Origin of the sequence: Rossellomorea marisflavi (assembly GCF_009806575.1) — a bacterium.
In the GTDB taxonomy this organism is placed as follows: domain Bacteria; phylum Bacillota; class Bacilli; order Bacillales; family Bacillaceae_B; genus Rossellomorea; species Rossellomorea marisflavi_A.
The window spans coordinates 2351043-3273788 of the sequence record NZ_CP047095.1; the positions used below are offsets into that span (position 1 = coordinate 2351043).

Annotated in this window: 936 protein-coding genes, 3 tRNA genes, 3 other RNA genes, 35 pseudogenes, 9 riboswitches and 12 other annotated features (2 of these 998 running past the window's edge); of the genes and pseudogenes, 196 read left to right on the top strand and 781 right to left on the bottom strand. The window is 49.1% G+C overall.

What is annotated here, in order from left to right; translation table 11 throughout:
• Positions 1–713, bottom strand: partial view of an HAD family hydrolase gene (locus D5E69_RS12180; RefSeq protein ID WP_063191577.1) — the 5' portion only. It extends 73 nt beyond the left edge of the window; only the first 713 of its 786 coding nucleotides appear in the window; its start codon is at positions 711–713; its stop codon lies beyond the left edge, outside the window.
• A 147-nt stretch (positions 714–860) separates the two neighbouring features.
• Here D5E69_RS12180 and D5E69_RS12185 point away from each other — a divergent pair, with 147 nt between their 5' ends.
• Positions 861–1157, top strand: coding sequence for a DUF948 domain-containing protein (locus tag D5E69_RS12185; protein ID WP_048012828.1), 297 nt, complete (start codon positions 861–863; stop codon positions 1155–1157).
• Positions 1158–1319: 162 nt separating this feature from the next.
• Here the strand turns inward: D5E69_RS12185 and D5E69_RS12190 are convergent, their stop codons facing one another.
• The 3 genes from D5E69_RS12190 to D5E69_RS12200 form a co-directional block, all read right to left on the bottom strand.
• Complete coding sequence (locus D5E69_RS12190; RefSeq protein ID WP_148795205.1) at positions 1320–2393, bottom strand: metallophosphoesterase family protein; 1074 nt, start codon at positions 2391–2393, stop codon at positions 1320–1322.
• Between the two features lie 165 nt (positions 2394–2558).
• A non-coding RNA gene (gene ssrS / locus D5E69_RS12195) (6S RNA) lies at positions 2559–2746 on the bottom strand.
• Between the two features lie 48 nt (positions 2747–2794).
• Positions 2795–3232, bottom strand: a complete 438-nt coding sequence (locus tag D5E69_RS12200) for a peptidylprolyl isomerase (RefSeq protein WP_048003744.1) — start codon at positions 3230–3232, stop codon at positions 2795–2797.
• A gap of 172 nt (positions 3233–3404) precedes the next feature.
• On the opposite strand from D5E69_RS12200, the gene D5E69_RS12205 reads away from it, so the two are divergent.
• Positions 3405–3698 (top strand): phage holin family protein, encoded by a 294-nt coding sequence (locus D5E69_RS12205; RefSeq protein ID WP_231578769.1) that lies wholly within the window; start codon positions 3405–3407, stop codon positions 3696–3698.
• 20 nt (positions 3699–3718) lie between these two features.
• Here the strand turns inward: D5E69_RS12205 and D5E69_RS12210 are convergent, their stop codons facing one another.
• A complete protein-coding gene (locus D5E69_RS12210; protein WP_048003745.1) occupies positions 3719–4243 on the bottom strand; it encodes a type 1 glutamine amidotransferase domain-containing protein in 525 nt (174 codons plus the stop codon).
• A gap of 63 nt (positions 4244–4306) precedes the next feature.
• Positions 4307–5233, bottom strand: a complete 927-nt coding sequence (locus tag D5E69_RS12215; protein ID WP_082140713.1) for an NAD(P)-dependent oxidoreductase — start codon at positions 5231–5233, stop codon at positions 4307–4309.
• Between the two features lie 81 nt (positions 5234–5314).
• Here D5E69_RS12215 and D5E69_RS12220 point away from each other — a divergent pair, with 81 nt between their 5' ends.
• The 3 genes from D5E69_RS12220 (at position 5315) to D5E69_RS12230 (ending at position 7776) form a co-directional block, all read left to right on the top strand.
• Positions 5315–5572 (top strand): YbyB family protein, encoded by a 258-nt coding sequence (locus tag D5E69_RS12220; protein WP_053071899.1) that lies wholly within the window; start codon positions 5315–5317, stop codon positions 5570–5572.
• A gap of 117 nt (positions 5573–5689) precedes the next feature.
• On the top strand, positions 5690–6376 hold the full coding sequence (locus D5E69_RS12225) for a response regulator transcription factor (protein WP_048003747.1): 687 nt from the start codon (positions 5690–5692) through the stop codon (positions 6374–6376).
• Positions 6373–7776: a sensor histidine kinase gene (locus D5E69_RS12230; RefSeq protein ID WP_048003748.1), complete on the top strand. Its 1404-nt coding sequence runs from the start codon at positions 6373–6375 to the stop codon at positions 7774–7776. The genes D5E69_RS12225 and D5E69_RS12230 overlap by 4 nt, the downstream gene beginning before the upstream one ends.
• Positions 7777–8843: 1067 nt before the next feature.
• Here the strand turns inward: D5E69_RS12230 and D5E69_RS12235 are convergent.
• Both D5E69_RS12235 and D5E69_RS12240 read right to left on the bottom strand, forming a co-directional pair.
• Positions 8844–9773, bottom strand: coding sequence for a DUF1002 domain-containing protein (locus D5E69_RS12235; protein WP_048003749.1), 930 nt, complete (start codon positions 9771–9773; stop codon positions 8844–8846).
• Between the two features lie 147 nt (positions 9774–9920).
• Positions 9921–11111 (bottom strand): M24 family metallopeptidase, encoded by a 1191-nt coding sequence (locus D5E69_RS12240; RefSeq protein WP_159129727.1) that lies wholly within the window; start codon positions 11109–11111, stop codon positions 9921–9923.
• A gap of 304 nt (positions 11112–11415) precedes the next feature.
• Here D5E69_RS12240 and D5E69_RS12245 point away from each other — a divergent pair, with 304 nt between their 5' ends.
• Together D5E69_RS12245 and D5E69_RS12250 are read left to right on the top strand one after the other, a co-directional pair.
• A complete protein-coding gene (locus D5E69_RS12245; protein ID WP_048012833.1) occupies positions 11416–12672 on the top strand; it encodes a helix-turn-helix transcriptional regulator in 1257 nt (418 codons plus the stop codon).
• A gap of 238 nt (positions 12673–12910) precedes the next feature.
• Positions 12911–14146 (top strand): aminopeptidase, encoded by a 1236-nt coding sequence (locus tag D5E69_RS12250; protein ID WP_053073008.1) that lies wholly within the window; start codon positions 12911–12913, stop codon positions 14144–14146.
• Between the two features lie 98 nt (positions 14147–14244).
• Here D5E69_RS12250 and D5E69_RS12255 read toward each other — a convergent pair whose 3' ends face one another.
• Complete coding sequence (locus D5E69_RS12255) at positions 14245–14925, bottom strand: DUF5694 domain-containing protein (protein ID WP_159129728.1); 681 nt, start codon at positions 14923–14925, stop codon at positions 14245–14247.
• 216 nt (positions 14926–15141) lie between these two features.
• On the opposite strand from D5E69_RS12255, the gene D5E69_RS12260 reads away from it, so the two are divergent.
• The 3 genes from D5E69_RS12260 to D5E69_RS12270 all read left to right on the top strand — a co-directional run bounded on the left by D5E69_RS12260 (position 15142) and on the right by D5E69_RS12270 (position 18049).
• Positions 15142–15978, top strand: a complete 837-nt coding sequence (locus D5E69_RS12260; RefSeq protein WP_048003752.1) for an alpha/beta hydrolase — start codon at positions 15142–15144, stop codon at positions 15976–15978.
• Between the two features lie 117 nt (positions 15979–16095).
• Complete coding sequence (locus D5E69_RS12265; RefSeq protein WP_048003753.1) at positions 16096–17292, top strand: class I SAM-dependent rRNA methyltransferase; 1197 nt, start codon at positions 16096–16098, stop codon at positions 17290–17292.
• A gap of 205 nt (positions 17293–17497) precedes the next feature.
• Entirely contained in the window at positions 17498–18049 is a 552-nt protein-coding gene (locus tag D5E69_RS12270) for a D-glycero-alpha-D-manno-heptose-1,7-bisphosphate 7-phosphatase (protein ID WP_048014444.1), read from the top strand.
• Between the two features lie 63 nt (positions 18050–18112).
• Here the strand turns inward: D5E69_RS12270 and D5E69_RS12275 are convergent.
• The 3 genes and pseudogenes from D5E69_RS12275 to proC (D5E69_RS12285) all read right to left on the bottom strand — a co-directional run bounded on the left by D5E69_RS12275 (position 18113) and on the right by proC (D5E69_RS12285) (position 21418).
• Positions 18113–19374 (bottom strand): annotated as a pseudogene (locus tag D5E69_RS12275) (glutamate-5-semialdehyde dehydrogenase).
• Positions 19375–19437: 63 nt separating this feature from the next.
• Positions 19438–20547, bottom strand: coding sequence for a glutamate 5-kinase (proB, locus tag D5E69_RS12280; protein WP_048003756.1), 1110 nt, complete (start codon positions 20545–20547; stop codon positions 19438–19440).
• Between the two features lie 25 nt (positions 20548–20572).
• Positions 20573–21418, bottom strand: coding sequence for a pyrroline-5-carboxylate reductase (gene proC, locus D5E69_RS12285; protein ID WP_159129729.1), 846 nt, complete (start codon positions 21416–21418; stop codon positions 20573–20575).
• A 372-nt stretch (positions 21419–21790) separates the two neighbouring features.
• Here proC (D5E69_RS12285) and D5E69_RS23835 point away from each other — a divergent pair, with 372 nt between their 5' ends.
• Positions 21791–21919, top strand: coding sequence for a hypothetical protein (locus D5E69_RS23835; RefSeq protein WP_269430404.1), 129 nt, complete (start codon positions 21791–21793; stop codon positions 21917–21919).
• A 43-nt stretch (positions 21920–21962) separates the two neighbouring features.
• Here D5E69_RS23835 and D5E69_RS12290 read toward each other — a convergent pair whose 3' ends face one another.
• The 8 genes from D5E69_RS12290 to D5E69_RS12325 all read right to left on the bottom strand — a co-directional run bounded on the left by D5E69_RS12290 (position 21963) and on the right by D5E69_RS12325 (position 30905).
• Positions 21963–23114: a Ger(x)C family spore germination protein gene (locus D5E69_RS12290; protein WP_159129730.1), complete on the bottom strand. Its 1152-nt coding sequence runs from the start codon at positions 23112–23114 to the stop codon at positions 21963–21965.
• The gene (locus tag D5E69_RS12295; RefSeq protein ID WP_048003759.1) at positions 23111–24550 is read right to left on the bottom strand and encodes a spore germination protein; all 1440 of its coding nucleotides are present in this window, start codon (positions 24548–24550) and stop codon (positions 23111–23113) included. The genes D5E69_RS12290 and D5E69_RS12295 overlap by 4 nt, the downstream gene beginning before the upstream one ends.
• Positions 24547–25650, bottom strand: coding sequence for an endospore germination permease (locus D5E69_RS12300; RefSeq protein ID WP_159129731.1), 1104 nt, complete (start codon positions 25648–25650; stop codon positions 24547–24549). Before D5E69_RS12300 ends, D5E69_RS12295 begins: the two co-directional genes overlap by 4 nt.
• A gap of 169 nt (positions 25651–25819) precedes the next feature.
• Positions 25820–26773, bottom strand: coding sequence for an LCP family protein (locus D5E69_RS12305; protein ID WP_048003761.1), 954 nt, complete (start codon positions 26771–26773; stop codon positions 25820–25822).
• 242 nt (positions 26774–27015) lie between these two features.
• Positions 27016–27453 (bottom strand): hypothetical protein, encoded by a 438-nt coding sequence (locus D5E69_RS12310; RefSeq protein WP_159129732.1) that lies wholly within the window; start codon positions 27451–27453, stop codon positions 27016–27018.
• Positions 27450–28937, bottom strand: a complete 1488-nt coding sequence (locus tag D5E69_RS12315) for an adenosylcobinamide amidohydrolase (protein ID WP_159129733.1) — start codon at positions 28935–28937, stop codon at positions 27450–27452. Before D5E69_RS12315 ends, D5E69_RS12310 begins: the two co-directional genes overlap by 4 nt.
• Positions 28934–29992 (bottom strand): FecCD family ABC transporter permease, encoded by a 1059-nt coding sequence (locus tag D5E69_RS12320; protein ID WP_048014437.1) that lies wholly within the window; start codon positions 29990–29992, stop codon positions 28934–28936. The genes D5E69_RS12315 and D5E69_RS12320 overlap by 4 nt, the downstream gene beginning before the upstream one ends.
• Positions 29955–30905, bottom strand: coding sequence for an ABC transporter substrate-binding protein (locus D5E69_RS12325; protein WP_048003765.1), 951 nt, complete (start codon positions 30903–30905; stop codon positions 29955–29957). Before D5E69_RS12325 ends, D5E69_RS12320 begins: the two co-directional genes overlap by 38 nt.
• 106 nt (positions 30906–31011) lie before the next feature.
• Positions 31012–31193, bottom strand: a riboswitch (cobalamin riboswitch).
• Positions 31194–31359: 166 nt separating this feature from the next.
• Here D5E69_RS12325 and D5E69_RS12330 point away from each other — a divergent pair.
• Together D5E69_RS12330 and msrA (D5E69_RS12335) are read left to right on the top strand one after the other, a co-directional pair.
• The gene (locus D5E69_RS12330) at positions 31360–31914 is read left to right on the top strand and encodes a PadR family transcriptional regulator (protein WP_048003766.1); all 555 of its coding nucleotides are present in this window, start codon (positions 31360–31362) and stop codon (positions 31912–31914) included.
• A gap of 28 nt (positions 31915–31942) precedes the next feature.
• On the top strand, positions 31943–32473 hold the full coding sequence (gene msrA / locus D5E69_RS12335; RefSeq protein WP_048003767.1) for a peptide-methionine (S)-S-oxide reductase MsrA: 531 nt from the start codon (positions 31943–31945) through the stop codon (positions 32471–32473).
• Positions 32474–32518: 45 nt separating this feature from the next.
• Here the strand turns inward: msrA (D5E69_RS12335) and D5E69_RS12340 are convergent, their stop codons facing one another.
• On the bottom strand, positions 32519–34024 hold the full coding sequence (locus D5E69_RS12340; RefSeq protein WP_048003768.1) for a phytoene desaturase family protein: 1506 nt from the start codon (positions 34022–34024) through the stop codon (positions 32519–32521).
• A 128-nt stretch (positions 34025–34152) separates the two neighbouring features.
• Between D5E69_RS12340 and D5E69_RS12345 the strand changes: the two genes are divergently transcribed.
• Both D5E69_RS12345 and D5E69_RS12350 read left to right on the top strand, forming a co-directional pair.
• Positions 34153–35259 carry a glycosyltransferase family 2 protein gene (locus tag D5E69_RS12345; RefSeq protein ID WP_231578780.1) on the top strand — a complete coding sequence of 369 codons (1107 nt, stop codon included), beginning with the start codon at positions 34153–34155 and terminating at the stop codon, positions 35257–35259.
• Between the two features lie 17 nt (positions 35260–35276).
• On the top strand, positions 35277–35771 hold the full coding sequence (locus D5E69_RS12350; protein WP_156489344.1) for a glycosyl-4,4'-diaponeurosporenoate acyltransferase CrtO family protein: 495 nt from the start codon (positions 35277–35279) through the stop codon (positions 35769–35771).
• 7 nt (positions 35772–35778) lie between these two features.
• Here the strand turns inward: D5E69_RS12350 and D5E69_RS12355 are convergent, their stop codons facing one another.
• Together D5E69_RS12355 and D5E69_RS12360 are read right to left on the bottom strand one after the other, a co-directional pair.
• Positions 35779–36861, bottom strand: a complete 1083-nt coding sequence (locus tag D5E69_RS12355) for a C45 family autoproteolytic acyltransferase/hydrolase (RefSeq protein ID WP_082824360.1) — start codon at positions 36859–36861, stop codon at positions 35779–35781.
• Between the two features lie 123 nt (positions 36862–36984).
• The gene (locus D5E69_RS12360) at positions 36985–37845 is read right to left on the bottom strand and encodes a CvfB family protein (RefSeq protein ID WP_048003770.1); all 861 of its coding nucleotides are present in this window, start codon (positions 37843–37845) and stop codon (positions 36985–36987) included.
• A 192-nt stretch (positions 37846–38037) separates the two neighbouring features.
• Positions 38038–38138, top strand: a riboswitch (purine riboswitch).
• Positions 38139–38215: 77 nt separating this feature from the next.
• On the opposite strand from D5E69_RS12360, the gene D5E69_RS12365 reads away from it, so the two are divergent.
• The gene (locus D5E69_RS12365; RefSeq protein WP_048012844.1) at positions 38216–39508 is read left to right on the top strand and encodes an NCS2 family permease; all 1293 of its coding nucleotides are present in this window, start codon (positions 38216–38218) and stop codon (positions 39506–39508) included.
• Between the two features lie 41 nt (positions 39509–39549).
• On the opposite strand, the gene D5E69_RS12370 is transcribed toward D5E69_RS12365, so the two are convergent.
• Both D5E69_RS12370 and D5E69_RS12375 read right to left on the bottom strand, forming a co-directional pair.
• Entirely contained in the window at positions 39550–40062 is a 513-nt protein-coding gene (locus D5E69_RS12370; RefSeq protein ID WP_159129734.1) for a YhcN/YlaJ family sporulation lipoprotein, read from the bottom strand.
• Between the two features lie 104 nt (positions 40063–40166).
• Positions 40167–40586, bottom strand: a complete 420-nt coding sequence (locus D5E69_RS12375; RefSeq protein WP_048012886.1) for a DUF4395 domain-containing protein — start codon at positions 40584–40586, stop codon at positions 40167–40169.
• Positions 40587–40801: 215 nt separating this feature from the next.
• On the opposite strand from D5E69_RS12375, the gene D5E69_RS12380 reads away from it, so the two are divergent.
• Positions 40802–42403 carry an ABC-F family ATP-binding cassette domain-containing protein gene (locus tag D5E69_RS12380; RefSeq protein ID WP_048003773.1) on the top strand — a complete coding sequence of 534 codons (1602 nt, stop codon included), beginning with the start codon at positions 40802–40804 and terminating at the stop codon, positions 42401–42403.
• Positions 42404–42453: 50 nt separating this feature from the next.
• Here the strand turns inward: D5E69_RS12380 and recQ are convergent, their stop codons facing one another.
• The 3 genes from recQ to D5E69_RS12390 all read right to left on the bottom strand — a co-directional run bounded on the left by recQ (position 42454) and on the right by D5E69_RS12390 (position 45133).
• Complete coding sequence (gene recQ / locus D5E69_RS12385) at positions 42454–44547, bottom strand: DNA helicase RecQ (protein WP_063191595.1); 2094 nt, start codon at positions 44545–44547, stop codon at positions 42454–42456.
• Between the two features lie 124 nt (positions 44548–44671).
• Positions 44672–44803, bottom strand: coding sequence for a hypothetical protein (locus D5E69_RS23840; RefSeq protein WP_283957821.1), 132 nt, complete (start codon positions 44801–44803; stop codon positions 44672–44674).
• Between the two features lie 114 nt (positions 44804–44917).
• A complete protein-coding gene (locus D5E69_RS12390; protein ID WP_048003775.1) occupies positions 44918–45133 on the bottom strand; it encodes a cold-inducible protein YdjO-related protein in 216 nt (71 codons plus the stop codon).
• A 281-nt stretch (positions 45134–45414) separates the two neighbouring features.
• Here D5E69_RS12390 and D5E69_RS12395 point away from each other — a divergent pair.
• The 3 genes and pseudogenes from D5E69_RS12395 to D5E69_RS12405 all read left to right on the top strand — a co-directional run bounded on the left by D5E69_RS12395 (position 45415) and on the right by D5E69_RS12405 (position 49170).
• Positions 45415–46895, top strand: a pseudogene (locus D5E69_RS12395) (spore germination protein).
• A gap of 35 nt (positions 46896–46930) precedes the next feature.
• Positions 46931–48040, top strand: a complete 1110-nt coding sequence (locus D5E69_RS12400; RefSeq protein WP_063191596.1) for a GerAB/ArcD/ProY family transporter — start codon at positions 46931–46933, stop codon at positions 48038–48040.
• Positions 48041–48042: 2 nt separating this feature from the next.
• Positions 48043–49170 carry a Ger(x)C family spore germination protein gene (locus tag D5E69_RS12405; protein WP_063191597.1) on the top strand — a complete coding sequence of 376 codons (1128 nt, stop codon included), beginning with the start codon at positions 48043–48045 and terminating at the stop codon, positions 49168–49170.
• A 22-nt stretch (positions 49171–49192) separates the two neighbouring features.
• Here the strand turns inward: D5E69_RS12405 and D5E69_RS12410 are convergent, their stop codons facing one another.
• Positions 49193–49546, bottom strand: a complete 354-nt coding sequence (locus D5E69_RS12410) for a DUF1033 family protein (RefSeq protein ID WP_063191598.1) — start codon at positions 49544–49546, stop codon at positions 49193–49195.
• Between the two features lie 136 nt (positions 49547–49682).
• Between D5E69_RS12410 and D5E69_RS12415 the strand changes: the two genes are divergently transcribed.
• The 4 genes and pseudogenes from D5E69_RS12415 (at position 49683) to D5E69_RS12430 (ending at position 53013) form a co-directional block, all read left to right on the top strand.
• Complete coding sequence (locus D5E69_RS12415; protein ID WP_048003779.1) at positions 49683–50132, top strand: cupredoxin domain-containing protein; 450 nt, start codon at positions 49683–49685, stop codon at positions 50130–50132.
• 184 nt (positions 50133–50316) lie between these two features.
• Complete coding sequence (locus tag D5E69_RS12420) at positions 50317–50601, top strand: hypothetical protein (RefSeq protein WP_148795236.1); 285 nt, start codon at positions 50317–50319, stop codon at positions 50599–50601.
• Positions 50586–51401, top strand: a complete 816-nt coding sequence (gene yidC / locus D5E69_RS12425; protein WP_347566682.1) for a membrane protein insertase YidC — start codon at positions 50586–50588, stop codon at positions 51399–51401. Before D5E69_RS12420 ends, yidC begins: the two co-directional genes overlap by 16 nt.
• Before the next feature lie 239 nt (positions 51402–51640).
• Positions 51641–53013 (top strand): annotated as a pseudogene (locus tag D5E69_RS12430) (IS3 family transposase).
• A gap of 163 nt (positions 53014–53176) precedes the next feature.
• Here D5E69_RS12430 and D5E69_RS12435 read toward each other — a convergent pair.
• Complete coding sequence (locus D5E69_RS12435; RefSeq protein WP_159129735.1) at positions 53177–54358, bottom strand: D-alanyl-D-alanine carboxypeptidase family protein; 1182 nt, start codon at positions 54356–54358, stop codon at positions 53177–53179.
• A gap of 250 nt (positions 54359–54608) precedes the next feature.
• Between D5E69_RS12435 and D5E69_RS12440 the strand changes: the two genes are divergently transcribed.
• Both D5E69_RS12440 and D5E69_RS12445 read left to right on the top strand, forming a co-directional pair.
• Positions 54609–55238 carry a 5-bromo-4-chloroindolyl phosphate hydrolysis family protein gene (locus D5E69_RS12440; RefSeq protein ID WP_048003782.1) on the top strand — a complete coding sequence of 210 codons (630 nt, stop codon included), beginning with the start codon at positions 54609–54611 and terminating at the stop codon, positions 55236–55238.
• A gap of 22 nt (positions 55239–55260) precedes the next feature.
• Positions 55261–56394 (top strand): toxic anion resistance protein, encoded by a 1134-nt coding sequence (locus tag D5E69_RS12445; protein WP_159129736.1) that lies wholly within the window; start codon positions 55261–55263, stop codon positions 56392–56394.
• A gap of 120 nt (positions 56395–56514) precedes the next feature.
• Here D5E69_RS12445 and D5E69_RS12450 read toward each other — a convergent pair whose 3' ends face one another.
• The 6 genes from D5E69_RS12450 to D5E69_RS12475 form a co-directional block, all read right to left on the bottom strand.
• Positions 56515–58428: a vWA domain-containing protein gene (locus tag D5E69_RS12450; protein ID WP_159129737.1), complete on the bottom strand. Its 1914-nt coding sequence runs from the start codon at positions 58426–58428 to the stop codon at positions 56515–56517.
• A gap of 10 nt (positions 58429–58438) precedes the next feature.
• Complete coding sequence (locus tag D5E69_RS12455) at positions 58439–59326, bottom strand: ATP-binding protein (protein ID WP_063191600.1); 888 nt, start codon at positions 59324–59326, stop codon at positions 58439–58441.
• Between the two features lie 63 nt (positions 59327–59389).
• Positions 59390–60283: a GNAT family N-acetyltransferase gene (locus D5E69_RS12460; RefSeq protein ID WP_053073010.1), complete on the bottom strand. Its 894-nt coding sequence runs from the start codon at positions 60281–60283 to the stop codon at positions 59390–59392.
• Positions 60284–60345: 62 nt separating this feature from the next.
• On the bottom strand, positions 60346–60549 hold the full coding sequence (locus tag D5E69_RS12465) for a DUF6501 family protein (protein WP_048003787.1): 204 nt from the start codon (positions 60547–60549) through the stop codon (positions 60346–60348).
• Positions 60550–60779: 230 nt separating this feature from the next.
• Positions 60780–61670, bottom strand: coding sequence for a gamma-glutamylcyclotransferase family protein (locus D5E69_RS12470; protein ID WP_159129738.1), 891 nt, complete (start codon positions 61668–61670; stop codon positions 60780–60782).
• A gap of 114 nt (positions 61671–61784) precedes the next feature.
• On the bottom strand, positions 61785–63437 hold the full coding sequence (locus tag D5E69_RS12475; RefSeq protein WP_159129739.1) for an AMP-binding protein: 1653 nt from the start codon (positions 63435–63437) through the stop codon (positions 61785–61787).
• Positions 63438–63740: 303 nt separating this feature from the next.
• Here D5E69_RS12475 and sda (D5E69_RS12480) point away from each other — a divergent pair, with 303 nt between their 5' ends.
• Positions 63741–63875 (top strand): sporulation histidine kinase inhibitor Sda, encoded by a 135-nt coding sequence (gene sda, locus D5E69_RS12480; RefSeq protein ID WP_048003790.1) that lies wholly within the window; start codon positions 63741–63743, stop codon positions 63873–63875.
• Between the two features lie 294 nt (positions 63876–64169).
• Here sda (D5E69_RS12480) and odhB read toward each other — a convergent pair whose 3' ends face one another.
• Positions 64170–65408 (bottom strand): 2-oxoglutarate dehydrogenase complex dihydrolipoyllysine-residue succinyltransferase, encoded by a 1239-nt coding sequence (gene odhB, locus D5E69_RS12485; protein ID WP_048003791.1) that lies wholly within the window; start codon positions 65406–65408, stop codon positions 64170–64172.
• Between the two features lie 19 nt (positions 65409–65427).
• A pseudogene (locus D5E69_RS12490) lies at positions 65428–68276 on the bottom strand (2-oxoglutarate dehydrogenase E1 component).
• 509 nt (positions 68277–68785) lie between these two features.
• Between D5E69_RS12490 and D5E69_RS12495 the strand changes: the two are divergent.
• The gene (locus tag D5E69_RS12495; protein WP_249931485.1) at positions 68786–69229 is read left to right on the top strand and encodes an Hsp20/alpha crystallin family protein; all 444 of its coding nucleotides are present in this window, start codon (positions 68786–68788) and stop codon (positions 69227–69229) included.
• 11 nt (positions 69230–69240) lie between these two features.
• On the opposite strand, the gene D5E69_RS12500 is transcribed toward D5E69_RS12495, so the two are convergent.
• The 3 genes from D5E69_RS12500 to D5E69_RS23845 are packed head-to-tail and all read right to left on the bottom strand — an operon-like array spanning position 69241 to position 71481.
• Positions 69241–70647, bottom strand: coding sequence for a HAMP domain-containing sensor histidine kinase (locus D5E69_RS12500; protein ID WP_159129741.1), 1407 nt, complete (start codon positions 70645–70647; stop codon positions 69241–69243).
• Complete coding sequence (locus D5E69_RS12505; RefSeq protein WP_148795258.1) at positions 70644–71324, bottom strand: response regulator transcription factor; 681 nt, start codon at positions 71322–71324, stop codon at positions 70644–70646. The genes D5E69_RS12500 and D5E69_RS12505 overlap by 4 nt, the downstream gene beginning before the upstream one ends.
• Before the next feature lie 31 nt (positions 71325–71355).
• Positions 71356–71481 carry a hypothetical protein gene (locus D5E69_RS23845; RefSeq protein WP_258523402.1) on the bottom strand — a complete coding sequence of 42 codons (126 nt, stop codon included), beginning with the start codon at positions 71479–71481 and terminating at the stop codon, positions 71356–71358.
• Positions 71482–72113: 632 nt separating this feature from the next.
• Here D5E69_RS23845 and D5E69_RS12510 point away from each other — a divergent pair.
• Positions 72114–72890, top strand: a complete 777-nt coding sequence (locus tag D5E69_RS12510; RefSeq protein WP_159129742.1) for a 5-oxoprolinase subunit PxpA — start codon at positions 72114–72116, stop codon at positions 72888–72890.
• Positions 72871–73266 carry a secondary thiamine-phosphate synthase enzyme YjbQ gene (locus D5E69_RS12515; protein WP_159129743.1) on the top strand — a complete coding sequence of 132 codons (396 nt, stop codon included), beginning with the start codon at positions 72871–72873 and terminating at the stop codon, positions 73264–73266. The genes D5E69_RS12510 and D5E69_RS12515 overlap by 20 nt, the downstream gene beginning before the upstream one ends.
• Before the next feature lie 98 nt (positions 73267–73364).
• Here the strand turns inward: D5E69_RS12515 and D5E69_RS12520 are convergent, their stop codons facing one another.
• Together D5E69_RS12520 and D5E69_RS12525 are read right to left on the bottom strand one after the other, a co-directional pair.
• Positions 73365–73784 carry a thiol-disulfide oxidoreductase DCC family protein gene (locus D5E69_RS12520; protein WP_347566684.1) on the bottom strand — a complete coding sequence of 140 codons (420 nt, stop codon included), beginning with the start codon at positions 73782–73784 and terminating at the stop codon, positions 73365–73367.
• Positions 73777–74352, bottom strand: coding sequence for a histidine phosphatase family protein (locus D5E69_RS12525; protein ID WP_159129744.1), 576 nt, complete (start codon positions 74350–74352; stop codon positions 73777–73779). Before D5E69_RS12525 ends, D5E69_RS12520 begins: the two co-directional genes overlap by 8 nt.
• Before the next feature lie 120 nt (positions 74353–74472).
• Here D5E69_RS12525 and D5E69_RS12530 point away from each other — a divergent pair, with 120 nt between their 5' ends.
• Together D5E69_RS12530 and D5E69_RS12535 are read left to right on the top strand one after the other, a co-directional pair.
• Positions 74473–74670 (top strand): hypothetical protein, encoded by a 198-nt coding sequence (locus D5E69_RS12530; protein WP_048003801.1) that lies wholly within the window; start codon positions 74473–74475, stop codon positions 74668–74670.
• 329 nt (positions 74671–74999) lie between these two features.
• Complete coding sequence (locus D5E69_RS12535; RefSeq protein WP_048003802.1) at positions 75000–75191, top strand: hypothetical protein; 192 nt, start codon at positions 75000–75002, stop codon at positions 75189–75191.
• 28 nt (positions 75192–75219) lie between these two features.
• Here D5E69_RS12535 and D5E69_RS12540 read toward each other — a convergent pair whose 3' ends face one another.
• Both D5E69_RS12540 and D5E69_RS12545 read right to left on the bottom strand, forming a co-directional pair.
• On the bottom strand, positions 75220–75693 hold the full coding sequence (locus D5E69_RS12540; protein ID WP_048003803.1) for an NUDIX hydrolase: 474 nt from the start codon (positions 75691–75693) through the stop codon (positions 75220–75222).
• A gap of 97 nt (positions 75694–75790) precedes the next feature.
• Entirely contained in the window at positions 75791–76063 is a 273-nt protein-coding gene (locus tag D5E69_RS12545) for a hypothetical protein (RefSeq protein ID WP_159129745.1), read from the bottom strand.
• 146 nt (positions 76064–76209) lie between these two features.
• Between D5E69_RS12545 and D5E69_RS12550 the strand changes: the two genes are divergently transcribed.
• From D5E69_RS12550 to D5E69_RS12560, 3 genes are read left to right on the top strand one after another with little or no spacing between them, the layout of a single operon-like run.
• A complete protein-coding gene (locus D5E69_RS12550; RefSeq protein WP_231579042.1) occupies positions 76210–76800 on the top strand; it encodes a TetR/AcrR family transcriptional regulator in 591 nt (196 codons plus the stop codon).
• A 6-nt stretch (positions 76801–76806) separates the two neighbouring features.
• The gene (locus tag D5E69_RS12555; protein WP_048003806.1) at positions 76807–77151 is read left to right on the top strand and encodes a DMT family transporter; all 345 of its coding nucleotides are present in this window, start codon (positions 76807–76809) and stop codon (positions 77149–77151) included.
• The gene (locus tag D5E69_RS12560) at positions 77151–77465 is read left to right on the top strand and encodes a DMT family transporter (RefSeq protein ID WP_148795270.1); all 315 of its coding nucleotides are present in this window, start codon (positions 77151–77153) and stop codon (positions 77463–77465) included. The genes D5E69_RS12555 and D5E69_RS12560 overlap by 1 nt, the downstream gene beginning before the upstream one ends.
• A 63-nt stretch (positions 77466–77528) precedes the next feature.
• On the opposite strand, the gene D5E69_RS12565 is transcribed toward D5E69_RS12560, so the two are convergent.
• From D5E69_RS12565 to D5E69_RS12575, 3 genes are read right to left on the bottom strand one after another with little or no spacing between them, the layout of a single operon-like run.
• Positions 77529–78698 carry a Ger(x)C family spore germination protein gene (locus tag D5E69_RS12565; protein ID WP_347566685.1) on the bottom strand — a complete coding sequence of 390 codons (1170 nt, stop codon included), beginning with the start codon at positions 78696–78698 and terminating at the stop codon, positions 77529–77531.
• Entirely contained in the window at positions 78629–79735 is a 1107-nt protein-coding gene (locus D5E69_RS12570; RefSeq protein WP_159129747.1) for a GerAB/ArcD/ProY family transporter, read from the bottom strand. The genes D5E69_RS12565 and D5E69_RS12570 overlap by 70 nt, the downstream gene beginning before the upstream one ends.
• Positions 79719–81239 carry a spore germination protein gene (locus D5E69_RS12575; RefSeq protein WP_159129748.1) on the bottom strand — a complete coding sequence of 507 codons (1521 nt, stop codon included), beginning with the start codon at positions 81237–81239 and terminating at the stop codon, positions 79719–79721. The genes D5E69_RS12570 and D5E69_RS12575 overlap by 17 nt, the downstream gene beginning before the upstream one ends.
• Before the next feature lie 197 nt (positions 81240–81436).
• Between D5E69_RS12575 and D5E69_RS12580 the strand changes: the two genes are divergently transcribed.
• Entirely contained in the window at positions 81437–82528 is a 1092-nt protein-coding gene (locus tag D5E69_RS12580) for an AI-2E family transporter (protein ID WP_148795275.1), read from the top strand.
• 38 nt (positions 82529–82566) lie between these two features.
• On the opposite strand, the gene D5E69_RS12585 is transcribed toward D5E69_RS12580, so the two are convergent.
• The 4 genes from D5E69_RS12585 to cspD (D5E69_RS12600) form a co-directional block, all read right to left on the bottom strand.
• Complete coding sequence (locus D5E69_RS12585; RefSeq protein WP_048003811.1) at positions 82567–83001, bottom strand: GNAT family N-acetyltransferase; 435 nt, start codon at positions 82999–83001, stop codon at positions 82567–82569.
• The gene (locus D5E69_RS12590; protein ID WP_159129749.1) at positions 82998–83720 is read right to left on the bottom strand and encodes a Type 1 glutamine amidotransferase-like domain-containing protein; all 723 of its coding nucleotides are present in this window, start codon (positions 83718–83720) and stop codon (positions 82998–83000) included. The genes D5E69_RS12585 and D5E69_RS12590 overlap by 4 nt, the downstream gene beginning before the upstream one ends.
• Positions 83721–83846: 126 nt before the next feature.
• Positions 83847–85352: an MDR family MFS transporter gene (locus tag D5E69_RS12595; protein ID WP_048003813.1), complete on the bottom strand. Its 1506-nt coding sequence runs from the start codon at positions 85350–85352 to the stop codon at positions 83847–83849.
• A 145-nt stretch (positions 85353–85497) separates the two neighbouring features.
• Positions 85498–85695 (bottom strand): cold-shock protein CspD, encoded by a 198-nt coding sequence (gene cspD / locus D5E69_RS12600; RefSeq protein WP_048003814.1) that lies wholly within the window; start codon positions 85693–85695, stop codon positions 85498–85500.
• 239 nt (positions 85696–85934) lie between these two features.
• Between cspD (D5E69_RS12600) and D5E69_RS12605 the strand changes: the two genes are divergently transcribed.
• Positions 85935–86531 (top strand): hypothetical protein, encoded by a 597-nt coding sequence (locus D5E69_RS12605; RefSeq protein WP_159129750.1) that lies wholly within the window; start codon positions 85935–85937, stop codon positions 86529–86531.
• A gap of 331 nt (positions 86532–86862) precedes the next feature.
• On the opposite strand, the gene D5E69_RS12610 is transcribed toward D5E69_RS12605, so the two are convergent.
• A complete protein-coding gene (locus D5E69_RS12610; protein ID WP_048003816.1) occupies positions 86863–87306 on the bottom strand; it encodes a hypothetical protein in 444 nt (147 codons plus the stop codon).
• Positions 87307–87483: 177 nt separating this feature from the next.
• On the opposite strand from D5E69_RS12610, the gene D5E69_RS12615 reads away from it, so the two are divergent.
• Positions 87484–87744, top strand: coding sequence for an excalibur calcium-binding domain-containing protein (locus tag D5E69_RS12615; protein WP_048003817.1), 261 nt, complete (start codon positions 87484–87486; stop codon positions 87742–87744).
• A gap of 371 nt (positions 87745–88115) precedes the next feature.
• On the opposite strand, the gene D5E69_RS12620 is transcribed toward D5E69_RS12615, so the two are convergent.
• Entirely contained in the window at positions 88116–88742 is a 627-nt protein-coding gene (locus D5E69_RS12620) for an NUDIX hydrolase (protein WP_159130354.1), read from the bottom strand.
• Positions 88743–88891: 149 nt separating this feature from the next.
• On the opposite strand from D5E69_RS12620, the gene D5E69_RS12625 reads away from it, so the two are divergent.
• Together D5E69_RS12625 and D5E69_RS12630 are read left to right on the top strand one after the other, a co-directional pair.
• Positions 88892–89506: a PH domain-containing protein gene (locus D5E69_RS12625; RefSeq protein ID WP_048003819.1), complete on the top strand. Its 615-nt coding sequence runs from the start codon at positions 88892–88894 to the stop codon at positions 89504–89506.
• 111 nt (positions 89507–89617) lie between these two features.
• Entirely contained in the window at positions 89618–90682 is a 1065-nt protein-coding gene (locus D5E69_RS12630) for a DUF3900 domain-containing protein (protein ID WP_048003820.1), read from the top strand.
• A 73-nt stretch (positions 90683–90755) separates the two neighbouring features.
• Here D5E69_RS12630 and D5E69_RS12635 read toward each other — a convergent pair whose 3' ends face one another.
• Positions 90756–91451, bottom strand: coding sequence for a hypothetical protein (locus D5E69_RS12635; protein WP_053072384.1), 696 nt, complete (start codon positions 91449–91451; stop codon positions 90756–90758).
• A 221-nt stretch (positions 91452–91672) separates the two neighbouring features.
• Positions 91673–92035 carry a VOC family protein gene (locus tag D5E69_RS12640; protein ID WP_048003821.1) on the bottom strand — a complete coding sequence of 121 codons (363 nt, stop codon included), beginning with the start codon at positions 92033–92035 and terminating at the stop codon, positions 91673–91675.
• A 174-nt stretch (positions 92036–92209) separates the two neighbouring features.
• On the opposite strand from D5E69_RS12640, the gene D5E69_RS12645 reads away from it, so the two are divergent.
• On the top strand, positions 92210–93013 hold the full coding sequence (locus D5E69_RS12645; RefSeq protein WP_048014396.1) for a GNAT family N-acetyltransferase: 804 nt from the start codon (positions 92210–92212) through the stop codon (positions 93011–93013).
• Positions 93014–93061: 48 nt separating this feature from the next.
• Here D5E69_RS12645 and D5E69_RS12650 read toward each other — a convergent pair whose 3' ends face one another.
• Both D5E69_RS12650 and metG read right to left on the bottom strand, forming a co-directional pair.
• The gene (locus tag D5E69_RS12650; protein WP_231579026.1) at positions 93062–93550 is read right to left on the bottom strand and encodes a metallophosphoesterase family protein; all 489 of its coding nucleotides are present in this window, start codon (positions 93548–93550) and stop codon (positions 93062–93064) included.
• The gene (gene metG, locus D5E69_RS12655; protein WP_048003823.1) at positions 93547–95181 is read right to left on the bottom strand and encodes a methionine--tRNA ligase; all 1635 of its coding nucleotides are present in this window, start codon (positions 95179–95181) and stop codon (positions 93547–93549) included. Before metG ends, D5E69_RS12650 begins: the two co-directional genes overlap by 4 nt.
• A 57-nt stretch (positions 95182–95238) precedes the next feature.
• Positions 95239–95503, bottom strand: a binding site (T-box leader).
• 93 nt (positions 95504–95596) lie between these two features.
• Here metG and D5E69_RS12660 point away from each other — a divergent pair.
• Positions 95597–96190 carry an SAM-dependent methyltransferase gene (locus D5E69_RS12660; protein WP_048003895.1) on the top strand — a complete coding sequence of 198 codons (594 nt, stop codon included), beginning with the start codon at positions 95597–95599 and terminating at the stop codon, positions 96188–96190.
• 163 nt (positions 96191–96353) lie between these two features.
• Here D5E69_RS12660 and trpA read toward each other — a convergent pair whose 3' ends face one another.
• From trpA to ku, 12 genes are all read right to left on the bottom strand, one after another.
• Entirely contained in the window at positions 96354–97139 is a 786-nt protein-coding gene (gene trpA / locus D5E69_RS12665) for a tryptophan synthase subunit alpha (protein ID WP_048003824.1), read from the bottom strand.
• A complete protein-coding gene (trpB, locus tag D5E69_RS12670) occupies positions 97132–98331 on the bottom strand; it encodes a tryptophan synthase subunit beta (protein WP_048003825.1) in 1200 nt (399 codons plus the stop codon). Before trpB ends, trpA begins: the two co-directional genes overlap by 8 nt.
• Positions 98328–98948 carry a phosphoribosylanthranilate isomerase gene (locus D5E69_RS12675; RefSeq protein WP_048003826.1) on the bottom strand — a complete coding sequence of 207 codons (621 nt, stop codon included), beginning with the start codon at positions 98946–98948 and terminating at the stop codon, positions 98328–98330. Before D5E69_RS12675 ends, trpB begins: the two co-directional genes overlap by 4 nt.
• Positions 98945–99724 (bottom strand): indole-3-glycerol phosphate synthase TrpC, encoded by a 780-nt coding sequence (gene trpC / locus D5E69_RS12680; RefSeq protein WP_048003827.1) that lies wholly within the window; start codon positions 99722–99724, stop codon positions 98945–98947. The genes D5E69_RS12675 and trpC overlap by 4 nt, the downstream gene beginning before the upstream one ends.
• A complete protein-coding gene (gene trpD, locus D5E69_RS12685; protein WP_048014394.1) occupies positions 99721–100752 on the bottom strand; it encodes an anthranilate phosphoribosyltransferase in 1032 nt (343 codons plus the stop codon). The genes trpC and trpD overlap by 4 nt, the downstream gene beginning before the upstream one ends.
• Complete coding sequence (locus D5E69_RS12690) at positions 100724–101335, bottom strand: anthranilate synthase component II (RefSeq protein WP_048003829.1); 612 nt, start codon at positions 101333–101335, stop codon at positions 100724–100726. Before D5E69_RS12690 ends, trpD begins: the two co-directional genes overlap by 29 nt.
• A complete protein-coding gene (gene trpE, locus D5E69_RS12695) occupies positions 101332–102696 on the bottom strand; it encodes an anthranilate synthase component I (RefSeq protein ID WP_048003830.1) in 1365 nt (454 codons plus the stop codon). The genes D5E69_RS12690 and trpE overlap by 4 nt, the downstream gene beginning before the upstream one ends.
• Before the next feature lie 52 nt (positions 102697–102748).
• Positions 102749–102993 (bottom strand) — a binding site (T-box leader).
• A 52-nt stretch (positions 102994–103045) separates the two neighbouring features.
• Positions 103046–103293: a binding site (T-box leader), on the bottom strand.
• Positions 103294–103371: 78 nt separating this feature from the next.
• Complete coding sequence (locus tag D5E69_RS12700; protein WP_231579025.1) at positions 103372–104859, bottom strand: FAD-dependent oxidoreductase; 1488 nt, start codon at positions 104857–104859, stop codon at positions 103372–103374.
• 72 nt (positions 104860–104931) lie between these two features.
• Complete coding sequence (gene panF / locus D5E69_RS12705; protein WP_048003833.1) at positions 104932–106371, bottom strand: sodium/pantothenate symporter; 1440 nt, start codon at positions 106369–106371, stop codon at positions 104932–104934.
• Positions 106364–106636, bottom strand: coding sequence for a YhdT family protein (locus tag D5E69_RS12710; protein WP_048003834.1), 273 nt, complete (start codon positions 106634–106636; stop codon positions 106364–106366). The genes panF and D5E69_RS12710 overlap by 8 nt, the downstream gene beginning before the upstream one ends.
• Before the next feature lie 218 nt (positions 106637–106854).
• On the bottom strand, positions 106855–107532 hold the full coding sequence (locus D5E69_RS12715) for a phosphatase PAP2 family protein (RefSeq protein WP_048003835.1): 678 nt from the start codon (positions 107530–107532) through the stop codon (positions 106855–106857).
• Between the two features lie 14 nt (positions 107533–107546).
• On the bottom strand, positions 107547–108374 hold the full coding sequence (gene ku, locus D5E69_RS12720; RefSeq protein ID WP_159129751.1) for a non-homologous end joining protein Ku: 828 nt from the start codon (positions 108372–108374) through the stop codon (positions 107547–107549).
• 148 nt (positions 108375–108522) lie between these two features.
• Between ku and D5E69_RS23850 the strand changes: the two genes are divergently transcribed.
• Together D5E69_RS23850 and ligD are read left to right on the top strand one after the other, a co-directional pair.
• Positions 108523–109008, top strand: coding sequence for an ATP-dependent DNA ligase (locus D5E69_RS23850; protein WP_283957823.1), 486 nt, complete (start codon positions 108523–108525; stop codon positions 109006–109008).
• A 5-nt stretch (positions 109009–109013) separates the two neighbouring features.
• Positions 109014–110351, top strand: a complete 1338-nt coding sequence (gene ligD, locus D5E69_RS12725; RefSeq protein ID WP_283957824.1) for a DNA ligase D — start codon at positions 109014–109016, stop codon at positions 110349–110351.
• 54 nt (positions 110352–110405) lie between these two features.
• On the opposite strand, the gene dapF is transcribed toward ligD, so the two are convergent.
• The gene (gene dapF, locus D5E69_RS12730; protein ID WP_048003837.1) at positions 110406–111395 is read right to left on the bottom strand and encodes a diaminopimelate epimerase; all 990 of its coding nucleotides are present in this window, start codon (positions 111393–111395) and stop codon (positions 110406–110408) included.
• A 110-nt stretch (positions 111396–111505) separates the two neighbouring features.
• Here dapF and D5E69_RS12735 point away from each other — a divergent pair, with 110 nt between their 5' ends.
• A complete protein-coding gene (locus D5E69_RS12735; RefSeq protein WP_048003838.1) occupies positions 111506–111802 on the top strand; it encodes a hypothetical protein in 297 nt (98 codons plus the stop codon).
• A 113-nt stretch (positions 111803–111915) separates the two neighbouring features.
• Here the strand turns inward: D5E69_RS12735 and D5E69_RS12740 are convergent, their stop codons facing one another.
• The 7 genes from D5E69_RS12740 to D5E69_RS12770 form a co-directional block, all read right to left on the bottom strand.
• Entirely contained in the window at positions 111916–113205 is a 1290-nt protein-coding gene (locus tag D5E69_RS12740; protein WP_048003839.1) for an NCS2 family permease, read from the bottom strand.
• 103 nt (positions 113206–113308) lie between these two features.
• Positions 113309–113782, bottom strand: coding sequence for a 6,7-dimethyl-8-ribityllumazine synthase (gene ribH / locus D5E69_RS12745; protein WP_048003840.1), 474 nt, complete (start codon positions 113780–113782; stop codon positions 113309–113311).
• Between the two features lie 23 nt (positions 113783–113805).
• Entirely contained in the window at positions 113806–114999 is a 1194-nt protein-coding gene (locus D5E69_RS12750; RefSeq protein ID WP_048003841.1) for a bifunctional 3,4-dihydroxy-2-butanone-4-phosphate synthase/GTP cyclohydrolase II, read from the bottom strand.
• A 16-nt stretch (positions 115000–115015) separates the two neighbouring features.
• Complete coding sequence (gene ribE, locus D5E69_RS12755; protein ID WP_048003842.1) at positions 115016–115669, bottom strand: riboflavin synthase; 654 nt, start codon at positions 115667–115669, stop codon at positions 115016–115018.
• Positions 115651–116778, bottom strand: coding sequence for a bifunctional diaminohydroxyphosphoribosylaminopyrimidine deaminase/5-amino-6-(5-phosphoribosylamino)uracil reductase RibD (gene ribD / locus D5E69_RS12760; RefSeq protein WP_048003843.1), 1128 nt, complete (start codon positions 116776–116778; stop codon positions 115651–115653). The genes ribE and ribD overlap by 19 nt, the downstream gene beginning before the upstream one ends.
• Before the next feature lie 114 nt (positions 116779–116892).
• Positions 116893–117036: riboswitch (FMN riboswitch) on the bottom strand.
• A gap of 117 nt (positions 117037–117153) precedes the next feature.
• Complete coding sequence (locus tag D5E69_RS12765) at positions 117154–117363, bottom strand: WYL domain-containing protein (RefSeq protein ID WP_213085547.1); 210 nt, start codon at positions 117361–117363, stop codon at positions 117154–117156.
• An 82-nt stretch (positions 117364–117445) separates the two neighbouring features.
• Complete coding sequence (locus D5E69_RS12770; protein WP_048003845.1) at positions 117446–118138, bottom strand: hypothetical protein; 693 nt, start codon at positions 118136–118138, stop codon at positions 117446–117448.
• Between the two features lie 140 nt (positions 118139–118278).
• Here D5E69_RS12770 and D5E69_RS23855 point away from each other — a divergent pair, with 140 nt between their 5' ends.
• Positions 118279–118401 carry a hypothetical protein gene (locus D5E69_RS23855; RefSeq protein WP_262370504.1) on the top strand — a complete coding sequence of 41 codons (123 nt, stop codon included), beginning with the start codon at positions 118279–118281 and terminating at the stop codon, positions 118399–118401.
• Positions 118402–118493: 92 nt separating this feature from the next.
• On the opposite strand, the gene D5E69_RS12775 is transcribed toward D5E69_RS23855, so the two are convergent.
• The 4 genes from D5E69_RS12775 to D5E69_RS12790 all read right to left on the bottom strand — a co-directional run bounded on the left by D5E69_RS12775 (position 118494) and on the right by D5E69_RS12790 (position 121196).
• A complete protein-coding gene (locus tag D5E69_RS12775) occupies positions 118494–119342 on the bottom strand; it encodes a patatin-like phospholipase family protein (protein WP_159129752.1) in 849 nt (282 codons plus the stop codon).
• A gap of 12 nt (positions 119343–119354) precedes the next feature.
• Entirely contained in the window at positions 119355–119756 is a 402-nt protein-coding gene (locus tag D5E69_RS12780; protein WP_159129753.1) for an NUDIX hydrolase, read from the bottom strand.
• Complete coding sequence (locus D5E69_RS12785; RefSeq protein WP_048003848.1) at positions 119740–120738, bottom strand: helix-turn-helix transcriptional regulator; 999 nt, start codon at positions 120736–120738, stop codon at positions 119740–119742. The genes D5E69_RS12780 and D5E69_RS12785 overlap by 17 nt, the downstream gene beginning before the upstream one ends.
• Before the next feature lie 134 nt (positions 120739–120872).
• Entirely contained in the window at positions 120873–121196 is a 324-nt protein-coding gene (locus D5E69_RS12790; protein ID WP_187427066.1) for a DUF4870 domain-containing protein, read from the bottom strand.
• Between the two features lie 176 nt (positions 121197–121372).
• On the opposite strand from D5E69_RS12790, the pseudogene D5E69_RS12795 reads away from it, so the two are divergent.
• The 6 genes and pseudogenes from D5E69_RS12795 to D5E69_RS12820 all read left to right on the top strand — a co-directional run bounded on the left by D5E69_RS12795 (position 121373) and on the right by D5E69_RS12820 (position 125506).
• Positions 121373–122151: pseudogene (locus tag D5E69_RS12795) on the top strand (undecaprenyl-diphosphate phosphatase).
• 13 nt (positions 122152–122164) lie between these two features.
• Positions 122165–122764, top strand: a complete 600-nt coding sequence (gene uptA / locus D5E69_RS12800) for an undecaprenyl phosphate transporter UptA (RefSeq protein ID WP_159129754.1) — start codon at positions 122165–122167, stop codon at positions 122762–122764.
• Positions 122765–122827: 63 nt separating this feature from the next.
• Positions 122828–123954, top strand: a pseudogene (locus D5E69_RS12805) (amidohydrolase).
• A 375-nt stretch (positions 123955–124329) separates the two neighbouring features.
• Complete coding sequence (locus D5E69_RS12810; protein WP_048003852.1) at positions 124330–124881, top strand: GNAT family N-acetyltransferase; 552 nt, start codon at positions 124330–124332, stop codon at positions 124879–124881.
• A 107-nt stretch (positions 124882–124988) separates the two neighbouring features.
• Positions 124989–125264 (top strand): hypothetical protein, encoded by a 276-nt coding sequence (locus tag D5E69_RS12815; RefSeq protein ID WP_159129755.1) that lies wholly within the window; start codon positions 124989–124991, stop codon positions 125262–125264.
• 32 nt (positions 125265–125296) lie between these two features.
• Positions 125297–125506 carry a hypothetical protein gene (locus D5E69_RS12820; RefSeq protein ID WP_213085548.1) on the top strand — a complete coding sequence of 70 codons (210 nt, stop codon included), beginning with the start codon at positions 125297–125299 and terminating at the stop codon, positions 125504–125506.
• Positions 125507–125804: 298 nt separating this feature from the next.
• Here D5E69_RS12820 and D5E69_RS12825 read toward each other — a convergent pair whose 3' ends face one another.
• The 6 genes from D5E69_RS12825 to D5E69_RS12850 all read right to left on the bottom strand — a co-directional run bounded on the left by D5E69_RS12825 (position 125805) and on the right by D5E69_RS12850 (position 131223).
• Positions 125805–125951: a YflJ family protein gene (locus D5E69_RS12825; RefSeq protein ID WP_082139306.1), complete on the bottom strand. Its 147-nt coding sequence runs from the start codon at positions 125949–125951 to the stop codon at positions 125805–125807.
• Between the two features lie 59 nt (positions 125952–126010).
• The gene (murG, locus tag D5E69_RS12830) at positions 126011–127081 is read right to left on the bottom strand and encodes an undecaprenyldiphospho-muramoylpentapeptide beta-N-acetylglucosaminyltransferase (RefSeq protein WP_048005785.1); all 1071 of its coding nucleotides are present in this window, start codon (positions 127079–127081) and stop codon (positions 126011–126013) included.
• Between the two features lie 117 nt (positions 127082–127198).
• Positions 127199–128665, bottom strand: a complete 1467-nt coding sequence (locus D5E69_RS12835) for a phytoene desaturase family protein (RefSeq protein WP_316247139.1) — start codon at positions 128663–128665, stop codon at positions 127199–127201.
• The gene (locus D5E69_RS12840) at positions 128662–129750 is read right to left on the bottom strand and encodes a glycosyltransferase family 2 protein (RefSeq protein ID WP_347566740.1); all 1089 of its coding nucleotides are present in this window, start codon (positions 129748–129750) and stop codon (positions 128662–128664) included. Before D5E69_RS12840 ends, D5E69_RS12835 begins: the two co-directional genes overlap by 4 nt.
• A 2-nt stretch (positions 129751–129752) precedes the next feature.
• The gene (locus D5E69_RS12845; protein WP_048005787.1) at positions 129753–130460 is read right to left on the bottom strand and encodes a lysophospholipid acyltransferase family protein; all 708 of its coding nucleotides are present in this window, start codon (positions 130458–130460) and stop codon (positions 129753–129755) included.
• Complete coding sequence (locus D5E69_RS12850; RefSeq protein ID WP_048014118.1) at positions 130447–131223, bottom strand: carotenoid biosynthesis protein; 777 nt, start codon at positions 131221–131223, stop codon at positions 130447–130449. Before D5E69_RS12850 ends, D5E69_RS12845 begins: the two co-directional genes overlap by 14 nt.
• Before the next feature lie 99 nt (positions 131224–131322).
• Between D5E69_RS12850 and D5E69_RS12855 the strand changes: the two are divergent.
• Positions 131323–132683: pseudogene (locus tag D5E69_RS12855) on the top strand (MATE family efflux transporter).
• A gap of 55 nt (positions 132684–132738) precedes the next feature.
• Here D5E69_RS12855 and D5E69_RS12860 read toward each other — a convergent pair.
• The 3 genes from D5E69_RS12860 to D5E69_RS12870 form a co-directional block, all read right to left on the bottom strand.
• A complete protein-coding gene (locus D5E69_RS12860) occupies positions 132739–133521 on the bottom strand; it encodes an SDR family oxidoreductase (protein WP_048006356.1) in 783 nt (260 codons plus the stop codon).
• Between the two features lie 134 nt (positions 133522–133655).
• Positions 133656–134453: a CAP domain-containing protein gene (locus D5E69_RS12865; protein ID WP_048005790.1), complete on the bottom strand. Its 798-nt coding sequence runs from the start codon at positions 134451–134453 to the stop codon at positions 133656–133658.
• 323 nt (positions 134454–134776) lie between these two features.
• On the bottom strand, positions 134777–135043 hold the full coding sequence (locus D5E69_RS12870; protein WP_148795313.1) for a hypothetical protein: 267 nt from the start codon (positions 135041–135043) through the stop codon (positions 134777–134779).
• Positions 135044–135115: 72 nt separating this feature from the next.
• Between D5E69_RS12870 and D5E69_RS12875 the strand changes: the two genes are divergently transcribed.
• A complete protein-coding gene (locus D5E69_RS12875) occupies positions 135116–135358 on the top strand; it encodes a hypothetical protein (RefSeq protein WP_048005792.1) in 243 nt (80 codons plus the stop codon).
• 52 nt (positions 135359–135410) lie between these two features.
• Here D5E69_RS12875 and D5E69_RS12880 read toward each other — a convergent pair whose 3' ends face one another.
• The 3 genes from D5E69_RS12880 to D5E69_RS12890 form a co-directional block, all read right to left on the bottom strand.
• Positions 135411–137012, bottom strand: coding sequence for an MDR family MFS transporter (locus D5E69_RS12880; RefSeq protein WP_159129757.1), 1602 nt, complete (start codon positions 137010–137012; stop codon positions 135411–135413).
• A gap of 99 nt (positions 137013–137111) precedes the next feature.
• Positions 137112–137540: a MarR family transcriptional regulator gene (locus tag D5E69_RS12885; RefSeq protein ID WP_231578998.1), complete on the bottom strand. Its 429-nt coding sequence runs from the start codon at positions 137538–137540 to the stop codon at positions 137112–137114.
• Between the two features lie 82 nt (positions 137541–137622).
• Positions 137623–138552: a CobW family GTP-binding protein gene (locus D5E69_RS12890; protein WP_249931487.1), complete on the bottom strand. Its 930-nt coding sequence runs from the start codon at positions 138550–138552 to the stop codon at positions 137623–137625.
• A gap of 188 nt (positions 138553–138740) precedes the next feature.
• Between D5E69_RS12890 and D5E69_RS12895 the strand changes: the two genes are divergently transcribed.
• Entirely contained in the window at positions 138741–139454 is a 714-nt protein-coding gene (locus tag D5E69_RS12895) for an AlbA family DNA-binding domain-containing protein (RefSeq protein WP_048005795.1), read from the top strand.
• A gap of 40 nt (positions 139455–139494) precedes the next feature.
• Here D5E69_RS12895 and D5E69_RS12900 read toward each other — a convergent pair whose 3' ends face one another.
• The 6 genes from D5E69_RS12900 to D5E69_RS12925 all read right to left on the bottom strand — a co-directional run bounded on the left by D5E69_RS12900 (position 139495) and on the right by D5E69_RS12925 (position 144956).
• On the bottom strand, positions 139495–140898 hold the full coding sequence (locus D5E69_RS12900; protein WP_331457948.1) for a lmo1851 family serine protease: 1404 nt from the start codon (positions 140896–140898) through the stop codon (positions 139495–139497).
• 161 nt (positions 140899–141059) lie between these two features.
• Positions 141060–141644: a YitT family protein gene (locus tag D5E69_RS12905; RefSeq protein WP_048005797.1), complete on the bottom strand. Its 585-nt coding sequence runs from the start codon at positions 141642–141644 to the stop codon at positions 141060–141062.
• A 354-nt stretch (positions 141645–141998) separates the two neighbouring features.
• Complete coding sequence (locus D5E69_RS12910) at positions 141999–142838, bottom strand: M15 family metallopeptidase (protein ID WP_048005798.1); 840 nt, start codon at positions 142836–142838, stop codon at positions 141999–142001.
• Positions 142839–142974: 136 nt separating this feature from the next.
• Complete coding sequence (deoD, locus tag D5E69_RS12915) at positions 142975–143679, bottom strand: purine-nucleoside phosphorylase (protein ID WP_048006358.1); 705 nt, start codon at positions 143677–143679, stop codon at positions 142975–142977.
• Between the two features lie 94 nt (positions 143680–143773).
• Positions 143774–144094: a YodL domain-containing protein gene (locus D5E69_RS12920; protein ID WP_148795315.1), complete on the bottom strand. Its 321-nt coding sequence runs from the start codon at positions 144092–144094 to the stop codon at positions 143774–143776.
• A gap of 88 nt (positions 144095–144182) precedes the next feature.
• Positions 144183–144956 carry a sporulation protein gene (locus D5E69_RS12925; RefSeq protein ID WP_048005799.1) on the bottom strand — a complete coding sequence of 258 codons (774 nt, stop codon included), beginning with the start codon at positions 144954–144956 and terminating at the stop codon, positions 144183–144185.
• 173 nt (positions 144957–145129) lie between these two features.
• Between D5E69_RS12925 and D5E69_RS12930 the strand changes: the two genes are divergently transcribed.
• Positions 145130–146203 carry a DUF2515 family protein gene (locus tag D5E69_RS12930; RefSeq protein ID WP_159129759.1) on the top strand — a complete coding sequence of 358 codons (1074 nt, stop codon included), beginning with the start codon at positions 145130–145132 and terminating at the stop codon, positions 146201–146203.
• 71 nt (positions 146204–146274) lie between these two features.
• Here D5E69_RS12930 and D5E69_RS12935 read toward each other — a convergent pair whose 3' ends face one another.
• Positions 146275–146454, bottom strand: a complete 180-nt coding sequence (locus D5E69_RS12935) for a YozD family protein (RefSeq protein ID WP_048005800.1) — start codon at positions 146452–146454, stop codon at positions 146275–146277.
• A 166-nt stretch (positions 146455–146620) separates the two neighbouring features.
• On the opposite strand from D5E69_RS12935, the gene D5E69_RS12940 reads away from it, so the two are divergent.
• Complete coding sequence (locus D5E69_RS12940) at positions 146621–146758, top strand: hypothetical protein (RefSeq protein WP_156489349.1); 138 nt, start codon at positions 146621–146623, stop codon at positions 146756–146758.
• Here D5E69_RS12940 and D5E69_RS12945 read toward each other — a convergent pair.
• The 9 genes and pseudogenes from D5E69_RS12945 to D5E69_RS12985 all read right to left on the bottom strand — a co-directional run bounded on the left by D5E69_RS12945 (position 146753) and on the right by D5E69_RS12985 (position 154557).
• Positions 146753–147394: a hypothetical protein gene (locus tag D5E69_RS12945; RefSeq protein WP_048005801.1), complete on the bottom strand. Its 642-nt coding sequence runs from the start codon at positions 147392–147394 to the stop codon at positions 146753–146755. The genes D5E69_RS12940 and D5E69_RS12945 overlap by 6 nt on opposite strands.
• Before the next feature lie 181 nt (positions 147395–147575).
• Complete coding sequence (locus tag D5E69_RS12950) at positions 147576–147800, bottom strand: YozE family protein (RefSeq protein WP_079516241.1); 225 nt, start codon at positions 147798–147800, stop codon at positions 147576–147578.
• Between the two features lie 85 nt (positions 147801–147885).
• On the bottom strand, positions 147886–148170 hold the full coding sequence (locus tag D5E69_RS12955) for a YokU family protein (RefSeq protein ID WP_048005802.1): 285 nt from the start codon (positions 148168–148170) through the stop codon (positions 147886–147888).
• On the bottom strand, positions 148167–149582 hold the full coding sequence (kamA, locus tag D5E69_RS12960; RefSeq protein WP_048014115.1) for a lysine 2,3-aminomutase: 1416 nt from the start codon (positions 149580–149582) through the stop codon (positions 148167–148169). The genes D5E69_RS12955 and kamA overlap by 4 nt, the downstream gene beginning before the upstream one ends.
• 46 nt (positions 149583–149628) lie before the next feature.
• Positions 149629–150459, bottom strand: a complete 831-nt coding sequence (ablB, locus tag D5E69_RS12965) for a putative beta-lysine N-acetyltransferase (protein ID WP_048014114.1) — start codon at positions 150457–150459, stop codon at positions 149629–149631.
• A gap of 168 nt (positions 150460–150627) precedes the next feature.
• A pseudogene (locus D5E69_RS23975) lies at positions 150628–151894 on the bottom strand (peptidase).
• 7 nt (positions 151895–151901) lie between these two features.
• Positions 151902–152567 carry a 3-oxoacid CoA-transferase subunit B gene (locus tag D5E69_RS12975; RefSeq protein WP_048005806.1) on the bottom strand — a complete coding sequence of 222 codons (666 nt, stop codon included), beginning with the start codon at positions 152565–152567 and terminating at the stop codon, positions 151902–151904.
• Complete coding sequence (locus D5E69_RS12980) at positions 152546–153244, bottom strand: CoA transferase subunit A (protein WP_159129760.1); 699 nt, start codon at positions 153242–153244, stop codon at positions 152546–152548. The genes D5E69_RS12975 and D5E69_RS12980 overlap by 22 nt, the downstream gene beginning before the upstream one ends.
• 5 nt (positions 153245–153249) lie before the next feature.
• On the bottom strand, positions 153250–154557 hold the full coding sequence (locus D5E69_RS12985; RefSeq protein ID WP_159129761.1) for an aspartate aminotransferase family protein: 1308 nt from the start codon (positions 154555–154557) through the stop codon (positions 153250–153252).
• A gap of 354 nt (positions 154558–154911) precedes the next feature.
• On the opposite strand from D5E69_RS12985, the gene D5E69_RS12990 reads away from it, so the two are divergent.
• Positions 154912–156678, top strand: a complete 1767-nt coding sequence (locus D5E69_RS12990; protein WP_159129762.1) for a methyl-accepting chemotaxis protein — start codon at positions 154912–154914, stop codon at positions 156676–156678.
• 167 nt (positions 156679–156845) lie between these two features.
• Here the strand turns inward: D5E69_RS12990 and D5E69_RS23665 are convergent.
• From D5E69_RS23665 to rsgA, 5 genes and pseudogenes are all read right to left on the bottom strand, one after another.
• Positions 156846–156935: pseudogene (locus D5E69_RS23665) on the bottom strand (YjcZ family sporulation protein); the annotation flags it as partial.
• A 188-nt stretch (positions 156936–157123) separates the two neighbouring features.
• Positions 157124–157624, bottom strand: a complete 501-nt coding sequence (locus D5E69_RS13000; RefSeq protein ID WP_159129763.1) for a PTS sugar transporter subunit IIA — start codon at positions 157622–157624, stop codon at positions 157124–157126.
• Positions 157625–157694: 70 nt separating this feature from the next.
• Entirely contained in the window at positions 157695–158120 is a 426-nt protein-coding gene (gene msrB / locus D5E69_RS13005) for a peptide-methionine (R)-S-oxide reductase MsrB (protein ID WP_048005810.1), read from the bottom strand.
• Positions 158117–158659, bottom strand: coding sequence for a peptide-methionine (S)-S-oxide reductase MsrA (msrA, locus tag D5E69_RS13010; RefSeq protein WP_048006363.1), 543 nt, complete (start codon positions 158657–158659; stop codon positions 158117–158119). Before msrA (D5E69_RS13010) ends, msrB begins: the two co-directional genes overlap by 4 nt.
• A 278-nt stretch (positions 158660–158937) precedes the next feature.
• Positions 158938–159978, bottom strand: coding sequence for a ribosome small subunit-dependent GTPase A (gene rsgA / locus D5E69_RS13015; protein ID WP_231579099.1), 1041 nt, complete (start codon positions 159976–159978; stop codon positions 158938–158940).
• A 295-nt stretch (positions 159979–160273) separates the two neighbouring features.
• Here rsgA and D5E69_RS13020 point away from each other — a divergent pair, with 295 nt between their 5' ends.
• Complete coding sequence (locus D5E69_RS13020) at positions 160274–161014, top strand: DUF4397 domain-containing protein (RefSeq protein ID WP_048005812.1); 741 nt, start codon at positions 160274–160276, stop codon at positions 161012–161014.
• A 34-nt stretch (positions 161015–161048) separates the two neighbouring features.
• Here the strand turns inward: D5E69_RS13020 and D5E69_RS13025 are convergent, their stop codons facing one another.
• Both D5E69_RS13025 and D5E69_RS13030 read right to left on the bottom strand, forming a co-directional pair.
• Complete coding sequence (locus tag D5E69_RS13025) at positions 161049–161642, bottom strand: YpmS family protein (protein ID WP_048005813.1); 594 nt, start codon at positions 161640–161642, stop codon at positions 161049–161051.
• Positions 161643–161656: 14 nt separating this feature from the next.
• Positions 161657–162469, bottom strand: coding sequence for an SGNH/GDSL hydrolase family protein (locus D5E69_RS13030; protein WP_249931490.1), 813 nt, complete (start codon positions 162467–162469; stop codon positions 161657–161659).
• A gap of 297 nt (positions 162470–162766) precedes the next feature.
• Between D5E69_RS13030 and D5E69_RS13035 the strand changes: the two genes are divergently transcribed.
• Entirely contained in the window at positions 162767–163225 is a 459-nt protein-coding gene (locus D5E69_RS13035) for a PCYCGC motif-containing (lipo)protein (RefSeq protein ID WP_148795746.1), read from the top strand.
• Between the two features lie 42 nt (positions 163226–163267).
• Here D5E69_RS13035 and D5E69_RS13040 read toward each other — a convergent pair whose 3' ends face one another.
• Positions 163268–164110 (bottom strand): DegV family protein, encoded by an 843-nt coding sequence (locus D5E69_RS13040; protein WP_063191615.1) that lies wholly within the window; start codon positions 164108–164110, stop codon positions 163268–163270.
• A 188-nt stretch (positions 164111–164298) separates the two neighbouring features.
• Complete coding sequence (locus tag D5E69_RS13045) at positions 164299–164544, bottom strand: DUF2535 family protein (protein ID WP_048005817.1); 246 nt, start codon at positions 164542–164544, stop codon at positions 164299–164301.
• 184 nt (positions 164545–164728) lie between these two features.
• Between D5E69_RS13045 and trhA the strand changes: the two genes are divergently transcribed.
• A complete protein-coding gene (gene trhA / locus D5E69_RS13050) occupies positions 164729–165367 on the top strand; it encodes a PAQR family membrane homeostasis protein TrhA (RefSeq protein ID WP_048005818.1) in 639 nt (212 codons plus the stop codon).
• A 50-nt stretch (positions 165368–165417) separates the two neighbouring features.
• Here trhA and D5E69_RS13055 read toward each other — a convergent pair whose 3' ends face one another.
• The 13 genes from D5E69_RS13055 to D5E69_RS13115 all read right to left on the bottom strand — a co-directional run bounded on the left by D5E69_RS13055 (position 165418) and on the right by D5E69_RS13115 (position 177606).
• Entirely contained in the window at positions 165418–165903 is a 486-nt protein-coding gene (locus D5E69_RS13055; RefSeq protein ID WP_048014950.1) for a dihydrofolate reductase, read from the bottom strand.
• On the bottom strand, positions 165900–166694 hold the full coding sequence (locus D5E69_RS13060) for a thymidylate synthase (RefSeq protein WP_159129764.1): 795 nt from the start codon (positions 166692–166694) through the stop codon (positions 165900–165902). Before D5E69_RS13060 ends, D5E69_RS13055 begins: the two co-directional genes overlap by 4 nt.
• A 381-nt stretch (positions 166695–167075) precedes the next feature.
• Complete coding sequence (locus D5E69_RS13065) at positions 167076–167633, bottom strand: NUDIX hydrolase (RefSeq protein ID WP_430757484.1); 558 nt, start codon at positions 167631–167633, stop codon at positions 167076–167078.
• A 156-nt stretch (positions 167634–167789) separates the two neighbouring features.
• Positions 167790–168380 carry a YpjP family protein gene (locus D5E69_RS13070; protein WP_048014102.1) on the bottom strand — a complete coding sequence of 197 codons (591 nt, stop codon included), beginning with the start codon at positions 168378–168380 and terminating at the stop codon, positions 167790–167792.
• A 353-nt stretch (positions 168381–168733) separates the two neighbouring features.
• Positions 168734–169507 carry a class I SAM-dependent methyltransferase gene (locus D5E69_RS13075; RefSeq protein ID WP_159130357.1) on the bottom strand — a complete coding sequence of 258 codons (774 nt, stop codon included), beginning with the start codon at positions 169505–169507 and terminating at the stop codon, positions 168734–168736.
• A gap of 81 nt (positions 169508–169588) precedes the next feature.
• A complete protein-coding gene (locus D5E69_RS13080; RefSeq protein ID WP_048005823.1) occupies positions 169589–170020 on the bottom strand; it encodes a BrxA/BrxB family bacilliredoxin in 432 nt (143 codons plus the stop codon).
• A 16-nt stretch (positions 170021–170036) separates the two neighbouring features.
• Positions 170037–171155, bottom strand: coding sequence for a conserved virulence factor C family protein (locus tag D5E69_RS13085; protein ID WP_159129765.1), 1119 nt, complete (start codon positions 171153–171155; stop codon positions 170037–170039).
• Positions 171156–171226: 71 nt separating this feature from the next.
• Positions 171227–173104, bottom strand: a complete 1878-nt coding sequence (locus tag D5E69_RS13090) for an ABC-F family ATP-binding cassette domain-containing protein (RefSeq protein ID WP_048005825.1) — start codon at positions 173102–173104, stop codon at positions 171227–171229.
• On the bottom strand, positions 173101–173721 hold the full coding sequence (locus D5E69_RS13095) for an HD domain-containing protein (RefSeq protein WP_063191742.1): 621 nt from the start codon (positions 173719–173721) through the stop codon (positions 173101–173103). The genes D5E69_RS13090 and D5E69_RS13095 overlap by 4 nt, the downstream gene beginning before the upstream one ends.
• A gap of 85 nt (positions 173722–173806) precedes the next feature.
• Positions 173807–174652, bottom strand: coding sequence for a DegV family protein (locus tag D5E69_RS13100; RefSeq protein WP_063191618.1), 846 nt, complete (start codon positions 174650–174652; stop codon positions 173807–173809).
• A 40-nt stretch (positions 174653–174692) separates the two neighbouring features.
• On the bottom strand, positions 174693–175172 hold the full coding sequence (locus tag D5E69_RS13105; RefSeq protein WP_063191619.1) for a hypothetical protein: 480 nt from the start codon (positions 175170–175172) through the stop codon (positions 174693–174695).
• Positions 175173–175189: 17 nt separating this feature from the next.
• Positions 175190–176878: a formate--tetrahydrofolate ligase gene (locus tag D5E69_RS13110; RefSeq protein WP_048014099.1), complete on the bottom strand. Its 1689-nt coding sequence runs from the start codon at positions 176876–176878 to the stop codon at positions 175190–175192.
• A gap of 53 nt (positions 176879–176931) precedes the next feature.
• Complete coding sequence (locus D5E69_RS13115) at positions 176932–177606, bottom strand: class I SAM-dependent methyltransferase (protein WP_048005829.1); 675 nt, start codon at positions 177604–177606, stop codon at positions 176932–176934.
• 140 nt (positions 177607–177746) lie between these two features.
• Here D5E69_RS13115 and D5E69_RS13120 point away from each other — a divergent pair, with 140 nt between their 5' ends.
• A complete protein-coding gene (locus D5E69_RS13120) occupies positions 177747–177932 on the top strand; it encodes a DUF3892 domain-containing protein (protein WP_048014098.1) in 186 nt (61 codons plus the stop codon).
• Positions 177933–177987: 55 nt separating this feature from the next.
• Here D5E69_RS13120 and mntR read toward each other — a convergent pair whose 3' ends face one another.
• The 5 genes from mntR to D5E69_RS13145 form a co-directional block, all read right to left on the bottom strand.
• A complete protein-coding gene (gene mntR, locus D5E69_RS13125) occupies positions 177988–178404 on the bottom strand; it encodes a transcriptional regulator MntR (RefSeq protein WP_048005831.1) in 417 nt (138 codons plus the stop codon).
• 71 nt (positions 178405–178475) lie between these two features.
• A complete protein-coding gene (locus D5E69_RS13130; protein ID WP_048005832.1) occupies positions 178476–179351 on the bottom strand; it encodes a metal ABC transporter permease in 876 nt (291 codons plus the stop codon).
• Positions 179348–180607: a metal ABC transporter permease gene (locus D5E69_RS13135; protein ID WP_082139310.1), complete on the bottom strand. Its 1260-nt coding sequence runs from the start codon at positions 180605–180607 to the stop codon at positions 179348–179350. Before D5E69_RS13135 ends, D5E69_RS13130 begins: the two co-directional genes overlap by 4 nt.
• A gap of 15 nt (positions 180608–180622) precedes the next feature.
• Positions 180623–181360 carry a metal ABC transporter ATP-binding protein gene (locus tag D5E69_RS13140; protein ID WP_063191620.1) on the bottom strand — a complete coding sequence of 246 codons (738 nt, stop codon included), beginning with the start codon at positions 181358–181360 and terminating at the stop codon, positions 180623–180625.
• 12 nt (positions 181361–181372) lie between these two features.
• Positions 181373–182296: a metal ABC transporter solute-binding protein, Zn/Mn family gene (locus D5E69_RS13145; protein WP_063191621.1), complete on the bottom strand. Its 924-nt coding sequence runs from the start codon at positions 182294–182296 to the stop codon at positions 181373–181375.
• Positions 182297–182639: 343 nt separating this feature from the next.
• Between D5E69_RS13145 and cspD (D5E69_RS13150) the strand changes: the two genes are divergently transcribed.
• Positions 182640–182840, top strand: coding sequence for a cold-shock protein CspD (cspD, locus tag D5E69_RS13150; protein ID WP_048005834.1), 201 nt, complete (start codon positions 182640–182642; stop codon positions 182838–182840).
• A gap of 56 nt (positions 182841–182896) precedes the next feature.
• Here the strand turns inward: cspD (D5E69_RS13150) and D5E69_RS13155 are convergent, their stop codons facing one another.
• The gene (locus tag D5E69_RS13155; protein ID WP_082139311.1) at positions 182897–183073 is read right to left on the bottom strand and encodes a zinc-finger domain-containing protein; all 177 of its coding nucleotides are present in this window, start codon (positions 183071–183073) and stop codon (positions 182897–182899) included.
• 65 nt (positions 183074–183138) lie between these two features.
• Positions 183139–183789, bottom strand: coding sequence for a reverse transcriptase-like protein (locus tag D5E69_RS13160; RefSeq protein WP_231888759.1), 651 nt, complete (start codon positions 183787–183789; stop codon positions 183139–183141).
• Positions 183790–183868: 79 nt separating this feature from the next.
• On the opposite strand from D5E69_RS13160, the gene D5E69_RS13165 reads away from it, so the two are divergent.
• Positions 183869–184255 carry a reverse transcriptase-like protein gene (locus D5E69_RS13165; protein WP_048005837.1) on the top strand — a complete coding sequence of 129 codons (387 nt, stop codon included), beginning with the start codon at positions 183869–183871 and terminating at the stop codon, positions 184253–184255.
• Positions 184256–184288: 33 nt separating this feature from the next.
• Here the strand turns inward: D5E69_RS13165 and D5E69_RS13170 are convergent, their stop codons facing one another.
• The 10 genes from D5E69_RS13170 to D5E69_RS23860 form a co-directional block, all read right to left on the bottom strand.
• Positions 184289–184555 carry a DUF6123 family protein gene (locus tag D5E69_RS13170; protein ID WP_048005838.1) on the bottom strand — a complete coding sequence of 89 codons (267 nt, stop codon included), beginning with the start codon at positions 184553–184555 and terminating at the stop codon, positions 184289–184291.
• Between the two features lie 24 nt (positions 184556–184579).
• A complete protein-coding gene (locus tag D5E69_RS13175; protein WP_048014095.1) occupies positions 184580–185050 on the bottom strand; it encodes a divergent PAP2 family protein in 471 nt (156 codons plus the stop codon).
• A gap of 47 nt (positions 185051–185097) precedes the next feature.
• Positions 185098–186000 (bottom strand): 5'-3' exonuclease, encoded by a 903-nt coding sequence (locus tag D5E69_RS13180; RefSeq protein ID WP_159129766.1) that lies wholly within the window; start codon positions 185998–186000, stop codon positions 185098–185100.
• 56 nt (positions 186001–186056) lie between these two features.
• Positions 186057–186899 (bottom strand): sulfurtransferase, encoded by an 843-nt coding sequence (locus D5E69_RS13185; protein ID WP_159129767.1) that lies wholly within the window; start codon positions 186897–186899, stop codon positions 186057–186059.
• Positions 186896–187087 (bottom strand): hypothetical protein, encoded by a 192-nt coding sequence (locus D5E69_RS13190; protein ID WP_048014956.1) that lies wholly within the window; start codon positions 187085–187087, stop codon positions 186896–186898. Before D5E69_RS13190 ends, D5E69_RS13185 begins: the two co-directional genes overlap by 4 nt.
• Positions 187071–190655, bottom strand: coding sequence for a dynamin family protein (locus D5E69_RS13195; protein WP_159129768.1), 3585 nt, complete (start codon positions 190653–190655; stop codon positions 187071–187073). Before D5E69_RS13195 ends, D5E69_RS13190 begins: the two co-directional genes overlap by 17 nt.
• 172 nt (positions 190656–190827) lie before the next feature.
• Positions 190828–190992, bottom strand: a complete 165-nt coding sequence (locus D5E69_RS13200; RefSeq protein WP_213085549.1) for a hypothetical protein — start codon at positions 190990–190992, stop codon at positions 190828–190830.
• 62 nt (positions 190993–191054) lie between these two features.
• Entirely contained in the window at positions 191055–191621 is a 567-nt protein-coding gene (locus D5E69_RS13205; protein ID WP_048014958.1) for an isoprenylcysteine carboxyl methyltransferase family protein, read from the bottom strand.
• Between the two features lie 2 nt (positions 191622–191623).
• A complete protein-coding gene (locus D5E69_RS13210; protein ID WP_063191625.1) occupies positions 191624–192688 on the bottom strand; it encodes a type III polyketide synthase in 1065 nt (354 codons plus the stop codon).
• A gap of 69 nt (positions 192689–192757) precedes the next feature.
• Positions 192758–192883 carry a hypothetical protein gene (locus tag D5E69_RS23860; protein ID WP_262370506.1) on the bottom strand — a complete coding sequence of 42 codons (126 nt, stop codon included), beginning with the start codon at positions 192881–192883 and terminating at the stop codon, positions 192758–192760.
• Positions 192884–193198: 315 nt separating this feature from the next.
• Here D5E69_RS23860 and D5E69_RS13215 point away from each other — a divergent pair, with 315 nt between their 5' ends.
• Entirely contained in the window at positions 193199–193675 is a 477-nt protein-coding gene (locus tag D5E69_RS13215) for a cytochrome c oxidase subunit II (protein ID WP_063191626.1), read from the top strand.
• 10 nt (positions 193676–193685) lie between these two features.
• Entirely contained in the window at positions 193686–195311 is a 1626-nt protein-coding gene (locus D5E69_RS13220) for a b(o/a)3-type cytochrome-c oxidase subunit 1 (RefSeq protein WP_063191743.1), read from the top strand.
• Between the two features lie 142 nt (positions 195312–195453).
• Here the strand turns inward: D5E69_RS13220 and D5E69_RS13225 are convergent, their stop codons facing one another.
• From D5E69_RS13225 to D5E69_RS13270, 10 genes are all read right to left on the bottom strand, one after another.
• Positions 195454–196965: a carboxypeptidase M32 gene (locus tag D5E69_RS13225; protein ID WP_063191627.1), complete on the bottom strand. Its 1512-nt coding sequence runs from the start codon at positions 196963–196965 to the stop codon at positions 195454–195456.
• 163 nt (positions 196966–197128) lie between these two features.
• A complete protein-coding gene (locus D5E69_RS13230; RefSeq protein ID WP_048005845.1) occupies positions 197129–199045 on the bottom strand; it encodes an ATP-dependent DNA helicase in 1917 nt (638 codons plus the stop codon).
• A 122-nt stretch (positions 199046–199167) separates the two neighbouring features.
• Positions 199168–199338: a hypothetical protein gene (locus D5E69_RS13235; protein ID WP_156489350.1), complete on the bottom strand. Its 171-nt coding sequence runs from the start codon at positions 199336–199338 to the stop codon at positions 199168–199170.
• 78 nt (positions 199339–199416) lie between these two features.
• Complete coding sequence (locus D5E69_RS13240; protein ID WP_048005846.1) at positions 199417–200565, bottom strand: THUMP domain-containing class I SAM-dependent RNA methyltransferase; 1149 nt, start codon at positions 200563–200565, stop codon at positions 199417–199419.
• A 147-nt stretch (positions 200566–200712) separates the two neighbouring features.
• An RNA gene (gene rnpB / locus D5E69_RS13245) (RNase P RNA component class B) lies at positions 200713–201097 on the bottom strand.
• 61 nt (positions 201098–201158) lie between these two features.
• Positions 201159–201470, bottom strand: a complete 312-nt coding sequence (gene gpsB, locus D5E69_RS13250; protein WP_063191744.1) for a cell division regulator GpsB — start codon at positions 201468–201470, stop codon at positions 201159–201161.
• Between the two features lie 70 nt (positions 201471–201540).
• The gene (locus tag D5E69_RS13255; RefSeq protein WP_048005847.1) at positions 201541–202092 is read right to left on the bottom strand and encodes an SLOG family protein; all 552 of its coding nucleotides are present in this window, start codon (positions 202090–202092) and stop codon (positions 201541–201543) included.
• Between the two features lie 159 nt (positions 202093–202251).
• A complete protein-coding gene (locus tag D5E69_RS13260) occupies positions 202252–202539 on the bottom strand; it encodes a CotD family spore coat protein (RefSeq protein ID WP_082139313.1) in 288 nt (95 codons plus the stop codon).
• A gap of 317 nt (positions 202540–202856) precedes the next feature.
• Positions 202857–204095, bottom strand: a complete 1239-nt coding sequence (locus D5E69_RS13265; RefSeq protein ID WP_063191628.1) for a ribonuclease H-like domain-containing protein — start codon at positions 204093–204095, stop codon at positions 202857–202859.
• 13 nt (positions 204096–204108) lie between these two features.
• The gene (locus D5E69_RS13270; RefSeq protein WP_063191629.1) at positions 204109–206373 is read right to left on the bottom strand and encodes a DEAD/DEAH box helicase; all 2265 of its coding nucleotides are present in this window, start codon (positions 206371–206373) and stop codon (positions 204109–204111) included.
• 164 nt (positions 206374–206537) lie between these two features.
• On the opposite strand from D5E69_RS13270, the gene D5E69_RS13275 reads away from it, so the two are divergent.
• Complete coding sequence (locus tag D5E69_RS13275) at positions 206538–206990, top strand: Hsp20/alpha crystallin family protein (protein ID WP_048014961.1); 453 nt, start codon at positions 206538–206540, stop codon at positions 206988–206990.
• A 227-nt stretch (positions 206991–207217) separates the two neighbouring features.
• Here D5E69_RS13275 and D5E69_RS13280 read toward each other — a convergent pair whose 3' ends face one another.
• Positions 207218–207664: a YppG family protein gene (locus D5E69_RS13280; protein ID WP_053072034.1), complete on the bottom strand. Its 447-nt coding sequence runs from the start codon at positions 207662–207664 to the stop codon at positions 207218–207220.
• A gap of 226 nt (positions 207665–207890) precedes the next feature.
• On the opposite strand from D5E69_RS13280, the gene yppF reads away from it, so the two are divergent.
• Positions 207891–208061: a YppF family protein gene (yppF, locus tag D5E69_RS13285; RefSeq protein ID WP_082139316.1), complete on the top strand. Its 171-nt coding sequence runs from the start codon at positions 207891–207893 to the stop codon at positions 208059–208061.
• Between the two features lie 81 nt (positions 208062–208142).
• Here yppF and D5E69_RS13290 read toward each other — a convergent pair whose 3' ends face one another.
• The 3 genes from D5E69_RS13290 to D5E69_RS13300 all read right to left on the bottom strand — a co-directional run bounded on the left by D5E69_RS13290 (position 208143) and on the right by D5E69_RS13300 (position 210141).
• Positions 208143–208499: a YppE family protein gene (locus D5E69_RS13290; protein WP_048005851.1), complete on the bottom strand. Its 357-nt coding sequence runs from the start codon at positions 208497–208499 to the stop codon at positions 208143–208145.
• Between the two features lie 94 nt (positions 208500–208593).
• Positions 208594–208803, bottom strand: coding sequence for a hypothetical protein (locus D5E69_RS13295; protein ID WP_048005852.1), 210 nt, complete (start codon positions 208801–208803; stop codon positions 208594–208596).
• 336 nt (positions 208804–209139) lie between these two features.
• Complete coding sequence (locus D5E69_RS13300) at positions 209140–210141, bottom strand: DUF2515 family protein (RefSeq protein ID WP_082139318.1); 1002 nt, start codon at positions 210139–210141, stop codon at positions 209140–209142.
• A gap of 114 nt (positions 210142–210255) precedes the next feature.
• Between D5E69_RS13300 and recU the strand changes: the two genes are divergently transcribed.
• The gene (gene recU / locus D5E69_RS13305) at positions 210256–210864 is read left to right on the top strand and encodes a Holliday junction resolvase RecU (RefSeq protein ID WP_048005853.1); all 609 of its coding nucleotides are present in this window, start codon (positions 210256–210258) and stop codon (positions 210862–210864) included.
• A 104-nt stretch (positions 210865–210968) separates the two neighbouring features.
• Complete coding sequence (locus tag D5E69_RS13310) at positions 210969–213689, top strand: penicillin-binding protein 1A (protein ID WP_159129770.1); 2721 nt, start codon at positions 210969–210971, stop codon at positions 213687–213689.
• 19 nt (positions 213690–213708) lie between these two features.
• Here D5E69_RS13310 and D5E69_RS13315 read toward each other — a convergent pair whose 3' ends face one another.
• The 18 genes from D5E69_RS13315 to D5E69_RS13400 form a co-directional block, all read right to left on the bottom strand.
• Positions 213709–214143, bottom strand: coding sequence for a YpoC family protein (locus D5E69_RS13315; RefSeq protein ID WP_053072036.1), 435 nt, complete (start codon positions 214141–214143; stop codon positions 213709–213711).
• On the bottom strand, positions 214140–214796 hold the full coding sequence (nth, locus tag D5E69_RS13320; protein ID WP_048006376.1) for an endonuclease III: 657 nt from the start codon (positions 214794–214796) through the stop codon (positions 214140–214142). Before nth ends, D5E69_RS13315 begins: the two co-directional genes overlap by 4 nt.
• A gap of 107 nt (positions 214797–214903) precedes the next feature.
• On the bottom strand, positions 214904–215614 hold the full coding sequence (locus D5E69_RS13325) for a DnaD domain-containing protein (protein ID WP_048005855.1): 711 nt from the start codon (positions 215612–215614) through the stop codon (positions 214904–214906).
• A gap of 131 nt (positions 215615–215745) precedes the next feature.
• Positions 215746–217038: an asparagine--tRNA ligase gene (gene asnS, locus D5E69_RS13330; protein ID WP_048014963.1), complete on the bottom strand. Its 1293-nt coding sequence runs from the start codon at positions 217036–217038 to the stop codon at positions 215746–215748.
• A 112-nt stretch (positions 217039–217150) separates the two neighbouring features.
• On the bottom strand, positions 217151–218335 hold the full coding sequence (locus D5E69_RS13335) for a pyridoxal phosphate-dependent aminotransferase (protein ID WP_148795750.1): 1185 nt from the start codon (positions 218333–218335) through the stop codon (positions 217151–217153).
• A gap of 23 nt (positions 218336–218358) precedes the next feature.
• Positions 218359–218811 (bottom strand): cell wall elongation regulator TseB-like domain-containing protein, encoded by a 453-nt coding sequence (locus D5E69_RS13340; RefSeq protein ID WP_159129771.1) that lies wholly within the window; start codon positions 218809–218811, stop codon positions 218359–218361.
• Between the two features lie 37 nt (positions 218812–218848).
• A complete protein-coding gene (locus D5E69_RS13345; protein ID WP_079516288.1) occupies positions 218849–219019 on the bottom strand; it encodes a YpmA family protein in 171 nt (56 codons plus the stop codon).
• 177 nt (positions 219020–219196) lie between these two features.
• Positions 219197–221980: an ATP-dependent DNA helicase DinG gene (gene dinG, locus D5E69_RS13350; RefSeq protein WP_063191745.1), complete on the bottom strand. Its 2784-nt coding sequence runs from the start codon at positions 221978–221980 to the stop codon at positions 219197–219199.
• 130 nt (positions 221981–222110) lie between these two features.
• Positions 222111–222494 (bottom strand): aspartate 1-decarboxylase, encoded by a 384-nt coding sequence (gene panD / locus D5E69_RS13355; protein ID WP_159129772.1) that lies wholly within the window; start codon positions 222492–222494, stop codon positions 222111–222113.
• A complete protein-coding gene (panC, locus tag D5E69_RS13360; protein WP_159129773.1) occupies positions 222487–223350 on the bottom strand; it encodes a pantoate--beta-alanine ligase in 864 nt (287 codons plus the stop codon). Before panC ends, panD begins: the two co-directional genes overlap by 8 nt.
• On the bottom strand, positions 223347–224186 hold the full coding sequence (gene panB, locus D5E69_RS13365) for a 3-methyl-2-oxobutanoate hydroxymethyltransferase (protein ID WP_048005860.1): 840 nt from the start codon (positions 224184–224186) through the stop codon (positions 223347–223349). The genes panC and panB overlap by 4 nt, the downstream gene beginning before the upstream one ends.
• A gap of 275 nt (positions 224187–224461) precedes the next feature.
• The gene (locus D5E69_RS13370; RefSeq protein WP_048005861.1) at positions 224462–225445 is read right to left on the bottom strand and encodes a biotin--[acetyl-CoA-carboxylase] ligase; all 984 of its coding nucleotides are present in this window, start codon (positions 225443–225445) and stop codon (positions 224462–224464) included.
• Entirely contained in the window at positions 225430–226614 is a 1185-nt protein-coding gene (locus D5E69_RS13375; protein WP_159129774.1) for a CCA tRNA nucleotidyltransferase, read from the bottom strand. Before D5E69_RS13375 ends, D5E69_RS13370 begins: the two co-directional genes overlap by 16 nt.
• 12 nt (positions 226615–226626) lie before the next feature.
• On the bottom strand, positions 226627–227748 hold the full coding sequence (gene bshA, locus D5E69_RS13380; RefSeq protein ID WP_048005863.1) for an N-acetyl-alpha-D-glucosaminyl L-malate synthase BshA: 1122 nt from the start codon (positions 227746–227748) through the stop codon (positions 226627–226629).
• 5 nt (positions 227749–227753) lie between these two features.
• Positions 227754–228461 carry a bacillithiol biosynthesis deacetylase BshB1 gene (gene bshB1 / locus D5E69_RS13385; protein ID WP_048005864.1) on the bottom strand — a complete coding sequence of 236 codons (708 nt, stop codon included), beginning with the start codon at positions 228459–228461 and terminating at the stop codon, positions 227754–227756.
• The gene (gene mgsA / locus D5E69_RS13390; protein ID WP_048005865.1) at positions 228448–228852 is read right to left on the bottom strand and encodes a methylglyoxal synthase; all 405 of its coding nucleotides are present in this window, start codon (positions 228850–228852) and stop codon (positions 228448–228450) included. The genes bshB1 and mgsA overlap by 14 nt, the downstream gene beginning before the upstream one ends.
• A gap of 12 nt (positions 228853–228864) precedes the next feature.
• On the bottom strand, positions 228865–229635 hold the full coding sequence (dapB, locus tag D5E69_RS13395) for a 4-hydroxy-tetrahydrodipicolinate reductase (protein WP_048005866.1): 771 nt from the start codon (positions 229633–229635) through the stop codon (positions 228865–228867).
• Complete coding sequence (locus tag D5E69_RS13400) at positions 229622–229972, bottom strand: nucleotide pyrophosphohydrolase (protein ID WP_048005867.1); 351 nt, start codon at positions 229970–229972, stop codon at positions 229622–229624. Before D5E69_RS13400 ends, dapB begins: the two co-directional genes overlap by 14 nt.
• A 168-nt stretch (positions 229973–230140) precedes the next feature.
• Here D5E69_RS13400 and D5E69_RS13405 point away from each other — a divergent pair.
• Positions 230141–231009, top strand: a pseudogene (locus tag D5E69_RS13405) (YitT family protein).
• Positions 231010–231076: 67 nt separating this feature from the next.
• On the opposite strand, the gene D5E69_RS13410 reads toward D5E69_RS13405, so the two are convergent.
• The 34 genes and pseudogenes from D5E69_RS13410 to D5E69_RS13570 all read right to left on the bottom strand — a co-directional run bounded on the left by D5E69_RS13410 (position 231077) and on the right by D5E69_RS13570 (position 258839).
• A complete protein-coding gene (locus D5E69_RS13410; RefSeq protein WP_048005869.1) occupies positions 231077–231757 on the bottom strand; it encodes a zinc metallopeptidase in 681 nt (226 codons plus the stop codon).
• A gap of 59 nt (positions 231758–231816) precedes the next feature.
• Positions 231817–232605 (bottom strand): sporulation protein YpjB, encoded by a 789-nt coding sequence (ypjB, locus tag D5E69_RS13415; protein ID WP_053072473.1) that lies wholly within the window; start codon positions 232603–232605, stop codon positions 231817–231819.
• A gap of 60 nt (positions 232606–232665) precedes the next feature.
• Positions 232666–233256: a lipoprotein heptaprenylglyceryl N-acetyltransferase LhaT gene (lhaT, locus tag D5E69_RS13420; RefSeq protein ID WP_159129775.1), complete on the bottom strand. Its 591-nt coding sequence runs from the start codon at positions 233254–233256 to the stop codon at positions 232666–232668.
• A 61-nt stretch (positions 233257–233317) separates the two neighbouring features.
• Entirely contained in the window at positions 233318–234091 is a 774-nt protein-coding gene (locus D5E69_RS13425) for a menaquinol-cytochrome c reductase cytochrome b/c subunit (protein WP_048014077.1), read from the bottom strand.
• Positions 234092–234125: 34 nt separating this feature from the next.
• Positions 234126–234800, bottom strand: coding sequence for a menaquinol-cytochrome c reductase cytochrome b subunit (gene qcrB / locus D5E69_RS13430; RefSeq protein ID WP_048005872.1), 675 nt, complete (start codon positions 234798–234800; stop codon positions 234126–234128).
• 14 nt (positions 234801–234814) lie between these two features.
• Complete coding sequence (locus D5E69_RS13435; RefSeq protein WP_048005873.1) at positions 234815–235327, bottom strand: QcrA and Rieske domain-containing protein; 513 nt, start codon at positions 235325–235327, stop codon at positions 234815–234817.
• A 141-nt stretch (positions 235328–235468) separates the two neighbouring features.
• Positions 235469–235933: a YpiF family protein gene (locus tag D5E69_RS13440; protein ID WP_159129776.1), complete on the bottom strand. Its 465-nt coding sequence runs from the start codon at positions 235931–235933 to the stop codon at positions 235469–235471.
• 124 nt (positions 235934–236057) lie between these two features.
• Positions 236058–236600 (bottom strand): ReoY family proteolytic degradation factor, encoded by a 543-nt coding sequence (locus D5E69_RS13445; RefSeq protein ID WP_048005875.1) that lies wholly within the window; start codon positions 236598–236600, stop codon positions 236058–236060.
• 69 nt (positions 236601–236669) lie between these two features.
• Entirely contained in the window at positions 236670–237071 is a 402-nt protein-coding gene (locus D5E69_RS23980) for a tetratricopeptide repeat protein (protein ID WP_347566692.1), read from the bottom strand.
• Positions 237072–237079: 8 nt separating this feature from the next.
• A complete protein-coding gene (locus tag D5E69_RS13450; protein WP_347566693.1) occupies positions 237080–237928 on the bottom strand; it encodes a tetratricopeptide repeat protein in 849 nt (282 codons plus the stop codon).
• An 11-nt stretch (positions 237929–237939) separates the two neighbouring features.
• A complete protein-coding gene (locus D5E69_RS13455) occupies positions 237940–238434 on the bottom strand; it encodes a hypothetical protein (RefSeq protein ID WP_159129777.1) in 495 nt (164 codons plus the stop codon).
• Positions 238435–238541: 107 nt separating this feature from the next.
• Entirely contained in the window at positions 238542–238859 is a 318-nt protein-coding gene (locus D5E69_RS13460; RefSeq protein ID WP_159129778.1) for a hypothetical protein, read from the bottom strand.
• A 54-nt stretch (positions 238860–238913) separates the two neighbouring features.
• A pseudogene (aroA, locus tag D5E69_RS13465) lies at positions 238914–240211 on the bottom strand (3-phosphoshikimate 1-carboxyvinyltransferase).
• A gap of 11 nt (positions 240212–240222) precedes the next feature.
• Positions 240223–241326, bottom strand: coding sequence for a prephenate dehydrogenase (locus tag D5E69_RS13470; protein ID WP_048005879.1), 1104 nt, complete (start codon positions 241324–241326; stop codon positions 240223–240225).
• Positions 241327–241390: 64 nt separating this feature from the next.
• Entirely contained in the window at positions 241391–242491 is a 1101-nt protein-coding gene (gene hisC, locus D5E69_RS13475; protein WP_048005880.1) for a histidinol-phosphate transaminase, read from the bottom strand.
• Positions 242492–242493: 2 nt separating this feature from the next.
• The gene (aroH, locus tag D5E69_RS13480; RefSeq protein ID WP_048005881.1) at positions 242494–242865 is read right to left on the bottom strand and encodes a chorismate mutase; all 372 of its coding nucleotides are present in this window, start codon (positions 242863–242865) and stop codon (positions 242494–242496) included.
• Positions 242866–242883: 18 nt separating this feature from the next.
• Entirely contained in the window at positions 242884–243972 is a 1089-nt protein-coding gene (gene aroB, locus D5E69_RS13485) for a 3-dehydroquinate synthase (RefSeq protein ID WP_048014967.1), read from the bottom strand.
• A 2-nt stretch (positions 243973–243974) separates the two neighbouring features.
• Positions 243975–245141, bottom strand: coding sequence for a chorismate synthase (gene aroC, locus D5E69_RS13490; RefSeq protein ID WP_048005883.1), 1167 nt, complete (start codon positions 245139–245141; stop codon positions 243975–243977).
• A gap of 235 nt (positions 245142–245376) precedes the next feature.
• Positions 245377–246144: a CheR family methyltransferase gene (locus tag D5E69_RS13495; protein ID WP_048006380.1), complete on the bottom strand. Its 768-nt coding sequence runs from the start codon at positions 246142–246144 to the stop codon at positions 245377–245379.
• A 208-nt stretch (positions 246145–246352) separates the two neighbouring features.
• Positions 246353–246799 carry a nucleoside-diphosphate kinase gene (ndk, locus tag D5E69_RS13500; protein ID WP_048005884.1) on the bottom strand — a complete coding sequence of 149 codons (447 nt, stop codon included), beginning with the start codon at positions 246797–246799 and terminating at the stop codon, positions 246353–246355.
• Between the two features lie 111 nt (positions 246800–246910).
• The gene (gene hepT, locus D5E69_RS13505; protein ID WP_159129779.1) at positions 246911–247873 is read right to left on the bottom strand and encodes a heptaprenyl diphosphate synthase component II; all 963 of its coding nucleotides are present in this window, start codon (positions 247871–247873) and stop codon (positions 246911–246913) included.
• A 35-nt stretch (positions 247874–247908) separates the two neighbouring features.
• Positions 247909–248610 carry a demethylmenaquinone methyltransferase gene (locus tag D5E69_RS13510; RefSeq protein WP_048005886.1) on the bottom strand — a complete coding sequence of 234 codons (702 nt, stop codon included), beginning with the start codon at positions 248608–248610 and terminating at the stop codon, positions 247909–247911.
• A gap of 4 nt (positions 248611–248614) precedes the next feature.
• On the bottom strand, positions 248615–249451 hold the full coding sequence (locus D5E69_RS13515) for a heptaprenyl diphosphate synthase component 1 (protein WP_053072042.1): 837 nt from the start codon (positions 249449–249451) through the stop codon (positions 248615–248617).
• Between the two features lie 177 nt (positions 249452–249628).
• Positions 249629–249850 (bottom strand): trp RNA-binding attenuation protein MtrB, encoded by a 222-nt coding sequence (gene mtrB / locus D5E69_RS13520; protein ID WP_048005887.1) that lies wholly within the window; start codon positions 249848–249850, stop codon positions 249629–249631.
• 19 nt (positions 249851–249869) lie between these two features.
• Positions 249870–250436 carry a GTP cyclohydrolase I FolE gene (gene folE / locus D5E69_RS13525; protein WP_048005888.1) on the bottom strand — a complete coding sequence of 189 codons (567 nt, stop codon included), beginning with the start codon at positions 250434–250436 and terminating at the stop codon, positions 249870–249872.
• Between the two features lie 162 nt (positions 250437–250598).
• The gene (locus D5E69_RS13530; protein WP_032087878.1) at positions 250599–250871 is read right to left on the bottom strand and encodes an HU family DNA-binding protein; all 273 of its coding nucleotides are present in this window, start codon (positions 250869–250871) and stop codon (positions 250599–250601) included.
• Positions 250872–251657: 786 nt separating this feature from the next.
• Positions 251658–253136 (bottom strand): stage IV sporulation protein A, encoded by a 1479-nt coding sequence (spoIVA, locus tag D5E69_RS13535; RefSeq protein WP_048005889.1) that lies wholly within the window; start codon positions 253134–253136, stop codon positions 251658–251660.
• Between the two features lie 244 nt (positions 253137–253380).
• Positions 253381–254088, bottom strand: coding sequence for a YphF family lipoprotein (locus D5E69_RS13540; protein WP_048014068.1), 708 nt, complete (start codon positions 254086–254088; stop codon positions 253381–253383).
• A 78-nt stretch (positions 254089–254166) separates the two neighbouring features.
• Positions 254167–254364: a DUF2768 domain-containing protein gene (locus D5E69_RS13545; protein ID WP_048005890.1), complete on the bottom strand. Its 198-nt coding sequence runs from the start codon at positions 254362–254364 to the stop codon at positions 254167–254169.
• Positions 254365–254648: 284 nt separating this feature from the next.
• A complete protein-coding gene (locus D5E69_RS13550) occupies positions 254649–255638 on the bottom strand; it encodes an NAD(P)H-dependent glycerol-3-phosphate dehydrogenase (RefSeq protein WP_231579003.1) in 990 nt (329 codons plus the stop codon).
• A 77-nt stretch (positions 255639–255715) separates the two neighbouring features.
• Positions 255716–257026, bottom strand: coding sequence for a ribosome biogenesis GTPase Der (der, locus tag D5E69_RS13555; protein ID WP_048014067.1), 1311 nt, complete (start codon positions 257024–257026; stop codon positions 255716–255718).
• A 126-nt stretch (positions 257027–257152) separates the two neighbouring features.
• Positions 257153–257344 carry a capping complex subunit for YIEGIA gene (locus D5E69_RS13560; protein ID WP_048005893.1) on the bottom strand — a complete coding sequence of 64 codons (192 nt, stop codon included), beginning with the start codon at positions 257342–257344 and terminating at the stop codon, positions 257153–257155.
• Positions 257341–258231, bottom strand: a complete 891-nt coding sequence (locus tag D5E69_RS13565; protein ID WP_048005894.1) for a YIEGIA family protein — start codon at positions 258229–258231, stop codon at positions 257341–257343. The genes D5E69_RS13560 and D5E69_RS13565 overlap by 4 nt, the downstream gene beginning before the upstream one ends.
• A complete protein-coding gene (locus tag D5E69_RS13570) occupies positions 258228–258839 on the bottom strand; it encodes a YphA family membrane protein (RefSeq protein WP_048005895.1) in 612 nt (203 codons plus the stop codon). The genes D5E69_RS13565 and D5E69_RS13570 overlap by 4 nt, the downstream gene beginning before the upstream one ends.
• 107 nt (positions 258840–258946) lie before the next feature.
• Here D5E69_RS13570 and D5E69_RS13575 point away from each other — a divergent pair, with 107 nt between their 5' ends.
• Positions 258947–259075, top strand: a complete 129-nt coding sequence (locus D5E69_RS13575; protein ID WP_082139320.1) for a YpzI family protein — start codon at positions 258947–258949, stop codon at positions 259073–259075.
• Positions 259076–259166: 91 nt separating this feature from the next.
• Here the strand turns inward: D5E69_RS13575 and fni are convergent.
• The 9 genes and pseudogenes from fni to prsW all read right to left on the bottom strand — a co-directional run bounded on the left by fni (position 259167) and on the right by prsW (position 266912).
• Positions 259167–260218: pseudogene (fni, locus tag D5E69_RS13580) on the bottom strand (type 2 isopentenyl-diphosphate Delta-isomerase).
• Between the two features lie 77 nt (positions 260219–260295).
• On the bottom strand, positions 260296–261429 hold the full coding sequence (rpsA, locus tag D5E69_RS13585; RefSeq protein ID WP_048014129.1) for a 30S ribosomal protein S1: 1134 nt from the start codon (positions 261427–261429) through the stop codon (positions 260296–260298).
• A 114-nt stretch (positions 261430–261543) separates the two neighbouring features.
• Complete coding sequence (locus D5E69_RS13590) at positions 261544–262125, bottom strand: lysophospholipid acyltransferase family protein (RefSeq protein WP_048005896.1); 582 nt, start codon at positions 262123–262125, stop codon at positions 261544–261546.
• Position 262126: 1 nt separating this feature from the next.
• A complete protein-coding gene (gene cmk / locus D5E69_RS13595; protein WP_048005897.1) occupies positions 262127–262798 on the bottom strand; it encodes a (d)CMP kinase in 672 nt (223 codons plus the stop codon).
• Between the two features lie 145 nt (positions 262799–262943).
• Positions 262944–263126, bottom strand: a complete 183-nt coding sequence (locus tag D5E69_RS13600) for a YpfB family protein (RefSeq protein WP_156183317.1) — start codon at positions 263124–263126, stop codon at positions 262944–262946.
• 55 nt (positions 263127–263181) lie between these two features.
• Complete coding sequence (locus D5E69_RS13605) at positions 263182–263817, bottom strand: flagellar brake protein (RefSeq protein WP_159129781.1); 636 nt, start codon at positions 263815–263817, stop codon at positions 263182–263184.
• 113 nt (positions 263818–263930) lie between these two features.
• Positions 263931–265264: pseudogene (gene ypeB / locus D5E69_RS13610) on the bottom strand (germination protein YpeB).
• Between the two features lie 13 nt (positions 265265–265277).
• Positions 265278–266036 (bottom strand): spore cortex-lytic enzyme, encoded by a 759-nt coding sequence (gene sleB, locus D5E69_RS13615; protein ID WP_249931616.1) that lies wholly within the window; start codon positions 266034–266036, stop codon positions 265278–265280.
• A 180-nt stretch (positions 266037–266216) separates the two neighbouring features.
• The gene (gene prsW / locus D5E69_RS13620) at positions 266217–266912 is read right to left on the bottom strand and encodes a glutamic-type intramembrane protease PrsW (RefSeq protein WP_048005902.1); all 696 of its coding nucleotides are present in this window, start codon (positions 266910–266912) and stop codon (positions 266217–266219) included.
• 88 nt (positions 266913–267000) lie between these two features.
• On the opposite strand from prsW, the gene D5E69_RS13625 reads away from it, so the two are divergent.
• Positions 267001–267975: an asparaginase gene (locus tag D5E69_RS13625; protein WP_048005903.1), complete on the top strand. Its 975-nt coding sequence runs from the start codon at positions 267001–267003 to the stop codon at positions 267973–267975.
• A 280-nt stretch (positions 267976–268255) separates the two neighbouring features.
• On the opposite strand, the gene D5E69_RS13630 is transcribed toward D5E69_RS13625, so the two are convergent.
• The 7 genes from D5E69_RS13630 to D5E69_RS13660 form a co-directional block, all read right to left on the bottom strand.
• Positions 268256–269221, bottom strand: coding sequence for a YpdA family putative bacillithiol disulfide reductase (locus tag D5E69_RS13630; protein ID WP_063191644.1), 966 nt, complete (start codon positions 269219–269221; stop codon positions 268256–268258).
• Positions 269222–269389: 168 nt separating this feature from the next.
• A complete protein-coding gene (locus tag D5E69_RS13635; RefSeq protein ID WP_048005905.1) occupies positions 269390–270655 on the bottom strand; it encodes a Glu/Leu/Phe/Val family dehydrogenase in 1266 nt (421 codons plus the stop codon).
• 288 nt (positions 270656–270943) lie between these two features.
• Positions 270944–271525 (bottom strand): adaptor protein MecA, encoded by a 582-nt coding sequence (locus D5E69_RS13640; protein ID WP_048005906.1) that lies wholly within the window; start codon positions 271523–271525, stop codon positions 270944–270946.
• Between the two features lie 72 nt (positions 271526–271597).
• Positions 271598–272509: a MerR family transcriptional regulator gene (locus D5E69_RS13645; protein WP_048005907.1), complete on the bottom strand. Its 912-nt coding sequence runs from the start codon at positions 272507–272509 to the stop codon at positions 271598–271600.
• 102 nt (positions 272510–272611) lie between these two features.
• Positions 272612–273373, bottom strand: a complete 762-nt coding sequence (locus tag D5E69_RS13650) for a metallophosphoesterase (RefSeq protein ID WP_048005908.1) — start codon at positions 273371–273373, stop codon at positions 272612–272614.
• Positions 273360–273731, bottom strand: coding sequence for a hypothetical protein (locus D5E69_RS13655; protein WP_159129783.1), 372 nt, complete (start codon positions 273729–273731; stop codon positions 273360–273362). Before D5E69_RS13655 ends, D5E69_RS13650 begins: the two co-directional genes overlap by 14 nt.
• Positions 273732–273783: 52 nt before the next feature.
• Positions 273784–274419 (bottom strand): CBS domain-containing protein, encoded by a 636-nt coding sequence (locus tag D5E69_RS13660; RefSeq protein ID WP_048005910.1) that lies wholly within the window; start codon positions 274417–274419, stop codon positions 273784–273786.
• 149 nt (positions 274420–274568) lie between these two features.
• Here D5E69_RS13660 and D5E69_RS13665 point away from each other — a divergent pair, with 149 nt between their 5' ends.
• The 3 genes from D5E69_RS13665 to D5E69_RS13675 are packed head-to-tail and all read left to right on the top strand — an operon-like array spanning position 274569 to position 275651.
• Complete coding sequence (locus tag D5E69_RS13665) at positions 274569–274790, top strand: spore coat associated protein CotJA (protein ID WP_048005911.1); 222 nt, start codon at positions 274569–274571, stop codon at positions 274788–274790.
• A gap of 6 nt (positions 274791–274796) precedes the next feature.
• Complete coding sequence (locus D5E69_RS13670; protein WP_048005912.1) at positions 274797–275057, top strand: spore coat protein CotJB; 261 nt, start codon at positions 274797–274799, stop codon at positions 275055–275057.
• Positions 275058–275081: 24 nt separating this feature from the next.
• Positions 275082–275651 carry a manganese catalase family protein gene (locus tag D5E69_RS13675; RefSeq protein WP_048005913.1) on the top strand — a complete coding sequence of 190 codons (570 nt, stop codon included), beginning with the start codon at positions 275082–275084 and terminating at the stop codon, positions 275649–275651.
• A 1-nt stretch (position 275652) separates the two neighbouring features.
• Here D5E69_RS13675 and D5E69_RS13680 read toward each other — a convergent pair whose 3' ends face one another.
• The 5 genes from D5E69_RS13680 to D5E69_RS13700 form a co-directional block, all read right to left on the bottom strand.
• A complete protein-coding gene (locus tag D5E69_RS13680; protein ID WP_159129784.1) occupies positions 275653–276096 on the bottom strand; it encodes a DUF2663 family protein in 444 nt (147 codons plus the stop codon).
• An 82-nt stretch (positions 276097–276178) separates the two neighbouring features.
• On the bottom strand, positions 276179–276904 hold the full coding sequence (locus tag D5E69_RS13685; RefSeq protein WP_053071986.1) for a LysM peptidoglycan-binding domain-containing protein: 726 nt from the start codon (positions 276902–276904) through the stop codon (positions 276179–276181).
• Between the two features lie 13 nt (positions 276905–276917).
• Positions 276918–277496 (bottom strand): CPBP family intramembrane glutamic endopeptidase, encoded by a 579-nt coding sequence (locus D5E69_RS13690; RefSeq protein ID WP_159129785.1) that lies wholly within the window; start codon positions 277494–277496, stop codon positions 276918–276920.
• Positions 277496–278959, bottom strand: a complete 1464-nt coding sequence (locus D5E69_RS13695) for a RecQ family ATP-dependent DNA helicase (protein ID WP_159129786.1) — start codon at positions 278957–278959, stop codon at positions 277496–277498. The genes D5E69_RS13690 and D5E69_RS13695 overlap by 1 nt, the downstream gene beginning before the upstream one ends.
• Positions 278956–280008 (bottom strand): YpbB family protein, encoded by a 1053-nt coding sequence (locus D5E69_RS13700; protein WP_159129787.1) that lies wholly within the window; start codon positions 280006–280008, stop codon positions 278956–278958. The genes D5E69_RS13695 and D5E69_RS13700 overlap by 4 nt, the downstream gene beginning before the upstream one ends.
• A 225-nt stretch (positions 280009–280233) precedes the next feature.
• Here D5E69_RS13700 and D5E69_RS13705 point away from each other — a divergent pair, with 225 nt between their 5' ends.
• The gene (locus tag D5E69_RS13705; RefSeq protein ID WP_048005917.1) at positions 280234–280482 is read left to right on the top strand and encodes a ferredoxin; all 249 of its coding nucleotides are present in this window, start codon (positions 280234–280236) and stop codon (positions 280480–280482) included.
• Positions 280483–280565: 83 nt separating this feature from the next.
• On the opposite strand, the gene D5E69_RS13710 is transcribed toward D5E69_RS13705, so the two are convergent.
• The 15 genes and pseudogenes from D5E69_RS13710 to D5E69_RS13780 all read right to left on the bottom strand — a co-directional run bounded on the left by D5E69_RS13710 (position 280566) and on the right by D5E69_RS13780 (position 295950).
• Entirely contained in the window at positions 280566–281135 is a 570-nt protein-coding gene (locus D5E69_RS13710) for an ECF transporter S component (RefSeq protein ID WP_048005918.1), read from the bottom strand.
• A 151-nt stretch (positions 281136–281286) separates the two neighbouring features.
• Positions 281287–281423, bottom strand: a riboswitch (FMN riboswitch).
• A 75-nt stretch (positions 281424–281498) separates the two neighbouring features.
• Positions 281499–282341, bottom strand: coding sequence for a M23 family metallopeptidase (locus D5E69_RS13715; protein ID WP_159129788.1), 843 nt, complete (start codon positions 282339–282341; stop codon positions 281499–281501).
• A gap of 833 nt (positions 282342–283174) precedes the next feature.
• Positions 283175–284296, bottom strand: a complete 1122-nt coding sequence (locus D5E69_RS13720) for a hypothetical protein (protein WP_159129789.1) — start codon at positions 284294–284296, stop codon at positions 283175–283177.
• The gene (sigX, locus tag D5E69_RS13725) at positions 284283–284822 is read right to left on the bottom strand and encodes an RNA polymerase sigma factor SigX (RefSeq protein ID WP_048005920.1); all 540 of its coding nucleotides are present in this window, start codon (positions 284820–284822) and stop codon (positions 284283–284285) included. The genes D5E69_RS13720 and sigX overlap by 14 nt, the downstream gene beginning before the upstream one ends.
• A gap of 239 nt (positions 284823–285061) precedes the next feature.
• Positions 285062–286828 carry an ATP-binding protein gene (locus tag D5E69_RS13730; RefSeq protein WP_048005921.1) on the bottom strand — a complete coding sequence of 589 codons (1767 nt, stop codon included), beginning with the start codon at positions 286826–286828 and terminating at the stop codon, positions 285062–285064.
• Positions 286825–287541 (bottom strand): response regulator, encoded by a 717-nt coding sequence (locus D5E69_RS13735; protein WP_048005922.1) that lies wholly within the window; start codon positions 287539–287541, stop codon positions 286825–286827. Before D5E69_RS13735 ends, D5E69_RS13730 begins: the two co-directional genes overlap by 4 nt.
• Before the next feature lie 191 nt (positions 287542–287732).
• A complete protein-coding gene (gene ccsB / locus D5E69_RS13740; RefSeq protein ID WP_048006388.1) occupies positions 287733–288908 on the bottom strand; it encodes a c-type cytochrome biogenesis protein CcsB in 1176 nt (391 codons plus the stop codon).
• Positions 288889–290559: a cytochrome c biogenesis protein ResB gene (resB, locus tag D5E69_RS13745; protein ID WP_048005923.1), complete on the bottom strand. Its 1671-nt coding sequence runs from the start codon at positions 290557–290559 to the stop codon at positions 288889–288891. The genes ccsB and resB overlap by 20 nt, the downstream gene beginning before the upstream one ends.
• A gap of 27 nt (positions 290560–290586) precedes the next feature.
• Positions 290587–291117 (bottom strand): thiol-disulfide oxidoreductase ResA, encoded by a 531-nt coding sequence (gene resA, locus D5E69_RS13750; protein WP_048005924.1) that lies wholly within the window; start codon positions 291115–291117, stop codon positions 290587–290589.
• A 258-nt stretch (positions 291118–291375) separates the two neighbouring features.
• Positions 291376–292107 carry a pseudouridine synthase gene (locus D5E69_RS13755; RefSeq protein WP_048005925.1) on the bottom strand — a complete coding sequence of 244 codons (732 nt, stop codon included), beginning with the start codon at positions 292105–292107 and terminating at the stop codon, positions 291376–291378.
• A 123-nt stretch (positions 292108–292230) separates the two neighbouring features.
• The gene (locus D5E69_RS13760) at positions 292231–292758 is read right to left on the bottom strand and encodes a spore maturation protein (protein ID WP_048005926.1); all 528 of its coding nucleotides are present in this window, start codon (positions 292756–292758) and stop codon (positions 292231–292233) included.
• Positions 292758–293350, bottom strand: a pseudogene (locus D5E69_RS13765) (nucleoside recognition domain-containing protein). Before D5E69_RS13765 ends, D5E69_RS13760 begins: the two are co-directional and overlap by 1 nt.
• Positions 293343–294500, bottom strand: coding sequence for a D-alanyl-D-alanine carboxypeptidase family protein (locus tag D5E69_RS13770; RefSeq protein ID WP_269430708.1), 1158 nt, complete (start codon positions 294498–294500; stop codon positions 293343–293345). The pseudogene D5E69_RS13765 and the gene D5E69_RS13770 overlap by 8 nt, the downstream one beginning before the upstream one ends.
• Positions 294501–294614: 114 nt before the next feature.
• Complete coding sequence (gene scpB, locus D5E69_RS13775) at positions 294615–295199, bottom strand: SMC-Scp complex subunit ScpB (protein ID WP_048005929.1); 585 nt, start codon at positions 295197–295199, stop codon at positions 294615–294617.
• Positions 295186–295950, bottom strand: coding sequence for a segregation/condensation protein A (locus tag D5E69_RS13780; protein ID WP_159130358.1), 765 nt, complete (start codon positions 295948–295950; stop codon positions 295186–295188). Before D5E69_RS13780 ends, scpB begins: the two co-directional genes overlap by 14 nt.
• Positions 295951–296106: 156 nt before the next feature.
• Here D5E69_RS13780 and D5E69_RS13785 point away from each other — a divergent pair, with 156 nt between their 5' ends.
• Positions 296107–296631: a DUF309 domain-containing protein gene (locus tag D5E69_RS13785; protein WP_048014055.1), complete on the top strand. Its 525-nt coding sequence runs from the start codon at positions 296107–296109 to the stop codon at positions 296629–296631.
• 22 nt (positions 296632–296653) lie between these two features.
• Here the strand turns inward: D5E69_RS13785 and D5E69_RS13790 are convergent, their stop codons facing one another.
• From D5E69_RS13790 to D5E69_RS13875, 18 genes are all read right to left on the bottom strand, one after another.
• Positions 296654–297007, bottom strand: coding sequence for a GNAT family N-acetyltransferase (locus D5E69_RS13790; protein WP_048014054.1), 354 nt, complete (start codon positions 297005–297007; stop codon positions 296654–296656).
• 331 nt (positions 297008–297338) lie between these two features.
• Positions 297339–298643, bottom strand: coding sequence for a diaminopimelate decarboxylase (gene lysA / locus D5E69_RS13795; protein WP_063191650.1), 1305 nt, complete (start codon positions 298641–298643; stop codon positions 297339–297341).
• Between the two features lie 83 nt (positions 298644–298726).
• Positions 298727–300196 (bottom strand): spore germination protein, encoded by a 1470-nt coding sequence (locus D5E69_RS13800; RefSeq protein WP_048005934.1) that lies wholly within the window; start codon positions 300194–300196, stop codon positions 298727–298729.
• Entirely contained in the window at positions 300189–300761 is a 573-nt protein-coding gene (gene spoVAEA / locus D5E69_RS13805; protein ID WP_048005935.1) for a stage V sporulation protein SpoVABEA, read from the bottom strand. Before spoVAEA ends, D5E69_RS13800 begins: the two co-directional genes overlap by 8 nt.
• Positions 300762–300785: 24 nt before the next feature.
• Positions 300786–301208, bottom strand: coding sequence for a stage V sporulation protein AB (locus D5E69_RS13810; RefSeq protein WP_048005936.1), 423 nt, complete (start codon positions 301206–301208; stop codon positions 300786–300788).
• Positions 301198–301818, bottom strand: a complete 621-nt coding sequence (locus D5E69_RS13815; protein WP_048006389.1) for a stage V sporulation protein AA — start codon at positions 301816–301818, stop codon at positions 301198–301200. The genes D5E69_RS13810 and D5E69_RS13815 overlap by 11 nt, the downstream gene beginning before the upstream one ends.
• Before the next feature lie 139 nt (positions 301819–301957).
• Positions 301958–302725: an RNA polymerase sporulation sigma factor SigF gene (gene sigF / locus D5E69_RS13820; protein WP_048005937.1), complete on the bottom strand. Its 768-nt coding sequence runs from the start codon at positions 302723–302725 to the stop codon at positions 301958–301960.
• Between the two features lie 12 nt (positions 302726–302737).
• Complete coding sequence (gene spoIIAB / locus D5E69_RS13825; RefSeq protein WP_048005938.1) at positions 302738–303181, bottom strand: anti-sigma F factor; 444 nt, start codon at positions 303179–303181, stop codon at positions 302738–302740.
• Positions 303182–303532: an anti-sigma F factor antagonist gene (gene spoIIAA, locus D5E69_RS13830; RefSeq protein WP_048005939.1), complete on the bottom strand. Its 351-nt coding sequence runs from the start codon at positions 303530–303532 to the stop codon at positions 303182–303184. It lies immediately after the preceding gene.
• A gap of 106 nt (positions 303533–303638) precedes the next feature.
• Positions 303639–304805 carry a D-alanyl-D-alanine carboxypeptidase family protein gene (locus D5E69_RS13835; protein ID WP_048005940.1) on the bottom strand — a complete coding sequence of 389 codons (1167 nt, stop codon included), beginning with the start codon at positions 304803–304805 and terminating at the stop codon, positions 303639–303641.
• A 169-nt stretch (positions 304806–304974) separates the two neighbouring features.
• Positions 304975–306282, bottom strand: coding sequence for a pyrimidine-nucleoside phosphorylase (locus tag D5E69_RS13840; protein ID WP_048014733.1), 1308 nt, complete (start codon positions 306280–306282; stop codon positions 304975–304977).
• A 27-nt stretch (positions 306283–306309) separates the two neighbouring features.
• Complete coding sequence (locus D5E69_RS13845) at positions 306310–307125, bottom strand: purine-nucleoside phosphorylase (protein ID WP_159129790.1); 816 nt, start codon at positions 307123–307125, stop codon at positions 306310–306312.
• Between the two features lie 74 nt (positions 307126–307199).
• Positions 307200–308387 (bottom strand): phosphopentomutase, encoded by a 1188-nt coding sequence (gene deoB / locus D5E69_RS13850; RefSeq protein WP_048014731.1) that lies wholly within the window; start codon positions 308385–308387, stop codon positions 307200–307202.
• Between the two features lie 187 nt (positions 308388–308574).
• Positions 308575–309468, bottom strand: coding sequence for a site-specific tyrosine recombinase XerD (gene xerD, locus D5E69_RS13855; protein ID WP_063191747.1), 894 nt, complete (start codon positions 309466–309468; stop codon positions 308575–308577).
• A gap of 6 nt (positions 309469–309474) precedes the next feature.
• A complete protein-coding gene (locus D5E69_RS13860) occupies positions 309475–309702 on the bottom strand; it encodes a YqzK family protein (protein ID WP_048005944.1) in 228 nt (75 codons plus the stop codon).
• A gap of 150 nt (positions 309703–309852) precedes the next feature.
• Positions 309853–310299: a ferric iron uptake transcriptional regulator gene (gene fur / locus D5E69_RS13865; protein ID WP_048005945.1), complete on the bottom strand. Its 447-nt coding sequence runs from the start codon at positions 310297–310299 to the stop codon at positions 309853–309855.
• Positions 310300–310410: 111 nt separating this feature from the next.
• Positions 310411–311064 (bottom strand): stage II sporulation protein M, encoded by a 654-nt coding sequence (spoIIM, locus tag D5E69_RS13870; RefSeq protein WP_048005946.1) that lies wholly within the window; start codon positions 311062–311064, stop codon positions 310411–310413.
• Between the two features lie 104 nt (positions 311065–311168).
• Positions 311169–311717, bottom strand: coding sequence for an NUDIX domain-containing protein (locus D5E69_RS13875; protein WP_048005947.1), 549 nt, complete (start codon positions 311715–311717; stop codon positions 311169–311171).
• Between the two features lie 80 nt (positions 311718–311797).
• Here D5E69_RS13875 and mciZ point away from each other — a divergent pair, with 80 nt between their 5' ends.
• Both mciZ and D5E69_RS13885 read left to right on the top strand, forming a co-directional pair.
• Positions 311798–311929: a Z-ring formation inhibitor MciZ gene (gene mciZ / locus D5E69_RS13880; RefSeq protein WP_392398064.1), complete on the top strand. Its 132-nt coding sequence runs from the start codon at positions 311798–311800 to the stop codon at positions 311927–311929.
• 66 nt (positions 311930–311995) lie between these two features.
• Positions 311996–312916, top strand: coding sequence for an aldo/keto reductase (locus D5E69_RS13885; RefSeq protein WP_159129791.1), 921 nt, complete (start codon positions 311996–311998; stop codon positions 312914–312916).
• Positions 312917–312958: 42 nt separating this feature from the next.
• Here the strand turns inward: D5E69_RS13885 and D5E69_RS13890 are convergent, their stop codons facing one another.
• The 4 genes from D5E69_RS13890 to D5E69_RS13905 all read right to left on the bottom strand — a co-directional run bounded on the left by D5E69_RS13890 (position 312959) and on the right by D5E69_RS13905 (position 315936).
• The gene (locus D5E69_RS13890; RefSeq protein WP_048005950.1) at positions 312959–313195 is read right to left on the bottom strand and encodes a YqkE family protein; all 237 of its coding nucleotides are present in this window, start codon (positions 313193–313195) and stop codon (positions 312959–312961) included.
• Positions 313196–313359: 164 nt separating this feature from the next.
• Positions 313360–314022 carry a CoA transferase subunit B gene (locus D5E69_RS13895; RefSeq protein WP_048005951.1) on the bottom strand — a complete coding sequence of 221 codons (663 nt, stop codon included), beginning with the start codon at positions 314020–314022 and terminating at the stop codon, positions 313360–313362.
• A gap of 17 nt (positions 314023–314039) precedes the next feature.
• Positions 314040–314729, bottom strand: a complete 690-nt coding sequence (locus D5E69_RS13900; protein ID WP_048005952.1) for a CoA transferase subunit A — start codon at positions 314727–314729, stop codon at positions 314040–314042.
• A 16-nt stretch (positions 314730–314745) separates the two neighbouring features.
• Positions 314746–315936 (bottom strand): acetyl-CoA C-acetyltransferase, encoded by a 1191-nt coding sequence (locus D5E69_RS13905; protein WP_048005953.1) that lies wholly within the window; start codon positions 315934–315936, stop codon positions 314746–314748.
• A gap of 169 nt (positions 315937–316105) precedes the next feature.
• On the opposite strand from D5E69_RS13905, the gene D5E69_RS13910 reads away from it, so the two are divergent.
• From D5E69_RS13910 to D5E69_RS13925, 4 genes and pseudogenes are all read left to right on the top strand, one after another.
• Positions 316106–316996 carry a hydroxymethylglutaryl-CoA lyase gene (locus tag D5E69_RS13910; protein WP_048005954.1) on the top strand — a complete coding sequence of 297 codons (891 nt, stop codon included), beginning with the start codon at positions 316106–316108 and terminating at the stop codon, positions 316994–316996.
• A gap of 121 nt (positions 316997–317117) precedes the next feature.
• On the top strand, positions 317118–318035 hold the full coding sequence (locus tag D5E69_RS13915) for an alpha/beta hydrolase (protein WP_048005955.1): 918 nt from the start codon (positions 317118–317120) through the stop codon (positions 318033–318035).
• On the top strand, positions 318032–318934 hold the full coding sequence (locus tag D5E69_RS13920) for an aminoglycoside phosphotransferase family protein (RefSeq protein ID WP_159129792.1): 903 nt from the start codon (positions 318032–318034) through the stop codon (positions 318932–318934). Before D5E69_RS13915 ends, D5E69_RS13920 begins: the two co-directional genes overlap by 4 nt.
• A 19-nt stretch (positions 318935–318953) precedes the next feature.
• Positions 318954–319636, top strand: a pseudogene (locus D5E69_RS13925) (YjjG family noncanonical pyrimidine nucleotidase).
• A 43-nt stretch (positions 319637–319679) separates the two neighbouring features.
• On the opposite strand, the gene D5E69_RS13930 reads toward D5E69_RS13925, so the two are convergent.
• Positions 319680–320009 (bottom strand): iron-sulfur cluster biosynthesis family protein, encoded by a 330-nt coding sequence (locus tag D5E69_RS13930; RefSeq protein WP_048005958.1) that lies wholly within the window; start codon positions 320007–320009, stop codon positions 319680–319682.
• 115 nt (positions 320010–320124) lie between these two features.
• On the opposite strand from D5E69_RS13930, the gene D5E69_RS13935 reads away from it, so the two are divergent.
• Positions 320125–320340, top strand: coding sequence for a CDGSH iron-sulfur domain-containing protein (locus D5E69_RS13935; RefSeq protein ID WP_048005959.1), 216 nt, complete (start codon positions 320125–320127; stop codon positions 320338–320340).
• Here the strand turns inward: D5E69_RS13935 and D5E69_RS13940 are convergent, their stop codons facing one another.
• The 3 genes from D5E69_RS13940 to D5E69_RS13950 all read right to left on the bottom strand — a co-directional run bounded on the left by D5E69_RS13940 (position 320341) and on the right by D5E69_RS13950 (position 323370).
• Positions 320341–320673: a YolD-like family protein gene (locus tag D5E69_RS13940; protein ID WP_048005960.1), complete on the bottom strand. Its 333-nt coding sequence runs from the start codon at positions 320671–320673 to the stop codon at positions 320341–320343.
• A gap of 20 nt (positions 320674–320693) precedes the next feature.
• Positions 320694–321980, bottom strand: a complete 1287-nt coding sequence (locus D5E69_RS13945; RefSeq protein WP_231579001.1) for a Y-family DNA polymerase — start codon at positions 321978–321980, stop codon at positions 320694–320696.
• An 844-nt stretch (positions 321981–322824) separates the two neighbouring features.
• On the bottom strand, positions 322825–323370 hold the full coding sequence (locus D5E69_RS13950; RefSeq protein WP_048014046.1) for a ribonuclease FAU-1 family protein: 546 nt from the start codon (positions 323368–323370) through the stop codon (positions 322825–322827).
• Positions 323371–323477: 107 nt separating this feature from the next.
• Between D5E69_RS13950 and D5E69_RS13955 the strand changes: the two genes are divergently transcribed.
• Both D5E69_RS13955 and D5E69_RS13960 read left to right on the top strand, forming a co-directional pair.
• Positions 323478–323942 carry an alpha/beta fold hydrolase gene (locus D5E69_RS13955; protein WP_159129793.1) on the top strand — a complete coding sequence of 155 codons (465 nt, stop codon included), beginning with the start codon at positions 323478–323480 and terminating at the stop codon, positions 323940–323942.
• Entirely contained in the window at positions 323869–324420 is a 552-nt protein-coding gene (locus D5E69_RS13960) for an alpha/beta hydrolase (RefSeq protein ID WP_159129794.1), read from the top strand. Before D5E69_RS13955 ends, D5E69_RS13960 begins: the two co-directional genes overlap by 74 nt.
• Before the next feature lie 6 nt (positions 324421–324426).
• Here the strand turns inward: D5E69_RS13960 and D5E69_RS13965 are convergent, their stop codons facing one another.
• From D5E69_RS13965 to D5E69_RS13975, 3 genes are all read right to left on the bottom strand, one after another.
• A complete protein-coding gene (locus tag D5E69_RS13965) occupies positions 324427–324951 on the bottom strand; it encodes a hypothetical protein (RefSeq protein WP_048005965.1) in 525 nt (174 codons plus the stop codon).
• Between the two features lie 141 nt (positions 324952–325092).
• Positions 325093–325887, bottom strand: a complete 795-nt coding sequence (locus tag D5E69_RS13970) for an SDR family NAD(P)-dependent oxidoreductase (RefSeq protein ID WP_048005966.1) — start codon at positions 325885–325887, stop codon at positions 325093–325095.
• Positions 325888–325901: 14 nt separating this feature from the next.
• The gene (locus D5E69_RS13975) at positions 325902–326795 is read right to left on the bottom strand and encodes an MBL fold metallo-hydrolase (protein WP_347566694.1); all 894 of its coding nucleotides are present in this window, start codon (positions 326793–326795) and stop codon (positions 325902–325904) included.
• 243 nt (positions 326796–327038) lie between these two features.
• Positions 327039–327248 (top strand) — a binding site (T-box leader).
• Between the two features lie 52 nt (positions 327249–327300).
• On the opposite strand from D5E69_RS13975, the gene proC (D5E69_RS13980) reads away from it, so the two are divergent.
• Both proC (D5E69_RS13980) and namA read left to right on the top strand, forming a co-directional pair.
• A complete protein-coding gene (gene proC / locus D5E69_RS13980) occupies positions 327301–328116 on the top strand; it encodes a pyrroline-5-carboxylate reductase (protein WP_063191655.1) in 816 nt (271 codons plus the stop codon).
• Positions 328117–328219: 103 nt separating this feature from the next.
• Positions 328220–329235: pseudogene (namA, locus tag D5E69_RS13985) on the top strand (NADPH dehydrogenase NamA).
• Between the two features lie 110 nt (positions 329236–329345).
• Here namA and D5E69_RS13990 read toward each other — a convergent pair.
• Together D5E69_RS13990 and rnz are read right to left on the bottom strand one after the other, a co-directional pair.
• Complete coding sequence (locus D5E69_RS13990; protein ID WP_159129795.1) at positions 329346–330098, bottom strand: GNAT family N-acetyltransferase; 753 nt, start codon at positions 330096–330098, stop codon at positions 329346–329348.
• Complete coding sequence (gene rnz / locus D5E69_RS13995; RefSeq protein ID WP_048006391.1) at positions 330095–331036, bottom strand: ribonuclease Z; 942 nt, start codon at positions 331034–331036, stop codon at positions 330095–330097. The genes D5E69_RS13990 and rnz overlap by 4 nt, the downstream gene beginning before the upstream one ends.
• A 248-nt stretch (positions 331037–331284) precedes the next feature.
• Between rnz and zwf the strand changes: the two genes are divergently transcribed.
• Together zwf and D5E69_RS14005 are read left to right on the top strand one after the other, a co-directional pair.
• Positions 331285–332781 carry a glucose-6-phosphate dehydrogenase gene (gene zwf, locus D5E69_RS14000; protein WP_249931491.1) on the top strand — a complete coding sequence of 499 codons (1497 nt, stop codon included), beginning with the start codon at positions 331285–331287 and terminating at the stop codon, positions 332779–332781.
• Positions 332782–332808: 27 nt separating this feature from the next.
• Positions 332809–333429: a cyclase family protein gene (locus D5E69_RS14005; protein WP_159129797.1), complete on the top strand. Its 621-nt coding sequence runs from the start codon at positions 332809–332811 to the stop codon at positions 333427–333429.
• Positions 333430–334048: 619 nt separating this feature from the next.
• Here D5E69_RS14005 and D5E69_RS14010 read toward each other — a convergent pair.
• The 5 genes and pseudogenes from D5E69_RS14010 to mce form a co-directional block, all read right to left on the bottom strand.
• Entirely contained in the window at positions 334049–335299 is a 1251-nt protein-coding gene (locus D5E69_RS14010; RefSeq protein ID WP_048005975.1) for a DNA polymerase IV, read from the bottom strand.
• Between the two features lie 15 nt (positions 335300–335314).
• Entirely contained in the window at positions 335315–335782 is a 468-nt protein-coding gene (locus D5E69_RS14015; RefSeq protein WP_048005976.1) for a chemotaxis protein CheW, read from the bottom strand.
• Positions 335783–335919: 137 nt separating this feature from the next.
• A complete protein-coding gene (locus tag D5E69_RS14020; RefSeq protein WP_048005977.1) occupies positions 335920–337047 on the bottom strand; it encodes a tripeptidase T in 1128 nt (375 codons plus the stop codon).
• 418 nt (positions 337048–337465) lie between these two features.
• The gene (locus D5E69_RS14025; protein WP_159129798.1) at positions 337466–339013 is read right to left on the bottom strand and encodes an acyl-CoA carboxylase subunit beta; all 1548 of its coding nucleotides are present in this window, start codon (positions 339011–339013) and stop codon (positions 337466–337468) included.
• Positions 339013–339431: pseudogene (gene mce, locus D5E69_RS14030) on the bottom strand (methylmalonyl-CoA epimerase). Before mce ends, D5E69_RS14025 begins: the two are co-directional and overlap by 1 nt.
• Positions 339432–339607: 176 nt before the next feature.
• On the opposite strand from mce, the gene prli42 reads away from it, so the two are divergent.
• Positions 339608–339703, top strand: a complete 96-nt coding sequence (gene prli42, locus D5E69_RS14035) for a stressosome-associated protein Prli42 (protein ID WP_148795406.1) — start codon at positions 339608–339610, stop codon at positions 339701–339703.
• 17 nt (positions 339704–339720) lie between these two features.
• On the opposite strand, the gene D5E69_RS14040 is transcribed toward prli42, so the two are convergent.
• The 18 genes and pseudogenes from D5E69_RS14040 to D5E69_RS14120 form a co-directional block, all read right to left on the bottom strand.
• Entirely contained in the window at positions 339721–340710 is a 990-nt protein-coding gene (locus tag D5E69_RS14040) for an aromatic acid exporter family protein (protein ID WP_048006392.1), read from the bottom strand.
• Between the two features lie 173 nt (positions 340711–340883).
• Positions 340884–341600: an amino acid ABC transporter ATP-binding protein gene (locus D5E69_RS14045; protein ID WP_048014035.1), complete on the bottom strand. Its 717-nt coding sequence runs from the start codon at positions 341598–341600 to the stop codon at positions 340884–340886.
• Positions 341593–342252 carry an amino acid ABC transporter permease gene (locus D5E69_RS14050; protein ID WP_048005981.1) on the bottom strand — a complete coding sequence of 220 codons (660 nt, stop codon included), beginning with the start codon at positions 342250–342252 and terminating at the stop codon, positions 341593–341595. The genes D5E69_RS14045 and D5E69_RS14050 overlap by 8 nt, the downstream gene beginning before the upstream one ends.
• A 48-nt stretch (positions 342253–342300) precedes the next feature.
• Entirely contained in the window at positions 342301–343077 is a 777-nt protein-coding gene (locus D5E69_RS14055; protein ID WP_048005982.1) for a transporter substrate-binding domain-containing protein, read from the bottom strand.
• 175 nt (positions 343078–343252) lie between these two features.
• A complete protein-coding gene (locus tag D5E69_RS14060; protein ID WP_048005983.1) occupies positions 343253–343690 on the bottom strand; it encodes a BrxA/BrxB family bacilliredoxin in 438 nt (145 codons plus the stop codon).
• Between the two features lie 71 nt (positions 343691–343761).
• Positions 343762–344787 carry a methylmalonyl Co-A mutase-associated GTPase MeaB gene (meaB, locus tag D5E69_RS14065; protein ID WP_048005984.1) on the bottom strand — a complete coding sequence of 342 codons (1026 nt, stop codon included), beginning with the start codon at positions 344785–344787 and terminating at the stop codon, positions 343762–343764.
• Positions 344787–346943 carry a methylmalonyl-CoA mutase gene (gene scpA / locus D5E69_RS14070; protein WP_159130359.1) on the bottom strand — a complete coding sequence of 719 codons (2157 nt, stop codon included), beginning with the start codon at positions 346941–346943 and terminating at the stop codon, positions 344787–344789. The genes meaB and scpA overlap by 1 nt, the downstream gene beginning before the upstream one ends.
• Positions 346927–348666 carry a methylmalonyl-CoA mutase family protein gene (locus tag D5E69_RS14075; protein ID WP_159129799.1) on the bottom strand — a complete coding sequence of 580 codons (1740 nt, stop codon included), beginning with the start codon at positions 348664–348666 and terminating at the stop codon, positions 346927–346929. The genes scpA and D5E69_RS14075 overlap by 17 nt, the downstream gene beginning before the upstream one ends.
• Positions 348667–348818: 152 nt before the next feature.
• A complete protein-coding gene (locus D5E69_RS14080) occupies positions 348819–353144 on the bottom strand; it encodes a S8 family peptidase (protein ID WP_159130360.1) in 4326 nt (1441 codons plus the stop codon).
• A gap of 508 nt (positions 353145–353652) precedes the next feature.
• Positions 353653–354936, bottom strand: a complete 1284-nt coding sequence (locus D5E69_RS14085) for a dihydrolipoamide acetyltransferase family protein (RefSeq protein WP_159129800.1) — start codon at positions 354934–354936, stop codon at positions 353653–353655.
• 24 nt (positions 354937–354960) lie between these two features.
• Positions 354961–355944 carry an alpha-ketoacid dehydrogenase subunit beta gene (locus D5E69_RS14090; RefSeq protein WP_048005987.1) on the bottom strand — a complete coding sequence of 328 codons (984 nt, stop codon included), beginning with the start codon at positions 355942–355944 and terminating at the stop codon, positions 354961–354963.
• 14 nt (positions 355945–355958) lie between these two features.
• Positions 355959–356957, bottom strand: coding sequence for a thiamine pyrophosphate-dependent dehydrogenase E1 component subunit alpha (locus D5E69_RS14095; protein WP_048005988.1), 999 nt, complete (start codon positions 356955–356957; stop codon positions 355959–355961).
• Positions 356958–357334: 377 nt separating this feature from the next.
• Complete coding sequence (locus tag D5E69_RS24065; RefSeq protein ID WP_430757498.1) at positions 357335–357799, bottom strand: NAD(P)/FAD-dependent oxidoreductase; 465 nt, start codon at positions 357797–357799, stop codon at positions 357335–357337.
• A gap of 15 nt (positions 357800–357814) precedes the next feature.
• Positions 357815–358758: pseudogene (locus tag D5E69_RS14100) on the bottom strand (FAD-dependent oxidoreductase); the annotation flags it as partial.
• Between the two features lie 14 nt (positions 358759–358772).
• A complete protein-coding gene (buk, locus tag D5E69_RS14105) occupies positions 358773–359882 on the bottom strand; it encodes a butyrate kinase (RefSeq protein ID WP_048014030.1) in 1110 nt (369 codons plus the stop codon).
• Between the two features lie 129 nt (positions 359883–360011).
• Entirely contained in the window at positions 360012–361106 is a 1095-nt protein-coding gene (gene bcd / locus D5E69_RS14110; protein WP_048005991.1) for a branched-chain amino acid dehydrogenase, read from the bottom strand.
• A 36-nt stretch (positions 361107–361142) separates the two neighbouring features.
• Entirely contained in the window at positions 361143–362051 is a 909-nt protein-coding gene (yqiS, locus tag D5E69_RS14115; RefSeq protein WP_048014029.1) for a phosphate butyryltransferase, read from the bottom strand.
• Positions 362052–362185: 134 nt separating this feature from the next.
• A complete protein-coding gene (locus tag D5E69_RS14120) occupies positions 362186–364246 on the bottom strand; it encodes a sigma 54-interacting transcriptional regulator (RefSeq protein ID WP_048014121.1) in 2061 nt (686 codons plus the stop codon).
• A 131-nt stretch (positions 364247–364377) separates the two neighbouring features.
• Between D5E69_RS14120 and D5E69_RS14125 the strand changes: the two genes are divergently transcribed.
• The gene (locus tag D5E69_RS14125; RefSeq protein ID WP_048005993.1) at positions 364378–364617 is read left to right on the top strand and encodes a DUF2627 domain-containing protein; all 240 of its coding nucleotides are present in this window, start codon (positions 364378–364380) and stop codon (positions 364615–364617) included.
• A gap of 8 nt (positions 364618–364625) precedes the next feature.
• On the opposite strand, the gene D5E69_RS14130 is transcribed toward D5E69_RS14125, so the two are convergent.
• Together D5E69_RS14130 and D5E69_RS23675 are read right to left on the bottom strand one after the other, a co-directional pair.
• On the bottom strand, positions 364626–365354 hold the full coding sequence (locus D5E69_RS14130) for a glycerophosphodiester phosphodiesterase (RefSeq protein ID WP_048005994.1): 729 nt from the start codon (positions 365352–365354) through the stop codon (positions 364626–364628).
• 98 nt (positions 365355–365452) lie between these two features.
• Positions 365453–365548, bottom strand: a pseudogene (locus D5E69_RS23675) (hypothetical protein); the annotation flags it as partial.
• Positions 365549–365767: 219 nt separating this feature from the next.
• Between D5E69_RS23675 and D5E69_RS14135 the strand changes: the two are divergent.
• Entirely contained in the window at positions 365768–366292 is a 525-nt protein-coding gene (locus D5E69_RS14135) for a hypothetical protein (protein ID WP_159129801.1), read from the top strand.
• Between the two features lie 17 nt (positions 366293–366309).
• Here D5E69_RS14135 and D5E69_RS14140 read toward each other — a convergent pair whose 3' ends face one another.
• From D5E69_RS14140 to D5E69_RS14335, 39 genes are all read right to left on the bottom strand, one after another.
• Entirely contained in the window at positions 366310–367116 is an 807-nt protein-coding gene (locus tag D5E69_RS14140; protein WP_159129802.1) for a peptidoglycan DD-metalloendopeptidase family protein, read from the bottom strand.
• A complete protein-coding gene (locus tag D5E69_RS14145) occupies positions 367116–367382 on the bottom strand; it encodes a phage holin family protein (protein ID WP_159129803.1) in 267 nt (88 codons plus the stop codon). Before D5E69_RS14145 ends, D5E69_RS14140 begins: the two co-directional genes overlap by 1 nt.
• A gap of 61 nt (positions 367383–367443) precedes the next feature.
• The gene (locus D5E69_RS14150; protein ID WP_159129804.1) at positions 367444–367722 is read right to left on the bottom strand and encodes a hemolysin XhlA family protein; all 279 of its coding nucleotides are present in this window, start codon (positions 367720–367722) and stop codon (positions 367444–367446) included.
• 83 nt (positions 367723–367805) lie between these two features.
• Positions 367806–368315 carry a hypothetical protein gene (locus D5E69_RS14155; protein WP_159129805.1) on the bottom strand — a complete coding sequence of 170 codons (510 nt, stop codon included), beginning with the start codon at positions 368313–368315 and terminating at the stop codon, positions 367806–367808.
• A 210-nt stretch (positions 368316–368525) separates the two neighbouring features.
• Positions 368526–369341: an LPO_1073/Vpar_1526 family protein gene (locus D5E69_RS14160; RefSeq protein ID WP_159129806.1), complete on the bottom strand. Its 816-nt coding sequence runs from the start codon at positions 369339–369341 to the stop codon at positions 368526–368528.
• Complete coding sequence (locus D5E69_RS14165; RefSeq protein WP_249931492.1) at positions 369331–369558, bottom strand: hypothetical protein; 228 nt, start codon at positions 369556–369558, stop codon at positions 369331–369333. Before D5E69_RS14165 ends, D5E69_RS14160 begins: the two co-directional genes overlap by 11 nt.
• Before the next feature lie 454 nt (positions 369559–370012).
• Complete coding sequence (locus D5E69_RS14170) at positions 370013–370156, bottom strand: hypothetical protein (protein ID WP_159129807.1); 144 nt, start codon at positions 370154–370156, stop codon at positions 370013–370015.
• Entirely contained in the window at positions 370156–372612 is a 2457-nt protein-coding gene (locus D5E69_RS14175) for a phage tail spike protein (RefSeq protein WP_159129808.1), read from the bottom strand. Before D5E69_RS14175 ends, D5E69_RS14170 begins: the two co-directional genes overlap by 1 nt.
• Positions 372613–372671: 59 nt before the next feature.
• On the bottom strand, positions 372672–374846 hold the full coding sequence (locus D5E69_RS14180) for a tail fiber domain-containing protein (protein ID WP_159129809.1): 2175 nt from the start codon (positions 374844–374846) through the stop codon (positions 372672–372674).
• Between the two features lie 240 nt (positions 374847–375086).
• Positions 375087–375698, bottom strand: a complete 612-nt coding sequence (locus tag D5E69_RS14190) for a phage tail domain-containing protein (RefSeq protein ID WP_159129810.1) — start codon at positions 375696–375698, stop codon at positions 375087–375089.
• Positions 375695–378451: a phage tail tape measure protein gene (locus D5E69_RS14195; protein WP_159129811.1), complete on the bottom strand. Its 2757-nt coding sequence runs from the start codon at positions 378449–378451 to the stop codon at positions 375695–375697. The genes D5E69_RS14190 and D5E69_RS14195 overlap by 4 nt, the downstream gene beginning before the upstream one ends.
• Positions 378452–378467: 16 nt before the next feature.
• The gene (locus D5E69_RS14200) at positions 378468–378629 is read right to left on the bottom strand and encodes a hypothetical protein (RefSeq protein WP_159129812.1); all 162 of its coding nucleotides are present in this window, start codon (positions 378627–378629) and stop codon (positions 378468–378470) included.
• 155 nt (positions 378630–378784) lie between these two features.
• Positions 378785–379168: a hypothetical protein gene (locus tag D5E69_RS14205; protein ID WP_249931493.1), complete on the bottom strand. Its 384-nt coding sequence runs from the start codon at positions 379166–379168 to the stop codon at positions 378785–378787.
• A gap of 59 nt (positions 379169–379227) precedes the next feature.
• On the bottom strand, positions 379228–379752 hold the full coding sequence (locus D5E69_RS14210; RefSeq protein WP_159129813.1) for a hypothetical protein: 525 nt from the start codon (positions 379750–379752) through the stop codon (positions 379228–379230).
• 45 nt (positions 379753–379797) lie between these two features.
• Positions 379798–380166, bottom strand: coding sequence for a minor capsid protein (locus D5E69_RS14215; protein ID WP_159129814.1), 369 nt, complete (start codon positions 380164–380166; stop codon positions 379798–379800).
• A gap of 5 nt (positions 380167–380171) precedes the next feature.
• The gene (locus D5E69_RS14220; protein ID WP_159129815.1) at positions 380172–380594 is read right to left on the bottom strand and encodes a hypothetical protein; all 423 of its coding nucleotides are present in this window, start codon (positions 380592–380594) and stop codon (positions 380172–380174) included.
• Complete coding sequence (locus D5E69_RS14225; RefSeq protein WP_249931494.1) at positions 380591–380911, bottom strand: hypothetical protein; 321 nt, start codon at positions 380909–380911, stop codon at positions 380591–380593. Before D5E69_RS14225 ends, D5E69_RS14220 begins: the two co-directional genes overlap by 4 nt.
• A gap of 14 nt (positions 380912–380925) precedes the next feature.
• The gene (locus tag D5E69_RS14230) at positions 380926–381315 is read right to left on the bottom strand and encodes a hypothetical protein (protein ID WP_159129817.1); all 390 of its coding nucleotides are present in this window, start codon (positions 381313–381315) and stop codon (positions 380926–380928) included.
• 17 nt (positions 381316–381332) lie between these two features.
• Positions 381333–381467, bottom strand: coding sequence for a hypothetical protein (locus D5E69_RS23865; RefSeq protein WP_283957825.1), 135 nt, complete (start codon positions 381465–381467; stop codon positions 381333–381335).
• A 1-nt stretch (position 381468) separates the two neighbouring features.
• Complete coding sequence (locus tag D5E69_RS14235; RefSeq protein ID WP_159129818.1) at positions 381469–382284, bottom strand: N4-gp56 family major capsid protein; 816 nt, start codon at positions 382282–382284, stop codon at positions 381469–381471.
• Between the two features lie 45 nt (positions 382285–382329).
• Complete coding sequence (locus D5E69_RS14240; RefSeq protein ID WP_159129819.1) at positions 382330–382929, bottom strand: hypothetical protein; 600 nt, start codon at positions 382927–382929, stop codon at positions 382330–382332.
• Positions 382930–382989: 60 nt separating this feature from the next.
• Positions 382990–383751: a phage minor capsid protein gene (locus D5E69_RS14245; RefSeq protein ID WP_347566695.1), complete on the bottom strand. Its 762-nt coding sequence runs from the start codon at positions 383749–383751 to the stop codon at positions 382990–382992.
• 68 nt (positions 383752–383819) lie between these two features.
• On the bottom strand, positions 383820–385295 hold the full coding sequence (locus D5E69_RS14250) for a phage portal protein (RefSeq protein ID WP_159129821.1): 1476 nt from the start codon (positions 385293–385295) through the stop codon (positions 383820–383822).
• 15 nt (positions 385296–385310) lie between these two features.
• Positions 385311–387005 carry a phage terminase large subunit gene (gene terL, locus D5E69_RS14255; protein ID WP_159129822.1) on the bottom strand — a complete coding sequence of 565 codons (1695 nt, stop codon included), beginning with the start codon at positions 387003–387005 and terminating at the stop codon, positions 385311–385313.
• Between the two features lie 444 nt (positions 387006–387449).
• Positions 387450–387764: a hypothetical protein gene (locus D5E69_RS14260; protein ID WP_159129823.1), complete on the bottom strand. Its 315-nt coding sequence runs from the start codon at positions 387762–387764 to the stop codon at positions 387450–387452.
• A gap of 165 nt (positions 387765–387929) precedes the next feature.
• Positions 387930–388505, bottom strand: coding sequence for a recombinase family protein (locus D5E69_RS14265; RefSeq protein ID WP_159129824.1), 576 nt, complete (start codon positions 388503–388505; stop codon positions 387930–387932).
• Between the two features lie 277 nt (positions 388506–388782).
• Positions 388783–389178: a helix-turn-helix domain-containing protein gene (locus D5E69_RS14270; protein WP_159129825.1), complete on the bottom strand. Its 396-nt coding sequence runs from the start codon at positions 389176–389178 to the stop codon at positions 388783–388785.
• A gap of 42 nt (positions 389179–389220) precedes the next feature.
• A complete protein-coding gene (locus tag D5E69_RS14275; RefSeq protein WP_159129826.1) occupies positions 389221–389829 on the bottom strand; it encodes a hypothetical protein in 609 nt (202 codons plus the stop codon).
• 217 nt (positions 389830–390046) lie between these two features.
• On the bottom strand, positions 390047–390520 hold the full coding sequence (locus D5E69_RS14280; protein WP_159129827.1) for a hypothetical protein: 474 nt from the start codon (positions 390518–390520) through the stop codon (positions 390047–390049).
• A gap of 345 nt (positions 390521–390865) precedes the next feature.
• Positions 390866–391777 carry a hypothetical protein gene (locus tag D5E69_RS14290; RefSeq protein ID WP_159129829.1) on the bottom strand — a complete coding sequence of 304 codons (912 nt, stop codon included), beginning with the start codon at positions 391775–391777 and terminating at the stop codon, positions 390866–390868.
• A 206-nt stretch (positions 391778–391983) separates the two neighbouring features.
• On the bottom strand, positions 391984–393213 hold the full coding sequence (locus tag D5E69_RS14295; RefSeq protein WP_159129830.1) for a hypothetical protein: 1230 nt from the start codon (positions 393211–393213) through the stop codon (positions 391984–391986).
• 117 nt (positions 393214–393330) lie between these two features.
• Positions 393331–393537 (bottom strand): helix-turn-helix domain-containing protein, encoded by a 207-nt coding sequence (locus tag D5E69_RS14300; RefSeq protein WP_159129831.1) that lies wholly within the window; start codon positions 393535–393537, stop codon positions 393331–393333.
• Positions 393538–393684: 147 nt separating this feature from the next.
• On the bottom strand, positions 393685–393903 hold the full coding sequence (locus D5E69_RS14305) for a helix-turn-helix domain-containing protein (RefSeq protein WP_159129832.1): 219 nt from the start codon (positions 393901–393903) through the stop codon (positions 393685–393687).
• A 15-nt stretch (positions 393904–393918) separates the two neighbouring features.
• Positions 393919–394467: a hypothetical protein gene (locus D5E69_RS14310; RefSeq protein ID WP_159129833.1), complete on the bottom strand. Its 549-nt coding sequence runs from the start codon at positions 394465–394467 to the stop codon at positions 393919–393921.
• 310 nt (positions 394468–394777) lie between these two features.
• Positions 394778–395698, bottom strand: a complete 921-nt coding sequence (locus tag D5E69_RS14315) for a tyrosine-type recombinase/integrase (protein WP_159129834.1) — start codon at positions 395696–395698, stop codon at positions 394778–394780.
• 40 nt (positions 395699–395738) lie between these two features.
• Positions 395739–396020, bottom strand: coding sequence for a hypothetical protein (locus D5E69_RS14320; RefSeq protein ID WP_159129835.1), 282 nt, complete (start codon positions 396018–396020; stop codon positions 395739–395741).
• Complete coding sequence (locus D5E69_RS14325) at positions 396011–396289, bottom strand: hypothetical protein (RefSeq protein ID WP_159129836.1); 279 nt, start codon at positions 396287–396289, stop codon at positions 396011–396013. The genes D5E69_RS14320 and D5E69_RS14325 overlap by 10 nt, the downstream gene beginning before the upstream one ends.
• Positions 396290–396540: 251 nt before the next feature.
• Complete coding sequence (locus D5E69_RS14330; protein ID WP_159129837.1) at positions 396541–396819, bottom strand: hypothetical protein; 279 nt, start codon at positions 396817–396819, stop codon at positions 396541–396543.
• Positions 396816–397115 carry a hypothetical protein gene (locus D5E69_RS14335; protein ID WP_159129838.1) on the bottom strand — a complete coding sequence of 100 codons (300 nt, stop codon included), beginning with the start codon at positions 397113–397115 and terminating at the stop codon, positions 396816–396818. The genes D5E69_RS14330 and D5E69_RS14335 overlap by 4 nt, the downstream gene beginning before the upstream one ends.
• A 395-nt stretch (positions 397116–397510) precedes the next feature.
• Here D5E69_RS14335 and D5E69_RS14340 point away from each other — a divergent pair, with 395 nt between their 5' ends.
• Positions 397511–397738 (top strand): helix-turn-helix domain-containing protein, encoded by a 228-nt coding sequence (locus D5E69_RS14340; RefSeq protein ID WP_159129839.1) that lies wholly within the window; start codon positions 397511–397513, stop codon positions 397736–397738.
• Positions 397739–397945: 207 nt separating this feature from the next.
• Here the strand turns inward: D5E69_RS14340 and D5E69_RS14345 are convergent, their stop codons facing one another.
• Together D5E69_RS14345 and D5E69_RS14350 are read right to left on the bottom strand one after the other, a co-directional pair.
• Positions 397946–398356: a hypothetical protein gene (locus D5E69_RS14345; RefSeq protein WP_159129840.1), complete on the bottom strand. Its 411-nt coding sequence runs from the start codon at positions 398354–398356 to the stop codon at positions 397946–397948.
• Positions 398357–398666: 310 nt separating this feature from the next.
• Positions 398667–399008 carry a YolD-like family protein gene (locus D5E69_RS14350; RefSeq protein WP_159129841.1) on the bottom strand — a complete coding sequence of 114 codons (342 nt, stop codon included), beginning with the start codon at positions 399006–399008 and terminating at the stop codon, positions 398667–398669.
• Positions 399009–399157: 149 nt separating this feature from the next.
• On the opposite strand from D5E69_RS14350, the gene D5E69_RS14355 reads away from it, so the two are divergent.
• The 3 genes from D5E69_RS14355 to D5E69_RS14365 all read left to right on the top strand — a co-directional run bounded on the left by D5E69_RS14355 (position 399158) and on the right by D5E69_RS14365 (position 401091).
• On the top strand, positions 399158–400174 hold the full coding sequence (locus tag D5E69_RS14355; protein ID WP_159129842.1) for a tyrosine-type recombinase/integrase: 1017 nt from the start codon (positions 399158–399160) through the stop codon (positions 400172–400174).
• Between the two features lie 69 nt (positions 400175–400243).
• Positions 400244–400690, top strand: coding sequence for a hypothetical protein (locus D5E69_RS14360; RefSeq protein ID WP_159129843.1), 447 nt, complete (start codon positions 400244–400246; stop codon positions 400688–400690).
• Entirely contained in the window at positions 400690–401091 is a 402-nt protein-coding gene (locus tag D5E69_RS14365; RefSeq protein WP_159129844.1) for a hypothetical protein, read from the top strand. Before D5E69_RS14360 ends, D5E69_RS14365 begins: the two co-directional genes overlap by 1 nt.
• Before the next feature lie 176 nt (positions 401092–401267).
• On the opposite strand, the gene D5E69_RS14370 is transcribed toward D5E69_RS14365, so the two are convergent.
• Positions 401268–401714, bottom strand: a complete 447-nt coding sequence (locus tag D5E69_RS14370; RefSeq protein ID WP_159129845.1) for a hypothetical protein — start codon at positions 401712–401714, stop codon at positions 401268–401270.
• A gap of 497 nt (positions 401715–402211) precedes the next feature.
• Between D5E69_RS14370 and D5E69_RS14375 the strand changes: the two genes are divergently transcribed.
• Positions 402212–402376 (top strand): hypothetical protein, encoded by a 165-nt coding sequence (locus tag D5E69_RS14375; protein WP_159129846.1) that lies wholly within the window; start codon positions 402212–402214, stop codon positions 402374–402376.
• Here the strand turns inward: D5E69_RS14375 and D5E69_RS14380 are convergent.
• The 6 genes and pseudogenes from D5E69_RS14380 to ahrC all read right to left on the bottom strand — a co-directional run bounded on the left by D5E69_RS14380 (position 402347) and on the right by ahrC (position 409073).
• Positions 402347–403099 (bottom strand): helix-turn-helix domain-containing protein, encoded by a 753-nt coding sequence (locus D5E69_RS14380; RefSeq protein ID WP_159129847.1) that lies wholly within the window; start codon positions 403097–403099, stop codon positions 402347–402349. The two genes, D5E69_RS14375 and D5E69_RS14380, sit on opposite strands and share 30 nt — an antisense overlap.
• A gap of 134 nt (positions 403100–403233) precedes the next feature.
• Positions 403234–404172, bottom strand: a complete 939-nt coding sequence (locus tag D5E69_RS14385; RefSeq protein ID WP_159130364.1) for a tyrosine-type recombinase/integrase — start codon at positions 404170–404172, stop codon at positions 403234–403236.
• 184 nt (positions 404173–404356) lie between these two features.
• Positions 404357–405133 carry a sporulation transcription factor Spo0A gene (spo0A, locus tag D5E69_RS14390; RefSeq protein ID WP_159129848.1) on the bottom strand — a complete coding sequence of 259 codons (777 nt, stop codon included), beginning with the start codon at positions 405131–405133 and terminating at the stop codon, positions 404357–404359.
• 264 nt (positions 405134–405397) lie between these two features.
• Positions 405398–406675 (bottom strand): SpoIVB peptidase, encoded by a 1278-nt coding sequence (gene spoIVB / locus D5E69_RS14395; protein ID WP_048014026.1) that lies wholly within the window; start codon positions 406673–406675, stop codon positions 405398–405400.
• A gap of 126 nt (positions 406676–406801) precedes the next feature.
• Positions 406802–408501, bottom strand: a pseudogene (gene recN, locus D5E69_RS14400) (DNA repair protein RecN).
• 119 nt (positions 408502–408620) lie between these two features.
• Entirely contained in the window at positions 408621–409073 is a 453-nt protein-coding gene (ahrC, locus tag D5E69_RS14405) for a transcriptional regulator AhrC/ArgR (RefSeq protein ID WP_222115393.1), read from the bottom strand.
• Between the two features lie 497 nt (positions 409074–409570).
• Here ahrC and D5E69_RS14410 point away from each other — a divergent pair, with 497 nt between their 5' ends.
• On the top strand, positions 409571–411166 hold the full coding sequence (locus D5E69_RS14410; RefSeq protein ID WP_048006026.1) for an APC family permease: 1596 nt from the start codon (positions 409571–409573) through the stop codon (positions 411164–411166).
• 72 nt (positions 411167–411238) lie between these two features.
• Here the strand turns inward: D5E69_RS14410 and D5E69_RS14415 are convergent, their stop codons facing one another.
• From D5E69_RS14415 to D5E69_RS14525, 23 genes and pseudogenes are all read right to left on the bottom strand, one after another.
• Positions 411239–412078: a TlyA family RNA methyltransferase gene (locus tag D5E69_RS14415; protein WP_159129849.1), complete on the bottom strand. Its 840-nt coding sequence runs from the start codon at positions 412076–412078 to the stop codon at positions 411239–411241.
• A gap of 2 nt (positions 412079–412080) precedes the next feature.
• Positions 412081–413973, bottom strand: a complete 1893-nt coding sequence (gene dxs, locus D5E69_RS14420; protein ID WP_048006028.1) for a 1-deoxy-D-xylulose-5-phosphate synthase — start codon at positions 413971–413973, stop codon at positions 412081–412083.
• 355 nt (positions 413974–414328) lie between these two features.
• The gene (locus tag D5E69_RS14425) at positions 414329–415213 is read right to left on the bottom strand and encodes a polyprenyl synthetase family protein (protein ID WP_048006029.1); all 885 of its coding nucleotides are present in this window, start codon (positions 415211–415213) and stop codon (positions 414329–414331) included.
• Complete coding sequence (locus tag D5E69_RS14430) at positions 415210–415446, bottom strand: exodeoxyribonuclease VII small subunit (protein ID WP_048006030.1); 237 nt, start codon at positions 415444–415446, stop codon at positions 415210–415212. Before D5E69_RS14430 ends, D5E69_RS14425 begins: the two co-directional genes overlap by 4 nt.
• Positions 415424–416794, bottom strand: a complete 1371-nt coding sequence (xseA, locus tag D5E69_RS14435) for an exodeoxyribonuclease VII large subunit (RefSeq protein WP_159130365.1) — start codon at positions 416792–416794, stop codon at positions 415424–415426. Before xseA ends, D5E69_RS14430 begins: the two co-directional genes overlap by 23 nt.
• A 135-nt stretch (positions 416795–416929) precedes the next feature.
• Positions 416930–417775 (bottom strand): bifunctional 5,10-methylenetetrahydrofolate dehydrogenase/5,10-methenyltetrahydrofolate cyclohydrolase, encoded by an 846-nt coding sequence (locus tag D5E69_RS14440; RefSeq protein ID WP_048006031.1) that lies wholly within the window; start codon positions 417773–417775, stop codon positions 416930–416932.
• A gap of 21 nt (positions 417776–417796) precedes the next feature.
• Entirely contained in the window at positions 417797–418180 is a 384-nt protein-coding gene (gene nusB, locus D5E69_RS14445) for a transcription antitermination factor NusB (protein ID WP_048006032.1), read from the bottom strand.
• Between the two features lie 201 nt (positions 418181–418381).
• A pseudogene (locus D5E69_RS23985) lies at positions 418382–418905 on the bottom strand (GrpB family protein).
• A gap of 297 nt (positions 418906–419202) precedes the next feature.
• Positions 419203–419613 (bottom strand): Asp23/Gls24 family envelope stress response protein, encoded by a 411-nt coding sequence (locus D5E69_RS14455; RefSeq protein ID WP_048006033.1) that lies wholly within the window; start codon positions 419611–419613, stop codon positions 419203–419205.
• 23 nt (positions 419614–419636) lie between these two features.
• Positions 419637–420989: an acetyl-CoA carboxylase biotin carboxylase subunit gene (accC, locus tag D5E69_RS14460; RefSeq protein ID WP_048014023.1), complete on the bottom strand. Its 1353-nt coding sequence runs from the start codon at positions 420987–420989 to the stop codon at positions 419637–419639.
• Positions 420990–421004: 15 nt separating this feature from the next.
• Entirely contained in the window at positions 421005–421487 is a 483-nt protein-coding gene (gene accB / locus D5E69_RS14465; RefSeq protein WP_048014022.1) for an acetyl-CoA carboxylase biotin carboxyl carrier protein, read from the bottom strand.
• Between the two features lie 224 nt (positions 421488–421711).
• The gene (locus D5E69_RS14470; RefSeq protein WP_048006036.1) at positions 421712–422248 is read right to left on the bottom strand and encodes a SpoIIIAH-like family protein; all 537 of its coding nucleotides are present in this window, start codon (positions 422246–422248) and stop codon (positions 421712–421714) included.
• 14 nt (positions 422249–422262) lie between these two features.
• Positions 422263–422901, bottom strand: a complete 639-nt coding sequence (spoIIIAG, locus tag D5E69_RS14475; protein WP_048006037.1) for a stage III sporulation protein AG — start codon at positions 422899–422901, stop codon at positions 422263–422265.
• A complete protein-coding gene (gene spoIIIAF / locus D5E69_RS14480) occupies positions 422888–423505 on the bottom strand; it encodes a stage III sporulation protein AF (RefSeq protein WP_048006038.1) in 618 nt (205 codons plus the stop codon). The genes spoIIIAG and spoIIIAF overlap by 14 nt, the downstream gene beginning before the upstream one ends.
• A gap of 24 nt (positions 423506–423529) precedes the next feature.
• Positions 423530–424719, bottom strand: a pseudogene (spoIIIAE, locus tag D5E69_RS14485) (stage III sporulation protein AE).
• Between the two features lie 22 nt (positions 424720–424741).
• Positions 424742–425125, bottom strand: a complete 384-nt coding sequence (spoIIIAD, locus tag D5E69_RS14490) for a stage III sporulation protein AD (protein ID WP_142128645.1) — start codon at positions 425123–425125, stop codon at positions 424742–424744.
• A gap of 26 nt (positions 425126–425151) precedes the next feature.
• A complete protein-coding gene (spoIIIAC, locus tag D5E69_RS14495; protein ID WP_048006041.1) occupies positions 425152–425358 on the bottom strand; it encodes a stage III sporulation protein AC in 207 nt (68 codons plus the stop codon).
• A gap of 19 nt (positions 425359–425377) precedes the next feature.
• Positions 425378–425893 carry a stage III sporulation protein SpoIIIAB gene (gene spoIIIAB / locus D5E69_RS14500; RefSeq protein ID WP_048006042.1) on the bottom strand — a complete coding sequence of 172 codons (516 nt, stop codon included), beginning with the start codon at positions 425891–425893 and terminating at the stop codon, positions 425378–425380.
• A gap of 58 nt (positions 425894–425951) precedes the next feature.
• A complete protein-coding gene (gene spoIIIAA / locus D5E69_RS14505; RefSeq protein WP_159129850.1) occupies positions 425952–426815 on the bottom strand; it encodes a stage III sporulation protein AA in 864 nt (287 codons plus the stop codon).
• A gap of 201 nt (positions 426816–427016) precedes the next feature.
• Positions 427017–427574 (bottom strand): elongation factor P, encoded by a 558-nt coding sequence (efp, locus tag D5E69_RS14510; RefSeq protein ID WP_048006044.1) that lies wholly within the window; start codon positions 427572–427574, stop codon positions 427017–427019.
• Positions 427575–427611: 37 nt separating this feature from the next.
• Positions 427612–428679 carry a M24 family metallopeptidase gene (locus D5E69_RS14515; RefSeq protein WP_048006045.1) on the bottom strand — a complete coding sequence of 356 codons (1068 nt, stop codon included), beginning with the start codon at positions 428677–428679 and terminating at the stop codon, positions 427612–427614.
• A 2-nt stretch (positions 428680–428681) separates the two neighbouring features.
• On the bottom strand, positions 428682–429134 hold the full coding sequence (gene aroQ, locus D5E69_RS14520) for a type II 3-dehydroquinate dehydratase (protein ID WP_048006046.1): 453 nt from the start codon (positions 429132–429134) through the stop codon (positions 428682–428684).
• Positions 429135–429225: 91 nt separating this feature from the next.
• Entirely contained in the window at positions 429226–429648 is a 423-nt protein-coding gene (locus D5E69_RS14525) for a YqhR family membrane protein (RefSeq protein WP_347566741.1), read from the bottom strand.
• A gap of 365 nt (positions 429649–430013) precedes the next feature.
• On the opposite strand from D5E69_RS14525, the gene D5E69_RS14530 reads away from it, so the two are divergent.
• Positions 430014–430376: an SA1362 family protein gene (locus D5E69_RS14530; RefSeq protein WP_053073081.1), complete on the top strand. Its 363-nt coding sequence runs from the start codon at positions 430014–430016 to the stop codon at positions 430374–430376.
• A 22-nt stretch (positions 430377–430398) separates the two neighbouring features.
• Here D5E69_RS14530 and D5E69_RS14535 read toward each other — a convergent pair whose 3' ends face one another.
• The 3 genes from D5E69_RS14535 to D5E69_RS14545 all read right to left on the bottom strand — a co-directional run bounded on the left by D5E69_RS14535 (position 430399) and on the right by D5E69_RS14545 (position 433234).
• Entirely contained in the window at positions 430399–431274 is an 876-nt protein-coding gene (locus tag D5E69_RS14535) for a patatin-like phospholipase family protein (protein ID WP_159129851.1), read from the bottom strand.
• 170 nt (positions 431275–431444) lie between these two features.
• A complete protein-coding gene (locus tag D5E69_RS14540) occupies positions 431445–432473 on the bottom strand; it encodes a ketopantoate reductase family protein (RefSeq protein ID WP_159129852.1) in 1029 nt (342 codons plus the stop codon).
• Between the two features lie 14 nt (positions 432474–432487).
• On the bottom strand, positions 432488–433234 hold the full coding sequence (locus D5E69_RS14545; protein ID WP_159129853.1) for an acetoacetate decarboxylase: 747 nt from the start codon (positions 433232–433234) through the stop codon (positions 432488–432490).
• A 144-nt stretch (positions 433235–433378) separates the two neighbouring features.
• Here D5E69_RS14545 and D5E69_RS14550 point away from each other — a divergent pair, with 144 nt between their 5' ends.
• A complete protein-coding gene (locus D5E69_RS14550; protein ID WP_048014707.1) occupies positions 433379–434263 on the top strand; it encodes a LysR family transcriptional regulator in 885 nt (294 codons plus the stop codon).
• A gap of 87 nt (positions 434264–434350) precedes the next feature.
• On the opposite strand, the gene D5E69_RS14555 is transcribed toward D5E69_RS14550, so the two are convergent.
• Positions 434351–436912, bottom strand: coding sequence for a vitamin B12-dependent ribonucleotide reductase (locus D5E69_RS14555; RefSeq protein ID WP_048006051.1), 2562 nt, complete (start codon positions 436910–436912; stop codon positions 434351–434353).
• Positions 436913–437246: 334 nt separating this feature from the next.
• Positions 437247–438083 (bottom strand): lipoate--protein ligase family protein, encoded by an 837-nt coding sequence (locus tag D5E69_RS14560; RefSeq protein ID WP_048014706.1) that lies wholly within the window; start codon positions 438081–438083, stop codon positions 437247–437249.
• 212 nt (positions 438084–438295) lie between these two features.
• Here D5E69_RS14560 and D5E69_RS14565 point away from each other — a divergent pair, with 212 nt between their 5' ends.
• Positions 438296–438679: a rhodanese-like domain-containing protein gene (locus D5E69_RS14565; protein WP_048006053.1), complete on the top strand. Its 384-nt coding sequence runs from the start codon at positions 438296–438298 to the stop codon at positions 438677–438679.
• A 368-nt stretch (positions 438680–439047) separates the two neighbouring features.
• On the opposite strand, the gene gcvPB is transcribed toward D5E69_RS14565, so the two are convergent.
• From gcvPB to gcvT, 3 genes are read right to left on the bottom strand one after another with little or no spacing between them, the layout of a single operon-like run.
• Complete coding sequence (gene gcvPB / locus D5E69_RS14570; protein WP_048006054.1) at positions 439048–440511, bottom strand: aminomethyl-transferring glycine dehydrogenase subunit GcvPB; 1464 nt, start codon at positions 440509–440511, stop codon at positions 439048–439050.
• Positions 440504–441850, bottom strand: a complete 1347-nt coding sequence (gene gcvPA / locus D5E69_RS14575; RefSeq protein ID WP_159129854.1) for an aminomethyl-transferring glycine dehydrogenase subunit GcvPA — start codon at positions 441848–441850, stop codon at positions 440504–440506. The genes gcvPB and gcvPA overlap by 8 nt, the downstream gene beginning before the upstream one ends.
• 15 nt (positions 441851–441865) lie before the next feature.
• The gene (gene gcvT, locus D5E69_RS14580; RefSeq protein ID WP_048006056.1) at positions 441866–442969 is read right to left on the bottom strand and encodes a glycine cleavage system aminomethyltransferase GcvT; all 1104 of its coding nucleotides are present in this window, start codon (positions 442967–442969) and stop codon (positions 441866–441868) included.
• Between the two features lie 81 nt (positions 442970–443050).
• Positions 443051–443129: riboswitch (glycine riboswitch) on the bottom strand.
• A gap of 3 nt (positions 443130–443132) precedes the next feature.
• A riboswitch (glycine riboswitch) is annotated at positions 443133–443223 on the bottom strand.
• 172 nt (positions 443224–443395) lie between these two features.
• Here gcvT and D5E69_RS14585 point away from each other — a divergent pair.
• The 3 genes from D5E69_RS14585 to D5E69_RS14595 all read left to right on the top strand — a co-directional run bounded on the left by D5E69_RS14585 (position 443396) and on the right by D5E69_RS14595 (position 447407).
• Positions 443396–445096 carry a DEAD/DEAH box helicase gene (locus D5E69_RS14585; protein WP_048006057.1) on the top strand — a complete coding sequence of 567 codons (1701 nt, stop codon included), beginning with the start codon at positions 443396–443398 and terminating at the stop codon, positions 445094–445096.
• Positions 445065–445850 (top strand): YqhG family protein, encoded by a 786-nt coding sequence (locus D5E69_RS14590; RefSeq protein WP_048006058.1) that lies wholly within the window; start codon positions 445065–445067, stop codon positions 445848–445850. Before D5E69_RS14585 ends, D5E69_RS14590 begins: the two co-directional genes overlap by 32 nt.
• A gap of 276 nt (positions 445851–446126) precedes the next feature.
• A complete protein-coding gene (locus D5E69_RS14595; protein WP_159129661.1) occupies positions 446127–447407 on the top strand; it encodes an IS110 family RNA-guided transposase in 1281 nt (426 codons plus the stop codon).
• Between the two features lie 533 nt (positions 447408–447940).
• On the opposite strand, the gene D5E69_RS14600 is transcribed toward D5E69_RS14595, so the two are convergent.
• The 13 genes and pseudogenes from D5E69_RS14600 to D5E69_RS14655 all read right to left on the bottom strand — a co-directional run bounded on the left by D5E69_RS14600 (position 447941) and on the right by D5E69_RS14655 (position 456317).
• The gene (locus D5E69_RS14600) at positions 447941–448147 is read right to left on the bottom strand and encodes a YqzE family protein (RefSeq protein WP_347566696.1); all 207 of its coding nucleotides are present in this window, start codon (positions 448145–448147) and stop codon (positions 447941–447943) included.
• A gap of 24 nt (positions 448148–448171) precedes the next feature.
• On the bottom strand, positions 448172–448672 hold the full coding sequence (locus D5E69_RS14605; protein ID WP_048006060.1) for a shikimate kinase: 501 nt from the start codon (positions 448670–448672) through the stop codon (positions 448172–448174).
• A gap of 3 nt (positions 448673–448675) precedes the next feature.
• Positions 448676–449032 (bottom strand): hypothetical protein, encoded by a 357-nt coding sequence (locus tag D5E69_RS14610; RefSeq protein WP_148795474.1) that lies wholly within the window; start codon positions 449030–449032, stop codon positions 448676–448678.
• Positions 449022–449465, bottom strand: a complete 444-nt coding sequence (comGF, locus tag D5E69_RS14615) for a competence type IV pilus minor pilin ComGF (RefSeq protein WP_159129855.1) — start codon at positions 449463–449465, stop codon at positions 449022–449024. The genes D5E69_RS14610 and comGF overlap by 11 nt, the downstream gene beginning before the upstream one ends.
• Entirely contained in the window at positions 449431–449748 is a 318-nt protein-coding gene (locus D5E69_RS14620; RefSeq protein WP_159129856.1) for a hypothetical protein, read from the bottom strand. The genes comGF and D5E69_RS14620 overlap by 35 nt, the downstream gene beginning before the upstream one ends.
• Positions 449732–450163: a competence type IV pilus minor pilin ComGD gene (gene comGD, locus D5E69_RS14625; RefSeq protein ID WP_159129857.1), complete on the bottom strand. Its 432-nt coding sequence runs from the start codon at positions 450161–450163 to the stop codon at positions 449732–449734. The genes D5E69_RS14620 and comGD overlap by 17 nt, the downstream gene beginning before the upstream one ends.
• A gap of 1 nt (position 450164) precedes the next feature.
• Positions 450165–450485 carry a competence type IV pilus major pilin ComGC gene (gene comGC, locus D5E69_RS14630; protein ID WP_082139329.1) on the bottom strand — a complete coding sequence of 107 codons (321 nt, stop codon included), beginning with the start codon at positions 450483–450485 and terminating at the stop codon, positions 450165–450167.
• A 22-nt stretch (positions 450486–450507) separates the two neighbouring features.
• Complete coding sequence (comGB, locus tag D5E69_RS14635) at positions 450508–451563, bottom strand: competence type IV pilus assembly protein ComGB (protein WP_148795478.1); 1056 nt, start codon at positions 451561–451563, stop codon at positions 450508–450510.
• Positions 451514–452149: pseudogene (locus tag D5E69_RS14640) on the bottom strand (ATPase, T2SS/T4P/T4SS family); the annotation flags it as partial. The pseudogene D5E69_RS14640 and the gene comGB, both read right to left, overlap by 50 nt.
• Positions 452150–452194: 45 nt before the next feature.
• On the bottom strand, positions 452195–452317 hold the full coding sequence (locus D5E69_RS23880) for a hypothetical protein (protein WP_283957828.1): 123 nt from the start codon (positions 452315–452317) through the stop codon (positions 452195–452197).
• Positions 452318–452931: 614 nt separating this feature from the next.
• Entirely contained in the window at positions 452932–453297 is a 366-nt protein-coding gene (locus D5E69_RS14645) for a hypothetical protein (protein WP_159129858.1), read from the bottom strand.
• A 25-nt stretch (positions 453298–453322) separates the two neighbouring features.
• Positions 453323–454402 (bottom strand): MrcB family domain-containing protein, encoded by a 1080-nt coding sequence (locus tag D5E69_RS14650; protein WP_159129859.1) that lies wholly within the window; start codon positions 454400–454402, stop codon positions 453323–453325.
• Positions 454403–454454: 52 nt separating this feature from the next.
• Positions 454455–456317 (bottom strand): ATP-binding protein, encoded by a 1863-nt coding sequence (locus tag D5E69_RS14655; RefSeq protein ID WP_159129860.1) that lies wholly within the window; start codon positions 456315–456317, stop codon positions 454455–454457.
• A 1050-nt stretch (positions 456318–457367) separates the two neighbouring features.
• Between D5E69_RS14655 and D5E69_RS14660 the strand changes: the two genes are divergently transcribed.
• The gene (locus tag D5E69_RS14660; protein ID WP_159129861.1) at positions 457368–457928 is read left to right on the top strand and encodes a recombinase family protein; all 561 of its coding nucleotides are present in this window, start codon (positions 457368–457370) and stop codon (positions 457926–457928) included.
• Between the two features lie 459 nt (positions 457929–458387).
• On the opposite strand, the gene D5E69_RS14665 is transcribed toward D5E69_RS14660, so the two are convergent.
• The 16 genes from D5E69_RS14665 to D5E69_RS23885 all read right to left on the bottom strand — a co-directional run bounded on the left by D5E69_RS14665 (position 458388) and on the right by D5E69_RS23885 (position 473813).
• The gene (locus D5E69_RS14665; protein WP_159129862.1) at positions 458388–458591 is read right to left on the bottom strand and encodes a hypothetical protein; all 204 of its coding nucleotides are present in this window, start codon (positions 458589–458591) and stop codon (positions 458388–458390) included.
• A gap of 186 nt (positions 458592–458777) precedes the next feature.
• Positions 458778–458975 (bottom strand): hypothetical protein, encoded by a 198-nt coding sequence (locus tag D5E69_RS14670; RefSeq protein WP_159129863.1) that lies wholly within the window; start codon positions 458973–458975, stop codon positions 458778–458780.
• 335 nt (positions 458976–459310) lie between these two features.
• Positions 459311–460591, bottom strand: a complete 1281-nt coding sequence (locus D5E69_RS14675; protein ID WP_249931495.1) for a DEAD/DEAH box helicase family protein — start codon at positions 460589–460591, stop codon at positions 459311–459313.
• A 178-nt stretch (positions 460592–460769) separates the two neighbouring features.
• On the bottom strand, positions 460770–462263 hold the full coding sequence (locus D5E69_RS14680) for a recombinase family protein (RefSeq protein ID WP_249931496.1): 1494 nt from the start codon (positions 462261–462263) through the stop codon (positions 460770–460772).
• Between the two features lie 37 nt (positions 462264–462300).
• Positions 462301–462750: an ATPase, T2SS/T4P/T4SS family gene (locus D5E69_RS14685; protein WP_488473446.1), complete on the bottom strand. Its 450-nt coding sequence runs from the start codon at positions 462748–462750 to the stop codon at positions 462301–462303.
• A 134-nt stretch (positions 462751–462884) separates the two neighbouring features.
• Entirely contained in the window at positions 462885–463880 is a 996-nt protein-coding gene (locus tag D5E69_RS14690; protein ID WP_048006067.1) for a branched-chain amino acid ABC transporter permease, read from the bottom strand.
• Positions 463877–464749: a branched-chain amino acid ABC transporter permease gene (locus D5E69_RS14695; RefSeq protein ID WP_148795480.1), complete on the bottom strand. Its 873-nt coding sequence runs from the start codon at positions 464747–464749 to the stop codon at positions 463877–463879. The genes D5E69_RS14690 and D5E69_RS14695 overlap by 4 nt, the downstream gene beginning before the upstream one ends.
• Before the next feature lie 22 nt (positions 464750–464771).
• On the bottom strand, positions 464772–465476 hold the full coding sequence (locus D5E69_RS14700; protein WP_048006069.1) for an ABC transporter ATP-binding protein: 705 nt from the start codon (positions 465474–465476) through the stop codon (positions 464772–464774).
• Positions 465454–466227 (bottom strand): ABC transporter ATP-binding protein, encoded by a 774-nt coding sequence (locus tag D5E69_RS14705; protein WP_048006070.1) that lies wholly within the window; start codon positions 466225–466227, stop codon positions 465454–465456. The genes D5E69_RS14700 and D5E69_RS14705 overlap by 23 nt, the downstream gene beginning before the upstream one ends.
• A gap of 61 nt (positions 466228–466288) precedes the next feature.
• Positions 466289–467491, bottom strand: a complete 1203-nt coding sequence (locus D5E69_RS14710; protein WP_048006071.1) for a substrate-binding domain-containing protein — start codon at positions 467489–467491, stop codon at positions 466289–466291.
• A gap of 15 nt (positions 467492–467506) precedes the next feature.
• Positions 467507–469351, bottom strand: coding sequence for a 6-bladed beta-propeller (locus D5E69_RS14715; RefSeq protein WP_082139330.1), 1845 nt, complete (start codon positions 469349–469351; stop codon positions 467507–467509).
• Positions 469344–470357 (bottom strand): 3-oxoacyl-ACP synthase, encoded by a 1014-nt coding sequence (locus D5E69_RS14720; protein WP_048006072.1) that lies wholly within the window; start codon positions 470355–470357, stop codon positions 469344–469346. Before D5E69_RS14720 ends, D5E69_RS14715 begins: the two co-directional genes overlap by 8 nt.
• On the bottom strand, positions 470357–470773 hold the full coding sequence (locus D5E69_RS14725; RefSeq protein WP_048012604.1) for a MaoC family dehydratase: 417 nt from the start codon (positions 470771–470773) through the stop codon (positions 470357–470359). Before D5E69_RS14725 ends, D5E69_RS14720 begins: the two co-directional genes overlap by 1 nt.
• Complete coding sequence (locus D5E69_RS14730; RefSeq protein WP_048006074.1) at positions 470774–472252, bottom strand: o-succinylbenzoate--CoA ligase; 1479 nt, start codon at positions 472250–472252, stop codon at positions 470774–470776.
• Positions 472253–472265: 13 nt separating this feature from the next.
• Positions 472266–472868: a TetR/AcrR family transcriptional regulator gene (locus tag D5E69_RS14735; RefSeq protein ID WP_048006075.1), complete on the bottom strand. Its 603-nt coding sequence runs from the start codon at positions 472866–472868 to the stop codon at positions 472266–472268.
• 123 nt (positions 472869–472991) lie between these two features.
• Positions 472992–473813: a methyl-accepting chemotaxis protein gene (locus D5E69_RS23885; protein ID WP_048006404.1), complete on the bottom strand. Its 822-nt coding sequence runs from the start codon at positions 473811–473813 to the stop codon at positions 472992–472994.
• 123 nt (positions 473814–473936) lie between these two features.
• Here D5E69_RS23885 and D5E69_RS14745 point away from each other — a divergent pair, with 123 nt between their 5' ends.
• From D5E69_RS14745 to D5E69_RS14755, 3 genes are all read left to right on the top strand, one after another.
• Complete coding sequence (locus D5E69_RS14745; protein WP_048006076.1) at positions 473937–474695, top strand: SDR family NAD(P)-dependent oxidoreductase; 759 nt, start codon at positions 473937–473939, stop codon at positions 474693–474695.
• Positions 474696–474900: 205 nt separating this feature from the next.
• On the top strand, positions 474901–475197 hold the full coding sequence (locus tag D5E69_RS14750) for a LysM peptidoglycan-binding domain-containing protein (RefSeq protein WP_048006077.1): 297 nt from the start codon (positions 474901–474903) through the stop codon (positions 475195–475197).
• Between the two features lie 89 nt (positions 475198–475286).
• A tRNA-Gln gene (locus tag D5E69_RS14755) sits at positions 475287–475358 on the top strand.
• A gap of 522 nt (positions 475359–475880) precedes the next feature.
• Here D5E69_RS14755 and D5E69_RS14760 read toward each other — a convergent pair.
• The gene (locus tag D5E69_RS14760; protein WP_048006079.1) at positions 475881–476261 is read right to left on the bottom strand and encodes a Spx/MgsR family RNA polymerase-binding regulatory protein; all 381 of its coding nucleotides are present in this window, start codon (positions 476259–476261) and stop codon (positions 475881–475883) included.
• A 335-nt stretch (positions 476262–476596) separates the two neighbouring features.
• Between D5E69_RS14760 and D5E69_RS14765 the strand changes: the two genes are divergently transcribed.
• Positions 476597–476842: a DUF2626 domain-containing protein gene (locus D5E69_RS14765; protein WP_048006080.1), complete on the top strand. Its 246-nt coding sequence runs from the start codon at positions 476597–476599 to the stop codon at positions 476840–476842.
• Between the two features lie 36 nt (positions 476843–476878).
• On the opposite strand, the gene D5E69_RS14770 is transcribed toward D5E69_RS14765, so the two are convergent.
• Positions 476879–477514, bottom strand: coding sequence for an MBL fold metallo-hydrolase (locus D5E69_RS14770; protein WP_159129866.1), 636 nt, complete (start codon positions 477512–477514; stop codon positions 476879–476881).
• A 200-nt stretch (positions 477515–477714) separates the two neighbouring features.
• On the opposite strand from D5E69_RS14770, the gene D5E69_RS14775 reads away from it, so the two are divergent.
• Complete coding sequence (locus tag D5E69_RS14775) at positions 477715–477888, top strand: DUF2759 domain-containing protein (protein ID WP_048006082.1); 174 nt, start codon at positions 477715–477717, stop codon at positions 477886–477888.
• A gap of 43 nt (positions 477889–477931) precedes the next feature.
• On the opposite strand, the gene D5E69_RS14780 is transcribed toward D5E69_RS14775, so the two are convergent.
• From D5E69_RS14780 to D5E69_RS14815, 8 genes are all read right to left on the bottom strand, one after another.
• Positions 477932–478246 (bottom strand): MTH1187 family thiamine-binding protein, encoded by a 315-nt coding sequence (locus D5E69_RS14780; protein ID WP_048006083.1) that lies wholly within the window; start codon positions 478244–478246, stop codon positions 477932–477934.
• Positions 478246–479340, bottom strand: a complete 1095-nt coding sequence (locus D5E69_RS14785) for a YqgU-like beta propeller domain-containing protein (protein WP_159129867.1) — start codon at positions 479338–479340, stop codon at positions 478246–478248. Before D5E69_RS14785 ends, D5E69_RS14780 begins: the two co-directional genes overlap by 1 nt.
• Positions 479341–479498: 158 nt before the next feature.
• Positions 479499–480692 carry a M14 family metallopeptidase gene (locus D5E69_RS14790; protein ID WP_048006085.1) on the bottom strand — a complete coding sequence of 398 codons (1194 nt, stop codon included), beginning with the start codon at positions 480690–480692 and terminating at the stop codon, positions 479499–479501.
• Between the two features lie 53 nt (positions 480693–480745).
• Positions 480746–481780, bottom strand: coding sequence for a C45 family autoproteolytic acyltransferase/hydrolase (locus D5E69_RS14795; protein WP_048006086.1), 1035 nt, complete (start codon positions 481778–481780; stop codon positions 480746–480748).
• A complete protein-coding gene (locus tag D5E69_RS14800) occupies positions 481770–482537 on the bottom strand; it encodes a MerR family transcriptional regulator (protein WP_048006087.1) in 768 nt (255 codons plus the stop codon). The genes D5E69_RS14795 and D5E69_RS14800 overlap by 11 nt, the downstream gene beginning before the upstream one ends.
• A gap of 156 nt (positions 482538–482693) precedes the next feature.
• Positions 482694–483653 (bottom strand): ROK family glucokinase, encoded by a 960-nt coding sequence (locus D5E69_RS14805; RefSeq protein WP_048012608.1) that lies wholly within the window; start codon positions 483651–483653, stop codon positions 482694–482696.
• A 6-nt stretch (positions 483654–483659) separates the two neighbouring features.
• Positions 483660–483866 (bottom strand): YqgQ family protein, encoded by a 207-nt coding sequence (locus tag D5E69_RS14810; protein WP_048006405.1) that lies wholly within the window; start codon positions 483864–483866, stop codon positions 483660–483662.
• A gap of 326 nt (positions 483867–484192) precedes the next feature.
• Positions 484193–485647, bottom strand: a complete 1455-nt coding sequence (locus D5E69_RS14815; protein WP_370295454.1) for a spore germination protein — start codon at positions 485645–485647, stop codon at positions 484193–484195.
• 136 nt (positions 485648–485783) lie between these two features.
• Here D5E69_RS14815 and D5E69_RS14820 point away from each other — a divergent pair, with 136 nt between their 5' ends.
• Positions 485784–486653, top strand: coding sequence for a hypothetical protein (locus D5E69_RS14820; RefSeq protein ID WP_159129868.1), 870 nt, complete (start codon positions 485784–485786; stop codon positions 486651–486653).
• Here the strand turns inward: D5E69_RS14820 and D5E69_RS14825 are convergent.
• The 9 genes from D5E69_RS14825 to D5E69_RS14860 form a co-directional block, all read right to left on the bottom strand.
• Positions 486650–488164, bottom strand: coding sequence for a rhomboid family intramembrane serine protease (locus D5E69_RS14825; RefSeq protein ID WP_048006090.1), 1515 nt, complete (start codon positions 488162–488164; stop codon positions 486650–486652). The genes D5E69_RS14820 and D5E69_RS14825 overlap by 4 nt on opposite strands.
• 104 nt (positions 488165–488268) lie before the next feature.
• Entirely contained in the window at positions 488269–488445 is a 177-nt protein-coding gene (locus D5E69_RS23395) for a hypothetical protein (protein WP_200843188.1), read from the bottom strand.
• Between the two features lie 63 nt (positions 488446–488508).
• Positions 488509–489294 carry a DUF92 domain-containing protein gene (locus D5E69_RS14830; protein ID WP_048014692.1) on the bottom strand — a complete coding sequence of 262 codons (786 nt, stop codon included), beginning with the start codon at positions 489292–489294 and terminating at the stop codon, positions 488509–488511.
• Positions 489284–489847 (bottom strand): 5-formyltetrahydrofolate cyclo-ligase, encoded by a 564-nt coding sequence (locus D5E69_RS14835; protein WP_048006092.1) that lies wholly within the window; start codon positions 489845–489847, stop codon positions 489284–489286. Before D5E69_RS14835 ends, D5E69_RS14830 begins: the two co-directional genes overlap by 11 nt.
• 138 nt (positions 489848–489985) lie before the next feature.
• The gene (gene rpmG, locus D5E69_RS14840) at positions 489986–490135 is read right to left on the bottom strand and encodes a 50S ribosomal protein L33 (RefSeq protein WP_064091498.1); all 150 of its coding nucleotides are present in this window, start codon (positions 490133–490135) and stop codon (positions 489986–489988) included.
• Between the two features lie 57 nt (positions 490136–490192).
• The gene (locus D5E69_RS14845) at positions 490193–490768 is read right to left on the bottom strand and encodes a hypothetical protein (protein WP_048006093.1); all 576 of its coding nucleotides are present in this window, start codon (positions 490766–490768) and stop codon (positions 490193–490195) included.
• Positions 490761–491771, bottom strand: coding sequence for a nucleotidyltransferase family protein (locus D5E69_RS14850; protein ID WP_048006094.1), 1011 nt, complete (start codon positions 491769–491771; stop codon positions 490761–490763). The genes D5E69_RS14845 and D5E69_RS14850 overlap by 8 nt, the downstream gene beginning before the upstream one ends.
• Positions 491768–493969, bottom strand: a complete 2202-nt coding sequence (locus D5E69_RS14855) for a glycosyltransferase family 4 protein (protein WP_159129869.1) — start codon at positions 493967–493969, stop codon at positions 491768–491770. Before D5E69_RS14855 ends, D5E69_RS14850 begins: the two co-directional genes overlap by 4 nt.
• Positions 493966–494649: a DUF4912 domain-containing protein gene (locus tag D5E69_RS14860; protein WP_048006095.1), complete on the bottom strand. Its 684-nt coding sequence runs from the start codon at positions 494647–494649 to the stop codon at positions 493966–493968. The genes D5E69_RS14855 and D5E69_RS14860 overlap by 4 nt, the downstream gene beginning before the upstream one ends.
• Before the next feature lie 330 nt (positions 494650–494979).
• On the opposite strand from D5E69_RS14860, the gene D5E69_RS14865 reads away from it, so the two are divergent.
• On the top strand, positions 494980–495315 hold the full coding sequence (locus tag D5E69_RS14865; protein ID WP_048006096.1) for a hypothetical protein: 336 nt from the start codon (positions 494980–494982) through the stop codon (positions 495313–495315).
• A gap of 45 nt (positions 495316–495360) precedes the next feature.
• Here the strand turns inward: D5E69_RS14865 and D5E69_RS14870 are convergent, their stop codons facing one another.
• From D5E69_RS14870 to D5E69_RS14925, 12 genes are all read right to left on the bottom strand, one after another.
• Positions 495361–497055, bottom strand: coding sequence for a methyl-accepting chemotaxis protein (locus D5E69_RS14870; RefSeq protein WP_159129870.1), 1695 nt, complete (start codon positions 497053–497055; stop codon positions 495361–495363).
• Between the two features lie 157 nt (positions 497056–497212).
• The gene (phoU, locus tag D5E69_RS14875; RefSeq protein WP_048006098.1) at positions 497213–497872 is read right to left on the bottom strand and encodes a phosphate signaling complex protein PhoU; all 660 of its coding nucleotides are present in this window, start codon (positions 497870–497872) and stop codon (positions 497213–497215) included.
• 36 nt (positions 497873–497908) lie between these two features.
• The gene (pstB, locus tag D5E69_RS14880) at positions 497909–498682 is read right to left on the bottom strand and encodes a phosphate ABC transporter ATP-binding protein PstB (protein ID WP_048006099.1); all 774 of its coding nucleotides are present in this window, start codon (positions 498680–498682) and stop codon (positions 497909–497911) included.
• Between the two features lie 45 nt (positions 498683–498727).
• Positions 498728–499534: a phosphate ABC transporter ATP-binding protein PstB gene (gene pstB, locus D5E69_RS14885; protein ID WP_048006100.1), complete on the bottom strand. Its 807-nt coding sequence runs from the start codon at positions 499532–499534 to the stop codon at positions 498728–498730.
• A gap of 17 nt (positions 499535–499551) precedes the next feature.
• Positions 499552–500439: a phosphate ABC transporter permease PstA gene (gene pstA / locus D5E69_RS14890; RefSeq protein ID WP_048006101.1), complete on the bottom strand. Its 888-nt coding sequence runs from the start codon at positions 500437–500439 to the stop codon at positions 499552–499554.
• A complete protein-coding gene (gene pstC / locus D5E69_RS14895; RefSeq protein ID WP_370295458.1) occupies positions 500439–501302 on the bottom strand; it encodes a phosphate ABC transporter permease subunit PstC in 864 nt (287 codons plus the stop codon). Before pstC ends, pstA begins: the two co-directional genes overlap by 1 nt.
• 128 nt (positions 501303–501430) lie before the next feature.
• Positions 501431–502327 carry a phosphate ABC transporter substrate-binding protein gene (locus D5E69_RS14900; RefSeq protein WP_048014687.1) on the bottom strand — a complete coding sequence of 299 codons (897 nt, stop codon included), beginning with the start codon at positions 502325–502327 and terminating at the stop codon, positions 501431–501433.
• A 337-nt stretch (positions 502328–502664) separates the two neighbouring features.
• The gene (locus tag D5E69_RS14905; protein WP_249931497.1) at positions 502665–504794 is read right to left on the bottom strand and encodes a peptidoglycan D,D-transpeptidase FtsI family protein; all 2130 of its coding nucleotides are present in this window, start codon (positions 504792–504794) and stop codon (positions 502665–502667) included.
• A 163-nt stretch (positions 504795–504957) separates the two neighbouring features.
• Positions 504958–506172: an MFS transporter gene (locus D5E69_RS14910; RefSeq protein ID WP_159129871.1), complete on the bottom strand. Its 1215-nt coding sequence runs from the start codon at positions 506170–506172 to the stop codon at positions 504958–504960.
• A gap of 108 nt (positions 506173–506280) precedes the next feature.
• Positions 506281–506889: a superoxide dismutase SodA gene (gene sodA, locus D5E69_RS14915; protein ID WP_048006106.1), complete on the bottom strand. Its 609-nt coding sequence runs from the start codon at positions 506887–506889 to the stop codon at positions 506281–506283.
• Positions 506890–507061: 172 nt separating this feature from the next.
• A complete protein-coding gene (locus D5E69_RS14920) occupies positions 507062–507541 on the bottom strand; it encodes a DUF456 domain-containing protein (RefSeq protein ID WP_159129872.1) in 480 nt (159 codons plus the stop codon).
• Between the two features lie 65 nt (positions 507542–507606).
• Entirely contained in the window at positions 507607–509235 is a 1629-nt protein-coding gene (locus D5E69_RS14925) for a Na/Pi cotransporter family protein (RefSeq protein ID WP_048006108.1), read from the bottom strand.
• Between the two features lie 267 nt (positions 509236–509502).
• On the opposite strand from D5E69_RS14925, the gene D5E69_RS14930 reads away from it, so the two are divergent.
• Positions 509503–510267: a DUF1189 domain-containing protein gene (locus D5E69_RS14930; RefSeq protein ID WP_048006109.1), complete on the top strand. Its 765-nt coding sequence runs from the start codon at positions 509503–509505 to the stop codon at positions 510265–510267.
• 16 nt (positions 510268–510283) lie between these two features.
• On the opposite strand, the gene D5E69_RS14935 is transcribed toward D5E69_RS14930, so the two are convergent.
• Complete coding sequence (locus tag D5E69_RS14935; protein WP_159129873.1) at positions 510284–511462, bottom strand: MFS transporter; 1179 nt, start codon at positions 511460–511462, stop codon at positions 510284–510286.
• Between the two features lie 46 nt (positions 511463–511508).
• Between D5E69_RS14935 and D5E69_RS14940 the strand changes: the two genes are divergently transcribed.
• Positions 511509–511844 carry a hypothetical protein gene (locus tag D5E69_RS14940; protein ID WP_082824378.1) on the top strand — a complete coding sequence of 112 codons (336 nt, stop codon included), beginning with the start codon at positions 511509–511511 and terminating at the stop codon, positions 511842–511844.
• Between the two features lie 104 nt (positions 511845–511948).
• Complete coding sequence (gene ispG / locus D5E69_RS14945; protein ID WP_048006111.1) at positions 511949–513061, top strand: flavodoxin-dependent (E)-4-hydroxy-3-methylbut-2-enyl-diphosphate synthase; 1113 nt, start codon at positions 511949–511951, stop codon at positions 513059–513061.
• Positions 513062–513133: 72 nt separating this feature from the next.
• On the opposite strand, the gene D5E69_RS14950 is transcribed toward ispG, so the two are convergent.
• Complete coding sequence (locus D5E69_RS14950; protein WP_148795497.1) at positions 513134–513520, bottom strand: DUF4190 domain-containing protein; 387 nt, start codon at positions 513518–513520, stop codon at positions 513134–513136.
• A gap of 181 nt (positions 513521–513701) precedes the next feature.
• On the opposite strand from D5E69_RS14950, the gene D5E69_RS14955 reads away from it, so the two are divergent.
• Complete coding sequence (locus D5E69_RS14955) at positions 513702–514262, top strand: hypothetical protein (protein WP_159130369.1); 561 nt, start codon at positions 513702–513704, stop codon at positions 514260–514262.
• 36 nt (positions 514263–514298) lie between these two features.
• On the opposite strand, the gene D5E69_RS14960 is transcribed toward D5E69_RS14955, so the two are convergent.
• The 4 genes and pseudogenes from D5E69_RS14960 to D5E69_RS14975 form a co-directional block, all read right to left on the bottom strand.
• The gene (locus D5E69_RS14960) at positions 514299–514661 is read right to left on the bottom strand and encodes a DUF1499 domain-containing protein (RefSeq protein ID WP_159129874.1); all 363 of its coding nucleotides are present in this window, start codon (positions 514659–514661) and stop codon (positions 514299–514301) included.
• Positions 514662–515061: 400 nt separating this feature from the next.
• Positions 515062–515478: a Fur family transcriptional regulator gene (locus tag D5E69_RS14965; RefSeq protein ID WP_048006113.1), complete on the bottom strand. Its 417-nt coding sequence runs from the start codon at positions 515476–515478 to the stop codon at positions 515062–515064.
• Positions 515479–515480: 2 nt separating this feature from the next.
• Positions 515481–516337, bottom strand: a pseudogene (locus tag D5E69_RS14970) (metal ABC transporter permease).
• A gap of 15 nt (positions 516338–516352) precedes the next feature.
• Positions 516353–517123, bottom strand: a complete 771-nt coding sequence (locus D5E69_RS14975) for a metal ABC transporter ATP-binding protein (RefSeq protein ID WP_048006115.1) — start codon at positions 517121–517123, stop codon at positions 516353–516355.
• Positions 517124–517276: 153 nt separating this feature from the next.
• Between D5E69_RS14975 and D5E69_RS14980 the strand changes: the two genes are divergently transcribed.
• Positions 517277–517531 carry a DUF2624 domain-containing protein gene (locus D5E69_RS14980; RefSeq protein ID WP_048006116.1) on the top strand — a complete coding sequence of 85 codons (255 nt, stop codon included), beginning with the start codon at positions 517277–517279 and terminating at the stop codon, positions 517529–517531.
• Between the two features lie 37 nt (positions 517532–517568).
• On the opposite strand, the gene D5E69_RS14985 is transcribed toward D5E69_RS14980, so the two are convergent.
• Positions 517569–518462: a deoxyribonuclease IV gene (locus tag D5E69_RS14985; RefSeq protein WP_148795498.1), complete on the bottom strand. Its 894-nt coding sequence runs from the start codon at positions 518460–518462 to the stop codon at positions 517569–517571.
• A gap of 30 nt (positions 518463–518492) precedes the next feature.
• On the bottom strand, positions 518493–519800 hold the full coding sequence (locus tag D5E69_RS14990; protein WP_048006118.1) for a DEAD/DEAH box helicase: 1308 nt from the start codon (positions 519798–519800) through the stop codon (positions 518493–518495).
• 293 nt (positions 519801–520093) lie between these two features.
• Here D5E69_RS14990 and D5E69_RS14995 point away from each other — a divergent pair, with 293 nt between their 5' ends.
• The 3 genes from D5E69_RS14995 to D5E69_RS15005 all read left to right on the top strand — a co-directional run bounded on the left by D5E69_RS14995 (position 520094) and on the right by D5E69_RS15005 (position 522470).
• Positions 520094–520771 carry a YqfQ family protein gene (locus tag D5E69_RS14995; RefSeq protein WP_249931498.1) on the top strand — a complete coding sequence of 226 codons (678 nt, stop codon included), beginning with the start codon at positions 520094–520096 and terminating at the stop codon, positions 520769–520771.
• A 138-nt stretch (positions 520772–520909) separates the two neighbouring features.
• Entirely contained in the window at positions 520910–521866 is a 957-nt protein-coding gene (locus tag D5E69_RS15000; protein ID WP_159129875.1) for a 4-hydroxy-3-methylbut-2-enyl diphosphate reductase, read from the top strand.
• A gap of 127 nt (positions 521867–521993) precedes the next feature.
• Positions 521994–522470: an NUDIX hydrolase gene (locus tag D5E69_RS15005; RefSeq protein ID WP_048006120.1), complete on the top strand. Its 477-nt coding sequence runs from the start codon at positions 521994–521996 to the stop codon at positions 522468–522470.
• Between the two features lie 20 nt (positions 522471–522490).
• On the opposite strand, the gene D5E69_RS15010 is transcribed toward D5E69_RS15005, so the two are convergent.
• The 10 genes from D5E69_RS15010 to ccpN all read right to left on the bottom strand — a co-directional run bounded on the left by D5E69_RS15010 (position 522491) and on the right by ccpN (position 532280).
• Positions 522491–523609 (bottom strand): Nif3-like dinuclear metal center hexameric protein, encoded by a 1119-nt coding sequence (locus tag D5E69_RS15010; RefSeq protein WP_159130371.1) that lies wholly within the window; start codon positions 523607–523609, stop codon positions 522491–522493.
• A gap of 2 nt (positions 523610–523611) precedes the next feature.
• A complete protein-coding gene (locus D5E69_RS15015; protein ID WP_048006413.1) occupies positions 523612–524322 on the bottom strand; it encodes a tRNA (adenine(22)-N(1))-methyltransferase in 711 nt (236 codons plus the stop codon).
• 134 nt (positions 524323–524456) lie between these two features.
• Positions 524457–524822: a cytochrome c550 gene (gene cccA / locus D5E69_RS15020; protein ID WP_048006121.1), complete on the bottom strand. Its 366-nt coding sequence runs from the start codon at positions 524820–524822 to the stop codon at positions 524457–524459.
• Positions 524823–525124: 302 nt separating this feature from the next.
• Positions 525125–526267 carry an acyl-CoA dehydrogenase gene (locus tag D5E69_RS15025; RefSeq protein WP_048006122.1) on the bottom strand — a complete coding sequence of 381 codons (1143 nt, stop codon included), beginning with the start codon at positions 526265–526267 and terminating at the stop codon, positions 525125–525127.
• Positions 526268–526387: 120 nt separating this feature from the next.
• A complete protein-coding gene (locus D5E69_RS15030) occupies positions 526388–526912 on the bottom strand; it encodes a hypothetical protein (protein WP_053072481.1) in 525 nt (174 codons plus the stop codon).
• Positions 526913–527016: 104 nt separating this feature from the next.
• Complete coding sequence (gene rpoD, locus D5E69_RS15035; protein ID WP_048006123.1) at positions 527017–528147, bottom strand: RNA polymerase sigma factor RpoD; 1131 nt, start codon at positions 528145–528147, stop codon at positions 527017–527019.
• 31 nt (positions 528148–528178) lie between these two features.
• On the bottom strand, positions 528179–529987 hold the full coding sequence (dnaG, locus tag D5E69_RS15040) for a DNA primase (protein ID WP_048016262.1): 1809 nt from the start codon (positions 529985–529987) through the stop codon (positions 528179–528181).
• A 52-nt stretch (positions 529988–530039) separates the two neighbouring features.
• Positions 530040–530474, bottom strand: a complete 435-nt coding sequence (locus D5E69_RS15045) for a YaiI/YqxD family protein (protein WP_082139333.1) — start codon at positions 530472–530474, stop codon at positions 530040–530042.
• A gap of 356 nt (positions 530475–530830) precedes the next feature.
• Positions 530831–531643, bottom strand: coding sequence for a pyruvate, water dikinase regulatory protein (locus D5E69_RS15050; RefSeq protein ID WP_187427076.1), 813 nt, complete (start codon positions 531641–531643; stop codon positions 530831–530833).
• Between the two features lie 10 nt (positions 531644–531653).
• The gene (gene ccpN, locus D5E69_RS15055; RefSeq protein ID WP_048006125.1) at positions 531654–532280 is read right to left on the bottom strand and encodes a transcriptional regulator CcpN; all 627 of its coding nucleotides are present in this window, start codon (positions 532278–532280) and stop codon (positions 531654–531656) included.
• A gap of 466 nt (positions 532281–532746) precedes the next feature.
• Here ccpN and D5E69_RS15060 point away from each other — a divergent pair, with 466 nt between their 5' ends.
• Positions 532747–534123 (top strand): glycine--tRNA ligase, encoded by a 1377-nt coding sequence (locus tag D5E69_RS15060; protein WP_148795501.1) that lies wholly within the window; start codon positions 532747–532749, stop codon positions 534121–534123.
• Positions 534124–534229: 106 nt separating this feature from the next.
• On the opposite strand, the gene recO is transcribed toward D5E69_RS15060, so the two are convergent.
• The 10 genes from recO to yqfC form a co-directional block, all read right to left on the bottom strand.
• Positions 534230–534982, bottom strand: a complete 753-nt coding sequence (gene recO / locus D5E69_RS15065) for a DNA repair protein RecO (RefSeq protein WP_048006127.1) — start codon at positions 534980–534982, stop codon at positions 534230–534232.
• Between the two features lie 46 nt (positions 534983–535028).
• Positions 535029–535172 carry a YqzL family protein gene (locus tag D5E69_RS15070; protein WP_079516415.1) on the bottom strand — a complete coding sequence of 48 codons (144 nt, stop codon included), beginning with the start codon at positions 535170–535172 and terminating at the stop codon, positions 535029–535031.
• A 103-nt stretch (positions 535173–535275) separates the two neighbouring features.
• Complete coding sequence (gene era, locus D5E69_RS15075; protein ID WP_159129876.1) at positions 535276–536181, bottom strand: GTPase Era; 906 nt, start codon at positions 536179–536181, stop codon at positions 535276–535278.
• Complete coding sequence (locus D5E69_RS15080; RefSeq protein ID WP_048006129.1) at positions 536174–536572, bottom strand: cytidine deaminase; 399 nt, start codon at positions 536570–536572, stop codon at positions 536174–536176. The genes era and D5E69_RS15080 overlap by 8 nt, the downstream gene beginning before the upstream one ends.
• A gap of 193 nt (positions 536573–536765) precedes the next feature.
• Positions 536766–537149 (bottom strand): diacylglycerol kinase family protein, encoded by a 384-nt coding sequence (locus D5E69_RS15085; protein ID WP_048006130.1) that lies wholly within the window; start codon positions 537147–537149, stop codon positions 536766–536768.
• Positions 537130–537603, bottom strand: coding sequence for an rRNA maturation RNase YbeY (gene ybeY, locus D5E69_RS15090; protein ID WP_048006131.1), 474 nt, complete (start codon positions 537601–537603; stop codon positions 537130–537132). The genes D5E69_RS15085 and ybeY overlap by 20 nt, the downstream gene beginning before the upstream one ends.
• A gap of 2 nt (positions 537604–537605) precedes the next feature.
• Complete coding sequence (locus tag D5E69_RS15095) at positions 537606–539735, bottom strand: HD family phosphohydrolase (RefSeq protein ID WP_249931499.1); 2130 nt, start codon at positions 539733–539735, stop codon at positions 537606–537608.
• Positions 539736–539917: 182 nt separating this feature from the next.
• Positions 539918–540883, bottom strand: a complete 966-nt coding sequence (locus D5E69_RS15100) for a PhoH family protein (RefSeq protein WP_048006133.1) — start codon at positions 540881–540883, stop codon at positions 539918–539920.
• Between the two features lie 3 nt (positions 540884–540886).
• Positions 540887–542074, bottom strand: a complete 1188-nt coding sequence (yqfD, locus tag D5E69_RS15105) for a sporulation protein YqfD (protein ID WP_048006134.1) — start codon at positions 542072–542074, stop codon at positions 540887–540889.
• Between the two features lie 12 nt (positions 542075–542086).
• Complete coding sequence (gene yqfC / locus D5E69_RS15110) at positions 542087–542371, bottom strand: sporulation protein YqfC (RefSeq protein WP_048006135.1); 285 nt, start codon at positions 542369–542371, stop codon at positions 542087–542089.
• Between the two features lie 463 nt (positions 542372–542834).
• Between yqfC and D5E69_RS15115 the strand changes: the two are divergent.
• Positions 542835–543062: pseudogene (locus tag D5E69_RS15115) on the top strand (cupin domain-containing protein); the annotation flags it as partial.
• Positions 543063–543297: 235 nt separating this feature from the next.
• Here the strand turns inward: D5E69_RS15115 and D5E69_RS15120 are convergent.
• From D5E69_RS15120 to rpsU, 5 genes and pseudogenes are all read right to left on the bottom strand, one after another.
• Entirely contained in the window at positions 543298–543723 is a 426-nt protein-coding gene (locus tag D5E69_RS15120; protein ID WP_048006136.1) for a YqfB family membrane protein, read from the bottom strand.
• Positions 543724–543749: 26 nt separating this feature from the next.
• Positions 543750–544745, bottom strand: coding sequence for a flotillin-like protein FloA (gene floA, locus D5E69_RS15125; RefSeq protein WP_048006137.1), 996 nt, complete (start codon positions 544743–544745; stop codon positions 543750–543752).
• Positions 544746–544764: 19 nt separating this feature from the next.
• A pseudogene (locus tag D5E69_RS15130) lies at positions 544765–546068 on the bottom strand (NfeD family protein).
• Positions 546069–546296: 228 nt separating this feature from the next.
• Positions 546297–546743, bottom strand: coding sequence for a GatB/YqeY domain-containing protein (locus D5E69_RS15135; RefSeq protein ID WP_048016269.1), 447 nt, complete (start codon positions 546741–546743; stop codon positions 546297–546299).
• 14 nt (positions 546744–546757) lie between these two features.
• Complete coding sequence (rpsU, locus tag D5E69_RS15140) at positions 546758–546931, bottom strand: 30S ribosomal protein S21 (RefSeq protein ID WP_032087602.1); 174 nt, start codon at positions 546929–546931, stop codon at positions 546758–546760.
• A 330-nt stretch (positions 546932–547261) separates the two neighbouring features.
• Between rpsU and D5E69_RS15145 the strand changes: the two genes are divergently transcribed.
• Positions 547262–548179 (top strand): Na/Pi symporter, encoded by a 918-nt coding sequence (locus tag D5E69_RS15145; RefSeq protein WP_231578727.1) that lies wholly within the window; start codon positions 547262–547264, stop codon positions 548177–548179.
• 317 nt (positions 548180–548496) lie between these two features.
• Here D5E69_RS15145 and deoC read toward each other — a convergent pair whose 3' ends face one another.
• The 14 genes from deoC to gpr form a co-directional block, all read right to left on the bottom strand.
• Positions 548497–549168, bottom strand: coding sequence for a deoxyribose-phosphate aldolase (gene deoC / locus D5E69_RS15150; protein WP_048006141.1), 672 nt, complete (start codon positions 549166–549168; stop codon positions 548497–548499).
• A 140-nt stretch (positions 549169–549308) separates the two neighbouring features.
• Entirely contained in the window at positions 549309–550970 is a 1662-nt protein-coding gene (locus D5E69_RS15155) for a glycoside hydrolase family 13 protein (protein ID WP_048006142.1), read from the bottom strand.
• Positions 550971–551202: 232 nt separating this feature from the next.
• Entirely contained in the window at positions 551203–552531 is a 1329-nt protein-coding gene (mtaB, locus tag D5E69_RS15160; protein ID WP_048006143.1) for a tRNA (N(6)-L-threonylcarbamoyladenosine(37)-C(2))-methylthiotransferase MtaB, read from the bottom strand.
• A gap of 5 nt (positions 552532–552536) precedes the next feature.
• Entirely contained in the window at positions 552537–553289 is a 753-nt protein-coding gene (locus D5E69_RS15165) for a 16S rRNA (uracil(1498)-N(3))-methyltransferase (protein ID WP_048006144.1), read from the bottom strand.
• Position 553290: 1 nt separating this feature from the next.
• Positions 553291–554235 (bottom strand): 50S ribosomal protein L11 methyltransferase, encoded by a 945-nt coding sequence (gene prmA / locus D5E69_RS15170; RefSeq protein ID WP_048006145.1) that lies wholly within the window; start codon positions 554233–554235, stop codon positions 553291–553293.
• 25 nt (positions 554236–554260) lie between these two features.
• On the bottom strand, positions 554261–555397 hold the full coding sequence (gene dnaJ, locus D5E69_RS15175; RefSeq protein WP_048006146.1) for a molecular chaperone DnaJ: 1137 nt from the start codon (positions 555395–555397) through the stop codon (positions 554261–554263).
• A 144-nt stretch (positions 555398–555541) separates the two neighbouring features.
• Positions 555542–557371, bottom strand: a complete 1830-nt coding sequence (gene dnaK, locus D5E69_RS15180) for a molecular chaperone DnaK (RefSeq protein WP_048006147.1) — start codon at positions 557369–557371, stop codon at positions 555542–555544.
• Between the two features lie 35 nt (positions 557372–557406).
• On the bottom strand, positions 557407–557970 hold the full coding sequence (gene grpE, locus D5E69_RS15185) for a nucleotide exchange factor GrpE (RefSeq protein WP_048006148.1): 564 nt from the start codon (positions 557968–557970) through the stop codon (positions 557407–557409).
• Positions 557971–558015: 45 nt separating this feature from the next.
• A complete protein-coding gene (hrcA, locus tag D5E69_RS15190; RefSeq protein WP_048006418.1) occupies positions 558016–559050 on the bottom strand; it encodes a heat-inducible transcriptional repressor HrcA in 1035 nt (344 codons plus the stop codon).
• An 85-nt stretch (positions 559051–559135) separates the two neighbouring features.
• The gene (gene hemW, locus D5E69_RS15195; RefSeq protein WP_048006149.1) at positions 559136–560263 is read right to left on the bottom strand and encodes a radical SAM family heme chaperone HemW; all 1128 of its coding nucleotides are present in this window, start codon (positions 560261–560263) and stop codon (positions 559136–559138) included.
• A gap of 110 nt (positions 560264–560373) precedes the next feature.
• Positions 560374–562206, bottom strand: a complete 1833-nt coding sequence (gene lepA / locus D5E69_RS15200; RefSeq protein WP_048006150.1) for a translation elongation factor 4 — start codon at positions 562204–562206, stop codon at positions 560374–560376.
• A gap of 94 nt (positions 562207–562300) precedes the next feature.
• Positions 562301–562639, bottom strand: a complete 339-nt coding sequence (locus D5E69_RS15205) for a DUF3679 domain-containing protein (RefSeq protein ID WP_159129877.1) — start codon at positions 562637–562639, stop codon at positions 562301–562303.
• A gap of 16 nt (positions 562640–562655) precedes the next feature.
• The gene (spoIIP, locus tag D5E69_RS15210) at positions 562656–563366 is read right to left on the bottom strand and encodes a stage II sporulation protein P (protein WP_159129878.1); all 711 of its coding nucleotides are present in this window, start codon (positions 563364–563366) and stop codon (positions 562656–562658) included.
• Between the two features lie 140 nt (positions 563367–563506).
• Positions 563507–564619, bottom strand: a complete 1113-nt coding sequence (gpr, locus tag D5E69_RS15215) for a GPR endopeptidase (RefSeq protein ID WP_048006152.1) — start codon at positions 564617–564619, stop codon at positions 563507–563509.
• A gap of 190 nt (positions 564620–564809) precedes the next feature.
• Between gpr and rpsT the strand changes: the two genes are divergently transcribed.
• Positions 564810–565061 carry a 30S ribosomal protein S20 gene (gene rpsT / locus D5E69_RS15220; protein ID WP_048006153.1) on the top strand — a complete coding sequence of 84 codons (252 nt, stop codon included), beginning with the start codon at positions 564810–564812 and terminating at the stop codon, positions 565059–565061.
• Between the two features lie 802 nt (positions 565062–565863).
• Here the strand turns inward: rpsT and holA are convergent.
• Complete coding sequence (gene holA / locus D5E69_RS15225; RefSeq protein ID WP_048006154.1) at positions 565864–566883, bottom strand: DNA polymerase III subunit delta; 1020 nt, start codon at positions 566881–566883, stop codon at positions 565864–565866.
• Between the two features lie 295 nt (positions 566884–567178).
• On the opposite strand from holA, the gene D5E69_RS15230 reads away from it, so the two are divergent.
• Positions 567179–567313, top strand: coding sequence for a YqzM family protein (locus D5E69_RS15230; RefSeq protein WP_048006155.1), 135 nt, complete (start codon positions 567179–567181; stop codon positions 567311–567313).
• Positions 567314–567449: 136 nt separating this feature from the next.
• Here D5E69_RS15230 and D5E69_RS15235 read toward each other — a convergent pair whose 3' ends face one another.
• From D5E69_RS15235 to D5E69_RS15290, 12 genes and pseudogenes are all read right to left on the bottom strand, one after another.
• A complete protein-coding gene (locus tag D5E69_RS15235; protein ID WP_213085551.1) occupies positions 567450–567818 on the bottom strand; it encodes a ComEC/Rec2 family competence protein in 369 nt (122 codons plus the stop codon).
• The gene (locus tag D5E69_RS15240; RefSeq protein WP_159129880.1) at positions 567788–569722 is read right to left on the bottom strand and encodes a DNA internalization-related competence protein ComEC/Rec2; all 1935 of its coding nucleotides are present in this window, start codon (positions 569720–569722) and stop codon (positions 567788–567790) included. The genes D5E69_RS15235 and D5E69_RS15240 overlap by 31 nt, the downstream gene beginning before the upstream one ends.
• Entirely contained in the window at positions 569715–570278 is a 564-nt protein-coding gene (locus D5E69_RS15245; protein WP_048006157.1) for a ComE operon protein 2, read from the bottom strand. The genes D5E69_RS15240 and D5E69_RS15245 overlap by 8 nt, the downstream gene beginning before the upstream one ends.
• An 87-nt stretch (positions 570279–570365) precedes the next feature.
• The gene (locus D5E69_RS15250) at positions 570366–570980 is read right to left on the bottom strand and encodes a helix-hairpin-helix domain-containing protein (RefSeq protein ID WP_249931500.1); all 615 of its coding nucleotides are present in this window, start codon (positions 570978–570980) and stop codon (positions 570366–570368) included.
• Positions 570981–571124: 144 nt separating this feature from the next.
• Complete coding sequence (locus D5E69_RS15255) at positions 571125–571880, bottom strand: class I SAM-dependent DNA methyltransferase (RefSeq protein ID WP_048006158.1); 756 nt, start codon at positions 571878–571880, stop codon at positions 571125–571127.
• Positions 571881–571883: 3 nt separating this feature from the next.
• Positions 571884–572228 carry a ribosome silencing factor gene (gene rsfS / locus D5E69_RS15260; protein ID WP_048016276.1) on the bottom strand — a complete coding sequence of 115 codons (345 nt, stop codon included), beginning with the start codon at positions 572226–572228 and terminating at the stop codon, positions 571884–571886.
• A gap of 1 nt (position 572229) precedes the next feature.
• Positions 572230–572796 (bottom strand): bis(5'-nucleosyl)-tetraphosphatase (symmetrical) YqeK, encoded by a 567-nt coding sequence (gene yqeK, locus D5E69_RS15265; RefSeq protein ID WP_048016277.1) that lies wholly within the window; start codon positions 572794–572796, stop codon positions 572230–572232.
• Positions 572789–573352 carry a nicotinate-nucleotide adenylyltransferase gene (locus D5E69_RS15270; RefSeq protein ID WP_048016290.1) on the bottom strand — a complete coding sequence of 188 codons (564 nt, stop codon included), beginning with the start codon at positions 573350–573352 and terminating at the stop codon, positions 572789–572791. Before D5E69_RS15270 ends, yqeK begins: the two co-directional genes overlap by 8 nt.
• 13 nt (positions 573353–573365) lie before the next feature.
• Positions 573366–573659 (bottom strand): ribosome assembly RNA-binding protein YhbY, encoded by a 294-nt coding sequence (gene yhbY / locus D5E69_RS15275; protein ID WP_048006161.1) that lies wholly within the window; start codon positions 573657–573659, stop codon positions 573366–573368.
• The gene (gene aroE, locus D5E69_RS15280; protein ID WP_048016278.1) at positions 573646–574494 is read right to left on the bottom strand and encodes a shikimate dehydrogenase; all 849 of its coding nucleotides are present in this window, start codon (positions 574492–574494) and stop codon (positions 573646–573648) included. Before aroE ends, yhbY begins: the two co-directional genes overlap by 14 nt.
• 10 nt (positions 574495–574504) lie before the next feature.
• Complete coding sequence (yqeH, locus tag D5E69_RS15285) at positions 574505–575605, bottom strand: ribosome biogenesis GTPase YqeH (RefSeq protein ID WP_048016279.1); 1101 nt, start codon at positions 575603–575605, stop codon at positions 574505–574507.
• Positions 575602–576155, bottom strand: a pseudogene (locus D5E69_RS15290) (YqeG family HAD IIIA-type phosphatase). The gene yqeH and the pseudogene D5E69_RS15290 overlap by 4 nt, the downstream one beginning before the upstream one ends.
• Before the next feature lie 333 nt (positions 576156–576488).
• Here D5E69_RS15290 and sda (D5E69_RS15295) point away from each other — a divergent pair.
• Entirely contained in the window at positions 576489–576629 is a 141-nt protein-coding gene (sda, locus tag D5E69_RS15295; protein WP_048006165.1) for a sporulation histidine kinase inhibitor Sda, read from the top strand.
• Between the two features lie 35 nt (positions 576630–576664).
• On the opposite strand, the pseudogene D5E69_RS15300 reads toward sda (D5E69_RS15295), so the two are convergent.
• Positions 576665–577446, bottom strand: a pseudogene (locus tag D5E69_RS15300) (phosphatidylserine decarboxylase).
• Between the two features lie 178 nt (positions 577447–577624).
• Here D5E69_RS15300 and pssA point away from each other — a divergent pair.
• Positions 577625–578164, top strand: coding sequence for a CDP-diacylglycerol--serine O-phosphatidyltransferase (gene pssA, locus D5E69_RS15305; RefSeq protein WP_048006166.1), 540 nt, complete (start codon positions 577625–577627; stop codon positions 578162–578164).
• A gap of 120 nt (positions 578165–578284) precedes the next feature.
• Here the strand turns inward: pssA and D5E69_RS23400 are convergent, their stop codons facing one another.
• Positions 578285–578425 carry a hypothetical protein gene (locus tag D5E69_RS23400; RefSeq protein WP_162838944.1) on the bottom strand — a complete coding sequence of 47 codons (141 nt, stop codon included), beginning with the start codon at positions 578423–578425 and terminating at the stop codon, positions 578285–578287.
• Positions 578426–578670: 245 nt separating this feature from the next.
• Positions 578671–579810, bottom strand: coding sequence for a right-handed parallel beta-helix repeat-containing protein (locus D5E69_RS15310; protein WP_249931617.1), 1140 nt, complete (start codon positions 579808–579810; stop codon positions 578671–578673).
• Here D5E69_RS15310 and D5E69_RS23890 point away from each other — a divergent pair.
• Entirely contained in the window at positions 579792–580097 is a 306-nt protein-coding gene (locus D5E69_RS23890; protein WP_213085552.1) for a hypothetical protein, read from the top strand. The two genes, D5E69_RS15310 and D5E69_RS23890, sit on opposite strands and share 19 nt — an antisense overlap.
• Positions 580098–580620: 523 nt before the next feature.
• The gene (gene sigK, locus D5E69_RS15315; protein ID WP_048006169.1) at positions 580621–581334 is read left to right on the top strand and encodes an RNA polymerase sporulation sigma factor SigK; all 714 of its coding nucleotides are present in this window, start codon (positions 580621–580623) and stop codon (positions 581332–581334) included.
• 71 nt (positions 581335–581405) lie between these two features.
• Here the strand turns inward: sigK and D5E69_RS15320 are convergent, their stop codons facing one another.
• The 4 genes from D5E69_RS15320 to D5E69_RS15335 all read right to left on the bottom strand — a co-directional run bounded on the left by D5E69_RS15320 (position 581406) and on the right by D5E69_RS15335 (position 585611).
• Positions 581406–582545, bottom strand: a complete 1140-nt coding sequence (locus tag D5E69_RS15320) for a toxic anion resistance protein (protein WP_048012616.1) — start codon at positions 582543–582545, stop codon at positions 581406–581408.
• A gap of 10 nt (positions 582546–582555) precedes the next feature.
• Positions 582556–584229 (bottom strand): vWA domain-containing protein, encoded by a 1674-nt coding sequence (locus D5E69_RS15325; protein WP_063191723.1) that lies wholly within the window; start codon positions 584227–584229, stop codon positions 582556–582558.
• Between the two features lie 16 nt (positions 584230–584245).
• Complete coding sequence (locus tag D5E69_RS15330; protein WP_159129883.1) at positions 584246–584974, bottom strand: hypothetical protein; 729 nt, start codon at positions 584972–584974, stop codon at positions 584246–584248.
• 172 nt (positions 584975–585146) lie between these two features.
• The gene (locus D5E69_RS15335) at positions 585147–585611 is read right to left on the bottom strand and encodes a DUF2269 family protein (protein ID WP_213085553.1); all 465 of its coding nucleotides are present in this window, start codon (positions 585609–585611) and stop codon (positions 585147–585149) included.
• A gap of 396 nt (positions 585612–586007) precedes the next feature.
• On the opposite strand from D5E69_RS15335, the gene yunB reads away from it, so the two are divergent.
• Positions 586008–586766 (top strand): sporulation protein YunB, encoded by a 759-nt coding sequence (gene yunB, locus D5E69_RS15340; protein WP_048006174.1) that lies wholly within the window; start codon positions 586008–586010, stop codon positions 586764–586766.
• A 227-nt stretch (positions 586767–586993) separates the two neighbouring features.
• Here the strand turns inward: yunB and D5E69_RS15345 are convergent, their stop codons facing one another.
• Positions 586994–587137 carry a YrzI family small protein gene (locus tag D5E69_RS15345; RefSeq protein ID WP_159129885.1) on the bottom strand — a complete coding sequence of 48 codons (144 nt, stop codon included), beginning with the start codon at positions 587135–587137 and terminating at the stop codon, positions 586994–586996.
• A gap of 553 nt (positions 587138–587690) precedes the next feature.
• Here D5E69_RS15345 and D5E69_RS15350 point away from each other — a divergent pair.
• A complete protein-coding gene (locus D5E69_RS15350) occupies positions 587691–588971 on the top strand; it encodes an IS110 family RNA-guided transposase (RefSeq protein ID WP_159129661.1) in 1281 nt (426 codons plus the stop codon).
• A gap of 518 nt (positions 588972–589489) precedes the next feature.
• Here D5E69_RS15350 and D5E69_RS15355 read toward each other — a convergent pair.
• The 5 genes from D5E69_RS15355 to D5E69_RS15375 all read right to left on the bottom strand — a co-directional run bounded on the left by D5E69_RS15355 (position 589490) and on the right by D5E69_RS15375 (position 593267).
• Entirely contained in the window at positions 589490–589717 is a 228-nt protein-coding gene (locus D5E69_RS15355) for a YrhC family protein (protein WP_249931501.1), read from the bottom strand.
• Between the two features lie 94 nt (positions 589718–589811).
• A complete protein-coding gene (locus tag D5E69_RS15360) occupies positions 589812–590948 on the bottom strand; it encodes a bifunctional cystathionine gamma-lyase/homocysteine desulfhydrase (RefSeq protein WP_159129886.1) in 1137 nt (378 codons plus the stop codon).
• A complete protein-coding gene (locus D5E69_RS15365) occupies positions 590945–591874 on the bottom strand; it encodes a PLP-dependent cysteine synthase family protein (protein WP_063191728.1) in 930 nt (309 codons plus the stop codon). Before D5E69_RS15365 ends, D5E69_RS15360 begins: the two co-directional genes overlap by 4 nt.
• Positions 591875–591919: 45 nt before the next feature.
• Positions 591920–592612, bottom strand: coding sequence for a 5'-methylthioadenosine/S-adenosylhomocysteine nucleosidase (gene mtnN, locus D5E69_RS15370; protein ID WP_048006179.1), 693 nt, complete (start codon positions 592610–592612; stop codon positions 591920–591922).
• 16 nt (positions 592613–592628) lie between these two features.
• Positions 592629–593267, bottom strand: a complete 639-nt coding sequence (locus D5E69_RS15375) for a class I SAM-dependent methyltransferase (RefSeq protein WP_148795545.1) — start codon at positions 593265–593267, stop codon at positions 592629–592631.
• Between the two features lie 169 nt (positions 593268–593436).
• On the opposite strand from D5E69_RS15375, the gene D5E69_RS15380 reads away from it, so the two are divergent.
• Positions 593437–593643, top strand: coding sequence for a DUF2536 family protein (locus tag D5E69_RS15380; RefSeq protein ID WP_159129887.1), 207 nt, complete (start codon positions 593437–593439; stop codon positions 593641–593643).
• Positions 593644–593692: 49 nt separating this feature from the next.
• On the opposite strand, the gene D5E69_RS15385 is transcribed toward D5E69_RS15380, so the two are convergent.
• The 18 genes from D5E69_RS15385 to cymR form a co-directional block, all read right to left on the bottom strand.
• Positions 593693–594388: a YrrS family protein gene (locus D5E69_RS15385; RefSeq protein WP_048006182.1), complete on the bottom strand. Its 696-nt coding sequence runs from the start codon at positions 594386–594388 to the stop codon at positions 593693–593695.
• Between the two features lie 81 nt (positions 594389–594469).
• The gene (locus D5E69_RS15390; RefSeq protein ID WP_159129888.1) at positions 594470–596218 is read right to left on the bottom strand and encodes a peptidoglycan D,D-transpeptidase FtsI family protein; all 1749 of its coding nucleotides are present in this window, start codon (positions 596216–596218) and stop codon (positions 594470–594472) included.
• A gap of 96 nt (positions 596219–596314) precedes the next feature.
• A complete protein-coding gene (greA, locus tag D5E69_RS15395) occupies positions 596315–596791 on the bottom strand; it encodes a transcription elongation factor GreA (RefSeq protein WP_048006184.1) in 477 nt (158 codons plus the stop codon).
• 170 nt (positions 596792–596961) lie between these two features.
• Entirely contained in the window at positions 596962–597597 is a 636-nt protein-coding gene (udk, locus tag D5E69_RS15400; protein WP_048006185.1) for a uridine kinase, read from the bottom strand.
• A 232-nt stretch (positions 597598–597829) separates the two neighbouring features.
• Positions 597830–598483 carry an O-methyltransferase gene (locus tag D5E69_RS15410; protein ID WP_249931502.1) on the bottom strand — a complete coding sequence of 218 codons (654 nt, stop codon included), beginning with the start codon at positions 598481–598483 and terminating at the stop codon, positions 597830–597832.
• A gap of 174 nt (positions 598484–598657) precedes the next feature.
• Positions 598658–599797 carry an endolytic transglycosylase MltG gene (gene mltG, locus D5E69_RS15415; protein WP_048012712.1) on the bottom strand — a complete coding sequence of 380 codons (1140 nt, stop codon included), beginning with the start codon at positions 599795–599797 and terminating at the stop codon, positions 598658–598660.
• A gap of 147 nt (positions 599798–599944) precedes the next feature.
• On the bottom strand, positions 599945–600232 hold the full coding sequence (locus D5E69_RS15420) for a DUF1292 domain-containing protein (RefSeq protein WP_048006187.1): 288 nt from the start codon (positions 600230–600232) through the stop codon (positions 599945–599947).
• 15 nt (positions 600233–600247) lie between these two features.
• Positions 600248–600664, bottom strand: a complete 417-nt coding sequence (gene ruvX / locus D5E69_RS15425; protein ID WP_179125841.1) for a Holliday junction resolvase RuvX — start codon at positions 600662–600664, stop codon at positions 600248–600250.
• Between the two features lie 3 nt (positions 600665–600667).
• Complete coding sequence (locus D5E69_RS15430; protein ID WP_048006427.1) at positions 600668–600934, bottom strand: IreB family regulatory phosphoprotein; 267 nt, start codon at positions 600932–600934, stop codon at positions 600668–600670.
• A gap of 83 nt (positions 600935–601017) precedes the next feature.
• On the bottom strand, positions 601018–603642 hold the full coding sequence (gene alaS, locus D5E69_RS15435; protein WP_159130373.1) for an alanine--tRNA ligase: 2625 nt from the start codon (positions 603640–603642) through the stop codon (positions 601018–601020).
• A gap of 308 nt (positions 603643–603950) precedes the next feature.
• The gene (locus D5E69_RS15440) at positions 603951–605036 is read right to left on the bottom strand and encodes an AI-2E family transporter (RefSeq protein ID WP_063191731.1); all 1086 of its coding nucleotides are present in this window, start codon (positions 605034–605036) and stop codon (positions 603951–603953) included.
• A gap of 90 nt (positions 605037–605126) precedes the next feature.
• Positions 605127–605258 carry a YrzQ family protein gene (locus D5E69_RS15445; RefSeq protein ID WP_082139339.1) on the bottom strand — a complete coding sequence of 44 codons (132 nt, stop codon included), beginning with the start codon at positions 605256–605258 and terminating at the stop codon, positions 605127–605129.
• Between the two features lie 15 nt (positions 605259–605273).
• Positions 605274–605459 carry a YrzR-like zinc ribbon domain gene (locus D5E69_RS15450; protein WP_048006190.1) on the bottom strand — a complete coding sequence of 62 codons (186 nt, stop codon included), beginning with the start codon at positions 605457–605459 and terminating at the stop codon, positions 605274–605276.
• A gap of 147 nt (positions 605460–605606) precedes the next feature.
• A complete protein-coding gene (gene recD2 / locus D5E69_RS15455; RefSeq protein ID WP_063191732.1) occupies positions 605607–607976 on the bottom strand; it encodes an SF1B family DNA helicase RecD2 in 2370 nt (789 codons plus the stop codon).
• 17 nt (positions 607977–607993) lie between these two features.
• Positions 607994–608665 (bottom strand): tetratricopeptide repeat protein, encoded by a 672-nt coding sequence (locus D5E69_RS15460; protein ID WP_048006192.1) that lies wholly within the window; start codon positions 608663–608665, stop codon positions 607994–607996.
• A gap of 376 nt (positions 608666–609041) precedes the next feature.
• The gene (mnmA, locus tag D5E69_RS15465; RefSeq protein ID WP_048012625.1) at positions 609042–610157 is read right to left on the bottom strand and encodes a tRNA 2-thiouridine(34) synthase MnmA; all 1116 of its coding nucleotides are present in this window, start codon (positions 610155–610157) and stop codon (positions 609042–609044) included.
• 29 nt (positions 610158–610186) lie between these two features.
• A complete protein-coding gene (locus D5E69_RS15470; protein WP_159129889.1) occupies positions 610187–611329 on the bottom strand; it encodes a cysteine desulfurase family protein in 1143 nt (380 codons plus the stop codon).
• Positions 611330–611340: 11 nt separating this feature from the next.
• A complete protein-coding gene (gene cymR, locus D5E69_RS15475; protein WP_048006195.1) occupies positions 611341–611760 on the bottom strand; it encodes a cysteine metabolism transcriptional regulator CymR in 420 nt (139 codons plus the stop codon).
• A gap of 178 nt (positions 611761–611938) precedes the next feature.
• Here cymR and D5E69_RS15480 point away from each other — a divergent pair, with 178 nt between their 5' ends.
• Both D5E69_RS15480 and D5E69_RS15485 read left to right on the top strand, forming a co-directional pair.
• Positions 611939–613210, top strand: coding sequence for a replication-associated recombination protein A (locus D5E69_RS15480; RefSeq protein WP_048006196.1), 1272 nt, complete (start codon positions 611939–611941; stop codon positions 613208–613210).
• 117 nt (positions 613211–613327) lie between these two features.
• Positions 613328–614047: a protein-glutamine gamma-glutamyltransferase gene (locus tag D5E69_RS15485; RefSeq protein WP_249931503.1), complete on the top strand. Its 720-nt coding sequence runs from the start codon at positions 613328–613330 to the stop codon at positions 614045–614047.
• Positions 614048–614835: 788 nt separating this feature from the next.
• On the opposite strand, the gene D5E69_RS15490 is transcribed toward D5E69_RS15485, so the two are convergent.
• From D5E69_RS15490 to D5E69_RS15520, 7 genes are all read right to left on the bottom strand, one after another.
• Positions 614836–615780, bottom strand: coding sequence for an ABC transporter permease (locus D5E69_RS15490; RefSeq protein WP_159129890.1), 945 nt, complete (start codon positions 615778–615780; stop codon positions 614836–614838).
• A complete protein-coding gene (locus D5E69_RS15495; RefSeq protein WP_048006198.1) occupies positions 615773–616699 on the bottom strand; it encodes an ABC transporter ATP-binding protein in 927 nt (308 codons plus the stop codon). Before D5E69_RS15495 ends, D5E69_RS15490 begins: the two co-directional genes overlap by 8 nt.
• Positions 616696–617412: an ABC transporter ATP-binding protein gene (locus D5E69_RS15500; protein WP_148795557.1), complete on the bottom strand. Its 717-nt coding sequence runs from the start codon at positions 617410–617412 to the stop codon at positions 616696–616698. Before D5E69_RS15500 ends, D5E69_RS15495 begins: the two co-directional genes overlap by 4 nt.
• On the bottom strand, positions 617393–617773 hold the full coding sequence (locus D5E69_RS15505) for a GntR family transcriptional regulator (protein ID WP_048006199.1): 381 nt from the start codon (positions 617771–617773) through the stop codon (positions 617393–617395). The genes D5E69_RS15500 and D5E69_RS15505 overlap by 20 nt, the downstream gene beginning before the upstream one ends.
• 3 nt (positions 617774–617776) lie before the next feature.
• Positions 617777–618547, bottom strand: a complete 771-nt coding sequence (locus tag D5E69_RS15510; protein WP_159129891.1) for a hypothetical protein — start codon at positions 618545–618547, stop codon at positions 617777–617779.
• Between the two features lie 168 nt (positions 618548–618715).
• On the bottom strand, positions 618716–619480 hold the full coding sequence (locus D5E69_RS15515; RefSeq protein ID WP_048006430.1) for a tRNA threonylcarbamoyladenosine dehydratase: 765 nt from the start codon (positions 619478–619480) through the stop codon (positions 618716–618718).
• 110 nt (positions 619481–619590) lie between these two features.
• Positions 619591–621111, bottom strand: coding sequence for a Na+/H+ antiporter NhaC family protein (locus D5E69_RS15520; RefSeq protein WP_063192000.1), 1521 nt, complete (start codon positions 621109–621111; stop codon positions 619591–619593).
• 370 nt (positions 621112–621481) lie between these two features.
• Here D5E69_RS15520 and D5E69_RS15525 point away from each other — a divergent pair, with 370 nt between their 5' ends.
• On the top strand, positions 621482–622762 hold the full coding sequence (locus D5E69_RS15525; RefSeq protein WP_159129661.1) for an IS110 family RNA-guided transposase: 1281 nt from the start codon (positions 621482–621484) through the stop codon (positions 622760–622762).
• 536 nt (positions 622763–623298) lie between these two features.
• On the opposite strand, the gene ssrS (D5E69_RS15530) is transcribed toward D5E69_RS15525, so the two are convergent.
• The 4 genes from ssrS (D5E69_RS15530) to D5E69_RS15545 all read right to left on the bottom strand — a co-directional run bounded on the left by ssrS (D5E69_RS15530) (position 623299) and on the right by D5E69_RS15545 (position 627146).
• Positions 623299–623488: non-coding RNA, 6S RNA (gene ssrS, locus D5E69_RS15530), on the bottom strand.
• A 72-nt stretch (positions 623489–623560) separates the two neighbouring features.
• Positions 623561–625327, bottom strand: coding sequence for an aspartate--tRNA ligase (aspS, locus tag D5E69_RS15535; protein WP_063192001.1), 1767 nt, complete (start codon positions 625325–625327; stop codon positions 623561–623563).
• Positions 625328–625351: 24 nt separating this feature from the next.
• Complete coding sequence (gene hisS, locus D5E69_RS15540; RefSeq protein WP_159129892.1) at positions 625352–626623, bottom strand: histidine--tRNA ligase; 1272 nt, start codon at positions 626621–626623, stop codon at positions 625352–625354.
• Between the two features lie 88 nt (positions 626624–626711).
• Positions 626712–626935 (bottom strand) — a binding site (T-box leader).
• Positions 626936–626993: 58 nt separating this feature from the next.
• The gene (locus tag D5E69_RS15545; protein ID WP_311284338.1) at positions 626994–627146 is read right to left on the bottom strand and encodes an RNA polymerase subunit sigma-70; all 153 of its coding nucleotides are present in this window, start codon (positions 627144–627146) and stop codon (positions 626994–626996) included.
• A gap of 202 nt (positions 627147–627348) precedes the next feature.
• Between D5E69_RS15545 and D5E69_RS24070 the strand changes: the two are divergent.
• A pseudogene (locus D5E69_RS24070) lies at positions 627349–628062 on the top strand (SH3 domain-containing protein); the annotation flags it as partial.
• A gap of 176 nt (positions 628063–628238) precedes the next feature.
• Positions 628239–628898: an N-acetylmuramoyl-L-alanine amidase family protein gene (locus D5E69_RS15555; RefSeq protein ID WP_430757485.1), complete on the top strand. Its 660-nt coding sequence runs from the start codon at positions 628239–628241 to the stop codon at positions 628896–628898.
• Positions 628899–628935: 37 nt separating this feature from the next.
• Here the strand turns inward: D5E69_RS15555 and dtd are convergent, their stop codons facing one another.
• The 7 genes from dtd to D5E69_RS15590 form a co-directional block, all read right to left on the bottom strand.
• Positions 628936–629373: a D-aminoacyl-tRNA deacylase gene (gene dtd, locus D5E69_RS15560; RefSeq protein WP_148795561.1), complete on the bottom strand. Its 438-nt coding sequence runs from the start codon at positions 629371–629373 to the stop codon at positions 628936–628938.
• 14 nt (positions 629374–629387) lie between these two features.
• Complete coding sequence (locus D5E69_RS15565) at positions 629388–631580, bottom strand: RelA/SpoT family protein (protein WP_048006206.1); 2193 nt, start codon at positions 631578–631580, stop codon at positions 629388–629390.
• A 309-nt stretch (positions 631581–631889) separates the two neighbouring features.
• On the bottom strand, positions 631890–632402 hold the full coding sequence (locus tag D5E69_RS15570; protein WP_048006207.1) for an adenine phosphoribosyltransferase: 513 nt from the start codon (positions 632400–632402) through the stop codon (positions 631890–631892).
• Positions 632393–634753, bottom strand: coding sequence for a single-stranded-DNA-specific exonuclease RecJ (gene recJ / locus D5E69_RS15575; protein WP_159129895.1), 2361 nt, complete (start codon positions 634751–634753; stop codon positions 632393–632395). The genes D5E69_RS15570 and recJ overlap by 10 nt, the downstream gene beginning before the upstream one ends.
• A 109-nt stretch (positions 634754–634862) precedes the next feature.
• Entirely contained in the window at positions 634863–635207 is a 345-nt protein-coding gene (locus D5E69_RS15580) for a LapA family protein (protein WP_048006209.1), read from the bottom strand.
• Between the two features lie 186 nt (positions 635208–635393).
• Positions 635394–637655 carry a protein translocase subunit SecDF gene (gene secDF / locus D5E69_RS15585; RefSeq protein ID WP_048006210.1) on the bottom strand — a complete coding sequence of 754 codons (2262 nt, stop codon included), beginning with the start codon at positions 637653–637655 and terminating at the stop codon, positions 635394–635396.
• Positions 637656–637827: 172 nt separating this feature from the next.
• The gene (locus D5E69_RS15590; RefSeq protein ID WP_048006211.1) at positions 637828–638148 is read right to left on the bottom strand and encodes a post-transcriptional regulator; all 321 of its coding nucleotides are present in this window, start codon (positions 638146–638148) and stop codon (positions 637828–637830) included.
• A gap of 134 nt (positions 638149–638282) precedes the next feature.
• Between D5E69_RS15590 and spoVB the strand changes: the two genes are divergently transcribed.
• A complete protein-coding gene (gene spoVB / locus D5E69_RS15595) occupies positions 638283–639827 on the top strand; it encodes a stage V sporulation protein B (RefSeq protein ID WP_048006432.1) in 1545 nt (514 codons plus the stop codon).
• A 32-nt stretch (positions 639828–639859) separates the two neighbouring features.
• Here the strand turns inward: spoVB and D5E69_RS15600 are convergent, their stop codons facing one another.
• Positions 639860–640495: a DUF421 domain-containing protein gene (locus D5E69_RS15600; protein ID WP_159129896.1), complete on the bottom strand. Its 636-nt coding sequence runs from the start codon at positions 640493–640495 to the stop codon at positions 639860–639862.
• A 150-nt stretch (positions 640496–640645) separates the two neighbouring features.
• Between D5E69_RS15600 and D5E69_RS15605 the strand changes: the two genes are divergently transcribed.
• Positions 640646–641041, top strand: coding sequence for a TIGR04086 family membrane protein (locus D5E69_RS15605; protein WP_316247144.1), 396 nt, complete (start codon positions 640646–640648; stop codon positions 641039–641041).
• A 62-nt stretch (positions 641042–641103) separates the two neighbouring features.
• Here D5E69_RS15605 and yajC read toward each other — a convergent pair whose 3' ends face one another.
• The 13 genes from yajC to nadB all read right to left on the bottom strand — a co-directional run bounded on the left by yajC (position 641104) and on the right by nadB (position 653483).
• Positions 641104–641373, bottom strand: coding sequence for a preprotein translocase subunit YajC (gene yajC, locus D5E69_RS15610; protein ID WP_048006213.1), 270 nt, complete (start codon positions 641371–641373; stop codon positions 641104–641106).
• A 20-nt stretch (positions 641374–641393) separates the two neighbouring features.
• On the bottom strand, positions 641394–642533 hold the full coding sequence (gene tgt / locus D5E69_RS15615) for a tRNA guanosine(34) transglycosylase Tgt (RefSeq protein WP_048006214.1): 1140 nt from the start codon (positions 642531–642533) through the stop codon (positions 641394–641396).
• Positions 642534–642566: 33 nt separating this feature from the next.
• A complete protein-coding gene (queA, locus tag D5E69_RS15620; RefSeq protein WP_048006215.1) occupies positions 642567–643592 on the bottom strand; it encodes a tRNA preQ1(34) S-adenosylmethionine ribosyltransferase-isomerase QueA in 1026 nt (341 codons plus the stop codon).
• 21 nt (positions 643593–643613) lie between these two features.
• Positions 643614–643820, bottom strand: coding sequence for a DUF2905 domain-containing protein (locus D5E69_RS15625; protein WP_048006216.1), 207 nt, complete (start codon positions 643818–643820; stop codon positions 643614–643616).
• The gene (gene ruvB, locus D5E69_RS15630; protein WP_048006217.1) at positions 643817–644818 is read right to left on the bottom strand and encodes a Holliday junction branch migration DNA helicase RuvB; all 1002 of its coding nucleotides are present in this window, start codon (positions 644816–644818) and stop codon (positions 643817–643819) included. Before ruvB ends, D5E69_RS15625 begins: the two co-directional genes overlap by 4 nt.
• 18 nt (positions 644819–644836) lie before the next feature.
• On the bottom strand, positions 644837–645445 hold the full coding sequence (gene ruvA / locus D5E69_RS15635) for a Holliday junction branch migration protein RuvA (RefSeq protein ID WP_159129897.1): 609 nt from the start codon (positions 645443–645445) through the stop codon (positions 644837–644839).
• A gap of 323 nt (positions 645446–645768) precedes the next feature.
• Positions 645769–646305, bottom strand: coding sequence for an intercompartmental signaling factor BofC (locus D5E69_RS15640; protein WP_148795575.1), 537 nt, complete (start codon positions 646303–646305; stop codon positions 645769–645771).
• 121 nt (positions 646306–646426) lie between these two features.
• Positions 646427–646864 carry a YhcN/YlaJ family sporulation lipoprotein gene (locus tag D5E69_RS23690; protein WP_249931619.1) on the bottom strand — a complete coding sequence of 146 codons (438 nt, stop codon included), beginning with the start codon at positions 646862–646864 and terminating at the stop codon, positions 646427–646429.
• Between the two features lie 387 nt (positions 646865–647251).
• Entirely contained in the window at positions 647252–648181 is a 930-nt protein-coding gene (locus D5E69_RS15650) for an aminoglycoside phosphotransferase family protein (RefSeq protein WP_063192005.1), read from the bottom strand.
• Between the two features lie 46 nt (positions 648182–648227).
• Positions 648228–649838, bottom strand: coding sequence for a SafA/ExsA family spore coat assembly protein (safA, locus tag D5E69_RS15655; RefSeq protein WP_159129898.1), 1611 nt, complete (start codon positions 649836–649838; stop codon positions 648228–648230).
• Between the two features lie 163 nt (positions 649839–650001).
• Complete coding sequence (gene nadA, locus D5E69_RS15660) at positions 650002–651099, bottom strand: quinolinate synthase NadA (protein WP_048012636.1); 1098 nt, start codon at positions 651097–651099, stop codon at positions 650002–650004.
• 1 nt (position 651100) lies between these two features.
• Positions 651101–651946 carry a carboxylating nicotinate-nucleotide diphosphorylase gene (nadC, locus tag D5E69_RS15665; RefSeq protein ID WP_048012637.1) on the bottom strand — a complete coding sequence of 282 codons (846 nt, stop codon included), beginning with the start codon at positions 651944–651946 and terminating at the stop codon, positions 651101–651103.
• Complete coding sequence (nadB, locus tag D5E69_RS15670) at positions 651915–653483, bottom strand: L-aspartate oxidase (protein ID WP_048012638.1); 1569 nt, start codon at positions 653481–653483, stop codon at positions 651915–651917. Before nadB ends, nadC begins: the two co-directional genes overlap by 32 nt.
• Before the next feature lie 125 nt (positions 653484–653608).
• Between nadB and D5E69_RS15675 the strand changes: the two genes are divergently transcribed.
• Entirely contained in the window at positions 653609–654724 is a 1116-nt protein-coding gene (locus D5E69_RS15675) for an IscS subfamily cysteine desulfurase (protein WP_048012639.1), read from the top strand.
• A 30-nt stretch (positions 654725–654754) separates the two neighbouring features.
• Positions 654755–655291 carry a transcription repressor NadR gene (locus D5E69_RS15680; RefSeq protein WP_048006225.1) on the top strand — a complete coding sequence of 179 codons (537 nt, stop codon included), beginning with the start codon at positions 654755–654757 and terminating at the stop codon, positions 655289–655291.
• Between the two features lie 62 nt (positions 655292–655353).
• Here D5E69_RS15680 and pheA read toward each other — a convergent pair whose 3' ends face one another.
• From pheA to D5E69_RS15840, 32 genes are all read right to left on the bottom strand, one after another.
• Entirely contained in the window at positions 655354–656202 is an 849-nt protein-coding gene (gene pheA, locus D5E69_RS15685; RefSeq protein ID WP_048012640.1) for a prephenate dehydratase, read from the bottom strand.
• 227 nt (positions 656203–656429) lie between these two features.
• Positions 656430–656885, bottom strand: coding sequence for an ACT domain-containing protein (locus D5E69_RS15690; RefSeq protein ID WP_048006227.1), 456 nt, complete (start codon positions 656883–656885; stop codon positions 656430–656432).
• Between the two features lie 73 nt (positions 656886–656958).
• Positions 656959–658248, bottom strand: coding sequence for a GTPase ObgE (obgE, locus tag D5E69_RS15695; RefSeq protein ID WP_048014804.1), 1290 nt, complete (start codon positions 658246–658248; stop codon positions 656959–656961).
• 30 nt (positions 658249–658278) lie between these two features.
• Positions 658279–658809 (bottom strand): Spo0B C-terminal domain-containing protein, encoded by a 531-nt coding sequence (locus D5E69_RS15700; protein ID WP_048006229.1) that lies wholly within the window; start codon positions 658807–658809, stop codon positions 658279–658281.
• A gap of 134 nt (positions 658810–658943) precedes the next feature.
• Complete coding sequence (gene rpmA, locus D5E69_RS15705; RefSeq protein ID WP_034757227.1) at positions 658944–659234, bottom strand: 50S ribosomal protein L27; 291 nt, start codon at positions 659232–659234, stop codon at positions 658944–658946.
• A 12-nt stretch (positions 659235–659246) separates the two neighbouring features.
• Positions 659247–659576, bottom strand: a complete 330-nt coding sequence (locus D5E69_RS15710) for a ribosomal-processing cysteine protease Prp (RefSeq protein ID WP_048006230.1) — start codon at positions 659574–659576, stop codon at positions 659247–659249.
• An 11-nt stretch (positions 659577–659587) separates the two neighbouring features.
• Positions 659588–659896: a 50S ribosomal protein L21 gene (rplU, locus tag D5E69_RS15715; protein WP_048006231.1), complete on the bottom strand. Its 309-nt coding sequence runs from the start codon at positions 659894–659896 to the stop codon at positions 659588–659590.
• Between the two features lie 13 nt (positions 659897–659909).
• Positions 659910–659986 (bottom strand) — a sequence feature (ribosomal protein L21 leader region).
• A gap of 67 nt (positions 659987–660053) precedes the next feature.
• Positions 660054–661484, bottom strand: coding sequence for an Rne/Rng family ribonuclease (locus D5E69_RS15720; RefSeq protein WP_159129899.1), 1431 nt, complete (start codon positions 661482–661484; stop codon positions 660054–660056).
• 88 nt (positions 661485–661572) lie between these two features.
• A complete protein-coding gene (locus D5E69_RS15725) occupies positions 661573–662439 on the bottom strand; it encodes a M50 family metallopeptidase (RefSeq protein WP_187427081.1) in 867 nt (288 codons plus the stop codon).
• A complete protein-coding gene (locus tag D5E69_RS15730; protein WP_048006233.1) occupies positions 662432–663190 on the bottom strand; it encodes a M23 family metallopeptidase in 759 nt (252 codons plus the stop codon). The genes D5E69_RS15725 and D5E69_RS15730 overlap by 8 nt, the downstream gene beginning before the upstream one ends.
• A 141-nt stretch (positions 663191–663331) precedes the next feature.
• A complete protein-coding gene (gene minD, locus D5E69_RS15735; RefSeq protein WP_048006234.1) occupies positions 663332–664135 on the bottom strand; it encodes a septum site-determining protein MinD in 804 nt (267 codons plus the stop codon).
• Between the two features lies 1 nt (position 664136).
• The gene (gene minC, locus D5E69_RS15740; RefSeq protein WP_048006437.1) at positions 664137–664814 is read right to left on the bottom strand and encodes a septum site-determining protein MinC; all 678 of its coding nucleotides are present in this window, start codon (positions 664812–664814) and stop codon (positions 664137–664139) included.
• A gap of 169 nt (positions 664815–664983) precedes the next feature.
• Positions 664984–665505, bottom strand: coding sequence for a rod shape-determining protein MreD (mreD, locus tag D5E69_RS15745; protein WP_048006235.1), 522 nt, complete (start codon positions 665503–665505; stop codon positions 664984–664986).
• Positions 665502–666380 (bottom strand): rod shape-determining protein MreC, encoded by an 879-nt coding sequence (gene mreC, locus D5E69_RS15750; RefSeq protein WP_048006236.1) that lies wholly within the window; start codon positions 666378–666380, stop codon positions 665502–665504. Before mreC ends, mreD begins: the two co-directional genes overlap by 4 nt.
• Before the next feature lie 157 nt (positions 666381–666537).
• A complete protein-coding gene (locus D5E69_RS15755) occupies positions 666538–667545 on the bottom strand; it encodes a rod shape-determining protein (protein WP_048006237.1) in 1008 nt (335 codons plus the stop codon).
• A gap of 241 nt (positions 667546–667786) precedes the next feature.
• Positions 667787–668488 (bottom strand): RadC family protein, encoded by a 702-nt coding sequence (gene radC, locus D5E69_RS15760; RefSeq protein WP_048006238.1) that lies wholly within the window; start codon positions 668486–668488, stop codon positions 667787–667789.
• A 29-nt stretch (positions 668489–668517) separates the two neighbouring features.
• Positions 668518–669084: a Maf family protein gene (locus tag D5E69_RS15765; protein WP_048006239.1), complete on the bottom strand. Its 567-nt coding sequence runs from the start codon at positions 669082–669084 to the stop codon at positions 668518–668520.
• Between the two features lie 144 nt (positions 669085–669228).
• The gene (locus D5E69_RS15770; protein ID WP_048006240.1) at positions 669229–670194 is read right to left on the bottom strand and encodes a hypothetical protein; all 966 of its coding nucleotides are present in this window, start codon (positions 670192–670194) and stop codon (positions 669229–669231) included.
• Between the two features lie 126 nt (positions 670195–670320).
• The gene (locus tag D5E69_RS15775; RefSeq protein ID WP_048012643.1) at positions 670321–670998 is read right to left on the bottom strand and encodes a LapA family protein; all 678 of its coding nucleotides are present in this window, start codon (positions 670996–670998) and stop codon (positions 670321–670323) included.
• A complete protein-coding gene (locus D5E69_RS15780) occupies positions 670995–671594 on the bottom strand; it encodes a PilN domain-containing protein (RefSeq protein WP_156183306.1) in 600 nt (199 codons plus the stop codon). The genes D5E69_RS15775 and D5E69_RS15780 overlap by 4 nt, the downstream gene beginning before the upstream one ends.
• Positions 671591–672526 (bottom strand): type IV pilus biogenesis protein PilM, encoded by a 936-nt coding sequence (gene pilM / locus D5E69_RS15785; protein WP_048014811.1) that lies wholly within the window; start codon positions 672524–672526, stop codon positions 671591–671593. Before pilM ends, D5E69_RS15780 begins: the two co-directional genes overlap by 4 nt.
• A 14-nt stretch (positions 672527–672540) precedes the next feature.
• Positions 672541–673284 carry a prepilin peptidase gene (locus tag D5E69_RS15790; RefSeq protein ID WP_159129900.1) on the bottom strand — a complete coding sequence of 248 codons (744 nt, stop codon included), beginning with the start codon at positions 673282–673284 and terminating at the stop codon, positions 672541–672543.
• A 1-nt stretch (position 673285) separates the two neighbouring features.
• The gene (locus D5E69_RS15795) at positions 673286–673750 is read right to left on the bottom strand and encodes a type II secretion system protein (protein WP_159129901.1); all 465 of its coding nucleotides are present in this window, start codon (positions 673748–673750) and stop codon (positions 673286–673288) included.
• Positions 673751–673857: 107 nt separating this feature from the next.
• Positions 673858–675069 carry a type II secretion system F family protein gene (locus D5E69_RS15800; protein ID WP_048012645.1) on the bottom strand — a complete coding sequence of 404 codons (1212 nt, stop codon included), beginning with the start codon at positions 675067–675069 and terminating at the stop codon, positions 673858–673860.
• Positions 675070–676107, bottom strand: coding sequence for a type IV pilus twitching motility protein PilT (locus D5E69_RS15805; protein ID WP_048006247.1), 1038 nt, complete (start codon positions 676105–676107; stop codon positions 675070–675072).
• An 8-nt stretch (positions 676108–676115) separates the two neighbouring features.
• Entirely contained in the window at positions 676116–677771 is a 1656-nt protein-coding gene (locus D5E69_RS15810) for a GspE/PulE family protein (protein WP_048006248.1), read from the bottom strand.
• A gap of 13 nt (positions 677772–677784) precedes the next feature.
• Positions 677785–679173: a VanW family protein gene (locus D5E69_RS15815; protein ID WP_159129902.1), complete on the bottom strand. Its 1389-nt coding sequence runs from the start codon at positions 679171–679173 to the stop codon at positions 677785–677787.
• 13 nt (positions 679174–679186) lie between these two features.
• A complete protein-coding gene (locus D5E69_RS15820) occupies positions 679187–679936 on the bottom strand; it encodes a PRC-barrel domain-containing protein (RefSeq protein ID WP_048006250.1) in 750 nt (249 codons plus the stop codon).
• Between the two features lie 15 nt (positions 679937–679951).
• Positions 679952–681148 (bottom strand): hypothetical protein, encoded by a 1197-nt coding sequence (locus tag D5E69_RS15825; RefSeq protein ID WP_159129903.1) that lies wholly within the window; start codon positions 681146–681148, stop codon positions 679952–679954.
• Between the two features lie 175 nt (positions 681149–681323).
• Complete coding sequence (locus tag D5E69_RS15830) at positions 681324–682709, bottom strand: sensor domain-containing diguanylate cyclase (RefSeq protein WP_231578733.1); 1386 nt, start codon at positions 682707–682709, stop codon at positions 681324–681326.
• Positions 682710–683124: 415 nt separating this feature from the next.
• Positions 683125–684432 carry a bifunctional folylpolyglutamate synthase/dihydrofolate synthase gene (locus tag D5E69_RS15835; protein WP_048006252.1) on the bottom strand — a complete coding sequence of 436 codons (1308 nt, stop codon included), beginning with the start codon at positions 684430–684432 and terminating at the stop codon, positions 683125–683127.
• A 75-nt stretch (positions 684433–684507) separates the two neighbouring features.
• The gene (locus D5E69_RS15840; protein ID WP_063192016.1) at positions 684508–687153 is read right to left on the bottom strand and encodes a valine--tRNA ligase; all 2646 of its coding nucleotides are present in this window, start codon (positions 687151–687153) and stop codon (positions 684508–684510) included.
• A gap of 66 nt (positions 687154–687219) precedes the next feature.
• Positions 687220–687439: a binding site (T-box leader), on the bottom strand.
• A gap of 163 nt (positions 687440–687602) precedes the next feature.
• Between D5E69_RS15840 and D5E69_RS15845 the strand changes: the two genes are divergently transcribed.
• Positions 687603–687791 (top strand): YszA family small membrane protein, encoded by a 189-nt coding sequence (locus tag D5E69_RS15845; RefSeq protein ID WP_048006254.1) that lies wholly within the window; start codon positions 687603–687605, stop codon positions 687789–687791.
• A gap of 35 nt (positions 687792–687826) precedes the next feature.
• Here D5E69_RS15845 and ysxE read toward each other — a convergent pair whose 3' ends face one another.
• Positions 687827–688858 (bottom strand): spore coat protein YsxE, encoded by a 1032-nt coding sequence (gene ysxE, locus D5E69_RS15850; protein ID WP_048012649.1) that lies wholly within the window; start codon positions 688856–688858, stop codon positions 687827–687829.
• Positions 688859–688934: 76 nt separating this feature from the next.
• A complete protein-coding gene (spoVID, locus tag D5E69_RS15855; RefSeq protein WP_053072998.1) occupies positions 688935–690131 on the bottom strand; it encodes a stage VI sporulation protein D in 1197 nt (398 codons plus the stop codon).
• Positions 690132–690467: 336 nt separating this feature from the next.
• Here spoVID and D5E69_RS15860 point away from each other — a divergent pair, with 336 nt between their 5' ends.
• Complete coding sequence (locus D5E69_RS15860; protein ID WP_048006257.1) at positions 690468–690773, top strand: DUF4306 domain-containing protein; 306 nt, start codon at positions 690468–690470, stop codon at positions 690771–690773.
• A 165-nt stretch (positions 690774–690938) separates the two neighbouring features.
• Here the strand turns inward: D5E69_RS15860 and D5E69_RS15865 are convergent, their stop codons facing one another.
• From D5E69_RS15865 to hemA, 8 genes and pseudogenes are all read right to left on the bottom strand, one after another.
• A complete protein-coding gene (locus D5E69_RS15865) occupies positions 690939–691598 on the bottom strand; it encodes a peroxiredoxin (protein ID WP_048012652.1) in 660 nt (219 codons plus the stop codon).
• A 55-nt stretch (positions 691599–691653) separates the two neighbouring features.
• Positions 691654–691953 carry a hypothetical protein gene (locus D5E69_RS15870; RefSeq protein WP_159129904.1) on the bottom strand — a complete coding sequence of 100 codons (300 nt, stop codon included), beginning with the start codon at positions 691951–691953 and terminating at the stop codon, positions 691654–691656.
• Between the two features lie 54 nt (positions 691954–692007).
• Positions 692008–693300, bottom strand: coding sequence for a glutamate-1-semialdehyde 2,1-aminomutase (gene hemL, locus D5E69_RS15875; RefSeq protein ID WP_048006259.1), 1293 nt, complete (start codon positions 693298–693300; stop codon positions 692008–692010).
• Positions 693301–693322: 22 nt separating this feature from the next.
• Positions 693323–694303 carry a porphobilinogen synthase gene (hemB, locus tag D5E69_RS15880; RefSeq protein WP_048006260.1) on the bottom strand — a complete coding sequence of 327 codons (981 nt, stop codon included), beginning with the start codon at positions 694301–694303 and terminating at the stop codon, positions 693323–693325.
• Positions 694304–694325: 22 nt separating this feature from the next.
• Positions 694326–695111: a uroporphyrinogen-III synthase gene (locus D5E69_RS15885; RefSeq protein WP_048006261.1), complete on the bottom strand. Its 786-nt coding sequence runs from the start codon at positions 695109–695111 to the stop codon at positions 694326–694328.
• Entirely contained in the window at positions 695111–696043 is a 933-nt protein-coding gene (hemC, locus tag D5E69_RS15890) for a hydroxymethylbilane synthase (RefSeq protein WP_063192021.1), read from the bottom strand. The genes D5E69_RS15885 and hemC overlap by 1 nt, the downstream gene beginning before the upstream one ends.
• A 17-nt stretch (positions 696044–696060) precedes the next feature.
• Positions 696061–696894, bottom strand: coding sequence for a cytochrome c biogenesis protein CcsA (gene ccsA / locus D5E69_RS15895; RefSeq protein WP_048006263.1), 834 nt, complete (start codon positions 696892–696894; stop codon positions 696061–696063).
• Positions 696895–696909: 15 nt separating this feature from the next.
• Positions 696910–698261: pseudogene (gene hemA / locus D5E69_RS15900) on the bottom strand (glutamyl-tRNA reductase).
• A 303-nt stretch (positions 698262–698564) separates the two neighbouring features.
• Here hemA and D5E69_RS15905 point away from each other — a divergent pair.
• Positions 698565–699050: a LiaI-LiaF-like domain-containing protein gene (locus D5E69_RS15905; RefSeq protein ID WP_048006265.1), complete on the top strand. Its 486-nt coding sequence runs from the start codon at positions 698565–698567 to the stop codon at positions 699048–699050.
• Between the two features lie 256 nt (positions 699051–699306).
• Here D5E69_RS15905 and D5E69_RS15910 read toward each other — a convergent pair whose 3' ends face one another.
• The 25 genes and pseudogenes from D5E69_RS15910 to D5E69_RS16030 all read right to left on the bottom strand — a co-directional run bounded on the left by D5E69_RS15910 (position 699307) and on the right by D5E69_RS16030 (position 722018).
• Complete coding sequence (locus D5E69_RS15910) at positions 699307–700041, bottom strand: amino acid ABC transporter ATP-binding protein (protein ID WP_048012655.1); 735 nt, start codon at positions 700039–700041, stop codon at positions 699307–699309.
• Positions 700042–700053: 12 nt separating this feature from the next.
• A complete protein-coding gene (locus tag D5E69_RS15915; RefSeq protein WP_048006267.1) occupies positions 700054–700701 on the bottom strand; it encodes an amino acid ABC transporter permease in 648 nt (215 codons plus the stop codon).
• 71 nt (positions 700702–700772) lie between these two features.
• The gene (locus D5E69_RS15920; protein WP_200843187.1) at positions 700773–701507 is read right to left on the bottom strand and encodes a transporter substrate-binding domain-containing protein; all 735 of its coding nucleotides are present in this window, start codon (positions 701505–701507) and stop codon (positions 700773–700775) included.
• A gap of 477 nt (positions 701508–701984) precedes the next feature.
• A complete protein-coding gene (locus tag D5E69_RS15925) occupies positions 701985–702515 on the bottom strand; it encodes a GNAT family N-acetyltransferase (protein ID WP_159129906.1) in 531 nt (176 codons plus the stop codon).
• A 110-nt stretch (positions 702516–702625) separates the two neighbouring features.
• Positions 702626–702730: pseudogene (locus tag D5E69_RS24075) on the bottom strand (IS1595 family transposase); the annotation flags it as partial.
• Between the two features lie 89 nt (positions 702731–702819).
• Positions 702820–703404, bottom strand: a complete 585-nt coding sequence (yihA, locus tag D5E69_RS15935; RefSeq protein WP_048006270.1) for a ribosome biogenesis GTP-binding protein YihA/YsxC — start codon at positions 703402–703404, stop codon at positions 702820–702822.
• Positions 703401–705725: an endopeptidase La gene (gene lon, locus D5E69_RS15940; RefSeq protein ID WP_048006271.1), complete on the bottom strand. Its 2325-nt coding sequence runs from the start codon at positions 705723–705725 to the stop codon at positions 703401–703403. The genes yihA and lon overlap by 4 nt, the downstream gene beginning before the upstream one ends.
• Before the next feature lie 132 nt (positions 705726–705857).
• Positions 705858–707501: an ATP-dependent protease LonB gene (gene lonB / locus D5E69_RS15945; RefSeq protein ID WP_048006272.1), complete on the bottom strand. Its 1644-nt coding sequence runs from the start codon at positions 707499–707501 to the stop codon at positions 705858–705860.
• 149 nt (positions 707502–707650) lie between these two features.
• Positions 707651–708922, bottom strand: coding sequence for an ATP-dependent protease ATP-binding subunit ClpX (clpX, locus tag D5E69_RS15950; protein ID WP_048006273.1), 1272 nt, complete (start codon positions 708920–708922; stop codon positions 707651–707653).
• A 374-nt stretch (positions 708923–709296) separates the two neighbouring features.
• The gene (gene tig / locus D5E69_RS15955; protein WP_048006274.1) at positions 709297–710583 is read right to left on the bottom strand and encodes a trigger factor; all 1287 of its coding nucleotides are present in this window, start codon (positions 710581–710583) and stop codon (positions 709297–709299) included.
• Positions 710584–710740: 157 nt separating this feature from the next.
• Positions 710741–711730 carry a tetratricopeptide repeat protein gene (locus D5E69_RS15960; protein ID WP_159129907.1) on the bottom strand — a complete coding sequence of 330 codons (990 nt, stop codon included), beginning with the start codon at positions 711728–711730 and terminating at the stop codon, positions 710741–710743.
• A gap of 162 nt (positions 711731–711892) precedes the next feature.
• Positions 711893–711969 (bottom strand) — tRNA-Arg (locus D5E69_RS15965).
• Positions 711970–712101: 132 nt separating this feature from the next.
• Entirely contained in the window at positions 712102–712770 is a 669-nt protein-coding gene (locus tag D5E69_RS15970; RefSeq protein ID WP_159129908.1) for a coiled-coil domain-containing protein, read from the bottom strand.
• 227 nt (positions 712771–712997) lie between these two features.
• Positions 712998–713071: transfer RNA gene (locus tag D5E69_RS15975), tRNA-Arg, on the bottom strand.
• A gap of 141 nt (positions 713072–713212) precedes the next feature.
• Positions 713213–713716: a metallophosphoesterase gene (locus D5E69_RS15980; RefSeq protein ID WP_048006277.1), complete on the bottom strand. Its 504-nt coding sequence runs from the start codon at positions 713714–713716 to the stop codon at positions 713213–713215.
• A gap of 11 nt (positions 713717–713727) precedes the next feature.
• Positions 713728–714336, bottom strand: a complete 609-nt coding sequence (locus D5E69_RS15985) for an XTP/dITP diphosphatase (protein WP_249931504.1) — start codon at positions 714334–714336, stop codon at positions 713728–713730.
• A gap of 3 nt (positions 714337–714339) precedes the next feature.
• The gene (gene rph, locus D5E69_RS15990; RefSeq protein WP_048006279.1) at positions 714340–715077 is read right to left on the bottom strand and encodes a ribonuclease PH; all 738 of its coding nucleotides are present in this window, start codon (positions 715075–715077) and stop codon (positions 714340–714342) included.
• A gap of 135 nt (positions 715078–715212) precedes the next feature.
• Complete coding sequence (locus D5E69_RS15995; protein ID WP_159129910.1) at positions 715213–716292, bottom strand: GerMN domain-containing protein; 1080 nt, start codon at positions 716290–716292, stop codon at positions 715213–715215.
• A 119-nt stretch (positions 716293–716411) separates the two neighbouring features.
• Complete coding sequence (gene racE, locus D5E69_RS16000) at positions 716412–717206, bottom strand: glutamate racemase (RefSeq protein WP_048006281.1); 795 nt, start codon at positions 717204–717206, stop codon at positions 716412–716414.
• 9 nt (positions 717207–717215) lie between these two features.
• Positions 717216–717668, bottom strand: coding sequence for a MarR family winged helix-turn-helix transcriptional regulator (locus D5E69_RS16005; protein WP_048014822.1), 453 nt, complete (start codon positions 717666–717668; stop codon positions 717216–717218).
• Between the two features lie 206 nt (positions 717669–717874).
• Complete coding sequence (locus D5E69_RS16010; protein ID WP_048006283.1) at positions 717875–718099, bottom strand: helix-turn-helix domain-containing protein; 225 nt, start codon at positions 718097–718099, stop codon at positions 717875–717877.
• A gap of 132 nt (positions 718100–718231) precedes the next feature.
• Positions 718232–718699 (bottom strand): acyl-CoA thioesterase, encoded by a 468-nt coding sequence (locus D5E69_RS16015; protein WP_048006284.1) that lies wholly within the window; start codon positions 718697–718699, stop codon positions 718232–718234.
• Positions 718700–718813: 114 nt separating this feature from the next.
• Positions 718814–719581, bottom strand: a complete 768-nt coding sequence (sdhB, locus tag D5E69_RS16020) for a succinate dehydrogenase iron-sulfur subunit (protein WP_048012661.1) — start codon at positions 719579–719581, stop codon at positions 718814–718816.
• The gene (gene sdhA / locus D5E69_RS16025; protein WP_048014823.1) at positions 719581–721344 is read right to left on the bottom strand and encodes a succinate dehydrogenase flavoprotein subunit; all 1764 of its coding nucleotides are present in this window, start codon (positions 721342–721344) and stop codon (positions 719581–719583) included. The genes sdhB and sdhA overlap by 1 nt, the downstream gene beginning before the upstream one ends.
• Positions 721345–721406: 62 nt before the next feature.
• Positions 721407–722018 (bottom strand): succinate dehydrogenase cytochrome b558 subunit, encoded by a 612-nt coding sequence (locus tag D5E69_RS16030; RefSeq protein WP_048006287.1) that lies wholly within the window; start codon positions 722016–722018, stop codon positions 721407–721409.
• A gap of 330 nt (positions 722019–722348) precedes the next feature.
• Here D5E69_RS16030 and D5E69_RS16035 point away from each other — a divergent pair, with 330 nt between their 5' ends.
• Positions 722349–722789, top strand: a complete 441-nt coding sequence (locus D5E69_RS16035; RefSeq protein WP_048006288.1) for a YslB family protein — start codon at positions 722349–722351, stop codon at positions 722787–722789.
• Positions 722790–722839: 50 nt separating this feature from the next.
• Here the strand turns inward: D5E69_RS16035 and D5E69_RS16040 are convergent, their stop codons facing one another.
• Both D5E69_RS16040 and uvrC read right to left on the bottom strand, forming a co-directional pair.
• Positions 722840–724078, bottom strand: a complete 1239-nt coding sequence (locus D5E69_RS16040) for an aspartate kinase (protein ID WP_048006289.1) — start codon at positions 724076–724078, stop codon at positions 722840–722842.
• A 188-nt stretch (positions 724079–724266) separates the two neighbouring features.
• Positions 724267–724445, bottom strand: a riboswitch (Lysine riboswitch).
• A 43-nt stretch (positions 724446–724488) separates the two neighbouring features.
• Positions 724489–726291: an excinuclease ABC subunit UvrC gene (uvrC, locus tag D5E69_RS16045; protein ID WP_283957847.1), complete on the bottom strand. Its 1803-nt coding sequence runs from the start codon at positions 726289–726291 to the stop codon at positions 724489–724491.
• A 114-nt stretch (positions 726292–726405) separates the two neighbouring features.
• Between uvrC and D5E69_RS16050 the strand changes: the two genes are divergently transcribed.
• Positions 726406–726624 carry a hypothetical protein gene (locus tag D5E69_RS16050; protein WP_159129912.1) on the top strand — a complete coding sequence of 73 codons (219 nt, stop codon included), beginning with the start codon at positions 726406–726408 and terminating at the stop codon, positions 726622–726624.
• Between the two features lie 777 nt (positions 726625–727401).
• On the opposite strand, the gene trxA is transcribed toward D5E69_RS16050, so the two are convergent.
• The 11 genes and pseudogenes from trxA to zapA all read right to left on the bottom strand — a co-directional run bounded on the left by trxA (position 727402) and on the right by zapA (position 738804).
• Positions 727402–727716 carry a thioredoxin gene (gene trxA, locus D5E69_RS16055; RefSeq protein WP_048006292.1) on the bottom strand — a complete coding sequence of 105 codons (315 nt, stop codon included), beginning with the start codon at positions 727714–727716 and terminating at the stop codon, positions 727402–727404.
• Positions 727717–727934: 218 nt separating this feature from the next.
• Positions 727935–728915 carry an electron transfer flavoprotein subunit alpha/FixB family protein gene (locus D5E69_RS16060; protein WP_048006293.1) on the bottom strand — a complete coding sequence of 327 codons (981 nt, stop codon included), beginning with the start codon at positions 728913–728915 and terminating at the stop codon, positions 727935–727937.
• 37 nt (positions 728916–728952) lie between these two features.
• Positions 728953–729726, bottom strand: a complete 774-nt coding sequence (locus tag D5E69_RS16065; protein WP_048012663.1) for an electron transfer flavoprotein subunit beta/FixA family protein — start codon at positions 729724–729726, stop codon at positions 728953–728955.
• A gap of 128 nt (positions 729727–729854) precedes the next feature.
• Complete coding sequence (locus D5E69_RS16070; protein WP_048006295.1) at positions 729855–730625, bottom strand: enoyl-CoA hydratase; 771 nt, start codon at positions 730623–730625, stop codon at positions 729855–729857.
• Positions 730626–730627: 2 nt separating this feature from the next.
• A complete protein-coding gene (gene fadR, locus D5E69_RS16075; protein WP_159129913.1) occupies positions 730628–731233 on the bottom strand; it encodes a fatty acid metabolism transcriptional regulator FadR in 606 nt (201 codons plus the stop codon).
• A gap of 133 nt (positions 731234–731366) precedes the next feature.
• The gene (locus D5E69_RS16080) at positions 731367–733064 is read right to left on the bottom strand and encodes an AMP-binding protein (protein WP_430757486.1); all 1698 of its coding nucleotides are present in this window, start codon (positions 733062–733064) and stop codon (positions 731367–731369) included.
• 288 nt (positions 733065–733352) lie between these two features.
• On the bottom strand, positions 733353–733760 hold the full coding sequence (locus tag D5E69_RS16085) for a DUF350 domain-containing protein (RefSeq protein ID WP_048006297.1): 408 nt from the start codon (positions 733758–733760) through the stop codon (positions 733353–733355).
• Positions 733761–733784: 24 nt separating this feature from the next.
• A pseudogene (locus D5E69_RS16090) lies at positions 733785–736138 on the bottom strand (endonuclease MutS2).
• 15 nt (positions 736139–736153) lie between these two features.
• Positions 736154–737866, bottom strand: a complete 1713-nt coding sequence (polX, locus tag D5E69_RS16095; RefSeq protein ID WP_048006440.1) for a DNA polymerase/3'-5' exonuclease PolX — start codon at positions 737864–737866, stop codon at positions 736154–736156.
• Positions 737867–737996: 130 nt separating this feature from the next.
• Positions 737997–738536: a CvpA family protein gene (locus D5E69_RS16100; protein WP_048006299.1), complete on the bottom strand. Its 540-nt coding sequence runs from the start codon at positions 738534–738536 to the stop codon at positions 737997–737999.
• Positions 738537–738543: 7 nt separating this feature from the next.
• The gene (gene zapA, locus D5E69_RS16105; RefSeq protein WP_048006300.1) at positions 738544–738804 is read right to left on the bottom strand and encodes a cell division protein ZapA; all 261 of its coding nucleotides are present in this window, start codon (positions 738802–738804) and stop codon (positions 738544–738546) included.
• A gap of 128 nt (positions 738805–738932) precedes the next feature.
• Between zapA and rnhC the strand changes: the two genes are divergently transcribed.
• The gene (rnhC, locus tag D5E69_RS16110; RefSeq protein WP_048006301.1) at positions 738933–739856 is read left to right on the top strand and encodes a ribonuclease HIII; all 924 of its coding nucleotides are present in this window, start codon (positions 738933–738935) and stop codon (positions 739854–739856) included.
• Between the two features lie 284 nt (positions 739857–740140).
• On the opposite strand, the gene pheT is transcribed toward rnhC, so the two are convergent.
• The 3 genes from pheT to D5E69_RS16125 form a co-directional block, all read right to left on the bottom strand.
• The gene (gene pheT / locus D5E69_RS16115; protein ID WP_048006303.1) at positions 740141–742552 is read right to left on the bottom strand and encodes a phenylalanine--tRNA ligase subunit beta; all 2412 of its coding nucleotides are present in this window, start codon (positions 742550–742552) and stop codon (positions 740141–740143) included.
• Positions 742553–742597: 45 nt separating this feature from the next.
• A complete protein-coding gene (gene pheS / locus D5E69_RS16120) occupies positions 742598–743635 on the bottom strand; it encodes a phenylalanine--tRNA ligase subunit alpha (RefSeq protein WP_048006304.1) in 1038 nt (345 codons plus the stop codon).
• 74 nt (positions 743636–743709) lie between these two features.
• Positions 743710–743942: a binding site (T-box leader), on the bottom strand.
• 37 nt (positions 743943–743979) lie between these two features.
• Positions 743980–744747 carry a TrmH family RNA methyltransferase gene (locus D5E69_RS16125; protein ID WP_048006305.1) on the bottom strand — a complete coding sequence of 256 codons (768 nt, stop codon included), beginning with the start codon at positions 744745–744747 and terminating at the stop codon, positions 743980–743982.
• Between the two features lie 123 nt (positions 744748–744870).
• Here D5E69_RS16125 and sspI point away from each other — a divergent pair, with 123 nt between their 5' ends.
• Together sspI and D5E69_RS16135 are read left to right on the top strand one after the other, a co-directional pair.
• The gene (gene sspI, locus D5E69_RS16130; protein WP_048006306.1) at positions 744871–745086 is read left to right on the top strand and encodes a small acid-soluble spore protein SspI; all 216 of its coding nucleotides are present in this window, start codon (positions 744871–744873) and stop codon (positions 745084–745086) included.
• 128 nt (positions 745087–745214) lie between these two features.
• Entirely contained in the window at positions 745215–745763 is a 549-nt protein-coding gene (locus tag D5E69_RS16135) for a cysteine hydrolase family protein (protein ID WP_159129914.1), read from the top strand.
• A gap of 44 nt (positions 745764–745807) precedes the next feature.
• On the opposite strand, the gene D5E69_RS16140 is transcribed toward D5E69_RS16135, so the two are convergent.
• Together D5E69_RS16140 and D5E69_RS16145 are read right to left on the bottom strand one after the other, a co-directional pair.
• The gene (locus D5E69_RS16140) at positions 745808–746893 is read right to left on the bottom strand and encodes a M42 family metallopeptidase (protein WP_048014832.1); all 1086 of its coding nucleotides are present in this window, start codon (positions 746891–746893) and stop codon (positions 745808–745810) included.
• A gap of 68 nt (positions 746894–746961) precedes the next feature.
• Positions 746962–747447 carry a dUTP diphosphatase gene (locus D5E69_RS16145; RefSeq protein WP_159129915.1) on the bottom strand — a complete coding sequence of 162 codons (486 nt, stop codon included), beginning with the start codon at positions 747445–747447 and terminating at the stop codon, positions 746962–746964.
• 129 nt (positions 747448–747576) lie between these two features.
• Between D5E69_RS16145 and D5E69_RS16150 the strand changes: the two genes are divergently transcribed.
• Entirely contained in the window at positions 747577–747966 is a 390-nt protein-coding gene (locus tag D5E69_RS16150; RefSeq protein WP_048006310.1) for a hypothetical protein, read from the top strand.
• Positions 747967–748005: 39 nt separating this feature from the next.
• Here D5E69_RS16150 and D5E69_RS16155 read toward each other — a convergent pair whose 3' ends face one another.
• From D5E69_RS16155 to D5E69_RS16280, 26 genes are all read right to left on the bottom strand, one after another.
• Entirely contained in the window at positions 748006–748575 is a 570-nt protein-coding gene (locus tag D5E69_RS16155; protein ID WP_048006311.1) for a TVP38/TMEM64 family protein, read from the bottom strand.
• A gap of 78 nt (positions 748576–748653) precedes the next feature.
• On the bottom strand, positions 748654–748917 hold the full coding sequence (locus tag D5E69_RS16160; RefSeq protein WP_347566700.1) for a DUF1294 domain-containing protein: 264 nt from the start codon (positions 748915–748917) through the stop codon (positions 748654–748656).
• 66 nt (positions 748918–748983) lie between these two features.
• The gene (gene rplT, locus D5E69_RS16165; RefSeq protein WP_048006313.1) at positions 748984–749343 is read right to left on the bottom strand and encodes a 50S ribosomal protein L20; all 360 of its coding nucleotides are present in this window, start codon (positions 749341–749343) and stop codon (positions 748984–748986) included.
• Between the two features lie 30 nt (positions 749344–749373).
• A complete protein-coding gene (rpmI, locus tag D5E69_RS16170; RefSeq protein ID WP_032087387.1) occupies positions 749374–749574 on the bottom strand; it encodes a 50S ribosomal protein L35 in 201 nt (66 codons plus the stop codon).
• 22 nt (positions 749575–749596) lie between these two features.
• A complete protein-coding gene (gene infC, locus D5E69_RS16175; RefSeq protein WP_048006314.1) occupies positions 749597–750100 on the bottom strand; it encodes a translation initiation factor IF-3 in 504 nt (167 codons plus the stop codon).
• Between the two features lie 79 nt (positions 750101–750179).
• Positions 750180–750312: a sequence feature (ribosomal protein L20 leader region), on the bottom strand.
• 170 nt (positions 750313–750482) lie between these two features.
• Positions 750483–752417: a threonine--tRNA ligase gene (gene thrS / locus D5E69_RS16180; RefSeq protein WP_048006315.1), complete on the bottom strand. Its 1935-nt coding sequence runs from the start codon at positions 752415–752417 to the stop codon at positions 750483–750485.
• 83 nt (positions 752418–752500) lie between these two features.
• Positions 752501–752733, bottom strand: a binding site (T-box leader).
• A 67-nt stretch (positions 752734–752800) separates the two neighbouring features.
• The gene (ytxC, locus tag D5E69_RS16185; protein WP_053072486.1) at positions 752801–753649 is read right to left on the bottom strand and encodes a sporulation protein YtxC; all 849 of its coding nucleotides are present in this window, start codon (positions 753647–753649) and stop codon (positions 752801–752803) included.
• Between the two features lie 419 nt (positions 753650–754068).
• On the bottom strand, positions 754069–754995 hold the full coding sequence (dnaI, locus tag D5E69_RS16190) for a primosomal protein DnaI (RefSeq protein WP_048006316.1): 927 nt from the start codon (positions 754993–754995) through the stop codon (positions 754069–754071).
• A gap of 9 nt (positions 754996–755004) precedes the next feature.
• Entirely contained in the window at positions 755005–756390 is a 1386-nt protein-coding gene (locus D5E69_RS16195) for a replication initiation and membrane attachment family protein (protein ID WP_347566701.1), read from the bottom strand.
• 63 nt (positions 756391–756453) lie between these two features.
• Complete coding sequence (gene nrdR / locus D5E69_RS16200) at positions 756454–756909, bottom strand: transcriptional regulator NrdR (protein ID WP_048006317.1); 456 nt, start codon at positions 756907–756909, stop codon at positions 756454–756456.
• A 73-nt stretch (positions 756910–756982) separates the two neighbouring features.
• Positions 756983–757363: a hypothetical protein gene (locus D5E69_RS16205; protein WP_048006318.1), complete on the bottom strand. Its 381-nt coding sequence runs from the start codon at positions 757361–757363 to the stop codon at positions 756983–756985.
• 133 nt (positions 757364–757496) lie between these two features.
• The gene (gene speD, locus D5E69_RS16210) at positions 757497–757877 is read right to left on the bottom strand and encodes an adenosylmethionine decarboxylase (RefSeq protein ID WP_048006319.1); all 381 of its coding nucleotides are present in this window, start codon (positions 757875–757877) and stop codon (positions 757497–757499) included.
• Between the two features lie 441 nt (positions 757878–758318).
• Positions 758319–759347: a glyceraldehyde-3-phosphate dehydrogenase gene (locus D5E69_RS16215; RefSeq protein ID WP_048006321.1), complete on the bottom strand. Its 1029-nt coding sequence runs from the start codon at positions 759345–759347 to the stop codon at positions 758319–758321.
• A gap of 224 nt (positions 759348–759571) precedes the next feature.
• A complete protein-coding gene (coaE, locus tag D5E69_RS16220; protein WP_048012719.1) occupies positions 759572–760174 on the bottom strand; it encodes a dephospho-CoA kinase in 603 nt (200 codons plus the stop codon).
• 31 nt (positions 760175–760205) lie between these two features.
• The gene (gene ytaF, locus D5E69_RS16225) at positions 760206–760841 is read right to left on the bottom strand and encodes a sporulation membrane protein YtaF (protein WP_048006322.1); all 636 of its coding nucleotides are present in this window, start codon (positions 760839–760841) and stop codon (positions 760206–760208) included.
• A gap of 63 nt (positions 760842–760904) precedes the next feature.
• Positions 760905–761732 (bottom strand): DNA-formamidopyrimidine glycosylase, encoded by an 828-nt coding sequence (gene mutM, locus D5E69_RS16230; RefSeq protein WP_048012673.1) that lies wholly within the window; start codon positions 761730–761732, stop codon positions 760905–760907.
• Positions 761733–761747: 15 nt separating this feature from the next.
• Positions 761748–764378, bottom strand: a complete 2631-nt coding sequence (gene polA / locus D5E69_RS16235; protein ID WP_048012674.1) for a DNA polymerase I — start codon at positions 764376–764378, stop codon at positions 761748–761750.
• A 234-nt stretch (positions 764379–764612) separates the two neighbouring features.
• Positions 764613–765548: a protease modulator HflC gene (gene hflC / locus D5E69_RS16240; RefSeq protein WP_048006325.1), complete on the bottom strand. Its 936-nt coding sequence runs from the start codon at positions 765546–765548 to the stop codon at positions 764613–764615.
• Positions 765541–766512, bottom strand: coding sequence for an FtsH protease activity modulator HflK (gene hflK / locus D5E69_RS16245; RefSeq protein WP_048006326.1), 972 nt, complete (start codon positions 766510–766512; stop codon positions 765541–765543). Before hflK ends, hflC begins: the two co-directional genes overlap by 8 nt.
• Positions 766513–766739: 227 nt before the next feature.
• The gene (pnpS, locus tag D5E69_RS16250) at positions 766740–768527 is read right to left on the bottom strand and encodes a two-component system histidine kinase PnpS (protein ID WP_048006327.1); all 1788 of its coding nucleotides are present in this window, start codon (positions 768525–768527) and stop codon (positions 766740–766742) included.
• On the bottom strand, positions 768524–769243 hold the full coding sequence (locus D5E69_RS16255) for a response regulator transcription factor (protein WP_048012676.1): 720 nt from the start codon (positions 769241–769243) through the stop codon (positions 768524–768526). The genes pnpS and D5E69_RS16255 overlap by 4 nt, the downstream gene beginning before the upstream one ends.
• Positions 769244–769529: 286 nt before the next feature.
• Positions 769530–770006, bottom strand: coding sequence for a MaoC family dehydratase (locus tag D5E69_RS16260; RefSeq protein WP_048012677.1), 477 nt, complete (start codon positions 770004–770006; stop codon positions 769530–769532).
• Positions 770007–770430: 424 nt separating this feature from the next.
• A complete protein-coding gene (gene mdh / locus D5E69_RS16265) occupies positions 770431–771369 on the bottom strand; it encodes a malate dehydrogenase (RefSeq protein WP_159130376.1) in 939 nt (312 codons plus the stop codon).
• Positions 771370–771430: 61 nt separating this feature from the next.
• On the bottom strand, positions 771431–772699 hold the full coding sequence (gene icd, locus D5E69_RS16270; protein ID WP_048006331.1) for an NADP-dependent isocitrate dehydrogenase: 1269 nt from the start codon (positions 772697–772699) through the stop codon (positions 771431–771433).
• Between the two features lie 117 nt (positions 772700–772816).
• A complete protein-coding gene (citZ, locus tag D5E69_RS16275; protein ID WP_159129916.1) occupies positions 772817–773935 on the bottom strand; it encodes a citrate synthase in 1119 nt (372 codons plus the stop codon).
• 381 nt (positions 773936–774316) lie between these two features.
• Positions 774317–774775: a DUF441 domain-containing protein gene (locus tag D5E69_RS16280; protein ID WP_048006333.1), complete on the bottom strand. Its 459-nt coding sequence runs from the start codon at positions 774773–774775 to the stop codon at positions 774317–774319.
• A 136-nt stretch (positions 774776–774911) separates the two neighbouring features.
• Between D5E69_RS16280 and ytvI the strand changes: the two genes are divergently transcribed.
• A complete protein-coding gene (ytvI, locus tag D5E69_RS16285; RefSeq protein WP_048006334.1) occupies positions 774912–776024 on the top strand; it encodes a sporulation integral membrane protein YtvI in 1113 nt (370 codons plus the stop codon).
• Positions 776025–776337: 313 nt separating this feature from the next.
• On the opposite strand, the gene D5E69_RS16290 is transcribed toward ytvI, so the two are convergent.
• The 8 genes from D5E69_RS16290 to dnaE form a co-directional block, all read right to left on the bottom strand.
• A complete protein-coding gene (locus D5E69_RS16290) occupies positions 776338–776724 on the bottom strand; it encodes an FxsA family protein (RefSeq protein WP_159129917.1) in 387 nt (128 codons plus the stop codon).
• 108 nt (positions 776725–776832) lie between these two features.
• On the bottom strand, positions 776833–778593 hold the full coding sequence (gene pyk, locus D5E69_RS16295) for a pyruvate kinase (RefSeq protein ID WP_048012679.1): 1761 nt from the start codon (positions 778591–778593) through the stop codon (positions 776833–776835).
• 30 nt (positions 778594–778623) lie between these two features.
• A complete protein-coding gene (gene pfkA, locus D5E69_RS16300) occupies positions 778624–779583 on the bottom strand; it encodes a 6-phosphofructokinase (protein WP_048006337.1) in 960 nt (319 codons plus the stop codon).
• Positions 779584–779889: 306 nt separating this feature from the next.
• Positions 779890–780870, bottom strand: coding sequence for an acetyl-CoA carboxylase carboxyl transferase subunit alpha (gene accA / locus D5E69_RS16305; RefSeq protein WP_048006338.1), 981 nt, complete (start codon positions 780868–780870; stop codon positions 779890–779892).
• Positions 780864–781733, bottom strand: a complete 870-nt coding sequence (gene accD / locus D5E69_RS16310; RefSeq protein WP_048006339.1) for an acetyl-CoA carboxylase, carboxyltransferase subunit beta — start codon at positions 781731–781733, stop codon at positions 780864–780866. The genes accA and accD overlap by 7 nt, the downstream gene beginning before the upstream one ends.
• Before the next feature lie 129 nt (positions 781734–781862).
• A complete protein-coding gene (locus D5E69_RS23895) occupies positions 781863–782528 on the bottom strand; it encodes a FadR/GntR family transcriptional regulator (RefSeq protein WP_159129918.1) in 666 nt (221 codons plus the stop codon).
• A complete protein-coding gene (gene ystJ / locus D5E69_RS16320) occupies positions 782525–783763 on the bottom strand; it encodes an NADP-dependent malic enzyme (protein WP_048006340.1) in 1239 nt (412 codons plus the stop codon). Before ystJ ends, D5E69_RS23895 begins: the two co-directional genes overlap by 4 nt.
• A 139-nt stretch (positions 783764–783902) precedes the next feature.
• Positions 783903–787238 carry a DNA polymerase III subunit alpha gene (gene dnaE, locus D5E69_RS16325; RefSeq protein ID WP_159129919.1) on the bottom strand — a complete coding sequence of 1112 codons (3336 nt, stop codon included), beginning with the start codon at positions 787236–787238 and terminating at the stop codon, positions 783903–783905.
• A gap of 132 nt (positions 787239–787370) precedes the next feature.
• Between dnaE and ytrH the strand changes: the two genes are divergently transcribed.
• Positions 787371–787706, top strand: coding sequence for a sporulation membrane protein YtrH (ytrH, locus tag D5E69_RS16330; protein WP_048006342.1), 336 nt, complete (start codon positions 787371–787373; stop codon positions 787704–787706).
• The gene (gene ytrI, locus D5E69_RS16335) at positions 787703–788206 is read left to right on the top strand and encodes a sporulation membrane protein YtrI (protein ID WP_048006343.1); all 504 of its coding nucleotides are present in this window, start codon (positions 787703–787705) and stop codon (positions 788204–788206) included. The genes ytrH and ytrI overlap by 4 nt, the downstream gene beginning before the upstream one ends.
• 34 nt (positions 788207–788240) lie before the next feature.
• Here the strand turns inward: ytrI and D5E69_RS16340 are convergent, their stop codons facing one another.
• Positions 788241–789179 carry a DHH family phosphoesterase gene (locus tag D5E69_RS16340; RefSeq protein WP_048006344.1) on the bottom strand — a complete coding sequence of 313 codons (939 nt, stop codon included), beginning with the start codon at positions 789177–789179 and terminating at the stop codon, positions 788241–788243.
• 85 nt (positions 789180–789264) lie between these two features.
• Here D5E69_RS16340 and D5E69_RS16345 point away from each other — a divergent pair, with 85 nt between their 5' ends.
• A complete protein-coding gene (locus tag D5E69_RS16345) occupies positions 789265–789567 on the top strand; it encodes a YtpI family protein (RefSeq protein ID WP_048006345.1) in 303 nt (100 codons plus the stop codon).
• A gap of 44 nt (positions 789568–789611) precedes the next feature.
• Here D5E69_RS16345 and D5E69_RS16350 read toward each other — a convergent pair whose 3' ends face one another.
• The 3 genes from D5E69_RS16350 to ald all read right to left on the bottom strand — a co-directional run bounded on the left by D5E69_RS16350 (position 789612) and on the right by ald (position 792669).
• Complete coding sequence (locus D5E69_RS16350; protein ID WP_048006346.1) at positions 789612–790931, bottom strand: DRTGG domain-containing protein; 1320 nt, start codon at positions 790929–790931, stop codon at positions 789612–789614.
• Positions 790932–791029: 98 nt separating this feature from the next.
• The gene (locus D5E69_RS16355; RefSeq protein WP_159129920.1) at positions 791030–791260 is read right to left on the bottom strand and encodes a hypothetical protein; all 231 of its coding nucleotides are present in this window, start codon (positions 791258–791260) and stop codon (positions 791030–791032) included.
• A 290-nt stretch (positions 791261–791550) separates the two neighbouring features.
• Positions 791551–792669: an alanine dehydrogenase gene (gene ald, locus D5E69_RS16360; protein ID WP_048006348.1), complete on the bottom strand. Its 1119-nt coding sequence runs from the start codon at positions 792667–792669 to the stop codon at positions 791551–791553.
• A 143-nt stretch (positions 792670–792812) separates the two neighbouring features.
• Here ald and D5E69_RS16365 point away from each other — a divergent pair, with 143 nt between their 5' ends.
• Complete coding sequence (locus tag D5E69_RS16365) at positions 792813–794126, top strand: purine-cytosine permease family protein (protein WP_249931505.1); 1314 nt, start codon at positions 792813–792815, stop codon at positions 794124–794126.
• A 12-nt stretch (positions 794127–794138) separates the two neighbouring features.
• Here D5E69_RS16365 and D5E69_RS23405 read toward each other — a convergent pair whose 3' ends face one another.
• A complete protein-coding gene (locus tag D5E69_RS23405) occupies positions 794139–794288 on the bottom strand; it encodes a hypothetical protein (RefSeq protein WP_200843169.1) in 150 nt (49 codons plus the stop codon).
• 102 nt (positions 794289–794390) lie between these two features.
• Between D5E69_RS23405 and D5E69_RS16370 the strand changes: the two genes are divergently transcribed.
• Positions 794391–794846 carry a universal stress protein gene (locus D5E69_RS16370; protein ID WP_048006350.1) on the top strand — a complete coding sequence of 152 codons (456 nt, stop codon included), beginning with the start codon at positions 794391–794393 and terminating at the stop codon, positions 794844–794846.
• A 41-nt stretch (positions 794847–794887) separates the two neighbouring features.
• On the opposite strand, the gene argH is transcribed toward D5E69_RS16370, so the two are convergent.
• Positions 794888–796267: an argininosuccinate lyase gene (gene argH / locus D5E69_RS16375; RefSeq protein ID WP_159129922.1), complete on the bottom strand. Its 1380-nt coding sequence runs from the start codon at positions 796265–796267 to the stop codon at positions 794888–794890.
• Positions 796264–797478: an argininosuccinate synthase gene (locus tag D5E69_RS16380; protein WP_048006352.1), complete on the bottom strand. Its 1215-nt coding sequence runs from the start codon at positions 797476–797478 to the stop codon at positions 796264–796266. The genes argH and D5E69_RS16380 overlap by 4 nt, the downstream gene beginning before the upstream one ends.
• A 169-nt stretch (positions 797479–797647) precedes the next feature.
• On the opposite strand from D5E69_RS16380, the gene D5E69_RS16385 reads away from it, so the two are divergent.
• The gene (locus tag D5E69_RS16385) at positions 797648–797947 is read left to right on the top strand and encodes a hypothetical protein (RefSeq protein ID WP_048006353.1); all 300 of its coding nucleotides are present in this window, start codon (positions 797648–797650) and stop codon (positions 797945–797947) included.
• Positions 797948–797984: 37 nt separating this feature from the next.
• Here D5E69_RS16385 and D5E69_RS16390 read toward each other — a convergent pair whose 3' ends face one another.
• The 8 genes from D5E69_RS16390 to sppA form a co-directional block, all read right to left on the bottom strand.
• Positions 797985–798818 (bottom strand): EcsC family protein, encoded by an 834-nt coding sequence (locus tag D5E69_RS16390; protein WP_048006354.1) that lies wholly within the window; start codon positions 798816–798818, stop codon positions 797985–797987.
• Between the two features lie 250 nt (positions 798819–799068).
• A complete protein-coding gene (locus D5E69_RS16395) occupies positions 799069–800262 on the bottom strand; it encodes an acetate kinase (RefSeq protein ID WP_079516619.1) in 1194 nt (397 codons plus the stop codon).
• A gap of 1755 nt (positions 800263–802017) precedes the next feature.
• Positions 802018–803004, bottom strand: a complete 987-nt coding sequence (locus D5E69_RS16400; protein ID WP_187427096.1) for a class I SAM-dependent methyltransferase — start codon at positions 803002–803004, stop codon at positions 802018–802020.
• A 123-nt stretch (positions 803005–803127) separates the two neighbouring features.
• The gene (tpx, locus tag D5E69_RS16405) at positions 803128–803628 is read right to left on the bottom strand and encodes a thiol peroxidase (RefSeq protein WP_048007463.1); all 501 of its coding nucleotides are present in this window, start codon (positions 803626–803628) and stop codon (positions 803128–803130) included.
• Positions 803629–803757: 129 nt separating this feature from the next.
• Complete coding sequence (ytfJ, locus tag D5E69_RS16410; protein WP_048007462.1) at positions 803758–804213, bottom strand: GerW family sporulation protein; 456 nt, start codon at positions 804211–804213, stop codon at positions 803758–803760.
• Positions 804214–804228: 15 nt separating this feature from the next.
• Complete coding sequence (locus D5E69_RS16415; protein ID WP_048007461.1) at positions 804229–804939, bottom strand: DUF2953 domain-containing protein; 711 nt, start codon at positions 804937–804939, stop codon at positions 804229–804231.
• Positions 804940–805163: 224 nt separating this feature from the next.
• The gene (locus D5E69_RS16420) at positions 805164–805646 is read right to left on the bottom strand and encodes an RDD family protein (RefSeq protein WP_048007479.1); all 483 of its coding nucleotides are present in this window, start codon (positions 805644–805646) and stop codon (positions 805164–805166) included.
• 62 nt (positions 805647–805708) lie between these two features.
• Entirely contained in the window at positions 805709–806716 is a 1008-nt protein-coding gene (gene sppA / locus D5E69_RS16425) for a signal peptide peptidase SppA (protein WP_048007460.1), read from the bottom strand.
• Between the two features lie 152 nt (positions 806717–806868).
• Between sppA and D5E69_RS16430 the strand changes: the two genes are divergently transcribed.
• The gene (locus D5E69_RS16430; protein WP_048007459.1) at positions 806869–807666 is read left to right on the top strand and encodes an NAD kinase; all 798 of its coding nucleotides are present in this window, start codon (positions 806869–806871) and stop codon (positions 807664–807666) included.
• A gap of 67 nt (positions 807667–807733) precedes the next feature.
• Here the strand turns inward: D5E69_RS16430 and rarD are convergent, their stop codons facing one another.
• The 6 genes from rarD to D5E69_RS16460 all read right to left on the bottom strand — a co-directional run bounded on the left by rarD (position 807734) and on the right by D5E69_RS16460 (position 814814).
• Positions 807734–808648: an EamA family transporter RarD gene (gene rarD, locus D5E69_RS16435; RefSeq protein WP_159129923.1), complete on the bottom strand. Its 915-nt coding sequence runs from the start codon at positions 808646–808648 to the stop codon at positions 807734–807736.
• Positions 808649–808720: 72 nt separating this feature from the next.
• Entirely contained in the window at positions 808721–810322 is a 1602-nt protein-coding gene (locus tag D5E69_RS16440) for an amidohydrolase (protein WP_159129924.1), read from the bottom strand.
• A gap of 130 nt (positions 810323–810452) precedes the next feature.
• Positions 810453–812033, bottom strand: a complete 1581-nt coding sequence (gene mbcS, locus D5E69_RS16445; protein ID WP_159129925.1) for an acyl-CoA synthetase MbcS — start codon at positions 812031–812033, stop codon at positions 810453–810455.
• Between the two features lie 133 nt (positions 812034–812166).
• Entirely contained in the window at positions 812167–812370 is a 204-nt protein-coding gene (locus D5E69_RS16450) for an alpha/beta-type small acid-soluble spore protein (RefSeq protein ID WP_048007455.1), read from the bottom strand.
• Positions 812371–812460: 90 nt separating this feature from the next.
• Positions 812461–813666: a tRNA uracil 4-sulfurtransferase ThiI gene (thiI, locus tag D5E69_RS16455; RefSeq protein WP_159129926.1), complete on the bottom strand. Its 1206-nt coding sequence runs from the start codon at positions 813664–813666 to the stop codon at positions 812461–812463.
• Positions 813663–814814 carry a cysteine desulfurase family protein gene (locus D5E69_RS16460; protein ID WP_048007453.1) on the bottom strand — a complete coding sequence of 384 codons (1152 nt, stop codon included), beginning with the start codon at positions 814812–814814 and terminating at the stop codon, positions 813663–813665. Before D5E69_RS16460 ends, thiI begins: the two co-directional genes overlap by 4 nt.
• A 283-nt stretch (positions 814815–815097) precedes the next feature.
• On the opposite strand from D5E69_RS16460, the gene brnQ reads away from it, so the two are divergent.
• Entirely contained in the window at positions 815098–816435 is a 1338-nt protein-coding gene (brnQ, locus tag D5E69_RS16465; RefSeq protein ID WP_048007452.1) for a branched-chain amino acid transport system II carrier protein, read from the top strand.
• A gap of 194 nt (positions 816436–816629) precedes the next feature.
• On the opposite strand, the gene ezrA is transcribed toward brnQ, so the two are convergent.
• On the bottom strand, positions 816630–818321 hold the full coding sequence (ezrA, locus tag D5E69_RS16470) for a septation ring formation regulator EzrA (RefSeq protein WP_249931506.1): 1692 nt from the start codon (positions 818319–818321) through the stop codon (positions 816630–816632).
• A 219-nt stretch (positions 818322–818540) separates the two neighbouring features.
• Here ezrA and hisJ point away from each other — a divergent pair, with 219 nt between their 5' ends.
• Complete coding sequence (gene hisJ, locus D5E69_RS16475) at positions 818541–819338, top strand: histidinol-phosphatase HisJ (protein WP_148795646.1); 798 nt, start codon at positions 818541–818543, stop codon at positions 819336–819338.
• Between the two features lie 3 nt (positions 819339–819341).
• Here the strand turns inward: hisJ and refZ are convergent, their stop codons facing one another.
• Positions 819342–819986, bottom strand: coding sequence for a forespore capture DNA-binding protein RefZ (refZ, locus tag D5E69_RS16480; RefSeq protein WP_048007449.1), 645 nt, complete (start codon positions 819984–819986; stop codon positions 819342–819344).
• Positions 819987–820227: 241 nt separating this feature from the next.
• On the opposite strand from refZ, the gene D5E69_RS16485 reads away from it, so the two are divergent.
• Positions 820228–820713, top strand: a complete 486-nt coding sequence (locus D5E69_RS16485) for a GAF domain-containing protein (protein ID WP_048007448.1) — start codon at positions 820228–820230, stop codon at positions 820711–820713.
• Between the two features lie 45 nt (positions 820714–820758).
• On the opposite strand, the gene megL is transcribed toward D5E69_RS16485, so the two are convergent.
• Together megL and D5E69_RS16495 are read right to left on the bottom strand one after the other, a co-directional pair.
• On the bottom strand, positions 820759–821946 hold the full coding sequence (megL, locus tag D5E69_RS16490) for a methionine gamma-lyase (RefSeq protein ID WP_048007447.1): 1188 nt from the start codon (positions 821944–821946) through the stop codon (positions 820759–820761).
• A 232-nt stretch (positions 821947–822178) separates the two neighbouring features.
• Complete coding sequence (locus tag D5E69_RS16495) at positions 822179–823981, bottom strand: sensor domain-containing diguanylate cyclase (protein WP_048007446.1); 1803 nt, start codon at positions 823979–823981, stop codon at positions 822179–822181.
• 541 nt (positions 823982–824522) lie between these two features.
• Between D5E69_RS16495 and rpsD the strand changes: the two genes are divergently transcribed.
• Positions 824523–825125: a 30S ribosomal protein S4 gene (rpsD, locus tag D5E69_RS16500; RefSeq protein ID WP_048007445.1), complete on the top strand. Its 603-nt coding sequence runs from the start codon at positions 824523–824525 to the stop codon at positions 825123–825125.
• 116 nt (positions 825126–825241) lie between these two features.
• Here the strand turns inward: rpsD and D5E69_RS16505 are convergent, their stop codons facing one another.
• Positions 825242–825481: a hypothetical protein gene (locus tag D5E69_RS16505; RefSeq protein ID WP_048007444.1), complete on the bottom strand. Its 240-nt coding sequence runs from the start codon at positions 825479–825481 to the stop codon at positions 825242–825244.
• Positions 825482–825885: 404 nt separating this feature from the next.
• Here D5E69_RS16505 and D5E69_RS16510 point away from each other — a divergent pair, with 404 nt between their 5' ends.
• Positions 825886–826074: a hypothetical protein gene (locus D5E69_RS16510; RefSeq protein ID WP_048007443.1), complete on the top strand. Its 189-nt coding sequence runs from the start codon at positions 825886–825888 to the stop codon at positions 826072–826074.
• A gap of 65 nt (positions 826075–826139) precedes the next feature.
• Here the strand turns inward: D5E69_RS16510 and tyrS are convergent, their stop codons facing one another.
• Entirely contained in the window at positions 826140–827402 is a 1263-nt protein-coding gene (gene tyrS, locus D5E69_RS16515; RefSeq protein WP_048007442.1) for a tyrosine--tRNA ligase, read from the bottom strand.
• Between the two features lie 52 nt (positions 827403–827454).
• Positions 827455–827667 (bottom strand) — a binding site (T-box leader).
• A gap of 145 nt (positions 827668–827812) precedes the next feature.
• Between tyrS and D5E69_RS16520 the strand changes: the two genes are divergently transcribed.
• A complete protein-coding gene (locus tag D5E69_RS16520; protein WP_048014846.1) occupies positions 827813–830743 on the top strand; it encodes a transglycosylase domain-containing protein in 2931 nt (976 codons plus the stop codon).
• Positions 830744–830786: 43 nt separating this feature from the next.
• On the opposite strand, the gene acsA is transcribed toward D5E69_RS16520, so the two are convergent.
• Positions 830787–832505, bottom strand: coding sequence for an acetate--CoA ligase (gene acsA, locus D5E69_RS16525; RefSeq protein WP_159129928.1), 1719 nt, complete (start codon positions 832503–832505; stop codon positions 830787–830789).
• Positions 832506–832745: 240 nt separating this feature from the next.
• Between acsA and D5E69_RS16530 the strand changes: the two genes are divergently transcribed.
• Genes D5E69_RS16530 through D5E69_RS16540 form a run of 3 tightly spaced genes read left to right on the top strand, consistent with a single transcriptional unit; the run spans position 832746 to position 835219 of the window.
• A complete protein-coding gene (locus D5E69_RS16530) occupies positions 832746–833378 on the top strand; it encodes a GNAT family N-acetyltransferase (RefSeq protein WP_048007439.1) in 633 nt (210 codons plus the stop codon).
• Between the two features lie 18 nt (positions 833379–833396).
• Positions 833397–834044 (top strand): acetoin utilization AcuB family protein, encoded by a 648-nt coding sequence (locus tag D5E69_RS16535; protein WP_048007438.1) that lies wholly within the window; start codon positions 833397–833399, stop codon positions 834042–834044.
• Positions 834038–835219 carry an acetoin utilization protein AcuC gene (locus D5E69_RS16540; protein ID WP_148795774.1) on the top strand — a complete coding sequence of 394 codons (1182 nt, stop codon included), beginning with the start codon at positions 834038–834040 and terminating at the stop codon, positions 835217–835219. The genes D5E69_RS16535 and D5E69_RS16540 overlap by 7 nt, the downstream gene beginning before the upstream one ends.
• Positions 835220–835343: 124 nt before the next feature.
• Here D5E69_RS16540 and helD read toward each other — a convergent pair whose 3' ends face one another.
• From helD to D5E69_RS16565, 5 genes are all read right to left on the bottom strand, one after another.
• Positions 835344–837674, bottom strand: a complete 2331-nt coding sequence (gene helD / locus D5E69_RS16545) for an RNA polymerase recycling motor HelD (RefSeq protein WP_048007436.1) — start codon at positions 837672–837674, stop codon at positions 835344–835346.
• Between the two features lie 188 nt (positions 837675–837862).
• Positions 837863–838516: a flagellar motor protein MotB gene (locus D5E69_RS16550; RefSeq protein WP_063190691.1), complete on the bottom strand. Its 654-nt coding sequence runs from the start codon at positions 838514–838516 to the stop codon at positions 837863–837865.
• Positions 838506–839315 carry a flagellar motor protein MotP gene (motP, locus tag D5E69_RS16555; RefSeq protein ID WP_063190676.1) on the bottom strand — a complete coding sequence of 270 codons (810 nt, stop codon included), beginning with the start codon at positions 839313–839315 and terminating at the stop codon, positions 838506–838508. The genes D5E69_RS16550 and motP overlap by 11 nt, the downstream gene beginning before the upstream one ends.
• 99 nt (positions 839316–839414) lie before the next feature.
• Positions 839415–840413, bottom strand: coding sequence for a catabolite control protein A (gene ccpA, locus D5E69_RS16560; protein ID WP_048007434.1), 999 nt, complete (start codon positions 840411–840413; stop codon positions 839415–839417).
• Positions 840414–840684: 271 nt separating this feature from the next.
• A complete protein-coding gene (locus tag D5E69_RS16565; RefSeq protein WP_048007433.1) occupies positions 840685–841761 on the bottom strand; it encodes a bifunctional 3-deoxy-7-phosphoheptulonate synthase/chorismate mutase in 1077 nt (358 codons plus the stop codon).
• 203 nt (positions 841762–841964) lie between these two features.
• Between D5E69_RS16565 and D5E69_RS16570 the strand changes: the two genes are divergently transcribed.
• Positions 841965–844115, top strand: a complete 2151-nt coding sequence (locus D5E69_RS16570; protein ID WP_148795649.1) for a cell division protein FtsA — start codon at positions 841965–841967, stop codon at positions 844113–844115.
• 71 nt (positions 844116–844186) lie between these two features.
• Here D5E69_RS16570 and D5E69_RS16575 read toward each other — a convergent pair whose 3' ends face one another.
• The 4 genes from D5E69_RS16575 to D5E69_RS16590 all read right to left on the bottom strand — a co-directional run bounded on the left by D5E69_RS16575 (position 844187) and on the right by D5E69_RS16590 (position 846163).
• On the bottom strand, positions 844187–844678 hold the full coding sequence (locus D5E69_RS16575; RefSeq protein WP_187427082.1) for a YtxH domain-containing protein: 492 nt from the start codon (positions 844676–844678) through the stop codon (positions 844187–844189).
• Positions 844679–844811: 133 nt separating this feature from the next.
• Positions 844812–845126 carry a bacillithiol system redox-active protein YtxJ gene (ytxJ, locus tag D5E69_RS16580; RefSeq protein WP_048012702.1) on the bottom strand — a complete coding sequence of 105 codons (315 nt, stop codon included), beginning with the start codon at positions 845124–845126 and terminating at the stop codon, positions 844812–844814.
• Positions 845127–845214: 88 nt separating this feature from the next.
• A complete protein-coding gene (locus tag D5E69_RS16585; protein WP_053072012.1) occupies positions 845215–845655 on the bottom strand; it encodes a YtxH domain-containing protein in 441 nt (146 codons plus the stop codon).
• Between the two features lie 16 nt (positions 845656–845671).
• Complete coding sequence (locus D5E69_RS16590; protein WP_048007429.1) at positions 845672–846163, bottom strand: DUF948 domain-containing protein; 492 nt, start codon at positions 846161–846163, stop codon at positions 845672–845674.
• A 196-nt stretch (positions 846164–846359) separates the two neighbouring features.
• On the opposite strand from D5E69_RS16590, the gene D5E69_RS16595 reads away from it, so the two are divergent.
• Complete coding sequence (locus D5E69_RS16595; protein WP_048007428.1) at positions 846360–847475, top strand: aminopeptidase; 1116 nt, start codon at positions 846360–846362, stop codon at positions 847473–847475.
• A gap of 57 nt (positions 847476–847532) precedes the next feature.
• Here D5E69_RS16595 and murC read toward each other — a convergent pair whose 3' ends face one another.
• The 9 genes from murC to D5E69_RS16640 form a co-directional block, all read right to left on the bottom strand.
• On the bottom strand, positions 847533–848846 hold the full coding sequence (gene murC / locus D5E69_RS16600) for a UDP-N-acetylmuramate--L-alanine ligase (RefSeq protein ID WP_159129929.1): 1314 nt from the start codon (positions 848844–848846) through the stop codon (positions 847533–847535).
• Between the two features lie 141 nt (positions 848847–848987).
• Entirely contained in the window at positions 848988–849620 is a 633-nt protein-coding gene (locus D5E69_RS16605; protein WP_159129930.1) for a hypothetical protein, read from the bottom strand.
• A gap of 165 nt (positions 849621–849785) precedes the next feature.
• Positions 849786–851582 (bottom strand): DNA translocase FtsK, encoded by a 1797-nt coding sequence (locus D5E69_RS16610; RefSeq protein WP_347566703.1) that lies wholly within the window; start codon positions 851580–851582, stop codon positions 849786–849788.
• Positions 851558–852280: a hypothetical protein gene (locus tag D5E69_RS16615; protein WP_159129931.1), complete on the bottom strand. Its 723-nt coding sequence runs from the start codon at positions 852278–852280 to the stop codon at positions 851558–851560. The genes D5E69_RS16610 and D5E69_RS16615 overlap by 25 nt, the downstream gene beginning before the upstream one ends.
• Before the next feature lie 848 nt (positions 852281–853128).
• Complete coding sequence (gene ytpR, locus D5E69_RS16620; RefSeq protein WP_159129932.1) at positions 853129–853734, bottom strand: YtpR family tRNA-binding protein; 606 nt, start codon at positions 853732–853734, stop codon at positions 853129–853131.
• A gap of 5 nt (positions 853735–853739) precedes the next feature.
• A complete protein-coding gene (locus tag D5E69_RS16625; RefSeq protein WP_048014853.1) occupies positions 853740–854540 on the bottom strand; it encodes a DUF1444 domain-containing protein in 801 nt (266 codons plus the stop codon).
• A 207-nt stretch (positions 854541–854747) separates the two neighbouring features.
• Positions 854748–855062, bottom strand: coding sequence for a thioredoxin family protein (locus tag D5E69_RS16630; protein ID WP_048007423.1), 315 nt, complete (start codon positions 855060–855062; stop codon positions 854748–854750).
• A 1-nt stretch (position 855063) separates the two neighbouring features.
• Positions 855064–856098 carry a PTS sugar transporter subunit IIC gene (locus tag D5E69_RS16635; RefSeq protein WP_159129933.1) on the bottom strand — a complete coding sequence of 345 codons (1035 nt, stop codon included), beginning with the start codon at positions 856096–856098 and terminating at the stop codon, positions 855064–855066.
• 108 nt (positions 856099–856206) lie between these two features.
• The gene (locus D5E69_RS16640; RefSeq protein ID WP_159129934.1) at positions 856207–856707 is read right to left on the bottom strand and encodes an outer membrane protein assembly factor BamD; all 501 of its coding nucleotides are present in this window, start codon (positions 856705–856707) and stop codon (positions 856207–856209) included.
• Positions 856708–856878: 171 nt separating this feature from the next.
• Here D5E69_RS16640 and D5E69_RS16645 point away from each other — a divergent pair, with 171 nt between their 5' ends.
• Complete coding sequence (locus tag D5E69_RS16645; protein WP_048014856.1) at positions 856879–857322, top strand: YtoQ family protein; 444 nt, start codon at positions 856879–856881, stop codon at positions 857320–857322.
• A 206-nt stretch (positions 857323–857528) separates the two neighbouring features.
• Positions 857529–859022: a peptide MFS transporter gene (locus D5E69_RS16650; protein WP_048007419.1), complete on the top strand. Its 1494-nt coding sequence runs from the start codon at positions 857529–857531 to the stop codon at positions 859020–859022.
• Between the two features lie 40 nt (positions 859023–859062).
• On the opposite strand, the gene D5E69_RS16655 is transcribed toward D5E69_RS16650, so the two are convergent.
• The 3 genes and pseudogenes from D5E69_RS16655 to D5E69_RS16665 form a co-directional block, all read right to left on the bottom strand.
• A complete protein-coding gene (locus tag D5E69_RS16655) occupies positions 859063–859347 on the bottom strand; it encodes a hypothetical protein (RefSeq protein ID WP_213085554.1) in 285 nt (94 codons plus the stop codon).
• Between the two features lie 49 nt (positions 859348–859396).
• Positions 859397–859924, bottom strand: coding sequence for a DUF84 family protein (locus D5E69_RS16660; protein ID WP_048015824.1), 528 nt, complete (start codon positions 859922–859924; stop codon positions 859397–859399).
• A gap of 59 nt (positions 859925–859983) precedes the next feature.
• Positions 859984–861056, bottom strand: a pseudogene (locus D5E69_RS16665) (M42 family metallopeptidase).
• 190 nt (positions 861057–861246) lie between these two features.
• Here D5E69_RS16665 and D5E69_RS16670 point away from each other — a divergent pair.
• On the top strand, positions 861247–861558 hold the full coding sequence (locus D5E69_RS16670; protein WP_048007415.1) for a peptidase M4: 312 nt from the start codon (positions 861247–861249) through the stop codon (positions 861556–861558).
• Positions 861559–861600: 42 nt separating this feature from the next.
• Here D5E69_RS16670 and D5E69_RS16675 read toward each other — a convergent pair whose 3' ends face one another.
• Both D5E69_RS16675 and trmB read right to left on the bottom strand, forming a co-directional pair.
• Positions 861601–862446, bottom strand: a complete 846-nt coding sequence (locus D5E69_RS16675; protein WP_048007414.1) for a YtnP family quorum-quenching lactonase — start codon at positions 862444–862446, stop codon at positions 861601–861603.
• A 116-nt stretch (positions 862447–862562) separates the two neighbouring features.
• Positions 862563–863207, bottom strand: coding sequence for a tRNA (guanosine(46)-N7)-methyltransferase TrmB (trmB, locus tag D5E69_RS16680; protein ID WP_056534828.1), 645 nt, complete (start codon positions 863205–863207; stop codon positions 862563–862565).
• Between the two features lie 211 nt (positions 863208–863418).
• Here trmB and D5E69_RS16685 point away from each other — a divergent pair, with 211 nt between their 5' ends.
• Positions 863419–863697 (top strand): YtzH-like family protein, encoded by a 279-nt coding sequence (locus tag D5E69_RS16685; RefSeq protein WP_048007475.1) that lies wholly within the window; start codon positions 863419–863421, stop codon positions 863695–863697.
• Here the strand turns inward: D5E69_RS16685 and D5E69_RS16690 are convergent, their stop codons facing one another.
• The 5 genes from D5E69_RS16690 to thpR all read right to left on the bottom strand — a co-directional run bounded on the left by D5E69_RS16690 (position 863698) and on the right by thpR (position 869217).
• Positions 863698–864471: a phosphotransferase family protein gene (locus D5E69_RS16690; RefSeq protein WP_159129936.1), complete on the bottom strand. Its 774-nt coding sequence runs from the start codon at positions 864469–864471 to the stop codon at positions 863698–863700. It abuts the gene before it with no gap.
• A 131-nt stretch (positions 864472–864602) separates the two neighbouring features.
• Positions 864603–866777 (bottom strand): type I pullulanase, encoded by a 2175-nt coding sequence (gene pulA, locus D5E69_RS16695; protein ID WP_159129937.1) that lies wholly within the window; start codon positions 866775–866777, stop codon positions 864603–864605.
• Positions 866764–867699: a diacylglycerol/lipid kinase family protein gene (locus D5E69_RS16700; RefSeq protein ID WP_159129938.1), complete on the bottom strand. Its 936-nt coding sequence runs from the start codon at positions 867697–867699 to the stop codon at positions 866764–866766. The genes pulA and D5E69_RS16700 overlap by 14 nt, the downstream gene beginning before the upstream one ends.
• On the bottom strand, positions 867696–868649 hold the full coding sequence (locus D5E69_RS16705) for an NERD domain-containing protein (protein WP_159129939.1): 954 nt from the start codon (positions 868647–868649) through the stop codon (positions 867696–867698). The genes D5E69_RS16700 and D5E69_RS16705 overlap by 4 nt, the downstream gene beginning before the upstream one ends.
• The gene (gene thpR, locus D5E69_RS16710; RefSeq protein WP_159129940.1) at positions 868633–869217 is read right to left on the bottom strand and encodes an RNA 2',3'-cyclic phosphodiesterase; all 585 of its coding nucleotides are present in this window, start codon (positions 869215–869217) and stop codon (positions 868633–868635) included. Before thpR ends, D5E69_RS16705 begins: the two co-directional genes overlap by 17 nt.
• 173 nt (positions 869218–869390) lie before the next feature.
• Here thpR and cysK point away from each other — a divergent pair, with 173 nt between their 5' ends.
• Positions 869391–870320 (top strand): cysteine synthase A, encoded by a 930-nt coding sequence (gene cysK / locus D5E69_RS16715; protein WP_048007474.1) that lies wholly within the window; start codon positions 869391–869393, stop codon positions 870318–870320.
• A 119-nt stretch (positions 870321–870439) separates the two neighbouring features.
• Here cysK and D5E69_RS16720 read toward each other — a convergent pair whose 3' ends face one another.
• The 3 genes from D5E69_RS16720 to pepV are packed head-to-tail and all read right to left on the bottom strand — an operon-like array spanning position 870440 to position 873047.
• Positions 870440–870691, bottom strand: coding sequence for a hypothetical protein (locus D5E69_RS16720; protein ID WP_156489272.1), 252 nt, complete (start codon positions 870689–870691; stop codon positions 870440–870442).
• A 40-nt stretch (positions 870692–870731) separates the two neighbouring features.
• On the bottom strand, positions 870732–871589 hold the full coding sequence (gene dat / locus D5E69_RS16725) for a D-amino-acid transaminase (protein ID WP_159129941.1): 858 nt from the start codon (positions 871587–871589) through the stop codon (positions 870732–870734).
• Between the two features lie 42 nt (positions 871590–871631).
• Entirely contained in the window at positions 871632–873047 is a 1416-nt protein-coding gene (pepV, locus tag D5E69_RS16730) for a dipeptidase PepV (RefSeq protein WP_159129942.1), read from the bottom strand.
• A 355-nt stretch (positions 873048–873402) separates the two neighbouring features.
• Between pepV and D5E69_RS16735 the strand changes: the two genes are divergently transcribed.
• On the top strand, positions 873403–873624 hold the full coding sequence (locus tag D5E69_RS16735) for a DeoR family transcriptional regulator (protein ID WP_048013503.1): 222 nt from the start codon (positions 873403–873405) through the stop codon (positions 873622–873624).
• 1165 nt (positions 873625–874789) lie between these two features.
• Here the strand turns inward: D5E69_RS16735 and D5E69_RS16740 are convergent.
• Positions 874790–875506, bottom strand: a complete 717-nt coding sequence (locus D5E69_RS16740) for a pseudouridine synthase (protein ID WP_048007403.1) — start codon at positions 875504–875506, stop codon at positions 874790–874792.
• 56 nt (positions 875507–875562) lie between these two features.
• Entirely contained in the window at positions 875563–877182 is a 1620-nt protein-coding gene (locus D5E69_RS16745) for a putative polysaccharide biosynthesis protein (RefSeq protein WP_048007402.1), read from the bottom strand.
• 227 nt (positions 877183–877409) lie between these two features.
• Here D5E69_RS16745 and D5E69_RS16750 point away from each other — a divergent pair, with 227 nt between their 5' ends.
• Positions 877410–878678, top strand: a complete 1269-nt coding sequence (locus tag D5E69_RS16750) for a BaiN/RdsA family NAD(P)/FAD-dependent oxidoreductase (RefSeq protein WP_048007401.1) — start codon at positions 877410–877412, stop codon at positions 878676–878678.
• A 318-nt stretch (positions 878679–878996) separates the two neighbouring features.
• Here the strand turns inward: D5E69_RS16750 and D5E69_RS16755 are convergent, their stop codons facing one another.
• The 6 genes and pseudogenes from D5E69_RS16755 to D5E69_RS16780 all read right to left on the bottom strand — a co-directional run bounded on the left by D5E69_RS16755 (position 878997) and on the right by D5E69_RS16780 (position 886349).
• Positions 878997–879179, bottom strand: a complete 183-nt coding sequence (locus D5E69_RS16755) for a sporulation protein Cse60 (protein WP_048007400.1) — start codon at positions 879177–879179, stop codon at positions 878997–878999.
• A 102-nt stretch (positions 879180–879281) separates the two neighbouring features.
• Positions 879282–879596 (bottom strand): rhodanese-like domain-containing protein, encoded by a 315-nt coding sequence (locus tag D5E69_RS16760; protein ID WP_048007399.1) that lies wholly within the window; start codon positions 879594–879596, stop codon positions 879282–879284.
• Positions 879597–879655: 59 nt separating this feature from the next.
• On the bottom strand, positions 879656–882070 hold the full coding sequence (gene leuS / locus D5E69_RS16765) for a leucine--tRNA ligase (protein WP_048013501.1): 2415 nt from the start codon (positions 882068–882070) through the stop codon (positions 879656–879658).
• Between the two features lie 92 nt (positions 882071–882162).
• Positions 882163–882380: a binding site (T-box leader), on the bottom strand.
• A gap of 132 nt (positions 882381–882512) precedes the next feature.
• Positions 882513–883289 carry a 3-hydroxybutyrate dehydrogenase gene (locus D5E69_RS16770; protein WP_048013500.1) on the bottom strand — a complete coding sequence of 259 codons (777 nt, stop codon included), beginning with the start codon at positions 883287–883289 and terminating at the stop codon, positions 882513–882515.
• Positions 883290–883304: 15 nt separating this feature from the next.
• A pseudogene (locus D5E69_RS16775) lies at positions 883305–884626 on the bottom strand (GntP family permease).
• A gap of 364 nt (positions 884627–884990) precedes the next feature.
• Complete coding sequence (locus D5E69_RS16780; RefSeq protein WP_048007395.1) at positions 884991–886349, bottom strand: sigma-54 interaction domain-containing protein; 1359 nt, start codon at positions 886347–886349, stop codon at positions 884991–884993.
• A 152-nt stretch (positions 886350–886501) separates the two neighbouring features.
• On the opposite strand from D5E69_RS16780, the gene D5E69_RS16785 reads away from it, so the two are divergent.
• Positions 886502–887020, top strand: coding sequence for a cupin domain-containing protein (locus tag D5E69_RS16785; RefSeq protein ID WP_048007394.1), 519 nt, complete (start codon positions 886502–886504; stop codon positions 887018–887020).
• Positions 887021–887234: 214 nt separating this feature from the next.
• Here D5E69_RS16785 and D5E69_RS16790 read toward each other — a convergent pair whose 3' ends face one another.
• From D5E69_RS16790 to D5E69_RS16795, 3 genes and pseudogenes are all read right to left on the bottom strand, one after another.
• Positions 887235–888422, bottom strand: a complete 1188-nt coding sequence (locus tag D5E69_RS16790; protein WP_048007393.1) for an MDR family MFS transporter — start codon at positions 888420–888422, stop codon at positions 887235–887237.
• Positions 888423–888600: 178 nt separating this feature from the next.
• Positions 888601–888759 carry a hypothetical protein gene (locus D5E69_RS23410; protein ID WP_048007392.1) on the bottom strand — a complete coding sequence of 53 codons (159 nt, stop codon included), beginning with the start codon at positions 888757–888759 and terminating at the stop codon, positions 888601–888603.
• A gap of 28 nt (positions 888760–888787) precedes the next feature.
• Positions 888788–889048: pseudogene (locus tag D5E69_RS16795) on the bottom strand (YtzC family protein); the annotation flags it as partial.
• A 177-nt stretch (positions 889049–889225) separates the two neighbouring features.
• Between D5E69_RS16795 and mnmL the strand changes: the two are divergent.
• Entirely contained in the window at positions 889226–890191 is a 966-nt protein-coding gene (mnmL, locus tag D5E69_RS16800; protein ID WP_082139418.1) for a tRNA modification radical SAM protein MnmL/YtqA, read from the top strand.
• On the top strand, positions 890188–890760 hold the full coding sequence (gene mnmM, locus D5E69_RS16805; RefSeq protein ID WP_048007390.1) for a tRNA 5-(aminomethyl)-2-thiouridylate-methyltransferase MnmM: 573 nt from the start codon (positions 890188–890190) through the stop codon (positions 890758–890760). Before mnmL ends, mnmM begins: the two co-directional genes overlap by 4 nt.
• A 33-nt stretch (positions 890761–890793) precedes the next feature.
• On the opposite strand, the gene D5E69_RS16810 is transcribed toward mnmM, so the two are convergent.
• From D5E69_RS16810 to D5E69_RS16825, 4 genes are all read right to left on the bottom strand, one after another.
• Positions 890794–891801: an LLM class flavin-dependent oxidoreductase gene (locus D5E69_RS16810; RefSeq protein ID WP_048007389.1), complete on the bottom strand. Its 1008-nt coding sequence runs from the start codon at positions 891799–891801 to the stop codon at positions 890794–890796.
• A gap of 108 nt (positions 891802–891909) precedes the next feature.
• On the bottom strand, positions 891910–894279 hold the full coding sequence (locus D5E69_RS16815; RefSeq protein WP_048007388.1) for an immune inhibitor A domain-containing protein: 2370 nt from the start codon (positions 894277–894279) through the stop codon (positions 891910–891912).
• A gap of 201 nt (positions 894280–894480) precedes the next feature.
• Complete coding sequence (locus D5E69_RS16820; protein WP_048007387.1) at positions 894481–895554, bottom strand: tetraprenyl-beta-curcumene synthase family protein; 1074 nt, start codon at positions 895552–895554, stop codon at positions 894481–894483.
• Positions 895555–895578: 24 nt separating this feature from the next.
• A complete protein-coding gene (locus D5E69_RS16825; RefSeq protein ID WP_048007386.1) occupies positions 895579–896382 on the bottom strand; it encodes an alpha/beta fold hydrolase in 804 nt (267 codons plus the stop codon).
• Positions 896383–896468: 86 nt separating this feature from the next.
• Here D5E69_RS16825 and D5E69_RS16830 point away from each other — a divergent pair, with 86 nt between their 5' ends.
• Entirely contained in the window at positions 896469–896984 is a 516-nt protein-coding gene (locus D5E69_RS16830; protein ID WP_048007385.1) for a gamma carbonic anhydrase, read from the top strand.
• A 374-nt stretch (positions 896985–897358) separates the two neighbouring features.
• Here the strand turns inward: D5E69_RS16830 and metK are convergent, their stop codons facing one another.
• A complete protein-coding gene (metK, locus tag D5E69_RS16835) occupies positions 897359–898558 on the bottom strand; it encodes a methionine adenosyltransferase (RefSeq protein ID WP_048007384.1) in 1200 nt (399 codons plus the stop codon).
• A 211-nt stretch (positions 898559–898769) separates the two neighbouring features.
• Positions 898770–898905, bottom strand: a riboswitch (SAM riboswitch).
• 288 nt (positions 898906–899193) lie between these two features.
• On the opposite strand from metK, the gene pckA reads away from it, so the two are divergent.
• On the top strand, positions 899194–900780 hold the full coding sequence (gene pckA / locus D5E69_RS16840) for a phosphoenolpyruvate carboxykinase (ATP) (RefSeq protein ID WP_048013495.1): 1587 nt from the start codon (positions 899194–899196) through the stop codon (positions 900778–900780).
• 85 nt (positions 900781–900865) lie between these two features.
• Here pckA and D5E69_RS16845 read toward each other — a convergent pair whose 3' ends face one another.
• Together D5E69_RS16845 and D5E69_RS23485 are read right to left on the bottom strand one after the other, a co-directional pair.
• The gene (locus tag D5E69_RS16845) at positions 900866–901015 is read right to left on the bottom strand and encodes a lmo0937 family membrane protein (RefSeq protein ID WP_142128989.1); all 150 of its coding nucleotides are present in this window, start codon (positions 901013–901015) and stop codon (positions 900866–900868) included.
• 50 nt (positions 901016–901065) lie between these two features.
• Entirely contained in the window at positions 901066–901209 is a 144-nt protein-coding gene (locus tag D5E69_RS23485; protein ID WP_187427100.1) for a hypothetical protein, read from the bottom strand.
• Here D5E69_RS23485 and D5E69_RS16850 point away from each other — a divergent pair.
• From D5E69_RS16850 to D5E69_RS16860, 3 genes are all read left to right on the top strand, one after another.
• Complete coding sequence (locus D5E69_RS16850) at positions 901190–902044, top strand: GRP family sugar transporter (RefSeq protein WP_053426261.1); 855 nt, start codon at positions 901190–901192, stop codon at positions 902042–902044. The genes D5E69_RS23485 and D5E69_RS16850 overlap by 20 nt on opposite strands.
• 22 nt (positions 902045–902066) lie before the next feature.
• Complete coding sequence (locus D5E69_RS16855; RefSeq protein WP_159129944.1) at positions 902067–902852, top strand: glucose 1-dehydrogenase; 786 nt, start codon at positions 902067–902069, stop codon at positions 902850–902852.
• A 346-nt stretch (positions 902853–903198) separates the two neighbouring features.
• Positions 903199–903987 carry a GNAT family N-acetyltransferase gene (locus D5E69_RS16860; RefSeq protein ID WP_048013493.1) on the top strand — a complete coding sequence of 263 codons (789 nt, stop codon included), beginning with the start codon at positions 903199–903201 and terminating at the stop codon, positions 903985–903987.
• 56 nt (positions 903988–904043) lie between these two features.
• Here D5E69_RS16860 and D5E69_RS16865 read toward each other — a convergent pair whose 3' ends face one another.
• From D5E69_RS16865 to D5E69_RS16875, 3 genes are all read right to left on the bottom strand, one after another.
• Positions 904044–904604: a biotin transporter BioY gene (locus tag D5E69_RS16865; protein WP_414129474.1), complete on the bottom strand. Its 561-nt coding sequence runs from the start codon at positions 904602–904604 to the stop codon at positions 904044–904046.
• A 95-nt stretch (positions 904605–904699) separates the two neighbouring features.
• A complete protein-coding gene (locus D5E69_RS16870) occupies positions 904700–905626 on the bottom strand; it encodes an ABC transporter substrate-binding protein (protein ID WP_048007378.1) in 927 nt (308 codons plus the stop codon).
• A gap of 1 nt (position 905627) precedes the next feature.
• On the bottom strand, positions 905628–906170 hold the full coding sequence (locus D5E69_RS16875; RefSeq protein ID WP_048007472.1) for a hypothetical protein: 543 nt from the start codon (positions 906168–906170) through the stop codon (positions 905628–905630).
• A gap of 136 nt (positions 906171–906306) precedes the next feature.
• Positions 906307–906489, bottom strand: a riboswitch (cobalamin riboswitch).
• A gap of 128 nt (positions 906490–906617) precedes the next feature.
• Between D5E69_RS16875 and D5E69_RS16880 the strand changes: the two genes are divergently transcribed.
• Positions 906618–906950: a hypothetical protein gene (locus tag D5E69_RS16880; protein ID WP_048013491.1), complete on the top strand. Its 333-nt coding sequence runs from the start codon at positions 906618–906620 to the stop codon at positions 906948–906950.
• Positions 906951–907204: 254 nt separating this feature from the next.
• On the opposite strand, the gene D5E69_RS16885 is transcribed toward D5E69_RS16880, so the two are convergent.
• The 3 genes from D5E69_RS16885 to D5E69_RS16895 form a co-directional block, all read right to left on the bottom strand.
• Positions 907205–908017: a YwqG family protein gene (locus tag D5E69_RS16885; RefSeq protein ID WP_048013490.1), complete on the bottom strand. Its 813-nt coding sequence runs from the start codon at positions 908015–908017 to the stop codon at positions 907205–907207.
• Between the two features lie 101 nt (positions 908018–908118).
• On the bottom strand, positions 908119–908361 hold the full coding sequence (locus tag D5E69_RS16890) for a DUF2584 domain-containing protein (RefSeq protein ID WP_048007376.1): 243 nt from the start codon (positions 908359–908361) through the stop codon (positions 908119–908121).
• Positions 908362–908364: 3 nt separating this feature from the next.
• A complete protein-coding gene (locus tag D5E69_RS16895) occupies positions 908365–909153 on the bottom strand; it encodes an alpha/beta hydrolase family protein (RefSeq protein ID WP_159130378.1) in 789 nt (262 codons plus the stop codon).
• Between the two features lie 144 nt (positions 909154–909297).
• On the opposite strand from D5E69_RS16895, the gene D5E69_RS16900 reads away from it, so the two are divergent.
• The 3 genes from D5E69_RS16900 to D5E69_RS16910 all read left to right on the top strand — a co-directional run bounded on the left by D5E69_RS16900 (position 909298) and on the right by D5E69_RS16910 (position 911885).
• Positions 909298–910269, top strand: a complete 972-nt coding sequence (locus tag D5E69_RS16900; protein ID WP_159130379.1) for an ABC transporter substrate-binding protein — start codon at positions 909298–909300, stop codon at positions 910267–910269.
• 61 nt (positions 910270–910330) lie between these two features.
• The gene (locus D5E69_RS16905; protein WP_048007374.1) at positions 910331–911098 is read left to right on the top strand and encodes an ABC transporter ATP-binding protein; all 768 of its coding nucleotides are present in this window, start codon (positions 910331–910333) and stop codon (positions 911096–911098) included.
• Positions 911088–911885 (top strand): ABC transporter permease, encoded by a 798-nt coding sequence (locus tag D5E69_RS16910; protein ID WP_048007373.1) that lies wholly within the window; start codon positions 911088–911090, stop codon positions 911883–911885. The genes D5E69_RS16905 and D5E69_RS16910 overlap by 11 nt, the downstream gene beginning before the upstream one ends.
• Here D5E69_RS16910 and ytkD read toward each other — a convergent pair.
• The 3 genes from ytkD to D5E69_RS16925 form a co-directional block, all read right to left on the bottom strand.
• Positions 911872–912333 (bottom strand): RNA deprotection pyrophosphohydrolase, encoded by a 462-nt coding sequence (gene ytkD, locus D5E69_RS16915; RefSeq protein ID WP_048007372.1) that lies wholly within the window; start codon positions 912331–912333, stop codon positions 911872–911874. The two genes, D5E69_RS16910 and ytkD, sit on opposite strands and share 14 nt — an antisense overlap.
• Before the next feature lie 92 nt (positions 912334–912425).
• Positions 912426–912749 (bottom strand): hypothetical protein, encoded by a 324-nt coding sequence (locus D5E69_RS16920; RefSeq protein ID WP_048007371.1) that lies wholly within the window; start codon positions 912747–912749, stop codon positions 912426–912428.
• A gap of 57 nt (positions 912750–912806) precedes the next feature.
• Positions 912807–913196, bottom strand: coding sequence for a phage holin family protein (locus D5E69_RS16925; RefSeq protein ID WP_231578934.1), 390 nt, complete (start codon positions 913194–913196; stop codon positions 912807–912809).
• A gap of 205 nt (positions 913197–913401) precedes the next feature.
• Between D5E69_RS16925 and D5E69_RS16930 the strand changes: the two genes are divergently transcribed.
• Positions 913402–913647, top strand: coding sequence for a DUF6154 family protein (locus tag D5E69_RS16930; RefSeq protein WP_048007370.1), 246 nt, complete (start codon positions 913402–913404; stop codon positions 913645–913647).
• Positions 913648–913694: 47 nt separating this feature from the next.
• On the opposite strand, the gene D5E69_RS16935 is transcribed toward D5E69_RS16930, so the two are convergent.
• Together D5E69_RS16935 and D5E69_RS16940 are read right to left on the bottom strand one after the other, a co-directional pair.
• Positions 913695–914993 carry a hemolysin family protein gene (locus D5E69_RS16935; RefSeq protein ID WP_048014519.1) on the bottom strand — a complete coding sequence of 433 codons (1299 nt, stop codon included), beginning with the start codon at positions 914991–914993 and terminating at the stop codon, positions 913695–913697.
• 94 nt (positions 914994–915087) lie between these two features.
• On the bottom strand, positions 915088–915261 hold the full coding sequence (locus D5E69_RS16940) for a putative motility protein (RefSeq protein WP_048013486.1): 174 nt from the start codon (positions 915259–915261) through the stop codon (positions 915088–915090).
• Between the two features lie 148 nt (positions 915262–915409).
• Between D5E69_RS16940 and ytzI the strand changes: the two genes are divergently transcribed.
• Positions 915410–915595, top strand: coding sequence for a YtzI protein (ytzI, locus tag D5E69_RS16945; protein WP_048007367.1), 186 nt, complete (start codon positions 915410–915412; stop codon positions 915593–915595).
• A gap of 47 nt (positions 915596–915642) precedes the next feature.
• Here the strand turns inward: ytzI and D5E69_RS16950 are convergent, their stop codons facing one another.
• Complete coding sequence (locus D5E69_RS16950; protein ID WP_048007366.1) at positions 915643–916116, bottom strand: S-ribosylhomocysteine lyase; 474 nt, start codon at positions 916114–916116, stop codon at positions 915643–915645.
• A gap of 190 nt (positions 916117–916306) precedes the next feature.
• On the opposite strand from D5E69_RS16950, the gene yidD reads away from it, so the two are divergent.
• The 4 genes from yidD (at position 916307) to D5E69_RS16970 (ending at position 920170) form a co-directional block, all read left to right on the top strand.
• Positions 916307–916549, top strand: a complete 243-nt coding sequence (gene yidD, locus D5E69_RS16955) for a membrane protein insertion efficiency factor YidD (protein WP_048007468.1) — start codon at positions 916307–916309, stop codon at positions 916547–916549.
• A gap of 148 nt (positions 916550–916697) precedes the next feature.
• Positions 916698–917654 (top strand): metal ABC transporter solute-binding protein, Zn/Mn family, encoded by a 957-nt coding sequence (locus D5E69_RS16960; RefSeq protein WP_347566704.1) that lies wholly within the window; start codon positions 916698–916700, stop codon positions 917652–917654.
• A 111-nt stretch (positions 917655–917765) separates the two neighbouring features.
• Positions 917766–919124, top strand: a complete 1359-nt coding sequence (locus tag D5E69_RS16965) for a cytochrome ubiquinol oxidase subunit I (protein WP_048007365.1) — start codon at positions 917766–917768, stop codon at positions 919122–919124.
• A 14-nt stretch (positions 919125–919138) separates the two neighbouring features.
• Positions 919139–920170 (top strand): cytochrome d ubiquinol oxidase subunit II, encoded by a 1032-nt coding sequence (locus tag D5E69_RS16970; RefSeq protein WP_048007364.1) that lies wholly within the window; start codon positions 919139–919141, stop codon positions 920168–920170.
• Positions 920171–920449: 279 nt separating this feature from the next.
• Here the strand turns inward: D5E69_RS16970 and D5E69_RS16975 are convergent, their stop codons facing one another.
• The 4 genes from D5E69_RS16975 to D5E69_RS16990 form a co-directional block, all read right to left on the bottom strand.
• Positions 920450–920983: a 2'-5' RNA ligase family protein gene (locus D5E69_RS16975; protein WP_159129946.1), complete on the bottom strand. Its 534-nt coding sequence runs from the start codon at positions 920981–920983 to the stop codon at positions 920450–920452.
• Positions 920983–921501, bottom strand: a complete 519-nt coding sequence (locus D5E69_RS16980; protein WP_159129947.1) for a mycothiol transferase — start codon at positions 921499–921501, stop codon at positions 920983–920985. The genes D5E69_RS16975 and D5E69_RS16980 overlap by 1 nt, the downstream gene beginning before the upstream one ends.
• A 17-nt stretch (positions 921502–921518) precedes the next feature.
• Positions 921519–922295 carry an SDR family oxidoreductase gene (locus D5E69_RS16985; protein ID WP_048014522.1) on the bottom strand — a complete coding sequence of 259 codons (777 nt, stop codon included), beginning with the start codon at positions 922293–922295 and terminating at the stop codon, positions 921519–921521.
• Between the two features lie 184 nt (positions 922296–922479).
• Positions 922480–922746, bottom strand: partial view of an NUDIX domain-containing protein gene (locus D5E69_RS16990; RefSeq protein ID WP_048013482.1) — the 3' portion only. The gene runs 177 nt beyond the window's last position; 267 of the gene's 444 nt are visible here — the last part of the coding sequence; its start codon lies off the right edge, out of view — the gene reads right to left on this strand; its stop codon occupies positions 922480–922482.

A 922746-nucleotide genomic window follows, 5' to 3' on the forward strand; every position in this document is an offset into this window, starting at 1 on the left:
TTCTTTTGATGATGATTGATCCAAACGGTCCTAATCCCGCATTGATTGGCACCTTTTATATCTGTATTCAGATTATCGCCTACCATGATGGCTTCTTCCTTTGCTATCCCGACTTTCTCGAGTGCAATCTCAAACATCTCAGGCTCCGGCTTTCCTTTCCCGACTGCCCCTGAAACGATGATTTCCTTGAAGTATGGGACCAATTCAGGCGTCAGTTCAAGCTTGGTATGCTGCAGATGGGGTGATCCGTTTGTCAAAAGGATCAGTTCATACGAATCTTTCACCTTCTCGAGTACATCGAATGTTTCATCGTATACAAAAGGATGCTTCTTGCGTTCTTCCCTAAAGCGTTCGGCAAGTTCTTCTCCTAGACCCTCCACCCTCACACCTTCTCGTTCCAGTCCGTTTTTCCAGGCTTCTTCACGATAGCCCGGGGCAATCCGGCTAAGCTTGGTGAAATTTTCGTCATGATCGTCGAAAAAATCCCCCCAAAGACCTTCGAATGGGTTGATCCCGATCATTTGTGTGAATTCATATGTATCATACGAGGCATAAAGCTCTCTAGCAGAAGCCCTCACAGAAGATTCCAGCTCATCAGCATCCACTTTCACCTGAGTTGCTGCATACCGGCATGTGGCACCAAATGCTTCGGAAATGCTTTTAGCATCCCATAATAACGTGTCATCCAAATCGAAAAAAATTGCTTTTAACAAAACGCATCCCTTCTCTCCACTTTGTTTTATACTCTTAAGATTACAAGGAGACGCTACATTCGTCTATAATAATCACGAGCATGCGTTTTTTTAAAGTGAAAAAGGGAACATAGTAAGTATACATATTCGTAAGAAGGAGGAATCGACATGTGGATTGTTTATATCAGCATCGCCATCGTGGTGATTGCCATCATCATGCTCGGCGTATCCATTGTCCGAACGTTAAAAACGACTAAACCGGTCATCAATCGTATGAATGAACAGGTGGAAAGCATCCAGGGAAGAATGAATAAATTGATAGACGAATCGTCCCAGCTTCAGGCCACCCAACAGGAAATCCAGAAGGATATTGAGTTCAAGAAGGATAGCATCACGATGACAGTTGAAGAAGCAAAGGATCTTCCACGCTCCATCAAATCGTTGTTTAAAAATATGAAGGCTTGAATCCCTCCTCTTGTGAGGGATTTCGTTTTGATTTGTTTTGTTTACATAATATTATTATGATGTATTTGAACGATCGGTTTGCCTCTGGTATAGTTGAGATGCCCCTCCTGGACATTCGCTTGTTGCGGGACACTTAACCATGTACGGACAGGAGGGGCACCTTTACTTGAGTAACCCCTTGGGAATCCACCCCACCCTGCCCTCTTTTTTCACCAAATCAAATCCTGTACATCCTCCATCGACCAACTGCACCCTTTCACCGCTTGTTACAGGAAGCAAGGTGCATGACACATCGTCCTTCACGTTATGACCATCATCCTCTATGTATTCATTTTTAACCCAGAACATTCTTTCCGTCTTTTTATGCATGCATCGGCTGAAATCCTCTGCCACTTCCAACCGTTCGATCTCATAATCCGGGAACGTGATGCCGGCCGCCTCTTGATTGTGCGGCATATAATCGCCTTTAACCTCGAAATCAGGAAGATGATCGACATACATGAAGGAGTATGCTCCTGATTCGATGATCAGTGCATTCAATTGTCCGGACGATTTCACGGCACAACCGCCATCGATGGAGATCATTTTCTTGTCGTGGTTGATTAATGGTGCATGGGAGAAGCCATTTTCAATGTAATTGACCACAGGCCAATGTCCAACGATGACCTGTTTACCTGCACAGTGATACCTTTCCATGAACGCCCTCTTCGTCAATGCCTCCATCCGGCTCGTTTCCTGCCACTCTTCCCCTGGGTCAATCCCTGCATGTACAAATAGATATCGTTCGCTTTCGATGGCGGTGGGAAGTCCTGAAAGCCACTCGATCTGCTTACTGAAGCTATTCACCAGGACATTTTTCATTTCTTCTATCCCCGTACCCTCTGAAAACGTCATGTCTTCTTTTATCATCCACTCATGAAAGAGGGATTTTTCTCGACGATTCAAGTACCCTATCAAATCTGGATTCAATTCCACCAAATCGTCCACCAATGTATCACAATTCCCCTCTAACACGTGTACGTTCGGGCTCTTAACTGAAAGTTCCATGATGTAATCCACCACGCCGCTGCTGTCGGGTCCCTTTTCGCATAGATCTCCGATGAACAACAACCGATCGTCTCGTTGAACATGTACTTTTTGCACTAATTCCTTTAAAAGATCGAGTTCCCCGTGGATATCACCAATGACGATCACTCTGGACTTATCAGGGATACTGATTTTCTTAATTTTTTCCATACGGGACATCCTCCATAGCATTATTGGTAGCGTTCCGACCGTATATGGCCATTATCGACTTTTCTATGTATGTCTGAAGAACGGAGATGATGGATTGCTTTTAAAAGTCCAATACGCACATACATAAAAAGCCAGCCTCCTGAGAGACTGGCTTTCATGTGTGTGTTAAGAGCCACAGTTGCCGTAACGGATTATAAGAAAGTTTTAAACCACCACTCCTCAAAGTGGGTGTTTGCAGAAGGTTTCCTGCCGTCCTCTATCGTGGAGGCATGGCATTCCGACTTCGATATAAAACTCCCTATTACAGCTTAAAGGTTAAAACTTCGTTATGGTTACGTACAACGCAGCCTGTAGATAGTATAATACAACAACGCCGGATTTATTTCAACCCTTGTGCCTGATTACGCGTCGAAGACTTCTACTTTCTCCATTACGTCACCATTTCTCATCGCTTTTGCGATTTCGAGTCCAGACGTTACTTTACCGAATACAGTGTGAACACCGTTCAGATGCGGCTGAGGCTCATGGACGATGAAGAATTGGCTTCCGCCTGTGTCTTTTCCAGCATGAGCCATGGAAAGAGATCCGGCCTCATGCTTATGAGGGTTGCCTTCTGTTTCACATTTGATGGTATATCCAGGACCACCGGTACCTGTACCGTTCGGGCAGCCTCCTTGACTTACGAAGCCGGGAATCACACGGTGGAAAGTCAAACCGTCATAAAATCCTTCTTTTGCAAGCTTTTCGAAGTTCTCCACTGTTCCTGGTGCTTCATTCGGGAAAAGATCGAATTCGATTTTTTCACCCGTTTGGAATTGTATGTATCCTTTTTTCGCCATTATTAACAGCTCCTTTTTTCAAGTGATCAAGCTATATCATACCATTCCCGGGAAGGCATGTCACTCCAAGTGTCGGTGAGATTCCAAGAAACGTTCAAATAGCGGTCATGAATCTCCGTAGTCGGTGAATATCCTAGTAAAAGGACAACTCTGGTTGAGGGAGAGATGCGTGATGATGGAAGAATTATTAAGGGGGATTTCAATTGATCCCCAGCTCACGATATTGGTGCCTGCCCTATGGGTTCTCGGGTTTGCATTAAAAAAGACCCCGCATGTGGAGGACTGGTTGATCATCTGGATCCTCCTCTTATGCGGGGTGCTCGCCAGCGGCTGGAAGCTTGGTTTTGACTTCAACGGCATTGCCAACGGATTCATTGCAACTGGTGCTGCCATCACGACACATCAGTCATTCAAACAAACTTTTTTCTCCAGGGTCTCGGATCGCGGAAGGAGAGAAAAGAAGTGATTATCAGAGTGCATCGCGCTCTATTTTTTTTGAAGGACCCCGATGAACTCCCTCATATAGTCGGGAAGATCCGGTGGTCGTCTACTTGAGATGATGTGCCCATCAACGACAACGGGCTCATCGAACCACTTAGCACCTGCATTCTCCATATCATCCTTGATTCCCGGAGTACTGGTGACGTTTACACCGTCCAAGATCTTAGCGGAGATGAGGACCCAGCCAGCGTGACAGATCTGTCCGATCGGTTTCTTTGCTTTGTCCATTTCTTTAATCAGCGAAAGAATGGAGTCGTATCTTCTCAGCTTATCAGGAGACCAGCCTCCCGGGACAAGGATGGCGTCGTACTCATCAGCATCCGCTTCATGGAAACTGTGGTCGGATGTGATGGGAACTCCGTACTTACCCTTATACGTTTTGTTTTTTTCCTCTCCGGCAATATGGACGACTGCCCCTTCTTCCCTCAAACGAAGGACCGGATACCATAATTCCAGATCTTCAAAATCGTCGCTTACGAGCTGCAGCACGCGTTTACCTGTCAAACTCATCGTAACACCTCACTAAAAATAGTTTCATGTTCATTGTCGATCATTCCGTTCATTGTTGCAACTTCAGCGCTCAAGGACTTTGATCAAGGCCTGTGTCCCGCTCTCACCCTCACCAAGAGCGTCCAGTTCCTCATATAGGCTTAGAGCGAGCTCCAGACCGGGCGTCCGCATGCCCATTTCTGAGGCAGAATCGAGGGCAATCTTTAAATCCTTTATGAAATGCTTTACATAGAAGCCCGGGGCAAAGTCTCCCTTGATCATCCGGGGAACGAGGTTGCTGAGAGACCAACTTCCCGCTGCTCCGCTCGTGATGCTCCGCAGGACCTTATCCGGGTCAAGTCCAGATTTTTTCGCGTACATCAAGGCTTCGCTGACTCCGATCATGTTCGAGGCGATGGTGATCTGGTTGCACATTTTCGTGTGCTGACCCGCACCTGCACTCCCTTGTAGAACCACGTTCGATCCTACGATCTCCAGGATGGGCCGTACGGCTTCAAACGTGTCCTCCTCTCCCCCCACCATGATGGACAAGCTCCCATTTTTGGCACCGATATCACCACCGGACACGGGTGCGTCCAAACTATGTATACCACGTGTTTTCGCTTCCATGAAAATGGTCTCAGCAAGCTTTGGTGAAGAGGTAGTGAAATCAATGGCAATGGTTCCTTCCTTCATGTTTTCAAGGATGGCTCCTTTCCCGAGATAAAGCTCCTCCACATCGGAGGGATACCCTACCATCGTCATCACAATGTCGGCTTCCTTGGCGACCACTGCTGGGTTTTCCACCCAAACTGCACCTTCCTCGAGGAGATCGTCTGCCTTGGAATGCGTTCTTGTATAGATCAGCACCTCATAGCCTGCATTCAGAAGATGGCGTGCCATGCTTTTTCCCATAACGCCTGTCCCGATGAACCCGATCTTTTGATTTTTCATCTCCATCCTTCTATCTCTCCCTTCACTGTTCCTGCTAATATTTTCTTTCAAAACCATGCTTTTGTCCATGGCTGACGTTTAACTTTATGAGTCAGGGGAAAAGATACCCCAAACAAGATAAAATCAAGGAGGAGATCGATGATGAAAATCAATAAAACATTTCTTGTAGGAGCAACCGTGACGGCCGGGTCCATCGGATGGCTGCTTTCATCTAAGGAAAAACGGAATCAACTTCATAATCTCAGACACGGGATCGTCACGAAAATCAAAAAGAAGAGCCGCGACATCGTCGACAAGGGCGGGGTCCCTCACCCTCAGAATGTCGAAGACAACAAGATGGTGAGTGAGGGCGCGATGACGTCCGTACAGTATTTTAACGAAACTAAACAACATTGATGCATCCCCGGGGCATACCCCGGGGATTTTTTCATCTTTCCGTCCGATACACATAAAAGTTTCACCAATTTGTCTTATAATGGGGAAGAAGGAATGTGCAATAAGGAGAGATGGTTGATGAAACGATGGAAGATCCTTATCGTGGACGATGAGGCACCTATGAGAAAATTGATTAAACTTTATTTACATAAAGAACACTATGATTGCTTTGAAGCAGAAAATGGAATCGAGGCGCTATCGCTTTTGAAGGAGAATCCCATCGATATGATGATCGTCGACATCATGATGCCTTTTATGGATGGATATGAGCTCCTTTCAGAGGTACGTAAGACGAGCGAGGTCCCTTTTATCTTCCTTTCTGCCAAAGGGGACGATATGGATAAAGTAAAGGGACTGAAACTCGGCGGAGACGACTATATGGTAAAGCCCTTCCATGCAGAAGAACTTCTGGCAAGAGTTGAAGGGATCCTCAGGCGGTCCTATGGTCTGAAGGTGAACAATCATGCCATGTCGGAAACCTATGGTCCCGTCTCCTTCAATCTGGCATCCAGAACCGTCACCGTGGAAGAACTATCCCCCCGTCTCACCCTCAAGGAATATGAGCTCTTCTTATACCTCGCCCGCAATGAAGGCCGGGTGTACAAACGGGATCAGCTTCTAGACAAAATCTGGGGAAGCGATTATGAGGGAAGCGACAGGACCGTGGACACCCATATCAAGACACTGAGATTAAAGCTGAAGGACCATGGAATGCTGATCAAAACCGTTTGGGGACTGGGTTATAAATTCGAGGCAAGACCTTGAAAAAGCGATCCTGGACACTGAATAAGAAGGTTTCCATGCTTCTTCTTCTTAGTCTTCTTTTCACCATTTTGTTTTCCTTCCTTTTCATGCATTTCCTTTATAAGGATCTGTATATCGGGACGATGAAGGAATCGATCCTCTATCAGGGAGAGCGGACGACGGCTCATTACCACTACGGTGAAGTAAGCGGGGATATCAAAGATAAGATCCTCTGGTACAACGTCATCTCCCCCTATAAGGTCGATGTGGTGGACAGCCTCCATGAATTGAAGGAGAACTTCCCATACAAGGTGGATGGTGAGCCGCTTCTATCCAAGGAAGATACCGCTCTTCTTGATAAAGGACAACATGTGTTGAAAGAAGGGTACGTAAAGGAATTTGACCGGAATATCGTCGGGGCCGTATTCCCCCTCATGAATGAAGAACGTCATATGGGCTATATCTACATCTATATCCCTTTGGCCGAGATGACTGAAGTGTTCCAAAAAGGGATCCCGATCCTTGTATTGGCAGGAACGATGTTCTATTTCCTCTTGTTCGTCATCATCCAGTCGACACTTGGGTCGCTCTTCAAACCAGTCAAAGAGATGAAGGCATTCTCGAACAGGGTAGCAAACGGGGATTTCTCCAAAAGGCTCGATGTGTCGAGGAATGATGAAATGAGCGAACTCGGGCGGACCTTCAATCACATGGTCGACTCCCTTGAAAATCAGGAAGAGCGGAAAAGACAGTTCTTATCAAATGTTGCCCACGAGCTACGGACCCCTCTCACCTATATCGGAGGGTACACGGCTGTTCTCATGGATAAAGTCCATACGGACCCGGACGATGCGGAGGAAAGCTTAAAACTGATCCAGAAAGAAAGCATCCGGATGCAGAAGCTGATCAATGAGCTTCTCGAACTCAATAAATTGGAGGATTCGTCCTCTCATTTGGAATTCGAACCGATTGTCCTCTCAGAGTTGCTATCCGATACACTTTCTCTCGTACAGCCCCATGCACTTGAGAAAGATCTTGTACTGGAGAAGTCCTTGGACGAAGAAACGATCATCAACGGAGATCCCGATCGGATCCGCCAGGTTGTCTATAATGTATTGGATAATGCCATCAAGTACTCAAAGCCTCAAGGGAAAATCATCCTGCGCTCGTCAAGGCAGGGAGATGAAGCCCTTATCTCCATACGGGATCACGGAATCGGCATCCCTTCTTCCTCGATTCCGAGGATCGGGGAGCGATTCTATCGTTCCGACCTGTCACGCACACGAAACTCCGGAGGCTATGGTCTCGGCCTCTCGATTGCCAAAGAGATCCTCCACCGTCACGGCGGCTCCATGCAAATAGAGAGTGAGGAAGGTGCGGGGACAACGGTGACGGTGAAGATTCCTTTATTGAAACTTTGATTTCACTATCTTGCGAATGAACGAACAGTTTGATCTTCTTGCGAAATAGATACACTGATAAAAATGCTTGGATTTGCAAATACACCCTTAATGTTTCTTTAAAAGCCAACAAGCTGCCGGTAGCCGGCAGCTTGTTTTTTCACGGTGCGGAAAAAAATAAGGCTGTTCTGTATGTGAGACGTTTTCAAAGCGAATGGTCGATTTGGGAATCGTTTTTCTTTAAACGTGTGTAAAGGGCACAGGACCGTTCCTTTTCGCTACAGGCGCTTTCCGCTTCAATCCACTCTGTGGTTTTAACCAAGGTGATATTCGATCTGACTATAGAGTCATTCATTTGAATTTTAGCCTGATCTGATAAACAGTATCGCTACCTCTACTTACCATCATAATGAAATGATCTTTCCCATTAACATTAGCTACCACGTCTTAAAAGCACACAGTGCAGTGCAGCGGAGGCCGACCGACTCCCGCGGGAATAGTGGGCAGGTGAGACCCTGCAAGCGGCGCAGCTGAAGCGGCTCACCGTCCACCCCGCAGGAAAGCGGTCGGCCGCAGCGGAACGGAACGCCCCATCTTCCATCCATATCTAATAAAAAGGTGGATGGCCAGATAGCGTTCACTCATCCAAATCTACACCGTGCAGTGCAGCGGAGGCAGGACGACTCCCGCGGGAATAGTGGGCAGGTAAGACCCTGCAAGCGCAGCTGAAGCGGCTCACCGTCCACCCCGCAGGAAAGCGGACGGCAGCAGCGAAACAGAGCGCCCTTCTTCCAACCATATCTAATGAGAAGGTGGATGGCCAGATAGCGTTCACTCATCCAGTTCCACACAGTGCAGTGCAGCAGAGGCCACCCGACTCATATGGGAAAAGCGTGCAGGGTGAGAGCACGCTTGCCGAAGCGGCTCACCGCACGCCCCATCGAAAGCGGGTGGCTACAGGGTACACCTTCTCCTTTCCTGCATGGGGATCATGCAGGAAACCTCTATCAAGGACAAATGAAAAAAACATGGCCAAACCGAAAATCGATTTGGCCATGTTCTTCATTCTTCTACAGGTGAGAAAAGGCTCAGCTGAACCACCCTTTAATGGACTTGAAGAAGTTCCCGATGGCTTCAATCAGTCCGGTGAAGAAGTCGGATATCTTCTGCCCGAGTCCTTCATCCTGCACAATATCCTTGATCTTGGACTGGATGTCCTTTGTCAGATCCTCAAGCTGCTGCTGCACATTATCAAAATCGATATCAAGGGAACGCATCTTTTCAAACAGATCAATGAGAAGCTGGCGATCCTCAGGTGATAACTCGATTTTCAATGTTTTCAGCTTTTCCTCGACAATCTGCTCCACTTCTTCTTTTGTCGCAGGGTTCTGTTCCGCGATTTCTTTTTTGATTTCGGTCAGGAGCTGGCTGATTTCTTCTTTATCCACACCAGAATCCTTTGCGATTTCAGTTGCGACATTCAGTTCTTCGTTGGCTACTTCCATACGGACGGTGTCGAGCTCTTCCCCGCTCTCATCGTAGGCCTTATAAATACCTACCAGGGCAGAATGACCACTTACTTTCACTGGAGATGCGACTTCCACGACAGCATTCTCTACCCCGGCGGTTAACAGGGCATTGGCATACATCGTATCCGTCACCTCGGTGATGTTGGATGGGGTTACAATTTCCACATTCAGGCCTTCACCTTTTTCAACTCGGGTGATCTTTGCAGAAGAAAACATACGGGCATTGCGGTTCTCCCCTTCGATGTACTTGACAAGATCGTCTCCATTGGCGACGAACTCTTCCACATCTGTGTCAGCATCGATTCCCAATTCGCGCTGAACCTCTTTCTTCTGATCGGCTGTCAGTGTTTCCCCGTACACAACGATCGGCACACCGAATTTCTCGTTTATACTATCTTTGTCTTTGGAATTATCGGAAGCAAATGCACTCGTCTGAACCGTTGTCATCATCAGGGCAGCTGTTACAAACATTATGAATCTCTTTTTCATACTCATTCTCCTCTTATCATTTCGCTCCGTCACTTCATGCTTCCCCCTTCTGCATGGGTGACTCTTACTATAAGACGTGTTCCCCCTCGATGAGGTTACAGGAACTTTCAACATTATAGCATATCTGCTCCGGGAGAATGGTGGCAATCAGATTAAATAAAACCCGCTTTGACGCTTCGCCATATATTCTGCCTTCCCTCCGATGACGGCAACGGGTTCCTCTAGGTAGATCGGCACCTCCTGCCCCCACTCTGGGATATAGTCCCTGCAGTTGAATTCCAGTGCATACAGCGTCTGGTCGGTGACAGGGAGCTCTCCTTTGATTGGAACAGGTCCTTGGAGATCGTACAATCCAATCAATGCACCGACTTCGTGGCAGTGGACCCCGACTGGGTGGGTGTAGATCATCCCCTTCAGTTCCTCTTCAGCCATCCTTGCTGTGGATCTGAGGAAGACGTCATTACCTGATACCCCGGGTTTTAATTCATCCATGATGATGTCTTCCATTCTCAGGGCCTTTTTGAATGCAGTGATCAGTCCCTGCGGCGGCTTTTCTTCCCCTGGCGATAAAACATACGCCAGCTGCTGCGTATCGGTGGCAATACCGAGATACTCGATCCCGAAGTCGAGGTGGACGATATCCCCAGGCCTGATGATTTCACCTTCGATCCGGTCCATGGCAGCTCCCTTCCGCTGTAGATCCACCGTTGGGTAAAAGGATGTCTTCAATCCGAGATCCAGCACCTTCTGACGGATCCATTCCACTACATCATCAGTCGTTGTGATGCCAGGATGGATGACATTCCTCGAAAGGGCGGTTGCGGCGATTTCCCTCGCAGCTTCCGCTATGAAAGGATACGCAGTCAGTTCCTTCCGGGTCCGCAATGAAAACCATTCGACCAACAGAGGCTCAGCAGAGATGAATCGATCGGTGTAACGAGGGACCAGCTCTGTCAATTTGGAGTAGATGGAATGAGTAAGGCCATCACATGCTGCAAATACATTGGAAGTATTAAGCGCAATGGTTTTCGGGTCCTTCTCCTTGATCATCCTGACCAGGCACTCCCACTGATCTTCGGTTGCAGGATTCCACACCCGCTCATAAAAAGGCTCAAAATCAGGATTGGTATGAATGACTGAACGTTTCAGAATTCCGCCCTCCATGGTGAAGACCAGGATCGTCAACCTCCGGGAGCTATCGACGGCAGAGGGATATAGCGTAGCAAGGGACGGATCTTCATGGTACTCCCTCCCAATTGTGACCCACATCCCGACACCATGTTTTTTCATCAACATGGGAAGCAACGTATTCAAACGGTGGAAAAGCCATCTATTCATGATCTCTTCCCTCTTCTTCAGCGGGAGTATATGTGAAGCCATTTCTTTCATTTATATCGCCCCTTTAACGTGTGTTTAAGTCTACATCGCATAGGATTCTACACATTTCGCCAAATTCCTCCTTTATGACGTTCCAATCTCCCATATATCAAAGCGTCAATACTAATCTGCCTTCGGTGGCGGATCGAAATACCCAAAAAAAAATATAATTATAGGAATATTCAAAACGTTTGTTCTCTATTTATGATACCATTCTAGTACATCATCAGAACCTGCATCATTGCGGGAAAGAGGAGCTGATCATATGACCATCGGTTCTAAAATCCGCTTTCACCGACAGAAGCGTCAACTGACCCAAGAGGAACTATCTAAGGGGATTTTATCCGTTTCCTATCTTTCGAAAATCGAGAACAACTCCATTTCCCCTTCACAGGAAATCATCGAACTCCTTTGTGAACGACTGGGGATTTCCAATCTGATGGATGACCATCGCAGCGTCCTGAAAAAACTGGAGAAATGGAATCGCCTGCTCTTATGGAATTCATTGGAGGAAGCAGACGAAATGGAGACGTCCATCAAATTACGTTTGGATAAGGTAGACGAACTCACACCCCATCTCTACTATCAGATCCTTTGTTTCCGATCCGAGCTGATTCATCTCGACCTTAAAGCAGCGCGTGTCCGATTGAATGAAATTCATAAAAGCTATCCGGACATGACGGATCTATTGAAATTCTACTTCCATAAGTATCGGGGAAACTACTATTATCTAATGAATGAATACACTAAGGCGGAGAATGAGCTGAAAGAAGCCGAGACCTTTTATGTGACGGGAAACGTCGTGAACGAAGAAGAACGGGCAGATTTATATTACCTGTCAAGCCTTGTCAAGACCCGTTTGAATCATTTTCGGCTCGCACTATATTATGGAGAAAAAGCGTTGAACATCTTTCAAAGCGTCTACTTCCAGAAACGATGTGCAGAGGTCCATCTGCTTCTCGGCATCTGCTACAGAAGGATCGGATCTTTGGATGAAGCCAATAAACATTATGAATGGGCGGGGTATATTTCTGAAACCATCCACTATACCCTGCTCCGCTCGAAGGTGGAACAAAATCTTGGCTATATGAAGTCCCTATCCGGTGAAAGCCATGAGGCCATCCGTCACTTTTTGAGGAGCATCGACCTGAAAGTAGCGGATACGGAAGGTCAGCTTTATTCCATCCTCTCCCTTGTTAAGGAATATCATAAATTGAATCATCGTCGGGAGATGACCGAATGGCTGGATCGTGGTCTGACCCTCTGCAGCCCGGAAAATCACCCTGCGAAATACTACGAGCTATGCTATTACCGGTATGCGTCGGAAGAGTTCAAGGACGGGTTCGAACCATTTATGAAGGACCAAGCCCTCCCATTTTTCTATCGTCACGATATGAAGATCTTATATGCGACGTATTCTACACTCCTTGGCCAATATTACCAAGGGATGAGAAAATACAAAAATGCCGCCTTTTATTTCAAAGAAGCCAATGACATCTATGAACAGATGGTATCTTTTTAGGAGGTGAGAATATGAAAAAAGTGACATCCACCATCATCGCGATCTGTCTGACATCCATGGCTTTGACTGCCGTGGTCATCAACCAGGTGAACGAAGAGGAATTCCCACCATTCAGTGTCAAACAATAAAAGAACATGAAGTCCGTACCGGTCGATGCCGGTGCGGATTTTCATTTTTGGTGAAATTTTCTGAAGAAAAAGATATAGTAAGAAGGAAACATACATAAGGGGGAATCAACGTGATTCAAGAATTTCAACAAAAGCTGGAAAACTATGCAGAGCTGCTCATCAAAGTGGGACTTAACCTGCAGAAAGGCCAACACCTGAGCATACAAGCACCGCTGTCCACCGCTTCTTTCGTGAAGATTGTCGCACGGAAAGCCTACGAAGCAGGAGCCGCCATCGTCCTTCCCGAGTTTTATGATGAAGAATTCAAAAAAATCCGTATTGAACATTCCAACGAGGAATTTCTTGAAGTATATCCAGAATGGAAAGCAAAAGGGATGATCGAGTTTGCTGAACAAAACGGGGCACTCCTCAACCTGATTGCACCGAACCCTTCGATCTTAAAAAACAGTGACCCGGCCAAGGTGGCAGCATTGAATAAAGCGGCGGCCATCGCCACAAAGGATTTCTCGGCTTACATAGGAGGAGGAAAAATCAACTGGCTCATCGCGGCCCATCCGTCCGATGAATGGGCAGAAAGTGTTTTCCCAGAGCTCGACAAAGAAAAGGCACTCGATGAATTGTGGAAGAATATCTTCTACACGACGCGGGCCGATCAGGATGACACCGTCGGCCTTTGGAAGGATCATATCGCCTCTCTGAATACACATGCCGACCGCTTGAACAGTCAAGACCTCAGACTCCTCCATTACAAGGGACCCGGAACGGATCTGACAATCGAACTCCATCCTGAAACCCAGTGGCTCAGCGCAGAGTTCACAAGCGACACAGGAACCAAGTTTGTGCCGAACCTTCCGACTGAAGAAGTCTTTACCATTCCAGTGAAGGACGGCGTCAATGGCATCGTCTCGAGTACAAAGCCCTTGAACTACGGTGGAACGATCATCAAAGACTTCTCCCTTACGTTCAAGGATGGAAAAGTGGTGGACTTCTCAGCTGAAGAAGGGTATGAGACGCTGAAGAACCTCCTTGACCTGGATGAAGGGGCCAGACACCTCGGAGAAGTCGCCTTGGTTCCGCATGACTCCCCGATTTCGAATACGAATGTGGTTTTCAATAATACTCTCTTTGATGAAAATGCTTCCTGTCATCTTGCACTCGGCAGGGCCCTTCAGGTATGCGTGAAAGACGGGAACGGCCGCTCGCAAGATGAGCTCGCGGACATCGGCTTCAATCAGAGCGGCACACACGTCGACTTTATGATCGGTTCAGGCGAACTGTCCATTGAAGGCACCAAGGCTGACGGCACCAAAGTCAGCATTTTCGAAAAAGGGGATTGGGCAGAATAAGTTCTGTCTACCACCGATGACACAACAAATACAAAAGACCCGCCTGGATGCGGGTCTTTTCATGTCATTATGTACACTTGCACTTGTAATCCTCCATCTCATTCACCGGCAAATGGATTGATCACCTTCCACCCACTCCCCTCGAATAAGGATTTCCGCATCCATACCTGGTCTCCTCCAACCAGAAGCAGCAGTCGGTCCCCATCACCGCACACATCGACCACATTCTTGAAGATCATCAGTTCCCTTTCAACCCACTTTCGTAAGAAATCAAAGCCGATCTGGTTTTCACCCTCAGACACCACGATGAATGATAAGTACATGTTCTCAATTTCCTTGACGATCTTTGGATCATTCAGATCTTTGTAGGATGTCATCAACGGAATATCCGGACTGATTTCCGGGGAGTGTTCTCCTATATTCTGCATGTTATGGACAATATCCGGATAGGTACGTTGAATGGTCGTGTTGAGTGTCAGCATATCTTCTTCCGTGATCCCGCCTCCCCAGTTCACCGCATAGACTTTATCATGTCCGACATGCCTTGCCAGCCTGAAACCGATCTGCTGAATTTCATCCGGGGAATAACCCCCATGACGATCTGAATATTGCTCATTCAGTTCCTGGTCCTTTGAGGCTTCCCATTCCAACGCAATTTTTGTCGGTTTGAAACGAGCCAAGTGTTTTACCAGTTCGTTGATTTCCGTTTCTTTATGAGCGATTGTTTCCGTATCTTGTTCAAAATGGAATGTCCCCACAAGGACGATTTCTTTTTTCACTGCTACTCCCCCTTCTTCATATGCCCCCACTATTCAAGGCGACTCTAATTAAATTTTTCTCTCTCCATTCCAAACAGGAAAACGGATTCATGCCAATACTCCTCTATATTACCAATAATTACATACAATATGACAAATTAATTTCTTTTATAACATATTCAAGACTTCTCATATGGCTTACAATAAGGATATACCTTTTTAAGGGAGAGAAATGATATGTCTTTTAAATCCAAGCGGGTCTACATATGGAGTATTGCCCTCTGTTTTGTTTTCCTTATCGCATATATCCTTTTTGAATCACAGGACGTTGAGTCCAGCGAGCAGCCTCTCACGGCCGAGCAACAATATCCCACAGTGTTTGTCCATGGATATAAAGGCACATATAATTCGTTTAAAACCATGCTTGAACGCTTCCAGGACGATCATGGATGGGGACAGAAAGTGCTTGAGATCTATGTGAGGCAGGACGGCAGCGTTGAACACGACGGAGATATCCCCAGTGACCCAAGTTCCACACCATTCGTTCAGGTCATCTTCGAAGATAACCGTGCCTCTTTGGAAAAGCAGGCCATTTGGCTTGAGAATGCCATGAAGTTCCTGCATCACGAATACGGTGTGGAGAACATCAACATCGTGAGTCATTCAATGGGGGGACTCGCTTCCACCGTATATCTTGAACAGACGAGCGAAAACCCCTTTGTTCCTAAGACAGAAAGGTTCATTACGATTGCCACTCCATTTCAGGGGGTTACAAAATCTTCTTATGACCAAATCAACACCGGTGCGGCTGTGATCGATCTTAAACCGGAATCAGGTGCCCTGCAAAAAATGTACCAGGATGCGCACCAGCTTCCTGAGGGGCTAAAGATGCTGTCCATCGGGGGAAGTGGGGACGGAGTCGTCAACACCCAAAGTGCCACGTTCAGTAAAGAAATCTTTGCAAATCAAGATGTTCAAACGACCATCGTGTACGATAACCGCATCACCCACAGCGGCATGCATGAAACGTTGAAAGTCGATAAACTCGTCGGGGAATTCCTTTGGGATCAGTGACATCCATCCATCGATGGATGTCTTTTTTTATTCTCCTTCCCCTTCCCAATCCCTTGCACCACAAGAGATTAACCTCTATACTACACATGACAGAAATCATAGATTAGGATGAAGCATATGACGAACGAGATTACGATCCAGGCAAATCCCAAACATGTAAAATCATTCAAGAAGGGGTTCCCTCTTCTCCAAAAAGAACATCTCAATACCCGAATGAGTGATATAGAGGAAGGAACCATCATCAAATTGACGGACCATGCACATTCCTTCATAGCCCGAGGGTATTACGGGAAACAAAATAAAGGGCTGGGCTGGCTTTTGAGCTGGAAGGAAACCGAAGCGATCAATGAGGACTTCATCAAGAGGAAAATTGAGCTGGCAGTCAATCAGCGCCTTCACTTTTACTTTAACGAGGACACCACCGCGTTCCGTGTTTTCAATGGGGAAGGCGACGGCTTTGGAGGATTCACCATCGATCATTTCAACGGATATTACTTGATTCAATGGTACTCCCTGGGAGCTTATTCATTCCGTGAAGAAGTCTACCGTGCCGTGAAAGACATCAAGGGATGGAAAGGGACTTACGAGAAGAAACGCTTTGCCCATGATGGGCAATACGTGGAGGATGATGACTTTGTAGAAGGCGACAAAGCGACGTTTCCGCTGCTTGTCAAAGAAAATGGCATCCAGTTCGCCGTTTATTTGAACGATGGGGCCATGGTAGGTGTCTTCCTTGATCAGCGGGAAGTCAGAAAGCGGATCATGGATGCTTATTCCGAAGGAAAAACCGTGCTGAATACGTTCTCTTACACTGGGGCCTTCTCTGTTGCAGCTTCTCTTGGAGGCGCTTCGGTCACCACGAGTGTCGACCTTGCCAACCGCAGCTTGAGTAAAACGATTGAGCAATTCAGCATCAACGGGATCGATTACGAAAGCCAGAACATCATCGTGGAAGATGTGTTCAACTTCTTTAAGTATGCAGTAAAGAAAGAACGGTCCTATGACCTGGTGATTCTTGATCCACCAAGCTTTGCACGCTCGAAAAAGCACACATTCAGTGCACAAAAAGACTACCCCTCCCTTTTGAAGGATGCCATTTCAATCACATCTGATGGGGGCGTCATAGTGGCTTCGACCAATTGCAGTACATTCGATATGAAGAGATTCCACGAGTTCATTGATCGTGCATTCAGGGAAATGGGCGAAAAGTACACCATACTTGAGCAGTACTCCCTACCTGAAGACTTCAAAACAATGAGTCAGTACAAGCAGGGTGATTATCTGAAAGTGGCATTCATCAAAAAAGGGAAATGACGGCCATTTGGCAACAGCTGAAAAGCATACCTTGATACGAATGTCGCCATTGTGAGGGACAGGGGCCTAATGATTTCCGCCCCTGTCCTACCTGCCATGGCACAAGAATGCACAAGCCTAAAATACTGAATGTTCAGTTATTTCCCCGGAAAGCGCATGATATGACATGATTATGTTGAATAGTAGCGAAAATGGAGGGTTATTGTTGAAAAAAGCGATATTTCTGGACCGGGATGGGGTCATCAATGAAGTGAAATCGAAGCGAGTGAAATTTGTGAATCGCCGTGATCAATTTTTCTTCTTACCGAGGGTCAAAGAAGCCATAAAGCTCTTGAGTAATGGAGGATATGAGCTGTTTATCGTGACGAATCAGGGAGGCGTCGGCCTAGGGTTTCTAGACCCTGGACAATTAGAGGACATTCATGCATTTATGCTGGAAGAACTCTCTTCCTTCGGTGGGATCATCAAAGAAGTGGCAGCCTGTGTACATGCGCCCCATGCAGCATGTACATGCCGCAAACCTGAAGCGGGCATGCTCCTGGATTTGGCCGAGCGTCACGGAATCGATCTGACTTCATCCTATATGGTCGGTGACCGGGAGCCGGATATCCTGGCAGGACAAAACGCCGGCTGTAAAACCATCTTGATCTCCGATGCACCGCTTCCGGGGGTGGAGGCAGATTTCGTATTCCCTGACCTGTGGGAAGCTTCCCTTTTTCTGGTCGATGATGCATCCAGCACCCTTATTCAAACGTGATTAGTGCCACGGCTTAATGCATGTAAAAGAGGCAGTCAACGACTGCCTCTTTGGGTTGATCATTTACCGGATCTGGCCATCACCATGCATTAGATACTTGATGGTCGTGAGCGCCGGCAGCCCCATCGGGCCTCTGGCATGGAGTTTTTGAGTGGAAATCCCGATCTCTGCACCGAACCCCAGTGCACTTCCATCCGTGAATCTGGTTGAAGCATTGTGATAAAGGGCGGCTGCGTCCACAAGCATCATGAAGCGTTTCGCCGTTTTCCCGTTTTCTGTCACAATCGCTTCTGAGTGCTTCGTCCCATAGCGATCGATATGTGCTGCTGCATCATCCACATTCCCTACTACCTTGACGGCAATGTCGAGACTTAGATATTCGTTGGCCCAGTCGGATTCGTCTGCTGGAATGGCATCTGACTTATGATTGACCACTGTCTTATCTCCGTGAACCGTTACACCATGTTGCTCAAGGGTATCGAAGAGAACCTTATGATTCATGCTGAACCATTTTTCGTGGATCAATAGTGTTTCTGCTGCATTACAGACAGCAGGACGATCGGTTTTGGCATTAATGATGATGTTCAGAGCCTTTTGCACATCAGCATCTTCATCAATATAAATATGACAATTTCCCACGCCTGTTTCCAGTACCGGTACCGTTGCATTGTCAACCACTGCCTGAATCAAAGCCCCTCCCCCCGTGGAATAAGGACATCGATATGCTCTTTCATCGTGAAAAGGGCATTGGTGGCTTCACGGTCGGTTGAATTGATGAACTGCACGGCTTCACTCGGCACCGCTGAATTCTTTAGGGCGTCATGCATGACATCAACAATGGCTTTATTGGACTGAATGGCATTGGAGCCGCCTTTAAGGACGATGGCATTTCCGGATTTAATGGCCAATCCCGTCGCATCTACCGTTACATTCGGGCGGGCTTCATAAATCATGCCGATGACCCCGAGGGGGACGGTCACTTTTTCAACGAGAAGGTCGTTTTCCAGCGTCCAATCCGTTATCGTTTTCCCTGTTGGATCTTCAAGCTCTGCTACTTCCCGAAGCCCTTCGGCAAAGTCCCTGATCCTTTGTTCATCAAGGGATAGACGGTCCATGAGGGCCTCATCGAAGCCTTTTTCTTTACCGGCTTCCAGATCTTTGGCATTTGCTGCCAAGATAGGTTCCATATGATTTTCAAGATGGTCGGCAAGTTCATGGAGCACGTTGTTCTTTTCTTCGGTAGAAAGCATAGCCAGTTTCTTGGATGCATCCTGTGCCAGCTTCGCCTGCTTCTTCACATCAGTCTTTTCAATTGTTAAAGTCATCCAATACCTCCTAAAGAATTTCAATGGCTTGAGTGTCAAGACAATAGGGTCGAATTACTATTTTCATACTCCAATCGGAAGCGGTACTTCGATATGACAAACCAGTGCATCGGTTTCTACAACGATTTCATTCTCGTCAATGTCGATCGGATCTTTAAGTTTACCTGAACGATAATTGACAACACCAAGGGCAACCTGTTCATTACGCTGATCCAGGATCCTCACGACGGCCCCTTTCCTGAAGTGGCCCTTCACCGTGTATACGTCTTCGATGGTCAGACTGCCTTGTTTTCCAATCAGTCTATCTTTTGCTGCTGCGTCGATGGTGATTTCTCCCTCTGGTCCGGAGTTGAATGCAATCCATTGTTTCTTGGAATTCAAGTTGATCGAGTTGTCATCGGCTTCGAAATAGGTTCCTTTTGCCGTATGTTGGACGGCATCATAGATGATGTTATTGACACCGGACTTTCCTAGGAATGCCGGTATCCCTGAAGCCATCGTAATCTTGAAGGCATCGATTTTCGAACGCATTCCCCCAGTACCGACGGAACTACCCGGTTCTCCTGCCATTTCTTCAATGTCATCCGTGATTTCCGTTACAGAATCCAACAGGGTGGCATCCGGATTTTTGCGTGGATCCGAATCATAAAGCCCATCGATGTCCGATAGGATGATAAGCTGATCGGCACCCGATAGGGCCGCCACTTTAGCAGAAAGGGTGTCATTATCCCCAAATTTGAGCCTGTCGACAGTGACCGTATCATTTTCATTCACGATCGGGATGATGCCCCTTTCCAGTAGGACATTGATCGTATTGCGGACATTGTCATACCGGTTCTCATGTGAAAAATCACTGCGTGTGATCAAGATCTGTGATGCCACATAACCATGGGAAATGAACAGATCAGAATAGGCTTCGATCAACAGGCCCTGACCGATGGATGCCGCCGCCTGTTTTTCAGGAAGTGAACTTGGACGCGTCAGGCATCCCAGTTTACGGTAGCCAGCTGCCACCGCTCCCGAGGATACAAGGACGACCTCATGGCCGTCGTCTTTTAACCTGACAACCTCATCGACAAGACGCTCCAGTTTCTTTCTGCTCATTTCACCGTGAAGGCTTGTGAGGGAACTGCTTCCGATTTTGATGACGACTCGTTTCTTATTAATGGACATTCAATCACTCCTAGCTGATATTTCCTTATTGACTGACCAGATGTTTTTGCTTTAAAGATGAACTGATTTCTGCAGAGCGCTTTTGCGCCCCTTTTACGGCAGCTGCTATCGCTTTTCCTCCACCATTTTCATCAAGGGCACGCAGCCCCGCTGCCGTCGTTCCATTTGGTGAAGTGACGTTTTCTCTAAGTTCTGTCGGTGACTCATTTCTTTCAAGCATCATTTTAGCTGCACCATAAATGGTCTGGGCACCGATCTCCCTAGCTATTTCTGGAGACAACCCAGATTCTGTAGCCGTTTTTTCGATGTGCTCCATCAAATAATAGAAGTAAGCAGGGCCACTACCCGCTACACCTGTAAAGATATCCATTTGCTCCTCTTGAATGACGAAGACTTGACCGATTGTACTTAACAGCTCTTGCGCTTCCTCCATCTCGATTTCAGTGGTGAATCGTCCTGCTGAAATCGCCGTAGCTGATTCTTTCAGCATGCTCGATGTATTCGGCATCACGCGGATCACCGATTGACCGGCAGGGAGATTCTGCTCCATGTGGCTCGTGGTGATTCCAGCAAGGACAGACATGATGACGGTCTTATTATTGACCTTGTACTTGATGGAATCGAGGACCGTGTCGATATCCTTCGGTTTCATAGCGAGTATCAGAACATCGATTTTATCGAATGGAAGCTTCTCGCTCCCCATCGTTCTCACACCATAAAGCCTATTGATTTGATCACGCTTTTTTTGATCGCTTCGATTCGATACGATGATTTGGTCACGTGAAAGCTTTCCGCTTTGCACGGTTCCTGATATCATGGCTTCCGCCATATTACCTGCTCCCATGAATGCAACTGTTTTATCCTTTAACAAAAAATCATCTCCAATCGATTGATTCGTGGATACTGTATGTGAATGTAAGTTGATTATAAGTTGATTACCGTTTTCCGTGTTTGTATCACAACGCCAACTATCGTAACATGCTGACGGATGATATCAAGTGTAAAGCGGGAAGTAGTTAGGTATTGACCGAATGAGTAAGTGTAAGCGTTATCATTTGTGGATATATGTTCCTGAAGGAGTCTCACGCCATTAGATTCACTCTGATACCTCCTCATCCTGATCGCGTATAGGATGACTGGATCAAATGGATATCCATTCAAGATAAAATAACCTGGAATCAATAAAGCAATCATTCCATCAAAAAAGACCGAGGCAGTTACTTGCTTCGGTCTTGGTCGTACGATGGAACGCTATGCGTATTTCACAACTCCACCGGGATTGCGCCTGATCATGGTCTTGAACTGGACATGGGGAATCTCCCGTCAAAGCCCATCGAAAGTGAAGGCAGTCTTTTCACCAGAGGCAGGTTAATGAGGAATACATTGCGGTTCCGGTTTTTACAATAAATATGGATTCAATCAAACTTCTTTTCTTTTTCATAATTATACGTATTAAAGTTAGAGATCTTCACATTCACATCGGTTCCTTGTAAGGACTTGGAATCCAGGAAGAACGCGTAGTGGTTTTTCAATTCTTTATATCGCTTGGGGTGACGACGGTAATATCCGTCTCCTACATGAAGAAGATCCGTCTCCTCCCTGATCCCAAACTCATAAAGGTCCCTTATATCTTTTTCGATGGATGTTCCGAGTGCTTCCTTCAAGCGATCATAAGAGGTGCTCTTTATGATTTCCACAAGTTCCGCCTGTACGTTCAGTTTAAGATCGAATTCAGGATCTTTCTCCTCTCCGTGGAAGGATTTCTTCAAGCTGCCTGCCGTCATGTAAAACACGGCCACAAGATCTCCATCAATGTACAGATCGTAATTGATCTTACTTTTACTGCTGTTCAGCCAGTTCGTGAAGATGGCCTTTTCCCCTGAAACCTTGCCTTGATATGCACCGTGTTGGAAAAGATCCAACCCACTGATCATCAGAGAAGCATTCGTATCGTCACCTTTCCAGGTGTGCCGATCAATGCTGATGATTGGAAGCATCGCAGCTCCCATCGGTTCATTATACTCCCTCCGGAATCTCATCAGACTGGTTCCCCCGATTTCCTCCCTCAGGCTTTCGTGGTTCTCTTCCGTCAGGAGAACAGTATAAATCGGGGGATAATCATACAGACCCTTGGCTGCAAACACTTCATCGAGCTTTTCATTCGTTGAGAAAATCAACAGGTTGGGTCGCAATGAACGATTACGCCCAAACACTTCCAGCACATCATCGAATGTATGTTGAAGAACATTCTCTGTGACCACCACGGACTTGATATGTCCATAAAATAGCGTAGGTTTCGACTTTTTATACAGCTTCCCGACAGCAAGATTGATGGTCTTCCCTTTGGAGACCCCGATCAGATTCGGGATCGGTTCAGAAGAACGGGTTCCTTCCTGCTTGGCCACGTTTGAGAAGTTCAACCCTTGAAGATAGATGGTAAACTCCTCTTCTGCTTCGTCATAGTCCACTCCAATGGCCACGATATAGCTGAGATCCTGGATGTTCTTAAGGCCGGAACACCCTGTCAGTACCAACATGACGGCAGTAAGTAAAACAACCCTCTTCATTGGTTGTCCCCTCCTTCCCTCGTCTTGTCCCTTGGACTCGTGGACTTCGTTCTTGTTTTGTAAAACTGGATCGGGAGCCGGAGGAAAGATTTGAGGGCTTCTGTCCCGCTGATCGGTGCAACCGATCCGAGATACAAAGACCCAAACGAGGATTTGGACGCCAAGTAGAGGATGGTCAGGATATAGGAGAGCAGGATGCCGAGAACCCCGAACAGCGTACTCATCAATAAGACGATGAAACGGAGGGTTGTCAGTCCGCTCTTTAACGATTGATTCACCACGGTGAAGGATGAGATATAGGTGATGGCACCGACCACGAGCATCGTTGGTGAGGTGAGGCCGGCGCGGATGGCTGCATCCCCTACGATCAACCCTCCCAGTACCGATACCGTTTGCCCGATGGCGCGGGGCAGGCGTATGCCTGCTTCGTTGAAGAATTCGAAAAGGAAAAGCACAATAAACATTTCTAGAGGTGCCGAGAGCGGCAGACCGAATCGGGACGTGGAGATCGTCGCCACTAGCGGGTAGGGGATCTGCTCGATATTATACGCAGAAAAGGCGACCCACACACCGGGGAGAAAGGCAGATATCATGACTGCCACCCCCCGCAATAGACGCTCAAGTGAAACGAAGAAGTAATTGATGTTCATATCTTCTGGTGATTTCACCTGAAGCAATAGATTGACCGGCGCAATCGATACGGTCGGGCTTCCATCCACCATGAGGGCAAACCTGCCCTGGTTGAGGCTCTCTACGATATAGTCCGGTCTCCCCGTATAATCCAGGGTTGGAAAAATGGAGTAAGGATGATCCTCAATGAGTGACTCAAGTTCGTGACTGCTTGCCAGTATATCGATATCGATCCTGTCCAGGCGTTCATGAAGCTCGTCCAAGATCCGCTGATCGAGCACATCCTTCAGGTAGAGGATGGCAATATTCGTCTTGCTCCTCTTCCCGATAGTCCGTTTTTCTATGGAAAGTGCCGGGGAAGAGAGCCTTCTTCTCACAAGTGAGATATTTGTATTCAAATCTTCGACAAAGCCGTCCTTCGGTCCCCGAATGGACGTCTCCAAGGCGGATTCCTCAGGCGCACGCTTCGGTAGATCCGCTGCTTCAAGAGATGTGATCCCTTCTGGGAACAAGAATAGTGCTTTCCCTTCCAACAACAGATCGGCCAGTTGTTCACTGCTCCTATCCGTGACGTCCTCCCCTTGGAACGCCTTTTTCAGATGGTCGACAGGGAAGCTTGCTACCGCCAGTTCAGGGAGGATATATTGATCAAGATACTGACGCTTCACCAGGCTGTCAATATAGATCAGCTCACACTCGCCCTCCTCAAAGAGATGATCATTGGCTTGGAAATCATCACTGGAACTGAATAGTTCCTTCAGTTCCACCCGTTTGGACTCAATGGGGCTGTACCGTTCCTTCATCATGAGCTCACTCCTCTCTTTCTGTGCGCAAGAATCCTTGCATAGCAGGCAGTAGCCAGGATGTATATGCTGAAGAGTGCGACCGTGGCGGGGAAAAACCAGTGATACAATGCATAGTAAAAATGATAGGTATCTACGTTGATCCACATGATCATGAAGAATATCAAGTAGATTGGCACCACAACCTTCCAGGATACCCTTGTGCTCCTTAAATTGCGGTTCAAGATGCTACCAAGAAGGAACAAAAAAAGACCAATGCGGATCAGGGCGCCACACAGCCACTGATAGAGGGCAAAAAAATCCATGTGTGTAATGAACTCTCCAATCCCCATGATCCGCCATTGATCATAAGCCGGATAACGCATACTCGCTGCCTCCGATGGCCCGAATTCCATGATGGCGGCCGATAAGGGTCCCATGATGAGAATGAAAAGGATCAGTCCAAGAACAAGCAGATGGTGCAGTTTGAACTCTCCTTCACTGAAAGGATGCAACAGCAGGATCAGATACAATTCCATGAAACCGCTCAACACGTATAAACTTCCTTTGAGCACTGGTGACCACCCTTCAGAGAGGATCGGAAATAGCAGCGAGGGATCCTTCATATCTGTATTCGTGATGGCAATGAAGATCCCGAGAAGCATGACGATCGGCAGCAGCAGTCCTGCAGCTACCGCCATATATTTTACCCCCGCCCAGGTGAAGATGAAGCAGGAAACTCCCATGAGGAGCATGATGAGCCATCTCGATACATCAGCCAAAAAATATGCCTGGAGCCAAATGACGAGATCAATGAATGTGATGTAGGCGCTGATGAACAGGAACAGGCAGATCGGCGTGAAAAACAAGATCCGGACAACGGGTCTGCCTTCAGTCAGAATATGGCGCATCATCCCTCCTTTGGGGGAATTCTTAATCGTATACTTTATGACAAGGATAATGAGGAATAAGAATGGGACAGCTGTGAGGACACTCACCCATCCATCGCGTCCTGCAGCCTGAAGGATATCGGGTATGAGCATCACATGACTCAGCAAGCCGGTCGAAAGGATGATCAATAAGCTTAATTGTCTGGGAATGAGTACGGGCTGAAGTTTGATCATGTCTGCCTCCGGAATCTTGGTTGTTTTTTCAAGTTTCCCCAGTAGGTGAAAAACGATTCCTTAAAACGATGAAACCGGATGAAGTGATTCAGCTTTTTCTTGTTATAACGACGTGGATCCACAGTCATAAACCACAAAAAGGACCAGCCCTCAGGCTGGTCCTTCGTCATTATTGTTCTTTCACTTCGTCAGAACTTTTCCCATTAAGGAAGTCCTGAAGCGCTTTTGAATTCGTTTCGAAATTGACCTCCATCACATTGCCGACGCCGCTATAGTCTGCGAACGTATACGTCCCTTCAAGAGGAAGCGTGAGTTTGTCGATTTCTTTATCGCTGCCCATCACCACATCTTTGACAATCGAAATTTGATCCATCTTGGACATATTCGTTTGGATATATGGCTGTACAGAACCCGCCAGCTTCGGAAGCTTGGTCACTCCCCCGATGGAGAGGACTTCATCCTTCAGTGCAGAAATGACTTCTTGCTGACGTTCCACCCGTCCGAAATCCGATTTGGCATCATAGCGGAACCTGGCATAGCCCAACAGTTCCTTTCCATTCAGCTTCTGGACGCCCGGCTCGAGTGACACACCGATGTTTTTGGACATGGCATGCTCGACATTCATCTCGATGCCGTCCGGTGCAAGGATATCCACCGATTTCTCGAATCCTTTGAAGTCAGCAATCATATAATATTGAACATCGATGCCGAAGTTTTCTTTTATGGTCTGGCGGAGAAGTTCAGGTCCACCAAGGTAAAACGCTGTATTCAACTTGTACCCTTGATATCCAGGTATCTGTACGTACATATCCCTCATGAGGGACACGATTTTTGTTTCATTGGTCTTTGGATCGACTTGAGCGATCATCATGGAATCAGTACGGGATTTTTCCTCCCCCCTGCTGTCCACCCCGAGAAGCAGGATATTGATCCGACCATTTTCGTCTTTCACACCATTAAACTCGTAATTCTCGTCTATTTGATCTCCGCCGGCCGCTTTATACCCACTGTAAAACTGAACAGCCGAATATCCAACGACAGCTAGGATGATGATCAGTAACAATAATATGATCTTTCTACCGCGTTTTTTCTTCTTCGTTTTGCGATTGATTCGCGAATCCATTTCCTCACCTACTTTTGTGACTTTCAATTACAGATGCTGGATGTCTGAATGATAATATAGGAGGTTCAAATCTACAATCCTTAGTTAATGGATAGTCTAGCAGATTTCCCCACTAAAATGTTCAGTCGAAATCCTATTCTATCATAAAGAATTGGAAAAGTAAGTATGATATTAGTACTTTTTCTTCAGGAATTCATACCCCCACATCGGATGTGTACAACTTGTGACAGAGGGAAGAAAGCTCATGATTTTCCTTTGAAGAAACCATACACAAAATGGGCGATGGTCAGACTCAGGATGGCGGATAGGCAAAACGTCACAAAATGAGGACTGTATCCAATGATCTGAATGATCAATGGACAGAGTAAGCCGTAAACGCAGAAGAAGACAATCGCCGCCGCTTCAGCTCTCCATCTGCTGAAAATGACCCCGAATAGCCATACGGCTATCAATAGAAAGGCGATCTCAGTTAATGATGACGTTCCATGGCCATCCATAATCAGAAGGCTCACAGCTCCGACTGCGGCGACCAGGATTCCTCTGTATGTACCGAGGAAGGAGGCTGCAAGGAGTGGCGGCAGGCTGATCATCGTCAACTGAACACCAAGGGTCGGGATATCCATGAGCCCTGCGGGAATAGCCAGCAGCAGGAAGAAAATAAAGACAGCATGCTTATTCATACGAAGTCCCTCCATTCACTCCCCCCTCTTTTATGATTCTTATAGTTCTGGATTGCTTTCCTTGTCACCTCATGGACCCCCCGGCCGATGAGTTTTCCGATGGTCGTGACAGGACCTGCGAAATGATCCTTATCCCCGGTTTGGGTTGAAGCGACGAGGATGCTGTCCGTAGGTGTACCCGTCGCACTTCCACCAGTACGTGGATCGGTTATTCCTTCATCTATGAGCGCTTTGACTTTTGCTTCCGTGGATGTAACGAGCGCTTCAATAAACGCTTCATCCGTCAAATTCCCTTCGATGTAAACCCACAGGTTAATGGTGCCGGGGGCCGGGGCGGACGGGTGGAGATAACTTGTCGAAACATCAATGGCATTGCCGGTCCCTGCCGTGACGACGATGAATACTGCCTTATCCCCATCCTGGTATCTCCCATGGGCTACCAGTGAGAGGTCGAGCGCCGTCATCATGCCGACCGTCCGTGAGGGTTCGAGATCATGTTCTTGGATGAAGCGGCGCATGTCCCCTTCATAATCAACATGTTCATAAGTCGGTGGCACCCTCCGATTGATGAAATCGGCATGCCACCCGATACCGGCCCCACATATCCCAGAAGACATGCATTTCAAAGGGGTCGGGGATGCATAATGAATCACGCTTTCCCCTATGGAAAGATGTTGAGGACCCATCTTGACACGAGATGATGTTTCCGATTGGGGGATAATCATCATTTGAGGTTTGGCAACGCTAGGGTGGGCTTGCTTTTGTACCTTCGTACGGTATACTGACTCGATGTTTTCTTCTTTGAGCACCTCTTCAGGCAGATGGATGGTTTTCGTTTTACCATCCTCCAGTAACAGGAGGCGATCGCAGTAGAGACTCGCCAAATTAAGATCGTGGAAGATGGAAATCACCGTCAGGCCATCTTCGAGGGTTTGCTTTTTAATGAGGTCGAGCAGGGATTTCTGATAGGATAGATCAAGATGGTTGGTGGGCTCATCAAGCAGCAATAGTTTCGGCTCCTGGGCAAGGGCTTGTGCAAGGAAGACCCGTTGCCGTTCCCCTCCAGAGAGCTCATGAAGGTATTTGTCCTTGAACACCCCAACCCCTGTCTGATCCATGACGCGTCCCACCACTTCTTCGTCATATTCGGAAACCGTCTTGAGGAAGCCTTTTTGATGGGCGTACCGGCCAAGCATGACGGTTTCCTTCACCTGGTAGGAAAAAGTGTCTCCCGAAAGCTGTGGAAGGACGGCTACCATGCGGGCAAGCTCCTTGGCGTTGTATGCATCGATGGATTTTCCGGCAATCTCGATTGTCCCGTCCAGCAACGGTAGAAGACCCGTCATGGCTTTCAATAGCGTCGTCTTACCGCTTCCGTTCGGACCGAGTATGCCAAAGAATTCCGATTCCCCGATGGAGAAACTGATTCCGTCGACGACCTTCCTTCCTTCGTACCCGACCGATACGCGGTCTGCCTTCATCATATGGATGCCCTCCTTTTCTTCAGAAGTATATATGCAAAAATCGGGGCACCCACCAGAGAAGTGATGACTCCGATAGGCAGCTCAGTCGGTGCAATGATGGTCCGCGATACAAGATCGGCCAGCACGAGGAATCCTCCACCTGTCAGTACGGATAGTGGCAGGAGATGGACATGGTCATGACCGACGATCCTGCGAAGGAAGTGGGGCACCACCAAGCCGACAAACCCGATTGTACCCGAAACGGCTACAGCCGCGCCCGTGAGTATACTTCCGGAGATAAGGATCAGCAGCTTCCTTTTCTGGACGGATATCCCGATGTAGCGAGCCTGATCCTCCCCGAAGCTCATCCCGTTCAACTCTTTGGCATTGAGCAGCAGCAAGAGGACGCCGACCACGAAGAATGGCAGGACGATTCCCACATACTCCCATCCTCTCATGGACACGCTCCCGAGCAACCATCCGATGATCTGCCTCAATTCCTCCCCTGTTAGTGCGATCATGAGGGAAATGAAGGACCCCAGAAACGAACTGAAGATGATGCCGGTCAGGATGATCGTTTCCACCTTCATCGTCCTTTCGACCTTTTGGGCAAACCATAGGACGATAAAAATGGTCACGACGGAAAACAGGATACTCAAAAATGGAAGCGTGAACGGACCGATGAACGGGATCGTCAAATGGAAGAAGAGCGTGACCACCGCCCCCACTGATGCCCCCGAGGAAACACCCAACGTGTATGGGTCGGCAAGGGGATTCCGCAAGAGACCTTGAAAAGAAGCTCCCGCAACAGCAAGGGAGCTTCCTACGATCAGGGCCAACAGGACTCTTGGAAGCCTGATGGAATAAACGATATTAATGAACATCTGATCTACCTCTGGAGGAACATCTCTGCCAGTCATTTTTGCCCCGATGATCTGGAGGATATCCATGAACGGGACCCGGATCGTACCGACAGAGATGGCTACCAGGATAGAGATGATAAGGAAAGCAAGGGACGCAGCGTAACTGATCCAAATTTTATTCTTTGAATAGCTCCGGATAGACCGCTTTGGCAATTTCCTCTACTCCTTCTACGATCCTTGGACCTGAACGCGTCACAAGATCGGTGTTCACATCGTGCACTTCTTCGTCCTTGATGGCTTGTACATCCTTCCACGCGCTGCGATCAAGGACTTGTTGAACGGCTTGCTCACCATATGTCGTGATGATGACGTCAGGATTTTTTGCGAGGACGTCTTCTTCACTTACATTGATCCATCCTTCCTGATCTCCCATCACATTGTCGGCATTGATGGTTGCAAGCATTTCATCGACGAAGGTATTCTTGCCGGTGGAATAGATCTCAGGTTCCCCGGAAACCTCCACATATACGCTTTTCTTATCTTTTACAGAAGCGGTTTTTTCTTTGATGGACTCAATTCCATCCTTCATGTCTGAAACGACTTTTTCCGCCTTTTCATTTTCCCCAACAAGTTTTCCGATATTCTCGATTGTCGTATAGACTTTATCAAAGCTGGATGCATCACGTACGACATAAACAGGAATACCGGAATCCCTGATCTGGTCCAGACCGGCTTTTGCTGATACAGCCGTGGATTCATGGGCAAGGACGAGATCGGGTTTCATCCCTACGATCTTCTCGACGTTGAATTCCATTCCGCCGATCTTCTCAATATCTGCAGCTTCTTTCGGATAGTTATCAAAATCGGTCACCCCGACGACGTTTTCACCGAGTCCCAGTTCAAAAAGGATTTCCGTATTACTTGGGATAAGGGTGACAATCTTTTCAGGTGCTTTCTCCAGGGTGATATCATCCCCGAGTGCGTCCTCTACCGTGACCGGTTCGGATACGGATTCACTGCTTTTTTCAGAGGATTTTTCCTCTGCTTTGTTGTCTGTCGTTCCACATGCTGTCAATAATCCAAGCGCTAGGAACAGGGCTAATACGATCTTGATTGAATGTTTCAATCGTTTCTCCTCCTTGTTCGTTCCAGGCGAAAGAAAAACATCCCTTCAACAGGGATGTTAGTGTAAAATGCATCAAGCACCGTACACCCTTCTATCCGCGTAGATCGGTGTGATCAGAACATGGGCAGGTCTCCTGGCTCATGAGTATGCGCTCCTCCGCCTTCCCATTTCATCGAAACAGTGGCGTTGAAGGAGCAAACCCATTTACAGTGGCGGGACCGCGCCGGAATTGAACCGGCTTCCCTATTATGAGGCGTCAAGCGCTTCACCCATGATCTTTATGTAAGATTATCCACTGAGAATTATACACAAGTTTACAAGGATAGTGAATCTTTTTTCACATCCTGCAGCTCGAGCGCCGTCTTGGAAGGGCTTTGAGAGCCCATTCATGATATAATGGACCTTATTACGAGATTCAATGGCCCAGCGCGTCAACATGATAAGGAGTTTTTTTATGTCTATTCGATATGCATTGCTCGGTTTATTGGCCAAGCAACCTCAGACGGGCTACGACCTGTTCCATACATTCAAAACCCAGCAAATCTACTATTGGAGCTCGACCCACTCCCAGGTATACAAGGAACTCGGGAAGATGGAGGAAGAGCACCTGACCACTCATGACATCGTTTATCAGGAAGGCAGCCCGAATAAGAAGGTATATACCATCACCTCTGACGGAGAACGCCACCTGATAGAATGGATGATTCATACAAAGAGCAAACCAGCCAAGATCAAGGATGAATTCCTGATCAAGACATCTGCCTTTCACGTCATTTCAAAAGAAGAAGCCATCTCTCTTCTTCAACGGATGAAGGCGCATAACGAAATGGTGGTCACCGGGACCGGGCAGTGGAAGGAACAAATGTTTCAGGGCAATAAGCCCGGTTATGGGCAGGTTGGAGAGTATTTGACGGCAGAGTATGGGATCAGGTACGCGCAGATGTATGTCGACTGGTGTGATTGGGCGATCAAGGAGATTCATTCCCTTCCTGAGGATACGGAATCTTGACTACTACTATGATTTGGAGGAAGAACTGATGAGTGCACATACACATTTGGCAACATTCGCGGGAGGATGCTTCTGGTGCATGGTGAAGCCTTTCGATGAGCTCCCAGGTATACACGGAATCGTTTCCGGCTACACAGGGGGTCACATCAAGGACCCGACATACAAACAAGTCAAAGAAGGAAACAGCGGTCATTATGAAGCGGTTCAGATTACATTTGATCCTGAGCTTTTCCCATACGAACGGCTTCTGGAGCTGTACTGGCCACAAATCGATCCAACGGATGATGGCGGGCAATTCCAGGACCGCGGTGATCAATACCGTACGGCCATCTTTTATCATGATGAAGAACAGCGCAATGCAGCAGAAGAAACAAAAAGACAGATTGAAGAAAGCGGTCGGTTCAAACAGCCGGTCGTGACTCAGATTCTTCCAGCATCCCCTTTTTATCCTGCTGAAGACTACCATCAGGACTTCTACAAAACGAATCCTGATGAGTACAAGGAAGACCGCGCGAAGTCCGGAAGGGACGAATTCATCGAAGAAAACTGGAAAAAATGAAACAAAAAGGCAGCACGGGTGTTTTCACCCGTGCTGCCTTTTTGTTTACCCGGTGGCCCTGCCGTCTTTCGCTTGTTCGTCGAGAATCAGCTCTGCCGTCAGCTGTCCGGACAAAGAAACCATCGGCACCCCTCCACCTGGATGGGTCGATCCCCCCACAAAATATACATTTGACAGGATCCTGCTTTTATTCGGAACCTTGAAGCCTCCGTTCAGCTTCCGATCCGTCACCGTTCCATAGATTGAACCGCCATTTGACCCATAAAGCTTCTGGATATCATTCGGCGTGAAGGTGTATTCGAATTCGATATGGTCCCTGAGCCCTTTCACGCCCATGCGCTCCAGCTTATTCAGGATCACTTCCCTGTATGCCTCTTCATGCCGGCTCCAGTCTTCACCTTTTTTCAATGGAGGAACATGGGTGAGGACGAAGAGATTCTCTTTTCCTGCCGGGGCCTGTGACGGATCCGTTTTGGAGGAGATTCCGATATAGACCGTGGGATCATCCGCCATCTTCTTTTCTTCAAAAATTTGATGAAATTCCTTCTTCGGATCTTCGCTGAAGAAAAAGTTATGATGAGAGAGATGGTCATACGTCTTGTCGACGCCGAGGAGCATCACCAAGCCAGATACGGACGGTGCATACTTGGCGAGTTCCTCCACTTCCCTTTTGGCTTCTGGCATCTCACCGAGAAGTGATTGATAGGCAGGGATCGCCTCGAGATTGGATATGACAAGATCTGCCGGAACCACCTCACCTAGTTTGGTTCGTACGCCTTCTGCCCGGCTTCCCGTCGTCACGATATCCTCCACTTCACAGCGAAGCCTTACCTCGACACCAAGCTCGCCGAGAAGTTTCTCCATCGCTTCTGCGATTTTATACATTCCGCCTTTAACGTAGTGGACTCCGATACCCAATTGAACATGAGTCAACTGGGACATGATGGCAGGGGATTGATAAGGAGATGATCCCACATACATGATCAAGAAATTGAACAGTTGCCGCAGGTGCTTATCCTTGATGAACTTGCGTGTGGCGGCATCCATCGACTTCATTGGATCCATCTGGATAAGCTCCTTCACCCCATGCATCATCCTCAAATCCTGGAGACCGCTGATGCTTTTTTTATAGAAGCTTTTCATTGTCAGCTCGTACATCTTACTGCCGTAGGATAGGTATTGAAACAGTTGTTCCGCATCTTCAGGAGATTGCTTTTTGACTTCAGCAAGGAGGGTGGGAAGATCTGCTGACAGATCGATGACCTTCCCATCTTCGAAAAATGTCCTCCAGCCCGGGTCGACCCTGACGATTTCAATATAATCATGAATATCACGATCCGCATGGGCGAACACTTTTTCCAACACCCACGGCATGGTGAGAATCGAAGGACCTGTATCAAAGGTGAATCCTTTTCCGCTACGCTGGTTGAGTTTCCCTCCGAGACGCTCCCCTTTCTCCAGTATGGTCACCGCATGACCTTCTGCCGCCAGCCTAATGGCAGCCGACATCCCTGCAATGCCTCCTCCTACTATGACTACTTTTCTCTTCATACTTCTTCCTCCTTCAATATCAGGTTTATCCGCTACCCATTCTTGCCATTTTTCACAGAATCTAATCGAAGAAACGTATGGGGAGACGTGTTCATGACTAAAATGAGCTATAAATACGATTGATTGAGGTGTATGATATGACGCTTTGGATCACGGCCATCATTCTGACATTTGTCTTATTTCCGAAGGTTCATCGTTTGAAGAAGGACATACATGTACAAAAAGCATTTCTGGTCAAAAAATGTTCCGTCATCATTCCGGCGCGGAATGAGGAAGGCACCATAGGCAGGCTTCTTGAAAGCCTCTCCAAGCAATTGGCGTCACCATTAGAGGTGATTGTCGTCAATGATGGGTCGACCGATAGGACGAAAGATGTTGCTGGTTCTTATGGTGTACACATCGTGGATACACCCCCTCTGCCTGAAGGATGGGCAGGGAAAACGTGGGCGTGTTGGCACGGGGCCAATGCAGCGAAGGGAGATATCCTGATATTTTTGGATAGTGATACATGGCTCGATAGCTCGGGACTCCTCAAGCTTTGTGAGGCCTATGAAGAGCAGCATTCTGACGGGATCCTGACAATCCAGCCTTACCATGTGATGAAGCATGGCCATGAGCCCTTCTCCCTTTTCTTCCAACTGATCATCATGGCCTCTGTACATTTCCTCGGCAGGACCCGTGGCGGCTACGGTCAGTGCATGATAAGTTCAAAGGAAAGCTATGAACGACTTGGTGGACATGAGGACATGAGAACGCAGGTGGTCGAGCATTTTTCATTCGCCAAGAAGGCTTCGGGACGCGGCGAAAAAGTGCGCGCGCTCAACGGTAAAGGAGCGGTCAACATGAGGATGTACGAAGTCGGGATCGAAGAACTGTTTTCGGGGTGGTCCAAAAGCTTCGCTTCCGGAGCGAAATCGGGGCATCCCTTTGCGACGATTCTAACCTGTGTATGGATCGGCACCCTGGTGTCACTTCTTGCTCAGGGTGTCGATCGAATGGTGGAGGCACCTTATGTTTATATGACAGGGTATGGAGTCCTTGCATTGCAACTGTATCTGATTTCCAGGGTGATCGGGAACTTCACATTTTTGGACACCCTTCTCTTCCCCATCCATCTCCTATTCTTCCTCCTTGCTTTTACCCGGTCCTTCCTGCAGACGTTTCTTACAAAGAAGGTCAAGTGGAAAGGACGGTACATTGTTCTTGATAAAGGAAAGGACGAAAAAATGAAATGATCATCCTGTTCAACATCTTGGCTTGGTTGAGCATTCATCTCTTGACGGCTTATGGCTGTTCACTCTTGAAGGAAGGCACCCTGCTCCGCCTTACAAGTGTGTTCAAACCGAGGGGGTTCGAAGGGGACGGTTGGTTCCGGATCATGGTGGTTAGGAAGTGGAAAAGCGTCTTCCCCGATGCCGGAGCATGGTTCCGTAACGGGATCTCAAAGAAGGACATCGGCCTCAAAAGGACAAGTGGCAGGAGACGATTCCTCGCGGAGTTGAACCGGGCCGAGCTGTGCCACTGGCTCCAGCTCATCCCCTCTCCGTTTTTCATCCTCTTCGGCGGAGGAACGATCGGCTGGTGGATGGGGGCATACGGGATTGCGTTCAACCTGCCCCTGATCCTCATTCAGCGGTATAATCGCATGAGGCTATTGGGGATCATGCGAAGCGATGAACCGGTCATGCATAGTTCCCTTGGAGTTGTGCACCTTAAGCATAAGGACCGGGGAAGTCCTCCACCATGAAACGCCATCAATCGCTCGACCTCCCCGGTTCTTTCTCCCTTTCCATGAAGTGAAATATTTCCGTCGTCGGAAATCTTCCGACGATTTTTTTTATGTGTAGCCTCTCCCCCTTCAGCCATTTCGAAAAATCGATGGTCACACCCCGGGATCCGCTCCCAAGGCCCACGACGGCCGAGAGGCTTCTGCAGTCGAAGGCTACCGTATGGATTGTTCCGTTCCACTGCTCATAGTCTTTTTTGAAGATCCTGCTCTCTTCGTGATGAAAGCTTTGGAATCCCTCGATCAGTGTAATGGGACTTTCCATCATTTCATTCAAATGGACCAACCGCTCCTTGGACTCCTTGATGTGGAAACGGTTTTCCCCCAGAAGATCAGGGGATTGAAAATGATTGGCACATACGAGGCTTCCCTCTGATTCATATGATTGCACACCTCTCGGGCTTGCTTCCACCACAGCTGACTTCCCCTTGCGATCATGAATGGAATAATTGAAGCTTTGCCGGTGTGGAAGTTCACTGAGGAGGGCCACCGCTTCTTCCGTTGTGGAACAAGTATCCAGGACCATCCTCGCTAACGTCGTGCATATCAATCCTTTTCCAGGATTCATACGATTCACGAAATGGAAGCCAAGGGCCAGCCCTTTTTCATTCAGACCGTCGATCCGGCCGATACCCCTGCCCGAAAACCCGATGCTCGAATAGGCTCCTTCTGTTTGGGTCAAAAGCAGTCTTCCTTCATAGGTTTTCGGATGAAAATCATAGTTACGGACATAGATCCCGTCTTTTGCCAGTGCCGAACAGCCTGACACCGGCCAATCCGCCTGATATCCTGAATACTCATGGACGGTTTCTTCCAGAGTCCAACCGATCCCTTCGGCAAACCCGTTGATTTCCTCCCACAAAGAAGGATCATACTGCATGAAGAGATCCCTCACCTCAGACATTACTGTCGCATAGGAATTCCGGGACTTCTTTCTTCTCTCCAGATGAAAACCGTAAAGGGGGGACCCTTTTAATTGATTTCCTAGGTCCACTCCCACTTCATAGGGCGTCCCTCTTGAACCAATGACACTTGCTTTGACCAGTTGCATACAGGTCGCCTTCCTTTCATATGTGGTTCACCAGTCTCAGGAAATACAGGATCCATTTTTCGTTGCCCCCCCTACGGACGGCAATGTAAAAAAAGGAGCGCGAATTAGCCACTCCTTTTTCCATCAATCTTTTTTCAAATATGTCCAGCCATCTTCCTGATAAATCTTGCCTTCTTTCATCATCATGCCCAGAGCCCGTTTAAATGATGCCTTGCTCATGTTGAAACGGTCCTTGATTTCTTCAGGAAGGCTTTTGTCCCAATAGGGCATAGAGCCGTTACGCTCAAGGAGATATTCGAAAATGATCTCTGCATCATCGGACATCTTATCCTGCTTTAATGGAAGGAATGATACATTAAGGGAACCGTCTTCCTTCACGTCGATGACTCTCCCTTCGACCATTTGACCGAGACGCGGTTCTTCACGACGCTCGTTTTCGTGGACGAAGCAGCGATAGCCCTGCTCAGACAGGAAGAAGGTGCCTACCCGAAGGAGGCGGTAAACCCTTCCTTGGATGCTTGCCCTGTTCATTTCGGAAGAAGCTCTCCTTGCTACCTGTTCGATGATGTTCTCCGTTGCCAGACGGCCATACAGCCTGTCCTGCTTATCGCGGTTCAAGGTCATGAACAGCTGATCTCCCGGTTCCGGCCACAGTGAAAAGAATTTTGGAAGGTCGTCACCAGAAACGAGGATATCCTTCGGAAGACCGATGTTGACGAATACTCCGAGGTCTTCATGCTTATCCACTACTTCTGCCCAACCGTAATATCCTACCTGGATCTTCGGGATACGCATCGTCGCAGCCAGCCTTACTTCTTTATCATGATAAAGGAACACGGTCACCGTATCCCCTTCTTGAAGTTCTTCGGTCATTTCAGAGTGGTGGAGCAGCACGCGATTTTCACCATCGGTTAAAAAGAATCCGTATGGCATTTCCTGGTCGGCCGTCAGTTCCGCCACCACGCCCGGTTTTAATGAAGACATTGTATTTCCTCCTGCCGTTAACAAGTATTAAATAATCGTATTCCCTAAATATAGCCTGTTTCCTACCTTATGTATAGGGCGTCCGGCCATTTAGGAATAAAGAATCAATTTAGAAAAGAGTGAAAAAAGGAACATTTACCTCATATATTGACCCGTTTCGATGGATTTTGATATGATTCATCTATTCTGATTATAATAAAATACATGAACCCTTGTATAAGTTCAAGAATATGGCTTGAACGTTTCTACCAGCTACCCTAAATGGCTTGTCTACAAGAAGATGAATGTTTTCATATACATTCCTTTTGTAGAGTGAACTCTGGTCTGGGGCCGGGGTTTTTTTTATTGTTCTCATCCTAGGAGGGTTATTATGAAAGCATTCTTCAAATTTGAAGAACGTGGTACAAATTACCGTAAAGAAACATTGGCAGGGATTACAACCTTCCTATCCATGGCGTATATACTGGTTGTCAATCCCATCATACTAAGTCAGACCGGTATGGATAAAGGTGCCCTTTTCACCGCTACTGCGCTCTCTGCCATCGTCGGATCGCTGCTGATCGGGCTGCTGGCGAACTTCCCTGTCGGAATCGCGCCGAGCATGGGGCTCAACTCTTTCTTCACGTTTTCCGTCTGTATCGGGATGGGCGTCCCTTGGGAAACGGCCCTGACCGGTGTCTTCATTGCCGGCATCATTTTCATGATCCTGAGCTTGATGAAAATACGTGAAAAGATCATCAACGTCATCCCGTCCGATCTGAAATTCGCTATTGCCGGGGGTATCGGCTTCTTCGTTGCCTTCATCGGTTTTAAAAATGCCGGGCTGATCCAGGCGAATGCAGATACCATTGTGTCCATTGGAAACCTCGGGTCACCGGGGGCACTGCTTGCTGTCTTCGGTTTCATCGTCACTCTGATGCTCCTTGTGAAGGGCATTAAAGGAGGGATTTTCTACGGGATGGTGATCACGACCATCCTTGGCATGATTGTCGGACAAATAGATGTGCCCCATTCCGTGGTCGGGGCGGTACCAAGTCTTTCTCCTACGTTCGGAGTCGTGTTCAGCCATCTCGGCGACATCTTCTCACTGAAGATCTTCGCCGTCATCTTCACCTTCCTCTTCGTGGCGTTCTTCGACACCGCAGGTGCTTTAATTGCCGTCGCAAGTCAAGCAGGTTTGATGAAAGACAACCAGATCCCGAATGCCGGACGCGCCCTGCTCGCCGATTCCGCCTCTGGAGTGGCAGGATCCATCTTTGGTACTTCCACGACGGCATCTTTCGTTGAATCATCTGCAGGAGTTGCCGTAGGGGGACGCACAGGCTTCACCTCAGTAATCATCGCACTCGGTTTCGCTATTGCTCTGTTCTTTTCGCCGATCCTGTCCGTCATCACCCCCGAAGTGACGGCGCCGGCACTGATCATTGTCGGTGCCTTGATGGCAACAGAGGTAAGGCATATCGACTGGGGCAAGCTGGAAGTATTCATTCCTTCCTTCCTTACCATCATCATGATGCCCCTTACCTCTAGTGTCGCGACCGGTATTGCTGCAGGGTTCGTCCTGTATCCCTTCGCCATGATCGCGTCGAAAAAGGCCAGGGAAGTTCATCCGATCATGTATGTACTAGCGGCACTGTTCATCTTATTCTTCGCCGTCTCATGAATAAAGAAAGAGGACCGGAATCTCATCCGGTCCTCTTTGTTTTATTGGTTGCGATTCGGGAATACGCTGCGGATCATGCCGCTGATTTCTTCTCCGAGGCCTTCGATCGGCTGACCGTTCTTCACCTTACCGGAATAATCCTTCATGCGGTCAACGAATGCAGGGTTGGTTGAAATGTAGACGTTATGGATGCTTCCATTTGTTTCCTTTACTTGCTTTGTGATCTTGTCTTCGAGGTCCTTGCTCAATTTCCCATTATCAAGGACTGCCGCTACATAGGCATTATGGTCGGTCGCCATGACATAGGAGCTCTTTACGTTATCAAGGTTGGCAACCTTATTGGCAGCCTCCTCTGAGATGGAGTAGTTCCCATCATTCATCATTCCATCATTCATTTGATCATTGTTATAGTCACGTTCGGCCTGGTTGTCATAGTTCACGTTTTGAAGGTTGTCATTCATTCCTTCTTTATCTGTGCCGTTTTTTGAAGCACATCCAGCTGCTGCTGCGGAGATCATCAAGATCGATGCTCCCGTAAGGATCAATTTTTTCATTTTTCTTTCCTCCTAGTTCGTATTCCTCCTTACTATCCCCGACCTTGAACTTTCTATTCATGCAAAAAACGATCCGGACCTGATGGGCCCGGATCGTTTTTATTTCAGCTGTGTGACCGTTTATATTGATACCTCTTCCATTGAAAACGGATGAAGCATCCGATGCAGAAGCCAAGCAATGCAACGGCCGCTGATATGAACACCATGGCCGTGAATACGACCGACGCAATCGACCAGCCTGCAAGGGATGAGAGATAACCAGCAGCAAGACAAATCACCGCGATCGTACTATTGAATTTTTGTTGTTCGGCATCCTCCTGAATGTAGGTGGAGGCGTCGTTCCTTAAAAATGCCCGGCCAGCTTTCACGATCGGATTGAAGCCTAAAAAGGCACCACATGCATTGGCTGCCAATGGGATGAGCAGGTAATGTTCAACGTGAAAAATCCAGAAGCAGAGTACAAAAAATAAGATGCTCCACTGATTCAATTGGACAAGAGGCTTGGGAATCGTTTTAGGCTCCATACAAATCCGACCTTTCCGATTGGTTTTGTTACTTATCATACAGCGTTGCATCAAAATTTGCAAAACTTTTTTATCCGCTTGCATCTCTTCCTCATCTCCTGGCAGGATGCTTCTGCGTTATCCTTCATGTAAGGCTAAAAGAGCCGACTTCCCTATCTTTTTGAGCCTCTTGCATGGTATAATCTTTTAGATTGAGTATTAGGAGGGTTTCATACATGATCCAAGTATCAGATGTAAGTTTGCGTTTCGGCGACCGAAAATTATTCGAGGACGTCAATATAAAATTCACACCGGGGAACTGTTACGGCTTGATCGGGGCAAACGGTGCCGGCAAGTCCACATTCTTAAAAATATTATCAGGAGAGATCGAATCACAAACCGGCCATGTTTCCATGGGGTCAGGTGAGCGACTCGCTGTCTTGAAACAGAACCACTTTGAATATGAAGAACATGAAGTCCTGAAAGTAGTCATCATGGGACATAGCCGCCTTTATGAAGTGATGCAGGAAAAAGACGCCATTTATATGAAAGAGGACTTCTCTGATGAAGATGGCATGAAAGCAGCGGAACTTGAAGGTGAGTTTGCAGAATTGAATGGGTGGGAAGCCGAGTCAGAAGCTGCGATCCTTTTAAAGGGTCTTGGAATCGGTGAAAACCTCCATACAAAGCTGATGTCGGAGCTTACCGGTGGAGAAAAAGTAAAAGTACTCCTTGCACAGGCACTATTCGGCAAACCCGATGTCCTGCTTCTTGATGAGCCGACGAATAACCTTGACCTTCAGGCAATCCAGTGGCTCGAAGACTTCTTGATCAATTTCGAGAACACCGTCATCGTCGTATCCCATGACCGTCACTTCCTGAATAAAGTATGTACGCATATTGCGGACCTCGATTTCAGCAAGATCCAGATTTATGTCGGGAACTATGACTTCTGGTATGAGTCCAGCCAGCTGGCTCTAAAGATGGCACAGGACCAAAATAAGAAAAAAGAAGAGAAAATCAAAGAGCTCCAAGCATTCGTAGCGCGTTTCAGTGCGAACGCATCCAAATCGAAGCAGGCGACATCCCGTAAGAAATCCCTTGAGAAAATTAGCCTTGATGATATCAAGCCAAGTTCAAGGCGCTACCCTTACGTCCATTTCCAACCAGGACGCGAAATCGGAAATGACGTCCTGCGCGTAGAAAACCTCAGCAAAACGATTGATGGCGTGAAGGTACTGAACAATGTCAGCTTCATCATGAACAAGGAAGATAAGATTGCCCTTGTCGGTAAAAATGAAATTGCCAAAACGACCCTTTTCAAAATCCTCTCTGGAGAGATGGAGCCGGACAGCGGTTCATTCAAATGGGGCGTCACGACAAGTCAGGCATATTTCCCGAATGATAACTCGAAATACTTCGAAGGCAGCGAGCAGACCCTTGTCGACTGGCTCCGTCAATATTCTCCTGACGATGAGAGCGAAACGTTCCTGCGCGGATTCCTTGGCCGCATGCTGTTCTCCGGAGAAGAAGTATTGAAGAAACCGGGAGTGCTTTCAGGTGGAGAAAAAGTTCGTTGTATGCTGTCGAAGATGATGCTCAGCTCATCGAATGTGCTTATGCTCGATGAGCCGACGAATCACTTGGACCTTGAATCCATTACTGCCCTCAATAATGGATTGATCAACTTCAAAGGTGCCATGATCTTCGCCTCCCATGACCATCAGTTCGTTCAAACGATTGCCAACCGCATCATTGAGCTTACCGATGAAGGACTTATTGACAAAGAATCATCTTATGATGAATTCCTTGAAATGAGAGCGGCGCAAAAAGCTTGATAAAAGAAGAAAGCCTCGCCGGAAGCATCATGTTTCCGGCGAGGCTTTTTTTATTTGTGTTTTGCAAGGAATGCTTTGATCTGGAAATAACTGATTTCATCCGGTAAGAGCTCTTTGATAGGCTTGAGTTTATCTGAACCTGCCTCTTCCACGGCCTCCCTGATGAGCCCTTCCTCCTTTTCTGAAAACAAACGCGTCCAATCCTTACCTATCCCTTCTTCGTAGGCGCGGGCAATATGATTCTCGATCGTCGTCGAACTCATGCCTCTCCGTGAAGCAATCTGCTTTGGCTCGTACCCTTCCATGAATAGCTGATAGCTCACGATATGTGAAGGCCCATCTTCTACAATTAGTTCTCCGGACTCTTCTTCATTCACTTCCCTCTCTTCAAAGTCTGCGATTCCTTTCAGGAACGCATCTCCGTATTTAACGAGCTTATTCTGCCCCACTCCGCTCACATCGAGGAACTCATCCCGTGATTTGGGACGCTTTTCGCACATGTCATGAAGCGTCTTGTCCGAGAAGATGACAAATGGCGGAACACCTGCTCCTTCTGCCAACTCTTTTCGGATCTGGCGAAGTGATTCGAAGAGGGGATCTTCTTTCTTGATGACCCGGACCGCCGTCTTTTGGATCTTCCTTGAAATCGATCTCTGCCCCAACAGCACCTCTTTTCCCTTTGCAGACACTTTGAGGATGGGGTAGCTCCCCCCTTCCACCGCAATCACTCCTTCTGCGATCAAATACTCAATAAAAAGGGAGACATCCTTTTGCGATTGATCTTTCATGAGTCCGTATGTGGAGAGCTCATCAAATCGCCAATCTATGATTTTTTTATTTTTTGATCCGGTCAGGACCCCGGCAATCAGGGAGGTCCCGAATCGCTCATTCATCCTCAGCATACAGGATAGGACCATCTGTGCTCTGACCGTCACATCTTCCTGTTCACGGTCATCCAGGCAGTTGCTGCATTTTCCGCATCTTGTATCCCCTTCCTCTCCGAAGTAGGTGAGGATATATTGTTGCAGGCATGATTCCGTATGGGCAAAGTCAATCATATCCCTGAGCTTTTGCATTTCATTCATCTGCATATCAGGCGATAGATTCTGCTCGATGATATATCGCTGAGTCTGGATATCCTGCGGAGCGAAAAGGAGGATGCACTCACTGTCGAGTCCATCACGTCCTGCCCTTCCGGCTTCCTGATAATAGCCTTCCATATTCTTCGGCAGTTGATAGTGGATGACATACCGCACATTTGATTTATTGATACCCATACCGAAGGCATTCGTGGCCACCATGATGGATATCGAGTCGTTCAGGAAAGCATCCTGCTGTTCTTCACGGAGACGATCGGACAAACCACCGTGGTACTTACCGACTGAGATTCCCTTCCGTTCGAGAAGCTGATGCAGAGCTTCGACTTCCTTTCTTGTGGCACAGTAAATGATCCCAGAGTGATCCCGGTTCTTCTTTACGTAATCCTCCACCCATTTTTTTCGGTTTTCCCCTTTGACGACTTGGAAGAACAGATTGTCGCGTTCGAACCCTGTCAGTACCATATTCTCATCACGGATGTGAAGATGCTGGAGGATATCCTGTTGAACTTGAGGGGTCGCCGTAGCCGTCAAAGCGAGTATGACGGGGTTGGTCGGAAGTTGGCCCACGGCCGAGGAAATGTTCATGTAGCTCGGTCTGAAATCGTGTCCCCATTGGGAGAGACAGTGGGCTTCATCAACCGCTACAAGGGGGATGGGAAGGGTTTGAAGGAATCTCAGGAAACTTCTTGATTCCAATCGCTCCGGTGCGATATAGAGGAGCTTATACTCACCTGCTGACAGGCCGGTCATCGTTTCATCCGTTTCTCTTGCCGTTAGCGTACTGTTTATGTAAGTGGCTGGTATCCCTTGTTGGATGAGGGCATCGACCTGATCCTTCATCAAGGAAATCAGAGGTGAAATGACGACGGTCACTCCATCCAGGAGCAGAGACGGAACCTGGTAACAAAGGGACTTCCCTCCTCCAGTAGGCATGATCCCGACAGTATCCCGTCCGGCTAGAACATGTTGCACAATCTCATCCTGCCCGGTTCTGAATGAATCATATCCGAAATACTCTTTTAATACATTTATGGCTTGCTGCAAACCTTCGACCTCCTATCATGATTGTGGTCCCCTAATTGTAAAACAGATTTTCCTATCTGCCAATAAAGAGTCCACACTAAAAATGAACAAGGCGGTCACGGACTTCCGTGATACCGCCTCTCTTTCAAAACCACTTGATTTCTTTGGATTCCTTTTTATCTTCGTTTGGCGCCGTCCCTTTCCAGAATTGCTCCCATACGGTACGACGCGTTTCTTCTGGTTTTTTTGTGTCAGTCTCTTTTTTCACAGCCACCATGCTCCCTCCCTTGAAGTCAGAATACAAATACAATACAGTGTATTCATCAAACCGGAAAAGCGTTTAGCATTTGGGCGGGCAAAAGAAAAAAGAACCGACGATTGTCGGTCCCGATCAGGAAGTCTTCAAGGTAGGATGGGGGTTATCCACAACCTGCAGAACCTTTGTCGACTGTACCATATCTTCTTTACACAACGGACACTTAGGAGTGTCTTCGCTTTTGAAATTATCTCTCATCCAGCCTTTACAATCTTCAGCGGAACAAGCCCAAATTTTTGTTTCTTCTGTTTTAATTTCTTCCTCAACTTGATTTCTACGACCAAAAGCCATTGAATGTCCTCCTTTAAGATAAGTAGGATTTTCCCGCTAAGCTTTCTAACATGGAAAAAATAAAACTGCTGTAGATGGTAAGGGTTGATGGATATATGCTATATGTTCACTTCTATTGTACCATACTTTTACTTTTAAATATAGTGAACATCCTTCTCCTCCCTAGTATGGATGGAATCCAGGGAAAATATGCAAGATCATCTCCCTCATTTTATGATGATACACGGGGTAATATGCTCATCTCCGGGCAGGCTAAAAGGTAAATGAGTCATGACAGGGTGATGAACATCGTGATCAAGAGTAAACAACAGAGACCTTTCGGCAGCGTTCTTTTAGACGCTCTGAATGGAAGAGTACAATCCAGCAGTGATCTCGTGATGAGGCAGTTGGAGAAGGGATCTCAAGCTTACACCATCGCTTATCTTGAAGACCTTATCGATTCACAGGCTCTGCACAGTCATATCCTTCGACCGCTCGAAGACTGGCCTGACCCCTTGTCAGACGAAGAGGTCCATGGTGTGATTTCCATCGGGGGACTTTCGACCACCGACTCCGTTGAAGACACCATCAGTCAGCTCCTCAATGGGGCTGCCATCGTCTTTCATGAAGAATCAAAGTACGCAACAATAGCGGACATCAGTGATCCCGGAACGAGGAGCCTGGAAAAGGCTGAGACCGAATCACTCGTCTTCGGTCCGAAGGTTTCTTTTACCGAGTCGATATCAAAAAACCTGAATCTGGTTCGTGCCAATGTGAACGACCCCAACTTATGCGTGGAAACCTTCGAAGTCGGAGATCGGCTGAAACGCAAAGTACAGATGGTTTATATCAGGGACCTTGCCGACGAAGAAAATGTGAATACCTTCCGTCAGCGCATCCAGGATATTGAAGTGGACAGCATTTTGGACTCAACGGTCCTGACCCAGATGATTGAGGATAATTCCTATACGTTTTTCCCCCAGTTCCTTACAACGGAGCTGCCTGACCGGGTAAGCGTATCCCTCCTTCATGGTAAGGTCGGGATCCTTGTGGACAGGAGCCCAACGGTCATCATAGGTCCTTCGACTTTCCTGAGTTTTTTTGAATCGACGGAAGATATTTATCTGCGATGGAACATGGGGACATTCCTACGCCTTGTTCGTTTCATTGCCATCTTCTTCTCGATCCTGCTTACACCCGCCTATGTGGCCGTCATTACGTATCATTACGAGGTGATTCCGTCGGCCCTTCTCGTTTCGCTCGGCCAATCCCGGTCGAATGTACCCTTCCCCCCGTCTTCGAAGCACTCCTGCTGGAATTCATCATCGAGTTATTAAGGGAAGCAGGGGCGAGACTGCCGACCAAAGTGGGTCAGACGATGGGTATCGTCGGAGGGATCGTGATCGGACAGGCTTCCGTAGAAGCGGGATTTACAAGTAATATCCTGATTATCATCATCGCCATTAGTGCCCTGGGCTCCTTTACCGCCCCTAGCTATGCCATCGGTACAGCCGTAAGGGTTCTACGCTTCCCTCTGATTATCATGGCAGGCTTATACGGTGGATTGGGGATGATGTTTTGTTTCTGTTTCCTTCTCATCCACTTATTAAGGCTGACCACTCTTGGAAGACCATACCTGTCACCAGCTTACCCGTTCAGGTATCAGGATTTGAAGTATAGTCTCTTCCGACTCCCCTATCAGTTCCTTTCTAAGCGACCGGTCACGAACCACCCCAGTGATGCTGGCAGGATTCCGGAAGAGAAAATCAAACATAAAAAATGATTATATGACCCGTGACGATGGAAAGGAGGGTCTCCATGAAAGTAAACCTGGATCCCCAGCCAAAATTCATGATCAACGCATTTCTAGTCATGTTCATCATTCATACATCACAGACCGGCGTCGGGATTGCCGGTCTGCCGCGTATCGTCTTCATGGAGGCAGGCAGGGATGCGTGGATCAGTGTCCTCTTGTCCGGTCTCTCCATCAGCCTTGTGCTTTTCATCATGGTCGCCATCCTGAAGTCATATGAGTCGGCGGATCTTTATGGCATACACAGGGATGTCTATGGAAAGTGGCTGAGTGTATTCTTCAATTGCGTGTATGTCGTCTATCTTCTGTGTGTAACGTTCATCATCATGATGAATTACATTGAGATGGTACAGGCGTGGATTTTCCCTAAGATCCAGCCGTGGCTTGTGATGGGCCTCCTCCTCATCCTGTTGGCCTATGGAGTGAGCGGAGGCTTCAGGGTTGTAGCGGGGATCTGCTTCCTCGGATTCATTTTCGCCTTTTGGCTCGTGTTCATGATCTACACCCCGGTCAAATTCATGAGCTTCAATCATTTGCTCCCCGTCATGACGGCTTCACCGGATGAACTCATGAAGGGCATCTACAAAAGCAGCTTTTCCATGGTGGGATTTGAACTTTTATTTGTATATTACCCTTATATCAAAGAAAAGAAGAAAGTCTTGAAATTCGCCTTGATCGGTTCAGGTTACACAACGATCCTATTTACGGTCCTGACTGTCGTCTCGATCGGTTTTTTCTCCCAAGAGACATTGATGAAAACGATTTGGCCCATCCTATCCATGTTCAAAATCCTCAGAATCCCGAACTTGGAACGGTTTGAATTCATCGCAGTCTCCTTTTGGATGCTTATTATTCTACCCAATATCTGCACCTACTTCTGGAGTGCCATCAGGGGGATGAAAAGGACGTTCAACGTGTCCCATAAGAAATCGATCATCATTTTCTGCCTTGCGATCTGGCTTATCTCCATCTTTTTGGAGAACAGGGTCCTCATCAATACCATTACGGACCGGATCGCCACAGGCAGTTTTGTCCTCGCTTTCATTTACCCCTTCATCCTCTTCGCCCTGGTCAAGATCAGGATGCGATTGACAAAAGGGAGGAGTCGCTCGTGAAAATGCTCTGTATCCTTTGCTTCTGTCTCCTCTTTCTTACAGGATGTCTGGAGACCAAGTACCTTGAGAAATTGGGGCTGATTACGGCTGTCGGTTACGACAAGGAAGACGATAATAAAATTAAAGGCACCACCGTTCTTTATCAATTCAACCCATCGATGGATGAAGTAGAGAAAACGCTGACCACGACTGCCCGGACAACCAAGGGAGTCAGGCTCTCCCAAAACCTTGAAACCGATCATAAACTCGTATCCGGTCAGCTCAGGGTCGCGGTCTACGGAAGGGATATCGCGGAAGAAGGGATCGCTCACCTTGTGGATACACTTGAAAGGGATTCCTCCATTGGCAATATGGTATATCTGGCAGTGGCCGATTCTTCTGCTGAGGAGATTTTGACTTTTCCATTAAAGGAAGAACCATCCAATACAGGGACGTATCTTTATAATCTCATCCAGCAGAACGTAGATGGGGAAACGATCATCGCACCGACACTGCAGGAATTCGTTACAGATTATGGTAGTGTCGGGAAGGATGCCATCCTCCCTATGTTGTCGATCACGGATGGGGACTTGGGGATCGAGGGATTTGCACTATTTGATGAAGATCGTTTCGTACAAAGTGTCGGGAAGGAGAAATTTTTCTATATACGATCTCTTATAGAAAAATATGAAGTAGGCAGTGTAGAATTGGGGGTCCCGTTAGACCCTTTCAAGAATCATCTATCCAAATGGGACCGTGAAGATCGTACTGAGGAAAATCTGTTCATCACGCTGGACAGCATACGCTCTTCCTTCAAGATCCGCATGCCCGACCGAAATCAGCCGGATTTCCACATCACACTGAAGGTCAAGTCACGCTTACTGGAAATGTCGGAGGAACTTCGTCTTGGAAATCCGAAAGTCATTGGACTGCTTGAAAGTAAAATTGATCAAAAGATGGAGGAGTCCATTAAAGATGTCCTCACTTTTCTACAGGAGAATCATACGGACCCTGTCGGATTCGGGATGAAGTATATGAGCGTGAGGGGTCATCAGGATTTGACACGTAAAGAATGGACCGACCTTTACCAAAAAGCGACGTTTCATGTGACGGTTGAAAATGAAATCGTCCGCACCGGAGTCATCAATTAAAAGGGCCGACACTGGGCGGCCCTTATCGATTGATCATATAGTCATGGAGTACCTTTGATAGTTCGTTGGATGGCAAATGTTCCGCCGGCTTCCCGTCTTTGAACAGGATCAGGCCGATGAATAGCTGTAAATCATCGTCACATGCCTCACAGAATTCAATTTCTTCCGGATTCCAAAAGGCAATGGAATGAACATGTTTTGCTTTCATATTTGGATAGAGGGATCGGTGATGGAGAATTTGTTCCTTATATTTTTCCATGGCTTCAACTTCATTGTCAAAGGACCATTCTTCCACGATATCCTGTTCCCAATTTTCGAAGAACCACCATGGTTCAGCATCGCTCTTCGTTTTGATCACTTTCCATTTTGATTCCATATTCCCACTCCTTCTCCCCAAATTGTACAAAAAAATAAGGAAAATGCAAAACATTTCAATTCTATCCTCTGGACGGAGACAAGTTCTTGTGCTGCGGTGCATAGTTATAGGACAAGAACGATACAGGGGTGAACCTATGAAATTTTATTCCATATCTAAAAGAAGGTTCCTGATCACAGGTATGCTGATCGTGATGATTGCTACAGGCACTCTCTGGTACCTGTCGAACCGGGATGACTATCCGACCGTTTCCCTCCCAGGCGGGAAAGCACAGGTGTTTCAGTTGGTGACGGGGGAATTCTCATCAGAACTGCCTGGTGGTAAAAAGATCGAATCCTATCGATGGGACCCGGGAACGATTGTTGTTGAAAGCGGAAAAGAGGTCGAACTCAGGATCCTCGGAGTGAATGGACATGAGCATCCCTTCCACATTGAGGGGACAAACGTGACCGGAGTGGTGAAAAAAGGGGAAGAAACGGTGGTGCACTATACCTTTGCCGACCCCGGAACGTATAAACTCGTGTGCGACCTGCATGAAACAATGGAGCAAAACGGCCCCATGATCGCCTACATTGTCGTCCAATGAGCCGGATTTTTGGTCGGGGTATCTCCCTTTCCCGCAAGACGTCTGTGCAGAGGCTCAAAATGGCCAGGTGGCGGTCCTTTGTGGGAAAATGACCAACATGGTCCAATAGATTATCATGGATTTTTCCCTGCAGAAGAAGTATACTCTAACTTGTATGACCTTTAAATAAAGGAGCCAACCTCCATTGTCTATTCTTTTTATGCAGGAGTTCATCGATTTTTATCTGAGCCCGATCCACTTCAGCATCCTGCTGTTATTCATCCTGATCCTGTTACTGAATCAATTTCCTTTCCCGTTCAAGCTTTATTCCCACTCGCCCTATAAACGGATTGATGGGATTCAACGGGTCGCGGAAGTTCAGGCAGACCAGAATGAAACCGCCGGTACCAGATTGATCAAAATGATGAAATTCCTCTTTTATCATGCAGAAAGTGATGAACCGTCCTCCTTGGATTGTCAATTCATTTAACAATCCAAACACTCAAGGAGGAACACATCATTGAAGAAATTAACCATATCACTACTTATACTCATATCCGCTATCACACTCGGGGATGTCAGAGTGCTACGACTGACGGAGCATTCTTCCACGATTATTTCGTCAATCCATTTGCCTACCTGATCCACGAGATCGGAACATTCCTAGGTGGGAACTTTGGACTTGCTCTCATCGTGATCACGATCCTGATCCGTTTGATCCTGCTTCCTTTCATGCTGCGCACCTATAAAAATCAGCAGGAAATGAAAGTGAAGATGGACGTGATGAAGCCTGAAATGTCGGCTATACAGAAAAAGATCAAAGAAACGAAGAATAAAGAAGAGCAGCAGAAACTTCAGCAGGAAATGATGCAGCTATACCAAAAGCACGGCGTCAATCCATTGAATATGGGCTGCCTCCCTTTAATCATCCAGACACCGATCCTTATCGGCCTGTATTATGCCATCCGCTCTTCAACAGAAATTGCCGACCACTCGTTCCTATGGTTCAATCTCGGAGAGCCGAATATCGCCATGGCGGTCATCGCCGGGATTGTCTACCTCGTCCAGTCGAGGGTAACCCTGATCGGTATGACTCCTGAGCAGCAGAAGCAGATGAAGATCCTTGGACTTCTCTCACCTGTCATGATCTTCATCTTCTCATTGAATGCGCCATCTGCCCTTCCCCTCTACTGGGCAGCGGGTGGAGCCTTCCTGATCATCCAAACGCTCATCGGCAAAAAGCTGTACGCACCAAAAGCCGTTGAGAAAGAAACGAAACCAGCAAAATAAAAAAACGAGGCTGAGACAAAAGTGTCTTAGTTATAGTAAAACCCGACATCATTTTTCTAATATAAGGAAAATGATGCCGGGTTTTTCATTTGTTTCATGAGCATTTAAATTGTTTCTAGCGGTTGATTGGAGTGCAAGACGAGGACTCCTGCGGGAAGAGTAGGTGATGTGAGACCCCGCAGGCTTGTGTGCTGCCCCCTTATTACTAGACACCCCAATCCTAAAAGGAGGGGTTATAAATGAACAAGCACACCCGTACGTTTAAACTTCAACTGGCCAAACGTTACTTGGAGGATGAAACGGTTAGTTTTCGAGATTTAGCTTCACAAGAAGGCGTGGATGCTGCTGCGCTGGGCTATTGGGTCAAGTTGGTTCGCCATCATGGTGATCAAGCCTTTTCTTTTCCCTATACAACGTATTCTCCTGCCTTTAAACTAAAGGTACTTCACTATATTACGGACAAGAATTACTCCATTCGAGAGGCATCTGCCTATTTCCACCTTCCCGATCCCTGTATTGTGCGCAGGTGGTTGAGAAAGTGGGAGAAAAGGGGACGAGATGCCTTCGATTCAAAGGAAATGAGGGCCTTGACGATGACTCCTAAACCACCCAATCAACATAAGAAATTAGAAGACATGACTCCCGAAGAGCTACGAGCACACGCCGCCTATTTAGAGATGGAGAATGCTTATTTAAAAAAGCTGAGAGCCTTAGTTCAGGAGGAATCATCACCAAACAGATCAAAGCGAAAGTAGTATTTGAACTAAGGAATGCGTTCCCGGTGATTCAGCTCATCAAAGTAGCGAACCTCCCTAGAAGCACCTATTACTTCATCAAAAAACAGTGGGACCAACCCGATCCTGATCGGAAGTGGAAAAGAAGAATTACCTTGATCTTCCGCCGTCATTCAGGCCGTTATGGTTACCGTCGGATTACGGATGTACTCCAGGCAAAAGGGTATGACATCAATAAAAAGAAAGTCCTTCGCATTATGAAAGCCCTAGGGCTCCAGTGCCTGGTAAGAAAGAAGAAATACCGGTCTTATGAAGGGGAAGTTGGAAAAGCGGCGCCCAACACCCTCGACCGAAAATTCATGGCATCGAAACCGAACCAAAAATGGGTAACCGATGTGACGGAATTCAAGATTGCCGGACAGAAACTGTACTTGTCCGCGATGTTAGACCTGTTTAATCGAGAAATCATTACGTACACGCTTCACACGAAACCTAGCTTTGATTTAGTAGAAACGATGTTACTTCAAGGAGTCGAACGTCTACGTGAAGGCGATGACCTTCTTCTTCACTCTGATCAGGGCTGGCACTATCGCATGCCTAAGTACCGAAGGATACTCAAGGACCATCACATCACTCAGAGTATGTCTCGGAAGGGAAACTGTTATGACAACGCCGTGATGGAGAATTTCTTCGGCATCATGAAATCAGAGTTTCTCTACAGAGAAACTTTTCGGAACCTCAAAGAGTTCAACCGAAAATTAGAAGAATACATGGATTACTACAACCACTTGCGAATTAAGTCTACGCTCGGTAAAAAGAGCCCGGTAGAATACCGACTGTACACACAACGAATGAATCAAAAAGTGGGTGTCCAATAATTTGGGTCCAGTGCAGCTTGCCGGGGAGGCTCACGGGCTACCCGTGGAAAGAGAAGTCTTGCACGGGAATCATGAGCGGCATGAAGAACCTAGACTGATCGTGTCCGTCATGAACTGGTACCTGTTTAGTTTAGTCCAAGCCTCGTTTTTTCATTAGGATGGACTATTGAGCATTTCTTCTTCTGATAAAGGTTGTACCTGCAATGACCATGATGATGAGATATAGATAAAAGGGTAGCATGATATACCCTTTTTCAGGAGAGCCGTTGTGAACGGTGCCTGGCCCATTGGTTGCAAGGGCATGATCCTCTTGCAGATTTGAGGAGGCGTCAATCCGTTCCAATTTTGTAGACGTGATCTCGTCCCCCTCTTTGTTGAACAGCGTCAAAAGCCCGTCTTCGCTCATTTTCTCACTGATGTGGCCGTTGGTCGGCTGGGTATAATGAAAATCGCTTGGAAGCCTGAAACGCTTACCATCGAATGTGAAAACGGTATCCTTTGGAATGTAACTCGAAGTGAACCTGTCCAGTCCGTAATCGAGTAGTTTCTTCGTATCATCATATATGGCCGGCTTTGATTGAGCCTTCATCGTCACGACGACAAGGGAGACATCATCTTTTTCCGCCGTAGTTACAAGCGTGTGCCTGGATTCATCAACAAATCCGTTCTTTCCGCCGGTCACCTCAGGGTATGGAAGCTCCCCCTTCACCATCTTATGTGCATTGTACAATGTGGTATCCCAGCTTTCTGAAGACCAATCCATAGATTGGATGCCGAAAAGACTTCTGAATGTATCATTCTGCATGGCATAGCGTGTGATTTCTGCCATATCTTTGGCTGTCGTATAGTGATTTTTGTCGAATAATCCATGGGCGTTTGTAAAGTGGGTGTGCTCCACCCGTGCCTTTTCCTTCAAGAACGTATTCAGTTTATCGACAAATTCATCCTCCGATCCTGCAACATGCTCCGCAATGGCCACTGCGGCGTCATTCCCGGAATTGATGAGCAGTCCTTCGAGCAGCTGTTCCATGCTCATCTTTTCCCCTTCTTCCAGGTACACGGTCGATCCATCGGTGTTGGCTGCCTTTCGGCTGATTGTCACCTCTTCATCAAGGGCACTGTGCTCGATTGCATAGATGGCTGTAGCGATTTTGGTGATGCTAGCCGGGTACATTTTCTTCTCAGCATTTTTAGAATAAAGGAGGCTGTCTGTATTCGTATCCAAAACTACAGCGGTCTCGCTGTAGACATTTGTTGGTTTTTTTGCGGGTGCCTCTTCGGCAGTCGCTGTCGTTGCAGAACATAAGCCGAATAATAAAGCGGCTGCTGCGATTCGTTTCATCATGTCCACTCACCTGTCATTTCAATGTTTACACCTCAATCATTCTATCAAAAAATTGAAGTGCTTAAACACTATTCCCAGTGATTTGTTAAGAAATTGAAAGAATCCTGTCAGATAATGACATATTTTGCGGTCACAAGGGTTACGGATTTCCAATTTCACTGCGATTGTTCTACAATAGAGACAGCAGATGAAACTTTTTTTATCACCGGAACGTATAGACAGTCAGCATATTTTTTAAGGGGTAGATGAGATGAATACATTTCTACAAGTCTTAACGAGAACAGGTATCGGCTGGAGTGCTGGAGCAGCCGGATTCTTCACCTATCTACTGGCATTCGACCTCGGTTTTTTCATTTCTGTCGCGGCAGCCGTCGGCACCAGCTTTCTCGCCTTCTATTCCACGAAGCAGATCCAAAAGCATCTGTGGCTTAAGAAGAATGGCATCACCCGCAGGGAATATATCTTCATCACCAGGAACCTAAAAGAAGCTAAACTTAAAATAAACAGATTGCAAAGGCAGCAGCTCAAGGTCAGATCACTGGGTGCCTTCAGGCAGATCCTTGAGTTGAGTCGATTGAGCAAGAGGATCTACCAGCTTGCCAAACGGGAGCCCCGGCGGTTCTTCAAGGCAGAGTCGTTCTTCTACTATCACCTTGATTCCGTTGTTGAAATCACCGAAAAGTATACGTTTCTTGCGTCCCAACCAGGTAAGGACAAGGAAGCATTCAAATCCCTTCAACAGACGAAGACCACCCTTGATGAACTCTCCCTTTCACTGGAGCAGGATCTGCGCAAGGTACTGGCCGATGACATGGACACCCTTCACTTTGAATTGGATTTTGCAAAGAAAAGATTGGAAGAACAAAAGACGATAAAATGATGACGACTGGAGGAACCACCCCATGGAACAACGCAAAGAATACTCGGAACTTGATCAGCTATTATCCAATCCCTTCGATGAAGGCCTCACCCCTCAGCCTCAGAAGGTCAACGGCCTCATGGAGCGCCTGCCAGAAGAGCAGCAGCAAAAGGCGAAGCAGCTCGCAGAACAGATCGATTATAAAGATTATGAGGCCATCCTGAAGTACGGGACGGCCGCTCAATCCCAGCTCTCCAATTTTTCGAATTCCATGCTCGATCACGTTCAAAAACGGGATATCGGACCGATTGGTGACGTGCTCGGGGACCTCATGAAGAAACTGGAGCTCATGAACCCTGACGAATTGAATTCAAAGCAAAAAGGAGTCTTTAAACGGTTGTTCCGTAAGGTCTCATCATCCATTCAGGAAGTCCTTTCCAAGTATCAGAAGATCGGATCACAGATCGACAGGATCTCGGTCAGGCTCGAGCATTCTAAAAAGACCCTGATGGACGACAATCGACTCCTTGAGACGCTGTATGAAAAAAATAAAGACTACTTCCACGCCCTCAATATGTATATTGCAGCGGCTGAATATAAACGGGATGAGATTCAAGGGACCCTCCTTCCGACACTCAGGAAAAAGGCAGAAGAAACCGGCGACGAGCTCTTATACCAGGAAGTCAATGACACCACCCAGTTTCTTGACCGATTGGAAAAGCGGATCCACGACCTTAAGCTGAGCAGGCAGATGACGATTCAATCCGCACCTCAGATCCGCCTTATCCAGAACACCAACCAGGCACTTGCAGAGAAAATCCAGGCGTCGGTCCTCACGGCCATCCCGCTATGGAAAAATCAGATTGCCATTGCCCTTACCCTGCTGAATCAGCAAAAAGCCGTCACGGCTCAGAAGCAGGTATCGCAAACGACCAATGATCTCCTTCTGAAGAACTCCGAGATGTTGAAAGTCAACAGCATCGAAACCGCTAAGGAAAATGAGCGTGGAATCATCGATATCGAGACGTTGAAAAAAACGCAGGAAAACCTTATTTCAACGATTGAAGAAACGTTGGCCATCCAGGCAGAAGGGCGACAGAAGCGTCAGCAGGCCGAACAGGAAATGGTCACGATGGAGCAGGAACTGAAGCAAAAACTCATCGAAATCAGAAAATAAACGATCAAAAAAACCGGGCGATCCAATGATCGCCCGGTTTTTGCATGGGTCGTATCCCGCCCTGGGTCACGGACGTCCCCTCGAGACGGACGTCACCGTAACCCGCTGATGGGCACAACCTTAAATGCTGCTGATCAGCAGTTTCCTCAGGAGTGGGAACAGAACATCAGGTAGCTCTGATACATCCGACACCAGGATACTGTAGTTCCCGTATATGTTCTGAATCGTTTTGCGCTGACCTTCGTCAATTTCACCGCTGGCGAGGAATACATTGATGACTTCAATGCCTTTTTTTCGTGCATCTAGGACGGCCTCATGGGTATCAACGATGCCGTTTTGCTCATAATCCATGGCAGCCGGCTCTCCGTCTGAGAAGACCAGCAGGAACTTCTGCTTCTCCCCTCTTTGAAGGATCCGATCTGTCATCAATCTGATGGCGAATCCGTCCCTGTTGTCCTCTTCAGGTTGAAGCTGCATGATTTCAGGACCACTGGATGGCTTCAAGGAAGATTGGAATTCCAGGACAGGCTTAAGATAATTGGGTTGAGAATGGGAAGTAGCGGCATTGGTATCTTCCCAGAACCCCACAACTTCGTGTGGCACCCTGACACCTTTCAAGGATTCGTGGAATAATGTGATTCCAAGCTTTGTCTCTTCCATTTTATCGAACATGGAGCCCGAACAATCCACCAGCAGGGAGAATACGGCGTCCAGCTCGGTGGAAGGATCATGTTTTTTGTAGAACAATCTGGGCACATCATCTGTAAGGAGCCTCAGGAGTTTTTTATTCAACCTGCCGAAGTGGAGATCCGTTCTTGGCTGGATCCTTTTATGCTCCAGAGTCTTTTCGATCATCTTCTGGAGCTTTTTCTTATAGGTGAATACCGCTGCCTTATTCACACCGTAGGCTGCCTTGTCTTCTGAAGATGGTACATCTGGAGCAAGAAAGACCGCTTCTGCATAACGATTTTCCTTTCCATACGGTTGATCTCCCATGCCACGCTCTTCATGCTCCTGATCGACCGCTTTATGAGTCTCGTAGATCTCACGGTCGGTTTGTTTGGATGTACCCTGTACCATGGCCATGGCCTGATCCCCGTCTTCTCCTTCCCGTACACCTTCTCCCATGAGATCGGAGGAACTTCCCTGATCCAGATCGAATTGCAGGAATGATTCCCCTTTCTCTTCGGATTCCCGATGCCAGGTGCGGAACTCCTCATCCATGATTTCCTCTTCCCCTGTACTCTCCTCCTCAAGAACATCATCGTTCGCAAGGGGATCCCCGCGTTTCAGATCATCAAACGTCTGGTCCGGCTCCTCAGCATATACATCTTCCGGGAGATGGAAGTATTCATTCAGCATGTCCTTCTTCAACACGTCTTCACATACCTCGACCATCTCCATACACACCTTCACAACGTCGGAGGTGGATTTCGTTTCGTATAGAAGGGATAGCTGCCGCTGGAGAAATGGCATCATGAGATCGATCTCATCCGAAATGGCCGCCGCTTCCTCCAGCGGTGATTGTGCATGAAGGAGCAAAAACAGCTGGTTGAATAAAGCATCTGTAAATACACTTTTCGTCAAATTCACTTTTAGCTGCGCATCAAAAAATTGCCGATAGATCCTTCTCCTTACACTGAATGATGCCTTCGTACCAGGTCGCTCCGATTTGCAGATTTCCTCGAGTCTTACTTCTTCCCCGATCACAAAGAGCTGTTTGGCAAAGCGCTTCACGGGTGATCGGTCGATTGCTCGAAGATAGCGTTCCACCGTTTTCATTTCTGTGTGTCCAAGATTCCCGATCGTGCGAAGATACACATCGCTTTTTAACCCATATGTCTCGTCCCTTTTATCCCGGTGATCCCAGAAGTGACTGACATAGACGACTTCATTTTTCGGATCGAGATAGGAAAATGGACCATATTTCAAGGACATTTCACCATTCTTTGAGAGGGTTTTGGCGAGATCCGCCATCTCCATGAACAGAAAGGAATCGATGCGCTCATCATTGAATTGTATAAATCGATGCATGATTAACCCCTCATTCGAATAGTGTATCGGCAATGTTTTCGATTGCCGCTTTTTCCCTTTCATCTTCCAATTTATCTATGATTCCCCGTCGGATGGCCCGCTTTGCCGGCAGGTGCACCGCCAGGTCACACGCGTCAAGGAGGGCACGTATGGAAGCTGCTTCTTCTGATACCTGTCCGTTCCTCACCTGTACCATCAAGTCTGAAGCGAGCTGGACGAACCGGTCCACTACTTTAGGATCCGTAAGGGAGCTTTGAGCGGCTATGACCGCTTTTAATGTATCTCCTTCAATATATGGCACGTCCACCACCACAAACCGGTTTTTCAGGGCTTCATTCATCGGGACGGTCCCGACATACCCTTCATTGATGGCCGCAATGACACCGAAGCTCGGTTCGGCCTTGATGACTTCACCTGTGAAAGGATTTGTTATGCTTCTCCTATAATCGAGGACCCCGTTCAGGATCGGAAGCGTTTCAGGCTTCGCCATATTGATCTCATCTATATAAAGGAGATGTCCTTTTTTCATCGCCTGTATGACAGGACCTTCAATGAATTCAATTACGCTCTTGCCGTCCTTTTCTGCAATCGTCTTGTACCCCAGGAGAGCCTCTGCATCCAGGTCAACGGAGCAATTGATGCTGTGCATCGGTTGTGACAGCATGGAAGATAAGGTATCGGAGAGCTTTGTCTTCCCCGATCCGGTCGGTCCCTTCAATAAAAGATTCTTTCCAAGGGTCAGCGATGTCAGGCAGTCTTCGATTATAAAATCTTCGCTGGAGGTATACCCTCCCTTCCTGACCAATGACCGGTCTTTTTCATTATGGAAGGTACGCTTTCGTTCTTCGATCAAGCGGGCAATTTCATCTGGTAGTTGTGTTACGTTCACTGTTGTCATCCTTTCTGATTATCCATGGAACTATTGTATCGAAATGAAACAAGCACTGCAAAAGGAAGATGCTTAAAGGGACAAATCATATCTGGTGAAGGTCCGTTGAATGGTCATGCCCGCTTTTTTATAAAGCAGTGCTGCACGAGTCGGGCTGTCACTATCAACCAACAGCGCCGCATGAGTCATGCCCGCACGGTGCAGCCCGTCAAATGTTCGATGTAACAACTGTCGTCCCAGTCCCCTTCTCCGCCATTCCCTTTTCATCCCTAAATGGGATATTTCCCCGATCCTTGTTTCATCATCAGCACGTGAAAGGACAAATCCGATCACATTTTCCTTATCGATCATGAGGAGCCACTGATCGGTTGAAACTTCCGGGGTGAAAAACCGCTGATTGAACTCTTCCCATGTGGAAGGATGATAGTCATAGTGATCGGCAAAAATCGTTTCGTAGGCTTCATAGAGAGCATGTTCATCGCTTCCGGGAATGAACGGACGGACAAGGTACGGATCGTCCGGTACAGACATCCCAGTGAGTTCCCTGCTCATCTGATGCCAGTGTCTTCCGGCGGAAAATCCCGCTTTCTCGAAAGCAGTCCGCTCTTCAGGCGTATTGGCGGAAATGATAATGCTCTTCTCTTCGGCACTCCCTGCTTTCCAGCGTTTTCCCGATTCGATCAGGGATTCGATCAGATCTTCAATGTAGCCTTCTGTCCCCTTGTCTCTCACGGTCAATAACAGCGATGGGAGACGATGATCCCGATGAGTGAGAAACGACACCCCCTTCAGCACATCATGGATCCATAGCCCGACCTTATCTTCTCTTCCCGTCTTGAGTACCAAGTCCCTGATCATCTTCAAACTGGTTTGTACTTTTCCATATACGGTTTCTTCATAGTCATGGATCAAGCTGATCACCTCAGAAAGATCGCCTACCCGTATTGACCGTTTGACTCTGCTCATCCCTTCACCTCCACATAAAAAAACTGATGCTTTCAGAGAATGAAAAGCATCAGCTTTGATCCTTACAGTACTTCAAAGTACTCTTTGTAAAATCCGCCCATCTTACCGCTTTCGTCGATGACGAAGTAGTAATCTTCGGATTCATTTTTTAAGTCGTATACTTTCCCTGGAACCAATACATGTTCCACTGTATATTTTGCCGCATTCGTATGTAGGCACTTCACTTTTCTTCCTGTTTCATTCCCGGTCCATGTATGATGGATCATTGTTGTATCCCCTTCCTGATCTTGACTATGTTACTAGTATAGTCTTATCTTCTTCTGAGTTCAATACTCCAGGAAGAAACCTTGCCGTCCGCTTTACACGGCCTACAATTAGGATGGCGATGATTCGGTCACATATATCTTCGTACAGAAATCGTGGACCTCAAGACGATGTCATACAGATGGACCGCAGCAACAGACATTGCAGTAGTCAGCATTTCAGCATCACGCACTCAGGCAGGATCCCGATTCAACGTCGGTATCTTCTGAAGCATGGCATGAAGACGTTTTTCGTCCATTCCAAGTCCCAAGAGCTGATCTTGCAGTCTACGATGATAGCTGTCGCTTACATAAGGATGGCTTCCCCTCAGGATCTCAAGGGCGTAATGTTCCGGCGGAAGGGTTTCAGGTGATTTCCGTTTCACGATGAACGTAAGGACATTGTTATGTACCCTTCCATCAATCATCACATCAAGGAAAGCCGGGCGGTACCATCCGGGGAGAACCCCTTCCCTTTCAAATAGGTAGTCGACGGCTTCCTGATTGACTCGATAGACCACGCCTTCCATCGCCTCTCCAGGAACTTCCGTGATATCCCCCCTGCCCCCGTCATCGACGACAAAAGAGTAATCCATTCTGAAATCTTGTACAATTCCAGCTCCAAGGCAGTCCTGAAAGTGGACGTGGACCCCTGCTTTTCTGAACCGTTCCTCGTCCATACAGGATCCGTAGGCGAAATATAGGATGTCGGACGGCCTGTGTGCGAGGAAATTCTTTACTTTCCAATCACCCGAAGGAATCGTTGAACCCTGTACGTGTTCTGATGCTGCTGTAAATACGGTAGCCACATAGCTTCCGTGGTCGGTATAAACGGTTGCTTCCTTCTTGATGGCCTTGGCCGGGATCGCTTCTTTCGTCTTATTGAGCTGATCGATGACGGAAGGGTCGACCTCATACAATTCGCCGTACACCTTCTCCCTTCCGTCCTTCATGACCGGGTGTCCCTCCACTGATTCAAGGAGTATCCCATCGACGTACGCTTGATGTGAAATGGTTCGGGGATTTTGTAAAAGCGCATGATGGCGTTCATGCTTTCTTAAGTTTCCATAAACGAATACGAGCATAGAAATTCCTCCACGGATTGAATTCATTATAATCTGCTTCTTCATGATATCACAGAAACAGGGCAATGGAGTCCCGTAAGACGACCCAATGCCCTTACCCACAAAAGAAAGCGATTACATTTTATTCGTGTGCGAAATGGCCTTCTCACCCATTTCCCGCAAACGGAATTTCTGTATTTTCCCTGACGCTGTCATGGGATACGAATCAATGAACTCAATGAATTTCGGCACTTTGAACCGAGAAATCTTCCCTTTGCAAAAATCGCGGATTTCCTCTGATGTGCAGGATTGACCCGGCTTGAGGATCACCCATGCAATCACTTCTTCTCCAAACGTTTCATCCGGTACACCGGTGACCTGTACGTCGAGGATCTTTGGATGGGAGTATAGAAACTCTTCGATTTCCCTTGGATAAATATTTTCACCGCCCCTGATGATCATATCTTTGAGTCTTCCCGTGATCCTGCAGTACCCTTCTTCATCCATGACGGCCAAATCTCCAGTGTGGAGCCATCCTTCTTCGTCGATGGCCAGGGAGGTCGCCTGTTCATTTTTGTAATATCCCTTCATCACGTGGTAACCGCGTGTGCACAGTTCCCCCTGTTGACCATGACCAAGGGATTCTCCTGTGGCAGGATCGATGACTTTCACTTCGACATCGGGAAGGGCCCGGCCGACCGTCTCCACCTTCACATTCAATGGATCATCCGTCCGGGTCTGTGTGATGACCGGGGAAGACTCCGTTTGGCCATAAGCGATGGTGATTTCTTCAGCTCCCATCCGCTCCATTACCCCCTTCATCACCTCCACCGGACAATTGCTTCCTGCCATGATACCGGTTCTGAGCGTTGAAAGATCATATTCGTTGAACTCTGGGAGGTTCAACTCAGCAATGAACATCGTCGGAACCCCGTGTAACGCTGTACACCGTTCAGATTCCACTGTGCGGAGGACTTCTGATGGATTGAATTCCTGCACGGGTATCATCGCGGCCCCTACGGAAGCACATGCCATCGTTCCAAGCACACAACCGAAACAGTGAAAAAATGGAACCGGGATGCATAATCGATCCTTTTCAGTCAGATCCATGCACCTTGCGATATTGTATCCATTATTCACAATGTTGGAGTGGGTGAGCATCACTCCTTTAGGAAACCCTGTAGTACCGGAAGTATACTGCATATTGATCACATCATCAGGTTTGCACTCGGCCATCCGTGCGTTCAGCCGTTCGTCGCCCTCCCCTTCTCCGAGCTTCATGATATCGTCCCAGGAATAGGTACCGGGATAGCGCTGATCGCCGAGGACGATGACATTCTTCAACTTCGGCAGCGTAGCGCTTTCCAGCTGACCTGGTACTGAAGTTTTGAGTTCCGGGCAAATATCATAGAGCATCTCGATATAAGAGGTTGTTCGGTAACCTTCCATCAGTATGATGGAGCTGCTATCCGACTGGTCCAGCAGGTACTTCAGTTCCTCCCTTTGATAATTGGTATTCACCGTGACCAGGACAGCCCCCATCTTCCCGGTGGAAAACTGACTGATAAGCCACTCAGGGGTGTTTGTCGCCCAGATGGCCATATGATCTCCTTTATTGATGCCAAGTTCCATGAATCCTTTTGCTGCTTGACGGCAAAGTTCGTCAAAGCGGGAATAGCTCCATCTCAACCCCCTGTCCGCATAAACCACCGCATCCCGTTCCGGGAAAAGTGCCGCCTTTTCTTCCAGAAGTGTCCCGATTGTTTTCGTTAAAACCGCCACATACAACCCCTCCCCAATATGTACATACTGTTCTTACGTGAGTAATATTATCATAAAAATTAGAATTTTCAAACATAAAAGGAAGGAAGCCCATCTTTTACTCTAACGACTCTACGTGCTTACCACTGAATATCGGGATCACACCCTTACCCCAAATCCATCTGGTTTAAACACATTTCAACAATTCGTGCCAAAACCCGACTTAAGTTGTATTTTCAAAATACCCCTTTTCAAACACGGTGAATGTATGTAGAATAAATAGAAAATATAGAACATTCTATATTTTAAACATTTCCTGGGAGGTTGCTCATGAAAATCTTAAGTAATGAACAGTTGGTCGCAGCGTATCGGAATGCTGAAAAGCAGGGGAATGATCAGGATTGGATTATGCTCCTGAAGAAAGAAATTCGAAACCGTGGACTGAGGCCTTTTAGGAAATCGTGATGAGACGTTGAATGGGAAGGGTGAAGACAAATTTGTCTTCACCTTTTATTTTTGTGAAGGGGACCTGCCTTTACTTGCTTTCTTCCATTGTTCTTCCTCGATGATTCCAAGCTTATGAAACAAATAAGAATAGTAGTATACCTTTTTCTTCACTTTCATCACCTCTTTTTCCCTTGACCAAAAATATTGGGTTTAATCATATTTTATGCATTTATACAAGGTTTAGTGCAAAAAAAATCCGATGCCCCCCTGGGGCACCGGCAATACATTCATCCATTCAGTTAAAAATCAGGATCAGCCTTCAAGAAGAAGATCTTCAGGATTTTCAAGCAGTTCCTTCACCATGGCAAGGAAGCCTACTGCTTCTTTGCCATCTATGATTCTATGATCATAGGATAGGGCCACGTACATCATCGGACGGTTTTCCATTGTATCCTTGTCGATTGCCATCGGACGCAACTGGATCTTGTGCATTCCTAGAATCCCTACTTGAGGTCCATTCAGGATCGGAGTGGAAAGAAGTGATCCGAAGACACCGCCATTGGTGATGGTGAAAGATCCACCTTGGAGATCGGCAAGGGCAAGCTTGTTTTTCCTTGCTTTGGTTGCAAGCTCCATGATTTCCCCTTCGATTTCGGCAAAGTTTTTGCGCTCACAGTCACGGACCACCGGAACGACCAGTCCATCTTCAGTCGAGACGGCAACACCGACATCATAGAACTTTTTGAGTACGATTTCATCTCCATCGATTTCAGCATTCACGTATGGATACTTTTTAAGGGCAGCAACAACCGCTTTTGTGAAGAAGCTCATGAATCCGAGTCTTACATCGTGGTCTTCAAAGAATTTGTCCTTTTTGCGCTTTCTGAGCTCCATTACAGCCGTCATATCGATTTCGTTAAATGTCGTGAGCATGGCAGCCGTCTGCTGGACTTCAACAAGCCTCTTAGCAATGGTCTGGCGGCGGCGTGACATTTTTTCGCGCTCAACCGGTTTACCATTATCGGATTTAGGCGCTTTTTTAGCTTCTGGCGCTGGCTTGGCCGGAGCTGAAGCAGGCTTGTTTCCATAGGCTTCGATATCCTGCTTGCGCACCCTTCCAAGAGGATCGGTCGGCACGTCGGAAAGATCGATCCCTTTTTCCCTAGCGAGCTTGCGTGCAGCAGGCGAAGCAATCGGACGATTTTTCTTTTCGGCTGCAGCAGGCTCTTCTTTGGCCGGTTCCTGCTTTTGTTCCTTCTGTTCAGGAGCTTCGGCTTTCTCCTCCGCTTTTTCCTCGGATGGGGCCGGGGCTTCCCCGCCTTCACCGACGACAGCGATGACTTGGCCAACCTCAACGGTATCTCCTTCTTCGGCTTTCAGTTCTTGGATCGTTCCCGCTTCTTCAGAGATGACTTCCACGTTTACTTTATCGGTTTCCAACTCTACGATATATTCGCCTTTTTCCACGTAATCGCCCGGCTGTTTCAGCCACTGGGCGATCGTACCTTCTGTAATGGATTCTGCTAATTCTGGAACTTTTATTTCTGCCACTGTGATGTCCTCCTCTTTCTTATCGGGTTAACGCTTCGTTCAGGATACGTGATTGTTCTTTTTTGTGTACGGTCGCTTCCCCTTCAGAAGGACTTGACCGCCTTCTTCTGCCGACATAATGAACACTTACTCCATCAGGTGCAAGTTCCCTCAGGCGCGGTTCTGCGAATGACCATGCCCCCATATTCTTCGGTTCCTCTTGAATCCAGACAATTTCTTTCAGATTCGGGTATCTGTCCAGAATGGCAGCGATCTCCTGATTCGGGAATGGATACACTTCCTCCACACGAAGGATATGAAGCCAATCCAGACCTTCCATTTCTCCAAGTTTTTCTTCAAGATCAATGGTGATTTTACCACTTCCGAGGATGATGCGCTCTACGGCTTCGTGATTTTCACCCGTTCCCTTTTGTTCGAGGACGGAATGGAACTCCCCTCCGGCTAATTCTTCTGCTGTAACGGACGCATGTTGATTCCTGAGCAGGCTCTTCGGTGTCATGACCACAAGCGGCCTTACCTCTTCTTTCTGGAGGATGGCTGCCTGCCTTCTCAACAGGTGGAAGTACTGACCCGAAGTCGAACAGTTCGCAACGGTCCAGTTATACTCACCGCCCAGCTGGAGGAAACGTTCCATACGTGCGCTGGAATGCTCCGGCCCCTGCCCTTCATAGGCATGCGGGAGAAGCAGGACCAGCCCCGATTTTTGTCCCCATTTAGCACGGCCAGCGGAGATGAATTGATCGAACATCACCTGTGCCATGTTGGAGAAGTCCCCGAACTGTGCCTCCCATAGAACCAGGGTTTCCGGGGCAAATACGTTATAACCGTACTCGTATCCGACAACGGCCGTCTCGGTAAGCGGGCTGTTGTGAACAACGAATGAAGCATGTGTATCTTTCAGGTTATGAAGGGGGATGTACTCTTCACCCGACTGCTCATCATGAAGAACCAGATGACGCTGGGCAAACGTTCCCCTTTCAGAATCCTGACCGGTAAGGCGGATCGGCGTCCCATCCTTCAGGATGCTTGCAAATGCAAGGGTCTCTGCATGGGCCCAATCGATCTTCCCTTTCCCTTCAAAGGCGAGGCCTCTCCGCTGAAGGATTTTACCAAGCTTCTTGAAGACATTGAATCCTTCCGGCCACTGAAGCATTTCATCGTTCAAGCCTTTCATGGTGGCAAGATCGACCGACGTTTTGATCTCAGGCAGGCCATTTGCAACATCTTCAGGCGGAGCGAGGACCGTGTCGGGATCATCATCTTTTGCCGGGACCTTATCATAGGCAGCCTTCAGCATGTCTTCGATTTCTTTATCCATTGCAGCGATTTCGTCTTTATTGACGATTCCTTCGGAAAGCAATTTTTCTGCGAAGAGTTCCTTTACATTCGGATGTTTGTGGATGATCTTGTACATTAACGGATTCGTGACCATTGGCTCATCCATCTCATTGTGTCCGAAGCGGCGGTACCCGATCAGGTCGATAACAAAATCCTTACCGAACGTTTTACGGTATTCATACGCTAGGACCGCTGCCGTCAGGCATGCTTCCGGATCATCGGCATTAACATGGACGATCGGCACCTCGAAGCCCTTTGCCGTATCGGATGCGTATTTCGTCGATCTGGAATCCCTGCTTTCCGTTGTAAATCCGATCATGTTATTGGCGATCAGATGAATCGATCCTCCTGTACCGTACCCGCGGAGCCTGCTCATGTTGAGCGTTTCGGCCACGACACCCTGACCAGGGAATGCAGCATCACCATGGATCATGATGGCATAGGACGTTTCAGGGGATTGTTCCGGATACCCCTTATCTTCCCTCGTCTCCTGTGCTGCCCTTGTGTAACCGGCAACGATTGGGCTCACCACTTCAAGGTGACTCGGATTATTGGCAAGCGTCACCCTCGCGCGGGCTGTGGGAAGCTGACGAGGTGATATTTCTCGGTCTGCCCCAAGATGGTATTTCACATCACCGGTCCATCCGAATGTGATGCCGATAGAACCTTCTGATGGGATGAGGTCTTTACTTGGTGCGTGCTGGAACTCAGCGAAGATCATTTCATACGGTTTTCCGACTACATGGGCGAGGACGTTCAGGCGACCTCGGTGAGCCATGCCGATATTGACCGTCTTGGCACCGGCCTCAACGGAGTGCCGTACCATCTCGTCAAGAAGGGGAACCATCGTATCAAGACCCTCGATTGAAAAGCGCTTCTGCCCGACAAAGGTGCGGTGGATGAATTTTTCGAACCCGTCCACTTCGGCAAGCCTTCTTAAAAGGAGCAGCTTCTGATCTTTTGTCAATTTCGGGAAGAATTGACCAGACTCGATTTTCTCGCGCAGCCAGTTCTTTTCTTCGAGCTCGTGCACATGTGCGTATTCATAGGCAAGTTTTTTCGTATACACCTTCTTCAGGTGTTTGATGGCCAGCAGTCCGTCCGTGACATGTTCCGGTGCATTCGGGCATAGGAAATCAACCGGTATCTTCTTAAGATCCTCTTCGGTCAGGTCGAATTCGGAAAGATCAATTCTTCTCGTATCCTTCTCCCGATCGTTTAGAGGGTTGATATCGGCTGCCAGATGGCCATATGTACGGATGTTGTCGGCCAATTTGACGGCCGCCACCATCTTGCTCAGTTCTGTCGGCTGCGCCGGCAGGGAAAACGAAGCGTCAGCTGATTGGGCATCTGCCAGGACTTGTACGTCTTCAGCTTTCGGGGGCCCCATTGATCAAAAAGTTCTTTCAGCTCGGGATCTACTGCATCGGGATCCTGCAGATATTCTTCATACACTTCGATCACATAGCCAAGATTGGGTCCATAAAACGATTGCCATGGTCCACCTTGATTGGTCGATTGCTTTTTCATCGTGAAAAACCTCCAACTGATTTGCCACTTAGTATTATTTGGATATCATGTATTCATTCCAGTTCATATTATGGAAGAATAGTAAAATTTGTTCGTATAAAACGCTTACAAGGATATTTTATCACTGTAAAGGACTATTATAAAGCCCTTAAATCAAATTTCTCAAAATTTTTACTCTACGATTCTGAAGGTAAGGAAATTCTTCGGAAAGGCCATCTCCCCTTTATTCCCATAATGTCATATAGTTGATGTGTCAATTAACCCATTATTCTGAAATAATTTTTTATGAAGCGCTTTCTCTCCATGCACACTTTCCATGGGGCGATAGACTTTTTTCATAAACCATCTTACTACTCTTCCTAAAAAAAACCAAACAATTTTTACTGAATATCAGCATTTTTTGAGTTTGTCAGTCTGCGAACCTTCCGCCCAGAGTTGAATAGAATGTCATAAATGAACGATCCAAGAAATGGGGTGCAACAATGTTTCCATGGAACGTATTCCCTTTTATGAAAGGGATGAAACAGAATATGAATCCTCAGGAAGTGGACTCATATGTACAGGATATGATGAAAAAGATGTTTCCGGGCGGATTCGAAAGCATGATGAATGCGAACAGCACCATGGGAGGAGCCTCTCCCCAGCAGTCTGCCCATCAAAGCGGCGAGGACGGAAGCATCCCAGCACATGTATTCGAATCCTTCGATGATGTATATGTACGATTTGAATTAAAAGATGAAGGGCTGATGAAGAAGGTGAAAATTTATCATACTTCCAATCAGGCGATCATTGAAAATATCCCCTCCCAGGGCGATCGCCAAGTCCTGACGCTCCCTTGTCTCGTGAAGAAAAAAGGGGCCTCTGCCCACTTTCGCGACGGCATCCTGGAGGTGAAAATCCCCAAAAGCACGGATATGCAGTTTACAGAAATAGACGTCTCAGATCGATACTGAGACGTCCACAGTTAGGCCCTATTTAATTTGATGCGGATAACGGTTCCCACCGGGTTGTTCAGGTCGGCTTCAATAGCCCCTCCGTAGTTTTGAATCAGCTTGGAGGCAATCGCAAGTCCCAAGCCATATCCACCCTTCTCCCGGCTCCTTGCTTTATCCACCCTGTAGAACCGGTCAAAAATTTTCGGAAGATCGCTTTCCGGTATGCCGATCCCTTCATCTCTGACCTCGATGATGACACGGTCCCCTCCATCCTTGAGGACCATTTCAATCACAGAGCCTGTATCTGAATATTTTACGGCATTATCGAAAATAATCGTCAACACCTGTTCAAGATGCCGAGGCTGCATGACAGCCTCGGTAGGGCCGGACAGGCTGTCAGTAATTCTGAAGGTGTAGTCTGTATGAAGGAACTCGAAGTCCCCCAGCACCTTGCCGGCCACCTTGCGGACATCCGCACGCACATTGTTCAAATCCTGCTTTTCACGGTCTGCCCTTGATAATTCAAGAAGCTCCCCAACCAGGCGCTTGATCCGCTCCAATTCTTCCAGTGAAACTTGTAATGATTCCTCCAAGATGGTGGGATCTTTTTTCCCCCAACGGTTCAGGAGCGAAAGGTGACCCTCCAGGACCTGGATCGGCGTCCTGAGCTCATGGGAGGCATCCTCGACAAACTGTTGCTGCTGTTGGAACGAATTTTCGATCTGACTCATCATGGAGTTGAAGATATGTGATAATTCCGTGATCTCATCAGCCGAGTCGCCGATATCCACCCTTTCATGAAATCCTTTCCTTTCAATGGATCGCATCGTTTCAGATAAATTATTCAAAGGCTTGACGAAATTACCGGCCATGATATATCCGATGAGTGCACTGATAAGCAGGGCACCAATTCCGATGATGGACATCATCCAGAAAAGATTTCTCATGACGGTTTCGTACCGGTTCAGCGGCTGGATGATTTCTACATACCCATTGAACTCGCTGGAACGGATCGGCGACCTTCCGATGAGCATCTTCTTGTTTTCGGATTCGATGAGATTGACAGATTTGCCTCTGACCGGCTCGAATGGGACATAGAATGACGTATCACTTTCACCCCGGATCTCTAGGACCTGATTCCCCTCTGTATCGAGGATCCGAATCGTCTGATCTTTTTCGGCAATCTGCTTCATGAGATCCTGACTGTCAAAGATGTCCTGTTTCTGGATATTCGGACCGCGCTGTTTGAAAAAAACGGTGATTTCGTCCAGTACGCGGCCAAAACTGTTCTCTTCCTCATTGATGAGCCATTTATCGATGGCATGATATTGAAAGAAACTGAATAAAAAAAAGGCTAAAAAGATAGCAGAACCAGCCGCCAATGCCCATTTAACCTTTAAAGACGTATGTTTGAACCGATAAACCAGTTTATTCATGATCTCATCACGTAACCGGTGCCCCGTACCGTCTGGATGTAACTGTCATCCCCGGGCCCATCAATCTTATTCCGTAAATACCGGACATAGACGTCTACGACATTCGTTTCGACTTCCGTATCATATCCCCATACCTTGTTCAGGAGCACTTCCCTTGTCAATACGATATTCTGGTTCTCCATGAACGCAAGAAGAAGATCATACTCCCTCTTCGTGACTTCGATTTCTTTATCCCCTTTCAGCACCTGCCTGGACTCCTTCTTGACGACGAGATCACGATAGGTGAAGCTGGTCTGATGGACGAGCTGTGCATCGTTTTCGGACCGGCGGAACACCGCCCTCAGCCTTGCGAGGAGTTCTTCGATGGCGAAAGGTTTGATAATATAATCATCCGCACCGCTGTCGAGTCCCGACACCCGGTCCATGACACTGTCACGTGCTGTGATCATGAGGATCGGGGTCGATTTGACCTGGCGGATCCTGCGGCACACCTCCAACCCGCTCAGACTCGGAAGCATGAGATCGAGGAGGATGATATCCCATTCCTGATTCAATGCAAGGTCCAGTCCTTCACGGCCATCATAGGCCTGCCCGATCTCATAGCCTTCATAAGTCAATTCAAGTTCGATGAAACGGGACAGATTTTTTTCATCTTCTATAACTAATATTCGTTTCACACCATCACCTGCTCTGCTGCCTCTATATTCCTTATTTTAGTCTATTTTTATCAAAAATAAAATCTTGAATGGCATGAATGATTTCTACACCTTGATACGCAAAGAGTGAAATGGCTGTAAGACTGAAGAATAATACAGGTATAAATCGTATCCACATGATTTTTACCTCCTTTTGATTTAACAACATTATCTCCCCTCAAGATTAAATTTCCATGAGAATGAGATGAATTTTCTTTAACGTAGCGAGAAAGATTATCGAAAATCCAATTGGTTGACATAATAATATTATAGATATCTTATGTTAGTTGTCCATCATAACGTGGTAGAGTATTCCATATGGTACATATAAACGATATGTTAGGAGTGATGATCCTGATTTGGCTGGTGATATGCCTGCTTCTGTCCATAGTGGCGATTGAAGAGGGGATAAACTTCTTCTTGCGGAGGAAACTGTTTGAAAGGACCCGTGATTACAAAAGTCTGCTGAGAAGGATTCTAGAGGGTTTGGGTGCAGTGATGCGTCTGAAAAGACAAAAAAAGAAGACAAAAGCTTCAGCATGACTTTTGTCTTCAAAGGAAAGAAATTAGAATGGGTCTTATAACATAAAGATTTTACCATACGAACCTGATTCATATGTTTGGGAGTGAAATCCTTATTCATAAGCAAGATTCATTGTAATCGTAAAAAAAGTGAATACAATTAAAGTAAGATTAAAATTCAATGAGAATTTCATTTTTTTTCGTTGGACCGACGAGAATGGGATTGAAGGATCTGGAGAGGATGGTTGGATGATTGATATGAATTGTGATTTGGGAGAGGGTTATGGTCGTTATTCGGTCGGGGATGACAACGCCATCATGGCATATGTGACATCGGTCAATATCGCCTGCGGTTTTCACGCGGGGGATCCTGCAGTGATGAGGAAAACCGTTGATCTTGCGGCAGCGGCCGGGGTTTCCGTTGGTGCCCACCCCGGGTACCCCGATATTCAAGGGTTTGGAAGAAGGGAAATGAACATGGATCCTGAAGACGTATCAGCCATGATTCAGTATCAGATCGGGGCACTAACTGCCTTCACGACTGCCAAGGGCATCTGTCTGACCCACGTGAAGCCTCACGGGGCACTATACAATACAGCCGCACGCTACCCCCTTATTGCGCAGGCGATCGCCAGGGCGGTCCATGCTTTGGACCCTGACTTGATCCTATATGGGCTGTCTGGGAGTGAACTGACTAGAGCTGGGAGAAGCGCTGGCCTTAAGGTGTTTGAAGAAGTATTTGCCGATCGTTCGTATGAAGAAGACGGTACTCTCTCGCCACGGCATCTTTCCGGAGCCGTCCTCGCCGAATCGGAGGCGCTGGATCAAGTGAAGGAAATGATCGAGCATGGACGTGTACGCACGAGAACGGGAGCGGTCATCCCTCTTAAGGCGGATACCATCTGTGTACATGGGGACCATCCTTCCGCCATCCGTCTGGCAGCAAGGATCTGCGAGCTCTTACATACGCTATCACCCAATTCGATTAAAGGAAGGAGAGAATTCCATGAAAATCATTCAGATTGAAACCACCAAACGTGATGAAATGATTGATATCACCCGTGCGGTTCAGGACTTTGTGGATTTCAAAGATGTGAGTACAGGGGCCGTCATCGTTCAATCCCTCCACACGACTGCCGGCATCACTGTGAATGAAAATGCTGATCCCGATGTGAAGACCGACTTCCTTAGAAGACTCGATGAAGTATTCCCATGGGAGCATCAGTCTGATCTGCACGCTGAGGGGAACACAGCCGCACATCTAAAAACATCCACTACAGGACACACCCAAACCATCCTTATACACGAAGGCGAACTTCTTCTCGGCACATGGCAAGGAATCTATTTCTGCGAATTCGACGGACCTAGGAAACGATCATTTGCCGTTTCCCTTCTGTCATGAGCGTGCTGCGTCCACCTGCCTTATAAAAAGAAAGAATCGGGATCCGTCCACGCAGGACGGATCCCGATTCTTTTTGATGCTGGAACATACAGATGTGGTCAAGGTAAAAAACGGTCCCTGACTTCCTTTGAAGGAATGCTGCATTGCTCTTTTTGCCCAAACCACTTATACCTTTTCTTGGCAAATTGCTTATAGGCGGCATCGCGCAGGCGGCGGGGAATGATCCGACCGAGCTTCCCCAAAGAATAAGGGAAGCGAAGCTCACTTGAAATCCTGATGATGGCATCTGATTCCGTGAACGCGCCTCTGTCATCGATGAGGACGATGCTATCGATTTCCTCCTGAAGCCTATATTGAGCCAACAGTTCAATTCCGGTTTCACTTTGCAGGGAAGCAAATTGAAAAACCTTCCTTTTGTCGTGGCGGATGATAAACTGGACCGATCGGTCACAAAAGTTGCAGACTCCGTCGAATAAAATGATGGCCATCTCCATCCCCCTTTCTACTAGATCACGCACCGGTACTGGATAAATGATCAATCACATTATATCCCCTCACCTGCCATGAATCCTCTAAATAATGGAGGTGATTGATGCACCCGTTGAAGAGCTTCACCTCTTGTTGTGCGTCGAGATGGAATAGCCTCAGGATGGCTGCAATGACGCCACCGTGGGAAACCAATAGGATTCTCTTACCGGGGTAGCACTGCAGGATGGTGGATAGTCCTGCCATGATCCGGTCATTGAGGTCCTCCTCAGATTCCATCCCCGGAAAGTCAAACCCTTCATAGGACGCTCTCCTCTCCTCCCTCGTCAGTCCTTCCCCTTCACCGAACCCCCGCTCCATGAACTCATCCATGATCTCAATAGGAAGATTCATCTTTTCATTGATGATTTCTCCTGTTTCCCTGGCGCGATTCAGAGATGTCGTGATCATCACATCCCAATCATCTCCGGACAGATGATCCCTGCACTCCCGGGCCTGTTTTCTTCCTGCTTCATTAAGGGGGATATCTGTCTGCCCCTGAAGTCTCCCTGCTTTATTCCAATCCGTCTGACCGTGTCTGATTAAGCAAATCTGTGTCAAATGAATGTACCCCCTGTCAGGTGTTTTCATCCAGTGTACTACAAAGCGGCTGTCAGTGGGGAGCATGAGGTTTGGAAAACGCATACAAGGGAAAAGGATGGCAAGGGAGGGATATGATCCATGAAACCTGAAACCATCATTCAAAAAGATGCCGGGGATGAAATCAAGGAAGTCCTCGTCGACGGCCTGCAGCGTGACCTGACGGAGGACGAACGTGCACTCGTTGATCAATGGACTTCAAGCTTTGACAAGCCTGAGAGGGCAACGATCATCAATATGCTGAAAGAGCTCCTCAATAAGCATAAACGCCATGATTGAGCGATAAAAAAATGCCGCCCTGCTTCTGAGAAGGGACGGCATTTTTTATCGGTCATGTGTGAGGTCAAGCAGACGATCGATGTCGATCCGGTAGATTGGTCGAGACAGTTCTTCTTCTCCAAGGTCCACGGTATTCTCAAGCAATTCATCTATGTTCATCATGCAGCCTCCTAACAGTGTTGCTATTCCCGTTTTGTTCGTCACATAATCATTCGTACAGCATCCATTTTTTTTGTGGGTCTTTTTGAGGGGAACGATTGAATGAACAGGATAAGTATGTTACGTTAAACGTGAATCATCGGTTGTTTGATGGTTCGAGGAGGCCAACAATGAAACGATTCTCCATGCTTCATGTCCCTGAAGATAGGAATACTGGCCGTCCATCCATCATGATCCATATCCTTCCGACCACCGGTCATTATATCGCGGTCGGGCAGTCATCCGGTCACTACGGAAAGGCTTTCGGTCGTTATGAAAAGCTTACCGCATACCATGCATACCTGGATATCATCTCTAGATAATGAGATAGACGTATAAAAGACGGCGCTTCTAAGCGTCGTCTTTTTGATTATTCTTCATTCCTAGGAAGTCTGCCACCATCCTCCTGTGACTTGCCACCATGTTGTCTGGCACGTCTTTCGGGGATATGAATTCCAGCTTCGTTCCTTCTGAACGCTGCAGCTTCAGGTCTCCTGTAAACTCTTCTGAGTGAAAACAGATTGTAACGGAATAGAATTGATCCCCATTCGCTGCTTCTATGTACTGATCTTGGCCGGAATAGACACTCACCAGATGAAGGCGCCCCACGTCAAGATTCGTTTCTTCCTTCACTTCCCTACGCGCCGTTTCCTCAGCGGATTCGCCTAGTTCCATCAGACCTCCGGGAAGACCCCATTTTCCCGCGGGGAAGGTGCGCCTTTGCAGAAGGATCCTGCCTTCCCCATCAGTCAGGATGACCGTGGAACCGACAAGATTCACCGGCCTTGTCCCGATCAGTGACCGCAGTTCTTCAATATAGCCCATTCAGACCCCCACCTTTAAAGCGATTGTACCGAATTCCCCCTCGCCTGTCATCATTTCCTGCTGATTTTAGTAAGTTGGCCTTCTATCACGGTGATCTTTACCTTTTCCCCCACCCGATAATCCAAGTACCGGTCGCAGTCGACCTCATAGGTTGTTTCGTTACTGAAAGTAATGGAACATCCGGGACCAGAAACGTCGATTTCCCGACCGGTTTTACACCCTTGGCCTTTTTTTCATCAATCGGATAATATTTTTCTTCGATGGTCAACCAACCGTTTCCCGAGCTGCCCATCCACTTAACCCATGCAAGTCCGATCAAAAAGACGACCAGTATACCAAGCACAATGAGTTTAATACTGATTTTCTTCACGTTCACCCTCCTAGATACTGTACTAGAAGGTATATGCCGAGAAAAAGACATTCATGAAAAATGGATTTCTCTTTACAGGGAAAAGTAAATGGAGTATAGTTTGACTACCGACCGTTAGTTAGTTAAAAGGGGGGATTACATTGAAAATGGATAACAAGAAAAAAATAAAAGAGACAGCCCTGGATTTATTCGGTCAAAAGGGCTATGAAGAAACCTCTTTAAGTGATATTGCAACTGTGGTTGGAATTAAAAAGCCTTCCATCTACAATCATTTTTCGAGCAAAGAAGAGATTTTCACTGAAGTCATTGAAGATCTCATACAGTCTGAAATCAATTCCTATCACAGGCTATATGACAATGAATATCCAGGCTCCGCCATCGAACAGGTGCGCAAGGTCTTTGACTCTTTCTGCCATCGTCTGTTGACGACACAGGAGGCGCGCTTGTGGAAACGGGTAAGCTTTTACCCTCCTGAGCCCTTCAAGGAATTCATCAGCAAAAAGTTCTATGAGCTTGAAGTTGAATACAGTCAGCTGCTCCGCTCCATTCACGACAGTGGAAAAAGGAGCGGATACTTTATGCACATCGACGTGGAACAATTCACTGCGTCATTCTTATGCCTTATTGACGGGGTATTCCTCGAGCATCACTACTATACGGAAGAGATATTCAAAGAGCGCATCGAGTCGGTCTGGAAGGTATATGAACTCGGACTGACCAACAGCAAAGGAGTGTAGAACATCATGGGTTGGATTTATGTCATCATCGGGGGGATCCTGGAAATCGGCTGGGCGACCGGACTCTCCCTTTCAGAAGGATTCACGCGTCCCGTTGCAAGCACCATCACGGCCATCCTGATCTTGATCAGTTTTTATTTCTTTTCAAATTCAATGAAGCTCCTTCCCATCGGGACGGCCTATGCAGTCTTCACGGGGATTGGTGCTGCCGGAACAGCCATCGTCGGTATGTTCATTCTCGGTGACGGGGTCAGCATGCTGAAGATCTTATTCGTTGCTCTACTCATATTCGGGATCATCGGGCTGAAGCTGAGCGACAAGGAAGAAAAAGAAGAAAGGGGGGCTCAGTAATGGCATGGCTCGCACTGATTGCCGCAGGATGCTGCGAAGTGGTCATGGTTTCGTTCATGAAGCTATCGGAGGGATTTAAAAGGATCATCCCGACAGCTGCCTGCTTCATTGCAGGAGCACTGAGCTTCTATCTCCTGTCTGTTGCCCTGTTGGAGATACCCGTCAGCACTGGGTATGGAATCTGGACGGGTATCGGATCTGCCGGTGCCGTCCTCATGGGGATGATTTTTTTCAAAGAAGCAAAGGACGTCAAGCGGATCGCTTTCATTCTCTGTATTGTAGGAAGCATCATCGGGTTGAAGTTGGTATCATAGAAATTGTAAAGCAAATAACGGATGGAGCCCCGCGGGGAGCCATCCGTTTTTTGTAATGAAAGGTCAATTGATGATCCCCGTGCCGACAATGTGAAGTTCCACCTTTGGATGGAAGGTGATGCGCTGGTATTCTTCCCTCCAATTCAGTTCCTTCCACACTTCGGGATGGAAAGCAATCAGTTCGCGCCCCAGGCCGAGAACATCGGAATTGGCATTTTGGACTTTTTCAATCGTCTCCTCAAGCCTTTTCGTCATATTTTTGGAAATCACGTCATTCAGATGATCTAACTCCTTTTGATCAAAAAGACGATTCGGCGGGTACTCCACCACATTGATATTGGATTTCAAGGATAGATTCACATGGATGTTACCCGGTTCCAATGAGGAGAATTCCACTTTCACCTTGGGCTTTACGATATTGAAGGTGATATAGTTCTGGATATTCGGCTCTTTTCCCGAATTCACTTTTGTCACAAAGCGGGCCACTTTTGACTTCTGTTTCATCATGATAAGCATCAATGCAGATTGTGAATAGTCCAACTCGCCGGTCATGCGCCGTTCGTCGAACAACGCCGTTCCATTCAATACGATTTCATCATTCTTATATTCAAACATGGGAAGCATGAAATCTCTCCCTTCATCGAACATGATGGTACAAATCGTTTGCAGATTGGCTTTCGGAACCTCAGTCACGGACTCGGCTGAAGAAATCGATTCGATGATATACTCAGAGATCAACACGTTGTTTTCAATCAAGTGCATGAGATAAGGTCCTGCATCCCCCCTGGTGATGGCAATCTTGGAGGAAATCGAACTATTCGGATCCCGGTAGAAGATATCGAGGAAATCATAGATATCTTCTTTTGCTAAGCTTTCCCCAAGCAGGAAGACCCTGTTCTTCGAAGGTTCAAAGTTGTCGGATACCTTCTTATCGAGGTGAATCCTGACGTCACGAATGGTATGACCTGTTCCGGAGACTTCCAGATTGGTGGGGACCCCTTCTTTGAAGTCGCGGATGACTGCAGTCCCCCTGATCTTTTCCTTATCCTCTGTCAAGTCAAAAGCGGATGAATACACAAGCCTGCTTCTTTTTAAAAGCCGCTGATCCCAGCACCCCGAAAGAATCACCTGAGACAATATAAGCAAAACAACAAGGAACTTCTTCAATTCGACGCACCCTTTCCTTTTTTCTTGATGAAAGAGAGGAGCAGCAAGGCGATGGGAATACAGCAAACCAGCAAGAAGGAGAATCTGATCACAAACATATTATAGGTATCAATCTGCTCAATCCGATAAAGGACCGCGATCGAAAAGCTGATGCTCCCGTACAGAATCAAAATCCAGGTACCCTTTTTCTTTGACAACTCCTTAAAAAAGTACCGCGTCCCTTCGATTGACAGAAATAGATAGCTTGTAAGGGAAGTGACCACGTTGACGATCCAGAGCGACAAAAATACCAGGTCGATCCTTTCAATGATCTGCAGATTCAGCGATTTCACGAAGTAAAGGACCGGTTGAGGGACGATCTCAATCTCGGTCGGACTGAACACGATGGTACTGACGATCATCATGATCGCATAGATGATCGTCACGAGCCAGTTGGCCACGGACGCGGATTTTAGAATGGCCTTTGACCCCAAGTCCTTGAAGTGATGGTACAGGATCAGCATGAGTTCAAAGCCGAGCATGGAGAAGTACGCTTCCCTTGCCCCCTTCAACCAAGAGAGTCCAAAATGGGCACCTACCGGGAATAAATATCGGAAATCCACGGGATACGTACCGACCACGATGAAAGAGATGATTAGCAGAAAGACAATTAACAACGAAACCACAACATAAATATTACTGATGGTATCGATATGCTCTCTCGCAAGGTAGATTGCCGTCAAAACCAAAAGCATCATCAGGATCCATTTTGGCGTATAGGTCAGCATCCATGTTTTGATCACTTTAGTCGAGTACATAAGGATGAGCGCCGTCACCAAAACGCCGTAAATAATATAGATGAGGTTGATTCCCGTACCGATATACTTTCCCGTCAGAAGCTTGGAATATTGGAATAGCGACTGATCAGGAAACCGTTTTGCCAGGAGCCACAAAATCGTAATGATCACCTGGACCAAACAGCCTGAGAGAAAGACAGAGATCCATCCATCCTGTTTAGCCTCCAGAAAGACATTGTAGGGCAGCCCGAGGATCCCCACCCCGATCTGGGTTTGGATGATGAAAAAGACGAGTTGGGTCTGGGTTCGCTTACTTGGACTCATCATGTTTCTTCCATTCTCTCGCTTTTGATGATTTCCAGTCATATTGAGCCTGGACGTCCTTTGGCCTCTCCTTCATGAGCCAGATCGGCACCCTGATGAAGGTATCACGCAACGCCTTCACATCGAGGGGGGCCACCGGATACAAGTACGGCTGACCCAGGGAGGTGAGCGTGGCCATATGGATCAAGATTACAACAAGACCGATGATGATGCCGAAAAATCCGAACAATGACGCCAGAACCATGAGCGGGAAACCGAGCACACGGATCGATGTACTCAATTCGTTCGAGGGGATGACAAAGGAAGATATGGCTGTGATGGCCACGACGATGATCATGGTGTTGGACACAAAGTGAGCCTCCACAACAGCCGTCCCGATGACCAAACCTCCCACGACACCGATTGTTTGAGCGATAGGGTTCGGAAGGCGGATGGCCGCTTCCCGCAATAACTCCAGAGTGAATTGCATGATGGCAGCTTCTATGAGCGGCGGGAACGGGAGATATTCCAGGGAATTTTTGATCGAAAAGATGATGTCCACTGGGATGATCTCGTAGTTATAGGAAATGACAGCAATATAGCTAGCAGGCAGGCACAAAGTCGTGAGGTAGCTCACCAGCCTGATCATTCTGAGGAAAGATCCTGTGGTCGTCCTCGTATTATAGTCTTCCGACGTCTGAAAGAAACTGAAGAACGTGACCGGAAACACAAGGGCAGTGGGACTACCCTCCATGAGCAACAAGACTCTTCCCTCCATCAGGTTCGCTACCGCACGGTCCGGCCGTTCAGTGTTCAGGAACTGAGGAAATGGGGAAAGCGTGCTGTCTTCCAGGAACTCTTCGAAATGACCTGGGGATTGGATGCTATCCACATCAATATAGCTGATGCGACGCTCAATCTCCTTGACCAGTCCAGGGTTCGTCAGCTCGGAAATGAAAATAAGTGCGTATTTCGTTCTCGTGGTTTCACCGGCATTGGCGTATTTCACCGTCACCTTTTCATTGGTGATCCTCTGCCGGATGAACTGGACGTTTTCCGTGATTTCTTCCCCAAATCCCTGATGGGACCCCCGTATGACTTTTTCATTCGTCGGCTCCACCCTGTGGGCGGACTGATCCTTCGGAATGGAAACGAGGGTCATCGTTTCCCGTCCCTCTTCAATGAGGGCACATCGGCCGTCAACGAGACCGTCGAGAAGTATCTGGAAATCTTCCGTTTCCTTGACGTTTCCGCTGTGAACAACATTCCCTAGTTCACCACGGGGCATTTCCTGAATCGGTTTGATCACGATTTCCTGAAGGCTCTTTACCTCGATGATCGAATCTATATAAATCAGTTTCAACGCCCGATCATTGAATACAAGATCTCGGATGAACAGATCGTCTGTCTGGAATAACCCTTCTTTGATGAAAGCAATCTTTTCATCCAGACCATTGTGTTCGTCCTTTTCTTCTACCGGCAGAGGCTTAAGTTTCCGAATCGGCCTTTTAAGATTCTTCCCTTTCATAGCAAGCACCCTCAATATAGAGAAATTATTAGGCTTAGCGTTCTCCACGCATCTGTAAAATATTCAGGGATGGGACGTCATGGACTTCAGATCGGATGATGAAAAATATCACTCGGAAGGAAACGTTTTAAGTATGTACCTCCACCTGCTTTTTGGTATACTGTATCCATTACATACCTATCTCAGGAGTGAATCAGTTGACCAAGAAGAAATTTTATACGTGGACCCTGCAAATCTTAATTATCCTCACCATCATTTTCGTCTCAACGAAGATCTCGTTCCTGTTCCAACCGATCGCCGTGTTCGTCTCGACACTGTTTTTCCCCATCGTGATCTCAGGATTCCTCTACTTCCTGCTGAATCCCGTTGTCAATCTGTTGGAAAAGGCACGGCTGCCAAGGACCATTGCCATTATCGTCCTCTATGCCGCCATTGTCGGGATTCTGGTCCTCATCATCGGGAATGTGGCACCGATCATCTACAAGCAGATCACGGGCCTGTTCAATGAGCTGCCGAATTATGCCGATCAAACCAAACAGTTCGTCGAGTACCTGTCTGAAACGAAACAATTCAAATGGGTCATGGCACAAGACTATGTATCCATAAAAGACATCGAGAACCAGCTTATGGGCATTGCCAATTCCCTTCCTAATAATATTACGTCGGGAATCAAAGGTATCGTCAGCATCGTAACGAATATCACTGTTTTGATTGTAACGGTTCCGTTTCTTCTGTTCTTTATGTTCAAGGACGGATATAAACTTCCTGGTGCGATTGCCAAATTCATGCCGGCAAGTTATAGGGAAGAAGGCGTTAAAACGCTGAAGGAGACCGGTGCTACACTAGCCGCTTATATCCAGGGACAATTGACGGTTGCGTCATTCGTCGGGACGCTTACGTTCATCGGATATCTCATCATTGGTCTTCCTTACGCCCTCGTAATGGCACTGATCGGAGCGGCAACTAACATCATACCGTTCCTTGGACCATTCCTCGGCGCGGCACCAGCTGTGATCATCGGCCTCTTTGATTCTCCGACGAAAGCCGTCCTCGTTATCGTCGTGGTTGTCATCGCCCAGCAGATCGAAGGGAACTTCCTGTCTCCCCTCATCCTCGGAAAGCGCCTGGATACCCATCCGGCGACGATCATCATCTTATTGCTGGTAGCCGGAAATCTTGCCGGAATCGTGGGCATGATCCTTGCCGTGCCGTTCTACGCGGTCATGAAGACAATCGTTTTGAACCTTCTCAAGATCATCAGGATCCGACGCTCCACAATCAAAGAATGAAGAAAAGGCCCTGCAGGCAATGCAGGGCCTTTTCTTATTCAGAAGATCTTGTACATAACATAATGCGGACCGATTTCCGGAATGAGGAATTCTTCTCCGGCTTTCTCTAGGCCTAGCTTTTCATAGTATGGTACAGCCGTGGTTCTCGCATTGCACCACCATGCCCCCGAACCCTTGGTCTCCATGACCGATTCAGCGTAGGCAATGAGCTTGCTGCCCATCCCCTTCCCTCTTTCCTTTTCCAGAGTCGCCATCCCGCGGAGCCTATATTGATTCCGTTGTGACAGTGATTTCTCTTGTTCGTGATAAAAGGATCCGATACACACCAATCGATCTTGAAGATAGATGCCGATATGGAACGTTTGCTCATCTTTGTCCCCTTCATACATACACGCATCAAGAGACTGTCCCGGCCTCAATACTTCATGCCTCAATCCATACGTTTCTTCTGCAGGGATTTCCTTTATGATCATGGCTTGACCCCCTTTGGAAGCTCTCCTATTAAATAATCACAGTCCAGCTTTTTCTCGGATATGACCTTATCCTTTATGTCCACCCTATAGGCGGAAGCTTGTGGTCGAGAAGTGAGGACTCTCGTCAATTTCCCGTCCACAAAATGAAGTGCAGCTCCGTCATCAGCCCCATACCCTTCAGGGATCAATCCCTGCTTGATAAACGAATGGAATGCCGGTCTTCTCTCTGTTTCTCCGTCATAGTGGGGGGAATGGCTTCCCTCGATGAATCCGAGGCCATGAACGATATCGAGTTCGTCTCCAAATGAGTCCGTTACACCGCTGTCGAACCAGCAGATCGAACCGGCACTCAGGCCCGACATAATGATTCCGTCTTCGTAGCCTTTTCTCAAAATTCTGTCCACACCCCACTCCCTCCAGAGGGCGAGCATGCTTTTGGTATTCCCTCCCCCTACGTAGACAATATCATGGTCGAGAATAAACCCTTCCAGGTCTCTTACTGGAGGTTTGAAGAGCGATAAATGGGTAGGGATGCAAGGAAGAGAATTGAATGCATCGTAAAAGCGCTTGATGTATCCTTCCGCATCCCCGCTAGCTGTTGGCAGAAACAGGATTTTGGGCGATGTTTTTTTCGATTGATCCAGTATGTATTGATCCAGGGCAAGGTTATCGGGTTCCATTGAGAATCCCCCGCCGCCCATTGCGATGATTTGCTTCATGATGATACGCCTCCTTTGCTTACTGGTATTCGACATCCTCCTCCCTATTTCCTTTAAGTGAACGATCAACTGACTTCCATCAAAAAAGGAACCTGCCGTCATGACAGGTTCCACAGTTCGGGTTGGTCAGCCTTTTTTCGGCTTGGTTTTAGATACTTCTAATCTGGATTTCCCCATCAGGTAAACAAACACAACGGCAATTCCAAGTGGAATGAGTGCATAAGCGAACGTATGGGTGATGGAGTCAGACATGGCCTGAGTGATTTTGCTGAGAACCTCATCAGGGATCTTATCACGCATTTCAGCAGAGAATAGGCTGCTTGAATCACCAGAAGCCATTCCCCCTGATTTACCGAATGCATCCTCCAGATTCGAAGCAAAGAACTTTGATTGCATCGCACCGAAAAGTGTGATCCCGATGGTCATCCCAAGAGAGCGGAAGAACGAATTCGTTGAATTCGCTGAACCCCTGTAACGTGGTTCGAGCTTATGGATCGTTGCATTCGGCAGAAGTGAGAAGGAAAACCCTACGCCAAATCCACTGATGACCATGTAGACCGTAAGGAGCCACCTGCTCGTATCAGGACCGACCGTCGATAGAAGAGCCATCCCGATGATAAAGGAAATGATGGAGATCCACATGATATTCCGATAGCTCGTCTTGGACATGGAAATCCCCGCCACTGCACTCCCGACGACGGAACCGAGCATGAGCGGTGTGAGGACAAGACCGGCATTCGTCGCCGATCCCCCGTAAACCGCCTGAACGAAGATCGGGATCAGGATGGTCAGGATGATGAAGGTCGCTCCGTACAGGAATGCCAATGCCTGAGCAGAGGCAAAAAGCGGTCTCTTAAACATCCAGAATGATATGATCGGTTCAGCAGCCTTTCTTTCGATCATCAAGAATGCGATAAAGAAAATCAAAAATCCTGCGAACAGAGAAAGGATCTGCCAGGAAGTCCAGGCATATTCCTTTCCTCCGAATTCAAGTCCGAACATCAAGCTGACGACGGCAACCACGAGGGTGATCGCTCCTCCCCAATCAATGCGCTGATCGGAACGTTCAGGCGATTCCTTGTATGAACCCAGGATGAAAATCAATGAAAGAAGACCGATAGGGAGGTTCACATAGAAAATCCAGTGCCATGAGAAATTGTCCGTCAAGAACGCCCCGATCAACGGACCGAAGACGGAGGACGAACCGAAGACGGCTCCGAGGAGCCCGGTCATTTTCCCTCGTGCTTCAGGAGGAAAAATGTCAAAAACAATTGTGAAGGCAATTGGCATCAATGCTCCTCCACCGATACCCTGGATTGCACGGAAAATACTGAGCTGGACGATGCTTTGTGAAAGACCGCACAGGACCGATCCAAGCAAAAACACAAATAAGCCGAACACGAAGAATTTTTTCCTGCCGTACATATCAGACAGTTTCCCGAAAATCGGCATTCCCGCCATGACCGCAACCATATAGGCGGACGTTACCCATACGAACTTATCTGCACCGTTTAAGTCGGCGACAATGGCACCCAAAGCGGTCGCTACGATGGTATTGTCCATCGCAGACATAAGGATGGCCAAAAGAAGTCCCGCAAGGACGAGTTTGGACCCTTTTTGTTCTACTACCACTGTTCTACACCCTTTCTATATGTCTAAAGTGTCATATAATAATATCGTAGTTAATTATAACCCTTTTTTACATGATGTCCAATTCAAACTCTCCGCAAAAAAACAGGGAGCGTGATCACGCTCCCTGTCCGGAAATCGACAATGATTACTTTTGAACGTTGGCTGCCTGAGGTCCACGGGCCCCTTCAACGATTTCAAATGTCACGTCCTGTCCCTCTTCCAACGTCTTGTATCCATCACCTTGAATCGCGGAGAAATGAACGAATACATCGTCCTGGCCTTCGACTTCGATGAAGCCGAAACCTTTTTCGGCGTTGAACCATTTTACTTTACCCTGTAGCATAGATCATAGACCTCCCCGTGCAGCATGCACATTAAAATGTTACTATTCCTGCTCTGATTAAGATTCAAGACGGAAGATTTTCTATCAAGATAATTAACCGAACAAAAATAACTACCTATACTATAACAGTATTTTTCAGAAAACTCAATATTCTCAATTCATTTTATTCATGCAGTTTAGCGTGCACGATTTAAGGTTAGAAGAGTAGCATCACATAAAAATGGAACGGAGGAAAACGAATGATCTTGGTGTGGCTCCTGCTCATCCTTTATACAATCTTCCTTGCCCCTGGATCAGGGAGGGATGTGATCTTTCATGCCCTGATACGCGGAGAATTCTCCAATGTGGAACCTCTGGTGGTGACCATTTTCTCTCTCCTCGGGGTTTTTCCCTTGCTCTTCGCTTCCATCCTGCTGCAGGATCGCAGGAGCGGTGCCTGGCCATTCGTCCTTTTATCCATGGGAACAGGAGCCTTCAGTCTCCTCCCTTATTTCCACTTAAGGGGACGTTTCAAGGAGATTGAGAAGATCGTCACTCCTGTCTGGCTCATGAGAGTGACCTCCTCCAGATCGTTTATCGGCATCATCGTGGTTTTGTTCATTTTGTCGCTATTACCTCTGACAGGAGGGATTTCTTTGAATGCCTACGGGGACGCATTCATGCAATCTTCCCTGGTCAGTGTCATGACCGTCGACTTCCTGATCCTCGTTTCCTTATCGTGGTATGCCATGAAAAGGTTCCGCGGCATTTCTTCCCCCGTTGCGTTCATCCCGATCATCGGTCCAGCTGTTCTTCTATGGAAGCAGAGGGGAAAGAAGGATGATGAAAGGACGTAATGAATACGAGGTTGGGACAAAATAATAATAGGTACCATTTCATGACGAACACGATCCGTATAGGTTCTTTATGCCGCTCATGATTTCCGTACAAGACTCCGCTTTCCCCGGGTAGCCCGTGAGCGTCCCCGGCAAGCCTGCGGGGCCCCGCATCAGCTACTCTTCCCGCATGAGTCTTCGTCTTGCACTCCCATCAACCGCTGCAAACAATGAAATGAAAAGTAAATGGTCATCAAACAAATTTAAAACCCGAATTCATTTGCCTGACCCTAGGCAAATGAATTCGGGTTTTACTATGACTAAAACACTTCTGTCCCAGCCTCTTTCTCGATCAATTTTCTTTCAATTCATGTATTGTACGGTCGTCGATTAGTCCTTTCTCATTGACGATTTCTATCGTCACGGACTCCTTATCCTTATCCCGGATGTCTTTCATGATTTGTTTGAGGGTCTCTTTGTTTTTGAGCGGGACCGTCACTTCCTGGATCACATCGCCCTCTTTTTCCTTTCTGCTCTTCAACTCTTTGTCTGTATAAACCAAGTCGGTACCCACTGCTTCTTTCAACGTGTTGCCTTCTAAGAAGAAGCGCGTCTGGTATGGTGTCCCCGGTTCAAGTTCCTTATCTGTCACAATGGCCGTAAAGGTAAGTTCTCCTGCTTCTTCATCCACTTGCACGCTCCCTCCCTTGATCATCTCCGCCGCATTACGATTACAGCCGGTGATCAATAGGAGAAGCACCATTCCCACTGCCAATACGTATATTTTCTTTTTCACTGTCAGATCCCCCTATAAAGTTGTGCCTTTCCATTTTACATGAATGTCGTACGGAATCCTACTTCTATGGCGCTGTGACATGCTTGTAGTCTACTTTTATTAAATGACAGCTCGGAAAGGAATTTCCTTTCTTTTGTCGAATATACTTTCTCATCCATACAGAAAGGAAGGATTCCGATGAAGAAGATGATCGGTTGTGCACTCATTCTCTCACTCTCGCTCGCTTCACTGAGTGTTCCCGCCACTGAGGCAGCTGCCGCCAAGAAGTATAAAAACTGTACCGAACTGAACAAAGACTACAAAGGCGGTGTCGCCAGGGCGAAAGGTGTGAAGAATAAAGGCGGAAAGACAAAATACACCCCGCATGTTTCAAAAGCACTTTATGATGCCAATAAGAGTAAGGATCGTGACAAAGACTCCATCGCATGTGAAAGGTAACGAGCAAACCAAATAGGGACATCCGTCACTTCAATGTGCGGATGTCCCTATCTTTCTTCATTTAACATATGAATTCCCCTGACTGAGTATAGAATGACAGATTCCTTTAAACCAAGTGCCTGTTGCAAAGCGCTTTTAGAATGAACAGCTTCTCCCGAGAACTTAACATTTTCCAGCTTTTCGCACGAATCATCACGATTGGTTCCCCCTCCTGCATTCGATATAATCTTCTATACCTTCTTTTTAACCGTTACAAACACGTCAAATTGTTCATTATTCACCCTTAATGTGCCAAACCCTGACAGATTCATGCAGTAAAAAGGGCTCAAAGACAGAAAGGGTGTCGGTCCTTAGGGGAACCTCCCGAAAGGTTATTGGTTTTTTTTCAGCTCGCTTAAAAAATGGTGAAGTATCCGTGCCGTTAATCCCCAGATGACTTTGTCTTCATGGTAGTAAAAGACCTCCTGCATCTTCCTGGCCTGCCATTCATACTGTTTGCCTCCCGGTATCCGGTCATAAGGGAACGACTCTTCCGGATGCATCTTCACATCGATCGTATAAATATCAGGATCATCATTCACCAGATTGTCCAGGGGAACCGTAAAGACCTCCCCCACTTCTGCCGGATTAGGTTGAAGCTTCTCCGGCGTGGTTTCGATCCATCCGACAAACGGATAGATCATCGTTCCAAAGGGTGTGATGATATAGTCAAGGGGGTAGACATCCATCACCTCATCCACTGAGATACCGAGTTCTTCAGAAGTCTCCCTGATGGCAGCTTCCTTTTCACCGGGATCAGACGGATCCACTTTCCCCCCAGGAAAACAGATTTCTCCGGGTTGTCTCCTCATATCCCGGGACCGGACTTCAAACAGTATATGTGGCTTCCCATCGAACCGTATCAGTGGCAGCAAAATCGCGAAGGAAGCATAAGATCCTGCTCCAAGGAGCCTAGGTTTCCGATGCTTGAAGGCTTCAAGCAACCCCTTCTCATCCATGTACTCACTCCCCATTTCCTTCTTTTCTTTTCATTATAAACCGTTCCGGGGACCTGTCACAACAATGCGGCTCCATCAACTGCCAAGGCTCAAAGGAACTCCAGTATGATATAATGAAAGAGTATATACGAGAAAGGAATTGATGCGATATGTTCGGAAAGATGGCTTCAGATGTACTGGGACTGAGCGATATTGGTTCGGTCATCCATCCACAGGATTATGATAAGGCGGATGCAGATGACTACATCATGCATGAAGACGGGGAGAAGATATACTTCCTGATCAAATCGAAGTCCGATGAATATTGTTTCACCAATAAAGCCCTCATCCACCTTGACGGTACAAGCGCCACAAGCAAGAAGCGCATGTTGAAACGCTTTGATTATTATAAGCACACAATCAGCGGCGTCATGCTTGAAACGGCCGGTACAGTCGACTTGGATGTGGAGATCAAATTCAAGATCGGTTCAGAATCTTATTCCATCGATGTGCATAAAAAATTCCTCACTGAAGTGAAGGACCTTTATAAATCCCTCATCAAAATCGGGGAGATTGCCGCTGATAACAGCGTGTATTCAACTTACGCTTCAGAGAGCCTGTCCGTTGCCTCCCAAACCCTGGGGCAGGTAAAGGCAGACCACGCAGATGTGTCCGCTCAATTCAGGGAAATCAATGAATATGCCTTTGACTGGCTGATTGAAAAGAAAAAGACCTTCGTGCAGAAGGATTATGGAACCGTATTTGAAACGTTCATCCAAAATTGACATCCATCGACCCGGCTCACGCCGGGTCTCCTTTTGTATTGGGAATCATTGACGGGAAGAGAGGGATTTTCTTATACTGTATAAGCATTACATGATGACAGGAGAGGACTTATGGACTTTACGATACAATATCTATCATTCTATCTGATTTCCGTCGATGGAAAAGGTGAGGAAGCAGACAAGCGTCAGAAACACTTCCAGACCCTCACGACTGCAACTTATGAAGAAAGCCCCCTTAAAACATTCCTGGACGGTGAACTCACCAAGATCACGAAACGGAAGGTGGACCGTCATGCGAAATCCGAAAATGCACCAACCAAAATCGGACGGTTTATCGTTGAACCCGGTCATGAGCTGACGTCCAATCCCAACTACAATCTCTTCCACAAGACCCGGTTCGCAGAAGACAGCGACACCTTCCGAGAGGCCACCGATCAAATCGTGCAGATGTACCTCGAGACGAGCGCAATCCGGGGAGGGGCCGTGATCGTTGCCACTGCAAAGCTGACGAAATTCTTTGATGATCCTTTTGTCTTCATCATGAAATGTGATTTCGAACCGAAGGTCGCAACCATCACGGACGAAGCGACGCTCATACACAATGTCGAAATGGCCATCACCACAAAGGGGATGAAATCGGTGCAGTATCCGTATATGCCGGAAGACGGGATGATGGACCCGGCTGAACTGAAAATCCATCAGGCATCCCATGCCCATTATTTCGAAAACTTCCTCAAGTGGGTCGAGTTCGAGAAATCCATGCCTGAAATCGTAAAATCCCAAGTGTATGGCATGGTCAAGGAACATATTTCCGAAACGTATGCCGAATCAAGCGACGAGCGAGCGGAGTTCGAGGAGGCTGTTGAGGAATGGGCCATCAGCCCGAAACGGGAGATGCAGGAGAGGTTCACCCCGGAACAAGTCGTCGAAGCCGCAGCGCAGATTGTCGAGCAGTCACCGGAAGTGGAGCTGAAGATGCGCCTTGACCATATGGCCGTGAAGGCGATGCTGTCAGACTTCGGGGACCGTCTCCATTTTGCAAAAGTGAACGACCGGTACGTCCTCATGATCGAGAGCGATACCGTGACGTTCGAGCAGGGATTTTCTCCATTGGAGTTCCTGAAACCGGATGATCTCCATGAGGTGATTGAGCGTATCCAGAATAAAACCACTTAACAATAGGGGTCCCATCGGAAAGGGACCCCTATTATTGATTCCTCCATTCAATGGCTCCCCGCATGAAAACCGTTTATCCCCTGCCAACAGGTGTAAGGTAGTCAGGATTGGATTGATTCCAGCCTCCCCCTTCTTCTGCCGTGCGGTCCATACTTGTATCACCGTCTCCATCGACCCAAATGGTCTCTCCGCTCGGAAGCGTACGTTCGTATGGCTCCACCCGGTGGCTGTCTGAGTTCTCCTCGCGTATGTACTCGTGTTCTGCTTCTCCTGTTGCCATATGTTCCTGTGAAGGCGGTGAATCAACTCCTCCTTCATTCCCATTGATGTCCAGTACGTCTACCGCATCCAAAATGGAAACGCCCAATGCCCCTACCGCCACTGTTTTTCCTACGTCCCGCAGCCCCTGCTTCCAACGGGACTCATCCCCATCCATCAGTCCTCCCGCAACATGCCCCACACTTTTTGCCGTTGATACAACACTATGCCCCACCGCTTTGGCCGTATTGGAAACACCTTTTCCGAGATCGTCAAATCCCTGTTCGATTTTTCGCTCGTCCTTCGTTATCAGTCCACTCCCTACATTCCATACGCCTTCTGAGAGATTTCCCAACTGCTTCCCGGCAAATTCGCTCGAATGCTTCACGCCATCTCCCACTTCTTTGATGAACGGCGATCCGGTCACCTCACCTACACCCTTGATCAGACCGCCTGTCACCCCACCAACCAACCATCCTGCACCCTGACCCAATTCTTTCAGAAAACCCATGCATGTTATCTCCTTTGAAATATAATAGTAATATTTTACTATAAAAAGCGCAAAAAATATAGATTAAATAGTTAAATATACCCAACTCTACAGAACCTTCCCAAAGATTTTGTGGGGATTCGTGCATCCCATAAAAAAACATCCCTTGCCCTTTGGCATAGGATGCTCTGATTTCGATTCCGTTCGTGGCAGGCAATGCAGTGGGGATTCATTGAATACTTCTATAGCACCTGGATCATCTCCACCCGGTTGCCGAAGGGATCGCGACATTCAAAGCGGTCATAGCCCGGAATGGGAATCGAGGGAAGGATGTCGGTACCATGCTTCTCCAAATGTTCTTTCCAATACCTTACATCATCGACCTCATAAGCAATGTGGGCTTTCGTTTGGGATCGATCGACCCCTTCTTCCGTCCCGATATGAAGGTCTGCATTACCTGTGCGAAGCCAGAAGCCACCTCTCCCTTTCAAACTCTCCGGCTTATCCATTTCCTCCAGTCCAAGCAAGCCACAGTAAAAGGCCCTGGCTTCTTCTTCCTTCCCGGAAGGAACCGTTATTTGTGCGTGGTGAATCCCTGCGATCATCGCCATCACTCTCCTTTTCTCATTTTCATTATACTTGATAGGGCAGGCCTAAGCTGATCAAATCCTTGAGGACTGTTCATAAGGATTTCTTATCAGATGGTTATTGCCGGACAGACGGCACTCTGCTAATCTAATACAATATAGACATAATACGGAAGAACGGAGATGCGATGAATGCTGACACACGATCAACTCGATGACATTTTCAACCTTCAAACCCTTTGCGAAACACATGATGGCATCACCATCAAATTAAATGGGGACATGCTCCGGAGAGAATCCTATGAGTCATATGATCTCGTGATTTACGATAACGGACGCCTCACCGGTTTCCTTGGAGTCTATCCTTTCGGGAGCACCATTGAACTATGCGGCATGGTTCATCCCGGATTCAGGAGGAGGGGAATCTTTCAATCCCTCTTCGACCGGGCCATGACAGAGATCGTTAAGAAACCTGTGAAAAAGGTGCTGGCCAATTCTCACGGACGCTCTCTTGCCGGGAAAGCGTTCATTGAAGCGAATGGCGGCGTATTCGATAACACCGAATTTGAAATGGAGTGGATCCCATGTGAGCTGCCGGTACCGGACGCCTCAATCGTTCTCCGCGGGGCCACCCGGAACGATGTACCGGAGATGAAACGTCTCGGGTTGGAATGTTTCGGCATTGAGGATGCTTCATTCGATGATGCACATATCAACGATACCCTCATGATCCTGTCTGATGGTGAAGTCGCAGGTCAAATGAAGGTAGCACGTGACGGGGGACAATGCTATATCTACTGGTTCTCTGTGTTCCCTTCTCTTCAGGGACGAGGAATCGGGCGTCAGGCATTGAGCCGGGTGGTGAGGGAGGCAGCCGGTCAATATTCCCTTATCGGGCTGGATGTTGCGGCGAAAAATGAACTTGCCCTTAAACTTTACACGTCACTCGGCTTCGTCGTTCAGAATCATCAGGACTATTATTCCCTCTCTCATTAATCACACAGCCGGGGCCTTGTAAAGGGCACCGGCTGTTTCATTTCCTATTCAGTAGAAGACATGCTTTACACTCCACACATCTCCGATCTCAAGTACTCCATGAGAGTAGTACGGGAGCTTGCGTTTATCCGTCGGCGAGCCCGGATTGAACATGGGCACCCCCGCATCCACCCTTACATAGGGGATATGTGAATGGCCGAATACGATAAGGTCGACTTCATCCGGTTCAAATGCAAGGCGCGCACGCTTATCCGTCGTCTTTCCTGTTCCGTCTCCATGAACGACGCCGATGCGGAGGTCCTTTAACGTAATGATCGTTCTATCTGGAAGGATTTGCCTGAGGCTCTCATCATCCACATTCCCCACAACGGCGGTCACCTGTCCGTATTCTTTCAACGCATCATAGTGCTCGATCGTTTGGAAATCGCCTGCGTGAATGATGTGATCTGCCGTTTTGAGGTCCTTCACGAGTGGGGACGGCAAATCCCTCCCTTTTTTCGGAAAATGGGTATCGGCCACGATCACCACTTTCATCATGGGTTGATGCTTTCCGCAATCAGTTTCTCCACTTCTTCCTCGATGACAGTTGGATCGATCCTTTCAAAGAGCGGTCCACCTTCTTGAAGATGAAGGACATCAGATTGTACAGGACCCCACATAGCAATGTCCGACCCCAGCTGCCTGCCGAGCTCTTCTGCTTTTTCAGGAAGAAAAGGGTTCAGGAGTGCGCGTAGGTTGGCAATGATATAAATGAATCCCGTGAGAAGCTCTTTCCCGCGATTCTCATCTTCCTTGACGACCACCCAGGGTTTCGATTCATCGAAGCGTTTGTTGATCCCTCTGATGTAGGCGAAGATGCCATCAAGCGCCTCCCTGGTGGTACCTTCTTCGATGCGCTTTCCGGCCAGATCGAATTGATTTTGCACTTCTTCACGTAATTCTCTTCCGACGGAAGCAAATTCCACCTTTTCTCCGTAGGCTTTACGATAAAACTTCAGCGTGCGCTGCACCAGATTCCCGAATGCTCCGAGAAGCTCTCCGTTGTGGCTATGGATGAACTCCCTCCAGGAGAAATCCGCGTCCCTCTTTTCCGGGGCATTGATCGTGAGGAAATATCGCAGGGAATCGGGTTCATATCGATCCAACAGATCGCGCGCCCACACGGCCCAATTGCCACTGGTGGAGAACTTCTTTTTTTCGAGGGTCAGGTACTCATTGGACACCACGTGATGAGGAAGCGCTTCTACTCCGATCCCTTTCATGACAGCCGGCCAGATGATCGTGTGGAATGGAATATTGTCCTTTCCATGGACGTAATATGTACGGGTGTCCTCTTCCCAGAAACGTTTCCAGTCCTTCCCTGTTTCAACTCCCCATTCCTTGGAAGCACTATAGTATCCGCTCACCGCCTCGATCCACACGTACACCTTCTTATCTTCAAATCCCTGAACCGGAACAGCCACCCCATTTTCAAGGTCACGTGTCACGGCCCGGTCATGAAGACCTTCATTCAAATATCTCTGCGTCAGATTAAGGGCATTTTCACGCCAGTCACCCCCATGGTCCTTTACCCATTCCTCAAGTGCATCCTGAAATTCCGAGAGGGCAAAATAGAGATGGGTCGTCGATTTAATCACCGGTTCGGTCTGACATAGTTTGCACGTTCGATCCTTGAGATCCAAGGGATCCAGGACCGTCGAACAATGATCACACTGATCTCCCCTTGCCTTTGCCCCGCATACCGGACAGATTCCCTCTACGAATCTGTCTGGCAGGAAACGTTGATCCACTTCACAATAGGCCTGTTCGACTTCTTTCTCATACAGCCACCCATTTCGGTGAAGCGTCCGAAAGATTTCCTGCACCGCTTCATGATGGGGCTGCTTGTCTGTTCGCGTATAAAGGTCATAGCTGAATCCGAGGGAATCGAACGTTTCTTTGAATTCTTGGTGGAACCGATCGGCGATTGCCTCCACGGGGACACCTTCCTGGCTCGCCCTGATCCCGATCGGCGTACCGTTGCAGTCACTCCCGGATACGTAGAGGACGTCTTCGCCTTTCATCCTGTAATAGCGTGCGAGGATATCCCCCGGCAGCAGGGCTGCTACATGCCCCAGATGCAGGGAACCATTTGCATACGGCCATGCTCCTCCAATGAATACTGTCATGCTGATCATCTCCTTTTGTTGTAAACAAAAAACCCCCGTCCTGACGCCATAAAGACGTCTAAGGACGAGGGGGATGCTCGTGGTACCACCTTAGTTCGCAGGATGCTCGCGCAAATCCTGCCTTCATGAGTACGAAGCCGATCTGGCCCTTATACTCCGGCGTGTGATAACGGGTGCCTGCCCCGTCCCACCCTACTCCAAAGGTTTCGAATGGAACGCTCCGAGACCATCTTCGGGACCAGTCTGTGCCTGCCCCTTTTCAGCTGCCGGGGCTCTCTTTCAAGACCGAATTGATCCGTACTCTTCTCATCGTCGCGATTAAGTATAGTATGCCACTTTTTTCAAAAAAGGCAAGAGGTTTTATTTCGCCAGCGTTGTGGAAAGAAAAAGGAAAACAGGGAAGGAGCATTCCAACTTGAGCTTACTTCAGAAACAATTCAAAGAACCATCCGGTCCGTTGGGATGGTTGGCAGGAAAAATCATGGAGTTCGATAATCGCAGGATCCACCGGTGGAGCTTGAAACGGTTAGGCATTAAAAACGGAGACAGGGTGCTTGAAATCGGATTCGGGACGGGTTCCTGCATCGAACGGATCGCTGCTTCATACCCTGATGCGTCCGTCGACGGAATCGATATCTCAGAAACGATGGAGGAAACGGCCAGAAAAAAGAATGAGACAGCGATCCAAGAAGGCCGGGTCCGTCTATGGAAGGGAGATATAGGCGATTTCTCCGGTGAGACGGCGTATGATAAGATCTTTGCCATCAACAACTATCCACTTTGGAGCGATCAAGAGAAATCCCTCGCAAGGATCCACTCTCTATTGGATGAAGGTGGCACCCTCCTGATCACCGTTCAGCCAAGGGGTGACGAAGCGAGCGATGAACGGGCAAAAGAGTACGGGCAAGACATTGCTTCTGCCCTTCGTTCAACCGGTTTCAAGGATCTCTCCATCTCCTATAAAAATGGGTCCCCTGCCCTGACCGTCTGTGTGACCTGCAAAAAATAAGGGCCCGGCACCAATACTAAACATCGGGCTTGATTCATTCATCCATCCTCCTTTGACTTCGCCTTTCCTCTGACATTAAAAACCAAGCGCATCCATTCTTTCATACAAGGCGGATGACGCTTGGTTTTTCACATAACAAGTCCCATGTGAAGGAGCACTCTTCTTATGCACGTACTCCTTTGGATGCATCCATCAGTGACTTGATGGCTTCCTCATCCCCTTCCTGAATGAGATCGATGATCCTGCTGCCAACCACGACGCCGTCACAGCTCTGCGACATGCTTTTCACATGATCCGGGCTCGAGATACCGAACCCTGCGAGGACCGGGACCGGGCTGTGTTCCTTCAGCAGATTGAGATGCCTGCTGATGACGCCGTCGAATTCCTTCCGTGCTCCGGTGATTCCTTTGACGGTTACGGCGTACAGGAAACCTTCCGATCTACGTGCCAGCTCCTTGATGCGTTCTTCACTGCTGGTCAGTGTCGCAAGCTGGATGATGGCGATGCCTTGCTCCACAGCATCCGCTTCTATGAGATCAAGATGCTCCAAGGGCAGATCAGGGATGATGAGACCGTCCACTCCCGCTTCCCGGCAGTCACGGAAGAAACGGGAGACGCCATAGCGGAAGATCGGGTTGATATAGGTCATGAATACCAGTGGGATCCCGACTTTAAGTCGATTTTCCTTCAGTACATCCAGTACGTCAGCGAGTGTTGTCCCATGCTTCAACGCCCGCTTTCCAGCTTCCTGGATCGTGGGGCCATCGGCGACCGGATCCGAGAACGGGATCCCGATCTCGACGGCTGTCGCCCCATGCCCCTCCAACCGTTGGAGGGTGGGGATGAGCTCATCCACCCCTCCGTCACCTGCCATGATGTAGGGGATGAACACCTTATTCCCCAGCTCCAGTTCGGTTTTCAGTGCCGTTTCCAAATACTCCTTACCCATGTTGACTACCTCCCAGCATCTCTTGAATTTGATTCACATCTTTATCTCCACGGCCCGATAAGCAGATGACGACGGATTCTTCCGGTTTCATCCCCTTCGCTAGCTCTACAGCATAGGCAACGGCATGGGAGCTTTCCAGTGCCGGAATGATGCCTTCGGTCCTGCACAGAAGCTGGAAGGCATCCAGTGCCTCACCATCGGTCACCGCCGCATAGGTCACCCGTCCCTCATCTTTTAAAAAGCTGTGTTCAGGACCGACACCTGGGTAATCAAGTCCCGCTGAAACCGAATAGGCTTCCTGGATCTGACCGCTATCATCCTGCAGCAGATACATCATGCTGCCGTGCAGGATCCCCACTGACCCCTTCGTCAAAGTTGCTGCATGTTTATCCGTTTTGACACCTGCACCGGCGGCTTCCACACCGTATAATGCCACGTCGTCTTCCACAAACGAGTGGAACATGCCCATGGCATTGCTACCTCCGCCCACGCATGCGACGATTGCATCGGGCAGCCTGTTTTCCTTTAAGAAAAACTGTTTCTTCGTTTCATTTCCGATGACGCTCTGGAAGTCCCTGACCATCTTAGGAAACGGGTGCGGGCCGAGGACGGACCCCATGATGTAATGGGTGTCATCGACATGCGATACCCAGTAGCGAAGGGCTTCATTTACGGCATCCTTCAGGGTCGCGCTCCCCTGTTTGACCCCGACCACTTCTGCTCCGAGTAGTTCCATCCGGAATACATTGAGCTTCTGCCTTCTGATATCCTCTTCCCCCATGAAGATGACGCACTCCAGATTCAGTAGGGCACATACGGTTGCCGTAGCCACACCATGTTGCCCCGCCCCTGTTTCTGCGACGACTTTCTTCTTACCCATCCTGACGGCAAGCAGGGCCTGACCGATTGTATTGTTGATTTTATGTGCACCTGTATGATTCAGATCTTCGCGTTTCAGATAGATCTTCGCACCACCGACTTTGTCTGATAGATTCCTAGCATGATAGAGGGGATTCTCCCGACCCACATAGTCTTTCAGGTAGAGCTGCAGTTCTTCATGGAAGGATGGGTCCTCCATCGCTTCTTCATAAGCGGATTCAAGTTCATTCACCGCCTTCATGAGCGTTTCAGGGACGAATTTACCCCCGTATGGTCCAAATAATCCTCGTTGATCCGGCTGTGCATACATCATTGTATTCCCTCCAATTGTTTGACTGTCTTCATCAGTTCGAAGATTTTTTCCCGGTCTTTTCTTCCGTCCGTTTCTACCCCGCTCGATAAATCTACCATTTCCGGACGGACTTCCCGGATGGCTTCACCTATATTGGATACATTCAATCCTCCAGCAAGGATGATCCGATGCCCTGACCTCTCGATCCCCTTCAGGTAATCCCACTGGAATGTGGTCCCGTTACCACCGCGATGAGGTCCCTTTCCACTGTCTACAAGAACTGGGCATTCGGGATAAAGCCCCACCCGTTTTACATCTGCTTCCTCTTTGATTGATATAGCTTTGATGAACGGAACGGAAAGTGTGCGGCAGAATTCAGGTGTTTCATCTCCATGGAGTTGCACATAGTCAAGGCCAGCCTGTTCAAAGGTGGATTCAAGGTTTTGCTTGGATTCATTGACGAAAACACCGATTTTCATTACACGGTCCGGCAGTGCAGAGCTGATGTCCGCTGCTTCCCGTACCGAAATCCTCCTTTTGCTTTCTGCAAACACGAATCCGATGGCATCGGCTCCGGCTTCCACCGCCCATTGTGCTTCCTCAAGGGTTCTTACTCCGCATATCTTGACCTTCGTCATCCCGACACCTTCTTTACTTGAAAGGAAGCAACAAGTCCGGCAGGGTCCTTACTGCGCATTAAGGTTTCTCCGATGAGGACGGCATCGGCTCCGGCTTCTGCCACTGTCTTACAGTCCTCGATGGCCTTGATTCCACTCTCACTGATCAGTTTCACATCCCGCCCATCCACAAGGGCACTCAATGTTCCCGTCTTATGGATATCCACTTCGAATGTCTTAAGGTTTCGGTTGTTGATCCCGATCACGCTTGCCCCGAGAGCCAGGGCCCTCTGCATTTCGACTTCATCGTGGACTTCCACCAGTACTTCAAGATCTTTTCCCCGGGCATAATCATATAAGTCTTTCATCCGTCGATCATCCAGGGCGGCAGCGATCAGGAGGATGATGGAGGCACCTGCATCTTCCGCTTGATCGATTTGACATTCATCGATCATGAAATCCTTGCACAGGACGGGGATCGAGACTTCCCTGCTCACCGCAGCAAGGTCATCAAAGGTTCCTTTGAAGAATGATTGGTCGGTCAAGACCGAAATGGCCGCAGCCCCTGCACGTTCATAGCTCTTAGCTTGCTCCAAGGGGTCGACATCGGTCCGGATGTCCCCCTTCGACGGGGATGCCCGTTTGATTTCAGCGATGATGTGGAGATGCGCCTCCTGGAGGGAAGAATGGAATGGCTTTTTATTGGCACCAAGATGGTACCTCCTGAATCCTTCCGTCTTCAGCTTTGCGACTTCTTCTTTTTTCTTCTCGATGATTGTTTCCAATATGGTTGTCATGATGGGATGACCTTCTTTCTGCGATTTGCGCTATAGTGGATCATGGATTGGAGAGCGTTCAAGGCGTTTCCGCTCCGGATGCTTTCCCTGGCAAGGTTCACTCCCTCAGAGATGGTCCCTGCCTTGCCGCTTGCAAAAAGCCCGATGCCGGCATTGAAGAGCACGGTGTCAAGATGTGCTCCTTCACGCCCTTCAAGCACGTTCATGAGAATGGCGGCATTTTCAACCGCACTTCCTCCGGTGATTTCCTCATTTCCGTATGAGTTCAGACCCACATCCTCCGCTTTCAGGATCGTGGAAGAAATGCGACCATCTTCAAGGATGGTCAAGTGATTCTCTCCTGCCAACGATGCTTCATCCATATGGCCTGCGCCGTTCAGGACAACGGCTCTTTTCCGCCCGAGCTCCCTCAGCACTTCCGCCATCGTCTCAAGTTTATCTCTCCGGTACACCCCGACCAGCTGCGTATCCAGTTGAACCGGGTTTGTGAGGGGACCGATGAGATTGAAGATGGTCGGAATCTTTATCTCCCGCCTCACCTTCATGACCTTCTTCAGGCTCTTATGGACAAACGGTGCATATAAAAACGCGATATGGTTCCGGTTCAGAAGATCTTCCACCTCTTCCCCGTCAAAATCCAGGGCCACACCCAGACTCTCCAGTACATCTGCACTTCCTGTACGGCTCGTGATGCTTCGATTGCCGTGCTTTGCGATCTTGACACCTGCTCCTGCCAGGACGAACGCGCTGGTGGTGCTGATATTGAAACTCTGTGATTGGTCTCCTCCCGTTCCGCAGTTATCCATGACTCCCTGCTCACGCTTATGGACAGGCATTGCCTGTTCCCTCAGGACTTCCACAAGTGCCGTGATCTCATCTACGGTTTCCCCTTTTATTCTCAACAGGGTCAAAAAGCAGGAGATCTCACTTTCCGTTGTACCTTCCTGAAGCATTTCCCTTACTGCTTCCTTCATCTCTTCTCTCCCCAGTGAATGACCGTCAGATAATTTGTTCAGTACGTGTTTCACGGTGATTCCCCTTTCTCATCTCGTCTATGAAGTGCTTCAATATGTCTTTCCCTGCCAGGGTCCCGATCGATTCGGGATGGAACTGCAGGCCGTAAAGCGGATACCGACTATGCTTGATTGCCATGATTTCCTGATCATCCATGGCTACGGCCAGCGTTTCGAACTGAGGTGGGAGGGTCCCTCTTTTCACCACGAGTGAGTGGTACCTCATCACCTCGAGGGGTTGAGGAAGATAGTGGAACAGGCCTCCCCCCGTATGGCGGATCATCGACGTCTTTCCGTGCTTGATGACTCCTGCCCTCTCTATCTCTGCACCAAAGGCAGCCGCGATGGCCTGATGCCCGAGGCATACACCCAATATCGGCAGACTAGCGTGAAGATTCTGGATAATGTCGATGCACAAACCCGCATCTTCCGGCCTTCCTGGGCCAGGTGAAAGAATGATGGCTTCCGGATCGAGCTCCTGGATTTCATCCAAGCTTGTGTGGTCATTCCGTTTTACCAATACCTCTTCCCCAAGCTCGGTCAAGTATTGATACAGATTATAGGTAAACGAGTCGTAATTATCGATCAATAGGATCATTCCGATACCTCCAACAGGGATTTGGCTTTATTCATCGTTTCCTCGAATTCACTTGCGGGATCTGAATCGTATACAATCCCCGCCCCTGCCTGAACGAAAGCCAATTGGTCCTTCACGACCATCGTCCGGATCGCCAAGGCGAAATCGAGATCACCAGTGAAGCTCATGTACCCGACCGCTCCGGAATAAACGCCCCGTTTCACCGGTTCCAATTCGTTGATGATCTGCATGGCCCGGATCTTCGGGGCACCGCTCACCGTCCCCGCCGGCAAGCAGGCAGCCAGTGCCTGGAGGGGAGAGATCCCTTCCTTCAACCTACCTTTCACTTCTGAAACGATGTGCATCACATATTTGTATCGTTCGACCAACATGTATTTACTCAATCTGATCGATCCAGGATCACAGATCCTCCCAAGATCGTTCCGCCCAAGGTCGACGAGCATGCGATGCTCTGCAATCTCTTTCTCATCACCGAGAAGCTCGGTTTCGAGCCTGCGGTCTTCTTCCACTGTCTCACCGCGCTTTCTCGTCCCCGCGATGGGATTGGTGGTCACCTCAGTACCCTTAACCCTGATCAGACTCTCGGGTGAAGCGCCCAACACCACATATTCCTCAAAGTCTATGAAGAACATATAAGGTGAAGGATTGGATTTCCGGAGGCTCCTGTAAAAGGAAAAGGCATCACCATCGAACCGTGCCTGGAGTCGCTGTGAAAGCACGACCTGGAATACATCTCCCTTCAGGATGGATTCCTTTGCCCTTTCCACCTTCACCATGAACTCCTCTTTGCTCAGCTGGGCCTGAAAGGAAAGCTTCTCGATCTTTTCCTTGCGGGGATCAAGATGAATCATCCTCATCTCGGATTCTACATCCCTTATCCGATTGTCAAGATCTTCTGCATCTTCTGATGTGACGACGATAAATACCTTCTGCTCGACATGATCGAAGACGATGACCTTTTCATAAAACATCAGGTGGATATCCGGCATCTGCAATTGATCATGCGGTATGATCCCGATCTGCTCCATCTGTCTGATCACGTCGTAACCAAGGTAACCGATCCCTCCACCCATGAATGGGAAGCGACTTTTCACTGATTCAACCCGCGGCATCAGTCCGTCAATGATGGAGATCGGATCACCGCTAACATATCTCTTGCCTTGACCGTCTTCCACGATCACATCTGTACCATTCGCCCTGCATTCCATGAAGGGATCGCTGCCGACGAATGAATAGCGCCCTGTTTCTTCGTTTTTGAGTGAGCTTTCAAGCAGGAATTTCTTCTTCCCGCTGATCGTTTGGAATAAGGAGATCGGGGTGAACATATCCCCGTTCAGTTCCTTCACTTTCATCGTTCTCATTCTGCTTCCTCCATTCTTTTCCACAAAAAAAGCCCTCCATGAACAGTTGTTCATAGAGGACGATGCTGACCGCGTTGCCACCTCTGGTTGGGGACAGGTGTCCCCCTCTTATTCGGGTACCGGCTTTACCTGCCTATACCCTATCCCTGTAACGTGGGAAATCCGTATGATCCTACTGCACTGTTCAGATCATCTCTCATAAGTCCATTCCAGACAAGCTGGCTTATCAGGGTCTCACCATCCCTGATTCTCTGTAAAGCATCACTTGAATGTACTCCTCTTATTCAACGATGTAACGTTTTTCAATTTTTTAGAACGAAAAAAGGGCATCTCGCATTCCTCTTCATTAGAAAAGGACGAGATACCCGTGGTGCCACCTTTGTTGACTGCAATTACAGCCCGCTTGACCGCATCGAAGCTCATGCTTGAATGCGTGTACCGGATAACGATCGGACATTCGCCAGAGCCTACCTCGGTCACCCGTTTCGGTCTGGGGGCTCGGAAGTCCATTCCCATCGTTCACCACGCCAGTTCACACCAACCACTAGCTCTCTTGAGTGGATCATCGAAGGTACTCCTCTTCGTCATAGCCATTCGCTCATTTGATTGATTATTATGTTATGCTCTTTAGTTTTAAAAGTCAACCATTTCTTTCAACTTTTCTGTTAAAGACCGTCACGGAAGCTTCAGACCTGTTATGGAACGGCATACATGATACGCACTCACAGACACACCGATTGTGCCCGCTCCAGGGAATACAGAATCACCGCAGAGCCATAAGCCGTCTAGAGGGGTACGGTGTGACACGCTGTGGAAGAGGGCGTTTTCCGTCGTCTGCGGATATCCCCCGACCATGCCGTCGGGTCGTCCCGTGAATCGTTCCCACGCACGGGGGGCACCGGGGTATTGATCTACGATTGATTCACTGAAACCGGGATAAGTCCCTTCGATGACCGAAAGCATCTTGTCATGCAGCTCCCGTTTATACGCATCATACGTTTCTTTCGTCTCCCATTTCGACAGATCTGTGTGGGTCGAGACCGTCATCGTCCTGAACCCGGACGGGGAGCGGAGTCGATCTTTCCGACTCGAGAGGGATAAAAAGAGATGCTCACCTTCGCTCATGCCGCTTCCTGTACAAATTTGCTGAAACAGGGTCAAGCCGTCAGGGAGCTTCCCTTCATCCAGGACAAAATAGAGCGTCATCGTCCCCCAGGATCGATCACTCCGTTTACGTTCCACCACTCGCTGGATCACGTCCCTACTCTCTTCATGCATCAATGGGAGGAGTGCTTCGATTGGTGCTGAAAAGATAACATGACTACCCTCATACTGGTTTCCGCGATGGTCTTCTACCTGCCAGCGATCTTGCTTTTTGCAGATGTTCTCCACTCTTTTCCCGCGTTTCAGTAGAGCTCCCGACACTTCTGCCGAATTTGCGAGCTCTTCTGCCATCCGGTATAAACCTCCATCGACGTAGAAAGCTCCCTGATGATACATGTCAAGGGCGAGGCAGCCAAGAAGGAATGAGCATTCATCAGAAGTTGTCTGCATGCTGTCAATCAGCTGGCCATCAATGAATGTGTGAAAGTCCGGATGCCGGTGCAGACCGAATGATGCAAGGATCCCACCCATTGTCCGATTGATGTAGGGGACCAGCGTCAATGTACCGGGTTGAAGGCTCTTGATCAGGATCGCCCACTCCCCGGGTGTCTTTGGCGGAAGGGACGGTAGGGGGTCCATCAGCTGCCTGATCCTCGATGCGATTTTATACACCAGGGCATAAAAGCGGGCCAAATCAGACGCACAATGGGGAAAGTGGCTTTGTAGATGGGCAACATGTTTATCCCGGTCCCGGTAGAAAACGAGCCTACGACCATGCAGATGCACATTCATCACCTCATCGAGGAGATGGGATTCCGGTGGATTCACCTGTAAATACTCGAAGATCCGCTGATGGATCCCCCCCTCCTCTAAGCCCATGCCCAGTGTGGCACCGACCGGAAAGAGATGCTTGCCCCGCTGGAACTTCCCGGCGCATCCACCCCATTCCCTGGATCCTTCAAGCAGGGTGACCGCATGACCCTGCTTGCTCAGGAGGGCAGCAGCCGTAAGTCCGCTGATGCCTCCTCCGACAATGATGATTTCATTCAATATTCTCACCCCTTACCGCCTGATCGGCTTCATTATCTTCACTCTACCCCACTTTCCTTCACCTATACAAAAAAGGATGGGCTAAGCCCATCCTCCTTCGTGTTGATCCTTCGTGACCAGGGATACGATGATGAATGCAACCAATGAAATCAAGATCGGAAATACCACGGTATTCACGTCCATGAAGTTCGGAAGGTAATGATAAAAGAGAATATACGAAACCAGTCCCGTAACCATGGACGCAAGGGCTCCCTTCCCATTTCCCTTTCTCCAGTAGAGTCCGAGGACGATCGGCCAGATGAAAACGGCTTCCAATCCACCGAACGAAAATAGATTCAACCAGATGATCAGGTCAGGTGGACTCAGTGAAAGGAAAAAGACAAGGACCCCCGTCAGGGCCGTCACCCATAAACTGACTCTCCTGATCTGGGTTTCTTGTGCATCCTTGTTGATGAAATTCATGTACACATCCTTCACGAGGGCAGACGAAACCATCAACAACAGGGCATCGACCGTCGACATGATGGCTGCCATCGGTGCCGCAAGGACAATTCCTGATACCCACGGCGGCAGGACTTCAAGTGTCAGGGTCGGCATCACCTTATCAGCATCTTCAATTCCCGGCAGGACAGATCTTCCCAGCACTCCGGAAAGATGCATCCCGAGCATGACGATTCCGACAACGATCGTCCCGATGATGAGGGCGCGATGCATACTTCTGGAATCTTTGTATCCCATGGCCCTGACAGCCACTTGCGGTAGGCCCACGACCCCCACCCCGACGAGGATCCAGAAGGACGAAATGTATGCAGAGCTGAACTGGCGATCGGGTCCGTTAGGCGTCACGAGACCGGGATCGATCCGTTTCAAATCGTTCATGATCGCTTCCATGCCTCCACCTGCATGAACGATGGCAATCAGAAGGATCAATGTGCCGGCCATCATGACGATCCCCTGAATCGCATCTGTCACAGCAACGGCCCTGAAGCCCCCGACAATCACGTATACGAGCACAGAAACAGCAAAGAAGACAAGAGCAGTACGGTAGGACAGTCCTGTCAGGGATTCAATCAGTCGGGCACCTCCCACCCATTGAGCAATCATCGCAGAAAAAAGGAAAACGATGATGCTGATGGAGGCAAAGATGGTGATCGACTTGCTTCCGTAGCGGCCCTGGAGATAATCGATAAGCGTGACGGCATTGTATTTTCTAGACATAATGGCAAACTTTTTACCTAATACCAGGAGGACAAAATAGCCTGTCACCACCTGGCTCATGGCAAGCAGAACCCACGAGAGTCCATATGTATAGGCGGCGCCGGGTCCTCCGATGAATGTACTCGCACTACCGTACGTGGCCATCATGGACATGGCTAAAATGAAGCCACCCATCTGGCGGCTCCCGAGAAAGTATTCCTGAACAAACGATTCGGCCTTATTCACGCTTTTGGCCGTATACATCCCTACTACAAATATGATGATGAGGAATAGTATAAAGGGTATAAGAGCGATATTACTCACGATCTTCCTCCTCATCAAACGGTATATCCGTCAGCAGATATTTCACCACGAAGGCCACAAGCACTACCATCAGGATGAAACCGCCGATACAGCTGTATACGAACCAGGCAGGCATCCCGAAGATCCACGTATAATCGGAGACGGGCTGACCGCCAAGTCCGTAAGCGAATCCGTACCACCATAGGAAATTGATCAAAACAAGTGCGACCCCGATGAGGGCTTCCTGATTGGCGATGCGGAATCGTCTATCATCATGATGCTTCATGATCAATCCTCCTTAAACAACATCCTTATACAATTTACGACAGCTACTGGATAAATGCAATCACATTGGCTTTGCTTCATGGAGAATCCACCAAAAAAAAGAAGAACAGGACTATGCGGGACCTGTTCTTCCGGGGGTATTCTCGTTTATCAGAGGGGGAACTCTTCAAATGAGAATGATTTTCAATATCATCATTATAATTTACCTTCGCAGACGTTTCAAGCTTTTTTTTCGTTTTGGTTCCACCATTTGTAGCGCTCCGCCAAATAACTGTATACCAGGATGCTGACGATGAGCCATGCCCCTCCGGCGGAATATCCTCCTATGATATCACTTGGATAATGGACGCCAAGATAGACTCTGCTCGTCCCGATCACCAGGATGAGTCCGACTGCTGCAACAATGGAGATCCATTTGTATAGATGACGGTCGAATGCCCTGTAAAGCATGAATGCAACCGCTCCATAAAAGATGAATGAACCCATTGAATGGCCGCTCGGAAAGCTGTATCCCCCCTGCTCGATCAATACGTGAAAATCAGGCCGATCACGCTTGAACAGAGATTTCAGGAGCGAGTTGAAGGCTCCTCCGATCCCCACTGTCACCGCCATGAATACAGCCAGGGGAACCTTTTTCATAAGAAGGAGGATCAGGATGCTGATGACGGTGCCCACAGCAATCCCTGTCACTCCGCCTAAAAAGGTGATGGTCGTCATGATCGTCGTCAACCCGGGTGAAATGAATCCCTGGACAAAATCGATGACCGACTTATCAAATGATTCGACTTCATTTTCCCTCAATTCATCGACGATTGAGATGAATCCCCATGTGAACAAGACGAGGAAGGCGACCCCAAGGATCAGGGCAGCCCACGTCTTTTTATTTCTTCCTTCCATGTTTCTCCCTCACTTCACGCTTTCGCTTTCTTTTTTGTCGTCTTTTTCTTTGGTTGTGATTTCGGCTTTGGCTTTGACGTATCGATGGATGCCTGGAGGGCCGCCATGAGATCCGTTACATTGTCCCTTGGGGCACGGTCAGAAGGAGTGACCACTTCCTCACCTGTCTGCTTGCCTTCGATCAGCGCCATCAAACATTCCCGGTATTCATCTTTATAATTTTCCGGATTGAATTCGGCCGTCAACTGATCGATGAGCAGTGTCGCCGTTTCCAATTCTTTTGACGTGATCTCATCCTCGGCTGGTACATTCGGGACATCAGTTGAAGGTCTGACCTCATCAGGGTAATGAATCGTTTCCATGACAAGGGTCTTTTCAAACACACGGATCACACAGAGATGTTCCTTGGACCGCATGATGAACTTGGCAATGCCGACCTTTCCAGACTCTGATAAAGCCTTCCGAAGAAGAGAATAGGCTTTTTTCCCTCCGTCTTCGGGCGACACATAATACGTGCGGTCGTAGAAAATCGGATCGATCTCGTCCATCCGGATGAAATCCTGGATCGATACGGCACGCTCTTCATTCATTTCTTTCAGCCCTCCCAGCTCCTCCTCCTCGAGTACAACAAATTTGCCTTTTGTCAGCTCGTAGCCTTTGACAATATCGTCCTGACCAACCGACTTGTCACACACCGGGCACATCTTCTCATATTTGATCGGTGTATGGCACTCCTTATGGAGAGAACGGAGCTTGATGTCCCGGTCTTCCGTTGCAGAGTGAAGCTTGATGGGGATGTTCACGAGGCCGAAGCTGATCGATCCCTTCCAGATTGTATGCATTTCAATACCCTCCTGTAGTCAAACTAATCCTATTTTCATTAGCTTTCTCCCACTCCCTTCGTTCATTCACCCGATCTGTTGGAAATGAATAAACAGGACATACTATCGGTAAAGATTTTAAAGTAGATGCTCACAAGGAAGGTGCTAGATGATGAAGCCCATGCTGCCAACACTGACGCCGGATCCGCCCGAAGGGGACATGTGGCTGTCCGAAGTGAAGTATGACGGATTCAGGGGAATCCTCCAGATTGAAACACATGAAAGCATGACTCTCACCAGCCGGAATGGAACGAACCTCCTGCCTCATTTCCCTGAGATTGAACAGTATATCCGCCAAATGCTCGAAGACGATATGCTTCCGGTGCCCCTCATGCTAGACGGGGAAATCGTCCTTCTCCGCACGGCCCTCTCATCGGAATTCAGGGCCCTCCAGGCGAGAGGCCGAATGAAGAATCAAAAGAACATACACCGTGCGGCATCGATCAGACCAGCCGTTTTCCTGTGCTTTGACCTTCTTCACACCGGATCCAAGAATACAAAGGATCTCCCTTATGAAAAGCGTAAAGAGGCCCTACTTGCGCTATTCAGTCGGGCAGGTCTTCCAACAACTCCTTCCCCCACCACCGGGCCCTAGTGCAAATGATCCCCTTTACCAATGATCATCACGAGCTTCTCAAGAACGTGTACGATCAGGAGGGAGAAGGCCTTGTATTCAAGAAGAAGAACAGCATGTGGGAAGAAGGGGTCCGAAGCTCCGATTGGGTCAAGGTGAAAAACTGGAAAACCTGTTCTTGCTTCATCACAGGATGGGAATCCGGAAATGATTACTTCTATGTAGGGGTCTATAAAGGGGAAGAAATCGTATCCCTGGGGGCATTCCACTTCGGTCTGAATCCCGAGGAAAAGAGATCCCTGAAACACATCATCTATGAGAATCATACCGGCAAAGATGGTACATTCTTTTCCATTTCGCCTGCGATCACCGTAGAGCTTCACTATCTTGAGCGCTATGATGATGGGTTACGCGAGCCCCATTTCAGCCGGTTCCTTTTTTCCGAAGCACCGGAAAGCTGTACCGAAGAGCGCTTCAGGATCGATGAACTGAGCCTTCCCGGCAGTATATCCGTCACCCACCCTGAAAAACCGATTTTCGAAGGTATATCGAAACTTGATTACCTGCATTATTTGCGGAAGGTATCAGGTGCACTCCTTCCATTTCTCCATGGACGGGCTCTCACCTGCATCCGTTATCCCCACGGAATCTTCGGGGAATCCTTTTACCAAAAGAACACGCCTGAACATGCCCCGGATTTTGTGAAAACGGTCAGGGACGATTCCATCGATTATACCCTGTGCCATGCGATCGACACCCTGATGTGGCTTGGAAATCAGCTGGCCCTCGAGCTCCATGTCCCCTTTCAGCTCCAGGGAAGGGACGATGTGTTCGAGATCGCCTTCGATCTTGACCCGCCTGACCGCTCGGCCTTTCCGCTTGCCGTCAAGGCAGCCCTGATCCTGAAAGATATCCTTGATCGCCTCCACCTGCGGAGCTTCGTCAAAACCTCAGGGAATAAAGGGCTTCAAGTACATATCCCCATCCCCAGGGGATATACATGGGATGACACCCGGCTCTTCACCGAATTCATTGCCCGCTACCTCGTGTCAACCCACCCTGAAGAGTTCACGGTTGAAAGATTGAAAAAACAACGAAACGGGCGACTCTATATCGACTATGTCCAACATGGACCCGGCAAGACACTTGTATCCCCCTATTCGGTCAGGGGGAATAACGAAGGTCTCGTCTCCACTCCGCTCCTTTGGGAGGAAGTGAATCGTGATCTGGATCCCTCTCGTTTCACAATGGAAGCCGTCGTAAAGCGTTTCAGGGAGATCGGCTGTCCGTTTTCCGGCTATTATACTGCGGGGGAGCAACAACCGTTCAAAGAAGTCATGACCTTTTTACGATCAAATGGATGATCTTAAAAAACCGGCAGCCGCTCATGTTTCGAACGGATGCCGGTTTTTTTCTGTTTACAGGAAAACCTTTTCTTTCACAAGTGACGCCGCATGCTCCTCCAACTGACGATACGCAACATGCTCTTCAAGCTCCTTCTTCGCTTCCAAATCATAGCGGTCCGGGAACGCACGATCCCACTGTATGGTCGCTTCGTACATATAAGTGGCATTCCCGATCAGCTCCATGGAATATGTGCCATCGGCGTGTTCATTTACGACGACTCTTACTTTGCCGCCGGGATTATACACATCGACTGCCTCTCCTTTCGCGTTATAACCGAGAAGGCATGTCACGAGAGAGGAAGCCGACATCGCCGTGCCGCATGCGTTGGTGAATCCTACTCCACGCTCATAGGTCCTGACAAAGATTGCCCCCTCCTCTATGATAGTCACATAGCTCACATTCACTCCGTCCGGGCATAACGGATTCGGTCCGTTAAGGTAGTCCGAGATGTCCTTTTGCTCATTCCCTGACAGCACATCACGGTCGACCACGGCAATCAAATGAGGGTTGGGGACGGCCAGTGCAGTGAATCTCCTATCACTCTGGAGACCCTCCACCTTTTCGTCAATCAGCTTCTCTCCGTTTCCACTCATCGGGAGGGAAGATAAATCGAATAGGACCGGTGAAATCTCGACATTGTACGTGGGGATCCCAACGTACACCTCTTCCTCTTTCGATACGTGGAGATCTGCTTTCATCGTTTCCACCATGATGTCGTCCTTCCCGATCTTTTCACACACGTATCGTCCGACACAGCGCAGGCCGTTCCCACACATCGAGGCTTCAGAACCATCGGAATTGAAGACTCTCATCATGGCATCACATCTGTCGCTGTCAAGGACGAATAAGATCCCATCCGCTCCCGGGCCCGTTTCCCGGTTGCAAAGGGTGAAGGTCAGTGCCCTTCGATCCTCATCGGTAAAATCGTAGCCTTTCCCGACTTCATCCAACAATAGAAAATCATTTCCAGATCCATGACACTTCGTTACGTCAATTTTCACTCTTTTCCGCCTCCAGTTGTGCTATCCATAAAATCATAATAGTACTAGATTGCCATAAACGTGCCCGATGTGCAATCATAGATAAAAGCAATCTGAAAGGAGGGATGAGCATGAAGGAGGAGTTCAGCTTCCGCTTTCAGGTGAAAAAGGTGGAAGAGGCATATGACGGGAACGAATCGAGGCACGTCCATGTGCTGGCAAAGGTGTTTGATCAGGAAAAAGAGCTGATCCATGAAGGGATGTATCGCGTAAAGTTCAATGAAATCGGCATTTTCCCTTTTCCTGCCGATATCGCCGGGCAAGTTCAATCAAAAGCGCTTCAGAGACTCCTCATGGTAGAGCTGAAGCGCTACATCAAACCTCAAAGAAAGTTCCTGACTCCCGGTGAGTACAAACCTGTTTGGTAAGGGGGATCTCCCACGATCTTGTATAGCCGCCGGTGTCCTCAATCGATGGAAAGCACCGTTAACCCGTTCAAAAAAAACATGCACGTGCGACAGGCGCACGTGCATGTTTTTTCCTAGTGAATCGCATGGACGATGAAATTCAAGAGGAACAATGCTGCAATGATATATAGCGTCAAAGACACTTCCTTTGCCTTACCCGTTGCCACCTTCAAAATCGGATACAGAACGAATCCGAATGCGATGCCGTCAGCAATGCTGTAGGTGAATGGGATCATAGCGATGATGAAGATCGCCGGAAGGGCTTCCGTCAGATCGCCCAGGTCCATATGCCGGATATTCTGGATCATCACGCCTCCGATCACGATCAGGATCGGTGCAATCGCATGATCGGGAATCCACTTCAGGTAAGGAATGAACAAAACCGAGGCAAGGAACAGGACACCTGTGGTGAATGATGTCATGCCCGTACGCCCTCCAGCTGTCATGGCAGCTGCGCTTTCCACCGTAGAAACGGTGGGGCTGGTGCCGAAGATCCCGGAGGTCAATGCAGAAAATGCATTGGCCTGGAACGCCCGAGGATACTTATGCTCCTGCCCGATCATGGCCGTATGCCCGCTCACAAGGCCGATATTCTCGAATACGAGGACCATCGTCATGGAAAATACGGCTATCCAAAACGGGATATCCACGATGGCCTTGAACGAAATCTGGCCGAAGACATCACCGTACTGACTCCAATGGAATGCAGTCGATGACGCCGACGGCTCGATTCCGAGCACCAGTCCAAGAATGGTTCCGAAAGCGATGCTCCAAAGGAATTGGCCCTTCACATTCCGGATGAAAAGGAACATGGTGAGGAGTAATGTGAGGAGGGTTGCAACAACCTTCCAATCACTGAAGTCCCCGATCGTGATGATCGAACTCTCCCCCCTCTGGATGATCCCGCCCTTTTCAAGGCCGATGAACATGAGGAACATACCGAGGCCGACCGTGATGGCCTCTTTCAGCACCTGGGGTATGGCCCGCGATAGCACGCCTGAAAGTCGCGTAAACGCAATGACCATGAAAAGGATCCCTGATATCAAGACCACTCCGAGCGCTTCCTGCCAGCTGAGGCCGGACGATTTCACAAGCGTGAACGTAAACATCGCATTGATTCCCATGCCTGGTACTAGAAGGATGGGGGCGTTCGCCCAGAACGCCATGACGAGACATCCGACGAATGACGCCAGGATCGTGGCCAATACGGCTCCTTCAAACGGTATACCAGCTTCAGAAAGAATCAGGGCGTTAACGGCGATGATATACACGATGGTGAAATAGCCAACCGACCCTGCAAGCATTTCCTGTTTCAGTGAAGTGCCATGCGCTTTAAACTTAAACACATGTTCAAATGCTTTCATACAATCTTCCTATAAAACTGCCCTCTCCCTACCCGCGTCACCCGGATTACTCCGGGGAGCCACAAGACTTTATTTTAGCAGATAAAGAGTGCGTTGCCAATAGTCATCCTTGTTCGATGGAACGGATCAGGTTCGCCATTTCGATTGCTGAAACAGCCGCTTCCCAGCCTTTATTCCCTGCTTTAGTCCCAGCACGCTCGATGGCCTGCTCGATCGTATCGGTTGTCAACACTCCGAAGATGACAGGTATTTCTTCCTGCATTCCCAGGTTTGCAACTCCTTTTGCCACCTCTCCGCTCACATATTCAAAGTGCGGTGTCGCACCGCGGATGACCGTTCCGAGCGTGATGACGGCATCATAGTTCCCTGTACGGGCAAGCTTCTTGGCGATCATCGGGATTTCAAATGCTCCCGGCACCCATGTGACTGAGACGTCCGTTTCCTCGACACCATGGCGCTTAAGCGCATCCTCTGCACCACCCAGAAGTTTGGACGTGATGAATTCGTTGAAACGTGATACGACGATGGCTACTTTCAGGCCAGTACCTACAAGATTTCCTTCAAATGTTTTTGTCATGTTGTTTCCCTCCATTGGTATGTTTAGAATTTTAATAAGTGCCCAAGCTTAGCTTGTTTGGTTTTTAAATATTTTTCATTTGCTTCCTTGAAAGGGAGCTGGATCGGCACCCGCTCGGAAATGGTGAGACCATAGCCTCTGATCCCCGCAATCTTCCTGGGGTTATTGGTCAGTAGCCTCATTTTCTTCACCCCGAGATCTCTCAGTATCTGGGCACCGATTCCATATTCCCTCAGATCGGCATCAAAGCCGAGCTTATGATTCGCTTCCACGGTGTCATAGCCTTCTTCCTGAAGCTTATACGCTTTCAGCTTGTTGATCAGTCCGATTCCTCGTCCTTCCTGCCTCATGTACAACAGGAGCCCTTTCCCTTCATGTTCGATCTGAGTCAGTGCCGTTGCAAGCTGGGGACCGCAGTCACAGCGGTTGGACCCGAATACATCACCTGTGAGGCATTCCGAGTGGACCCTGACAAGGACCTCCTCTTCTTCGGTCCATTCCCCTTTCATAAGGGCAACGTGCTCTTTGCCTGTGAGGACCTCTGTATAACCGATCGCCTTGAAATCACCGAAATCTGTCGGCAGACTGATCTCCACCTCGCGATTGATCAGCTTGTCCTCCTTCCTCCGGAATCGGATGAGCTCTTCGATCGTGATGAAGGAAAGGTCCCACTTCTCAGCAAGCACCTTGAGGTCGGGGACCCTCGCCATACTGCCATCCTCATTCATGATTTCACAGATCACCCCTGCGGGTGTCGAACCTGCAAGGCGGGCGAGATCGACGGCTGCTTCCGTATGTCCCGCCCTTTTTAATACACCACCGGGTTTTGCCACAAGTGGGAACACATGCCCCGGGCGCTTAAAATCCTCTGGCTTCGAGTGCGGATTCACTAATTCTTTGATGGTATGGGCGCGTTCGAATGCGCTGATCCCCGTCTTTGCTGAAGCATGATCGACGCTTATCGTGAATGCTGTCCCGTGATGATCCGTATTGGTCGAAGTCATCTGATTCAAGTGGAGCCGGCCTGCAATCTCCTCATCGACGGGTGTGCAGATCAATCCCCGGCCCTCCATTGCCATGAAATTGATGACCTCCGGCGTGACACCTTCAGCAAGTGCCACAAAATCCCCTTCATTTTCCCTGTTCTCATCATCGATGACGATGACGGGTTTACCTTCGCGGAGATCGCGGATGGCTTCTTCGATTGTGTTGAACATCCTATTCCCTCCCTGGTTAGTCAGCGAAGCCATGATCGGATAGGAAATCATAGCTCAAGCTTTTCTTTGCTGTTGTTTCAGTTTCCTTTGTAAAAAATCGGTGGATATACTTTGCCATCATGTCACACTCGATGTTGACCTCATCACCGATCTTCTTGGATCCGAGGACCGTGTCTTCTTTCGTTTGTGGAATAAGAGAGACCGTAATGGAATCATCTGTGATGTCGAATACGGTCAGGGACGTACCGTCGATGGCGACGGATCCTTTCTGGACAAAGAACACAGAAAGTTCCGAAGGGATGTTGATGGTGACGTAAAGGGCATTTTCCAGTTCCTGCAGGCTTTTGATGGTGCCGACTGCATCCACGTGGCCGTTGACGAAGTGACCGCCGAACCTGCCTCCTGCCGCCATCGCGCGCTCAAGGTTCACCCGGGTTCCCGTTTTAAGGTTCCTGAGGGACGTCCCTTTGAAGGTTTCTGGCATCACATCTGCTGTAAACTCATTCTTTGAAAATGTGGTGACCGTCAGGCATACTCCGTTCACCGATATACTGTCTCCGATTGCCACATCACCCAGGACCTTTCCAGCAGCAAGCTTCAGCTCCATGGAAGAGGCGGATGAACGTACGGCCTTCACACTGCCGATTTCTTCTATGATTCCTGTGAACATGCTCGATCTTCCTTTCTTTCCTGGGGTACCGCGGTAATCTTAATGTCTTTCCCGATTGTTTCGATACTTTGGATCTCCACGGGGAGCCCTTCAGCTATGGATGGGAAACCATCTCCGCCGAAGCTTGGGAACGAGTTTCGTCCTCCGAGCAGTTTCGGGGCCATATAAAGGATGAGCTCCTGGAAGGCCTCCTCCTGAAGGAAGCTGCCGTGAATGCTGCTTCCACCTTCTACATAAACCGAGGTAATCGATTTTTTTCCAAGCTCACCGACAAGCTCTTTCATGGTGATGGCCGGACTTGATAGGGAGAGTATTTCACATCCCTCCTGAATGTATGCCTGCTTACGAAACTCAGGCACCTCACATCCTGTGATGAGGATGGTCGGGCTTTGACGATCTTGAATGATATGGGAGTGAATCGGGGTACGCAGGTGCGTATCCACGATAAGTCGAATGGGGTTTTTTCCACCTTGGGGCAAACGGGTGGTCAGGTGCGGATTGTCTTGAATGATGGTGTTGACTCCAACTACTATCGCGTCATGCCGGTGACGATCATAGTGGACGTCCAGTCTTGATTGTTGCGATGTGATCCATTTACTTTCTCCGGACGAAGAAGCAGTCTTGCCGTCCAATGTCACGGCAGACTTCAGCGTCACAAAGGGTGTGCCTGTACGGATGAAGTGGAAGAAATGCTTATTGAGTTCAAGGGCTTCAGACTCTCCCATGCCGAGGTGGACATCGATGCCCGCTTCCTTCAACCGCTCGATTCCCCTCCCTCCTACAAGAGGATTGGGATCCTTGCAAGCGATGAAAACGCGTTTGATCCCGCTCTCGATGATCAGGTTTGCACACGGAGGCGTACGCCCGTGATGGGAACAAGGCTCGAGGGTCACATATATATCTGCCCCTTCGGCTTTATCACCCGCTTCCCTGATTGCATGGACCTCTGCATGAGGGCCGCCTGCCTTGAGATGCGATCCGGTGCCCACAATAGAACCATCTTTAACCACCACTGCTCCCACGACCGGGTTTGGTGAGGTCTGTCCTTGAGTGGCCCTTGCCAGTTGAAGGGCAAGGTTCATGTATTCATTGAGTTCCAATTTCTTCATTCACCTCCTGATTCATTCATATAAAAACCCCAAGAACGTAGTCTTGGGGGAAGTTTGGCATGACGAAATAAAGCATCTATCCTGATCGTTTAAAAAATCAGTGATACACACTTGCCGTTCCTTCTCCCATCCAGACTTTCACTGTCGGCTTTGGAGTTTCACCAAATCCACCGTCTAATAACCATTAGCCGGGTCACGGACTGAGAGCATACGCTCATCACCGCCGGTAGGGAATTCCACCCTGCCCCGAAGGAAACCTATTCGATTATGTACTGATTATCACCTCAACACAAATTGATTGTCAAGCATTGAGTTTTTTGCCTCAGCTGCGTGATATCACTCGATCTACCTGTTGCGGACGGGATCTCGGTGCCCTCATGCGCCGAATTTCCTATCCCTGATCATCCCAGCTGAAAGGATATTCTCACGCCGGAACATCCTGATCCCCCTCTTCGTATGACAGTAGGCACGAACATGGGTAGCGGTTATGGACACAACGTGTATGACCCTCTCACTCAGCCGGGATTGACGGTCGATATAGATGATTTTCAATAGTATATCTTCTTCGATCGCTTTTCTCATCAAGGGGTCCATAAGCCCACTCCATTCTGCCTGGTATGAGCTGATTATATACGAACGTACGTTCTTTTTCAAGTGGGCGGTTTTCTTATGGCGTGATATAGAACTCCTGATCAAGATGCCAAAGAAAGGCGAATAACCAGTCCAATTCATCCGAGTAGGATTCATACATCGTAATCAAGGTGTGGTGGGCATCGAAAATGGCATGGAGGTTCGTCGGCAGAATCCCGGTTTGGATGGCAAACATATTTACGCCATTAAAGTTCAGTATCCACTTTTCGGCCCCCTTATAAATCAGGATTTTATCATTCTCAAGGCTTCTCCACTCGAGAGCGGTCCGGCTGGCGTATTTTAAGATGAACCGTTTTCCCACGGAATGATCCATGTTCAGGACCCGCTTTCTCTTTAAAATCGGAAGGGGATCTTTATTTTCCCTGTAAAAGGCGTAATCTTTTCTGGGACTGAGGGGCTGCTGCCGATGGATGGCATACTTCACCCATCCATTGGTCTTCACAAAAAAATACCCTTCCTTCGTTGAGACCCCGATCAGTGTGCTGCTTGATACCGGCAATTCGCGGAACCAGATTCGGTACGCTTTCCTCAACTCCCTGTTCATACTGACTGAAAGATACAGATTGGAACAGGCAGGTATGAAAATCAACAGGGGAAAATAGAAAAGGTCATGCATGACGAGGAGCATGCCGACACCGACCAGGAAGTACATCGTTCCCCTGAAAAGGAGGGTATACTGCTCGTTCTTGTAGATTTGATAGAGATTCATTTAAGCCCGTCCTTTCAAGCAGGAATCACTACTATGCTATGAACCATCCATCACATGCAGAACAGAAAAGAAGTTGGGTCAACACGAAAAAGGTACCATGACATGACGAACCCGATCAGTGCAGGTTCTTTATACCGCTCATGATTTCCGGGAAAGACTTCGGGGAGCCCGTGAGCCTCCTCGGCAAGCCTGCGGGATCTCACATCAGCTACTCTTCCAGCAGAAGTCTTCGTCTTGCACTCCAGCTGGAAACAATGATCTGAATGGTCACAGGAAACAAACTAAAAACCCGAATTCAAGTGCCTGACTGTAGGCAATTGAATTCGGGCTTTACTAAACACGTTTGTCCCAGCTCTTATGTCCACGATAAAATCCGGTTCAGCTGTGCTTCTGCGTCTCGATACCCCTGTTGGTAAAGAGCATCCAGTTTAGCAGGGTTTTTCTCGATCCTGCTTACTTGGAGTGGTTCCTGGGGCTGGATGATGATGACTTCCCCCCTCCGCTCTTTTTCCTCGAGTTCAGCAATCGTTTGGTTGTAATGAAGATACCGATTTTTCAGTGCATGGTACAAATGAGGATACTGGGGATATTTCCTCTTCACGAAATAAGAGAACCGGGACGGTTTTTTCATATACCCGCGGTTCCGCGTCAAAATGACTACATTCTTCTTATATCCATCCCGTTCTGCCTGCTGGAAAGGCACTGGATCGCTGATGCCGCCATCGAGCAGTTCGTGGCCAGATAAGTTCACGATGGGCGCTACAAATGGAAGGGAACTGGACGCCCTGATCGCTGTGAGGAGCTCGTCCCCATAGTCACTCCTTCGGAAATACTGAGGTTTTCCTGTTGCACAGTTGGTCGTCCCGATCACGAATTCACTCTCATTTGATGCGAACGCATCGAAATCGAACGGCACGATTTTCCTCGGAATCTCTTCAAAAACATAGTCCATCCCGAAAAGTTCCCCGGTCTTCCAGTAATTCCTCCAGGACAGATAGCGGGGGTCACGGATGAAATCGACATTGACCTTGCGATTTCTGCCTTTTTGTCTCGATAGGTAGGATGCGGCGTTACACGCCCCGGCCGATACCCCGATCACATAAGGAAAGTCCACTCCCTGCTCAAGGAAGTATTCAAGGGCACCTGCGGTATAGATCCCCCGCATGCCCCCACCTTCCAATACAAGTCCTCCGTTGATCTTCATGATGTTTCCTCCTTACCGATTCACTAAAAACGATTTCACTTGTTCGGGGTACAAGGTCGTAGACAATGCTTCGTCAAGCGACATCCAGACGGGCCTATAGCTCCCACTTCGATGTCCTGTAAACTCGTCCCCTTTCCCTGTTCCGAACGTCCCTTCATATTTTCCCACAAGAAAATAATGATGGACACCTTTTTGCTCGAACATCATGCAGGGCTGTAGGGACGCAACCGTTATCCCAAGCTCCTCTTGTGCTTCCCTTCGTGCGGCTTCCAGCGGTGTCTCACCTGATTCGATCCCGCCTCCCGGAATCACGTAGTAGATGCTGCCGCCCTTCACGCGTTTGATCAAGGCGATGCAGCCGTCCTCGATTAGGAGTACCCCTGCCCGGTCCCTCGCATCACGATTCACGATCATATAACCGGTGGAGGTTTTCCACCTCTTCTTTCACGGTCTCCTGAAGGGTTTTCGGTGACAGGACCATCATCTTGGATGCAAATCCGAGGATCCAGTTCACCAGGCCGTCGCTTATCCGGGCTTTGGTTGTAAGGATGAAATGGTCTTCTCCGTCGCGGGTCGTCGAGATGTCCTTGCCGAACTTATCGATGATCACATTGATCAAGTTGTTGCGGCAGCGGATCTTGATCCATTCTTCATCCCCTGCAAACATATGGAATGTTGACTGTGTATAGCTTGAAACATCAAACGATTCATAGGCGAAGGTTTCATCCGATTCCATTACATTCTGAAGCCTGTCCACCCGGTAATGACGGATTTCTTCCGCCTCGAAATAATAAGCGATCAAGTAATAGAAATCATTCGCCCACGCGAGGGCATAGGGTTTCACACGGTAGACCCGTCCTTCATGGCTGAGCTGGAATTTCTTATCCACATCGTATCGCCCATACTGAAAGGTGATGACCCTCCTTTGTTCGATGGCTTCATGGATTTTATGTATCGCGAGGCGGATATAGGGGTTTTCGCTTTTGATCGACGAATCGATCTGAATTTCATTTTGGAGCTTCTTCCCCTGATGGGTACTTGTCAGCCGGCGGATCTTCCCTGTCAGCTGACGGGTTTCTTTCCTCGAGATGAATTTCGCCGATACGACTGCGTCGATGAGCATGCGAAGCTCGTACAGTTCGAAGAGGCGGTACTGATGGCTATAGTACTTCGGCATCCCTTCTTTTTCCTGATTCACGGTGATATCGAATCCATTCTGAATCAGATGCTCCATATCATCTTTGAGTGAATGTTTATTCAACTTCACATCGGGACCATATTGCTGCTTGAAGCGATGGATAAGATCATCCAGGGTCTTCTGCCTTTCTTCATCCGTCTCTTCGCTCAAGATCTGCCTCAATTGAAGCAACCGGTCTTTGTTATCCAGTCTTGTCAATGTCCTCCCCCTGTTCCCCGGCTGTGCCGGCTGGAGCGTATTATCTCCTAGTGGATTCTATAAAGTTATCAATCTAAGGGTAAATTTGTCAATGCGTAAAGAAAAAAGCCCCTGTAGAAACAGGGGCTTTTGACTTATTTGATGAAACGGATGACGGTCGGGATCCGGTATGTTTCCCCTCCGTATGATTTAACGGCCGCGATGATGGTGAAGACGAAGGCCAAGATTCCTACCACCGGAAGAAGGACAAATCCGATGAGGATGAGCATCAACAGACTTGCTACGATACTGTAAATCGTATAAGAGATAAGGAAGTTGAGGTATTCCTTACCGTGGAAATCCACAAATTCCGAGTCCTCCCTCTTCATCAGCCAGATGATCAAGGGGCCGATGAAGGTTGTGAAGAAGCTTGTCAAATAGATTAGCATCGCCATGAGTTTTTCGTCACTTGTAGGCATAGGTCTTTCCATAAATTCTCATTCCTCCATAAAAAAATAATAAGTTCATATATATGTACGCATGAATCAATCAAAAGTTTCACAGATTGGAAAACTTTCATAGATTAGACTCTTTTTGAATATAAGTGAATGGAATGAGTTTGTCCATACCATTAGGGAAGAAAGGCGGTCTTGTGTTGAGTAAATTAGAAGCATTCATTCTCGGGATCATCCAGGGGCTGACGGAATTCCTGCCCATTTCGAGCACGGGGCATCTTTACCTCGGGAGGCTTGCCTTCGGACTGGAGGAGGCCGGGCTATTCCTCGATACGATGCTTCATATCGGGACGCTTATCGCCGTCCTTGTGGTGTATCAAAAAGAGCTTCTTCACATGATCCGGCATCCGTTTTCAAAACTATCATTGATTCTTATCATCGGCACGGTACCGGCTGTCATCGTCGGCCTGCTTTTCAAGGATTTTTTCGACAGCATCTCTAAAAACGGTGTCACCATCGGGTGGGAATTCATTGCGACGGGGTGCATCATGTATTTCGCTGACAATGTGAAAGGCGGGTACAAGAAACTGCAGGATCTAACCTATACCGATGCCTTGGTGATCGGGAGCTTCCAGGCTGCTGCCATCTTTCCTGCCCTTAGCCGTTCGGGGCTTACCATTGCTGCAGGGCTCATCCGGAAGCTAGACCGGGAGACAGCCGCTTATTTTTCTTTCCTGCTCTCCACTCCCGCTATACTCGGGGCATCGTCCTGCAAGGAAAAGACTTGTTCAGCGGCCACACCGAAGCCATCAGCTTCACAAGCCTCCTCATCGGGACAGTGAGTGCAGGGCTCTTCGGATATTTCGCCATCGTCGGGATGATCAATTTTCTCAAGAAACGGTCACTGAAAGTATTCTCATATTATGTTTGGGCCCTGGGTATCGCCATTTTGATCCTGCAGTTTACGGGAGTCCTTTAGGAGGTGGATGATCATGGATACGGATTGGATCCTTCAGCTCTTATCCACGCTGGGTGACTGGGGGTATATCGGGGTGGCGGCGGCCCTCATGGTCGAAGTGATCCCGAGCGAGCTGGTCCTCGGCTATGCCGGCTATCTTGTTCATGCCGGACAGATCAGTCTTGTGGGAGCTATGCTGAGCGGGATGATCGGAGGGACCCTTGCTCAGGTTTTCTTATACTGGCTCGGCCGCTATGGTGGACGCCCGTTTTTTGATCGATATGGAAAATTCCTTCTCATGCCTCCCCGGCATATCGAGGCCGCTGAGAAATGGTTTGAAAAACACGGGACCTTCGTCGTTTTCACGGCCCGGTTCATCCCGGTTGTACGTCATGCCATCAGTATACCGGCGGGGATGTCGAGGATGCCCCTCTCTTCTTTTTGTTTGTATACCTTTGCCGCCATGTTTCCTTGGACGCTCCTGTTCCTGCTTGTCGGCATGCAGCTCGGTACACACTGGCAGCACATCGAAGTGATCGGCGTACGGTACATCAAACCGTTGGCCGCGATTGCCATCGGCGGGATAGCACTCTACGTATTGTTTACTTTCTTGCGGAGCCGGAAGAGAAGATGACTTCTATTATCAGGCAGGATTGATTACAATAGAACTATTACCTGATAAGGAAGGGACGACCTTATGAATCGATTACTCTTAACCAATGCAACCATCTACCCCATCTCAAGTCCTCCGATTCAAAACGGCTCCGTGTTGATCGAGGACGGCATCATCAGGCAGGTGTATGCACGTGCCTTCGAGGCCACGGATATTCCTTGGATCGACTGCGGGGGCGGCATCTTCTCCCAGGGCTTATCGATGCCCATACCCATCTGGGATTATATGATGAAGGGACGGGCTGGGCGGGGAATGACGCCAACGAAACCATCGAGCCCATGACTCCCCACGTCCGGGCATTCGACGGTGTCTACCCCCTTGACCCCGGGTTTACAGACGCACTGAAGTACGGGGTGACGACGGTCAATGTGATGCCCGGAAGCGCCAATGTCATCGGGGGCACCACATCTGTCATCAAAACGTTCGGTTCGAACATCAGCTCCATGATCGTCAGGAAGACATCGGGACTGAAGCTTGCACTCGGAGAGAATCCCAAACGGATCCACAGTAACGGGAACAATGATTCCATCACGCGCATGGGCATCATGGGCATGCTCAGGGAAGCTTTCTTCACGGCAAAATATTGTGACCATCCCGATGACCTCCGGGTTGCCCCGCTGGTGGCTGCACTGAAGCGGGAGATCCCGGTCCGCATTCACGCCCACAGGGCAGACGATATCCTGTCAGCCATCCGGTTCGCCGATGAGTTCAACCTCGACCTACGTATCGAACATTGTACGGAAGGTCATCTCATTGCCCAGGAACTCCAGGGACGGAATCTTAAAGTATCCGTCGGTCCGACCTTCACGAGGCGTTCCAAGGTGGAACTGAAGAATAAAAGCTGGATGACCTATCAAAAATTGACGGAAGCAGGCGTCGAAGTGTCGATTACAACGGACCACCCTTATACGCCGATTCAGTATTTGAATATGTGCGCTGCCATCGCTGTGAGGGAAGGACTCGATGAAGGGAAGGCCCTGGAGGGAATCACCCTCGCTCCTGCCAGGAACCTTGGCGTATCGGACCGTGTCGGCAGCATTGAAGCCGGGAAGGATGCTGATCTTGTACTCTGGACCCATCATCCGTTCCATTTCATGGCGAAACCCGTGCTCACATTGGTGAATGGACGGACGGCTTTCAGCAACCTATAAAAGGGCGCGGACGGATTGATTTCAATCCCCTCCATCCCTTGTGACGCATAGGATTGACGGATTTCCCTTCCTGTTTTTTCGACCTTTACAATCTTAAAAAAATAAATACAAAAAAACAGCATTTACCCTATTCCCTTTTTGTCGATTATCTTATATGATACAGAAAGGATATAGAATATTTCCTATTACATTGTTCTGAACACGCGATCTATTTATAGATAGGGCGATTGTAATGGAGGGAAGGCAAAAGGTGCGCCACCAGTTTCTTGACTGGTCTTAGTGGGTTCGATTCCCACCCCGAAATTTTTTAGTTACCATTTAAAAATTTCGAGGGTGGATCGTTCACAACGGGACTGCCCTCAAGGAGGGTCTACTATGATCAAGAGACGGGACCTTAATGAGTGTCATGAACTATTCGACCTCATGGTGCATCCGGATGTCTTCCCTTTTGTGCGTCAAAAAGCACATTCCTATGAAGAACTGTTATTCTTGACGAAACAAACCATTGAAGCAGAAGACCGCGGCGAGCTCATCTCCCGCACCATCACCGATGAATGGGGCAACCCCATCGGAACCATCAACCTTTACGACATCCAGGAAGGCGCCGGGTTCCTCGGGACATGGTTAGGTAAGCCCTATCACGGGAAAGGCTATAATCAACCTGCAAAGGATGCCTTTTTCCACGAGCTATTTTATGAACTCGGTATGGAAACGATTTTCATGAGGATCCGCAAAGTGAATGCGCGGTCAAGAAAAGCGGCTGAAAAACTGCCTTATGTCGTCAATGCGAACGAAACGAGGGCATCCCTATACGCTCAGCTCAATGCGGCGGAAGATGTCTATGACCTATACGAAATTCCCAAAGACCTCTATACGCTTTACCTTTATCAGCAGGAGCAGGCTGAAGAAGAGGCGATGGAAGCTTGAAATGAAGACACCGGCCAGCCGGTGTCTATTTTTTTGCATTCTCCCTATACATAATTCCCCCTTCTGTCAGGCAAACTGTCTGTAAAGTGTTAAGGAGGGGCATTCCTATGATTCTTCGCGTACTTCTCGTCATCCTGTCTTGGTTCAGCTTGATCTTTCTGCGGCGGACGGATATTCTTCGTTATTCACCGGCAGCCATCCTGGTGTCATTCATCTTGACTGTCGTTTCCTTCATCAATCCTGTGCTTAAACTTTGGAAGGTGAAGGGAAATAAGAAGGCACAGGTGTTGGCCGATCTCTCGTTCATCATCGGTCCATTTTTCGCAGCAACCATTTGGGTGTTCAAACTGTCTTTTCACTCTTTCCCCTATACCTATTCCTGAACGGAGCGGTGAATTACTTTTTTGCCTACCCCATGACGGCATTCTTCCAAAAACAAGGGCTGTACAAGCTTCTGCACATGAATAAGCATGTCTTATACGGCGTGAGCATCCTGTATGCCATCGTCATCTATCTCTATCAGCGCGGCATCGAAAACTTATGCACTGCGCTGAAAGACATTCGCCACAAAAGATTTTCGGATGTTACAAACGATGTCCTCGCCGAAAAGATCTCCAAGGGATAAAACTAATAAGGGAGCCATAAATGACGAACACGATCAGTATAGGTTCCTCATACCGCTCATGATTTCCGTGCAAAACTTCGCTTTCAGCGGCTAGCCCGTGCGCCTCCCCGGCATGCCTGAGGGATCTCACATACGCTACTCTTCCCGCAGGAGTCTTCGTCTTGCACTCCAATCAACCGCTGGAAACAATGAAATCGTAATGGTCATGAAACAAATGAAAAACCCGAACCATACTGCCTGAACGGCAAATGAATTCGGGTTTTTCTATGACTGAAATACGTTTGTCCCAGGCTCTTTGTTAGTTCTTATTCATCTTTTCGAAATAAAGATTGCGGATGACGAAGGTTTTATAGCTTTCAAGCTTCCGTTTATCAACCGGATGGTGATAAATCCCCATTTTCTTCAGTTCCTGGAGATACCAGCCTTTCGAGTATTGGTACGCCATGCCTCTCTCCCTTTCAACCGTTTGTACAGTTTATGTACATCGGCGGGTGAAAAGACGCATCATTTACTCATGCTGGATAATTCTTCATACATGTCCTGGATGGTATATGCCTTATCGGCGTTTTCCATGGCAGAAACGTACTCATCCCGTTTGCTTTCAAGTTCCTTCACATGTTGAAGGAACGTTTCCGCGGTTACTTCTTCTTCTTCAAGCTTCAGGGCATAGCCATGCTTGACGAATGAGTTGGCATTGAGGATCTGATCCCCCCTGCTCGCTTCACGGGACAGGGGAATCAGAAGCATCGGTTTTTTAAGGGCCAGGAACTCAAAGATGGAATTGGATCCTGCTCTCGAAATGACAAAGTCCGTCATGGCGAGATAATGAGGCAGATCACCTTTGATGAATTCGTACTGTTTGTATCCTGGTTGTTCTATATCGGGTTCTATGTTGCCTTTTCCGCAAATATGGACAATCTGGAAATGATTCAGCAGATCTTCGAGGTTGCTTCTTACGGCTTCATTGATCTTTCTTGCCCCGAGGCTTCCTCCCATGATCATGAGGACCGGCTTCAGATTGTGATATCCGGTCAGGCGGCGCCCTTCCTTTTCATCTCCGGTGAAAAGTTCTTCGCGGATGATGGCACCTGCACAAATCGATTTCTCGGCAGGCAGGACATTCACGGTTTCCGGGAATGTGGTGAAGATCTTGGTCGCAAATGGGACGGCCAGTTTATTTGCAAGGCCTGGCGTCACATCGGATTCGTGGATTGCAACCGGCACCTTGGCGATTTTGGCTGCCATCACAACCGGTACCGACACGAATCCCCCTTTTGAGAAAATGATATCCGGCTTCGTTTTGCGAATGATGGAAAGAGCCTCGAGGACCCCCTTCATCACTCGGAACGGGTCGGAAAAATTCTTCCACGAAAAGTAGCGGCGCAGCTTCCCGCTCGAGATTTCTTTATAAGGAATATGAGGGAATTGATCGGTGATGATTTCTTTTTCAATTCCGTCCTTGGATCCGATATAAGTGATCGCCCAGCCTTCTTTTTCAAAGTGGGGAATGAGCGCTGTATTGACGGTGACATGACCGGCAGAACCCCCGCCTGTAAATAAAATTCGCTTACTCATAGTGATAGACTCCTAACTGTTACTCGATAATGGTGGATGCTCCATTTGGCATCATCATTATACACTTTACCAAAAATACGGCCGGGATAGAACAAAAATTCATGAAGAATACATCAATTATCTCTTTCCTTGACGATTAAGGATGAAATCCGCCACGTTTTTGCCACTGATCGTCACCATTGGTGACCCCCCGCCCGGATGGGTCGTCCCACCGGCGTAATAGAGATTGCGTACATCCCTGCTTACATTGGAGGGCCGCAGGAACGCTTCCGTCATCGTATGGGAGGCAATCCCGTAAAGGGCTCCCCGGTAAGCAGAGAATTTCCCCTTGATGGCATCCGGGGTCATCACCTTTTCGAACTCCAGCTGACTCCGGATGGGGATCCCCTTTTGTTCAAGTGCATCATAGATCCTGTTTTTGTACCTCATGACTTCTTCTTCCGTCAGATTCACCGCAGGCGCATTGACCAGGATGAACAAATTGCTACCCTTCGTCACCCCGGGATCGGTGGCAGCGGAATGGCTGATATAGATGGTGGGATCCTTCGGCAGTCTCTTTTTATAGAAGATGTCGTCAAACTCCTCCTTGTAATCATCCGTGAAGAAAACCTGGTGGTGGTGGATATCGGGCTGGAACTCTCGCAACCCTGCGAGGATCACGAATGCCGAGATGGAAGGTTCATAGGCATCAAGCTTCTGATCGGGAGTGGACGGACGGTCACGTTCCTCGAGAAGTTCTTTGGTTGCTGTGATATAATCTCCGTTCACAATCACAAAGTCACCCCTCACCTCTTCACCTGTGGAAGTCATTATGCCCTTCGCTTCCCTTCCCTCGACAAGGATTTTCTTCACCTTCGTTCCGGATCGGATCACTCCCCCGCATTCCTTGAAGAATGTCGAGAATCCTTTGGCGATACCGGTGTTCCCCCCCTGGGTGTAGTACACACCGTCATTCATCTCAAGATGTCCGATCAAGGAGAAGGTTGCCGGACATTTGTATGGAGATGATCCGATATACGTTGCGTAACGATTGAACACTTTCAGTACATCGGGGTGGCGGAAGAACCGTCTGTGGAAATGGTCCATCTTCTCAAGTGGCCTTACTCTTGCGAAATTGGCGGCAAGGGATGGGGACAGATAGTCCCTCCAGGAGTTGAACACACGATAAAAGAATCCTTTCTCAGCAAGACCGTAAAGTCTGTTCACTTCCTCTAGATACGCTTCATACCTCCCTGCTTCTCCGAACTGAGAGAGCGATTCTTTCATCTCACCGGGATCCGATGACTGATAAAGGATCCTTCCGTCCGGAAACACATTCTTTGTATGCCTGGTCAATTTGGTGAAGCGGAAATAGCGATCCGCATCACCACCGGCATCATTGATCACTCTTCTGAAAATGTCCGGCATGGTGATGGTATTCGGTCCGAAATCGAAATGGAAGCCGCTCTCATCCACCGGCATCATCTTGCCTCCGGGGTGGACATTTTCGTCGATGATCGTCACATCAAATCCCTTTGATTGAAGGGTGATGCCCGCCGACAGGCCGCCAAGCCCAGAGCCGATTATGATGACTTTCCCACTCAATATGATCTTCCTTTCCAGTTGTACGTTTGTTTTCTGATCCGTTTTACCATGGACGTCCACATGATGGCGATCAGGGCCAGACTAGCCAGTGGCATCAGCCAAAAATGATGGGGAGATTGATTGGATGTCCGGTCGACAATGAACGTCTGGGCCCATACCACGATCAGCGGGAGACAATAGATTGCCTGAAGGCTGATGATCCCGTAGCCGAACAGCGGGAGGGGCATGAAGTAGAAGATGAAATAAAACAAGGAACATAGCCCGACCATGAAGGGATTCTGGCCAAGACCGATATAAATATTCTTGAGGAATCCCTCCCATACTTCACGATTCGTATCGTACATATGGCAGACGGCGTCACCTGTGTTATTGACCAGGGTCGCTTTCCATCCCTTTCTCTTCACCAGCCTGGTGATATGTACATCCTCGAGGAGGGATGATTGAACGGCTTGATGTCCGCCTATGCTTTCATACGCCTCCCTCTTAAAGAACATGAAGGCGCCGTGAGCCGCCGTAAAAGCAGGGAGCGTCGTATAATTTGCCATAGATAAAGGAAGGTGGAAGAATACCAGGAAATGCTGAAAGGGAACGAGTAGTTTCCCGAGGAGCGGCTTGACCGGAAATCGTGGAAAACCCGTGACCAATCCTGATCTGCGGCGGTCCATCTCGTTGAGCACCTTTTCGATCGTATCAGGCGCGATGCGGACGTCGGCATCAAGGAAGAACAAATACTCCCCCTTTGCTTCAATGCTAAGTTGATGGCAGGCATGTACCTTCCCGACCCATCCTTCCGGGAGGGGTTTGCCGGCTATGACCTTGAAAAAGGGATCATCGCCAATCGATTTCTTCAAGAGCTCTGACGTCTGATCGGTCGATCCGTCGTCCAGTATGATGATTTCCAAGGATCGATGAGTAAGACATTTCAAATTTCGAATCAAGGATACGACATTCCGTTCTTCATTGCGCATCGGAATCAAAAGGGAAACAAATGCGGTAGATGGAGAGGCTGCCTTCAACCGGGGAAGGAATGCCAAATTGAGGACGGTCAAGATCATAAATATGATGAGTATGGCAGTGTAGATCACAATCAATTCATTCTATCCTTTCCTTTTAAAAACTGCAGCTTTTCGCTACTTGATGAAAATCCGCCGACCCAGGGGGTGAACGAAGAAAGATCCTCCTCCACCACTTCCGATTTCATCCTATCCAGTTGAGTTTCCATCAACGTCCTTAAGTGGTCGGTCCTTTCTTTCCGTCCGCCATGCAGGGGCGGGGCATCTTTCAATCGAATGAACAGCTCCGGGCGCTGGTGGTGACGGAAGGTATAATAGAATGTGACGAGGACCACCGACACTTCTGGAACTTTTCCTATCAGGTAGCCCGGTCCATTAAAGAATGTAAGGGGACGCTTCTCCACGTGCTCCTCATCCCCTTGAGGGAAGATCCATACCGTTTTATCCTCCTTGAGGCGCTCTTCAGCGTAGCGTAAAGACGCAACCACTTCCCTTGAAGAATCCCGATCCACTGAAAACGCCCCTATTTTCCGGAAGAATCCGTATTCTTCCATCCCTTTGCGGCTCATCATGGCATAGCTGTCCCCTTTCACCACATGCCGGTTCAAATAAAACACCAGTAGCCCGTCCCACCAGCTGGAGTGATTCACGAGCATAAGCCCCTGCCCTTTCCTTTGACGATCATCATCCAGCCAGATCCGGTGAAAATGCTTTTTCAATTGAAAGGTTAAATATCCTGACAGGATCCGTTGGAATGCCGGACTTTTTTTAGGCTCTATCATAGGATTCCCTCCATATCTTCCTGATGATCAACATGATGCCATATACAGTAAGCGTCACGAAGACCGCAAGCCATAGGCCTTCCACCATGGAAGTGACCACGAACATTCCGACGACCATCCCATATAACCACCTCATCCTCCGGCTCCAGCCCTTTGGGAATGACGTATCCCTCAAAAGGTAGTAGAGGAAGAATTGGATCACGAAAGATACATAGAACCAGCCAAGGAAGTTTTGCGTTGGAATATCATAATAAATGCCGTCCCCCTCCCAGATCCAGTATTGCCTGCCTTTGTAGGCAACTGGATCGATGATGAGATCCATCGTGACCGCAAGGATTGAAGTGGCAATGCTGTACAACAAGGCGTTCTTCACGGTTTTCTTCCCGTTCAGCATCCACTCGAAGTACGCCATACTCGTGAATATGACCATCACCCATGCGAAGCCGATCGTAACGGGGACTCCGAAGAGCTGGATGCCGAAATCTTTTTCATAATGATATGACCCGAAGATCCATCCGTAATGGACTCCGAGTGATTCGGCGGCAATGGTCCCTATGATGATGATGGCAGAAAGCCAGTAACCCATTCCCCTTTTAAATACCATGCCGGCATACAAGACGGCCAGAAATCCCGAAAGATATAAAAAAACGGCATTCGCCCATTGAAGTGCAGGCGGAAGCCAGTCAAGGGAAACAAGCACGAGTCCGACTCCATACCAGACCAAAAATACGATCCACACCCAATTCTTCCATCTATCTTCCACGGCGTTCCCTCTTTTCAAGATTGGATTTTTTCACCTGTCACCCCTATTCTGTGGTACAGTATGATAGTGCATTTTTCGCAGATTAAAGGAGAGTACGCCATGAATGAAACTTCATCCATCCCCCAAAAAATCAAACAGCTAATGGTCATCCTCATCCCCATCCTGATTACTCAGTTGGCGATGTTTTCCATGAATTTTTTCGATACGATCATGTCGGGGAAATATTCCCCAGCGGATCTGGCAGGGGTCGCCATCGGATCATCCCTTTGGGTTCCGATCAGCACCGGTTTGACCGGCATTCTTCTCGCAGTCACACCGATTGTGGCTCAACTGATCGGGGCCAAACAGAAACGGGACGTCCCTTCCACCGTTCTTCAAGGCAGTTATGCCGCCATCTTCTTGTCTATCCTGGTATTCATCATCGGGCATTGTTGATCAGACCGATCCTGAATGGAATGAATTTGGAGTCGGATGTCCGGGAGGTGGCATATGCGTATCTTGTTGCCATTTCCATCGGGATCCTCCCCCTCTTCCTCTATACGGTCTTCAGGTCATTCATTGATGCACTGGGCATGACCCGTGTGACGATGGTTATTACATTGATGAGCCTGCCGATTAATGTGATCCTGAACTACCTGTTCATCTTCGGTAAGTGGGGATTCCCCGAATTAGGAGGTGCAGGGGCAGGGTATGCTACTGCCATCACCTATTGGGTGATCGCCTTCATCGCCTTTTGGGTGATCCATACGAAGCAGCCCTTTAACGATTACCGGATATTCAGGGTGATTCCGCTTCCTGAATGGAACAAGCTGAAGGAGCTCTTAACGATGGGAGTCCCCATCGGCCTGTCAATCTTTTTTGAGGTTAGCATCTTTTCGGCGGTGACGCTTTTGATGAGCAACTACAGCACGATGGTCATTGCAGCCCATCAGGCAGCCATCAACTTTGCATCCTTCCTGTACATGATCCCCCTCAGCATCTCCATGGCCCTTACGATCGTCGTAGGGTTCGAGATCGGGGCCAAGCGGGTGAAGGATGCGAGAGTTTATAGCTGGATCGGGGTTTCATTCGCCCTTCTCCTTGCCCTTATTTACGGCGCATTGCTCCTTACCTTCAAGTCCGATATTGCATTTTTATATACCGACGACCTCCATGTACGGGAACTGATCGGCCATTTCCTGCTCTATGCTGTGTTCTTCCAGCTCTCAGATGCGGTTCAGGCCCCTGTCCAAGGTGCACTTCGGGGCTATAAGGACGTGAATATCACCTTTGTGATGGCGCTGATTTCCTATTGGGTAATCGGGCTGCCGCTTGGTTATGTACTAGCCAATTACACGGCATGGGGACCGTATGGGTATTGGCTCGGTCTTACATCGGGACTCACCGCCGGGGCCATCACATTATCCATTCGCCTGATTGCCATTCAGCGCAGGTCGATAAAAACAGCCACGTCCCGCTAAGTGCTATGAAATCATAGATGAGGAGAGATGAGCCGTTCCGGCTCATCTCTTTTTTTTATAACCCTTCCTGATGAAAGACCTTCCCCAGCACATCCTTCCCCCCTGTCACAGGGATGATCGAGCCGGTGATGAAATCGGATTCCTCACTGCACAGGAAGGCAATAACACGTGATAGGTCTTCTCCCGTTCCCGGGCGCCCCACGGGTGTCGATTCATCTTCCTCTCCCCGTGCTTCACTGATTGAACGTTCCTTCCATTCGGGTACGATGTCACCCGGGCATACCATATTCACCGTGATGCCGTTGGCGGCTTCTTCCATTGCAAGGGTCCTCGTAAAGGATGCAAGCCCCGCCTTGGCAGCTGCAAAGGCAGAGCGGTAGATCCATCCCGGAGCCGTCTCCACGCGGTCATAGCCGAAGGTGACGATCCTACCCCAGCCTTTTCCACGCATATGTGGGATCAAGAGTCTGGTTAAGTAAAACACCGCATTGAGGTTGCCTGCGATGATATAATTCCATTCACCCGGACTGTACTCATCAAACGTCTTTCGATCTTTGACGAAGGGACCTGCGTTGTGTATGAGAATATCGACTCCTTCGACCTCATGTGACAGTTCTTCCACCATCCGGGAACAGTCCGCCTCGTCCGCGATGTCACCCTTGACAGAAAAGACCCTGTTTCCATATGTATCATGAAGCTGTTTTGTAAGCTCCTGCACTTCTTCTTCATGTTTTCGATAATTGAGTATGACGGTGTGTCCTTTTCGGGAAAATTCTTCTGCTGTTTTCTTTCCGATCCCCTTCGAACCACCAGTAATGAACACTACTTTTTCTTTCATCAAGCTAGATCCACTCCACGTCTCACTTTATACCTTAATAGTATGGACCAGAGGGCCGAAATGCAAATGTAAGCTCTTTTTTATTCACGAATGAACGCCCGGGTACCATACCCGGGCGTTCATTCGTGAATCGATTATTTGCTGATGAATTGTTGTGTCCAGTAGTTACCTTCTTCAACATAACCCACACCGATGTGTGTATAGTCTGAGCTCATGATGTTTTTGCGGTGTCCTTCACTGTTCATCCATGCTTGAACGACTTCTTCAGGTGTCTGTTGACCCTGGGCGATGTTTTCACCTGCCGCTTTGTATTGGATTCCGAATTGCTTCATCATGTCGAATGGAGATCCGTAAGTCGGGCTGTTGTGATCGAAGTAGTTGTTCTTTTGCATATCTTTTGACTTTTCCTTCGCAACCTTGCTCAACTCGGCATCCACTTTCAAAGCAGGAAGTCCTTGTTTCGCACGCTCTTGGTTTGTCAATTCCACTACTTTTTGCTCATACTGGCTCAATTGGCCGCTCTCATCAGAGGCTTTTTGCTCAGATTGCTTTGGTTGTTCCTGCTTTGCAGGTGCCTGTTGCTGCTGAGCTTTTGGCGCTTCTGCTTTTGGTGCATCTGCTTTTGGAGCTTGGGCTTGAGGAGCTTCCGCTTTAGGTGCCTCTGCTTTTGGTGCTTCCTGTTGATTTTCAGGTGCCGGAATGCTACCGTTCATGCAATCTTGTACGTTGATGGCTTTTCCATCCATTTGATATTTTGAAAGGATATCCTGCATCCATTTATTCAAATCTTCTTGATTAGCAAACTGTTGCGCATTCACGTTTGTATTTACTTTAGCCTGGTCCATTCCAGCGGCGTCTGCTTTGCCTCCGGCGAATGGTGCTGCAAGGAATGTAAATGCTGTTGCTGTCGTGATAACCAATTTCTTGTTCATAGGTGTGTGTGCCTCCTTAATGAATGTGTTTTTCCTGGTGCAAAAACATCATACCATCAAGTTTTTGTTACATTTACGGGAGATGTTGGCAGCTCACCGATAATTGTCGGGATTGAAAGACAATTCTCCTCTAGTACTTTAGTAATCACCGAAACTAAAGGGTATAAAGACTCACCGGATGGTTTGCTTTCATTTCCAACACAAGAAATTCATCTCTCCCGCACCTAATAATTACCTGAACAAGAAGATTGACAACTTTATGAACGGCGTTCCTCTGTGACATTTGTTACAGGTTTTTTTCAATGATTTCTATATGAAGCAGCTCAGATCAACTCTGACATGACCAGTATATGACACTGTATCAGTTTCTCTTTTACTTCTGCCGGAAAGGGAGAGTCACTAATTCGTTTGGTGGCCAAATAGAACTTGTCCAACGGTCCCTTTCTGATCCGGGGGTGGCTGAACTCATCCTGAAGCTCCCGCTTGATTGCTTCGCGGAGGACCTCCAGCGGCTCCCTGCCCCCATGCTCGAGGCGGCGGCCCTTATACATGTTCCTATATGCTTCCAGAAGTTCTTCGGATGTCATCATTTCCTCTCCTTTTTACATATTATCTGATTTATCAAGGTACACTATCCATAAAACCCGAAAGGTGGAATCTCGATGTCGACACCATACCGTTGTCCGAGTTGTAAAACAAATCGCACCCGTTTCAACATTATACAGCAGCTCTCTCAGAGTGTTAAACTGGACCCTGCTTCCGGAGAAGTGGTGCAACAATACGAAAGTGGTCAGTTGGAACCCTTTCACCTGGCCTATAATGGACCCGATAAGAAGATTCAATGCGCTGCATGCGGACTTGTGGAAGACGAAATGACCTTTAAAAAGTTCGGGGAGTCCCACTGAGATGGTATCATGAATCCAAAAAGCTGACCCTTTCACAGGATCAGCTTTTTTGTTATTCATTAACAGCTTTTTGTGGTTCGCTCTCTTCTTTATTGCTCATCCGCAAAGGGATTTCCTGGATGAAGAAGGTCAACAGGAACCCGGCGAAGAGGATGATCGCCCCAATAAGGAAGACGTTCGTCAATGCGTAGCTCAGTGCTTCCCTCACACCTGATATGATCGTATCAAATACACCGCTCAGTTCTGAAGGAAGCGTCTTTTCTATTTCTTTGAGCTTGTCGGCACTCATGATCAATTGTGGATCCTGGAGTTTTTCGAGCCCCTTTGCAGCGTCCGGGTTGGACAGGAGGGGCGATTCTTTGACCGCTCCCATCTGCTCACTCATCTTATTCGCCATGGACTGGTTCATGACGGTTCCCATGATGGCCACCCCGATTGTTCCGCCAATTTGACGGAAAAGCTGTGTGGCTGCCGTCGCGACTCCAAGGAACTGGTGGGCAACGGCGTTCTGCACGGTCAGGGTGAAGACCGGGAAGCTAAGCCCGAGTCCGGTGCCGACGATGATGATATTGATCAGGGCCCTGGCATTCGTCGTGTCAGTATCCATGAATGACAAAAGAACCATCCCGCTGCTCATCACAAAAAGTCCGATAAGGGCCAGGAACTTGTATCGCCCCGTTTTGGTGATGATCTGACCGCCGATGGCACTGGCGAGCACCATGCTGAGGGTCATCGGCATCATGACGAGTCCCGACTTGGTGGCGGATGTTCCCATGACCCCCTGAATGAAGAAGGGCATGTACATGATGGCACCGAACATCCCGGCCCCAAGGATGAAACCGATCATATTGGACAGGGTGAAGATCCTGTTTTTAAACAGACCAAGGGGCAGTACCGGATTCGACGCATTCTTCTCAGTGACGATGAAGAGGATCAGTGCGATGATGGCACCTCCAAGGAGGCCGAGTATCTGGACAGACAGCCAATCATAGTCATTCCCGCTCCATGTGAACGCAAGGAGAAGCGGGATGATGGTGAGTGAGAGCATGACGGAGCCCAGATAGTCCACCTTCTGCCCTTTTTTTGCCTTCTGGGATGGAAACATTTTATAAATCATGCCAAAAGCGATGAAGCCTACCGGCAGGAATACCCAGAATACCCAGTGCCAATTGGCATTATCGACGATCCAACCACCCAGGGTTGGCCCAAAGACGCTGGCAAGACCGAAAACCGAACTCATGAGTCCCTGCCATTTCCCGCGCTCTCTCGGAGGGAACAGATCCCCTACTGCAGTGAAGGCCGTGGACATGATCATCCCTGCACCGAAGCCTTGGATGCCCCGGAATAGGATGAGCTGAAAGATCGATCCCGATAGACCATTCAGGAAGGAGCCGACCATGAACACCCCGATTCCGAGAAGGATGAACGGTTTACGCCCGTACATATCCGACAGTTTTCCCACCAGGATGGCCGTGACCGAGCTGGTGAGCATGAAAATGGTGAAGACCCAGCTATAGTAATCCATTCCACCGATTTCGGAAATGATCCTTGGAAGCGCCGTACCGACAATGGTCTGATTCAATGCGGCGAATAACATAGCTGACATGATGGCGATCATGATCATGACTTTCTTTTTATGTTCCAAATGTTCCAATTCATTCCCCTCCTATACCATTCGGTTGCAAAATAGTTCAACGAGTGAAGTAATGGGCAGAAAAGGAGGGGCGACCGGATCGTTCCGGTCATCCCCTTCCTACGAATGACGTTTCGGATGACTTAACAGCTTTTCAAATAGATGCGTGAAAATGCGGATTTCTTCCTCATCGAACGTGTGGAACAGATCCTGGAAATACTCCGATTTCCGCTCTTCACATTTGGCCAGTACTTCCTCACCACTTTTGGTGATCTGCAGCTCTACGACCCGGCGATCTTCATTGGATCTTTGTCTCGTGATATGTGATTTTTCTACGAGGGCATCGGTGATGGAAGTGATGTGGCTCGCTGAAACTTCCATCCTCTTTGATATTTCCGAGGACTTCAGGGCCCCGTTCTCACGAATGAGCTGAAGGACACGGAATTCCCCATTGGATAGGTATTGTCCGAAGATGTTTCTCACATCTGCCTTCATCATTCGGAATACGGATACGAATAATCGCTCTAACTCAAATAAGTCTTTCCCCAATTCTAATCGACCTTTCCTACGGTTATTGAATAATTCAGTGTGTTAACTATTAAATCATAGACCTTTTTCCTCTTCTTGTCAATCATCTTTCCAGGCTTTTAAGGGAGGAGATGATCCGTTCCCGATCAAGTCCTTCGCCGATGACGACAAAGTTGGTCGGGTAGTTCATGTCCCCAGGCATGTATAGGGGCATGCCGTATGAGTATTGGAAGAGCGTCGGGTGCTTCCTTCCCTGAAGCGGAATATAGCCTTTCATCCTATAGATGGACTCTTGATGGGCATGGACCCATTTTTCAAAGTCTTCACCGCTCACCCCCGCTTCAAACGTATGGACGACCGCCTGAAGCGTCAGGGTATGGCCTTCTCCCCCCTCATAACGATCTTTTTTCGTCATGGAGGTGATGGCCTCTACAGGCACTTTCGAATGGCTCGTTAAATAAATCGAAGCGCCTGGATTCAGTTGTTGAAGATCATACGCAAACGTCCCCTGTTCCATTTCAGTCAAAAGGTCAACCTTGTTGGCGACAAGGAAACTTGCATGACGGATCTGTTCCCTCATGAGGTGTAGGACAGAAGGACTGAAACTCCCCCGTTCTCTCCATTGAAGACCGTCGACCACGGTGAGGATGCCCTTGAAGTCGAAACGATCTGCAAAAAGCGGTGAGAGAATCGAGTCGACCACCTCTACAGGATGGGCGGCACCCGTCGTTTCGATGACCAATGCACCGAAATCTTCCTTCATCAGCAGATCTTGAAGCTGGGATTCAAGTTTATCCGAGAGGGTGCAGCAGATGCATCCGTCAAGCATCTCCCTCAAAGCCGTATCTTGATCCACTTCATCGCTGTCGATCGAGACACTTCCAAGCTCATTCATCAGGACCGCGGGTTTTGTCCCCTCTGCTTTCAATGATTCGAGCAACCCTTTCAGCAAGGTTGTCTTTCCGCTTCCGAGGAAGCCCGATAATATGTAGACATCTTTCTTCATGAATACGTTCCTCTTTTCTTTTTTCACCGGACTACAAAGACTCTATGATCAATCATTCCTTCGGATTCACGGTGATAGTCTCTATATACTATTTTAGTCAATTCGAGCCGTTATGACAATGAAAGCAATCCCCCCTGATTTTCAGGACACAGCCATAAAGGGCGACCTGGCGCATAAAATGTAGGTATAGACCAAAGGAAAAGAGGTCGACCCCATTGTTTCATGACAAGATTGTGCCTCAGACATTGAAGGAATTCCTGATCAGCCCGTCTAGGGAGAACCTGAAAGAATTGTTGTTGAATAATACGGGTGAATCGGATTATGTTGACTTCAAATCCAGCTGGGTCGAGTGGACCAAGCTTGCCAAGCATATCCTAGCGATCTCGAATTCAGGCGGTGGGTGCCTGATCCTCGGGGTCAGACAGGAAGATGACGGCAGTCTTACACTGAGAGGGCTGGCGGATGAAGACTTTTATGATAAAGCCGATGTGGACAATAAGCTTCAACATTTACTTCCGAGTTATCTTACGTACAGGACGGAAGATTACCTTTTCCCGAGTGAAGTTGATCCCCTGTTGCACTCAAAACGCTTTCAGGCCCTGATTATTGAATATGATCCCCGGTATGTCCCCTTCACTTCTGTCGTCACCAAGGGGGAACTCAGGGACGGGGCCATCTATGTGAGACAAGGCACGAAAACCATCGAAGCAGGGAATGAACATCTTGTAGATATCATCATGAAGAAGGTTCACTTGAACGGCTTTGAAAGGAGCATGAAATCCCTTGAAGAGCACCTCACGGATTTACGGACGTTGCTCAGGGAGTTCCACTCTTCCCAGGATGATCTATATCGACATTATGTGGGGGAATGGATCACGAGAAAAAAACAGAAAATCGAAAAGGTACTCGGTCTCGATACCTTTCCATAACAAAAAAATGCCCCGGTACGTCACCGGGGCATCATGATGATCAATTCTTCTTATTGAGCTGTTCCACTGCTTTTTTGAACTGTGGATCGTTCTTCTGCAGTTTTTCCCTCAAGCTATCCATCAGCTGAATGATTGTATCGGAATCAAGCTTTCCGGTGACCTTCAGCTTTTTGCTTTCCTGGAACTTCTCCACTGCCTTCGTTGTGTCTTCGTCGTAATAGCCATCAACGTTACCAGGGTTGAAGTCAAGGGCATTCAGCATCTGTTCTGCTGTCTTCACCTGATCGGAAAGGTCTGATTCCTTCAGTTCCTTGTCAGGATTCAAGTATGGCAATTCAGCATAATCCGGCATCTTCACTTCCACGGTCGGCTTGATTCCCTTCTCATGGATCCAGTTGCCATCCGGGGTCAGCCACTTGGCAGTCGTGAATTTCATGTTGGATCCGTCCTTGAACTCTTCAGCCGTCTGTACGGTTCCTTTCCCGAACGTCTTCGTTCCGATCAACGGGATGTCATTGGATTCACTTACGGCAGCCGCAAGGATCTCGGCCGCACTGGCACTGCCCCCATCGATGAGGACGGCTGTAGGGATATCGATTTTATCTCCGCCCTCAGCAACGTATTTCTCGACTTTGCCGTTACTGTCCTCCACCTGGAACATCACTTCCCCTTCAGGTACGAAGAGGTTTGAGATCTTGATGGCCTGGTCCAAAAGCCCACCTGGGTTCTGCCTTAGGTCGAGGACCACCTTTTTCATGCCCTTATCGTTCATTTCATTCAATGCCTCTGTCAGTTCCTTATACGTGTGCTCAGAGAATGAAGTGATCTGGATCTTCGCGACCCCATCCCCTTCCATTTCTGCATACACGGTCTCAATTGGGATCTCATCACGGGTGATGGTCACTTCCATTGATTTGTCCTGACCCGGCCGCTGCACGGTGAGGGTGACTTTCGAGCCTTTTTCCCCTCTGATCAACAGAACGGCTTCCGATACGGACATCCCTTGGATGCTTTTATCGTCGACCTTCAGGATCTTATCGTTCGGTTTGAGTCCTGCCGATTCGGCGGGTGACCCTTTAATCGGGGATACGATGGCGATATAGCCGTCTTTCTCCTGGATTTCAGCTCCGATTCCTTCAAAAGAAGATGAGATGCTCTCATCGAATTTCTTCGCTTCATCTTTGTCCATATAATCGGAGTACGGATCCCCCACGCTTTCGATCATGCCGTTGATCGCGCCGTCGATGAGCGTATCTTTATCAAGGTCCTTGTAATAATTCTCGTTCAGTTTGTCATAAGCGTCGTATAGCTTCGTGAATTCCGATCGATCGGTCACTCCGACATTCACGGCTTTTTCATCACCGAAGGCCAGGGCAAAGGTGGTGATTCCTGCTGTGGCGAATACGAGGATGAAAATCAGCATGACGAATTTAAATTTCTTCATTTTAATGACATTCGATTCTTGCTGGGGTGATTGATCTGTCTTGTCCTGTTCCAATGCTTCCACCACTTTCATTGCTATGTATCATCGTGTTTTCGACTGGTCATGAAGCCCATAAGGCCATCATGAGATTATAACCTCTTCATTCTATCAGCTTTTATCCATTAGCGAAAGGAAAATCCATCATTATGGGTAGGATATGCCAAAAGTGTCGTAAAAAAACCGACCGTGCTGATGGCGACCAGCGAATGAAGGAATGCTTCCCCTCCGATGATCGAAAGACCAGCCAAAAGAACGATGCTGTCAAAGAGGAAGATGACCTTCCCGGGATTGAGTCCGAATCCCCTCCCGAGGAGCTGTGCCAGCAAATCGCTGCCCCCAGTCGCTGCCCCCACCCTCAACATCAATCCGATCCCGATCCCGACGGTAGCACCACCAAGCAGTGCACACCCCAAGGGGGGCAGGTATACGCGGTCGCTCAAGGGCCGTAGCCAGTCAATCATCAGGGAGGAGAACCACAGGCCGTGGACACTTCGATAGAATAGGCTGCGATCTTTATAAAAGGCAATGGCATAGAGGGGGATGCTTAAACCGATGATTGTCAGCCCCGGCGGCAGGCCAAACCAGTAATAGGTCAGGAGCCCGAGCCCGATCATGCCTCCATCAAGAAAATGATGGGGCACGAAAAACATATTGATCCCTGAAGCCACGAGCAGGCTGCCGATTGCGATCGAGATACCCGATTTCATGTTTGCTCCCCCCCTTGTCCTGCCAACTACCCCTAGTCTATGTAGGTGAGCCTGGATTCAGACATAAAGAAATAGGTTGGGACAAAACAAAAAGGTTCCATTTTATGACGAACACGATCAGTATGGGTTCTTAATACAGTTCATGATTTCCGTGCAAGACTTCGCTTTCGGCGGGTAGCCCGTGAGCCACCTCGGCATGAGTCTCTCATAAGCTACTTTTCCCGCAGGAGTCTCCGTTTTGCACTCAAATCAACCGATGAAAACAAATTAAAAGCCCGAATTCATTTGCCTGATCGCAGGCAAATGAATTCGGGCTTTACTATGACTAAAACACGTTTGTCACAGCCTAGTTCATCATATTTCCTTCACATGATCAAAATATTCTTCCAACGTCCAATCCTTATCATACATGACCTTGGCCGCTTCTTTTCCGACATAGCGGAAGTGCCACGGTTCATATTGATATTTCGTGATGTCTTCCTTGTCTTCAGGGTAGCGAAGGATGAATCCGTACTCATGGGCATGCTCGGCAAGCCATTTTCCTTCCTTGGTTTCCCCGAACGGGATATCGATTTGGAATTGATGGCTTTGACTTGAAATATCCATGGCCAAGCCCGACTGGTGTTCACTGTTTCCAGGAGGAGCGACGGCCATTACCGCTTTTTTCTCTCCATATTGTTCTTTCTCCCTGTCGAGGAGCATTTTTTGATAATCATACGACCTGTATCCGGAGATAGCGGTCAGATAAAGATTGTCCTTTTTGGCACCGGCGAACATGTCTTCAAGATGTTCTGCCGCTTCTTTACGCAGATGGGCTTTTTCCAGGTCCTCTTCGCCGAAAACGAACGGAACGTCCGGACGTACGAGGTCATCCGGTTTGTATTCACCCAGCCCATAATCCTTATTGACCATGGCGAGGATGTTGGAAGGGTTCTGGATGATGGCATGGCCATCCACTTCCTTGATATCGTTGAAGAACCGGGCATCCAACTGAAGCTCAGGAGGGACGGTCTCTTCCGGTGCGGAGGCTTTTTCCTGTTCATCCGCAGGTGTTTGTTCAGGTTTTTTTTCGTCTTGTTGTTTTTCTTCTGTCTGATCTTTTTTACCTGTAAGATCATTAGACCAGTCCTTGACTTGCTGACATCCTGAAAGCAGGACGAGGGATGCAGCAGAGACCATGATGATCTTTTTCATACTTTCACCTAGTTTCTATTTTGATTGCATTTAACATATTACCATTAATTTTTGATTCTGTAAGCAGGAGAAACTTCACAAAATAAAGACTGCGCTCCCCCAAGTTTTGGGAAAACGCAGTCTATTCAGCATGATGTTACGCCTTGATGGCCGCTTCAAGGGCCACTTCGATCATATCGTTGAAGGTAGTCTGTCTTTCATCTGCAGAAGTTTCTTCACCTGTGATGATGTGATCGCTCACCGTCAGGACGCTCAGTGCATTCCGGCCGTATTTGGCAGCCAATGTGTAAAGGGCGCTTGTCTCCATTTCAATGGCAAGGATTCCGTACTGTGCCCACTTCTCATGTTCTGCATTGTCGTTATAGAACATGTCAGCCGTGAAGACATTTCCCACCTTCAGGCTCAACCCTTTTTCCAGCCCACTGTCGTAAGCACGTTTGAGAAGGTCGAAGTTTGCCGTCGGGGCATAGTCGATGCCATTGAAGGTCAGACGGTTCATTTGGGAATCGGTAGAAGATGTCATGGCGAGGATCACATCCCTGACTTTCACATCTTTTTGGATTGCGCCGCATGTCCCGACCCGGATCAGGTTCTGCACATTGTAGCTCTGCATCAATTCATTGATATAGATCGAGATCGACGGGACACCCATACCTGTTCCCTGGACCGAAATCCGTTGTCCTTTGTATGTTCCCGTATATCCAAACATATTGCGGACTTCATTGTAGCAGACAGGATTGTCCAGAAACGTCTCAGCTATATATTTTGCCCGTAGGGGATCTCCCGGTAAAAGGACCGTTTCTGCAATTTCGTTTTCTTTCGCACCAATATGTACACTCACCATTCATTCCTCCTGATTGTAGGTCTATGAACCTCCATTGTAATCCTTTTCAACGGTCGTGACAATGGGGGAGGAGAAAATGGTGAATGGGATATTACTGAAGGATGACCCTGTTCACCTGGGCCCAGCCATCGGATTGAAGACGATAATAGAAATGCCCCTTCCTTCCCTCATCGATGAAGACGATGTCTCTCGAGGTCAGGTATCGGCCCTTGAAATCCTTCGGCATCAGGTCGGACACATTGAACATGCGGAATGTTCGATAAAGGGCATCTGCATGGTCATCTGCTTCAATGGATACTCGATACACATTTCGATAACCTTTATCTTCCCCGTAGGATGGCGTTTGGAAGATGGTCATATCATAGGTCGTACGGGATCGCTTCGGGCGCATCATTCTATCAAGAGTCAGCATGGTCATCCCTCCAAAAGATCTTTTCAGATGTATTAGACAAACGAGCTGTCGAATCCTTCATCGACTGGTGGGAACCTTTGTCGAAACGTTATGAGCAGACGCGGTCGATAGCCTTCTGGATGATCCGTTTAAGGTCAGGTGCATCTGAGGCATTCACGTGAAGTGTGACGATCGTTTCGTCCATATCAAGTGCTTCCGCCAAGAAGCCCCCGAGTCCCCTTGCCCTGCGATCCACTTCAAGGAGAATTTCCACCCTGTCCCTGGACTGCTCGTTGAACATGACTTCCAATTCGTCCAGCTTGCCCGCATAAGGTCCGTTCATGGGGACGAACTCAAACTCCTGGATGAAGGGATACTGTCTCCGAAGACGTTTCGGTGCTTGTTCACACTCCACTTTCCGCGTTCTGAAACCGAGCTCCTGAATTGCGGAGAGAACTGATTCCTTCAGAGGGTGAGGGGCGATCTCGATATAATCCTTATCTTTAGGATCAATGGAATTTTTAATATCCATACCCGTTGATACCCAGACTTTCGTATTGCCGTAGGTGACGGGTGTTTCATAAGACAAATCAAAGGCGAAAGGGATCTCTTTCCTCTCATTCCCGTTGATGATGAACGGTTCCGCGACCTTAATTTTCTGGATGATCGCATGATCCGTGAACTTTTTATCATCAGATTCACGGATGTACGTGGTATGCAGGGTGAGATAGATGGCATCCACCTCCTGCTGCGTGCTTCCTCCCTTGATCTCGATCATGCCTTGTATCCTTTCACCGGCCACATAGTGTGACTTCTCCAGCACTGTGTCCACCGTTGCAGCCCCGATACCGATTGTAGCGAGGACTTTATTAAAAAACGACATGTTGGTTCCCCCTCCGGAAATAGTTACAGACTTCCTTTAAGATGTTTCTCCCCTCTCGTCCCATAATCCTTCTTTTTATCGTGCAGATGGATCAGTATTGCCAAGTCCGGGGTATAATGCCTCGATGAATAAAATAGCTTAAGAGTACATGATTCAAGAAAGGAGCGGGAGTCATGTCACGAAAAATGCGCGGTACTGTCATCAACGGGACCATTCCCCTGCTGCCTGTCCAGGAAGTTGAAGTCATCCTTCAGCCTTGGCAAGAGGATCAACCCATCCTATTCTTTCCCGATGACAGGAAGAGGCTTCATCACATGGAAGGGCAGACAACCCTCGGGAACAGGGATAATTTGACCCGCACGGCGAGATATTTGAGCTTCTACCGGAAACACCCGGAGATCCATTGGGTATTCCTTGCCCATATGGTATCACGGAACGCCGGCTATTATATGACCGATCTCCGGGGGAGCCTTCTATCGGGTGTCATGCCAAGAAGGATCCAGAGAGAATTCTTTTCGTTCCTTGAAACATGCAATGCGGCGATCTTTGAGGATGCCTATCCCCAGCTGATGCTTTATGAAGAATGGAAGGAGAGGGGGTCATGCAACTGGTCCCTCCTGTCAAAATTCCAGGTATCGTCCTTCATGAAGCCTTTTTGGCAGGCATTTTTCAAATCGGGTGATAGCAGCCTTCTCACAACTGCACTGATCATCAATGAACAGATGCTCATCGAAAATCGGATCGTTTCACAGTGGATGGACCAGAAAGATCTGACCAGGTGGTTATTCACCCTTCAGGATTCACTCGGTCTCACATCGATTCTTTTCCCATACGGAGAAGGTCCTTCCCATTCCCTGGCCGGCCAAATAATCTATGGATTTGACGATGTCCACGCGCGGATCGAGGCAGGTAAGAAGCTTTACAGGATCTTATTCCACCCTCACATCCATCAGTCTTCCCTTCGATACGCCCTTTTGCGGCGCCATACCGCTTCCCGGCAGGATTACTGGCCCAGGGTGTATTCGAACACCCCCTCAAACATCCGTACATTATACAGCCCCCGCCTGGTGGACGCATGGCCGGATGCAATCCGCCTGCCCTATCCATCTCGCGATTGGTACAAAGGTGACCCGTCGGAGATCAAGCGGCATCTTATGGCCATCCCCCCTCCAGGCACTTTCACGCTGACGAAACGTTGGAGGAAGGCTGTATCGGGTATGCTGAAATCATCCTCAAAGGACTATTGACCGGTGGTCCCACCCAAAGACACAGCAAAAAGAGGGTCCCATCCAAGGGCTCCCTCTCCTAATTCCGGCCACTATTCTACTTCTTCTTCCCATTCCTCATCGATGATGGACTTGGCAATCAAATACTCGAAAGTGATATCAGCTAGTTCTTCGATTTCGGCTTCCGAAGGGACAAAGCCTCTTTCGACCAACTCTTTCATAAAGAAATCCGCAATTTCCTCCGTATCGATAAAGACTTCGATTTCTCGCATAAGATCGCCCCCTTTGATTCTCAATTTATGAGCCGTCCTCCCAGGTTATGACTATAAAAAAGTTTTCATAACATGGGAGGGACGGGCATACACTCTACTATTCAATCACGAACCGGACTGGTTCATAGAGGAGTGGAGTCAATTGTTGAATAAAGCGCTAAAGGTAATGGAAAAAAATGAAGATGAAGTGGAAACGACGATCCTGAAGGGAATGCAGTGGATCCTCCGCTTCATCTTGATCTCATTCATGATCCTCAGTATTCCCTTGTTCCTCTATCTCATGTGGATGATTCCTTCTTTATGATTCGTGGCTTGAGTGGGACTTGAGCTGTTCCAGGACATGATCCATCTTGCTCTTATAAACAGGGTCATTGAATAATTCATAGAGAAGCTTGTAGTCATTATAGTGATCCAATAGTTGATCGATCCAGTTCGGCTTCTGACCCGTCGGGGAAGGGAGCTTTTTCGTTTTCATCCCCTTCTTCGCCGGAAAGACAAACCCATATTTCTTGATGAATGCCTCGGCCTGACCTTCATCGGCCACGAGGGTGATTTCGTTTTCATCCGCTTCCAGCCATTCTCCGTCTGTGACCCTCATCAGCTCATAGATGACGTCTTCCCATGCATCATCTTTATAGCGCCAGATTTCAGTGCGAAAGCCCACAATTTTGAACAGGTCTTCGTCATATCCCTTCACGACCACCAGATCGCCGAATAGGAATTTGTATTCGATATCGATCTGTTCCTGTTCGAATATATATCCATCATACGATTCAAGGAGTTCGAGTGCGGATTCCTTGAACAGTCCTTCACTCTCATTTACTTCGTAGAGGAATTCCCCGTCGATTTTCTTAATATCGGTTATCTTTCCGACTGTCCCATATATGGTCACGACCACCGTTTCACCAACCCTGAACCTGGGATCTTTTCGCTTTTTCATTCTCCCCTCACCCTAATCGACTTTTTTATATGATATGCAGGGACCCTTGTATCGGTAAACAAGATTTACGTTTCAACAACAGATCGCAGAGTTGAAGAAAGGCCGGGAAATGACAGCAGTCCCCGGCCTTTTGGTTATTTACAGCGCGTTTACGCTTATGAAAATGTGCGGATGCCTGCCCTCAGGCTTTTTCATCCTGCAGATACATCTCCCACGCACGGTCGAAGATGACCATGCTGTCGAGATAATGGCCGTTGAATTCCAGGTAGGAACTGATTTCATCGTATTCCCCGGAGTGTTTCGGAAACGCATGATCATCGTAGGCAGCATTGGCAAATGCTGTGAGATCATCCTTTGCAGAGGGTTGCCTATGCTTCATCAGGTAGTGGTAAAATGATTTTCTCACTGGCCTTCACCTATCCTTCAATTCGTTTCCTAAAAGGATAGCCGATGATATTCCGTTCGTAAAGGGAAAGGTTTCGGACCCGGTGCTAAAACCGGAAGTAATTCTTTTTTAAGAATCTGGGCATCTGCAGCAATTCATCAAAACGTACAGCTTTTGGAATCGTCTTGGTGTCCATGAGCATGAGCTGATCTTCGATGTCCATGATGACCTCTTCCTCCTGATATTCCATGCCGCACGACCGGCAAAGGATACCAGGGACCTCATGGATTTCAATCGATCTTGTACCGTCGGGAAGTTCCCAATAGACGGTCGTCACGGAATCTGTCACATTGCCGGCGCACCATTCACACGTCTTTCCATCTTCGGTCATTTTTCATTCCCCTCCTTAGGGGGAGACTGGTTTTCCATTTTGGATAGCATCGCCTGGTGCTTCTTCTCCTTCAGTTGATCCCGCTTGTCTCTGAAATTCTTCAGGGAATGATGATCAGGGTTCTCTTCATATGCCTTTCTGCGTTCAAGGCGTTTCAGACCTGATGGCGTAAGGGATGCGTGGGTATCGTGCATGAGCCCTGCAATGCCGATGGTAGGCTCCTTCAGTTCCTCATCATGATAGATTCCCTTAAAGTACTCGTCTGCCCTCCCAGCTACATAGCCTTCCGGTTCAGGATAGGTGGAAATGACACCCTCGAAGTTCCTCACCACTACTTTCGATGCACTCTGGGAAATCAGATAGTTCGGTTGAAGGGAGATCTTCCCTCCTCCTCCCGGTGCATCGAGGACGAAGGTCGGCACCGCGTATCCCGACGTATGCCCCCTTAGCCCCTCGATGATCTCCAGCCCTTTGGAAACAGGGGCACGGAAATGCCCGATTCCCTCGGAAAGGTCACACTGATAGATATAGTATGGGCGCACCCTGATCTTCACCAGGTCATGCATGAGCTTCTTCATGATCGGAACGCTGTCATTGATGCCGGCCAGGATGACTGCCTGATTACCGACCGGTACCCCTGCATCTGCAAGCATCTCGCACGCCTTCTTCGATTCCTCAGTGATTTCAATCGACGTATTGAAGTGGGTATTCAGCCACACCGGATGATACTTCTTCAGGATGGAACATAGATTCTCAGTGATCCGCTGCGGGAATACCACGGGCGCACGCGTTCCGATCCGGATGATCTCGACATGGGGGATCTCCCTCAGGTTCTTCAGGATGTATTCAAGGATCTGGTCATTGATGAGAAGCCCATCCCCGCCGGATAGCAAAACATCCCGTACGGCAGGGGTATTCCTGATATAGTCGATCGCTGCATCGAGCTGCTTTTTGGGCACACCCATTCCGATCTGTCCGGAAAACCTCCTTCTCGTGCAGTAGCGGCAATACATGGAACATTGATTGGTCACGAGGAATAGAACACGATCCGGATAGCGGTGGGTGAGTCCCGGCACAGGAGAATCTTCATCTTCATGAAGAGGGTCCTCCAGGTCATATCTCGTTTTGTTGATTTCCTGTCCGATCGGCACCGATTGCATGCGGATTGGACAGCGCGGATCATCCTCATTCATGAGCCAGGCGTAGTAAGGGGTGATATTCAGCGGGATCGTCTTAGTCGAAATCTTGACTCCCTCTTCTTCTTCAGGAGTCAGATTGACCACCTTTTTCAAATCATCAAGGGTCCTGATCGTATTGGTAAGCTGCCAAAGCCAATTCGACCATTGGTCCTCCGTGACATCTTTCCATAAATCGATTTCCTTCCAATGCCTCTTAGGGGAATACAGATTCATTTTCAAATAAAACACCCGCTTTGCTCAAAATTAAACCTGAACGCCATCAACGGCTCAGGTCTTTTTCCCAAATATTCATGTCTTCCATTTTGTCGAAGATGATGCAATTATTCGCCAATCGCCCCGTATACCTATAGCCGAGCTGCCAAAACGCCGCATTCATACCGGGTGAAAGGGATCTGGCGATCGTATAGGAACAGAAAATCTTTCTCTCCACGAGCTCACGTTCAAGGCGGAGCAGCAGATGCTTCATGTGTCCGCCCTTTCTGTGCGAGGGACTCGTTGCGCAGTCGGTCAGCTCTGCATTGCCGAACGTAAGGTTTACTTCTGCCGACGCTGCACTGATGATGGCCCCGTTTTCTTCGATGCATACAAAGATTGTCCCATTTTCCATCGAGTGTCGGATATAGCTGGGATCATGGAGAGGAACCGGATACACCTCAAATACAGCACGGTATAGGTCAGCAAGCTGATCAGCGTGGCTCTCCCCACAAACCTTGATCTCCGGTTCCGGTGAAACCGCCCCCCCTTTCTTTTTCATGATCGCCTGGAGAATGTCATCCTCCTTTTTCCAGTAAGAACTGTTACGCCGTTCGTCCGTCAGGAACTTGCTCATCCAGATCGCTTCGCTTCCGTTGAAATAAGCAGATAATCTTCCTTCTATCACGTATCCCTCTTCCGTCAGGCAACCACACTGACTCTTCTTCGCTTTGACAATGATTTTTTCATACGCCCCCGATCGGCACTCTTCCTCCACATATCGGATGAGCTGGTCGACACTGCCGTTGATTTCATCGATCCGCATCCGGCGATTCGGGAGATCTTTATAGATGGATGCCTTTCCGTGTGTCAGGGTGATGGTTTCATATGTTTGCATAGCAGCCTCCCCTTTTTACCAACATATGAATGGTCCCGGAGGGTTATGAAGTCTTCTTACAAGACCTTTACCCATAAATAGACAGGTCATGATGAATTTTACTTTTTATTTTGAATTTTTTGTTTTTTTATTTTGACAGATAGCGACAACCGCTTATATTACCTTCCGTCATACGGGCTGATTGCACCATTCAACGATGAATCCAGCCAGGATCTCTGCCGACTTGAATACACTCTCAAGCTCAATGGATTCATCTGCGTCATGGGCAAGTTCCGTCGTCCCGGGTCCAAACACAGCCACCGGTATCCCGGCCCCTTTGGATAGGATCCCCCCGTCGGTTCCCCAAGGGGAAGCTTCGATGACCGGCCGGACCGAGCACACCTTCTGGAACTCTTCCGAAAGCGTTTGAATCAATGAATGGCCGGGCTCAAGACTTCCAGGCTGCCATCTGCCACCGAACCACTCGATCTCCACAGGGTGATGATCGAACCACTCATCGATCTTCTTCAGATCTCCAAGCGCATCGATCAATTCGTCCTCTACCGATTCCATATCCTCCCATGGTCCGACGCCGATCCTTCCTTCAATGATGGCCACATCCGGGACACTTGATGGCCATTCACCGCTGGAAATCTTCCCGATATTAATGGGCAGGGGAATCGGAATCTTATCATACAGCGGGTCATCCACACGATCGTTTCGATCCCTTTCCAGTTCATGGAGCCTCTGGATGACGGTGACCGCATTGTCGATCGCACTCACCCCTTCATACCTTGTGCCGCCATGGGCCGACTTCCCCTTCACCTTCAACCTGAACCACATGGAGCCCTGCTGCTTCGGAAAGATCTTCATATTCGTGGGTTCCGGGATGATGGCGCCATCAGCTACATACCCCCTCTGAAGGGCCGCAAGTGTCCCTGCGCCCCGCTCTCTTCTTCGATGACGCTCTGAAAGATCACCGACCCCTTCAATGGAATCGCGAGGCTTTGGACCGCTTCGATGGCCAGAAGAAGGGACGCTGTGCCTCCTTTCATATCGGTGGAGCCGCGTCCATATAAGCGCCCGTTCTCCACCTTTCCACTATAGGGATCATCACTCCAGTCCTTTTTGTCCCCCGCAGGCACAACATCGATATGGCCGTTTAAGATCAGGCTTTTCCCTCCCCCGTCCCCTTCAGGACTCCCACGACATTGGGGTTGCCTGTAAAGTGTTCACGGTCGCATCGATAAAAGGGATGGCACTCCACTTCCGTTCGATCAATCTCCCATATATCCAGGTCCATTCCGAGCTTCCGGCATTTCTCAATGATCACTGCCTGTGCTCCCGCTTCATTTCCCCTGATGCTGTCCTCCTGAACCAGACGTTGAAGAAACGCAATGGTTTCTTTCCTTCGTTCCGCTATGGCCTGTGCAATATGATGTCGCTGCACGGTCATCCCCTCCTTATCCTTCCAAGAACAACACATTCGGATCTACGGAAAAGTCTGCTTCTGTCGATGAGCGGATGTCTTCGATGGAAAAAGGCTTGAAGATCTCCTTCAGTACCATCTCTCCGTTCTCAAATCGGAATACCGCCTGATCCGTGATGATCATGGAGACGCACTCCTTCGCTGTTAATGGGAGTGTACATTCCCGCAGGATCTTGGGCCCACCGAATTTATCCGTGTGGGTCATGACGACGATGACCCTGCGGGCGCACGCTGCGAGCTCCGTCGCTCCTCCCATCCCAGGGACCTTCTTCCCAGGGATGATCCAATTCGCCAAATCGCCCTTCCCGCTCACCTGCAGGGAGCCGAGTATCGTCAAATCGATGAGTCCCCTCCGGATCATGGCAAACGCCACCGCGCTGTCTGTGAATGCCCCTCCCTTCACCAGGGTGACGGGGTACCCCCCTGCATTACAGAGGGTTGGATCCTCACGACCTTTTTCAGGTGCTTCCCCGATCCCTATGATCCCGTTTTCCGATTGAAAGAGGACCGGAAATCCTCCTGGAAGAAAATCTGGTACCAGACTCGGGATCCCGATTCCGAGATTGACGACCGTATTTTCTTCTACTTCCTGAGCTGCCCTCCTTGCCAGGCGCTCTTTCAAACCGTTTCCCACACCCATCTCCAATCGACTCCTTCCGACGGTACAATGTAGTCGACAAATACACCTGATGTCACGACTTCTTCAGGATCCAATTCACCGAAGGGAACAATCTGCTCCGCTTCAACGATGGTGATATCAGAAGCCATGGCAACGACGGGGTTCGTGTTCCTCGCACTCTTATCAAAGATGAGATTACCGAATGTGTCTGCCGCTTTTGCCATGACGATCCCCACTTCCGCCGTCAGGGCCGTTTCAATCAGACATTTCTCCCCATTCAGCAGAACGGTCTGCTTCCCCTGATGCAGGTAGGGGTCGTCATAACCGATCCTGGTGACAATCGCCTGAATCCCGACTCCGCCTGCCCGGATGCGCTCGGCAAGGATCCCCTGGGGCGAAAACTCTACTTCGAGCTCGCCATCCCCCATCATCTTTCCTGCAATCGGATTCGATCCGATATGGGAGGCAATCACCTTCTTCACCCGCTTTGCCGCCACCAGCTGTCCGATGCCGATATGTGGGAACCCTGTATCATTCCCGATGATGGTGAGATCCTTCACTCCCCATGTCAGCACATGCTTGACGATGGTCGGTGGTGTCCCGATTCCGCCGAATCCACCAAACATCAGGTGCATTCCGTCCCTGAAGAGCGGCTTTATCTCTTCAAAACCCGATAGCTTGCTTTTAAGAACGCCCATCCTTCCTACTCCTTCCATTCTGCCGCAGACTCCCTCAACGCCGCTTTCAACCGCAGGCAGATTTCCTCCAGGTCCCCCTTTGAGCTGTTAAGGGGGGGAGCGATCATGATGGCGGACCCACTCCTTCCGTCGACGCCTGCTGCGGCAGGATATAGAAGGATCCCATTTTGGATCCCCTTCTTGACAATCAGGGATGTGAATGAACTCCCAGCCCCCTCCACCATTTCTAGTCCGATGAGGAGGCCCTTCCCACGGACCTCCTCGATAAACGGGAATTCGCCTTTGAGCTTTTCAAGGAGATTGCGCATATACGTTCCTTTTGATTGGACTTGTGAAATGATGTCCTCTTTATCAATCAATTTCAGTACTGCAAGGGCTGCTGCTGCGGATAGAGGATTGCCGCTGAATGTGTGACCGCTCATGACGACCTTCGACCCGCTGAGAACGGGATTCATTACCCGGTCAGAGACGAGTGTGGCCGCAATGGGAGCATACCCGGCACTCAACCCCTTCCCGATTGTGACGATATCTGCTTCCACCCCGGATTGCTCAAGCGTCAGAAACGTACCCGTCCGTCCACATCCGGTCATGACTTCATCGGAAATGTAGAGGATATCGTGGTGATCACAGATTTCCCGGATCCTCTTCTCATATCCCTTCGGAGGAACAATCGCGCCCCCTGCAGCACCGATGACGGGCTCAGCAACAAAGGCGGCGATTTGATCACTTCCGATACGGCGGATCATGGTATCGAGTTGGTCTGCACAGAATAATCCGCAAGAGGGATATTCTTTACCGAAAGGACAGCGAAGGCAATACGGGGGCTCCACCGTCGGCCAGTCCCCTAGATGACTGTCGAAACGTTCCCGCCTGACAGGATGACCGGACGCAGACAGCGCACCCATCGTGATGCCATGGTAGCTCAACCATCGTGATAGAATACGAGTCTTCGAGGATCTACCCTGCTCCTGCCAATGCTGAATCGCAATCTTGATCGCCGTCTCTACTGCTTCCGATCCACTGTTGACAAAGAAACTCCAGGCATACCCCGTCTTTTCATATAAGAATGCCGCCAGCTCCTCGGCAGGCTGATTGCTGAACTGCGAGCGATAGACGAACGCTACCTTATTTCCCTGCTGGACGATCGACTGCAGGATATCTTCCATCCCGTGACCCAGATTCGCGGTAACGGCCCCTGAACACGCATCAATATATTCTTGTCCACTATCATCATACAAATAGATCCCTTTCCCATAATCGATCGTCGGATAATATTCACCGATAAGCGGCTTGATCAAATGTGAACGAAGCATAGCGTCCCTCCTGAACGGATAATAATCTCTCTTTGTTCGATCTGGTTGGAGGCGATACATCAACCATCGATCCGGTAAATCCACGATTATTCAGCAGGATTTCAGCGGACACCATGTGTTGATAAGTGAAGTCCTTCTCCACTATATTTATGTTGAGATCTTGGAATCTTTCGTCTTCCTTAAAAAAACTTTGATTTCGTCCGAATCCCCCGCGCAGGATAATAGTCCCGAAAAATTCTCCCTTTTTCGACAATTTGATGGATTGACCACTAGATTAATCCTATGTATACAGTTAAAATAATGGTAAGTTCAACCTGTCATACTACTTTTTTCTTATATAAGGAGGGGGAAACGGTGAAGAAAAAAATAAAACACCGAGATAAAAAGAAAGAAAAAGAGAAAAAGGGAAAGAAAAGCCCTTACTTTCGATCCATTCGCGGAAAAGTCGTCTTATCATTCAGCGTTCTTGCTGTCATCATATGGGTCCTAGCCTATACTTCCTATCTGAACACAACCAAGCTTGAAGCCGAAATGGACAAACTGATTGAATCGGACATGGCCATAGATGCCAAATCAAAGGATCTGTCCCGGCTGCTCAATGAAATCGAGATCGGTGAACAAGGTTATGTGATTACGGGTGCGAGCGGGTTCCTTGCTCCGTATGATAATGGAAAAAAACAAGTGAATGAGAATTTGGCAGAGTTAAAGAAGCTACTGAAAGACAACCCTGATCAAATGAGCAAGCTCGATAAAATCGACAAGCAGTACTCTTTCTGGATCCAATTCGTCGACCGGGTGATTGATAAAAGGGAAACAGCTGGCTTTAAAGAAGCCGCAGCCCTCGTGGAAACCGGAACCGGTAAGAAGTACATAGACGGGATCCGCTCCTATGTGGATATGATCACGGAGACCCAGGAGAAAGATCTTGGAAAACGGATGGATTCCCTCAACACGCTGGTGATGAATTCCAAGATCATCACGGGGAGCCTGTCCTTGTTGGCCATCATCCTCATCGTCATCTTCAGCCTATGGTTGTCGAGGACGATCCTGAAGAATACACGTAAAATCAGTGAATCCATCCTTGAAATCGCCGATGCCGGTGGAGACTTGACGAAGCGCATCCACGTCAAGAGCCGCGATGAGCTTGGCGGCCTCGCAGAGGATACGAATAAGCTGATTGCAGGCATTTCCGTCCTCGTCCGCCAGGTGACTGAAATGGCTGAAAACGTGTCGGCAAGCTCCCAGGAACTGCTTGCTTCTGCAGAGGAAACTTCTCACACGATCTCATCCATTGCTGAAACGTCAAGTGAAATTGCGGCAGGCAGTGAAGACACCACCTCCCGTATGTCTGCTTCACTGCAAAAGATGAATAGCCTTGAAGAAGCTTCCCGCTTCCTGTTCCAGCAGGCGGAGCAAGTGAAGTCCACTGCGATCGGGATGAAGAATGCAGCCGAAAAAGGCGGGGAATCCGTCCGTGAATCCTCTGAGAAGATGCAGGGAATCGAAGAAACAATGGCGCACACAACCCGGACCGTCGAGGCCCTCGGAAAACGTTCATCTGAAATATCCGCCATCATTGCAACCATCACGGATATTTCAGAACAAACCAATCTCCTTGCACTGAATGCCGCCATTGAAGCCGCTCGTGCAGGAGAGCACGGACGCGGATTCGCCGTGGTGGCCGATGAAGTACGAAAGCTTGCTGAACAATCAAGGGATGCAGCAAAAGGTGTGACGGGAATCGTCCACAGCATCCAAGAGGAAGTTGATCTCATCATTGACCAGAATGCCGAAGGGGTGAAAGAAGTCATCGCTGGAGTGGAAACAACCAATTTGACCAACTCTGCTCTCAAGGATATCCTCAAGCACACTGAGAGAACTTCTGCCGTGGTAGAAGAAATGGTAGGACATATCCATGAAACGCTGAACCTTTCTCAGGAAGTGGCTTCATCCTTTGCCGCCGTAAACGAAATCAGTGAGTCCACGGCCGCCAATACCGAAACAACAGCGGCCGCGGCCGAAGAAGGTTCCGCTGCTATGGAACAAGTGACGGCAAGTGCCTCAGAGCTCTCAAAGCAAGCGGAGGCACTAAAAGGGATCATCTCGAACTTCAAGATTTGAGAAGCCACCACCGACCGGGTAGACCAGAGAAAAGATCAACACAACACAAAAACCACGCCTGGAGTTCCAAGCGTGGTTTTTGTATGTGCAAAGGTGTATTCATGCCTCCCATCCATAGGACGGTAAATTTCTTCCCCTGGATCCAGCGGGAGCTTCTGTTTGTTTTATCAATCCCCGCAGTAGCAAACGGCTCCAATAATGATCAATAAAATGAAAAGGACGACAATCAGGGCAAATCCGCCTGAATAGCCACCTGTCGGATAGCCATAGCCATACCCGCCCTGGTAACATGGGTCACAACCGTATCCATAATTCACGTAAACCACTCCTTAAGGTTAAGTGATTGAATCATATTTCTATACACTGTATGTCAATCACCCACAAAAGGTTTGTGTTTTTCCCCAAAAGAAAAGAGGACCGGCTACGGTAGCCCGGTCCCCTCACATCATTTTGCAGAAATCTCCAGGATTTCTCCGCTTCCTGCCTCTACCTTGGCTCCGTCCTTTTTCACAAGCTCGCCCATATCGTCCCCATTAGTCAAAATGACCGGAGTGATGGTGCTCTTGGCCTTTTCTTCCACCAGGCCGACGTCAAACGTAATTAGAGGGTCGCCCGCTTTCACCTTGGCACCTTCAGACACATGGGCCTCGAACCCCTCTCCTTTCATGGAGACAGTTTCAAGACCGATATGGATGAGCAGTTCCGCTCCGTTTGCTGCTTTGATCCCGACTGCGTGCTTGGTTGGGAAAAGCTGCATGATTTCTCCGTCTACCGGGGAAACCACTTTTCCATTATCGGGTACGATTGCGATCCCGTCCCCCATCATTTTCTGAGAGAACACTGGATCCGGTACTTCTTCCAGTGATTTGATTGTCCCCGACAAAGGAGCAACGACCGAGATTGTTTTAGGGCTTTCTTCTTTTTTACCGAATAATTTTTTAAACATATCATTCACCATCCTACTGTATATTTACACCTATGTACTCCGCCATAAACCTGGCGGATTGCTCTTCGATTCAATCAAAGAGCTTTTTAAATTCCCCGTAGCCTTCTTCTTCAAGTTTCTCCAGCGGGATGAACCTGAGAGCGGCCGAATTGATGCAGTAACGGAGACCGGCCGGACCAGGACCGTCATCAAAGACATGCCCGAGATGGGAATCGGCTTCTTTGGACCGGACCTCTGTCCGTACCATAAAATGACTCCTGTCTTGTTTTTCGACGATGTCTTCCTTTTGGATCGGTTTTGTGAAGCTGGGCCATCCGCAGCCAGCGTCGTATTTATCCCGTGAGCTGAAAAGGGCTTCACCGGACACGACATCCACATAGATACCATCAGAGAAGTGGTCCCAATACTCATTCCTGAATGGAGGCTCGGTTCCATTGTTTTGTGTCACTTCATACTGTTCTGCTGTGAGTTTATTTTTTAGCTCTTCTTTACTCATCCTTCATCCCTCCAATGATGCTGAATGAATCCGGCGCGGCCGGATCCTATGCTGTATTGACGATAGTGTGTGGGATTCTTTTTATAGTAATCCTGGTGATATTCCTCTGCTGGGTAGAACTCGGATGCAGGGAGGATCTTGGTTGCGATCGGCTGACTGAATCGCCCCGAAGCAGCGAGTGCCTGCTTTGAAGCCTCCGCAGCCTCCTTCTGGCTGTCATCATGATAAAAGATGACGGTCTGATACGATTGCCCCCGATCATGGAACTGCCCTCCGGGATCAGTCGGATCGATCTGCTGCCAGTAGAGCTCCAGCAACTTTTCATATGGGAATACATCGGGATCATATTCGATCTGCACTGCTTCATAATGTCCGGTTGTCTCAGAGCATACCTGACGGTAAGTCGGATTCTTGACATGCCCTCCCGTATAACCGGATGTGATGCCGTAAATACCAGGCTGTTCATCGAATGGTTTGACCATGCACCAGAAACATCCCCCGGCGAAGGTCGCCCATTTTTTCTTCTTATCACCCGTCATGATCAACACCCTTTTCTTTTCGTGATTTCATACTGTAAGTGTACCCCAAATGCATTGAAAAGTTAAACAATCCGCCTTCCGGGACTTCGTACCGAGGTAATGTCCGGAAGATTCGATGAACCCGGCCTGTAAAGTAAAAAGTCCCTTTAAAGAGGGTGTTCGCACACCTCGTATTTAAAAGGGACCAGACCGTTATCATGAGTAAACCCTGTACCGGCTCTTCTCTTTCCCGATCATTGGTATTTCATCATCCGGTCAATGAGGAAGGTGGCGCTGCTTCAGTTTTTCCGCTTCTTGCTCATGCTCTTCCATTTTTTCCTCTCGAGGGACTCGAGGCGCTTATTCCCCCGCCTTTCCATGTAGGCGATTTCCCGCTGCAGCTTTTCATAGTGAAGATATCGATCCTCACTCAACACCCCTTCCTCGATGGCGAGTCTGATGGCACAGCCTGGTTCACCACCGTGTGAGCAGTCATTGAAACGGCAGGAGCGTGCGAGCTCCTCCACGTCGTTGAACTGGGTGGACAGACCTTCGCTTCCGTGGAGGATCTGTATCTCCCTCATGCCTGGCGTATCGATAAGCGCCGCTCCCGAATCGAGGAGGAAGAGCTCCCGATGGGTCGTGGTATGCCTTCCTTTATCATCCGAATGCCTGACTTCCTTCGTTTTCTGCAGGCTTTCTTGAAGGAGTTCATTTGTCAGGGTGGATTTTCCCACTCCGGAAGAGCCCGTCAAGGCTACGGTCTTACCAGGGGTAAGATACGGATACAGCGCCTCCAACCCTGTCCGGTCCAGAGAACTGATGGCCATGACGGGCACCCCAAGAAGCGCAGCCTCCACTTCAGAAACCCGTTCAACCGCATCGGGGCAGACGTCGGCCTTCGTCAGGATCACAACGGGGGTTGCACCGCTCTCCCAGCACAGGATGACGTATCGCTCGATGCGATGAAGATTAAGATCGTCATTCAATGAGCTCAGAATGAAGACCGTGTCAATATTCGCAGCAATGATTTGCTCCTCTGCCTCATTCCCCGCCATTTTCCGTGAGAACTTGCTCTTCCTGGGAAGGACACGCTCGATGATTGCCTCATCCTTCCTGATTGCCACCCAGTCACCGACTGCTGGAAGATCTTCGCGGGAGTCTGATTGGAACCTCATCTTTCCTGTGACCTGACACAGTAATCCTTCTTCCACGTCAGTCATCACTTTATAGAATCCTTTTTGTTCCGTGACCACCCGTGCCACTTCCATATGTTCTTCAAGATAGGGGGCATATTCCTCCCTGGCACTGCTGAAAATGATTGATTTATATTGATTCAATGGTATTTCCTCCCTAAAATAAAAAATCCATCCGCGTTCATCACGCAGACGGATTCTCCTTCAGGCAGAATGATCCCTGTTAATCCCGTTAGAGCACGGAAGCGTGATGAATGTGGTGTTTGTATCGGTATGTGTGGTTGAATGCTTCAGTCGTGAATCCCATATTCATCACCTGCTCTCTTTTGTCGTTATTCAAATTATATCATCATTATTCCGAAGTGCAAGAATATTTTCACCGTTTGGGCGATTGTGCATATTCTATCCTGTCAAGTCTGTACGAAGGAGAGATGTCTTCATGAGCCAAGAACAATATTTGAATAAAGCCGCGATGTATGATCTTTTGTCCTGCTACTACAAATATTCCAATCCGAATATGCACCATCATTATTATCTGAAACACCTTAAATATATGAGGCTTGCCCTGGAAGCCCAGAGAGCCGATCTGACGACGGCTGCCCAACCGAGCTATGTCCGGGTATTCCACGGAGTACCGGATGCCGGTGAGGTCGATGTTTATGTCAATGGTCACCGCGTCCTGCGGAAACTCGCATTCAAGGATGTCAGCGACTACCTCACCCTGCCGGGGGGCAAATACCATATTGATGTGTATCCGACAGGAACCAGTACAGAAACGATCATCAGCAAAAAGGTAAAAGTCGATCCGGGTAAGGCATACACGTTGGCAGCAGCAGGAACCACGAAAAAGCTGCAGCTCCTTCCGTATGTGGATGAACCTGGTGTCCCTGCCGGTGAAACGAAAGTGAAATTCATCCACCTTTCACCGGATGCCCCTGCCGTTGACATCGCGGTCAAAGGAAGAGATGTCATCTTCCCGAATGTCTCCTTTAAGCAGGCAACGGAATACCTGGGATTGACTCCGATGACCGTCGACCTCGAAGTCAGGCCGGCAGGATCAAAGGACGTTGTCCTGTCCATCCCTGATGTCAAATTCGAGGCGAATCAGGCCTATACGATCATTGCAGCGGGCTTCGCAGGCGGCGAGCCTGCCCTGGAAGCTGTGCTCATCAACGGATAAATAAGAAAGAAGGCAGCCGGAAGGCTGCCTTCTTTTAGTTTTGCAGGGCGCGATCAACGGGAACGAGCAATCGGAAGGAGATACGGTCATCCTTCAAATTGAACTCATTGGCGCGCACCTTGATGTCGCTCTTCAGCTCCATATCCTGAAGGGCCACGTAGATTTCTTCATCATTTGGTCGAATCTTCACCCACTCGGGGAAATTATAGGAGTCCCTTACGATTTTAAGCACGTAGGAGACCGGTAATTTGAGTTTACCCAGTGAGATGGATTTCTGCTTCAGCAGGATATCCCCATTCTCTAGGGCTTCCGGTTCGAATGTCAATTTAAAATCCAGATTCGAGGTGAACACCGGTACGGAACCGATGAGTTCGACATCATCTTTCAGCTGTACCCCGTAATCAACCGGGCCATCCATGCCCTCTTCTTCAATATAATGCTCGATGATCAGGTTCAGATCCTCTTTGTCTGTCTGGATATTGAATCCGACATCATTGTTCTCATCAGGATTCCCTTTAGGGACCGGGTCGTCCTTGATCGGTGCAGACACCATGATCAGGAGGACGATGATCACTGCCAACATCAGCCCGGCTAAAGCAAAGAACCCCACTTTCCATTTGCTCTTCATGGCGACTCCTCTTCCTATTGATTTTTCTCTTTACGCGTCAACGAAGCTAATGTTTCCCCCTTCGTCATCCTTTTAAACATGCGCTCTGCAATGAGCTCATACCCATCGTCATTCGGATGGAAATAATCCTCGAACAGCAATTCATCCCCGGCATCGATGAAGAGATCGTCAATCTCGACGAACAGGGAACGATCATAGTCATCCAGCACCTCACGACTTCCTTCATTCCAGCTATCAATGATTTCTTCCACCTCTTCAATATCGGAGAACCAGGTGTTGAAAGGGTTATATAGCCCGACAAGGACGATTCCGGCATCTGGATTATATTCCCTGATCGTATCAAGGATTTCTTTCAGGCGTTCCTGATAGGCAATTTGCTCCTGTTGAAAGACATCAAGCTTCAGCTTGGAAAGATTCTGCTTGAAGATCTTCATGACATCATTGCCTCCGATCGTGATCATGACCACGTCGGATTTTTCAATGGATGATTTCACTTCTTCGGTTTTGATCTTTTTCAACAATTGATCCGTCCGATTTCCCCTGATGCCATAATTATGGAACTCGGCATCCTTCACACCATCGGTGGATTCAAGAAGCTTCTCAAGATAAGGAACATATCCCCCGCTGTTGGTACTGTCTCCAACCCCCTGGGTCAGGGAATCCCCGACAGAGGTGACATTCATATTCTTCGGAATGAACGCTTCTGGAGGCTGGTCTTTTTCCCAGTCGGAAACCTGCCTCGAAACATGCTTCGCCGCATCTTCTATGGAACACCCCGATAAGAAAAATACAAAAGCGAGAATGAGGACACCCCATTTTTTCATCATATTCACCTCGCCTTTCCTTTATATATAGTATATCACTCTTCATTCAGACCGAAACATGATCCAGACGTTTTGAAGTTACTAGTGTATCAGATAAAGAGGCATCCCGGCAATAAGTCCCTGTCCCGACCAGAAGGTGAAGGCGCATACAATCCAACTTCCGATTTGTGACAAAACGTTCAACATTCTATGACTATTGTATGTATGGCACTCTGATAAATGAATGTTACAATTCAATTACATACGATAGAGGAGGAGGTTTTTAAATTGAAGCAACGTCAAGTGTTTATCTCTTTTTTCATGGTGATGACGCTCCTCATCGCCGGATGTTCCGAAGAGGAAAAAACAACAGAGGAGCATGATCACGAAAGCCATGCAGTCATGAATGAGGACATCCAGGAAGAAACCTCATCACCGGAGATCCTCCCTTCATTCCTTGACGGGAAAGAGGATACAATGAAGACGATTTATGCGGCATCGGCTCAGCATCAGGAACTTCTTGAATACATACCGTGCTACTGCGGATGCGGTGATTCTGCCGGACATAAAAGCAATTTCAACTGCTTTGTCCAACAGAAGAATGGCGAGAAGACCACATGGGATGACCATGGGACCCGCTGTGGGGTATGCCTGGAAATTGCGGCCGAATCCATCGTCGAATATAACAAGGGCAAGTCCATCAAGGAGATTCGCAAGACCATCGATGAGAAGTACAATGAGGGCTATGCGAAGCCGACGCCTACCCCGATGCCTTCCTGATTGCAAAAAAGGACGAAAGCCTGGGCTTTCGTCCCTTTTTGATCAATCCGTATAATAAGTGAAGCCGATTGCCCCGATCCCCGTGTGGGTGCTGATGATCGGTGTGGTGACGCCGATATCGAATTGATCATATCCGGTCTTTTCGGCAATTTTTAATTTAAGGTTCTGGGCAAGGGCCAATCCATCGGCATGACAGAGCCCGACACCTTTGATCGTTTTGCCCTTCACATCCTCCATGAACTGTTGCACAAGGAATTTCACGACCTGGGTGTGACTCCTGACTTTTGCGACGGGAGTATATTCTCCGCCTGCAAGGGAAGCAATCGGCTTGATGTTCAGCAGGGAGCCGATCATGGCTTTCCCCTTTCCGATACGCCCACCCTTGACGAGGTTCTCGAGCGTGTCCACTACCACATAAAGCTGTGTCTTCTCCCGGATTTCCGTAATGGCCTCCAGGATGTCCTCCACACCTTTTCCTTCTTTGGCAAGCCTCGCCGCCTCGATCACCTGAAAACCGAGTCCCCGCGAAATGAACCGGGAGTCGACAACCGTTACATCCGTCTCGGTAATTTCGGCAGCGGACTCAGCGGACCGGACCGTTCCACTCATGCCGCCCGTCATATGGATGGAAATCACTTTCGATCCATCTTTCCCGAGCTCGTCATATAGCTCTGCGAATACCCCTGCTGAAGGCTGTGAGCTTTTAGGAAGTTCATCCGATGCTTTCATCTTTTCCAGGAACATTTCAGGTGAAAGATCCACTCTATCTAAATAGGTTTCCCCTTCGATGAAGATCGAAAGTGGAACCACATGTATATCCAAGTCCCCGATCATGTCTTCCGATAAGTCTGCTGTTGAATCAGTTACAATTTTGATTTTCTCCATGTTAGCCACATCCTATCTTCCTTATCCCTCTCATTATAGCGTGCTTTGTTTGAGATTTAAATAGATGAAAAGGATTTCACCGTTTCTACACAAAACGGGCTTCCATGACTTCGCCGCGAATCACCCGGCCACATACGAATAAAGTGCCACTGCAAAGCTCTATAGCTAAGCAGCGGCACCCTACCCGGTCAAGCGTTGTTCTTCAGCTCTTCTGATTGATAAATCTTTTCGAATTCCGACCATTTCAACGTTCTCTTCAAGTATTCCCTGAAACTGTAGGTCCCTGGTCCCTGCTTATGCAGGCTGCCCAGATAAAGCCGCAGCCTCATATTCACTGTGAACCAGTGGGGGTGATCATTTCTCATGACCGGGATCCCGTGGACCTTAATCTTCTGTCCATACTTTGTTTTGAACTCAATGGTTTTTGTCAGCAAAGTATCAATCCTCTTTTATGCCCGTCTGTACTCCTATTATACCTCAATTCCCACTGCAGAATATGTCAAAACCTACACTGGTAAAAAATTTATCTCCCCATCCCTTTAATGTGATAAAGTTTGCATTCGCTCCCCAAGAGATTTATCATGGAGGGACAATCCCATTCAGAAAGGATGTTTTTGATTGACCTATGATTTCGATTTTTCAAACTGGAAGGAAGAGATAGCCAACGCCATCACCCATGGAATCGGCTTGATTATGAGTATCCCAGCGCTCATCATGCTGGTTGTTTTCGCCGTGGATAAAGGTTCGGCTTGGCACGTGGTCAGCTTCTCCATATTTGGTGCATCCATGATCCTTCTCTATCTCTTCTCCACTCTCCTTCACAGCTTTAAACCCTCTAAGGCAAAGAATGTTTTCGCTGTCCTGGATCATTCAGCCATCTATGTGCTCATCGCCGGCACTTACACACCCCTTATGCTCGTGAGCGTGAGAAGTGCCCTTGGTTGGACATTATTCGGGATTGTATGGGGGCTTGCCATCGTCGGAATCATCTTCAAGTGTTACTTCGTGGACCGATTTCAAATCGTATCGACCCTCTTCTACCTTGTCATGGGGTGGCTCGTGCTTGCGGCCATCAAGCCTCTTTATGCAAGTCTCACTCCTGCGGGATTTGATCTGTTGCTTACGGGCGGTATCCTCTATTCTGTCGGAGCCGTCTTCTACGTGTGGAAGAAGATTCCTTACAATCATGCCATTTGGCATCTGTTCGTACTGGCAGGCAGCAGCTTCATGTACTTCTGCATCCTGTTCTACGTATGAGTGCACTGCAAAAAAAGCAGTCAGCCCACAATTGGGGCTGACTGCTTTTTTCATTTACGTATGAAGATCTTGAACTCATAATCATAGGGATTTTTTTCGTCTTTCAATCCCTTTTCCGATTCTACAAGGGTGAAATCATCCCAAGGGACTTCTGCCATATGGGTATCACCTTCGAAGGCGTGGTGGATCGTGGTCACATAGAGTTTATCCGCATAGGGCAGGAACTGCTCGTACACGTTGCTTCCACCGATGATGAACGTCTCCCCCTGCTTTTTATCAGCAAATGCCAAGACCTCTTCCACGTGATGGAAGACCGTGCATTCATCATGGGTGAAAGAAGCATTCCTCGTCAGGATCACATTCTCCCTTCCAGGCAGCGGCTTGCCGAACGATTCGAATGTCTTCCTTCCCATCACCACCGGATGACCCAGTGTCGTCCGTTTGAAGAACTTAAGATCTTCCGGTATGCGCCAAGGCAGGGCATTGTCCTTGCCGATCAACCCGTTTTCATCCATTGCCCAGATAAATGAAATCATACAGACACGACTCCTTTGATATGGGGATGCGGATCATACCCGCTCAAGGTGAAATCTTCAAACCGGAATCCGAAGATATCCTTCACGTCAGGATTGATCTCGAGCTTCGGAAGAGGACGTGGCTCCCTTGTCAGCTGCAGGTTCACCTGTTCCACATGGTTCTGATAGATATGAACATCGCCGAATGTATGCACGAATTCACCCGGTTCGAGATCGCATACCTGAGCCACCATCATGGTAAGGAGGGCATACGATGCAATGTTGAACGGGACACCGAGGAAGACATCGGCAGACCGCTGGTAGAGCTGACAGGACAGCTTGCCATCCGAGATGTAGAATTGGAACAAACAATGGCACGGCGGTAGGGCCATGGAATCTACATCTGCTACGTTCCAAGCACTGACGATCATTCGTCTGGAGTCTGGATTATTCTTGATGGTGGTGATGAGGTTTTTAATCTGATCGATCGTTTTCCCATCTTTTCCAGGCCAAGATCTCCACTGATGGCCATAGACCGGTCCAAGCTCGCCGTTTTCATCGGCCCACTCATTCCAGATCCTTACCCCGTTGTCCTGCAGATATTTCACATTGGTATCCCCATTCAGGAACCAGAGAAGTTCATGGATGATCGATTTGACGTGAAGCTTCTTCGTTGTAACGAGAGGAAACCCTTCCTGAAGATCGAATCTCATCTGATAGCCGAAGGTACTGATCGTACCCGTACCAGTCCTGTCCCCTTTTTCCGTACCATTATCAAGTACATGCCTGCATAAATCTAAATATTGTTTCATCTGTGATCACCTTCATATCTTATTGATTGGCCTTCGTCATCTTGACCGGTCCATAGCTGCAAAAGACTATTTTACCAGAAAGAACGAGAATATCATATGATGACGATCAGCGACACTTTATCAATAGTGTACATGATTGCTCTTCCCCCCACAATGCTTGCAAAGGGATCGGGTAAAGAAGCACGCCAAGATACCGTTTTATTCGTCCGGAAAATCACTTGAGTTAACATGGACCTCTATCATCCGGTTTCAGCAGGGATCAAGGAATATATCATTGTATGAATTCCATATCCCGTGTATGTGATCCTTCAGCATACTGAAGTTCCCCACCCGATTTCTTTACCTATGAATAAGAGTCGGGGATCGGAGGACGGGCCCCGCTTATATCCTTCTCTTGGATTTCACTTTAAATTCCGGCTTGGTTACGTAGTCCATATACTGAACGCTGCCCTCAAAATCTACATAAGTCTGATAGCGCGTACGAAGGGCCGGGGTGGATATCAAGTTCATCACTTCCCCTTTATCGACCCAGCGTGCCTCTGATGTTTCATCCGATGTGGTGAATTCACCGCCCAGGGGTTTGCAAACAAAATCAAACATCACTTTAGTAGGGACGATCTTCACCCCGCTATGTCCCTCATACGTGGCTGTATTCGAAAAAACGCCCACCAAATGGGAAACCATCACATCCATCCCGCTTTCTTCTTTAATTTCTCTTACCACTCCGTCGATCAGGTTTTCCCCGACCTCTATCTGACCTCCCGGAAACACCCACTGACCATCACGACGGGTTTTCACTAACAGAATCTCATCTTTCGCATTCTCAACAAAACCCGCAGCAGCAACAATATGCACCGGCATTTGCATCCCATTCTCCTCCAATAAACGTCCACCCTCCCTCGTTCCGTCAAAGGGAAATGGAAGTAGTGACTTACGCATACGATTCTTTTACCCACACCCGCCTTCGCGATGCCCCCCGGACCTATACCATTGTCATCCCTGTCACGGAGGATCCATTTTCAAGCAGGCATATGGGTTTCAACGTGAAAACACATATAAAAAAAGCGCGATCATCGTGCATCGCGCAACTTCCTATTATGAAAGGCTCCTCCACTGCGGAGGCATATTCTTATTCCAATAGATGCTTCCAAGATCATGATGGGCCATGAATTGATCATGTGCAGTATGATAGTGGAAGTTGAAATAATATCCGTCTTTTGGCGGGTGATCCTTCCTTACATGAAACCGGATCACGTCTTTTCCGGTACGGCTGTCGTAAATGTGAAAGATTTTCTCCGTCTTGACGTATTCCGGCACCTCTGAAATGACAAGTGAGCTCAAGTCTTCATCAGGAAAATCAGTAGCGGTCCTTGCAATGGCTTTTTCAAGATTCGGAAGCACGACCGATCTGAATTCATCTTCGATCACAGGCTTGATTTTCGTGCCGAATTTTTCATAAGAATGAAGTTCAGCCTGAGCCATGATGGTTTCCAGGAAGGCCTCCCTTGAAAGGGTCCCTTCTTCTTCCACAGGATCTTCCGTACTCGATTCGAAGGTGGATGATTTTCCGTTGCCTTTTGCAAGGGCGTGATTGTCCTCATTCAGGAATGGCTGGGTCGGGGAAACCAGACCGAATGTCAGGATGGATAATAGAATGAAAAACGATTTTTTGATCCAGATCGACATAGGGAACGTCCTTTCTTTTTTGGTAGCGTATATCGTCGTTGGTAGGGTCATTTTGTTTTTTTATTGGATGATCGTGCCCGCAGGATGAACGGGTCACAGACTGATTATCTATCATTATACTATCTTTTCTGAAAAAGTGGTGAAAAAGCTTTCATTTTCCGAGGATAACATGCTCCCGATGTGGTAGTATAGGATTAGAAGTATGTGTAAAGGAGAGAAAAAGATGGATACTGGCTTGATGATCAGCATTGGTTTTTTACTATTGTTAGGATATTTTTGCGTATTGGCCGTTACCGATTGAGTAAAAAAGGACCCGGAAGCATTGGCTTCCGGGTCCCTTTTTTTCCATTCCGTCATGGCAGATCGATAAAGCCATAGTGAAATTTCGATGAAGGTCTGATCAGGACCTTGAAGTGGTGTTCATCGAACAAAGTCGAACGGAAATGTTCTTTCAAGAGCACCCTCCTTTTCGCCACCCGTTTTGCTTCCTCCACCGTTTCATGGGTGAGCCGTTCATAATGGGCCCAGCTCCGGATCGGGTTGATACCTTGGGAATCGGTCAAGCCTTCTTCAAACATGGGATCGAAGTAGACAACGTCGAAGGAGTCATCCGGCAGTTCCTTCAAGAAGGACTGTGACAGACCATCGATCACCTTGACCCTCCTCATGGCATCATTGAGCTCAGGCAGTGGGGATACCCACTCCTTCATTCCACGTTTGAGGATATGGGCGACATACGGATTGGCTTCGACTCCCGTTACAGATCCGGTCCGGCCGACCACCGCGCTCGCGATGATGCTATCGGATGCGAGGCCCAATGTGCAGTCGAGCATGGTCATTCCCTTTTTCAATCCTGCCGCTTCAATGAACGGATCGGATTCTCCCCTAAGGACTCTTTTGATCCGGAATGAAGCGGAGTTCGGATGGAAGAAGAAAGGCTGCTCACCCCTCCGATGAAGCTCATCCCGCTCTTTCCCCAGGACCAGACAGTCTGCCTGATGGAGGTTCATATAATTGGCGATGGACCTTTTCTTCCGTTCAATATAGGGGATCTGGAACTCCTCTGCAAGGGTTTTAGCCCTCAACTTGACGGATTCATCGGCCCTGCCAGAGGTTGTAACGAACATCTCTTCCATTTGATTCACCTGTTTTCCTGATAAAGTCTCTACATAAAAAAGGACGGATGGCCAAATGCCATCCGCTGCCTTTTAGCAGTGTTGCTCGAACGCACCCGTCAAATTGGAGATGATGCTGCCGATATCATGGTCTTCGATTTCTTCACGAGGGATGAAATGGACGACTTCCTTTCCTTTCAGGAGTGCCATGGAAGGAGAGGACGGCTCATAGCCCTTGAAGTATTCGCGCATCTTCACCGTCGCTTCTTTGTCCTGTCCTGCAAATACCGTGACAAGATGATCCGGTGCCTTGTCATTCAATACCGATTGCGTCGCAGCCGGACGGGCAAGTCCTGCTGCACATCCGCAAACCGAATTCACGACAACGAGGGTCGTTCCTTCCGCTGCTTCCATAAAGGTTTCTACTTCCTCTTCATCCTTCAATTCTTTGAATCCTGCTCCAGTCAGCTCTTGTCTCATAGGCTGTACAAGCTGCCTCATATATTCTTCATATGCCATTGACATAATGTCATCATCCTTTCTAGTCTTTTTGTGAACGGGCTTCGGTCATTTGCTTCCAAACGGATCCTTTGGCTTCTTCTCCGCCTTCAATCCTCTCGATGGCCATCTTCACCTGCAGCCTTACTTCGAACTCTGGATCATGTTCTGCATCCTTCAGTCCACCGAGTGCGCTCTCATCACCGACTTCATACAGATACATGGCGGCACGCCAACGGACCAGCTTGCTCTTATCTTTGAGGGCGAGTGTCATGACCGGAATTGCCTGGGTGAATCCGAGATCCGAAAGACAATCGCCCGCCGTGCGCCTGACAGACACAGATGAGTCCTCCAGTCCTTTATATAAAAGGGGAAGGACTTTTTCGTCCTCGATCATCCCTGCATAGACGACGGCAAGCCTGCGGATCGACACTTTCTCATCGTCCAGTGCCTTTTCCAGGAGGGGAAGGTCTTCAACTGTCGGATCTTCCATTGCATCAAGACGCTCATAGCGAATTTTCCAATCCGCATCTTCAAGATCAGCAAGAGTGAGCTTACGTCTTTTCCTCGGCTCGGGGATGGTGGTATCACCAGCCTGCTCGACCAGTTCCTTCAGGCGTCTTTCAGGGAAGGCGGCCTGTAGTTCATCGATTACCTGGGCCCCGATTTCCTCCAGGTCACCGTACCGGACACCATAGTCCTTCCATTTCCGGAGCAGGACGACATTGTCCCCTTCTTTTTGGGCCTGACCGATGGCCTCGATATAGGCTTCCGGAAGAGAGAAGCGTTTTTCAGCTTCCCCGTCCGTCAGCTTGACCTGCATCGGGATTCCTTTGAACATCTGTACGGACACATTGACCTCTCCGAAATGTTCTTCCATTTCCCCCGATTCCGACTGGGCTCCTTCTTCACCAAAAGCCTGTCTTACTTCTGATAGAAGGGACTGCCAGTCATATTTGGCATTCCGTTCAACGGCAAGGAAATCCGCGACATGATAGACCCCTTTGATCCCTTCTATGGAAAGGATGGTTTTGATGACGGGAGGTGCCCCGTCCGCCTGGTCCTTTTTATAATTATTGCTCCGGCCCGCCTTCAATTCTTCGTCGAGAAGAACCTTCATCGTATTCGGACTCGGAGTCGGTTCGATCGAGAGTATCCTCACTGTATGCTCCCCTTTCTCAAGATCTTTTCCTCATTTTATCATAACGTGTGCTTTCCGCTAAATGATCGGTCCTACTCGGCGAATTCGGACAGATAGCTCCAGCGCTCGATAAGGTGTTCTAGCTGTTCGTTGAGCTTGGCACTCTCGTCCATAAGCTGTTGTGCTTTCGTGAAATCACTGCCGATTCCCTGAAGTTCCATATTGACCTGTTCGATCCTTGATTCGATGTCCGCCATCTTGTCTTCCAGCTCATCCCATTCCCTTTTTTCCATATAGGATAGGCGTTTCTTCTCTTTCTGGACTGCCTGGGGAGCCGGTTCCTTCTTCGTGGCCTGGGGTTTGACGGCTGCCTGCTGAGATCGTTCAAGGTATTCGGTATATTCCCCTATATAGGAATCGATGCTTCCCTGCCCGTTGAAGATCAAGAGCTCTCTTGCCGTCTTGTCAAGGAAATAGCGATCATGTGATACGGTGATGACCACGCCGGTAAATTCATGGATATAATCCTCTAGGACCGTCAATGTTTCCGTATCAAGGTCATTCGTCGGCTCATCCAGAAGCAGGACATTGGGTTTCCCCATGAGGAGCCTCAAAAGGAACAGTCTCCTCTTCTCTCCACCGGAAAGCTTCCGTATCAGGGTCCCATGGGTGCTCATCGGGAACAGGAACCGCTCGAGCATGGATGTGACTGAAATTTGCTCACCCTTATCGGTGGTCACGTACTCCCCAGCCTCCCTGAGATATTCGATCATCCTCATGTTTTCATCAAGTTCTTCATGTTCTTGCGTATAATAGGCAATCTTTACGGTTTGACCGGTCATAAGTTCACCGGAGGTCAACTCCTCGCGGCCGGCAAGGATGTTCAGGAGCGTGGACTTGCCGCTGCCGTTTTTCCCGACAATCCCGATCCGGTCCTTGGGCTTGATGAGCCGGTTGTATCCGTCAAGGATGACATTCCCCTGGAAGGTCTTCACAGCATCCTTCAATTCGAATACCTGCTTCCCGAGGCGGTCACCGCCGATGGAAACCTCCATCTCCTGATTTCTAGTGCCTGATCCCTTCGCATCCTCCAGTTCATCAAAGCGCTGGATGCGTGCTTTTTGCTTGGTGGAACGGGCCTTTGCGCCCCTCCTCATCCAGGCAAGCTCACGGCGGTAGAGGTTGTTCTGCTTGATTGACTGTTGCCGTTCATTTTCTTCCCGGACGGCTTTGGCTTCGATGAAGTCGGCATAGTTCCCTTTATAATGGAACAGCTTCCCGCCATCCAGTTCAAAGATGCGATTCGTGACCGCGTCAAGGAAATAGCGGTCATGTGTAACCAACAGGACCGATCCATTGTATCTGCCCAGGTAATCTTCCAGCCATTTGATGGACTGATAGTCGAGATGGTTCGTCGGCTCGTCCAAAATGAGAAGGTCCGGGGTCTCGATTAGCACTCCGGCTAGTGCGACACGCTTCTTCTGCCCACCGGATAATTCCCCCATGCGCTTGGAGAACTCGGTGATGCCGAGCTTGGTCAGAATCGCTTTGGCTTCTGCACTCGCTTCCCAGGCATTCAGAGTATCCATCTCTTTCTGTGCGTTCATGAATTCAGACTGGATCCCTTCATTTTCATAGCCGTTTTCCATTTGGAGGAGGGCCGATTCGTATCTCCTCATGGCCTTCATCACAGCGGCCTCCCCTTTGAAGATCTGCTGAAGGACCGACAGATCAGGATCGAAGGATGGATCTTGAGGAAGATACGCGATCCTGTAGTCATTCGGCTTCATGATTTCGCCTGAATCACCTTCTTCTATGCCGGCAATCAGTTTCAACAGACTCGACTTACCCGTTCCATTGACGCCGATGAGGCCGACGCGCTCCCTTTCTGCAATGGAGAAGGAGATCGCATTGAAGATCGTCTTCTCCCCATATGTTTTCGACAGGTGTTCTCCTGTAATCATTCTCATTGTGGACCATTCCATTCTATAGTGAATTGCCTGATGAAGTCTTTCATGACTGCATGGCGCTCTTCTGCGAGGCGTTTTCCCGTCGGTGTCAGCATTAGGTCTTTCAACTTGAACAGTTTCTCATGGAAATGATTGATGCTTGTGGAAGGATCATTCCTGTATTCATCGTTCGTCATTCGCTCCCTGACGGGAAGATCGGGAAGATGGATGGGTTGGCCCTTCCACCCTCCATAGGCGAAAACCCTTGAAATGCCGATTGCACCCATGGCATCAAGACGGTCTGCATCCCTGAGCACCTTTGCTTCAGGTAATACGGGGTCATCGGTGCTTCCACCTTTGAACCCCATGGAGTGTATCACTTCCCGGATCGTCTCCAAGGTCTCTATTGTAACAGGCAACTGACGGAGCCACCCCTCAAGCTTCCTTGTTCCTTCACCGAGTGTCGGATTGAGCTTTTCGTCGGCCACGTCGTGGAGGATCGCCGCCCACTCTAAGACGTCTCGATCTCCAATTTGGTCTTCTTCTGCTATGTATAAAGCGAGCTTCCTCACGCGCTCAAGATGATGCCAGTCATGACCACCAGGGTCGAGACCATACGTCCGGCGCATCTGTTCCATCAGATCAAGCTTATTCAAAACCCTCACACCTTTCACCCCATTGTACCAATTTCCCCTTCCCATTTGAAGAAAAAGAGCGGAAGGCTTAAGCCTTTCCGCTCCCAATTTCCTCGTACCAGCTGATCCCAAGTGTATCCGAGCCCGCATGAATCCCGATAACGGCAGCAAGGGGATAGGGAGAGAAGTGAATCTTGGGAAATTCCTCCCTGAGTTCCTCCATCCACTTGTTGGCTTCCTCCCTGTTCAATCCATAGAGGATGAATGCCTCCCTGACATTGGAAGCAGAGAGCCGTTCTTTCATAAGGGCAAGGCCCTTCCGGTGATTCCTTACCCGTTGATCGACGGAAAGCTTCCCGTCACGGATGCTGAGAAGAGGTTTGATGTGAAGCATGCTTCCGAGAAAAAAACTGAGGCCGCTCATCCTTCCGCTCCTATGAAGCTGTTCAAGACTTCCCACCATCACAAACGTCCTTGACTGTGCAGCTCTTTCTTCAAGGCGGGTTTTGATCTCTTCATGCGAGACACCCTCCCGGTCAAGGTCCTGCCCATAACAGATGAGATCCGTCAGAGGATAGGATAGGATCTTGGAATCCACGCAGTAGATGGCTGGGAAATCCTCTTTCATCAGATCCGCCGCCTGGACCGCCGAAGCATACGTGCCGCTGAAATGGGATGAAACATGTACAGAGAAGATGGCATCATGATCTTTAGCCAATTCCTCATACAAAGAGGCAAATGTCCCGATGGACGGCTGGGAGGTCTTGCCGGCCACCCGTTCCTCCTCCAGCTTTTCGTATAACCCTTCCAGCGTCAGGTCTACTCCATCCAAATATTCACGATCCCCAAAGCTGATATGCATGGGAACCACATGGAAGTCTTCAATGCCATCCCCCACAAATGCTGTGCTGTCTGTCACCCAGGCCACTTTCATCTGGACGACCCCCTTTTTCCCTACTATATGTGAATTCCTTTTATTTCAGAAGCGATTCGATGGAATGAGCCACCATTTTAATCACATCATCGACCATTTCCTCTGTAATGACCCTGAAGAATGTGAGGATGCCTTCCACCCGGGTCTCCCCATGTGATGAAGAGATGGTGAGCCATTCCCATGAGGTTCCTTGCCCCCAAAACTCTTCCAGAGCGTTACGGGATGACAGGAGGGATTCATCGCCCAGGTAGGTGAACGCTATAACGGCACCTGCACGATTCCCCCTGACAAAACCATTCCGTTCAGCCAAGAAGTGACCGGCATCGGCCTTCAGTTCCAGACGGACAGACGCTCCCTGTGTTCCTTTCAACCGATACTGTATCTGATACTTTCTCTCATAATGGGCGAAATCGAAGAGATCCTTGCGATCAACGATGTCGATTTCCCCGCCGAGATCGAAGTCATAGACGGCACCTTCCAGTACCACCTTCAAATTATCAAATGCCGTAGGGTCGAACATCTCTCCCCCTCCTCTCGTTAAAACAGGCCGATGGCCCTGCCATCGGAAGCCACGTCCATTTGATTGGCCGCCGGTGATTTCGGCAGGCCAGGCATGGTCATGACGTCACCGGTCAGGGCGACGATGAATCCAGCACCGATCTTTGGCTTCAATTCCCTGATCGTAATTCTGAATCCAGATGGGCGGCCAAGTTTAACAGGATCATCAGACAGTGAATATTGAGTCTTCGCCATACATACAGGATGGCCTCCCCATCCTTCTGATTCGAATTGCTCGATCTGTTTAAATGCCTTCGGGGAAAAGTCGACTCCCTCGGCACCATAGACCGTCATGGCAATTTTTTCGATCTTTTCGGAAATTGAATCTGTCAGCTCATAGATCGGCTTCAAGACTTTTTTGTTCGTCTCGATTTCTGATAGGACTTTTTCGGCAAGCTCCAGTCCCCCTTCGCCGCCGTTGGCCCAAACATCGGTAAGGGCAACAGACACACCACGGTCTTCACACCACTTCTTCAACAGGGTGATTTCAGTTTCACTATCGGTGATGAACCGGTTGATGGCCACTACATAAGGTACCTCGAATGCCTCGAGAGTTTCCATATGCTTCTCGAGATTGGCCAGACCCACTTCTAGTGCCTTTGTATTTTCCGTTGCCAGTTCCATCTTATTGACCCCTCCGTGCATCTTCAGGGCGCGTATGGTGGCAACTAATACAACGGCGGAAGGGGCAATGCCTGCCGCCCTGCTCTTGATATTCAGGAACTTCTCGGCACCGAGATCCGCTCCGAAGCCCGATTCCGTCACAACATAGTCGCCGAGCTTCATGGCTGTACGCGTGGCCATGACACTGTTGCACCCATGGGCGATATTGGCGAAAGGACCACCATGCACCAGTGCAGGAGTGTGCTCGATGGTCTGTACCAGATTTGGTTTAAGGGCATCCTTCAACAGGAGGGTAAGAGCCCCCTCTACCCCAAGGTCTCTGACGTAGACGGGCTTACGGTCATATCCATAGGCGATGACCATGCCGGCAAGCCTGTCTTTCAGTTCATCCAGGCTGTTTGACAGACACAGGACGGCCATGATTTCGGAAGCCACCGTGATATCAAAACCTTCTTCACGCGGTACACCTTGAACCGGCCCTCCGAGACCGATGACTGTATGCCGCAGGGCCCGGTCATTCATATCAAGCGCACGCTTCCATACGATTCTCCGCGGGTCGATCCCGAGCTCGTTTCCTTGATGGATATGATTATCGAGGAGGGCGGCCAGGGCATTATTGGCAGATGTGATGGCATGGATGTCCCCGGTGAAATGGAGATTGATGTCTTCCATCGGGACGACCTGGGCATATCCACCTCCAGCTGCCCCTCCTTTGATCCCCATCGTGGGGCCGAGTGAAGGCTCCCTCATGGCGATGATGGACTGTTTCCCCAGACGGGTCAGGGCATCCCCAAGTCCTACTGTCACCGTGGATTTCCCCTCACCCGCAGGGGTCGGATTGATGGATGTGACCAGAATCACCTTTCCTTCAGACGCCCCCTTGCGTTTTTCGATCGCGTCAAAGGTGATTTTGCCTTTGAACCTGCCGTAAAGCTCGACTTCATCCTCTGCAAGGCCGATGGATGCAGCGATGTCCAAGATCGGATGTAGCTCGGCTTCCTGTGCGATGGTAATATCGGATTTCACTTGTTTCGTCGTTGTCATATATGTGTCACCTACTCATGAAAGATAGAATCATTCCATTATTCTATCATGATTCAGCCGGATGATGTAAACATGAACAGCGTCATGAATGACAGTGCCTGCTTCAGCTCATGATCGAGTCCTGTGACAATGTCCCCTTTCACACCTTTCTTGAATACCCATTCTTCATCCACAGCCTCCCATCCAAGCTCGTTTGAAAGTTTCACGAGCTCCCATGGCATCATGGTATTGCACACCGCTTTCCCGCCCGTCAATCGGGGAAAAGCATTCTCCCTTGGATGTGCCGTCGGACCGAGGAGCCCGATTACGATGTACCCCCCGGGGGCCACTACCCGTTCCACCTCTTTAAGCGCCTTGAGTGGATCTTCCACCCACTCGATGGAATTGATGGCCATCACACCATTGAATGCATGATCATGGAAGGGCATGGACGTCAGATCACCCTGGACGAAACGAAGATCTTCCTCTTCGTATCGCTTCGCAAGATCGATCATATTGTTTGAAAAATCCATTCCTGTCACTTCGTAGCCCGCTTGCCGCAACAGATGGGAACCGGCCCCGTCACCACAGCCGAGATCCCCTATGTGAGAAGCTTTCTTAACATGCTTCTCCACGAAAGGCAAAATCTGTTTCCTGCTGCCTGTCAGCCACATCTCTTCGCTTCTGGAATGCCAGCTTCCCGCATTCCCCTCCCATTTTTCCTGTGCTGCCTTTGCCCAATCTTCCATATCGATCCATCCTTTCCCTGATTCTCTCTCCCTCCATTCGCGAAAAAGGGGGTAAAAACCTTCCTCCGAAAGCAAGTTATGAATCTGGTCATTTCAGTCCATACTAACATACGAACCTTTATGAAACAGGAGGAATCCTCATGGAACAGATCGTCGCAGTACAGCGGAATCAAGCAGGCGGAATCATCAACTTCGAGACCTCATCTGGCCGCATCATTTCATACAGGAAAGCCGTGATGGAGGCGAATGAGGGCACACTCCGGTTCCCCCTCGGCGGTGATGCAGACCTGGATGATCAGTTCGACCAGTATCCTTCCATCTTTTGATTCCAACTAAAAAGGGAAGGGCTGAATATCGATCAGCCCTTCCCTTTATGATTTATTATTCGCTTCGATTTTGTATGACGCGGAGCTCTTCCACCCGCTTTTTGTCTTCTTCAAAATACTGTACGAGATCTCCGATCCGATCGATGGAATCCCAGCTGAGGTGATGCTCGATCCCCTCCACGTCTTCATAGATATGTTCGTCCTTCACGCCGATGACGGTCAGGAATTGCTCCAGCAGTTCATGTCTATACACTAAACGTTTTCCAACTTTATTCCCTTTGGGAGTCAGAACGAGCCCACGGTATTTCTCATAAACGAGGTAGTCATCCTTATCTAGCTTCTGCACCATTTTGGTTACTGAGGAGGGATGGACGGACAATGCCTCGGCAATATCCGATACTCTTGCGTATCCTTTATTCTCAATCAGCAAATAAATTTGTTCTATATAATCTTCCATGCTTGGTGTAGGCATTCTGTACCCTCCAAATTCCCTTCAATATCATTAAAAGTTTACTATAAGAATTGAATGAATACAACCCGCGCTTATCCCCTGCCCGCCCTCAAAACGGAAAATCGTGCCATCAGCCCATGGCGGGGTGACAGGATCCAGGTCAAGAGGAAAACCAAACCGGCGACGACTGCCATGCTCCCTGAGATGGATACATCCAGCCATTTGGCTGCATAGTAACCGGCGATGCTGTCGAATATGCCGATGATTACACTCAATAAAATCATCCTCAGGTAGCGGTCGGTCCATAAATAGGCCGTGGCCCCAGGTGCGATGAGCATGGCCACCACCAGGATCGCCCCCACGCTGTCAAATGCCGATACGGTCGTAACGGAAACAAGGGTCATCATGACATAATGAAGGAGGAGGATGGGAAAGCCCATGGCTGCCGCCATACCCGGATCGAATGATGTCAGTTTGAACTCCTTGAAAAGCAGAAGGACCACGACAATATCGAGGAGCAGAACGGCTGTAAGCATCACTACCGATTTAGGCACCTCTCCAAGCACGGGCAGCATCACCGTATCCCACGGGATGAAAGCAATCTCCCCCATCAGGGCGTGTTCCACGTCCAGATGGACATTCTGTGCGAACAAGGAAATCAGGATGACACCGATCGCGAAGAGGGTGGTGAATACCACACCGATCGAGGCATCCTCCTGTATGCCCTTCGCATTCAGCACCTGTATCAAATATGTGGTGAACAGACCGGCGGCGGCCGCCCCGATGAGCATGATGCCGCCGTTCAAGGACTGACTGATTAAGAAGGCAAGCACCAAGCCGAGAAGAACCGTGTGACTGATTGCGTCGGCAAGCATCGCCATCTTCCTCAAGATGAGGAAACACCCCATCATTCCACAGGTCACCCCGACCAAAGCACCGGTAAGCAGGATCCAAAGCTCATATGTCATTGTCCTCTTACTCCTTTCAGCATGTAGGGATGGCGGTTGTATATGTCTTTTCTTTCCTGGATCAACACCATCAGGCTCTCATCGGAAGGCGCCTGATGTGCAGCTTCTTCCAACCAACCTTCTTCATAAGATGCCATTTCTGCAGGATACATCTCCTTCAGCTCACGGAGTTCATCCGTGTAAAGGATGTGGGTGGCTTGGAGACGCCCTTCTTCGGTCAGCCCGATCGTCTCCTCTTCAATGTTAATCCATCCGGAAAGCTTACAATGGTGTATGGCATCATGCATCTTTCGCTCATTGGTCCCCAGACGCACGTGCATCTCTGACATTTCCCATTGTCCGGCAAGGCATGCCTTCAACAGGCTCCGTCCGAGGAGGATCTTATCATTCCTTCTCCGTTCCATTCCTTTTGAGATCATCCCTTTTGATGGTGCGAACAGGATGGATATCACAAAGATCGAACTCGCTGTCAAGACGATGAACGGACCAGTGGAAAGCCCCTTCCCTGTTGCGCTGATGATGGTTCCGACGACACCGGATATGCCACCGAAGGCACCAGCGATGACGACCATCCGATGCAGGGAATCCGTCCAGTATCGTGCAGAGATGGCAGGTGTAATCAATAATGCCGCCATCAGGATCACACCTACTGCCTGGATGCCGACGATGACCGTGATGACGAGGAGCGACAAGAACAAGAAGTTCAGACGCTGGACCGGCAGTCCGATCCCTTTGGCAAACTGGGCATCGAACGTAACCAGCTTGAACTCTTTGAAAAGGACGGTGATCACCAGGATCATGACGAAGGCCGTCCCCCCCATCAACCAGACATCCTTGCCCACCAGGGAGGCTGCCTGACCGAAGATGAAGTGATCAAGGCCGCTTTGATTCCCGCTCGGCATCTGGGCCACTTTGGTCAAGAGGACGATCCCCAGGCCAAAAAAGACTGAAAGAAAGAGACAGATGGCCGTATCTTCCTTGATCTTGGACGTGCGTGTGACAGCCTGGATCAAGTAGGCCGCAATCAGTCCCGTGACAGCCGCTCCCACCAGTAGTCCGAAAAAGTCCTTCTCCCCCATGATCATGAAGGCGAGACATATGCCCGGTAGCGCACTGTGGGCTACGGCATCTCCTATGAGGCTCTGTTTCCTCAGAAGGGCGAAACTCCCCATCACCCCGCTTGCGATCCCGAGCAAGAGGGTGCTCAGGAGGACCCACTGGGTATTGCCGTCCTTCAAGATGCTTAACCATTCCATTTCACACTTCCTCCTTCACCGGCTCCCGATCTTATCCAAAAAGGCGAGTTTTCCGCCATACGTACTTCTTAAATTCTCCATCGTGAAGACTTGCTCTGTCGGTCCGCACCCAATCACCCTGCGATTGAGCAGAAGGGTCCAATCAAAATAATCGGTGACCGTCTGAAGATCATGATGCACCACCAAGACCGTCTTGCCCTGATCCTTCAGTTCGGTCAACAGGGCGATGATGGATTTTTCCGTTGCAGCATCGACTCCTGCAAAAGGTTCATCCATGAAATAGACTTCGGTATCCTGCGCCAGTGCCCTGGCCAGGAAGACCCTTTGCTGCTGTCCTCCCGAAAGCTGGCTGATCTGTCTTCCGGCGAATTCCTCCATGCCTACCTGTTTCAAGCAATCCAGTGCAATCACGGTATCCTTCCTGGATGGAAGGCGAAACCAGCCGGTGTGCCGGTATCTCCCCATCCGCACGACATCAAGGGCATCCGTCGGAAAGTCCCAATCGACCGTCCCCCTCTGCGGTACGTATCCTACCTTATTGTACTTAGGGGAATACGGTTCACCCAGGACACTCACCTCTCCGGTGGAGCGCTGGACAAGGCCGAGGATCGCTTTCATCAATGTCGTCTTGCCCGCCCCGTTTGGCCCTAATATCCCGATGATCACTCCCTTTGGCAATTCAAACGTTACATCGGACAATACCGGCTTTCGATGGTAGGCCACCGTCAAACCATTCACTTTTATCGACATCATCTTCTCTTCCCCCTATTTCAACGCTTTCACGATTGTGTCCACATTATGCTTATACATCCCTATATAGGTTCCTGTTTCCGTCCCCTCTTTTCCCATGGCATCGGAATAAAGCTCACCGCCGAGCTCGATGTCTTTCCCCTTCTTTCTGACGCCCTCCATCACGGCTGTAATTGATTTCTCCGAGATGCTCGACTCGACGAACACGGCCTTGATCTCCCTTTCGGCAAGGATCTCAACAAGCCCCTGAACATCGCCTAAGCCGAACTCGGCATCCGTACTCAAGCCTTGGAGTCCCATCACTTCCATGTCATAGGCATCACCGAAATAGTGAAAAGCATCATGTGCCGTCACCAAGACGCGCTGCTCTTCGGGGATCGAGCCGATTTCCCCTTCAGCATATTCCTTCAATTCATCCAGCCTGTCGAAGTAGGCTTCTGTATTTTCCCTGTACTCCTCTTCATGGGCAGGATCCTCCTTGATCAATCCATCCCTTACCTCCGCGACAGCGATCTTCCAGAGATCGATATCAAACCACACGTGGGGATCCACAGCCGCTGCACTTGCTTCATCCGCACGAAGGCGTTCTTTTGGAATGCTTTCGGAAATGGCGTACGCAGGCTTCGTTTCGTTCACCTTTTCAAGCACTTCGAGCATCTTCCCTTCAAGATGAAGTCCGCTATAAAAGATAAGATCTGCTTCCTGAAGCTTTCCGATATCCGATTGTTTCGCTTTGTAAAGATGGGGGTCGACTCCTGGTCCCATCAACGTTTGTACCTCCACATGGTCCCCACCGACCTGTTTGACGGCATCCCCGATCTGACCGATCGTCGCCGTCACCTTCACCTTTCCACTCTCATCCGTTCCACTCTTCTGAGCACAGCCGCCCATCATCAGGGCAAATGCCAGCACCGTGGTAACCATGAACCTCCCTTTCATTCGACCATTCCTCCCTTTCTCTCCACTTACCATATTCAATACTTTTACTCTTTGCCACTATTTTTGCTCAGGTTTATTTATTTTAACTATATCTATAAAAGTTTCCCTTGTGCAAATTTTAAAATGGAACCTCCCCATTGTCAATCCTGTTTTTTAAAGGATTTGTAAAATTTACTCAAAAACCACCTCCTGATGTTGACTCGAAAAACGTCATATTGTATAGTAAAGACATCATTGAAGTGATCGATTAGTAGGCGCTTGCAAAAGCGGGAATATCAGCATTTCGTGATAAATATTTCCCACGGCACTCAATGTGCTTGAACGACTTAGGAGGATTTAGATTATGCAGAATGGTAAAGTAAAATGGTTCAACAACGAAAAAGGTTTCGGTTTCATCGAAGTTGAAGGTGGAGACGACGTATTCGTACACTTCTCTGCTATTCAAGGTGACGGATTCAAGTCACTTGAAGAAGGTCAAGACGTTTCTTTCGATATCGTTGAAGGAAATCGCGGACCACAAGCAGCAAACGTTGTAAAATTATAATCCATAACCACCCATAAATTAAAAAGGCATCGATCCTCCGGATCGATGCCTTTTTCTTATCCCAATCTTTCCCCGTAGCGTCGGATTTCCCTTCCTACTGTGCATTCTTCTATGCAAAAACGGTGGGCATGGGTTTTGCCATATTCCTTGCGGAAATGTGCCTTCAAGAGGCAACCCTTGCAATAAGCATCCGACAGCTCATCCACCTTATCAATCAGTTGTTTGCGGTCCACGTCCCGGTTTCACCTCCGCGTTCCATGTTCGTAATCTTTTATAGGATATAATGATCCGTGCTTCTTTATTCCAGACTTTTGTGGCTTTCCACCCTGGTTCCCTCAAGAGCCTGATTGGCAAGCTTATCGGCTTCCTTATTATCTTTCCGGCCGATCACGTGCAGAGAGGTTTTGAGCCTGCTTTTTTTGATAAGGGCTTCAGTCCTCTCCAGCCATTTTGCCAGACCGGCTTCATAGCATGGCCACTCTCCACCGAGCTGATTCAGCACTACCTGGGAGTCCCCGTAAATATCGCAAGGCTGGTTCTTGACCCCCAATTCCTGAAGGATTGAAAGGGCATAATGAAGAGCTGCATATTCCGCTTCATTATTGTTTTCAAGCGAATCCAGCAGATCATTCCTCCGGATCCGGAAGGCTTCACCGCCCTTTTCATAATAAATGACGATCCCGATTCCTGTCATGGAGGATTCTTTATCAAAGCCCCCGTCAAAGTAAAGCCTGATGTTTTCCGGCTCCTTTTCCAGTTCTTCATTCAGCTTGATGAATTCCTTCCTCGTCCAGGATGATCCCATTTCATCGATGATTTCAAGGTCAAGCACCCTTCCGGTCTTCATGAGATCATCCACATGGATAAGGGTCTCCTTTCTTGGGAAAGGGCTGGATTCGAACCATACGGATGATTTTGTTTTTGTCTTATACGTAAATCGGATGCGCATATCCACGTTTCAACACTCCTTGGTTAGGTGATTGACTCCGTCCCTGCCCTGATATAAGGTAGGGAGGAGGTGAATGTGTATGATCGAAGTGAACATCGATGGTGCGAGCGCAGGCAACCCTGGCCCGAGCGGTGCAGGTATCTTCATAAAAGAAAACGGAAAGATCACCACTTTTTCTTTACCCTTGGGTACGATGGATAACCACTCGGCCGAGTTCACCGCCTGCCTGAAAGCGCTCGAGTATTGTACCGGAGAAAAGCCTGACATCGTATGGCTTCGCAGCGATTCACAAGCCGTGATCCAGGCGATTGAGAAGCGTTTTGTCCGTCATTCCGAATACAAACCGATCCTTGCAGCCATCCTTAAAGAAATCGATAAGCTGGATCTCTTCTTTTGCAAATGGATTCCAAGCAAGGAGAATAAGGCAGCAGATGATCTCGCACGAAAAGCCATCCGCTTGAACTAAAAGAAAAAGGAAGCCATTCGGCCTTCCTTTTTTTCATGCCAGTCCCTGTGCATCCATCCACTTCAGAGCTTCCTTCCTGGAGGATATCCTCTGCGTATGGAGCCTTTCAAGGATGGACATATAAAAGCTGCTGTCGAATGCCTTCTGGGCCTTCAGGGTAATTTCAATGGCGCTGTTGACGACCTCATCAGATGCACCTGTATATTGTTTGCCGAAGTAGATGAAACCGATGGCATCTTCTTGAAATTTAAAACCCCTGTTTTCCAGATCAATCAGAAAATCCTCTGTTGTTTTTTTCACGTTTCTCCTCACCCTACTGAAGCGTTATCTGCTTTTCCGATTTCCCCCGATCCTATGGGAGAATAAACCTGTGATCACTCCGAGGACCGCCCCGCCTATCACTTCTTCCGGCTGATGTCCAAGCATCTCCTTCAAGCGTTTCGGCTGCTTCTCCTCAAAGGGGACCCCTTCATGTTCGTTTGCTTTCTGGACCAGATCATTCAAGCTGTTCACCTTTAAGGTGAGTTCACCCGTCTGTCTCCTGATTCCCTGGGCATCATACATGACGATGAGACCGAAAATGAATGCCAGGGCAAAATCCATCGTCCTGAATCCTCTCTTCAGGGCAATGAATGTCGCAAGAGATGCGACCCCGGCGCTATGGGAGCTCGGCATCCCGCCGGTCTGGAAGAACACCCCTGCCTTCCATTTGCCCGATTTAAGGTAATGGAGCGGAATCTTGAGCCCCTGTGCCACGATGATGCTCAGTAAAGCGGTGATTATTCCTTTGTTCATGCCATCCCCTCCTTTGAGGATAGTGTGCCCTTAAGGATGGTTTCCTTTCATCCGGAAGCAGGAAGCATGACATTAGATCCCAGGAGGTATCGTCTGAGCACCTTCAGCTCCATTTCCTCCACTACATCGAGATGTTCTGAGGATACTTGGTTCCATACACATTCTGAAAGCTTCACATCCAGTGGAACCTCACAGTGGATTTCCGCCAATTTCCTTGACAGGTGAAGCATATCCAGGTCGGCTTCGATTTTTTTCTTCTGGGAAGGTGTCAAGGAAGACAGGTTTTGAAGGATGCCTTCGATATCCCCGTGCTCCTGGATGAGTTTCATGGCTGTCTTTTCCCCGATCCCCTTGACTCCGGGATAGCCGTCACTCGTGTCACCCATGAGGGCCTTCACGTCGATGAACTGTTGGGGCGTGATACCCTTTTCTTCTACAAACCCGTTCTTCGTATACGTTTTATAGTTCCCGAATCCTTTTTGAAGGAGCATGATTTCAATGCCATCGTCGAGTAGTTGCAGAAGGTCCTGATCACCGCTGACGACCGAAACCTTCCGTTCAACCTTGTATTCCTTTGCAAGGGTCCCGATGCAGTCATCCGCTTCATAACCCGAGACTCCTACGTTTGAAAGATTGAATCGGCCGGCTACTTCTTTGGCAAGATCGAACTGGGGAATGAGCTCCACCGGCGGGGCATTCCGATTCGATTTATAGTCCTCATATACTTCGTTCCTGAACGTTTTGCTCCCCATGTCCCAGCAGATGATGATATGCGTCGGATCAGCGTGTTCTGCTGCCATGAAGAGATGCTTCATGAATCCCTGCACGCCGTTTGTCGGCAGCCCTTGTGAATTCACCATGAACTGACCGCTGACGGCCGTTGCAAAAAAGGAACGGAATAAAAGCGCCATTCCGTCCACTAATAATATATGCTCTTGTCTTGATTCCAAACTGAACACCACTTTTCATCAAATTCGATGAATACAGTATACCACAGATGTACGGCTTACTGGTTGGAAATACCCGGATTCGCTACTTTGTTTCCAGGGTAAGAAACCCAGTCGCTGTAGCTTCCGGCGTATAATCTGACGTCTTCGAATCCCGATTCAAGCATGGAGATGATATTCGGCGTGGCCGTGATCCCGGAGCCGCAATAAACGATGACCCGCTGTTGTTTATCCATACCGGCGTATCGTTGCTTCTGGATTTCAGGATCAAGGTATCTTCCTTCCGACAGTGCATCAAACCATGGAAGATTGACGGCACCCGGTATATGACCCGCTACACGGTCGAGGGGTTCTTCCTCTCCGCAATATCTCTCACTGCTCCTTGAATCGATGAGGACCACATCACTCTCTCCCTCTGCAATGGCCCTCACTTCCTCTACCCCTGCGATCATGTACTCTTTTATGGTCGGTTGATAGTGCCTTTCCCTGGGGGAAGGCACTTCTTTTGTGACTGGAAAATCGTTTCTCTTCCATTCTTTTAAACCTCCATCCATTACATAGACCCTTTCATGGCCGATGAAGCGGAACAGCCACCAGGCCCTTGCAGCCGGTGCAGCATCCCCTCCATCATAGAGGACAACGGTCGAATCTTGTTGGATGCCTGCTTTTCCGACCTTATCGACAAATAGAGCTATATCCGGAAGAGGATGACGTCCGCCGTGGGTTTGGACTGGACCGCTTAGATCCTGTCCTAGGTCGAAGTGGACAGCGCCCGGTATATGCTCTTCATGATAGAGGCCTGCCCCTTCACCGGTGGACAGGACAGCTTGACAATCGACCATTGCGAGGGATGGATCCTCTAAATGTTCGAAGACCCACTCGCAGTTTTTGATGAAATTCATGATTTCCATCCTCTCTTCTCCATTAATTTGACGACCTGCTCCTTAGGCACCCAGCAGTCGAACCGGTAGGAAGGCCGAGTGTCGAAGCCAAGGCGGGCACATATGTAGCGCGTGCCCCCGTTCTCTTTATAAGCACGGAAGTGGATGCAGGTGGCACAGACGTGGAAGGGATTAGGCTCCTTCTTCATGGCTCAAGCCCTCCAATCGGGCAAGATCCGCTGCCAGACTTTCAAGGTCCTGCACTTCCGCCGTCACGTTGATGAGGGAGTCGAGTTGCTCTGACAGCTGTTCCTGTGAATCCACCATCAGCTTTTCATGATCCCTCTCCAAAAGCGATGCCGCCCACTTTGTCAGGCGTGTTTCTTCTGTTGAAAGATAAACATCTGCAGGAGACGAAAGGGATTTTTCCACTTTTTCTTGAATTTCTTTCTTCCCGCCCTTCTCAAAGAAGTGCTTTGGATTTTTGAACGAGTGAAACGCACTCTTCACGTCTGCTTCCTGAAGTCCTTCGGAGAACTCAATAGATGGTCGCTCATCAAAATCGGGCTGGATCAGATAAAGTTCTGGTTCCAATGCTTTGATCCGCCTTTCCAACTCCTCAAGCTTCCCTTTCAATGCCCGGTCGATGAACCGTTCGGTCCGGAGGGAGGTCGCCCTCATTTCCTGTGCAAAATCATAGGAGATGCTCCGCGTCAATTCTTCAGTTCCAGCTGAGATGGCTTTTTCCGGATTCCCATTTGAAGGAAATCTTCCCGGATGGAAGGCTTCCTTGAAGAAATCGGGGAGCCTGTAAAACACCCTTTGCTTCACATAGTGCAGGAGCTCTGAGAGTTCTTGACGCATTTCTACGAGAAGCGGGTCTGGTGTTTCCGTGTTCAGGATGCGCAGGACGTTCTCTTTTGTTTCCAAAAGATGCTCCCTGCGCCTTTCTTTCGATACCTGATCCGTTGAGGCGAATTCCACCCACTGGCGGAACCTGTTGTAGCCCCTTTCCCATTCATGGATGGCGGCATCGATGCTCATCTGGACGAGTTCCTCTTCTATGAAGGTGTGGAAGGCCTCCCTGAATGGGATCATGCCGGAGGCCGCTTCTTCCCGCATGGCCTGAAGGGAAGAGACTCCGTGAATGCGCGGGAAGCGGATGCCATACTGCAGGAGCTGAGACTCCACGTAGCCCAGGACCTCGTCTTTTTCTTCTTCATTAGCGGCAAGGTCGATGGCGTTCACGATGAAGAACATTTTATCAAGCTCGAACGAGTCCTTCACCCTTCCAAGCTGAATGAGGAACTCCCTGTCGGCTTTGGCAAAAGCGTGATTGTAATACGTAACGAAAAGGACGGCATCCGCATTCTTGATGTACTCGAATGCGACTCCGGTATGACGTGCATTGATGGAATCGGCACCCGGCGTATCCACCAGGGTGATCCCCTGCCGTGTAAGGGGACAATCGAAATAAAGATCAATGCTTTCAACAAAACATGATCGTGATTCATTGGCTACATAAGTGCGGTACTCGTCGATCGACACAAGCTTGACGGAGCCGAGATCGGCTGCAAGCTTTTCATACCCGGAGTGGAAGGCCGACAGGAAGGACCGATGGACATTTTCCCGATCCTTCGACTGAAGGATTGATGGAATCAACGAGTAGGCTGCCTCCAGTGAATCCACCCTTTCACCGAAATGAGAAAGGGAGTGATTCAGATCACCAAGCATCTGCTCGGGTGATTTGATATGAACATCGGCAGTCTGATGCACGTGATCATCGGAAACCGGACAGATCCTGTTGATGGAAGCCGTGGTGGGGTTCGGACTCACAGGCAAGACCGATTGTCCAAGGAGGGCATTGGCAAAGGAAGATTTGCCTGCGCTGAATGCCCCGAACAAAGCGATCGTGAATGATTGATCGAGGATGCGCTCCCTTTTCCCCCTGAGAAACCCTGCGGTTCTCCGGAATCCTTCATATTTTGAGAATACCTCTTCAAGGACGGTCAATTTTCGGGCGGCCTCCTCCTTCGTTATACGGCCAGCCGATTCGTTCGCACGATCGGGGATCTCCGTATGAATCTCCTCACCCACGTCGGAGGAAGGTTTTTCAAGTTCTTCCTCACTGCGGTAATGAGAATCCCTGATGTCCCACTTCTTCAACCATGATGACACGACACCCTCCGATATGGCCGAATCTCCCGCTCCTTCACGGATACGGTTTGCTTGCTCGAGCCGCTCTTCTTTGATCTGATTCCATTTCAGGAACACAGCCGTTTTTTCCTGAACAGTCCGGAGTTCTTCTTCCATGTGCTCATTTTCATCCATGAATGCGGTGTCGATTTCTTCTGTCATTTCTTCCATGAGGACATTGGTCTTCAATCGGCACCTCTTCTTGATCTCTTCTGCCAGTTCATTGCAGTATTGAAGAACGTAATCACCATTCAGTCCGGCTCCCTCGCGGATCACACCCGTAATGAAAGCCGAGTCCACTTCAAGAGACAATTGGTCCCATCTCTCGATGAATTGTCCGGAAAGACCGGCACTTTTGGCTAATTTTTTCCCCAGGGTCCTGATATGCCACTGAAGCTGTGAGTCGATTCTGCTGTTGAGATCGGACAGGAAAGCCCCAAGCCTTGTCTCCTTCTCTTCTTCGGTTTTTTGCCCTGCGAAAAGGAAGCCTATTTTGAATCCTTTCTGACGGCTTTCAAGGAACCGCTCTGCCAGTTCCCTCGTTTCAAAAGGCATGAGATACGCATTCTTCAGGATATCGGTCCGCTCCTCTTCGAATGTATTCCTTATTCCTGTCCTGGCCAATAATCGGTCGAGGAGTTCGTTCTCAAGGATGAACGCACTGTCCATATCTTCCCATTCACTGTTATCAAGTCCGCTCTCTTCCTTTACCTGATCGAGCTTGCTTTTGTACCATTCATCATGCTCCTGTATCAACTGGGAGAGGGAAGCTTGAAGGGATTCTGCGATAAGGGATTTTCTGTTCGAAACCTGTCTTTCAACAAGCTGCTCCAGTTCAGGCAGGTCATTCCCTTCCATATCGGGCTTCCTCAGACTCGTATAGAAAATACCTTCCGGCTCGACTCCCCATGATCCAAACGCATCCTTCACAGCGGTTTTGAACGTCTCGAAGGAGATTTCCGTTTCGTTATGTTTGTCGATCTGATTGATCACAAGGTACTGCTTCACTCCGTGCAGGCTCAGTTCCCGGGTGAATTCGAAGTTCACCTGTGATTGGACATGGTTGTAATCCATCACGTAAAATACCGCATCCGCCAGATGCAGGGCAGACTCCGTCGACAGACGATGAGCGTCATCTGTACTGTCTACTCCCGGAGTATCGAGGATGGATACATCTTTATCCATATTCGATCTGCCGATTTCAACCGAATATACATCACGATCCTTGCACCATTCCCGCACTTTGTCTTCATCATATGGGGCAGGAATGAAGACGGGATACTGATGATGATAGTAGATCTTGGCATAGTCGGAATCCGTTTTCTTCACCTTAACCAGATTGGCACTGGTCGGTATGGGGGATGCAGGAAGGACACTGTCGCCGATGAGGTGATTGATCATGCTGGATTTTCCTGCGGAAAAATGTCCGCAGAATGCAAGGATGAGCTCCTCCCCATGCATTTTTTCAGCCAGGCGTTCCGCTTTCTCAACCCGTTCTTCATCGCCCGCCAAACGGAATCGCTCACTGAGGGAAGCGATTGTTTGCATGGATGTATGTATGGTTCGTTTCGTCGTATTCATAGGACAATCCTCTTTTCAAAACGAGTTATGGTAACGCTTCTATTTTAGCGCATTTCCATCTTATTCTCTATGATATTCTCCCTTGAAGTGTTTGGTTTACCCAATCTGCTTCTCCCCTGACTCTGATGCTTTTCCACATAAAAAAACCATCCTTTCTGGATGGTTTTGAATGTTATCGAGTCGTTTCGTTCGGGATGAGATTGGACCCTGAGACGGTTCGCTTCTCGAACTTCAATGCCGTTTTACGCGGTTTTTCAGCTTTCATCATGTTGGACAATACATATTTCATCACAAATCCGTATACCAGCACTGTCAGTAGTACAAGAAACCAAACCATATACGTCCACTCCTTAATGAGAATCATCTTCAATTAGATCTTATCAAAAACGATAATCATTTTCAATAAGAATCGCTATTTTTTCTGAAAACAGGGTATCCCCTTGTCTTTCCATGCTTATCACGGTAGTCGGTTTCACTTCTCAAAGCCCTCTCTTCTTCCGGGATCCTGACGGAAAGCATCCACTGATTGAGGAGGGAGAACAGGACCATCGTAAGATAGGCATTGAAAAGGAGCGGGATGAGGATGAGCTCCAAGGTGACGATAAGATAATTGGGATGCCTGAAATACCGGTATGGGCCTCTTGCCACAACGTGGGCCCCCTTGCAAACGATGATCTTCGTATTCCAGTAGCGTCCGAGGGAAAATATGGCCCACACCCTCCCACACTGCACCAGGAGGAATAGGGCGAACAAAGGAATCCAATAGGGATTCAAACTGAAGCCTGAGCTCCATGCTTCCAGGAGAAGGACAAGGAAGAAAGCTGTATGCATGGCCACCATCCATTTGTAATGCATCTGTCCGTATTCTATACCTCCCCGCTCCTTCATCCATTTTTCATTGGAATGGGCGATGATGAGTTCTCCCAGCCTCTGGAGGATCAGGATGAGGAATATGACACCAAACATGTTCATCCCTCCCACCTGAGCAACAATAGTTCGGAGCTGAATCCCGGTCCAAGTGCCATGGCAAGGCCCAGCTCCCCATCCTTTCCTGCATGCAGCATTTCCTTCATCACATACAGGATCGTTGCGGACGACATATTCCCGTATTCCTGCAGGACAGCAAGTGTCGGGGCCAACATGGCTTTGGCGAACCCGAGTGATTTTTCATACGCATCGAGCACTTTCTTCCCCCCGGGGTGGGCGACGAATTGCCGGATATCGGCAAGGCCCACTCCTTCTTTTCGGAGGAACTCTTCCACATTCGGTCTCAGCCATGTTTCTACGAGATTTGGGATGGACTTCGAAAATACGACATACAGTCCTTCATTCCTGACTTCCCACCCCATGACGTCCAGAGAGTCCCGCAGGAGGGTTGAACGAGTCGAGATGACCCGAGGGAGCGGCTTATATCGTTTTTGCAGGAGGGGACTTTCATCTCCGCACAGGACGGCACACCCGATACCGTCGGCAAATAAGGATGTCCCGATCAGATTGCTTTTGGACCGGTCCCCGTGCTGGAAGGTGAGGGAACAAAGTTCGATGGCGAGAACGAGCACCGTAGAGGATGGAAAGGCACGGCAATACTCATTGGCCCTTGCCAGGCCGCTCGCTCCTCCTGCGCAGCCGAGACCCCAGATCGGGATTCGTTTAATATGTGGATCAAGACCGAGCTCATTCATGATCCTTGCTTCGATGGAAGGTGTCGCAATCCCAGAGGTGGAGATGGTGAATATCGCCTCCACGGGGCCACCCCCTATCGTTTCAAGCGCTTTTGTTACAGCCTCTTTGCCGTATTTCACAGCCAGCTCGATGTATTCCCCATTTTTCTCTTCGAAGGAGTGCGGACTGCCGAACCACTCCAAATCCTTTACAAAATACCTGCTGTTGATCTCCCCATTTTGGAATACGGTCAACAGTCGGTCGATATCTTTGAAACTTTCCTGAAAAAGCTGTTTGGCGAAAACAGACGCATCCTCCTGATCGATCCGATGCGGGGGGATCGCCGTTTCAACTGAATAGATGACAGGCACGCTCAATCCATCTCCTTATCTTACAGATATGGATAGAATCCCCTGTTCATGACGGAACCATGCATGCACTCATGTCTTTTTAGGCTGATGGTGAAGGATGATATCAATTTCGGTATCCGCCATCGCCAGGCAGAATCTGCACGCCTGTTTCCTCACATAAAGAAAGCAGCAGTGGCTGCAATAAAACCGTTTCATATTTCATTCCCCCAGTCCTTTTTAATACTATATGCCGAATTTCCTTCCTCAAGGCAACGAAATCTTCACGTTCTTCACATTCTGTTCAAAAGTAGTGTGACTTATATCACAGATGATTCCCCGCGGTTCAGCTAAGATGATGGGGAAGGAACAATCAGGATTGGGGTGAAGAAGATGAAAGATCCTCAAAAAAGAGATAGCTCCTTACAGGGGACCTTCGTGTCCGTACTGGTGTTGGGACTCTTTTTGGCGGTGAGCTGGATAGGGGTATTCTTATTATTCATGTCGCGATTTTAACGCAGGGAGTGATTTGTCATGCATATGCACCTTTATGAAAAATGGTGGTTGACGCTTGGGACGGGTGCCCTGATCCTTTTCTTGATCATTCTCGGCGTCAGCGCCTTTCATCAAGGCCATAAGCCACCGAGTGCCAAAGCGTATATCGATCCTGAACGGGTGGATGCAACGGCACCCTTCGACCAACCGGGCCTGAAAGAGGTGAGCGGAAAGGACTGGGATTATGAATTAGTGATCGTCGCCTCTGCTTTTCACTATGAGCCCGCGGAATTTACCGTTCCGAAGGGTTCAAAGGTAAAGATCATGGCTACAACCAAAGATGTGATCCACGGATTCGAAGTGGCGGGCACCAACATCAACATGATGCTTGAACCCGGGTACATCAGTGAATATGTGACCACCCTCGATCAGACAGGGGAATTCCTGATTGTGTGCAATGAATACTGCGGGGCGGGACACCATACGATGAAATCCATGCTGAAGGTGGTAGACTAATGTGAAAAAGATGACTGACACGCGGGGTAGAAGCCTCTCTCTCGCCCATTTGTATGTCGCTTATACAGCCCTGGCACTGGGCGGACTGGCGGGTCTCCTGCAGGTTCTGGTCCGCTCAGGGGGCTTGACCCTGCCTGCAGGGATCGGCTACTATCAGATCCTTACCGTGCACGGGGTGCTTTTAGGGTTGATCCTCACCACTTTCTTCATTATCGGCTTCCTTCATGCCTCCATTATCCGGACTGCCGGCCCATACTCCAACAGGTCGATCGCATTGGGTTGGCTGGGGTTTTGGATCATGCTCACAGGGACACTCATGAGTGCCACCATGATCCTGTTGAATGAAGCCACCGTGCTCTATACATTTTATGCCCCGCTCCAGGCCCATTGGCTTTTTTACCTCGGCCTCACTTTGGTGATCGTGGGGAGCTGGCTATCCGGGGGTGCCATGATTTCCGCTTATCGTCACTGGAGGAAAGAACACCCTGGTCAGACGAGCCCATTGTTGACCTTCATGGCGATTATCACGATCGTACTCTGGATCATTGCAACACTCGGGGTAGCGGGGACCGTGCTCTTTCAGCTTCTCCCTTGGTCCCTCGGCATCGTGGAGCGCGTCGATGTTCTCACAAGTCGTACGCTATTCTGGTATTTCGGTCATCCACTTGTGTATTTTTGGCTGCTTCCTGCTTATATGGCATGGTATGCCGTCATCCCGAAGGTCATCGGAGGCAGGGTGTTTTCAGACTCACTAGCAAGATTGTCATTTCTCTTGTTTTTGCTGTTCTCGATCCCCGTCGGATTCCATCATCAGCTGGTCGAACCTGGAATCGATGCCTTTTGGAAGTACCTCCAGGTTGTGCTCACATTCATGGTGGTCATCCCCTCCCTCATGACCGCCTTTTCTCTCTTTGCCACATTTGAAATCAGGGGGAGGGAGCTCGGGGCGAAGGGATTATTCGGCTGGATACGCAAGCTTCCCTGGAGGGATTCACGCTTTATGGTTCCCTTCATCGGGATGCTTGCTTTCATACCTGCCGGTGCAGGAGGATTGATCAACGCCTCCAATCAAATGAACCAGGTGGTCCACAACACCATCTGGGTGACGGGTCATTTCCACCTCACCCTTGCGACAACCGTCGTTTTGACGTTTTTCGGAATCTCCTATTGGCTCATCCCCCACCTTACGGGACGGGTCCTGACAAAAGAGATGAACAGACTTGCCATCATCCAGGCAATCGTTTGGACTGTGGGGATGGGGATCATGTCCCTGTCCATGCACGCTGCCGGATTACTCGGAGCACCTCGAAGGTCCTCATTCTCCACTTACGGGGATGCCCCACAGGCACTCGGCTGGATCCCATATCAGGCAGCACAGGCAATAGGAGGAACGATTCTTTTCATCGGCATCATCCTTGTCCTCTATATCGTAGTGAACCTTGCTTTCTTTGCCCCAAAAGGCAGCGAGGCATTTCCAGTCGCTGAATCCGGATCTGCACAGACCCCGAAAGCCCTTGAGGACTGGCGGATCTGGCTGACCATCCTCACCGCCCTGATCCTGATCGCTTACAGTGTCCCTTTCATCGATATGATCCAACAGGCGCCCCCCGCCTCGAAGGGATATCGCCTTTGGTGACGGGAAGTAAGTGAGCATGGAGATGTGTTCACTGGTGTTTCGGAATAAAGAGGGATAAAAAAAATCCAAACGATGATTCGACTTTCCCTGGAGAAAGTCGAATCCGTTCGGATTTATATTGGTGCTAACCGCTTCGTCCTGATCAGAGAGCATAGACGCCGGCATACTTCTCGATGAGGTAGTCCGCGAGGTATTTGGCATTCAAGCCCTCACCGGTGACGTCTTCAAGGATTTCCAATGGCTTCTTCAGTTTGCCCCATTGATGAACCCTCTCCGTCAACCATTCCTTCACGGGGACGAGATTCCCCTCTTCCAAAAGCTGATCGAAGTTCGGGATGTCTTCTCTCATGGCTTCCCTGAACTGGGCAGCGTACATATACCCAAGTGCGTAGGAAGGGAAATACCCGAAGCTTCCTCCGGCCCAGTGCACATCCTGCAGGACTCCCTCCCCATCATGGGTTGGACGGATGCCGAGATATTCTTCATATTTTTCATTCCAGATGCGCGGGAGATCTTTTACTTCGATCTCGTCGTTGAAGAGACCTTTCTCGATTTCATATCGGATGATGATATGCAGGGCATACGTCAATTCATCTGCTTCGATCCGGATCAGGGAAGGCTTGGATTCATTGATGGCACGGTAAAAGGCTTCGAGGTCCACCTCATCGAATTGTCCGGTGCTGAAATCCTTCAATGTAGCATAGTTCTTTTTCCAGAAGGAAAGATTCCTGCCCACGAAATTTTCATAGAAAAGTGACTGAGATTCGTGGATTCCCATGGAGGTACCTGTACAAAGAGGCGTCCCGATGAGCTTTTCTGATATATTTTGCTCATAGAGTGCATGGCCTCCTTCATGGATGGTACCGAAGACGGCCGTCCGCCAGTCTTTTTCATCGTATTTGGTGGTGACCCTTACATCCCCGGGATTCAAGCCGATGGCAAAGGGATGGACCGTTTCATCGAGGCGCCCTGCACTGAAATCATACCCCATCTGCTCGAGGACCTTGAGACTGAATTCCTTTTGCTTTTCCTTAGGGAAATGATCGAAAAGGAACTCCGTCCGCGGCGCTTCTGCATTCGATATTTTATGTACGAGAGGGACGATTTTCCCTTTGAGGTCACTGAACACTTCATCCAGTACATCGACCGTCACGCCTGGTTCGTATAAGTCGAGCAGGGTATCATATTTATTTTCTCCGTATCCCCAATAATCGATGAACCGTTTCGTAGTGGAAACCAATTTTTCAAGATACGGCTGGAACATAGAGAAGTCTCCTTTTTCTTTTGCCTCTTCCCAGATCCCTTCAGCTTTGGACTGAAGGACGACATAGTCCCGGTATTCCTTGGCCGGGATCTTCTTATTCCGGTCGTACTCCTTTTGACATTCTTCCAACAGGGCACACGTGATCTCATCAAGATTGTCGGCGACCAGCGTCAGCTTCGCCAGATAGGCTGCCATCTCACTTGATGTGGACATTTCGAATACTTCAGACGAAAGCATCCCGATTACTTCGGAACGCTGTGAGGCACCCTTTTTCGGTGCACCCGTCCTCAAGTCCCAGAACATGAGTCCCAGTGCTTCATTATAGGCGCTCATCTTACTTGAGTATTCCTTGAATGCACCACTCACTTTTTTTATCTCTTCTTTATTCATGCTTCATTCCCCCTTCACCCTCCTATCTTACCACAAAAGTCAGACTAGGCAGATGATTCACTCTTGAAAAACAACAGGGCTTTCACCTGCAGGACGTAAAGCCGGTTCAACATGAAAAACGGCCCCCTCCGCCCTGAGACAGGACGGATTGGAGCCGGTAACATCATGCTTCGATGGATTCAACGCTCACAGGCAGGATCGCCTGTACTTCTTTTTGGTAAGCCCGGTCGCTTTCATTCAGGAGGATATGGATGCTTCCATGGTCGCCTTCCGTTCTGATCAGGCGTCCGATTCCCTGGCGAAGACGGAGCAGCATATACGGGATATCGACTTCTGCCACAGCGTTGCCGCTGTGCTTCCGCTTTGCATCGAAAACGGGATCCTTCGGCGGGAACGGCAGGGAATGGATCACCACTTGCGAAAGGGATGAACCCGGGATATCGAGACCCTCCCATAAATGATAGGAGCACAGTACGGAAGTTTCATCTTCCTGGAAGCGCCTGACCGTATCACTGATCTCCCTGTCTCCCTCATAGATCACTTCGAAGGGTACCTCCCGTTCATTCATATGTTTCCTGAAGGCTTCCATTTCTTCTTTTGAGTTGAACAACACGAGGGACCTTCCTCCATGGTCAATCAATCGGCTGTCAATATAGCCGTATGATTCGGACCGTTGTACATGGGGCAGGCTTACACTCATCACTTCGTCGTACTCATAGGGGGATTCGACGGAGAATGATTCATAAGAAGCGATGCCCAATGACGACGATACGTAGGAGAAATCGCCGTGATAGGAAAGGGTAGCAGAAGAGAAGATGAAAGGAATGTTTTGGGAAAATACATGCTCTTTCAAAATTTCTTCTACCAGCCTAGGCATGACGACGAAGGTTTCTTCCTTGTCATTCGATTCCAGCCAGTAGATCCCCTTATCATCCTCCACATAAAGCTTCAGAGAGTAATGGATCTGCTCGAGGTACTCCTCCACCACCTTGAGGAGATATTCCTCGACCACATACATTTCGGATTCAAACACAAGTTCATTCAATAGACTTTCGATCCTGGAAGCGAGATCTTTTGCATGAGTGAGAATATGAGGAGCGCGAGACACATAATGCCGCTCGCTTCCTGCCACCTTGTTTGACTCTTCTTCAAGAAGCTCGAACCAGCGGTCGTTATCAGCAAGGATTTCTTCGATCAGATAGAGTGTTTCCTCACGCAGATCAGAAGCTGATAACCGCTCCAGAAGATGCTCGATGGTTTCTTTTGTCATCCGGTAGGTCATCGCCTTTTGTGAAGCGTACTCCAATAGATGTCCTTCATCAAAGACGACAGAACTTGCTTCCGGCAGGAGGGGGAGCTGCCCTTCCCTTTTTCGGGAGTCCTTCGTCCAGATATGCTCCATATAAAAGTCATGGGAGCAGATGATCAGATCTTTTGCCTGGCGGTAGTGCTCACGGTGCAATGTCAGGCCACAGCGGTGGCGTTTCGGGCAGGCCATGCAGTCTTGAAGGGGATCCCATGCGATGGGTGACCACTCTTCATCGGAAAGCTCTGCGTATTCCTTCCTGTCTCCATATGGATAAAATCCCGACATGGAGCCGCTCTCGTGGACGAATGACGGAAGGTCACCCCAAATCCGCTCGTATTCGTCATCAGCAGACAGATTATCCTCGAGTTTTTTGATACAAAGGTATTGATCGCGTGATTTTGCCAGGCGGACATCGATATCAAGGCCGAGTGCCTCCTGGAGCTTGTCCACATCGCCACCCTCTTTGACGATCTGCTCGATGAGGGTCTCATCCGCACACGAAATGATGGCGGGCTTACCCGTGTAACGCGCATAGCTTAAGGCATAGAGCAGGTAAACGAGGGTCTTTCCGGTCCCGACCCCCGCTTCTGCAAATATGACTTGATTCTGTTTATAGGCCTGATTGAGTTGAAAGGCCATGAACACCTGCTCATCACGCAAATCAAAGCCTTTTTCAGGCAGTATATCGTAAAATACATCCCCGACCCAGTCGGATAATGCTTCATAAAATGATTGTTCCTTCGATAAGGGGAACGGCAGCGTTTGTCTCATAATATCCTCCTACATGAACACAGTATATCTACTTTACTAGATTTCCCACGGGATGAAAAGCAGCAGCACAAAAAAAGAGAGCATCCTCCGTCCGCCGTGGGACCGGATGCCCTTTCTCCCGTTCAATCGTACAGCCGTCTGGTGGCCAGTTCATATTGAATCGCCTGATCCAGTACCTTGGAGGCTTCGTGGAGGGCAAGGGGATTGCTTTCTTCCCCTTCTCCGTGCAGTGAAGCCATGGAACGTTGGATGGCCTGATAGATTTTATGATAGTCGATGCGATCCTGAATCATCGTACCCATTCCCCCTCTGATTAATAGAACCAGTTTATGCAGGAACGACCGATTTTATACCTGGGATCGCCCGGTATCTTATTCTTCTATCTTTTTGCGCGGCGGTCTCGGCCCCCAATATTGATAGTAATCGGTCCTGATGAATCCATTGAACAGCTTACGCTTCTTCGTGGCTTTCTTGCCATAGCATTCTTCGAAATGCTCCAGGCTCGTCATCATGTAAACAGACCAGGTATCAAGCTTGGAGAAGGCCTGTCCCATTTCGCGATACATCAGTTCGACTTCCTTGCGATCACCGAGACGCTCACCATACGGCGGGTTTCCGACAATGACGCCATACTCGAGCTCCGACGTGAAGTCCCTTACCTGCATCTGCTTGAATTTCACCAAATCACCGAGCCCTGCCTCTATGGCGTTTTCCTTTGCAATGGCAATCATGCGGTGATCGATGTCGGTTCCGAGGATTTCAAGGGGCTGATCATAATTCGCTTGATCCTCCGCCTCCATCCTCGTACGATCCCATACATCCCCATCCATCATTGGCCAGGCTTCAGAAAGGAATTCACGGTTGAACCCCGGAGCGATATTCTGTCCAATGAGGGCTGCTTCAATGGCGATCGTCCCGGATCCACAGAAAGGATCCACAAAAGGACGGTCCGGATTCCAAGTGGTCAGCTGGATCAACGCAGCAGCGAGGGTTTCCTTCAGAGGAGCGTCCCCTTGCCCCACACGATAGCCCCTTTTATGGAGACCCTGACCGCTGGTATCGAGGGTCAGGCTCGCTTTATCTTTGTGGATGGCGACTTCGATCTTGAAAAGCGGTCCTGTCTCATCAAGCCAGGATGTTTTTTTATAGGCGGTCTTCAACTTTTCCACGATTGCTTTCTTTACAATCGCCTGACAGTCGGGCACACTGTACAGTTTCGATTTGACGGATTTCCCCTGTACAGGGAACTCCGCATCCACAGGAAGGAACGACTCCCACGGGAGGGCTTTCGTCCGTTCAAATAATTCATCGAAGGAATACGCATTGAATTCCCCGACGAGGATCTTGACCCGATCTGCCGTCCTCAGCCACATATTGGCCCTGGCGATGGCCGTTTCATCCCCTTGGAATATGACCTTCCCGTTTTCCACCTGACATTCATACCCAAGATCTTTCACTTCTTTGGCAACAATCGACTCCAGCCCCATTGCGGCCGTTGCGATCAGTGTATACTTACCCAATACCTTCACCTCTATCATCATCGTTTGCACGTATTTTCAATCATCGATATTTTCTACAAATAAAAAGGACTGACACATCAGGCTCCAAAAAACCCTGTATCAGTCACTTCGATCGTTGTATCCATTATTGCTCTCCCCGTAACAGCGTCCTGTAAGCCATGTTTTGTTCCGTTGTACTGCAGGCGACTTGACGTCTCGTACTCTGGTGGTAATCATCTATCTACAAAGGCAAGCCTTTGTCCCTCTCTTCGTTCAATTCCTCCAAGAGGATTCCCCTACCAAATTTGGGTTTCTCACTCGCGGGGTTTACCTCGTTCCACTCCTGCCATTTCTAACAGGACTTCGTCACTGTGGCACTTTCAAGGTATTCACACCATATCCGTGAGGACGTAGGCGTTTTCCCTGCCGTCAGCCCGTTTGACCGGACTGCCCTAGCTTATGAATTGGCTAGGCACGAACACTACGGGCATCTCAGCACCGTGTGAGCATGGACTTTCCTCTACAGCCGGAGCTGCAGCGATTACCCAAACACCATTAAAGGATCAGCAATTTCTAATTATATAGCATCCCTTTCTACATTACAAGGGGGAATTTCAATCGTACAGTTTATTTCCAAACACATGCTTCTCAAGATTCGAGAGGCGCTTCAGGATATCGAAATTCGTCGTACCTGATGGCTGTGGTGGTGCAGCAGAGCGCTGCTGCCTGCCCGCTTCCTCAACCTGCTTCTTCAGACGAAGGTTCTCCTGCTGCAGTTCTTCTATTTCCTGGTGGAAGACTTCATAGTCCTTGATGACGAGGTCGAGGAACTTGTCCACATCTTCGGGTTTGTACCCGCGCATGCCGTTTTTAAATTCTTTTTCCAAAATATCCTTTGCAGTCAATTTCACTTTATCTGAGATCATCATATTCACCTCTGCGTTTATGTTAATCATATTTCCATATTCCCGTTCGTTTGTCAATGGCATTTCTCCGTTAACCCCATTGGGCCTCTTCTACCACCCATTGAAGATCGTCAAACGTGATGGTCTTGAGCATGAAAGATGGATCTTGTTCCTGTTTCCTCTGCGCTTCCTCGTAGAAGTACCTTGGGGAGCCTTCGCGCTCGGGATCGTAGAGGATGATGCATGACTGGCTTTTATGCAGGAACAGCAGATTCCGATTCTTGAACTGTCCCGGATTCTGGTAGGGGCTTTTGGAGATGGAATCGACAAAGTCGGCCTGCGAAAGGATCGTTTCGTAATACTCCTTATTCTGGTCATTCCACTTTTCCTCCTGCTGCAGGAAAGGTGTGAGGACTGCAAGCTTTAGATCCGGATACTCTTCCTGAAGGTCGAATACGACCTCTGCGGCCCATAACTCCACCCCGAGCTGACCGGAAATGAGGACCCATTCCAACCCGGTATCAAGAAGGGAAAGCAGTTCTTTCCGGATGGCTAGCTTTATGTATTGTACAGCCTGATCGTCTTGTTTGAAGATGCCCAGCTCAAATGATTTATATCCTGTGATCGATGCGACCCCGCCCATGGTACCGAAGCTCCTTTATTCATAGTCTGTCCTTATTGCTTCCATTGTAGCACACATTTCCACGACATTGCCTCTTACAACCATTGAAAAAAGCACCTGTTTCCGGCCATCCCCTCTGGTAAAGGGAAATGAGCCGGTCAGGTGCCGAACGTTCATTCATTAAAATCCAAATGGCCGCGGTCTTGGTCCGAATCCAGGGCCGAATCCTGGTCCGCCGGGTCCGCCCATTCCCCCACCGCAGTTGAACTGCTGGTTGGATACATTGTCCACCATTGAATGTGTATGAGGGAAGTAGTGTTTGTGCTGATAGTTCACATGATTCACCGTTGTGGTATGCACAGGATGGATATGGGGTACCTCCAGGGTCGTGAAGGTATGATTCACACAACATTTCGTAGGGTGCATGACAGCCGGAAGGACTTGGTTGGGTCTTGGTCTACAGTACATCGTGACATGATCTCCTTTCATCTCATGGTGTCTACACTATCAACCTATGATGAACCGGAGCCACGGGTACTGATGCATTTACCTATTTTAAATCAGTTGGCACTGTAAAGGGTTCCAGAGAAATTGGAAAACACGAAAGCCGTCAATCCGATCACGACAAAAAACAACAAGAGAATAGCTCGGTTCAATCTTCATCATCCTATCCGAAAAATTTCATCACAATGTATTATTTTACATCTACATTAGAAAATTCTCAATATTCCCGGATGAAATTTTGCGAAGCTTTTTCCTGGTAATTCTTCTCACTGGTAAAGCCTTTAAGGCCGACCGTCTTTCTGCCTCTTCATTTTCCCGAGGATCCTCTCAATCCGATGCTGTAGTTGGTCGGATTCCCTTCCCTGTTGAACCATCGGGGCAGCGCGCTCGGCGTATTCCTTCGCGCGATCCAGATTGTAGAACCGATGCTCATGGAGCTTCGACAGTTCGATGAAGGCGGCTTTTTGCAGCTTGGGAGCGGCCTCCTCATCGATCTTTTCCCAAAGCCTGGCCGCCTGTTCAAAGTCCTTCTCCTTTTTCAGTTCGAGGGCGAGAAGATGAAGGGCTTCGTCATTCCCCTTCGCCCCCTCATCTACGATCTTCTGAAAAAGGGCCTTCGCCCTCCCCTTGTTGCCTGTGTACTGTAGCCATCTGCCGACTTCGAAGGATTCGGGCTCACCGGGATTCAGGAGAGTGAGGGAGAGATGGGCATACAAGGTGATGAGGGACAGGATGTCGAGCTCATTATGTTCGAGTACCTTGAAGATCCCCTCTGGGTCCCTCCGCTCCACATAATCGAAGTAGATCATCGGAGCCAAATAGCCAGGCACATCATCCTCACGATGAAAACCAAGAACATCCTTCTCGACGTTCACCAGCTTCACGGACCCAAGTCTTTCCTTGAAGAGGCGCCGGGATCCATGGTACAGGTCAAAGTGCCCGAAGGCCGGTAGTTTCGGGACGTGCTCCCTGATCAGAGTATGACGTGTTTTCACCTGAGGCCAGTCGAATGCTTTACCGTTATAGGTGACAAGGGTTGTGTAATCGACCTTTGATAGAAAACTGTGGTACAGGGGGATCTCACTCCCCGGACGTGGAAGCACATGCTGGGTAACGATGACTTCCGATTCAGTGATGCGTGCATGGCCAAGGAGGAAAATCGTATTGCCTGCCCCTCCGCCCAATCCGGTCGTTTCCGTATCAAAAAAGAACAGGTCTTGCGGGGAAAGGCCCCTGGCGGACAAGGGATGCTCCCCTTCAAAATCCTGCCAAGCCTTCACGGCTCTTACAGCATCCCTGAAGGAATAACTACCGTGTCTATGATCCAATGGATACCGCTTCTCCCTCACGATGCAATAGTCCTCATCCAGGACATATGGAAAAGCACCGATCGATCCCCACTGATCTGCATGGGGGAGGACATCATCCGGAAGCTCGTTCAGCGGGGCTTTCACACCCGCTGCAGTCTCTTCACGGATAATATGCTTTTTCATCCGATTCAGCTTATTCTTGAGTGACATTCCCTTTCACCTCCTATGAGAGGAACAGCTCAAATAATTTCAAGGTATCCATCTTGGCCGTTTCCAACGAATGCTCGGTCCCTATACAGGATGGGCATCCCGTTTCACACGGGCACCTTTCCACCATGTTCTTCGTTTCTGTAAGCACTTCTTCGACCTGGTCAAATACCTTTTCACTCAGCCCCACCCCTCCAGGGTAGCGATCGTAAATAAAGATCGTCGGTCTTTCATTGTGAGCCGCCTTGATCTGGGGTACGACGAAGATATCACTCGGATCGCACATCACATAAAGGGGCACGATTGCTTTCAGGCTCTCCGCCGCCCCGATCAATCCTTCTTCCAGCCGCTCCTGTGACAATCCTGTATCCTCTTTGAGGGAAATCCAGCTGGAACTTGTGTGAATCTCTTCTTCTGGGAGATGGATCGGTCCCGATCCGATATTTTCATGTGTATCGAATTTGATTTTCTTGAAGATGGTGGCCATGGCGCGCACCATGACATCACCGAATGCCGCTTCCCATGAGCCTGCTTCTCTCTCCTTGTCCTGTTCTAGGACGCTCAGTTCAACGGCAAGATTTGCATCCGTATAGTAATCGACGTCCACTTCGCGAACGAATGCCTTCTTCTCATCCCAGTCCAGGAATTCCACTTGATACTGTATGCCCTGATGTAGATAGATTGCTTCATCATGTAGGAGGGTCATAGCCGAGAAACGATCCATCTCCCCGATCACTTTCACCGCCGCCACGTTCGTCTGGTCAACGATGATGACATTCTCCTGTGAGGCAGAACGCAAGCTGATGTTATGGGCGGGAAAGGCATCGTTCATCCAATACCACTTGCTTCCGTTTTTGTGGACGACCCTCTCCTCTGCAAGGAATTCCATCATATCCTCGACCTCGAGCCCGCCGAATGTATCATCTTCCTTGAATGGAAGTTCAAAGGCTGCGCATTTGATGTGGTCCACGAGGATGATGAGGTTATCAGGGTTGATCCTGGCGGTCTCTGGCGTCTGTCCGAAGAAGTAATCCGGATGATCGACGATGAACTGATCCAGGGGACTAGAGCTCGCAACCATGATCACCAGGGACTCGCCGTGACGTCTTCCGGCACGCCCCGCCTGCTGCCATGCACTGGCGATCGTTCCAGGATATCCCGTCATGATGCATACTTGCAGCTGTCCGATGTCCACACCGAGCTCAAGGGCATTGGTGCTGACGACCCCATAGATATCACCAGACCTCAAGCCTCTTTCAATTTCACGTCTCTGAGTAGGGAGATAACCCCCGCGGTAGCCGCGTATCGACTTGGCACCGAGCTCACCTTTCACAAGCTCCTGAAGGTACGTGAGGATGATTTCCACCCGCACACGGCTCCGCGCGAAGACGATCGTCTGGATCTTATTCTTCAGGAGCTCCCCTGCAAGCCTCCTGACCTCCAACGTCGCGCTTCTCCTTATATTCAGCGGCTTGTTTACGATGGGAGGATTATAGAAGACAAAATGCTTCCTTCCCGCAGGCGCCCCATTGTTATCCACAAGGGCCATTTCCTCTCCCGTCAGTCCTTCTGCAAGCTCCTTCGGATTCGCAATCGTGGCGGAGGTACAGATGAAGGTCGGGTTTGAACCATAGTACGCACAGATCCTTTTCAACCTGCGGATCACATTCGCCACATGGGAGCCGAATACCCCCCTGTAGATATGCAGTTCATCGATCACCACGTACTTCAGGTTCTCAAAGAGGGACACCCATTTCGTATGATGAGGGAGGATGGCAGAATGGAGCATATCTGGATTGGTGATGACGATATGCCCTGCTTTCCTGACCTTCTGCCTGATATTTGCCGCTGTGTCTCCGTCATAAGTATAACTATTGATGGCAGCACCCGTTTCTGAAATGATCTCGTTCAGCTCGCTCTTCTGGTCCTGGGCCAGTGCCTTCGTCGGAAAGATATACAGGGCCCGTGAATCGGGATTTTCCATGACTGACTGGAGGACGGGCAGATTGTAGCAGAGCGTCTTCCCGGATGCCGTAGGTGTCACCGCCGTGAAGCTCTCCCCTGCCTGGGCGTGGTCAAAAGCCGATCGCTGGTGGGTGTATAGGTTGCCGATCCCCCGGATTTCAAGTGCATGCTTGATGCGGGGATCGAGGCTCCCTGGAAATTCCACCGTGTCGGCTTGCTTTTCTTCTATTGTATGCCAATGGCCGATCTGTTCGCTGAATCGCTCATCGGTCTTTAATTGTTGAATGAGTTGTTGCAGATTGCTTTTTCCAAACATCTTGTTCACCTCATCCCCTATTTTAGCGAATCTATGTTCGAATACAAAGAAAAAAATATGGGGTATGAGTTTCCATCACCATGACTATGCCCAAAGGTTCATTCACATCGTATGGGCATTCCTCATACACTGGATGCAAAAGGCATGTCGAAAGGGGAATCACGATGGATAAATCACCAAAACATCCATTCGGCTTCGGGAATCTTATGAACTCCATGAATCAATTCTTCCATGAAAAGCCGATGAAAGGGATGTTGCAAAGCATTGATGATTTTTTCTCCTCCTCACAGAATCCCTGGGGTTCCTTCCCCGTGGCCCTGGAGGAGCGGACGGACTGCTACGTCATCACCGCCGAGGTCCCGGGAATCAAAAAGGAGCAGATCGAGCTCGATATCTTCCCTGATTATATGACCATCAACATCACCAGAATCGAAGAGTTCACAGAAGATAATCAACGGAATCGCACGTTCAGCTATCAGAAGTCCACCTCGCGCAGCAGCAGGAGCATCGCGTTCCCGGGCACGATCGATGAGAGGGGGCAAAAAGCTTCCTTGGCAGACGGCATCCTCACCGTCATCCTGAAAAAAGACACAGGCAACAGACTTCGAATTGAATGAAGCAAGATGCTGTGACAAACCTGTGTTAGTCATAGTAAAACCCGAATTCATTTGACTAGGCAAATGAATTCGGGTTTTTAATTTGTTTCATGACTTGCGATTTCATTGTTTCCAGCCGAGTGGAGACCCCGTGGGCATGGAGGAGGATCGAGGAAAGGGAAGTTTTGCAGGGAAATCATGAGCGGTATAAAAACCCTATACTGATCGTGTTAGTCATATGAAATACACTACTTCAAAAATGCCCCGAATCCCTTCACAAGAGAAGATACTTGGTTGATTGCCCCCATCATTTGACTGCCGGTGTTCATCATTTTATTGAGATCGAATTTGCCATCCTGTGATTTGAATGAATTCAGCATGCCACCCATTCCCCCTGAAGAAGGCTTCGCCATGAATTTCGCCTTCGGATAAGGGTTGGCATACCCTTGTTGAGAAGCATACGCCTGATACGGATTATATTCCTTTGACTGCAGTGGATTATCGAAATACGGATTTGAATAATAGCTCTGTGACGGCATTTGTGAATAAGGCATCATTTGGTGGACCTGTTCCTGCGGGGGAAGCTGTTGCTGAAAGGGATCCATCCCCAGATTCGGAAGGCCCCCGTATGGATTCTGCCCATACGCGGGGTGCATGAATGGATGAGCTTGCCTTTGGTGATGGTGTGGATACATATGAACCCTCCCGTTCGATTTCATCATTTAGTACAGCATATGATGCGTCAGGCAAAATGGTGAAAACACCCAGGAAGGTCAGATTTTTCGACAATCATTGTCGATAGTTACACTATTCTTACAACTCTTATCCGCCGTCTTCACATGATAGAATTGTGTCAGGAATCCCCTGTGGCACCGCTCGGGGAGTGAGCCTGTTGAAAAGACGGTAAAGGGAGGAAACACAATGAGTTTAAATGAATTGATTCAATGCTACAAGACGAGTAAACACGACGATGCAGCCAATCACCTCGACCTTCTGACCATGGCCAAAAAACTTTATATTTCCAATGAAATCACTTTTCAACATTATAAGGAGCTCATCAAAGACCTTGAGCCGACGACGGACCATCAATAAATAGAAAGAATCTGCAATGAAAAAATCCGGGGCCCGATTGAAGGGGCCCCGGATTTTTCATGACTCACGTGCAGCTTCCCTTCAATCCTTCCTCAGTTCATGGAGCTGTGTCCCCAGCACGTAGGAAACAGATTGATAATGACTGATGAAGCGATTATAGCTTGATTCCGGGAAGAAACAATGAACCGAAAGCATTTCGATATTATCGTAGGTGTTTGAAATTTGAGGAAGGTGAAGATGTTTTGGCCTGGACGTTGCTACCCATTCTTCGGATAAAGACCTCCACTGATCATTCAAGCTTTTGACCTTATCCGCGTAGGGTTTCACATCCTGGTAAAAGTCCCCCTTCTCCCCACTTTCCCTTCTTCGTTTGTATTCTTCTATCATGAAACCTGCTTCAGTGAGCAGGCTATCCGTCACACCGATCAACTTGTCCATCCGCGAATCCCCCAGGTTCAAAGTAAAAAGCAGCCAAAAACACGGCTGCTTCATTACAGTCATTTTATGATGTCTTCCTGGATAATTCAAGCTTTTACACTGCGAATGAAGGGGACGGACGGCGAATGTCCCTGATCCCTTCACATCGATCCAGCTGATTTTCAACCTTCTGCACCTCGATGTGGAAACTGTCGACTCTATCCTGCTTCTCGATTCGGATCCGGTCATACAAATTTTGTTCCAACTGATTAAGACTTTCCTCGATCTCGGCAAGCTTTAACATGATTTCCTGTTTCTGATGCATAATGGGGTCCTCCCAGCATTTTGATTTACTAAGAGTATTCTCCCTTTTGAAGGCATCCCCTCCCCCTGTGACAAAACTAGAAGCGTTTCGGCAAAGATAGTGGACAACAGACAAGGCTTCGACATGATTGAATAAAAGGAGCGTCCGCACTTCATACTAGGGATGGAGGTGGAAAACATGAAAAAGCAAACGAAAGATCCCAAGCAGCAGGAAACCAAGCAAAATGCTGCTAAAGGGAATCCTAAACTAACCGGGCCGGACCGCCCTTCCACTTAATAGAAGAATGATGAAGACCCGAAGGCTGAAGTGCCCCGGGTCTTTTTCTATTCGTTCCCGTCATTTGGAAAGCCTCAAGGAAAGGGCCTTCTTGATCCATTTGGCGAAGCTATTCATTCTCATCAGCTGCTTTTCCTTATGAATGAACCAGCTCTTGATCTCCACTTCTGAAGGGATAGGTACGGGATCAAACCAGTCTTCCCTCACCCGTCCTTCTATTGACCAGTCCTTCTTTCTTCTCATATGGTGGGTAACCTCACCGTAGACGCTGCGGAGATCTGGCGAGGAGGTACCGGTCGGCCCTTCTGCGTATTCCCTTCGTGATCCCTTTGGTTCGACCGCGACCGCCCATTTGAAAATATCGGAGAAATGGTCGCTGTGGAAAAGGATGCTGTACAGCTTCTTTCCCAGAAGGATCCTGTTGTCCAAGTCCCTGAACCCATGTACACTAGCCCCGTAGAGCCTCCCATCCAGGGTCGGGAAGATCACCGAACTGAAATGGAGACGATCTTCAACGAAAAAGAGCGGGGACGTAAAGACCTTGCGATACACGGGATCAAGGATCACAGGTCCTTGTATCAAATTTTGCTCGTTGATGATCAGCGCCGTCACCAGACGGTCTAGATCCCGATGCTCCCAAAAATACTTCCACTCTGTCTTCATGAAGGAAGAAACGTGAAACTCATCGAGGAGATGAAACATTTCCACCCCCGCTACAACGGAATAATGGTAGATGAGGAGCTGGGGATAGGCATCTTCAAAGATCATCCAGTTGGCGCGTTCATAGGTCATGAACAGGTCCTCTCGTCGCCTTTTGGAAAGGATGTCTCCAAGGACCCCTCCTTCGAGATCGGTCATGTTCCAACCGGCATTCCTTGATACGAGGGACGCAAGGAGTGACCATCTGACTTCACCGTGCCACTCAAAGAAGCCTTGATAGGCCATCGTCCTCGAGATATTATCCCTATTGTGGTCACGTACCTGGGCGCGTATCATCTTGATCCAATAGCAGAGAGGTTTATCCTGTCCGATAGAGGGTATATTCGGATAGATTCTTTTCATCTGATCCTCCCCGAGTCCTTAATATATCTAGGGTGAGGACATTTGTAATGATTTATTCACACAAAGTCGGGGACTTTCTGGTATGATATAGATTAGTCTGCGAGGTGTATTACCATGAAATTCCATTATCCGAATGGAAAGAAATATGTGGAACCGGAACGACCCTCAAAAAAACCCGGGGCTAAACCGAAACAAGTAACGTATGGCAACAGGGGGATGACACTCGAAGAAGATATTAATGAAACCAATCTGTATTACCTTGCGCAAGGAAAGGCTGTCATACATAAAAAGCCCACACCTGTGCAAATCGTTGATGTCCTCTATCCTTCAAGAAGCGCTGCAGTCATCAAGGAGGCCTATTTCAAGCAGCCCTCCACTACCGATTACAATGGCGTCTTCAGGGGCAGATACATCGATTTTGAAGCAAAGGAAACCAAAAACAGCACGTCCTTCCCTCTCAAAAACTTCCATGAACATCAAATTACCCATATGGAAGAGGTTTATAAACATGACGGGATCACGTTCGTCCTCCTTCGCTTCTCGGCGACGGAAGAAGTGTTCCTGCTTCCCTTCCCCTCTCTCCATGCCTATTGGAAAAGGATGCTGGACGGTGGACGAAAATCCATCACCAAGGAGGAAATCGAGAGCGATGGGACAAGGATACGCCTTGGGCTCCATCCAAGGGTCGACTACTTAAAAATAGTCCAAGAGTTATATTTTTAGCTCTATGAAAATGAGTTAATCTATATTTTGTCTTCTTCCATGTTGTATATTTCAAAACGTGGACAATACTAAATTAGACAGAAGATTGAAAGCGAGGAACCAAAATGGCTGGTGAGTATAAATCCAGAGAAGAAAAACGCCTTGCCCAGCAGAAACAGAAGCCCTCAGGTAAAAAAGGGAAGAAACGTTCGCTGTTCAAGCGTGTCATCTTAACATTATTCGTCATCGGGATCATCGGGATGGTCGCAGGAGGAGGGCTATTCGCCTATTACGCCTCGAGTGCCCCCGATCTTGATGAGAAATTATTGAAAGATCCGATCGCTTCGGAAATCTATGACATGAACGGTGATCTCATCACCACGGTCGGAAAGGAAAAGCGTGAATACGCCAACTTCGAGGATATTCCAAAAGTGATGCAGGACGCGGTCCTCGCCACAGAGGATAATCGTTTCTATAAGCATCACGGGATCGACCTCATTCGCCTTGGGGGCGCCGTCATGGCCAATATTACAGGTGGCTTCGGTTCCGAAGGGGCCTCCACCATCACCCAGCAGGTGATCAAGGGATCCTTCCTGAATCCCGAGAAGACGTTGAAACGTAAAGCCCAGGAAGCATGGCTCGCCATCAAGCTCGAGCAGGATTACACAAAGGAAGAAATCTTCGAGATGTACTTCAACAAAGTGTATATGTCCGATGGCATCAACGGAATGGCCACTGCAGCCGATTATTACTATGGTAAAGATGTCAAGGACATCAAGCTGAATGAGGCAGCGGTAATTGCGGGTCTTCCTCAGAGTCCTAATAATTATAATCCGTTTGAACATCCGGAAGCGGCCGAGAAGCGACGGAACATCGTCCTTTCCCTAATGGCTCAGCATGGAAGGATAACAGAGAAACAAAAAGAGGAAGCACAAAAGATCCCGATTACGGAAGGCCTCGTATCAAAAGAGGATCGTGCTAAAAAGAACGACAACAAATACCCTGCCTTCGTCGATGCTGTAATCGAAGAAGTCGAAGACATGGGTGATTACAACATCTATTCAGATGGACTGAAGGTCTATACAACGGTCGATCCGAAAGCACAGGATCGCGTGGAAGAAATCCTTGCAGGTGAAAACACATCCTTCACGTATCCTGAAAAATACGACCAGCCGATGCAGGCCGGCATCACCCTCCTTGATACAAAAACCGGTGAGATCCGTGCCATCGGAGGAGGACGTGAACAGGATAAAAACGTACAGCGTGGATTCAACTATGCCACAGACATCAAACGCCAGCCGGGCTCTACGATCAAACCGCTGATCGACTATGCACCGGCCGTTGAATACTTGAAATGGTCCACGTATCATATCCTGGATGATGAACCATATAAATATTCCGACGGAACAGAACTGAATAACTACGATGGACAATTCAAAGGTCCGATCACCATGAGGGAAGCCCTCTGGGATTCACGGAATATCCCGGCACTGAAGGCATTCCAGGAAGTCGGCCCTGAAAAAGCCGAGGACTTCGTGAATGGACTTGGGTTGAATTTCGACCATTATTATGAATCTGCCTCCATCGGCGGTGTATCACCTGGTGTCAACTCCGTCCAAATGGCAGGTGCATATGCTGCTTTCGGTAATGAAGGGGTCTATACGAAACCTCACGCCATTCAAAAGGTTGTCCTCCGCGATGGAGAAACGGAAGTCAAACCTGATATCAAACCAAAAGCCGCTATGAAAGAATATACGGCCTATATGATTTCAGATGTGCTGAAGAGTGTCATTGATAATCCAAGGGGTACAGGGCTATACGCCAAAGTACCAGGGCTTCCGATGGCAGGTAAATCAGGTACCACCAACTACTCTCAGAAAGATCGCGAGAAACTGGGAATCCCGAAAGCAAATGCACCGGATTCATGGTTCGTCGGATATACGACCAACTATACGGCGGCCGTCTGGACAGGATATGAAAAACAATCCAACTCCCTCGATCCGACCGACAGGCATATTGCCCAGTATATCGTGAGTGATTTGATGAGTTCCGTACATGAAGGTGTCGACACGGCAGACTTCAAAAAGCCGAACTCCGTCGTCGAGTCGAAAGTCGAAATGGGAAGCAATCCAGCAAGACTCCCTAGCGACTATACGCCTGATGACCGCATCATCACGGAACTGTTCGTACGCGGTACAGAACCATCCAAAGTGTCGTCTGAATTCGATAAGATCGATGCACCTAGCGGACTGAATGCAAAATACGATGATAAGAAACAATCCATCAAGCTATCTTGGGATTATAAGAAAAAGAAAGACGTCACGTTCGAAGTCTCCGTTTCAATCAATGGGGAGTCGAAACAAACCCTGACAACAACGGATAAAAAAGGCTTGAATGTCGATAACATTCAAGGCGACGGTACGTACGCCTTTGAAGTCGTAGCCATCTCTGGCGGTCAGCGAAGCGACCCTGCTTCCACGAGCGTGACGGTGAGCGGCAATGATGACGAAGAGCAAGCGGAAGAACCGGAAGATCAACCCGATGACAATGCCGATGATGGCAACACCGACAATCCTGACAACCCAGGCAATGAAGATGGCCAGGGCAACGGAGGAGAGAACGGGAACGGGAATGACAACGGAAATGGAAATGGAAATGGAAATGGAAACGGGAACGGCGGAGGAAACGATAATGGCTCCGACAGCGGAGACGGCGGCACCCCTCCAGGAGATGAGAATCCTCCTGCAGAGGGTGACGGCGATCAAGGAGGTACCGACACCGAACCACCAAGTGACGGTGGAACGACAGATGGAACCCAAGATCAAGCCCCTGCTCCGGCCCAATAGAAAAAAGCAGCGAGTTCACTTACTCGCTGCTTTTCTTTATGGACTTCATTGCCCTGTCCTTTGCGTATCTCTTCCATTGTTCTGCAAACAGTTCCTGCAGCTGCAGGAAGGAATGGGCAAGCCTTGGATTCTGCTCGATGAATGAAAGCCTGTCCACGACGTTGTGGGGCTTCAACTCCAACCATTCCACCCTTTTCTGCCGATCCGTCAGATCGACCTCCTGCCCATTACTCCAAAACAAGAGCTGATAGAACCATAGGATGGCCCTTCTCATTTCATCTGCGCATGCAGGATCACGTGTTTTGAACAGGGTGGAAATCCCGTCTTTTCCCTCTTCCCAGTTTCGATACGCCTCTTCGGGACGAAGGATGGACCCTTCGCATTCTCCATCGCCTTTATTCTCACCTGCTGCAAAGAGGGATATATCTGGCTGCCCTTCTGCTCGATCTTTCATACCCTCACCTTTTTCTTCATTCGCTTCTGCCCTTCCCTGCATAAATCAAGAAGAGGACAGATTTCACACTGAGGGGACTGTGCCTTGCAGTGATAGCGGCCGAAGAAGATCAGGCGGTGATGCGTTTCGCTCCAATCTTCGCGGGGAATCTTGCGCATGAGCGTCTTCTCGACTTCGAGAACACTGTCCTTCCAGCGGCAAATGCCCAACCGCTTACTGACTCTCTCCACATGGGTATCAACGGCCAGGGCCGGGACACCAAAGGCGACGGACACGACGACATTCGCTGTCTTCCTTCCGACTCCCGGCAGCTTCACAAGCTCCTCATGTTCTCTGGGGACCTCCCCTCCATATTCCTGAAGAAGGATCTCACAGAGGCTGCGGATGTTCTTCGCTTTGTTTCGGTAAAGTCCAATGGACCTGATATCCTGCTGGAGTTCTTCCAATGTGACGGCCAAATAGTCCTCAGGTTCCTTGTATTTCTGAAAAAGGTTCTTTGTCACCTTATTGACCAAGACATCTGTGCACTGTGCAGAAAGCAGGACGGCGATGACGAGCTCAAAAGGATTTTCGTGTACAAGCTCACAATGAGCGTCCGGGTACATGACCCTCATTTCATCCAAACATATGGCAATCTGTTTATTGTTAAGCAAAGACATACAGCCTCCTTATCACTTGTAAGGGATCACCGGTTACGCAGTGATGCCCCTCTCCTTTGCGTTTGAAAAAAGACCGGCCATGATGGCCGGTCTTTTATGCCCTATTGCTCCAACCAATTATAAAATGGAACCGACTTGCGCTTCCCTTCTGATTTGACTTCCTTCGGTGCAGCCGCTTTTTGATGCGGACGGAAGCGCTGGCTTTGGTTACGGGCATCCTCGATGGTCTTCACGCCATTTTTCTTCCATTCGAATAAAATGCGATCAATATATCGAAAATTAAGCTTCCCGGAGATGACAGCCTCCCTCAGGGCAGCCTTGATGATGGTCGGATTATGCTCATCCTGATCAAGCCACATGGCAAGGGTCTCGCACTCAAGGGGGGAAAGGGGACGAGCGAATTCCTGTTCGAACACGGAATAGATGTCCGCCTCTTCCTCCATCGCCTGCACGGTCTGCTCCCTCTTATCATCCAGAATGACATGGTCCGCCAGTTTACTCCATAGTGGTGTCAGGCTGTAGCGTTCGAAGAGGATGCCTTCCTGGGAAGCTCCCTCTTCGATTCCGAGGAATTGATGCTGGATCAGTTTCCTCAAAAGGGAAGAACAGTGCTCAGCACTTAAGGTCATGCTTTCCGAAAGGTCAGTTGGTGTCGGGAACTGATTCCCCTTATCCATATGCCCGTAGATATTCAGTAATAGGACAAGCTCGGTTTCATTCAATCCGAGAGCTTGATAATGTTTCAATAATAAATGGGGGATGTTCAATGTCCCTTCCTCGATCCAGGACACCATCAGTCGTTTATGATCCATAGTACTAACACCTCCTAACCAGTATATCATGGCTATGGGTCATTTTCTCATATTACAGGGTGTTTTTCTTTTCCATGTCGCCTTAAAAAAAGAAGGCCATCCCGTGCACTATGCACAGGACGGCGTTTTCCTTACGGATATAGACGGTTCAACAGACGCGGGAATGGGATGGTTTCCCTGACATGCTCCACGCCGCTGATCCAGGCAACGGTACGCTCAAGACCAAGTCCGAATCCTGAATGAGGAACTGAACCATACTCCCTCAATTCAAGATACCATTTGTATGCATCCGTCGCGAGATCGTGTTCTTCGATGCGCTGCTTCAACAGTTCGGCATCATGGATACGTTCTGATCCACCGATGATTTCCCCGTATCCTTCCGGTGCGATCAGATCGGCGCACAGGACAACATCATCACGGTCTGCATCAGGCTGCATATAAAACGGCTTCAATGAAGTCGGGTAGTGCGTGATGAAGACCGGTTTATCGTAACTTTCGGCAATGGCTGTTTCATGTGGCGCCCCGAAGTCATCGCCCCAGGTGATATCATCGAACCCTTTCTCATGAAGAAGTTTGATGGCATCATCATAGGAAATGCGCGGGAACGGAGCTTTGATCTGTTCAAGCTTGCTTGTGTCGCGTCCAAGACGCTCGAGCTCTAGCTTACAGTTTTCAAGCACACTCTGCACGATGTAGGACACATACTGCTCTTGCACTTCAAGGTTTTCATTGAATGTGACAAAAGCCATTTCCGGTTCGATCATCCAGAACTCGATGAGATGGCGTCGGGTCTTGGATTTTTCCGCACGGAATGTCGGACCGAAAGAGAAGACCTTCCCGAGGGCCATGGCTGCCGCTTCCATGTACAGCTGTCCGCTTTGAGAAAGATAAGCGTCCTCTTCGAAGTATTTGGTTGCGAATAGCTCAGTGGTTCCCTCCGGTGCACTTCCGGTGAGGATCGGCGGATCCACCTTCACGAATCCTTCTTTATTGAAGAATTCATACGTTGCCCTGATGATTTCATTCCTTACCTTCATCACGGCGTGCTGCTTGCGGGAGCGCAGCCATAAGTGACGGTGGTCCATGAGGAACTCGGTCCCGTGCTCCTTCGGTGTTATCGGGTAATCCACGGCTTCATGGATCACTTCGACATCCTTCACCTGAAGCTCATATCCGAAAGGTGAACGTTCGTCTTCCGTCACGACACCTGTCACATAGAGGGATGTTTCCTGAGTAAGGGATTTGGCCTTTTTGAAGATGTCCTCTTCGACTTCGGCCTTGACGACGACACCCTGGATGAAGCCGGTACCGTCACGCAGTTGTAGAAAAGCGATCTTGCCGCTGGAACGTTTGTTGGCGAGCCATGCACCGATGGTCACTTCTTCCCCAACAAAACGATTAACTTGAGATATTGTGGTTTTCACGATTTATTCCCTCCAAAAACTTATACACATATGTATCGTACCCTATTATACCTTCCCGATCATCGTGTCGCAACAGATTGGGAAAAAGAGCCCCTTCAACAGGGGCCGATCCTTACTTGCTGCGGTCTACAACAAATGTGTGAATCCGTTTCAACGCTTCCTCCAGGGAATCAAGGCTGGTTGCATAAGACAAGCGGATATTATCCGGTGATCCGAAGCCGGAACCGGGGATCACCGCCACCTTCGCTTCCTCAAGAAGTGCCTTCGTGAAGGCATCCACATCTTCATAGCCTGTCATCTCTGCCGCTTTCTTGACATTCGGGAAAAGGTAGAATGCCCCTTGGGGCTTAATGCACTGGAATCCAGGAATGGCATTGAGCTTCTCGAACAGGATGTTAAGCCTCTCTTCGAATGCCTGCCTCATATGTTCCACAGGTGCTTGATCCCCTTTATACGCCGCGATGGCTCCGTATTGGGACGTAGTGGTCGGATTTGAAGTCGAATGGCTTGCAAGATTCGTCATCGCCTTGATGATCGTTGCATCACCCGCCGCATAGCCGATCCTCCACCCTGTCATGGAATGGGACTTCGACACTCCGTTGATGACGATGGTCTGATCCTTGAGCTCCGGTGACAGCTGTGCAATCGAGATATGTTTGTTCCCATCATATACAAGCTTCTCATAGATTTCATCCGAAACGATAAGGACATCATGTTTGATGCACGCTTCACCGATCGCACGAAGTTCTTTCTCGGAGTAAAGCATCCCCGTCGGATTGCTCGGGGAATTCAGGATGAGGGCTTTCGTTTTGGACGAAAGCACCCCTTCAAGTTGCTCAGGTGTGATTTTATATTCGTTTTCCTCTTTTCCCTCGACCATCACCGGGACACCTCCGGCGAGCTTGACCTGCTCAGGGTAGCTCACCCAATACGGAGTCGGAATGATGACCTCATCCCCTTCGTCCAAGAGCACCTGAAACAGGGTATAAAGGGCGTGCTTCGCACCGCTCGTCACGATGACTTCACCGGGGCCATACTCAAGTCCCTGATCAGTCTTGAATTTTTGGATGATGGCTTCCTTGAGGGCAGGAGTACCGCCTGATGGGGTATACTTCGTCTGACCGCCGACCATCGACTCATGTGCCGCCTGGATGATATGGTCAGGGGTGTTGAAGTCGGGTTCACCTGCTCCAAGTCCGATCACATCGATTCCCTGCTGCTTCATCTCTTTCGCCTTGGCCGTAATGGCCAGTGTTGTGGAAGGTGTTAGTGCACTTACTCGTTGGGCTAATGAAATGTTCATCGTGACTCACTCCTGTATTATAGATTTTCTATTTTTTTCCACCATTCTCCATTGGAGAACAGCATATAGAAATAATTCAGTTGTTCCTGATCATCAAGGTACGTAATTTCCCATACTGGACCGACGGACTCATAGCCGAGACGCACGGAAAGAAGTTCCTTTGGCTCGATCTCACTTTTGAGCTTTTTGACGGCTTCTTCCTTCGAGATGCCACCGTCCCAGTCCCTCTCGATGATTTCCCCTTTACCTTCAGGAACCCATGCAACCTTTTTCTTGCCGTTTTCATCCTTACCGATGATGACGGAATAGGCTTTGGTTCCGTTATAGAAGCTTGTATCATCGATTTTGGTGATGCCCGTTTCATCCTTGACGCGGTCGATTGCCGCTTCCGATTGTTTATGGAGCGGGCTGCGTGAGTTTTTATAAATCAAGAAGGCCGAAGTGCCACCAATGAGCACGAAGGCAATCACGATTATCGTTATCCATTTTTTCATCATCATCACTCTTTTATGTACGATAGATTGTTAGTACTGCCACCTGCTGATCTTCCGGATCAAGTGCGAGGCCAAACATATAGTCGTCTTTCTTCAACGTCCTGTTCAATTCGTCTACCACTTTATAAAGGTTATCCGTATAGTCGATCCGAAGGGTAGATAATATTTCGATCTTACTTTCCATGATGTTCCTCCTTCATCGATTGGTATGTTACATTCTACACACATTATAACAACATTTCTCCTTCGTGTAATCGAAGAATGTAAAAACTTCACTCCATATGTTCATGCACTTTCTGGAGGGGTGAATCCGTTTGCCATAACCCGGCCCCTTCCCCGGAGGCTTTCCTGTCACCGGGGTTCAAAGCCAATCTTCGATCTGATCGATGAGTTCGAACAGATCCCCTTCCTGCACCGGCATATTCGGGATCGAATCGAGGAATGCCTTCCCATATCTCGTCGATATGATGCGACGGTCATAGACGATGATGATCCCCCTGTCACTGCTCCTTCTGATGAGCCTTCCGATCCCTTGTTTGAAGCGGATGATGGCTTCCGGAAGCGAGAGGGCCGAAAATGGATTTTTTCCAGCCGCTTTGAGGATTTCCGCCTTTGCCTGTGTGACTGGCTCATCAGGAGGGGAAAACGGGAGACGCACCATGGCCAGGCACGAGAGATCCTCGCCAGGTATGTCGACACCTTCCCAAAAGCTGCTTGTACCAAAAAGGATCGCCTTATCGAAACGCTGGAAGTTCTTTGTCAGCCTCGTGCGGCTTCCCGATGTGATCCCCTGTGCCATCAGCACATACTCTTCGAGAAGCCCGGAATCCTTCATGAGCTCATACGTCTTCCGGAGCATGTCGTAGGAGGTGAATAGGATGAGCATCCTCCCCTTCGTGGCCTGTGCCACTCCGATCAGATGGGAGCTGATGGACTCGATATATTCTTCATTGGTCACATGCTGGATCTCCGGTACATCTGAAGGGATGAACAACCTCGTCGCTTCCCGGTAGTCGAATGGAGAAGGTAGTCGGAGGGTGCCGGCACCCTCGAGCCCGATTTCCTGAAGGAAGAAATCGAATGAATCGCTGACCGTCAGCGTCGCAGATGTGAGGATGACGCTCTCTTTTTTCACAAACACTTCATCCCGGAGTTGATCAGCCACCGTCACGGGTTGGCCTTGGATGGTCAGGGAGTTCGGCAAGGATCTTGTATCCCCTTCAAGCCAGATGACATATTCATCCGACGCCTTCAGGAAGAGGGTGGAGAGTCCTGAATGCAGCTCATTCCAATCAAGCAGGAACGAAAAGAATTCTTCGATGAATGCTTTCTCAGGATCACTAAGCCTGACTTTCTTTTCTTTTACGGTATCAAGAACCTTCCTGAAATGTCCTTCGATCGTTTTCATATGGGAAACGACCCTTTCGATGATCATCCTGACGGGCATCCACTGCCTGCTTTTCTTCACATCTTCCGTCAGGCGCCATTGGATCTTGTTTACGCCCGATCTCTTTTTGGATTGCTTATAGAATGTCGAAGCAAGCACCGTGAACGCTTCTTCGAGTTCTCTGTAAAAGTCCGTGATGAGACGGTCGAGCTCAAACGGGTGGAGTTCCATAGTGACCGAATGGTTGGCCAAAAGGTCATCAAGACGCTTATACAGCTGGTGATGGTCCAAGGATCCGAGTTGGGAAACCGTGAATTTAATGGAAGGATAGTCCAGCATGATCCCAAGATGCTGCCTTGCAGCCTTTTCTAGATGATGGGCCTCATCGATCACAAGATAGTTGAAGTCGGGGAGCATCTTTTTCTCCATTTTCACATCGGTCAGAAGCATGGAATGGTTTGTGATGATCAGATCGGCCTCAAGGGCCTCCTTCCTTGCAGAAAGGTAGAAATCCTTCGACACCCACGGATCTTTGTGATGAGGCAGATGCCATCCGTCCTGCTTCAGCCGGTTCCAGAACAATTGTCCGCCTGAACTCAGGTTGAGTTCGCTCATATCTCCGGTTTCCGTCCTAGTAAGCCAGACAAGGATCTGCATTTTGGTCAATGCAGCATCATACTGCGCTTCGTCTTCCCTCAGGGACTGCTCGAATTTGAACAGATTGATATAATGATTTTTCCCTTTCAGAAGGACGGTCTTAAACGGAAAGGGAGCGATGGCTTCCAGGCGCTTGATTTCCTGCTGTAGAAGCTGCTCCTGAAGCTGGATCGTATATGTACTGATGACCACCCTTTCCCCTCTACGGATCGCAAAATCGAGGCTGGGCCATAGATAGCCGAGGGATTTTCCGACGCCCGTCCCCGCTTCGATCACCATATTTTTGGACAGGTGAAAAGCATCCGTGATGCTTTCCATCATAGCAAGCTGTGCCCCCCTCCGCTCATAATGGGGGACGGATTTCCTCAGGAGCTCCTCGATTCCTTCTCCCTCGTCAGCATCCCCTTTGGAGATCTGCAGCTTGCTTTTTTTCTTGATGGCAAGGCCCCGGTGGACCTCCAGCCCTTCGGGAAGATCCTCGATCCGCTCATATTTGTCATGGAGGATCCGGTCAAAGATCAAGTAGAGATCACTCTTCAGATGATCGGACAGCTTCCTTAGCTTTTCCAGTGTCACCAAGGGCAATTCGTTGAGGGTGTCGATGAAGTATAAAAGGATTTCTGCCGTGACGTAGGCATCACTGTCAGCCTGATGCGGTCTCACATGACTGACATCGAGGGTGCTTGACAGCTCGGATAGTTTGAAGCTATCCGCAGACGGAAACGCGACTTTTGCCAATTCCACCGTATCGACCGACGGACCGTCAAAAGGCATATATCCGCTTTCTTCAAGCTCCGCCTGAAGGAAAGATAGATCGAAATTGACATTATGGGCAACAAATACCGCCCCTTCAAGGATCTTATGGACCACGGGTGCGATTTCTTCAAAGGCCGGGGCATCCCGGACCATGTCATCATCGATGCCCGTCAACTCTTCGATGAATGCCGGAATCGGCTTGCCCGGTGAGACAAAGCTCGTATATTGGTCGGTAATCTTACCGTTTTCGATCGTGACTGCCGATAGTTGAATGATCCGTTCTCCCCTCTTTGGGGAATTACCGGTCGTTTCAAGATCGACGACTACAAATTTCAATGGATCCATCTTCTTCACTGCCTTCATTTAATCGCTACACGTTATCTTCAACAGTGTACCACAATCTCTTCATCGTGAGCCACCATGCGGGCATAAGAAAAGAGGGAGATCCCGGCATCTCCCTCTTCCATGTTCACGGTCAATAGACCGTTGCTTCCGGTTCTGTACCGAGCATTTCCACGATCGCATTATTCTCATCCATGATCGCAACTTTCGGCACATGACGGCTGACGTGTTCTTCCGCGACGAGCTTATAGGAGACGATGATCACGATATCCCCTTCCTGAACCTTCCTTGCAGCTGCTCCATTCAGGCAGATGACACCGCTCCCCCGCTTACCGGGGATGATATAGGTTTCCAGGCGTTCTCCATTATTGTTGTTGACCACCTGGACCTTTTCATTTGCCACCATCCCCACTGCATCGAGGATCTCTTCATCGATGGTGATGCTGCCCACATAGTTCAAGTTCGCTTCCGTCACGCAGGCCCTGTGGATCTTCCCGCTCATCATTGTCCTAAACATGTTTATCCTCCTTTGAGACTGTGATTATCATATTATCAATCAACCTTGCCCTTTCATATTGGACCGCGAGTGCTAAGATGATCTCCCCATCCCACTCTTCCACCGGGCAGAGTCCCGGGTAAGAGAGAACTTCGATATAATCGATGATTCCTGACGTCCCTGACTCGATCGTTTCCCTTACGAGCGACATGACTTCTTCACTGGAATCGGCCCCTTCTTGTATCGCCTTCCGTGCAAGCTGGAGGCTATGCTGCAAAACAGGCGCTTCCTCCCGTTCTTTTGGAGACAGATAGACATTCCGGGAGCTTTTGGCGAGCCCGTCGCTTTCCCTCATGGTCGGAACCCTGACGATGGTAACAGGGAAGAAGTAGTCATTTACAAGCCTCTCCACCACGGCCACCTGCTGGGCATCCTTCAGGCCCATGTACACGGAATCGGGCTGTACGATGTGGAATAGTTTCGTGAGGATCGTCACTACACCGTCAAAGTGACCCGGCCGTCTCTTTCCACACATCACATCAACCCCTTCAGTGACATGAAGGGTGACCGATGTTGTCCCGGCGTATATTTCTTCCGTGCGCGGAAGGAACAGGATATCGACCCCAGCTTCCTCCGCCAGTGCCCTGTCTCTCTCCAGATCCCTTGGGTACCGGTCAAAGTCTTCTCCCGGGCCGAATTGGGTGGGATTCACATAAATACTCATCACGACAAGATCATTCTCTTCCCTTGCCTTCTTTACGAGTGACAGATGCCCTTCGTGAAGATACCCCATCGTAGGGACAAAACCGATGCCTGAGCTCTTCTTATTATTTTTCAATACTTCTGTCAGTTCCCTGATGTTCTCTATGCATCTCATTTATGTCCACCACCGTAAAGGCTGTTGAGCTCTTCTTCCTTCATCGAGAACGAGTGATCATCGTCGGGGAAACTCTCAGCCTTGACATCTTCAATGTAGGAGGCAATTCCACCCCGGACGGCACGGGACACGTCGGTATACGATTTGACGAACTTCGGTGTCCTGTCGACTCCGAACAGGACCATGTCATGAAAGACCAGTACCTGGCCGTCGGTGTCTTTTCCGGCTCCAATGCCGATGACCGGGATCGACAGGGCCTCGGAGACTTCTTTGGCAATCTGCTTTGGCACGCATTCGAGAACGAGGGCAAAGGCTCCCGCCTCCTCGCATTCCCGTGCATCCCTGATCAGCTTTTCCGCCTGGGAAGCTGTTTTCCCTTGGACCTTATATCCTCCGAGGACCCCGACCGATTGCGGTGTCAGCCCGAGATGGGCCATGACGGGGACCCCGGCAGCGGTAAGGGCATGGATCCGATCGACGACCGTCCCCGCCCCTTCAAGCTTCACGGCATGGGCCCCGCCTTCCTGCATGATTTTTGCTGCAGTCTTCAATGTCTCCTCTGTAGAGAGATGATAGGTCATGAAAGGCAGATCCGTCACTGTGAACGTGTCGGGAGCACCTCTCCTGACCGCTTTCGTATGGTGGATCATATCAGAGGTGGTAACGGCTACCGTGGAATCATAGCCAAGTACGACCATACCGAGGCTGTCACCGACCAGAAGCAGGTCGATCCCTGCTTCCTGAGCAAGCTTCGCTGTCGGGTAATCATAGGCCGTGAGCATGGAAATCTTTTCTCCGCTTTCTTTCATCTTTAAGAATTGTGTCGTCTGTTTCATGAGTTCCTCCTTCTTTTCAGTCAGAGGTGACGAAACAAAATGATATAAAAAGGATCCTTCTGCAAAAAATTGACAGAAGGATCCCTGGATTATCGTAAAGTTTCGGCCCTCTGTCCCAGTCCTGAATGGATCAAGGCAGATTTTAGTTTTCGAATATGGATGTAAACGCTTCAAGGTGCAGTTCCTAAGGGATACTGCCCAATTCCGATTATAGCATAGGACGACGACGAAGAGGCAAGTCTGAGCCTAAAAAAAAGAGGAGCTTTTTGCTCCTCTTAACGGGACAACTCGATATCCGCGGAATAAATGTGATGGATCCGACCGGCATCGTCTTCAATCTGAAGGACTCCTTCTTCCGTGATCCCTCGGGCATATCCTTCGATGGACCCGTTGATCGTCCGGGCGGTGATTCTCCTCCCGATACTGACGGCATAACCTTCCCACATGAGCTTGATGGGGGTGAATCCCTTTGCAAGATACAGCTCATAAAGTGCCTCCATCCGCTCTAACACCCTCTGGACGATGTCAGATCGGGAAAGTGAACGGCCAGCCTCCATTCCATAGGAAGTGGCGAGACTCTTCAACTCATCGGGAAAATGCTCTTGGGTCTGGTTGACGTTCATGCCGATTCCGATGATGATAGAGTTGATTTTATCCGGTTCCGCCTGGAGCTCGGTCAGGATCCCCGTCGCTTTCTTGCCATTGATCAGGATATCGTTCGGCCATTTGATCTGCGGCTCGAGGCCGGTAGCCTCCTGAATGGCCTGAACGACGGCCACCGCTGCGATCAATGTGAACTGCGGGGCTTTCTGGGGAGGGAGGAGCGGCTTCAGGATCAGGCTCATCCATATGCCCGTCCCTTTCGATGAATGCCACTCCCGCATCAGCCTTCCCCGTCCATCCGTCTGCTCATCCGCAATGACGAGCGTTCCTTCAGGAGCTCCATTGGCAGCCAGTTCATGCGCCACTTTCTGGGTGCTCCCCACGGTTTCTTCATAATGGATATTCTGGCCGAGTGTCTTCGTCTTCAGACCGATCTTCAATTTGTTTGCAGTCACACTGTCAGGAGCACCGATGATCCGGTACCCTTTCTTCCTCACAGCTTCGAGGACGAATCCTTCTTTCCTGAGCTCTTCGATATGCTTCCACACGGCAGCCCGTGAACAGCCCGCAATGTCTGCAAGGGCCTGGCCGGACAGGAAATCATCCGGTGAATCCGATAATGCGGACAAAAGTTTCTCCCTTATGACCGATTGCATGTTGTCACCCACTTTCTGATCGAAGCCTTTTCATTCGAAAGTTCTCCGTTTAAGATGGCCTCTTCGATTTTTGCTATTTCCTCTTTCACCCATGGTCCCCCCGGGTTCCCTTTCCATTTGATCAGCTCCGCCCCGGTCGCCTCGATGTCCTTTACTGAATGGATGGGCAGTTCGTCGTAGCGATTCAAGGCCTCACGAATCGAATGGGGAGAGGTTGAGATACAGGAAGCAACGGATTCAACGTTCACTACCCCGTTCCTTCCTGTCTTATAGAGGAGCTGTGGAGACCAGTCCCCACAAAGGCGTTCCTTCAACGACTCTTTCTCTTTTTCCCTCGCTTTGATTTCCTTTTTAGGCAGCCGCCAGGCTTTCAGGAAACCGCCATCCATCACATGAAATAGCAGGTATAACCAAGCCTGGTCCTTCGACAGTGATCTCACCGCTGGGTTCTCGCCCATGGCTTCAATAACATCACCATATCCTTCAAGCATGGGGAGCTCACGGTACAGACCGGTGCGCACCAGCAGGTTAAAAGCAAGATGTTTGTTCATAGAGGCGAGGATCTTCTCGAATTCCATGGTCTTTCTCTCCACGGCGATGTGGCTCATGAGGGGGGCATGACGGGTAATCGCCTCTCGTGTATCATCTTCCATGTCGAATCCTAGCTGAGCGACAAAGCGGATCCCCCGCATCATCCGCAGGGCATCCTCTGAAAATCGTTCATCCGGCAGGCCGACGGTGCGGATCCTTTTTTCGCGAAGATCACCCCGCCCTTCAAACGGATCCAGGATCCTGCCCCTTGCATCCATGGCCATGCTGTTGATGGTGAAGTCCCTCCGTTTAAGATCTTCCTCGAGGGACCTTACAAAATCGACGGAATCGGGTCTCCTGAAATCCTGATAACCTGCTTCCGTCCTGAAGGTCGTCACTTCGAACCTTCCGGATCCCGTCAGCACCAAAATGGTGCCATGGTCAATCCCGATATCCACCGTATCGCGGAAAATGCTCTTAACCTCTTCAGGAAGGGCAGATGTTGCAATATCGACATCATTGATCGGCCTGCCCAGGAGATGGTCCCTGACCGATCCGCCGACGAAATAGGCGTCATATCCGTTCGCTTCCAATTCAAGAAGAACGGGCAGCGCCTGGGAAAACTCCCTCGGTAACATCCTATCTCCCCCTTAGATCAATTCCTTGTAGATGGACTCATACTGATCGACCACGCGATTCCGATGGAATTTTGTACGCACGGTTTCAAGTGCATTCCTTGAGATCTCTTCATAAAGATCTCCGTCCTTCAACACTCTGACGGCTTTACTTGCCACGGCTTCAAGGTCACCGAGTGGACAGATGAAACCGTTCACCCCGTCCTCGATCACTTCCGGTATTCCCCCGATATCAGTTCCGATTGCCGGTACCCCGCAGGCCATGGCCTCCAAGGCGACAAGACCGAAGCTCTCTTTTTCGGACAGGAGCAGCTTGAGATCGCTGATGGAGTAGAGTTCTTCCAAGTTATTTTGTTTCCCCAGGAATAAGACATATTCCTCGATCCCCAGTTCTTTTACGAGAGAGGAGATTGCCCCCATTTCCGGACCGTCTCCTACCAGTAGCAGCTTTGAAGGAACAGCTTCCTGGATCTTGGCAAATGCACCCACGACATCCTTCACCCGTTTGACCCCTCTGAAGTTCGAAACGTGAATGAGCACCCTTTCATGAGGCAAGATCCCATATTCCGTTCGAAGGTGGGACGAGTCAGTCTTCCGGTACACCCTCTCATCGATAAAATTATATACCGTGCGTATATCTTTGTCCGGTCTGATCAAGTCGTCGGTCTGCTTCACGAGGGCTGTCGACACTGCTGTGACCACATCGGATTTTTCGATACCGAAGCGGATCGCCCCCGTCAGTGAGGCATCATATCCGAGCACTGTGATATCCGTGCCGTGAAGGGTCGTGACGATCTTCACATCCTTCCCCGACATTTGTTTCCCGAGGATGGCACAGACGGCATGAGGGATCGCGTAATGGACGTGGAGGATATCAAGCTCCTCCCGTTCCACCACCTCGGCCATCTTATTAGCCAGTGCGATATCATACGGCGGGTACTGGAATACGGAATACTGATTCACTTCCACCTGGTGAAAGTAGATATTATGGTACATCTTGTCCAATCTGAAAGGGATGCTCGAGGTGATGAAATGGATTTCATGTCCTCTTTCTGCAAGCAGTTTACCAAGCTCTGTTGCCACTACACCCGAGCCCCCGACAGTCGGGTAGCATGTGATACCGATTTTCAACTTCATGATTGTTACTCTCCTAATAGATCATGATGCAATGTAATGGGTGTGTGGGTGAAGAACCCTTCAGCATGAAGGGAGCCCACTTCCTTGCCCATCATGGTTTCCCTCGCCTCCACAGACTCTATGTAGCCTTTTGTAAGCGGTGTCGCCACTCCGGATGCCTGAATGAACTGACTCGTATAGGCTCGGAGGCTGTCCACCTTCTTATCCATATAGCCTTCGATATTCACCATGAAGTCCGGACGGTGGAAACCATTGATCATGTAATAATATAAATGTTGGGGCTTATGGGCGTCCAACTCCCCGTGAAATTTCCGGATCCCCGAAGAGAAGTACGCTTCAGTGATCAATCTCGATGCGTTCCCGTGATCGGGGTGGCGGTCCTTTTCATACGGAGCAAAGATGACATTGGGACGATAGGTACGTATGACTTCGACGACCTTTTTCAGATGATTCTCGTTTATGTATATGCCCCGATCTGGGATATCGAGGGTGATCCGCTCTGACGCACCCAGGATATCCGCGGCCTTCCTCGCTTCTTCCAGACGAAGTTCCACGGTCCCGTTGGATGATAGTTCTGCGTGGGTAAGATCACAGATGACGATGCGCTTCCCTTTCTCAGCGTACTTGGCAATGGTCCCCCCCATACCGATTTCGACATCATCGGCATGGGCACCAAAGGCCAGGATATCGACTGCCTGCTCATTCACTCCCATTGATGATGCTCCTCCATTCAATATCTCCTCTTTCAAGCCCTTTGACCAGGACTTCCGCACTGCCCATATTCGTTGCAAGGGGAACGCAATACACGTCACATAGGCGGATCAAGGCTGATACGTCCGGTTCATGGGGTTGGGCAGTCAATGGATCCCGGAAGAATAGGACCAGATCCATCTTATCATTGGCGATATAAGCCCCTATTTCCTGATCTCCCCCAAGGGGCCCGGACCTGAAGCGATGAACCGGCAATCCGGTTTCTGTCGTAATCCTTGTACCGGTCGTCCCGGTGGCAAAAAGGGAATGCTGCTCAAAGATGGGCTGGTAAGCCAATACGAAACGGATAAGATCGTCTTTTTTCTTATCATGGGCGATTAGCGCAATATTCATGAATGTCACCTTCTATTCCAGTATATTTTCAAGGCCGTAGACGAGGGTCTTCAGCTCCATGACCGTTTCCACGCATACCTTCACGCCCGACATGAAGCTCTTCCGGTGGAATGAATCATGACGGATGGTCAACAGTTCCCCTTCTCCTCCAAGCATGACCTGCTGATGGGCAACGAGTCCCGGAAGACGTACACTGTGGATGTGCATGCCATCCATTTCGGCTCCCCGTGCACCCTGGAGGGTTTCCTTTTCTTCTGGGTGCCCCTGTTCTTTGGACTGCCTGACTTCCCTGATCATCTCGGCTGTCTTGACCGCCGTGCCGGACGGTGCATCGAGCTTTTGATCATGGTGGAGCTCAAGGATTTCGATGTCAGGAAAATATTTTGACGCCATTTGGGAGAACTTCATCATCAAAACGGCCCCGATGGCGAAGTTCGGTGCGATGATGCATCCGATGCCTTTATCTTCAGCAAGGCTTTTGAGCTCATCCAACTGTTCTGCCGTGAATCCTGTCGTACCGACGACCGGTCTCACACCATGCTCCAATGCGGTCTTTGTATGCTTATACCCCACTTCAGGCGTTGTAAGATCGATCAGCACGTCCGGCACTTCATGAGCGAAACATTCTTCCAGGGAATCGTACACAGGGACTCCTGCAGCAGCTTCCCGTTTATGGTCGATCACACTGACCAATTCAAAATGGTCCGTTTCTTTCACGAGGGTGACTGCTTCCTTCCCCATTCTTCCCCTTGGCCCTGCAATCGACACCTTAATCATTTCCATTGTCATCCCCTCCTTCTATACGGGTCCAGCGATCTTTATCACGGGTATTGAATTTTTCCATCACTCGATCATGTGCATCCTCGAGGCTGATGCCGAGGGAATTGGCAAGACAGATCACCACAAATAAGAGATCACCCAGCTCCTCATCGATGGCCTTTTCTGTTTCCGAATCTTTTTTTGGCTTTTCACCATAATAATGATTGATTTCCCTGGCTAGTTCGCCCAATTCTTCCGTCAGCCTGGCCATCATGGCCAGCGGGCTGAAGTAGCCTTCCTTGAATTGACTTATGTATGCATCCACATCGTTTTGCATTTGTTCCATTGTCTTCTTATTCATGAGTCGTCACACTCCTCCATTATCTTTTATCATGTTAGCTAAACTTCACCGTCAATACAACTATTACGCATGCCCCCGGACGGTTATAAATGTTATTGCCAGTTTCTATCCCTTCCTATATAATGTCTCTGTCAACCAGTTCATTACGGCATTGAGGGAGGTTTCACCATGTTAGGGCTCCGCCTTAAAAATATCATCTTCATTATCCTGGGTTCAGCCATCTTCGCATTCGGATTAGTTCATTTTAACATGAGAAATGAATTGGCGGAGGGCGGATTCACCGGGATCACCCTGATCCTTTATTTCTTGTTCCATATCGATCCATCCTATTCCAACCTTGCCCTCAACATCCCCCTGTTCATTCTCGGGTGGAAGCTCCTGGGTAAGAAATCCTTCGGGTATACCGTCATCGGCACCGTTGGACTATCCGTCTTCCTGTGGATCTTCCAGCGCTACCAGATGAATATCAATCTGGAAGGAGATCTGTTCCTTGCCGCCCTGTTTGCCGGTGTCTTTGTCGGGATCGGACTCGGAACGATCTTCCGTTTCGGCGGAACGACGGGGGAGTCGACATCCTGGCAAGGCTTGCCCATAAATACATCGGCTGGAGCATGGGAAGGACCATGTTCATGTTCGATGCCGTCGTCATCCTTGCTTCCCTCCTTACCTATCTTCAATACCGGGAAGCCATGTATACGCTCGTCGCCGTGTTCGTGGGGGCGAGGGTCATCGACTTCATGCAGGAAGGCGCCTATGCTGCGAGAGGTGCCATGATCATCTCCGACCATCATGAAGAGATCGCCAAGATGGTCCATGATAAAATGGATCGCGGCGTCACCGTCTTGAAAGGGCATGGATCCTTCACAAAGCAAGACCGTGAAGTCCTCTACTGCGTCGTAGGAAAAAACGAGATCGTCCGTCTTAAAAATATCATCAATGCCATAGATCCACACGCCTTCGTATCCGTCACCGTCGTGCATGACGTCCTCGGAGAAGGCTTTACCTTGGATGCGGATAAAAATCCACTCGACCTTTGAGCAGCCCGTTTCAGATAAAAAAACAGCTCCAGCAGATCCCTTTAGGATCCGTCTGGAGCTGTTTTTATTAGTCGTCGTTGTTCATCCCGGTGTAGATCAGGATCAAACGGAGAAGCTCGATGATGGCTACTGCCGCTGCCGCCACATACGTCATGGCCGCCGCGTTCAGCACCTTCTTCGCGTGACGCTCCTCCTCATTGCGGATCAAGCCGAGTGAGACCACCTGGTTCATGGCCCGTGAGGATGCATTGAACTCAACCGGAAGTGTAACGAGCTGGAACACGACACCGAGTGCCATGAGGATGATCCCAAGCATGATCATACCTGACAATCGGGTGAAGATTCCGATCATAATGAAAATCCATGACATGTTGGAACCGATATTCGCAAGGGGGACCAACCTGTGACGAAATCTTAAGAATGCATAGCTTTCCGCATCCTGTATCGCATGTCCGACCTCATGGGCTGCAACGGCCGCACCGGCAACGGAATGACCATGATAATTATCCGGGGATAGTGCCACTGTTTTGGTGACGGGGTTGTAGTGGTCACTCAGGAATCCCCGGCCTTCTACAACCTTTACATCATACAAACCGTTATCATCCAGGATTCTGCGGGCGACTTCCATACCCGTCATACCTGAAGTGGATCTGACTTTGGAATATTTATTGAATGTGCTTTTTACTCTCATCTGTGCAATGATCGGAATGAGAGCGATCAGTAGAAAGTAAATCAAAAATCCTACCATTATCGCCATAACCTCCACATGTTAAATTACCTAAATTCTATAGTGATATAAGGTTCTTGTCAATTTTTTTGTCTCTCTGTTGTTTTCGCTTCCTTTTGACCCTTATATTTTCTCCAACCTACGTAAGATAATGTGGAAATGATGATGCTACCTGTAGAAATGATGACCCACCATAAGGACGGATCGGCCTCATCCTCGGTCACATTTTCGAATAAGTCCTTCAAATCTCCTTCAAGGGTGGTCAACTCCGTCATCCCCTCGCTCTTGAGCACGTTTTTGCGATAGTGATCCAAATAGGTGATTTTGGCATCCAGCGCCTGGGAACGTTCCACAGGCAAGTCGAGCCTGACACTCGGCTGAATGATATTATATTTGGAAAGGAACGTATTCAACGTGGAATGGTAGGCTTCCATATCCCCTTCTTCCGCAGCCGTCTTCACGTCGCTGAAGGCTTCCATGATCGGATCTTCCATCTCGACCCAAAGGGGCTGATACCGGCTGGATAGCGTATCGATTACGAGCCTGAACTTGGTTACGGCATTCACCTTTTGGGCATGATCAACGGAAACCTGATTGATGCTTTCCACTGCATAGTCATGGGACATCGTCAGGATCCTCAGCTCATCCATGGACAAGGGGCGGCTGCTGCCCGAAGCCGGGAATACCTCCGAAAAGTGGGTAAGGAACTTTTTTGCCTCCTCATATTTCCCAGCCTTTGTCATCTGAAGTGCCTGGTCGGCCAATTCATCAAGTTCCCCGGACCCGGCAGGCGACTCCCCCAGGGCATGAAATGGTTTCGGTACCAGCATGAGCGCTATGACAATAAATAATAGTTGAATGACTTTCATTCTCGTCCCCCCTATTGCTACTAGTAAAGTGTATGAAGGGGTGGACAAGAGTAGACCTCTTTACAGCGTCAGGGAGTTCCTCGTTGTCTTCTGGGTGAAATAATAGGCGATCGCAATGGAGGCGATGCTGAGCCAGAAGGTAAAATATCCGATATGCTGTATGTATTTGTATAGTTGGGAATAGACCGGATACTGCATATACACATAATCAATGATGTCATTATGGACCGCCCATACGGCACCCACCACGATATGCCACGGCTTCACCCGGTAAAACGAGGAATACAGGATCCCCTGGACCGCCATGGCCCCGTGGGACACCATGAGCATGTACCCTTCCCAAGGAAGATCCCCCGATACCCAAAGGGTCAGCAGATTCATGACAATCGCCCACACCCCGTATTTGAACAGGGTGATGATGGCCAGGACCTCAAAGATCGGCCAATTCCGTTTAAGCAGGAAGGCGATCAGCACGAAACAGAAAAACAGGCTTGCAGTCGGACTGTCGGGAACAAAGGGGATGAAAATCCCAGGAGTTTGCTCCAGTTGCGGAAGGTACCATATATATCCATAGATCGTCCCGAGTACATTGACGATCAAAAGCACCCACAAGAATGCATGATTCCGTAATATTGACCATAACCAAATCATTTAAATCCACACCTTTCGTTACATGAGAAAAGAGAGCCAGCATGAGCGGCTCTCTTAAGCATTATTCCCCTTCTAAACCAGAAATGAATTCTGCCAATTTATCCAGTTCTTCATCGGAACCCTGGAACAGATCAGCAGGCATTCCCGGCGGCTTACCATTCACCGCAATATCGGCAACTTCTTCCTGTGAGAGGCCTGTGCCCACCAGGGATGGACCGGCTCCACCTTGGAGATTGTCACCATGGCAGTTGATACAACCGTTCTTTTGATCCGAATAAATTTTATATCCTTCGGATTCTTTATCGATATCCGCTTCTGCCTGGATCTTCCCCTGTTCCTTCGCTGCAGCCCAGTCATGTGTCGCGACGGACTCCCATGTAAGGAAGTAGGTTGCAGCCAGTGCAAGAATCATGAAACCCGTTGCAAATGGACGCTTTGTCGGGCGTCGTTCAGGTCCCCTGTCGATGAACGGAGCCAGGAGAAGCGCACCGAAAGCGATTCCAGGAATGATGAAGGCACCGATCACATTATAAGGACCAGATGCGTACGTATACTTCAATAATTGATAGAGAAATAAGAAATACCAGTCAGGCAGCGGTATATATCCCGTATCCGTCGGGTCGGCAATCCGTTCCAACGGAGATGGATGAGCCACTGTCAAGCAAAGATAACCGATTAGGAAAACAGCTCCCACCAGCCATTCCTTCAGCAGGAAGTTCGGCCAGAAGGCTTCTGTTTTGCCTGGGAACTCCGAATAGTCTTTTGGAATATTCGGTTTTCGTTCAGCAGGAACACGCGAGTCCCCCACAAACTTCATCCCTTTACCACGATGCATATTGTCCCCCTCCTTTTAATAGGTTTGTTCGATTTTACAACGGCCCAGATATACCCTGCTTACGGATCATGAGGAAGTGAGCTCCCATCAGTCCGAGTAGAGCAGCCGGCAGGAAGAATACGTGGATCGCGAAGAATCGTGTAAGCGTCTGCGCCCCAACGATATGGGGGTCACCTGCGAGGAGGGATTTAACCTGATCACCTATGAACGGGGTTGCTCCCGCAATCTCAAGGCCGACCTTCGTCGCAAATAGCGCTTTCATATCCCAAGGCAATAAGTAACCCGTGAAACCGAGACCCAGCATGACGAAGAAGATCAATACTCCAACGACCCAGTTCAATTCACGAGGTTTTTTATAGGCTCCCTGGAAGAATACGCGCAGGGTATGTAGAAACATCATGACGATGACGAGACTCGCACCCCAATGGTGCATCCCACGTACGATCTGTCCGAATGCCACTTCATTCTGCAGATAATAAACCGATTCCCATGCATTTTTGATATCCGGAACATAGTACATCGTCAAGAACATCCCGGACAGGATTTGAATAACGGTAACGAAAAACGTCAAACCGCCAAAGCAGTAAACGAACGCAGAAAAGTGATGCGCAGGGTTTACGTGTTCAGGCACTTCGTGATCCGCAATATCACGCCATAACGGCGTAATGTCAAGACGCTCGTCCACCCAATCATAGATCTTGTTAAGCACTGAATACGCCCTCCCTACTTCTTAACGAATTTATTTGGTTCAGGTTGTCCAAGATACAGAATACCGTCTTTCTCTTTTGTCGGATAGGAATCCAACGGAGCTGTAGGCGGTGTCCCGGGAACGTTTTCACCATTCTTGTGGTAAAGTCCGCCGTGACATGGACAATAGAACATTTCTTTGTCTTCCTTACTGCCGTTCCAGTTCACGGTACAGCCCAAATGCTTACAGATCGGCGAAAGGGCAATGATTTTGCCTTCCTTGTTCTTGTATACCCAGGCTGTCTGTGTCACATCCGATGTATACCAGGCATCTTTCTGCTCATAAGAGAAGTCGACACGCACAGGCTCATTGGAAAGTTCGGACACTTTTTGTTTTGTCGCTTTAAAATCCCCCGATGCTTCCGCTTTCAAAACTGGATCAACAGCAAAACGGACCATCGGCATCAGCATCCCGGCTGCCATGAAACCGCCTACACCCGTGAGTGTATAGTTAAGGAATTGACGTCTGGAAACACGCTGTTTGCTCATCCTTTTCCCCCCTCTGTCGTAAGGTAAGTCCATCCCGGACATATTTCGCACAAATATAAAACTAGGACATAACCATGATATATTAAACTTTTTGTAAAATCAATAACTGTATTGTCTAAATAATACAACAATGTGAAGTTTTTATGAATTTTTCTGCCACTTCTGAACAATCACATTCAGGAGCTGTTTCACCTGATCTTCCATGATTGAATGCTTGTATTGCTCGTCGAGATGCTCTAGCGGGATCGAAGGCACCCAGACCAGCCCGTCCCCCATCAGGTCCTCGACCCCTTTCCAGCCGCTGTCCGACGTCAGGAAGAAGCAATGCTTCACACCGCTCTCCTTCAAGCCATCCCCCCAATGGGCCAGACGGTCCTGCTCATCGGGATATCCTGCATTCAGGGAGTAAGTGTATGGCGGAGTGATGATCATCCGGCCCTTGAACTGCCTTTCGAGGTGGAAGCACAGCAGGGTGATGAATTCCATCTGTGCCGCAGACGTACGGATACCGGTTCCGAAATCGGCCGGGATCAGCGGTATGACGGCAGTGTCTATGTATTCCTTCTGTTGTTCAAACACGTCTATATCATGTGTATTCCAATTCATGTTAAACCCTCTCTTTACAAATCTATCCTTCATTACCATCATATCATTAATCCAACCTGTTTTAAAGCGATTTCACGAGCGGTACCAGACAACAAAAAAAAGAAAGGCCGGAGCCTTCCCTTTTTCATCCTTCCAGCGTTTGAAGTTTCGAAGTCAATTCAAGGAATGCCTCCTTGTCCCCCTCATCAAGGGCACGGTCGATCGCCTCCAAGAGACGGTCCTTATGGAAGGAGTGCAGGCTTTCAGTCAGGAACTGCTCTGCAACGGCCTTATCCTTCTCATTGATCAGAAGGTATTTCGGCATGAACGGATTCTCTTCCAGGACGGCCGCGAACTGGTAGCTTGCATTCGCTTTGCTGAAATTAAGCTGGATATAAATGTCTTCTTCTTTGTTTAAACGGATATCGTGGAATGACTTTTCCGCGTCGGTCGTCATGATATTCTCTTTATAGAACCTGAACGGAACTTCTTCCACGCAGTGGGTGGACATGACGAGTCCTCTCGGGCAATACTGGGATTCTTCGACAAAATGAACCTTCTTCATCAATTGGTCATGACTCATCAGATAATTCAGGATCCACACGCATTCTCTGCGCTTCAGTTGATATCGATTCAAAAACCAGCGGATAAAATCTTTCTTCTCGTTGACAGAAACAGGGGTGGCCATGGTATTCCCTCCTCTGCGAAAATGGTCTGTTACAATCTATATTCGGACATGCCTTCTGTGATGCCTGATTCAGTCTTGCAATCTTTCAATCAGATCCTGCCACTCATCGTTGGACGGGTCCATGACGATCAGCTGTTTATATACTTCTACCGCTTCTGTCCGAAGTCCTTCCTCTACAAGAAACTCTCCATACTCGAGAAGGAATTCCTGATGATTCTTAAAGTCAGTATATGCAAGGCGATAATGGTTTAATGCATCCTTATATTGTTCAAGCCCCTCATACGCTTTGGCAAGGTCCCAGGAAAGCTGCGGTTCTTCTTCCCCTTCCCCTTTGACAATCGCTGCGATTTCAAGCACGTCTTCGTATTTGTCATAGGCAAAGAATAACTTATTCAGTACAAGGGCCGCTTCCAGATATCCCGGATCCAGGGCAAGGGCATTCCTCAGGAGTTCTTCTGCATCAGCGTCCAAACCGAGTTTCAGGGCGACTCTGCCCCGAAGAAGCTGAGCTCCTTATTGAACTCATCTTGTTTTTGGCCTTCCCTTACCGCTTCCAGACTTTCCTCTAGGCGCTCTTCATGCTCGTAGGCCCTGGCCAATAGAAGGTAAACGGAGTGATACTCAGGGTCCAGTTCTTTGACGGACTCCAATTTCTCGATGGCCGTTTCATAAAAGCCGGCTTGGTACGCGGTGAACGCATAGCCGAATAGGGTGTTGATCTCCAGGTGTTCCTCAAGGGCCATTTCGTAATGCTTCAGTGCTTCCTCGAAAGCCCCTCCAACGCTATATGCCTCCGCAAGCCTCTGGTGGATATGGACACCGCTGAACTCCACATGCCCCGCTTCGACAAGGGCCGTATAGTAGCGAATGGCTTCAAGGAATCTGCCGGTCTCCGAATAAAGCTCTGCAAGCCCAAAGTCGATGACAGGCTCTTTCGGGAGAAGCTCTTTGGCACGTTTGAGCTTCTGCTCACTGACTTCGAACAATCCCTGCATCTGATAAAGATCAGCCAGGAGGAGAAGTCCCCTTGGATACACGGGATCATCGTTATCAAGTTCCGACAGCCGTTCCACGGCCTCTTCTTCTTTATCCATCTCCACAAGGATTTCTGCGATTTCAATCAGGAGCTCGCCTTCACCAGGATAGTACTCCAGCAGATTCTCATAGAGTGATTTGGCTTCTTCGAGGAAACCAAGGTGATGAAGTTCCTCTGCGAGTGAGAACTTTTCTTCATGTGAGCCGAACTTCATTGTTTCTTCAAGATGCTTCATTGCTTCTTCCAGTTTGCCTTCTTCCAGGGAAGCGATCATTTTTTCTCCAGTGGTCATGGTCAATCTCTTCATCCTTTACATGTATGTTCCTCGGCATTACAGCCGGTATGGAGTAGGCTCCACAAAAAATCCGGGGTACGTATGACAATTTCCTCACCTTTCCCACGATAGGCGGTAGGATGCCCATTCAGGAAAAGACATTCCCCTTTACTCATCGTACATTTTAGCACATGTTGGGTATCCCGAACGAGTAAGTCGCCCTCTGGTACCTTCTCCAAATAAAGGTTATAACTAATTTCTCTGCCGGGAGATAGAATTCCTCTATGGGGGTGGATCCCGATTTTTCTTAAGACCTCTGGTTTCAGGGGGACTTTTTGTCCAATCGGGACGCCGATATGGGGAATCTTCACCGATTTCATCGTATTTTGCCAGATCCTCAGATGTCTTTCACGGGTTTGGGTGTCTGGTTCCGTCGAAAAAAAAGGGACAAAAGTAATGGGATAATGATTGAGGGCTTCTCTGATCCACCCCCACGGGATCACCGTGAGTGCATCAGCATCCATGATGTCAACCCAAATGACCGGGACTTTCCGGGCCCTGCATTTACGGATGATTCCCGGTGTGATCCGTTGAGGGGTCGTCTTCATCCCGATGATGAAGTCGAGGGGACTTAATTGCATCGCCTTCTTGATTCCCCTCCAATTTTGTTCAAATTCATATTCATACTCGAGGGGAAGGCGGTCAGGATCGTCGTGCATCCTTTCGCGGTGTATTCATCCATGGACCCCTGATGCTGCAGGTACTCGGGGTATTCAAGGTCACAAAATACGTGGGTTGGCCCCATGACGAAAGGAGAAACATCCCCCCTCATAAAGCGGTAATGGGGAAATGAACTTCTGATGGCTGATATCATCCCCTCTTCCACCAGGATCGACACAGGTTCTGAGCCGCCAATCATCCTTACTTGTTCCAAGATATATGAAGTCATGAAAACATCACCTTCCTTTATAGACAAGCTATGAAGGAGGTGATGCTTCCATGACTATGTGCGTGCTATCAATTGATCGATATGATCGAAGAATTGAGGATATGAAATATTGACTGCTTCATGATCCTGTAATACCACATCTGAGGACGTGATCAGGGACGCGATGGCAAGCGTCATGCCGATACGGTGATCCCCCAGGAATGGACTTCTCCTCCGTGCAGGTCCGTCTTCCCGCGGATGATCATCCCATCTTCCGTGGCTTCGATGTCGGCTCCAAGCTTTTGCAATTCCTCGACGATTGCATCGATCCGGTTTGTCTCCTTCACCTTCAGCTCTTCTGCATTTTTGATCACGGTCGTCCCTTCTGCCTGAGTGGCAAGGAGAGCGATAATCGGGATTTCATCGATCAGGGTTGGAATGGTATCACCTCCGATTTCAACTCCATGCAGACTGGATGTTTCGACGACAAGGTCACCTACAGGTTCCCCTTTGGGATCTCCCGAAGGAATGACCTCGATCGATGCCCCCATCTCTCTCATGACAGAAAGGATCCCTGTCCTTGTCTCATTAAGACCTACCTGTTTCAAGCGAACACGACTTCCTGGAACAATGGCTGCCGCCACCATGAAAAAGGCTGCTGAAGATATATCTCCAGGCACATCGACCGTACAGCCCTTGAATGCCTGGCCGCCCGTCACTTTGATGCTTTGCCCTTCCCTGGAGACCTCTCCTCCGAACTGGAGGATCATCCTTTCGGTGTGGTCCCTGGTCCGCTCCGGTTCGATTACTTCTGTCACCCCTTCGGCCTGTATGCCGGCAAGAAGGATCGCAGACTTCACCTGGGCGCTTGCAACGGGCAGTTCATACCGGATCCCTTGAAGATCCCCACCCCTGATGGAAAGGGGTGTATAATCCCCGCCTGCGCGCCCATCGATCTTTGTTCCAAGCTGCTTCAAAGGGTCGGCCACCCGCTTCATCGGCCGTCTGGCAATGGATTCATCTCCGATGAGGATGGAATGGAAAGGCCGGCCTGCAAGGAGCCCCATGATGAGCCGGGTGGTGGTTCCGGAGTTTCCTGTGTCAAGAATATCAACAGGTTCCTCTAGTCCGTCCCAGCCCTTACCGTGTACGATGATTTCATCGTCGGAGACGTCGATCTGCACCCCGAGTTTCCTGAAGCATGAGATCGTACTCAAACAGTCGTCACCCATAAGGAAGTTATGTACCTTCGTCTCTCCTTCTGCAATAGAGCCAAACATGATGGCACGGTGGGAGATGGATTTATCACCCGGCACATTGATTTCTCCATCCAATCCATTTGACGGTTTCGCCAGTCTTTTACTGTCCTGCATATCGATTCACCTCATCCTAGAAATAGTTCATAACCTGTTTTATTTGTCAGGCATTTCATCGCCTTGTCCCTGTCCTGGGACGTTTGGAAGCTGATGACCAGAACTCCGTATATGTCTTCCCGTGTCTCCATGATCCGGATATTGGTCAAACTGATCTCCTCTTCGGCAAGATAACCCGTGACCTCCGAGATCACACCAGGATAATCGGGGACATCTACAAAGAGATCATAAAAGGAAGGGATGGCGCCTTTCGAAAGCATCGGTAGCTCGTCCCTGAATGATTTTGCTTCCTCGAAGTAGGATGCGATCACTTCGGGGTCATTTTCTTCAATCATCTCGATGACTGCATTCATCTCTTCATTCCACTGAGCAAGCTGGGCAAGAAGGACTTCCCTGTTCTGCATGGTGATGTCCTTCCACATGACGGGGCTCGATGAAGCAATCCTGGTGATATCGCGGAATCCACCGGCAGCGAGCCTCCTCACATAGGGATGGTCCTCTGCATGACGCTTCGCCTGCTGTACGAGGGAGGCCGCGACGATGTGAGGGAAATGACTGATCGTTCCCGTTACAGCGTCATGTTCCTTCGGATCGATCACGATAAACTTCGCCTGAGTCCCGCTGAGCCACTGCTTCAGTTCATCGATCCTCTCTTCGGAATGCCCTTTCCCGGGAGTGAGCATGTAAAAGGCATTCTCAAATAGAAAATCCTTGGCTGCCGTGACGCCACTCTTGTGGGAGCCCGCCATGGGATGTCCTCCTATGAAACACCATTCTTCCGGTAGAATACTCTCTGCCCTCTTCATGATTTGTGCTTTTGTACTACCTGTATCGGTAATGATGACAGTCGGCTTCAAGTTGAAGTCCCTGAATGATTCAAGTAGTTTCTCCGTCTGGAAGACAGGGGTCGATATGATGATCAGATCCGCTGATTCAACAGCATCCTTCAACGAATCGACGGCTTGATCGATGATCCCGAGACTGAGTCCAAGCTTCATTTCCTTCTCCTGCACGTCAAACCCTGCAACCCTTGCTTCGGGATGTTGATTCTTAATACACAGGGCAAGGGACCCTCCGATGAGCCCCAGCCCTATCACTACTACATTACCCTTCATGTTCCTTCCACCTCGTCCCGTTAGAAAAAAGTCGGAAAGAATCTTCTTTCCGACTGGTCACTATTCATTGTGTCAATCTTGCTCCAAGAAATTCTTTCATTCTTGTGATCACTTCTTCATTTTGTTCAGAAGAACCGATCGTCACCCTGACCGTGTTCGGAATGCCAAGAGCCTCACCAGAACGGACGATATAGCCCTTACTCATGAGGAACTGGAAGACTTCGTCCCCGCTCACGCCGAAATTGATCAGGATGAAGTTTGCCTGGGATGGAAAATACTTCAGCCCATTTTCTTCACAGAAATCATAATATTGTTGAAGACCCCTGCGGTTTTCTTCCTTGCATTTCTCGATGAAGGCCTGATCCGTAAGTGCCGAGAGAGCTGCACCCTGACCCAAAGCATTATTATTGAACGGTTCCCTGATCGGTTCAAGCTTACTGATGACCTCTGCACTCGCCACACCGTAGCCGACACGGAATCCTGCCAAGCCATACGCCTTGGAGAACGTCCTTGTGATCAACAGCTGAGGATAGTTCGGAAGGAGATCGATTGATTGGTAGTAATCATCGGCCACCACATATTCATAGTACGCTTCATCCAGCACTACCAGCACGTGCTCAGGAACCGCATCGAGGAAGGCCACAAGCTCACTTTTCCGGATATACTCTCCTGTTGGATTATTCGGTGAACACAACCATACGACGGATGTATCACCATCAATGGCGGAAAGCATCGCGTCCAGGTCGTGAGCGCCATTTTCCTTCAACGGAATCTCGCGGATTTCGGCACCTTCAACCAGTGCATTATGCTTGTATTGCGGGAAAGTCGGCACGGCCATGATCGTGTTCGTTTCACTGCTCAGCAAAGCCCTGGCAATAATTTCAATCACCTCATCCGAACCGTTGCCGAATAAAAGCTGATCCGGTTCGACTCCAAGGAAACGGGCGGTTCCCTCACGAAGTTCTTTGGCAGATCCATCGGGGTAGATTGCATGTGATAATGCATGCTCTGCAAGATATTCCTTCACTGCCGGAGAGCAACCGAATGGATTTTCATTTGAGGCTAGCTTGACGACTTTATCCAAATTGAATTGGGCTTTCACGTCGTCCATCGTTTTTCCAGGTTGATATGATTTCAGATTATGAATTTGAGTTTTCCACTTCATGATTAACGTCCTTTCGTTCCAAGATCCGGCCGTAAACGGATGGCTTCGTTCTTATAGATATGCTTGATCCCTTCCTGCGGCTCCTCGGTGTTATAATGGACCATCACACGTATGCACAGGGGCAGCCCGCCTTCCACATCCAGTTCCTGCATGCACATGACGGGAACAAACGTCCAGCCCTCCAGCTGCCGCAGTGCTTTTGCAGGAAAGACACTTCCGATGTCATTGGTTGCCGATATGAATACGGAAGCGATCTTTTCAGGCATGATACGATTATGTAGGATCATTTCGTCCAATAATTGCTTGGTTGCAAGGAGGACTTCCTGTTCCTTGTTAGATGCCGCAGTGGTTGCTCCTCTGATTCCACGGATCATTCCATCATCTCCTTCTTTCTATCTATTGATTGTGCGGATGAATGTGTCCGCTTCTTCCAGGTCTTCCTTTGATACCCGGGTAAGGTAGGGTTCTCCGATGTTTCGGAGGAGAACGAATTGAGGTTCTCCATTCTTCGCTTTTTTATCCCGTGTCATAAGGGCATACAGGTCTGCAAACGACAGCTCTTCCGGGATGGTCAGATCATATCCGAGAGAAGCTGCCCAATGGGCGAATCCTTCGACGTCAAAGGTCATCCCTGACATTTTCCTGCTGAGATAAAGGGCATAAATCATTCCGACCACCACGCATTCCCCGTGGGTACGATTCCCGTATCCACTTGCGCTTTCGACGGCATGACCGTACGTATGACCAAAGTTCAGGTAGGCGCGCACACTTGATTCCCGCTCATCCCTGGCGACGATATCAGCCTTTACTTTTATTCCCCGCTCAAGGCACTCTTCCAGAAACACATCATCCAGGGCCCCAAGTCCCCGGAACGAATTCTTGATGTCCTCGAAGAAGTCTTCACCGGATAGGAATGCATGTTTGATGACTTCTCCGAATCCGGAGAGTACTTCCCGTTCCGGCAACGATTTGAGATGATCAAGGTCGAAAAAGACCGCCTCGGGCTGATGAAATTGCCCGATCATATTCTTACCGAGCGGATGGTTGATCGCTACTTTCCCACCGACTGAACTATCATGAGCAAGGATGGTCGTCGGGACCCCGATGAAGGGAACACCCCTCATGAACGTTGAGGCGACGAATCCCGCCATATCCCCGATGGCACCTCCCCCAAGGGCGATGACCACCGAACTGCGGTCGACTCCATTCATAAGTCCATGGGTCATGGCCCTTTCGAACTCCTCGAAGGTCTTCGCCCTCTCCCCGCTTGGTGCGAGATGGACTGTTACATCGAAGGTCTTCTTAAGGTACTCCACGAGAACCATGCCATGAAGATGATAGACGGCTTCATCTGCAATGATCCAGATTTTCCGATCTCTATATCCCTTTTCTATAAGAAAGGATGAAAGGGAATCCGTCAAATGATTCCCGATGATGACGTCATACGTTTTGGAAGCTGTCTCGATCGCTACCTTTTTCATGATTAAAACTCCCTTGATGCGCGTCGCTGTCTTTCCACATTGTCCAGAAGCTGGTCGAAGCGGTCACTGTGGAATTGTTCCACGATTGCCGAAGCAAGCTCCCAAGCCACCACGGCTTCTGCTACGACGCTTGCTGCAGGGACTGCACAGCTGTCTGATCGCTCGATGCTTGCCCTGAACGGTTCTTTCGTTTCGATATCAACACTTTCCAGGGGCTTATAAAGGGTCGGGATCGGCTTCATGACACCTTTGACGCTGATCGGCATCCCTGTCGACATACCACCTTCGAATCCACCCAGGCGATTGGTTCTTCTCGTATACCCGTTCTTTTCATCCCAGATGATTTCATCATGCACTTCGCTTCCGGGTTTTCTCGCCATCTCGAAGCCAAGTCCGAATTCCACCCCTTTAAAGGCATTGATGCTCATGACTGCCCTTGCAATTTTCGCATCCAGCTTCCGGTCGTAATGCACATAGCTTCCGACACCTGCAGGCATGCCTTCGACGACGACTTCCACGACGCCCCCGATAGAATCACCGTTTTTCTTCGCTTCATCGATCAGGTCCATCATTTTCTTTCCTGCTTCTTCATCGAGGCATCGTACGGGAGATTCCTCCGTTACGGTCCGCAGTTGATCGATGGACTCATACGTTCCGTTTTCGGACTTGATGCCGCCGATTTCAAGTACGTGGCCGACGACTTCGATCCCGAGCAGCTTCAGGAGCTTCTTCGCTACACTCCCAGCGGCTACGCGTACCGTCGTTTCCCTTGCCGATGAACGCTCAAGAACATTCCTCAGGTCTCTGTGACCGTATTTCATACCGCCTACAAGATCGGCGTGACCAGGGCGCGGCCTTGAGATTTGACGCTTGACTTCATCCGATTCTTCAAAAGGCTCGATTCCCATGATCTTTGTCCAATGGGTCCAGTCCTTGTTTTCCACTACCAGTCCTACAGGTGAGCCCAATGTCTGACCATGACGGACCCCTCCGACGATCTGAGCCTGGTCTTTTTCAATCTGCATCCGCCTGCCGCGGCCGTGGCCTTTTTGGCGGCGTGCCAGATCTTCATTTATATCTTCAGCCAATAATGGCATCCCTGCTGGAAGTCCTTCGATAATGGTCGTCAATTGCGGACCATGGGATTCTCCTGATGTTAAATATCTCATAACACTTTCCCCCTTCAACTCGTTAAAGAATTATGTATCAATATAACATAACTATCCTCAGAATTCCTAGTACTTATACGTAAAAAAACGAGATTTCCTGTGAAGCTCCCTTTCCTTTCAGCGCTTTAGCAGAGCGCAATAATCAGACTTGAAACAGGTGTCATACTCCTCAGGTAACGATGCGTAAGCCCTTTCATGACTCTATCAAAAAAACAGGATGACCCTATTGCAGGAGTCATCCCGTTCCATTGGACTTTCGGTAGAAAAAGGTCTCCTCCGACTGAAATCCATATTGTGAAGGAGTGAAGATCTGTTCCGTGCTTCCAACGAATAAAAACCCTCCGGGGCTTAACGCCTCATTGAATTTCCTATAGAGTGACGCTTTCGCCTCCTCAGTAAAATAAATGAGAACATTCCTGCAAATGATGAGATCAACATGTGAGTCAAAGGGATCCGCCAGTAGATTTTGCTGCTTGAAGGTGACGGAATTGACAATGCGACGGTCCAGCATATACCTCGTCCCATCTTTCACAAAGTACTTCTTCTTCAGCGGCTCGGGTATCTCCTGAAGAGAGCGCTCCGGATATACGGCTGCCTTCGCCCGTTGAAGAGCATTTTTATCAAGGTCTGTCCCAATTATGGTAAATTGTTCGGGCTTCAGATATTTCAACAGGATCATGGCGATGGTATACGGTTCTTCGCCCGTCGAACAGGCTGCGCTCCATACCTTCAATTTTGTTCCTTTCATCAGCTTCGGCAATACAGACTCTTCGAGGACCTCCCAGCGCTTCTGATTCCTGAAGAACTCCGATACATTGATGGTCATGCGGTCCAGGAATTCTTCCATCTGCTCCCTGTCGTTTTGGATCAGGTTGAAATACTCCTTGAACCCTCGGCATCCCTTCTTTTCATACAAAGCCGTCAGGCGCCTTTTCATTTGAGCTTCTTTATAGAGAGAGAGGTCGATATTGGTTTTACGCTTGACTGATTGAATGAACTCCATATATTCATTGGACAACTGGTTCACACTTTCTTCTTTCGGATTTTGCTACACCTAGTATATCGAACGGAATGCATAAAAGTTTATGGAAAGCAGGAAACTTTATGATCATGGACATTTGGATGCTTTTGATTTTCATCGATGGGGACCCTTCCTCCCGGAACCTGAAAACGAAAAAAGACAAACCGTAGCGACGGTTTGTCGGGATGGATCAGTAGATCCACTCGTTCATCAGTTTTGAGTATTCAAGAAGCTCTTCTTCTTTGAAGAACAATCCAATTTCCCTGACAGCGCTTTCAGATGAGTCAGAACCGTGAATGATATTTTTACCGACCGTCAAACCGAAGTCCCCGCGGATCGTACCGAGATTCGCGTCTTTAGGGTTTGTGGCACCCATCATTCCACGAGCGGTGGTGATGACATTCTCCCCTTGCCAAACCATGGCAAAAACCGGTCCGGAAGTGATGAAATCGACTAATTCTCCGAAGAAAGGTCTTTCTTTATGCTCGCCATAGTGCTCCTTTGCAAGCTCTTCTGATACGTTCATCAACTTGGCTCCTGCAAGCTGAAACCCCTTTTTTTCGAAACGTGCGACAATATCACCGATTAGTCCGCGTTGCACTCCGTCCGGTTTGACCATTAAAAACGTTTTTTCCATGCTCCCCACTCCTATTATGTATGTATAGTATGTCTTAGGACATTACACGAAAATAGTAACAGAGTTTCGCATGTTTGGCAACGTTTCCATTTTAAATTTTCACAATATTTCTCAATATTTTCTTTTTCCAATATAATTTGCAATGTTTTTCAACGTACGCTTCACCTTGTTTGCAGGCAAGTGATCCAAGTCTTCAAGTGCCCTGTCGAGATACCTTTTGCTCAAGGCATAGGATCGTTCGATGGCATCCGTACCCCGTATTGCTTCGATAACGGCCTGGATTTCTCCTAGTGAACTTTCTTCCCTTACGCGGATGATCTTTTCTTTTACTTCGGGGTCATCCATGGCATAAAGCACTGGAAGAGTGATATTCCCTTGCCAAAGGTCGCTTCCTGCCGGTTTCCCGAGCTCCTCCTCTGTTGAAGTAAGATCGAGGATGTCATCGATGATCTGATAGCTCATCCCGACATTGTATCCGAAGTTGAACAGTCTTTTATGTACTTCTTCCGGTGCTCCAGAAGAGATGGCGCCCAGCTGGCAGCTGACCGCGATGAGGAGTGCCGTCTTCCGTTTGATCCGGAGGAGATAATCCCTGAGGTGCTGGTCATATCGATATTTATCCTGGATTTGGGCAATTTCTCCTTTGCACAGCTCCACCAATGTATGAGAAAGGATCCTATGGGCTTCCGGGACCCTGATGTGAGTCATATACTCAAGGGCACGCGCGAAGATATAATCGCCTGTGTACATGGCGACCCGATTGTCCCACTGCGCCTTGATGGTCGGCTTACCTCTCCTGAGCTCCGCATCATCAATGACGTCATCATGGACGAGGGAGGCCATATGCATGAGCTCGAGGGATACGGCCGCATGTTTGACCACGTTGATATCATAGACGCCATACTTTGCAGAGAGCAGGACAAATACAGGTCGTATCCGTTTACCTCCGGCCTGAAGCAGGTGAAGGGAAGCCTCTTGTAAAAGGGAAGAATCCGATTGGATTGCTACTTCCAGCTCTTTTTCTATTTCCTCGATATCCGCTTTGAGAAACGAATACAATCTATTTAACTTCATAGTTTCTCCACCCATTTACCCAAAATATCGTGCGTTCACTTTCTTCCGGAATGCATCGCTGCCACACCGCCGCTGAATGGCTTCACGTGCACATCCCTGAAGCCTGCTTCCTCGAACATGGCTGCAAGCTCTTTCATGCCTGGGAAATCCCTGGCCGATTCCTGTAGCCATGAATATTCATTGAAGCTCTTGGCAAATAGCTTTCCGAAGATCGGCATGATGAATCTGAAATAGCCATAATACATCTGTTTGAACACCGGCATCGTAGGCTGGGATGTTTCCAGGCAGACGGCCATTCCTCCAGGCTTCAACACGCGATTCATTTCCTTGAGGACATGAAGATAATCGGGTACGTTCCGAAGTCCGAAACCGATCGTCACATAATCGAAGGTATCATCTTCAAATGGCAGTTCCATTGCATTCCCATGAATCAGTTCGATATTGTCGAACCGGGAATCCCGTACTTTTTCTTCCCCGATCGAAAGCATGTTTTGGCTGAAATCAAGCCCCTTGACTTCACCTGTTTCTCCCACCTCTTCAGCGATGGCCAAAGTCCAATCAGCCGTTCCGCAGCATACATCCAGTGCCTTGCTTCCCGGTTCCACCGACATATGCTTCATTGTTTCCTTGCGCCACTTCTTATGCTGTTGAAAGCTGATGACAGAATTCATCTTGTCGTAATTACCATAAATTTTTTCAAATACTCCATGTACTCTCTGTTCTTTAGACTGCTGCATTCCGTTACCCTTCTTCCGCATATAATTTCGTCATTTCCCGTGGTTCGGCATAGGGCAGCAGTTCAAGTACAATCTTCTTCAGATTGGGGGCGACAAGACCCCCATCCTCCATATTCCGATGAACGGCCGCTTTCACGCCCTCAATGAGCCGGTCAAGGGACGAAAGCAAATGCCTATGACCTTCACTTTTCTTTTTCAAGAGCCCACTCTCCCTCATGGCCGACGGTAGGCTAACCTTCGCCAATGCCTGCAGGAAGCTTGTCGTTTCGGTCTCCTCCAAGCTGCTTCGCTCCTGGATGAGCTTCTTGTATACAAGCACATCCGAGACGACTTCTTCCCAACGGGAATCGTCCATGAATGCGAAGAAATTGGAAATGATGGAGGCCTCCCGTTTCCTCAGGGTCTTCATAAGGGCGGTGATGTCGGCGTGATCTCCCTTGTAGATGGATATCTTACTTTCGTTGACTTCCTTGATGGCTTTTGCGAGGATCGCAATCAAGTCAACCTCATCCGTTTCAGCGAGGATTTTGTAATATAGACTACTGAAATACACTCCGGCAAGGACCGTGAGCTGCCTTTCTTTCAGCGGATCAAACTCCGAATTGGTGACTTTTTCATGGGTATCAAGGGCAATCTGCAAAAGCATGGCAGTAGAAATCCACTGAACCTCTTCCAAGCTGATGTCCCCATTCGCCTCTGCAAACGGAAGTAAAAGGAAATGGATCCGATCCCGATCAATATAGGGATGATCGATATATTCCTTTAAATAAGAGTGATGCAGCTGCTCTTCCACGTATTGATGAATGATATTCGCTTGATGGTTGCAATCAATGAATTTCATACCCGGTAATCCCCATTTCTACTATGTATCGATCTATAATTTTCAGCATTATGTATTATATCATATATTCATGTCCAAATGGGTAAACCGCCACGAGGTTTATAGTGAAAGGGACGATGTTGAAGGCCACGCCTTCTCTCCCGTCCCACGGATTCAGCACCCCATCAGCGGTGGACCCTATTTACGGCTGTCGCTCTCCATTTCACCATAGGCGGTCTGGATGGACGCCTTGCCCCGTATCTTGATGGCTGACGTATGATCGGTGAACTGAGCAATCATCACTTCCCCTTTATCCAGCTTTTCAGAATGGTGGAAACGTGTATCCGTTCCCCGGGTCAGACCGATGACATTCACCCCATCTTCAATGGCTTTGATTACAATGTAGTCATTGCTGTTCATCCACGTTCACTCCCGAGTATTAGTCCTTGATGAACGAAAGCACTTCGTTCCTCGCTTGTGCATCCTCTTTGAAGCTTCCACGCACAGCCGTTGTAACGGTACTTGCCCCCGGCTTCTTCACGCCACGCATTGTCATGCACATATGTTCCGCTTCAACCACGACCATGACACCATGAGGTTCAAGTGTCTCCATGATGGTATCTGCAACGGTCGATGTGATCCGTTCTTGCAGCTGAGGACGTTTGGCAACCGTCTCTACCGCACGTGCCAGCTTGCTTAGTCCGGTAACCCGGCCATTCCGGGGAATGTAGGCTACATGAGCCTTCCCGAAGAAAGGTACAAGATGATGCTCACACATGGAATGGAACGGAATATCTTTGACGAGGACAAGCTCCTCATGATCTTCACCAAAGATCGTTTCAAAATATTCCTTCGGATCCTGATGCATGCCGGAGAATACTTCAGCATACATTTTCGCTACCCTTTTAGGTGTATCAAGCAAACCTTCTCTATTAGGATTATCTCCTATCGCTTCCAGAATTAATCGGACAGCGTCTTCAATCTGGCGGTAATTCACTTCGGCCATCGTCTTTTCCTCCTAAAGTAACTTAAAGAAATAGTAACATTGTATATAGTATCACAAGCCATCTCCCCCATCAAAGCAGAGTGCTTTGGGAACGCGCCGCATGATGGCGATTGATAAAAAAAAGACCGCACAATGTGCGGTCTTTACGCTCAAAGTATGTAATTATTTTACAGCTTCTTTAAGCGCTTTACCTGGTTTGAAAGCAGGTACTTTGCTTGCTGAGATCTCGATTTCTTCACCAGTTTGTGGGTTGCGGCCTTTACGGGCAGCACGCTCGCGTACCTCGAAGTTACCGAATCCGATCAACTGTACTTTATCACCATTTGCCAGTGATTCCTGGATTGTATCAAAAACAGCGTCGACTGCTTTTGTTGCGTCCTTCTTAGAAAGTTCAGCAGCTTCTGCAACAGCATTGATTAGTTCTGTCTTGTTCATGCCATTCACCTCCTCCCAAGGAAATGCCTCAGTTTTGGTTCATTTACTTTTACTATCATTAGTAAACAAGTTTAGCGAATTCTATACATGAACAGTAAAAAATCGCTTGAAAACGTTGATGAATCAATATTCAACAACAATTCTGTTAGTAGATTATCATAATAGATTCGCCTTAGCAAGAATAAAACCAGAAATAATGGGAATCTTTTCTTATTTGATACACAAATGTAATAGAAACCCCTCTTTTTGGCTTTAAATACAAGGTTTATCCATCATTCCACCCTTCGTCACTCTACCCTTGGGCATTTATTCTTAAACCTTGTGAAGCCTATTTTTGTTTACCCATCTAAAAAAAGGTGCAGGGGCCGTGTCTTTACCCCTTACCGCTTCCCCCATTGTCAGCCGTTGGTCCCCATCCCCGGGTCCCTCATGGGCGGTCACTCACCAGATCAGGATCGTCCGACCGGATTTATTCACTCATACCTATAAGAATAATGATTCAAACCATGACCCAACCCGATCACAAGGCAGGTTGGAGAGTGTCTGTTCGAACGTTTCTGCAGGTCTGTCCCCCGGACTCATCCACCCCATTTCTAAGTATACCCCTTTACTGGACCGCTTCCCCGTCTGCCCTATCGCACCCATACCTGTACGCTCAGCACGGACAGATCGCGGCAGACGCAAGCAAGGCCCACACTGAAATAAAAGCAATATACTATGGGATAGCCTTCATGGATTTCCCCATAAAAAAAACCTCCCGACACTCATTCATGTCGGGAGATTCCGTTAAAGGATGATGGCGATCAGGCCGCCGGACCCCTCATTGATGATCCGTTCCAGGGTATCCTTGAGCTTGTAGCGGGCATTTTCAGGCATGAGGGATAGCTTTGCCTGGATGCCTTCCCTTACGATCGAGCTCAGGGATCGTCCGAAGATATCAGAGTTCCAGATTGACAGCGGATCGTCTTCGAAGTCCTGCATGAGGTAGCGAACAAGTTCTTCGCTTTGTTTCTCCGTCCCGATGATCGGCTCGAATTTGGACTGAACATCGACCTTGATCATATGGATCGACGGAGCGACAGCTTTCAGGCTGACGCCGAAACGCGATCCCTGCCTGATGATTTCCGGCTCATCGAGGCTCATGTCGGACAAGGAAGGGGCTGCTATGCCATAACCCGTCTGCTTCACCATCCGCAGGGCATCGGATATTTGGTCATACTCCGCTTTGGCATGGGCGAAATCCTGCATGAGCTCAAGGAGATGATCTTTCCCCCTGATCTCGACGCCGACGATTTCCTTCAGCACTTCATCATAGAGTTCATCCGGTGCATACAGGTCGATTTCGGCGATCCCTTGCCCCATGTCGATACCAGCCAGTCCAGCCCTCTCGATATGCTCGATTTCGCTGAAGTGGTGGACGACCCGGTCCACATCCCTCAGGCGCTTGATGTCTTTCACCGTCTCCTTGACGGCCTCCTGATAGTTCTGCCTCAACCAATGCTCTTCTTTCAGCACCATGACCCAGCTCGGAAGATTGACGTTCACTTCCAAGACCGGGAATTCGAACAGCGCTTCCCTCAGGACGTTCATGACATCCGAATCTCTCATGCTTTCCACGCTCATGGCTAGCACCGGAATATCATATTTATCCTGAAGCTTCAGTCGCAGGTCTTCGGTTTCCGGCGCATGCGGCCTTGCCGAGTTGATGACCATGATGAACGGCTTGCCGACTTCCTTCAGTTCCTCAATCACTCTCTCTTCTGCTTCGATGTAATCTCCGCGACCGATTTCGCCGATGGAGCCGTCGGTCGTGACGACCACACCGATCGTGGAATGCTCCTGGATGACCTTCCGGGTCCCGATCTCAGCCGCTTCATGGAACGGGATCGGTTCTTCATACCACGGCGTGTTGATCATCCTCGGGCCATTCTCGTCTTCGTATCCCTTGGCACCCGGTACGGTATACCCCACACAGTCTACCAATCTTATATTCACTTCAAGGCCTTCATCCACATGAACGGAAATGGCCTGGTTCGGTACAAATTTCGGCTCTGTCGTCATGATGGTCCTTCCGGCAGCGCTCTGAGGCAGTTCATCCTGTGCCCTGGCCCGCTCGGATTCACTTGCAATATTGGGCAGGACCACCAGTTCCATGAATTTCTTAATGAACGTCGACTTCCCGGTCCTTACAGCCCCTACAACCCCCAGGTAAATATCCCCACCCGTTCTTTCGGCAATGTCTTTAAATAGATCGACTCTTTCCAAGAGACTCCCTCCTATCTTCTATTCCAAGGATCGAATTCATCCGCTTATGCTGTCTCTCACAGTAGGTTTGATGTTGTCCTAATGTCTTAAGACTATTAATATGCACCTTTTACCCCCTTATGAATGATTTCAGAAATTTATTATGTCTTGGCATTTATGATCCTTCATACAGAGAAGGGAATAAAAAAATGTCATAATAAAAAACCCTTCTCCTACACTATATTTTGCAGGAGAAGGGTTATGCCTATTTTGTCATGAAGACCGGTTCATTCTTATCATCTATCGTATACGGGAGTGAATAGGCAGGGACGAATAGAGAATCATCGGTCAACAGCCGACGGATGTCTTCCCCTTCCTTCACATCCTTCTTATCTTTCACCTTATCGTACAGATCCATCGAATAGTCTACGAAGATGTCTCCGTCTCCGTTGATGATGAGAGGAAGATTATGATTCGTGTATGGACTTTGGACATATACTTCATCATCATATCCGAGTTCCTTATAGTTGAGCTTGTATACATTTTCCGCCACCTGCTTTTCAAAAGGCGGGTAATCCTGTGCCTGGATGCGGATATTCACTTCCCTGATCCTTTCTGCCATCCGGAGATCAAAGATCTTCACTTTGGGATCCTCTTCCGCATCGATGATGACATATTGGAAGATCCCACCGCTCTCGAATGCATTACCCGGTACTTCATTGAGATACTGAGGGACGAGCTTTTTGAAATCCAGGGGATATTTCTGATAGATGGGGGTATCTTCTTCCTTTGTTTTGATCGGGAGAAGTCCGCCCGTGTCTTTCTGATATGTATCGACGGCTTCTTGAACCGTTTTGACCTGTGCATCGTAAGGAATTCTGTTCTGGCTTTTATTTTCTTCCGGATACAAGCATCCCGATAGGAGGCTCATGGTGATGACCAGAAGCAAAGCTAGTACTCCGTTCTTTTTCAATCATAATCGTCCTTTCACAGTGGAGCTGTTCAACCCGCCGATTTCTTGGTCGGCACCCTCGGACGGGATTGAAGCGCTTTAATTTGACGGTCCGCTCAATACGATATAGAGCATGGTGAGCCCTCCGGCTATCATCATGATATAGGCCGCAAAGGCAGTGACGAATTTCAATATCTTCTGTTTGATTTTATAACGGCTGAAGTAAATGGTGATAATCGCAAAAAACATAAAGCCCATCGATGCGAATGAAATCCACATCTTCATCATTGAAGTCATGATGTATCCCCTCCCATTTATCGAATTGTATTATAACATAAGAATTTCCGAAAAAAACAAAAAATCCGAATCTGAAACAAAGTTTCCATTATTATGTCATGAAGCGCATTCATTTCCACTAAATCGCAAAAAAACAGCCGATAATGCCAAGGTTTAACCCCCTAGCATTACCGGCTGAACAGCTTGAGACCTACCCATCCATAAGCAAAGCTGTATATATTCAAGACAGTGTATGCACATTTGTTGCTTACGTAACCTCTAAATGCCCATGGATGGCTGTTTTTTTAATCCGTCAGACGTTCTCCGAGGATATTGACGAGATCTTCCATCTCATTCGTCTTGACCCTTGCCATGAGATGGTCGACCGCTTCCTTCGCCTTGACCTCATTGAACAGCACGTCATAAAGAACATTTGTGATCGGCATTTTCACATCATACTTCTCGGCTAGCTGATGGGCAGCCTTCGTGGTACGGACGCCTTCCACCACCATCCCCATGTTTTCCAGCACTTCATCGAGATTCTTGCCTTGACCAAGAAGATTTCCGGCTCTCCAGTTCCTGGAGTGGACGCTCGTACACGTGACGATGAGGTCGCCGATTCCCGTAAGACCTGAGAATGTCAGGGGATTCGCCCCCATTTTCGTGCCCAGTCGTGCAATCTCTGCAAGCCCCCTCGTAATGAGGGCAGCTTTCGCATTGTCACCGTATCCAAGGCCGTCCGTGATCCCGGCAGCAAGGGCGATGATGTTTTTCAGGGCCCCGCCGATTTCAACACCAAGAAGATCCGGGTTTGTATATACCCTGAAGTTCTTGTTCATGAAAAGGTCCTGCACTTCTTCTGCGGCCTTCATGTTTTTTGAAGACACCGTCACGGTCGTCGGATGGCGCAAACTTACTTCTTCGGCATGACTCGGTCCGGAAAGGACAACGATGGCCTCCCTGTTCACTTCATCCATTTCTTCTTCGATGATTTCAGAGATCGTCAAGAGTGAATCGGGTTCGATCCCTTTGCTTACATGAACAACCGTCAACGGACCAGCCTGCTCCTCCTGAATCCTGCCGAGCACTCCGCGGATTGCCTTTGTCGGGACCGCAAGGATGATTGTGTCCACCCCTTGAAGGGCTTCTGCCAAGTCGTGATAGCCGCGGATCGTTTCAGGTAGTTTAATATCTTTCAGGTATTTCGCGTTGGTATGGTGGCGATTGATTTCATCGATCTGTTCTTGTTTGTGTCCCCATAGGCGGACCGGTACATCGTTATCGGCGAGGACCATGGCCAGGGCAGAACCCCAGCTCCCGGCGCCGATTACGGCAACTTCTTTAGAATGTTTCACTGCCTACACCTGCCTCATTATTTTCTCGCTCTTGCAATGATACGAATAGGAGTTCCTTCAAATCCAAATGCGTCCCTGATCCGGTTTTCCAGGAAACGTTCATAAGAGAAATGCATCAATTCAGGATCATTGACGAATACAACGAATGTAGGAGGCTTGACGGCCACCTGTGTCGCATAGTAGATCCTGAGACGCTTCCCATTGTCAGTAGGGGTTGGATTCATCGCGACAGCATCCATGACCACCTCATTCAACACGCTGGACTGAACGCGCATGGAGTGGTTTTCGCTGGCTACGTTGATCATCGGCAGAAGCGTATGAATGCGCTTTTTGGTAAGGGCCGATAAGAATACGATCGGTGCGTAATCAAGGAACTGGAAGTGATCCCTGATGTTCTTCTCCCACTTGTTCATGGTTTTTTCGTCTTTCTCAACAGCATCCCATTTGTTCACAACAATGATGACGGCACGGCCGGCATCATGGGCATAGCCTGCGATCTTCTTATCCTGTTCGATGATGCCTTCGTCGCCATCGATGACAACCAGGACGACATCAGATCGCTCAATGGCCCTCAGGGCACGAAGGACGCTGTATTTCTCCGTCGTTTCATAGACCTTCCCTTTTTTCCTCATACCTGCAGTATCGATGATGACATAGTCCTGACCATCGTAGGAATAAGAGGAATCGACTGCATCCCTGGTCGTTCCGGCAACATTGCTCACAATGACCCTGTCTTCTCCAAGAAGGGCGTTGACGAGGGATGATTTACCGACGTTCGGACGGCCGATCAATGAAAACTTGATCACTTCATCATCATAATCCTCTTCCTCTTCTTGCTTGAAATGCTTCACTACATCATCCAGGAGATCACCCAGGCCAAGACCATGTGATCCTGAAATCGGATAAGGCTCCCCGAATCCCAGGGAATAGAAATCATAGACCAATTCCCTCATTTCCGGGTTATCTACCTTATTTACCCCAAGAACGACCGGTTTACTCGACCGGTAAAGGATCTTTGCCACCACTTCATCCGCAGCCGTCACCCCTTCTCTTCCATTGGTCAGGAAGATGATGACATCGGCTTCATCGATGGCGATTTCGGCCTGCTGTCTGATTTGATCTAAAAACGGCTCGTCCCCGATCTCGATCCCGCCCGTATCGATCATATTGAATTCATGAGTCAGCCACTCTGCAGAACTATAGATCCGGTCCCTCGTCACGCCCGGTACGTCTTCGACGATTGAAATCCGTTCACCGACGATCCGGTTGAAGATCGTGGACTTCCCGACATTCGGACGTCCGACGATGGCTACCACTGGCTTTGTCATATTGTTCACCCTTTCTATCTATCGCTTCCGTTTCATTAATTCGCGTTTATGTAGAGAAGGACTGGCCCTTCAATGGGTCAGTCCCCTTAACTTAAGTATTTTAACAATAAAAGATGAAACTAGCAATTAGTGTTTTACAATAATGAATAAGCCTTCGTCCAACTCATGGGCAATTCCATCAAGGATGGCTTCCAGGTTATTGCACACTTTCTGCAGTTCTTCAATGGTTTTACAATGAAAGACTGCTGTTCCTGAAGGTACCCTTTCAGGCGAAGTGGTAACTGCTGCCAGGATGAATTTTTGTATGACCGTGCTCATTTGCGTGCCTCCTTATTCGCCTTGGATTCAGAGGGCATCCTAATCGCATTTTCTAGCGTTGGGACCTGCCCGAGGATGGAGATTGCCATATCGACATCCTTTTTCTGAGGAAGCACGAAGATTCCCACTCGTCCATCATCCAGATCCCGCTTTGCCAGCGGTGTAAGGGCAGGCGTACCGGAATCTTTAAAAATCCCGAGCGACGTGGAGATATCATGGAGGATCGCTTGTCTTTGGCCAAGATTTGCAAGTGTTGAATTGGCATCGAACGTTTTTGGTGCGAGGATGAAGCCCATCCCGTACTTCATGATTTCCTCCTGTCTCGCAGGAAGCCCGATATTCATGATGTAGATATTATCAACATACAGCCCGGGTCCATCGAAATGGGGCTTGATGAACTCAATATCCACAATGTCCTTCAGCTTCCCTCCTGCCATCAGCATATGGGACACAAACATGCAGGCCAGACTGACCACAAGGGCAATATAAAAATTGAAAACGATGAAGGTCAAGGTCGCGATCAATGAAGTGAAGATCACAAGATAGTTCCGGCTTTCAAAGGCGACGGCAATTCCTTCTATATAGGTGGCTCCACGGGGAACAAGCTCATAGGCATCCAGTTCCGTGAGTGTCGTCCTCTCCATATTACGGACATCCCTGAACTGTGAAGCCGCCACCGTCAGGAAGGTGATGGCCGTGAAGTTCTCTTCCATCAGGGCAGGGATCGCGATGGCACCAAGACCTGACGCAATGAACCCAAGCGCGATGTGAATGATCTTGCCGTGAAGATACGTTGGATATTGCCGGTAGTCCGTGCGCAGCATATAGATCCGTGTAAGGGTCCCTGCCACTACACCGAAGATCACCGGAAAAACATAGTCATTCATAAGTGATGTACATCCCCCTTGTTCGACTGAAGTTTTGCATTAAATAATCGATTCATATACACAAGCCCATCGATTCCCAGCAAGATAAGAAAAGAAACGGCAGCTGCGTCCATGTACTTGTGCTCCCCGATCGTGTGTCCAAAACCGATGGCCGTCAAGATCACGCCGATGAATACCTGCCCCAGGGCCCCTCCTAGCAGGGCAGATGCATACCTCACGTTTCTGGAAGCTGCGTCCCCGTAAAAGAGAAAGCCCATTATAATGAGGACGACCACATCGGCAATAAAGGGATCTACAATCATCAATACAGGGTCGTAGATTGATACCAGCTTCAAACCTGTCAGGCACATGGCCGTTGAGATCAAGCTGATGAAAAGATACAATTTTTTGCGCAGTGACAGTTCCCTTATAGTCCACAGTGTCAACGATACGATCAGGACCAAGGGCATGGTGACCCGGTAATGACCGATTTCCAATTCAAATGGAAAGGAAGCAATCAGGATCAAACTGAAAAAGGAAATCCAAAAACGTACCCGTCCCTTTCTCATCAAAAACGTACTGAAAATCCAGACTCCCCATAGAATCCACAAATAAAAAATACCTTCCATGACGTTCACTCTCCCTTATTATCTACATTATGGAAAATATTTATGTATCCCATTCATGTATGAGAAAAATCCTCACTGAAAAAATAAAGGAAGGGGGTGAGAGACAAATGGGAAAAGATCGTCAGGAAAAGAAACTGAAACAGAGTAAACGAGTAGAGTCAGATCGTGACCAGGGGCTTCATTACAAAGGTGCCACAAGCTTGGAAAGCCCGGATGAAAGCAGAAAACACAGGTGATTCACCTGCACAGGGATAAGTTCATGTTCAGGCAGACTTGGATGCACGTATCCAAAAAAAAGAACGGATCGCGTCGGATCCGTTCTTTTCTTTATATTCCCCTTCTGCTGAAACGTTCTGGTTCAAGGCCACGTACCATAAGCCAGTGGTACACATGCCCCGTGAGGATGAGGGGAGTGTGATGGAGATCTTCAAGCGTCTCACAGCCCAAAGCACTCATAAGATAACGAATATCTGTATGGATCTCGTTGACTTCCTTGATTGTAGCCTGAAGTCCATCTCCCAATAGTTTACCAAGGAGTACACCTGCCATCCCCGCAGCCGAAGCGCCGAGACTGATCGACTTGACGATATCCAGACTGTTCATGATCCCACCGGAAGATATGATTGGCAGGGAAGTTGCCTGATGGGCTTCTGCAATGGAAATCGCCGTCGGAATACCCCAATCGTCAAAGAAATGAAGCATCCTTTCACGGCGCTGATTCTCAATCCTTGAGAAATTCGTCCCCCGAAGCCCCCGATATCAATTCCGGCTATCCCTGTTTGTGAAAGGGATTGTGCCGCTTCCCTGCTAATCCCAAAGCCGGTTTCTTTCACTATGACAGGGACAGACAGTCCTTCGGCAATCATTCCGATGCGCTCCAGGGCTCCCTTGAAATCACGATCCCCTTCAGGCATGGTCAACTCCTGAATGACGTTCAGATGGATCTGAAGGGCATCTGCCCGAATCATCTCCACGGCATCCTGTGCCTGCTGCACCGTCGCCTCACTGCCAAGGTTCCCAAGAACGATCCCCTCAGGATTATATTTCCGTACAATTTCATACGTGGATCTTTCCGACGTGTCCTTCAAGGCGGACATCTGTGATCCCACGGCTATGGCCATGCCCGTTTCCCTGGCAAGGACCGAGAGATCCTCATTTATTTTGGATGTTTGTTCCCCTCCGCCACCGGTCATAGCATTAATGAAAATCGGCGAACTCCACTCAAGTCCGCCGATTTTTGTACGAAGATCGATATCTTCAAGTGCTATATTCGGTAAGCTTTGGTGAACAAAAGCCACTTCATCAAAACCGGTCTTTCGCAGCTGACCCGTTGATAAAGCATGTTTAATATGATCCTGTTTTCGTTGAGCTCTTGTCACATGCATCACCATTTTTATATTTTATCGTAAAGCAATCCCCCGCCATATCCGGCAAGGGGATTGTATTTCAACCTGGTTTATTTCAAGTCTTTCAATTTATCGCCGATCATTTCACCGAGTTGGAAACCGGTGCTTTCTTCAGGCATTTCATAATCGGTTACTTCCTCTTCTTTTTCCTCGAGCGCTTTGATGCTCAATGAAAGGCGTTGATCGGCTTCATTCACATCAAGGACCTTCACTTTCACGTCCTGATTTTCCTGAAGGACCTCATGAGGTGTACCGATATGCTTGTGGGAAATCTGAGAAATATGCACAAGACCTTCCACGCCTGGGAATACTTCGACGAATGCACCGTAAGAAACGAGACGTTTCACGACCCCGTCAAGAACGGTCCCTTTCGGTGCTTTGCTTGCAATCTCATTCCATGGTCCAGGGAGAGTCTCCTTGATGGACAGGGAAATCCGTTCGTTGTCACGGTCCACGCTTAGTACTTTGACCGTTACTTTCTGACCTTCTGTAACCACGTCTGACGGTTTCTCCACATGTTCATGGGAGAGTTGTGAAATATGGACAAGCCCGTCCACACCGCCAATATCGACGAATGCCCCGAAATCAGTGATTCGTTGCACAGTTCCTTCAAGGACGGAACCTGATTCGATGTCGACGAGAAGCTGCTTCTTCTGCTCTTGCTTCTCGGCTTCGACCACAGCGCGGTGAGAGAGGATCAAACGGTTTTTCTCTTGATCCAACTCCACGATTTTGAAAGTCAGGGTCTTATTCTTGTAATCTGCGAAATCTTCAACATAGTGATCTTCCACAAGTGAAGCTGGAACGAAACCGCGAACGCCGAGATCGACGACAAGACCACCCTTGACGACGTCTTTGACTTCCGCTTCAAAGATTTCTCCTTTTTCAAAACGGTCTTTCATATCTTCCCATGCTTTTTCAGCATCAACTTTGCGTTTGGAAAGGACCAAAAGCTCCTCTTCCACTTTCGTCACGATTAGCTCAAGTACATCCCCTTCACTGACTACATCGGATGCTGTTTCAATATGAAGGCTTGAGAGTTCACTGATTGGAATGATGCCATCCACCTTGCTATCCTGGACATCCACTAGGACCTGTTTCTCTTCGACCTTAGTGACGGTACCTTGAACTCTTTCACCAATCTCGAGATTTTTCACTTCGATTCCATTCATGTCTTCCATTATGTACTCCTCCTTAATCCATGACTGCAAAAAATTTGAACTTCTCGCATGCATTTTAAATATTCTTTCTATTAACTTCTAATAAATAGACCTATTTGTCAAGCAAGAAAGCTTATATTAATGATGGTTCTTCATTAAATCGGAGATATGACCCATGATGATATCGGTCGTTTGCTCGGCGTTCATCTTTTCTTCCTTGATCGAGTCCATATCGATCGGTGGACCGAAGACGACCCGGAGCTTCCGGAATGGCTTGTACGGTCCGATGATGGCACACGGTACGACGTGGGCATCTGAGCGAAGGGCAAAGAACCCTGCTCCTGCCAATCCCTTTCCGATTTCTCCTGTCTTACTTCTAGTACCCTCGGGGAACAGACCTAAAACCTCTCCCTCTTTCAAAACCTTAAGACCCTTCCTCAAGGCCTCCCGGTCGCTCATCCCCCTCCGTACGGGGAAGGCATGGATGCCTGGCAGGATCTTGCCTAAAATCGGGACATTGAAGAGCTCCTCTTTGGCCATGAATGATACGGGTCTCGGGGCAGCGACTCCGACGACAGGAGGGTCCAGGTTGTCGATGTGATTCGAGCAAAGGAGGACACCGCCTTCTTTCGGGAAGTGTTCAAGGCCTTCCACCTGTATGCGATACAAAGGCGAAAGGATCGACTTCACAAGACCTCTTGCAAAGGAATAAAGATTCACATCAACCGATCCTTTCCACTTGTTTCATGATTTCCTGCACCACTTCATTGATCGATAGGGAGGTCGTATCGATTTCGATGGCGTCCTCTGCTTTTTTCAGCGGTGCAACTTCCCTTTCGGAATCGATTTTATCCCGGAGGGCGATCTCTTCCTTCAACTTTTCAAGGTCGGAAGGGAAACCTTTTCTGATATTCTCGGAATGACGGCGCTCCGCACGCTCCTCAACGCTCGCAAGCAGGAAGATCTTCACTTCCGCATCCGGTATCACATGGGTTCCGATATCGCGGCCGTCCATGACAACCCCGCCTTCGCTTGCAAGCTGCTGTTGCCTGCTGACCATTTCTTCACGGACCTTGGAATGAACAGCCACGTGCGAGACGGAATTCGTTACGTTCGCCTGCCTGATCTCATCGGTCACATCCAATCCGTCTACAAGGACGATCTGTCCGCCATCAATCGGCTTCAATTCGATGACCGTATCATCCAATACTTCTTTAAGGGCATCCTCATCCGTCAGAGCGACACCTTTATTCAACGCTTTATATGTCAGGGACCTGTACATGGCGCCTGTATCGATATAAAGATAAGACAATCTTCCCGCCACGATTTTTGCGACGGTGCTTTTTCCTGCTGCTGCAGGACCATCAATTGCTATTCTTAAATTCATTTTCATCCACCTGCTTACATTCCTAATAAATTTCTTATCCATTTTAACATAAATCATCGGGGGCGCATCAGGAAAGTTTTCCACTGTGGGCTTTCGGGTTCAGAGGCAGAAGAACAAAGGAAGGGAGAAGGAGAGGAAGGGCTTACCGCCCCTATCTGCCTGGATTCTTGATTGTTTCAAGTATCTCGCTGTAAGTCAGTTTTTCCACACCTTCATAAAAAGTGATTTTGCGAAGGGACGGAATGGGATCATAGTGGATGAGGCATTGTGCGGCAAAAAGCAGGAGCAGATGTATGATCATCAATTTAAGGAGTATTCGTTCGACGGCTTTCATTCCATCACCTTTTCCATTTGATTAGAAAAAGTATGCACCATCCATTAGATATTATTCATGCGAACCCCTTTTTTCTGTGATCAAGCTGCTTTTCAAAACAGAATCGCATGATGTGGCGCTTATGGGATTCGTCCGGTGCAACGAATTCAATGCTCGCCAGTACCCTCCGGTTTTTTTCCCAAATCCGATTGACCCTTCCCTTCATTTCAAGGTAGTGGTGGGCCTTTTGCAAAGGGAGTACTAGGAATAGATCTACTTCTTCCTCTTCCCGGATCCCGGAATCCTCTCTTAGTATGACAGCACATCCGCCTGCACTGATATCTTCAGTAACCGTAACGATCCGGTGCTCCCCAGCCCTCAAGCTGATATCGACCGGTGCTTCGATCCGGACAAAATGCCTCCTCTGGATCCGTTTAAACTCCTCCTCAGATGGCCGTTCCAGCTCAATCAAAGGAATTTCCGCCATCCTTCTCCCCACCACCCCTGTCCTACATTCCAACACCGTCTGATCCTTCAGGACAAAGCTCACTTTAAGAGGGGTCCCGTTCATCAAAAAAATGGATTTCCCGGTTTTCTGATGGATCGGGTAATCTACGAGGACCGCATGTTCTTCCAGTCCGCATACTCTGCATTTATATGTGCCTTCAATTCCTGCCTGCTCCAGCTGCAGCGTCATTCCAATTTCAAACATAGTTCTTTCCTCCTATCCTTTTATACCTACTTACATTATGCCATTCCTTTCTACTGTTTTCCATAATTTTTCATCTACACAGGAAAAAACGGGCCATTTAGCCCGTTCCCTTCTTAATAAAGCTGCTCCGTACTTTTCAGACGCTCGACCTTTTCTTCCTGACCGTTCTGTGCGTTGATGAAGATCCTGTATGTGTCCTTCCCCATCATTCCCAGGAATTCATAGCAGAGCACTTCTTCATTCAGATCATTGACGATGACTGCCTGCCTCTCTTCCATCACCTTCAGATTCGGACTGGTGTATCCCTTTGCCTTCTCAATAGAGATGGTCGGCTCAGCCGTTTCTCGATCATGATGATTCCTCAAATATTCATCTGCAGCAAATCCGACGATCTGACCATTATCGAGGGCCACTTTGACTTTGATGGAATCAGGATAGATCCTCACCCCGTCGATATTTTTCACGAAGGTGAAGACACCGATATTATTGTACTGTGCACTTTCAAATAGCTCCAGCTGCTCGAAATCATTCTCCTTCAGGAATTTTGAAGCATTGCGGGATGCCTCATTCAGGGAGATGACGGCGTCCTTCACGTTGCGGTTGTTCATATACCAGATGGGATAACCGCCTTTTTTCGTAACATCCATACTTGCATCGGTTCCTCCGTTGCCGATCGATACGGAATAGAATTCAAACTCTGATCCCTTACCGCTTTTTTCGACCCTTGCATCCTTGGATTCACCGATACCCGAATACTTCCTCAAAAGGGCCACCGCTTGATCCTTCGTAATGTTTTTCCCCTTTAGCTTCTTGAAGTTATTGTCCTTTTTCTGATTGTTGACGAACGTCGTCGTCCCGACGTTTGCTTCGGTGTAGCCCGTTACATTTTTTTCGACGGTCTTGAATCCATCGATGATGGTGTTATCGGCCTGCTCTTTTCCACTGGCAAGGGCCATTTCAACATCCATCCACCGGAGGTTATTCTTCATGACGAGATTTTGCACTGTCCGAAGCTCGTCCTGGATCTCTGCACTTTGCTCATACAGCTTTTCAAGTGATTTGTATTCTTCATCTGTCAACGGGTTCTTATCGAGATCCCGGACGGCCGTGCGATAGCTGAAGTCCCCGATCTGGCTCAGGAATTCCTCCGTTTTGTTGAACGGCAAGAGAGATAGAGGCAGTTGCCCCACATCGCTGTGTGCCTGCGAAGTCAGTCTCCAGACGTCCGCTAGAGCCGGTGACAGCGACTTCCTTGAATTCATGGCGAGCGTGGCGCCGATTCCGTCATGCAGCATATCCATCTGGTACGTCAATTCGTGAAATGCGCGCTGATAATTATTCTCTGCATTGATGAGTATCGCATTCTTCTCCTGGTGCTCCTGATACCCCAGAAGGCTGTTCCTGCCACGCCTATGATTAATACTGCAATGATTATTCCACGTATCATCTTGGATCACCCCTTAATTACAGAATATATGCTTCCCGATTTTCTTGATCTGTGGCCTGGTCCAAATCCATTTACTTGTGGCCGTGTCCGGATTGAAATAGTAAAGGGCACTCGACGACGGATCCCATCCATTTATGGCATCCATGACGGCTTCCTTGGCCCTCTCATTCGGCGTGAGCCAGATCTGACCATCCGCGACGGCTGTGAATGCACCTGGTTCGAAGATGACTCCTGCCGCTGTGTTCGGGAAAGAAGGACTGTCGATCCGGTTCAATATGACGGCTGCGACAGCTACCTGACCTTCATACGGCTCTCCCCTGGCCTCACCATAAACAGCGTTCGCCATGAGTTGGATATCATTTTGCGAATAACCGCTCGGTGCATTGACGGCCGATGGTTTTGCCCCGGACGACCCTTTATTGGCATCCGACTTCCCGGTGCTTTGCTTATTTTGATCAGTGCCACCGTAATAGGTGAATTTATTTCCTTTATTGATTTGATCATTCACATACTGTTTATCGAATTTAGAGGCTTTGACAAGTTTGTCTTTCGTTGTTTTCCCTGCCAAACCATCAATGGGCAGTCCGTATTCATACTGGAAATTCCGCAGGGCCCAATAGGTGCCCCACCCGAATACCCCGTCTATCTTCCCGTTATAGAACCCGATATATTGAAGTCTTGCCTGAAGCTCGATGACGTCATCGCCGGTGGCTCCCTGCTGGATGACCTGTCCAGTGAACGCATCCGTTTCAGCCGCTTCGGACGATATCATAAAAAGGATGCAGACCAGTACTGCAGCGGCAACTTTCCAAAATCTCTTCATCATGCGTAACCTCCATATTCTCAATTCACATTTTCAGTAGTTTTTGTAGTGGCACCCATTTTATGCAAAGCTCTTTGCCTAAAGATACGTTTCATCCGTCACTGATCTGTGTGAAAACAAAAAAAACACTCAACCTGAGTGTCTTACGGGATCCTTGATCATTTTTGATTTATAGTGGTGTTCTGATAGCCTGTGAGCATGCTTCACCTTTTTCAATCCGAGCCACCAAAGGAAGAACATGAATGGAATCATATAATACACCCAGTTTTTTTCTGAAAGGAAGATATAATTGTAGGTACCATGAAGGAGGATGGGCAGAGAGATCGACATGATCATCCATTTAATCTTCCCTTCTTCCGGGGAGAACTTTGCTTTACCAAGGTAATACCCCATCAGGACGCCGAATAATGCATGACTTGATACAGGTAGGAGGGCACGCCCGAATGCATACTCTACTCCATTGGCTACGAGGTAGAGAATATTTTCCACGGTGGCGAATCCAAGTGAAACACTCGCTCCGTAAATGATGCCGTCATAAGGTTCGTCGAAATGCACATGCTGATAAATGACGAAGATAAGGATGAACCATTTAAAAAATTCCTCCAGAAATCCCGAGGAAAGATAGGCGGTGGAAAAGTTCGAGGTGACAAACCCTTCGACATCTAGTACATATTGGAGGAACATGATCGGAAAGGTAATGATCACACCAAATAAAAAGGCTTTGAACACCAGCGCCACAGGTTCTGCATCGTATTCATCACGTAGGTAAAAATAACTCAGCAGCGCCAAGCCAGGTGCTATGCCCGCTGATAAGATCACCAGCATAAAAAGTCCTCTTTTCTTTCCGTTTCCTTCATCGTATCATGTTAAACTAGGAATGAAAATAGTATCTTACCGACTGGAGGAGAAATCCATGAAAAAGAAAATCATCGTCATCCATACCGGAGGGACCATCTCCATGATGGAGGATGCAGAGACCGGCGCCGTAAGTCCAGGCAAGGAAAATCCTCTTTCCGTCCAGACATCCATCGTATCAGATCTTGCAGACCTTCACGTGATTGAGGCATTCCACCTTCCTTCCCCTCATATCACACCTGTACATATGGAAAAGATCAAGAGGCTGATCGAGGATTCATATAAAGAAGAGCCTTTCCACGGCGTTGTCATCACACATGGAACAGACACATTGGAAGAAACGGCCTATTTCCTCGACCTCACATTATCACTGCCAATTGCAGTCGTTGTGACAGGTGCGATGCGATCCAGCAATGAAATTGGAGCGGACGGTCTATACAATCTCATTTCATCGGTTCGCGTTGCTGCCGATGAGAAGTCCATCTCCAAAGGGGTCCTCGTCGTATTGAATGACGAGATCCACTCTGCCAAAAATGTGACCAAAACCCACACAAGCAATGTATCGACCTTCCAGAGTCCCCAATACGGACCGATCGGGATCGTCACCAAGCAGGGCATCCTGTATCACCACCAGCCCACTTCAAACGAGCATTATCATGTATGTGATGTCTCCAAAAAGGTGACATTGATCAAAGCCTATGCAGGAATGGACTCCGACCTGCTGAAAGCCATCAAGGAGCTCAGCTACGAAGGAGTCGTCATTGAAGCACTCGGACAAGGGAATCTTCCACCGGGAGCCCTCCAAGGAATTGATGATCTGATCGCCGCCAACATACCGGTGGTCCTTGTATCCAGATGCTTCAACGGGATTGCCCAAGATGTGTATGGTTACGCCGGCGGGGGCAAGGAGCTGAAGGAGAAAGGGGTCATCTTCTCCAACGGTCTCAACGGACAGAAGGCACGGATCAAGCTAATGGTCGCCCTGTCCCAGACAAGTGATTTGAAAGAGCTTGAAATGATTTTCAAACAATAAGAGAGGCTGGGACAAAAGTGTTTTAGTCATAGTAAAACCCGAACCATTTTGCCTAGGATAAGGCAAAATGGTTCGGGTTTTTAGTTTGTTTCATGCCCAATTTATTTCATTGATTGGAGTGCAAGACGAAGGCTCCTGCGGGAAGAAAAGCTTATGTGAGACACCCGGAGATGCCGGGGAGGCTCACGTGCTACCCGCGGAAAGCGAAGTCTTGCACGAAAATCATGGGCGGTATAAAGAACCTAACCTGACAGTGTCCGTCATTAAGTTGTAACTTTTTCTATTTTACCTTCCTGGCAATATCCTCTGCGATCAGCCCACCATGATGCCTGCCGTTTTCAATGAAGATTTCATTGGCATTATTACCGGCTGCGATGACACCTGCGATATAAATATTGTCAACATTCGTTTCCATTGTCTCTTCGTTGATCATGGGTCTGCCGGATTCAGGATCGAGCTGGATCCCCATCCTGGTAAGGAAACTGTGGTCGGGATGATAGCCTGTCATGGCGAATACATAGTCATTGGCAATGGAGAAGGTTTTTCCATCCCTGCTGAAGGTGACGGTTTCATCGGTGATTTCTTCCACGCACGCATCGAATTCCATTTTGATTTCCCCGTTTCGCACGAGGGCATCGAAGTTAGGGAGGATCCACGGCTTCACGCTCTTTGAGTATTCACTGCCCCTGTAGATGACCGTGACCCTTGCTCCTGCCTTATTCAACTCCAGTGCTGCATCGACGGCCGAATTTTTCCCTCCGATCACCACCACATCCGTGTCGAAGAAGGGGTGGGCTTCTTTGAAGTAGTGATAGACCTTATCCAAGTCTTCACCGGGTATCCCCATATAGTTCGGATGATCGTAATAGCCCGTAGCGATGACGATATACGCGCATTCATATTGATCTTTTGTGGTGGAAACGATGAAAGTTTCCCCTTTTTTCTCCACTTTCTCCACCATCTCAAAACGATTGATCCTCAGGTCCTTCCTCTTCGCCACCTCGCGATAATAAACAAGCGCCTGATTCCTGCGGGGTTTATGCTCTTCAATGACAAACGGGACGTCCCCGATCTCGAGCTTCTCGCTGGAGGAGAAGAATGTCTGGTGCGTCGGGTAGTGATAGATGGCGTTCACGATATTTCCCTTCTCAATGATCAAAGGGTTCAATCCCTGTTCTCTCAATCGGATGGATGCCGATAAACCACACGGCCCCCCGCCGACGATGATGCAATCTTCTTTTTTCAACTGTGACACTCCTTCAAATACAACGGATCTAGTTCTGTTTTGTCTCACTCATATTATGTAATACTTTTAAAAGGAGGTCAAAGAATCATGACCTTCAACTCTTCTCCTGTACTTTTTGCACTCAACTAAAAAAAGGCCGTCCACATCGGACGACCTTATTGAATCCTGTTAAATCCAACCCCTGAAACGACATGCTTCCGCCATTTTGCGGACGCCGACCATGTAGGCTGCGAGCCTCATATCGACGCGCCTCGTCTGGGCAGTATCGTAGACATTTTGGAACGAATTCACAAGGATCTTCTCTAACTTCTCTTCTACCTCTTCTTCCGTCCAATAATAACCCTGGTTGTTCTGTACCCATTCAAAATAGGAAACGGTCACTCCTCCCGAAGATGCCAGCACATCCGGTACGAGGAGGATGCCACGTTCAGTCAGGATCTTTGTGGCTTCAAGGGTCGTTGGACCATTGGCGGCTTCCACCACGATGCCCGCCCTGATGTTGTGGGCATTCTCTTCCGTGATCTGATTTTCAATGGCAGCAGGGACGAGGATGTCGCAGTCGAGCTCTAAGAGCTCTTCATTAGAGATCGTGTCGTTGAAAAGCTTGGTCACCGTCCCGAAGCTATCCCTCCTGTCCAACAGGTAGTCGATATCAAGCCCATTTTCATCGTGCAGTCCACCATACGCATCAGAAATCCCGATGATCTTGGCTCCTGCATCATGCATGAATTTAGCCAGGAAACTGCCTGCGTTACCGAAGCCCTGGACCACTACCCGGGCACCTTTCAGGTCAATTCCTTTTTTCTTAGCTGCTTCCCGTATGCAGATCGTCACCCCTTTGGCAGTGGCCGTCTCCCTACCGTGGGAGCCTCCGAGCACCAGTGGTTTCCCGGTAATGAACCCAGGGGAATTATATTCATCGATCCGGCTGTACTCATCCATCATCCAGGCCATGATTTGTGAGTTTGTGAACACATCAGGAGCCGGTATGTCCTTTGCGGGACCGACGATTTGACTGATGGCCCTCACGTACCCCCTGCTCAGACGCTCCAGTTCGCGGAAGCTCATATCCCTCGGGTCGCAGATGATCCCACCCTTTCCTCCGCCATATGGCAGATCCACGATGCCGCATTTCAGGCTCATCCAGATCGAAAGGGCCTTTACTTCCTTCTCCGTCACATTCGGGTGGAAACGGATACCTCCCTTGGTGGGACCGACCGCATCATTGTGCTGCGCCCGGTAACCGGTGAATACCTTCACTTTCCCATCGTCCATCCGGACCGGAATCTTCACCGTCAACATACGGACCGGTTCTTTAAGCAATTCAAATACTTCTTCGGGATACCCCAATTTATCCAATGCAAGATGAATAACCGTTTGCGTTGATTTCAATACGTCATGCTGATGACTTTCGTTCCCCTTATCGGCTACCATTTTTTATACTAAACCTCCCAGTATTCTACACTGTGATAAGACATGTCGTCCGCTTTCATAGCATAGTATACACGTTTGATCCTCCTGTGCAAAGGCGGAAATGCAAAAAACAAATAAAAATTGTAATCGCTTTCATTATAATGGAAATGATAAAGCCTGTCCTTCAAAATCCTCACTTCAGATTGAGGACAACTTGCTACCGAATCCGCTTCTCACTTACGGTTCAAGCAAAAAAATCACCTTCATATGAAAGTGACCTGAACGTGCTTCTATAGGGAGTCAGGGGCATCAAAAGAAACGAAGGAGCTCTCGGTCTGCACCTTTCTCAATCAGCATCATACCGTATTCCATCAGAACATGCTTGGTGATGGACGAGATCTCTCCATATTCCTGCAAAATCGCTTCAAGCAATGACCGCTCCTCCAGGGAAAGGTCATCGATGAACAGATAGTAGTAGCCTTGATGAAAATACAGGGCCGTATTTCCATTGGAATGCTGCCACCAGTGGACGTCTGAAATCCGTTTGACTGCCGAGATGATATCCTCGATATCTTCCATGAATACAAGGAGATGCCGCTCTCCCGATGGAGCTTCCTCGTGAATATCTTCCCAGTCCGAATAATCCTCATCTGCTTCGAGGGTGAGGATCATACAGACTTCCCTCTCATCGAAGGATTCAATTTCCACGGTGATCTCCATCTGGGCTTCGATCCCGAACTTCCATTGGACCTCTTCCAGCATATCTTCGAACAAATCATGCCACATATATGAGTTTTTCCATTCCTCTTGTTCGAATAACCCCTTTTGCTCGAGTTCTTCAACCGTAATGGAAAATTTTATTTTATTTTCGGATATTCGCTCCAGCTTCATCCTTTGTACCCCCTAAGTGTATGACGGTTTACCACATACTATGTTCAGGGGGTAAATCAGTGCATGGTACCTCTACAATTTGCTTTTAAGCCATGCTTCCCAATCACTCTTCTGTTGGCCGACGATATGGTCTGCATATTCCGCCTTCTTTTCACGCGTGAGATGATCGATGGCGAACCCTCCCATTCCGATCTCAAGGCCAGGCCGATCCTTCTTAAGGGACTCCACCAATTCCAATAGAGCATCTACATTCTCCCTCATCGTGCAAGAGAAAAAGAGGAACTTGGGCTGTACTTCGTCCAATACCACTTCAATATCATTTTCCTTGATGCTTGACCCAAGATAAATCACTTCGAATCCTTTCCTCCTCACATATAGCGTGAAGATGAGAAGGCCGAGCTCATGCCACTCACCTGGTCCGCATACGGCCACAACCTTTGGCAGGATGCCGTTGTGGGGGAATGAGTGCATGATGATCCCGATCCTCGACCTGAGGATGGAGGTGGCGAAATGTTCATGCGCCGTCGTGATTTCTCCGTTCTCCCACAAGTCACCGATTTTGACAAGCAGGCTCCCGAGTATATCGATGACGACCTTATCGATCGTATAGATCGAAAAAGATTGATTGATCAATTCATGGGCCTTCGTTTCGTCAAAACTCAGTAATGCTTTCAATAAATCATCCGATATGCTCTCTGTTCTGTCTTTTTGTACAGGGGGCGACAGTTCCTGATCCTCAAGTTCACTCTTGTCCAGAAGCGACACGGCCTGACTGATCGTGAATCCCTGGTCCACCTTTTGTACAAGCCAGCGCAAGATGCTTACATGCTGCTCTGTATAGAGGCGGTGCCCTGATTCGTTCCTGATGGGCGCGATGATCTGATAGCGCCTCTCCCAGGCACGAAGGGTACCGGGCTGCACGCCTAGGATGGTTGATACCGCTTTTATATTATACTTGCCTTCTTGTCTTTTATCATTGCTCATATAAAGTCCCCCATGTCCACTCTTCTCACTAGAAGTATAATCCAGATCCTCCGCTGTGTAAAATTTGTATAGGCTATGAATAACTTCTGTGTACAAGGGGAACTATTCCTCTTCTGGTGAATGGGCGATGGTGACCACATGCGTCTCAGCCTTAGCCCCGAGCCTTAGGGGGAGAAGGGACGTGCCATAGCCTGCACTGGTCATCCTCGTGACTGCCGGCAGCCGGTCGACGCCGGACTTCGGATAAAGCCCCCATCCGAACAATCTGATTTGTCCCCCATGTGTGTGGCCGCTGAGCATCAGATCGATACCGTCTGTTGATACAAGGTCTGCACTCAATGAAGGGTCATGGCTCAACAGGATATTGCAAGAAGCAGGGTCGATCCCACTCATGGCCCGGGGGAGATCCGCCCGTTCGAGCGTTCCGTCGTCCACACCGATAAAGGTCACCGCCCCGAAGTCTTCCCTGCCATTCACTATCTCCCTGACACCCTTTTTTTGAAAAAGGGCCTTTAGCCGGACCGGGTCTACTTCATAATCATTATTTCCCCACACAAAAAAGATCGGCCCAATGGCAGTTAATGAATCAAGATTCTTCTCCACCCTGGACAGGGGGACCCCTCCCTCCGTCAGGTCTCCTACGATGACGACTACATCTGCTTTATCCTTCACTGCATTTATAATATTTTCAGAAATGGTTCGTTTATGTATGTCCGATAGGAAGAACACCTTCAAGGGGGAAGCATCCCTGGGGTATGAAGGAAACCGGAATGTGAGCTCCCTCACCCGATCGGCAAAGGCCTCCCTCACCATGTACAGTATGAGGACAACCCCAATAACTAGAAGAACACTAATGATCCACATGACGTCCGCCCTCTCGTTTCAAATCTAAAGATATCATACCATATATGCATGAAACGAAGAGGAATAGACTGGCATGCACCCATGCGATCCAACTTAATCCGAGGATGACCATGAGGTGGAGGAGCATCAGGCCAAATCTCGGCTTTCCCTCCCTGAAGGATTGAATCTCTACTTTGATCACCTTCCCTTGAAAAACGAAACCCGCTATAAAGAATGCAGAAGCCAAAAAGAAGCCGCCCGGACTGAGGACGGAGCCCACTATGAGATCCGAGATTGTTTCCCCTTTATGAACCGGGAACAAGCCGATGAAAGCACCCCCGAACAGGAGCGATACTACCAATAACCGGATTTCCCGCATAAAAAACCCTCCCATACATCAATCGTATGAAAGGGGATGAAATACATTCTTATCATTCATCTTCGTGTATATCAAGAATCCTGAAGCCCGATTTCTCAAGCTTGGAAATGAATTTATTCATATTATCCTTTTTCTCGAGCTTCAGAACGATCCTTCGCAGGAGCTTATCCGTTTCATCGAACGTGACCAATGAAATGACCGATTCGGAATATTGTTGGATGATGTCCCCCAGACGGGCGATCCTTCCCTCGGTCTCCACGGAGGAAAAAGCGATCCTGATCCCCTTCGTATTCATGCCGAATGCGCTTTTGAAGTGATCGAGGACATCGAATCGTGTAATCAGACCGAGGAACTCCCGGTCTTCTCCTGCCACCGGAAGGATCGGGGCATCCTGGAGCAGGACCAACGCGCTTTCGAACACTTCCTTCTCCGTGACATAGGTCCCTTGCTCCGATGCCACTTCACCGGCTTTCACTTCGTTCAGGAATACATCCTTTTCCATTCCCGACTCGAAATAGTGCCTGTAGATGGAGAAGCGGCTGATCGTTCCTGCGTATTTCCCATTCGACAGAACGGGTACACCATCAATTTTATGATGTTCAAGGACATCCAAAACTTTTTTCAACGATTCATCTACACTTACGACATAACATTTATGCTTGGGAATCATCACGCTTTTGACAAACATGGCTGTACCACCTCGATATTATTTTTGTATAGGTTATAATTCAACATCGACGGGCCTCATCCCTTCAATCCAAAGGCATTTATTTTCCTCATGTTTTCTCCCCTGCTTCATATGCTTTTATGAAGGAGCCACAAGAAGGAGGCGTATGAATGAGCCATTTTTATAAAACGTATGAACCCTATGTCAGCCCGTTCGACCCCTGTCCCCCCATCACGACGAAGGTTTACTCCACACCCCCTCAGCTGTACATGGGATTTCAGCCACCCGGCATGGAACAATTCACACCTCGTGAAGCACTGCGGGCAGGAACCTTGTGGAAGGCATTTTATGATCCATATTATAGCCCGTACGAAAAGATGAAAGGAGACTGATCCGGTATGGCGCAGCTCCCGCAGGAGTACTATGACATTCTTGAAGAGCTTCAGACCGTCGACTTCGTCATTGTCGAATTGACCCTTTATCTTGATACCCACCCCACTGATCAGGAGGCGATTTCCCAATTCAATATGTATGTGAAAACGCGTAAATCCATCAAGAAAACCTTTGAGAAGAAGTTCGGTCCCCTCACAAGTTTCGGTAGCAGCTATTCGGATTATCCGTGGAAATGGCAAGAGGCACCGTGGCCCTGGCAAGTATAATGAATACAAGGAGGCGATCCGATTATGTGGGTGTATGAAAAGAAGCTGCAGTACCCTGTCAGGGTAAGCACATGCAATCCGAAGCTTGCAAAGTTGTTGATCGAACAATACGGCGGAGCTGACGGGGAACTCGCCGCAGCACTCAGGTATCTGAATCAGCGGTACACCATTCCCGACAAGGTGATCGGACTCCTGACCGATATCGGGACCGAAGAGTTCGCCCATCTGGAGATGATTGCAACGATGGTGTATAAACTTATCAAGGACGCTACCCCTGATGATATGAAAGCGGCGGGACTCGATGCCCACTATGTCGATCACGATGGTGCAATCTTTTATCATAATGCTGCAGGAGTTCCGTTCACGGCGTCCTATATTGCCGCCAAAGGCGATCCGATTGCAGATTTGTACGAAGATATTGCCGCGGAAGAAAAAGCACGTGCCACCTATCAATGGATCATCAATATGAGTGATGATCCCGATTTGAATGATGGCCTCCGATTCCTGAGGGAAAGGGAGATCATCCACTCCCAGCGATTCCGTGAAGCCGTCGAAATCCTTAAAGAAGAACGGGACCGGAAAATTTTCTTTTAGCTTATTTCGCTTCATGAAACAGATTGATGTCATATTGTTTTTTCATCGTTTCAAACACGATATGCCGGTTCATCCAGGCTTCTTCTTTCCAAAGATCCTTGCTGCGGTCGATGATCTCGCATCGCAGGGCATGAAACTCTTTTTCCGCTTTTTCCTTCCGCTGGTAAAAGATTTTGGTGGCTCCTGCCATGCCTGCTACAGCAAGGAAAGCATACAAGTGCAGCGATTTCGATACGAAGGCGGTGATCATGGAGGCTGCTGAATAGGCATGAGGACCGATCACCGTATGTGTCAGATAGTATAAGAATATGGTACAGCCCACGGCGGTCACCCAAAGGGCAAAATGATGCTGTTTTTTCAGTTGATCGAATTTCTTCTTCTTTTCAATGAGGTTCGTCAGCATCTGCCCGGTTGCACGATCGGTGATTTCGTTGATTTCCTTCATCCACTCACCCCCTCGATTCATTATATGAGCCCGTCCCATTTTTAGAAGCACGTAAAAACCCGCCTTCCACGGAGGCGGGTTCTTATTCATTCAAGGGAATCGTCAACACTTGTCCCGTATAAATTTCATTATTTTGGATACCATTGGCTTCACTGATGATCTGTACGCCGGATGGAGATTGAAAATAATCCATCGCAATCCGATAGAGCGTTTCTTGGGGTTTCACCGTATGCTGAACCACTCGTCCCGTCTCTTCGCTCTTTTCTTGTTCAATCGCAGCCTGTTCCTTTTCTTTCTTTTCTTCCGCTTTTATCGCTGCCTCTTTTTCTTTTGCCTTTTTGGCTTCTTCCCGCTCTTTCGCTTTTTTAGCTTCAGCTTTTTCTTTCGCTTTCAACGCTTCTGCCTTTTCCTTCTCTTCCTTGGCTTTCGCCTTTTCAGCTTCTTCCTTCTTCCTTTCTTGCTCCTTGTCATCATCATCAGCAGGAGCCGGTTCATTCGGTTCTCCTTGATCATACTGAACCTCTTCGACTCCATTTTTACTTGAGAAGACCACGAGCGGTCCGGATTTATTGACAAAATAAGAATACAAACAAAGGAAAATGATGGGCATCAGGAAGAAAAATACGAGCAAGAGCTTGATGAGGGGATGCTGAATCGCCCGTTTTTTCTTTTTCGATTCCCTTTTCTGCCGCTGTATTTCACTGCGGCTCGGGAGTCCATCCGATTCATGTAGAGGTTCCTCTTCCGGTACCCTGTCGATCTTCTTTTTTGATTTGGCAGCTTGTTCACGATATGGATCTTTACTCATAGCTATCCCTTCTTTACTCTCCGAGTCTCGCCTGATGGCGCATATATAAACCTAAGAGAAAATCAATGACAAAATGCATGACGATGGTGATCAGGAGATTTCCTGTTTGGTCATAGATGATCCCCATGACAAAACTCAATGTCAACACATTGACGATAAGGAACCAATGGGCCCAATACCTGATATGGATCACGGCAAACACTATGCTTGCCACCACCAGTCCGAAATGGAACTGAAGGATCCCCCTGAACAGCAGCTCTTCGCTCACCGCAATAATGAATGCTAACACCATGATTTCAACGAAACCGCGATCGGCGAATATCCGCTCATTTACTCCTCCATCATCATAATAGCGTGACGGAAGCAGCTTCATCATGATCACATCCACCATCACAACCAGGATACCGAAGGCTCCGCCGATCCAGAGGACATCCATTTGAAAATCAAACTGTTTCAACCATTGATCGATATCGCCGATCAACATATACCCGAGACCTACGGAAACGGCTATGAGGAGGCATTGGGTGAACATCAGATGGAATGTCACCTGTTTTTTGGATAAGCCTTTGAGGATATCTCCTTGCTTTTGCATTATACCACTGATCCTAACAGTATTTTTTTGAGCTGGTCCGCCCAATGGTCATTGGACGGGGAAGAATGGGCTTCCTCGCCATGAAACTCAGCAAGATCTGATCCGCATCGGTCACAGCATCGTTCCGGCCGATCCTGAAGTTCCTCACCGAAGTGCTCGAGTAGCACTTGACGCCTGCATGCCATCGTGTGGAGCCATCCCATGATTGAATCCAGATTCCTGCGTTTATATGCAAGTCTGGCATCCCTGATCCGTTTGATTTCTTCTATCATTCTATCAGAACGATAGCGGGCATACGACTGGATATAGTATGCAAGGAACCTGTACTGCACATCAGACAGCTGCAGGGCCGCGATGATCTCAGACCATTCCATGGCGGGCACTGCCCTGATCGCACCTTCGATTTGTGCGTCATCCGGCAGCTCGCTATGCATGAATTGAAGGGGGATGGACGCATCCTGTTCTGCATACAGGACAAGAGAGACGCTTTCCCTTCCATCCCTTCCAGCACGGCCGATCTCCTGAAGGTAGGATTCAATGCTTGCCGGCAGATGATAATGGAGGACAAAGCGTACATTTTCCTTGTTCACGCCCATGCCGAAGGCCGACGTAGCACAGATGATTTGCAGTTTATCCGATAGGAATTGCTGTTGGATCAGGATCCGCTCTTCATGGTCCATTCCCCCATGATAGTGTGCGACCCCCTTCACTCCCTGATCGCGGAGCCAATGGGCGACATCTTCCGCTTTTCGTTTACTGGTGAAATAAATGATTCCAGGTCCCTTGAGACGCTCTACGAACGAAAGCACTTCATCCCGTTTATGACGGTCATCTTCCACATTTCTTACAAATAATCCGATGTTCTTCCGATCGACAGAATGGACAAGCTCGGCTGCCCCCTCCATACGGAGCACCTCCCGGATGTCATCCCGTACAGTCCTTGTAGCAGTGGCAGTGAGGGCAAGGGTGACCGGCATCCCCAGTCGCTCCCTCGCCTCGCCCAGGTCCAAGTAGTCCGGCCGGAAATCGGGTCCCCACTGGGAAATGCAGTGTGCTTCATCGACCACGAACAACGTTACTCTGATCCTGGAAGCGGCGGTTCGGAATGCCTCACTTTTCAACATCTCTGGAGAAACGAATATGAACTTGAATCGTTGGATGTGATCCAGCGCCCATACTTTCTCCTGATAAGTGAGAAAGGAATTGAGGGCAATCACACTTTTTTCCCCGTTCACCTTCATCTGTTCGACCTGATCCTGCATGAGGGAAAGCAAGGGGGATACAATAAGCACCTGACCTTCTATTAGCTTACCAGGGAGCTGATAGCAGAGGGATTTACCGGTTCCTGTAGGAAGCATGGACAACGTATCACGGCCGTCAAGAATGGATGTGATGGTTTCTTCCTGTCCTGCACGGAACGTTTCGTATCCAAAGTGCTTCTTCAGTTCTTCATGTATGTTCACGGGGTCTCACCTGCCTTCGCAATGACTGCACGGATCTGAAAATAGGACAGCTCCGGAAATCTCTCCTTGATCGGTTTCAGCCGCTTCGTCTTCAACTCTGCCAAGACACCCAGCACCTCTTCATACACCTCTTCTTCGATAAAGGAAGTGACAGGAAAGTCATGGAGGGTCAAGATAATCTCGATCAAATGGTCTTCGATTGTATTCACCTTCAGCTCTCTGATCCTGGCGATCTCCTCAACCGGCATCCCTTTTTGGAAAAGCTCAAGGGTTTTTTTCGTCGAAGCGGTGAGGGGTTGGATATGCTCCTTTTCCTCTATGATCGAATAGACTATCGGGTAGGCACCTGCATCGTGTTTGGCACGTGCGATGATAAAGTGGAGAAGGTTCAGGAATCTGAACCGGTACTCCTCACGGTCCACACCGAATCTGTCGGCTGATTGCCCTTCCGTGGTTCCGTAGTCCCTGTATCCCGTAAGCCGCTGCACAAGGATCCCTGGATCTTCACCAGATGTTGTTTGGGATAGCAATGTGTAAAGCTCTTCAAACAGCTTCGCTGACAAAACTTCGGTCTTCCCCTGCTTCCGGATGAACCCTTTTAACCAATCTTGAACTTTCCGGTCCCTTTGCACGGGGAAATACGACGTTTCGTTCATTCGAGCATTGGATAACACCTGTACCAGTAGGCTGAGCCTCTTCCACAGGAGGATGGCCTGATCACCATGCTTTAATCCATCCATATGGGCAGGATACGGTTTTTCCTGAAAGTAGGACGCCACTCCCTCTTCTCCCGAACGGGTCAGCCGGGCGCGGTTATCATCGCTCAGGGTGATGGAGCCTTCTTCCTGTAGCTCAGCAATGCACCGGTCAAAGTAGTCCCTTTTCAGTTTTGGAAGTGACAGGAAGAGAGCCTGCAGCCCAAAGAGATGTGCATCCTGTATGGACTGAGAAGACTTTTTCCCTTTGATGATATGGTAAACGGAATACACAGACCGTTCCTCCCCCAGCCTTTCCAGGGAATCCAAAATCAAATAGTGAAGATATGTCAATGCAATGACTCCTTAACGTGTAGGTTATTGTCAAATATTGTACCACGAAAACACCCTTAAACGAGGTTTTGTTTTGACGGAAACGGATAAAAATATGAAAAAGAGTACCTAACTATTGAAAAGTTACCCATTCCTCTATAAAATGATGAATAGTAATTGATTTTCACCATTAAACAACGTGTATAATGATGAATTATATAGAATTATCTTCGGGAGGTTTTTTCTTTGCCAAAGTATACGATCGTGGACAAAGATACATGTATCGCTTGTGGAGCTTGCGGTGCAGCAGCACCAGATATTTATGATTATGATGATGAAGGCATTGCATTTGTCACGCTGGACGATAACCAAGGGACTGTTGAAGTTCCGGATGTCCTCGAAGATGACATGGTAGATGCATTCGAAGGTTGCCCTACTGATTCCATCAAGGTGGCTGACGAACCATTCGACGGCGATGCGTTGAAATTCGAATAGGATGTAAAAAAGACGGCGATTGGTTCGCCGTCTTTTTTATGTTGTGCGAAAAGAAATGAGCCTCCGGGGAGGCTCATTTCTTATTAGGCCATGCGTCGATTTCCGAATTGCTTCGACAGCCATTTCTGGATTCTGATGAACAGCAGGGTAAAGACGACTGCCACCAGGATCCCCTTAAGAATATTGAATGGAACGATACCGGTCACGATGACTTCTGCCGGCAGTTCGAAATTCATGAAATATTTATAGGCTGGAAGGAAGATGAAATAATTCATGATCCCCATGCCGATGCTCATGACCAGCGTACCGGTTACTAGCCCGGTAAGAAGGCCTTTTTTCGTTTGGAAACGTGAGTAGATAAGGTGAACAGGTAAAATCAGGAGGATCCCAGCAGCAAAGTTTGCCACATGTCCTACCGGTACACCTGTTTCAGAACCGGTCAATACATAATCAATCACATTCTTGAATAGCTCCACCAGGATCCCTGCAACTGGTCCCAGCGCTACCGTTGCCATCAAGGCCGGAACATCACTGAAGTCGATCTGCAGAAACGCAGGAAAAGGCGGGATAGGGAAGTTTAAAAGCATCAATACATACGAAATGGCACTCAACATACCAACGGTGACGAATGTGCGTGTCGTCATTTTCTTCATAGCACTCTCTCCTTTTGGAGATTCATCTCAATCGAAGATGGTCATGCCCGAGCCCCAATAAAAAACTCCCAGATAAACGATATCCAGGAGAGTTAAAGGCATGCTCGAATAGACATTCAGACTTCCCTTTTCTGAACGCATTGGCAGTAACCTTCATCTTCTCCCATCCAGACTATACTGTCGGCTTTGGAGTCTCACCAAATCCTGCCTCAAAAAGGCTCGCGGGCTTAGAAGCAACAGTGCTTCATCACCGCCGGTAGGGAATTGCACCCTGCCCCGAAGATGAATCATATTATTTTATTCTTACTCATTATACATAAGAAGTGCCATTATGTGAAGAGTAATGCTTTGAATTCGAAACAATCAGTGGATCCTTAACGTTTGCGAAGGATAGATCGGCGAATCCCTGCGTAAATCATTGGCCGCCAAAAGCTTGTCCAGTTCTATTCCATGGGCAACGGCAATAGAATAAAGTGTGTCTCCCTGTTCAACCTGATAGGAAGCCTCCCTCAAACTCAGCTCCTGACCGACCGCGATCGTGGCATCCTTCAGACCGTTCCATTTCATGAGGTCATCCACACTCAGGCCGTGCTGATTGGAGATGGACCATAACGTATCGCCTTTCTTCACCCGATACTGATCACCTCCAGCCTGTGAAGCCGCAACGGTCTGATAAGGATCTTTCTTATCAGCAAATACCACTTGTCCGACCCCGCCTTGTCCGAAGACGACAAAAGGATCGATGGCATTTTCCTTTTCAAACGTCCATTCCCCTGCATGAATCTCAAAATGAAGATGGGGGCCGGTGGATATCCCGGTATTCCCAAGCTTCCCGACCGGCTCACCCCTATGTACTTCCTGCCCTTCTTTCACCCCTCTTGAAATGAGATGAGCATAGACCGTCTCATATCCATTTTCATGACGAACGAATACCACATGACCATAGCTATCAGATAAGTACGATCTTGTCACGACCCCATCTGCCACCGAATGAACGGGGCTGCCTTCCTCGCCCCCGATGTCCATCCCTTTATGGGTCCCGGATCTCGAACCGAACACATCCGTAATGGTTCCATCAACCGGAAATATCCATTCGGCAGTGGAATCACTTTCGGCCTTCGCGACTCTCCCCGTCATGAAAATCATGCCTACACACAGCGCCAACACAATCACAATCAACAGTCTCCGACCATAATCAGCAATCATACCGTTCCTCCTAATAAATGCTCACCCAAAACAAAACAATACCTCTCACTATATGCCCCTAAAAGCTCCAATATTCCAAAAAAACCCTACCCATCAGTCTGCCATTAAACAAGAGAAATATACCAAGAAAAGCGCAGGCGGGTCGCTTTGAGGCGACAAACATAAGATGGGGAAGCCGGAAAGTCGTTCTGATTCTTCGGCTTATGACCTCGAACCTGGACAGGTAGAAAAGCGGAGCGGGCTTGCTCTGAGGCGACAAGCATAAGGCGGAGAGCTCGGAAAGGCGTTCTTGGCCTTTTTGAGATCTTTGACTTATGACCTCGAGCCTCAAGCCCCTGGAGCTGGACAAGTAGAAATACGGAGCGGGCTAGCAGTCTAAAGGTGCGGGCATGAAGACTGGTTCGTTCCTTTCCGCTGCAGGGACTTGCTTTCCGGCGGGGAGGAAGTCGAGCTTCCTCGGCTGCGCCTGCGGGATCTCGACCTTTCCTCTTTTCCCGCAGGAGTCAAGTCCCTTCCGCTCCAATACACTCTGTGATTTGTATGTGGTAGGAATGAACTCCCCATGGGCCGTGGAATCATTTCGGCTTAATAAGCAAGCATAAGAACGTTGGCATTCAAAACGAAGACGAGGTTCTTGTCGGAACCATCTTCATTAGAGTCCAGGGAGAACGACCATAGATTGTTCGTTTTCTACAGATGCAGGCTCCAGCAGTTTTCATCTTCTTTCTTTCAGGAATCTAGCAATAGCTGGCGACCACTATCTTTCTTCTAATCCCGTTATCCCTTGGCCATCATTGAGCATAAAAAAATGAAGAACGGGGGTGCCCCGCTCTTCATTCCTTAAGGGTGATTCGATTTGGTGCGATGGGTGTCTCGATTGGTTCGTTGAATGAAAAACCGCCCCATTCTTCTTCGCTGATATTTTCGAACATCACCTGTTTGTAGCCGAAGCTCCGCGCTGTGAGGAGGAGTGATTCAATCAGCTCGAGGGCTTCACTTTCTTCCATATTTTCCAGGTGGACTTCATTCATGAAGCTGATGATCGGGTAGGCGCCCTTCTCCACTACGCGAACATTCAGCCCTTCTGGTATGGTACTCTCATAAAATTCCGATTGGGATTCATTCATGGATGTAACCGCACCATCCAGGTCTTCATATTCCAGGTTATCAGGTACAAGAAAATGGTCGAGTCCGTTCGGCGAGTATGTAAAGAAAGCCTGTTTGGCATTCTTCGGCAGCTCGATTTTCTTCAGGACCCCATAGCCGCTGAATTGCGGAGCATTCCCGTTCTCGTCCTCGAGACGAACCTGGTCAAAGCCCATCCCCTGAAAGGAGTAAAACAAGGAGTAGTAGAATGCATATTCCATTGCGCTGTTGCCGGTATAAGGCTGATCCTCATTCAGGGTGAAATTGATTTCATCTCCGTACCCTTTGGAAACGGTCCCTTCCAAGGGAACGAACTCTTCCATTCCAAGCTCCTCTTCGGGAATGAGCTTCGCGAGTTGAGCATATCCATCGATCCATTCTTCCCCATCTGACAAGTGTTTAGTCACGCTCACAGGAACAGGTACGCCTTCTGGTGAAATAAGGCCAAACGTATAGACTTCGGCATCTTCCACCATGTTTTCATAGAGGGAGAGGCGCTCCTTTTTTTCAGAGACTGCCTTATCTGCTTGAAGATCCTTGCTTTCATCCGTCATCGAAGCTCCTTGGTCTGAGCGGCTATCTTCCACTGGTGACTGTTGAAGAAGAGCGGGGCTCAGCAGGGTAAAGATCATGATGGCGGCAACAGCGACCAGACCAGGTATGATTCTTTTACCTTTACGGTGTCGCTGTTTTTCACCTTGTTCCCTGATGGAAGCATAAATGGATTCAGGTTTTCGCCCATCGTTGATTTTGGGAAGCTTCTTAACCAGCTTTTCAATGTCCCGGTCATTCCAATCAGATTGCTTCACTATCGTCCCCCTCCTTCCGCAACCGTTTGTTCATTTCAATCCGCAGCCATTTGACGGCGCGATGCTGGGTTGTTTTCACTTTGCTTTCCGACCAGTTCAAAATCTCTGCAGTTTCTACGATGGAAAGCTCCTGAAGATAACGCATGATGATGACCATGCGGTGGTCCGTCGAACAACACTTAAGGCAGTCATACAGTTCGCGCACTTCCTCATTGGCAAGGGCGAGTTCTTCAGGAAGCGGGTTCTCATCGGACAATTCGCTCCGATTCCAGTCAAATTTGTCCAGAAGGCGATTTTTCCAGTTCTTCTGCTTCCTGAAGTGATCGATTGCAACGTTCTTCGCTATCGAGAAAAGCCAAGTGCGTTCAGAGCTCTTCCCTTCAAAATGCTGATGTGACTTGAGCACGCGGATATACACTTCCTGTACAAGGTCTTCAGCCAATTGTCTGTTCTGCACCATGTAGAGAAGAAATTGAAATACATCCTGATGGTACTTTTTATACATGTCCTCAAAAACGGAGTGCACTTCTTTCCCTCCCCGTCATTCCATTAGTCGTTATTTCCTTGCAAAAGGTTACACATTATCAAATATAGTAGTTTCTGGGACGTTTGGAAAGACCTATATTTCAATTCCTGTCCAGTGCACAAAAAGAACCCTTACGGCACGTAACGGTTGCCGTAAGGGTGAAAAGCGCATAATTCATGATTGTTCCCCGTGTAACAAGAAAAATCGGGGTGATCCTGCAATGTGCATGCGAGAAATGACTAATAAGGAAGAAAGAAGGTGAACGTTGTCCCTTGATCGAGTTTGCTTTGCACCTGGATATGGCCGCCATGGGCTTCCACGATATTCCGGGCGATCGCAAGGCCGAGTCCTGTTCCCGCCTTCCCCCTTGTCCTTGCTTTATCCGCTTTATAGAATCGTTCAAAGACGAATGGCAGATCCTCCTCCGGGATCCCGGATCCTGTGTCTTGTACAAAGAAGAGGTAGCCTTGGGTATTCCGATTGAGGGAGACGGTCACTTCTCCTCCCCCAGGAGTATGCCGTATGGCGTTATCGATCAAATTGGTCAGGACCTGTTCGATTTTATCAGGATCGATGGATAGTTCACGTTCCCTCTCGACCTCACTCTCGAACTGGATGGAAATCTTCTTCTCTTTGGCAACACCCGCAAACTTATTGGCCACCCGCTCTGTGAACGGCATGATACTGACCGATTGTTCATGAAGGGTGATGTGCCCCGCCTCCATCCTCGCAAGGTCGAGGAGGTCATTGACCAATCTTCCCATTCGGAGCGACTCATCATAGATGATGCGGGCGATTTCTTTTTTCTCTTCTTCTGTTTCCGCGATATCATCCACAATCGCTTCGCTGTACCCCTGGAGCATCGAGATCGGGGTGCGGAGTTCATGGGACACGTTCGCAATAAAATCTTTCCGAAGCTTGTCCAGTCGACGTTCTTCCGTCATATCCCGTACGACGGCGACCGCGCCACGGATCGTATTATTATTATAAAGTGGACTGACAATCACCACATAGCTCCGTCCCTGAAGCGAAATCTCATCGGTTTGTTCCATGGCAGTCACCACAACGCTCTGCAACAGTTCTTTGACGATGGCCGGAATCGCTTCGCCTTCGTTGCTTCCGTGCTCGTAATACCATTGCTGGAGGAACCGGTCTGCAGGAGGGTTCGTAATGAGGATCGTACCGTCCCGATTGAAGGTGATGACCCCGTCGGCCATGGAACTCAAAATGCTCGACAGCTGTTCTTTTTCCTGATTCAAGGCATTGATATGGAACTTCAGCTGTCTTCCCATCTGGTTGAATCCCGTCGCAAGTTCACCGATTTCATCTTTTGTCAGGATCGGTACTTTCGTATCGAACTTCCCTTTCGCCACTTCGAAGGCTGCTTCCCTCATCTTCCTCAATGGCGATGTGATCCTGGTGGAGAGGAAGAAAGCAAAGATGGTGGTGAGGATGATCGCGATCCCCATGGCAAGGACGATAAGCTTCGTTGTCTGTTTCGTCGTATCCTTGATCACATCAAGGGACTGATAAAGATAGACGGCCCCTTCCTGACCGTTGACGCTCAGGTGGCTTCCGACGACGATGATATTCTCATGACGATTCGCAGAGGGATCGGAGGGAACTTCATATTCCCTCTTGATGGTCTCATCACGTACTTTTACTTCCTTCAGTTTCGGGTCATTTCTGATGAACCGGTGAATATCCTTCTCAACCCCTGTGGAATCCTGGGAAAACAGTTCCTGATTATCATCGACCGTAATGAGAATATTGACGGGATCATCGATGATTTCACTGCCAAGCTCGAGGCCCAGATCAAGGTCTTCATGATTTTCAATCACCTTGGCCACTTTGTCGGCAGTGATCGTGAGCTCGTTTTCCACCACATCCACATGGTAGTTCTGGAAGAACTCAAGAAGCAGGATCGTCAGGATGAAAAGAACGAAGGAAACGAGGAGAAGGATGGTGACCCAAAGCTTCCCGACTACACTACGCCACAGTCTCATTCATTTGTAACCTCGAACTTATATCCGACGCCCCAAACGGTGACGATCATACGGGCAGCGTCTTCCGATACTTTGTTCAATTTTTCACGAAGGCGTTTGACGTGGGTATCCACTGTCCGAAGATCTCCGAAGAATTCATAGTGCCATACTTCCTTGAGAAGATGTTCACGATCGAACACTTTATCAGGGGCCTTTGCTAGGAAGTAAAGGAGTTCATATTCCTTTGGCGTCAGATTCACATCGATTCCATCGGCACTCACCCTGTGAGCATCGTTATCGATGGTCAGATGCTTATAGACGATCAGATCCTTCGCTTTTGCATCGGTTTGGATGAAGCTGGTCTTGGAGGACCTTCTGAGAAGGGCTTTCACCCTCAGGACCACCTCTCTCGGTGAGAATGGTTTCACGATGTAATCATCGGTCCCTACCTCGAAGCCCTGCACGCGGTTCACTTCTTCCCCTTTTGCCGTCAGCATGATGACAGGCGTCGTCTTCGTCTCGCGAAGGTTCTTACACACTTCGATCCCGTCCATCCCGGGCATCATCAAGTCTAGAAGGATGCAATCATATTCGCGTTCAAGAGCCATTTCAAGGGCACGTTCCCCATCTTCAGCTTCTTCGATTTCATAATTTTCTCTTTCCAGATACATTTTCAATAATCTTCTGATGCGGTCTTCATCGTCCACGACCAGAATCCGGATGTTTTCTTCCATGGGTTTTCCCCCTTTAGCATAGTTATCTCCATTTTAATCGGAATTAGTGGTACTTTTAAACCGAAAAGCGTTGTTGAATTGTTCAAAACGACAATCCAGCTATCTATCTATGTACGCCTCCTGCTGTCCGCCGTTTCATTGTACCAAAAAGCTGACAGGGACACCCATGTCAGCTCTTTGATTCCTTGCGATCAGGCATACGAGTGTAAACCTGCAATGATCAAATTGACGGCCACCAGGTTGAAAAGGATGATGGCAACCCCGACAACGGCAAGCCATGCCGATTTCTCCCCGTGCCAGCCCTTGGATAATCTCAAATGAAGGAAGGCTGCATAGAAGAGGAAGGTGACCAGTGCCCACACTTCCTTCGGGTCCCATCCCCAGTAGCGGTTCCATGCGATCTGGGCCCAGATCATGGCGAAGATCAAGCCTCCGAGTGTGAAGACCGGGAATCCGATCAGGACGGATCGATAGCCGATTTCATCCATGAGATTCAGGTTCACATTTTTCACCATAGGCTGCATTTTCGCCGCAATGCGCTTACGCAGGATCAACCTGAGGAGAAGATAAAGGACCGCTCCGGATATGATTGACCAGATCACTGTATTAAGTTTCTTCGCATTGATGAGAGCAGGCATTTCCACCAGGGGTTCCATGACCCCTTTCGTCTGAAGCTCGCCTTCATTCGGCCCTACGAGTGCGGGCAATGTATACTGCGCTACCGCTTCCTTCTCTTCCTGATTGATATAGTTGAAGTCTGCCTGGTAGTCCATGCCTTTGAATACAACTGACACCAAGACAAAACCAAGGACGACAACCAGTGAGAACATGACGGTTTCAAGCCAGAACGATTGTCTGCTCCCCTTTGAATGATCAACTGATTTCAACAAGTAGATCAAGCCTGCCACGAAGCTGATGGAAAGGATCGCTTCCCCGGCCGATACGGTCGTCACATGGATCTTCAGCCAGTCACTCTGAAGGGCAGGGATCAGCGGCGAAATTTCCGTCGGGAACATGCTTGCATAGGCAATGACGAGCTGCGCAAACGGCAGCGCGATGATTCCTAGAACGGTTGATTTATACATAAAGTAGATGATGATGAACGCGCCCACAAGCATCATTCCGAAAAATGTGGTGAACTCAAAGAGATTGCTCACCGGGGCATGACCTGCCGCCCCCCATCTCAGGAAGAAATAGCCGATTTGCGCAACGAATCCGATGATCGTCAACGTGATCCCGATCGTACCCCATTTGCGCTGATTTGTTTCTGTCGTGTTCTTTTGGCGGATGCTACCACCAAAGAAGAACGTCGCCACCAGATATGTGATAAAGGAGATGTAGAGCAGGTTACTGCTCCATTCTGCCATTGTTGTCGACATCCTTTTTCCCCCTAGCTTCTTTCGATTCTTGTTGATCTTTCGGTTCCTCTATGCCTGTCCCATCAAGGATATGGCTGATTTCATGCTTGAGGCCATGCCAGTTTTTATTTGTATGCCCTGCAACGATGATGCCGTCCTCGGACTTTCTAAGCCAGATTCTCCGGTGATGCCAATACGCCCCCTGGATGACTCCGATCATGAAGATGGCTCCCCCGACTGCCAGGATCCAAAGCGTCAGGTCCTTTGAGAACGTCAGGGCTGAGATATCCCTGGAGTCGATGCCGGCGAACGACAGCTTATAATCATTCTCCCCAAGGGGTTCTAGATTTTTCTGGATTCCGATGAAGGCCACTTCTCCATCCGGCTTTTCTGGTGAGAACAACTCGAACAAGAATGCCGGGTTATTTGGTAGCGGAGAGGCAGTTTGAGGCTCGCCCTTTTTATCAAATCCTGAAAAATCAGGATAATAGCCTTTGAGTTTCACTTTATAGCCATCGTCAAGGGCGTACTCTTCCTCTGGATCCATCAGATCGACGGTGAACGCCCCGTGCTGCTCACCCGTGTCCTTTTTATCCAGTGTGAAGCTCATGCTTGTCAGTTCATCAAGCTTATAGCTTGTCTGATAAACCGCATAGTTTCCGAATTTCAAAGGATGATTCACCCGGATGGACTCTTCTTTCTCAGCGGTCCGTTCCACTTCCTGTCCCGGAAGGCGTTCTCCTGACTCCTTATAGAGGACCACATCGGTCTGGAAATTCTTTGCGACATCTCCATTCTTCTCGATGGCTTCACTGAACACTTCTTTGTCTTTTTCTTTATCATAGGTTTCCATGATGAAGTTTTCGTTCTTGATGAAATATTCATTGTCCGTGCCAGGTACCGCCCGGGTCTCGCCTTCACGGATCCATATGGTTTCATTCAAATACATTCCAGGGACAAAGCGGAGCATGCCGCCTATGAGAAAGATGATCAGCCCAATGTGGTTCACATAGGGACCCCAGCGCGAGAATCGATTCTTTTCTGCAAGGATGCTTCCATCTTTTTCCCTTATCTTATACTTCTTATCTGATAATCTCTTCTTTACATCATCCATAGCTGTAGGCTCAATGCTTGAAGCCACTGTCTTTCCGTAGAATCTCTGTCTCTTCAGGAATCCTTCATGCCGGTCGACCCTTTGATTCTTGAGGGCCCTGTGAAGGGGGATCACCCTGTCGAGACTGCAGATGACGAGGGATACTCCGATGGAAGCGACAAGGAGAAGATACCACCATGAACTGTAGAGATCATGGAATCCAAGCGTATAGTACAGGTCTCCGAAGAACCCGTATACATCTCCGTAGAACTCTTCCGGCGGCCTTCCTCCGGGTATGTATTCTTCCTGGGGCAGCACGGTGCCCAAAGCTGAAGCAATGAGCGTAAGGACGATGAGCCATACACCCACCTTGACGGATGAAAAGAAGTTCCAGATCTTATCGATGATGGATTTACTGTAGGTTTGAGAACGCCTCGCACTTCCCTCATAGCGCATATCATGCAGCTTTTCTTTTTTTGCCTCTTCTGTAAGGGCCCGTCCACACGATTCACACAGGACCGTTCCATTGGGATTGACGTGACCGCATACGCATTTGATCTCTTTCATGTAAAAACCCCTTCTGTCAGGTTGGCATTATGGCTTGATACTCTCCAGGTCTTCTATGATATCTTCTTCTGACATCGTCCCCGTGATGATCTTGTCGATCTTCCCATCGGGATTGATCAGCATGGTCGTCGGAAGCGGATCGATTCCGTAGGCATTCTGCACTTCTTCTTCCTTATCGACGACAATCGGGAATTCCAGCCCGTGCTTCGAGGAGAAGCTGTTGATCAGGAAGTCCGACTGCCCTACATTCACCGCAAGGATCTGAACGCCTTTATCCTCATATTTCTTATACTGATTGTTCATATAGGGCATCTCACGTTCACATGGTTTGCACCACGTTCCCCAAAAATTCAGGAATACGCCCTGGCCTTTGTAGTCGGAAAGCTGATGGGTGTTGCCTTCCATGTCTTTAAGGACAAAATCAGGGGCCTGGTCCCCCACCTGTAGCTTTCCACGATCCTCCTTGGTGAAATTGGCATACAGCGTATAACCGACGGCCGACACCAGTATCAGTAAGATGACCGACCGGATCATCAACCTGCGTTTTTTCTTATTCATCGTACCCCTCCTCGCTCTGAAATCGCTAACATAATAAGTGAAATAAAATGACTTCCGAGTGAAGTCCTTATGTATGCCTTCCCATCACTCAAAAATGATAGAAGGAAAGGGGATGATCGATTGATCAACCCCTGCCATTGTCTGTTGCAACCGTTTCAAGAAGCAGGGGCCTTCCCCATAGATGGTAAAATTCCTTTCCAATTATACCATTTTTCTTCATGACGGTCTTTCAGATTATATGAATGATTCGTGACACTTTTATTTGTTGGCGGCTGATTCTGCCAACGTGCGGAGCTGCTTGACTTCGTGAGGGGTCAGCTCTCTTCCTTCCCCTGCGGTCAGACCCTGGAGGGTAAGGGAGCCATAGCGCTCACGCTTCAGCTTCTGCACCGGGTATCCGATATGCTCGAACATGCGGCGGACCTGACGATTCCGGCCTTCGTGGATCGTGATTTCGATGATGGACTTCCCTTGCTTCTTGTCCATGCTGAGCATTTTCACTTTCGCAGGAGCGGTTCTTCCGTCCTCGAGCTTCACACCCTTCTCAAGTTCCTTCAGCTTGAACTTGGATGGGATGCCCTTTACCCTCGCGACGTACGTCTTTTCGATTTCATTGCTCGGGTGCATGAGGAGGTTCGCGAACTCTCCGTCATTCGTAAGGAGCAACAAGCCTGATGTTTCGTAGTCAAGACGACCGATCGGGTAGATCCTCTCGTCGATTTCCTGGAAGAAATCCGTCACGACCTGACGATTCTTATCATCGGTCACGGCAGAAATGACGCTTCTCGGTTTGTAAAGCATATAATAGACCTTATTTTCCCGTTCGATCTGGACTCCGGAGACATCCACCCGGTCGGAAGCCGCTACCTTGGTTCCCAATTCTTTGACGACTTTCCCATTCACTTTGACTTTACCTTCTATGATCAGCTGCTCAGCCTTGCGCCTTGATGCGACACCGCTGTGTGCAATAACTTTTTGTAAACGTTCCACGGTCTTTCACCTCATTTTTCTATTCCTTCATGAATTATGGCATAAACCATGCAAAATAGAAAGGTATAAAAAGAAAACGGGCTTCCGCTTTCCTTTTATACCTTTTTTCAGATCGTATTGAAATCAGAACATCAGGGTCACCACGAAGATCGCCGCTGCGATGCCGACCACATCGGCGAGAAGACCGACCTTCAACGCGTCCCCCATCCTGCGGATCCCTACAGCACCGAAGTAGACGGTCAAGACGTACAGTGTCGTATCTGTACTGCCCTGAAGCACGGATGCAAGCCTTCCTATGAAGGAGTCGGGTCCATATGCCGCGACCATATCGCTCATCATCCCTAATGCGGCCGTCCCGGAGATCGGCCGGATGATGGCGAGGGGCACGATTTCAGGTGGGATGCCAATAGCCAGGAGACCCGGTCTTATCAGCCCGACAAAAAACTCCAAAGCACCCGATTCCCTGAAAATTGTGATGGCAACAAGCATGCCGATCAGGAAGGGGATGATCGACACGGCGATCTTGATCCCCTCCTTCCCTCCTTCCACGAAGGATTCATAGGTAGGGACCTTCTTCCACGTGCCGTACAGTAGAATGAAGCCGATCAGCAGGGGGATCATCCAGAGGGAAACCAAAGAAATCCACTGCATCACTTCACCCCCCGTTTCGTTCTCCTATGGTGGAAGTACCGATCGATGCAGATCGCACCGATTGCCGATAATATCGTCGCCACCAGGGTCGGTCCAACGATTTCCGTCGGCGATGCTGAATCATATTTCATCCTGATGGCGATGACCGTCGTCGGAATCAGGGTGATGCTTGACGTATTGATGGCGAGAAACGTGATCATCGACCTGCTCGCCGAGTCCCTCCCCCGTTCAACTGCTTCAATTGCTCCATCGCTTTGATCCCGAGGGGAGTCGCTGCATTTCCGAGTCCGAACATATTCGCCATCATATTGCTTAAAATATATCCCATTGCCGGATGATCCGCAGGCACTTCCGGGAAGAGCCGCTTCACAAATGGCCGGCATAGGCCCGCGAGCTTATCGAGTAGCCCCGCCTCCTGGGCGATCTTCATCATACCGAGCCAGAAAACGAGTACGCTTACAAGTCCGATGCAAAGGGTGACCGCTTCATTGGCCGATTGAAAGATGGCTTCGTTCACTTCGGCCATCCTCCCATTGATCACAGCAAAAACCAGACCGATGATCGTGAGCGCCACCCAGATGATGTTAACCATTTCTGTTCACGCCAAGGACCGATTGAATGGAGCCGGCCCATAGCTTCCACCAGCTTTTCTTCTCGGGTTTTGCGACGGATTCAAAGTAGACCGGGAGAGAGTCCACTTGTTCATCGTCCAGATAGACGAGGGCATTCCCCACGATATCAGGCGCCCCCTTTCCATCAGCCCATTTCTTCTCAGGCTTCAGCATCCTGTACTCCACCCTGACACCATCCACTTCGTTCTTTTGAAGAGTCAGGACCGCATCCCTGTCCACATGGACGTGCCCCTGATAGACGGGGTCATCGATGTTTTCGATTTTCCCCTTCGCAATGACGATTTTATAGTCATACTGCTTGAATCCATACTCGAACATGGAGATATGGTCATTCCAATCATCCGGCCCATTCAATGTAACGGCGATCAAGTCCTCTCCGTCTTTAGAGGCCGTGGAGACAAGCGTCCGTTTCGCCCTTTTGGTGAAGCCGGTCTTCCCACCGGTGCTGTATTTATAAAGCTCCGTCAAAAGTCTGTTCTTATTCTTCCACTTCCTGTCCCATTTCTCTTCAGGATTAGGTGCTGTATGGAGCTTGGTGCCGGCAATCTCGGCATAACGCTCATTCTTCATGGCGTACCGTGTCAGAATCGCCATATCCCTTGCTGTTGAATAGTGATCTTCGTGATCATCCAGCCCATGCGGATTGGAAAAATGGGTGTTTTCCATGCCGATTTCCCGGGCTTTTTCATTCATCATATAGACGAACCCGTCAAGACTCCCTCCCACGTAGTCTGCAATGGTGACAGCCGCATCATTCCCCGACCTCAGCATCAGCCCGTATACAAGGTCTTCCAGTTTGATTTTCTCCCCCGCTTTCAGGTAAAGCGAGGATCCTTCTGTTCGGACGGCATCATCCGGAACCGTTACATCACGGTCAAGCTTCCCGGATTCCACTGCCAGGATCGCTGTCATGATTTTAGTGATACTTGCAATCCGGCTCTTTTCATCTGCATCCTTTTCATACAGGACCCTGCCCGTTTCCTGATCCATGAGTATCGCCCGCTGTGAACTGACAGATGGAGCAGCCTGTACCTTTCCTGAAACCAATGAGAACAAGAGGACAACGACCAGGATGCTGTATATGTAGACTTTGCGATTATTCCCCTTCACCTGCATCTACTCCTTGTCATGACTATTTGTACAAGTTTATGCGGGACAACGGGTAATATGATTGAATAATCTTCCCATAAAAAACACCGTCCACTTGAGGACGGTGCTTCATGGTCATTCGTTGCTATCCAGTGTTTCCTGGAATTTTTCAAAAAACAGATCTGCTTCCTCATCTGCAAATTCTTCTTGTACGTGATCGGGCAGTGGCGGAAGCTCTTCTATGCTCTTCAATCCGAAATAATCGAGGAATTCTTTCGTCGTCCCGAACAGATAGGCCCTGCCTGTCCCTTCTGCTCGCCCCACCTCTTTCACAAGCCCCTTCGATGTCAGCGTTTGTACGGGACGTTCCGTTTTGACCCCGCGGATCTGTTCGATTTCAGCACGGGTGATAGGCTGTTTGTACGCGATGATGGCCAGGGTTTCAAGTGCCGCCTGGGACAGAAGGCTCACATTCGGTGACTCCACCAGCTTTTTGAGGTATTCAGCATGTTCTTTTTTAGTAGCGAGCTGATAGGCACCTGCAATTTCAACGACTGCAATCCCGCGGTCGACGTACCATTCTTTCAATTCATTCATTCTGTTCAACGCTTCGTCTTCCGGTATGTCCAATACCGAGCAGACCTGTTTCAGGGAAAGACCTTCGTCTCCGGCTGCGAAAAGCAGGCTTTCGAGGATGGCTTTCCAATTACGTTTGTCCAACTAGTCCTACCTCCTCACTTGCTTCCACAAAAATTTCCGTGAAATTCTCTTCCTGGTCGACTCTGATCTTTTGACGTTTCATCAGTTCAAGAACGGCCAGGAATGTGACAACCAGATGATCTTTTTGATCGGAGGGGAAAAGGCTGGTGAAGGTTGTTCGCTTCCTCAAACTTTGCAGGCTCACTAAAATTTCATCCATTCGTTTTTCTATGGAAATCTCCTGCCTGGTGATTCTCGTTTGCACAGGCTTCTGGAGCTTTTTGCGTCGCAATAATTTATTGAATGCACCGAGCATATCATAGACCGTGACTTGCCCGATGCTGTCTTTCAGATTTGAATCCTCTATGTATTCAGATAGGTCGCTTGGCGGCTTCGTGAAGACCTGCCCCCGCTCTTCTTCCCTGCTCCGGAGTTCCGTCGCAGCTTCTTTGAATTTGCGGTATTCGATCAGTCTTTCCACCAGTTCGCCCCTCGGATCTTCCTCTTCGAATTCGATCTCTTCATCAAGGGAATCTTCATCGTATTTCGGCAGAAGCATTTTGCTCTTGATCGCAAGAAGCGTCGCGGCCATCACAAGATACTCGCTCGCTACATCGAGCTGAAGGTCCTTCATGGCATGCACATAGATCATATATTGCTCGGTAATCTGTGCCATGGGGATATCATAGATATCGATTTCCAGTGAATTGATCAGATGCAGAAGAAGATCCATCGGACCCTCGAACGCTTCAATTTTCACATTGTATTCCATTTCATCACCAATTTCCATTGTACAGACTTAAAAAAGAGCTACTTATTAGTATAGTAGATTGACTACCAATCTCCAATAGAAATTTTACCCCCAGCACGATTCGTTTCACCGCATGGGTGAGTATGCTACACTAACCTTATTGAAAGGAGCGGTTGAATGACACAACACCCCACCCCCTATATCGAATTCCTCGCCCACTTCAATGGAAGCAGGGATTACTTTGAGTGCCATGAAGTCCTTGAAGAATATTGGAAAGAAACCGATCCCGGCAACAGGGACTCACATTGGGTCGGCCTCATCCAGATTGCCGTCGGGATGTATCATTTCCGCAGGCAGAACTTGAAGGGTGCGGAACGCATGATCCGTAAGGGTACGGAGAACCTGAAGTGCCACCGTCCGGTCATGACGAGGCTCGGACTTGATGAAAGCCGTCTGTTTTCCATATTGGCCGAAACGGAAGAGCGCATACGTGAAGAAATGCCCTACCGCAGTGTCAGCCTCCCCATAAAGGATCCGGACCTGCTCCGATCCGTTCAGCAATGGTGCAGCCGCAACGGGTACGGCTGGTGTATCCCGAGTGATCTGACCGATCACGAGCTGATTCATCGCCATTCACGCAGAGATCGCTCACAGGTGATTCAGGAACGGAAGGAAGCCCTTCTCAGAAAAAAAAGAAACTAGCCTCCGGGCCAGTTTCTTTTTTTCATTCATTCATTTCTCCTTCGCACCTTTCAAAAAAGGAAGCGGTTTCTTCGTTGGGTTTGACGTCGAGCTCAGAGTACATGTCCTTCAGATGTTTCACCATCGCCTTCCCGATCCCTTCATGACGATGCGACGGGTTCACGGAGATGTGATGGATTTCCAAGGCACCTTCTTCTTTCTGCACCCCGATCAGGCCGACTATGTCTTCTTCTTTCCATAAAAAAAGCTGCCAATTATCATCCGTTTCATACTGCTTCATCGTTTGCTGAAGCTTCTTCAGGTCCTTTTCACTTGGCATGAAAGATAATAATCCCATTGCGATCTTTTCAAAAGCCTTTTTATATCGGATTAACATATTTACCCCTCGTTACGTTTATGTCCAGATGCTTTTACCATGGACAAAACTATAATTTTAATAAGCGAATGTTTTACTATCTTACTAAAACTGTTCTTTTTTATCAACTACCGTTTAGTTTCCCGCCAGGAAGAGCCAATAAACCACTCCCCACGCTAAACCCACTGCCAAAAGAAGGAAAAATAAACGCGTATTGCTTTTCGACATTGCGTACCCCCTGATTCAACACCCGTTCTTCGGACGGATCTGGTAGACTCTCACTCTATTAAGTATAACAGGTCATGGTAATATCCGGCACCTTTCAGTCCGGATATTTCCATGATTGTCACATTCAATCGAGCGGGAGGTCAAGGGAGAGGAGATCCTCATAGGATTCCCGTTTCACCACGAGGCGATCCTTCCCTTCTTCCACGAAGACGACGGGTGGACGAGGGATACGATTATAGTTATTCGCCATGGAGTACCCGTATGCGCCTGTGCAGAAGACAGCCAGGAGGTCACCAGGTGCTGCAACCGGTAACGGAAGATCCCAGATCAGCATGTCACCCGATTCACAGCATTTCCCTGCAATGGACACGGTTTCTTCCACAGGTGCCCCTGCTTTATTGGCAAGGACCGCCTCATATTTTGCGCGGTACAGAGCCGGACGGATATTATCACTCATCCCTCCGTCGATGGCGACATATTTCCTTACTTCCGGTACCACCTTGGTCGATCCGATGCTATAGAGGCTTGTCCCCGCATCACCAACAAGGGAACGGCCCGGCTCGATCCATATTTCCGGCATGTCCAGTCCATGGCGCTCCACTTCTTCCTTCACCACTGTGATCATGTCTTTAACATACTGTGCAGGTGGGATCGGCTGATCTTCCTTCGTGTACCGGATACCGAAGCCGCCTCCAAGGTTGATGACCTGAGGTTCGAACCCATGCTGCTCCTTCCACGATGCCACGGTGTCGATGATCTTCCTTGCCGCCAGGATGAAGCCTGTCGTTTCAAAGATCTGCGACCCGATGTGACAGTGGAGTCCAAGGAGTTCGATGCCCTCCATGGCCACTGCCTTTTTCATGGCCTCCTCTGCCTGGCCGTTCCCAAGATCGAAGCCGAACTTCGAATCCTCCTGCCCAGTCAGGATATAATCATGTGTATGGGCCTCGATCCCGGGAGTGACACGGAGAAGCACTCTGGTTGACCCGCCAAGCTCCCCGTGAATGGCGCCGATCAGCTCAAGCTCATGGAAGTTATCGACAACAATGCAGCCGATGCCGAGTTTGATCGCCATTGCAAGCTCTTCATACGATTTGTTATTCCCGTTAAAATGGATCTTCTCGACGGGGAATCCGGCTTTGATCGCCGTATGGAGTTCCCCTCCGGAAACGACGTCCAAGGACAGCCCTTCCTCTTTCATCAATTGAAAGATCGCGATGCTCGAGAAGGCTTTGCTTGCATAGGCAACCTCCGCTTTGACACCCAACTCTTCAAACGTATCCTTGAAGCCGCGAGCGCGCTCCCTGATCAGTGTCGTATCATATATGTATAGGGGGGTACCGTATTGTTCCGCCAGCTTTACGGTACTGACCCCGCCTATGGTCAATTGACCCTGTTCGTTGATTTCCTGAGATCCATGAAGTTCCATTCTCTGCTCATTCCCCTCTTTAATCCTTTACTAATTAAAAGTAATTTACCATAGAATGAGGGGGCTTGCAATCCTTCCTGGATTCAGCTCGGCTGTTTATGCCGGTTCTTTGCATGGACGATGCTCGGTCTGATTTTGGCTCCCGGTACCGAACGCCTGATGAGGATCTGAAGGAACGCTTTCGGACTGAATGGCAGCAATGGCCACATATAAGGAGTATTCAGTGACTTGATATTGGTGACGAATAGGACGTAAAGGGTACACCCGATAACGAGTCCCGGAATATGGAACAGGGCCACGAAAATCAAGATGATCAGTCGTGCCATCTTGTTGGCAACGCTTAATTCATAACTCGGGGTGGCAAAGGTACCGATCGATGCAACCGCAACATAAAGGATGACCTCCGGTTGGAAAAGGCCGACATCGATGGCAATCTGACCGATCAAGACTGCCGCGATCAGACCCATGGCCGTTGAGAGTGGCGTCGGTGTGTGTATCGCCGCTATCCTGAACATCTCCACCCCGAGATCCGCGATGAAGAGCTGGGCGATCACCGGGATATTGGTCTGTTCATCCGGACCTACATATTTGATTGCTTCCGGCAATAATGATGGATCCAAGACAAACAGATACCATAGAGGCAGAAGGAATAACGAGGCGAGGACACCAAGGAATCTCGTCCAGCGGACAAATGTTCCCACCGCAGGAGATTGGCGATATTCTTCCGCATGCTGAAGATGATGAAAATAGGTTGTCGGGGTGATGATCACACTCGGTGAGGTATCCACGAAGATGAGCACATGCCCTTCCAAAAGATGGGTCGCCCCGACGTCCGCCCTTTCCGTGTACCGGACGAGGGGGTAAGGATTATATCCTTGTTTGACCAGGAATTCCTCGATCGTTTTATCGGCCATCGTCAGGCCGTCGATTTTGATGCTTTGAAGCTCTTGTTTGACGATTTCGATCAGATTCGGATCGGCCACGTCCTCGATATAGGCGATGGAAATGTCCGTTTTGGACCGTTCACCTATCCTGAAGATCTCGAACCGGAGTCTCGGATCGCGGATCCTCCTGCGGGTCAGGGCTGTGTTGACGATGATATTCTCCACATAGCCATCACGTGAACCCCTTACCACCTTTTCCGTATCCGGCTCTGACGGTTGCCTTCCGGGATAGCTCCTCACATCGACAATCAGGGCTTCCGGGGCCCCTTCCACAAAGACGGCGATCAACCCTGATAGGACTTCATCCACCGCTTCCTCCACCGTTTTGACAGGTTCGACGGACTGGTGGACCAGACGATTGTGTACAATATCATAAATCTTACTGGTTGCCCGTTCATTATCATTCACGTCAACGAGTTCTTCAACGATGTGAATGACATAAGACGCATCGGTCAAACCATTGATGTAATAGATATGGACACCTTTCTTCAGGATCATGAGCTTACGTACGCCCAAGTCGAAGCTTTTATTCAGTCCAACATGGTTTTGCATATACTCTTCGAGTTTCCCCAAGTCCTTTGGAATCGGGGTCTTTCTGATTTCACCCATTGTACCCGCTCCTCTCTAAGATGATTTCCACTGCTTTTTTCGTGATGGGGCTACCCTGAGAGTAGTGATCCCGCTTCGCCATTTTCCCTATATCCCCTACACCGACGATGACCGGCACGTCCAGTTCATCCAGACAATACACCGTATCACCAGTCAATCTGCCCATCTCCATTTCCGGCACGCCGAATTTATCGACTCCATAGGGGGTGAGCTCTCCGAATTTATCAATGCACACGTCGACCCTCGTCCACTCCGCATGCCTTGTATGGCTTGCAACGGCTATGACACCGAGCACCTCGATATCATCATGCTGCGCCACGTACTTCATCGCCCTTTCCCCCGACCCTTCCCCAAGGAAGCCGCTATCATCGAACATGACAAAAACGGGGTCGCATTTGGCCTTTTTGATCAACTTGACCACTTCAGGTCCCGAGAGGACGGTCGGATTCCCCTTCGTGCTGGAAATGCACCGTCCCCCGAACTCCTTGGCCACGCATTCAACGGCCTTTTTCGCATATTCGTCACCGTCGGTTACAAGGATGACCTTCCGTTTTTTTTCTGTCATTTCAACGACCGCCTCTGCTTATGATTAAGGCTGTACGAGATACAGCCAATGGAATAGGGATCCTGCGATTTTGCCCAGGACGATGGCCATGATGAGCGTGATGATCTGGCTTTCGATCCCGATCCGTTTTGCCAGGATGGGGAAAACATTGAGCACCTCCGTGAGTGCGGCTGCCATCAGACCGATGAAGATGCCGCTTGCCGCTCCAATCGGAATCAAGATGACGGCGGCTGTGTGCAGCGTGAAATCATTCAATGAGATCACCGTGCCGGAAAGTGCTCCCGTCACGACCGCCCATTCATAGGAATGAATCATTTTCATCGTTTTCGTCAACTGCGTGAGCCTCGGGATGATACCGAGGACGGTCAAGAAGGCCACGAGCCCGGAGCCCACAGCAAGTCCCCCTCCGAACCCTACAAACAGTGCAAGAATGATCTTAATGGTCATCGAGCTTTTTCTGACTTTCTTTGTTTTCATGCATGATGACATATTGGTCAAGGTCCTGCTGGTAGTTGAACATCTCTACTTCAAGGGGACTTGGTTCTTCATTGATCCGTTTTTTGAACACATGATTGAAGAATAGGATCATCCCGAGACCCAGACCGATGGAATAGGGGATCTGATAGATCAACGGGTGTGGGTCCACACGACCGGTAATGAAAAAATACATGCGCTGATGAACTTCCCTCATGCTCACATCTTCGTGAAAGTTGATGATGGCGAGCGCCGTTCCGATGAATAAGAGGAGCCAGACGCCTGCGAAAAGGGGAAGGGATACCTTTTTCTTTTCATACACCACTTCGATGATCGTTTGGACTGGACCGATCGTTTGGATATCGAGAGAGGGATGGACGGCATTGATGCGCCTGATGGCCGTCATCACATCCACGACGATGATGTTTTTATCTTCCACGGTAACGTGATGGACAGGTATGTCCCTTATGCTTTCCAGAATCGGCTCCGGTGCGATGAGCTGGGCGATCTGCCCCAATTTCACTAAACTCTCTTCCCTCACTTGGATGCGGTGGCGCAATCGGATATACAGAACGTTCTCCAACATACTCACTTCCTGATTTCCTTGATTTTCACCTTGTTACCCATAGTATGGATGTTCAAAAATTATTTATGTAAACGCTCCATTCCCCCTCCACACCAAAAAGCCCGCAGGCTCCTTTACTCAAGGGTCCTGCGGGTTTTCATTCTGTATTCATTTGTTCCTTCATCGACTTGAGGATCTTCTTTTCCAGGCGCGATACCTGCACCTGTGAAATACCAAGCCGGTCGGCCACCTCCGACTGGGTCTGATCTTTGTAATAGCGTAGGTACACGATCAGGCGTTCGCGTTCATCCAGTTCCAGGATGGCTTCTTTCAGGGCGATTTTATCAAACCATTTATAGTCGGTCTGATCGGCGATCTGATCCAGTAATGTGATGGGATCCCCGTCGTTTTCATAGACCGTTTCATGGATGGAAGAAGGAGCCCTGCTGGCTTCCTGGGCCATGATGACTTCTTCCGGGGAATACTCCAGATGTTCGGCCAGTTCATTGACCGTCGGGACCCTTCCGAAGGTTTTCGACAACTCATCCTTCGCCTTCCGGATCTTATTCCCCATTTCTTTGAGGGACCGGCTTACTTTGACCGTGCCATCGTCCCTGATGAAGCGCTGGATCTCCCCGATGATCATGGGGACCGCATAGGTGGAGAATTTCACATCATAACTCAAATCAAATTTATCAACGGATTTCAGAAGGCCGATGGAACCGATTTGGAACAGGTCGTCCGGCTCGTACCCCCGGTTGAGGAAACGCTGGACGACGGACCAGACCAGCCGCATATTCTTCTGGACAATGATGTCCCTGGCCCCCTGATCACCTTCTTGACTGAGCTTTATCAGTTCCTTGACCTCATGATCCTTTAAGAATGGCTGCGCCTTTTCCTTTTCATTTTTCACTTCGACATCCATGGGCACGACTCCTTAATTGCATAGCGTTTTACTATTGGTTAAGTGCTTTTTCAGCCTTACCGTGGTGCCTGTACCTGGGTGTGAGGATATTTCGATTTCATCCATGAAGTTTTCCATGATTGTGAAGCCCATGCCTGAACGCTCCAGCTCCGGCTTCGACGTATATAGGGGTTGGCGTGCTTCATCCACATCTCCGATTCCAATCCCTTCGTCCCGGATGGTCATATCGATGTAGCCATCTTCCTCCATGATGACAGAGATGAATACCTGACCCGTCGGTTTGTTTTCATAGCCGTGGATGATGGCATTGGTCACGGCCTCTGAGACGACGGTTTTGATTTCCGTGAGTTCATCCATCGTCGGATCGAGCTGTGCGATGAAGGATGCGACGGTCACACGGGCAAAGGATTCATTCTGACTCACTGAACTGAACTGGATACTCATTTCATTCCTCATTCAAGCGACCCCCAATCGTTGCAGTGCATTTTCTTCAGAAGGCTCAAGACGGATGATCTTGAAGAGCCCCGACATATCAAAAAGGCGGTTGACTGAATGAGAAATGGCACAAACGACCATCTCTCCGTGTTTTTGCTTGATTTGTTTGTAGCGGCCAAGGATCACACCCAGGCCGGAACTATCCATGAAGCTCAGTTCTTCAAGGTTCAGGATGATATGGCGGATATTTTCACTCTCGATCAGGGCGGATGCCCTTTCCCTTAATTCATCGGCGGTATGATGATCCAACTCCCCGCTCAGACGGATGCACAGGACGTCACTTTTCACTTCTAGGTCAATAGCAAGACTCACTATAGAAAGCCTCCTTCTCTGTCTTATAGTGAGTGTTTTCGCTATTCTTTTTCAAGAATCCTTCCTGATGACAAAACTAGAAGGAATTCGTCATAATTAGTCAATGTTATTGATCGGTTTTCGTGAACATGCTCAGGCTTCGTTTATAAAAATCCCACCAGCTTGCCTTCTCCACATCACTCTTTGCCACAAGAGGTGTTTCAAGAACTTTCTTCCCTTTGTTCATGATGACGAGTTTCCCGATTTCGTCCCCTTTCTTGATCGGGGCCTTCACCTCTTCCGCGATGCTCACCTTCTGCTCCACCTTATCAAGCTTCTCCCCTTTTTGAGTCAGGATTGAAACCGGTTCCTGTGTGACAGCTTGGAGTTTGCGGTCTTTTCCTTTGGATACTTTTGCTTCGCCGATGCCGTCACCCTTTTTATAGAGGGGCTTCGTTTGATATTGATTGAAGGCGTAATCGAGCATGGTGCTCACTTCATTGTTGCGGTCCTTAGGGGAAGGTGCACCGAATACGACGGCAATGACCCTCATATTCCCTTTTTTCGCAGTGGCCGTGAGACAGTATTTGGCCTCATTGGTGAAACCGGTCTTGAGACCATCCACCCCGTCATAGAAGCGGACGAGTTTATTGGTATTCACAAGCCAGAACTTTTTGTCAGTGTTTTCCCTGAGATACGATTCATAGCTTCCCGTGAACTTCGTGATGCCGTCATATTTCAATAATTCCTTTGCCATCATGGCCATATCGTGGGCAGAACTGTAATGGCCCTTTGACGGTAGTCCGGTCGGATTTTTAAACTGGGTGTCCTTCAATCCGAGTTCCTTTACCTTGGCGTTCATTTTTTCAACGAAGCCTTTTTCACTGCCTGCGAGATGCTCTGCCATGGCAACAGATGCGTCATTGGCGGAACCGATGGCAATCCCTTTCAGCATTTCCTCCACAGACATTGTTTCACCTGGTTCAAGGAAGATCTGCGAGCCGCCCATCGATGCTGCATGTTCACTGGTGCGGATCTTATCCTTCCAGTCGACCTGGCCGTTCTCGATCGCTTCCATGATCAGGATCATGGTCATGATCTTTGTCATGGATGCCGGGGCCAGGCGTTCATGACTGTTTTTATCGTATAGGACAGAGCCCGTATCCCTTTCGATCAGGACCGCTGATTTTGCTACTTCAGCAAGCTCGGACTTCTTCTCCTCAGCAAATCCCGATACGGGGTTCAATGAAAAAATGAAGAAACATAGCGTTAGGATAGACAGTACACGTTTCATTTTAAGATCCTCCATTCATCTTCAATATTCAAAACTTCTATCACCATTTTTTCCAACATAGACCTTTTTATACAAAGGCTTCCGAAAATTCTTGGGAGATGCTGTGGATTCTCACTGTCTGCAAGCACAAAAAAACCACCTCCCGTTTTCCGGAAGGTGGTGCTGGTAATCAATGTGTGATTTCTGTGTGAATCAGGGTCGGTGCTGCTACTTTCTCAGAAGAAAGCTTGATGCTTTCATATAGCTTTTCCTTTACCCGTTCCAGTTCCGCTTCATCATTGCTGTATATGGTCACCAATGACTCCCCGGCCTCTACCCGGTCACCGATCTTCTTCCTGAGCTCGAGCCCGACGGCAAGGTCGATGACGGAATCCTTCGTCGCCCGTCCCGCTCCGAGCCACATGGCTGCAGTCCCGACGGCATCTGCGATGATCTCGGATACATATCCTGCTTCCTTGGCGGGCAGTTCACTGATGTGTGCAGCCTGAGGGAGCTTGGACGGTTCATCCACGATGGACGCGTCTCCTCCTTGGGAGGCGAGGAAGACCTTGAAGCTTTCAAGGGCGGACCCATCCTTCATGGCTTTTATGAGTCGTTCACGGGCTTCTTCTATGGAATTCGCCTGTTCGGCCAGGTAGACCATATGACTTCCGAGGGTCAAACAAAGTTCAGTCAAGTCTTCCGGCCCTTCGCCCTTCAGCGTATCGATTGCTTCCTTCACCTCGAGGGCATTCCCGATGGCAAATCCGAGGGGCTGACTCATATCAGAGATGACGGCCATCGTTTTCCGGCCAACATTGTTCCCGATATTCACCATGGCACTCGCAAGCTCCTTGGAGTCATCGAGAGTCTTCATGAAGGCACCTGCTCCGGTTTTGACGTCCAGTACAATGGCGTCGGCTCCTGCTGCGATCTTTTTGCTCATGATGGAGCTTGCGATCAGCGGGATGCTATTCACCGTGGCTGTCACGTCACGAAGCGAATACAGCTTTTTATCGGCGGGGGTCAGGTTTCCGCTTTGTCCGATGACCGCCAGCTTGTTTTTGTTTACAAGACGGATGAATTCGTCATTTTCAATTTCCACATGGAAGCCTTCAATGGCTTCCAGCTTGTCAATGGTCCCGCCGGTATGTCCGAGTCCGCGACCGCTCATCTTCGCCACAGGCACTCCTACTGCCGCCACAAGGGGCCCGAGTACGAGGGTCGTCGTATCACCGACACCCCCCGTCGAGTGTTTATCCACTTTGATGCCTTCTATGGCGGAAAGGTCTATCTGATCACCCGACTCCACCATCGCCATGGTCAAATCGGCACGCTCCCTTTCGGTCATATCCTTGAAGAAGATCGCCATGGTCAAGGCGCTAACCTGATAATCCGGAATGGATCCTTCTGTATATCCGTTTACGATGAAGTTGATTTCCTCCGTCGTCAGTTCTTTTCCATCTCGTTTTTTCTCTATTAGGTCAACCATTCTCATCACTTTCACCCACTTTTACGTATTAGCTTACAATGACTTGACGATTTCTTTTACATAGGAGAGGAAGTTGGCACGTACCAGTACGGTCGTCTCCATGACCTCATCATGGGAAAGGGGCTGATCCAGGATCCCTGCAGCCATGTTGGAAATGCATGAGATCCCGAGAACTTTCATTCCGCCGTGGCGGGCTACGATGACTTCCGGAACGGTGGACATTCCGACCGCGTCACCTCCGAGGACACGTGCCAGGCGGACTTCTGCAGGTGTTTCATACGTAGGACCTGTATTCCCCACGTAGACCCCTTCCTGTACGTCAATGGAAAGCTTAGCGGCAATTTCCTTGGCAAGATGCCGAAGCTCCTTCGAATAGGCTTCCGACATATCCGGGAAGCGGGGGCCCATGCGCGAGTCATTCGGGCCGATGAGGGGATTCCCTCCCATATTGTTGATATGATCCGTGATGATCATAAGGTCGCCTGCTTTGAAGCTCTCGTTCACTCCTCCAGCAGCGTTCGTCACGATCAGGATTTCGACTCCAAGCTCCTTCATTACGCGCACCGGGAAGGTTACTTTATCGAAATCATATCCTTCGTAGAAATGGAAGCGTCCCTGCATTGCAACGACTTCCTGACCGGAAAGTCCGCCGTATACAAGCTGACCGGCATGCCCTTCCACCGTCGAGACCGGGAAATCGGGGATTTCGTTGTATGGGATTTTGACAGGCTCTTCGATCTCATCTGCCAGGACTCCGAGTCCCGAACCCAGTATCAAACCGATTTTAGGTGTTTTGGTGAATCGTTCGTTCAGGTAGCGTGCGGCTCTTTCTATTTGTTCGTATTTCATGGTCACCTCTCCTTTACCGCTTTATTTTGTACCGGCAACTGCTGCCGGCCATCTGTCATTGGACGTGCGAAAATTTATTTCAGTGACGTCAGGAAGCTTTCCCCGAACTTTGGATGTTTCACATTGAAGTTGTCGGCAACCGTAGCCCCGATATCGGCGAATGTCTTCCTTACAGGAAGCTCTTCACCCTCTCCGCTGAATCGCTTTGAATAGACGAGAAGCGGCACATATTCACGCGTATGGTCGGTTCCTGGAGCCGTCGGGTCATTCCCATGATCCGCCGTGATGATGAGAAGGTCTTCTTCGGTCATTTTCTCGAAAACCTCCGGAAGCCTGGCATCGAATTCTTCCAAAGCTTTCCCATAACCTTCAGGATCACGGCGATGGCCGAATTGGGCGTCAAAGTCGACAAGATTGAGGAAGCTCAAGCCTGTAAACGGCTGGTCCATGGTGCGGATGAATCCATCCATACCGTCCATATTGTCCTTTGTCCGGACCGAATCCGTCACCCCTTCCCCGTTGTAGATATCGGAGATCTTCCCGATGGCGATCACATCGTACCCAGCATCCTTCAGCTCGTTCATGACGGTGCGATCGAATGGTTTCAAGGCATAGTCATGTCGATTCGATGTTCTTTTGAAAGCCCCCGGCTCACCGATGAAGGGGCGGGCGATTACACGGCCAACGAGGAATTCATCATCCTTCGTGAGTTCCCTGGCGATTTCGCAGATGCGGTACTGTTCTTCGATGGGGATGATGTCTTCATGGGCTGCAATCTGCAGGACGGGATCGGCGGATGTATACACAATCAAGGCACCGGTCTCCATATGTTCTTTCCCCAGTTCATCGATGATGGCCGTTCCGCTTGCAGGCTTGTTCCCGATGACGGTCCTGCCCGTTTCCGCCTCCAGTTTCTGGATGAGCTTTTCCGGAAAGCCTTCCGGATAGGTTTTGAACGGTGTATCGATGTTCAAGCCCATGATTTCCCAGTGTCCTGTCATCGTGTCTTTCCCTACGGATGCTTCCTGCATTTTCGTGTAGTGGGCAAGGGGCTTTTCAGCCTTGTCGATCCCTTTGATCTCACGGATGTTGCTCAGACCAAGCTTGGCCATATTGGGCATATGGAGCCCATTCATATGTTCCGCGATGTGACCGAGGGTATCGGCACCTGTATCATTGAACAGGTCTGCATCGGGTGCTTCCCCTATTCCCACTGAATCCATCACGATCAGGTGGACCCTTTTGTATGTATAGCTGCTCATTTTATCTGCCTCCTGTGAACAACCGTCTATAAAACGGTTACATTTTCATCAATGCTAGTAGTGTACCCTCTGTCACTCAAGGTGAATCAGAACGATACAACGTCAGAAGTCTGACATCTTTATTCTACTTTCCCCTTCAAAAAAATACAAGGGAGATCCCGCAAAATTTGCGGGATCTCCCCATACCCTAAGCCCTTGGGTGGAATTTCGTATATACATCCTTCAGGCGGGTCTTTGTCACGTGCGTATAGATTTGCGTGGTGGAAATATCGGCATGTCCGAGCATTTCCTGAACCGCCCGCAGATCGGCTCCATTTTCAAGGAGATGCGTGGCGAATGAATGCCGTAGTGTATGAGGCGTGAGTTCCTTCTCGATATTGGCCTTTTTCTGAAGGGCCTTGAGATTCTTCCAGAACCCCTGCCTGCTCATCCCGCGGCCATGATGATTAAGAAAAAGGTGATCATCCCGTTCTTTGCCCGACCTGAGCTTCAGACGGGAATGTTCGAGGTAATCCCCGAGGACATTCATCGCCGTCTGGCCGATGGGGATGATCCTTTCCTTATTCCCCTTCCCGATACAGCGGATGAATCCCATATTGAGATGAAGATCATCGAGCTTCATACCGATGAGTTCACTTACACGGATCCCTGTTGCATATAAGAGCTCAAGCATGGCCTTATCCCTCATGCCGAGGGGAGTGGAGGCATCGGGCGCTTCGAGGAGCGCCTCCACCTCGGATAGGCTCAGGATCTTGGGCAGCTTACGTTCGGTCTTCGGTGTCTCGAGATGGACCGTTGGATCCTGCTCCACGGCTTTCTCTCTCAGAAGGAACTGGTGGAATGAGCGGATCGAAGCCACATGCCTGGCCACGGTCTTCGACGACTTCCCCTGATCACCAAGATGCCCGAGGAACTGGACGATGTTGACACGTGATACCTCACCCCAGCCTTCCATCCCTTCTACATTTTTAATATAGAGGGAGTAGCTCTTCAAATCGCGCTTGTAGGAGTCAATCGTATTTTTCGAAAGCCCCTTTTCCACTGTCAAGAAATGCATGTAATCTTCTATGCGGTCTTCCAACATCCATTACTCCCCGTTCGTATAAAAAAATAATAATCGATCATACCAGTGTGCTTCCTCGTCTGCAACCGCCGAGGAAACTTTCACTGCCGACCCCTCCGGTTCATCATATCGGTGATACCCTTCGTATTCTTCACCGATCCACATGATGCCGTAATAAAAAAGGATCGTCGATCCCGTAAAAAGGATAAACACCTTCAGCGTCTGCCAGATCATCCGGACTCCTTTACCCATCTTCCATCCTCCCCGTCATCTATTAATACAAGCTATGACGGTTTTCCTTCATTTTATACCTGAACGGATGAAAGTTTAGGCGATGTATCGGCAAAAAGCCCCGAAGATTATGTATATCGCATGCTTGCGACGGGATCCCCGGGGCTTCGATTACTCTTCATTATCCTGGCATCTTGAGCAAATGCCGTGAAAGGTCAATCTGTGGTCTTTTATTTTAAACTTCCAGTCGCGTTCCACAATGTTTTCAACGTCTTCCAATAGATCTTCCTGAATTTCATCCACCGCTCCACATTCGATGCATACGAGATGATGATGGAAGTGGGCAGCTCCTTCTTGGCGAAGATCATAACGTGATACTCCGTCGCCAAAGTTGATTTTATCCACGATTTTCAGTTCGGACAACAGCTCCAGGGTGCGATACACCGTGGCAAGTCCGATTTCCGGAGATTTTTCCTTAACGAGGAGGTATACATCTTCGGCACTGAGGTGGTCTTCTTCATGTTCGAGCAACACCCGCACAGTCGCTTCACGCTGGGGTGTAAGCTTGTAACTGGCTGAGTGAAGGTGCTTTTTGATTCGTTCAATACGGCTTTCCATGGTCCCTTCCTCCCCCGTCAATATCTAGTTTATTATAACAAAAAGGGAGGAATAAGCAAAATAAAATTATTACAAACAAAAAAGTAGAATGATTCTTATATAAGAATAGGTTTACTTGATTTTGGAAATAACCGCTTCCATCAAACTTGGAGACAGATAGGCTTCCACTCCCGCCGCCACCGTGATGATGGCGATGGCCGCTACAAGGAAAACGACATATCGCGAAAAGAACGGGATCATGGGTAACTGCATGGAAGTCTGTCCCCTCATGAAGATCTTCCTGATCAACGTAATGGAAAAGCTCGCACTCACAGCACCTATGAAAATGAAGGCCGGTATGATGATGATGTTTTGTGGAAGGATGCTGACGAATGAGAGCAGGAAGCCGCTCCAACCCATCTGGTTCACGAGGAAGCCCACAGAGAAACCGACCACGACCCCTTTCATGAAAACGAGAACGAAGATCAACGGAAGTCCGATGATCGAAATCCCGAGCAGCCAAAGGATGCCCAGCGACTTCACATTATGTAGGAAGCTTTGCCTGAACATATCCTCTGAAGATGTCATCCTGCCTCCTTCTATCTCGGTGAAGAATTTCCCCAGATAAAGATATAGATCTTCTTTCTGGGCGAACGACAGGGAATTGACGACGATGGCGCCGAAGATCACACCCATGAGGAATAATGTGATCATGAATAAATAGATCGAGGAATGGGCTTGTACATGTTGGATTAGTGGATTGGATTGAGAAAATTTTTTACGCATCACTGTGCTCCTCCTAGACATCGATTACTAATCTATATGAGGGAGCACCCGGACATATGACAAGATCCCTCCCGGATAACCGGAAGGGACCTGCATGGCAAGGATCAGCGTGTTGCCTCCAGGAGTTCAAGATACTGAATGGCATACGCCGTCTTGGCGTCATAGATTTTCTTTTCCTTCATGAGTGCCTTCGCTTCCTCCAGCCCCACTTCCAGGAGCTCGACGAATTCATCTTCATCCGGACCCTTCGCATCTTCCATTTTATACAGATCCTTTGCGACATACAGATGCACTAGTTCATCAGCGAATCCCGGGGAAGTGTAGAAGGAGATCAAATGCTCAAGCTTTCTGCATCCGTATCCCGTTTCCTCTTCAAGCTCCCTTTCTGCTGTAAGGGCAGGCTCTTCACCAGGCTCAAGCTTGCCTGCAGGGATTTCAACAATGGCTTTCTCAAGGGCTTTCCGGTACTGCTCGACCATGACGATCTTTCCTTCTTCCGTGAGGGCGATCACAGCCACGGCGCCCGGATGCTTGATCAGTTCGCGTTTGGAGGTCTTTCCGTTCGGGAGCTCCACTTCATCGATCTGAAGGTTGATGATCTTTCCTTCGTATACTGTTTCCGACTGGATTGTTTTTTCTTCGAATTTACTCATTTGTCGACTCTCCTGTTCTTTCAACGCTGGATTCTTCATACATTCTACCATACTTCCGAATCGGGGTGGAATTCTTGGAAATTCTGGTGGATAAAGATCGTGTCATCCTCAAAGGGAAGGCGTGGGAGATCAGAAGGAAATTGAAGGAGTACAGTGTCCGGTTCGATACGGTCCAGGATTGGATCAAAGCCATGCATTCCGAGTCCCGTTAATTGTTTATCCCATCCTCCATCCGTTAATATAATAGAGGAAAGAGTATCGGAAGGGATGGATGAATAGTGGATAAGAGAGAACTTGGAAACTCCGGTCTATATGTATCAAAGCTTGGACTCGGATGCATGTCCCTCGGGACGGAGGAGCAATCGGCGGTAGAGATCGTCCGTTACGCCCTGGACCATGGCGTGAACTATCTTGATACCGCCGATTTGTATGACTTTGGACAGAATGAAAGAATAGTGGGACAAGCCCTGAAGGGGCGCAGGGACGAAGTGGTCCTTGCGACAAAAGTCGGGAACCGCTGGGACGATGTGGATGATGGGTGGCGCTGGGATCCTTCCAAGAGCTACATAGAGAAAGCCGTAAAGGACAGCCTTCACCGCCTGGGTGTCGACTACATCGATCTGTACCAGCTTCACGGGGGAACGATCGAAGACCCTTATGAAGAAGCCATCGAGGCTTTTGAAACGCTGAAAAAAGAAGGGTTGATCCGGGCGTATGGGATTTCGTCCATCCGTCCGAATGTGATCAAACGATTCCTTTCACACGCCGATATCCAGAGCATCATGATGCAGTACAGCCTACTCGACCGCCGTCCTGAAGAATGGATGCCCCTCCTTGAGGAACATGGTGTGAGCATCGTGGCGAGAGGCCCCCTTGCCAAAGGGATGCTTTCAGAGCGGATGCTGGCGAAAGCCTCGGAGAACGTCCGGGAGAAGGGCTATCTGGACTATTCGTATGGGGAACTGGAGGAGACGCTTTCTTCCATTAAAGAGAGACTGGGCTCACGAGGCATGAATGAACTTGCCCTACAGTACGTGCTCTCCCACTCCACGGTCGCTTCTGTCATCGCAGGAGCAAGCTCAAAAGAGCAGCTCGCCCAAAATATCGAAGCGATCAACCGTGAGCCGCTCACGGATGGAGAAGTCAAGCTCCTGAAGGACCTGACCAAATCTTCTAGATATGATGCCCACAGGGACTGACCCATAGGAAAGGGACGGCTATCCATAGCCGTCCCTTTCTGTCTATCCGCGATCTTTGAACTCTTTCCAATTCATGCTGCTCTCATTCAAGAGTTCCTCGAAGCTTTTATTCTTTTCCCGACGCTTTTGCTCTTCTGCCTTCAAGCGCCGCTCTTCCGCTTTCTTGTCGGCCTCTTCGTTCTCAAGCTCCTGCTTTTTATGTTTAAGCTGCTCGAATAGATCGGCATTGATGGAATGTTTGAGCGTCAGTTCTGCTTCCTGTTTCTTTTTCTTTGACATCTCGATCCCTCCCCACCCCTTAGTTATAAAACGTTCGACCTCATAAGTCCACTATCTTGCAAGAATTCGTTCAGGAAAAGGAAGTTGACTAGGTGCCAATAGAAAAAAAGACCGGGCATTGAAACCCCGGCCTTCCGCATCCCCCGACTCTCTTTAATATGGAATCAGTATGCTTCAAGCTTCACATCATCATGGACGATGAGGTCCGCTGCCGTTGATGACTTGATATCATCCACGCTGAAGCCGTTGGCCACTTCACGCAGAACCAGCCCTTCATCCGTGACGTCCATGACCGCACGATCGGTAATGATGCGGTCCACGACGCCCCTGCCTGTAAGCGGAAGAGTGCATTCCTTGAGGATTTTGCTCTCCCCGCTCTTGTTCACGTGCTCCATGATGACGATGATGCGTTTTGCCCCGTGGACAAGGTCCATGGCTCCGCCCATCCCTTTGATCATCTTGCCTGGGATCATCCAGTTGGCGAGATCGCCATTTTCCGCCACTTCCATTCCTCCGAGGATGGCGATATTGATATGTCCTCCCCGGATCATGGCAAAGGACTCCGCACTATCAAAGTACGCGGACCCGGGAATGGCCGTCACGGTCTCTTTTCCTGCGTTGATGAGATCTGCGTCCACTTCCTCTTCTGTCGGATACGGTCCGATACCGAGCAACCCATTCTCTGATTGCAGGACCACCTGCTTATTGTCCGTGATATAGTTGGCTACGAGCGTAGGCATCCCGATGCCGAGGTTGACGTAGAAGCCATCCTCGATTTCTTTTTCCGCACGCCTGGCAATCCGCTCCCTCATACTTCCTCGATCCATTTCCTCCACTCCCTTTCTTATGATTTTACCGTTCTTCGCTCGATCCGCTTCTCTTGATCGGCTTGGATGAGCCGTTGGACGTAGACGCTCGGCGTATGGACCTCGGCAGGGTTCATGCTGCCCGTTTCCACAAGCTCTTCCACCTCGGCGATCGTCACCTTACCGGCAGCGGCAATCATAGGATTGAAGTTCTGGGCGGTTTTATTGTAGATGAGGTTCCCCATCTTATCGCCCTTCCAAGCACGGACAAGTGAAAAATCGGCGGTGTACGCCTCCTCGAGGAGGTACTCCTTCCCATTGAAGGTGCGCGTCTCCTTGCCTTCGGCCACCGGGGTACCGACGCCTGCCGGAGTGTAGAATGCCGGGATGCCGGCTCCGCCCGCACGGATTTTCTCAGCAAGGGTACCCTGAGGGACGAGCTCGACTTCCAGCTCTCCCGAAAGGACTTGACGTTCGAACTCTTTATTCTCCCCTACATACGAACCGATCATCTTGTCGATCTGTTTGTTCTTCAATAGTAAGCCTAGTCCCCAGTCATCCACCCCGCAGTTATTCGAGATGACGGTCAGGTTCTTGACTCCTTTCTTTTCAAGGGCCAGGATCAATTTCTCCGGGATCCCACACAGGCCGAAGCCTCCTACCATCAATGTCGCCCCGTCCTTGATATCGGCTACAGCTTCATCATACGATGTGTATACGGTTTTCATCTCGTTCCCTCCCATTCTATTGATTCAGTTCAACGATCGTCGCAACGCCCTGGCCTCCACCAATGCAAAGCGTAGCAAGACCGTGGGTGACATTTCGCTTCTTCATCTCGTGAATGAGGGTCACAAGGATCCTGGTCCCGCTCGCACCGATCGGGTGGCCGAGGGCAATCGCCCCTCCATTCACATTCAGGCGCTCCTTATCGAAATGAAGCTCTTTATCAACAGCAAGGGACTGAGCCGCGAACGCTTCATTCGCTTCTACGAGACCCATGTCTTCAAGGCTCATCCCTGTCTTCTCCATGACTCTCTTCACCGCCGAAACCGGTCCGATTCCCATCACACTCGGGTCGACGCCTGCATTGGCATTCCCTTTGATCACGACAAGGGGGATGATCCCCAGCTCATCCGCCTTCTTCCTGGACATGACCAACACTGCTGCTGCACCGTCATTGATGCCCGACGCATTTCCCGCCGTGACCGTCCCTTCTTTTTTGAAGGCCGGGCGGAGCTTGGATAACCCTTCAGCCGTCGAGCCTTTCCTCGGGAACTCATCCTGACGGAATACGACTGCTTCCCCTTTTCGCTGCGGTATTTCCACCGGCACGATCTCATCGTCGAATCTTCCTTCTTCGATGGCGGATACAGCTTTTTGCTGACTCCATGCCGCAAATTCATCCTGCTCTTCCCTCGTCAGTCCATATCGATCACACAGATTCTCAGCCGTGACGCCCATATGGTAATCATTGAAGGCACACCAGAGCCCGTCAGAGATCATGCTGTCGACGACCTTCTGATCCCCCATCTTATAGCCGTCCCTTGCCCCTTTTAATAAATACGGGGCCATGCTCATATTCTCCATCCCTCCGGCAACGACGATATCGGCATCACCCGCAAGGATGGCCTGCGTTGCCAGGTGGACAGTTTTAAGGCCGGAGCCGCATACTTTATTGATGGTCATGGCGGGGACGGTTTCCGGCAGTCCAGCCTTGATGGAAGCCTGACGTGCAGGGTTCTGCCCGAGGCCTGCCTGGAGCACATTCCCCATGATCACTTCATCAACCTGATCGGGGTCCACCCCCGCTTTATCCAATGCTTCTCTAATCACGATGGCACCAAGGTCCGGCGCCGATACGCCCTTCAGCGAACCGTTGAATGCCCCGATTGCTGTCCGCACCGCACTGACGATCACCACTTCATTCGACATCATTCTTCCTCCCTTTCTTACAATCTGGTGTGTTTTTAAGAGAGTTCGACCATAAAAACATTCCCATCATACAGTTTTCGATGAAAGCGGTTAAATTCCTCTAAATTTGACGAAAAATTTTTAGTTGATTTATATATTAGAATATTTCTACAATAGAGGCAGGAGGGAGATTATGAAACTACCTAAACAAGTGACGATCATCGAAGTCGGCCCCCGGGACGGACTTCAAAACGAACAGAACTTTGTGCCCACTGAAGTAAAAGCTGCCTTCATACGGAAGCTCAAGGCTTCAGGGATCAAAGAGATGGAACTGACTTCCTTCGTTTCCCCGAAGTGGGTGCCCCAGATGCAGGACGCATATGATATTGTGGAAAACTGTCTGACGGAGGATTCTCGTGACATCGTTTTGGCGCCGAACCGGAAAGGGGTCGAACGCGTCTATGAAACGGGGTGTCGTGCCATCGCCGTCTTCGTGGGCGTAAGCTCGGGATTCAATCGGAAGAATATCAACAAGTCGACGGAAGAGGCTCTTGAGGAGATCCTGCCTCTGGTCAAGCAAATGAAGGAACGGGGCTATTTCGTCCGTGCCTGCATCTCGACGGCATTTCACTGTCCTTATGAAGGGAAAGTTGATCCGTATGAGACCCTAGCCATCTGTAAGGCGTTCCGTGATGCCGGTGTGGATGAGCTGAGCGTCGCAGATACGATCGGGAAAGCGGATCCGCTCGAAGCATTCTCGCTCTTTTCCCTGTTGAAGCGTGAATTGCCCGACGTGCTCATGACGGCGCATTTCCACGACACCCGGAAGATGGCCCTGCCCAATATCCTTGCTTCCATGCAGGCAGGCGTCACCAGATTCGATTCTTCTGCAGGTGGTCTCGGAGGTTGTCCTTTTGCCCCAGGTGCCACAGGAAATGTTGCAACGGAAGACGTCGTTTATATGCTGGACTCCATGGGGATCTCCACCGGCATTGATCTTGAAAAATTGACCGAGGCCATACGGGAGGTCTCCCCTCATATTTCACGGAAAATTGAAAGCGGTTACTATAATCTGAGTCTTTGATTTCCCTTTCAGCGCTCCCTTTGGGTGGCGCTCTTTTTGTATCTGTGGAGTGCTCTCCGTTTCTCTTTTTAGCCCGATTTGCTAAGATGGAAGAAAATGATGCTTCGAGGTGAGCCATTAGATGAAGAAGAAGTTAGCCGTACTGGGAGGCGCCGTCTCCACATTGGGCCTGCTCGGTCTATACATAACCAATCGCTTCATGTATCTGCCCAAAAAAGAGGAAAAGGACATTTACGAACGTGAAATCCAGGCAAACCGCCTGATTGAACATGAATACAATACCCTTCCGAAACAGGAAGTGACCATCACCTCCCCCTTTGGATATTCCATCAACGCCGTCTTCATCACCCCCTACCCAAAGGGCAAATTCATGATCTTCTGCCACGGTGTGACGGAGAACAGATGGAACTCGGTGAAGTATATGAACCTATTCCTTAAGAGAGGCTACAATGCGGTCCTCTATGACCATCGACGACACGGCGAGTCCGGCGGGAAGTCGACGAGCTACGGATATTTCGAGAAGCAAGATCTGAAGGCTGTGGTGGACGAATTGATCCGTCGCGAAGGCGACGATGTGCACTTCGGTATCCACGGGGAATCCATGGGGGCAGCCACCCTCCTTCTTTATGCGGGCAGCGTCGAGGACAGGGCAGATTTCTATATCGCGGATTGTCCTTATTCGGACTTCGGTCAGCAGCTGACCTACCGGATGAGCGCGGAGGTGAAGCTCCCATCCAAAGCGGTCCTCCCCCTTATCAACGGGATGCTGAAGCTCCGGGAAGGGTATACCTTGAAGGACATTGCACCCCTCGCCGTCGTGGACCGGATCAAAAAACCCGTCCTCTTCATCCACAGTGCCGACGATGATTTCATCCTGCCTCGGATGACGGAGGAGCTCTTCGAAAAGAAGAAGGGACCCAAACAGCTGTTTCTGGATTTCAAAGGTGCACACGCCCAATCGTATAATGATAATCCCGAAAAATACGAAGAAGTCATCGACGAGTTCCTTCAGCGTTTCACCGAAGGCGGTGAATCATGATCCCTAAGGCATTTGCTGAAAAGATGGTGGCTATGCACGGGGAGCGGGGCATGGAATGGATCCGCCGGACGGAAGGCCTGCTCGCTTCAATCAAGGATGAGGGCACTCTCACATTCGGGGACCCATTCGACCTCAGCTACAACTTCGTCATCCCTGCATCTGATGGCACTCACGACTACGTATTGAAGACAGGATTCCCCGGCCAGGAATTCACCCATGAATACCAGGCTCTCCAAGCCTTTGAAGGGCCGGGTGTGGTCAAGTTGATGGAAGGCAAACCGGAAGAAGGCTGGATGCTCCTTGATCTTGTAAAGCCCGGAACCCCTCTCCACACCATAAAGGAGGAAGCGGACGTGCTGGCCATCTGGTCTGAATGCGCAGGGGCGCTTTGGCGTCAGCTTCCAGACGGTGCGGATTTCCCGACGGTCTCAGATTGGTCAAGGGGCCTCGCCAGGCTCCGTGATCGCTTCGGCGGCGGAACCGGCCCCATTCCGGAGTATCTGGTTGAAAAGGCCGAAACCCTTTTCCCCGAGTTGCTTTCAACAGCCGGTCCCCTTTATCTTTTGCACGGTGATCTGCATCACGGCAATATCCTGCATTCAGACAGGGACGGCTGGACGGTCATCGATCCGAAAGGACTGATCGGAGAGCGGGAGTATGACTGCATCCAGTTCATGCTCAATCATTGGCAGGACCACCCGGAACCCCTTTTGCTCCTCGCTTTGAGGGCCGGGACGCTCGCATCCTCCCTTTCCCTTTCATACGGGAGATTGATTCGCTATGGTCTTTGCCACTCTATACTCTCTGCCAGCTGGTGCACGGAAGACGGCGTCGGCGATCCGTCCAACGGCATTGAACTGGCCAAATTATTCGATACGCTCATCCAAGACGAACACTGACAGAAGGAGACACGACACCATGACATTCTATAAGACTTTATTTTTTGACGTAGACGACACGCTGCTGGACTTTAAAGCTGCGGAAGAAGAGGCCATCACCCTCCTCTTCACAGAACATGGGATACCCCTTGCGCAGGAGACAAGATCCCGTTATTCAATCCTCAATCAATCCCTATGGCGAGATCATGAACAAGGAAAACTTGATCGGGATACGCTCCTCAACACCCGATTCTCTCTCTTTTTCAAGGAGCTCGGACAAGAAGTCGACGGGAAGGCTCTCGGCGAACAGTATCGCTCCTATCTCGAAAGGGGGGATCAGCTCATGGACGGCGCTCTTGAGACCATCACGGCCCTGAAGGAAGATCATGATCTTTACATCGTCACCAACGGGGTGTCGAAAACCCAGTATAAGCGCCTCGCTTCTTCCGGCCTTCATCCCTTATTCCTTGAAATCTTCGTATCCGAAGACACCGGCTTCCAAAAGCCGATGAAAGAATTCTTCGACCACGTCTTTGCACGGATCCCGGGCCTTGACCGGTCGGGGAGCCTCATCATCGGCGACTCCCTGACGGCAGACATCCAAGGGGATCCATGAGCGGGATCGATACCTGCTGGTACAACCCCTCTGGTAAGCCGAATGACAGCGGAATCGTTCCTACTTATGAAATCCGCGACCTCCGGGAGCTTTTGAAGCTTCTATAAATAAACGCCCCGCATCCTCTTGGTGGATGCGGGGCGTTCCGGTTCATTCCGGGAACAGCACAAAGTTCATTCGTCCGTTGATGATCTGACCCGGGCTTTTCAGTTGGAAAGTGTTGCTTGAAGGTGAAAAATCGATTTTTAACTGTTCGTCAAGGAAGACCATCTTGGACTTCTCCACAAGGATGGGGCCCTCATTCGTCTCGATCACAAGATCCTCGCCTTCCACCGGCTCATGTACATACCAAAGCGTCGGAATCCCGCTGACGACGCACCCGCATCCCTCTGTGTCATACTTTAATTTTATATGGCCTTCCCGGCCGGAAATTTTCTGTTCGATGATTTCACTTGCTTTTTCGGTCCACTCAATTTTCATCTTGTCTGCCTCCTTTACCCTTCCATACTATCATAGTTGGAGAAGACGTATTGCAATTTCGGCTCAGTCCCTATACTATCAAAGAGATTACACGATTTTGAAAGGGTGGATGACAATGTCAAAAGCACAGATCAAAGTGAACGATAACGGGTCTTTCCGGGTCAGCGGGGATGTTGAACTCGTAGATGCCGACGGGAATGTATTCCCAACAAAACCGGTATTCACCCTATGCCGATGCGGCATGTCTGCGAATATGCCGTTTTGCGACGCATCCCACAAAGGGAAATTCGACTCCTGCGTGCGCGCCGAAAAAGTCCTGGACGAAGAATAATCACTCATCGATCCGGATATCTGCTATGTCAGCTAGCCGGATCGCATGGACCTCACCGAAGCGATCCACTACACGGAGCTTCCCCTCAAGGGAATCTGCGTGGTGAATTTCCCCGATGAGGAGGCGATGCCGCTCCCTTTCATAATGAGTGATCATCACACTCCTGCCGTATTCCACCGCTTCTGTCACCACTTCATTCATCATCTCTAACTCCTGTTCATCCAGCTCCCTTCGCTTTTCAAACGAGTCTTCCTCCGCCCAATCCCTCAGCATTTTCACATGCTCGGGAAGCATCATCGATGTCCACTTGATTTTCCCACGATCGCGAATCATCCCATTCACCTCTCATTCCTCTACGATTTATGACCGCCGACCAGCTTCGCCCGGTGGCGTGCCGTCCCGGCCGCCGTGTAGGAAACCGCCCTCAGGAGGGAAGAAGATCCATATTTATTCCGGATCCCGTCCACCACATAGCCGAGCCTTTTCAGTTCCGGGCGCTTCAAGTCGAAAAGCGACATTTGAAGCGGGCCGTCTTCCACGATATTGGATAACGTAATGGATAATTTCCGGACGGTCCTTCCGCTGTAATTCTCTTCAAACAGCTCCAGGCAGGTCCGGTAGATCTCCATCGTGATGTTCGTCGGCTCCTCCACCGTCCTGGACCGGTGGAACCCTCCGCCGAATTCTTCATGACTGTACCCGAGGCCGAAGCTGATGGTCCTTCCCGCCTTTTTATGGGAACGTGCGCGCCGGGCGACCTCTTCACACATCTCCAGGATGACATGCTTGATTTCTTCCTTCTCTTTATAATCCCGAAGCAGGATCTGGCCTTTACCGAAGCTCACCTGTCCCTCCATGATGGGGGCCCCGATTTCAGACAGGTCCACCCCCCATGCATGATGGTACAGCTGATTCCCCATGATCCCGAATTTCGCTTCAAGTTTCCCGAGCTCATACTGGGCAAGCTGCCCCACCGAAAAGATCCCCATTCGGTTCAGTGTCTTTTCAAGGCGTTTGCCGATCCCCCACATCTCGCTCAAAGGAGAAAGCGGCCATAATTTTTCCGGGACATCTTCATACGTCCACTCGGCGATCCCCCTGGATTTCGCATCAAGGTCAAGGCAAAGCTTGGCAAGAAGCATATTCGGTCCGATCCCGATGGCACAAGGGAGCTGAAACTCCCTCTCCATATCGTCCTGGATCTTACGGGCGATTTCTTCCGCTCCGCCCCACAGTCCCATTGCCCCATCGATCTTGATGAAACTCTCATCCACGCTGTACGTATGAATGGCCTCCTTCGGGACGTAACGGTGGAACAGCTTCGTGATCTCCATGGAAATCCGGACATAAGTCGCCATCTTCGGTTCCACCAAGCAGATCCGATCATCCCGCGGGATTTCGTACATCCGCGCCCCGGTCTTGATCCCAAAGTCCTGCTTCAGCTTCGGTGAAGCCGCCAGCACGATGCTCCCCTGACGACTCTGATCCCCGACGACCGCCAGATAGCAATCAAGGGGATCAAGTCCCATCATCACAGCCGAACAACTGGCATAGAAGCTCTTCATATCGATGCACAAAATCTTTTGATGCGGAAGCCCGCTGTAATCGACACTCATCTCTCCCACCCCAAACCAGAACATTCGTTCCATATAGTATATGATGATTGTATACGAATATACGTTCCTATTTCAACAAAAATTATTGGTAAAAAGAAAAGCGGAGGGGGCTCGCACTGAGGCGACAAGCATAAGGCGAAGATCTCAGGAAGGCGGTCTTGGCCTTTTTGAGATCTTTGACTTATGACCTCGAGCCTCAAGCCCCCGGAGCTGGACATGAAGAAAAGCAGAGGCGGGTCGTTCTGAGGCGACAAGCATAAGACAGAGAACCCGGAAAGGCGTTCTGTGCCTTTTTGGGTTCTCTGGCTTATGACCTCGAGCCTCAACCCGCCGGAGCTGGACACGAAGAAAAGCGGAGGGGGCTCGCACTGAGGCGACAAGCATAAGACGAAGATCTCAGGAAGGCGGTCTTGGCCTTTTTGAGATCTTTGACTTATGACCTCGAGCCTCAAGCCCCCGGAGCTAGACATGAAGAAAAGCGGAGGCGGGTCGTTCTGAGGCGACAAGCATAAGGCGAAGACACCGGAAAGGCGGTCTTGGCCTTTTTGGTGGCTTTGACTTATGACCTCGAGCCTCAAGCCCCCGGAGCTAGACATAAAGAAAAAGCGAAAGGGACCTGAGGAGATTTGAACTTTTATGATTGGATTTAAAAAGCATTCAAGGCAGGGTCATTGGTTGAGAATGACCCACTCGAGGATCTTATGGTTGGCAGAGAGCTGCTACAGTCCTCAAGAAAAGGAATGACGATGTGGATTTCGGGGGGATTTAACCGCCTTGGCCTGCTGCTGAAGATTGCCCGTAATCTTTTCGAACACCTTCCTGACCTGGGACCCCACCAATCAATGATGGGCCCCTCTTCAAGAATCGACTAAACATGCCTCAACCGGGATGAAAGCATCGCGCGATCTTCCCGCGCCTTCTCCAATAGGCAGAACTCACCACGTTTCACAGCCTGACTGATCCGTTTCAGTTCCTCCCATGCCCGGGAATGGGTCTTCCTGTCGATCGCCCCGGTTTTCAACGCTTCATCAAGCTCCTCGGCATCGAGAATCTTCGTCTCACCCGAAGGCAGGACAACCAGATCCAGATACAGGTCATCCAACCAAGGGATACCCCCATCCTCGCCGACTCCATCGCAAATATCAATATACCACTGGATGACCTCCCCTCTGTCATCGAACATCGTCGTTAAGGCGTATGAGCCATGATCGGGGAAGTGTTGGAGCCATTGGTACCCTTTATCCACCAGACATATGGGAAGGTCGCCATAGTCTTTCCACAGCGGCTCCCTAACGTTCAGGAACTCAATCAAAGCGACCCGGCCTTCAAACCCTTCCCGCACTGTATCAGCCGCGGCATACCGTTTGTCCAGTATCCGCTCCCATCCTCTGCGATCTGCGAATTTCCTTTTCATCTTTCCACACCCCTTTCTATTAAAAAATGGTTTCCCTTTTAGCATATGAAGGGATTAAGGCACATCTGTCGAATGGTAGGAGAGAAGAAAGACAAAGGAGGCTCACAATGGACAAGTGGATCCATCGCGTCATCACATGCTTGTTCTTTCCTGCAAGCCTGGTGAATATGATCGTGCGGTTGAAAGATAAAAAACCTCCCTATGGGAAGGTCATTCAGACAGCGAGAGGTGCTTTTCATGTAATCGAAAACGGAAGCGGACCAGTCACTGTCGTCTTTGATGCGGGTTTATCGGGCCATGCCATGCAGTGGCATAGGGTCCAGGAAGAATTGAGCAGATTCACCCATACCATTTCATTCGACCGCGGCGGGTATGGATGGAGCGAGCCCCGCCATGGAGCTCATGATGCGAAAGGGGCAGGGGAAGATCTTGATGCCATCCTGGGATGCCCTCCATTGTCACTCTACCCTGTTGCTCGTCGCCCATTCCTATGGAGGCTTGAACGCAAGACTTTACAGCTCACTTCATCGAGAAAGGGTAAAGGGGCTCGTGTTGGTGGATACCGTCCATGAAGACCGGTATACGCTAAATGCCATGACCGATCGCAGAAGGAAGGAATGGAGGAACATGCTCCGTGGCATGCGGTTCGCCCACTATTTTTCACGGACGGGCTTCCCCCGCCTTTTCACGGAAAAGGTCGGTGGTGACTTTCTTTTTCCGGAACTGCAGGAATGGCACCCGGCGATCGGCTACCGACCCGAAGCATACGAAGCCGTCTTTAACGAATTGAAGGACAGCGCCCTGTCTGCTGAACAGATCCGTCATTGCCCTCCACTGGATCCCAGTCTGCCTCTTACACTGATCCAGGCCCGTCATACGGATCCCGAGTGGCAAGGGTATGTAAAAAAGCTCAAGCTTCTGACAAAAGATCCGACGATCATTGAAACCCCACACGGCCATAGTATCCAGATGGAAAACCCCGCTCTGGTTACCGGAGCCATACTCGACACCCTCCGTGGGATCGAACACGAAGAGACCGGTCAAGCGTGACCGGTCTTACTGCGTGACAGGACGAGCGGGCACCATCACCCGCTCATGCTGGAGATTCACCATGACCCTCACGTCCGTCCCGATGGAAGGGTCCGTGAACCGCACATCATAAACCCCCGGCACCTCCTTGGTGACGGAGTGAAGGAGCACCTCTGAGAATCTCGGATCCTGAAGGACCAGCCGGACGGCGTGGCACTCCTTCATACTTCCCTCATCGGAGAAGAGGCTCATTTTTGCCGCCTCCGCCCTGCGCGGATGGGACTCGGAGATCTCCCCGTCTGCTTCTACCTTGATCTTATCCCCAAGACCCACGTCCTTCACCGGAATTTCATCCCCGTCCCCATTTATCACGACTGCATCTTGTACAGAAAACCATGTATCATTGATTAAAAGTTCTTGTGCTTCCACCTGGGTGACAAAGCCTATGTACGACCCACTGGACTGCCTATGTTCCGCCGCGTTCCCCATTCCGCAACCGGTCAACAGGACCATGGCGGTTACAAGCATCACAGCGATCGAAGAATTCTTCATAGACTCCCTCCCCTCCCTACTTTAGACGGATGAGCAGGGAAAAAGGTTTCATGAAAAATGAAAATTCCGAATAAAACGATCGACTATTGGTTCCGATTACAGTCCGAGTGAATTTCCTGATTAAGGTAGGAAAGCACCCAATCATTTTTTGAAAAAGAATCGATTCCCGACGGTTTCGATCAGGCCTGGGAACAGCTGGTAGAACAAACTTCCTGCGTTCATCCACCGCGGCAGATTGATTTCCCTCCTGGAAGTAAATAAGGCATGGATCACTTTATCGGCCACATCGTCCGGGTTCAACATCAACTTTTCGACATTTTTCACATAGGTGCCCGACTCATCCGCAATGGTAAAGAAGTCGGTGGCAATCGGACCGGGATTGACAGCCGTCACCAACACGCCGTACCGCTTCGCTTCCATCCTCAGACCGTTGGTGAATCCAAGGACCGCGTGCTTCGATGCCGAGTAGGCGCTTGATTTGGGCGATGCAAACTTCCCTGCCTGCGAAGCGATGTTGACGATATGACCGTAGCCCTGCTCTTTCATGATCGGCAGGACTTCACCGGTACATGCCATCAGTCCGAGGACGTTGACGTCGATCATCCCCTTCACTTCCTCAAAGGACACCTCATGGGCTTCTTTGAAGATTCCGAAGCCTGCATTATTGATCAGCACATGGATATGTCCGAACTCTGCCTTGATTTCCCCGAATGCCTTTCCTACCGCTTCATGGTTCCGTACATCAAGGGGATAGCCCACCACCTTGACACCGTATTGATCCCGAAGTTTTGTGGCCAACCCATCGATGAGCGGGGCGCGGCGTGCAATGAGGGCAAGATTCGCGCCGGATTCGGCGGCCTTTATCGCCATCCTCTCCCCGATTCCCCCGGAGGCACCGGTGATGATGATGGTTTTTCCTTGTATCTTAGAATTCATTGTGACTCCCTCGCTTAAGAAAAATAGTAGTACACCCCATGTTGTTTCTCTACTTTTATTCTATCCGATGCCTCAAGATAATCAAGCTGCCCGATTGTTTCGGATAAGGTGAGACCAAGCTCCTTCTTGTACACGGCAGGAAACAGCCTTTTGCAAATCTCGAAGGCCGTCATGGGGCGGGCCTGGATCATCGTTTGGACGGAAGCTGCCCGCTCTTCCTGCTTCCGCTTCCTTCTGACGATGAGTTCCTGTACATCCCGGACGTCCTCTCCGTGCCCTGTATACGCCATCGAAACAGGCAAGTTTGTCAGTTTATCGAGGGATTCATTATACTGCAACATGGGCTTCGGCCTTCCTCCGCCATTGAATAACGGTTCAATCAAAGGGTTGGGGGAAATATGCGCAAGGATGTGGTCGCCGGCAATGAGGGTACCATCCTCCTCACGATAGAAAGACAGGTGACTCTGAGCGTGTCCGGGGGTACCGATGATGGTCCACCCCGGAAGCCCGGGCAATTCTCCCCCTTCTTCTACGCAGCGGTCAAGCGGGCGATTCCCCATCAGGGTGAGAAGGTGTTCAAACGATGTGATCCTAGAAAGGATTTCTTCATCGACCCCCGATTCCCGGGCAAGGTCGAAAAAGAACGTGCCATAGTCATCGAGAAAACCTGCATCCCTGTGCAGCCAGTGACGGTTATACGGATGGCCGATGATCTCCACCGAAGGGGCAAATCGCTCGACCAAGCCTGCATGATCAGGGTGATGATGGGTCAATACCACCTGTTCAATGTCCCCTGGCCCGTATCCCGCTTCACCTATCTGTGCAGTCAAGCTCTCCCACGCTTCTTCCGTAAGAGGGCCCACATCGACTAAAGTCAACGCGTCCCCTTTCAGTAGATAAACATTCACGTCCCCAACCGCATACGGTGTGGGTAAAGTGATTTTGGTTATGGTATCCTTCAATGTCTTTCACCTACAGTTAGATAGTTTTTTGGACCGGATGGCTTCAGCCGCCCCGCAAAAATGAATGGTCCTTCATTTCAGTGTACCCTGTAATCCTGCCCGTGTCATTTTTCTTTTTTCAGAATAAACTGAAATAAACCCTTGACAGACGGGTTGCCTATCGAAGATAATCACCTATAATACTAAACGGCCAAAGCGAGGAGAAAGACAAGTAGCATGCTGACGATGTCAGAGAGCGGTATTCACCGGCTGCAAGATACCGCCATCCTCTCTGCATGCGAACCTACCTTTCGAGCGTCTTTAATAAAGAACGTGTTCCAGCGTTATTGGAAAATGAGTGTGCCCGTTCATCGGGCAAAACAAGGTGGTACCACGGGAGCAGATCCTTTCGTCCTTTTTCTGGATGAAGGGTCTGCTTTTTTATTTTTGGATTCTCAGGAGGGATGAATAGATGAACACATTATTTATTGGAGCAGGCTCAATGGCCTGCGCGTTGATGAGAGGGGCATTGAAATCCGGTGCGTTGAAAAAGGAAGATACGTATGCGCTCAATCGTTCGAATGAAGTGCGCATGAAGGAAATTGATGAATGGTTCGGTGTATCAAAACCGGGAAGGGGCCTATCATTTGACCTGGTGGTCCTTGCCATGAAACCGAAGGATTTTGACGAAGCGGCAGACGTGATCCGGAGCCATCTTTCCAGCCAAACCGTCATCCTGTCCGTTCTCGCAGGCATCCCGGTCTCCTATATTCGCGAAAAGCTCGGGTTCCTTGGGGGAATCGCCCGTGCCATGCCGAATACGAGTGCCGCCCTTGGGAAATCGGCGACCGCCGTGACCCTTGATCGCTTTGGCGATCGGGTCATGAAAGAGGCCGTCGTCCACCTGCTCGACTCGGTGGGTCTGACCGTGGAGGTGGAAGAACACCAGCTCGACCTGATCACCGCCTTATCAGGGAGCGGCCCTGCCTATATTTACTATATGGCGGAAATGATGCAGGCAACAGCCGTTGAACTCGGCCTCCCATCCGAGCTTGCACGGGATTTGACCATCCGCACGATCACCGGAGCAGGGGCCATGCTCGAAGAATCGGGACTGGACGCCGAGGAGCTGAGGAAAAATGTCACGAGCCCTGGTGGGACGACGGAAGCGGGAATTGAAGCGTTGAAGGCACACGGGGTGGAACATGCCCTGTTCGATTGCATTTCCTCCGCACGCAATCGCTCCGAGGAACTGGGGAGAAAACTCATCAAAACGGAAAAAGACTGAAGCGTCCCGGAGCAGATTTCTTTCCCATCCTCATGCCGCGTTGATATAATCTTGTGCATCGGGAAAAATAAAATCCTGAACTGGCCGAATGGAGGGAAAAGAATTGAATCGAAAACTATTTCAACCATATACCATCAAGAATGTAGAATTGAAAAACCGCATCGTCATGGCGCCGATGTGCATGTACTCTTCCCATAATGAAGACGGAAAAATTGAGAACTGGCACCGCACGCACTACACGAGCAGGGCTGTAGGAGGAGCAGGGCTGATCATACAGGAAGCTACTGCCGTCACACCCCAGGGTCGCATTTCCCCTCAAGACCTTGGAATCTGGAGTGATGATCACCTCGAAGGACTGACAGAGCTTGTCTCTCTCATGAAGGAACAAGGGGCCAAAACCGGCATCCAGCTTGCCCACGCCGGAAGAAAAGCAGTCCTTGAAGGGGATATCCTCGCACCGTCCGCCATCGCCTTCAACGACGACATGAAAACGCCTGTTGCCATGACGACCGAACAGATCAAAGAAACGGTCACAGCGTTCAAAAATGGTGCTGAGCGTGCCAAAAAAGCCGGATTCGATGTGATTGAAATCCACGGCGCCCACGGCTATCTCGTCAATGAGTTCCTGTCCCCCTCTCCAACAGACGGGAGGATGAATACGGAGGGAGCGCAGAAAACCGCTACCGCTTCCTGAAGGAAATCATCGACGGGGTCAAAACCGTATGGGACGGTCCCCTCTTCGTCCGTGTGTCGGCGAAGGATTACCATGAGGAAGGCCTCGACGTGCATGATTACGTCGTCTTCTCCAAATGGATGAAGGAGCAGGGGGTCGACCTGATCGATGTCAGCTCTGGAGCCGTTGTTCCGGCACGGATCCCTGTCTTCCCCGGCTACCAGGTGAAACCGGCCGAACGCATCAAGCATGAGGCGGACATCGACACAGGTGCCGTCGGACTCATCACTTCGGGTCTTCAGGCAGAAGAGATCCTTCAGAATGAGCGCGCTGATCTCATCCTTCTCGGAAGAGAGCTGCTTCGGGATCCATACTGGCCGCGTACGGCAGCAAAAGAACTCGGTTACGAAATCACCCCACCCGTTCAATATGAACGCGGCTGGTAAGGCATACGCAAACCAAGGAGGGCATGTCATCGACATGGCCCTTCCTTATGTCTCCGATCACCCAAAGAAACCGGCTTCCCTGTAGAAGGAAGCCGGTTTTTTTGGGTGTATTATTCGGTGTAGATCTTTTGAATTTCATATTGAAAACCCTGATACCGATAATTTTGCTTCTGATACATCTCCCGCGGCGTATCTTCCCCGTCCGCAACAAGGATCACGGTACAATCCGGATAAAGTTCCATAACCCTTTGCTGCAGTCTCGAGGCTATCCCTTTTTTTCGATAATCCTCATGTACCATCAGACCATCGATTTCGGCCGTTCCTTCTTTCAGGATCACGTCGACGGAACCCGCAGGCTTTCCTTGGTAATAAGCGAGGAGCTGGGTGACATGGTCATCATCGAAATGTTGGCGATGGACGGTCACCTTTCCCTTGGCGAATGATTCACCGTAGATCAGATCCTGTTCATATTGAAACGCAAGGTAATCGTCGAGGTCTCTGATGACTTCAACCCTTATATCCGGGTCGTCTTCCATACGGGGGAAATCCTTCGGGTGGATTGCGTAAAGCTCCGTGAAGCTGATCTCAAATCCCCTGGAGGCCAAATGATCAGACAATCCATCAATCGGCTTCTTATTCTCAGGGAGATGGAACTTCACATGCTTTTGCCCCCTTGCAGCATGATAGGCTTTTAAGTAATCCGCCACTTCCCTGAATTCCTCCAGGCGGGGCGCCCGGAAAAATTCAATATAATTGCTGCTGTACCTTTCAAGGAACTCCGGGTCATGGACATGTTTGTACAGTTCATTTTCTTTCACTAAACGGCCATCACGATGGATGTTTTTATAGGTGATATGCGTCATGATTGTTCCTCCATTGCTTTACGCGGTACGGTATATTCCAACAGGTCCTGTGCCATCATGGTTTCAGGGAAGATCTCTTGTGCTTCCTGTACCAGTTCCGGCCATGCTTCTTTCGCGTAGCGGGACGATATATGGGTGAGGAACAGAACCCCCGCCCCGGCATCACGTGCCGTTGCCGCCGCCTGTGCAGTGGTGGAATGGAAATAATCCCTCGCCATCTGCTCCTGGTCCCTGTTAAATGTGGCTTCATGGATGAGAAGATCTGCCGATTCAGCAAGTGCCCTTGAATTCGGACATACCCTGGTGTCACCGAGTATGGTTACGATGCGCCCCGGGACAGGGGGTCCGAGGAAATCCTTTCCATCGATGACTTTTCCGTCTTCAAGAGTGATCGTCTCTCCTGCCTTCAGTCGTTTGTAGATCGGACCGGGTGCGACTCCTGCCTCCCTCAGACGTTCGACTTGGAGGACGCCTGGTGCATCCTTCTCCGTGATTCTGAACCCGAAGGATTCAATTCCGTGATCGAGCTTGCGGGCTTCAACGGTGAATTGGTCATCACTGAAAATGATCCCTTCCCCGATTTCCACCACATGAAGGGGATAGCGAAGATGGGTCTTGCTGACGGACAGGGAAACCTCGATGAACGCTTTGATCCCTTCCGGTCCGTAAACCGTGAGTGGGGTCTCCCCTCCCTGGAAAGACCGGCTGCCGAGGAAACCAGGGAGCCCGAATATATGATCACCATGCAAATGCGAGAGGAAGATCTTTTCGATCCTTCTCGGCCGGATGTTCGTATGTAAGATCTGATGCTGTGTCGCTTCCCCACAATCGAAAAGCCAGATCGCCCCCCGTTCTTCCAAAAGCTTAAGGGCAACGCTTGACACATTGCGAAATTTGGCGGGCACGCCTGCACCCGTCCCTAAAAATTGCACATCCACGTTCTTCACCTCTATGTATTCTGTTCTTTCATCATAGCACATCTTTTGCTTTCCTATTACTAGTTGATATCGGAAAAGGGCCAATCTTTCATACTTTTATCATTTTGAGCCATTCTAATCAAAGGAGCTTTCCCAGTCAGGCAAAAGACTTGCTTATTGGAGGATTAGTTTTTACAATGAAATCATTGTACAAAAGAGGAAGTACCATGCCGGCTATACCGGCAAAAAGATAAAGTGAGGTCATGACATTGAATAATCAGCATACACCATCTTCTCTTATTACGATTTTCGGGGCGACTGGTGATCTAGCCAAGAGAAAACTATATCCATCCCTTTATCATTTATTTACAAAAGGAAAGATCTCCAAGCACTTTGCCGTCATCGGCATCGGGCGCAGGGAATGGTCGAACGAAACCTTCCAGGAGCACGTAAGAACCTCTGTACATAACGCAATCGGCAGTAATGAAAACATAGAAGAATTTGTATCCCATTTTTATTACCAGGCTCATGATGTATCAAGCGATGAATCATACAGGGAATTGAAAACCCTCTCGGATCAGCTGGATGAACAGTATCAGCTTGAAGGAAATCGCATCTTCTATCTCGCCATGGCACCTGAATTCTTCGGTACCATCACCGAGCAGCTCAAGAAGCAGGGCGTGACGGATGCAAAAGGCTTCCAACGTCTTGTGATCGAGAAACCATTCGGTCACGATCTTCCTTCTGCTGAAGCGCTGAATAAACAGATCCGCGAATCCTTCTCTGAAGACCAGATCTACCGCATCGATCATTATCTCGGTAAGGAAATGGTTCAAAATATCGAGGTTATCCGTTTCGCCAATGCCATGTTCGAACCGCTCTGGAACAACCGTTACATCTCAAACATCCAGGTGACTTCTTCGGAAGAGCTCGGGGTGGAGGACCGCGGCCGTTACTACGAGAAAAGTGGAGCGCTCCGTGACATGGTGCAGAATCACTTGATCCAGATGGTGGCCCTCCTTGCCATGGAACCGCCAATCAAGCTGACAACCGATGAGATCCGCAGCGAGAAGGTCCGCGTTCTTCGCTCCCTTCGTCCAATCGAAGGCGAAGAAGTGAAAGACTACTTCGTACGCGGTCAGTACGGACCTGGAAAGATGCAAGAAGAAGCTGTACCGGGCTACCGGGAAGCAGACAATGTGGATGATGAGTCCAACACGGAAACATTCGTGGCAGGTAAACTGATGATCGATAACTTCCGCTGGGCAGGTGTGCCATTCTATATCAGAACGGGCAAGCGCATGGAAACAAAATCGACGAAAATCGTCGTACAATTCAAGGATATCCCGATGAATCTTTACTACAATCCAGGGAAACCACTTGCGCCGAACCTTTTGGTGATCCATATTCAACCTGAAGAGGGCATCACCCTTCACCTCAACGTTAAGAAAACCGGTCAGGATATTGAAACGACTCCTGTCAAATTGAATTTTGCCAACCACGACTTGGATGGCATCAATACACCGGAAGCTTACGAAAAATTACTTCATGACTGCCTGAGGGGCGATGCGACGAACTTCACCCTATGGGACGAAGTGAAATTGTCCTGGGCATTTGTTGACAAGATCTCTGAAATTTGGGAATCTACTCAACAGGAAGACTTTCCTAACTACCCTGCCGGCTCCATGGGTCCAAAAGCAGCAGACGAGCTATTGGACAAAGATGGTTTCAACTGGTGGCCGATAGGGAAACTTGATGTAGAATAACAAAGATACTTGAAGGGTGAGGAAACAATGAAGATCTATGACGTAACTGCTCCAATCCACAGCGATATGCCGGTATACAAAAACAAGCCGGAGAAAAAGCCGTCCATCAAGACCGATACAAACGGACACGTAACGGAATCACGCATCTCCATCGACCTACATACCGGTACACATGTTGATGCTCCCCTCCATATGTTCAACGAAGGGGAAACAATCGAAACGATCGATATCAAACAGCTCGTCAGACCGGTGAAAGTATTCGATTTGACAGATGCAGAAGAAAATATTTCCTACGACGATATCAAAGACCTAGATATCGAAGAAAATGATTTTGTCATCTTCAAGACGAAGAACTCATGGGATGAAGAGTTCAACTTCGAATTCATCTATGTAGCCGCAGATGCCGCCAAGCACCTTGCAGAGAAAAAGATTGCAGGTGTCGCCATCGATGCGCTCGGCATCGAACGTGCCCAGGAAGGTCATCCGACTCACCGCACATTGATGGGGAATGGAGTCATCATCATGGAAGGTCTCCGACTCAAAGACATTGAACCGGGACAATACTTCATGGTCGCAGCTCCCCTCAACGTACAGAAAACCGACGCTTCTCCTGCAAGGGTCCTCTTGTTTGATGAAATGATCGGATAAACACGAAAAAGGGTACCAAATCGATCAGATTTGGTACCCTTTCTGTATAGATGAGTGCTACTCAAAGGTAAAGTAACCCACACACAGGATGCATAACCCTGAACAAATCAGTACTAAAAACAGCTTTCTTATATACCATGGGAACAGATGGATCAAATACATTAGGATCTCCCCTAAAATGCTCCCTGAATCGGCATGTAACAGGTCACTTTGATAAAACTCTTTCCCCTTAACCGAGAAAAAAATCAGACTAAGAAAAGAAAAAGCGGAAAATAGCATCATTAGAATATCCATATAGACTCCTCTATCATCCTTCGATTTAGCTTGCGTGTTGCCGCTCTCGGTCATGGAATACTGATATGCCCATTTCACCATACTATTTTACGCTTGATGATAAAGGCAAAAGGAAACTTCTTTGCGGATAACAGAGTACAGGGAACGTAATCTTTCAGTCAGTACGGGGAAGCTTTGCCCCTCTACGGTTCAATCCATCATCACACCATGCCTTGAGTGTAATTCATGAGTCAAACAAAAGTAAAGGGTTCAAATCGTATGCGATTTGAACCCTTTGTTACCATTCATAATCATTCGGACCCTTCCCCCTACTGAGAGGATTCCTCTATTCTCTAAGAAAATCCTTGTTAAAGCTTGTGTCAGTTTTCGTGTCAGTCCGGGCGCCTTTACTTCCTTTAATGCCCCTTGCAATGGAATCTTTTCCGTACTTGTCCTGGAGTTCGGAAACGACTTTGTACAGCGGCTCTTTTTCTGCTTCTTTTTTGTAGGAAAAAAGGTCAAGCTGTTCTGTGGCTTCGCTCTTTTCCACTACATCCTGGGCTGTGACCCCGAGGAGCCTGACAGGTTCCCCGTTCCAATGTTTCATGAACAGGGCCTTTGCCACTGCGAAGATATCCTCTTTCTTTCCTATCGGATTCTCAAGTTTCCGGCTTCTGGTGATGGACTTCCTGAACTTGTCCTTGATCATCACCTGAATCGTCATCCCGAGGACATCCTTCTGATGGAGCCTTGAGGCGACTTTCTCACTGAGTTGCAATATGACGGCCAACAGATCGTGTTGATTGGTGGTGTCTTTAGGGAGAGTAGTGGAGTTCCCCACACTTTTATAATCATAGATTGAATCGGGATCCACGATCCGCCTGTCGATCCCATTGGCTTTTTCCTTAAGCCGGAGCCCGTTGATCCCCAAACGGGACTTCAGTTGGATATCGTTTGCGAAGGCAAGGTCCCTGCATGTCTCGATCCCCATCCCGTTCAATTTCAACGCTGTTTTTTCCCCGATCCCGTGCATGTCGATGACCGGAAGCGGCCAGATTTTTGCGGGCAGGTCACGCTTCCTCAGCACCGTAATCCCCATGGGCTTCTTCATATCCGAAGCCGTCTTGGCCAGGAACTTATTGGGGGCGACACCGATACTGCAGGGAAGATCCAGCTGGGAAAGGATCTGTGATTGGATTTGTCCGGCGATTTCAATGGGTGAGCCCAGTTCGAACGAATCGGTGATATCCACATATCCCTCATCAATGGAAACGGGTTCCACGAGTTCGGAATATTGTCTTAAAATATCAAACATGCCTTTGGAAGCAGATCGGTAGCGCTCGAAATTCGGACGCATGACAATCAGCTCCGGACAGAGTCTTTTCGCCTCCCAGACAGGCATGGTGGTCTTTACACCGAATCCCCTCGCCTCATAGCTGCATGTGACGACGATTCCCCTCCGCTCCTCGGGGTTACCGGCGATGGCCAACGGTTTCCCTTTCAAAGAGGGATCATACGCCATCTCCACGGATGCGTAGAAGCTGTTCATATCGACATGGAGGATCACCCGTCCATTTTTAGGATAAAAATTTCTCATACGATCGCGTCTTTCTTAGTTGGATTGCACTTCTTGTTCCGTGACATAGGCTTGGATTTCAGGAACACCCTTCAGTCCGGCCACCAATCGATCAGGATCGATCTGGGTGAGCATGCGATCCTCGAGATTGATGATGCCTGAGAAGTAGTCTGCCTTCCCATATGCAAGCAGACCGACCTGGGTGAGGGCTTCATCGGAATACTCCATGATTTCCTTGGCTTCTTTCACAAGGAGCCCGAACGGCATGATTTCACTCTTCACCACGATAAGAAACGCATTTGTCCGGTCCAGTGATGAAGAATAAAGGATTTCTGCAAGGTCAAAGACAGGAATGAGCTCTCCCCTTACCTTCGTCACCCCAAGCACAAATGATGGGAGATGGGGGATCGGGTTGATCCCCTCCGATTTTTCAATGGAAACAATGGTATCAACGGGTAGAGCATACTCTTCCTTACCTGCGTGAAAAACAATGACTTTAGTCATGAACTGACTCTCCTCTCCGTCCTTCGACCTGGACGCTCTTCTTCCTTTTAATGTACCATAGATTGCCATGTAAGGGGAGTCAGAACAAAAGGTCCACCAGCAAACGCGCTGATGAACCTTCCTCCTTAAATCCGGAATTAGTTAGATGCCGCTGCTTCTTCTACGATGGCGATGACCATCTCAGCCAATTTATACAGCTCTTCTACAGGCATTCTTTCATTTTTTGTGTGGATTTCTTCATATCCTACCGCGAGATTGACCGTCGGGATGCCGAACCCTGCGATGACGTTCGCATCACTGCCCCCGCCGCTTGTTTGAAGCTCACTCGGGCGTCCCACTTTCGCTGCGGCACGTTTTGCCACTTCTACGACTTCATCCCCATCGGAGAACTTGAATCCCGGGTACATGACTTCGATCTCCACTTCTGCTTTACCACCCATTTCGTCGGCAGCTGCATGGAATGCTTCTTTCATTTTTTCTACTTGAGCTTCCATTTTTTCAGGTACAAGGGAGCGTGCTTCTGCAAGGATATCGACTTGCTCGCAAACGATATTCGTTGCCTTTCCGCCTTCGAAGCGTCCGATATTCGCCGTCGTTTCTTCATCGATACGACCGAGTGGCATCTTCGAGATGGCTTTTGAAGCGATGGTAATGGCAGATACACCTTTTTCAGGAGCAACCCCGGCGTGTGCCGTAATGCCGTAGATTGTCGCTTTCACTTTTGCCTGGGTCGGCGCAGCCACGATGATGTTGCCGACTTTCCCGTCGCTGTCGAGGGCAAAGCCGTACTTCGCCTTCACGAGTGAAGAGTCGAGGGCTTTTGCTCCGACGAGGCCGGATTCTTCCCCTGCGGTGATGATGAACTGGATATCACCGTGCTCGATGTTATTTTCTTTCAGCACTCTTACGACTTCAAGCATCGTAGCAAGACCTGTCTTATCATCGGCCCCAAGGATGGTCGTACCATCCGAATAGATATAGCCATCTTCCTTCAGTTCAGGCTTGACGCCCTTAGCAGGAACGACAGTATCCATATGGGATGTGAAGTAGATCGTATCTGCACCTTCCTTTGTCCCTTTGAGGTTGCAGATCAAGTTACCGGCACCGTGTCCTGTTACACCTGTCGTGTCATCCTCGAACACATCGACGCCAAGTTCGGTGAATTTTGCAGTCAATACTTTTGCAATTTCCGCTTCGTCCTTTGTTTCAGAATCGATCTGCACCAATTCCATGAATTCATTCAATAAACGCTCTTGATTGATCATATTCGTACCTCCAACATTATGTAATCACTCTACTAGTATAGCGCTAATACCCCAGCGTCACAAATAGAGTGCTTTCATGCAGGCCGGAACTTTCCCCATTTAAGCGGATGGTGGCAGAATAACCCCTTTGATGGTCGGATTAGGGCGAGCCGCCTATGCTTTTCTTCTGTCCAGCTCCGGCGGGGTGACCCTCGAGGTCATAAGGCAGTCAACCCAAAAAGGCACAGAACGCCTTTCTGGGCTGACTGTCTTATGCTTGTCGGGTCAGCCCTCCCCGCCTACGCTTTTCTTCCTGTCTAGCTCCGGCGGCTTGAGGCTCGAGGTCATAAGTCTAATCACTCAAAAAGGCACAGAACGCCTTTCCGAGTGATCCGCCTTATGCTTGTCGCCTCAGGGCTAGCCGCCTCCGCTTTTCTTGTTACAATGGGATGTTTCCGTGTTTCTTTTTGGGGCGGTCTTCTTTTTTGTTCCTCATCATGTCGAGTCCCTGGATGAGCTTGATCCGGGTTTCCCGGGGGTCGATGACGTCGTCGACCATGCCACGGGATGCTGCAACGTACGGGTTGGCGAATTTTTCGCGGTATTCTTCGATCTTTTGCGCCCTGACTGCTTCAGGATTGTCGGATGATGCGATTTCCCGGGCAAAGATGATGTTCGCTGCCCCTTGTGGACCCATGACGGCGATTTCCGCGTTTGGCCATGCAAATACGAGATCTGCTCCTATGGATTTGGAGTTGAGTGCTACATAGGCTCCACCGTATGCTTTCCGGAGGATGACCGTCATCTTCGGCACGGTTGCCTCCGAATAGGCATAAAGGATCTTGGCCCCGTGGCGGATGATGCCTCCGTGCTCCTGTTTGATACCAGGGAAGAAACCGGTCACGTCTTCGAAGGTGATGAGTGGGATGTTAAAGGAATCACAGAATCGGATGAATCTTGCCGCCTTATCAGACGAATCGATATCAAGTCCGCCTGCCATGACCTTCGGCTGATTGCATACAAGGCCGACGACTTCTCCCTTGATTCGTGCAAGGCCGACGACGATGTTCTTCGCGAACTCTTTTTGCACCTCCATGAAACTTCCTTCATCGACCACTTGATTGACGACCGTCCGCACGTCATAAGGACGGATGGCATCGAACGGGATGATATCGGTGAGGTCCGGACGATAATCATCCGATTCTCCGGTGTCGAGACGCGCGGGCTTTTCCTCATTGTTTTGTGGAAGGTAGGTGAGTAATTTCCTGACCTCTCGTAACACTTCTTCCTCGGTTTTGCCCCTGAAATGGGCATTGCCGCTGATCGAGTTGTGAACTTTTGCCCCACCGAGATTCTCTGCGCTGATCTTTTCGCCAGTCACGGTCTCGATCACCTTTGGACCGGTGATGAACATCTGACTCGTATCATCGACCATGAAGACAAAATCCGTGATGGCAGGGGAATACACGGCGCCGCCTGCACAAGGTCCCATGATGACGGAGATCTGAGGGATGACTCCCGAGTAGATCGCATTCCGGTAAAAGATGTGCCCGTAGCCGTCGAGAGAGACAACGCCCTCCTGGATCCGCGCTCCGCCAGAATCATTCAGTCCGATGAACGGAGCTCCATTTTTAACGGCAAGATCCATCACATGGGCGATCTTTTGTGCGTGCATTTCACCAAGTGCTCCCCCAAACACGGTGAAATCCTGGGAAAACAGATAAATGGGCCGTCCATCGACCTTTCCATATCCGGTCACCACCCCATCTCCCGGTCCCTTCATTCCTTCCAAACCGAAATCGACGCTTCTATGCTCAATAAAGGGATTCAATTCCACAAAGGTCCCCTCATCAACGAGCAAATCGATCCGCTCGCGTGCGGTCAGCTTTCCTTTGGCATGCTGTTTGTCAATCCGCTCATCTCCTCCGCCAAGCTCCACTTCGCGCCTGCGCTCGTATAGTTCGTCAATTTTCTCATAAATATCCATTATGTTGTCTCTCCCTTCGATGCCTTCTTCTCACAGAGTTCATAGAGTACACCCATGGAGGACTTCGGGTGAAGGAACGCGACCGAAGCCCCCCAGCACCCGTTTTCGGTTTTTCATCTATCATCCGGACGCCTTTTTCCATGATCTCCCCGATCCTCTCTTCGATCGTTTCTACAGAAAATGCTATATGGTGAAGCCCCTCTCCCCTTTTCTCAATGAAAGCCGAGACAGGACTTTGATCAGAAATGGGCTCCAATAGTTCAATCTTAAGATTCCCCGCATCGAGGAAAGCCACTTTCACCCCTTGATTGGCTACTTCCTCCAGTTTTAAAAGCGGAATGCCCAGCACGCCCTCGTAGAAAGGAAGTGCCTCTTCAATGGAGCGGACAGCCACCCCGATATGATCGACTTTCTTCATTCTCTCATCCCCTTGTTGTCACTATCACCACTATCCTATTTCCATAGATGTTGTCGAAATTCCTCCTAAAAGCACAAAAAAAGTAAACGTTTTCTCCCGTCAGAATCCTTGTTATATTGATGATTTCACGATAAAATGATGAGTAACCACGCAAACAGATTGGAGCGAACCATTACATGGGCAATAAGAAAATCCAGAGAATCATCGTATTCATCATGTTATTCGCCATGATCGCATCCACCATCATGGCCGGATTGACATTCTTGCTATAGGTATACAAAAAAGTCCGCTACGACGTAGCGGACTTTTTTGTATGGAAGGATCGTGATTTCTTGATGCCTTTGAACGAGCTTTTCAGCTGCAGGTATTCTTCCATCTCCCGGACGAACTGATAGAGGGCTGCCCTCGTCTCAAATTCTTCGCGGGTCTTGGGAAGTTCCATCTGTTCAAATTCGACTTTCATATCATAGAGCATTTTCAAGTAAAAAAGAGCGGTGTTCCCTGGGTGGATATGATCCCGCAGTTCCTCAAGGAAATCCGCGATCCGGTGACCCTGTTCAACGGTTTGTGACAGTGAAGCTGCAATGGGCAGGATCCGCTGAAGGATATAAAACTGCTTTTCCCTCATTTTAAAATACAGATAGTACAGATTTTCATGGCGCAGGAAGTGATTTTCCACGTCTTTGAATGCAAGGGTCTTCGCTTCCCTGAGAAGCTTCTCCGTTTCCGTGATTTCCTTTCCATCCCATTTGCCATCATTCGTTTTAAGATAGTTGATCATTTCACAGAAGATCTTATAAAAGTTCTCTTCGATGCGTTCCTGATATTCCACCAGCTTGGTTTCCACACTGGGCATATAGAGATTCATCAAAAGGGCGATTCCGATCCCTGTCAAAATGATCCCGAGCTCATTTTCATATAACCCCAGGGTGACCTTCCCTGCCGAATACACATGAAGGATGATGACGGAACTCGTTACGATTCCTTCCGAAATGTTAAGCGCAACGGTAATCGGGATGAAGATGAGGAGTACGAGGCCGATCACGGCAGGATGGTAGGAAATCAACTCAAAGAGGGCACCGGACATGACCATGGCGATGACACATGCCAGGAAGCGGCTCCAGGATGCATTGATCGATTTTTTCTTCGTATTCTGAATGCAGAGGATGGTAAGGATCCCTGCCGATACGAAGTTATCCAGATGAAGCCACTGGGCCACGCTGATGGCAAGCGCCGTCCCTATACCGGTCTTCAGGGTGCGGTATCCAATTTTAGGCATAGGTATTTTCAATCTATATGTCACAACCTTTTCTATCGATTGATATTGGCTTCTTATAGAATACCACATTTCAAGTGGGGCGATGCCCGATTCGAAACCTTAATTGAATTGGAAATAGTGTGACAGTCATTCCATAAGAAAAACGGAGCCGCTCCTGCAGCCCCGTTTTTGCTTCACAGTATTTTTTCAAGAAAGACCTTGCCCCTTGTGCTTGTCGGATTAGAAAAGAACTCGACCGGATTTCCTTCTTCCAGGATGACCCCTTCATCCATGAATACGACCCGGTCCGCCACTTCCCGGGCAAAGCCCATCTCATGGGTGACGATCACCATCGTCATCCCCGAATGAGCGAGTGCTTTCATGACGTCGAGTACTTCTTTAACCATTTCAGGGTCCAGCGCAGAGGTGGGCTCATCGAAAAGCATCACTTTCGGCTCCATGGCCAGCGCCCTTGCGATTGCTACCCGCTGCTTCTGCCCGCCGGAAAGACGGTTGGGGTATTCGTCACACTTCTCTTTAAGTCCCACTTTCGTCAGGAGTTCCATTCCTGCCTTGGCTGCCTGTTCCTTTGAGATTCCCTTTACACGGACAGGTGCATACGTCACATTTTCAAGGACGGTCAAATGGGGGAAGAGGTGAAAGTGCTGAAAGACCATCCCGACTTCCTGCCGTACTTTCCCGACATTCTTTTTGCTCACCAGCTGCTCTTCAAAATGAATGTCACCCGATGTCGGCTCCTCGAGGAAATTAAGGCAGCGGAGAAGGGTTGATTTACCTGATCCGGAAGGACCGATTACGGCTACAACCTCCCCTTTCCCGACGGAAAAATCGATGCCCTTTAATACGTTTAATTGTCCAAAAGACTTATGGATGGATTTCCCCTTAATCATTGCCTTTCAGTCTCCTTTCAATAAGCTTCCCGATGAATGTCAAGATGATGACGAGGACATAGTAGATCAGTCCTGCGAACAGGAGAGGCTCGAAAAAGGAATACAAATCGCTCCCCACCATATACGAACGCCTCATGACGTCTGCTGCACCGATCACCGTTACAATGGCCGATTCCTTCGTCAAGGTGATGAACTCATTCACAAGTGCAGGCAGGATGTTCTTGATCGCCTGAGGCAGGATGATGTCCATCATCATCCGCGGATAGGAAACACCCAGTGCAAGGGCTGCTTCTCTCTGACCCTTATCGACTGCATTGATCCCAGCCCTGATGATTTCAGAAATGTAGGCGGCTGAATTCAGGGAGAATGCCAGAATGGCAGCGACGGAGGCCTCGATCTGGGTCCCGAACAGCTGCGGAGACCCATAAAAGATGATCATGAGCTGGAGGACAAGCGGCGTCCCCCGAAAAATGGATGTATATAAGTCTGCCAGAATGATAAGCGGTTTGATCCGGCTGATTTTTAATAGAGCCAGGAGGATCCCGAATAAGAAACCAAGAACCGCGGCAATGGCGACGATTTTCAATGTAACCTTCAACCCTTCAAGAATGAAGGGAATGGAAGGTGTGAGCTGTGCGAAATCTAGTGGCATGCTATCTCCTCCAAGTAACCGGGGAAGGGCCTCCCCTTCCCCTCAACCTTATTCTTCGTTGTCGAACCATTTTTCGGCGAGCTTATCGAGCTCCCCGCTGTCTTTCAATTTTTTCAATTCAGCATTGAACTCTTTCGTAAGCTTACTTTCTTTCGGGAAGGCGATGGCGTATCCGGACTCTTCCTCATCGACAGGCATTGTCACACCCTGCAGGCTGTCTTCTTTATCTAGGTATCCTTTGGCCACCGTATTCTCGATGATCAAAGCATCAAAACGGCCATTTTGCAGATCCTGGATGAGCTCAGGAATCCGGTCCCGGCTTTCGACCTTTACATCCATGCTCTCGGCAAGCGACTTCGCAGCATCTTCCTGGATCGATCCCAACTGAACACCCACTGTCTTCCCGTCAAGGTCTTTTTCTGATTTGATTCCACTTTCTTTCGTAGAAATGATCATGTCTTCCGCAGTATAATACACATCACTGAAATCCACGTTTTTCTTACGCTCCGGTTTGACGCTCATGGCAGACATAACGAAATCCACCTGCTTCGTCTTCAATGCGGTGATCAGACCGCTGAATTCCATGTCCTTGAATTCTACTTCATAGCCGAGTTCGTCTGCGATCATATTCGCTACATCAATATCGTATCCAACGATTTTAGAGCTGTTGGCCGTATCAACAAATTCAAACGGTTTATAATCTGCCGAAGTCCCCATCACGAGTTTTTTCGGATCTCCCGTTGTGGTCTCGTCTTTGTTCGTCCCGCACGCCGCCAAAGAGAAAGTCAGTGCGACAGCCGCTGCAGATAGTAGTATCTTTTTCATGTGTTATGCCCCCTGTATTTGAATATTTATAAGTGATAATGAATAATTATTGCATAAAAGTATTTTAGCAAATTACGAGCGTTATGCAAGACTATTTTCACATATTTTAAGAAGTTTGTATATTCTGATATTTAACCTCTTAAAAAATCCCCATCTTTCTAGATGGGGATTTCGCTTATACTTCTTCGCAATATTCGTCAAAGTACGACTGCAGTTTCGAAACGACCGACATCGGATCATGTCCTTCGATCTCATGACGCTCTACCATCTTGAGGATCTGACCATCCTTTAGCAGAGCAAAAGACGGGGAGGAAGGCGGATACCCTGTAAAATAACTGCGTGCTTTGGCCGTTGCTTCCTTATCCTGACCGGCAAATACCGTAACGAGACGATCCGGGCGTTTATCATAATGGATGGAATGGGCCGCAGCCGGACGAGCAATCCCTCCCGCACAACCGCAAACGGAGTTCACCATTACGAGGGTGGTGCCTTTTGCCGTGAGGGCCTGATCGACATCCTCTTCCGTTGTCAGCTGTGCATAGCCTGCCATCTCGATTTCCTGGCGTGCTTGACGGACAACATCATTCATAAGCAAATTAAAATCTATATCCATGTGGATCTCTCCTTTTCCTTTTCAGACATATCCTTATCATACCAATGAACCTACTATGGTTTCAATAAAATTCACCTGAACCCGTTCTTATACAGGGTCAATAGTTCTTCAATCGCCTTTGTCGTCGTGGTCTCTGAATGTTTCAGCCGCTCTTCCATCCGGGGGAGCGTTTCTTTGATTTTCTCATTGAATAGGAAGTCTGTCAGGACCCGCTCTTTCAGCATGGTATGGAACCATTCTTCTTTTTGCTTTTCCCTTCTGCTGTCAAAGACGAGGGACTTTTTCATCTCTTGTTCAAATGTACGGATGAGCTGCCATAGTTCGCTCAGCCCCTCCTTTTTCAGTGCGGAACATGTATGGGCGCCTGGTGTCCATCCCTTTGTGGCTGGCGTAAGGAAATGAAGGATCTGATTCAATTCTTTTTTCGTTTTCTCTGCAAGGGCGCGATTCTCGCCGTCTGCCTTGTTCACGACGATGGCATCGGCCAGTTCCATGATCCCCTTTTTCATCCCCTGAAGCTCATCACCTGCTCCTGTGATGACGAGGAGCATGAAAAAGTCCACCATTTGCCGGACAAGCACTTCACTTTGTCCGACACCCACGGTTTCAATGAGGACGACTTCATAACCGGCTGCTTCACATAGAAGAAGCGTTTCATTCGTCCGGCGGTGGACGCCCCCAAGGGTCCCGGCCGTCGGGGATGGCCGGACGAATGCAAGGGGATTTTTTGAGAGGAGCTCCATCCGGGTCTTGTCCCCGAGGATGCTCCCCCCGCTTACAGATGAGCTCGGATCGATGGCAAGGACTGCCACCTTCAGCCCCTCCTCACACAGCATCTCTCCGAATTGCTCGATGAAGGTGCTTTTCCCTGCTCCGGGTACACCTGTGATGCCGATCCGTAATGAATGGCCTGTATGGCTAAGCAGCTCTTGCAATAATTGTTGACCTGCGGCGTAATGCCCGGGCGAACTGCTCTCAATGAGGGTGATGCCCCTGGCGAGGGAAGCCCGGTTCCCCTGAAGGATGCCTTCTTTCATCTCCTCGATTGGAATCGGTGCAGCCTGTTTCTTGACGAACTTCTTTTTAGGGAGTGTCATCACTCCACCACTTCCTCATATCCAAGAACACGGTAGATCTCTTTGATTACTTTTTGCGCGGCCACAGGGATGATGGTACCCGGACCGAAAACAGCGGATGCCCCGTTGGTTAGAAGGAATTCATAATCCTTCGCCGGGATGACTCCGCCGATCACCACCAGGATATCCTCCCTTCCAAGAGCCTTCAGCTCTTTCACGAGCTCGGGAAGGAGGGTTTTATGACCGGCTGCGAGGGAGCTGAATCCGACCACATGCACATCATTCTCCACAGCCTGAAGCGCCGTTTCTTCAGGGGTCTGGAAAAGGGGACCGATATCTACGTCGAATCCGAGATCGGCAAACGCCGTAGCAATGACCTTGGCTCCCCTGTCATGTCCGTCCTGCCCCATCTTCGCGATGAGGATACGCGGTCTCCTCCCTTCATTTCCAAGGAATTCCTCTGCCATCTCCTGCACTTCGCGGATCTCCTGCTCGTTGGAAAAATTGGAGCTGTATACCCCGCTGATGCTACGGATCGTCGCTTTATGCCGTCCGCATGCCCTTTCCACAGCATCCGAGATTTCTCCAAGGGTCGCTCTTGCACGTGCAGCTGCCACCGCACGGTCGAGGAGGTTCCCATTCCCGGAAGCCGCTGTTTCAAAGAGATCATGGAGTTCCTTTTGAACCACTCCCTCATCGCGGGTTTCTTTGAGCTGTCGGATTCTCTCCACCTGTTTCAACCTGACCGCCGTGTTATCGATATCGAGGGTATCGATCGGATCCTCTTGCTCGAGTCTGTACCGGTTGACCCCGATGATGGCTTCTTCTCCAGAGTCGATCATTGCCTGCCTCCGAGCAGCTGCTTCTTCGATCCTCATTTTCGGGAGGCCCGTTTCAATGGCTTTGGTCATGCCGCCCAGTTCCTCGATCTCCTCGATATGTTCCCATGCCCGCTCCATGAGTTCACGGGTAAGGGATTCCACATAATAGGAACCTGCCCATGGATCGATGACTTTGGTGATTCCCGTTTCCTCCTGGAGGTAGAGCTGGGTATTCCGGGCAATCCGCGCCGAGAAATCAGTCGGCAGTGCAATGGCTTCGTCCAGTGCATTCGTATGGAGCGATTGCGTATGCCCCATGGCGGCGGCATGGGCTTCGAGAAGGGTCCGTGTGACATTATTGAACGGATCCTGCTCGGTCAGACTCCATCCGGAGGTCTGGGAATGGGTACGAAGGGCGAGAGATTTTGGGTTGGCCGGTTCAAATGTTTTCATCATCTTGGCCCAGATGCGTCTGGCTGCCCTCATCTTCGCGACTTCCATGAAGTAGTTCATTCCGATCGCCCAGAAGAAGGATAGCCTCGGTGCGAATGAATCGATCCCGATCCCTGCTTTCAATCCCGTGCGCACGTAGTCAAGGCCATCTGCCAGGGTGTAGGCAAGCTCGATATCCGCCGGTGCCCCCGCCTCCTGCATGTGATAGCCCGAGATGCTGATGCTGTTGAACTTCGGCATATGGGTGGCTGTATAGTCAAAAATATCCGCGATGATCTTCATCGACATTTCGGGAGGATAGATATACGTATTCCTGACCATATATTCTTTCAAAATATCATTCTGGATCGTTCCGGAAAGCTTTTCCCTGCTTACCCCCTGCTCTTCAGCTGTGACGATATAGAAAGCCAAAATCGGAAGCACGGCCCCGTTCATCGTCATGGACACAGACATCTGATCGAGGGGGATCCCGTCAAACAGGATCTTCATATCGAGGATCGAATCAATCGCCACACCCGCTTTTCCGACATCCCCCAGTACCCTCGGGTGATCGGAGTCGTATCCCCGGTGGGTGGCAAGGTCGAAGGCGACGGACAGCCCTTTTTGCCCCATGCTCAGATTCCTTCTGTAGAAGGCATTGCTTTCCTCGGCTGTAGAGAATCCCGCATACTGCCTCACCGTCCACGGACGGGATACGTACATGGTCGGATAGGGGCCTCTCGTAAATGGTGCAATCCCCGGGAGATCATTCAAATGCTCGCTGCCGTCCAAGTCACGTTCGGAATAGCGGGACTTGACCTCGATGGATTCGTTTGTTGTATAAGAACGATCATGTTCGTTCCCTTTTTCACCGTTCCCGGAAGCAAACGGGTCGATGGCAGACCAATCAGGCTTGTTCATCATCATTCATTCCCTCCTCCCAGATGGATAGTAATCGGTCCAGCTTCTCCAGGGCATCCATTCCCTTGCGGATCGTGCCATTTATCCCAGGAGCGGTTCTCAACCCGGCGATGTCCAGGGTGATCCCTGGATCAATGGCGATGATCGATTCGGACGCTTCAGGCAGGAAACGGTCGTACTCTGCGTCCGTTCCACAGATAACATAGTAGGAATACCTTGTTTCCTCTATGAATCTCAGGATCTCACTTTTTGTATGGCACGGACTGCTTTCCTTCGTGTATATGCCCCCGACGGCCAGGAATCCTTTTGTAAAGTCGGCTCTCGCCTTAAAATCCTTCCAATCCCCCAGACCGATGATGCCGGCAATCGGTTTTGATCCCCTCTCTGCAATCCGCTGTGCCCTTACCCGGAGACGTTCATATGGAAGGGAAAGGCGCCCGGGCAGATCGTCCTCCACGGATGAGAGCGTGTCCTCGGGATTAGCGTATGCATTTGTCCCGATCAGCGTGCTTTTACCTGAGGAAAGGTCATTCAATCGTCCGGCGTGCACCGCTTCAAGATCACGTGCAAGGTCCCCGCTCTCGATATAAGGGATGACCCCTCCAGACTCTTGCATCCGCACGAACTCTTTCCATGCTCTCCGACCGACTTCCTCGGTCAGCCATTCGATATAATACGATCCGGCACCCGGATCGATCACTTTGTCCAGATGGGATTCCTCCCCGATGATCATGGGGATATTTCTTGCCATCCGTTCTCCGAGAACACTTCCGCCACTCCCGTCAAACGGTTGAACATCGATATAGTCGACTCCTCCAAGCGTGGAGGCAAATGCTTCTCCTCCGCTTCTGAGCATATTGACGTAAGGATCCAATCGGGATTTATTCAGTGGCGACGTTTCGGCACTCATGCTTCCCCGTTCTGTAGAATCATCCCCGTATGTTTGAATGACGGTCTTCCAAAGGGATGAGAATGCCCTCATCTTCGCCACTTCCATGAAGAATTGACTGCCTACAGCGAAATGAATGTGGATTTTCCCTGCAATTTGATCCATCGTCCACCCTTGTTTCAGCAAAACATCAATGAAGAGGACCCCCTCGGAAAGAGCCAGTGCAAGTTCTTGCACCGCATGGGCACCTTGCCTATGATACGGTGCAAGATCTATTATGATGGGCTTTAAGGCAGGTGCAAAATCATGGATGGTTTCAAGATTCCTTATCCATGCTGGCACATCCCAATCTTCCCCTGAAAAGAGTCCTTGAGATAAGGGATCCCAACCGAACACTCCCGAGAATGCTCCGCCTTTTTCTGTCTTCCACGCATTCATCAATGAAAAATCCCGATCGGTGAGGTAGAATGCATCGATATCTTTTCCCTTTGCAAGAATCTTCTCCATGAATGGAGGGAAGCCTTCGGGATCGAGGTCATCCCCTCTGAAGGAAATGCACTCCTGTCCTTTCTCCAACGCCTCTTCCAATGCTTTGAATAACCCTTCCCAATTGTTGCGCCAAATGCGCGGGGCCACTTTTGGGCTCCTGCGCTGCGATGTTGCCGCTAACTTGGAAGGAAGATCATCTTTTGTATATAAAGGCTTCAATGTTATGCCTTCGTAGGTTTCTGTGCGGAGGGAATCAATGGATTTCCCCTTCAAAGCCGATTCTGCGGCTGCCTTCCATTCCTCGACGGTACGTGCTTCAAATTCCTGCTCCTTCATTTCCCGCAGCATGAAACTCCCCCTATAATGTAATCGTTTACAAATATGAAGATTCGAAATGTTTTCTCTTTACTATTTTAGTATATAGAAAGAAGCCATCAGGTTCAATGCGGGCATATGAAAAAACGTCCCGGGATACGATCCCGGGACGTTCCTTGTCACCATTACTTTTTCGCGTTGATATACAGTTTTCCTTCAGCGCGTTTCGTTTCTACATTTCCGAAGTCATCTTCCACTTTCACTTCCACGACTGCTCCAGGAGCTTTCACGTTTGAAGTGGCTGTGTAATAGCCTTCATAATGACCTTCAGACGTTTCCCTCATCGGGAGTTCTGTCGCATTCGAGGTCATGCTGCGGGCATTCGTCAATGGCATATGGAGAACAAATGTCGCATCGAGTCCAGGCTCACTGTCAAATTCGATCTTGACTGATTCACCTGATTTCAATTCCTTATCTTCTCCAGGGAGTACATTGGAAATCTCAAGATCCCCGTATTTAGCCTCGATGGTGACTTTCTTCGTGGTTTTGTTGCCCGCTTTGTCTTGAGCAACGACTTTAATGATGTTTTCACCCTGTTCTAGAAGGATTCGATGGCTGAATGCACCATCCTTCACGTCTGCCTTTTTGCCGTTCACCTTCACCCAATCAAGATTGTCGTCAGACACAGTCCCTTTGACGGTAACCGTTTCTTTATTGGTTTTGGATTTATCGGCAGGAGATGTGATGGAAAGCTCCGGCTTTTCTTGATCAAGGATGATGGTAACAGGTTCGGATGCCCCTGTTTGCCCCTGCTCAGTGGAAGCCTTGGCCGTCAGTACATTTTCCCCTTCCTGCAGGCTGACGTCAGCAGCGAATTTACCTTCACTGTCTGCTGTTGTCGTAGACGCTTCTTCATCACCATTCAAGATGATGACATCTGTGTCCGGAGCAGATGTTCCTTCCACTTTCACCTGATCTTTGTTCGTGAATGAACCATCTTCAGGTGATGTGATGACCGGCTCTTTCACTTCATAATTCACGGTTGCACGGATCATATAGTTTCCTTCATCTTCAGGAGACTGCGACCATGCCCCGCTGACACGCTGCCAGCTGCGCGCAGCATATTCCCCGTCTTCATCTGTTGCAAGTCCAGGGGCATTCGGGTTGGCTTTTGTCTGCGTGTAGACCATGTAGAAGTCACCATCGACCATGATGCCTTCATCACTGAGGTCGACCTGTGTCCATTGACCGTTACGGAGAGCTTCCCCTTCGAATGGTCCAGCAAGCTTCTTGCCTGGAGCACCGTCCGGACCGCTTGCATCATAAACTTCCACTTCAAACTCGGTTCCACCCGGTACCGGCCATTCTGTATCCCAGAATCGGAACAGACCGCCAGTGACGAGGGCAGTATCATTTCCTTCCGCAAGGGACATCTTCACAGCCCATGAGTTGCCAGCTGCGTTATAGGCACGTGCATTTTCAGCCGTACCGTCATCGTAGCCGATTTCTCCCGGATATCCGATGAATGGTTTCAGTGCAAAATCCTTCGTTTCGGATTCCCCACCTTCAACCGTGACTGCGTCTTCTTGACTGTAATAGTTAGGAGCGACCACTTTGACCGTATAGTCGCCTTCATATACGTTCAGCTCATATCGTCCGTCAGCGTCCGTTTGGACAGGTTGAACGGCAGCATCTTCAAGGACAATGACGGTTGCATTTGCAACAGGATCCCCGGTCAATTGATTCGTGATGGTACCCGTGACGGTCCCTTTAGGAATTTCTTCAAGGGTGAAGTTGGCAGTCGTTGTACTGTCTGCTTCAATCGTCACACTCTGAGTCTGGGAACGGAATCCGTAGGTCGATGCCTGCAGGGTGAAATCACCAGCTGCATGAGCGATTTCATAGGATCCTGTTGCCGGATTCGTATAGACACTTCGTCCAGTTTCCAAAACAGATACTTCTGCTTGAAGTGGAAGCAGGACAGGTGCCGGTGCTTCCTTGCTTTGATCTTTAGCCACAGGCTTTTCAACCTGGATCTTGGCTGGGTCTACTTTCGGCTTTTTGGAAACGGAAGAAGCGGCATCCTTCTTCGAATCCAATCCAAGGCTCATTTTCTTGGATGGCTGCAGGGATGAATCGGTCAGCTTGACATCATCCAGATACCATCCTTGCTTTTGAACACTTCCATCGCTTGTCACATTGAATGCGATGTAGATGCGTTGACCTGCATATTCACTCAGATCCACTTCTCCATCGATCCATCCGTTCGTCGTTCCGTTGACGCGGAGAGCCTGTGTCCACTCCTTGCCGTCTGTAGAGACGAATACATGACCGAAATCATATCGGGTTTCAAGGTCATGCCACTGTTTGAACTGGAGGAAGCTGTTTCCTTCAGGCAGATCGACCGGTGGCATTTGCAGGGACATGTTGGCGCTGTTTGCATAATTCCCATCGAGCTTCGTAGCGTACACCTTTTCGCCGGAAGCTGCATTTCCTGGTCCGGAAGTAGGAATTCCCCATTCCCAGCTATTCCCGTTTCCATAAGAAAACCAGCCCGCAGGTTCAGATTCGAAGTCCTGCTCGTAACCGACCGAAATGCCCGGAAGAAGTTCTAAGGAATATTCATCTGTTGCAGCCTCATTTCCTCCGAAGTCTACCGCTGTCCATTTATAGGTCACATTGTCCGTATTCAACGCATCAGCAGGGATGATCGCTTCGTAGGTCCCTTTAGTGAAGTCGCCGCTTTTACGTTTCGCGTCGACATCCACCCACTCGCCATCAGCATGTTGATAAGACAGCTTAACAGATGTGACACTGACATTATCCGTTGCTTCTGCTTCCAATTTCAGATCCATTCCTTGGTAGACGTCTGTCGGTTGTTCGTGGTTGATGGACGGTGCTTCTGTATCATCGCCCTCTTTAGCGACTTGACCACTCACCTTACCAAGGCCATTCATGATGGAATTGACCGCATCGAATGCGTTGACAAGACCATTCCCGAATCCGTTGTTCGGTACATCAGGATACGTACCGTTCGTCAATGGTACAGCAGTCGTGTTCAAGATTTCCTCAATCTGATCGACTGTCAGGTTGGCGTTTACTTGTTTCAGTAGGGCCACAACAGCTGAAACGTGAGGTCCAGCCATGGACGTCCCGTTCCATCCGCCTTCATACGTCCCACCTGGAACGGAAGATCGGATGTTCACACCAGGAGCTGCGATATCCGGCTTGATTTCATCATAAGGGGATGGACCAAGCAGGGAGAAGCTCCCAAGGTTGTTGTTGATGTCTGTTGCCCCGGTTGCATAGGACTCAGGATAGTTAGCCGGGTTCGCGATAGAACCAGGACCCCCTGGATTCGTAAGGGTCGTATTTCCTGCTGAGAACTCTGGGAAGATTTCCGCCGCTCTCCATGCATTGACCATTTCACGATACCATTCGTCAAGTCCTTTCCCTCCGCCCCATGAGTTATTTACAACGTCCGGAGCTTTTTCAGGATGTGGATTGCCCTCGGCATCTTTTGGAGCAAGGATCCATTCCCCTGCAGCCAATAGATCGGCATCCGTTCCTCCTTGGGAAGTGAACGCTTTGACAGCGATCCATTTCGCACCAGGAGCCACTCCGATCTGATTGGAACCATTCGGCTCGTGACCGACCATCGTACCGGTTACATGGGTACCGTGGCCATTATCGTCATATGGTGTCCCTTGACCGGCCGTTGCATCGAACCAATTGAACTCATGGTTCGGTGAGTTCGGGCTTTGAGGATTGAATCCTCTGTACTGCTCTTTCAAAGCAGGGTGATCCCATTGAACACCCGTGTCGATGGAAGCAACGACTGTCCCTGATCCATCAATGCCCATATCCCATACGGCAGGAGCACCGACCTTATCAATGTTCCATTCAACAGCAGCCGTTTCACCTTTCTTCTTGGAGGTTTCCTTCTCTTTTACCACTTCTGGCTTGTTGAGCTCACGAACTTCATTCGGCAGGATTTTCTCAACTTCAGCGTAAGTGGAAAGCTTCTCCATCACTTCTTTCGTACTTGTAACGGCCATACCATTGACAACATAATAGCTTTGGATGTCTTTGACTGCACCGGATTTCTTTTGCTTGGTTAAGTATTCTTTTACTTCTGCTTGCGTTTCAAGTGAGGTAGCACGAAGCTCTGAAACAACGAGGTTCCGCTTCAACAGTTTACTGTTGTTGGCAGAAAGCTTTTGCTTCTTCGCATTTTTTTCCGCTTTCTCGGCGATCTTTAACGTATCTACCTGCTCCTTGAACTTTACTAAGTATGTGACGTGCTTATCTTTGTCGAATTGTTTCTGGAGCTTTGATGTGATCTTGGACTGTGGAGACACTTTGGCAGAATCTTTTACTGAAGTCGATGGCTTTTCCTTTTGAGCGGCACTGACAGCCCCTGCGTTAAAAGGAAATAATAGTGGAACGAACATCGCTAATGTCAAAATGATGGATAACCATTTTGCCCTCTGTCTTCTTCTTCCCTTCATCCAATTCCCTCCGTTTGGTTTCATTTTGGTTGTTCGGACATGATCTCCTTTCATTTTTATTCCACCTGGTAAATAGTAGGTGTTAAACCAAACATAACCAAAGAGTATTGTCGAATGTTGTAGAGGAATGTCATGTGAATTCCTAATATTCTGAAAATAAATAGAAAGACTTAGCCACTTTGTTCCGAATTGTGACGAAGGGTGTATTTATGAATGACCATTCACCTATCCCATCCCTTATTTTCCTGTTTTATATGGGCCATTCGACTATTCCTTACAAATTGGGAACAATAATTCCTCATTAAGCCTCACCTGGGATCTAAGGGGAAAAGCGTTTAGCCTATCGTCCTATTCTCATTGATTACTTAACCTTATGAAATATTCTTTTGAAACTATTCCGTGCCATTTGCCTACTTTTTCATTCCGATCCCCCTCTCCCGTCACCCTAAAGTCTCATGGATCGTCAACAAAAAAAGGACCCTCCTCCCCAGGAAGGGTCCTTTCTCACTTAGTAGATGGACGTTGTTTCTTTCGACGTGTTTTCGAGGATTTCTTTCACACGCTGCAGGAATCGTCCGCAAACCAGTCCGTCCAATACGCGGTGATCAAGGGACATGCAGAGGTTCACCATATCCCGCACGGCAATCATTCCGTTGTTCATGACAACAGGACGCTTGACGATCGATTCCACCTGAAGGATCGCTGCCTGAGGATAATTGATGATTCCCATTGATTGCACTGATCCAAAAGAACCCGTATTATTCACTGTAAATGTACCACCCTGCATATCTTGCGAAGTCAGTTTCCCACTTCTTACTTTTCCAGCAAGCTCGGTGATTTCCCTTGCAATGCCCTTAATGGTCTTTTCGTCTGCATTCTTGATGACCGGTACATAGAGGGCATCATCGGTTGCAACAGCGATCGACAGATTGATATCCTTCTTCTGGATGATCTTATCGCCAGCCCACATGGAATTGATCTGTGGGTACTCTTTAAGCGCCTGTGCAACGGCCTTGACGAAGAATGCGAAGAAGGTCAGATTATAGCCTTCCTTCTGCTTAAATTCTGTTTTGAGGGAATTGCGGTAGTCGACCAGGTTGGTGACATCCACTTCCATCATCGTCCAAGCATGGGGAGCTTCATGCTTGCTTCGAAGCATATTTGCTGCGATGGCTTTCCGGATTCCAGTTACAGGAATTTCAATATCACCTGGCATGGTAGGCACGTCCGGCGCCTGAGGGGCAGGCTTTTTGGACGGCTGAGCTGCAATTTCCCTTTGTGATGGCGATTCCTGCTGCGGAGCGGCCTTCGGTGCCTCGCTCGCCTGAGGGATGTTGCCTGACTCGATGATCTTTTTAAGGTCTTTTCTTGTAATCCGGCCACCGGCCCCTGTTCCCGTCACCTGGGTCAGGTCTATTCCGTTTTCCTGGGACATTTTCAGGACGGCAGGAGAATATCTGCCTTTATTGCTTGTATCCGCTGAGGCAGGTGAAGACGGTGCTGCTTCTTCTTTCTTTTCCACCTTTTCTTCAGTAGGAGCATCAGTGCCCCCCTCTAATTCAATCGAACAGATGAGCTCTCCGACTTCAAGGGTGTCGCCTTCCTCGGCAAGAAGTTCCTTGATGACCCCTGTAAACGAAGAAGGTACTTCGGCGTTGACTTTATCCGTTTGTACTTCGGCGATCGGATCATATTTATTGACCGCATCTCCCGGAGACACCAACCATTTGCTGATCGTCCCTTCGGTTACGCTCTCGCCTAGCTGAGGCATTTTCATTTTTTCAATCCCCATGAGGATCCCTCCTAATCTGGTTCGTTAAAATTCCGCCAATTCCCTCATTGCTTTTTCCACTTTATCCGGGTTGATCATAAAGTGTTTTTCCATTGTCGGTGCGTACGGCATGGCAGGTACATCCGGGCCGGCAAGGCGCTTGATTGGTGCATCAAGGTCGAACAAGCAATGTTCTGCGATGATGGCAGACACTTCACCCATGATGCTTCCTTCTTTATTGTCTTCCGTTACAAGCAGTACTTTACCCGTCTTGGAAGCTGCTTCGATGATCGCTTCTTTATCCAATGGATAGATGGTGCGAAGATCGAGGATATGTGCTTCAATGCCATCCTGGGCAAGCTTTTCTGCTGCTTGAAGGGCAAAGTGGACGCAAAGGCCGTAGGTAATGACCGTAATGTCTTCCCCTTCGCGTTTTACATCTGCTTTTCCGATCGGAAGCGTATAATCGTCCTCCGGTACTTCACCTTTAATGAGGCGGTAGGCCCGTTTATGTTCAAAGAATAGCACAGGATCTTCATCACGGATCGCTGCCTTCAGAAGGCCTTTTACATCGTAAGGCGTTGAAGGCATGACGATCTTCAGACCAGGCTGATTGGCAAAGACCGCTTCTACTGATTGAGAATGATAAAGGGCTCCGTGTACTCCTCCGCCATACGGTGCGCGGATGACCATCGGACAGCTCCAGTCATTGTTGGAACGATAACGGATTTTGGCCGCTTCGGAAATGATCTGGTTGACAGCAGGCATGATGAAATCAGCAAACTGCATTTCAGCGATCGGTCTCATACCGTACATGGCAGCTCCGATCCCAACCCCTGCTATGGCCGACTCGGCAAGAGGCGTATCGATGACGCGGTCCTCGCCGAATTGATCATATAATCCGTGAGTCGCCTTAAAGACGCCTCCTTTTTTGCCGACGTCCTCACCGAGCACAAATACTTTTTCATCTCGTTCCATTTCTTCTCTCATGGCCAATGTTACGGCATCAATATAAGACATTACTGGCATATTGGTTCTCCCCCTTACTTCTCTTCTGCGTAAACATATTTCATGGCGGATTCAGGCTCTGCATACGGTGCAGCCTCTGCGTAATCCGTTGCTTCATTCACTTGTTTCATCACGCGGTCATTGATGGCTTTCTCCAGCTCATCGTCCATGACGCCTGTTTCTTTTAAATACGCACCAAACGTAATGATCGGATCATTCGTTTTGGCTTTCGCCACTTCATCTGGAGAGCGATAGCTGCGGTCATCATCATCTGAGGAGTGGGGAGTCAGACGGTAGGAAACCGTCTCGATCAATGTCGGACCTTCTCCGCGTCTTCCGCGATCAGCCGCTTCCTTGACCACTTTATACACTTCGATGGGATCATTTCCATCAACGGTGATTCCTGGCATACCATAACCGATGGCACGGTCTGATACTTTCTCACATGCCAATTGCTTCTCGATCGGGACCGAAATGGCATATTTATTGTTCTCACACATGAAGATGACCGGAAGTTTATGTACACCGGCAAAATTTGCTCCTTCGTGGAAATCCCCTTGGTTGGACGATCCTTCACCAAACGTAACAAATGTCACAAGGTCTTTTTTCTCCATTTTCCCTGCGAGTGCCAGTCCGACAGCATGCGGCACCTGGGTGGTTACCGGAGAAGATCCCGTGACGATGCGGTTTTTCTTTTGTCCGAAGTGACCCGGCATCTGACGGCCGCCTGAGTTCGGATCTTCTGCTTTCGCAAAGCCTGAAAGCATCAATTCTTGAGCCGTCATCCCGAATGTGAGGACAACGCCCATATCACGATAGTACGGAAGAGCATAATCCTTCTCGGTATCAAGTGCAAATGCTGCACCGACTTGAGCGGCCTCTTGACCTTGACAGGAAATGACGAACGGGATCTTACCTGAACGGTTCAACAGCCACATCCGCTCATCAATTTTCCTGGCGAGTAGCATAGTTTCATACATCTCTAACACTTTCTCATTGGAAAGTCCTAATTCTTCATGACGATTGCTTGCCATTTTTTTAACCTCCTACAGCGTTAATGGATAACAGGGTGCCTTCTGTCAGGACCCTGTTCCTGGGTAATGAATGTTCATACTGGGAATTGAGCGTTTGTATATCGGGTCAAAGCCCCCCGCCTCCGCTTTTCTTTGTCCAGCTACGGCGGGGTGACCCTCGAGGTCATAAGGCGCGCCGGACAAAAAGGCCAAGTGCGCCTTTTCGCCGTCCCTCCTTATGCTTGTCGGGTCAAAGCCCCCGCCTCCGCTTTTCTATTGTCCAGCTGCGGGGCTTAGGGGCTCGAGGTCATAAGCTGTACTGATCAAAAAGGCAAAGGTCGCCTTTCCGCTCAGCCCATCTTATGCTTGTCGCCCCTAAGCAAAGCCCCTCCGCTTTTCTAGCCATGTATGGCTTTTCCGTCTACTGCCAGGGCGGCTTCGCCTATGGCTTCTGAGAGGGATGGATGCGGGTGGATGGTGTGGGCGATTTCCCACGGTGTTGCGTCAAGCACTTTGGCAAGTCCTGCTTCGGAGATCATGTCGGTGACGTGTGGACCGATCATGTGAACGCCTAGGAGGTCATCCGTTTCCTTGTCTGCGATAATTTTGACGAATCCGTCTGATTCTCCGTAGACAAGGGCTTTTCCGATGGCCCTGAAATTGAATTTCCCGACTTTGACCTCGTGTCCTTCGTCTTTTGCTTGCTGTTCCGTCAATCCCACACTGGCGATTTCAGGACTGCTGTAGATGCATTTGGAAATGAGATTATAGTCGATTGGATGAGGCTTTTGATCAGCCAGATGCTCCACTGCCGTGATCCCTTCATGTGACGCGACGTGGGCAAGCTGCAAGCCACCGATCACATCTCCGATAGCATAGATATGGGATTCTTTCGTTTGGTAGTATTCATTTACTTCGATGAAGCCTTTTTCCACTTTGATATCTGTATTTTCAAGACCAATTCCCTCGACATTCGCCTGACGTCCAACGGAAACGAGGATCTTTTCAGCTTCGAAGGTTTTCGTTTCGCCTTTGTGCTCGGCACTGATTGCGACACTGCCTGAGCCTTTGTTCAGCGTATCAGAGAGGACTTTCGCGCCAGTGACGATCTTGACGCCTTTTTTCTTCATCAGTCTTTGCATTTCTTTAGCAATATCTTTATCTTCTGTCGGGACAATGGTGTCAGCATATTCGATGACCGTGACATCCACATCAAAATCAGATAACATTGAAGCCCATTCAATCCCGATGACCCCGCCCCTACAATGATGATGGATTTCGGCAAGGATTCCAGGGCAAGAGCCTCATCTGAAGATAGTACATGCGTTCCGTCAATCTCAAGGCCTGGCAGTGAGCGTGGGCGGGAGCCTGTTGCCACGATGACATTTTTCGGAATGAGCATGGCGTTGTCTTCACCGTTGTTCATCTCGACTGAAATGGTTCCCGGCATCGGCGAGAAGATGGATGGCCCAAGGATTCTTCCAAGTCCTTCGAAGACATCGATCTTTCCTTGCTTCATCAAGTGCTGTACACCTTTATGAAGGCCTTCGACGATGCTTTCTTTACGTGCCTGCACTTTAGGGAAGTCAAGCTCTACTCCGTTGATCTTCACACCAAAATCTTCACTGTGCTTTGCCGTTGCGTATACTTCGGCACTCCGGAGAAGCGCTTTACTTGGGATACATCCCTTATGTAGACATGTTCCTCCCAGTTTCCCTTTTTCCACGATTGCTGTTTTCAGACCCAATTGAGATGCACGGATGGCGGCGACGTAACCGCCTGTTCCTCCACCCAGAATGACAAGATCATATTCTTCAGCCATTGTTCATGACCTCCTTATTGTATCCGGGCCTCACTTTTTGACGTTCCCGGATATTCTTTGTATTCTTCTTCCTGTTTGAGTACACGCAATGCCCCTTCAGCAAGGGCCTGAAGTTCATTTTCACCAGGTTGGATGATCACATCGGCGATCCAGCTGATTCGTTTCGAAATGGCTTTGACGAACCCTTTTCCGTATGCAAGTCCTCCCGTCAGGATGATTGCATCCACCTTGCCGCTCAGCACCGCGCTGGCTGCGCCTATTTCCTTGGCGATTTGATAAGCCATGGCATCATAGACATGGCGGGCCTGTTCATCTCCATTTTCGATCATCTTTTCTACTTTAACTGCATCGCTTGTACCGAGGTATCCTACAAGACCACCCTGTCCGACAAGCTTCTTCATGATCTCTTCGCGGTAGTAATCCCCTGAAAAGCACAGGTCGACAAGGTCCCCGGCTGGGACTGTTCCAGCGCGTTCTGGACTGAAGGGACCGTCGCCATGCAGTCCATTATTGACGTCGATGACTTTCCCGAGATGATGGACACCAACGGTGATCCCACCTCCCATATGGGTGATGATCAGGTTCAGCTCTTCATATTTCTTACCGAGCTGCTTGGCCACCCTTCTTGCGACCGCCTTCTGATTAAGGGCATGGAAAATGCTTCTGCGCTCGATCAAGGAAAACCCTGACACCCTGGCGAGAGGTTGGAGCTCGTCCACTACCACCGGGTCGACGATATAGGATGGGATATTGAGCCCGGAGGCGATTTCGAATGCAAGGATGCCTCCGAGATTCGATGCATGCTGTCCGGATACACCTTCTTTTAGGTCGCGGAGCATCTCTTCGTTCACAAGATAGGTTCCACCTTCAATGGGCTTCAGAAGGCCTCCCCGTCCACAGACGGCACTCAATTTGGATATATTGATCCCTTCTTCATCGAGAGCTTCGAGTATCGTATGCTTACGGAACTCATATTGATCAATGATAGTCGGGTATTGATTGATCGTTTCGGTTTCATGACGGATCGTCTTTTCAAAAACGGAACGGTCTTCATCGAAGACCCCGATTTTAGTCGATGTGGATCCCGGGTTGATGACTAGGATCCGGTGCTTGATTTCTTGCACAGCAGTAACCTCCAATAGGGCGAATTATATCTTTATTCTCTCTATTCCAAGGACCCCCTGATGACAAAATGTCTTTTACACAAAGATGGGGCACCCCTCCTTTTTTGGAGGAGCACCCATCTTTGTGAATTAGCGGCGGCTAAGGATGTGATGTCCGTTTTGAAGGAATTGACTTCTTGAACGGCGCATTTTTTCGATGCGTTCTTCTGCCATGCGGTCAGCGGCTACATACGTAGGAACATGATCACGCTTGGCGATTTCGATTACGCGCTCGACGTTATTATAAACCTGTTCGACCTTTTTCATGGCTCTCTCGCTGTTATATCCATAAAGCTCATCAGCTACGTTGATGACCCCACCTGCGTTGATGACATAATCCGGAGCATAGACGATTCCCATTTCGTGGATGGCATCTCCGTGACGGGCTTCTTTCAGCTGGTTATTCGCAGCTCCGGCAATCACCTTGGCTTTCAGCTGTGGAATCGTTTCATCATTAATGATGGCACCGAGGGCACAAGGCGCGAAGATGTCACAGTCTACTCCATAGATTTCATTGGTATCTACAGCTTTAGCACCAAACTCTTCCACGGCACGCTGAACGGCTTCTTTATTGATATCCGTTACGATCAGATTGGCTCCTTCTTCGTGAAGGTGGCGGCACATATTGTACGCAACATTACCCACACCTTGGACTGCAATGGTTTTGCCTTCAAGCGAATCCGTTCCGAATGCTTCCTTGGCTGCCGCTTTGATTCCGCGGTACACGCCGTAAGCTGTTACAGGGGATGGATTCCCTGATGAACCGAATGCAGGAGAGATCCCTGTTACATAATCGGTTTCTTCGTGGATCAGGTCCATGTCCGCAACGGTTGTACCTACATCCTCTGCCGTGATATAACGGCCATTCAGCCCTTGGATATAGCGTCCGAATGCACGGAACATCTCTTCGTTCTTGTCTTTGCGCGGGTCTCCGATGATGACGGTCTTACCGCCTCCGAGATTCAATCCGGCTGCAGCATTCTTGTAAGTCATACCTTTGGCAAGGCGAAGGGCGTCTTCGATTGCCGCTTCCTCTGATTCATATGTCCACATGCGTGTTCCGCCGAGTGCAGGGCCGAGAGTGGTATCGTGGATGGCGATGATGGCTTTCAAGCCTGATTCCTGATCTTGGCAGAATACCAATTGTTCGTAATCGTATTGTTCCATATAGCTGAAGATTTTCATGAGTGTTTCCCCCTATTTATACGTTAGTTGTGTTCGTTAGCGGTTTTCTGAAGAGCAGATGGCGAGTGCCAATGAGTACAGCTTGCTCTCTGCCAGGTCCGACCTGGATGTTAATACGATTGGTGCTGTGGCTCCCGAAATGACGGCAGCCACCTTGGCCCCTGCGAAATACATAAGGGACTTATAAAGGACGTTTCCTGCTTCTATAGTAGGCACCAGGAGGATATCCGCTTCTCCGGCCACCTCGCTGACAATTCCTTTTTGTCTCGCCGCAATCGATGAAACGGCGTTATCGAGTGCAAGCGGCCCGTCCACCAGGCAATCTTTGATTTGTCCCCGTTGGTTCATCACCGTCAGGGCGGCAGCATCCAATGTAGCCTGCATTTGCGGGTTGATGACCTCAACGGCTGCGAGAGGAGCTACTTTCGGCTGGTCGATTCCGATGGACCGGGCAACCGAAACGGTATTTTGAATGATCTGGGCCTTTTGCCCAAGGTCCGGTGAAATGTTCATGGCGGCATCAGTCACAAAAACGAGTTTTTCAAATCCTTCAACTTCGAAGGCGGCTGCGTGCGATAGCACATTCCCGGTCCTAAGACCCCACTCTTTATTCAGTACAGCTTTGAGGAGGACCGAAGTGGAAACATGCCCTTTCATCAAAACGTCTGCTTCTTTTTTGTTGACGGCCTGAACGGCAAGTTCTGCAGCATTTTGCACGGAAGGTGAATGGATGATTTTAATCCTGGCACTTTCCAGAAGATCGCGCTGTGATTCTTCCATCACCTGTTCGATCTTCTCCCTGTCACCGAAAAGCAGGAACTCAGCCATCCCATGTTCCACGGCCATGGATACAGCCTTCAGGACTTCTTTATCTTCCGCCGCAGCAACAGCTACAGTGGCATTTTCCTTGCGGGTTGCTAGGTCTACTAGAGATTGGAGATTCATGTATGTGATTCAACCCCTTTTTACAATTATCGGTTCCACTATTCTATCTCGCAAGAAGCGTGCCAACTTTCAAAAGCATGAAAACGCTTCATTAAACGAAATGTGATCATGCAATTTTTTGCAGGGTCTGCAAATTATTTCATGCTATTTATTTCAATGTTATATTTTTCAATTTTATAGTACAGGTTCCTGACAGAAACATTCAGTGCTTTCGCCGTGGCTGTCTTGTTCCCTTTATGTTGCGCTAAAACCGACTGGATTATCTGTTTTTCATACCACTCGAGGCGTGCATTCAAATCTGTCTCTACCGGATCAGACTCCATCTCGGTTGCACGCCCCTTCGCATGACCCATGGAGGAAAGATGCTTTTCGTCTATATACGTTTCACTTGCCTCCATGAATATGACGGCTCTGCCAAGTACGTTTTCCAGCTCGCGCACGTTCCCTGGCCAGTCATGCTCCATCAGCTTCACCGTGGCCTTTTTCGTCAGCCCTTCCACCTTACGCCCGTAATCCTGATTGATCTTGGTGATGAGACGTTCGGATATCAACGGGATATCGCCTTTTCGCTGGCGAAGGGGCGGGATCTGGATCGGCATTCGATTGAGGCGGTAATAAAGATCCTCCCTGAATGACCCGTCCCCCATGCCTTTCTCGAGGTTCACATTGGTGGCGGCAATCACCCGGACGTTTATGGGGATGGACTTGGTTCCTCCCACCCGGACGATTTCTTGTTCCTGGAGCACCCTTAAAAGCTTCGCCTGCGTGCTGGCACTCAGCTCCCCGATCTCATCAAGGAAAATGCTCCCATTATTCGCTTCTTCAAAGAGACCCCGCTTGCCCCCGCGCTTCGCTCCGGAAAACGCGCCGTCTTCATAACCGAACAGCTCACTTTCCAACAAGTTTTCAGCCAGGGCAGCACAGTTGACCCGGATGAACTTGTTGAACTTCCGGTCACTTGCATTATGTATGGCATGGGCAAACAGTTCCTTTCCGGTGCCGGATTCACCCCGCAGCAAGACGGTAGCCGGCGTCTTTGCCCCAAGCTTCGCCTGTTCGATGGCAATTTTCATTTCTTCGGATGTCCCGATGATATCGTCAAAAATGTATTTTGCCTCTAGGGTCCGGATGATCCTGCGTGCCCGGTCCAATTCATTCGTGAGGGATTGGATCTCCGACATATCATGGATGACGCCGACGCTCCCTTTCAAAATGTCATTGACGATGATCGGTGCCACATTGACGATGACTTCCTTCCGCTTCGGGCCGACGCGCATCCTCGTGCCCCTGATGGCCTTTCGGGTCCTGAGGACTTTGAGATGGATGCTTTCACCTTCGGAAATATCCGCAGTTGCCGGCTGCCCGATCACCTCTCCACTGGAAAGACCCGTGATTCTCGTATAGGCGGGATTGATCAAGATCCCCTTCCCATCCTCATCCACGACAGATATGGCATCATCACTTGATTGGATGATGGCTTCAAGCATCGTCTGGATTTCTTTTAGATCCGTGATCTGTTCGGCAAGGTTCACCACTTCGGTAATATCCTTGAACACCGAAAATGCACCGATTACTTCATCCGAGGATGTGATCATCGGGATCCTGCTCGAAATGATCTTCAAACCGTTCTGGAGGATCACTTCTTGATTGATTTCAGGCCTCCTTGTTTCGATGGTCGAGAGCAGCCGGCTTTCCGGCACGACTTCAAGGATGTTCCGGTTCAAAGCATCCTCCCCGCTGATCCCCGTCATGCGCTGGGCACTTTGATTGAAAAGGATGATCTTACCCCTGTGATCAATTCCAATCATCCCGTCATCCGTTGAATTGAATATGAGATCCCGCTTGAAGGATTCACTAGTGAGTTCATGGATCAGCTCTTCTTTTTCCTCGAGGAGCTTGGAAATGAGAAATGCGACACTTCCGGGGATGAGCACGGTATTCTTCCCGCGTCGATCCCTGATGTCTTCAAACACTGCCTGATCCCCCGTCACCTCGATGACGATATCTATGGAAGAGTCAAGATACGGTCGCCAATCATCTCCGACCGCGATGCCCCATTCCCCGGCAAGCTTTACCCCGGGAGCCTGCCTGTCCACATCGATGACCGCTACTACATTCATGGAAGAGGCTTCGTGGAGAATTTTCAAGATCGCCACCCCACCTTTTCCTCCCCCTACTATGAGAACATCCTGCAACATTCTTCACCCCATCGCTTTGTCCGTGCAATATATTTCACAGTTCCATTTTACCTCACAAGGGCCACCTTGACAATTTTCATGATGGAGGTAAAATTCAAGTAAGTGGATACAAAGGGGAAATGTACATAATGTCACGCCTTATCGCTTTGATCATCATGCTCATACCCGGTGCATTTGCAGCGCTTGGTATCAAGCTTATGAGGGACATGCTCTTCGGCATCCTGCAGCCTCCCATACCGTACCTCTGGCTGCAATTCATTCTCGGTCTTGTCTTTTTCGTGGTCGGCCTGGGATTCATTGCAGGATTCGTTCTCCATAGGGACCGGAAAAGGAACAAAGTTCAACCTCGTTTCACGAAAAAAAGCTAGCCCGGGGGCTAGCTTTTTTCTGTATTCCTGATTCCGATTGCACGTTCGGGGAAATCGGTAATGAGGGCAGGACACCGTATGTGGAGCAGCCTTTTCATCGACGTTTCCTTATTCACCGTGTAGGGCCGCACCAGCACACCCGCCTTCACCGACTGCAGGATCATGTCATCGGTTACGGCATTGAGGTTCGGATGGATGGCACCTGCCCCGATGGAACGGGCATAGGACCAAGGCATGAAAAGCCTGTTCGAGTACAGGGCTGCCACTTCAACTGCCGGATTCAGCTTCTTGCACTTGACAAGGGAGTAGTGATTGAAGGAAGAGATGATGATCCGATCATCGTATCCATATTCCCTGCTCAGTTCAAAGATTTTCTCTTCGAGGCCTGTATAGTCCATGACGCTGTTCTTCAATTCGATATTACAGAGGAGATCATTCCCCCTCATCCATTCGAACACTTCGATCAAAGAAGGCACCCGGCATCGTCGGAGCATCTTCCATTTTCCGTTCGCCCTGAGCTTTTGTATATCCTTGAGGGTGACATCTTTGACAAATCCCTTACCATTCGTCGTACGATCGAGTGTTTCGTCGTGGATGACGACCACCTGATCGTCCGAGGTGAGCTGTACATCAATTTCGATCCCATCCGCCCCGACCCGGGCTGCCTCGGCGAACGCTTCCAATGTATTCTCAGGATGAGTCCCTGCAGAACCCCTGTGGGCAAAGATCAATGTCATACCTTCACGTCCTTTTTTTGCATCTATGTAGGGTGGGTACCCTTTCGCACAAAAATAAAAACCCGGCAGGCACCGGGTCATCCGTTCTACTTACCCTTTCAAGAGGCCTTATGCTCCAAACGCAGCTTGTCAGCCACCATCGCAATGAACTCAGAATTGGTCGGTTTTGCTTTTGTCATGCTTACAGTATAACCGTTATTATATCGGTCTTTGAAAGGAATTATTCGAGATATAAACGTACATATTTATCGGTAACTCATCGGGATATTTATCGGTAATTACGGTTTGTAACCGCTAACTAAACTATAACGGAAATTCAGCGTTATGACAAGCGATTATAATTTGGCGATTTGGGAGGAATTAGGCGTTAATGAGTCGAATTTACTATTATACTTGTAACGAGGAGGCCGATTATGAAAAGAACGGTGGATAAAGACAAATTATCGTCAGCACAAACGCAACTAGTATTCGATTTTGTTCAGTGCTTATTCGAAGGTGACGTCGCGAACTACTGGAGTAAGATTTGTCGAGTTGACCAGGCGAGGATACTCGGAAGGTATGACGCGTTGGTGGAGGCGGGCAGTTTGCCTGGCGTCAATTTCGAGGAGTATGTAAAAACGGAAGTTAAGGCGAAGCAAGAAGGCTTTTACGCTGCGATTCGAGAAAACTTCGGCATTTCCCATTTCGTCCGTCATACGAATCACGGTGACGTCATGGTTTTCGCTTATGAAAATATACGTGGGCCAGTCGCTTACATTGCCGAGACTATGCGCAACGTATACCCGATACTACTGACGTTGGATGCCCGCAGTGAGAAAAGCGAAATCAGCCTCGAATGGAAAGTGCGCTTTTTTGAGGATTATTGGTTCGAGGAAGTAGACGTGGATAAATGGATCGATGAGCAAATCGAGGGTATGTACGAGCCAGCCGACGATTAAGCCGGCCAACCTGCGGTTTACTTAACGTCTACATATGCGCCGTTAGCCGTCACATAAAACGTTGCGCCTTTACTGTTCTTAGCTTCGTACTGGTAAGCGTTATCCACTTTAAGCTTGCGAACAACTGTTGGAAAACCAATACCTTTCGTTAGATAACCGGAAACGTCTTTCGCTTCCCATGACGGCTTGCTGTAGAACTTCAGCTTGGAGACTTTGCATACGAGCTTCTTGCTGGAATAGCTATCCGCCTTTTTCGCAACGTTAAGCTTAGCACCGACCTTAAGCGCTTGTGCATTGACGCTAGGATTTAGCCGCTCGAGCTCCTTAACGGAGGTACCGTAGGCCTTAGCGATGTCCCACAAGGTATCGCCGCTTTTTATTGTATGCGATGAAGCTTTAGAAGCAGGCGCTGCTTTATCTAGGTATTTCAACGGATCAACTGCGTTACTCTTATCGCCATTCCAACGCCCTTCATGCAGCTCGAAATGAAGGTGCTGCCCGAAGGAATAACCGGTATTCCCCATTACGCCGAGTACCTGCCCTTGCTTGACATTCGCTCCCACGCTAACCTTACGCGAACCACTCCGCATATGAGCGTAAACTGTCTCGTATATTTTACCGCCAAGGTTATGCACAACGAACACTACTTCGCCATAGGAATCGGAGCGATATGATCGGCTAACTACGCCTGCTGCGGCCGCCTTTACATTGACCGTCCCACTTTTCGCTAAATCGATGCCGAAGTGACTTCGCACCTGCCCGTTCAATACGTCTCGCCCAAATGGCGAAGTTAGTTTTGCGCCTTCAACCGGATAGTTAAACATTATTGATCGCCTCCATTTTCGTTTCTTTTTTCGAATTGATACTTAATCGTTGCGACTGATCCTACGCCAAGTAATGCGTATTGGATGCCGGCAATCATGACGCCATAATCAAAACCGCCCTGCTCAAACGCTGCGAACAATATGCCCAGCACAATCGCAATTACTGGAATATAACGATTACTGACCCTTGTCGCTTCTCTAATCGCATATAGTACGACTGCAAGCGCAAGATACGCCGTAAAATCTACGTTCAATAGTTCGTCCATTGTTTCGTCCTCCTTTATATAGTAGAAAAGCGACATCACCCGTCTTGGATGTGCCGCTTGATCATAGAACCATCGCAGCTAGGATACCTACGATGGTCAATATTGACGGGACCATGAGCCCAATCGCCCAGGTTGTCGTCTTTTTTATTCCCTCGATGTCTTTGGCATTTTCCTTCGCAAGTGAGAGCGCTTCCGCCGCCTTACCGTCCGCACTTTCAGCAGTCTTTTTGACCTCAGATAAATATCCAAGTTGCGTTTTTATCACCCCGATATCTACGCGAAGCTCAGTTAGAATGTCGTAAATCTCGCGAGAGTTGTGTTCTTTCTGCAGTTCTGGCATATCGTCGCCTCCTTTCTAGTGCATAAGAAAAGAGCCACCTAGTTTGGTGACTCTTTTTTTAGATTTGAAGAGTAAATTATCAGTCAAAACCTCGGTTCATTTCCTTGACTAATTAAGTAGTCGTTTAACCAATCGACTGAATATATTTTTCCAATACTAATATCATAATCAAGTACTAAGTTCATAATCTCAATAACTTTTTCTTTTGTAATAACTTCATCTTCCAAGTTCCAGTAATGATGCACCAGTTCTTCTAAAAATACCATAAGAATCAATTCATCGTCATAATTCTTCTCTCTCCATTTACCCACACAATAGACAGCTAAGTTAAACCGGAATCCGATTGAATCATCGACGTCAAGTTCCTCAAATTCAAAATTACCCCTTTCAGTTAACAGAGCACATAAACGAGGGAGTTTTTCTTTTTCAAGGAATTCTTGTTCTAATTTAATTGAAATCCCGTGTAACGCAACACTAAATAAGAACGCTTCGTGTTTAGTAATAGGAAAAGTTGCTCTGATTTCAATTTTATTAATTAAATATTCTGGAATAGTTGGACCAGGACAAGTAATCTGATTTTTAAATACACCCAATTTCATCACCTCCAAACTGTTATTCGACATTAAAAAACATTTACCTTTAAGAATTGGATAAATTTATCCGCTTTAATTCCGTAGAGATGTCGTAAATCATGTCATTGAGTTTGCGCCAAGAGGATTCGCTTATGATAAGTCATCTCCTTCCGTAGGATAAGAGAAAGAGCCGCCAGCGATGGCAACTCCATGTTAAGCAATTTGATCCGATTATTCTTTTATCCAATTTTCTAATTCCCAAGTAACCCCCGTTTTCTTTTTGAAATTACTAAGAGCTATAGCAATCCCAACACTCGTTAGAGATGAATTTGCTAATTTTGTGGTATTCCATAATTCAATTAATTTGGCATACCTTAAATGTAAATCATCAATAATTGGATCATTTGGATAAGAGTATGACAGTATTTTATTTATATCAGCTGATCCAATACTAATAGATATACATCCACTATACTGCAAATGTTGAAAAGCAATTTCGCCACTAGTTATACCCCGCAAAAATTGATCTAGGAAAACAGGAAAGTCTTTCGCTGAAAATAGCGCACCAATATTAACATGTTTAACTATAAATAAAACAGTCAATATATTAATTTGTTTCATGGTTAGTTTTGGTATAATTTCTAAAGCTTCATTACACACTAATGTGGTGAATTTTTGATCTTTTTGTTTTGTTCTGCTTACCAATAAATCAATCAATAAATCAGCAATTTCATCATCATTACGGCGAGCGTGGTTTTTCTGCGCCTCATATATTACGAATCTTACATCAGGATCTTTTGTGTTTGTTAATGATTCAGGAGACTCTGCTTTTAATTCATCTAAATATTTATTTATTAATTTTTCGGCTCTTTCATTAACAACTGCTTCAATTTTTTCGCCCAAGTCATAAAAGTTCGACTTAAAAACACCCATGGCGATGTCCTTTACGTCAGTATAAGACATACCGTGCTGGTGAACTGTTACTTCATTCCCTTGTACATTGTTTGAATGGTCGCCACCCGTGATTTCTTGTTTTCTATTTATCATGTTTAGTCTCTCCAAATGTCACAGTAACGTTTTTACCACCCTGTACATTATTAGAATGATTTCCAGCATCAATTTTTTGACCAGGGGACCTCTTCGACTTAAAAACAAACCCCAATAAAGAAGTTATAGCAACTATTCCAATCCCACTAAATAACCATTCTTTATTTTCCGAAATCCAAACCACTAAATCTCCCCCTTGCCAATCTTTGTAAATCAATGGTAAGGGCAAATTTACGTTTTGTCCATCTATTTAGATGAAGTTTCATATCTTATTGAAGGATATTTTTCTGTCAGGTCAACGTTGTAATCACACTTTTCGCAACGGTGTTCGATTTGCGGTGGGTTTGTACACCAACTGTTTTTTCCTGTAGGGAGCATTTCACCCTTATTACAATGATCACAAATGTACTTCACTCCATAAGGACGTACTTCAAACCTTTCCTCCAAAATCATCACCTTCTTTTCAAAATGAATAGCAGAATTTGATTTTAACTAATTTTTCATATTTATTTAGGTTAAGAAGCTAAAGCTTCCAACGACGTGCTCGACCTTAGCAGGGACCCGTTATTGGAAACTTAGAATTCAAACATGGCTGTGTTGTACTGTTTAATCTGCGACATAGGTATTTTCATCAGCTTGCGAAAGTCCATCGTAACACCACTTGTGCTCCGTCATTTCGACCCGACCTCCCCTTGCGTTTGTTGCTGCTCTAGCTGCGCCAGTTGTGCCGTCTTGACCGCCAACTCGATCTCGAGCTTAGCGATACGTTGCGACAAGATATGAATCACGTCGTTTCCGTCCACGTTTGTATTCATTACGCCTCACCTCCCTCGATTAATAACCTCAAGTCCGCTATTTCCTGCGCCTGTGCCTTATTTTCCGCGCTCAGCTCCTGCACACTCAACGCCAGGTAGTTCACATATTTATAAACGTTAATCGCCGACAAGTCCTGCGTAGCAATTTCCGGGCTCAGCTCGCTCAGTACGCCGATTTGCCAGTTCGAGTAGTTTCCGACGTTTACATCTTCGTTCAGAATGTAGCGCTTGATTTCGAGCTTGTTGATGACGTCTAGCCCGCGCTCCGTGACCGGCTCGATGTTTTGCTTCGTCAGGACGCTCGATCCGTTCCGGTACTCGCTCGCCTTGATTGGGCGATAACTTATAGTGGACCCGTCGTTATAGCCTAGGTGATTCGTAACGCGGACCTCGCCGTCAGTTGGTCCGCAACCAAGGTAGAAATTATCGCCAGTGGTTTTTATTCCGCCTGCTTGGAGCACGAAGTCGTTGGCGCCGGACCCGCCCAGCGTACCTCCACCTCGACCGTTCCAATAAACGCTATACGTACCGCCACGTGTCGTGACGTCATTTGCGCCAACTTTATCAGCGTCAAGTTTGCCCGTACCCATGTCGCCATTTCCATTTGTGACAAAAATCGTAGGGTCGCCTGCGGTCGTTTTTTGAAAGCGAATGCCTGCTGCGTAATTCGTATTCGGCGATCCGTAAGTGAGGACGCCATCAGTTTCGCTAGAGCTTCCGTTGTCCTTAACCCATAGGCGAAACTCGTTGATGCCGGGACGTGTGTTTTTCATCGGACGGAAGTATACGCTGGCTTCATCCGACTCAATGTTTACCGTCTGGCTGGCGTCGAGGATGACCCTATTCTCATCGGACCGCAACGCAACCACGCCGTAGACCGAGTGGACTGTCAGCCCGCTTGCCGTCGAGTACGTTGTGTCACGAAAAGCCAATGTTCCGGACGCATCTTCGTTCCCGACCGCATCGGCATACGTTGAGATTCCGAAATCGCTAAAGTAAAGCGAGCGATTAAGCGTGTCATTTCGTGCCCGCAAATACCCGTTTTCGAATTTCAGCCGGATTTGATTCGTTTCGGTTTTACCGCGCCAAGACCGCGTGTGTCTGCCTCGCGATTCAATATACGGCCCCTCGATTAGCGTGTATTCTTCCAGGTCGCCGCCGAATATGCGAATACGGTTCGTGTTGATTTGGCCGGCGGTGAGGAGGTTCGTATTGATTCCGTCGGCTGTTATCGCGTTCGGAAACGTGATGCCCCCGTCAGTCGTGACGCCTAGCCCCGCCGACCTGAACGCAACGAATCGCAACGGGTCATTCGGATCACGCGCCACAATACCCATTCCTGGCGGATACTCAAGCTCCGTCAGCGAGTTGTTCAGCGCCTCAGTTGCCCGCCGTGTTGCTTCGTCTAGCACGTCGTATTTCAGCTTGCCGGTGTCACTATCGAAGAACTCGTCGAACAACCTTTTCGTGAAATCAGTAATCGCCGATCCGTAACTTTTTCGCAAGGTTGATAGTGTGACTCTTGGCGCCTTGTTCGTGCCGGGATAGTCTTCGATTTCCATAACGCGAAGGTCGAGGTCGATGCCCAACGGTTCGTAGATTGTCGGAATCCTGTCGCCCAGACCCGGCTTTTCGCTGAGGTAGCCTGCGTCTTTCAGAACGCTGAACTCGAGCTCGATTGATACCTCAGGGGCATCGATGAGTTGGCGCTTGAGTGAGGCGAGCAACGTCGGCTGATGAATAATCGTTTCGTTCGTGTAAGGCTTGGCGTGGCGAATGCCGAAGATGGCTGCGTTTGGCGACGTGTACTCCGCCGTGACCACCGGCACGTCGTTGACGACCTTTCCTTCGCCGCGAATGTACGTTGACAAATTACTCGTATCGACCGTGTGCTTGAACGTTTTGACGTTGTGGTTGTAGCGAAATTGTAAGTCGGCGTCGTTGCCGATCTGATTGCGAATCGTGACGTGCTTGTCGTCGCGCAGTTCAAACTCGAAGCCAAACCGCTGAATCGCCTTGTTGAATAGCGCGATACAGTTGTCGTCGCCGAAGTTTTCAAATTCGAGGTTGTTGAACGCGTTGATGACGCTATACGTCCAGCCCGTGCCGTTGAAGATAAAGTCGAGTATTTGCGCGATTGTCTTAACGCCTGTGGTTAGCGTGTCGTAGCGATAAACGTCGATGAGGTCAAAGAATTCGTGCGTGGCGAATACCGACTTAACGGGCGTTTGAGCGTGCACGCGCTGCTCGACCTGCTTGATCCGGTAACGGTGCTTCGTTGATTGATCCGTGATGAAGCACTCCTCTTCGACGAGGTTGAATGCGTGAGCGTTGACGTCGGTTTTCGGCAATAAAAAAGACAGCGAACGATTTCCGTTCACCGCCTGTTTGCGTGAGAGTCCTAGTTGATTGGCGAGAAAGTGAGACTCGCCGGATAACGTTGTGAGTTCGAGCAAGTTACGTCCTCCTTTCGTGTTAATTTATCGCAAAAGAAAAAGTCGCCGGTGAGGGCGACTTATTTATTTATGACTTTATTAAGCTCTCTACGTAACAAAGCTGCCTCAAGCATAAGACACTCGTTAGACCTAACCCCATAAAGGCTATCTTTCTCTCTAACCAAAATATCATTACCGTTTTCATCTTTTTCATAAATGTCGTCCCACTCGTCATAACAAAGTAGCCCGTAATCAAAGGCGTCCAACCCATGCCTTGAAAATGCTTCTTCTATTTCTTGTGCTATTACTCCGATATGAACCCGAGCCTCTTCCCCTTTTTCTTTAACGGCGTCAATATACCGGAACTGTTGGTAGTTCACTTCACTCCAGGCATCTAGCACAGCATCATTAATCGGTAGTATGGAAGTCTTATGGCGTCTGTCCGACGTATTAATTACCCCTCCCGAAGCAAACACGTTAGTAAATCGATTGGTTGATTGTCCAAGTGAAGCTGTGTTATCTACGTACGGCCTCACGGCAACAGGTGCATAAAACGTTGTGTAACTCCCATTAATCAGCATTGTCGTCCCTGTTCCTATCCGAAATCTAACTTGCTGACCATCAGCAGCTCTTGCGTCAAACTCTCCATTTTTGGATACAATTGAGCTATTGATATGGAATTGTCCCCCGACCTCAAACATCCCTTTAACGTACGTATCTTTTGAGATATAGTTGCGATCTGAACCCGCAGAAGATAAATTCACATATTCGTTAGATCCTAGAAAAGTAGTTCGAAGTGTAGCATTGAACATGTCTAGAACAAGATTGGTCGTTTTAGCTGTCGTAGAGATCGGACCATAGAAATCATTGTCGTCATAATTAATGGGAGCACCTGTTGTTGAAAGTCCCCCGGACCCACCTTCACTATGACAGCCGATGAATGTTATCCTGTTCGCACGATCAAGACGAATCCGAAATGGCTCCCAAGTTGAGAATCTACTTGAGATAAAGCGCATGCCTTGAATAGCGCCGCTTGCATTACCCGCCATACCATCTATGGACAACGATCCCCCGCCATTATCCGTAAGGTAATTACCGATCGAATCGTCTCTACGATGCTTGGTATGGTGATTCGTTCCGTAGAAGGAGGAGGCGATTACTGTAACATCAGACGCCCCAAAGTTCCCGCGTCTATCAGTAACGGTCGAGCCGCTGGTTGCATCGTAGTACGGGTCGCCATACCCTTCCGCCCCACTCTTCGGCTTAGCTCCTTGAATCTTCAGACCCCATTTTCCGCCCATTGTGAAAACGGAATCTAACGTCAAACCGTCCGCGCCGTTTCGTACAGTCCCGCCGTCATAAGGTACTCCGTTCATATCCGTAAACTCACTTGTGAAGCTACTCCGGGTTACGTCCATCCAAATCGATGCTTCTCGCCAGTAGCCGAGAACGTGGACGTTCGAGTATTTGTTATGAACGCGACAGCCGAGAAACACTCCTACGTCCCATTTAGCGCCGTAATTAGTCGGAGAATTGTCGTTCTTATCGAAGTCTAAGAAGATGCTGAAATTCTGAAGCTGAACGTATTCCGCTTGAATGTTCAGTGCAACAGAAAGTTCCGTGTCAGACGTCTCTAAGGCGTTCGAGAGGTGTTTGATACGTGTACGTAGCCGTTTTGTTCCTGCGCCCTTCACGAGGAATCCGCTAGTTTGCTTGTAGTCAATCAACGCCTTATCAGCGTAACCATTTCCCGGGCCGACTCCCCTAATCGTGATCGTTTTCTTAACCTCAATCTCGCCGGTGATAACCGACACACCTGGCAGATGTACCACGCCGCCGAACTGTTCAGCGAAAGCTATCGCGTTTCTAATCGCCTCAGTATCGTCAGTAACACCGTCGCACAGGGCACCAAACCATCTAACGTTGACGACCATATCTTGGATGTCGTTATCTAGCGCGTCAATACGTTCTTTAATGACCGGATATGATTCGCCTCTAGCATTCGTCCTCGCTTGAATCGTTTCGGCGTCTGATGTACCGCTGTCTACGATTAATTGATTGAGCTGATTCTGTAAAGATTCGGCCCGTTCATTGCTTTCCGTTGCTTTTTGTGCAGCCTCTTCCGACAGTACCTTCGCTCTGCTTGCGTCTGTTTTCGCTCCGGCCGATTCAGCCCCTAGCGTGCGGAAGTTATCGTTTAAATCATTTCGAAATGTGCGATCAAACGGAACGCCGATTTGTTTATAGTTTGCCATAATGTTGCGCTCCTCTCTATAAATAATAAAAACGGAAGTCAAACTCAACGCTATAACTTCCGCTTGCTCCTGTTAGTCGTATGTCGTTCCATCCCGGCGCCAACCGAATCAGCTTGCGGTTAGTGTCGCGAAACACGTTCACCACGTCGTTCTTCAGCGACCTTGTGCCGGCGATAGCAAGCCGGTCGGCCGAGCCGGTCGTGCCTGTGTAGCGCCATACGTCCGAGGTTGTGACGTTTCTTATTTCAAGGTTCGTCGAAGCCCCCGATACGTAATCGCCAACGGCATGTTGCGTGGGTCAACCGTCGCGTCGCCCGGATTGTAGATGCGAAAGCTTGCCGTCGTGTGCCGGTACTGCATGTCGTTCGCCTCGATTAAGCCTTGGCCGACTTGCCAAACGCCCAACTGGTCGAAGTCCTTGGCGGTGAGAGACGTGGCGATGGATTCGCTAAATGGCGAATGACTGACGAACTCCAACGCAAACTCTCCGTATGTGCCGAGTTTCTCCGGCGACCATTCGGCTGCAACTTCGACCTTCCAACGCTTAGCTGGTTCAGCGTCAATGACGATATAGAATTGATCCAACGTCATCAGCTTACGGAACAGCTCGTTGCGAAGAAGGGCTACGTCCTGTCCGTCGACTGCAAACCACGCACACTGCGCCCTAATCAACCGAGGTCCCCACGTCTTACCTAGCCGTATCTGACCGTGCGACCCTTCGCCCTTTTCCGTTTCAATGATCGGCTGAGGCGAAGAAATCACGAGACTGCGAACAAGCACGCCAAAATAGCCCGACATATCGAACTCTTCGCCGGACTTCGTTACGATTTTAAAATTGTCGAGTCCTTTCATCGCTTCACCCCCTGCGTTCTCATTTCCTGCGATAATTGGGTGCTGAATAGACGGTCGTTGTCTCTGAATGTTGCCGCCGCTATTTCCCTGCCGTCAACTTCGACGCGAACCGGTCGGCTTCCAAGCGCCTCGATCGAGCGAATCAACGGACCTAGGTCGTTTCCACTGCCGGACTGCTGCGGAGCTCGAGCAATCCCTGCGTCCAACATGCGGAAAAGATTCGACTGTTGCGCCTCGGTCAGTACCATTTCGTTTCGAAGTAATCGCACATCAATTTCGTTGTGCAAAGGCGATTGGGCAAACTGCTCCGCAATACCTCCGACGTGTAGCTTCGGCAGTGGTCCGCCTTGGTGACGTTTAACCGATGCTTTGGCGCCCGTGCCGCTTCCGCCGTGTTCGGTAATGTAGACGGCTTTTGTGATCGACTTTCCGAGGCGTCCGTTGAGGAGGTCCGCTTGCCCGATAAGGTCGAGAATCTTCGAGCGTACCCCGTTTAGTGATCCGATTTGGCTGTCGATTGCGTCCCTTGCCTCTCGGTATTCCGCAGTGTTCATTTCGCCCGACCGTTTGAGTTCGTCGAGTTTTCCTTTTTGCTTTTCGAGTTTCTTAATGCCGTCATCGAGCGCCTTCATTTCTTCGCCTTTTTTAGCGTTGATTCCGGCTTGCTTCAACTCTAGCGCCACCATGCTTTGCTTAACCTCGTCGAGCTTTCCGATTTGCTCCTGAATCTTATCGACTTCCTTCGCCTTCTCTAATACAACTTCCGCCTGCTTGGCGCGCTGTTTTGCGATACCTTGCAGTTTGTTGTCGTGAAGCGCAATGGTTTCGTTCAAGCGATCAATTTCAAGGGTATCGTTATTCTGCTTCGCAATAGCAAGCTCGTCATTTAAGCCAGCGATAATGCGGATCTCATCTTGCTCCATTTTGTCGAGTTCAATCATTCGCTCTTTTGCCGTGTTGATATCCTTTTGCGCCTGCTCTTCATCGCGAAGCATTTCCGCCATGTTGGCCTCGAGTTTAGTCCGCTGTGCTTCGAGTTCAAGTCGGATCATTTCGAGCTGCTCGTCGTTGTATTGTTTCGCTGCGTCCGTATTCTCAAGTAAGATGTTACCTTGCTCGGAAAGCACTGTGTTCGATTCCGGAACCGCTTCGACGATTTCATCATTCAGCCCAATGAGACGATTAAGCTCATCGTTTGAGAGTCCGGACTTCTCTCGCAACCTTTCCTGTTCATCTGTCAACTTTGCGATGGTGTCCGGGTTAACTGTTTTTGCGAGCTCCGAATTAATGTCGACAAAGCGTGCGAACTCATCAGTCGTAAGCTGCGATTTACTTCTGAGCTTTTCAAATTCCTCAATGTTGGCGCCGAGTTCATCACGTTGTTTCATCATTGCGTTTACATTCTCGAGGGTGACATCGTTATAGTCACTTTGATACACGCTAGCACTGGCGAACAATCCACCTAGCACAGACAATGCCGTAATAAGCCAGCCGGCCGGCCCCATTGACACCATGAGCGTACGCATAGTAATAACTAGCTTTCCGATGGACGCAAGCACAAGCCCGATCGCTGCCGCCGTTCCTCCGAAAGCTAGACCGGCTTTGACCGTTGCCATGTCGACTTCGCCGAAGGCAAGTGTGATTTTAGACGCCTCACGAACTATGCTCGTGAACATCGGCAGGAACTCGTTTCCTAGCTTGATTCCAACCTCTTCGAGCGCTGATTGAAACTCCTTGAATGCTCCGAGTAAGTTATCCTGCATCCGTTTCGCCATCTTGTCGGCTGTGCCCGCGCTGTTTTCAAGTTCCTTCGTATAGTCAGCGAGTTGATCCTCACCAATCCCAAGCAACGTCGTAAATCCGGCGGCTGCCTCACGTCCAACTAACTGAGCCGCCGTGGCCGTCTTTTGTGCGTCAGACATGCCATCCATCTTTTCGCTTAGTTCTCCGACGATCCGTGACAACGGCTTGATTTTACCCTCATTGTCCGTGACGCTAAAGCCGAGCTCATCCATCGCCTTCTTCGTCTGACCAACCGGATTTGCAAGGGATAGGAAAGCCGCACGTAGGGAAGTACCGGCCATCGAGCCTTGAATACCTGCGTCGGACATTTTGGCGACTGCCGTGGCGGTTTCCTCGATTGAAAAGCCGAGTGACGCGGCAACCGGGGCCACCATCTTCATAGCCTCGCCTAACTGCGGTAAGTCCGTATTGGCCGTCGTCATCGTCTTAACGAGCACATCGACCGCATGACCTGACTCGGTTGCTTCGATTCCAAAACCGGTCATGATGTTCGAAACGATATCGGCCGACCTAGCGAGGTCAATTCCGCCTGCTGCTGCTGCATTTAGTACGGCCGGTAAGGCATCAATTTGTTCCTCGACGCTGAAGCCCGCCATTGCGAGGAACGTAAGTCCTTCGGCGGCCTGGGACGCGCTGAATTGTGTTGTTGCGCCCATCTCACGTGCTGCACTCTCCAACTTCGCCATATCCTCCGCCGAAGCATTAGAAATGGCCCCGAGCTTTGACATCGACTGCTCAAACGTTGCAGCAACGGCCACACTCGATCCAATCGCTGCCACTACTGCCCCGCCCATGACCAACGACGCTTTTTGAATCGCGCCGAAGTCCTGCTTCATCTTCTTGGCGCTGTCGCCCGTCTTGTTCATTTCCGCCTTTGACTCCTGGAGTTTGCGTTTGAACTCTTCGTTCGACAGCACCATCTTGGCGCGTATTTCTCCGACTTCTGCCATTCGTTTTCCTCCTTTCCTAGTTCATCATTGCACGCAACTGTTCGAACTTCTCACGACTGAAGCCGGCCGTCTCTTCCTGGACGCCTAGTTGCTTCGTCATTCCATGAATCAGCGTTTTATAGTCCGCATCCTCCATCGCACGATTGTTCGTGGCAATGCGTAGCTGTAGTTCTTGCATTCGTCTGGCTGTGTCGTACTTACCTTTGCGCCCAACCAACTCCATTAAATCGACCATATAATAGCCGGTTTCAATTTCGACCTGCGTCTTGCCGAGCAAAATAGCCGCGTCAATAATGAAGTCATCGACCGTCGCCTTTTCGCCCTCTTCCGTGCCTACTCCGCTGGACTTATCGGCAGAAGGCTCTTGACGTTTTTTGCAACGGAGTCGAGGCGGTTCTTTTTAACGGTGCGGGAGAGGTATTCGAAAATCTCATCCACACCCACTTCGGCGTTAATATAATCAACGTCCAAGTCGGACAGGACCGCTACAATCTCAATAATTTCGTCCGCCGCATATCCAAGGCCCGTCAACACAGATGTGTAAAAATCTTCTTGCGGTGCAGAGATAACCTGCACAATCATACCCGGCAGCCGATCTACTGTTGCGAATAGGTCGCGCCACCGATTAGGCGTCAGTTTATTTATTTTCACGCGCTTGTCGCCGAGCCACATTTCGTCCTCGTTCAGCGCCTTTAGTTTCTGAAATTGTTTCAACATGGGCGTTACTCCCTTCGTCTACTTAAATAAAAAGAGCGCCCGCTAGGACGCCCTTACTCTTATGCTTCTGCTGTCTCGTCACCCATTACGAATAGGCCATCTTCATTTTGATAAGCAATGAATGTGATATTCTGTACGCGCTCGTTGTCGCTATTGTAAGTTAGTTCTCCGTCGGAACTTGCGCCGGCGAGAGGAATAGTGATCCAGTCGTTTGGAGTCGCATCTGGATCAGTTGGCTTGATCACGAGTTTCTTTGCGTTAGCACGCATGTCGTAACCAGCCTCAGACTTAACAACGAGTTTCTTTTTCGACGGGTCAGTGCCATCAATTGTGAACTCGCTGTTAGGAGTTACTTTCGAAAGCTTTTCGATATCATGAAGTGCAAAAGGCACAACCGCCTGAGCTGTCCGACCTTTCATGATTGACTTGACGATCGTGTCGCCGTACTGGTCAATCGTGACGTCCTGCTTTGACGTCGTGTACGAAAAGACAATTCCGCCTTTAGTGAATTCGAATTTAGTCATGTCGGCACCTTCGCCATATTCGACGATTGCTGGGCCGATCGGTACGTTAATTCCTGCCATTTAAACGTCCTCCTTTATATTTGCAAAATAAAACGCCGCCGGGCGCTAGGGCCTGACGACGCAATCAAAATTCAGTGAATAGATTGGGCGGTTATTTTCATCGTCGCCCAGGTAAATCGGCACGCTGTTACTCGCACGTATCTTGACGACCGAACTGTCGCCCACCTTTACGTTAGTGAGGTTTGTCAGCGCCTCCTGTAACTCATACGCACGATCTTCCGCCTTCGCGGGATGAACGTCGCGCACGAATATTTGAAACGACGGCTGCTTCTTGGTGGTCCACTCGTCTGTCGGGAAACCGCCCGTCAGGCGAATGCGAGTACATGAGTCAGGTGCCGAAGCCGGAAAGTTGTTCGGATAGTAGACGCCAGGGACTCGACTTTTTACGAAGTTAATCAGATCCAGTATTCGCATCACTATCACAATCCTTTCGCTAAGGCTTTCGCCCACCAGTTTACGTATTTCTTCGCCTCGCCTTTTAAGGGGCGCTCGAGGTACTTGTTGCCGACGGAGTAACCCGCCATTCCTGTCGCCTTGCTCGACGCAGGGCCTAGATTGTAGTCCATTTCATGCGTCCAGTAAGCGTAGTTGAATCGCCCGTTGCCGTCTTTGCTTACTGCGCTGAAAGTTACTTCGCCTTCGATAGCACCGCGTTTAACAACCGTCTTAGACTTAGCCGAGCCTCCAAGAGCTCCGTATTCAATTGGCGCAATATTGGAGGCAATCTTGGCGAGGTCCATAACGGAATCCTCCATGATCGCTTTTCCAATGCCGGTGACGTTGTGGTCGGCTTTATCCAACTTTTCGAAAAAATCCGAGGCGTCAAATTCGAAATCACTCACACAAACACCTCTGTTAAGATCGGCTTGCCGGCAATGTTGCGCTGCACGTTGATTTCCTTCGGCTTACGACGCATGGTTTCGCCTAGCTCGTTCGTGAAGGAGATTTCATCCTCGTACTTAATGGCGACCAGTCCGTCGAGCAAAATGCGGGCATCTGCGACAATGACTTCGCCATCACGAGTAAGACCGCCGACTTTCGACTTGACGGACATTGTGCCTTCGTCGATACGGCAGCGATGTTCTACGGTAGTAGGGTCGGTCGGCCAGCCCCATTCGTCCGTGCCTCCGCCTGACTTTACCGTGATTGTTTGTCGCATTGGAATGAACGACATTAGCGCACCGACCTTCCGACACGTCGCGTGCCAAGTTTCATTCCGCCGTTAGCCTGGCCGATTAGATCAAGCGACCGCTGCGGAATAAAAGCGACTAGCTCGCGAGACTGCGTGTCTTTGAAATTAAAAGACGCCACTCCCGTTATCGAAAATGACGCCACTCCCTGGTTGTTAAGACGGTTCGTATCGTTATATGCTGACGCCAGCACAGCTGCAAATTCATAGACCGCATCTTCCGGAATCACATACTTTGGGTACTTCGACGAAAACGTCTGACTCACCACGTTTAAGATACGTTGCTTTTTCGCAGGATCAGCGTCTTGCCAATCCTCGATGTCTATTACATTCTGTTCTATATAGCTGTCAGCGTTAGAAATTGAAAACACCATGACGTTCACCTCCGGATTTATTTCGCGGAGGATTTACGCGCCTTAGGTTTCGGCTTCTTCTCCGCTTTCTTGGCGGATTCTTCCGCCTTTGCTGCTTTTTCAACTTCTTGCTGTTTCAACTTTTGGAGCGTCATGTGAATGAGCATCCCCATATTAAGCCCCTGCCGATACGCTAATCTTGATGACCTTAGATTCATCGTAAAGGTGAGCTGCGAAGTGTTGGTCGCCAGTAACTACTGTTTCTTTAGTTACAATGTTCCGGTCCTTTTCAACGGAAGCGTCTCGTTTCATGTAAAGTTTGAGCGCGCCTCTCTTCACAAGGTAAGCCGTACCTTCTTCGAGCTTGTTAGAACGTACTACTTGTGCGCCTAAGAGCTCACCGAAAGTGCCTTTTATTAGGATTTGATCACCAAGCTCGGAAGCCCTAGTCCAATCCTGACCCGCTGCTTTACGTAGTTTGAGAGCGTCCTTTGAATTCACAAAGAGAACCATTGCCCCTACTTCATCGTTCTCATCGTTAAACAAAGCGATGGCGTTATCGATTGTGTCGATGTCGAATGCGCTACCTTGGTAACTTAAAGGTGCCGATGTAACCGCAGCAAGAACCTCATTATCAATACCTGCAGCAATAGATTGAAGAATTTGCTCAACAGTTGCCCCGATTGGATTTCCTAAGCCTGAGAGCGCGGATTCGTCGGAGATTGTACCTCCTTTTGCTACTTTCTTAACTGTAGCTTGGTCAGTGGAAGTGGTTAATTGAGTTAGGTCAATAGGTTCCCCTTCCGCAACAACAGTTGCATCGCCAATGTAATTAAACTTAGGAACCGTAACTGTGTTACCAGGTTGACCTTGTAGCGTGTAGTCTACATCAGCAAGAGGAAGGAACTTAATTGCATTGGGTAGTTCAGCCGAAATCATGTCCTGCATTACCTGTGGATTGATCAAGTTTTCTAGTTTTGTTAGTGCCATTTAAAACACTCCTTATTTTTTATTAAAAACAGATAGTTTAAATAACTACCTGCTTAATTTCATGTATAAATCGGGGTTCTCACTATGGAGCCTTACTTTTTCTGCGTAATCCATCTTGTTAAATGATTCTTTAGAGATTCCTTGATACTCGTTTCCGTTAGTCTGTTCGCCAACCGGTTTCGGTGCTGCCTTTCTAAACAGTCCCTTACTTTCGGCTTTGTCCACCCATTCAAGCTTTCCTTCGGGCGACAAGTTATTCGGAATCAAATCGTGAAACTCTTCGGGAATTGTTGCGATACGTGATTCGAGTAACTTTCCGACCACCTCTTCTAACTCTACGTTACGTGCCTGTGCCGACTCAAACATCGATTTAAACTCTCCGAACTCTTTCGAAGTAGCTTCATACAACGACTTGAATTCGCCAGCCTCTTCTTGCGCCTTACGCTCATCGTCTTGACGTTGCTTTGTCAGCGACTCAAGTTGGGCTTGCGTTTCCTTATAGCGTTGATTCACTTCGTCAAAGCGCGACTTCGGAATCATGTGCTCGGCTCGTTCTTGTTCTGCGGATTTGGTTTCCGTGTTTTCCACCGCGTCCGGTGCTTCTTCCGCAAAGAATTGAAGATTTAAAGGTAGTAAGTTTTTCATTTCGTTTCCCCCTCGTTTTTATCGTGATCGACACGGATTGGAGTTGCGTCTTTTAATGACTTACGCCAGGTCGGGACGTCGGATCGGCGATACGTGATGCCGACAACGTGGATGGAATATTTCTCGGCGAGGTAGGTCACCAATATACGGATAAGGTCCAGGAGCGTCCGCTACTAATTTCACGACTTTACCTTCCCAATTACGGCAGGCGTCCGTTGCGCCATGCGAACTAATAACTCCGTAAAGCGCCCCACGATCTATCGCGTCGTTTCTGGCTGCCTCTCGGTAGGTAGTGTGTAGCTTCGTTCGCGTAACCATGTCCGCATAATCAGTTGGCTTCCATCGCCGGTTGCTTGCGTCTATGATGCCGGTGTTTAATGAGTCGCCCAACTGCCGACGGGCCTCCGCAAGAAAGTCACGCCTAATAGACCGGACGCCGTTTACGCCTTGTGCCATGTTTTCACGCATGACATCCGCCATTGCTTGACGGATAGCGTTGCGGGTTCTCCGGTCGATGTTCTGCGTCACCTGCAAGAGGTCGGCCTGTGTATCGGCAATAGCGAGCTCGATAAGTGACTTGTTCAATTCGTTGAACTTCACTAACTTCATTGCTTCCGAGAAAGTTTCAGCGACTCCCAGCGAAACGATTGAACGGGCCACGCTTTCTTGTGCCGCCTTTGGAAATGTTGTGCTGGCCCACGCTGTGATGTTTGCGTCCAAGTCTTTCAGTATCTCCCGAATCTGCGCTTGAACGGCCAATGCGTTAGCTCTCCGGAAGTCTGAAAGGTCCATGCGCATTAGTTCCGTATCAATATCGTCCATCGCTCGTCTGAAGTACCGTACTAGAGTCGCAACGTCTTTTTCATATACCGGCTCTGGAATTCGGTTCATTACTCATCGCCCTCAATATCGTTAAATACCGAAGGACTAACGAACTGATCCGCCTGTTCCTCGGCCTTGATTCGCTCAAGTTCCAGCTTCGCCTGTTCCTCACTAAGTCCAAGCGTTTCCATAACGGCGCTGAGTTGAGACTGAATTGGCTTGCTGCCGGTTCTTAGTTGAGCAATTTGCGCCTTCTCCATGTCGTCCTCTGGAAGGCCGTCTTTGAACTTGATGATCGGCACGGTAACTTCATACGGTAACTTTGTACCGGCTTTTTCGTGCTCAAGTAATTGTGCGATGAACAAAACGCGTTTCAGACCTTTGTCGTAGTACTGACGCTTTCTATTAATCTTCGCAAGTAACGTGTTCATACGATATTTAATAGCCAACGCAGACGAACCTGACGTCCCACTGTCCGTTTTACCGAGCGCAACCGGAGGTAGTTCCGATACGATGAACAATTGCTCCATCAGCAACTCCAACTCTTTAAAAGCTGCGTCAAGTTGGCCGTTCCATGTGATATATTGCGGCAATACATCGGATTTATCTGCTGCCTCAAATATCTTGTCTCTGCCGGCATGGAATATTGGATCGCCGTTCTCATCTTCTCCGAGTGAACCTTGCGGCACGACCATCGCAGGATCGGAATGTTTGTCGAGAATTTCAGCGATGCGACTAAGACGGTTATCAATCTCGGCGAAAATGGACTCGTTCTCGCTCAAGTCGTCAATCCCCTGCCAACAGTCATCCGTTGAGTAGTTCGGAATATGGACAACTAACGGAAATGGCACGCCTGTCTCAACTACCGTTTCTTTGTCCGTGATGGGCAGCTCTTTCTCGACTTTCCATTCAACTACCGCATTTTCATAATGCGAATGGCCGAACGGTGATAAGCGATACTTTGAATATCGGATTTCTCCGGGATAGTGCGATTCAACATTCAGCACCCAATCCTGATCGCCTGTTCCTTCAATAACCGATGGCACCGCAATATGGTAAGCAAAGACTGAGGTATCATCGCCGGGCAACGTTTCCGGAAAAACATACTCGGCTTTCTGTGCTTCAACAAAAACGCGATACGGGTCCACTGATTCCGAAAGCTTTCCTCCGAAACGTTGGCCATATCGCACCTTGTAAAATGAGTCGCCTCGATAAGCATTTGAAAGTGCCGACTCGTAATTCGTGATATTCAATTCGTTTTCCTCAACGATGCGTTCAAGCGCTTTTTGCTCCTCGGACTGGTCGTCTTTGCCTGCGCTGAAGATCGGCGTTTCACCGAACAAAAAGTCGGCCGATTTCTTAGCGATTGTTCCCGCCAAGTTAGATGCGATAAAGACAGCCAGGCGCCGGTCGCTCGGAAGCTTGTAGCTGTTAAATACTGCGTAATGATTGCCTAAGAATAACTGCTTATTCTTGCGATAACGTTGAATGCGGTCCTTGTGACCTTCGGGCGGAAAATAGCCGCCGGTTTCTATAAATGCCAATTAAAATACCTCCTGTTATAGCCCTGGCGGCTTATTTACGTAGGACTTTCTGCGATTGGTACCGAGCATCGATACAACGCCGGAGCATGCGTCTGGAAGATCGTCATGCTGGCCGGATGGGAATTGCTCGAGCTGTTCAAGCAAAAGGCTTTGTCCCTTCTTAAAACGCAAATAACCCGTCTCACACAACGGTTCAAGCGCCTCAATACGTTTCTCTTTGTTGGCGCCTTGGTGTGCGATGGGTTTTAGTTTCGTTCCATATATGCGTTCTTTCATCAGCCTGTCGCGCAACTGACGGTGCATGTCGTGGCCGACTCCGATTGTCTCTACTGCGAAAATCTTATGGCCGTATTCTCGAATCTTTTCGACCGCCATTTCCAGCGCCTTATGTGCCGGGCACTTTTTCGCCCATGCGTCGACCACGTACATAACGCCTGTTCTGCGATCACGGCCGAGGGTCACTATAGCGTTGTAATCCGACCGAGATGACTTACCGGCCGCGACGTCCCAAAATGCGTAATACTCTAAGGGTAGCCTGCGCCCGTCACTGTCGATGAAGTCTGACTCGTCAAAGTAACGGAAGGTGTCCGGGTTAAAGATCATCGACTCTTCATCGCGTGGCTCGTTCTGATACTCCGTGTTGAAGGCTTTCGAGCCGTTCGACCATTTCCAGGTCATCAGCTTCCAAATCGGCTGCACTTCCGGCCACAAGACGACAGCGCCTTGATCCATTTCCGCCTTGTTAGCTTCGTAGAATTCCCGCGCCATAGTTTCACGTTGATTCACCGGTACCTGGGCACTCTGATAAATCTCCTGGCACTTGCCCCAAAGGTCCATGCGTTCTGGCAAGTCAATCAACGCTTTATACTTATGCGATTTGAAATCAGCACGGTTGAGTAAGAGGTCGTTCAGCAAGCTCGCCTCATGTACGACAGTTCCCATCACAATAAACGCCGTCTTTTCTCCTTTGGCGTCCCCAAGAGGCATAACTGTTTGCGCAAACCAGTCCCTCAGTTTCTCCCGCTGTTCTTTTGTGGCTGCGTTTGTCTTAATATCTTCGAGGTCATCCCCGATTACCAAATCCGGACGTACGCCATTCCAGTTCCTGCCCCTCAGCGCTTGGCCGGTGGATGCAGCCTGAACCATCGTAAGTGTGCGAGGCAACCCGTCTGCCTGTTGCTCAAACGCCACAAACGTTTCCGAATTGTCCTTGGGGTTCATCTGCTGCTTAGGCGATAGTAACGGCCCATAGTCTGCACGCAGCTTTGCGTTTGTTTTAAGCTGTCCTGATAGCCATTCGAGGTTTGGTCCAGACACCGACGGCGTTTCCGAAATGATAATGATATATTTACGTTTGCGAAAAACTGTCTCGCGAAGTGGGGCCGCCTTGCTCAAGTACGAGCTTTTTCCGTGCGACCTGGGCGCTGCCCGCGCGATCTTGGCGTTCTTATTGACGTTAGATACCTCGTCGATTGAAGCACATATTTCCTTGTGGAAGGTGGCGGCATCGTCAACGCTGTCGAGCTCAAACGCGTCCCAGTTGCCGGGATTGCCGGGATTGTGCGTCTCGCTGAAATACTCTAGCGCAAAGTAAAGCAGATCGGTTTCGCTTCGGTGTATGCGTTCGAGGCGTTCAAGCTCCGTGAGTATGTCGTCCAGTTCCTCGTACTCATCCGACGATAGCATGCCGGCTTCGGCCAGCTTGGCCATTTGCTGCGCTAGTTCACGTGTTGATTCGATTAATACTTCGCGTTCCGGCCGGCTAAGCCAGCGTGAGTTTACCCATGCGATAACGATCGCCTCCCTTCCGTGTGGTTTGTATGTAGCGCCCGAGTGGCCCGTTAGACATTCGGCTTCAGGCTTTACGTAAATGCTCCGTGATAAACTTGCGGTTAATAGCACGGTATAGAACCCAGCGCCGGTATGAGCGTTCACGTTCGGCTGGCAAGGCGTTACGTGCTTCGTCGTTCAGGCGCTTAACTGTGAGTGAGTATTTCCGTAGGCAATCGCATGTCAATGGCGGTCAGCTCCTTCGATAAAATTAACGCCCCGAGTGGCCGGCATCCTGGCGCTTAGGCATTGCGTCAGGGATTCGTCCTTACAAGCGCACAAAAAAGACACCCCACGAGGGAGGTGCCTTATGTATTGCTTTTACTAATTGACTTCAACTGTTTCCCATCCACCGATAATTTGACCGTTTTGAACGTTATTTGCCTGTATTGAGAGTTCTTTTGCCCTTTTATCGGGGTGACCTTGGATATAGGCCATTCCGATTTGCCAAAGCCAACGGTGGGCATTCTCAAATGTTACTCCACTAGAAGGAACTTGCATTGCTGCAATCGTAACCTTCACTACCAAAACCTTTTCTTGATCTTGAAGGATTAATAATCTAGCACCTTGCCCAGTGGGGCCCTCATCCCATCCTTCATACCCATCCGATTTGAATAACAATCTTTTTTCGATTTGCATGGTTGTAACCTCCTTACAAAGAGGTTTTCGACAAAACAACACAAAATCCTTTAAATGGAAACCCAGAAATTATTTTTATTTCGCGGATTTTTTCTGCGTCAGATGCCCGGGATATGGAGGCCCGCCCCCTTGGACACCCCTTTTTCGCATGTGGTTTTCGTCGATTTATGTCGACTTATTTTCGGTCATGTTTTTTCGCTTATTGATTGCACGATAAAGAGTTGCTTTGCTGACTTCCGTCATTTCAACGATCTCAGGAACAGAGTATTGATTGCTATCGTAAAGTTTCAGCGCTCTTTCCACGTCCTTCTTCGCCTTGGCTGGACGACCACCTACTCTACCTCGGGCGCGTGCTGCCTGCAGGCCTGCCTGTGTGCGCTCGACTATGATATCCCGTTCAAGCTCTGCTATAGAGGCCATTGTGCGGAAGAAGAAGCGCCCTACTGGCGTTGTAGTGTCGATACCATCAACGATGGATACGAAGTCTACACCGTCACGTTCAAAGCCTGCGGTCAGTTCCAGTAGCTTAAAGGTGGAGCGCCCCAGCCGGTCGAGCTTATATACCACCAGGACATCGCCGGACCTTAGCGCGTCCAGGCACTTCTGTAACTCCGGCCGGTCGTCTTTCCTACCGCTCATCTTCTCGGTGTATATACGCTCACACCCTGCCTTCTGTAATGCGTCCACCTGTAAGTCCAGCGACTGATCCTGCGTACTAACACGAGCATACCCGATTTTCATCGTAACCGCCTCCGTTTCATTCGTTGTGGATATCGTACCATTAACGGTACGTTTTAGCAACTATGAAATGAAACTATCTTTTGAGACGGGTATACGACGGCAACCTCAACAAACCGCGTCAAATCAACGTTGTTTCATTAATAATCGTTTTTGGAACGGCTCTTCTTGAAAAAATCGAGGAGGCCACGCGTCAGAAGGGCGCAGTAAGCGTATAGCACCCAATCTACACGTAATCACACACGCTCGGCCACGTTCCTTCTATAATATTACCGCCACATCAATCGCTTGTGGATTCGCTCCTCTTACGGAACTCTGCTAGCCTCGCCTTGATTGCGTCAATGTCCTTGCTTTCTTCCGAGTTGTGCGATACCTCCACGCGATCCGTCAGCATGTCATTCGCCTGCAACAACGTCTTGAATAGCGCTGCGTTACCGTCCTTGATGATATGGGCCGGAATGGCTGCGAATATCTCCGGTAGTCTGTCGGCCGATGCACGCACGATCTCGCGCTTGTACTCACGTTGGAAGAGCTCGTCACGTCGCCAATTGTAGAGCGTGTTGACATGAACGCCTAGCTCTTCGGCGATTTCTTCATACGTCTTACCTCCGCGCTTAGGCAGAGCAAGCATGGCGATGGCGGCATAGTGGTCGGGTCCAAGTTGCTTTAATGTCATCGTTTATCCTCCTTAACAATAAAAGTAGCGCCCAATTGAGCGCTACGTGTAAAATGTATATAGTTCAGGTAGTTTAATTTGTTTACGTAAATTCATAACTTCGTTGGTGACCATGTTATTAATTTCAGCGTACCTTTCATCCGCTTCATCATAATCATCACCTTTCATAGCCCATTTCAACTCAATGAAGGCCACATAAAAAACAGAATCCCCATATACTGAGTTCCTGTTTATTAGATTGACATAGTCATCTTGTTGAGACTTTTTGAGCGTATTGAAACTATGTGCCCCATATTGGAAAATATATTCAGCGTGCAGCACATCCAAAGGATGGTAAAGATTTAATAAGCGCTCTTTGGAAGTTGAAACTAGTAGCTCTTCTTCCCTAATTCTTCTTTGTTCATTAATGGATTTATTAATTTCATTTTCTGAAGAATCTATTGTCATTTTAACACCAAAATATGTTATTGCTCCGGATATCAGCCCTCCACTAATTGATCCCCAAAAAGTTCCTAATGTACTTATCCATGTTTTTTCGTCACCTGAAACTGGTAAAACCCTAAAGAACATTAGTAGATTGATTAACACAGGCAATGCTATTGCTATTAACAAAGAGTTCTTAACTATTCTTGCTAAAGATTTATTTTGCATAATGCAGCTCCTTTCCGAAATATAATTCGACAGAAAGGAACATTATCCTGCTTTAGACACCTCTAATAACATATAAATTTTCGCATATAATTTATTTAATATCCCCTGCGAATAAGTGAGCAGGAATGTTTTGTTTATTTTTATTGCGTTTGTTCTTGTTACGTTTGTTCTTATTACCGTCACTCTCCGGTGATTTACCTAAGTCACTGTAAAGTGATTAACCTAATTCACTCTCCGGTGATTGACGTCCTTTATCACCGTACAACCTGTCGAGATTGCTTCGGATCTGCTCATCGGTAAGACTCGAGAAATACATCGGAAAGTATAACTTGTCTCGCTTGTTTGACGTGTAGTCATACACTGTTTTTATCAGCCCGATCGCTTCAAGTACGCTGGACAGTTTCGCTATTCTGTTGCGGCCAATTCCGGTATCAGCAGCGATACGTTCAACCGATGTGAATGCGCTCATATAACGGTCATTATCTCGCCTTCCGTTGACGTTCGACAGTAGATACGTATACAACGGAACAATATCCACGTTACTTTTTTGATATTCCCTAGCGATGGGGACAAGACGTCGGTATAGATCGTGAGGAACCGGCGCATATCCAGAGAGCCCACTATCCTCCTTAAGACTGAATGCCTTCCTATTAACGACTTCTTGCGAAAACTCCTTGAACTTTCCGCTCATTCTACATCATCCTCTTCGATTATTTTGTAGTGCTTCGATTAATTTCGTTTTATCTGACGCTGCTTTGTTGCGGCGAATATTTATCAAGTCCGGTTTGTAGAGCCGGAGTCTTTTCGTATAGGTTGAACGTTTTGCCTGTGTTGGGATTTATCGCCTCAGTAATCGGAACAAGTCCGCATTTATCGATTAAAAACCGATTGACTCGACGACTATAAATGAACGCCAATTTATCTTTCATTTCGCATCAATTCCTTTTCGATTAATTTTCGAGGGGACGGCGCTCGGGCTAACGTTTATGCCTGCGTCTCGTATTCCTCCCCTCATTACGTATTAGGAGGGATGTTATTAATTTTTGAGTGCGTGCCACAAGTTCAGCGAATCAACCCCGCCATCAGCTTCGATCTCCTCAACCGTCAGCCTTGGGTTACGGAAGCACCAGTCGTAGAAATCGCGATACTCGTCCACAGTCAGGCCGCATTGATCCGCAAGGAACGTAATTAGGCGATTGAACCTAGTCTTGTCGATGTCTGAACGACCCTTCGCCCACTCGAACAGGTTCGTCGCACTCTTCGAATTATTAAGCGTTCCTTCTAACGGATAGCAGTTCCACTCGACTGTTCCTCCGTGGCCGATTGCGATAGGGATTGCGTGTTCCAGGTGAATGTTCTCCGTCGCCCCTGTCAGCGCACAAGCATGGTCGAAGTGGTCGAGCGCCAGTTCCCACGCTTCCGGACTTAGGTCGCCGGGCAAGGCCGCCTCTTTCGCACGCCTATTATGGCCGTAGGTTTTGTAGCGTTCGGGGTCCTTCGCCATAGCTACCTTCATGAGCTGGCCGTGGCATTTCTTGCATGAAGTCGATAATTTGTCCTGCGATCCACTCATAATGTAGTAGTCATCGGCGTCTTTCCATTCGTCACACGTCGGGCATTTCTTTCGCACACACACTCCGTCTGCATAAAGACGCTCGGCCTTCGCCTTGATCGGACGCTTCTTGTTGCCGTACACGTCCTCTCCCCTGCGATTTGCTTCAAGGCGTAACTTTTCGCAAGTCTTGCAGTAGGAGCGCTTCTTGGCGAAACCCTTGCTACACTTCGCGAACTTTTCCACTGGCAGCATTTCGCCACAAAGACCGCCACACCTTTTACCGACAACCTCTCCGTCTCTGCTTACCACGTGTTCAACCTTGCGTGTCTGAGGAACAAGTGTTAAAGCCTCGCCTTGCACCGTAAACCATTCACCTTGCTTTTCGATTAACATATTAGTCGCCTCCTGAAATTTGGAAAGTCCGGTTGAAGTTTTCGGCCAACAAAAAAAGGCCCACCGGTATGCCCGGCAGGCCTTGAGAAATCGCTGTTCATAAAAATATTGGGAAGATTGCGTCATGTACAGATAAAAAAACTACGGACTATGTGTCTGAGGTAAGAGTCTTTTTGTTGTGCGTCGATGCTTCGTAACTTGTCTCATTAGCTCTCCTCCTTATTTATTGCGTTTCTCATCCCGTATGTGTCCAGTTTGACGATCTTATAGGAACTCGCCTTTACCGGCTGAATTGTGCGTAGATACTCTCCGTCAAGGCTGAATACGTGGCACGGCTGAGGACCTGCGAAATCTTTGTATCTTTCTTTTCTCTTCGCATTCGTTTCCTTCGCCTCTTCGTCCGGCATGATTGGCGCGCTTGGCTCGTACGCTTCTAGCTCCGCCTTCATTCGTTCAACGTGCATTTCAATAGCTTCGCAGATGTCGTACAAGACTCGTGCATCGAGTTCATTCGCCTCCCCTTTAAGGTAGGACACGTACGCCTGAGTCGCCTTCCCATCGCCGGCCAATGCTTCGTAGCCTATTTCCACCGCATCCTCATCGCCAGCTATCCACACCGAAAGGGTAGCGTTCTGGCCGGGAAGATCATCGTCTGCCTCTGCCAGCGCTAGAAATTCCCGATACTTTGCGATTTCGCCCAACAGATAATTTTCACGGCGAGAAATGCCGTCTTTCTTCCATGCAGCCATTGTTTTCTGATAGATACGGTTTTTCATATTTGATAGGTTAGTACGTGACATCCCGACTAGTTCCTCGAAGTCGCATTCTTCTATATAGTCGCTATCTTTGGCGGAATCAACGGACATACTGTCGATGAAACGGTTTTGCCTCTTCGTTAAGAAGTCGTGGCGGTTGTCGCGAAACCAAGCCAGAAAGGGGTTGGCAACATAGTCGGCCTGGCAGGCGAACAAGGATTCCGTCACGCTGTCGCCTACCGTTGCAACTTTGCCGCCTTCTTCGTCATAAACCGGAGCGTCGAGTGATTGGAAGTCAATGTTTACGAAAACACTGCCGCCCGTTTCGGGATCGTACATCCTCTTCGTATTCGGGTTAATGATTGGCGGTAGCTCGTGTTCGAGTTTGGTCACGACCGTTTTGATCAGGCGGTTGAGGTTCAGCTTATCGCTGCCGTCAGCCATCGCGTCCCAACTTGCGCCCTCAACCAAGTTGAAACCGTTGATCGTCTCCCAGGCGAATGTCGCTGCTGTGTTGACGAGTTCGTATTCCGAGAAAGTGTTCGCCTTGCCCATCGCGTTAATGATGCCGTACACGGCCTTCTTGATCTTCGGATGCTTCGGCTTCAGCGAGAACTCCGTGCTGCCGTAGTTGGTTTCGAACAATACTTCCTGCAATAGTTTCGTTTGTGCCTCGTTCATGTGATTCGCCCCTTTTAATGATTTTTGGATTTAACGGTTGCATTCCGTTGAATTTTTTCGTAAAATACTAATAAAGGGATATCTCTGTACTTTTTTAGGTACAAACGCAGAAAAAAATTAAGCGATCAGAAGTTTGATAACCGCCAACTTTTCCGGTGTAACGTTGAGTTCGCGCAAAAGTTTACGCTCCATGTGCTCCGTGATGGTCCGTTCACCTTGCTCCATCTTTGCAATCAGCGACTGGCTGACGCCCAGCTTTAACGCCAGATTATGCTGATTGAAACCCTCGAGTTTACGGATTGTCGCAAACAACTTTCCGCTCATCAGATCGCCCTCCCTTTCCGTGTGGGATTCCTCCCCTTCTACTATATATTAGGGTCGTAATTAGTCATAAACCTCCCACAATCCACGAATCCATCTGTCATGTATGTCCGCGTTTTCGAATGATACTAGCCTCCACATTACCTTTCCCTAGTTATTAATTTCGCTGATTAACAGTTTGATTGATAACAACTTCTCATCCGTTAAATTAAATGCCTCCATTACCCTTAATTTCACTCGATCTGTTAGCCGGCGATCACCTCCTTCAATGAGAGATATTAACGAGTGACTTACTTGAATCTTTTTCGCAAACTCCCTTGCATTTAGCCCGTTGGAGGTGCGTATAAAACGCATCACTTGTTTGTCCATGCCCTTCTCCTCCTCTTACTGCGATGTAAGCAATTCTGTAACATACTTTCCAACGGAGTTGCCCATTCGGTATTCACTAACCCCTAGGGATTGCATCGTTTGCTCCATTAGCTTTATATCTTCCTCGAAGCTTCCGATGTCTATTGTCATTAACTTATGGTTACCATCCGTTACATAAATACCTTTATATGTCTCAGGCTTGAACTCTTGGTATACCACTTCTATAGTGGGTCTCCAACCTTCTTTAACCACAGCTTTTTCAAGTGGAACCAAATACTGACCGCGTAGATCGCAAGCAACCACTAAAACTTGTTGACGTGTGGTTTTGGTGACAACTTTGGAGTCTTTAAGGTAATGAATTCTTTCCATCACTACATTTCTAATGCCTACTACAACGCCCGATCGAGGCTTGACTAAATTCGCTACGAAAAACTTCCGGCTAGTTTCAGGGGTCCCAGTTTCAAGTATACGCTTTTCTGCTTGATCTACGGATTCTGGTGTAACCTCAACTTGCATTAGTTTCGCTATTACTAAAACTTCTTGTCCCAATTTAATATTTTTCATTTCAACCTCTCCCTTTGTGTAAAATAATTTACAATCCTTCTAGCATTTCGTTTTCCCTACTAATAAGAGATACAAGCAAAACACCAGTTTGTCACGATCCTGCCTAAGAAAATTTAAACCTCCTATTCTAAAATACGAATGGAAATACCCTACTGTCGCAATCAAACCAAAATTTCATCCCCTTACTTTAAAATAGTCTCCCACCACCCTCTTCGCACAAGTTTTCTGTTCTTAAAGGATAATATGTCGTCAAAATCGGTTTCGCACAAAAAAAGCCCGCCACATTCAACGATGCGACAGGCCGTCTTTATTAAAAATCCAAATGATTGAGCGGATTATACTTCTCGTTCGATTCCCGCAGATCATGCCCCCACATGTTGATATACCTTTGCGTCATCTGCAACGATTCATGTCGCAGTATGCGTTGAACTGTAATAGAGTCCATTCCGCCTTTTACAACGTAAGAAGCAAAGGTGTGGCGAAGAGTATGGGGAGAAAGACGTACGTCCTCCCAGCCAAACCGCTTCTTCAGGCGTTTGAAGATAGTGCCGATGGCTTCCGGTCGCAGCTTCCGGCCCTTCGACGAGCAAAAAACGTGATCACCCACTTCCCCATCAAAATACTCCTCGCAAAACTGGCGGAATTGCACCATTTCGGCGCACATCTTCGATGCGAGTGGAACGTCATTTTCTCTTCGCTTCTTTCCAAACACCGTAATCATGCCACTGTCCAGGTCGATATCCCTCCAACGCAAATTAACGAGTTCACCACGGCGAATTCCGGTTGAGAGTAGCATAAGAACAATCGTCCTATTCCGGTAGGCATGATACGGCTTGTTCCGCGATTCTTTCTCGAAATACCGGAGAATTTGACGCAGATGATCCTCGGTAAATATCTCAACCCGCGTGTCGACCTTTCCGTACGAGACGTTTCTGAACGGCTTCTTCGATTCGTCATATAAATCCTCGTTGATTAGATAGTTCACGAACGCCTTCACAATCCGCAGCTTTAGGTTTATCGTGTTCGGCGAGTTACCGAACTCGTTGCGGCAATACAGCAGGAACCCCTTGATGGCCGGCCGGTCGATGTCGGTGACTTCAAGTATCTCCGCAGCCTGGCAATAGTGCGTGAAATTGCGAAGCACCCTGCGGTAGGTCGTGCGTGTGTAAGGCGACAGGTTCTTAAGCTCGCATTCTTCCAGGAAATCTTTTACGGCAAGTTTAACGTTCATTTCGTCATTCTCCTCTCAAAATAAAAAGCCCACCGCACGATTATTCGTGTGACAGGCCGCTTGCAAATTCGCTCAAAGCTTCGTATTTAGTTTCGTCTTGACGGTACGCGTCAGCCAATTCCAGGAGGCGGTCAAATTTGGCGCCACCTTCTGGCGTTTCCGTGTCGAGCCTATATTCGACGAACAATTCCGACTCTCGTTGGCGCAGGAGCTCGTCAGCGCGTTCTTGGTCCGGTTGAGTGGCGCCTCTGCTGGCGAGATCATCTGCGTAAAACTGGGCGTCCAGGAAACGATCAAGGACGGTCATAGTTCTTACTCCCATTCTTTAGTACGCGGGTTGTACGTTTTTTTTCCACGTTTCGCAAGTAGGTCGATAAGGGTAGCGCGCTCTTCCTCGCTTAGCATGTGGTTACTATCTAGCCAATCCTTGGTCATACGGTACATTCCATTTACAGTAAGCTCGATTTTACTTTGAGATGTTCCGGTGTCCGGGTTAATGTCTACTTTACCGTTGTCGTGAATGCTGTAGAACGGGTCTTGAGCATAACTGTGTGTCCCTAGTTCACCTTGTTCCCAATGTTTAGATGGCATCTGTATCCCCTCCTATGTAATATATTCCAATCATAACACGAACAAGGAGCCACGTAGGACCCCTCTCGCTAAATTTTCAGCACCTGCATTCAATTCACATTGTGTCGCCACCGGTATCTTCTTACGATAAGCAAGTCCAGCCAGAAGGTTGCCGTCCTCGTGACTCCACGAGCAATCGCGCCAGTGTTAAACGGTGAGCTTGGGCGCCCTTGCCATCGACGTCCAAACTATCCGCATGCTATTTACTGTCCTTACTGACCTGCGATAAGCCTTACGTAGTCAAGCAAAGATAAGTCCGCAATCTTCTCTACCGGCAAGCTCCCCGGCAGTTCAATCGCATGATAGTCCCGCAGGTGATAGCCGTCGAGTTGCCGCTCGCCGTCTTTCACAATACGGAAGTACGTCATTCCTTCATAATCGGAGAGCAAGACGTCTTCTTGACTGGCGCCAAACAGCCATGCCTGCTCCGTTATCGCTCCGACTTCATCCTTTTCTTCGCAAAAGATAACCGTGATCCGTTCCGCTTTCATTCCTCCCACCTGTACCTGTCCATAATCGAGATGAATTCGAGCAGGCCTTCGTTCGACTTGCTGAGAAACTTACGTGTTTCCTCGTTCGCTTCTAAGGCGAAAATATCGGAAAGAATAAGATAACTACCTTTGAATTTATTGCTTGGGATCAGATTTCCGACGAACAAAACACCCTCTATTTCCGTCACATAGTAACCGTCACCTTTATCGCTGATGCGAACTGCTTTAAAATATTCGGGCTGATCCTCTTCAACCTCCAGCACAACGGATACGACTTTCTTATTTACAACTGCCATTTACGTTTCCTCCTGTAAGCGCTCATTCAGTGCCAGTTTATAGTTGTGCAACCTCTTACCGCGACGTTTGTGTGCCTCGCCCGCTTTTGCTGGGCTTACTGCCGTCCATGCAGCTACCTTGCCGGTGTACCATACGATGCGACGTAAATTACTCACTATCGAGCGCTCCGCTGCGTGACATTCCGACGTATAGGCCGACGGTGAAAGTTCCGATCAAGCTGAAGCCAACTGCGATTAACATTGCGGTTCCCCCTTAAAAATTACGTTAAACGTAACTTGGTATATACTTACTATAATTCCGTTTAACGTAACTGTCAATGACTAAATTACATTTTGCGTAATTTTTTATTATCGGATATAATAACCCATAAAAGGGCAGGACTTGGAGGGCGTTAATGGAAAAGGTTATCGAGGTAAAGTTACGTCAGATATTGAAGGAAAAGGGCATCGGCCAAAAAGAGCTCGCAGAAAAGACCGGTTTGACCGAAAGAACGATCAGCGAGTTGTGTAATAATAAAATTCGACGCTATCCTAAAGACGCGCTTGAGAAAATAGTGAGCACTTTGAACCTGACGAGCATGGATACACTTATGGAAATTAAAGAAGCTGCATCGAACAAATAATCTGCTAAGAAATGCATATAAAAATTTAATCTTTCTTATGTCAGAAAAAAAGATGCGCCTTCAAAGGCGCATCTTTTTGTATTAGTTATTTTTCTTGTCTTCCTTAATTTCACGGCTATCTTTAGTGAAGTTTTCGTGAACCCATCGAGGCGGTGGTGGTGTAGGTTTTTCATTTTTTTCTTTATCGTTACTCATATTTTCCACTCCTTAAATCCTAAAATTAAGATAATGAGAATCATTTTCTATAATTCTAATATTTTGAACATCATCCTCTTGTTGATAGAAACTAGGGATAAAGCAACATAGTAAAAGTACTACAATGCAAAGTGATGTCGTTAATCCTTTTGTGGCAAGTCGAATTTTATCTATTTTACGTTCATTTTCTTCTACAAGCTTATCGGTAACTTCAATATAAATACTACAAAGATGCTTGTCTACCTCTTCCTGAGCTTTAATCATCGAGTCTTGATCTCCAAATCCCTGTTTTTTAAAATATTTATAATTATTATTGAAATATTTTAGTATATCCGATGGAATAGGCAGGTATCCATATTCATATTTAGTTAGTGCCCCTAATATGTGATAAACAGTCCTAGCAATTGCAATAAGCGCAAGCAAAAGTAAGATGTTTCCCCCCAAAAAAAGACAGACCCCGTAAGTTTGTTAATATTTTGAAGTGCAAAAACACATCCACCAATAAGTACAATTAAAATACCTATAGGCGTACTAAGTTTATTATTGTAGTTCTCTCTTCTCTCTTGTTCCTTATAGTAGAACTCTTTAAAGTATTCAACATTGGTTTCCATATGTCACAACCTCACACTATATATTACAATTATACCATATTGTGAAACATCGAATACGATTTATCTTGAATCACCATAAAATCATATAAACTATTCAGAAGATATACCTAAATGAACCTTATTTAATCAATCACATTTACGGCCACCACATCGTCAAATCTAACTCGCTCAAAACTGCCGTCCTCACACTCGATCCGAAGCTTCTTATCGCTGGGGTTTATGTAATGTACTCGCCCCGTAAATTCCTCGCATCGCCCAGTCAAATCACGCCACACTTTAAAGATTATCGCCAGGTTGTACTCCATGGCGTAATTAATGCGTTCCTCATTTTCGCTAATCGTGAACAGATCATTAATCGGCTTTTCTTCGCGTTCAAACTGCTCCCACATATCGCGCAACTCCTTAACGTGCTCGGGCAGCATCATCGCAGTCCATTTTATCCTTCCGCGATCCCGTATACTCATCAAAAATCACCTCTCACTAATTATAACCGAACGTACGTTCCTTTAAACAAGCATTATTTTCCGCCTTATTTCGCATGTTACTGCGCATGAAAAATCACTGCTTGCCGCTTTTTTCCGCTTTTCAGTAAAATGAGGTAGAGGTGAGATAATTGCGAAAAGGCCACATTAAAGAACTGAACGGGCGATTTCAAATAACGCTTGATCTTGGAACTGATCCGGCCACAAAGAAACGAAAGAGGCACTACTCAACGCATTCAAGCCGTCAGGAGGCCAAAGATGCGCTTGCTTATTTACTTGACCCTTCCGGCCAGCAAACGGTCAATGACTTCTTAGACGAATGGCTTAGCCTTACTACGAACAACCTTAGCTCAAACACTGTTTACGTATATGGCCGATACCTTAAAATGCTCAAGGATTACTTTCCGCTAATTGACTACCGGAAGATACGGCGGAAGCAAGCCGAGAAAATTATCAGCGAACTTCTGCGAAAGTATAAACCTGGCACTGTAGCGGTGATGAGGCGTTTACTTTCAACGGCTTATAATCGAGCCATTGCGTGGGAAGAAACGGACTTTAACCCGTTCAAAGGCATTCGGATTAAGGCGGAGCATGTTGAGCGTGAAGTTTGGACGCCGGGGCAGGTAGCTGCGTTTCTATCTGCAGCCAAAGAACGACAAGGCAATCCGAGTTATTATGTTGCGTACATGATTGCTTTGTATACCGGAAGTATCGCGGTCAAGGAAGAAATCCATAATGACTACGATAAAGGCGGAAAGTTTGTAAGTGGAACTAAAACGAGGGCTAGTCGCAGGAACATCGCCATGCCTGGAGAACTTATTGCCGTGCTGAATACGCACAGGGAACGTTTGGGCGAGGAGGCTGAGTATGTAATAGTGACGAATAAACTGACGCCAATCAATCAGCGGAATTTAACGAAGGCGATGTATGAAATCATTCGCAATGTTGGCCATCCTCCAATCCGGTTCCACGATTTCCGCCATACTCACGCATCCATACTGCTTGCTAATGGTGTTAACGTGAAGGTAATTCAAGAGCGCCTTGGACATTCGAGGATCAGTACGACGTTGGACACTTATTCGCATGTGTTTCCTTCGCAGCAACGAGAGGCGGCCGATTTGTTAAATAGCATAATTCCTTCCAAATAGTTTTCAACAAAATTCCAAATTTATAGTATAATGATAAATAGTAAAATATTTTCAAGGGGAGAAAAATTTGTGGTTTTAATTCAAGACATTTTACTTATTAAGTTTTTCAGTTCTTCTACTGCGTCTGCAATATCGGTTGTCTGTAGTATTTTAGGACTTATTTTGTCTGTTTTATTAGTATTCCTTACTATGAACATTAAAAGCAAGGTATATTTCTTGGATGAAACCAAAAGATTTAATGACAACAGAGAAAAATATCAGAATAAACTTAAAGGCTATAGAGATTCTATTATTAAAGACCACATACTCACTTTGGGTATAATTAGTGATATAACGGAAGAAGTGTATAGATTTGATGGCTTTGGTCGAGTAAACAGTATATTAGATAAATTTCATGTACGAAAAATCCTTACACACTTGAAAAAGGACACTAGTAAGATTAATAAAACAAAATTAGCCAAACAACTTTCGTATATAATTATAAGATATGATTCAAACAAAGGTGGGTTATTATAATGCAGAAAATCCCTAAACTAATTGAAAAGTTATTAGAAGAAACAAATAACGCCGATATCCGATGGTCTACTATTTCTAATAAGTTAGATCCTGATTTAGATAGTTTCATTGAATATTCTCAGGAGTACATGGAGATACTCAAACCTCTTTCTTACAACGCAATTTATAAAGGTGGAGAGATTTTTATTTTGTCATTCGCTGACTTTCACCCAGGTAGAGACCCTAGATTATTCGATGTTGAATACTTAATTTTATTGCTCAAGTCTCCAACCGGGAGAAGGTTGGTCCCCTTAAATACTAAGAAAGAACATCAAAGTGAACTTTTCAGGCTAATGAATTCAATTGATATGAAAATAAATGATATAGACGGATTTATAGACTCAATACTTGATGATATTTAATAGGATATAGAGAACACTCACAGAAGTAATTATTGGCTTGAGTGTTCTCTATTCTTTTCACTTACAAATTTTTACGCGCACATATTAACATATGCAATTACATTACTTATAACCATTGCTTGGTTCTTTCTCTTCACATAAATTTAGCCTCTTTATAAAAAGAGTACAATACCGACTCAGTTTGTATTCAGTAATCCGTTTGCTCTATCCATGTTGCGATTAAAAGATTTCAGCACCTGCTCCTTCGACGCTTCATCCCCGAGAATTTCCGCCTGCACATACTCCAGGTAAGTCATCGTCGAATCTGCCACCGCCTTAAGCAAACGGTACTCATCATCCGTGTATTCTTCCTTTTTCATTTTGTACCCGAAGTAATGATCTTCGTCGAGAAAAAACTGCACGTTCTCCTCGTACTCCTCCGTAGTCAACACGCCAAAGTCTCGTTTCGCCCCGTATTGCACCGTCCGATTCATGGCGTCTTGCAGCGTGTCATATACCTTTTCAGAGTCCGCAACGATTTCTTCTCGTATTTCCGCCCCTTTCGCTTCAAGCGCAGAACTCTCGTTGGAACATCCGACCAACATGGCGAACAATATGGCGATAAGTACGATTAACTTTTTCATAACGCAACAACTCCTCGAATTTTATTGGTTTTCGTGCCGGCAAAACGCTAATTGAGAACGCATTGATAACCGACACGACTTTATTCGCACAAAACAGGGCAAAAGTACGACTTTATTCGCACACTTTCTGAAGTGGCAAAATACCGTCAAAATCGTAGGTATACTCGCAAATGCTCCGGTTTACTACCGTGGTTTTGTCGTGAAAATGACGAATTATATCTTAGTCTTGTTGGCCCGTTTCCTACCAGCGGGAATTAATCAATTCCTACAGACGGTAATTGATCGTTTCCTATGAGCGGGAATATAAAAAGAACGAATTAACAATAACGAATTAATAACAATAAAGATTCCTGCTCATAAATTCGCAGGGGATATTCTTCACAAACCTTGTTTCTTCGCAAAAAGTCCTAGCGATAAAGGTCTTAGTGAACGCTTGAGCTCGAACTTGGCGAAAGCAATGTCTGGAACTTATACTTACGGTATAAGGAGGCGTTAATATGATCGACCCAAATGAAATCATGACCGGCCCATTCACGCTAAGGAATGCGAAAAAACATCTACTCCCCGACGAAGCAATCGTCACAAACGACGACGAAACTTATTACATCGTCCGCCTCGGCGATATCGCCAAGTTAGAACGCATGGGTTTCCGCAAAGTATAGGCGGTCGTATAGCTTGTCTATGACGCCTGTATAGAAGCCGCATACATTCCGAATACGTTTACGCTTAGTTGCCTGGAACGTCACCTTTAGCGCCTCTATAGCTGCGTTAAGAAGGTCTGAAGGGTCGAAAGCGGTCTTTAGGTAACTACTTTGCGCCAAATAGATGCCGTAGAGCCTGTTCGTGAGCTTACGATCAGCTACGAAGTTTTCAGCCATACGCTTAAATTGACGATATGGACTGGCGGCCACATCTGCGTCAGCATACGTCTTATCGTTAGATAACTCTTTAGCGCTTGAAGAAGTACAGGCTTCCGCTTCCTTTTTCGCAGGCTCAGACGGTGTTGTAACGGGCTCCTCGGCCTCTTGGCGACTGGACACTTGCGATTGGTCAGTGATGGGCATAGGCGGCTGTATGACGTACAGATTGGCGCCATAGCCTCCGGAAACTTTTCGGAGTGTTTTCACCTTAGCAATGACGCCTAAGCCTTGTAGCTTACTCAGGGCGCGTCTAACGGTCTTTTCACTCTTTCCGATTGCCTCGGCGATGGTGGCCGCCTTTAGATGTGCGACTCCTACATACTTAACGGCATAGCGACCGAGCATCTTTAAGACGTTGTGATCCGTCTCATTCATGGCGAAATAGTGGTCGCAGGTATGACGATATAGAGCCTCGTTCAAGGCCGCGACTGATTGGAACGATTGATGTTGCGATAGGTAACGCATGGTCCGGCTCCTCCCTGCCCGACCGAAATGATTGCACACTCAAATAAGCGTTTGACTTACGCAGTTTTTTCGCATATATTTGAGGTAGGTAAGGTGCGTGTTTCACTTCGGTGGACACGTGCTTTTTTATGTCTTTAGAGTCCTAAGTTATTTAACGGTGAGTGCTGCTGATATTTCTTCGCTACTTCCCCATCGGTAAAATCCAAATATGCCTTTTGCGTCACTTCAACGCTTGAATGGCCCAATATCCTCGACAATGTCACGAAGTCCCCTCCGTTAAGCAAATAGTACTTTGCGAAGTTATTCCTCAACTGGTGAGCGTGAATATCAACTTTGACTTGTTTACCGATCTTTTTCAACATCCGCTCAAAATTACTGATGTCGAGCATCGTGCCTCTGATCGTCGGAAACAAATAAGGACTATCGCTAAATCTGTCGCGATATGAAAACCACCGCTTTAAGTCGTGCGTAAGCTTGTACGAAAAGAATACGTACCGCTGTCGGTTGTTCTTTGGATTTTCGATTAAGATGGCGCGCGCTTTAAAATCAACGTTCTCCGGTCGTAAAGAAACGCATTCTCCCGACCTCATCCCCGTATCCAACATTAGGCGGATCATGATCCAAGACCTAAAGCCGTGAAAGGTGCTTGTTTCGCATGCGTCTAAAATTCGCTTTATCTCCTCCCTTGTCATTAACGCCTTCTGCTTCCGCATGGGCTTTATGTTTTTAACCTTTTCCGCAGGATTCTCCTTAATTTCACGCTCGCTGTGTAAAAAGTTAAAAAACACCTTTATGTTCCGGACATAGTTCGCAATGGTACTGTCGCTAATCGGCTTGTTTAAATCCGGCCTATTATCCGGAAAGTTCTTCATTTTGGACGAGTCCCTAGCGACGACCGTGTACTTCCCGCGCTCACGAAGATATTTTATGTATGCCCGTATGTGTGCCGTCTTTACTTCGCTCACTTCTGTTACGTTGAACTGCTCATCCATATACCTTGCGAATAAATTTAACGTTTGCTCGTAGCTTGCTTTCGTTTTCCTAGCGAGTGCCTTACTATCGCAATACACCATAAAATTTTCGACCTGCAATAGAAAATCCGAGTACACAAAAAACGCCTCCTACTCACCGGTGATATTGCCGGTAAATATGAGACGTTTATCGGTAACTGCTCGAATAATTCATCGGTATGACAACCGTATAAGTCGGTAAACTGCGTAAGCCTTAACGTGGCTAAAACCGCTAGTCCTTGCGGTGTCAGCTAGCCTTATGCTCCAAACGCAGCTTGTCAGCCACCATCGCAATGAACTCAGAATTGGTCGGTTTTGCTTTTGTCATGCTTACAGTATAGCCGAAGAGGGAGGAGATGGAATCGATATTCCCACGGCTCCAGGCTACTTCGATGGCATGACGGATCTCACGCTCGACCCTCGAAGCGGTGGTGTTGTATTTCTTTGCGATATCAGGATAAAGGACTTTGGTGATGGAACCAAGGAGTTCGATATCATTGTAGACCATGGAGATCGCTTCCCTTAAGTACATATATCCTTTAATATGTGCCGGCACGCCGATTTCATGAATGATGCTCGTGATGCTTGCATCGAGATTTCTCGGTTTATGATCAGAATTCATTCGGGAGGAAGGCTTCTTGATGATCGGGTTCGTTTTTCCGCTTACCTGTCGGATATGGCTCACCAGGTTTTCCATATCGAACGGCTTCAGGATGAAATAGGATGCACCGAGATCCACCGCTTTTTTCGTCACGTCTTCCTGACCGAAAGCTGTCAGCATGATGACATTCGGAATGTTCTTCCTCTCCCTCAGGCGCTCGAGAACGGCAAGGCCATCCAGGTGGGGCATGATGATATCCAAGACGAGTACGTCCGTTTCGACTTCCTCCAAGAGATCCAGGCAGTCCTGTCCATTATGGGCAATCCCTACAACTTCCAAGTCATTTTGTGAGGCAATATAATCTTCCAACAATGAGGTGAGTTCCCGGTTATCATCCACTATACAAACTTTAATCGATTTCACTAAACGTTTCCTCCTCAGTCCAAATAAATTCACTGTTATTTTTTATTGTAAATTACTTTTTCGACAATGCAACCTAATTTCCTTTTATTTTTGAAAAAAACTTGAAATATATTCTTTTTCCTTCGTTTTACTTTCATTTTCTCTTAATTTCGACCTGATTCGATTTCCACACTGAACTTTTGTCGAATTATCTTTATTTTAACGGAATTCCTCAGCTTTCACAAACGCACAAAAAATCCGGCGCTTGCTCAGCGCCGGATCCATTCAACTTGCTCTGCTGTGATCTTTCTTATAAATATCAATGCCTGCTTCGCTCAGCATCCACTCGATATGGACACCGTACCCACTCGTGGGGTCATTCACGAATACATGGGTGACAGCCCCTACGACCTTCCCATCCTGAATGATCGGGCTACCGCTCATCCCTTGGACGATCCCGCCGGTTTTCTTCAGTAACTTCGGATCCGTCACCTTCAACACCATCCCTTTTGTTGCGGGATATTTCTGCGGGATCGTGCTCATGATTTCAATATCATACATTTCGACTTCCTTGCCATCGACCACCGTCAGGATCTGCGCTGGCCCTTCCTTTACCTGGTGAGAAAGAGCGATCGGCATGGGTTTATCCATACGCTCATTCTCGATGGTCTGGTTCAGGCGTCCGAATATCCCAAACGGACTGTTCCTCGTGATATCCCCGATCACCTTATGATCGGATGAGAACCTTGCCAGTTTCTCCCCAGGCTTTCCATCGCTCCCTTTCTGGATGGATGTGACTTCGGAATGGACGATTTCCCCATCTGCCACGACGATCGGTTTCTTCGTATCCATATCGGAAATCACATGTCCAAGAGCGCCATATTTCTTCGATTGGGGATCATAGAAAGTCATGGTGCCGATTCCTGCAGCCGAGTCCCTGATATAAAGGCCGAGCTTATAAGCAGCGTCCCCTTTTTCCCTAACCGGCAGGAGAGTGGTTTTGATGGTTTTCTTCTCTCTTTTCACCACGAGTTTCAAGGATTCCTGATCTTTTCCCGCGGATTGGACGAAAGGAGCCACGTCGGAAAGTTCTTCGATCTTGGTTCCATTGATCTCGGTTATCATGTCTCCGACCTGTATCCCAGCCTTTTCACCCGGGGAAACTTTTCCCTCTTCTGTATTCACAAGATGATGACCGACGACCAGTACGCCTACGGTATTCAATTTGACCCCGATCGATTGGCCGCCGGGGATCACTTTAAAATCTTTCAGTACTTCAACATTGACTTCTTTGACGGGGAGTCCGGCAATTTCAAAGACCACTTCGTCTTTTCCGACACGGCTGCCTCCCACGGATAATTGTTCGTTATTCGACGAAAGTTGTACCGTCCCTTCAGATGCGGCAGCAGGTGCTGATATGGGGAGAGCAACTTGATCCCCTTCCATCATCCTAATGAACGTGGGTGTTTTCACCCACTGTTGGACAGGTTCCAAAAAACCGATAAGAATGAGCGAAACAAGGAGAATTCCACCTATGCATTTCCTTAACGAATCTGACTTCACTACTTTCACTCTCCTCGCTTCTAATCCAAACACACTGGTGATTTGGCTACAGTTTTACTTTTGCCTTTTGGAAGGACATTTATAACTGGTAATAATGAAAAAAAGCTACCCGTATTGGATAGCTTTTCATGTCTCTTTGATGCTTCCTGCCAAATGAAGGAGCTCTTTGGCATGTTCAAGGGTAAGATCGGTGATTTCCACGCCGGAGATCATGCGGGAGATTTCCTGGATCTTCTCATTTTCCTCTAGTCTTTTTACCTTCGTGCTCGTGCGCCCGTTCGCTTGTTTCTTCGAAATGAACAGATGACAGTCTGCCATGGCCGCAACCTGCGGAAGATGGGATATGCACATCACTTGTGAATGGACGGCCACCTGATAGATCTTCTCTGCAATCGATTGAGCCACCCTTCCGCTGACACCCGTATCCACTTCGTCGAAGATGATGGAAGTGATCCCCTGATGCTTGGAGAAGATCGTCTTAAGGGCGAGCATGATGCGGGAAAGTTCTCCCCCGAAGCGACCTTCGAGAGCGGCTTCAGGGGTTCACCAGGATTCGTGGAGATATAAAACTCGACTTCATCCCACCCCTCCTTCTTGAATTTCCGGTTTACGGCATCCCCGTCGGTAAGGAACTTGACCTCGAATTTCGTTTTATCCATGTAGAGCTGCTTCAACTGCTCGTGGATACTGACCGTAAGTTTCTTGGCCCACTTTTTACGGGCGATCGTCAGATTTTCCGCCTCCACCGAGAGATCATTTTCAAGGGACTGCAACTGATCTTGCAGCTGCTGTACATGCGAATCCTTGTTGATGATGGTTTCGATCTCCTCTTCGATCCGTGAACCATATGCAAGGATTTCTTCGATTGATGAACCGTACTTCCGTTTCAGTCCATTGATTTCATTCAGCCTGGATTCGATCATATCAAGCCTTCCCGGTTCAAACTCGAGCTGATCCAGTTCCGCCCTGATGGCATGGGCAGCATCCTCAAGGATGTAGTAGGCTGAGGATACTGACTCAAGCGTCCCGCCAAACTGCGCGTCCACTTCCGCCGCGGTTTCAAGATGACCCATGGCGAGTCCCGCCCAGTCCATTCCTTTTCTTTCCCCGCGCAGGCTGTCATATGACGTCTGGAGGGCTTCGTATAGCTTCTCGAAATTGACGAGCTTCAGCTTTTCCTCCTGCAGTTCATCATCCTCATGCAGGCGGAGCTCCGCATCCTGTATCTCTTTTTGCTGGAATTGGATAAGATCAAGGCGATGAGCCATCTCCTGTTCATTTTCATTCAACCGCTTAAGCTGTCTGGACACGGTCTGATACTCATCGAATACATCCAGATATGCCGTGAGCGACGAAGCAATATCCTTTCCACCAAACTGATCCAGAAGTGTCAGATGAAGATGCTCATTCATGAGCTCCTGATGCTCGTGCTGCCCATGGATGTCAATGAGCGTTGACCCGATTTCACGCATGGTAGCAATCGTCACAAGCTTTCCGTTCACCCGGCACACACTTTTACCCGTACTGGAAATATCTCTCCTGAGAACAATCATGCCCTCTTCGATGTCGATCCCGAATTCAGAAGCCTTTGCATAGCAAGGATGATGGCGATCGTCCAATAGGAATAACCCTTCAATCTCGGCTTTTTTCTCTCCATGCCGGACGAACTCGGATGACCCCCTGCCTCCTACCAATAGATGGATGGCATCGATGATGATGGACTTCCCCGCACCTGTTTCCCCTGAAAGGACCGTCAATCCTTCTTCAAATGAAAGGGCGATCGAGTCGATGATGGCAAAATTTTTGATTGAAAGTTCCTGTAACAAGAAATACTCACCTCATATAATAAGACACTTCCGATCATGTATCCCGGATAGAACCGAATCACGTTGGAAAGTGCCTCTGTTTTCATTTAATTTACCCCGTCGATAGGGTGGTCAACCTTTTATAGCATATCAAGGAAACGTTTGGAAATGACTTCGGTTTCCGCTTCAGACCGACAAATGATCAAGCAGGTGTCATCCCCGCAGATCGTCCCGAGGATTTCCTCCCAGTCCAAGTTGTCGATGAGGGCACCGATGGCATTCGCATTCCCCGGTAGCGTCTTCATGACCAGCATATGACCGGCAGCATCAATCTTGACGAAGGCATCCGTCAGCGTCCTCTTCAACTTTTGAAGGGGGTTGAAGCGCTGGTCCGCCGGCAGGCTATATTTATAGCGGCCGTCCATAAGCGGAACCTTAACCAGATGAAGCTCCTTTATATCCCTTGAAACGGTTGCCTGTGTGACATTGAAGCCTGCATTTTTCAGGCTGTCCACAAGCTCATCCTGGGTTTCCACATCCCGATTCGTGATGATTTCCCTGATCTTTATATGTCTCTGACCCTTATTTAACATCACCATACACCTCTTACTCCATATTGAACCTGTATATTTATACCTCTACGATTATGTTAGCCTATTTCCTTGTACAAATCCACCAGAAACCGTGCAGATCTGCATGTTCTTTATCAGTATTGACGGAAAAGCGAAATGATTTTACATAATTATGTATAATTAATATTTTTTATCAATAATGTAACAATATTCAAATATAGTTTTATTGCTGGAAAATAGAAAGAAATTTAAGACTTTTAAATGAAATCGTTTACCCGTTTGAAACCTACCACTATACAGTTTAGTGTATATAAACACGGGGTATAAGACTATAGGAATTGCACATATTACTTATTATTCAAGAATACCCATTTTTAAAAATTTTTATTTTTTTATTGTGCACCATTTGAAAGCCTGACATGAATCGTTTGCTTTGAACGCAAAATACAAAAAGACGGGGGATGGAGTAGAAAAAAGAAGTTAGGTTCGGGTTAAACAGAAGGAGGAACATAACACTTATGAGTCAAGGAAAATTTAAAAAGACGATATCACTATTGGACCTCACCCTAATCGGTCTTGGGGCGATCTTTGGATCTGCATGGCTGTTCGCCGTCAGTAACGTCGCATCCCAAGCGGGTCCAGCCGGGAGTTTCTCCTGGATCATCGGAGGCGTCATCATCCTGTTGATCGGTCTCGTATACGCAGAGTTAGGGGCGGCACTTCCCCGCACGGGAGGAATCATCCGCTATCCTGTCTACTCTCACGGGCCTCTCGTTGGATACATGATCTCATTCATTACCATCGTGGCGTACACCAGCTTGATTTCCATCGAGGTAACGGCAGTGCGTCAGTATCTGGCTTATTGGATTCCCGGTCTGACCAAGGCGGGATCGGAGTCACCGACGATTGGAGGTTGGTTGCTCCAGCTGGGACTACTCATCGCTTTTTTCCTGCTCAATTTTTGGAGCGTAAAGGCTTTTGCCAAATCCAATATCATCATTTCCATTTTCAAATACGTCGTTCCCATCACAATCATCGTCGTATTGTCGTTCCACTTTAAATCAGCAAACTTCTCTGTAGAAGCTTTTGCACCATTCGGCTTTGATGGTATCCAAGGAGCCATCGCAACGGGCGGGGTCATGTTTGCCTATCTTGGGCTTCATCCCATCGTATCGGTTGCCAGCGAGGTCAAGAACCCTCAACGGAATATTCCGATTGCCCTTGTGCTCTGCATCATCCTTGCAGCCTTGATCTATACGGCATTGCAAGTATTGTTCATCGGGGCCATCCCTACTGACACCATCAGCAATGTGGGCTGGGCTGGAATTCAAGAAGAATTCTCCCTTCCATTCGGAGATATCGCGATTGTTCTGGGTCTCGGCTGGTTATCGGCACTTGTGGTATTCGATGCCATCCTGTCCCCGGGAGGTAACGGAAACATCTTCATGAATACAACGGCGCGCCTTGTGTATGCATGGTCACGAAACGGTACGTTGTTCAAGACATTCTCTAAAGTGGACAAAGTAACGGGAATTCCCCGGTCTTCCCTGTGGTTATCACTTGGGCTTTCAATCTTCTGGACACTGCCATTCCCTTCATGGAATGCACTGGTTAATGTCTGCTCAGTAGCACTGATCCTCTCCTATGCCATTGCACCTATTTCATCGGCCACCTTCTCGGTCAATGCAAAGGGTCTAGAGAAGCCGTTTAAACTTAAAGGAATGAGTATCATCGCACCTATTTCCTTTATCTTTGCTTCTTACATTGTCTATTGGTCTGGTTGGAAGACCATCTCATGGTTGTTGGGCTCTCAACTGGTCATGTTCGTCGTTTACTTCATATTCAAGAAATATGTACCGACAGACAAAGTGAACCTTCCACAGCAGCTTAAATCAGCCTGGTGGCTCGTTGGGTATTACATCACTATGCTCATCATCTCGTACTTCGGTTCATTCGGCGGCGGAAAAGGATATCTGGATAATCCAGTCGACCTGATCCTTATTGCCATTGTATCACTCGCCATATTCTTCTGGGCGAAGTACACGGGTCTGCCGAAAGCCATGATCGATTCGGATGATGAAACACCAGAAGAAAAAGTAGAAACTTCACATTAAGACGTGCATTCTTATAGTCTTTTACCACAAAGAAAGCGTGGGACCATCAACCGGTCCCACGCTTTCTTATGTTTACTCCTCATTCTTCTGAGCAGATTTGAATTGAGTATGTGCTTCCTTGATTACCTCTTCGGGTGTGACCTCCAAATGAGACACCCCTTCTTCCCGTCCCTGCCATTTGAGATGGATCAGGAACTCGATGTTCCCGTCCCCGCCTGTGATCGGTGAGAAGGAGAGACCTTCGATATCAAAGCCCTCATTCAGTGATAGGGAAATGATCTTCTCGATCACCGTCTTATGGACAGAAGGATCTCGTACGATGCCTTTTTTCCCGACCTGATCCCTGCCCGCTTCAAATTGCGGTTTGATGAGGGCGATACAGTCGCCGCCTTGCACAAGGAGCGTCTTCAGTACAGGGAGGATCAAGGCGAGTGAGATGAAGGAGACATCGATGGACGCAAGATTCGGCATTTCGCCTTCAAGATCCTCAGGTTTCACGTATCGGAAATTTGTCCGCTCCATGACGACCACGCGCTCATCCTTCCTGAGCTTCCAGGCAAGCTGGTTGTAGCCTACATCCAGGGCATAGCTCATTTTGGCTCCGTTTTGGAGGGCACAGTCCGTGAATCCCCCGGTGGAGGCTCCGATATCCAGAAGGACTTTATCTTCTGCTGTGATATCGAATACCTTGAGGGCTTTTTCAAGCTTCAAGCCTCCCCTGCTGACGTAAGGCATCACTTTCCCTTTAACCGTCAGGGGTGAATCCTCGCTTATCTTCTCACCCGGTTTATCCAGTCTCACTTCGTTTGAATACACAAGACCGGCCATGACGGCCCTTTTTGCCTTTTCACGTGTTTCAAAAAGACCTTGTTCTACAAGAAGTATATCTAATCGTTGTTTTTTCACTTTCATGTTCAAGCCCTTTTTTGTTTTTTTGGTGTGATCGTCAAGATCCGGTCTACGACGTTTTCCTTCGTCATGCCGATTTCATTGAGCAATTCTTTGACGCTTCCATGCTCCACGAAATAATCCGGGATTCCGATGCGGTCTATAACGGCATCATGATAGCCTTTTTCCTGGGCAAACTCGAGGACCCCGCTTCCGAAGCCGCCCTGAAGGACTGCTTCTTCAATGGTCAACACTGGTATTTCCTCGGAAAGAATGGAAGAGAGCATTGCCTCATCCATCGGCTTGATGAACCGTGCATTCACGACCCGTACCGATACCCCTTGCTTCTCAAGGTCTTCCGCTGCTTCCATGGCCATCGGGATCGTGGTACCGAATGTCAGGATGACTGCATCCGTCCCGTCCTTCAGGATTTCCCACGAACCGATCGGAATGGTCTTCAATTCTTCGTCCATCTTCACACCGTAGCCATTTCCACGCGGGAAACGCAGGGCGATCGGACCATCGTTGTAGGCAAGAGCCGTATTAACCATGTGCTGGCCTTCATTTTCGTCTTTTGGCATCATAAGCACCATATTCGGCAGATGACGGAGGAAGGCAATATCGAATACCCCTTGATGTGTTTCGCCGTCTGCACCGACAAGACCCGCACGGTCGATTCCGATGAACACGTTGAGGTTCTGTCTGCAAATATCGTGAACCACTTGATCATAGGCCCGCTGGAGGAATGTCGAATAAATCGCCAGGAACGGTTTCATATCCTGGGTGGCAAGACCTGCCGCTACGGTTGCCGCATGCTGTTCGGCAATCCCGACGTCGAACATCCTGTCGGGGAATTCCTCTGCAAACCCAAGAAGGCTTGAGCCGACCGGCATGGCAGGAGTGATGGCCACGACCCGCTCATCTTCACGTGCGACCCTCCTGACCGTTTCACTGACAAGGCTGCTCCAGGACGGCGGAGCTCCTACCGGTTTGATCAGATCGCCCGTATCGATCTTGTACGGGCCGGTTCCGTGCCATGTACCGAGGGTGTCTTTTTCAGCAGGCTGGAACCCTTTCCCCTTCTTCGTGAGGACGTGAAGGAGAACCGGGCCTTTTGTCTTTTTCGCATATTGGATGTTTTCCTGTAAGTTTTCATAATCATGTCCATCGATCGGACCAAGATAGGTAAAGCCAAGCTCTTCAAAGAACATCCCGGAGACGAATAGATATTTCAAGCTGTCCTTCACCCGTTCAGCCGTACTGGCAAGCTTGCCTCCGACTGCAGGTATGCGCTTCAGGATATACTCCAGTTCATCCTTCACCCAGTTATACTTATTCGCTGTGCGAAGGCGGCCCAGGATATTGTGCAGGGCACCGACATTCGGTGCGATGGACATCTCATTATCGTTCAATACGACGATCATGTCCTTCTTTTCATGGCCGATATGGTTGAGGGCTTCGAGGGCCATCCCTCCGGTCAGGGCACCGTCCCCGATGACGGGGATGATATAGGAATCTTCCTTTTTCACATCCCGTGCAATCGCCATCCCCATGGCAGCCGAAAGGGAGGTGGAGCTGTGCCCTGTCTCCCATACGTCGTGCTCGCTTTCATTCCGTTTAGGGAAGCCGCATAGTCCCTTATATTGTCTAAGGGTATCGAACTGACCTGCACGCCCCGTCAGGATCTTGTGTACATAGGACTGATGTCCCACATCCCATAAAATTTTGTCCTTGGGACTATCAAAATGCTTATGAAGGGCTACAGTCAATTCGACCACGCCGAGATTCGGCCCGATATGACCGCCGGTTTTGGAAAGATTCCCGATCAGGAAATCACGGATATCCTGACTGAGCCCCTCCAGTTGTTCATTGGACATATCCTTTAAGAAAGAGGGATCTTTAATCGATAATAAATCCATATGGTCCACTCACTTTCATCACTAGTTAGTTTATTTCCTGTGTTTGACGTTTTGCGTTTTGTATGATTTCCACTTGGGGTATGCATTTCGCCGATTTCGACATTTTCACTGTATATTCCCTAGAATACGCAATTCCGGGCAATTTTCCAAGTGCTTTGACTTTTACTGAGTGAAAGCACTTGTCCCCGCGTGTAAAAATAGCCGCTAACACGAATGTGATAACGGCCATGCTGATCATTCAATGTATTGAATTGTTCACTATGGACCGGACTTCATCCTGTTTCTCAACGTCCGATGTAATGGCTTTCCTGAGTGGATTATACCATAAAAGGGTATTGTCCTCAAACAGCAGCTGTCAGTGGTTACGCACGGCTATGAGGTTGGCGATCTCTTCAAGAAGGACCGTATCTCTGTCCACCCTTTTCAAGGACGCGAGTGCCCCATTGAGATGATATGCCAGCTTTTCCTTTGCTCCCGCCATGGTCAAAAGTTTCGGATAGGTGCTCTTATGTTTGGATTCATCGCTTCCGACCGGCTTTCCGATCAATTCTTCCGAACCCTCGATATCCAGGATATCGTCTTGGATCTGGAAGGCAAGACCGATATGATAAGCAAACTCCTCTAAGGAAGCACGCTCTTCTTCAGAGGCATCTGACATGATGGCCCCTGCCATGACGGAGAACATAAGAAGCTTGCCCGTTTTGCGGATATGGATCGACTGTAGTTCTTCTACGGTCAACTCTCCATTTTCCCCTTCGATATCGGCGACTTGACCTCCAACCATCCCCTCTGGCCCAGCACAGCGGGCAAGGAGGGCGATCAGTTCGACCTTCTTCTTGTCTGAGAGATGCTCATCTTCAGCAAGCAGTTGAAAGCTGAATGTGAGCAGCCCATCCCCTGCAAGGATGGCCATTGCCTCACCGAACACTTTATGATTCGTCGGGTTGCCCCTCCTCAAATCATCATCATCCATGGCAGGCAGATCATCATGGATGAGGGAATATGTATGGATCATTTCAAGTGCAGAAGCCGCTGCCATCCCTGTTTTCGGATCCCGTCCGAAAGATTGCATGGTGGCCAGCACCATGAGGGGGCGAAGTCTTTTGCCACCTGCCTGCAAGGAGTAGATCATCGACTCCTTCAGGTGATCGGGAAGGGTCAGAGCTTTCACCTTCCCGATCATATGGTTGGTTACTTCAGAAAGATAGGTGGTTTGAAAATCATTGAACGACATGATCATTCCTCCTCAGGGAGATCGATCGTTTGCTCCCCCTCATCCGTCATCATCTTCGTAAGCTTATTCTCCGCTTGCTGAAGCGTATCGTGGCAATACTTAGAAAGGTTCATCCCCTTCTGATAGTAATCGATGGCCTGTTCCAAAGGGACCTCGCCTTCTTCGAGCTTTTCTACGATTTCTTCAAGCTGGGCAATCGCCTCTTCAAACGTCGGTTCATTTTTCTTTGCTTTCGGCATGTGGTTCACTCTCCTCAATAGAATCTGCCTTACAATGTATTCGACCATCCTTGACCCGGACGGTCAGGGATTGTCCTTTTTGCACCTGTGCAACCGAGGTGATCAAACTGTCATCTTCACTGTAGGACAAGCTATATCCACGTTCCATGACTTTCAATGGGCTCAGCGCCTCCATCGTCGAGAGAATCGACAAGAACTGTTGGCGCTTCTCCTTCAGTCCAGAGGCATATTGCTTTTCAAGTCGTGACTGCATGGATCGCAATCGTTCCCCTTGAAGCTTGATCATACGATCCGGATGAAGACGAAGCATCCTTTCAGTTAATTGACCGGTATGGTCCTGCAGCTCTTTGAGACGGGAGGCTGCTGCCCTGTCCATCTTCTCATTGAGACGGTCGAGTTGCTCCATCTTCTGCTGGTAGACCAGATGAGGATTTCGTAACGAATAGGACCTTCTCAGTGTTTCCAGCCGTTGACGGTCATGGTTGAGCCTGTTTTTGAAGGCTTTGATGAGCCGGAGTTTACGGTTCATCACCCGTTCAAGGAGGTCATCAATGTGGGGAACGGCAAGCTCTCCGGCAGCAGTAGGGGTCGGCGCCCTGAGATCGGCTACAAAGTCTGCAATGGTGAAATCTGTTTCATGTCCGACTGCTGAAATGATGGGAACCATCGAGTCTGCTATGGCATCTGCAACAATCTCTTCGTTGAATGCCCATAACTCTTCAATGGATCCGCCACCCCTGCCGATGATCAATACATCGATTGTCGGGTCTTCATTGACTTTATGGATGGCCTCCGCAACGGAAGCCGGTGCTTTTTCCCCCTGGACCAGTGCAGGATAGACGAGGACTTCCCCGATGGGGTATCTCCTTTTGATGGTAGTGATGATATCTCTGATGGCCGCTCCTGTCGGGGACGTGACGACAGCGATCCTGGACGGGAAGGAAGGGATCTTCTTTTTTCTGGACTCATCGAAATATCCGGCACCCTTCAGCTTTTCCTTGAGTTGTTCATACGCAAGATACAGAGCACCGATACCGTCGGGCTGCATATCCTTCACATAAATTTGATACTGTCCGCCTGCTTCGTAGACGGATAGATCTCCGCGAATGAGAACATTCATCCCGTTTTCCGGTCTGAACTTCAGCGACTGATTCTGGCTTGAAAACATCACGGCCAGGATGCGTGCCTTTTCATCTTTCAACGTGAAATACATATGACCGCTGGAATGCCGTTTGAAGTTCGAGATCTCCCCTTTGACGTAGACACCGTTCAAATGGGGATCCCGGTCGAATTTCCGTTTTATGTATTTTGTCAGAGCTTGTACGGTTAAGTAGGTTGCTTGTTCCATCTCCATGTGAGTCCTGACTCCTTTTTTGCATGTACTGGGCGTCTGAATGAGCAGGTGCTCAATCAAAAGAAAGGGACGCATCCGCTGTCCCTTCCATTGGTATCCATTGTACTATGTTTCACTCATTTTTACGATTCAAAACATGCCCGTGGCAGACTTCACTGTATTATGAAGAAGCATGGTGATGGTCAAAGGGCCGATTCCACCTGGAACCGGTGTAAGCAAGCCGGCCCGTCCCATCACGTCATCGGCATCGACATCACCGCAAACGCCGCCATCTTCTCCCCTGTTCATACCAGCATCGATGACCAGGGCTCCGGGTTTAATGGCTTCTCTTCCGATAAACCCGGCCTTTCCTGCGGCGGAGATGAGGATGTCGGCCTGTCTGGTGAGGGAAAAGAGATCCTCCGTGATCGATTGACATTGTGTTACAGTCGCATCACGGTTCACTAGCATCGTCCCTAACGGTTTACCGATCAGATTGCTCTTACCGATGATCACCACGTGACGGCCTGCGATGGGGATTTTCTCATGCTGAAGCATTTTGGTGATGGCGAGGGGGGCGCAAGGGTGGAAGGTTTCCTGAGCGGTTGCCAACCTGCCGATGGAAAGGGGATGAAGGCCATCGATATCCTTCGTCGGGGATACCGCCCCCACGACGCTGGCGGGGTCGATATGGCCGGGAAGGGGCAACTGGACGAGGATACCGTGTATATGGCCGGCTGTGTTCAACTGATCAATGAGTCCAACTAACTGGTCTTGATCGGCAGACTCAAAGTGATGGAGTTCGGAATGGATACCGACATCGGAACAAGCCTTTTCTTTTAACCTGACAAAGGACCTCGATGCAGGATTATCCCCGACGAGGATGATGGCAAGTCCCGGAGTGATGCCACGTTGTTTCAGCTTTCTGACCCGGGCCTTCAATTCCAGACGCCACTCATTAGAAATCTTCGTACCATCTATGATCCTGGTCGACATCCGCACAAGCTCCCTTCTCGATCAGTCTTGCTTCACTTTGGACAGCACTCCATTGACGAACTTACTTGACTGCTCGTCTCCGAAAATCTTGGCAATCTCAACGGCTTCATTAATCGCGACTTTTCCAGGTACGTCCTCTACATGAAGAAGTTCATAGGTACCGATACGCAAAATATTGCGATCGACCTTGGCCAATCGATCGAACGACCATTTTTCAAGATTCCCTTTGATGACCTCGTCGATGGAATCCTGGTGTTCAATGAACCCAAGCACAAGCTGCTGTAGGTATGCATCCATCTTCTCTTCTTCCAACACATTCGAAAGGGCCGCCTCCGGCTCAATCCCGCTCATATCTATTTGAAATAACGCCTGCAATGCCTTTTCACGGGCTACTCTTCTTTTCATGATAATGACTCCTTTTAATCCAAACTCAATTTACATACCTTTGATAATAGCACAAACCGGCACCAATACGCACGCGTAACTAAAAAAATCAATATTCTAAAAACAATAATGATAAATGGGATTGGAAGGTTAATCAACTACGAAAGAAACTTACATATCCAGACGGCCCCGTTTGTTTAAGCCGTTTCAGCCCCCGTCCGTTTATTCGCACAGCACATGATTGATAAATTCTGTTTTTGCTTCGGTATATCTCTCACGGTCATGAATATATTCTTGTGCTAACCGTCTTTTAAGTGCAGCATATTGATCCGCAAGACGTATCTCGAAATATAAGTTGCTCACCCCAGCGTTTTTCTCCTTCTTGCATGAGATGTAAATGAGCTACCCGTTTATCGTTCTTTACTTTTACAAACAATCTCCTCCACTGCTGTTTGTCTAATTCGGGGTACATAATGCCAATCGTATATAGATAGATGCTCCGCTATTCTGTTGATCTGTCCAAATCATGAAAAAGAAGCCATCAAGTCGATAATGGGCTTAGCGGGCAGATCGGGAATGGCTGTACTTCCAATGTGTTCTACTTCCTTGACTCCGAATGCAGAAAGGATGCGGTGCAGCTCTTTGCTTTCCAGGATACCTCTATCCTTCCAAGTGAGGTCTGAATTCTTGATCTCAATTGTTTCATATGCCCATACCGGGATATTCCGCTGATCATCATTGGTCATATCGCCCATCCTCCTTGAACAAAGCGCTATCAGTTATCACAGGTTCGATATCCGCCGAAACTTACTGCGTTGGTATCAAGCGGCGTACCCTTCCTTATAAAAGCTTCGCTTTCGATTGGGCATTCTCACTCCCTCGCCCTCATCGTTTTTTATGGACTGTGTTGCGTCCAATATTATTGAAGCAGGGGCGGGTCGTCCTGGACCGTCATACATAAGCTGAGCCATTGAAAAGATGGAACACCCTTATCCTCCATTCCGAAAGAAAAAGGGCAGCCCATGACAGGCTGCCCTTTTCTACTACATTTCTTCTTCAATCTCAGGTTCGATCCTTTGATTTTCAAACTGTACGCCGACGATATGAACGTTGACTTCTTCTGCCTCTAGGGCCGTCATGTTCAAGAGTGCCTGACGGATATTGTCCTGGATCTTTTGGGCGACATTCGGAATGGAGACGCCGAACTGCATGATGCAGTATACATCGATCAGGATACCGTCTTCAGCAAGTTCCACTTTGACACCTTTACCATGATTTTTCTTGCCTAGGCGTTCAACGACACCTGACGCAAAGTTTCCGCGCATCTGTGAGACGCCTTCCACTTCAGAGGCCGCGATCCCCGCAATGACCTCGATCACTTCCGGAGCGATTTCGATCTTCCCAAGTCCGTCTTTACCGTGAGACATCTGTAAAAGATTTTGATTTTCCGCCATTCGTGGTCCCTCCCTGGATTTCTCTAGGATTTCATAATTTCATATTTCTCTAGGAATTTCGTATTGAAATCTCCACCTACAAAGGTTTCGTGTTCCAACAGTTTCAAGTGGAATCCGATGGTTGTGTGAACTCCTTCGACAACGAATTCATTCAGTGCACGCTTCATCCTTGAAATGGCTTCTTCCCTCGTTGCCCCGAATGAAATGACCTTCGCGATCATGCTATCGTAGTAAGGCGGGATCATATAACCAGGATATGCAGCAGAATCGACCCTTACACCTACACCGCCTGGAGGCAGATACATCTCGATCCTTCCCGCGGATGGCATGAAGTTCTTTTCAGGATTCTCTGCGTTGATGCGGCACTCGATCGCCCACCCGTTGAAGGTCACATCTTCTTGTGTCAGGGAAAGTTTCTCCCCTGAAGCCACCCGGATCTGTTCCTTGATGAGGTCGACGCCAGTGACTTGTTCCGTCACGGGATGTTCGACCTGGATACGGGTATTCATCTCCATGAAATAGAAGGATTGCTGATTGTAATCATAGATAAATTCTACCGTGCCGGCACCTGTATAATCAACCGCTTCTGCCGCTTTTACAGCAGCATCTCCCATTCTTTCCCGAACTTCTTCGTTCAAGGCAGGTGACGGGCTTTCTTCAAGGAGCTTTTGCAGACGACGTTGGATCGTGCAGTCACGCTCCCCGAGGTGGATGACGTTCCCGAAATTATCAGCCATGACCTGGATCTCGACGTGACGGAAATCCTCGATGAATTTCTCGATATAGACACCCGGGTTCCCGAATGCCGTCATTGCTTCCTGCTGGGTGATGTTGACACCCTTCACGAGCTCTTCTTCGGTCTTCGCAACACGGATCCCTTTACCTCCACCGCCGGCAGTCGCCTTGATGATGACAGGATATCCCATGGATTCAGCAAGTGCTACTGCTTCTTCTGCATCCTTGACGATCCCTTTGGAGCCGGGAACGACGGGTACACCTGCTTCGCGCATCGTTTCACGCGCCACATCCTTCGTACCCATTTTCGAAATGGCTTCAGGTGATGGGCCGATGAAAGTGATGTGGCATTCGCGGCATAATTCCGCGAAATCAGAGTTCTCCGCAAGGAAGCCATAGCCTGGATGGATCGCATCACAGCCTGTGAGCTTTGCAACAGAGATGATATTCGTGAAATTCAGGTAGCTGTCTTTCGACGTCTTCGGACCGATACAATATGCTTCATCGGCCAGCTGTACGTGTAGTGCTTCTTTATCTGCTTCGGAGTAGACGGCTACGCTTTCGATGTCCATATCCCGGCAAGCCCGGATGATGCGGACGGCGATCTCTCCCCGATTGGCAACTAATACTTTCTTAATCATGAGTCCATTCGCTCCTTATTCAGGTTTCACCAAGAACAATGGCTGACCGTATTCGACCAGTTGACCATCCTTCACTAGGATCTCGGCGATTTCCCCTTTTACTTCGGCTTCGATTTCGTTGAACAGCTTCATGGCTTCAACGATGCAGACAACGGAATTCTCGTCCACTTTGGAGCCCAATTTCACATAGGCACCTGATTCTGGTGAAGAGGATTGATAGAATGTCCCTACCATCGGTGACGTGATGGTATGAAGATTGGATTGATCTGCAGGTGCTTCCGCTGCCGGTGCTTCCTGCTTTGGTGCAGGTGCTGCTGCAGCCGGAGCCTGTTGGATGGCCTGAACGGCCGGTTCGCGTACCTCTTGTACGGCTTGTACTTGTTGTACAGCGTTCTTTTTCAGCTTGATCTTGGAACCTTCGTGCTCGTATGTAAATTCATCCACACTTGATTGGTCTACCAATTTGATTATTTCCCGGATTTCTTGGATTTTTAACACAATTTTACACCCCTCTTAATGGTTAACTAATTATGACTAGCTACTAATATCATACGATAATATCTAGTCTAAATTCAACATATGATTCTTGTTGTGGTGGGACTTACCTATCCCTTACCCTTATTCTAGACCTTTTCAACAAAAAAATAAAATGGTTACCCGAAAAAATGGAGAACAAAAAAAGCCTGACCTCCCCTTCCGGGAAATCAGGCTTTGGAGCGGGCTTAATTATTCGGCTGGAACTCTACTGCAACCGGCTTCAATTGACCGACTTCACTTTTGACGAGGCGGATGATTTCATTGGCCTCAGTGGCACTATGCTCTTTATCAGACTTGACTGTGATACGGATATTCTCTGCTGATGCCCTGACGAGTGCATCCTTGTAGCCCATCGTTTTGATCAGCGTTTCAAGGACTTCCTCTGTCATGGCCGAATCCTTCAGGTTTTCCATTTCTTCATAGGCAGCGCTTTTATCTTCTGCCGAAACTTCCGGATCTCCCACTTTCGCTTCAAGTTCCTCCCTCATCTGATCCCGCTTCTCATTTACTTCGATGCGGAGGGCTTCGAACATTTCATTGCCGGCAGCATCCGTCACCACTTCCACATCACCCGATGTTTCTTTGTCCTTTGCCCCTTTTTTTGCATCTTCTGCTGCGAAATCCGTGGCCTGCTGCGTAGGTGAAGTGATGTAATATACCGATAGGACAATCACAAGGCTCAGCATCGTCAACAACCATACCGTTTGCTTTTTCAATAACATGTATCGTTTCCCCCTTATTTTTTCGGTAGGACCGAAACCCGGTGGCTTGGTACATCCAGCGTACGGGTCACTGCCTCGATGATCCATTTTTTCAGCTGTATATTATCGGCTCCCTTGGCTACTACCAGGACTCCGCTTACTTTTGGTTTTTTTGTTTCTTTGATGATGGGAACTTCTTTCTCTCCATCCCGGATGATCACGATCTGCTCTTCCTTGTTGCTTTCCTGGATGGACCGTTCCCCGCCTTGCTTGTCTACCTCATCGGTCTTCTGATTGGATTGGGTCGCATTTTTCTCGAACACCTTGCTCTCCGTTGCTTCGACGTTGACGACGACATGGGCTTCGCTCACACCGACAATCTGATCGAGCGCTTCCTTGAGCTGATTCTTATAATGTTCTTCATATTCTTTCATCAGCTGCTCCGTATCGGATTCTTTTGACCCAAAAGCCGGTACCTCCTCAGGACTACTAGAAACTTCGACGGCATCTTTTTTCGGTACCCATAGATCACTCATCAGCATAAAGGCTACCCCGAGGAGCAATACGATCAGGACGTATTGATATTTCTTCCCTTTCTTACCTGGCGGAGGGTTTGGCCTTTCCTTTGAAAACCATTCCTTCAATGCTTGTAACGGTCCTTTATCGAGATTCACGGGATGAATTCCCCCCTTCGACTGAAATGATTAGCTGATCCTGGTCCAGACTCCATTTTTCTGCTAGAAATGAGGCGATCCCTGAGTTGTCATTTTTTGCTTCCCTGTTTACCTTCTTCTCTTGTGAATCGATCTCCACCATCTGTACCGCTTCTACCGAATCATCTTTTTCCTCCGTCAGATGAACCGTGACGCTCGTGATGCTCTCGGGCAACCGGTCCAGATCTTCGGCCTGTATGTCGACACTGTCAATGACTTTGTTATGCCGGTCCATCATCTCCTTTTCAGCATCGTTTTTCATTTGGACAGCCATTTGTTCTAAAATATATGCACGCTGTGAAGCTTGTATTTCTTTTTTCTTCGATTCAATCGAATTTTCTACAGATTGACTGGTTGATTGCTTCCAATCCATGGACGCAAGGGCTGCGTCAAAATCGGTTGTGAACAATTTAAGGAGTGGCGTCAAGATGATCGTGATCAGGATGAGACCGGTGACGATTTTGGCATACTTCTTCATGTTCGAGCTTGGCAGGAGCATGTCGATGACCGTCGCCAAGAGGATGAACACGATGATGTTCGTGATCCATTCGGTTAAAAATGACATCGGGGATCCTCCTTTTGAAAGCTGTTACCGGACCATCATGGTAATATTCCCTGCAGCCACGATGATGGTGATGCTGAGGAAAAACATGAACGATACGATGGCCAGGGCAGCAAAGACGTAAATAATGCTTTTCGAGATGGTATCGAGGCACTCAATCACCGGTCCTCCCCAAGAGGCTGGAGGAGGGCGGCAGCCAGTTTATAGATGAACGCAATCATCAGGATCTTGATGGCGGGGAATGCCGCAATCAGCAGGATGATGGCCACCCCTGCGATCCCTACGGTGTTCTTAAGAAGGACCGAAGCGCTGATGACCGTGTCGGTTGCATCGGTGAACATCCGGCCGATCACGGGGACGAAATTCCCGGTGACGAATTTGGCCGTCCTGATCGAGACACCGTCCGAGACGGCGGCAGTGGTCCCCTGGACTGAGATCACGCCAAGAAAGATGGTCATGAATGCACCCAGCAATCCAATGCTCCATGTCCTGAGGAGCTGTGCGAGCTGTGTGACCTTATAGTGGGTCGATAATGTGCTCACGATGCTCAGAAGCGTGGACAGGAATAGGAGGGGCAGGACGACATTCTTGATCAATAGACCGCTTGTATTCATGAGGAAGATGATGACCGGATGAAAGAAGGCAGCAGATATGAGGCCGCCTGATGCAGCGATCAATGCGAGCAGGAGCGGGATGAGGGCGATGATGAAATTGACCATGGTGGTGATGGCCTCATACGTATAATCGATGGCCACATGGAAGCTGTTAAGGGCGATGATGATCAGGACCATGAAGACGATCCCATAAGCGACCTTGCTGACATTTCCTCCTTCAAATGCATTCTGAAGCGACTGAAGGAACATACTGAAGATCGTGAGGAGGATCAGTGTACCGAGAAGCTTGCCGTTCATCATCAGCTCCTGAAAAGCAAAGTGCAGCAGTCCGGTGAACCAAGCTTTGAACGAAAACTCTTTCTCTCCTTTGATGAAGTCGATGAGGCTTCCTTTTTGACTCTCAGGTAGGAACCCCCCGTAATCATCCACGATGCTTGTCCAATATCCTTTCAGCTCATCGATACCGAGATGATCGATCTGCTCGTTGATCATTTCATCCTGGAGGGTTGAATCCTCCCCCGAATTTCCTTCGGCTTGTCCGGTTGCAGGGAATAAGAAGGTGATTAATAGGATGAGCACGAACGTGCGTTGGATGACTTTCATGATTTCCCCCCTCGGGAACGGTTCAAGTGGACGGGATCATATTGATGATCGTTTCGATGATGACCGTCAAAATCGGGATGGCCATGGCGAGGATCAGGATCTTCCCGGCAAGCTCGACCTTGGCAGCGATGGCTCCCTCCCCGGCATCCCTCGTGATATGAGCGGCAAATTCAGCTATATAGGCGATCCCGATGATCTTCAGGATCGTCTGAACATACACAAGGTTCACATTTGCATTCGCAGCCAGTTTCTCAAGCATATGAATGATGGCGTAGATCTGATCAATGAGGAACAGGAAGATCGAGCAGCCGACAAAAACGATGAGCAGAAAAGCAAAGTTCGGCTTCTGTTCCTTGATGAGCAAGGCCAGGAATGTCGAGACTAGTGCGATTCCGACTATCTGGATGATCTCAATCGTCGTCCCCCCCTTTCCTATCCCTGATACAAGAAGACCGATTTGATTTTTTGAAATAATTCATCCACGATGGATGCCACCATGAACAGAATATAGATAAAACCGAATAACGTGACCCACTGGGCATATTCCTTCTTTCCCATTTGATCAAGGATCGTGTGCAGGAAAGCCACGACGATCCCCACCCCTGCAATTTTAAAAATGATATCCACGTCTATTCCCATCTTGTTTTCCTCCTTCGCGTCACAGCAGAAGGATGATGAGAAGCAGCCCCGTCAAAAAACCGAGGCTCTTAGTCATCCGTTCATACTTCTTCTGCTTCTCGGCCGCTTCTACTTCTTCTCGTTCCAAGTGCAGCAAGGCAAGCCTGATATGCTTTTGTTCCGTGACAATGTCATGACGGCCGAGCGTCTGTCCAAACTGTTTGAGGATTTCGTAATCCTCCTTCTTGAGGGCGGTCATTTTCCATATTGCATCCAGGCTTTCCTCCCATGCCCTCCGTACGGATATTTCCTCCTTGGTCAACTTCCTGGAGAAGGAATCAAAGATCAGGGATACCGGGGATGTGAGCTGCGATGATATTTTCCTGGCCGCTTCATGAAGCGGGGTATGGCTATAGGTGATCTCAGCTTCAAGATACTGAAGTGCCGACTTCAACGAGCGTAATTGTTTCGGTCGCTCCGTCAAGACTTTGGATAGCTCAAATCCTGCCCACGAAGTGGACAGCAGAATGAAGATTGCACCGATGATTTTGATCATGTAGCTCTGAGCCCTGATGGTGAAAGCAGCTTCCCATCTGCATCGAGCACACGATGGATCACACCAGGCTCTCCCCCTTTTTCAGCTCCACGAATCGATCGAATGTATGGAGGTCCATGACCTCCCTGATCACGGGGCGCTTTCTCACCTCTTCTAGGGAATCACCATGGACCGTTGATATCAGGGTGATTCCTGCATTGACAGCTTCCTGAATGGCGGTACCGTCTTCTTGACGGCCGATTTCATCCACGATAAGCACATCTGGGCTCATGGAACGGATGAGCATCATCATGCCCTCTGCTTTCGGACAGGCATCGAGTACATCGATGCGCTGGCCGAATGACAACTGAGGTACACCTTCCACGCACCCTGCAATTTCGGATCGTTCATCCACAATCCCCACCTTCGCCGGTGGGATCCGTTCCCCGGGTACCCCGCTTGAGATCATGCGTGCAATATCCCTCAGCAACGTGGTCTTCCCTGTCTGTGGGGGCCCGATGATCATCGTATGCTTCCATCCTCCGCCTGACAGATAGGGGATGAGGGGCTCCGCGATCCCGATCTTTTGACGGGCGACGCGGATGTTGAAGGAGGACAGGTTCCGTATGCCCTTCACGACCCCTCCTTCGAGGATGACTTTCCCGGCGAGACCGACCCGGTGTCCTCCTTCGATGGTGATATATCCTCGTCTCAGCTCCTCTTCCAGTGCATAAAACGAGTGTTTCGACAGTTTGTTTATCAGGTTTTCGCTATCTTCTGCGGTGACTGTGTACGGGAGGAAATGCGGCTTCCCCCTTGACGTCACTTCCAGTTCTCTATGGGTTCTCACCCTTATCTCTTCAATGGATTCTAGCAATGGTCGCGGCAGGAGCTGAATATGGCTGGATATGGTGGTGGGAAGCATGGCCAGGATCTCTTGCATGAACTCTACCTCCTAACGAAATTCCATTACGGGATATGTACAAGCTCCCGGATAATACAATGTATTTCGCCAACGGTCGGTTTATGACAGATTGTTCAGTGTGGAAGGACGAGGAATGAGGATCTTTGAGTGGGGGGAGGTGACTTTTCGGGCTAATAAAAAAAGCCAAGCGGAAAATTCCCGCTTGGCTTTACGTTCAGATTATGCGCGTGATACGTACGAACCATCCGTTGTATTTACAACCAATTTATCCCCTTCATTGACGAAGAAAGGAACGTTCACCACAAGTCCGGTTTCCGTTTTGGCAGGTTTTGATCCGCCGGAAGCCGTATCGCCTTTGATTCCTGGTTCTGTTTCTGTTACTTCGAGTTCAACCGTGTTCGGAAGCTCAACACCCAATGTTTCACCTTGATACATCATGATGGAAACTTCCATGTTTTCTTTAAGGTACTTCAACTCATATTCAATGGAAGGAGCCGGAAGCTCGATTTGCTCGTAGCTTTCGTTATCCATGAATACGTGCATATCTCCATTGGCATAGAGATATTGCATGCGGCGGTTGTCAATTTGGGCTTTGCCCACTTTTTCACCCGCACGGAAAGTTTTCTCCTGGATCGCACCTGTACGCAGGTTACGAAGCTTGGAGCGTACGAAGGCTGCTCCCTTACCAGGTTTAACGTGTTGGAAATCCATCACGCGCCAGATCCCGTTATCTACTTCGATGGTTAGTCCTGTACGAAAATCATTAACTGAAATCATGTATGTTCCTCCTACTATATAATAATCCTGTCTGCCATCAGAATGGCAAGATGATCAATTCTTTCGACGAATGCATGAGGTTGTCATTACCACCCTCGGTGATCACCAGATCATCCTCGATCCGCACGCCACCGACTCCCGGCACGTAAATGCCAGGTTCCACTGTGACGATCATACCCGGCTCAAGGGTCGTTTCCGATCTGAATGAAAGCCCTGGACCCTCGTGGACCTCAAGTCCGATCCCGTGTCCTAGTGAATGGCCGAAACAGTCCCCATACCCTTTTTCGGTTATGTAGTCTCGACTGATGGCGTCAGCTTCCTTACCGGTCATGCCGGGTTTGATCTGCTCGACAGCCATCAACTGGGATTGCAGGACGATATCGTAGATTTCCTTCAGCTTCTCGCTGGGCTCACCGACTGAAATGGTCCTTGTCATATCTGAAGCATATCCATTATAGTATGCACCAAAGTCAAGGGTTACAAAATCCCCTTTTTCAATGACTTTCTCGCTTGCCACCCCGTGAGGCATGGCAGAGCGGAGTCCCGATGCGACGATGGTATCGAATGAAGAACTGGTCGCGCCTTGCTTCCGCATGAAGAACTCCATTTCATTGGAAACGTCCAGCTCGGTCAAACCAGGTCTGATGTAATCCAGGATATGCTTGAATGTAGCTTCGGCGATGTCCGCAGCATACTTAATTATCTTAATCTCTTCAGGAGTCTTAATCAAGCGTAATTTTTCCACTACACCCGACACCGGGACAAATTCGGCACTGAGGGCAGCCTGATAGGTCGTGAAGGCATCATAGGTCATGTAGTCCTTCTCGAAGCCGACCTTCTTGAGCCCGAGTTCCTTCACCTGCTTGGCCACTTCTTCGTGAATCGGTCCTTTATGCTGGATGATGTCATATCCGACAGCCTGCTCCGCAGCCTGCTCGGTATAACGGAAGTCAGTGATGAATAAGGCTTTTTCCGCTGAGATGAGAACCACTCCTGCCGATCCCGTGAAGTTGGTCATATAGCGGCGATTGAATTCGCTTGTAATCAAGAGTCCATCAATGTTTCGTTCATTCAAAGATTCGCGTAAACGGTCAATTTTTGTCATGTTTATTTCCCTCTCCCCATTCGATAATTGTCCAACGCATCCATGGCCATTTCGTACCCAAGGAAACCAAAACCTGCAATCTGCCCCACCGCTTCAGGAGCGATGACGGATGTGTGCCGGAAGGATTCCCGTGCATGAATGTTGGAGATATGCACTTCAATGAAAGGTATGTCCACCGCTGCCACGGCATCACGGATGGCATAGCTGTAATGGGTGAACGCACCCGGGTTCATGATGATTCCGGCTGCCCCTTCGTCTTCAGCGCGATGGATCCAGTCGATCAGTTCCCCTTCATGATTGGACTGGTACGCTTGAATTGCATACCCCATGGCACTTGCTTTCCGGCTCAATCGTTCTTCCAGGTCGGCAAGGGTCTCACTTCCATAGATACCAGGCTCCCTTTTTCCGAGCCTGTTTAAATTCGGTCCGTTCAATATCAGGATCGTTTTCTGCATATGTATTCCCCTAAAAAAAATAGAATGTTCATCATGAACATTCTATCATAAAGCTATGCTGATACCTACATAATTGTCTGATAACGGTCCCTCATTGGGAAACCTGGTCTGTACTCCCGTGTTTCGCCCTCAGCTCATTTTCCTCATACGAAATGGAATAGCCGACAAAGACGCCGTACAGGATGTAAAGACACAGACTGGTCACGAATGTATCAACTCCGATTTTCATGAGTGAACCAATGCTCGGGAACAGGGGGTAAAGGACGAGGAAGAATAACAAGAACAGTGCTACCCCGTATGCCGCTCCAACCCACATGGATTTGAATCTTCTCAGGATGGCATAATAGACGAAAGCCACTCCGATGGAAATGATTCCGTATGCGAGGATGGCCAAGACCATCCCGATCCATTTATCAACCCAATCCCCCGCTGCCCAAGGCTCAAAAATGACGGTAGGTTCGATTTTCGTAAAAGAAAAATAATAGCACAGATACGCGATGGCACTCCAGAAAATGCCCCCATGAACCCTGTTATGACGACCAAAGCTGCGAAAGACAGAGGTTTTTCACTCTGATTTTGCTCGAGTCCAGGGGCCTTTTTGCTTTCTGTGCTCCCTTCTTGAACCTTTTCATGCTGTCCTTTTTCTTCTGCCATAAGTATCACCTCCGTCGTAGTATGTCCGAAATGAAATGGCTCATGCGAGAAAATCGTGGCTCTTTCTAGTGCTTTCTTTCATTTTTTAGTAAAATGGATATACACCCCGGCAATCGGGAACATTGTGCCTGGATTTTTTAAAAATTGTAGGTTAAAAAATGTGAAATCGGTCTAAACTATACGTATAGAATGAAAGTCTGCATATATGGTAAGGAGGTGGCTTTGTTGAACGCTCGTAACCTATTCGTCTTTTCCCTTATGATACTCGCCGCAGTGGGACTTGGTTCCCTTCTCATCGGCAATCCCCTGGGTCTTTTGCGACAGATCTTAGTGACCGCCGCCGTGATCGGTATCATCTACTTCATTTATCGCAAGTGGTTCAGCGGTCGCCGTACAGGCAGCAACAACGAGCAAAGAGCGTTTGTTAAAGCGGCCAAAATGTCCAAAAAGAGGCATAAGCGTAAGCCTGCCAGTAAACCTCAAGTCTCAAGCGTGTCAAAAAAACGTCCGGTGCGGAAAAAATCCAGCGCCAATCTGACGGTTATAGAAGGAAAGAAAAGCAAAAAGAACAACCGCGCCTCTTTTTAATGGAGGAATGGTTGTTCTTTTTTTAATGCCAGTACTTCAGGAATTCTGCCGTCCTGCTCCTTCCAAACTCAATGAGCTCAGACTTCCGTGTCCCATCCAACTCAAAATCGGTGGTCATGACCCCTTCTGTCGGGATGAACACGATATTCCGCTCGTGTTTCCGGGAGATATAGCGGGCGTCATGGGCATCCCTCATGGTTGTGAATAAAGCCTGATACAGCTCGATGGCATTTTTGATCACTTTTTTCGGTTGATCCGTCAGGTCGTGACTCAGCTTCACACCGAGAACGGGCCTCTCTGATTTGTCGTTATCCTTATCGAACAGCCACATGGGAAAGTTGCTCAGGACCCCGCCGTCGACAGTGATACTTGTTCCCTCTAGGGATTTAAGCCTTACCGGCTCAAAGAAAAAGGGAAGGTTTGCGCTCATCCTGATCGCCCTTGCTACCGGGAACGTTTCTTTCGGGATTCCGTAGCTTTCCAGATCATCGGGAAGAACGATCATCCTTCCGTTCGAAAGATCCGATGCAATGACCCTGAGGGCATGTGGCGGCAGATCTGCAAATGTCTCGACGCCCTTCGCCTTCAGCTTCTCCTCGATCCACGCTTCTAGGGCTTTCCCCTTATACAAGCCCAGGCGGAAATACACCCTGAGCCACTTGATGATCGGCAGGGAAAACGGCGAGGCATCCATAAAGGTCTTCACGTCGACTTCATCCATAAGTTGTGCAATTTCTTCACTCGTATATCCGGCTGCGATAAAAGCTGATATGATCGCACCTGCACTTGTACCCGCCAATCGCTTGAACGCATATCCCTTTTCCTCCACAGCCTGATACGCCCCTATGAGGGCGAAGCCTTTTATGCCCCCTCCAGAAAAAACGCCGTCGATTTCCATCCTACTCCCCCCTTCAAAAGGTATTACTACATACCTAATGAAGAAGACTGGATTTTAGACGTCTTTCAATGAAAGAAATCCACCAGATGCAAAAAGGGAAGCGGCGCTCGCATGCCGCTCCCCTTATTATTGGTACTACTGATCCTTCCACTTACGGGCGCCCATGCGGGTCAGTGTGCCAACAGCTTTGCGAATGCTTGTACATTCACATCAAAGTCCGGCACCATTTGGGCATCTTCCGCATCCTTCACCTGTTTTACAACCATTTCATTGAATGGAGTCGAAATGCCCTTCCCTTCTCCCAGTTTTGGTATAACGCCGTTGATGTAATCAATTTCGGTTTTCCGTTTTTTCTCGAGGTCCTGCAGCATGCTTGCCCGCAGCAATCTTGATGGTTCCATCACGACCCTCAGTGTTTGAATGCGATCAGCGATATCTTGGTCGCTTTCCAACTCAAGGGATTCCACGTCGAATCCGCCCATCTTGGCAAAGTGAACGCCGTTGGCATGACCAACCTTGATGGTTTCATCGGCGATATGAACAGCACTGATGATGCCTGTTTCATCGTCAAGGATGTCCCCGTATTCACCGTTCAACGCAGCAGATAAGCCGCTGAAAGCATTGTTAATCAGTAGTTTGGACCATTTGGTTCCCACCAGATTATCGGAAATATGCGTGCCGCCCACAAGGTCCAGGATGGATTTGATCCGCTTGATCCTTTCCGTCGTTTCACCAGACAACTCTCCGATCTGAAACGCATACTGTTTGAATTGGGTGAATTCGGTTGTAAGATTCGATACACCCGGTTCAATGAATGTGGCGCCGAATTCAACAGAACCGGCAATTACACGCTCTTTTCCGATAATGGAACCGACCTTGTCTTCAGGAATCCCATTCTGCAGGGAGCATACGACGCTATCCTCGTGCAAGAAAGGTAGAAGCTCCTGCAAAATCGCCTCATTATATAGTTGCTTGGTGAGAAGCAGAACCAAATCATATGTTCCTGCTTTCTCCTCAGGCGTGATGGCTTTGACCCTGGCCTGAAAATCTGTCGTACCGATGACTTTGGCACCTTCCTGATTCAACCGGTCGACATGTTCTTTATATGAATCAATCAGTTCTACATCCATCCCCCCGTGGGCAAGATATGCTCCGACGATGGTTCCGAGTGAACCTGCTCCTAATACTGCAATTCTCATGAAAGATATCCTCCTTATTTTCCCTCCAGATAGTTATAAACCGGTTGTGCTGCATTCAATGTCAGGTCTGTCAGGATATGGGATGCCGATATCACTTCCAATACGGGAAGGTCGGCAAGCGGCGCCAGTGCATGTTCGAATAATTGAAGTCTGGCAGGGCCGCTCCATGCCCCCTTCACGTTGATATCTGTTATCCGGGTGCGCACGAGATCGCAGATCCTCAAATTCCCTTCATAATCTGTTGCCATCTTGACCATGAAATTCGGCCGGCAAATCTCTTCTTGCGCTTCTTCCTTCGCCATCTCGGAATGCTTATATCCCATGGTGGCCGTTGCAACCCGGAGTGAACCATAGTCCAGGGTCCCAACAAGGGTGTCGGAATCGACATAAAGCTTAGGATCGCCCAGTTTCTTCGGATAGGCCGTCAGCTCCCTACCGCTTGCAATCGCAGGGAAATTGTCTACGTACATCGAATGCACATAATCACCCTCTTCGCCATTGAAGCGGACAGGAATGACCTGGCCGGATTCTGTATACGCACCCAGACCGGAAACGTCCGGCATCCACATGACTTCGAATTTCACCAGGGGTTCATTGACCTCCAGTGGTTCCGGGACGGCTTCACGCAATGCCTTTTCATCCGTCCGATAGAGGATCGTCAGGTATTCCCGGTTGATGAATTTGTATGCCGGATAAGGATAAGCCGGTGCTGTTAATGGGGTTGTTAGATTTTTCGAAATGGTATTCACATCAATTTTCATCGTGATCGCACCTTCCATCATAGTGAGTGAGATTTATTGAACTGAACCTCTACCATGAGCTTACTCCTCCATTTACATTTAATCTAATACATAATAATATATAATTATATTTATCGTAGTAAATGATTTAAAGGAGCATGATGGATGGAACTTTTACAGCTCAAATACTTTCAGACCGTTGCCTATACCGAGCATCTCTCGAATGCGGCGAAACAGCTTACCATTGCCCAGCCTTCCCTGAGTCTGACCATTAAACGGCTAGAAGATGAGCTGGGAACCAAACTCTTCGACCGGAAAGGACGGAATATTCAATTGAGCGCTTCGGGGAAGATCCTCCTGAAGCACGTAAACCGGATCTTCATCGAACTGGAAAATGCACAGGCTGAAATTGAACGGGAGGAGCATCACCTGGCCAACACCATCAAAATCGCCATTTCCAACCCCCGGTTCCTCTCCGGCCTGATCAGTGAGTATATCAATCTCTCACCTGAAACAACGATCATTCAATCCATCAGGGGGAAAAGCGATATCCTCTCTAGTTTAAAACGGGGGGAGGTCGAACTCGGGATAGCTGGCGATACGGTTCAGGATGAAGAACTGGAGAGCCGTTTGCTTGTAAATGAGGATCTTGTGCTGGCCCTGCCCTCCAACCACAGATTGACAGGCAAAACCGAGTTATCGCTCAGTCATGTGGCCAATGAACCCTTCATCACACTGGCCAATAATGAAGAATACCGCAGTTTTACATCCATGCTTTGTGAGAAAGCTGGTTTCACGCCGAATACGGCCTTTGAGGTGGATTCCAATCTATTGGTTGAAATCATCAAATTGGATCAAGGAGTGGCATTGCTCCCGATTTCCATTTGCAGAAAGCTGGGATTGAATTATCGTCCATTGACGGATCATTCCGCTACCTACCCGGTGAGACTATATTGGAGAAAGAACAAGGTGCTCCCCTCTTCAACGGAGGGCCTTCGAATTTTTATTTTGTCGTATTATACAGACCACCATCACCTTTTCAAGGCGTGATGCGCCCCTCAGGATGGAAGAAGACTTCCAAAACAAAAAACACCTCTTTGGATTAACTAATCCAAAGAGGTGTTTCTCTATATCAGCTTACAGTCCGCATTTGAGCTGTGCACCACAGTTCGTGCATGTGTTGCATCCGCCCATGTCTTTGACTGTCCCTTTACGGCAGACCGGGCATGTGTTGCCGACTTCCGATCCGATAGTCACATCAGTCGAGCGCACATCCTGGATCGTGTCTACAAGAACAACGGGTTTTTTCGCTGTTTCTACAATGGTCTCTTCTTCATCGTCAAAGCTGTTTTCTTCTGCTTTGAGGGTGAGGACCTGTGAATCACGGCTTCCGTCTACATACACGGTACCGCCTTTAGCGCCACCTTTATAGAGGCGTTCGTACACTTTTTGCACCTGCTCCACTGTGTAACCGCGCGGGGCGTTGACCGTTTTGGAGATGGAGCTGTCAATCCAGTTCTGGATCACACATTGAACGTCCGCATGTGCTTCCGGTGCCAGGCTCATGGATGAAACGAACCACTCAGGCAGCTCATCTGCACTGGCTCCTGGATTTCTTGATAGATAATCTTCTACAATATCCGCTTTGACTTCGATGAATTTACCGAGTCTTCCGCTTCTATAATAAGTGAAGGAGAAGTATGGCTCAAGACCTGTGGATACTCCTACCATCGTTCCGGTCGATCCGGTCGGTGCAACCGTCAACAGATGGGAGTTACGGATTCCGTGCTCAAGGATTCCTTCCTTCACATCTTCAGGCATTTTCTCCATGAAGCCCGTCTGCGTGAAGCGTTCACGGATGGCTTGTGTTTCAGCATCGGTGCTTCCGACCAAGAACGGGAAGCTCCCTTTTTCTTTGGAAAGCTCGATGGATGCACGGTAGGCAGTCGTCGCGATGACCTCGAATACCTCATCAACGAGCTTGTTGCCTTCTTCTGAGCCGTATTCTTTCTCACAGTAGATCAGAAGATCGGCAAGTCCCATGACACCGAGACCGACACGGCGTTCTCCGAGTGCCTGTGTTTTATTCTCATCAAGGAAGTATGGAGTCGCATCGATGACATTGTCCTGCATGCGCACACCGACTTCGACTGTTTGCTTAAGCTTCTCAAAATCAACGGTTTTCGCATCCTTATCTGCGAATTCAGCGAGATTGACGGCAGCAAGGTTGCATACGGAATACGGAGCCAGAGGCTGTTCACCACAAGGGTTGGTTGCCACGACTTTTTGACCGTATGCTTTTGCATTCGTCATATCATTGGCATTGTCGATGAAGAAGATTCCAGGTTCTGCAGAGTATGTCGCACATACGTTGATCAGATTCCAGAGTTCCTTCGCCTTGATCTTGCGATAGGTTCTCACTTTATAGCCCATCTGTTCCCATTCGCGAACATCCCCGACGTTATGCCACTCTTCATTATAGAATGCCATCGTGTCGGCATCATAGCTTTCGACATCCGGGAAGCGAAGCTCATACTCTTCGTCATTCTCGACTGCATCCATGAAGTCGCTTGTGAGGCAGACTGAGATGTTGGCGCCGGTGAGGAACTCCGGATTGTGAACGCTGTAGGTTCCACCGGTATTAAGCTTCTCTTCTGCACCCCTCAGGATCTTCTCATCAAAGCCTCCGTAACCAGGGATATGTCTGTAATTCAGGATTCCCTGATACATCGCTTCTTCCTGCTCGGTGAGCGGTGTGAATTTCAATTTATCCTGAGCCGCTTTCTTGATGGTCTCATCTTCCGTATTCTCAAGCAAGTAGCGGAGGATACGGGGATTCTGCATTTTGGAGATGATGAATTCCACGATATCCGGATGCCAGTCTGATAGCATGATCATCTGGGCACCGCGGCGTGAGCCGCCCTGCTCGACAAGGTGAGTAAGCTTGGCAATATCATCAAGCCACGATACAGATCCTGAAGATTTTCCGTTCACGCCTTTCGCCAGCGTATTGCGTGGACGCAGTGTAGAACCATTGGTCCCCACCCCGCCTCCGCGGCTCATGATTTCCATTACCTGTTTCCGGTGTTCGGATATACCTTCACGTGAATCCTGCACAAACGGCATGACGTAGCAGTTGAAGTATGTAACATCCGTTCCTGCCCCTGCCCCGTAAAGGACGCGTCCTGCCGGTACAAAGTGCAGGTTCACCAATTCATGATAGAATTTCTCGAACCAGACTTGCTTCAGTTCAGGAGTTTCTTCCACTTCTGCCAGACCTGTTGCGTTACGCTTGGCAATCTGCTCGTAGAATACTTCAAGGGGCTTTTCGATCACATCCAGATTACGCAGGACGATGCCCGTCTCCATTTCCTCCGGCTTTTCGATTGCACTCCGGTATTCTTCTTCGATCCAGACGTGTGCCTTTTTGTTCTCAAAATCGATTTCTTTGATATATCCAAGGCCGCGTGCCGGGAACTTCGGATCTTCCTTGATGGTCAGAACAACGAAGTCACCTGCTGAGAGGGTGATTTTTTCGGTATCCTTGAATGAGTATCGGTCGATCATCACCAGGCGGGATACACCTTTATGGGTGGTCTTCATATCCGGGGTGATCTCGTGCACCTGTGGGAACAAACGGATATCTTCATTCAATCTCTCAATGTTTAAACTCATATTTTCTTTCGACGCAACAGTCATATCGACAACTCCTTCTAACTCTATGTTTCTCTGCGATACATGATGGTTTGATTTCCTTAACTAACGTTATCACAGCGACTTTAGAAAAGCAACAATAAAACACAACATATAGTGGTCAGAATTTTAAGTCCCACACCATATGTTGTGCCGATGTTCATTTCGCCCTTCATTTGTCAAGTGGACAATCCTTCAAGAACATTAGAAAAAAGGAGATTAACCGGAATAAACCATTGGAAATCGACCCATTTCTATGATTTTCAATGTTGATATTATCCAATCCCCGACAAACTTTGTAACAGCGGGCATTTATTCTATTTCCTGCAAAAAATAAAATTTATCTTTTATAGTTCCACTCGTCGGATTCGTAGCGTTCCTTCGCGAGCTTTTCTACATATTGTGTTTCTTCCGGTGAAAGCTCATAAGGCTCCAATCCGATTCCGAGACCGTCTTCGAACCCTTTCTTGAAGGCGTCCTTGGCCATCTCCATGGTGACCGGTTCCGCACTGATCTCATTCATGGCGACTGCCTTGCTCTTGAATGCGCGCTGCATGCGTTCTTTCACACGATCATTCGGATAGTTGAAGAGGCTGAAGAGCTTGTCTTCGTCCAGGTCAAGGAGGATGGATCCGTGCTGGAGGATCACGCCCTTCTGTCGTGTCTGGGCACTGCCGGCCACTTTACGGCCTTCCACCACGAGCTCATACCAGCTTGGCGCATCAAAGCAGACGGCTGAGCGCGGATTCTTCAATCCTTCCCGCTCCTCCGCTGTTTTCGGCACGGCAAAATATGCTTCCAGACCGAGCGCCCGGAACCCTTGTAAGATCCCCTCGGAAATGACGCGGTACGCTTCCGTTACCGTCTTCGGCATATCGGGGTGATCTTCCGAGACGATGACGCTGTATGTGAGTTCGTGTTCATGAAGGACACCCCTGCCTCCTGTCGGTCTTCTCACAAAGCCCAGATTATGCTTTTTCACATTTTCCATGTTGATTTCTTTCTCTACCTTTTGGAAGTATCCGATTGAGAGGGTCGCCGGGTCCCAGCCATAGAATCGGATCGTGGGAGGGATCTTCCCTTCGCTGTGCCAGTCAAGGAGCGCTTCATCCAATGCCATATTGAAAGAAGGGGAGCAGTGACCGGAATCGATGAATCTCCATATTTCCTTTTCCATTATGCATACCTCATTCTTATGTTCGCAGTATTATGTATCGGTCACAAATGTCAGACCGTTCTAATCCGTTATTTAGTCTATCAAATACCCGATAAAAAACAAAGGGAAACCGATTGGAAAGTGTTTGAACTTTATTTCAAAAATCTTTTGATTATGTTTGTCATCATGAATATAATAGTAGATAGCGCATTTGTAGAAAGGAGCATGAATGGATGGAAGCTTTATATATCCTATTGATTGTAATCGGTGCAATCGCAGCATATTCACTCATTACATATTTCAATCAAAAAAGAATCGTCAACACACTCACAGAGGAAGAGTTTCGCGCAGGCTACCGTAAAGCGCAGCTGATCGATGTCCGCGAAACCAATGAATATAACAACGGTCATATTCTTGGCGCCAGAAACATTCCACTTTCTCAACTGAAAATGAGACAAAAAGAAATCCGTAAAGATCAGCCCGTCTATCTCTACTGCCAGAGCGGCATGAGAAGCGGCAGGGCGGCTCAAATGCTCCGTCGTCTCGGCTACCGTGATCTCCACCAATTAAAAGGTGGATTCAAAAAGTGGACCGGGAAAATCAAGCACAAAAAATAAAGCCTTCCGGGGACCCCATCAGGGTCCCGGAGGCTTTTTTCGTTTGTAAGAAGAGGTTGTGGCCAAAACTAAAAAGGGACCATTTCATGACGAACACGATCAGTATAGGCTCTTTATGTCGCAAGACTTGGCTTTCCGCGGATAGCCCATGAGCCTCTCCGGCAAGTCTGCGGGGCCACACATCAGATACTCTTCCGTCAAGAGTCTTCGTCTTGCACTTCACTCAACCGGTAGACACAATGAAATAGTCATGTTCATGAAACAAATTAAAAACCCGAATTAATTAGTACTAGGCAAATTAATTCGGGTTTTACTATGACTGAAACACTTTTGTCCCAGCATTTTCTCTCTTCTTACATTAAATTTCTTTAAACTTCTTTCTGGTAACGTAGGACCGGCTTTCGTGCCGCCAGGGTTTCATCCATGCGTTTCACAACCGTCGTGTGAGGAGCTTCCTGGACGATTTCCGGATTCTCTTCCGCTTCCTTCGCGATCTGGATCATGGCCTCGATGAAGGAATCGAGGGTTTCCTTCGACTCGGTTTCCGTCGGTTCGATCATCATGCACTCTTCTACATTCAATGGGAAGTAGATGGTTGGCGGATGATAGCCGAAGTCGAGAAGGCGCTTCGCGATATCAAGGGTACGCACCCCGAGTTTCTTCTGACGTTTTCCGGAAATCACAAACTCATGCTTGCAATGACGGTCATACGGAAGGTCGAAGTGAGGAGCAAGCCTTCTCATCATGTAGTTGGCATTCAGTACGGCATTCTCCGTCACGGCGCGCAGACCATCAGGACCCATCGTCCTGATATACGTATAGGCACGGACGTTGATCCCGAAGTTCCCGTAGTATGGTTTCACTCTTCCGATACTTTCAGGACGGTCATAATCGAACACAAAGTCTTCTCCCTTTTTGACGAGGATCGGCTTTGGAAGGTAAGGGATCAAATCTTCCTTCACCCCGACAGGGCCGCTTCCCGGTCCGCCTCCTCCATGAGGGCCTGTGAACGTTTTATGAAGATTAAGATGGACAACGTCAAAGCCCATGTCCCCCGGTCTTGCTTTAGAGAGGACCGCATTGAGGTTCGCACCGTCGTAATAGAGCTTGCCGCCGGCACCATGGATGATGGAAGCCATCTCCAGGATATTCTCTTCAAAGAGCCCGAGGGTGTTCGGGTTCGTGAGCATCAACGCAGCCGTATCGTCCCCCACCACCCGCTTCAGATCTTCGAGGTCAACGAGGCCGTCTTCATTGGACTTGACCGTAACGGTCTCGAAACCTGCAACCGTCGCGCTCGCCGGGTTGGTGCCGTGGGCAGAGTCGGGAACGATGACCTTTGTACGCTGGGTATCGCCATTCGCTTCGTGGAAGGCGCGGATCATCATAAGCCCGGTCCATTCCCCATGAGCTCCCGCAGCCGGCTGGAGGGTCACTTCATCCATCCCGGTGATTTCTTTCAGATGTTCCTGGAGGTCATACATGAGACCGAGTGCCCCTTGTACACTTTCAGGTTCCTGAAGCGGATTGATATGGGCGAATCCATTGAGGCGCGCCACATATTCGTTCACCTTCGGATTGTATTTCATCGTGCATGACCCAAGCGGGTAGAAGCCGGAGTCGACTCCGTGGTTACGCTTTGAAAGAGCCGTGTAGTGACGCATGATATCAAGCTCGGACACTTCAGGAAGATCGGCTTCCTCTGTGCGGATGAATTCTGCCGGAATCAGATCGGATAGATCTGCTGCCGGTACATCCAGTTCAGGCAGGCTGTATCCAACGCGTCCTTCTTTTGTTAGTTCGAAGATAAGAGGCTGATCCTTCTTATGCATGATAATCCCCCAATTCTTTAGCAAATGCATCGATTTCTTCTTTGCTGCGAAGTTCCGTGACGGCAACGAGCATATGGTTGGCGAGCGTTTCGTCCGTAAGACCGAGATCATATCCCCCGATCATCCCTTTTTGGATAAGATGGAGATTGAGGTCCCTGACCGGCGCCTTCAATTTGACGACGAATTCATTGAAGGAAGGTCCTTCGAATGCCAGTTCCAATCCGGCAGACTTAAGGGCATTTTTCGCATAATGGGCTTTTTGGATATTCTGGATCGCCATCTCTTTAACCCCCTGCTTCCCGAGTGCCGTCATGGCAACGGAAGCCGCCAGGGCATTCAGCGCCTGATTCGAACAAATATTGGAGGTCGCTTTATCACGGCGGATATGCTGTTCCCTTGCCTGAAGGGTCAGGACGAATCCGCGGACACCGTCTTCATCCACCGTTTGGCCGACAAGGCGGCCCGGTACCTTCCGCATAAGCTTCTTGCTGACGGCGAAATAGCCGCAGTGCGGTCCGCCGAATGCACTCGGAATTCCGAATGGCTGCGCATCCCCGATGACGATATCGGCACCGAATTTGCCCGGTGGTGTGAGTGCGCCGAGTGCAAGGGGGTTGGAAGAGACGACAAACATCGCTTTTGACCCATGGGTGATGGCTTCAATCGCCTGAAGATCCTCGATACGTCCGAAGAAGTTCGGATATTGAACAATCACAGCTGCCACGTCGTCACCGATGAGGTTCTCGAGCGCTTCAAGATCTGTCACCCCATCCTTATGGGGAACTTCTACAACGTCGATATACTGACCTTTCGCATAAGAGCGCAGGACATCTTTGGATTCAGGATGAACCGCCGCTGATACGAGTACCTTCTTGCGACGTGTCTGACCGGCTGAAAGCATGGCGGCTTCAGCAAGGGATGTACCACCGTCATACATGGAAGAGTTCGCTACATCCATTCCAGTCAGCTCGCAGATGATCGTCTGGAACTCGAAAATCGCCTGGAGTTCGCCCTGTGAAATCTCCGGTTGGTACGGCGTATAGGCCGTATAGAATTCAGAACGTGATAAAACATGATCCACGATGATCGGCATGTAATGGTCATATACTCCCGCTCCCAGGAAGCTTGCATGACTTCTGAGGTCGGCATTTTTAGCTGCCAGAGCACTCAGTTCCTTGACGAGTTCCGTCTCGGATTTCGCTTTTTTAATGTTATAGTCGCCTTTAAAGCGAACTTCTTCCGGAATATCTTCAAAAAGGGCATCGACGCTGTCGACTCCAATGCTGTCCAACATTTCTCTTTGATCCTGATCTGTCATCGGTAAATAACGATGCTTCATGAACGTCAGTCCTCCCTATTTGCCAGTTCTCTTATAGAATGGTGTTTTCACTACAACGGCTTTCAATTGTTTATTACGGATCTCCACGATCACTTCAGTACCGGGCTCGGCAAATTCCTTCTTGATAAGTGCAAGACCGATATTCTTCTTCAGTGTCGGCGACTGGGTACCGGTTGTGACCTCCCCGATCAGCTCTTCCCCTGAAAATACACTATATCCATGACGAGGGATGCCGCGGTCGATCATTTCGATCCCGACCAGTTTACGAGGTGCCCCTTCTTCCTTTTGTTTGCGAAGGACTTCCTGGCCGATGAACGGGATGTCTTTATTCACCTTCACCGCAAAACCGATTCCCGCTTCGATGGGAGTGATCGTCTTCGACAACTCCTGTCCATAGAGTGCGAGATTCGCTTCGAATCGCAAAGTGTCACGGGCACCAAGGCCGCAAGGTACGATCCCTTCCTCTTCACCCGCCTGAAGGATTTCTGTCCACAGCGCCGGTGCGGAATCCGATGCACAGTAGATTTCAAACCCGTCTTCCCCTGTGTAACCCGTTCTTGATACGAGCGCTTCGTGACCGCTGATCATGACCTCATCCTGGAACTTGAAGAACCCGATGCTGCCAAGATCTGTATCGGTGAGCTTCTGGAGGATCGTCTCCGCCAGCGGCCCCTGAATGGCAAGCTGGGCGATTTCGCCTGAACGATTCGTCAGCTCGACCCCTTCGGTTGCATGATGGATGAGCCATTCGTAATCTTTCTCGATATTGGATGCGTTGACCACAAGGAGATAATCGTGATCTCTCCGTTTATAGACGAGAAGGTCATCGACCGTTCCTCCGTCTTCGTAGCACATGGCGGTGTACTGAGCGCCTCCGTCCTTCAATTTCGACAGATCATTGGTCATCATCCGTTGAAGATACTCAAGGGCACCCTCCCCTTTTACCGTGATCTCGCCCATATGGGAGACATCGAAAAGACCTGCACGGCTCCTTACGGCTTCATGCTCGTCTTTGATCCCGGAGAATTGTACAGGCAGGGCCCATCCTCCAAAATCGATCGTCTTTCCTCCATACTCGCGGTAAAGATCGTGTAAAGGCGTTTGCTTCAGTTCTGACATGGCGATTCCCCCTTTAGTGGTTACACTGCATTCTTTTGCATGAAAAAAGGACAGAGAAGCCCCTTTTCAATAAGTGGGCTTCTCTGTCCTGGCACCTGAAAGTTTACCGATTCATACGGCTTTCCCCTTTGGTGGTCCCCATCCGGGACGCTCTCCAGAGTTGCGTCCGACAAGAGTCTTTTTGCCTGAGAGATTCACATCGTGATGCTTGCTCCTTCGGCGCTGCAGACTGCAGTCTCTCCCCTTGTCATCATTCGCCAATATTCCTTGCAATAATTGGTCATACTAAAGATATAAAAGAAATGCAGCAGATGCTAATGTTCGGATTTAGATCATTTTTGTAAGATTGTAAATCTATTTTCATCCTACCATTAATCAATTGTTCCGGGCAATCAATTTTTGCAGAAAAAAAGGAGTTGTTTTCATATGAATGTAGATATCATATTCGATGAGGGATGGGGAGAAAATCTTGAAAGCCTTATCAACAATGACGGGCCCTGGGGAAGTTTCGACCTGTACAAACTCGCTGTCGAATTCGAGCACCATCTTGCAATTCCGAACTTTGAGGGGCTGCAGGCACCGAAACATTTGGCAAATGTCACTCCCCTCCCCCATCAGCTCGAAGCTGCGAGGCAGGTGGTGGAGACCATGAACGGAAAAGCGATCCTCGCAGATGAGGTCGGGCTCGGGAAAACAATCGAAGCAGGACTTGTCCTCAAGGAATACATGATCCGTGGACTGGTGAAGAAGGTGCTCATCCTCGTGCCGGCGTCCCTGGTATCCCAGTGGTGCTATGAGTTGAACACAAAATTCTTCATCCCTGCCGTCCCCCAGCGGAAAAGTTACGTCTGGGACCAGTGTGATATCGTCGTATCTTCCATGGATACGGCCAAGAGAAGCCCTCACCGTGAAAAGGTCTACGAACAGGATTATGATCTCGTCATCATCGATGAAGCTCACAAACTGAAGAATCACAAAACGAAAAACTATGAATTTGTGCAGAACCTGAAGAAAAAATTCTGCCTTCTTCTGACGGCCACTCCCATCCAGAACCGGATCGAGGAAATCTTTCATCTTGTTTCCCTCCTGAAGCCGGGGCACCTCGGAAGCGAATCGGGCTTTACCGACCGGTATAAAAATGGAGATCGGTCCCTTGAGGATGACGACCATCTGAAAAACTTGATCAACAAGGTGATGATCAGGAATCGCCGCCATGACACGGGTATCGAATGGACGAAGCGCCATGTGAAAACGGTCCTTATCGACTTTTCACATGGCGAGAGGGACCTGTACGACAGCTTTGACCTTCTGCGCGGCCGCTACGATGACTGGGCGGCGTCGAGCTCATTCTCCCTCCTCACCCTGCAGCGGGAAGCATGCTCCAGCCGGGAAGCCGTGTACTTTACGTTGAAGAATATGCTCGCCAAAAAGGAAGATCCTTCAGAAGGATTCAAGCAAGTCATCGGAACGCTCATGCAGAAGGTGGAGAATGTCTCCGTCAACTCCAAGGCAAAGAAAGCCCTGGAGCTGATCCAATCCATCGACGACAAAGTGATCATCTTCACTGAATACCGGGCCACCCAGATGTATCTTCAATGGTTCCTGAAGCAGCATGGCATCACATCGGTTCCTTTTAGGGGCGGGTTCAAGCGTGGGAAAAAGGACTGGATGAGACAATTGTTCCAAAATCACGCCCAGGTCCTCATCGCGACGGAAGCCGGCGGGGAAGGGATCAACCTTCAATTCTGTCATCACGTCATCAACTTTGACCTGCCGTGGAATCCCATGAGACTGGAGCAGCGGATCGGACGGGTCCACCGTCTCGGACAGACCGAGGATGTTCATATCTATAATTTCGCCACAAAAGGAACCGTCGAAGAACATATCCTCACCCTGCTCTATGAAAAAATCAACCTGTTCGAGCGGGTGATCGGCGAACTTGATGACATCCTGACCCGACTCGATTTCAAAGAGTTTGAAGATCATATGACGGATATCTTCGCCTCCTCAAGAACCGAGGGTGAAATGAAGATCAAAATGGAAAACCTGACGAGCATGATTCAATTTGCCGAAGAGATGAAGGAGGAGAAGGCCGATGCAGCAGCACGAAATACATCGATTTCTTGAGCGGTATTTCCATGCGAACGGATGTGAGCTGAAGGCAAGCGGTGATGGCTATATGACCGTCCAGCTCACGATCGAGATGGATAAAGAGCTCATGAACCGCCCATTCTACTGGCATTATCTCGAAAAGACCGGCGGTGAACCGAATCCCATGGCGCTAAGCCTCATCACCGATCAGGAAAAGGCTCCTGAAGGACTCAATGGGGAAGTCATCCATTTCGGTTCACCCCGACTGCACCAGATTTTCCGTTCAACCCGGAGTCTCGCGGGGTATACCCGGCTCTATGAGGACCGTGCGGGGTATAGCCAGCAACAGATCCCGCTTCATCCGTGGCTCGGCATGAACGTCAAGATCTCCTATCAATCCAATCGCAAGAAGGATACATTCCGGAGCATCGGCCTCAATCTCATTAACGGCATGATGAAGGAAGGATTTCACGATGAACTACTCACCCTCAAGCTGACGCCGAAGATACCGGATCTCTGCTTCACCCTGACCCCGATCATCCGCCCCAAAAGTGGGATCGGACGCATCCAGCAACAACTGCGGGATGAAATCAGCCGGGAGTCGACGGAATGGGCAGAATCAGCCCTTGCCTCATGGAAGGAAGACCGGGAGCTGTTGGACCACTTTTATAAAGAGGTCGAAGATAAGCCCGAATCCTACTTCCTTGAACAAGCTGCCCTAAAGGATCAATACGAACCGAAGATCGAGATCGAGATCATCAATGGGGGGATCTTCTACCTTCAGCAGTGACAGATTAAAGAGATTGGGACAAAACTAAAAGGTACCTTGTAATGAAAACCAATTGGGATAGGTTCTAGGTTATTCATACCGCTCAAGATTTCCGTGCAAGACTTCACTTTCCGCAGGGTAGCCCGTGAGACTCTTCAGTAAGCCGGCGGATTCTCACATCAGCTACTCTTCCCGCAGGAGCTATTCCTGTGGGGAAAGTATGGACCTATTGCACAAAAAAAGATCCTCCTTTATGATGCAGGTGCGAAGCCACACACAAAAAGGAGGATCTTTAACATGCATGATAATCGAAATGAACGCATTAATCAAATTTCTGAGGACACATTGGTGATTGGCGTCGACATCGCCAAGTGTGTACATTATGCCTGCGCAGTGGATGAACGAGGTAGGGAGGTCAAGAAAAGCTTCTCATTCCGTCAGTCCAGACAAGGCTTTGAAACCTTTTACGCTACCATCCTAAAGGTGATGGAATCTCATCAAAAGAAGAATGTAGTCGTTGGATTTGAACCTACCGGTCATTACTGGATGAATTTATCCTCGTACCTTACGGACCGGGGCATTCGCTTTGTTCTCGTCAACCCTCTCCATGTGAAGCAAACCAAAGAATTGGATGACAACCTACAGAGTAAAAACGATCCGAAAGACGCTCGTGTCATTGCCAAGATGATACCGCAAGGCTATTACAGTATTCCTCGTGACATGACTCCTATTGAAGCAGAGTTGCGTCATGGTTCGGCATTTAGGGCTCGTCTGAAAAAACAAGGAGCGTCGACTCAAAACCGGATCAAGCGATGGATTGATCTATACTTCCCTGAGTTTATTTCGGTTTATAAGTCCATTGGAATGAACGCCTCCACTGTTCTTTCTTCTTATCCTCTTCCGGAAGACCTTGTGAGAGAAGATCCTGAGAAGCTCTTGGAGAACCTCAAGAACCTGGGAGGTAAGCATTTCTCGGTTAAAAACCTTACTAAGCTTCTTGATGTCGCGGCCACATCTATTGGCTATCAGGAGAGTCCTGAAATGGCACGGGCAGAAATCCAAATTCTATTGACACAGATGAAGCTGCTTGAAGAACAACTGGTAAGCATAGAAAAGCAGTTAGTGACGTTGGCGAAACAGATGACAGATTTCGATCTGTTCCTTTCGGTCCCTGGTATTGGAGAAAACACCGTAGTAGAGATCCTTTCAGAAATAGGAGCCTTTTCACACTATAAGAGTCCACGCCAAATCCTTAAATTAGCGGGTCTTACGTTAGTCACCAATTCCTCGGGAAAAAAAGAAGGGAACAAACGCTTGTCGAAACGCGGGCGGAAACGGCTACGCTCCTTGATATATAAGGCGATTTTCCCGATTTTACACGCCATACCAGCGTTTCGGTCCCTGTACGATTACTATAGTGAACATCGCGAACACCCCGTCGCTAAGAAAGAAGCGTTGTTAATCCTATGTCGGAAATTGATTCAAGTCCTTCATGGTTTAAGCAAAAGGGGCGAAACATTCAATGAAGAACGTATGGTAGCTGATATCTCCTTCTTTGGTAATCAAGAAGCTGCGTAACATCTACGCTCGCTTAATTAAAACAACCTAGACACTGAGAAGCCGGCACACACAAGACTTTCGACGATCATCTTAGATCAGTCCATGCAGGAGCATAAGCTGGCCTCTGCGTTAAGGCGAGACCCAACGAAGGAATGTGAGCACATAGATGCCAGGAGATATGGGAGGGTGAGTCCCCTTAACAAGCAGAGATCAAAGGTGCCCATAAGAATTAAAAAGGGGGGATTTATCCAATCTCCTGACGCAACGCGTAGGCTCGATCCCCTTTATTTTGAATAAATGATAAATGAAGGAATGAAGAAAATCCGAAAGGATATTCAAAAAAATTTTTCACCTAAGAAAAGTGTTGGGAACACCCGTCATAATAACTTTTTCCGAGGGAGTCTTCAGCTTGCACTCCAATCAACGGCTGGATACAATGGAATCGTAATGATCATGAAACAAAGTAAAAACCCGAATTTTTTGCCTGATCATCGGCAAAAGAATTCGGGTTTTATTATGACTGAAACACGTTTGTCCCAGCCAGTCACCTTTTATTTATTCCTATTTTTTTTGAAAAACAGCCCGACCGCATAAGGGATGATGCCGAACCACCGATACAGGAATGGTTCCTTCCGAGTCTTGCGCTGCTTCCTGATTGTTTTCCGTTCCTGGGGTGATTTGTTATAATGCTGAACCACGGTTTGGGTCAAGAATTTGACGTAGTCATTCACAGACATCCTGCCACCACCTTCACCCATCCAGTATGCCCAGATTCCCTTGCTTTAATTCCTCCCGAGGAGGGAGAGGATCTCGCGTGTGACCGCCTCTTCATCTTTCCCGCCGGTGTCCACCTCATGGGTCCTCGCTTCCTCATATAGAGGAATGCGACGACTGAACAGACTCTCCACTTCATGACGGGGATTCTGTGCAAGGGGTCTGTCGGGATCTCCTTCAAGCCGCTCCCACAGGCTCTCGAACGGAGCGGACAAATGGATCACACACCCGTTTTCGCCAAGCAGGGTGCGGTTCTCCTTCCTCTCGACGATCCCTCCTCCCGTCGTGATGATGCACGCTTCATTCAGTAGCTTTGACAGGACGGCCGTTTCGAGATCACGGAAATGCCCTTCGCCGAAACGCTCGAAAATCTCGCGGACAGGCATCCCCTCCTGCTTGACGATGTATTCATCCATGTCCACGACATGAAGGCCGACCTTTTCGGAGAGCATATGCCCGATTGTCGTCTTTCCTACTCCCATAAATCCGATAAGCACAATTGATTCCATAATCTACTTCCAATCCACTATCTTTTTTGTGTCCTTATTATACACGACTACGACCGGAAGAAAAACCTCACCGGGCTGATTCAGTCTCACTTCGATTTGCTGGAGGTCACCAGAATCCTCCAGGTAGTCCACACTCATCGTGCCGAAGCTTCCCTTCCGCAGTCCATCGACACCACCTCCTGCTTCCATTTCATAAAGGACGGTCTGGTACAAGCTGATTTTTCGTTCATACACGTTCTGCATATTGGTCAAGTATCGGTATTTGCTCACATAAAGATCTTTTGAAGTGACGGCAACGGTCAAGATGACGGACAGGAACATCAATGTGAACGGTAGGATGAATCCTTTCTCATTCCCCAAAGTAAAAGAACTCTCCTTCATGCTTCGTCCCATCAAGGAATACCCCCTCTATCCTGACTCCGCCGTCTATCGCGTTGAAAGTGACCCTTGAAAGCTTCTGAAGGACAACTTCATGGCCTTTATCATTCACCCGCCTCCTGATAGAATCCTGATATTTTTCATATGTGACCTTCTCTCCATTCAGAATGAATGAAAATCCTGAATTCGTTACGGTCATCCCCCCGGATTTCCACGTCTCTTGCCTTACACTCTCGTTGAATAATGTCCATTGATAATACGGCGGCGGGATCATCTCCTCCCGGACGAGGGAGAAGCCCTTGATCACCAACGGGATGGAAAACGAAATCAGACATACGATAAAGAAGGAAAACAAGGCTTCAAGCAGGGTGAATCCACGGTCATTCCACAGAGCTGCATATTTTCTTGACGCCACGGCCCCTCTGTATTTCCACGCAGATTGATGATGCCCCTCCTTCCCAATACCTCGTATAGTCGACACCTCCATAGGATTTCGAGCTCCTTTCATACTTTTTCGTGACCATGGCACGTTCAACCCCCTCCTCCATCCACTTCAATGCTTCCACCTCGGACTCCTTCTCCCTGAGCAGGACGGATTGGTTCATCAACAGGGGCAGGAAGATGCCGGTGATCAGCAGCAGGCAGCTGAATGCCACGAGCATTTCGGGGAAGGAGAATCCATCATTTCTTCTGAACATAATAACGCCCCTGTCCGATCTGAAAGGTCAATTGATACTTGGTCCCGCCACGCGCAAAATTGACGCTGCCGAATCGATTGGTATTTCCGTTCGGATAGAACGTGATGTCGTACAACGTGCTGGATTTGATTTCGAAACCGTCCTGGAGTTTTCGATTGAATAACATTTCATTCAGGACATTTTTCGCGATATAGGACCCATTCTCGGGATAAAAGGTGAGACGGACGGGAATCTGGTAGCGGAACGCATAGCTTTGAACGTACGCGAGGTCGGATTGAAGCTGGGAGACGAAAACCTCTTCATCCGTTGAAGCCTTCGTCGGTTTCACGGAAAAAACAACCCATGTCAGCAGGACGCCCGTCATGAATAGGACGAGGAGCATCTCCACAAGGGTGTATCCCTTTTCCTCCCGCATCCTACGAATCGCTCACCTTTACATCACCATTCTGACTGATTGTGATGGCCCTCCCATCGGGACAGGCCTTGTACTCATCCTTCAAGTACCCTTCTGTGACAAGATTCTGGATTGTGACTTGCCCCGTATTTCCGTCCATTTTATACGCTTCGACCTGACCTTCCACCATATTGACAAAGGCCTCACAGCCTTTCGCATTGATGGAACCGCTCTGTTTCGTGACATTCGGGATCGCGATGAACAACAGGACCGAGATGACCAGGAGTACGATCATCATTTCAATGAGGGTGAACCCTCTTTCATTGTTGAATAGGTGTTTCACGTTTTTATTCCCCCTTCTGAACTCATACTCCCTGCATCATTTGGAACAGGGGCATCATGATTGAAAAGTAAATGGCCATGATGAATAAGCCGACAAAACTGAAGATGACTGGCTGGATGTATTTAAGGAGGGCACCGCTCCTTTCTTCGAGTTCCACGAAGCACATATCCCCGTAGAGCTGCAATTCTTCCGGCAGCCGTCCGTTCGTTTGCCCATGGTGGATGATATAGGCGACCTCCGACTGAAAAAAAGGGATGGCACCTGCACACTCATGGAGAGACATACCCGACTTCAAGCCCTGTATGAGCTCGCCGGATACATATTGAAGGGTCGGGCGGAAGGTTTGTTGTTCGATGATTCTGAGGGATTCGGTGATGGACACACCATTGCTTAGTAAAAACCCGAGTTCCCTTGCAAAGAAGTGGGTGTGTGCCAGTTTGAAGAAGCGGGATAGGAAAGGAATCCTGCTCGTGTGGATGGAAATGGTGACCGGGGAGATCCGGTGCCGGAAAAAGAAAAGAATGACCCCAGCTGAGAGAAGTACAGCAAGGATTCCCGCGAGCAGGAGGGGGACGGCTTTTACGAACGAGAGTAAAAGCTGCACGCCAGTGGAAGGTTCATAGCCCATGGAGCTGTAGAGGGTTTCAAATTTCGGAAAAAGCACATTCCGGAGGAGGACCATCATCATTCCGGCGATGATGATGAGCATCAAGGGATACTGGATGACCCGCTTGAGCCTCTCTTGATTTTTCTGCTTCTGCAGGAGGTAATCCCCTGCACCCATGAGGGTTGCTCCCATCTGACCGTGGAACTCGGCAAAATAGATCTGGGCGCTCACATGGGTGGGGAGTGAGAGTTCTTTTGTGATGACCTTGGAAACCTGCACGCCTTCCTGCAGGGAATGGAGGATCCGGGTCTTCAAGACGGTCGCCTCCGGATGATCGGGTATGAGAAGGAAGTCCACTGCCTCACTGAACGTATATCCCTTCTCGAGGAGGGAACCCATACGCTTCAGGAACTTCCCCTGCTCATCCCTTTTCTTCATGTATCCATTTCCGATACTCAGATTCTGGAACATATCCGAGTGCCACCCCCTTCCGGATGAGCTGCTTCAGCGTCAGGTATTGATGGTCGACCTTTTCCCCTTTTGCTTCCATCAGTACATTCTTCAGCTCTTTGCCCGTCAGGATCTCGAAAACCGTAGCCCGGTTGGTCCTCTTCCCTTCAGCGAGGCATTCCCCGAAGCAATCATTCCCGCAGACCGGGCATTTCAATCGCAGCAGCCTCTGGGCAGAAACCGCCAAAATGGTCTGTTCGATATCATGCCATTTGATTCCGAGCTCCATGAGCCGGTAGATGGCCCCCTTCGCATCCCGCGTATGGACAGATGAGAGGACGAGATGTCCGGTGAGGGCTGCCCTGACGGCAATTTCAGCGGTTTCTTTATCCCGGATCTCCCCGACCATGATGATATCCGGATCATGGCGAAGAATGGCTTTAAGACCGGTCGAATACGTGATACCTGCCTTTTCATTCACCTGGATCTGGACCATCTCATCGTGGGCCTTCTCAACAGGATCTTCCAGGGTGATGACGTTGCGGTTAAGGGAAACGGCACAATGGTGGACAAGGGAGTAAAGGGTTGTCGTCTTCCCGCTTCCCGTTAGTATAGTACTTGGGGATGACCTTTTAGGAAATAAAAAAAGACTTTAAGCAGAAGTGCCTAAAGTCTTTAATATCCGTGCTGTATTTAATAAAGTGTCATGTGATGGGTCATTCAAAACCTCAACAATGATTTTTATATTCTTCTTTTTATTCAATACATTCCCCATTTTCAATTAGTACCTCCTAGATTGTTCTGTTTCAAAGAGGTACTTGCAATTTAAATACCAATTGGGACATTGAGGTATTACAAGGAGTGACTAAATCAACAGAGTTCCATCATAATGAGGAAAAAAAGAAAAGTTTCCAGCATGGTATATAACATCAAAATCCACAATTATACTGATCAGATACATCCAAAGATTCTACTTCGCAAAATGTTTGATATATGATTATCTAGAACCATCAAGAATCTAAAATGTGGTATGAGTGAATACGTTAGTAAAATTAAGCAGGGGAGTTAAGAAGATACTTGAAAAGCAAGGTGTAACAAACGTCCCGAAAAACTTTAAACTTCCGCATACTTTTCATTTCGGACAACTATAATTAAATGGTAGAAAACTTACTAATGAGAATTGGGCTAGATTAACTGACTAGAACTGTTATGAAACAACTTACGTGTAAATAATTATTACAAAAAAAGAAATAGCCAAGATCATTGGTTAATGCCCATGATCTTAGATATTTCCTTGAAGAGGTAGAATTAATTGATTACTGCTTATTATAGTTATTTATAAAAGATTACCTTCTAAACGTCTTTTTACTTACTAGACATATATTATGACTAAATATCTAATAAATTAGCTAGCTGTGAAAACCACTGGAAAACAAGGGATAAAAAATAAATCAACATCAATATGGCCAAAATTTGGACTAGTACATATAATATACCTCCAAAAGAATTATCAAAAAAAGAATATAAAAATTTTTTAAGCAACTTGGTAATTCCGAAAAATATCCACGCGTACATTATTCCAACTAAGGTACTTATAATTAATACCTCTATCGCAGCTTGAGTAATTAGTGTAGTGAATGCTGCAACCGCCGAAAACCCAAAAATAGTAAATAAACTACTAATTACACCTAACTTAGTAGAGGCCGGCACTTTCGGATCTTTTAACTCAGATATTATTTTTTTCAGAAAACCCATGGATAACATTCCTCTTTCCAACTATTTATTCATACATCTTTATTAAACTTTCGTACGTTACAGCAATTCCAAAATCATTTAGTTCATCTGCTTTATTTTTGTATAATTCTCTAATCATTAGTTCACGTTCAGTTTTGCTTGCGTGATGAATCTGCCTATGACAATTTGGACAAATAGATACAATATTTCCTGGAACATCTAGACTCCAGATAAAATCACTCTGGAACCTAATAGGAATAAGATGGTGTGCTTCTACAAAATTCTCCCCTGTTACAGCAGATTTGAAAGTTTTATGGTTTTGATCATATTCACATGAATAATTTGAATTTAGTAATGCTTCTTTAGCAATTGCAGCATCTCTTTTCCATTTACTCCGTTCACCTGTTTGTTCTTTTAAAGGTACAGGTTGGGGTACATATGGGGTATGGGTAGGAGATACTAATTGCACGTCAGATTGAAACTGAGTATCGTCGATCGCTTCAATATTAAGTAAATAATCAATAAAATGTTCCGTATTTCTACGACCCATAGTAATTTTCAGCCTGCGATAAACCCTTATCATTTTCTTCAGATCATCAAATAACTCGTCATCATCAGGAAGACTTTTTAATGAATAATACTTTCCGCATATATGTGCCGCCATATAGTTTTGGGCATTATCTGTAGTGGACCTTAAATCAATTTCGTTATTCGGAAAATCTTCTTTGGAGTAATCTAAAGAACTTCTTAATATACTTGATACTTCTTTCATTTTGCTTCTTGGCTTATTTCCTTTATATTTATTCTTTATATATGTAGTGCCTTGATTTAATGATAAGTAAACGCCAGTCATGTCATTTTTAAATAGATATACAATGTAAAACCCTTTCGTTGCTGAATTAGTAATAGTACGGTCCATAATACTTACCCAAGGGGTTTCTGTCCATTTACCCTGCCCAACAGAACCCTGAACTTTGAATAGGAATTCAATACTGCGGGATTTGTGCTTAATTAATTCTGGGAATTCTCTTGTTATGTATTTTGCCATTTCATTTTCAGTAGGTTTGAATGGTAAAGATATTTGGTCTAAGTAATTAGTTAATACTTTCTCAAAAGCTTTCCTCATAATATCCCTCCTGGAACAACTAAAAAGGGTGGAACTTTCCCACCCTTTCAAATTACAATTCTGCACTAAACTTTTTATTCAGGACCGTCTTCAATTCAATAATGGGTAAGAAATTCGTGTTTCTTCCAAGACCTGCTACTTCATGCGTCACTCCATAGTATGCGTTTTCTGACTGATCTACTTCTTTCAAAACAATGCCTTCTGTTTCAACAAACTCATTGACCTTATCATATTCTACACTCCAACAAACTAAAATATCTATATCTTGTAATCGTTTTTTCACCTCTTTTAGATCTCTAAAAATGCCTCTTAGAAATGTTTTATATTCAATTACAATCTCTCGATCCATTTCTGCTTGACGATTTTTTACACTTTCAGATATTCCTAAGGGATCATGTGGAAGTAAAATTTCTTGTGGGAAATCAGTTTTATAATCATATAGGCCATCATAGACGTCAAATCCTGAAATTACTTTTGGAAAATAACCTGGTAAAACCCCTCTACTTATCAACTCGGTAAAGAGAGTAATTACTTCTTGTTCATTATCGATAGGGAAATATTTATGGACCAAATCAATTTCAAGTAGTTGTTTGTTAGCTAGTTTATTTCTTAATTCTCTCTTAGCATCATATCCATCAGTATTTATCCGCGTATCTACACCAAGCACATATTCTCTGTAGTCAATAAAGTTCTTGTCCTTTAGTAGCTTTTTAACTACAGCAACTATTTGTGCTGCCCGATATTCAGTAATACCTTTCCTACCGCTATCTAATTCATTCTTGACTTCTTTATTTTCATCAATCACATCTACAATTACAGTAAAAGGAAGATAACTACCGTGACTTAGAGGATCTAAACATATACCAGTTGGTAACCCATCGATCGCTAACCATATTCCATTTTTTACATGTAAGTTCTCATATTGGTCATCATTAGGAAACTTGTCATTGTATGTTTTCAGGTGGGCTTTACTTGTTTCAGCAATATAAATATTTACTTTTAATGGATTAATTAAACCAATGTTAACATCAGTGTATTTTCCGTCGATTAGCATTGCTTTTCTAGCCACTCGTTTTCCTGATTGGTCTAAGTGTTGTGTCGCTTTAATGAAATCATCATAATCATTTATGTCATAAAAGTTACCGGATGGATATATTTTTTTGATTATTTCTCTTGTTGATAAATGTCCTGCTTTAATCGGAACTACCTGATCATTAACTTCTACATGAATATTAAATAAATTTGTGTCTTCATTAAATATGCTGTCAACTAAACCAACAGCAGATTTCGTTCGTAAAATGTATTCAAGCATTTCAATTGAGTTAGCATGATAAAATGCAGAGTTTATGTTCTTTTCTAGTGTTTCGTTAGGGAACTTTTTGGGAAAGCGAAGAGTTATCTTAGTTCCACATTCTTCCAGAGTCTCCTCTTCGTTTTGTCCGTTCTTTTCCTCTTCTGAAAGCGGGAGGTCGGCACCTTCAAATACGAATTTATATAGGTCAAAATAGGTTCTCGATGCTTTTTTTCCTTTATAAACACTTTCAATTCTAATAAATTCTGTTTGAAAAGACACAAAGGTAAAACCATACCCCATAAAACCGTATTTGCCTCTACCTTCTTTTCTTTTTAACGACTCACCCATGACTAGGATACTTGAGATATCTGAGGGTTTAATACCTATACCATTATCTTCAATAAATATTTCTCGTTCTTCTGTGTGGAATGAAAGCTTTATTTCTCCATTATTAATGTCTGCATACCCGAACTTATCAATGATTGCATCAACAGCATTCTGTAACAATTCTGTATAAAGATCCCAAGATGATCGGTAACTCATAATAGTTCTTCTGACATTCTCTCTAATTTGTTCAATTGCCAATGAAGAAAACTTACTCCCCAATTCTCCAACATTCATAAACAATTCCCTCCCATAATTTTCTTTCTACTAGTATATTTTAACTATAAAGGTTAGAAAAGGGAATAAAAAGATGAATTGGTATAAAGGTTTTTAAAAACTGCTACAAAAATTTTCAAAAGGTTGGTCTTGATATAAACAACTCATATACTTGACCACCACAATCTAATAGTATAAAACAACACTAAAAGGTTTTTGACATAGTGCATAAATTTTGCAGACACCAGATTCCCCCCCACTTATACCCCCATCCCCCTATGGTGGGGGGCATATCATATGTTTACAGTGTGATCTATTTTCAGGGATCTGTTACTCCAGTACATATCTTCTATTATTCTTATCATTTTTTGGTACATTACCTTAATTATTCATCCCTTCTAATTTTCCATTCTTATGTTAACCTCATCTTTTGTTGTCGTTGTCTTTACCTTTACTGCAGATGCTATTTGGTGGTGGTATCTCTTACTCTCCTCTGCATTGGAGTGCCCCTATACGCTGCTGTAATGGTCCTTTACACGCTTGTATAGTGTGCGGTAACTCAATATGAGTATGTATCCCTCCCCCCTTTTAATCAGCATTTGTGTCGGATATTTCTAACAGCGTCGGTTTTTTACTACCACATCTTGTAGATCATTAAGTAGAAAAGCCTTCTGAAAATATGTATGGTACATCTAGGGATTCATATCGTGTCATTTATGTATGAGTAATTAGTCCACGGCGTATAGTCCTGATCTATTTATCTAAAGCCACTACTAATTCTTTAAGGAAGAAAAGTTTGAGTTTAAATCACAAAAATAATAATGGATTCAGGTTTAGATCAAGCTTAACTTTTGGTATTTTCGGAGGATTAAATACACTTATAATAAAAAGATGGAGTAGTCGTATTTGACTTACCGAGTGTATAAGTTATGAATCAAAACTTAACTTTCCCTTCTATAACTGTGTCATAACTTAATAGTATTGACACCATTTTTTTAATGCTGTATTATCAACTCACCAACAGGTGTCATAACTTAGTGTCAAAAATTGATTTAGAAAGGACTAATACATATGAAATATGGATATGCAAGAGTAAGTACTTTGTCGCAAGAATTAGAGATACAGCTACTTGCACTAGAAAATGAAAACTGTGATCTAATCTTCTCAGAGAAATACACTGGAACTAGATCAGACAGACCCCAATTCAATGAATTACTTAATTCACTTAAAGACGGTGATACTTTGGTTGTTACCAAACTCGACAGACTAGCAAGAAATACTTTAGAAGGTATCCAGATAGTTAGGGACTTATTTTCCAAGGGTATAAGAGTTCACGTTCTAAATGTTGGTCTGTTAGAAGATACTACAATGGGACGTTTCTTTCTAACAACATTGTTAGCAGTTGCTGAAATGGAAAGGAATATGATTGTAGAACGAACTCAGGAAGGTAAGGCGATAGCTAGAAAACGTCAAGACTTCAGGGAAGGTAGACCTAAGGTTTATGGGAAGAAGCAAATTGAACATGCTTTAGGACTACTAGAAAGCCGTTCATATAAGCAAGTAGAAGAGATCACAGGTATAAGTAAAAGTACGCTTATTAGGGCAAAGAATAAGCTAAAGACGTCACATTAAAGGCCATCGCAGCTTTACCTGCCATTGTGCAGACAACTTTTTATACAGGTGATTAACCTATAGCCGACTTGCTTTTGTGCAAAAAAATATTCTCAGAGGGCACAAGTATGCACAGTGTTAAAGGGATAATTCACAAGAAAAAGCTGGAAGAATGCATACCTCCAGCTTCTGATCCTAATTAAATATCTCAATCACTTTGTTAAGATTGTTTCTCTTATAGTCAGTGAAAGCGTAGTAACAATCTTTTCTACTTTTTCCATTAACAATATTCTTTATGGTTGTTCTAGATACATTGTATCTTTTTTCTATTTCAAAGGGTTGTAACCCCTTAACCATATATAGATACAGAATTTCATAAACTTGCCTATCGGTTAATTTAATGTTATAAAACCCATGATCATTCATTAGCAACATCTCCTGAATTTTAGTATCATTCTCAATTTTCACATTTTATTAATCTTATTCAGCAAATGGTTCTAGGTTTATAACCAACTGCCTTACGATTCCTTTTTGATCTGTTTTACCCATCACAGAAAACCACCCTCCATCACTTTCTGTTTCTATATGCAGTCCTAAAATTTCGCAGTCCCCTAATCCTATAGTTCCTGTATCTGTAGCAAACTCTCCTAATTTGATGATGCCGTTTTTTACATTTGTTTTCATTTTTTATTCCTCCACTTTAATTTTTAAAGGGCTGTGCATGTATCAACCCTCTCAAAGGAGTACTTGCAATTTCATTTCTAACTAGGACATTGAAATAAAATTAAATTTACTACATAAAAAAAGCCAGGCATTTAAACCTGACTTGAAAGTTCATTTTATGATTATACCTACCATACTAGATCACATTTACAGTTTTGCTTTGTGTTGAAACTCATCAAATGATTGTACAAATGACTTATTTTTCATTTTCCCCACTTCTAATTCCCTTTTTAACTCTTCAACTATTGCAGGAAGATCAATGTAATTCCTCATGAATTTCACAGAGTGTCTAATCGTTTCAGGTTGACTGGGTTTCTTATATGAACGACTATCTAACTCAAACATAAGTGTTTTTAAAATCTTGTATTCTTCTTCATTTAAGGTAACTTAGACATTCTGAACTCTATTCACATTTAATTCCCATTATTAAAATGATTAAGACTCGGCTGGGCCTCGTGCTTGGTCTAACGACCTTCGCTAACATTTAGTAATAGAATAACTACTGGTGAATATCCATAATAACATGGAGTGTGTTAGCTTTAGCTATCACAGGTAATGTTATTATGCGTTCTAAGCAATCGTTCACCTATACTTTTTATATGTTTTCTTATAAGGAAATAGCTTGAAAACCTATATATATCAAGGGATACAGCATTTGTTTATACCTTTTTAAAAATAGATCAACTTTCATTAAGTACGCTTTGGTTATTCAAATACTTTTCTAGTAATGTTCGCATTCTATTGCTGGGGATATATATGTTAATGGGCTTACCTTTTCTTACTCTACTTCTAAATACCCATTGTAGTAACTCTGATAGTGCAAATAAATCCTCGTCTACTTTTACACCTTTACTATTGAAGAATTGTTTTGTAATTGGATTCATGTAGCGATTCGCAAAGTAGATACATGTTGATTTATCTGCATAATCATTAGTTGCCCTTGCAGTAACCTCCACAAACTGCTTCTTTAAATTTTTGGGACAAATATTCTTTTCAAAGGCTAAAAATGTTGTCCACATCACCTCATTGCTTGGTACTTTCATTTTGTTGTAATAAAAGTTAAATCCATGATCCTTTAAAAGTTTCTGCTGCATCTTGTTCCCTGTTAGCTTAGTTAATTGTGATTTACTAAAAGCAGAAGTCTTTTCTCCAATTTTGTTTATATCAAATCTATCTGTAGGTTGAGAATAATATATCTGTATCAAATTTTTCAAATGTACTCTATTCTCTTGTTGCAAAGGTATATAAGGAACTAGTTCATAACTATCGTTAATAAATGATACGGCTTGAAAGTTGTAATCTAAATTAAACAAGTCATAGTAGTAACGTTGAATCTGTCCATTAAACATATATGTTAGTACGTATACCTCCTCAAATCCTTTAAAAGCTGATACAGGAAACATCCAGTACATTGCTATACCATCGTAAACCATTAAATTATTCGAATTTGCAAGATTACGGATATGTTCAAAATTACCATCTTTATATTCTTTATCGTTCCATTGTACAAAGCCTTTGTTGTCAATTGAAATTGCTGGATCACCTGTTTTGGTTCGTGCTGTAAGAAGCAGTTGTAAATCATTCTTAGATATATTAACTTGATCAATAACATTCATGACTTCATCTAATATAAGTGTGTAGCCCTGCATTTCAATTAGTTCAATTAGTTCATTATCCATTCGCTGAAACAATGCATGAGTTGAGACAATATCCTCACGCTTATAAATAAGTTCTTTCAAGCTTTCTAGCTTTGTACCTCCTTTCTTATTTTCAGGCTGTGCAAACTTTCTTACCGAGGATGATAGTACTCGTTCTACCTCATTTAGGAAAGGAGTAATATATATGAATTTTTTATTATTTGGTGATCTATTCATATGTTGGATAGCCCAGCTTGTCTTTCCACTTCCCATAATTGAATCAATTATTGTAATCTTTTTTTCTGTTGGATTTTTACATAACATATTCCATCTTCCTTTCTTCATAGCCCGTACAAAGTAAGACTTGCAGAAAAAAATTCAAAAAGGACATATGATTGGAATCAAAAACAACAGAACATTCCCCCCCTAGCCCGTTTACCTTTCCTACATTCTCTTACAAATAGTAGTATTTTTAAAAAGTAAAAAGGAATAATCTAAACGATTACTCCTCCTTGAACCTTATTATAATTTTTGGTGATTCCTCACCCTTCCCATAAGACCAAAAAATTCCGCTAATTAAACCATGTAATAGACGATTTATCTTTTCGTCTAAGAATCCTTCTCCATCGAGAAAATCCCATTTCTCCATAAGGCTGTCTACAGTTTCTATCTGTTCCTGAAGATCATTGATTCTCACTGTCTTATCTTCACTATCTACCCGAAATATTTCTTCTTCGATTTTCAATATTTCTTCCAACCTTGTAGCTTTTCGTTCCCGATATGTAACAATGTCTATTTCATCTTCCTCAAAAAGTATATTGATTTTTTCCAAAGCCTTCTCAGACCTCTTTAGTCGGCTTATTAGTTTGTCTTTTATAAATTGAGTGTTGTCTTCATGTTTACCTTCTTTAAGGGTTTCTAGTGCCTTTAAAATGCTTTCTTTATGTTGTAGAACTTCTCTCTTAATTTCCACTAGTACAGGATTATAATAAAAACCTCTGTTCCCGCACTTACAGTGCTTAATGTAAACCTTATCAAGACGTTTAAGATAGTTGCACCCTTGTGACTTTCCACAATTAGCACAATAAATTAGATTACTTGTAGGGTATATTCTGTTCTTACTTCTGGGTGCTTTAAAAGAATATTCGTTAACGATCTTATTAGCCGATTCCCAAGTTTTCTCTTCTATTATTGCTGGGTGGGCATTATGAACAATAATCCATTCCTCTTTAGGTCTAATTGTATTAGCATGTTTACCAGTGGTTTTGTTACTAATTATTGTGCCTCTATACGCCTCATTGTTTATTATTCTTAGTATGCTGTTATAGTGAAAATCGTTCCCTTCTCTTGTCTTAATACCCATACTTTTTAACTGCTTAAGCACATCAGGTATAGTAGTACCTTTATCAACCTCAGAAAAGATAAACTGAATGTCTTTTGCACGTTCATTCGGAACAAGTTTCTTTGTCTTAGTGTCCTTTTTGTATCCTAGCGGGGCAATTCCATTTGTCCAATGACCCTGCTTTTGTGCGTATTCCTTTCCTCTTCTCATACGCTTTAAGATTTGTTTATATTCTCCACTAGCAATTAAGTTCGTAATCCCTAACAGCAAACTGTCATCATCTTTAGTAAGATCAAATATTCTATGTGGTGTAATGATATATGTCTCGGTTTGATACAATATCCTTTTAATTTCACTTGCGTCGAATTCGTTTCTTGAAAGCCTATCAATGTCCATGACTACAACAGCATCATAATAATCTTGTTGAACCCGTTCAAGTAGTTTAACGAACTCTTTCCTTTTTAAAATGGTGCTACTTGAAGCCACTTCCTCAAATAACTCATATGACCAGTGATTTTCATTAACTAAGTCAATTAAAGTTTGACGATGATTAGCAAGTACTTGTTCAATTCCTTGATTTTCTTCATCTCGACTTAACCTTAAATACACAGCAACATGCTTTACTTTCTCGTTGTTAAATAGCAATATAATCACCTTCCCAAGGTAATTATACAGTGTACTACCCAAGTACTCAACTAGTCGGTCCGGTAAACAAGATCAGACCGTGGGAGTGCATGAGCAGGGCGACGAGTTTTTTGGCTGAGGACGGATAGAGGGACATATGCTCGATGGGGATCTGATAGCGTTCGGGCAGGATCCGGATGACGAGGCTTTCTTTGAGATGGGTGGTCGGAAGGGTGGATACCCGCAGTGCCAGGGGGATCCGTGAGATGAAATGGGTGTAGGAGCCGCTTTGGGGCTTTCGCTTCTCTGCGATATCCATGGAGGACATGAACTTCAGATGGGCGATGAGGCGCTCGGCCTGGTCTTCGTCGATCGTCTTGAACGGGACGAGTGTTCCGAGCTTTCTGAATTGAATGAGGTAATCGTGCTTGCGAGGGACGAGATGGACATCTGTTGCATGACTGCGAAATGCTTCCGAAATCATCCGTTCGGAGAAGGTTTCGACAGAGTGGATGATGAATCACACCACCTTTCAGTAGTCTTGAAGATATATATACGACAAAAAACCTGAAAATCCTGCAAAGCTCACTATTTTTTTCGTTTACTCTGTTTTACCAGAAAGGCCCCGTCCAATTGGACGGGGCCGATGGGTCAGGCTGCTTTCTTCACTTCGTCGTTCTTTCTCTCTTTCTTCTTTTTCCCCTTCAGGGACTTCACTACACCTGCCAATCCTTTCGGGAAGCCCAAGAGGACGACGATATAGAGGAAGCCGAGGAAGATCGTCCAGCGCTCGAAGATCGGGTAGACCGATGCCAGTTCCGATAGGTAGTGACGCAGGAACTCGATGATGCCGGCCCCGATGATGGGACCGATCAGCGTCCCGAGACCGCCGATCATGGTCATGAGCAGGGCATCGAGGGTCACTTCGATGGAGAATACGCTCACATTGATGAACCGTAGCGAAACCGCATACAGGGCCCCGCTCAATGCGGCCACCATGCCGGACGTGACACTCGCCATGAGCTTGTAATGAAGCGTCTTGAACCCAAGCGCTTCCGTCCTGTACTCATTCTGGGAAATGGCCTTCAGGACCTTCCCCGTCGACGAGGAGGTGAATAACTTCAACAGTATGAAGATGGATGCCATGACGATCAAGGTTACATAATAGAAGCTCATGCGATCTTTGAATACATCCGGCACAGAGAATGTAAAGCCGTCCCCTCCCATGGTCAGCCCCCTCCACTTCTCGGCAAGAACCAAGAACAGCTGAGAAACGGCCAAGGTGAGCATGGCGTAGAAGTGACTCTTTAGGCGAAGGGACAGTAGTCCGATCACATAGCTCACCACGGCTGAAAGGGCGATGCCGATCAGGAGCCCGATGATGAAGTTCCCCAGTGTGGCCTCATGATTATTGAACATGAGGGCCACGCTGTAGGCACCCAGGCCGAAGAACATGCAGTGACCGAAGGAAACGATCCCTGTATACCCAAGAAGGATATCGAAACTCATGGCGAAGATGGCGAAAATGAAGATCTGCGTGAACATGATGAGCATGCTCCTTGAATCATTGACAAAAGGAAACAGCATCAAGGCCACCAAGCCTGCCATCCCCCCGTAAAGAGGGATGCGATTCGTCATGCTTTTCATACGGCTCCCCCCTTTTCCCCCATGAGTCCGGTCGGCTTCACCAATAAGACGAAGGCGAGGAGCAGCATATTAAGGGCAAGGGAAAGGTCTGGAATGTAATAGGCCATAAACGCGCCCAGGACCCCGACGATCAAGGAGGCGAGGGCCGACCCCTGAAGGCTTCCCATCCCGCCTATGATCACCACGATGAAAGCAAGGACCGCATACTGCATCCCCATCTCTGCAAATACGACACCAGAATACGGGGCAAGGAGGGCACCGCCCATTGCCGCCATGGCAGAACCGAGCAGGAACACAAACGTAAAGATGGCTTTGACGTTGATCCCCATGGCCTGCACCATTTCCTTATCGATGACCCCGGCCCTGATCATAAGTCCGATACGCGTCTTACTCAATAGAAGCCAGAGTGCGGCGTACATGATGACTCCCACTACGATCACAAACAACCTGTATTTGATGAGGATCACTCCCCCATCCAGCTGAAAACTGCCCTGCAGCCACTCCGGAAGATTGACCCTGATGGGATTCGGTCCCCATAAGATCTTGATGCTCTCTGTCAGGACGAGCATGCCTCCCAGTGTGATGAGGAGCTGCCTGACATGGTTTCCATAGACCGGTCGGATCAAAAATCGTTCCAATACGAGGCCGAGCACCATTCCGATCAGGATTGCTGCCGCTACCGACAGGAGAAAATCCCCTGTCTCATTGAATACCCATGCCCCCATGAATGCCCCCCATACAAAGAGCCCCCCATGGGCAAAATTCAAAACGTCCATCAAGCCGAAGATCAGCGTCAGACCCGCTGCGAGGAGGAAAATCAGCAGTCCCGTCGAGATGCCGTTCACCAATAGATTAATGATTACGTCCATACTTGATCCACTCCCTAAACACCTATGCTATCCCAAGATACTTCCGGCACATCTCACGGTCTTCCACCAGTTCGTTCATCCGTCCGTCGTGGACGATCTTCCCGTCATCCATGATATAAAAATAATCCCCGATCCTGCTTGCCATCATGAAGTTCTGTTCTACAAGGAGAATCGTTGTCCTTTCTTTCATCTTCAGGATCGATTCCATCAGCTTTTCCACCATGATCGGGGAAAGCCCCTTACTCGGTTCATCGATCAGCAGGAGGCCATCCCCATTGATGTATGCCCTGGAGATGGCGAGCATCTGCTTCTGTCCTCCTGATAATAGACCGCTCTTCTTGTGCCAGTATGTCTTCAGGTCCGGAAACAGGTCCAGCATCCATTCTGCCTTTTCCTCAGCCGCTTGGTCCCCTTTCACTTTTGCAAGACTCAAGGTCTCTTCCACCGTCAAGCTGCCGAATATCCCCTGATTCTCAGGAACATAACCGATCCCTTTCTTCGAAATCTGATGGGTCGGGGCGCCTCTCAAGGATTCGTCCTTATAGCGGATCGACCCCGTGCTCTTCGGATTGAATCCCATGATCGAGCGGAGCGTGGTCGTTTTCCCTGCCCCGTTCCGACCGAACAGGACCGTGATGCTCCCTTCTTTGACCCCGAGGGACACACCCTGTAGAATATGGTACTGTCCGAGATAGGTTTGAAGATCATCCACTTTTAATAGATTCATTATGCATCCCTCCAAGATACGCCGTCTGTACGCGCTCATCCTTGATGATCGTCCGTGGATCCCCGCTTGCGAGCAGCTCTCCGTTGAAAAGGACGACAAGACGATCAGACAGATGCATCACCATGTCCATCTTGTGTTCGATGAGGACAATGGTATGATCACCGCCTGCCTTGATCCTGTTGATCACTTCGAGGATTGCCGGGATGTCTTCGATGGAGATCCCGGCAGTCGGCTCATCAAGGAGAAGCAGTTCCGTTTTGAGGGCGAGAAGCATGGCAAGCTCAAGCTTCCGTTTCTCACCGTGTGCCAGGTCGATGGCAAGGGCATCACCCTTTTCCTTCAGCATGCAAGTCTCCATCAGCTCTCTTGCTTCCTCTTCCTGCCGTCTTTTCAACCCTGGTTTCGGGAAGATGGAATAGTAATCCTTCCCTGCCGATTGAACACTGAGGCGGATATTTTCAAGTACGGTCAATTCAGGGAAGATGTTGGTAAGCTGAAAGGACCTGCCAATGCCGGCACGCGCTCTCATGGGGATTGATAATCCCGTAACATTCCGGTCTTTGAAGAAGATTTCCCCTCTCGTCGGGGTGATCTGCCCGCTGATCAGATTGAACAGGGTAGTCTTGCCGGCACCATTAGGACCGATGATCGATACAAGCTTCCCCCGCTCAATCTCCAAATCGACCTCTTTGATTACGTCATGTTCCCCGAACGAGACGGATAGACCGGCCGTGCGTAATATCGTGTTCATTCCGGTACCTCCTTTATGGATAGCATTCAGGGAGTTAAACTCCCTGAATATTCTGATTTCATTACTTATTACGTACCGGTGGCTCCGTTTCGTTCATATCCAATTCCCTGATGAAGACGGGTACCGGGTGGTCGACCCCTTCTTCCTCTTCAAGCGTGATGGCATAGAGGGATTGAAGTGCCTGGTGGTCTTCCGGACGGAACTTCATCGTCCCTTTTGGCGTTTCAAACTCCATTCCTTCCATGGCTTTGATCAATGTCTCTGCTTCGGTATCACCATCGGTTTTTTTAATGGCTTCCACAATGGAGATGGCCGCGCTCATTCCGCCTGCAGTGAACAGATCCGGCACCTCGCCATCATATTTTTCCTTGTGTTTCTCAACGAGCCAGTCATTGACTTCATTATCCGGCAGCGTGTAATAATAGATGGAATATCCGCTCATCCCCATAAGGGAGTCCATCGTCTTGAGGGAATTGATATCCTGAGCGGCCGTGGAGATCTTGATGCCCTGCTCTTCGACTTTCATATCCTTGAGCTGTTTCCAGGGCGCATTGGATCCGGCCCATACAATGAAGAGGTAGTCCGGCTTATCCTTGATGATGTTTTGGATATTGGCAGTGAAGTCAGTCGAATTCGGATCTGCATACTGTTCGTTGATAATGTCTGCACCGAGCTTCTCTGCACCTTCTTTAAAGGCTTCAATCCCTTCTCGTCCATAGGCATTATCCTGTGCGAGCGTGGCGATCTTCACGTCCTTTTCGGCGATGGATGCAGCACCTGCGACCGCATCCTGAGAGGAATTCCGTCCGGTACGGAAGATGTATTTATTCCAGTTTTCGCCCGTGATGCTATCAGCCACGGCAGGTTCCACCACCATGATTTTCTCGTATTCTTCAGCCAGTGGAAGGACAGCGAGGGTATCTCCCGAACTCGAAGACCCCACCAGGAAATCGACCTCATCTTCTTCAAGGAGCTTTGTCGCTTTTTTTACTGCAACGTCAGGCTTTGTTTCTGTATCTTCCACGATGAATTCAATTTTCTTCCCATCCACTTCATTCGTACCGTCCGTTGCATATTCAAGGCCGAGTTCAAAGCCTTGGATCGTTTGTTTTCCGTACGTTTCAAGCGCTCCGGTCTGGGAGGCGAGTACACCCACTTTGATTGTATCGTCACTGGAACCTGAACTTTTCCCGGAACAACCCGCCATCAACATGACCGAACACGCCGCCAGGAAGCTTGCTTTGACCCACTTAGATTTCTTCATCTTCTTATTCCCCCATTATTCATCTTTTTTAAAGAACTGAAGCTTGTGAAGAAGACCGTCTGCAATGGTGATTTTTCCTGTTGAATCGATATCGAGTCCTTGAGGTGAGAAAAAGTTCCCATCTTCTCCCCCGAATGAGCCGAACTGCTCGAGGAACGCACCCTTATCACTGTACACATTCATTCGATTGTTGGAGGTATCCGTCACATAGACCTTATCATTCTGGTCGATGGCGATACCCGTCGGCAGGAAGAGGTCACCAGGTTCCTCTCCCCAGTTTTCAAGGGGATCCAGATTCCCCGATCCTCCTGCCGTCCCCCATTTGGCGAGGAAGGTTCCATTATTGTCGAACTTCTGGACGCGGTTATTGATGCGATCGACCACATACACGTTATCCTTTGAGTCTATGGCAAGCTGCATGGGCTGTGAAAATTCACCGTTCCCCGTCCCTTTTCTCCCCCATTCCTTTTGGTATACAAAGAAGGAGTTGAACTTCTGGATCCGGTTATTCTCTGAATCTGAGACGAAGATATTCCCTTTGCTGTCAACGGCAATGCCACTCGGAAGTCGGAAGAATCCGCTCAGTGTGCCCAATGAGCCGTATGCCGCAAGGAATGTTCCATTGTTGGAGAACTTCTGGATGCGGTTGTTGACGGAATCGGCTACGTATACGTTATCGTATTTGTCGACGGCCATCTGCCTCGGCACGTAGAATTGGCCAGCCAGGCTTCCGTATGCAATCGGACCGCCCGTTCCCAGTAGACTCCCCCACTTACCTGTTACCTTACCGGTGGAGTCATACTTTAAGATTCTGTGATTGAAAGAATCGGAGACGAATGTATTGCCTTTTGAATCACTTTCGACATCGAACGGCCCTGCATACGTCTTATCCCCATAGCGGCCGTCACCGATTGCCATCTTGAATGAGACCGTCAGCCCGACTTCCTTGAAGACCATCAACCGGTTGTTTCCCGTATCGGTGACGTATAGATCCCCTGTCCCATCGGAAATGATCTGGTTCGGGAAGGCAAGCGTCGGAAACGCACCTGTCGTATAGAGGAAACGGTCACTGGAATCGAACTTCATGATGCGGTTATTGTACGTATCAGCCACATAGAGGGCACCGGACCTCGCATCGAAATTCAACCCCCTCGGGTGATAGAATTGGTAGGGTCCCACACCCTGTGTTCCACCGATCTTACGCTTGAAGGCCCCATCTTTAGAAAATACCTGGATCCGATTGTTATAGGTGTCGGCTACGTAAACTTCGTTTTGGTCATTGATGGCAATTCCCTGTGGAAGGGCGAGCTTGCCGTCCGTTCGTCCGTAGGAGCCGATCGTCTTTTCATACGTTCCTTCACTGCTGAATCTTTGGATCCGGTGATTGAATTCATCTGTGACATAGTAACGATTATCCTTGTCGACGGCAATTTCCCTCGGGAATCCGAACTCCTCAGGACCGTCTCCTTTTGTTCCCCAGCTCTTCAGGAAGTTGAAGTTCCGGTCGAATTTTTGGATCCGGTAGTTCCCTGTGTCCGCTACAAGGAAATTCCCTTCACGATCGACTGCAATACCGAAGGGCATATTGAATTTCCCAGGGGAGCTGCCAAGGGAGCCGATCGTCTTCACGACCTTTCCCCCGGCATCCATCTTGACGATGCGGCTGTTCCCCATATCCACCATGTAAATGAATCCGTTTTCATCTTTCGCCATTGCAACAGGAGTCCGGAATAGGTTACCGGGATCCACCCCGCTGCCGAACGCTCCCTTGAAGGAATAGACAGCCCCGGCTTGTGTTGGCGCCAAGAGGGTCAAGAGGGTCAAGAGCAGCACAACCACCACGGCGGCTCTTTTAAGCATGAGATGGACCGTTCCAGCGAATGACGGTTGCCGCCCATGTATATCCTGTTCCTGCACTGACCGCAACAGCGATATCACCCGGCTCGAGGAGACCTCTTTCCTGGGCGAAATGGAGGCCGATGCAGGGATCAAGGGACGACATGTGACCATGATGATCTAGGTACACCGCTTTTTCTTCCTTGATCTCCAGCGTATCGAGGAGCTCCCGAAACATGGAGCGCTTCGTATGAAGCGGAAGCAGTGCCTTGACGTCTTCCGTTTTATAGCCGCTTTTTGCAAGGGCATCCTTCACCACTTTGGCAAAGTTCGGAATCGAAACCGGATCCAATCGTTCTTTCATCGACATGGGGTCCTTGACGTCGATATAGTGTTGATTGGCATCTACCGATTCATGACTTGCATACTGCTTGGAGCCTCCCGCGGGGATCCTTACGTCATCATGGAAGGAACCGTCGGTGATGATCGCACTCTCGAGGATCTCACTCTGGGTGGCCTCACGGGAAACCAAGGCTGCCGCCCCACCGTCAGCGAAGTTGAACATGAAGCGCGCCCTCGGGTTTCCATGATCAAGGATCTGTGATTCCTTGCATCCTCCGACAAGCAGGATATGGTTGATCGATTCATCCGACCTGATCATATCCCTCGCCACTTTGAGGGCGATGGGAAAACATGAGCTCACATTCATGATTTCAAACGCATACGCATTCTTGGCCCCCAGCTCGTGCTGGATCTTCGGTGCACTGGACCAGACATGATAATCCTTGTGGGGACTGCCGAAGTAGATGACCACGTCGAGATCGGCAGGATCCATCGCCCCCAGCGCCTCTTTCCCGGCGGCAATCGCCAGGTCCGATGCATGCATGGTGTCATCCGACACATGCTTCTCATACAATCCGAATTTTTCGATGATGATGTTTTCCGGAATACCTGTCTTGATCGCCAGGTCTGCAGCAGTCTCTACCGCAGGGGAAAAGAAGGTTCCCGTCGATTGAATGCCGATTGCCATCACACCGTTCCTCCTTCACTTGGGACCATCATCTTGGCGGTCCCGGTCAACACCACTTTTTCATTTTGATTGAAGCACTCGGTCAGGAGGGTCAGGACATGTTTCTCTTCATTGAACTCCTGTACCGTTGCCTTTGCTGTGATGGTATCCCCGATATAGACCGGTGACTTGAATCGGATCGATTGCTCCATATAGATGGACCCTTTCCCAGGGAGATGGACACCGAGAAGCTGTGATAAGAGACTGCTCGTCAGCATGCCATGGGCGATCCGCTCCTTGAACCTTGTTGTCTGGGCATACTCCTTATCAATATGGACGGGGTTGAAATCACCGCTCAATCCGGCAAACATGACAATATCCGATTCCGTGATGGTTTTACTGCATGCGGCTTGCTGTCCGACTGTATACGTACTCATTTACGATCCGCTCCTTACCAGCTGAGTTTTTTGAATTTTTCCCGTTGCATTTTTCGGCAGTTCCTCGAGGAATGTGATCACCTTCGGCAGCTTGTATCGTGCAAGCTGACTGGTGCAGTGACCGAGGACCCCCTCTTCACTGAGTGAGCTTCCCTTCTTCTTCACGATGAAGGCAACAGGCACTTCCCCCCACCGTGGGTCGGCTGCACCGACGACGGCCACTTCCTCCACATCCTCGATCTGATTGATCACCTGCTCCACCTCGAGAGGATAAATGTTCTCCCCTCCGGAAATGATCATTTCCTTCTTGCGCCCGACGATATACACAAAGCCTTCTTCGTCCACACGGGCAAGGTCACCTGTATGAAGCCACCCATCCACGATCGTTTCCTTCGTGGCGTCCGGCCGGTTCCAATACTCTTTCATGACGTTTGCCCCTCGCACGGTGAGCTCACCCACTTCACCCGGACGGCACGTCTGCCCATCTGCTCCCATCAATTTAAAATCATTGAACATGACGGGTTTTCCGATCGAACCGATTTTCCTTCGGGCATCTTCCTTCATGAGCATGAAGACGGTCGGCGAGGTTTCCGTCATACCGAATCCTTGACCGAACAGGAATCCCCGCTCAATGAACGCAGTGATCAGCTCATGTGGACACGGAGCTCCTCCGTTGTAAAACCAGCGCACGGATGATAGGTCCGTCCCATCAAAGGATGGTGAATGGAGGAGCGCCTGGTGGATCGTCGGTACCCCCATGACGATGGTGACCCTGTGTTCCTCGATCATCTCAAGCGTCTTTTCCGGATCGAATTTCCCCGGAATCACAATCGTTCCACCGGCAAAGAGAGTCGGAAGGGCAAACAACCCGATGCCCCCGATGTGGAAAAGGGGCAGTAACACAACCGACCGATCATCAGACGTGAGCTCTACGGCAAGTGTATTATTCACTGCATTCCAGAACATATTTTCCTGGGTGAGGACCGCTCCTTTCGGCTTACCCGTCGTCCCAGATGTATAGCAGATAATAAAGGGAGCGCTTACATTTTTCTCTTCATGTAAAGATAATAGGGGGCCATCCAGCAACTCATCCAAAGGTAGGATCGTTTCTGCTTTCGTATCCCTCAGTAGCCCCTTGGCAAGCGGGACATGCTCTTCATCCGCTGCAATGACCTTCGTGCCACTATCCATGAGCTGAAACACCAGCTCACTCGCACTCAACCGGATATTAAGCGGAACTGCAACCGCCCCTATCTTCGCTGTGGCGAATAACAGGATGATATATTCCATCCGGTTCTGCGACAGGATGGCTACCCGTTCCCCTGTGCCTACCTTCAACTCCTGTTGAAGCTTACCGGCGGCGCGATTGATCCTCTCATTCAATTCTTTGTAGGTGATGGACTCCTGATCGGTTATGATGGCGGTCTTCTCACCACGCAGATACGCCCATTTCCCGATCCAATATGATATTCCTTCCATGATTCCTCCCCCTTTAATTTTTCAACCCTTCGAATATCAGACTCATAGCTGATTCAAATGCCTCATCCGGGACGTCAGAGCGTTCCCAGTACACCCATCTCATTCCGAGGAACTGACCGATGGACATCAAACAATAGGCGACGGTTTCCTGGTCCAGCACCTTGAATTCACCGGACTCCATCCCTTCGGACAAACTTTTCAAGAACCCATTGGCAAGCTTCCCGTAATACCATTTGTATAAGTCGCGGTCCACCACGACAGCCTGCTGGACGATGCTGTACAAATTCGGATGATTCTTGACCCAGGTGAAGAAGGAGTAGAATCCCTTTCGCTGTGCTTCCTCGTATGTAGAAGCAGCGGTCATTCCTTCCTTGATGGCCAACCTCAGATCACGGCTGTAATTCCGGATCAGCTCGTCATAGATATCCTTTTTAGAAGGGAAGTAGTTATAGAAGGTCCCCTGAGCCACTTTGGCTTCCTGAGAAATATTCACGATGGATGTTTCATAAAAGCCTTTCGTCCCGAATATCTCTTCTGCTGCCTTCAGCAGTTTTTCCCTAGTTTCAATCCCTTTCGGTGTCAGCTGTTTCTCTTCGATCATGATTTTTTCTGACATATGAATCACCTCTCAGTTTTTATTATATTTAATATTCTAAAAATTACAATACAAAATTAGGATTTTTTTACTTTCCTAGGAAACAGTAAAAAAGCTCCCTTTAAGAGGGAGCCTATTGAATCCTCATCTTGAAAAGGAGTCCATCAATTCTTTCAATTTATTCGACGTGGCGGTGAGACTCTCGATTTCTGTCATGAACTCCGTTACAAGTTTGGCTTCTTCACTGGTGGACTGCGCAATTTCCTTAAAGTCTTCCTGCATCCTGCTCATGGACATCTTGATGGAAGACAATGTCTCTTCGATGGACAGAGTGGCATTCTTGGCATCCAGCGCGAGTTTCCTTACTTCTGTCGCCACGACTCCGAACCCTGCCCCTGCACTTCCCACCCTAGCTGCTTCGATGGCGGCATTCAGTCCGAGTAAGTTTGTTTGATCACTGATTCCTTTTATCGTGGTGGCCACGTCGGTGATTTTCGTTGACTGCTCCACTGTATTCTTCGTATTCTCTGAAATCTGTTCCGTAGTGGCGGACAGCTCTTCTGAGTGGGCAGCGATATGTTGCACCTTACCGAGAATCGACTCAGAGATCATGTCAATATTCTCGACAATCTGGTGGAACATTTCTTGTCTCTTCCTTGAAACGGCTGCATTGACTGCACCCACCACTTGGCCCGCTCCGTCCTTGATTGGAAATGAGATGCTGTCAAACGGGATCCCGAACTCTTCCTCGGGAACCTTCACGACCGTCGTTCCGGTCCGATTGACCATCTTATAGTTCAGATAGGCTTCAGGTAAAGGATCACCCGGTTCGTGTCCGAAATTCAGCTCTGAACTCGGGGAATAAAAGAGGTATTTTTCATGATCGAAAACGGTGATCATCGTTTCTTCCCTCAGTATTTCTTTAATGTATGGTACGGAATGTATGAATGCTTGAACTGAATCCATGGCCTTGACTCCTTTATATTCTTTTTCATGAAAATATATCGACATAATTTCATCAATTTGAAGCATTATGATTTCTTTTTCCTAGGATAAAGGTCATAATAGAACAGAAAGGAGAGTTTTACCATGACAAATATTGAAAATAAAGTAGCAATCGTAACCGGTGCCGGAAGCGGCATTGGCCGGGAAACAAGCATCCAGCTCGCAGCAAAAGGTGTCCGTGTTGCAGTGGTGGACCTTTCCGTGGAAGGCGGGAACGAAACCGTGAGGCTGATCAAGGAGGCAGGCTTTGAAGCATTCTTCATCCAGGCGGATGTAGGGTCAAGAGAAGACGTGAAACATTATGTTGAAAAAACAGTAGATACATACGGAACAATTGATATGTTCTTCAACAATGCAGGGATCGAAGGGGCCGTTTCCCCACTGGCTGAATATCCAGAAGATATCTTCGAGAAAGTGATCGATATCAATCTGAAGGGGGCTTTCTACGGGATGAAATATGTCCTGCAGGTGATGCTCGAGAATGGTGGCGGCTCCATCGTGAATACAGCATCCAACGCGGGGCTCGTCGGTTCTCCGGGAGTCAGCCCTTATGCAGCTACAAAGCATGGTGTCATCGGTTTGACCAAAACAGCAACCGGTGAGTACGCGTCCCAGGGCATCCGTGTGAATGCCATTGCCCCAGGTCCTACAGCGACCGGAATGATGGATCGCTTCACTCAAGGATCAGAAGAAGCGAAAAAAGCCGTAGAATCTGGCATCCCTGCCGGAAGGTACGGTACCGCCAAGGAAGTGGCAAGCCTGGTCGTCTTCCTATTAGGCGACGAAGCAAACATCATTAACGGTGCCGTGTATCCGATCGATGGTGGCCTTACTTCGTTATAAGTTTTGCAGTATCGACCCGTTTCGACACACGAAGCGGGTTTTTTGTCATTTATGCCCATAAGTTTGTCAAAAAACTATCAAAACCCCATATATTTACACCTTCCGCCCCAACCACCCCTAATTACCCATTTATTCTAAACTTTTACATAATTTGATTTTTATTTACACTAAACAAGCAAGAATCATGAATTGAGGAGAGATGTATATGAAAAAAATAGGTAAAGTCGTCGTTGCTTCCGCTCTTTCTCTCGGTCTGTTAACAGGTGTAGGAGGGTTCCATGCTCCATCAGCAGAAGCCGCAACCAATGGAACGACCAAATGTGAGTATGCCAAAATCTATCACTATGTAAAATCAGGTGACACCCTCTCCGGCATCGCAGCCAAGCACGGTGTATCTGTTAACACCATCATGAAGAACAACAACATTTCGAATCCAGACAAAATTTATGTCGGACAGAAGCTTTTCATTAAGTACAGCAACGTTCAAATATGTGACTCTTGATCAAAAGGAGCAGATCTTTTCAGATTTGCTCCCTTTTCATGTATAAATTCTCCCGTTCCCTCCATACTAATCTTTGTACAAGCAAACCTTGGGCTATAGCCAAGCGGTAAGGCATCGCACTTTGACTGCGACATGCGTTGGTTCGAATCCAGCTAGCCCAGTTAGAAAAGCGGAGGCGGGTTGCCCTGAGGCGACAAGCATAAGACGAAGACCCCGGAAAGGCGTTCTGTGCCTTTTGGGGGTCTTTGGCTTATGACCTCGAGCCTCAACCCGCCGGAGCTAGACATCAAGAAAAGCGGAGAGGGCTCGCCCTGAAGCGACAAGCATAAGACAAAGACCCCGGAAAGGCGTTCTGTGCCTTTTGGGGGTCTTTGGCTTATGACCTCGAGCCTCAAGCCCCCGGAGCTGGATGTCAAGAAAAGCGGAGGCGGGTTGCCCTGAGGCGACAAGCATAAGACGAAGACCCCGGAAAGGCGTTCTGTGCCTTTTGGGGGTCTTTGGCTTATGACCTCGAGCCTCAACCCGCCGGAGCTAGATGTCAAGAAAAGCTTCGACTGGACCCATGCCCTCCTCCCTCTTCATTCACACCTGTTTTTCAAAGCCAAATACAACATAAAAAAGCAGGCACTCCCTCGGGTGTCTGCTTGGCTATTCATATTGAATTTTCTTCATGCCATGTACCTCTAGCTGCTCTTTTTCAGTGCTCTCTTCTTTGACGCAAGTCCCTGGAGCCCCTCTGGATTGTAGCCGACAACCAATTTCTTACCATCTGTGAGAAGGGGTCTTCTTAGAAGCTTAGGCTCTTTGACAATCAATTGAATGACTTCGGAAAGTGGAAGGTCGTTGACGTCCTTGCCGAGGTCCTTGAAAGTCTGGCTTCTGGTTGCGAGAATCTCATCCAGTCCTTCTGTTGTGAGGGCAAGGAGATTCATGAGTTCTTCCGGGCTGGGGGTTTCCCTGAATAGGTGCCTTTCATTGAAATCGACGGCATTGGCGGTCAACCATTTTTTCGCTTTCCTGCATGATGTACAGCTTGGATACGTATAGAATGTTAAGTGATCCATTGTTTCATCCTCCTTGAAATCGTTTGTTCAAGCTTTGTTAAACATATTGTATATTACTTGTACAACATATGTACAGTATTATCCCTCGAAATTTGTGAACATTTTTTTAACAGGCTCACGATCTTCTTTGAACGGAAAAAGAAAGGGCTTGCGCATTTCCAATTCCAATACGTTTGAAATCCCTTTCAAAGTGGAACGATATGTACTATACTTCTTGTTGAGAGGCATGAATATCACTTTTCCGTCACAAAGTCCCAATAAACTGATATTTACTTTTATGGTAGATTTCATTTATAATTACTTACGACGGACAGAGGGTAAAGGAGGGTTTACATATGGATCGAATGTTCAGAGTTTTAGGATTTTGGACGGGTATCTTTGCAGTATTTTTTTACCTTGGCGACATGCCAAAGACATCATTACTATTCTTAGGGCAAACTGGGTTCTTCATTATGCTTAGTTATTTAAAGCTATCCGAACGTATGTATATTTATGTTTTCGGTGCCTACCTTACCGTGTTTTTCGCCGGCTTCACATATTGGACCACCTTTATGATGACCCCAGGCGCAGGAGGCCACTAAAAAAAAGCCTTTAGCTCAAATGCTAAAGGCTTTTTTTTAATATCCATTGAGAAAGGGATTCCCATCCATTTCATGACCGATGCTCGTTTCCGGTCCGTGGCCAGGCAGGACGATCGTTTCTTCAGGCAATGTCAGCAGATGGTCGTGGATGCTGGCTAGGAGCTGTTGAGGGTCCCCGCCGGGTAGATCTGACCTCCCGATGCTTCCCATGAAGAGAGTGTCACCTGCCACCACGATTTGCGCATCCCTCATATAGTAGGAGATGCTTCCCGGAGAATGTCCCGGCGTGTGGAACAGGTTCAAATGAAAGGAGCCGATCACCAAGCTCTGCTCATCAGTCAATATGTAATCCGCTGCTCTCGCGCTTATCTTGTCTTCCATCATGAACAGGACCGATCCATTCAAGGAAGGGTCGATCAACCACTGTGCTTCCTTTTCGTGTACATAGACCGGTATGCCGAAGCGATCACGCACATCATCCACTGCCCCGATATGATCGAAATGGGCATGAGTCAGTAAGATGGCCACCGGAGTGAGGCCCTCTTTTTCCAGCCAGCGGAGCAGGGTATCGGCGTTCCCTCCCGGATCGAAGATCAAGCAGTCTTTTTCATCGTTCCAAAAAACATAGCAGTTTGTTTGAAGCGGGCCGAGCGGAATTTGTTTCCATTCCAAATGTCATCACCTCCTTCTACGTCGTATGCTTCATTGTATCAGAAGCACTCCCATCATAGAAAGATTCTGTCGAATCAAAAAAGTCAATTTTTTGACCTCGACAAACGAAGCAAAAAAATATAAAATGTAAATGCGTGCATATTTGTACATATTTTGTGGTATTATGAAAGCGTTAAACTGAACGGAAAGGGGTAGGATTAATGGGTCTTGTCATCATCACAGCATTGGTTACACTTTTGGCATTATTCGCCGTCGTTAGTACGTTTAAGAATAAAAACGCCCTTGGGATCTTCTTTTCCCTTGCCACATTAGGGGTATTTGGGTGGTTCACGGTCATGACCGTCCTTCACTCCGGTTATCCTGGAGGACATTGATCTAAGGAAAAAGCCTCGTTCAGCTGAACGAGGCTTTTTTTGATCATGAGTCCAACTTTTTCTGGACGGCAGAAAGCTTGCCTTCCATGGTCGAGACCTTATCGCGCCGGTCATCGATGCGTATATTCGTTGCAACACGTTGAATCCCCTGTTGAAACGGTGATTCATGGATATCCTGGATCACTTGGAACAGGACAGGGAGCTCTCCCTCAATGATGGTATTCATCGGGGTGAGCTGATAACGGATTTTCCCCTCCGCTTCATATTGCTTCAAGATTCTCTGAAGGTCTGCCACATAGGAACTGACGCTTGGCGATTCAGTACCGATGGGGATGACCGTGACGTCTACGATGGCCATTATAGTTGTGCTCCTTTCACACTGAGTAGATGGATGATATTGCGATTGACCAGGGAGATGACTTTCTCCAGCTGGTTCCCGTACAAGCAGGCATTCCCCTTCGGAGCGCAGGTCAGTGGCTCAAGAGGGAGATCGGGGAACAATACCTTCTCCTTACCACTGAAAACATCCCACTCCTTCAACGAGAAGCCGTCTGTATCTGTATCTGCGGCCCCCTTCCCGTTCGAAGCGAACGTAAGAAAGCGACCTTTCCCTTCTATCATATCATAGTATGGGACCAGCCAGTCGGAATAGCGGCTCAGAAGCGATTGGGTAAAGGTCGATTGCTCGTCCCCTTCTGGAGAAAGGAAACGGTACTGAAAGATTCCTTTTTCATCTGTCGCCTTGATCGTCATGAGGGAATCGGAAAATTGATTGAAATGGATCAGATCCTCTGCAATCATCGTCCGCTTTCCATCGAGCAAGGATTTCTCCACCAGGGGAGCGGCGAGGGCGATGTCTTCTTTTGGCCAATCCTGGAAGATGACGGAATCATCCGATTTCCACTGCACGAAAGGTTGATCCGTATCAAGGGTGCTCACATTCTTACTGTTGATATCCACCAGGGAGACCTCGAAGCTCCAATCCTCGGCAAAGCTTGTGAGGAGCATTTCCCCAGGAGAGAATTCATTCCATGCGAAAGAGATATCATAGGATGGGATATCCTGCTCGAATGTAGAGTGTCCATCAGGATCGATATAGGTGACCGTTGCTAGATAAGAACCAGGAGAGGTCTGGACATAAATGCTTTTTTTATCAGGAGAGATACTGGAAGTGACATACGATGAGCCGGTCTCGAAAATCGTCTTTTGAGAACCGGTATAGATGTTATATTTATATAAGCGGGTGGTTTCATCCTTCGTGGCCACCGTCAGGATTTCGGAATCCGTGAGCCATCCGACGTTTTCCACAAATCCTTCTTCTTCAAGGTTTTCTGCTATGATGCTTTTTTCAGGCTCCTTATGAGGGGCTTTCACCCCATCGGAAGAAGTGCATGCCGATAGAATCGCCATGATCCCGATGATGCCACCTGCAATTGCGGCTTTATTCCACACTGACCCCTCTCCCTTCAACTGCTTTCTCTATTAGTACGTCCCACATTGGGAAACGTTTCAAAAAGATAAAAAAAAGATGGCTCAGGAGGCCATCTATAAAACGCCGATCAACGTTCCTATTCTTATCATACTCCATTTTTCTCCTATAGCGAAGGGGGTCACCACCATTTATATAGCGTAATGAGATAGATCCCAAGCGTATCCCTGTATATGGTATCGAATTGAGAGAGAGGGAGTGGATTGATCCCCTTGCCAAGCTCCAATGTGATACCTGTTTGCTGGAATTCTTGGATGTACCAATCCTTGAAACCTGCATAGCTGTCTACATAGCGGATCGATGCATATCCACTTGCCCTATTTATTTCTCCAGCGAGTCGCTCGGACTCTTTTGACTCTAGCCCTTCATATCCCCAGTAGAATTCCTTACCCTGGGTATGGACGGAGATCAGCCTTTGAAACCGTTCCTTTCTGGCGAGCTGTTCCATGGCCTTGGACTCCGGCTCGGATATAGGCAGGTGTCCTGTAAAATCACGGGGACCCGGTACGTTCACTTCCATGCGCCGCTTCTCGAATTCCCAGCGCGCAGGAAACTGTTTATTCAAATCGATCCCCCGGATGTTCGCTTTCCATCCGGTAAATTCGACCCGACCTCCATTCAATTCGATCAATTCCTCAGCCATCCCATCAGGTGGACCATTCAGTACAAGATCAACCCCATCCGGATTGACCATCGGAACCAGGGAGAGGGACACCGTCCGATACAGGGGCAGGATCGGGATCCCCCTCAAATCTTTGGAATTCGTCAAGGAAAGGAGATAGTCGTTCAGGAAGGTCATTAGAACTGCACTTGTAATCCATTCGTTCCCGTGGAAAGAACCGTTCATGTGGACCTTCCTCGCACCACGCCCGATCTTGCATTCCATCAGATCTTTTCCGAGTACACTTTTCCCGATTGCGGTCACCCTGATAAATGGATAAATCTCCTGTAAGAGGGTCATATCGTTCTGAAAGCTCACGGAATCGTAAGGCTGCTTCCCATTCACAATGGGCGTGACCACGCGCCTCGGGAGGAATAGCTCTACACCGGGCACGACTTCATTGGGATCGCTGTTCTCATTGATCAGTAACAAGGCATCTACACCGATATTGCGGTCACCCGCCAGCCCCCAAAGGGTGTCCCCCTCCCGGACCATGCAGGCCTCCTTGATGAAACCAGGCACCTCCACCATCTCGTCTGAATCAAGATGATCGGGGGCGAGTTCGGGATTTGAATCAACGAGCAGTTCGATAGGAATATGAAACAGGCTTGCATAGTACGACAGGGAATCACCTTTCCTTGCCTTTACTTTCATGAGACTCCTCCCATTTTATGCCTTTCTATACTCATATGATGTGGAGGGAGGTTCTATTCACCTGGTTCAAGTACACCATTTATTTCTGTAAAAGGGAGGGTCTGATCTGTGATGATCTTTTCAAGAGAAAGGATTCTAGGTTCACACTTGGCACCGATACTAATAGTAGCGGTTAGCTCCTTAGGAGAGTACACTACAGAATGCAGAGTACCAAAGAAGTGGTTGTAATCTTTGAAAAACAAAGGTGAGGTTGGTTGATTGAAATGCTGAAACATTTCGCGAGGCTTAAGGAAAGGCTCCAAGAGTTGATTAGCATAATGCCACCGATTCATTGAGCCTATAATGTTTTGTCGGTTCCATCCTCGCATGGCTTCTGATCTAAAATGATTTGTACACGCAAGGGGTGATTCCTTTATGGCATTGCACCCTTGAGGGCTAGTTTCGACTATGATGGATTTCCCTGAAGCATCTGTCATGGAATAGTTGTAACAGTATTTATGAGGCAGAACCTGAAGAAATTCGCATGCTTCATCCAGATTCGAACACAAATCCAATAACATCCGTACTATGATGGGTGCCACAAAACCTATTCCTCCACGCTCGCTGTTTACAAAATGAAGTCCCACCACTAAACCCTTTTCATTCATGCCATCCAATCTACCTAGCCGGTGCTGACTGAATCCAATCGATGTATAATGATCTTCAGAATGATTGATGAAAATCCTGCCATCATAAAGCTTATGGTGAAAATCGTAGTTCCTATAGTATTTTCCTGAATGGTCTACCAGGGCTGTACACCCCATTGGCGGCAGTTCAATATCAAAACCGCTGAATGATTTAAGTACCGATTCCAGTTCCCAATCCATTCCTTCCGCAAAGCCCGCCATTTCCTCCAAAAGGTGTGGAACAAATTCACTCAGTGCTGACCTAGCCTTTTCTGCATCAACACCGTTACCAAATGCCTTTATAGCTTCAATTTCGGTGCAAGTTGATGTCTTCTTAAACTCCCTCCCCATTTGCCTACCCTTTTGAAAATCAGTTCCGACTATGTTGAGGACACTTACTTTTAAAACCTCTTCACCCCTCATTTTCTCCCCTCCAATTAACGACTGGCAAAAGCAAATCATGCTGTGAAAAACTTGGTCCTCTATACCACTCTATGATTGGCCCTGCAGGATACCATTGGTTTTGCGATGCGTACTCCAAAAGTTGATTATAATGCTGTTTGATTTGCTCTTCAGCAATACTCACTGGTAACGCGATACATAGGCCCCCTTGCATGGTTTCCACATTTACATTATGTGGAATATCAATTCCTGTACATGCTTGTATACCGAATCCAATGTGGGCATGGACAAGGCTTTCTCCTGATATATATTTCAAGTACAGTGCATGAACAGGAACATCCAACTTTTGAAATTCTCTCAATCTTTCTCGAAATAGCGGGCCGAATTTACCAACATTTGCTGTTTCTTTATACCAAAGGATCGTATCTGGTGCCTTTTCAATTAATGAAACGTCTTGAAAATCCCCTTTAAGAAACCGAATACTATTTTCAAGGATTTCCACCCTTTTTTGTATAGTTTGAAGAAGGCTGTCGAGATAGTCCTCCCTTCTACTCGGCTCCTGGATTCCCTGCCACTGTTTGATATTTTCCAGTGGTACTTCAGCCAGCCTCAAGTTTGCGATCATACGAGCCTCTTTTACTTGTTCTTGACAATAAAAACGGTATCCCTTTGCATTTTTCTTCATTGGTGTGAGGAGCTCTTTTGTCTCATAAAAGCGAAGAGCACTCTTTGAGATACCCGTTCTTTGTGAAAATTCTTTTATCCCCATTAAAGACATCCCGTCACCCCTTCCAATTCATATGATACAGCTTCATGTAGGTTGAAGGTCAATTCTTTTTATTTACCTTTTTTCACAAAAGAATGAGATCCCCATGTAAGTGATCTGGTACTGTATTAAAAAAACATCCGACCAGACGGCCGGATGTTCAAGTTCTTAATGTAGGGCGTTTTTGACAAGCCAGGCGGCCCCGATCACCCCTGCATCATTTTCAAGTGTTGCAATATCGATGTCAGTAGACGTTCGCACCTTCGGGAAAGCAAACCGTTTGAAATAATTCATTACGGGATCCAGAAGGGTTTTTCCCGCTTTTGAAACGCCACCACCGATGACAATCTTCTCCGGATTGACGGCGTTTCCGAGATTCGCCAAACTCAAACCTAAATAGTAAGCAAGCTGATCTACGATCTTCAGAGCAAGGCTGTCCCCTTCTCTTGCGGCATCGAAAATCTGCTTTGATCCTAGGGACTCCAGGTCACGTAGCACAGAGGATTCTGTGGATGACTGGAGTTTCTCATGGGCGACCCTGACGACACCTGTTGCGGATGCGACGGTTTCAAGACAACCGGTCTTGCCGCAGTTACATGAATAGCCGTCTTTCGGAACAACGGTGATATGGCCGATTTCCCCGCCTGCACCCCTGACACCGTGAACAATCTCCCCGTTGGTGATGACACCTCCGCCGACTCCGGTACCGAGTGTGATACACACAAGATCTTTGGCTCCGTGTCCGGCACCTTTCCACATTTCGCCTAGTGCCGCGCAGTTGGCATCATTGTCGATGACCGCCGGCAGTCCTGTTTCCATTTCAATCAGGTCCTTGAGAGGTGTATGTTCACCCCATCCGAGATTGATGGCTTCATAGATGATTCCCCTTGTCTTTTCAACCGGCCCCGGTGCACCCATGCCGATCCCAACAAGCTTTTCCTTTGTGACATCGAGTTGTTCGAGCTTTACATCGATGCTTTTCGCGATATTGCCGATAATATGTTTACCGCTTTCCGATTTATCCGTGGGAATTTCCCACTTATGCTGGATCTCTCCGCATTCATTCAGGAACGCGATCTTCGTCGTCGTCCCTCCAAGGTCGACTCCTGCAAGCCATTTATCTACCATATTGAATCACCTGTCCTGTTTATCTTTTTCCCGTTCCATTTCACTGCGGAGCAGCAGCAGGGCCGTTTGGAATTCCTTCTGTTCGATGAGGTTGGAAACATAAAGCTCCCTTAGTTCCCCCTCCATCAGCTCGAGGTCTGAAAGACGATCCCCTACATAGATGATGGTACCGAACCGTTTCAATAATTGCTGGATATCATAGATTGTTTTCATGACCACACCCCGATTCAAATGTTCACTTTTAGAAGTATAAATGAAAATCTGCCTCTTCTCAATAAAATAGAAGGGGCTGGGCCAAAAGTGTTTTACTCATAGTAAAACCCGAATGGATTTGCCTACATCCAGACAAATTCATTCGGGTTTTTTAGCGGTTGATCGGAGTACAAGACGAAAACTCCTGCGGGATGAGCAGCTGATGTGAGACGGCTCACGGGCTACCCGCAGAAAGCGTAGTCTTGAACGGAAATCATGAGCGGTATTAAGAACCTACACTGATATTATTCGTCATGAAAGGGTCCCTTTTTAGTTTTGTCCCAGCCTCAACGGTCCGGGTCCTTAGGGTGAAGGAAACGCGGCCTCCGATTCTTAAGAGGCATGGGAGAACGGAGGAACACATCCCTGAAGGCCCTGAAGTTGAAGGGGATGAACGGCCACATATAGGGAATGTCGAAGGACTTCATCCTGGACAGCATCATCAGCCATAGGAAGACCCCGATGATGAAGCCGTAGACTCCCCACAGGGAGGTCATGATCAGCAGGAAGATCCTCACCAGGCGATTGGCAAGACTCATCTCATAACTTGGAGTCGAGAACGTGCCGATGGCTGCAATGGCAAGATAAAGGATGACTTCATTCACCAACAGGCCGACTTCCACGGCTACCTGACCGATCATCAGTGCAGCAACGAGACCAAGTGCCGTCGCAAGGGAAGAAGGCGTATGGATCGCTGCCATCCTCAGGATGTCGATTCCTACCTCGATCATGAGGAACTGAAGGAATAACGGGACTTCCCCGGACTCATTCACCCCTATATACGAGAGAGAATCGGGCAGGAGAGCAGGATTGATCGTGAACAGGTAATACAGCGGCAATAAGAAAATGGAACACCAAACTGCAATGAACCTGACGAATCGTAAATATGCCCCCACGGACGGTTTATTGCGGTATTCTTCCGCGTGCTGGAGATGATGCCAGAACGTTGTGGGAGTGATCATGACGCTCGGTGATCCATCCACCATGATGATGATATGGCCTTCATATAAATGAGCGGCCGCCGTATCGGGACGCTCTGTATAGCGCACCATGGGATACGGATTCCAGTGACGGCCGGATATGAATTCTTCCAGTGTCTTCTCACCCATGGGCAGCCCGTCAGTGTCGATCTTGGAGAGGGCATCCTTGATGCGATGGACAAGTTCAGGATCTGCTATGTCTTCGATGTAACTGACCACGATGTCGGTTTTGCTCCTTCTCCCTACCTGCATGTACTCCATCCTCAGGGATGGGTCCCTGACCCTTCTCCTGGTCAATGCCGTATTGAAGACGATCGTTTCCACGTACCCGTCGCGTGAACCACGGACCACCCGTTCAATATCAGGTTCCTGCGGTCCCCTTACAGGGTAGGTCCTGGCATCGATCATAATGACTTTATCGACCCCATCCACCACGAGTGCCGTCGGTCCGGCCAGTACAAGATCCACCACTTGATTCAAATCATCGACCTGTTCGATTTCGATATAGGGGATATAGGTCTTCAAAAGCTTCTGGAGGGCATCTTCCTGGAGCTGTTCCGGGTCCAGGCCCGAAAGGAGCTTCATCAGATAGTGCATGATGTCATCTTTTACAAAGCCGTCCACCATGAACAGGCCCATTTTCCTTTCGGCGTACTCCACATCGAGCTGGATGACATCGAAACTCTTATCGACAGCAAGGACTTCCCTTAAATAACTTGTATTTTCTTCAATTACAGATGAAACAGGTTTCTTTTCCTGCATGGCCATAGCGTTCACTTCCCATTTTTCACATTATCCTCACCATCTTTGACACATTCCCCTTCCGTCATACCTCTCATAATCCAGACTCCCTCTTCATAGATTGGATGGAAGGGACAAACTTTTGGAGTGGATGATCATGAAAAACCGGATAAAAGACGTTTGGCCGTTCCTCATCATCTTGGCATCTGCCATTCTATTGATTCAATTGCTATACAAGCCCGAGACAAGGGAGAGCATCATCTTCTTCCCTATTGACCAGAACGCCTCCTTCCTCTCAGCCTCGACCTCCCTGAACCTCACTCAACAGAAAGATCAGGTGGTGGACTGGACTGTAGCCTCTGAACTTGACACCCCGGCGTATCTCAGGCAGGATGTGGGACTTCTGTTCAGCAACGGGAAGCTGAAAGGCGTATTGAACAAATGGAAGCCGAACACCACCAGCCTGTACCAGAAAATGAAAGTAGAGGATGATGAGAGCAACCTCCTTCAGGCAGTGGCTTATCACTATGCTGAGATCCATGAAGGGGAAGACACCTTCAAAAGTGCACAAACCATGACCAGTGACCAGCTTTATATCATCGATTCCTCTTTCAGTCCCTTGGGCTCATTCAAAACGCCGACGACGGATGTGCAGGCCGAATGGAAGAAAAGCCTCGACCGGTTGGTCACAAAGACCGTTGACACTTCATGGGCCAAGGGAATGAAAGAGCTGCAGATCAATGCGGGGGACTATAACGCCCTTCCCTTGACAGAACTCCCCGCTTATTCAAGCCGCCCCTATCCCGGATTCACCCCTGCCCAGTGGGCAAAAGTAACGGGAAATCTATGGGAGGGCCTCTATAAGAATTATGCAATAGGCATAAAAAAAGAGGATGGAGCCATCCTGAATCCAGTGGACAGCACCATCCCCCTAATCCTTCTAAAAAAAGACCGCAAGGAAGTCCTTGTATTGATCATCGACAAGAAAGGTGAGGCTTCGCTCCTTCGCCAGGCGATTTCCTATTAATATTCTTGTTTCAGGTAGTCGTAAAGCTCTTTAAATTTCTCATTGGAAGCCGAAAGTTCGTAGGCCCTCTCGGCATGTTTGAGGGCTTCTTCCCTTTTCCCCTCTTCACTTTGTAAGATGTAGGCAAGATTATAATGGGCTTCCGGAAGGGATTCATCTTCCTGGATGGCCTTTTTGAGGTGTTCCTCTGCCTGATCCATTTTGTTCAGTTGGATTTCTGCGTAGGAAAGTTGAAAATACACAATGGCATCGGGATCGCCTTTTTCTGCCACCGGTCTCAAAAGCGCTTCCGCTTCCTCCCATTTCTCTAAGGCAAGCTTTTCCGCAGCCATGGCATTGACATGGTCCACACTCATTTTAAGTGGATCGTCGTTCCATCCCCTATTGATGGACAGGGAAAGGATGATGATCATGACGGCAAGGAACAGCAGCTGCCTGATCTTCTTACCAGACTTCGGCACACCTACAATACCTGCCATGATGAAGCCTCCCACCACACCACCAAAGTGCCCGGCGTTATCGATTCCCGGGAGAATGAATCCGATGACGAGATTGAGAGCGAATACGACGATGATATTATTGCCCATCGTACGGAAAAAGATCGTTGGATGAACGGTGCCGAAATACAATAGGGCTCCGAAACATCCGAAGATCGCCCCGCTCGCACCTGCCGAAACCGTATCGGTGAACAGGAAGCTCCCGAGTGACCCCATGATACCTGCGACGACGTAGACCAGGATAAACCTGAATCTCCCGTAAATCCGCTCGACTGCTCCCCCCAGATAGAACAGGGCGACGCTGTTGAAAAGGAGATGAATCATGCCGATATGCAGAAAGACCGGGGTGATCAGACGCCACCATTCCCCTTCAAGCATGAGCGGTTTGTACTTGGCTCCGAAGCGGATGAGGGTTTCAGTATTGTGACTTCCCCCGTTCAGTTCCAAAATCCCGAACATAACCACCTGGATAGCGATGAATAGGTATGTAAAAAAGGGTTTCCCCGATTGGAAAAGACTTTGCTCTTCCTGGATCCGCCTCCTGGCAGAGGTGAGGGCAAGCCCTCTCATCCATTCCACATCACGGTCCCCGATATCCTGAGGCAGATCCCAGTCCCCCCCGCCGAGCACAGGATCGTTTCTCAGCGTTTCCTTGTAGCGGGCGGACTCGACAATCAAGGGGGTGACCGTCACATTCCCCCTGCTAACAGTGTCCATTCCATCATCCACAGGAGGATAAGTGGATACATAAATCGTTTGGATGTTGAGCTTACGCTTACGGAGTGATTTACGCAGGTTCTCTCCGTTCTGAAGGACTAGTTCCATATCCCGCTCCATCCAACGGAAGAAATCCAGATCCTTCAACCGGACGCGGACGATGCCGGCTTGTTTCATCCCCGTATTTTCAAGCCACACTTCCCCGTGTTCATCGGATTGATGGATAAGTCTGTACTGTTTCCTTTCCACCAGATGATGAACGATTTTCCAAAACAGATAGTGATTCGTCAGATCCACTCGTCTTCACTACTTTCATTGAGTATAGATGTTACCCATACTATACCGGACAGTCGAAAATAAAGAAATGAAAAAGCCCGTATCCATTGGATACGGGCCATGCATTACCGGAATGTACTCTGTATGAACTTTGAGCGTATTGCCGGAATCCCCATCATCCACCTGACCGCCCATTTCCTCAGGAAGCTGCTTCCGAGGATGAGGTTAAGCAACCTGTAGCGATTGGGAACGAGCATGAATAAGACGAGTCCTGCTATCAACCATTTCATCCATCCGTTCATCTTGATCCCTCCTGATGATAGTTTGGATGAATACGGTGGAACTTATGCCAGAACTTTTCTTTTTCACCAGAAAAATAAAACCGGTAAAATGCCGGCAATTAGACAGGAAAGGAAATTCACCATTTCATTGGTCATCCAGGGGATTCCCCCTGTGTGCACCGTAGCCATGCCGCAGTGCTCATGGGATTCCGTTTCCAGTCCGCATTCAGGGCACACCGAGCGGGATTGGATCGTCCCTCCGATCACCGTATCGAAAACACTCCCCAAAAATCCAGCTGCTGCAATCACTCCCGCTCCCCCCAGGGAGGTGCCTGGAAGAAGGAGAAGAGAAGCTCCAGCGATCAGTAAGGCTCCCCCGGCTGATGCACCGGTTCCGAGGATGGAAACCCCGCCTGAGGTTCCCCGTTCCACCTTCCTGAAGGTGAGGAAGTGACGGGGTGCCTCTTTCGACAGGGGGCCGATTTCAGAAGCCCATGTATCGGAATTGGCCGAGGCGATGGCAGCAGCGAATCCCATGGTCCACACAGCGTCACCGGTCCAAAGGGCCAGGATGGCAAAGATTGCCGGGACCCCACCGTTTGCCGCTACCTGCTCCCAATCCCTGGTTGACGACTTGGCCAGCTTTTCTTCCACTCCCGCCTTCTCCTCTTTCCTGAATGCAGAAAACAAGGAAGAAGTGATGAAGAAGAGGAATAGGAGCATCAGGCCCTGAATCCCGCTTCCGAGCACAATCAAAGAACCAACCAAGAAGGCCATTCCAGCACCCGAAGCAGTGAGGAATTTCAACTTCCATCCCGCCGCTGCTCCCCCCACGATTCCTATGAATGAGAAGATGAATTCAATCCCCACAGTGGATGATCCCGGATTCTGTGACGATCTTTTGGACAGGGAGATCAAATGACTCAACCGGGACTTCCGCAACCAGCTGTTCGTCTGCAGCCAGTGAGATGGTCGTCCCTTTGTATCCCGTCAGGATCCGGTCGTAATAGCCCCCGCCAAAACCGAGGCGATATCCATCGGTAGTGAAGGCAAGTCCCGGAACGATCATCAGGTCGATCTCATCCAAAGCAATCGGTTCAGCCTCTTTCGTCCTCGGTTCGTAGAGTCCGTAATAGACTTGTTCAAGTTCTCCGAAGTCGTTCAGGGCATAGAAATCCATCCCCCTCGTCTTAGGCAGGCACCTTGGCACGACCATGATCTTTCCTTCTTCCCATCCCCGTTTCACGATCCCCCATGTATCGATCTCCGGTGGTTTGGATACGGTGACGGCAATCACCCTGCTGCCGGTCCAATCGCCGGAAGTAAACAGGTTCTGTTCGATCCTATACCCTTTTTGTTTCCCCGTGGCGAATGGGATGTTCGCAAGCTTCTCAAGCTGCCTTTCCCTCATGATTTGCTTCATGGTCCCACTCCTTCCTGTATGTTGTACCTTCATTATATAGAATCTTGTTGTGAAGAACACCCGTCTCATGAAAGGTACCCATTGGTTCAGGTAAAAAAAGAGACCGCATCCTTTTGGGATCCGGTCTCTTTTTTTACATTATTTTGTTTCACGGTGCAATGTAACACGCTTCAATTTCGGGCAGTATTTTTTTAGCTCAAGACGGTCTGGATTGTTACGCTTGTTCTTCGTTGTAATATAGTTACGCTCACCAGTTTCTGTGCAAGCTAAAGTAATGTTTACACGCATTATAATTTCCCTCCAAACATTAACATGTTCTTCTCATCATACGACTTTTCTATAATATCACTTTTCTGAGGGAAATGCTAGTCTGTTTTTCATTCTCTCATCCAAATTTATTACCTCTTCCTTCAATGCTCCTTCGATGCCGTAAACGCTCCCGCTCTTCCGTTCGAATGGCTCCAGTGAAAAGTCCAGCATGTAGACCATCATATTCTGGCCATTGGTGATGGGATAGTAGTACAAACTGCCTTCCTTCAAGGATTTCCTCCATAATTGCAGGCCCTTCAGGTTCAATGGATAAATCGTCTTTTTAACTGAATCTGCTGTCGATACGATATTCGTTGCAGCGAGATTCCTTCCTCCATAATTCCAGAAGATGTCTTTCCCGAAGGATACGATACCAATAGTATCTTCTTTGCAGGAGAGCCATTCCACCAAGAAAAACACCTTCAGCTTCCTGGACTTATCCGTTGTATTCTGGAGGCGGAACGAAAGGGATTCTCCCCATTCCTCGCCATTCCCTTCCACCGACACACCGATCCCATTCACGACACATTCCTTTCCCCTGTCAAGGGTACGGTTCTTTCCGGAGTCCCATGCGATCCCCTGTATATGAAATGTCCGATTATACTCATTCATATGCTTCGACACCTTTAGCCATATTTTTTATTTTCTCTCCATAGTATTCGGCCAGTTTCTTCGATTGTTGTTTTCGCTGGGCTTTCGAGTAAATGATGAACCCTCGTTCCGGGTCATTTATGATTTTAGTCCTGCCCCCGCCTTGATCCCTGAATACCATTTCCCCGCTGCTCCAAAAGGCAGGGACCGTTTCCATCAATTTCGCAAACACGATCGGTTTTTTCCGTTTCGGGCAGGAAACGCGGATTCTGGTCATGTACGGCTCTCCCTTCATGGACAGGTCACTGAGAAAAGGGGCGGCAATCGTACCTGCCATGACGTCTTCCCTGGCATGCTTATATTGATCGGGACTTCCGATATCCCTCCAATATGCGTTGGTCCTGTAAGCAAACACCCGCTCATTGGAAGAAAGGAGATCCGGAATCAAGTCACTGCTGAAATCGACTTTCCCTTCCCGGTGATACTCATCCAGGAGGATCGGATCCAAGACATAGATGCCGGTATTGACTTCATCACCGATCCAGTTTTCAGGTTTTTCCCTGAATTCAATCAGTCTTCCCATGCTGTCCGTGTGGCACACCCCGTAACCGGCTGGATTGCTGACCTCCTTGGTGACCAGGGTCATGCGGGCCTTTTTCCGGAAATGATACGAGATGACATCCTGAAGCTTGAGGTCAGTGAAAGCATCACCGCTCATGACCAGGATGGGTTCCTTGAACCGCACCCGGGCACGGAAGAGACCTCCCGCAGTCCCAAGGGGGAACGGTTCCTCCAGGTACGATATGCTTACACCATGTCTGCGCCCATCTTTGAAGTGGGAGCGGATCGTATCCGCTTTGTAGCAGGTTGTGATCACGATATCCCTGATCCCTTGGGACTTCAGGAGATCGATCGTGTACTCCAGCAGCGGCTTATTCAAGATAGGGACCATCGGTTTTGGTACGGTAAGGGTATAGGGGCGCAGCCTGCGCCCTTCCCCGCCTGCAAGAATGACAGCCTTCATTGGGCACCACCCGCTACTTTCGCTTCCAATCTCACGTCCTCATAGATCTGCCAGGTCAATTCGGCGATGCGCTCCCAGCTGAACAAGCTCTCTGCCAGCTTGTGGCCGTTTCGTCCCCACTCTGCTGCCTGTTGACGATTTTCCATCACCCTCCGGATTTGACCATACAGATCATCGGCATCCTCCGGCTGGAATAAAAGTCCCGTCTGTTCATGCTTCACGATTGTTTTCAATCCCCCGGTATTCGAGGCGATGACCGTTTTTTTATACGCCATGGCCTCAAGGGCTACGATTCCAAAAGGTTCATAGAGACTTGGAAAGAGAACGGCCTGGCACCCTCTCAAGTAGCGGTTTCGCTCTTCGTCCGAGATGAATCCGACGAAGTTGATCATGCCCGACAGTCCGCCTTCCCTTACACGCATTCTGTAGTCATCTAGCAACGGGCCTTTGCCCGCAATCACCACGGAGAAGTCACGCTCTTCCTTCTTCATCCGCTCGGCTGTTTGGATGATCGTTTCAAACCCCTTCTCGCTGACCATTCTCCCGATGGCGAAGAAGTAGCCGCCATCTTTGGATGGTTCTATTTCCGTCCCCTTACCGAGCTCTACTCCGTTCGGTATGACCGTGCATGCTTTCGCTGCCGGAAAGAGGGTCCTTACTTCATCCTTCATATGATCGCTGCAGACGATGACATGATCTGAATCCCTGGTCAGCCTCTCTTCTTCCTCATGGATTTTCCGTTGAAGATCCGTATGGATCCCGTGATTCCTCCCGTGTTCCGTCGCATGGATCGTTGTGATCAATGGGAGTGATCGGGTCGCTTTCAGGTGGCGTGCGGAGGTTCCGACGATCCAATCATGTGCATGGAGGAGGGTGATATTCTCATGGATCATCAACTCCCCGGCATAGCGGATGAATGCCTGATTCAGGTCAAGCACCCATTTGAAGAAGTCGTCTTCATAAGGATGGAGAGGATGGACACGGTGGACTTCCACCCCTTCGACCTTCTCATAAGGAGCCACTCCCGGAGTGCGGGCAGTCAATACGTGCACGCTCCTCCCCTTTTTGGCAAATGCGGTGGCAAGATCATGCACATGCCTTGAAAGCCCACCTACCACATTGGGCGGGTATTCCCAGGAAAGGATCAGGACCGAGCCCTGCTTCTCCTCATTGACACGACCGACTGGCAGTGTACCTGCGATATCTTCTGCGCGTGGATAGGGGATGAGGATCTCTCTTTGCTTGAAGAATGGGTGTCTTTCCACTTGCGTTTCGATCAATCGACGGCACATCTCAAACTGGTCAGATTCGGCATTCCCTCCCTGCATCACCCTGTCGATGGCAGCCATCCACTCTCTCACAAGATGAATGAGATGAAGATCTTCCCCATACCCGCTCACATGGGATTCAATGGCAGCTTCCATTCGATGTAAGGACGGCAGTTGCCTGATGGCCTCGTCAGGTAGAATCGGCTCGTTCAGCTCCGCCCCTCTGTAGCCGAATTCCACCCTCGCAAGGACGGATTCCGAGGACTCATAAAAGGATGGCGTTTGTCTCATTTGCAGAGCATCATCCCGTTCTTCCACGGGGATGAGGTTCAATCCACGCGGGGTCCGGATCTTATCTCCCGATCCTTCTTTTTCACTATGATCGAATGATCGTCCTGATATGAACGAGGTGTGGATATGGTTTTGGACCAAGTACGCATCGATTCCGGGAATATACGCTGCCTGAGGCATCCAGAACCAGGTTGCTTGATGGTCGAGGTATCGCTTCATCAGAATCACACTCAATCGGATCTGAAACTCGATCGCCGTGGAGGTCCTGTAATGTGTAAGGGGTAGGGAATTGACCGTGGTGGGAACAACAGTCAGTCCGTCCTCCATGACGAGTTCTCTCCATACTTTGACAAGATCCCCATCATACATGCTCCACATCGTGAAGATCTGCTGCCATTTTCCATTTTCCCCTTGTCCGAGAAGCTTTTTCTGGATCAGGCTATGGGCTTCTGCCTGGAAATCATCGCTTGAACAGATCGGGAAGACCATGGGGTTCACGACGACAAGGCTGTGATCTCTTGATGACACGAGTGATCCCGTTTCCATCAGGATGGAGGTCAGGCATGCCTCCCTGCCTTGAGGAGTGTTCCAGTCTGATAGGATGGATTCATTGAATGCTGGATAGGTGATCTGCTTCATGACTTGACCTCCTTCACATAGTATGAATAGGTGCTCACGTGTTCAACCCAGTTGGGGGTATGGATCCTGCCGGCTTCAAAATCGTGCAGGTCCTGCAAGCGATGCTGTTCCTGTGTTTCTTCCGTCCTTGGCGCATGGATCACATTGGATCTTGTGAATGCCAGAAACGTCCCGTCTTCCAGCTTCCAGCCGATATCCATACAATAGCTTCTATTTTCCTTCAGGCCCGACACGAACCACCCATTTTCTTTGGCCGGTACATATGTATCCATATGAGAATGGTGGTTATGACCGTCAAAGGCAATGGAAGTGACATCATATAGCCTCAAGATGAAAGGACGGCCCTCTCCATGCAATGATAATTGTTCCCTGGTACGCTGTAGCCAGGTGTCCGGTATATCCCAATAACAATAAATCCGAGTGAAGCTAGAGAAAGTGAGGATCAATTCTACGGGAGGATGGGCCTTCAATGCAGGGCGCTGCTTCGTCGCCCTTACTCTCCCCACCCTTTTGGCCGGTCCACTGCTTTGATCCAATCCTGTATCAGGCTGTCCAACTGTGAGGGTCTTTTGATATTTGACCCACTGATATTGTACTTTGCCTACTGTCATATCAAGTTCCTTGGCGATTTTCCTGAATGAAACTCCCTGCTCCCTCAATTTGATGATTTCTTCCAGCATATAATTCCCTCCTCAAGAAAGACGATCTACATCTGTATGAACGTATCGAAATATTATGACAATTGTATAGAAATATCGTACCACTCAACTCAAATTCCTACAATAAACGCATTTTGTCGTATCCTAGCCGTTTCAGTCACAGTAGTGCTTCCCCTACGAAAATTTATTGAAAAATCACCAAGTCGTTTGGTTTCCACACTGGATCTCTTCTCCCTGAATCGTTTTCTTGACATAATATTGGAGATTTCTACAAATAGAACCAAATGATGATAGAGTTAGGAAGAAAACTATGCTATAACTAGAGAGAGTTACGCATAAGAGGTGATGAATATGTTGTATGTTTTACTTGGTATATGGGGTGTATCCCTTCTACTCTTCCTCGCTTCCTTCCTACAAAAGGATCCTTTGAACGCTGTCGAAAAGAGTGTCGAAGAACTCTCGATCAATATGTATCAGGAACAATTAAAATTAAAAAAGAGAATCAAAGTGCTGGAAGAAGAGTTGATGATGGGAAGCCCGGTACCACGTCCTAAAAAAGCCATTAATGAAATTATTCGCAACCAGGTCATATCCCTTTATAAACAGGGGGTGCCCCCTGAGAAGATCGGCTCTCTTTCCGACCTGTCAAAAGAAGATGTCCGTTCCATCATACAAGGGATTTCCTGATTAAAAAGGGGAGACCGGGCCTAATGTCCCGTCTCCCCTTTCGATTCACACCTGAAAACGGTCCACAAGCCTCTGGAGGAACACCGCCTCCTCGTTCACCCGGTCCGATTGATCATACATGGTATCGATCAGATTATGCTGCACCTGTATGGAAGAGTGGGTGTCTCTCGCACCTTCATCGAATGTATGGCAGAGTTCTGAAAGCATGGACACAGATATGGACATCTCATCCCTGTATTCATTCAACAGTTTCATCCCCGCAGAGATTTCCCCAATTCCCGCCCCCATTTCGGTTACAAGTGCCGTGACCCTCTCAGCATCCTGACCCACTTGCTCGGTCAGGTTCTTTGCAATGCCCACTTCTTCAAAGCCTCCATCTAAACTTGCCGATACATGATGCGTGATGTGACGGACGCCCTTGATATCCCTATCCATCTCTGACAACGATTCATGTATGTGATGAGAGAGCTGACGTATTTCTCCCGCTACTACTTGGAACCCCCGTCCTGACTCACCCACCCTCGCTGCTTCTATGGACGCGTTTAAAGAAAGGATGTCCGTCTGGGTGGCTATTTCCTTTATAAAGTGAGTGAGACGGCTGATCGAGTCCATCCGTAACTGCAGTTCTTTCATCAGGTCCGTTGTCTCGCCTATTTTCACATACACTTTTTCCATCTGTTCAGCATTTTTCATCATGGAGTGGCCAGACTTGCCCGTTATCGTTTGAATCGTCAAGGATTTAGTCTTCAACGAGTTGAATTCTTCTGCCACCTGTCCCATTCTGCTGCTGAATGTCCGGTAATGACTGGAAAGATCGGATGTCGAAGCGGCTTGTTGGGTTGATCCGGCCGTCAGTCCTTTCATGTGGACAGACACCCCCATGCTAGATTCCTTGAGGCTATCAGCCAGGCCCACCATCTTTTGACTATTTTTCTGGACATTCCCCGCTCCCCGTTCGATTCCTTGCACAAGCCCCTTCAATTCCTGTACCATCTTGCTGATTGAATCACCGAGAAGGTGGATTTCATCCCTGCCTTTAGAAGAGGACAGGTTTTTTGTAAGATTTCCTGCTGCCACCGATCGGGTGATATCCAATAGTTCATCGATGTCACGCTTCATTCTCGATCCGGTTCTATGTATGATCCAATAGCTCAATACGGTTGTGAGGATGATCATTCCCACCGTCAGTGTCTGGCTAAGGGCAATGGAGCGCTCTGCCTTTTTCACGATCACTTCCTGTTCACTGGAAGTCTGATTTCTTAACGTTTCAAGGATCAGGTTGTTTTCTTGCCTCAGCCCCGATATCCTTTCTCTCGCGTCGGTATAAATACCCTCATCCAGCCGGACGACGGCCGGGGCAATTTCTTTTGAAAACGTCTCATCGATCGCCTTATTATTTTCAATGAACGTTTCCATGGCTTTTTTTGTCTCTTCATCAACCGATGCCAGGTTCCATTCCGTAGTCTGCGTTTGAAGTTGATTCCGTAACCTGCGATACTCCTTGAGGTCTTCCTCCTTCATGAAGGTGATATAATCCGCAATCCGGATATCTTTCTCGTTCACAATTCTCGAGAGATCCGTCACTTCGACAGAACGCTGTCCCTTCTCTTTTACAAAAAGGAGGTCTCCATGGATTTTATGGATGGTCACGAGACTGCCTCCCACACACAGCAGGAATAATAGGGTGTTTGCCAACAAGGCGATGAAAAGCTTGCGCATGATTGAATGTTTTGGTTTCATAACGGTCATCTGGTTATCTGGTCCTCCTTCTTTTCTGGTCCCCCCTTCCACTATGGGTCAAATATCCCATTAATGCCATAGCTTTGAAGCAAAGTTAACTTTATCTTTACGCTTGCTTTACAAAAAAAAATCCAGACCTTTCAGTCCGGATTTCTCATCAATTATTGAGGTCAAAACGCTCCCCGGTTACGAGGAAAATGACATTTTCACAAATATTCGTCACATGGTCCCCCACCCGTTCAATATAACGGCAGGTGAAGGCCAGCTGAGTGATCTGGCTGATCTCATTTGGGTAATTTGGAATATACGTCATGAGCTCGGCTACAAGCTTTCCATACATCTCATCCACCTGATCATCTCGGTCAGCCACTTTTTTCGCCAATGCTGCATCTTCTTCACGGAACGCTTCGAGCGCCCCTTCCAGCATTTCTTCCGCGATCCCAAGCATTTTCGGGATTTCCTCTATAGGTTTGATCAATTTTTGATCACCGATATGGAGGGTCGATTTGGCAATATTCGTAGCCAAGTCACCGATGCGTTCAATCTCAGATGAAATCCTCAGTGCAGAGATGATTTTCCTCAGATCAGTTGCCACCGGTGACTCTTTGGCAATCAGGAGGATGGCTTGCTGATTGATGCTGTTATCCATGCGGTTGATTTCTTTATCGTGCGCGATGATTTCCTTAGCCTTTTCGATATCCTGCGTTTTCAATGCTTCGATTGACGCATGAAGGGACTGGCTTGCCTCAGCAGCCATGGCGAATAATTTATCCTTTAATTCCTTAAGATTCAAATCGAAATTGCTTCTGCTTACCATCTACGGAACACCTCTTTAGTCAGATTGATATCACGCTTATCCAAATCGCCCTGAAACATAATCCTCGGTACGTTTATCTTCGGGATTGGAGAATATCTTATCCGTCTCATCGAGTTCAATGAGGTCTCCAAGAAGGAAGAACGCTGTCTTATCAGACACCCTGGCAGCCTGTTGCATGTTGTGGGTGACGATGACAATGGTGTATTTCTTCTTGAGTTCGGATATGAGCTCCTCGATCTTGACAGTGGAAATGGGATCGAGGGCCGAAGTCGGTTCATCCATGAGCAGGATCTCAGGTTTTGTCGCAAGCGCCCTTGCGATGCAGAGCCTTTGCTGTTGACCACCCGATAGCCCCATGGCCGGAGCATCCAACCGATCCTTTACTTCATCCCAGAGTGCGACACTTTTCAACGTCGTTTCCACAATTTCATCAAGCTCCGCTTTCTTTTTCACACCGTGGACCTTAGGGCCGAAGGTGATGTTGTTATAGATGCTTTGAGGAAATGGATTCCCTTTCTGGAAGACCATCCCCACCTTTTTGCGAAGGTCGACAAGGTCGACTTTGTCTGACAGGATGTTCACACCGTCGTAATTGATCTCCCCAGACATCTTAATGCCCGGGACCGACTGATTCATCAGATTCAACGTTTTAATGAACGTCGATTTCCCACACCCCGACGGTCCGATGATCGCTGTTACATCATTATCATAAATCGGGAAGGTGATATTTTTCAGTGCGTGATTCTTCCCGTACCACAGGTTCAGATCGTTGATGTCAAATGCCGTCTTGGCAGCTGTTGCTAAAGCCATATGAAACCCCTCCATCCAGTTTAATTCTTTTGGATCTCTCGTCCCTTAACTGAAACGACCGGAAATGTATTCTTCCGTCCTTTTCTCTGAAGGATTGGTGAAAATCTTCTCGGTTTGATCGAATTCGATCAGGTCTCCATTGTAGAAGAATGCTGTTTTGTCCGACACACGTGACGCCTGCCCCATGTTATGGGTGACGATTACGATGGAATAATCCTTCTTCAAGTCGGCAATCAATTCTTCGATCTTGGCGTTTGAGATCGGATCAAGGGCCGAGCATGGTTCATCTAAAAGCATGACAGTCGGTTTCATGGCGATGGTCCTCGCGATACAGAGACGTTGTTGCTGTCCTCCCGAAAGAGCGTGTGCCGATGTATGAAGGCGGTCCTTTACTTCATCCCAGAGAGCGGCTTTGGTCAAGCTTTCCTCTACGATTTCCTCCAGTACAGCTTTTTTCTTGATGCCTGAGAAAGTCAGGCCGTGGGTAATGTTTTCATAAATCGATTTATTGAATGGATTCGGCTTCTGGAATACCATACCGATTTCTTTGCGAAGGGCTACGACGTCAATATTCTTATCAAGCAGGTTGACATCTTCATACATGATTTTGCCTTCCGCCCTTGCAATCGGGACAAGATCGTTCATTCTGTTGATGGTGCGCAAAAATGTCGATTTCCCGCATCCAGAAGGTCCAATCAGTGCCGTGACAGCGTTTTTCTCGATTTTCATGTTGATGTCCTTGACGGCATGGTTGTCACCGTAGAAAAAGTCAAGATTTTGCACGTCCAGGATCGTATCATTTCCAGGGTTGAAGGTTTTTTCAACGGGTCTAGTTTGCATTTCAATCGTCATATCAATCCCACCTTCACTTATTTAGTCGCCGTAATTTTTTTATGAATATAGCTTCCAAGAATCCTTGCACCCAGATTGAAGATCAGAACGACAATGATCAGGACTGCCGATGCGCCTGCTGCTTTCTCTGCTACGTCAGGAATGATTCCCTGTGTATTGATGGACCAGATGTGGACGGCAAGTGTTTCAGCCGGTCTGAAAACATTCAGGGGCGAAGTAGGGGACAGTGGATTCAAGTCTCCATAATTCAGTCGCGGTGTCGACAATCCGGCTGTAAATAACAGGGCTGCCGCTTCACCGAATACGCGTCCCGATGCCAGGATGGCACCTGTCAGGATCGATGGGAAAGCGCCGGGGATCATGACAGTCTTGATCGTATGCCAGTTGGTGATGCCGAGTGCCAGGCTTGCTTCTTTCAGTTCACGCGGAACGCCACGGATGGCATCCTCGCTCACCCTGACCATGACAGGCAGGTTGAAAACGGTCAGAGCCAGGGCACCCCCGATGATGGTGTAACCCCATCCGGTGATGTTCACGAAAACCAATAGACCGAACATACCGATGACGATGGATGGGAGCGATGCAAGTACTTCAATACATGAACGGATGGTGTTGGTGATCTTACCCGGTTTTGCATATTCAGCCATGTAGATCCCACCGCCTACTCCGAGTGGGACGGTGATCAACATCGTGATGAACAGGATGTAAACGGAGTTGAATAGCTGGTCGCGTATTCCGCTCCCTTCACGAACTGTACTGGATGGAGTCGTCAGGAAATCCCATGTAATATACGGTACTCCTTTGACAAGGATATAGGCGAATAGGGCAACCAGCAGTGCAATGATGAGTGTTGCGATTCCGACGAATACGCCGGTTGCCAGTTTATCTGCTCGTTTGCTGTTCATTAGATTTTCCTCCTAGATGAGAGATAACGGATCAATAGGATAAATAGGAAGGACATGATCAGAAGGATAAGTCCCATGGACCACAGCGTATTGTTCTCTACGCTTCCGTAAGTGGTATGTCCCATATTCAGCGTAATGATCGTCGTCAATGTCGCAGAGGCATCCAGAAGGCTGGATGGAAGATCACGTGTATTACCGATGACCATCTGCACAGCAAGGGCTTCACCGAATGCCCTGGCCATCCCCAGGACCACCGCCGTCAAAAGCGTCGGTAACGCAGCAGGGATCAAGACCTTCCTGATCGTCTGCCAGCGTGTCGCACCGAGGGCATATGAACCTTCACGAAGGTTTTTGGGCAGTGAACTCATGGCATCTGTTGCGATAGTCGTAATCGTAGGCAGGATCATGACGGCAAGGACGATGGTCCCTGCCAATAATGAGAATCCCATGCCGGAGAAGGTTCCCCTGATGAATGGGACCAATACTGTAAGCCCTATAAATCCATAAACGACGGAAGGAATCCCGACGAGGAGTTCCACGATCGGCTGCATGATCTTGCGGCCCCATGATGGGGCAATATCCGTCATGAAGATGGCGGCGCCAATTCCGAGTGGAGCGGCCACAATGGCGGCCAAGATCGTGACAGCGAATGATCCAAATATGAACGGAAAAGCACCGTATAAGGGGTTTTCCCCTGTGGGATTCCATTTTGTACTGGTTAAGAACTCAATGGGGCTTACACCATTTTTTATGAATGATTGCAACCCTTTTGTGGTTAAGAAAATCGTGATGGATATTGTCGCCACAATCATGATGACGGCACTGAGTGTGACAAGAAATTTCCCTTTGAATTCCCCGCTCATCCAAGATCGGTTATTCTTCAGTAGCCTTTTGGAGGCCGGTAGTTGCTTTTCTGACATCATCGTTAAACACCCCTAGTTACGAGATAATAGGGTAAATGCCTATGCATTTACCCTATCAGTTTCATGCATTACTTCTTGGTGATTTTCCCTTCTGCATCGCGTTCCACTTTCATGTCAGCAGAGGAGATATACCCTTGATCCTTCACTAGTCCGCCTTGGACATCTTCGCTCATCATATAATCAAGGAATGTTTTGGCCAGACCATCAGGCTCACCCTTCGTATACGAATGCTCGTAAGCCCAGATCGGGAAGTCGCCTTTTTGTACGTTTTCATCAGTCGGTTCAACACCATCTACTGAAAGTGCTTGTACCTTGTCATCCGTGAAGTAAGAGAATGCCATGTAACCGATGGCTCCGTCCGTCTCACTGATGATTTTCTTGACGGTATTTGTGGAGTCCTCTGTGATTCCTTCAGCAGGGTTTTCTCCATCAAGTGCATATTTTACAAAAGTGGCACGGGTACCTGAAGAATCAGGACGGTTGACGAGGGTGATCTTCTGATCTTTACCGCCAAGTTCTTTCCAGTTCTTGATTTCTCCCGTGAATACTTTCTTCAAGTCTTCTTTGGAAATGTCTTTGACTCCAACGTTCGGATTCACCGCAGCCGTCATTCCAACTACAGCGACTTTATGATCAACAAGCTCGTCAGCTGGAATTCCTTCTTTTTCTTCGGCGAACACATCGGAGTTACCGATTTGGACTGAACCTTCTGCTACCTGGGATAGTCCTGTTCCAGAACCACCGGCATTCACTTGGATATCGGCTTCTGGATTTTCAGCCATGAATTCTTCAGCTGCTGCTGCAACTAGTGGTTGCATGGCAGAAGAACCTGAAATGACGATGGAACCTGATGCTTTTTCATCACTTTTTCCTTCGTCGGTGCTGCTTCCATTTCCGCACGCCGCCGAGAATGTGACAGCTGCTGCTAGTACTGTAAGCAGTCCTACTTTCTTGAAGTTCTTCATTCGTTGATTCCCCTAGAATATTGGTTGTTTTGTCCTACATGAATTAGATTAAGGGATAAGTGTTAATGGGGTTTTAATCGATTGTAAAGCTTTTGTAAATCGTGTATGTTCTTGATTTAATAAGCATCGGAGCTTGCCTTGATCGGAGAGAGTGCTCTCCCACATTCCTGCTGGAGGATATTTTTTCCTAGGAATATCACCTCATTCCTCCCCATTGCATAGTCCCTATTACCTTGTAGGGTCTCCTATCCTCCGCCTTGCATTCGTTCCTTTTCTGCGCGACTCGAAGCATTGAAAAAAAACAAAAAAGAGGGTGGATTTCTCCACCCTCTAAGGATCAGTTGCTTTCTTCCCTTATCTTTTCCTGTTGCTTTTCAGCATCTTTTGCATTCTCGACTTTTTTGTCCACGGTATTTGTATCTCCTGCGGTCTTCGCCCGTTCTTTCTTCAACTCGAAATATTTATCCATGACCCGTTTGGCGATCTTTTTGTTTGTATAGGGATCGCTCACCCCACTAGCTTGGATGTGGGAAGATGGGACGACGGTTGCATACGCCACTTCCGGGTTGTCAAACGGCGCGTAGCCGATGATCGTCGTATTGTAATTCAGCTTGCCGTCTACATATGTTTCGGCTGTACCTGATTTACCTGCCGCATTATAGGGAGCGTCTTTGAACTCATTATAGGCCGTACCATCAGGGTTGTGATAGACCCGGTAGAACCCTTTTTGTACATGTTCGATCTGATCCCGTGTTGCGTCGATTCTGTTCAGTACCTTTGTCTCGTCTTCAAACAGGACGGAACCGAGACTCTTCTTATCATTGGTCGGCTCCCGGATTTCCTTCATCATATGAGGCTGAATCCTGTACCCGTCATTGGCGATTGTCGATACATACTGAGCGAGCTGCATGGTCGTGTAGGTATCGAACTGCCCGATGGCGTAGTCAAGCAGGAACCCGGGATCGGTAGCCGTTCCTTTCAGTCCAGGTGATTCACCAGGAAGGTCGATGCCCGTCGGTACACCTAGGCCGAATTGGGCGAAATGCGTGCGGAAGGTATCGAATGCTTCCGGATTATTCACGATCGGCTGATTCGGTACATATCGTCCCCCTGCAATCCGAAGGGCGACTTTCCACATATAAGAGTTTGATGACTTTTCCAAAGCGAACAGATCCGTGATCGGCATCTGGCCATACTTATTGAACCAGGATGATTTCGGAGGCGTACCTTTGATTTTAAGGGGTTCATCGATCAAGGTTTCGCCCGGGGTCAGATTCCCCGTCATATACCCCGTCAGGATCGTAGCCCCTTTCACAACGGAACCGACCTCATAGGAAGAGGTAAAGGTGCCGAGAGCAGCATCCCTCATTTCGTATTTGCCGGTCTCTTCATTCTTCATATATTGCTTCCCTGCCATGGAAAGGATCTCTCCCGTATTCGGATTGATCATGACCACATAGGCACGGTCAAGGTTCGGGGATGCCCCCCGGTCCTGTATTTGTTTCGAAAGCTCATCTTCAATGATTTTCTCCACTTCACGCTGAAGCTCCATGTCGATGGTGAGGACAACATCTTTCCCACGCTGTCCTTCCTGGACAAGAAGGGATTCAATGACGCTTCCGTTTTTCGTGATGTTCTTCATCTGCTCTTTTTGACCTTGGAGCAGGTCTTCATATTGAAGCTCCAAGTAGCTTTTCCCTACCCGGTCGTTCCGGTTGTATCCTTCAGCAAGATACGCATCGACAAGATTTTTCGGAAGACCTTCCCTTGCAGAGGATACGTTTCCAAGGATCGTCCTCAGCGTATCATCGAATACATAGGACCGCTTCCAGTCCGTCGTTGTATTCACCCCCGGCAGTTCGTTCAGGTGCTCACTCACCTTGGCAAACTCATCTGGGGTCACATCTTCATTTTTCACGATTTGCGGATTCAATGCGTAGCCACCGGCAAACTCACGGTAGATCGCAATGATCTCAAGATCCTTTTTCGATAGGGACTCAAGCATGTTGTCCGAGATGCGGTCGAGCCTCATCTGGTATACCTTGGCATTTACGTCATCTTCCGAAAGTTCTTCGTCAGCCTGGAGTTTCTTGATTTCAGATGAGGTAACCAATTTATCTGCTTCATCGCTATTCTTGATGATCCAATAGTCTTTTTTATCCCGGACCGTCACGCTTTCCGGGTCTTTGTCAATAAACTCTGAAAGCTTGGTGGCGACATCGATCATTTCCTCCGTCGTCGTTGTATTCGTCCGGGTATATGTGATGGCATTCAACGGGACATTATCCACGATGACGTTACCGTATCGATCATAAATCTTCCCACGAGGAACACCGGTATTCACGACCACATCCTCGGTCCGTTCCACTTCACTCTTATAACTTTCCCCATTTACGATCTGGACGACGCCCAACCGCAGCACCAGCATGGAGAACAGCAGAAAAACAGCAAAAAACAGCATATTCATCCGAATGGGGACGTGCGTTTTCTTTTTCCTTTTACTCCTTTTCAATCCTTCCAACCCTTCCTCTATGTAAAAATTCTATCTATGTATAGTGTATAAAAAAAGCGGCTGAGTTTCTAGCTGTAACTAAAGGGAGGGATATTTTCCCTCCATTTGAGGAATTTGGCTAGGACTGTTGGAATTGAATCTTCCGGATGAAAAAGTAAATCAAACTGTGCCCCGCACCAAGCAGTAAGAGGAGGACCGGGATGCCTACATCCTGGTCGAAAAGGGTCACAGCCGCAATGAATGCGAGGACCGATACGATCCTTCCTCCATTCAGGAAAAGCTCGCGGACGACGATGTACTCAATCCGCATTTCGGCCGCCTTCCAGCCGGTCCCGATGACGTCATAGGTCATGGAGATATAGGGCACCAGAAGAATGGGATAGGCAACGGCGATCAATCCAGCGTAAATCAGGAGGCGGGTGTACGTCATGTCAAAGACGATCAAGAAAACAGCGAGATAGAGAAGGATGCCGCCGAGCAATATCGCTCTTTTCCTGAATTCCTTTTTAATGACCCTCGAGGCGATATAGTAGCTGATGAAGGCGATGCCGGAGTTTACCAGACCGAATGTCCCGAGTGCGAATTCACTTCCCGTACTGATGTATACGAAGACCGATACGGCAAATATGAATGTCCCTTCACGGATCCCCTGAAAGAAATGGGCATTTGTGATCCGACGCCAGTTCGGGTCATTGCCCCTCTCCTGAAAGATCCTCCAGAACAGATACTGTCCGTCTGCTGGTCTCCTTTTCAGGAAGAAGCTCAGCACAACTGCCACTGCGAACAAGAACAGGGAAAGTCCGAAGACGATGGTGTAGCCCTTGAACGATTCGAAACGGGAAATGATAAATCCAGCAAGCATCGGTCCGATGATTCCGCCTGCAGAAGTCAGGATCCCGAGGAATCCATTAAAGAAGTCCCTCGTCTCAGGCTCGGTGATCTCGAATGTGAGCACATTGAAGGCAAGCCAGTAAAACCCATACCCGATTCCGAGCAGTGCGCCCAGGATAACAAGATAATGCTCGGCCAGGGAACCGAATGAAAGGACTGATATATAGAAAAGCGCAAGGAAGATGACGCCGATTCGAAGAACGATTACGCGATCGACCTTCTTGGCCCATCTCCCTGCCAGGATGAATGTCAATGGCTGCAGGATGACGACGGTCAGATTGTAGATCCCTAGGTCGACAAATTGACCCGATTGTTTCCATAAATAAATATTGACGAACGTATTCGACAAGGCAATGCTCAATGAGTACATGCCGCCGATCAACAAGAGCAGCGTCAATTCTTTCGTTAAATCGATATCACCTAAAAATCGTTTATAGCTCATAGCAAAACTCCCCTTTGATGTACCCCTATTCTTTGAATAAGGAAGGGAAGTTATGCAGGAAAAAAGGGGGCTCCCGGTAACGGGAACCCCCTTCTAGACATCATGAAATTATTTAGCAGCGCTGTAAAGCTTAGCCACTTCATCCCAGTTGACAACGTTCCAGAAAGCTGAAATGTAGTCAGGACGACGGTTTTGGTAGTTGAGGTAGTATGCATGCTCCCAAACATCAAGTCCAAGGACAGGCGTTTTGCCTTCCATTAGAGGAGAGTCCTGATTTGGTGTGCTAGTTACTTCCAATTCACCGTTGTTCACAACAAGCCAAGCCCAGCCTGAACCGAAGCGACCTGCAGCTGCTGCAGCGAATTCTTCTTTGAATTTGTCGAAGCTACCGAATTTAGATGTGATGGCATCAGCCAGTTCGCCTGATGGAGTGCCTCCACCATTCGGTGAAAGAAGCGTCCAGAATAGAGAGTGGTTGGCATGACCGCCACCGTTGTTGCGCACAGCAGTACGTGCACCTTCAGGAACGGCATCAAGATTCGCTACAAGCTCCTCGACAGATTTGCTGAGAAGGTCGTCGTGACCTTGAAGGGCATCATTCAATTTTGTTACATATGTGTTGTGGTGCTTCGTATGGTGGATGTTCATTGTTTCCTTGTCGATATGAGGTTCCAATGCGTCATACGCGTAAGGCAGTTGTGGTAATTCGTAAGCCATGATTAAATTCCTCCCTATGTAAGTTTGTCCGGACTTCTAGTTCCGGCCTGTTTCAGTTTAAGATTACCAAATCTCCACAGCAGGTTCAACTGATTTGCTTCGTCCTCTGTGATTGATACTCCTTTAAAATACCCATTCTTCCCTATCTTAATCCTCCGCATCCCGGGATTGTTCAGATCACCCAGAAGAAATAGACCAGCATGGCCCCCTGAATCAGACCTTTTGTGATTACGCTCGAGATAAAACCGATCACGGAACCGATCCCCACCTTTACGGCCTGTGTGAATGACGTCCGCTTGACGAGCCACTCACCGAGGATCGCCCCGATGAACGGGCCGATGATGATTCCTAGGACCGGGATGATGAATGGCCCGGCAAGAAGTCCGATCGTACTTCCCCATACGCCTGCCTTGGATCCGCCAAATTTCTTGACGCCGATGAGATTCGTGACATAATCGGCTCCGAACAGAAGGATCACGAACAGGATCTGGATGGTCCAGAACAACCAGTTCATCGGCTCGAATGAAAAGAACAATCCATAAAGGATATACCCGAGAAGCAAAAATAACACACCGGGAATGATCGGGTAGATCAATCCCGCAAATGCGACTACAAATGCCGCAATGATCAAGATCCAATACAACACGTCCATATAACCATCTCCATTCGTATTCGTTAAAAAGGGGACCTTCAAACGAGGTCCCCTTTTGTTCTGCATTATTTTAATTCTAGCACAGCTTCAGCAATATTGACGGCATGATCACCGATGCGCTCGAGATTGCTGATGATATCCACGAACACGATGCCGGACTGACCCGTACATTTGCCTTCATTCATGCGCAGGATATGCTGCTTCCTCAGCTTACGCTCCATCTTGTCGATACGGTCTTCCTTCTCGATGACTTCACGTGCCATATCCAAGGAATTCACATCCAACGCCTCAATGGACTGGCTGACAGTAGAAATCGTAAGACCGAACATTTCCTCAAGGTCATTCATCGCTTCCTCGGAAATCTTCACTTTATTGGCCTGCTGGTATTCCACCAGCTCCACGATGTTTTCAAAATGGTCCCCGATCCGCTCGATGTCCCTGACGGTATCCATCAGGATCGAATGGCGCTCTGATTCCACTTCAGACAGGGATGCAGAAGAAAGGTCGACGAGATAATCCGTGATCTTTTTATCCAAGTTGTTGATAGCACCCTCGATCTGGTAAGCAGTCTCAGAGTTCTTTGTATTCTTCGTTTTCAGAAATTCGTTCGTCTCTTCCAGACCCTTCACGGCAAATTGACCCATCCGCAAGACTTCTTCTTTGGCCTGGCCGATGGCAATGGCTGGTGACTGCTGGATGAAAACAGGATCAAGATGCTGAGCGTTATAATCGATGATCGCATCTTTACCAGGAATCAGCTTCGTCACGATATAGGCAAGCACCGCAATGAACGGGAATTGAATGATGGTATTGGTGACATTGAATGTACCATGTGCGAATGCGATCGTCATCGGCTCGTTTAGATTCAATGATGATTGCATGAACATAATGACCTTTGTGAACAACGGCAGGATGATCAGGAAGATCGTCGTACCGATCAGGTTGAAGAGCACGTGCACGGCTGCAGTCCTTCTTGCCGCTACACTGGCTCCAAGTGCTGCAAGGACCGCTGTGATCGTCGTACCGATATTGTCCCCGAACAGGACAGGAAGGGCTGCATCAAGATCGAGCAGACCGGAGCCGTACAGTTCCTGAAGGATCCCGATCGTTGCTGAAGAACTTTGGACGATCAGGGTGAATACCGTACCGACGACGACACCGAGGATCGGATTGTCACTCAGGCTGACTGTGAGCTCATGGAATGATTGCAGGTCACGCAGCGGCTTCATTCCTCCGCTCATCAATTCAAGACCGTAGAAGAGTCCTCCGAATCCGAAGACCATCTGACCGATGTTCTGAATTTTTTTGTTTTTAAAGAAGAACAGAAGGATTGCTCCCAGGGCGATGATCGGCAGCGCGTACTCTCCGATATCGATCCCGATGATGAAGGCCGTGACCGTCGTCCCGATATTCGCCCCCATGACGACACCGATGGCCTGTCTGAGCGTCATGAATCCTGCGCTTACCAGTCCTACGACGATGACGGTCGTCCCACTGCTCGATTGAATCAGGACGGTGACAAAGATTCCCGCCAGGACGCCCATGAATGGGTTCGTCGTGAACTTATCAAGGATTTCCCTCAATCGGTCCCCGGCGGACTTTTGAAGTCCGTCCCCCATGTATTTTATTCCGAATAGGAAGATCCCAAGTCCACCTATAAACTGAAACAACATTTCTTGCCAATTCAATTCCATTCCTTCAACCCCTAAGCGTTAATTTCGACACTGATTTACAAAAACCCCATCACCTTTATAAATTATTTTAAAGAACAGGTAAATAGTTTAAGGTCCGAATTTACAATAGATTAATAATATGACCCTTTTGTTACAGTATGATTACAAACAACCCCATCCCTTCCTCTCATCGTGGTGAATGTTCATAAAGTTGTCCGATTCCAACTTGTAACGGGCTTATGGTTACGATTAAAATAGAGGAGATATGCCGAGAAAGGAGTTGAGGCTTTGAATATTTTCAAACAGCTGATAAAAAGTATTCATTCCCCAAAACATATAGCCGCATTCCGCTTTCAGGGGATCGGAAAGACCATTTTATACATATTCCTACTATCTTTCTTGTCGGTCATCCCTCGGGTGATCGAACTGACTTCGTTTTCCACGGATGCCATCAATGACGTGCAGGATGCCCTTGAACATAACATCCCTTCATTCACCATCAAGGATGGGAAACTGGAATCCGAATCAAAGGAACCTATCATTATTGAAAAACCGGACATGACCATCGTATTCGATAGTACCGGCGATACCGAGGCCAAGGATATGGAAGAAGAAGAAAAATCCATCGCTTTTCTGAAAGACTCCATCGTGGTGAATCTCATGGGAAGCGTCGAGTGGAGCTACTCCATGATCGGTGCCGAAGATATCACCAAGGACCAGGCACTATCTACGGTCAACATGATGGATAGCCTGAAATGGATCTTCCTTCCAGTGGCCATGATCAGCGTCTATCTGTTCAGTTCTGCCGTGATGTTCTTGAAGATCATGATTTTTGCTCTCATCGCAACGGCCTTTGCAACGGCCATGCAAAAGCGGGTCAATTATCGCCAAGGCTTCCGCATCACAGCATATGCCGCTACCCTCTCGACCCTGTTCTTCGCCATCATGGAACTGTTGAAGACCCCGGTTCCGGCAGCACCGTTCGTCGATTGGTTTGTTATCACCGTCATCATCTACCTTTCAGTAAAAGAAATACCGCAGCGGAAGGCCTGACCTTCCCGGGCGCCCATCACTGGGCGCTCTTTTCTTTTAGAAAGTACATATACGTCAGAGCCAGAGCTACGACGAATGCAAATGTCCACCCATACATACTGGTAACATCCTCCTTCCACCTTCCATATGCAATCGGCCCAAGGGCGACACCTGCAAATCGACTCGTCCCGTATAAACTGACCACAAGTCCCCTCTCTTCCTCCCCTACTGCTCCTGTTACTTCGGAGTTAATGACAGGCAGTAAGAGCCCAAGACCGCCGAAACAGACTGTTAGAAGGAACATGAGGCCACTCAGGGAATCCCAGAAGAACAAGCCCCCTGATGCCGCCACCATAAGGACCACCCCCGTTCCCATGTACAGACCTCCATTCCCTTCCTTCAGACGCTTCCCGCACCAATAGGAAGTCACCACCATGGCACCCAGGGGAAAAAGAAAGGCTAACCCCTTGAAAAAACCATCGATGTGAAAAGTATTTTCAATATGGTAGGAAAGGAAGTAAAGGATGCCGAATAATACAAAAAGACCTGTCCCGCCCACCGCATATAGAGGAACCAACAACATCCATTTCTTCTTGAATATGATTTGAATATCCCGCATATAACGACCGGTGCCACGGAAGGAACCGGATTTTCTTTTCTCTACTGAAAGCTCTTTTCGCAGACCGGCAAGGATGATGAAGCTTACCAGGATATACACCCAGAAAGAATGATTCCAAGGGAGCAGGAATGCCAAGGTGGCACCTAGTATGGGGGCAAGCACCTTGCCGGCCCCGTTGGACACCTCAAGGGCGGCCAGCACACCCGTCCGCTTCTCCCCGCCGAACAGGTCCCCTGCAAGGGCCATGGCGAGAGGAGTGGTGCCCGCGGCGCCCAGCCCCTGGATCACCCGCCCCGTCATGAATAAAAGTCCTGAGCCCCCGCCGCTCATTACACAAATCAAGCTCCCAAGAATCATCAGATAAAGGGACCACTTCACCATGAAGCTTCTGCCGAACCGGTCGGACAGGACTCCGACCGCCGGAATGACAATGGCTGCGGGAATCGTGAAGGCACTTAAAATAAATCCACTCCACGCTCCCTCCAGACCGAGTGATGCTTCAATCTCAGGCAGGATCGGAATGAGCATGGAGTTTCCAAGCACCATCAACAGTGGAAGTAATAGTAGGACAAACTCCAGACGTGTCATTTTCATCATAAGAAACTCCTTTTCCAAACGAACAAAACCAGGAGGAATGTTGATCGTGAAGAGGCTCGCGGTTTTTGTAGGTGTGATCATTCTGTTATACAGTGTGTATTATGACTTGAATAAAGGAACATTAACCTTATTACATGAAGAATCAGCGGAGACTGCGGCTACAACGGAAGCACCCGTCACCCCCGCCGTCAGGGAGGTGCCCTATGTTGAAACAAAGGTTTCCACAGGCGATACCGTGTTGAGTCTAGTTAAGGAAGCGGTTGACGGTCCCCTGCCCGTTTCTGTCGACCAGGTGATCCGAGACTTTGAAGAGCTGAACGGTATCGGTGCTTCGGAGATCCAGGCGGGAAAAACCTATAAGTTCCCGAAATACCCCTCTTGAATATGCTTTTTGACACCTATTTCTTGTCAATACCGTGCAAACACTGTTACAATAATTTCGTATTATGAATAGCTGAATAAGCTTTTTAAAGGAGCGAATCACACGTGAGTGAAATCATACATCGCACAAAAACACGCCCCGTCAAAGTCGGGAATCTGACAATCGGCGGAAATAATGAAGTGGTTATCCAGAGCATGACCACCACCAAAACACATGATGTTGAAGCAACAGTAGCAGAAATCCACCGCCTGGAAGAAGCAGGATGCCAGATCGTCCGCGTCGCATGCCCTGACGAACGCGCAGCAGAAGCCATTGCGGATATTAAAAAACAAATCAACATCCCCCTTGTCGTCGATATCCACTTCGATTACAAGCTTGCACTTAAAGCCATCGAGGGTGGAGCTGACAAAATCAGGATCAATCCTGGGAACATCGGACGCCGTGAAAAAGTCGAAGCTGTCGTCAAAGCAGCCAAAGCAAAAGGCATTCCGATCCGTATCGGTGTCAATGCCGGAAGCCTTGAGCGGAAGATCCTTGATAAGTACGGCTATCCGACAGCGGACGGCATGGTGGAAAGCGCCCTGCATCACATCAAGATCCTTGAAGACCTTGACTTCCACGATATCATCGTTTCCATGAAGGCATCTGATGTGAACCTGGCGATCGAAGCCTATACAAAAGCAGCCAAAGCCTTTGACTATCCGCTTCACCTCGGAATCACCGAGTCAGGCACACTGTTTGCCGGTACTGTAAAGAGTGCCGCAGGTCTGGGTGCCATCCTAAGCCTCGGTATCGGTAATACCGTGAGGATCTCACTAAGTGCGGATCCTGTCGAGGAAGTAAAAGTCGCACGCGAACTGTTGAAATCATTCGGTCTTGCAGCCAACGCCGCGACCTTGATTTCATGCCCTACATGCGGTCGTATCGAAATCGACCTGATCTCGATTGCCAATGAAGTGGAAGAGTATATCTCGACCATCAAGGCTCCGATCAAAGTGGCCGTCCTCGGATGTGCAGTGAACGGTCCAGGGGAAGCAAGGGAAGCTGATATCGGTATCGCAGGAGCCCGTGGTGAAGGACTCCTATTCCGAAAAGGAAAAACGGTACGGAAAGTTCCTGAGGAAACCATGGTCGAAGAGTTGAAAAAGGAAATCGACAAAATTGCCGAAGAGTACTTTGCCAAACAGGAAGAGGAAAAGAAACAGCTGGAAGTATAAACGAGAAAGAGGACTGATTTTCATCAGTCCTCTTTTTTTGCATCTTGAAATGCTCCCACTTCCAAGATCATGTTAAAAGAACGGCAGTACGAATATCCCGATGATCAGGGAAACGGCTCCGACTCCGATCGCCCACGCTCCAAGCGTTTCTGCGCCTCGTCGCCTTGCCACGAATCCCAATACGATGCCAACCGCCCCAAGGATGACCGGGAGGATGAACAACGATAGGATGGAAAGGGCAAGTGCCGAATACCCCATTACACTTCCAGAAGTGGATCGCTCCTCTACTTCATCACGTTCATAAGCATCTACGTCACGGATGGAAAGTGGAGCAGCAATCTCAGTCGCTGTTTCTTCACGATAATCTTCTGTTACAAGATTTGTCGCCCGAGTGTCGTGAAAGCCGATTTCTTCTTCACGATCAATCTTCATTAGCTCATGCTTCTCTTCTTCATTCATACTGCAATCCCTCACTTTCTGAGTATGGGAGCCTTCTTAGTGTTCGTTACGAGCGTTTTTTTACTATGCTAATGTTTGCTATTTATGTACGAGGGGTGGAAGGAAAATGAAAATTCGCTTACAGGCAAGGGCGGATTATGATAAACTTGAAGGAGTTTTGATACAGAGGAGCCTGATAAAAATGAAACGCTTTGGAATCGATATAGACGGTACGGTTACGTCCCCCGCCTCCCTCCTGCCTCATATAAATGACCACTTCAAGTTGGCATTGACACTTGATGACATCACCCAGTATGAACTGACGGAAGTCCTCAATATCTCCCCTGCTGAATTCGGGGCATGGTTCAAAGACGCTGAGCCCATCATCTACAAGGACTCTCCCCTTGCAGACGGGGCCAAAGAGGTACTGGATCTGTGGAAGGAATCCCATGAATTATTCTTCATCAGCGCGAGAAGATCGGATCTTCTCCAGGTAACCAAGAATTGGTTCTCTGAATGCGATCTGACCTACCATCACATCGAACTGATCGGATCGCACGATAAAGTATCGACGGCGAAAAAATACGATGTCGATTTATTCTTCGAAGATAAGCACGACAATGCCGTCGCGATCCATGAAGCGCTGAAGATTCCCGTCCTTCTCTTCAACACCCCATACAACCAGGATCCGATTCCTGAAGGTGTCATCCGGGTGAACGATTGGGAAGAAGCAGCAGCGTGGGTGAAGAATTGGTTGAAATGATGTAAAAAAGCGGCCATCTGGCCGCTTTTTTACTCCTTATAACGAGTGGAACAAATGCTTGAATCGGTCGATCCTCTTCCTGTTTGCCTTGAAATCGTAGTAGCCCAGCCGGGAAGCCGATCTGATGTGCAGGAGATGATTGTATTCATCAATATAAAACTCCACATCATCCTTGAACTTTAAGAACTTTGTACTGAATACGGCATGGATGTATTTTGGGGTTTCCTCCTTCACCTCGGTTTGATCAAAGTGGGCAAGGGCCACATGGATCTTTTCCTTCACCCTTGTTGGATCTTCATCGATGGGAATGGGTGAAATACGATGATAGGAGGTAAGGTCTATGGTGCTCACGCAATTCTTCTTATTGGATGGACAATGATTGAACGGTACTTTTTCCACAGCAGATCGCTCCCTGTTTTTTGAATTCGCTCATTATTTTCCCCATTCTCCCTTTTTTAAACGAAGCTCCCCCGTGTTTAACCTGCCGCACCCACCCGGAAGAGTATAAAGAGAAGCTGAGACAAACGTGTTTTAGTCATAGTAAAACCCGAATCCATTTGCCTGCGATGATACAAATGGATTCGGGTTTTAATTTGTTTACTGCATTTAGTTTCCAGCGGGAGTGCAAGACGTAGGCTCCTGGCGGTAGAGTAGCTGATGCGAGATCCCGCAGGCTTGCCTAAGAGGCTCACGGACTACCCGCGGAAAGCGGAGTCTTGCACGGAAATCATGAGCGGTATAAAGAACCTACACGGATCGTGTTCGTTATTACATGGTACCTTTTTATTTTGTCCCAACCTCATTGGCACTGAGGGCATTTCCCGTAAATCTCGAACTTATGCCCTGAAATATCATAGCCCGTTTCTGATAGATCTTCCTTTAGGACTTCCATCGGGCAGCTGTGGATTTCTTTGGTCTTGCCGCAGTCCATGCAGATGAAATGATGATGATGGTGGTTGGCCGCACACGTGAACCGGAAATGCCGCTCACCGGACAGGTCCGTTTCCTCAAGGATACCGAGGTCTACGAACAAACTGAGATTCCGGTAGATTGTATCAAAACTCAAACCAGGATAATCGCCTTTCATGTGTTCAAGGACATCCCGTGCCGTCAAATATTTATTGGAAGACGAGAAAAGTTCCAGGAGCTGCTCCCTTTTCCCCGTATGCTTATATCCTTCTTCCTTCAATAACTCCAATGCTTGTGATACATTCATTCTCAATGCACCTCTACTTTCGAAGGTTTATTCGAACGTACCTTCTTGATGAGGATCGTCATCATCAAGATGATGATGGCGGTCACCACGATCGTTCCGCCTGGCGCTAGGTTTAAATAGAAGGCACTTACTAATCCTACAATAACAGATATCTCACCAAACAACACTGCAAAACCGATGGTTTGTTTGAATCCTTTTGCCACCCGGATACTTGCGGCGACGGGCAGTGTCATCAAGGAAGACACGAGGAGTATGCCGACGATCCTCATGGAGGCGGCAATCACAAGGGCAACCATGATCATGAAGATGAAATGGATGGCCTTTGCAGGGATGCCTGAAGCCTTCGCATGCTCTTCATCGAACGAAAGGAGGAAGAGCTCCTTGTAAAGGAGGAAGATGACCGTGATCACCACCACGCTGATGGCACCGATCAGGTACAGGTCCCCCCTGCTCACTGCACTTACGCTTCCGAATAGATAGCTGAATAGATCCGTGTTAAAGCCATCGGCCAGTGAAATGAAGATCGCGCCGATCCCTACTCCCCCTGAGAGGATGATGGGGATGGCCAGTTCCTGATAATGCTTGTAGAGCGTCCTCAGCCTCTCGATGAACACCGATCCCAGTACCGAGAACACCATACCGAAGTACAGCGGGTTGAGAGTCGCAAGTGCAGGGACCGTCTGACTCACATACAGGCTCGCTGCAATCCCGAAAGGGTAACATGACTCAAGGCATCCGCAATGAGGGAGAGCCTTCTCACGACGATGAAGGCCCCCAGGAGCGGTGCAATGATTCCGATCAAGATCCCCGTCAGAAATGCATTTTGTAAAAATTCATAATGAAATATTGCTTCTATCATCGTTTCGCTCTCCCCTTATGCATGCTGATGATCATGGTTCAAGACGTGGACGTCATGACCGTAGAAAGAGGAAAGCTCATCGTCTTTTTGCTTTTCAAACTCTTCTGTATCACCATGAAAGTGCAATTGTTTATTTAGACAGGCCACATGGGTCACTTTGCTCGTGATCGTCCCGATATCGTGGGTGACCAGAACCAGCGTGATGCCAAGGTCTTTATTGAGGCGCTCCAACATTTCATAAAATGTCTGGACGTTTTGCGAATCGACCCCGACGGTTGGTTCATCAAGGATCATGATATCAGGCTTCGATACAAGTGCCCGGGCAATGAATACCCTTTGTTGTTGGCCACCCGACAGCTCTCCGATGTTCCTTCTTGTGAAAGCCTCCATGCCGACCGATTCAATGGCTTCAAGCACATCTTGTTTATGCTGATGGGATATTCTCCGGAAAAGGCCGGCTTTCTTAGTCAGTCCGCTCGACACAACTTCAAAAACCGTTGCCGGGAAGCCCGTATTGAAGCTGTTTGCTTTTTGAGATACAAACCCGATCCTGCTCCAATCCTTGAATTTCTGAAGGGGCGTCCCGAATAACTCGATCTTTCCCTGCCGCAGCCTGAGGAGACCGAGCATCAGTTTCAACAGGGTGGATTTCCCTGACCCATTCGGGCCGACGATGCCCAGGAATGCCCCTTTTGGAACGGTCAGGTTGATTTCCTCCAAGACACGTTCCCTTTCATACCGGAAGCTTACATCTTCTATTTTAATGACTGGTGTTTCGCCATTCATGGTTATCAACTCTCTTTTTAAGAATCGTTACGATTTATGTCCATAGGGTAGTATACAACAAGGGAAATTGAATGTAAACCATGAGGGATCGGGAAAATTCGTTGTCACTTTCTCCCCGTTCACGTCATATGTATCATGTGAGGAGTGATTAGGATGAAACTGCTGCAAAATGTGATCAACCATAAGATCAACACGATCTCACAGGGGGAACTCATGAAGTATGCCGGTCAGTACCAGGTCTCCCTCACCCCTGCACAGGCCGACAGCATCGTGAAGAGCGTCAAAGGAAAGAATATCGACATCTTCAATGATGCAAAGCGAAGTCAGCTGGTGAAAGAGCTGGCTAGGGTGATCGGACCATCAAAGGCAAAAGAGATCAACGGTCTCTTCCTGAAGCTGATGAAATGAAAGAAGGAGGCGCCCCTCAAAGGGTGCCTCCTTTCCTTTATGCTTCCAGAATCTTCTTCAGCACATCTTCGTCGAACTCTCCATTCCGGAGCATCTCGATTTCGAATTTATATGGTGCCTTTTTATTTTTCTTGTCTTCACCCACATATGGGGTTTCAAGTATCTTCGGGATATCCGCAAGCTGCGGATGATGGACGATCCGGTTGATGGCGTCGAATCCGATGTGACCGAATCCGATGTTTTCATGGCGGTCTTTCCGGGCTCCCGTTGGATTTTTGCTATCATTCACATGCAGGACCTTGAGACGGTCGATGCCGATGATCCGGTCGAATTCTTCCAGCACCCCGTCGAAGTCCTCCACGATGTTATAGCCTGCGTCATGGGTGTGACACGTATCGAAGCAGATCGACAAACGGTCATTCAGATCGACGCCATCGATGATGGCAGCGAGCTCCTCGAATGAACGTCCACATTCCGAGCCCTTCCCTGCCATCGTTTCAAGGGCGATCTGTACCTTGTGCTCCTTCGTAAGGACTTCGTTTAATCCTTCGATGATCTTTTCGATCCCTTTATCGGCTCCGGCACCGACATGCGCTCCGGGGTGAAGGACGATTTGTCCTGCCCCAAGGGCTTCCGTCCGTTCGATCTCCGAGCGGAGGAAGTTGACGCCAAGCTCGAATGTGGCAGGATTGGTGGTGTTGCCGATATTGATGATATAAGGGGCATGGACGACGATATCCTCGATGCCATGCTCTTTCATATGGGCCCTTCCTGCTTCGATATTCAAGTCTTCGATCTTCTTTCTTCTTGTGTTCTGGGGTGCACCCGTATAGATCATGAATGTATTTGCCCCATATGAAACGGCTTCCTCACTCGAAGCCAGCAGCATATTTTTCCCACTCATTGATACATGAGATCCGATCTTCAACACATGTCTCAGCTCCTTTACGACGCTTTCAAATTATTTGTTCCTGCTTTTGATCCTTCTTTCACGCTTTTTGATCTGCTCCATTTTGTATTTCATTTTCTTTTTGTATCCCGGTTTCACCTTTTTCGGCTTCCGTACCATGGATTTGGCTTTTACGTCTGCCTCATCCGCACTGGTTTTCTGGCGGTTCTTCCGTTTATTCAGCGCAGGGAGCTCGACCCAGTCGCCTTTTTTTAGGTCTTTGTGGGCAAAGTGGATACCCTTTTTCTCCAGTCGGTTGATGGCATCTTCATCGGACGCCTCATAGATGGTGAAGGCAATCCCGCTGTTGCCGGCACGAGCCGTACGGCCTGTCCTGTGGATGTAGAAATCAAGGTCCTGCGGCAATTCAAAGTTGATGATATGGCTGATTCCCTCGATGTCGATCCCCCTGGCAGCAAGGTCTGTCGCCACGATGTATTGGAATTCGAGATTCCTTGTCTGCTTCATTACCTTTTTCCGTTCACGCGGAGAGAGGTCACCGTGGATCCTCCCTACTTTCAAGCCTTTGGCAATCAGGGCATCCGCCACTTCATCCGCTTTCGATTTCGTGTTTGTGAACACGATCCCGAGGTACGGGTTGATATCGGTCAGGATGTTGTAAAGCAGGTTGATTTTGTCACGGCTTTTCACCGGGACGATGACGTGCTCGATGTTCTTCGCAGATAGACGCTCAGGCTCCACATGGGCGAACTGAGGATTCTCCATATACTTCTTCAAGAAAGGCTTCAACTTCTCTGGGATGGTCGCAGAGAATACGAGCATCTGAAGGTTTTCCGGCATTTTGCCTGCGATTTGATCCACATCTTCGATGAATCCCATATCAAGCATCAAGTCGGCTTCATCGATTACAAGCATGGTCGCTGTGTAAACCAGCAAAGCCTGTTCTTTGACAAGATCATTGATCCGTCCAGGCGTACCTACGACGATATGCGGCTGGCTCTTCAGTTTTTCGATTGTCCGCTGCTTGTCCGTTCCGCCGATGAAACAGCGAGATGTGATATCAGTGTCTTTGGTGATCTTAAGAATCTCCTGATAGATTTGCTGGGCAAGTTCCCTCGTAGGCGCAGTGATTACCGCCTGGACCGTCTCGGAAGCTGCATGGATCTTCTCAATGATCGGGAGCAGATAGGAATGGGTCTTGCCTGTACCGGTCTGGGATTGCCCGATGGCACTTTGGCCTTTCAAGATCATCGGGATCATCTTTTTCTGGATTTCTGTCGGCTCATGAAAACCCCGTTCTTCAATAGCATGCTGAATGAACGTTTTGAATTCATACTGTGTAAAGGCGTTCTTAGTCATGTCTCTTCATCTCCTTTATCTCGACATCTCATTATACCTAATTCATGGTGATGCATGGACACCCCATACTGAAGGGTCCACCCGGTGTTCAGCGGGTGAAGATCTATATAAAACGTCAGTTGTCATTTAAATCAAGAACATCTAACCATTATAATCAATTTCCCGAGAAACATCTAGCCTATCGGGACAAAATCATTTCTCCCTCCACACAATACCCTTTTCCGGCTGCTTGCATACGTTATAAAGATGACGATTCCATTTGAAAGGAGGCGATCATCATGCCGCCACGCGGAATGATGAGAACACGCGGAGGAAATCCATTCGGCATGCAGCAGCGTAACCCGTTCGGAATGCAGCAGAGCAACTTCCGCATGCAGCAGGGGAATCCATTCATGATGCAACAAGGCAGAAGGAATCGACCCAATATGGATCGCACTTCACCTTCTCCGTTCCAGATGCCAGGAGGCCAGCAGGGCAAAAAGAAAGGCCTGCTCTCCAAACTATTGAAAAAAGGCGAAAATCGAAGGGGAGGGGCGCCTGAAGGTGGAGGTGGTCTTCTCGAGCAGTTCACCCGATCGGCTGCCGATGCGGGGATGGACCGGTCTCCCCAGGCAGCCGGGGGCATCCTTCAGGGACTGATGAATCCCGGGAATATCGGCTCTTTCCTGACGAACACCCAACAGGTGCTACAGACTGCACAGCAGCTCGGACCGATGGTTTCACAATATGGACCCATGGTCAAGAACATCCCTGCCCTGTGGAAGCTGTACCGTGGACTGAAGGATTTACCGGCAGATGAAGAAACGAAGGAAGAGGCAAAGGTATCTGCAGAAGATGCTCCTCCCCCACCAAAGGGACAGAATGCAGATGAAACCGTGGAAACACCCGTCCCCGATGAAGAACCTGCCCCGCCCGTCAGACCGAGAGCCCCAAGAAAAACGGGGCAATCTTCACCCAAGCTTTATGTTTAACTCTGTCATGCCCTGCAGAATGGTTATCTGGAGGGCTGTTTCCAGTGGTCCAACCCTTTCTACACCCATACTCTTTGTCATAAACGATGTTCTCCTTTATAATGGGGGTACAACCTTTCCCATGTAGGAGGATTATTAGTGGATATTATTAAAATTACCCCGAGGGGATACTGCTACGGAGTCGTCGATGCCATGGTCATCGCCAGGAATGCGGCGCTCGACAAGTCACTCCCCCGTCCGATCTATATATTGGGCATGATTGTCCATAACAAACATGTGACCGATGCATTCGAAGAGGAAGGCATCATCACCCTTGATGGCCATAACCGGAAGGAAATCATCGACCAGGTCAATGAAGGGACCGTCATCTTCACAGCACACGGGGTATCCCCGGAAGTAAAGGAAATCGCCAAGAATAAAGGGCTCGTCACATTGGATGCAACATGCCCGGATGTCACGAAGACTCATGACCTCATCCGCGAGAAGGAAGCAGAAGGATATGACGTCATCTACATCGGTAAAAAAGGCCACCCTGAACCAGAAGGGGCCGTCGGGGTAGCCCCTGATATCGTCCACCTTGTGGAAACAGCCGAGGATGTGGAAAAGCTCACCATCGACAATCAAAAGATCATCGTGACGAACCAGACGACCATGAGTCAATGGGATGTTCTCGATACGATGGAAAAGGTCAGGGAAATGTACCCGCATGTTGAGCTTCATAAAGAAATCTGCCTGGCGACGCAGGTGCGTCAGGAAGCCGTTGCAGAGCAGGCCGGGGCAGCAGATGTCCTTATTGTTGTCGGTGACCCGAAGAGCAATAACTCCAACCGTTTGGCACAGGTGTCGAAAGAAATCGCCGGAACACCTGCCTACCGGATCTCAGACATTAGTGAGCTTGAATTGGAATGGCTCAAGGATGCAAAAGTGGCTGCCGTCACGGCTGGGGCTTCCACCCCTACCCCCATCGTCAAGGAAGTCATCCGATTCCTTGAAGCATATGATCCGGCTGACGAAGCGACTTGGACAAGGGAACGCAATGTTCCGCTTAATAAGATCCTTCCTAAAGTCCGAAAAGCAAAACTCGGCTCATCTTAATGTAAATCAAACGCCTACGCTGGGACTCCCCGCGCAGGCGTTTTTTTTGATTATATATGTTCACATTCATCATGGATCCCCCTTCTCCTGAATGCTATACTGAAGGAAAATATTCACAGGAGGCAATATGGGTTATATTATGGAATTACGCGAGCAAGTCGGGAGCATCCCACTCATCATGGTCGGTTCATGTGTCCTCGTCATCAATGAATCAGACGAACTGCTTTTGATGAAGCGCACGGACAATCAATGCTGGGGTCTCCCGGGAGGTTCCATGGAACCCGGGGAGACGCTGCAGGAAGTAGCCCAACGGGAGCTTTATGAGGAAACCGGATTGCAAGCAGGATGCCTACACCTATGGAACATCTATTCAGGTCAGGAATTCTATTATCGGTATCCACACGGCGATGAAGTGTACAATGTCGTCACCGCCTATCTATGCAGCACCTATAGCGGAGAATGTCGTTTGAATGAGATCGAGGGATCCGAACTGCGTTTCTTTCCACTGGACTCTCTCCCACCGGAACTGAGTCCGCCAGATCGACCGATTATCTTGGAGTATCGGGCACAAAAAGAAAAGCCTTGTTCGCAGCCCCATTGGTAAGGGTGCTGACAAGGCTTCTTTTACATGAAGGTAAACGGATTGGTGTTAGACGCCGAAGGGAAGACGTTCACCACATATCCTTTTTCGGCGCACGCCTTGGCAAGGTGCTGAGCCACGCCGTCCTTCATGATTTTCTCGATGTGATGACCGGCATCAATGACGTTCAAGCCGAGCATCATGGCATCGTGGGCAGTATGGTAGTAGATGTCACCCGAAATGAAGACGTCCGCTCCCTGTCGCTTGGCAGCATGGATGAATTTATTCCCGTCGCCTCCAAGGACCGCCACTTTGTTTACGGGCGCCTGAAGGTCCCCTGTCACTTTGACGCCATCCATCCCGAATACCTCTTTGACCCGCAGGGCAAATCCCTTCAGGGTCGTGCCCTCTGGTAACGATCCGATCCTGCCGAGACCCATAGCTGGCGCTTTGTTCTCCAGTGGATAGATGTCATAAGCGACTTCTTCATAAGGGTGGTTGGTGACCATGGCTTTCAGTACCCGGCCCTCGATGGAAGCGGGATACACCGTTTCGATCCTTTCCTCCTCTGCCACTTCAAGGCGCCCCTGTTCCCCAAGATAAGGGTCGGTTCCTTCGCCAGGGAGGAATCTGCCTTCTCCCTGTGTAGTGAAGCTACAATCGGAGTAGGCGCCGATATGCCCCGCTCCTGCTCCGGCCAAAGCCCCGCGAAGGCGTTCTCCGTGCTCTTTCGGTACGAAGACCACCAATTTCCTGAGCTCTTCGGAATATGTCGGCACAAGGACGGATGGTTCAACAAGCCCGAGAGCATCAGCGAGCAGATCGTTCACCCCGCCCTTTGCTACATCAAGGTTGGTGTGGGCTGCATAAACAGCAATATCATTCTTGATGAGCTTTTCAATCATCCTTCCCTGATATGTATCTGTATGGATCGCCTTCAAGGACCTGAATAACGGCGGGTGATGGGCGATGATAAGCTTCACATTATTCTTGATCGCTTCATCCACCACATTTTCAAGAACGTCCAGGGTTACCATGACATTCTCCACCTTTTCGTTGAGTCTGCCGATTTGAAGTCCGATCGGATCACCTTCCTCGGCAAGATGCTTCGGTGAAAATTGTTCGAAAAGCTGAATGATTTCATGTCCATTCGGTGTTTTCATCTTCATCGATTCAGAACCTCCTCTACCAGTTTGATTTTACCAAGCAGATCATTCCTTCGCTCCTCGAGTGCCGGAGTTTCCTCAGCCTGTTCCATGTTTTTCAGGATTGCCTTCCACTGGGTCAGTTCCTGTGTCCATTTCTTTCTGAACGGTGCATTGCCTTCCTGACTCAAGATCGGACCCATTAGCAGCTGGGCCTCCTTGTCTTCACTTGAATATCCCGCCTCTGGATTTCCTTTTTCCGCCACAAGGACTTCATAGATTTTACCGTCTTCTTCAAGGATTTCTTCATTCGTGAGTGACCAGCCATTGTCCATGAGCCATACACGGATGGATACGGCGCTGACGTTCGGTTGAAGGATGAGTCTTGCATTCTCCACCTTATCCTTACCCTTTTCCAATATGGAAGCAATCAGCGTCCCGCCCATGCCTGCAATGGTGATGCAATCCACTTCTCCCGGACGGAGCACATCGAGGCCGTCTCCCAATCTGACATCCACCTGGTTTTCAAGAGCGTTCAGTTTGACCTGCTTCAGAGCTGATTCAAACGGCCCCTTCACGACTTCACCGGCAATGGCCGAGGCCGCGATCCCTGCCTGGACCGCATAACATGGCAGATAGGCATGATCGGACCCGATATCTGCGATGGTACTGTTTTTTGGTATGTACGATACAACTGTCTCCAGTCGTTTGGATAATTTTTCGCTATTCATCATTTCACCTTATCAATCTGGATTCATTCTTCCCTCCCCAGTTCCGGGAAGGAGTTTTCCGCTTCGATACCATTCTACCCAATTTCAAGGTATAAAAAAAGCCCCCTGCCCATCAGGCAAAGAAGCTTTCTTTATTATTTGAGTGATAAGATCCAGTCTGCCATGGCATCAAGGTTCTCATCTTCCACAAGTCCTGCCGGCATGATCCCCTTACCGTTCTTGATCGTATCCTTGATTTGATCTTTGGAAAGATCCGTTCCTTTCAATGCAGGTCCCGCTCCGCCTTCATAGTTGCCTCCGTGACAGCTCATACAATTTTCCTTGTAATGTGCTTCGGGATCGAATTCGCCGCTTGAAGCCTGCTCTCCGCCTTTTTCTTCTTCCTTTGCCTTGTCGGCTTTCTCTTCAGCATTATTCAATCCTTCAAGAGATAAGAAGAAAACAAGTCCGATACCAAGTGCCATAATGAGAATGAACGGAATGATTGGATTGCGATTCATGGCTTAAACCTCCTTCGTATGTATACCATCCAAATAGTACCCTATTTAACAATTTATATTTTACTGTAAAAACAGGGAAAGTAAAAGTCCTACGAATTAACTTTTCCATCTTTCTCACAATTTAGACACATTATGTTCGATTTTACGCCGAATTCTCTTAACCGTTTTCATTATTGTTACACAAGCAATCCTTTTCACAGGACTTTCATCCTGTTCTGATTTGGTATCGCTATCAACGATCACGTTCATTTCCAGTTACACTGTAAAAATAAGGGACCCGGTATAAGCCGGGTCCCCAGATATCAATGGCAGCCGATCAGTCTTGAGATGACCATACGCTGGACTTCCGAAGTTCCTTCCCCGATCTCTAGAAGCTTTGCATCGCGAAGGTACCTCTCCACGTGATACTCCCTCATATACCCATATCCCCCGTGGATCTGAATCGCTTCATCCGCCACTTCCATGCTGATTTCGGATGCATACAACTTGCACATGGACGCTTCCTTGGAAAACGGTCTGCCCTGATCCTTCAGCCACGCTGCCTTATGCACCATATTCCTGGCCAATTCGATCTTCATCGCCATGTCGGCCAGCTTGAATTGTGTCACTTGGAACTGGGAAAGCGTCTTTCCGAATTGCTTTCTCTCTTTCGCGTATTGCAGAGCCTTATCAAAAGCCGCCTGAGCGACCCCCACGGCCATGGCACCGATTCCGATCCTTCCACCGTCTAGCGTCACGAGGAACTGCTTAAAGCCCTCTCCACGCTTACCGAGGAGGTTCTCAACAGGGACTTCAACATCTTCCAGTACGAGCTCCGTCGTGTTCGAGGCGTGCAGCCCCATCTTTTCATAATTATCGATCACCGTGAAGCCTTTGGCATCCGTCGGCACAATGATCGCGCTGATTTCCTTGTTTCCGTCCTTTTTGCCTGTGATCGCCGTAAGAGCAAGATGGTTGGCATAGCTGGCATTCGTGATGTAGCATTTATTGCCGTTGATGACCCAGCGATCGTCCTGCTCCACTGCCGTCGTCTGGGTTCCGCCTGCGTCAGATCCCGCATTCGGTTCGGTCAGCCCGAAAGCTCCGAAGCTCTCGCCCGTACAGATCGGAGTCAAATACTTCTCCTTCTGCTCATCCGTGCCGAACATGGAAATCGGTGCCCCCCCCAATGAAATATGGGCTGAATATGTGATTCCGGTCGATGCGCATGCCCGACTCAATTCTTCCGTCACAATGGCAAAGCTGACCGTATCAGCCCCCGCCCCGCCGTATTCTTCTGAAAACGGAAGACCCATCAATCCAAGGTCCGCCAATTTTTTAAAAACGTCAGCAGGGAATTGCTTGGACCGGTCCCTTTCAAGGGCACCCGGCGCCACCTCTTCTTCTGCAAACTCTCTAATGGTCTTTTTAATCATTGTCTGTTCCTGCGTCAAGTCGAAATTCATTTCCATCCCCCTTGTCTGTCTCGCATCCTGCCTAGAGCAAGAATGTATGCGCTATCATTTACATTATAAAAGGAATAAATGAATTTTCTCAACTTTAAAAAACTTTATAATTTTCTGTAGTTATATTAAAATATAAATAGTCAGCAGGGCCGCTGCCAAGATCCCCCCGATTAAAAACGGGAGGCTTTTGTGCCGAAAACCCATAATCGACCAAATGGAACAATGGAAATAAAGGAGCGGTATCATGACTTCCCTTTTCCCTTCAAAGCATGCATCCACGATATGGACTGTCATAAAAAGAAGGATGAGGGCTGCAGCCACATACAGGAAAAGGGTGGAGATTCCTTTCTTGCTATAATGAATTGCCATGGCCACGAGGAAAACGACAAATACTGCCAAAATCGCTGTTTGCAAAAGCGATGACATTTCAGTAAAATAAATGACAAATACGGTGAGGCCGAGAGTCAGGGCCGATGTTGCAAGATGCGTGTATCTTGAAGAGGAAACGCTTTCACTATCCCCTTTGGTATAAAGGTTGAGGAGGTAGTCACAGTAGTGCTCAGGAAGCATGCTGCTTTCCTTCCAACGTCTGATTTCGTTTATGATGATCTTTGTTTCTTTATCCTGTTGTTTGATTCCAATCACTGCCTAACCTATAAGTATACGTATAATTTTCGTCATAGCCTGTCGAAACTCCTTTTTCATCTATAAAAAAAACCGCCTCGGCGTATGCGAGACGGTTCGAATTCCTATTCGAGGAAGTCTTTCAATCGTTTGCTTCTGCTTGGATGACGAAGCTTACGCAGTGCTTTCGCTTCGATCTGGCGAATCCTTTCCCTTGTAACACCGAAAACTTTCCCGACTTCTTCCAGTGTGCGGGTCCTTCCGTCATCAAGTCCAAAACGAAGACGAAGAACGTTCTCTTCACGGTCTGTCAGGGTATCCAGAACATCCTCGAGCTGTTCCTTCAGAAGTTCGTAGGCTGCATGCTCGGATGGCGACTGTGCTTCTGCATCCTCGATGAAGTCACCTAGGTGTGAATCATCCTCTTCCCCGATCGGTGTTTCCAATGAAACAGGCTCTTGGGCAATTTTCAGGATTTCCCTTACTTTTTCCGGTGTAAGATCCATTTCCTCAGCTATTTCTTCAGGTGCAGGCTCACGACCTAGATCTTGAAGGAGCTGGCGTTGGACGCGGATCAGTTTGTTGATGGTCTCCACCATATGGACAGGGATACGGATCGTCCTTGCCTGATCGGCGATGGCGCGGGTGATGGCCTGACGGATCCACCAAGTGGCATACGTACTGAATTTGAACCCCTTACGGTAATCAAATTTCTCAACTGCTTTGATAAGACCCATGTTCCCTTCCTGGATCAGATCAAGGAACAGCATACCCCGGCCGACATAGCGCTTCGCGATACTGACCACAAGTCGAAGGTTGGCTTCTGCAAGGCGTCGCTTCGCCTCTTCGTCCCCTTCTTCAATTCTTTCGGCCAGATTGATTTCTTCTTCTGCCGACAGCAGGTCGACCCTTCCGATTTCCTTCAGATACATGCGGACCGGATCATTTATTTTGACGCCGGGAGGGACACTGAGGTCATTCAGGTTGAACTCCTCTTCCTCTTCCTTTGCCAGTTCAGGGGCACTCGGATCGTCATCTTCATCACTCTCTTTGATGATTTCGATGCTTTGTTCACCTAAGTGCTCGTAAAATTCATCCATTTGGTCAGAGTCCAATTCGAAGCCCGATAGTTTGTCGGCGATATCCTCATATGTGAGGACACCTCTCTTCTTACCCTGATTCACTAAAAATTCTTTCACCTGATCAACGGTCAATTCAGACGCTATTTGTTTGGAACGCGCGGACTTTTCAGCCATGTGTTCCCCTCCTTCCAACTTCCTGGCAAAACTATAAAGACTTACGCAGCTGTAAGATTTCCATCGCAATCTCTACTTCCTTACGATAATCATTTCTTCTCTCAGCTTCTTTTCTTTCCTGTTCTTTTTCCTTTATCTTCAACATCTTTTGATGTTTTAAGACCTGTTTCACATAATCCATCAGTTCATCATCCGTGCATTCTTCGCTGATGGACATCATTTCGATCTCCGTTACCACGCGCCTCAGGCGTTCATCGCTCAGATATCCGATGAATCCGCGGGCACCTGGTGGCAGACCTTCTTCATAATACCCGAGAAGATAGGTGATGATCGCCTGATGCTCATCTACATTCAGGCTGACACCGGCAAGCCAATCCTGCACCTTATACGCGACGTTCGGATCCCTCATCATATGGGCGATCAAACGCCTTTCGGCATTTTGATACGCAGGGAGGAGCTGAGACTTCCGGTTGAAGGGAGGAGCAGCAGCCGCTGGTGCGGGAGAATGCTGTACCTTCTTTGTCCGGGGTGCTCCTGTCTGCCCCATCTGCTGCTGCAGGGCATCCAATGACAGGTCGAACTCATCGGCGAGATTTCTCAGATAGAAGTCTTTTTCCACGGCACTGTTCAAGCCAACGATTTCCTTGAGTACCTCTTCGATATAAGCGAGCCGATCTCCTTCATCATTCAGGTTTTTATTCAGCTTGTAATAGCGTAGTTTGAACGCCATGAATGTCAGAGCTGCCCCTATTACATCCTGCTGAAACTTTTCGGATCCATAGGTGGAGATGTAGTCATCGGGGTCAAGCTGCTCGGGAATGGCGGCGATGCGGATATTCATGCCGTGGTTCGTCAGGAGATTTCCGGCCCTGAACGCGGCTTCGATCCCCGCAGAGTCACCGTCATAACAAATCACGACGGAATCCGTGAGTCGTTTGATCAAGCCGATCTGCTGCTCGGTCAAGGAGGTTCCCATTGTGGCGATCCCATTCTCGACTTCTGCCTCGTTTGCGGAAATGACGTCTGCGAACCCCTCAAAGAGGATCGCCTGCTGTTTCCGCCTGATGGAGGCCCGTGCACCATGGTAATGATAGAGGATTTTACTTTTATTGAAGATTTTCGTCTCCGGACTGTTCAAGTATTTCGGTTCATCGCCTTTTTGGAGGCTCCGCCCCGAAAAGGCGACCGTTTCCCCTTTTGGATTCTGGATCGGAAACATGATCCGACCCCTGAACCGGTCGAGGAAGGATTGATCCCTTTCCCTTCTGACCAGGAGTCCGGCCTCTTCCATGAGTTCGAGGGGGTAGCCCCTCTTTTCCAGAAACTTGACTGTGAAATCCCAATTGGGAAGCGACCAGCCGATTTTGAACTTCCGGATGCTTTCCGTTGTGAACCCCCTGGCAAGCAAATATTCCAGTGCTTCCTGGCCCTCTTTTGTATTAAGGAGCAAATGATGGTAAAATTTACTCAAAAGTTCATGGGCCTCGATCATTCTCTTTTCTTCTTCAAGATGAGCATGATCCACACTCGGGCCGGCAGGTGTGACTTCGATCTCTTCGCCAACCTTTTCACCCAGCTTCTGCGCTGCTTCCTGGAAGGACATCCCGTCTACATCCATGAGGAATGTAAAGGCATTGCCTCCCGCACCACAGCCGAAGCAATGGAAGATTTGTTTATCAGGTGAAACAGAAAAAGATGGAGTGTTCTCTCCATGGAATGGGCACAGCCCAAAATAGTTGCGACCCTGTTTCTTCAGTTGCACATAGTCGCTCACAACATCCACGATATCCGTGGATGATAAAATTCTATTCAGCTTCTCTTCAGGGATTCTTTCTGACACTGTTCATCACCTGTTTTATAAATGTCCCTCATAGTTCATTCGATAAATTTTATCAATCTCCTGCAATTTGCGACAATAAATTCTCGAAGTTTGCGGAAAAAGTTTCCCGATCCGATTGGGTGAATGCCTTGGGACCTTTTCCATACTTCCCTTTTCTGCGTTCCTTAGCGGCAAGATACCTGTAATCGAGGGCAGTGGCAATCGTTTCTTCCTTGTATGCTTTTCCCCTGGGGGACAAGGCATAAACGTGCTTCGGCAGGACTAGACTGGCGAGCCCGATGTCCTGGGTGACGAGCACGTCGGAAGGACGGACGTGATTCATGATGTACAGGTCGGCTGATTCCTTGGAACTATCAACATAGATCCATTCACCTGCTTCAGGCTCACTTTTCCTGTGGGCATGGGAAGCGACGAATACAACCCTGAAACCGTACCTTCTTGAGATCAGGCTGATTTCCTCCTTGACAGGACAAGCATCAGCATCCACGTATACACAGGGATGATATGGGTCATACCTAACTATTCTACATCACTCCATGTAATCCTTCTCTCCCGGATAACTTTCCTTGGGAGCAAGGAAGAATTTGTCGAAAAAAACCCTCTTCAGGACTTGACATATCACAATAATTAGTTTATTCCTTAAGAGTTTAGTCTAAACCTATTTTAAATATTTTTATCACAATTTTTTATTATAGTATATCCCCGGCAATTTGACCACCCATAAAACTCATTCTTTCCACGATCCCATGTTCATGCTGCCATACTTCAAGGCCTTCGTGCGGGAACTCTCCATCCACAGAAAACCCGGACCTCCATGATCATGATGGTCCGGGTAAACAATACTCAGGATTTCTGATAGATATTCGTGATGACATTGGCCGTCTCTTCCACGGCTTTATTCGTCACATCGATGACATGACAACCGATGCGCCCCGTGATGGCCTCGAAGTATGTAAGCTCTTCTTCGATCCTCTTGATGTTTGCATAGCTTGCCTGGTCGTTCAGACCGAGGGATTTCAACCGTTCCCTGCGGATCGTATTCAGTTTGTCCGGACTGATCTTCAAGCCGAAGCATTTTTCCGGCGGAACCTTGAAAAGCTCCTCGGGTGGATCGACTTCAGGAACAAGAGGGACATTCGCCACCTTGTAACGCTTGAGTGCAAGGTATTGTGACAATGGTGTCTTGGATGTCCTCGATACGCCGACCAAAACAATATCCGCCCTGAGAAGGCCCCTCGGATCCCTTCCATCATCATACTTCACGGCGAATTCGATGGCCTCGACCTTTTTGAAGTAGTCGTCGTCGAGCTTCCTGACCGTACCCGGTTCAAAAAGCGGCTCCTTCTGATAAGAGGATTGATATGTATCCATGAGGGGTCCGATGATATCGAACGCATGGAGGTCTTCCACTTTCGCCTTCGCCTTGATGTAGGCGCGCATCTCAGGTTTTACAAGGGTGTAGACGATCAGCCCTTTCGTCATTTTGGCCAGGGAGATCACTTCATCGATATTTTCCAGCTCTTCAATATACGGGAAGCGTTTAATGACCGTATTCTTAGAACCATCGAACTGGCTGATGGCGGCCTTGGTCACTAGTTCGGCCGTTTCCCCTACGGAATCTGATACCACATAGATAATTGGTTCTTTCACGATCATTCACCACCTGTTAATATTCATCTGCCAGTGCAACGAACGCCTTCGTGACATTCGTCTTTGTAATCCGTCCCGTCACTTCCAGATCTCCATTATCCGTTTTCCGGACAACAGGGACGGAGTCGATCTGTTTATGGATCAAATCCTTCGCGACACCGATCAACGGATCATCCTTCTCGCATGTCGTGATGTTCGGCATCCTCGTCATGATGATATTCACCGGAAGCGTACTCAATTCCTGCTTTCCGATGCTCGCCCTTAGAAGATCCTTCCGGGAAAGGACCCCGACCAGATAGGAATTCGCATCAACCACGAACAGCGTCCCCACATCTTCGAGGAACATCGTCACGATGGCATCATAGACCGAAACATTTTCATTGACCACTACGGGAATGGATTGGTAATCCTTCACGTAGATTTTCTTGAGGTTTTCGGTCAGCAGCTGGGTTCCCGTCTTACCGGTATAGAAATACCCCACCCGGGGCCGTGCATCAAGGTAACCCGCCATGGTCAGAATGGCCAGATCCGGTCTCAGGGTGGCACGGGTCAAGTTGAGTCGGTCGGCGATCTGTTCTCCCGTGATGGGCCCATTATCTTTTACGATTTGCAAAATCGTTTCTTGACGTTTATTCAGTTCCATTTTTCTTCACCACCTAACGACCCTTTTTCAAAATGTTATACTGTATACTAAATATTATATACTAATGAATCAAAATGAAAAGAGTATTATCTTTTCCCTTTATGTGTAAACTATATCGGAATATTAGACCTGTAAAAGAGTATCCTGTTTCCCAAGAAACATCAACTCTTTTTCACTTTGAACGAACAATGGTTGTCAAGAAGAAAATCCCATGATAAAATAGCTAACACATTCATACGTAAGCAATGACGGATAGATAAGTAACCGCAGCTTAAAGCGACCGGGGATGGTGAAAGCCCGGAATAGCGGAGAAACGGCGATCCCGAGCTCATACAATCGAAAGTGGATATGCCATGTGCATATCAACTAGGGTGGAACCGCGAGCCAAAGCTCGTCCCTAGGCCTACAGTGCCTGGAGACGAGCTTTTTTTATTGGCCGGCCCCCTTATCTAAAAAGGAGTGACAGATTATGTCAATGGAACAAGTTGTGAATCTTGCAAAACACCGTGGATTTGTGTTCCCAGGATCTGAAATTTACGGTGGCCTTGCCAATACGTGGGATTACGGTCCCCTTGGCGTGGAACTCAAAAACAACATCAAGAAAGCATGGTGGAAGAAATTCGTCCAGGAATCCCCTTATAATGTCGGCCTAGATGCCAGCATCCTGATGAACCCCAAAACATGGGAAGCTTCCGGCCACGTCGGAAACTTCAATGACCCGATGATCGATTGTAAAAAATGCAAAACCCGTCATCGCGCTGATAAACTGATCGAGAATGCCCTGGAAGCCAAAGGGATGGAAATGATCGTCGACGGCCTCCCGTTCGAGAAAATGGAAGAGATCATGAAGGAACATGAAATCGTCTGCCCGGATTGTGGCGCGCAGGATTTCACAGAAATCCGCCAGTTCAACTTGATGTTCAAAACGCACCAAGGCGTCACGGAATCCTCCACGAACGAAATCTTCCTTCGTCCGGAAACGGCTCAGGGAATCTTTGTGAACTTCAAGAACGTGCAGCGCTCCATGCGTAAAAAAATGCCTTTCGGGATTGCGCAGATCGGAAAAAGCTTCCGAAATGAAATCACGCCGGGTAACTTCACGTTCAGAACACGCGAATTCGAACAGATGGAGCTTGAATTCTTCTGTAAGCCCGGTGAAGACCTTGAGTGGTTCTCTTACTGGCGCGAATTCTGTAAGAACTGGTTACTGAACCTTGGTCTAAACGAAGACAATATGCGCCTGCGTGACCACGACGAAGACGAACTGTCCCACTACAGTAATGCCACTACCGACATTGAGTACAAATTCCCGTTCGGATGGGGCGAACTATGGGGTGTCGCTGACCGTACAGATTTCGATTTGAAGCGCCACATGGAACATTCGAATGAAGACTTCCATTACATGGACCCGCAAACCAATGAAAAATATGTACCTTATTGCATCGAGCCTTCCCTCGGGGCAGATCGGGTGACGCTCGCCTTCCTATGTGATGCATTTGAAGAAGAGGAGCTTGAAAACGACTCCCGTACGGTGCTCCGCTTCCATCCTGCACTTGCACCATACAAGGCAGCCGTACTTCCGCTTTCGAAGAAGCTTTCGGACGATGCGTTCAAAGTGTATGAAGAGCTTTCCAAAGACCTTATGATTGACTTCGATGAGACGGCTTCCATCGGTAAACGCTATCGTCGTCAAGATGAGATCGGTACCCCGTTCTGCATTACGTATGACTTTGATTCTGCTGAAGACGGACAAGTGACGGTCCGCGATCGTGATACGATGGAGCAGGTTCGCATGCCGATCAGTGAAGTGAAAAGCTTCCTGGATGGTAAGATCAACTTCTAAACAGTAAAAGACCTCCACGCCTGAGCGTGGAGGTCTTTCATTTCATGACACCAAAAGGACCGCTCCCTGCGAAAGGGGCGGTCCTTCTCACTCTATTCACATCACACTAGAATAAATCCTTCAGGTTGTCCATCTGATCCAGGAATCTCCTCGATTTCAAGTGCAGTCCGGAATATTCATCATAGTAGGTCCGGATGACCTTTTTCAATTCGGCCTTTGTTTCATCCTTCACCGATACATTTCCCAACCGGTTGATATCAAAGTAATAGAAGACCCTCAATAATTTGACCGTCCCCTGCTTCAAAGGAAGGGCATGGGGATCCTTATGGGCGCACCGGTGGCAGATGAAGCCATTTTCCCGGAATGAAAATGAGAAGGTCCCTTCCTTCTCGCCGCACACAGAGCATCCATCGAGGTTCGGATACAGTCCAAGAACCGGCAGCATCTTCATTTCAAAGATATGGACAAGGATCTCGGGATCCACTTCCTCATCAAGATAATGCAAGGATTGGTGGAGAAGCTCGAACAGGAAGGGATTCGGCTTCCGGTCCTCCGTTGCCTTATCCAGCAGCTCCACCATGTAGGTGGCGTAGGACGTCTTGAACAAGTCTTCACGGATATGGCGAAGTGACTCCACCATTTCCCCCTGCTGAAGGGTACCGAGGCCGCTTCCTTTGATATACATGAAATAGCCGTATGTAAATAACTGTGATATGGCGGAAAGACGGCTGTTGGGCTTCTTAGCACCGCGAGCCATCAGTCCCACCTTACCGAATTCCCTAGAGAAGACGGTAACGATCTTATTCGTCTCGCCATAGTCATTCGTCCTGATGACGATTCCTTCACATTTCTGTAGCATAAGGCCACCTCCCGACGTCCATTTGTCCGGGTGATGACAAACTCGTTTACGTTATAGGAAAATCCGCTTCTGAATTTTCCTCATCAAATCCTGTTATTTCATCACTTGAATCTTTTTCGAGTTCTTTAAAGAGCAGATACGTGTCGATACTTCCTGTTTGTGAAAAGAACTTCCAGGTTAAGTCTAACATATAAAACCCACCTTTCTGGATTTAAGCTAGTAAGACCTTTCATGTGATTAGAGTGAGCATTTCAAGCAGATTTGATGTGTTCTAAATATTGTTAATCCCAAGATCAATATTCGTCATCATTGAAGCCATAGTCTTTCAGGTTCGAAGCACGGTTACGCCAATCTTTCTGGACCTTCACCCAAAGCTCCAGATAAACCTTCGATCCCAGAAGATTCTCGATATCGATCCTGGCTCGCTGGCCGACTTCCTTCAGCATGGCTCCACGTTTACCGATGACGATCCCCTTCTGTGAATCACGTTCCACAATGATCGTGGCGAGGACATCGATGAGGTTATTGGAGTCTTTCCTCTCCATTTTATCGATGACGACCGCAATGCTGTGAGGGATCTCTTCACGGGTCAGATGCAGCACCTTTTCCCTGATGAGTTCTGACACGATGAAGCGCTCCGGATGATCCGTGATCTGGTCGGCAGGGTAGAATTGCGGCCCTTCCGGCAGGCGGTCCTTCAATAATCCAAGAAGCTGGTCGACGTTATTCCCTTCAAGGGCTGAAATCGGCACGGTGGCCGCGAATGGATACAGTTCGTTATATTTCTGGATGATCGGCAAAAGCTCATCTGGATGAACCTGATCAATCTTATTCAAAATGAGGAAGACGGGCGTCTTGACGCCTTTGAGCTTCTCGATGATATAGTGATCACCCTTGCCGAGGCCTTCTTCGACATTGATCATGAAGAGGATCACATCGACTTCCTTCAGGGTATTCTGTGCGATCTTGACCATGAAATCCCCAAGCTTGTGCTTCGGTTTATGGATTCCCGGTGTATCGATGAAGATCATCTGTGCTTCATCGGTCGTATAGACTCCCTGTACTTTATTACGGGTCGTTTGCGGCTTGTCGCTCATAATGGCAATTTTCTGGCCGATGACACGGTTCAAGAATGTCGATTTTCCGACGTTCGGTCTTCCGATGATGGAAATAAAACCTGATTTGTACTGATTACTCATGTAAATCCTCCGGTGAAAAAGCTCCCGGCAACAACTCTGCAACTGTCAGTTCCTGAACATCTCCGTTCAGATTGGTGAGGACGACCCTCATGTCTTTCGGACAAAGCTCCGATATGACCTGACGGCACGCTCCGCATGGAGGGACCGGTCTCTTCGTATCCGCTACGACGGCGAGCATGGAGAAATCCTTATCTCCTTCTGAGTACGCCTTGAATAAGGCTGTGCGCTCAGCGCAATTACACATGCTGTAGGCCGCGTTCTCGATGTTGCATCCACGATATACCTTCCCGTCCTTGGTGAGGAGGGCTGCTCCTACCTGAAACCGACTATAAGGGACGTATGCTAGTTCTCTTGCTGCCTTTGCTTCTGTTATCATTTGTTGAACATTCATTCGTTTGATTCTCTCCTTTTTCCCTTACCCCTTCATTTTACTACACTTTTTCTGAAATGACATGGGATGTTATCAAATTGTTAATAAATAGTTAGATTATTCAAATAATTTTCCATCACTTTCCCTCATTCCCTTCCTCCATTAAAACGCTTTCAGTCAGGAAAATCAAATGTCCCGAAATGGGGACATGGATTTAGAGAATAGCCAGTATTTTCGGGACGAAAATGATCAGCCCGATAATCGCTGAGCAGATGGCAAATAGCAGCACGGCGCCGGAACCAAGATCCTTTGCCAGCTTGGCAAGGGGGTGATAGTCCCCGGTCGAAAGGTCAACCGTCTTCTCGATGGCCGTATTCACCATTTCAAGGGAATGCATCAGGAAGATCAGGATGAGGATGATCATCCATTCCATTTTCGACACGTGGAGCAGGGTGGCCATGATGAGAACGATGATCCCCACGCATGTATGGATCCTGAAGTTCTGCTCGGATTTCCATGCGCTCACCACCCCTTCCCATGCATAGCCGAATGACCTCAACAGCTTCTTGAAGCCGCCGTTAGCCCCTTTGGAGTCCATATGCGTCCAGGATATCCCTTTGTCTCTGGAACATCCTCTCTTCGTCTTCTTTATCCATATGGTCGTAGCCAAGCAAATGGAGGAAGCCATGAAGGGCTAGGAATCCAAGCTCCCTTTCGAAGGAATGGCCGTATTCTTCGGCCTGTTCACGCGTTCGTTCGATGGAGATCACGATGTCCCCCAGTACGCGCGGCATCCCTTCCCCGATGATTTCCACCTCGTCTTCACCCAGCTCTTCAAGAGCGAAAGAAATGACGTCCGTCGGCTGATCCTTCTCACGATACTCCCGGTTGATTTCCCTGATCCGGTCATTGGTGACGAAGGTGACGGACACTTCACTTCCCTCTTCGATCCCTTCCTTGCCTGCGGCAAAGTCAAGGATGGAGTGGACGAGCTCAGAATCCTTCTCCTCTATCTCTTCCGTTTCATCTATCATGTCAATATGCAAGATCATGTTCATTCTCCTTTTGCTTGTTCTTCCGGATATTCAATCCTTGGATGGAATATCCCGTTCAAAGTCTCGCACAGGGCCCTTTTCACCTGCTCCAGCTGTTTGAGTGTGATGTCGCACTCATTGAACTGTCCGTCCTGAAGTCTGTCCTGGACGATGGAGTGGATCAGGTTCTTGATTTCCTCCTGTGTGGGAGACGACTTAGAGCGTACGGCTGCCTCCACGCTATCCGAGATCGAGATGATGGCCGCCTCGATGGTTTGCGGCTTGGGACCGGGATAGCGATACTCTTCTTCCTTCACAGCTTTCCCCTGTTCCTTCGCCTTATAATAAAAGAATTTCAAAAGCGTGGTCCCATGGTGCTGCTCGGCGATATCGATGATCTCTTTAGGAAGCTTGTGCTTCCTCAGCATGTCTGCACCGTCCGTCGTATGACTAATGATAACATCCCGGCTCGTTTCAGGCGATACCCGGTCATGGGGATTTTTTCGGTTCATCTGGTTTTCGATGAAGAACTGGGGACGTTTTGATTTCCCCACATCGTGATAATAACATCCGACGCGGGCAAGAAGGCCGTTGGCTCCGATGGCTTCACATGCGGATTCGGCGAGATTTGCCACCATGACGCTGTGATGATACGTCCCCGGAGCCTCGGTCAAAAGCTTCTTCAGGAGCGGCTGAGTCGGCCTTGAGAGCTCCATGAGGCGCATGGAAGACAGGATGCCGAACCCTGCTTCGAAAAAGGGCAGGAATCCGATTGTGAAGATGGATGAACCTACTCCTGAAATCAACGCAAAAATGAAGTAATACAGATACTCTGTGTTTGTATAGGACGTGCCGCTCAGCAGGATCAGGAATGCAAGGACCAGGACGTTCACCAACGCGACAAAAAGACCGGCACGGAGGATATTGGACCGCTGATTCTTACTCACAAGGAAAAGCACGCCTGCAACCCCGCTGAACAGGGTATAGATGGCGATTTCAAAGTCGATCGCACCCGTGAACGGATGGTGGAAGATCACGCTCGAGCAGGCAGACAGGATGAAGACCATCATCATGGCGATCCTCTCATTCAACAGGATCCTGAGGATCATGCCGCTGAACGCTGCCGGGAGTATGTAGGCAATATCATTGAATTGAAGCTGCTCAAGGAGACCGACAATCTTCATGATCAAAAGGGAAATGACGAAAATGATGCTTGTGAGCAGCAGGTAATTCTGCTTTCTTTCTTCCGTGATCTGAAGGGTATAAAAGAAATAATACAATGATCCGATGATGACGATCACAAAGATCGCGAGACCGAGGAACGGTTTTACCGAGAAGCTGTTATCGACCATTCCGAGTGCCTTCAGGATTTCGTATTTTTTCGGCGTCACGAGTTCTCCGTCTTCCACGATGACACCGCCTTCAATGATTTCAACGGAGCGGACATTGGCAACCGCCTGTTTCTTCAGTTCTTCCGTCTTTTCTTTATCATAATATTCCGTCGGCTCGAGGGCCAGATTCCCAAGATCGATGGCCACCTGAAGAAGATTGCCATTGAACGAAAACTTGGATATCCGCTGTTCGAGTTCAAGACGTGCTTCCTTCAGGTCCTCTTCCTTGACGTGGTCCTCCATGATCACCTGCATCTGGGTGGACACCACCGTTTCAACACGGTCAAGGTCTTCCCCCGATGCTTCGAGCATGGTCAACAAGCGATCATCCTTCAGCGTATCCGCTGCATCGTTTTCCTTCGGCAGCTTCTCTTTCAGCTGATTGAGCTGTTCGGTCAGTTCTTTTTTGGAAGGTGGTTTCAGATTATCCCGGTCCTTTTCCTCGGACTGTTTCTTCACTTCCTTCACGCTCTCGATCATGGAGTGGACGAGGGCATTGGAATTGTCGATGGCCCCTTCTTTCGGGGTATATACCTTTCCGACTTCCCTTTCCGCCTCTTCTTTCTTTTTCTCCGTCGCTTCGGCATCAACGAATTTCTTCGGTGCCCGGATGGTCGTCTGTGCTTCTTCATATAGATGGATATCGAGGGTTTTCGGTTTTACATTCCCATATAGGACTCCGAAGACGATGAGCCCGAGGAGGATGAATAGCAGGTTCGTGAATAATCGGTAGCTTAGTATGCTTCTTATCTTGTTCAATAATGGGTGCGTGCGCATAGTGACCCCCTGTTGTAGCGGTTTCCGGCAACATAAGGCCGGTCCAGGAAATACATATGTAAAATGATAGCAGTTTTTTACTTATTTATCTATGTATAAAAGGGTACAAAAAAGATTGATCCTCGCCGCGCATGGCGACATGACGCGCGAGATCAATCCTGGTATTATCCTTGTTGTTCGTTTTTTTCATACGCATCGATGATTTTCGCCACGAGAGGGTGACGGACCACATCGGCCTGTTCGAGATAGATGAATTCCACCCCTTTGACGTCTTTAAGGATCTTTTCCGATGAAATCAACCCCGATTCACTTCCACGCGGAAGGTCTACCTGGGAACGGTCACCCGTGATGATCATCTTGGAATCAAATCCCAATCGGGTCAGGAACATCTTCATCTGTGCCTTGGTCGTATTCTGGGCCTCGTCCAGGATGACAAAGGCATCATCCAGGGTCCTTCCCCTCATATAGGCAAGGGGCGCGATCTCGATGGTGCCTCTCTCGATGAGGCGGGCAGTATGCTCTGCTCCCAACACATCGTGAAGGGCATCATAGAGCGGCCGCAGATAGGGATCGACCTTCTCCTTCAGGTCACCCGGCAGGAAACCGAGACTTTCTCCGGCTTCCACTGCTGGCCTCGTCAGGATGATCTTCTTCACCTGACCGTTTTTCATGGCGTGAACGGCCATGACTACGGCGAGATACGTCTTCCCAGTACCTGCTGGGCCGATGCCGAAGACAAGATCTTTCTTCCTGATGGCCTGGATATATTGTCGTTGGCCAAGGGTCTTGACCCTGATTGATTTCCCCTTGGCATTCTTTGTGATTTCTTCTTGATAAAGGTCGGCAAAATACTCAAGCGTCCCTTGTTTCCCCATTTCAATGGCATACAGGACATCCCTTGAACTGATATTGATGCCTTTTCGGATAACGGCCACAAGCTGATCGGCGATTTCGACGGTCAGGCGCACCTCTTCGTCCTTACCGGATACGAGAAGTTCCTCTCCCCGGGTGACGATTGAAACGCTGAGTTCCGTTTCCAACAATTTTAAATGTGAATCCGATACCCCAAAGAGCGCCACGGCTTCATTCGGGTTCTCAAGCTGCAATTTCATTAAGATTTCGTCTGACATTCGCTAGTCTCCTTGAATGAGTGGTTGTCCTACTGCAATGTTTTCTACTACCTTAAAGTGAATGGTTACCCTAACTTTACCATTCTCGAACTTCTCATGCAAAATTTTTTCTCCCTTTATTTCCGCATCGTCCGGAAGTTGGGATAGAAGGTTGTTCCGTGCAAGCTTCCTCGCTTCTGCAAGAGCTTCCTTTTTTGTATACTTGCGGTCCACCACTTCTTTCTCTTTTATGGAAGTGTCGGTTATGGCGATGGGTGTTTCCCATTTCAAAAAGCGCAGCCGCTTCGTGTTCTCTTCTTTCACGGATTCCTTATATTCAGGATCCCCGAAGCCCCATACAGGAAGTTTCCATCCGAATATCCCGACGTGGAAACGCCTCTTTTCATTTCCTGTAAAGACGGAAAACGTTGATTGGAGAGGAAGGTCGACGCTCGTCTTATACCAGGTTTCCCCGAAGACCTCGCCTTTGGCGGGTACGCCCTTTGGTTTATCCTCTGTACCGATCAACCCGGATACAAGCAGCTGCCCCTTTTCCACATAGTCGGAGACCGCCACTTTCGGATCACCCTCTTCTACGAACATGCGGACAATGACCGCTTTCTTACCGGCCACAAGATGCTGTGCCCCTGTGACTTCCCCCGGTTCGGGCGCATTCTTCTCGACTACCTGGAAGTGAAAGGTTGTCCCCTTAAGGTCCACGCCGACCCAGGTGATATTATCCATGCGATAAGATAATTCCCGCTGGATGGTTTCCACATCCGGGACCGTGAACTGCGTTTTACCCGTGGAGAGCCCCAATGACTTCAATTCTTTCCTCATCTGATGCTCGACTTCCGGGGATGCCCCCTTGATCTCGATCCCCCAGATCATATTGGAGAGGACGAAGATGATGGCGAAGAAAGCGAGGGCTCCGGCGAGAAAACCGGAATTCTTCCATATCCGCTTCAAAAGGAACGGCCCCCCCTCTCCTTTCAAGAAGGAGACCCTGCAGTCGAACGGGCGCACAGCATGCCTCAGCTTATGTACGTCACTGAATGCGATCTGGAATGTGATGGCTCCCGTTGCCTTCCGTTTTACATCCCATACCGGGATCCCTGCCTTCAATAAGGCGTTCAGTGCAGGTTCCATCACCCTACCCTCGATCTTAACCATGACCTTGCCATTGATAAAGGTGACCCATTGATTCTTCAAAGTCCGTTCCTCCTACTCATCTAAATAGATTACTTCGACGACTTTTCCCTGCAAGAGGATCTCCTCAGGGAGGATGATTTTGATCACAAATTGCTCCCCCTTGATTAAGAGCTGTCCTTGCTTCAGGAGCAATCTCACTTCATCATCCGCAAAAGTCAGCAGCCCCCTGTGGTTTTCTATATAAATATGGATTTGTCCAATCATTGTGATGCGGGGTAGGTCCATCATGACATCTTCCGGCAGGTCCATCTTCTCTGTCATCCATTTGCGCATTTCCTGGAACCAGTTTTTCGCCATAAAAAAAGAACCCCCTTTCATCTCATACGTATGAGTTAATTGAGAGATATATGTATAGCCCTTGTATAAAATCCAGGTTTCCTTAAAGCTTGCAGCCCCCCTGCCTCCAATGAAGGAAAGTTGACTGCCCAAATAACGTACATTCACCCGATGTAGAGCATAGGATATCTCGACAACCCAGAAGGGATTGAGAGAAATGTATGACGATCCACATAGGTACTACCATCCAAACTTCTACTACAAGAACACGGGGTGCGGGAGGATGAGTCCTTCTTATTGGAGCTGTCCTGTTGAAAGTCGCACATCTACACCTCCGCACGTTTATAATGGGGCTCCCTCTTTTCCGCTTAACCACTGCCCCGTACCGTTCGGAGGTGCTTCCACTTTTCAACAGCCTGGTCCTATGCCGGGGAGGAACATGGCTATAGAAGATAGGAATGAAAACGGCAATAAAAGTGCCGTTTATTTTGGGCGAACACCTGATGAATGGATTACTCATACGGACTTTCTAGTAAATAAAGGGTTAGAGGATGTCAAAAGGGGAATAAACGCTACTCATATTCTTCAGGAATTCATTTTAATGGGCGTTCTTGTCGGGAAAGGCTTTGCACCAGAAAAAGCATATAAAACAGTGGAAGAATGGGAGCGTAATGGCGCATCCAAGCTTCTTCTGCAAAGCAAAAGCATGTAGATGGTTCGTGAGGCATCCCATTAAGTCATGAATAAAGGGAGTGCGATTGTAAGAATATCGCACTCCCTCAGCGTTTTGAAGAAAACTTGATCAAGGCCATTTTCTCCAAAGAAAAAGGTGAGGTTTCACGTGCACCTCACCCATTCCAAATGACGTATGGATCCGTCTTCATCCACACTTTAAACTTACTGCATTACCAAACGAAGATTGCGCTCAGGCTGCATCAATCGTTCAATTATTTCCGGTGATGCCTTCTTCTCGATCTTGGCGCTCCGAAAACTTCGGAGTAAATGAACCCTTTCACCACGTCATCTTGATTGTGGAAATCGAGGTCGATGCGCTTTGTCCGAATGGTTTCAGCCTTCGCCAATGTTTTCTCCATCTGCTTCGATAACCGCTTTTCCTCTTCTTTCAAGGTATGGGCAACAGTATTCTGAGCGGCTGCCTTCTTCTCTTCAAAACGTGTCTGGATGCTCGCGGCACCCTTTTTCACTTGTTCTTCGACTCTTGCTTTTGTTTGTTCGATTTCAGGTGACCGGGAAGGATTGCTGCCCGGGGTCGGCGTACGGGGTCTGTTGGTCTGATCCTTTCCCTTTTCTTTATTACGGCCGAAAAGGGCGGAGATCAGACCGATGACAATCGCAAGTATCAGTCCTTCCATGAAGGCATCTCCTTTCCTTCAGGGACTTACTTATCCGTATCGTGTTTGTCCCCGGTCATTTTTCCGATGGAATCTCTCATATCCGTATCGGCATCGATGTTCTTAAGATTCATATAATCCATGACACCCATGTTGCCTGAACGCAAAGCTTCCGCCATGGCAAGAGGTACTTCCGCCTCGGATTCCACAACTTTCGCTCTCATTTCTTCGACTTTTGCTTTCATTTCTTGTTCGTTTGCAACGGCCATTGCCCTTCTTTCTTCCGCTTTCGCCTGGGCAATCTTTTTATCCGCTTCAGCCTGCTCTGTTTGAAGCTCGGCACCGATGTTTTTACCGATATCCACATCCGCGATATCAATAGACAGGATTTCAAAAGCCGTCCCTGCATCCAATCCTTTTGATAGGACCGTCTGTGAAATCAGATCAGGGTTTTCCAGAACCTTTTTATGATTGTCGGAAGAACCGATTGTGGATACGATCCCTTCCCCTACACGGGCAACAATGGTTTCCTCACCGGCTCCACCGACGAGTCGGTCGATATTGGCACGGACGGTAATACGGGCCTTCGCCTTCACTTCAATTCCGTCCATCGCTACACCGGCGATGAATGGTGTTTCGATAACCTTCGGATTAACACTCATTTGAACGGCTTCCAGTACGTCCCTTCCTGCGAGGTCGATGGCGGCTCCGCGTTCGAATGTCAATTCGATATTGGCACGGTGGGCAGCGATCAGGGCGTTGACGACCCTGTCGACATTCCCCCCTGCAAGATAGTGACTCTCAAGCTGGTTGATGGATACTTGAAGACCGGCTTTATGGGCTTTGATCAACGGATTGATGACCCTGCTCGGGATAACCCTTCTCAGTCTCATACCGATCAGCGTGAAGATGCTGATCCTGACACCTGCTGCAAGTGCTGAAATCCACAGCATCACAGGGACGAACGTGAATAGGATGGATAGAATGATGATCCCCACCACAATGGCGGCAATCAAGAGAATCGAACTTGTATCAATGACCATTTACACAACCTCCAATAATTTATGTGATTTCCCTTACGACGATACGGGAACCTTCCACTTTTACAATCTTGATCTTTTCATTCGCTTTGATGAAGCTTCCCTCGGTGACGGCATCGATGCGCTCGTCGTCGATGAGGATGGTGCCCGATGGCCGGAGTGGCGTTTTGGTGATGCCTTCGCGTCCGATGAGTTCCAATCTGTTGGCATTTGAAACGTAACCGCTTTCCGTGGATGTTGAATCTCGCAAAATCATCTTATTGAATAGTCTCATCTTTTTACCAAACACCTTTACATACAGAATGATGGCGGCGATCGCTACAGCGATGGCTATTAGAATCGAGTAACCCATTTGCACAAAATCGCCTCCTGCCATAAAAATGCTGCCGATGACGGCTGCTGCCCCTAGCGTGCCGGCAATTCCTCCCGGGAGGAAAAACTCTGCTATCAACAGCGCGATCCCTATGATGAAGAGGATGAGGGTTTCATACCCCGCAAGACCCGCCACCATATGACCATAGAAGAATAAAAGGAGCGAGCTGATCCCGACTGTTCCTGCTACCCCGAACCCCGGAGAATAAAGTTCTACGATAAGCCCCAGGCTGGCAAGTGACAGGAGGATCGGAACGACGACCGGATTCGTCAAGAAGCGGGCAAGCTTTTCAGCGAAGGTTGCTTCCACATTCACAACAGAATCCTCTTCAGCGCCCAGCTTTTGAAGAAGTTCATCCATATTGCTTACCGTACCGTCGGAATATCCGACTTTTTCGGCGTCACTAGCCCCAGGGTCAACAGCTCACCCTTCTCAAGGTCGACTTCGGGGATGGACATAGAATCGTCAGCCATCGCCATGGCGTACTTCGGATCACGATCCTTGGATTCAGCTGCACTTTTCATGGAAGACAGCCAATAGCTCTGAGCTTTTTTATCCGCTGCGTTTCCTTCCTGGTCGATGACAGCTGCAGAACCGAATTGTCCATTCGGCACCATATAGATTTCATCGGCGTGAAGGGCCAGGAACGCCCCAGCAGACAACGCCTTATGATTAACGAAGGCGACTGTCTTTGTATCGATTCCATCCATGAGTTGACCGATATCACCCGCGGCATCCACAAGACCACCCGGGGTGTTGAGATCGAAAATGATCACATCGGCTCCGGCATCTTCCGCTTCCTTGACGGCCCGTTCAAGGAAGGCATGCAGACCGCGTTCCACTTCTTTGTGGACCGGGATCACATAGGCCTCTTTGGCGGCGGCACCTGTCAATGGCTGGATCAGCGAATACCCGAAAAGGAACAGGAACAAAACCAATAATCCTTTTTTCAAACAGACCCCCTCGTTTCATTAAAATTATTCCCTGACTTATGTACGTTTGAGTTGGGGATCAGGTTTCATCTTTTTTGAATTTTTCTCAGGCGGCAAGATTCTGGTTGAAAGAGTGGAACGTGATCAGGGCGGCGTGACGGGCACACATCTGCAGGAGAGGATCCGCGGGGCTGTTGATGCATGCTACTTACTAAAAAAGCCGGCAAGCTACTGCTTCCCGGCTTTTTCCTATGATAGATGTTGAAGAACAAGTTTATTGACGAGAGCCCCATCAGCTTTCCCTTTTACCTTGGGCATGATCGCTCCCATCACTCTGCCCATGTCAGCTTTAGATGAAGCGCCCACTTCTGCTACCGTCTCTTGGACGATGGCTGAAACTTCTTCTTCCGAAAGCTGCTTAGGCATATATATTTCGACGTAAGTCAGTTCTGCTTGGAGTTTCTCCACGAGATCGTCACGACCTGCGCTTTGAAACTCCTGGAGGGAGTCTTTCCGTTGTTTGACTTCTCGAGAAAGGACTGTCAACTCTTCGTCTTCAGAGAGCTGCTGTTTCCCGAACTTGATGGCTTCATTTTGAAGTGAGGCCTTCAGCATGCGGATGACGGACAGCTTCTCCTTTTCTTTGTTTTTCATCGCTTGTTTCATATCATCATTTAAACGATCGAGAAGACTCATGGTTACACCCTCTCTTAGAACTTACGTTTTCTTGCTGCTTCTGATTTCTTTTTGCGTTTTACGCTTGGTTTTTCATAGAATTCGCGCTTTCTAAACTCTTGTAAAGTTCCTGTTTTAGAAACTGAGCGTTTGAAGCGACGAAGAGCATCTTCAAGCGATTCGTTTTTACGAACAACTGTTTTTGACATCTCTCTTTCCCTCCCTCCGAACACACTACACTTACATGTTCAAGTCAGAAATGGTTTGTACCAAATCCAAGGACAATGGATGTCCCTTTACTTAAGATCTTCCCTTGCTGCATTGTCACAAGGGGACAGAAAGTGTATGTCTTTCTTGGATGAATCCCACAAAGTACTAAAAGGAATCCATGTACTTTGCCATTATAATATATCCTATGTGATAGGTCAACAATTTATCCCGAATCGGGACATAAATAGGCATGTCCTCCGCGGTTTCCCCATAGATTTGAGTATGCTCTTCTATTCAGTCGGAAGGGAAATGATCAGATCATGGGACATATGTTGGTTTTCATTCTATTCATCGCTTGCTTCCTATTCGGGATGACCTGGCTGAGGACAGGGCTGTTCAACCTTGCCAGTGATAATATCCGGAGGTGGCTTCACTACCTGACCCATACACCGGTCAGGGGCGTCTTGACCGGGACGGTCCTGACGGCATTGATTCACAGTAGTTCAGCGGTCATGGTGTTGACAGTAGGGCTTGCTTCCTCGGGCATGATTCCGTTCAGACAGACGATCGGGATCATGCTGGGTTCAAATATCGGGACCACCTTCACGTTGGAAATGTTCACACTCAACCTGAATATGCTCATCATCCCTGCCGCCGTCGCGGGAACCATCCTCCTCTTATTCGGATCGACGAATGGCAGGAGCTTCGGGATGACCTTGGTGGGCTTCAGCTTGATCTTCACCGCCATCATGGGCATTCAGCACCTTGCTGAACCCCTGACGCAGCATCCGGCGATGAAAGGGTACATGGAAAACATGGATCGCCATCTCTTACTCGCCCTCTTGGTCGGCTGTCTTCTCACTGCCATCATCCAGTCCAGCACGGTGGTGACAGGGGTTGCCATGGGGTTTCTTGCGGCAGGGTCGATAGGGATCGATACGGGCATCGCGGTGATGCTCGGAGCAAACGTGGGGACATGCATCACGGCCATCATGGCGAGCTTCGGCGGGGGACGCGAGGCAAAGCTCACGGCCTATGCACATGTGTGGCTGAACGTCATCGGCGTCGGACTTTTCATACCTCTTTTTCCCCTTTTGACGAGAGGCGTAGAGGCCCTCTCGTCTTCAGGGGACATGCAGCTCGCCCACGCCAGTGTGATCTTCAACCTTGTCTGCTCGCTTATGGTCCTTCCGTTCGCTTCAAGATTCGCCCGATTTATTGAGAGAATACACGGTCCCAAGGAATGATGAAAAAGAGGTTAGAACATATCAAAAAAGGGACCATTTAACGACGAACACGATCAGTGCAGATTCTTTATACGCTCATGATTTCCGTGCAAGACTTCTCTTTCCGCGGGTAGCCCGTGAGCTTCCCCGGCTGGCCTGCGGGTTATCACATCAGCTACTCTTCCCGTAGGAGTCTTTGTCTTGCACCCCAAACAACCGCTGGAAACGATGATGGTCATGAACCAATTGAAAAAACCGAATTCATTTGCCTTATCGCAAGTGAATTCGGTTTTTACGATGACTGAAACACTTTTGTCCCAGCCGCGCCCTATATAACCTTAGTAGTCAGATTCTGCAGCAAGTCCCTGCATGATTTTCACACCGGAGCTCGCACCAAGTCTTGTGGCTCCTGCTTCGATCATGTTTTGGGCATCTTCAAGGGAGCGGACTCCTCCAGATGCTTTGACGCCGATATCAGGTCCGACCGTTTCCCTCATGAGGGTGATGTCGGCTACCGTTGCCCCACCAGTGGAGAATCCAGTAGACGTCTTCACATAATCGGCACCTGCCTCAACAGCAAGCTTGCAGGCTTTCACCTTTTCTTCGTCCGTCAGAAGGCATGTCTCGATGATGACCTTTGATAGGGCTTTTCCTTTAGAAGCTGCCACGACCGCTTCCATATCCCGTTTCACCAATGCATCATCCCCGCTCTTAAGCGCGCCGATGTTGATGACCATGTCCACTTCCGTCGCTCCATTGGCAATGGCATCTTTTGTTTCGAATGCCTTCACTTCAGGGGTGGAAGCTCCAAGTGGGAATCCGATGACCGTGCAGACCTTCACCTGTGTTCCTTCAAGCAGTTCATGTGCATATGCCACCCAAGTAGGGTTCACACATACAGATGCGAATGTATATTCTTTTGCCTCTTGACAGAGGATTTCGACTTGTTCTTTTGTTGATTCCGGTTTCAGTAATGTATGGTCGATCATATTAGCAATTTGTTGAGCCATTCCAATCTCTCCTTTTAACAGTTGTCCGTACCTCCATCATCATACCAAAATCCTCTGAAAAAGACGAGTATTTCTTGTTGGAAGATCACGCACCACTCCAGCTATCATAGGGATGAGACCGTTTTCCCCGACATTCCATTCTAGATCTTGTAGACCCTTGCTTCATATGGTTTGAGCGTGATCATACTCGATTCTTCATGAGCTTCGACTTCATGATTGGCCAAGAGCAGTCGGGAAGACACCACCTGGATGTCACCAAGATCCACTTCCGCACCTTCCGTCGATAAATTCGTGAGCACTACGACACGGGTGTCTTCAACGCTTCGGGTATACGCATAGATCTGCGGATGGTCCTTAAGAAGCAGCTCGTAGACCCCATATGTGAACACAGGCTCTGATTTCTTAAGTGCAATCATTTTCTTATAGAATGAAAGGATTGATCCCGGATCTTTTTCCTGTGCGGATACATTGATCTCCCTGTAGTTCGGATTGACCTTCATCCACGGATCCACAGAGGAGAAGCCTGCCTGATCAGCAGCAGACCACTGCATCGGCGTACGGCTGTTATCACGTGATGATGCCCAGATGATCTCCATGATGGCGTCATGTTCCAATCCTTCCTCACGCTTGGCGCGGTACAGATTCTTCACAGCTACATCATCATAGTCTTCAAGTGAAGGGAATTGGACGTTGGTCATGCCGATTTCCTGTCCCTGATAGATGAACGGGGTCCCCTGCATGAGGAAGTACATCGCTCCCATAGCAGTCGCGCTCTCCCTCCACAGATCGGTATCATTCCCCCAGGTCGACACAACCCGCGGCTTATCGTGGTTCTCGATGAACAGGGCATTCCAGCCGTCACCCTCAAGCCCCTTCTGCCAGCGGCTGAGAACCTTCTTCAATTCCACGATGTCGAGCTCGGCATCAGACTCGGCATCCCATAGTCCAAGATGCTCGAACTGGAAGATCATGTCCATCTTCCCTTCCTTCTCCCCGACCCATAGGCCAGCCTCATCTGCACTTACCCCATTGGCTTCGCCGACGGTCAACACATCATAATTCGCGTAGGTCTGTTCTTTGAATTCTTTGAGGAAGGTGTGGATCCCTTCCTGGTTCATATGCATATCGAATGATGAAACATATTTCTTCCCTTCAGGATTCGGCATATCCGGAAGGCCGGGACGCTTCTTAATATGGCTGATGGCATCGATCCGGAATCCATCGATCCCTTTGTCGAGCCACCAGTTCACCGTGTCATACAGCGCTTCACGTACATCTGGATTCTCCCAGTTCAAGTCGGGTTGCTTCGTGGAGAACACATGCAAATAGTATTGCCCTGATTCTTCATCGAATTCCCATGCCGAACCATTGAAGATGCTTTCCCAGTTGTTCGGTTCCTTCCCGTCTTTTGCATCCCTCCAGATATACCAGTCCCGTTTCGGACTATCGACAGCGCTCCGGGATTCAATGAACCATGGATGTTCATCGCTCGTATGGTTCAACACGAGATCCATGATCAACTTCATACCCCGCTTATGCACTTCAGACAGGAGCTGGTCGAAATCTTCCATCGTACCGAAATCTTTCATGATGTCCTGATAGTCGGATATATCATACCCGTTATCATCATTCGGGGATTCATATACCGGACAGATCCAGATCACATCGATGCCAAGGTCCTTGATATAATCAAGCCGTTGAATGACACCTTGAATATCTCCGATCCCGTCCCCGTTGGAATCTTGAAAACTCCGGGGGTAAATCTGATATCCCACTGCTTCTTTACGCCATGATCGTTCCATCTCATCACACCTTATCTATAATTTTATATTAAACGCTTTCAAATTAAATGCAATCGTTTGCACAACCGTAGAAAAAAAGTACCGGAAAGGTTTTATTCCAGCTACGTTTAGTTTACCTGCTTCCATGGGTCATAGCAATATCTATTTTATAAATTTGCACAGTCACGACAAGATTTTTACTTCTTGCAGTTCCGAGCCATGAAAAAAAGGCCGCCAATCGGCAGCCTTTTCATCAGATAACAGCTTTTTGATCCTCGAGGACCCGTACGAATTCACCTTGGTTGGTCGGATAACCGGCCTTGGTGATTTTCACCTTCACGAGTTTCCCGATCATCTCCTCGCTTGCAGGGAAGATAACTTTCAGGTAGTTATCCGTATACCCTACATACAGATTCCCGTCCACCTGTTCTTCAGGGATTACTTCCAGCACTTCGTTTTCAAACCCGGAAGCATACTCCTTCGCCAGCTGATCAGATAGATTGATGAGGCGATGAACACGTTCATTCTTCACCTCTTCATCGATTTGATCATCCATCCTGGCAGCAGGTGTACCTGTCCTTTGTGAGTAAGGGAACACATGGAGTTCAGAGAATTTTTGATCTTTGATGAAATTGTACGTTTCCATGAACTCTTCTTCCGTTTCACCTGGGAATCCGACGATCACATCAGAAGTCACGGCCAAGCCCGGCAATGCTTTCTTGAGCTTTTCAAGCCTTTCAGCGAAGAATTCCATCGTATATTTCCGGCGCATGCGCTTCAGGACGGTATTGGAACCGGATTGAAGCGGAATATGGAGATGCCTCACGACCATATTGGATCGATCGATCACATCGATGACTTCATCCGTAAGCTGACTCGCTTCGATGGATGAGATCCTGATCCGCTTCAGCCCCTTCACCTTCTTCTCGAGGTCGGTGAGAAGCATGGCAAGATTGTAGTCTTTCATGTCTTCCCCGTATCCTCCAGTATGAATCCCGGTCAAGACGATTTCCTTGTATCCTGCATCAACCAGTTGCTGTGCCTGGTTGATGACTTCTTCGGGGTCACGGGAGCGCATGAGTCCGCGGGCCCATGGAATGATGCAGAACGTGCAGAAGTTGTTGCAGCCTTCCTGGATCTTGAGTGAAGCCCTTGTACGGTCCGTAAAGGCCGGTACATCCAGCTCTTCATATACGCGGTTTTTCATGATATTGGTCACGCCGTTGATCGGCTGGCGTTCTTTTTTGTACTCTTCGATGTATGTGAGCATCTTCCTGCGGTCCTGCGTTCCGACTACGATATCCACTCCGGGGATGGCCATGATTTCTGCAGGGGAGGTCTGCGCATAGCATCCCGTCACGCAGATGACTGCGTCGGGATTCTTACGGATTGCCCTCCTGATTACCTGACGGCTCTTTTTATCCCCCGTATTTGTCACTGTACACGTATTGATCACGTATACGTCTGAAATGGAGTCATACTCCACCCGGTCGTATCCTTCTTCTTTAAACAGCTGCCAGATCGCTTCTGTTTCATAATGATTCACTTTGCATCCTAACGTATGGAACGCTACTGATGGCATTGCCTTCACCTCATTAATTCTAATTGATAGCTGATGGCGGACAGAGCATAAAGAGGAGCGGTCTCCGTCCGTAGGATCCTCGGTCCGAGGCCGCATGGGATGAACCCGTTTTCCTTGCACAATTCCACTTCGCTATCGGTCAAACCGCCTTCGGGTCCGAATAGGATCAAGACCCTTTGTGAAGGCTTCACTTCCGAGAGCACGTTTGAAAGATTGCTTCTTTCTCCCGCTCTCGATTCTTCTTCATATGCGACAAGCTTGTAATCATACCCCTCGGCTTCCACAAGCAATTCTTTTAACGTAAGCGGTGAAGAAAGGTCGGGGATCAGCGTGCGGTGCGACTGTTCGGCCGCTTCCTTGACAATCTTCTCCCAGCGCTCGACTTTCTTCTTCCCCTTCTTTTCATCCCATTTCACAATGGAGCGTTCTGCTTTAAAAGGGATAAATCCCGAGGCGCCAAGCTCGGTTCCCTTCTGAAGGATCCATTCCAACTTATCCCCTTTCGGCAAACCGCTCGCAATGGTGACTGAAATTGGCATTTCCTTCTTGTCCGACTCCCATTCTACTATCGATACATCGACAGCGTCACTGGAAATCCTTTCAATTTTCCCGATGGCAGAGGATTGGTCAGGAAAAACAACGAAGAGCTCGCTGCCTTCCTGCATCCTCATCACCCGGACGATATGATGATGATCTTCTCCTGAAATGGAGACCCATTCTCCATCGTGATAGGGTTCCCCTACAAAGTAGCGCTGCATATCAATTCACCGGCCGCTTCGCGATGATGGCAACCCAGTCTTCCATCACCATGACTTCTTCCACGTGGAACCCTGCACCTTCAAGAGCGTCACGGACCTGCTGTTTCTTCGGCTGGATGATCCCTGACGTGATGAAATATCCACCGGGCTTCGTGAGGCGATATGCGTCCTCGGTGAAGCGAAGGATGATTTCAGCCAGGATATTCGCTACAATCACATCGGCTTCCTCCGTGATGCCTTCAAGGAGATTGTTCTGATCCACCGTCACGATGTTCTGGACCTTATTCAGCTTGACATTCAATCTTGCCGAGCGTACGGCTACTTCATCCAGGTCATATGCGTTCACTCGCTCTGCCTTCATGAGGGCAGAGGCGATGGATAAGACACCGGATCCGGTCCCGACGTCGAGGACGAAGTCGTTTTCCTTCACGGTCCGCTCAAGGGCCTGGATGCACATGACCGTGGTGGGATGCGTACCCGTACCGAATGCCATACCAGGGTCGAGCTCGATGATGAGTTCGTCGCTGTTGACAGGGGTATACTCTTCCCACGTCGGCACGATCGTCACCTTATCAGAAATCTTCACCGGGTGATAATATTTTTTCCACGCCGTCGCCCACTCTTCCTCATTCACTTCGGAAATCTCCACTTTGTTCTCACCGATATCGATGTCATAGGTCACGAGATTGGTGATGCCCTGCTTGATTTCCTCAACGGTTTCACCAAGGAAGCTGTTGACCGGCAGATACGCTTTGACCAACACACCTTCATTGGGATAATCCTCAGGGTCGAGTTGGTAGATCTCCCCGAATACGTCTTCCCGTTCTTTGATCAGCTCCATCGGATCTTCAATCACGACACCACTGGCACCTGATTCATGAAGGATATTGGAAACTGGTTCGATTGCTTCGTTCGTTGTAAGGATACTGATTTCTGACCATTTCATGTTTCTCTACCAACTCCGTTCTGAGTTATTCACCTTTGAAGGCTTTTTTCACTTTATCAAAGAAACTTTCGTGCTGTTCATCCGGTATCTGCCCGCTGATATCGGCAAATTCCCTTAACAGCTGTTTCTGTTTTTCCGTCAGCTTGGACGGAGTGACGACCTTGATCAGGACGTGCTGATCCCCTGTACCGTAGCCTCTTACATTCGGAACACCTTTCCCTTTTACGCGGAAGCGGGTACCCGTCTGTGTGCCTCCAGGGACCTTGAGTTTGACCTTGCCGTGCAATGTCGGTACCTCGATTTCATCTCCGAGGGCAGCCTGTGCAAACGTGATTGGCATTTCGCAGTAAACGTCATCTCCATTACGCTCGAAGAAATCATGGCTCCGTACGTGGAACACGACATAGAGATCTCCCGCAGGCCCGCCGTTGATGCCTGGTTCACCTTGACCACTCACCCGCAGCTGCTGTCCATCATCGATTCCTGCAGGGATCTTGACGGAGATCTTGCGGCGTTTTTGCACCTTGCCGTCTCCCCCACATGTCCTGCACTTCTCTTTGATCTGTTTACCCGATCCATTACAGTGGTGGCATACACGTCGGTTGACGATCCGTCCGAATGGGGTATTCTGCTCCACATTCAGCTGGCCGGAACCTTGACAGTGGGAGCATGTTTCCACTTTCGTCCCGGGTTTCGCACCCGATCCATGACAGGTATCGCATTCTTCTTCTCTTGGAATCTCGATTTCGGTATCTTTTCCGAAGACCGCTTCTTCGAAGGAAAGCGTCATGGTGTACTGCAGATCGGCTCCTGCCCTTGGGGCGTTCGGATCGCGTCTTCTGCCACCGCCTCCGCCGCCGCCGAAGAACGTGTTGAAGATATCTTCGAATCCTCCGAATCCTCCGCCGAAGTCTCCTGCTCCACCGCCGCCGAATCCCTGGTTTGGATCGGTATGTCCGAATCGATCATACTGAGCCCTCTTCTGATCATCGCTCAATACTTCGTACGCTTCTTTCACTTCTTTGAACTTGTCTGCAGCATCCGCTTCTTTATTAATATCAGGATGATATTTTTTGGAGAGTTTGCGGTATGCTTTCTTCATTTCTTCTTTCGAGGCGCCTTTTTCGACACCGAGAACTTCATAATAGTCCCGTTTACTCATTCAAACACCACTCCCGAATCCTTTGCATAAAGGTTATTTTAACATTGGGGGAGATCCATTATCAATAGAAACCATCGGATCCCTCCCCATAGAAAAAGCCAAAGCCAAGAACCGTCCTGACTTTGACTTTTTTCAATGGTTGATTTATTTCTTTTCGTCGTCTACTTCTTCGTACTCAGCGTCTACGACGTCATCGTTCTTTGCGTCTCCGCCTTCAGCTCCCTGTGCAGCCTGTGCTTCTGCCTGGGCTTGCTCGTAAAGCTTCATGGAAAGGTTCTGAACGACTTCCTGAAGTGCGTCTTTCTTCTCACGGATCAGGTCAAGATCGTTCTTCTCGATCGCTTCCTTCAGTTCCGCTTTCGCATCTTCCGCTTTTTTCACTTCTTCTTCGTCCACTTTGCCTTCAAGGTCTTTAAGCGTTTTTTCCGTTTGGAAGACGAGTTGGTCTGCTTCATTGCGAAGTTCAACTTCCTCTTTACGCTTCTTATCCGCATCGGCGTTTTCTTCTGCTTCCTTCACCATGCGTTCAACCTCTTCATCTGAAAGGCCAGTTGACGACTTGATTGTGATGTTTTGCTCTTTGCCTGTGCCGAGGTCTTTCGCACTTACGTTGACGATCCCGTTCTTATCAATGTCGAATTTAACTTCGATTTGAGGAACACCGCGTGGAGCCGGCGGGATATCAGCAAGTTGGAAACGGCCAAGCGTTTTGTTATCCGCAGCCATCGGGCGTTCACCTTGAAGCACATGGATATCAACGGCTGTCTGATTGTCAGCGGCTGTTGAGAACACTTGTGATTTTGATGTAGGAATCGTTGTGTTACGGTCGATGAGCTTTGTTGATACGCCACCCATTGTTTCGATACCGAGCGACAGTGGAGTTACGTCGAGAAGGACAACGTCTTTGACGTCACCAGTCAGGACTCCACCTTGGATTGCGGCACCCATTGCCACAACTTCATCCGGGTTAACGCCTTTTGAAGGCTCTTTTCCGGTTTCTTTGCGGATCGCTTCCTGAACGGCAGGAATACGGGTTGATCCACCAACAAGGATGATTTTGTCGATCTCGCTTGCAGATAGACCGGCATCTTTCATCGCTTGGCGAGTAGGTCCCATAGTACGCTCTACAAGGTCAGAAGAGATTTCTTCGAATTTCGCACGTGATAGAGTGACTTCAAGGTGAAGCGGTCCAGCTTCTCCGGCCGTGATGAACGGAAGGGAGATTTGGGTGGACGTGACACCAGAAAGGTCTTTTTTCGCTTTTTCAGCTGCATCTTTCAAGCGTTGAAGAGCCATTTTGTCTTTTGAAAGATCAATGCCGTTTTCTTTTTTGAATTCAGCTACAAGATAATCGATGATGACTTGGTCGAAGTCATCCCCACCAAGACGGTTGTCACCCGCAGTTGAACGGACTTCAAATACACCGTCACCGAGTTCAAGGATGGATACGTCGAACGTACCGCCACCAAGGTCATATACAAGGATCGTTTGATCTTCGTCCATTTTATCGAGTCCGTAAGCAAGAGCTGCTGCCGTCGGCTCGTTGATGATGCGTTCTACTTCAAGACCGGCGATCTTACCCGCATCCTTCGTTGCTTGACGCTCGGCATCGTTGAAGTAAGCAGGTACAGTGATGACTGCTTTATCAACGGTTTCGCCAAGATAGTCTTCAGCGTATGATTTCAAGTGTTGAAGGATCATGGCTGAGATTTCTTGAGGCGTGTAGTCTTTTCCTTCCGCTTCCACTTTGTGGGCGGTACCCATGTGGCGTTTAACGGAAATGATGGTGTTAGGGTTTGTGATCGCTTGACGCTTCGCTACTTCCCCAACTTGTTTTTCTCCATTTTTGAATGCGACAACAGAAGGTGTCGTACGGTTACCTTCAGCGTTGGCGATGACTTTCGGTTCTCCGCCTTCAAGTACGGATACGCAAGAGTTTGTTGTACCTAAGTCGATTCCGATAATTTTACTCATCGTAGAAAAACCTCCCTGTATTCATATGTAGTGTATTATTGATTGACTTTCACCATGGATGGACGGATGACGCGGTCCTTTAGCTTGTAGCCTTTTTGGAACTCTTCGACAACCACGTTGCTTCCGTATGCTTCGTCTTCAGTCTGCATGACGGCTTGATGCATATGCGGATCAAACTCTTGTCCTACAGCCTCGATCGCTTCTACACCTTCTTTTTTGAGGGCTTCGATCAGGCTTCTGTGGACCATTTCCATCCCTTGAAGGAGGGTTTTTGTTTGATCATTATCCGCTTCTATATTCAAAGCGCGTTCAAAGTTATCGAGGGCCGGCAATAATTCAGTGATCAATGCCTGCGAGCGATACTTTTCCTTCGCTTCATTCTCAGCATTTATACGGCGACGGAAGTTATCGAAATCCGCTCTGAGGCGAAGATAGCGATTCTCGGATTCGTCAAGCTTCGCCTGGAGCTCGGACAGTTCATCAGTTGTTTGCTCTTCCTGAGGTTCTTCTTCAGCGAAAACCTCTTCAACTGTTTCTTCATTGTCCACTTTCGGCTGTTCTTCATTCAATTCTTGATCATTCTTCGTTTCTTCAGACAATTCGTTCACCTCCTTAAAATAAGTGTGACTTCTACAATATAGCCACTAGCTTTTGCTTTGATACAGCTTGGTCAGCACCTTGGACATATCCGTCGAAAAGAAGTCGAGGAGGCTGATCACCCTGGAATAATCCATCCGTGTCGGACCGATGATGGCGATCGACCCCAGCTGCTCCCTCCCGATTGAGTAGGTCGCGGTGATGAGGCTGCAGTTTTCCATGGCAAGATTGTTATTCTCTTTACCGATCTTGATGCTGAGCCCGGACCCGGAAGGACGGATCAGATCGTAGATGCTTTCTTCTTGATCAATCATCTCAAGAAGGAGCCTGACTTTCTGGATATCGTTGAACTCAGGCTGATTCAGCATATTTGTCTTCCCGCCGAAGAACAGTTTATCCGTTCCCGACAGATGGAAGTCATCGAGCATCGAATGCAGGATGCTGTCATAGCTTTCGATATGCCGTTTCAGCAGGATGGCAACTTCCTTGAAGATGCGGTCGTTCAGCTCACTGAGGGGAACGCCCGTGAGGCGGTCATTCAGGATATTGATGAGCTTTTCAAGGTCACTTGCATCCATGCCCGGCGGCAGGGCCACCGTTTTATTCTCCACATGACCATTTTCGGTCACAATGATGGCGATCGCCGTTTCGCGGTTAAGCGGAATGAGCTCGATTTTACGAAGTTTGTTCTCCTTCACATCCGGCCCGAGGACGATCGTAGTATAATTGGTTAAATCGGAAAGGATCTTGGCTGATTTCTGAACCACTTTCTCCAGCTCATAAATCCTCTCGGAAAAGATCGAACGCAGTGCATTCACTTCATTCTTCTCCAGCTTTTGTGGAGATAGAAGATGATCGACATAGTACCGGTACCCTTTCTCGGAAGGGACGCGGCCTGAAGAAGTGTGGGTCTTTTCGATGAACCCGAGTTCTTCAAGGTCGGCCATTTCGTTCCGGATCGTTGCCGAACTGAAGGAGATTTCATCCTTCTTGGACAGGCTCCGGGAGCCGACCGGCTGAGCCGACATGATAAAGTCGTCGATAATGACTTGTAGAATAAGAAGTTGTCGATCTGTTAACAACATTCATCACCCCTGTTAGCACTCTTAGATACTGAGTGCTAAATCTAATAATAAATTATCAAATCATGATAGGGATGTCAATATTTTAGATCACACCAAGGAAAGATTGAAATACTTCATTCCCCAGGAAACGTCCCTGCTTCGTGAGACGGATCCGATCGCCTGCAACCTCGAGGAGTCCCTTACCCGTCATCTCCTCCAGCGCATCGGGGAAGATGCTTTCGACGGACGTACCGAATTTCTCTTCGAATCTCTTCCTGCTGACCCCTGCTGTCTTCCTTAAACCGAGGAACATCTCTTCTTCCATCATCTCGCCCTTGGTCACATCATGGGACTGAATCGTCGGTACCTCACCCATGCTCACAGGTTCCATGTATTTCTTCAATGGACCGTGGTTGGAATAGCGCACTCCGTTTATATAACCGTGTGCACCGGCTCCTAAACCAACATATTCTTCATTATCCCAATAAACAAGGTTATGAAGGCTCTCAAAGCCTTCCTTGGCAAAGTTGCTGATTTCATATTGATGGATGCCATACCGTTCCATCGTCTGGATGAGCACATCGTACATGGCGGCCTCCTGCTCCTGTGACGGCAGGGACAGCTTTCCTTTTCTCATCAGGTTGTAAAACACCGTCTTCGGTTCCACGATCAGGGAGTATGCCGAGTAATGAGGCAAGCCAAGATCGAGGGCCTTCGTCAGGGTGTCCTTAAAATCTTCTTCCGTCTGCTTCGGCAGGCTGTAGATCAGATCGATGCTGATATTTTCAAAGCCGACTTTCTCAGCGGCTTTGACGGAAGTGTACACGTCTTCACTCTTATGCGTCCGCCCGATCGACTTCAGCAGGTCATCATTGAACGACTGTACACCGAAGCTCAATCGGTTTACACCATGGTCCTTCAGCACCTTCAGCTTCTCTTCCCCCAGATCTCCAGGGTTCGCTTCGAACGTGAACTCCCCTCCTGAGAACGGGAGATGTTCATTGATCTTTTCGCATAGATATGCAAGCTGGCGTGCATCCAGGGATGTCGGGGTACCCCCGCCGACGAAGATCGTATCGAGCTGTCCTTCCTGCCTGCGCAGTTTCATTTCTTCTCCGAGCCGCATCAAATACTCATCGACCGGCTGGCCTTCAAGGAACACCTTATTAAAATCACAGTAGTGACAGATATGTTCGCAGAAAGGGATGTGGATATAGGCTGATTTGGCCATTGATATCCCTCCTATTTCAACTCATAGAGAAAGGGGGCAAGCGCCGAATCATCCGACGCTTTCCCCCTTCCCCCTGTATGTGTGCGCCCCCATCCGTTGGGGGTTGGTCATTATTTTGAATCCGTGTCGTCCATTTTCAGGACGGCCATGAATGCTTCCTGAGGCACCTCGACGGAACCGACGGACTTCATTCGCTTTTTACCTTCTTTTTGTTTCTCGAGAAGCTTACGCTTACGGGAGATGTCCCCGCCGTAACATTTAGCCAGTACGTTCTTGCGGATGGCCTTGATGGTTGAGCGGGCAACGATTTTTTGTCCGATCGCCGCTTGGATCGGCACTTCGAACTGCTGTCTCGGGATCAGCTGCTTGAGCTTTTCCACGATGAGCTTCCCGCGTTCGTAGGCGAAATCCCTGTGGACGATGAAACTGAGGGCATCGACGTTCTCTCCATTCAGGAGGATGTCCATCTTCACAAGCTTCGATTCTTTGTAGCCGATAAGCTCATAATCGAAGGAAGCATACCCTTTCGTATTGGACTTCAATTGATCGAAGAAGTCATAGACGATTTCCGCCAGGGGAATTTCGTAGACGATGTTCACGCGCGTATCGTCCATGTACTGCATGTCGATGAAGTTTCCGCGCTTATTCTGGCATAGCTCCATGACGGCGCCAACGTAATCATTCGGCACCATGATGGTTGCCTTTACATATGGCTCCTGTACATGATCGACCTTCTGAGGGTCCGGCATCATGGATGGATTATCGACGCTGAGGGTCTCTCCGTCGGTCAGCTCTACGTGATAGATAACGCTCGGTGCCGTCGTGATCAGGTCGATCTTGAATTCCCTCTCGATCCTTTCCTGGATGATCTCCATATGAAGGAGTCCAAGGAAACCACAACGGAAACCGAAACCGAGTGCCTGGGAGGTTTCAGGTTCATACTGAAGGGCCGAGTCGTTCAATTCAAGCTTTTCAAGGGCTTCACGAAGATCATTGTATCGATTGGAATCGATCGGGTACAGACCGCAGTAAACCATCGGATTCATGCGGCGGTAACCTGGAAGTGCTTCTTCAGCCGGGTTGTTTGCAAGGGTGATGGTGTCCCCTACACGGGTATCCCCTACATTCTTGATGGAAGCAGTCAGGAAGCCAACATCCCCGACGGTAAGTTCCTTGAGTCCAGTCGGTTTCGGTGTGAAAACGCCGACCTCGGTGACTTCGAATTCTTTCCCGGTCGCCATCATACGGACTTTGTCTCCGACTTTGACGGTCCCTTCCATCACACGGATGTATGCGACAACGCCTCTGTATGCATCATAGAGGGAATCGAAGATCAGTGCTTTCAGTGGCGCATCGGGATCACCCTGTGGAGCAGGTACTTTCTCCACGATCTGCTCGAGGATATCCTCGATTCCGATTCCCGCCTTGGCAGAAGCCAGGACCGCATCCGATGCATCCAAACCGATGACATCTTCCACTTCCTGTCTGACCCTTTCAGGATCTGCCGCAGGAAGGTCGATCTTATTGATGACCGGCAGGATTTCAAGATCATTGTCCAAAGCAAGGTACACGTTGGCAAGGGTCTGTGCTTCGATCCCCTGTGCTGCGTCCACCACGAGTACGGCCCCTTCGCACGCTGCAAGGCTTCGGGATACTTCATATGTAAAATCGACGTGTCCCGGAGTATCGATCAAATGGAAGATATACTCCTCGCCGTCTTTCGCCGCATATTTCAACTGAACTGAATTCAGTTTGATTGTAATACCGCGCTCTCTCTCAAGGTCCATGGAATCGAGCAGCTGCTCTTTCATTTCACGGGCGGTCAGCGCTTTTGTCTTTTCAAGGATTCGGTCAGCCAGGGTCGATTTCCCATGATCGATATGCGCGATGATGGAAAAGTTCCTGATCCTGGACTGTCTGTTCAATTTTTCTTCACGATTCATTCTATGTTCAACTCCTGTAAATTCCACACATATACACTAGTTTGAATTATAGCAGTACCATCTGCAATATTCAATGTAAACTGAAGCCGCCAGGTTATATGAGTGAACTGAGGAAGTCGAGGAGCTTATTGGTGATGCCCTCCACCAGACCCGCGATGGTTTTGCCGATGGATGAAAAGAAATTATAGGCTTTCATTTCCTCCAGCTTTTCTTTCTTTTCTTTAAGCGTCTTCCCTTCGACATCTTCTCCCAAAATGGTTGCTTCAATATTTCCTTCAGGATCCTCCGAAACCTTTACCGGTGCGGAGAAGGCATCGTCATGCTGGGCGCCTTTCGTTTCCACGATCCCATCATTGGCATATTGCATTCCGATCAGCACGCCGAGGAATAAGGCCACCGCCAAAACAAGATATTTCAGTGTGAACATCTTCATGAACATCCTTCTCCTTTCATCTCTTCGTCCCACCGTTCAGGTAATCAGCGTACGCTTTTGAAAAAGCGCGGGCAGACCGTTCGATCTCATCGGTCGAATTATCCACCCCTCCGAACTCCAGGAGGAGGGAATGACCCGACAGGTCCTGGTTGAAGCGCCCGTCCGTATCCGCACCGCCTTTGAGGATGATCCCACGGGTGATACCGGGAGAAGCGGACTCTAGTTTTGATACCATTTCCCGGGCAAATTCAAGATTCTTCTTATACCCCGGCTGATCCCGGCCGATGACAAAAGCGATCCTCGCATATCGTTTGTCATGGATGGTCGCCGTCGAAACGGAAGGATCCACCGCGTCACGGTGGATATCCAGGAGCGTGACCGGCTGCCGATGACTGAGGATCACAGGGATCAGAAGCTCCCTCGACTTTTCATACGCCCTTCCATAGTGCAGATCCTGCTCAAGCAGCTGCCGGATCACATCGGTCCGGTCAAGCTCAGCATGGATTCCCTCATTTTCCAGCTCTTTTTTGATCATAACCCCGGCGTCCATGACCGTACTCCCGTCCCCATACGCTTCTTCTGAATGGGTGAAATACAAGAATACCTCCCCTTCCGTAGGATGACTGTATAGATGACCGGCCGGGATGAGCGTAAGGGTAAACAAGAGAAGGGCAGGCTTTTTTAAAAACCGTGTCAGAGAACGTCTATGATTACTTTCTCCCATCATCAGGCACCTTCTTTCATGCCTCTCACTAGTATTTCTATTCATCTGATAGAGATGATAGAACGGCAATTAGTAGCATTATCGGGAAATCCCCCGGATTTAAACCCAAATGCAAAAACCCCCTCAACGCAGGGGGCAGACGATCATCTCGTTTTGAATCCGGTATCGTCCTGGTCGACGGCCTCATGAAGTGCAGCATTCAGCCCGTTGGCGATCAGGTTGGACATGTCTTCGATGAACACATCCACTTCCTTCGGTGTAACCATGAGATTATGGCCGATCGGGGCAAGGACCTCATGAATCAGCTTCCTTTTTTCATCATCGGCGAGGGTTCCGACCACTCCCAAAAATGTCTGGCGGTGAGCTTCCTCAGGCAGATCATCTTCGGTTAGCTTGCGCCGTTCCCCAAAGCTCAGTCCGGCCGGGGCAAGGGACCGGGACGGGCGGTCTCCTTCTTTCAGCTCTTTGCCGAAATGCTTCAATAGAAAATCCACTGTATCGCTGACGATCGTCACCGCATCGAGTACGGTCGGGACACCGATGGCAAAAACGGGTACCCCGAGCGTCTCTTCATCCAACCCTTTCCTTTTGTTCCCCACGCCTGAACCTGGATGTATTCCCGTATCCGAAATCTGTATGGTGGCATTCACCCTTTCAATGGAACGTGAGGCAAGGGCATCGATGGCGATGATGAAGTCCGGTTTTGACTTTTCCACCACACCGAAGATGATATCGCTCGTCTCGATCCCTGTCAGCCCCATGACCCCGGGAACAATGGCACTCACGGAGCGATACCCTTCCTCTACGGATTCAGGCTGCAGCCTGAACAGATGCCTGGTCACGATCACATCCTCGCATACCCTTGGTCCGAGAGAGTCCGGCGTCACATTCCAGTTCCCCAGTCCTACGATCAAACAGCTGGCGTCTTTCGCGATGTTCTTATTCTCGATGAACCGCGAAAATTCCCTCGCAAAAATCTTCTCCACCCTTTGTTGGAGCTCTGTATCCTCTTCCCGGATACCATAGGCTTCAATGGTCAGATAGTTTCCCGCTTTCTTTCCGATCTTGTCTTCGCCTTCCTTTGAGATCGACACGAGGGACACTTTCACATCATCCTCTTCCTTTTCTTTGATGATGACTCCGGGAATGTCGGATTGATCCTCCCCTTGGTCGGCGAGTGCCATCTCACGTGCCTCAACGGCGAGATCAGTTCGGACTTCATAAACACTTAAATCGAGGTTTTCTTCCTTTTTCATGCGCGCATACCCCCACGTCTGGATTCTTGCTATTATATTTTCCTTAAGCACCCGGCTTCATTCACCCGTTTAAATTCATCCTGAGTATTGCATTCTGCCGGTGCGTTTGATAAAATATCACTTGTTCTTATTAGTTAGGAATATACACGAGTCAAATAGAATCTCGAACCTTTTGTAGGAGGTGACAGAAATGCCAAACATTAAATCAGCTATCAAACGCGTGAGAACAAACAACGAACGCAACGTTAAAAATGCAGCTGTGAAATCTTCAATGCGTACTGCAATCAAGAAAGCAGAAGCGGCAGCTACTAATAACGAAGATAACGCTCAAGAACTAGTGAAAGTAGCCGTGAGCCAGCTTGACAAAGCAGCTCAAAAAGGTTTGATCCACAAAAACACTGCGGATCGCCAAAAAGCTCGCCTAATGAAAAAAGCGAACTAATGAAAAAACCATTCCGTTTGATGATCGGAATGGTTTTTTTGTGTTTATATGTTCTTTTATTTTGTGAAGATGGGGATTGAGGTGGAACGTTGACCGTTCCTTTCCGCTCCAGGCGCTTGCTTTCCGCGGGGAGGAAGTCGAGCCTCCTCGGCTGCGCCTCCGGGGTCTCGAGCTTTCCTCACTTCCCGCCGGAGTCAAGCGCCTTCCGCTTCAATCCACTCTGTTATTCTCGATGGGGTTTCCCATAAAAAAAACATCCTGCTATTCAAATCTTGAACATACACTTCTTTGTAAATGAGGCTAACTGGAACGTTGACCGTTCCTTTCCACTACAAGCGCTTGCTTTCCGCGGGGAGGAAGTCGAGCCTCCTCAGCTGCGCCTCCGGGGTCTCGAGCTTTCCTCACTTCCCGTCGGAGTCAAGCGCCTTCCGCTTCAATCCACTCTGTTATTCTCGATGGGGTTTCCCATGAAAAAAACATCCTGCTATTCAAATCTTGAACATACACTTCTTTGTAAATGAGGCTAACTGGAACGTTGACCGTTCCTTTCCACTACAAGCGCTTGCTTTCCGCGGGGAGGAAGTCGAGCCTCCTCGGCTGCGCTTCCGGGGTCTCGAGCTTTCCTCACTTCCCGCCGGAGTCAAGCGCCTTCCGCTTCAATCCACTCTGTTATTCTCGATGGGGTTTCCCATGAAAAAAACATCCTGCTATTCATTTCTAGTACGTTCATTTTCATTTTTACTGGGTCTTGATAATGAATCGTTCTAATTATTCATACTGTGCATGTCATGCATTTTCCCCTTCACAGTGCATGCAGCTTTAAGAGGAAGAGCTCGATCATGAGTTCTTTTTTGATTTTTCCGGATTTGATTTCGTAATCTCCTTGAGAGAGGAGGTCGATGATGCGGGACAGCTGCGCGTCGTCGAAGTGTTTTGCCTGTCCTGCGGCGAGCTTCACCCTGAAGGGGTGGACCTTTAGGTTGGTGGCGATTTTTTGCTGGCCGTAGCCCCTTCGTGACAGCTCCTTCACTCCATAGATCAAGCGGAACTGGCCGGCAAGGATGGCCAGGATCTTAAGGGGCTCTTCGTTCTGCTTCAGGAGGTCGTAATAGATCCTGAGTGCCTCGTCGGTACGCCTTTGGACGACCTTGTCCACGAGGGCGAAGATATTCTGCTCAAGAGAACGGGCCGTAAGCTTTTCCACGACGGCGGCGTCGACGAGGTTCGTGTCGCTCGCATAGAGGGACAGCTTGTCCAGTTCCTGGGTAAGCATCATCAGATTGGTCCCGGCAAGATTGATGAGAAGTTCAACTGCTTCTTCATCGATCTGAACCCCATGCGTCGTGGCGCGTTCGCGGATCCACGATTTCAGTTCCTGTTCCGACAGCTTCTTGGCCTCTACCACTTCTCCGGCTTTTTTCAAGGCTTTCGTGATCTTTTTCCGCTCATCCAGCTTTTCATAGTGAGCTGTGATGACAAGGATCGTATAGGGGGCCGGTGACTGTATGTAATCTTCCAGGCGCTTCACGTTGTGCTCCACTTTCCCCTTTGATTTCTCCGAGGTGAGGAAGATGGGGTTCTGAAGGATCACGACTCTCCTCTCGCCCATGAATGGAAAGGTTTCGGCATCTTCAATCGCCACTTCCACCGGTGTTTCTTCCAGATCATAGGTCGAAAAGTTGAAGTCCATCTCTTCTTCCGTGATGGCATGGGATATGATCCTTTGCCGGGTTTCATTAATAATAAATGATTCATTTCCGTAAACTAAGTAAATCGGGGAGAATCGGGCATTCTCTATTTTCTTCCAGATATCGATAACCAAGACAGCACTCTCCAATATTTCTTTCTATCCCTCTATGGTAGAAAAGCTTTACCCATTTGGCAAGTGGAAAAGGGGACGCCCACCGTAAAGGACACCCCCTATATCTATATTAACGCGACAGCAAAAGACCTAGGAACCTTGAGCTGCAGCGGTATTTCCCTCATGTGGATTAGTGTCACCCCATGCCTCGGTCTTATGGGTGACAACTCTTGTCAGTAAAGGAAAATGTAAAGTGAAAGTATAGATTTTTACCGGGTGATGCTCTATACTAAAATAGAAATAGGAGGGGTAAAAGTTGAATCAATTCGAAAAGAACGTACAATCGAAACGTAATGATGCAGTAGATTCAGGCGTCGGCTTTGTTGTCTCTTTTGGCTTCTTCGCTGTCATGTTCGTAATTGCAACCGTTATCAAACTCATCGGTTCATAAAAAGAACAGGAAGGAGGCAGACCAAAAAGGGTCACGGTTCTTCAATTCCCGTATATGGTACTCACCGAAGTATCCTACACATGACTTGAAGCTCCATGACGCTTTTACCGGTCTGCCTTTTTTTCATACTCCCATCCTATGGCCGATGGGCGGAAAACGTTCCGCGTCCCCTCCAAAAACGATAGGTCACCGCCCCATCGTCCGCCGTGTTATAGATTTTTACGCCCCTGTTCCCCAGGCGCTCCACCACATCCGGGTGCGGGTGACCGAATCGATTGTCCTTTCCGGCTGAAATGATGGCCACTTGGGCATCCACCTTTTCCAAAAATTCCTCCGACGTACTCGATGCACTGCCGTGGTGCCCCACCTTCAGGACGTCCGCTTCAACGTTGTACCGCCGGATCATCTTCCGTTCCCCGCTTTCTTCCAGATCACCGGTAAAAAGCCATTTCATCCCGCCGATATGGGCATAGATCACAAGGGAGTCATCATTCCCCTCATACACCTGGTCATCGGGGAAAGGATGGAAAAGGAGCTGTCCCCCGCCTGCCACGCGTCCCCCAACTTCGCTTCCCGTACGACACTCCCCCCTGCAGCAATCATGACATTCGCCATCACTTCCTTTTGCCCGCTCCCAGGTGAGATCCATATTTCTTTTACATCCAGTCCTTCCAGCACATCCACCGCTCCACCTACATGATCAAGATCGCCGTGGGTAAGGATCAGTTTGTCTACCGACCGGATGCCCTTGCTTTTCAAATAGGGCACTACGATATCTTTTCCCGTCGAGAATGCTTTTTTCCTCTCCTCCCACTCTTCCTGCGGGAAAATCAGATTCCCTCCTGTATCGATCAGATACGTTCCCTGATTGAAAGGAAGATCGATTAGAATCGCATCCCCCTGCCCGACATCGATGAACGTGATCTCTCCGTATGGACGGTACGTATTCCATATAAGATGCAGACTGATGAAAGAAACAAGGATCACCGTGGATTGCATCCATCTCCCTTTTTCCACGAGCAAAAAACCCGCCCATATGATGACGAAGTAACCGGCTATCAAGATCGCGTGCGGCTTGCCCAGAATGAGCGTACTGAACGGGAAGGAAGCAAGGAACACGGAGAAACGATCCGTCCACCAAAGCAGGGATTGGAATATATCCATGGCAAAGGGAAGATGGATGCCCATGACCGTTGCAGCATACAGAAGGAAAGCCATGGGGAGGATGACGAGGGAATAGAGTGGAACGTAGAGGAGATTCGTCACAAATCCAATCAAGGAAAACTCAAAGAAGTGATGGAGGATGAAAGGCAAGGATGCCACCTGGGAAACGAAGGTCACCTTAATGGCCTGCAGAAGGGTTGAAGAGCTCGAGAGGATCCGGTTGGAAGAGAGGACGAGAGAAAAACTGACAAAGAAGGACAGCTGGAACCCGGCATGAAACAAGAGGAAGGGGTCATTAAAGACCATTATACTGAAGATGAGGCTGAGACTATCGAGAGTCTTGATCCCAAGGAAGGCTTTTTGCCCCAGGAGAATGACGATGAGCATGGACGAAGCCCTCACGACAGATGGTGCGGCACCCGTCATGACCATATAGCACAGAAGGAATACAATCACGACCCACCCTGCCCGTTCTTTCCGAAGTCCCGCCCTGAGAAGAAAGAAGAAGACTCCAGCCGAGATGAGGCCTACATGAAGACCCGAGATTGCAAGCAGATGAACGACACCGAGGGCTCTGTAGGCCTCCATTGTCTCTTCTGCTATCTCTCCCGTTTCTCCGAATAGCAAGGCCTGGGTGATGCCGACCGCTTCAGGTGGAAAGGACGAAGCGATCAACTTCAACCCCTCCGCCCGGACCTGTACAAGCTTATCGCGCCAACTGTTTGATGGGACGCACGTGCTGAAAGAATCGACTTTTAGGGTCCAATACGTCTTCTGCTGATACAGATATTCCTTGTAATCGAATAAATTTGGGTTCCCACTCCCGTTTGGTGCCTGGAGTTCCCCTGTTACGTTACAGGCCGTTCCGGGGGATATCGATGAGAAACGCTCTTTTTCTGATGGGGATGACAAGTAATAGGTGAGGGCTGCCGATTCCCCTCCGATGTCAATGGAAGAAGAGAAGCGGTTTCCATCAATGGATGGGATGTTCGTTATGGTGATCATGAAGGTGGTTTGATCTTGAGAAAGGAGGCTGAAGCGGCTGTTCTGTTGGTAGAGGCCGTTCAAGTATGAGAGGAAGATAAGGAAGGAGCAAAGGAAGATCCGCGGGGATTTCCGTAAGATCAGGGAGAGAAACAGAAGGGAAAGAACGAAAGCACCCCAAACCCATTGAAGTGCCAGAAGCGTCCCTGCCAACACGGAGATCCCTCCGTATAGAAAGAACTCCCTATCGACCCTATTCATTGAACAGTTTCATATATTCCTGTTCATAGTGGCTGACTTTTTCTTCATCCGCCCCGCATGCCCTGAGGTCTTCAATCATCCCGGTGATCATGGCTGCTTTTTCCCGATGATGGACATCGATGCTGTTCTCATCGAATTGAACCTTTTCCACTTTGACTCCCGCCTGTTCAAACAGCTGGATTGCATAAGGATGATTCTTATAATCTTTTGCGTAATAAACCGTTGTGATGCCCGCCTGGATTATGGCTTTGCAGCATTGCAGGCAAGGAAAATGTGTCACATATATATCGGACTGTCCCGAACCGACGCCAAATTTGGCACATTGGAGAAGGGCATTCATCTCTGCGTGGATCGTACGCACACAATGATTATCAATCACATAGCAGCCTTCGTCGATACAGTGGTCTCCGCCTGCGATGGAGCCGTTATATCCTCCTGCAATGATCCTTTTATCCCTTACAATCGTCGCACCGACGGCAAGCCTTGTACAGGTGCTCCTAAGTGCCAGCAAATGACTTTGAGCCATGAAATATTGATGCCACGCAATTCGTTCCATTAATACTCCCCTTTTCTACTGAAATTCGTCTATCGCCGGCTCACCCGGCCTTGTACCAGTGTAGTCATAGAAGCGTCCAACGTCAATTCATTGAACGGTAATCAATTCTTTCAATCGCTCAAACGTCTTCTCTCCGATACCCGATATGTTCTTGATATCGTCCACAGACCTATAGGGCCCATTCTCCTCACGGTATTGAATGAAAGCAGCTGCCTTTGAAGGGCCGATTCCAGGGAGGGTCTGAATCTCTTCTGAGGTGGCAGAGTTGATGTTTACAAGTGCGGCTTCTCCTCCGCTCGTGCCCGAAGGAGAGCCCGGTGGAAGGGGACTCTCCACTTCACCTTTCTTCGGGACATAGACCATCATTTCGTCACTCACCTTCAAAGCTAGATTGACGGCATTCCGGTCGGCATCCTTCGTGAATCCGCCGGCCATCTCCACGACCCCATCGACTCTCTCATGGGGAGACAGTTCATAGAGACCGGGGCGCTCCACCTGCCCTTTGATGTCAACGAAGATCCTGTCATCAGTGGAGACCGTTTCAGCGGGTTGAGGAGCGTCGGTTTCAGGTTCTTTTGCTTCGATGGCGATGGGGGGTTCCTGTTGGGGTGGTGAAGGCTTGAAGAGAAGGAAGAGTGACAGGGCCGCGGCACCTGCCAGGATGAAAAGGAGAGTCCGATATTTCTCAAAAACGTGTAGCAAGGAATCACCTCTTGTAGGGGGTATGGGTAGTTGTCTTACAGAGGGGAGATTGGAAGAATTGCTGTGGTACATGATTCATTCGACACCATCTGAGAAAATCCTTCTTTTTTCTAGGAATAAAAAAACCTGATGATGCGATGATCATCAGGCTTCCGTATTCTTCACGCACGTAAAGAAAATGCGTTCGCTTTCTTCTACAGGTGACTCATCCTTGTAATCTGCCGTGATTTCCTTCACGGTGAATCCCGCTTCTTCGAGCCACGCTTGATAGCGCTGAACCGGATACGTTCTTTGTTTATGAAGCTCTTCCACCCTCTCATAGAGGCCTGTCGCTTCCTCACGCACGAAGAATGTCAGTTCATGCTCGACGCTATGGGGATACTCACCTTTGAAGCTTTCCCAAATATACGAAACCTCTTCATCGGTCAACGTAAAGCTGGAATCCATGAAGATCTCATCCATCTTGAATAGAGAGTGGACATCAAACAGGAAAACACCATCCTGCTCAAGATGAGCATGGACGCTCTTGAAGGTATTCTTCACGCTCTCTTCGGTCTCCAGGTAGTTCAGGGAGTCACAAAAGATGGTCACTACATCATAGGACCCAAGTCCGTCAAGAGCGGCCATGTCCTGATTGAAGAGCGGAAGGGCGACGCCCCTGCGATCCGCCTTCTCCCGGGCGACCATGAGCATGTCTGAAGATAAGTCCACACCGGTGACTTCATAACCGGATTCAATGAGCTTCAAAGAAATTTCACCCGTTCCACAGGCAATATCAAGGACCCGTTTGCCACCGTTTCCATATCGTTCACCATGTGCCTGCACAAAATCCACCCATCCATCATATGGAACATCTTCCATCAGGTGATCATATATGTAGGCAAATCCTTCATAGCTCATGGGTCAGCTTTGTTCTACTTCTACCAATGAAGCATCTCCCCACAGGCGCTCAAGGTTGTAGTAGCCCCTCTCATCTTTGTGGAACACGTGGGCAACGACATCCCCAAGGTCGACAAGGATCCAGCGGGCCTGGTCGAATCCTTCCAGACGACGTACCGTGTGGCCGTTTTCTTCAGCTGTATCCTTCAGTTCCCGGGCAATGGCCTGTACCTGTTTATCAGAGTTCCCGTGGCAGATAAGGAAGTAGTCCGCAATGAGGGAAACACCCTTCATATCAAGGACCACGATGTCTTCTGCACGTTTATCATCTGCGGCTTTGTAAGCCAATTCTAGTAATGTCTGTTCCATATTAACTCCTCCTATCGAAGATCAATCCGTTATAAAATCTGAATGTATCCGGATGGATCGCCTGGTTCTTCTTCATTAAAAATGTCATGGTATTGCGCAGCGAAGCAATCAATGCTTCGTCAAGGGAGGTTTCTGCCATCTCCCTGACTTCCTCTACACCCGGGAACTGCCGGTTCGGTTCAATGTAATCAGCAAGGTAAACGACCTTATCAAGGACGGTCATCTCCCTCTTACCGGATGTATGATTCCGTATCGCCTCCAGCACTTCCTCATCATCGATGCCTACTTCTTTTTCAACAAGATAGGCGCCGACGGGTGCATGCCACAGCTCCGCGTTATAGTCCAGAAGCTCATTACCGAGGTGATGCGAGAGGATGATTTCCTTCATCTCGTCTTTATCCCTGAACTTGGCATAGTCGTGGAATATGGCGGCAATCTCTGCCTTTTTTACATCGGCCCCGTACTTTGCTGCGAGGTGGATGGCGGTTTCCATCACACCGCATGTGTGAATGTAACGATGTTCCGTTAAATGCTCTTTCACGATTAAAAGGGCTTCTTCCCTATTCATACAGTTTCTCCCCCTTTATCAATCGATAGACGTCATCGGGAACAAGATAGCGGAAGGACCGCTTCTCTTTCGCAAGGTTTCTGATCCTTGATGAAGAAATGTCAATGGCGGGAATCTCCAATGAAGTAATCTCATACGGACTGTCAGTGGAATACAGCGGACGGTTGACACCGATGAAAGTGATGGTTGACAGTAGTTCATCAATCTCCTTCCACTTTGGAAGGTATTCGACCATATCCCCACCGATGATGAATGAAAACTCATGATGAGGATGCTTTCCCCTCAGAAGCCGCATTGTTTCATAGGTATAGGAAGGACCTTCCCTCTCCAGTTCGATCGTCTCGACCCTGAAATGGCGATGTCCCCTGATGGCTTCCTTGATCATGGCCACGCGCTGGGCGGCCGTCACATGGCTTTCCATCACCTTATGGGGAGGGACCGCGTTCGGCATGAACCAGATTTCATCCAAACCAGCTTGGTCCCTTACCTGTTCGGCCACGATGAGATGACCTATATGGGGCGGATTGAATGTGCCGCCCAGAATCCCGATCTTCATGTTCATCACGACCTTATCTTGGAAGGATTAACGTCTTGTTTTCTTTTGATTCTTTATAAAGGACGACCGTATGACCGATCAGCTGTACAAGCTCTGCCCTGGCTCCTTTTGAAAGGGCCTCGGCCACGTCGTGCTTGTCCATTTCACAGTTTTGAAGGATGCTTACTTTCAGCAGTTCCCTGGCTTCAAGTGCCTCTTCGATTTGGTTGATCATATTTTCATTCACTCCGCCCTTGCCGACCTGGAAGATCGGGTTCAAATGATGGGCTTGTGACCGTAGATATCTTTTCTGTTTACCTGTTAACATGTTGACCTCCTAGTTGCTTTAAAACGATTTTTTTCATAGTTTCTGTGTCGGGGATGACCCCCGTCCACTTCTCAAACGCCAGTGCTCCCTGGTGAACGAACATTTCGAGTCCATTCTGCGTTTGAGCCCCAAGCTCCCGTGCCCGTTTCATGATGGCCGTTTCTAAGGGATTATAGATGATGTCACTGAACAGGGAGCCATCCTTCACCGAATCGAAGGCGAGCGGGGAGTGACCGACCTCCGGGCTCATCCCGATCGAAGTCGTCTGGATGATGATGTCATACCTGTTGACCGCTTCACCCGCTTCATCCATGGGGATGTATGAGGAGGAGATGGCAAACGGGCAGGCTGCAATCATGTCAGCTGCCCTTGCTTCGGTCCGATTGGCGATGTCGATATGCGTCACGCCAATGGATGCGAGGCTGTAGAAGATGGCCTTGGCGGCACCTCCTGCTCCGAGCATCAACACGGACTTGTCTGTCACATCGCCGACCAGCGCCTTCTGCAATCCTTCGACATATCCCGGTCCATCTGTATTATACCCTGTCAGCACCCCGTCATCGTTCACGATCGTGTTGACCGCACCGATGGCTTCCGCAAGGGGATCGATTCGATCAAGGAGCTCCATTACAGCTACTTTATGGGGCACGGTGATATTCACGCCGCGGATCCCGAGCGCCCTAATGCCTTCAATGGCCTGCGGAAGGGCATCCGGGGTGACGTGGAATTTCATATACGTGCCTTCGAGCCCAGCGTCATCCAGCGCTGCTTGATGCATGACCGGGGACATGGAATGGGCGATGGGGTCACCGATGACCCCGTATAAGTGATTCATGACAATCCCCCTAGATCAATGATTTTCTCAGGAAGACGCTGACCCCTTTCGGTACATGGGCCGCGATGGAAGCTCCCGGTTCGTTCACGGTGATCCAACCAAGTCCGGAAAACACGATATCGGTCTTCCCTTCCTTGATCTTGAATTCATGCTTCACAAGCTCAGGGAATGTATCCATATCCTCGATGCGGGGCGGCTGAAGCAGCTCACCTGCGTGATTTTTATAGAGTTCGTCCGCTTTTTCCACCTTCGTCCGGTGGATATTCAGCTCATTGGAGAAATAGCAGGTGAATGCCTGACGGTCTCCCTTCAGGAAATCGAAACGGGAAAGGCCGCCAAAGAATAACGTCTGCTCCGGATTCAACTGGAACGTCCTCGGCTTGATTTCCTTCTTCGGTGTGATGATCTTCAAATCACCTTTGTTCACATAGTGGGCCATCTGATGATGATTGATGATTCCAGGTGTATCGATCAGGTATTCATCATCCCCGAGTGGAATTTGGATCATATCCAAGGTTGTGCCCGGGAAATGCGATGTGGTGATGACGTCCTGTTCCCCTGAAACCTGCTTGATGATGCGGTTGATGAATGTGGATTTCCCTACATTGGTACATCCGACCACATACACATCACGGCCTTCACGGTACTCTTCAATGGCCTGGATCGTTTCTTCGATTCCCTGGCCGCGTGAAGCACTCACCAATTTGACATCGACGGGCTTCAGACCGAGCTGTTTCGCTTCATGCTTCATCCACTGGGTCAGCTTTGAATGCTTGACCGATTTAGGAAGAAGATCCGCTTTATTCCCCACAAGGAGGATCGGATTCGAGCCGACAAAGCGGTGGAGCCCGGGAAGCCAGCTGCCGTTGAAATCAAAAATATCAACGACTTTGACGATCAATCCTTCTGAATCGCCTATTTCATTGAGGATCTTCAGGAAGTCGTCATCCGTAAGGGGAACGTCCTGCACCTCATTATAATGCTTCAGCTTGAAACAGCGCTGACAGATGACTTCATCCTTCTTCAAGGACGATGGGGGTGCATACCCCAATCCTTCCTTGTCTTCCGTCTGAATCTCGACTCCGCAGCCTATACATACAACTTGACTCACTTTTTATCCTCCCAACCGATCATGCCTTTTCGTTTGAAAAAGTTCATGATCCTTCTTTCGACCTTGCGATTGAACTTCGTCATAAATCCATCCGACTGGGCCACCGGGACCACGAGGATGGTGTGGAAACCACTCCGGTTCCCCCCAGCACGTCCGTCAGGAGCTGATCGCCGATCACGACCGTCTCCTCTTTCCTTACGTCCATCTGCCTGATCGCCCGTTTGAATGCTCGTCCCATGGGCTTCCGTGCCTGGAAAATGAACGGGACACCGAGCGGATCGGCAAAAGAACCGACACGCATCCTGTTATTGTTGGAAACGATCGTCACAAGGATCCCGTGTTCCTGCATCTCCTTGAACCATTGAATGAGCTTAGGGGTGGCATTCGGGCGATCCCATTCGACCAGCGTATTGTCAAGGTCCGTGATGATTGCCTTGATTCCTTTTTCTTTCAGATCCTCCGGCCGGATCGCAAATATATCCTGTACCTGTTCATCAGGCAAAAATTGTTTTAACAAAGCAAACACCTCATATTTATAATCATTTGACATCTCGGGTCTTCCGCACACTTACTGTATAACAGATTAATGATAACCAATTTCCCCATGACTTTCAAAGTAAACCCGCATGTATTCGATGGAAAGGGAAAATATGTGAGGAAAATCAAATATTTTTCGACAAAATTCAACTTTGCTCTCGACTGTGGATAACGTTATACACATTATTCACTTACGAATCACCCAATATTTTACCAGTTGTATACAGGTTAACCACAAGATATCCACGGAGACATGTGGATAAAGGAACAGTTGTTCTGTCTTTTTAATTTTGGTAAAGTTTAGTTACAGCAAGAGCACGGTAGTAAAAGTATGGGAGGTGGAGTCATGAGGAAATTATCCGATGAATTGTTGATCGATTCCTATTATAAGGCCAGAGAATTAAATCTCAGCAAAGAATTCATTCGCCTCATCGAAATGGAAATTCACCGACGTTCCCTTACGAATAAAATCAAGGCTTCATCTTAATACGGATAAACGGGACGGATGCTCATCCGTCCCGTTTATTTTGACATGAAGCTACCCAAATGCTCCCCGACCCTTACTTCACGAGGGGCGGTATCCCCGTCGAAGGAGAAGCGCCCTTTTTCAAACAGAAGGATCACGGTGGACCCGAAGCTGAAGTAGGCGACTTCCTCGCCCTGGATCCATTCGTTCCGATCCACGACGTAATCGACACTGTTAACGAACATGGCCCCGACTTTGACAACGGCCATCCTTCCTCCGGGATGACGCAGCTCCGTGATGGACCGATAGTTCTTTGATAAGGTTTCCTTTCCGTAACGGAGGCCGAGTTCGTTGACGGGATAGGAGTGCTTTCCGAGCTCCCATCTGCCGATGACCTCTCCGTTTGCCGGACTGTGGATGCGATGGTAATTAGCAGGGCTCAGGTAAAATACGGCGAAGGATCCCCCATATACGGTGCTGCTTTCTCATCAGAACCCAACATATCCAGGATGGAGTAAGGCTTGCCTTTCACCGTTACTTCGAGCTGATCCGTGATCACACCCGTTTCTGCCATGACACCATCCACGGGACTGACCACAGCGGCCTCCCCTGCCTGGATCGTCCGTGCGCCCGGTTTCAGCCTGCGGATGAAGAATTCATGAAGACTCGGATAGAGTTCGATGGACTGCTCCATTTCTTCCGTATTGATCCCGTAGGTTTTGGCAAACGAAGGAATCAGCTTCCTGCTTGCTTTTGATCGAACAAACCGACGGAGCAAAAAAGAGGACCACTTTTTATTCGTCAGTTCGATGCACAACCGGTAAAGAGATTGCTTCAACAACTTCCAACTCCTTTATCGTCAACAGGGATGGGCACAGCCCAAAAGTCCCAGACATTTGAAAAAAGTACGATTTTTGAAAAACCCTTAACGTTCACAGTTTAATAAGTATATAATAAAACAATGTCATATACTATATCTTATATTATCTTTTTCTTTGAATAAGGAGTGAGGTTCATTGTTTCTCTCCGAAGCACTTGATCAAACCGTAAAAAAACTGAAAGCCCATGCAGCCAATTTCGTGACGCTGCTCAACCTGTCACTTGGCGGATTCGCCATCGTCTCCGTCCTGCATAACCAGCCTCACCAGGCCTTATTATTCATCTTCATCGCAGCCCTCACCGACCGTTTCGACGGGATGGTCGCCAGGAAGCTGAACGTCGAGTCAGACCTCGGGAAGCAGCTCGACTCCATGAGCGACATCGTTTCATTCGGAGTAGCCCCCGCTGTACTCATGTACTACGCAGCACTCCAGTCATTGGGCGTGGTCGGGGCTTTCTTCATGATTTTCTACATCGGATGCGGTGCCTACAGACTCGCCCGTTTCAACATCACAGAGAATGCCGGTTACTTCACGGGGCTTCCCATCACGGCCGCAGGCTGCCTTGTGACCTTGTCGTACCTGGCCATCCCCCATGTACCGGCAGGAATCATCCTGACGACGATGATCCTCATGTCACTCTTGATGGTCAGCCCTTTCACCATTAAAAAAGTGTAACACACATCATAAGAACGAAAGGATCCCCGGTTCACGTATGTATGAACCGGGGATCCTTTTTTATACGTATCATACCAGGGTGCATCCCCGCCTAAGGAGCACCGCGGCAGCCCCTATTGATCAACAGCAGCAGGTCGTATAGTACCACCAGCCTCCGAAAAGGAAAAGCAAGATCAACAGGATGACACCGAGGGCGAACAGATAGCCGCCTCCACCGTAGTAACCTGGATAGCCCGGTCCATAGCATGGATATCCGTACATGGGTTTCCCCCCTCCCGTTCTTCCTATAGGTAGTATATGTAGGTTGGGACGCATAGGTATAGGCGTTTGAAGAATTCCCTCACGCGATTTGGACACCCTTTCTTAATAAAAACACATCCTTTGGCTGGCGAGCATATGGAATTCACCGGCACCCGATGAACGGGCAGGAGAACAGTATTTCTTACTGGACCCGCTCTCCACGATAAGTAAGGTAGAGCGATAACCCTCCTCGCTCTACCCATCCATTATATAAATTCACTCAACAATAACCAGTAACAAGGATTCAGCGGAAGATTAGGCGGGACGGGGATAACGGCTGCATGATAACCGACGGTCACATCGGTTGGGTCAGTCGTTGCAGATGCCCATCCGGCAGCGAAGGTTTGATTGGTGATGGTATTACCCGTTGCGAAAATGTCCGTACTGCCCAGGTAGTAGACATCGATGCCGACAAGCCCTTTTCCTGCTGAATTTTGAACAGTGTTGCCATAGATAGCGATGAATTTAAAAACATTCAGATTCGGACCATTCAGCAAGACCGGGACGTTCCCTTCGCTAAAGGTTCTATTATTTATAATATACAAACCGAAATTATTTCCTATCGTTTCTTCCATATTGAGAAGATGTCTTAATTGGAAGGCCACCACTTGTTCATTATTTCTTACCACTAAGTCCCCTTTTAGTGTACCGGAACTGACTGCTATATTTGTGATAATAATAAAACTGCAATTGGAGTTTCCCGAACCGGATACGAACGTATTGCTATCAATAATACTCTGACCTGAAGTAGACGCAATACTGATATACCGATAGTTATTATTAAGGGCAGCAGCCGGGGCATAGGTGAAATCGCAATTTGTAATCTGGAACTCGGTAGCAATCAGGGTAATTCCGAACTCACATACAGAGAGTTCACAGTTATCGACATAAATTCCTGTAGCGAAGTTCCCCACCCGTATGATGGTTTCTGTAGACGCGATAGATGGGAAGTTTTGAACGATGGTCATTTCTCGGAAGATCACATTCGAAACCGTGACATTAAACATGGTTGTTACAGCGTTACTCGTCGTAATGACAGTCGTTAAACCTTTTCCCTGTCCCTCTATGGTTACCGACTTGTTTACAGGCAAGGTGGCCGTAATCGTAAAGGTTTCAGCGTCAAGTAGTAATCGATCCCCATTGACCGCTGCGGTTAAAGCCGCTTGTATCGTCGTATACAGCCGGGTCGACCCTACATTGAGGGTGTTCCCTGTAAAAGAAGGGACCGGCCTGTTTGCTGGAGGAACAGGCTCCTGCTCTTTATAATACAAATTCCCCGTAGAGATATCGATATAAAGGTCACCATCATTACCAATCGCACAGCTTGGTGCGCCAACACCTGTCAATACCGGAGTGCCGGCCGGCCCTTGTGGTCCCTGTGATCCTGTCAGGCCTTGTGGACCCTGTAATCCCTGCGGTCCCTGTGGTCCATCCGATCCTTGTGTTCCTTGTGGTCCTGCAGGCCCTTGTGGACCCACTGCCCCTTGTGGACCCTGTGTCCCTGCAGGCCCTTGTGGACCCTGTGGTCCCGGAGGTCCTGGTGGTCCCGGAGGTCCAGGAGGAGGAGGGTAAAAGTCACATCCCTGTGGCGGAAGTACTTTGTTCAAATCACACTGGTTTCGTTTGTTATTAAACACTCCATCACCTCAAAATAAAATCTTTATGGTCATTGTATGTTGAGGATAATGGAATGCATGGACGAATGGACCAAGAGTTGTCCGATGACTGTCTTGTTCTATTTTTCTATCGTTGTGATTGGAGACATTGATGAGAATTATGCCTTCGGAAGGATGGCGATAGACAGTCAATCAAAATCTGTCACACCCCTGCATCACCTTCTTATCCATCATAATTAATTTATCACGATCGTACTTTTCCAATCCTTCCTTATATAAATCGCTCTCTTTAATTTCCTCTTTAAAGGGCTAAGCGGCCTCACTCTAAACCTTTCATATAAACCGTATGCTGTGGACCTTCTCATTCCTTATATCACCTTGTTCTCCCTTCCTTGCTTGCATGCCAGCATCATGCTGCTCATGATCAAATGGAATCCAAAACTTGTGTAAAGACTCCCCTTACTTCCAGAGGACATGCAAGAGACCCCGATCGCTAACATAGGTATGGGTATAGGCAAAAGTCCTTTTGGAGGTGGAACCATGTCTGGAGTTCTGACAGCGCTCGGCTATTTCGTGAAAGAATTGTTCTTCCTTGTTTCCTACGTAAAAAATAACGCCTTTCCACAACCGCTATCGGCAGCAGAGGAACGGAAATACTTACGGCTCATGGCAGAAGGGGATGAGCACGCGAGGAATATGCTGATCGAGCATAATCTTAGGCTCGTGGCACATATCGTGAAGAAATTCGAAAACACTGGAGAAGACCCCGAAGACCTCATCTCCATCGGCACGATCGGGCTGATCAAGGCGATCGAGAGCTATTCCGAGGGTAAGGGAACGAAGCTTGCCACCTATGCTGCCCGTTGCATCGAGAATGAGATCCTCATGCATCTCAGGGCCCTCAAGAAAACGAAAAAGGATATCTCCCTTCACGATCCGATCGGCCAGGATAAAGAAGGGAATGAGATCAGCCTCATCGATATCCTCAAATCGGAAGCCGATGACGTGATCGATACGATCCAGCTCAGCATGGAACTGGAGAAGGTCCGGAAATACATCTGCGTCCTGGATGATCGGGAGAAAGAGGTCATCATCGGCCGTTTCGGACTCGACTTGAAAGAAGAGAAGACCCAGCGGGAGATCGCAAAAGAATTGAACATCTCGAGGAGCTATGTGTCCCGGATCGAAAAGCGGGCCTTGATGAAGATGTTCCATGAGTTTTACCGGGAGGAGAAAGAGAAACGGGGAAAATGATCAATCTATAAGAAAAAGCCCGCCGGGATCGTCTGAATGACGGTCCCGGCGGGCTTTTCACTATTGTTGATTCAGAACTGGATTTTCGACCCCTTCTCCAGTCGCTGGATTTGCTCTTCCCCCGTTGCGGCGAGCTCTTTGAACTGGTTGATTGTTTCCCGCATCTGTGGAAGGGCTTCGCGCTTGTAGGTGGAGATCGAGTCCATTGCTTCAATGACATCGCTGAAGGCGGTCTTGAGGGTGTCGACGGAGATATTCGCTTCCATCGCCTGCTTCTGGATGGCGGTTCCCTGATCCTTCAGCATCTTGGAAGTCCCGGCGATGATCGTATTCGTCGTCGCGTTCAGAGCTTCGATCTTCTTGAGGACGATCTTTTGATTGTACAGGGCACTTGCGACGGTCACGCCGATCCGGAGGGCGGAGATGGTGACCGTTTTCGCCCTGTCGACACCGCGGATGAGTTCCCGGTTGTTTCTCACGACCATTTCATAGGCGATGATTCCCTGCTGGTTGACGACGAGCATCGTGTTCAGGTCCATGACCCGCTGCCGGAGGGGGAACAGGATTTCCTCTTCGATGAACCGGACCCGATCTGGATCCTCCCCCTTTTCCCGTGCCACTTCCACCTGTGCGGCGATGGAAGCATCCATGAGGGAACCGAGTTCGATTTCCTTCTGAAGCACCTTGGTCAGCTCCCTGAGGGCGTGCTGTTCGATTTCAAGGGTCGTATTGTCATTTTTCAGGACATTCCTGCCCTTCTCCAGTGACCCGACGATATCGGATATGACGGTGTCGGCTTTCTGATACTTGGCGAAGTAGGCCCGCATGGGATTGAACAGCTTCCCGAGGAGACCCGTCTTGGCAAAATCGATCATGCTCGGGTCGAGGTCCTTGATTTCGATTTGAAGGTCGCTCAGCCCTTTGGCCACCTGTCCGCCTTCATCACCCGTCTTCGATAGATTGCCCACTGATACCTGCAGGAGGGCATTTTTGCTCGAAGACGATCGCAGGGTGTCCATCCCGAAGGAATCGATGGAAGCAAGGATTTCTTTTTTCTTCTCAAGGGAATCGAGATCGAGGTTAAGGACCGCCTGGACGTTCGCTTCCGCCGCTTCTTGAAGCTTCCTTACCTCCTCAGGCACGGGTTTGACCTCTTGTTCGATCACCTTTTTCACTTCTTCTTGTGTGGTCACACTCATGGAAAAGCTCATACAATCCCTCCTATAATTGGACGTTGAACAGATTTCGGATCTTATAGACGACGTCGTCGGTGTCGGCATTGATGCTGGCAGCCTCATTGATGGACGAAATGGTTTCGAGCGCCTTGAGGTCCGCGTTATACCCGATTGTATACACCGGAATTTTGTACGCTTCGATCAGGGGGCGGACGGCTTTCAATGAATTCCCCTGATTCGTATCCCCGTCACTCAACACGAAGATGAGGGGGCGTGTATCCGGATTCTTTTCGAGCTCATCCTGGAGCATCTTCATGGCCACCACGATTCCGTCATAGGTGGCCGTACCGCCATTGGCCTGCAGGCTTTCCACCGCCCCGACGAATTCAGATTGCTGGTTCACATCGAATTTTTTGATCGGCATATTGATGGCCACATCATCCGAATAACTGACCAGACCGATCGAATTGTCTTTCCCGAGATACTTTTGTCCTTTGAGGAGGGACTCTTTCAGCTTATTAAGCGATTCCCCGTCCATGCTTCCCGATACGTCCGCTACGAAAACGGCGGCAATCGACTGGGTACCGTTCTTTTTTTCCTTCCAGATCTTCTGGGCGGAGGTAATCGTGCTTCCGTCCAGGGGCTTCATTTCGGACTGATACTCTTCCAAACCGTTGAAGCCGTCTTTTTTGGCAAGCTCCTTGTAACGGTCCTGCTTGGCGAATTGAGCGAACTCTTCCAGCACCTTGACCTTTTCTGCCGGGAGCTCCCCAAGGGCATACAATGGGTTATCATGGCGGACACCGAATGGCACGAATTCATAGGAATCCTTGAGGTCGGATGCGTTTGTATAGGTCTGATATTCAAGAACGAATCCGTCCAGCATCCCTGACTTGGCCGCCTCCCTCATTTGCAGGGTCGTGGAGGCTGTGAACGGAACATTGGCCTGGAACGATTCAAATCCCTTCACGGCATCGTCACTCAGCACATTTTTATTATCGAAGGCATTAAGTCCGGTGATGAGGAAGTTCAATCCTGTGGAGCTTGCGAACGGATCTGTATACCCCATGGCGAATTCATCCTCGGTCATGGCTTCCAATATGGTCTTCGCATTCACGGCCCCGTACTTCTCGATGAGCTGATCATGTTTTTTCTTTGAGATCACGATGCCCGGCACATTCCCGACGAGGCGCTTTTCGATCAGGTTGGACTCCACTCCGGAGGCTTTGACCATTTCCCCCCACAATTCATTGGAAGGAGCGAAGGCGTCAGGAATGCTTTTCCCCGACGTGATGTACTCCGTTGCCGTCCCGGATGCGATACTGCGGATGGTGACCTGACCCGAGGCGCCGGAGGCATTGAAGTCTTCCGCAACTTTATTCAGCCATCCTTCCTTCCCTTTCCCTGATTTTTCTGTAGAAGAAAAGATTTCTACCGTTGTATTCCCCGTCCCCTCTACGGTAAGAGGGAATTTTGAGATATCCGGAAGCTCCGAAGCTGCATCCGCCGGGTCGAGATCGATCTGGCCCTTGATCGGTTTTTCTTTCGTCACGTCGATTTTGCCGTACAGTTCATCCAGCTGTTTATCTGCACTTTCTGCTGTGATCTGCTTATCGGTTTTCCCGAGGTTGGAGGTGAGTTTGATCCCGAAGAAGACACCACCGAAGACCAACAGGACGATTAGACCGGAAACGAGCAGGAATTTTCCTTTTTTCATCATGCGTTTCCCCTTTTCTTTATGTTTTATAAAGCTTTGTCTGATTGATGAGGGAATGGATTTCCTTCATGCAGGCCATGTTGTCGATATCTTCGATGGTGACAGTATTGAGACGGGTGATTTCAAGCAGCAGCTTATCGAGATCGAGAATGATTTCTTCATTGATCTCGATCGCCTGTTTGATGAAGAACAAATACTCCCTGTACAGGGATGTCTTCTCGGCTAGGAGGGTTTGACTGAGGCGCGGATCTTTGGACCGGACGGATTTGTATTCCCGCTCATCGAAGGCACCCGCTTTGTTCAAGAGATTCCTTACATTTTGGAAAAAGAGCTGTTCCACCTCAAGGACCGTTTGGCTGAATTTCCGATGGCTCATTTCGCCTTGCTGGAACCGGTCATTGATCGCCTGCTGAAGGGAAGCTTTTTTCTGCTCCAGGCGGTCCACCTGCTCGATGGCATAGCGAAGATCTTCACGAAGCGACTTTTTCCCGAAGAATCTGGAGAGGGCTTCCTTGTAGTCTTCATCTGAGGTAAGAGAGAGGATCTGGAGCGGTTCTTTTTCCTTGAAACGGAGAGCATACACTCCGTAAAGGACACCTATGGTGCTTGCCGTGAGGATCGATGCACCCAGCGCTGCTTCAAGGGCACCCCCCGTCAGGGCCAAGCCGATAAAGCCCGGGGAAAATACCACGATGTTTGTGACCGTCACTCCTAGAATGAGGCCGGCGAGCTGAATCGATTTCTTCATCTTTCTCCCCTCCTTCGTTTCACTATTCGGAAAAATGAAAAAACAGCCCCTACTTACTATACTACTATTGGAAAATCCTTTCAATCACTTCATGCAAGTCCCTTCACAAAGTGAAGACGGGATGGAGGACACTGGAAGGATACCCCTTATCTGTCATACGGATGGTGGAGGTCTAAGGTTTCAAAATCATGAGGAGGATGATCGCGATGTTGAGTGCCTGCGTGAACCACACTTTTGGAAGGAATGATTCCATGCGGTTCCGGTATTCCTCCATAAAATAAGCTCCGGCTTCGTCGTGGAGCATATTCCATAAAGAAATAGCCGCCTTCCTAGACAGGACAGAAGATGAAAAGCGCATGGTGAAGAACAGGATCAGGGAAGCGATGACCCAGGACTCGAACGGATAACCGAGGCAAAGCATGCCCACACCGCTCCCCAAGAGGATCAAATCACTGTATTTCGCGAGTTTCCCCATCTGCCCAAGGAGCATGAGCACAGTCCTTGCCTCCGCCTCCGATCGGGGGTACCGGAGCAGGAACGGGAATAGGAACGTCTGTCCGAAACCGATGACAGCCGTGGCTACGTGGACGATCATGACGATTGAATACAAACTTGCCATCCCTCCCCTTATGAACATAGACCTACTATATGCAGAGCCCTCTGTCCTTTTCACCACATAAAAAAGGCGGCCCTTTCCCAAGGGGGCCGCATGCCATGTTTCATCTCTCATTTGTGTTATCTGCCACTTTTACCCCATAAAAAAAGAGGGCATCCGCCCCCTTACTCTGCACCGACTTCTGCCGTGATGATCAACCCGATCGCCACGGTCACCACCAGACCCATGATCATGGAAAACATGACGCAAAACTCCTTCCATTGCTACGTCCTTACGGTCAGTATATCACCGCATTTGCCACTGCGACCCTTCCATTCATGAACACCCTGTTGCGATTCGTTGACAGATATGTGTCCTTTCCGCCAGTCATAATCAATAGCTCCTGACAATATAGTGAGAGTGAAGAGAGGTGACGGTATGTTCAAGAAGCGACGACCGAAACGATCTCCCCTGCCTGCACGTCATGTCTTCATCATATCGTTCATCGTGTTTGTACTGATGACGGTACAGAGTCTGTACATGATCAATAGGGGCATCGAGCCCGCACTCATGGAAATCGCTGAAACAACGACCCGGCAGTTCGCCGCCCAGGCCATCAACGATTCCATTTCCAAAAACATCTCTGAAGAGGTGGATATCAATCAGTTGATCGTGAAGCATGAAACCGGCGGGGAACCGAGCTATAGCTTTGACCCGGGTATATACAACAAGCTGATCGCAGAATCGACCGAAAGGGTCCAGCAGTACCTGGATTATGTGGAAAAAGGCGACCTGGAAAAGCTCGAGGCCTTTACCTCTGAGACGGAAATCGATTTTGAGAAAAGCAAAGATGCAAAAGGCATTGTGTATTATGTACCCCTCGGCCTTGCAGCAAATAATACCCTCCTGGCCAATATGGGCCCTCAGATTCCGATCCAGTTCATGATCATAGGGGACGTGCAATCCAATGTAGAGACGCAAACGAATGTGGTCGGGATCAATAACACCTATCTCGAAGTGTACATCAACATTTCGGTTGAAATGAATGTGATCATTCCGAGGCGGACCAAAACGATCAAGGTGGCCAATAAAGTCAAAATCGGCGATCTGTTCATACCAGGGAAAGTCCCGGACTTTTATAGCGGGAACGGCAGCGGAAGCTCCCCTGCCATCCAGCTTCCGAAAAAAAGCGAATAGAAAAAGCGGGTCCGGTACCGGACCCGCTTTCTTCATTATTCCGGCATCCGCTTCTTCTTGAAGAATCTGCCGATCATCACTGTCCAAATCGAGATGTTCAAAAACATCCTGTCACCAACCCTTCACGTTCGTTAGGCTGTGTCCTTCTCCACCCAGAGCGCATTCAGCCGTTTCACTTGTATAAAAATCATGTTCATTCTCCTCCCTATGGTTTGATCGTACAGGCATTACAGCGTATGTGATGTGAAGTGGTGCAGTTTTGTCTTGGTTTCTTCGAAATGCTTCGAGACCGATTCATTATGTGCAGCTTCTTCGAATGACGTACGCTTCTTTTTCAACGTAAGCGTCACGAATAATAAGTTCAGAGTCATGGCGATACCCCCTTTCAGTAGTTGTTTTTTTGCATGAAAAAACCGCAGGGACTCCCTTCCCGGCGGCACACAAAAAAGCCGCAGGAAGATGCATTCTCCCCGCGGCATTCATTCACATATTGGTCAGAATGAAAGATATCCCACTGTCGGTCGAATGGTAGTATGAAGTTGTACGGCGTTAATTCCTTTGATCATCATCATGTTACTCGACCTCCGTTTCCGTGTGATATTTTTCTTACATTGGTTAGTATATCCAATTTCAATGGAAAAGTAAACCACTTTTCCGAAAATATTTTTATCCAATTAAAGAGGTTGTGACAAAACCCAAAAAACACTATCAGCGTAGGTTCTTTATTCCGCTTATGATTTCCGTGCAAGACTTCGCTTACCGCGGGTAGCCAGTGAGCCTCCTCGTCGATTGTGCGGGGTCTCACATCAGCTACTCTTCCCGCAGGAGCTATTCCTGTGGGGAAAGTATGGACCTATTGCACAAAAAAAGATCCTCCTTTATGATGCAGGTGCGAAGCCACACACAAAAAGGAGGATCTTTAACATGCATGATAATCGAAATGAACGCATTAATCAAATTTCTGAGGACACATTGGTGATTGGCGTCGACATCGCCAAGTGTGTACATTATGCCTGCGCAGTGGATGAACGAGGTAGGGAGGTCAAGAAAAGCTTCTCATTCCGTCAGTCCAGACAAGGCTTTGAAACCTTTTACGCTACCATCCTAAAGGTGATGGAATCTCATCAAAAGAAGAATGTAGTCGTTGGATTTGAACCTACCGGTCATTACTGGATGAATTTATCCTCGTACCTTACGGATCGGGGCATTCGCTTTGTTCTCGTCAACCCTCTCCATGTGAAGCAAACCAAAGAATTGGATGACAACCTACAGAGTAAAAACGATCCGAAAGACGCTCGTGTCATTGCCAAGATGATACCGCAAGGCTATTACAGTATTCCTCGTGACATGACTCCTATTGAAGCAGAGTTGCGTCATGGTTCGGCATTTAGGGCTCGTCTGAAAAAACAAGGAGCGTCGACTCAAAACCGGATCAAGCGATGGATTGATCTATACTTCCCTGAGTTTATTTCGGTTTATAAGTCCATTGGAATGAACGCCTCCACTGTTCTTTCTTCTTATCCTCTTCCGGAAGACCTTGTGAGAGAAGATCCTGAGAAGCTCTTGGAGAACCTCAAGAACCTGGGAGGTAAGCATTTCTCGGTTAAAAACCTTACTAAGCTTCTTGATGTCGCGGCCACATCTATTGGCTATCAGGAGAGTCCTGAAATGGCACGGGCAGAAATCCAAATTCTATTGACACAGATGAAGCTGCTTGAAGAACAACTGGTAAGCATAGAAAAGCAGTTAGTGACGTTGGCGAAACAGATGACAGATTTCGATCTGTTCCTTTCGGTCCCTGGTATTGGAGAAAACACCGTAGTAGAGATCCTTTCAGAAATAGGAGCCTTTTCACACTATAAGAGTCCACGCCAAATCCTTAAATTAGCGGGTCTTACGTTAGTCACCAATTCCTCGGGAAAAAAAGAAGGGAACAAACGCTTGTCGAAACGCGGGCGGAAACGGCTACGCTCCTTGATATATAAGGCGATTTTCCCGATTTTACACGCCATACCAGCGTTTCGGTCCCTGTACGATTACTATAGTGAACATCGCGAACACCCCGTCGCTAAGAAAGAAGCGTTGTTAATCCTATGTCGGAAATTGATTCAAGTCCTTCATGGTTTAAGCAAAAGGGGCGAAACATTCAATGAAGAACGTATGGTAGCTGATATCTCCTTCTTTGGTAATCAAGAAGCTGCGTAACATCTACGCTCGCTTAATTAAAACAACCTAGACACTGAGAAGCCGGCACACACAAGACTTTCGACGATCATCTTAGATCAGTCCATGCAGGAGCATAAGCTGGCCTCTGCGTTAAGGCGAGACCCAACGAAGGAATGTGAGCACATAGATGCCAGGAGATATGGGAGGGTGAGTCCCCTTAACAAGCAGAGATCAAAGGTGCCCATAAGAATTAAAAAGGGGGGATTTATCCAATCTCCTGACGCAACGCGTAGGCTCGATCCCCTTTATTTTGAATAAATGATAAATGAAGGAATGAAGAAAATCCGAAAGGATATTCAAAAAAATTTTTCACCTAAGAAAAGTGTTGGGAACACCCGTCATAATAACTTTTTCCGAGGGAGTCTTCGTCCTGCACTCCTATCAACCGCTGGAAGCAATGAATATTTATTTAAACAAATTAAAAACCCGAATTCATTTGCCTGACTCTTGGCAAATGAATTCGGGTTTACTATGACTAGAACACTTTTGTCCCGGCCTTATTCGTCTTCCATAATTCGTTTTTGATACGTGATTGCCTTTTTAAAGAAGGTAAAAGAAGCGATCAGCAGGACCATGGTCATGCCCATGAGGCTGTACAACTTCACCGCGGTATCTGAAATGCCGGGGATCAATACGCCCAGATATAAGAATACGCTCAAATATAAAAGAGTGAATCCAAACCGTCTATAATCGGATTTCTTTTGTTCGAATATGTTCTTATTCAACGTCGACACCTACTTTCGGACTAGTTGACTCACAATCTATGGTAACATATCCGAAGGTGTCAACCCTCATGTAATTGATGCCATCCCTGCCAGCTTATTTAGAGAGCGCTTGATCGATATCCTCAATCAGATCTTCCACATCCTCAAGGCCGACGGAGATCCTGACGAGGCCATCCGTGATGCCAAGTTCGTCACGGCGATCCTTCGGAATGGAGGCATGCGTCATGCGGGCAGGCACGGAAATCAAGCTTTCCACGGCACCGAGGCTTTCTGCCAGGGTGAAGTATTTCGTATTGGTGAGAAGACGGTCGGCATTCGCCTCGCTTCCCACATCGAACGAAACCATACCGCCGAAGCCAGAAGCCTGTGCTTTTACAATCTCGTGATTCGGATGCGATTCAAGTCCAGGGTAATAGACCTTGGACACTTTTGGATGTTGAAGGAGGAAGTCGACGATCTTCTTCGTATTGACTTCGTGCTCTTCCATCCGGAGGCCGAGCGTCTTGATCCCGCGGATGAGCAGCCATGAATCCTGTGGACCGAGGACACCGCCGGTAGAGTTCTGAACGAAGAAGAGTTCTTCCGCGAGCTGATCGGAATTCACGACCACGAGTCCTGCCACGACATCACTGTGTCCTCCAAGGTATTTGGTGGCACTGTGAAGGACGATGTCTGCACCTAGGGCAAGGGGATTCTGCCAGTATGGCGTACTGAACGTATTATCAACTACGGTGAGCAGGCCATGCTTCTTTGCAAGGGCTGCTGCTGCTTTGATATCCGTGATCTTCAGGAGCGGATTGGTCGGTGTCTCGATATAGACCGCTTTCGTATTCTCACGGATCGCTTCTTCGATGGACGATGGATTACTGGAATCGACGAATGTCGATTCGATGCCGAGCCTGTTCAATACTTTTGTCATCACACGGTAGGTACCGCCGTAGACATCATCCGTCAGGACGACATGATCACCGCTATTGAACATCATCATCACCGCTGTGATGGCGGCCATACCGGAACCGAATGCAAACCCTCGTTCTCCGCCTTCAAGATCTTTGATCAATTCCTCAAGGGCATGCCTGGTCGGATTTCCTGACCGGGAATATTCAAACCCCTTATGCTTACCGACTTCATCCTGCTTATATGTGCTTACCTGATAGATCGGTGTGGACACCGCACCCGTCTGGGGGTCGGTCGGAATGCCGCCGTGGATCAGTTTCGTTTTCTTTTTCATTCTGAACTTCCTCCTTCATAGATATCCTGACTTAAGTATCGTTCGCTGGAATCGGGGAAGATCGTCAAGAGATGTGCCCCGGGTTCAGCCTGCTCTGCTTCGAGGAGTGCCGCATACATGGCCGCACCGGAAGAACTTCCGACGAGAAGGCCTTCTTTTCCGGCCAGTTCCTTTACCATGGTGAAAGCATCTTTATCACTCACCGTATGGATCCCCTCGAAATAAGATGGATCCATATAATCCGGCAGGAACTCCATGCCGATCCCTTCTGTGCGGTGGGGACCGGACGGACCTCCGTTCAGGATGGACCCTTCAGGCTCGACGATGACGGTCCTGAGCGACGCCTTCTGTTCTTTCAGGAAGCGCGCCGTCCCCATGAACGTACCGCCTGTGCCGGCGCCCGCTATAAACGTATCGATCCGTCCATCCATCTGTTTCCAGACTTCCGGACCGAGGGACTTGTAGTAGGTCATGGGGTTCGCTGCATTCGAGAACTGTGCAGGTGAATATGAACCGGGGATCTCCTTCAGCAGCTGTTCGGCCTTGGCGATGGCCCCCTTCATCCCGTCGGCTGTCGGGGTGTTCACCACCGTGGCACCGAGGGCCCTCATGAGGGTCTGCTTTTCGACCGAGAACTTTTCAGGGACGCAGAACATCACCTTGTAACCTGAACTCACCGCCGCCAGGGCAAGTCCGATACCTGTATTGCCTGCCGTGGGCTCTATGAGCGTACCGCCCTTTTGAATCTTGCCGGTCCGGATCGCATCTTCCAGTAGTTCTTTTCCAAGGCGGTCCTTGACACTGCCACCCGGATTCATGAATTCCAGCTTCGCGAAAAGCCGGACCCCTTTCTTCAGCGGGAAGTTCGTCAGTTCCACGATGGGTGTGTTCCCGATGAGTTCCTGTACACTGCTATATACTTCCAAAGGTTGCTCCCCCTTACAGAGCTGCCACCGGGACAGCTTCTCTCTTTATACGGACTCTACAATATTCATGACCATATTGGCTGAATGCAAGGCCGCTTTTTCCAGGTATTGATCGAATGACAGATCGGATTCCTTCCCGGCAATATCAGAAAGGGAACGGATGATGACGAACGGGGTGCCGAATTGATGGGCAACCTGTGCGATCGCCGCCGCCTCCATCTCCACTGCCTGCAAGGAATCGAACTTGTCACGGATCGCTTCGACCCGCGCAGGATCGCTCATGAATGAATCCCCTGTTGCGATCAAGCCGGAAACGACTTGTACGTCGCCCATTTTCTTCACCGACTGGACGGCGATTTGTTTCAATTTTTCATCTGCTGTGAAGGCAGCCGGAAGCTGAGGCACTTGACCGTATTCATAACCGAATGCCGTCACATCCACATCATGATGACGTACCTCTGTGGAAATGACCACATCCCCGACGTTCAGTGCAGGGTCGAATCCGCCTGCTGATCCGGTGTTGATGATGCAATCCGGCTTGAAATGCTGAAGTAGGACCGCCGTCGACATGGCGGCATTTACCTTTCCGATTCCGGAACGTAGAAGGACGACTTCCTTCCCTTTCATTGTCCCGCTTGTATATTCACACCCTGCGATGGTTTCGACCACAGGATTCGAAATGTTTTCCCTCAATAGAGTGACTTCTTCTTCCATTGCTCCGATGATGGCGATTTTCATAGTGTAAAACCTCTTTCTACTGTTTAGTCGCCTCCATGATCCATACAAATGCGTTCACCTGATCGAATGTGACAGTGAATCCTTTTGGTTCAAGAAGGGCTCTGAACACATCCAATGTGGTGTAGTATTCGCGTTTCAGGTCATCTGCAAGATTGTGATATCCCTTTTCGATGGCTGCGGATATGGCGGCTTGATAGTGCCGGTCACTTTCGAACATGGTGTCGGCCCATACTATTTTACCACCACGGGGCAGGTACTTGCCATAAATCTCAAAGGCTTTTCCTTTTTCCTCGTCGGTGAGGTGGTGAAACGCGTATGAACTGACGAAAGAGTCCACCGCCCCATCAAGATCGAAGTCAAGGAAGTCACCATCTTTGAATGTCACCAGATCCCCGAGTTTCTGCATGCCGATCTCCCTCATCTCAGGGGAAGGCTCGAACGGCAGAACCTCCAGCTTGTTCTCCAAGAGCTTCTTCGTCAAATTGCCCGTTCCGGGACCGAATTCGACGACCCTTCCTTTTGCACGGGCAGCCACTGCATCAAGTATGGCATCATAGTGTTCAAACACCGCCTGATATTCAACATCATGACCCGTTACCGTATCGTCATATGAATTCGCCCAATCCTGGAATAAATCCAAAAACTCTCTACCCATCGATCCCACTCCTGTTGGAAAGTTTATAATTCCTATCCATATACTATGATTTAATTTTAAAACTGTTATTAAATTATCATATCCATCCTCATTATTCAACTGTTATCCATTGCTAAAGGGACAGACAAGCCCTAAAATAAGGAGGCGAACCGATAAGAGGGGGATAAACATGAGTATCTCATTTGAATTGATCAAGGATAAGGTGGAGTTCTTCGAAGCCGTAGATCTTTCCACTCTGGAGAAGAACATTTCCGAACAGATCGAATTGAACCAGTCGATCATGCTCAGGGTCCATCACGTCCAGCACCATGTGACGGTAGACGAACACGGACGCCGCCTTTATACGGCCGTCGTCCATTTCAAGCTGAATCAATGAATGCATCAACAGAAAAATCCGCCCGGGTCCATGACCCGGGCGGATTTCTTTAGTTCTTATCGTTTTCAATCAGTTCCTGAACCTTGGTAGGCTGCCAGCCTTCTCCATCGATCCACTGCAGATAGACCCTGTAAGCTTGGGAATCATTCTTAGCGGATACCGTACCGATGGATTTCTGAGGACTTCCATTTCCTTCAATATACCACACCGTCATATTGTTTTCCGGTATTCCGGTAGCGTAGGATAGAGCTTTTACCTTTTCATTCCAGTCGGGGGTCCCCAGATCATAGGAAGACACATGCTCCCCTGATTGTGAAGTGCCGACCGGCTTCCAGTCTGGATGCACAACGGTTTTATCCACATTCGGTTCGTCGCCATCCTGGACTTTGAGCTTGCTGTCATCTTCCGACTTCAGATCTTTTTCGTTATCATCATCGGATTTTTTTTCATCTTTGTCTTCTTTTTTGTCCTTGTCCTCTTCATCGTCAGCAGCTTTTTTATCGTTTGAATCCTGGTCATCTGATTTGTCAGTATCACTTTTATTTTCTTCGGCAGAGGCTTTTTTGTCCCCTCCGTTACCAGTAGAGGAAGAAGCCGTATCGGAGCTTTTGTCGTTCCCGCCTCCAATAAGGATCGAGCCGCCCACTACGAGGATCAATAGGACGACGACTGCAATCATGATATTCAGGATTTTATTGGTGTTCTTTTTTGATCGTTTATCTAATCGAGATTGGTACTTCGCCATGTCTTTCCCTCCCTATTATCCTCAATAGTTTAACAGACAGGGGAAAAAGAAGAAAGCGAAACATTATCCATTTCCTTCGACTCATTCCTGATCAAGACGGTAGAGCGCATCGACACTGTCCTTGAAGATCGGATAGATGCCACCTTCATCCACAAGAACGTCCATATTCACCGCCACGAGGGCATATTTCGGGTCGCGGAAAGGGAAGTAGCCTGCGAACCACTTATTATAAAGCTCATTTGCCTTGATGGTTTCTCCCCGGTAGCTTCCCGTCTGGGCTGTGCCGGTCTTACCGGCCACTTCGTATGCTGCTTCCTGCAGATAAGGCGCCGTCCCAAGAGGAGAATTCACGACTCCGCGCAAATATTGCTGCATTTTCATCGCTGTGAACGGGCTGATTCCTTCTCCGCCTTCCTGCTTCGGGAAATTCACCATATCCGCCCCGTTCTGATATTCAACCGTCGAAACCGCACTCACCTCGTACGCCTTCCCTCCCCTTGCAATCGTCGCCATCATATTGGCCATGCCGATGGGGGTCACCCTCACTTCATTCTGTCCGATCCCGGTCATGGCGATCTCGTTGCGATCCCCCCTTGCTGCATCTGACGCAAAGATCCTGGATTGTTCCAGCTTCAACTGGGAGAAATCCTCATAGTGGAATACGTCCCCTTTCCAGGCGACATCTCCCGTGAGGCCGAGTTTATCTGCGTACGTCTCGATCAGATCTGGATCTTTTTCTGTCAGTTCATTCGCGAGGTCTGCAAATGTACGATTGCAGCTCGCTGCCAGACTATCTTTGATATTGATCGAGCCGTGGGGCTTCTGCGCTTCCCCACCCCTGATATCCCGGTCACAGTCGAACATCCTTGATTCATCCACCAGCCCTTCCTCAAGGCTCGCCGCTGCGATGACCGTCTTGAAGACGGACCCTGGGATAAGGGCCTTTCTCATATAATCCGTCGCCCCTTCACCGAATGGCTCCCCCTCTTTCATCTTCGGTCGTGAGACGCTGGCCACGATCTCGTTGCTCTCGATATCAAGGAGAAGAAGACCGCCTTTTTTCATCTCGTACGTATCAGCGACTTCTTCAAGGGCTTGCTGCGCTCTTGAATCAATTGTCGTCTTCACGTTTAATGGATAGAATGGATTGGCCGAGGCGATATATTTCACGTCGGCTCCGAACAGAGGCCCTCCTGTTGCATCCACATGATACACGAGCTTCGCCTGCTCCTCGGCTATGAGCCATTCGTCAAATATGCCCTGAAGCCCCGAGACACCAACAGGCTGATTGGCCCCCTTGACCCTATCGGGATACCGCTCATGGAACAGGGTCGTGTTTTCACCCGTCACCCCGATCAGTTGCGCGGCAGGGATCACAGACTTTTTCACTTTTTTCTTCACGGCGAAGACCCCCTGGACCTCCAGAGCGTTCACGCGGTCCATTTGAGACTGCGTAAGATCCTGGCTCCCTTTCAAAACGACGGGTTCCTTTGCCCCGAGGAGATCCCGCTTGATGTCTGCTTCGTTCATCCCCAGGATGGATGCTACTGTGGCGCTCGGCCACTCAATCTTATTCAGGAACGGGAAGAGCACCACGACATTTTCTTCATCGAAGGTCAGGGGATTGCCTGCACGATCAAGGAAAGCCCCCCTCCCTTCGTCTATGACAATCTGCTGCGTCCGCTGTTCCACGCTGCTCTCAATCAGATTGATCTTATGCTTGGAAAATGACTCGGTTTGGACCAATTGCACCTGCATCAGCCTTCCGATCAGACCAAACAGGATGGATAATAGGATGATACTTAAGAATAAGACCCGCTTCTTCTTCATGCTTTCACCTCTCCCATCAGTGTTGACGGTTCCGAGATGAATTAGTCCTTTGATTTTCCCCATAAAAAAAGAGGCCCGCAGGCCCCCTTCTTTTTATCAGCTTACTTCTACGATCTTGACGCTCATTTCCCCGCCTGGAGTCTGAACCGTCACTTGTTCGCCTACTTTGTGTCCGAGAAGGCTTTTGGCGATCGGTGAGTCATTGGAGATTTTCCCTTCAAATGGATCGGCTTCAGCGCTTCCCACAATGGAATATGTTTCTTTATCGCCATCAGGAAGTTCGATGAAGGTCACCTTCTTACCAAGCTGGACCGTATCGGAATTATGATCATCTTCCTGGATGATCTTGGCGTTACGGATCATATTTTCAAGCGTCGAGATGCGTCCTTCTACGAATGCCTGCTCATCTTTGGCTGCATCGTACTCAGAGTTCTCGGATAGATCCCCGAAGCTCCTTGCGACTTTGATGCGCTCGACGACTTCTTTACGTTTAACCGTTTTCAGGTTCTCCAGTTCTTTTTCTAATTTTTCTTTCCCTTCGATCGTCATCGGGTATACTTTTTCTGTACTCATGACCCTCTTCACTCCTTCTCTATTTAGAGCATCCCCGTGCTCTTTATGTACCTTATTGCTTCAGCATGTAAAGCGAGGGAATGGAGAAGATGAAACCCTTCTCCATTCCCTGATGATGTTCAATTGTGGGGATTTGTAAATTTTGGACTTTATTTATCTATGCTATCGTATTACAAAAATGACTTTTGTTCAAGAATTGTTTGAATTTTTGTGACCATGAGATCGATGGCCACATGATTATGGCCGCCTTCCGGAATGATCACATCGGCATACCGCTTCGTCGGCTCGATGAATTGATTGTGCATCGGGCGGACGACCGTGATGTACTGATCAATGACGGAATCAATGGAGCGCCCGCGCTCCTTGATATCGCGAAGCATCCTTCTGATGATGCGGAGATCAGCATCGGTATCCACATATAGTTTAATATCCATTAAGTTGCGCAATCTTTCATCTTCTAATACAAGGATTCCTTCCAGGATGATCACATCTTTCGGCTCAACAGGAATCGTTTCATCCGAACGCGTATGCATCTTATAATCATAAACCGGTTTTTCCACGGGCTGATGGTCCAATAGTCCATGGAGATGTTCAATCAAAAGGTCATTATCGAACGCCAGTGGATGGTCATAGTTCGTCTTCAGACGCTCCTCGAATGGTAGGTGGGATTGATCTTTATAATAATAATCCTGCTGCAGCATGAGGATGGAATGGCCCTGGAATTGTTCGTAGATCGCTTTCGTTACGCTTGTCTTCCCTGACCCTGAACCTCCTGCTACACCAATGACGACGGGTTTCTGCTTCATAAGGTTACGATGTTCTCCTTTCGAATCATGCAGTGCTCATGCTCTGCATGATCTTTCACAATTTATAATGGGTGGCGGACAACATCCTGCTCATTCCCTTTTTCATCCCACTTGGGTGTATGATGGGCTGAATGACCGGATCTGAACGATCCCTCTTTGGCCACTCAGCATTCCCCTCCACCCCCGCTCGTTTTTCATGCATGCATGATGAACGGTCAGCTTCACCGGAGTTCTAGGCTTCTTCACGGGTACCCCGTTTTTTGCTGATCGCGACCCCGTCCCCGACAGGAAGGATCGACGTATCATATTCCGGATGGTCCATCAGCCATTTATTATAGTCCTGCAGCTTCTTCACCATGTTACGGATCCGCTTCTGCTCAACCACTTCCTCTGCAACAAGCCCCTTGAACAGAACGTTGTCAGAGTATACGACACCTTCTTCGGTCAGCATCTCGGAATAGCTGTCGAAGAATTTGCGATACTGACCTTTGGCAGCATCGATGAAGACCGCATCATACGGCCCATGTTGCTTTACATCTTCCTGCAGCTCGAGGGCATCACCGAACAGGGTGATGACCCTGTCACGTGCAGATGAACGGCCAAGGAACTCCTGCGCCTTCTCATACCTTTCCCCGTCCCTTTCAAGTGTGACGATGGTTGTATCGGGAAGCGCTTCGGCCATCCTCAGTGCGGAATATCCGATTGCCGTCCCCACTTCAAGGATCCGCTTCGGCTGTTGGATCCTGAGCATCCCGAGGAGTGCCTCGATGCCGACAAGCTCCATGATGGGCACATCGTTCGCTTCAGCATATGCTTCCATTTCCTGAAGCAGATCGGAACGGTCCAGAATAATGGATTCTATATAATCGATTACTTTTTCGTCCACGGAATCAACCTTCTATCGTTTATTTTCCGGCCCTGAGAGCGCAATGAACATGAAAAGAAGAAAGCTACCTTGAGCTTTCTACTTACAACGCCGGGCATCGGTATATGAAAATAACTTGTATCATTTTATCATATGAAGAGGAGGAAAGCGAATATTTCTTTCCTCCTCCATGGATCAGTCCTTCTTATTCGTGATGTACTTTTCTTTCTTTTCATTATGTTCATCCAGGGTTTCCGAATAGTAGACGGTCCCGTTGGATGAAGCAAGGAAGTAGTAGAAATCTGTGTCTTCCGGCTCCAATGCCGCTTCGATGGACGATACGCCTGCATTTGAAATCGGCCCTGGTGGCAGTCCTTTATTCTTGTACGTATTGTAAGGAGAATCCACTTCCAGATCCTTGTAGGTGGTCCTTGCCTTATGTTTACCAAGTGAATACAGCACGGTTGGATCCGTTTGAAGAGGCATGTCCTCTTCAATGCGGTTATAGAAGACACTTGAGATCTTTCCTCTGTCCGCTTTCTCCGTTGCTTCCTTCTCCACCAGTGAGGCAAAGGTCAAGAGTTCATGCGGGGACATTTTCTTCTCTTTCATGGCCGGCTCGTATTGGGCCAGCACCTCGTTCGTCTGGTTGATCATTTCCTTCAGGATGCTTTCAAGCGACGGCTTCTTTTCGTAGAACGAATAGGTTGCCGGATATAGATACCCTTCAAGCGGCCGTTTGATGTTTTTGTTTGAGACATCTTTCGTAATGAGATTCGGATATTCCTTCTTTAATTGCTCGATCCATTTCTTGTCTTCCAACTTCTTTTCCACTTCCTGCTTTGAATACGGTGACTTTTCACCGATCAGAGCGGCGATCTCATCAAGCTGCAGGCCTTCTGGGACGGTGATGGTGAACTCCGCATCACGGATCACCCTGCCGGTCTTCAGGCTTTTGATGATCTCATCCATCGTCATGGATGGAGTGAGACCGTAGCTACCTGCCTGGAACCCTGATTCATTGTTGAACTTCACATAATACTTAAATACCGTTGCGTTCTTCACGATCCCCTTGTCTGCAAGAAGATCTGCGATGGTGGAGACTCCGGAGCCGATCGGCACCTCTACATTGACGGGCTTGGAATCATCGGGGTCCACGGGCTTCAGGGCGGACTTGACGTAGAAATAACCGCCTACAGCCGTTCCCCCAATGAGGATGACCACACATAGAAGAATGAGGCCGACGATCTTCCTGATGGACCTTGCTTCGGATTGTCGTTCGAGTAATTTTTTCATCAGCGTTTCCTTTATCTCTTTTTTATCTGTCATAACCATTCCCCCCTTTCGAGCAAAAAGCGGGATATCCGACATTGATTTCGACATCATCTCCACCATTATACAATATTTTGCACAAAGAAAAACAGGGGCCGGTAAAAAGGAGAGAGTTTTCTCCCTTCACCGGCACCTGCGTGTGATGAATCCTTATTCCATTTCTTCATCTTCGAGGAATGTGTTGAGCATTTCCTCGATCATGTCCCACTCATCTTCTGTTTCGATCGGTTGCAATTCGCCTTCTTCGCCTTCGTTTCCAGGCAGGAATGCAGAAGCGTGGATTTCGATTTCTTCTTCATCATCCTCATCTGCTCCAAGTGGATAATACAGAACGTATGATTTGTTGAATTTATCTGATTCGAATGTGAAGAGGACTTCACAAAGCTGTTCGTTTCCTTGTTCGTCTACTACTGTGATCTGTTTTTCGCCATGTTCCATTTTAAATACACCTCATTATTTTTGACTGTCCAAGAATCCCTGAAGGATCATGGAGGCAGCCATTTTATCGATTACTTTCTTACGCTTCTTCCTGCTCACATCTGCCTCAAGGAGAACCCTTTCGGCAGCCATCGTACTGAGCCGCTCATCCCAAAAGACGACGGGCACACCGAGCTCGGTGCGGACAAGCTCTCCATATGCCTGGGAAGCTTCCCCGCGGGGGCCGATGGTATTGTTCATATTCTTCGGCAGGCCGACGACGACCTTGCTCACTTCATATTCTTCTGCGAGCTCCTTGATCCTGTCGAGCCGGAACGTATTCTTCTCTTCGTCTATCTTGATGGTTTCGATTCCCTGGGCCGTCCAGCCGAAGGCATCGCTGATGGCGACACCCACGGTCTTCGAGCCGACATCCAATCCCATAGTGCGCATGTGTTATCCCTCTTTATGCTGTTTCAAATACGATTTGACTAATTCTTCGATGATTTCATCGCGCTCAAGGCGTCGGATGATATTCCTGGCATCTTGATGCCTTGGAATGTACGCGGGATCTCCGGAAAGTAAATACCCTACGATCTGATTGATCGGGTTGTACCCTTTTTCCTGAAGTGCATTATGGACTTGAAGGAGGACTTCCTTCACATCATGTTCAAACGGCTCCTCGGAAAAATCAAATCGCATCGTTTTGTCAAAAGAACTCATCATTGGCACCTCTCTTCAGGCTTGTCTTTTTGACAACCGAATTGTTAATCGTTACAACCATTGTACACCACTTTGACAGGGAGTTAAACGGATTTAACCCATTCTTCTACAAATTGAAGGGCATCATCCAGTTTTGATGCATCTTTTCCGCCTGCCTGGGCCATATCCGGACGTCCGCCGCCGCCTCCACCGCAGCGTGTAGCGACTTCCTTCACAAGCTTGCCTGCGTGATAGCCTTCTTTGACGAGATCATTCGTCACACCTGCGATGATGTTGACTTTGTCGCCATTGGCAGAAGCAAGGACGATCACACCGGAGGACAGCTTTTGCTTCAGGTCATCCATCATGTTGCGCAGGTCGCCGCCTCCGACTTTTGCCGTCAGGACATTGACTCCATCCACGACTTTGACTTGGTCGGTCAAGTTTCCTGCTTCTATGTTGGACAATTTTGCCGCCAATGATTCATTTGCTTTCTGAAGTTCCTTCATTTCCTGCAGAAGGGATTCGACGCGGACCGTCACTTCTTTCGGATTGGTCTTCAGCTTGGAAGCCGCTTCCTTCAAAAGGGAAACCTGGTCATTCAGGACACGGTATGCCCCTTCGCCTGTCACAGCTTCGATCCTTCTCGTGCCTGCTCCGATACCACCTTCTGACTGGATCTTGAAGAGGCCGATCTCAGAGGTATTGCCTACGTGACAGCCACCGCATAGTTCGAGGGAGTAGTCGCCGATGGAAACCACACGCACTTCATCCCCGTATTTCTCGCCGAAGAGTGCCATGGCCCCCATCGCTTTTGCTTCCTGAAGGGTCTTCTGTTCAATGTTGACTTGAAGGGCCTGCCATACTTTTTCATTGACGATTTGTTCGATCTGTTCCATCTCTGCTTCCGTGATGGCACCGAAATGTGAGAAGTCGAAGCGGAGCCTGTCCGGTTCAACGAGGGACCCTGCCTGATTGACATGCTCCCCTAGTACATCCTTCAGTGCTTGATGGAGAAGATGGGTAGCTGTGTGATTCTTCTCGACTTTCTTGCGGGATTCCCTTGAAACGACGGCCTTCACTTCTGCATCCTTGTGCAGGGATCCTTCTTCTACGATACCCGAGTGGAGGTTCTGGCCGTTCGGAGCCTTTTTGACGTCTCTTACAAACACCTTTACCCCATCGGCAAAGAGATAACCCTTATCTCCGATCTGCCCGCCGCTTTCAGCATAAAACGGGGTTTCATCAAGAATGAACTGCACCTCTTGCCCCTGGTCGGCTTTTGGCTGGCGCTCATCTCCCACGATGACTTCTAGGACGGTAGCCGTTGTTTCAAGACTCGAATAGCCCACAAATGCGCTTTTCACTGTCACATCGCTGAGGATGCCGCCTTGGACCTGCATGCTTCCCACGTCCTGGCGGGCGGAGCGTGCACGTTCGCGCTGTGCTTCCATCTCGGACTCGAAGCCGGATTGATCGAGAGTCAGCCCCTCTTCCTCTGCATATTCCTCAGTGAGCTCTACAGGGAATCCATACGTATCATACAATCTGAATACATCCTTACCCGGAATGACGGTGCTTCCTGCTGCCTTTTGTTCTTTGATGACGCTTGAGAGGATCTGCAGTCCTTCATTCAGCGTTTCATGGAAACGATCTTCTTCGTTCTTCACCACTTTTTGAATGAACTCGATCTTTTCCTTCACTTCCGGATAGAAGTCGACCATCACTTCCGCTACGACCGGAACGAGTTCGAACATGAACGGACGGTTGATGCCGATCTGCTTCGCGAAGCGCACAGCCCTTCTGAGCAAACGTCTCAGTACATAACCGCGTCCTTCATTGGAAGGAAGGGCCCCGTCCCCGATGGCAAATGCCACGGTCCGGATATGATCGGCAATGACTTTGAATGCTTTGTCGTCTTCTTTGCGCACGCCGTATTTACTGTCCGACATACCTTCTGTAGCCGAAATGATCGGCATGAAGAGGTCGGTATCGAAGGTCGTCGGCACGCCTTGGACCACGCACGCCATACGCTCTAGGCCCATACCGGTATCGATGTTTTTCTTCGGAAGCGGGGTGTACGTCCCGTCAGGATTATGGTTGAACTGCGAGAACACAAGATTCCATACCTCAAGATAACGGTCATTCTCCCCGCCTGGATACAGTTCAGGATCATTTGGGTCCTCCCCATATTCCGGACCTCGGTCATAGAAGATCTCCGTGTTCGGTCCGCTTGGTCCTTCCCCGATATCCCAGAAGTTCCCCTCGATTCGGATGATGCGTTCTGCCGGTACTCCGACTTTGGTATGCCAGATATCGAATGCTTCATGATCTTCAGGATGAATCGTTACGGAAAGCTTTTCAGGATCAAATCCGATCCATTCCTCTTTCGTCAGGAATTCCCATGCCCATTCGATGGCTTCCACCTTGAAGTAATCGCCGATGGAGAAGTTCCCGAGCATTTCAAAGAATGTGTGGTGACGGGCAGTCTCACCCACGTTTTCGATATCATTCGTCCTGATCGATTTTTGTGCATTCACGATCCTTGGATTTTCAGGGATCACACGTCCATCAAAATATTTTTTGAGCGTTGCGACTCCACTATTGATCCATAGAAGTGATGGATCCTCATGCGGGACCAGCGAAGCACTCGGCTCCACACCATGGTTCTTTTCCTGGAAGAAATCCAGGAATTTTTGCCGGATTTCGGCTCCTGTCAATGTTTTCATCATTAGTTCCTCCTTTGAATATGTAGATAAAAAAGAATACAAAAAAGCCCTCATCCCTGATCAGGGACGAGAGCTAGCTCGCGGTACCACCCTGGTTATGGATAAACGTTCTTATCCATCCCTCAATACGCCTTAACGCGGCCATACGGCAGGGTTCTCCTGCACTCCGGATCAGCCTTCCGTCATCCTTCATCCGGGTATCCTTTCAGCCTGGGGGATGCCCTCTCTTCTCAATGGACTATGACGTACTCGTTCCTTCATCATTTTTGCATGTATATGTTGGATTATAAAAATAATCGAAGGGTTTGTCAATGTCCCGCCTTTTCTTTTTGACGGGAGTGAATGAAATGCGTCCGGCCGTGCAATATGGCGACCTTGATGATGGCAAGGGCCGGTACTGCCACGATCATGCCGATCACACCTTGGACCTCACCGCCTATGATCAATGCACTCATGATGAAGAGGGGGTGCATATGCAGCGTCTTCCCGACAATCAGGGGAGACAGGATATTCCCTTCAAGGAACTGCAGGACCAGGACGATGATCACCACGTAGATCACCATGTGAAGGGATATCGTGCTCGCTACAAGCACCGCCGGAATGGCCCCGATGATCGGTCCGAAATATGGAATCACATTCGTCACCCCGATGATCAGGCCGAGGATGAGGGGATATTTCATTCCGACGAGCCAGAGGGCGGATGTCGACACACCGAAGATGATCAGACAGACGAGCAGCTGCCCTCGGATGTATCCGCCTAATGATGCATCCACATCCTTGAGGAAGCTCGCACTGCTTTCCCTCCACTTGCGGGGAGTGAGTCGGATGAAGAACCGCTTGACCTTCACCGCATCTTTCAGCAGATAAAAGGATACAAACGGGATGATGGCAATGATCAGAAGGGAATTCATGAACTTCATCAGAATGGCAAGGACGACGGCGGCAAGGCCCGTCACCCATGCTTCCAGCCCATTGATCCGCTTATCGAGCATGGATTGGATGCCTTCCGGCCACGTGGCGGTCTTGTACTGGATGTAGGTGAGCCCTCTGTTGTATTGATCGGTCAATACCGGGGCGTTTTGAGACAGGTCGTCGATCTGGTGGATGATGGCCGGTGTCCCCTTATAGATCCCCCACCCGATGCTGCCAAAGAACAGAAGGTAGATGAGGAGGATGGCGATCCCACGGTGAATCCCGAGTTCATGAAGCTTCTCGACCACGGGATGGAGCAGGTACGCGATGAACGCACCGATGACAAAGGGCAAGGCCGCGAAGAAGAGCACGTCAAGGACGGGTTGCCATACCGGCTTCAACAGAAAAAGGACATATAATAGCAATGAGGCAACAAAGGTAATGGTTAATCGATAAAGCCATTTCGCATAATTGGTAGCCATGAACGTCCCTCCCTTCTATGTAGTGTGCCGAAGAAGAGAGGTTTTAGTCATGAGAAAAGGCCCGGCGGCAGCCGGACCTTCGAGGTATTTTTAGAAGAGCTTCTTCACTTGTTTGCGGAATCTCTTCATTTGCTTGCGATTCATTATGTTGGACCTTTGGGAATAGATGGAGGCGGCAATGCCTGCACCGAACCCAACGATCGATGAAAACGTCCTGTTCATGAAAAACACCTCTCCCTAGCTTAGTTGGCGTTCTTCTTCGTCAAACAGATCATCAAGCGAACTCAGCGAGCCATCTTCCTCCACCTGATGGGTGTGGATGACTCCCTTGGACAGGGATAATTCGATATAGCATCCCCAGCAATAAAACTGATTGATGCCGATTTTCCCTATATCTTTGCTTTGGCAGTTCGGACATTTCATGGCAGGATTCACCTCGTTCTACGGTTTTATCCTTACCATCATGGCCCTGCGAGCAAAAAGATATACTTGAAAGGCGAAGATTGTTCGAACGCTCCCTCCTAGTTTGGGCAGAATGGAACTATTCATGAGCTGAAACGATTTCCAGTCTCACGTCATGAAGTCATACGGCGTAATGCCCTCCATCCCGATCATGGGGTCCACGTTCATGAGATCGAAGGGAGCCTCATCTGCTGGAACGATGTCTTCCATGGATTGAAGCCTTTCCTTCAGTGTCGTTTTCCTTATGATATCCTCTTCCCGCTCGACCCCCATACGGAACGCATCCTCTTCCCCGCACAGGATAAGGAACTGTTTGCTTCTGGTGATGGCCGTATATAGAAGATTTCTCCTGAGCATACGGTAATAGCTCTTCACCACCGGAAGGATGACGATGGGAAACTCACTTCCCTGGGATTTATGGATGGAGCAGCAGTAGGCATGGGTGATCTGTCCGAGATCCTGACGCGTATAGGTGACTTCCGTGCCTTCATAGGAAACGATGACCATGTCCTGCTTCTCTGTGTTTTCCTTTGCGTAGAAGATCGAAACCACTTCACCGATATCCCCGTTGAAGACATTGTTCTCGGGCTGATTGACAAGCTGCAGCACTTTATCCCCGATCCGGTATTTCACATCCCCGAAGGCGATTTCCTTCCTGGTTCCATCATTCTTGTTGAAGATTTCCTGGAGGAGGACATTCAACCGGTCGATACCGGCAGGGCCCCTGTACATCGGGGCCAGCACCTGAATATCCTTGGGTGTGAAACCCTTCTTCTTCGCGTTTTCCACGACTTTCTGAACCACTTCGGCGATCTGATTGGTACGGCAAGGGAAGAAAGAGCGATCCTTTTGCTGTTTCACAAGGTCATGAGGCAGACGTCCGTCCTTCATTTGATGGGCAAGGTCGATGATGGAAGAGCCTTCTTCCTGACGATAAATATCCGTCAATCGCACCGTCGGCACCCTGCCCGATTCCAATAGATCCTTCAGCACCTGTCCAGGTCCGACGGAAGGGAGCTGGTCCTCATCGCCAACGAAGATCACCTGGATGTTTTCAGGAAGGGCCTTCAGAAGCTGATGGGCAAGCCATGTATCCACCATCGATACTTCATCGACGATCAGCAATTTCCCTTCAATGGTCCGCTCTTCATCCGTCTGAAACCCTTCTTTCCCATTCCAGCCCAGCAACCGGTGGATGGTCATGGCAGGCAGCCCCGTCGATTCCGTCATCCGTTTGGCGGCCCTTCCCGTCGGTGCAGCAAGAAGCACCGGGAACGGTTCGTCTTTATACTCCTTCGGATCGAGCGAGCACCCGTGAAGATCGGCATACAGCTCGACGATCCCGTTGATGACGGTGGTTTTCCCCGTTCCGGGTCCTCCCGTCAAAAGGAGCATCGGGCTCATTAGTGCCGTTTGGATGGCTTCGCGCTGCGAGGGGGCATATTGCACGCCCAAACGGTCCTCCAACGATCCCAGGGAAAGGAGGAATTCCGATTGGGGGAACTGGTCCTCATAGTCGGTCTGGGCAAGGATCCTTTCGATATTCGAGACGATGCCCTTTTCAGAGAAATAAAGGGAAGGGGTGTAAATCTTCGTTCCCTCTCCAGCCACTTTCCCTTCCTCCTCCAGCGCCACGACCTGGGCAGAGATCTCCTCGAATTCGATGCGCTCGGACTGACTCTTTTCCAGCAGTTCCTTCACGCTTACAATAAGTTCTTCCGCCTCGAGGTACACATGACCCTGCTTCACACACATCTGCTCCAACGTATACAAGCAGCCCGCCTTGATCCTGTCAGGATGACTGCCGGTGATGCCGATCTTTGAACCCAGTTCATCGGCACGATTGAAGCCGATCCCTTCGATATCCTCCACCAGTTTATATGGATTGTTGTGGATGATCTCAAGTGCCTGCTCTTTGTAGGCCTGATAGATCTTCATGGAGATCTGGGGACCGAATCCGAAATCGTTCAGCATGATCATGACCCGCTCAAGACCCTGATGCTCGGATAATGTATCAAAGATGGTCTTGGCCTTTTCCTTTGGAAGCTTCGGCACCTCATCGAGGACCGATGGATTCTCGAGGATTTTGGTGATGGCATTCTCCCCGACGTGTTCTACAATCTTTTCAGCCGTCTTCGTCCCGATTCCACTGAACAGATCACTCGATAGATAGTGGACGATCCCCTGCTTCGATTGGGGGATCTCCTTCTTGAAGTGATCGGCATGAAACTGCGTGCCGAACTTCGGGTGATCCTGGAATCGACCGAAAAACGAATAGGTCTCATCTTCATGAAGCTTCGGGAAATGGCCCGTGACCACGGCTTCTTTATCACTGTAGTCCTCATCATTGGTCTCTTCCACCCTGATGCGCACGACGCTGTACATATTATCTTCATTGTGGAAAATCGTGACAAGATGGCGTCCTTTGACATACAGTTCTTCGTCTCCAAATAATTGTAAAGAGTCTTGCTGGCTCAATTCAGCGAACCCCCCGGTTATTCACTCTCTTCTTTCTTGATCATGTCCACCGTCGCAACGCCCATCTGGGCAAGTTCATGGTCAGGCTGGAGCTCGATGGCCTTATGGAAGAAGGCAAGCGCTTGATCTGTATTGCTCTCATGGACCAGATTGGCGACACCGAGATTGTAATAGGCATCCGCATGCTCCGGATCAAGTGATAGCACATTGTTGAAGGCTGCAATCGCCTCCGTATAGGCTTCCACTTTTGCAAGGGAAAGGCCCAATTGGAAGAAGGCTTCTACGTCCTGATCATTCAGCTCGACACTGCGCTGGAAATAAGGCAGGGCAAGCTTCGGCTGATCGAGCTGCGAGAGGCTCATACCCAGCATGAAGTGGACGTCCGCATTCTCCATCCCTTTTGTGATCGCACGTTCGAACTGGTCCTTCGCATGATCATAGTCCCCTTGATTGAAGTGAAGCGTACCAAGTGAATAGTAAGCTGCACCCGCTTCCGGGTCGACCTCCATCGCACGCTCGAAGAAGCGCTTCGCCTTTTCCGGGTCTCCAACCGACATGAGGACATTCCCGAAGTTGATGTAGCCTACCGGGTCCGTCGGATTTTCCTCGATGGCTTCTGTGAAGATCTGAACGGCTTCCTCCACTTTCCCTTGTTGCAGCAGTTCAATACCTTTTGCATTTTTATCCATATGAAAACACCTCTTAAAATTCGTCTAGTATGTAACCGATGATGGTAGTAGTATACCACATCGTCCCATCCATTCTCTTCCCAAACAAAAAATGGACTGATAGAAGAATGGCCTCCTGTTCAGTCCATTATGAGGGATGGGGGTCATCCAGCTGATGCCGGGTCGGCCCCATCCATTTTTCTTGATTCAGCTTTGAAGGCTTTTAGGTCTGGGTACTGATGCCCCAGGGCAAGCCCCCTCCGCTTTTCTTTATTGTCCAGCTCCGGGGGCTTGGGGCTCGAGGTCATAAGCTGTGAAAGCCATAAAGGCACAGAACGCCTTTCCGGCTTTCCCCTCTTATGCTTGTCGCCCCAGATCCAGCCCCCTCCGCTTTTCTTTATCCCACGTATGTGAGTTTTTCCTGGTTGCGATAGATCGTGTCGATGGTTCCTCCTCCGAGGCATTCATCTCCGTTGTAGAAAACGACGGCCTGTCCCGGTGTGACGGCGCGGATCGGTTCGTCGAACACGACGGATACGGTGCCGTCTTCCTGAGGGATGACCGTCACCGCGTTGTCATCCTGACGGTAGCGGAATTTCGCTGTGCATGTGAAGGATTCCCGTTTAGGGTCATTCGATGTCCAGTGAACGTCCGTTGCCAGGATCGAATCGGAGTACAGGGCCGGATGCTCGAAGCTTTGTCCCACATAGAGGACATTGCGCTCAAGGTCTTTACCGATGGCGAACCAAGGGTCGCCGGCGCCGCCGATTCCCAGGCCATGCCGCTGTCCGATGGTGTAGTACATGAGTCCATCATGTTTACCCATGACTTTTCCGTCCAGGGTTTCCATATTACCTGGCTGTGCAGGAAGATAGTTTCCGAGGAAGTCCTTGAAGTTCCGTTCGCCGATGAAGCAGATGCCCGTGCTGTCTTTCTTTGTTGCCGTGGCAAGTCCAGCTTCCTTCGCAATTTCACGAACCTTCTTCTTGTCGATGCCGCCCAGCGGGAACATGACTTTCTCCAGCTGATCCTGCCCGAGCTGATTGAGGAAGTAGGTTTGATCCTTGTTGTTATCGACCCCACGGAGCATTTTGTATTCTCCGTCGCGATACTCTACCTGTGCGTAGTGCCCTGTGGCAAGATAGTCTGCACCAAGCTTCAGTGCGTGATCAAGGAAAGCTTTGAACTTGATTTCCTTATTGCACATGACATCCGGGTTCGGTGTACGTCCCGCTTTGTATTCATCAAGGAAATAGGTGAAGACCTTATCCCAGTATTGCTTCTCGAAATTGACCGCATAATACGGAATGCCGATCTGATTGCAGACGCGGATGACGTCATCATAATCTTCCGTTGCGGTGCAGACGCCGTTTTCATCGGTATCATCCCAGTTTTTCATGAACACGCCGATGACTTCATAGCCCTGCTCTTTCAGTAGGAGCGCCGCGACAGATGAGTCCACCCCACCTGACATCCCGACGACCACCCGTGTGTCTTTCGGTTCTTTTTTCATCTATGCCACCTCCCTTTATCTTTCCTTCTTCATGTCGTGAGACGATGGATGATCTTCACCGCTTCATCTGCGGCCCGCACGATGTCTTCTTCCGTGTTTCCGAATCCGAAGCTGAAGCGGATGGAGTTGCGGATCTTCTCCGAGTCCCCTCCAAACATCGCCACCAGTACATGAGATGGTTCTATTGATCCAGCCGTACAAGCAGATCCGCTTGATACGGCGATTCCTGACATATCAAAATTCACCAGCATGGATTCAACATCTGTGCCGGCAAAGCTCAAGTTTAGCACATGAGGAAGCCCGTGCTCAAGCGATCCGTTTTCCTCATAAGAAATACCGGATTCATCGAGGTTCCCCTTGAGGATCTCTTTAAATCCTGCGTATCGTGTGCGCTTCTCTTCCATGGATGAAGAGGCTATTTCAATGGCTTTGGCCAGCCCGGCGATTCCAGGAACATTCTCTGTCCCTGCGCGGCGCTTCCTCTCTTGTTCACCGCCGTGTGCGAGGGGGAGGATGTCCACATCCTTCCTGCAATAGAGGAAGCCAACCCCTTTGGGTCCATTGATCTTATGCCCTGAAACGGAAAGAAGATCGACACCCAATTCGCCGACATGCAGCTCTTGAAGTCCATAGGCCTGCACGGCATCCGTATGGAAAAGTGCCTGGTGGTCCTTCAGAAGATGTCCGATTTCGGAGATGGGCTGGATCGTCCCCACTTCGTTATTCCCGAACATGATGGTGACTAGGATCGTGTCTTCACGCAGGACGGCCTTCACGGCATCCACACTGATTCTGCCTGTCTCATCTACGGGCAGATAGGTCACCTCGAACCCCTGTTTCTCTAGGTTCTGACATGTGTGGAGGACGGCATGATGCTCGATTTCGGTAGTGATGATATGATTCCCGCGCTCCCGATTCTTCATGGCAGCCCCGATGATCGCCATGTTATCAGCCTCCGTACCGCCACTTGTAAAGATGATTTCATTATGGTCTGCGTGAATCGATGCTGCAGCAATGGAACGGGAATGGTCCACGATAGAGCGTGCTTCCCTGCCGAACGAATGGATGCTCGACGGATTACCGAACGTTCCCTGCATGACCGTCATCATCTCATCGATCACCGCAGGGTGAACGGGAGACGTTGCCGCATGATCCAAGTAGATTCTGTTCATTCACTTACCTCCTAGATGTAAAACATATAAGCATCGGATTCTCCGTCATCTGTATGACTGGCGAGATCCTCGATCGTTGTATTATCGAGCACGTCCTTCACGGCATCACGGATGCGGATCCAGAGCTCACGCTTGGCAGGCTCCTCGTCCTCGATCCCTTCAACAGGGCTGATCGGCCCCTCGAGGATCCGGATAATGTCACCTGCGGTAATATCCTTAGGTTCATGGCCGAGGACATACCCTCCATAAGCACCCCTGATGCTCCTGACCAACCCGCCGTTCCTAAGCGGAGCAACCAGTTGTTCAAGATAGTGTTCTGATAAATCATGCTGTTGCGCAATCGTCTTGAGGGATGTCGGTCCCTCACCGTGGCGTTTGGCCAGTTCGATCATGATCGTCAAGCCGTACCGGCCCTTCGTGGATATCTTCATTTCAAGCACCTCTGCTATATAGGGTAATTACATTAACTGTATGGTTTCATTCGCTCCTGCCATTATAGCATATTCCTTGTCCCACTGCGAAAGGTGGCACATGCGCAGGTTATTTCCATAAAGGGTACCCCTGTGATAAAGTAAAAGGTATCAGAACGCCAGTTTGGAGAGATATACCATGTCGATAAAACCACTCGCTTTCAAAATGAGGCCGCGGACCATCGATGAGATCCTCGGTCAGCAACATCTTGTAGGGGAAGGCAAGATCATCGATCGGATGGTCAAGGCGAAACAACTGTCATCCATGATTCTGTATGGACCACCGGGAATCGGGAAGACGTCGATCGCCAGTGCCATTGCCGGGAGCACCCAGTACCGGTTCAAGACATTGAATGCGGTCACCAATAATAAGAAGGACATTCAGATCGTAGCAGAGGAAGCCAAGATGTCGGGCAAGGTCATCCTCCTCCTGGACGAGGTACACCGCCTAGATAAAGGAAAGCAGGACTACCTCCTTCCTTATCTTGAAAATGGCATGATCACCCTGATCGGTGCGACCACGAGCAACCCTTATCATGCCATCAACCCTGCCATCAGGAGCCGGTGCCAGATATTCGAGCTGAAGCCACTGTCCCCGGATGAAATGAAACAGGCCATCCACCGGGCCATCGAAGATGAAGAGCGTGGACTCGGAACGTACAAGCTCGATGTCAGCAAAGAAGCGATCGAGCATTTTGCCAGCAGCAGTTTCGGTGATGTCAGGAGCTCCCTGAACGCATTGGAGCTCGCCGTGCTCTCCACCTCTCCTGATGCAGATGGAGTCATTCATATCACCCTCTCCATCGCAGAGGAGTGCCTGCAGAAGAAAAGTTTCTCCCACGATAAGGACGGCGATGCCCATTATGATGTGATCAGCGCCTTTCAGAAATCGATCCGGGGAAGCGATGCAAATGCCGCCCTCCACTATCTCGGAAGACTGGTGGAAGCAGGAGACCTGCCGAGCATCGCCAGAAGATTGTTGGTCATCGCCTACGAAGATATCGGGCTTGCCAGTCCCCAGGCAGGGCCCCGCACCCTTGCCGCCGTGGAAACGGCTGAGAAGATCGGGTTCCCTGAGGCAAGGATCCCGCTCGCCAATGCCGTCATCGAACTTTGCTTGTCACCCAAATCCAACTCCGCGATCTCTGCCATCGATTCAGCCCTTTCCGATATCCGGAAAGGAAAAAGCGGCGAAGTGCCCGCCCATCTCAAGGACGCCCACTACCAAGGGGCGGCCGAGCTTGGCAGAGGGGTTGAATATAAATACCCGCACGATCATGAATCGGGCTGGGTCAAACAGGACTACCTGCCGGACCGGATCAAAAACGCCAGATACTACCAACCAAAGAAAACAGGAAAGTTCGAGCAGGCCATCGGCCAGGTTTATGAAAATATCAATAAGCACAGGTAGTAACATTTAAAGCCCGGGGCGCTGCGCCCCGGGCTTTTTCATGCAGACTCCTTCCTTTCCGCTCTCACCCATGACCGGGATTTACATACCCTGATACTAACCAGGAGGTGAGCTACTTTGATACATTTGATTGAAGGAAATCCCATGGACCCGAAAAGCCTCCCCGACGAACAGCGTGCCATCTACGAAGCATTGAACAACTCCCCCATGGATTATGAATTCCCGTCAAAAGCCCAACTGAAATTTGAAATCGACCTGAGATCCCATATACTCCACAATGCCAGAAAGATCAATGAAGGAGACTCGGAATTCTCCGCTTTCGCCGACTCCCGATTCAATCCGGCTTTCTGGATCAAGACCCCTTATGGATACGAGCTCAGGCGCGGCCGTCTTCCGTCAGATGCCATCCGTGACGTCTTCATCAACAGCGCCCTGTACAGCTTCGAATGCGTAACCACGATCGTCCTGATCTACTATAAAAGCATCCTTGATTCCATTGAACCATCAATATTCAATGACCTTTATTCCCATCTGTTCATCTGGGGATCCAATTATAATGAAAACCTGTGGATGGAAACGTACCGCGGCGTCGATCGCATCCCCGGCGACGTGTATTACTTCTATAATCCCGACTACGCAGACCCCATCTGGATGGGAGAAAACTCCGTTTATATGGCCGATGACCTTTACTTCGGCCACGGAATCGGCATGGTTACACACAAAGGGATGATTGAAGCCTTGGACACCCTGAGAGTCAAAGGCGCAAAAAAATCCGCCTACCTTCTCAACCAGGTGACCCGGTTGAACTCAGCAAGATTCTACCCCTACCGGCGATAAAAAGGGCCGGAGAGTAACGCAACACTTCAGCAAACACCCAACAGCAGTCACAGACCGTTCATTGCACTGCCAACCCACAACCCATTGCAGCCACCGTACGATCGCCTACTAAACCTCCAATTCGAACGTACTCAATTACAAAAAGCACCCAATCCACGGCCACTCACCAATCCCCAAGCACAGAGTGGATTGGAGCGGAGGGCGATTGACTCCAGCGGAATAGGAGGTCGGGCAAGACCCCGCAGGCACGAGGAGGCTTGACCACCTACCCGCAGGAAAGCAAGCGCCCGCAGCGGAAAGGAACGATCCATTCCAAACCACCGCATCAAACGAAGACGACACTACTTTAATCACCACTAATCTACGGCCACTCACCAATCCATTAGCACAGAGTGGATTGGAGCGGAGGGTGGTTGACTCCAGCAGAATAGGAGGTTGGGCAAGACCCCGCAGGCACGAGGAGGCTTGACCACCTCCCCGCAGGAAAGCAAGCGTCCGCAGCGGAAAGGAACGAACCATTCAAAACCACTCCATCAGACGAAGACGACACTACTTTAATCACCACTAATCCACGGCCACTCACCAATCCCTAAGCACAGAGTGGATTGGAGCGGAGGGCGGTTGACTCCAGCGGAATAGGAGGTCGGGCAAGACCCCGCAGGCACGAGGAGGCTTGACCACCTCCCCGCAGGAAAGCAAGCGTCCGCAGCGGAAAGGAACGAACCATTCCAAAAGCAAAAAGACGCTACAAAAAAAGGATACCGAAACCGGCATCCTTTTTAATCTGCTTATGAAGCCACATCACGCTTCGTAAAGAAGACGAAAGCGAGCACTTGGAAAATCACAAAGTAAACGAGAATCATCGTGATGGAGAAGCCCATCGTCATCCCCTTCACAAGCGGAGGCTGGAATCCTGTGTACTGCGTGAGATCCGTATTCGCGAACAAACTGAACTTCGCCCAGTCGAATTTCATCGCAATCAGGCTGGTAAGATTCGATCCCATGAACAACAGGAAGACAGAAATCCCGATTGCAAGGGAGCTGCTTCTGAACACAGCGGATATCATGAAGGCCATTGTTGCCATCATGGCGACATCGATCGTTTTCAATAGATAGGTCTTGATGAGGTACCATACCATGTTTTGTTCCACGACAGCTCCATCAACGTAGGCAAGATGCGCTGATTCCCCGATCCCACCGAAAAGGATGAGACCCAGGAGGAATGAAACCACAAACAGGACGACAAGCTGGCTCAATCCATACAATAAGACCGTGATATATTTAGAGATCAATATTTTACTCCTAGAAATCGGGCGGATCAACAGGAGCTTGATGGTTCCCCATGTGAACTCACTCGCCACGATCCCGGCAGAGACGATGATGGTGAACAATCCAACAAACATCACGAGGTAAGCATTGTCTTCTACATATGACCACACATTTGATTTTTCATAAGGTTTCAGATCATTTTTAAGACGGTACTCATTGATGGCGATACTCTTTTCCGTTTCTTCTTTCATATAGCCGGGCATGTTCCCTTTGAGCATTTCCTTATCCTCAGCAATCTGAGTCTGGACGTTTTTCTTCCAATCATCCGAAACTTTCGTTTGGCTGTCCAGATACTTGCTTGTTGCTCCCGTTATCCCGATGATGGCCACGAGGAGGCCCAGCATGACGTATGTACCGACACGCTTGAAAATCTTCATCCATTCATTTCTGATCAAATTAAACATTGACTGTCTCTCCTTTATCGTTGGTGATTTCCAGGAATCGGTCTTCGAGGGTTTTCGAAATCGGCATGACTCCGAAAATGTCCAGTCCATCTTCCACCAGAGTTTTAACCAGTGCTGGGATCCGTTCTTTTTCGATAGCCAGCTGCACCTGATTGTCTTTCACTTCGAATTGGATTGCAGGGTCGAACGTCTTGATCGAGGCTTTGATCAGAGATGCATCAGCGACATCGATCTGGTAGATTTGTTCGGTTCCACCAACGAAGGAGCGGATATCCTGTACGTCTACCAGTTTTCCAGACTGAAGGATGGCGATGCGGTCACACATCATTTCCATTTCCGATAGGAGATGGGACGAAACGATGACGGCCATTCCTTCCTCAGCCGCGAGCTTGCGGATATACGCGCGGATTTCACGGATACCGGCAGGATCGAGTCCGTTGGTCGGCTCATCCAAGATAAGGAGCTTCGGCTTGTGGAGCAAACATTGGGCGATGCCGAGGCGCTGGCGCATCCCGAGTGAATAGGTTTTGACTTTATCATTGATCCGGCTCGTCAATCCGACGAGTTCCACTACTTCCTTGATCCTCTCTTCCGTGATGCCTTTATGCATGCGGGCAAAATGTTTCAAGTTTTGATAACCTGAGAGGAACTTATAGAGCTCGGGATTTTCCACGATGGCTCCGACTTCACTGATGGCTTCGGCAAAGTCCTTTTGGATGCTCTTACCTGAAATAAGGACATCCCCTTCAGTGATCTTCATCAGTCCGACGATCATCCGGATCGTCGTGGTCTTTCCGGCACCATTTGGCCCGAGGAATCCGAAGACCTCCCCTTCATTCACCTCGAATGATAGTGAATCGATGATTTTCTTGCCTTTGATGACTTTCGTGACATTTTGCAATTGAGCAATCGTCTTCATTCCAGTTCCATCCCTTCTATTTGAGTCGTACGCTTTAACCATTGAAGGACCGACAGTCCTTGTTCTTCCCTTAATTGTTCAACGTTGCAGTGACCCTTCACTTCGCCATTATGGATGATATAGGCTTCATCAAGAATGGCCTCGATTTCATCGATTTCATGAGTGGCGATGAGAACCGTCTGCTCTCCCCAGTCAATATAGGAGAGAAGTCCTTTCACGATGGTGTCCCTCACCATCGGATCAAGACCTGAGAAAGGCTCGTCGAGGAGGATGACCTTTGCCTGCCTCGAAAGGGTGAGGACAAGCTTCAGCCTTCCACGCGTCCCTTTTGAAAGATGCTTGATCTTTTTCGAACCATCAAGCTGCATGAACGAGACAAGCTCTTCTGCCCGTTCCATATCGAAATCTTTGAACTGTGAGTCGTAAAATGTAAGCATTCCTTTGACGGTAAATGTTTCATAGAACATATCAAGCTCCGTCAGGTACGCGACTTCTTCCGCTATCTTTCGGTTGATCGGTTGATCATCGAGCAGCACCTTGCCGGCACTTGGAAGTACAAGGCCGGCGATCATTTTGAGGGTCGTGGATTTTCCACTTCCATTCGGCCCGAGCAGACCGTAGATCTTCCCTTTTTCAAATTGCAGAGAGGTGTTCCGAAGCGCAAGTCCGCTGCCGTATTTCTTCGTGACATTCTCAAACCGGATCACGATCATTCTCCTCCCCGTACCGTTTGATGCTCTCGATCATTTCTTCCTTACTAAGGCCAAGCTCTTTCATGTTTTTGATGAAGATTTCAATCACTTCCCGCTGAACTCGTTGATTCAACACAGATAGCACGTCATCTTCCTCCGTCACAAACGTTCCCTGTCCTCGTTTCGTTTCCACAATGGTCATCCTTTCCAACTCACTGTATGTCCGCTGTATGGTGTTCGGATTCACCCCGGCTTGCAAAGCCATCTCTCTGACTGAGGGAAGCTTATCGCCAGGGTGTCGTTCCCTCCTGACGATTTCACGGATGATCCGATCGGCGATTTGCAGGTATATGGGTTTGGACGCTGAGTATTCTTCTACCATGATCTACACCTCAATCCTGCGATCTAATAGTCTGCATGAAATGATGAATAATACGAGCCACATGACCCCTTCCCAGATGAACGGGAGAAGCGGCAGGGGAATGATATCGATGTTGAACCCACTGTCTTCTCCTCCTGAGCCGATTGTGAAAAAGAAACTGTCTGGAAGGTCGACTACCCATGTGTTGTTAACGAAGTTTTCCACAGGCTTCAGACTGGTAACGAATGTTGTCACCGATGTGTACAAGATCCATAATCCGGCGAGGATGAGCCAGCGAATGTTCTTGATCGCCGGGAATTTCCCCATGGAGTGGTAGACCGTCCAGAAAAAGATCAGCCACCCCGACATGTTGAGGCCCAACAAGAGAACACCGATATTGAAATACACGCCTTCCTTGACCGGCCAGTACCCGATATCAGGGAGCCTGCTGAAGCTGATGAATCCAAGAAGGTCTACGAGTAGCAAGGAAATGATCAAGTAAACAAGTGCGACGAGTAGTTTTGAAGACAGAAGTGTAAATCCGCTGAGCGGGGTATGCAGCCAAAGCTGGGTCTTCCCCTCCAGCCGGAGCATGGAGTAGACGATGACCGGAAGGAAGGCAAAATGGAAGACGCCGAGCATGATGGCGAAACCGACAGGAATCCCTTTTTCATCGAAGTATTCCCCAGCCCCAAATCCAAGGGAATATACGACGAGGATGATCGCCAGCCAGCCGATGAACCACACCTTGGATGTATGGAAATCCTTCCAAAGAAGGCCTTTGAATGCTTTCATTTTTTCACTCCTTTCTGATGTGTTCCAGTGTACTAGTTAGATAATACACTATGACACGAAGAGTGGTCAATAGATTTTTTGCCTAATTTTTGTATGTTATCCAAATCAATGTTAATATCGCATGCAAAAAGGCCCGTGCCTCAAGGGAGGTACGGGCCTTTCGATTCCTTATTTATCTTTCACGCGTCTGATTTCAATGTCTTTTAACAGCTGATTGATGACATGACTTGCTGCGATGAGGCCGGCCACAGACGGCACGAACGCGTTCGATGAAGGCGGAAGCTGTGCTTTACGGATTTTGGCATCATCCTTCCCCACTTCCTTCCGCACTTCTTCACGGATGACGATCGGACTCTCGTCGGAGAAGACGACCGTAACCCCTTTTTTGATCCCTTCTTTTTTCAAACGGGTCCGGATGACCTTGGCGATGGGATCCGTATGGGTTTTGGAGATATCCGCAATCTGGAAGCGGGTCGGGTCATTCTTGTTCGCAGCGCCCATGGATGCGATGAGCGGGATGTCACGCGTCAGGCACTCTTTCATGAGATGGATCTTGTACGAGATCGTATCGGATGCATCCACTACGAAGTCAAGTCCGTAATGGAAGAACTCTTCATACGTTTCTTCCGTGTAGAACATCTTGAGGGCGATGACTTCACAGTCGGGATTGATATCTTTGATCCTGTCCCGCATCAGGTCGACCTTCGGCTGGCCGACGGTGGAAAGCAGGGCATGCACCTGACGATTCACATTTGTGATATCCACATCATCCTTATCGACGAGGACAAGGCGCCCTACTCCGGAACGGGCAAGGGCTTCGGCCGCGAACGAACCGACGCCGCCGATCCCGAGAACGGCCACTGTACTATTCTTAAGGGTCTGAAGACCTTCTTTACCAATCGCTAACTCATTACGTGAGAACTGGTGAAGCAACATGATCAACTCCATTGTAAGTATTCAACTAGGTTTATTCTGAATTAGAATAAAGGATTGAGCACTGAAAATCAATATATTGCGTTCAATCTCAATGGAGTTTTGTCCCATCAGGAGTTCATTTCCTGTGAGTGCCGAAGCTTGGAATTCCTTCGTTTCCCGAGGATCAGCATCAACGCGATCAAGCCTGCCAGGAGGATGATGATGGTGTACGGGTTCCCTGTCAGTCCGGCGATGACGAAACCGATGAGTGCGATGCTTGCATTCACTGCCGCATATGGGAATTGGGTTTTCACGTGATCGATATGATCCGCCCCGGCACCTGTTGATGATAGGAGTGTCGTGTCCGAGATGGGTGAACTGTGATCTCCGAAGATCCCCCCGGATAGAACCGCACCGATGCATACGAGAAGCTGGGCATCAAGTGAGACCGCCATGGGGATGGCAATCGGAAGCATGATGGCGTATGTACCCCAAGAAGAACCGGAAGCAAGGGACATCCCTGCTCCTACAAGGAAGAGGATGGCCGGGATGATGAAGGCGGGGATATTCCCCTTCACCAGTTCGACAATGTAAGACGCCGTCCCCATTTCGCTGATCACCTTGCTGAGCGACCAAGCAAGCACAAGGGTCACGGCGACATACACCATCTTTTGCATACCCCCTGTATAGATTTCGAAGATTTCATTGAATGTCTTCAATTTGTACGCAATCATCAGGATGATCAGGGAGATGGCCGCAAATAGATAGGCGGTACTCAGTGCCACCCTGAAAGCACTGCCTTCCACGGGTTTGAACGGGAAGCCCTTTGACGCCAGGAGACCGAAGAGCGTGACGAATAGGATCAAGAGGGGGAGCCAGATCAAAACCGGTTTACTCGGCTTCAATCCCCCATCCTCCGGTTTTCTCAGAGGCTTCGATGTTTTCCAATAGAGTTCGCCCGCGTCTGCCCTGTCCTCAGCCGACTTCATCGGTCCGAAGTCGAGCTTCAATAGTGCGACCAGAGGCACCATCGTGACGGCAAGGAGAGCATAAAATTGGAACGGAATCACATGAATCAGCGTGCTGAATTCAGAGGTGGTGATATCAAGATGGTCAAATTCCTTCTTGATCAATCCCATGATGTACACGCCCCATCCGATGAACGGAACGAGCACCGCCACCGGTGAAGAAGTGGAATCGATAATCCACGCAAGCTTTTCCCTGGATACTTTCACTTTATCAAATATCTTTTCAAAAACGGGGCCAACGATCAGAGGCGTCCCGAGATCAGAAAAGAAGATGATGATGCCACCGATCCAGGCGGATACCTGGGCTTTGGCTTTTGAGTTGATCAGATTGGTGGCACTATTGGCAAGGGCCGCTCCTCCTCCTGACTTTTCCATGAGGGCGACGAATCCACCGATGAAGAAAAGAAGGACGAGGACAGCCGCATTGTAGCTGTCTGCCACCTGAGGGAACATGAATTCCCCGATGGTTTCCATCGTGGCCTCAAGAGGCCTCCCGCCGACAAGCATGAGGACCCCGACATATACGCCGGAGAATAAAGAAATAATGACATTTTTCGTGATGACCGCCAGTAGCACGGCGATGATCGGCGGCAGTAAGGATAACCAGCCCATATGTTCCATGTTGACCACTCCTATGATGTAAAGTTAGCAAAGATTACCTTTAAAAAGTATAGGGCTTGTCGACAGTTTCTGCAATGGTTTTTATGATATTTATTCATTTTAATGTATCTTTAACCATCATTAGATTCCTTCGGACCGCAAAAAAATAAAACAGGGGTTGGGACAAGACTAAAAAGGTACCATTATCGTTCTTTATACCGCTCATGATTTCCGTGCAAAACTTCGCTTTCCTCGGTTAGCCGTTGAGCCCCCTCAGCCACTCTTCCCGCAGGAGCTATTCCTGTGGGGAAAGTATGGACCTATTGCACAAAAAAAGATCCTCCTTTATGATGCAGGTGCGAAGCCACACACAAAAAGGAGGATCTTTAACATGCATGATAATCGAAATGAACGCATTAATCAAATTTCTGAGGACACATTGGTGATTGGCGTCGACATCGCCAAGTGTGTACATTATGCCTGCGCAGTGGATGAACGAGGTAGGGAGGTCAAGAAAAGCTTCTCATTCCGTCAGTCCAGACAAGGCTTTGAAACCTTTTACGCTACCATCCTAAAGGTGATGGAATCTCATCAAAAGAAGAATGTAGTCGTTGGATTTGAACCTACCGGTCATTACTGGATGAATTTATCCTCGTACCTTACGGATCGGGGCATTCGCTTTGTTCTCGTCAACCCTCTCCATGTGAAGCAAACCAAAGAATTGGATGACAACCTACAGAGTAAAAACGATCCGAAAGACGCTCGTGTCATTGCCAAGATGATACCGCAAGGCTATTACAGTATTCCTCGTGACATGACTCCTATTGAAGCAGAGTTGCGTCATGGTTCGGCATTTAGGGCTCGTCTGAAAAAACAAGGAGCGTCGACTCAAAACCGGATCAAGCGATGGATTGATCTATACTTCCCTGAGTTTATTTCGGTTTATAAGTCCATTGGAATGAACGCCTCCACTGTTCTTTCTTCTTATCCTCTTCCGGAAGACCTTGTGAGAGAAGATCCTGAGAAGCTCTTGGAGAACCTCAAGAACCTGGGAGGTAAGCATTTCTCGGTTAAAAACCTTACTAAGCTTCTTGATGTCGCGGCCACATCTATTGGCTATCAGGAGAGTCCTGAAATGGCACGGGCAGAAATCCAAATTCTATTGACACAGATGAAGCTGCTTGAAGAACAACTGGTAAGCATAGAAAAGCAGTTAGTGACGTTGGCGAAACAGATGACAGATTTCGATCTGTTCCTTTCGGTCCCTGGTATTGGAGAAAACACCGTAGTAGAGATCCTTTCAGAAATAGGAGCCTTTTCACACTATAAGAGTCCACGCCAAATCCTTAAATTAGCGGGTCTTACGTTAGTCACCAATTCCTCGGGAAAAAAAGAAGGGAACAAACGCTTGTCGAAACGCGGGCGGAAACGGCTACGCTCCTTGATATATAAGGCGATTTTCCCGATTTTACACGCCATACCAGCGTTTCGGTCCCTGTACGATTACTATAGTGAACATCGCGAACACCCCGTCGCTAAGAAAGAAGCGTTGTTAATCCTATGTCGGAAATTGATTCAAGTCCTTCATGGTTTAAGCAAAAGGGGCGAAACATTCAATGAAGAACGTATGGTAGCTGATATCTCCTTCTTTGGTAATCAAGAAGCTGCGTAACATCTACGCTCGCTTAATTAAAACAACCTAGACACTGAGAAGCCGGCACACACAAGACTTTCGACGATCATCTTAGATCAGTCCATGCAGGAGCATAAGCTGGCCTCTGCGTTAAGGCGAGACCCAACGAAGGAATGTGAGCACATAGATGCCAGGAGATATGGGAGGGTGAGTCCCCTTAACAAGCAGAGATCAAAGGTGCCCATAAGAATTAAAAAGGGGGGATTTATCCAATCTCCTGACGCAACGCGTAGGCTCGATCCCCTTTATTTTGAATAAATGATAAATGAAGGAATGAAGAAAATCCGAAAGGATATTCAAAAAAATTTTTCACCTAAGAAAAGTGTTGGGAACACCCGTCATAATAACTTTTTCCGAGGGAGTCTTCGTCTTGCACTCCCATCACCCGCTGGAGTAATGGTCCTGAAACAAATTAAAAACCCGCATTCATTTGCCTGATTGCAGGCAAGTGAATGCGGGTTTTACTATGACTAAGACACTTTTGTCCCAGCCTTGATTAAATATCCATTTGTGGAACGAGTCCCAATCGTGCCGTCGCTGCGTTTCCTTTGTTTTGAACCCGCTCTCGGCAGGTGGGTGCTTTATTCCACTACTTGTTAGTCCTCTTAAAGCGAGGCATGAACGCATAGCGGAAAGTCAAGCTCCCAAGGTTTGAAGTGTTCGGTCAAAACTGATAGGTTTAAACGTCGGACACATCAGGACTCGTCTGTTATTGACATCATCATAGCATACGGGCGGCCCGATTTGCAATTCACAGCCGGTGTAGAATTTCCGACATCATTCAACATCGAGTGATAGAGAGAGTTCTTTCAGTTGGGCTTCGCTTACGCCTCCAGGTGCATCGGTAAGGACACAGCTTGCACTGGCCGTTTTCGGGAATGCAATGGTATCGCGAAGGTTTGAGCGCCCTGCAAGGAGCATCACTAGGCGGTCAAGGCCGAGGGCGATCCCGCCGTGTGGAGGTGTTCCGTACTCGAATGCCTCCAATAGGAATCCGAACTGCTCATTTGCTTCTTCTTTTGAGAAACCGAGGACGCTGAACATTTTCTCCTGAATGTCACGCTCATAGATCCTGAGGGATCCACCGCCAAGCTCATACCCATTCAAGACAAGGTCATAAGCCTGTGCCCTGACTTCTCCCGGATTGGTCTCAAGAAGCTCTAGATCTTCCCTCACCGGCATGGTGAAAGGATGATGGGCTGCATAGTAGCGGTTGTCTCCTTCATCAAACTCAAGAAGCGGCCAGTCTGTCACCCATAGGAAGTTGAATACGGACTCATCGATCAGACCGAGTTCCTTACCGAGCTTAAGTCGAAGGGCTCCAAGGGCATCGGCCACCACGGATTTTTTGTCTGCGACGAATAGGAGAAGGTCCCCTGTTTCTGCTTGTGCCGCAGAAGACAGGTTGGATGCATCCTCTTCCGATACAAATTTGGAAATCGGGCCTTTGAGGCCCTCTTCCTCCACCTTCAACCATGCGAGCCCCTTTGCTCCATAGCGGGAGACAAATTCAGTGAGGCCATCGATATCTTTCCTTGAGTAGTTGGAAGCGGCCCCTTTCACGTTGATCAGTTTCACTTGACCACCGCCAGCAACGGCACCGGCGAATACCTTGAATCCTGAGTCCTTCACGATCTCGGATACATCGATGAGTTCCATGGCAAAACGGGTATCCGGCTTATCCGATCCATAGCGGCTCATGGCTTCATCATACGTCATGCGCGGGAAGACGGAGTCGATGTCAAGGCCTTTCACGTCCTTCATGAGCTTCGCCATCATCTCTTCCACCAAGAGGATGATGTCTTCCTGCTCCATGAAGCTCATTTCCATATCGATCTGGGTGAATTCAGGCTGACGGTCTGCACGCAGATCCTCATCACGGAAACAGCGGGCAATTTGATAATAACGGTCAAATCCGGACACCATCAGAAGCTGTTTGAAAATCTGTGGCGATTGCGGAAGGGCGTAAAATTCCCCTTGATGAACGCGGCTCGGTACAAGATAGTCACGTGCCCCTTCCGGCGTGCTCTTCGTCAGGATCGGTGTCTCCACGTCAAGGAATCCATTCTCATTCAGAAAGCTGCGGAATGACGTCGTGACATTATGGCGCATCCTGAACGTCTCGGCCATGGCCGGACGGCGGAGATCCACATAACGGTATTTCAACCGGACATCTTCGGATACTTCCATTTGATCATCGATCATGAACGGAGGTGTCTTCGCTTCATTGATGATCTGGACGTCTTCAGCATGGATTTCGATCTTTCCGGTTTTCAGGTTCGGGTTGACGGTTCCTTCTCCGCGTGCCACGACTGATCCGGTAACGGAAATGACATACTCATTGCGGATCCTTTCCGCCAGTTCGAGGGCTTCCTGTGAAAGGTCGGGATTGAATACGACCTGCACGATCCCTTCACGGTCGCGTAGATCGATGAAGATCAGACCTCCAAGGTCACGTCGTTTTTGCACCCATCCTTTGATGGTAATCGTTTCACCGATGAATGATTCCGTTACGTTTCCACAATAGGTTGTTCGTTTTGGCATTTTTTTCTCCTCCTGGCGATTATGTTAGACAAGCTTGCTCTTGATGTGGTCAACGAATGAGTCAATGGCCACTTCCTCTTGTTCCCCCGTTGCCATATCCTTCACGTTCACTTTGTTTTCCTGAAGTTCATTTTCACCGATCACGGCTACGTATTTTGCCTGATGGCGGTCTGCGCTCTTGAACTGTGCCTTCACTTTGCGATCGAGATAATCTTTCTCAGATGAAATCCCGGCTTCCCTCAGCTGATGAAGGAGTTTTACGCCATAAGCCTTGGCCTCTTCCCCCATGGCGACAATATAGCAATCGACGCCCTGATGGATCGGAAGCTCCACCTTCTCGGCTTCAAGGGCCGCAATGAGCCTTTCGATGCTGAATGCAAATCCGATACCCGGGGTTTCGGGTCCGCCGATTTCCTGGACGAGTCCGTTGTAGCGTCCTCCTCCGCAAAGGGTGGTGATGGCACCGAAGCCTTCCGCCTCACTCATGATTTCAAATGCCGTGTGATTATAATAGTCCAGGCCGCGGACAAGAGTCGGATCTACGACGAACTCTACATCCATGCTGGTAAGATAGGATTGTACCTTTTCGAAATAGGCCTTGGATCCCTCATTCAGATAGTCGAGGATGGACGGAGCCGTTGCCATCAATTCGTGGTCCCGGTCCTTCTTACAATCCAGGATCCTAAGTGGATTCTTCTCCAGGCGATTCTGACAATCGGAACAGAATTCGCCGATCCTTGGCTTGAAGTGATTGATCAGCGCTTCACGATGCGCTTGACGGCTGCCTCCATCACCCAGGCTGTTGATGACAAGTTTCAACTTGCGGAGTCCAAGCTTTTTGTAAATGCCCATGGCGAGTGAGAGGACCTCTGCGTCGATGGCCGGATCTTCACTTCCCAGTGCTTCCACACCGAACTGCACGAACTGGCGGTAGCGGCCTGCCTGCGGACGCTCGTAGCGGAACATCGGTCCGGTATAGAACAGTTTGGTAGGCTGATTCGCATTTCCGAACAGCTTGTTTCCTACGAATGAACGTACGACGGATGCCGTACCTTCGGGGCGGAGTGCCAGACTTCTTCCTCCTCGATCTTCAAACATGTACATCTCTTTTTGTACGATATCGGTCGTGTCACCGACACCGCGCGTGAATAGTTCGCTCGATTCAAAGATCGGCGTACGGATTTCATTGTATTGATAAGCGCGACAAAGGTCGGTCGCCACCTTCTCGATATATTGCCACTTCTCTACTTCTCCGGGCAGAATGTCCTGTGTTCCTCTTGGTATTTGAATAGACAAGGGGATTCCTCCTTTTCATAAAGCCTTGGTATGTAAGTCCCCGCAAAATCGGGGCAATAAAAAAAGCCCTCGATCCCTTGTAATAAATACAAGGGACGAGAGCTGTTATTCCCGTGGTGCCACCCTAATTGGAGTCCAATAGACTCCCACTTCACCAGTTAACGCCTGGTACGTCCATCCCCTACTTTCATTTCAGGGCGGAGCCTCCCGAGTGTTCATTCACTGGAGTACCTTGCAGAAATGCTTGCAGCCCAGGGCATTTCCTCTCTTCGCAGGTGGAGACCAGCTACTATTCTCGATCGTCGGTTTTAAAAAGCTATATTATTTCTATAATGATACGGATGAGGCAGGTTGATGTCAAGGGGTTTCGTCAGGACCTCTCCATTTTCTTTTTCAATAGGCGGACATCCTTCAGCGTCAGACCGAACTCAGAGGCGAGCTCCATGTTCAATGCGCCTTTTTCCATTTCCATGAATTGGTGAAAATCTGTCTGAAACAGTGCTTTTTCACTAGTCGAATTCATAAAAGCCTTGTCGCTTGATCGCATAGTACCCTTCCTTTCACTATTCCTACCATCTATCCTTTCCAAATGACTAAATTTCTATCGTATTAAAGGAATTTTATTTTTTATCTCGTATTTATGTGGGTATGGATCATTTTTGATGGTGTTTTCTTCAAAATGAGTTCAGAAAACGCGTGACAGTCCGATACTACTAGTGATGTTCATGAAGAGAGAGGAGGTTGTCCACATCAAGAAAATCTACATATCCTTCCTGGTCATCTGTCTCCTCCTTCCGCTTTTCACTTCGGTGAAGGCAAGCGCAGGCGGGGAGCGGGTGAGCATCGGGGTTCCTACACTCAATGTGAGGACCGGTCCCGGACTCAGCTATCCTGTCCTCATGCAGGCGTCTAAAGGAGAAGAGTACACGGTCACCGGAAATGACGGGGACTGGTACAAAATCGATACACCCCAAGGTGAAGGCTGGGTAGCCGAGTGGCTCGTCACCGAGGGGGATTCTTCGGACAGCCCGGCAGCACCGGCAGCGTCAGGTTTGACCGGGACGGCCAACGAGGATTCGATCAATGTAAGGAAGGCACCATCGACGGATAGCGAGCGCCTGGGGACCCTATCAACCGGGGAAGAAGTGTCGATCACCGGAAGTGTACAGGGCTGGTATGAAATCTCATATCGGGGTGGTACGGCCTGGATCAACGAAGACTATCTATCTTTATCGGGTATGGAATCCGGAAGTAGCGATGGATCCGATTCTTCCATGACGGCCACGGTCAACGTCGAATCATTGCTTGTACGCGATGAGGCCTCACTGAACGGAGGCATCGTCGGGAAAGTCACCCGCGGTGAGTCCTATTCCATCCTTGAAGAATCGAATGAATGGTATCGGATCAAGCTATCAAACGGTGAAGATGGCTGGGTGGCAGGCTGGTTTATGAAAGTGGCCGGTGAAGAGGCAGAGGAGAAAACGGAAGGAACGTCCATGTCAGAAGGCGCTCCCGATTCCATCACGATCCTTTATGATGGGACCAACCTCCGGACAAGCCCGACAGTCAGGCAAGCGTCGTGGAAAGGGCCGGCAGCGGTTCGACCTTCGATGTGGTGGGGACATCCGGTGACTGGTATGAGATCCGGCTGTCTGACGGAGCAAGCGCGTTTGTGGCCAACTGGATTGTCTCGAGCAAAAAAGGCGGGACATCTCCTGCTCCGGAAACATCCGGCGGACTCGAAGGCAAGACCATCGTCCTCGATCCGGGACACGGCGGGCGTGACGGTGGAACGACAGGTATCAACGGCACCCATGAAAAAAACCTGACCCTCAAGACTGCTCAGCTTGTGGCAGACAAATTAAGGAGTGCAGGTGCAGAAGTGATTCTGACGAGAAGGAATGATGAATTCATTTCCCTTCCATCCAGGGTATCATTATCTCATTATTATATGGCCGATGCGTTTGTCAGCCTTCATTTCGACAGCATTTATGATTCGTCCATCACAGGGCATACCACCTATTATAACGGTTCACAGCAGAAGGATTTGGCGGAGGCCGTCCATTCTGCCCTCTCCGGAAGAATGCCGAACGCCGATCGCGGGGTCCGGAACGGTGACTACCATGTGATCCGGGAAAACATGCGCCCGGCTGTCCTTGTGGAACTCGGATTCCTCAGCAATGCATCCGAAGAGGCGAATGTGAATACCGCCTACTTCCAGGATACTGCGGCCACGAGCATCTACTACGGATTGAGCGAATACTTTACAAATTAACAAAAAGCCAGGGAGGCCCGCCTCCCTGGCTTTTTGCTCATTTCTCTATAATCAGGGTCACGGGACCGTCATTGATGAGCTGTACATCCATCATGGCACCGAACACACCGGTTTCCACGTTTACGCCCTTCTCCCTCAGAATGGCATTGAAGCGCTCATAAACGACTTCTGCCTCTGCTGGCTTTGCAGCCCCCATGAAATTGGGCCTCCTGCCCTTTCGGGTGTCCCCGTAGAGGGTGAACTGTGAAATGGACAGGATCTCTCCTCCGCGGTCGAGAAGGGAATGATTCATCTTCCCATCCTCGTCTTCGAAGATCCTTAAGTTCACGACCTTATCCGCGATATAGGCCGCTTCCTCTTCCGTATCCCCGTGGGTGATCCCGACAAGGAGGACGAGTCCGGACTGGATGCGGCCCTGTACCTCGCCGTCCACTGTAACGGATGCTTGTTTGCTCCTTTGCAGTACAACTTTCATTACGTAAAACCCCTTCAGTTCATAATTCTTCGCACGGCATAGATATCCGATATCTGTTTGATGCGCTCCACGACTTTATGGAGGTGGGAGATATTATGGATGGAAATCGACATATTGATGGTCGCCACTTTATTCCGATCAGACTTTCCACTGACAGCCGATATATTCGTTTTGGTTTCGTTGACGGCTTGAAGCACTTCGTTCAGAAGACCTCGACGGTCATATCCTGAAATTTCAATATCCACATTGTACTCTTTCTGATCATAGCGATCGCTTTCCCAGGAAACGGGAATGAGGCGTTGTTCCACCCCTTCCGCCATGACATTCGTACAGTCGGAACGATGAACGGATACACCACGGCCCTTCGTGATGAAACCGACGATTTCATCTCCGGGTACCGGTGAACAGCAGCGGGACAAGCGGATCAACAGGTTATCGATGCCTTCCACGTGGACACCTGCATCTTTTTTCTTGCGCTTCTGAGGCTGTGCGTTCAGCTCTTTTACGGTTTCTTCCAGAATATCTTCCTGTTCGCGTTTCCTTCTTTCCTTCTCAGTTAGGCGGTTGGCGATTTGCGCCGCGGTGATGCCATTGTACCCGACAGCAGCATACATATCATCTTCATTGGAGAAGTTGAACTTCTCGAAAACCCGCTTGATGTTTTCAGAAGTAAGGATCTCTTTCACATCGAAGTCCTGTGCCTTGATCTCTTTCTCGACCATTTCACGGCCTTTCTCGATGTTCTCTTCCCTTCTCTGCTTTTTGAAGAACTGCCGGATCTTATTCTTCGCCTGTGAGGTCTGGGCAAGCTTCAGCCAATCCTGACTTGGTCCGTAGGAGTGCTTGGACGTAAGGATTTCAATGATATCACCGGTTTTCAATTTGTAATCGAGGGTGACCATCTTCCCGTTCACCTTGGCCCCGATCGTCTTATTCCCGATCTCAGAGTGGATCCGGTAAGAGAAATCGATGGGCACCGATCCTGACGGAAGCTCCAGGACATCCCCTTTTGGCGTGAAGACGAAGACCATATCGGAAAACAGGTCGATCTTAAGAGACTCCATGAACTCCTCTGCGTTGGCCGATTCGTTCTGGAACTCGAGGATCTCCCTGAACCATGAGAGCTTCTTATCGAAGGAAACGGGTTCATTGGCTTCCTTACCTTCCTTGTACGCCCAGTGGGCTGCGACACCGTACTCCGCGATCTCATGCATCTCAAGCGTCCTGATCTGCACTTCAAGCGGGTCCCCTTTCGGCCCGATCACGGTCGTATGGAGTGACTGATACATATTCGGCTTCGGCATGGCGATGTAATCTTTGAAGCGGCCGGGCATCGGCTTCCATCTCGTATGGATGATGCCGAGGACGGCATAGCAATCCTTGATGCTGTCCACGACGATCCTAACGGCCAGAAGGTCATAAATTTCATTGAATTGTTTATTCTGAAGGGCCATTTTCCGGTAGATGCTGTAAATATGCTTCGGACGGCCGGATATATCGGCGATGATCTTCACATCACTGAGATGATCCTTCACGTCGTCGACGACTTCTTCCAGGTATTCTTCCCGCTCTGCACGCTTCTTCTTCATGAGGTTGACGATGCGATAGTATTGCTGTGGATTCAAATATCGGAGACTGGTGTCCTCGAGCTCCCATTTGATCTTGGATATACCAAGTCGGTGGGCAAGAGGGGCGAAGATTTCCAAAGTCTCATTCGCGATCCTGCGCTGCTTTTCCTGAGGAAGATGCTTGAGTGTCCTCATATTATGGAGACGATCGGCAAGCTTGATCAAAATGACACGGATGTCCCTTGCCATGGCCACGAACATCTTCCGATGATTTTCGGCTTGCTGCTCTTCCTGGGATTTGTACTTGATCTTACCAAGCTTTGTCACCCCGTCGACAAGCATGGCCACTTCCGCGTTGAAGTCCTCTTCGATCTGTTGCAGGGATATCCCGGTATCCTCTACGACATCATGAAGAAAACCGGCAGCCACAGTTGCCGGATCCATCTCAAGATCTGCCAGGATCCCAGCCACCTGAATCGGGTGGATGATGTAGGGTTCACCCGATTTGCGATACTGTTCGCTATGGGCTTCCCGTGCATACTCATATGCCTTTTCCACCAATCCTACATGCTCGTCATTCAAATATTCTCTTGTTTTATCAATAACCTGTTCAGGGGTTAATACTTGATCCTTCGCCATGATCAAAATCACCTTTATATATAAATTTGGTTCAGTGCCTGATAAAAGGCACCGACATGCTCTATCTATTCGAACGCATTGATGCGTTATGAAAATGAAACGATTGTTACTATTATCAAAAAAAAAAGCCATTATGTAAAGGGTTTGGGTTAAAATTCTCAGATTTCATCTGGTTTTGTCGAATGATGACGATTACATAACTGGATATCTTCCCTCACATGGATGGAGCTTCCGACCCCCGATCCTGAACATGCTGTATAAAAAAATAAGGGCCGGCATCTTCCTGTGATGTCGGTCCCTTATGTATGGTCAGTATTGCATCAATGTCATGATATCGTAGCCTTCTAGCTTATCACGGCCGTCTAGATAGGTCAGTTCGATCAAGAAGGCTGTACCGGCAACGATCCCGCCAAGCTCTTCTACAAGCTTGATTGTCGCATCGATCGTACCGCCTGTAGCGAGTAGATCGTCCGTGATCAATACGCGCTGTCCCGGTTTGATGGCATCCTTATGAATCGTCAGGGCATCTTTTCCGTACTCAAGGCCGTATTGCTGTTGAATCGTCTCACGTGGGAGCTTACCTGGTTTCCTGACAGGAGCGAATCCTACCCCAAGGGCATACGCTACCGGGCAACCGATGATGAAGCCCCTTGCTTCCGGTCCTACAACAAGATCGATTTGTTTTTCTTTCGCGTACTCCACGATCTGATCCGTTGCGTATCTATATGCATCACCATTGTCCATAAGAGTGGTGATGTCTTTAAACTTGATGCCTTCTTTCGGCCAGTTATCAACGATCGTGACATATTGTTTCAAGTCCATGCTTCTACTTCCTCCTCAACTATAGCGGACTCTTTCATCCTTTCGCTGAACCATGTCTTCAGTTCCTGATATGATGAATACAGGAGCTCATTTTCAAGCTCGTACTGATGCTGTTTCCTCATGTAAGCAGGAGATTCGGACAGATCTTTTTTCACTTTGACAGGATGAAGAGAAATCAAACCATCTTCTATTGTAACAAACTTCAATTCAAAAAACACCTTTGACATGAAATCGATTGTTTCCATCGACCATCCCTTGTACTTGGCAAGGTCATTCCCGTGTTTCTTCAAATCAAATGAACCTCTTTTATGAAGGAAGGCATAATACCATTTGAAATGATCACGGGTGGGCATCGTACTGAAGAAATGATCCTCATGCTGATGGAAATGGGCATAGATGCGATGCGGCCTGCCGAGCTCCAGAAGCTGTTCCATCAGGCGACGGTCCCCGGGAAGATCGAGGAATACGAGATTGCATCCATCCACCACGATCCCTTCAAGATCGGATTCACTCTGAATATACCGGACTTCCCCTTTGAACAGCGATGTGTCCGCCGTCTTCGGATGGAAGCATACGATCACCCTGTCACTGTCAGGTATGAGAGGTGCCCATTTAGTCACCTGCTTGATCCCCCTCATATCGAAAAGCTGCCAGGAAGAAATCTGGATATCCTGCAGGAAGATCTGAGGCTTCTTGCGATTATTCCATTCATTGATCGACAGCTCTCCGATGACGGAAGCCTTCACATAGGGTGTCATATGATCGGCAAGTTCACCGAGACCGAACCCCACCCCATCCACTTGTACGCCGTTTTCGGCCAGGACAAGCTTGAGGTGATTCTGTGCTGAACCAATTTTTTTATAATGATCGATGGATACATCGCGGATGACCCACTTAGGCTTCGGATTATTCATCCCGAATGGCGCAAGGAGGTGCATCTTCTCGATGGATTCAACGGTGATCTCGTCCACGGCGACTTCGGCATCAAGCTCTGTAACGGGGACGAAATCTTCTTCATTCAGTACATCTTTTGCCTGTTCATTCAATCTTGCACGAAGCTCATCGACATCCGAAAGGGCTAGGGTCATTCCCGCAGCCATTGGATGCCCCCCGAAATGGGGAAGAATTTCTCGATTCATGGACAGGTTCTTGAACAGATCGAACCCGGCAATGCTCCTTGCCGAACCCTTTGCTCTATTTGAATCAGGATCGAAACTCAAGACAATGGTCGGCCGGTAAAACCTGTCAACGAGACGGGAGGCAACAATCCCCACTACTCCGGGGTTCCATCCTTCCTTACCGATAACAAGAACTCCGTTTTCAGAAGGAGGGAATTCCTTCTCGACCATCTCGACGGCTTCCTCCGTCATTTTCGCTACGATGGACTGGCGCTCTTTGTTCAACCCATCAATCTCTTCTGCGAGTGCCTTCGCTTCTTCCGGATCACGGGAGAGCATGAGATCCACTGCCGGATCGGCATCGCCAAGCCTGCCGACGGCATTGATACGCGGTGCAATCATGAATCCGACGGTCTCTTCATTCATTTCATTTTGCTGGGCATTCGCCACCCGGCAAAGGGCTTTGATCCCAAGCCGGTCCGTCACCCTCAGCTTGGCAATCCCCTTCTTGGCGATCAGCCGGTTTTCCCCATGGAGGGGAACAAGGTCCGCAATGGTACCGATCGCGGCCAAATCCAACAGATGGTCGGGAAACTCCCCGTAAAGTGCGTGGGCTAGCTTCAAAGCAACCCCGACTCCTGCGAGTTCCTTGAATGGATACGAGCATCCTTCCACTTTCGGATGGATCATCGCATAGACTGGCGGCAATTCCGGACCCGGTTCATGGTGGTCCGTCAAGATCAAGTCAATGCCAAGGTCTTTTGCAAGCTTGGCCTCCTCCACTGCAGAAATACCGGTATCCACCGTGATGATAACGGAGAATCCCTCATCAGCAGCCCATCTGAAGGCTTCTTCATTCGGTCCGTATCCTTCTGTGAACCGGTTGGGGATATAAAATTCCACCTGTGCTCCGAGGTCTGTGAGTACCGTCATTAGGACGGATGTAGAACTAACCCCGTCGGCATCATAGTCACCGTACACAAGGATGCGCTCCTCCTGCTCGATTGCCAGCATGATGCGCTCTTTCGCTTTTTGCATATCATCAAAAAGAAATGGATCATGAAACGATCCGCCTGTATCAAATAAAAAGTTCCGGGCATCATCAGCATCAGCCAGATCCCGATTTATCAATAATTTCGCAACAAGCGGGGGAACATTTAACTCTTGTGCCAATTCTGCTATCTTTTGCTGGTCAGAATCTTTCATTTTCCAGCGTGTTTTTGCATTCAACATATTTTCACCCCTCAGCCTTTCTCATTATACAAAAACGGTAAGGGGGTTTCAATCCACATCAAAGTCCATCAAAGGAAAAAGACACCCTGCATGGGTGCCTTCATTCCGGTCATTCTGATGTTTCCTGTATGGAATCGGGTGCCTGCTTCTTCAACGAGGTATCCTGCGAATCGAGGCGCTGTTGATCCCGTGTCCTTTCGATCTGCTCCCTCAAGGTCATGTTTTCCTTTTCAAGGGCCTTCACTTGCCGTTGCACGACGAAAAGCCTGAAAAGTCCCACCGATCCGATGATGATTCCTCCCATGAAAACAGATCCCAGAATAACTAATATAAGAGGCCAGTCTGCTTCACCAAAAAGGTAGTTCACTGTTACGGGGTCAACATTGATGACGGCGAAAATGGATACGATCAGGGCAAAAACAATCCCTAAAAGCAGCGTCCATTGAAACTTCATTCTATTCCCTCCTCACGACTACATTGTCTCTTTCCATCAGAAATGATGGATGATACCCTTTTACCCTTTTCATGAGCGTAATGAAACCAACCGGATTCATTTAGTACCTTATCCCCATAGTATAACCCGATGGTGCCCACTCCATTAAAAAAATGGGACAGGGGAGCTTCCCCTGTCCCATTTCTATTATACTTGCGGTTCGTCAGTCCATTTCTTCTTCTCTTTGACGGTTTTGATTGGTCCGTGTTTCTTCAGCTGTCTGATCTTCAATGACAGGTAGATCTGAGCAGCAATGTAAATGGAAGAGAACACTCCCGAGATCAACCCGACAAGAAGGGCGATGGAGAAGTTGCGGATCGATTCGCTACCGAAGATCAGGATGGCGATGACCGTGATGACCACTGTCAAGACGGTGTTGACCGAACGGCCCAAGGTCTGACGGAGACTCTTGTTGACCGCTTCTTCCAGTTCTTCCGCATGCTTGATGCGCTTCATTTTGTGAAGATTTTCCCTCAGACGGTCGAAGGTGACGATCGTATCATTGATGGAGTACCCGACGATCGTCAGGACGGCCGCAATGAATGTGATATCGACTTCGAGGCGTGTGACACTGAAGAAGAAAATGATCAGCAGGGCATCGAACAGAAGTGAAATGATGGCTCCGAGGGCCATGCGCCATTCAAATCGGACCGTCACATACAGGATAATGAAGATCGATGCGATGGCCACTGCATACAGGGCACTCTTCGCAAGCTCTTTCCCTACTACCGGTGAAACGGTACTGATGCTCGGATCCTTCCCGTAAAGGTCCTGGAAGTGATCTTTCAGCTTCGCGATTTCTTCCTTGGAGAGGTCGTCTGAATAGCGGACCACCGCCGTATTGCTCTTTTCACCCGAAACAACGATGTTATCGCTTGGGAGCTTGATATCATCAAGTTCCTTCTTAAGGGTTTCGGTCTGAATCGGTTGATCGGAAACGAGATCCACCCGCGAACCGCTGACAAAGTCAATGCCGAGATTCAGCCTGAATACGGAAAGCAAGATGACTCCTGCGATCATGATGACCGCCGAAATCGCAAAGAACTTCCTGCGGTTTTTAGCGAACTCGACGCGATCGAACTTCGTCGGCAAGTCCAGTGTATCCAAATTGTCCGAAAGGGAATGGACGTCTTTTTTGTTGACGCCGAACCAGCCCGGCCTTTTGTTGAAGAGCCTGCTGTTCACCCATAGACCGAGAAGGACCCTGGATCCCCAAACCGCCGTGATGAAGCTGACGAGGATGGAGATGATGAGCATGGTCGCAAACCCTTTAACAGAGCTTGTACCGAAATAGAACAGTACCCCCGCTGCGATGAGGGTCGTCAAGTTGGCATCAAGGATGGTGAGGAATGAGGTTTTGTTCCCTGCCTGGAAGGCAGATTTGATCGGCTTCCCGACCCGGATCTCCTCTTTGATCCTCTCATACGTGATGATATTCGCATCGACGGCCATCCCGACACCGAGTATGATTGCTGCGATCCCCGGCAGTGTCAGCACCCCGTTCATCAGCTCGAATAGGAGCAGGACGAGGTATAGATACACGGACAGGGTGACCGAGGCGATGAAGCCCGGAAGACGGTAATACACGATCATGAACAGGAAGATCAAGGCGATGCCGATGATCCCTGCCGTGACGGTTTTATCGAGTGCCTGCTGTCCGAATTGTGCTCCGACAGAGGTGGAATATTTCTCTTCCAGCTTGACAGGAAGAGCGCCCGCATCAAGAAGCTTGGCCAGATTCTGGGCTTCTTCCACGGTGAAGTTCCCCTCGATGATGACCTCATCCGAATTGATCGGCTTATTCACATTTGGCGCAGAAAGGAATTTAGGGTCTTCCTTGCCTGCTTCCTTCTCGTAGGAATCTTTTCCTTCTTCAAAATCAAGCCAGATGACCAACTGGTTCTGAGGGGCCATTTGATAGATGTTCTGTGTCAGTTCATAAAACTTTTTGCGATCCTTCAGCTTCAAGGATACGATCGGTTGGTTCTGTTCGTTGAACGTCTGTTTCGCCGATCCCGAAACAAGGTCGGATCCGTCCAGTCGAACCTTATCGTTCACATCGCGGAAGGATAGATTCGCCTGTGTGGACAAGATTTCCCGTGCCTGGTTCTGGTCCTCGACACCTGCAAGCTGGACGCGGATCCTGTTATTGTCCTCGATCTGGATACTTGGTTCACTCACACCCAGGACATTGATCCGCTCGTCGAGAGCTTCCGCCGTATTGGCGACTGTCTGTTTCGTGATCTTCTCTCCGTTGACAGGCTGCACTTCATACAGCACTTCGAAGCCACCTTGGAGGTCAAGACCCAGTTTGATATCATTGATGATCGATTTTGCTGTTCCCCCGACCGTTCCTGCCAGCAGGACGAGCAGGACGAAAAAGGCAACAATGCGGCCACGCTTTACCATTATGTACAGTTCCTCCTTGAAAACCATCCCAAATATGATCTTTTCGTATTGACTGATCTCCGGGGCTTTCTGAGATATCCCCGTCGATCGCCTGTGTCGTTCAATCCATTCCTTTATCTTTCAACATTCCCATTATGGCGGAGAACGAATTCCATGTCAATTTGTTCCCGTGCTATTTCTCTTCCCTGGAAGGATGCAGAAGTTCCTTCAGTTCATCCTCATTCACATCGGCGAACCAGTTCGGCGAACGATAGGCCTGGACCGTTTCGAAGGTCATATATTCCCCTGCTTTAGCCGAGAGGATGTCGCTGACCAATTCATACACTTTCACATTTACTTCGGGCTTTTTCCATTTCTTTTTGGTCAGGTATAACCATAGTCTTTCCAGAGAGGCTTCCCCGTACCCGAACAGATGGAATTCCTCCACCTTGCTTAACAGTGCAGGCTCCAATGAATCATAAAATCGATCGTAAGGATGCTGATTTGGTTTCATTCCATTCCCCACTCCATTTTGGAAGATCGGCAGTATACGGCCGTATTTATTCCCAACTTGTCATGCTTGGACCATTGGGATGCATATATATCATTGTATACGATAATACCAATTTTGAGAAGGCAGGGAAGTATATGTCAAAATTTCTGAGAGGCACCGTCATTCTCATGCTCGCTGCCCTGATCACAAGAGTCCTGGGGTTCGTGAACCGCATCGTCGTGGCCCGGTTCATCGGGGCAGAGGGGGTCGGTCTTTTCATGATGGCCTTCCCTACACTGCTCCTGGTCATTACCATCGTCCAGTTCGGGCTCCCCATTGCCATATCGAAAACGGTATCAGAAGCAGAGAGCAGCGGGGACCGGCAGAAGGTGAAAAAGATCCTGGTCGTCTCCCTCTCCATCACCCTGGGTCTTTCCCTGATCTTCACACCTGCCCTCATTCTCCTGGCACCCTATCTATCCCAGACGCTGTTCACGGATCCGCGTACATATTACCCGTTGGTCGCCATCGCACCGATCATCCCGGTTGTCGCCATTTCCTCCGTGCTGCGAGGCTATTTCCAGGGACGGCAGCAGATGAAGCCACCTGCCTACTCTCAAGTCATCGAGCAGGTGGTAAGGATCACGCTCATCGCCGTCCTGACTAAAACCTTCCTGCCCTACGGCATCGAGTATGCGGCAGCAGCGGCCATGGTGGCTTCCGTCCTAGGGGAGCTTGCTTCCTTGGTCTTCCTTTTCACTTACTTTAAACGTAAGAAGACGTTCCGAATGCGGAAGCAATTCTTTTCATCCATCCATAAAGGGAAGGAGACCCTGCGGGAACTCATGGAAGTGGCACTGCCGTCAACGGGTAGCAGGATGATCGGATCGATTTCTTTATTCTTTGAACCGATCGTTGTCGCCCACAGCCTGGCACTCGCCGGTGTCACGGCTTCCATGGCCACAGCGCAATATGGTTCACTGACGGGTTACGCCCTGCCACTCCTGTTCCTGCCTTCCTTTATTACCGTCTCTCTATCCCAATCCCTTGTCCCGGCGATCAGCGAAGCGAACGCCTTGAAAAATTATAAACTGATTGAATACCGCCTTCAGCAGGCACTGAGGATCTGCCTCATCACAGGTGGTTTGTCCATCGTCGTCCTCTACATCTATGCAAAACCCCTCATGCAGCTGATGTATGGCAGCGAAACCGGAGCGGTGTTCATCATGATCATGGCGCCATTCCTTCTGTTCTATTACTATCAAGGCCCGTTGCAGGCAGTCCTTCAGGCATTGAACCTTGCGAGGGCGGCCATGATCAACAGCCTGATCGGGGCCGTGGTGAAGACCGGCGTGATCTTCGTCCTTGCTTCTCAAGCCGGATTCGGCATCAACGGCGCTGCCCTTGGGATGGTAGTCGGATTCGTCCTTGTGACCATCCTCCACTTCATGACCATCTTGAAGGCCGTCCCCATCATGCTCTATATAAGGGATTATGCAGTGGTGGCGGCTGTGATCCTGCTTTCGGGACTGTGGGGTCATTATTCCTGGCTCACACTTTTCCCTTCTGAGCCCGTGTCCATCCGGCTTGTGATCGGGATTGCCACGACATGTATCGTCTATATCCTATGCTCTTTCCTCCTGCGATTGATCACGAAGGAAGATATGAAGAATATCCCGTTGATCAAACGGTTTGTCTAGCAAATGAAAAATGATCCGGACCGAGCTCCGGATCATTTTTCATCTATATAGAATTCGCCCTTATCATAGCTGCAGAATGCAATATCCGTGATGGCAGGATAGCCCCTCTTTTTCATCTCGCCACGCAGCCAAAATGGAGATTTGCCGAGCTGCTGGAGATGTTCGGTCTGGATCTCGCCGTCCAGTATGATGGGGAGGGCGTATGTGTCGGCGCTCCCCTGTTTTTTCAGTACCGACAGCTTTCCTGATGTTTCAAGGATTGCAAATTCGACGTCCGCCACGTTAAACACATCTTTTTCCCGCAACTGGAGAAGGAGATCATCGAAATTGTATCTCTGCTTCTTCATGACCACTTCATCGATCTTCCCGTTATGGATGATGACAGCAGGCTTCCCGTCGATCATCTCCCTGAAGGATTTTGAACGGAGGGATATCATGGCGAACAGGAGCTGCAGCACGACCATCACAACCATGGGGATCAGGGAGTGGGCCAGGGGATCCTTCGGCTTCTCGATCGCCATGACAGCGATTTCGGCGAGCATGATGAAAACCACTAGATCCAGGATGCTCAGTTCGCCTATTTCACGTTTACCCATGATTCTGAAGATCAATACGATCAAGAAGTAAAGAATCAGCGTCCGTGCCACGATGACGATATATTCCTCCATTCGATTCACCTCCATCAGCTAATCCTTCATAGTATCGACCCGTAAGGATCATTCATGAGAGGGATATTTGCCCAAAAGCCAGTCTTTTTTCCGGTGGTGGTGAATATGCTTGTACTAGAGCTCGTCAAATGAAGAATTGGAAGGGAGAGATTGATCATAGAAGCCAAAAAATTAGGGGGCGCAGTACTCTTCGGCACGGTCACTATCTTTGTGATCGCCATCGCTGCAAGCTTGATCTTTTCATTGCTACTTCGGTTCACCAGTCTGACGGAGAGTGCCATTTCCTTATTCATCACCATTGTGTCATTCCTGGCCCTGTTCATCGGGGGATTCATGTCGGGGGGAAAAGGCAAAACCAAGGGATGGATGCTCGGAGGTTCCACGGGGATCCTTTATACGCTTTTCGTCTTCCTTTTTCAATATCTCGGACTGGACTCATCTCCGTCTTCAGAGCAGCTGATCTATCATGGGTGCTATATCCTGACGGCGATGATGGGTGGCGTACTCGGGGTCAACCTGAGCGGAGGCAACCCGAAGGAAAACTGAATCATACAAAAAAAGGCCTGCACCCGTCCACGCTTGACAGCATGGAAGAGCACAGGCTTTTTTTATACTTCTGTCTTAACAATCTCCCTGATCGCATTGCGATCATATGTAAGACGGCTTCCATCACCGCATTTGATGATGACTTTTCCTTCTTCGATGGCATCGATGAAGCCGTGAAGTCCGCCGATTGTTACTACCTTATCGCCTTTAGCCAGCTCGCTTTGCATTTGTGCAACCGCTTTTTGACGCTTCTGCTGCGGACGGATAAGCAGGAAATAGAACAATACGAACATCAAGACGAGCATGATGATTGAACCTAGTCCTCCTTGCATGTGTTTCCCCTCCTTTCAAATTAGAAGTTCTTCGCATCCGGACGGTTGAAACCGTACTGTTCGAAGAATTCTTCCCTAAAGTCCCCCAGTCGATCTTCGCGAATCGCTTGTCTGACTTGTTCCATTAAGTTTAACAGAAAATGCAGATTATGATAAGTCGTAAGCCTAATTCCGAACGTTTCGTCACATTTGATCAAATGACGGATATAAGCCCTGCTATAGTTTTTACATGTATAGCAGTCGCACTTTTCATCGATCGGTCTGAAGTCCCTGGCATACTTGGCATTTTTCACCACGAGACGGCCTTCACTTGTCATGAGGGTACCGTTTCGGGCGATCCTCGTCGGCAGGACGCAATCGAACATATCGATCCCCCTGATGGCTCCGTCGATCAGTGAATCCGGAGAGCCTACACCCATGAGGTATCTCGGCTTGTCAAACGGCAGATGAGGCGTGGTGAATTCAAGTACCCTGTTCATGACATCCTTCGGTTCTCCCACAGAAAGTCCACCGACTGCATATCCAGGGAAGTCGAGTGACGTAAGGTCACGGGCACTCTGCTTCCTCAGCTCCTCATACTCCCCTCCCTGTACGATCCCGAACAACCCCTGATCCTGTGGACGCTGATGGGCCTCGAGACAGCGTTCGGCCCAGCGTGATGTACGCTCGACAGAACTCTTCATATATTCGTACTCCGCAGGATACGGCGGGCATTCATCGAATGCCATCATGATATCGGATCCAAGGGCATTCTGGATTTCCATCGCCTTCTCGGGACTGAGGAAGAGCTTGTCACCGTTCAGATGGTGACGGAAATGGACCCCTTCTTCTTCGATCTTACGGAGTTTGCTCAGGCTGAATACCTGGAAGCCTCCGGAATCGGTCAGGATGGCACGGTCCCAGTTCATGAACTTATGGAGTCCGCCTGCTTCCCGGATGATCTCATGGCCCGGGCGCAGCCAAAGGTGATAGGTATTGCTCAGGATGATCCCTGCATCCATCGCCTTCAGATCTTCCGGTGACATCGTCTTGACCGTGGCAAGGGTCCCGACAGGCATGAATACCGGTGTTTCGAATGTGCCGTGTGGGGTATGGACCTTCCCGAGCCGCGCACCTGTTTGCTTACATGTTTTAATGTGCTCATATCTGATTGCAGTCAACGTGTGATTCTCCTTTTTCAGTGTTGCAGCTGATTATTTTAAGAACATGGCATCGCCGAAGCTGAAGAAGCGATACTTCTCTTGGACGGCTGTCTCGTAGGCTTTAAGGACGTGCTCCTGACCTGCAAAAGCACTCACGAGCATGATGAGGGTCGACTTCGGCAGGTGGAAATTGGTGATCAAGCCGTCGATCCCCTTAAATTCATAACCCGGATAGATGAAGATATTCGTCCACCCGTTCTCTTCCACAAAACGGTCATGCTTGGAGGCGATCGTCTCCAAGGTCCGCGTCGATGTCGTACCGACGGTGATGATGCGCCCGCCCTTATCCCTTACATCATTCAGGAGGCGTGCCGTGCCTTCGGAGATTTGGTAAAACTCCGAGTGCATATCATGGTCCTCGATCGAATCCACCGACACGGGACGGAAGGTCCCCAGCCCGACGTGAAGCGTGATGAAGGCGATATGAACGCCCTTCGCCTTCAGCTCTTCCAATAGCTCCTCGGTGAAGTGGAGTCCCGCTGTAGGGGCGGCGGCAGATCCGCGCTCCTTAGCATATACCGTCTGATAGCGGTCCTGTTCTTCGAGGCGTTCCCGGATGTATGGAGGCAGCGGCATTTCACCAAGCTCCTCAAGCACCTCATAGAAAATGCCATCATAGGCAAATTCCATGATCCTTCCACCATGGTCCTTCGTCCCGACACAGGTCGCTTTCAGCTTGCCGTCACCGAAGACGATTTCCGTGCCCACCTTCACGCGCTTGGCAGGTTTGACGAGGGTCTCCCATTGATCTCCTTCTTCCTGCTTCAGGAGAAGGACTTCGATGTTGGCCCCCGTCTCTTCTTTTTGCCCAAAAAGACGGGCCGGTAATACACGTGTATCATTCAGTACAAGGCAATCGCCTTCATCCAGTAGATCGACAATATTTTTAAACTGAAGATGATCAATGGATCCGTCTTCTTTATCCAGTACCATCAGTCTGCTTTCAGAACGATTCTCTAGCGGGGTCTGAGCGATCAGTTCCTCCGGCAGATGGAAATCAAAATCTTCAACTTTCACTTTAGGTCACCTGACTTATCTTTATTTGAATCGGCCTATAAAATAAAAGACCAACGACAGTATAACACTTAACAGGACAGAAGTCATAAGCGGGAAATAAAAAGTTGCATTCTCCTTCTTCACGACGATATCACCGGGTAATTTCCCGAGTTTCGTGAACTGAAGGAGCAAACCGGCCACGAGGAGGACGGCTCCCGCAATCATCAGAAGTTTCGGCAGACCGCTCAATTGGCCGGCACCTCCATCTGGAAATGTTCATACACAAGATGCGTGACGATCCTGCCCCTCGGGGTCCTTTGGAGGAATCCGATCTGCAAGAGGTACGGCTCATATACATCTTCTATCGTATGGGATTCCTCCCCTATGCTCGCTGCAATGGTATCCAGCCCCACCGGGCCTCCCCTGAAGCGCTCGATGATGCCCCTGAGAAGTTTGTGGTCGATGTGGTCCAGACCGAGCTGATCCACTTGAAGGAGGTCCAGCGCTTCCTTGGATAGCGTCGCCGAAATATTCCCGTCCGATTTGACCTGGGCAAAATCCCTTACGCGCCTCAGGAGCCGGTTGGCGATACGCGGTGTCCCCCTCGATCTTCTCGCGAGTTCCTTTGCCGCAACGGGATCGATTTCCGTCCTGAGGATTGCGGCGGTCCGCTTCACGATCTCATTCAGCTGATCTTCATTGTAGTACTCCAGCCTGCAGAGCACACCGAAGCGGTCCCTGAGCGGTGCAGAAAGTGCGCCGGCTCGCGTCGTGGCCCCCACGAGGGTGAACGGGGGGAGATCCAGCCTGACCGAACGCGCACTGGGACCGGTGCCGATGACAATATCCAGGCAGAAGTCTTCCATGGCTGGATAGAGGACCTCTTCGATCGCACGTGGCAGACGGTGGATCTCATCGATGAACAGCACGTCTCCTGGCTCGAGGGCCGTCAGTACGGCAGCAAGATCCCCCGGTCTTTCAATGGCAGGACCCGATGTCGTTTTCATATTGACCCCCATCTCGTTGGCAATCACCGCCGCAAGGGTCGTCTTTCCGAGGCCAGGCGGACCGTACAAGAGCACGTGATCAAGCGTTTCCTCCCGCATCTTCGCCGCTTCGATGAATACTTCAAGATTGTGTTTGACCTTGTCCTGACCGATATATTGCTTGATGGTCTGTGGTCTTAAGGAGAATTCGAAACGGTCCTCATTTTGTTCCGATTCGCCTGATACCAATCGATCGTCCATCTCATTTGCTCCTTTCCATTAGGATTTCAGAAGAAGCTGAAGGCCCTTCCTGATATATTCATCCGAAGAGAGCTCCTGCCCTTTGAGCTTCGGTTTGATTTTCTTGACCTCCCGATCGGAATAGCCAAGCGCCTTCAGGGCGAGGATTGCTTCCTCAAATGCTTCATCACCGGAATCAAGGACCGTCTCTTCAGGATTGAACAGGCTCGGGAAGTAGTCCGGAACGACGTCCTGCAGTTTCCCCTTCAGGTCAAGGATCATTTGCCTCGCCGTCTTTTTCCCTACGCCCGGGAATTTCGTAAGGAATGTATCATTTTCTTCCTCAATGGCGGTGATCACCTGCTGAGGCGCACCCGACGCAAGAATCGCAAGGGCCCCTTTCGGCCCGATCCCTGATACATTAAGGAGCTTCATGAACAATAGTTTCTCTTCCAAGACAAGGAACCCATAGAGGGCAATGACATCTTCCCTCACATGCTGATATGTAAAAATCTGAATTTCCTGACCCTGATATTTCGAATATGCAAACGGATTGGCTGCAAATAATTGATACCCAATCCCTCCATTTTCAACCACCACATACTCGGGACTCACCATCTGCACAGTACCTCGAATATATTCATACATAGTAATCACTTCACTTTCTGACAAGAAATGCGGAGGAGGGGCGGTCTGGCCCGACAAGCATAAGGCCGGGCGGGCAAAAAGGAGTCCTTTGCTTTTTGGTCCGGTTCGACTTATTCTCGATCCCCTTGCACAGATCCTCTCTGGAGCCTTCCATACTGGCCACCGCCGCCTCGCATAATAAATCTATTGTATCATATCACTTATTGATTTTATGGAAAAGCACTGATAAAAAGAAACATTTGTTCTTATTTTTTCTGTTTTTTCCGATTCTGACTTTCTTCCAAATGCGCACATAAAAAACAGCCGGTCAGATGACCGGCTGTTCACTGTGGCAGGGAGTAAGGTTTCAATTGTTCGAGAACGTCTACATACGCTTCCTTGGATGTGATGGGAATCCCGTTTACCAGATCGTCATGCCGATTGCTCTCCAGCTTATCCAGGTCGATTTGGAAAAAGGATTGGATGATTTCCGCTTGACCTGGCTTCCCGTTGAAAATGGATAATACCCCTTCTTCAGTCAGGCCGAAGTACCCATTCGTTTTTAACAGCGGCGAAATATCATCCATCTGCTTCTGGAAGACGATTTGTTCTTCGCTCATATCAATCAGCTGCCATTCTTCGTAGGCAGCCCAGAAATCTTCCATGCTCCATATGGTTTCCTGGACGATTTCTTCACTTACTTCACCATCAAGATAAACCCTTTCCAGGATCAGCGTGACGGTATGTGCGGATGTTTCCTCTACGGGTACATCGTGAACCGGTCCGTCCGCCGCTTGCTTTTCATCTGAATAAAAGAAGGTAAAATATGTGGCTCCAGTCAACAACATCACCATAAACACGATCCGAACGTTCATCGTCATCGTGATCACCTCGGGATTCATTATGTATTGCTATCCCTAGTCTTGCCATCAGGGGAACGATTTATCCCGATAGTTGAAAAAAGACTGTACAAAGGGACCTCCCCTTTATACAGTCAAGCTTCTACGGGTTGCGGATCGTATTGAACATATCATGCAGGTCCAGGTTGATCCCATCCAGCGGTCCGCCGCCCCTCAGATCATTATCGATATTCCGGACGCGGCTGAATGTGCCTTCATCCGTGACGACTGATACAGTCCTGCCTTCGAGGTACGGCTGTACCGCTTTTTCTACACGTTGCTTTGTTTCTTCTTCTTTCGAGTGGTCCCTGACCTCGATGGCAATCAATACGTCGGTCCCATACGATACGGCACGAACATCACTGACGTTCTTCACATGCCCCGTGACATCGCCGATCTTTTCTGCAAGATCCCCCTCGTAGGCGGTATAGTACGAATTTCGCGCCTTACGGGTATTATCATCGAGATGCCCATGATAATTGGCATCACCGTGACTTCCACGGTTATCCTGGGCAAAGAAGCCTGCATCATATGGTGCCAGGGGGTGGTGGGATTCTGGGGATTGCCGTCATCATCCCTCACCTGCAGGAATTTATGTTTCTGATTACGGATATCCTGCCCTTCCCTGCCCACGGAATGATCGAACATTTCGGTCAACGGACCATCATGGCGGTCATTTTCATCTCCCCCATGACCTTCATTCGAATAATAGCCCAGTGGTTCATAGGAATTCGAGTATTGCTGACCGGATTCCTTCTCCGCACTGCTGCAGGCAGCAAGGTTAAGCGACATGAATGCTGTCATACCAAGAAATGCATAGCGCCTCTTCAACGTAGTCATTCCCCCTCACCGCTATTTGAGCATAATGCTCGTTTATAGGGTGCGGAGGAACGGACCCAATCATTCCATCAATAGTTGGGACAACCTCCTACAAATGGGTGATGATCCTCCGTAATTCACTGTGCAGCTCCTGAACGAAGCGCATCCGCTGGTGAAACTGTCCCAACGTGATCTGTACCAGATATGGCCACACTTGCTCCCTGTAAGACTGCCCCTCCCTGATGAATCGATTCCATTCCCTGAAAATATCACTCGGATACATCAGTCCAAGGAAGAACGCCGCATCATTTCTATACTTCCTTATCGAGGGGATGGCCAAGACGTCCTTCAACGACCAATCCAGATAAGGAAGTACCCGGTTGGCCATCTGGATATCATCTGTGATGGCAGGTGACCTTGACAGTAAATCAAAGTCGATGAGGTACACGCGGCCGTCGATTCCCCTTAAGAAATTATGATGGGCCACATCCCCGTGGACCATGCATCTTTTTCCTTTATAAGGGCCAAGTGCATCAAGTTCCTCCCAGGCCCATCTTCCCCATTCAAGATAGCTGGACAGATAATAGGGAGCAATAAAGTGTTGAAGATACGGCAGATGATAGTCAAACAACTGCATCCGCTTCTTCCATTTGTCAAGCCACCTGAACTCAGGCACATCGTCCACCCATGCGCCCTGAATCCTCCTTGTGGCGCGATGGAATCCTTTTAACACACGCCATGCTTCCTGCCTGTCTGAAACCTCAGCATAATCGATCGAAGAAGCCGTCTCGAGCCAGTATGAAATCCCGATTACATTCCCCTCGAACGAGATGACCTCTGTCTGATGCAGGGGATGCAAAGGGATGACATGGTTAAACCCTCCTTGCAGGAGCTCTTTGATCAGCATTTCTTGGAGTGCGAACCGTTTCTCCGAAGAGTAGCGCTTGACAAACCACTTCCTCCCTCCGGACTGCAGCACCCATTTCCCGTCTTTCAACGTGTCGATCGATGCACCGGGTTCCCCCAACTTCCATTGCAAAAAAGAAAGGAGACGAACTGTGTAGTCGTCTCCTCCATGCTCCCATCTATCCTTCATTGTCTTCGTCATAAAAGTTCGGCATGGAGAATGCTCTTGGGGCACCCATTTGCATACCTTGAGGCAAACCCTGCCCCATCATTCCCGGTCCGAATCCCTGCGGCTGGGGCATTCCATACGGCATCGGTTGATTCCACTGCGGAGCCTGCTGCTGCCATTGCGGCTGACCCTGTGGTTGAGGGCCTCCACATCCACAATCCTCCTGATCACTAGCTCCCATCACACCGGGTTGACCCATCGGCATTTGCTGATTCATCTGTGCTCCCATCACACCCGGTTGGCCCATCAGCATCTGATGATGCATCTGTGCTCCCATCACGCCAGGCTGGCCCATCGGCATCTGATGATGCATCTCTGCTCCCATCACGCCAGGCTGACCCATCGGCATCTGATGATGCATCTCTGCTCCCATCACGCCAGGCTGGCCCATCGGCATCTGATGATGCATCTCTGCTCCCATCACACCCGGTTGACCCATTGGCATCTGTCCATCCATCATGGCGCCTTGCACCTGATCTTGCCCCCATGGGCCAGGCATCCCGAATCCTCCTGGTCCGCAGAAACCTGGCCCAGGCATCATCGGTGATACTGGATAACATGGTTGTGGCATCCCCTGGTGCATCATTTGATTTTCATCGGATGCACCCATTACCCCAGGCTGGCCCATCGGCATTTGCATTGGCATCTGCATCGGGGACTGCATTGGCATTTGCATCGGTGACTGCATCGGCATTTGCATTGGCATCTGCATTGGTGACTGGGCATTCGGCATGAAAGGCATGAATGAAGAAGAATCTTCATCGTAGCCATGATGCATCATCGGCATATTCATCTGAGGATACTGGGCTCCCTGGACTTGATTCCATGGACCCATTCCGCCACCCTGCCACGGCTGCATGTTTCCACCATGACCGAATCCCGGCATGACTGGTGAAACAGGAACTGATTGATTTGGATTATAATACATAGGCTGAGTGAATCCCCCTTGTTGTGGTTGAGGCATTTCCAGGCTTTCTTCCTGTTGTACCCCTTTTACGCTGTGATTTGTTTTTGGCGTTTCTTTTTTTGGTTCCGTTGCTTTTGGAAGGATATTGGCAGGTTTAGGCGGTGTCTGTGGCTGGGGTTTTGCTTGCGGTTTCACTTGCTGCATCGGCTGTTGTTTTGGTTGCTGGACAGGCTGCTGCATCGGTTGCTGCATCGGTTGCTGCTTCGGCTGTACTTGCATATTCATCATGTAATAGTTGTTGATGTCGATCTCCGGGATGACCGGCTGTGGCATTTTTGGCGTGAACGGTTTTTGTGCTTCTTTCGGCTTTTCAGCCTTGGGCTGTTCTGCAGGCATCGTCATCGGTTTCTGCTCTTTAAAAGGATGCTCTGTTTTCGGCATTTCCTTTTTGGGAGCCTCCTTGGAACCGTACTTGATCTGTGTCTCTTTTTTTACGGTTCCACCGGATGTAGGGACTTTGATCTTCATTCCGGGCATGATCATATCCGGGTTGGACAGCTGGGCGTTCATGTGTTTTAATTCTTCGAAATTGACGCCATATTTTTTGGCGATTTTCCAGAGCGTATCACCTTTTTGTACGATATGGATCTTCACGCGTCATTCCCCTCCTCAGGCATAAGTCTATATATCCTATGATAAGATGGGCAAATTGCTAATCATCTACATAAAAACTTATGACTATGCGGATTCTTTTATGCCGCGGCCACTGATTTGAACAGTACGAAAAAAACCGCCGGGGGGATTTCCCGGCGATCGGTCAGGCACGATTCAACATGCGCTCGAGGGCTTTTACGGCTTCGGTCGTGACGGAAGGGTCCACCCTGATCACATTGACCGGATCCTCCGCCACTACACGCTCAAGAGCCCAGAGCAGATGCGGCAGGTCGATCCTGTTCATGGTGAGACAAGGGCACATATATGGATTCAACGATACAATGTGTTTGTCTGGGTGTCCCGCAATGAGGCGCTTCACCAGGTTCATTTCTGTTCCGATGGCCCACGACGTCCCTGATGGTGCACGTTCAATCATGTCGATGATGTATTTGGTGCTGCCATTATAATCAGACCGCTCAACTACTTCCCTCCTGCACTCAGGGTGGACGATGACCTTCATGTCCGGATGATTGTTGCGCACGTTCTCTATATTCTGTACGGTGAAATTCTCATGCACGGAGCAATGACCTTTCCAAAGGATGACTTTGATGTTTTCCGTATCCCCATCATGGACAAGCTCATTCGTGGCTGGATCGAATACCGCCATGTCATCCAGGGAAATCCCGAGATCGGCAGCCGTATTCCTACCCAGGTGCTGATCGGGAAGGAATAGGATCCTTTCTTTTTCCCCTAGCGCCCATTTCACCATGTTATGGGCATTGGATGAGGTGACCGTTGCCCCCCCGTACTTTCCTACAAAGCTTTTGATGGCTGCGGTGGAATTCACATAGGTCAACGGAATGATCCCATCACCAAACGTTTCCGTCAGCTTCTCCCACGCCTTCTCGGTTTGGTAGATATCGGCCATGTCGGCCATGGAGCATCCTGCCCGCATGTCGGGCAGGATGACGGTCTGTTCCGGTGCGGTCAGCATATCGGCTGTCTCCGCCATGAAATGGACCCCGCAGAAGACGATATACTCCGCTTCTTTATTCTCAGCTGAAACCTGCGCCAGTTGGAGTGAATCACCAACGGCATCGGCAAACTGGATCACTTCATCCTTTTGATAGTGGTGACCAGGGATAAAGAGCCTGCTTCCCATCATTTGTTTGATTTCCCTTACCCTTTCCTCCATTTCACCCGTCGTCATGGAGGTGATGGACGGTGGCAGAGAAACATGCAGTGTATCAAGAATTCCCATCTTATTGTTCATCCTTTCTTAGTTCCACCCGTGCGCTGATGTCGAGGGCTGACACCGAGTGGGTCAAGTATCCGAGTGAAATGTAGTCGATCCCTGTCCATGCGTAGTCCGTGAGCGTTTCACGGGAGATGCCGCCCGATGCTTCCGTGATGATCCCGGCGGGGACGTGACGCATCCAGTCCTTGATCTTTGCCGGTGTGCAATTATCGAACATAATCACATCCACACGGCTTGCCACGGCTTCGATGAGCTGCTCTTCCGTTTCAATCTCCACTTCGATCTTCACCATATGGCCCGTAGCACCCCGAATGGTCTCCACAGCCTTGGTGATGGAACCGGCAAAAGCGATATGATTATCTTTCAGCATCACGGCATCGTACAGCCCAAACCGGTGATTATACCCTCCCCCGACCCTGACGGCATACTTCTCGAGCATGCGGAGGCCGGGAGTCGTCTTCCTGGTGTCACAGATCCTCGCACCGCTTCCTTCGATGGCCCTCACGGCTTCTGCCGTTTCCTTCGCGATCCCGCTCATGCGTTGAATGAGGTTGAGGACAACCCTTTCCCCCTGAAGAAGATCTTTCATCCTTCCCTTCACGGTTCCAAGTTGCTGTCCCTCACTGACGGTCTCTCCATCCTTCACAAGAAGATCGACTTCAATGGATGGATCGAACATCGCGTATGCGGTACGTGCAACTTCCTCTCCGCAAAAAACACCGGGCTGTTTGGCTATAAGCGTGATCACCCCATGCTGTGAGTGAAAGAGCGTCTCTGAAGATAGGTCTCCTTCCCCCAGGTCCTCCCGGTAAAATTCCTCAAGCATGGATCTTAGTTTCAAGTGATTCATAGACGGACACCTTCAACCTTCCCGTTTGTATTTTCATGTGGATGTTTTTTTTATCCCATTCAGGACGCTTCTGAGGATGATCCCTCCTGATGTGGCCTCCCCGGCTCTCTTCCCGAAAAAGCGAAGCAGTCCCGATGAGGCGTGACACGACCCAGATCAAGTAATCTTCCATATCCTCAACGTCCAGATCGTCCATCTTGCATTCATAGGTGAGACCGAATCCATCCAGCCATGTCAATAACCGGTTCAGTCCCTCCTCCGACCGGATGATCCCGGCTTCTTCCATCATCATTTTCTTCAACCTGTTGCGTTCAGGAAGATGTTCGGGTGGGGATGAGGTCTGTGCACCTACGAGGGGCATGGCCTTGGAAGGGAGCGCCTGTTTTAAATGGTCAGCAAGCCTCTGTCCATATACAATCCCCTCCAGGAGGGAATTGCTGGCTAGACGGTTCGCCCCGTGGACCCCGCTGCACGCAGCTTCCCCGATCGCATATAGACCATCCAGATTCGTTCGTCCGACGTCATCCACCAGGACTCCGCCCATGATGAAATGGCATCCCGGTGCCACAGGGATCCTCCCCGCTTCAATCGGATATCCTTCTCTCTCACACTGCTCTGTGATTGATGGGAACCGCGTTGAAAAATCCCGTATCCCCGTAATGTCGAGATACACATCTCCTCCTAAGGCCCTTTCCCTGTAGATCGCTTCTGCCACCACATGTCGCGGGGCAAGGTCCCTCATAGGGTGGATCGATTCCATAAGGGCACTTCCATCTTCCCTTATGAGCACTCCTCCTTCCCCTCTCACGGCTTCCGAGATGAGCCCTGTTGTCCTCCCCCTGGAGATCATAAGGGTCGGGTGGAACTGAATGAATTCCATATCGCTCACGACAGCCCCAGCCAAAAAAGCCATGGCAATTCCCGTTCCGGTGACCGATGGATGATTGGATGTGGACTCATAAATCCCACCTGCCCCACCGCTTGCCAGAACGATGTGATCGCCGGTGTAGGTACGGATCACTCCTGCTTCATCCTTTGTCCTCACGCCGCCGATCCTTCCTTTACCATCCTTTAGAAGCTGATAGGCCATTTCGCCTTCAATGATCTTCACGTTTTCAGAAAGGGACGAATGCAAGAATTCGATCAGGAACCTTCCCGTCTGATCTCCACCGCTGTGCACGATCCTCTTGGTGCTGTGTGCCCCTTCCATACCGAGTTTCAAGCCCCCTGCTCCATAGTCGAAGGGCATGCCATCTGAGAGCAGTGCTTCCACAGCGCGCTTTCCGTCCTCGACGAAAGACATGACCCTCCCCTCATCCTGGAGGGCTTCTCCAGCTGAGAGTGTGTCCCTCGTATGCAGCCCGGGGGAATCATCCGGGGCAATGGCGGCAGCAATCCCTCCTTGTGCCAGATAGGAGTTGGACGCCTTCAACCGTGACTTTGTGATAATCCTCACATTCATGTGATCTTGAATATTCCTTGCAAGCTGTAATGCGGCCACCCCGCTGCCTATGATCAATACGTCCGCTTTTCCCATAGAGAATCCTCCTGTTTTACCTTACAGGTGTCTTGACACATATATTTACACATTATTAAACTAATAACAAGAGTTTTTTCTAGCAAATCGTTTTGTCAGACTATTCGATAAAGGAAGATGCCATCATGGATTATTTCGACTACGCCTCAACCACCCCCATGGATCCACACATCCTGGACATTTACCGAGAGGTCGCCGAGCACTTCTGGGGGAACCCAAACAGCCTTCATGATACAGGCGGGGCGGCCAAAGAGCTTCTCGACAGGTGCACAGACGCCCTTGCCACGCTCCTCGGGGTGCCTGCTGAAGGCTTGACCTTCACATCAGGGGGCAGCGCAGGGAATGCTGCGGCCCTCCATGCCCTTGCTCACGGCAGAAAGCATCTGGGCACCCATATCATCATCGGTGGAGCAGAGCACGCCTCCCTCCATACTGCCGCTGGGCAACTGGAGTCAGCAGGATTCCAGATCACCGCGATCCCTTATGAGGAGAACGGACTTCTCAATCTCCGACAGCTGAAGTCGGCCATCAGGGAGGAGACCATCCTAGTCAGCATCGCCCACTGCAACGGAGAGATCGGTGCCATCCAGCCCTTGGGAGAAATCAGGGAAAGCCTCCGTGGAAGTGCGGCCCTGCTTCACTCGGATCTCGTTCAATCGTTCGGGAAGTGGTCTGTTGAAGAAGCCGTCCGTCATGCAGACAGTTTTACGCTATCATCCCATAAAATCCACGGTCCGAAGGGGATGGGTGCCCTCTATATCAATCCCTCGATTGCGCTCATCCCTGCACATCGGATCTCAGGCACCCCTGACCTGCCGGGCATCACCGCTTTTACGGCTGCTGCAGAAAGAGCCGTCCCGATGCCGGATCATTATCAGATGCTAAGGGATTCCTTTTTCTCCTCCCTTGATCGGAAGCTGGGGAACGGATATCGCGTCTTTGAAGGGCCACCCGGTCAACAGCTACCCCAGGTGATTGGACTTGCCATCGAAGGCATTGAGGGGCAGTGGCTCATGCTTGAATGCAACCGTCGGGGTATGGCCATCTCCACGGGAAGTGCCTGTCAGTCGGGAATGCAAGGCATGCCCATCACGCTGAAGAGCATGGGTGCAACGGAGCGGGATGGAAAGGAGTTCATCCGGATATCGTTCGGTCCCTCCACGACACTGGAGAAAATCGACCGGCTAACAGACACCTTGGCCGAAGTCAGGCTGTCCATTTCAAGCGGGGGTGTGATATGATTTTCTTATCAATTACTCGGGGAGATTACGTTGTCAGAAAAAAAATTATTAGGAGACGAGCGGAGGGATTGGCTTCTCCACACGCTCAAAAGCAGGGGCATCCCCATCACGGGAGGGGATCTTGCAAAGGAAAGCAGGGTCAGCCGCCAGGTCATCGTCAGCGACATCACACTCCTGAAGGCAAAGGGCGAACCGATCATCGCCACGAGTCAGGGGTATCTTTACTTAAATCCCAATGAAGGAGCCCACCATGAAAAGACGGTCGCATGCCAGCACACACCCGACCGGGCTGAAGAAGAGCTGAACCTCCTGGTCGATCATGGTGTCACCGTAAAGGACGTGAAGATCGAGCATGGGGTGTACGGGGACCTTACCGCCTCCATCATGGTTTCCAATCGCAAAGAAGTGAAGCAATTCCTAACCAAGATCAGGTCGACCAATGCTGCATTTCTATCTGAATTGACCGATGGCGTCCATCTTCATACCCTTTCAGCAACCTCCAAAGAAGCACTTTCAGAAGCAGAAAACGCCTTGGAAAGGGCCGGCTTCCTGATCCATTCTTTATAATGAGCCGAACAGAAAAAGCCCCTGATGCATGTGCATCAGGGGCTTTTTGTGATCCTTTTTTATCATGAGAGCATGAACGACGGATAATGTCCGACCAGCTTCACGGTGCAGCCAAGGGCCTCCATCTCATTGATGGCACCAGGAAGGAGGACGTCATCCAGCTCATGATCCACATCGATGAGGAAGAAGTAGTCGCCAAGCCCCGTTTTCAAGGGACGCGATTCAATCTTGCTCAGATTCAGCTGCCTCCAAGCAAATGCAGAAAGCACCTGGTGGAGGGCACCTGAACGGTCTTTTGGCAGGGTCACCATCAGGGTCGTCTTATGCAGACTGGTTTCATGGGGGATTGAAACCTCCCTGTGCTTCTTATGAAGGACGATGAAGCGGGTATGGTTATAGGTCACATCATGGATATGATCGTGCAGGATCGCGAGGCCATAGTGCTCGGCGGCGAGCTCATTCCCGATCGCTGCCAGGAAGGATTCAGGGTGCTCACTGACAAACTTTGCACCGGCTGAAGTCGATGTGGACTGCTCAAGGGGCACTCCCTTATAGGTTCCGCGCAGGAACTTGTGACACTGTGCAAGGGCATGGGGATGGGACAAGATCTTCTCGGGTTGCCCGTGCTGATCCTTCCAATCAGGATGGACCATGAGATGCTGCTGAATCGCCGATGTCAGCTCCGCAACGATGGCCAAGTCGGCCTCATGGAACAGGTAATCGACGGTAATATGTACGGATCCTTCCAATGCATTTTCCAATGGGACGACTGCATAATCCACTTCCCCATCCATGACCGCTTCAATGCAGTCGGGGATCGTGGTGAACGGGATGGTTTCTTCTTCTGGGAATGCCTTCTTCACAGCAAGATCTGTGAATGATGACTGAGGGCCTAAATATGCGATTTTCACTGAACTCTTCCTCTCACCGGTAGATGGCCCATGTATGAGCCTTAAATTTATTGAACATTCTATCATGTTCCTGCAGAAAGAGAAAGGGGGCCGATCGATCGAAACATGACTGAAATCGCTTTCTTTCCAATCTCTTTGGTACTCAAGCTCTTTTCCCATTCTTTTATGGTCGGTAAGATAGAAATCGTTACACCATCGTTTTTTATGGTGGGATAAAAAAAGAAGTGTCAGGCTCCTGAGCCCAACACTTCTACTTTTTCGACAAATTCAAGCCGGCGCAGCTTTCCGAGGAAATCCTCGAGGCCGATGGACAGATCCGTCACATTCAGGGAAAGGGTCACATTGGCCCTGCCCTGAAGCGGAATCGTCTGGTGGATCGTCAGGATGTTACAGCCATGCTTGGCCGTTTCACCGAGAAGATGCGAAAGCGTCCCTGAACGATCCTCCAGCTGAAAGAATAAGGTGATGATCCGTTCCTTCACGATCGTGTGGAACGGGAAAACCGTGTCCCTGTACTTATAAAAGGCACTTCTGCTCAGGTCCACACGCTGGACGGCCTCCCAGACCGATTCAGCTTTTCCCCGTTCGATCAGTTCCTTGGCATCGAGCGTTTTCTTCATCGCTTCAGGAAGGACATCCTCCCTGACCAGATAAAATTTGCCTTCTTGAAATTTTTTCCCCAATGACAATTCCTCCTGTTATCCGGCTGAAGGGAAGCCCGAGGTCCAGCCGTCCCCTACAGGGACATCTGCTGGATCAGTCAACGAATTCAAATTCATATTTCATCAGTCGGATCGTATCACCGTTCTCTGCACCGCGCTCACGAAGGGCCTCATCCACACCGTATGAACGGAGCTGACGGGCGAAACGTCTTGTCGAGTCTTCCCTTGTGAAGTCGGTCATCTTGAAGAGACGTTCGATCTTCGCACCGCTCACGACGAATACACCATCCGGGTCGCGTGTGATCTCGAACTCTTTCTCTTCTTCTTCGTGCTTGTACATCACGCGGTGGATGCCTGTTTCCTCTTCTTCGACCTGAAGCGGGAACTCTGCTGTTGTCTCGAGCTTATCCGCAACGGCGAATAGAAGTTCCTTTAGCCCCTGTTGAGTGAAGGCGGAAATCGGGAAGACCGGATATTCATCGTCCAAACGTTCCTTGAACGCCTTCAGATTCTCTTCGGCTTCCGGCATATCCATTTTATTGGCTACGATGATCTGAGGGCGCTCAGTCAATCTGAGATTGTACTGCTTCAACTCTTCATTGATCGTCACGTAATCGTCGTATGGATCTCTTCCTTCCATCCCGCTCATGTCGATGACGTGAACGATGACACGCGTCCGCTCGATATGGCGGAGGAACTGATGTCCGAGTCCCACGCCTTCATGGGCGCCTTCGATCAGTCCCGGAAGGTCGGCCATGACGAACGTCCTTCCATCGCCTGTTTCAACCATACCGAGGTTCGGTACGATCGTCGTGAAATGATAGGAAGCAATCTTCGGTTTCGCTGCCGATACAACGGAAAGCAACGTCGATTTTCCGACGCTCGGGAATCCGACGAGGCCCACATCGGCGAGGAGTTTGAGCTCCATGACGATATAGCGCTCCTGACCGGGTTCCCCTTTCTCAGACAGCTCCGGAGCCGGGTTGGCAGGAGTCGCGAATCGCGTATTCCCTCTGCCACCGCGGCCGCCTTTTGTGATCACGGCGCGCTGACCGTGTTCCAGCAGGTCGGCGATCGTTTCACCGGTGTCATCATCCTTGACGACGGTACCAGGCGGAACCTTTACGATCATATCCTCTGCGTTCCGGCCATGCTGGTTCTTGCTCATGCCGTGCTCGCCCCTCGGTGCCTTGAAGTGGCGTTGGTAGCGGAAGTCCATCAACGTGCGCAGACCTTCATCCACTTCGAACACGACGTTCGCACCGTGTCCTCCGTCTCCACCAGCCGGTCCACCTTTTGGTACATATTTCTCACGGCGGAAAGCAACCATTCCGTTACCTCCATCTCCGCCTTTTGTGTATATCTTGACCTGATCGACAAACATTTTTTCTTCACTCCTTACGCTCTCATGCCCTTATAATGCAACATGAAAAACGAGAACTTCTTCTTCGATTTGTTCAATGCTGATGTTCGTGCCATTTCGGCGCTCATTCTCCAGCCATTCCTTCATGGCGCCTGCATGACTTAGTATACCTGTGAAATCGAATATAAAACGGGGGGCATCCTTGGTGATGTGCAGCAGGATTGACAATTGGTTTTCACCATTGCCGCTGACACACTGTACCAGCTCGTCCACAAAGCGAGTGCACCAGGAAACCAATCCTTGATCGTCAAGTCCATGATCAGCGGTGCAATCGAGTATTTCGAAATCCAGCTTGATCATCGACCCGGACCAATTATATGTTAAGATCCATTCTGTCAGTAATGGAAGTTTCAAATTCGATAGCTTAGATTCGTTTTGTGCTGCGAGGACCATTTCTTCGATGACTTGTTTTGCCCGGTCGATCCGATCGAGATCGAGATTCCCCTTGATCAGTTGCAAATCATTCATCCAGTCGTGGCGTGCATGCCGCAGTACCTCGACGACATCCCATTTTCGGCTCATAATCTAACTCCTATACTAAGTGCTTATCTGTTAGTATAACAAAGATAAGACCCCTCCGTATATCGTTTATGAAATTCGCACATAAATAAAACTCTAACCGAAAGTCGGTTAGAGTTTTCGTTAAAGATATGCGATTAAGCTTCATTCGCAACAGGGTATACGCTCACTTTTTTCTTGTCACGTCCCATGCGTTCGAAACGAACAACACCGTCAGTTTTAGCGAAAAGTGTATCGTCACCACCACGGCCTACGTTTAGTCCTGGATAAATCTTAGTACCGCGTTGACGGTATAGGATTGATCCACCACTTACCATTTGACCGTCTGCACGCTTAGCACCAAGACGCTTTGAGATAGAGTCACGACCGTTTTTAGTCGAACCTACCCCTTTCTTAGACGCGAAAAATTGAAGATCTAATCTTAACATCTGTTCCACCTCCTACTTTTTGAAGGTTATTTTAATAAAATCACTGTAAGTAGTTTCAATCGTCTGCAGGCTTACCACCATGCCATCTAATAGCAGCTGGACGTTCCTGTCAGTCTCTTCCGGCAGGTCATCAGGGATGACACAGACGAAATGTCCCCCATCGTTTTGCTCGATGTAAGGTTCAATCCCCGTCAACGCCATGATGGCATTGACGCTTCCGAATGAAACGGCAGAAGCTCCGGCACAAACAATATCCTGACCATACTCATCGAAATTCGCATGACCATCCATGGAGAAAGAACGAATCCTTCCCTTGGTTTTTTCTACCCGAATGTTGATCATAGGATCACGCCTTACGCGTTAATTGTGTCGATGACAACTTTAGTGTAAGGTTGACGGTGACCTTGCTTACGACGGTAGTTCTTTTTCGCTTTGTATTTGAATACTACAAGCTTCTTCGCGCGGCCTTGTTTTTCAACCTTCGCTGTTACAGTAGCACCAGCCACCAATGGGCTTCCTACTTTCACATCGTCGCCACCAACGAAAAGAACTTTGTCAAACGTAACCGTATCACCTTGCTCAGCGCTTAGCTTTTCGATGAAGATCTCTTGACCTTCCGTTACACGGATTTGCTTACCACCTGTTTCGATAATTGCGTACATAATCGCACCTCCTTAATAGACTCAGACTCGCCAATCACAGGTGACGGTCGCCCGTACTTCAAGACCTGTTATGAGCGGTTGTAGCACGGGTGCTACAATCAATAACAGTAGAATCCTATCACATTTCTGCGATGGATGTCAACACAATGAGAGAAAATCACTGGATCTTTGTGATTCGATAGAATGGATTCACTGCCTGGGTCTCAAGCCAGTCCACCTTCACCCCGAGACGGGCCTCGAGCTTGTCGATATGTCGCCCGCCGGGTCCGGAAAACGCCGCTCGTACATCAGGGGTCCCTTCGACGGAAACGCGGGCCGGGTGGTCCAGATCCCAGATTTCCCGTTCAAGGCTGAAGGCGAGGCTCTCGGGACTTTCGGTGCGTCCGGTTCCCCCGCAGGCATGACACGGCTCGGTCAGATACTCCTCGAGGGCCTGACGCGCCCGCTTCCTCGTCACCTCCAGGATGCCGAGCTTCGTGAAGCCCTCCACCTTCGTCCGCTGGCGATCAGAGCCGAGGGCCGCCCGGAATGCCTCTTCCACTTGCTCTCGGTCGCCGTCCCCCTTCATGCCGATGAAGTCGATGAGGATCATCCCTCCGATATTCCTCAACGCGAGCTGATGGGCCGTTTCTTCCGCTGCAAGGATATTGGTTTCAAGAGTTGTCTGTTCAAGGGTGGCACGCCCCGTGAATTTCCCTGAATTCACGTCCACCACCGTCATCGCCTCTGTCGTCTCGATCACGAGATAGGCGCCGTTCTTCAGCCAGACTACTTTCTTCAAAGCCCTGTCCCAGGCGCTGTCGACGCCGTGCCTGCTAAAGATATCGTCATGTCCCTGATCGAACTGTATGTCCCAGCCTTCATAGCGGGTAGCGAGGCTTTGAAGCTCATTGGAGAAGGCGTAATCATCCACGAGGATCCGTCCCTCTCCTCTTTTCATATGTTCCACAAGGTCTTCCTTCAGGGCATCCTGATTCTCAAGAAGCAGCGGGGCCTTTCCTTTAAGCGCACGCTTCCCGAGTTCCTCTGCCTTTTGCCTTAAGCGCACGATTTCTTCCTTGATCGCCTCTTCGGGTATTCCCGCACTGCTTGTCCTGAGCACGATCCCTTCCTCAGGGAGCTTCCAGCGGTGAGCCACGGCTTTGAGGTGATGGCGCTCTTTTTCATCGAGCTTCTTGGAGGCCGCCACGTAGACCCCTCTCGGCATATAGACGAGTAATTCCCCCTTCATCTCGATCACGGCGCTGAGCTTGGCTCCTTTTGACCCCGTGGGATCTTTCGTCACCTGCACGAGTAGTTTCTCCCCTTCATGCACGGCTTGATTGATGGGCAGGGCGTCGTCACCTCCATGAAAGGCTTTGATATTGGCAGGACAGTCCTTTGCATGCAGGTAACCGTTCTTGCCCTCACCGATATCGACAAACGCGGCATCAAGCCCTTTATGGATCCGGACGACCCTGCCGACATAGATATTCCCGGTAAGCGTGTCACCGACGGGCCGGTACACGCGCAGCCCCCTGACGGCTCCATCTGTTTTGGATACCCAGCGCTTTTCTCTCGTTTTTGCCTGGATGATGATTTCGTCCACTGCTGATCCCCCCTTATCATAAAGAATCGGGAAGGGGCAGCCCCTTCCCGGCATATGTCTTTACTTTACCCTTCTCCACCTTTAACAGTCAATAAAGATAGAGAAGATCCTTTGTTTTGGCCGAAGTCATTTTTTCAGCGAAGAACGCGTGGAGGAGCTCATTCTCATCCAGCTTCCCCACTTCCTGGCCATCCTTCATGACAACAAGGGGATGCTTGACCCCCCTGTGGAAGCGCTCCACGACCTCGAGGACAGAAGACTCGCTGTCGACAGGAAGTGGCTTCAGCTCTAAAAACTGACGATGATCGCCGTAGTACCGTTCCATCAGGAATTTCATGAAAACGTACCGCCTCTGCTTCCAGTCCTTCCATAAGGAGAAGTAGAGGAAGGTGAGGATCACCCAGAGGTTCAGATTCGCCGGTGATGCCAGGAGGACGAAGGCATGAAAGCACAGAAGGAGCCCGAACGACAGAAGGAGCGTGTATTCGTACGCCTTCAGATAGTTCCACTTCATGGCCAGGAGAAGGGATATGAGCTTCCCTCCGTCGAGGGGCCAGATCGGCAGGAGATTGAACAGGAGGACGGCCAGATTCAGATGCAGGAATAACAGGAATGTTCCGGGAGCGATAATGCCGAGTTGGGCGAGCCCCCACCCTGCACCGATCAGCCACACATGCTGGAGGGGACCCGCTGCCACGACCCAGAACTCCTCATCGAGTGACCGGTTCCCATGTTCATCCACTTCAGCGACGCCCCCAAAGGGCAAAAGGGCGATCCTCCTGACCCTCCATGAAAAATAGTGGGCCATGCAGGCGTGCCCGAGCTCATGGATGATGATGATGCCCAGGAGCATGATCAGCTCCGTGAAATGGGCCGTCATGACGGCCACAGCGATGACGACCCAAAGGAGGGGATGGATATAAAATTTTCGGAGCATGGCCAAAAGATTAGTCAAAGGAAATCACCTGGACCGGATCGACGAATTCCTCCCCCATCTTGATGGCGAAATAAAATTCCCCCGATGCCTCATCTTCTGCTGCCGATACCTTCCCGACGGCTCCCCCTTTTTCCACCTTTTCATATTGCTTCACGTCGATGGCTTCAAGATGCCCGTACCATGACTCTGATTGATCCGCATGCTGGATGACGACCGTATTGCCGAGGTCATCCTTTTTCCCTGCGAAGATGACGAGTCCCCCCTTCATGGCCCCGACCTCTTCTCCGAGACCTGTTTCAAGCATGATCCCCTGTCCGTTCGTCTTGAAATTCTCCACCACCTTACCCGTGGCGGGCATGGATAACGCTGTCTCTTCCTTCGCCTCCTGTTTCCCCGAATCAGGAAGCAGGGCCAGGGGTTTGCCGAACTGGTCCTCGTACCACGTCGAGACCGCGGCGAATTGGAAGTCGTTCTCCATCGTCTTATGCACCACCGCCCTCGCCTCTTCCAAGGCAGGGCTCGGACTCTTGAACATGATCGCCGTCAGGAGGACCATGACCCCGGAAGCGAGGACCTTCAACAAAAAGGTTTCTTTCTTAAAGAGGGGATGGCCTTCGGATGGCGGTCCCCCTTCGAAAGAGGATTGACCGACCCCATATTTCTCTTCATCCCCAACCAGTGGGACAACCGGGTACTCCCGGGACGCCCCGTCATTCATTTTTTTTCGCCTGGCGATCCGCTTCCTGATTTCATCGGCTCGATTGCCCATCATCATCCATCCTTTTCTTTGGCTGCATGGGGATTCCCCTGCACCTTGTCTTGCTTTCAATGTATGACTTGTCCGAAATGATTATGACCGGGGAGCACAAAAGCGCATAAGAAAAACCCGTGCATCCAGGCACGGGTTTCGTCAGGCTTTTACGCCGAATAAACGTTTGATTTTTGTAAAGACGCCCGGTTTGTCCTCTTCAAGGGATTGAAGGGGGACGGACTCACCAAGGATCCTTCTTGCAATATTGCGATACGAAATGGATGCCTTGCTCGTCGAATCGAGGGCGATCGGCTCTCCTTTATTCGAAGACCGGATCACATTCTCATCATCCGCTACGATTCCGATCAAATCGATGGAAAGATGGGTCGTGATCTCATTGACGTCGAGCATTTCCCCGCTTTTCATCATATGATTCCGGATCCGGTTGATCACAAGCTTCGGAGGCTCGATTTCTTCCTGTTCAAGAAGGCCGATGATGCGGTCGGCATCCCGGACCGCGGAAATCTCCGGCGTCGTGACGACGATGGCACGGTCGGCACCGGCCACGGCGTTTTTATATCCCTGCTCGATTCCGGCAGGGCAGTCGATGATGATATAATCATAGTCCTGCTTCAGATCCTGGATCAGTTTCTTCATCTGATCCGGATTGACAGCCGATTTATCGCTTGTCTGCGCAGCAGGTAAAAGATACAGTTTATCTTCGAAGCGTTTATCCTTCACAAGTGCCTGATGGACTTTGCAGCGGCCTTCCACCACATCCACCAGATCATAGATGATCCGATTTTCAAGGCCCATGACCACATCAAGATTCCTGAGGCCGATATCGGTATCGATCAAACACACTTTTTTGCCTTGTAGAGCTAATGCTGTACCAACATTGGCAGAAGTAGTCGTCTTGCCCACTCCGCCTTTTCCTGAAGTAACAACTATGGCTTCACCCACATTAGCGTCCTCCTTTGAAACTCGTAATATTTGGTCGCAGATGCCTCAATACCTGGAGGCGATCGACGACGATCTGCCCCTCGGCATCCACGAATGCACACTCCATATCATGCTCTTCGTCTTCCTCCATCCGGTCCGGCGCCCGGTTCAGGGCATCTGCGATCCGGAGCTGCGAAGGGAGCATCCTCGATGCGACGATCACGGCATCCTTCCTGCCATTGATGCCGGCATGGGCAATCCCCTTAAGTGTGCCCAATATGTATATATTCCCGCCGGCGTGGATCTTCCCGCCAGGATTGACATCACCGACGACAAGAATATCCCCGGATACTTCAATCACCTGACCCGATCGCACAACACCGGTCATGGTCTCGATATTCCGTTCATCCACGAGTCTCTCCGCTTCATCCTTGGTCACGACATTGCTCGAGAGCCCGTTGACCACAAGATTCCGCTTTTGTCTGACGATGTCCTTGAGCTCCTCGGACTGCTCATCGGTCACGTAGCGGTTCCCCGTCTGGATATGCACGGCCAGGGTATGGCCTTCGGTTTCACGGTGATGGGCTGACAGCTTTTCGGCAAGCTCCGCCTTCAGCTCGTGAAACGAGCATTGATCGTTCAAATGGAGGGTAAGCCCCTCTTTCGTTCCTTTAATCACAACATTCGGCCTTTTATTCATGTTCATGGCGTCATTTTTCACCTCAGTCGTCATATAATTCGACATAAGCAGTGCTGATTCCTTTTTGGAAGGTACAGATTTGAAACAATTTCGCCCCTGCCGCCTATAACGGAGGGGCAGGAGGAACAGGGAAGAACGGACCTCTAGGGAAGAGAAAGCCTGGCAGACTTTATTCGCCCAACCAAGCTTTTCTTCTGGATACTAAATAATGTTTGAATGGAATCGATACGATCAGATAGAAGACCACGTTCAGAACAAGCGTCGGCCATAATCTCCAGTCGACAAATTCCATGAACGTCAGATTCGTCCGCTTGAGGATTACATAAATATAATAGACGATCACTTCGAGGATCGATAGATTTACCAAAGCGATGATCCCAAGGACGATGATATTGTTGTGCAGCACCTTCATCATCTGCTGGGTCAGGACGACCATGAACGGGAACAAAATCAAATAGATTCCGTTGATCTCCGTGTAATAGATATCAAAAAAGAATCCGAAGATGAACGCGAACAACAGGGCCGTACGGTACCGGTAGAAGGCACAGATCAAAATCAGGGTGATGACGAGGAAATGGGGGACAATGACCTTGTCCCCGAACCACGATTCCGTCTGGAAGAGGTGGACGAAAAGGCTCTCACCATAAAACACCAAAAGGGTGATGAGAGGAAGGATGAAACGCCCGATCATTGTCCGTCACCCTCGTCTTCGCCGTCATCTTCAGGAGGCGGCATATCGCGGTCGATGACCATGACGTGCTCGAGGTGATAGAAGTCTGCCGACGGCTTCACATACGCCGTCTGGGTCAGTCCATACTGATCCGGCTGCACGTCTGTCACCTCGCCGACGACGAGGCCTTTCGGGAACACGCCTCCGAGTCCGGATGTAATGACCTTGGACCCTTTCTCAACCTTCACATCGTTGACGATCTTCTTGATGAGGATCTGCTTTTTCTCCGCATCGTACCCTTCGATCCATCCGTTCACGTCTTGCTTTTCTCCTTGCACGATGGTGGAGATGCGGTTTTTCGTGTTATTGGTGGAGATCAACTCAATCGTGGATGAAAATTTGTTTACGCTTTTCACTTTACCGATGAGTCCCTTGGAAGAAATGACGGCCATATCGGATTTGATGCCGTTCACTTCTCCTTTGTCGATGGTCAGGAGTTCCTGCCAGCGATCGGGGTTCCGGGCGATGACTGTCGCCTGGATCGGATTGTAATCTGTCAGACTCTCTTTCTTATCGAGGACGTCCCTCAGCTCATCATTATCCTGCTTGAGGTCCCTCACCTGCGTTTCAAGCTTCACGAGCTCGTCCAAACGAGTTTTCAGTTTTTCGTTTTCTTTGTATGTATTTTGAAGATCCTTCAGGTTATCAAATACTCCGCCGACATAGTTCACGGGCTTTGAAACCAGTGACTGTCCGAATCCTACCATATCTTTACCAAACTGCTCCGGCCAGCTGATGTTGTCCCGCTCACGGAGGGAAAACCCGATCAGCCCGACTAAAACGATGACGCTCACCAATAGGATGATCAATCGTTTATTCAGGAAGAATTGTGGCATGACGTACACCTCAATCATTATCAAATTCTATTTAACTATACCAAATTTCGCTAGGGATTGATATTATTCAGCAAAATATTCGCTGTTATGGATAAAAAAGATGGGGCCGGTCCAATGGCAGCAACCCATTGGAGAACGTCCCCTCTTCAAGACAAACTTATTTATTGTTTCCTTTGAATAAATGGATATGATCAAGGGCTTTACCCGTCCCGATGGCCACGCAGTCAAGGGGCTCTTCGGCGATCAATACAGGCATCTTCGTTTCTTCGCTGATGACCTTGTCCAGGTTGCGGAGAAGCGCTCCCCCACCGGTAAGGACGATTCCGCGGTCCATGATATCGGCCGCAAGCTCAGGAGGCGTTTTTTCCAATGTGCTCTTCACGGCATCGACGATCGTATAGACCGTATCACGCAGGGCCGCCCCGATTTCTTCAGCAGAGATCTCAAGCGTTTTCGGCAGTCCGGTCAATAGGTCGCGACCGCGGATTTCCATAGTTTCGACACCGTCCGTTGCTCCGGCTGATCCCACTTCCACTTTGATCGTTTCAGCTGTACGATCCCCGATCATGAGGTTGTACGTTTTGCGGATATAGTTGATGATCGCATCATCCATTTCATCCCCGGCTACGCGGATCGACTGGCTCGTCACGATACCGCCGAGGGAAATGATGGCCACTTCCGTCGTACCTCCACCAATATCGACGACCATGCTTCCCGTCGGTTCCCATACAGGCAGGTTGGCACCGATGGCGGCTGCGAACGGTTCTTCGATCGTGTAAGCATCCCTTGCTCCCGCTTGGCGCGTCGCATCGATGACCGCACGCTCTTCCACACCTGTGATGCCTGAAGGGACACACACCATCACATAAGGCTTACGAGAGAACGCACTCTTATTCTTGTTCGCTTGTTTGATGTAATATTTCATCATGGTGGCAGTCGTTTCGTAATCTGCGATGACACCGTCCTTCATCGGGCGGAGCGCCACGACGTTACCAGGTGTACGTCCGATCATGTTCTTGGCGTCATTCCCGACTGCGACGATCTGTTTTGAATCCGTTTGAAGGGCCACTACTGACGGCTCCCTCACGACAATTCCTTTTCCTTTTACATAGACGAGTGTGTTGGCGGTTCCTAAATCGATTCCTAAATCCTTTGATCCAAACATTTCCGGTATCTCCCTTTCTACTGCTGATTCCAATTGGCATGTATGTGTTTTTATAAAGAGAGCTGTCCGACTCTCTACACGTTGAATTTTCACAAGGTTCATTCGTTCATGCATAACGAAAAGACTCATTCTGGTGTGAATGACTCTTGATTCCTCATCCGTTACGTTTAAAAAGCATGCTTACATTGTTTGCAAAAATCATAAGCTTTATTATACCGCAACTGGAGAAAAAATCCTAGTGTCATAAATACCCTTTTTCCTTTAAACTGATGAATTTTTTCTCGCCAATGATGAGGTGGTCGAGGACGTCTATTCCGATGATGCGACCGCATTCCACCAGCCGCTTGGTGACCTCGATATCCTCCCTGCTGGGGGTGGGATCTCCTGAAGGATGATTGTGGATGCATATGATGGAAGCGGCGGAGCGGCGAAAGGCTTCTTTGAAGACTTCCCGCGGGTGTACGATGGAGGCATTCAGGCTGCCGATGAAGATGGTCTGCTTGTGGAGGACCTGATTCTTGGTGTTAAGGTAGAGGCAAACGAAGTGTTCCTGAGAGAGGAACCGCATATCATTCATCACATAATTCGCCCCGTCTTCCGGGGACCGGATGCTGTAGCGATCATCGAATCCAAGGTTGCTGATGCGCCGGCCGAGTTCGACGGCGGCCATGATCTGGACGGCTTTGGCGAGGCCGATGCCGTTGATGGAAGTGATTTCTTCAAGGGAGGCATCCTTCAATAGATTGAGGCCCTCGAATGAGGCAAGAAGGCGGTTCGATACCTGAAGGACGGATTCGGATTTCGTCCCCGTCCTAAGGAGGATCGCGATGATTTCCTGATTGGACAGGCTTGCAGGTCCGCTCTGGATGAGTCGCTCCCTCGGGCGCTCATCCTGCGGGTAGTCACGGATCATGAGGGATGGGGTGGATTCAACTTTGACCATGTTTTCCTCCTTTTAATAAGGAGACGGCCTCAAGCTCGATAGCCCATATCCATGAGGGTCCTGTTCACCCTCGAGACGGGGAGGCCGACGACGGCATAATAATCCCCTTCGATCCCTTTGACAAACTTGGCGCCGATCCCCTGGATCCCGTAGGCCCCGGCTTTGTCGAAGGGCTCACCGGAAGCAATGTATCCGTCGATCTCACTTGGGGACAGCTCCCAGAATGTGACGGTGGTTCTTTCATAAAAACGGTTGACTTCACGGCCGTGGTGGATGGATACGCCCGTATAGACATCATGCACGGAGCCGGACAGCTCCGTCAGCATGGCACGGGCATCGTCTTCGTCCTTCGGTTTCCCCAGGATCTTCCCGTCTTTGGTCACGACGGTATCAGAGCCGATCACATAGGAATCCGGATGCTCCCCCGATACGGCTGCCGCCTTTTTATCAGCGAGATACATGACCACATCACCTGGCATCATGCCTTCTTCAAACGTTTCTTCCACTTGTGGACTTTGGGTGGTGAAGGAGAGTTGGATCTGTTTGAGGAGTTCTTTTCGGCGGGGAGATTGAGAAGCGAGAATGAGGCTTGACACACATACCAATTCCTTTCAGTGACAGTTTGGGAGATACAAGATTATACTACCAAAACCCCTCACCGTTCACAAGCACGAATAAAGGCATTCCCCGAGGGAAATGCCCGATTATTTCCTAGAAAATAGTCTCAACGCGTCGAACGGTCAGAGACCACCGTACTGTTCAACATATTTCAGCAGTTCCCCCTGAACCTCCCGGGCATCTTCCGCCGAAGAAATCGCGGCTGCTTTGGCAGAAGCATCCTTCAGTGCCTTCTTCATACTAGCAAAGCCCTCCTGCTCCACCTTGATCCCGTCCACTTCCTTGGCTGCAGACTCGATCGCCTTCAATGACTCGGCATCCATCTTACCCGAAACGACAGCAGCGCTGCTTGCCTTGGTAAGCTCTTGGAACAGGCTCCCTCCTTTTTCAAGGAAGGACTGCTCACCTTTTGTTGCATTGATGCCTTTTGCCGACAGTTCAAAATCCTTTGCATACACATCGACTCCGAGCTTTTTCACTTCTTTACCGAGGGCACGTGCACTCGTAAGATCATCCGAAACCCCGAGGATGAGGATCCACTGTCCGTCTTTCTCGATCTGAGCACCCGGGATCCCCTTTGTTGCAAGCGTCTCCTTCATGGAGACCAGCGCTTCCTCCTTGGAAAATACACCACCTTGCAGGATGGCCGTTTTGAGTCCGTCCACTTCGACTGCAGCGACTTTGGAGGAGGTGGTTTCCTCCTGGACGACCGGTTTTTCCTGAAGGGCGGCCGGGGCCGCATCGCTTTCCGTTGCCGTGATCACCTTCAGCGTCCCGAAGCCCAAAACGGCTCCGACGACGATTGCCCCTACAAGGGACATGAGGAGATTGATCGAATCCTGGAAAGGATTGCGGAAGGATTTCCGTTTTTTATTCTTACCGGAAACATAATTGATCTTTTTATACTCTTTCGGCGGCTGGAAGTCGCCATCCGGAAGCATCCATTCAAAATCCTTCTCGTCCACTTTTTCATCAGCGGAGGCGATTTCCTCTTCAGCCCCCTTCCAGTCATGCACGGGAAGATCTTCGTCGAACGTCTTTTTTTCACCATTGATCTTAATCGAAACCTTGGACTTTTTCGCCATCATCACCGCCCTCCCTCATCTAGTTTTTTCCATGCTATCATATCCAAATAAAAAAAGAACAAGACTTTTGTCGTCTTGTTCTAAGAGGTTTTCGCCAATTTACGGTGGGTTTCCCCTGTTTCTGCCATCTTACTCTCCTACAGTCGAATTCGGGAACTGCTGGAATGGATCATTCTTATGGGCGGAAGGCGGGGACCCTGACGCTTTCGCATCATCTTCTGCCGTTCCCGCCTCAGGGAGGAAAAATGTCGAGAAGGTGACGCCGTATTCGATTTTCTGCACCTCATCTTCTACATTTTTCAATTCCGCTGGACCTTCCAGGGAGATTTCCTCGATTTCCACGATCCGCTGGGACCGTTCCAATTCTTTGATGAAGCCCTCGATCATGAAGTAATCATCGGCCTCGAGGGTGAGAACGGCGGTGAGCTTCTGAAGTCCGGCCGGTGTTTCGACAGCCTCCCCTTCCCCTGCAGCCTCCATGGGGGATTCAGTGAAGTCCATCTTGGTGATCAAGCCCCCAGATACGACTTCGGCTTTCTCGAGATCGATGAGGAGCTGATCCGTCATCGGTTTGACCGGGACCACCCGCTGAAGGGCTGCGGTCGTCTCCAAAGAACCGCCCTCCATGGCTGCCAGCCTTTCATCCAGGACCGAAGTAAGCTTTTCTTCATTGGAGATCTCGGTGGTGAGCCTCTCTTTTTCCTCGCGAACGGGAAGATAGAAGAACCAATAAACCACCCAGACGAGGAGGGCGAAAAATACAAATGCAAGGGTGATGATGCCCCAATCCTTCCGTGTCAGCTTCATTCTCCCTCCTCCTCTTCATCTGCTGTGCCTTTGACAGCTTCCCGGTCAAGGGTCAGGGCGTAGCGCGCCAAATAACGGGGCAGCACTCCGTCAGAAGCGTCCTCCCCGTCTTCCAGTGCCTCCGTCTCGACTCCAAGGAGCTTCACATCGCTCACAAGTTTGGTGGAAGAGATCCGTTCAAGATAATAGGCTGACTCCCGGCTCGAGTCGAACTGGATGCCAAGCTCCAGCGCCCCTGCACCTGTATAGGTGAATTCCTCGAGAAATCCCCTTTCCGGAAGGGCATCGACCACTTCACCAAGGACCGGCAGCATGGGCATGGGGTATCCCTCAGCCCACTTGACGGCCGCATCGAGATTGGCCCATGTATCCATCGATTCCAACTCTGCAATCTTTTCTTCCTTCTGTGCGCGGAGCTTCTGTTCCTGGGACAGCTGGGACGCCAGGGTATCCACAGCCTTTCCCTGGTAGTATCCAAGAATCACGAAGGCGAGGATAAGCACCAGCCCCAGGGCAGCGATGGCGATGACCGCCTTCAGCCAGGAACTCTGTTTTCGTTCATCATGGGGTAATAGATTGATATCTACAAGCATCATCGCACCTCTTTCAGGCCCAAACCGACAGGGAGCAGGAACCGCGCCGGTACGGGCTCACCCGTATGGGCAGATTTCGCTTCACTCCCGATGTACAGGGAAGGGACCTCCAACCGGTCGGCCAGCATGGTGTGATAGGATTCCGAGAGCATATGCTCCCCGCCCACGAACAGCTTCGTGATCATCGTCCCGTCATCGTGCAGGGTGTAGCGGTAAAAGCTGATCACCTTTTCCACTTCCTTCAAGATTTCATCCGACTGGATGGGATCCATCACGTCACTGTCCCCGCTTAGGGAAATGTTCCGGAAAAAGACGGGCTGATGCCGATGGAACACGGAAACAGCGATGGCCCCTTCATGGAAGAAAAGGAGCATCTCATGGTCGTTTCCATCGGTCAGCTGAAGCAAATGAAGATAGCGGTACAGGGCAAGGGGAGAGATATCCGCTGCCACAGGCTTGAGGGAAGAGAGCTCGAGAAGATCCTGATAGTCGAGGACGGTCTTTTCTTCGGCGGCAATGAGGATCACTTCCTTCTTCCCGTCCTTCATCCCCGCGACCACGGCATCATAAAGAGGATGTTCGAACGGGAGATGGATACTGGTCCCGAGCTCCATGAACAAATGGCTTTCCACCTCATCGTCCTGCACATCGGCCGGTATCAGCACACGCCTGACGATCATCTGGGTGTTCGGAACGAGGAACTGGACATGTTGCCTGGCAATGCCCCACTCTTCCACGCACTGCTCCATGAACGAGCGGAGGACTCCGGGCTCAAGGATCTTGCCGTTTGAAATGGTTCCCTCGGGAAGGCGCTTCTCCCCGTGCCGTTGGATATAGAGGGGGGATGTGCTTTTAACCTCTGCATAGCGCACCCAGTCGTCGCTGATGACAAGGGAGATACGATTTTTCTTCTTCACGAACAAATTGGATAGCATGGCGATGACCCCTTTTAGATGAATAAAGACGAATACCAGAGCAGGACCTGACGGCCATAAAACACGCTCACCAGGGTGCCGACTACGATGTATGGACCGAATGCGATGGGCTTACCCTTCTTATAGAAGCCTGCGGCAAGGCCGATGATCCCGAATACCGCCCCGAACAAGGTGGCCAGGAAAAAGGCGAGGAGCATCCCCTTGGCGCCGATGACAAATCCGATGACGGCAAAGAGCTTGATATCTCCTCCGCCCATCCCTCCCCTGCTGACGACGGCGATGAACAGCAGGAGGGCAAAGCCGGCAGCCGCCCCAAGAAGGCTGTCCCACCAAGAGTTCAGGGGGATGAACAGACGTTCCAGTATGAACATGAGAGCAAAAAATCCGAGGATTTTATCGGGGATGAGCATATACGCAAGATCGCTGACCGTAATGATCATGAATAGGGAAACAAGGGTGAGGGTGACAAGCAGCTCCGGCTGCCAGCCGTACAGATAATAAGCGAGGGCAAAGAGCGCGCCCGTCGCACATTCCATCAACGGATAAAGCGGAGAAATGCCCTCTTTGCACTGAGAGCACTTCCCCCTTTGAATGATATACGATAGAACAGGAATCAATTCCCTGGCCGTCAGCCGGTGGCCGCAGGAGGGGCATGATGACCCTGGAGTGACGATGGACGTTTTCAACGGCACCCTGAGACCGACCACGTTGTAGAAGGATCCCAGGATGAGGCCGTATAGGAATAGTAGGAAGATCATGTTATTTGTTTTCAGCTACTGAAGAACGTTTTAACGCGTCTGATGCCCCTGTAACACTACGTTTGTTACCTATTAAAGTAACTGAATAAGTGAATTTATCGGTACCTGCAGCAGTAATAGTTACCAAAGAAGTGGTACGTTTATAACCATTCGTATCCGTGCTGTCTCCATCAGGATCTTTTAACGTATCAATATACCCATCATTTTCTAATTTTTGTAGAGATACAGTTTTCGGTGTACCTTCTACCGGTCTCAATGTCTCATCCGCAGCTACAGCCAACTTCGCCGAGCTCACCATCTGCTTCGCATTTGCCACATGGGCATCTTTCTTCGAGTTGTCGATGAGGCCGCCGATGCTCGGGATCGCGATGGCTGCGATGATGCCGAGGATGACGACGACGGCGAGAAGCTCGATAAGGGTGAGGCCGCGCTCATTTTTCAAACGTTGACGCAATTTCTTTAACATGGGAATTCCTCCTGATCTTTTCTGGATTGCCAGTCAGACAATCTAGGACTATTATACAACATAAATTGTCATAAAATTATATATTTTTACATTTTACTAGGTATTTTTTAATAGTTTTGCACACTGTTGAAGATTTCAAACATCGGAACCATGATTGCTATGACAATAGTCCCTACCACTCCCGCCAGTACGACAATCATGAGTGGTTCGATCAAGGATTTCAGACGGTCCGTGGCACTTTCGACTTCTTTTTCATAGAAGTCGGCGACCTTATCAAGCATCGTATCGAGGGCCCCTGTCTCTTCGCCGATGGCAATCATCTGCGTGACGAGTGGCGGGAATGCCCAGTGGGCCTTCATGGGCTCCGTGAGGGACGCCCCTTCCTCCAATGCCCTTCTTGATTGCGAGATGACCTTTGCCACCACTTCATTCTCGACGACCCGCTCCACGATCGACAGTGCCTGGAGTATGGGGACCGAGCTTGAGAACAGGGAGCTCAGGGTCCGTGTCATCCTGGCAAGGACGGCTTTTTGGAGCATCTTCCCGAATATGGGCAGCCTGAGGATCACGTAGTCGAGATGGTACTTCGTTTCCTTATTCTTCCTCAACAGGGCAAACCCTAGGATAAGAAGGAATATGAGACCGACCAGGATGTACCAGAATCGCTGCATGAATTCGCTGGCGGAGATGACAAATTTCGTGATGGCCGGCAGCTCTCCCCCGAAGTCGATGAACATGTCGACGAAGGTCGGGACGACGGATGTCAGGAGATAGATGACGACGCCCAGGGCAAGGACGGCGACGACGGCCGGATAGGTAAGCGCCGATACGATCTTCTGTCTCGTGGCATGCTGCTTCTCGTAGTGCGTGGCCAGTCCGTCCAGGGTTTCATCGAGGCTTCCCGACGCCTCCCCCGCCCTCACCATGTTGATGAGAAGGGGCTCAAAGATTCTCCCGTGCTTCCCGAGGGCTTCCGAGAGGGGATGCCCACCCCTGAGGTTCTCTTCCACCTCGCTTAAAGCCCTTGACAGGGGCTTGCTCTCCGTCTGGCGCGAAAGGATATGGGTGGCATCCACCACGGTCACTCCCGCCTGGAGCAAGGTCGCGAACTGCCTCAGGAAGATGAGGAGGTGGCGGAGCTTCACGGGATTTCCGATGGCCAGATCCTTCGTCAACAGGGTCTCCGGAAGCTCATCGATTCCGATCACCCTCACCTCGAGCTTTTTCAGCTGCAGGAGGGCCTCCCGCTTGTTCGACGCCGTGACGACGCCGTTCTTCGGACCCGAGCGGTCGCGGCCCGTATATTTGAACCTCGCCATCTACGCTCCCTCCCGGATATAGGGGAGGGCCATTTCCTTGGAGACGATCCCGGCCTCATACAGTCCCTGGACGCTGTCGCTCATGAGATGCATGCCCGAAGCCCGCGACGTCTGCATGACGTTTTGGATCTGATGCACTTTCTCCGAACGGATGAGGTTGGCCACTGCCGCATTATTCAATAGAAGCTCTGTGGCCGCACGGCGGCCTGTCCGGTCCACCGTCGGGAACAGGCGCTGCGAGAGGATGCCCGTCAGGACGGATGCCAGCTGGACGCGGATCTGGGCCTGTTGCTCTGGCGGGAATACATCCACGATACGTTCGATCGTCGCCGGCGCACTGGAGGTATGAAGGGTCGCCAGGACGAGGTGACCCGTCTCCGCGGCCGTGATGGCCGTATGGATCGTTTCGAGATCCCTCATCTCCCCCACCAGGATGATATCGGGATCCTGCCTCAGGGCGCTCCTCAGTCCCCTGGAAAATGAACCTGTATCGAATCCGACCTCCCGCTGATCGATGATGGAACTGCCGTGCCGATGGAGATACTCGATCGGGTCCTCCAGGGTGATGATGTGCTTCCTCATCGTCCGGTTCATATGATCGATGATGGACGCAAGGGTCGTCGATTTCCCGCTCCCCGTCGGTCCCGTCACGAGGAACAGACCCTGTGGCCGTCCGGCGATGCCTTTCAGCGCATGGGGAAGGAACAGATCCTCCATTGTCGGGATCGACGTCGGGATCACACGGATGGCCAGGGACACGCAGGAGCGCTGTCGGAAGGCATTGATCCTGAACCGGGATACCCCGGGGATGCCATAGGAAAAGTCAAGCTCGCCTGCGTCTTCAAAGCCCGTGTACATGCTCGGGGCAATCAGCGCTTTGGCCATCCCTTCGGTGGTCTCAGGGGTCAGGGATTCTTTCCCGTATCGTTTCAGGTCCCCGTGGATCCGGAAGACCGGCGGCGCCCCAACGGTCAAATGGATGTCTGAGGCCCCGAGTTCGTACGCGCTTCTCAGGAGCGCATCTATTTTCTCTTTCATGTTTTCACCTACTCTGCTATGGAAACTCGTAATACTTCTTCCGTTGTCGTCAATCCCTGTTTCACCTTCAGGAGTCCGTCATCCACAAGGAATATGGTCTTGTTGCGGACGGCAAGCTCCCGGAGTTTGGAAATCGGTTCGTCGTTCAGGATGACTTTCTTCATGTCTTCATTCATCACGAGGATCTCATGGATCGCGATCCGTCCTTTGTAGCCCGTCATATTGCAGGAGGAACAGCCTGTTCCACGGGTGATGGTCTCGATCTTCATGCCCCTTTTGGCAAAGATCCCGATTTCACGGGCAGTGGCCGGAACGACCTGCTTGCAGTCGCGGCACACCCTGCGGATCAGCCGCTGTGCAACGACCCCGCTCAGGGAAGAGGCGACAAGGAACGGCTCCACCCCCATGTCGAGAAGTCGGGTGATCGTGGAGATTGCATCATTCGTATGGAGGGTGCTCAGGACGAGATGCCCCGTCAAGGATGCACGGATCGATACTTCGACCGTTTCCTTGTCTCGGATCTCCCCCACCATGATCACATTGGGATCCTGGCGGAGGATGGCCCTGAGTCCCTTCGCAAACGTCAGGCCGACCTGTTGGTTCACAGAAATCTGATTGATGCCTTCAAGCTGGTACTCGACGGGATCTTCGACGGTGATGATATTCACTTCTTCACTGTTGAGATGATTCAGTGCGGCATAGAGCGTCGATGATTTCCCCGACCCCGTCGGTCCCGTGATGAGGACGATACCTGTCGGCTGCTTGATCATATTCATGAACCGCTGGTGATTCACCTTATTGAAACCGAGCTTTTGAAGGTCATTGAGCTGCGAGCCGAGATCAAGGAGTCGGAGGACGATTTTTTCCCCGTACACGGTCGGGAGGGTGGAAACCCTGAGATCGATGGGATGAACATCGATATTTGCCTTCATCCTGCCGTCCTGAGGCACCCTGAACTCCGTGATATCGAGGTTTGCCATGATCTTCAGGCGGGCAAGGAGCATGCTCTGCATATGCTTGGGAAGATTCCGCTCTGTCCGGAGGATGCCGTCGACCCTGAAGCGGATCGCCACTTTCGTCTCCTGCGGGTCGATATGGATATCACTCGCCTTTTGGGTCACCGCATTCGAGAGGATCTGATTGACCAGGCGCACGATGGGCGATTCCGCATCCGTCACGGACGGCTCATCGACCTGGACCTGCTCCTCGCGGAAAAGCTCTTCGAATCCTTCTTCAAGATCATAATATTTATTGATGACCTTCAGGATATCATCCTTCGTTGCGATCGCCGGCTCGATCTTGAACCCCGTCGCCAGGCGCAGGTCTTCAATGGCATAGAAATCAAGGGGATCATTCATGGCCACAAACAGGCGGTCCCCTTCGGTCTTCAGCGGGATCATCAGCGTCCTTTTGGCCGTATCCTTCGGGATCAGGTGAAACAGGTTCGTCTCGAACGGGTAGCGATACAGGCTGACGTGCGGGATTCCGAGCTGAAACTCCAGCACTTCGATAAGTTGCTGCTCCGTGATGAAGCCCTTCTGAAGGAGGGCATCTCCCGTCTTTTGTCCCTTCACTTTGTCGGCAAGCGTTTCCTGAAGCTGCTCTTCGGAGATGATCCCCGCTTCCACAAGAAGATCTCCGAGCCTTTTCCGGGTTGTCGTCATGGATGACCCTCCTTCACTTTTCTGCCTCTTTCTTTTTTTGGACGGTTTTCACATCGGGTGAATCCTTCTTATCCGTTGTTACCCTTTTGTTGCCATCGTCTTCTTGCTTCCCATCCGTTGTGCCTTCTTCATCCACAGCGGGCGCGGTTTCCCCTTCGATCTCGGGGGAATCTTCCCGGATGCCTTCCGTGCTGCTCTCCCCGTCCGATTCACCTGATGCATCTTCACCGGCTTCCTCAGAATTCTCGTCAGACAGGGTTACATCGGCTTCGCCGGCATTGAGCGGCCAGATTTCCACCCTGTTCGCCGGTGCATAAAAATCTTCACTGATCCGCTCTTCGTCAATGACCTCTCCTTCGGAAGAATGCTTATCCCTATAAACGGAGATCAGCTGTCCTTTCTTTCCTTCCTGTGTGGTCGCCAGGACTCCCTGGGGGATGAAGGCGCTGAACTGCTTCACAACGCGCGGAGGATATTCCTTCTTCCCGGTCATCCTCACCTTGTATTCATACGGCATAGCCATGCCGGAAATCTGTCCTTTAAGCGTATTGTCGTGGAGCGAAAAGGTCACGGTATACGCTGTATCGCGTGCGTTCATGAACACAAGATCTTGTCCTGTCACGGGATTCACCCTCGCTTCAAGGCCGAGTGTTGCATACGGCGGCAGCTCGGTGGAGATATTGCGCTCTGCCACCGCCAGATCCGTATGCAGAATCAGTTCATATAGTAAGGAAACAACCGGTCCGAGATCATCGGGAGAACTCACCGAGGAACCGCTTGCATCAAGAAACTCCAAGAACGAAAATCGTGCATTCGCAGGGATGTCGATCACAGGATTGCCTTGAATGAGCGCTGCTAGGCCGGGACTCACTTCGATCTCATCTAACTCCCCTGCGTAGAAGACGTTCTCTTCCCCCTCATAGAAATCATCCAAGTCGATCGTCTCCTCCACATTCAGCATGGACGTGGCATCCTCAATCTTTTTTTGAAGTCCCGGGAATTGATCCAGGTGGTAACCAGGGAATCGTTCCTCGATGTATCCGTTCAAAGCGGCTTCATCGACCGAAACGGCCAATGGGGAATTCCCCTGTTCCTTCAGGGCACTGATAGATTCCTTGAAATGGAATGCGATGGTACCTGAATCCAGGAGGACGTCCCGGCCATCGAATGAGAGCATGATTTCCTGCTCTCCCTTCCACGACTCGACCTTCGTTTCAAGAAGCTTCATGGCCTGCTTCTTTGTTTTCCCCGACAGGTCGACCGATGCCGCTTCTGCGTTTTGTATGAACGAAACCGACGTGATTCTCTCATAGAGGAAAACACCAAGCTGCGATACACCGACGTATAACATGGTCATGATGAACATGGGTGCAAGCAATTGGATCAGGCGCCGATTTTTCATCTGATGCGCCCCCTTATCGGATATTCATGGTCAATTCAACAAAGACGGATGGACCCGCTTCCTTGACCGATTGGATATCCGCCCGGGTCAGCTCCGAACCCTTAGGTACGAGCAATTCACCTTCAAGACTGAATATATCTTCTGCCGTCTGTCTTCCGACCAGGAGTTCCATTTGTCTGGATTCGATGTCCTTCAGGCCGTCAGCCTGCGTGGCAGCTGCTTCCTGCATGGCAACGGCTTCCTGTGGCGTCGGAACGTCATCCATTTCTACTTCCACGAGCGTTTCCCGGAAATACTCGGCGGCATCTTCCTTTACGATGACGATATCCTTTCCCCACGTCAGCACATGAGGGGAGTCGAGATAGTATGAGTCACTCTTGCTTTTCACTTCAAGCGTCCGGATCGCTCCGCTCTCATCGTCCACGTGGAACTCGACGATTTCACCGATCATCTGTCCTTTCCTCGTCATGAGGCGGGCATCGGCCACCCGGATCTTTTTGTTCACAAGGGAATTGGCAATGGGGATTTCATTCAGATCGATGACGGCATTCTCATGTTCCACGGTGACAGCGTATTCCCCGATCCCCACGACCTTCTTGAACGGGATGGCCCTCACACTGATCTGCCAGTCTTCATGCTCCACTGTAAGGAAGTCGACGGAGCCTTTTTCAGGGTTTACAACAAGGGAGCGGACCTTCCCGATTTCACTACCATCCGAAATGTTGATGATGGGAAGGGATTGGATTTCAGTACTCTTTTTCATTGGTATTCTCCTATTCTAGTTCATTTGATTTTGGGCATATTGCTTGATATGGGTAAGTTCTTCAGACAGGTATCCATAGGAATGGAACCGGTCTTCCATTTCTGTGATAAAGGTTGAGCACGCCTCATACTGAGCGTGCAAGAGATGATGATCGATCAAGATCTTGGCGAACGTGTAATAATCCCGGTCATGAAGGGCCGGATGCAGATAAGAATTCACCAGCTCGTGAAACTCTTCTTTTGGTAGGGACGTTTCTGAAAAGGCTATGATCTCAAGCATCGTCTTCATGATGGGCCCGTCAATGCGTGGACGCGATACCGTCTCCTCCAGAGAATCGCCCTTTCCTTCTTGAGAGGCCATGTGTTCGAGTGTTTCTTCGTCAAGGAGGAAATCCTCCTCATCCAGACCGCCTTCAAGAACATCGGCCGCCTTTTCCTCTTCTACACGGGACCCTTCTTCGGTCACCACGCTTGAGAGATCCTCGAGCTCGTGGAGCAATCCCGGCAGATGCCCCTCGGTTTCTCCCTCTTCACTGTTTCCTTCTTCTTCAAAGAGCTCGTCCATATAGGGAGTGAGTGCTTCGTCTTCCTGAATGGCTTGAAGGGGAGTCTCCTGATCCAGCGGCTGGATAAACATCCGTTCCAGGTCTTCTTCCAGACCCTCTTCCGGTTCAACCGTTTCAAACCATGAACCAAGCATGATCTCCTCTTCTTCCAGTTCCAGTTCATCACTTACGGCGGAAGTAACTGGATCACTCCCTTCATGACCTGACTCGACGAACCATTCGCTTTCGTCATCTTCCGCTTCTGCAGGCTGTTCGGGTTCAACAGCTGGTGCAGTCCCGGCATCCGTTACCGTTTCCACAAACGTTTCTTCCTTCACGCTATGTATGACAGGCGCCGTCTTATCCGGTGCTTCCACATCGTTCAATATCCCCGCCATGGCCCCGTCTCCTGCCGGCACGACAGCACTAGCACTGAACAGGCCGGCGACCCGCTGGTCCATGAGATAGGCCATCAGACACAGGGTCATCACCAGCATAAGCAGGATCATCCATAGGGGATAGGTGGCAGACGCCGCCGCACCGACCATGGCAAGAAGAAAGGTACTTGAAGCGACAAGATGCTTCCCCTTCAACGATAACCCCATGGGAACCACATACAGGATGGGGATCAGTATAATGGCGGTGATCCCGATTAATAGATAAGCCACTTTCCTCACAACTCCTCTAAAAGTAAGTAAAAAGATTCATCCGATTCCAATATAATCCTAGTCTATCTCATCTATAGGTATTTTGGAATATGATAATAGGCTTATATGAAAAAAATATCAAAAAACTCTTTTCTTGTAAAAAAAAAGAAACGCGGCCGGTCAGCCGCGTTTCTTTTCACTTCACATATTGTGCCACCCGGTTCCTTCCGAGCTGCTTAGCCCCTGTGTACAGCGCCCGGTCTGCGTGCCGGATCAGTGCGAGGGGATCGTCCGCATCAACCGGCGCCGTCGCCACCCCGATGCTTGCTGTGATCCTGACCATCTTCCTCCTGTCCTGGCCATTCAGGGAATCATGTAGGAGGAATGGCGTGTCCGCTATCCGCTGACGGACTTTTTCCGCTACTTGGAGCGCCTGCCTATTCTCGATATCAGGCAGGAGGATCACGAATTCCTCACCACCGTAACGGGCGACGGTCCCGGCGGCACCGATCATGTCAACAAGACGGGTCGAAAGTCCCTTCAGGATTTCATTCCCTCCCTGATGTCCATACGTATCATTGATGGCCTTGAAGTGATCCAGGTCCAGCATGATCAGGGACAGGCATCGGCGCTGTCCGCTCTCCAGATAATTGAACTCAAGAGCGAGGAGATCTTCGAAATAGCGATAATTGTAAAGGTCTGTCAGGGCACATCTTTCACTATTGTGCTTGGTCATTTCGTGGTGACGCGCATTCTCCATGGCCACACCGAAATAAGAGCAGAGAATATCCACGATCATGAGCTGCATTTTTTCATATGCCTTTTTCTTCGATGTGGCAAGGAGCAGGATCCCCCTCACTTTCTGATTCCTTACGATGGGGACGCACAGGACGCTTTCCACCTCTTCCGGCATGTAGCCTTCAGCGATATCCTCCCACTCTTTCTTGGACGTGAAGAGCATGGATTCACCACTTTCCCACACCCTGCCGCTGATGCCCTCGCCTTTTTTCAAATGCGGCAGATCGTTCGGCATGCGCCGGCCATTTTCAACCCTTCGGATCAGAACCAGATCCGGGTCATAGCAATCGAGGATATACGCATACTCGACAGGGAGCGTAGAAGTGATTTTCTCGATGAAGATATCCAGTACTTCACTCACCTTCAGCCTCTCCGTGAGCTGGTGACCGATTTCACCGGCCTTTTGTAAATAGAGATTGATTTTTTCTGAAGAATTATACAGCTTCATGATTATGACAAGGCTTATGAATGGTACTCCAATTAAGAGGGAAGCATATCCCCCAATTTGAAAGGTTAGATAGTAAAAAGAAAGTGCAATGGGCATCATGATGAGATTAGAAATACCATCCCATATAAAATCTTTGCTATAGAACGGGATCGATGCTTTCGCTATGTATTTCAGATAGCTAAACAGGAGGATCTGATTAATAAGCACGGAAGCGACTTGATAGAAAAAGATCGGAATAATAAGGGACTCTAAACCCATTGAACCGACAACCCCGCCCACTTCATAGAACAGAAGACCACTGAAAAACGATACAAGGAAGAACATTGTCGAATTCAAAGGTATCCGGTGCCAATCCTGTTTTGCCACTCTTAACCGGAATACAAAAGGGATGACCGAAAGTTGCATAAGTAAAATTTCTATAAAAAGTCCAAATTGAATAAACGCTGCAAGGGCAACCCACTGAAATAGAAAAATCATCGTACCATTTACCACAATCGGCAATAACAGAATGACAGTAGAAAATACAACTAGGCTAACGAGGGTTGCTTCATTGCCTTCTACATTTTCAGGTGGATAATGAATATAGGTGAAATAAAAGCCTGCCGGTACTACAGCAAGCCAAATGATTACAAATAATACTTTTTTACTCAACGAAAGCGGCATGGCCATCCCTCACAATATTCTGATCTCTTGCCCATCTAGTTAAATAGTCACGAGTTTACGAATATTTTATCAGAGTACCCTGTTAAAGTCACTTATTAATTCTATTATTTTCTAATTTTTTTGATAAATATGGTTTTACTTCCGATAAGAAGTAGAGTGATCCGGTTATGAGGAGGACTTCCCCTTCCCTCATGGATGCTACATACTCATCCACATACTTCTTCCAATCGTCTGCTACTATCCCTCTCCCTGCAAGCTCGAGAAGTTCACTGCCCGATGCGGCCCTTGGGAAATCAAATTGGGTGAGGACAAGGGTATCGACAGCTCGACTCAGAGGCTCGATCATCGGTTTCAGATCCTTATCCTTGAGGGCAGCGAATACGCTGTTCACATGCCTTCCTTCGAATCGCTCTTGAATGGTCTTGACGAGTGCCGCCACACCTTCAGGATTATGGGCGCCATCGAGGAAGATCAATGGGGTATCCGACACCTTTTCCATCCTACCGGGCCAGTACGCCTTCACGAGTCCCCTTTTCACGTGCCCTGAATCAATCCGGAATCCATGATCTCCGAGTAGTCCCGCTACTTTTATGGATACAGCGGCATTCCTCACCTGATGCATCCCGATCATGGTCACATCGAACGATTCTGAAGCACCATCTTCTTCGTAGCGGAAACGTTCTCCGTCAGGTAAATGGTCCATGGCGACGGCTGTGAATCCTTCACCCAATACGTGGAGATTGCTCTGTTTCTGCCGTGCTTGGTCCGAAATGACCGCAGCGGCTTCAGGCTGTGAGACCCCCGATACGACCGGCACACCGGGTTTGATGATCCCCGCTTTTTCATAGGCGATCTCCTCGAGTGAGTTCCCCAGGAACTGCATATGGTCCATCCCGATGCTCGTGATGACGGAAACGAGGGGGGTGATGACGTTGGTGGAATCCAGCCTTCCTCCAAGTCCGACTTCCTCGAGTACGATGTCGGGGGTTTCGTATTCGGCAAAATACAAGAAATTCATTGCCGTGATCACTTCGAACTCAGACGGTCCTCCCCATTCGGAATCTTCCATTTCCTCCGCGATCGGTTTGACACGTTCAACAAGCTTCGTTAAGGACTCGTCGGATATCGGCACCCCGTTCATGCTGATCCGCTCATTGAATCTCTCGAAATACGGTGAAGTGAACGTCCCCACGGTATAGCCTGCTTCCTCGAGTATATTCCGGAGGAAGGTGACCGTGGAGCCTTTCCCATTCGTCCCTCCGATATGGACGGTCCTGATGGATTGATGGGGGTTTCCAAGCTTCTCAAGCAGCTCCTCCATTCGCTGCAAGCCGGGTTTGATCCCCAGCCTCAAGCGGGAATGAATCCAATTTACCGCATCTTCATACTGCATCATACTGGTTGTCCTCCTTGATTTCGTAAAGAAAAAGAGGGCTGATCGGTCATCAGCCCTCTGATCTTTGCGGTGTGATTATACCGTCTTCAACTCTTCGATCCGGGCCTTAACCGTGGCCTGTTTCTCCAAGTAGTCCTGTTCTTTTGCTTTTTCTTCATCCACGACTTTTTGAGGTGCCTTGCTTACGAATCGTTCGTTGCTCAGCTTCCCTTGTACGCGTGATACTTCCTTCGTCCATTTATCCAGCTCTTTCTCCAGGCGGGCGATCTCTTCATCGATGTTGATGAGACCGGCAAGCGGAAGGAATAACTCAACTCCCGTCACGACCGCTGTCATCGCTTTTTCAGGTGCCGATGCATCGGTGGACAGTTCAAGTGATTCCGGATTACAGAAGCGCTCGATGTAGGCCGCGTTCTTCTGAAGAACCGCTAGCGTTTCTTCATCTTTCGCCTTCAGCATGAGTTTGATCTGCTTGCTCATCGGCGTGTTCACTTCGGCACGGATATTCCGAACCGCACGGATGATGTCCACGAGAAGCTTCATTTCTTCAGCAGCGGCATCATCCGTAAGGGATGAATCGACTTCCGGCCAGGCAGCCACGGTGATGGATTCGCCTTCATGCGGCAGGTTCTGCCATATTTCCTCGGTAATAAACGGCATGAACGGGTGAAGAAGTCTCATCGTGTTGTCGAGAACATAAGCGAGGATCGAACGCGTCGTCTTCTTCGCAGCTTCGTCTTCCCCGTATAGAGGCAGCTTCGCCATTTCAATATACCAGTCACAGAAATCATCCCAGATGAAGTTATAAAGGATGCGTCCCACTTCACCGAACTCATATTTGTCTGCTAGGCGTGTAACGGTTTCGATCGTCTCATTGAGGCGGGTGAGGATCCATTTGTCTGCAACCGACTTCTCACCTGAAAGATCGATTTCGTCATAGGTCATGCCGTCCATATTCATCAAGGCGAATCGGGATGCGTTCCAGATCTTGTTGGCAAAGTTCCAAACGGATTCCACCTTTTCGAATGAGAATCTCAGATCCTGACCAGGGGAGCTTCCTGTTGAGAGGAAGTAGCGCAGGGCATCAGCTCCGTATTTCTCGATGACATCCATGGGATCGACGCCGTTTCCAAGGGACTTACTCATCTTGCGGCCATCGGCATCGCGTACGAGACCGTGGATCAACACGTCTTTGAATGGGCGTTCATTCGTGAACTCCAGTCCCTGGAAGATCATGCGGGATACCCAGAATCCGATGATGTCATAGCCTGTCACGAGGGTATTGGTCGGGTAGTAGCGTTTGAAGTCTTCCGCTTCAAGATCAGGCCAGCCCATTGTGGAGAACGGCCATAGTGCCGAACTGAACCATGTATCCAGAACGTCCTCATCCTGCACCCAGTTTTCGCTATCTTCAGGTGCCTCATGGGCAACGTGGATCTCACCCGTTTCCTTGTGGTACCAAGCCGGGATGCGGTGACCCCACCATAGCTGACGGGAAATACACCAATCACGCGTATTCTCCATCCAGCGGAGGTAGCTCGTTTCGAAGCGATCCGGAACGAAATTCACTTTTTCTTCTCCGTCTTGAAGCGTCACGGCTTTCTGGGCAAGGGGATCCATTTTTACGAACCATTGAGTGGAAAGGTACGGTTCGACAACGGCACCGCTTCGTTCAGAATGGCCGACAGAGTGTAGATGCTCTTCGATTTTGAAGAGGACACCGTCTTCCTGAAGATCCTTCACGATCTGCTTGCGGCAGTCGAAGCGGTCCATACCGGAGTACTTGCCGGCTCTTTCGTTCATGGATCCGTCTTCATGCATCACGAGGATACGCTGCAAGTCATGACGATTGCCGATCTCGAAGTCATTCGGGTCATGGGCAGGCGTGATTTTCACCGCACCTGAACCGAATTCCATGTCCACATAGTCGTCACCGACGATCGGGATCTCACGGCCGGTGATCGGCAGGATCACGGTTTTCCCGATGAGATGCTTGTAGCGATCGTCTTCCGGGTGAACAGCAACAGCCGTATCACCGAGCATCGTCTCAGGACGCGTCGTCGCGATTTCGATATGACCGGATCCGTCGCTCAGTGGATAGCGCATGTGGTAGAAGGCGCCTTGAACGTCCTGGTGGATAACCTCGATATCCGACAGGGCCGTTTTCGTCGCCGGATCCCAGTTGATGATGTACTCCCCGCGGTAAATGAGCCCTTTGTTGTAAAGGTCGACGAATACTTTGCGTACGGCGTCGGATAATCCTTCATCAAGGGTGAAACGCTCACGGCTGTAATCGAGTCCGAGGCCGACCTTCGCCCACTGCTCACGGATGTGGGAAGCATATTCTTCCTTCCACTTCCATGTTTCTTCCACGAACTTTTCGCGGCCGAGGTCATAGCGTGAGATGCCCTGATTGCGCAGCTTCTCATCTACTTTTGCCTGCGTCGCGATCCCGGCGTGGTCCATGCCCGGAAGCCAGAGGACGTCGTAGCCCTGCATGCGCTTCATGCGCGTCAGGATGTCTTGAAGGGTCGTATCCCACGCGTGACCGAGGTGAAGCTTTCCGGTTACGTTCGGAGGCGGGATGACGATGCTGTATGGTTCCTTCCCTTCATCGGGTGTCGCTTCGAAGAACTTCCCATCGATCCACCACTTGTAGCGGCCATCCTCGATCGCCTTGGGATCATATTTTGTCGGCATTGATAACTCTTGATTTTCCATTGGTTTTCCTCCATTTCGTGCATGCATGCGGGCCCTGGGTACACATAAAAAGATCCCCCGTCCTATATAAAGGACGAAGGATCTCTCATTCGCGGTACCACCTTAATTCCCGGGTTTCCCCAGGCTCTCAAAGACCCATAACGGCTTTTAACCGGTTCCCACTACTAAAAGTTCACGGGAACTGCTCTCAGGCGACATTCCATTGTCTTGGCATGGAAGACTCTCAGCATATGCCTCCCTCTCTGAATGCCAGATTCAACGTACTCTTCCTGTTCATTGCATTTACATGTTATATAGTTATTTATTATAGTATAAGATTTGATTCAGGTTCGTCAATCATTATCGCCCATTTCCCCGCAAAATATTCACCGGAAAGCCCGTCTGACACCATTTCCCTCCCCCTTCATAGGATACAGTAGTGAAATCACCCAGGAAAGAGAGTGACCGGTATGAAGAAATTCAGCTCCCATACCCAGCCCCCCTGGCTGAGGAACACCCGCGCCATATGCAAGCAATTCATCGTCCCCTTCACCATATTCCAAGGGATACGCACGATCCTGATCCCCTCCACGTTCGACGTCCTTTTGCTGACCCTCTTCCTTGCGATAGCCGCTGCCATCTATTTCGACTGGATATAAAAAAACAAAGCCCCGGATCCTGTCCGGGGCGCTTCTTATGAAGAGGATGCTTCTTCCGCTTCTTTTTTCTGCCGCTCCATTTCATCCAGCCGCATGACCACGTACTCCGTATTTTTCAGGAGCCAATAGTGACGCTGAAGCTTCTTCAGTGATTTTCGCTCATTGCGTTTATGCTTCGGGGTGTGGAAATATTTCTCCACCACGGCGATCACGGAGCTCGGGTAGGCAAGATAGCTCATGAACAGCTGCCTCTCCTCATTCCGGACAGCAAAATGATGAAAATAGGTGTTGAGCCATTCCACGCATTCTTCATAGTACTTCGGATACGTCTTCAACGTCCTGGACAGGAACGGGAGGAGGTCATGGAAGGGGGAGGCGACCTTGGATTGCTCGAAGTTGTGAAAATACCCCATTCCCCTATCATCATACAGGAAGTGCTCGGAAGAAACCTTCCCGTGGGTGATGACCGTCCGTACTTTCTCGAGCTCCTTCGTTTCCTCATACCATTCATCGAGCATCTTCCTGGAAAACTTCAGCGCCTGCGACGCATCTTTATAATACATACAGTAATGGTACTGAAACGGCGACATATACGTGACCCGCTCACATGTATCAATATACTCATCGAGGAACTGCTGTTCTTTCTCCCATCGTGTGGTGAGCAATTCGTAATGGGATTCCCGCTCTTCTTTATCAATCTTTACTTCCTGGGAGGAGAGGGTATGAAGGCGTGCAAGCTCCCTGAACAGCTTCTGGTGCTTCTCGAAGCGATCTTCCCTGTCCTGATTGATGAGCCAGGGCATCACGTAGTAAAGACTTCCCTCATTCCATACCGCATAGCGGCCGTCCAGCGTGGGATAAATCGGCACGATGCGGTTATACCCCCTTTGGAAAAGGGTCTGGATGTTGCGGACAAAATCCACCCCGATTTGAGGAGAGAGCTTTTTGACGGCAAGGGTCCCCTTATTCGAAAACACCTTGTAGATCTTGCCGAAGCTCTCGACGAAATAAGGTTCGACGCCATACGGCTGAAGTACGGGCCTCAATGCTTCCAGGGGTTGTTCCATGTTTATCACCTTCTGCCTGTATACTCTAAAAAAGCCGGACCAACCCTAACGCGTCAGTCCGGCTTCCATTGCACCCTTACCGAAAAGCTGGCTCTTCAGGCGGGATATACAGCACTTGACCACCGTACACGTCCTGATTGGCCTCAAGCTGATTCACCCTCAGCAGCTGAGGGATCGTCAGTTCATATTTCTCTGCGATGGAATCAAGGGTATCACCGTCTTGGACGATGCACACCCGGAGCGTGGCACCCCGCTCCTCTTCCTTCCGAGCGAAGAAATCCGTTAGGGAGATCGAATCATATTTCTTCTTCTTGCCTTTGGATTTTTTCGCCGCTTCGACCTCGGAGCTTGAAGAGGATTCTTCCTCTTCCTCTTCCTCCTCCTCTGCCTCCATGACCTCTTGGACCGGGAGTTGAACAGGCGGCTGGACAGGCTCCTGCGCCTGATGCTGATAGGACTGATCCTCGGATGATTCACTCAGCTCGTGTTCCGGGAGCTCAAACATCTTCTCGCTTCTCATCGCTTCTGGTTCAGGGAATGATTCATACTGGATCTGGACCGGGATCTCTTCCTCTTCAGGCGTCACCCTTCCTTCAAGCACGAAAGGTTCCGTTTCCTCCGGCTCCTCCTCTTCTTCCACTTCCTCATAGGCAGGAGAAAGGGAGAAGACATCATATTCTTCCTCCCTCGGCGGCTGCTCAACGTAATCAGGTACGACCGTCTCCAGCGTCACTTCCACTTCTTCCGCTTCTTCAGCCTCCACTTCTTCCATCGTGTCGACGGCACGGTACATCGGTTCATACAGCTCTTCTTCTACAGGCGTCTGCACCTGCTGCTCACCAAAGATCCCTGTGATGGTCAAGTCGGCATTCAGCCTGATGCAGGCATTTTCAGGGACGGCATAATCGAATGCCTCCACATACACATCGATATCTTCCAGATTCTCGATCCGGTTCTTCGGGATCGTCACATCCACCGGGAAGCAATGAATGAACTCCAGCTCCCCTTTCTCGCGGCTCTCCACCATCTGGACGTACTTGCCGCTTGCCTCCAGGATCTCATCCACCTCATAAGCTTCATCATCATCCCTCACCGAGGACGGAAGGTATTCACCGGACAGATCCAGGCTGCCTCTTATGAGGATATACTGCTCTTGTTCTTGTATCGTTATATGTGGATCTAAGGAGATGGATAATAACTCTTCAACTTCCTGTCCTTTTTTAAACCAAATTGATTCTTCCAGGGAAAATCGTAGACTCGATTGCTGCGACAAAGAAATTCCTCCTTTCATTAAGCAAAGAAATAACAAACAATGCCATTATCACTATATGGGCTCGCATGAAAGAATATGATACTGTTTGTGAACTTCCGGCAATCCCGAAGGCTCCTCCTCCTAAACACCGCCTGCACGATAGAGGGTTCAAGGGGAAATGGCGTATGTGCTTTTCTTTGAGATGACGCCAAGTGAAGTCATTCGTCCCTATTCTCACGGCGAGATACTCCATGCTGATAGCTCCGTGAGATCCATGCAGAAAAAAGCAGATTGCATCTCCCGTCAACGAATGGTAAATTTAAACAAAAAGAATGAAAGTTGGAGCGGAGGATCTTTTTGAATAAACCATTCACTTTTTTTCAGTTGATACTGTCTTTGGGGATTTTTTCATACACCTTTTTCACCTTCGGCTGGATAGCGAGTTACTTGATGCTAGAGGACAATTGGAGTGAAATGCTCATATTCAGCAAAGACGCCATGACCCCACGCGATATTTCTGATCTTGATAAACTGATCTATGGGTTTCAGCATGCCCCACTCGCAGTCACTATTCTGATGATTGTCAGTTTCCTGTATGCACTCTGCCTGATCGTCTTGATCCTCAGGCGAATCCTTCTCACTAAATATCAACCCACAAATTAAACATCCATGACGGCCACCCATCCAATGTGACTCACCATCGTATGTCCCATGTATCCGAACCGTTCAAGGTTTGCCGGGACGCTCGAGCTTTCCATTCAAGTGTGGCATGAGGAATGAATTTCCCATAAAAAATAACCGTCCGCGCCATGCGGACGGTTATTATTACTACAGCGTCTTTTTGGAAATATACCAGTCTATATACTCGATCCCCTCTTCATTTGCACGTTCTGCAGCCTCTTCCTGTGTTTCCGGTGGAGAGACTACGACTTTGTCACCTGGCTCCCAGTCGGCAGGTGTGGATACACCGTGCTCATCCGTTGCCTGCAGGGCATGGACGAGACGCACGATTTCCTTCATGTTGCGACCCGTTGTGAGCGGGTAATAGATGATGGAGCGGATCATTTGACGGCTGTCGATCACAAAGACAGCCCGGCTCGTCTCGACCTGGCTCTCCCCGGGCATGATCATGCCATATTTCATGGCCACTTCTTTGTCCAGATCGGCAATGATGGGAAATTCAATGGTGGTATCAAAGTTCTCTTCGATGCTCCTGATCCAGGCGATGTGGGACGAAACACTATCCACACTCAGTCCCAACAGATCGGTATCCAGCTTTTGCAGTTCGGGGTAAATCTCCTGAAATGCGACGAATTCGGTCGTGCACACCGGGGTAAAGTCCGACGGATGAGAAAATAATACCACCCACCTGCCCTTGTAATCAGACAAGCTGACGTTCCCCCTGCTCGTGGCGGCCGTGAATCCCGGTGCATCGTCACCGATGCGCGGCATGGTAAATTCCTTTGTTTCTGAAGAGATCCCTTGCATTCTATCTTCCTCCCAATCATTTGATTACAGGTACTGTACCACTCCATACATGGCGTCAATCGCCATCACCAGAAAATGGAACGAAAGTAGGATATGCCTGATTCAATCGAAAAAGAGGTTGGACAAAATGAAAAAGGGACCATTTCATGACGAACACGATCCGTATAGGTTCTTTATACCTCTCATGAGTTCCGTGCAAGACTTCGCTTTCTGCGGGTAGCCCTTGAGCCTCCTCAAGACTTGCCTGCGGGATGCCGCAGGAGGCTTCGTCTTGCACTCCAATCGACCGCTGGAAACCATTTAAATGGTCATGAAACAAATTAAAACCCGAACCATTTTGCCAGATCGCAGGCAAATGAATTCGGGTTTTACTATGACTAAAACACGTTTGTCCAGTCTCTTTACTGACTTATTTTTGTTGGATCTTCTTGAATGCCGCTTCAGCCGCATCGAGGGTCTTGTCGATATCTTCATCCGTATGGGCGGTCGACAGGAAGAGTCCCTCGAACTGAGAAGGCGGGAGGAAGACACCGTTATGGGCCATTTCACGATAATAGTTCGAGAACATCTCAAGATCGGATGACTTGGCTCCTTCATAATTGGACACTTCTTCATCGGTGAAGAACAATCCAATCATGGAGCCGGCGCGATTGATCGTATGAGGGATCCCATATTTCTCGGCAAGCGTGCTCAAGCCATCTTGGAGGCGATCGGCGATGCGTCCGAATTCTTCATAGCTCTCCGGTGAGAGCTGCTTCAATGTCTCGAGTCCGGCCGTCATGGCAAGGGGGTTCCCGGAAAGCGTACCCGCCTGATAGATCGGGCCGCTCGGAGCGATCTGCTCCATGATTTCCGCTTTCCCGCCGTACGCACCGACTGGAAGACCACCACCGATGACTTTACCAAGGCAGGTCAGGTCAGGTGTGACGCCAAAATACCCTTGTGCACAGTTGTATCCGACACGGAAACCGGTCATGACCTCATCAAAGATCAAGAGGGAGCCGTACTGCTCTGTTACTTCCCTGAGTCCTTCTAGGAAACCGGGTTTCGGCGGGACAACCCCCATATTACCGGCAACAGGTTCCACGATCACGCCGGCGATGTCATCACCGAACTGTTCGAACGCATAGCGGATGCTGTCAAGGTCGTTATACGGAACGGTGATGGTATTCTTCGCGATCCCTTCCGGAACTCCGGGACTGTCCGGTAGGCCGAGTGTGGCGACACCGGATCCCGCTTTGATAAGGAGGGAATCGCCATGGCCGTGATAGCAGCCTTCAAACTTCAGGATCTTGTTGCGTCCAGTATACCCGCGCGCAAGACGGAGGGCGCTCATGGTCGCTTCCGTACCGGAAGATACCATCCGCACAACTTCGATACTCGGCACGCGCTCGATGACGAGGCTCGCCAGTTCGTTTTCGATCTCGGTCGGCGCACCGAAGCTTGTTCCATTTTCGGCTACCTTCTTGATTGCTTCCACCACGCGGTCGTTGGCGTGTCCAAGGATCAGTGGTCCCCAGGAAAGGACATAATCGATGTAGTCATTGCCATCGATATCATAGATTTTGGAGCCCTTACCACGTTCCATGAAAATGGGATCCATATCAACGGATTTAAATGCACGTACCGGACTGTTCACTCCGCCCGGCATCAATTTTAATGCCTCCTGAAAGGCTTGCTTTGATTTTTCATACGATCGCATCGTTCCATTCCTCCCGTTCCAATTAAGATTCAGATAACCATCTTGCTGCGTCTTTGGCATGATAGGTGACGATCAAGTCGGCTCCTGCACGTTTCATGCTTACCAATTTCTCCATGACGATGCCTTTCTCGTCGATCCAGCCGTTTTGTGCGGCCGCTTTGACCATGCTGTATTCACCGCTCACGTTATAGGCGACAACAGGAGCATTGAAGCGATCCTTCACATCACGCATGATATCAAGATACGATAGGGCCGGTTTGACGATTAGGAAGTCGGCACCTTCCTCTATATCCGACTGCGCTTCCCGTAATGCTTCCAGGCGGTTCGCAGGGTCCATCTGGTACGTCCTGCGGTCTCCGAATTGAGGAGTGGAATGGGCGGCATCACGGAAAGGACCGTAGAAGCTGGATGAATATTTCACGGCATAGGACATGATGGGAACATCGGTGTAGCCGGCTTCATCGAGACCGTGACGAATCGCAGCTACGAATCCGTCCATCATATTGGACGGTGCGATGATATCGGCACCCGCTTCTGCCTGGCTGACAGCGGTTTTCGCAAGCAGGTCAAGGGTCGGATCATTCAGGATCTTACCACCTTCGACGATGCCGCAGTGACCGTGGCTCGTGTATTGGCACAGGCACGTATCTGCAACCACCACCATTTCCGGGTAGCGCTCCTTCACGAACCGGGTCGCCTGCTGGACGATGCCGTGATCATGATAGGCCTGTGAGCCCATTTCATCTTTTTCGGCAGGGACGCCGAACAGGATGATGGATTTGATGCCAAGGGACACGATCTCGTCCATTTCTGCTTGGAGATTGTCCATGGATATATGATAGACATCCGGCATGGAAGGGACAGGACGTCGGATATTCTCCCCTTCCACAACGAATAGTGGATAGATCAGATCTTCTTTTCGCAAATGTGTTTCCCTCACAAGCGCACGCATGTTCTCGGTTTGACGCAGGCGGCGGTGACGGTTGAATTGTAATTCAGACATAGTGTAACCCTCCTAAAGGAAATCAGTCGTGCTGTTGGATATAGGTTTTAATGGATTCTACCATTTCATTTACAGTATAAACCTTTGGGCTGATTTTTACATGTAATCCGTACTGTTCGGCCGTTTCTTTTGTGATCGGACCGATACAGGCCATGGGGATCCCCTCGATGAAACGCCCGAGGGAATGGGCTTTGACCACCTTCATGAAGTGATGGACAGTGGACGAACTTGTGAACGTGATGATATCCGCTTCCTTCCGTTCAAGGACATTCTTGAGCCTATCACCGCTTTCCACGGGAAGCACCGTCTCATAGACGATCCATTCGTGACACATCATGCCGGACCGGTTCAGCTCCTCACTGATCACGTTCCGGGCGAGGTTGCCTTTTGGCACAAGGACTTTGGCATTCCCCTCCACCGCATGGATGAACTCACTGGCAAAGGCATCACCCGTAAATTCCGTAGGAATGAAATCAATGGGGATCCCACGTTTCTCACAGTAACAGGCCGTCTTATCTCCGACGGCTGCGCATCTCACTCCTAAAGATGACAGGGAGATGCCCATGCGGTCCATGGCCTCCAGGAAGAAATGAACCCCGTTCTTACTCGTGAACAGAATCCAATCATATGTATGTAGGGAGCCCCCCCATTCTTTCTCCGAGGGATCGATCCGGGCTTCGAACTTCAAGAGGGGCACCACAACCGGGATGCCCCCTTCCGCTTGAATCCTTGAAGCCGTTTCACTGGCCCCTGATTGACCGCGGGTGATGAGGACCTTTACACCATCTAAAGGCTTACCCCCGCTCATTACTGGTCAAGCTCCTCTTTCACCTGATCGATCAGGGCCTTTGCACCCTGATTCGTCAAACTTTCCGCCACGGCCTTCCCAAGCTCCTCGGGATCGTGTCCGACTACGTACTCCTTGTAGATGGTCTGTCCATCGGGAGAAGCTACCAGACCGGTGAGGGCGATGGATCCGTCAGGCTTTTCTTCCGCGAATCCTGCGATCGGAACCTGGCATCCACCTTCCATCTTATGAAGGAAAGCACGCTCTGCCGTGACCGTCCTGGTCGTTTCCCCGCACGCAAACTGATCGAGGAGCGCCAAGAGCTCTGAATCGCTCTCGCGGCACTCGATGGACAATGCCCCTTGGCCGACAGCCGGAAGGCAAAGATCGGGATCGAGGAACTCCGTTACCACGTCCCTTGTCCAGCCCATGCGCGAAAGTCCTGCTGCCGCCAGGATGATGGCATCATATCCATCTGTCTCAAGCTTCGAGAGGCGTGTATCGATATTCCCGCGGATCCATTTGATCTCAAGGTCCGGTCTCACGGAAAGAAGCTGTGCACCGCGTCGAAGGCTGCTCGTTCCGATGATGGATCCGGCCGGCATATCCTTCAGGCGCACATGGTTTCTGCTGATGAAGGCATCACGGAAATCCTCACGCTCCGGGATACACCCGATGGTCAGTCCTTCCGGGAGGACAGCAGGCATATCTTTCATGCTGTGAACGGCCATGTCGATCTCACCGTCAAGCATCGCCTGCTCGATCTCTTTGACGAAAAGGCCTTTCCCTCCCACTTTTGAAAGGGTCACATCAAGGATGCGGTCTCCCTTTGTGACGATTTCCTTCAGCTCGAAGTCGAATGAAGGATCGAGTGCCTTCAGCTGATCGATCACCCAGTTAGATTGGGTGAGTGCTAGTTTACTGCGTCTAGAGCCTACAATGATTTTTCTCATAATGACCTCCCAAAAACTTATGAATACCAGAAATGGAATGATGACAGCCTGCTTCCGAGGAAGAAGTTGATCAGGATGATCAGGAACGCTGCCACATTCAGGAGTGCAAGGTTCTTGCCGAATACATTTTTCTTCAATCGCAGATAGAGGAAGATCCCGTATAGAATGAGCAGGATGAATGAACCGATGATCTTCGGATCATACCAGACAAAGTCCGGAAGCCGTATATATGCCCACTGCAGCCCCAAGATGAGACTGAGGAGGAGCATGGCCACCCCGATGGCATTCAGTATGTACGAAAACATCTCAAGCCGCGACAGATCCGTGATCCTCCAAAGCCGCTGCCCCCACTTCTTCTCCTTCAGCAGTTTGAACTGCAGAAGGTAAAGGAGGGAAAAGACGAATGACAGGGAAAACGCCCCATAAGAAAGGATCGCCATCGTGATATGGATGAGGAGCAGTTCCGATACAAGCTGCTCCGCCATGGCCTGGGATTCGATCTGAACCGGTGCGAACGTATGGATCGCCATGATGATGAAACCCAGGATATTGGTGAAGAATACGATGAAATCGACGCGGAGGAACCGGTTGATCACCAGCGACAGGGTGATGAGGATCCACGCGTAGAAATACAACCCTTCAAATATAGTGAGGACGGGGAATCTTCCCGTGTCCATCATATAGAGAAATAAAAAAATTGTTTGAAGGACCCAAACAATCGCAAGGAGCCAGAAGGCCACTGTATTGGCCTTCCGGTTTTTGTTTAAAAAATCGATGAAGTAAAAAAGAATACTAATGGCATAAAGGACGATCATCAGTTCATGCAGTCTGGTCATCGTTTGTTCAAACATAGACTCCAACCCTCCTTAAAATTGAAAAGAAGGTTGCGGCGATAGCGAGTGACTGCTCTCATTCTTTTCTTCCGACTCTTTGGCCTGTTTCTGTTGGAGCACCTGCTCTTCGATGTTGAAGATATCGATGAACAGATCCAGTTTTTCTGATGCGTCAGGCTTTCCGGCAAATTCCTTCGCCTGCAGGATCGGATCCTTCAGCAGCTGGTTGATGATGCTCTTCGTATGCTTATTGAGCACCTTGCGCTCACGGTCGGTAAGATTCGGCATCTTGCGCTCGATGCTGACCATCGTTTCAGCCTGGATCGACAGGGCTTTCTGACGAAGAGCGGAAATGACCGGAACGACGCCCAGCATATTGAGCCACTCTTTGAAGGCGAGGATCTCCCCTTCGATCATGATTTCAATCTGCTCGGCGGCTTTTTGACGCTCGGCTAGATTGGCTTCCACGATGTCTTCCAGGTCATCGATATCATAGAGGAAGACGCTCTCGAGTTCCGCGATGGAAGGATCGAGGTCACGCGGCACGGCGATGTCCACCATGAAAAGGGGACGGCCTTTCCGCATGCGCTCCACATGGGCCATCGTTTCCTTCGAGAGGACAAAATCCTTGGAGCCGGTGGAACTGATCAGGATATCAGCTTCGACAAGGGAGCATTGGAGCTCCTGTAGCGTCTTCGCCTGTCCATCGATCTTACCGGCAAGGGCCTCTGCTTTTTCGAACGTGCGGTTGATGATGGTGATCTGTGTTGCACCGCTTCCCTGAAGGTTCTTGATGGCCAGTTCCCCCATCTTTCCTGCCCGAGGACGAGGACGTTCTTTTTGCTGAGGCTGCCGAATACTTTCTTGGCAAGCTCGACGGCCGCATAGCTGACGGATACGGCGTTGGACCCGATCTCGGTTTCGGCATGGCCTTTTTTCCCGAGTGTGACGGCCTGCTTGAATAGATGATTGAAGACCGTACCGGTTGCTCCTGCCTCTTGTGCAAGAAGGAAGCTTGAGCGGACCTGCCCAAGAATCTGGGTTTCCCCGAGAACCATGGAGTTGAGGCCGGTAGCCACCTTGAAGAGATGTTCCACCGCTCCCTCCTGTTCATAAATGAACAAGTAAGGGGAGAATTCCTCTTTATCTATATCAAACCATTGGGATAAGAAATCTTTAATATAATAGCGGCCTGTATGAAGCTGATCGACCACCGCATACACTTCCGTGCGGTTGCATGTGGAAACAATCACATTTTCCAGGATGCTTTTTTTCTCCTTCAGCGCCTTCATGGCCGAAGCAAGATCAGTTTCATTAAAAGATAGACGTTCACGAATCTCTACAGGGGCCGTTTTATAATTTAAACCAACTACAATTGTATGCATAAGTGCGTGACACCCCCAAATTAAAATCATTCTTATTATAACATGTCCTACTGCATCACTCAGGATAAAATGTGAACAGAAAATGAAACCTATGTTTGCCATGGAAAGCGGAATGCTTGAAACTTACCCATGGTTTGATTTACTGTATAATTGGGTTCTTCCTTCAATCTGAAAGCATTTACATTCCGTTGCAAAAAAGACGGACTTTCGACAAGTCCCACCTATGTAGATTATCAAATCAAGCTATAAGAATCAAGTGAGTGAAACACGAAAAGCAGTCATTCCATAAGACGGAGGAACCATATGAAGCAACAGCGGATTTTCCCCGGAGTCATCCTCCTGGGATTCGGTGCTTACTTTTATCTTCAACAGGCACATATCATCTTATTCAGCGAGTTTTTCACCTGGCCGACCCTGCTCATGATCGTCGGCATCGCCTTCCTGGCTCAAGGATATGTCGGGAAGGACTATGAAGCGATCCTTCCTGGGACGATCCTCGTTGGATTCGGCCTGCACTTCCACCTTGTCAACAGGATGCCCGTCTGGCCGGATCATATGGGCGTATTCGTCCTGATCCTCGCCCTCGGCTTCCTTCTGCGCTATCAGAAGACGGGAACAGGGATGTTCCAGGGAGGGCTGTTCCTTGTCCTGTCGATCCTCATGTTATTCTCAGATCGAACGGCAGGCTGGTTGGGCTTCCTCGGAGGACAGGTCGGTTCCATCGTCAGCCTCTGGCCTTTCGTCCTCATCCTCATCGGGGCATTCCTTCTCTTCTTCAAGAGAAAATAGGCGTACATAAACACGATCCGTGTAGATTCTTTATGCCGCTCATGATTTCCGTGCGAGACTACGCTTTCCGCGGGTAGCCCGTGAGCCCCTCTGCAAGCTGTGGGGAGCCACTCTTCCCGCAGGAGTCTTCGTCTTGCACTCCAATCAACCGCTGGAAAGTTGGTCATGAAACCAATGAAAAACCCGAAGTCATTTGCTTTAGGTAGCTGACTTCGGGTTTTACTTTGACTACCGTTTTTCTCCCAGCCTTCTTCTCTTATAATACCGCATCAAGGAACGCCTTGGTCCTCTCCTCTTTAGGCGAACCGAACATTTCCCCGGGATGCCCGACTTCGACGATCCGCCCGTCGTGCATGTAGACGACCCAGTCGGCCACTTCCCTCGCAAACCCCATCTCATGAGTGACGACGATCATCGTCATCCCCTCGTGTGCGAGCTGCTTCATCGTGGCCAGCACTTCCCCGACCAGTTCGGGATCGAGGGCAGAGGTCGGTTCATCGAACAGCATGATATCGGGCTTCATGGCAAGGGCCCTGGCGATGGCGACCCGCTGCTTCTGCCCGCCGGAGAGCTTCGATGGATAGACCCCTTCCTTGTCGGCCAGGCCGACTTTTTTCAGAAGCTCCTTCGCTGTTTTCCTTGCTGTTTCACGGTCCATCCTTTTTACATGGACCGGCGCTTCCATGACGTTCTCTAGGACCGTTTTATGGGGGAAGAGATGGAAGTGCTGAAACACCATCCCCACTTTCTCACGGATCTTGTTGAGGTCATGCGTCTTTTGATCGATGTCATCACCTTCGATGACCACTCTCCCTCCGTCCTTCAGTTCAAGGAAATTGAGACAGCGAAGCAGCGTACTCTTCCCCGAACCGCTTGCTCCGATGAGGCAGACAACGTCGCTTTCGTTCACGCTCATATCAATATCCTTCAGGACATGGAGATCACCGAAGGATTTATTCAATTTTTCCACCTTGATCATCTCTTTACTCATAAGTCTTCCCCCTTAATCACTTACCGATAATCGTTTCTCGATGATGTTGACGATGATTGTAAACACGAATACGAGTACGAGGTAGTAAATTGCGACAACAAGCAGGTACGTCATATAATCGAAATTATTGGAGCCGAGCGTCGTCGCTACGCTGAATAGCTCGTACATGCCGATGAATGAGGCTAGGGACGAGTCCTTCACGGCGATGATGAACTGATTCCCGAGTGGCGGGAGGGCCCGCTTGAACGCCTGCGGGAGGATGATCCTCCTCATGGTCAGGCTCATGGACATTCCGAGGGATCGCCCTGCCTCCATCTGGCCGCGATCCACAGACTGGATCGAGCCCCTGAAGATCTCTGCGATATACGCTCCGTTGTGGAACGCCAGCCCCAGTGCAACTGCCCAGAAGCTCGGAAGGTTGATCGAGGTGAGGCCATAGTAGAAGATGAAGATCTGGACGATCAACGGTGTCCCCCTGACGACGAAAATATATAAGTCCGCGATATACTGGAGGATCTTCACCGGTGAAATCTTTAAAAAGGCGAAGAACAATCCGATGACGATGGCAATGAGAACCGCGATGGCGGTTAGCTGAAATGTGAGCAGCATCCCCTTCAGGAAGATGGGGTATGTGTCGATTACGATCTTCAAAAAATCCATATGCTTTCCTCCCGGCTGTTTCATTTAAAAGACGGATGCGCATGACTGCGCATCCGTCCCACGCTTACGCTTTACTCACTTGGATCCGTCGTAATATCTGAGTCGAAATATTTTTCACTGATTTTCTTCAATGTCCCATCGTCCCTCAGTTTTTCAAGGGCAGCATTGATCTCTTTCAAGAGTTTGGGATTATCCTTGCTCACGGCGATGGCCTGCTCACTCCGTCCGAGGAGCTCCTTCGCATCCAGCTTCATCCCCGACGAGATCGCCTCCTTACCGGTTACAAAGTCCGTTATGACGGCATCATGCTTCCCCTTGCTCAATGCTTCCAGGGCCACGACATCGCTATCGTACTGCGGGATATTATCAGTGACGGCTTCTGCTTCCTTGGCATAGGATGAGCCTTTGGAAACCGCGATTTCTTTTCCTTTCAAATCGTCGAGCGTTTCGACGTCGCTATCCGGTCTGACGAAGATCTGGGGTCCGGAATAATAATACGGTGTCGAGAAGTCGACTTCTTTGGCACGATCCTCCGTGATGGTGTGTGAAGCGACTGCTGCATCGAACCGTCCGGATTTCACGCCTTCCACGATCCCGGCGAATTTAAATTTCTTCTGATCAGGTTTAAGACCCAGCTCCTTGGCGACGGCTTCCGCCACGTCGATGTCGAATCCTTCCATCTTCCCTTCGCTATTGGTATAGCTGAAAGGCTTGAATTCACCAGATGCAGAGAAGGTGAAGGTATCCGCTTTTACGAGGTCAGCCCCGCCTTCGGTTGTTGCCTTTGACCCACATGCCGTGAGCATCACGGCGAGTGCGACGAAAAGCGTCAGTCTTGTCCAAATTTTCACGTGTATACGTCCCCCTCTTTTTTTCACTACTCTGAACAATTGTATCAACAATAAACAATATTCACAAAATTCAAATATCATGATATCATTCCATTATTTACCCTATGCCAACTTGAGATAAACCCATCTCCTGTAAAGACAAGTATCCGCCCGGATCCTTGAGAATGCGTTATATCCCTCGCTTCTATTAGTGCTTATTGCCTCTCTCAGTCATCATTTTGGAGCTATCATACTAGGACATTTAGATGGCTGAATCCGAGCATGGGATTGGAACGGACAGTCATCTTTAAAAAAAGCTCTGTTAGCGTTTATCGTTTATCTAAAAGAAAACGGAACTTCCACAAGATTGGAAGTTCCGTTTTTCTATTGTCTTATGAAACTAACGCCCCTGTTTGTTTAAGCGTATTCATTCACAAACAAAGACAATTACAATCATAACTTTTCGTAATCACTTTTAAGTATTGCCATAATAATTTCATCTGAATATTGTTCATTGTAGTATAAGGACTGACGTAATACACCTTCTTTTACAAATCCAACTTTTTCATACGCCCTGATTCCACGTGTATTATGACTAAATACTTCCAACTGCAAACGAGTTAATTTGAGTTGATTAAAAACAAAGCTTAGAACTATATTGATTGCCTCAGTTCCATAACCTTTTCCTGTTAATGAAATAGAAGCCATTGATATTCTGAATCCTGCATTTCTATTCTCCTCATCAAGATCAAATATCGATAATTCTCCAATCATTTCATCACTGCTTTTTAAACAAATAGCAAAATCATACCGACTAGAATCATTATTGATATTATTTATATGTGTCTTTATTTGTTCCAATGAAAAATCAGAAGTAGTCCCAGTCATATAACGTAATTCTTCATCTAATGTATTTCCTAACATAATAGGGGCATCTAACTCGCAAAGCGGTCTTAAATAAATTCTCTCGCTCTCTAATCTCATTTTAATATTCTCCTTTATTCTCTTGTTCCAAATTGTTTAGAGTATATGTAAATATGATCTAAGCTTCTATTTCCAATATAACACCTAATTAGAAGTGATTGTCGAGCTGAAATTGTGCTCCCTGCGGAGGATGAGACTATTACAAATTCTCGCAAACGATGTTTTTCCGCTGGATGAAGCTTTTGGATAGCTTTAAGGAGATCGGTTTCTCTCACAGTCATCACCAACTCATATGTGATAACTCCGCCTCAAGGAAAAAGCAAAAGAAAAAAGCGGTCCGGAATCAATCCGGACCGCTTCCCATTCACTTATAACGTGCTCTGATGGCATCCCATGCCGTATCTTTCCCGAGTCCTGTTTCAGAAGAGAAGAGGACGCATTCGTCGCCTTCTTCCATCTTCAATGTATCACGGGTGATTTTGAGATGCTTCTGCCATTTGCCCTTGGGGATCTTATCGGCCTTTGTGGCGACGATGATGCAGGGGATTTCATAGTGCTTGAGGAATCCGTACATCATGACGTCATCATTGGTCGGCGGATGCCTGAGGTCGACGATGAGGAGGACGGCCTTGAGTTGATCTCGGGACGTGATATACGTTTCGATCATCTTGCCCCAGGCTTCCCTCTCCTTCTTCGATACCTTGGCGAATCCATACCCGGGAACATCCACATAGTAGAGGGTCTCTTCGATTTTATAGAAATTCAACGTTTGGGTTTTACCCGGTTTCGATGAGATCCTCGCCATGCTCTTGCGGCCGATCATCTTATTGATGAAAGAGGACTTCCCGACGTTGGAACGCCCGGCCAGGGCAAACTCCGGAAGATCACCTTCCGGATATTGCTCCGGCCTGACGGCACTGATCACTAGCTCAACTTGATTTACTTTCACTTCTTTTCACCTACTAATGCTTTCTCTAACACTTGATCGATATGGGAAACGAGGATGAAGGTCAATTCTTCACGGACGCTCTCCGGTATATCGTCGATATCTTTTTCATTGTCCTTCGGCAAGATCACGGTCTTGATTCCGGCACGGTGGGCGCTGAGGGTCTTTTCCTTGAGCCCTCCGATCGGAAGAACCCTTCCCCTCAGGGTCATTTCCCCGGTCATGCCGACTTCGCGGTCCACATACTTACCGGTGAGGGCCGATACCAATGCCGTCGTGATCGTGATGCCGGCAGACGGTCCATCCTTCGGCACGGCGCCTTCAGGAACGTGGATATGAATGTCGTATTTCTCATGGAATTTTTCATCGATCCCAAGGGATTTCGTGCTCGAACGGACGAAGCTGAAGGCCGTCTGGGCCGACTCTTTCATCACATCTCCCAGCTTCCCTGTGAGGACAAGCTTGCCTTTACCTGGTGCGAGGGAGACTTCGATCTGAAGCGTGTCTCCTCCCACAGAGGTGTACGCAAGTCCGGTGGATACACCGACCTGATTCTCAAGCTCTGCCTGACCGTAGCGGAATTTTTTCTTGCCGAGGAATTCCTCGATGTTTTTGGACGTGATCGTCACGCGCTTCTTGCTGCCTGAAACAATGATCTTCGCCGCTTTACGGCAGATGGCCGCGAGCTGGCGTTCAAGGCTCCTGACACCCGCTTCTCGCGTGTAGTAACGCACGATATCCACGAACGCCTCATCCTTCAGCTGCAGCTTGGATTTCGTCAATCCGTGATCACTGAGCTGTTTAGGCAAGAGATGATGTTTGGCGATATTCACTTTCTCTATCTCAGTATAACCTGCAATCGTGATGATTTCCATACGATCGCGAAGCGGTCCCGGAATCGTGGAAAGATCATTGGCGGTTGCAATGAACATGACCTTGGAAAGATCATACGTTTCTTCTATATAATGATCGCTGAAATTGGAATTCTGTTCAGGGTCCAGCACCTCAAGCATGGCACTGGATGGGTCCCCGCGGAAATCACTGCTCATCTTGTCGATTTCATCGAGAAGGAAGACGGGATTCACCGTTCCGGCTTTCTTCATGCCGCGGATGATCCGGCCCGGCATCGCACCGACATACGTACGGCGATGACCGCGGATCTCTGATTCATCACGCACGCCGCCAAGGGATACCCGGACGAAATTGCGCCCGAGGGATTCGGCCACAGACCTGGCGAGACTGGTCTTTCCGACACCCGGAGGACCCGCGAGACAAAGGATCGGTCCTTTCAGGGAGCGTGTGAGCTGCTGGACGGCAAGGTATTCAAGGACACGCTCCTTTACTTTTTCAAGTCCGTAATGATCCCGGTCGAGGATCATTTCAGAACGGTTGATATCAAGCTGGTCTTCTGTTTCCTTCGTCCATGGAAGGGAGACGAGCCATTCGATGTAGTTGCGGATGACGGAGCTTTCAGCAGAGCTTGAAGGCACCTTTTCATAGCGCGCCAGCTCCTTCAAAGCAGTCGCTTCGATGTCTTCCGGCATGCCTGCTTCTTCGATCTTCATCGTAAGGTCTTCCACTTCGCCGGTCTTGCCTTCCTTATCGCCGAGCTCCTTCTGGATGGCCTTCATCTGCTCGCGCAGATAGTATTCCTTCTGGGTCCGCTCCATGGAGCGCTTGACGCGCTGGCCAATCTTTTTCTCAAGAGAAAGGACTTCCTTCTCGTTGTTGATGATCTCGATCACCATCTGCAGGCGCTCTTTGATATCCTGTGTTTCGAGGATATGCTGCTTTTCCTTGATCTTCAAAGGCAGATGGGATGCGATGATATCCGCAAGCCTGCCCGGCTCCTCGATATCCGCCACTGTGGAATACGTTTCGGCGGATACTTTTTTGGAAAGCTTTATGTATTGTTCGAAATAGTTCAACAGCGTCCTCATCAGGGCATCGAGCTCAGAATCCTTCTTCTCGGAATCACTGTGCTCATCCACTTCCACTTCATAGAAGCCCTGATCATTGGAATAGGAAGAGATCGTCCCACGGTTGAGTCCTTCCACAAGTACGCGGATGGTTCCGTTCGGAAGCTTCAGCATCTGCTTCACCTTCGTAAGGGTCCCCATCTCATAAAAATCATCTTGGGTCGGTTCGTCTATATCAGAATCCTTTTGAGTGGTCAAAAAGATCATATGATCATCCATCATGGCTTTTTCCAAAGCCTGCACCGAGCGCTCACGCCCGACATCCAAATGCAGGACCATCGTCGGGTAAACCAACAGGCCTCTTAATGGGAGGAGGGGAACTGTTCGTTTTGTTTGATTTGCCATATCTTACACCTCCGGATTTATGCTCTAAGCCTTTGTACAATTCTATCTTATTTACTAGGTAGTGTCTATTAAATTGGACTTGCCGGATGTACTGAGGAAAAGCCGATCGGGAATCACCCGAGTCGGCCATGATTACATGCTTTTCTTGTTTTTTGCATCGTCCATGACGTCTTTGACAAGGGCCAGCTCCATCACTTCTTTGAACTCTTTGACTGGGATCACTTCGATCCCGCCCACTTCATGGAGGAGGGACTGCTCATTCTCGTGCGGAATGATGACGAGATCCGCCCCTGCCGCCTTGGCTCCTTTGATCTTTGGATAGACTCCACCGACCGGTTTCACTTTCCCGTGAATGCTGATTTCACCCGTAAGAGCGATGTTGTGCCTGACGGGGAGCCTGTAGATCGCCGAGTAGATGCCGAGTGCCATGGCGATACCCGCCGAAGGTCCGTCCACAGGCACTCCTCCAGGGAAATTCACGTGGATATCGTATTGATCTGCCGGGACCCCCATGGAGCGGAGGACGGTGATGACGTTCTCGATCGATCCTTTGGCCATGCTTTTCCGGCGGATCGATTTGCCTTTATCACCGATGCTCTCTTCTTCCACAATCCCGGTTACATTGACCCCACCCTTATCCGCTGCCGGGATGACGGTGACTTCGATTTCAAGCAGGGATCCGGAATTCGGTCCTGTCACGGCGAGGCCGTTGACGAGGCCGACCGTTGCTTCCCGGTTGATTTTCTTTTCGTGCCTCGGGGACATCTGGGTCGATTGAATGATCCATTCCAATTCATGATCGGCAATGTGATCGCGATTTTCCGTGATGGCTAGACCTGCCGCGATCTGGACCAGATTTACCGCTTCACGGCCATTCCTCGCGTAGGACGCAAGAATCTCCAGACCTTCCTTGCTCACGGAAATGTTCACCTTTTTGGCTGCCCTTGCACAGATTTCTTTCACTTCTTCCCTCTCAAGCTCACGGAAGAACACTTCCATGCAGCGGGAACGGATCGCAGGCGGTATTTCATTCGGCGTCCTCGTCGTGGCGCCGACCAAACGAAAATCTGCAGGGAGGCCGTTTTTGAAAATATCATGGATATGACTCGGAATTTGATGATTTTCTTCATTATAATAAGCACTCTCAAGATAGACCCTGCGGTCTTCCAGTACTTTTAATAATTTATTCATTTGAATCGGGTGTAATTCCCCGATTTCATCAATGAACAGCACGCCTCCGTGGGCGTTGGTCACAGCCCCCTGCTTCGGCTGCGGGATGCCGGCCTGTCCCATGGCTCCCGCCCCCTGATAGATGGGATCATGAACCGAACCAATAAGGGGGTCCGCAATGCCCCGCTCATCGAATCGGGCAGTCGTTGCATCAAGCTCCACAAATACAGCCGATGTCATGAACGGGGATTTCATGTTCTTCTTCGCTTCCTCCAATACAAGTCGCGCAGCTGCCGTCTTCCCCACCCCTGGAGGACCATAGATGATGACATGCTGTGGATTGGGACTGCACAGCGCTGCCTTCAGGGACTTGATTCCATCCTCCTGTCCCACAATATCGTCAAAGCTTGCCGGGCGCACCCTTTCAGAAAGGGGTTCAGAAAGGGAGATCGAGCGCATCTTCCTCAGTTCCTCCATCTCCTTCTTTGATTCCCGGTCGATGGATACTTTTTGTGTCCGTTGGTTCTTCAGCAGATTCCAGAAATACAGGCCGATGATGATGCCGAAAAAAAGCTGGATAAACAGCGCAATACTTGTAAAGCTCATATAAGTCATCCTCCAGTTGGTTCAAGTTGTTACGGGTTAGTATCTCCCCGTCCGTTTGGGAATAACCATAAAATTTGGAGCCGACAGCCTTGCAGGATAACGAAAAAAAGCCGGTAATCCCCTGGGGGATTACCGGCTTTAATTTATAATCATGCGGAAGTTTTTTCTTCATTCGGATCGATGATCGTGCCATCTTCAAGCATCAGATGAGGAGCTGCATCCTCAAGGATGGTTTCCTTCGTGATGATGCATTTTTTGATGTCATCACGGGACGGAAGTTCGAACATGACGTCGAGCATCATCGTTTCAATGATGGAACGAAGTCCACGGGCACCCGTTTTGCGTTCGATCGCTTTTTTCGCAATTTCGAATAGGGCCTCTTCAGTGAAATCAAGCTCTACATCGTCAAGCTCAAGCATTTTTTGGTACTGCTTCACAAGAGCATTCTTCGGCTTGGTCAAGATCTCAACCAACGCTTCCTCATCAAGAGGAGTGAGGCTTGAGATAACAGGTAGACGGCCGATGAACTCTGGGATCAGACCAAAACGGAGAAGATCTTCCGGAACGACTTTGGCAAGGAGGGATTTATCCTCTTTCACTTCAGCGTTCTTCGGATCAGAGCCGAACCCGATGACTTTTTGTCCAAGACGGCGTTTGATGATCTGCTCGATTCCATCGAATGCCCCACCACAGATGAATAGGACGTTCGACGTATCGATCTGGATGAATTCCTGATGAGGATGCTTACGGCCACCTTGTGGCGGAACGCTCGCAACGGTACCTTCAAGGATCTTCAAGAGAGCCTGCTGCACACCTTCACCTGATACATCACGCGTGATGGACGGGTTTTCGGATTTACGGGCCACTTTATCGATTTCATCGATGTAGATGATGCCTTTTTCCGCTTTTTCCACGTCGTAATCCGCAGCCTGGATGAGCTTCAACAGGATATTTTCAACGTCTTCCCCTACATAACCGGCTTCGGTGAGGGACGTTGCATCCGCGATGGCGAATGGCACGTTCAAGATGCGTGCAAGTGTCTGAGCAAGAAGCGTCTTACCGCTACCTGTCGGACCGATCATGGCAATATTACTTTTGGAAAGTTCCACGTCATCCACTTTACTGTTTGAATTGATCCGTTTGTAGTGATTATATACGGCTACAGCAAGGGATTTCTTCGCTTGATCCTGTCCGATGACGTATTCGTCAAGGATTTCACGGATCTCACGCGGTTTCGGAACATCTTTGAATTCCACTTCTTCTTCTGTACCGAGCTCTTCTTCCACGATTTCCGTGCAAAGCTCGATGCATTCGTCACAAATATATACGCCCGGTCCAGCTACCAGCTTACGGACCTGGTCTTGTGTTTTACCGCAAAAAGAACATTTCAACTGCCCTTTTTCATCGTTAAATTTAAACAATGACGTTCACCCCTTCGTTTGAGCTTAGTAAAAATCGTAATGTTTCATCACACGAACGATTTCCTGCTTTCCAATTACCATGAGTTATGTATTGCATTCTATCACATTATATGTCCGTAACGAAATTGATACGATTCTTATCAATCATCTTATTATGTATTGAGGATTTTAGCAAATTATTTACATAGCCGGAAGCGGGAAGATCGAATCGGGATGCCGGATTTTTTTAACCCCTGCTTCATAAGGTTTATCCAAAACCGGGGGTTCTTATTCTTCATCGGGAGATTTCCCGGAAGCGCCGCTCGTCTAAACTTCCTAAAAGAGGGTAGAAAACAAGGCGCACTGAGCGCCTTGTTCCTACAATCATATAATGATTATGCTACTGTTTTGCTGTTATCTACAAGGAATTCCAATGCTTTGCGCACTTTAAGGTCTGCTTTCAACGTATCAAGTCCGCCAAGGGCCTGCTTGATGTTGTCAGCTGACATGTTGTACTGCTCAGCCATTTTCGTAACTTCTTCTTCCGCTTCTTCGTCTGTCACTTCAAGATTTTCTGCTGCTGCGATCGCTTCAAGCGTAAGGTTTGTGCGTACGCGTTTGCCAGCATCTTCTTTCATTTGACCGCGAAGATCTTCTTCTGATTGACCAGAGAATTGGAAGTAAAGCTCAAGCGTCATACCTTGCATTTGAAGGCGTTGACCGAATTCTTGCATCATGCGGTCCACTTCAGCGTCAACCATAACTTCAGGAATTTCCACTTCAGCATTTTCAGAAGCTTTTTCCACTAGTGCTTCACGTACTGCTGTTTCCGCTTCAGTCTTTTTAGACTCTTTCAGGCGGTTTTCGATTTTTTCTTTCAGTTCAGCAAGTGTTTCCACTTCTTCGTCTGCATCTTTCGCGAACTCATCATCAAGAGCCGGAAGTTCTTTCGCTTTGATTTCGTGGATTTTCACTTTGAATGTTGCTGCTTTACCAGCAAGCTCTGCCGCATGGTATTCTTCTGGGAAGCTTACCTCAACGTCTTTTTCTTCGCCGGCTGCTACGCCTACAAGCTGCTCTTCGAAACCAGGGATGAACTGACCTGAACCAAGTTCAAGTGAGTAGTTATCCGCTTGGCCGCCTTCGAATGCTTCACCGTCAACGAATCCTTCGAAATCCATTGTCACTGTGTCGCCTTCTTCAGCTTTGCCTTCTTCTTTGACAACAAGCTCAGCTTGTTTTTCTTGAAGGGAAGTAAGTTCAGCTTCTACATCTTCAGCTGTTACTTCATCGTCCATTTTTTCTACTTCAAGACCTTTGTATTCGCCAAGCTTCACTTCAGGTTTCACTTGAACTTTCGCTGTGAAGACAAGATCTTTTCCTTTTTCCATTTGCTCTACGTCGATTTCCGGACGGTCGATTGGCTCGATTCCAGTTTCTTCGATCGCTTTAGCATATGCTTCAGGAAGGATGAAATCCAATGCATCCTGATAAAGAGATTCTACGCCGAAACGTTTTTCGAACATGCCACGTGGCATTTTACCTTTACGGAATCCTGGTACGTTAACTTGCTTCACAACTTTTTTGAACGCAGCGTCCAAACCTTCGTTCACTTTAGCTGCTTCTACTTCGATTGTAAGAACACCTTGGTTCCCTTCTTGCTTTTCCCATTTTGCAGACATACAGTTCCCTCCAACAATCTATAATTGATTTTTATTTTACGCATAGTAGTAGATAGTCCCGATTGAATCTAGCACTATCATCGTAATTATATGAAAGACTTTTACATTACAACCACTACATTATAACATACAGCTTCTGTCTTTCAAGAAGTAGCACTTAAATATTCGGTGAAGAAATTTCTTCAAGTTCATGAATGAAAGCAAGGACCGTTTTGCTCTCTCCTCCATCCATCTTTTCCTGCAGATCCTTCTCCAATTCTTCGTCCCCGAGGATGCCTGCTGCATAGTGACCATAGGCCAAGGCGATGTCATCGGGATCCCATTCCATATCAAAGGGATAAAGAAGGAAAGCATGGCGCTTCAGCACTTCTTCTGCATGACGGATCAGGGTCGGGCTGTCCTGAAGGAGGAGCTCCTCCAGGGAAAGGACCGCTTCACGGAATGCGTCAGACGTGAAAACCTCCGGAAGGTTCTCAGGCTGAACGACTCCTTCCCTTCCAAGCTTTTTCACGAGGATCTCACTTGCCACCCCATGCTCCCTCAAGACATTCACGATCATCGTCTGGACGAAGGGATGCATGTCTTCATCCTGCAGGCCCTCTTCAAGTTCCTTCCTGTACGGTCTGATATTGCGCTGAACCAATCCGGCTGTGATGATGATCTGTTCTTCAAGGCTTTTTCCTTCGAGAAGGAGAGGTCCGTCGGCTTCTTCCTCCGTTTCTTCTGCCGGTGCATTCAGCATCTTCTCGCTGAATTGAAGGAGCTTCCTGAAATGCTCTTCCTTCTCAAAAGGGACCTCCTTCTCATCGAAGAGGGCATGAAGTGTATCCACCACATCCTGATGCTCATGCAGCTGGATGAGGATCATGAGGTACATGTCGACCGTTTCGAAGTAATCACCGACCCCCTCAAGGAGCATTTCCCTGCAGATTGCCTGCGCCTCCTCGTACTCCTTGCACTCATACAAGGCAAGGACGAGGGCCGTGCTGATTTCGGGATTCAACGATTCAAGCTCGTATGCCTGTGAAAGAAGATCGCATGCTGCATGCGCATCCCCCTCCTCCAGGGCTTCCACCCCTTTTTCGAACAGTCGGTCCTTCAGACCGGGAAAGGCAATCACCTTCCCGAACTCATCTTGATTTGTCATAATTCGTACCTGCCTAACACTAGAATTGCTTTAAGTGTAGCATGATTGCTGATGGAGCACAAAATGGCGGCTGAATCTCCCTTTGATGCAATAAAAAAATACCCCGCCGATCGGCGGGGTACGTAACGAATGCAGTCATCCGACTGCATTATGTATGATAGATGGCGTCCCAGGCGAGATTCGAACTCACGACCTACAGCTTAGGAGGCTGTCGCTCTATCCTGCTGAGCTACTGGGACAGCTTTCGTTTCAAGCAGTGCAAGTAATAGAATACCCCAGAATCGAGTGGAATTCAAGGATTTTTTCTTCTTTCAATCTATTTTTTTGTGAGATGGCCAGAATAGAAAAAAAAGCCCCATTAAAATGGGGGTTCACTCGACCGGCGTCAGGACCGTGGGCATGGTGGATTCAATGATGTCACCTTCATCGGCAAAGAAGATATGCTCGGAAACCCCGTAGTCCGATCCGAGGATCTGATTGACCTTGAGATCACCAAAGCTACTGTATACAACGAAGTTACCGCTTTGACCGGCTGAACTGGCGGAATACCTCAAAGCCTTTACATCCTTGCCGACGATGAAGGTACCGGAAGGCAGGCTGACAGGAGCGGCATCGAGCTTCTTGATGTCGCCCTTCCTAGACTTGATGTCTTCATCCAGGTCGGCGATTTTGGTTTTCTTTTCTTTGATCTTGTCATCAAGGACCTGGACTTCCTCCTTCAGTGCATCGATCTCTCCCGCTTTTGCATTCGCTTCATCGATCATGGAGGCGGCCTCCGCTGCCTCTTCCTTCTTTTCACTCAGAGACGACATCACACGTTCAAGCTCATCCGTTTTAGAGGACAGCTCTCCCTCTACCCCTTCCAGTTCCCCCGATTTCCCTTCAAGGGAAGAAAGGATCTCATCATACGATTTCTTCACGCCGTCCACTTCCGTTCGTGCGCTGCTGTATCCTATCCACGCACAAAGCGACATAAGCACAAGGACGCTCACGACCCCCACCCAGACCTGCCACTTCTTGATCCACCCGAAACCCTTCACCCTCAATTCCCCTTCCATTCCGGCCATATGAAACGGTACGAATGGCACGGCTGATGGAACTAGTATATTGGGAGGGCCCTGACCATATTCACATATTCTTCTAAGGGGGGACGGCAGAGCGAACCAGCTCTTCCTGTTAAAGATGTCTTGCCTGCATCCACAGAAAACCGGATAGACAACAAAAAAACATCCTGTGTTGAAAGATTCAACACAGGATGTTTGTCGTACGTCCCAGGAGAGATTCGAACTCCCGACCGACGCCTTAGAAGGGCGTTGCTCTATCCAGCTGAGCTACTGGGACATGTGCATTATGTAAGTGTCCGTGTTTCTTGAGGACATTTATTATTATATTCGTATACCAAAGGAAAGTCAACGGTTTTTCGAAAAAACTTCCGAGATCTTCATTTGGAGTAAAAAGGAGCCTGCATGGCAGGCCCTCCCTTTACATGTCGAATTCGATTTCCTCGACGAGCTCGTGTTTTTCCGTCAGGAATTTCACGTGGATCTTGTGCTTAGTTGATTCGATGAGGGCGTACGTTTTCTCGTGCCTTCCCCTTGGCAGGAGGATGCTGCCTGGATTCAGGAATAGGATCCCGTCCATCAGCTCCGCCCCCAGTTCATGGGAATGACCGAAGAAGACCATATCGGCTCCCAGTTCTTCCGCTTTGTACTTCAGTTTCATCAATGACATCTTAATTCCGTATAAATGCCCGTGGGTCACGAGGATTCTCCTGCCGTCCCCTTCTTCAAGATGCGTCTCAGGGAACCGTTGATCCATGTCGCAGTTTCCGCGGACCACTTTGAAGTGGTCCAGGACTTCGTCATCCGCGCGCAGTTCGGAATCCCCGCAGTGGATCATGACGTCCATCTTTCCCGCATACATCCTGGACAGGTCGGCCAGTTCTTCCTTGGACCCGTGGCTGTCGCTTACAACTAAAATGTTCATCTACTCACCCTTTACACGAAGTCGGATAGTCTCTCTCTCAATTGATCCAGTGCGTGTCCGCGATGGCTGATGCTCCGCTTTTCATCCGGCGTGAGCTCTGCCATGGCCTTTCCGAGTGACGGGACAAAGAAGATCGGATCATAACCGAACCCATTGCTTCCCCGTTTCTCTTCGAGGATGACACCTTCACACGATCCGTTTACGGTCTCCGTCTTCCGGCCAGGTCCTGCGATGGCCAGTACACAATGGAAGCGGGCCGTCCGGTTTGCTTCCTCCACTCCTTCGAGTTCGGCAAGGACCTTTTCCATATTCGCTTCATCGCTTTTCGCTTCCCCGGCGTAGCGTGCGGAATAAACGCCCGGACGGCCGTCCAGTGCGTCGATGCTCAATCCCGAATCATCGGATATGACGAGGCAGTCGAGCTCTTTTGCCACTGTCTCGGCTTTCAGGATCGCATTCTCTTCGAATGTGACACCAGTCTCTTCCACGTCTTCAATATGTGGTAAATCTAGTAATGTCTGTACCTCATAACCATATGGCTTAAACATGAGATCGAATTCTTTCGCTTTTCCCCTGTTCTTGGTTGCGATGATGACGTTCTTTGCCATAGTTTTCTCCATCCCTTACTGTATTCTGTCTGCGAGTTCACCCAGTACGTCCTTTTGAATGTCGAATAGTTCACGGATCCCGGTCTGGCCGAGTTCAAGGAGTTCCTGAAGCTGATTCATCGTGAATGTCGCTTCCTCCCCGGTCCCCTGCAGCTCGACGAATTCTCCTTCGCCCGTCATGATGATATTCATATCCACCATGGCCTGGCTGTCTTCTACATAATTCAAATCGAGCACTGCCCCATGCTCTTCCACGATCCCGACGCTGGTAGCGGCGAGGAAGCTCTTGAGCGGGAAGCTGCTGATTTTGTTCTGATCCTGAAGTTTTCCGAGGGCAAGGGCCATGGCGACGAATGCCCCCGTGATGGAAGCGGTCCTTGTCCCGCCGTCCGCCTGGATGACATCACAGTCGATCCAGATCGTGCGTTCCCCGAGTGCTTCCAGGTCCACGACGGCACGCAGGGCCCGTCCGATCAGACGCTGGATCTCCATCGTGCGCCCGGAAATCTTCCCTTTGGATGATTCCCTGATATTCCTCGTGTCGGTCGCGCGCGGAAGCATGGAGTATTCGGCAGTGATCCAGCCCTTTCCGCTGTTTCGCATGAACGGCGGTACGCGGTCCTCGATGCTGGCGTTGCAAATGACCTTCGTCTCTCCTACCGTGATCAGCACCGAACCTTCCGGATGCTTGATATAACCCGTCTCGATTTCAACCGGCCTAAGCTCCATCTTCTGTCTTCCATCGTATCTCATTGAAGTCCCTCCTGTTTATTGCTTTCTCCCGTTGAACGGGAAGATATGTACTGCTGTTTTTCAAAAAAAGAGAAGAGGCGGCTAATGCCCACCTCTACATGTTAGCTTCTTCTATAGTATATCAAAAATGCACGGTCAGAAACCAATCGCATTGACATTTTCCGGACGGGTCACCGGTTCTGTCACGGCTTCTCCATCCTTCGCAACGGACGCCGCTTCCCCGTTCACTTCAACGGATACCCCTTTGATGTCCTTTTGTTCCGTCAATGAGAGGACGAGGGCGTTCAGCATATGCTCGGAAACGAGTTTTTCCTCCACGCTGCCGTAGACGCCTTCATTGAAGTTCAACGTCACATTCCCATCCTTGATCTTCGGATCATCTAGAAGTTCCGCCCCTGTGAAATCACTGACGAGGGAGGATGCATATCCCGGTCCTTCGATAAGCTCATTCACCACGGCCTTCACATTATCGGTTTCATTCGAACTCACCCGCTTCGTGACCGGTACATAATACGTTTCCTTGTCGGTCTGGGACACATAATACACCGTCAATGGCTTCGTGCTTGTCGGATCGGCAATCCCGCTCGTATCGACATTGATACCGGTTTTCCGGGTCAGACCGTCTTCACTGATCGGCGTTCCGCCAACCGGCATTTCCGTCAGCGGATAGCCGTTCACACGGAGTTCCACTTTTTCCACGGAATCAAACTGGGTAAGCGTCCAGGTGATGGACTCGAGGATCCGCTGCTCATCTTCAGGCTGATATTCCTTGAACTCAGGGGAGAAATCGGCTACCGCCACTCCGTCCTTGATGTCGACCGATACCTGGGTATCAGCAGGGATCACGGCCCTGAATCCGTTCGGCAGCACTTCTTGCACCGGGCCGTTCACGACCAGATGTTCAAGCGCCTGTTTGGCCACACTTTCTTTGCCTGGCAGCAGGATCGACTGGGAGACGACGTACCCGTTCTTGTCGATGAGATAAAGCTCCGTCATGACGCTGTTTTCAGTCGCTTCTTCTTTTTTGGCAGAGGTTTCCTTGCCTTCATCCTTTTTGGCTGTATCTACTTTCTCACCTTCTTTTAAATACGAGGTATCCTGAGGGGGATCGATCTTTTCCTTCTTATCCCCAAAGCTGAACAACCCACACCCCGACAGATACACAGAAGATGCTAATACCGTTACTGCAATGGACACTTTCGCTTTTTTCGCCATCGGTAAACCTCCTAGAAAGACAGTTTGTACTACTATGTATACGAGCCCTTCGGGAAAATAGACCGAAAGTTTCTTAAAAACTTCCCCTCTTGTCAAAAGCCATAAAAAAACCACCCGCATTACTCAATGCGGATGGTTTCGGCCAGGATCTCCCCGTCGAGCCAGTCGGAGGCGATCCCGGAGAAGATCGTAGAGGAGCCCGTCGTGAAGAAACGGTGTTCAGGGGGATGGACCCCTCTATATAGTAGATTGTAGTAGTCCAGGATCGTGCTCACTTCACTCGCCGTCTCGTCCCCTGAGCTGATGACGCTCACAGAAGGACCCATGAATGCCTGGATCTTCGGCTGCAGAAGCGGATAATGGGTGCAACCCAGGATCAGGGTATCAAGATCGAGCCCCTTCAATCCTTCCAGGGTTTCACTGATGATGCGATCGGCCACGTCGCTTCCGTATTCCCCACTTTCCACGAGAGGGACGAACTTCGGACAGGCGAGGGACGATACCTCAAGGCCCCCGTGAAGGGAGTGCAGGGCATCGGGGTAGGCCTTGCTGTTCACGGTCCCGATCGTCCCGAGTACGCCGACCCGTTTATTGCGCGTTCGCTTGATCGCTGCCCGTGCTCCCGGATGGATGACCCCGATGACGGGGATATCCAGATGCGTCTGGATTTCATCCAGGGCGGCGGCAGTTGCCGTATTGCAGGCAATGATGAGCATTTTCATATCATACTGGAGCAGATACCGGGTCATGTCCCAGGTGAACTGCCTTACTTCTTCCACGGTCCTTGGACCATACGGGCATCTCGCTGTATCCCCTAGATAATAGATGGTTTCTTTCGGCAGCTGGCGCATGATTTCCTTGGCCACCGTCAGGCCACCTACGCCAGAGTCGATCACGCCTATAGGTTGAATCACGTTATTCCCTCATTCTGGTTTGATTTCTAGATGTAATTTCGAGAGGTTTTGCTGAAGCTGAAGCACTTCATCGTATGAGAAATCCGACAGCACGCTCTCCAAATAATTCTGCCTTTTATTGATCACTTCTTCAATGATCCTTTCGCCCTCTTTCAGCATATGGATCCTGACGACACGACGGTCCTTCTCATCCCTCACCCGTTCGACGAGCTGATTTTTTTCCATCCTGTCCACGAGGTCGGTCGTCGTGCTGCAGGCGAGATACATCCGGTTCGATAGATCCCCGATCGTCATATCACCGAATTCAAACAGCCACTGAAGGGCGATGAACTGAGGAGGTGTGATTGTATACTGACTGAGGATTTCACGCCCTTTTTGTTTAATGATGGACGAGATGTACCTTAGATCTTTCTCAATATCCGCTACCACTCCGGCCGCGGCCGCATCCTTCACATTTCCCATTCCAATTCCCCTTTATCGTTAACGTCTCGTATGTACATCCGATTTCAGCGTACACATCCTTATAAGCATTTTCACCTTTTTTTGCGAAAATTTCAAGGAGTAGCTTTTACGATGCCGGATGTCTTACCTGTGTCCATATGAAAAGAGACTGACTCCCCTCCAAACAATCCCACGAATCGTTTGCCGTCCGAATCAGTCTCTTATGGTTAAAGCTTTAGTTCCCCCATGCGAAGAAGCTCTACAACAGCTTGAGATCGCCCCTTCACTCCAAGCTTTTGCATGGCGTTGGAAATATGATTCCGAACTGTTTTTTCACTGATGAATAAATCACCGGCAATTTCCTTGGTGGTTTTGTCCTGTACCAACAGTTCGAATACTTCTTTCTCTCTTTTGGTGAGCAACGGTTTGTGTGTAAAATCATTGTCCTTCAATTATGGTAACCCTCCTTGCCTTCGCCAGCTTTAAACCGCGGGGATGGGTATTGTCGGTCGTCAAAATATCATATGTGAAGAGCTGGGTCAGAGTGACATGGAGGAACGACTCTCATAAAAAATAGGCAGCCGTTATGACATCGATCCTGAAGGGCTCTCATTGAACCTGTTCTTCATCTCATCCGTCCATGGAGCACCTTTCCCGGTCCTTTTTGATATTTGGACCATGGTTCCTCTTCCGACGAAGCAGATGTCATCCTTGGCGTTCACGCCCATATAGTGAAGGTCCACGGAGGAATTCCCGATCTCCCCTGCCTTCACATAGAGCCGCACATGCTCATCGAAATAGACCTGCCTCGCAAAATCACACTGAAGATCCGCCACGACGATCATTGTTTCATGATCGGGCTTCACCCAGTCCTGCATGAATCCGAGACTCTTGAAATAATCGATCCTTGCCTGTTCAAAGTAAACAAATGGAACGGTATTGTTCATATGGCCGAACATATCCACCTCTGAAAACCGCACCTTGACATCGATGAAAAATGAAAACCCTTCCTTCCACGTATTTACATCCTCAATATATGTAACGTTCTTCATTTTGGCTCCTCCATTCACGTATTTATCTGGCGCATTTCCCCAAAGGGGAAGCTTCCTTCAATCTGAAAGGTTAAAAAAAGCACTTTCCATCCGGAAAGTGCTTTTCAATGTTGTTTATGAATCCACCATGTGGTCGCTTCCGAAGAAGTTTTTGAACATCTGGAAGGTGGTCTCCCTGTTCAATGCTGCGATGGAGGTTGTCAAAGGGATCCCCTTCGGACAAGACTGCACGCAGTTTTGAGAGTTCCCACAGTTCGCAAGCCCTCCGTCGCCCATGATGGCTTCAAGACGCTCATCTTTGTTCATGGCACCCGTCGGATGCGCATTGAAGAGGCGTACTTGTGATAGCGGAGCAGGACCGATGAAGTCCGACTTGCTGTTTACATTCGGACAAGCCTCAAGGCAAACACCGCAGGTCATGCATTTAGAAAGCTCATACGCCCACTGACGCTTTTTCTCAGGCATACGCGGACCAGGTCCAAGATCATACGTACCATCGATCGGGATCCAGGCTTTCACTTTCTTCAGGCTGTCGAACATCCTGCTGCGGTCCACCTGCAGGTCGCGTACGACCGGGAAGGTGCGCATAGGCTCAAGACGGATCGGCTGCTCGAGCTGATCGATCAGGGCCGTACAGGATTGTCTCGGTTTCCCGTTGATGACCATGGAGCAGGCTCCACATACTTCCTCAAGGCAGTTCATATCCCAGTTGATCGGTGTCGTGCCTTCCCCTTTCGCATTGACCGGGTTACGACGGATCTCCATCAAAGCGGAGATCACGTTCATATTCGGGCGATAATCAAGGGCGAACTCTTCTTGATAAGGGGCGGCATCCGGGCCTTCCTGACGGGTGATGACAAAACGGATCTTTTTCTCAGCCATTAGTTAGAACCCCCTTTTTTCTTAGAGTAGTCACGTTTACGCGGTTTGATCAACGATGTATCCACTTCTTCGTAATGGAATTCCGGCGCATTGGCGGAAGCATTGAACTTCGCCATCGTCGTCTTGAGGAAGTCCTCGTCATTACGCTCAGGGAATTCAGGCTTGTAGTGGGCACCGCGGCTTTCATTCCGGTTCAAGGCACCGATGGTGATGACGCGGGCAAGCTGCAGCATGTTCCAAAGCTGACGCGTGAACATGGCACCCTGATTGCTCCACTTAGCCGTGTCATTGATGTTGATCTTTTTATAGCGCTCCATGAGCTCTACGATTTTCTTATCGGTTTCCACAAGCTTGTCATTATGACGAACGACCGTCACGTTATCCGTCATCCACTCACCAAGCTCTTTGTGGATCACATACGCATTCTCGGTTCCATCCATGCTCATGATTTCGTTCCATTTCTCTTGCTCCTGCTTCACATGGCGCTCGAATACAGATGCAGGTACGGTTTCGACTGAGCTTTCAAGCCCCTCGATGTACTTGATCGCATTCGGGCCGGCCACCATACCGCCATAGATTGCGGAAAGCAGGGAGTTGGCTCCAAGTCGGTTCCCACCATGCTGGGAGTAATCACACTCACCGGCAGCAAACAGTCCAGGGATATTCGTCATCTGATCGTAATCGACCCACAGGCCGCCCATTGAATAGTGGACCGCAGGGAAGATCTTCATCGGAACCTTGCGTGGATCATCACCCATGAACTTCTCATAGATTTCGATGATGCCGCCGAGCTTGATGTCGAGTTCCTTCGAATCCTTATGGGACAGATCAAGATACACCATGTTCTCTCCGTTGATGCCGAGCTTCTGATTCACGCACACGTCGAAGATTTCACGCGTCGCGATATCACGCGGTACGAGGTTTCCGTATGCCGGGTATTTCTCTTCAAGGAAGTACCAAGGCTTTCCGTCTTTGTATGTCCAGACGCGTCCGCCTTCCCCACGTGCCGATTCACTCATGAGGCGGAGTTTATCGTCCCCTGGAATCGCTGTCGGATGGATCTGGATGAACTCACCGTTCGCATAATACGCACCCTGCTGATACACGATGGAAGCAGCGGATCCTGTATTGATGACGGAGTTCGTTGATTTTCCGAAGATGATGCCGGGTCCTCCCGTTGCCATGATGACGGCATCGGCCGGGAATGACTGGATTTCCATTGTTTGAAGGTTCTGGGCGACGATCCCGCGTGCCTTGCCTTCATCATCGATGATGACACCAAGGAATTCCCATCCTTCATATTTATTCACGAGCCCTGCCACTTCATGGCGACGGACCTGCTCGTCCAATGCGTACAATAACTGCTGACCGGTTGTCGCACCGGCGAACGCAGTACGGTGATGCTGTGTTCCACCAAAGCGGCGGAAGTCAAGCAGGCCTTCCGGTGTACGGTTGAACATGACGCCCATCCGGTCCAAAAGGTGGATGATGCCTGGTGCTGCTTCTGTCATGGCCTTGACCGGCGGCTGATTCGCCAGGAAGTCTCCTCCATAGACCGTATCATCGAAATGTTCCCAAGGAGAATCCCCTTCTCCTTTTGTATTGACCGCTCCGTTTATGCCACCCTGTGCGCAAACGGAGTGGGAGCGCTTAACTGGCACCAATGAAAATAGATCGACCGGTGCGCCTTTTTCTGCTGCTTTGATGGTGGCCATCAGACCGGCTAATCCACCACCGACTACGATGATTTTCCCTTTACTCATCGTCCTTCACTCCTTTTCCTACCAAACTTCAGAGCACTTGCATGATCTATTGAATGTGTTCCTTATACGATAAAAGCAAAGATGGCGCGCATACCCACGATGGAAAGCGCAAGGAAGATCCCGATCGTCACGTATGTAGCGATGCGCTGTGAACGCGGTGTGACCGTGATTCCCCAGCTGACGCAGAATGACCATAGGCCATTGGCGAAGTGGAAGATCGTAGACAGGACACCCAGCACGTAGAATGCGACCATGAATGGGTTGGAGAATATCTCCTCCATCATTTGGAAGTTCACTGTCGCGCCGAAGAATACAGCGACCCGTGTCTGCCAGACATGCCATGTGACGAAGATGAACGTGATGACGCCGGATACACGTTGAAGAAGGAACATCCAGTTACGGAAGAATCCGAATCTGCTGGCGTTATTCTTGGACGTGAACGCAATGTAGATTCCATAGATTGCATGGAAGTACAATGGAAGGAATATGATGAAGATCTCCAGGAAATAGCGGAAAGGTAGACTTTCCATGAAATGTGCTGCCTGGTTGAACGACTCTTCCCCGCCAGTGGCAAAATGGTTCACCACTAAATGTTGCGTTAAGAATAATCCAACCGGAATCACACCTAGTAATGAATGAAGCCTGCGAAAATTAAACTCTCGATTTCCAGCCATGATTTACCCCCCTTAATCATAAAATATGAATCTTCCAACTAATCTCCGCATAAAAATTAGATTTTTATTCATATTTTATATTGTAACAATTATGTGACACATCCATTTTACTCCCATGGAGTGACAGCGTCAAGAAAACGTATACATAAATTCGACAATATCGGAAAAATAATTTCGTCCGGAAATTGTCACAAAATCGTAAGAAAATTCAATCAAAACAGACAGGATTTATTATTGCGGCAAAATATCCCATGAACACTTTTTTTCGAGTATGGGATGATTAATTCCCCTCTCATGTATATAATAGTTTTATAGAAAGAGGGGATATATTTGGAACAGAAAAAAGAAGAAGTCGTAGAGTCCCAGTCCGTTCCCATCTTCGGATATGAACTGATACGCGATCTGCTGCTACCCGATATCCTCGGGAAACACACACCCGATATTCTTTACTGGGGCGGAAAACAGCTTGCCAGGAAATTCCCCCTGCCATCCAATGATGAACTGATATCTTTCTTCCGTGAAGCAGGATGGGGAGATCTCGCCATCATCGACCAGAAGAAGAACGAAATCACGTTCGAACTCAGCGGGGAATTCGTCAAGCGCCGCAATTCATTGAAATCGGATGCCTCCTTCAAATTGGAAACGGGCTTCCTTGCCGAATTTGTCCAAATGCAGAATAAATTCGTCACAGAAGCGACTGATGAACTACATAAGCGAAACCAGACCGTCAAGATCACAGCTGTCTGGGATGACAAAGACCGGGTCGAATGACCACAGAAGGCAGGCCCGCTCCCATGAGGAGCGGGCCTGCCTTTTGATGCTCACAGAGTGATTTCTTCCACTTTCACTTCATCAAGATGGAAGGAGGAGTGCAGCACCTGTGCCGCTTTATTCATGAGATCCTCGTCCACGACGACGGATACTTTGATTTCAGATGTGCTCACCATCTTGATGGTGATCCCGTTATCTGCGAGCACTTCGAACATTTCTGCTGCGACACCAGGATTCGAGATCATGCCCGATCCGACGATGGATACCTTCGACAGTCCCCCTTCATGTTCCACATGGGTGAAGCCGAGGGATTCTTTGTGCTGTTCAAGGACCTCGAGGGTCTCTTCAAGATCATGCCCTTTGATGGAGAACGACAGATTGGTCGTATTTTGTTCTGTTTGACTCTGGATGATGATATCGACATTCAGGTGATGCTCCGCCAGTGTGGTGAAGATCGATGACAGCCCCTTCAACGCATTATTCAGACCGAAGACCGTCACCCTTGTGATTTCATTCTCGAACGCTACGCCGCGTACAACTAGATTTTGTTCCATGCTTGCTTCCTCCTCAATATAAGTACCTTCGATCCTCTCGATGCTTGAACGGACTTCCAATGGAATCTGATAGTTTTTGGCAAATTCCACGGCCCTCGGATGGAGGACGCCCGCCCCAAGATTGGCAAGCTCCAGCATTTCATCATAGGAGATACTGGAAAGCTTCCTGGCTCCTTTTATATAACGGGGGTCGGATGTGTAAACCCCATCTACGTCCGTATAAATATCGCAGCGTTCCGCCTTCAGGGCTGCTGCGATGGCGACGGCCGTCGTATCGGATCCGCCCCGGCCAAGGGTGGTGATTTCTCCTGATGCAGTCATTCCCTGGAATCCTGCCACGATGACGACCTTCCCTTCATTCAGATGGGATGCCAATTTTTCCGTGTGGATATTGGTGATCCTGGCATTGCTGTGGATGGACTCCGTCTCGATCCCGGCCTGCCAGCCCGTAAACGAAATGGCATCCTGGCCGACTTGGATAAGGGCCATCGTCAATAGTGAGATGGTCACCTGCTCTCCTGTAGACAGAAGCATATCCATTTCACGTTTGCTCGGCTGCGAGCAGATTTCCTTTGCCATGCCTACAAGGGCATCCGTCGTTTTTCCCATTGCGGAAACGACGACGACGACGTCATTCCCCTTTTCCTTCTCTTCCACCACACGTGAAGCCACATGCTGAATTCGTTCCACTGATCCCACCGAAGTTCCGCCAAATTTCTGAACGATTATACCCAATGCTTCTCCCTCTTTCTTCTTGATTGGATGCGGAGCACCCTGATGGACTAGAGCTACTATCTGATTCCGGCTTTTGGCATCCCCATGTCGGGGACACCGTCATGCAGCAGGTATAAAAAAAAGCAATGAGACGAAGCATCTCATTGCTTTTTGAACACTGCATACGAACAAAAAAGGTTCAGTCGGCATTGTGAGATAGCTCTCCAAGATGAATCATCTTGACAATCCTGCATCTATTAAATGCAGAACCAGCGCAGCCGATATGAGTGCGGCTTCACTTCGGCGGTCCTCCCCTTTCCAGTCACATCTCCAGAGCTCATACTCTTCCGTGAACCGTACTATTGAAGTCCGCACCTCTATCACCACTTAAAAAGTGATAATGTTTTTAATTTTTGTTCATTATAGCACAATCATTTTGGGGTATCAACGTCCTTTTCACCATTATCATGAAGTTTTTCATGAAGTTGCATGGCGACACGCTCCGGGATCCCGAGCTCCCTGAACTCTTCCAAGGTTGCTTCCTTCATCCGTTTCATCGATCCGAAATGTTTCAACAGCTGTTTCTTACGCTTCGGACCGATTCCATCAATATCGTCCAGCATGGATTGGAACGCACTCTTCCCCCTGAGCTGTCGATGGAAGGTGATGGCGAACCGGTGGACTTCATCCTGTATGCGCTGAAGCAGATAAAATTCCTGGCTCCGTTTCTCTAAAGGAATGATCTGGAGGGGATTCCCGTACAGCAGTTCCGATGTCTGATGCTTGTCGTCCTTTGCGAGGCCGCCTAGAGGAACATCAAGACCCAGTTCATTCTCCAGCACTTCCCGGGCCGCTTCGATCTGTCCCTTCCCGCCATCGATGACAATCAGGTCAGGGAGGGGCAGTCCTTCTTTCAATACCCTCGCATACCTTCTCCGGATCACTTCCCTCATGGATTCATAGTCATCCGGTCCGGTGACGGTCTTGATCTTATACTTCCGGTATTCCTTCTTAGCCGGCTTCCCGTCCAGGAACACGATCATGGCCGAGACGGGGTCCGATCCCTGGATATTGGAGTTATCGAATGCCTCGATCCGGAACGGTGTATAAATGCCCATCTGTTCACCGAGTCTTTCGACCGCTTTGATCGTACGGTCTTCATCCCGTTCGATCAGGGCAAACTTCTCGTTCAGTGCCTGCTTGGCATTTTTCTCGGCAAGGCGCACCAGTTCCTTCTTCTTCCCGCGCTTCGGCTGGACGGTCCTTACTTCAAGGAGTTTCTCCACGAGTTCCACATCGATTCCTTCCGGGAGGAAAATTTCCTTCGGTTTGAAGTGATTGGACTTGGAATAAAACTGGCCGAGGAATGTAAGGAACTCATCCTCCGGTTCATTATAGATCGGGAACAGGGAAACATCCCGTTCGATGAGTTTCCCTTGCCGCACGAAGAACACCTGGACGCACATCCAGCCCTTGTCAATGCCGTAACCGAACACATCGCGATCGGTGAAATCCGTCATGGTCATCTTTTGTTTTTCCATCGTTGCCTCGATATGCTGGATCTGATCCCTGAATTCCATGGCACGCTCGAATTCCATCTTTTCAGAGGCTTCCTGCATCTTCACGGAAAGCTGTTCCTTGATTTCCTTATAGCCGCCATTCAGGAAACGGGCGATTTCATCCGTCATCTCGCGGTACGTTTCATTATTCACTTCCTTGATGCACGGCGCCAGGCATTGTCCCATATGGTAGTATAGGCATGCCCTGTCCGGCAGCGTGGTACATTTTCGCAGTGGATACAGGCGATCGAGCAATTTTTTCGTTTCGTTCGCGGCTCCTGCATTCGGATACGGACCAAAGTACCGTCCCTTGCCGCGCTGCACCTTGCGGGTGGTGATGAGCCTTGGGTGACGCTCATTGGTCAGCTTGATGAACGGGTAGCTTTTATCGTCTTTGAGCATGACGTTGTATTTCGGGTCATACTTCTTGATCAGATTCATTTCGAGCACGAGTGCTTCGAGGTCAGATGAAGTCATGATGTATTCAAAGTCCTCGATTTCACCGACGAGGCGCTGGGTTTTCGCATCATGGGACCCGGTGAAGTAGGACCGCACCCGATTTTTCAGCACTTTGGCCTTTCCTACGTAGATGATCGTCCCTTGACGATCTTTCATGAGGTAGCAGCCGGGCTGATCGGGCAAGAGGGCCAATTTATTTGAAATCATTGTATTCACGGTCGCTCTCCCTTTCTTACGATCGTTCATGGTTGTCGATCAGTTGTTTCCTTTTACTTGAAGTATACACGAATTGGCGGAGCACTTCTATGATTGGGGCTTTGGTGAGGGAGGATGTTCTATTTTCGTATCGAGCGTACTTTCTTATTGGATTGCTGGTCCTATTCGGGATATGGTGAGCGGTTGGGATTAGACCGTTTCATTGCGCTTCGGGCACTTGCTTTCCACGGGGAGGGTGTCGAGCCTCCTCGGCAGGCCTGCGGGGTCTCGATCATCCCTCTTTTCCCGTTGGAGTCAAGCGCCCTTCGCTTCATTTCACTCTTTGGTGCTTGATCATTGTGTACTCTTTCTTTAATGGGGTGTGCGGGTACTCCCCTACTATGGGACAGGATATTAGGTAAATCATTTCGGCTCCCTTTTAAAATCGGGTTATCAGGAAAAAGGGGACCGTTCCTTTGCGCTTCGGGCACTCGCTTTCCATGGGGAGGGTGTCGAGCCTCCTCGTGCCTGCGGGATCTCGATCATCCCTCTTTTCCCATTGGAGTCAAGTACCCTTCGCTTCATTCCTCTCTTTGGTGGTTGATCAGTATGTGTTCTTGATCCTTTTGGGTTCAGGTACTACTCTTTCTAAGAGGATAGAATGCATCTGCTGAATCATTTTCGGTTCCCTCAAAGGATTTGGGTATCAGTGAGAATATGGACCGTTCCATTGCGCTTCGGGCACTTGCTTTCCATGGGGAGGGTGTCGAGCCTCCTCGTGCCTGCGGGGTCTCGATCATCCCTCTTTTCCCATTGGAGTCAAGTGCCCTTCGCTTCATTCCACTCTTTGGTGGTTGATCATTGTGTACTCTTTCTTCATTGGCATATGTGGTATTTCCCTTACTGTGGGACTTGCTGATGAATCGTTTTCCTTTTTCTTTAAGGGTTTGATCATCAGGAAGAATGTAGACCGCTCCATTTCACTCTGAATATTTCTCGTATTTAGAGGACGAATCGCCTGTCTAAATCAAACGGGTATGCATCATCTTTCACATAATGTTCCCCATCCCCATTGGTTTAAATAAAACAAAAAAGCATCCGGCTATGGGCCGGATGCTTTTTGTGGCGTCCTTACGCGTGTTTGTTGACTAGTTCAGCAAGTGCTTCTTTCGGTTGGAAACCGATGACTTTATCTACGACTTCTCCGTCTTTTAGGATAACGAGAGTCGGGATGCTCATTACGCCGTATTTTCCTGCTGTTTCTTGGTTTTCGTCCACGTCTACTTTGACGATTTTTACTTTTTCGCCCATTTCGCTGTCCAATTCTTCAAGTACTGGAGCGATCATTTTACAAGGTCCACACCATGGAGCCCAGAAGTCCGCAAGTACGAGACCAGAGTTTGTTTCAGCTGTGAAGTTTTGATCAGTTGCATGTGTAATAGCCATTTAAATGTGCCTCCCAAATCTTAAAATGTATCGTAAGTATATCACCGTAACCGGTAGGATGCTATAAATCTGCTCGTAGCTACTTTCCCCCTGCCGGCAGCGGTTTATACCCCATTCCAATAAAATAAGGAGCAAGCATCCGCCACTCCTTATTCTTCTTTTCTTATCCTATGTGTTCATCCGGTGAAATTCCACCCTGAAACCCAGTCCTTTTTAGATCAGGAAGAAGAAACTTTCAGCTTTTTGAATTCTTCCGTGAGGAGAGGTACCACTTCGAACAGGTCCCCTACGATCCCATAGTCGGCTACATTGAAGATGTTCGCTTCCGGGTCTTTGTTGATGGCGACAATGACCTTGGAGTTGGACATTCCCGCAAGATGCTGGATCGCTCCGGAAATCCCGCAGGCGATGTAAAGATCCGGTGTGACGACTTTGCCGGTTTGCCCGATTTGAAGGGAGTAATCGCAGTAGTCTGCATCACACGCACCCCTTGATGCCCCGACGGCACCGCCAAGGACGTCGGCAAGTTCTTTGAGGGGGTTGAACCCGTCTTCACTCTTCACGCCGCGTCCTCCTGCGATGATGACTTTTGCCTCTGACAGGTCGACCCCTTCGCTTGCTTTGCGGACGACATCCTTGATGATCGTTCGCAGATCCTTGATATCCACGGATAGGGAAGCCACGTCACCTGTGCGTGACTCATCCTTTGCCAATGGCTCGATATTATTCGGTCGGATCGTTGCAAAGATCACTCCGTCCGTTACGATTTTTTTCTCAAAGGCTTTCCCAGAATAGATCGGTCTTGTGAAAACAAGATTCCCACCTGCCAGTTCCAAATCGGTTGCATCGGATACGAGACCGGTCTTCAGTTTGCCTGCGAGCTTCGGTGAGAGATCTTTCCCTAGTGCCGTATGGCCGAAGATGATCCCCTCCGGAGATTCCTGTTCGATCACAGCCATCAACGCCTGTGAATAGCCATCCGGCGTATATTGGGCCAGCTTTTCATCTTCGACGGTGATGACACGGTCCGCTCCATAGTGGACCAATTCTTGACCGAGGCTACCCACCGATTGGCCGACGAGCACGCCTACGACTTCTCCGCCTTCCGCTACCGTCTTCGCTGCCGCAATGGCCTCGAAAGATACATTACGCAATGATCCGTCCCGAACTTCACCAAGTACTACTACTTTTCTTGCCATGCTTATAACCCCCTGATTGTATTGGTATGCTGGTCGATTAGATAACTTTCGCTTCCGTGCGGAGTAGCTGTACCAGTTCGCTCACCTGTACGGCCACATCTCCTTCGAGCACCCTGCCGGCCTCTTTTTTCGGCGGAAGATAAATTTCGATTGTTTTCGTTTTCGCTTCCACGTCCTCTTCTTCCAGATCAAGATCATCCAGTTCAAGCTCTTCAAGAGGCTTTTTCTTGGCTTTCATGATTCCCGGAAGCGAAGGGTAGCGCGGCTCGTTCAACCCTTGCTGAGCTGTGACAAGGAGGGGAAGGGATGTTTCGATCACTTCGGAGTCTCCCTCGACGTCACGCGTTACCGTTACGGTTTCACCAGCGATTTCAAGCTTTGTAATGGTGGTGACGAACGGGATATCCAGTTGTTCTGCCACCCTTGGCCCCACCTGTCCGGATCCTCCGTCGATGGCCACATTGCCCGCCAGGATCAGATCGACTTCCTGATCTTTCAAGTATTCAGCGAGGATTGTCGCCGTCGTGAATTGGTCACCATGGTCGAGATCATCTTCTGTATTGATGAGGACGGCTTTATCGGCACCCATGGCCAAAGCTGTCCTGAGCTGCTTCTCGCTCTCTTCCCCACCGACCGTGATAACGGTTACATCTCCCCCGTGATTGTCACGGACCTGGATCGCTTCCTCCACGGCATATTCATCGTACGGATTGATGATGAACTCTGCGCCGTCTTCTGCAATGCGTCCATTTTGGATCGAGATCTTCTCTTCCGTGTCAAACGTTCTTTTCAACAGTACATAGATGTTCATTCTGCAGTCCCTCCTGGTATTTGTCTATGGTAATCGAAACAATGTTTTAAATACAGCATCTCTTGGGAAGATTCGGACAATTGTGGTCCGAAGAAGGGATAGCGGTTGTGCACCCGCTATCCTGCTGCCTACCCTTTGAAATGGGGTTCGCGTTTTTCAATGAAGGCGGATATCCCTTCCTTGGCATCCTCTGAGACGAAGATTTCACCGAACATATCGGCTTCACGCTTCACGCCTGCATAGAATCGGTCATCTTTTGTGTAGCTGAGCAATTCGATGGCAGCCTTCATGGCCACCGGACTCTTCTTCGCGATTTTCGCCGCAAGCTCCGAAGCCTTTTCAAAAAGTTCCTCTTCAGGGTACGCCTTATTGGCAAGGCCCCATTGCACCGCTTCGGTCCCTGAGATCGGCTCACTTGTCAGGAGCATCTCCGCTGCTTTGGCGCGCCCGACGAATTTCGGCAGCCGCTGTGAGCCGGCGAAACCTGGCACAAGTCCAAGCTGGAGCTCGGGAAGACCAAGCTTTGCGTTCTCACTCACGAGACGGATATGACATCCCATGGCAAGCTCGAGTCCGCCTCCCAGTGCAGCACCGTGAATGGCGGCAATGATCGGTTTCGGGAAGTTTTCCATGCGCTCGAATACTTCCTGTCCTCTTGCGGCGAGCTTCGAGAACTCTTCTCCGGTCTCGATGGTGGTGAATTCCTTGATATCGGCTCCCGCAGAGAAGAATCGGCCTTCTCCCTTCAAGAGGATGACCCGGACATCCCGGTTCCCCTCAAGCTCATTCAATAGAGCATCTATTTCAGAAATGAGCCCGCTTGCCAACGCATTGGCAGGGGGTCTCTGAATGAGCACGGATGCTACATTCCCTTCCAGTGTCCACGAAAGATTCTCCATTTTCATCCCCCTAAACTGATTGTGTTCCTGCCGCCGCATCCTTGAAGCAGCAGCTTGTGGATCGTCGGTACCTGGGCCGTCAGATCATATTTCTGTTCATTCATCACCCAGGTGGTGACCATTTCATCCAGCGTGCCGAAGATCATCTGCCGTGCAAGCCTTACATCGAGATCCGCTGCAAACTCGCCTGACTCCACTCCGCTGACCAGGATGGTATCGATCAGCTTCAGATATCCTTTCAGGACATCATTGATCTTGAGACGGATCTCCTTATTGGATTGCCGGAGTTCCAGCTGTGTCACGATGGCCAGGTGATGATCATCCGACAGGATCTTACAATGATTTTCGATCATTACTAATAATTTCTCTGAAACTGTCTGTTTTCCTGCAATAACTTCCTCGATTTTATCCACGAACAGGCCCATCTTTTCTTTGAAGAGGGAAATCAGGATGTCTTCTTTGTTTTTGAAATAAAGATAGATCGTCCCGTCCGCCACTCCTGCCTGCTTGGCGATCTTGGAAACCTGCGCCTGATGGTAGCCGTTTTCTGCAATCACAATGACCGCGGCATCGATGATCTGTTTATATTTTGGTTTATTTCGCTTCATAGGTTTTTGACCTGCCTTATAGAATAATGAATGACCATTCATTCATATTTCTATATTATAAGGTTCTCCTGTGATTGTCAACAGCCTGTACCATCCGACAACAAAAAAGAAGGAAGGATTCTCCTCCAACAGTTTAACTTAATTTCTTCTCTTCTTCCAGCTTGACGCGTTCTTCTTCCACCAGCGCTCTGCGGAGGATCTTTCCGACAGCTGTTTTCGGGAGCTCTTTCCTGAACTCATAAATCCTCGGGACTTTATACGCGGCAAGATATTTCCTGGCGTACACGTTGAGCTCTTCCTCTGTAAGGGTCTCCCCTTCTTTGAGGACGACATATGCTTTTACGGTTTCCCCCCGGTAGGCATCAGGCACTCCGGCTGCGACGACTTCCTGGATGGCAGGGTGTTCGTACAGGACTTCTTCGATTTCCCGCGGGTAGATATTGAAGCCTCCGGCGATGATCATATCCTTCTTGCGGTCCACCACGAAGAAGTATCCGCGTTCATCCATATAGCCGACGTCACCTGTGAGGAGCCAGCCGTCCTTCAGCGTCTGCTCGGTTTCTTCAGGGCGGTTCCAGTACCCTTTCATCACCTGCGGTCCCTTCACGGCGATCTCACCGATTTCATTCGGCGGCAGCGGTTCCCCCGTTTCCATGGACAGGATGACGCTGTCGGTATTCGGCCAAGGGACGCCGATGCTTCCCTTCACCCTCTCCTTATCCCACAGGAAGTTGGAATGTGTGACCGGCGATGATTCCGTCAGACCATATCCTTCGACGAGCTTTCCGCCTGTGACACTCTCGAACTGTTGCTGCACCTCGACGGGGAGCGATGCACTTCCGCTGATGCACGAATCGATGGAGGAGAGATCGTACTTCTTGAGATCCGGATGATTCAGCAATCCGATATAGATCGTCGGTGCTCCGGGAAACAGGGTCGGCTTTTGTTTTTGGATTGTCTTCAAGGTCGTGGTGGCATCGAATTTAGGAAGGAGGATAAGGGTATACCCCTGCATGATGGATAGCACCATGACGGCTGTCATCCCATAGACGTGGAAGAATGGGAGGATGCCAAGGACCCTTTCTTCACCCTTCCGGCATTTATAGAGCCAGATATCACACATGGACGCATTCGCCACAAGGTTTTGATGGGTGAGCATGACCCCTTTCGGGAACCCCGTTGTCCCTCCCGTATACTGAAGGAGAGCTAGATCTTCTGCAAAATCAAACGCCTCCGGTACCGGAAGTTCCCCTGCATGGCCCTTCATGATCTCCGTATAAAGATGGATCGTTTCCGATGGTTCCACTTTGACGACGATGCCGTACTGTTTCTTCTGGATGAATGGATAAATCCAATTTTTAGGGAAGGGGAGACAATCCTTGATAGCGGTTACAATTATGTGTTCAAGCTCGGTTTCCTTCATCACCTTCGTGACCCTCGGATAGAGGATATCCAGGGTCAGCATCACCTTTGCACCCGAGTCCTTCATCTGGTACTCGATCTCGCGCTCCATATACAGTGGATTCGTCTGCACGACGACTCCCTCGGCATAGAGGATGCCATAGTAGGCGATGACCGATTGCGGCGTGTTCGGGAGCATGATGGCGACCCGGTCTCCTTTTTCGATCCCGAGTCCTTTCAGGTAAGAACCGAATTTGAGAGCCGATTCATGCACCTCCCTGTAGGTCAACTCCTTGCCCATGAAATGGATCGCGGTTTTCCCGCCATATTTCTCCGCCGCGTCAGTCAGATAGCTCTGAAGCGGTTTCTCCACCAGCGTAAACTCCTTCGGAATCTGCTCGGGGTATTCAGCGAGCCAGGGTTTATTCATAGTGATCCCTCCCGTCTAATTATTTGAAAATTTATTCTATTCCCATTATAAAACATCAGGACTTCAGATACAATTTGTAATCCCTTACCAGTCCTTCTTTTAGCCTATGGTCATCCTCTTGCCAGGAGAGATTCCATAAAAAAAAGACTGTCACCACTACTGTATGACAGTCTTCCTTTCAATATTAAGGCGGTCAAGCAAAGAAAACCATATAAATGATGCCCACCACGATGAATCCTCCGCAAAGGACCAATAATACTTTCGCCAGTTTCTCCATATTCCCTCTCCTTATGAAATTCCTGCGCCGATGACGTAGGATAGTCCGACGGAAATGACGAGGGAAATAAATCCTACAGCGCGGTTATCATTGGCAATCTCTTCGTCGATCTTAAATCTAGGTGTCAGGAACTCAAAGATGAAGTAACCGATCAGCAGGAGGGCAAAGCCGTAGACACCCCATCCGATCGTCGTGATGATCGTATCATTATGATCGATGGAATGACTGAAGATATTGGCAATCCCGAAGATCTTCCCTCCGGTAGCCATGCCCACGGCAAGATTCCCCTTCTTGATTTCTTCCCAGTTCTTATACTTCGTGACAAGCTCAAAGACCGCCAGGAAAAGAACAAGGCAGAGGATGACGACGCTGTAGTTCGCAGCGGTCTTCACCAACACATTCTCCCAGATTTTCTCCACTAGGAATCCCCCTTCTCTCCTCTACTACTTAAATTCGATGACCGTTACCCCGGTACCGCCTTCACTGGCATCACCGAATCGGGCCTTCTTGACGGCACGATGGTTCTTCAGATATTCCTGGACACCCTGCCGCAGGGCTCCGGTGCCCTTGCCGTGGATGATGGAAACCCGCGGATAGCCAGCAAGGAGGGCATCATCGATGTATTTATCAACACGGGCCAAAGCATTTTCATAGCGCTCGCCCCTGAGGTCGAGTTCAAGATTCACATGGAAGTCCTTTCCTTTCACTGTGGAAAGGGACTTGGTTTCCACCTTCTGCTGGGATTGGATGAATTCTAGGTCGGATTCCTTCACTTTCATCTTCATGATCCCCATCTGGACCTGCCATTCTTTATTGGATACCTTCTCGACAAGATGGCCTTTCTGGTCGAAGCTGAGCACTTTCACTTCATCTCCCGGTTGCAACGTGCGTGCCGTCGATTGTTTTTTCGGTTTCGACGATTGAGGCAGGTTCGGTGCTGCATCTTCAAGATGTTTTTTCGCCTGGATCAGCTGATGCTCCTTGATCCCGGACGAACTTTCCTTCTGCATCCTTCTCAGGTCGCGGATCACTTCCTCCGCTTCCGCTTTCGCTTTGTCGACGACTTCGGATGCTTTTTTCTGCGCTTTCTCATAGAGGGAGTCCTTTTTCTCGTAGTACTCCATCATCTGTTTTTGCATGTCTTTATGCATCTTCTCCGCTTGTCTCAAGAGCTCATGCGCTTCTTCGAGCTCTCGCTCACCCTGCCTGCGATTGTCCTCGAGGGAAGCAATCATGTTCTCGACTTCCTTGCTGTCGGTCCCTATATGGGATTTCGCACGCTTGATGACCCGTTGGGATAACCCCAGACGCTCGGAGATCTCGAATGCATTACTCCGTCCCGGTACCCCGATCAAGAGCCGGTAGGTCGGACTCAGTGTTTCGACGTCGAACTCGACGCTTGCATTCACGACGCCTTCACGGTTATAGCCATATGCCTTCAGTTCCGGATAATGTGTCGTTGCTACCACTCTCGCACCGGTCGCATGGACTTCATCAAGGATGGAGATGGCCAGCGCCGCCCCTTCCTGCGGATCGGTCCCCGCCCCGAGCTCATCAAAGAGGACAAGGCTGTCGAAATCGACTTTATCGAGGATCCCGACGATGTTCACCATATGGGAGGAGAACGTACTCAAACTCTGTTCGATGGACTGTTCATCCCCGATATCGGCATAGACGGTCTTGAAGACCCCTACCTCGGATCCATCCAGCGCCGGGATCGGAAGGCCGGCCTGTGCCATGAGGGTCGTCAAGCCGAGTGTTTTCAAGGTGACGGTTTTCCCCCCCGTATTCGGTCCGGTGATGACAATCGCCGAAAAATCATCCCCGAGTTCGATGTCATTGGCCACGGCTTCATCCATCGGCAACAGCGGGTGACGGGCTTTGTTCAGCCTGACCCGCTTATCCTGGTTGACGATCGGTTTCGTCCCCTTGATGGAACGGCCGAACTTCGCCTTTGTGAACATGAAATCCACATCCGTCAGGACCGATACGATGTAGAAGAGCTCACTTGAGAATTCATGCACCTTCTCCGTCATGGCGAGCAGGATCTTTTCGATCTCGGTCTGCTCTTTCAATTTCAGCTCCCTGAGCTGGTTATTGAGCTGCACGATGGCCTCGGGCTCGATGAATAGGGTCTGACCAGATGAACTCTGATCATGGATGATGCCGCCATAATGGCCGCGATATTCCTGTTTCACCGGGATGACGTAGCGGTCGTTCCGGATCGTGATGATGGCATCCGACAGCATCTTCTGGGCATTGGAGGAGCGGATCATCCGCTCAAGCTTCTCTCTGATCCTTCCTTCGTTCGCCCTGAGCTGGGTACGGATGTTCCGCAGGGAATCACTGGCTGAATCGAGTATGCCCCCGTTTTCATCCACCACCTGGCGGATTTCCTGCTCAAGGTGTGGAAGCGGCGTGACGGATTCCATCTTCTCCTGCAGGAGAGGGATTTTCACTTCCTCTTCCTTCAGTTCTTCCACGAAGCGCGTCAGCTTGCGGCTTGCACGGATTGTGCTCGCCACCTGTACAAGTTCGGCGGGAGAGAGCATGCCGCCGATCTGGGCACGCTTCACATGGGGCCTGATATCGAAGATCCCTCCGAGGGGGCGTGCCCCTTGAGGCGGAGGATCGTCATGGCTTCATCCGTTTCTTCGTGGAGCGCCAGGATCTCGTCATAATCGACGGATGGTGTGAGGGCCGTCACCTTGGCAAGACCCAGGGCAGATGCCGCGTATTCTTTCAGCAGTTCTTTGATCTTATCAAATTCTAATGTTTTCAGTACTTTGGAATTCACGATACTCCACCTTTATCATTTGTTTCGTTTCAGGAACTTCATGAGTTCGTCTGTATCTTTCGTATTGAGGACCGAATCGGTTTTGATCCATCCTTTTCGTGCAGTCGAGACGCCGATTCCCATAAACTCAAGGTGATCATGGCTGTGTGCGTCCGTATTGATGACCAGGGGAACACCGCGTTCCTGAGCTTTTCGCACATGTTCTGCACATAGATCGAGCCGGTTCGGGTTCGCATTGAGCTCCAGTGCGGTTCCGGTTTCTGACGCAAGATCGATCAAGGCATCCATGTCGACGGCATATCCTTCCCTTCGGCCGATGATCCTGCCTGTAGGATGAGCGATGAAGTCCACATGGGGGTTCTCCAGTGCCGTTTTCAACCGGTCCATGATTTTGTCTTGTGACTGCGAGAAGCTGGAATGGATCGAGGCGATGACCACGTCCAGCTGGCTGAGCACGTCATCGTCATAATCGAGCGTTCCGTCAGGCAGGATGTCCATCTCGATTCCCGCAAGCACCTCGATATCATCATAGCGCTTATTGATTTCTTTTATTTCTTGAATCTGTTTCAGCAGTCGTTCTTCGGTCAGGCCATTGGCTACCCTCAAGTATTGGGAGTGGTCCGTGATGGCCATATAGGAATACCCTTTCGCCCGGCACGCCTCCACCATCTCTTCGATGGAGTACGCCCCGTCAGACCAGGTGGTATGCATATGAAGGTCCCCTTTGATGTCTTCAAGTGAGATCAATGGGTAGTCCTTCTTGAACTCTTCCACCTCGCGGCCATCTTCCCTGAGTTCAGGCGGAATGAAAGGGAGACCGAAGTGACCGTAGAATTCTTCTTCCGTTTCAAACGTCGTCACTTCACCCGTTTCGGCGTTCTCCACCCCGTATTCGCTGATTTTCTCTCCACGCTCTTTCGCGAGCTGGCGCATCCGGACATTGTGATCTTTCGAGCCCGTGAAATGATGGAGGGCCGTGGCGAATTCCTTCGGTTCGACAATCCGGAAATCGACGCTCACATCCCAGCTGTACCGGAGCGTCAATGATACCTTCGTGTCTCCCGCTGCGATGGTCTCCACGATACCGGGAAGCTCCAGGAGGGCTTCCTTTACCTGTGACGGCTCATCAGTGGAGAGGATGAAATCAAGATCCTTGATGGTTTCGCGTCCCCTCCGCAGGCTGCCGGCACGCGAGTAGGTTCTGATGCTATCCATGTTGCCGAGGAAGGATTCGATTTCGACTGCCACTCCTTCCATGAAGCCGATGGGAAGGCGGTCCGGCCGCTTGCCGACCTGTTCGATGGCGGCGATGATCTTCTCTTCCGTCTTCTTTCCGAAACCGGCCAGGGCCTGGACTTTTTCGTTCCGGCACGCTTCTTCCAGGTCTTCGATTCCTTCCACGCCAAGCTCGCTGTACAGCTTCGCAATCTTCTTGCCCCCGAGTCCGGGGAGTTGAAGAAGGGGAACGAGGCCGGCAGGAACCTGTTCCTTCAACTCTTCCAATACCGATGAGGTGCCCTCTTCGATATATTCTTCGATGACGCCCGCCGTCCCTTTTCCTATACCGCTTAGCTTTGTAAAATCATCTATTTCACTTAAACTGCGATCATCATTTTCAAGAGCTGCAGCCGCTTTGCGGTAAGCCGAGATTTTGAATGAGTTCTCGCCTTTGAGCTCCATATAGATAGCAATCTGTTCTAATAGTTTAATGATATCTTTTTTATTCACGTCATTCACCTTCAATCTCCATCATGAAAATGGTTTCTCCACTCTCTATAGTAGCAAACTCCGCATCAAAAGAAAAAGACTGAATCCGGAACGGCATCGAATGCTTCGGTTCCTGGACCCAGTCCTGTTATCAAGCTGATTTCCCCATCCACCATGATTGAATCATGTCGGAGAAGATCGGGGTGTTTTTGACCATCCCCTGCCCAAGGAAGGATCCTTGAATGGCCGACTGCACGGAATCCATCGGCAGGAGGGCCCCGATGAACAGCAGGATGAGAAGGATCAAGTACGTTTCCGCAAATCCCAATAGTCCCCCGCCCAGTTTGTTCACCTGCTTCAAGATTGGAAGGTGGGCGACAAAATCAAGCATGGAGCCGATGATCTGCAGGATGATCCTCACCGCAATGAAAATGATCGTGAACGCAATCACCCTGTAGTAGGCGTCTTCCATATTCCCCGCCTGGAAAATCATCTTCAACGCCATCTGGTCGTCAAGATTCGGGTAAGGAATCCACAAAGTCAGCTTGGGAGCAAGCTGATCATAATACAAATATGCTACAATGAATGAAGCGATGAAACCGAATATATGTATCACCTGCAGGATGAATCCCCGTTTCAATCCAATGAGGAATCCAAAAAGCAGGAGCACGAGCAGTATGATATCCAACATAGTTACTTCAATCCTTTAATTGTTTGATTTGCCGTTCGAGGTCTTCGTACTTCTCTTGAAGTTTGATATAATCATTCACGGCGTTCACGGCTGTCAGGACAGCAAGTCTTCCCGTGTCGAGATACGGATTCGCAGAGTTGATTTCCCTCATTTTGTCATCGACTTTGGAGCAGACGAAGCGGATCGTATCAGGCGCCTCTGTCCCGACGATCGTATAATGCTGACCATATATATCCACAGTAATGCGATTTTTTTCTGCTTCAGACAATCCGAAAGACCCCCGTTCACTTAAAAATTCTACACACTATCATACCATGTACCTGTTGAGAATGGTAGAACATTGTCATATGAACTCATTTCCATCGTACCATACTTGTAAAGAAGGAGAGATCCGTTTTGGCCAATACCGTCATTCAAACGACATCTGATCAGATACATAAAATGAAAGAACACTATTCTTCCGTCCTCACAGGCAAGGTTCCGCCCGGAGCCGTCTTCTCTGCCAAGCCTGCAGGGTGCACCGTCACAGCCTATAAATCGGGAAAAGTCCTCTTCCAGGGAGCAAGGGGTGAAGACGAAGCATCCCAATGGGGATCGAAGGTTGCTCCTAAAGTAAAGAAGTTCGATAAAAAGACCACTACCCTTCCCGAAGACTTTGCTTCGTGGTCGGTGATCGGATCGGATGAAGTCGGGACCGGTGACTTCTTCGGGCCGATCACCGTCGTCAGCGCCTATGTGAAACGGGAACATCTCGAACTTGTGAAGGAACTCGGTGTCCAGGACTCCAAAAATTTGACGGACGAGACGATCAAGCGCATCGCCAAGGATCTGATCCAAACGATTCCATACAGTCTTCTCATCCTTCATAACCCGAAGTACAATGAGCTCCAGGAAAGCGGCATGTCCCAAGGGAAGATCAAAGCCCTGCTTCACAATAAAGCGATCCTGAATCTGATGGACAAAATCGCCCCTGAACAGCCGGAAGCGATCCTGATCGATCAGTTTGTGGAGAAGAATACGTACTACAGGCATATCGCTTCCCAGAAAAAAATCCAGCGGGACCGGGTCTATTTCAGTACGAAAGGCGAAGGCATGCATCTGTCCGTCGCGGCGGCATCGATCATAGCCCGCTATGCGTTCCTGAAGGAGATGGACAAGCTGAGCGAGAAGGCCGGCGTGACGATCCCGAAGGGTGCCGGAAGCGCCGTAGATATCGCTGCGGCCAAGATCATCAAGCGCAGGGGCGTCGACTCACTGAAGAATATGACGAAGTGGCATTTTGCCAATAGTGATAAAGCAATCAAGATTTCGAGGAAGTAGAGGGAGGTGTCATCCTTTTGGGGTGGCATCTTTTTTGATATTTAATAAGGCCCGTTCCTCTCCGCTCCAGGCAGCCGCTTTCCACGGGGCGTGCGGTGAGCCGCTTCGGCAGGCCTGCAGGGTCTCACCCTGCCCGCTTTTCCCGTTGGAGTCGGCTGCCTTCCGCTCCGAGGAACTCTGTGATTTTTGAATGGAAGCCCATAGCCTATCTTCACCCCACCTGGTGTGTGAAAGGCACACAAAAAAAGATGCCGGAATCACTCCCGGCATCTTTCTTTGTATGATTATCCCCTAAGTTCCGCTCCGGCTTTCGCTTTGACGGCTTCAAGGACTTTGTTATGGACTTTCACGACTTCTTCATCGGTAAGGGTTTTGGCCGGGTCGAAGTATTTGAGGGAGAAGGCCAGGGATTTCTTACCTGGTTCCATATGCTCTCCTTCGTAAAGGTCGAAGACGGAAACTTCTTTGAGAAGTTTTCCTCCTGCTTCTTTGATGATGGCTTGAACGTCTCCTGCTTTCACATCCTGCGTGACGACGAGGGCGATATCCCTTGTGATCGACGGGTGACGCGGAATCGGTGAGTAGCCGAGTGGTGCTTTATCATATCCGAATACCGGTGCAGCCTTCAGTTCGAATACATATGTTGCATCGAGATCAAGTTCTTTTTCCACTTCCGGATGAGTGGCACCTACGAAACCGATGACCTCATCGTTCAAAAGGATTTCCGCTGTCCGTCCTGGGTGCAATCCGTCGATGACGGCTTGACGGTAGCTGATGGCATCGGATACGCCAAGCTTCTCGAACATTCCTTCGAGGATCCCTTTCGCCACGTAGAAGTCAACCGGCTTCTTCTCTCCCTGCCAAAGATGCGAATGCCACAGACCGGCAAGGGCCCCTGCGATGTGCTCTTCTTCGCGTGGAAGTTCTTCCCCTTCATTCAGGAACACGGCTCCGACTTCATAGAACGCGAGGCTGTCGTTTTGACGGGCCTTATTGTATGAAATGACTTCAAGAAGCTGCGGGACGATGCTCAGGCGCAGATTGCTCCGTTCTTCACTCATCGGCATGAGGAGGCGGACCGGCTCTTTCACATCGAGTGCGTATTGAGTCGCTTTCTTATCGTTCGTCAGGGAGTAAGTGATCGCCTGAAGGAGACCCGCTCCTTCCAGGTAGCGGCGGACAGCGCGACGCTTCGCCTGATATGGGCTCAACCCGCCGGCTGTTGATGCCCCTTGAGGAAGGGTCATCGGGATGTGGTCATAGCCGTAGAGGCGTGCCACTTCTTCCAATAGATCTTCTTGGATCGTGATGTCCCCTCTTCTTGTCGGGGCCGTCACGTGGAAGGTTTCACCGTCCACTTCAACGGGGAACCCGAGACGGCGGAAGATGCCTTCCACTTCTTCAGCGGTGATGGCTGTTCCGAGTGAAGAGTTGATCTTCTCAAGGGTGATGGATACGCGTGCAGGCTGGACGGTCAATTCATCAAAGAGGACCGTGCCTTTGAGGACTTCTCCTCCGGCATACTCAGCCATGAGCTGGGCGGCACGTTCTCCCGCTTTCAGGACGCGCTCGGGATCGACGCCTTTTTCATAGCGTGTGCTCGCTTCACTGCGGAGCCCGTGATGCTTGGAAGCTCCTCTCACGATGGCACCTGTGAAATACGCTGCTTCCAATAGGACGGTGGTGGTGTCCTGCTGGACTTCAGAGTCTGCTCCGCCCATGACACCGGCGAGGGCGACTGGTGCCTTGCCATTCGTGATGACAAGCTGATCGTCAGACAGTGTGCGCTCCGTATCATCGAGTGTCACGATCTTCTCGCCATTATGCGCGCGGCGTACTACGACCTCTTTCGATCCGAATCGGTCGTAGTCGAAGGCATGAAGAGGCTGACCGTACTCAAGGAGCACGTAGTTCGTGATGTCGACGACATTATTATGCGGTCGGATGCCCGCTGCCATGAGGGCGTGCTGCATCCATGCAGGTGAAGGACCGATCTTCACGTTCTTGATGATCTTCGCCCCATACAATGGATTGTCTTCTTTCGCTTCCACACGGACGGAAACGTAGTCTGACGCTTTCTCGCCGGATTCGCTCACGGATGGTTCCGGAAGCAACACATCCCGGTCGAGGATCGCTGCCACTTCGTAGGCAACACCCAGCATGCTCAAGCAGTCCGAGCGGTTAGGGGTGAGTCCGAGCTCAAGGATGGAATCATCCAGGCTCAAGCGCTCGACTGCATCGGCTCCGACTTCCTCGTTTTCAGGGAATACGTAGATCCCGTCTGCATGCTCTTTCGGCACAAGCTTGCTTTCGACGCCGAGCTCTTGAAGGGAACAGATCATTCCTTGGGAGACCTCTCCGCGGAGCTTCGCTTTCTTGATTTTGAAATTGCCTGGAAGGACAGCCCCTACCTTGGCAACGGCCACTTTCTGGCCTTGGGCGACATTGGGTGCCCCACAGATGATCTGAACGGGTTCTTCTTCTCCGACATCCACGGTGCAGATGTTCAGTTTATCCGCATCAGGATGCTGCTCGCATGTGAGGACATGGCCGACGACGACGCCCTTGATGCCGTCCCCGATCCGCTCCACTCCTTCTACCTCGATCCCGCTGCGGGTGATCTTTTCGGCAAGTTCTTCAGGTGTGACACCTGACAGGTCCACGTAGTTTTCCAGCCATTTATATGAAACGTACATTCTTGTACCTCCTATCGATTTGTCCGGTGCGCCATGCGCCTCCGATTATTCCTTCTCGCTGAACTGTTTGAGGAAACGCGTATCGTTCGTATAATAGTGACGGATATCATCGATTCCATACTTCAGCATGGCAATCCGTTCAGGTCCCATCCCGAAGGCGAACCCGGAGTACTTGCTTGAATCGAATCCGGCCATCTCCAGTACATTCGGATGGACCATACCGGCACCGAGGATTTCGATCCAACCGGTCCCTTTGCATACGCGGCATCCTTCACCGCCGCAGATCTTACAGCTGATATCCATTTCGACGGAAGGCTCCGTGAACGGGAAGAAGCTTGGGCGGAGTCGGATTTCCCGGTCTTCCCCGAACATCTTCTTGGCGAATACATTCAATGTTCCTTTAAGGTCACTCATGCGGATGTGTTCATCGACGACAAGTCCTTCGATCTGTGTGAACTGATGGGAATGGGTCGCATCATCGGTGTCACGGCGATACACTTTCCCAGGGCAGATGATCTTGATCGGTCCTTTTCCATCTGCCATCTCCATCGTCCTTGCCTGTACAGGGGACGTATGGGTGCGCAGGAGCGTTTCTTCCGAGATATAGAATGAATCCTGCATATCTCGCGCCGGGTGTCCCTTCGGAAGGTTGAGCGCCTCGAAGTTGTAGTAGTCCTTCTCCACTTCCGGGCCTTCGGCAATCGTATAGCCCATGCCGATGAACAGATCTTCGATTTCTTCGACGATCATGGTGAGGGGATGATGATTCCCGCTCTTCACAGGGCGCCCTGGAAGGGTCACATCGATCGTTTCCGATTGGAGCTTTTTCTCCACCGCTTCCTTCTCAAGGATGGCCTGCTTCGCTTCGATGGTCTCGGTGATGGCTCCGCGGACTTCATTGGCCAGGGCACCCATTTTCGGACGCTCTTCTGCAGAGAGTTTTCCCATGCCTTTCAGCGCTTCAGTCACGGGGCCTTTCTTGCCGAGATAGGCAACGCGGACATCATTCAGCGCTTTTAAATCCTGTGCTTCATTTACTTTTTCGATTGCTTCCTGTTGAAGGGATCGTAATGTTTCCTCCATGGAACATCCTCCTTTTTATCTTGCGGTCTCAGTGGACCGGTCCTTTTTTGACCAAATAAAAAAACCCCATCCCGGAAAGGGACGAGGTTTGATCGCGGTACCACCCTTATAAGCAGGCAGCGTTCGCCCACTCACTTCATTCGGATAACGGCATATGCCGGTACATCATTACATTGCCTGGGCAATGGTCCCGATGCCAACTCGAGAGGTGAAATTTCACAGCTGTCCTTCATAAGAGTGCTTTCAGTCGAGGCACTCTCTCCCTGGAGGAATTCCAGATGCTACTTTCCTCTTTCAACGTTTTTCATATATGAGAACTATTATAGTGAATTATCGGGGAGAATTCAAACCCTTTTCGGTGTGTTCTGCTTAAAATGATACATAAGGATGCCTGCAGCGATGGCAACATTCAATGATTCACTCTGCCCGTATATCGGGATGTAGAGATTCTTGTCCGTCATCTCGAGTGTATGCGGGGACATGCCATTTCCCTCATTCCCCATGATGAGGGCGTAGGATGAAGCAGGCTCCACTCCAGTGTATTCAACCCCATTTTCAAGGGCCGTGCCATAAACCGGGATCCCCCGTTCCTGCAGCTCGGGGATCAGTTGTTCAAGATCCATCCGCACGATCGGAAGGTGGAAATGACTGCCCTGGGCTGAGCGGAGGACCTTTTGGTTATAAGGGTCCACTGTCCCCTTCCCGAGGACGACCATGTCGATCCCTGCCGCATCAGCCGTCCGGATGATGGTGCCGATGTTGCCTGGATCCTGGAGCCCGTCCAGGAGAAGGAACGTACTCGCTTCTACCATGTCTTCCTCCCGTTCCTGCTGCCGGCAGATGGCGAAGATCCCCTGGGTGGTCTCCGTATCGGCGAGGAGACTCCCGACCTCAGGTGATACGGTGGTGATGGATTCGGCCTCAAAGGTCCTCGGCACCTCCACTCCTTCCACGACGATCAGTTCCTGTACGATCCCATCCTGCTTCAGCGCTTCCTCTACAAGATGGAATCCTTCGACGATATAGGTACGGGTGAGATCCCGTTCTTTTTTGGTCAACAGCTTCTTCCATTGTTTCACGATGGGGTTCTTTGAGGATTGAATATACTTCAATCGTATCCGCTCCTTCAACGTTCTATTCAAATGTCCATTATACCTCAACTTCCATACATAATATACGGGATTTGAGAGACGATAACAATGAATTCCTCATCAACCATAAAGGAGCTGGGCATAATGAGCTTGAATCTACGCAAAGCGATCATACACAACGTGCAGGGCAATTCACAGGATGAACTCCGCGATACCATCGTCGACGCCATTCAGGGAGGCGAAGAAAAGACGCTCCCGGGGCTGGGTGTCCTCCTCGAGGTCTTCTGGCAGAACGCCGATCCGAATGAACAGAAGATGGTCCTTGAAACGCTTGAAAATTCCCTTCAACAGCCTCATTAAACAGACTGGCGCGCCTTCATGCAGAAGGCGCGTTTTCATTTCCCTCCAAAAGCCCCATCCGTTGAACGTTTGAGTGGGTTCGTAAGTGGTAAAGAAAGGCTAAAAGCATGGAAGGGAGAATGATACATATGAGTAAAGATAACACCGCACTTCTCGTGATCGATATGATCAATACATTCGACTTCGATGGAGGGGAAAACCTGCTTGAACATACCTTGGACGTCGTCGATCCGATCCGTGGCCTGAAGAAAAAGGCGAAAAATGCGGGGATTCCCATCATCTATGTCAATGATAACTATGGACTGTGGCAGGATAATATGAACGATATCATCGAGCACTGCAAAAAAGGGAAGGGCCGGAAAGTCATCGAGCGGCTTCATCCCGATACCGATGACTACTTCATCATCAAGCCGAAGCATTCGTGTTTCTTCGGAACCCAGCTTGAGATCCTCCTTCACCAGCTGGATATCCACCACTTGATCCTGACGGGGATCGCAGGGGATATCTGCGTCCTTTATACGGCGAATGATGCATATATGAGGGAATATGAGCTGTCCATCCCGACCGACTGTGTCGCTTCCGAGACGACTGAAGACAATGACAATGCCTTCCGGATCATCACAAAGACCATCGGGGCAGATCTGACAGATTCCCGTCAGATCGATTTTGACGACTGATCATCAGCATGAAAAAAGAGGCGCCCTCGGGCGCCTCTTCAAGGTCAATCATACGTGATTTTATCGACGGTTTCGCGGTCGAGCTTCTTGATGACCTCCGTGATGAGTTTCACTGTGTGCTCATAATCATCCCGATGCAGCATGGCCGCATGACTGTGGATGTAGCGGGTGGCGATGGTGATCGACAGGGCCGGTACCCCGTTCGCCGTCAGATGGATCGAACCTGAATCGGTCCCTCCTCCAGGGATGCTATCGTACTGATACGGGATGCCCAGTTCGTCCGCCGTGCTGGTGACAGCATCACGGAGCCCTTTATGGGATACCATGGACGCATCATACAGGATGATCTGCGGTCCATCTCCCATTTTGCTTGAAGCTTCCTTATCGGAAATTCCCGGTGTATCCCCGGCGATCCCGACATCCACGCCAAAGGCGATGTCCGGTTCGATCTTCGCTGCCGATGTACGGGCACCACGGAGTCCGACTTCCTCCTGGACCGTTCCGACACCGTACACGATATTCGGATGCTCGGCATCCTTCAGGTTTTTCAGCACATCGATGGCGATGGCACAGCCGATGCGGTTATCCCACGCTTTGGCAAGGAGCATCTTTTCATTGTTCATCACCGTGAATTCGAAGTATGGGACAACCATATCCCCCGGCTTGACTCCCCATTCCGCTGCTTCCTCGCGGCTGGAAGCACCGATATCGATGAACATATCCTTGATGTCCACCGGCTTCTTGCGCGCTTCAGGAGGAAGGATATGCGGCGGCTTCGAACCGATCACACCCGTGAGTTCCCCTTTATCGGTCACGATGGTCACCCTCTGGGCAAGCATCACCTGGGACCACCAGCCTCCTACCGTTTGGAAACGGAGGAAGCCCCTGCCGTCGATCTGGGTCACCATGAAGCCGACCTCGTCAAGATGACCGGCCACCATGATCTTCGGACCGTTCGCCAAACCGGTCTTCTTCGCAATCAGGCTTCCCAGGTTATCCGTAGTGATTTCATCGGCAAATGGCTCTATGTATGTTTTCATCACGTTCCGTACTTCGCGTTCATTTCCCGGTACTCCTTTGGCATCGGTCAAATCCTTTAGCATCGTCAACGTTTCGTCAAGTTTCGTCATTGTTTCGCCCCCCTAAATAACGTTCCTATTTATTATACTTGAACCCTTCAGATTCATCAAAATATTCATTAATATCCTTCTTGCTGGCGCTGATAATTCACCTCGTTCTTCTTCAGGTAGGACTCATGGATGTCTTCCGACTTGAAGCCGAGGATCCGCCCAAGCTGAAGATACTGCTGGAAGAGGGTGAGAAGGTTCTCGACGGAGCGCTCCTCTGAGAATCGATTCACTTCACTGTACACCTTGAGGAATTCCTCTGTCGGATCCCCTTCTTCCAGTACCTCGGGCTCATCGATGGAACGGATGCCGATTTCGATTCCAAGGGAGAGGATGAAGTGGATCCCGTCCACGTACTCTTCAAGGATGACTTCTTTTTCGGAAGGGGCCTTCTTGCTCCAAAACTTGAAGCACCTCGTTTCATTCGCCAGTTCCCCGAGTTCGACGAGGAGGGCCAGGATCTTTTTGTCCACCAGATCGGCGTCCTGAAGTCCGTGTTCCCTTTCGATGTGCCGATCCAGTCCGTTCTGCATGTTCAATAGTTGATTCCAATCCATTGTGTTCACCTTTCCTTTCTACTTTATCTAGTATGACAAATTTTCCGATGAATTTTAAATAAAACGAAACCTTTTTTTCATCCATCCGTATGTACATGAAGAATCCTTATGCCTACGGAGGTAATTTTCATGTTTTTACTGATCCGACTGGTCCTTTTTTTGTTCATTCTTTATCTTTTGTACCGCTGTGTGAAATATATCCTCAATCCGAAAAGAAAGCTTGAACTGGCAAAGGAACAGCGCAGGTTTTATTTTCTGGATGATCAGGAAAACGTGCACAAGAATTTTCATGTCACCTACAAAGGGGTACTATTCGAAGGGGAAAAGTATATGGGGTCCACCGATCATTCATTCGAAGTGGTGTCGATCTTCGTATGGGCGGAGAACATCTCCGCTTTGAAGGGGATGAACCGCGAGGACTTCCACTACGTCCAGAATGAGATCAAGGAGCGGTATCCTGCCGCCAAGATCGACTGGAAGAGTCCCATTCATGAACTCCTGAAGAAAAAAGAACAGTAGCACAGCAAAGGGGGCGTCCATTACGGACCGCCCCCTTTCTTATTTACTCGGAAAGAATTCATTCCATGAAATGATCCGAACCTTTTCCCTGAGGAGATAAAACAGGACAGCCAGGGACAGGATGATCATGACGATGATCGGCGGGGAGAACGTCGTGATGTATTGACCGAATACCGTATAAAAGAATGCCAGGGGAATGTTCGAGAGGAAAGCCGCCCTGAGGAACGGTTTGAATTCCCTGTGACGCTCAAGGAGACACAGATTGAGGAGCTGATAGTGGACGAACGGGATCAGCTTCAATACCGCGATCTGACCGGTCGTCAATACGGCATTCCGGCCGAACCACTTTTCCTTCAGCTTCAGGAGCCTTTCGGCAAACGTCGGCACCCCCTTGATGACAAAGAAGAAAAGGACGGATAAGAGCGTCAACCCGATCAAGGAATAAATCGTCCCGAACACACTTCCGAACAACAGACCTCCCGCCATGCAGACGAGTGCGACCGGGATGAAGAGGAACTGCCTTAAGATGTGGAACAGGATGAACAGGAAAGGGGCAATGAAACCACTCGCTTCCATGACGGCAAATGCAGCGACTAAACGATCATCCATGATGCAAAACCCCCTACTATGCCTCTGATGATGTTCACGTGCTATTCTATCCTATGAGACGGCTCCCACTGTCAGAACTTACAAGACGAACCAGATATAAAGTCCCCCGTGCAGGATGACCAGGAGGGGCAACCCGAGCCTGAACGCTGCATGCTTCGTTTTATGGCGATGGATGCGCATGCCGAAGTAACTGCCGACGCTCCCTCCGAGGATCGCCACCTGCCACAGCGTCCGTTCGCTGATCCGGTACTCCCCCGCCTCGCCTTTTCCTTGTCGCGGCCCATGAGGACGAAGCCCGCGATATTGATCACGATGAGATACAGATTCAATACGATGATCCACGTTTCCATGCAATCTTCCTTTCTCTATGCAAAAAGGACCGGCCACTGGGCCGATCCCTCAACAAGATTACTTGTTCAATTGAGCTTTCGCTGCGTCAGCCAATTGGTTGAACGCATTGATATCAGAAACCGCTAGCTCAGCAAGCATTTTACGGTTCACTTCGATACCAGCAAGCTTAAGTCCGTGCATCAAACGGCTGTAAGAAAGACCGTTCATACGTGCAGCTGCATTGATACGAGTGATCCAAAGCTTACGGAAGTCACGTTTTTTCTGGCGACGGTCACGATAAGCATACATGTATGATTTCATGACTTGTTGGTTAGCTACTTTATAAAGAGTATGTTTTGAACCGAAATAACCTTTGGCTAATTTAAGAACTTTTTTACGACGTCTGCGAGTTACTGTTCCGCCTTTTACGCGTGGCATAATAATTCCCTCCTATTTCTTACTTGCTTTTTATTTAAGGTTGTCAAGCATATGACGAATGCGTTTGAAATCTCCTTTAGAGACAACAGCAGCTTTACGTAGCTTACGTTTTGCTTTAGTAGATTTATTAGCGAATAAATGGCTTGTGTAAGCGTGAGAACGTTTAAGTTTACCAGAACCTGTTTTCTTGAAACGCTTAGCTGAGCCGCGGTGAGTTTTCATTTTTGGCATGTGCTTTTCCTCCTCGGGTCGATTATTTTTCGTTGACTGGTGCGAGCACCAAGAACATGCTGCGACCATCCATTTTAGGCTTTGATTCAACGGTTGCAACGTCTTTGCACTCATCGGAGAAACGATCGAGTACACGTTGGCCGATCTCTTTGTGCGTGATCGCACGGCCTTTAAATCGGATAGACGCTTTAACTTTGTCTCCTTTTTCAAGGAACTTACGAGCATTGCGAAGTTTCGTATTGAAATCATGGTCATCGATCGTCGGGCTCAGGCGAACCTCTTTCAGATTGATGATCTTTTGATTTTTACGGGCTTCTTTTTCTTTCTTCTGTTGTTCGAACTTAAACTTTCCGTAGTCCATGATACGGGCAACGGGTGGTTTTGCAGTTGGAGCAACGAGAACAAGATCAAGATTGACGCGTTCTGCGATTTCTAGGGCTTCGTTCTTGGATTTGATTCCAAGCTGTTCACCATTCTGATCGATCAGACGCACTTCACGGGCACGAATCGTTTCGTTTAAGATCATGTCTTTGCTAATAACTAGCCACCTCCAAGGTAATTTAAAAGAATACGCGGTATTGGTTTGCAGCACCCTTACTCATTCAGAAACAAAAAAGATGCGAGTGTCGAAACACCCGCATCTGATTATAAAGCACATCGCTTAATTATCATGAAAGTTACCTGGTAACTGCAAAACGCGTCATTCAGGTGAGAAGCGGGATGCCTCTACTTGTACCAAACTGTATTCAATTCACCTTAGATACTATACCATAAGACAATACCAAAGTCAAACCGGTTTGTCACAACGTATTTCATGATAGCATTCATCCCGGCAGAGTGCAACCTTTTTTTGAGGATTTCCCAAAAGATGCATGCAATTCCCGGAATAATCGGCGGAAAGAAGGACGTTATCCGCGTTTCGCTTCTGATTTCACCATATCGGCAAATGCATCGAAGGAAAGCGTTTCTGACTTCTGTTCGCCATACTTGCGGACATTGACGGCTTTTTCCTTGATTTCGTTATCCCCGACGACGAGCATGTATGGAACCTTGCTCATCTGGGCTTCACGGATCTTGTAGCCGATCTTTTCGTTCCGGTCATCGATATCGACACGCAGCCCTTCAGCCTGGAGTTTTTCCTGTACTTCTTTGGCATAATCGAAATGCACGTCCGGTGATACCGGGATGACTTGTACCTGAGTCGGTGCGAGCCATGTCGGGAATGCCCCTTTGTACTCTTCGATGAGGAAGGCCACGAAGCGTTCCATCGTCGATACGACACCGCGGTGGATGACGACCGGGCGATGCTGCTTCCCGTCTTCACCGACATATGTGAGGTCGAAACGTTCCGGAAGAAGGAAATCGAGCTGGACAGTCGAGAGCGTCTCCTCTTTGCCGAGGGCGGTCTTCACCTGTACGTCAAGCTTCGGTCCGTAGAAGGCCGCTTCCCCTTCTGCTTCGAAGTAGTCGATTTCCAGTTCATCCATGGCTTCTTTCAGCATGCCTTGAGCCTTGTTCCACATCTCGTCATCATCGAAGTATTTCTCTTTGTCTTCCGGATCGCGGTAAGACAGACGGAAGGAATATTCATTGATATCAAAGTCTTTATATACTTCCTGGACCAGGTGGACCACACGCTTGAATTCGTCCTTGATTTGATCCGGGCGGACGAAGATATGGGCATCATTCAGCGTCATGCCACGTACGCGCTGGAGGCCTGAGAGGGCACCGGACATTTCATAACGGTGCATGAGACCCAGTTCCGCGATGCGGATCGGCAGCTCACGGTAGCTGTGGATGCTGTTTTTATAGATCATCATGTGATGCGGACAGTTCATCGGGCGGAGTACAAGATCTTCGTTGTCCATTCCCATGATCGGGAACATATCTTCCTGATAGTGATCCCAGTGACCGCTTGTTTTATAAAGTTCGACGCTGGCGAGTGCCGGAGTATACACGTGGTTGTAGCCCAGGCGTTCCTCTTTATCCACGATGTAACGTTCGACGATGCGGCGGACAGTCGCCCCTTTCGGAAGCCACATCGGCAGCCCCTGACCGACCTTTTGGGACGTCATGAACAGATCCAGTTCCTTCCCGATTTTGCGGTGATCGCGTTCCTTCGCTTCTTCGAGGAGGCGGAGATGCTCGTCCAGGTCTTCCTTTTTGAAGAAAGCTGTTCCATAGATCCGCTGCAGCATTTTGTTGTCGCTGTTCCCGCGCCAGTAAGCCCCTGCGATGCTGAGGAGTTTGAATTCCTTGATTTTGTTTGTCGACGGGATGTGGATCCCGCGGCAAAGGTCGAAGAATTCGCCTTGTTCGTAGATGGACACCTGCTCCCCTTCAGGGATGGCATCAAGAAGCTCAAGCTTGTATTCATCGCCGACTTCCTGATAAATGCGCTGAGCTTCGTCACGGCTCACCTCTTTACGGATGACTTCGAGGTTTTCACCGGTGATTTTTTTCATTTCCTTTTCAATCAATGGAAGATCTTCAGGGGTGAAGGTATGCTCGGAATCGACATCATAGTAGAATCCACCTTCAATGACAGGCCCGATCCCAAGTTTCGTTTCAGGGTACAGGCGTTTGATCGCCTGAGCCATCAAGTGGGCTGTACTGTGGCGCAGGATCTCCAGGGCGTCTTCACCAGGCGGAGTGATGATCTCGATGCTTCCATCGCTTTCAATTCCTGTACGGAGATCGATCAGATTCCCGTTCACTTTTCCCGCCAGTGCCTTTTTCTTAAGACCCGGGGAGATCGAGGCTGCGATTTCCTCTGTTGTTGTCCCTTTTGGGAACTCCTTCACATTCCCATCAGGGAACTGCATTTTCACTACTTCTGACATAGCGTATCACTCCTTTTAAGATTCATCATTGGCCAAGAAGCGGCCGAATAAAAAACAAAAAACCCCGCCCCTCCGTAAATATACGAAGGGACGAGGTTGCACTCGCGGTTCCACCCAACTTTTCATCCCCGAGACGGGAATGACTTCATTGTTTTGATAACGGCGTTTCGCCGTCGATGACTACTGGGGAAATACCCGTTCGCAATCGAAGTTCAGAGGTGGTCAATTCATCCTTGCTGATAGGAAGCTTGCAGCCATTCGGCTTCCCTCTCTGTAATCCCGTCCGGAAGATTGTTGTCCTCATCATAACCTGTTTGTATGCACATAGTATGTAGGTATTATAATCGGTTATGTTACGAAAAGCAAGAGGGCGTCATCCATTCCTATTCGTTGGCAAGATCGAGGGGGATGCACGGATCCGGGAAGTAGCTGACCGGAAGGATATCCAGTCGATCTTCAAAAATATTCCTCAGGGTGGTGACGATCTTCTCCTCTTCCGAGCCGTATACAAAGATGCTTCTCGGTGCCAGCGACAGCAACGGAGCGATGGTGGAGGAGTCTACATACAGGGGATGCTGAAAGAACAATCGTTTGTCGATGGCGTTCATCAGCTCTTCCTTCGTCACCTCTGCATAGTGGCCATCGAAAAAACGAAATCCCGTACTGGAAGGATACAAATGGATCGTATCGGTCCTCTGTCCCCTTGAAGCGAGATACTCCCTCAGCATCTGGATGAATACTTGATATTCCTGTTCCATCTTATACTCATCTATCGCCAGGCCGAGCATTTCCCTCCACTTGTCCTGGAGTTTCTTCAGCCTGAAGGTGGCGAAAGCATCAAATGTGACTGGTTCCGGATGGCCGAGGAGGTTCTGCACTTCTTCCAATACGTGCCCCCACTCATCCCAGTCGGTCAAGAGCTCCGTCAGTTCCGGCCGTTCGCCGCTTCGCATCTCGGAAATGATGGCGCAGATCTGACCCACTTCCTCCGGATCATCGTAATAGTAATCCGTTCTCAGGGCCTCTTCCGTCCATCCCTTCCACATCTCGTTGATGATGAAGGTTGTCAGGCATGTTTTAAGCCTGGCCATTTCACGCCCGGTCTTCGCTTCTATCGTAATCGCATAGTGGCTGCTTCTTTCAATCCGCGTTTCCTTTATCCAGGATGGTGCACCCAGATGCTTTTGACATCGCAGTGCATCAGCCTCTCGTCTGAAAATCAATTCTACCAATCGATCCCGCCTCCTTATAGCCATTTCCCTGCTTTATGTATATGGGGGCCTGGTCAAATTAGAAGTCGGGGATGAATAATTTTACCGGACTTATCCGGGGCGGACTCGTTTTCCGGACCACGCAAAGGAGGTTGGGACAAAACGAAAAGGGTACCCTTTCATGACGAAGACGAGCAGTGCAGGCTCTTAATGCCGCTCATGATTTCCGTTTCCACAGGCGGCCCGTGAGCATGACTGTGGGGTCTCACGTAAGCCACTCTTCCCGCGGGAGTTCTTGTCCTTCAACCGCTAGGAACAAGTAACTAGTCATGTTCATGAAATAAATTAAAACCCGAACTTCTTTGCCTGATCGTAGACAAATGAATTCGGGTTTTACTATGACTAAAACACTTTTGTACCAGCCTCTCTCGTGGTGCAGCCTATTCCCGCCTGTTGCGTCCGTCGATCAGAACGGGAGCGGCCAGGTACTTGATCCTTTCCATGATCCTCGCGGCTTTCAGTTTTTCCTCTTCACCACGCTGTGAATAGGTAAGATGATGGGTCAACTCGCTATGGTTGAAATTGGAGGTGAAGAAGGTCGGCAGGTTTTCAAGCATCCTGTACTGCAGGATCGTACCGAGGATCTCATCCCGCCCCCAGCTCGACATCGTTTCCGCCCCGATATCATCGAGCATGAGGATCGGAGCCGTTTTGACGGCATCCAATTTTTCATTGGTTGTATGATCCCCGAGGGACTGCTTGATTTCACGGAAGAACTCCGGAACATAGACAATCATGGACGAGATCTTCTTCTCGGCGAGCTCATTGGCGATCGCACCGAGGAGATACGACTTTCCGACACCGAATTTCCCATAAAAATAAAGGCCCTTCATCTTCTTGCCTTCTTCGTAATCGCGTACGAAGGCCATGGCCTGACGGATTGCTTCCACCCTTCCCTTGGAATCGGGCTCGAGGTCCGTGAAGGAGGCATGCAGGATATCTTTCGGCACGTACAGACTCTTGATCAAACGCTGAGAACTTGTCCGTTCGTCGTGCACGACCTTCCTGGGACAGCGATGATACTCGATATCGATGACACGGCCCCTCACGACTAGATGGGGCTCATATCCCTCCATCATATTCTTGCACTCAGCCAGCGACGGACATCCGCTGCATTCCTTGCTCTGGGAAATGTATTCATATAATTTCATGAGATTCGCATCGATCACATCCGCAGGGACATCCTCCTTCCTGACGAAATCCTTCACATCGGGATTCGCCAGGATCTCTTTTCTCATTGCGTCATACCGCTCTTGAAAAGAACCGGATGCAGCAAGCCTCTTGAGTGTATGGTTGATTCTTTCCATCTTTTTCACCTACTTCCGAAAATTCTTCAATTCTTCTTCGAGTTTTCTTTTTTCGGCTTCCAGGTCATAGGTTTCCCCGTTCTGACTTTTCGCCTCGCCTTTCTCATCTTCCTGGAACCAATCAGGCAGTTTCTCTGTCCTGATCGGCTTCCTTCGGGTGGTCCGCTTTTCATTTTTCCCTGACGCCCACTCCATGTATTGCTTGTGTTCATTCTTGGCAAGCTCCATCGCTTCCCCGGCCGTGCTCACTTTCTTCCGGGCCCAATGGGAAGCGATCTTCTCCATATACCCTTTCGTCAGCTTCATATCCGTCTTCAGCAGCACATACTGGATCAGGACATTAATGACGGGAAGCGGCAGTTTCTGTGTCATGATGATCTCTTCGACAACTTGAAGATCCGAATTCGATGCGGCACTCCCATTGGAAATGTCAGCAAGGACATCCTTTGGCGATGTGCTTTCGAGATACTCCAGAAGCTCCTCTTCCCTCGACAACGGTTTGGATGCTTCCTTCTTCACCGGTCTAGCTTTCGGTGTCAGGTCGGGCAGTTCATCGCCGGTTTGCAGCTGATACCAATCCCGGGCCGATTTCCGTAACTGCTCAACATCAATCGCCTCATCCGAATCAAGGGAGCCAAGAAGGATGTTTTTCATCTGTAGGGGACCGATTCCGTAGAGATAGCTTAGCTTCAAGATCGTTTCCTTCACGACAGGAGTGAAGGCCCTCCTCGGCACCATGGATTCTGAAAGTCCGTTGAGCAGCAGGCTGAAATCAAAGTCGATATCATCCATTGGAGGTCCTTCGTTCTTCCCATAGCCGATATATGCCTTCTCCCCATTCGTCAACGAGCCGTCATTGGCCTCATGGCGAAGGAAGTCGATGCTGTTCTCCGAAGAGAAAACGTCCTGAAACGAGCGGGTGACATTTGTAAAGCTGTCTGATTCCATCCCGCGATCAGTGAACGATTCTTTCAGGCGCAGGTAGTGGGAGCGGCCAATTTTCCTGAACAGATACACATTCAGCATGCCATCTGTGAAAAAATCATTCGGAAGCAGCGGGGGCTGCAGTTCATAAATGAAGCTCCGCTCGTTTTCCCCTTTCTTCGCGTACGTCTTAAGGAGGCCGATCCCTTCGAGCTTCATACGCGCTTCATGGATTTCCTGAAGATTCATGGACAGGATATTCATCAAATGATAATGGTTCGAAGGCGCAGACCACAACCTGCTTTCTTCCACCTCTCCCCACAGGCTCATATACAGGCTGTAGGAAACCGGACCGATAAGGGGCTGATATAAGAATGTGATGATCTTTCTCTCAAATTCCTGCAGGAGCCCGTTGGTGCAGACCGTATAATGATCCACAGGCTGAATTTCATTCCAGTGATTCTTCATCATTGACCTCTACCTTTCGACACATAAGAGAAAAAGAGCCAAAGATGGACTCTTCAGCTCGGCCTTTCACTCTTTTTTGATCAGTTCTTTAAGTTCATCTATGAACACATTGATATCCTTGAATTGTCTGTATACCGAAGCAAACCGGACGTAAGCGACTTCGTCGACCTGCGCCAGGCGATCCATGACCATCTCACCCACTTTAACGGACTCGACCTCGGACACCCCTTGGTTCCGGAGGTCCTTTTCAATGTCCAGGGAGAGCTTCTCGAGCGTCTCCAATGGAACCGGACGTTTCTCGCATGCCTTAATAAGACCGCGGAGGATCTTTTCTCTGCTGAACTCTTCCCGCAGGCCTTCCTTCTTCACCACAATCAAAGGCAGTTCTTCCACCTTTTCGAACGTGGTGAACCGGAACGCGCACACTTCACATTCTCTTCTTCTCCTGATGGAACGCCCTTCATCAGCCGGACGCGAATCCACCACCCGGGTGCCGTTATTTTGGCAGGACGGACATTTCATACTATCAGCTCCGTTATGCTAAACTCATTTACACTTATGATATAGAAAAGTGGTGCTCACCACAAGTTCTTCGCTATCTCACCCTCGTCAATTTCCCGTCCAGGACATCGTAATAATTCTTGATCTGCGCCTTCAGGACGGAATACGTGCCGAGGATCTTTCCTTTATCCGTACTCAGTTTGAAATCGACCGCCGTCTCGAGCGGCCTCACCCCGATGACCGTCGCCACTATGAACAGCTGCGGGGTCCCGTTCTTCCGGATTGTGATCTCTCCCCTGTCCTTCGATTCGGATAGGATATCGTACTGGGAAGATGAGAACAATTCGAGGACGGCATTGAATGTCCCATTTTGCATGGATTTATAATAATGGGTCTGCAGGACTTCTTCTTCCTGCTTATCCGATGTTTCACATTCCGATTGAAAACGTTTCAACAAGGTCTTGATTCCGCTCATGATCATTTTCCTCCCTTTGTATACCCTCATTTTACACGAAAACATGAGGATTGAAAATGGAGACATTGAAAGCGGGAACAACCTCAATAAAAAAAGAGATGCATGAGTCATGCACCTCTTGAAGATTCAACTATTAGAGCGCCTGAGCCTGTGATTTCTTCACCTGTACAGGTCCCATGCCGCGCGGAAGTTCGATTGTTTCACGGGTATCAGCACCCAGTGCTTCAGCTATATATTCTGCAGCGATGTTCGGATCTAGATCTCCGCATGTATACACATCGATGCTGGCATATCCATGTTCAGGAAAGCTGTGGATGGTCAGGTGGGATTCAGAGATGATCACCACTCCGCTCACGCCTTGTGGAGCAAATTTGTGAAAGGCCACTTCACGGATTTCAGCACCTGATTTAAGAGCTGCATCCACAAACGTTTTTTCAATTCCTACTACATCATTCAACTTTTCAAAATCGCAACCCCATAGTTCAGAGATTACATGACGACCCATTGTTTCCATTGATCGTTTCCCCCTTTGACATAATTTTTTTCGTCAAAATGAACAAGTCCCTTGGCAAAATCTTAACCACCACGGGGGAAAGTTAGTCCGAAGAGGTCCTAACCCTTTAAGTAGTTAACTCAGTAATCATTTGCTGTTAAGAAGTTCACGAAAAATAGTATACTTTGTTTAAACTCCATTTGCAATAAATTTTCAAAAGTTTTTTCATAGGGCCATTCCGGCATTCGGGCTGCAGGGAAATCCGTGATCCCGTAGTGAAAGCCTGTAAATCGCAAGGCGCTCCTTGCATGTGGGACTCTCGGGTCCCCTATGCGTTTTGATGGAGCGGGCGGGCAGGTGGACCCGGGTTGGATCCCGGACCCCGTCATGGAATTTGAGCACAAAAAAGAACGCATCCACGATGCGTCCCGATGTTCATTCATTCTTTTTATGTTGGTTCTTTCAAACATTGACCCCGGCTGCAGCCTCCATCTTGGATGCCGTGAACCGGACAAGATCGACGACCCGGCAGGAGTAGCCCCATTCATTATCGTACCATGCAAGCACCTTGACTTTGCGATCATCCATCACCATGGTGGAGAGGCCGTCAATGATGGCAGAGTGGGGATTGGTGTTGAAATCGATGGACACGAGCGGCTCCGTCGTGAATTCAACGATTCCATGCATGGAACCGAGTGAGGCAGCCGTGAAAGCATCATTGATTTCCTCGACCGTCACGTCCCTTTTCACATCGACCACAAGGTCCACAAGGGATACATTCGGCGTCGGGACGCGGAGCGCCATCCCGTGCAGCTTGCCCTTCAACTCCGGCATGACGAGGGCCAACGCCTTCGCTGCACCTGTCGTCGTCGGGATGATGGATTGACCGCACGCTCTCGCCCTCCGAAGGTCCTTATGGGGATTATCGATATTCTTTTGATCATTCGTATACGCATGCACCGTGGTCATCAGACCGTTTTCAATGCCGAACTGCTCGTGAAGCACTTTTGCCACAGGTGCCAGGCAGTTTGTCGTGCATGATGCATTGGAAATCACATGATGCTCATCGATATCGAGAGCGTCTTCGTTGACCCCCATCACGATGGTAACGTCTTCATTTTTACCCGGGGCGGTCAGAATCACCTTTCTCGCACCAGCGTCCAGATGCAGGGCCGCTTTCTCCCTGGAGTTGAACTTGCCTGTCGCTTCGATGACGATATCCACATTCAATTCCGCCCATGGCAAGGCAGCAGGATCACGGTTGCTCAGGAGCCGCACCGTCTTTCCATTGACAATGAGGGAATCCTCCCCGATTGCCACTTCTGCTTTGAACGTACCGTGGTTGGTATCATACTTGATCAGGTGAGCCAGTGTTTCTGCCGGATAGCTCGCATTGATGGCCACGACTTCCAAGTCATCCTCCATAATCGCCTTCCTGAATACCATTCTCCCAATTCGACCAAATCCATTGATTGCCACTCTCGCCATCATATATCCTGCTCCCCTCTATATTAATGTTATACTCATATGTTATTTTCTAAAAATAGTATAACATATTGAACGGAATTGACCATATGGTTTTGTGTAAATTCGAAATGTTGTAACATTCTGATAACGCTTTCTTTTATTCTTATTTCTCAAAGCTTGGTTAAAGTCCATTAAGCTCCTCCGTAAAGATAGAAAAAGCCGCCGGACATATCCCGGCGGGCTTCACTTTACGGCTTCAATCCCCATGTAGCAAGTAGCTCTTCCACCTGCTTCAAGGTATCTTCCACCGAACCATTATTATCGATGACTGCATCTGCCTTTTCGGCTTTTTCCTTCAAAGGGAGCTGCGAGGAGATGCGGGCTGCCGCTTCTTGTTCAGACAGCCGGTTCCGCTTCATCAATCGATCGAGCTGCACGTCTTCTTCGACGGCGACGACGACCGTCCGATCCACCATCCATGTCAGGTCACTTTCAAATAGAAGGGGAATATCCATGATGATCGTCTGTTTTCCGTTTTCAATGGCCTCGTCTTTATGCGCGAGCATCATGCTCCGCACGGCCGGATGCACGATCCCATTCAGGAGATTCCGTTTCGTCGGGTCATTAAAGATGATGGCCCCGAGCCCGGCACGGTCGATCTGGCCGTTTTCCTGAAGGATGCCCTTGCCGAATGCATCGACGATGGCGAGGTATGCGGGTTGCCCGACTTCCACCACCATGCGTGCTGCAAGATCTGCATCGATGATAATGTACCCCTTTTCTTTCAGAAATGCTGATACTGTACTTTTACCGCTTGCAATACCGCCCGTCAGTCCAATGATGGTTGCCACTTTCATCGATCCTTTCGTTCAGCACCATTCCCTAGAACCGCATAATCCCCAGACAGATCAATAGGACTCCAGGCAGGAAGGCGACCCGCTGGATCCATCTGATATGAGAGAAGTAGACGCCCAACTGCAATCCGCAGGTGAGGAAGATGAAACTCATGGAGAAGATGGCGATGGCAAGTGGAAAAGGAGAATAATTCAAAAGCGCGGCCCCGAGCCCTGCACCGAACGAATCAAGGGAAAGGGCTATGCCGAGCATGAATGCTTCTACGCCGGTGATGGTTCCGGAGCGGTCGAAATCGGCCGTCAACGGACGCCTCATGATCTGGATCACGAGGCCGATCGATTTGATTTCCACATTGATCAAGGTCTTTTCTTTCTCTTCCACTTGCGTTTCCTTCTCCGGTCTGAAGAACTGATAGAGCACCGCGAGTCCGATGGCCACCAGGATCAATCCTCCGATCCTCCCAGCCCATTCGGGTGAAAGGATGACAGAGATCGCCTGCCCCATGAACATGGCGATCAATAAGCATAATGCAGAGCATAAGGAAATGATGGTGATTGATTTTATAGGTATTTTGACTTTTCGTAATCCATATGTCAGTCCCGTACTGAAATTATCAAGGCTTACAGCAAATGCCAGCAGGAGTAAGGAGAAAAGTGTGTTCATTCTGACAGCCCTCCCAATCGTCAATACAATACTATATGGTATGGGCTTATCAGATGTTAAATGTTAGGGGCGCTGGCAGTGGGGACAATAATGCGTCCCTCGACCCGCCGATACTTTTTTCTCGATCGGCGTACCGCATGTCCTGCAAGCCTCTCCATTCCTGCTGTACACATACAGGTTCTGCTGGAACATCCCCATCTGCCCCTGAGAGTTCACATAGGAGCGGATCGTGCTTCCCCCCATATCCACTGCTTCCCTGAGGGTGGCAATGATGCTGTGATGCAGATCTGCTACTTCATCCACGGTCAGGGATGATGCCTTCCGGTCGGGATGGATCCCCGACCGGAATAACGCTTCATCCACATAAATATTCCCGAGTCCCACCATGACGGTCTGATCGAGGAGGACCGCCTTGACGATCCTTGAGGTACCGGCGAACTTCCCGTGAAGGTAGTCCGGCGTGAAGGCTTCTTCAAACGGTTCGGGTCCAAGCTGCAGAAGGGGAAGATGAAGAAGTTCTTCCCCTTTCTTGAACAGATGCATCGTCCCGAATTTCCGTACGTCTCGGTATCTCAATTCCGTTCCATCCGTGAAGGTGAATACCACATGGGTATGCTTCTCCACAGGCTCTTCCTTTTGATGAAGGGCATACTTCCCCTCCATCCTCAAGTGGGAGACAAGGGAGACATCATTCAGGTAGAAGATCAGAAACTTCCCCCGTCGCCCCATACCCAGGATTTCCTGACCTTTCAGGGAGTCGGTGAATTGAGCCGTCTCGGATGGTTCCTTGATCATCTTCGGCCAGCTCACGGCCACCTCTTTGATTGTCTTTCCTACTACGAGGACCTCCAATGTCCTTCTGACTGTTTCTACTTCTGGAAGTTCAGGCACCGGTCCTACTCCTCTCTATTTTGCATCGTACCATGTGTCGCCATAGGAATAGTCCACTTTGAGGGGCACTTCAAGCTCCATTGTCTGCTCCATGACTTCCGGTACGATTTTCTCCAGTATCTCGATTTCATCCTTCGGCGCTTCGAAGATCAGTTCATCGTGCACTTGAAGGAGAAGGCGTGATTTCAGATTTTCCTGTTCAAGTCGGGCTGCCATATCGATCATCGCTTTTTTGATGATGTCGGCTGCACTCCCCTGAATCGGTGTGTTCATCGCCGTACGCTCAGCAAAGCTCCGCAGATTGAAGTTCCGGCTCGTGATTTCTGGGAGGTATCGCCTGCGTTTGAGCAGGGTCGTGACATAGCCTTTCTGCTTGGCATCCTGCACGATGTCCTCCATATAATCCTTCACTCCCGGGAAGCTTTCAAGGTATTTGTTGATGAACTCACCGGCTTCTTTCCGTGTGATATCCAGGCTCTGTGATAGACCGTAGTCACTGATCCCGTACACGATCCCGAAGTTGACGGCTTTCGCATGCCGCCTCATATTCGATGTAACGTCTTCTTTCGCCACTCCGAAGACGTCCATCGCCGTCTTTGTATGGATGTCCATATCGTTCCGGAAGGCTTCGATCAGCTTTTCATCCTTTGCGATATGGGCGAGGACGCGTAGCTCGATCTGGGAGTAATCCGCTGCGAACATCACCCAGCCTTCTTCTGATGGGATGAACGCCTGTCTGATTTTGCGGCCTTCTTCCAGCCTGATCGGGATATTCTGAAGGTTCGGATCCGTCGAGCTGAGGCGTCCCGTCTGGGTGAGGGCCTGGTTGAAGCGCGTATGGATCTTACCGGTTTCCTCATGCACCACTTTCAGCAATCCTTCAAGGTATGTGGACTGCAGCTTTCCAAGCTGACGATAGTGGAGTATGTAGTCGATGATCTCATGCTTCGACTGCAGCTTCTCCAATACATCGGCAGACGTGGAGTAGCCGGTCTTCGTCTTCTTGATGACAGGCAGCCCCAGCTTATCGAACAGGACCACGCCGAGCTGCTTGGGAGAATTGATGTTGAAGCTTTCCCCTGCGAGCTCGTGGATTTTGCGCTCCAGTTCAACAAGGCGATCGGCGAGTTCGTCCTTCATTTCATTCAAGCGATCACAGTCGACCTTCACCCCGGTATGCTCCATCTCGGCCAGGATCAGGGCGAGGGGAAGCTCCAGATCGGTAAACAATTCTTTTTGATTGTTCTCCTCGAGCTCGTCCATGCATGTCGCCTTCAAGGTCGAGAGAACGAACGCCTTCCTGGCGATGTGTTCAGACAGCACATCAAGATCCGGTACCTTCTGTTTCGCTCCCTTGCCGAAGACAGCTTCATCGGATTTCATGCCTGCCTGTCCGTGGCCTTTGGCAATCGTGGCGAAATCCTCACTCGATTCAGAAGGATTGATGATATAGGACGCGAGCAAGAGGTCGAAATCGATTCCCTCGATCTCGATGCCTTCCCTCAGGAAGGATACGATCGTTTCTTTAGCGTTGTAGACGTGCTTGACGGATGTCCCGTCCTCCGCCCATTCCTTGAACGCAGGGGATGCTGCCGCTGCTTCCATCGAAAAGAAATAGGTTCCCTTTTCGTTGTGGAGACCGATCCCGATGACCTTGCCTGTATGATAATTATCCTCGAGCATTTCAATATAGAGGGAACTCTCCCGGGCAAGATAATCCGCTTTGATCTCTTCCAGTACTTCGAATGCGATCTCCTCTTGTTCCACCGTTTCTTCCTCGACGGTTTCCCCCATTTTTTCGAGAAGGGAATTGAAGCCGAGATCCTTGAAGACGGCCTTCAGTTCCTGGGTTTCCTCCCCTTCATACTGGAGGTCATCAAGTCCCACATCCACCGGCGCTTCACGGAGGATCGTCGCCAGTTCCTTGCTCATGATGGCCTGTTCCTTATTCTCTTCAAGCTTTTCCTTCAGCTTCTTCCCGCTCACCTGATCGATGGAAGCGAGGAGCTCCTCAAGCGTTCCGAACTGCTTCAACAGTTTGATTGCCGTCTTCTCACCGACCCCCGGCACGCCAGGGATATTATCCGAGCTGTCACCCATGAGGCCCTTCATATCGATGACGCGATCAGGCGTGATCTCCCACTTTTCCTTGACGTGTTCCGGCGTATAGATTTCAAGATCCGTGATCCCTTTACGCGTGATGCACACCGTCGTTTTATCCGAGCTGAGCTGCGTGAGGTCCTTGTCTCCCGAAAACACCTTTACGTCAAAGCCTTCCGCTTCCGCCCTCAGTGACAGGGTCCCGATGATGTCATCCGCCTCGTAATTTTCCTTTTCGTATCGCTTGATCCCGTATGCATCCAAAAGCTCCCGGATGTAGGGGAATTGTTCCGATAGCTCAGGCGGGGTCTTTTGCCTGCCCCCTTTATATTCCTTGAATGTTTCATGCCTGAAGGTGGTCTTCCCTGCATCGAATGCAACCAGGATATGCGAGGGTTTCTCATCCTCGAGGATCCTTTGAAGCATCGTGGTGAAGCCATAGACGGCGTTCGTATGTACACCTTTATCGTTGTTCAACAGCGGCAGGGCAAAGAATGCGCGATATGCGATACTGTTCCCATCGATCAAGACTAGTTTTTTTGACATGGCGGTACCTCCTGTACGTTCATCACATAAGTATGAACCTTCTCTATACCCATTCTACCATGACCGGGATTGAAAGGAAAAATCCCCACCCCGTCCCGGCAGGAAGGACACGTCGGTAATGGCCCTGCCCATCGTGCTGAAAACGGTTGAGGGCTCCTGGCTACTGCTGGAGCATCCCCTCTCACTTCCTTCATGTGAAGACGAAAAAAAGCCTCCGGACAGGAGGCTCTGCGATCATTCGGTATAGCCCATGAGCAAGCGGGCATACGGTGAATCCGATGGAAGGACGATGACGGTTTCATCATCGATCGTCTTTTTGTAGGTTTCGAGGGTGCGGTACAGATCATAGAATTCAGGATCTTTGGAAAAGGATTGATTGTAGATCTTCGCAGCCTCTGATTCTCCTTCAGCCCTGATGACATTGGCCTCGGTTTCCGCCTTCGCGATGAGCTCCTTCACTTCCCGGTCCGTTTCGGCCGTGATGCTCTGTTTCTCCGCATCCCCTTGGGAAAGGTACTCCTGTGCCTTGGATTCCCGCTCGGAAATCATCCTTGTATAGACGGACTTCTCATTGGCCTCTGGCAGGTCGGTACGTTTGATCCGTACATCTTTGACCACCACCCCGTATTGCTGATTTTCGAGAAGTTCATTGACCTTATCTGTGATCTGGTCGTTCAGGCTCCCTCTGGAGGACTTTTCATCATTGATGACCTCTTCATATTCCAGTTTACCGAGCTCTGCCCTGACCACAGAATAGATGAAGTCCTCCATCTTCGCTTCTGCGTTGATGACATTCCGTGCATTGGAGATCATCTTCAAAGGATCGGTGATCTGCCACACGGCATAGTTATCGATGAGCATCCGCTTTTTATCCTTTGTATTGATCTCGGCCTCGGTCACATCGGACGTCATCTGCCGCTTCGTCAACGTCGTAACCGATTGAATGAAGGGAACCTTTGCCTTCAGACCCGGCTCTTCGTCGATCCGCACCACTTCACCGAACTGACGGACGACCTTGTATTCCCCTTCTTTCACGATATAGACGGAAGTGAAGGCAACCAAGAGAAGTGCAAGGAGTACAACCAGGAATATTCCCGTCCTGACGTAGGGCTTCCAGTCTGTCGGAGGCCGCTCTTTCTTCTCGAATTGATAGACGTTCGGATTACTCATCGGTCTTCGCCTCCTTTTCTTCAGCCTTTTCCTCCGCCTTCGCTTTCCCTTCCATCGGTCGGATCGGGAAATGCTTCAGGGTTTCCCCGTCATCCTTCATAATGTAGATCTCGGCATTCGGCAGGACGGTTTCAAGGCTTTCAAGCACCAGACGCTTCCGTGTGATATCGGGATTGGTTTTGTATTGATCATAGAGCTTATCGAAGACGGCCACATCCCCCCGTGCCTGTTCGATCCTCGCAATCTTCTCGCCCTTTGCCTTGGACATGATCGCCTTCTTCTCTCCCTGCGCTTCATTCATGCGCTGGTTCTGATACTTTTTGGCTTCATTGGTTTTGGTATTCTTCATTTCACGCGCATCGGTGACGGCTGTGAAGGAGGAGCGCACATCTTCATTCGGCAGTTCCACGTCCTGCAGCTTTACACCGATGATGGAAATCCCTATATCATAGTCTTCTATCAGATTGGTCAGAAGGTCTCTGACATCCCCTTCGATTTTAGCCTTACCCGAAGTCAATGCATCATCGATCAGTGAACTCCCGATGATGCTCCTGATGGATGATGATGTGGCATCATAGAGGATTTCCTTCGGGTTTTCTGCATTGAAGAGATAGCCTTCCGGATCCGTGATTTTCCACTGCACAACAAGATCGGCCAGGACGATGTATTCATCACCCGTGATCATTTTGGTTTCTTTCGGGAAATTTTTGATTTCCCCTTCGCTTTCTTCATACCCGAATTGCAGCGTGAACGTTTCCTTCGATAGCGTTTCCACCTGCTGGATCGGCCAAGGCATCTTAAAGTGCAGGCCCGGTTCCACAACTGGATCCCCCGCCTTCCCGAATGTAAGGACAAGCGCCTGTTCCGACTCATCCACCGTGTACCAAGAAGTCACTAGCACCCCGATGAGGATCAGTGCTCCCACCACCATCCCCGTCACCTTATATGTTTGCTTCAAGCTCATGAAATCCCCCCATTTTTGTCAGACCCATTCTACTAATCTATACGGGTCCATCCCTGAAAAGTTTCAGGAATATTACATCGATGGGAAAATTTCCATGCAAAAAGACGAGAACGGGGTCGGTTCTCGTCTTTTCATCAACACCTTGGATGAAGGGGTTTCACTTAGTATCGTATCACCGGTATGTTAACCGGAATTTAACACTTTGTAAATTGATTGTAAAAAAACCATCATTCCCCTTCATGGATGCTCTCATGGAATTGTTTGTTCAGTAGCACCTTGAATGTCGTCCCCTTATTCAGTTCGCTTTCCACTTCGATTTTCGCTTCATGCGCCTCCAGGATGTGCTTGACGATGGCAAGGCCGAGGCCGGTTCCCCCGGAGTTGCGGCTCCTTGCTTTATCAACCCGGTAGAAGCGCTCGAATATGCGCGGAATCTCCTCTTGTGCAATCCCGATGCCGTTATCTTTTATGGACACAAGTACCTGCTTTCCTGCGTCTTCCACTCCGACTTCCACGATCCCGCCTGGGGGAGTGTAGGAAATCGCATTGCTGATCAAGTTGATGAAGACCTGCTTCAACCGGTAGCTGTCCACCTCTGCAAGGACCGGGGATTCATTGTGCACATCCAGGGTGATACCCTTTTCCCTGGCACGCTCGTTCAGGATGGGCAGGATCTCTTCGATGAGTCCGGATATGGATTCCTTTTGAAGGGAGAGCTCGAAACCGCTCTTTTCCACTTTGGACAGCTCCAGGAGATCCTGGATCAGTGATTGAAGACGGTCGCTCTCCTTTAGGATGATGTCGAGGAAGTTCCTCAAGGTGTCCTCATCCTTCATCGCCCCATCGAGGAGCGTTTCAGAGAAGCCCTTGATGGATGTAATCGGCGTCTTCAATTCATGCGACACATTGGCAACAAAATCTTTTCTCATCTGCTCGAGCTTTTTCAGTTCCGTGATATCATGGAAGACCACGACGATCCCCTTCCACACATTGTTGTGACCGATGATCGGGGCCCCGTATACCTCGTAGTGCCTCCGCTCGATCTGGTAAGGAAGCAGGATCTGCTTGCGGACCCGCTTCTCCGTCATGAAGATTTCCTCCACCAGTCGATTCACCTCTTGGAAATGGATCACTTCATGATAGCGTACCTTCCGAAGCTCCTTTTCCTCCAAATTGAAGAATTCCCTGAAGGTGCGGTTAGTCAATACGATAAACCCGCGATGATCGATGAGGAGAAGGGCACTTCCCATATTTTCGATCAGGGTGGTGAGCCGGTCCTGCTGCATTTCCTGGGCATTGACCATTTCCTGGAGGTTACGTGCGAGGATATTGATCGAGGAGCTCAGCATGCTGGTCTCATCGAGTCGATCCTCGAAGGTCCTGGCACGATAATTCCCTTTCGCAAGCTCCATGGCTACATTGGTGGCGGATTCAATCGGTTTTGTATACCGCACGGTGATCCTTGACCCCAAGATGATGATCAGGACCAACGCAAGTACGAGGGAAATCGTCAGGACCAGCCATATCTGCTGGTTCCCTTCTTCGAATTCATCCACCTCGGTACTCATGATAAGGAGTCCGTCGGATTGATTCCCGTTCTGATTGAGGGGATACCAATAGTAACGGAACTCCCTGCCTTCGTCGACCACCTTCTTGTGACGGTCCTTCACATCCCAGTCATCCTTGATGGATGCGATGATCTCCTTCTGCTTCTGATCCCCCAGGGAACCCGGACGTTTCGTATCGTCAATGACCTTCCCGTCCTTATCCAGCAGGGTAATGCGCACATCGAGGATATCGCTGAGCTCATTGATGATGGAGGGATTCGTTCCCTGCAGCGGTCCATTTTCTTCTATTGAATTGGCAAGAAGCCTTGCTTCTTTCTGAATCCTGGAGTTCAGCGTCTCCAGATAAAAATTCTTGAAGATTTGTCCAAGCAGGAGACCCAGCCCGATCAACACGCCGATGATAAGGGTGATGAGCGCCAGAAGAAGCTTCGTCCTGTACTTGGTCATGAGGATTTGGGACCCTCTAATTTATAGCCAAGCCCCCTGATGGTCTTGATGTAGATCGGTTTCTTCGTATTGGTCTCGATTTTCTCCCGGAGATGGCTGATATGCACATCCACGATCCTTGTGTCGCCCGCGAAATCATAATTCCACACCGCGCTCAGGAGCTGGTCTCTTGTCAATACCCGTCCGCGGTTGTCTGTGAGGTAAAGAAGAAGTTCAAATTCCTTCGGCGTCAGTTCAAGGAGTTCACCTTGGAAATACGCTTCATATTGTTCGGGGTACACTTTCAATTCTCCGACTTCCTTGTAATCCACTTCATGGCTTTCGGATTGTTCTTTCACGGCAGCGGATGCCTGGCTCCTTCTCAGGATCGCTTTCACCCTCGCCACCACTTCACGTGGACTGAAGGGCTTCGTCATATAGTCATCGGCACCGAGCTCGAGTCCCAGCACCTTATCGAATTCATCATCCTTTGCCGTCAGCATGAGGATCGGCGTACTGATCTTTCGCTGGCGAAGTTCTTTGCACACTTCGATCCCATCCATGGATGGAAGCATCAAATCAAGGATGATCAGATCGGGTGATTCGGAGACGGCCTTATTCAAGCCTTCCTCTCCGTCGTGTGCCGTCATGACAGCATAACCCGACTGCTCCAGGTTGTATTTTAACAATGTTGCGATCGATTGTTCATCATCCACTACCAGAATGTTTTTGCTCATTGATTATAGGCCTCCAAGAGAATGAATTTACCCCTTCATCCATTAGCATTATGTAATTGTACTTTTATTATAATATAATTTTGCAGTGTTACCACTACTATTCGGCGTTTTGAGAGCAGTCGGGATAAATGTCCCCTCTTTCATCCAACATTTTGAGAGATGTGATGGTATCCGTGATGAACGCAATGAGCGGGCCAATCGTTCCCCACCGGACCACTTGAAGGACCGGGAGCGGTGGCTGCACAGAACAGTCAGCAAATAAAAAAACCGCTCTGAAGGGAGCGGGTTAAAAATTTTCAAGGGCATGGCTGTTCATCTTCTCCAACCGGTGAGGTGGGCATACGTTAATCCTTCCCGTCACGACCCTTTCATCGTCTTCATTATCTGCGGTTACTTCGATGATGATGGAATGGGCCTTCAAATCGATTTCTTTTACTTCAAACAGAAATCGGACGGTAGCGTAGTGATAGACGGGCTTATGGAATTGGATGGATTGTTCGACGATATGCGAGCCGGGTCCAGGCAGGTATTTTGAGACGGCTGATGTGATGATTCCCGTCAACATGATGGATGGGACGATCGGCTTCTTGAAAGGCGTTTGCGATGCATAGTCGTGCTGAATATATAAAGGATTGGCATCATTCGTCAAGCCAAGGTAGAGAAGGAGTTCATTGTCCTCGATCTTCTCTGTGAGCGTCAGCTTCTCACCAATGGTCATATCTTCGATTTTTCTTCCCGGTTTTCTTTTTTTACCCAGTAACATGGACGCACCTCCTGAATGTAAACACTTACATTTTTAAATAGTCTGTCTATTAATATAGTATCATTTCTATTGTGCCCAAACAAAGGACTTTTTAGTAGAATTTCAAAAGCGATTCAGTGCATGAAAAAAAGGTTGAGACAAAACGAAAAAGATGCCATGAAATGACGAACACAATCGTATAGTTTCTTTATACCGCTCATGATTTCCGTGCAAGACTTCGCAGCCCGTGAGCCTCCTCGGCAGGCCCGCGGGGAGCCACTCTTCCAGCAGGGGTCTTCGTCTTGCACTCCAATCAACCGCTGGAAACGATAGAAAAATGTTTGTGAAATAAATGAAAAACCCGAACTCTTTTGCCTGATCGTAGGCAAACGAATTCGGGTTCTACTATGACTGAAACACGTTTGTCCCAGCCCCACGTACTATTTTACACCAATGCTTCCATGACGTTTTTGACGGCACTTGCCGATTGGCCGAGTGCTGTTTTCTCTTCTTCCGTCAGTTCAAGCTCGATGATTTTCTCAAGACCGTTTCCACCAAGGATCGTTGGTACACCAAGGTAAATTCCGTCATATCCATATTCGCCTTCAAGATAAGCGATGGCAGGGATGACGCGGCGTTGATCTTTGAGGATCGCTTCCACCATCTGAACGAGTGAAGCTGCAGGGGCATAGTAGGCACTTCCGTTTCCAAGAAGACCGACGATTTCCCCACCACCTTTACGCGTGCGCTCAACGATGGCATCGAGGCGATCTTTCGGAATCAATGTTTCAAGCGGGATTCCGCCTGCATAGGAATAGCGGATGAGCGGTACCATGTCGTCTCCATGTCCACCAAGAACGAAACCAGTAACGTCTTTCACTGATAGATTCAGTTCTTGGGCAACGAATGTACGGAAGCGGGCAGTATCAAGGACACCCGATTGACCGATGACGCGCTCTTTAGGGAATCCGGACTCTTTGAACACCGTATAGGTCATGGCATCCACAGGGTTCGTTAATACGATGATGTAACAGTTTGGCGAGTACTTCACGATTTCCTGCGTCACGGACTTCATGACTTTTTGGTTCGTCTGAACAAGATCATCACGGCTCATTCCAGGCTTACGCGCGATACCGGCTGTGATCACCACGATGTCCGAGTCCTTCGTATCTTCATAGTTCGACGTACCCATGATGTTCGAATCGAATCCTTGTACCGGACTTGCTTCGAGCATATCCAAAGCCTTTCCTTTGGTCGGATCTTCATTTTGCGGGATATCAACAAGCACCACATCAGAAAGTTCTTTTTGTGCAAGCATCAATGCTGTTGTGGCACCAGTGAATCCTCCACCGATTACTGAAACTTTTCTACGTTTGATTGTCATCATTGCTTCCCCCTGTTCTTATGTAAGACAGGAGCAGATTCTGCCCCTGTCAGTCAATGAATTACATATTTTCGATCAAGGCTGTACCGAACTCTGAACATTTCACTTCTGTTGCTCCATCCATGAGACGGGCAAAGTCATATGTTACGACTTTGGAAGCGATTGTTTTTTCCATTGATTTCGTGATCAGATCTGCTGCTTCATTCCAACCGAGGTGCTCAAGAAGAAGAACGCCAGATAGGATGACAGAAGATGGATTCACTTTATCAAGGCCTGCATATTTAGGTGCAGTTCCGTGTGTTGCTTCGAAGATGGCATGGCCGGATTCATAGTTGATGTTTGCTCCAGGAGCAATTCCGATTCCACCAACTTGTGCAGCAAGGGCATCCGAGATGTAGTCACCGTTCAGGTTCATGGTCGCCACAACATCGAATTCAGCCGGACGCGTAAGGATTTGTTGAAGGAAGATATCCGCGATGGAATCTTTTACGATGATCTTGCCGGCAGCTTCAGCATCAGCTTGTGCTTTGTTGGCAGCATCAAGACCGTCAGCATCCTTGATCTTATCGTATTGAGCCCATGTGAATACTTTATCGCCGAATTCCTTTTCAGCAAGCTCGTAGCCCCAGTTTTTGAAAGCTCCTTCAGTGAACTTCATGATGTTTCCTTTGTGGACTAGGGTTACAGACTTGCGGCCTTCTGTGATCGCATAGTTGATGGCAGCGCGCACAAGACGGCTTGTCCCTTCTTCTGATACAGGTTTGATCCCGATCCCGGATGTTTCAGGGAAACGGATCTTGTTGACACCCATTTCATCTTGAAGGAAGCTGATCAATTTTTTCACTTCATCAGAACCCTTTGCATACTCGATACCGGCATAGATATCTTCTGTGTTTTCACGGAAGATGACCATATCCGTATCTTCAGGACGCTTCACCGGTGAAGGTACGCCTTCGAAGTAGCGTACAGGGCGAAGACATGTGAACAGGTCAAGCTCTTGACGCAGTGCTACGTTCAATGAGCGGATCCCGCCTCCTACAGGAGTTGTCAGTGGTCCTTTGATCGCGATGAAGTATTCGCGGATCGCTTCAAGCGTTTCTGCAGGGAGCCATTCACCCGTTTTGTTGAATGCTTTTTCACCGGCATACACTTCTTTCCACTCGATCTTGCGCTCACCGTTGTACGCTTTTTCAACGGCAGCATCAAGGACGCGCTGAGAGGAAGCCCAGATATCCGGACCAGTTCCGTCTCCTTCGATAAATGGTACGATCGGATGATTCGGGACGTTCAATTGGCCATTCTCATTCGTGATTTTTTCAGCTTGTGTCATGTATGTACCCTCCATTTACTCATTATCAAAGGGAACAACGCCCATCGCTGTGAGCATGTCATTCCCTTTATCTATTACTATTACACCAATATTTTGAGTGTTTGTAAATATCGGTGATTAACCTCTTTCGCTTACCGGCACGTATTCTTGCTTCCCAGGCCCGATATAATCGGCACGAGGACGGATCAGACGGTTGTCGGAATATTGCTCAAGGATATGTGCAAGCCAGCCCGATACCCTGCTGACCGCAAAGATCGGCGTGAACAGATCATGGTCGATCCCAAGGCTGTGATAGACGGACGCAGAATAGAAATCGACGTTCGGTGGAAGATCCTTCTTCGAGGTGAACGTTGCATCCACTTTCTCGGAGATTTCGTAGTATTTGCCTTGTCCCGTCAGCTCGGTTAGGCGCTTCGACATTTCCTTAAGATGCTTGGCACGAGGGTCCCCTTGACGATAGACGCGGTGTCCGAAGCCCATGATTTTCTCTTTTTTCTCCAGCTTTTCAAGTACGTACTCTTCAGCCTTATCGACGCTTCCGATTTCAGTGAGCATCTTCATGACCTGTTCATTCGCACCACCGTGAAGCGGACCTTTCAACGCGCCGATGGCCGCCGTGACACCAGAATAGACATCTGATAGAGTGGCAACGCATACACGGGCCGTGAAGGTAGACGCATTCAGTTCGTGGTCGGCATGAAGGACGAGCGCTTTGTTGAACGCTTCGATTTCAACCGGTTCAGGTGTTTTGCCGTTCAGCATATACAGGAAGTTCGCCGCAAAGTTCAAATCCTTGCGAGGCGCAATCGGCTCCTGTCCGTTACGGATGCGTGCGAATGACGTGACGATCGTCGGGATCTTCGCCTGAAGGCGCACGGCTTTCATGTAGTTTTCCTGTGGATCCATGACATCCGCCTTGTCATCATACAGGCCAAGCATGGATACCGCCGTCCTGAGTGCTGCCATCGGGTGGACTTCCTTGGTATTGTACATCTTGAAATGCTCGATCACCTCAGGTGGAAGAGCTGCATTTTCTGCAAGCAGGTTGGATAGCTCTTCCAACTCTCCTGCAGTAGGAAGCTTAAGATGCCACAATAAGTAGATAACCTCTTCGAAACTAGCATTATTTGCTAGATCGTCGATATTGTAGCCTACGTATGTAAGAGTGTCATCAATGATGGAACTGATGGATGACGTAGTAGCTACAATTCCTTCTAATCCGCGAGTCGCTGTCATAATAATCTCTCCTTTGTTTAATTACTTCTACCCATTTCCCTATGAGCTTAAAACCCTAGCCATCGCCGTGCGATAAGCTTCAGGATCTTTAAAAGAACGATTGACCGTGAAGTGAGCGATTGCTCACCCAGCCAGCAAAAAATGATTCCCCGCCCCATCTTTGTCATATTATGACGATCTGCGAGCTTGGGATACGCTTACATTTCCTATTATAAACAATACTCAGACTTTTGTGAATGAAAACGCATTAATTTATGCAAATTATTTTTCTAGTAAAATAAACCACTCCGATTTTCCCACGCATACACTCGCATATCCGGTATGCTCTTTCCAAATGAAAGAAAGCCCCTCCCCTGATGGGATGGGGCTTTCACTCCGTCTCTAAGCGATCATTTCATATACCTTCATGGCAAGATAGGCGATCCCTGCTCCGATAAGGGGACCGACAGCGACCCCCTTGAATACGGCAACCGCGATGACGGTACCAAGTACGAGTGCCGTCGTGATGTGGGGATCGTTTTCCAGGAGGGTCAATCCATTCTTGGCGATGATGGCCACTGCCATCCCGGATATCAATGCAATCCAAGCGTACGGGGACTTCATGGATGAAATGAGATCCTTGAAGCCGATCTCACCCGTGGCGATGGGGGCAAGCACGGCGATCGTGATGATGGTCACCCCCCAGTTGATGCCTTTACCGGAGATCGTGCTGAAAATCTTCTCGTCTGCACCCAGCACACGAAGGATAATCAATACAGCCGATGCAATGATGATGGATTGGTTCTTGGCTACGAACCCGATCCCTAATAATAATAGTAAAAATAATAAAGGCTGGGACAAGCCATCCTTCCTCCTCTCTATCTCCGTTCAATCGTTATCCTACCATACCAACGGCTGTTAACAAACAGGGTTGAAAACTATCTTTCCGTTCTTACCTGAATTAAAATAGAATAGACTAGCTTTAGGAGGGATGCCGTTGAACCTGGAGTATTTATATCGATTCATTCGTTTTCTCATTGTCGTGGCCATCGTGAGCCTAGCGTTCGTTGCCCTGTTTTACATATGGAAACTCGCTTACCCTTTTGTGATCGCCATTGCCATCGCCTTCCTGATGAACCCCTTGGTGAATGTTCTCGAAAAAAAGGCGAGGTTTCCGCGCATATGGGCCGTGACCCTTTCCCTGCTCATGATTGTATCAGCTTTTGCCGGATTAATCACCCTGCTGATTGCGGAAATTGTCTCAGGAGCCAATTATCTGGCAGAAGTTTTGCCTAAACATGTCGAAACCCTCGTGGATTACGGAGAGGATGTCATAGCCGGGAAGGTCATGCCGTTCTATGAGCAGGTGTCCGGTTTGTTCAAGAATCTCGATGCAGGACAGCAGGATACCGTCATGGAAAATATACAGGCCGCAGGAACGAAAATCGCCACTTCTGCAGGGGACTTCCTTCAAAATTTCTTCACGAGGCTCCCGCAGCTCGTTTCGTGGATCCCGAATGCTGCCACTGTGCTGATTTTCTCTGCACTGGCCACCTTTTTCATCAGTAAGGACTGGTATACATTATCCTCAAGAGCGGAAAGGTTTATTCCCGGGAAAGCCATGACAAGCGGCAGGAAGGTGATTGTCGACTTGAAAAAGGCACTATTCGGCTTAATCAGGGCACAGTTCACCCTGATCTCCATCACCGCCATCATGGTCCTGATCGGACTTCTGATCCTGAAAGTCGACTATGCCATCACCATCGCGCTTGTGACCGGACTTGTGGATCTGATGCCATACCTTGGTACCGGAGTCGTATTCGTCCCATGGATCGCCTATGAATTCATCACGGGGAATATGGGTCTCGGGATCGGATTGTCCGTCCTCTATGTTGTCGTGATTGTGCAAAGGCAGATCATGGAGCCGAAAATCCTCTCTTCCAGTATCGGACTTGACCCACTTGCGACACTTGTGGCCCTTTTTGTCGGCTTCAAGCTCATCGGTTTCCTCGGTCTCATCGTCGGCCCCATCGTCCTCGTCATCGGACAGACGCTTCACCGTGCGGGGGTGTTCAAGGACACTTGGCGATTCATCATCGGAGAAAAATGATATAAGGGGTTGGGACAAAACTAAAAAGGTACGATCTAATGACGGACACGATCCGTATAGGTTCTTAATACCGCTCATGATTTCCGTGCAAGACTTCGCTTTCCCCGGGTAGCCCGTGTGCCTCCTCGGCAAGCCTGCGGGATCTCACATCAGCTACTCTTCCCGCAGGAATCTACGTCTTGCACCCCAATCAACCGCTGGATACGATGATGGTCATGAAACAAAGTAAAAACCCGAATTCATTTGCTTATCGCAGGCAAATGAATTCGGGTTTTACTATGACTTAAACACGTTTGTCGCCTCTTTTCCGCGTTCAGCGATAGATGATGACATTCCGGTTCCTTCCCCATCTCCTGAACAGCCTGAAGAGGAAGGGCTTTATCATACTGCGCGTCGGCGGCAGCAACAGGATGAGTCCGAGCAGATCGGAAACAAATCCCGGCAGGATGAGGAGAAAGCCGCCTGCTGCAATGCAGAGGCCATCTGTGACGTGTCCGCCTGGCATGCGCCCGCTCTGGATATCCTGCTGGACTTTCCGGATTGCATCGAGACCCTGCTTCTTAGCAAGGAATGCCCCAAGGAGCCCCGTCAGGATCATGAGGGAGATGGTAGGGAAAGCTCCGATCAGATGACCCGACCAGATCAACAGGCTGATTTCAACAAATGGAAAGATGATGAGGGAAGCGAGAATGTATTTCATGAATGGATTCCTCCAGACGCTTTATCGTTTCACCCAGTATAGCACAGGTCGGGTCAGAACCCATACAAAAAGGCCGGAACCAACTATTGGTTCCGGCCCTACTATTTATTAGAGGATGCTTGCCTGGCCGTTGTAAACGACTCCGCGTGTCGCATCAACCGTGATTTCCTGTCCATCTTGGAACAATGCAGTGGCGTTTTCCACTCCAACGATCACAGGGATACCGAGGTTGATCCCTACAACTGCTGCGTGACTTGTCAGACCGCCTTCTTCCACGATCAATGCTGAGCATTTCTCGAGGGCAGGCATCATTTCTTTATCCGTTCCGATTGTAACGAGGACGGATCCTTCTTCTGTCTTGCTTACCGCTTCTTCAGCAGATGAAGCAACGACCGCTTTACCGAATGCAGATTTGCGTCCGATTCCTTGACCTTTCGCTACGATGTCACCGACAACGTGAATCTTCATAAGGTTTGTTGTACCGGATTCTCCGATTGGAACACCAGCCGTGATGACGATCAGGTCACCATGTTTAGTCATACCGGAATTCATGCTCTCATCGACTGCCATTTGAAGCATTTCATCCGTTGTGGAAGCTTTTTGACCCATGGTAGGGAATACACCCCATACAAGTGCCAATCTTCTTGTAACGGAATCATCGCTTGTGACGGCAACAATCGGCGCCTTCGGACGGTATTTCGAGATCATACGAGCCGTATGTCCGCTTTCCGTCGGAGCAACGATGGCGTTCACGTCAAGATTGATGGCAGTATGAGCGACGGATTGTCCGATTGCATCGGTCATGTTGTGCTCACAGTCTTTGATGCGTGCAGAAAGGATGGCGCTTGAATCAAGAGCCTGCTCTGCTCTTGAAGCGATGCTGTGCATGGTTTCAACAGCTTCGACAGGATAGCTTCCTGCTGCCGTTTCCCCTGAAAGCATGATGGCATCCGTTCCATCGAAGATCGCATTGGCGACGTCACTTGCTTCCGCCCTTGTCGGACGCGGGTTGCGCTGCATGGAATCAAGCATTTGAGTAGCCGTGATGACCGGTTTACCCTGTGCATTACACTTTTTGATGAGCATTTTCTGTACAAGAGGTACTTCTTCAGCAGGGATCTCAACACCAAGATCTCCACGTGCTACCATCAAACCGTCGGAAACTTCAAGGATTTCATCGATATTATCGACACCCTCCTGATTTTCGATTTTAGGGATGATGTGGATATGAGATGCGTTATGCTCTTCAAGAAGCTGGCGGATCTCAAGGACGTCAGACGCACGGCGAACGAATGAAGCCGCGATGAAATCAATCCCCTGTTCGATACCGAAGATGATATCATTGGCATCTTTTTCGGTGATTCCAGGAAGATTCACTGAGACGCCTGGTACGTTGACACCTTTTTTGTTTTTAAGGGCACCACTGTTGTTGATGACCGTGTGGATTTCCCCGTTTGCTTTATCGATCTTTGTGACTTCAAGTCCGATCAATCCATCATCAAGAAGGATTTTGGAGCCTTCATGTACATCATCGATCAATCCTTCATAGGAAACAGAGAACTTGTCCACTGTACCGACAACTTCTTGCATGGACACAATGATATTTTTCCCTTTTTCAAGCTCGATGCCGCCGTTTTCCATGGTATGCGTACGGATTTCAGGTCCTTTTGTATCAAGGAGGATCCCGATATTTTTACCGGCTTTGGCAGCTGCTTCACGGATATTGATGATCCGTTGTCCGTGCTCTTCAAAGTCACCGTGTGAGAAATTCAGGCGGGTCACATTCATACCAGCATCGATAAGCTGGGATAGTTTCTCTACGCTTTCACTGGCAGGTCCGATCGTACATACAATTTTTGTTTTTCTCATTTTGTTACCTCCTGGGTTTGTACTTCTTTATTAGATGGAAAGTTCTTTGGAAAGATTATACATCTCAAGGTCGATATGATGTGGTTTGGCCAATGCTTCAATGATATCATAATCAACAAGCTGATTCTTTTCGATCCCGACAGCGCGACCGCCGTTCCCGCTCACGAGCAGCTCCACTGCTTTGGCACCGAGTCTGCTTGCAAGCACCCGGTCCGAAGCAGTAGGAGTGCCTCCACGCTGGATGTGTCCGAGTACGGATACGCGCGTATCCATGCCGGTCGCTTCCTTGAATTGGTCGGCGAATTCATTACCTGACATGACCCCTTCGGCCACGACGATGATGCTGTGTTTCTTTCCGCGCTCCTGCCCTTTATTCAGACGAGTGATCACATCATCCATATCGAATTTTTCTTCAGGGATGAGGACGGTTTCCGCACCACCTGCAAGGCCAGACCAAAGGGCGATATCGCCTGCATTGCGTCCCATGACTTCGATGATGAATGTACGCTCATGGGAAGTGGCCGTATCACGGATCTTATCGATGGCATCGATGACCGTATTCAGCGCCGTATCAAAGCCGATCGTATATTCCGTACCCGGTATATCGTTGTCGATCGTACCCGGAACGCCCACGCATGGATAACCCCACTCAGTCAGGGCTTTCGCTCCTTGATAAGATCCATCTCCACCGATGACGACAAGTCCTTCGATCCCGAACTTCTCGAGCTGTTCGATCCCTTTTTTCTGGCCTTCCTTCGTCTTGAACTCTTCACAACGCGCTGTGTAGAGCATCGTGCCTCCACGGTGGATGATATCACCGACGGAACCAAGCTCAAGCTTTTGAATATTTCCATTGATCAAGCCGTTATATCCTTGATAAATCCCGTATACTTCAACATCCATGAAAATCGCTTTACGCACGACGGCACGCACGGCCGCGTTCATACCTGGCGAATCCCCGCCACTCGTTAGTACACCTATCTTTTTCACTTCAATCACCTCTTGAGTAATATGCATATCTATGTAAAAAGAACATACGCATTTGTTAATGCTTTCACATAATTCAGGAAAATGGTAAATATGCCAATCTCCCTACTTATTATGGTCCAATGATACAAGGTTTATTTCTAAAATACCATGAAGAATAGCGGTTCTCAACAAGTTCCTCCTTCTCGGTGCAAAAGACGAAATGTTCACTTAACTGAAACCGATTAATCTTCCTTTTTATGACAGAAACCATCCTGAAAGAGAAAAGGACCGACAAAAGTCTTTATCCACTTTGTCAGTCCGCATTCTTTATGATTTTACCCCGATACGATCATTTAAAACAGTATACTCGCCAATTGCCTTAAATTTATCATAACGATGCTGGACGAGCTCCTCTTTCGACAGAGAGATCAGCTCTTTAAGGGATCGTTTCAATACGGCTTCGATCTTTTCGGATTGGGTTTTGACATCTTTGTGTGCCCCGCCCTTGACTTCTTCGATGATTTCATCGACGATGCCCAGTTCCTTCAGATCCGGTGCCGTGATCTTCATTGATTCAGCTGCCTTTTTGGCTTGGGTCGCGTCCTTCCAAAGGATGGCGGCCGCGCCTTCAGGGGAGATGACAGAGTACGTGGAATTCTCCAGCATGTGGATATGATTCCCGACTCCGAGTGCTAGGGCACCACCGCTTCCCCCTTCTCCGATGACGATACAGATGACAGGGACGGTCAGGCCGGCCATTTCCACCAGATTCCTGGCGATGGCTTCACTTTGCCCCCTCTCCTCTGCTGCTTTACCGGGGTAGGCACCCTTCGTATCAATGAAGCAGATGATCGGACGATTGAACTTATCGGCCTGCTTCATGAGGCGAAGCGCCTTGCGGTACCCTTCAGGATGAGGCATCCCGAAGTTGCGCCTGATGTTTTCCTTCGTATCTTTTCCCCGCTGATGGCCGATGATGGTCACAGGCACCCCGTGGAAACGGCCGACTCCGGAAACGATCGCTTCATCATCCCCGTAGGTGCGATCACCGTGCATCTCCATGAAATCAGAGAATAGATTTTCGATATAATCGAGGGTGGTGGGGCGATTCGGATGACGGGCGACTTGAACCCTCTCCCACGGTTTCATGTTCTCATAAATATCCTGTTCAAGCTTCTGAAGCCTGTTTTCAAGCTTTTCGATTTCATTGGAAAGATCCACGTCTGAATCCTTCGTGAACTCCTTCAGCTCGGAAATCTTCTTCTTCAGCTCGAATACCGGCTTTTCAAATTCCATTTCATTTACCATGAGAGGTCACCGTCCCACTGATGTAGATCTACTAAAGTACCGATTTTATCTTTCAGGTCCAGCCTGTTCAACACGTCATCAAGCTGGCCATGTTTCAAGAGGAATTCCGCCGTCTGGAAGTCTTCAGGGAGATCTTCACGGATCGTCTGCTCGATGATCCGGCGACCGGCGAATCCGATGAGCGCACCCGGCTCTGCAAAGTTATAGTCACCGACGGAAGCGAAGCTCGCCGACACCCCACCGGTGGTAGGATGGGTCATGATGGAGATGAAGAGCCCGCCATTATCACTGAACCGCTTCAGGGCGACGCTTGTTTTGGCCATCTGCATGAGGGAAAGGACCCCTTCCTGCATCCTTGCTCCACCTGAAGCTGTGAAAATGATGAATGGAACCTTTCTCCTGTCTGCTTCTTCGACTGCCCTCGTGATTTTTTCACCGACGACAGATCCCATGCTTCCCATGCGGAAGCGTGAATCCATGATGGCAAGGACGATCTCATTGCCATTCACCTTCCCGCTTCCCGTCAGCACAGCTTCGTTCAGATCCGTCTTTTGACGGTCTTTATCGAGCTTCTCCAGATAATCGGGGAACCCGAGTGGATTGACCGATGCAAGCTCGCGATCGAGTTCAGAGAACGTTCCTTCATCGATGAAGCTGTCCACCCGTTCATGGGAGCTCATTCCATGGTGATACCCGCAATGAAGACAGACCTTGAGATTTTTCTGTAGCTCTTTCGTGTACATGATCTTCTTGCAATCCGGGCACTTTGTCATGATTCCTTCCGGTACATCATGTTTTGCTCCTTCGGAAGGGATTGTTGCGTATTTCCGTTTTTTCGGTTTATTAAATAGTTCCTTCAGCAAGGCTAAAACCTCCTTAACCAATTACAGACATCCCCTGGCCACCAGCTTGTGACGGGCAGGAGATGACTGCCTTATCTCTCTATTCGTGCATTCGAAAAAACTGCTTGTCTATCAGTTTACTGGATTGATTCAGAAAAAGATGTTGGAAACTGTCAGCTCTCCGTCGACATTATTCCGCACTTTCTTATAAGCTTCCTGCACAGCCTCTTTATCCTGATTCCCGATGCCCTCTAGCATGCTCAGGATATCTTTCTTCAAATCGGTACAAAGAAGGGTTTTCCCGCAAATGAGGGTTTCGTAATCATTCAATATATTCCATATCCGATGAGCCAGATGATTCGGGGCATGACGTACGATTTCATTGAGCACATCACCCAGTGAAAGATCTTCCGCAGCCTGGATTTCCTCCGCCATCCCCTTCAAAGATTCCTTCTCAATGAAAAGGGCCCGTAAGGCCTCTTTTTCAATCATGATCTTCATGTGCAGGATATCGTTTTGAGTTTTATGATCTTCGAGGATGAACATCCCGAGGAGATCGATCAAATGATGTTCGCGGAAATCCCGGAGGAAGGTCCCTTCCCCTCTCCTGGTCTCGATGAGTCCCAACAGCTCGAGCGCCCGGAGTGCTTCTCTCACAGACGAGCGCCCCACATTCAATCGTTCGGAAAGCTCCCTTTCAGATGGCAGCTTATCACCGGGGGTGAGCCCGTCATTCGAGATGATTTCCTTCAGCTGGTGAACGATCCCGATGTAGACTTTCGGATGGGACTTCAGGGAGTTCACGTCGGACTTCATTCTCCCTTCCCGATGACCGCTAACTCTTCCGTTTTTTTACGGATTTCTTCAGGGTCCACCTTCAAGCGTGCAACGCCTGTTTCCATGGCCGCCTTCGCTACTGCTGCAGCCACGGCCGGAGCGACGCGTTTATCAAATGGAGCTGGAATGACGTAATCGGCATTCAGCTCGTCTTCACTGATGAGCTCTGCAATGGCCTCGACGGCCGCCTGCTTCATTTTCTCGTTGATATGGGTCGCCCGCACGTCAAGGGCCCCCCGGAAGATCCCAGGGAAGGCGAGGACATTATTCACCTGATTCGGGAAATCGGAACGGCCTGTCCCGATCACTTTGGCACCGGCAGCCTTCGCAAGATCCGGCATGATTTCAGGGATCGGATTCGCCATGGCGAAGATGATCGGATCCTGCTTCATGGAAGAGACCATTTCTTCGGTCAATGCACCTGCAACAGAAACTCCGATGAACACATCGGCATCTTGAAGGACTTCTTTCAAACCGCCTTCGATGCGGTCCCGATTCGTGAATTTCGCCACTTCGTCCTTGATGGTGTTCATCCCTTCAGGGCGCCCTTCGTAAATCGCACCCTTGGAGTCGCACATGATGATATCCCTTACCCCGTAGCGATAAAGGAGCTTGATGATGGCGATCCCTGCAGCTCCCGCCCCGTTGGCGACAACCTTGATCTCACTCATTTTCTTGCCGACGATCTTAAGGGCATTGACAAGCCCGGCTACGGTGACGATGGCAGTACCGTGCTGATCGTCATGGAAGATCGGGATATTCGTTTCTTTCTTCAAACGCTCTTCGATTTCAAAACAGTTCGGGGCAGCGATATCCTCAAGATTGACCCCTCCGAATGTCGGCTCGAGAAGCTTGACAGTTTCGATGATCTTCTCGACATCCGTCGTGTTCAAACAGATCGGGAAGGCATCGACACCTGCAAAACTTTTGAACAGGACGGCTTTCCCCTCCATGACGGGCAAGGCGGCTTCCGGTCCGATATTGCCGAGTCCGAGTACAGCTGTCCCATCTGAGACGACGGCAACCATGTTGCCTTTCATTGTATAATCATAGACCGTTTCCGGTTTATCATAGATATCTTTGCAAGGCTCTGCCACCCCTGGAGAATACGCAAGGCTGAGGTCCTCCGCATTCCGGACTTCCACTTTAGACTTTGATTCCAATTTCCCCTTGTTGACACGATGCATATGAAGGGCTTCTTCTCTTAATGACAAATCGCTTCATCTCCTTTAGAAATTGAATAACGTTTGAATGATAAAGAATAAGTGCTGGACTGAAAGTGGTCATGACCCTAGTGGTCAGACCACCTTTTTCTATTAAACAATAATATAAATAAAGATGTAAGTAAAGACGTTATTGCAACACAACGTTTCGATTCCCTAATAATTTTTTCAGTGAGCCCATGGCGTTTTCTGCTGAACGGCTATTGAAGCCCTGGGGAAGCTTGACCGTCTTCTTCTCTTCCTCAAAGTAAATCAGGACTTCTGTATCACCCGCATGTTCTGCCACAATCCCTTTGATTTTCATAAGCATGCTCTCCTGATCTTCCCCTATTCCGATTTTAAGGAAAAGGCGTCCTTCAGGCTCGTTCAGATCTGAAGCATCACCGATGATATTAATGATCAGTTGCAGGCGGTCGTTCCTCTCCTCCATGTTTCCTTCGAGGACCAACACCTTCCCGTCCTTCAGGATGTTCATATTCCTCTTGTACACATTCGGGAAGATCACGCCCTCGAGATCTCCCGTCTCATCCCCCATTTCGACAAAGGCCATCACTTCTCCTTTTTTCGTCCGTATGGTCTTCACCGAGGTCAGATATGCACCGACTTTCACCCTGTCGCCCGCCTTCACATCGGCAATGGGAAGGATCCCGTGCCTTGTGAATCGTTCCCGGTGGGAGGAAACCGGATGATCGGACAGGTAAAGCCCCAGGACCTGCTTCTCGAACTGCAGCTTCCGATCGAGGGGCATCGCCTCCACTTCGACCGTCTTCGGCTTGGGGAAGAAATCTTCTTCGTCTGCGAATAGATCGTCATCCGGTCCGATGAGCTCTGCGTGCTCAATGGCCACATCGAGACTTGCAAGAAGCACGGCACGGTCCTCACCGAATTCATCGAAGGCGCCGGAGAGGATCAAATTCTCAAGGATGCTGCGATTGATCACTTTCAGGGAAACCCTGATCGCAAAATCAAACAGATCTGCGTATGGCCGATCTTGCCTCGCCCTCGTGATTTCCTTCAGGGCAGCGGCCCCGATCCCCTTGATGGCCCAGAGGCTGTACCGGATCCGGTTTTCCCCTTCCACCTGGAACATGAAATGCCCGGAATTGATCGACGGCGCAAGGATCTCGATCCCTGTCTGCCTCGCCTCACGGATATAGAGGGCGATCTTCGCGTCATTCCCCACGGAAGCTGTGAGCAAGGAAGAAAGGAAGTAAGCGGGATAATGCGCTTTCAGATAGGCAAGCTGATAAGCAATCTTACTGTAGGCGACGGCATGGGACCGGTTGAATCCATAGTCTGCAAAACGGACGATAAGGTCGTACACATCATTGGCAGCGGCCTCACTGTATCCATTCTTCAATGCCCCTGAAACGAAATGCTCCCTCTCCCGGTCCAACACTTCCTTCTTCTTCTTCGAGACGGCCCTTCTCAGAAGGTCCGCTTCCCCGAGTGAAAAGCCCGCCATCTTCGAAGCAATCTGCATGATCTGCTCCTGATAGACGATGACTCCATAGGTGGCTTCCAGGATCGGTTTGATTTCGGGAATCGGATAATGCGGCGCCTCTTCCCCGTGCTTCCTCCGGATGAACATCGGGATATTTTCCATCGGCCCCGGCCTGAAGAGGGCGTTGACCGCCACGATGTCTTCAAACGAGCTTGGCTTCAGCCTCGTCAACACGCTTCTCATCCCGTCGGATTCGAGCTGGAATACCCCGCTCGTCCTTCCTGCAGAGAGTAATTCGAAGGTCTTCTCATCCTGATCGGGAATGGACGCCAGGCTGAATGTCCGGTTGCCCCTTCGCTGGATACTCTTGACGATCCGCTCCAGGATGCTTAAATTCCTGAGACCGAGGAAATCCATCTTAAGGAGCCCGATTTCTTCCAGCGTATCCATGGGGAACTGTGTGAGGTGGATCCCCGTCGGACTGCCCTGTATGGGAACCCACTTCACCAGGGGCTCGTCACTGATCACGACTCCTGCTGCGTGGGTGGACGTATGCCTTGGCAGTCCCTCGATCTGCTTGGCCACTGTGAAGACCCTGCGGTGGAGGTCCGAGCTTCCGATGAGGTCACGAAGGGCTTTTGAATCCCGGTACGCTCCTTCAAGCGTCAATCCCGGCTTGGATGGGAGCAGTTTCGACAGCTGCTCCTGCTCCTTCATGTTCAAGCCGAACACCCTCCCCGTATCACGCAGGGCGGCCTTGGCGGCAAATGTACCGAACGTGATGATCTGGGCAACGTGCATGCTTCCATACTTCGCTTCCACATAGTCAATCACTTCATCGCGGCGGTGATCGGGAAAATCGATATCGATATCCGGCATCGTCACACGTTCGGGGTTCAGGAAACGCTCGAACAGAAGATCGTGACGGATAGGATCCACATCGGTGATATCAAGGGCGTAGGAAACAAGGGAGCCTGCGGCAGAACCCCTTCCCGGTCCCGTCAGGATCCCGTTCTCACGGGAAAATTTCATGAAATCCCACACGATGAGGAAGTAGTCGCTGAAGCCCATGTCCCCAATGACTTTGAGTTCATAATCCAGGCGGTTCAGATAGACATCCGTTACATCATCGACCTTGCGATGCAATCCGCTTTCACACTGTCGCTTTAGTTCCGAGAGGGCATCGACGCCTTCGGGGAGGGGATATCTCGGCAGGAGCTGCTGATGGAAAGGGATCTTCACGCTGCATCTTTCCGCAATCTTCAACGTGTTTTCGAGGGCATCGGGAACATCCCCGAACAAGTCGACCATCGCTTCCTTCGGCTTCAGGTAGTAATCGCTGCTCTTCAGAACATCCCGTTCCTCGTCGGCTAACTTCACCCCGTCACGGATGGCATTCAAGCATTCCAGGGCGAAATGTTCGCCTTCTTCCAGACAGTGGACGTCATTTAGTGCCACCACTTCCGTCCCGGTCTCTTTGGCAACGGCTGTAATCATGGAGCGCAGTTTTTCTTCTTCAGGCAGCCCATGATCCTGAAGGCCGAGATAGAAGGATGACGATCCGAAGAGGTCTTGATAGCGGCGGATCTTCTCCACTGCCTGCTCTTTTTCATCAGCCAGAAGCAGGCTCTCTACTTCCCCCTTCACACCCGGAGTGATGGCAATGAGTCCTTCGTGATAGGAATGAAGCCATTTCAGCGGGATCCCTTCAGGGGTCTTCGCCCCGATGCTGCTAGAGATTTTCATGAGGTTCTGATAGCCCTGCATGTTTTCACAGAGGAGAACCATCGGATAGGCCTCCGTTTCGTTCACGGCCACATCCGCCGTCAAACCGATGATCGGTTTGATGCCTTCTTTCAGGCATTGTTTATAAAATGGCACGACGCCATACATCATATTTTGATCGGTAAGGGCCAGGGCCTTGAAACCGAGTTCCTTCGCTTTATGTACGAGTCCATTTATGGAAATCGTGCTTGAAAGCAAGCTGAAGGAGCTTGCCACCTGTAAATGAACGAACGACATGATTGCACACCCTTTATTCCTTAGTAATTCCATTATAGGGATGTTCACATAAAAAAGAAAATATGTTCTCCCTCATATCCTGTCCCCCCATCCCATATAGATATCATAAAGACAAGTACGGGAGATGATGTTATGACAGAAGCTTTCTTCCCAGAACTGTTCAAAAGCTTCTTTATCGCCATGGGTGTCCTTCTAGGGGGATCGCTCCTTGGCGGGCTCGCTTCATTCGCCATGGGACAGCCCCTTTTCATCGAGATGTGGAGGCTGTCCAACTTCCTGCGGATCTGGGCCATCATCGCGGCCATCGGAGGAACCTTTGACACGGTCTACAGTTTTGAAAAAGGATTCCTGAACGGAGAGACAAAGGAGCTCTTCAAGCAATTCCTTCTGATTCTCGCTGCACTCGGCGGGGCCAACACGGGAGCCATGATCATCAGCTGGCTCACGCAGGAGCACGTCTCCTCATGAGGATCCCGCCTTTTTACAGGCTCCCTTCCTTTCAGCGATTCTTTGCCGGTGCCGTCATAGGTGGCATCGTCAGTTGGATGATCTTCATCTTCATGTATGGCTCCATGCATGAAAAGCAGACTCAAAAAATACAAGATCAGCAAACACAGCTCGATAAACTGACGAGCACCTTATCTTATCTTCAAGAAGAGAATAAAGAATTGAATGAAGAGAATGAGGACGAGTTGACGATCCAGGAAGTGAGGGTGAAGATCCTCAATCCGACCAAAACCAAGGTGGAATTACTAAGCCTCCACAGGGCAGAGGAAACCCTGAGCCAGGATTTAAGGAGTCTTCTAAATCAAAATCTGGAGACAGCCCATGATAATAAAGAACTCATCAAAAAGATCATCGAGAACAAAACCATCAAGCTGAACGACAAGCCTTTCAGACTCGAAGTGAAGGAAATCTACTTTTACACCACCACCGACCTTACCCTGGCCCTCAAATACGAAGAATAAAAAAGGACACTTCACAAAGAAGCGTCCTTTTTTATCATGATTCCCTGCATACGTTCCGAAGGTCCTCCATGACATGGTCCTTTTGTTCCCACGAATGAATGGACGCCCCTGCTGCCAGCGGATGACCGCCTCCGTTGTATTTCTTCGCCACCGTATTGATGACCGGGCCCTTGGAGCGGAGCCTGACCCTGATCTGGTCATCTTCTTCTATGAAGAATACCCACGCCTTCATTCCTTTAATGTTCCCCAGTACGCTGACAAGGAGTGATGCCTCGGATGGCACGACATCGAATTCCTCGAGGATTTCCTTCGTCATGATCATGTTCCCGCATCCCAGCTCGTCCATTTCGAAGTTCTGGAGCACATATCCATGCAATTTCACCACGTTGGCATCGACTTCGTACATTTTATTGAACAGGTCATTGCGGTCGAAATCCTTGCGTATGAGTTCACCTGCGATATCAAATGTCTTTTGGGTCGTACTCGGATAGAGGAAGCGTCCCGTATCCCCGACGATCCCTGCAAATAATAAACGGGCTGCCGTATCGGGGAGGGTCAGTCCTTTGTCCTTCCCGAATTCATAAAAATCATAGATCATCTCACTGACCGAGCTCGCACTCGTGTCAACCCAAAGGACATCTCCGTATGGGTCCTCGTTCGGGTGATGGTCGATCTTGACGAGCTGATCACCGAGACTGTAACGGAGGTCGCAGATCCGTTCGGCGTTGGCCGTGTCACAGACGATGACTAGGGCTCCTTCATACACATGATCCTCGATCACATCGAGGCGGTTCAGATAATGAAGCGTCGGCTCTTCTTCACCGACGGCAAAGATCTTTTTATCCGGAAAAGAAGCTTTGAGGATTTCCACCAGGCCTCCCTGTGATCCGTAGGCATCCGGGTCTGGCCTCACATGGCGGTGGACGATGATGGTTTCATATTGCTTGATAAGATTCAGGATTTGATCTTTCATGGAAATCTCCTTTGTGATTTATATTGGCAATGGCGGGAATTATCTGTAAAATAAGAGCGAGAAACTTGAACGGGGGTTGTCCATCATGTATTTCTTCGCATTTTTTGTTGTGTTAGCGTTTTCCTTCTATCTCTTCTATAAGGTGAAACAGGTAAGGACAAAGCGGCCCATGGAGAAAAAATGGCTGTCCGCCAAGTCCAGTATGGCACTCGGCTTGTTCGTGGCCCTTTTCGGCATCAATCAGCTCATCCTGTTCTCCGGCACGGTCACGTATGTAGTGGGGATCTTTTTCATCCTCATCGGAACCGGCAGTCTATGGATGGGATTCCGCTACTATAAACATGTCCTACCCTATGCTCAGCGCGAAGCGGAAGAATTGAATCAGTGAATCCTTTGGGCCTGCCGGCACACGGTGGGCCCTTTTTGTGCAAATCAGTGGCGATCGATGAGCTGACAGATCATCAGGGACTTACCGACAAGCACTCCGTCGTGGTAGACCTCCACATCCACTTTCCCGAATTTCCTCCCTACATCGAGTACCTTCGGATGGATATCAAGCATGCTTTCCATCTGAACGGGCTTGATGAAGTAGATCGTCATATTCTCGATGACGATATCCCCTTTTTTATACGGTTTGAGGGCACGATTGGCCGCCTCTGTCATCAGGGTGGTGAAGACTCCGTACGAAATCGTTCCGATCCCCGTTGTCATCTGGGGCGTGACGGCGAACTGGTAGGTTTCTTTTTCCCCTTTGCGCTCCGATGCAGCTTGTACCCCGTTGGTGATGATATCTTCGATGGTCTCCCCGACTTGAGGCTGACGCTGGATCATTTGAAGGGCCTTCAGTACATCCTGACGGCTGACGATGCCCATGAGCTTATGGTGTTCATTCACCACAGGCAGCACTTCGATCCCTTCCCAGATCATGATATGGGCGGCCGAAGCCACGCTCGTATTGCCATTGACCGTGATGGGGTGGCGGGTCATGATCTTGTCGATCCCCATATGCTTCTCCTGCCCCATGACGTCTTTTGACGTGACCATCCCGATGACCTTCCTGTTCCCATCGACGACGGGGAAGCGACTGTGGAAGGTATACTGATTCTTTTCATACCATTCTTCGAGGGTATCATCGATATGAAGATGGACCGTATCCTCAACAGGGGTCAGGATATCCTCCACGAAAATAATTTCTTTTTTGATGAGCTGATCAAAGATCGCCCGGTTGATCATCGTGGCGACGGTGAATGTATCATAGGATGTCGAGATGATCGGAAGTTCCAATTCATCGGCCAGTCGCTTCACATGATCCTCTGCATCGAATCCTCCTGTGATCAGTACGGCTGCCCCTGCCCGCAGCGCGTGTTCCTGCGCCTGGGAACGGTTCCCGATGATCAAGAGATTTCCTGCTTCGGTATAGCGCATCATGGCTTCGAGCTTCATGGCGCCGATGACGAATTTGTTGAGCATTTTATGTAAGCCGGTCTTCCCGCCCAGCACTTGGCCGTCAATGATATTGACCACCTCTGCATAGGTCAGCTTCTCAATGTTCTCTTTCTTCTTCTGTTCGATCCTGATGGTCCCTACACGTTCAATCGTACTCACATAGCCTTTTGTTTCCGCGTCCTTGATGGCGCGGTATGCCGTTCCTTCACTGACATTGAGGGCTTTGGCGATCTGACGGACGGAAATCTTCTCCCCGACCGGGAGGGTATCGATATACTCTAGTATCTGTTCATGTTTAGTAGCCAACTCGTTCACCCTTCTTTATATCGTCCTATTCATATTATAAGGTGAAGACCCCTCCGTTTCAATCTCAGGGGGAATCGAATACCCGACTCCCCCTTCCGTCACCGACCGAGTACGCGCTTCCTCTCCGGCTGCTTTGCCCCCGTCTTCCCTTTCTTCGGGGAATAAAGCACGGCTGCGAAGTTCCCCGCAAGGACGAACATGGCAAGGATCAGCCATGAAAGGGAGAACCACCCTTCCAGCCCCTCTGCAAAAATCGACAGCCTCGGCACGGCATAATAGAGTAAAACCCCCGTCACCAATAGACAAAGGACGTATCGCTGTTTCTTCAATTCACCCACTCCTTCCTGCTTACCCCATCTATATGCACGGATATCCTGAAAGTTGTCCCAGGATGACGAAGTCTTCTGATATTAAAAATGATGGTGCCTGATCAGGCACCATCATCATCTTATAGCTCTAACGTATCGAGAGCGGTCATGGCACGACCCTCTACACCTTTAAACATGACCTTTTTCAGTGGGTGGAAGCGCACATGGAAACTTCGCATCACGGCCATTCCGTGGTGAAAATCAAATCGGACGAAAGAAATGTACATTCCTGAATAGACCCTTTACCGGGCTCACACTTGCTTCAGCTGGGTGAGGGTATCGGAATAGTCGAGATCATGGGCCTCCGCAACCGCTTTGTAGGTCACATAGCCGTTCAGCGTATTGATTCCTTTCATCAGCGGCTCATGCTCCATGCACGCTTTCTTATACCCCTTGTTGGCAATGAGCAGGGCATAGGGTACGGTCACATTGGTCAAAGCGATGGTGGACGTACGAGGAACGGCCCCCGGCATATTGGCCACCGCATAATGGACAACTCCGTGCTTCACATAGGTCGGATGATCATGGGTCGTAATCCTGTCCGTCGTCTCGAAAATCCCTCCCTGATCGATGGCGATATCCACGACGACCGAACCGGGGTTCATGGACCGGATCATCTGTTCGGTCACGAGCTTCGGGGCTTTTGCCCCCGGTATGAGCACCGCTCCGATCACCAGATCCGATTCCTTCACGGCATGCTCGATATTCAGGGGGTTGCTCATGAGGGTGGTGACATCACGGCCAAAAATATCATCAAGCTGCCTCAACCGCTCGGGACTGAGGTCGAGTATGGTGACGTCGGCACCGAGGCCGACAGCCATCTTGGCAGCGTTCGTACCGGCCACTCCACCCCCGATGATCGTCACCTTGCTTCGACTCACTCCCGGGACCCCGGAAAGAAGGACCCCTTTCCCTCCGTGGATCTTCTCAAGGAACTGGGCACCGATCTGGGTCGCCATCCTTCCAGCCACTTCACTCATCGGAGTGAGAAGGGGCAGGGAACGGTTCACCTCGACGGTCTCATAGGCAATCCCCACCACCTTGTTATCAATCAGGGCTTTCGTCAACGCAGGCTCGGGTGCAAGGTGGAGATATGTAAACAGGATCAGCCCCTCACGGAAATACCCGTATTCCTCTGGCAGGGGTTCCTTCACCTTCATGACCATCTCTTTTGCCCACGCTTCTTCTGCGCCGCCGACGATCTTCCCACCGGCACTCACATAATCTTCATCGGCGAACCCAGATCCATCGCCTGCGCCCGACTCGATGAATACCTCATGACCATTCACCACCAGATTCACGACACCGGCTGGAGTCATGGCTACCCTGTTCTCATTATTCTTGATTTCTTTCGGTATGCCGATCTGCATAATCCTTCCTCCTTCTTTCCTTATGATCACGAGAGCTCACTCTATACTCCAAGGTATTCAATGAAAACCCTTCTGTTTCCTCTCAGAAATCATTACAATAAGATATGTTCAGTGTCGCCAAAGATAAAGGAGTTTATGTGAAAATGAAATCGTCCATGATCGAACGGTTCGGACTTGAATCCATCCCTCAACATAAAAAGACTACCTCTTGGAAGGAGTACTTCATCATCCAGCTCGCGTTCTCCGTGAATTCCGGGAACTTCCTTGTCCCGGCACTCGCCGTGGTCCAAGGCGGACTGCCATTTTACGCAGCATTCCTTGCGACGGTCGCAGGTGCCTTCATGGCCTTCTTCTGCGTATCCATGCTGTCCCTTCCCGGATCGCGGTACGGACTGCCGGCTCAGTATGTCCTCCGGTCCGCACTTGGCAAAAAACTATCCATGGGCATCGCTTCACCGGTCCGCACCCTCACATCCCTCTATTGGTTCAGCGTGCAGACAATCGGCGGGACGATGGTCGTGACCTCCATGGTCAAGAAATTGACCGGAGCCTCCATTCCGTTCATCCCTGTGGCACTCGGCCTCGCCCTCTTGATGACCGCCCTGGCCCTAGTAGGCTTCGAAGCAGTCAAACGTGCGACTAAATGGTTCATCCCCATCTTGATTGCCGGCCAGTTCATCCTGTTGGCCCTATTCCTTACGGGAGATCAAGGTGGAACGGACCATCACGGCACCTTCTCGACAGGCGCATTCTTCTTTTACGGAAGCCTCGCCTTCGTACAGTATATTTCCGGTGTGAGTGCGGCATCCGACATGACCCGGTATAGCGTGAGTCCGCGCCAGGGGTTCTGGGGGGTCCTGGGAGGGAATATGACCGGTTTCATGATGACAGCCCTCCTTGGCGGACTATGCGCCAGCCTTTACGGAGGATTGAATCCCTTCGTGACCGCAGGTGAGCTCACCTCATCCGTGTTCCTGCTGTCGATCATCACCATCTCGGCCCTGGTCTCCATGATTTCCATCAACCTGAGCAATGCGTATACAGGAGGCTACAGTCTGCTCAATGCCCTTCCGCATCTGAGCAGGATCCAGAGCGCACTCCTCTTCTCCATTGCCGGGATCATTCTCAGCCTGATTCCACAGCTCGTCTATGGGGCGGAAGGGTTCATTTCCCTCCTCGGCATGCTGGTGGTACCCCTATCGGCCATCATTGTCAGCGACTTTCTCTTCATCAGGAAAGGGCGTCTTCGTGAAGAGGATCTCTCCGCCCTCGCTGCAGGAACGACGGGAACGAACAAGACAGCCATCTGCGTCATGGTGGCAGGCATCACCCTTTATGCACTCCTTCCCGATTCCCTGTCACCGGGTTTCCTGTCATTCATACTTACTGGTGCTCTCTACTTGATAGCGGGTCGCCTCCAAAAAGAAAAAACCTCGATCACCCATCAGGCAGGGTGATCAAGGTTCCGGTTAATCTTCTTTCTTCTCCTCGGTATCATAGCGTCCGTCTTCGGTACCGACAACGCCGCTCGTGTAAGAATCCATGATCTGCTGGCTCACCTGTTCGCTTGCCCCTTCATCATAGGAAAGCGTTTGTTTGTTCTCATCTTTTTTCATCATGTTCCCTCCTCTTGTCATAGGAAATTCCACCTTATTGTTTGAAAATTCGTTACAGATATACGTGGGAAAATATAGTATGATTAAGAAAAGGAGGGGTTGAAGATGGGTTTGAAATATCGTGATATTTTAGTGGCTGTAGATGGATCAAAAGAAGCGGAATGGGCTTTCAAAAAAGGAATTGCCATTGCCAAGAGGAATGATGCTGTCCTTTCACTGTTACACGTCATCGACACTCGGTCTTATGCCGCCATCGACTCCTATGATCACACCATCGGGGAACGGGCCATCAAGTATGCAGAAGAGCTGCTGAGAGAGTATAAAGCCAATGCGGAACGATGCGGCCTCACCAAGATCCACACCTATGTAGAATACGGATCACCCAAAGTGGTCATACCGAAGAAAGCCTCCGAAAAAGGAAAAGATCTCATCATTTGCGGGGCAACCGGCCTTAACGCTGTGGAACGTTTCCTGATCGGCAGCGTCTCCGAACATATCACGAGGGCTGCCAAATGCGACGTCCTTGTAGTCCGGACCGAAGAGCCCGATGAAGAAGAGTAACACATACAAAATCCCCCTGAAAGCGATTCAGGGGGATTTCTTTATTTTGTCACCAATGCACCTTTGGCTTTTTCAATTTGGATCTTCACCTGTTCAAAGCCGGTACCGCCATATGAATTCCTGCGCTTCACGGCTGCTGAAGGGGCGATGATGTCATAAATGTCGCTTTCGATCAGTTCTGAATGCTGTTGATACGTGGCAAGGGTCACATCCTTCAGGTAGTATCCCTGCTCGATACAATGAAGCACCAGTTTCCCTACGACCTCATGGGCCTTACGGAACGGCATGCCTTTGGCCGCAAGATAATCGGCAAGCTCGGTCGCGTTGGAAAAATCGGTACCGACCGCTTCTTCCATCACGTCTTTATTCACCTTCATCGTATCCATCATGCCCGTAAAGATCTTCAAGGAGCCGATCACTGTCTTGACCGTATCGAACATCCCCTCCTTATCTTCCTGCATGTCTTTGTTGTAGGCAAGAGGCAACCCTTTCAACACCGTAAGGAGCGATAGAAGGTTTCCGTTCACCCTTCCCGTCTTTCCGCGGACAAGCTCGGCCATATCCGGGTTTTTCTTCTGGGGCATGATGCTGCTTCCCGTCGTGAAGCTGTCATCGAGCTCGATAAAGTGGAACTCCTCCGTCGACCAGAGGATGAACTCTTCTGCGAGGCGCGAAAGATGCGTCATGAGGATGGCACTGTTGCTTAGGAACTCCAAGATGAAATCCCGGTCGCTCACAGCATCCAGGCTGTTTTCGTATACTCCGCTGAATCCAAGGAGTTCGGCCGAGTAAGCCCGGTCGATCGGGAAGGTTGTCCCGGCCAATGCCCCTGCTCCAAGAGGGGATAGATCGATACGCTTCATGGAATCTTTCAGGCGCTCCTTATCACGATCAAGCATCCAATAGTACGTCATCAGATGGTGGGCGAATGAAATCGGCTGGGCACGCTGCAGATGGGTGTACCCCGGGATCATCGTCTCGATATGATCCTCGGACTGTTTCACGATGGCCTCCTGGAATTCTTCGATCAGCCCGATGACCTCCTCCACCCTTTTCTTCAGGAAGAGATGCATATCTGTGGCGATCTGGTCGTTCCGGCTTCTTCCGGTGTGGAGCTTCCCTCCCACCTCTCCGACCGTATCGATCAGGAGTTTCTCCAGATTCAGATGGATATCCTCATACTGAGTGGAGAACTCAAGGCTGCCTTCTGCAGCCTTCTCCTCCAGTTCATTCAATCCCCCAAGGATCTGATCGGCTTCTTCAACCGACAGGATCCCGCATTTTTTCAGCATGGTGACATGGGCCTTGCTTCCCTCGATGTCTTCCATGACCAGTTCCTGGTCGAATGATATGGACGCATTGAATTCATCCACCCACTCTTCAGGTTTTTTCGTAAAGCGTCCTCCCCATAATTTCATCATAGGGTGACCTTTTCCTTTGCCGGTTTGTTCACCATGGATGAGACTTTCGTCGGAAGACCCCAAAGCTTGATGAATCCGACAGCGGCATCATGGTCGAATTGATCGGCTTTCGTATACGTCGCAAGGTTTTCGTCATACAGGGAATTCGGGGACATTCTTCCTTCCACGATGGCATGGCCTTTGAACAATTTCACACGGACGGTCCCGTTCACGAACTGTTGGGATTCATCGAGGAACGCCTTCAAGGCTTTGTTCAACGGTGAGAACCATAGTCCTTCATAGATCAATTCGGTCATTTTCTTCTCGATGACCGGCTTATAATGGGCAAGTTCCTTCACAAGGGTCAGATCTTCCAGCTCTTTATGTGCCTTCAGCAACGTGATCGCAGCCGGGCATTCATAGACCTCGCGGGACTTGATGCCGATGAGGCGATTTTCCACATGGTCGATACGGCCGACACCGTGCTTGCCTCCAAGGACATTCAGCTTGGCAATGAGTTCATGAAGCGGATAAGGAACAGAGTCCAGTGCGACCGGCACCCCTTTATCGAAGGTGATTTCCACCGTGTCGGCTGTATCAGGTGCTTCCTCGATGCTCACTGTCAGATCATACGCATCTTCAGGCGGTGCTGCCCAAGGATCTTCCAGGACGCCGCACTCATTGCTTCTTCCCCAGAGGTTCTGGTCGATGGAATACGGAGAGTCAAGGTTGATCGGAATCGGAATCCCTTTCTCTTTCGCGTACTCGATCTCTTCTTCCCTTGACCATTTCCATTCACGTACCGGTGCAAGTACCTCAAGTGAAGGATTCAACGCTGCGATGGAGACTTCAAAACGAACCTGATCGTTCCCTTTTCCCGTACAGCCGTGAGCGACTGCCGTCGCATTCTCCTGCTCCGCAATCTCCACGAGTTTCTTGGCGATAAGCGGTCTGGACAGGGCCGACACCAACGGATATTTCCCTTCATAAAGAGCATGGCTTTGCAGGGCCAGCAGGGCAAATTCATCCGCGAATTCTTGTTTCGCATCGATCACATAGCTTTTGGATGCGCCGACCTTCAATGCTTTCGATTGAACGAAATCAAGATCCTTTCCTTCCCCGACATCCAGGCAACATGCAATGACTTCGTATCCTTTTTCTTTCAACCACTGAACTGCAACTGACGTATCTAAACCACCTGAGTAGGCTAAAACCACTTTTTGATTCAACATAATTCCCTCCAATAAATCTTCTCGATTGAATAAATATTCTTTAAGTTGAATTAATATTAGCATCTATTGCGTATTTATTCAACACTTATTCACGAATTTGTATAAATTCTTCGAATCCTTCCGTGAAATCGTGTAGGATGGAAATGAGTCTACGAAATGAGGGATCACCATGATCAACTTTAAAACAGATGAGCGCTTGAAGATCCGGTTGCCCGACCTGACCCGGGACTGGCACGAGTACCCTCCCCATCAGCAACAAAGGATTCTGATTGAGTGGGAAAAGATCCGTGGCACCATCCCCGATCGCATCAAGGAGCTCGAATGGGAAATCGAGACGCTGCTGACCGACTTGTCAGAGGAAGACGATTTCGAACGCTCGTGCCTGATCAATGAACGCATCAGCGACCGGGCTTCAGCCATCAACGATCTATGGATCTGGTATCGGACCAATCCGGAAATCCATGCATAAAAAAACGACGGAGAATTCTCTCTCCGCCGTTTGCGTTTCAGCTTTTCTTTTCTCTTAAATACCTGTACTGATAATACTTCTCTGCAAATGCCGTGATCCTCCTGGACAGCTGATAATTGGAGCCCGCCCCGATTGCCATGGAGATCAGGGGCAGCCCCGACCATTTCTTGCCCTTGAACATGGAAATCGCCAGTGCCTTCATCGATTGCTTCAGCGTCCCCTCAAGCCAGGTATAATCCGTCAGCTGTTCGGATCCGTCAAAGAAATACGTTGACCCCTTGCTCTCCAGGTCCTGAAGAAGATCGTCCCATGCCTCGGCCTGCAGCCTGGCAGGCAGGGTGGCCGCGTGGAACACCTTCAGGGAAGTCATCGTTTCAAACGGCGTCTGGACGTCGCAGCCATAGGACGCAGCGATCAGCTGGATGGAACGAAGATTGATGACGGCCATCGCAGGAAGATCAGAGCCGAGAGCCACCAAGCCGCCTGTGCCGGTGATCCCCCCTTGGACAAGGGAGTAGAGGCGGTGACGTCCCGCATGCTGTTCAGCGATATAATGCAGCTGATCAATGGACAGGACAGCAAGATCATCCACCACCTGGATATCGGGGTTAAAGGTCCGGGCAGTGGACAAAATCCGTTCTTTGGCATCGTTTTGCATCTGCGACCCTTGGATCAGGGAGTGCAGTTGAAACAACCAGCCGTCCAAGCGCTGAAAAAATGATTCCTGCACCTCTTCAGGCACCGCTCCAAAGGCCGTGTCCAACCATTTCACATATGTAAACTCGAGGTCATTTGCTTCATAATCGTACAAATCACGTTTCCAAGCCTTGATAGAATCCCATACCTGTTGATCTCTCTCAGACCAGCTCACTCCATCCACTCCTCGCACAAACTAGATTTGCCTTAAGTATATCACACTCATTTTGGAAATCAGCCCGAAAATGCTGGTGGAAAATCAAGTGGCGACTCCATTTTTGACCCATTTCATATCATTTCACCGCACTCTCTCTGTTAATCCGACATTCCACCTTCCCGTCTTCTACTTTTTTTCTTAAATCAGTCAATGTTACGCGGAATAAGAAAAAGCCTTCACCCGGTCTGGGTGAAGGCTCTGGCAGCGATCAGATATCGCCTTTTTCAAGAACGTCACGGGCGATCATGACTTCTTCGTTGGTCGGGATGACCATGACTTTAACCGGTGAGTGAGGGTAGCTCAGGAATGTCTCTTCCCCGCGCGTCGTGTTGCGTGCAGGATCCCAATAAACACCCATGAACTCAAGGCCTTTAAGGACCCTTTCACGAACGATCAAGCTGTTTTCACCGATTCCTGCAGTGAAGACAATGGCATCGACCCCGTTCATGCGTGAAGCATATGAACCGATGTATTTGTGGATGCGGTTAGCGAATACGTCAAGAGCAAGCTCAGCACGCTCGTTTCCTGCTTCCACTCCATCCTGGATGTCGCGAAGGTCGCTTGAGAATCCGGAAACACCGAGGATCCCTGATTTTTTATTCAACACGTTCAACACTTCATCAGCCGTTGAATCGGTCTTTTCCATAATGAAGGGAATCAACGCCGGGTCGATATTACCTGAACGTGTACCCATTGCCACACCCGCAAGCGGAGTGAAGCCCATGGATGTATCGATGGATTTACCGCCTTCGATCGCTGCGATACTTGCCCCATTACCCAAGTGACAAGAAATCAGGCGAAGCTGCTCTTTCGGGCGACCGAGCATTTCAGCAGCACGCTCAGAAATATATTTATGGGATGTACCGTGGAAGCCGTATTTGCGGATTCCGTATTTCTCATAGTACTCATATGGCAGGCTGTACAGGAATGAACTTTCAGGCATCGTCTGATGGAAAGCTGTATCGAACACAGCAACAGCCGGCACGTTCGGCAGGATATTTCTGAACGCTTGGATCCCTGTCAGGTTCGCCGGGTTGTGAAGCGGTGCAAGCTCTGAAAGCTCGTCGATTTTTTCCAATACTTCATCGGTGATGAGCACGGATTCATTGAATACTTCCCCGCCGTGTACAACGCGATGACCGATTCCTTCGATTTCATCAAGAGAAGAAATGATGCCGAAACCAGTGAGCTTGTCCAAAAGCATTTTAACAGCCACTTCGTGATTCGGAATATCAGTGATTTCTTCGTTTTTCTCGCCGTTTACAGAAATGGTGAAGACGGAATCCTTCAGTCCGATACGCTCAACGAGTCCTTTTGTGATGACGGTTTCTTCCGGCATATCAAAAAGCTGAAATTTCAAGGAAGAACTTCCAGCGTTAATTGCAATGACTTTTTTTGCCACGGTATATCGCTCCCTTTATGTTTGAATCTCTTCATTTATTTTGTTCCATGAACGAATTTTTATCTCTCAATTCCTCATTTAATCACTAGCCCACCCCCATTTCAAGAAAAAGCTTGAAATGACATCGGTTACATGTTAAATTAATTATTTTCCCAAAATTTAAATAACGGGTGCAGGGGTCTTTTTTTCAATTAATTCAGCTAATTCATCCTGGAACAAGGACCGGGTGGATGGGGATTTTGTTCTCCTTGGAAGGGAAATGGATGTGGGGACCGTTCCTTTTCGCTGCGGGCGCCTGCTTTCCTGCGGGGAGGGCATCAAGCGCCACTCATTCTATTCCAATGGAGTCAAGCGACCACCGCTTCAATTCACCCTTTGCTTTTTGATGAGGGATCGGTAATTGGAGGCTGGTGGCCCAACCTCTTGCTAAACATAAATAATTGGCGGTTTATGTATTTATGTATACATCCTTGAAATTCATGGGAGGTTTCGTTTTGCATCGATATGAAAGGGGGCAGGGACCGTTCCTTTCCGCTACGGGCGCTTGCTTTCCTGCGGGGAGGGCGTCGAGCCTCCTCGTGTCTGCGGGGTCAAGCGCCCTCCGCTCCAATCCACTATTTGCTATATAAGAGAGTCCCATGATTTTTATTCAGGCGTGAGTTCCAATCTCTCCACCTTTGCAGTAAGTTTGGACCTTGGAACGGCAGACATCAGAATGAGAATCGAGCCCCTTTCATTTTCAAAAGAAACATCTTAAAAAAAGTAGGACCACTTCAACTTACAAACAGGTTCTATCAACACCCTTCTCCTCACAAAAGTAAGAATCGCCAAAATCGAGACCTCCTTTTCCCCAAAGAGTGCCTCGCAGCGGAGGACAGCCGACTCCTACGGGAAAAGTGGGCAGGGTGAGACCCCGCAAGCATGAGGAGGCTCACCGCACACCCCGTGGAAAGCGGCTGTCCGCAGCGGAGAGGCACGGACCCTTCATCATCAAACACCCTTCTCAAAAAGAGAGTGTTTTTTGGATAGACCAGAGATTCTGTTGAAACTACCAAGGCTCTCTTCCTCTCACTTGATAAGGAGGTCCCGAATGATACCCAACTTTTCATACCAGAGTGCCTCGCAGCGAAGGACAGACGACTCCTACGGGAAAAGTGGGCAGGGTGAGACCCCGCAAGCATGAGGAGGCTCACCGCACACCCCGTGGAAAGCGGCTGTCCGCAGCGGAGAGGCACGGACCCTTCATCTTTAAACTTTCTTATCAAAGAGAGAAGGACACGAGATTCCCATTAGTTTAAAGGGATGCTTATATCACGATAAATCCATATGAGGTTACAAGCAGGCTCTATCCTCTCACAATGTACAAATCAGCATATCCTCCTCTTCCCCAAAGAGTGCCTCGCAGCGGAGGACAGCCGACTCCTACGGGAAAAGTGGGCAAGGTGAGACCCCGCAAGCATGAGGAGGCTCACCGCACACCCCGTGGAAAGCGGCTGTCCGCAGCGAAGAGGCACAGACTCCTTCATCTTTAAACTTTCTTATCAAAGAGAGAAGGACACGAGATTCCCATTAGTTTAAAGGGATGCTTATATCACGATAAATCCATATGAGGTTACAAGCAGGCTCTATCCTCTCACCGCACACCCCGTGGAAAGCGGCTGTCCGAAGCGGAGAGGCACGGACGCCACCCCATCAAACACCATTCTCAAAAAGAGAAACAAAAAAAAGGCCGCTCACAAGCAGCCTTTCATTCGATCATCGTTTATTTTCAGTCAGCCATCCATCGATCTTACCAAGGATGTCCTGCAGCGCTCTCTGGTTGGACAGGCTCGGAAGCTGTGCCAACAGGATTTCTTTCGGCGCCTCCACCCCTTCACCCTTCTTCTGAAGGATCAAGATGCTCTTGGCGGACTGCTTATTCTTGAATAGGGACAGGGGCAGCTGTAGAAAGCCCTGGATATTCGCCGTTTCATTCAAGAAGTTTTGAAGCTGAGGTGCAAAAGGAGACTCAAACAAATTGTTCGGGACGATAAAGAACAGATAGCCTCCTTCTTTTGTGTGCTTCAGGCTCTGCTCGATAAAGAGATGATGGGCATACGAATGACCCTCATCCGCCTGCAGCTCATAGTCCTTCGCCCTCGTATCATTCGGATAGTATCCGATTGGAAGGTCACTCAGGACAAGATCCACGGGATCGATCATGAGCGGTTCAAGGGAATCCTGGTTGAAGAGCTGAAGGGGATGCTTTTGCAGGTTGGCTCCTACATAGGCAAGCTTGATCAGCACGTCATCGATCTCCACGCCGACGGACTCGGTCTCTTTCCCTGTCAGGTGGTTCAGCACCGTCGTCAGGAGATTACCTGTTCCAATCGCCGGGTCCAGGACCTTGAGCGTCTCCATTCCTTCGGTAAAACGGTTCACCAGATAGCTGATGAACATGCCTAGGGAATCCGGCGTCATTTGGTGATTCGGCTGGACATTTTCTTTCATCCCTTTCAAGATGGCAAATTGGAAGGCTTTCCGTATATCCTCATCTGCCGTATGCTCAAGCTTCAGTTCCGCATATTTCTTGGATAATCGCTTCTTCGTGAGCTCGCTGAGTTCATCTTGAAGGATTTCTTCCTGAAAGAGGTTCTCCCCTGTTTCAGCGACTGCCTCCAGATAGGTACAGTTCAGCTCCTCCTGAAGCAGGGTGGAGGTTTCATCGAGTATGCCGAATAGTGTTTCGACTGGTGAATTCATCATGTACGTTCATTCCTTTTCACGGTTTGGTGCTTTTATTGTAACGTGGGCATCGCCTTTTGTAAAAACCAGACCCTTTTTGCGGCAAAAAAGGATGCTGGCCGGGGCCAGCATCTGATGTCATTATTTTGCGTTTTTAACCGCTTCGATCGCCGCTTCATAGTCAGGATGATCGGTTGCTTCGCTTACATATTCTGCGTAAGTCACTTCATCGTTGCTGTTCACGACGAATACGGCACGTGCCAACAGACGGAGTTCCTTAATATATACGCCGTATGCTTCACCGAAGGACAGGTCACGGTGGTCAGAGAGGGTTTGGACATTCTCGATGCCGTTGGCCCCGCACCAGCGCTTTTGTGCGAAAGGTAGATCGACGGAAACGGTAAGGACTTCCACATTGTCGAATTTCACTGCTTCTTCATTGAATTTTCTTGTTTGGGCGTCACAAACGCCTGTGTCGATGGAAGGAACGACAGAGATCAAACGCACCTTGCCTTTTGAATCCTGAAGTGTCACTTCTGACAGATCGTTGGCCAATACGGTAAAGTCAGGTGCTTGATCCCCTGCTTTGACTTCGCTGCCTACGAGTGTGACAGGATTGTTTTTGAATGTGATTGATGCCATTATGTATTCCTCCTTTAAAATAGGTTGTACTTCTTCATAGTACAGAAAAGGGGGGAAGGTGCGCAACTGTTATGGCTTACCCTTTTTGGAAAGGAAATGAGGCATGCAGGAATCTGCACGCCCCATGGCTTAAAAGTCTACATTTTGTTTATGGTGATCGGGCCCGTGCCCATCATGGTCTTTCTTCAGCATGCTTTGGATCTTTTCGATGGCACCTGGTGCAAGATCGAGAAGGCGATCAAGGAGGTGGGTATTTTCATCAAGATGAAGCATTTTGATGCCCCTTGAGCTGACGATCAGAAACGCGATCGGGGTGATGGATACCCCTCCACCGCTTCCTCCTCCGAAAGGTTGCTGCTTCGGACCGGACTGTGGCTTGTCTCCATTGTCTCCGCCTTTACCCTTGCCGTCGATGATGAATTCACTGCCGCCTGCAGCAAATCCGAACCCGACTTTCGATACCGTCAATATCACGCTTCCGTCCGGTGTTTCGACTGGGTCGCCGATGATCGTATTCACATCGATCATTTGTTTCAGATTTTCCATGGCGGTGGTCATTAATCCTTCAATAGGATGTTCACTCATGCCAGTTCCTCCTTATTATACTGAATGTTTTTCACCTGAGATGGTGGACAAGGGCCTGGTTTTGAACGCTGCCCTGCCGCCCCTCCAAAAACGAAGTATCTTGAAACCTACGAGGATAGCATTCCCAATTCTAAATTGGATGATACATGAAAATCTGGTTTGGATGATCGCTTGTTGAAAGTCGGGCACCACCTGCAGATCCGGCATGGACTGAAGTCTTATGTACCCGCTCATGAGACTGATGATGCTTCCTTTCAGCCCCCATATCGCCCCTGTGAAGGATCCTGTGGCAGCGGCATCACCCGTGCCGATCTTCGTATGCCAGATGACATCATCCATCTTTACTTTCTTCATGAAATGCCGGATGATCCGGTGCAGGGACCGTACATGGACGAGGAGTGTTTTCGTATCTTTGAGGCTATTCATGAATTCAGAAGGGGTCACCTTTTTCTTTTCCTCTTTTTCCTTACTGGAAGAGCCGGCATCTCCTGCCTTCTTCTTTTCTTCCAGGACGACATTGGGACCATCATCATCGACTTTCACCATGGGGATGTCGATCGTATATTTAAGGATTCCATACCAGGCCCTGAGCATCACCTTGAAATGATCATTATCATTTCCGTGATAGAGGGATACGGTAATGGTCAGTTTGGTTATAAAAATGATTACTAATAATAGCAGCAGCAACGCAGCGAGGATCAGGAGGGTCCATACCCACCAGCTCATATCCATCACACCCCTTCAACTTCCCATTATCGCCTCTCCGATTAAGATTTAAACCTTCCAAACCTTCCATTTTCCTTCTCCCCTTACCTGTCCCCCCTCTCCCATAAGGGTGAAGGGCAATCAGAAGGCGTCGTTCGATACCCCCCCCCTTAACGACGGCACGGCGCATTTCACTTCCGTCTGCACAAAAAAAGAGAGCATCCAGACGGATGCTCTCCATTGATTCATGTTTGTACCGGTGTGAACTCCAGCTTTCTTTTCTCCTGTACGACCGTTGTATCGGCGAAAAGATCATGGATCCCCTGCTTTTTCGTGGTGAAGGCGACAACCACATAGAGGATGAAGAAAGTGCCGGAGATAAAGCGTCCGATCAGCTCCCTGAAGAGGACGGTTCCCCAGTCGAGCTTCTGCCCGTTGATTCCCACCACTTTGACGCCGAACAGCATCTTCCCGAGTGTCTGGTGGAAGAACTTCGTCATGAGAACGAAGTAAGCATAGAAGACGATGGTCGTCAGGATGGTGTATGGAGCGAACATGGAGCTTCCCATCGGGATGTCCAGCAGCTTGAATACAGGTGTCACAAGGAGGCGTGTTACGCTTCCGATCACAATCAGGTCGAGGATGTAGGCCCAGAACCTGATCCAAAAACCTGCCAGGAAAAATCCTTTGGCCGGGGGCCGGGGTTCGGTTGTTTCTTCTTTCGACATCTCCCTTTCAGGAAAGGGCACGCCGTCTTGTTCATATACGTCACTCATCAGTCAAGCCCTCCTTACTCAGAATATAGATACATCAATCGTGGTGCATTCGGTTGGGAGAGGATCTTGGCAAGGGCCGTCGCTTCCATGTCCCCTCCGATCATTTTCTTCGCTCCCATGTTGAAGAGCCCTGCGAAGGATTCGCCTGAGGAATAACGGAAGACTTCTGCGTCTTTCAGCTTGTAATCCTTCTTCATGGCCTCAACAGTGTCTTCGTAATAACCGAATTCATCGATGAGGTTGACTTCCTTCGCCTGCTGTCCGTCATAGATCCGGCCGTCGGCGATTTTCTTCACCTGTTCTTCCGACATGTCACGGCCGCTTGCGATGACGTCCACGAATCCTTCATAGGAATTATCGATCATGGACTGCAGGATATCCCGCTCTTCATCGGTCATCTCCCTTGTCGGGCTCATGATATCTTTGTATGGTCCACTTTTGATCGTCACGAAGTCGACGCCGTATTTCTCAGCAAGCTCCGAGTAATTGATGCCCTGCATGATCACCCCGAGGGAGCCGGTGAGGGTTTCCTTGCTGGCGAAGATCTTGGTGGCAGGGGCAGATATGTAGTAACCACCTGAGGCGGCCGTGCCTCCCATGGACACATAGATCGGTTTCTTCGTGTCTTTTTTGATTTCTTCAAGCTTTTTGTGGATCTGGGCGCTTTCCACCACTCCTCCACCAGGTGAGTTCACCTTCAGGATGATCCCTTTGACCGAGTCGTCCTGTTCAACGGCGTCGAGCTGCTCCAGGAATGACTGATGGTTATAGCCCGCACTCTCGAACAGCGAGCCCGCTCCTCCTGTATCCTGTATGACTCCGTTTACTTCGAGTACGGCGATCCGATTTCCGGACGAACCGGTTTCCAATACTTCTTCGTTCAGGGTCGAGTCCATGCTAAGGATATCTTCCCAGGCACTTGTGAAATCACCCTTCACTGCCGATGTGGCGAAATTGACGATGACCGAGACAAAGAACAGTCCGGCTGCGATTCCAAGTGCAATCCATCTTTTTGCATTCATGTTGTATAATCCTCCCTTTCTCATCCTATCTTATGTAAGGATATCTTTATCATTCTACATATAAAACATGGTAGAATATTCACTAAGTAAGATTCTAGCAAATTTTTAATCAAATGGGAAAACTTAACCTACTTCGACAGGGGGCATTTCACATGAATCGTCGCAATATTTATTTCTATCACCTGAAAGATGCAGCACTCGGGGCGAAGCTGGATTCTCTCTATGAGCTCGCACGCCGCTATGATTTCACCATCGTCAATCGTCACGAAGATGCGAGTATCATCGTGAGCATCGGTGGCGACGGTACGTTCCTTCAGGCCGTCAGGAAGACCGGTTTCCGTCAGGACTGCCTGTACGCCGGCATATCCACCGGCGGTACGCTGAGCATGTACTGTGATTTCCATATCGATGATACGTCCAAGATGATCGAGGCGATGACCAAGGAACAGATCGAGGTCAGGAAGTACCCGACCATCGAAGTGACCGTGGATCATCAAACCTCATTCCTGTGTCTGAATGAGTTCAGTATCCGGTCCGGCATCATCAAGACGTTCGTGATGGACGTATTCATCGACGACAACCATTTTGAGACGTTCAGAGGAGACGGAATGGTCATTGCCACTCCGACGGGCAGCACAGCCTACAATAAATCCGTCAATGGAGCGGTCGTCGATCCGATGATCCCCTGTCTTCAGGTGAGTGAGATGGCTTCACTGAACAATAACCGGTACCGTACATTGGGCTCTTCATTCATCCTCAGCCAGGAACGCCGACTTGTCCTGAAGATCGTCCAGGACGGGAATGATTATCCTGCCATGGGCATGGACAATGAAGCCCTTGGCATCCAGCATGTCGAAACCATCGAGGCGAAGCTGAGCGGAAACATCATCAAGACCGTCAAGCTGAAGGATAATTCTTTCTGGGAAAAGGTGAAGCGTTCATTCCTGTAGGAGGATAAAAGAAAACCCGGATACGCCGGAAGGGAGGGTCGCTCCCTTTCAGGCATTCCGGGTTTTTCTATGCGCTCAGCCGGGCATCTTTACGCCTTTTCCTGGCAAGCTGAAGCCGCGATGCCGTCAACACCGCCAATGCGAGCCAGATGAAGCAAAAGGCAATGGCATGGACAGTTGAAAACGGCTCATGATACATCCACACGCCGAGGATCAACGTGATGGTCGGGGCGATATACTGCAGGAATCCCACCATGTAAAGGGGGATCTGCTGGGCCCCGCGTGAGAAGAACAAGAGCGGGATCGCCGTCGCAGCACCTGCCCCGATCAGGAGCAGGTCCGTCCCTGTACCAGTATGGAAGAGTGCCAATGACCCATCCTGATACAAGAACAGGAGATAAATGATCGAAACGGGCGCAATCGTCATGGTTTCCAAGGTCAGGCCAATAGATGATTCAACTTGTATCAGCTTTTTGGCCAGCCCATATAAGCCGAACGAAAACGCCAGCCCGAACGCGATCCATGGGAAATCCCCGTAGGACAACGTGAGGACGAGCACGCCCGCCGCGGCTAAACCGAATGACAGGACCTGTGCTTTGGAGAGCTTCTCCTTGAGGATGAAGACCCCCAATAGAATGCTCACCAGGGGATTGATATAGTAACCGAGGCTTGCTTCCACCATCTGATCTGTATTGACGGCCCATATGTAGATGAACCAGTTCACACTGATCAATAAAGAAGCGACAAGGAGCGCAAGAACCTGCTTCTTCTTCGTCAACGACGTTTTCAGATAGGCCGTGAACCCTTTGAACCTTCTTGTGACCAAGAGGAACAGCAGCATGAACCAGAATGCCCAGAAGATGCGATTTGCCAGGATTTCATCGGCTGGGACATCCCCGAGCCACTTCCAATAGATCGGGAGGATCCCCCATAATAGATACGACAACGCGGTATACACAATCCCCGTCTGACTTGACTTCATTTTGTTACCCCCAGACTATTTCAATGACCGAAATAACTCCATTATAGCCATGGGGGTGACCAGGGGCAATCATTATTTTTTCCTATCTCTGTCAAAGACGATGTCCTCATCGACGACGGTCATCGCCACCACTTGTTTCAGGAGCACTTCGGGGCCACCAGTGAAGGGATCTTCGCTTAAAATCGTGAAGTCTGCATCATAGCCTTCCTTGATGAGACCGCGGTCGGCTTCGTGGTGACACGCGAATGCACTGCCTTTTGTAAATAGGGAAATCCCTTCATACATGCTCAATACCTGCTCGGGTCCATAAACCGTATGATCGGGATCAACGGGATTGGTCCGTGTTACAGCCGCATGGATACCGAGAAAGGGATTAACCGGCTCGATCGGGGCATCCGACCCGCCTGCGCAGTGGATTCCTTCTTCAAGGAGCGTCTTCCATGCATAGTTATACTTCATCCGGTCTTTTCCGATCCGGTCGATCACCCAAGGAAAATCAGATGCGACAAAACGGGGTTGGATGTCCAGGATCAAATCCAGTCCCTTGATCTTCTCGATCAATTCTTGGCGGAGGATCTGGGCATGGATCAATCGATCGCGCCTCCCCTTCACCGTAGGCTCTTTCGTGATGGCATCCACTACCTGTTCAAACGCCTGATCCCCGATTGTATGGACGGCGATCGGTAAATCATAGGATCTTGCCTTCGCTACGAGGGCCTGCAAGTTTTCCTCCGTATGGATGCTCACTCCGCTGGTGCTTTCATCATCGGCGTACGGATGGCTGAGGAGTGCCGTCCTCCCGCCAAGGGCGCCATCGGCAAAGATCTTCATGGCTCCGAATTCCACATAAGGTCCTCCCTCGAGGAATTGATGCCCTTCATCATGCCAGTCTTCGATGACGGCATGATGGACGAGGAGATGGGCCCTGAACTTCTTAGCGCCATTGCCGAGCGTATTCACAAACGCCTGATACGTTTTGTTAAAATCTCCGTAATAACTCAAATCTTCTGTGTGACCGCCTGTAAGGCCGTTTTCCCAGCAGCTTTGAACCCCTTTTGCGAGCGCTTCTTCGAGATACGCCAGTGAAATGGCAGGCAGGATCCCCGTCACGATATCCTGTGCCGTATCCTTCAGCACTCCGTTGACACGTCCATCCTCGTATCGGTCGATCAGTCCCCCTTCGGGATCTTCCGATGCGTCGGTGATGCCTGCTTTTTCAAGGGCCAATGTGTTGACGACGATCGCATGGCGGCATATCCGTTTCAGGAGCACAGGGTGTCCGGCTGCTACTTGATCGATTTCATCTTTGGTGATGACGCTTGGATCCTCCCAAAGATTTTCATTCCACCCTTCCCCGATGATCCAGTCTCCTTCCGGGGTATGGGCGGACTTTTCCTTCACTGCCTTCAGTACCTGTTCCTTGCTGGTCATCTCGGAAAGGTCCAGCCTCATCAATGTCTCTCCATGTCCGATAAGATGCATGTGGCTATCCACAAACCCCGGGAACATGATCTTGCCTTCAAGGTCCATATTCCGGTCCACTGGATATCGCTCCCTTAGGGCAGCTTCGCTGCCAAGGGCCTTCACTTTGCCATCTTCCGTCCATACCGCCTCGACAGTCTGACCTTCTGCCTGCATCGTATAGATTGTTCCGTTCGTCCATAATGTTCCCATCGTGGTTGTTCCCTTCTTTCCAAAAAATTCTGTATCTACTGTACCATAAAAGTGCAAAAATCAGAAAGAACTGACATTCGCTCATGATGACGAAAAAAAGAAGCCGCTATGGACTCCCTTTTTTGGCTCCTCAATTTTGTGCGGCGAGCTCTTTTTGTCGGAGTTCGATCCTCCTGATCTTGCCTGAAGTCGTCTTCGGCAATTCGTCGACGAATTGAATCTTTCGTGGATACTTGTAAGGAGCCGTCAGTTCTTTGACATGTTCCTGAAGGGAAGGGATGAGAGCCGAATCTTCCTGGTCCACATCGTCTCTCAGGACGATGAAAGCCTTGACGACCAGCCCCCTGATCTCATCAGGGCTCCCGACCACGGCGCATTCCTTCACGGAAGGGTGCTTCACCAGGGCGTCTTCCACTTCAAATGGCCCGATCGTGTATCCTGAAGAAATGATGATGTCATCGCTCCTCCCTTCGAACCAGAAGTACCCATCTTCATCCCGTTTGGCTTTATCCCCGGTGATGTAGTAATCTCCGCGGAATTGCATGGCCGTCCTTTCGGGATCTTTGTAGTAGTTCTTGAAAAGGGCCGGGGTCTCAAGGTGAACGGCAATGTCTCCCACTTCCCCGGTTTCACACGGCTTCCCGAATTCATCGATGATTTCAACCCGGTTCCCAGGCGTCGGTTTCCCCATTGATCCGGGACGCAGTTCCATTCCCTTGGTTACCCCGACAAGAAGGGTATTTTCCGTCTGCCCGTAACCATCCCTCACGAGGACGTCAAAATGCTTCTGGAACGCGTCGATGACTTCCCGGTTCAACGGTTCACCGGCTGACACCGCACTGTGAAGGGAATCAAGATGATAGGAACCGAGGTCATCCACCTTCGCCATCAGCCTGTATTCCGTTGGGGTACAGCAGAGGACGTTCACCCGATGATCTTGAAGGATCTTCAAATAGGTATGCGGCTCGAATTTCCCCTGATAAACGAGCCCTGTCGCTCCGGACCCAAGCACGGAAAGGAACGGGCTCCAGATCCATTTTTGCCAACCTGGCCCCGCCGTGGCCCATACGACATCCCCTTCCTCGATACCCAACCATTCCTTTGCAGCGGTCTTCAGATGGGCGTAGGCCCAGCCGTGTGTATGTACGACCCCTTTGGGATTACCAGTCGTCCCTGATGTATAGGAAAGAAATGCCATGTCATCACGGCGTGTATCAGCGAAACGAAGCTCGTCCGAAGCGCTTTTGGCTTCTTCTTCAAGATCTATCCAGCCTTCCTGCCCCCCGCCGACAACAAATCTCTTTACATCCTTTATACCTTCAACGCCTTCAAACTGACTGATAAACGGGGAATACGCAACAATCCCTTTTACATCCCCGTGATCGATGCGGTATCCGAGATCTTTCGCCCTTAACATTTCCGAGCTCGGGATCACCACCAGACCAGCTTTCAAGGCAGCAAGATAAACAGCATACGCTTCGATCAACCTTGGCACCATGACGAGAAGCACATCGCCTTTTGTAAATCCCTCTTCAATGAAAACGTTTCCATATTTATTCGCCACTTTAATCAGATCATAATAGCTGATCTGCTTTTCGTTTCCTTGTTCGTCCATCCACAGGAGGGCTTTCGCTCCATCTTTTGCAGCGAAGCGTTCGACTTCCTCTACCAGATTGTATGTTTCCGGTGCTATAAGTTCTTCCCTTTTCATCGTGGTTCCCCCTTTTTTTTACATGGCCCACTCCATTATACAAAATGTTTTAACTTTTTTAAATATTCTTTTTTCTGATCCCAAAAAGAAAGGAGCGGGGCAATGCCCGCTCCATTGTAGCCATTGTATTCAATTATTTTTGGTAACCGCCGATTTGTTGTTCAGCCATTTGAACCAAACGCTTAGTGATTTCACCACCTACTGAACCGTTAGCGCGGGCAGTTGCATCTCCACCAAGTTGAACTCCGAATTCAGAAGCGATTTCGTATTTCATTTGGTCGATAGCTTGTTGAGCTCCAGGAGCTACTAGTTGGTTAGAACTTCTGTTGTTTGCCATGTGTTTTCACCTCCTCGTTGCTTGTTGAGTATAGAATGTGCGAAAACACATGGCTTCATGCAAGGGATGTCTTTGGTAAATGTTCCTAACTCAGAGAAGGTCGTCGAAGCTTTCTTCCTTATGGGAAGAACCGTCGATCTGCATGATTTCCGTTTTTTCGACCGCTTCGCGGATGAGCTCATCGAAGTTGACAAAGCTTTCGTAGTACTGGACCTTTTCACGCTTCGGTCTGGTTTTCGGAGCAGGAGGCGTAAAGATCGTACAGCAGTCTTCATATGGAAGGATCGAGATATCATGCGTATCGATCTTCTGGGCAATCTCTATGATTTCCAGTTTATCCATGGCAATCAACGGTCGAAGGACCGGGGTATTCGTCACATCGTTGATCGCCTGCATGCTCTCGAGTGTCTGACTGGCTACCTGCCCTAGACTTTCACCCGTCACGATGGCAAGCCCTTCATGTTTTTCCCTGATCATGTCTGTGATCCTGAGCATCATTCGCCGTGTTGAGGTCATGGTGTAATTTTCAGGCACTTGATCATGAATCAGCTGCTGGATTGCCGTGAACGGGACAATATGCAGATTCACCTTCCCGCTGAATGCCGACAGCTTTTTCGAAAGATCGATGACCTTCTGCTTTGCCCTTTCACTGGTGAAAGGGGGGCTGTGGAAATGGACGGCATCGATCTCCACGCCACGTTTCATCGTCAGATAACCGGCAACTGGGCTATCAATGCCCCCTGAAAGCATGAGCATCGCCTTTCCACTCGCCCCCACCGGCATGCCTGTCGCACCCGGGTAGATTTCGGATGAAAGGTAAACCCCTTCCTTCCTTACTTCCACATTCAGTTTAATATCGGGATTACGGACATCGACGGTCAAGTCCTCCATATTTTTCAGGATGTACGACCCGATCTGATAGTTCAATTCGTTCGTATCAAGGTGGAAGGTCTTATCTCCCCGTCTTGCCGATACCTTGAACGTTTTTCCGGGTTCAAAGCTTTTTTTCACAAGCGCGAGGCCCGCTTCCATCATTTCATCCACATCCCTGCCCGTCATGACAACCGGGCTGAATGACTGGATGCCGAAGATCGAGGATAGCCTTGTGATCACGTCATCCCCGTCCGCTTCCCCAAGCAGGATGTGAAGGCGATCCCTGCTTGCATTGACTGATATGGAAGGCTGATCCTTTAGGGCCTCCAGGATATTTCCCCTCAGTTGGGACGTGAATTTCTTGCGATTTCTTCCTTTAGTAGAAATTTCACCGTATCTAACTAGAATTCGATTATACTTCATCGTGATCTCCTCATCGTTTTTGTTAATGACTGGATTTCCCTCTCCAGTGTTTCCAGGAACGTCCGTGCTTCCTGCATGGTCGTATGGAAGGACAGGCTCACCCTGAGGGAGCTGTTGGCGCGCACGTCCGATACGCCCATGGCAAGGAGCGTTTCGCTCGGCTTATGCTGTCTGGATGAACAGGCACTCGTGGTGGAAAGATAAATCCCGTGCCGATCGAGTGAATGGACCATCACTTCCCCCTTGAACCCTTCGATGGAGAAGTTCAGGATATGGGGAGCTGAGTTGATTTCAGGCGTATGGACCGTCACATAGGGGAGTTTGGATAACCCTTTTCTTAAGTAGCCTTTGATTTCCTCCATGTGCGGAAGGGATTCTTCCCTTTCCTTCAAATGCATGCGAAGAGCCTTGGCAAAGGCCGCGATCCCCCCTGTGTTTTCGGTCCCGCTCCTGAGGCTTCCTTCCTGTTCACCACCGGATAGTAGGGGGGAAAGACGCACCCCGCTCCGGACATAGAGGACTCCCGTTCCCTTGATTCCGTGAATCTTATGGGAGGAAAGGCTGCACATGTCCACTCCCGCAGCGTGCAGATCCAACGGTATTTTCCCGCATGCCTGTACGGCATCCACATGGAACAGGGTTTTCGGTCGCTCATTGAGCAATGCACCGATTTCCCGGATCGGCTGGATCGTCCCGACCTCGTTATTGACATGCATGATACTGACGAGGATGGTATCATCCGTGAGCGCAGCGGCGATTTCCCGGGGATCAACCCGTCCGTCCTCATCAACGCCCACATAGGTGATGCGGAACCCGAACGCTTCAAGGTCTTCTACAGCCTTTTTCACGGAGGGATGTTCGATGCGGGAGGTGATGATATGCCTCCCCCGGTTCTTGTATTGCATGGCCGTCCCCTTGACGGCCAGATTATTCGACTCGGTCCCTCCCGATGTGAAGAAGACTTCTGATCCTTCAACGCCAAGGAGGTCCGCTACCTGCTCCCGTGAACGTTTGATGAGGTCATCCGCCTTCCCACCGAACGAATGGATCGAAGATGGATTTGCATACAGCGTTTCGTTCACCTTCATGAACGTGTCGAGTACTTCTTTATATGGTTTCGTTGTGGCACTATTATCTAAATAGATCAACTATCTCACCTGCTTATGGATTGGCTCACATTTCAATTTTTAATCTTACCATACCTGCAAGGATTCCCAAATAAGAAGCACACTTTTTTATTGTTCATGAATTTTTAATATACTTTCCAAATTTATTCATTGAAATATAACTGAATTTTTGCGAGAATCATGTAAGTAAGTGACAGGTCATACTATTTGAATATACTAAATTGTTTGATTATTTCGTTATTGAACGCACTTATCCCTTCTTACCAACACAATCAACAAGCATGAATGAAACGGAGGAAAGTATATGAATAAGAAAGCGCTTCCATTTAGTGGTGTAATGGCAATAGGCTTGATGCTGTTCGCACTCTTTTTCGGAGCCGGGAATATGATATTCCCTCCATTTTTAGGCCAGCAGGCCGGTGATCACGTATGGACGGCCATCCTGGGATTCTTGATAACAGGGGTGGGGCTTCCTCTTCTGGGCGTCATCGCAATTGCCAAATCCGGCGGCGACCTTCAGTCCCTTGCGAGCAGGGTACATCCCGTTTTCGGCGTCGCCTTCACCGTCATCCTATATTTAGCCATCGGTCCCTTCTTTGGAATACCACGGACCGGGACGGTGACCTATGAAATAAGCGTTCTGCCGTTCTTACCGGAAGGATTGACCGATAGCCGGATGCCGATGATCATCTTCTCGCTCATCTTCTTCTCCTTGACCGCTTGGCTCAGTCTGAATCCGTCCAAGCTGGTCGACCGGATCGGGAAGATTTTGACTCCTTCACTACTGATCATCCTTGCCGTCCTAGTCGTAAAGAGTATCGTCACGCCGATGGGGAAACTTGGTACACCAATGGAAGCCTATCAGAACGGTCCGCTTTTCAAAGGATTCATCGAAGGGTATCTGACAATGGATACCATTGCGGCACTCGTCTTCGGAATCGTGGTCATCAACTCCATTAAAGACCATGGAATCACCTCCAAGGCCAGTATTTCGGCCATCACCATGAAAGCCGGCGTGATTGCGGCTACAGGTCTTGCCCTCGTCTACCTGTCCCTCAGCTATATCGGGGCAAGTGGGACCGATGCCATTGGGCAACAGGCAAATGGCGGCGCACTCCTTGCCGCAGCATCCGAAGAACTGCTGGGGTCGTTCGGGATCATCGTCCTTGGCCTGGCCATCCTTTTTGCCTGTCTGACGACATCGATCGGACTGGTATCGGCGAGTGCGCAGTATTTTTCCAAACTGCTTCCGATCCCTTACAAAGCTTTGGTGTTCATCATTTCATTGTTCAGTATGATCATTTCCAACATCGGATTGACGCAGCTGATTTCCATATCCGTTCCGGTGCTGATTTTCATTTATCCAATGGCTATCGTATTGATCATTCTTTCGTTCTTCCACAATCTGTTCAGAGGGTATCGCCCCGTGTATATCACGGCGCTGACATTGACCGCCTTCGTCAGTTTGTTCGACGGCCTGAAAGAAGCCGGAATCGAAGTGACAGCCGTCAGGGACTGGCTCGCCTTCCTTCCCCTCTACGCAGAAGGGATCGGCTGGATCACCCCGGCAATCTTCGGGGCCTTGATCGGCTTCTTGATCTCATTGATTATCGGAACGAGCAAACGATTGATTCAAGCGTAATCGTGACACGGCCCGCCCCGGCATCATCGGGGCGGGCTTTTTGCTGCTGTTTGAGGAGGCACCTGTGAGTATCGTATTGTCCCTCTTATATCCCGCGATCCGACCGTTACGAACCCATGAATGAGTCTTATGTAGACAGCATAAAAAAAAGCAGCCCCCTCGCCCGTATTCACGGTGAAGGGGGACTGCTTCTTTTATTTCGTTTCAAGCATCTTCTCGATCTTCTTCAGCGCACCCGGCTCCACCTTTTCCAAGGTGGTGGCCGCTTCTTCCAGCGCCCTCCGGTATTCATACTGCCTGAATGCTTCCTCGGCGTTCCTGAGGCCGTCATGGACGGATGAATAGCGGCTGCGGTAGCGATTCCCGTACTGGATCACCCGTTCAGAGAGGATGACATCTTCGATGAGTTCATCGGTCTTCTTATAGAAATGGTCCACGGTGTCTTCTGCTGCAAGCAATGTTTCCTGAACAAATTTCATATTCAGCGGTTTCTCTGTGAGACTGACATTCACCTGCTCAATTTTATTATGGACTTCATCAAGAAGATCTTTGTATCCTTGCGGGAGCCCCGGCGCGTTGCTTTTGGAAATCATGCGGCTCGCTTCAGCCACCTTTTTCTTCAGCTCCTGGATTTTTTCCCTGGTGGCAAGCTCATCTTTCCTCATCGTTTGAAGATAAAGATTGAATTCTTCCTGCTCCCTGTTCAGTTCGTCCAGACTGCTCCGGATATCTTTCAGTTCATCACTCAGATTGGAGTACGGGGCACCCTGCCCTTCTTCCTTCTTCATGATCTGTTCATGTCGTTTGGAAAGCTGGATGATCTTGTGTTCCAGATCCTTGGGGATCGTGAGTGCTTCGTCCCGCAGATGGTACGCCTGCTGGACAATCCTGAGCTCAGCCTGGATGTCTTCATTCTCTTCCTTGGCCTTGATGAGACTCTCCGTCGTGGCATCTTTGTACTGCCCGATGAAATGCTTGGCGTGTACTTCCTTTTCCAGGATATCGTAGAACGATTCAATCGTTTCCTTCATTTCCTTCAGGCCGTCTTCCACGCCTTCCACCTTCAGTTCCCCGAGGTCGGTGACGTGGGACGCAAGGGATGCCTTCAATGCGGCGGCCTTCTCTTCGACCTCCACGTGATCAAGGATATACCCTTCTTCCTTCATCCCCTCATATCCTGCTTCAAGCTCCGAAATCTGGACCGGCAGGACGTTTTCACACTCTGTGAGCAGTTTCGGGATGGCCTCCATCTTATAGGCGGTTTCCCTCATTTTCTCAGAGAGTCCAAGGACCATCTCACGTGCTTCGATATAGTTCCCCTGTTCGGTCAATTCCTCGAATCGTTCGATCTGCTTGCCCATCTCATCCAGGATGGTTTCGATCGGTTTAGCCGTGGAACCATATGTATGGCGATAAGCGAGAAGCTGCTTCTTGCTTTTGCGGTATTCTTCCTGAAGCGTCTGGATCTCTTCCCTGTTCTTCTCCTCACTGCCGATCAGTTCATCGAGTTCCTTCAGGATCGTCTCGATCTTTGCTTCGGTACCGGTGAGGATCTCATGGATACGGGAAAGGGTGGCTTTTGTTTTGTTGAACCGGAACTTATCCGTATGCTCCTCTGCATCGAATAGAAGTTCTTCCACTTCAGGGAGCTGCACGGCTACGATCTCATCCCAACCCTGTCTCCAGCGTTCGAATAATTCCTCGGTCTGCCCGGTCATGTTCAGTTGTTTGACTTTGGAAAGTTCATCCGAGACAGGACGATTCATGATATCGATCTTCCAGGATTCGTAGCGATCGACCTCTGCATAATATTTCTTCCTGACAAAGAATCCCGTCAGGAAGACAATCAATACTAGTAGTATTCCACCGATGATGTACTGCATCATAAGCCCCCTGTTCAACTATTCAGTAACATTTATCTAAAGTTAAGTTTCGTAAAATTTATCTCATTGCTATAATGATACCATGTTAACGACATTTTTTGACTATTAAATTCGAATTTTACTCGATAAAAAGTCATAATCGGCAGTTTTTCCGTCGAATGGACGATTTTTCGCCATATGACGGGCAAAATCTTAGCCGATTAAGGAATAGGAGGCTTGTCCATGTTCAAACGGGATGGTCATATCCATACCCCATTCTGTCCGCACGGAAGCAAGGATGCCATGGAAGAATATGTCGAAAGACTCATCACACTCGGATACACCCACGCCACGTTCACAGAGCACGCTCCCCTTCCCAGGGACTTCATCGATCCTGCGCCGGAAAGGGACAGCGCTATGCATGTCGGGCAGATGGAAGACTATCTGAATGAAATCGACCGTTTAAAACGGAAATATGGTGACCGCATCGTGATTTTTGCTGGCCTCGAGGTGGATTATATTGAGGGATATGAAGCAGGGACAAAAGAGCTGCTGGAGAAATACGGTCCATCCCTCGACGACTGCATCCTCTCGGTTCACTTCTTGAAGAAAGACGGGGTTTGGTACTGCCTGGACTATAGTGAGGAGATCTTCGGCAGGATGACGGAAGCATACGGCGGAGTCGATGCGGTCCATGAAGAGTATTACAGAGCCGTCCTTTCTTCCATCCATTCGGACCTCGGTCTCTATAAACCGAAGCGGATCGGTCATATGACACTCGCGAACAAATTCCAGAAGCTCTACCCGACGACCCGATCCTTTTCCAAGGATATTTTAGGCATCCTGCAGGCCATTCTCACTAACGGAATGGAACTTGATTATAACGGGGCCGGTATAATCAAGCCGCACTGCGGCGAATCCTATCCGCCCGAACCGGTCATCCGGCAGGCATATGGGATGGGAATCCCCATCGTATACGGATCTGATGCCCATACGGTCAGCGGCCTTGATCAAGGAAGGAGCCGGATGACGTTCCTCTGAATCTCAGACGAGCATCTCTTTTTCAAACGGTTCGTTCCTTTGTTCTACGAGCATCAGCCTGATCCACTGATCGATCTGCTGATAGTAATGGTCCACAAAATAGAATTCCTGGGGAAAAAGCTGCCATACCTCCCTCAGCTGTTGGCTGTTGAGAAACGGGAAGGTCAGCATCGACTTCAGCTGAATGATGAGGAAATTCACCGGCTGCTTCTTGAAAGAGTGATCCATCATCCCCTTTTCAAACAGGCACTTCAAGTAGAAGCGCTCCTTCATCAGATAGGAAGCGATGATTTCCCTTACGACCTGGGAGTCGATGGACACTTCCCTCCAGATGAACCGGGTAAGCTGATGGTTCTCACTCTGAAACTTCAGGAGTTTGTAGACGGCACGTTTCAGGCACACTTCTGCATCGATGTACGGGAGGGCCGCTGCCTCCTCCTCCAAAAAGCGGAGATAGGGTTCAAAGAAGTGCGTGAAGCAGGCTTCAAGAAGCCCCTGTTTCCCTTTAAAATAATAGGAGATCGTCGCCGGGTTGACATCGGCCTTGCCGGCGATATCCCTGACAGACGTTCCATCGAATCCATGGTCATTGAATAATGAAACAGCAGCAGCAAAAATCGCGTCTTTTGTACTTATGAGCTTCTTCATTCGAATCCCTCGTTTCGTTTGATTGGCCGGTAGAGAACGGAATGGATTGAAGATTTCTTGGAAATATGCTAAAACTGATTCAATACGTTCGTGAGGTTCCCGTTCGGGGGACCTGCAGCGTTACAACATGTATTCGTCCATCGCGGCCGATTCCCTCCTTTTACTTATCGACATAATCCATCGGGTGAAGGGGAAACAGGGTGTTGACGGATCAATTTGTGTAGAATAGGGGGAGTTTGTGTTGTTTAAAGTAGAAAAATATGAGGATTCAAAAGATAAAGGGTACACACTCGTCACCAAGCAGCTGAGTGCGCTGCTTGAAGGAGAGCCGAATGTCATCGCGAACCTCAGCAACGCTTCTGCGTTGTTGAATCAATTCCTCGACCGCACCAATTGGGTAGGCTTCTATCTCTATGAAGAAGAAAGCAATGAACTCGTCCTGGGGCCGTTCCAGGGGCTGCCGGCATGTGTGCGCATCCCACTGGGCAAAGGCGTATGCGGCACGGCCGCATCGGAACGGAAGACGATGCTCGTCGAGGATGTCCATGCATTTCCCGGCCATATTGCCTGCGATGCTGCTTCACAATCAGAGATTGTCGTGCCGATCGTGAAGGGTGACAAGCTGATCGGCGTCCTCGATATCGACAGCCCTGAAAAAGCCCGATTCGACGAAGAAGATCAACATTATCTTGAACGCTTTGTGGAAGAGCTTGTGCGTCACGTTTGATAGGATAGAAAAAAGGAGGGAGCCGATCCGGCTGCCCTCCTTTCTTTATTTCCCAATCCGATTCAGTGCGTTCTCAAGGTCCTCCCAGATATCTTCATAGGCTTCCAGTCCTACCGAAAGCCTGAGGAGCGTATCGGTGATCCCCATCTTCATGCGCATTTCTTCCGGTACCACGGCGTGCGTCATCGTTGCCGGATGCTGGATGAGGGATTCGGCATCACCGAGGCTCACGGCTATTTTGATCATCTTCAGCTCATCCATGAGCCTCTGCGCGTCTTCCTTGCCTCCCTTGATGGTAAACGAAATCATCCCACCCGGCTTTTTCATCTGCTTGGTCATGATGTGATGCTGTGGATGTTCCACCTGCCCCGGGAAGATGACCGTTTCCACCAGTGGATGGTGCTTAAGTTGCTCCGCCACTTTTGAAGCACTCTCACAGTGGCGGTCCATCCTCACAGCCAGGGTCTTCAATCCCCGCAGCAGGAGCCACGCATCGAAGGGGGAGATGATGCCGCCGATATCCTTTTGGGTGGTCATGCGGATCGTTGACATCCGTTCCTGATTCCCCACGACGATCCCTGCTATCACATCCCCATGACCCCCTATATATTTGGTGGCGCTGTGGATGACCAGATCACAGCCAAATTCAAGGGGACGCTGAAGGTATGGCGAGCAAAAGGTATTGTCCACCACCACCGGAATTCCTTTTTCCTTTGCAATTGTTGAAACAAGCTCCAAATCGATAAGCTGCATCGTAGGGTTGATCGGCGTCTCTACGTAGATGCATGTCGTCCGGTCCGTGAGCTTCGAGCGGATTTCCTCCTCCGTGTCCATCGGGGAAAAATCATGGCTTATCCCAAATTTCTCTTCCATCAGCTCCAAAAGACCGAACGTGCACCCATATACCCCTTGCGAGCACACGATATGGTCGCCTGCCTTCGTCAATGAAAACAGCACAGCCGAAACCGCCGCCATCCCTGAACCGAATGCAAGCGCCGCTTCTCCTCCCTCCAAGGAAGCCATCCGCTCCTCGAGAATCGAAACCGTCGGATTCCCGAGTCTTGAATATATATATCCTTCCTCATCCCCTGCAAAGCGCCTTTCCCCCTGCTTTGCTGTTTGGAATGTATAGGTGGATGTCTGATAAAGCGGCGGAGCAAGACTGTCCGAATGCTCCACCGAAGAATAACCTTCATGAATGACCCTGGTCTCAAATCGTTTGCGTTCTTTCATTTCTCTCTATCCCTCCTCTGTCTATACTTCTAGAATATGCGAAAACACATTAAAAAGAAAGCGTTTACATTAATGTGTTAAAGGAAGCATCTCGCCCTGATTTTGACCCCTGACCGTCCCTGCCGGAATGATCCCACCGTACCCGGGGCTTACCAAGATGTCCTTCCCCCTACTGCTCCGTCAGCGATACACCTCACACATACGAAAAAGCCCGCCGGAGTTCCGGCGGGTACTATGCATACGTGGTTCGATCTTCAAGGACCACTTGGTTCTTGCCATTATTCTTGGCAATATAAAGTGCTTCATCCGCCCGCTTCACGAGCTTCTCCACCGTGACCGCAGAACGTTTGCGATGCCACGAGGCCACTCCGCAAGAAAGGGTCACCCTGGGGGAGGTCTTTTCAGAGATCCCTTCGACAAGGGCCCTTCCGATCAAAGCACCGATCGATTGTCCGACACAAGGAAGATAGACGGCCAGTTCTTCGCCGCCCCACCGGGCAACATATCCGCTTTCACCCACCACTTCCTTCATCAGATCCGCCACCTGGACGAGCACTTCATCACCAACCTGGTGACCGAACCGGTCATTGACGGATTTGAAATCATCGATATCGACAAGAAGCAGGGTGCCGTGGTCATCCTGTTCCATGGACGCATCCATCTTTTCTCCAAGATAGGCCCTGGCATAAAGATTGGTCATCTGATCGGTGATGACCAGCTCCTCCAATTTCTCCCGAAGCCTTGCATTCGTGATGGCAAGGGTGGAATGATGGATGAAGGATTGAAACAGCTTATACATATCGAATGAGAAGCGATAGGCCTCCCGGTGAAGGACGAGGCAGAAGCCAAGGAGGCTTCCATCATGCAGCATCGGAACCGCCATCAGGGAAGAAAAGGGTTCTCCATCACTCACCTGTTCGTTCATCTCGCCGATGAAGATGGCTTCCCTGCTTTGCTTCATCCTCTCCTGCACAAATTCCACATACTGCTTTCCGGAGGGAAGCCCGAACAGATCCGAGCTCTCCTCCGCGACTGTCACGGCTCCGTCCTCGAAAAGGACAAAGCCGATATGTTCCGTCTGGAAGGATCTCTCCACCTGCTTCCTCAAAAACTGGAGGGTGTCGGACATCCTCAGGTTCAAGTTCAACTGGTGGGAGGTCTCGTTGATCAGCTGAAGATCGGAAATGACTTTCCTGGATTGTTCGTAAAGTTTGGCATTCTCGAGGGCGCTTCCCGCCGTATAAGCAAGGAGCCTTACAAATTCGATTTTATGATCGGTCAGCACCGATACAGGATTGAGCTTCACTTCGAGTACCCCATAGATCCCTTGAGTCCCTTTCAGGGGTGCATAGAGGACCTGCTCACCCCAGCATTTCATTTCCCCGCTGACAAATACATGCATGGAGGCCTCATTCGCTTTGTCCAAATCAAAATGACGGATCGAATGGGCTTCATTCCCAACGGGATCGTTCGCCAGGAGCAGCGTGAATACATCCTGGGGGAAAACGCGCTTCAGGGTCTCCATCGTCACAGCAAGGAGCTTCCTTACATCCCGGGTGGAGTGGAAAATCTCCGTCACGTTGAATAGTTCCCTGTATCTGCGTTCATCTTCATGCACCGTCTGAATCGCACGGGTATGAAGCAGGAAGCGATTGCTCACCTCCCATATCTGCTTCAGCTGGGCGGGCTCCACTTCTTCACCACCGCTCCAAAAGAGCAGCGAGCTGCCGCTACCCTGATGGTCAGCAAACGCGAACCCCTCAAGGATTCCCTCATGTGCCCCTTCATAGCGAATCAAGAAAGGATCCAGATACCGGATTTCCTCTTCCCGGATCGAGGGGGGAACGTCCCCTGTCTCCCCGGAACCATATAATAGATAGGCGTCATCCGAATGGATATACAGATATACTTTCTTGCAGTCCCAGGACTCTTTCATGATTCTGAGCCATCCTTCTATATAAGTGGATGGTTCCCCATCATAGATCAAGTCGAAAAGATTCGATTTATACGTTAATATTACTTCATTGTCAGTCATTTTTCCCCTCACCCACACCAAAGGTTTGTCTTATACAACAGCTGCAACAGCCGGTAGTGGCAATGGCAACGACGCTGGCGGCCCTTGATCCCTTACTCCGCCGCCAGGCACACTTCCCGGCATCAGATAACTAAAAAATCAGAAAACAATACCCATTAGCCTCTCCGAAAACGAAGGGGCCGATCGGAAGATGCTTTACCATCTTCCCCTTTGTGGACGACGTTCGTACTTTTCTATAAACGTCATTATAGCATAGTAAGTGACTTATGGACTAGATTGATCTTCAGGTATGATGGGTTTTTGGATAGGTCCAAATCCCTCCTTGACTTCTGGCACTCCGCATCATATAATATTCTTTGTGTAAAATAATGCAGCTTCAGTGAAGTCCCTTATGACCGTATTTTGTTCCTCTTACCACGAGGTGTATCTCGTAACCCGCTGCTGCTAGGGCGAAGGTACATGAAAACAAAATGCACATATTGGCTGTTCACAGGTGTTTTTATTTTACAACAAAATAAAAACAATAAAGGAGGAGTCATTCATGGCTCGATATACTGGCCCAAGCTGGAAACTATCCCGTCGTCTTGGAATCTCTCTAAGCGGAACGGGTAAAGAACTAGAAAAGCGTCCTTACGCTCCAGGACAACATGGTCCTAACCAACGTAAAAAAATCTCTGAGTATGGTCTTCAACTTCAAGAGAAACAAAAACTTCGTCACATGTACGGAGTAACTGAGCGTCAATTCCGCAACTTGTTCGATCAAGCTGGCAAACTACAAGGTAAGCACGGTGAAAACTTCATGGCGCTACTTGAGTGCCGTCTTGATAACGTTGTGTACCGTCTTGGTCTTGCCCGTACTCGTCGTCAAGCTCGTCAGCTTGTCAACCACGGTCACGTAACAGTGAACGGTTCACGCGTAGATATCCCATCTTTCCGCGTACTACCAGGACAAGTCATCTCAGTTCGTGAAAAATCACGCAACCTTGACATCATCAAAGAAGCGATGGAAGTGAACAGCTTTGTTCCTGAATTCCTTACTTTCGATGCTGACAAGCTTGAAGGTACATTCACACGCGTTCCTGAGCGTTCTGAACTACCAGCTGAAATCAATGAAGCTCTTATCGTTGAGTTCTACTCTCGTTAATGAGCAAAAAGAGTCCCTTGGAATGTTGTTTTCAACGTTTCAGGGGATTTTTTCTGTTTGGAAAACGTCACCGGACGAGAATCCCATTGTCCCCTAGTCTAGTGTTATGCAAATAATCACCTCTTCCAGCACGCTTCCGCTATCCTATGCATCCCCACTACCGGATCCCTCTTCTCCACCATGGCTGACAGCTCATGATCAACTTCCGGTTCTTCAGCGCCTCCATTTCCGCCATCCCCTGCAACCCTGAGCCTCGCGCACATATCATCAATCTTCTTTTCCTTCTTCACAATCTTTACGATCTTTAAGTTCTTCTTTATGTTTCCATCTTCATTCCATTTCTCTTTCACATCCATTTCATAAGTCTTTCACATCCATTTCACAAGGCGTTTCAATAGGATACAGCGTTGAGATCTGTAAGGAAGAAAACAAATCCTGCTCCGCCATCTTTTCCGTGCAACGCCATCGATCATCATGTCTTCATTCTTCCATATGCCCATGCCCCATCCACCTGATCTCCTATCTTATATATAGGTTCTGCCTGCAAGAAAGGGTACCCCCTTAGAAATCTTCCGGCTGGGGAAGCAGATCCTCAATGCGCTGATGACATCCCTCTCTAGTGAGAGCACATGAGAACGATCGATGCCTCACTCCATTCCCCTCCTCTCGATTGGCATGTATGCTAAAATGAAATCAGGTAATTTCAGTAAAAAACGCTGCAGGATGAGGGTAATGACTCGTCCGTATAGGAGGTGATGCAATGACCCTATGGCTTTGTTTAGGGCTTATCGCCCTTTCGACGGTGTTGGGTTCTGTCATGAACGACAAAAAACTCAACGCACGCCAGAAGAAACGCACGGCAATCTGGATGATCGGCTCGTCCGTCTCATTGGCCGCCGCACTGGCAATCGTTGAATATAGCGATACGATCGCGGCATGGCTGTCGTAACGTCGGATGACGCAAAAAGGACTTCCCATCCCGGGAAGTCCTTCTTCATATTAACTTTCGTTCATTCACACATATTGGATACGGAAGTATTTCTTCTTCCCTCTCCGGATGATGGTGAATTTGTTTTCAATTTTGTCCTCTGCCCCCATGACGTGCTGAAGGTCCGTCGTGCGTTCACCGTTGATGTAGATCGCTCCATTGCCGACATCTTCGCGTGCCTGGCGTTTAGATGGGGAGATCTTCGCATCGACGAGGAGGTCGACAAGGCCGATCTCGTCAGAAGCTGAAGCTTCGACCGTCGGTACGTCCTTGAAGCCTTCAAGGATTTCATCCGCAGATAGGGATTTGATATCTCCACTGAACAATGCCGCCGAGATCCGGATGGCCTGGGCAAGGGCCTCTTCGCCGTGGATCATCTTCGTCATTTCTTCACCGAGGGCTTTTTGGGCTTTACGCAGATGAGGCTCTGATTCAACGGACTGAGCAAGTGCATCAATCTCCTCATGGGAGAGGAAGGTGAAGTACTTCAGGTATTTCACCACATCGGCATCCGCCGTGTTGATCCAGAACTGGTAGAACTCGTACGGTGACGTCTTTTTCGGATCGAGCCAGATCGCACCGCTTTCGGTTTTACCGAATTTCGTTCCGTCTGCTTTCGTTACAAGCGGGATCGTGAATCCAAACGCCTTCGTTTCCTCTTCATGCGTTTTACGGATCATTTCAAGACCGGTCGTGATATTCCCCCACTGGTCGCTCCCTCCGATCTGAAGCTTGCAGTTGTAGTGATCGTACAGGTGATTGAAGTCCATCGCCTGAAGGATCGTGTAGGTGAATTCCGTGAACGAAATCCCGGATTCAAGACGGGATGAGATCGTGTCTTTGGCAAGCATGTAGTTGATGCCGACATTCTTCCCGAAGTCTCGAAGGAAGGTCACGACATCCATGGACCCGATCCAATCATAGTTATTCACCATCACGGCTCCGTTTTCACCTTCGAAGTCGAAGATGCTTTCAAGCTGAACCTTGATGCTCGCTACATTTCCCTGGATCGCTTCAACGGTCTGCAGCTTCCGTTCTTCGCTTTTCCCGCTCGGATCCCCGATGAGGCCCGTTGCCCCACCGACAAGCACGAGGGGACGATGACCCGCATTCTGGAAGCGGCGCAGGGTCAGGAACGGCAGAAGATGACCGATATGCATGCTGTCTGCCGTCGGATCGATCCCGCAGTAGATCGAGATGCTTTCCTTCTCCAATTGTTTCTCCAGTCCTTCTGCATCCGTCTGCTGGTACGTGATGCCCCTCCAGTCCAAATCCTTCAATAATTCCATTTTTCCATTCCTCCTTATCGTTTAGCGCATAAAAAAAGCCCCTGCACAAATATGCAGGGACGCTGTTCGCGCGGTACCACCCAAATTAAGGACAAGCTGTCCTTCACTCTTTTGAAATAACGGCTCTTACCGTTTGCTGCTACTTGGGTTCACAACAAAAGCTCCGGGAGGTAATTCGTCTGCGTGCCGTGCCGATTTTCACCACCCATCGGCTCTCTGGCTGTTACGGAAAACACAAACTACTCGTTCCCATCATTGCCTAACATTTTTCATTCACTCTATATGGTTTTTATCATATTCCGCCCGAATAGTCAACGACTCCCCCTTCAGCCGTCAGACTTTTTTCCACTTTTTCCGACCGCATTCACCCTATTATGCTATAATGGGAATGTTCTGGAGGGGATGAATAAATGAACGAAAAATGGAAATTATTTCTCGACAAAATAGATCCTATACTGAAGCCTTTCCGAAGTCCGACATTCCAAAAGCGGACCCGGATTACATATGGAGTGCTGTGGAACCTGCTGCTGATCATCATGGTCACGGCCGTCCTCGGTTTTGCCTTCGCCGGTGGAGTCGGGGCCGGCTACTTTGCCTCCCTGGTCAAAGATGAGCCTCTGCGTCCCTATGAAGAAATGAAAGATGATATCTATAACTATGAAGAAACCTCCCAGCTCTACTTTGCCGATGATGTGTATCTCGGAAAGCTCCGCACCGACCTCGAGCGTGAAGAAGTGAAGCTGAAGGATGTATCGGTGGACTTGCAGCATGCCGTCATCGCAACGGAGGATGAGTACTTCGAAGAGCATGACGGAGTGGTACCGAAAGCCATCGTGCGGGCAGTCATGCAGGAATTCACCAATTCCTCCACCCAATCAGGCGGAAGCACACTCACCCAGCAGCTCATCAAAAACCAGATCCTCACGAATGAAGTGTCCTTCGAACGGAAGGCAAAAGAAATCCTCCTTGCCATGAGGCTGGAGCGATTCTTCGACAAAGAAGAGATCTTGGAGGCCTACCTCAATATGGCCACTCTTGGCCGGAATTCATCAGGTCAGAATATTGCCGGCGTCGAGACTGCTGCCGAGGGGATCTTCGGTGTGAAAGCAAAAGATCTTTCCCTTCCGCAAGCCGCCTTCATCGCAGGGCTTCCACAAGCGCCCTTCACCTACACGCCCTATACCAATCGGGGTGAGCTGAAGGAAGACCTGGAAGCTGGATTGAAGCGAAAAAACACCGTGCTGTTCCGGATGCATCGCGAAGGGTACATTACAAAGAAGCAATATGATGAAGCGGTCGCCTACGACTTGAAGAAGGATTTCATCAAGAAGAAAAAATCTCCACAGGAAAAGTATCCTTGGCTCATGGCCGAACTGGAAGAGCGCTCCATCGAGATCTTGACAGAAGTCCTTGCCGAAAAGGACGGCTATTCTAAAGAAGACCTGGAAAATAGCGATAAGCTGACGAAGGAATACAAAATCCAGGCTGACCGCAAGATCCGCTCCGGTGGATACAAGATCCACTCGACGATCAACAAAAAGATTTACGATCAGATGCAAAAAACGAAAGACGAGTACAATATGTACGGGATCACCAAAACAAAAACCGTGACCAATGAAGAGACCGGAAAAGAAGAAACCGTGGAAGAACCCGTTCAGGTCGGTGCCATCATGATCGAGAACAAGAGCGGACGGATCATCAGTTTCGTGGGTGGAAGGGACTTCAAACTGGAGCAGACCAACCACGCCACCCATTCCCATCGTTCCAACGGTTCGACGATGAAACCTCTCCTCTCTTACGCACCTGCCCTTGAATATGGAACGATTTCGCCAGGGACACCGATCCCTGATGTGGAATTCTCCGCTGCAAGCGGTAGCGGAGCAGCCTGGTCACCGAAGAACTACTCCTTCAATGAGAAGGGGCTGTATCCGGCACGCTACGCCCTTGCCGAATCCTTGAATATCTCGGCTGCACGGAATTACATCAATATCTATGACCGCGATCCGTTCAATCAATTCCTGATGAAAATGGGCTTCGATTCCCTTACAAAACGGGATAATAACCTTGCCCTTACCCTGGGAGCAGCTTCTCAGGGAGTAACGGTGGAAGAAAACGTCAATGCCTACACCACCTTCGCAAACGGTGGAAAGTTCGTTGATGCGTATATGATTGAGAAAATCGAGGATTCCGATGGAAAAACGGTTTATGAACATAAGTCGAAACCGGTCGACGTCTTCAGCCCTCAGACCGCCTATCTGACTTTGGATATGATGAGGGATACACTGGATTACAGCCTTGGGACAGGACGCTACGCCAAGCAGTTCCTGAATTTCTCCTCCGACTGGGCAGGAAAATCGGGCACAAGTCAGGATTACCATGATTCATGGTTCGTTGCATCCAATCCGAGCATCACATTCGGTACCTGGTTTGGATATGATCAGCCTTCTCCACTGAAGACACCTGATTCCGATGCCATCTATGGCCATTATGGACAGCGTACGATCCGCCTTTGGGCCCGACTGCTGAATGACACGAGGGACCTTGATCCGAAACTGATCGATCCCGATGAGTCATTCAAGGAACCGGACGGGATCGTAAGACGTTCGTACTGCTCGATCTCAGGCATGCTTCCTTCCGAGGCATGCAGCAAAGCCGGTCTGGTGAAGACCGATCTGTTCAATGCCAAATATGTGCCGACGAAGACCGATGACAGCCTCGTGATGAGCAAGTACGTCGTCGCAGGTGGCAAGAAGTATATGGCCTTACCGGAAACGCCTGACGAGTTCGCCGAACAGGGGGTCATCCTGAATCCCGACTTCGTCAAGAGGATCTTCGGCAAGGTACCAGGGGATGCCAGCAAGCTCATCCCAGACGGAGACGCACGCTTCAAGAACGTCCTCGTCGCCGAGAATAAACTGTCTGATGATGGTCAGGCCCCTGGAGGAGTAAAAGCCTCCGCAGGCGGCAGCTCCGTTTCCTGGACATCGTCCGGAAGCAGTGATGTGGTCGGCTACCGCGTATACAGTTCATCAGGTAAGAAGGTGGCAAGCGTCAAGTCCGGGGGCTCTTTATCGGCAAGCGTAGGAAATGGTTCTTACTACGTCGTTGCTGTGGATGTGGCAGGAAAAGAGTCCAAGCCATCCAACACGGTCCAGATCGGCAGTTCGAAGCCGAAGGCAAAACCGACGAACGCAAAACCGGAAGAGAAAAAGCCGGAAAAACCGGATGAACCGAAAAAGCCGGAGGAGACAGATGATGGTCAATCAGACGATTCCTCTGATCCGCCGGCTGAAGAAAAACCAGATCCCCCTGCCGAACCCGATAAGCCGGCAGAAGAATAAAGAAAGGCCCCCTCATCCGAGATGAGGGGGCCTTTCTTCGCTATCAATCTTCCATCGTACTCAGGTCACCAGTCGGGAGATCGAGCTCCCATGCTTTCAGGACGCGCCTCATGATCTTACCGCTCCTGGTCTTCGGAAGCTTATCCCGGAACTCGATTTCACGGGGTGCTGCGTGGGCAGCGAGTCCTTTTTTGACGAAGGTGCGGATTTCTTCCTTCAGCTCATCACTGATCTCATACCCGTCGCGGAGGGCGATGAACGCCTTGATGATTTCCCCGCGGACCGGATCGGGCTTCCCGATCACGCCGGCTTCTGCGACTGCCGGATGCTCAACGAGTTTGCTCTCCACTTCAAACGGACCGACGCGCTCACCCGACGTCATGATCACATCATCGACACGGCCCTGGAACCAGAAGTATCCTTCTTCATCCATGTAGGCGGAGTCCCCCGATACATACCAGTCACCCGGCATGAAGTAGGAATCATATTTCTGCGGGTTATTCCAGATCTGGCGCATCATGGACGGCCAGCCTTTTTTGATGGCAAGATTCCCCATCCGGTTCGGCGGCAGTTCGTTCCCCTGATCATCGACGATTGCAGCCTTCACACCAGGGAACGGCTTGCCCATGGACCCCGGCTTGACTTCGATGCTCGGGTAGTTGCAGATGAGCTGCCCGCCCGTTTCCGTCATCCACCACGTGTCATGGATACGAAGATTGAACACCTTCATCCCCCAGCGCACCACTTCCGGATTCAGGGGTTCCCCGACGCTCAGGATATGACGGAGGGAGCCAAGATCGAATTGCTTCACGATCTCATCCCCTGCCCCCATGAGCATGCGGAATGCAGTCGGGGCGCTGTACCATACGGTGACACCGTAGTCTTCAATCGTTTTATACCAATGCTCGGGTTTGAAGCGGCCACCGACGATGACATTCGAGGCGCCGGCGAGCCACGGACCGAAGATTCCGTACGATGTCCCTGTCACCCACCCGGGATCTGCGGTGCACCAGTACACATCTTCCTCCTGAAGGTCGAGGACCCATTTCGATGTCTGATAGTGCTGGAGCATGGCATTATGGACATGAAGCACGCCTTTCGGTTTCCCGGTTGAACCCGACGTATAGTGAAGGATCAATCCATCCTCCCTGTCCACCCACTCGACAGATAGCTTCTTCGAGGCATCCTTGAACTTCGCCATGAAGTCGATGTGCACAGCATCTTCCTTGACCCCATCCCCGATGAGGAATACATGTTTCAATTGGGGCAGTTGATCTACAGGCACCCGCTCCAGGAGCTCCGGAGTGGTGACAAGCACCTTGGCTCCGCTGTCCTCGAGACGATCCCTGACCGCTCCTTCCATGAAGGCTTCGAATAATGGACCGACAATGGCACCGAGCTTGATGGCGCCAAGGATGCTGAAATAAAGTTCAGGTGACCGTGGCATGAAGATGAACACCCGGTCCCCCTTTTCTACATCCCCGAAGTTCTTCAGTACATTCGCTGCCTGGTTGGACAGCTTTTTCATATCGGCAAACGTATATTTTTCATTCCGCTCAGGGTCCCGGTAGTACAGGGCCACCTTATTTTTACGGTGGGTCTCCGCATGACGGTCGATGGCTTCATGAGCCAAATTGACCCGGCCGGTTTCTGACCATGAAAATTCCTTCTCTACCTCTTTCCAGTCAAATGATTCATATGCTTGATCATAATCTGCGAGATTATAATCCCCCTTCGTTACTGGTAGCGCTTCCACTTTCATCGACATATCCCCCTTGTGAATGAAATGACATTTCCATTATAGTATAAATATAATATATTCTCAATTTTTTAAAAAATGAGACTAGAGAAGAATGAAGGAAAGATGACGGCAAACGTTGATCTGGCGAGCTTCTTAAAATATTCCAGAATAACGATTGGTGATAGAATGATAGAAAAGTCATGAAAGCGCTATCTCTTTCATGTATACTGGTACTGAGGAAATTCAATAGGTGGTGGCCACATGGAATTAAAAATGACCTATAATGCAACAGAACTTAAGACAACCAAAGGCAGGATCGTCGTCGAGGGACCCATCTCGTCCGAAGAGCTGGCCAAACTCGATTTCCATGAAGACCTGACGGCATTCAGGCCTGCTCCGCAGCAGCATAAAGCCCTGATCGAAATCGCCCAGCTCCCGGAAGGAAGGATCATCATCGCACGGGATGAGAACCAGATTGTGGGCTATGTTACATATCTCTACCCGGATCCCCTGGAGCGCTGGTCGCAGGGAAAGATGAAGAATCTCATCGAGCTCGGTGCGATTGAAGTGATCCCGAAGTTCCGCGGGGCATCCGTCGGCAAGACCCTCCTGAAGGTATCCATGATGGATGACCATATGGAGGATTTCATCATCATCACAACCGAATATTATTGGCACTGGGACCTGAAGGGGACGGGTCTCAATGTGTGGGAATACCGGAAAGTGATGGAGAAGATGATGAACGCAGGAGGTTTGGAATATTTCGCGACGGATGACCCGGAGATCAGCTCCCATCCCGCGAACTGCCTCATGGCGCGTATCGGGGAGCGCGTGGACCCCGACTCCATCCAACAGTTCGATCAGCTCCGATTCATGAATCGTTTTATGTACTAGCCAAAGGGGGAAGCGACCATGATCATTGAAGAGATCATGAAATCAAACGTAGAAACGCTCAGACCGGATGACTCAATCGAAACCGCCATCAGACTCATGAGGGGAAAGAAAATCAAGCATATCCCGATTGTGGATGATGAGATGAAGATACTCGGGATCATCAGCGACAGGGACGTCAAAGACGCTGCACCGTCGATCCTTAATGAACAATCTGCTGATTTCACATTGAAGAACCCTGTCAGGCAGATCATGCAGCAGCAGGTCATCACCGGGCATCCCCTGGATTTCGTCGAAGAAGTGGCCGCGCTCTTTTATGAGCACCGCATCAGCTGCCTCCCGATCCTGAAGGCCGACAAGCTGGTCGGGATCATTACGGAAACCGACCTGCTTTATACCCTCACCCAATTGACCGGGGCGAATCAGCCGGGGTCCCAGATCGAAGTGAAGGTACCTCACCGGGCAGGCATCCTTTACGAAGTGGCCGGGATCATCCGCAAGCATAATGCGAACATCCTGAGTGTCCTTGTGTATCCCGATAAACAGGATGAGCAGCAGAAGGTCCTTGTCTTCCGCGTCCAGACGATGAATCCCACCCGCGTCATCGAGGAGATCAAACAGGAAGGATACAGCGTGTTATGGCCGAACATGCCGGGAATGCCATCATGAAGGATTCCGTCTTCATTTACTCGGATGACCTACTCGGCTACCGCTTCTCCGATAACCATCCTTTCAACCAGATGCGCCTGACCCTCACCCTGGATCTGCTCAGGGAATCCGGTGCCATTGAAGAGGATGAAATCGTCAAGCCCCGGGCCGCCACGGTGGAAGAGCTCCAATTGAACCATGATGCGGCCTATGTCCAGGCCATCAAGAAAGCCGGTAAAGGGGAACTTCCCCCCGAGCAGGCAGAGAGCTATGGAATCGGCACCGAGGATACGCCGATCTTCCCGGGCATGCACGAGGCCAGCTCCTTCCTGGTGGGCGGTACCCTGGAAGCGGTCGATCAGGTGATGAGCGGCAAGGCCAAGCACGCCCTTCATCTCGGAGGAGGCCTTCACCACGGGTTCAAAGGAAAGGCATCGGGCTTCTGCATTTACAATGATAGCTCCGTCGCCATACGATACCTTCAGGAAAAGTACAAAGCAAGGGTCCTCTATGTGGATACGGATGCCCACCACGGAGACGGGGTTCAGTGGTCCTTTTATGATGATCCCGATGTCTGCACCCTCTCCCTGCATGAAACGGGACGCTATCTGTTCCCGGGTACGGGAAATGTGAATGAGCGGGGACACGGGAAGGGCTATGGATACTCCTTCAACATCCCCCTTGATGCGTTCACCGAGGATGAGTCATTCTTGGATGCCTATGAATCCGCGATCCGGGAGGTAGCCGAGTTCTTCAAACCGGATGTGATACTGACCCAGAACGGAGCGGATGCCCATTATTATGATCCCCTCACCCATCTTTCCACCACCATGAAGACGTACCGTGAAATCCCCAGGATCGCACACGAACTTGCCCACACGTACTGTGACGGGAGATGGATTGCCGTAGGCGGAGGTGGATACGACATATGGCGGGTGGTGCCCAGGGCATGGTCGTTCATCTGGCTTGAAATGACGGGAAGGACCGTCGGAGGCTCCCTTCCTTCCACCTGGTATGATCGCTGGAAGACGAAATCCGGTATCACGCTCCCTAGGGACTGGATGGATCCGCCGGGAATTTACACACCCATTCCCAGGAAGGCAGAGATCACAGAGAAAAATAAGCAGAATGTGGATAAGGCCCTCTACCCGATCCGGCAGCAGTTGGGAAAAGGAGCGGGTCATGAAACTGGCTGAAGACATGCACGCAGCAGATTGACTGCTGCGTATTTTTGATTATAGGTCAGGATTCTTCCTTTTTGAAAGGAAACAAGGAACAACAAAAAATCCGATTCCCCTTAAAAGGAATCGGATTTTTCCATTATCGCACACTATCCCCGGTCCTGATCAGACCCTCTGTGATGGCGTTTTCCATGAAGGGACTCGGTTCCCCCATGGTGTAGACCTGCAGTTCATGCATGGCCCGTGTACAGGCGGTGTAGAAGAGCCTGCGCACATCTTCTGTCCCGTAACAGTCCTCTGATGCATCATAGATGATGACGGCGTCGAACTCGATGCCTTTGGAAAGGTACGCTGGTACGATCACGACACCCTGATCATGTTCAAGCGTCCCTTTCGTGAGAAGGGTGACATCACCAAGATCGGAAAGGGCACTGAATGCCTCCGCGCTCTCTCTCGCCGTTTTACAGATGATGGCGATGCTCTCATGGCCCGATTCACGGTAATGATCGACTTTTGAGCGGACGGCCTGATGCAGTCCGGCCCGGTTTGACACCCGATCAAGTGATGGTGTTTCTCCACTTCGATCAAACGGGATGATGGCTTCACCATCAGGAATGAGCGTGCGGGTGAATTCTATGATGGGTTTCGTCGACCGGTAGCTCCTCTTGAGGCTTATGGTGTCTGTTTCCCCTTCACCATACAGCCCTGTCAGCATGCGGAAATCCGCTTGCCCGCTGGCGTGGGAGAAGATGGCCTGATTGAAGTCACCGAGGATCGTCATCCTGGCAGCGGGGAACATGCGCTTCAAAAACTCGAACTGGAACGGTGAATAATCCTGGGCCTCATCAATGACAAGATGCCTGACCGAGCTATTGATCTGGAAGCCCAGGATCAATTCTTTCAAGAAGAGGAATGGGGTGGCATCTTCATGGTACAGGCGCCCGTCATCGATGGCTTTTGCCGTCAATGCGCCGATGCCTTTCCAATGGGTCTCTTCTTCTTGAACGAGGGTGTTAAAAAGGGCTTTGTAAATGGCCACAAAGTCAATGAATCCGAATTCCCTGACATAGGTGCGCACCGGCTTCATTTTCTGTTGAACGATCAACCGGGCCAGCTGATCGGGCTCGACCTCGTAGTCCCCCACCTCTTCACGTTCATACCCCTTCCTCAGTGCGAGATGAGTCCGCGCATTGTGATAGGCGTGTTCACTCAGCATTTCCATGGCATCCTGCACCCATGGCTTCCTTCTCTCCCGGCGCGTTACCTCCTTCAGCTTCTTCAAGATCCATTCCTGCAAGGCTTCCAGTCGATTCGAAAACTTGAGATCCAGGGCTGTTTGATAAAACCGGTCGCGGATTTCCCCTGCCGTCACCACCGGTTCACCCCTGAAGACGATATCCTTGAACGTCATGCCGTCTGTATCCAATGTGCTCCGATATGCAAGGACCGACTGGATAAAGGCTTTAGAAGCCTTATGACCGATGGCAGAAAGCCTCTCAGCATAAAAGGGTTCACCTTGACCGCCAAGGACGAACTCAAGCTGATCATACGCATCCTCCACAGTAAAAGAATCACCGAGCCGGTGATCCAGGTATTCCTGGAAGGTGACCTGATGCATGTTTTCCTCCCCAAGCTCCGGCAGGACATTGGAGACGTACCGGCTGAACAGGGAGTTCGGGGAGAAGAGGACGATCTGATCCGCATCGATGCGATCCCTGTACTTGTAGAGAAGATAAGCGATCCGCTGAAGGGCGGCCGACGTCTTCCCGCTACCGGCTGCCCCGTGGACGATGAGGAGCCTGCCCTGGTCATGCCGGATGATTCGGTTTTGATCCTGTTGGATGGTCGCTACGATGCTGTGCATCTTTTGATCTTTTCCTCTTCCCAAGACCTGCTGAAGGATCTCATCCCCGATGGTGAGACTGGTGTCGAAAAGGGATTCAAGTACTCCCTCACGGATGAGGTACTGCCACTTCCCGTTCAATTCTCCCTTGATGACCCCACCGGGTGTATCATAAGCAGCTGGCCCAGGCTGATCATCATAATAGACGCTTGAGATCGGCGCCCTCCAATCATAGATCAGGAAATTCTCACCGGTTTCGTCGGTGAGGGATGAGACGCCGATATAGACCTTTTCCTCTGATTCATTTCCGTCCTCTGTGAAATCGATCCTTCCGAAGTATGGAATTTTTTTCATTCTCTCGAGAGTGGACAGGCGTTTAGAGGCATGCCTGTGGCTGCTCTGACTGGAGGACAGGGCCTGAGCCTCCTGGCGAAGACCGATGATCGTCTCCAGGTAGTCATCGAAGCTGTCCGTATTCACCTTGACTTCATCCCAGAAATGTTTACGCGTGTGAATCACTTCCTGTTTGCGCCTGGAGGTTTCTTCTTTCAATTTTTCAATTTCACCGTTAATCTCCTCCAGCACATGATCGACACGACGTTGCTCTTTTCTGTACTCGGCATTCATAGCATTCACTCCTCGGAATCTTTTAGATAAGGGTTGACACGGATCGTGTTTGCACTGTATAATTATAATAAGGATAACTAATACCTAAATTAAACAACAGCGCATATCTATCTAACTTTATCACATAATCCGTTTGGTGACAATATAAAAAAAGAGTGGCGTTCATGAAAATGAACGCCACTCTTTTTTTAGTTTTCTTTGTATGCCGGGTCGGTCACGATGATTTCCACCCTGCGATTCTTCTGCATATGGGCATCGGAATCATTCGGTTCCACAGGCATGGTATCTCCGTAGCCGATGGCGATGAACCGCTCAGGATCCAGTCCATTTTCGTTCACCAGGTACCGGATGACACTGCTGGCCCTGGCCGTTGAAAGTTCCCAGTTCGATGGATAACGATAGGTGGAGATGGGGCGATTATCGGTATGTCCTTCCACGTCCACCTTGTTCGGCAGTTCTTCAAGGAGCCCTGCGACCATATCGAGGAACGGAAAGGCAGAGTCAAGGACTTCGGCATCTCCGGTTTCAAAAAGGGCCTGCTCTTGAAGAACGAGGACGACACCCCTGTCCGTCCGCTCAGCCTTGATGGCATCCTCCATATCATGTTCCTTCAGATAGGCCTTCACATCTTTCAGGACCACATCAAGATCACTTGTACTCCCATCCGGAATGATGGACGCACCCTGAAATGAATCGACAATGGATTCGAACTTCCCCTTATCGATCTGCGACATGGAGAAAAGCAGGATGAAAAATACCAGGATCAGGGTGACCATATCCGAAAATGTGACCATCCAGGCAGGAGTCCGCGGGGATTCTTCTTCCTTACCCCTACGCTTCATCAACGGAATCACGATCCTTCAATCGATATGTATGCAGCTCTTCACCTGACAGGAAGACCGTCAATTTTTCTTCAAGGACCCTCGGGTTCTGCCCTGATTGAAGGCCCATCACGGCCTCGATGACGATCTGTTTCATGAACACTTCCTTTTCAGTCTTCATGGCAAGCTTCGATGCCATGGGGATGAAGACCAGGTTCGCAAGGAGCGTCCCATACAGGGTCGTCAGCAGGGCAACGGCCATATTGGGTCCGAGGGATGACGGGTCGCTGAGGTTCTGGAGCATGAGGACGAGTCCGATCAGAGTTCCGATCATCCCCCATGCAGGGGCGTATTCCCCTGCTTTATCTAGCAGTCTCTTATTCTTGCGATGACGCTCTTCAATGGCAATGATCTCGGTATTCAGGATATCCGTGATGACATCCGATTCGATTCCATCCACGGCCAGAAGGACTCCCTTCCTGATGAATGGATCACGGATTTCTTCGACCTCGGTTTCCAGGGAAAGAAGCCCTTCCCTTCTCGCTTTGTCAGAAAGGGATACAAATGTGGAAATCAAGCCTTGTGTATCATGTTCCTGCACCCTGAACGACTCTGCCATCACTCTTCCCAGCTGCTTCAGTTCATTGAAGGAAAAGCTGACCAGCATGGCTCCGATCAAGCCGCCGATGACCACCAGGATGGACGGAATGTTGATAAAGGATCCAAAACTATCTGGACCTGCATTGGTAAGGATGGCAACACCGACGAATACAATCCCCAAAACGACGCCTAAAGGTGTAAGCATATCAAGCTTCTTCATCATGACTCTCCCTGCAAAAAAAATAAAATCCTGCCTTCCGGTCAAAAGAGGACGGAAGGCAGGATCAGCCTTCCAGACCTATCTAACCAGTTTACAGCATTATTTGGTTGAATTTCTGTATTCAATGCGGTGAGGAAGTACAACGGCTGCTTCATCGACCGTTTCCTTGTTCATGTATTTCGTCAAGAGTCTCATGGCCACGGCACCTATATCATAAAGCGGCTGCACGACGGACGTGAGCTGCGGACGCACCATGAGGGCAAGCCTTGTATTATCGAACGAGATGATTTCCACTTCATCCGGAATGGAAACACCCGCATCCTGCGCTCCGTGTACGACACCGAGGGCCGTTTCATCATTCCCTACGAAGACGGCAGTCGGCTTGTCCGATAGCTCAGAGAACTTCTGCCATGCTTCAAGTCCTGAATCATACGTGTATTCCCCTTCGATGACCAGTTCATCATTGTATTCGATTCCTGCTTGCGCAAGGGCTTCACGGTATCCTTCAAGCTTGAACTTCATATTGATCGTGTCATGGAACGGACCGCTTACGAATCCGATGCGTTCATGCCCCTTATCGAGGAGATCCTTCACGGCATCGTAAGTCGCCGCTTTGTAGTCGATGTTGACGGAAGGGACTTTATTCGTCTCTTCAACCGCTCCAGCAAGGACGATCGGCACTGGTGAACGCTCGAATTCCTGTACATGTTCTTCGGATATATGTCCGCCGAGGAACAGGATGCCGTCCACTTGTTTCCCGAGCATCGTATTGAGGAGATGAAGCTCCTTCTCTGCATTCTGATCAGAGTTGCTCAAGATGATGTTGTACTTGTACATGGTGGCGATGTCTTCGATCCCTCGGGCAAGCTCCGCGTAGAAGATGTTGGAGATATCAGGGATGATGACTCCGACAGTCGTCGTCTTCTTGCTCGCGAGACCACGTGCAACCGCATTCGGACGGTAGCCGAGTCGATCGATGACCTCAAGTACCTTCTTCCTTGTTGCAGGCTTAACGTTGGGATTTCCATTGACCACACGTGAAACCGTGGCCATTGATACATTTGCTTCTCTTGCTACGTCATATATTGTCACGTTCATTGCAAACACGCTCCTTTACTCATAACCATTTACCTTATTTTACACCAAATAAACCTGGAGAGCGATTACAGGACTTTGTTACATTATGCACAAGTTACCATCCACTCATAAGTTCGATTAGTGTATACAGTATATTTATCTGCAATCACGTACATAATCATACGATAGTATATTTATTCCTGCAATGACTCTGCATCAATTTGTGAAAAAAATTCCATGAAAACGGAAAAAACGGACCCTCATAAGGAGGATCCGTCCATTTCTTCCTTGATTATACTGTGATTGTTCTTCCTTTGAATACTTCATTGTAGAATGTATCGAATTGGTCGAGATCCATCTGCTGGGCAGAATCGGACAAGGCGACGGCCGGGTCCGGATGCACTTCTGCCATGACGCCGTCTGCACCGATGGCAAGGGCTGCCTTGGCTGTCGGGAGAAGGAGGTCCCTGCGTCCTGTGGAGTGGGTCACGTCTACGAATACCGGAAGATGCGTTTCCTGCTTCAGGATCGGCACCGCGGAGATATCAAGGGTGTTACGGGTTGCTTTCTCATACGTCCTGATTCCGCGCTCACATAGGATGATGTCTCCATTCCCTTGTGAAATGATGTACTCAGCCGCATTGATGAATTCCTCGATCGTTGCCGAAAGTCCGCGCTTCAACAGTACAGGCTTCTTAACAGCACCGGCTGCTTTCAAAAGTTCGAAGTTCTGCATATTGCGGGCACCGATCTGGATGACGTCGATGTACTCGACAGCCTGTTCGATATCGGCCGGATTGACAATTTCGCTGATGACGGCCAAGCCGTACTCATCGGCGACCCTCTTCAAAATCTTCAAGCCTTCCATTCCAAGTCCCTGGAAGTCATAAGGGGACGTACGCGGTTTGAATGCTCCCCCGCGGAGAAGCTTCAGGCCTTTTGCTTTGACGGCTTTCGCCACTTCCGCCACCTGCTCGTAAGATTCCACGGCACATGGACCGAATACGAAGTGAGGATTTCCATCCCCGATGGCTTCTCCGTTGATATTCACGATGGTATCTTCCGGTTTCTTTTTACGGGAAACAAGAAGGGCCTTCGAATGGTCATCCTTCTGCAGTTCTAATCCTGCTTTGAATATTTCCTTGAAAATATGTTCAACAGTCGAGTCTTTCAACGGACCGTCATTGTTTTCTTTGATCAGGTTCAACATTCCCCTTTCACGAACAGGATCATAGCGGTATACTCCTTGAGTCTCCTTGACACGCCCGATTTCTTGAACGAGCTTGGCCCGCTCATTGATGATGTCCAGTAGTTTCAGATTCAGTTCGTCGACTTGATTCCTTAATTGATCGAGCTCTTGATTACTCACAATACAGCACCCTTTCTTTTTTTCCTGTTCATACGTAAAACCTGTTATAGTTTTAAGGAAGTATGATACATTTTTGATGTTGAAACTTATTATAATAGAACATATCTCAAATGTCACGAAGAAATTCTTTTTTGATTAAACGCTTTTAAGCGTTAAAGTATGTAAGTATACTATGAGACTGGGCTGAAGCAGGTGAATAATTGGTGAAAAAAAATCAAAAAATCTTTGCACTGGACATCGGTACCCGCTCAGTGGTGGGCATCATCATGGAAGAAATGGAAGACCATTTTCAGGTGAGTGATATTTTAATAGAGGAGCACCGGGAGCGGGCCATGCTGGACGGACAGATCCACGATGTACCTGCAGTAGCTGCCGTCATAACCTCGATCAAGAGCCGTCTCGAAGATGTCCACGGTCCTCTGAGTAAAGTATGCGTCGCGGCTGCCGGAAGGGCCCTGAGGACCGAAACGGCCTCCATTACCTCGGCCATCAAAGGCAAACCGCTCCTCAAAAAAGACGACGTCCTCCATCTTGAACTCGGGGCTGTCCAGGAGGCACAGGCGAAAGCTGCCGGGGAAGATGCCGGTCATCACTATTATTGTGTGGGATACTCAGTGCTCTACTACCGTCTGGACGGCGAAGAGATCGGCAGCCTCATCGACCAACAGGGGGATGAAGCGAGCGTGGAGATCATCGCCACCTTCCTTCCGCGGGTGGTCGTGGATTCACTGCTTGCGGCACTTCACCGGTCGGGACTGGAATTGGAAGCCCTAACCCTTGAACCGATCGCAGCCATCAACGTCCTGATACCGCCTTCCATGCGAAGGCTGAATGTCGCTCTCGTCGATGTCGGCGCCGGAACATCGGATGTAGCCCTGACGAATCACGGGACGGTCACGGCCTATGGCATGGTGCCGACAGCCGGGGATGAAATCACGGAAGCACTCAGCCGGGACCTGCTCCTCGACTTCCCCCTTGCAGAAAAGGCGAAGCGGCAGCTCCATGATTGTCCTTCCATCGAAGTGACGGATATTCTCGGATTTGAAACCGTCATTCCAACCGAAGAGGTGCTGTCTCGCATCGGCCCTTCCATTGATCGCCTGGCAAACGAGATTTCGGAGGAAATCCTTCGTTTGAACAACATGAAGGCACCGCAGGCAGTGATGCTCGTAGGTGGTGGCAGCCTGACACCTGGACTTCCCTCCAAGCTCGCCGCTGTCCTCGGCCTGCCGGAAAACCGCGCAGCAGTCAGGGGAGTGGAAGCCATCCAGCGCGTGAAGCTTCAGGGGCATATGTTGAAAGGTCCCGAGCTGGTCACCCCCATCGGCATTGCCATCGCTGCAAAGGAGACCCCCGTCCAATATGTGACGGTGGATGTGAACGGGCATGCCGTTCGGATGTTCGAAGTGAAAAATCTGACGGTGGGAGACTGCATCCTCTCGGCAGGCGTCAAAGTTCAGGACCTTCATGGCAAGCCCGGGAAGGCAATTTCCGTCACGGTCAACGGGCAGACCCTCTCCCTCCCCGGAAGTCACGGAGAGCCCCCTTCCCTTTTCAAAAACGATCAGGCCTGTTCATTTGACGACGGAGTCGGGAATCAGGATCGCCTCCTTGTCGAAAAGGGGAGGGATGGCGACGAAGCCGTTGTGACCATAGGAGAACTCATGGATGCGGGTTCAGGTAAGCGGATCTACCTTCAAGATCGGGAACTCCACCTCGAACCGGCAATCACGCTAAACGGTTCCCCTGCCGGGAAAGATACCGTACTGAAAGACGGGGATACCATTGACATCACCTTTATCGAGACGGTCGCAGATGCCCTTTCGCAGCTCGGATACCATGATTGGATTTCCTCCCTGAGACCATTCCACCTCTCCTTGAATGGAAAAGAGACGTATTTCCCTGCTTTTAACGGGAAGCTGTTACGTAACGGACAGGAAGTAAAACCGACTGCCATGATCCACAATCTGGATCGCATCTCATTCGAAGCTCCGGCCCAACCTACCCTCGAACATCTCCTGATCAAAAAGAAGATGGTGCTGACAAAGTCGATTACCATCTCTTTCAACGGGGAAGATGTACTACTCGAAAAGGTCTTTGCCACCGTGAAAAGGAATGGGAAGGAATTATCCGGTGAAGACCTCGTATTCTCAGGGGATGAACTCATGATCCAAGAGTCGGAAACGTCTCCATTCATCTTTCAGGATGTGTTTAATTTCGTGGAAATCGACATGCCGACAAATACGCGGGGGAGCTTCCTCCTCTTGAGAAACAAACTGGAAACCACCTTCTTTGAAGAAATCAGGGACGGTGATCTATTAGAGATCGTCTGGCCTGAAATCAAAGTCCGATAGGGTCAAAATGAAACGCCGCGGATCCCTGTAATGGGGTCTGCGGCGTTTTACTCATTATGGGGCCTAGCTTATCATGAACCGATTTTCCCCGGAACAGGGCTTGGTCGATCAACCGGATGAACCGACCCTTGATCGGATGAAACAGTTTGAGTCCCTTGATCCTCCCTGATTTCTTCACCCGCTTCCTTCACCTTCATACCGATGTCCTGAAGGTCTTCTGCGGCGTCCTTAGTCGATGCGATGAGCTCTGAAGACTGTTCTTTAACCGGTTCGATAATATCATCACTGACTCTTTCGTACAGGGCTTGCGCGTCATTGATGGCGTCCTTCAGAACAGCGGAGGCTGACTTCAGGCGTCCCTGCCAATCATTCATCACCCCGGATGGATCCTCCCTTACACGATCCACCATGCCCATGGTTGAATCCTTCCATGACGTCGTCTTCGTCGCCACCCTCCGTCGGGTGCCTGAGTCCAGCATGGCAATGGCTCCGCCTACTGCCGCGCCGAGCATGATGCCTTTCATCAACTTTCCACTTCTCGAACGGGTTCTCGTTGAATTCATTGGATTGGGTTCCTCCTTGAATAATCGTTATATAAACCCTTTCCCTCTCGACAAGAAAGTAAACCCTGGCACAAGCGCGTCAGTCACCGTGAAAACAAAAAAAGCCCTTATAGGCTTTTTTGTTCGATGCCGATTATAGTTTATCAAGTTCCTTCTCTGTAATGTTCCAGTGGGAAGCATTCCATCCCGGTTTCCCGTCGATGAAAAGGAAGGCTTGAGGAGACTCATGCTTGATGCCGAATTTCTCCGCTATATGATTGGATAGTTCCTTCGCTTCCTGAACAGCCAGGTAATACCCCTCTTCTTCCCCATGCTTGTTTAAGAACGATTGGTACTCATTGAACGCATTGCCGCTGATCGGACATGTCAGACTGTGCTTCATGAAGAAGAAGCGGGATTGACTCTCTGTGAGATTTTCAAATTCTTGTACGGTTTCTATCTTTTTCATTTTTCAACTTCCTTTCAGCATAATAAAAACGGTGAAGTCATCATATCACTTCACCGTTCCTTCAATCAATGATCACGCGTTTACGAAATCAGTTGTTGTATGTTTTTTCTGTTTCATCAAAGGCTTTTTTCGTTTCTTCAAGCTTTTGATTCACATCGTCCTTCACTTCTGAGACCGCTTCTTTAATGTCTTCCTCGGCATTTGAGCGATATGATTTGATTTTGCCAACTACCTGGTTGGACTGCTCTTGAACCGTCTTCGTCAAAGAAGAAGACTTCTCCTTGGCAGCCGCAGCCAATTCGTTGCTCTTTTCAACGGCCGTGTCTTTCCACTGGCTCGTCTTTTCTTTCCAGGCGCCTGCCTGTTCGTTGATATCGCTGCGAAGATCTTTACCGGATTTTGGAGCGAGCAGAAGAGCTGTTGCAGCTCCGACGATACCGCCGATCAACGTGCCGATGATGAAATCTTTTGAATTGATGTTGCTGTCATTCGTTTGATTTGGATTTTGCTGATTGTACTGCTGTGTCATAATGTTCATTCCCCTCTCAATTATAAGATCTAGCTCTTTTTATCATTTTTTCCCTTGCGCCGATGTCATCGGAAACAGGTACGGGAGGTTGTTCAACCGCCTTCCGCTCTTTCCACTTGCCCCTCAGTTCCATCAGCGCATTGCCCCACTGAACCACCTGGGAAATCCTGCCTTGATTACGTTCGAGTTCAGACGAGATGTTCGTGCTGACCTTCTTCACAGACGTATTAAGGTTCTGGATCGAATGTCCGACATCCCTCACTGCATAAACGACCGTATTCAAGTCTTCGGATTTCTTTTGGATGTCCTCTGCCAGAAGATTCGTTTTATGTAGCAATTCAGTAGACTCTTTCGTGATTCCCTGCAGCTGCCCTTCCAGGCCGTTCAGGGTCGTCGACACACTGTCGAGCGTCGTCCCTAGGGACTTCAATGTCTTCATGAGGCTGATCACAAGGACGAAGAACGCCACCGCAATGACTGCGACACTAAGATAAAGAATGATTTCCATCTGCTACACCTCCGTATATAGAAATTCTTTACCCTTATATGAATTCATTAAACATTATACTAGTATTTCTTCCTTTTCTCTCTTAATTCCTCTTTTTACTTTCAAAAAAATATCTGTATATTCAAAACGGCAGATGGCGCATGGATGAAGGATTTGGGGTAAAATAGAAAGGAATACATACCTAGGGGGAAACACAATGAAAGATCCAAGGATCCAGAAACTAGCAAAGAACCTGATCAATTACTCCGTCCAGCTCCAACCCGGCGAAAAGGTGCTGATCGAAAACTTCGGACTTGAGCGCGAACTCGTCACCGCCCTTGTGAAGGAAGCCTATGAAGCAGGCGGCTACCCGTTCGTCACACTGAAGGATGCAGCTGTCGACCGCTCCCTCCTCATGGGTGCACAGGAAGAACAGTACGACATGATGGCGGACTTCGAAGCCCGTAAGATGGAGCAGATGGATGCCTACATCGGTCTGCGCTCGGGAGAGAACATCAACGAGCAGTCCGATGTACCGGATGAGAAGATGAGGATCCACGGCAACACCATCGGCAAGAAGGTCCACAGGGAGATCCGTGTACCGAAGAAAAAATGGGTCGTGCTCCGCTATCCGACTTCATCCATGGCCCAGCTTGCCAAAATGAGCACAGAAGCGTTCGAGGATTTCTACTTCGATGTATGCAACCTCGACTATAGCAAGATGGATGCGGCCATGGACAGCCTCGCCGATCTCATGAACAGGACGGATCGCGTACGCCTGACGGGGGAAGGCACTGACCTGACGTTTTCCATCAAGGATATACCAGCGGTCAAATGCGCGGGCCGGTTGAATATTCCTGACGGGGAAGTGTACAGCGCCCCGGTGAAAGACTCCGTCAACGGCGTGATCTCCTATAACACGCCATCGCCTTATAACGGCTTCACATTCGAAAACGTCAAGCTCACGTTCAAGGATGGGAAGATCGTCGAGGCGGAAGCAAATGATTCGGACCGGATCAACAAGATCTTCGATACGGATGAAGGAGCACGCTATGTGGGTGAATTCGCCATCGGCGTCAACCCGTTCATCCAGCATCCGATGCAGGACATCCTATTTGATGAGAAGATCGACGGCAGCTTCCATTTCACCCCTGGTGAATGCTATGAGGATGCGTATAACGGCAACCATTCCAATATCCATTGGGACATGGTCATGATCCAGCGTCCTGAATATGGTGGAGGAGAAATCTATTTTGATGACGTGCTCATCAGGAAAGATGGACGGTTCGTCATCCCGGAACTTGAAGGATTGAATCCGGAAAACTTGAAATGACCAAAATAAAAGCCATCCGCGAATTCACTCGCGGATGGCTTTTTGACGTACGCAGGATTATTCTGCAATCTGTTCGTTCAATACTGTTTCATAGGACTGCTGGAATTTCTGGATATCCCCTGCGCCCATGAAGATCAATACGCTGTCTTCATGATGAAGAAGAGCGGTTGTATCACGCTCATCGATGATTTCACACCCATCGATCTTCGTTTCAAGATCATGGATGGAAAGCTTTCCGTGATTTTCACGGGCCGAACCGAAGATTTCGCACAGATACACCTTATCAGCAAGCTGAAGGCTTTCAGCGAACTCTGAAAGGAATGTCTGCGTCCTTGTGAACGTATGCGGCTGGAAGACAGCGACAATATCCTTATTCGGATACTTTTGACGGGCCGAATCGAGGGTGGCTGTGATCTCGGTCGGATGGTGGGCATAATCGTCCACCAAAATCTGTCCGCCTACCTTCTTCTCAGAGAAACGGCGTTTGACGCCTTCGAATGTTTGCAGTCTTTCCTGCACGATCTCTGTATCAAGCTCCTCGTAGTGACAAAGGGCAATGACAGACAGGGCGTTCAGGATGTTATGATCTCCGTATGTCGGGATCTTGAATGACGCATAGAATTCATTGCGAACGAACACATCGAATGATGTACCATTCTCATCATGGGCGACATTGCGTGCCTGGAAGTCATTCTCCTCGGCAAATCCGTAAAATACGACCGGTACCCTTGCCTGGATCTTTTGGAGTTGCTCATCATCACCACAAGCGATGATCCCCTTCTTCACCTGCATGGCCATTTCCTGGAATGCAGAGAATACGTCGTCGATATTGGCGAAGTAATCCGGATGATCGAAGTCGATATTCGTCATGATGGCATAGTCAGGGAAGTATGAAAGGAAATGACGTCGGTATTCACATGCTTCGAATACGAAGTAATTCGCATCCACTTCCCCTTTCCCCGTTCCGTCACCGATCAGGAATGAAGTCGGCTTAGCCCCTCGGATCACGTGTGCGAGGAGACCTGTCGTAGACGTCTTCCCATGTGCCCCCGTGACTGCTACGCTTGTGAATTCCTGCATGAAGTCACCAAGGAATTTATGATAGCGCGTTACAGGCAGGCCAAGTTCTTTGGCTGTCACGATTTCCTCATGTGTATCGGGGAATGCATTTCCGGCGATCACATGCATATCTCCGCCGATGTTTTCCTTTTGGAAAGGAAGGATTTTAATGTTGGCATCGTCCAACGCTTTTTGGGTGAAAAAGTATTTTTCTACATCGGAACCCTGGACCTGATAATCCATATCATGAAGGATCTGGGCTAATGCGCTCATGCCCGAACCTTTGATTCCTACGAAATGATATATCGTCATAATAGAACCTCCAACAATCGTCTATCTTAAAAACATTATATGAAATCATGATTTTTTTGCCATTAAGGACCAATGGTGAACACTGTCAACTTGAAACATTATACCACCTTTTAAAAACTGTGACCATGAAGAAGGAAATTTTCAGTCAGTTAGAATGAATTCCGGCGCTTCTTCTTTAAGGAACGCCCTCCATAAACCACCATTTTCTTGATACCTTCGACCGTATCGCTTCTTCATCGTGTCCACAAGATCAGGCGATCCCGCTTCAAAGACGGGACCTAGGGTCCATTCATGGGTCACCAGAGGGACTTTCCTCACAAAATAGGTCCTGTCCTTCTTGACATCCGACATTCCCCTTAAGCGGACAGGCTCCCGGTGATCGCCCAATAAAGGCATGCAGATGGGCTCTCCGCCCTCATGGCCTTCAATGGAAACAGGTTCCCATGGCACTGTCATCATCACTGCACCCAGGGTCTTCTTAGAAGGCGAAAGGGACCGGGTCTGGAGAAACTGAAAGAACAGTGTCGTCCCCTTGATCGTCTTGTAATCAAATAAAAGCCATTCTGAAAATACGTTTTCAGTAAGGCTGTCTCTTGCCACCGGGGCGAACCGTTTAGTGAAGATCATCTTTGCCCTGACGATTTCCCGGATGTTGGTTTCTTGCCGACAGAACTCCATCGCGGAATCGTACACCGCACGTGTCTGTTCCTCTGCTATCAATTGTTTACGATGACGGTACTCCGTCAGATCCAGCAATTCTCTCTGTGCGTCCATTCTGCTCACCTATCCACTCGTTGTCCTCCACGCCGGTCCCGTTATCCTCTGGTATAGTACCCCCATGGGGATCATCTGAAACGGCCAGGAAAAAAGAGTATCCTGCCGATGACATCTTCCAATCGATTCACCAACAGGATACCACATATTACCTTATGCTTCCACTCAGACGAGCGTTTCCAGCTCGGTCTCGGAGATCAGCACATCCCTCGGCTTGCTTCCCCTTGCTTCTGAGATGATGCCATTATTCTCCATCATTTCCATCAGTCTTGCTGCACGGTTGTAGCCGATCCGGAATCGCCTTTGAAGGGAAGATGCCGAGGCACCCCCCTGATCGACGACAAATTCACATGCTTCAAGAAATAATTCATCTTCTTCTTCTGTGACCTGTGCTTTCTTCAGGAGTTCATCCTGTTCAAAAAGATAATGGGGTGCACGCTGGTCCCTGACATGGGAGATGATTTCATCGATTTCGTCATCAGAGACGAACGTACCTTGAAGCCGGACCGGCTTGGATGACCCATTTTCGAGGAACAGCATATCCCCGCGCCCGAGTAACCGTTCCGCTCCGCTTCCATCTATGATGGTCCGTGAGTCGACGGCAGATGAGACGGAGAACGCAACCCTTGTCGGTACGTTCGCTTTGATCAGTCCGGTAATGACATCGACTGAAGGTCGCTGGGTCGCGATGATGAGATGGATTCCGCATGCCCTCGCTTTTTGGGCGATGCGACAGATGGCTTCTTCCACATCTGCAGGTGACATCATCATCAGGTCGGCAAGCTCGTCGATGACGATGACGAGATACGGAAGCTTATCGCTGTACTGCTTGTTCCTGGTGGCAAGTTCATTGAATCGCTTGATATCCCTTACTCCTGTATGGGCGAAGAGTTCGTACCTGCGCTCCATCTCTTCGACGGCCCACTTCAATGCGGCTGTCGCAGCCTTTACATCGGTGATGACGGGGCTGACAAGATGCGGGATGCGGTTATAAGGAGCAAGCTCCACCATCTTCGGATCGATCAGCATCATCTTCAGCTCGTCGGGAGATGATTTATACAGGAGACTGACGAGGATCGAGTTGATGCACACGCTCTTACCGGAACCGGTGGCCCCGGCAATCAGCCCGTGGGGCATCTTGCTAAGATCCGTGACGATCGGCTGCCCGGAAATATCAAGACCGAGGGCAGCTGTAAGCGGTGAGTCCGCCTCTTGGAATGCAGGGCTCGCAATGACTTCGCTGATGCAGACAGGACGGCTGTCCCGATTCGGCACCTCGATCCCGATCGTATGCTTACCCGGGATGGGCGCTTCGATCCTGATATCCTTGGCAGCGAGGCTCAGCTTGATATCATCTGAAAGGTTCGTGATTTTGTTTACTTTCACCCCTGGTTCAGGCTGTACCTCAAACCGGGTGACGGACGGTCCCTGTGTCACATTCACGACCTTCGCCCTCACGTTGAAATTCAGAAGGGTCTCATCGAGGAGTGCACTCTGGGTGTCCAGCCATTCTTCACTCATCGTTTTGGATACAGGGGGATTCAAGTATTCAAGAGTCGGAAACTCGTACTCATTCAACGTCTTGGTGGAAGAACTGAGCTCACTGTAGCTCTTTACGGCATCCTCCCCTTGAACGATTCCCTGCTCCATTTCAGGTTCACTTTCATGATGCTCTTCCACGACTTCTGTCACCTGTGGGTTTTGAACCCTAGGTTCGGGAGAAGGACCAGGCTGCTGCCGGCGCTCGGACATACTCCGCTTATCCTGATTCAGCATGAGGACATTGAACGGAAGATGCGACCGTTTCTTCTGTTTCCGTTCTTCCTGGAACTCCTCTACAGGCATGGCGTTTTCTGCTTCTGCATCATGTTTTGAAACAGCCGCATCCCTATCCTCTCGGGATTCTGCATGCAAAGGGGCGATATGTTCTTCCGTGTTCACAACCGGCGTAACGTGTTCCACGTACTCATCGGAAGGAGCTGATTCCGCTTGATCTTCAAACCGGACATCTTCCCTTTCCCCAGAGCCCCGATAGATGCAGGGGCATCCGTTATGTCCAATGTTCCTGTCGCATCGAAAACCTCTTCGTCAACGGCTGGGGATGACAGATCTTCTGACCTTTCTTCTGTCACTGTTTCGGTAATCGGCGCCACATCATGTTCTTCTGAAGGGCTCTTGAATTCATGTAATTCAAAATCCACCGCTTCTTCCGATCGGGCTTCGACCTCCGGTACATCATGATGGGCAGGCGGGGCGGGCAGGGGCTCCTCCCTCACATCCGGTACATTGACCGAAGCAGGTGTCTGACCATGTAAAAAGTTGCCCAGTTCGTACTCGACTTCTTGCTTTTTGATCGGCCGCTCCCTGAATCCATAGATCGGTGAAGGGATTTCCGTCGGCTTGAACGGTCTGATCCCCTTCCCTTTCTGTACTTTTGAAGTGACCGTTTTAGACGGTGCGGACGTTGATTGGTGTACAGGTTTGGGTTGTGCCTCCTTGCGTGGACGCTCCACCCGTTCTTTCTCACGCTTAGGGCGTTCGGGCTGCTTTTCCGTGACTTCTTTCTTATCACGGTCCCGGGTCCGTCTTTCCCGGCTCCCCCCTTCCCCATCACCGATCAAAGGAAAACGGAAATTCCCTTTCGGATATTGATAGGTCATCCGCGCCTCGACATCACGCTGATAGGGGGCCGACTGACTCCCCCCTGCTTCGGGGCAGGGCGATGCACCTCGTCTTCCACATATTCTTCATAACTATCATCAACATCAGAAAATTTCCCGATTATCTTCTTAATCCAACTCACGTCAATCACTCTTTCCTTCATACTTACTATCATTCTATCAGTTCACCGGAAAAATTCGAGACATTTCACCATAAAATGAACATTGTTAGAAAAATGTGTCGAAACCAACATCCATGTAAATAGAATGTAACAAGAAAAGCGCAGGGGGCTTGCCCTGAGGCGACAAGCATAAGGCGAAGATCTCGGAAAGGCGTTCTGTGCCTTTTTGAGATCTTTGACTTATGACCTCGAGCCTTAAGCACCCGGAGCTGGACATGAAGAAAAGCGGAGGCGGGTTGGGCTGACCCGACAAGCATAAGGCGAAGGCACCGGAAAGGCGTTCTATGCCTTTTTGGGGTCTTTGACTTATGACCTCGAGGGGCAACCCGCCGGAGCTGGACATATAGAAAAGCGCAGGGGGCTTGCCCTGAGGCGACAAGCATAAGGCGAAGGCACCGGAAAGGCGTTCTGTGCCTTTTTGGGATCTTTGACTTATGACCTCGAGCCTCAAGCACCCGGAGCTGGACACGAAGAAAAGCGGAGGGGGCTCGACCTGAGGCGACAAGCATAAGGCGAAGATCTCGGAAAGGCGTTCTTGGCCTTTTTGAGATCTTTGACTTATGACCTCGAGCCTCAAGCACCCGGAGCTGGACATGCAGAAGATCGAAAAGATTCATCAACCAAACAAAAAAAACCGGACCACATCAGGCCCGGGTGAACATGCAATTATCCTTTGAACGCTTGTCCCACTTCGTATTGATTGTCGAGGACGAGGATTCCTTTTTCTTGGGGAGCATCCGGTAGGTCGAGTTCTTTGGCAGAGCAGATCATGCCGGAAGAAGGCACTCCGCGAAGCTCTGCATCTTTGATGACCATCCCGCTCGGCATAACGGCGCCGACTTTTGCCACAACCACTTTTTGTCCTTGATCCACATTCGGGGCTCCGCAGACGATTTGAAGTGTTTCGTCACCGATCTCCACCTTGCAGATATTGAGCTTGTCAGCATTGGGATGCTTTTCTTTTTCTGCTACGTACCCGACGACGAACTTAGGGGTGAAATCTCCTTCAAGCACATCTTCAAAGCCGTTTTTAGCGATGGCTTCGTTGATGCTCTTCAGCTTCTCATCATCCATCTCCACTTGACCTTTCGCTTCAAGGCTTAGATAAGCGGAAGCGTTGAACAGATTGTAACCGACGGTTTCACCGGATTCTTCATTGAACAGGCGGGCTGCATCGCCTTTTCTTTCATGACCGACGCTTCCTTCGAATGTCGGATCCATTGTGATGATGAGGGTATCGCCGATGCCCTCCAGATTATAAAATACGTTCATGTATGTTACTCCCTTTCTTTTTTACGATTTTTAGCTAGTATGAAGATCGGCTCAAGCTCTCCTTCATCGTATACGAAGGACAGCGCAGTGATGGGAACATTCCCGTTGGTGAAGAAGCTCATGGTCATTTGCGCGAGGACGTCATAGCCGGTCTCATTCCGCATATCCCCGATGATCAACACATCCTGGTGGGGAACCGATACCGTCATCTCCCCTGATACTGTTTCCTTCATATCCCGTAAAAAGGATTCGTTCAGGATCCTGCTCGCGTCGTAGCCATCATTTTGATTCAGGAAATAGAATGTATTCCCTGCCACTTCATCTTTTTTCATGGCGGTCGGGAGACGCCTCACATTGAAGAGGGCGATTTCCCTGAGCTGTTCCCGTGTCCACCCTTCCGATTTCATCATCCGCTCATCGATCAGGCGATAGGTGCTTCCTGAATCGAGTGCGTAATAGATCCTTGTCTCGGCTGTATGATCATCTGTGATCAACGGGATGTCATCGGGGGATTCCGTTGCAAAGGAAGTGGACCGGATGACAGGGAAGATATTCTGTTCATGTTTGTTCGGCTTTTCTTCGCCCATGGCATTCAATGCTTCCTCTACATAGTAGACCACTTCGTCGATGATGGTTTTGTTGTTTTCCTTCCACTTGGACACGATGGGGGGAAGTGCGACTGTCATCCCCTTCTTTGTGTCCTTCCGCTCGATGCGGAGTGTTTCTTTTTCCCGGTCGTATGTAATCAGGCGTTCAGATGACTGGAGCCGGTCCTGAAGTTGTTTTTTTAATTTTTTTGTGTCCATGGTGTAACCTCCTTCCACATGCGGTCTCGCTTCTGCTATTTTACATGAAAAGCTCCGGATTTCAAAAGGAAATCACGAAATGTCCTCGCTGTACCATCCGACACCACAGGCAGAAGGCGGTCGCATCATATCTGCTTGGCTGGACTCATTCAGTGTAACCAGCAGAAAAAAAGGAATTCCTCCAATGGGGAATTCCTTTCGATCCACTTAGCCAAGCTGATTCATGAAATTCTCGATTTCTTCTTTCGTTTTGCGGTCCTTGCTGACGAAACGCCCCAGTTCCTTGCCGTCTCCGAATGCCAGGAAGCTCGGGATCCCAAAGATATCGTTTTCGATGCAGATATCGATGAATTGATCGCGATCCACGTAAATGAACGTGAATTCGCTGTACTCACTTTCGATTTCAGGAAGGATCGGTTCGATGATCCGGCAGTCCGGACACCAATCCGCCGAGAACATGAATACATGCTTCCCATTCGCCTTCAACTCGTGAAATTCCTCTTCTGATGCCAGTTTTCGCATGTTACTTACCTCCAATATCAAGCGTTAATTGATCGGGTTTGATCAACCCTAGTTTACGCATATATTCAGATAGTAACAGGCTGATGAGGGCAGGTCCAATGATATGCAACACGAGGACCTGGATCAGGACACCCGTACTGAACCCCATGGTCTGGAACGTCATGATCTGACCGACCAATCCGCTTGTCCCCATTCCGGCTCCCGCTGCATTATTCTCCATCACCCAGATCGTCGTCCCGATCGGGGCGAGGATCATACCCGCCAGTGTCGGCGGCAGGAGGATGAGGGGATTGCGCAGGATATTCGGCACCTGGAGCATCGAGGTCCCGATGCCTTGAGCAAGCAGACCACCAAACCGGTTCTCCCTATAGCTTATGACCGCGAACCCGACCATCTGAGCGGCACAGCCGATCGTTGCTGCACCTGCAGCCACTCCATTCAAATCGAGCATGAGGGCGATGGCGGCACTTGAGATCGGTGCCGTCAGGGCGAGACCCATGAGCATGGCCACGAGGATCCCCATCAAAATCGGCCGCTGCTCTGTTGCCCAGCTGATCCATCCGCCGAACATCGTCATGAATGTCGAAATACCCGGTCCGATGAAGGAAGCCGCCGCAAACCCTGTGAGAATGGTCGTAAACGGGGTGACGATGATATCAAGCTTCGTCGTTTTACTGATCAGCTTCCCGACTTCCACAGACAGGACCGCCGCCACATACGCACCGGCCGGTCCACCGAGTGCCGCACCGGCTGCCCCCGTAACGACTGCCGAGAAAAGCACGAGCGGCGGAGCCCCGAGTCCATAGGCAATGGCCGCACCGATGGCAGGACCCATCATGGAAGAAGCCACGCCTCCCATCTCGATCAAAAACTGTTGCAATCCATCTGGCAGAAACCCTGCCTGTTCCCCGATCGTCTTCATGATCAAACCGATGATCAGGGAACTGAATAACCCAAGAGCCATATAGCTCAAGGCATCTATTACATATACCCTCGCCGAGGGGTTAACGCCCTTTTTAGCTAGCCATTCCTTCATGTTGCTTCCCCTTTCAACCCTTACTCTTTTACTAGTGTAAAGACACATGTATCGTTTGTCCAGATAAAAATACACACAAAAAAAAGATCCGATCGCATGGATCAGATCTTAGGAAGTCTTCACGGAAGTCGCCATCTTCATCATCATTTTTGCATGATCAGACAGATCGCCTTCATCTGACTGGGTGGAAACCTTCGTCCCCCCCACCCCGACGATGAGCTCAAATTTTTCAGAATCGGGGATGCTCTTGATGATGTAATACCCCAACCCGTCCCTTCCTTGGAACGTTCCTTTTTTCACCACGTCGGTTTCATCTTCAAGGGACGTTTTATATAGAAGGTCGCTGTCCTTATCTTCTTGGGGATTGTTGAACAGGATGAACGTATCCGACCCTTTCTTGATGATCACATTATGAGAAGTCTCTTTTTCCACTTCGGCTCCGAAGGGCAGGTAGAATTCGATGTCCCCTGCTTTCTCTTTCGCTTCTGCCTTATGATCGACCATATCTTCTACGACTTTCGCCGTTTTATCCTTCTCTTCGTCAATTGAGGTGCTGCACCCTGCTAACGTAAGGGCAAGAATGAATAAAACCGATAAATAGCGCTTCATTCTCCGTCATCCTCCTTTATTCTGCTAAACCTACGCTTATGATACCCTCACAAAGTCCCAATGACAACCCGTTTTCTTACAGGTATGCTGTTTTTGCTGGGAAGAAAGGTTAATTTTGACTCGGATGGGGTAAATCGTGTAGGAAACAGTAACAGATAGGGGATGATCACAATGAATATGACGGTATACCTGGCAGGGGAGATACATAGTACCTGGAGGGATGATGTCAAAAGCGAAGCGGAGAAAAGGGGACTGAACATCCAGTTCTCAGGACCGATGGAAAATCATGACCGTTCCGATTCCATCGGGGAAGAAATTCTTGGCACTCAGCCGAACGCCATCCTGAAAGATGAGGCAGCTTCTGCCTTCAATAATTTGCGCACCAAGATCCTGATGGAAAAAGCAGATCTCGTCATCGCTTACTTCGGAGAAGAATACAAACAGTGGAATTCAGCCATGGATGCCGGCATTGCCCTCGCGAAGGACAAGCCGTTGATCCTGATCCGTCCGGAAAAGCTCCACCATCCGCTGAAAGAAATTTCCCGGCGGGCAGATGTGACGGTTTCCACGATTGAACAGGCTCTTCAAGCCATCACCTATATTTTTGAAGAATAATGATTCCATCGCCTGCCCTCTTATCCTGGGCGGGCGAATTTGTTCTCTGCCGGGTGTAAAGCGCTTACAAAATAGTTTGACAATTCAAAAACGAATAAATATTAGTAATATATAGAAATAAATGGTATAATTAAAATTTTATTAATTTCTTTTTGACTTTATAAAAATCTTAAAATATTATAGTAAAAGAATAAGGAGGTTGTAATATGTCATCATCGAATAAACAGAAAATTGTGGAAAGTGTACCTCAGACCGGGTTCTTCGGTCACCCCAAAGGGTTGTTCACATTATTCTTCACAGAATTCTGGGAGCGTTTTTCATACTACGGTATGAAAGCCATCCTTGTATATTATATGTACTACGAGGTATCAAAAGGCGGACTCGGCATCGAGGAAGGTACTGCGCTCGCCATCGTTTCCATCTACGGTTCCCTGGTGTATATGTCAGGGGTCATCGGAGGGTGGCTGGCCGACCGGGTATTCGGGACGTCGAAGGCCGTCTTCTACGGCGGGATCTTCATCATGTTCGGGCATATCGCCCTTGCATTCCCGGGGAACTTCTCCATGTTCATTGTTTCCATGGTACTGATCGTCATCGGTACTGGGTTGCTTAAACCGAACGTATCAACCGTCGTCGGTGAAATGTACAGTCAGGAAGATACACGCCGCGACTCGGCTTTCAGCATCTTCTACATGGGTATCAACCTTGGTGGATTCGTTTCACCACTCGTTGTGGGTAGCCTTCAAAAGAACTACGGCTTCCACTGGGGATTTGCGGCAGCAGCCATCGGGATGTTCCTCGGACTTGTCGTGTTCATGGTAAGCAAACGTTCTACATTGGGACTTGCCGGTACGTATGTGCCGAACCCGCTGACAGCAGCCGAGAAAAAGAAATACGGTTGGATTACGGCGGTGGTCGTGATTGTCCTGGCCGTCATCCTTGGGTGGACCATTCCAGCCGGAATCTTCACGCTGAATGTATTCATTAATATTGTCGGAATCTTCGGTGTGGTGGTACCTCTTGCGTACTTCCTAATCATGTACTACAGCCCTAAAACATCGGCACAGGAACGCTCACAGGTAATCGCCTATATCCCGCTATTCATTGCTGCGGTCATGTTCTGGTCCATCCAGGAACAGGGTGCAACCATCCTTGCAACATACGCTGATAAAAAGACACAGCTCGATCTTTTCGGGTTTGAGATCTCACCTGCGTGGTTCCAATCCCTTAACCCGTTGTTCATCCTTCTCCTTGCACCGGTATTTGCCTGGTTATGGGTGAAGCTCGGTAACCGCCAACCGATCATCCCGCGTAAATTCTCATGGGGTCTGATCTTTGCAGGTCTTTCATTCCTTGTCATCCTCATTCCAGGATACTTCACTCCTGATGGCGGACTCGTGAATCCGATCTGGCTCGTACTCAGTTATTTCATCGTTGTCATCGGGGAACTTCTCCTTTCGCCTGTCGGCCTTTCTGCGACAACGAAGCTTGCTCCTCAAGCCTTCTCTGCACAAACCATGAGCCTTTGGTTCCTGGCACCTGCTGCGGCACAGGCGTTGAATGCACAGCTCGTCAGATTCTACTCGCCGGCAACAGAAAATGTGTATTTCGGTACCATCGGTGGTGTGTCCATCGTATTGGGCCTCATCCTCTTCCTGATTGGTCCTAAGATCCAGACCTACATGAAGGGAATTAAATAAGTCAAAAAAGCAGCCTCTTCATGAGGCTGCTTTTATTTATTCAGTGCTTACCAATCCTTATTACATCCGTGGTTCCGGTTTCCTTCATTGCGCCTGCATCCGCCATAGTTCCTGTTTCCTTCATTACGTCTGCAGCCTCCACGATCACCATCACAGCGATTGCGCCTGCAACAGCAGCGGTTACCGAATAGGAATTTGTCCCAATCACAGCAGAAGTTGAAGCCCCAACAACAGTTACGGCGACACCCGCCTTCATTGTGTCCTTTATAGCATCCCATGTGTTTTTGCCCCCCTTGTACAAGAGATTTACCGCATGCTTTCGCATCCGATCTACTCTATCCTATGAGGATGGGCTCTAATTGGTATGGGCCGAGTCATATATTCCCGCGTTTATCTCTGTTTCTTCCATCATATTCCCACTGCCCGATCAAGAGTTTAACGACATGGATGAACATCGCTTCCCTCGTCACCAGACCGTTCGTGAATACCCCTACCGCCCCTTCTCGATGACGCACACCTTCCCGTTTCGTATATGCATCCATCAATGGCCCAAGCTCTCCGCCTCCGCGAAGTTTATAGGCAATCTCGTCAGGTAGTAGAATCCGTGCCCCTCCTGCTACAAATTCGCGGCCATCGGCGTCTACCAAGGCTCCCCAGTTACAGAGGAAAAGTCCCGATGACGTGTCGACGACCCCGCCTTCCAGACCGATGCCTGCGTGAAACGCCCCGATACTGTTCCTCGCCCGGTTCACCGCCCCTCTGATCGTCTCTTCATCAGAAAACGGCTGTGCACTGACCCCGGATTCCGCCTCTATTGGATAGACTGTTGCACCGGGACCGATTGCCTTCTGAATCGCTGAAACCTTCGCCGGATTTGTCGTCCCTACTCCGATATTCTTCATTTCCTTCCCCCCCATTTTCATAAAAGAAGACCGCCACGATTATCGGGCGGTCTCATCAATCATCCGTTATTCCGGATCGTTTCCACTGTGGAACGGTCACACTGTTTCACGAGCTTTACGATCAATTCTTTCGCTGCAGCGTAATCATCGATATGGATCATGGACGCATGCGTATGGATGTACCGCGAGCAAATACCGACGACCGCACTCGGCACCCCTTCATTGGACATGTGAACACGGCCTGCATCCGTCCCCCCTTGGGAGACGAAGTATTGATAAGGGATGGAGTTCGTTTCCGCCGTATCAAGGACGAATTCCCTCATGCCCCTGTGCGTGACCATGGAACGGTCGAGGATCCGGAGAAGGGCCCCTTTCCCGAGCTGTCCAAATTCATTTTTATCCCCTGACATATCATTGGCCGGGCTGGCATCAAGGGCAAAGAATAGATCCGGATTGATCATGTTGGCCGCCGTCTGCGCCCCCCTCAATCCTACTTCCTCCTGAACGGTGGCACCTGAGTACAGCGTGTTTGGAAGCTGCTCACCATGGAGTTCCTTCAGAAGCTCGATGGACAATCCGCAGCCGTAACGGTTATCCCATGCTTTCGCGAGGATCTTCTTCTCGTTGGCCATCGGTGTGAACGGACAGATCGGTACGATCTGCTGGCCCGGTTTGATGCCGATCCGGAGGGCATCCTCTTTGTCATCGGCCCCGATATCAATGAGCATGTTCTTGATATCCATCGGCTTCGAACGCTGAGCTTCTCCCAGGAGATGCGGGGGATGCTTCCGATTACACCGGTGATCGGTCCGTTGTCTGTGATGATCTGGACGCGCTGGGCGAGGAGGACCTGGCTCCACCAGCCGCCGAGGGTCTGAAAGCGCAGCATCCCGTTCTCCGTGATGGAGGTCACCATGAAGCCCACTTCATCCATATGTCCGGCCACCATGACAACCGGACCATTGCCGTCCCCCTTCCTCACTCCGAATACGCCACCCAACCGATCCTGTACGAGCTCATCCGAATAGGCGGAGAGCTGTTCTTTCATGAAAGCCCTCACGGCATGTTCATTACCGGGAGCACCCGGGAGTTCTGTCAGCGTTTTGAATAGTTCCAATGTATCCTGATTCATTTCATTTACCCCATTTCGTTTTCACATCTTTATGTATACATCCATTTTACAGAACTTTCTCACCTCTTACCACCGATTGGATTCAAATATGATTCTCTTTTTTCCGTGTTCTTTGTTAGAATGGTCTTAGCAGGTTGAAAATATAGGGAAGACATCTTTGTCTTTACCGGGCTTTTGGAGGGAAGAGTGGATGAACTGGAAATCGTTTGCAATCGGAGCGGCTGTCGGAGCTGTCGGGGGGATCGTCCTCAGCAGTGCCGCAAAGGATCATAAGACCGTTTCTCCGGAGAAGGTACTGAAGGAAGTAAAAGAACGCTTTAAACTAGACGGGAAGATCGACGGCTCATGGATCAGCATGAAGCCCGAAACCTTCAAGCAGCATACATTTGAAACACAGGTGTTCAAAGGCGGCATTTCACGCAGGGTCGACGGGGAACTGGAGCAGTTCGAATTCATCGCCGATGTGAAGAATGGGACCATTCTGGATGTTTACCCCTTATGACTGAAAAGATCCAAAGCCATCCGGCTTTGGATCTTTCTCATTTCATCGTCTCTCTCGTTCCACCGATTCCGTCACTTTCCCGGCTTCGTCCCACTTCAGGGCACGATACACGGCATCATGATAAAAGAGGAACCAGTATCCCCCTTCGATCGCCTGATGGATCCACTTTTCCTTGGCTCCGATCGACGTCATTGGATAATCATCATACGCGAGTACCCATAGTGGATTTTTATGGGCGTGTGTCGGCATGAGGTCGGCCATATGAATCAGCGTTTCGCCACCTGTTTCAAGGAGGATGATGGCATGCCCGTCACTATGCCCCCCCGTATGGACCATCGTGATGCCAGGCAGTACTTCCTTCTGTCCCTCAAAGGGCACCACCTGATGTTCCACGGCCTCCCAGTTTTCTTTCCAATATGTATTCTTCGAACGGATATTGGGATTCCTCATTTCATCCCATTCCACCTGTGATGTATGGATGACAGCGTTCGGGAAGGTCGAACGATATCCCTCACCGTCTCGTTTCGTCAACCCGCATGCATGGTCAAAATGCATATGCGTCATCAGGATCACATCGATCTCTTCCGGCGATACCCCGAGCGCCTGAAGATCGGAATCAAGTGCAGATTCTTCTTCCACCCCATAATTCCGCTTTTGTTTGTCTGTCAACTTGCCTTTTCCGATGCCAGACTCGATCAATACGTTCTTGCCATTCCAACGGAAAAAGATCGGATCCGTTCTCAGCTCGATTTGATTGCGCTCATTCACAGCATACTTCTTGGACCAAAGCGGCTTTGGCACGACCCCGAACATGGCTCCCCCATCCATGAAGGTCACACCGCCGTTCAGCCAGTGAAATGTTGTATCACCAATCATCCGTTTTTCCATTTCTTCATTCCTCCCTTATTGTTCCCCATTAGTGTAGCATAAGTAGGCTGCGTGAATCCGGCAGACATGAAAAAAAGGCTGCAGAAGCCGGTAAACGGCAGACTGCAGCCTTCTGATCATGAGTGTTGGAATTGAGCTTCCACCCGGTAGATCCGGTCCCCTTTTGCAGAGAACTTTTCTTCGTATTCCGTCATGATATTCCCTTCCATCCCGCTGTTATGGAGATCGAGGCTCAAGTAGTTCAGACGGAGCCCGTACCAGGAAAAGCTTTTCAAGGAATACTCGAACAACCCCTGGTTATCGGTCTTGAAATGGATTTCCCCGTTCTCAACCAGGATATCCTCATACAGCTTGAGGAAATGTTCATATGTGAGTCTGCGCTTCTCATGACGGGCCTTTGGCCAAGGATCCGAGAAGTTCAGATACACCCGTCCTACTTCACCATCATCGAAGAATTCCTTCAGATCCCTTGCATCGACATTCAATAGCTTCACATTGCTGACATTTTCCTCAAGGATCCGGTCGAGGGCCGTCACGAGGACACTCTCGTAGAGTTCGATCCCGATATAGTTGATCTCAGGGTTTTGTTTCCCCATACCGGTGACGAATTGACCTTTTCCTGTTCCTACCTCTATATGGATGGGGTTGTCGTTCCCAAAGAACTCATTCCATTTCCCTTTCAGTTGATCGGGCTCCGCCACTACTATGCCGGAATGTTCACTGAGCTTTTCAGCTGCCCATGGTTTGTAACGCACACGCATGTAGACACCTCTTTTTTCCATTTTTCACGTCCGGTCCGGCAAGCTTCACGCTTGTCCCCCGGTACGCCATTCGAACAAAAACATACCACGACCACCATGGTTGTGCAAGATGAAATCCATTGAAGCCGCGCATAATAAAAAAAGGAATCCACACACTATCAGTGAATTCCTTCTCTTCCTGAATTCAATCCTAAAAGAAAGGGTGGCTTCCATGCCTCTCAACGCTCAAAATCAAATGCAATTATTATCCGATATCCTAAGCAACCATCAAACGGACTGCTGCGGCTCCGTATCCGAATGCGAACAGCTCGAGAGACTGGTCAAGTCCCTCATGGTCAACGCAGACATCCACGAGAACGTCAAACCCGTCCTCGAAGAGATCTACCGGTACAGCCAAAGCGGCATCTCGTCTTCCGACCTTGCCAATCACATCACCACGAACAAGGACAATCTGTCCCAGTGGGTGTCGGACATGAATCAATACTCATGATCAGATGATTTCGTGCAGATATTCGATCCAGTGATTCATTTCGTGAAAGCGCCCTTTGGCTTTATGCCATTGCATGAACAGGATCGTCTGGGCGACCACATACCATTTCATGCGCAGCTTCAGGCTGTCCGTCAATTCCGTTCCGTATTGAAGGAGCCAGTCCTCCCATTGATCTTCAGGGATATACCAATAGAGGAGCAGACCGACATCAAAGGCGGGATCTGCAATCATGGCACCGTCCCAATCAATGAGGTAAAGCTGGTTCTGTTCGGAAAGGAGCCAGTTGTTATGATTGACGTCGCCATGGCAGACGACATATTCACCTTGACGGACTTCATCCAGGCCTTCCTGAAGGAAACTCATCGCTTTCCTGACATCGGGCAATGTTAGAAGGTCGAATTCAAGACTGGTCTCAAGTTCCGTCAACATATGATCAGGCTGAAAAGGCTCTGTGCCGAGGCGCTCAAGCATCGTCAAGAGAGGTTTTGATGTATGGATTTTTTTCAGCAGACGGGCAACCCTGTCTTTCTTCATTTCTGCGGGTTTCAGTTCTCTGCCATTCAACCAGTGCTGAGCCGTGATGACATCCCCGTTTTCCAGACGCTTCGTCCAGACAAGCTTAGGCGTGATGCCTTCAGCGGACAAAACCGCCAAAAACGGTGATGAATTCCGCTTGAGGAATAGCCTCTGTTCCTGGTATTGGGCAAAGAAGGCTTCCCCCGTGGCACCGCCCGCAGGGACGATCTCCCAATCTTGGTCAAATAAGTGTTCCAATATATTCACCTTCTATTGGTCCTTTGTCATGTTTATATGATTGTTCATATTTCATCTCAATAAAATAAAAAAGATAGCTATTGGGCAATAAGATCAATAGCCATCTATGTTTAATTTTATCGTCATATTCCCTATTCGTCAAGCTTACCTGGAATCGACTGCATCACCGCAACCGAGACCGTCAGCGGGGCGACCTCCAGTTGGTCTCCTTCGATGGTGAACAGACCGTCGGCATCCGCACGATCCCCTTTTGCCAGGCACCGCCACCGCTCGCCTTCTCCAAGTGCGAAAGAGGCCGGTTCCGTTCCGCCGTTGAAGGCCAGAATCATCTCACTCCACGGACCGTAGTCCCCGACTTCCGAGTAGCGGATGACCACGGATTGATGTTCAGCCGAAACGACGCTCACATGCTCCCTGATCAACCGTGCTTCCGGGAACCTGAAGGCGCCGTGAGCTTTCCGGATATCGATCAACCCCCGTACATACGCAATGGCTTTTTCATGTTCTTCCCTGCGCGTCCAATCAAGCTGATTGATCCGGACCGGGGCATTGTAGCTGTTCTCATGCCCTCCCTTTGTCCGGTAAAACTCCTGACCGGCGTGAATGAACGGGATCCCCTGTGAAAGGAGGACCATCGCGGTGCCGAGGGACTGCCGCTTGAACAGCTCCTCCTCGCTCTCATGCATGCACGCCTTCATCTTATCCCATAGGGTGTGATTATCATGGGATTCGATGTAGTTGACGGATTGGATGGGCCCATCGAAGATCCCCTGGTCCCGGCTCTGGATGCCGACGCTTCCCGAAAGGACCTGGGCCACCTGCTTCTCAAGGCCGCTATGCCCAAGGATGAATCCTTTATCATGGAGATTGAAGGTGCTCCCCTTGACGGTATCCCTGAACCAATCATTGAACTGTCCCACATCCGGGATGGACCGTGCATTGCGGAGGTTCGCCTTTTCTTCCTGGGGGATAGGGGTATTCAGGTCCCACCCTTCCCCGATGACGATGAGACCCGAGTCCCTCGCAAGATCCGACACCTCATTCATCGTCGTCACATCCAGGATCCCCATGAGATCGAACCGGAAGCCGTCGAACCCGTATTCATTGATCCAAAAGCGGATGGAATCCTTGATGAACTTCCTCGCCATGAGCCGCTCCGAAGCAAAATCGTTCCCTACCCCGGTTCCATTCGAAGGCAACCCATTTTCCCCATGGCGGAAAAAGTACCCCGGCACGATTTTTTCAAAAGAGGATTCTTCCCTTATGAACACATGGTTGTATACGACATCCATGATGACCCTGATTCCCTCATCATGGAGATTGTTCACCACTTCTTTCAATTCCCTTATCCGAACCAGTGGCTCACCGGGATCCGAGCTGTAGCTGCCTTCCGGGACGTTGAAGAATAATGGGTTGTATCCCCAGTTATACTCTTCATCGGATGGATCATCCGGCACGCCCCCGAAGTCATTGACAGGTAGAAGCTCCACATGCGTGATGCCGAGCTCCTTGAGATAGTCGACTCCGCTTGAGTATCCACCCGGCGTCTTTGTTCCACGCTCGGAAAAGGCACCGTAGCGCCCCCTTGCTTTCATGCCGCCTTCACTACCGGCGGAAAAGTCCCGCACATGGAGCTCATAGATGATGGCATCGACGGGGGAGGCAACTGGCGGAAGGGATGTACACGGAGGTCCGAGTTCAGTCGCGACCACACCCCAGCGGCTGTTGAAGGACACGGCAACGACATAGGGATCGAGAGCTTCCTTCCAGACGAGATTGATGCAGGTGAGATAGGAATAAAAGGATCCTTCCACGTCTTCTTGGATCTCCAGGGTCCACACCCCTTTATCTTCCCGCGTCATGTCATGTTCTGCTTCCTCACCGTTTTTTGAGATCAGCTTGAGTTTGACCGCTGACGACGTAGGGGCCCATAGTTTAAACCGGAACCCGCCTTCCACTTTCCGTACCCCAAGGTCTTCGCCTTCGTAGTAGTAGCGCTCATCGAATGCAGCCGTCCTGATGACGGCCCCGACTTGAAGGTCGGTCCTGATCCCGTTCGCATCGACCACTTCGCAGGCCTTTTCCAGATCGAGTTCTCCAGGTAGAGACGTCACGATTTTCATTGCGTGCTCAAGCTGGATCTCTTCCTCTATCTCAAGGGGGATGGTTGTATCGCCCCTCACAACGCTGAATTCCCTCTCACCACCGGCTTGATCATGCGGGATGATGAGTGTGATGGTCTTGAATGTATCCATGAACGCTTCGTATTGACGCCTGATATTGAACACCTGCTCACCCTCTTCCATTCATCATTTTCCAACTGGACGGGAGCACCCTGATGCCCATGCGTCCATTCAATGCAAGGATCCCGCATGATTCTCCATCAGCATGGACTTCGGGATCCCCCTCCGCCTGCACGACCATTTCCTCCGTGCGGAATGTATGAACTTCTCTAAACACCGTGTGTTTTCCCACAAACACAGAAAGAAAGACCGCAATGAGCTTAAGGCGGCCGAGTCCGGCCACGACAGTCACATCCAGCATGCCGTCACCCGGATGGGCATCGGGGGCGATCTTCATGCCGCCTCCAAAATACGGATGGTTGGATACTGTCATGAACCAGACCTTATCGTACGTCATTTCCTCCCTATCGCTCCGGACCCGCAGGGAGAAGGGCTGGAACGTAAGGGCTTCCCTCACCAGAATGATGGGATAGATCAGCTTCCCGAGGGAAACCCGGTTAAGCCGTTTCTTCCATGGGGAATGATTGGCACGTCCCGCTACCCGGGCATCGAATCCTATTCCTATATTATTCACAAAGTGCCCATTCGGCTCCGCAGGGAGTTGAAATTCACCTGCATCCATCAAGGAGGCGTGGCCCGATCCGGATTTTATGCGGTTTTCAGCCTCACGTGGCTTCCGCGGCCAATCGTACCCCCTTGCAAAATCATTCCCGCTTCCTGAAGGAATATACCCGATGATCACCTGAGGGAAACCAATCGACGCGCTGATGATGGATTTCATCGTCCCGTCACCGCCCACCCCGACAAGGAGAAGGGTTTCGTCGGGATATCTCTCCACAAGATCCCGGACCACCCGCTTCACTTCAGATGGATGCCGGGTGACGAAGGACTCATGGGTGATCCCTTCTTCCATGCGGAACCGTTCCCATGCTTCTGTACTCCCCCGGTTTTTCGCCTTGGGATTGACGAGGTAGAAGGTCTTCACTGCTCTTCCCCAACGAACCGATCCTCATCCATGCCGATCCGTTTAAAGGACGTTGAATGGCCATAGTCCAGAATGGCCTGGGCAGCCTTGAGCTGCACGCCCTTGATGGGAGAAGAAATGGAACGCTGAGATTCGAACCACCCTTCATGCTTCCGTTTGTCCAAAAGATGCACATGGTGGGGAGCCTGTGGATAATCGATGTACCCATTGCGGCAGATGACGCCTTTAAGTATGGGAAGGTCCACACCGGCAAAGCGGAGGATCTGACCGATGATCGTTTCCATCCTTTGCAGGGTGATCAGGGGATTCAACACCTTCTCTTCCTGCTGTCCCCACTTCTTGAGCCAAAAATGCTCCTTGCCCCCGATGTACGCCGTGCCCTCCTCAAACTCCAGGAAAGTGAGACACCAGACGGCCGTCGGAGTGATGAAGATCGTTTCGAATTCGACGGGGGCTTTCTTGATCTTAAGAATCGGGTGATAGAGCACCAATATATTATCAGGGAACCGCTGGAGAAGATACTTCAACCGTTCATCATAGTAATAGCTGTTATCCACATACGAACGATGTGATATGGTCGAACTTGCCCACTTCAGCTGGAAATCCATGATATTCTCGAGAAACACCTGCTTCAATTCGTCTTCCGTTGAAGCTTCCACCCTTTCGGCATCAATGGCGAACTCCTCTTCATCATCACTTTCTGCATATATGGTCAAATCCTCGATCTCTTCTTGATCCCCCCTTCTTTTAAAGAAGGAAAACAAGCGATCTTTTACGGTTTCTTTCTCCTCCATCGCACTATGTGACTCCTCATGGGTGTCACCATTTTCCCAATGATCCTTCATTTTTTCCCACTGCTGTTTTTTCAGCCGGACAAATTGGGTAGGATAGCGGTAAAGATCCATTTCATATCTGGAAATGTAGTCCTGCAGTTTAATGAGCTGTGCCATGAGGTTCTCCTCTTTCTCCCGGTGTCAGCCCTTTCAATGGGAACGTCGCCACCGGCTCGTATTTTGGGATATGTTCCAGTCGTGTCCGGTACAGGACAACTTGTTCTACGGGAAATTCGGTATGAAGTGGTTCGATTTCTGGAGAACGCTCATCGAATGCATACTCTCCCCCCCATTTACGCGCCACGGTGATGTGGGGAGCAAACGGTCGGGGATCCAACTCGTATCCCGCCTCCAGGCATGCCCCATAAACGGCCGCCCTCAGACGGGTGAGCTCATCGGAAGGGGCCACCCCCATCCAGAAGATGCGCGGTGCTTCCCTGCGCCCGAAAACGTCAAAGTCACTGAAGGTCAATGTGAAAGGTTCATGCAACCTTGCCACTTGCCTCACCTTGGACTTCACCAGGTCCAGGGCATCCTCCCCGGAACCCCCAAGGAATGCCAGTGTTAAATGGAAGTCCTGATGATGGACCGGCTTTTTGAATGGAAATGCTTCTGCCTGATCCGCCAAACGGAGCTTTTCTTCTTCCGGAAGGGGGAGGGCAAAGAAATAATGAGGCTGTCGCATATCATCCGTCCTTTCTTGATGTATATCCATCATAGCAAAATGTGAGAACCTAGAGAACCAGTGCATGGGGAAATACTCGGGAAATGACCCGCAAAGCTGATTTATTTGATAGAATTTATAGGATTTAGTAGGATAGAAAGTAACGATAAGACCAGATGGAAAGGATGTTCATCATGAAAGTTGTGCAAAACATCGCTGATTTAATCGGGGACACCCCCCTTGTGAAATTGAATCGATTGGCTCCTGCAGAAGGGGCGGATGTATACGTCAAGCTGGAATTCTATAATCCGAGCAAGAGTGTGAAGGACCGGGCCGCCTACCATATGATCATAGAAGCGGAAAAAGCCGGATTATTGAAGGAAGGGGCCACCATCATCGAACCGACGAGCGGCAACACCGGCATCGGCCTCGCCATGAACGCAGCCGCAAGAGGGTACAGGGCGATCCTCGTGATGCCCGATACGATGACGCAGGAACGGATCAATCTTCTCAAGGCGTACGGAGCCGAAGTGGTTCTCACCCCGGGTGATGAGAAGATGCCTGGCGCAATCGCCAAAGCCAAGGAACTGACGGAAGCCATCGAGAACAGCTTCATGCCCATGCAGTTCGAGAATCACGCCAATCCCGACGCCCACAGGCAATCGACCGCCATCGAAATCGCAGAAGCCATGAAACAAATCGGCAAGCCCCTTGCTGCATTTGTAGCAACTGCCGGTACGGGCGGTACGATCACCGGAACAGGGGAAGGCTTGAGGACGTACTACCCCGACCTCGACATCCACGTCGTGGAACCGGCAGGATCACCCGTCCTCTCAGGAGGGAAACCGGGCAAGCATAAACTCGTTGGTACAAGCCCGGGCTTTGTACCCGAAATCCTGAATACGGATATCTACAATGAAATCCACAGAATCGAAGATGAACAAGCCTATGATATTGCCAGGAGGATGGCAAGCGAAGAAGGGATCCTTGTCGGTCCATCTTCAGGCGCGGCCTGCTATGCTGCCATCGAAGTGGCGAAGAAGCTTTCTCCTGATCAGGTCGTCGTTTGCATCGCATGCGATACGGGAGAACGTTACCTTTCCAGCGATTTGTTCCGTTTTTGATTTAAGGAGACCATCAAAGGGATCATCGGCTGATCGGTGCCTGATATATAGACCCCACCTCAAACTTGCCAATAAGAAAGGACCCTCCGTCTGCAGACGGAGGGTCCTTTTTCGTGCACTCATTTCAATGAACGGTAGTGAAGGATGAAGCGCTCGGGTGAAGATTTGATGATGAACGTCCGCACACCGATGATGGTGTGGAGATACAAGAAACAGTATCCTGCCGATAGCGACCTGCTGGTCACATCGAACACATCGCCTATGACGAATACATTCGAAGGGGTCTCGATTCGGTCCTTGTATAAATGGATGTATCCGACCGTCTCGATCGTTTTCTGCGTCTCTTCCTCAATGCGGCGTTCTGTCTGCATGAAAGGCTGCGAAAAAATGGCTTTCATCGGATTCTCCCGATCAATGGACCACAGGAGCCTCTTGCCCGATCCGCTTTTTGAAAGCCTCCTGGAGCTTTCTCGTGACGGCCCCCGGACGCCCCTCCCCTACAAGGCAATCACCGATCTTCACGACAGGCATCACCTCGGACGTGGTGCTTGCGATGAAGACTTCATCTGCAGACGACAGCTCGTCGAGGGTGAAGGCGTCTTCCTGGAATGGAATTCCTTCTTTGCCGGCAAGGTCCCGGATCACCCTTCTTGTTATACCGTTCAAAATCAGGTTTGTGGCAGGATGGGTCCTCACTACTCCGTCTTTCACGATGAAGGCATTGGAAGAAGAGCCTTCTGTCACAAGATCGCCCCTGTGCAGGATCGCCTCGAAATGACCTTCAGAAGCAGCTTCTTCCTTGGCCAGAAGGTTGCCGAGAAGATTCAGGCTCTTGATGTCACACCGCAACCAGCGAATATCTTCTACGAGCTTCACCGTAACTCCCTGATCCATCTGAGATTGTGGTACGGGCACTTCCTTCGTATAGGCGACCACACTGCCTTTGACGTCAGATGCCGGGAAGTGATGCTGACGGGAAGCGACCCCGCGTGTGGCCTGTAGGTACACAATCCCGTCATGGATCGAATTGGCTTCGATCAAACGGTGGATTAATCCGGTAAGCTCATCCATCTCATGGGGGATATGGAGCTTGATCTTCTCTGCGCTCTGATAGAACCGTTCCATATGCTCTTTCATGGTGAACGTCTTCCCACCATAGACCCTGACAACTTCATAGATTCCATCGCCAAACTGGTATCCGCGGTCTTCGATATCGACTTTCGCTTCTTTCCGATCCATCAATACACCATTCACAAATACTGTTTCCATCCTGCACTCCCCTTTTTATAGTCTGTCGTTAGATTGCGCTCCTCATCGGGAGGATTGTTCACATGTCAATTCGTAGATGGCCTGGGCATAGATCGCCGTCGCTTTCAGCAAATCTTCAATATACATATATTCATCTTTTTGGTGAGCGATGTCTTCGCGTCCCGGGAACAAGGCACCGAAGGCCACGCCGGTTTCCAGGCTCCTTGCGTAGGTGCCTCCGCCGATGCTGAGGAGCTCCGCTTTCTCACCCGTTTGATCTTCATAGACCTTTTGCAGGGTCCGGACGAAGTCATCGTCTGCCGAAACATGATGAGGTTCACTGTCATCAAAGTTTTCAATGCTGTACCCTTCGACTGAATCAAGGATCTTTCGGCCTTTATCCATATCGAATGTGACAGGATAGCGCATATTGAGCCCGGTGCGGCCTCCATCTTCTTCAGAGAAGCGGAGTTTGCCGACATTGATGGTCAAATCGCCGGTGATATCATCCGTGAAGCTCACCCCAAGCTGGACACCACGTGAATCCTTAAAGAAATGCTTGGACGTGAATCCAAAGAAATCAGCCTCATAAGGAGCGAGGGGCAGCTTGCTGAGGAACGCCGCCAGATAAAGGCCCGCGTTCTTGCCATTATCAGGCTCCATCCCGTGGGACGATACTCCTTCCATCGTGATGACAAGCTCCCCGTTTTCCATGAAGCAGTCACCCTTGATGCCTTCATCCTTCGTGAAGGTATCAAAGTATTGGACCCATTTCGTATGATCTTCATCCATGCGAAGTACAGCTTTTGCATGATCCGGCACCATATTGTAGCGTCGGCCGGATTCGAAGTGCTTCACGCGGATTCCTTCGGCTTCTGCATCCCGTGTTTTCTCCTGAACGAGATCATAATCTGCAATCCCTTTTTCAGCATAGATGATCGGGAAGTCGGCATCAGGCGCAAAGCCCATCGTCGGCATTTCTTCATTCTCGAAGTAGTGATCGACACATCTCCAATCGCTTTCTTCATCCGTGCCGATGATCATGCGGATCCTCTTATTGAACGGGACGCCGAGTTCCTTCACGATCTTCATGGCATAATACGCCGCCATGGTCGGTCCCTTGTCATCGATGGCCCCACGTGCAAAGATTTTCCCGTCTTTTATTTCGCCGCCGAACGGATCGACACTCCAGCCATCCCCTTCAGGAACCACATCGACGTGGCAGAGGATCCCGAGAAGGTCCTCCCCTTCCCCGAACTCAAGATGCCCGGCAAGATTGCCGACATTCTTCGGTGTAAACCCATCCTTTTCCCCAAGTGAAAGCATATAGTCCAATGCTTCCTTCACTCCTTTACCAAGGGGAGCTTCTTCCGTAGCATCTTCTTCATCCATGACGCTTTTAATTTGCAAGAATTTCTGGAGATCCTTCAGTAAATCTTCCTTCCGGTTTTCCACTTCATTCATCCAGTTAATTGTCATCCTAACACCTGCTCTATATGTAATAGTTTCGTTCCCTCCCATTTTATACTGTTTGCCTTCTAAAACCAAACAGGAACAACAAGAAAATCCTCAGCAATATACATGTTTTTTCATACACAAACATATTCTAGAACCAATCCCATCCATTTAAATGGATGGAATCGAACAATTCCCTAGATATTTTTCTGGAATAGCGTTACAATATAGTTGTCTGACATTTCAAATTTAAAAATGACCCGGAACGGCGGTCAACACAAAAGGGGTTGTCTAAAGCGCTTAGTACATAGGTAGCACGTGTGGTGCACAGTTGACACTGTAGTCTTTGCCTTTGGAATAATGATGAGGGAGTGGTTTTTTGAAACCTTCAACCAATCGTATGCTAACTAGAATCAAGGCTGTATACATGTACATCAATAAGAAAGGTACAGTAACAACTCAAGATCTTGTAGACGAATTTGGCATTACTCCACGCACCATACAAAGAGATCTCAACGTATTGGCCTACAACGACCTGGTCGAAAGCCCAAGCCGGGGGCACTGGACCACAACCACCAAAAAAGTAAAAATGACAAGTTGATTATAGAAAAGCGGAGGCGGGTCGATCTGACCCGACAAGCATAAGACGAAACCCCCGGAAAGGCGTTCCTTGCCTTTTCGGGGGTTTTGGCTTATGACCTCGAGGGGCAACCCGCCGGAGCTGGACACATAGAAAAGCGGAGGGGCTTGGCCCTGAGGTGACAAGCATAAGACAGAAATCCCGGGAAGGCGCCCTTTGCCTTTTCGGGATTTTTGGCTTATGACCTCGAGCCTCAAAGCCCCGGAGCTGGACATATAGAAAAGCGGAGGCGGGTCGATCTGACCCGACAAGCATAAGACGAAACCCCCGGAAAGGCGTTCCTTGCCTTTTCGGGGGTTTTGGCTTATGACCTCGAAGGGCAACCCGCCGGAGCTGGACACATAGAAAAGCGGAGGCGGGTCGATCTGACCCGACAAGCATAAGACGAAACCCCCGGAAAGGCGTTCCTTGCCTTTTCGGGGGTTTTGGCTTATGACCTCGAGGGGCAACCCGCCGGAGCTGGACACATAGAAAAGCGGAGGGGCTTCGCCCTGAGGCGACAAGCATAAGACAGAAATCCCGGGAAGGCGCCCTTTGCCTTGTCGGATTTCTGGCTTATATCGAGAAGTACAATCCGATCCTTTATTTGCGACTTTTTGTTGTTACAGGCGATCGTAGTGGATTGTTTGTAAACCTCCCCATTATTAAAGCAATATGAAAGGCCGAATGGTGTCAAATTCCCCAATCGACATAAAACGACTTTCTTCGCACTCACTTTTTGAGGATTTTCTCTTCCTTCCCACCAAACTCAGAGCCTGAGAACAACCTTACTTGCGAATTCAAAAGATTTATTTTCGACTTTTCTGAATTTATTTGTGGCATTTTAAATTTTATTTGCGAATGACTTTTGCCGGGCCCTTTCTATTTGCGATTAACCGCCCTTACGTACGAAACCGTTCTTTAATCTACCATTCACCTGCACGAACGTACGATACTCCCGACTCCCCTGTCCTCTCCACGCTTCGTGTTCGTGCACGACCAACACACACATTCCTTCGCCACTAATTTGCCGGGCATACTTGTTTCTCACTTCACGTTTATCAACTCCTGCGTTCTACATGTATACCAGCCATGCATCCACTCCCTCACGAAAAAAAAAAGCGACCCCATCAGGAGCCGCCTTCATTCATTCCGGTTTATATTCTTTCAGCATCGTCACTTCTTCTTCCGTCAGTTCCCGGTACTCCCCGAGCTCGAGGTCCCCGAGTCCAAGCGGTCCCATGGAGATGCGCTTCAAGTAGGTCACTTTCTTCCCAACAGCTTCGAACATCCTTTTCACCTGATGGAATTTGCCTTCGGTGATCACGAGTTCGATTTCCGATTGAGGAGCGGATTCAAGGATCGTCAGTTTACCGGGCTTGGTTTCATACCCATCATCGAGGGTCACGCCGGCGGCGAAGGCCTTCACGTCGGATTCCGTCACCTCGCCCTCGATGCGGGCATAGTAGGTTTTCGGTACGTGCCGCTTCGGTGAAAGAAGCTGGTGGGACAGCTGTCCATCGTTTGTAAGAAGGAGCAGCCCCTCCGTGTCCTTATCAAGCCTGCCGACTGGAAATGGTTCAAAGATCTGGTCTTCCATCTGAAGGAGATCGATGACCGTTTCGTCGTTCTGATCCTCCGTTGCGGAAATGACGCCTGGCGGCTTGTGCATGAGGAGGTAGATGAACTCCCTATACTGCACTTCTTCTCCGTACAGGACGACGGTGTCGGTTTCGGGATTCACATGGTTCTTCCCGTCCTTGACGACTTCTCCGTTTACTTGAAGTCCGCCTTCCTTCAGCAGCTTCTTGACTTCTTTCCTGCTTCCGTAGCCCATATTGGCCAGCATTTTATCTATACGCATGATGCGTCACTCTCCTTCTAATTGAAAAGGGGATGAGTGATCATCCCCTTTGTGGTTTATCCGATTCGTAATTTGCTTCGCAAGCGGGTAATGCGCTCTCCGAATAGCTTATCCGCGAGCCTGCTCCTCATGCTGATGTAGAAGTACACGAGTCCGCCGACACCGCCGCAGATGGCGACGATGAAGATCGACTGGAATCCGGAAGCCGGGTTCAGGAATTTCACAAGCAGCCAGTAGATGGCCAGTACGACGATTGCCATGACGATATTGATCGCGGCGATGAAAGCCGTCCTCCTGATGATGAGCCTGAACTGATACCGAGCGTATTTCTTGATCACGTAGAGATTGATCAGGATCGCCACGGCATAGCCGATGGAGGTGGCGAGGACCGCCCCTTCCGTTTCAAACAGTTTGATGAGGGGGATGTTGAGGCTGAGCTTCAATAATAACCCCACAAGCAAGCTGAAAATCGTGAATTTCTGCTCATCGATCCCCTGCAGGATCGCCGCCGTGACGGCAAACAGAGAGAATAGGATGGCGACCGGTGCATACGCCCGGAGTACGGATGTACCAAGGGCATCGCTGTGATAGAACATCGTATACGTCGGTTCGGCAAGGAGCGCAATGCCAAGTGCTGCCGGCACGGTCAGGAACAAGAGGATCTGGAATGTCTGATCGATATTCCGTCTCATCGTCTTCCGGTCACCGCTCGTATAAGATGAGGTGATCAATGGGATCAGCGTCATGGAAAAGGCCGTCGCGAGCGACACCGGTATGATGACCAATTTATGCGTGTAGAAATTCAAGACGGCGAATGCGTGGTCTGAAACCCTGGCATTTCCGATATCCGCCATGGCGGTATTGAACGTGATCTGATCCACGAGCTGGAAGAGCGGGTTCGCCAGTCCGACGAAGATGAACGGGACGGAGTACGCGATGATCTCTTTGTACATGGAGCGCAGGGAAACCTGCACCTGCCCTTTGTCTTCGAGCATGAGCTCGTCCAGCTGCGGCTTCCGTTTGAACCAGTACCAGATGAGGACGACCAGGCTTGCGATCCCTCCGATGAAGGCGGCGAATGTGGCGACGCTGATCGCCGTCGTCACGGTGCCGTTCATGATATTCAAGACGACATAGATCCCTCCGAGGAGGAAGATGATCCGGACGATCTGTTCAACGACCTGGGAGAGCGCCGTCGGTCCCATGGATTGATACCCCTGGAAGAACCCCCGGATCAGACTCATGAACGGGATGATGATCAGGGCGAAGCTCACGGCCCTGATGACCGTTGTCACCTGAGCGACCGTGATGACCTGGTCATCGCTCTTGATGGTCATCTCGGCGAAGATCGGTGCGAAGGCATACATGATGAGGAAGGAGACGATCCCCGTGATAGTCATGAGGAAAAGGCCCGACTTGAACAGCCGCCTTCCTACCGCATACTCCTCTATGGCATTATATTTTGATACGAACTTTGACACAGCAAGCGGCACTCCGGCCGTCGCCACCGTCAAAAATATAGTGTAAGGAACATAGCCGTACTGATAAAGGGAGGCCCCTTCTTCATGTCCCCTCAATAAACGATCGAACGGTATAACATAAAAAAGACCCAAAAACTTGGAAATAAAGGTCCCGAGCGTCAAAATAAACGTTCCGCGAATTAGTTTTGATGACATAGTATCCCTCTCAATTTACCTTGTTGCACTTATTCTCAAAAAAGAGACTTGGAATAAACACTCTAAAATTTACACACTATGAGTAGTTTACTACTGTATGAAACGAATGACAATTTTTTTCGGATGGTTGTTTTTCAAAACAAGCCCATTTAAAATAAAGAGAACCTTAATGGGTCTTTTTCCATTCAAACAAACAATCTTAATCAGAATAGAAGTTGGTGTAATCAATGAAAAAAACATATGATGTCATCGTCATCGGCGGGGGTCCCTCCGGTCTGATGGCAAGTATCGCCGCTGCAGAAAAGGGTTCCCGGGTCCTCCTGATCGACAAGGGGACGAAGCTCGGCCGGAAGCTCGCCATTTCAGGCGGCGGGCGATGCAATGTAACGAACCGGCTCCCCGTGGACGAAATCATCAAGCATATCCCGGGGAACGGCCGCTTCCTCTACAGCGCGTTCTCTGAATTCAGCAATGAAGATATCATTTCCTTCTTCGAGAATCTCGGGATCGCCCTTAAGGAGGAGGACCACGGCCGGATGTTCCCGGTTTCCAACCGTGCCATGGATGTCGTCGAAGCCCTCCTCGATCAGATGAAAAGGCTCGACGTCCAGATCCGTACAAGTACGACCGTGGATGAGATCCTGTATGAAGACGGCGCAACCGTCGGCGTAAGACTGAAGGACGGGGATGAACTCGGCGCTGCTGCCGTCGTCGTTGCCGTAGGCGGTAAATCCGTTCCCCATACCGGATCGACCGGGGACGGTTACCCGTGGGCAGAGAAGGCAGGCCATACCGTCACCGACCTCTTCCCGACGGAAGTCCCCCTCACTTCCGATGAACCCTTCGTCAAGCGCAAGGAGCTTCAGGGCCTATCCCTTCGCTCCGTCGCGCTCAGCGTATTGAATCCAAAAGGCAAAAAGATCATCACCCACCGCATGGATATGATCTTCACCCATCTCGGGGTCTCGGGTCCCGCCGTCCTCCGGTGCAGTCAGTATGTGGTCAAGGCGATGAAGAAATGGAACCTCACCCATGTCACCATGGAAGTGGATTCCTTCCCGGATGAGCACGAAGAACAGCTGTTCCAGCGCCTCCACAAGCAGGTGAAGACCGATGGGAAAAAGTCGGCTAAAAACCTGTTCAAGGGCCTCGTGCCAGAGCGCTACCTTCATTTTCTAATGGAGAAGTCCGGGATCGACCTCGATGAGAAGGGTGATCACCTCGCAGTCGATCACCTCCGCCAATTCGCCCGGTTGCTGAAGCACTTCACATTCACCGTGAACGGGACCCTATCCATCGATAAGGCCTTCGTCACAGGTGGTGGCGTGTCGATCAAGGAGATCGAACCGAAGACGATGGCATCCAAAAAGATGAATGGACTCTTCTTCTGTGGAGAGGTGCTTGATATTCACGGCTATACCGGTGGGTATAATATCACCTCCGCACTCGTCACCGGCCGTCTAGCAGGGTCCAATGCAGCCCTTGCGCAGTCCTAAATGAACTGCAAAGAGGTGGGCACAAAACGAAAAAGGTGCCATGTAATGACGAATACGATCAGTCTAGGTGCCTTATGCCGCTCATGATTTCCGTGCAAGACTTCGCTTTCCGCGGGTACTCCTCGGCAAGCCTGCGGGGTCTCACATCAGCTACTCTACCCGCAGGGTCTTCGTCTCGCACTCCAATCAACCGCTGGAAACAATGAAATATAGATGAGCATGAATGACTACAATAACCCGAATGTATTTGCCTTTCCGCAAGCAAATACATTCGGGTTTTACTATGATTGAAACACGTTTGTCCCAGCCTCTTCTGTTTTATTTTTTGTAAATCACCATGGCAGAAAAGCAGTAGATCTGTTCTTCATCATCTTCCGGCAGGGCGGCTACATGGTATTTGATATCCACGATCTTCTTCTCATCCAGTTCCTTTAAAAATCCGTTCATATCCTGTTCCAGATCCTTTTCATGCTCATAATCGAACACTTTTACCTGTATCACGTTCACCACTCCCGTTTTTGATACCAGTATGGACATTTTTCTTACTATTCAAACAAATGATCCCGAAAAAGAGGACGCCCGCATGGACGCCCTCTCAACAGCTTATTTTTTTGGTTCTGTCTTACCTGACCAGTCCAGCATGCCGCCTTCCATGTTGACGACCTTGTATCCTTGGTCCTGAAGGTAGTGAGCCACATTTCCGCTTCGATTACCGGAACGGCAGATCAGGAAATATTCCTTGTCTGTATCGAACTGATCGAGTGAATCAGGGATATCGCCCATCTTGATGTGTCGCGCGCCCGGGATCATGCCGCCGGCCACTTCTTCATCTTCCCGTACGTCGACGAGCTCAAGCGTTTCTCCGTTTTCGAGTTTCTTTTGAAGTTCATCTGTTGTAATGGTTTTGATTTCGTGCATCATCATCTTCCTTTCACGGTTCGTACCATGATTATAGCAAAGCTGCTGCCGGAAACAAATTAGTTCGCTACGATGTTGACGAGCTTACCTGGCACGGCGATGACCTTACGGACCGTTTTCCCTTCGATCTGGGCTTTGATTTCCTCATGATCCTTCGCCAGCTGTTCAAGGTCTTCCTTGTTCATGTCTGTCGGGATCATCACTTTTGCCCGGACCTTTCCGTTCACTTGGAGGACGATTTCCACTTCATTGTCGATGAGTTTCGACTTATCGAACGTCGGCCATGCTTCATAGGAAATGGTCTCCTCATGCCCAAGCTTGCTCCAAAGCTCTTCCGCCATATGAGGAGCGATCGGAGACAGGAGTTTAACGAATCCTTCGACGTATTCCCTTGGAAGTTCATCGGCTTTGTATGCATCGTTGATGAAGACCATGAGCTGAGAGATACCCGTGTTGAAGCGGAGGCCTTCATAATCCTCAGTCACTTTTTTAACGGTTTGATGATACGTTTTGTCGAGTTTCTCATTCGGACGGCCCGTGACCTTTCCGCTGAGCTTCCCGTCTTCTTCAACAAGGAGACGCCATACGCGGTCGAGGAAGCGACGCGCCCCGTCAAGACCGTTTGTGCTCCATGCGACAGACGCTTCGAGCGGCCCCATGAACATTTCGTACAAACGGAGCGTGTCTGCCCCGTGTGACTCGACGATTTGATCCGGGTTGACGACATTGCCTTTGGATTTACTCATTTTCTCGTTGTTTTCCCCAAGGATCATCCCTTGGTTGAACAGTTTCTGGAACGGCTCCTTCGTCGGCACCACACCGATATCGTAAAGGAATTTATGCCAGAACCTTGCGTATAGAAGGTGAAGGACTGCATGCTCGGCGCCTCCGATATACGTATCGACCGGCAACCACTCCTTCATCTTTTCGGCATCTGCAAGGGCTTCTTTGTTGTGCGGATCGATGTAGCGGAGGAAGTACCAGCAGCTTCCCGCCCATTGCGGCATCGTATTCGTTTCACGTCGGCCCTTCTTACCTGTTTCGGGATCCGTGACGTTCACCCAGTCGCTGATGTTGGCAAGAGGCGACTCACCTGTGCCTGAAGGCTTGATTTCCGTCGTCTTCGGAAGGATCAGAGGCAACTCGCTTTCAGGTACTCCTGTAGCGGTGCCATCTTCCCAGTGGATGATCGGAATCGGTTCACCCCAATAACGTTGACGGCTGAACAGCCAGTCGCGGAGGCGATAGGTCACTTTTTTCGTTCCGATATTCTTCTCTTCAAGCCACGCAATTGCCTTCGTGATGGCTTCTTCTTTCCCCATTCCATCGAGGAACTCAGAGTTGACATGATCTCCATCACCTGTGTAGGCTTCCTTGTCGACATCACCGCCTGAGACGACTTCGATGATCGGAAGTCCGAATTCTTTTGCGAACTCATAATCCCGTTCATCATGTGCAGGTACCGCCATGATGGCTCCTGAACCGTAGCTCATGAGAACATAATCGGCGATCCAGATCGGCATTTGCTTGCCATTTGCCGGATTGATGGCGTAGGCACCGGTGAACACACCTGTTTTTTCTTTGGCAAGATCCGTACGCTCAAGGTCGCTCTTCGCTTTCACTTTGTCGAGATACGCCTCTACCTTCTCTTTTTGCTCCCCTGTCGTGATTTTCTCTACAAGGGGATGCTCAGGTGCAAGGACTGCATAAGTTGCGCCGAAGATCGTATCGGGACGGGTAGTGAATACGTCGAACGATTCGTCGTGGCCATCGATGTTGAAGACAACCTCCGCGCCTTCGGAACGTCCGATCCAGTTGCGCTGCATATCCTTGATGCTCTCCGGCCAGTCCACATCGTCCAGGTCTTCGAGAAGACGATCGGCATAGGCTGTGATTTTAAGGATCCACTGCCTCATCGGACGGCGCTCGACCGGGTGGCCGCCGCGTTCGCTCTTCCCGTCGATGACCTCTTCATTGGCAAGGACCGTACCAAGAGCAGGGCACCAGTTCACCGCTACTTCATCCACGTATGCCAGACCTTTTTCATACAGCTTCAGGAAGATCCACTGCGTCCATTTATAATAATCAGGATCCGTAGTATTCACTTCCCGGTCCCAGTCATAAGAGAACCCGAGGGATTTGATCTGTCTGCGGAAGTTGTTGATGTTCTGCTCCGTGAAGACAGCAGGATCATTCCCCGTATCCAGTGCGTATTGTTCTGCCGGCAGGCCGAATGCGTCCCAGCCCATCGGATGGAGGACATTGTAGCCCTGCATGCGCTTCATCCTTGAGAGGATATCCGTGGCCGTGAAGCCTTCTGGATGCCCTACATGCAGCCCGGCTCCTGACGGATATGGGAACATATCAAGGGCATAGAATTTTTTCTTCCCAGGGTCTTCCGTCGTTTTGAATGTCTTGTTTTCTTCCCAGTGTTTCTGCCATTTCGTCTCGACTTGCTTATGATTAAAACTCATCGTGAGACCTCCTTAGTGGTTTTACTTTCTTCGATAGCTGGAGATCGGGGCCATTGCCTTGAAATACAAAAAACTCCCGCCCCAAATAAGATATTTGGGACGAGAGTTTGGTTTATACTCCCGCGGTACCACCCACATTAGTGTACGCGCACTCAGCTTCATTCAACCATAACGCGGCAAACGGCAGATCCTACTCCATTCAGATCTGCGACTCAACAGGCGAGTTCATGAGGTCTTCCGATTGACTTTCACCAGCCGTCAACTCTCTGCTCCGGGACTCATCATTACTACTCCTGATCAACGTCTCATATAGTACTATCATATATATGGTCTATTTTAGTCAATTGTATACCTTCACGCAAGCCCTTTTTATTCTTGGGGTCCAAATGACGAGAAAAGCGGCGTTCACCCGGTGTGCCAGGTGAACGCCGCTTTCAACCTTCTATTGGACGGTGTAGCCCCCATCGAGTACGACCGATTGACCGGTCACGCCCTTTGCCGCGTCACTGCAGAGGAATAGCGTGTAATCCGCAATTTCCTTCACATCGAGAAGCCGCTTCTGAGGAACAAGGGGATAGATCACTTCTTCCACGACCTTATCGAGCTCCACTCCCCTTGTGGACGCAAGGTCTGCGAGCTGATTCCGGACGAGGGGGGTATCGACATACCCCGGGCATACGGAGTTGACCGTGATCCCCTGATCTGCTGTTTCAAGTGCAGCAACCTTCGTCAAACCGATGACGCCGTGCTTCGCCGAATTATACGCAGCCTTACCGGAAAAGCCGATGAGGCCATTGATGGAAGCCATATTGATGATCCGCCCCCACTGCTGATGCCTCATATGGGGCAATACCGCCTTGATGGCCATGAAGGGTGCGGTGAGCATCACTTTGATGAGCAGCTCAAACTTTTCGGTCGGGAATTCCTCGATATGGGCAACATGCTGGAGCCCTGCATTATTGATCAGTACATCGACCCGGCCGTATGCCTCCACCGTCCTGTCTACTGCTCCGCGGATATCCTCTTCGGACGTCACGTCGCATTTGATGCCTTTAGCCTCGAAGCCCTCTTTCCTGAGGGAGCTTGCAGCTTCTTCCACTTTCTTTTCATCAAGATCGGTCAGGACGACCTTCGCTCCCTTGACCGCGAACTCCCTGCCGATCTCATACCCGATTCCTTGTGCAGCTCCTGTGATGAATACGACTTTATTTTCTACCATGATGAAACTCCTTTCTTAGATACCGAAACCTAGAGAGAATAGAACGATGGCGATGATGACGCCAATGAGCGGAACGATGACCGTCAATGCTCCTACGGCCCCATAAGCGGCCTCATGGGTCTCATTACAGATGGAGCGGATGGTCGTGACGACATATCCATTGTGGGGGAGAGAATCCAATGCCCCTGATGATATCGATACGACCCTGTGCAGTGCTTCCGGATTCACGCCCATATCCATGTAGTGAGGCGCGAGCAGCGGCAATGCGATCGCCTGACCCCCGAGGATGATCCGGTCATACCCGCAATGACGCTGACGGCGATGGCTCCCCCGATCAACGGAGATCCCGGAATGCTCGTCATGGCCGTCACAGCTGTTTCAAATGCAGGGACCGCTTTGGCGACCCCGCCGAAACCTACGACGGCAGCCGTGTTCCCGATCGCGATCAGTGCACCGACGGTTCCTTCGGATACCGCACCCCAGAAGCCTTTGAAGTACTTCCTGTTCAGAAGATACGTTGTGATGACCCCACCAAGAAGGGCAATGATGAGCGCCGATTGCTTCAGCGAATCATGGAAGGCAAAGGATAGTCCAAGTACGACAAGGAGCGGGATCAGACCCATGATCGGATTCGGCAGTGGTCGACCTTCATCAATGATTGGATCTTCTTTTCTTGCTTCAAAACGCTCTCCTTTGGCCAGTGCTTTCTTGATCATGCGTTTCAACCACCAGTAGCCGAATGTGGCCATGAAGACCGCGACGATGATACTGACTTCCCATCCGGCATAAGGAGTTGTTCCAAGATATTCAATCGGAATCCAGTTCTGTATTTCCGGTGATCCGGCAGACGTCATCGTGAAGGTGACAGACCCGAGGGCCAAGGCAGCCGGGATGAAGCGCCTTGGAAGATCTGCCTGTTTGAACAGACTGAGGGCCATAGGATAGACAGAGAAAGCGACGACGAACAGGCTGACTCCGCCATACGTCAAGATCGCACAGGATGCCACGACGGCAAGCACTGCATACTTCATCCCCATCTTATCAACGACAAAGCGGGATACGCTATCGGCCGCCCCGCTGTCTTCCATTACCTTACCGAATACCGATCCGAGGAGGAACATGAGATACCAAGCAGCTACGAATCCAGTGAATCCACCCATATAATTTGTAACAAGATCGGCTTCTCCTTCCGCAGCAAGCTGCGGGAAAAGAGGCATTCCGCTCAATACAGCCACAAACAAGGCGGCCACTGGACCGACAACCAGGATATTCATGCCTTTCATCGTTAAATAGATTAATAGTAAGAGTCCTCCAATAAGGCCGATCATACTTAACATTGTTACTCCCCTTTGTATTTGTAATCGTTTACATATTTTCGCACCCATAAAACGGGTTTTGTTCCCCTTTCACATAATGTACTCGCAAGGAACGTGCCAAGTTTTTTATTATTCGGAAAATTAGTGTGAATTTCTTGACCGTACGGCGTTTCCCTTCCCTTTCTTGTCACGTTTTAGACCCATTTTTGGAAAAAAACTAAAAATATGGATTCACCTCATCTCCCCGTCGTACCCTATTAACCTGAAAAATCCGTCCGGAATTCCGGACAGATTCTTCCCCATGCTTTTTTCGCACACACAAACCTACCACTTTCATCCTATTTCCGGATTTCCGGACACATGTCCGATATTCCGGAAATCCTTTTCATTGAATCTGATATTTGTTCAATTTTTCGTACAGGCTCGATTTTCCTACCCCCAGTACCTGTGCCGCTTTCCGTTTGTCGGGATAGGTCCGGATCGTTTCTTCCAATATGGCTCGTTCCGTTTCTTCCATCATTTCTTTCAATGACTTCGACCCTGTTTTATATAAATTCCCCACCTTTAAATAAGAGGGGAGTGCGTTGATCTTGATCTTGGTCCCGGACGTCAGATACGTAGCGGCGTGAATCACATTTTCCAGCTCCCTCAAGTTCCCCGGCCAGCTGTGTGATGTGAAGATCTCAAGCACATCATCTGTAAATCCGCTGATCCGTTTCCCTGAGGATTTGGTCGATTTCTCCAAGAAGAAGGAGGCAAGCCTTGAAAGATCTCCCTTCCTTTCCCTTAGGGATGGAAGTTGAAAAGGGATGACATTGATCCTGTAATACAAGTCGCTGCGGAAACGCTTTTCTTCCATCAGCGTTTCAAGCGGCCGGTTCGTGGCGGCGATGATCCGGACGTCCACTTGCTGGATCTTTGTCGAACCGACCGCCTCCACCTCCCCTTCCTGAAGGGCCCTGAGTAACTTCGCCTGCATATTCAAAGGCATATCGCCGATTTCATCGAGGAAGAGCGTCCCTTTGTGTGCAAGCTGGAACTTCCCCTTCTTGCCCCCTTTTTTTGCTCCTGTGAATGCCCCTTCTTCATATCCGAACAGCTCCGATTCCAGGAGATGCTCAGGTATGGCCGCGCAGTTGACCTTGATGAATGGCTGCGAGCTCCGTTCACTCAGCTGATGGATACTGTGGGCAAAAAGCTCTTTCCCCGTTCCGCTCTCCCCCCTGATCAAAATGGAAATATCACTCGGGGCGATCATTTGGACCTTTTCTTTCAATTCGAGCATCACTTCGGAATCACCGATGATATCGTTCAGGTTATAACGCACCCCGCTGTTGATATCCTGGATATAGCTCTGGATCTTTGACATCATGTTCTTCACATGGGAACTCATCTGCATCCATTCACTCGTATCCCGGAAGATGACCGAGCCGAAAGCCCCGATCACCTGACCGTCCACCACGATGGGGATCCGGTTGGCAATCATGTAGTTCCCCCGGATATATTGAAGGTCGGCCACCTCTTCTTTGCCGCTGGCCGCTACGATATGCATGCGTGTGTTTTCAATGATTTCCGTGACATGACTGCCGACTGCCCTTTCCCTTTCCACCTCGAGGAATTGGCAGTAGCTGTCGTTCATATAGATGATCGTCCCCCCCTCATCCACGACGACAAGCCATTCAAACGCGTTCTCCAGAATAATCTCGATCATCTCAACCGATACAGACTTCAGTAACGAACTCATTGACCCTTCCCCAAACCCGAAATTTTCAGATAACTATATCCTAGCATACCATTTACAGACTCAAGGGAAAATAATCCTCACCACTTTTTGGAAAACGGTTTAAAGGCTTGATACGGAGGGAATCTCCTTAACAACGAATGGAGGAATGAAGGATGGAAATCGCCGAACTAAAGATTTTGTATTTTGAGGATGATGGAATCATCCCCAATAACCCGAATCTTCCGGTGTTATTATACAGAGATGCCCTTTCCGGAGAAACGGACAGCCCCGAAATGGTGTTCGAACGGAATGGTTGGTTCAACAGCTGGAGGAACGGAATATTTGATTACCACCATTTCCACAGTAATACCCATGAAGTGCTGGGGGTCATCGACGGGGAAGCCGAGGTCCTGGTCGGGGGCGAGTTCGGGGAAACAGTCCGATTCCGAAAGGGTGATGTCCTTATCCTGCCTGCCGGTACCGGACACAAGCGGATCTCGGCGAGTGATGATTTCAAGGTTGCCGGTGCCTATCCCGATGGAAGGGACTACAATACAAAGGAAGGAAGGGCTGATGACAGGACGAGCTCGCGATTGGACATCATTTCGGTCCCCCTTCCATCCCGTGATCCCGTGTTCGGGGATTCCGGCCCGCTGATCCGTCACTGGAGAATCCCAAACAATCGGCCATAGGGTGGTTGCCTTTTTTCGGCGACCATGTTATTCTTATATAGCGATGAGCTGAATTGTGTAAGTCGGTAATCGCGTCCTTGTGACAACAGACGATGTGGCGTCTGGATTATCCGCCTCAATTTTTTTGCAAGTGGGCTTCCGTAGGATACGGAAGCCCTTTTAATTTGAAAACGAAAAAACAGAAAGCGTACGATGCATGCATCGTACGCTTTTTTTAATGGACTGAAATGGTTACCGGTTCTTTTTTCTTCAATGGACGATCATACATGCTGGATATGACCATGGCAGCGATATAAAAAGCAATCAAGACGACAAAGAGGATCTGCATACTGAACATATCGACCATCAATCCGCCGATAAGGGGACCGATCATGCGGCCTCCCGTCGCCGTGCTGTTGACGATGCCCTGATAGAATCCCTCCCGCCCTTTGGGCGCAAGGGAATTGGCAATGGTCGGAACTGCCGGCCAGATGAGCATCTCCCCGACGGTCAGGATGATCATGGCCGCCACAAACCACATGAATTGATCAGCAAATGCCGCAACGGCGAAAGAAAGCATGAAGATGACCGTCCCGATCATGATCTGGATTTTCAAATTATGCTCGAACCGTTTGATGGCTTTGGACAGCAGGGGTTGAGCAAGGACGATCAACGCCCCGTTGATTGTCCACAGGAAGCTGTACTGCTTAAGGGAAATGTTGATTTCCTGGGTATAGCTTGCGATTGTGGACTGCCACTGTACATATCCGACCCAGCATAGGAGGTATGCCCCGCAAATAAGCAGCAATGCCGTCAGCTTCGAACGGTCGCGTATCGGCCTTGATTCCTGAATGACAGATGTATGTCCCGCGACTTGGGCGGAGATCTTCTTGTAGCCGAACAGGGCGATCAGGAAGAATACGATGTACATCACGAAATTCGCCAGGAAGATATAATTGAATGAAAACGATGCAACAAGGCCACCGAGTGACGCCCCGACGGCGACCCCGATGTTCTGGGCCACGTAGACGGCATTGAACGCCTTCCTTCCCCCTGCCGGCCACACAGACCCTGCCATGGCGTACATGGATGGGAATACGATCCCCGATCCGAAGCCTACGATGGTCAGGAACACGACATAATGTGGCCATCCGTGCCAGAGGTTCATTCCACCAAGTGCTGTAAGAGTGATGAGAATGCCTAAAAGGATGGACCTGTACCCGCCCAATTTATCAAAAAGAAACCCTCCGATCAGATTCCCGGCAACGCTTGCCCCTGCGTTGAGCATGAGGACGATGCCGGCCATGGATAATGTCTTTCCAAGGTGATCATGAAGGTAAATGGTATTCAAAGGCCATAGGAAGGAAGAACCGGTAACGTTCACCATCATTCCGATGATGAGGAGCCATAAAGATCTTGGCATTTTTCCTCTTCCTTTCTAACACATATTTCAATTCCCTAGAGGATTTTACTCCTTTTCGATGAAAGGGGCAAGAACTATTTACCGGTTTCAAACCAGTTATGTAATGCTGCTTCGATGCGGTGATTCAAGCACTTGAACAAAAAATGCCAGCCCTGTAATCCAGGGCTGGCAGAAGGTGCTATTTATTATTATGATGGTCGCTCCGGACGGGTTGACTCCTGTGCTCATTCCGCTTTTTCACGGCTTCAACAGGATTGTACTCTTTACCGAACTCTGTATCGATCGGTTTGTTCCGTCCACTCTGCTCCGGGTTGTTTTGGTCGGATCGTTTCTTCAATGAAGGGTCCCCCTACCGTAGAAGGATCATGCTCAAGGAGGATCATTTCATTCTGAAGATGCTGCACCTGAAGCCGCATCCTGTGAAGCTGTTCACGCTGCTGGGCATTGGCGCTTTGAGACAGCTGTGCGAGGTCATTGACCGATTCCTCGATTTTCTGCATGGCTTGCGTATACTCACTGTCTCCGTAATGTTCCTGTCCGAGTCCGGCCTGATACTGCTTTTGACCTTCACGGATGGCGTCTTCACACTTCTGGATACACTCGTCGATCGATTGCCTCGTTGCCATCTGAACATCCCCCTGCCTATTTAGTGCTTTCGGGAAGTACTTCCCATCCCTTAGTGTGAGCCTGCTCACCCATTTCAAAAGTGGTAAACTTCGCCTTTTCAGTCCCCGAGGATTCAATCTCCCCTTCTTTCATGTTAAAATCTCTATGATGAACCACCGAAAACGACGAATCAGGAGGTGTTTGCCATCGAGACAAACCCATTTCCATATGCAGCCGATCAAAAACGCTACCATACCTGGAATTATCATCTGCGCGGACACTTCGGCCATAAAGTGTTCAAAGTAGCACTGGATGGAGGATTCGACTGTCCGAACCGTGACGGCACGGCCGCATTTGGTGGATGCACCTTTTGCAGCGCGGCAGGGTCGGGTGACTTTGCAGGCAACAGGGCCGAATCGTTGGAAAAACAATTCCATGATATCAAGGATAAAATGCACAATAAGTGGAAGGACGGCAAATACCTTGCCTATTTCCAAGCCTTCACCAATACCCACGCCCCCGTTGAGGTACTACGGGAACGCTATGAATCCGTGTTGAAGCAGGACGGTGTCATCGGCCTGTCCATCGCTACACGGCCAGACTGCCTCCCCGATGACGTAGTGGAGTATCTGGCTGAATTGAACGAAAGGACGTATCTATGGGTGGAGCTCGGGCTTCAGACGGTCCACGAAAAGACGGCAGGTCTGATCAACCGCGCCCATGATTATGAATGCTATAAAGAAGGTGTCAGGAAGTTAAGGAAGCATGGGATCCGGGTATGCTCCCATATTATCAACGGCCTTCCCCTTGAAACCGACGATATGATGCTGGAGACCGCAGCCGAGGTGGCGAAACTCGATGTACAGGGGATCAAAATCCATCTTCTGCATCTTCTGAAAGGCACACCTATGGTGAAACAATACGAAAAGGGGCTCCTTGAGTTCCTCGATTTTGATCGATACATACAATTGGTTTGTGATCAGCTCGAGATCATCCCTCCCGAAATGGTGGTGCACAGGATCACCGGAGACGGTCCCATCGATCTCATGGTAGGCCCGATGTGGAGCGTGAATAAATGGAGCGTGCTGAACGCCATCGATGATGAAATGAAGCGCCGCGAAAGCTGGCAGGGAAAATATTATAAAGTGGATGTGACAACATGAAATTAGACAGAATTCTACCGTTTGCAAGGCAGCTGCTCGATCGTGCCGTGAGCCCCGGGGATGTCGTGATCGATGCCACCCTTGGAAATGGTCACGATACGCTGTTCCTCGCAAGGCTTGTAGGCGACAACGGCAGGGTCTACGGCTTTGACATCCAGGAAGAAGCCATCGAGAATACGAAAGAGCAGCTTGATACGCACGAATTGGCCCAGCGAGTCACCCTGTTCCATCAGGGGCATGAGACCGTGATGAATGTCATTCCTCCCGTCCATCACGGGAAAGTGACAGGTGCCATCTTCAATCTTGGTTACCTTCCCGGAGGGGATAAGGAAATCGTGACGCGTCCGAAAACAACGATCCTCGCGCTCAATCAGATCCTTGAAATGATGGCACCGGAAGGCATCCTTGTCCTTGTGATCTACCACGGGCACCCGGAAGGCGCGGTGGAGAGGGATTACATCCTGCGCTATGTCGAAAAGCTCGATCAGAACTATGTACACGTCCTACGCTATCAGTTCATGAATCAGCTCAACCACCCGCCTTTCATCGTGGCCCTGGAAAAAAGATAAACAAAAGGGACGGCCCGCGGCCGTCCCTTTTTGTTATGCGTCCATCAGTTCGTTGGCAATCAATTCAAATGATTTCAGCTTATCGTTGAAATCATACGTGATGCTCACCAGCATGACTTCGTCTGTTTGATACTGCTCGCTCAGGGCGAGAATTTTATTCTTCACGGTTTCGGGGCTTCCGACCACCATCCGCTTCCGATTCTCCTTGATCCGGAGAAGTTCGAACGGGCTGTAGTGGTACTGGGCCGCTTTCTCGGGACTTGGGGTTCCGTTCGAGCGCATCCCCTGTTCGATCATGAGGATAGAAAGATCGATGCTCGAGGCGATCCTTTCAGCTTCTTCATCCGTTTCGCCACAGATCGCAAAGACAGCGACAATGTTCTTCGGCTGATCAAGATAAGGGCTTGGCACGAAGTTATTGCGGTAAGCTGCGGTGTATTGCGGACCGCCCTCGCCATTGATGAACTGGGCGAACGTGTACGGAAGTCCTTTTTGAGCAGCCAGCATGGCACTTGATGGGCTTGATCCGAGTAGCCACACTTCAGGCATCGTGGCGATTTGCGGAGCAGCCGTGAGTCCCTGGTAAGGGTGGGAAGCTGGCAGATTATCCGACATATAGCCGAGGAGGTCGTCGATCTGCTCAGGATAGCGGTCGACGTCCCTTGGTTTCCCGTCATGCAGGGCCATCGTTGCCATAGGCATGCCGCCAGGAGCCCTTCCAAGACCGAGATCGATGCGTTCAGGATTCAGCCCCTCGAGCAACCGGAAATTTTCAGCCACTTTGTATGAGCTGTAGTGGGGAAGCATCACTCCGCCTGAGCCTACTTTGATCCTCTCTGTATTCTGTGCAAGATGGGCGATCAATACTTCCGGTGAAGAACCGGCGAGGCTGGTGGAATCATGGTGTTCAGAAACCCAGAAACGCTCATAGCCCAATCGATCAGCATGCTGTGCGAGTTTTACTGTATTTTGAAGAGCCTCTTGGGGGCTCATTCCTTCTGCGATCGGTGATTGATCGAGAATGCTTAATTTAATGGCCAATACTTACATCTCCTTTGTGTGATGTGAGTATTATTATCAATTCCATGATGAAAAATGTCCACTAACATGCTTAAAGGGTGACCGCCGGTCGGCGGTCACCCTTCAAGATTAATGTTTTGATACTTCGATGCGTCCTACAGACTTGTCTTTACTTTGACCCGTCACTTTGACTTTCAGGCCATATTCAGGAACATTCCGTCCTGCATCCGGCATCGCTTTGTTCGAGTAGTCTTTCTTGTCATAGAACTCAGGATTTTTCTTTGTGTCCTTGTCAGTCAGCGTCAACCCGAGAAGGTCACGATAATCGATGAACATTTTTTTGGCATTATCCATGCTGAATGCGGCATCATGGATTTGGTAGCGGGTGGAAGCAACGGAGCCATCACTCCATTTAAGCGGTTTTTGATCCGCATCGACCACTCCAAGATAGCCATCACCAGGGTGGATACCAGTCCAGTTGTCGTCATATGATTCATCTGCGTACCAGATGACAAGACCCGGATCATAGGACATGAGGCTGTTCCCACGCTTGATATGAGCCAGTCCTTCATCGACTCCTTGATGATTTCTCCACTCAAGAAGGTAGTAATGCTCTGATTTTTTGACACCCGTATCCTTCGCGAATCCTTCAAGCTTCACTTTCGGTGTGCCCTCTGCATCATCGAAGAATACTTGTTTCCCATCTGCTGTCACCTTGATATCATCTACATATAAACCAGGGTACACTGCCGCTACATCCGTCCAGTAGTTGATCTTCACTTTAACGTTTTTCCCTTTATAGGCACTCAGGTCAAACTTGGCATCGATCCAGCCATCGGATTTCCCGGTGATTCCGTTGCCAGGGTTTTGGCTATTAGGGTCCACATCAGTTGTGATATTACCCGGGATGGTTGTCCATTGTTTCCCGTCCTCGCTTACTTGAACAGATCCATAATCCCAATCCTGCTCGATGTCATACCATGCTTTGAAGGAGAATTCTGCACTTGAGGCAGATGAAAGGTTCACATCGACGACTGCGGAATTATCAAGATCGTTTCCACTGCCACTGAAGTAGCTGTATTTTCCGCTGAACGGTTTGTTGACCGGTGTTTCTTTATCCGGCAAGGTAATCTTCAGCGCATCTGCATTCGTGCCCTTCGTATTTGCCTGATCTAGATAGAATTCTTCACCTTTTTTGTTCAGCTCATCGAGGCTGATCTCATCGTACTTCAGCCAGTTGCCGCCATGGGCAGCCTGGAGGAATTCCTTGGACCATGCACTGAATCCGGTCGGCTCTGTGCCAGGTACCTTCCCTGCCCAGCTTCCGCTTGCCATGATGGACCAGTAGGCAACGGCTTCACCAGTACCCGTATACTGGGTATCATATTCATCCGGAAGTCCGAGGTCATGCCCGTACTCATGGGCGAACACCCCTGCTGCTCCGTCTGCCGGCTGGATCGTGTAGTCATACGCGGCCATGTTGCCATTCCAGTATGGAACATCGGTTTCCGTTCCTTTGATTGGGAATACGCTGCCAAGGTTCCAACGGTGGGACCAGATGGCGTCTTCTCCAAGGCTTCCTCCGCCCGCTTCTTCACCGACAGCAGAGTGTACGACCATGAGGTGATCGACAAGGCCATCCGGCTCGCGGGTATTTCCATTTCCATTCAGATCATAACGGTCTTCCTGATCGAACTCACTAAGATCTACATCGGGATCTGCCGCAACGGCTTCAAGTGCTTCCTTGACGAGTTCCCTAGGCCTTGCGTCACTGCCATTCGCTCCGTTCCCCCCGTAGTAGGCAGCCGGATGCTTCGCCATATACCACTTCGTCACTTTTCCATCGACCGTGTAGGCACCATTCGTCTGCTGCTCATAGAACTGCTTCATGGATACCAAATTTTCTCCATTCGGCCCTTTGTATCCTTTATCACCGAATACCATGTCTTCATAGTGCTTTTGCACATAATCGTCATAGTACATATCCGTTTCATCTTCTTGGATGGAGTTATGCGGGAAATCAGGGAACTCCATCAATACGACAAGGACTTTGTCTTCCCTTACGTCCCCGTCATAGTCTTCTTCCTGGACAGGATCGAGGTTTCGATGTTTCTTTTTGTTGTTGTCACCCTTCCCTTTCTTTTTGTTCTGAGTGATTTTCTTCTCGAGCTTCTCTTTCTCTTCCTTCAACTCTCCATCATCTTCAAGCTCCTTCAAGCCATCGGATTTTTCCTTCAGGAACTTCTGCAATCCTTTTTCAGCTTCAGAAGCTGATGCATTCTTCGAAATATCCCCTTTTTCCTTGAGCATCTCGATCAATTTCTCTTCATTGGCGATGGCAAGGTCAAACGGTCCTTCCCCGTGGTTATGTACCTTCTTCGACACCGGGTCCTTCAGGACGTTCACCGGAGTAGCGTCATGGGCGGATGCAGGGACGGCAAATAAACCGGCACTGAGCGCTGCGGCCATGGCAACAGACATGATCTTTCTAGACTTCAATTTCCATTCCCCCTAAAGTTTCTAGTAAATACTTTCTCTACCAAATATACTCCTTTTTTCTGAAAAGTAAATATTTTCAGAATTAAAACAGTTATATGGTCCCAGCACTCACTTTCTTACCTGAAACCTTAGAACCTTATATATTCCATTTTTTTCATAAAAACAAAAAGAAAACCTCGAGCGATGTCGAGGTTTTGGGATTTAAGATGTCTTTTTCCGGCTTCTCCATTTTCGATACATTTTACCGTTGAAATAGAAGAATTTTGTGATCCAGCCAGATTCATTGATGAATTCTTTTGAAAAGTGATGAACGTTCCGCTGCTTCCTGGCTTTATCATCTGACAGATAGACGCCGATCAGCCCTTTGTTGATCAATCGGTGGAAATGGGCGTGTGGGAGTCCTTCCGTATGTTCATCCGCTTTACGGAGGAAGTGAAGGAGCCGTTCCTTCATGTGCTCTTCATCTTCATAATAGAAGCAGAAGTTGAGGTCTCCCCCTTCCCTATCTTCTTCCTGATCAATGAAATAATCGAGTAGGATATGTAGTCCCTGTATATAAGGGAAGTAGCCGCTCTTGATTTTATCCGTATAGGACGGATGGAAATCGGCCCGATTTGCATACGAGACGAGGCAGAAGATCCCGAGGGTCGATCCGGAGCAAGCCGAGAATTCATACCAGTCCATGTCGGGAAGGTTCTCTCTATGGGACTCGAACCAGCCCTGCAGCCGTTCGACGCGCTCCTCCTGTTTCACATGCTTATGTATCTGCAGATCGCAATAGTAGTCACAAAGCTGCGCGAGCTCTTCCTTGATCGCATCATAGTTCTGGAGATCCTTGAGGACGCCCTGGCACGTCCTTACCAGCGCTTCTAGGTATCCGCCGTCATCCTGATCTTCCCTGAGGGCGTAATAGTTCACGGGTTCGGCATCGACATCGAGGGAATCCCTCATGGACTGGTGAAGGAGTGCAAAATCATCCGGATCAAGGGATACGCTCCGGTCACACAGATTGTCGAGATAATCGCTGATCGTTTGATAGGCCACGATGAAACGGATCGTTTCTACTTTCTTATCGAGGGAAAGGAGGGACATGATCCCTCCGCCTTCACAGTGAAACGTCTTATGTTCGATGCTTGAGAGGGCCTGTCGCCTCAATTCTTCATTCGGAATCGCTTCCGCCCGCTTTTTCCACTGATCAAGCTCGTGATGAACGTGTGGAAAGACATTTCGATATACTTTTGTCATTAATGAAAATGGATCGCTTGGTATAGACACGCTTATCACCTCTTCCTTACTTCATTACACAATATAACCCAGCGTTTTCAGCCGGCTTTCAATGAAAGACTTGGAGTACTCGAAAATTTCCTCCCTCTCCGGCTCATTGTAAAGTTCATGATAACATTTTGACCATTCTTTATAATGCATTTCGGACAAGGAAAGTTCTGTAAACCATTTTTTCACAGCCCGTTTATCTACGATTTGATCATCCCCCGCCTGCATGACGAGCAATGGATAGTCAGGCATCTTATCCAGCTCCTGGTGAGCATGCTTCATCGCATTGATCAATTCCCGATACCACCGGACAGAGACTTTCGTGATATAGAGGGAATCGTTGCTGTCGATCTCACGGACTTCAGCGTTCCTGGTCGCCATATTGATGGATAATCCCGATGGGAATTTAACCGATGGAGCGACTTTATTCAGACCATAGGAAAGCAGATCCACCGACTTGTTCGGATAATTCATCAATCCGAGGCAGGGCGAGGAGAGAATGACCCCTGCAAGATTCACGTGGGATTCCTGGAGCAGACGTACCGTGACGAGCCCTCCCATGCTGTGACCGATCACAAATACAGGGAGCTCGAACTGATAGGCTGCCTGGATCCAATCTTTCACTTCGATCAGGTACTCTTCGAATGATTCAATATGGCCCCTCATGCTCCGGGAGGTCATCCCCTGGCCGGGCAGGTCGCCCATGACGACATGATACCCTGCCGAGCGCCACATTTCAATGAGCCAACCATAACGGCCGTGATGCTCCATTGCTCCGTGAACGATTACGATGACTGCCTTCGCTTCTTGATCCGTTTCCCATTTCCACATGGCGAATCCTCCTTTAAATATGGTAATTCCGAAAAATTCTGCTACCATTTATTATAGTAAATATTTCTGAAAGGGGTTAGTATAAAGTGCTCTATCCATATTATAATAAAAAACCGATCATTGCAGAGTCCGCATATATTGCAGATTATGTGACAATCTCCGGGGATGTCGAGATCGGGGAAGAGTCGAGCGTCTGGTTCAATTCCGTCATACGGGGAGATGTCGCCCCGACCAAGATCGGGAAAAAGGTCAATATCCAGGACAACTCCGTGCTTCACCAAAGTCCGGACAATCCCCTGATCATAGAGGATGAGGTCACCGTAGGTCACTCGGTCATCCTGCACAGCTGCAAAATCCGAAAAAAGGCGTTGATCGGAATGGGTTCGATCATCCTGGATAATGCCGAGATCGGTGAAGGCGCCTTCATCGGTGCCGGGAGCCTGGTCCCTCAGGGGAAGGTCATCCCTCCCCACACCCTCGCATTCGGCAGACCCGCAAAGGTTGTCAGGGAGCTGAATGAGGACGATATCATCGACATGGAGCGGATCTCAAGGGAGTATGCGGAAAAAGCACAACATTATAAAGCCTCCAAGCCCCTCTAGTCACTTATACTTGGGATACCCCAACTTGATGGAGATTACTCGGATTGTTTGTAAAGGCCCGGAATAACCAAAGAAGTTGGGACAACACTAAAAAGATACCAGACACGATCCGTAAAGGTTCTTTATCCCGCTCATGATTTCCGTGCAAGACGTCACTTTCCAAGGGTAGCCCAGGAGCCTCCGCAAGCCTGTTTCACATAAGCCACTCTTTCCGCAGGAGTCTTCGTCTTCCACTCCATTCAACCGTTGGAGACAATGAAATCGTAATGGTCATGAAACAAATAAAAAACCCGAACTGCTTTGCCTTATCGCAGTTCGGGTTTTACTATGACTAAAACACGTTTGTTCCAGCCTCTTTTTGTTTATAGGGGTGATCAAGCAAGCGCTTCTGCTTTAAGAGCGTCTGCCTTATCTGTACGCTCCCAAGGAAGATCAAGGTCATTACGTCCGAAGTGACCGTAAGCAGCCGTCTGTTTGTAGATCGGGCGACGTAGGTCAAGCATCTTGATGATGCCTGCCGGGCGAAGATCGAAGTTATTGCGGACAACGTCCACCAATACATCTTCGGATACTTGTCCGGTTCCGAATGTGTCGACAGAGATCGATACGGGTTGTGCCACACCGATGGCATATGCAAGTTGAACTTCACACTTCTCGGCTAGTCCTGCAGCCACGATGTTCTTCGCAACGTAACGTGCAGCATAGGCCGCAGAGCGGTCAACCTTGGTAGCATCCTTACCAGAGAATGCACCACCGCCGTGACGCGCGTACCCACCATACGTATCAACGATGATCTTACGGCCTGTCAGACCGGCATCTCCTTGTGGTCCACCGATAACGAAGCGACCAGTCGGGTTGATGAAGTATTTTGTGTTTTCGTCGATCAATTCTTTCGGAACGACTGGATCGATCACATATTCCTTCAGGTTGCGCTGGATTTGCTCAAGCGTCACTTCAGGATGATGCTGAGTAGAGATGACAATCGTGTCGATGCGGACAGGCTTGTCGTTCTCATCGTATTCAACCGTCACTTGCGTTTTTCCATCCGGACGAAGGTAAGGAAGGATTTCTTCTTTACGCACTTCAGTCAGGCGACGGGAGATCTTATGAGAAAGGGAGATCGGAAGAGGCATAAGCTCCTTCGTTTCATTGCAGGCGAATCCGAACATGAGTCCCTGGTCACCGGCACCGATGGCGTCGATCTCTTCTTCGCTCATTTGTCCTTCACGGGCTTCAAGGGCCTGATCCACCCCTTGGGCGATATCGGCCGATTGCTCATCGATTGATGTAAGGACGGCACATGTTTCAGCATCGAAACCGTATTTTGCACGCGTATATCCGATCTCACGGATGGTTTCGCGGACGATTTTCGGGATATCGACATACGTGTTGGTTGTGATTTCACCGGCAACAAGAACGAGACCAGTAGTAACGGATGTTTCACAAGCTACACGCGCATTGGGATCATTCGTAAGAATAGCATCAAGAATTGAATCAGAGATTTGGTCACAAATTTTATCTGGATGTCCTTCCGTTACGGACTCAGATGTAAACAGACGACGTTTAGTTGACATCAAGGTTCCTCCTTAAACACATTTGCCGGTGGCTTCCGGCGAATTTAGCGAAGCAGATACGGTACTCATTTCCCTAAGTAGTATGAAGTAAACACGGCGGCCCCGCTGCCGGGATCGGACCCGGGGATTGCCATGTAGCAGGTCAAATAAAAAACCCTCCCTCTGGAAAGCATGCAGAGGAAAGGGTTGAACTTTTAGCCGCGCCTTTTCTCTCTTATCGTTCAAGGTTTGCACCTTGCCTCAGTTTAGCACCTTCGCTCTTGGGAAAATCGTTCTGTTTCCCTCTATTTCATAGCAGGTTGCTGGGTTTCATAGGGTCTGCTCCCTCCACCAGCTCAGGATAAGAGTATCCGTTCAAGGTACAATAATAACGGTTCAACGGCGGAGTGTCAACACTTTCCCCCTGCTAGGTTTAACCATCATCCCCTTCTTTTCCATTAAGACATCACAATCCCCCAAAACGTTAACGTTAATCCGATATATTGCATATAAATAGGATTATACGAGCATAAAACAAGGATATGTTAATTCTTTTTCAGAAAAAAGATTATATAGTATAGACTAATATTTCTAATGTGTTATACTAATCATCGAGAAGTAAACTTACTTAAAATTCACATAAAGGAAGGGTTCGAATGAATACTGTGAGCAAATCAAATGAGTTGACGCAATTACTGAACGGCGAAAACATACACCAACAATTATCCGTCCCGCAGCTGGTGGAAAAAATCCTTCAGCGAAACGAAGGGATCCTGACCTCATCCGGTGCCGTCAGGGCCAAAACCGGAAAATACACCGGTCGCTCACCTCAGGATAAATTCATTGTGGAAGAAGCTTCCTCCAAAGATAAAATCGAGTGGGGCAAGGTCAATCAGCCGATCTCGGAAGAATCATTTGACCGACTGTATGGAAAGGTCCTTGATTACCTTCAACAAAAAGAAGAACTGTTCGTGTTCAACGGGTATGCGGGAGCCGACCGTAAGCACCGCCTTCCAATCCAGGTGATCAATGAGCTTGCGTGGCATAATCTGTTCGCTCATCAGCTCTTCATCCGTCCCGAAGACGGGGAGCTGAGCGGTCACGAACCGGAATTCACGATTGTATCGGCCCCTCATTTCAAAGCAGATCCCGCTGTGGATGGGACCCATTCTGAAACGTTCATCATCGTTTCGTTCGAGAAACGGATCGTCCTTATCGGCGGCACGGAGTATGCGGGTGAAATGAAGAAGTCAATCTTCTCCGTCATGAACTACGTTCTCCCCGAGTCCGATATCCTTTCCATGCACTGCTCTGCCAACGTGGGCCTTGAAGGTGATGTCGCTCTCTTCTTCGGACTGTCAGGTACAGGTAAAACGACCCTTTCTGCCGATCCCAACCGCAGGCTCATCGGTGATGACGAGCATGGCTGGTCACCGAACGGCGTATTCAATATCGAGGGGGGCTGCTATGCAAAATGCATCGGCCTGACCCGCGAAAAAGAGCCTCAGATCTTCGATGCGATCCGCTTCGGTTCCGTACTGGAGAATGTGGCAGTCGATGAAGATACCCGTGCCTCTGATTATGAGGATGCATCCATGACGGAAAACACGCGGGCAGCCTATCCCCTTCAAGCGATGGAAAATATCGTCGACCCAAGCGTTGCCGGTCATCCGAACACGATCGTATTCCTGACGGCGGACGCATTCGGTGTGCTACCTCCGATCAGCAAGCTTACAAAGGAGCAGGCCATGTACCACTTCTTGAGCGGTTATACGTCCAAGCTTGCCGGCACAGAACGCGGCATCACATCCCCTGAAGCAACCTTCTCTACCTGCTTCGGGTCACCGTTCCTCCCTCTTCCTGCCATCCGCTACGCGGAGATGCTCGGCAAGAAGATCGATGAACATAATGCCCAGGTATACCTCGTGAACACCGGATGGACCGGCGGGGAATATGGCGTCGGCAGCCGGATGAAGCTGTCCTATACGCGCTCCATGGTCCAGGCGGCACTTGAAGGGGAGCTCACCCACGTGGAGACCAAGACCGATGAAATCTTCGGGCTGCATATCCCCCATCATGTCCCTGGGGTACCTGATGAGGTGCTCCAGCCGAAAAAAACCTGGATGAATGAAGATGCGTACGAGTCAAAAGCGAAAGAACTGGCCTACAAATTCAATGAGAACTTCAAAAAGTTCAGCATGATGACAGGTGAGATCGAAGCAAAGGGCGGACCCCTCGTCTGATCTGGATATAAAAAGGGCCGGCACTCCTTAACAAGGAATGCCGGCTCTTTTATTTATGTAGGGACTCCGACACATCGAATTCCCTCTACAGTCCTTTCTTACGCCCTGTAATGCGGTTGAAGATGAACACGACGATGGCAATCACGAGCAATACGTGAATCACCGCGCCCCCAATTTTGAAAATAAGACCAAGAAGCCATAAAATCAATAAAATACCGATAATCGTCCAAATCATGATGTGCTGCACCTCCTTATTTATTCTTACGATTCCCTAAGCTCGCAATTTTAAAACCTCACCCCCTCATTCTTTTCACTCCCAATTGAAATTGGATACATACAATCAAATTCTCTGGCAAAACCTATCCAAAGAAGAATTGTGACTATTGCATTCAAGAAAGAGAGGCTTCTTATGGATATCTTTTTAGCCATACTCCCAGCAATATTCTGGGGTAGCATCGTGTTATTCAATGTAAAACTGGGAGGCGGACCCTACAGCCAGGTACTTGGGACCACCATCGGGGCGCTTATCCTCTCCTTTGGGATTTACCTTTTCATCCAGCCAGAACTGAATTCAACGATCATCATCGTCGGAATCGTTTCAGGTCTATTCTGGACCGTCGGACAGGTCAACCAATTAAAAACGTTCCAATATATCGGCGTGAGTAAAACGATGCCGATTTCCACCGGTATGCAGCTCGTTTCCACCGCACTGTTCGGTGTCATCGTCTTTCATGAATGGTCCACCACAACCACCGTCATCCTCGGTGTGATCGCCCTGATCTGTATCGTCGTCGGGATCGTCTTCACCTCTTATGAAGAGAAAAAAGGAAACGAAGAAGAATCGGGCAACTTCAAGAAAGCCATCCTCACCCTCATCGTATCCACGATCGGTTATCTGATCTATGTCGTCGTGGCGAGGCTCTTCAACGTCGATGGCTGGGTGGCCTTGTTCCCTCAGGCGATCGGGATGTTCATCAGTGCCGTGATCCTGACGTTCAGACATAAGCCGTTCAACAAATACGCCATCCGGAATATCATTCCCGGACTCATTTGGGCACTGGGCAATATGTTCCTCTTCATCTCCCAGCCACGGGTCGGAGTAGCGACGAGTTTCTCCCTTTCCCAAATGGGAATCGTCATCTCCACATTGGGGGGAATCTTCATCCTCGGTGAGAGGAAAACGAAGAAACAGCTTGTCCTGATCTCATTCGGGATCATTTTGATCATCATCGGAGGCGTCCTGTTAGGGATTGCCAAACAATAATGTCATTTGAGGAGGAAACAACATGTACAACGATTTAAAGGACAAAGTAGTCGTCATCACGGGGGGATCCACAGGGCTCGGACGCTCCATGGCTGTAAGATTCGGCCAGGAGAAAGCCAAGGTCGTCATCAACTACTTCAAGGATGAAAAAGAAGCACTGGATGCGAAAAAAGAAGTTGAAGAGGCCGGCGGACAAGCAGAAATCGTCCAAGGGGATGTCACGGTCGAAGCCGATGTCATCAACCTCGTAAAGGCCGCTACCGAAAAATTCGGGACACTGGACATCATGATCAACAACGCAGGAGTCGAAAATCCCGTCCCATCACACGAAATGACCCTCGACAACTGGAATAAAGTCGTCAACACGAACCTGACCGGAGCCTTCCTCGGCTGCCGGGAGGCCCTCAAGTACTTCGTTGAAAATGGGATCAAAGGGAACATCATCAACATGTCGAGTGTCCACGAAGTCATTCCATGGCCTCTGTTCGTCCATTATGCGGCGAGTAAAGGCGGAATCAAACTGATGACCGAAACTCTCGCTCTCGAGTATGCTCCGAAAGGGATCAGGGTCAATAACATCGGTCCCGGCGCCATGAACACACCGATCAACGCAGAGAAATTTGCCGACCCCGTGCAGCGTGCCGATGTTGAAAGCATGATTCCAATGGGTTATATCGGAAAACCTGAAGAAGTCGCATCCGTAGCGGCCTTCCTCGCTTCCTCGCAAGCAAGCTATGTGACTGGAATCACCCTCTTCTGTGATGGCGGAATGACCAAGTATCCTTCCTTCCAAGCAGGTAGGGGATAAATAAAAAGGCTGGGACAACATGTTTCAGTCATAGTAAAACCCGAATTCAGTTGCCAAGGATAAGGCAACTGAATTCGGGTATTTAATTTGTTTCATAAAGATTTGTATTTTATAGTTTCTAGCGGTTGATTGGAGTGCAGGAAGAAAACTCTTGCGGAAAGAGTAGCTGATGTGAGACCCCGCAGGCGCGCCGAGGAGGCTCACGGGCTACCCGCGGAAAGCGTAGTCTTGCACGGAAATCATGAGCGGTATAAAGAAATGGCATCTTTTTTTTGAATTTTCCCTTTACTCCTCCCCCATTCTCTTGATATGATTACAAGAAAAAATTTACAGGGAGAGACCAAACATGATCAGACAGCTGACCATCGAAGACGACTCTATCTGTCAGGACCTTATCACCCAGGCGCCTGCAGAGAATCTATTTATCATCGGGGATATTGAAGCCTTCGGGTACGAACAGGATTTCCAAAAGGTCTGGGGGGATTTCACCGATGAAGGAGTGTTGCGCGGTGTACTCCTGAGATACAGGGAAAACTACATACCATACGCACCTGGCGGGTATGATGCAGAAGGATTTGCCTCCATCATCAATCAGGATGAGGAATTCCTCTACATTTCGGGATTAAAGGATATCGTTTCGAAGCTTGATCCGTTCATTTCCCGGGAGGCGAAGCAGAAAAGACATCTCCACTATGCCAAATGCACCCAGGGGGAATCACTCGATCAAAGCGACCTGTCCTTGGTGAAAGAAGCGGGAATCGAAGACATCCCCGCCCTTGTCGAACTCCTTCTCACGGTCCCTGAATTCGAGCACTCCAATATCACGGTCGAAAGCAAGGAACACAGCATGAAAGCCGGTGCTGCCAGGAGCTATTATATTGAAGGGGACGGCCGTTTGGCTTCCTCCGCTTCCACTACCGCAGAGAACTCGAAATCGGCCATGATCGTCGGGGTCTGCACCCATGCCGATTACAAGAAAAGAGGATACGCAAGCAAGTGCATGTCCAAACTTGTGGGGGATCTGCTCGAGGAAGGAAAGGAGCTCTGTCTCTTCTATGATAATCCAGATGCAGGCAAAATCTATAAACGCATCGGATTTCGTGACATCGGCTACTGGTCGATGTTCAGCTATTAAAAAATCCGGACGCAGAAGATGCGTCCGGATTTTCCTTTTTTGTTCGAAAGCGCTCTTCAGGCGACTGCCGGCTTGATCAATCTTGCCTGCACCAAGCGATTGCGTACGACGATCCCGAGCCAGCTGGCAAGGGCCGCCTTGATGAATCCTCCTACAAGGAACGGATAGACCCCTGCTGCCATCGCCTGGCTCCACCCAAGGTCTGCCACGAACTTCAGCTGGATCGTCCCCAGGATCAGGGTCACGACCATCCCGACCAGATTGGCCACCATGGCCATGGGCAGGATGAAAGAGGTTTTCTCCAAGATCAATCCTGTCACATAGGCCGCCGCGATGAATCCAACGATGTACCCTCCCGTCGGACCGACCAGGACATGGGCTCCTCCGCTCATCCCTGCAAACACCGGGAGTCCGGCTGCCCCAATGGCGGTGTATCCGACGAGGGCAAAAGCCCCGTAGCGGCTCCCAAGAATCGTCGCCGTCAGCCCCACTGCCAAAGTCTGCCCGCTGATCGGCACGAGGGGCAGGGGAATTTCGATTTGCGCAAAGATTCCCGTGATCGCTGCAAACACCCCGCACTGAATAATCATTCTCAACCTGTCTCGATCCATTTTCATACACCCCTTGAAATATGTAAACTTAATTATATTGTTAGTTTACATATTAAAAGCGAGTTTGAAAAGGCTTTCTTTTACACTATTTTGAATGAATTCTAGAAAAGGTCCGGATAAACAGCCTTGGCCGTGATTTCGACTGCCTCACCGATCCTCGGGCCCGGTCGGGACATGACATCGGAATCAAGATAGATGACCCGGTCATCCTTTACGGCGTCGATCGTGTCCCAGCCGGTCCTGGATTTGATTTCATCTACGGGATTTTCCACATAGTTCACCGTTGTCAGAATGGTCGCAGGATTCCGTTTGATGATTTCTTCTTCCCCGAGCTTCGGCCAGCCCTCCTGATCGGCAAATACATTATCCACACCAGCAGCCTGGAGGATCTCCTGCTGGAAGGTCGTTCCACCCGCCGTATAGATCTCAGGAGCGGGGCTGATTTCAAAATAGACCTTTTCTTTTTCGTCAAGTGCCTGGACCTTTTCACCGACATCGGAGATTTGTTTCTTCATCCCTTCAATCACTTCGTTCCCCTTCTCTTCGGCCCCCATTACCTTTGCCACCTGTTCGATATCGCCGTAAACGTCGTCAAAGGTTTGGGCAGACTGGATGACGAAAACCGGAATGCCCGCATCTTCAAGCTGCTTGATCCCTGCATCATCACCTGTTGTATAGGCGATCACGACGTCTGGGTCCAGGGAAATCACTTTTTCCGCATTGACGGTCATGGAATCGGAGATGACCTCGAGATCCTCCACCTCCTTCGGATAATGATCGAATTCAGTCACCCCGACCACTTTATCCCCTGCCCCTACGGCATACAGGATCTCTGTGTTGCTCGGTTGCAGGGAAACGACGGTCTCCGGAACCTTTTTGAACGTGACTTCTTCCCCGCGGTCATCCTTGACGCTATAGACAGTTGACTTTTCTTCTTTTTTTGTTGATGCTGTTTCTTCACCGGTCCCACATCCTGATAGAATGAGACCAAAGCTGATGAACAATCCGATCCATGCATGTTTTTTCATCTCACTGTTCTCCCTTGCCTGATTTTGATAGTCCATAGGACTTGCTGATAAAGGGGATTTCTTTCACCCCTTCACATTTATTCACATACACGGCCATGACGAACAGGACATTTGCCAGCAGATGGGCATATTTGAACAGCAGATTGTCCACTTTCTGTTCGAGGCTTACCTTATGGAGGGCCCTGACCGATTTCTTCGCTTCGCTCCTGCACGTATGAAGGACCGTAGCCGCGTAGCATCCCTGAGGAAGCAGGAATGTTCGGATTTCCTCTTCCACTTCGTTCACGTACGTGTCATACAGGTCGCTCAATCGCTGCAGATCCTGGAGGGAGATGGCCATCTCCCCCCGCACCGAACCATTCAGGTGATAAGCCATCTCGCAAAGATAAAGCAGATCTTCACGGACTGCCCCCTCTGTCAATGAAGAAGCCTGACCGATCCTCGTTGCCAGGGAATCCGTCCGGATCTCGAAATCGACCGTCGACTGGGACTCCCTCATATACGGATAACAGATGTATCTGAAATCCTTTTTCCCCACGTTCATCCTCCCTTTCTTCTCTTTTAGTGAATCACCGATCGTACCGGAAACGGGCATAAAAAAAACCAGCCAAACGGCCGGCAATCATCATCAAAATAAAAGATGCATCAAGCCGCACCATCCCCTTAACTTCCGAAGAGCATAATACGATGGAAATCAGGCAGGTATCCTGGCTTGTGCATCATCCTACTTCAAGGCCCTTCCCGTTCATTGATGGAACAGTGGGTTTTTCCTTGGTTCGTCAGCACTTACAGTTGCGGAAACAGCTCCGGTTTTTCACCGGATTCCCTTTATGCGCGAGCGCACCTGATTTCTGCGAAGGTCTATTCACTTAAGGACCATTATATCATGTGAGCCCATATGGAGTGTCCCTATTTTTTCAAATCCCTTTCATGAACCTGTCCGTATCTGAATAGGAATGAATAGGACAAACAAACAAGAAGGGATGATGGCATGAAATGGTTGATCCCACTGAGCTTCATATCCCTGCTGCTGGCAGGGTGCGGAAGTGAAGAAAAAAGCTACGAGTTGTGTGGATACGGGGATATGCTGGTGTTGAACGGGAAGGGATATGTGCTATTGCCTGTCAAGAAGACGCTCACCCTCGACGGGAAGGCAGGGGAGATCAAGGAGAAGATCGGGGATGAGTTCCATCCTGAAAAAGACTTCACGGCGAATCATCTGAAGAAGGGGACGGATCTTTATTATGTAAAGGACCACAGCACCTATCTCATCGCCAAGACTTCTGACGAACGATACCTCCTCTATGAAGAGATTGAAAAATGACGAGCACGATCAGTGTAGGTTCTTTATGCCGCTCATGATTTCCGTGCAAGACTTCGCTTTCCACGGGTAGCCCGTGAGCCTCCTCGGCACGCCTGCGGGGTCTCACATTAGCTACTCTCCCGCAGGAGTCTACGTCTTGCACTCCAATCAACCGCTGGAATCAATGAAATTCTTTTGTTCCAAAAAATTAAAAACCCGAATTCACTAGCCTGATCGTAGGCAAATGAATTCGGGTTTTGCTATGCCGGCTCGTCTTATGAACAATCCCAGTTATAGACCACATTGCCGAATTGTTTCTTCTTAAGATCTTCTTTCTTTATGAAGAAGTTGGCAATGCCGCAGTCGCCCCACATCATGTCCACTTCATCATCCGAGTCGATCTGAAGCAGCAGCAGTGCATGGTCCTGATCTTCATACTGACGCGGATCCTCCTGTGTGAAGCCCGGATATCCTCCGATCTTATGTCCGAAGCCGCTTTGGGTTTCATAGAACTCATCCATGAGGGCGTCTGCCTCTTCCCCATCATCGGTCATGGATTCAAACAGATCCCAGCTTTCCTTCCCGAACACCTTCTCGAAGCGATAGTCGCCTGCGCTGATCGTTTCACTTGTCAATTCCGCCAGGACGGCGCCTTCCTTCGTGACAGGGAAATACACGTCATCGGGGATTTTCACGAAAGAAAAATCGGATACGAGCTCTTCTTTCGGCAGGAACGGCTCTTCTATAAATCTGATTCGGAAATCCTTTTGGTCCTGCTTCTGGTCGATATTCATTCCGTACAGGTCATCATGGACCGAAATGAAGATCTGCAGGAGTCCTGATTCCGGATAATCTTCGAGCTTCGGAAGCTGACCGAAATTGATCTGGGCCAACAGTTTCATCGGGTGCCCCTCCCCGTCCACAGGGTACTCATCCGCCTTCGGGAAATACGGATCCCCGGCAATCTTACTATCATAAGGGCCGGTTTTCCCCTCTTTTATATGCAGATGGACAGAAGGAATCTCCGTTCCATCAAGAGCCGTGCGGTAAGGGGCAAGTTTCGCTTGCAGGTTGACCGATTGTGCCACATTCATCTCCTCCTTGGAAAAAAACATCTTTTTTCCATCATACAGAAAGGATTCCTGCCTGTCATCGATGAATCTGCCTGCTCTCTTCCGCTCACTCTACATCAATTCGTTGAGTTCAATGACAGCAACCGGTAGGTGATCGACGTTTCCCCGTCTTTCCAACGCAGCTCCTCAATTCGGCCGATTGCGTTTGGCTCGCTGTGTTTTGTCACCCTTACTTCTATGGGGATCTCCATCGGATAAAGGCGGTACCCCTCTTTCACGAGTGTGAAGAGATTCTCTTCTTCTCTTACCTCGTTGTTCTTCGTTACAATCATGGTGTTCAGTTCCATCGGCATGCCCATCGGTCATTCCCCCTCGTGTTTTTTCATCCACTCACACATCCCTGCGACGATCTCCTGATTCTTCCGAGGCGGGAAATAATGCGTGTAGGCTTGATAATACTGTGTCTCAACCTTTTTCCCCATCTCCCTCAGCCCCTCTTCAAGGCGGCGCGCATGTTCGATGGAGACGTTTTGATCCTGTTCACCGTGAATGATCAGGACTGGTGCCTTCAGGCGATCGAGCTGGAAGAGCGGTGTCCTCCACTCGTAACGCTCGGGTACTTTCTTCGGCGTCCCGCCGATGACACGCTTCATCATGCGACGCAGGTCGACCCTCTCTTCGTATGTAAGGAACATATCTGTTACCCCTCCCCAGGAGACGACGGAAGCAACATCTGGCCGTTCGATGGCCGTCAGGAGGGCCATCACCCCGCCGCGGGAGAATCCGAACACATGGATCCCTCCTGTCACCCGGGGATGATCCCGCAGAAGGTCCACACCCGATACGGCATCCTCGCGATCATCCCCGGCAAAGTCCTCGCTTCCCTCTCCGCCGAGGTTTCCCCGGTAATAGGGGGCAAAGACGATGAAGCCGTGGGAAGCAAACTGGCCGATCCTTGCCGGCCTCACTTTCCCCACACCCTTGATTCCTCCCCTTAAGTACAGGAAGCCCGGGTACCCGCTGCCGTTTGCAGGCTCCGCAAGCATCCCCTTCACCTTCAAACCGCCAGACATATACGTCAACTCGAACATCCTCACCGCCGGGTTCGGGGAAGGAAATTCATATTTTTGGATAATCGTCCCGTTTTTCATCATCTCTTCCTTTCCCATGGGTATTCACACATATTTTACCCCAAACATACAATGGTTTAGCAAATGAAAACCGTGCGTGACAGGTAAAACGTCAGTCATGCAGCAAAGGAGGAAACGGCTGTGAAAAAGTGGATACGGACCGGCATGGCAGTCGCCGGGATTGCTTTATTGGCCTCAGGCTGCGGGAAACAGGCAGAACCACTTGAGAAAGTACGTGTGGCAGAAGTCACCCGATCGATCTTCTATGCACCGGAATATGTAGCGATCGAGAAAGGGTTCTTCGAAGACGAAGGATTGAACGTCGAGCTGAAAACCACCTGGGGCGGAGACAAGACGATGACGGCCCTCCTGTCGAACGGAGCCGACATCGCCCTTGTCGGATCGGAAACGTCCATTTATGTCCACGCCCAGGGCTCGGATGACCCGGTGATCAACTTCGCCCAGCTCACCCAGACCGACGGTACCTTCCTTGTGTCCAGGGAAAAGGTGGAGAACTTCGAATGGGAACAGTTGAAGGGAACGACCTTCCTCGGCCAGCGTAAAGGCGGCATGCCGCAGATGGTCGGCGAATTCGTGCTGAAGGAGCACGGCATCGATCCGCACAAGGATCTCGACTTGATCCAGAACATCGATTTTGCAAACGTGGCGAATGCCTTCGCATCCGGTACAGGTGACTATGTACAGCTGTTCGAACCGACCGCTTCCATCTTCGAGAAGGAAGGAAAAGGACATATCGTCGCCTCATTCGGCACCGAGTCCGGACATGTGCCTTATACGACCTTCATGGCAAAAGAAAGCTACATGAAAAAGAATGATGAAACCGTGGATAAGTTCACCCGGGCGCTCTACAAAGCCCAGCAATGGGTCGATCAAGCCAGTTCAAAAGAGATCGCCGAAGTGATTGCACCGTACTTCGAGGATACAGATCCCGCCATCATGGAAACCGTCGTGGACCGCTACAAGTCTCAAGGCTCATTTGCCACCGATCCGGTCCTTGATCAGGAAGAGTGGGAAAATCTCCAGAACATCATGGATCAGGCCGGGGAACTGCCTGAGAGAATCAATCACGATACGCTGGTGAATACATCGATTGCCGAGAAAGCATCCAAAGAATAGCTAAGATCGGGCTGACGGATGAGTCAGCCCTTCTTACGTATCAGATAGGAGGGGTTCACTGTTGAGTTTTTTATCGTTGGATTCCATCAGCCATACGTACTTTTCCTTGAAGGCGGCCAATGCCGCTATCGACGATGTTTCCCTTCACGTGGATGAAGGGGAGTTCATATCGTTCATCGGACCGAGCGGGTGCGGCAAAACCACCCTCCTTTCCATCATCGCGGGTCTCATGGATCCGACGGAAGGTTCCGTGAATCTTGAAGGGCGTCCCATTTCCGAGAGAAGGGACCTGACCGGATACATGCTTCAGCAGGACTATCTGTTCCCCTGGAAGACGATCGAGGAGAATATTTTGATCGGTCTGTCCATTAAAGGGACGGTCACGCCCGGGAAAAGAAAAGAAGCCTCGGCTCTTCTGAAGGAAATGGGTCTTGAAGGGGTACAGAATCTTTATCCAAGGGAACTGTCGGGAGGGATGCGGCAGCGGGCAGCCCTGATCAGGACGCTCATCACCGAGCCGAGGCTCCTTCTCCTTGATGAGCCCTTCTCCGCCCTCGATTACCAGACGAAACTGAAACTTGAAGATCTTGTGTTCACTACATTGAAGTCATTCGGGAAGACCGCGATCCTCGTGACCCATGACATCGGCGAGGCGATTGCCATGAGCGACCGCATCTATCTGTTCGCAGCCAAACCCGGACGGATCCACGCGACCTTCGAGGTTCCGGTCGGGTTGCGCGGGCAAACACCGTTTGATGTCAGGAATCACGATGATTACCCTGCATTTTTCCAAATGATATGGAAGGAGCTTGAAAGCCTTGACGCGTGACACGCATCAAAAACACAAGGAGTATATTCAGAGCCTGAAAAAAGAAAAACGCCTGGTATGGCTTTACCAGGGGTTGATCTTCATCGTATTCTTCGGGGCTTGGGAGACGGCGAGCCGGCAGTCCTGGATCGATCCCCTCATCTTCAGCTCCCCGACGAAAATATGGGATCTGTTCATGGAGAAACTCTCGGACGGGACTCTCGTCACCAATCTATCCGTGACCTTGGGGGAGACGGTGATCGGCTTCATACTGGGCACGCTGCTCGGGACACTCCTCGCAGCCCTCTTGTGGTGGTCTCCCTTCCTCTCGAAGGTTCTTGATCCGTATCTTGTCATCTTGAACGCCATGCCGAAAGTGGCACTGGGTCCGATCCTCATCGTCGGTCTCGGACCGGGCTTCACATCGATCATCGCCATGGGGACGATCATTTCCGTCATCATCACGACGATCGTCGTGTACACTTCCTTCCGGGAAGTCGACCCCAATTACCTGAAGGTGATGCACACATTCGGCGCAAAGCGCAGCCGAACGTTCAAGGAAGTGATCCTCCCTTCCTCGTTCCCGACCATCATCTCGACCCTGAAGGTGAACGTCGGGCTCTCATGGGTGGGCGTCATCGTGGGGGAATTCCTCGTATCGGCCAAGGGACTTGGCTATATGATCATTTATGGATTCCAGGTGTTCAACTTCACCCTTGTCCTCATGTCCCTTCTCGTGATCGCCGTCTGTGCCACCCTCATGTATAAGGTCGTGGAAATCATCGAGAAGAAGCTTATCCGTTCGTGACCTTCTTCAGTGCCAGTTCGATGACACGGTCCTTCATGATGAAGCTGAACGATGGGTCATCCTGTATCCCGGTCCAGTCCCCGTTCCACAGGAAGATCCCATCCGTTTCAAGATAGTCCTCCTTGTCGATGATCTCCTTCACTTCTCCGAAAAAGATCGTCTTCACGAACGGGGCGTCGCCATGCACCTTGTATTCCCCGATGAAGGCCGGTTCCGTGATGACGGCCCCCGTTTCTTCATACGTCTCCCGTATGGCCGCTTCCTCCAGGGACTCACCCTTTTCCCTCTTCCCCCCGGGGAATTCGAGGCCCCTCTTTTTATGACGGGTGAACACCCAGTCTTCACCGTACCGGCAAATGACGAGGACATGCCCGGATTCCGGGGAGAAGGCATCTCGCCTGTATGAAAAGTGGACGTCCAGTCCGTTCGCATCCTTGAATTGTTCCATTATGCTTCACCTCATTCTATCTACCATTATAACCACAAATAAAAAGGACCGGTCCACCATTAAAGCTCTGGTGGACCGGTTTCCCGTTAAGGTCAATCGGAGGATTTGAGGATTCCCATGCTTTCGATAAAGGCGCGTGCTTCTTCGTCCCCCAACCGGTGAAGGGTTTCGTAGACGCGATGAAGATTTTCATCGTACGCATCATTTTCCCGGTCGAAGTGATATTGGACAAAGGGCACGTGGGCCCGGTAAAAGTTTTGCCAGCTCACCGAATGGTTTGAGTCGAAGATCTCACGCAGTCCAATGATTTCTTCATCCGTAGCGGAGATCTTGAAGTTCCACGGAGAATCCGTCGAGCTCCTTGAGATCTCACCGGTCGCGACTTCAATATAATAGTCATTCCGTTCTTCCTGCAAGCGGTCCACCCCTTTTCATCTTTCTATCCTCATTTTCCTCAATATCACATTTTCTATTCATTTCCCTCTCTTTTTCAGGATTTCCACGGCCTTCTTCAAAAATTCCGGGACTGGCACCCCTGCCCGTCCGACATTTTCGATGATGGAAATCATTTCGTTGCAGATATAGAAAATGATGGTCGCATTACGAATAAAGTACTGATCTGACAATATAGTATCTAATAAGTGCGCGACAGTCACCAGGGCGAAAATCAGGACCTTACGGGCAATCCCCTTGAGACCGAATCGGCTCGAGAGTTTTCCTTCTATGGCACCTGCGATGACGCCGGTGAAATAATCGAGGATGACCACGGCAACCAGAAAGGTCAACAGGGGGTTCCATTCACCGAATAACTGGATGATGTAGGCCCCCATTCCCGAGCCTGCCACCAATAATACTCTTTCCAAATGTAAGCATCTCCTTTCCGTAAACCTCGCTTCCATATGCATCAAGAACCGGCACTCCGGCTCATATCCATTGATCATGGGAATGGAGCAAAATGATTAGTTTATATCGGGGGTGGGTAATGACAAAAATAGAGTTGTCCCCACATAATATGTGGAGTAATTGAGAAGGGTTCGTGATAGAATGAACATAAGGGAGGTGAAGCGCATGAAGCTGATCGAAGAGATTTATGAAATGTACCGCGGCAGGATCAAAGGTACCGATGAAGATTTGGATCTTATTGCCCTTACCATCCTTGAAGACACCTCACGGGAAGAACTTCTTGAGATGCTGAATGAGCTGGAAACCGGGGAACTGGAATACTTCTTCCGTTTATACATATTTGAAACCTTGAAGGAAAGATGGTCCAAAGGGGCAGGACGCGAGCCTGCCGGGAACAAGAGCTATCATTGAGGTGAAAGGCAAAGAAGCTGACCCCGGGGGTCAGCTTCTTTGCCTTTTCATTCATCGTCTGGCAGGGTGATCAACACCCGTTTGATTCTCTTTTCGTCCGCTTCGAGTACTCTGAAGGTGATCCGCTCAAACTCCACAGCCGCACCGGGTTCAGGGATATCGCCAAGCTCGCTGATGATGAACCCGCTCACTGTATCAAACTCTTCGCTCGGCAGATCGGTTTCGAGGATCCGTTCGGCATCATGCAAGTTCGTCGTCCCGTCGAATTCATAGACCCGCTCATCGATCTGCTCATACCCCTCTTCTTCATCATCATACTCATCATAAATATCACCGACGATTTCCTCCAGCAGATCTTCCAGGGTCACAATCCCCGCCGTTCCACCGAATTCATCCAGCACGACGGCCAGATGGACTTTGTTCAGCTGCAGGTCCCGGAACAGTTCATCGGTCATCCTCGATTCCGGTACAAAATAAGGGGGACGGCTCACCTGCTTCAGATCGAAGTCTTCCTTTACTCCCGTCTCCATATACTGAAGGATGTCCTTCACGTGTAGCACGCCCGTAATATGATCGATATCTTCTTCATAAACAGGAAAGCGCGTATATTTCTCCTGATTCACGAAGTGGACCACCTCTTCAAAGCCTGCATCTACCGACAGGGCCGTCACGTTGGTGCGGTGGACCATGATCATGGACACGGTCGTATTATCAAACTCAAAAATATTATTGATCATGGTCTTCTCCGCATCCTGGATGGTCCCCCGCTCCTTGCCGACGTCCACCATCATGCGGATTTCTTCCTCGGTGACCTCTTCATCATGTGCATCCGGGTCGATTCCGAATAATCGAAGGATGGCGTTCGTTGACAGCGTAAGCAGCTTCACAAACGGATACGTCAAAGCAGACAGGATTGACAGCGGCCTGGCCACGAACATGGAGATCGGCTCCGGGCGCTGCATGGCGATGCGCTTCGGCACAAGCTCACCGATCACAAGGGTGAAGTAGGACAGGATGATCGTGATGACCACGACAGACACGGTTTCGAGGATCCTCTGTGAAAGGGGGACACCCCAGTCATGAAGCAGATCTGCCATCCTTCCCGCAAAGCTCCCTGCGGCGAATGCGCTCGCCAGGAAACCGGCCAGGGTGATCCCCACCTGGATGGTGGCGAGGAAGCGGCTAGGCTCGGCAAGCAGGTTCACGAGCAGCCCCGCTTTTTTATCCCCCTGCTCCGCAAGCAGCTTGATCTTCGTATCATTCATGGATATGAGGGCGATTTCAGAAGCGGCAAAAAAGGCATTCAGGATCATAAGGATGAGCAGGAATAAAAGGTCGATTGACAATCTGGGTTCCTCCGATCTCCAGTGGATTTACCCGTTAGTATGCACTCTTTCCTCCAGCCTACAACAAAAAAACGCCTGGATACCCAGACGCTCCCTACCCTTTCTGATCGATCACGGTGCCTTTATGAGGGTGTGATGCTTCTTTCATGTCCTGAAGCATGACGACCGCCTGTGCTGCCTGGGTGGCCATCTGAGTCTTCATAAGGCTCAGACTCACCGTATGCTGCAGATCTGCTACCTGACGCGCCATGATGGATGATAAGTTCATGATCAAGCCTCCTTTGCATACGTTAAGCATACCAAATCCATTTTCCCTGAAAAAGGCAAAATGGAAAAATAGTCATAAAGTTGTTGATAATCCATCTATATTGAAGCGCTTTCTATGATACACTAGCGGAAAAAGGAGGGGTGTCATTATGTCAGTGACTTTAGTGCTGATCATTTCCATCGCCATCTGTATCCTCGTGATCTTCATCAGTGCCCTCACGACATCAAAGGCCTATACATCCGTCAAACATACCGTGGATCCCATTGAAAACAATCCGCATCTTGAGCATATGGAAAAGGAAGAGAATCAAAAGAAGGAAGAGCCGAAACGATGAGGCTCCTCCCCATATAAAAACCCCGGCATCCGCCGGGGTTTCCTGTTTTACGCAAATACCTGCTTCAGATCTTCCTTGCTTTGACCCAACCAGAATTTCATCAGTTTCTTCGCTCCATCCAGATCATGAAGCTTCGCCTGGCCACACTGTTTTTCATTGGCAGCAGGAATTTCCTCGATCGTGATGGCGTCTTCCATGGTTGCATGAAGAAGATCAATGATCTCTTCGACTGTCGGCTCTCCGCTCACTACGAGGTAATAGCCGGTCTGGCATCCCATCGGGGAAATGTCGATGATATCGAAATGTTTATATGGCTCAGCATATTCACGGATCGTGAAGGCGAGAAGATGCTCAAGAGTATGGATCGTATCCGGCTTCATGGCCTGCTTATTCGGCTGACAGAAACGGATGTCGAACTTATTCACCAGTCCGTCGCTCCCCACTTTGTGAACTCCGCAGTGGCGGACATATGGTGCTTTTACTGCATTATGGTCCAATTCAAAGCTTTCTACTGAAGGCATTGATTCATCACTCCTATTTTGGATTCTTCATCAGTATACCGTAAATTCAAAGTTATTTCATCAACTTAATCCGAATTAACCATCGGTCATTCTTTGTTTTCCCGGATCAGTCCGTCGTAAACAAACTTTTTTGGCTGAGATGATCTTTCTGCTATAGTAAAGGAAAACGAACGCGGAAGGACCACACATGATGAAACGATTACTTCTCATCTTATTCAAGATCTATCAAAAAGTCATCTCACCACTTAAGCCTCCCACCTGTCGTTTTTACCCGACCTGCTCCCACTACGGCATCACGGCCGTGAGTCGATTCGGTGCCTTGAAGGGCGGATACCTGACCGTGAGGCGCATCGTGAAATGCCACCCTTTCCACCCGGGCGGCATCGATGAAGTACCCGCGGAATGGCCGCCGAAGAAGGACCACGTCCACTAGACATGGTCTTTTTTTCTTGAACCGAATCAGGAGGCGGCAAAGGCGGGCATACTGAGTAGAAAATAATACTTGCGCTTCTGGAAGAACGATAGTAAAATAACCAATGTGCTAAATCGTAATCATTACAGTTTATAGAGGAGGTTCTCTTTTGAAGTATATTCGTAAAAGTTGGCTCATTGCCCTTGTGCTGATCTTATCGGCTTGCGGTGCTTCATCTTCGGATGGAGATGGGAAGAAAAAAGATGTTCTGGAGGTACATACCACGGTGTATCCCCTTGAGGACTTCACCAAACGGATCGGTGGTGATCACGTAAAAGTAGAGAGTGTTTATCCACCTGGATCTGATGAACATTCCTACGAACCATCTCAAAAGGATATGATCGACATGGCCGATGGGGATGTGTTCTTTTATATCGGACTGGGACTGGAAGGCTTCGTGGACAAATCGAAATCCATCCTTGAAAACGAAGATGTGAAAGTCGTGGCTACAAGCGAAGGGATCGACCTCGAATCCCATGAGGGTCACGATCACGACGCCCATGAAGAGGGAGAAGATCATGAAGAGGAAGGGCATGACCACGGGGATACCGATCCACATATCTGGCTCGATCCCGTATACGCCCAGCAGATCGCTCAAAACATCGCAGACACCCTTTCTGACGAAATGCCTGAGCATAAAGATGAATTCCAGGCGAACCTCAAAGACCTTGACGCAGATTTGAAAAAGCTCGATGAAGACTTCCACGAAATGGCGGATGCCGCTCCGAAGAAGACCTTCTTCGTTTCACATGCGGCCTATAACTACTGGGCCGAGCGCTATGGACTGAATCAAAAATCGATCGCCGGCTTGAACACTTCGGATGAGCCTTCCCAGAAAGAGCTTAAGGCCATCATCGATCAAGGAAAGAAAGAAAATATCCAATACATCATGTTCGAACAGAATGTATCGTCCCGCCTGACAGAGGTCGTCCAGAAGGAGCTGGGTGCCGAAGCCCTGACGCTTCACAATCTCGCCGTTCTGACCCCTGAAGATGAGAAGAACAAAGAAGACTATTTCTCATTGATGAACCGGAACATCGATACACTCAAAAAAGCATTGTACTGACAAAAGCGGCCTCGTGCCGCTTTTTTTTGTTATGCCTGCCTCCGATTTTTCCATGCATATTCCGTTTCCATTTCGTGGACAATAAGGAAAACATGCAAGGGAGACATACATATGGATGAATTAGTGATTGCAAGGTCCATGTTCGGAACGACCATGGCCTTTCACATTATCTTTGCAACACTTGGCGTCGGGATCCCGCTGATGATCCTCATCTCTGAAATCGTGTACCAACGGACCAATGATCTTGATTATCAGATCATGGCCAAAAGGTGGACGAAGGCATTCGCCGTCCTTCTGGGCGTCGGGATCCCCACCGGGACCATTGCCGGGGTCCAGCTTTCCTTACTATGGCCCGGGTTCATGGAAGTCATCGGACGGGTCATGGCCCTGCCGTTCCAGATTGAAATCTATGCTTTCTTCATTGAAGCACTGTTCATGAGTATCTATGTATACGCAGCCAACCGGATCGCGCCTTGGATGAGGATCGTCAGTCTTGTCCTGGTCTGTGTCGGTGGTCTCGCTTCCGCCGTCCTGATCACCAATGTCCATGCGTTCGAAGGGACTCCTGCAGGCTTCGAGATGATCAATGGGGAGATCCAGAACGTTGAACCTTGGAAAGCATTCTTCAACCCAAGCTTCTTCGTCACAGCTGGCCATGTCGCTCTATCCGCCTATGTGGTCGGCTCATTCACCATCGCTTCCGTATCGGCATTCAAAATGCTGCGTAACCCGTTCGGATCCAGGGTGTATAAGTTCCACCAAAAATCTCTGATGATTTGTCTGGCCGTCGGGGGGATCTTCGCATTGCTTACTGCATTGAACGGCCACGAATCGGCGCAAAAGCTCCATGAATACCAGCCTGAGAAACTGGCTGCAGCCGAAGGATTATTCGAAACCCAGGATCACGCCCCCCTTTCCATCGGTGGCTTCACCGATCGTGAAAACCAGGAAGTGAAATGGGGGATCGAAATCCCGTGGGCACTGAGCTTCCTTGCCGGAAACAGTTTTGATACCGAAGTCATCGGACTGAATGATTTTCCAGAAGAATACTGGCCACCTTTATTCGTCCACACCCTTTTCAACGCAATGGTCGGAATCGGTTCCCTTCTCATCGTCATCGCCCTTGGAGCTTTTGCTTGGAAGAAATGGCTGAAGAAGGACCGCTTCCCGAAATGGATGATGTGGGTATTCGTGGCGGGAGGTCCCCTATCGATCCTTGCCATCGAGTTCGGTTGGATCTTCGCCTGTACCGGACGCCAGCCTTGGACCATCTACCGGATCCTGAGCACCGAGGACTCCGTCACGACGACGGGAAATCTTGCGGTACTGTTCGGACTATTCATCACGATCTATGCGATCCTCGCCGTGTCCGTTGTGCTCGTGCTCCTTTACTACTTCAAACGGAATCCGCCTGAAAAGGATATCCAAAAAGCCGAGAGCAAACATAAAGATATTCCATTATCCACTTGATCGGAGGTGCACTCATGACACAATCACTGATAGCCATCATCATTCTCTGGGGATTCGTCTTCATCTACGCCGTCATGGCTACGATGGACTTCGGCGCCGGATTCTGGTCGATGCTCTATATCAATAATGAAAAAACGAAGGCGACGAATATCGCAAACCGCTATCTGTCTCCGACATGGGAAGTGACCAATACATTCATCGTCGCCCTGGTCGTGGCTGTCTACAGCATGTTCCCGGGTGCCGCCTACTCCCTCGGGACGGTCCTGCTTGTCCCTGGGAGCCTGATCCTCCTGCTCTTGGCCATACGAAGTGCCTTCCTGGTGTTCTCCCATGTGGCGGACGACTATTACAAACCGCTGACGTATATCACCGGGATCACCGGGATCCTGATCCCGGGCCTGATCATCAGCGTTCTGCCGATTTCCCACGGCTCGTACATCGACTTCGACAACGGCCAGGAGCTGGATTTAGGAAAACTTTTCACCAGCCCCCATGAATATGCCTTTTTCGGCTTTGCCGTCGCCAGTACCCTGTTCCTTTCATCCCTGCTTCTTGCCGACTACTCCAAAACGTCCAAGGAATATGAAGCCTTCAAGGTCTACCGCAGGGATGCCATGATCATCGGGCCGATCTCCGTCCTCATGGCCTTTTTGATCATGTGGACCATGAAGTCCGAAGCAACATGGCTCTATGACCGGATGCTCGAGGACCGTAATCTGCTCCTCATTTCCCTTCTTGGATTTGTCATCGCAGGAGCCGCCTTATTCCTCCCCACCAACAAGGAAGGAATGAAGGGGATGCCACGCGTTGCCGTTATTGCGGTCATCTGCCAGTATGTCATCGCGAGCTACGTCTACGGCAAGGCCCATCTTCCGTATATCATCTATCCGGAAGTGACCGTCCAGTCAGGCTTCACCGATCCCGACTCCTTCAGGGCCGTATTCTTCACCTACATCGCAGGATTCATCATCCTGTTCCCTGGATTCGTGTACTTCTGGAGCTTGTTCATGAATGATAAGCGTTACTTGCAGCAAAAAGAAGACTGAATCAAAAAAGGTACCTATTAATGTCGAACATGATCAGTGTAGGTTTTTCAAACCGCTCATGATTTCCGTGCAAGACTTCGCTTTCCGCGGGTACTCCTCGGCACGCCTGCGGGGAGCCACTCTTCCCGCAGGCGTCTACGTCTTACACACCAATCAACCGCTGAGAACAATGAAATCGTAATGGCCATGAAACAATTTAAAAACCCGTATTCATTTGCCTGATCCTACGCAAATGAATTCGGGTTTAACTATGGGTAAAACACGTTTGTATGCTTAACTTCAAACAAAGGATACGCTGACAATCTCCGGTGCTTCACCCGGTACCCTCAGATCAAGGAGGGAGAGGCCCCCGATCGACCCTTGAGGGATTTCCCGATCCTTTACGAGCTCGAATGCCTTCAGCTGCTCTTCGGTTGAAAGGCGATTGGCAATCGTACAGTGCGGGATCCAGCTCCCGGGGCGATAAAGGGAAGATTCATTCCCGTCAGGGGGCAGGAATTGTTTGTGGAAGTCGCGGTGAAGAGCGGTCAATTCTTCTGAAAGTACAGGAGAATAATAAAGGATCCCGGTACGGATGAACGAGCCGATGCTCGCAAGCCTGACCTCAATCGGTTTATGATCCCTGTAATAGCGAACAAAATCCTCAGAGAATCTTACCGGATCCAGCTGTTGAACGTCTCCCAGCGTGATATGGGGACGCCGTTTTTTTACTTGTGAGGCATAGGCACTGATCCCCTTTTCCTTCAGTTCATCCCACACCTCGATGATTGCTCTCTCCAGTTCGGGATTGAAGACGGCGACGACGGCGTACATCAGTTGGACTCCCTCTTCTTGAGCTCTTTGACAATCAAACGGATCTGTCCCCGGTGATTGAGCTCATCTTCGAACACGTGGAACCACTTGAAATAGTGATTGGCCGGGTGATCCCACCCGAATGGGGATTGCCTGTCGAGCCACTCATCCCCGACCCCTGCAAATAATTCCAGCGTCCGCTTCCGCACTTCGGCCAGGCGATCCACATAAAAAGCAGCCTCATTTCCGTCGATTCCCATAAGATCAATCCCGGATTCCAGCCGGCTCCATTCTTCATCGGTCAAATCCCTTTCACCGAACGTCATGATCTGAAAGGCTTCTTCCACACTGGCCATGTGCAAGAGGAGCATGCCGATGGAATTGTCGCAGCCTTCGACCTTTGTATCGAGCTGCTGCAGTGTCAAACCTTCCACTTCCCGAAGCGTAGTGTACCTTGTGTATTCCATCATGGAAATCAGCCTGCCGACCTCTGGCCCGAACGGTTCAACCGTTTCAATGAAGAATTTTCTTTCATCCATACTCCAATCACCCCTTTCTATTTCCCTAAAAATCCGCCTTCCGAGCGGAGGACCTGTCCTGTCACCCATCTGGAATCCTCGGAAGCAAGGAAGCGGATCAGGCGCGCAGCATCCTCCGGTGTACCGATGCGGCCGGACGGAAAGAGAGGGAGGAGATTCTCCCTGATCTCATCCGTGATCCATCCTGAATCGGTCGGACCGGGATCAACGCTGTTCACCGTGATGCCCACCGGGGCAAGTGCTGTAGCCAGGGGCTCCGTTATGGCCGTAAGCATCCCCTTGGTAGCCGTATAGGCAAGATTATGCGGGTCCGGGCCTTTGGACACCATGAATACGATGCGCCCGTCCTCTGCTCCGGCATAGACTTCTTCGAAACGCCTGGCAAACTCCACCGACAGCATGATCGTCCCCCGGTTGTTCACCTGATAATGCATGTCTAGCGTCTCCATCCTCATCGTCCTGAAATCAGTCGGCGACTCATAGGTCGCATTATTGATCAGCACACGTGGCAACCCCAGGCTCTGTGTGGCCGTTTGCAAAATGAGCGCCGGTGCATCCTGCCTGCTCAGATCCGCTTCCATATGAGCGGTGCGGACTCCAAGGCCCTCCAATTCCTTTGCAAAGACAGAAGGGAAGCCCTCTTCTTTACCGCATCCATCTTCTCCGTCATATGTACCCCAATGCGTAAAGAAGATGTCCATTCCATCCCGGGCAAGGATCCGGCAGATGGCTGCCCCTATTCCTTTATCGCGGCTCACCCCGGTGACGAGGGCAATCGATGATGATTCCTTCATATCTACCCCTCCTTTTCAATACTACCCTAGCAGATGCGTATGAGATCACGGACGCCTCTCATCTACCTGAATTTCCGAAAATTACGACAGGTGTCCATTTTATCATAATGACGCACTTCCGGGTGTAAAAAACAGGAATCTCCCTTTGCACAAAAAAAGCAGATCATCGCTGACCTGCTCCCCATCAATTGATATCGCCCACATACACCCCGGAGCGATGGCCTTTTATGTATTCTCCCAGCGCTTTTGGATAAATCCGTAGACCGTCCCACTCATCGAGCTTGACCCATTCGATCCCCACTTGATGGCTGTCCGGATTCGTCGGCTCGTACCCCTCTTCACCGAGGAGATGACATTCAAAGTAGAACTCAACCTGTTGAAATCCGGCGTCGAAGGAATGCTCATGGTTTTTTCCGATATATTCCCTCACATGCTTCAAAGGACCGACCCT

Excerpts from the sequence above, each read along its gene's own strand:
- D5E69_RS12185 (WP_048012828.1), top strand. The coding sequence starts at position 861 with ATGTGGATTGTTTATATCAGCATCGCCATCGTGGTGATTGCCATCATC.
- D5E69_RS12190 (WP_148795205.1), bottom strand. The coding sequence starts at position 2,393 with ATGGAAAAAATTAAGAAAATCAGTATCCCTGATAAGTCCAGAGTGATC.
- D5E69_RS12200 (WP_048003744.1), bottom strand. The coding sequence starts at position 3,232 with ATGGCGAAAAAAGGATACATACAATTCCAAACGGGTGAAAAAATCGAA.
- D5E69_RS12205 (WP_231578769.1), top strand. The coding sequence starts at position 3,405 with ATGATGGAAGAATTATTAAGGGGGATTTCAATTGATCCCCAGCTCACG.
- D5E69_RS12210 (WP_048003745.1), bottom strand. The coding sequence starts at position 4,243 with ATGAGTTTGACAGGTAAACGCGTGCTGCAGCTCGTAAGCGACGATTTT.
- D5E69_RS12215 (WP_082140713.1), bottom strand. The coding sequence starts at position 5,233 with ATGGTTTTGAAAGAAAATATTAGCAGGAACAGTGAAGGGAGAGATAGA.
- D5E69_RS12220 (WP_053071899.1), top strand. The coding sequence starts at position 5,315 with ATGATGAAAATCAATAAAACATTTCTTGTAGGAGCAACCGTGACGGCC.
- D5E69_RS12225 (WP_048003747.1), top strand. The coding sequence starts at position 5,690 with ATGAAACGATGGAAGATCCTTATCGTGGACGATGAGGCACCTATGAGA.
- D5E69_RS12235 (WP_048003749.1), bottom strand. The coding sequence starts at position 9,773 with ATGAAAAAGAGATTCATAATGTTTGTAACAGCTGCCCTGATGATGACA.
- D5E69_RS12240 (WP_159129727.1), bottom strand. The coding sequence starts at position 11,111 with ATGAATAGATGGCTTTTCCACCGTTTGAATACGTTGCTTCCCATGTTG.
- D5E69_RS12245 (WP_048012833.1), top strand. The coding sequence starts at position 11,416 with ATGACCATCGGTTCTAAAATCCGCTTTCACCGACAGAAGCGTCAACTG.
- D5E69_RS12260 (WP_048003752.1), top strand. The coding sequence starts at position 15,142 with ATGTCTTTTAAATCCAAGCGGGTCTACATATGGAGTATTGCCCTCTGT.
- D5E69_RS12265 (WP_048003753.1), top strand. The coding sequence starts at position 16,096 with ATGACGAACGAGATTACGATCCAGGCAAATCCCAAACATGTAAAATCA.
- proB (WP_048003756.1), bottom strand. The coding sequence starts at position 20,547 with ATGTCCATTAATAAGAAACGAGTCGTCATCAAAATCGGAAGCAGTTCC.
- D5E69_RS23835 (WP_269430404.1), top strand. The coding sequence starts at position 21,791 with ATGGAACGCTATGCGTATTTCACAACTCCACCGGGATTGCGCCTGATC.
- D5E69_RS12290 (WP_159129730.1), bottom strand. The coding sequence starts at position 23,114 with ATGAAGAGGGTTGTTTTACTTACTGCCGTCATGTTGGTACTGACAGGG.
- D5E69_RS12295 (WP_048003759.1), bottom strand. The coding sequence starts at position 24,550 with ATGATGAAGGAACGGTACAGCCCCATTGAGTCCAAACGGGTGGAACTG.
- D5E69_RS12300 (WP_159129731.1), bottom strand. The coding sequence starts at position 25,650 with ATGATCAAACTTCAGCCCGTACTCATTCCCAGACAATTAAGCTTATTG.
- D5E69_RS12305 (WP_048003761.1), bottom strand. The coding sequence starts at position 26,773 with ATGGATTCGCGAATCAATCGCAAAACGAAGAAGAAAAAACGCGGTAGA.
- D5E69_RS12310 (WP_159129732.1), bottom strand. The coding sequence starts at position 27,453 with ATGAATAAGCATGCTGTCTTTATTTTCTTCCTGCTGCTGGCTATTCCC.
- D5E69_RS12315 (WP_159129733.1), bottom strand. The coding sequence starts at position 28,937 with ATGATGAAGGCAGACCGCGTATCGGTCGGGTACGAAGGAAGGAAGGTC.
- D5E69_RS12330 (WP_048003766.1), top strand. The coding sequence starts at position 31,360 with ATGTCTATTCGATATGCATTGCTCGGTTTATTGGCCAAGCAACCTCAG.
- msrA (WP_048003767.1), top strand. The coding sequence starts at position 31,943 with ATGAGTGCACATACACATTTGGCAACATTCGCGGGAGGATGCTTCTGG.
- D5E69_RS12340 (WP_048003768.1), bottom strand. The coding sequence starts at position 34,024 with ATGAAGAGAAAAGTAGTCATAGTAGGAGGAGGCATTGCAGGGATGTCG.
- D5E69_RS12355 (WP_082824360.1), bottom strand. The coding sequence starts at position 36,861 with ATGCAACTGGTCAAAGCAAGTGTCATTGGTTCAAGAGGGACGCCCTAT.
- D5E69_RS12360 (WP_048003770.1), bottom strand. The coding sequence starts at position 37,845 with ATGTCTTCATTAAAACCGGGCGTGGTGGCGGAACTGACGGCCGACCAG.
- D5E69_RS12365 (WP_048012844.1), top strand. The coding sequence starts at position 38,216 with ATGAAAGCATTCTTCAAATTTGAAGAACGTGGTACAAATTACCGTAAA.
- D5E69_RS12370 (WP_159129734.1), bottom strand. The coding sequence starts at position 40,062 with ATGAAAAAATTGATCCTTACGGGAGCATCGATCTTGATGATCTCCGCA.
- D5E69_RS12375 (WP_048012886.1), bottom strand. The coding sequence starts at position 40,586 with ATGGAGCCTAAAACGATTCCCAAGCCTCTTGTCCAATTGAATCAGTGG.
- D5E69_RS12380 (WP_048003773.1), top strand. The coding sequence starts at position 40,802 with ATGATCCAAGTATCAGATGTAAGTTTGCGTTTCGGCGACCGAAAATTA.
- D5E69_RS23840 (WP_283957821.1), bottom strand. The coding sequence starts at position 44,803 with ATGGTGGCTGTGAAAAAAGAGACTGACACAAAAAAACCAGAAGAAACG.
- D5E69_RS12390 (WP_048003775.1), bottom strand. The coding sequence starts at position 45,133 with ATGGCTTTTGGTCGTAGAAATCAAGTTGAGGAAGAAATTAAAACAGAA.
- D5E69_RS12400 (WP_063191596.1), top strand. The coding sequence starts at position 46,931 with ATGAAAGTAAACCTGGATCCCCAGCCAAAATTCATGATCAACGCATTT.
- D5E69_RS12405 (WP_063191597.1), top strand. The coding sequence starts at position 48,043 with ATGCTCTGTATCCTTTGCTTCTGTCTCCTCTTTCTTACAGGATGTCTG.
- D5E69_RS12410 (WP_063191598.1), bottom strand. The coding sequence starts at position 49,546 with ATGGAATCAAAATGGAAAGTGATCAAAACGAAGAGCGATGCTGAACCA.
- D5E69_RS12415 (WP_048003779.1), top strand. The coding sequence starts at position 49,683 with ATGAAATTTTATTCCATATCTAAAAGAAGGTTCCTGATCACAGGTATG.
- D5E69_RS12435 (WP_159129735.1), bottom strand. The coding sequence starts at position 54,358 with ATGATGAAACGAATCGCAGCAGCCGCTTTATTATTCGGCTTATGTTCT.
- D5E69_RS12440 (WP_048003782.1), top strand. The coding sequence starts at position 54,609 with ATGAATACATTTCTACAAGTCTTAACGAGAACAGGTATCGGCTGGAGT.
- D5E69_RS12445 (WP_159129736.1), top strand. The coding sequence starts at position 55,261 with ATGGAACAACGCAAAGAATACTCGGAACTTGATCAGCTATTATCCAAT.
- D5E69_RS12450 (WP_159129737.1), bottom strand. The coding sequence starts at position 58,428 with ATGCATCGATTTATACAATTCAATGATGAGCGCATCGATTCCTTTCTG.
- D5E69_RS12455 (WP_063191600.1), bottom strand. The coding sequence starts at position 59,326 with ATGACAACAGTGAACGTAACACAACTACCAGATGAAATTGCCCGCTTG.
- D5E69_RS12460 (WP_053073010.1), bottom strand. The coding sequence starts at position 60,283 with ATGAGCAGAGTCAAACGGTCAATACGGGTAGGCGATCTTTCTGAGGTG.
- D5E69_RS12465 (WP_048003787.1), bottom strand. The coding sequence starts at position 60,549 with ATGATCCATCATACATGGACCGGGAATGAAACAGGAAGAAAAGTGAAG.
- D5E69_RS12470 (WP_159129738.1), bottom strand. The coding sequence starts at position 61,670 with ATGCTCGTATTCGTTTATGGAAACTTAAGAAAGCATGAACGCCATCAT.
- sda (WP_048003790.1), top strand. The coding sequence starts at position 63,741 with ATGAAAATCTTAAGTAATGAACAGTTGGTCGCAGCGTATCGGAATGCT.
- D5E69_RS12495 (WP_249931485.1), top strand. The coding sequence starts at position 68,786 with ATGAAAGGGATGAAACAGAATATGAATCCTCAGGAAGTGGACTCATAT.
- D5E69_RS12500 (WP_159129741.1), bottom strand. The coding sequence starts at position 70,647 with ATGAATAAACTGGTTTATCGGTTCAAACATACGTCTTTAAAGGTTAAA.
- D5E69_RS23845 (WP_258523402.1), bottom strand. The coding sequence starts at position 71,481 with ATGTGGATACGATTTATACCTGTATTATTCTTCAGTCTTACAGCCATT.
- D5E69_RS12510 (WP_159129742.1), top strand. The coding sequence starts at position 72,114 with ATGATTGATATGAATTGTGATTTGGGAGAGGGTTATGGTCGTTATTCG.
- D5E69_RS12515 (WP_159129743.1), top strand. The coding sequence starts at position 72,871 with ATGAAAATCATTCAGATTGAAACCACCAAACGTGATGAAATGATTGAT.
- D5E69_RS12530 (WP_048003801.1), top strand. The coding sequence starts at position 74,473 with ATGAAACCTGAAACCATCATTCAAAAAGATGCCGGGGATGAAATCAAG.
- D5E69_RS12535 (WP_048003802.1), top strand. The coding sequence starts at position 75,000 with ATGAAACGATTCTCCATGCTTCATGTCCCTGAAGATAGGAATACTGGC.
- D5E69_RS12540 (WP_048003803.1), bottom strand. The coding sequence starts at position 75,693 with ATGGGCTATATTGAAGAACTGCGGTCACTGATCGGGACAAGGCCGGTG.
- D5E69_RS12550 (WP_231579042.1), top strand. The coding sequence starts at position 76,210 with ATGGATAACAAGAAAAAAATAAAAGAGACAGCCCTGGATTTATTCGGT.
- D5E69_RS12555 (WP_048003806.1), top strand. The coding sequence starts at position 76,807 with ATGGGTTGGATTTATGTCATCATCGGGGGGATCCTGGAAATCGGCTGG.
- D5E69_RS12560 (WP_148795270.1), top strand. The coding sequence starts at position 77,151 with ATGGCATGGCTCGCACTGATTGCCGCAGGATGCTGCGAAGTGGTCATG.
- D5E69_RS12570 (WP_159129747.1), bottom strand. The coding sequence starts at position 79,735 with ATGATGAGTCCAAGTAAGCGAACCCAGACCCAACTCGTCTTTTTCATC.
- D5E69_RS12575 (WP_159129748.1), bottom strand. The coding sequence starts at position 81,239 with ATGAAAGGGAAGAATCTTAAAAGGCCGATTCGGAAACTTAAGCCTCTG.
- D5E69_RS12585 (WP_048003811.1), bottom strand. The coding sequence starts at position 83,001 with ATGATCATAAAGGAAATCCCTGCAGAAGAAACGTATGGATTGAGGCAT.
- D5E69_RS12590 (WP_159129749.1), bottom strand. The coding sequence starts at position 83,720 with ATGAAGCAAATCATCGCAATGGGCGGCGGGGGATTCTCAATGGAACCC.
- cspD (WP_048003814.1), bottom strand. The coding sequence starts at position 85,695 with ATGCTACAGGGTAAAGTAAAATGGTTCAACGCCGAAAAAGGTTTCGGC.
- D5E69_RS12605 (WP_159129750.1), top strand. The coding sequence starts at position 85,935 with ATGATCTTGGTGTGGCTCCTGCTCATCCTTTATACAATCTTCCTTGCC.
- D5E69_RS12615 (WP_048003817.1), top strand. The coding sequence starts at position 87,484 with ATGAAGAAGATGATCGGTTGTGCACTCATTCTCTCACTCTCGCTCGCT.
- D5E69_RS12620 (WP_159130354.1), bottom strand. The coding sequence starts at position 88,742 with ATGGATGAGAAGGGGTTGCTTGAAGCCTTCAAGCATCGGAAACCTAGG.
- D5E69_RS12625 (WP_048003819.1), top strand. The coding sequence starts at position 88,892 with ATGTTCGGAAAGATGGCTTCAGATGTACTGGGACTGAGCGATATTGGT.
- D5E69_RS12630 (WP_048003820.1), top strand. The coding sequence starts at position 89,618 with ATGGACTTTACGATACAATATCTATCATTCTATCTGATTTCCGTCGAT.
- D5E69_RS12635 (WP_053072384.1), bottom strand. The coding sequence starts at position 91,451 with ATGGGTTTTCTGAAAGAATTGGGTCAGGGTGCAGGATGGTTGGTTGGT.
- D5E69_RS12640 (WP_048003821.1), bottom strand. The coding sequence starts at position 92,035 with ATGATCGCAGGGATTCACCACGCACAAATAACGGTTCCTTCCGGGAAG.
- D5E69_RS12645 (WP_048014396.1), top strand. The coding sequence starts at position 92,210 with ATGCTGACACACGATCAACTCGATGACATTTTCAACCTTCAAACCCTT.
- D5E69_RS12650 (WP_231579026.1), bottom strand. The coding sequence starts at position 93,550 with ATGATGAAAGTGGTGATCGTGGCCGATACCCATTTTCCGAAAAAAGGG.
- metG (WP_048003823.1), bottom strand. The coding sequence starts at position 95,181 with ATGACAGTATTCATTGGAGGAGCATGGCCGTATGCAAATGGTTCCCTG.
- trpA (WP_048003824.1), bottom strand. The coding sequence starts at position 97,139 with ATGGGTAAGGAGTATTTGGAAACGGCACTGAAAACCGAACTGGAGCTG.
- trpB (WP_048003825.1), bottom strand. The coding sequence starts at position 98,331 with ATGATGTATGCACAGCCGGATCAACGAGGATTATTTGGACCATACGGG.
- D5E69_RS12675 (WP_048003826.1), bottom strand. The coding sequence starts at position 98,948 with ATGACGAAGGTCAAGATATGCGGAGTAAGAACCCTTGAGGAAGCACAA.
- trpC (WP_048003827.1), bottom strand. The coding sequence starts at position 99,724 with ATGACAACCATATTGGAAACAATCATCGAGAAGAAAAAAGAAGAAGTC.
- D5E69_RS12690 (WP_048003829.1), bottom strand. The coding sequence starts at position 101,335 with ATGATCCTATTGATCGATAATTACGACTCGTTTACCTATAATCTGTAT.
- trpE (WP_048003830.1), bottom strand. The coding sequence starts at position 102,696 with ATGAGAACGATGAAAGTGAAGGAACTGAACGGGGATATGTTCACCCCG.
- D5E69_RS12710 (WP_048003834.1), bottom strand. The coding sequence starts at position 106,636 with ATGAAGCATCATGATGATAGACGATTCCGCATCGCCAATCAGGAAGCC.
- D5E69_RS12715 (WP_048003835.1), bottom strand. The coding sequence starts at position 107,532 with ATGGAAGGAAGAAATAAAAAGACGTGGGCTGCCCTGATCCTTGGGGTC.
- ku (WP_159129751.1), bottom strand. The coding sequence starts at position 108,374 with ATGCATACAATCTGGAAGGGATCGATCAGCTTCGGCCTCGTGAACATC.
- D5E69_RS23850 (WP_283957823.1), top strand. The coding sequence starts at position 108,523 with ATGATGAAGCCCATGCTGCCAACACTGACGCCGGATCCGCCCGAAGGG.
- ligD (WP_283957824.1), top strand. The coding sequence starts at position 109,014 with ATGATCCCCTTTACCAATGATCATCACGAGCTTCTCAAGAACGTGTAC.
- D5E69_RS12735 (WP_048003838.1), top strand. The coding sequence starts at position 111,506 with ATGAAGGAGGAGTTCAGCTTCCGCTTTCAGGTGAAAAAGGTGGAAGAG.
- D5E69_RS12740 (WP_048003839.1), bottom strand. The coding sequence starts at position 113,205 with ATGAAAGCATTTGAACATGTGTTTAAGTTTAAAGCGCATGGCACTTCA.
- ribH (WP_048003840.1), bottom strand. The coding sequence starts at position 113,782 with ATGACAAAAACATTTGAAGGAAATCTTGTAGGTACTGGCCTGAAAGTA.
- D5E69_RS12750 (WP_048003841.1), bottom strand. The coding sequence starts at position 114,999 with ATGTTCAACACAATCGAAGAAGCCATCCGCGATCTCCGCGAAGGTAAA.
- ribE (WP_048003842.1), bottom strand. The coding sequence starts at position 115,669 with ATGTTCACAGGAATCATAGAAGAAATCGGCAGTGTGAAGGCCGTACGT.
- ribD (WP_048003843.1), bottom strand. The coding sequence starts at position 116,778 with ATGAAGAAATTGGAACTCAATGAATACATGAACCTTGCCCTTCAACTG.
- D5E69_RS12770 (WP_048003845.1), bottom strand. The coding sequence starts at position 118,138 with ATGAATCTCTATCAAATCTACAAGAACGAGCAGTATACCCTCCTTTTC.
- D5E69_RS23855 (WP_262370504.1), top strand. The coding sequence starts at position 118,279 with ATGATTTCCGGGAAAGACTTCGGGGAGCCCGTGAGCCTCCTCGGCAAG.
- D5E69_RS12775 (WP_159129752.1), bottom strand. The coding sequence starts at position 119,342 with ATGAAGATCAACGGAGGACTTGTATTGGAAGGTGGGGGCATGCGGGGG.
- D5E69_RS12780 (WP_159129753.1), bottom strand. The coding sequence starts at position 119,756 with ATGATCGTGAATCGTGATGCGAGGGACCGGGCAGGGGTACTCCTAATC.
- D5E69_RS12790 (WP_187427066.1), bottom strand. The coding sequence starts at position 121,196 with ATGCCTACAAGTGACGAAAAACTCATGGCGATGCTAATCTATTTGACA.
- uptA (WP_159129754.1), top strand. The coding sequence starts at position 122,165 with ATGGATACGGATTGGATCCTTCAGCTCTTATCCACGCTGGGTGACTGG.
- D5E69_RS12810 (WP_048003852.1), top strand. The coding sequence starts at position 124,330 with ATGATCAAGAGACGGGACCTTAATGAGTGTCATGAACTATTCGACCTC.
- D5E69_RS12815 (WP_159129755.1), top strand. The coding sequence starts at position 124,989 with ATGATTCTTCGCGTACTTCTCGTCATCCTGTCTTGGTTCAGCTTGATC.
- D5E69_RS12820 (WP_213085548.1), top strand. The coding sequence starts at position 125,297 with ATGACGGCATTCTTCCAAAAACAAGGGCTGTACAAGCTTCTGCACATG.
- D5E69_RS12825 (WP_082139306.1), bottom strand. The coding sequence starts at position 125,951 with ATGGCGTACCAATACTCGAAAGGCTGGTATCTCCAGGAACTGAAGAAA.
- murG (WP_048005785.1), bottom strand. The coding sequence starts at position 127,081 with ATGAGTAAGCGAATTTTATTTACAGGCGGGGGTTCTGCCGGTCATGTC.
- D5E69_RS12845 (WP_048005787.1), bottom strand. The coding sequence starts at position 130,460 with ATGATAGAGCCTAAAAAAAGTCCGGCATTCCAACGGATCCTGTCAGGA.
- D5E69_RS12860 (WP_048006356.1), bottom strand. The coding sequence starts at position 133,521 with ATGAAAGAAAAAGTAGTGTTCATTACTGGTGGTTCGAAGGGGATCGGA.
- D5E69_RS12865 (WP_048005790.1), bottom strand. The coding sequence starts at position 134,453 with ATGAACAAGAAATTGGTTATCACGACAGCAACAGCATTTACATTCCTT.
- D5E69_RS12870 (WP_148795313.1), bottom strand. The coding sequence starts at position 135,043 with ATGATGACATCCGAAGAACTTCTGGAAGCATATAGGAACATGTATAAG.
- D5E69_RS12875 (WP_048005792.1), top strand. The coding sequence starts at position 135,116 with ATGTCGACACCATACCGTTGTCCGAGTTGTAAAACAAATCGCACCCGT.
- D5E69_RS12900 (WP_331457948.1), bottom strand. The coding sequence starts at position 140,898 with ATGAAGAAATTTAAATTCGTCATGCTGATTTTCATCCTCGTATTCGCC.
- D5E69_RS12905 (WP_048005797.1), bottom strand. The coding sequence starts at position 141,644 with ATGAAATCGGGTATCTCGATCGCAATCGGCAGCCTGCTCGTGGCTTCA.
- D5E69_RS12910 (WP_048005798.1), bottom strand. The coding sequence starts at position 142,838 with ATGAAAAAGATCATCATGGTCTCTGCTGCATCCCTCGTCCTGCTTTCA.
- D5E69_RS12920 (WP_148795315.1), bottom strand. The coding sequence starts at position 144,094 with ATGCTGACTCTTGATAGAATGATGCGCCCGAAGCGATCCCGTACGACC.
- D5E69_RS12925 (WP_048005799.1), bottom strand. The coding sequence starts at position 144,956 with ATGTCGTTTTTTAATAAAGTCCTCGCTACAATCGGTATCGGGGCTGCA.
- D5E69_RS12930 (WP_159129759.1), top strand. The coding sequence starts at position 145,130 with ATGTCACGAAAAATGCGCGGTACTGTCATCAACGGGACCATTCCCCTG.
- D5E69_RS12935 (WP_048005800.1), bottom strand. The coding sequence starts at position 146,454 with ATGCGAGAAATCGAAGTCTTTATCGATACGGAGGAAATTGCGGATTTC.
- D5E69_RS12940 (WP_156489349.1), top strand. The coding sequence starts at position 146,621 with ATGGAAAAAAATGAAGATGAAGTGGAAACGACGATCCTGAAGGGAATG.
- D5E69_RS12945 (WP_048005801.1), bottom strand. The coding sequence starts at position 147,394 with ATGAAAAAGCGAAAAGATCCCAGGTTCAGGGTTGGTGAAACGGTGGTC.
- D5E69_RS12955 (WP_048005802.1), bottom strand. The coding sequence starts at position 148,170 with ATGACCGAAGATGGAAAGACGTGTGAATGGTGCGCCGGCAATGTGACA.
- kamA (WP_048014115.1), bottom strand. The coding sequence starts at position 149,582 with ATGAATCTGTATTCCCCTAAGAGGCATTGGAAGGAAATCGATTTATGG.
- ablB (WP_048014114.1), bottom strand. The coding sequence starts at position 150,459 with ATGCAAACATATGAAACCATCACCCTGACACACGGAAAGGCATCCATC.
- D5E69_RS12975 (WP_048005806.1), bottom strand. The coding sequence starts at position 152,567 with ATGGGTGTGGGAAACGGTTTGAAAGAGCGCCTGGCAAGGAGGGCAGCT.
- D5E69_RS12980 (WP_159129760.1), bottom strand. The coding sequence starts at position 153,244 with ATGGGCGTTCTTAAAAGCAAGCTATCGGGTTTTGAAGAGATAAAGCCG.
- D5E69_RS12985 (WP_159129761.1), bottom strand. The coding sequence starts at position 154,557 with ATGCTTCGTTCACATTTGATCAAGCCGCTTATCGGTGAATATTATCCG.
- D5E69_RS13000 (WP_159129763.1), bottom strand. The coding sequence starts at position 157,624 with ATGTTTAAAAAATTATTCGGTAAAAAAGAAGAAAGCCCTAAAACAATC.
- msrB (WP_048005810.1), bottom strand. The coding sequence starts at position 158,120 with ATGAGTAAAGAAGAGCTAAAAAATAAACTCACAGCAGAACAGTATGAA.
- msrA (WP_048006363.1), bottom strand. The coding sequence starts at position 158,659 with ATGACGGGTGATAAGAAGAAAAAATGGGCGACCTTCGCCGGGGGATGT.
- D5E69_RS13020 (WP_048005812.1), top strand. The coding sequence starts at position 160,274 with ATGAGCCAAGAACAATATTTGAATAAAGCCGCGATGTATGATCTTTTG.
- D5E69_RS13025 (WP_048005813.1), bottom strand. The coding sequence starts at position 161,642 with ATGAAGAGCAAATGGAAAGTGGGGTTCTTTGCTTTAGCCGGGCTGATG.
- D5E69_RS13030 (WP_249931490.1), bottom strand. The coding sequence starts at position 162,469 with ATGATGAAAAAATGGGGTGTCCTCATTCTCGCTTTTGTATTTTTCTTA.
- D5E69_RS13035 (WP_148795746.1), top strand. The coding sequence starts at position 162,767 with ATGGTGATGACGCTCCTCATCGCCGGATGTTCCGAAGAGGAAAAAACA.
- D5E69_RS13040 (WP_063191615.1), bottom strand. The coding sequence starts at position 164,110 with ATGGAGAAAATCAAAATTGTAACTGATTCAACAGCAGACTTATCGGAA.
- D5E69_RS13055 (WP_048014950.1), bottom strand. The coding sequence starts at position 165,903 with ATGATTTCATTTATCTGGGCAATGGATGAAAACGGGTTGATCGGCAAG.
- D5E69_RS13060 (WP_159129764.1), bottom strand. The coding sequence starts at position 166,694 with ATGAAACAATATTTAGATTTATGCAGGCATGTACTTGATAATGGTACG.
- D5E69_RS13065 (WP_430757484.1), bottom strand. The coding sequence starts at position 167,633 with ATGCGTAAGTCACTACTTCCATTTCCCTTTGACGGAACGAGGGAGGGT.
- D5E69_RS13070 (WP_048014102.1), bottom strand. The coding sequence starts at position 168,380 with ATGTCGATCTGGATCAAAAAATCGTTTTTCATTCTATTATCCATCCTG.
- D5E69_RS13075 (WP_159130357.1), bottom strand. The coding sequence starts at position 169,507 with ATGTTCGTTACAACCTCTGGCAGGGCCGATGAATCCGTCAAGTTGAGG.
- D5E69_RS13080 (WP_048005823.1), bottom strand. The coding sequence starts at position 170,020 with ATGTCAATGGCATATGAAGAATATATGAGGCAGCTTGTACAGCCTATG.
- D5E69_RS13090 (WP_048005825.1), bottom strand. The coding sequence starts at position 173,104 with ATGAGAATGATTACAGGAGAACACCTGTCGAAAACATATGGGGAGAAG.
- D5E69_RS13095 (WP_063191742.1), bottom strand. The coding sequence starts at position 173,721 with ATGGAACAGATGCGCCGGACGTATGGTCTCGACCCTGGTGGTCATGAC.
- D5E69_RS13100 (WP_063191618.1), bottom strand. The coding sequence starts at position 174,652 with ATGAAAGTGGCCTGGGTGACAGACAGCACAGCATTTGTGGGGGATGGC.
- D5E69_RS13105 (WP_063191619.1), bottom strand. The coding sequence starts at position 175,172 with ATGTTCGACCCTACGGCATTTGATAATTTGAAGGTGGTACTGGAAGGT.
- D5E69_RS13110 (WP_048014099.1), bottom strand. The coding sequence starts at position 176,878 with ATGACAACGACGAAACAAGTGAAATCCGATATTACCATCGCACAGGAA.
- D5E69_RS13115 (WP_048005829.1), bottom strand. The coding sequence starts at position 177,606 with ATGGAAGATTGGGCAAAGGCAGCACAGGAAAAATGGGAGGGGAATGCG.
- D5E69_RS13120 (WP_048014098.1), top strand. The coding sequence starts at position 177,747 with ATGGAACAGATCGTCGCAGTACAGCGGAATCAAGCAGGCGGAATCATC.
- mntR (WP_048005831.1), bottom strand. The coding sequence starts at position 178,404 with ATGCCTACACCAAGCATGGAAGATTATATAGAACAAATTTATTTGCTG.
- D5E69_RS13130 (WP_048005832.1), bottom strand. The coding sequence starts at position 179,351 with ATGACATATGAGCTTTGGATCCTGCTTACCGGTGCTTTGGTCGGGGTG.
- D5E69_RS13135 (WP_082139310.1), bottom strand. The coding sequence starts at position 180,607 with ATGGAATGGTTAAGCATCTTGAAGGACGGCAATACCCAGTGGGTCCTC.
- D5E69_RS13140 (WP_063191620.1), bottom strand. The coding sequence starts at position 181,360 with ATGATGTCGATAAAAGTGAATGGTTTGACGGTGGCCTACCATCGAAAG.
- D5E69_RS13145 (WP_063191621.1), bottom strand. The coding sequence starts at position 182,296 with ATGAAAGGGAGGTTCATGGTTACCACGGTGCTGGCATTTGCCCTGATG.
- cspD (WP_048005834.1), top strand. The coding sequence starts at position 182,640 with ATGCAGAATGGTAAAGTAAAATGGTTCAACAACGAAAAAGGTTTCGGT.
- D5E69_RS13160 (WP_231888759.1), bottom strand. The coding sequence starts at position 183,789 with ATGCGCATCCGATTTACGTATAAGACAAAAACAAAATCATCCGTATGG.
- D5E69_RS13165 (WP_048005837.1), top strand. The coding sequence starts at position 183,869 with ATGATCGAAGTGAACATCGATGGTGCGAGCGCAGGCAACCCTGGCCCG.
- D5E69_RS13175 (WP_048014095.1), bottom strand. The coding sequence starts at position 185,050 with ATGAACAAAGGAATAATCACCGCTTTACTGAGCATCATCGTGGCACAG.
- D5E69_RS13185 (WP_159129767.1), bottom strand. The coding sequence starts at position 186,899 with ATGAATTTCATCAAAAACTGCGAGTGGGTCTTCGAACATTTAGAGGAT.
- D5E69_RS13190 (WP_048014956.1), bottom strand. The coding sequence starts at position 187,087 with ATGAAGAAGGAGCCTAATCCCTTCCACGTCTGTGCCACCTGCATCCAC.
- D5E69_RS13195 (WP_159129768.1), bottom strand. The coding sequence starts at position 190,655 with ATGAATACGACGAAACGAACCATACATACATCCATGCAAACAATCGCT.
- D5E69_RS13200 (WP_213085549.1), bottom strand. The coding sequence starts at position 190,992 with ATGGTTTGGTTTCTTGTACTACTGACAGTGCTGGTATACGGATTTGTG.
- D5E69_RS13205 (WP_048014958.1), bottom strand. The coding sequence starts at position 191,621 with ATGTTTGGTGTCATATTCCTCATCCTGATCCTCCAGAGGCTGGGAGAA.
- D5E69_RS23860 (WP_262370506.1), bottom strand. The coding sequence starts at position 192,883 with ATGAAACGGTTTTATTGCAGCCACTGCTGCTTTCTTTATGTGAGGAAA.
- D5E69_RS13215 (WP_063191626.1), top strand. The coding sequence starts at position 193,199 with ATGCATATGCACCTTTATGAAAAATGGTGGTTGACGCTTGGGACGGGT.
- D5E69_RS13220 (WP_063191743.1), top strand. The coding sequence starts at position 193,686 with ATGACTGACACGCGGGGTAGAAGCCTCTCTCTCGCCCATTTGTATGTC.
- D5E69_RS13225 (WP_063191627.1), bottom strand. The coding sequence starts at position 196,965 with ATGAATAAAGAAGAGATAAAAAAAGTGAGTGGTGCATTCAAGGAATAC.
- D5E69_RS13230 (WP_048005845.1), bottom strand. The coding sequence starts at position 199,045 with ATGAGACAAACGCTGCCGTTCCCCTTATCGAAGGAACAATCATTTTAT.
- D5E69_RS13235 (WP_156489350.1), bottom strand. The coding sequence starts at position 199,338 with ATGATTCAGGATCGCATCGACTATCATAAAATCTATCAGGCCATCCAA.
- gpsB (WP_063191744.1), bottom strand. The coding sequence starts at position 201,470 with ATGATCTCAGATAAAGTGAAATTGACTGCAAAGGATATTTTGGAAAAA.
- D5E69_RS13255 (WP_048005847.1), bottom strand. The coding sequence starts at position 202,092 with ATGGGCGGGGTCGCATCGATCACAGGATATAAATCATTTGAGCTGGGC.
- D5E69_RS13260 (WP_082139313.1), bottom strand. The coding sequence starts at position 202,539 with ATGTACTGTAGACCAAGACCCAACCAAGTCCTTCCGGCTGTCATGCAC.
- D5E69_RS13265 (WP_063191628.1), bottom strand. The coding sequence starts at position 204,095 with ATGTCACTCAAGAATAAGCTGAATCGGATGAAAAAGCATATTATCCGT.
- D5E69_RS13270 (WP_063191629.1), bottom strand. The coding sequence starts at position 206,373 with ATGTTTGGAAAAAGCAATCTGCAACAACTCATTCAACAATTAAAGACC.
- D5E69_RS13275 (WP_048014961.1), top strand. The coding sequence starts at position 206,538 with ATGGATAAATCACCAAAACATCCATTCGGCTTCGGGAATCTTATGAAC.
- D5E69_RS13280 (WP_053072034.1), bottom strand. The coding sequence starts at position 207,664 with ATGTATCCACACCATCACCAAAGGCAAGCTCATCCATTCATGCACCCC.
- yppF (WP_082139316.1), top strand. The coding sequence starts at position 207,891 with ATGAGTTTAAATGAATTGATTCAATGCTACAAGACGAGTAAACACGAC.
- D5E69_RS13290 (WP_048005851.1), bottom strand. The coding sequence starts at position 208,499 with ATGGACAAGTTGATCGGTGTGACGGATAGCCTGCTCACTGAAGCAGGT.
- D5E69_RS13295 (WP_048005852.1), bottom strand. The coding sequence starts at position 208,803 with ATGCATCAGAAACAGGAAATCATGTTAAAGCTTGCCGAGATCGAGGAA.
- D5E69_RS13300 (WP_082139318.1), bottom strand. The coding sequence starts at position 210,141 with ATGAAAAGAATCTATCCGAATATACCCTCTATCGGACAGGATAAACCT.
- recU (WP_048005853.1), top strand. The coding sequence starts at position 210,256 with ATGAAATTCCATTATCCGAATGGAAAGAAATATGTGGAACCGGAACGA.
- D5E69_RS13310 (WP_159129770.1), top strand. The coding sequence starts at position 210,969 with ATGGCTGGTGAGTATAAATCCAGAGAAGAAAAACGCCTTGCCCAGCAG.
- D5E69_RS13315 (WP_053072036.1), bottom strand. The coding sequence starts at position 214,143 with ATGAAAGATCGAGCAGAAGGGCAGCCAGATATATCCCTCTTTGCAGCA.
- D5E69_RS13325 (WP_048005855.1), bottom strand. The coding sequence starts at position 215,614 with ATGGATCATAAACGACTGATGGTGTCCTGGATCGAGGAAGGGACATTG.
- D5E69_RS13345 (WP_079516288.1), bottom strand. The coding sequence starts at position 219,019 with ATGGAAAGTAAGATCGAAATATTATCTACCCTTCGGATCGACTATACG.
- dinG (WP_063191745.1), bottom strand. The coding sequence starts at position 221,980 with ATGGATCCATTGAAATTTGTAGTCGTCGATCTTGAAACGACCGGTAAT.
- panD (WP_159129772.1), bottom strand. The coding sequence starts at position 222,494 with ATGTTTAGGACAATGATGAGCGGGAAGATCCACAGGGCCTGCGTGACG.
- panC (WP_159129773.1), bottom strand. The coding sequence starts at position 223,350 with ATGAGATGCATAGAGAACATCAGGGAACTGACAGAAGTATTGAAAAAT.
- panB (WP_048005860.1), bottom strand. The coding sequence starts at position 224,186 with ATGAAACAGACGACACAATTCTTAAAGATGAAAGAAAGCGGAGAAAAG.
- D5E69_RS13370 (WP_048005861.1), bottom strand. The coding sequence starts at position 225,445 with ATGCAATCGGTCATAAGGGAGAAACTTTTGTCCGCATTATCGGATTCA.
- D5E69_RS13375 (WP_159129774.1), bottom strand. The coding sequence starts at position 226,614 with ATGTTACCGAGGGAGTTTTCCCAGGCGCTGCCCGTTCTTCTTGAATTG.
- bshA (WP_048005863.1), bottom strand. The coding sequence starts at position 227,748 with ATGAAGTTGAAAATCGGTATCACATGCTACCCGACTGTCGGGGGCTCG.
- bshB1 (WP_048005864.1), bottom strand. The coding sequence starts at position 228,461 with ATGGGAGTGAATGAGCAGGCAGTCGATATCCTGGCCTTTGGTGCCCAT.
- mgsA (WP_048005865.1), bottom strand. The coding sequence starts at position 228,852 with ATGAATATTGCGCTAATCGCCCATGATAAGAAAAAAGACGATCTTATC.
- dapB (WP_048005866.1), bottom strand. The coding sequence starts at position 229,635 with ATGGAAATGATTAAGGTGTCGATTGCAGGGCCAAGGGGAAGAATGGGG.
- D5E69_RS13400 (WP_048005867.1), bottom strand. The coding sequence starts at position 229,972 with ATGAATAAGAAGACAATGGAACAAATGCAAAACGATGTGGATGCATAC.
- D5E69_RS13410 (WP_048005869.1), bottom strand. The coding sequence starts at position 231,757 with ATGGTAGGATTTTTGATTTACTTTCTACTGATCGCTCTCATTCCGATC.
- ypjB (WP_053072473.1), bottom strand. The coding sequence starts at position 232,605 with ATGAAAGTCATTCAACTATTATTTATTGTCATAGCGCTCATGCTGGTA.
- lhaT (WP_159129775.1), bottom strand. The coding sequence starts at position 233,256 with ATGATTTGGTTATGGTCAATATTACGGAATCATGCATTCTTGTGGGTG.
- D5E69_RS13425 (WP_048014077.1), bottom strand. The coding sequence starts at position 234,091 with ATGCATCGTGGTAAAGGGATGAAGTTTGTGGGGGACTCGCGTGTTCCT.
- D5E69_RS13435 (WP_048005873.1), bottom strand. The coding sequence starts at position 235,327 with ATGAGCAAACAGCGTGTTTCCAGACGTCAATTCCTTAACTATACACTC.
- D5E69_RS13440 (WP_159129776.1), bottom strand. The coding sequence starts at position 235,933 with ATGAATTGGAATACACATGATATAGACGTGTTTGAACAACAGAAGGAA.
- D5E69_RS13445 (WP_048005875.1), bottom strand. The coding sequence starts at position 236,600 with ATGGCCACCCCTGTTTCTGTCAACGAGAAGAAAGATTTTATCCGCTGG.
- D5E69_RS13450 (WP_347566693.1), bottom strand. The coding sequence starts at position 237,928 with ATGACCACTGGAGAAAAAATGATCGCTTCCCTGGAAGAAGGCAAACTG.
- D5E69_RS13455 (WP_159129777.1), bottom strand. The coding sequence starts at position 238,434 with ATGGATGCTGATGCACTCACGGTGATCCCGTGGGGGTGGATCAGAGAA.
- D5E69_RS13460 (WP_159129778.1), bottom strand. The coding sequence starts at position 238,859 with ATGACTTCATATATCTTGGAACAAGTAAGGATGATTGGCGGCTCAGAA.
- D5E69_RS13470 (WP_048005879.1), bottom strand. The coding sequence starts at position 241,326 with ATGAAGGGTAATGTAGTAGTGATAGGGCTGGGGCTCATCGGAGGGTCC.
- hisC (WP_048005880.1), bottom strand. The coding sequence starts at position 242,491 with ATGAAGTGGAAAACTCAAATTCATAATCTGAAATCATATCAACCTGGA.
- aroH (WP_048005881.1), bottom strand. The coding sequence starts at position 242,865 with ATGATCCGTGGAATCAGAGGAGCAACCACTGCGGCATCTAACAAGGAA.
- aroB (WP_048014967.1), bottom strand. The coding sequence starts at position 243,972 with ATGAAAAAGGTAGCGATCGAGACAGCTTCCAAAACGTATGACGTCATC.
- aroC (WP_048005883.1), bottom strand. The coding sequence starts at position 245,141 with ATGAGATATTTAACATCAGGAGAATCCCATGGTCCGCAATTGACGACC.
- D5E69_RS13495 (WP_048006380.1), bottom strand. The coding sequence starts at position 246,144 with ATGGAGTTCATTCAATCAGTCAAGCGTAAAACCAATATCGACCTCTCT.
- ndk (WP_048005884.1), bottom strand. The coding sequence starts at position 246,799 with ATGGAAAAAACGTTTTTAATGGTCAAACCGGACGGAGTGCAACGCGGA.
- hepT (WP_159129779.1), bottom strand. The coding sequence starts at position 247,873 with ATGAAGTTAAATAGATTGTATTCGTTTCTCAAAGCGGATATCGAGGAA.
- D5E69_RS13510 (WP_048005886.1), bottom strand. The coding sequence starts at position 248,610 with ATGCAGCAGTCTAAAGAACAGAGAGTACATGGAGTATTTGAAAAAATT.
- D5E69_RS13515 (WP_053072042.1), bottom strand. The coding sequence starts at position 249,451 with ATGAAATTCATTGATTGCAACCATCAAGCGAATATCATTCATCAATAC.
- mtrB (WP_048005887.1), bottom strand. The coding sequence starts at position 249,850 with ATGAACAGCAATGACTACATTGTAATCAAAGCCATTGAAGATGGGGTG.
- folE (WP_048005888.1), bottom strand. The coding sequence starts at position 250,436 with ATGGCCGAAGTGAATTACCGCCAGATTGAAGACGCTGTCCGATTAATT.
- D5E69_RS13530 (WP_032087878.1), bottom strand. The coding sequence starts at position 250,871 with ATGAACAAGACAGAACTAATCAATGCTGTTGCAGAAGCTGCTGAACTT.
- D5E69_RS13545 (WP_048005890.1), bottom strand. The coding sequence starts at position 254,364 with ATGACTTCAATGATGAAGATGTGGATTTCATTCGCATCGATGGGCTTT.
- D5E69_RS13550 (WP_231579003.1), bottom strand. The coding sequence starts at position 255,638 with ATGGTCCTCGCCGATAACGATGTACCGGTCCGCCTATGGGGACACAAA.
- der (WP_048014067.1), bottom strand. The coding sequence starts at position 257,026 with ATGACAAAGCCAGTGGTAGCCATCGTCGGACGTCCGAATGTCGGGAAG.
- D5E69_RS13560 (WP_048005893.1), bottom strand. The coding sequence starts at position 257,344 with ATGAGCACGGTCATACAAAAATTCATCCTGGCAGCAGTTACCACTTCG.
- D5E69_RS13565 (WP_048005894.1), bottom strand. The coding sequence starts at position 258,231 with ATGAATGACTATGTTTTTCCGGTGATCTTCGGTGTAGTGGCAGGGACC.
- D5E69_RS13570 (WP_048005895.1), bottom strand. The coding sequence starts at position 258,839 with ATGGAAGGTATTTTTTATTTGTGGATTCTATGGGGAGTCTGGATTTTC.
- D5E69_RS13575 (WP_082139320.1), top strand. The coding sequence starts at position 258,947 with ATGGGAAAAGATCGTCAGGAAAAGAAACTGAAACAGAGTAAACGAGTA.
- cmk (WP_048005897.1), bottom strand. The coding sequence starts at position 262,798 with ATGAAAATGAATTTAAGAATAGCAATTGATGGTCCTGCAGCAGCAGGA.
- D5E69_RS13600 (WP_156183317.1), bottom strand. The coding sequence starts at position 263,126 with ATGAAAGCCGTCGAACGAATACTCCTTAAATTGATGATCATACATCTG.
- D5E69_RS13605 (WP_159129781.1), bottom strand. The coding sequence starts at position 263,817 with ATGTTTGAAATTGGAATGACGCTGCAGCTGGAGCAGGCAGGAATTGAA.
- sleB (WP_249931616.1), bottom strand. The coding sequence starts at position 266,036 with ATGATATCGTCCGAAGCGGCTGAAACGGATGCGTTCACTGGACAGGTC.
- prsW (WP_048005902.1), bottom strand. The coding sequence starts at position 266,912 with ATGCTGGTGATCTTATCAGCGGGCATAGCACCTGGCTTGGCGCTGCTG.
- D5E69_RS13625 (WP_048005903.1), top strand. The coding sequence starts at position 267,001 with ATGAAAAAGAAAATCATCGTCATCCATACCGGAGGGACCATCTCCATG.
- D5E69_RS13635 (WP_048005905.1), bottom strand. The coding sequence starts at position 270,655 with ATGGTAGCCGATAAGGGGAACGAAAGTCATCAGCATGACGTATTGAAA.
- D5E69_RS13640 (WP_048005906.1), bottom strand. The coding sequence starts at position 271,525 with ATGAAGCTGGAGCGAATATCCGAAAATAAAATAAAATTTTCCATTACG.
- D5E69_RS13645 (WP_048005907.1), bottom strand. The coding sequence starts at position 272,509 with ATGAGCAATGATAAAAGACAAGAAGGCAAGTATAATATAAAAGCGGTA.
- D5E69_RS13650 (WP_048005908.1), bottom strand. The coding sequence starts at position 273,373 with ATGTGGATCATTAGTGTTCTTCTAGTTATTGGGGTTGTCCTCATACTG.
- D5E69_RS13655 (WP_159129783.1), bottom strand. The coding sequence starts at position 273,731 with ATGCGGGAAATCCGGTTATTGGTAGTATCGCTCCTGTTCGGGGGTGCT.
- D5E69_RS13660 (WP_048005910.1), bottom strand. The coding sequence starts at position 274,419 with ATGTTTGTCAAAAGCGTGATGATTCCCAAGCATAAATGTTATGTCGTA.
- D5E69_RS13665 (WP_048005911.1), top strand. The coding sequence starts at position 274,569 with ATGAGCCATTTTTATAAAACGTATGAACCCTATGTCAGCCCGTTCGAC.
- D5E69_RS13670 (WP_048005912.1), top strand. The coding sequence starts at position 274,797 with ATGGCGCAGCTCCCGCAGGAGTACTATGACATTCTTGAAGAGCTTCAG.
- D5E69_RS13675 (WP_048005913.1), top strand. The coding sequence starts at position 275,082 with ATGTGGGTGTATGAAAAGAAGCTGCAGTACCCTGTCAGGGTAAGCACA.
- D5E69_RS13680 (WP_159129784.1), bottom strand. The coding sequence starts at position 276,096 with ATGAAGGAAATCAACGAAATCACCGATCGTGCAACCGGGCAGATGCTG.
- D5E69_RS13685 (WP_053071986.1), bottom strand. The coding sequence starts at position 276,904 with ATGAGTAAAGATCCATATCGTGAACAAGCTGCCAAATCAAAAAAGAAG.
- D5E69_RS13690 (WP_159129785.1), bottom strand. The coding sequence starts at position 277,496 with ATGCAAAAGCAAGGAGATATCCTCAAAGGCTTATCCAAAAAACAGGTG.
- D5E69_RS13710 (WP_048005918.1), bottom strand. The coding sequence starts at position 281,135 with ATGAAGAAAATGACGACACGCACATTCGTCACCGTTGGTATGTTGAGT.
- D5E69_RS13715 (WP_159129788.1), bottom strand. The coding sequence starts at position 282,341 with ATGATTGCTGATTATGGTCGGAGACTGTTGATTGTGATTGTGTTGGCG.
- D5E69_RS13730 (WP_048005921.1), bottom strand. The coding sequence starts at position 286,828 with ATGAGACTGTGGCGTAGTGTAGTCGGGAAGCTTTGGGTCACCATCCTT.
- D5E69_RS13735 (WP_048005922.1), bottom strand. The coding sequence starts at position 287,541 with ATGGAAGAAAACATCCGGATTCTGGTCGTGGACGATGAAGACCGCATC.
- ccsB (WP_048006388.1), bottom strand. The coding sequence starts at position 288,908 with ATGGCAGAATGGAGCAGTAACCTGCTCTACATCTCCTTTATCACATAT.
- resB (WP_048005923.1), bottom strand. The coding sequence starts at position 290,559 with ATGAAAGAGATCAAATGCGTATGCGGTCACGTCAATCCCAATGGAACG.
- resA (WP_048005924.1), bottom strand. The coding sequence starts at position 291,117 with ATGAATAAGAAAAAACGCAGGTTGATGATCCGGTCGGTCATCTTACTG.
- D5E69_RS13760 (WP_048005926.1), bottom strand. The coding sequence starts at position 292,758 with ATGCAGTGGATTTCTTTGGTTTCCCTCTGGATGATCCCCCTGCTGATC.
- D5E69_RS13780 (WP_159130358.1), bottom strand. The coding sequence starts at position 295,950 with ATGGAATACAATGTGAAAATTGAAGCGTTCGAGGGTCCGATGGATCTT.
- D5E69_RS13785 (WP_048014055.1), top strand. The coding sequence starts at position 296,107 with ATGACACAACACCCCACCCCCTATATCGAATTCCTCGCCCACTTCAAT.
- D5E69_RS13790 (WP_048014054.1), bottom strand. The coding sequence starts at position 297,007 with ATGTTAATCCGATATAAAAAGGCTTTTGAAAAGATCGCAATGGGATTA.
- lysA (WP_063191650.1), bottom strand. The coding sequence starts at position 298,643 with ATGGAACTTCATGGATCTCAGGAAATCAACGAACAGGGTCAATTGACC.
- D5E69_RS13800 (WP_048005934.1), bottom strand. The coding sequence starts at position 300,196 with ATGGGTGAAATCAGAAAGACCCCGATTCCAAAGGACTTGGGGAAACTC.
- spoVAEA (WP_048005935.1), bottom strand. The coding sequence starts at position 300,761 with ATGACAGAAAAAAAACGGAAGGTCATCCTTGTAACCGACGGTGACGAA.
- D5E69_RS13810 (WP_048005936.1), bottom strand. The coding sequence starts at position 301,208 with ATGACCATTAAGATCATTCTTGCACTGTTTGTAGGGTTCGGAGGGGGA.
- sigF (WP_048005937.1), bottom strand. The coding sequence starts at position 302,725 with ATGGATGTCGAAGTGAAAAATGAAAAGGAAAAGGCGCAGCCATTCTTA.
- spoIIAB (WP_048005938.1), bottom strand. The coding sequence starts at position 303,181 with ATGAGGAATGAAATGAGTATCCAGTTCAGTTCAGTGAGTCAGAATGAA.
- D5E69_RS13835 (WP_048005940.1), bottom strand. The coding sequence starts at position 304,805 with ATGAAACGTGTACTGTCTATCCTAACGCTATGTTTCTTCATTTTTTCA.
- D5E69_RS13840 (WP_048014733.1), bottom strand. The coding sequence starts at position 306,282 with ATGAGAATGGTTGACCTAATAGAGAAAAAACGAGATGGAAAAGAACTG.
- D5E69_RS13845 (WP_159129790.1), bottom strand. The coding sequence starts at position 307,125 with ATGAAATACGAACAAATAGAAAGAGCCGCACGCTACCTGAACGAACGA.
- deoB (WP_048014731.1), bottom strand. The coding sequence starts at position 308,387 with ATGAGCAGCTATACATACAAAAGGGTCCACCTGATCGTGATGGATTCA.
- D5E69_RS13860 (WP_048005944.1), bottom strand. The coding sequence starts at position 309,702 with ATGGGTAAAGGAGTCCGGATGATCTGGCAGACGCTGAAGGTGTTTATC.
- fur (WP_048005945.1), bottom strand. The coding sequence starts at position 310,299 with ATGGAAAGCCGTATTGAACGAATCAAAAAGCACCTTCACTCAGCCAGT.
- spoIIM (WP_048005946.1), bottom strand. The coding sequence starts at position 311,064 with ATGCGTAAAAAATTTTCTCAATCCAATCCACTAATCCAACATGTACAA.
- D5E69_RS13875 (WP_048005947.1), bottom strand. The coding sequence starts at position 311,717 with ATGAGTAAATTCGAAGAAAAAACAATCCAGTCGGAAACAGTATACGAA.
- D5E69_RS13890 (WP_048005950.1), bottom strand. The coding sequence starts at position 313,195 with ATGTCAAAGAAAAAGAAACAGGAAGCAGAACTGACGCTCAAACATTCC.
- D5E69_RS13895 (WP_048005951.1), bottom strand. The coding sequence starts at position 314,022 with ATGGATCGAGGAAGTATGAGGGAGCGGATTGCCAGGCGTGCGGAAAAA.
- D5E69_RS13900 (WP_048005952.1), bottom strand. The coding sequence starts at position 314,729 with ATGAAAACCGTATACACATCGTATGATGAAGCTGTAGCCGATATCAAG.
- D5E69_RS13905 (WP_048005953.1), bottom strand. The coding sequence starts at position 315,936 with ATGATGTCGAATGAAGTGGTGATCGTCAGTGCGGTGCGGACAGCAATC.
- D5E69_RS13910 (WP_048005954.1), top strand. The coding sequence starts at position 316,106 with ATGAAACTACCTAAACAAGTGACGATCATCGAAGTCGGCCCCCGGGAC.
- D5E69_RS13915 (WP_048005955.1), top strand. The coding sequence starts at position 317,118 with ATGAAGAAGAAGTTAGCCGTACTGGGAGGCGCCGTCTCCACATTGGGC.
- D5E69_RS13920 (WP_159129792.1), top strand. The coding sequence starts at position 318,032 with ATGATCCCTAAGGCATTTGCTGAAAAGATGGTGGCTATGCACGGGGAG.
- D5E69_RS13930 (WP_048005958.1), bottom strand. The coding sequence starts at position 320,009 with ATGAAAATTGAGTGGACCGAAAAAGCAAGTGAAATCATCGAACAGAAA.
- D5E69_RS13935 (WP_048005959.1), top strand. The coding sequence starts at position 320,125 with ATGTCAAAAGCACAGATCAAAGTGAACGATAACGGGTCTTTCCGGGTC.
- D5E69_RS13940 (WP_048005960.1), bottom strand. The coding sequence starts at position 320,673 with ATGATTCGCGATCGTGGGAAAATCAAGTGGACATCGATGATGCTTCCC.
- D5E69_RS13945 (WP_231579001.1), bottom strand. The coding sequence starts at position 321,980 with ATGTTCTGGTTTGGGGTGGGAGAGATGAGTGTCGATTACAGCGGGCTT.
- D5E69_RS13950 (WP_048014046.1), bottom strand. The coding sequence starts at position 323,370 with ATGAAAAGGAAATTCGCAGATCGCAGAGGATGGGAGCGGATACTGGAC.
- D5E69_RS13955 (WP_159129793.1), top strand. The coding sequence starts at position 323,478 with ATGGACAAGTGGATCCATCGCGTCATCACATGCTTGTTCTTTCCTGCA.
- D5E69_RS13965 (WP_048005965.1), bottom strand. The coding sequence starts at position 324,951 with ATGAAGAATTCTTCGATCGCTGTGATGCTTGTAACCGCCATGGTCCTG.
- D5E69_RS13970 (WP_048005966.1), bottom strand. The coding sequence starts at position 325,887 with ATGAATTCTAAGATACAAGGAAAAACCATCATCATCACCGGTGCCTCC.
- proC (WP_063191655.1), top strand. The coding sequence starts at position 327,301 with ATGAACACATTATTTATTGGAGCAGGCTCAATGGCCTGCGCGTTGATG.
- D5E69_RS13990 (WP_159129795.1), bottom strand. The coding sequence starts at position 330,098 with ATGACGCATATCACCTATAAAAACATCCATCGTGATGGCCGTTTAGTG.
- D5E69_RS14005 (WP_159129797.1), top strand. The coding sequence starts at position 332,809 with ATGAAGATCTATGACGTAACTGCTCCAATCCACAGCGATATGCCGGTA.
- D5E69_RS14010 (WP_048005975.1), bottom strand. The coding sequence starts at position 335,299 with ATGAGAAATTTTTATCCTAAAAATGGACGGGTGATCCTCCATGTCGAT.
- D5E69_RS14015 (WP_048005976.1), bottom strand. The coding sequence starts at position 335,782 with ATGACTAAAGTCATTGTTTTTCACGCAGGTAAGGAAGAGTATGCTCTA.
- D5E69_RS14020 (WP_048005977.1), bottom strand. The coding sequence starts at position 337,047 with ATGATCAATCAAGAGCGTTTATTGAATGAATTCATGGAATTGGTGCAG.
- D5E69_RS14025 (WP_159129798.1), bottom strand. The coding sequence starts at position 339,013 with ATGGATATTTATGAGAAAATTGACGAACTATACGAGCGCAGGCGCGAA.
- prli42 (WP_148795406.1), top strand. The coding sequence starts at position 339,608 with ATGGGCAATAAGAAAATCCAGAGAATCATCGTATTCATCATGTTATTC.
- D5E69_RS14040 (WP_048006392.1), bottom strand. The coding sequence starts at position 340,710 with ATGCCTAAAATTGGATACCGCACCCTGAAGACCGGTATAGGGACGGCG.
- D5E69_RS14045 (WP_048014035.1), bottom strand. The coding sequence starts at position 341,600 with ATGATTAAGGGGAAATCCATCCATAAGTCTTTTGGACAATTAAACGTA.
- D5E69_RS14050 (WP_048005981.1), bottom strand. The coding sequence starts at position 342,252 with ATGCCACTAGATTTCGCACAGCTCACACCTTCCATTCCCTTCATTCTT.
- D5E69_RS14055 (WP_048005982.1), bottom strand. The coding sequence starts at position 343,077 with ATGAAAAAGATACTACTATCTGCAGCGGCTGTCGCACTGACTTTCTCT.
- D5E69_RS14060 (WP_048005983.1), bottom strand. The coding sequence starts at position 343,690 with ATGGATATAGATTTTAATTTGCTTATGAATGATGTTGTCCGTCAAGCA.
- meaB (WP_048005984.1), bottom strand. The coding sequence starts at position 344,787 with ATGACACTCCCTAAAAAGAAGTTCGTCAAGAAACAGGCTGCACCGATT.
- scpA (WP_159130359.1), bottom strand. The coding sequence starts at position 346,943 with ATGATGAACAAGCCTGATTGGTCTGCCATCGACCCGTTTGCTTCCGGG.
- D5E69_RS14075 (WP_159129799.1), bottom strand. The coding sequence starts at position 348,666 with ATGCTGCGGGAAATGAAGGAGCAGGAATTTGAAGCACGTACCGTCGAG.
- D5E69_RS14080 (WP_159130360.1), bottom strand. The coding sequence starts at position 353,144 with ATGAAGGGAAGAAGAAGACAGAGGGCAAAATGGTTATCCATCATTTTG.
- D5E69_RS14085 (WP_159129800.1), bottom strand. The coding sequence starts at position 354,936 with ATGGGGATTGAAAAAATGAAAATGCCTCAGCTAGGCGAGAGCGTAACC.
- D5E69_RS14090 (WP_048005987.1), bottom strand. The coding sequence starts at position 355,944 with ATGCCAGTAATGTCTTATATTGATGCCGTAACATTGGCCATGAGAGAA.
- D5E69_RS14095 (WP_048005988.1), bottom strand. The coding sequence starts at position 356,957 with ATGGCAAGCAATCGTCATGAAGAATTAGGACTTTCCAATGAGAAAGTG.
- bcd (WP_048005991.1), bottom strand. The coding sequence starts at position 361,106 with ATGAAAATCTTCAGCTATATGGAACAATACGATTACGAACAATTGGTA.
- yqiS (WP_048014029.1), bottom strand. The coding sequence starts at position 362,051 with ATGAATCTCCAATCTCTAGTAGACCTAGCAACCCGCAAGGAAAATGCC.
- D5E69_RS14125 (WP_048005993.1), top strand. The coding sequence starts at position 364,378 with ATGTCACGCCTTATCGCTTTGATCATCATGCTCATACCCGGTGCATTT.
- D5E69_RS14130 (WP_048005994.1), bottom strand. The coding sequence starts at position 365,354 with ATGACATTGATCTTTGCCCACAGGGGTTCTGCAGGGACTCATCCTGAG.
- D5E69_RS14135 (WP_159129801.1), top strand. The coding sequence starts at position 365,768 with ATGAAAAGAACGGTGGATAAAGACAAATTATCGTCAGCACAAACGCAA.
- D5E69_RS14140 (WP_159129802.1), bottom strand. The coding sequence starts at position 367,116 with ATGTTTAACTATCCGGTTGAAGGCGCAAAACTAACTTCGCCATTTGGG.
- D5E69_RS14145 (WP_159129803.1), bottom strand. The coding sequence starts at position 367,382 with ATGGACGAACTATTGAACGTAGATTTTACGGCGTATCTTGCGCTTGCA.
- D5E69_RS14150 (WP_159129804.1), bottom strand. The coding sequence starts at position 367,722 with ATGCCAGAACTGCAGAAAGAACACAACTCTCGCGAGATTTACGACATT.
- D5E69_RS14160 (WP_159129806.1), bottom strand. The coding sequence starts at position 369,341 with ATGATAAATAGAAAACAAGAAATCACGGGTGGCGACCATTCAAACAAT.
- D5E69_RS14170 (WP_159129807.1), bottom strand. The coding sequence starts at position 370,156 with ATGAATACAAACGTGGACGGAAACGACGTGATTCATATCTTGTCGCAA.
- D5E69_RS14180 (WP_159129809.1), bottom strand. The coding sequence starts at position 374,846 with ATGGCAAACTATAAACAAATCGGCGTTCCGTTTGATCGCACATTTCGA.
- D5E69_RS14190 (WP_159129810.1), bottom strand. The coding sequence starts at position 375,698 with ATGAAAGGACTCGACAATTTTAAAATCGTAACGAAGTCCGGCGAAGAG.
- D5E69_RS14195 (WP_159129811.1), bottom strand. The coding sequence starts at position 378,451 with ATGGCAGAAGTCGGAGAAATACGCGCCAAGATGGTGCTGTCGAACGAA.
- D5E69_RS14200 (WP_159129812.1), bottom strand. The coding sequence starts at position 378,629 with ATGCAAGAACTACAGCTACGCATTGCCACGAACAATCGTGCGATGGAG.
- D5E69_RS14205 (WP_249931493.1), bottom strand. The coding sequence starts at position 379,168 with ATGTTGAAACAATTTCAGAAACTAAAGGCGCTGAACGAGGACGAAATG.
- D5E69_RS14210 (WP_159129813.1), bottom strand. The coding sequence starts at position 379,752 with ATGGCAGGAATTAACGTACCGATCGGCCCAGCAATCGTCGAATATGGC.
- D5E69_RS14215 (WP_159129814.1), bottom strand. The coding sequence starts at position 380,166 with ATGCGAATACTGGATCTGATTAACTTCGTAAAAAGTCGAGTCCCTGGC.
- D5E69_RS14225 (WP_249931494.1), bottom strand. The coding sequence starts at position 380,911 with ATGCGACAAACAATCACGGTAAAGTCAGGCGGAGGCACGGACGAATGG.
- D5E69_RS14230 (WP_159129817.1), bottom strand. The coding sequence starts at position 381,315 with ATGGTGTTTTCAATTTCTAACGCTGACAGCTATATAGAACAGAATGTA.
- D5E69_RS23865 (WP_283957825.1), bottom strand. The coding sequence starts at position 381,467 with ATGGGGATGCTCATTCACATGACGCTCCAAAAGTTGAAACAGCAAGAA.
- D5E69_RS14235 (WP_159129818.1), bottom strand. The coding sequence starts at position 382,284 with ATGGCACTAACAAAACTAGAAAACTTGATCAATCCACAGGTAATGCAG.
- D5E69_RS14240 (WP_159129819.1), bottom strand. The coding sequence starts at position 382,929 with ATGAAAAACTTACTACCTTTAAATCTTCAATTCTTTGCGGAAGAAGCA.
- D5E69_RS14245 (WP_347566695.1), bottom strand. The coding sequence starts at position 383,751 with ATGGACGATATTGATACGGAACTAATGCGCATGGACCTTTCAGACTTC.
- terL (WP_159129822.1), bottom strand. The coding sequence starts at position 387,005 with ATGGCCAAGCTGGCCGAAGCCGGCATGCTATCGTCGGATGAGTACGAG.
- D5E69_RS14260 (WP_159129823.1), bottom strand. The coding sequence starts at position 387,764 with ATGCAAATCGAAAAAAGATTGTTATTCAAATCGGATGGGTATGAAGGA.
- D5E69_RS14265 (WP_159129824.1), bottom strand. The coding sequence starts at position 388,505 with ATGAAAATCGGGTATGCTCGTGTTAGTACGCAGGATCAGTCGCTGGAC.
- D5E69_RS14270 (WP_159129825.1), bottom strand. The coding sequence starts at position 389,178 with ATGACATTAAAGCAACTTGGACCCGACCACTATGCCGCCATCGCCATG.
- D5E69_RS14275 (WP_159129826.1), bottom strand. The coding sequence starts at position 389,829 with ATGCAAAATAAATCTTTAGCAAGAATAGTTAAGAACTCTTTGTTAATA.
- D5E69_RS14280 (WP_159129827.1), bottom strand. The coding sequence starts at position 390,520 with ATGAGCGGAAAGTTCAAGGAGTTTTCGCAAGAAGTCGTTAATAGGAAG.
- D5E69_RS14290 (WP_159129829.1), bottom strand. The coding sequence starts at position 391,777 with ATGTTAATCGAAAAGCAAGGTGAATGGTTTACGGTGCAAGGCGAGGCT.
- D5E69_RS14295 (WP_159129830.1), bottom strand. The coding sequence starts at position 393,213 with ATGAACGAGGCACAAACGAAACTATTGCAGGAAGTATTGTTCGAAACC.
- D5E69_RS14300 (WP_159129831.1), bottom strand. The coding sequence starts at position 393,537 with ATGAGCGGAAAGTTGTTTGCGACAATCCGTAAACTCGAGGGTTTCAAT.
- D5E69_RS14305 (WP_159129832.1), bottom strand. The coding sequence starts at position 393,903 with ATGGACAAACAAGTGATGCGTTTTATACGCACCTCCAACGGGCTAAAT.
- D5E69_RS14310 (WP_159129833.1), bottom strand. The coding sequence starts at position 394,467 with ATGAAAAATATTAAATTGGGACAAGAAGTTTTAGTAATAGCGAAACTA.
- D5E69_RS14315 (WP_159129834.1), bottom strand. The coding sequence starts at position 395,698 with ATGAACGTTAAACTTGCCGTAAAAGATTTCCTGGAAGAATGCGAGCTT.
- D5E69_RS14320 (WP_159129835.1), bottom strand. The coding sequence starts at position 396,020 with ATGGGAGTAAGAACTATGACCGTCCTTGATCGTTTCCTGGACGCCCAG.
- D5E69_RS14325 (WP_159129836.1), bottom strand. The coding sequence starts at position 396,289 with ATGCCATCTAAACATTGGGAACAAGGTGAACTAGGGACACACAGTTAT.
- D5E69_RS14330 (WP_159129837.1), bottom strand. The coding sequence starts at position 396,819 with ATGAAAGCGGAACGGATCACGGTTATCTTTTGCGAAGAAAAGGATGAA.
- D5E69_RS14335 (WP_159129838.1), bottom strand. The coding sequence starts at position 397,115 with ATGGCAGTTGTAAATAAGAAAGTCGTATCCGTTGTGCTGGAGGTTGAA.
- D5E69_RS14340 (WP_159129839.1), top strand. The coding sequence starts at position 397,511 with ATGGAAAAGGTTATCGAGGTAAAGTTACGTCAGATATTGAAGGAAAAG.
- D5E69_RS14350 (WP_159129841.1), bottom strand. The coding sequence starts at position 399,008 with ATGAGTATACGGGATCGCGGAAGGATAAAATGGACTGCGATGATGCTG.
- D5E69_RS14365 (WP_159129844.1), top strand. The coding sequence starts at position 400,690 with ATGCAGAAAATCCCTAAACTAATTGAAAAGTTATTAGAAGAAACAAAT.
- D5E69_RS14370 (WP_159129845.1), bottom strand. The coding sequence starts at position 401,714 with ATGAAAAAGTTAATCGTACTTATCGCCATATTGTTCGCCATGTTGGTC.
- D5E69_RS14375 (WP_159129846.1), top strand. The coding sequence starts at position 402,212 with ATGATCGACCCAAATGAAATCATGACCGGCCCATTCACGCTAAGGAAT.
- D5E69_RS14380 (WP_159129847.1), bottom strand. The coding sequence starts at position 403,099 with ATGCGTTACCTATCGCAACATCAATCGTTCCAATCAGTCGCGGCCTTG.
- D5E69_RS14385 (WP_159130364.1), bottom strand. The coding sequence starts at position 404,172 with ATGGTGTATTGCGATAGTAAGGCACTCGCTAGGAAAACGAAAGCAAGC.
- ahrC (WP_222115393.1), bottom strand. The coding sequence starts at position 409,073 with ATGTTAAATAAGGGTCAGAGACATATAAAGATCAGGGAAATCATCACG.
- D5E69_RS14410 (WP_048006026.1), top strand. The coding sequence starts at position 409,571 with ATGAGTCAAGGAAAATTTAAAAAGACGATATCACTATTGGACCTCACC.
- D5E69_RS14415 (WP_159129849.1), bottom strand. The coding sequence starts at position 412,078 with ATGAAAGTGAAAAAACAACGATTAGATATACTTCTTGTAGAACAAGGT.
- dxs (WP_048006028.1), bottom strand. The coding sequence starts at position 413,973 with ATGGATTTATTATCGATTAAAGATCCCTCTTTCTTAAAGGATATGTCC.
- D5E69_RS14425 (WP_048006029.1), bottom strand. The coding sequence starts at position 415,213 with ATGATCATGTCGTTCAATGATTTTCAAACCACCTATCTTTCTGAAGTA.
- D5E69_RS14430 (WP_048006030.1), bottom strand. The coding sequence starts at position 415,446 with ATGCCGAAAGCAAAGAAAAATGAACCGACGTTTGAAGAGGCGATTGCC.
- xseA (WP_159130365.1), bottom strand. The coding sequence starts at position 416,794 with ATGGAACAAGCAACCTACTTAACCGTACAAGCTCTGACAAAATACATA.
- D5E69_RS14440 (WP_048006031.1), bottom strand. The coding sequence starts at position 417,775 with ATGTCGACCAGGATCATAGATGGTACGAAGATTTCTAATGAGTGGCGT.
- nusB (WP_048006032.1), bottom strand. The coding sequence starts at position 418,180 with ATGAAAAGAAGAGTAGCCCGTGAAAAGGCATTGCAGGCGTTATTTCAA.
- D5E69_RS14455 (WP_048006033.1), bottom strand. The coding sequence starts at position 419,613 with ATGGCGGAAAATCAAAATCTTTTACAGATGTCTCACGGTAAAGACGGA.
- accC (WP_048014023.1), bottom strand. The coding sequence starts at position 420,989 with ATGATTAAGAAAGTATTAGTTGCCAATCGGGGAGAGATCGCCGTCCGC.
- D5E69_RS14470 (WP_048006036.1), bottom strand. The coding sequence starts at position 422,248 with ATGTTATTGAAAAAGCAAACGGTATGGTTGTTGACGATGCTGAGCCTT.
- spoIIIAF (WP_048006038.1), bottom strand. The coding sequence starts at position 423,505 with ATGTCATTTTTAACCGAATGGATCACGAACATCATCGTGTTCATCCTC.
- spoIIIAC (WP_048006041.1), bottom strand. The coding sequence starts at position 425,358 with ATGGGAATAGACGTGGATATCATTTTTAAAATTGCAGGGGTGGGGATC.
- spoIIIAB (WP_048006042.1), bottom strand. The coding sequence starts at position 425,893 with ATGATCAAAATCATCGGTGCAATCTTCATTCTGCTGTCCACTTCGTGG.
- spoIIIAA (WP_159129850.1), bottom strand. The coding sequence starts at position 426,815 with ATGCAAGAGATCCTGGCCATGCTTCCCACCACCATATCCAGCCATATT.
- efp (WP_048006044.1), bottom strand. The coding sequence starts at position 427,574 with ATGATTTCAGTTAATGATTTTCGTACAGGACTAACCATCGAAGTAGAT.
- D5E69_RS14515 (WP_048006045.1), bottom strand. The coding sequence starts at position 428,679 with ATGACAAAAATTGACCGTTTACGCGAATCTTTGAATGAACGAAACATT.
- aroQ (WP_048006046.1), bottom strand. The coding sequence starts at position 429,134 with ATGCAGAAAACGATCCTGATATTGAACGGACCGAATTTAAACAGGCTC.
- D5E69_RS14535 (WP_159129851.1), bottom strand. The coding sequence starts at position 431,274 with ATGGAAATCGACGGCGTTTTTTCTGGAGGGGGCATAAAAGGCTTCGCC.
- D5E69_RS14540 (WP_159129852.1), bottom strand. The coding sequence starts at position 432,473 with ATGAGAATTGCAGTATTAGGAGCAGGTTCACTCGGAACCATCGTCGGA.
- D5E69_RS14545 (WP_159129853.1), bottom strand. The coding sequence starts at position 433,234 with ATGAAAATTGATGTGAATACCATTTCGAAAAATCTAACAACCCCATTA.
- D5E69_RS14550 (WP_048014707.1), top strand. The coding sequence starts at position 433,379 with ATGGAACTTTTACAGCTCAAATACTTTCAGACCGTTGCCTATACCGAG.
- D5E69_RS14555 (WP_048006051.1), bottom strand. The coding sequence starts at position 436,912 with ATGACTGTTGCGTCGAAAGAAAATATGAGTTTAAACATTGAGAGATTG.
- D5E69_RS14560 (WP_048014706.1), bottom strand. The coding sequence starts at position 438,083 with ATGGAAAAGGAAATATGGAGATTCATCGATTCCGGTCACTGCTCCCCT.
- D5E69_RS14565 (WP_048006053.1), top strand. The coding sequence starts at position 438,296 with ATGGAAGCTTTATATATCCTATTGATTGTAATCGGTGCAATCGCAGCA.
- gcvPB (WP_048006054.1), bottom strand. The coding sequence starts at position 440,511 with ATGCATAAGAAGGATCAGCCTCTTATCTTCGAACTAACAAAAGAAGGA.
- gcvPA (WP_159129854.1), bottom strand. The coding sequence starts at position 441,850 with ATGAAGCATCGTTATTTACCGATGACAGATCAGGATCAAAGAGAAATG.
- gcvT (WP_048006056.1), bottom strand. The coding sequence starts at position 442,969 with ATGTCAGAACTGAAGCAAACGCCTTTACACGATCTTTACCGCGAGTAT.
- D5E69_RS14585 (WP_048006057.1), top strand. The coding sequence starts at position 443,396 with ATGAATGTAGATATCATATTCGATGAGGGATGGGGAGAAAATCTTGAA.
- D5E69_RS14590 (WP_048006058.1), top strand. The coding sequence starts at position 445,065 with ATGCAGCAGCACGAAATACATCGATTTCTTGAGCGGTATTTCCATGCG.
- D5E69_RS14595 (WP_159129661.1), top strand. The coding sequence starts at position 446,127 with ATGCATGATAATCGAAATGAACGCATTAATCAAATTTCTGAGGACACA.
- D5E69_RS14600 (WP_347566696.1), bottom strand. The coding sequence starts at position 448,147 with ATGGGTGAAGGTGGTGGCAGGATGTCTGTGAATGACTACGTCAAATTC.
- D5E69_RS14605 (WP_048006060.1), bottom strand. The coding sequence starts at position 448,672 with ATGGAATCAATTGTGCTTATCGGATTTATGGGAGTAGGAAAGACGACA.
- D5E69_RS14620 (WP_159129856.1), bottom strand. The coding sequence starts at position 449,748 with ATGTTCAGAAGAAATGATGGATTCTCCTTCCCCGAAATGCTCGTGGCA.
- comGD (WP_159129857.1), bottom strand. The coding sequence starts at position 450,163 with ATGCGGGAGGAAAAGGGATACACCCTTGTGGAGATGCTCCTCGTCCTA.
- comGB (WP_148795478.1), bottom strand. The coding sequence starts at position 451,563 with ATGTTCCAGAATCTGAGTATCGGAAATGGATACATGAAGAAAAGGGAT.
- D5E69_RS23880 (WP_283957828.1), bottom strand. The coding sequence starts at position 452,317 with ATGGGGAATGTATTGAATAAAAAGAAGAATATAAAAATCATTGTTGAG.
- D5E69_RS14645 (WP_159129858.1), bottom strand. The coding sequence starts at position 453,297 with ATGGGTTTTCTGAAAAAAATAATATCTGAGTTAAAAGATCCGAAAGTG.
- D5E69_RS14650 (WP_159129859.1), bottom strand. The coding sequence starts at position 454,402 with ATGAGGAAAGCTTTTGAGAAAGTATTAACTAATTACTTAGACCAAATA.
- D5E69_RS14655 (WP_159129860.1), bottom strand. The coding sequence starts at position 456,317 with ATGAATGTTGGAGAATTGGGGAGTAAGTTTTCTTCATTGGCAATTGAA.
- D5E69_RS14660 (WP_159129861.1), top strand. The coding sequence starts at position 457,368 with ATGAAATATGGATATGCAAGAGTAAGTACTTTGTCGCAAGAATTAGAG.
- D5E69_RS14665 (WP_159129862.1), bottom strand. The coding sequence starts at position 458,591 with ATGAAAACAAATGTAAAAAACGGCATCATCAAATTAGGAGAGTTTGCT.
- D5E69_RS14670 (WP_159129863.1), bottom strand. The coding sequence starts at position 458,975 with ATGTTTGAGTTAGATAGTCGTTCATATAAGAAACCCAGTCAACCTGAA.
- D5E69_RS14675 (WP_249931495.1), bottom strand. The coding sequence starts at position 460,591 with ATGTTATGTAAAAATCCAACAGAAAAAAAGATTACAATAATTGATTCA.
- D5E69_RS14690 (WP_048006067.1), bottom strand. The coding sequence starts at position 463,880 with ATGAAAAGCATGACGAATCGCATCCCTCTTTACGGGGGGATGGCAGGC.
- D5E69_RS14695 (WP_148795480.1), bottom strand. The coding sequence starts at position 464,749 with ATGGACGTAATCATTAATCTATTGGTGAACGGCATCTCGACGGGACTG.
- D5E69_RS14700 (WP_048006069.1), bottom strand. The coding sequence starts at position 465,476 with ATGAATCTATTAAAAGTGGATGATCTTCAAACCTATCTCGGACAGTAC.
- D5E69_RS14705 (WP_048006070.1), bottom strand. The coding sequence starts at position 466,227 with ATGAACACGATATTACGCACGGCCGGTCTATCCGTCTCGTTCGGGGAA.
- D5E69_RS14710 (WP_048006071.1), bottom strand. The coding sequence starts at position 467,491 with ATGAAGAAATCTAAGTGGGTCAAAGCAAGCTTCCTGGCGGCGTGTTCG.
- D5E69_RS14715 (WP_082139330.1), bottom strand. The coding sequence starts at position 469,351 with ATGCTTAAAAGAGCCGCCGTGGTGGTTGTGCTGCTCTTGACCCTCTTG.
- D5E69_RS14720 (WP_048006072.1), bottom strand. The coding sequence starts at position 470,357 with ATGGCAATCGGCATTCAATCGACGGGAACCTTCTTTTCCCCTGCGGTA.
- D5E69_RS14725 (WP_048012604.1), bottom strand. The coding sequence starts at position 470,773 with ATGAGTACGTATACAGTCGGACAGCAAGCCGCATGCAGTAAAACCATC.
- D5E69_RS14730 (WP_048006074.1), bottom strand. The coding sequence starts at position 472,252 with ATGGAAGGAATATCATATTGGATCGGGAAATGGGCGTATCTGCGTGGT.
- D5E69_RS14735 (WP_048006075.1), bottom strand. The coding sequence starts at position 472,868 with ATGTCAGAAAAAATCATGATCGAAGAGAAACAGCTGACACCGAAAGGG.
- D5E69_RS23885 (WP_048006404.1), bottom strand. The coding sequence starts at position 473,813 with ATGGATTCAGTTCAAGCATTCATACATTCCGTACCATACATTAAAGAA.
- D5E69_RS14745 (WP_048006076.1), top strand. The coding sequence starts at position 473,937 with ATGACAAATATTGAAAATAAAGTAGCAATCGTAACCGGTGCCGGAAGC.
- D5E69_RS14750 (WP_048006077.1), top strand. The coding sequence starts at position 474,901 with ATGAAAAAAATAGGTAAAGTCGTCGTTGCTTCCGCTCTTTCTCTCGGT.
- D5E69_RS14760 (WP_048006079.1), bottom strand. The coding sequence starts at position 476,261 with ATGGATCACTTAACATTCTATACGTATCCAAGCTGTACATCATGCAGG.
- D5E69_RS14765 (WP_048006080.1), top strand. The coding sequence starts at position 476,597 with ATGGATCGAATGTTCAGAGTTTTAGGATTTTGGACGGGTATCTTTGCA.
- D5E69_RS14775 (WP_048006082.1), top strand. The coding sequence starts at position 477,715 with ATGGGTCTTGTCATCATCACAGCATTGGTTACACTTTTGGCATTATTC.
- D5E69_RS14780 (WP_048006083.1), bottom strand. The coding sequence starts at position 478,246 with ATGGCCATCGTAGACGTCACGGTCATCCCCATCGGTACTGAATCGCCA.
- D5E69_RS14790 (WP_048006085.1), bottom strand. The coding sequence starts at position 480,692 with ATGAAAGTAAAGGCAAGGAAAGGTGATTCCCTGTCGTACTATGCAAGC.
- D5E69_RS14795 (WP_048006086.1), bottom strand. The coding sequence starts at position 481,780 with ATGAGGGGTGAAGAGGTTTTAAAAGTAAGTGTCCTCAACATAGTCGGA.
- D5E69_RS14800 (WP_048006087.1), bottom strand. The coding sequence starts at position 482,537 with ATGTCTTTAATGGGGATAAAAGAATTTTCACAAAGAACGGGTATCTCA.
- D5E69_RS14805 (WP_048012608.1), bottom strand. The coding sequence starts at position 483,653 with ATGGTAGATAAATGGCTTGCAGGAGTCGACCTTGGAGGGACGACGACG.
- D5E69_RS14810 (WP_048006405.1), bottom strand. The coding sequence starts at position 483,866 with ATGAAAACAATCTATGATATCCAGCAATTATTGAAACGGTTCGGTACC.
- D5E69_RS14815 (WP_370295454.1), bottom strand. The coding sequence starts at position 485,647 with ATGCAGGAAAAGAAACCTGTTTCATCTGTAATTGAAGAAAATACAAGT.
- D5E69_RS14820 (WP_159129868.1), top strand. The coding sequence starts at position 485,784 with ATGAAAAACCGGATAAAAGACGTTTGGCCGTTCCTCATCATCTTGGCA.
- D5E69_RS23395 (WP_200843188.1), bottom strand. The coding sequence starts at position 488,445 with ATGAACGGATGGATGAAATGGTTGATAGCAGGACTCGTCTTATTCATG.
- D5E69_RS14835 (WP_048006092.1), bottom strand. The coding sequence starts at position 489,847 with ATGAAGCAAATCATGAGGGAAAGGCAGCTTGAGAAGCTTGCGAACATC.
- rpmG (WP_064091498.1), bottom strand. The coding sequence starts at position 490,135 with ATGCGTGTAAACATTACTTTAGCTTGCACAGAAACTGGTGAGCGTAAC.
- D5E69_RS14845 (WP_048006093.1), bottom strand. The coding sequence starts at position 490,768 with ATGAATGAGTATAATCGGACATTTCATATACAGGGGATCGCATGGGAC.
- D5E69_RS14850 (WP_048006094.1), bottom strand. The coding sequence starts at position 491,771 with ATGAAGGCTGTCATTCTTGCAGGCGGGGAAGGGCGCAGGCTGCGCCCC.
- D5E69_RS14855 (WP_159129869.1), bottom strand. The coding sequence starts at position 493,969 with ATGAAGCAGATCACCTATCCAGCATTCAATGAATCCATCCTATCAGAC.
- D5E69_RS14860 (WP_048006095.1), bottom strand. The coding sequence starts at position 494,649 with ATGCTGGAAGAAATCATCAAATTGAGGGAGCAGGGAGTTTCATTCAGG.
- D5E69_RS14865 (WP_048006096.1), top strand. The coding sequence starts at position 494,980 with ATGTTGTATGTTTTACTTGGTATATGGGGTGTATCCCTTCTACTCTTC.
- D5E69_RS14870 (WP_159129870.1), bottom strand. The coding sequence starts at position 497,055 with ATGAAACCAAAACATTCAATCATGCGCAAGCTTTTCATCGCCTTGTTG.
- phoU (WP_048006098.1), bottom strand. The coding sequence starts at position 497,872 with ATGGTAAGCAGAAGCAATTTCGATTTGAATCTTAAGGAATTAAAGGAT.
- pstB (WP_048006099.1), bottom strand. The coding sequence starts at position 498,682 with ATGGCTTTAGCAACAGCTGCCAAGACGGCATTTGACATCAACGATCTG.
- pstB (WP_048006100.1), bottom strand. The coding sequence starts at position 499,534 with ATGACGATTGAAATGCAAACTAGACCCGTTGAAAAAACCTTCAACCCT.
- pstA (WP_048006101.1), bottom strand. The coding sequence starts at position 500,439 with ATGAACAGCAAACGAGCAGATAAACTGGCAACCGGCGTATTCGTCGGA.
- pstC (WP_370295458.1), bottom strand. The coding sequence starts at position 501,302 with ATGAGCGGGGAATTCAAAGGGAAATTTCTTGTCACACTCAGTGCCGTC.
- D5E69_RS14900 (WP_048014687.1), bottom strand. The coding sequence starts at position 502,327 with ATGAAGAACTTCAAGAAAGTAGGACTGCTTACAGTACTAGCAGCAGCT.
- D5E69_RS14905 (WP_249931497.1), bottom strand. The coding sequence starts at position 504,794 with ATGAATATGCTGTTTTTTGCTGTTTTTCTGCTGTTCTCCATGCTGGTG.
- D5E69_RS14910 (WP_159129871.1), bottom strand. The coding sequence starts at position 506,172 with ATGAGCTATAAACGATTTTTAGGTGATATCGATTTAACGAAAGAATTG.
- sodA (WP_048006106.1), bottom strand. The coding sequence starts at position 506,889 with ATGGCTTACGAATTACCACAACTGCCTTACGCGTATGACGCATTGGAA.
- D5E69_RS14920 (WP_159129872.1), bottom strand. The coding sequence starts at position 507,541 with ATGGACGTGTTGTATTGGATCTTGATCATTGCGGCATTTGTAGTCGCA.
- D5E69_RS14925 (WP_048006108.1), bottom strand. The coding sequence starts at position 509,235 with ATGGAATTGAATTGGCAAGAAATGTTGTTTCAGTTTATAGGTGGACTT.
- D5E69_RS14935 (WP_159129873.1), bottom strand. The coding sequence starts at position 511,462 with ATGATGAAAATGACACGTCTGGAGTTTGTCCTACTATTACTTCCACTG.
- D5E69_RS14950 (WP_148795497.1), bottom strand. The coding sequence starts at position 513,520 with ATGAATGAAGAAGAGAAGCATGAGCTAATGAAGATTGATCGTGAAGAA.
- D5E69_RS14955 (WP_159130369.1), top strand. The coding sequence starts at position 513,702 with ATGAAACGCTTTGGAATCGATATAGACGGTACGGTTACGTCCCCCGCC.
- D5E69_RS14965 (WP_048006113.1), bottom strand. The coding sequence starts at position 515,478 with ATGAATGTATCACAAGCATTGGAGTTATTGAAGGAAGAAGGATATAAG.
- D5E69_RS14975 (WP_048006115.1), bottom strand. The coding sequence starts at position 517,123 with ATGAATGGCGAAACACCAGTCATTAAAATAGAAGATGTAAGCTTCCGG.
- D5E69_RS14980 (WP_048006116.1), top strand. The coding sequence starts at position 517,277 with ATGAAACTGCTGCAAAATGTGATCAACCATAAGATCAACACGATCTCA.
- D5E69_RS14990 (WP_048006118.1), bottom strand. The coding sequence starts at position 519,800 with ATGACTAAGAACGCCTTTACACAGTATGAATTCAAAACGTTCATTCAG.
- D5E69_RS14995 (WP_249931498.1), top strand. The coding sequence starts at position 520,094 with ATGATGAGAACACGCGGAGGAAATCCATTCGGCATGCAGCAGCGTAAC.
- D5E69_RS15005 (WP_048006120.1), top strand. The coding sequence starts at position 521,994 with ATGGGTTATATTATGGAATTACGCGAGCAAGTCGGGAGCATCCCACTC.
- D5E69_RS15010 (WP_159130371.1), bottom strand. The coding sequence starts at position 523,609 with ATGAAAACACCGAATGGACATGAAATCATTCAGCTTTTCGAACAATTT.
- D5E69_RS15015 (WP_048006413.1), bottom strand. The coding sequence starts at position 524,322 with ATGAATAGCGAAAAATTATCCAAACGACTGGAGACAGTTGTATCGTAC.
- cccA (WP_048006121.1), bottom strand. The coding sequence starts at position 524,822 with ATGAATCGCAATCCAATCATTCCGTTCATTCTCATTATGGCACTTGGT.
- D5E69_RS15025 (WP_048006122.1), bottom strand. The coding sequence starts at position 526,267 with ATGAATTTCGACTTGACGCAGGAACAGACAATGATTAAAAAGACCATT.
- rpoD (WP_048006123.1), bottom strand. The coding sequence starts at position 528,147 with ATGGCTGAAAAGTCCGCGCGTTCCAAACAAATAGCGTCTGAATTGACC.
- D5E69_RS15050 (WP_187427076.1), bottom strand. The coding sequence starts at position 531,643 with ATGATCGTGAAAGAACCAATTATCTATGTGGTATCAGATTCCGTAGGG.
- ccpN (WP_048006125.1), bottom strand. The coding sequence starts at position 532,280 with ATGGAACTGAATAAACGTCAAGAAACGATTTTGCAAATCGTAAAAGAT.
- recO (WP_048006127.1), bottom strand. The coding sequence starts at position 534,982 with ATGCTACAGAAATGTGAAGGAATCGTCATCAGGACGAATGACTATGGC.
- D5E69_RS15070 (WP_079516415.1), bottom strand. The coding sequence starts at position 535,172 with ATGTTAGACTTAACCTGGAAGTTCTTTTCACAAACAGGAAGTATCGAC.
- era (WP_159129876.1), bottom strand. The coding sequence starts at position 536,181 with ATGAGTAATCAGTACAAATCAGGTTTTATTTCCATCATCGGAAGACCG.
- D5E69_RS15080 (WP_048006129.1), bottom strand. The coding sequence starts at position 536,572 with ATGAATGTTCAACAAATGATAACAGAAGCAAAGGCAGCAAGAGAACTA.
- D5E69_RS15085 (WP_048006130.1), bottom strand. The coding sequence starts at position 537,149 with ATGGACTCCAAAGGGGCTAACGGCGGCTTCAAGAAGCTGTTGAGGTCA.
- ybeY (WP_048006131.1), bottom strand. The coding sequence starts at position 537,603 with ATGATCTTGCATATTGACATGATAGATGAAACGGAAGAGATAGAGGAG.
- D5E69_RS15100 (WP_048006133.1), bottom strand. The coding sequence starts at position 540,883 with ATGTCAGACGAAATCTTAATGAAATTGCAGCTTGAGAACCCGAATGAA.
- yqfC (WP_048006135.1), bottom strand. The coding sequence starts at position 542,371 with ATGGCGAAAAACTGGTTCCAGGAAATGCGCAAATGGATGACAGAGAAG.
- D5E69_RS15120 (WP_048006136.1), bottom strand. The coding sequence starts at position 543,723 with ATGGAAGGACTGATACTTGCGATTGTCATCGGTCTGATCTCCGCCCTT.
- floA (WP_048006137.1), bottom strand. The coding sequence starts at position 544,745 with ATGGTCATTGATACAAGTTCGATTCTCTTGATTGCCGCCATTGTGGTG.
- D5E69_RS15135 (WP_048016269.1), bottom strand. The coding sequence starts at position 546,743 with ATGAGTCTTCTCGATCGTTTAAATGATGATATGAAACAAGCGATGAAA.
- rpsU (WP_032087602.1), bottom strand. The coding sequence starts at position 546,931 with ATGTCAAAAACAGTTGTTCGTAAAAACGAATCGCTTGAAGATGCTCTT.
- D5E69_RS15145 (WP_231578727.1), top strand. The coding sequence starts at position 547,262 with ATGTTGGTTTTCATTCTATTCATCGCTTGCTTCCTATTCGGGATGACC.
- deoC (WP_048006141.1), bottom strand. The coding sequence starts at position 549,168 with ATGGCTCAACAAATTGCTAATATGATCGACCATACATTACTGAAACCG.
- D5E69_RS15155 (WP_048006142.1), bottom strand. The coding sequence starts at position 550,970 with ATGGAACGATCATGGCGTAAAGAAGCAGTGGGATATCAGATTTACCCC.
- mtaB (WP_048006143.1), bottom strand. The coding sequence starts at position 552,531 with ATGCCATCAGTAGCGTTCCATACGTTAGGATGCAAAGTGAATCATTAT.
- D5E69_RS15165 (WP_048006144.1), bottom strand. The coding sequence starts at position 553,289 with ATGCAGCGCTACTTTGTAGGGGAACCCTATCACGATGGAGAATGGGTC.
- prmA (WP_048006145.1), bottom strand. The coding sequence starts at position 554,235 with ATGAAATGGTCAGAAATCAGTATCCTTACAACGAACGAAGCAATCGAA.
- dnaJ (WP_048006146.1), bottom strand. The coding sequence starts at position 555,397 with ATGAGTAAACGGGACTATTATGAAGTTCTCGGTGTCGAAAAAGGCGCC.
- dnaK (WP_048006147.1), bottom strand. The coding sequence starts at position 557,371 with ATGAGTAAAATTATCGGAATCGACTTAGGTACAACAAACTCTTGCGTA.
- hemW (WP_048006149.1), bottom strand. The coding sequence starts at position 560,263 with ATGGCCAAATCAGCCTATATCCACATCCCTTTCTGCGAACATATCTGT.
- lepA (WP_048006150.1), bottom strand. The coding sequence starts at position 562,206 with ATGAATCGTGAAGAAAAATTGAACAGACAGTCCAGGATCAGGAACTTT.
- D5E69_RS15205 (WP_159129877.1), bottom strand. The coding sequence starts at position 562,639 with ATGAAGATGTTCACACTGAAATATCTTGTTTTGGCGGTGGCCTTATTC.
- spoIIP (WP_159129878.1), bottom strand. The coding sequence starts at position 563,366 with ATGATGGGAGAAAGTAATCATAGACGTTCTCTGACACGGTTTTTAAAA.
- gpr (WP_048006152.1), bottom strand. The coding sequence starts at position 564,619 with ATGAAAAAGGAAGAAAACCTCGATTTAAGTGTTTATGAAGTCCGAACT.
- rpsT (WP_048006153.1), top strand. The coding sequence starts at position 564,810 with ATGCCAAACATTAAATCAGCTATCAAACGCGTGAGAACAAACAACGAA.
- D5E69_RS15240 (WP_159129880.1), bottom strand. The coding sequence starts at position 569,722 with ATGAATAGGGTCGATAGGGAGTTCTTTCTATACGGAGGGATCTCCGTG.
- D5E69_RS15245 (WP_048006157.1), bottom strand. The coding sequence starts at position 570,278 with ATGGAACGAATTGCGTGGCATCAATATTTCATGGCTCAAAGTCATTTG.
- D5E69_RS15255 (WP_048006158.1), bottom strand. The coding sequence starts at position 571,880 with ATGAGCTATGAAGGATTTGCCTACATATATGATCACCTGATGGAAGAT.
- rsfS (WP_048016276.1), bottom strand. The coding sequence starts at position 572,228 with ATGGAACAGACATTACTAGAATTGGCTTACAAAGCCGCAGATGATAAA.
- yqeK (WP_048016277.1), bottom strand. The coding sequence starts at position 572,796 with ATGAATAGGGAAGAAGCCCTTTTAATCGTGAAAGAGCATTTAACGGAA.
- D5E69_RS15270 (WP_048016290.1), bottom strand. The coding sequence starts at position 573,352 with ATGAAGATCGGGATTCTGGGCGGCACATTCAATCCGCCCCATATAGGT.
- yhbY (WP_048006161.1), bottom strand. The coding sequence starts at position 573,659 with ATGTTAACAGGTAAACAGAAAAGATATCTACGGTCACAAGCCCATCAT.
- aroE (WP_048016278.1), bottom strand. The coding sequence starts at position 574,494 with ATGAATCACTTATACGGGGTCATCGGTGACCCCATCGCCCATTCCATG.
- sda (WP_048006165.1), top strand. The coding sequence starts at position 576,489 with ATGAGGAAATTATCCGATGAATTGTTGATCGATTCCTATTATAAGGCC.
- D5E69_RS23400 (WP_162838944.1), bottom strand. The coding sequence starts at position 578,425 with ATGTACGGATATCCATGCTATGGACCGGGCTATCCAGGTTACTACGGT.
- sigK (WP_048006169.1), top strand. The coding sequence starts at position 580,621 with ATGTCTGGAGTTCTGACAGCGCTCGGCTATTTCGTGAAAGAATTGTTC.
- D5E69_RS15320 (WP_048012616.1), bottom strand. The coding sequence starts at position 582,545 with ATGAGCTTTTCCATGAGTGTGACCACACAAGAAGAAGTGAAAAAGGTG.
- D5E69_RS15325 (WP_063191723.1), bottom strand. The coding sequence starts at position 584,229 with ATGATGAAAAAAGGAAAATTCCTGCTCGTTTCCGGTCTAATCGTCCTG.
- D5E69_RS15330 (WP_159129883.1), bottom strand. The coding sequence starts at position 584,974 with ATGAAGAAATCGATTCAGCTCGCCGGCCTCATTCTAGGAGTGACGGTC.
- D5E69_RS15335 (WP_213085553.1), bottom strand. The coding sequence starts at position 585,611 with ATGTTCATAAGGGGAGGGATGGCAAGTTTGTATTCAATCGTCATGATC.
- yunB (WP_048006174.1), top strand. The coding sequence starts at position 586,008 with ATGTTCAAGAAGCGACGACCGAAACGATCTCCCCTGCCTGCACGTCAT.
- D5E69_RS15345 (WP_159129885.1), bottom strand. The coding sequence starts at position 587,137 with ATGACTCTGAACTTATTATTCGTGACGCTTACGTTGAAAAAGAAGCGT.
- D5E69_RS15350 (WP_159129661.1), top strand. The coding sequence starts at position 587,691 with ATGCATGATAATCGAAATGAACGCATTAATCAAATTTCTGAGGACACA.
- D5E69_RS15360 (WP_159129886.1), bottom strand. The coding sequence starts at position 590,948 with ATGAAAAAGAAAACGAAACTGATCCACGGCGGCATTCCGACCGACCCC.
- mtnN (WP_048006179.1), bottom strand. The coding sequence starts at position 592,612 with ATGAAAATCGCCATCATCGGAGCAATGGAAGAAGAAGTCACTCTATTG.
- D5E69_RS15375 (WP_148795545.1), bottom strand. The coding sequence starts at position 593,267 with ATGGGTAGAGAGTTTTTGGATTTATTCCAGGATTGGGCGAATTCATAT.
- D5E69_RS15380 (WP_159129887.1), top strand. The coding sequence starts at position 593,437 with ATGAGTATCTCATTTGAATTGATCAAGGATAAGGTGGAGTTCTTCGAA.
- D5E69_RS15385 (WP_048006182.1), bottom strand. The coding sequence starts at position 594,388 with ATGGCGAAGTACCAATCTCGATTAGATAAACGATCAAAAAAGAACACC.
- D5E69_RS15390 (WP_159129888.1), bottom strand. The coding sequence starts at position 596,218 with ATGAAGAAGAAGCGGGTCTTATTCTTAAGTATCATCCTATTATCCATC.
- greA (WP_048006184.1), bottom strand. The coding sequence starts at position 596,791 with ATGAGTACAGAAAAAGTATACCCGATGACGATCGAAGGGAAAGAAAAA.
- udk (WP_048006185.1), bottom strand. The coding sequence starts at position 597,597 with ATGAAGCAGAAACCCGTCGTCATTGGTGTAGCAGGAGGTTCAGGGTCA.
- mltG (WP_048012712.1), bottom strand. The coding sequence starts at position 599,797 with ATGGTTATGACAGATAAAAAAGAGATAAAGGAAACGCTGATGAAAAAA.
- D5E69_RS15420 (WP_048006187.1), bottom strand. The coding sequence starts at position 600,232 with ATGGAACATGGCGAAAAACAGATCACAGTAGTAGACGAACAAGGAAAC.
- ruvX (WP_179125841.1), bottom strand. The coding sequence starts at position 600,664 with ATGCGCACTATGGGATTGGATGTCGGCTCGAAGACCGTGGGTGTCGCC.
- D5E69_RS15430 (WP_048006427.1), bottom strand. The coding sequence starts at position 600,934 with ATGAGTTCTTTTGACAAAACGATGCGATTTGATTTTTCCGAGGAGCCG.
- alaS (WP_159130373.1), bottom strand. The coding sequence starts at position 603,642 with ATGAAAACATTGACAGGAGCCGAAATCCGGCAAAAATTCCTGGATTTC.
- D5E69_RS15440 (WP_063191731.1), bottom strand. The coding sequence starts at position 605,036 with ATGGCTACCAATTATGCGAAATGGCTTTATCGATTAACCATTACCTTT.
- D5E69_RS15445 (WP_082139339.1), bottom strand. The coding sequence starts at position 605,258 with ATGAACAGGACGTTTTCATCGATCGTTGGGTTCGGTGCAGGCATTGCC.
- D5E69_RS15450 (WP_048006190.1), bottom strand. The coding sequence starts at position 605,459 with ATGAAATGTCCGAACTGCCAAAGCAAAGATATAGGGAAAATCGGCATC.
- D5E69_RS15460 (WP_048006192.1), bottom strand. The coding sequence starts at position 608,665 with ATGGATAAAAATGCAAAAGGTATTGAACTGCTGCAACAAGGGAAAGTG.
- mnmA (WP_048012625.1), bottom strand. The coding sequence starts at position 610,157 with ATGAAAAAAGAACCGAAAGACACACGGGTGGTCGTCGGGATGTCAGGT.
- D5E69_RS15470 (WP_159129889.1), bottom strand. The coding sequence starts at position 611,329 with ATGAACAGAATCTACTTGGATCATGCGGCAACGTCTCCCGTTCACCCT.
- cymR (WP_048006195.1), bottom strand. The coding sequence starts at position 611,760 with ATGAAGATATCCACGAAGGGCCGGTACGGCTTGACGATCATGATCGAA.
- D5E69_RS15480 (WP_048006196.1), top strand. The coding sequence starts at position 611,939 with ATGTCGATAAAACCACTCGCTTTCAAAATGAGGCCGCGGACCATCGAT.
- D5E69_RS15490 (WP_159129890.1), bottom strand. The coding sequence starts at position 615,780 with ATGTTTAATTTGATCAGAAATGAATGGATGAAGATTTTCAAGCGTGTC.
- D5E69_RS15495 (WP_048006198.1), bottom strand. The coding sequence starts at position 616,699 with ATGAAGACGATTGCTCAATTGCAAAATGTCACGAAAGTCATCAAAGGC.
- D5E69_RS15500 (WP_148795557.1), bottom strand. The coding sequence starts at position 617,412 with ATGATCGTGATCCGGTTTGAGAATGTCACGAAGAAATACGGCAGCGGA.
- D5E69_RS15505 (WP_048006199.1), bottom strand. The coding sequence starts at position 617,773 with ATGGTAGAAGAATACTCAGCGTCCAAACCCATATACCTGCAAATCGCC.
- D5E69_RS15510 (WP_159129891.1), bottom strand. The coding sequence starts at position 618,547 with ATGAAAGCATTCAAAGGCCTTCTTTGGAAGGATTTCCATACATCCAAG.
- D5E69_RS15520 (WP_063192000.1), bottom strand. The coding sequence starts at position 621,111 with ATGGAACATATGGGCTGGTTATCCTTACTGCCGCCGATCATCGCCGTG.
- D5E69_RS15525 (WP_159129661.1), top strand. The coding sequence starts at position 621,482 with ATGCATGATAATCGAAATGAACGCATTAATCAAATTTCTGAGGACACA.
- aspS (WP_063192001.1), bottom strand. The coding sequence starts at position 625,327 with ATGCCAAAACGAACAACCTATTGTGGAAACGTAACGGAATCATTCATC.
- D5E69_RS15545 (WP_311284338.1), bottom strand. The coding sequence starts at position 627,146 with ATGAATTCGACTAGTGAAAAAGCACTGTTTCAGACAGATTTTCACCAA.
- dtd (WP_148795561.1), bottom strand. The coding sequence starts at position 629,373 with ATGAAAGTTGTACTGCAAAGGAGCAAACAAGCATCCGTTACAGTGGAC.
- D5E69_RS15565 (WP_048006206.1), bottom strand. The coding sequence starts at position 631,580 with ATGGCGAAGGATCAAGTATTAACCCCTGAACAGGTTATTGATAAAACA.
- D5E69_RS15570 (WP_048006207.1), bottom strand. The coding sequence starts at position 632,402 with ATGGACTTGAAACAATATGTCACGATCGTTGATAACTGGCCGAAAGAA.
- recJ (WP_159129895.1), bottom strand. The coding sequence starts at position 634,753 with ATGTTGAATGCAAAAACACGCTGGAAAATGAAAGATTCTGACCAGCAA.
- D5E69_RS15580 (WP_048006209.1), bottom strand. The coding sequence starts at position 635,207 with ATGAAGTTTCAATGGACGCTGCTTTTAGGGATTGTTTTTGCCCTGATC.
- secDF (WP_048006210.1), bottom strand. The coding sequence starts at position 637,655 with ATGGTAAAGCGTGGCCGCATTGTTGCCTTTTTCGTCCTGCTCGTCCTG.
- D5E69_RS15590 (WP_048006211.1), bottom strand. The coding sequence starts at position 638,148 with ATGAAACCAAATCAGCATCCTTACGATCGATTTTATGATTCATTGGAG.
- spoVB (WP_048006432.1), top strand. The coding sequence starts at position 638,283 with ATGTCAAAATTTCTGAGAGGCACCGTCATTCTCATGCTCGCTGCCCTG.
- D5E69_RS15600 (WP_159129896.1), bottom strand. The coding sequence starts at position 640,495 with ATGGAGGAATATATCGTCATCGTGGCACGGACGCTGATTCTTTACTTC.
- yajC (WP_048006213.1), bottom strand. The coding sequence starts at position 641,373 with ATGCAAGGAGGACTAGGTTCAATCATCATGCTCGTCTTGATGTTCGTA.
- ruvB (WP_048006217.1), bottom strand. The coding sequence starts at position 644,818 with ATGGACGATCGATTGGTATCAGGCGAATCGGAACAAAATGAGGACCGT.
- ruvA (WP_159129897.1), bottom strand. The coding sequence starts at position 645,445 with ATGTATGAATATATTCGAGGTACTGTGCAGATGGTGAGTCCCGAGTAT.
- D5E69_RS15640 (WP_148795575.1), bottom strand. The coding sequence starts at position 646,305 with ATGACGATGAACGTTCGGATCGTGTTTATGGTGATGTTGTTGACTGGA.
- nadA (WP_048012636.1), bottom strand. The coding sequence starts at position 651,099 with ATGGGAATTCTTGATACACTGCATGTTTCTCTGCCACCGTCCATCACC.
- nadC (WP_048012637.1), bottom strand. The coding sequence starts at position 651,946 with ATGAATCACTTGAAACTAAGATCCATGCTTGAGGAATTTTACCGGGAG.
- nadB (WP_048012638.1), bottom strand. The coding sequence starts at position 653,483 with ATGGGAAAAGCGGACGTATTGATCATAGGCAGCGGGGTGGCCGCATTA.
- D5E69_RS15675 (WP_048012639.1), top strand. The coding sequence starts at position 653,609 with ATGGATTATTTCGACTACGCCTCAACCACCCCCATGGATCCACACATC.
- obgE (WP_048014804.1), bottom strand. The coding sequence starts at position 658,248 with ATGTTTGTCGATCAGGTCAAGATATACACAAAAGGCGGAGATGGAGGT.
- D5E69_RS15700 (WP_048006229.1), bottom strand. The coding sequence starts at position 658,809 with ATGAGCCGAAAATGGGATGTCGTCGAGGTACTGCGGCATGCACGCCAC.
- rpmA (WP_034757227.1), bottom strand. The coding sequence starts at position 659,234 with ATGTTAAGATTAGATCTTCAATTTTTCGCGTCTAAGAAAGGGGTAGGT.
- D5E69_RS15710 (WP_048006230.1), bottom strand. The coding sequence starts at position 659,576 with ATGATCAACATTCGGGTAGAAAAAACCAAGGGAAGGATTCGTTCTTTC.
- rplU (WP_048006231.1), bottom strand. The coding sequence starts at position 659,896 with ATGTACGCAATTATCGAAACAGGTGGTAAGCAAATCCGTGTAACGGAA.
- D5E69_RS15730 (WP_048006233.1), bottom strand. The coding sequence starts at position 663,190 with ATGGGCAATCGAGCCGATGAAATCAGGAAGCGGATCGCCAGGCGAAAA.
- minC (WP_048006437.1), bottom strand. The coding sequence starts at position 664,814 with ATGAATAAAAGGCCGAATGTTGTGATTAAAGGAACGAAAGAGGGGCTT.
- mreD (WP_048006235.1), bottom strand. The coding sequence starts at position 665,505 with ATGATCGGGCGTTTCATCCTTCCTCTCATCACCCTTTTGGTGTTTTAT.
- mreC (WP_048006236.1), bottom strand. The coding sequence starts at position 666,380 with ATGCCACAATTCTTCCTGAATAAACGATTGATCATCCTATTGGTGAGC.
- D5E69_RS15755 (WP_048006237.1), bottom strand. The coding sequence starts at position 667,545 with ATGTTTGGATCAAAGGATTTAGGAATCGATTTAGGAACCGCCAACACA.
- radC (WP_048006238.1), bottom strand. The coding sequence starts at position 668,488 with ATGGTCAAAGTTGAATCCACCCCATCCCTCATGATCCGTGACTACCCG.
- D5E69_RS15770 (WP_048006240.1), bottom strand. The coding sequence starts at position 670,194 with ATGATGGCGAAAAAGTCCAAGGTTTCGATTAAGATCAATGGTGAAAAA.
- D5E69_RS15775 (WP_048012643.1), bottom strand. The coding sequence starts at position 670,998 with ATGAAGCTGACACGGAAGGATTGGGGCATCATCACCCTTGCATTTGTA.
- D5E69_RS15780 (WP_156183306.1), bottom strand. The coding sequence starts at position 671,594 with ATGATGCTTGTAGATATCAATCTATTACCCCATGATGAACGAAAACAG.
- pilM (WP_048014811.1), bottom strand. The coding sequence starts at position 672,526 with ATGCTATCCAATTTGTTCGTGAAGAAGAAAAATCGTATCTCCCTTGTC.
- D5E69_RS15790 (WP_159129900.1), bottom strand. The coding sequence starts at position 673,284 with ATGATCTTCCTACTATTCCTATACGGCCTCATCCTGGGATCCTTCTAC.
- D5E69_RS15795 (WP_159129901.1), bottom strand. The coding sequence starts at position 673,750 with ATGTTAAAGAAATTGCGTCAACGTTTGAAAAATGAGCGCGGCCTCACC.
- D5E69_RS15800 (WP_048012645.1), bottom strand. The coding sequence starts at position 675,069 with ATGGCGAGGTTCAAATATACGGGCCGCGACCGCTCGGGTCCGAAGAAC.
- D5E69_RS15805 (WP_048006247.1), bottom strand. The coding sequence starts at position 676,107 with ATGAAAGAGAAAATAGATGCGCTCCTGAGAAGCGCGTACGAACTCGGG.
- D5E69_RS15810 (WP_048006248.1), bottom strand. The coding sequence starts at position 677,771 with ATGACGACAACCCGGAAAAGGCTCGGAGATCTTCTTGTGGAAGCGGGG.
- D5E69_RS15815 (WP_159129902.1), bottom strand. The coding sequence starts at position 679,173 with ATGAAAAATCGGCGCCTGATCCAATTGCTTGCACCCATGTTCATCATG.
- D5E69_RS15820 (WP_048006250.1), bottom strand. The coding sequence starts at position 679,936 with ATGAAAAAGAGTACTGAAATCCAATCCCTTCCCATCATCAACATTTCG.
- D5E69_RS15835 (WP_048006252.1), bottom strand. The coding sequence starts at position 684,432 with ATGATGCAGTATGAAGATGCGGTAAATTGGATTCATTCCCGCTTGAGG.
- D5E69_RS15840 (WP_063192016.1), bottom strand. The coding sequence starts at position 687,153 with ATGGAAAATCAAGAGTTATCAATGCCGACAAAATATGATCCCAAGGCG.
- D5E69_RS15845 (WP_048006254.1), top strand. The coding sequence starts at position 687,603 with ATGAAGAAATTCAGCTCCCATACCCAGCCCCCCTGGCTGAGGAACACC.
- ysxE (WP_048012649.1), bottom strand. The coding sequence starts at position 688,858 with ATGGAACAACCCCTGGAAGCATTGAGGCCCGTACTTCAGCCGTATGGC.
- D5E69_RS15865 (WP_048012652.1), bottom strand. The coding sequence starts at position 691,598 with ATGCAAGGGATCTCTTCAGAAACAAAGGAATTTACCATGCCGCGCATC.
- hemL (WP_048006259.1), bottom strand. The coding sequence starts at position 693,300 with ATGCGATCGTATGAAAAATCAAAGCAAGCCTTTCAGGAGGCATTAAAA.
- hemB (WP_048006260.1), bottom strand. The coding sequence starts at position 694,303 with ATGTCTGAATTACAATTCAACCGTCACCGCCGCCTGCGTCAAACCGAG.
- D5E69_RS15885 (WP_048006261.1), bottom strand. The coding sequence starts at position 695,111 with ATGAGCGGGGGTAAGCCTTTAGATGGTGTAAAGGTCCTCATCACCCGC.
- hemC (WP_063192021.1), bottom strand. The coding sequence starts at position 696,043 with ATGAGAAAAATCATTGTAGGCTCTAGACGCAGTAAACTAGCACTCACC.
- ccsA (WP_048006263.1), bottom strand. The coding sequence starts at position 696,894 with ATGTTTGAACAAACGATGACCAGACTGCATGAACTGATGATCGTCCTT.
- D5E69_RS15905 (WP_048006265.1), top strand. The coding sequence starts at position 698,565 with ATGAAGCAACAGCGGATTTTCCCCGGAGTCATCCTCCTGGGATTCGGT.
- D5E69_RS15910 (WP_048012655.1), bottom strand. The coding sequence starts at position 700,041 with ATGAGTAAAGAGATGATCAAGGTGGAAAAATTGAATAAATCCTTCGGT.
- D5E69_RS15915 (WP_048006267.1), bottom strand. The coding sequence starts at position 700,701 with ATGGATTTTTTGAAGATCGTAATCGACACATACCCCATCTTCCTGAAG.
- D5E69_RS15920 (WP_200843187.1), bottom strand. The coding sequence starts at position 701,507 with ATGCTCACGGCATGTGGGTCAAAGGCAACAACCGAAGGCGGGGCTGAC.
- D5E69_RS15925 (WP_159129906.1), bottom strand. The coding sequence starts at position 702,515 with ATGAGATTAGAGAGCGAGAGAATTTATTTAAGACCGCTTTGCGAGTTA.
- lon (WP_048006271.1), bottom strand. The coding sequence starts at position 705,725 with ATGGCAAATCAAACAAAACGAACAGTTCCCCTCCTCCCATTAAGAGGC.
- lonB (WP_048006272.1), bottom strand. The coding sequence starts at position 707,501 with ATGAGCTTTACAAGTATTGCGCTGTTTATCCAGCTTTTTTTCGGCATC.
- tig (WP_048006274.1), bottom strand. The coding sequence starts at position 710,583 with ATGTCTGCAAAATGGGAAAAGCAAGAAGGGAACCAAGGTGTTCTTACA.
- D5E69_RS15960 (WP_159129907.1), bottom strand. The coding sequence starts at position 711,730 with ATGACAAATCAAGATGAGTTCGGGAAGGTGATTGCCTTTCCCGGTCTG.
- D5E69_RS15980 (WP_048006277.1), bottom strand. The coding sequence starts at position 713,716 with ATGAACATTTTAGTTGTAAGCGACAGCCACGGGTCCAAGGAAGAACTG.
- D5E69_RS15985 (WP_249931504.1), bottom strand. The coding sequence starts at position 714,336 with ATGGAGAAAACTATGGCAAAGAACGTCATCATCGCAACCAAGAACAGG.
- rph (WP_048006279.1), bottom strand. The coding sequence starts at position 715,077 with ATGAGATACGATGGAAGACAGAAGATGGAGCTTAGGCCGGTTGAAATC.
- D5E69_RS15995 (WP_159129910.1), bottom strand. The coding sequence starts at position 716,292 with ATGGCGAAAAAAGCGAAAGTGTCCATTGCAGTAACGGTATTAGCATCT.
- D5E69_RS16005 (WP_048014822.1), bottom strand. The coding sequence starts at position 717,668 with ATGGGAAATGTGAAGGATGCGGCCGCGGCCGGAGTGGTAGCGGATATT.
- D5E69_RS16015 (WP_048006284.1), bottom strand. The coding sequence starts at position 718,699 with ATGAAGAACGTTACATATATTGAGGATGTAAATACGTGGAAGGAAGGG.
- sdhB (WP_048012661.1), bottom strand. The coding sequence starts at position 719,581 with ATGGCTGAGAAAAAGATCCGTTTTGTCATCACCCGTCAGGAAGGCCCG.
- sdhA (WP_048014823.1), bottom strand. The coding sequence starts at position 721,344 with ATGAGTAAAGGGAAAATCATCGTAGTCGGTGGTGGATTAGCCGGTCTG.
- D5E69_RS16030 (WP_048006287.1), bottom strand. The coding sequence starts at position 722,018 with ATGGCTGGAAATCGAGAGTTTAATTTTCGCAGGCTTCATTCATTACTA.
- D5E69_RS16050 (WP_159129912.1), top strand. The coding sequence starts at position 726,406 with ATGTTCTATTTTCGTATCGAGCGTACTTTCTTATTGGATTGCTGGTCC.
- trxA (WP_048006292.1), bottom strand. The coding sequence starts at position 727,716 with ATGGCTATTACACATGCAACTGATCAAAACTTCACAGCTGAAACAAAC.
- D5E69_RS16060 (WP_048006293.1), bottom strand. The coding sequence starts at position 728,915 with ATGGCAAGAAAAGTAGTAGTACTTGGTGAAGTTCGGGACGGATCATTG.
- D5E69_RS16065 (WP_048012663.1), bottom strand. The coding sequence starts at position 729,726 with ATGAACATCTATGTACTGTTGAAAAGAACGTTTGACACGGAAGAGAAG.
- D5E69_RS16070 (WP_048006295.1), bottom strand. The coding sequence starts at position 730,625 with ATGGAGAATCTTTCGTGGACACTGGAAGGGAATGTAGCATCCGTGCTC.
- fadR (WP_159129913.1), bottom strand. The coding sequence starts at position 731,233 with ATGAAGCGAAATAAACCAAAATATAAACAGATCATCGATGCCGCGGTC.
- D5E69_RS16080 (WP_430757486.1), bottom strand. The coding sequence starts at position 733,064 with ATGAATAAACCCTGGCTCGCTGAATACCCCGAGCAGATTCCGAAGGAG.
- D5E69_RS16100 (WP_048006299.1), bottom strand. The coding sequence starts at position 738,536 with ATGTTGGATATCATACTGCTCGTGCTCCTGCTTTTTGGATTCCTCATT.
- pheT (WP_048006303.1), bottom strand. The coding sequence starts at position 742,552 with ATGTACGTTTCATATAAATGGCTGGAAAACTACGTGGACCTGTCAGGT.
- pheS (WP_048006304.1), bottom strand. The coding sequence starts at position 743,635 with ATGGAGGAAACATTACGATCCCTTCAACAGGAAGCAATCGAAAAAGTA.
- sspI (WP_048006306.1), top strand. The coding sequence starts at position 744,871 with ATGAGCTTGAATCTACGCAAAGCGATCATACACAACGTGCAGGGCAAT.
- D5E69_RS16135 (WP_159129914.1), top strand. The coding sequence starts at position 745,215 with ATGAGTAAAGATAACACCGCACTTCTCGTGATCGATATGATCAATACA.
- D5E69_RS16140 (WP_048014832.1), bottom strand. The coding sequence starts at position 746,893 with ATGACGAAACTTGACGAAACGTTGACGATGCTAAAGGATTTGACCGAT.
- D5E69_RS16145 (WP_159129915.1), bottom strand. The coding sequence starts at position 747,447 with ATGGATTGGAATCAACTATTGAACATGCAGAACGGACTGGATCGGCAC.
- D5E69_RS16150 (WP_048006310.1), top strand. The coding sequence starts at position 747,577 with ATGTTTTTACTGATCCGACTGGTCCTTTTTTTGTTCATTCTTTATCTT.
- D5E69_RS16155 (WP_048006311.1), bottom strand. The coding sequence starts at position 748,575 with ATGGATGATCGTTTAGTCGCTGCATTTGCCGTCATGGAAGCGAGTGGT.
- rplT (WP_048006313.1), bottom strand. The coding sequence starts at position 749,343 with ATGCCACGCGTAAAAGGCGGAACAGTAACTCGCAGACGTCGTAAAAAA.
- rpmI (WP_032087387.1), bottom strand. The coding sequence starts at position 749,574 with ATGCCAAAAATGAAAACTCACCGCGGCTCAGCTAAGCGTTTCAAGAAA.
- infC (WP_048006314.1), bottom strand. The coding sequence starts at position 750,100 with ATGATCTTAAACGAAACGATTCGTGCCCGTGAAGTGCGTCTGATCGAT.
- thrS (WP_048006315.1), bottom strand. The coding sequence starts at position 752,417 with ATGTCAGAAGTAGTGAAAATGCAGTTCCCTGATGGGAATGTGAAGGAG.
- dnaI (WP_048006316.1), bottom strand. The coding sequence starts at position 754,995 with ATGGAAAGAATCAACCATACACTCAAGAGGCTTGCTGCATCCGGTTCT.
- D5E69_RS16195 (WP_347566701.1), bottom strand. The coding sequence starts at position 756,390 with ATGATGAAGAATCACTGGAATGAAATTCAGCCTGTGGATCATTATACG.
- nrdR (WP_048006317.1), bottom strand. The coding sequence starts at position 756,909 with ATGAAATGTCCGTCCTGCCAAAATAACGGCACCCGGGTGGTGGATTCG.
- D5E69_RS16205 (WP_048006318.1), bottom strand. The coding sequence starts at position 757,363 with ATGAGCGGAATCAAGACCTTGTTGAAACGTTTTCAATCGGAATGTGAA.
- speD (WP_048006319.1), bottom strand. The coding sequence starts at position 757,877 with ATGGAAACAATGGGTCGTCATGTAATCTCTGAACTATGGGGTTGCGAT.
- D5E69_RS16215 (WP_048006321.1), bottom strand. The coding sequence starts at position 759,347 with ATGATGGCGAGAGTGGCAATCAATGGATTTGGTCGAATTGGGAGAATG.
- ytaF (WP_048006322.1), bottom strand. The coding sequence starts at position 760,841 with ATGAACACACTTTTCTCCTTACTCCTGCTGGCATTTGCTGTAAGCCTT.
- polA (WP_048012674.1), bottom strand. The coding sequence starts at position 764,378 with ATGTCAAAAAAACTAGTCTTGATCGATGGGAACAGTATCGCATATCGC.
- hflC (WP_048006325.1), bottom strand. The coding sequence starts at position 765,548 with ATGAGTAATCCGAACGTCTATCAATTCGAGAAGAAAGAGCGGCCTCCG.
- hflK (WP_048006326.1), bottom strand. The coding sequence starts at position 766,512 with ATGAGCTTGAAGCAAACATATAAGGTGACGGGGATGGTGGTGGGAGCA.
- pnpS (WP_048006327.1), bottom strand. The coding sequence starts at position 768,527 with ATGACCAAGTACAGGACGAAGCTTCTTCTGGCGCTCATCACCCTTATC.
- D5E69_RS16255 (WP_048012676.1), bottom strand. The coding sequence starts at position 769,243 with ATGAGCAAAAACATTCTGGTAGTGGATGATGAACAATCGATCGCAACA.
- D5E69_RS16260 (WP_048012677.1), bottom strand. The coding sequence starts at position 770,006 with ATGTTACTGGGTAAAAAAAGAAAACCGGGAAGAAAAATCGAAGATATG.
- mdh (WP_159130376.1), bottom strand. The coding sequence starts at position 771,369 with ATGACAATCAAACGTAGAAAAGTTTCAGTAATCGGTGGAGGATTCACT.
- icd (WP_048006331.1), bottom strand. The coding sequence starts at position 772,699 with ATGACACAAGCTGAAAAAATCACGAATGAGAATGGCCAATTGAACGTC.
- citZ (WP_159129916.1), bottom strand. The coding sequence starts at position 773,935 with ATGACAGCGACTCGCGGATTAGAAGGAATTGTAGCTACTACGTCATCC.
- D5E69_RS16290 (WP_159129917.1), bottom strand. The coding sequence starts at position 776,724 with ATGAAATACATTCTCGCTTCCCTCATCATCTTTCCATTTGTTGAAATC.
- pyk (WP_048012679.1), bottom strand. The coding sequence starts at position 778,593 with ATGAGAAAAACAAAAATTGTATGTACGATCGGACCTGCCAGTGAAAGC.
- accA (WP_048006338.1), bottom strand. The coding sequence starts at position 780,870 with ATGGTAAATGAAATGGAATTTGAAAAGCCGGTATTCGAGCTGAAGAAG.
- D5E69_RS23895 (WP_159129918.1), bottom strand. The coding sequence starts at position 782,528 with ATGAAGTCCGACGTGAACTCCCTGAAGTCCCATCCGAAAGTCTACATC.
- dnaE (WP_159129919.1), bottom strand. The coding sequence starts at position 787,238 with ATGTCGTTCGTTCATTTACAGGTGGCAAGCTCCTTCAGCTTGCTTTCA.
- ytrH (WP_048006342.1), top strand. The coding sequence starts at position 787,371 with ATGACAGAAGCTTTCTTCCCAGAACTGTTCAAAAGCTTCTTTATCGCC.
- ytrI (WP_048006343.1), top strand. The coding sequence starts at position 787,703 with ATGAGGATCCCGCCTTTTTACAGGCTCCCTTCCTTTCAGCGATTCTTT.
- D5E69_RS16340 (WP_048006344.1), bottom strand. The coding sequence starts at position 789,179 with ATGAAAGATCAAATCCTGAATCTTATCAAGCAATATGAAACCATCATC.
- D5E69_RS16345 (WP_048006345.1), top strand. The coding sequence starts at position 789,265 with ATGTATTTCTTCGCATTTTTTGTTGTGTTAGCGTTTTCCTTCTATCTC.
- ald (WP_048006348.1), bottom strand. The coding sequence starts at position 792,669 with ATGCAGATCGGCATACCGAAAGAAATCAAGAATAATGAGAACAGGGTA.
- D5E69_RS16365 (WP_249931505.1), top strand. The coding sequence starts at position 792,813 with ATGAAATCGTCCATGATCGAACGGTTCGGACTTGAATCCATCCCTCAA.
- D5E69_RS23405 (WP_200843169.1), bottom strand. The coding sequence starts at position 794,288 with ATGATGAAAAAAGATGAGAACAAACAAACGCTTTCCTATGATGAAGGG.
- D5E69_RS16370 (WP_048006350.1), top strand. The coding sequence starts at position 794,391 with ATGGGTTTGAAATATCGTGATATTTTAGTGGCTGTAGATGGATCAAAA.
- argH (WP_159129922.1), bottom strand. The coding sequence starts at position 796,267 with ATGATGAAATTATGGGGAGGACGCTTTACGAAAAAACCTGAAGAGTGG.
- D5E69_RS16380 (WP_048006352.1), bottom strand. The coding sequence starts at position 797,478 with ATGTTGAATCAAAAAGTGGTTTTAGCCTACTCAGGTGGTTTAGATACG.
- D5E69_RS16385 (WP_048006353.1), top strand. The coding sequence starts at position 797,648 with ATGATCAACTTTAAAACAGATGAGCGCTTGAAGATCCGGTTGCCCGAC.
- D5E69_RS16400 (WP_187427096.1), bottom strand. The coding sequence starts at position 803,004 with ATGAATTCACCAGTCGAAACACTATTCGGCATACTCGATGAAACCTCC.
- tpx (WP_048007463.1), bottom strand. The coding sequence starts at position 803,628 with ATGGCATCAATCACATTCAAAAACAATCCTGTCACACTCGTAGGCAGC.
- ytfJ (WP_048007462.1), bottom strand. The coding sequence starts at position 804,213 with ATGAGTGAACATCCTATTGAAGGATTAATGACCACCGCCATGGAAAAT.
- D5E69_RS16415 (WP_048007461.1), bottom strand. The coding sequence starts at position 804,939 with ATGAGCTGGTGGGTATGGACCCTCCTGATCCTCGCTGCGTTGCTGCTG.
- D5E69_RS16420 (WP_048007479.1), bottom strand. The coding sequence starts at position 805,646 with ATGTCGAAAGAAGAAACAACCGAACCCCGGCCCCCGGCCAAAGGATTT.
- sppA (WP_048007460.1), bottom strand. The coding sequence starts at position 806,716 with ATGAATGCAAAAAGATGGATTGCACTTGGAATCGCAGCCGGACTGTTC.
- D5E69_RS16430 (WP_048007459.1), top strand. The coding sequence starts at position 806,869 with ATGAATCGTCGCAATATTTATTTCTATCACCTGAAAGATGCAGCACTC.
- rarD (WP_159129923.1), bottom strand. The coding sequence starts at position 808,648 with ATGAAGTCAAGTCAGACGGGGATTGTGTATACCGCGTTGTCGTATCTA.
- D5E69_RS16440 (WP_159129924.1), bottom strand. The coding sequence starts at position 810,322 with ATGGGAACATTATGGACGAACGGAACAATCTATACGATGCAGGCAGAA.
- mbcS (WP_159129925.1), bottom strand. The coding sequence starts at position 812,033 with ATGAAAAGGGAAGAACTTATAGCACCGGAAACATACAATCTGGTAGAG.
- D5E69_RS16450 (WP_048007455.1), bottom strand. The coding sequence starts at position 812,370 with ATGGCAAACAACAGAAGTTCTAACCAACTAGTAGCTCCTGGAGCTCAA.
- thiI (WP_159129926.1), bottom strand. The coding sequence starts at position 813,666 with ATGAAGTATAATCGAATTCTAGTTAGATACGGTGAAATTTCTACTAAA.
- brnQ (WP_048007452.1), top strand. The coding sequence starts at position 815,098 with ATGAATAAGAAAGCGCTTCCATTTAGTGGTGTAATGGCAATAGGCTTG.
- ezrA (WP_249931506.1), bottom strand. The coding sequence starts at position 818,321 with ATGATGCAGTACATCATCGGTGGAATACTACTAGTATTGATTGTCTTC.
- hisJ (WP_148795646.1), top strand. The coding sequence starts at position 818,541 with ATGTTCAAACGGGATGGTCATATCCATACCCCATTCTGTCCGCACGGA.
- refZ (WP_048007449.1), bottom strand. The coding sequence starts at position 819,986 with ATGAAGAAGCTCATAAGTACAAAAGACGCGATTTTTGCTGCTGCTGTT.
- megL (WP_048007447.1), bottom strand. The coding sequence starts at position 821,946 with ATGAAAGAACGCAAACGATTTGAGACCAGGGTCATTCATGAAGGTTAT.
- D5E69_RS16495 (WP_048007446.1), bottom strand. The coding sequence starts at position 823,981 with ATGACTGACAATGAAGTAATATTAACGTATAAATCGAATCTTTTCGAC.
- rpsD (WP_048007445.1), top strand. The coding sequence starts at position 824,523 with ATGGCTCGATATACTGGCCCAAGCTGGAAACTATCCCGTCGTCTTGGA.
- D5E69_RS16505 (WP_048007444.1), bottom strand. The coding sequence starts at position 825,481 with ATGGATGTGAAAGAGAAATGGAATGAAGATGGAAACATAAAGAAGAAC.
- D5E69_RS16510 (WP_048007443.1), top strand. The coding sequence starts at position 825,886 with ATGACCCTATGGCTTTGTTTAGGGCTTATCGCCCTTTCGACGGTGTTG.
- tyrS (WP_048007442.1), bottom strand. The coding sequence starts at position 827,402 with ATGGAATTATTGAAGGATTTGGACTGGAGGGGCATCACGTACCAGCAG.
- D5E69_RS16520 (WP_048014846.1), top strand. The coding sequence starts at position 827,813 with ATGAACGAAAAATGGAAATTATTTCTCGACAAAATAGATCCTATACTG.
- acsA (WP_159129928.1), bottom strand. The coding sequence starts at position 832,505 with ATGAAAGTGGAAGCGCTACCAGTAACGAAGGGGGATTATAATCTCGCA.
- D5E69_RS16530 (WP_048007439.1), top strand. The coding sequence starts at position 832,746 with ATGGAATTAAAAATGACCTATAATGCAACAGAACTTAAGACAACCAAA.
- D5E69_RS16535 (WP_048007438.1), top strand. The coding sequence starts at position 833,397 with ATGATCATTGAAGAGATCATGAAATCAAACGTAGAAACGCTCAGACCG.
- helD (WP_048007436.1), bottom strand. The coding sequence starts at position 837,674 with ATGAATGCCGAGTACAGAAAAGAGCAACGTCGTGTCGATCATGTGCTG.
- D5E69_RS16550 (WP_063190691.1), bottom strand. The coding sequence starts at position 838,516 with ATGAAGCGTAGGGGTAAGGAAGAAGAATCCCCGCGGACTCCTGCCTGG.
- motP (WP_063190676.1), bottom strand. The coding sequence starts at position 839,315 with ATGAAGAAGCTTGATATGCTTACACCTTTAGGCGTCGTTTTGGGGATT.
- ccpA (WP_048007434.1), bottom strand. The coding sequence starts at position 840,413 with ATGAACGTGACAATATATGACGTAGCAAGAGAAGCAAATGTATCAATG.
- D5E69_RS16575 (WP_187427082.1), bottom strand. The coding sequence starts at position 844,678 with ATGAATTCAACGAGAACCCGTTCGAGAAGTGGAAAGTTGATGAAAGGC.
- ytxJ (WP_048012702.1), bottom strand. The coding sequence starts at position 845,126 with ATGAAAAAGATAGAAACCGTACAAGAATTTGAAAATCTCACAGAGAGT.
- D5E69_RS16585 (WP_053072012.1), bottom strand. The coding sequence starts at position 845,655 with ATGACACAGCAGTACAATCAGCAAAATCCAAATCAAACGAATGACAGC.
- D5E69_RS16590 (WP_048007429.1), bottom strand. The coding sequence starts at position 846,163 with ATGGAAATCATTCTTTATCTTAGTGTCGCAGTCATTGCGGTGGCGTTC.
- D5E69_RS16595 (WP_048007428.1), top strand. The coding sequence starts at position 846,360 with ATGAAAGATCCAAGGATCCAGAAACTAGCAAAGAACCTGATCAATTAC.
- murC (WP_159129929.1), bottom strand. The coding sequence starts at position 848,846 with ATGACGATATATCATTTCGTAGGAATCAAAGGTTCGGGCATGAGCGCA.
- D5E69_RS16605 (WP_159129930.1), bottom strand. The coding sequence starts at position 849,620 with ATGGACGCACAGAGAGAATTGCTGGATCTGACGGAGTACCGTCATCGT.
- D5E69_RS16615 (WP_159129931.1), bottom strand. The coding sequence starts at position 852,280 with ATGACCTATCAATATCCGAAAGGGAATTTCCGTTTTCCTTTGATCGGT.
- ytpR (WP_159129932.1), bottom strand. The coding sequence starts at position 853,734 with ATGAACGTATTTTATAATCTGGAGGGCATCGGCGATACCCTCATCATC.
- D5E69_RS16625 (WP_048014853.1), bottom strand. The coding sequence starts at position 854,540 with ATGGACACAAAAAAATTAAAAAAACAACTTCAGGACCGGCTCCAGTCA.
- D5E69_RS16630 (WP_048007423.1), bottom strand. The coding sequence starts at position 855,062 with ATGCGAAAACTGGCATCAGAAGAGGAATTTCACGAGTTGAAGGCGAAT.
- D5E69_RS16635 (WP_159129933.1), bottom strand. The coding sequence starts at position 856,098 with ATGAAGGAATGGCTAGCTAAAAAGGGCGTTAACCCCTCGGCGAGGGTA.
- D5E69_RS16640 (WP_159129934.1), bottom strand. The coding sequence starts at position 856,707 with ATGAAGCGCTATTTATCGGTTTTATTCATTCTTGCCCTTACGTTAGCA.
- D5E69_RS16645 (WP_048014856.1), top strand. The coding sequence starts at position 856,879 with ATGAATATGACGGTATACCTGGCAGGGGAGATACATAGTACCTGGAGG.
- D5E69_RS16650 (WP_048007419.1), top strand. The coding sequence starts at position 857,529 with ATGTCATCATCGAATAAACAGAAAATTGTGGAAAGTGTACCTCAGACC.
- D5E69_RS16655 (WP_213085554.1), bottom strand. The coding sequence starts at position 859,347 with ATGCGAAAGCATGCGGTAAATCTCTTGTACAAGGGGGGCAAAAACACA.
- D5E69_RS16660 (WP_048015824.1), bottom strand. The coding sequence starts at position 859,924 with ATGAAGAATATCGGAGTAGGGACGACAAATCCGGCGAAGGTTTCAGCG.
- D5E69_RS16670 (WP_048007415.1), top strand. The coding sequence starts at position 861,247 with ATGAACTGGAAATCGTTTGCAATCGGAGCGGCTGTCGGAGCTGTCGGG.
- D5E69_RS16675 (WP_048007414.1), bottom strand. The coding sequence starts at position 862,446 with ATGGAAAAACGGATGATTGGTGATACAACATTTCACTGGCTGAACGGC.
- trmB (WP_056534828.1), bottom strand. The coding sequence starts at position 863,207 with ATGCGTGTGCGTTACAAACCATGGGCAGCTGAAAAGCTCAGTGAACAT.
- D5E69_RS16685 (WP_048007475.1), top strand. The coding sequence starts at position 863,419 with ATGCCTCTCAACGCTCAAAATCAAATGCAATTATTATCCGATATCCTA.
- pulA (WP_159129937.1), bottom strand. The coding sequence starts at position 866,777 with ATGGAAGAGGGTGAGCAGGTGTTCAATATCAGGCGTCAATACGAAGCG.
- D5E69_RS16705 (WP_159129939.1), bottom strand. The coding sequence starts at position 868,649 with ATGGCACAGCTCATTAAACTGCAGGACTACATTTCCAGATATGAAATG.
- thpR (WP_159129940.1), bottom strand. The coding sequence starts at position 869,217 with ATGCGACAGCCTCATTATTTCTTTGCCCTCCCCCTTCCGGAAGAAGAA.
- cysK (WP_048007474.1), top strand. The coding sequence starts at position 869,391 with ATGAAAGTTGTGCAAAACATCGCTGATTTAATCGGGGACACCCCCCTT.
- D5E69_RS16720 (WP_156489272.1), bottom strand. The coding sequence starts at position 870,691 with ATGCAGACAGAACGCCGCATTGAGGAAGAGACGCAGAAAACGATCGAG.
- dat (WP_159129941.1), bottom strand. The coding sequence starts at position 871,589 with ATGGAAACAGTATTTGTGAATGGTGTATTGATGGATCGGAAAGAAGCG.
- pepV (WP_159129942.1), bottom strand. The coding sequence starts at position 873,047 with ATGACAATTAACTGGATGAATGAAGTGGAAAACCGGAAGGAAGATTTA.
- D5E69_RS16740 (WP_048007403.1), bottom strand. The coding sequence starts at position 875,506 with ATGCGTATAGATAAAATGCTGGCCAATATGGGCTACGGAAGCAGGAAA.
- D5E69_RS16745 (WP_048007402.1), bottom strand. The coding sequence starts at position 877,182 with ATGTCATCAAAACTAATTCGCGGAACGTTTATTTTGACGCTCGGGACC.
- D5E69_RS16750 (WP_048007401.1), top strand. The coding sequence starts at position 877,410 with ATGAAAAAAACATATGATGTCATCGTCATCGGCGGGGGTCCCTCCGGT.
- D5E69_RS16760 (WP_048007399.1), bottom strand. The coding sequence starts at position 879,596 with ATGCACGAAATCAAAACCATTACAACAGATGAACTTCAAAAGAAACTC.
- leuS (WP_048013501.1), bottom strand. The coding sequence starts at position 882,070 with ATGAGTTTTAATCATAAGCAAGTCGAGACGAAATGGCAGAAACACTGG.
- D5E69_RS16770 (WP_048013500.1), bottom strand. The coding sequence starts at position 883,289 with ATGGTAGAAAATAAAGTCGTATTCATCACAGGAGCTGCACAAGGAATC.
- D5E69_RS16780 (WP_048007395.1), bottom strand. The coding sequence starts at position 886,349 with ATGAGTTCGTTACTGAAGTCTGTATCGGTTGAGATGATCGAGATTATT.
- D5E69_RS16785 (WP_048007394.1), top strand. The coding sequence starts at position 886,502 with ATGGAAATCGCCGAACTAAAGATTTTGTATTTTGAGGATGATGGAATC.
- D5E69_RS16790 (WP_048007393.1), bottom strand. The coding sequence starts at position 888,422 with ATGCCAAGATCTTTATGGCTCCTCATCATCGGAATGATGGTGAACGTT.
- mnmM (WP_048007390.1), top strand. The coding sequence starts at position 890,188 with ATGAAATTAGACAGAATTCTACCGTTTGCAAGGCAGCTGCTCGATCGT.
- D5E69_RS16825 (WP_048007386.1), bottom strand. The coding sequence starts at position 896,382 with ATGTGGAAATGGGAAACGGATCAAGAAGCGAAGGCAGTCATCGTAATC.
- metK (WP_048007384.1), bottom strand. The coding sequence starts at position 898,558 with ATGTCAACTAAACGTCGTCTGTTTACATCTGAGTCCGTAACGGAAGGA.
- pckA (WP_048013495.1), top strand. The coding sequence starts at position 899,194 with ATGAATACTGTGAGCAAATCAAATGAGTTGACGCAATTACTGAACGGC.
- D5E69_RS16845 (WP_142128989.1), bottom strand. The coding sequence starts at position 901,015 with ATGATTTGGACGATTATCGGTATTTTATTGATTTTATGGCTTCTTGGT.
- D5E69_RS16850 (WP_053426261.1), top strand. The coding sequence starts at position 901,190 with ATGGATATCTTTTTAGCCATACTCCCAGCAATATTCTGGGGTAGCATC.
- D5E69_RS23485 (WP_187427100.1), bottom strand. The coding sequence starts at position 901,209 with ATGGCTAAAAAGATATCCATAAGAAGCCTCTCTTTCTTGAATGCAATA.
- D5E69_RS16855 (WP_159129944.1), top strand. The coding sequence starts at position 902,067 with ATGTACAACGATTTAAAGGACAAAGTAGTCGTCATCACGGGGGGATCC.
- D5E69_RS16860 (WP_048013493.1), top strand. The coding sequence starts at position 903,199 with ATGATCAGACAGCTGACCATCGAAGACGACTCTATCTGTCAGGACCTT.
- D5E69_RS16865 (WP_414129474.1), bottom strand. The coding sequence starts at position 904,604 with ATGAAAATGGATCGAGACAGGTTGAGAATGATTATTCAGTGCGGGGTG.
- D5E69_RS16870 (WP_048007378.1), bottom strand. The coding sequence starts at position 905,626 with ATGAAAAAACATGCATGGATCGGATTGTTCATCAGCTTTGGTCTCATT.
- D5E69_RS16875 (WP_048007472.1), bottom strand. The coding sequence starts at position 906,170 with ATGAACGTGGGGAAAAAGGATTTCAGATACATCTGTTATCCGTATATG.
- D5E69_RS16880 (WP_048013491.1), top strand. The coding sequence starts at position 906,618 with ATGAAATGGTTGATCCCACTGAGCTTCATATCCCTGCTGCTGGCAGGG.
- D5E69_RS16890 (WP_048007376.1), bottom strand. The coding sequence starts at position 908,361 with ATGGGCATGCCGATGGAACTGAACACCATGATTGTAACGAAGAACAAC.
- D5E69_RS16895 (WP_159130378.1), bottom strand. The coding sequence starts at position 909,153 with ATGAAAAACGGGACGATTATCCAAAAATATGAATTTCCTTCCCCGAAC.
- D5E69_RS16900 (WP_159130379.1), top strand. The coding sequence starts at position 909,298 with ATGGCAGTCGCCGGGATTGCTTTATTGGCCTCAGGCTGCGGGAAACAG.
- ytkD (WP_048007372.1), bottom strand. The coding sequence starts at position 912,333 with ATGGAACAATTCAAGGATGCGAACGGACTGGACGTCCACTTTTCATAC.
- D5E69_RS16930 (WP_048007370.1), top strand. The coding sequence starts at position 913,402 with ATGAAGCTGATCGAAGAGATTTATGAAATGTACCGCGGCAGGATCAAA.
- D5E69_RS16940 (WP_048013486.1), bottom strand. The coding sequence starts at position 915,261 with ATGAACTTATCATCCATCATGGCGCGTCAGGTAGCAGATCTGCAGCAT.
- ytzI (WP_048007367.1), top strand. The coding sequence starts at position 915,410 with ATGTCAGTGACTTTAGTGCTGATCATTTCCATCGCCATCTGTATCCTC.
- D5E69_RS16950 (WP_048007366.1), bottom strand. The coding sequence starts at position 916,116 with ATGCCTTCAGTAGAAAGCTTTGAATTGGACCATAATGCAGTAAAAGCA.
- yidD (WP_048007468.1), top strand. The coding sequence starts at position 916,307 with ATGAAACGATTACTTCTCATCTTATTCAAGATCTATCAAAAAGTCATC.
- D5E69_RS16965 (WP_048007365.1), top strand. The coding sequence starts at position 917,766 with ATGGATGAATTAGTGATTGCAAGGTCCATGTTCGGAACGACCATGGCC.
- D5E69_RS16970 (WP_048007364.1), top strand. The coding sequence starts at position 919,139 with ATGACACAATCACTGATAGCCATCATCATTCTCTGGGGATTCGTCTTC.
- D5E69_RS16975 (WP_159129946.1), bottom strand. The coding sequence starts at position 920,983 with ATGTACGCCGTCGTCGCCGTCTTCAATCCCGAACTGGAGAGAGCAATC.
- D5E69_RS16980 (WP_159129947.1), bottom strand. The coding sequence starts at position 921,501 with ATGGATGAAAGAAAATTCTTCATTGAAACGGTTGAACCGTTCGGGCCA.
- D5E69_RS16985 (WP_048014522.1), bottom strand. The coding sequence starts at position 922,295 with ATGAAGGAATCATCATCGATTGCCCTCGTCACCGGGGTGAGCCGCGAT.